Origin of the sequence: Micromonospora tarapacensis, assembly GCF_019697375.1 — a bacterium.
Classification (GTDB): Bacteria; Actinomycetota; Actinomycetes; order Mycobacteriales; family Micromonosporaceae; genus Micromonospora; species Micromonospora tarapacensis.
Map to the genome: position 1 here is coordinate 4,217,066 of NZ_JAHCDI010000004.1, position 922,746 is coordinate 5,139,811.

Sequence of the window (922,746 nt, forward strand, 5' to 3'; positions counted from 1 at the left end):
ACCAACGCGATGTTCTGCCCCGCCGTGAACAGGTTGAAGATCTTGTCGAGCACCTGGCTCTGGTCGACGACCTGGTCGACCCCCTCGACCGCGGCGTACTGGTCGGAAATGGTCTTGTACTCCTCCGGGTTCACCAGCTTGAGCCGGTACGACTCCGGCAACTGGTCCGCCTTGACCGCGCTGAGCAGGTCCGGCGAGTCCCGGAACATCTCCTGGAAACGCTGGAACGCCTCGTCCTTGTTGACGTAGGTGACCTGCGAGACCAGCGGATCGGACTCCAGCCGGCTGGCGATGTCGGCGCGCTGCTCCTCGGTGACCTCGGCGGTCAGGAAGATCGAAACCTCGATGTTCTCGAAGTACAGCTGCTTCATGTCGGCGACCTTGGTGTAGATCAGGCCGCTGGCACCGAGCATGGTCAGCGAGACCGCCAACGTGATGATCATCGCGATGGTCATCGTCACGTTGCGCCACAGTCCGACCAGTACCTCGGACATGACGTATTTCATCCGCATCGGGATTTCCTCCGGCTCTCCGGCGTGAGGTGTTCGTCGTCAGATCGGGGTGCGGTGGTCGGCCTCGTCACCCGTAGACGCCGCGGGCCTGGTCGCGAACGATGCGGCCGCTCTCGATCTCGATGACCCGGCGGCGCATCTGGTTCACGATGTTGGAGTCGTGCGTGACCATCACGACGGTTGTGCCGGTGCGGTTGATCCGGTCCAGCAGGCGCATGATCTCGATGGAGGTGTCCGGATCCAGGTTACCGGTCGGCTCGTCCGCCAGCAGGATCAGCGGGCGGTTCACGAACGCCCGGGCCACCGCCACGCGCTGCTGCTCACCGCCGGAGAGCTCGTGCGGGTAACGGTGCTCCTTGCCGCCGAGACCGACCAGTTCCAGCACCTCCGGCACGACCCGGCGGGCCACCGCCTTGGTCTTGCCGATCACCTCCAACGCGAACGCCACGTTCTCGTACGAGGTGCGGTTGGGCAGCAACCGGAAGTCCTGGAAGACGCAGCCGATCGAGCGGCGGAAGTGCGGACGCTTCCAGGACCGCATCGACGTGACGTCCTTGCCGTTCACCACGACGCGACCCTTGTTGGGGGTCACCTCGTGCAGCAGCATCTTGATGATGGTGGACTTGCCGGAGCCGGATGGGCCGATGAAGAAGACGAACTCGCCCTTGTCGATCGACACGGACACGCTGTCGAGCGAAGGCCGCGACGCCTTCGGGTACGTCTTCGTCACTTGCTCAAGCTGAATCACGGGTGGTGAGTCTACGCCGTGTAACTGCCGTGCCAAGTCCTACGCCCCGCGTTGCGCGACGAGTCATCGAAACAGCACGTCACGTCGAGATCGATGACGCACTCCGCCAACGATCGGTCACGCACGGTCGCCGGCGAGTTGCTGCTGCTTGCGCCACCGGATGCCCGCCTCGATGAAGGAGTCCAGCTCACCGTCGAAGACCGAACTCGGATTGCCGGTCTCCTGCTCGGTACGCAGATCCTTCACCATCTGATAGGGGTGCAGCACGTACGAGCGCATCTGGTCGCCCCACGAGCCCGCGGCGTCGGTCTTGAGGCCCTGGAGCTTGGCCTGCTCCTCCTGGCGCTTGCGCTCCAGCAGCCGGGCCTGCAACACCCGCAGCGCGGAGGCCTTGTTCTGCAGCTGCGACTTCTCGTTCTGGCAGGTCACCACGATGCCCGTCGGGACGTGGGTGATCCGCACCGCCGAGTCGGTGGTGTTGACGCTCTGCCCGCCCGGCCCCGAGGAGCGGTAGACGTCGATCCGCATCTCGTTCTCGGGGATGTCGATGTGGTCGGTCTGCTCCACCACCGGCAGCACCTCGACCCCGGCGAAGCTGGTCTGCCGCCGGCCCTGGTTGTCGAAGGGGCTGATCCGCACCAGCCGGTGGGTGCCGGACTCCACGCTCAACGTGCCGTAGGCGTACGGGACCTTCACCGTGAAGGTGGCCGACTTCAGCCCCGCCTCCTCGGCGTACGAGGTCTCGTAGACCTCCGTCGGATAGCCGTGCCGCTCGGCCCAGCGCAGGTACATCCGCAGCAGCATCTCGGCGAAGTCGGCCGCGTCCACGCCTCCGGCACCCGCCCGGATGGCCACCAGCGCCTCCCGGGAGTCGTACTCGCCGGAGAGCAGGGTGCGGACCTCCATCTCCTGGATGGCCTTGCCGAGCCCGGCGATCTCCGACTCGACCTCGGTGAGGACGCCCGAGTCCGACTCCGCCTCGGCCAACTCCAGCAGGACGCGCGCGTCGTCCAGCCGGGACCGCAGGCTGCCCAGCTTCTCGATCTCGCCGTTGACGTACGACAGCTGCGAGGTCACCTCCTGGGCCCGGGCCTGGTCGTCCCAGAGGTCCGGGGCGGACGCCTCCTCCTCCAGGCGGACCCGGTCCGCGCGGAGACGGTCGACGTCGAGCACCGCCTCGATGTTGCGCAGGGTGGCGTCGAGGTCCTTGAGCTGTTCGGCGAAATCGGCAGCGGTCACGACAGCCAAGCGTACTGCTCGGACGAGGAGTGAGCGTGCGAGCCCCGCGGTCCGGGCCGAACCAGCCCTCCCGGTTCCACCTCCGCGAACCGGCCGGGCGGCCTCGGCGCGGCGGGCGCCGGCGGTGATCGGGCGCGGCGAGGTCAGCCGGCGGGTGCGCTCCTGAGCCAGGACAGGGCGGCCCGGTGGTAGGCGACGGCGAACTCCAGGGCGCTCGCGTCGTACGTGTCGCCCTCCTTCTTGGCGTTCTTGACCTGCTCACGGACCCGGGCCAGCGCGTCGGTGTGGTACTCGTTGGCCGCGGCCTGGAGGTTCTTGAGCTGGCTCGGGGAGTGCAACTCCCCGAAGGCGATGCGCAGGGCGATCGGGTTACGGATGGTGTCCCGCCCCGGATCCTCCGCCAGCCAGCGGGAAAATGTCCGTTTTCCGGCTGCGGTGATCGCGTACGGCTGACTCATCCGCGGCCCGGGCTTGCCCAGCCGGACGAATCCGCGCTCGGCCAGCACCGGCAGCTCCCGGTAAACCTGGCTGCGGGTCATCGACCAGTACGGCGCCAGTCGGCGCTCGGCGGCCGCCATCAACTGGCCACCTGTCATGGGACCCTCGTGGAGCAGCCCGAGCAGGGCCGCCGCCGTGGGGTTGACTCCGGATTCCGCCATGCCCCTCACGCTGCCACTTTGCCGAGCCGGCGTCCAGGATTTCACCGTTTCGCCACCCATTGGGGTTTCCTATGTGCACTGTCGGCGCACGACCGTCCATCAGCGCCCCACGCTGCCGCGCGAACCCGGGCGGGGCCGGGATCGGGCGCCCCGTCCTTACGCCCTCACCGCATGTGGGGGTAGGTGTGGTCGGTGGGCGGAACGAAGGTTTCCTTGATCGTCCGGGGCGACGTCCAGCGGACCAAATTGTGCCAGGAGCCGGCCTTGTCGTTGGTGCCGCTGGCCCGGGCACCACCGAAGGGCTGCTGCCCGACCACCGCGCCGGTGGGCTTGTCGTTGATGTAGAAGTTGCCGGCCGCGTACCGCATCTTCTCGGCCACCGCGTCGACCACCCGGCGGTCGGTGGCGAAGATCGACCCGGTCAGCGCGTACGGCGCGATCGCCTCGGCCTGGGTGACCACCTCGTCGAAGCGGGCGTCGTCGAAGACGTGCACGCCGAGGATCGGCCCGAAGTATTCGGTGGTGAACGTCTCGTGGGCCGGGTCGTCGCATTCGAAGATCGTCGGGCGGACGAACCATCCGACCGAGTCGTCGGCGGTGCCGCCGGCGACGGTCCGGCAACTGCGGTCGGAGGAGATCAGTTCAAGCGCCGCGGCGTGCCGCGAGAACGCCTTCTCGTCGATCACCGCGCCGCCGAAGTTGCGGAAGTCGGTGACGTCGCCGTACGCCAGTCCGTCGGCGGTGGCGGCCAGCCGGTCGCGCAGGCCGCCCGCCCAGAGCGAGCGGGGCACGTACGCCCGGGAGGCCGCCGAGCACTTCTGGCCCTGGTACTCGAAGGCGCCCCGGATCAGCGCGGTGTGCAGGGCGTCGACGTCGGCGCTGGGGTGGGCGACCACGAAGTCCTTGCCGCCGGTCTCGCCGACCAGCCTCGGGTAGCCCCGGTAGTTCGCGATGTTCTCCCCCACCGTGCGCCAGAGGTGCTGGAAGACCTTGGTGGACCCGGTGAAGTGGATGCCGGCCAGGTCGGGGTCGGCCAGCACCACGTCGGAGACCTCCTCGCCCCGGCCGGTCACCATGTTGATCACACCGGGCGGCAGGCCCGCCGCCTCGAACAGCCGCATCGTGAAGTGGGCCGCGAACTGCTGCGTCGGGCCCGGCTTCCAGACCACGGTGTTGCCGAGCAGGGCGGGCGCCGAGGGCAGGTTGCCGGCGATCGCGGTGAAGTTGAACGGGGTGACCGCGTAGACGAAGCCCTCCAGCGGCCGGTGGTCGAACCGGTTCCACACCCCGGCCGACGACATCGGCTGCTCGGCCAGCAGCCGGCGGGCGAAGTGCACGTTGAACCGCAGGAAATCGATGAACTCGCAGGCCGCGTCGATCTCGGCCTGCACGGCGGTCTTCGACTGGCCGAGCATGGTGGCCGCGTTGAGGGTGTCCCGCCAGGGGCCGGCGAGCAGTTCGGCGGCGCGGAGGAAGATCGCGGCGCGCTCCTCGAAGGGCAGCGCACGCCAGCCCGGCGCGGCGTCCTTGGCCGCGTCGACCGCGGCCCGCGCGTCGTCGTGGGTGGCGTGCCCGGTGACACCGAGCAGGTGGGCGTGCCGGTGTGGCTGGACCACCTGGATCGGCTCGCCGCCGGCCATCCGCTGCTCGCCCGCGATCGTCATCGGGAGATCGATCCGCTCGGCGGCCAGCTCGGTGAGCCGCCGCTGGAGCCGCTCCCGGTCGGCGCTGCCCGGCTCGTAGGCGCGCACCGGCTCGTTGCGCGGCTCGGGTACGGAGAACACGGCGTCCATCAGGGCTCCTGGCGATCTCGACGGCAGTGGCGAAACCGGCCCCGCGGTGACGGGACCTCGGCCAATCTTCCCATGTCCACCATCGCCCGAGCACACCCCGGCCAGTCATGGACCACTGATCAAGAGGCAGATGGCAACCCTGGGCAGTGATTCGTATCTGAAGTGGGCGGAAAACCGACGGAAGGCAGGCGCTTCGGGGGTCGGATTCACGGCTGGTCCGGACGCGTACGCTGGATTGCCGTGACGTTGCGGCCCGGCCGGTGCCGGCGGTGAAGGGGAGACGATGAGCAACGAGCCCGACGGGCCGACCGCCGCGCAGCCCGAGCCCCCGGAGACCGGCCCCGCCGTTTCCGTACGCCCGGCACCGGGGACGCCGGCGCTGGCGCTGCTGGCGGTGGGTTGGCTGGCGGCGATGCTCTGGTCGACGCGGGAGGCGATCAGCTCGGCGACCGCGGGCGTCACCGCGGTCAGCCTGTCGGCCTTCGCGCTGCCCGGCGTGATCTCGGCCGCGCTCGTGGCCGGCGCCGCGGTGGGACTGGCCGCCGGCGAACCGGTCGCCCGCCGGGCCGACCGGAGCACCCTGCGGTTCGCGGTGGCGGTCGGCGCCGGTCTGCTGGTCGGGCTCCTCGCCGCACTCGCGATCAACCTCAGCTACGCGGGCGACACGACCACCCGCACGATAGCCGGCACCACCGCCGCCGCGGCCGTCATCGGCGGCGCGCTCGCGGGAGCCCGCACCGGTGCGGTGGTCGGCGCCGTGGCGTCCGCCGCGCTGGGCACCCTGATCTTCGTGGTCGGCTTCAGCGTGGCCCGGGATCCGTTGTTCAACCTCTTCGGTGCCGGCGACACCCAGCAGTCGCTGGTGAGTGCGGCGAACTGGGTCTCCCGGACCGAGTCCCTGCTCGGCGGGCTCATCGCCGGCGGCCTGGCCTTCGGCTACCTCACCTGGGCACGGCGGCGGGCCACCCGCGAGGGCGCCCGACCCGGGCTGCACTGGCCGGCGTACCTCGTCGCCGGTGCCGGCCCCGGGCTCCTGCTGCTGCTCGCCGAGGTGATCATCAGGGTCGGCGGGCGCTCGCTGATCGACCTGGCCGCCGCGCTCAGCGAGGCGGACGCGGTCGCGCAGACCTCGCTGGGCACCTCGCGGGTGGACAACGGGATCTGGGTGCTGTTCGTCGGCGCGCTGACCGCCCTGGTCACCTTCGGTCGCACGCTCGGCTCGCCCGCCGAGGACGAGACGCCCGAGACCGGCGGGGCAACCGGAACCCCCGAGACCGGCGCCGCGGCCGGCACGCCCGAGGCGGACGAGGCGGCACCGCCTGGGACGGGCGAGGCGGCGGCCGACGGAGCGGGCACCGGCACCGCCGGCCGCTGACGGGCACTGTCGCGCGCCGCCGACCGGCCGCCGCCCGCCGCCCGGCACGACCGCACGAGCCGGCCGTCCGTCACTGCTCGCCGGCCGCGGCGCGCAGCAGCGACTCCAGCTCGCTCGGGTCGTACCACTCCAGTTCGTGGTCCTCGGCGCTGTCGACGGTGAACTGCGCGTCCGGGTCACCGGCCAACGCCTCCACCACCACCTGCGCCGCGGCGGCGACATCGGTCGCGGCGCCCGCGCCGTCCAGGTGGATGGCCGCCACGGCCGAGGACGGCACCGGAGCATGCAACTCCACCAGGCTGGAGCCCAGCTCGCCGTCGCCCCGACCGACCGCCGCCGCGGGCAGGTCCGCCGAGACGACCACCCGTCGGCGGGGGGCGGCGGCGTCGTACCGGATCAGTTGCAGGGCGTCCTGGGCGGCCCGGGTGAAGGCGACGTACTCCAGTTCCTCCTCGTCACCCTCCGCGTACCACTCGCGCAGCGTCGGCGTGACGGCGTGCGCCTGCGTCGCGGCGAGGCCGTGCTCGGGCAGTCTGGCCAGCATCGGCACGGTCGCCGGCACGTAGACCCGGACAAGCTCGTCGGTCACCGGTGGTCTCCCCCGCTCTGCTCCGTTCGCCGGCGACGCCGCCGGCCGGGCACCCGGCCACGCCGCGTGCCCTGACCGTCATACACCTCGCACCGCTCCGGTGGAAGTTCCGGCTCTGCCCCGGTGTGTCCGGCCGGGTGGGCGAGTCGCACCCGGAGCGGATGGTCCGAGGCTGGTCGTTGATGGCAAACTGAGGCAAACGACGCCAACCTGGGGAGTTTCCGTGGAGCCGAGGTTCCTGCTCCTGTCCGACGTGGCTACCGAGCTGAACGTGTCGGACTCGCAGGTCTACCACATGGTGCGCAGCGGCGAACTTCCCGCGATCAAGATCGGCGGTCGGGGCCAGTGGCGGGTGGAGCGGGCCCGCCTGGAGGAGTACATCGAACGCAAGTACGCGGAGACCGCCGAGTGGGTACGCGGCAATCCACTGGCCGAACGCGACGCCGAGTAGCCGGGCGACCCCGGCCGGCATTGACCGGCGCCGTCATCATGCCGGAGAATGACGGCCGTCGAGCGCAAACGAAGGCAAACGAAGGCAACTGCGGTTGAGTAGGGGGCGGGATGACGGATCTCCGGCGACCCGGACCGGCGCGCCCGCCCGTGCGGCTGCGCCCCGCGCCCCAGTTCGACCCACCCTTCGTCGACGAGGGCCCCGCCGCCTGGCCCGCCCCGGCCGACGGACAGCTCGCACTCGACCTCTTCGCCGCCGCCCGACAGTGGCCGGCCGGCCGTGAGCCCGACCGCCCGGCCGCCCGACCGGGCGTCACCCGCTCCGGCAACCGCCCCGCCGCACCGGGCACCCCGACTTGGGCGGAGCCCGGCCCGCCCACCCGGCCGAATCGGGCGGGGCCGGGCCACGACCCGGCCCGGCACCTACCGCCCGGCGCCCTGGCCACGGCCACCCCGGCGGCCACCCGGGTCGCCCACCGGTTCGTCGCCACCTGCATCGAGGTGCTCAACGGCTTCCGGCCGCCGGTGCAACTCCGGCGCCAACTCGACCCGGCCCGGTCGGCTCAGCTGCTGCCCGAGCTGGCCCGGGCCACCGCCCGTTCAGTGCCGGTGCGGCGCCGTTCGACCCGCCCTGGCCTGCGACTACGCCGGCTCCGCGTCTGCGAGCCACGTCCCGCCGCCATCGAGGCCGCCGCGGTGCTCACCGGAGCCGGCGGTCGCAGCTGGGCGATGGCGCTACGCCTGGAACACCGCCGCGGCACCTGGCTCTGCACCGACCTGCGGATCCTCTGACCCGCCCGCACGGCATCCGCCGGACCGGCTTCTCGGTCGGCCGACCGGCGCGGCCCGAGCCCGACTGACGGCCCGATGACCGGACCGGGTCGTGGGAACCGGTCCGGCCTCAGCTGGCCGCGTTGCCGCCGGGAGCGCCGTGGCAGCGCTTGTACTTGCGGCCGGAGCCGCAGGGGCACGGGGCGTTGCGGGACGGCCCGTTGCTGGCGCTCGCCTGCCCCGGTGCCGGCTGGCGGGCCGTGTTGACCGGAACCGCGGGTCCACGCAGTCCGGCTGCCGGACGCTGCGGCGCCGCCCGCCCCGGCGCCGCCGGGGTTGCCGGGTCGGGACGGCCGATGCCGAGCGCCGGAGCACGCTGGTCGTCGTGCTGCACGGCGACCGCACCGGCACCCGCCTCGCCGTCGATGGTCGGCGCCGAGTACTGCAGGCCCTGCTGCTGGGGCGCACGACCCAGGCCCTTGGCCCGGATCTCCACCGGCTTGTCCAGCAGCTGGATCTCCTCGGCCTCGGCCTCCGGCTCGTTGACCTGCACCTCAAGGTTGTAGAGGAAGCCGACCGTCTCTTCCTTGATGCCGTCCATCATGGTGGCGAACATGTCGAAGCCCTCGCGCTGGTACTCCACCACCGGGTCTCGCTGTGCGTAGGCCCGCAGCGAGATGCCCTCCTGGAGGTAGTCCATCTCGTAGAGGTGCTCCCGCCACTTGCGGTCGATCACCTGGAGCAGCACCATGCGCTCCAGCTGCCGGGCGCCCTCGGTGCCGAGCTGCTCCTCACGCCGGTCGTACGCGGCGTGCGCATCTGCCTTGAGCTGGGCGACCAGGAATTCCACGTCGATGCCGGCCCGCGAGCCGCCGGCCTCCTCCTCCAGCCCTTCGATGGTGATGCCCACCGGGTAGAGCTGCTTGAGGCTGGACCACAGCTGCTCGAGATCCCAGTCCTCGGCGTAGCCGTCGGTGGTGGCCCCCCGCACGTACGCGTCGATCACGTCGTCGATCATGTTGCGGACCTGGTCGGAGAGGTCCTCGCCGTTGAGCACGCGCAGCCGCTCGGCGTAGATCACCTGGCGCTGCCTGTTCATGACCTCGTCGTACTTGAGGACGTTCTTGCGGATCTCGGCGTTCTGCCCCTCGATCTGGGCCTGCGCGCTCTTGATCTGGCGGGTGACCATCTTCGACTCGATCGGCACGTCCTCCGGGATGTTGAAGCGGTCCATCACCGCCTCCACCGCGCCGGATCGGAACCGCTTCATCAGCTCGTCCTGGAGCGAGAGGTAGAAGCGCGACTCGCCCGGGTCACCCTGCCGGCCGGACCGGCCGCGCAGCTGGTTGTCGATCCGCCGGGACTCGTGCCGCTCGGTGCCGAGCACGTAGAGCCCGCCCGCGATGGCGACCTCCTCCGCCTCGGCGTCACACGCCTGCCGCCACTTCGGCATGACCTCTTCGAGGGCCTTCTCGTACTCCTCGGCGTTCTCCAGCGGGTCGAGCCCGCGCTGGCGTAGCTCGGTCGTGGCGAGGAACTCGGGGTTGCCGCCGAGCAGGATGTCGGTGCCTCGGCCGGCCATGTTGGTGGCCACCGTGACCGCACCCTTGCGGCCGGCCTGGGCGACGATCTCCGCCTCCCGGGCATGGAACTTCGCGTTCAGCACCGAGTGCGGGATGCCCCGGCGGCGCAGCAACTGGGACAGGATCTCGGAGTTCTCCACCGAGACCGTGCCGACCAGCACCGGCTGGCCGGCCTGGTGCCGCTCGGCGATGTCCTCGATCACGGCGTTGAACTTGGCCTTCTCGGTCTTGTAGATGACGTCGGCCCGGTCCTCGCGGACCATCGGCCGGTGGGTCGGGATGGTCACCACACCGACCTTGTAGACCTTGTTGAACTCGCCCGCCTCGGTCTGGGCCGTGCCGGTCATGCCGGAGAGCTTGTCGTAGAGGCGGAAGTAGTTCTGCAGGGTGATGGTGGCCAGGGTCTGGTTCTCCTGCTTGATCTCCACCCCCTCCTTGGCCTCGATCGCCTGGTGCATGCCCTCGTTGTAGCGACGGCCGTGCAGGATACGGCCGGTGAACTCGTCGACGATCAGGACCTCACCGTCACTGACGATGTAGTCCTTGTCGCGCTTGTACAGCTCCTTGGCCTTGATCGCGTTGTTCAGGTAGCCGACCAGTGGGGTGTTCACCGACTCGTAGAGGTTGTCGATGCCGAGCCGGTCCTCGACCTTGGCCACGCCACGCTCGGTGACCGCGATGGTGCGCTTGGAGTAGTCGACCTCGTAGTCGCCCTCGCCGTCCTTGCCGGCCTGCAGCCGGCCCACCACCGCGGCGAACTCGCCGTACCAGCGGGCGGAGTGCTCGGCCGGACCGGAGATGATCAGCGGGGTGCGGGCCTCGTCGATCAGGATCGAGTCGACCTCGTCGACCACGGCGAAGTTATGGCCGCGCTGGACCAACTCCTCCTTCGACCAGGCCATGTTGTCGCGGAGGTAGTCGAACCCGAACTCGTTGTTCGTGCCGTAGGTGATGTCGCACTCGTAGGCCGCGCGGTGCTCGGCGGACGGCCGGTTGGGCAGCACCACGCCGACGGTCAGCCCGAGGAACTCGTGCACCCGACCCATCCAGGCGGCGTCACGCTGGGCCAGATAGTCGTTGACGGTGATCACGTGCACGCCCTTGGCGGACAGCGCGTTGAGGTAGACCGGCATCACCGAGGTCAGGGTCTTGCCCTCACCGGTCTTCATCTCGGCGATGTTGCCGAAGTGCAGCGCCGCACCACCCATCACCTGCACGTCGTACGGCCGCTGGCCGAGCACCCGCGCCGCCGCCTCCCGGCAGACCGCGAAGGCCTCGGGCAGCAGGTCGTCCAGGGTCTCGCCGTCGGCGAGCCGCCCCCTGAACTGCTCGGTCATGTCGCGCAACTCGTCATCGGTGAGATTGACGTAGTCGTCCTCGATCGAGCTGACGGCGGCGGCGATCGCCTTGAGGCGGCGCACCATGCGCCCCTCGCCCGCGCGGAGGACCTTTTCAAGAATCGACACGGATCAACGCTCCCCTAGACAGTCTCCGGACCATCGTAGGCGTTCCGGCGGGCCGATGGTCACTGGTGGAGGCGGTCGAGCACCGCGAAACCGACATAACGCGCTTCGGGCCGGCCAGCGTCCCAGTTATCCGGTTACGCCGTCGGCGAACGATCCGGCACGATGGTGCCGATGGAGCCCGTGGAAATCACCGAGGACGGCCTGCTGCTACGGCCATGGCGGGCCACCGACGCCGACGCCGTGCACCGCGCCTGCCAGGACCCGGACATCCAGCGCTGGACCAGCGTTCCCCGCCCGTACCAGCCCGAACACGCCCAGAAGTTCGTGGCCGACCGGGCGCGCCAGTGGGAACTCGGCACCGGCGCGCCGTTCGCGGTCTGCGACGCCGCCAGCGGTGAGCTGCTCGGCGCCTGCGGCCTGAACACGATCGACCGCCACCACGAGCTGAGCGAGATCGGCTACTGGACCGCCCCGTGGGCGCGCGGGCGGGGCGTCGCCGTGCACGCCGTCCGGGCCCTCGCCCGGTGGTCCTTCGACGAACTGAAGTTGCGGCGGCTGCTCTGGGCGGCCCTGGTGGGCAACCACGCCTCCCGGCTGGTCGCCCTCCGGGCCGGCTTCCAGATCGAGGGGCGACTGCGGGCCGCCGACCCGGAGTCCGGCGGTCACGAGTGGTTCGGTTCGCTGCTGCCCGGCGACGTGCCGGCCCCCGGCGAGGTCGGCCCCGCCGGCCCCGGCACGCTGGCGGCCCGCCGGGCGGGCGTCTTCGGCCGGGGCAGCCCACCCTGTTCGCCACCGCCGGCAGGCACGAGCTGAGCCTGCGCCCGATGGAGGATCGCGACCTCGACCCGATCGTCGCCACCTGCCGCGACCCGGAGACGCTGCGCTGGACGACGGTTCCGGAGAGCTACCAGCGCACGGACGCCGAGGACTACCTCGCGTCCGTGCACGGCACCTGGGCCGCCGGCACGAGCGCCAGCTTCGTCGTCGCCGACCCCGCCGACCGGTACGCCGGCTCGATCGACCTGCGGCTGTCGGCCACCGACCCGCTGCTGGCCGACGTCGGCTTCATGACCGCGCCGCACGCCCGGGGTCGGGGCTACCAACCGGCCGCGCTGGCCGCGGTCTGCGCCTGGGGCTTCACCACGCTCGGGCTGGCCCGCGTCGAGTGGCGGGCCAACGTCGGCAACGTCGCCTCCCGCCGGGTCGCCGAGAAGGCCGGCTTCACCTTCGAAGGCACCGCCCGCAAGGCCCTGCGCCACCGCGGTGCCCGGGTGGACGCCTGGCTGGGCGGGCTGCTCGCGGAGGACCTGGCATGACCCCGCAGCCGATCGAGGCACCCGGGGTACGGCTACGCCCGTTCCGCCTGGACGACATCGCCGACGTCGCCGCCGGCTGCGCCGATCCGCTCACCCGACGGTTCATCGATGACCTACCCGACCCGTACACCGAGGCCGACGCCCGGTGGTGGGTGACCGAGGGTGCCCCCGCCGCCTTCACCGGCGGTGGGGCCGCGTACGCCGTCACCGACCCGGCCACCGACCGGCTGCTCGGCACCGTGGGACTGAGCCAGCCGGTGCCGCCGCGAGGTCAGGCCGAGATCGGCTACTGGGTCGCGCCGTGGGCGCGCGGCCGGGGCGTGGCCACCGCCGCCACCCGGGCCCTGGCCGAGCACACCTTCGCCGCCGGCACCGCCCGGTTGGAGCTGCTCACCCACGTCGAGAACGCCGCCAGCCAGCGGGTCGCGTTGGCCGCCGGGTTCCGGCCGGAGGGTACGCCGCTGCGCCACCCCGGTGCGCGGCGGCGGCCGGCGGGACCTGTTGGTGTGGGTACGTCTCGCCGACGATCCGGCCGGGCCGGCCGAGCGCCCGTTGCCGGACCTGCCCGGCGGCCGGCTCACCGACGGCGTGATCGCGCTGCGTCACCTCAGTCCACAGGACGCCGACCAGACGTACCGCCTGCACACCGACCCGGCGGTGGTGCGGACCCGGGTGCCTCCGGTGCCGGCCGGCCGGGACGAGGTCGACCGGCGCTGCCGCGACGCGGAGAGCCAGTGGCTGATCGGCACCGCCGCGGCGATGACCGTCCTCGACGTGACGTCCGGCGACTTCGTCGGCAACTGCATGCTGCTCTACGACCAGCCCGCGACCGGCCAGGCGATGATCGGTTACAGCCTGCTGCCCCGATGGCGCGGGCGCGGCCACGCGACCCGGGCGGTACGGCTGCTGGCGCGGTGGGGGTTCGACCACGTCGGCCTGGCCCGACTCTGGGCCGGCACCCTGCCGGAGAACGTGGCCTCCCAGCGGGTGCTGGAGAAGGCCGGATTTCGGCGGGAAGGGCTGCTGCGTGGGCGGCTGCCCGGCACGGCCGGCGAGCGGGCCGACTCGACGGTCTTCGGCCTGCTGCCGACGGATCTCGCGGACTGACCGGCGCGGGCTACCGCCAGCGGTTGCCGGCGGCGCGCGGGGACCGTCGACCGGTGGCGTCCCGGGCGGGCGTGGCGACTCGGGCCGGGAGGACCCCGACCCGAGTCGCCGGCACCGGATCAGATGTCCAACGAGATGATGCCGTAGTCGTAGGCGTGCCGTCGGTAGACGACGCTCGGCCGGCCGGACTCCTTGTCCTGGAACAGGTAGAAGTCGTGGCCGACGAGTTCCATCTGGAACAGGGCGTCGTCGATGGTCATCGGCTCGGCGGGGTGCGCCTTCTCCCGCGCGATGTGCCACGGTTGATCGTCCGCGTACTCCTCGTCGGCCCGCTCGGCCACGGCGATGGCGGTGCCGGTCTGCGCGGGCGCGGCGGGCGCGGGCAGGTCGGCCACCGGCAGGCCGGCGGTGGCGGCGGCGACCGACAGCGGCGCGTGCCGGCCACGGTGGACCCGACGCCGGTCGGCGGCGCGACGCAGCCGGGCGTCGAACTTGGCGATCGCCGCGTCCAGTGCGCTGTAGAAGTCGTTTGTGCAGGCCTCCGCCCGGATCACCGGGCCACGGGAATAGCAGGTGATCTCCACCCGCTGGCAGTGGTCGGCCTGGCGCGGATTGCGCTCGTGAAACAGCTCGACATCGACACGGATTAGCTTGTGGTCGTAGCGCTCGATCTTTGCGAGCTTGTCTGCTACGTGCACCCGGTAGTGGTCCGGAACTTCGACGTTACGACCCTTGACCACGATGTCCATCTGACCTCCCTTGTTCGGACGGTCTTCGATCCGAGAACTCCGGTCGCGCCCGGGGATGGCCCCAATCGGCGTCGACCGGTTGATACGGCTACGCCTCCTCTCACCGCCGGGGACGGGTGGGATGACCTTCCTACCCCCGACAGCCAAACGCTAACTCCTGTTGGCCCGGCAGTCACCCCCGGTCGCCAAGACCACCCAGGAATTTCCACACCTCACACACGAAGGGGTGAAACGGAAACACAATCGGTCACTGCTTGTGCCTTTTCTCGGTCGCGGCCAGCACCGCCGCCACCGCTGGCGAGAGCCCGTGCCCGGCCAGCACGTGACTCACCGCCGCCAGGGTGGCTCCGGTGGTGAGGATGTCGTCCAGTAGCACCACGTACGACCCCCGGGGCGCCGGCCCGATGCCCGGCCGGGCCCGGAACGCGGTCACGGCCGCCGCTGCCCGGCCGGCGCTGTCCAGCGTGACCGAGTCCGGTCGCGGCGACGCGCGCAGCGGGTGACCCACCCGCACCGGCCAACCGGCGCCTCGCAGCCGGCGGCCGCAGTGCCGGGTCAGCCGGGCGAGATGGTCGCCGTAGCGGGCCCGGGCCGCCGCCGGGGTGTCCGGCACCGGCACCAGCAGCACCGGGCGCACCGGGCCGACCGCCGCCGCGACGACCTCGGCGAGCAACGCGCCGAGCGGGCGGGCCAGGGCGTGCCGGCCGTGCTCCTTGTACGCCAGCAGTGCCTCCCGCAGCGGCCCGCCGTATGCCCCGAGCGCATGACAGGGCGGCAGCCCCGGCGGTGCCGGAACGGGCCGCACCGGGCCGGGGCGCAGCTCGCGCAGCGCGGTCACGCAATCCGGGCAGACGCCATGCCGCAGCCCCGACCGGTTGGACCGGCAGCCGGCGCACCGGGCGGGCAGCACCAGGTCGGCCAGGTCCGCCCAGAGTTCGCCAAGCACGGCGGCTCAGTACAGGAAGACGGGCGCGGTGGGGTTGCCCGGACTCTCCCCCGCCGGTGGCGGGGTCACATTCTCGACCTGGTCGCGGGTGATCCGCTCGAACGGGTTGCTGCGGTAGGCGACCCCGTTGGCCTCGTACATGAACGACCCGGCCAGCGGGGACAGCTGGGTGGTGGGGTACGCGGCCAGGTGGTTGACCTGGCTGCCGGTGTCCTCCCGCAGCGGGGTCTCCAGGGCACCGTCGACGCTGACGTCGTAGATCGCCGGACGGCCGACCGAGCCTGCCACCAGCAGGCGGTTCTCCGCCCACCATTCCACCGCCGTGACGTTGGTCAGGGAGGTGGCCAGCCGCCGGACCGGGCCGACCGCGGGCACCCCACCCTCCCAGTTGATGGCGGCGACGTGCAGCACACCGTCGACGACGAGCGCGACCCGCTGCCCGTCCAGGGCCGCCGCCACCGCACCGACCCGGCCGGGCAGGCCGAGCTGCACCTGGCGCATCGACGCCTGGCCGTCGAAGCGGTACAGGTGACCGTCGGCGACCACCAGCCCCGACGGCGGGCCGCCGTCGCTGCGGATCCAGACCGGACGGCCGATCACGGTGTGCTTGGCGGGCCCGCGCAGCAGGCTCTCCACCACCCCGGTGCCACGGCCGACGGCCAGCTGCTGCCGCCCGTCCCCGCCGGCCACCACCAGGGCGGCCAGGACGTCGTCGTCGGCGCGACGCAGCGCCGCGGTGACGATGTCGTGGTTGACCTCGGCGGCCACCGGCATCAAGCCGGTCGGCTCGCTGGCCGCGGTCAGCGAGTGGATCGCCCCGTCGTAGACGCAGTACCGCCGGGCGTTGGGGTCGATCGCGTACAGCTCGTTCGACCTGCGCTGCTCGCCGAGGTCGACCACCTTGCGGGACTGATTGAGGATCTTGATTTCGAGGGTGCCGTCCAACTCCGGCAGGGACCACGCCAACTGGGTGCCGAGCTGTTCCAGCCGCTGTTCGTCGGCGCCCGGCATGTCCAGGTTGACCTCCCACCGGCCGTCCGAGCCGGTGGCATTGTTGATCATCTCGGTACGGTCGGGCAGGGCGACGACACCGACCCGCAACCACTCCGAGGGGCCGGCGGTCAACCAGCGGATCACCTCGCTGACCCGGCGCTCCGCCGGCACCGCCGAGGCGAGATACCGCTGGTCGGGCACGAGCCGGGTGCGATCGGAACTCCAGAAGTAGATCGACTCCGACTGGTAGTAGCGGCGCAGCGCCTCGTCGCTGAGCAGCAGCACGTTCGGCGGGTCACTGACGTAGAAGCCGGCGTCCTCGACGGCCGGAGCCGCGCTGACCAGCCGGAACTCGTAGGTCGACTCGGTGGCCAGCGGGGGCACCAGCATGCCGTTGGCCCGCAGCAGACCGACCTGCTGCACGGTGATGGTGACCTTCATGCTGTCGACGTCCGGCTCGATCACCGGCTTGTCGGTGAGCCGCACCACCGACAGCGCCACCTCGCTGCCCTGCTTCTCCGGCAGGCCGGCCCGCTCGGCGGCCGTGATGAACCGCTTGACCCGGTCGTACGCCCGATCCGGCTCGCCGGCCGCGGCGGCCAGGAAGTTCCGCACGAACGCCTCCGCGTCGCTGCCGCTGGCCTCCCGCGTCGGCGGCTCGGTGCCCCGCCCGAGCGACCAGTTCGCCTCGGCGGCCGGCCCGCGCTGCTCGACCTGCACCTCCGTGCGGTCGGGGATGCCGCAGCCGGCGGACACGGCCAGCACCAAAACCCCACCGAGCACACCCGTCAGCAGCCGCCGCCTCACGAACCCACCTCCGCGTGCTGTCCCGCCGCCGGCGCCGGGCCGACCGCGAGCGTGCCGCCCAGGCCCGGGCCGATGGCCAGCAGACCCTCGGCGGGCGCCCCGCCGAACGGCAGCGTGGCGTCCGCCGGCACCAGCCGCAGCGGCGAGGTGGTCAGCCGGTCACCAGCGCGCGCCGGCAGGGTGAGCCGGAACTGCGCACCCTGACCCGACGCCCCCCACGCCTCCAGCCAGCCGCCGTGCAGCCGCGCGTCCTCCAGACTGATCGACAGTCCGAGACCGGTCCCGCCGGTCTGCCGCGCCCGCGACGGGTCGGCCCGCCAGAACCGGTTGAACACCAGCTTCTCCTCGCCCGGCTTGAGCCCGACGCCGTGGTCGCGGACGGTCAGCGCGACGGCGGTCTCGTCCATCCCGAGCGTGATCCGCACCGGCCGACCCTCGCCGTGCTCGACGGCGTTGCCGACCAGGTTGCGCAGCACCCGTTCGACCCGCCGCGGGTCGATCTCGGCGATCACCGGGGCGGTCGGCACGTCCAGCTCGATGGCCACCCCGACCCGCTCGGCCAGCCCGGACAGCCGGTCCACCACCCGATGCACCACCGGCACCAGGTCCGTCGGCTCGGCATCGAGCACCGCGAACCCGGCGTCGAACCGGCTGATCTCCAGCAGGTCGGTCAACAACTCCTCGAACCTGTCCAGCTCGGCCTGGAGCAACTCGGCGCTACGGGCGACCGCCGGGTCGAATTCGTCGCGCTCGGCGAAGATCAGATCGGCGGCCATCCGCACCGTGGTCAGCGGGGTGCGCAACTCGTGCGAGACGTCCGAGGTGAACCGGCGCTGCAGCCGCGACATCTCCTCCAGCCGCAGAATCTGCCGTTGCAGGTTGGTGGCCATCTGGTTGAAGGAGGCGGCGAGCAGGGCCAGGTCGTCCTCGCCGTTGACGGCCATCCGCTGGTCGAGCAGGCCGGCCGAGAGCCGCTGGGCGGTGCGGGCGGCCACCCGCACCGGAATCACCACCAGCCGGGTGACCAGCGCGGCGAGCAGGCCGAGCAGCAGCACCAGGGCGATCCCGGTGGCCACCACGGTCGCCCGCGCCTGGCCGGCGGTCGCGTCCTGCAGCGTCAGCGGTACGAAGTAGTAGAGCTCCACCTGACCGAACCGGGTCGGCACCGGCGACCCGTAGACCAGGTACTTCGTGTCGGTGTCGCCGGTGAGCCGGCCGGTGCGGATCTGGTTGGCCACGTTGCCGTCGGCCACCGCGGCGCGTAGCTCGGGACTGATCAGCGGCCGGACGTTCGCCGCCGGTGAGGTGCGCGGCTCGATCACCCCGGGCCAGTTCTCCGCGGTGAGCGCCACCACCACCCCGCTGTTCTGCTGCGGGTCACCCCCGGCCAGGTAGTTGACCGTGCCGTCGATGGTCTCCTGGAGCTGGGCCTCCTGCGGCTGGCTGTACAGGCTGAACTGCTTCGCCGCGTACTCCGCGCCGTTGAGCAGCCGCAACTGGACGTCGGTCTTGGCGTTGTCCAGCAGAATGTTCGTGATCTTGTCTGCGATCAGGTAGGCGAACCCACCGACGAGCAGGCTGGAGGCCACCAGGGTGATGGTCACCACACGCACCTGCAACGAGCGGCGCCAGGTCTGGTGCAGCCCGGCGAGCAACCGGCTCGCCCGAGCGTCCACCCCACGCCACAGCTCCCACACGGCACCACGCCGGCGGGAGGTCGGGTCAAGATCCGGAAGCGGGGAGGCGGTCACAGTGCGACCAGGCTATCCGGTGCCCGCCTTGTAGCCCACGCCGCGCACGGTGAGAATGACTTCCGGTCGCTCCGGATCCGGCTCGATCTTGGCACGCAGTCGCTGCACGTGCACGTTGACCAGCCGGGTGTCCGCCGCGTGCCGGTACCCCCAGACCTGCTCCAGCAACACCTCCCGGGTGAAGACCTGACGCGGCTTGCGGGCCAGCGCGACCAGCAGGTCGAACTCCAGCGGCGTCAGCTTCACCTCCTCGCCGTTGCGACTGACGGTGTGCGCCGGCACGTCGATGGCGATCTCGTTGCCCGGTGGGCCGATGGTGAGCAACTCGGGCGCGGCGTCCTCGCCCCGCCGCAGCCGCGCCCGCATCCGGGCCACCAGCTCCTTGGGCTTGAACGGCTTCACCACGTAGTCGTCGGCCCCCGACTCCAGACCGAGCACGACGTCGACCGTGTCGCTCTTGGCGGTGAGCATGACGATCGGCACGCCGGACTCGGCCCGGATCGCTCGCGCCACGTCGATACCGCTCATTCCGGGCAGCATGAGGTCGAGCAGCACGATATCGGGACGATTATCCCGAAACGCGGCAATTGCCCGTTCTCCGTCCGCCACGAAGGAGGGCATGAAGCCTTCGCTACGCAGCACGATGCCGAGCATCTCGGCGAGCGCGGGGTCGTCGTCGACCACCAGTACCCGGGCTCTCATGGGGTTAATGTTTCCATCCCGTCAGTTCGGTGGGCTCGGCGTCACCCGGCACGCTACTGCCGTCGGGCGCACCGTGCCCAGCACCGGCCGGTTTACAACGCTCGCGCGAACCGCCCCGGGGGGCGGGTCTCCACCGGGAGGGACCGCGCGTGTCAACATGATCCCCGGGTGTGCCGCAGCGCGCCACCGTCCCCTCGTCCAGGAGTACGCGTGCCCGAAGCAGGCCCGACCGTCGTACTCCCCGGCCGCCCGCTCACGGTCGGCGAACTGCTCGACTCCGCCGTGCTGTTGCTGCGCGGCCACGCATCCGTCCTGCTCCCCTTCTCCGCCGCGCTGGCCGCCGGGGAACAACTCGTCCTGCTGCCCCTGCGGACCGCCGTGGCCGCCGTCCCGCCGCTGTGGTGGGCCCCCGGCCTCGACGGTCTGGCCCCCTACTGGCTCCTCCTCACCGTCGGCGCCGCGACCGAAGCGATGATCATCCTGTTGGTCGGCAACCCGGCCGGCCGCGCCGCCGGCGGCGCGCTGCTCGGCCACCGGGCGACCGCCGGTGAGCTGTGGCGCCCCACCGGTGCCCGCTGGGGCGCCACCGCACTGCTCTGCGTGCTGGTCGGCACCATCATGATGCTCGTGTCCCTGCCCGGCCCGACCTGGTTCGTCGGGTTCGCCCTGCTCGGCGCGGTAGCCCCGGCGCTGGTGGTCGACCGGGTCACGCCGGCGCGCGCGATCGCCCGTTCCGCCACCCTCGCGCTGCGCCTCGACGGCCGGGCCGGCGCCCTGCGAGTGCTGGGCTATCTCGTGTGGTGGCTCATCCGGGTCGGGCTCGGCTGGGGGTTGTTCACCGGGCTGACCACGCTCGGCCTGATCGCCGACGGCTGGGCCCACGCCGTGGCGATGCTGGTCTGGGCGGCCGTGAACGCGGTCGCCTACGCCGCCCTGGCCTGCCTGGACGCGGTCATCCACCTGGAGACCCGGATCCGCACCGAAGGGCTCGACATCCACCTCTCCCGTGCCCCGGCCGCCAGGACACCGACCGACCTGCTGGCGGTCGGCGGATGAGCTTCAGCCGGTGGTGGACCGAGACCACCGCGGAACTCGGCGACCACGTCCCGCTGCCGGTGGCCCTGCTGCTGCTGGTGCTGGCCACGGTGCTGGCCGCGTCCGGCTGGTACACCTTTCCGGCCTGGCTGCCGCACCGGCCGCCCCGGCGGCGTCCCGCCGGGCCGGCCCGGCCGGCACCGGTTCCCAGCACGCCACCGACCGTCCGCGACCCGCAGCCGGCTCCGATGCCCGCCGCCACCCGTAGCGTGGCCGACCGGCTGGCCGCCGAAGGGCGCTACGCCGAGGCGATCCGCGAGCGGCTGCGCGCCATGCTCCACGACCTGGCGGAGCGCCACCTGGTGCGGCTGCAACCGGGCATGACCGTCAGCGAGGTCGTCGCCGTGGCCGCCGCCAACCGCCCACCGACCGGCCCATCCCTGGCCGCCGCCGCGAGCATCTTCTCCGAGGTGTGGTACGCCCAACGACCGGCCACGGCCGAACACGACCGCCGGATGCGCGACCACGCCGCCCGGATGCGGCAGCTGCTGGCCGGTGGACCCGCCGACCGCCACGGGCCACCGGCCACGACCAGCGGTCCGTCAGCCGCCGCCGGCAACGAGCCACCCGGCCCGGCCCACGGCCCAGCACCGGCCGTCGGCGACGGCCCGCCCGGGGTATCCGGGACGGTACTGCCATGATCGCCCGGCGGCCCCGGCGACGCCACCGGGTCGTGGTCCCGCTGCTGCTGGGGGCGCTGCTGCTCGGCGTCACGCTGGTCACCCGCGAGATCGACCAGCCGGACCAGACCGGCGCCGGCTTCCTCTCCCCGGTGGCCACCGGGGACGACGGCGGCAGCCGACTCGCGGCGAGCCTCGCCCGGCGCGGCATCGAGGTGCGGCGGGAGACCGACACGGTCCGCGCGCTGCTGGCCACCCGACCCGGCCCGAGCACCCTGTTCATCCCGGCACCCGCCCTGCTGCACCCGCGCAGCGTCAACTACCTGGGTCTGCTGCCCGCCGGCACCCGGCTGGTGCTGGTCGACCCGCCCCGGCGGGTGCTGGTCGCCGCCGGACTGCCGCTACGGCCCGCCGGGCGACGATGGGCGGCCCGGGCCGTCGCCCCGCACGCCGTCGACCGGCCCTGCCCGCTGGCCGAGCTCGCGCCCGCCGCCACGGCCGCCGTCACCCGGCAGCGGTACGCCGCCACCGGCCCAGCGGGTCACGTGGACCTCTGCTACTCCGCCGGACTGGCCCGGGTCCCCGGCCCCGCCGAGAGCGTGGTGGTGGGCGCCAGCGACCCGTTCCGTAACGGCCGGATCGACGAGTGGCACAACCAGACCTTCGCCACCGGGCTGCTCGCCACCTCCGGCCGGGTGGTCTGGCTCGACCTGGACGGACCCGCACCACCCCCGCCCGAGCCGAGCTCCGCCCCCACCTCGCAGCTGACGGAGCCCACGGGCGATGGCTACGACGAACCCGCCGACCGGGACGAGCTGGGCGGCGACGGGCGGCCGATGCCGATGGCCTCCCGACCGGCCGGCGACGCGTCCGGTTCCGGCGGGCCGGACGGGAACTCGCCCAACCCGCTCTGGTCCGCCTTCCCGCCCTGGTTCTGGGCGGTGTTGCTGCAACTCACCCTGGCGGCCCTGCTGATCGCCGTCGGGCGGGCCCGGCGCCTCGGCCCGCCCGCGCCCGAACCGCTGCCGGTGACCGTGCCCGCCGCCGAGACCGTGCTCGGCCGGGCCCGCCTCTACCAGCGGGCCGGCGCCCGGGAGAGCGTGGCACAGGCGCTGCGGGCCGCCGCCCGCTCCCGGCTGGCGCGCCGGCTGCACCTGCCGGCCGACACCCCCGACGGCGGGGTCGCCGCCGCGGTGGCCGCCGGCACCGGCGACCGGCCCGACGCCATCCACGAGCTGCTCTACGGCGACACCCCGGGCACCGACCGCGACCTGATCGAGTTGGCCGCCGGGCTGGACCGGGCCACCCGTGGTGGCGTGGCGACGCCGACCGATGCGGCCCGGCAACCGCCGCAGCCCGCCACGCCACCGCAGGTCACCCGCCCCGCGACCGACCCGCCGTACCCGGCCCGGCTGCCGAGGCCGCGATCCGAAGGAGACACCGAGTGACCCGACCCGCCCCCACCGTCGACCAGCTCGCCGCCGATCCCACCCGGGCCGCGCTGCACCGGCTGCGTGCCGAGGTGGCGAAGGCCGTCGTGGGGCAGGACGGAGTGGTCACCGGGCTGATCGTCGCCCTGCTCTGCCGTGGCCACGTGCTCCTGGAGGGCGTACCGGGGGTGGCCAAGACCCTGCTGGTGCGTACGCTGGCCGCCGCACTCGACCTGGGGGCGCGGCGGGTGCAGTTCACTCCCGACCTGATGCCCGGCGACGTCACCGGGTCGATGGTCTTCGACGCCCGAACCGCGGCGTTCACGTTCCGCGAGGGGCCGGTCTTCACCAACCTGCTGCTCGCCGACGAGATCAACCGAACCCCGCCGAAGACGCAGTCCGCACTGCTGGAGGTGATGGAGGAGCGGCAGGTCACCGTCGAGGGCGAGCAACGTACGCTGCCCGACCCGTTCATCGTCGCCGCCACCCAGAACCCGGTGGAGTACGAGGGCACCTACCCGCTGCCCGAGGCCCAGTTGGACCGGTTCCTGCTCAAGCTCACCGTGCCGCTGCCGAGCCGCGAGGAGGAGTTGGGCATGCTCCGCGCCCACCATGGTGGCTTCGATCCGCGCGACCTGGCCGCCGCCGGCGTACGCCCGGTGGCCGACGCGGCCGATCTCGCCGCCGCTCGGGCGGCGGTGGGCGGGTGCACGTCGCCGAACCCTGCTCGGCTACGTCGTCGACCTGTGCCGGGCCACCCGGGCCGCCCCCGCGCTGGAGCTGGGCGCCTCACCCCGGGGCGCCACGGCCCTGCTCGGCACCGCCAAGGCGTGGGCCTGGCTGACCGGGCGCGACCATGTGGTGCCGGACGACGTCAAGGCGATGGCCCGGGCCACCCTGCGGCACCGGCTGCGGCTGCGCCCGGAGGCCGAGTTGGAGGGCGTCGGGGTGGACGCGGTGCTGGACATGGTGCTGGCCACCGTGCCGACGCCGCGATGACCTGGCGGGCGGCGGCGCTGCTCGCGGCGGGCACGCTGACCCTGCCCGCCTGGCCGGCGCCGCTCGTGGGGTGGCGGTGATGACCGGCGCGGTCCTGCTGCTGCTCGCCGTGGACCTCGCGCTCGCCGCGCCGCTGCGGGCGCTCACCGCCGAGCGGGCCGGCGATCGGGCCGTACGGCTCGGCGGCACCGCCACCGTGACCGTCAACCTGCGCAACGCCTCCGGGCGTCCGCTGCGCGCCGTGGTCCGCGATGCCTGGGTGCCGTCGGCCGGGGCCCGGCCGGAGACACCGCCGACCCGCGTGGTCCACGTCGCACCCGGTGCGGTTCTCGCGCTGCCCAACCACCTCACGCCCACCCGCCGCGGCGACCGGCACACGGCGGCGCTCACCGTCCGCTCGTTCGGGCCGCTCGGCCTGGCGTTCCGGCAGCGCAACGGCCGGCCCGCCACGCCACCGTGGCGCCTACGGGTGCTGCCCCGCTTCGACTCCCGCCGGCACCTGCCCGAGAAGCTGTCCCGGCTGCGGGTCATCGACGGCACGCAGGTCGGCCGGGGACGCGGGCCGGGCACCGAGTTCGACGCCCTCCGCGAGTACGTGTCGGGCGACGACGTGCGCTCCATCGACTGGCGGGCCAGCGCACGGCGCGCCGAGGTGCTGGTGCGCACCTGGCGGCCGGAACGGGACCGGCGGCTGATCTGTGTGCTGGACACCGGGCGCACCTCGGCGGTGCGGCTCGGTGACGAGCCCCGGCTGGATGCGTCGATCGACGCCACGCTGCTGCTCACCGCGCTGGCGGCGCGGGCCGGCGACCGGGTGGAGGTGCTCGCGGCGGATGCCACGACCCGCGTCTCGGTCGGCGCCGCCGAGCGACCGGCGCAGTGGGGCCGGCTGGCGCACGCGCTGGCCCCGCTGCAACCCGCGTTGGTCGAGACGGACTTCCGCCGCATCGCGGGCGAGCTGCTGCGCCGGCACCGCCCGCGCAGCCTGGTGGTGCTCCTCACCGCGCTGGAGCCCGGTGCCCTCGGCGAGGGCCTGCTGCCCGTGCTGCCGCGGCTGGCCGCCCGGCACCGGGTGCTGGTGGCTGCGGCACAGGACCCGGTGTTGACCAGGCTTGCCAGCGAGCCGCCGCGCCGGGTCGAGGACGCCTACGCCGCGGCTGCCGCCTGGCGTACGCTCGCCGAGCGCGACCGCCTCACGGCGGTCCTGAACCGGCACGACGTCACCGTGGTCGACACCCCCGCCCCCCACCTGGCCACCGCCCTCGCCGACGCCTACCTCCACCTAAAATCCACCGCCCGCCACTGACCCCACCCCTTCGCGTCGATCATGAAGTTAGCGGGTGGATCGGAGATCGAAATCCCCGCCAACCTCATGATCGACGGAGTGTCGGCGGGCGGCGGTGGCTCGGGGGCCGAGCACGACGACGTAGGTGAGGAAGGTCAGCCAGGCGGCGGTGCCCACCGCGATCCGCATCGCCACCGGCCACGGCGCCGGGGTCACGAACGCCTCGATCACGGCCGCGACGGCGAACAGACCGACCAGGCCGAGGGCGACCAGGACGCCGTCGCGCCCGGCCCGGGCCACCGCCTGGCCCCGGGTGAGCTCCTCCGGCGGTGCGATCCACGCCCACCCGATCCGCAACCCCACCCCGGCGGCCACGAACACCCCGGTCAGTTCCAGCAGCCCGTGCGGGGTGATCAGGCCGAAGAAGACGTCCGCCCGGCCGTACGAGATCATCACCCCGCCGACCACGGCGATGTTCACCACGTTCTGCCACAGCAGGTAGCCGACCGGCACGATCAGCACTCCCGCCGCCAGGCACTTGGCCGCCAGCCAGGCGTTGTGCGTCCACAGGTGGAAGGCGAACGTCGGTGCGGAGAACTCGGTGTAGTAGCCGGCGAAGCCGGACTCGACCAGTTCGGCGGCCTCCTCGTCGCCGATGAACGCCGCCGCCGTCTCCGGGTTGTCCGCGACGAACCCCATCAGGGTGAAGGTGAGCAGGGTGAAGACCGCCGCCACCGCGCACCACCAGGGCGCCGCCCGCCAGAGGGCGCCGGGGAAGCCGACCAGCAGGAACCGCCACCCGGCCGCCCAGGACGGGCGGGGCCGGCCGGTGAGCCGGGCCCGGGCCCGGAGGACCACCTGGGACAACTCGCTGACCAGGGCAGGATCGGGTGAGCGGCTGCGCAGCACCGACAGTTGGGTGGCGGCCCGCTGGTAGAGCGCGACCAGCTCGTCGATCTCGGCGGCGTCGAGCCGCCGCCGGCCACAGAGCTGGTCCAGGCGGCGCCACTCCCCGCTGTGCTCCGCGACGTACGCGTCGAGATCCACCGGTCCTCCCGTCCGGGCGATCATAGTGTTCACTGTCGGGGTGAGCACAGCACCGCTCCCGTGGACCGCACCGACCTGGGGTGACGCCGGGCTGGTCAGCGGCGAGGCGGTCCACCTGGACGTGCGGGCCGCCCGGATCGGCTCCCGGGTGCTCGCGCTGCTGCTCGACGTGCTGCTCCAACTGGTCGCCGGACTGCTGCTCGCCGCGCTGTTCGGGCTGGTCCTGGCCACGCTGCCGTACGGGATGGTCGACGCGGCGGCGGAGCAGGCGCTGCTCACCATCGGGCTGGTCCTGTTGCTGGTCGGCTATCCGGTGCTCTTCGAACGGCTCAACCACGGGCGGACACCGGGCAAGGCGGCGGTCGGGCTGCGAGTGGTGAGCGTGGACGGCGCCCCGGTCGGGTTCCGGCAGTCACTGACCCGGGCGCTGGTCGGGGTCGCCGTGGAGTGGCCGGGCCTGGTGCTGCCGCTGCTGTCCTGGGTGGCCGGGGTGACCGTGATGCTCAGTGACGCCCGCGGCCGGCGGCTGGGCGACCTGGTGGCGGGCACCCTGGTGGTGCACACCCGGGCCGCGACCAGGTGGCGTCCGGTCCCGGCCACCGTGCCGGTGCTGGCCGGTTGGGCGTACACCCTGGATCTGAGCCGGCTGGACGCGCACCTGACGCTCGCCGCCCGGCAGTACCTGGCTCGGGCCCACCGGTTCAGCGAGCCGGCCCGCGGCGAGTTGGCCCGGCGGCTGTGGCGGGAGGTAGCCGCGGTCACCACCCCGCCGCCACCGCCCGGCCTGCCGGAGCCGGTCTACCTGGCCGCGGTCCTGGGCGAGCGGCACCGGCGGGCCCGCCGCGTCCTCGCCGGAGAACGCGCGTTCACCGCCGCGCTGTGGCCACAACTCGGTTCCGCGCCGGTCCAAGATCGACCGGACGAGCCGGCGACCGCTCCGCCGGTGCCGCAGGCGCGTACCGGGATCCGGCCGTCGGTGCCGGTGACCGGCGTCGAACAACCGCCGGGGAGGCTGTGATGAGGGGCTTCGGTCCATGGCTGGCCGTGCTGGCGGTGGTGATGCTGCTCAGCGCGCTGCGGCTGCGCACCCTGGCGGCGCTGGTGTCGGTGGCCTGGTTGGCCTGGTGCGTCTGGACCTGGGTCCGCCCCGCCCGACGCCGCGCCCGACGCCCCGATCGACCGCACTGAGCCTCGCTGGCCACGGCGGGAATCCACCGCCGTGCGGGCCGCCGCAGGCCGGCCCGGGTCGACCGCGCAGGGTCGAGCCGGGCCGGCGAGGTCGATCAGTAGCGGTAGTGATCCGGCTTGAACGGGCCCTCGGTGGCGACGCCGAGATAGGCGGCCTGCTCCTTGGTGAGCGTGGTCAGCTTGGCGCCGAGTGCGTCCAGGTGCAGCCGGGCGACCTTTTCGTCCAGGTGCTTGGGGAGCACGTACACGCCGATCGGGTAGTCGGCGGTCTTGGCGAACAGCTCGATCTGGGCGATCGTCTGGTTGGCGAACGAGTTCGACATGACGAAGCTCGGGTGGCCCGTGGCGTTGCCCAGGTTCAGCAGGCGGCCCTCGGAGAGCACGATGATGGCGTGTCCGTCGTCGAAGCGCCAGACGTCGACCTGCGGCTTGATGTTCTCCCGGGTGACGTCCGAGCGCTTGGCCAGGCCGGCCATGTCGATCTCGTTGTCGAAGTGACCGATGTTGCCGACGATGGCCTGGTGCTTCATCCGGGCCATGTGCTCGTTGGTGATCACGTCGAAGCAGCCGGTGGCGGTGATGAAGATGTCGGCCTGCTCGACCACGTCGTCCAGGGTGGCGACCTGGTATCCGTCCATCGCCGCCTGGAGCGCGCAGATCGGGTCGACCTCGGTCACCACGACCCGGGCGCCCTGGCCGCGCAGCGACTCGGCGCAGCCCTTGCCCACGTCGCCGTAGCCGAGCACGACGGCCATCTTGCCGCCGATCAGCACGTCGGTGGCGCGGTTGATGCCGTCGATGAGCGAGTGGCGGCAGCCGTACTTGTTGTCGAACTTGCTCTTGGTCACCGAGTCGTTGACGTTGATCGCCGGGAAGAGCAGCGTGCCGGCGCGGTGCATCTCGTAGAGACGGTGCACGCCAGTGGTGGTCTCCTCGGTGACGCCCCTGATGCTGGCGGCGATCCGCGTCCAGCGCTGGTTGTCCTCGGCGAGCGAGCGGTGCAGCAGGCCGAGGATGACCGCGTACTCCTCGGAGTCGGCGGACTCGACCGGCGGCACGGCGCCGGCCTTCTCGAACTCGGCGCCCCGGTGGACGAGCAGGGTGGCGTCGCCACCGTCGTCCAGGATCATGTTGGGGCCCTGCCCGTCGGGCCAGTCGAGCACCTGCTCGGTGCACCACCAGTATTCGTCCAGCGTCTCGCCCTTCCAGGCGTAGACCGGGGTGCCGGAGGGGGCGTCGAGGGTGCCGTCCGGGCCGACGACGACCGCGGCGGCGGCATGGTCCTGGGTGGAGAAGATGTTGCAGGACGCCCAGCGGACCTGCGCGCCGAGCGCGACCAGGGTCTCGATCAGGACGGCGGTCTGGATCGTCATGTGCAGCGAGCCGGTGATCCGCGCGCCCGCGAGGGGCTGCGCGTCGGCGAACTCGCGGCGGATCGCCATCAGACCGGGCATCTCGTGCTCGGCGAGACGGATCTCCTTGCGCCCGAACTCGGCGAGCGACAGATCCGCCACCTTGTAGTCGCCCTCGGCGAGAGTGCGCGGCCGGGCCTCGGACGACGTGCCGCTGGCGGACGCCGGGAGGGTGCTGGTCATGAAAGCTCCTGTCGGACGATGGTGCTGCGCAACCTCCCACCTTACGCGCGCCCGCCCAGGGTGGCTGGAGCGGTTGCGCGACAGCGCACGGGGCGGCCGGTCGTGGACGTGTGCCGTCCATCTCCGTCCGCCCCGTGCATCCCCCCGGTTTGGTTCCCCCGCGCGTTCTCGGACCTTCGTCGCGATAACGCTGCGCACCCATAGAGTCACACTCGGCGAAAGCCGAGTCAAGCTATTCCGGGAAAGTCGGACTTGTCGCCGCGAAATGACCGGGCGTCCGGGATTACCTGAGCGCTCAGGCCAGGCCGGTCGAGGCGACGTACACCTCACCCGCACCCGTGACCGTGATCGACTCGCCGGCCGCCGGCCCGATCGCAGCCCGTCCGCGGCCGAGCGTCACCGGCGCGACCCCGTCGCTCACGACGACCCGCCCGGAGGTGCACAGCACCACCCGTGGACCCGGCACCGCCAGCGTCACCCCGGGCAACCGATCCTCAACCGTCAGCCGGTGCAACGCGAAGTCATCCACCGGCACCGGCCAGGTCACCACCCCGTCGGCGACCGCCCGCGCCCGGACCACCGGCCGGTCGAGCACCTCGAAGCGGAGCACCCGCAGCAGTTCGGCCACGTCCACGTGTTTCGGGGTCAACCCACCGCGCAACACGTTGTCACTGGCGGCCATCACCTCCACGCCGGTCCCGCGCAGGTACGCGTGCAGGTTCCCGGCCGGCATCCAGATCGCCTCCCCCGGCGCCAAGCTCACCCGGTTGAGCAGCAGCGCGACGAGCACCCCCGGATCGGCCGGGTACACCCCGGCCAGCCGGGTGACCAGCTCCGCATCCGGCCCGGTCGTCGTCGTCCGGGCCGCCGCCACCAGCCCGGCACGCTCCGCCTCCGGCCAGTCCAGCAGCAGGCGCACCGCCTCGGCCAGCCCCGCCGGCCCCGCCACCAACGCGTCGAGCACCGGCCGCAGACCGGGTACGCCCAACCCGGCGAACACCCGCGCCGAGACCGCCGGCGCGCGGAACCCGCACAGGGCCTCCATCGGCCCGAGTGCCACCAGCAACTCCGGCTTGTGAAACGGGTCGACGTAGTTGCGCTGCCCACCGGCCCGGGCGTACTCGGCGGCGTATCCGGCCCGGGCCTGCTCGGCGTCCGGATGGGCCTGCAGGCTCAGCGGGGCGTCCGCGGCCAGCACCTTGAGCAGGAAGGGCAGGCGGGCCCCGAACCGGTCGGCGACCGACTCACCGAGCCAGCCACCCGGATCGGCGGCGAGCACCTCGGTCAACGCGACCGGGACACCGCCGCGCTCGACGACGGCCGGCGCCCCGGGTGCGCACCGAGCCACAACTCGGCCTCCGGCCCGTCGCTCGGCACCGGCCGCCCCTGGAGTTCGGCGATCGCCGAGCGGGAGCCCCAGGCGTAGTCCTTGATCGGGCCGTGCAGCGGCTCCACCGGTCAGCTCCCGGGATGCCCGGACGGCGCCGGCGGCTCGGCCCGGGCCCGGTAGATGTCCGGCTCCAGATAGATGACCCGGGCCACCGGCACCGCGGCCCGGATCCGCGCCTCCACCGCGTCGATGCCCCGGGCCACCTCCTCGGCGCTGTCGCACCGCGACACGGCGATCTTCGCGGCCACCAGCAGTTCCTCCGGCCCCAGGTACAGCGTCTTCATGTGGATGATCCGCTCGACCTCCGGGCCGCCGATGACCGCCCGCTCGATGGCCGAGACGTCCGCCGGCTCGGCCCCCTCCCCGAGCAGCAGGCTCTTGGTCTCCACGGCCAGCACGACCGCGATGGTCACCAGGAGCACGCCGATCATGGCGGTGCCGGCCGCATCCCACCGGCCGTCCCCGGTGGCCAGGGTCATCCCCACGCCGAACAGGGCGAAGACCAGACCGACCAGCGCGCCGAAGTCCTCCAACAGCACCACCGGCAGCTCCGGCGCCTTGGACCGGCGGATGAACCTGGTCCACGACTCGCGGCCCCGGACCAGGTTCGACTCCTTGATGGCGGTGCGGAAGGAGAACGACTCCATCACGATCGCCGCCAGCAACACGGTCACCGGCACCCACTGCCAGCTGGTGATCCCGTGCGGATCGGACCACTTGTGCCACGCCTCGTAGAGTGCGAACAGCCCACCGAGGCTGAACAGCACGATGGAGACGATGAACGCGTAGACGTAGCGCTCCCGGCCGTAGCCGAAGGGATGCTGCGGAGTGGCCGCCCGCCGGGCCCGCTTGCCGCCGAGCAACAGCAGCGCCTGGTTGCCCGAGTCGGCCACCGAGTGGATCGACTCGGCCAGCATCGACGACGAACTCGTCAGCAGGTACGCGACGAACTTCGTCACCGCGATGCCGAGGTTGGCGAGCAGCGCGGCGACGATCGCCCGGGTGCGACCCTGTGCGCTCACGCCACTGCTCCGCTGCGCCCGCTCACTGGTTGGACAGCTCCTTCATCTCCGTGATCGCCGGCACCGCCATCGGGTCCAGGCCGTGCACCAGCGCCAGATAGATGGACGCGAAGTCCGGCACCGCCACCAGCGAGGCCAGCCGCTCCAACGCCGAACCGCCCTCGGCGGTGACCACGTCACACCGCACGCCCCGCCGCTCGGCGAGGGTCTGCACCGCGTCCGCGCGCCGCTCCTCCACGGCGAGGGGCTCGTCGGCGTCGTCCTCGGCGTTCAGGCCGCCGTCGCGCAGCAACACCAACCGCAGTCGGGTGCCCTCGGCGATTGGCTCCTCCTGGTCGGCGAAGATGTCCCGCTCCCCCTCGACGAGGCCGCCGAAGACACCGTCGAGCAGGCCGACCCGTCCCCGGCCCGCCTCACCGAGCGCCCCGGTGACCACCGGGTACCGGGCGTTGGCCGACAGGGTGTCGCCGAACCGTCGGGCGGCCACCGACGCCAGCGGCGACGAGCCCCACACGATCGGGATGGACCCGGCCAGGCCGAGTGCGAGCGACTTCGCCGGATTGACGAACGACTCCGCGCTCGGACGGCTGCGATCGGCGTCGGCATCCAGCCGGGCCGCCGTCTCGGCCAGGTCCGCCTCGTTGACCTTCACCAACCCGAGTGCGCGGGCGGCGAGCAGGACGGGCACGGTCAGCCCCAGAGGCTGGCCCGGGCCGGCGCGCGCCGGGGCACCGGGATGAACGGTGCGCGAGCCCGCTCGGCCACCGACTGCAACTGCGAGTCCGGCGGGCCAACCGCGACCAGCCGGGCACCACGCCGGTGGGCCGCCTCGGCGGCTCCCAACGCCTCGGGACTGCGACCGGAGGCGCTGACCGCGATCACCACGTCGGCTGCGCCGACCCAGCCGGGCACTCCCGCGCTGCGGTGCGCGATGACCGGCACCGGGCAGCGTGGCCCGGCGACCGTGGCCAGCACGTCACCGGTACGCCCGGCCGTGCCGATGCCGGCGATCACCACCGCCCGGGGCCGCCCGTCGTCGGCGAGCACGGACAGGTTGGCCTCGGCGGCCAGCGCGGCGGACTCGCGTACCTGCGCACCCGCCGAGGCGGTGTGCCGCAACATGCCGCCCGGATCCCGCTCGGCCAACGCCTGCGGGTCGTCGAGCAACCGCTCGTCGGCGTGCCGGTGGCCGCTCACGCCGGCCGTCCCGTCGATCACGACCGCTCCGCGGGGCCGCGCGCCTCGTCCAGCAGCAGCACCGGCACGTCGTCGCGGACCTCGAAGATCCGGCCGCACTCGGTGCAGGTCAGCGTCTGGGCCTGCGCGTCGTAGTCCAGCGGTGCATGGTGTGTGTCCGGGCAGGCGAGGATTTCCAGCAACTGCGGGTCGAGGGCCACTGCGCGGCTCCTTCCACGTATGCGGCTTCACCGATCGACGGTGCCGACCGGCGCGAGCGATCTTATCGGCGAACCCGGTCGAGCACCTCGTCGCGCAGCGAGGTCATCCGCTCCGCGGTGGGCGCCTCGACGTTGAGCCGCAGCAACGGCTCGGTGTTCGAGGCGCGCAGGTTGAACCACGCCCCGTCGGGGAAACGCAGGGTGAGCCCGTCCAACTCGTCGGCCTCGGCGTCCGGATACGCGGCCCGAACCTCGGCCACCTTGGCCGCCTGGTCCGCCACCGTGGAATTGATCTCACCCGACGCGACGTACCGTTCGTACTCGGCCGCCAGGGTGGACAGCGGCAGATCCTGCTCGCCCAGCGCCGCCAGGGTGTGCATGGCCGCCAGCATCCCGGTGTCGGCGAACCAGAAATCCCGGAAGTAGTAGTGCGCCGAGTGCTCGCCACCGAAAACGGCGTTGGTGCGGGCCATCTCGGCCTTGATGAACGAGTGACCCACCCGGGCCACCACCGGCACACCACCGTGCTCCCGGATGATCTCCGGCACCGCGCTGGAGGTGATCAAGTTGTGGATCACCGTCGAGCCGGGATGCTTGGCCAGCTCCCGGGCCGCGACGAGGGCGGTTATGGCGGACGGTGAGACCGGCTCACCGTGCTCGTCGACCACGAAGCAGCGGTCGGCGTCGCCGTCGAACGCCAGCCCGATGTCCGCGCCGTGCGTCACCACGGCGCGTTGCAGGTCGACCAGGTTGGCCGGATCCAGCGGGTTGGCCTCATGGTTGGGGAACGTGCCGTCCAGCTCGAAGTACAGCGGCACGATCCGCAGCGGCAGGGCCGGCAACGCGGCGTCGCCGAGCACGCTGGGCACGGTGTGCCCACCCATGCCGTTGCCGGCGTCCACCACGACGGTCAGCGGCCGGATGCCGGACAGGTCCACCAGCGTGCGCAGGTGCGCCGCGTAGTCGGCCAGCAGGTCACGCCGCTCGGTGGGGGCGACCGGCTCGCCGACCGGCTCGTCCTTGTCGAGCAGGGCCTGTGCCCGGTCGCGGATCTCGGCCAGCCCGCTGTCCTGCCCGACGGGGCGGGCGTCGGCGTGGCACATCTTGATGCCGTTGTACTGCGCCGGGTTGTGACTGGCGGTGAACATCGCCCCGGGCAGCCCGAGCGCACCGGAGGCGTAGTAGATCATGTCCGTCGAGGCGAGCCCGATCTCGATGACGGCACGGCCCTCGGCGCGTACGCCGGTGGCGAAGGCGGTGGCCAACGCCGGCCCGGAGGCCCGCATGTCGTGCCCGATCAGCACGGCCTGGCCCGGCTCGCCGGTGGCGTCGAGCAACTGGGCGAAGGCGGCGCCCAGGGCGCCGGCGACGCGCTCGTCCCACTGGTCCGGCACCGTCCCACGGACGTCGTACGCCTTCACGATCCGGGACAGATCAGACACCGGTTCCACTCCTCGGCTGGAGGTCGTCAACGAACCTGAGCGTATCGGAGCGGCGGGCCCGACCCCGGCTCAGCCGGGTAGCCCGCGCCCGTACCCCGAGTCATCAGCCTCGCCGCCCGCCGGTGGCGGGGCCAGCCGGCCCGGCTGACCGGGAGTCGGCGGGGCCGGCGTCGGCACCGCGGGCGGAGCCGAGGTCGGTGGGACGGCCGGATGGGCGGACGTGCCGGGCGGCGTCGCCCGGCTCTGGTCACCGGAGTCGGCCGGCCGCGCACCGTACACACCGCCCGAGGGGCGGGGAGCCGGCGTACCGCCGTAGACGCCTGGTGTGCCCGGACGGCCCGCGCCGTACACCTGCCCGGTCGGCGGCACCGGGACGCCGCCCGGGCCGGGTGGGATCGGAGCGCCCCCACCGGAACGGTAGGTGGTGCCACCCGGGTTGCGCGGCACCGGAAACTCGAACTTGTCGCCGGACCCTTTCCGGTCCCTGCGGGAGCGGTGCAGCAGCAGCCCGATGAGCAGGGCGCCGGCGGCGACCATGGCGATGCCGAAGTACATCACCGGCGATCCGCCGGAGGATTCGCCGGCGGTCTGGGCAAGGTCGCCCGCCGCGTCCGCGGCGAGCGCCACCGTCGGCGTGGCCTCGACGACGGGCTGCCCGGTCACCTCCTCGCTCGGCGAGGGCGAGGGTGACCGCGACGGCGAGGGCGAGGGCGATGGTGCGACCCGCCCGCCGACCACCCGGGACGACGCCGCGGCCCGGCCCAGCACGGCACCCCCGCCGCGGTGGCCTCGCCCGTCACGACCAGCCGGCCGCCGGGCGCCCCGGCGGCGAAGGCGACCCGGTACCGCATCGCCACACCCTTGCCCTTGCAGAGCTGGTCCTTGGCCGGGGCAACCGGTGCGCTGGTCAGCAACCCCGCGCCCCCGGAGACCGCCACCGGCACCCACCGGCCACCGACGTTGGCCTGCACCGCCACCTGGTCGGCCCGCACGCCGGGCAGGCTCAGACCCAGCGCGCTGCGCACCCGCACACAGCCGGCGGTGCGCTTACGCACCTCCACGGTCACACCCGCGGCGGAACGGCCCGCGGTGAAGCTGGCCGCCGACCGCACCCGCACCCGGTCCTCGGCGGCGTGCGCGGGAGCACCACCGAGGACCACCAGGCCGCCCAGGAACACGCAGACCGTCGCGAGCCGCGCCGCGTGGCGACGTAACGACATCATCACCCACCGTTCCTCCCCCGGCGGGGGAACGTCGGTCAGGCTACTACCGGGGTCGGACCTCGGCTGGTCGTCGAACCCCGTAGGTGCTCCGCGCCACCCCGGCCGCCCGCCACCCCGGACCGGCCCCGCCACCCCGGCCGGCCCCGCCACCTGGGATCGCTCACCCCGGTGGCCGGCCGGTGCGCCCGACCACGGGCCGGTCGCGGATCGCCGGTCAGGACGTGGGGCCGGGGCCCTTTCCCGGGCCGGGATCGTCGGTGCCGCCCGTGTCATCCTCGCGATCCGCCGTGTTGGGCGCGAGCGCGATACCGAAGGCGATACCGAAGGCGATACCGACTGCGATGCCGGCGACACCGTCCAGCGCCGCCAGGCCGATCACGACGCCCAGCAGAATCGCCGGCGGCCAGTACCAGATCCGGTGGTCACCGTCTCTCTTTCGTGGATCCACCATGACGCGAGCCTATGGCGGGACCGCAACGCTCGCCCACGGCGCGACCGCCCGAAGGTAGCCACGGTTGCCCGCGCCGCCACTGACGGGACGGGCCACGCCAGCTGCCAACGCTGAGCGTGATCCGGTAGTTTCGCCTTGTGATCGACCGCGTGCAGGCCGAGCAGATCGCAGCGGCGTGGGCCCGCCGCGACTCGCTGCGCCTGGGGCACGAGTGCCGGCCCGCCGTCACGGAGTTCGACCTGGGGTATGTCATCGCCTCCACGGTGTCCGTCCGCGGTGGTTCGCTGCCTGGCGATCTGCCCACCACCGTGGTGGACAAGCAGACCGGCGAGGTGAGCACCTGGCCACACGTGGCGGCCGAGGTGGTCGCACGGCTCTATCGCCGCAGCCGGCCCAGCGGACCGCCGGTGCCGCGCGCCGTCGATCCGGCCGGGCAGGTGCTGCGGGAGATCCGCCGGCTACCCACCCCGACCACGGCCGCCCGGCTCACCGTCGACGGACGCACCTTCACGGCCCACGGCGCCAAGGGTGACGTGGAGGTCAACCACCACCCGCTGGTCCACGCGTACCTCGACGGGTTGCCCGCCGGTCATCTGGTGCGCGGCGGCGACCGGCATGCCGAACTCGTCGTCGTCTCCGACGTCCTGTACGCATACGACCACCGTCGCGTCGCCGAGGGCATCGACCCGATGAGCCTGGGCGACGCGAGGGACCTGCTGGTCTCGGCCCGCGTCGAGGTGTTTCGGGTACGCGAACCGGGCGACCCGCACGGCGGACCGGCCGACCGGCCCTGCGATTCGTGTCTGGACACGTTGGTGCACTTCCAGGTCCTGCCCCCGTCCGAACAGACCCACACCGCGCCGTGGCACCCCGGGCCCACCGCCGACCCGTCTCCTGGCCGGTTTCGGCCGGAGGTCGCTTCGGCCCTGGTCGCCGCTGGTTGGCGGCCACGCTTCGACGACGAGGCGGTGGCGAGGTCGGCCATCCGCGACGTCAACGCGGTGCACGGCAGGACACACCAGCACCCCAGCTTCCCCGCCGCGGCGGCGACCCTCACCGCCTTTCCGACACTCACCGGCAGGCGTCGGGGCCCGGGTGAAGAGGTATGGATCTCCCGGTTCGACATCCAACCGCGCCAGGTGAGCAACACGGCGGACACGCTCGCCGACTTCGCGGCGGTGATCCGGGCGCGCCTGTTTCCGATCGGTACGGAGCACCAGCACAGCCTCATCGCCGTGGACGAGCACGGGCGGATCTTCGCGCTGGATCAGGCCGGCGAGTGGTTTCTCGGGGCCGACATCTACGCCGCGCTCAGCACTCTCCTGCTCGGCCGCGCCCCGGCCCGGGTACGCGACGACGGCACGTGGTGACCGCCACCAGGCGGTAACAGGGGCACTGCTCTACCGGAGGCGTCAACCGGGCGCCCCCGCTCACAGCTCGATGCCGGTGAGGACGGTGACCCGCGGGTCGGTGTAGTCCTCCATGGCGCTGCGCAACCCCTCCCGGCCGGCGCCGCTGCCCTTCATCCCGCCGTACGGCATCTGGTCGGCCCGGTAGGACGGCACGTCGCCAACGATCACCCCGCCCACGTCCAGGGTCCGCGCCGCCGCGAAGGCGACGTCGAGGCGGCGGGTGAAGACGCCGGCCTGGAGGCCGTACGCCGAGTCGTTGACGGCGGCGAAGCCGGCGGTGTCGTCGGTGACCCGGTCCACGACGAGCACCGGCCCGAAGACCTCCTCGGCGTACACCCGGGCGTCCCTGGGCACCCCGCTGAGGACGGTCGGTGGGTACGTCGCACCGTCGCGCCGGCCGCCGGTCTCGATGGTGGCGCCGGCCGTGACGGCCTCGTCCACCCATGCCTCGACCCGGCGCGCGGCGGCCTCGGAGACCAGCGGGCCGACGTCGGTCAGCGGGTCGGCCGGGTCCCCGGTACGCAGTTCCCGCACCGCGGCGACCAGCCTGGGTAGGAAGCCGTCGTAGAGCCACTCGTGCACGTAGACCCGTTGCACGGCGATGCAGGACTGCCCGGCCTGGTAGTTGGAGAACGTGGCGATGCGGTGCGCCGCGGAGGTGAGGTCCTCGTCGCCGGCCCAGTCGGCGCAGATCAGCGCCGCGGCGTTGCCGCCGAGTTCCAGCGTGACGTGTTTCTCGGGCACCGACCGGCGGATGGCCGCGCCGACCGGCCCGGAGCCGGTGAACGAGACGACCGGCAGCCGCGGGTCGGTGACCAGCTCGGCGGCGCGTTCGTTGGGCAGCGGCAGCACCGAGAAGATGCCGTCCGGCAGCTCGGTCTCGGCCAGGATCTCGCCGAGCAGGAGTGCCGAGAGCGGGGTGGCCGGCGCGGGCTTGACGACGATGGGTGCGCCGACCGCGATCGCCGGGGCGACCTTGTGCGCCACCAGGTTGAGCGGGAAGTTGAACGGGGTGATGCCCAGCACCGGCCCCTTCGGCACCCGGCGCACCAGGGCGATGCGGCCGGTGGCGGCGGGATCGGTGTCCAGCCGTTGCAACTCGCCGGAGAAGCGCCGGGCCTCCTCGGCCGCCCAGCGGAACGTCGAGGTGGCCCGGGCCACCTCGGCCCGGGCCCACTTGACCGGCTTGCCGTTCTCCGCGGTGATCAGCGCGGCGACCTCGTCGGCCCGCTCGGCGAGCCGGCGCGAGACGTGGTCGAGTGCCGCCGCGCGGGCGTGCGCGGGCAGGCCGGCGGCCGTCGCGGCCACCCCGGCCGCCGCGGCCACGGCCGCCTCGACCTGGTCGGCGGTGGCGAGGGTGGTACGCCCGACCAGGTGCCCGTCGTACGGGTGGTGGACGGTCACCTCGCCGCTGCCCTGGCTGGGCCGGCCGGCGACGAAGAACGGTGTTGGCTCCACGTTTCGCAGCCTAGTCCCTCAACTGGCCAACGGAAACGGTCGCCTCAACCCTTGTCTGCTGCGAATTCAGTAGCGAAGATGGCACCAAGGCTGCGATAACCGCCGCAGCGTGACTCCTCGGACCCCTCGGAGTGATCCAGCCATGAGTGACCAGCAGAAGCTGCGCAACTTCGTCGACGGCGAGTACGTCGAGCCGATGGACGGCGGCTACGCCGACCTGATCGACCCGTGCACCGGGGAGGTCTTCGCCCGGGCCCCGGTGTCCGGTGTCGCCGATGTCGACGCGGCGATGAGGGCCGCCGCCACCGCCTTCGACAGCTGGCGGGACAGCACTCCCGCCGAGCGGCAACGGGCGCTGCTCAAGCTCGCCGACGCGGTCGAGGCCCGGGCCGCCGACCTGGTCGACGCCGAGGTACGCAACACGGGCAAGCCCCGGCAGCTCACCACCGAGGAGGAGCTGCCGCCCGCCGTGGACGAGTTCCGCTTCTTCGCCGGTGCCGCCCGCCTGCTGGAGGGCCGCTCGGCCGGCGAGTACCTGGCCGGGCACACCTCGTACGTCCGGCGCGAGCCGATCGGGGTCTGTGCCCAGGTCACCCCGTGGAACTACCCGCTGATGATGGCGGTCTGGAAGATCGCTCCGGCGCTCGCCGCCGGCAACACGGTCGTCCTCAAGCCCTCGGACACCACGCCGGTGTCGACGCTGCTGCTGGCCGAGATCGCCGCCGAGTTCCTGCCGCCGGGCGTGTTCAACGTGGTCTGCGGTGACCGCGACACCGGCCGGGCCCTCGTCGCGCACCCCACCCCGCAACTGGTGTCGATCACCGGCTCGACCCGGGCCGGCATGGAGGTCGCCGCCGCCGCGGCGCCCGACCTCAAGCGCACCCACCTGGAGCTGGGCGGCAAGGCACCCGTGGTGATCTTCGACGACGCGGACGTCGCGGCGGCGGCCGAGGCCATTGCCGTCGGCGGCTACTTCAACGCCGGCCAGGACTGCACGGCGGCCACCCGGGTGCTCACCGCGCCCGGCGTCCACGAGGACTTCGTCGCCGCCCTCACCGAGCAGGCCCGCAACACGAAGACCGGCGCGCCGGACGACACCGACGTGCTCTACGGCCCGCTCAACAACGCCAACCAGCTTGCCCGGGTGCGCGGTTTCCTGGACCGGCTGCCCGACCACGCCTCGGTGCGGACCGGCGGCGCGCAGGTGGGCGAGCGCGGCTACTTCTACGCCCCCACCGTCGTCTCCGGCGTCCGGCAGGACGACGAGATCGTCCAGGACGAGGTGTTCGGGCCGGTCATCACCGTGCAGCGGTTCTCCGCCGAGGACGAGGCGGTGCGCTGGGCCAACGGCGTCGACTACGGCCTGTCCGCCTCGGTCTGGACGCGCGACCACGGTCGGGCGATGCGGATGACACGCCGGCTCGACTTCGGCTGCGTCTGGGTGAACACCCACATCCCGTTCATCTCGGAAATGCCGCACGGCGGCTTCAAGCACTCCGGGCACGGCAAGGATCTCTCCGTCTACAGCCTGGAGGACTACACCCGGATCAAGCACGTCATGCACAACATCGAGGGCTGATCCATGGCATCCTCCGCCGACCTCCACGAGCGACGTGGTGCCGCCGTGGCCCGGGGTGTAGGCAGCGTCGTCGGGTCCTACGTGGACCGGGCCTCGGGCGGGACGCTCACCGACGTCGAGGGCCGGGAGTGGATCGACTTCGCGGCCGGCATCGCGGTGACCAACGTGGGCAACGCCGCGCCGAAGGTGGTCGAGGCGGTGCGGGCACAGGTCGAACGCTTCACCCACACCTGCTTCATGGTCGCGCCCTACGAGTCGTACGTGGCGGTCTGCGAGCGGCTCAACACGCTCACGCCGGGTGACTTCGACAAGCGTTCGGCGCTGTTCAACTCGGGCGCCGAGGCGGTCGAGAACGCGGTGAAGATCGCCCGGCACGCCACCGGCCGGCCGGCGGTGGTGGTGTTCGACCATGCCTACCACGGCCGGACCAACCTGACGATGGCGTTGACCGCGAAGAACATGCCGTACAAGCACCGGTTCGGGCCGTTCGCCGGCGAGGTCTACCGGGTGCCGATGTCGTATCCGCTGCGCGACGGTGGCCTCGACGGAGCCGGCGCGGCGGCCCGCGCCATCGAGCTGGTGGAGAAGCAGGTCGGTGCGGAGAACGTGGCCGCGCTGCTGATCGAGCCGATCCAGGGTGAGGGCGGTTTCGTCGTACCGGCGGAGGGGTTCCTGCCGGCGCTGCGCAGCTGGGCGACGGCGGCCGGGGTGGTCTTCGTCGCCGACGAGATCCAGACCGGCTTCTGCCGCACCGGCGACTGGTTCGCCTGCCAGCACGAGGGCGTCGAGCCGGACCTGGTCACGCTGGCCAAGGGCATCGCCGGCGGGCTGCCCCTGGCCGGGGTGACCGGCCGCGCGGAGCTGATGGACGCGGTGCACGTCGGCGGGCTCGGCGGCACGTACGGCGGCAACCCGGTCGCCTGCGCCGCCGCCCTGGCCACCATCGAGACGATGATCGAGCTGGATCTGGCCGCCGCGGCCCGGCGCATCGAAGCGGTCCTGGGGTCGCGGCTGCGGGCCATCGCCGCGGGCGACCCGCGGGTGGCCGAGGTACGCGGTCGCGGCGCGATGCTCGCCGCGGAGATCGTTCGGCCGGGCACACTGACCCCTGACCCGGCCGGCACGGCGGCGATCTCCGCGGCCTGCCACGCCGCCGGACTGCTCGTCCTCACCTGCGGCACCTACGGCAACGTGCTGCGCTTCCTGCCTCCGCTGGTCATCTCCGACGACGAGCTGGCCCGCGGCCTGGACCTCCTGGACGCCGCCTTCGGCTGACCGGACCGGCCGGGTGGTTGCCGCGTCCGCACCGCGCGGCAGCCACCCGGCCTCAGCGCAGCACCTCGACGGTGTTGTTGCGCACCAGGTTCTTGCCCGGCTCGCGGATCTGGGCCATGGCGGCGGAATTCAACAGCACACAACTGCCCGACGGTCCGGTGATCGTCACCGTGGTCGCCTTGTCGTTGTCCAGGTTGGTCACCCGCAGCCGGGTGCCCACCGGGAACTGGTTGCTGGTGGCGGCCGGTCCGGCGGCCTCGTCGAAGAAGGTGATCGCGCCCTGGCAGGCCGACCCGGCGACGGGCCGGGCCGGCGCCGAGGCCGAGCCCGGCCGGTCGCCGCCGACCCTGCCGGGCTGCCCGTCGCCGGGCGGGGCGACGGCGTCACCCACCCGCTCGACCACGTTGCGCCGGATCACGTTCCGGCCCGGCTCCCGGACGAGTTCCATCGCGGCGGCGTTCAGCAGCACGCAACTACCCGACGGTCCGACCACCGTCACCTCCGCCGACCGGTCGTTGTCCAGGTTGGTCACCCGCAGCCGGGTGCCCACCGGGAACTGGTTGCTGGTGGCGGCCGGCGCGCCGCCCTCGGCCGAGAACGTGATCGAACCCGGGCAGGCGCTCGGCCGCGTCGACGAGCTGTCGGCGAACCCGAGCCCGGTGCCCACCGCCACGGTCGCTGCGGCGACCATTGCCACCCCCGCCGCCAGCACGTGCTTCCGTTGCAGCCTCACCTGTCGCCTCCCGTCCTCACCACCTGCGTCCGGGTGGTGGTATGGAGTGGAAGCGCTTTCCAGTTCACCGGATCGAAACCCGGGCGGAGTCGGGACTGATGAATCGTTTCACCAGACGTCACAGCGCGCCATAACGGGTGCGCGACGCACCGGTCAGCAACGCCCAGTAACGGTCACCGTACGACCAGTGCCACCACTCGGTCGGATAGTTCACCAGGCCGGCGCCGGCCAGCGCGTCCACCATGATCTGCCGATGCCGACGGGCGACCGCGTCGATCGACACGGCGGCGGTGAAACAGGCGTCGCCGCTGGCCTCGGGGGTGGCGTCCACCGCGGTGCCCATGTCCAGCTCGGCGCCGTCGGCGGTGCAGAGCGTCAGATCCACCGCACCACCTGTGCTGTGCGGTGCCACCTCGACCGGCGAGACGAACTTGGTGGTCTCCTGGAACACCCGCTCCGGCGACCAGTCCGGATGACCGCGCCGCAGTTCGTCCCGATAGGCGGTGAAGATGTCCAGCTGCGCCTGGTACGGCCGGTATCCCTCGATCACCAGCAGGCGCAGCCCGTCGGGAAGTGCCCGCTGCGCCGCCAACAACCGGTCCACCACCCCCCGGCGCAGCCGCGCGTACGCCCCGGCCGGGTCGGCCGCCCGCTCGTCCAACCGCAGTTCCGGCACCCCGCGCAGGTCGACCAGCGGTTCCCCGTCGTCGGCACCGGGCACCGCCGCGACGCGCGGATCGCAGAGCAGGATCACCGGGGTTCCCCCTCGGCAGCGGGGCGGGGTCGGTCGGCGCACCGGGCGAACGCCAGCGCGACCAGCCGATCCAGGATCTCCCGGTAACCGACGCCGGCAGCCGCCCACACCTTCGGGTACATCGAGTGGGCGGTGAAGCCCGGCATGGTGTTCAGCTCGTTCACGTACAGCTCACCGGCCGCCTCGTCGTAGAGGAAGTCCACCCGGGCCAGCCCCCAGCCACCGATCGCGGCGAACGCGCGCACCGACAGCTCCCGGATCCGCCCGCTCACGTCGTCGGGCAGCGGAGCCGGGACGACCATCGGATCGCTGTCACCGAGATACTTCTGCCGATAGTCGAACCAGCCCCCGGTGACCCGTACCTCACCGACCGCGGACGCCTCCGGGCGGGTCCCGCCGAGCACCCCGCACTCCAGCTCCCGGCCGGTCACCCCCTGCTCCACCACGACCAGGTTGTCGTGCCGCAGCGCCTCCTCGACCGCCGCCGCCAGGTCGTCGCCCGCGGCGACCCGCGAGATGCCGATGGAGGAGCCCATCCGCGCCGGCTTGACGAACAGGGGTCGACGCAGCCCCACCACCAGCTTCTCCGGGTCCTCGGCGGCCCGGTAGGTCTCCGCGTCGAACGAGACGTGGGGGGTGATCGGCACCCCCTCGGCACGCAGCGCCCGCTTCATCGCCACCTTGTCCATCCCGACCGCGGAGGCGAGGATGCCGCAGCCCACATACGGCACCCCCAGTGATTCGAGCAGCCCCTGCACCACGCCGTCCTCACCGAACGGCCCGTGCAGCACCGGGAAGACCACGTCCAACTCGGCGTGGACCGCGCCGGGTGAGTCCATCGCGGTGACCACCGCCGTTCCCCGGCGCGGCCCGGCCCGCAACTCCACCGCCGGCCCGGTGACCGCCAGCCGGTCGTCGATGGCCCGGCCCGCTCCGCTGCCCGAGAGGCGTTCGGACAGCACCGCCTCCGGCACCAGACGCAGCCCACCGCCGCGGGTGACGCCGATGGCGACGGTGCGGTACCCGCCCCGGCCAGCGCCCGGGCCACGCCGAGCGCGGAGGCGCCGGAGACGTCGTGCTCCGCCGACGGGCCACCGAACAGGATTCCGATCCGAACCGGCGCGCTCATCAGGCCGCCACCTCTTCCTTGAGTAGCGCGGGAGCGGGCTCCCCGAGCAGGGCGGGGGCGGCCAACCGGGCCACCAGATCCGCCTCCACGTTCCCGCCGGTCAGCACCACGCCGACGGTGCGCTGCGACGGGCCGTCAGCGCCGTCCGGGTCGGCGCCGGGCCGGCCCGGCACGCCCGCGGCGGTGAGCCGCAGCGCGCCCGCCAGCCCAGCCGCACCGGACGGCTCGGCCAGCACCTTCAGCTCCATCAGGAGCAGCCGGAACGCCTCGGCGATCTCCTCGTCGTCCACCCGGACCACCCCGCGCAGGCGGGTCCGCAGGATGGCGAAGGGCAGCTCACCCACGCACGCCGGCCGCAGCCCGTCGGCGATCGTCGGCGCCGGCCCGACCGGAGTCGGTCGACCGGTGGCCAGGCTGAGGGCCAGCGAGTCGCAGCCGACCGGCTCCACGCCGTACACCTCGATCGACCGACCTTCCGCGGCCAGGCAGGCACCGGCGACGCCGCCGCCCCCGCCGACGGGCAGCACCAACGCGTCCAGCGGGGTGCCGGCCCGCTCGGCCTCCTCGATCAGTTCGAGGCTGGCGGTGCCCTGCCCGGCGATCACGTCCGGGTGGTCGTACGCGTCGACGATCGGGTGACCGGTCTCCTCGCTGATCCGGCGGACCACGGCCAGCCGCTCCTCCACCGTGACGCCGGTGAGGATCACCCGGGCCCCCGCCGCACGGGCCCGGGCAACCTTCGTGGGAGCTGCGTCGGCCGGCAGCACCACCGTGGCGGCCAACCCGAGCCGCCGCGCCGCCAGGGCCACCGCGACGGCGTGGTTGCCGGTGCTCTGCGCGACCACACCGGTGTGCCCGGCGGCGGCGAGCCGGCCGGCGGCGTACAGCCCGCCGCGCATCTTGTACGAGCCGCCGGTCTGCAGGTTCTCCGCCTTCAGCAGTACCCGGACGCCGGCCAACCGGTCGATCGCCGCGGAGTGCAGCAACGGGGTACGAAGCACCTGGCCGTCGAGCCATCGGGCGGCCTCGGTCACGTCGACCTGAGCCGGCGCGGCCACGGGTGGATCTGTGCGGGACATGTCGTCTCCCTTGTCGGTTCGATCGGCCTGCTGCGACGCGGGCAGGTCGAACAGCCACGTCGCGCGGGCCGCCAGCAGCACCCGGTGCACGCCGAGGCTGAGCGCCAGCACCAGGGCGGTTAGCGAGAGCGGGAAGCCGAGGGCCAACGCCAGCCGGGCGGAGTCGTCCAGGGCGGCGATCGGGTCGGCGACCAGCCGGTGCAGCAGCGCCAGCACCGGCATGTGGATCACGTAGATCGGCAGCGTCTGGCGGCCGAGGGCGGCGAGCGGGTCACCGACCGCCGGCCAGCGGGCCAGCCGGACCGCCACCGCGATGCCGAACAGCACCGCGAGGACGGAGACCAGCGGCGCCACGCCGGGCAGCCGCCCGCCACCGGTCGTCGCCACGACGGCCAGCGCGGCGGCGTACGCCCCCGCGGCCAGCAGCAGGCGGCCGACGGTGACCGCACCGGCCCATCGCCGGACGTGGCGGCGCAGGTGCAGGCCGGCGAGGAAGAACACCAGGTTCTGGTAGAGCCCGGCCCGGTTGCCGGGGGTGTCGACAAGCCCCGCCGAAGCGACGGCGCTCAACGCACCCGCCGCGGCCAGCAGCACCGCCGGGTGGACCCGGCGCAGCGCCTTGGCCAGCACGAAGTAGAGCGCCAGCGCGTGGAGGTACCAGAGGTTGGACGGGGTGACCGTCAGCTGTGCCAGCAACTCACCCGGGCTGGTCGCCCGGTCGGTCGGAAAGCCCGGCGCGAGGGCCAGCACGGCGGTGTGGACGAGCAGCCAGACGACGTACAGGTAGAGGAACCGGGCGATGCGCGAGCGGCCGACCGCGCGCCAGGGCCGGTGTACGGCGGTCGCCGCGAGCATCCCGGAGATGGTGAAGAACAGCGGCATCCGTAGCGGCAGCAACAGTTCGCCGAACTCTCCCCAGACGCCGGCCACCGGCGCCCCGAGCAGCCAGTCGATCTGGAGATAGTCCTTCATGATCACGTGCCAGAGCAGGACCAGGAGGATGCAACCACCCTTGGCGACGTCCGCCCAGGCCAGCCGGCCGCCGGACGCTGCGGTCCCGGCCGGGTTGGCGCCACCGGCCGCCGAGTGCTCGCGGGTACGCACGGGTGTCTCCTCTCCGCCGGCTCTCCGCCGGCTCTCCGCCGGCGGGCTGGTCGGTCTCCGGGCGGGCTGGTCGGTCTCCGGGCGGGCCGGCGGCCCACCTGCTTCAGGTCGCGTTTTCGGGGCTTTGGTGGCGTTTGCGGGCGCGTTTCGGGGTCTTCGGGGTCGTACCGGCGCGTCTTCGGGCGCGCCAAGGGCCGGGGTGTCACGTCGCGTCGCCCCGTGGGGTCGGCTGGGATGTGGCCGCCGGCCGAGCCGGGTCAGGCGGCGTCGGGCAGCTGGACGTCGATGCGCAGTCCGCCGTACTCGGCGGGCCGGGCGGCGATCAGACCGTCGTGGGCCTGGGTGATCGAGCGGGCGATGGCCAGGCCGAGGCCCGCACCACCGCTGTGGTTCGTCCGGTCCCGGGCCAACCGACGGAACGGCTCGAAGAGCCCGGCCACCGCCTCTGCCGGCACCACCTGGCCGGTGTTGACCACGGTCAGCGCCGGGTTGCCGCCCACCGCGACGGTGAGCGTGCCGCCGGGCAGGTTGTACTTGATCGCGTTCTCCACGAGGTTGGTCACCAGGCGTTCCAGCAGCAGCCGCTCGCCCATCACCACCCGGGGTTCGAGGTGACTCTGCACGGTCACCCCGGCCTCCGTGGCCCGGTCCTGATATGCGGCGAGCACCTCGCCGACGATCTCGTCGAGGCGCTGCGGGACGCGGGAACGCAGCCCCTGGTCGCTCTCGCTGAGCGCGAGCAGCCCCTCGATGAGCCGCTCGTTGCGTTCATTGGTCTCCAGCAGCTGCCCGGTCAACAGCTCCAGTTGCTCGCCGGTGAGCGACCGGGCCATGCCGACCTCGATCAGCGTCCGCTGGACCGCCAGCGGCGTACGCAGCTCGTGCGAGGCGTTCGCGGCGAACCGCCGCTGCCCCTCGTAGCCAGCGGCGATCCGCTCCATCATCTCGTCGATCGACCGGGCCAGCCGGGCCAACTCGTCCTTGCCTCGCGGCCGGATCCGGTAGCCGAGGTTCTGCGGCCCGACCTGCGAGATCAGCCCGCTGAGGTCGCGTACCGGCCGCAGGCACCACAGCGCGGCGGCCCAGATCCCGACCACCGCGAGCAGGAGGACGGCGAACCCGGTCAGCGCGTAGAGCTGTTCGGCGAGCGTCAGCGCCGACTTACACACCAGGCCGACCCCCGGCACCGCCAGGCCACACACCCCTCGGCCGTGGAACCACAGCGTGTCGAGCACCGACCTGGTCAGGGTGGGCAGGATGAACCCGACCAGGAGGGCGACCACGCCGACCAGGACGATCCGCCGACGTGGTGTCACGGCGCATCGCCGATCCGGTAGCCGGCCCGCGGCACGGTGTGAATGATCTGCGGCACGTCGAGCTTCTTGCGCAGCGTCATCACGGTGACCCGGACGACGTTGGTGAACGGGTCGGCGAACTCGTCCCACGCCTGTTCCAGCAGTTCCTCCGCGCTGACCACCCGACCTTCGGCGCGCATCAGGACGTGCAGCACGGCGAACTCCTTCGGGCTCAGAGCGATCGGCCGGCCGTCCCGGCTGACCGTGTGCCGGGCCACGTCCAGCACCACGCCGTGCTGCTCCAGCACCGGCGGCACGGCCGGCGCGGACCGCCGGCCCAGCGCCTGCACCCGGGCGACCAGCTCGGCGAAGGCGAACGGCTTCGTCAGGTAGTCGTCGGCGCCCAACCCGAGGCCCTCGACCCGGTCCCGGATGCCGGCGGCAGCGGTGAGCAGCAGCACCCGGGTCCCAGAGCCGGCGCTGGCGAGGCTGCGGCACACCTCGTCACCGGTGTGTCCGGGCATGTCCCGATCCAGCACCGCGACGTCGTACCGGTTCACCCCGACCCGCTCCAGCGCACCGTCGCCGTCGTAGCAGACGTCGACCGCCATCGAGAGGCGACGCAGCCCTTCGGCGACGGTGTCCGCCAACAACCGCTCGTCGTCCGCCACCAGCACCCGCACGCTTCCGCTCCCCCGTGGTCCGTCGCTGTCCGGCATACGTTCTCAGTCGCGAGTTAAGGATTCTGTAAACGCCTCCCACCCCAATCCTCCACCCCACCACCCTCACCCCCACCCCTCGCGCGATCATGCAGTTTTGGCACGTGGAAAGTGGCTTTACATCCGTTTTGTTAGGTGCCAGAACTGCATGATCGACCTGGACGAGCGGCGGGCCTGTTCATCCGTGCCCGATCATGGCGGTCGCAGACCCAGAACTGGGGTTCCGGAACCAGCAATCCGGCATCCACGAGGAGCAGCCGCAGCTGGCTCTCCTGGCGGCACTCGGATCGAGGGTCGGCCAGGTCGGCCAGGCGCCGGGCCTGACGGAAGCCACGCAATGCTCGATGATCGCTGACCTCGGCCCGCAGCTCGTCGACGTGGCAGGCGCCGACCCGCAGGCACAGGTCCAGCACCGGCAGGGCGTCCATCCCCGCAGGGTCCGCGCGAGATCGATCGCGCAGCGGGCAGCCGGCGCGCAGGGTACGCCGCGAATCCAGACCGGATTCCGCACCGGCACGACGGATTCGTGGACCACGATTCCCCGTATCCGCGGCACCATCGTACCGGCGGGCACGATCACCTGGAGGTTCTCAGCGCGGACATCCCCGAACCCGTGCAGCACCGCGCCGCTGTGGAAGAACGCCGGCGCGGCGACGTCGACCCCACCGGCGCGCAGCCCCGCAAGCCCAGCGCCGCGCCATCCGACAAGCGATCGAAGACCGCCGCCAGCTGCTCGTCCCGGCCCGGACCAGCCGTTGGCCCGTAGACGCCCCGGGTCAGCCGGACAAGCAACCCTGCTTCAACGCAGCCCGAAGCCAGCAGTTCGGAGTACCGAAAAACCTCTCCCCCACCCCCAAACCTGCTAGCCCCGCCCCCAGTCCCGCCGGGGGGTCAGTCGCAGCCGTAGCCGTCGTTGTCACGGTCGAGGTCGTAGATGTCGGAGCCGATCACCTTGACCGGGCCGGTGACGTAGGCGGGGCCGTCGCCGTCACCGCCGGCACAGTCGACATCACTGGCGATCGGCACACAGGGGGTGTAGTTCGGGTCGCACCGGGAGGCGGGTTTGGTGCCCTTGGCGACCACCTCGGTGACGGCCTTCCTGGTCACCACCGAACTGACCAGTTCCCTGCCGGTCTGCTTGCCGTCCACGACGGTGACCAGATAGGTCAGGGTGCGCACACCGTCCACGCCCCGGGTGCGGACCACGCGCTTTCCCTCGGCCAGGGACGAGTCCTGCACCGTACGGCTGCCATGCCGGATCGGTTTCTTCTCGACGACGTTGCGCTTCTGCACAACCGGAGACGGCGCGGCGGTCGGGCTGAGTGTGCTGCCGGACGGTTCGGCAGATTCAGTGGGCGCGGGCTCACCGCTCGCGGGCGCCATCGGCGCCGCACCGTCGGGAGTGGATTCTTCCGGCGCTGGTTGCACGGTTGCGGCGATGACCGGGGCGGGTTGCTCGTCGGCGACGGTGCCCGTGCGCGCCGGATCGGGGTCGCCCGCGATGGCGCCCACGACAGCACCTCCGGCGCAGCACAGGAGAACGAACGACAGGAGCCCTCCGCCCAGGATCACGGCGGCCCGGTAGCCGGGGCCGAGCCGGTTGAACCAGTTGGCGGGCGGCGCGGGCCGGAATGGGCCTCGGAAGGAAGTCGGCTGTGTCACCTGCATGAGTCTCGTCGGCAGGACTCACTTCGCTATCCCCTGTCGCTCCGGTCGTCCTGCACCGAATGCGCCGAGCTGGTGACCCTCAGGGCAACGATCCGCCCCCGATCGTCACCCTGACGACACAACAGGCTGCCCTGCGTCGTCGGGCCCGGCACCGCGCTCGGACGGAAAGGACGAGGCGGATCGATGTTGGTCAGCGGGCGTCGAGGAGGGGTTGGGTGGGATCCCAGGAGGTTCCGGTGGCGGTGTCGCGGCGACGGCGGGCGATGGCCGACAGCGCCTCCAGCACCACCCGGTTGCCGAGGTAGGCGGTGATGTCGGCGTGGTCGTAGGGCGGGGCGACCTCGACCACGTCGACCCCGACCACGGGGAGTTCGTAGCAGACCCGGCGGACCGCGTCGAGCAGTTGCCGCGAGGTGAAGCCGCCCGGCTCGGGGGTGCCCGTGCCGGGTGCCATACCCGGGTCGACCACGTCCACGTCGACGGAGAGGAAGACGCCCTCGCACTCGTCGGTCGCGATGCTGAACGCCTCGGTGAGGCAGGGATCCAGGCCGCGCGCCACGATCTCCGTCATCTCGTACGAGCGCATTCGCTGCCGCGCCATCCACTCCAGTGTCGAAGGTCCCGGCCAGTAGCCGCGCAGGCCGATCTGGAGGAAGCGGTCGCCGCGTACCGCGCCGGACTCGATGAGCCGGCGCATCGGCTGGCCGTGCCCGTGCAGTGACCCGAACTCGATGTCACCGGTGTCGGCGTGCGCGTCGAAGTGCACAAGCGAGACCCGGCCGAGCCCGTGGTGGCGGGCCACCCCGGTGGCGTCGGGCCGGGCGATCGAGTGGTCGCCGCCGAGCACGACGGGGATCGCCCCGGCGCGGGCGACCGCGTACACGGTCGTTTCCAGCGCGGCCAGCGAGCGCTCGATGTCGCCGGAGAACATCTCCACGTCGCCGGCGTCGTAGACACAGAGGTCGCGCAGGGCGTCGACGCGCAACGCGAGGGACGGCCGGGAGCCGTCGTGCGGCAGGTAGCAGGCCTGCCGGATGGCCGACGGGCCGAACCGGGTGCCGGGCCGGTGCGAGGTGCCGCCGTCGAAGGGCGCGCCGACGATCACCACGTCGGCGTCGGCGTACGTCACCGGCTCCTCGATGGTGCACGGCGGCACGCCGAGGAAGGTCACGTCGGGGCCGAACATCGGGCCGTAACGGGTCGTCATGCCGTCCCTCCGGTCGAGCGTTCCTCGATGCCCCAGGGTGAACCGTAGCCGGTCAGCAGGTCGAGGAAGGGCTTCGGTGGCAGTGCCTCCGGACCGAGCACCCCGGCACCCGACCACGCGCCGGTGGCGAGCAGTTCCAGGGCGACGACCGGATTCACCGCGGTCTGCCAGACCACCGCCTGGTGGCCGTACTCGCGCATCGACCACTCGTTGTCGACCACGTGGTAGAGGTAGACCTCGCGCGGCCGGCCGTCGCGGCCGGTCCCGCGGACCCACGTGCCGGCGCAGGTCCGGCCGCGCATCCGGTCGCCGAGGGTGGCCGGGTCGGGCAGACAGGCCGCCACCACGTCGCGGGGCGACACCGACACCTCGCCCACCCGCACCGGCGACGCCGAGTCCAGGCCGAGCTTGTGCAGCGTCCTGAGCACCTCGATGAACTCGCCGCCGAGGCCGTACTTGAAGGTGACCCGCCTCGCCGGCACCCAACGCGGCATCAGCAGCACCTCCTCGTGCTCCACGTTGACGCACTCGACCGGCCCGATGCCCGCGGGGAAGTGGAACACCTCCGGCTCGCTGAACGGCTCGGTGGTGAACCAGCCCCGGCCGGCCTCCCAGACCACCGGCGGGTTGAGGCACTCCTCGATGGTGGTCCAGATGGAGAACGACGGCGCGAAGTCGTGGCCGTCCACGGTCAGGTTCGCCCCGTCGCGCACCCCGATCTCGTCGATCTCGTCGAACAGTTCGTCGGCGGCGTACCGGGCGAAAACATCGGAGAGGCCGGGTTCGACGCCGATGCCGCACAGGGCCAGCCGGCCGGCGGCCTCCCACTGCCCGGCCAGCGCGAACTGCTCGTCGCCGAGCTTCACGCCGGTCTCGGCATACGGTCGGTCAGGATGCGGGTGGGACAGCGACATCGCCAGGTCGAGGTAGTCGGCTCCGGCCGCGTACGCCCCGTTGAAGATCGGCATGACGAAACGCGGGTCGACCGCGTTGAGCACGTGGGTGATCCGGTGCTCGTCGCAGAGCGCGGCGACCGCCTCCGCCGAGGCCGCGTCGAGGATGGCGGCGACGAAGCGGGCGTCCTGGCCGGCGACCGCCCGCGCCGCCCGGCCGGCGTCGTGGTCGGCGACCACCATGGTCTCGAAGAACGTGCGCCGGGCCGCGATGGCGACGACGGCGGAGCCGACCCCGCCGGCGCCGACGAGCAGGATACGCATCAGGAATCGAACCCCAACCCAAACCGATCGAGCGTACGGAGCCAGCGGTTGCGCCGCCCCTGCCGCGCGTCGGCGCGGGCCAGGGACCAACGGGTGAGCCCGATACCGACCGCGCGGGCCGGCTCGGGCGGGAACGGCAGCGGCTTGTCCCGGACCAGACCGAGCCGGGTCAGCGGGGTGTCCGCGCCGTCGAGCAGGTCGAGCATCACCCGGGCACCGAACCGGGTCGCGCCGACACCGAGCCCGGTGTATCCGGCCGCGTAGGCCAGCCGCCCGTCGTAGGCGGTGCCGAAGAACGGGCAGAACCGGGTGCAGGTGTCGATCACCCCGCCCCACCGGTGGGTGAACCGCAGGTCGGCCAGTTGCGGGAAGGTGGTGAAGAAGTGGTCGGCCAGCGCGGTGAAGGTGGCGTCCCGCTGTTCCAGCGCCGGGGCCATCCGGTTGCCGTAATGGTAGACGGCGTCGTAGCCGCCGAACAGGATCCGGTCGTCGCCGGTGATCCGGTAGTAGTGGAACCGGTTGCCGGTGTCCGCCAGCCCCTGCCGGTTGCGCCAGCCGATCGCGGCGCGCTGCCCGGCGCTCAGCGGCTCGGTCATCAGCGCGTAGTCGTACACCGGCACGAGCCGGGCCCGCAGCCGGCGCAGCAACGGCGGGAAGGCGTTGGTGGCCAGCACCACCCGACCCGCCCGCACCGACCCGGGCAGGCCGTCGCCGCCGGCGGTACCCGCGTACAGCGCGCCACCGTCGCGGCGCAGACCGGTGACCCGGGTGTGCTCGTGGATCCGCACCCCCGCGTCGAGGCAGGCCCGACGCAGTCCCCAGGCCAGCCGCGCCGGGTCGAGCATCGCCACCCGGTCGCGGTCCCACAGCCCGCCGAGGTACGTCGGCGAGTCCACCTCGGCGCGTACCTCGTCGGCGTCGAGCAGGGTGACGTCGTGGTCGTACCGGCGGGCCAGCCCGACGTCCTGCGCCAGCCCGGCGAGTTGGTACGGCTCGACCGCCACGGCCAGTTCGCCGGTGCGCTCGAAGTCGCAGTCGATCCGGTGCTTCGTCACGGTCGCCTCGATCGCGTCGAGGTTCGCCCGGCCGAGCCGCTCCAGCTCGTCGATCTCGCCGGGGAACCGCCGCGCCCCGTTGGCCAGACCGTGGGTCAACGAGGCGGCGCAGAAGCCACCGTTGCGCCCCGACGCCGCCCAACCGCACGTGCCGGCCTCGACCAGCAGCACGTCCCGCCCGGGGTCGGCCTGCCGGGCCAGCAGCGCGGCCCACAGGCCGCTGTAGCCGCCACCGACGACGAGCAGGTCGGCGCTGGTCGCGCCGGCCAGCGGCGGCAGCGGGTCGGGACGCTCGGGCCGGTCGAGCCAGTACGGCCGGCGCGCCGCGTCGGCCAGGGCCACGGCCGGGTGCCCGATGCCGGTCACGGCGAGCCCCAGGACGTGCCCGGCCTGCCGGGCGACGATGTCGATGCGCGCCGTGCTGCCCGGCCGGGTCGGGACCGGGTCATGACCGGCCGTTCACCCGGGCCGGCCCCGGCACCGCGATCGCCGCCCGGCGGGCCCGCCGGCCCCGCACCGAACTGGCCAGCACCAGCAGCAGCGCGATCCCGAACATGGCCGTGCCGATGACGTTGACCTGCGGTGGGATGCCCCGCTGGGCGGCACCCCAGACGTACATCGGGAACGTCACGGTGGTGCCGGAGTTGAAGTTGGTGATGATGAAGTCGTCGAAGCTGAGCGAGAACGCCAGCAGGGCGGCGGCCACGATGCCGGGCAGCACCAGTGGCAGGGTGATCCGCCGGAACGTCTGCCACTCGCTGGCGTACAGGTCCATGGCGGCCTCCTCCAGCCGGCGGTCCATGCCGGACAGCCGCGCCTTCACCGTGACCACCACGAACGACACGCAGAACATCACGTGGGCGATGACGATGGTCCAGAAACCGAGCGGCACCCCGCCGGAGACGAAGAGGGCGAGCAGCGAGGTGCCCATCACCAGTTCCGGCGTCGCCATCGGCAGGAAGATCAGCACGTTGAGCCCGGAGCGGCCCCGGAACCGGTGCCGGGCCAGGGCGAACGCCATCAGCGTGCCGAGCACGGTGGCGGCCACGGTGGCGAGGAAACCGATCTGCACGCTGCGCAGCACCGCGTCGCACATGTCGGAGGTGGCGCACGGGTTGCGCCAGTTGTCGAGGGTGAACTCGTTGAAGTCGTAGGACAGCCGGCTGGACGGGCGGTTGAACGACAGCCCGGCGACCACCGCGATCGGCAGGAAGAGGTAGCCGAGCACCAGCAGCGCCACGCCCATCACCCAGTGCTGGGCGAACCAACGGGAAACCCTGTTCACAGGACCTCCTCGGTGCCGGCGCGACGGAGGTAGACGAAGACCACCGCGAGGATCGCCGACATCAGCAGGAACGACAGCGCCGCGCCCTGCGGGTAGTCCAGCCGGACCAGGAAGGCCGAGTCGATGACGTTGCCGATCATGTACTCGTTCGGGGTGCCCAGCAGTTCGGCGTTGATGTAGTCACCGGTCGCCGGGATGAAGAAGAGCAGGGTGCCGGCGATCAGTCCGGGCATCGACAGCGGCAGGGTGACCCGGCGGAACGTCTTCAACGGGCTGGCGTACAGGTCGCTGGCGGCCTCCAGCAGCCGGTAGTCGAGCCGTTCCAGGCTGGCGTACAGCGGTAGGACCAGGAACGGCAGGAAGTTGTACGTCAGCCCGAGCACCACCGCGATCGGGGTGGCCAGCAGCCGACCGTCGGGACCGAGCAGGTGCACGTCGCGCAGCAGCCCGACCAGCCAACCGTTGTCCGACAGGATGGTCTTCCAGGCCAGCGTACGCACCAGGAAGCTGGTGAACATCGGGGCGATCACGCAGACCAGCAGCAGGTTCTTCCACCGGCCGGCCTTCTGCGCGATCGCGTACGCCAGCGGGTAGCCCATCAGCAGCGCCAGCACCAACGCGATGCCGGCGAAGAGGAACGACCGGCCGAACTGCGGCCAGTAGGTCTCCAGTGCGGCCGGGTAGTTGCCGAAGGACCAGGTCAGCGCGTACCCGGTGGAGAGCGAGCCGGTGGGGTCGTAGAGGCTGGCGGCGGCGAGCTGGGCCAGCGGCACGGCGAAGAAGAGGAACAGCCAGGCCGCGCCGGGCAGCAGCAGCAGGTACGGCAGCAGCCGACCCCGGCGGGCAGCCGGCGGCGGCGACGCCGGCTGCCCCGGTGCGGTGGGTACGTGAGCCAACGCGCTCATGAGGACGTGCCCACCGGCTCGTCGAGGACCGGCGCGGTGCGGTCGTCCTCGTCGGCGTGCCGGCCGAGCAGGAAGGCGTGCCCCGGATCCCAGTACGCCACGGCCCGCTCGCCCGGCGCGAACCGCTGCTGGCTGCCGCTGTTGGCGGCGAAGACGCTCAGCTCGGTGCCCCATCCGGTGCGCACCAGGTACTGCGTGCTGACCCCGACGTAGGAGGCGTCGGTGATCGTCCCGTCGAGATGCTGGCTGCCGGCGGGCACCTGGTCGGCGGAGCCGGCCAGGTGCAGCTTCTCCGGGCGTACCCCGAGGTGGACCGGACCCTGGTCGGCGCGGGACCGGCCGGCGGGCACCGAGAACCGCGCGCCGTGCGCGGTGACCAGGATGTCGTCCCCGCTGCCGCCGGCCACCTCACCGGCGATCAGGTTGGACTGGCCGAGGAAGTTGGCCACGAAGGCGGTCGCCGGGAATTCGTAGATCTCGGCCGGCGCGCCGAGCTGCTCGATCCGCCCGGCGTTCATCACCGCGACCGTGTCGGCCATCGTCATGGCCTCCTCCTGGTCGTGGGTGACGTGCACGAAGGTGATGCCGACCTCGGTCTGGATCCGCTTGAGTTCGAGCTGCATCTGGCGGCGCAGCTTGAGATCGAGCGCGCCGAGCGGCTCGTCGAGCAGCAGCACCTGCGGTTGGTTGATCAGCGCCCGGGCCAGCGCGACCCGCTGTTGCTGCCCGCCGGAGAGCTGCCCGGGACGACGCCGCTCGTACCCGTCGAGTTGCACCAGCGACAGCATCTGCCGGACCTGCCCGTCGACCGAACGGATGCCGCGCCGGCGCAGTCCGAAGGCGACGTTCTCGAAGACGTCCAGGTGCGGGAAGAGCGCGTAGCTCTGGAAGACCGTGTTGACCGGCCGCTTGTACGGGCGCAGCCGGGCGATGTCCCGGTCACCGAGCAGCACCTGCCCGCTGGTCGGCTCCTCCAGGCCGGCGATCATCCGCAGGGTGGTGGTCTTGCCGCAGCCGGACGCGCCGAGCAGGGCGAAGAACGAGCCCTGGCCGATGGTCAGGCTCAGGTCGTCGACGGCGGTGAAGGCGCCGAACGTCTTGGTGAGGTTGGCCAGCCTCAGGTCGCCGGCCGGAGTCTCCCGCGCCATCGTCAGGCTCCGATAACCTGCTGGAACTTGGTCTCGTACGCACGCTCCTGCTGCTCGTCGAGCGCCATGAAGACCCGGGCCTTGGCGAGCATCGCCTCGTCCGGGAAGATCAGCGGGTTGGCGGCCAGCTCGGGGTCGATCTTCTCCATCTCGGCCTGCGCGCCCTGGACCGGGCAGATGTAGTTGACGTACGCGGCGAGCTGGGCGGCGACCGCCGGATCGTAGTAGTAGTTGATCAACTCCTCGGCGTTCGCCTTGTGGCTGGCCCGGTTCGGCACGAGCATGTTGTCCGACCAGAGCATCACCCCGGAGTCGGGCACCACGAACGTGATCTGCTCGTCGTCGAAGCCGAGCTGGATGACGTCACCAGACCAGCCGATGCACGCGGCGATGTCCCCCTTGGCCAGGTCCGGGGCGTAGTCGTTGCCGGTGAACCGGCGGATCTGCCCGGAGTCGACGGCCCGCTTGAGTTTGTTGAGCGCGTCGTCGAACTGGCTGGACGTGAAGTCGGCCGGGTTGTGGCCGTTGGACATCAACAGCAGGCCCATGGTGTCGCGCATCTCGCTGAGCGCGGTCACCTTGCCCTTGAGGTCGGGGCGGGTGAGCAGTTCGTCGACGGTGCGGATCTCCTTGGCCACGTTGCCGTTGAACGCGAGCCCGGCCAGGCCGGACTGCCACGGGATGGCCAGTTGGCTCTCCGCGTCGAAGGAGCGGTTGCGCAGCGACGGCAGCAGGTTGGCCTCGACGTTCGGCAGCTTCGCCCGGTCGAGCCTCTGGACCCAGCCGAGCCGGATCATCCGGGCGGCCATCCAGTCGGTGAGCACCACGATGTCCCGCCCGGTGGCCTGGCAGGCGGCGAGCTGGTTCTGCACCTTCCCGAAGAACTCGTTGTTGTCGTTGACGTCCTCGGTGTAGGTCACCTGGATGCCGCTCCTGCTGACGAACCCGTCCAGGCTGGGACGCTTCGACTCGTCGTCCTCATCGACGTCCATGTACTGCGGCCAGTTGGAGAAGGCAAGCGTCTTCTCCGTACCGGACAGGTCCTCGCTGACGCAGCCCGCCTCGGTCTGCTGGGCTCCCGGTGTTCCGCAGCCGGCGAGGGTGCCGCCGGCGGCGAGCAGAGCGGCCGAGCCGAGGGTGCCGGTGAGCAGACCACGCCGGGTGAGGGGTCGGGTGACACTACGCATGTGACGACTCCTATGGCTGATCGTCGGCGGCGGGACGGGGTGGCGCGCCGGCTGGAGGGTCAATGGCGATGGACGACTGATCCTGACATGAGAAAACCTCGCTCACAAGGGATTCCGTTGCCGGAATAGCTCTGGACGACGAATTACGCCAGAGCGACCGATGACGCTAGGCTCAGCCCGGTGACGGACATGGGGAGCGGTCGATGACGAACCGGCAGCACGACAGTGGCAACGGCAACGGCGGGCGCCGGGTCAGCGTGCGCGAGGGCGCGAGTCACGTCCTGCTCGACGACGTGGCGAAGCAGATCATCGAGCAGTTGCAGGAGGACGGCCGCCGCCCGTACGCGACCATCGGCAAGGCGGTGGGGCTCTCCGAGGCCGCGGTACGCCAGCGCGTCCAGCGCCTGCTCGACGCCGGGGTGATGCAGATCGTCGCGGTGACCGACCCGCTCCAGCTCGGGTTCCCCCGGCAGGCCATGATCGGCCTGCGCACCGACGGTGACCTGGAAAGCGTGGCCGACCGCATCGCCGACCTGGACGAGGTCGACTACGTGGTGATCACCGCCGGCTCGTTCGACCTGCTGGCCGAGGTGGTCTGCCGCAACGACGAGCACCTGCTGGAGATCCTGCAACGACTGCGGGCGGTCCCCGGCGTGCTGTCGACCGAGGCGTTCGTCTACCTCAAGCTGCGCAAGCAGACCTACACCTGGGGCACCGCCTGACGCTGCCGGGCCGCCGTCCCGGCGGGCGTCAGTCGCTCGGACGCGGGGTGCCGGCGACGAACGTGCGCCAGGCGTCGGGGGTGAACGCGAGGGTGCCGCCGTCGCGGGCCTTGCTGTCGCGCACCAGGATCCGGCCGGGCAGGTTGTCGGCCACCTCGACACAGTCACCGCCGTTGTTGCTGCTGCGGGCGGCGGTGCGCCAGCGGGCGCCGGTCATCTCCATGTCGTCGCCACTTCCCTGATCAGCTCGATGGACCGCCGACGGGGCAGCGCCTCACCGGTGACGCTCTCCCATCTCGCGCCCAGGCTAGCAAGGTCGGCACGCTCGGTCACCACCTGACCGCGCAGTTGATTGTCCAGATAGGCCGCCTCCGCGCCGTCCGGCATCCGGGCCAGCACGAACGGCCCGGCCAGGCCGGTGTGCCACGGATTCTCCGCCGGGATCACCCGAACCTGGAGGTGCTCCCGCTCGCCGAGGGCGGCCAGGTGGGCCAACTGCCCGGCCATCACGCCCGGATCGCGGCCCACCCGCCGGCGCAGCACCACCTCGTCGAGCACCGCCACCAACTGGAGCGGCACCTCGCGCTCCAGCACCCGCTGCCGCGCCAGCCGCGCCGCCACGATCTCCTCGACCTCCGTCGGGGGCAGCAGGCCGCCGGTGGCCAGCACCGCCCGGGCGTACCCCTCGGTCTGGAGCAGGCCCGGCACGAGCAGCGGCTGGTACGACCGGAGGGACCGGGCGCCCTGCTCCAACTCCGCCCACTCCCGGAACCAGGGCAGGTCCCGGCGACGGTATGGCTCCGGCCACAGCTCCTTGGCCTTGCGCCCGAGGAGGTTGGCGACGGCGATCCTGGTCCGGGGGTGCGGTATCCGCCCGTCCGCCAACCAGCGACTCGCCGTCTTCGGGTCGACGCCCACCTTCCCGGCCAACGAATCGGCCGTCTCACCCTTGTCCGCCATCGCCACCCGCAACGCCTCGTTGCCCATCGCGCCCTCCCGACTCGCGTCACCCTGCGGCGCAGGCTAGTCACCATCGGTTGCCGTGTCCGCCCACTGCCGGCGTGTTGCGGCCGGGACTGTTTCGCGCATCCGAGGTGCGACCCGGATGCCCCCGAAGTGCCCTGGTCCTGCCGGCCGACCGCGCCCTGCCAGCAACTTCAGGGATGTTGCTGCCTCACACCCGCCCCCACCCAGCAACTTCACGGATGTTGCTGCCTCTGTTTGACAGCGCATAGGGACACCCCCACGGGCAGGACCCGCCAGACACCCAGTCCCATCAGGCCCTTTGCTCTGCTTCAACCAGCGCAACGATCCCGAGTGCAGAAACTGTGCGTGGGTTGAAGCAGAGCAAGGAGACACGGGGGTGTCCCACCTCGACCGACTGCGGGCCCGACGGGCCGGGAGGGCATCTCGGCAGGCAGCCAGGCAGAATGGGTGATACGGATTCAGTTGCCAAAGCCATCCTATATCGCTGAATCCGTTGCGATTTTCCGAGTGGACAACCGATAGCACTTGCCTCGGGACGTGAGGCTGTGGGATAACCGTGGGCAGAGCGGCCGGTGACCCTGACCGGCCCGAGACCCGATGGGGCTGACATGGCCAACGCCACCGACCACCTCTGGATGCACTTCACCCGGATGGCGAGCTACTCCGCCGGCGAGGTGCCGACCATCGTCCGCGGCGAGGGAGCGTACATCTGGGACGCGCAGGGCCGTCGCTACCTGGACGGGCTCGCCGGGCTGTTCGTCGTCAACGCCGGCCACGGTCGCACCGAGCTGGCCGAGGCCGCCGCCAAGCAGGCCGGCGAGCTGGCCTACTTCCCGCTCTGGTCGTACGCCCATCCGAAGGCGGTGGAGCTGGCCGAGCGGATCTCCGAGCTCGCCCCCGGCGACCTGAACCGGGTCTTCTTCACCACCGGCGGCTCGGAGGCGGTGGAGGCGGCCTGGAAGTTGGCCCGGGCCTACTTCAAGCGGACGGGTAAACCGACCAAGCACAAGGTGGTCAGCCGGTACATCGCCTACCACGGCACCTCGATGGGCGCCCTGTCGATCACCGGGCTGCCCGGTATCAAGACCGACTTCGAGCCACTGGTGCCGGGCGGCGTCAAGGTGCCGAACACGAACTTCTACCGGGCGCCGGAGCACGGCGACGACCCGGTGGCGTTCGGCCGGTGGGCCGCCGAGGAGATCGGCCGTGCCATCGAACGGGAGGGGCCGGACACCGTCGCCGCGGTCTTCCTGGAGCCGGTGCAGAACTCCGGCGGCTGCTTCCCGCCGCCGCCCGGCTACTTCGAGCGGGTCCGCGAGATCTGCGACGCGTACGACGTGCTGCTGGTCAGCGACGAGGTGATCTGCTCGTGGGGCCGGCTCGGCGAGTACTTCGGTGCGGTCCGCTACGGCTACCAGCCCGACATCATCACCACCGCGAAGGGCATCACCTCGGGTTATGCCCCGCTCGGTGCGATGATCGCGAGCGACCGGCTGATGGAGCCCTTCCTCACCGAGACCGGCATGTTCGCCCACGGGGTGACCTTCGGCGGGCATCCGGTCTCCTGCGCGGTGGCCCTGGCCAACCTGGAGGTCTTCGCCCGCGAGGATCTGGTCGGCCACGTACGCGCCAACGAGGCGGCGTTCCGCGCCACCCTGGAGAAGCTGCACGACCTGCCGATCGTCGGCGACGTCCGGGGCGACGGCTACTTCTACGGCATCGAGCTGGTGAAGGACAAGACGACCCGGGAGACGTTCGACGAGGCCGAGTCGGAGCGGCTGCTGCGCGGCTTCCTCTCCGGTGCACTCTTCTCCGCCGGGTTGTACTGCCGGGCCGACGACCGGGGTGACCCGGTGGTGCAGCTCGCCCCGCCACTGATCGCCGATCAGCGGCAGTTCGACGAGATCGAGCAGATCCTGCGCACCGTGCTCACCGAGGCGTGGTCCCGGCTCTAGGGCGTGGCGTCAGTGGGTGGGTGGGATGACCCGCAGGTGGCCGCGGCGCGAGGTCGCAGGCGCGGCGTGCTGCTCCTGGTCGCTCTGCGGGGCCGGGGGCCGGGCGGGCGGCTTCGCGGACCGCCTCGGCGAGGGCCACCAGGTCGTCGGTGGTGGGCGGCGGCGGCTCGAACTCACCCTCGTGCCGGACCACCTCCCAGCCCCGGGGCGCGGTCAGGCTGCGGGCGTGCGGCTCACAGAGGTCGTACGTGTGCGGCTCGGCGAAGGCCGCCAGCGGACCCACGACGGCGGTCGACTCGTTGTAGACATAGGTCAGCGTGGCGACCGCTTGCCGGGGGCAGCCGTTACGGGAGCAGCGCCGTGGTGACCTCACGGGCGCAGGGTATCTCCATTACCGGCTCCGGCGCATCGGTTCGCGTTACGACACGCCCGTCTTGGTGATCACATCTCTCCGCCGGCGTCGCGGCGCGCCACGGTGGCGGCGCCGATGCGGCACGGGTCCGGCCGGAAGCTACCCTTTGGCTCATGACGAGCCCGGAGAACCGCCGCCCCGGCCCCGGCCGGCGCGCTCACCGCGACCGGCACGGGCGCGGCCTGCGCGGGCGGCTGGTGCCGGCCACCGTGCCACTGGCGCGGACCAAGGCGGAGATCTTCGACGACCTGGTGCTGGACACCGTCGAGACGCTGGAACGCCGGTTCGCCAAGGAGCTGGCCGGGGTGGAGTTCGCCGTCGAGGACGTCCCGCCCGACCTGAACGTCTACGACTCCGACGTGCTTGAGGACGGCGAGGTGCCGCTGGCCCGGCTGCTGCCCGGCCGGCCGGGTCGTCAGGAGGTGCCGCCGCGGATCGTGCTGTACCGGCGCCCCCTGGAGTTCCGGGCCATGGACCGGGAGGATCTCGCCGATCTGGTGCACGACGTGATCATCGAACAGGTGGCCAACCTGCTCGGCGTCGACCCGGACGAGTTGGCCTGAGCGTCGACGTCGGGCGGGACGGCCCCCAACCGTCCCCACCCGACGACGAATCAGGCCGCCCGGCGCTTGAGCTTGCGCCGCTCCCGCTCGGAGAGCCCACCCCAGATCCCGAACCGCTCGTCGTGGCCGAGAGCGTATTCGAGGCATTCCGTCTTGACCTCGCACCGCGAGCAGATCCGCTTCGCTTCACGGGTCGAGCCGCCCTTCTCGGGGAAGAACGCTTCCGGGTCGGTCTGCGAGCACAGGGCCCGCTCCTGCCACTCCGGCGCGTTTCCGAGCAGGTCGGCCGCCTCGAGCTGGCCGTCCATCAGTTGCCTCCTTGTCGCGCACCGGCGTCGTCGCCGCTGCAACCCCCCACGCGAAAGGCGTGCTTGTCCGTACGGTCCCGTTTTGTTGCGTTCCGTGCGAACAACCCCATTCAAATTACACGCGTGTAATGCGTGCGCCGTCAAGCCGAACTTGATAATGGAGTCGCCCTCCCGACACGCTCCCGGACGGCCGTCCGGACCACCCGGCCTCGTCCTGCCCTATCGATTCAGACCCCGATCGAGTAACGCCCTCCCCGGCGAGTTGCCCGAGTTTTCTCCCGTGGCGCGGTAGGCGCCGCAGGGGTGACCGAGGTCCGCGCCCACCGCGGAACCCACCCGTCACGATTGGTTGATCTTGACTCGCAAGGTTAGCCCGAGTTCTCCCACCCCGCCCGTCGGTGGCGCAACGACGACCGCGTCCCGTCCACATTGTGGACGGGACGCGGTCGACTGTGGACTAGGCGGCGAGGTGGCCGTACGCGGTGGTTCGCCGACGCGCCGGCCGGCCCGCCGCCGCCGCGATCGCCCGCAGCTGCTCCTCGGTCCGCGCCGACCCGTTGCCGGAGCCCGCCATCCGGGAGATGGTCTCCTCCATCAGGGTGCCGCCCAGGTCGTTGCAGCCACCACGCAGCATCTCCACCGTGCCCGTGTCGCCCAGCTTCACCCAGGAGCACTGGATGTTGTCGATCCGGCCGTGCAGCAGCACCCGTGCCATCGCGTGCACCACCCGGTTCTCCCGCCAGGTCGGCCCGGGCCGGGCGATGCCGGCAAGATAGATCGGGGCGTTGGTGTGCACGAACGGCAGCGCCACGAACTCGGTGAAGCCGCCAGTGCGGTCCTGCACGCCGGCCAGCACCCGGAAGTGCGCCAGCCACTGTCCAGGGTGGTCGACGTGGCCGTACATCATGGTCGAGCTGGACCGGACGCCCAGCTCGTGGGCCGCGCTGACCACCTCCACCCAGGCGGCGGTCGGCAGCTTGCCCTTGGTCAGCACCCAGCGGACCTCGTCGTCGAGGATCTCCGCCGCGGTGCCCGGAATGGTGTCCAGCCCCGCGTCACGCAACCCGGTCAGCCACTCCCGCACCGGCACGCCCGCCTTGGCGGCGGCGGTCACGATCTCCATCGGCGAGAAGGCGTGCACGTGCATCTGCGGCACCCGCGTCTTGATCGCCCGGACCAGGTCGGCGTAGATGGTCACCGGCAGCTTCGGATCGATGCCACCCTGTAGGCAGACCTCGCCGGCGCCGGCCTCCCACGCCTCCTGCGCCCGGTCGGCGACCTGCTCCACCGACAGCCGGTACGCGTCGGCGTCGCGTTCCCGCTGAGCGAAGGCGCAGAACCGGCAGCCCACGTAGCAGACGTTGCTGAAGTTGATATTGCGGTTGACCACATAGGTGACGTCGTCGCCGACGGCCGCCCTCCGCAGCTCGTCGGCGGTGCGGCACAGCTCCTCCAGCGCCGGCCCGTCCGCGGCGAACAGCGCCAGCGCGGCGTCGAGGTGCCGGGGCTCCAGCAGGGCCGCCGGGTCGACCGCGGCCAGCCGCAACCCCGCCCGCAGGTCGGCATCACCGGAACCGGGGGTGGCCTGCCGGCCGACCTTCGCGGCCACCTCCGACCAGTCACCGTAGACCTGGTCGAAGTCGCCCCGCCGGTCCGCCGTACGTCCGGTGGTGTCGATGGTGGCGTGCAGGTCGCTGCGCCCGCCGTGGATCTCGTCGGGCTCCTGCCACGGCCGGCCCTGCGGGCGGGCCGACTCCACGGCCAGCCCGGTCCGCGGATCCGCCAGCGCGGCCACGTGCGGCAGCAGGCGCGGATCCAGCCACGGCTCGCCGGCCGTCACGTACTCCGGGTAGACGGTCAGTCGTTCCCGCAGCGTGAAGCCGGCCGCCGCGGTATGCGCGGCCAACTCGTCCAGCTGCGGCCAGGGGCGCTCCGGGTTGACATGGTCCGGGGTCACCGGGGACACCCCGCCCCAGTCGTCGATGCCCGCCCGCAGCAGCAGGTCGTACTCGCCGGCGATCAGGTTGGGCGGCGCCTGGATGCGGGCCTTCGGCCCGAGCAGCAGCCGAGCCACCGCCACGGTGGCCGCCAGGTCGTGCAGCTCCGCGTCGGGCATCCCGCGCATCGCGGTGTCCGGCTTGGCGCGGAAGTTCTGCACGATCACCTCCTGGAGGTGGCCGTACTCCCGGTGCGTCCGCCGCATCGCGAAGATCGCGTCGACCCGCTCGGCGAGGGTCTCGCCGATGCCGATCAGGATGCCCGTGGTGAACGGCACGCCGACCCGCCCGGCGTCGTCCAGCACCCGCAACCGCACCGCCGGTTCCTTGTCCGGCGAGCCGTGGTGCGGGCCACCCGGCTCGGACCAGAGCCGGGTCGCGGTGGTCTCCAGCATCATCCCCATGCTCGGCGCGACCGGCTTGAGTCGTTGCAGCTCCGACCAGGAGAGCACGCCCGGATTGAGGTGCGGCAGCAGGCCGGTCTCCTCCAGTACCGCCACCGCGCAGGCACGCAGGTAGTCCAGGGTGGACTCGTAGCCGCGTTCGTCCAGCCACTGCCGGGCCGCCGGCCAGCGGGCCTCCGGCCGGTCACCGAGGGTGAACAGCGCCTCCTTGCAACCCTGTGCCGCACCGGCCCGGGCGATGGCCAGCACCTCGTCGCGGTCGAGAAAGGCCGCCGGCAGCCGGTGCGGCACCGTGGCGAACGTGCAGTAGTGGCAGCGGTCCCGGCACAGCCGGGTCAGCGGGATGAAGACCTTCTTCGAGTACGTCACCACGCCGGGCCGGCCGGCGTCCCGCAGACCCGCGTCGCGGACCGCCCCGGCGACGCCGAGCAACTCTTCCAGCGCCGCGCCCCGGGCGGTCAGCAGCGCGGACGCCTCGTCGACGTCGAGCGCCCGGCCGGCGGCGGCCCGACCCAACGCCCGCCGGACGGCCGCGTCGCCCGGCCCAGGCTCGCTCCGATCAACCATCCGCTCAGCCTATGCGCTGCCGCTCGCCCGGTCGCCGCCCCGGGGGCAACCGCACGCGCGACCCTCGCTCGGCCGCTCAACCGGGATTGTCACCCGGATCGATGCGCTGGGTGCGATCGGCGTCGCCGTCGCTCGGTCGCGGAACGGCCTGGGTCGGCTCGGCGCCCTGACGCGGGATGCTCTGGGTCGGGTCGGCCGACGGTGGCTGCCCGAACGGCGGTGCGGCCGACGGGGGCGGTGCGGCCGGCCGCGGTGGCACCGCCGGTTGGCCGTGCGGCGGCCAGGTGTGCGGGGATGCCGGCGGCCCGCCCGCCGGGGGCGCCTGACCCGCCACCGGCCACCCCGGCTGTCCGGGCTGTCCGGGCTGCGACCAGCCCGGCTGCGGCGTGCCGTACAGGCCGGGCTCCGCCTTCGGCCGGGGCACGTGATAGAGCCGCTGCCAGACGCTCCACACCAGGTACGCCGCCGCCGCGAACATCGCCACCCAGGCGGCTCGGGTGAGCACGCCGGTCATGGCGTCGAAGATCTGCGCCTCGGCCAGCCGCCCGACCGTCCAGATCAACAGGGTCAACCCGCCGAGCACGGCGCTGGCGGCGTACTCGCCCAACGCCGCCTGAGTGATCAGTTTCGCCCGCGGCACGACCGGGGCCAGGTGCGTGGCCAGCAGCACGGCCAACACCGGCAGGACGACCGCCTCCACCCCGATGAAGGCGAAGAACGAACTGGCCGCACGCCCGGTCACGGTGCTGTAGGCGCCCTGCGGGGTCAGCAGCCGGATCAGCCCGACGAAGAGGAAGACGGCGTTCGCGCCGAGGAGCACGACGGCGACGAGTTCACGCAGCGCCCCGGTCACCTCACGGGCCGGGGTCGGGTCGGTGGGTGGGGGCTCGGCGGGGCTGGTCACGAACTCTCCCTGCGGGCGAAAGCGGACAGATGCCGACGTGAGCCTAGTCTCCCCGGGCACCCCGGTGCCGGAGGCGTCACGTAGGCGAGGATGGGCGGATGCGCATCGTGGTTCTGACCGGCGGAATCGGCGGTGCCCGGTTCCTGCTCGGGGTGCGGGCGTACGCCCGCGAGTTGGGTGCCGAGGTGACCGCCGTGGTCAACGTCGGCGACGACCTACGCCTGCACGGACTCCGGATCTGTCCGGACCTGGACAGCGTGCTGTACACCCTCGGCGGCGGCGCCGACCCGCAGCGGGGTTGGGGCCGGGCCGGCGAGACGTGGACGGTCAAGGCGGAACTGGCCGCCTACGGGGCCGAACCGACCTGGTTCGGGTTGGGCGACAAGGACATCGCCACCCACCTGGTCCGCACCACCATGCTGGACGCCGGCTATCCGCTGCACCAGGTCACCGACGCGCTGGCGGCGCGCTGGCAACCCGGCGTACGCCTGCTGCCGGCGACCGACGACCGGCTGGAGACACACGCGGTGGTGAGCGGGAGGGGTGAGCCGGCGAGCCCCGCAGTCGCGGACAGCGCCGGCACTGCCGACGCTGACGGCGGGCAGCGGGCGATCCACTTCCAGGAGTGGTGGGTACGGCACCGGGCGCAGGTGCCGACCCACCGGTTCGTCTTCGTCGGCGCGGAGTCGGCCAAGCCCGCGCCCGGCGTGACGGAGGCGATCGCCGAGGCGGACGTGGTGCTCGTGGCGCCGAGCAACCCGGTGGTCAGCATCGCACCGATCCTGGCCGTGCCGGGCCTGCGGGAGGCGGTGGCGGACGGCCCCGCCCCGGTGGTGGGCGTGTCGCCGATCATCGGCGGCGCGCCGGTCCGCGGCATGGCCGACCGTTGCCTGGCGGTGGTCGGCGTCGAGTGCAGCGCGGCCGGAGTCGGCGGGCTGTACGGGAGCCGCACCACCGGCGGCCTGCTCGACGGCTGGCTGGTGGCCGAGGAGGATGCTGGCACCGTGGTGCCGGACGTGATCGTCCGCGCGGTGCCACTGCGGATGACCGACGAGGCGGCGACGGTGGCGATGGTCCGCGCCGCGGTGGAGTTGACGTGAGACTGGAGATCCTGCCGGTACCCGGCATCGGGCACGTGACCGAGGGCGACGACCTGACCGCGCTGATCGGGGGCGCGGCGCCCTGGTTGCGCGACGGCGACGTGCTGGTGGTGACCAGCAAGATCGTTTCCAAGGCCGAGGGACGGTTGGTGGACGTCCCGGCGGACGGCCCCGACCGGCAGGCGGCCCGGGACGAGGTGCTGGCCGCCGAGACCGTGCGGGTGGTCGCGGCCCGGGGCGCCACCCAGATCGTGCAGACCCGCCACGGGTTCGTGATGGCCTCGGCCGGGATCGACGCCTCCAACGTCGACAAGACCCGGCTGGTGCTGCTTCCGGAGGATCCGGACGCCTCGGCGCGGGCGCTGCGCGCCGGCCTGCGCGAGCGGTACGGCGTGGACGTGGCCGTGGTGGTCAGCGACACCATGGGCCGCCCCTGGCGCAACGGGCTGACCGACGTCGCACTCGGCGTCGCCGGGATGGACGCCATCCGCGACCACCGGGGCGAGGTCGACCCGTACGGCAACGAGCTGGTGCTCACCCAGATGGCCGTGGTCGACGAGCTGGCCGCGGCCGGCGAGCTGATCAAGGGCAAGTGCGACCAGATGCCGGTGGCGGTGATTCGCGGCTATTTGTCCGCGCCGCTGCCCGATGACGGTGCCGGGGCACAGGTCCTGGTCCGGGATGCCTCGATGGACCTGTTCTCGCTCGGCACGGCCGAGGCGAGGGCGTCCGGGTTCGCCGCCGCAGCCACCCTGCCGGACCAGCCGGGGAGCGTCGCGCCCGACCCGGCGGCGGTCGACCGGGCGATCGCCGCGGTCTCCGACGTGATCGCTCCCGGCACGGTCTTCACCCAGGTCACCGATGACGACGTACGCTCCGGGCTGGTCGGTATCGTGCCCGGCTGGCAGGCCCCCGCCACCGGCCTGGTGCTCTGCTCCCCGCCCACCCCGGTGGGGCCGGTCCAGTTGGTCCGCTTCGGCACCGACGTCCAGCGCCTGCGCACCGCCCTCGCGGCCCAGGGCGTCCCCTCCCAACTTCTCCCCCGCCCGCCGGCACCACCGCCGCCGCCACCCTCGCCCTCTGACAGCCCCACCCGCCTCGCACCCCGCCCACCCGCCGGGTCAGGCGTTGAGGACGGCGCGGCCGAGGGGGGTCAGGGTGTGCAGGACCGTGTTGCGGTCGCGGTGACTGACCAGCATGCCCGCGTTGCGCAGCACGGTGGTGTGCTGGCTGGCCGCGGCCGGTGAGATTTGCAGCCGGCGGGCCAGCTCACCGGTGGTACAGCCGTCGTCGCTGGCGGCGAGGACACCCGCCCGGGTGCGACCGAGCAACGCGGCCAGGGCCTCCCCGCCCGCACCGGCCGGGCCGCCCCCGTCAGAGGTGAGTCCACCCAACCGGTCCACCGGGTAGACGAGCACCGGGGGCAGTTCCGGATCAAGGAGCGCGACGGGCGTGTTCGCGCAGAAGAACGACGGCACCAGCAGCAGCCCGCGACCCCGCAGGTGCAGCTCGCGCGTGCTCGGGTAGGCGGGGATCTCCAGCACGCCCGACTCCCAGCGCCACCCCGGACGCAGGGTGGTGAGCAGCGCCTCGATGCCACCGTCGAGCATGGCCCGCGCCCGCCGGACCCGGTCCGCCTCCACCGCCCCCTGGACCCGCGCCCAGTAGGGACCCAGGGCCAACTCGCGGTAACGACCCATCGTCTCGGTCAGGTGCGCCAGGGCGTCCGGCTCACCCCGGGCGAGGGCGGCGGCACCGGCGGGCAGGCTCCGGCTGTTGGCGAGCAGTGTCAGGTCGCGTTGCAGCAGCGCGATCGGGGTACGCCGCAACGCCGCCATGCCCGCCTCGAAACCGTGCACGCTCTCGTAGGGGGTGAGGAAGTCCGGAAAGTAGCCGCGCGGCGGGCTCAACGCGGACAGCAACCGCAGGGCATCGGCATCCGCCTGCCGGCGCAGCCCACGCGAGACCTCGCGTCGCCACCCGGCCAGCAGCGGGTCACGGCTGCGTCCGGGCAACAGGTGCAGGCTCAGCACCACTTCCCAGACCGGATCAGCCGCCGGAGCCACCCGGGTCCGGAGGATGTCCTCGCCGGAGAAATGGATCTTCAGCATGGAGCGGCTCCCCGTCGCCCTGCTGAGGGGCACCGGGCGACCCTGGAACTCTACCCAACCGTGCCGGCCTCGGGCTGTTAAGCCTCCGCTGAAAGACCTCGACGCCCGCCGCCCGGGTCCGCCATGCTTCCGATGCAACAGGGGGCGACCCATGTCGACCGTGTCGGCCCCTGCGATGCCCGGGTCCGGGACGGGCAGACGGGCGGCACCATACGAGGGTCTGCGGCTCACGAATTCCGCAGGGGGTGCCGCCCGCTCACCGGCCCGGCCCGCTCACCGGCCCACCGCACCGCCCCCGCAGCTCGGCCACGTCCGTACGCTGGGGCGGCGACGAGAGGAGGGCCGCATTGTCGACGCCTCGAATGGTGGCAGGCTGGACGGCGCTGCATGCCGACGCGGTGGCGGTGCTCACCGGTTGGACGCCGACCGCCCCGGACGCCGCGTCCGCCCGCGAGAGCACCCTCGACCTGCTACGCGCCGGTCCGGCCGCGATGCGCCGCGAGCACCGGGCCGGCCACGTCACCGCCAGCGCGCTGGTGTTCGACGCGACCGGTGCCCAGGTGCTGCTCTGCCTGCACGGCAAGTTACGCAAATGGGTCCAGTTGGGCGGGCACTGCGAGCCGGGTGACCGGACGCTGTCCGGGGCGGCGCTGCGCGAGACCACCGAGGAGTCGGGCATCGCCGGGCTGCGGATCGATCCGGTGCCGATCGACGTGGACGTGCACGCGGTGGGGTGCCAGGGCGGGTCGCTGCACCATGACGTGCGCTTCGCCGTGTTCGCCCCGCCCGGGGCGGTGGAACGGGTCAGCGAGGAATCCGAGGCGCTGGGGTGGTTCCCGCCGGACCGGCTGCCGCAGCCGCTGGCCGGCGGGACGGCCCGGCTCGTCGCGCCGGGCCGGGCGGCCTTCAGACGAGCTTGTCCTCACCCCGTGCCTTGAGTTCGTCCACGATCGACTTGACGTCCTGGGCGCGGTTGCGTGGGCAGACCAGCAACGCGTCCGGGGTGTCGACCACGATCAGGTCACGCAGGCCGACGCAGGCCACCAGCCGGCCCGACTGCGGGACCACCACCATGCCGCTGCTGTCGCGCAGCAGCACGTCGGCCTTGGCGTCGCCGCCGAGCGCCACGTTGCCGTCGGCGTCCGCCGGCAGCACCTCGCCGAGCGTGTGGAAGTCGCCCACATCGTTCCACCGGAAGTCGCCCGGCACGGTCGCCACCCGACCGGCGCCCGCCGCGCCCTCCATCACCGCGTAGTCGACCGAGATCTTCGGCAGCGTCGGCCAGACCGCCCCGAGCACGTCGTCCTGTTCCTCGGTGCCCCACGCCGCCGCGATCGTGGTCACCCCGGCGTGCAGGGCGGACTGCTGACGGGCCAGTTCGGCGAGGAACGCCGACACCCGCCAGACGAACATGCCGGCGTTCCAGAGGTACCGGCCGGACCGCAGGTACGCCTCGGCCACCTCCGCGCTCGGCTTCTCCTTGAACTCGACGACCGGACGCATCGGCCCCTCGCCGACCGGCTCACCGGTCTGGAGGTATCCGAAGCCGGTCTCCGGCCGGGTCGGGGTGATCCCGACGGTCATCAGCAGCCCCTGCTCCGCACCCCGGACCGCCTCCTGGACCGTGGCCACCCACCGCTGCGGATCTCCGATCAGGTGATCGGCGGCGAACGAGCCCATGACCGCGTCCGGGTCGCGTACGGCGATCACCGCCGCGGCCAGCGCGATGGCGGCGCAGGAGTCCCGTGGCGAGGGCTCGACGAGAATGTTCTCCTCCGGCAGACCGGCCAGCTGACGGGCCACGGCCGCGGCGTGCGCGGCGCCCGTGACCACCATGGTGCGGGCCGGAGTGGTCAGCGGCCCGAGCCGCTCCACGGTCGCCTGGAGCAGCGAGGCGGGGGTGCCGGTGAGCGGGTGGAGGAACTTGGGATGGCCGGCACGGGACAGCGGCCACAACCTCGTGCCGCTGCCACCCGCCGGAATGACGACATAGATCACTAGGACATCATGCCCGAACCGCCCGGACCGGACGCCAAGGTTGCCGGCCTCAGGCCCGCGCCCGGGCCCAGGCCGCGACGTGCACCTCGGCGCTCGACTCCCAGGTGAACTCCTTGGCCCGGTCGAAGCCGGCCTTGGCCAGCGACAGCCGGCGCGGCTCGTCGTCGAGCAGCGCGGCCAGGTCGGCGGCGATCTGATCCGGATCCTCGCTGGTGTAGGCGACCGCGTCGCCGCCCACCTCCGGCAGCGACAGCCGGGGCGTGGTGAGCACCGGGGCGGCGCACGCCATCGCTTCCAGGATCGGCAACCCGAACCCCTCGCCGTACGACGGGTAGGCGGCGACCAGCGCCCCGCCGAGGAAGCCGGGCAGGTCGGCGTAGCGCAGGTAGCCGGGGCGCAGCAACCGCAGGTGCGTCGGCGCCTCGGCCACCGCCCGGTCGATGTCGTCGTCGTGCCCCTGACCGCCGGCCACCACCAGCGCGGGCGGATCCTGCCGGTCGGCGACCGCCCGGGCCCAGCCGCGGATCAGGTTCGGCACGTTCTTGCGAGGCTCCTTGGCGCCGAGAAACGCGACGTAGCTGTTGCCGGCGAGCCCCAACCGGGCGCGTACCCGGGCCTTCTCCTCGTCACTGGGAGCGTGGAAGGCGGCCTGGTCGACGCCGTGGTAAGCCACGTCGATCCGGGTCGGGTCGGCGTCCAGCAGCCGGATCAGCTCGTCACGGGTCGCCTTGCTGGGCACGATCACCCGGTCGGCACGGCGCAACGAGGTCTTGATGGCACTGCGGAAGAACGTCCGGCGGGACTTGTCGTAGTGCTCCGGTTCGGTGAAGAACGTCGCGTCGTGCACGGTCACCGTGACCGGGGAACCGGCCCGCAGCGGGCAGGTGTAGAAGGGCGAGTGCAGCACCTGCGCGCCCACCTGCTGGGCGAGCAGGGGCAGACCGGTCTGCTCCCAGGCGAGCCGGGCCGGCCGGTGCGCGACCGCGGCGGGGGCGGGAACGATCTCCGCGCCGGGCAGCATCCTGCGGTAGCGCTCCAGATCCGTGCGGAGGCTGACCACGACCAGATCCACCGCCGATCCGCACACCTTGCCCAGGGCGCCGAGCAGGCCATCGACGTATCTACCGACGCCGCCGCGGTCGGCGGGGACACTCGTGGCGTCGATGAGCACGCGGGGCGGGCGACCGGCGGTCACGGGGCGACTCCTTGCGGTGGCGGGACTGTGGGGAACGACACTCGGGCAAGCCTACGCCGGAGCCAGCTGGGCACGCTGACTGCGACCCGACGGTACGCCGACTTGTCACTGTCATCGAGTACGGCCGTCGGGCGCGTATCGTTCGCGCCGATGGCCGACAACATTGCCCGGGTGTTCGCCGACGCGATCGCGCCCGACCCGACCCGACCGTTGCTGACCTGGTACGACGACGCGTCCGGCGAGCGCACCGAACTTTCCGGTGCGACGCTGGCGAACTGGGTGGCCAAGACGGCCAACCTGCTCGTCGACGAACTCGCCCTCGGGCCCGGGGGCACCGCGGCGGTGCTGCTACCGCCGCACTGGCAGAGCGCTGCCGTGCTGCTCGGCTGCTGGTCGGCCGGTTTGACGGTCCGGGTGGCCGGGTTGCCGGCTGCGGAACGGCCGGGCGAGGTGGACGTCCTCTTCGCCGCCGCCGACCACGTCGCCGAGGCGGACGCCTGGTCGGCGGACGACCGCTACGCGCTGGCGCTGCACCCGTTCGCGTTGCCGCTGCGGGAGGTACCGGCGGGCTTCGCCGACTACGTCACCGAGGTACGCGCCCACGGCGACCACTTCACGGCGTACCCGCCGGGCGGTCCCGACCACGCCGCGCTGCGCACCCGGGCCACCGCCCGGGCCACCGAACTCGGGATCGTCCCGGGCGACCGGCTCCTCGTGGACGTCGACCGGCACCCGGACCCGCTCGACTGGCTGCTGGCCCCGCTCAGCGCCGGCACCACCCTGGTGCTCTGCGCCCGCCAGGACCCGGCCCGCCTACCCGACCGCCAGTCAGCGGAGAAGGTCACCCGCACCCTCCCTGAGCCCCCACCCCCCGCCCTCGCGATCTAGCGGTTCCCGTCCCCACAATTGGGATATAAACCCCGAAGCGGCGGCAAAAGTGTAAGATCGCGGAGGTCCGGCGAGGGGCGTGCAAGAGCGGCTAGGGCGTGGGGCGGTGTCGGGCCAGGGTGGCGAATGCGGTCAGGGACTCGGGATTGGCGAGGGCGCCCTTGGCGGCAGCCCGGTCGACCGGGGTGCCGGTGAGGATCTTCTTCACCGGCACCTCCAGCTTCTTCGCCGACAGGGTGCGTGGGACCGCGCGGACCTGGTGGATCTCGTCAGGGACGTGCCGGGGTGACAACGCGGTACGCAGCTCGCGACAGATCTTCTTCCGCAGCTCGTCGCCGAGGGACAGTCCCTCGGCGAGCACCACGAAAAGCAGCAGCTCACCAGCGCCACCCTCGTCGTCCTCCAGGTGCACCACCACCGAGTCGACGACCTCGTCCAGACCTTCCACGACCGAGTAGAACTCGGCGGTGCCGAGCCGCACGCCGCCCCGGTTGAGGGTGGCGTCGGAGCGGCCGGTGATGACGCACCCGCCCCGGGAGCTGATGGTGATCCAGTCCCCGTGCCGCCACACCCCGGGATACACGTCGAAGTACGCCTCCCGGTAGCGCACGCCCTCCGGGTCGTTCCAGAAGCCCACGGGCATGCTCGGCATCGGCTCGGTGATCACCAGCTCGCCCAGTTCACCGATCACCGCGGTGCCGTCCGCCGAGCGGGCCTCAACCTTGGCGCCCAGGGCCCGGCAGGTGATCTCACCGGCGTGCACCGGCAGCAGCGGGACACCACCGACGAAACCGGTGCAGACGTCGGTGCCGCCGGAGAGCGACTGGAGCTGCAGGTTACCGCCCACCGCGTCGTACACCCAGGTGAAGCCCTCGGCGGGCAGTGGTGCGCCGGTGGAGCCGAGCCCGCGCAGCGCGGAGAGGTCGGCGATCTCACGCGGGACCAGCCCGGCCTTGCGGCAGGCCAGCAGGAACGGCGCGGAGGTGCCGAAGTACGTGGTGCCGGTCTGCTCGGCCAGCCGCCACATCGCGCCCAGGTCGGGGTGGCCGGGGTTGCCGTCGAACAGCACGATCGCCGCGCCCACCGCCGGCCCGGAGACCAGGAAGTTCCACATCATCCAGCCGGTGGTGGTGAACCAGAAGAAGCGGTCCGTCGGGCCCAGGTCGTGATGCAGGGCGAGCATCTTCAGGTGCTCCAGCAGGATGCCGCCGTGTCCGTGCACGATGGGCTTGGGCAGCCCGGTGGTGCCGGAGGAGTAGAGCACGTACAGCGGATGGCCGAACGGCACCGGGGTGAAGCCCAGCGGTTCGTCGGTCTCGGCCGCCAGCGCCGCCCAGGCGAGCGCCTCGTCGGGCAGCGAACCGTCGGGGTCGAGGTAGGGGATCGAGACGGTGTGCCGCAGCGACGGCAGCGCGGCCCGGATCGCGGCCACCTCGGCGCGCCGGTCCACCGGCTTGTCGCCGTAGCGGTAGCCGTCGACGGCGACCAGGATCTTCGGCTCGATCTGCTGCCACCGGTCGGTCACGCTGCGGGTGCCGAACTCCGGCGCGCAGGAGGAGAAGATGGCACCGAGGCTGGCGGTGGCCAGCATCAGCACGTACGTCTCCGGGATGTTCGGCGCGTACGCGGCCACCCGGTCGCCGGTGGTGACGCCGAGCCGGCGCAGCCCGGCGGCGACCCGGCGGACCTGCTCGCGCAGCTGCCCGGCGGTGAGGGTGACCGGAGGCCGGGTCTGCCCGTGCGCCACGACCACCGGCTCGTCGTCGGCCCGGCCCGGCATCCGCAGCACGTTCTCGGCATAGTTCAGGGTGGCGCCGGGGAACCATCGGGCGCCCGGCATCTCCCGCTCGGCCAGAGTGGCGGTCGGCGGGGTGTGCGCGACGACGCCGAAGTGGTCCCAGATCGACCGCCAGAAGGCGTCCAGGTCGGTGACCGACCACCGCCACAGCGCGTCGTAGTCGGCGAACGTCAGCCCCCGATGCTCGGCGAGCCAACGCAGGTAAGCCCCGATCCGTGACCGCTGGAGCACGTCCGCCGGTGGCGTCCACAGCACGTCCGTCACTGGTCCACTCCTCCCCTGGCCCGGCACGACGCTGTGCGGTGGGCCGTGGCGCCATCTTGCCCTACCTCGAAGCGCCATTCTCCGCACCCGAGCCCGGTGGGCGCATGTGCCCAACCCACATCCCCGAGCACTGACCGGTGTGGCCGTGACGCGGGAACGAGGCGCCCGGTCGACGCCCGAGCCAGGCCGCCGGGGCGGTCCTCAGGGCTCGCTGCGTGCCGCCTGGATCGCGCGGCGGCGGGCCAGCCGGTGGGCGCGACGGATCTCCGCCTCGCGCCAGCGTCGCTTGTCGTCCGGCGTCTCCGGCAGCACCGGCCGCACCGGCCGGGGCGCACCACCCACCTCGACGCCGACGAAGACGAGGTACGCCGTCGCCACCCGCACCGGCAACTCGTCGGCCGAGTCCCAACGTTCGGCCATGACCCGTACGCCGACCTCCATCGAGGTCTGCCCGGTCCAGTTCACCTGGGCGTACGCGTGCACCAGATCACCCACCCGGACCGCCTCGGAGAAGACGATCTCGTCGATCGCGGCGGTCACCGCCGTACCGCCACTGTGCCGTGCCGCCGCCGCACCGGCCACGTCGTCGACGAACTTCATCAGCACCCCGCCGTGCACCGTTCCGTACAGGTTGACGTCGACTGCCGTCATGATCCGACTGAGGGTTACCCGGGAGTACGAGGTCGGCTTGCCCGGCAGGGCGGTGGCGGGGTGCTCGGTCATGTCGGAAACGGTACGGTGCGCGGATGCGACATCTGTGGAGCTTCCTCGCAGGGCTGGTGGTGGTGCCGGTCACCTGGGTGCTGGTCGCCCTGGGGCAGGACGGGTCGACCAGCACCGTCGACCGGTGGGTCGAGATCGGCACATCCAACACGGCCAACCTCATCGAACCGGCCGTTTACCTCGCTGTCGGCGGCATCGTGCTGGGCCTGCTCGGCACGCTGCGCATCTCACCGCTCGGTCCGCTGGTGGCCGGGCTGCTGCTGGTCACCCCGTACGTCGGACTCTTCATCGCGCCGTTTCGGGTACGCGAACGCATCCCGTCCGGGTGGGAGTTCCTCGGCGACCCGCTGCCACTGGGGTTGCCCGTGGAGAACGGAACGCTCTTCCTGATCGGCGCGCTGCTGCTGGTCGCGACGTTCAGCGGGCAACGCTGGCGGCGCTGGCCGGCTCCGGTGACCGAGCCGGCGCCGGCGATGACCGACGGACCGGCCACCGACCCGACGCTGACCGAGTGGCCGTCGGCCGGGTCGGCGGAAGGGGAGACCGAGCCGCTGAGCCTGGGCTATCCGGATCCGGACCAGACGCCGACCGAGCCGCTGCCCCGCCGTACCGGAGGTGGGTCGCCCTGGTCGGCGCCGCCGGGCAACCTGCCCCGGCGCGACGACGCCGCCAGCTGACCCGGCAACCCGATCGTCGTCTCCGCCCGGCGTCCGCCGGGCGGAGACGACGGTGGCGTCCCGAGACCGGCAGTGTCACCAGCACGCCGGTGCGGGGTCCAGGACACCGCGTCAACCGGTCACAGTTCGATCAGGTCCGCGATGCGGTCAGCGATCGTGAGAGCCGTCAGGTGCGTGTTGGCTCTGATCTGCGTCGACAGATGGTCGGTCAACCCCTGACCGGACTCCGGGCAGGCCGATCAGGAGTCTGGCTGGTGCGAGGGCCGGAAACGTTCACCGTGGCTGCGTCGGGAGAAGTGGCAGGCGACCGCTGGAGTACCGGCGGCGTACCTCCGAGCGGCGGACCTTACCGCTCGTCGTGACGGGGAGTGCCCCGTGTCGGACGAATTCCACGTCGGTGAGGTAGAGGTCGATTGAGCGTGCCACGGCTCGCTTCACCGCGAGGGACAACCGCGCCAACCTCGGTGGCGAAGCGTCGACCTCCGCGGCGATCTCCGCGATGAGCCGGACCTTCGAGACCTCGCCGGTGTCGCCAGCGGTTTCCTCGACGAAGGCCGCGACCCGGCCACCGCGAACCTCGGGCACCGCCAGACACGCTGCCGCGATGTCCTCGGCGAAGTAGTTGCGACCGTTCAGGACGAGTGTGTCATCAACCCGCCCGAGCACGAAAAGCTGGCCATCCCAGAGAAAGCCCAGGTCACCGGTGGCGTACCAGTCATCGGCCGCGACCCGGTTCGGTCGCACGGTGCCGTCCGAATCCCAGTACCCGGGGGACATCTGAGGCCCCTGCACCAGCACCTGTCCGATGTGCCCCTGCGTCTCCTGTCCGCTGATTCGCACCTCAGTCCCCGGAAGGGGGGTACCGGACGCGAGCAGCCACACCGTGCTGGCCGGTTCGGCAGCGTGCTCCGCGCGCACGACCTGACCGCCGTTGAGCGCGTCACGCCGCACCGCGATACGCCGCGGGCGTTCCGTCGGCGTACACGTCGTGACAGTAAGTGTCGCCTCGGCCAGGCCGTACGAGGGGCAGAACGCCGTCCTGGCGAACCTCGCCGGGGCGAAATGTTCGGTGAAGCGGTCCTCCGTACTGGATCGGACCACTTCGCCCGCATTACGCGCCACTCGCCAGCGCTGGAGGTCCAGGCGTTCTACCAGCTCCGACGACACCTTCCGGACGCACAATTCGTATCCGAAGTTCGGCGAGCTGGCCAGGGTGCCGCCGCACTCGTCGATCGCTGTCAGCCAGCTCATCGGTTCGCGGACGAAGTCCTCGGGTCGCAGCAGGACGGTGCCGTACCCGCTGTACAACGGGCGCAGCACCGCCGTCACCAGCCCCATGTCGTGGTATAGCGGCACCCAGGAGACCGCCACGTCGGCCGGGGACTCCTGGTAGGCGGCCGCAGCCTGCCCGCACTGTGCCCGCAGCGCATCCTCGCGGACCACCACGCCTCGTGGATTCCCGGTAGATCCGGAGGTGAACTGCAGCAGTGCGACCGCATCGGGATGGTATGTCCGCCGCGGAGCAACCGCCGCCGCGCAGTGATCGGCAATGACCTCGGTGGTACCGATGACGCGGCATCGGTCATCCAGCTCGGACACCAGGCGAGCGACCTCCGCGACGTCGGCGTCCGCGGTGACTATCATCGCCGGTCGGCATGCCCGGATCATCCCGAGCAGGCGTCCCCGATGCGTCTCGGCGCGTCTGCCGGCCGGCGGCGGCGCAGGAACGGCGATGGCCCCGGCACCGCCACACGCCACGAGGAGGATCACGAAGGCCGCCTCGTTGGGGACCGCGATGATCACCCGATCGCCCTGGGCGACGCCGTTGTCGGCCAGGCCGGTGCAGGCCTGTCCGGCACGCTGAAGGAGCGTCGCCCAGTCGAGCCGCTCGGTAGGACCACCATCACGCCAGGTGACCACCGCCGTCGATGTCGGACTGCGACCGGCATGTCGCTCGACCCACTGGTACGGCGTCTGACCGGTAACGGTGTCGCTCATGACCCGGCTCGGGTCGAATTCCTCGCCGACAACGACTCCCCAATCGTCGTCGCGAACCCTGCGAAGTCGTCGGCCTCAAGGATCGCGTCAAGATCAGCATCGACGCCGAGGCGATCCGCGAGCCGGGCGGTGAGTTCCAACGCGTGCAGCGAATCACCCTGCAGGTCGAAGAAGTTGTCGGTCGCCTTGACCGGTTTCCCGAACACCTCGGTCGCGGCGACAAGAACCTCAGCGAGCAGGGCCTCGGGGGGCAGGGTCTCACCGCTCGGCACCGTCAGCTCCCAACCGCCTCACGGCATCGTCGCCCACGGCTTCGGCCTCGACCACCGCCATGACTTCGTCGTACCAATCCAGATGTTCGGCAGCCGCCGACTCGTCCCGCAGATACCACTTGTCGGACTGGGCAACGCCGAGGTCCTGCGCGACCTCACGCAGCAGCCGGAGGCTGTCCGCCCACGCACGGATGGTCGCCCCTCGGGATCCGACCGAGGTGACGCCGAGCCTCTCGCCGCAGAAGTCCAGCGTACGGTGAATATCGGCGACGAGTTCCGCAGCGTCGGTCGGTGCGGCGCGCAACCGCATCTCCCACACCTCAGCCGCACGATCGCCACTGACCCCTTCCAACGCCTCCAGGACGGCGATGGTGTGCTCGACGATGTCGTACGACTCGAGGTAGGGCACGCCGTTCTCACGTAGGAACAACTCGGCCGACAGGATGAGGACCTCCTGGCGCGCCCGCCACGCCAGCTCGAGCTGTCCGGCGCTGAGACCACCGTCCAGGTCGAACGCCTGCGTCATGACATCCAGGTGGAGGCCATTCACGCGCCGGGCGCTCCGGAGCCAGTCGACGAGCCGATCAGTCTTGACCTGCATGATCACACCCCTTCCCCGGCGCCGGCTTCCAGGAAGCCGGCCGACCGCAGCGGTGACATGAGGATCCACGCTCCGACCCGGACCTCCAGGACCGGCACCGACAGTTTCTCGGCGACGTCCTCGGTGGCCTGGGCCCAGGACGATCCGGCAGCGAGGCGCCGGCTGATCTCCGAGGCCACCCCGCGCGTCTGGGCGACCGACTCACCGGAGCGGATCAGGTAATCCGTCTCGGAACCACCCACATGCCGGACTCGGTCCGCCAACCGGTACGACCGCTCGTGCAGAGCAGCGATCAGCTCGGGGGACAGATCGAGCTTCGCGCGCAGCTCCGACATGCTCGCCGCTACGTCCACCGATGGCCGCAACCAGCCGTCGACCAGCTCGCGGTGCGCGTCCGATCCCCTCCTGAAGCGTCGTGCCGCCTTCTCACCGACCCACTTCAGCGACGGGTAGCCCTCCCCTTCGGCGGCCAGTGCGCTCGTCGCATACCAGAGCGCCGCCTCGTGCATGGAGAGTGCTGCCTGCCGGGACGGCCCGGTGGCCAGAAGACACGAGGCCCGGGCGAGATGTTCGAATGCCCTCAACAGCGCCCAGCGGGAGTACGCCAGACAGGCCTTCGGGCGCTGAAACGACCGGGACAGCTCCGCCACGTCGTCGTGAAGCACCACAGGTATTCCGATGGACAGGCGGTAGTACCTGTCGAAATCCTGGCTCGACGTGGTCAGCAGTGACGTCCAGGTGTGGCCGTTGATCCGGTCCGCCACCGAGGCCAGATAGCCGACCGCGAGATGTTCGCAGTCCACGTAGCGCGACTTCCGCAGCCCGATCGATGTGCTCCGACGTAACGAGCGCTTCGGATTGACGAGGTAGAGGTCGATGTCCGAGTTCGCGTTGCCGAAGCCTTCAATGATCGAGCCGGTGGCGATGCACGACACGTCCGGTGGCAGCTTCGTGACGATCTGGTTGATCTCAGAGATCACCTCGGCCGGCACTCCCACGTCCTCAATGGTCTTCATCAGCAGCCTCTCGTGTCCGAAGGGTGAACCGATGCGGGCGCATGGCCACCTTGCAGCCACGCAACGCCTCGATCACATCGGTGCCGGCCAGAGCACTGACGTCATAGCCGGGATCCGGGTCAGTCACCACCGCCACCAGGGCGGGCTGATCACCGCGAGCGTCTACCTCGACCCTCAGCGATACTCCCGGCAGCGCAGCACGCAGCCGTGCCGCGGTGCTCGGCAGGTGAATCCAACTGTGGTCGATCTGGGCCCATTCATCGGTGGCGCGGAACGGCTCGATACCGGCCCTCATGCCGAGAGCCTCGACGCCGAGGTCGGGCAGCAGCGCCGCGGTGACGAGGACCGTCTCGAACGCTCGCAGCCAGCGTTCGGCCTCGTCGCGGGTCACATAGGCGGTGTCCACGAGGGTCCGCACCGCCAGCATGTCGTCGAGGCGATCCAGGTAGCAGAACAACGTGCTAGTGCTGCGCTCGTCGCCACCCTGCCACTGGATCGAGGTCCGACCACATTCCTCCGTGATCCGTGCCGCCGTCGGTGCGTCGACCGAGACCGCCGAGAAAAGCCGGCTGTTCAGCCAGTACGAGAGGTCCAGCGGAAAGCCTCGTTCAGCCTCCACACGTCTGCGCACATCGACGAGGCCCTGGTGGGGAAATCTTCCGGTCATCGTGGCCTGGCGGACCGCGCCGGCGGACCGCCGCAGCAGGGTGTCGAAGTCGCTGTCGTCGACCGTCACGCAAGCCGGAACGTCCTGGGTCAGGGTACCCACCACGGTTGCGAAGGCCCGATCGGCCCGGTTGCCGACGCAGATCTGCAGATGGCCGCGGGCCAACCCGCTCACCCGAGCCAGGATCAACGAGAGGACGCCGTAGCCGACCGCCGTCTCGCTGACACCGTGCCGTTCGGCGAGATGGCTCAGGCACCACGCACCGGCTGACGTCTTGATCTCGACGTACTGGTATCGGGGGCGAAGCGGTTCTCTCGGCAGCCGCGGCAGCATGCTCTGCGGCATCTTCGCGAGATTGAGTTCGTGCCGACGCAGCGCACGTGCGCCTTCCCGTTGCCCGGCCTCGCTGCTCTCCCAGTCGCTCACGTCGACCGGGTGGACCGCAACGGGCTCTTCGCCGGAGAAGGTGACGAACAGTTGAAGGATGTGGCGCAGGTGCCAGACCAGCCACCGGGCCCCGAGGAAGTCCGACGCGAGGTGACTGAGCGCGAACAGAAGGAAGGCCGGCCCTTCCCGGTCAGCCATGATGCTCATGCGAATGGGCAGGTCCTCGGTGCCGAACTCGGCCGCTGCCAACTCCGCTGCCGACTCCTCCGCCAAGGCGAAGGTAACCGTCTCGACGGTGACGATGGGAACGTGCACGACCCCCTCGGCCAGGACACGCTGCTGGTCTTTGGGTGCGTCCGGGTTGAAAAGGGTCCGAACCGACTCGGAAGCCTCCATCATGGTCCGGATTCCGGACGCGACCTCCTCGGCCGTCACACCCGATCTGACTCGGCAGGCGAACCTGAGGTTGAGCCCGGTGTGATCGGGCCGGAGGTCTGCCATGAGCTGCGCTACCCGCTGCTGCCCCCAGGTCAGGTCAGCGGTCCGGCCCATCGGCGCGGAGAAGCGAATATCCACAAGCCTCCGTCCACAAGTTGCTGTGATCATGCACGGCGGTCAGTGTAATAGAACCACCCTCTCGTATCCTGGGATCAACGGGCAGAAGTACGTCGAGCGCGATGCGGAGGTTTGAGAGTCTTGGCCTGACGATCAAAATCGTGCATGCTTGCCCCCGTGACCTTGATCCAAGCTGTAGGGCTCCGGAAGGTGTTCCGTAAGCCGGAGAAGCTCCCCGGGTTGCGCGGATCCCTGCGGCATCTGGTCGAGCGCAAATACTCGGAACATGTTGCAGTGGACGACATCGATCTGTCCATCGCGCCGGGTGAGGCGGTCGCGTACGTCGGACCAAACGGAGCCGGCAAGTCGACCACGGTGAAGATGCTCTCCGGAATCTTGGTCCCGACCGCCGGACAGGTGCGCGTCGACGGCCTGGTGCCACACCGGGACCGGGTGGAAAACGCGCGCCGCGTCGGTGTCGTCTTCGGCCAACGCACGCAGCTGTGGTGGGACCTGCCCGTACGCGAGTCACTCGAACTGCTGCGCGACATGCACGGGATAGATCGCGCGCGGTACCAGGCGGGAATCGAACGCCTCGACAGCGTCCTGGGAATCGGCGAGCTGTTGCCGACGCCCGCCCGAAAGCTGTCGTTGGGTCAGCGCATGCGGGCCGACCTGGCCGCGGCGTTGATCCACGAGCCGCGAGTGGTCTATCTGGATGAGCCGACGATCGGCCTCGACATTTCGGTGAAGGATCGGGTGCGTTCCTTCGTTCGCCAGCTCGTGACCGATGGAACGACTGTCATGCTCACCACGCACGATCTCGCGGACATCGAGGAGATCTGCCAGCGGATTGTCATCATCGATGCGGGTCGGGTGGTCTACGACGGTGACCTGCGAACGGTCAAGGACCTCCATGTCCGCGAGCGGTCGATGTCCTTCGAACTCGCGACGAGCCTGTCCGACGCCGAGCGCGTCGCCGCGCGCCTGCCCGGAGCGCAGGTCCGGCTGGAGCCGAACGGTCGTGAGCTGACGGTGAGCTTCGACCGGGTCGCAACCGGGGCGAGGGAGGTGCTGTCCGCCGTGCTCGCCGAGGCGGAGATCCTCGACATGCACATCGAAGAGCCGGCCATCGAGACGGTCGTCCGGAAGGTCTATGCCGGGCAGCTACGCATGGAGCCCGGCAGTGTCCCGGGGCCGGAGTCCAAGCGATGACCGTGACCGCCGTCGACGCCGGTCCGTTACCGGCCGACAGCCGGACACGGCGGCTACGGGCCTACCGCAGCATGGCTCGGACCGCCCTGCGTAGCTTGCTCGCCTACCAGGCGAGCTTCCTGTTCGGCATGCTGGCATCGGCGTTCGCCGCGCTGTCCATGCTCTACCTCTGGCGGGCGGTGCTGGCCGCCGGGCCGCGGCACGGGTTCGACTGGCCACAGATGAAGGCATACCTGCTGGTCGCCTTCGTGGCCGGATCGCTCGTCTCCAGCTACACGGACTACCGGATGGCCAATCGCATCCGGCAGGGCGACGTGGCCGTCGATCTGGTCCGACCCGTCGACTACCAGTGGTCACGGTTCGCGGAAAGCGTGGGTTTCGCCGTGTACGAGGCCGCGACAGCCATCGTCGTCATGCTGGCGGCCGCTGCATTACTGGGTGGCGTACCGCCGCCGGATCCGGACACCTTAGGGCTGTTCGTCCTCTCCGCGTTGCTGGTTTTTCCGCTGCGTTTCGGGATCGTCTACCTCAGTGGCCTGCTGGTCTTCTGGACACAGAACTACGTGGGCGTGCAGGCCGCCCGGATCGCGCTCATCACGTTGCTCTCCGGGGCGCTCGTGCCGCTGGCCTTCCTGCCCGAATGGATCCAGGTAGCCAGCATGTACCTGCCGTTCACCGGCATGGCCGCCACCCCGGCGCTGCTCTACAGCGGTTCGCTCCACGGCACCGCCGCGATCACGCCGGTGGTCGTCCAGGCCGTCTGGGCGGTGGGACTGTGGTTACTGGCGCGCGGTATGTGGTCGGCCGCATGTCGAAAGCTGACGGTCCATGGTGGCTGAGGTGCGACGGACGCTGCGGTTGTACCGTCGACTGCTGGGTGCCCACATACGCGCCACGCTCGAGTACGAGGCGGATTTCTGGATTCTGAGTCTCGCCGCGGTGCTCGTGCAGGGCATCGGGGTGGTGTTCCTCTGGGCGATCTTCAACAGCATCCCTGAGATCAACGGGTGGCGATTCTGGGACGTCGTGCTCATCTATGCGCTGGTGGTCCTCGCGGAGGGTCTGAGCGTGCTGTTCGCTCAGGGCGCCTGGACGCTGGCGGTGACCGTGAACTTCGGCCAACTGGACGCGCTGCTGATGCGGCCGTTCCCACCGGTACTTCAGGTGCTGAGCTCCCAGGTGGGCATGAACGGCCTGGGCAACCTCGTCCTCGGCTCGGGTCTGTTGATCACCGCGGTGGGCCGTGTCGACGTGCATTGGAGTCCCGGCCGCATCGCACTCGGGGTACTGCTGGTGATCGCGGCGGCCGGCGTCAAGATCGGGCTGAACCTGCTGACGAACTGCGCGGCCTTCTGGCTGCGCTCGCCGTACTCGATGTTCGCCTTCTCGATGCACTCGTTCGGCGAACTCGCTCGTTTCCCGATCACGATTTATGGCCTGGGTGTCCGGATAGCCATCACCGCCGTCCTGCCCTACGCATTCATGAGCTACTACCCTGCCGCCGCCATTCTCTCCGATGGAACTGCACGCCTGCTGGGGCTGCTGACGCCGGTCGTGGCTCTGTACTGTCTCTGGCTCGGGACCACTGTGTTCCGGCACGGGCTCTCGCGGTACGAAAGTTCTGGTCATTGATGTCCAAAGGAACGGACACGCCCGGCAGGTACGCGCACCGTATTCGTTAGGAGTAATCATGACTCTGGTCGAGACGCTAGGCGTCGTCGTTCCGACTCCTCCCGAGCATCGGACGTGGATTCCTGAGGTGGAGGCCCTCGACACCCTGCGCTGCACGGGTGAGGAGCTGGAGCAGCTGGTCGCCGCCGGTCTCGTTCGCGACGGTGGCCGATATGAGAACTACGACGTATGGAATCTGGGTCTTCTCAGCGGCTCCGGGCGTAGCCGACCGGAGCGGGAGATGGTCTTCTTCGCGCGGGTCCTGAAGTCGTTCGGAGCGGACTGGGTCTCCCGGCGTCGCTACGAGATCACGGGCTGGGCCGAGTGCCCCCGGGCGGAGGACTGCCCGTCCCGTGACTGGGTCGCGCCGGCCCTGCCGGACGTGGTCTGGGAACAAGAACAGATACAGCCCGGCAGAGCGGAGTGGCGTGGGCAGGTTGTATCGAGCGGGATGCACGCCACGGTGCGGGACCCTCGGGTACGGGACGCCTGGAATCATCTGCTCGAGCAGTACCGCTTCCACTTCACGCCGGCCAGCCTCTCACCGGACATGGCCAGCACCCTGCGCCGCAGGGTCGGCGACTGCGAGGCACTGTGTCGCGTACTGCTGCGCGACCTGCTCGACCTGGGCATACCGACGGAGTTGGAGCCGGGCTACATATTCGGTGGCGCACGGCTGCGGCGCCACGCCTGGCTGCGATTCGCCGACTCCGACGGCCAGTCGAAGGTGCTCGACCCGTCCATGGCTCTGTTGGCCGAAATGTTCTTCACTCCGGAGTACAAGGAGTTCTGCTTCGGATCCAGCATCAACCGGGTGATTCGGCGGGACAGCGGCAAAGAGGCGTTCGTGACCCACCCGTGCGTGACCGGTGACAACAAGATCTACTACGAGTTCATCCTCCGGCCGATTCGTTCGGCCCAGGAGTCCGGGATTACGGCTTCCTGAGCGACGCTGACGAATGGTTTGAGGTGACATCGTGTACGAGGACAGGACGACCGCGGGCGCGCTGAGCACTGCCGCCGATCATCCGGTCATCCTCAGCGACGGATCGCCGCCACTCACCCGGCAGGCGCTGCGCAATGATGCCCTCGGACTGCGGCACCGCGTTCCCCGGGGCGCGACGGTGGCCCTCGTCGGACCGGGCTCTCGGCTGGTTGCCGCCGCCATCGTCGCGCTCGAGGGTTGGGCCGCTCGCGTCGAGCTGGTGGGCGATCTGAGTCCGGCGGTCAGCTCGCCGGACGCGGTGGTGCTCCGCAGTGACGAGATCGACGGCGTCCCGGGGCCACCCTCGACCGATGACGGTGCCTCGACCAGAGGCGAGGTCGACCAGGTGCACACCGCCTGGCGCCTGTTCTCCTCGGGGACCACGGGGCTGCCCACACCTACCGACCACAGTCTCGACTCCTTGACGCGGCGGACACGCCCGGCCGACAACCGGCTGGATCGCGGCGACCGCGAGAGCCGGCGGTGGGGGCTGCTGTACCCACCCATGCGGATGGCAGGGATCCAGGTTCTCCTGCAGGCGATTCACGGCGGGGACAGCCTGGTGGACGCCGGTACCGCTGAACTCGAAGCGCGGCTGGACCGGTTCGTCCGATCGGGGGTCGACGCACTGTCCGCGACGCCGACCATGTGGCGGATGATCCTGCGCAGCCGGGCCGGTGACCGTCTCCCGTTGCGTCAGATCACGATGGGCGGCGAGATCGCCACCCAGTCCCTGCTGAACGCGTTGCGCAATCGATTCGGCGCGCGGATCACGCACGTGTACGCCTCCACCGAGGCCGGTGCTGCCTTCTCGGTGAACGACGCCATCGAGGGCTTCCCACGGCATTACCTGGACACCCCGCCCGGCGGTGTGGCGCTCGACGTCCGAGACGGCGTTCTCTTCGTGCACGCGCCAGGAAGCAGCACGGCCGCGCCGGACGGCTTCGTCAGTACGGGGGATCTCGTCGAGCTTCGCGGCGATCGGGTGTACTTCGTGGGCCGAGCGTCGGGACTTGTGAACGTCGGCGGGGACAAGGTCTCGCCGGAAAGGGTGGAGGAGACACTGCGCCAGCATCCGGCGGTCCAGGACGCCGTGGTGGTTCCCAGGCGCAGCTCGATCACGGGATGGGTCCTCACTTCCGAGGTCGTGCTCGCGCCGTCGAATGACGGCCTTGCGCCGGGCGACCTGCGGTCGGCGCTGCGTGCCTTCGTAACCGAACAGCTGTCCCGGTCGCACGCTCCGGCGCGGATCACCGTGGTTTCCGAACTGTCGTTGTCTTCGACCGGAAAGGCCAGCAGAGCATGACCGAGCTGATGCCCCTCGACGAGCGTCCGTGCGCGGTGGTGACCGGAACCAGTAGCGGCCTGGGCCGCGCGGTCGCCAAACATCTCGAACGCGATGGATACCGGGTAGTGGGCCTCGCCCGTCGCGAGGTCAAGCCGATCGAGGTGGGTCCGAACTACGTACACCTCTGCGCCGACCTCAATGACCTGGACTCCCTACCAGGTCTGGTGAGCGAGATCGTGAAGTCATACGGTACGCCGTACGCGCTCGTGAACAATGCGGCCCGCGGCGTTGACGGACTCCTGCCCCTCATGTCGGACCGTGCGATCCGGGAAACGATGCACCTTGATCTGCTGTCACCGTTGCTCTTCACGAAATACGTCGTTCGCCAGATGATCTCGAAAGGGGAGGGGCGGATCGTCAACGTCTCCTCGATTGTGGCCTCGACGGGCTTCCGCGGATTGTCCGTCTACGCCGCCGCCAAGGCGGGACTGGAGGGGTTCACCCGTTCACTGGCACGCGACGTCGGACGACGCGGCGTCACGGTGAATGCCGTCGCACCGGGCTTTCTCGACACCGAGATGACGGATGCCCTAGGGTCGGAGAGTTTGGAGCGCATCAGGGGACGGAGTCCGATTGGTCGGTTCGCGACCCTGGACGAGGTGGCGGCCGCGGTCACCTATCTTCTCTCCCCGGCTGCAGCCGGCGTCACGGGAACGGTGATCACGATTGACGGTGGATCCACCGCATGATCCGGTGGCCGGTGTCTACGCCAATTCGATGGACAGGATGGAAGGTGGCAGCGTGGTCGAGCGGAAGCAGTTAGAGGAGGTAATCCTTCTCGAGGTCGTCGAGCTGCTCAAAGAGGAGAAGGGCGAGGACGTCGCCGTCACCCTCGAGAGCGGGCTCGTCGAGAGCGGCATGGACAGTCTCGCCTTCGCCGTCCTCGTCACGCGACTTGAGCAGTCGCTGGGGTGTGACCCGTTCCTCGCACTGGAGGACGAAGTCTTTCCTCGGACCGTTTCCGAGCTGGTCGATCTCTATGTCACCTACCAGTTGGAGAACGTGTCGTCGTAGTCGGCCGGACACCTCGGGGGGCTGGGCGCATGCGCCCAGCCCCCCGAGGTGAGCTGCTAAGGCGTGTTTCAGCAGTCGCGGTTGCCGGTGTAGATCACGGCGTGGCGGTGATCGATGTGGCGGCACGACCTCACCATTGGCCGGCCGCCGAAGTGGGACAGACGGACAGACGGCAGCTCATTGACGGGGTCTGGTGGCGGGTCCGGATTGGGTGCCCGTGGCGCGACGTCCCGGCCGAGTATGGGCCCTGGCAGACGGTCTACGGCCTGTTCCGCCGCTGGCAGCGTGACGGAACCTGAGGACGTGTCGGGCAGGCTGTCTCCCATCGGTTGTGTGGGAGGTGGTGGCCGGTGGGCAGACGGCCGGAGGTGTTCGTCCGGCAGGTGTCGATGGCCGAGGGTCAGCGGTTGCAGCGGATCACCACCATGAACAGCAGCTACCCGACTACGCAATGACCCCTGGGGTGGTACCACGCCAAAAAAGCCGGTACGCGGTCATCCAAACGGATGGCCGCCGAGGGTCGTCGCCTGTGGGTCTCGACGCAACGAGGGAAGGCGAGCAGGCTCAGGGAACGGTGACGACCTGCGCCGAGTAGCCGAGCCCGGAGCCGAACCCGGCCAACAATGCCAGGTCGCCGGGCCGGACCTGTGCGGTGGCACACAACACCTCCAGTGCCATCGGAATGGACGCCGCCGAGGTGTTGCCGTCCTCACGGATGCTGCGAGCCACGACAACGGACGCCGGCAGTTCGAGCTGGCTCGCGACGCTCTCGATTATCCGTATGTTCGCCTGATGCAGTATGAGCGCGTTGATGTCACGGGGCTCGAGGCCCGCGGCGTCCAACGCCTCACGGATGACATCCGCGAGTGCGCTGATCGCCCACCGGAACACCTCTGTCCCTGCCATCTCCAGGTAGGGCCACCGGACAGCACCCGGTGTCTTCAAGGCCGAGAAGGAGGCGCTCTGCTCGATCGCGTGCAGATGCGTGGTGTCGCTGCCCCAGATGACAGGACCGATGCCCGGCTGCTCTGAGGGTCCGATCACGACCGCGCCGGCGCCGTCGCCGAACAGGAATGCCGTGGACCGGTTTGTGATATCGACGATGTCGCTCATCCGCTCGGCGCCGGCAACCACCACATACTCCGTGTCGCCCGAGGAAACGAGACTGCTTGCCACCGCGAGGGCCTGGGAGAATCCTGCGCAGGCTCCTCCGATATCATGTGGCTGATGCCTCAGTTCCTGCGGCCGGCCGCTGGTACAGTGCGACAAAGTTATCGTCGCGAGATGACACGGCCACCAGTCATTGCCGCCTTGGCTCTGCCTTGCTCATTCAGGCTTACCATCTCAAGACAATCCTGGTGGCTACAAAACCGGCACTCGAACGATACCGACAGTAATCACCTGTCATGAATCGATATTCTTTGATCCTCGTTGCCAGCCTAGATCGTAAGAAACGCTCATTCCAGGCTCAACGAAGCGATATGATACATCATGCCATACTCAGTCTATGTTTTCGATATCATCAGTCAGTTCTTCAGTATCGTGTGATAGAGTGCGGTTAATCAGCCTCTTTGATGGCATCTTGAAGTCGAGATTTACTTCGAGATTGGCATTGCCTCTCTGATCTTGGTGTTATCCCATGGAGGTCTCGACAACTCAGTAGATCGTTGATTGTAAGCTGATTCATCATGATCAATTGGGAGTTATCATTGACCTCATGATCTTTCAGTCAGTATCATGCTCATCAGTCTGAGATCTGTAGAGTGAAATCAACTTTTTTCATTTTGCAGTCAGAGGAGTCATCAACAATCAGACTGTATTGAGTCATTGATGAGTCAATCCTCAATAATCATGATGGCGATTGAAGATTGATATTGGCAGTGGAAATAGCCATCATCATGGATGTAGTCTCTCTTTGTTTGATTGATCTGTGTGTTGAGTTGGTGATCACTCTTGCTTGTCAGTATCATTGAAAAGTAGTCAGTGGAAATCAGGTGCAGACTGAGCATTAAATCATTTATGAGTGTGTGGTAAAGTTGTGCTCTCCAGCCTCATGGCTGTTATAAACTCATCACCTCTTGCTCATTATCTGGCATATCGATTTCCCGGATCCGTCCGATCCTTCGATGGCCAGGAGACGGCCGGGTAATTCGTGGGACGGCCCGTCCAGTACGACGGGAGTCCAATCCTCGCTACGGTCGGTGTTACTCATTGCTGCTCCCCGGCGCTCGTGACTCTCCTGGCATCGCAGGTCCGGGAAGGCAGCGCACCGATGGTGGTGAGGCGCTCCCGGACAGCTCTCACGGAATACTCAAGGCCGTTATCCGTTCGAACCGACACGCCGTCGTTCATTGCCGCGAATTCACGAAAGAGCTTCGCTCTCATAGACATACCTTCGAGATCGACTGACTCCGCCTCGGCTTCCCCACGGTCCCGCAGCCGATCGGCGGCAACGTCCACTGGAACATCGGTGAAAAGATAGCAGTCCGGCCGGGGAAAATGCCCGGCGCACTCCCAAACGGTACGCCGTTCGGCGGCCGAGTGCGGCGTCAATAGGAACTCCACCAGCGTCGTGAAAAGGTATCGATCGATAATCACCATGCGCCCCGCCTGAAGATGACCCCTCACCTGTTTGTGCAGCGTGAGCAGGCGGTCTCCCATAAGGACGAGCGTCAGCCCGAACGGGTCGACGAAGCCACGGTCCAGACTCCCCTGTCGATCCCTGTCGAACTCGCGGAACAGCGCCGTGTCCTTCAACTTTCTAGACGGGAACTTGAAGCGCCGCACCACCACCGAGCGGCGCCTCGCCTCCGCCGCGATGCACCGGATCAACGTCGTCTTTCCGCTGGCATCGATGCCTGAAACGGCGATGAGCTTCCCAGGCCAGGCATGACGTCGCATAGGGATGCGGAAACCCAGATCACCGTAGCCACTGTCAGGGTGATTCATCCAGTGTCCTCTTTCGCCGGCCGACACGCCGGGTCGGGGATGTTCCGAACCCGGCGTGCTCGCACACTTCCGATCCCGAAGCGCCGTCGAAACGGCTCAGGGAATGTCCACCTCGATCGCCGCCGTCCTCGAAAAGGTCAGCACCGCCATGTCCTTCACGAAGGTGGTCTCGCTGGGCTCAAGAAACTCCCGCGCATCGTCGACACGAGCCGTCGTCGTGCCCGTCAGGGCAGCGTGGGGGTTCTTCCCCAGCCGAACACCGTGCGCGAGGTTGTGCGGATAGCTGAGGACGAGTGCGGCACCCTCGTACTCGTCGGGCGCAAACGTGACGTCGTGGTCGCGGTCCCGCAGCTCATCGGTAGGAAGGTCGGAGAAGTGAGCGCCGAATTCCGCCCCCTCGATGTTCTGCGTCCGCACCGTGGGGTAGAAAATCACACTGCCCACCGGCTCCTGCGGGGAGGCGATGTCCCGGTGGAGGAATCCTTCGTAGACCTGCCCAGCACGCGCGACCACCCGGAAGAGGAACAGTGTCACGATTAGGTGTTGCTCGTCGAATTCCTTCGGGATCGCCAGCTGCGCCGCAAGGCGCACGATGCCGTCGAGGTGGGCGAACGCCGGCACCTCGGTCGCGTCGGGAAGTTCCATTCCCGGTTCTCCACGAGGCTGGAACCTGGTCTCGGACAATGAGAAGGACGACTTGACGGCACCAGCGGCCAGCGCCCGAGTCTCGCCGCGCCCCAAGCAAGCGCGCTGGTAGTTGTCCCAGGCTCGACGCCGCGTGGCGACTTGTTCGGTCGGTGTCGTTCGAAGGCGGTCGGTGATACCGGAGAACACATCCTGGAGGTGACCGATCGCGGAACTGACCGATGCCTCCCTCACCAGCCGCGCCATCGACTCCGATCGCTCTGTCTCGGACTCAGCCATTGCACACTCCTTCGAAGTGGTTTTGCATTCGTGCCGGGGGAGGTAGTTTAGGCATGCGAATCTCACTCATCGACCCGAGATCGGCATAGTAGCGCGGGAGCATTTCGTCATGACGTTGATTCGACGCCCAATCCGACCACCTTACGATGGAGCACCGTTCCCGACCGCGACACTGGTTCAGGCGTCGGCGGTCATCGACCGGTACCAGCTTGACATAGATCCGCGGAAGACAAAGCGGGTCAATTCATCGGGCAATGTGCATTCGGTGTACCGGCTCGGCGACAAGTATATCCTGAAAATACCGCGAGACCATCCGCGCGCGATCGGAGAAACACTCACCGCGTCAGTCGCAGTGCCGGCCGCCACTTCCGCTGGCGTCCGGACCGGATCACTCGTCGCGTTCGACGACAGCCTGGAGATATTCAGCGTCCCGTTCTCGGTCTTCGAGTACGTGCGCGGCGAATCGGTGACCCCGTCCGCGCGGCTCCTGCCGTCCGACGCGGCCGTCTGGCACGATGTCGGGCGCGAACTCGCGACACTCCACAACACCGTAGGTCACGTGGACGATCCGAACGGCTGGCTCGAGGAGTGGACCCGCCCGCTCGACCACGCCGCAATCCTGACAGGACTCGTCGAAGCCGGCGTGCTGGCCTCGCACTCGGCCGAGTGGTTCGACGAATTGTTGAACGCCCTGAAGCCCTCGGTCAGCGGCGCGAACCGGTATCGCCGATTCGTGCACGGCGACCTCAAGCCGGGGAACGTCGTGCGGTGCGACGGCCGACTTTCCGCGCTGATCGACTGGGATGACGCGGGTTGGTTCGATCCGGCGATCGATTTCGCGCAGATACCCCTGCAACTGGTCGACGTCACTCTCGCCGGTTACCGGGCCGTCGCTCCGCTGGACGGCGACGACACGGCCGAGCAGCGAATCCTCTGGGACCACGTGATGACCGCGCTGACGGAGCTGTGGCGGCTTCGTATCGACATGGCCAAGGTCTACCACCCATGCCCCGGCGACGGGCTCGTCGAGGTGCTCGCCCTCGCCGTCGACGGCACGTCGTCACTGCTCCAGCACTTCCCGGTCCGCCGAGGCCTGGCCAAGCCGGCGGCGCGGGGCTGACCGTGCTCCGCCGCCAGAACCCGTACCTCGGCGCTCGTCGGTGACGGCTTTCGCCGTACCGCGAGCGGCCGAGGTGCGGAGCGCCATGGGGGTCTCAGGCGGATATGCGGGCTTGGAACCGTTCGGCGTCGACCACGGCGCGCTGGTGAACGCCGTCGCAGAGCACACTGCCGTCGACGCTCCTGACGGCGAAGTCGAATCGAGGCTGCGCGACGTCGCCGGCAGCGGTCGCCTCGATGACCACGACCTCGCCGACCCGGGCGGGGGCGCGGTGGTTCATGACGACCTGCACGCCGACCGTCATCTCGCCGGGCGCCAGCTGCGGTTGAAGGAGATCGGCGCACAGGCGCTCCACGTGGCCGAGGATGGCTGGTGTCGACAGCACTTCGACACCGGGGTTCCCCCAGCGCGAAGCGGAGTCCTCCGGGCTGACGGTAATGCGGCGTTCATTGCTGATCACGGATTTCTCCTGACATGCAGAGGCACCCCCAACGGCAGCTGAGCACAGCAGACCGGGGAGCCATGGATTGTGGTCCGACGTTCGCTCAGCTGTCCGCGGATGTTGTCAGCGCGACGTCGGCAGCAGGTGGAGCCGCCGCTCGTAGTCATCGGCTGTGGCGACGTCGATTCCAACTGCGCAGTACTCGACCGCCCCGGACTGGGCGGTGTGATCGCAGGTGAGGATGACGCCTTCGCCACGCTCGGGGTCGAACGCCAAGCCGGCCCGCTCTAGCGCCGCCACGGCACTCGTGAACGAATCCACCTTCAGGTGGTTGTTGCTGATGAGGTGCCGGCGTCGCAGGTAGTCGTCGCCCAAGAGCGTCCGGCCGATCCAGTGGAGATGGGTGGAGCCGCCGAGGCGACCGTTGAACTCGTTGAGGACGACGGTCTTGCCGTCGTCGGCCGCCAGTCCATCGATGTTGATGAGCCCGCGATAGCCCATCGCGTGCACGACGCCGGCGAGTTCGAGCGCGTATCGGGAGAACTCGGCGTCGCACTCCTTGGAGATCGAACTCGGGGGTATCAGGAGTCCGTCGAAAATGGGCGCCATCCGCATCTCCGCCGTGTGGCGCATGACCGGGGACCCACCGGTCAAGTTCACCTCGCACCCCAAGGAGATCGAGTCCCTTAGGTAGTGCTCGACGACGACGGGATCGCGGCCGTTCGAGCTGAAGCGCGGCCACTGCTCGGCTAGTCGCCTCTCGACGGCGTGGCGGTCCGCTACGACGGTGAGCGCAGCGGCTCCCAACTGCACGGTGTCCGCCGATGGCGTGAGGATCTCGTTGCCATGACCGCTTTCGTGCGCGTCCTGTTTGACGATCACGGACCGCCCCGCCTCGATGAACGAGACGACGAAGTCGGTGGCATCGCTCACCGACCTGGTCACCAAGCCCTCGGCGATGGGGACGCCGGCTCCCCCGGAGAGTGCCCGGAACACTGACTTCCGGTTGAGCAGCTCGGCACCGCCGGCCGCGCAGAACGCGACACTCGCGTCGTGCGACCCGATTCCGACATCGCGAGAAAGCGACGCGATGATCTGGTCGTAGCAGTAGGGGACGATGCAATCGAGTCCTCGGCCGGCGACCATCGCTCGCAACTCGTCGACGAACCGGGCCCCGCGAAGCCGGTCCGCCGTCAGCACGTCGTCGCCGAACCGCCCCGGCGGTGGAACGACGACGTCTGCCGCGGTGACCGGCACACCTTTCAGCCGGGAGGCGTAGGCGAGGAACTCGTCGCTGATGGGCTGTGGACTGACGAGGAGGTCGCCGGGCTCCATCGACCAGACCAACCGACAGGACAGGTTGCCGCCGATCCGGCGGTCCAGGGGGTCGAGCTGGCTGAGGTCGCCGACAAGGGCCTCGTTGAACGAGTTCCCGATGTACAGGGTAGTCATCGTCACCTCTCCTCAGACGCGCTCTGCTGCGAACGACTCGGACACCGCGCGGGTAAAGCGTGCGATCAGCATCTCGACCTCTCGGTCACGGATCGTCAGCGGTGGGCACACCATCACCGACTGCGTACGCGCGTCGACGCCCGAGGGGTACACCAGGAGTCCGTTCCGCAGCGCGGCATCGACGATCCGGCGGTTCAACGGCGTGGTCGCGAACTCGACCGAGTCCTGCTCGATCCCCATGCCGAGGAGCAGACCTCGTCCACGCGGCGGTCGGAGGAGGGGCACCGACTGTGCGATCAGTGCCAGCTCTCGCCGAAGGTAGGCGCCCACCTCCCGCGCTCGCGAGACGAGCCGGTGGTCGCGCGTGTACGTGAGCACCGCGAGCGCCGCCGCGGCGGCCAGCGGGTTGCCGCTCATCGTGTGGCCCATCGACACCTCCGCCGCCGGGACACCGGGCAGCACGTGTTCCCCCACGATGCAAGCGCCGATCGGCAGGTAGCCGCCGCTGAGGCCTTTCCCGGTGACCAAGAGGTCCGGCATGATCCCGGACTTCGAGACACCGAACCATTCACCGAGCCGGCCGAATCCGCTCATCACCTCATCCGCGATCAGCAGAGCTCCGGCGCTGTCACAGAACTCACGGATCCCGCGGAGCGTCCGGACCTCCGTCTCCGCCCCTCCGCTGGCCGCCCCGCCGACCGGCTCGAGGACGACGGCGGCCACGCGTGCGGGATCCACCCGTTCGAGGACGGACATCCAGTCCTCAAGCGACGGCAGGATCTCGGCGTCGTGCGAGGATGACACCTGCTCCAGCCTCGCCGCACCGCCGAGCAGAGCATCGACGTTGCGGCGGCGAGGCGGATGTCCGGACACCGCGAGCGCGCCGGCGGTCATGCCGTGATAGCTCGGCCGCTGCGAGACGATGATGTCTCGCCCGGTCCCTGCGTGGTGGTGCAGGGCGAGCCGGAGTGCGGTCTCCATCGTCTCGGATCCGGAATTGTTGTAGACGACCTCCCTGTATCCGGGGCCGGCGATCGACAGGACCATGGCGGACAGGTCTTCGACGGGCTGACTGCGGAACTGGCTGCGATGGGCGAACGTCACGAGCTGCGACTGCCTCGAGATCGCCTCGAGCACCTCGGGCACGCCGTGACCGATGTTCACGCAGATCGTGCCCGAGCACCCGTCGACGTACTCCCGGCCGTCGGCGTCGACGATCATGACCCCCTTCGCACGAGCCACCATAGGCAGTGCGGATGCTCCCGTCATTACGTCCCCGACCCACTGGAACCTCGTGCGAGCTCGCCGGACCGGTACGCACGCCGCACGTGGTTGAAGATGTTCTTCTTCTGCATCTCGTCCGTCCCGGCGGCGATCTTGAAAGCCACCGAGTCGCGCAGGTTGCGCTCCACCGCGCTGCCGGATTCGTAGCCCGAGTGGCCGAACGCCTGGACCAGGTCGAGACCCGAGCCGACGAGACCGGTCGAGGCGAACAGCTTCGTCACCGAGGCACTGAGGCTGTATCCATCGTGCCAGCCGTCCAACTGGCCGAACGACCGGTAGGCCAGTGCGCGGGACCCCTCGACGGCCATAGCAAGCGACACGACCTTCTCCTGCATGTACTGATGCCCGCTCAGCGGCGCGCCGAACGCGCGCCGCGTCTCGAGCTGCCGGACCAACGGCTCGAGCTGCGCCTCCAGGGAACTCCCGACGATGATCCCGAACAGAATCCTGTCGTACGCCAAGGTGCTGTAGAGGCGCTTCAGGCCCTCACCGACGCCGCCGATCACCGCATCGGCATCGACGTGCACGTCGCGGAACGTGATCGGTCCGGTGGGACTCGTCCGGAGTCCCAGGAGATCCTCACCGGGTCCGATCTCGACCCCGTCGACGTTGGTGCGTGTCACGAACAGGCTGAGTTCGAAGGCCCCGGACTCGGTGTCGGTGCGAACCGCCACCATGACGACATCCGCGACAGGCGCGTTCGTGATGTGCGCCTTGCCGCCGTTGAGGATGAAGCCGCCGTCGGCCGCGGGGACCGCCCGGGTCGAGATCCCCCGGACGTCGGACCCACCGGACTCCTCGGTGGACCCCGTGGCCGCGATTTCTCCGGATGTCAGGCCCGGCAGCCAGGTTTGCTGTTGCTCCGAGGTGCCGGCGGTCACCAGCAGCCGGATCAGGCCGCTCTGCGACGCGACGGACATGAGGAAACCGAGATCACGCGCACCGAGCGACAGGCCCTCCATCGCTGCCAGCCAGTCCCAGCTGTCCTGGCCGGCACCTCCAATCTCTGCCGGCACCTGCAACTGCCAGAAGTCGGTGGCCGCCAGCTCCTTCCAGATCCCCCGATCGAAGGATCCGTCTCGATCGCGGGCATCGGTTCCCACCGCAACCAGATCGGTGGCGATCTCATGGAACCGCCCCCGGATCTCCAGCTGACGCTTGTTCCAAGTTATGTTCACGGCTCCTCCACTCTGGCACCCGGGTTCGACCAGCTGATCAGGGTGCCTCCCCACGACATCCCGGCGCCGAAGGCCGCGAGCAGTACCAAAGACCCCTGTCGCAGCCGGCCGTCCTGCACCGCCGCGTCGATCCCGAGTGGCACCGACGCTCCGACGGTGTTGCCGAACACCTCGCCGGTATTCACATTCCGGTCCCCGGCGAAACCCGCTTCCTCGGCGCAACGCGCCACGAGTTTGGGATTCGCCTGGTGACAGATCAGATAGTCGACGTCCGCCACGGTGACGCCCGCCATCTGCGTCACCGTGTTCACCAGCTTCGGCAGGTTCTCGAGCAGCAACTCGGAGATCTCCCGGCCGCGCATTCTGAAGAGATGGCCTGCGGTGTCGGGGGCCCGGCCCGGCAGCGGAGGTGAGAAGCCGCCCACGGCGTAATCGCCCAGCGAGCCATCCGTCGCAAGGGCCGTCGCCATGAATCCGCCCTCCTTGACCGGGCCAAGCACCACTGCCCCCGCCCCGTCTCCGAAGAGCGGCCAGGTCTGACGATCGAGCGGGTCCGTCATCCGCGACCAGACGTCGCAGCCGATGACCAGAACGAACGGCCGCTCGACGTCCACTCCGACCAGTGGCCGTGCGACCTCCAGCGCGAAGATGAACCCCGCGCACGCCGCGTTGAGGTCGAACGCGAAGGCCTGCGTCGCGCCGAGGCGGTCCTGGACCCGGGCGGCGACCGCCGGGACCGGCGGGTCGGGGCTGACCGTGGCCACGATGACGGTGCGGACCTCGCCGGGGCTGACACCGGCGGCGCGGAGGGCCTCCCGGCCCGCCCCGACGGCCAGGTCGGTGAGCGATGTCTCGGCGGGAGCCCGGCGCCGTTCGCGGATCCCCGTCGCACGCTGGGTCCATCCGGGCCTGGCATCGAGCGCCCGATCCATCTCGTCGCAGGTCACAACGGTGCTCGGCAGGCACGAGCCAGTGCCGATGATCCCCATCGGCGACTCCGCCGCAGCGTGGCCTCCGCGCCCCTGCGGCCGGTTCTTCGCCCCGTGGCTCATCATCGCCGCCCCCATGCCGAGGTCACGCTGACGCGACCTTGGGCGTTTGCCTGGGCTTCCGCGAACTCCACGACGTGAACGTTGGGCACACGTGCCAGCTCCGGAGTCCATGCTGCCCAGCCCGGCACCGGGTTCACCTCGATCACCGTCAGGCCGGCCTCGCTCATGATGATGTCGACGCCGGCCGTCGTCAGGTCAGTCGCCTTCGTAGCCAGCAGGGCCAGGGACACGAGCTCCTCCGACGGCTCGACGAAGGCGGAGCTCACCGGGTCGTCGGCGAGGTCACCGGAGAACGGCTTCCAGTCGTCGTCGGCGGTGTCGAACCGCGTGCAGCTGGAGACCTTCGATCCGATGACGAGCACTCGGTAGTCACCCCTGTGCTCCAGGTAAGGCTGGCAGAGGAGCGTGCCGTGCCGTTCGAGGAGTGTGTCGATGAGCTCCAGGGCCGAGGTGGTCGGGCCGTCGAGGAGGCGCTCGACGTCGAGCCCGCGGTAGCCCAGAGCCGGCTTGACCACCACCTGGCTCCACACATCAAGCGCCGCGCGCACGTCGGCGGCACTGCGGCACTCCTTGGTCGGCGGGACGGGGATGCCGTGCAGCGTGAGCTGCTGGAGCATGGCCCGCTTGCTCGCCGCTCTGATGTGCACGTCCAGCGGATCGAGGACGATCACACCCGGTTCGCCATTTAGCGACAGAAGCTGCTGGATCTTCTCCGTCCAGGGCGGCGTGCTGAGGTCGCACCGGCAGAGGATGACGTCGAACTCCGACAACGGGGTCCCCTGGACGGTCGCTACCGCACCCGCGGGACCGGGATCACAGCGTACGTCGTCGAGCTCGAACACCAGCGCGCTGTGCCCGCGTTCCCTGGCGACGTCCGCGATCCCAATCGCTTCCGGCTCCGCCTTCTCCCACGCGAGAATCCCGAGTTTCACGCTGCCCACCAGAACGTGGGCGCATTGGTGGAAGTGGTCATCGATGTTCTCCATTCGTAGATGACTTTCGCCAATCGCAGGACCGATTCAATGTGTGCAACTAGGAATTTCCTCCGTCACACAGCCCAGTTTGGACAGACCGGCCTGACAATGACGTCGATCGATGCCACTCCGCCGAAGTCGCGCCGGCTCGAATGTTCAGACGCTCCGGGCAGCGTGCTCCGTGAGAATCGCTTGAAGATCCGCGTGCCCCGGCTTCCACTCGCCGGCAGCCGCCTGCGTCGTCGTCAGCACGCCGCGTTCCAGGACACCCCGCGTGCTGATGCAGCCGTGCTCCGCCGTGATGATGCACGCGGCGCCGACCGGGTCGAGCTTCTGGCGTATCGCTTCCACCACCTGATAGCCGATGTGCTCCTGGACCTGCAGCCGCCGCGCATACCCGTGGAGCACCCGGGCGAGCTTCGACAGGCCGACGATGGGTGCTCCCGGCCGCGGGCGGTACGCGACCGTCGCCGTGCCGGTGATCGGCAGCAGATGGTGCGCGCAGGTGGATGTCAAGCGGATCCCGCTGAGCACGACGAGGCCGGGATCCGACGGTCCGGTGAACGTCGCGTCCAGGTGGATGACCGGATCGCTGTCGTATCCGGCGAGACACTCGGCCCATGCTTCGGCGACGCGTCGGGGTGTGTCGTACGTATGCGAGTCGCGCTCCACACCGAGCGCGAGCAGGAGGTCGGAAACACTCGACGCGACCTTTTCGATGTCAATCATTCAATGACCTCTACGATCTTGCCAGGCGAGAATGTGCAGCCGATGGGTAGCGTTGATGCCGGCATGCGCGGCTGCGTCTGCGATCGCGCGCCAGCGGCCGTTCAGCTCTTGCGCGGTCGTCCCCTCCGGCATTACCCAGACTTGGTCGAGGGGCCAACCGGTGGTGCGAGCGATGTCGACGGCACCCGCGACATCTTCGGTCGAAGCGCACACCACCTTCAGGTGCGCATGGCCGGATTCCGCGACCTCGGCCCACCCGGTGCGTAGTGCCGGATCGATGTTGCCGCGATGAACACCCGCATTCGCGAGTTTCGGTGACACCACGAATGTCTCGACGAAGCCTCGAGTGGTCGCGTTCGGTACGATCGTTCCGTTGGTCTCGACGTGCAGCGTGCAACCGCGCGCTCTCAGCCCGGTGCACAATGCGCGCCATGCAGGTCGGTTCTGGTGGAGCAGTGGCTCTCCACCGGTGACGACCACAAGCGACGACGAGGCGATCCGGGCGAGAACCTCTTCCACGGGTGTCATCGGGATCTCACGCCGCAGGTCGAAGCGCTGTGCGTCCCAGGTGTACGGCGAGTCGCACCAGGAACACGAGAGATTGCAGCCGCCGAGCCGGACGAACCAGGCACTCCGGCCGGCAGACGGGCCCTCGCCTTGGATGGTTGGCCCGAACACCTCGGAGACCGGCAGTGCCGGCATGCCGCCGTCGCCGGACTCGAGCAGATCCAGGTCGGCCTCGTCGGTCTTCACCAAGAGACCTCAGCCGCATTGACATGGGTTTCCCGCACCACGACCCGGGACACGCGCACACCTGGCCACCTCCGCGATCGGAGGTATCCGGCCGTGACCCGGCCGAGAAGCTCAGCGACGTTTTCCACCGTCGGCCAGCTGAGACCGAACGAGGGATCCGCTTCGCCGAACACGAATACCTTGGAGTCCGCCGCCTTCAGCGCCGGCACTAGCTCGTCCTCGCTGCCCAGCATGGCCCCGTGATCGAGATTGCCGTCGATCCACTGCCGCAGATAGCTCTTCAAGTCCTGGAACTCCACGACTATGCCGTCGGTTCCGGCCTCGCCCGCGACGGTTGCCTCCACCCACCAGGAGTGACCGTGGAGGTTGTGGCATTTTCCGCCCAGCTGCGGCAGACGATGCGCGGACTCGAAGTTGTGCCGAACGGTGATAGCGGTGGTCGCTGCCGTCTGCCGGATTTCACTGCGGCCGACCTCTTGTTCTTCCTCGCACCATGTCGCGTCGCGTGCGAGTTCATCGTTTCTCCCAGCCATCAAGCCCTCCTCCAATTCGCAGCAGGCTCCCGTCACCAATGCCGAGAAGGATGCGGTCGGCTTTCACACGACCCTGACATGCTTGCTTGCCCGCCACCGTAACGCGGCAGCAGGCGACGTCAATAGAAGTTTGTCGCCGATATCGCCTGCTGCAACGAGAATTCGACGCGGTCCACGCCGGGTTCGATCGCACGGTAAACCACCCGAGCTTGAGCCAGATAATTCATTGCGGCGATCACGTCAATTGTCAACCCTATTGGTCTGCGGCTTGGTCGCGCCGAGATGGCTCCCGCCTACCAGACCGGTGCCCCCGTTCGTCTCGCCGGCGCGGACGTGGGTCCGTCACGTGCGCTGCGGGGGCGTCGGGGTGGTGTCCAGCTTCGAGGGCAGCAGTACCTTGCGGAAGCGCGGCGGCCAGAGCACGGGTGAGCCGCAGCCGGGAGCCGGATCCCTGTGCAACTGCTGATAATCCTCAGTTGCACAGAGGTCTCCGGGAGACGGATTGGCTTGCGCGGCACAAACGTGCGCACGACGGGGATCCGTCGTATTGTCGCCGGAGATCGCGTCAGGCCATCAGGCGGGAAGACCTCGCCGTACGGGCCTCGACCAGGCAGCAGCCCTTCATCAGATCAGACGATCCGCCTGCCCGATTGCACTTCGTCCGCCGATCGGTGTATCGCCCTGTCAATGCGCGGGTTGCATCACATTCCGCGCGCTCGTCACGTATCGCGCACTTACCGGAGGAATTATCGTGGCTGGTGAAATCCTTGATCTCGTCGTAGCGAACGGGACCGTCGTACTCGGCGACGGACGTTACAACGTGGCGGTTGGCGTCAAGGACGGGAAGGTGGTCGCCCTCGCACCCGAGGAGTTGCTGCCACCCGCGAAGGAACGCATCGATGCGTACGGGAATTTCATCCTGCCGGGCGTCGTCGACTCGGAGGCCCATCCCGGCTGCTACGTGCCCTTCGAATACGACATGCGCACCGAGTCGCGGACCGCGGCGTGCGCCGGGGTGACCACCTGGGGCATCCAGGCGCCGGTGACGCGCATGGGTACCGAGCCGTTCCAAGAGGTCGTCAACCGGGCCGACGTGGTCTCGTTCCATCATGCGTTCCCTTCGGCCCGGAAGGTGATCGAGAGCGTTTCGCACGTCGACGCCTATCTCACCTACATGCTCGAGACCGATGAGCAGGCCCACGAGATCCAGGAGTATGCCGAGGGGCATGGCGTCACGTCGTTCAAGCTTTACCTACAGACCCGCGGCCTCAAGGCCATGCGGGACGGCGACGACAGCAACTGGCCGTCTCGGCGCGCGGGCCTCGGTACGGGCATCGACGACGGAACCGTCTACCAGGTGATGGAGCAGGTGGCCCACCTCGGCTACCCGGGGATGGTGCACATCCACCCGGAGAACTGGGAGATCGGCCGGGTTTTCGAAGACCGTCTGCGCGCGGCCGGCCGCACCGACTTCGGCGCCTGGACGGACCGTTCTCCCGACTTCCTTGAGGCACAGCACATCCGGGCCTACGCGTATCTGGCGCAGCAGACGCCGGGGAATCCTCCGCTGTACCTTCAGCACTGCACCACGCGCCTCAGCTTCGAGGAGGTCGCGAAGGCCCGCGCCGAAGGCGCGCGGGTGTTCGCGCAGACCGGCCCGGCGTGGCTGTGGGCGCAGCCGGAGGACGGCTGGCGGATCAACGTGCCGCTGCGGCGCCGGGAGAACATCGACGCCCTGTGGCAGGCGCTGGCCGACGGCACCGTGGACGTCGTCGGGTCCGATCATGTGGTTGGCTGGGAGCCGGCGAGTTTCGAGGAAATGTACAACCCGAACATCTGGGACTGCCGTACCGGCTTCAGCCGGGTCGAGCTCTTCCTGCCCGTTCTGCTGTCCGAAGGCGTGGGCAAGGGCCGGATCAGCATGGAGCGCCTGGTTCAGGTCAGTTGCGAGAATCCGGCCAAGACCAGCGGTCTCTGGGGCCGCAAGGGCTCGCTGCTTCCCGGCTTCGACGCGGACATGGTCATCGTCGACGCCGGACGCGAGGTCACCGTCGGCAAGGAGCACATCAACACCCGGGCCGGATGGTCGATCATGGAAGGCCACACCTTCCACGGCTGGCCAGTCAAGACGATCATGCGTGGCAAGGTCACCGCCGAATGGGCCGACGACTCCCCTGGAATGCGTCCGGTAGGCGAAGCCCGGGGCGAGTATCTGGCCCGGTACCCGCAAAGCTCATCGTGCACCTACCCGATCGCCGAGCCGACCGCCGTCGACATGTCGCATCGCCGGTGGAGCGGTTTGGACTTCAGCCGGCCCGGCTTCAGCGCGGAGACCCAGCTCTACACCTCGGTGCGCGCGGACGGGCGTGGGGAGGCCGGGCGATGAGGGACAACAACCGGGGTGATGGGATCACCGAAGAGGCCGCCGCCTACGACAACGAGGTCTGGGCGGACGTCCTCGGCGAGACAGACCGGATGGTCTTCGAAGCCGCCGGCTGGGGACGTCGGGCAGGATTCGGCCGACGACCGGCGCTGATGATCGTCGACGTCAACTACAACTTCTGCGGAGACCGGCCCGAGCCGATCCTCGAGTCGATCGAACGCTGGCGGTACTCCTGCGGCGAGGTCGCGTGGACCACGGCGATACCAGCGATCGCGCGACTGCTGGAGGTCGCCCGGCGTAAACGGCTGCCGGTGATCTACACGACCAACCCGCGGCGCCCGGATGGATTCGACCTCGGCGTCTGGACGTCGAAGAGCACCCGCAGCGATGACGTGGTGGACGTGAAAGGACACCTGGGCAACCGGATCGTCGCCGAGGTCGCACCGCAGTCCGATGACATCGTCGTCGAGAAGCGGAAGCCCTCGGCCTTCTTCGGTACGCCGCTGATGAGTCACCTGACGATGCTCGGCGCCGACTCGCTGATCATCACGGGCACGACTACAAGCGGTTGCGTACGGGCCACGGCTGTGGACGCCATCTCCTACGACCTTCGTGTCACCATCCCGCACGAGGCGGTCTTCGACCGGGCGGTGCTCTCCCACAAGGTGAGCTTGATGGACATTCATATGAAGTACGCCGACGTCACCAACCTCGACGAAGTCCTCGGCCATCTCGAAGGACTCAACGAGGGGATGTTCGACGACGTCTACCCGCCAGCGGCAGCCCGCGCCAGTTCCGGCTGACCTGGACGGCATGCAGGCGCCAGCAGTAACCCCGGGCCTCCCGCATGTGCGGGAGGCCCGGGGTTTTCTGAGCGTACGAACGCCGGGCCGGACGTGCACGCCCGCAGCCACGCCAGCGTGCGGAATCGACCTGGTGGGGATAGACCGTTTCTCGTGTGCGCTTGCCGGCCACGGTGCGGGTGACCCGCTCGGCCTGCTGGCCGTGCGGGGAGCCGATGCCGCCTGGTGTCTGGAGGGTGAGCGCTTCCACGGTGCGGGTCCTACGGGTGCGGCGACAGTGCGCGCGTGGGCGACCGGCGGGTGCAGGGCGTCCGCGACGATCACCACACCCGTCAGGCTGCCCGGACGCGCCTTGATCTGCTCCAGCAGCGGGGCGAGCGCCGGAATTCATTCGCCCCGCGACCTGGACCTGCGCCAGGACCACACCGGTCGACGTGTCATAGGCCGACAGCAGGTGAACCCGCCTCTCGGTCAGGACCGCGCCGCGCAGCACCTTGCCGTCCACGGGGATGACCCGCCGCGCCGGCGGCGGCGCCACCGGTGGTCGGGAGCACAGCCAGTCGGTCAGGACCGCGGTCAGCGTCTCGGCGTCGACGCGGATCAGCAGCCGCCACAGGGTGGCCAGCACCGCACCTACCGCGACCACGAGCACGCTCGCCATGGGGTACCGAACACCACATAGGCGGGTGTGGTCCTTCTCGGTGTCGAGTTGTCTACGGCCGGGTCAGACGCACCTCAACCGGCTACGCGAAACCCCTGGCCCACGCCTACCTCACTGTCACCGCCGCTCACGCCAAAAAGGGGCGCCGAATCCGATGACGGCCTCATTCCTCTCACCCTCGGCGAGGTCCGTCGTCTACTGGCACACCTGATCACCACCCACCCGACCCTTCGACCACATCCATCGATGGTCCGATGGCGAAGTCGACACCAGTACCGCGCTGAAATAGCCCACTACCAGCGAAGACTGCTACTCCACCAGGTGTGGCTGGAGTATTAGGACTATTTCGTAATGACCCCGCCGCTTGGTCCGCCACTACCACACCTGAACCGGTTCCCGGAAGGTTTCTTACGCGCCATTCGTTCCTGCACTCACGCCCGTTGTCGCCCTCAGTAGATGGTGGTGAGCATGGACGGACACGGACCCACCTCCGAGCTCCACGCCCTGATCGACCTCGTCCCCACCGGACACGGCATTGACCTCGATCGCCGGATTTTAGCGAACTACCGATACGGCCACGTGTTCGGTCAGAGACGAATCCGTAGACGGCTGAGATCGCCCAATGCTTTGCTCTTCTCGTCGGGATCGCAAGCACACCGCAAGCGGCCTCAATTCCTGGATTCCCATGACAGGAGGTGATCCAAATGCGTAAGCACAACAGAGCCCGATCCGCACACCACGAGCCTTCGTGCCCCGGCTCGATGAGCTCGGAGAACGACTGCCCCCGCATATCAAAGGTGTGGAGTCGCTCCTCCTCGCGATCGTCAGCGAGACATTGATATCGGACATCCCCCGGGGCGACATCACGTCCACTTCCGATCGCTGCTCCGGCACTTGTGGCCGGCCTTGACGCCTCAGGAGCGCCGTGCCATCGGTCCGCTCCTCCCGTCGGTCGTCTATGCCTTCCTTGAACCGGACTACGAACCGGCGGTGACACACCTGACCGCCGTCGGCCTGACCGCATCGGAGATCGAGCAGGTCATCGCCGAAACCTGGCCTCCGGGGACCGTGCGGGCCGCAGTTGCGGAAGCCGCCTCCCCTGGTCCGGTACCTCGCGGAGGCCGGTGTCCTCGACGACGCCCGCACCCAGGAGGAGTTCGACAGTTCCGGTCTGCTCGACAGCGGCTCCACATCCCACACCGTGGCCGACGGAGCGCCGCTCCTACACATCCCGAGAGAGTTCTCCTGATGACCGTACTGGCTCCTGCCAGCCGCAGACCCGGTATGGAAGGCGTGTTCTGGCGGTTCTGGCTGGCATCGACGACAGCCAAGACGGGCTTGGCGCTGACATTGGTGGCGCTGCCGCTCGTGGCGCTTACCGTTCTCGGCGCGAGCACCGTTCAGGTCGCCATGCTCGCGGCGGCAGGGCAGTTGGCCTGGCTTCTGCTCCGACTGCCCGCGAGCGCGCCGCCGAGCAGACCTGAGCTCCAGCTGGCGCCGCGCTGTTCCGATCCGGCCCGCCAGTCGTGATCCCGCTGACGACGTCCACCGGGACTGTCTCCTTATTCGCGATCGGCAACGCCGGCTTCGCCTTCGGCGTCGTCATCGGAAGTATCATGGCAAGAACCCACCGGCAGACCGAATCGCCCCCTGAACTGCTTTCCCGCGTGATGGCGACAGTCCGTTTCGTTTCCTGGGGTGCGTTGCCAGCTGGGTCTGCGCTCAGCGGCGTACTCGGCGCGGTTCTCGGCCTGCATCCCGCGCTGTGGCTGGTGTGCACCGGTGCGCTCATGGCTCCAACGATCATCCTCCTCAGTCGCATAGGCGGGCTGAGGGACCTGGAGGCGTTGGAAAAGCCGCAAGAGCGCAGGGTCACGATCAGCCAACGGCCTTGAATCCGCAGCCTCAAAGGACGGACCCGGCTGTGGGGCGCGTCGTGCAGTGACGGAAGGAAAGGAACACGATGAAGGAAACATCCGCCGGCGAATGGCTCGACCCGCTCCGTGAACGGAACCTGCTGCCGGACGAGGTACTCGCGGCCTTCGTCGTCGGCTCGGCCGCCCGTGGGTGGCACAACGCGCGAAGCGACTTCGACATCTGCATCGTCACCAGGTCGCAGCGTTACCCCGGCAAGGGCGATCACATCCCGATCCCGCTGGACCCTCCCTTTCTCATGAGCGAGATCTTCTACGCGCAGAACAAGCGGTGGGAGATCAAATACTGGCTCGACAGCCAGGTCGACCAGATGCTCGACAAGGTCTCCTGGGACGCCTACGAACGGGGAACGTCCGCCGGCGGCGTGCTCACATTGGCCGAAGAGCTCATGTTTTCCCGCCTGAGCAACTGCCTGCCGCTGATGGGTGAGGAGTGGGTCCACGAGCGTCGGCGACAGCTCGCCAAGTCAGCGTTCCGTTCCTTCCTCCTCGTCCGTTCCCTGGGCGAGGTGGATGACGCCGTCGAGGACGCGCTGGGTCAAATGGAAGCGGGGCACCTGGAATGCGCGGCGATCTCGGCCCGGAACGCCTTCGGGCACGCAATCGACGCCCTGCTCGAGAGTGAAGGAGAATTTGGCAGCCACCAGCCCAAGTGGCGACCCAACCGGTTCAAGGCGGCCGCCCCCGCGGCCGTGTCATTCGAGACGTACTGGGCGCTCGAGACGATGCAGACGTACGACCCCGTTGATCCCAGGCCGTGGATCAAGAGCATCCTCACCTTCTGCCAGGACATCGCCATGGGCGTGGAGGTTTCGTGAAGCCACCGGTCCCGTGCAGCCCCGAGGCTGTGTCTCGGCGGACCCTCGGAATCCGCATCCGGCTCGTCAAGGGCGATTTCCTCATCGGAGACGAGGACAAGGCCCAACTGCTTCCCGGACCAGCCCAGCTGATCTTCGCCTCTCTCGATGCCGCATGCACCGTGTCCGACATCTCCAGACTGATCGCCGCGGAGTGCGGCATCGACGAGCAGGAAGCACTAGAGGACGTCGGGGAAGTTCCTCGGCGACCTCACCGGCAGGGGCTGGGTCGAGTGGTGAACTGTTCCCCCGACCTCAGGTCAGCGTCATGATCAGACTCAGGGTCGACGACGAGAGCCTGCACACGATGCGTCTGGCGTTCAGCCCGCTGTGGGAGACGATCGGAAGCCTGGGAATTCTCGCCAGGTACCGGGGCGAGGCCCCCTCGCCGTATGCGAACTGGGCACGCACCGTTCGAGACACGACGCCCGCGAAACTCACCGCAGAGCTCGTTGAGGCATTGCGAGCGCCGCAGCCGTCGTTGATCGTCCCGGCAGCCCTGCCTGTACCGGACCCCACGCGTAACACCATCACGGTCGAGCTCAGCCGCCTGGTGGAGACATCGGGAGGCGACCCCGGTGTGCGCCGTGCCGTGACGTTGCTGAAGAGGTACTGGGACCACGCGGTCGCCCCCTACTGGGCATCGATACGCTCATCGCTGGAGGACGAGATCCTCTTACGCGGCCGAACTCTCGCCGTGGAAGGGCCCGAAGCGATGCTCCACGAGATCGGTGGACGTGTGCTCTGGTCGAATCCCCTTCTCACGGCGCCCTATCACCGTGACCTGGCGAGCAACCTCACCCGGTCGCGACTCCTTCTGGTGCCGACGGTGTTCGCGGGCGGACTCAGGTTGTTCGTCGAACACGACGATCGGGTGGCCATGTCCTACCAGGCACGCGCGGCGGGATATTTCCACGTGCTGACGGCCCGGTCGGTGTCCCGGGAAGCCGAGGACAGGCTGGCACTGCTGCTCGGCAGGGCGCGGGCACAGGTCGTACGCGTTCTGGTGGAACCGAGGACGACCACGGCTGTGGCCCAGGCACTGGGGCTTGCCAAGAGCACGGTCTCCCAGCATCTCGCGGTGCTGACAGATGCCGGCTTCGTGTGGAAGCAGCGGCTCGGCGGCCGGGTCTTCTACCAACTGGACCGCAACGGCCTTGCGCTGCTCAGACAGCTCGGTCTGTGAGGTTCATGTGCTCCCGCGCCCGAAGCGTAGCTGTCGCGCTATTGATCTTGATCGTGACCTGCTCCGGCTCAGCTGTACTGAGTGGAAGGTCCGTTCAGCGGAGGAGGCTTACGCGTGATCAGCCCCTCCATCGTGGGGCTGAACGCGACACGGGCTGCGGCTCGGCCTGCTGGATCACCCCGACTTCGTGAAGGACCTCATGGACGGCATTCGAAGGGACTTAGTTCATGTCGATGACTACCTCGAGTCCGACCTGTCCGTACTCACCGCCCCTCTACACGTGTTCGGCGGGGCCGGCAACGGTGTCACGCCAACCTCCGACGTTCCCGGGCGGGACCGCTGCGTCGGCGCGGGGTTCGGCATGACGCTGCTACCCGGCGACCACTCCTACCCGACCAGCGAGGCCGGAAGGATGGCGGCGGCGGTACCCGGACTCGCGTACCGCCGGGCGGCCACGGCTGGTCAGGTGTGGTCATGAAACGCTTCGTGGTTCTCGGGCTCAGGTCTCTCCGGCGGCGGTGCTATCGGCCGCCCCCCGCCCCCGACTCTCGACCGTCCGACCCACTGGACGAGTTGATCGACGCCGAGGGGTGGGCCCGCGGCGAGCACACCTCCGGCGAGGAGCACTCCCCGCACGCCGGACGGTCGTTCCACGTCGAGACGATGACCGAGAACGGCATGCACGACGTGGTCAAGGTGACCGCGTCGAACCCACCCGGTGTCGGCGCTCCCCTCGCGGGCCTGTCCACCGAAGAGCTGGCCGCCGTGCGTTCGGTCGTACGCGCCGCGCTCGACCTCACCGGGCACCAAACCGGTCGCGCCGTTACCGAGGTCGCTCTCACCGAAGCCGGTCCGCGCATCGTCGCGTTCCGGATCGAGCACACCTGACCTGTGCGGATGTCTCCTTACCGGGAGCAGGGCATCGGAGCGGGAACGATCCGGGACCGGACACCCGCATGTTGGTCTCACCAGCAGGCACGACCTAGCAGGGAGACACCATGGGACGCAGGATCGCCGCTCTGATCGCCGCCGTTGCTGTCATCGCCGTCCTCAGCGCCGTCCACCACGACGGCGACGGCAACCATCCGCTCGCCGAGGACAAGGGCCTTACCATCATCATCGGGCAGTGAGCCCCGCGACCTGGACAACTCCGGGGCACGACGTCGGCTTTCGGGGACGCCGAGAGCCGTGAACAGTGCCTCCGCCGCGGCCCAGTGGGGGCCCGCCGTCAACTCGTCGCCCAGGGCACGGGCCGCCATCGCCATCCCCCTCAGCGCATGGGCCTCCTCCATGCGGTAGCCGATGGCCGACGCCACCTCGCATGCCTGTACGTGCAGGGACAGCGCCTTGTCGTGGTCACCACAGGCCCCGAACAGTCGGCCGAGCATGTTCTTCACTTTGGCACGGCGCAGCGGTGACGCACTCCGCTCGACCAGGGTCTGTGCCTGGTCGGTGTATTCCCCGCAGGCCTCGGAATCCCCGCGTTGATTGGCGAGTATCGCCGACAGGGCGAGGGTGACCGCGGCCTGGCCGGGGTCCGTCCGCTCGTCGTACAACGTCCGCGCCTCGGCCAGGGAGCTTTCGGCCGCCGCCAGTTCGCCCATCCCGACCTGCGCCAGCGCGAGGTCGGTGAGGGCGACGAGTTCCGTCTCGTGCCGGCCGGCTTGCCGGGCCAGCGTGATGGCCCGCCGGGCGGTGCCGGAGGCCTCCGCGTAACGGCCCCACTGCTCGTACAGCGCGCTCAGCACGGTGAGGCTCTCGGCCTCCGCGCAGGGCGTACCCAGCTCGCGCTCCAGGGCGACGGCCGCCTCCAGATGGCCCAGTGCCTGATCGAACTGCCCTCGCATGCTCTGGTGCAGACCGAGGGCGCCCTCGCTGTGCGCCTCGGTGGGGCGGTCTTCCGCGACCACTGCCAGATCCCGGCCCTCACGCGCCGCGCTGACGCCCTCCTCGTGCAGGCCCAGCTTCCAGCAGGCCACACTAAGATTGGAGAGGCAGATGCTGAGCAGCCCGGCCTCGCCGATCCGGCGGGCGGCGGCCACCGCGGTGCGGCTGACCCGCCTGAACTCATGCAGGCTGCCCCGGAGGTTGAAGTAGAAGGCCAAGTTGCGGACGAGGAACACCACGTGCCGGTCCAGGGATTCTCGCTCGGCGAGGTCGATGACCGAGACGAGGGTGACGTCCTCCCGCGCGAACCACGCCTGCGCGTCGTCTGCCTGGCGGAAGCTGGGCAGCGAAGCCGCAGACCGGGGCAGCCCGGTGGGGCGTTCGCCGCGGCCGGGGAAGAGGACCGCGCAGGCCGCTTCGCTAGCCGCCAGATAATAGTCGACCAGCCGCCCGGCGAGGGCCGGTCCGCTCTGCTTCGGCATCCGGTCGTACAGGCTGAGGGCGAAGCTGCGCACCAGGTTGTGGTAGGCGTACAGACCCACGTCCGGCTGTTGAAGCAGGTGCACGTCCAGCAACTTCTCTAGCCGGTCCTCGGTCTCGCGGACGTCGAGTCCGAGCAGGGCCGCGGCGGAGAAGACGTCGACGGCACGGCCGGGATGGACGGACAGCAGCAGGAACAGGGAGCGGCAGTCAGCGGCCAATCCCTGGTAGGACAGGCGCAGGGTGGTGGCCACGCCACGCTCGCCGGAGTTGAGCTCGTCCAGCTTGTACGTCTCGTCGCGCAGCCGCTCGACCATGTAGCGCAGCGACCACGACGGCCGGTTGCGCAGCCGTGCGGCGGCGATCCGCAGCGCCAGCGGGAGGTGGCCGCAGAGTCGGACCAGCTCGGCTGTCTCCGACTGCTCGGCGGCGGTCCGCTCGGCGCCGAGGACCTCCGCGATAAGGCTCGTGCTCTCCTCGGGCGCCATCACGCCGATGGAGATCCACTTCGCGCCGTCCAGGTCCACCAGTCGGGCCCGACTGGTAACGATCACCAGACAGTCGGGGGATCTCGGCAGCAGGCCGATCACCACGGGGACATCCGCGGCGTTGTCCAGCAGGATCAGCATCCGCTTTCCGGACAGCTCCGATTGCCACACCGCCGCCCGTCCCGGTACGTCGTCGGGGATGCGCTCCTCCGGCACACGCGCGGCGCGCAGCAGGATCTCCAGCGCGGCGGCCGTGGTGACCGGTTGTTCGTAGGGGGCGTGGCCGCGTAGGTCGATGTAGAGCTGCCCGTCGGGGAACTCGTCGGCGAGCCGATGGGCGGCGCGTACGGCCAGCGAGGTCTTGCCGGAGCCGCCCATTCCGTCGAGGGCCACGATCCGGGTGTGCTGGCCCCGCTTGCGCACACTCGCCGTAATCTGACTCAGCTCCCGTTCCCGGCCGACGAAGTCGGCCAGGTCGTAGGGAAGGTTACGGGGCGGATCGGCGGGCGCGGCGGTCGGCGGCTCGATGGGGGCGGGCGCCGCCAGTGAGGGGTGCTCGCGCAGCATGTTTTCGTACAGTCGGCCCAGCGCCGGGCCGGGGTCGATCCCCAGCTTCTCGACCAGGCGCTCCCGGACTTTGCCGTATTCGTCCAAGGCATCCGCGCGGCGTCCGGAGCGATACAGCGCCAGCAGCAACTGGCCACACAGCGTCTCGCGCAGTGGGAACCGACCGACATATCCGCGCAGTTCGCTGATCAGCTCCGCGGTCTCGCCGAGCGACAGCCGCAGTTCGAAGTACCGCTCGACGGCGGCCATGTGACGCTCGCCCAGCAGCACCGTGGCGGTCTCGATCACCGGGCCGTCCAGCCCTGACAGCGCTGGCCCGCGCCACAACGCGAGCCCGGCGCCCAGCGCCTCGGCCGCCTCCCGCGGCTGCCCGCTCGCCGCCAGCTCCTTGCCCTGGTCCAACCAGCCGGTGAACTCATGCAGGTCAAGCTGGGTCGGCGTCACCACGGCCGTGTAACCGGGCCCGTCGGTGACGAGTACCTGACCGCCCTCGGGAATCCGGCTGCGCAGATTGGCCACGCTCTTACGGATCTGATGGGCTCCCGTGGCGGGTGGGTCCTCACCCCACGCGGCCTCCATCAGCCTCGGTACGGGGAGCATGTGACCGGCGTCGAGCAGCAGCGTGGCGAGGACCCGGCGCTGGATCGGGCCGCCGAGTTCGAGCCGGACGCCGCCGGACCATGCCTCGAGCGGACCCAGGATGTTGAACCGCAGGCCGCCACCGTCCATACCCGCCATCCGCAAACCTCCCCCGTGAAGCATCAACGAAGCGAGCCCTCCTCGGATATGCGGATTATAAGACACCCTTGAATGAGCCACTTTCATCCTGCCTAGCGGTTCGCTTCGACGTGGTGCAGGGCCAGGATGGCTTGCACGACCGCGGTGGCTCGCCGTGGACAGCAGCGCAGCTTGACCAGGATCTATTAGGTTTTGAGCGTGGCGATCGCTCGTTCTCCGCGGGCGCGGATCGTCGCGTGGACCCGGTTCACGGCCTTCTGCCTGCCTGACAGCCTCGGCCGGAAGCGGCGCCGCTTGAACGGAGTGCGCACGCTGCCACGGGCGGTCGGTCGGGATCAGCGTGCCGTCCAGGATCGCCTACGCCAGCAGCCGGATGCGTCGCATGGCGGTGTCCAGGTCGTCGGCGGCCGAGCTGAGCAGCGCTATCGCCTTCCGGATGTAGCGCCCGGCGGTGGCGACGCCGATCTCGAACCCGGCCGCGAGTCGGGTGTAGGTGTCGCCGTTACGCCGGTGGGCAAGGGCGAGCAGCGCCTGCCGGCCGGGCTCGAGGCCCCGCCACCGGGATCGGCGTTGCTTAGGGTGGTCACGGATGCGTGCGGCGAGGTGGTTCAGGGTCCGGCTGGACAACGGAATCGTGGCGGGGCAGGACAGCATGGCGAGGCTCCCGGTCGGGGCTTCGAGTCCTGGTCGACAGCTGTCCTACCTGGAGCCTCGCACCCATCGATCACCGAGCCTGCCACACCCCGTCCCGAGCTGCAAGATCAGCTTGGAACAGGCTCAATGATTTGGTACCAGCCCGGGATGAGAACGGGAACGAGGCGGCGCAGACTCCGAACTGCGGACGAGTCCTCGAATACGGCCGGTAACCGCCGACAGCGGCGAGTCCGTCCGCTCCGGAGGTGTATCGATGTGATCAACCATTCTCTGGTCAGACCTCGCCTGCTACGCAGCCGCACCCAGGAGAAACTCTCCGAGCGCTCAGGCGTCAGTGTCCGGACCATCCGCAATTTCGAACGCGGACTGATCCTCAAACCTCGCCGCAGCTCCGTCGACATGCTGCTGGGGATATTCGACCCCGACCTGTGCCGACAGCCGCAGGAGCAGTCGACAGGAGAGCGAGGTGCGGCAATTCGGCAATTTTGTGACCGCCCGTCAGATGGTGGTCGTCCGGGCCGGGCCGGACCGGCACGTCGCGGGTCTGCCAGGAAGCGTGATCCCGGACCGATTAGGAAGGCCGGGCCGCATAACGAACATCTCTACAAAAAACTGAGGATCGACCGAGCGTGTATAAGTCGTGAGGCGGAGAGTTGTGCGCTGCCGTGCGGAGGTCGATTGACGAGGGGAATGCAGCCTTGAATCAGGTTGATGCGATGTCGACATCAGCTCTCCACGAAGACCCGATGCCCCCGGCCGACGGTGGCGCAATCGACGAGTTCCCTGCAGGGCGGGGGCCCTGGGTTGTCCAGCTGGCCAGCCTCTCGCTCGGTCGGTCTCCACGCCTTGGCGGAGCAGACGAGGAGCATGTAGCGCGCCTCGCGGAGGTCGACGGTGAACTCCCGCCGATCATCGTGGACCGGCGGACGATGCAAGTGGTCGACGGTGCCCATCGATTCATGGCCGCGGTGCTCAATGGGAAGGCATCCATCAGCGTCGAGTTCTTCGACGGCACCGCCGAAGACGCCTTCCTCCGCGCCGTCGAGGCGAATGTGACGCATGGCCTCCCGCTGTCGCGCGCCGAACGGCGCGCCGCCGCGGCACGCATCATCGCGTCTCACGCCGAGATGTCCGATCGGGCGATCGCCAAGGTCGTCGGCATGGCGGCCAAGATCGTTGCAGAGATACGGCACGCGGCCCAGCACGTGTCGTCGCTGCCGGCCGCTCGGGTGGGGCGAGACGGTAGATCCCGGCCGTCGAGCACAGTGGAAGGCCGGCTCAAGGCCGCCGAGCTGCTGGCGGACCAACCACAGTCATCGCTGCGAGAGGTGGCAAAGAGTTCTGGGATATCGCCGAGCACGGTGGGCGATGTGCGCCGCCGGCTGGCACGAGGCGAAAATCCGGTGAGCCAAGCGCACGCGTCCGACGAGAGCCGCCGACCGGATCCGCCCCGGTCACTCCGGCCAGCAGCAACGCCGGAAGCCCGGGTGTCGCCAGCCCGGCGCCGCTTGGAGTCGCGCCCGCTGCAGGCCGCGCTGCCGACGGTGGCCGATCCGGCCAGCGTCGTCACCAGGCTCGCCCATGACCCCTCCCTGCGCTACAACCAGGCCGGACGCCAGCTTCTGCGATTGTTGCAGGCGAACGCGTCGAGCCTGCTGGAATCGGCCTCTCTCGCCTCGGCGGTGCCTTCATACAGTGTGCCCATCATGGCGCAACTCGCGCGGCGGTACGCGCAGCTGTGGGACGACTTCGCTCAGGAACTGGAAGGGTCCGCTCGTCTCATGCCCGAGAGCAGAGTGAGGGGTGCGTAGCTCTCCGATGTCCGGCATCGCCGGTGGAAATTCCGAGTGACTCCGACATGGCATGGGGAATGGGTGCGGATCCGATGACTGAAACGTCCGATACTCTGCATCCGACGATCTCTTCGGAGGGGGAGGCCCATCTCGGTCAGCAGGATGCCGGTTTCCTGATCCGCGGCAAGTACGTCCTCACATCGTCCGAGCCCGAGATGGTCTCGGATGGCGCCGTGCGAGTGGTGGGCGACACGATCGCAGACGTCGGGTCGTTCGCAGATCTGTCCGGCAGGTTTCCTTCCTGTGCCGTTCTTGGCGGGCCCGACGATATCGTCACTCCCGGGTTCATCAACACTCACGGGCACTTCTCCGAAGCCCTCGTGACGGGAATCGCGGAGGACTACGCTCTCGGCGACTGGCTTCGGGTCCTGATCGACGCCGTCGCCCCCCGCCTCGACCGGGAAAGTGCCTTCATCGGTACGCTGCTCGGCGGTGTTCAGATGCTGAGGACCGGGATCACGCTGACGAACGACATGTTCGTCTGCGACCCGAGGACGACTCCCGTCACGCCCGGAGTCGTCCAGGGCCTAGAGGAACTGGGCCTGAAGGGCATCGTCTCCTACGGCGCGAGTGACCGGCGGTCAGGGACTGCGGTGGAGGGCGTGTTCGCCGAACATGCCGCGCTACGTGAGGCCGCGGCCGGCAGCACGCTGTGCCGGTTCCGCGTCGGTATAGCGACGGTGGCCGCGCAATCCCCGTCGATGTTCGCGCGGTCGGTTGACTTCGCATCGTCGCATGGGGACGCAGTTCACATTCACCTTCATGAGTCACGAGAGGAGATCGCGTTCATCCGGGAGTCCCGGCACATGAGCCCGATCGCGTACTGCGCGCAGAACGGGCTGTTCGATTCGCCGACACTCGCCGCACACTGCGTCTGGCTCGCGGACGCCGACATCCGTCTCCTGGCGTCGTACGGCGTCGGCGTAGCGTACAACCCGGTATCGAACATGATCCTCGCATCGGGGGTGTGCCCGGTCGCACGGCTGCGCGCTAGTGGGATCAAGGTCGGGCTCGGGGTCGACGGCCCGGCCAGCAACGACCGCCAGGACATGTTGGAAACGATCAAGACCGGCGTCCTCCTCCAACGTCTGGATCAGCTCGACCCCGCCGCGCTGACCGCGCGTGCGGTCCTCCGCATGGCGACCATCGAAGGTGCCGCCGCGCTGAACCTGGACAACGCGGTCGGTTCACTTGACCCCGGAAAGGCCGCTGACCTGGTTGTCTTCGACGGTGGCTCACCAGCCCTCGCCAATGTCCACGACCCGTTTCAGGCGATCGTCTACTGTGCGGGAGCTCGCGAGGTGAAGGACGTCTGGGTGGCGGGACAGCGACGGGTCGCCGACGGCGAGCTGCTGGGCGTCGACGTGCCCGCTCTGGTGCGGGAGTCGCGCAAGCTGGCCCGATGCCTGGCTCAGCGGGCCGATCTCGGGGCACTGTCGGTGCTCGCGGCACCGGGCTGAGAAGGAAGCTTCGGCGCGGCCCTCCGTCAAGGGCGTCGAACACCACCGCCGACCACATCCTCGTGTTCAACCACGCCCTTGAGCAGATCCCCGACGCCCACCGGCACGGCACGCCGATCCCCGTGCGCTCGGACTCGGCCGGCTGCACACACGGCTTCCTCGCCCGCATCCGCAGCCTGCGTGAACACGGCATCGACGTCCGGTTCTCCGTCGGCGTGGCGATCACCGAGCCGGTCCGCGAGGCGATCCGGGCTGCCATCGGATGGAATCACGCACGATCGTGCAGGCCGCCCGCGACCACGGCGTTTGTCTGGGGAGAAGCATCAATAACCAGGGGCTGTTCTGGTGACCAGTGTGCATGACTGTGGTCCGGCTGATGCGGTGGGGACCTGGGCGGGTTCCGACGAGAGTTCTACGACTGCTTGACCGCCCGGGCCCCGCCCCAGGCAACGCTTCCACCTAGTTGCGAGACGTCCCTTAGACTGCCCGATGGCACATGACAACGTGTCACACACGATGGGAAGCCACAGCGAAGCCGGGCGACCTCCACAGATCGTTCGGCGACATGGAAGGACGAATGCTGATGAGGTCCGCGGAAATCCGCAAACGCTGGCTCGGATTTTTCGAGGAGCGCGGGCACACGGTCGTGCCTTCGGCACCGCTAATCGCGGACGATCCGACCCTGCTGCTGGTACCTGCAGGCATGGTGCCTTTCAAGCCATACTTCCTCGGCCAGGAGAAGCCGCCCTTCCCGCGGGCCACGAGCATCCAGAAATGCGTCCGCACCCCGGACATCGACGAGGTTGGCAAGACCACTCGCCATGCCACGTTCTTCCAAATGTGCGGCAATTTCTCGTTCGGTGACTATTTCAAGAAGGAAGCGATCACCCTCGGTTGGGAACTGCTGACCTCCCCGCAGGACGCGGGCGGCTACGGCATGGATCCCGAGCGGCTGTGGATCACCGTCTTCCACGAGGATTCCGAAGCCGAGACGATCTGGCGCGATGTCGTCGGCGTCCCGCCGGAGCGGATCCAACGCCTGGGCATGGGGCCGAACTTCTGGTCCATGGATGTGCCCGGACCCTGCGGACCTTCGTCCGAGATTTGCTACGACCGCGGCCCTGAGTACGGCCCCGAAGGCGGCCCTGCTGTCAACGACGAGCGCTACATCGAATTGTGGAACCTCGTGTTCATGCAGTACGAACGAGGTGAAGGAACCGGAAAGGAGGACTTCGAGATCCTCGGGGTGCTGCCGGCGAAGAACATCGACACCGGCCTCGGCCTCGAGCGGCTGGCGATGATCCTCCAGGGCGTGAACAGCATCTTCGAAATCGACACCTCGCGTGCCGTCATCGACAAGGCGACCGAGCTGACCGGAGTTCCGTACGGCGCGGATCCGAAATCGGATGTCTCGCTCCGCATCGTTTCGGACCACATGCGGGCGTCGGTGATGCTCGTCGGGGATGGGGTCACACCCGGCAACGAGGGCCGCGGTTACGTTCTGCGCCGGATTCTGCGCCGCGCCATCCGCAATATGCGGTTACTCGGCTCCACCGGGCCGGTCGCCAAAGCCCTGCTCGACACCGTCATCGAGATCATGGGTGAGCAGTACCCCGAACTCCTGGCAGACCGCCCGCGTATCGAAATCGTCGTGCTGGCGGAAGAGGCCGCATTCCTCAAGACACTGAAAACCGGCACCGCCATCCTCGACGAGACGGTCGCCGAGACCAAACGCCGCGGTTCCTCCGTCCTGGGCGGCGACCAGGCGTTCATGCTGCACGACACTTACGGCTTCCCCATCGACCTGACCCTGGAAATGGCAGCCGAGCAGGGCCTGAAGGTCGACGAGGGCAGCTTCCGGCAGCTCATGAAGCAGCAGCGGGACCGGGCCAAGGCCGACGCTAGGGCGAAGAAGGCCGGCCACGCCGACCTGTCCGCCTACCGGGGTATTGCGGACCAGTCCGGGGCCGCCGAGTTCACCGGATACGAGTTGTTGGAGGACGAGGCTTCGGTCGTCGGCCTGCTGGTCGACGGCGTCCCTTCGCCCGTGGCGTCCGAGGGCGACGACGTCGAGATCGTCCTGGACCGAACGCCTTTCTACGCCGAGGGCGGCGGCCAGTTGGCCGACCACGGCCGAATCCAGACAGACTCGGGCGCGACCGTGACTGTTCACGACGTGCAGCAACCGGTGCCCGGCGTCCTGGTGCACTCGGGCAGGGTGCTGGTCGGCGAAGTCACTGTCGGCTCGACCGTGCTCGCGACGGTTGACGTCGAACGCCGTCGTGCCGTCTCGCGTGCGCACTCGGCGACTCACCTGACACACCAGGCGCTCCGCGACGCGCTCGGCCCGTCGGCCGCGCAGGCTGGCTCGGAGAACTCGCCCGGGCGGTTCCGCTTCGACTTCGCCTCACCCTCCGCGGTGCCCCACTCCGTGCTCGCGGACGTCGAGCAGGAAATCAACGAAGTGCTGGCCCGCGAGCTGGAAGTGACGGCCGCGGTGATGACCCTGGATGAGGCTCGCAAGCAGGGGGCTGTCGCGATGTTCGGCGAAAAGTACGGCGACCGGGTGCGCGTCGTCGCCATCGGCGACTACTCCAAGGAACTGTGCGGCGGCACGCATGTCCGCAACACCGCGCAACTCGGCTTGGTAAAGCTGATGAGCGAGTCGTCCATCGGCGCGGGCGTACGACGAGTCGAGGCACTGGTCGGCGTGGACGCGTACCGCTTCCTGGCGCGCGAGCACACGTTGGTGAGGCAGCTGACCGAGTTGGTCAAGGGCAAGCCGGAGGAACTGCCGGAGAAGGTCGCCGTCATGATCACGCGCATCCGGGAGGCGGACAAGGAGATCGACCGCTTCCGGCTCGACCGTCTCATGCAGGCGAGTGCATCGCTTGTGCAATCGGCCGAGCACGTCGGCGGCGTTGCGCTGGTCGCGGCGAGGGTGCGCGACGGGATCGCCATGGACGATCTGCGGCGGATGGCACGGGACGTGTGTGAGCGGTTCCCGTCCACAGAGGCTACGGTCGCCTTGTTCTCCGTCAAGGACGGCCGCCCGTTGTGTGTGGTCGTGGTGAATGAGAAGGGGCAGGCCCGCGGACTGAAAGCCGGCAAGCTGATCCGTACGGCGATGGCGGTCCTCGGGGGGCACGGAGGCGGCAAGGACAGCATGGCGCAGGGTGCGGGCACCGACCCGGGCGCCCTGGACCAGGCCATCGCCGCGACACGCCAGGCCGTCCTCGCGCAGATTCCGGCGCAGGACAAGTAGAACCGTCGGCTTCTTCGGTTACCCCAGAACGCGACCGGAAGCGCTCTGGGGTAACCGAAACTGCTGCCAGAACAGTCCCGAATCAGCCCTTCAGGAGCTGTCTTGCCATGACAATCCGCTGCACCTGGTTCGTACCCTCGTAGATCTGGGTGATCTTGGCGTCGCGCATCATCCGCTCGACCGGGTAGTCCCGGGTGTAGCCGTAGCCGCCGAGCAGCTGCACCGCATCGGTGGTGATTTCCATGGCGGCGTCCGAGGCGAAGCACTTCGCCGCCGCGCCGAAGTACGTCAGGTCGGCGTCGCCCCGCTCGGACCGGCCGGCCGCCGCATAGGTCAACTGCCGGGCGGCCTCCAGCTTCATCCCCATGTCGGCGAGCATGAACTGCACGCCCTGGAACTCCGCCACCGCCTTGCCGAACTGCTTGCGCTCGGCCACGTACCCCTTGGCGTAGTCGAGCGCGCCCTGGGCGATGCCGACGGCCTGGGCGGCGATGGTGACGCGGGTGTGGTCCAGGGTCGTCATCGCGGTGGCGAAGCCACTGCCCTCCGGGCCGATCATCCGATCCGCCGGAATCCGGACGTTGTCCAGATAGACCTCGCGGGTCGGCGAACCCTTGATGCCCAGCTTCTTCTCCGGTGCGCCGAAGCTGACCCCGGGATCGGACTTCTCGACTACGAAGGCGGATATCCCCCGGGACCGGGCGGCCGGATCGGTCACCGCGAAGACCGTGTAGAACTCCGAGACGCCGGCATTGGTGATCCAGCGCTTCACACCGTTGAGCACCCAGTGATCACCGTCACGTACCGCTCGCGTGGTCATCGACGCCGCGTCGCTGCCGGCCTCCGGCTCCGACAGGCAGTACGAGAACATCGCCTCGCCGGCGGCGACGGGCGTCAGGTAACGACGCTTGAGTTCCTCCGAGCCGGACAGCAGCAGCGGCATGGTGCCGAGTTTGTTCACGGCGGGGATGAGCGAGGACGAGGCGCAGGCCCGCGCCACCTCCTCGATCACGATCGCCGTGGCCAGCGCGTCCGCCCCGGCCCCGCCGTATTCGGCCGGGACGTGCGGGGCGTGGAAGTCGGCGGCGCGTAGCGCGTCGTACGACGCCTTGGGAAACTCGGCGGTCTCGTCCGCCTCGGCGGCGTGCGGCGCCACCTTCGCCGCACAGACCTCACGGACCGCCTCCCGGATCGCCTCGTGCTCCTCGGGCAACCGGTACGCGTCGAATGACTGCTCTGCGGCCATGTCGGCCCCTCCCCTTCACGGCTATCATGCGCAGTCTGTAGCGTCACCTGGACGCCCACCGCGCAGACTGAAGGATAACGACCACAGTTCAGGCGATGTTACCGGCGCGTAGGCTCGGCCCTGACGGAGCACCGAAGCCGCTCGGCGATGATGGACCACAGATGACGAACCACCCCTCCGGCGCCCCGTCCTGGCGCCGCAGCGGAACGCGACGCGGCCACGCGGCGCCAGTGCGAGCGGAGAGACAGGCGTGACCATCCCGTACCCGAACACCCAGCCGGCGCCCGCCATCCTCGCGGTGGCACCCCCCTCGGGCGCCTCCCGGCCGCGGGTGACCTTCCTGGGCACCGGCTACCTCGGTGCGACCTACGCCATCTGTTACGCGGAACTCGGCTACGAGGTGCTCGGCTTCGACGTCGACGCGGACAAGATCGCCAAGCTCAACGCGGGCGAGGTACCGATCCACGAGCCCGGCCTGGACGAGCTGCTCCGGCGTAACCTGGCCGCCGGCCGGCTGCGGTTCAGCACCGACATCCGCGAGACCGCCGACTTCGGCGACGTGCACTTCATCTGCGTCGGCACCCCGCAGCGGGCCGACGGGATGGGCGCCGACCTGTCGTACGTCGAGGCGTCCGTCACCAGCCTGGCCCAGCACCTGACCCGCAAGGCGCTGATCGTCGGCAAGTCCACCGTCCCGGTCGGCACCGCCGACTGGGTGGAACAGTTGGTCGGCAAGCACACCCCGGCCGACCTGGGCATCGAGGTGGCGTGGAGTCCGGAGTTCCTCCAGGAGGGCTTCGCCGTCGACGACGTGCTGCGGCCCAACCGGATCGTGGTCGGCGTCAAGAGCGAGTGGGCCAACGGTATGCTCTACGCAGCCCACAAGGGCGTGTTCGACCTGGCCGCCACCGAGGATCGCGAGGTGCCCCTGGTGGTCACCGACTTCGCCACCGCCGAGCTGGTCAAGGTCGCCGCGAACGCCTTCCTCGCCACCAAGATCTCCTTCATCAACGCGATGGCCGAGGTCTGCGAGGTCGCCGGCGGCGACGTCACCCAGCTGGCCCGGGCCATCGGCTACGACCCCCGCATCGGCAACCGCTTCCTCCAGGCCGGGCTCGGCTTCGGCGGCGCCTGCCTACCCAAGGACATCCGGGCCTTCCAGGCACGCGCCCAGGAACTCGGTGCCGGCGAGGCACTGCGCTTCCTGCACGAGGTCGACCTGATCAATCTGCGCCGCCGGACCCGGGTCCTCCAACTCGCCGCCGAACTGCTCGGCCGCCGCTCCGGCCCCGCCGGCCCCGATCTCTCCGGCACCCGCATCGCGGTGCTCGGCGCCACCTTCAAACCCAACACCGACGACGTACGCGACGCCCCCGCCCTCTCCGTCGCCGCACTGCTGCACAAGGCCGGGGCCGAAGTACACGTCTACGACCCGCAGGGCATGGAGAACGCCCGCCGGGCGGTGCCGGAGCTGGCCTACGAGACCGGCATCACCGAGGCGGTGACCGGCGCCGACCTGGTCTGCGTTCTCACCGAGTGGGCCGATTTCCGCAACGCCGACCCGACCACGCTCGGTGACCTGGTGGCCGGGCGGCGGGTGGTCGACGCCCGCAACTGCCTCGACTCGGCACTGTGGACGCAGGCCGGCTGGGAATACCGGGGCATGGGGCGGCCGTAGTCGGTGACCCGCCGACAATTGTCGAATTCCTGGCCCGCATTGGGCATGCTGCGACAGTGGGAATCCACAGTGCGGGCGGGAGGGGTGTCGTGGCAACCTTTCAGTGCTCCTCGTGCGGCCGGGAGATCAAGCCGGCGGTCCGCTGCGCGCACTGCGGCGCCCACCAGCCGCAGTGGGCCGAGCACCTGGCCGAGATCGAACGGTCCATCGCGGAGATGAAGGCCCGCGAGGCCGCCATCGCCAGCGAACAGCGCAAGCTCGCCGCCAAGATGCAGGCCGCGCTGTTCCAGCGGGACGTCCTCTCGCACGCGGGCAACACGGGTGACGAACGCCTCAAGCAGGCCACCCGCCCCCGCCGCGTGCTGCGCCGCCGGCCGCCGCGCCGCCGGCCGTCCGACGGCGCCACCCCACCGCCGCGGGTGCCCCGCCAGGGCGCCGCCGCCGGCCCGGACGAGCCACCTCCGCCGTCCGCACCGATCTGGTTGGACGCCGACGACCCGGAGCACCCGCCGGAGGCCTCCTCGCGGGAGGTGCAGAACATCCCGCTCGGCCTCGGTGCGCTGTTGCTCGGCGTCGCCGCCGTGGTCTTCGCCGTGGTCGCCACCAGTTCGATGGACGCGCTGGCCCGCCTCGGCATCCTGCTGCTCGCGACCGTGCTCATGCTGCTCGCCCCGCCGGTGCTGGTCCGGCGCGGGCTGACCTCGACCGCCGAGACCATCGCCGCGGTCGGCCTGCTCCTGATGCCGCTCACCGGGTACGCGCTGTGGGCCGTGGACCGGATCGGCAACGGCGGAGCCTCCGGTGCGGTCTTCGCCGGGGTGATCTTCGCGGTCACCGCCGCGGTCTCCGCCGGCTACGCGGGGTGGACCAGGCTGCGCGCGCCCCGGTTCGCCACCGTGCTGGCCGTCCAGCCGGTGGTGCCGCTGCTCGCGTACGACCGGATCAGCGGCCCGGTCGGCTGGGCGCTGGCACTGAGCGTGGTGGCTCTGCTCGACCTGTGGCTGGCCCGCTCCCCCGTCACCCTGGAGCAGCCGCGCACCGACGGACCGACCGCTCCCGGCCGAGCGAACGCACCCCGTCAGCGGCAGGCCGACGGGCGGCCCGAGGGGCGCCGGAGGAATCCGGTGAACTGCTGGACCCCACCACCGTGACCACCGCGGCGCCGCCGACCCGGCCGGTGCCGGGGCTGCGGGAGTTGGCCTGGGCGCTGCACGGCGTGGCGGTCGCGGTCGCCCTGGCGTACGCGGTGACGACCCTGTTGCAGACCACCACCGTGGCGGGCGCGACCGGCGCGGGACTGGTGTTGCTCCTCGCCGCCGCCGTCTGCCTGACCGGGACGCTGCTGCTCCGGCGTGCACCGCTGCCCGACCTCGGCGCGGGTGTGCTCACCCTCGCCGTGATCGGCGCCCTCGGTCGGATCGCCTCCGTGGCGCTGCCCGGCCGCGCGCTGCTGCTGATCGCGGCCGTCATCACGATCACCGGTCTCGCGGTACGCGCGGTACCCGAGTCCGCCCGCCGGGGGCCGCAGTTGGCCTCGGCGGTGGCGCTGACGGTCAGCGGCGTGGTGGTCGCCGGCAGCGCCCTGCGCGCCGGGATCGCCCCGGTGCAGGCCGCACTGCCGGCCTGGGCGGCGGATCTCGACCGGTACCCCGCCGAGCTGGCCGCCGCGGTCGGACCAGCCGCCTGGCAGCTCGCCGCCAGCGCCTTTCTGCTGACCGTGGCGGCGGTGCTGGCCCTGCCGCCGGAGATCCGCCGCGAGTTCGCGGTGACCGGTGCCGCGCTGACCGCCCTCGCCGTACCGGCCTCCTTCGGGCTGGCCTGGACACTGGCACCGTGGCCGATGGTGCTGGCCGCGATCGGCATCGGGGCGATCGGCCTGTCCGCCCGCACCACCCGGGCGGCACTGGCGCACGCGGTGGCCGCCGCCGTCGTCGGGTCGGCCGGTGCCGGCGCGGCCCTGGCCCGCCCGGCGTTGACCGCCGCGGTGCTGACCATCATCGTCGTGGCCGGCGCGCTGATCGCCGCCACTCCCCGGATCCGGCTCGCCCCGGCAACCGCGGACACCGTCTCGGCCTGGGCCGCCGGAGGTGCCGCCTTCGCCCTGCCCGGAGCGGTGGCCGCCGTCGTCGCCGCCACCCTGCCGGCCGGCACCGCCCCGACCCCGGCGAGCCTGCGCGAGGCAACCGTGCCGGTGCTGGCGGCCAGCTTCCTCGCCGTCTGCGTGACCCTCGGCTACGCCGCCGTCATCCAGGTGTCGCAGCGGCAGGTTCCGATGCCGCTGTCGGTGGGCACCGGCCTCGGCGCGCTGGTGGTCGCCGCTGCCGGGTTCGGCGCCCCCGGCGCCACCGTGGCCGACGCGTGGGTCGGCGCGCTGCTGCTGGTCTCCGCGGTGCTGCTCTTCCTGGCCCCGTCGATCGACAGCGGACGCCGTTCCGACCTGACCCTGGACGGCTCCGACCTGGCCGCCGCCGCGGTGACCACCGCGCTGATCGCCACCCTGCTGCGAATCGGCACGGTGCTCGCACCGGGCGGACAGCTCGCCGTCGCCGCCGCGCTGGTCCTGGTGGTCGCCGTGGCGGCGCGGGCGATGCCGGAGGAGTGGCGGCGCGGACCGGTGCTCGGTCTCGCGGTCGGCGGTGTGCTGGTCGGGCTGCTGGCCGGCTGGATGGCCCTGCGCGGCGGGATCGGGGTGCTGGCCACGCCCGGTCCCATCTGGAACGGTGACCTCAGTGGCTGGCCGGCCGCGCCGACCGGCGGCGCGACCTGGCAGGGCCCGATCGCCCTGGCCCTGCTGGCGGTCGCCGCGGGCATCCTGCTGCCGCCGCCGTGGCGCTACGACGTGGCCGGCGTGGCGGCCGTGCTCGCCACCATCGGCGCTCCCGCCGCGTTCGACCTCGCCTGGTGGTCGCCGATCCTGATCGGCGGCATGGTCGCCGCCATCTTCGGGATGGCCGCGGTCGCCTCGGTCGACCCCCGGGCGGCGCTGTCCCGGATAACCGTGGCCGGGGTGATCGCGCTGCACGCGGCCGGCGCCGGACTGGTGCGGCCATGGACCACCGCGCTGGCCCTCGGCAGCATCGTGTTGATCGGCGCGGTGGTCGCGGCACTGGCCCGGAACCTGGCCGAGCCGCTCGTCGAAGACATCGACGCCGAGGGGATGCCACCGCACCTCGCGCAGATCGGCGGCGCGGGCGTGGGGGCGGCGTTGCTGGCCCTGCCGGGCGCCACGGCCGCCCTCGCCGCCGAGTTCGGCCATGCACCCCAGGTGGTGCTGACCGCAGGCCTGGCCGCCGCCAGCATCGGTCTCGCCGCGGCGGCGTCGGCCCGCCGGCAGGTTCCCCAGTACCTGCCCTGGGCCAGTGCCGGCGTGGTCGGTGGCGCGAGCGTGACGGCGATCGCCGCCATACCCATCCAACTGCCGGTCGGCGTCTACGCGGCGGCGGCGGCCCTGCTCGGCGTGCTCGCCGAGTTGGTCCGCGGGGCGACCGAACCGCCGGCCGGCGCGGCCCAGCCGGTCCGCCGCTGGTCCGTGCTGCTGGACGGGGCGCTGCGCCGGCTGCCCGACGACGCCCGGCGCCGGTGGCGGGTGAACCCGGCCGCCGGAGCGCTGGCCGCCGCCGCCCTGCCGACCGTCCTGGCGCTGGTCTCCATCGCCCCGGCGCTGGTGGCGGCCCTCGTCGACCCGCACCGCACCATCGGCGGGATCTGGCAGGGGCCGTCGGCGGCGCTGCTCGACCCGCCACCGGCCGCGGTCAACCCCACCCACGTGCTCACCGCCCTGCTGCTCACTGCGACGGCGGCCCTGGCCGCCACCGGGTTCAGCGGTGGCCGGCGATCGCGAGCCGTGCCGGTGGTGCTGCCCGGGACCGCCGTGACCCTGCTGATCGCCCCGATCGCGCTGGGTGGCGGCTGGCCGGCCAGCACCCTCGCGGCGCTGGCCGTGTTCACCATCTCGATGCTGGGGCTGGCGCTGACGCCACCCCCGGCCCTCGTGGAGCGGGCCCGCTCGCTGCGGCTGGCCCGGGTACTGGTCTTCGTGATCGGGCTGGCCGCCGGCGGGGCCGGCCTCGCCGGCAGCCTCGCCACCCGGGAGTTGACCCTGTTCACCCTCGGCGGTGCGGTCGGGGTCGGTCTGGTGGCGGCGCTGTACGGCATCACCGCCCGGGCCCGCATCCTCGGCTGGCTGTTCGCCTCGCTGATGGCGCAGCTGTTCGTGCTCACCGCCGCGCTGGTGGCCGGCCTCGCTGCGGTCTGGTCGGCGTTCGGGGTGCTGGCGGTCGGCGCGGCGCTCCAGGTCTTCTCGGCCACCCTGCCCTGGCTGCGCCGTCCCGAGGCGCACCGCGAGGCGGCCACCGTGGAATGGAGCGGCCACGCCGCCGCGCTCATCGCGCTGGCGCTGGCCTTCGACTCGCCCCGGCACATCGCCGCGCTGCTCGCCGCGTGGGGCGCGGTCCTCGGTCTCGCGGCGGCCCGGCCAGGTCGCCGGCCGGTGGAGCGACGGATCCTGTTCTGGGCGGTGGTGATCTGCGAGATCACCGCCTGGTGGATCCTGATGCGGGTCGCGGACGTGGCGCTGCCCGAGGCGTACACGCTGCCGTTCGCCGCCCTGGCGTTGCTGGTCGGCGTGCTGGAACTGCGCCAGCGACCCGAGCTGAGCAGCTGGGTGGCGTACGGACCGGCCCTGGTCGCCGCCTTCGTGCCGACCCTGGCGATTGTGCTGGCCACCGATTCGAGCACGATGCGTCAGGTGCTGCTGCTGCTCGGCGCGGTCGCCGTGCTGGTCTTCGGGTCGACGAGCCAGCAGCAGGCCCCGGTCATCGTCGGCGCGGTGGTCACCGCCATCACGGCGGTGCACGCGCTGTTCAGCCTCGGCCCCTGGCTGGCGCTGATCCCGGTCGGCTTCCTGCTGCTCATTCTCGGAGCCAGCAACGAACGCCGACGTCGCGCCCAGGAGCGCCTGCAGACCGCGCTACGCGGCATGCGATGAAACCGGGCCCGGCGCAACGGAGTCCGGCCCGGCAGCACCTAGGGGTCGGGCCACTGTCGAGCTGAGAGCCTGGACGGATCAGCCACCAGCGACCGTCGCAACGGACGCGCCGTTGCCGCTGATAGCGCCGACGGTTCAGCTCGACAGCGTCCGGACCCACACCTGGTGCCCCGCCACATCGCGGCGAGCAGCCGGGCTACGCGAGGGAGGCGCGCAGCGCGGCGTCCTTCTCGGCGACCAGCTGCTCCAGGTCGGCCTGGTACGCCGACATCCGGTCGAGCAGGGTGCCGTCGGCGGCGGCCAGGATGCGGACGGCGAGCAGCCCGGCGTTGCGGGCATTGCCGATCGACACGGTCGCCACCGGCACGCCGGCCGGCATCTGCACGATGGACAGCAGCGAATCCATGCCGTCGAGGTGCTTGAGCGGCACCGGCACGCCGATCACCGGCAGCGGGGTCACCGAGGCGACCATGCCGGGCAGCGCCGCCGCCCCGCCGGCCCCGGCGATGATCACCTTGAGACCACGGCCGGCGGCGGCGCGGCCGTAGTCGATCATCTTGACCGGCGTGCGGTGCGCCGAGACCACCTCGACCTCGTACGGCACCTCGAACTCGGCGAGCACCTCGGCGGCGGCCTTCATCGTCGGCCAGTCCGAGTCGCTGCCCATGATCACACCGACCGTGCTCACGCTGTCACTCCTCTGTTCCGTTCCGCAGCCAGCGGACCGCCCGGGCGGCGCGCCCGCGTACCTCGTCCAGGTCTTCGCCGAGCACCGTGACGTGGCCGATCTTGCGGCCAGGGCGGACCTGCTTGCCGTACAGATGCACCCGGGCGGTCGGCTCGGCGGCGAAGAGGTGGTGCAGCCGCTCGTCCACCGGCATGCCGCCGGGCTCCCCGCCGAGCACGTTCGCCATCACCACCGCCGGCGCGGTCAGCGAGGTGTCGCCCATCGGATAGTCCAGCACCGCCCGCAGGTGCTGCTCGAACTGCGAGGTACGGGCGCCCTCGATGGTCCAGTGCCCGGAGTTGTGCGGGCGCATCGCCAGCTCGTTGACCACGATCCGGCCACCGCCGGGCGCTCGCGGGTCGGCCACCTCGAACAGTTCCACGGCGAGCAGGCCCACCACGCCGAGTGCGGTGGCCAGGTCGATGGCGAGTTGCTGCGCGGAGACCGCCAGTTCCTCCGGCAGGCCGGGGGCCGGAGCCAGCACCTCGACACAGATCCCGTCCCGCTGCACCGTCTCCACCACCGGGTACACGGCGACCTGGCCGAACGGTGAGCGGGCCACCTGCACGGCCAGTTCCCGGCGCAGCGCCACCCGCTCCTCGACGAGGAGCTTCGTGCCGCCGCCGAGCAGCATCTCCGCCAGCCCGGTCGCCGAGTCCGCGTCGGCGACCGGCCAGACCCCGCCCGTCGTACCCGCCACGGGCCGCCTTGAGCACGACCGGCCAGCCCACCTCGTCACCGAAGCCGATCAGGTCGGCGGGGGACGCGACCGGTCGCCACCGGGGGTTCGGCGCGCCCAGCGCACCGAGCCGCTCCCGCATGACCCGCTTGTCCTGGGCGTGCAGCAGGGCGTCGGCGGGCGGGAACAGCCGCACCCCCTCGCCGGCCAGGGCTCGGATGTGCTCGCTCGGGACGTGCTCGTGGTCGAAGGTCACCACGTCGCAGCCCTTGGCGAAGGTGCGCAGCGCGGAAAGGTCGGTGTGGTCGGCGTACTGGACGTCGGCGGCGACCAGGGCCGCGCCGTCGTCCGGTGTGAGCGCCAGCACACGCAGCGACTGGCCGAGGGAGATGGCGGCCTGGTGGGTCATCCGGGCCAGTTGGCCGCCACCCACCATGCCGACGACGGGCAGACCGGTACGGGAATCCATAGCCGCGCCAGCCTATCCGGCCGGCCGCCGCACCTGCCGGCGGATCCCGCTCAGCCCAGCTGCGCCACCAGGTCGTCGACGCCGGTCACCGGCCGTTGGCAGACGAAGCCCCGGCAGACGTACGCGGCGGCGCGCCCGTCGAGCAGCGGGCGGCCGGCCAGCAGCGGCACTCCTGGCTGGTCCGGCGGACCCGCCACGATCACCGCACCGGGCGGGGCGTGCCGGTACGCCGCCGCGACCAGCCGGTCACCGGCCGGATCCCCGGTGGCCACCGCGATCTCGTACGGCCCGGAGAGCAGCGCCTCGCCCACCGTCGCCGCGTACCCGGTGAACCGGGCGTGCCGCCCGACGATCGGCGCGATGGTGGACAGGGCCGCCCCGGCAGCCTCCCGGTAGCGGTTCTCCCCGGTCAACGCCGCGTACGCGACCAGGGCGGCGGCGATCGCCGACCGGCCGGAGGGGGTGGCGTTGTCGGTCGGGTCGGCCGGCCTGGCGATCAGCCGCTCCGCGTCGTCGGCGGTGTCGTAGAACGCCCCGCCGGGTGCGGCGAAGTGCGCCAGGGCGGTGTCGAGCAGCTGGCCGGCCAGGTCCAGCCACCGTCCCTCCCCGGTGGCCTGGTGCATGGCGCAGAACGCCTCGGCCACGCAGCCGTAGTCCTCCAGCACGCCGGCCGGCTCGCCGACCCGACCGTCGCGGGAGGCGCGGCGCAGCCGACCGTCGACGACGTGCACCCGGGCGAGGTGCTCGGCGGTGTCCCGCATCGCACCGTCGGCGACGATGGTGACCCCTTCCAGCAGGTTCGCCTCCCCCTCCGCACCGATCCGGCCGGCCGTCTCGACGAGCCGGACGAACTCGGCGAGCGCGGTGACCGCGAGCCCGTTCCAGGCCGCCACCACCTTGTCGTCGCGCGCCGGCTGGGGTCGGCTGTCCCGGGCGGCCAGCAGCCGCCGGACCACGTCCTGCCAGCGGCCACGCACCTCCGGGCCGGCGTCGTCGACGTCGCGGGCCAGCCGCAACACGCTCATGCCGTGCTCAAAGGTCCCGGCCTCGGTCACCGCGAACAGGTCCGCGGCCCACCGGCCGTCGGCGTCGCCGAGCGCCTCGACGAGCTGGGCCGGGGTCCAGGCGTAGGTGAGCCCCTCCACGCCCTCAGTGTCCGCGTCCAGCGCGGAGGCGAAGCCCTGCCCGGGGCGGTGCAGCTCGTCGGCCAGGAACCGGGCGATGTCCCGGGCCACCCGAAGGGCCAGCGCGTCGCCGGTGAGCCGCCACAGCTGGGTGTAGACCCGCAGCAGCAGGGCGTTGTCGTAGAGCATCTTCTCGAAGTGCGGCACGGTCCAGTGGGCGTCCACGGAATACCGGGCGAACCCCCCGGCGAGCTGGTCGTGGATTCCGCCCCGGGCCATCGCCTCGCAGGTGTGCCGGACGATCTCCAGGCTGCGGGCCGAGCCGGTGCGCTGGTGGTGGCGCAGCAGGAAGAGCAGATTCATGTGCGGCGGGAACTTCGGTGCCCCGCCGAACCCGCCGTTGACCTCGTCGTACTCGCCGGCCAGCCGGTCGGCGGCGGCGTCGAGCAGCTCGGCGGTGAGCGGGGCGGTGGGGCCACCCACGGCCTGGGCACCGCCGATCGCCTCGACCACCGCGGCGCCCTGACGCAGCACGGCGTCCCGCTGGTCCCGCCACGCCGTGCCGACGGACTGGAGCAGCCGGACGAAGTTCGGCCGGGGGAAGTACGTCCCGCAGAAGAACGGGGTGCCGTCCGGCGTGGCGAAGACCGTCATCGGCCAGCCCCCCTGACCGGTCATCGCCTGGGTGGCGGTCATGTAGACGGCGTCGACGTCGGGCCGTTCCTCACGGTCCACCTTGATCGACACGAAGCCCTCGTTGAGCAGCTTGCCCACACTCGCGTCCTCGAACGACTCGTGCGCCATCACGTGACACCAGTGGCAGGCGGAGTAACCGACCGAGATCAGCACCGGCACGCCCCGCCGTCTCGCCTCGGCGAACGCCTCGTCACACCACGGCCACCAGTCCACCGGGTTGCCGGCGTGCTGGAGCAGGTACGGGCTGGTGGCCTCCGCAAGTCGATTCACCCGACGACCCTATCCAGCCAGCCCACCACCCGCCGATCACCACCACCCCACCCGCCCCCCACCCCCACCCCCACCCACCGTCGCGTCGATCATGAAGTTGGCGGGTGCTTTGGAGATCAGACCGCCCGCCAACTTCATGATCAACCCGAGGGTTGGGGGTGGGGGCTAGGAGGCGCCGTCGGCGCGGAGGGGGAGGACGTTGGTGGGGGTCTGGCGGGCCAGGGCGGTGAGCACGGCGCCGATCTTGTCAGCCGGCATCGGCTTGAAGAAGTGGTAGCCCTGGGCGGCGGTGCAGCCCAACTCGGCCAGCGCGGAACGCTGCGCCGCGGTCTCCACCCCCTCGGCCACCACCCGCAGGCCCAGCTCATGGGCCAGCCCCACGGTGGTACGCACGATCGCCGCCGCCTCCGGCGAATCCGCCATCCGGAGCACGAAGGAACGGTCCACCTTCAACTCGTCCACCGGGATCCGGGTGAGGAACGCCAGCGAGGAGAACCCGGTGCCGAAGTCGTCCACCGCCAGCTGCACGCCCATCGACCGCAGCGTGCTGAGCACCTGGTCGATGACGTCCAGCTCGCTCATCATCACCGTCTCGGTGATCTCCAGCACCAGCCGGTCCGCCGGCACCTGGTGCCGCCGCAGCGCCTCGGCGATCTCCACCGGCAACTTCGGGTCGAGCAGGCTGCGGGCCGACAGGTTGACCGAGATGGGAACGTCCAGGCCCTCGCGGGCCCAGCCCGCCGCCACCCCGAGCGCCTTGTCCAGCACGTACCGGGTGAAGGTGCCCAACTGCTCGCTGTTCTCCACCGGCCGGATGAAGTCGGCCGGTCCCAGCCAACCCCGCCTCGGGTGCCGCCAGCGGATCAGCGCCTCCACACCGGTCGGCGCGCCGGTGGCCAGGTCCACGGCCGGCTGCAACACCAGCACCAGCTGGTCGTCGGCCTGCAACGCCTCGCGCAGCTCGGCGAGCAGGGCCAGCTGGTCGGTGCTGGCCGCGTCCCGCGAGCTGTCGTACGCGGCGACGCTGCCGCCGCCCGACTTCGCCTGGTACATCGCGATGTCGGCGCGGCGCAGCAGCTCGGTCAGGTCGGCGGTGCCGGCGGGGGCCACCACCACCCCCACGGAAACCTCGACGGACATCCGCACCCCGGCCACCTCGGTGGGCGCGGCCAGCCGCTCGGCGATGTCCCGGGCCTGGCGCAGCGCGTACGCCATCGGGGCGGCGCGGTCGTCGACCATCGGCACCGATGTCAGCAGCAACGCGAACTCGTCGCCACCGAGCCGGGCCAGCAGGTCACCGGAGCGGGCCAGGATGCCCAGCCGGTTCGCGGTCAACCGCAGCAACTGGTCGCCGGCGATGTGCCCGAGGGTGTCGTTGACCTCTTTGAACTGGTCGATGTCGAGCAGCAGCAGGGCGACGGGACGGTCGTGGGCCAGTTGCCGCAACGCCTGGTCCCCCCTGCCGAGCATCGCCGCGCGGTTGGCCAGGCCGGTCAGCGGGTCGTGCACCGCCTCGTACGACGAGCGGGCCGTGACCAGCCGCAGCTCCCGGTGGGCCGCCGCGTCGTGCAGGGCGGCGGCCAGGGCGTCGGCGTAGGCGGCGTGGGCGTCCCGCTCCCGGCCGGTGGGCCCGGCGGTGCGGGGGAAGCGCACCCGTAGCCGACCGACCCGTGACTCGCCCACCGACAGGTCACGGACCAGTTCCTCCGGTGCCGGATCGCCGTCGCCGGGTGGCGCGATCTCCCGGTCGAGCACCTGACCGCCGGGGTCACCCCGGTAGCGGCGCCACCTTCCGTCGCCCCGGACCACCTCCACGTCGACGATCTCCGCCTCGAACAGCGCGAGGGCACCGGTGACGCCCGCCGTGGCGACGCCGCGCTCGTCGAGCTGGTTGAGCGCCGCCGTCGCCTCGGCGAACGACCGCCAGGTCCGCCGCTCACGGTCTTCGCGCAGTCGCTGCCGATAGGTCTGCTGGAACAGCCACAGCGGGGCCGGCAGCAGCAGCAGCCACCGGGCGTCGATCTCGATCAGTGCCACCACCAGCAGCCCGACGACCACGTTGCCGACGAACATCAACAGCTTGCCGCGCAGCGCGGCGAGCAGTGGGCGCCCGATCGGCATCCCGTGCCGCAGGGCCAGCATCATCCCGCCGAGGCCGGCGCTGGCCAGCAGGTAGGTGACGGCACCGGCGACCGCGGCGAGCGCGAGCGACGGGGTCGGGCTGGCCAGCGTCGGCTGGCCGAGGGCGGTGGTGACCGCCACCGCGAGCGCCGTGGCGGCGGTCAGCGCGCCGGCGATGCGGATCACGTCCCAGGTCGACCGGCCGTCGTCCACCACCGAGAGCGCCGTCCAGGCGAGGGCGACACCGATCAGCGCGGCGGCGGGCAGCCAGCCGGGGGGCACCAGATAGAGGCAGACGATCAGCGCCGCCTCACCCCAGGTGAGGCTGACCACGCCGGACGCGGCGCGGAACCGCAACCGGGCCAGCTGTGACAGCGCGAACAGGGCGACCGCGATGCCGAAACGGGCCAGCCCGCCGAGCGGGCCGAGGGGTCGTCGGCCGGCAGCCGCGCCGGCAGGCCCAGCCCCACGAGCGCGGCGACCAGCGCGGTGGCCAGGACGGCGACGGTGAGCAGATGCAGCCCGAGCGACGCACCACGGCCAGCGGGCCGGTCAAGCGAGTGGCCGGCCCTGCCGGAGGTCACCGACCCCCTCCCGCCGACCGGGAACAGGCCACGCGGCGGGCGGACGCGACTGCGGTGGTCATCGGCGCCCCCTCCCGCGCACAGCTCGAGGACTTCTGGTCCCCCCGGCGGAAGGCTAAGCCAAACCCGATGGTCGCAACAGGGGTCGACCATCCGGTTCGACGTGAATCATGCCCCGATCAGCCGTCCCGGTGCTGCTGACGCCCGTTTGCAGCATCCGCGGATGAATCGGCGGTCACGATCCCATCTGTCGGATCACCGACCGGCTGGCCCGCCGAATCCGTTCCGGGCGCGTCGGGGTCCTGGGCGGGGAACCGCTCGGGCAGCCGGCGCAACCGGGCGTTCATGTTGCGGATCAGCAGCACGGTGGCGGTGCCGAGGAGCAGGATGAGGAACAGGCCCATCGGCCCGGCCAGGCCACCCGTGCGGGTGTCCCCGAAGTTGTTCTGGGCGAGCACCTGGGCGGCGGTCAGCATGGGGTTCCTCCGGATCGCGGTGTGCGACCAGGGTAGCCCGCGGCCGGCTCAGCGGGCATGGGCCGTCCCCCGTACGCCGGCGAACAGGTCGGACTCCGGCAGCGGGCTGTCGACCACCGAGCGGACGAGCTGGAAGTCCTCCGTGGGCCAGGCGCGCCGCTGCTGCTCCATCGGCACCTGGAACCAGAAGCCGTCCGGGTCCACCTGGGTGGCGTGAGCCCGCAGCGCGTCGTCACGGACGGGGAAGTAGTCGGCGCACTCGACCCGGGTGGTGATCCGCGGGCCCTTGTCCGGCCGCTCCTCCCAGCGGGTCAGCCACTCCGCGTACGGCGACTCGACGCCCGCGGCGAGCATGGCCTCGTGCAGCGCCAGGATCTTGCCCTTCGAGAAGCCGATGTCGTAATAGAGCTTGAGCGGCTGCCAGGGCTCGCCCAGGTCCGGGTAACGCTCGGCGTCGCCGGCCGCCTCGAAGGCCGCCACGCTGACCCGGTGACACATGATGTGATCCGGGTGCGGATAGCCGCCCTCCTCGTCGTAGGTGGTGACCACGTGCGGGCGGAACTCCCGCATCAGCCGCACCAGTGGACCGGCGGCCACCGCGACGTCCTGCAACGCGAAACAGCCCTCGGGCAGCGGCGGCAGCGGGTCGCCCTCGGGCAGGCCGGAGTCGACGAAGCCCAGCCACGCCTGCTCGATGCCCAGGATGGCCCGCGCCGCGTCCATCTCGGCGCGGCGGATCTCGGCGATGTTCGCCCACACGTCGGGTCGGTCGAGCTTGGGGTTGAGCACGCTGCCCCGCTCGCCCCCCGTACAGGTCACGACCAGCACGTCCACCCCTTCAGCGACGTACTTCGCCGTCGTCGCGGCGCCCTTGCTCGACTCGTCGTCGGGGTGCGCGTGGACGGCCATGAGTCGAAGTTGCTCTGCCAAGGTTGGCGCTCCTCGTCTCTGCCCACCGGCGTGGCCCGCCCGGGCCCGCCGTTGACCTGCCGAAATCCTCCCCGTAGCGGTACCGCACCGCGCCGGCCTGTCATATTTGACCCCAGCCTTATTTGACACCGGGCCGAATCGACGACCGCGTCGGACAGGAACCGAGTCGGACAGGAATGGCGGACGCTTGCCATTCTTGCCGATGCCGCTGACAACAACGCCAGGGAGATACCCGCCGGTGACCGAGACGCACACCACACTTGGACCGGACGTGCCGGTCTTCCCGCCCGGCCGGTACGGCCGCCGCCGGGCGCCACGCCGCCGCCGGCCGGTGTTGGCCGCGCTGCTGGTGATCGCCGTGGTCGCGACGCTCACCGGCGTCTCGGTCCGGCTCTACCGGCAGTACGGCGACCCGGCGTACGACGCCCAGGTGATCAGCTACGGCGACATCACGGACAGCCAGGTGGTGGTCCACTTCCGGGTGAACCTGCCGGACGGCGGCTCGGCGGTGTGCCTGCTGCGGGCCCGGGACCGCGCCGGTGCCGAGGTGGCCCGGGAGGAGGTGTCGGTGGCCGCCACGGCGGGGCAGCGGCACAGCACCGTCCGGCATCGTCTCGCCACCAGCGCACGACCCTTCATCGGTGAGGTCGTCCGCTGCCGGCCGCCCGCCTGAGGTCGATCGCCGCAGGCGTGCCGCCGGGGCACCGACGTGATCGTCGACACTCCTTGTCGTACGGCACTGGTAACTTGGAGGTTCACCTGTCAGCCAGCACGCACAACCGAGGAGGACCGCCTGTGTCCAATGGCAACGAGGCGCCCGCCACCTGGCTGTCCCAGGACGCATACGACCGCCTGAAGGCCGAGCTCGACGAGTTGATCGCCAATCGGCCGGTCATCGCCGCCGAGATCAACGCCCGGCGTGAGGAAGGCGACCTGCGCGAGAACGGCGGCTACCACGCCGCCCGCGAGGAGCAGGGCAAGGCCGAGGGGCGCATCCTCTATCTCAAGGAGCTGCTCCGCACGGCCCAGGTCGGCGAGGCGCCGACCGTCGACGCCGTGGCGCCCGGGATGGTCGTGACGATCTACTTCGACGACGACGCCGACGACACAGAGACATTTCTGCTCGGCTCGCGCGAGATCGCCTCGACCACCGATCTGACGGTCTACAGTCCCGAATCGGCCCTCGGCCAGGCGATCCTGGGCGGCAAGGCAGGGCAGGCCTGCACCTACACCGCGCCCAGTGGGGCGGACATCAAGGTGACCGTGGTCAAGTTCGAGCCGTTCGCCGGCTGATCCTCCGCCGGCCGAGCCGGCCACCCCGCTCGTCCAGAGGCGTGACACCGTGCGGTGTCACGCCTCTGGCGCGATCGTCACCTGGTAACCACTGGCCCGCAGGACGCTGATCAACGAGTCGGAGTGCTCGACGCCCCGGGTCTCCACCGACAGCGCCACCTCGACCTCGCCGAGACGAAGATGCGGGTTGGCCCGCTGGTGCACCACGTCCACCACGTTGGCCCGGTGCTCGGCGATCTCGCCCAGCAGTGAGGCCAACTGCCCGGGGCGGTCCGAGCAGCGCACGGTCACCCGCAGGTAGCGTCCCGCCGCCGCCAGACCGTGTTCGATCACCCGCAGCATCAGCAGCGGATCGATGTTGCCTCCGGAGAGCACGGCCACCACCGGTGTCGCCACCTCCACGGCACCGGCGAGCAGGGCCGCCACCCCGACCGCACCGGCCGGCTCCACCACCTGCTTGCCGCGCTCCAGCAGCATGAGCAGCGCCCGGGAGATGTCCTCCTCGGAGACGGTGACGACCTCGTCGACGAGCTTGCGCACGTGGGTGAAGGTGACGTCACCCGGCCGGCCGACCGCGATGCCGTCGGCGATGGTGGCGAAGGCGGGCAGCCGGACCGGCTCCCCCGCCACCAGTGACGGTGGGAAGGCCGCCGCGCCCGCCGCCTGCACCCCGATCACCCGCACGTCCGGCCGCAGCGCCTTGGCTGCCGCCGCCATCCCGGAGACGAGCCCGCCGCCGCCGACCCCGGTGACGATCGTCTTCACCTCGGGGCACTGCTCCAGGATCTCCAACGCCACCGTGCCCTGCCCGGCGATCACGTCCCGATGGTCGAACGGGTGGATCAGCACCGCCCCCGTTCGTTCGGCGAACGTCTGCGCCGCCACCAGGGACTCGTCCACCGTGGCGCCGACCAGCTCGATCTGGGCGCCGTACCCCTTCGTGGCCGCCACCTTGGGCAGCGGCGCGTTCACCGGCATGAAGACGGTGGCGTGGGTGCCGACCAGCCCGGCGGCGAGCGCCACCCCTGGGCGTGGTTGCCGGCACTGGCGGCGACCACGCCCCGGTCGCGTTCCGCCGCCGACAGCCGCGAGATCCGCACGTATGCGCCGCGCACCTTGTACGACCCCGCCCGCTGAAGGTTCTCGCACTTGAGCCAGGCCGGCCCGCCGAGCGAGGCGCTGAGCGGACGGGAGGGCTCCAGCGGGGTGGTGCGGATGACCCCGGCGAGCAGGTCCCGTGCCGCGCGCACGTCGTCCAGGCTGACCAGTTCCGTCATGCCCCGATCGTGCCACCCGCCCCGGCCGGGCCGGCCGGGGCCGCCACGGTCATGCCGGGCAGGATCGGGCCGGTGGGCATCCCCCGCGCGATCCGGGCGGTCTGGGCGGCCGAGACACGGTGGATCAGCACGATCAGCGACGCCCCGGCCACCACGCAGAACAGTGCGGGAACGAGGTACGCGCCGGCTGCCGACGCGTAGTGGTCGGCGTACGCCTGGAAGTCGGCCGAGGTCTGCGGGTACGGCAGCGCGTCGAATTCCCTGGCCGTGGACCGCGCGATGGTCCGCTCACCGAACAGGAACACCAGCCATGCCCCCCACCACAGGTGGACCAGCCACGGGGTGCCGAGCCGCCACAGGCTGTCCCGGGCGATGTTGGCCACCACCCGGTGGGGCAGCACGACATTGACGAACGGCACCAGCCATCCGGCGATCGCCCAACCGGCGGAGAGGGGCGGCGCGGCGCCCGGGAAGGCGTCCAGGTTCTTCCGGGCCCGCCAGGTCCAGATGATGACGAGCACGACGGCGGCCAGCATCGCCACCTGGTACAGCAGCGCCGCCACCAGCTCCAGTAGTCCCGCGCTCAGCAAGAAGGCCTCGCCGTCGGCGGAGTCCACGGCCCGTGCGGCGAGCAGCGCGTTGACCGGCTGGACAGCCACGGTCGACAGCAGGAACAGGACCGTCGCCGCGACGGCGACCGCGGCGGCACGGCCGACACCCCGGACCGGACGGACCCGGACCCCGGGGCGCAGCGCGGGTGAGCCCACCGGCGTGTGGCAGGTCTGGCACTCCATGGCGCGTACGTCGGTATCGGTGTCGCAGGTGTGGCAGCGCATGATCGAAAGTCCTCCCGTGCTCGGCACCGGGAGCGTAGATGATCACGCCGTGGCCGGTGACCCCGTTCCGACGCCCGGGTAGCCCGGGGCGTGCCGAGGCCACGGGGCCTCCATCTCGAACTGGCCGGCGACTCCGAGCAGCAGCAGTTCCGAACCGGGCGGGCCGACGAGTTGCACGGCCAGCGGCAGCCCGTCCGGGCGGCGGCCCACCGGCACCACCAGGGCCGGCAGGCCGGCGATGTTCCACGGTGCGGCGTACGGGGCGTACCGGATGCTGGCCAGCATGTTGGCCTGCCAGGAGCGGGCCGACCAGCCCGCGGCCGGCGGCGGTGCGCTCGCCAGCGCCGGGGTGAGCAGCAGGTCGACCGAGTGGTCGGTGAAGAACCCGATCGACCGGTCGCGCCAGGCGAGCCGGTCGGCCTCCCGGACGTACCCGCGCCGCCACGCCCACTCACCGAGGGCGACGTGGCGGCGGCTGCGGCGTTGCAGGGCGCGCCGGTCGACCCCGGCGGCGCGCACGTCCGCCGCCGCGGCGGCGAACCAGGTGGCGATGCCCTGCAACCCCAGAGCGGTCGGATAGACCGGATCGGCCGGTACGGTGTCGTGCCCGGCCGCGGCGAGCAGCCGGCCGGCGGCGGTGACCGCGTCCCGGTTCGGCGCGTCGGGCGAGACACCCCGCACCGGGGACCGCAGCGACACGCCGACCCGCAGCCGCTGTGGCGGCACGAGCTTGCCCTGTGCGCGGCCGGCGAGGACCTGGAAGCCCACCGCCGCGTCGGCGACGGTGGTGGTGAGCATGCCGTGTTCGGTCAGTCCGAACCAGTCCTCGGCACCGAGCTGGCAGGGCACCACCCCGCGACCGGGCTTCAGGCCCACCAGGCCGCAACAGGCCGCCGGGATGCGGATCGAGCCGAGACCGTCGTTGCCGTGCGCGATCGGCACCAGCCCGGCGGCCACCGCGGCGGCGGCACCGCCGGAGGAGCCGCCGGGGGTGCGCGAGGAGTCCCACGGGTTGCGGGTGATGGCCGTCTCGTCGTCGGTGATGCCCCAGAGGCCCAGCTCGGGCATCCGGGTGACGCCGAGGATCACCGCGCCGGCACCGCGCAGCCGGCGGACCACCTCGTGGTCGGCCTCCGCCACCGCGGTACGCATCGCGGCGGAGCCGTTCCAGGTGGGCATGCCGGCCACCGGGGTGTTCTCCTTGACCGCGACCGGCACCCCGGCAAGTGGCAGGTTCGCCAGGTCCTCCTGCTCGTCGACCTTCTCCGCCTCGGTGACCGCCTGCCCGCCGCGGATGGCGCGGAACGCGGCGAGGTCCGGGTCGACCTTGGCGACGTGGTCGAGGTGGTCGGCCAGCACCTGGGTGGCGGAGACGTCGCCCCGGCGCACTGCCCTGGCGATCTGTTTGGCGGTCGCCCCGACCCAGGTCGGCATGATGTCCTGCACGGCCACCCTCCCAAGCCAGCGGTCAGCCCAGCGCCTGCTCCAGGTCGGCGAGCAGGTCTTCGACCGTTTCGATGCCGACAGACAGTCGCACGAGATCGGAGGGAACTTCAAGCGGCGAGCCGGCAGCACTCGCGTGTGTCATCCGGCCCGGGTGCTCGATCAGGGACTCCACCCCGCCGAGGGACTCGGCGAGCACGAAGAGTCGGGCCCGGTTGCAGATCTCGACGGCGTGCTCCTCGCCACCGGCGGCGCGGAAGGAGATCATGCCGCCGAACCGGCGCATCTGCTTCGCCGCCACCTCGTGCCCGGGGTGCGTGGGCAGGCCCGGGTAGAGCACCTGACCGACCTTGGCGTGCCCGTCCAGGTACGCGACGATCCGCTCGGCGTTGTCGCAGTGCCGGTCCATGCGTACCCCGAGGGTCTTGATGCCGCGCAGGGTGAGCCAGGCGTCGAACGGGCCGTTGACCGCGCCCATCGCGTTCTGGTGGTAGCGCAGCTGCTCGCCCACGGTGGCGTCGGCCGCCACCAGCGCACCACCGACCACGTCGGAGTGCCCGCCGACGTACTTGGTGGTCGAGTGCACCACCACGTCGGCGCCCAGGGCGATCGGCTGTTGGAGGTACGGCGAGGCGAACGTGTTGTCGACCACCAGCAGCGCACCGACGTCGTGCGCGACGGCGGCGAGGGTGGCGATGTCGGCGATGCCGAGCAGCGGATTGGTCGGCGTCTCCACCCACACGACCTTCGTGACCCCGGGACGGATCGCGGCCCGCACGGCGTCCGGGTCGGAGACCTTCGCCGGGGTGTACCCGAGCCCCCACCGCTGCGCCACCTTGGCGAAGAGCCGGTACGTACCGCCGTACGCGTCGTCCGGGATGATCACGTGGTCGCCGGGGGCGCAGACGGTACGCAGCAGGGCGTCCTCGGCGGCCAGGCCGCTGGCGAAGGCGAGGCCGACCGGTCCGCCCTCCAGCGCGGCCAGGCACTCCTGGAGCGCGTCCCGGGTCGGGTTGCCGGAGCGGCTGTACTCGTAGCCGAGCCGGGGGGCGCCGACGGCATCCTGGGCGTACGTGCTGGTCTGGTAGATCGGCGGGATCATCGCGCCGGTACGGGCCTCCGGGTCCTGGCCGGCGTGGATGGCGAGCGTCTCGAAGCCGTGGGTCATTCCGCAGACGTTAGTCGTCCACCGCGTCCCAGCCGATGGAACCCACCCTGTCGGACGGCTGGTCCAGCCTTGCCCGATGACGGTGCGTGTGGTCCAGCGAGCCGGCGGCGGCACCCGACCGGGCTTAACCTGACCCGGTGGCGGGGTGTGTGTTCTGCGGGATCGTGGCGGGCGAGGTGTCGGCGTTCCGGGTGACCGACGAGCCGGACGGGGTGGCGTTCCTGGACACCCGGCCGGTGTTCAAGGGGCACGTGCTGGTGGTGCCCCGCGCCCACCTGGTCACCCTGGCCGACCTGCCGCCGGATTCGCTGCCCGGCTATTTCGGGCTGGTCCGGCGGCTCGCCGTCGCGGTCGAGGACGGTCTGGGCGCGGGCGGCACGTTCGTGGCGATGAACAACAGGGTGTCCCAGTCGGTGCCGCACCTGCACACCCACGTGGTGCCCCGGACGAAGGGTGACGGCCTGCGGGGGTTCTTCTGGCCGCGTACCCGCTACGCCGACGACGCGGAGGCCAGGGCCTACGCCGAGCGCGTCCGCAGCGCGCTGGCGGCCGGGGCCTGAGTGGGGTCGGGGCGGGTAAGGAAGTGAGGTCCGCCGGTGTTGCACGCGAGGAAGGCATGAAAGGAGTTCCATCGTGTTCCTCCGCCACATGAAGGCCGAGATGATCTCCCCCGACCGGGCCCTGCCCGGCCGTTCGATCGCGATGCCGGTCGCCGACCGCCACGAGGTGCTCGGCACCCCGTTGCAGGGGCCGTTCCCCGACGGCTCCCAGGTCGCCGTGTTCGGTATGGGGTGTTTCTGGGGCGCCGAGCGACTGTTCTGGACCCTGCCCGGCGTGTTCACCACCTCCGCCGGCTACGCCGGTGGTTACACCCGGAACCCGACCTACGAGGAGGTCTGCTCCGGGATGACCGGGCACACCGAGGCGGTCCAGGTGGTGTACGACCCCACGAAGATCAGCTATGAGGATCTGCTGAAGGTCTTCTGGGAGAACCACGACCCCACCCAGGGCATGCGCCAGGGCAACGACGTGGGCACCCAGTACCGCTCGACGATCTACGCCACCACCGACGAGCAGCTCGCCACCGCGCTGGCGTCCCGGGACGCGTTCGCGCCGATCGTGGCCCGCGCCGGCAAGGGCGAGATCACCACGGAGATCGGCCGGCTCGGTGACTACTACCTGGCCGAGGACTACCACCAGCAGTATCTGGCCCCGACCAAGAACCCGAACGGTTACTGCAACCACGGCCCGAACGGACTGAGCTGCCCGGTCGGCGTCGCCCGGGTGCCGTCCGACCTTCACTAGTCTCTCGGACAGAGCCGGCCGCCACCGTCGAACGTGACGGACCCGCACCACCGCTCCCCGCCAACATCGACGTGGAAATTCCGGCCCGAGGTGTCGTATCCGCCCGGCGCCGTTCGTAGCGAGGATGGAGGCAGACAAGGGGTCCGCCCGAGACGAGGGAGCAGACATGGCCGAGTACCTCATCTACTTCAACCAGCAGTGGGTGGGCGACCACACTGAGGAGTGGTTTCGCGGGCGTGGGCCACTCGCCGCGGCGGTCGTGGACGAGATCAAGGCGGCCGGGGCGTACGTGTTCGCCGGGGGCCTGGAAGAGGACGGCCCCGTCTTCAGTGCCGACGCCACGAGCGGCACATTGATGTTCACTGACGGGCCCTACGTCGAAACCAAGGAGTGGCTGGGCGGGCTGACCGTGGTGGACGTGGCCGACGAAAAAACGGCCCGGATGTGGGCCGGCAAGATCGCGGAAGCATGCGGCTGGCCCCAGGAGGTCCGACGGTTCGGCCGCATGCCACAACCCGGTGATGAGTGAGTGGGGAGTCGGCGGTCCCGGCTCTGAAGTACTACACCCTGCGCCAGAGTCCAAGAACCCGGACGGTTACCGCAACCACGGCCCGAACGGGCTGACCTGCCCGGTCGGCGGGGCGCGTACCGGCGGCTGAGCCGCCGAACGACTGGGGCCCGGGGCACGTCGCGCCGGGCCCCGCACCGGGCTCCCCTGCGACCGACGAACCTGTCACCACCGGACTGGCGAGCCGAACGCCAGTGACAGCCGTGGCCGCATTGCGGCATTCGTCACACCCGGCTGTCGCGAGCAATTGGCGCATCGGCATCGAGGAGGGCACAAAACGGCCGCCGGAAACCGGCATCATTTCGCTGGGTTGATCGCGCGGGCGCGGATTCTAGCAATGCTGTTACACGACCGTCATGGTCTCAACAGGCCAATCGCAACATCCTCTGGCAGCATGGGCTCACATGTGCGGACTGGCTGGGGAGTTCCGACGGGACGCGACGCGTGCCGATGTCGCGGCGGTGGAACGGATGGCCGCCACCATGTGCGACCGGGGACCAGACGGCAGCGGGGTGTGGGCACAGGGGCCGGTCGCCCTCGGCCACCGGCGACTGAAGATCATCGACCTGTCGGCCGCCAGCGGCCAGCCGATCGTCGACTCCGCCGCCGGCCTGACCGGCGTCTTCAACGGCTGCATCTACAACTACCGTGAGCTGCGCGCCGAGCTACAGGCCAAGGGGCACCACTTCTTCTCCAGCGGGGACAGCGAGGTCGTCGTCAAGGCGTACGCCGAGTGGGGGCTCGACTTCGTCGACCACCTGGTCGGCATGTTCGCCGTGGCGATCACCGAGCGGGACACCGGTCGCCTGGTGCTCGCCCGGGACCGGCTCGGCATCAAGCCGCTCTACCTCGCGGAGTCCCCGGGCATGGTCCGCTTCGCCAGCACCCTGCCCGCGTTGCTGGCGGGCGGCGGCGTGGACACCACGATCGACCCGGTCGCCCTGGGCCACTACCTCAGCTTCCACAGCATCGTGCCGCCGCCGCGCACCATCCTGCGTGGCGTCAGCAAGCTGCCCCCGGCCACCATCCGGGTCTACGAGGCCGACGGCCGCAGCCACGAGCGGGTCTACTGGGATCCGCCGTTCCTGCGCCGCACCGAGCACGCCGGGTGGTCCGAGCAGGACTGGCAGGACGCGCTCCTGGAGTCGCTGACCACCGCCGTGCGGCGCCGGATGGTCGCCGACGTGCCGGTGGGCGTGCTCCTCTCCGGTGGTCTGGATTCCAGCCTGGTGGTTGCCCTGCTCGCCGGTGAGGGCCAGCGCGGGTTGTCCACCTTCTCCATCGGCTTCGACGCCGTCGGCGGCCGGGAGGGCGACGAGTTCCGCTACTCCGACGTGGTGGCCAAGACCTTCGACACCGACCACCACCAGATCCGGGTCGCCGCGCAGGATCTGGTGCCCCCCCTGGAAGCCGCCGTCGCGGCGATGAGCGAGCCCATGGTCAGCCACGACTGCGTGGCGTTCTACCTGCTCAGCCAGGAGGTCTCGCGGCACGTCAAGGTGGTCCAGTCCGGCCAGGGCGCCGACGAGATCCTGGGCGGCTACCACTGGTACCCACCACTGGCGCAGGTCGGCCGGGAGCAGGCCCTCGACACGTACGCCCGGGCCTTCTTCGACCGCGACGGCGCCGGCCTGGCCCAGGTGCTCAACCCCGACCGGCTCGCCGACGGCGACCCGGCGCGGGAGTTCGTCGCCGCCCACCTGTCGCGCCCCGGCGCGCAGACCGCGGTCGACGCCGGACTGCGCATCGACACGCAGATCATGCTGACCGACGACCCGGTGAAGCGGGTCGACAACATGACCATGGCGCACGGGTTGGAGGCCCGGGTGCCGTTCCTGGATCACGAGTTCGTGGAGCTGGCCGCCGCCTGCCCGCCGGAGCTGAAGCTGGCGCAGGGCGGCAAGGGTGTGCTCAAGGAGATCGGCCGGCGGGTGTTGCCGCACGAGGTCATCGACCGACCGAAGGGCTACTTCCCGGTGCCGGGCCTCACCCACCTGGAGGGCAAGCTCCTCGACCGGGTACGCGACGCGCTTCATGCGCCCGTGGCCCGCCGCCGCGACCTGTTCCACACCGACTACGTCAACGCCCTGCTCGACGCCCCCAACGCCGAACTGACCCCGTTGAACGGAAACAAGCTGTGGCAACTCGGACTCCTGGAAATGTGGCTCCAGAGCCACGGAATCGACTGACCGTGACCGACACCCTGGCCACCGGGGTCGCCCGGACCGATCGGGGCCGGGGCGCGGGACGACGGTACGAACGGGTCGGGCCGGGAGGTGATCCGATCGCCACGGGCGGCGGCACCGACCCGACCGACGACGAGCGTCCGGGCACCGACGGCGGGGTGATCCTCGACTGCGGCTGGGGCCGCCTGGTCTTCGGCCAGACCTTCGCCGACCAGTCCGCGGTCGCCGACGTGCTGCGCTCCGAGGCGGCGGGCGCCCGGGACATCTGCATCTACCTGCGCGACCCGCACGTGCTGGTCTCCCGGCTACCCGACGAGTTGTTCATCGACCCCTCGCTGACCTTCCGGCTGCCGCTCGGCGGGGATCGCCGTGGGCCCCGTCCCGGCGCCGGGACCACCGAGGAGGCGGGCACCGCCGAGACGCCGACGCCGCTCGACGGCCGGAACGAGCTGCCCGGGGTACGCATCCGTCGACTGCGCGACGCCGCCGACGCGGACGCGGTCAACCGGATCTACGCCGCCAACGGCATGGTCACCGCCCCGGTCGACGTGCTTGTCGACAACGCCGCCACCGACCGTTTCCTGCACCTGGTGGCCGAGGCGGCCACCGGCGAGATCGTCGGCACGATCACCGGCATCGACCACGTGGCGGTCTTCGACGACCCGGACCGGGGCGCCAGCCTGTGGTGCCTGACCGTCGACTTCAACCAGGCCCCGCCGGGGACCGGCCAGGCACTGATCACCGAGCTGGCCGGCCGGCTGGTTGCCCGGGGCCGGGCGTACGTCGACCTGTCCGTCCTCGCCGAGAACTCCGGGGCGATCCGGCTCTACGAACGGCTCGGCTTCTACCGCACCGCCACGCTCTGTGTGAAGCGGAAGAACCCGATCAACGAACGGTTGTTCCTGCCGGCCATGCCGCTCGGCTACGAGCGGCTCAACCCGTACGCGAAGATCGTCGCCGACGAGGCGATGCGGCGGGGCATCCGGGTGGAGGTGACCGACCCGGAGTGGGGCGAGCTGCGGCTGACCAGCGGCGGCCGGACGATCCTCACCCGGGAGTCGCTCTCCGAGCTGACCTCGGCGGTGGCGATGAGCCGCTGCGACGACAAGCGGGTCACCCGCCGGATCCTGGCCGAGGCGGGCCTGTCGGTGCCCCGCGGGCGGACCGCCAGCGGCGCCAGCGCCGACGCGGACTTCCTGGCCGAGGTGGGTCAGCTGGTGGTCAAGCCGGCCCGGGGCGAGCAGGGCAACGGCATCACCGTGGGCGTACGCACTCCCGAGGCGCTGACCGCCGCCGTCGAGGTGGCCGCCCGGTTCTGCCCGGAGATCCTGCTGGAGGAGCTGTGCACGGGTGAGGACCTGCGGGTCGTGGTGATCGACCACGAGGTGGTGGCCGCCGCCGTCCGCCGGCCGGCCTCGGTCACCGGCGACGGCGTGCACGACATCGCCGAGTTGATCGAGCGGCAGAGCCGCCGTCGGGCCGCCGCCACCGGCGGCGAGTCGCGCATCCCGCTGGACGACATGACCCGGGACGTGGTCGCCGAGGCCGGCTACGAGCTGCACGACGTACTGCCGCAGGGGCAGGTGATGGCCGTCCGGCGGACCGCGAACCTGCACACCGGCGGCACCATCCACGACGTCACCAGCGACCTGCACCCGGTGATCGCCGAGGCGTGCGTGGCCGCCAGCCGGGCGATCGACATCCCGGTCACCGGGCTCGACCTGCTGGTCCCGGCGCCGGACCAACCCGAGCACGTCTTCATCGAGGCCAACGAACGGCCCGGGCTGGCCAACCACGAGCCGCAGCCCACCGCCGAGCGCTTCGTGGACCTACTCTTCCCCGGGACTCGGGCACCGCAACGGCTCTGGACCCCGGCGGGTGCGGCACCATCTGGGGCATGACCGTACGCAAGACCACTGCGCTCCCCATCGACCTGGCCTATCTGCGTCAGGTGCTGCTCGAGCTGCTCGACATTCCGAGCCCGTCGGGGCGCACCGACCATGTCCAGCAGTACATGGGCGAGCGCCTCTCCGCCCTTGGTATCCCGTCGACACTGACCCGCCGCGGTGCGCTCAGCGCCTGCCTGCCCGGCCCCCGGGAGACCGGCGCGGACCGGGCGATCGTCGTGCACACCGACACCGTCGGCGGGATGGTCAAGCGGCTGAAGGAGAACGGCCGGCTCGAACTGAAGCCGATCGGTACGCACAGCGCCCGGTTCGCCGAGGGTGCCCACGTACGGATCTTCACCGACGACCTGGAGCGGGTGGTCACCGGCCAGGTGCTGCCGCTCAAGGCCAGCGGCCACCGCTACAACGAGGCCGTCGACCTGCAGGGCATCGGTTGGGAGCAGGTCGAGGTACGCGTCGACGAACCGGTGGAGGACATCGCCGGCCTGCGGGCGCTCAGCATCGACGTGGGCGACTTCGTCGCCTTCCTGACCAACCCGACGGTCACCCCCAGCGGCTACGTCAAGTCCCGGCACCTGGACGACAAGGCCGGCGTGGCCGCGGTACTCACCGCCTTCAAGGCCATGGTCGACTCGGGGGTGAAACCCGCAGTCACCGCGCACCTGCTGGTCACCGTGACCGAGGAGATCGGCCACGGCGCGTCGCACGGGCTCGACCCGGACGTGGCCGAGATCGTCTCGGTGGACGCGGCGGTGGTCGCCCCCGGGCAGCAGTCCCGCGAGACCGCCGCCACCCTCGCGATGGGCGACGGGGTGGGGCCGTTCGACTACCACCTCACCCGCAACCTGGCGGCGATCGCCCGCGAGCACGACGTGGATCTCGTCCGGGACGTCTTCGACTACTACCGCTCGGACGTGGCGGCGGCGGTGGAGGCGGGCGCGCACGCCCGGGTGGCCCTGCTCGGCTTCGGTGTCGACGCCACCCACGGTCACGAGCGCACCCACCTTGAGGGGCTGCGCCACCTGGCGCAGCTGGTCTGCCTCTACCTCCAGAGCGACCTCGTCTTCCCCGAATGGGACGCCGAGCCGGAGGGCGATCTGGCCGACTTCCCGTCGCTGGCGGTGCAGCCGGCCAACGCGGACGGCCCCCGCGAAGGTCCGATAGGCATCGCCCAGTCCTCCTGAGGCGCGGCGTCCCGGCTCCCGGACCGCGTCCGCCCGGGATGTGATCGAAATCCGTTGCCGGTGGACCGGGCGCTGGATAGCGTGGCGGTACACGGGAAAGGAGGTGGTCCAGACTTGTATAGCAATCGGACTCGTGAGGTGGCTGTCCGCTAGCCGCTGTCCTCGACAGTGATCGTCCGCCCTCCGGGGCGGGCACGGCAAGAGTCGTCGAGACCGTGTGGCAGCGGTGCGGCGAAACCACGACAGCCACCCGACCCCCGGGGTGCCGGCCCAGTCCAGCCGGCCCGCGCGCAGCGCGGAAGCCCCGGGGGTCGCTTCATATCCACCGGAGGCCGCCGTGTCGATGCGCGAGCTGGTGGTGCTCGGGACGGCCAGCCAGGCACCCACCCGGGCCCGCAACCACAACGGGTACGTGCTGCGCTGGGACGACGAGGTGATCCTCTTCGACCCGGGCGAGGGCAGCCAGCGGCAGCTGCTGCACACCGGCGTCACCGCCACCGACCTGACCCGGATCTGCGTCACCCACTTCCACGGCGACCACTGTCTCGGCCTGCCCGGCACCATCCAGCGTCTCTCCCTGGACCGGGTGGCGCACCCGGTGGCGGTGCACTTTCCGGCCGAGGGCGCCGACTACTTCGCCCGGCTTCGGCACGCCAGTTCCTTCCACGAGACCGCCGAGCTGGCCGTGCAGCCGGTCGAGGCGGACGGGCAGCGGATCATGCTGCGCTGCGGCACGCTGGAGACCCGCCTGCTGCGCCACCCGATCGACACGTACGGCTATCGGCTGGTGGAGCCGGACGGGTACCGGATGCTGCCGGAGCGGCTGGCCGCGTACGGGATCGCCGGGCCGGCGGTCGGCGAGCTGCAACGCGCCGGCCACCTCGTCCTCGACGGGCGCCGCGTCGGCCTGGCGGAGGTGAGCGCGCCGCGGCCCGGGCAGCGGTTCGCCTTCGTGATGGACACCGGCCTCTGCGACGGGGTGTACGCGCTGGCCGAGCAGGCCGACCTGCTGGTGATCGAGTCGACGTTCCTGGAGTCGGAGGCCGCACTCGCCGCCGAGGTCGGGCACCTCACCGCCGGCCAGGCCGCGCGGGTGGCGGCCGAGTCGGGAGTACGCCGGCTGGTGCTCACCCACTTCTCGCAGCGCTACGCCGACCCGGCCCGGTTCGCCGAGGAGGCCCGCCGGCACTTCGACGGCGACCTGGTTGTCGCCGAGGATCTGACCACGGTGCAGGTGCCACCCCGGCGGGTAATCTCGGTCGAGTGACCGTCACGCTCCGACCCGCGGCGCCGGACGACCTGATGGCGGTGGGTGCCCTGCACCAGCGCTCCCGGATCGCCGCGTACTCCGCCTTCCTGCCACCGGACGCGCTGGCGAAACCGACGCCGGAGGCGATGGGCGAATACTGGGTGCAGCGGTGGACCTGGGAACGGGAGGACCATCGGATGACCCTGGCCGTCCGCGACGGCACGCTGAGCGGGTTCACCTACCTCGGGCCGGCCGGCGATGACGAGCCGGAGGCCGGTCTCCTCTGCGCCATCCACCTCGACCCGGCCGAGCGGGGTCATGGCGTCGGCCGGGCCCTGATGGTCGACGCCCTGGCCGGCATGCGGGCGCGGGGCTGGTGCCGCGCGGTGCTCTGGGTGCTGCGCGACAACGCCCACGCCCGCCGCTTCTACGAGCGCGGCGGCTGGCGGCCGACCGGGCTGGAACGCGACGAGACGATCGGCACTGCGCGCACCTCGCAGCTGCGCTACGCTCGCCCGCTCTGACCCGCCCGCTCTGACCCGCCCGCTCTGACCCGCCCGCTCTGACCCGCCCGGCGCCACGCCGCCCGCCGCTGACGATCCAGCGGCGCCCGTCACCCGTCCATGCCGGTCCGAAGGCCCACCCGCCATCGGCAAGGGTCGTCGCGGGGTCAGCGGGCGCCGAGGTGGGCCAGCAGGTCCTGGCGGGTCAGTACGCCCTTGGGCTTGCCGTCGATCAGCACCAGCGCCGCGTCGGACTTCTCCAGCAGGTTCACCGCCTCGCTGACCGGCTGACCGCCGCCGATCATCGGCAGCGGCGGCGCCATGTGCCGCTCGATCGTGTCGTGCAGCTGTGCCTGCCCGGTGAAGAGGGCATCCAGCAGGTCCTTCTCGGCGATCGAGCCGGCCACCTCGCCGGTGACCACCGGCGGTTCGGCCTTGAGCACCGGCAGTTGCGAGACGCCGTACTCGCGCATGTAGTCGATCGCGTCGCGGACCGTCTCGGTCGGATGCACGTGCACCAGCTCGGGCAGCTCACCCGGCTTGCTGACCAGCGCCTCCGCCACGGTCGGCTCGGAGCCGGAGTTGTCCAGGAACCCGTAGCGGGCCATCCAGGAATCGTTGAAGATCTTGGAGAGATAGCCCCGGCCGCCGTCCGGCAGCAGCACCACGATCACGTCGTCCGGGCCGGCGGCGCGGGCCACCTCCAGCGCCGCCACCGCCGCCATCCCGCAGGAGCCGCCGACCAGCAGCCCCTCCTCGCGGGCCAGCCGCCGGGTCATCTCGAAGGACTGCTGGTCCGACACCTCGATGATCTGGTCGGCGACGCTCCGGTCGTACGTCTCCGGCCAGAAGTCCTCGCCGACCCCCTCGACCAGGTAGGGCCGGCCGGTGCCGCCGGAGTAGACCGAGCCCTCCGGGTCGGCGCCGATGACCTTGACCTGTCCGGCGGACGCCTCCTTCAGGTAACGCCCGATGCCGGAGATCGTGCCGCCGGTGCCCACGCCGGCGACGAAGTGGGTGATCCGGCCCTCGGTCTGCTTCCACAGCTCCGGGCCGGTCGTCTCGTAGTGCGAGCGCGGGTTCGCCGGGTTGGCGTACTGGTTGGGTTTCCACGCGCCGGGGATCTCCCGGGCCAGCCGATCGGAGACGTTGTAGTACGAGCGGGGATCCTCCGGCGCCACGGCGGTCGGGCAGACCACCACCTCCGCGCCGTACGCCCGCAGCACGTCCTGCTTGTCCTGGCTGACCTTGTCGGGGCAGACGAAGACACAGCGGTAGCCCTTGAGCTGAGCCACCAGGGCGAGCCCGACGCCGGTGTTGCCGCTGGTCGGCTCGACGATGGTGCCGCCCGGCCGGAGGATGCCCGCCGCCTCCGCGTCCTCCACCATGCGCAGCGCGATCCGGTCCTTCACCGACCCGCCGGGGTTGAGGTACTCCACCTTCGCCAGCACGGTCGCGCGGATGCCCGCTGCGACGTTGCGTAGCCGCACCAGCGGGGTGTTGCCGATCATCTCGACGACGTTGTCGTAGTACTGCACGTCGTTGTGCCCTTCTGCTCCGGCGCCGGCACGCCAGGCCGGGCGGGTGTCTCAGGTGAAATTCCCGCGCCCAGGGTACGTGGGTCAGGGCACCACCTGACCGGGGACCACGGAGCTGCGCCGCGTCTCCCACTCCAGGAACCGCTCGGTCTCGGCGAGCACCGCACCGGCCAGCCAGGTGACCATCACGGCGTCGTCCAGCAGGCCGAACACCGCGAGGAACAGCTCTGGAACCACGTCGACAGGCGAGGCGATGTACGCCGCCGCCGCAGTCATCATGGCCAGCCGGAGGCCACCGTCGTACTCGCCCCGGGCGGTCGCCGCAATCATCCGGGGCAGCGCACCGATCCGCGCCCCGAGCGACGGCCCGCCCCGGGCACCGGCGGTCAGGGCCCGCGCCAGGGCCACGAACGCGGCACCCCGCTTCAACGTCTTAGCCATCGTCCTGCTCCTCTCCACGTGCAGCGTGACGACCCGTCGCAACTCCCCTTCATCCAAGTACCCAGGACGGTCGTTTTCCAGGCACCGGAGCGCCGTGACGACGACAGCGGCCCGTCGGACAGGCGCGCTAGTGTCACGGTATGGGGGTCGCTGGTTCCGTCGTACCGGATCGTCCGCGCTGGCGGCGCGCCCTGCGGGTGGCCCGGCTGGCCGCGATCGGCACCGGCGCCACCGCGGCGGCGGCCGCGGCGACCACCGGTGTGCTTCTCGGTCAGGCCCGCCAGGCCCGCCGCATCATCCCGACGGCCGAGGCGCCGCCACCGCGCTGCGACGGCGTCTACGGCGCGAAGTTTCCCGGGCCCGCGATCACCATGGTCGTCCTCGGTGACTCGTCGGCCGCCGGGTACGGCGTGCACCGGCGCCGCGAGACACCCGGCGCGCTGCTGGCGACCGGCCTGTCCCGGCGCCTCCAGCGGCCGGTCCGCCTGCACCGCTTCGCCGTGGTGGGCGCCATCTCGGCCGGGCTTCGATTCCAGGTCGAGGCGGCCCTGGAGGCCGGCCCCGACGTCGCGGTCATCCTGATCGGCGGCAACGACGTGACAAACCGGACGCCGCCCACCCTGGCCGTGCGCTACCTCGTCGAGGGGGTCCGGGCGCTGCGGGCGGCCGGGGTCGAGGTGGTCGTCGGCACCTGCCCCGACCTGGGGGCGATCCGCCCCATCCAGCCGCCGCTGCGGTGGCTGGCCCGCCGGTGGAGCCGCCAGCTCGCCGCCGCGCAGACCGTCGCGGTCGTCTCTGCCGGTGGTTGGACGGTCTCCCTCGGTGACCTGCTCGGCCCCCGGTTCACCGCCGAACCGGGGCGGATGTTCTCCTGGGACCGGTTCCACCCCTCCGCCGACGGCTACGCCATGGCCGCCGCCGCCCTGCTGCCCACGGTCCTCTCCGCGTTGGGGTACGGCGCCGAACGCAGGCCTTCGCCCATGCGTCTGGAGGGCGTACGGTCGTTGCCGAAGGCCGCTCAGCAGGCGGCCCGGCACCCGGGGACGGAGGTCAGCGGTACGCAGGTCCGGGGCAGCGACAGCGGCCCCGCCGGCCGTTGGGCGCAACTACGCCGGCGGGGATTCTTCGGTGCCGGGGCGACGCCGCAGTCAGCTCCCACCGCCGGCTCACCCGCCGTGGAAGGACGCACATGACCAAGGGGATCAGTCACCCGTACGAGTCGCGGGGCGGTGCCGGGACACATCCGGGGGTGGCGAGATGACCGGCCTGTCTCCCGGCGTGCGGGCCGCCGGTCGGGTGGCCCGCACCGCCGCCGTCTCCCTGCTCGCCGGCACAATCGGCGGCGCGGCGGTGCTCGCCGGCCAGGCCGCGGTGGCCCGCAACCGTCGCTACGCCCAGCCGGAGCTCGGGCTGGCGCTGCGGGCGACCGTCGGACGCACCGGCGCCCCGCCGCTGCGGCTGGTGCTGCTCGGCGACTCCGCCGCCCTCGGCGTCGGGGTGGACCGTCTCGGCGACACCATCGGCGGGCAACTGGCCGAGTTGCTCACCGAGGGCCCGGTCGGGCGCCGGGTCCACCTGTCCAGCGTCGGCGTCTCCGGTTCGCGCTCCACCGACCTGGCCACCCAGGTGGCCCGGGCCTTGCTGGGCGAGCGGCCGGACGTGGCGGTCATCCTGGTCGGGGCCAACGACGTCACCAGCATGCGCCGCCCGGCCGAAGCCGCCGCCTACCTCGGCGCCGCCGTGCACCGGTTGCGGCAGGCCGGTGTCGAGGTCGTGGTCGGCACCTGCCCGGATCTCGGCGCCGTACGGGCGATCGCGCCGCCCCTGCGGCACGTCGTCGGCTGGGTCGGGCGTCAGGTTGCCCGGGCCCAGACCGGCGCGGTGCTCGACGCCGGTGGGACGGTGGTGGATCTGGCCACCGAAACCGGCCCGGTGTTCCGGGCCGATGCCGGCACCTTCTGCCACGACGGCTACCACCCCTCCGCCGACGGCTACCGCGTCTGGGCGCACGCGCTGTTGCCCGCGGTGGCCGCCGCGGCGGCGGTCGCCCCCGCCGGTGACCCGCCCGCGCCCCGACCGGCGGCGGGCCGGTGGCGGTGGGTGACATTTCCCGGCGGCCGGAAAACTTCCGCTGCAAGTTACCAGCGGGTTAGCGTTGGCTCATGCCGATTGAGTCGTCCCGCGACGCCGTCATCGTCGCCACCGCCCGCTCCCCCATCGGCCGGGCCCACAAGGGGTCCCTGCGCGACCTCCGCCCGGACGACCTTGCCGCGACCATCGTGCAGGCCGCCCTGGACAAGGTCCCCCAGCTCGACCCGCAGCAGATCGACGATTTCTACCTCGGGTGCGGCCTGCCCGGCGGCGAGCAGGGATTCAACATCGCCCGGGTGGTCGCGGTACTGATGGGCCTCGACCGGCTGCCCGGTGCCACCACCACCCGCTACTGCGCCTCCTCGTTGCAGACCACCCGGATGGCGATGCACGCGATCCGGGCCGGCGAGGGCGACGTCTTCATCTCCGCCGGGGTGGAGATCGTCTCCCGCTACGCCCGGGGCAGCTCCGACGGGTTGCCGCCGGAGGCGCAGGCCCTGGTCGGCCGCTGGGAGAATCCCCGCTTCGCGCAGGCGCGCGAGCGGTCCAAGGCCCGTACCGAGGCCAGCGCGCCGGTCTGGACCGACCCGCGTGAGAAGGATGCGCTGCCGGACGTCTACCTGGCCATGGGGCAGACCGCCGAGAACCTCGCCCAGGTGTACGACGTGACCCGCGCGGAGATGGACGCGTTCGGCGTACGCAGCCAGAACCTGGCCGAGAAGGCGATCGCCGACGGCTTCTGGGCCCGGGAGATCACCCCGGTCACCACCCCCGACGGCACGGTGGTCAGCAGTGACGACGGCCCGCGCGCCGGGGTGACCCTGGAGGCCGTCTCCGCCCTCAAACCGGTCTTCCGCCCGGACGGACGGATCACCGCCGGCAACTGCTGCCCGCTCAACGACGGGGCCGCCGCCGTGGTCGTGATGAGCGCCCAGCGGGCCGAGGAACTTGGCGTCACCCCGCTGGCTCGGATCGTCTCCACGGGCGTCACCGCCCTGTCGCCGGAGATCATGGGCCTCGGCCCGGTCGAGGCGAGCCGGCAGGCGCTGGCGCGGGCCGGCATGACCATCGACGACGTCGACCTGGTCGAGATCAACGAGGCGTTCGCCGCCCAGGTGATCCCGTCGTACCGCCAGCTCGGCATCCCCGAGGAGAAGCTGAACGTCGCGGGCGGCGCGATCGCCGTCGGCCACCCCTTCGGGATGACCGGCGCCCGGATCACCGGCACGCTGCTCAACGCCCTGCAGTGGCACGACAGGACCATCGGTCTGGAGACGATGTGCGTCGGCGGCGGGCAGGGCATGGCGATGGTTCTGGAACGTCTGACCTGAGCCGGGCCGCCGCCCGGTCGGTGCGCCTCGTGCGGTGTCCAGGAACGTTGGCGGTGTCGCGTCGAGGTCCAGGCGGCGATCCGGCAAGGCGGGGTCGGGCCTGGATACCGGTGTTGCATCCAGGCCCGGCCCCAACGCCGCCGGTCGTCGGCTGGACCCGGCGCGGCCCGGTAGACGTTTCTGGCCACCGCACTACAGCACGGTCCGGGTCGCGGCCACCTCTGCGGCGGCCCGGGCCAGCACCTCGCCGTCCGGGCCTGCGGCGAGCAGGTCGGCCGCGACCACCCGCAACTGGTCGGGCAGAGCGAGGTCGTTGTCGAGCCGGGGAACGGTGCGTCGCGGCTGTCCCTCCGCGTCGGCGGCGAGGTTGGCGATCTCCTGCACCAGTCGGTGCACCAGATCCGCCCGGGAGACGTTGCCGCCGGCCGCGACGGCCGCCCACCGCGGCTGCTGCCAGTGCGCCACCTGCTGCACCAGCAACTCCACCGCCCTCCCCACCCCCACCCCCACACCCTACCCACCCACCCCACCCGCCCCCACCCCGTCGCGCCGCGTCGCGCCGCGTCGCGCCGCGTCGCGCCGATCATGCAGTTGTGGCACCCGACAAAAGGGGCGTAAAGTATTATATCGACTACCACAACTGCATGATCAACGCCGGCGGGGTGGGGAGGGGGAGGAGGGAGTGCGACGGCGCCCGCCTCCGGGTGGGGGCGGGCGCCGGTCGGTCGCTGGCGGCGAGGTCAGTCGTCGCCCTGGAAATAGCTGATCAGGCGCAGCATCTCGATGTAGAGCCAGATCAGGCTGACCAGGATGCCGAACGCGGCCACCCAGGAATAGCGCTGCGGCAGGCCCATCCGGACGCCGTCCTCGACCTCCTTGAAGCTGAGGATGAAGCTCAGCGAGGCGACCACGATGCAGACGATGCTGAACCCGATGGCCAGCGGGCTGCCGTCCCGCAGGCCGGTGTTGACGCCGAACAGCGCCAGCACCAGGTTGATCAGCATGACGGCGAACAGGCCCGCCATCACCGCGATCATGCCCTTGACGAACTTCGGCGTCGCCCGGATGACCCGTGCCCGGTAGAGCATGGCCATCACGAAGAAGACACCGAAGGTGGCGGTCACCGCCTGGAGCACGATGCCGTCGTACAGCGATTCGAAGAACTTGCTGACCGCGCCGACCAGGACGCCCTCGACGACGGCGTACGCGACGACCAGCGCCGGGTTCGCCATCCGGGAGAAGGAGATGATCAGGCCGAGCACCAGGCCGACGACCGCGGCACCGATCCAGGCGACGCCGAGCAGCGCGTCGGGGACCAGCACCCACGCCGCCGCGGCGGTGACGCCGAGGATGCCCAGGAGCATGACCGTCTTGACCACCACGTCGTCGATCGACATGGGGGTGACGGCCGGCGGAGCGGACGGGAAGCCCGCCGCACCGGGGTAACCGGCCTGCGGGGGGTACTGCTGGGGATGACCGGGCTGTCCGTACGGCCCGGTCGGGGCGTACCCAGCGGCCCGCTCCCGCTCGGCCGCCTGGCCGAGCCGGGCGAGCACCGGGTTCGAGGTCTTCACTGTCTGGCCTCCCTAAGGGGGTCGTGGCACGTCGACGCGCGCTACAAGAGTAAACGCCCGGGCCAGCCCGGTGGTGATCGGATTGCTGAGCGAACGCTGAGAGTGCCCCGGAGCGGGTCAGGCGGTCGCCGTGTCCGGGCGCCGGTGGCCAGGATCGGGGCCGACGCCCACGGCCGAGCCCACGACGGCACCAACGCGCGCTGCCGGGACCTGATGCCTTCCGGTGGCCCGCGCCGTCACGGTGAGCGCCGTGGTCGGGATCGGCACCGGCGGTGTGCTGTTGGCCGCGCGGCGCTGCCCGTCGCTCGTCATCGCCCTGCTCGCCTGCTGACGGAGCTGACCGTGCCCGGGGCGGGGGTCGAACCCGCACGCCTTGCGGCAGCCGCTTTTAAGGCGGCCGTGTCTACCGTTCCACCACCCGGGCGGGTGACCCCGACGCGCCGGCACGCGCGGTGCAGTGCCACGGTAGCGGGTTCGCGGCCACTGCGGCGTCCCGGCGCTGACCGTCGCCACTAGGGTCGAAACCGTGAGCAGCGCCGCACGGACCGCCTCCCCAGACGACGTGGCCGAGCGGGCCGGCCACCGCATCGGACGGGCAGGCCGGCCAGGCGTTCACCGGCTGGCCCGTGCCGCCGCCCGGCACCGGACCGACCTGGTCGTGGTGCTGCTCCTCGCGGCCCTCGCCGGCTGGCTCACCCACGGGCTCTGGCCCGATCCGGCCGGACGGGTGCTCACCCTCAACCCGGCGGACCAGGCCCTCTACGAATGGTTCCTCGCGGTCGACGCGCGGGCGGTGCTGGGCGACTTCGGCCTGTTCACCGACCGGCTGAATGCGCCCCACGGGGTAAACCTGATGGCCAACACCTCGGTCATCGCCCTCGGTGTGCTGCTCGCGCCGGTCACCCTGCTGTGCGGTGCGCCGGTCACCTTCGCCCTGCTCGTGGCCGGCAACCTCGCCGGCACCGCGACCGCCTGGTACTTCCTGTTCAGCCGCACGCTGCGGGCGCACCGGGCCGCCGCGGTGCTGGGCGGCGCGCTGTGCGGCTTCGGCCCCGGGATGGTGTCGCAGAGCAACAGCCACCTGCACATGACCGCCCAGTGGTTGCTCCCCGTCATCGTCTGGCTGGTGGTACGCCTGCGCCAGGCCGCCGACCCGACCGCCGGTCGATCCGGCTCAGGCCCCGGCGGCGGCGCGGCCGGCGGCCGGCCGGACCGGCGGCGGCTGGTCACCACGGCGGTGGCGCTCGCCGCCGCCGTGTCCGCGCAGGTGTTCATCGGTGAGGAGGTGCTGTTCCTCGGCGCGCTCACCCTGCTGGTGATGGCGGTGACGATGATCGCCGTGGATCGTGACCTGGCCCGCCGCGCGCTGCCCGCCTTCGCCGGCGGGATGGCGCTCGCCAGCGGGCTTGCCCTGCTGGTGCTCGCCCGCCCGCTGTGGTTCCAGTTCGCCGGGCCGCTGGGCGTCGCCGACGGCATGTTCAGCCCGCACTACTTCTCGGCCGACCTGCGCAGCTGGTGGGCCATCTCCCCGCTCAGCCTGGCCGGGAACGAACGCTCGGCCGGGCTGACCACCGGCCCGGCCGAGTACAACACGTTCCTGGGCTGGCCGCTCCTGGTGGTCACGGCCGGGTGCGCGATCTGGTTGGGGCGCCGCCCGCTGGTGCTGGCCTGCGCCACCGGCATCCTGGTGATGGGTGCCCTCTCGCTCGGCCCCGAAGTGGTCGCCAACCGGGAGGGCACCGGCCTACCCGGCCCGTACGCGCTGCTCGGTGGGCTTCCGGTGATCGACGGCGCGCTGCCGATGCGCTTCGCCCTGGCCGTACCGCCGCTGGCGGCGACGATCCTGGTGTTGGCGGTGGACCGGGCGCTGCGCACCGGCGGCCGTCCTCGACGACTGGTCCTGATGGCGGCAGCCGTGGCGTTGGTGCCGGTGGTGCCGGCGCCGCTGCCCGCCGCGCAGCGGGTGCCGGTTCCGGAGTTCATCACGGCCGGCCACTGGCGGACGTGTGTGCGGCCGGGCGGTGTGCTGGTGCCGGTGCCGCTGGCGACGCCGAAGGAGCCTTGGGCGATGCGGTGGGCGACGGCCGCGAACGCCGGTTTCAGCATGCCGGAGGGCTTCTTCATCGGCCCGCACGGCCGGGACGGCAGTGCCGCGATGGGTATCGCCCCACGACCCACTTCCGCGCTGCTGGCCGGGGTGGCCAAGGGCGGTCTCCGGCCGGTCGTCGGCGAGGAGCAGCGCCGCCGGGCCGCCGCGGACGTCGAGCACTGGGGCGCCTCGTGCGTGGTGCTGGCGGTCGCCACGCCGCACGCCGACAGCCTGCGCCTGACGCTCGATGCGCTCTACGGCCGGTCGACGCGGATCGCCGACGCCTGGTTCTGGCGGGTCTAAGGCAGCCGCGCGGCACGGAGCCCCCGCCAGGTCCTGCTCACCCCTTGCCGCGCGGCTGGGACGCCTCGGCGAACTCCTCGCGAGGGTCGTGCAACTGGCCGAGGGCGACCACCTCGCGCTTGAGGAAGAACGCCAGCGTCCAGTCGACCACGACCCGGACCTTGCGGTTGAACGACGGGATCCGGCTCATGTGGTACGTCCGGTGCATGAACCACGCGGGCCACCCGGTCATCTTGACGCCGTAGACCTGGGCCACGCCCTTGTGCAGGCCGAGGCTGGCCACGCTGCCCGCGTGCTTGTGCTTGTACGCGACCGGCTCCCGGCCCCGGACCACGGCCACGATGTTGTCGGCCATCCGCTGCGCCTGGCGCACCGCGTGCTGAGCGCTCGGCGAACAGTAGTTGCCCGGCGGCTTGGTCAGGTCCGGCACGGCGGCGCAGTCACCCGCGCTCCAGGCGCCCTCGACCACCCGGTCACCGTCGACCACCTGGAGGGTCGGCAGGCAGGTGACCCGGCGCCGCTCCTCGCGCGGGAAGTCCGTCGCGTCCAGCATCGGCGACGGCTTCACCCCCGCGGTCCAGACGATGGTGTCCGCGCTGAACCTGTCGCCGTCGGAAAGCTCGACCACCCCGTCGACGCAGGACTCCAGCCGGGTGTCCAGCCGGATGTCCATGTCCCGCTTGAGCAGCTGCTGCACCGTGTAGGCGCCCATGTCCCGGTCGACCTCGGGCAACACCCGCTGGGTGGCCTCGACCAGCACCCACCGCATGTCCGACGGCCTCAGCTCCGGGTAGTACTTCAGGGCGTCCCGGGCCATGTCCTCCATCTCGGCGAGCGCCTCGATGCCGGCGTACCCGCCGCCGACGAAGACGAAGGTCAGCGCGCGGCGGCGCACCTCGGGGTCGGGCGTCGCCGCGGCCACGTCCAGCTGCTCCAGCACGTGGTTGCGCAGGTAGATGGCCTCACCGATGGTCTTGAAGCCGATGCCGTGCTCGTGCAGGCCGGGGATCGGCAGGGTCCGGGAGACCGAGCCGGGGGCGATCACCACATGGTCGTACGTGATCTCCCGCACCGGGCCGACGATCGGCTGCACGGTGGCGGTCCTGCTCGCGTGGTCGATCCGGGTCACCGCGCCGGCCACGATCGTGCACCGGCGCAACTCCCGACGCAGCGGCACCACGGAGTGTCGCGGCGAGATGTTTCCCGCCGCGGCCTCGGGCAGGAACGGCTGGTACGTCATGTGCGGCTGGGGATCGACGACGACGACCTCAGCCTCGCGGGAACTCAGCTTCTTCGACAGGCGCAGCGCCGCGTAGAGACCGACGTGCCCGGCGCCCACCACAAGGATCCGCTTCGGATTCACGCCTACCATCTTTCCCCTACCGGCTGCGCTAATCCCGCTCGCGGCTCCCTTCTGTGACCGAGCACAACCGCTGTGACCCGCACGACTCGGACGTCCGGCGACACCGTCGCCACAGCGGACCCGAGCCTCCCGGCGGGCACCCGGGCCCCGCCGGTCACCTGCGTCGCAGCAGCCAGGCCAGCAACGCGGTCGACCCGACGGCGACCAGCAGACCGGCGATCGTGACCGCCTGCCAGCCGCTGCCGTCGGGGCCGACCCGGTCCAGTTCGAGCAGCAGCACCCCGAGCACCGACGTGGCGAGCACCACTGCCCCGGCACGGGTGAGCCAGCGCACTATCACGTCCGGATCCACCACGGCGTCGTACGGCAGCACCGCGATCAGCGCGCACAGCGTGTGGGTGAGGTACAGCGCCACCGCCACCGCCATCAGCCGCCACAGCGCGATCGGCCGGTCGTACCCGTCGGTGGCGAGCAACCACCCGCCGACCGTGACCAACGCGGCGAAGGTCGGCCAGAGCCGGCGCGGCGCCAGCGCGGGCAGCACCGCGACCGCGACCAGGGGGCCCAGCGCCCGTCCCGCGGCGACCTCGGCGGGGTACGCCAGCAGCAGCCCCGCCAGCGCGCTGAGGAAGACCCCCACGCGGACCAGCACCGGGGTCAGGGAGATCCGGCCGACCGCGGTCCGCACCGCCCGGACCCGCCCGACGACTGCCGTGATCACCGCCTCAGCCCTCCGTCGGCGACCCGGACACCGCGCCGCGCCGCGTTCCTCGCGCTCACCGGCCACCCACCCGGGGAGCGGTGGCCAGCCTCGCCACGTCGCGCAGCACCTGGTCGAGGCTGCCGGCGCCGGCCCACGGCACCACCGGCACCCCGTGCTCGCGCAGCTGGGCGATCATGGTGTCCCGGTCCAGCCGCCACAGCCGGTACGCCACCTCGGCCCAACCGCGGTCCTTCGGCGGCGCCAGGTCGGCCGGGAGGGTGTCCACGGCCACCACGAAACGTCCCGAGCGGGCCAGCCGGGCCAGCATCTGCGCCGAACGTTCCTCCAGCAGCGGAGTGAGCACCACCACCAGCGCGTCGGCGGAGAGCAACTGCGGCCCGAAAACCTGGTCGTATGGTTCGTGCGGGGACGACTGCGCCTTGACCTCCAGCAGCCACTCCAGCACGGTCAGGTACTGCCGGCGACCGGTGGCCGGGCGCAGCCGGCGGGCACTCGGTCCGTATTCCAGCAGCGCCACCCGGTCGCCCCGGTGCAGATAGTGCTCGGCGATGGCGGCAGCAGCCCGGACCGTGGTGTCCAGCACCGACGCCGTGCCGTTGATCCCACCGGAGCGGCCCGCCTCGGCCAGCACGTCGAGCAGCACCACCACCTCGGCGTCGCGGTCGGAGAGGGTGGCCGCCACGTGCAGTTGCCGGGCCCGCAGCGACACCCGCCAGTCGATGCGGCGCAGCCGGTCACCGGGGGCGAAGACCCGCACCCCGGCCAGCTCGCCGCCCTCGCCGGGACGGCGCGAGTGGTGCGCGCCGACCAGCCCGGCGGCCCGCGGCATCGCCTCGACCGCCTCGAACGGCTCGGTCTTCGGGTACACCTTGGACCGGATCGGATCGGCGATCACCGCGCGGGAGACCAGCAGGCCCTGCGCCGCGGCGACCCGGGCGCCCGCCGGGCCGAACGGATGCCACCCCAGCGCAGCGCGGTGCCGGCCAGCTCCAGATCGACGGCGGTGTCCGGGGCGACCGAGGTCACGAACGGGCGGTCCGCCACGGCCGGCCGGCCGTCACCGGCGACGGTGCCGCCGGCGAGAGTCGCCCGCTCGATGCGCAGCCAGGGCGAGACCCGGGCACGCAGCACCGCCACGTCGTAGCTGGCCGCACCGGGGTTGCCGACACTCACCGTGCCGGCCACCTCGCCGCCCTCCACCAGACGCCCGTCGTCGGCGCTGATCCAGACCCGGGGCGGCTCGGTGGGCCGGCGGCGCAACGCGTACGCGGTGCCGAGCGCGAACGGAGTGGCCAGCACCACCAGATCCACCCGGCCCAGCACCACGGCGACGACCAGCAGCAGGCCGGTGAGCAGCACCGCTCGACCGAGCGCCCAGGTGGGCGCCCAGGTGGGCGTTGCCGGTCGGTCCGGGGTGCTCACGACGGGTCAGTGCCCCGGCCGGCCGGCGGCGTAGCTGGGCAGGGCACCACTGGCCGGCGCCGGGGTGGCGTCGAGGACCTCGCCGACCACGAAGGACGGATCCACCCGCCGCAGCCACATCTCCGGGCGCAGGGTGATCCGGTGCGACAGTGCCGGCGCCGCGACGTCCTTGACGTCCTCCGGCACGACGTAGTCCCGCCCGGAGAACACCGCGCGTACCCGGGCCAGCAGCAGCAGCGCCAGCGAGCCGCGCGGTGACGCGCCGACCAGCACGGACGGGTGCTCCCGGGTGGCCGCGGTGAGCGCCACGATGTAGCGGCCGACCGAGTCCTCGACCACCACGTCCTCCAGCGCGGCCTGCATGGCGCGCAGGGTGCCCGCGTCGACGACCGGCTTGATGTCGGCCTCCTCGCGGCGGCGCGCCATCCGCCGGCGCAGCACCTCCCACTCCTCCTCCTGGTCGGGGTAGCCGAACGACACCCGCAGCAGGAACCGGTCCAGCTGCGCCTCCGGCAGCGGGTAGGTGCCCTCGTACTCGATGGGGTTGGCGGTCGCCAGCACGTGGAACGGCTCGTCCAGCCGGTAGGTCACACCCTCCACCGAGACCTGCTTCTCCTGCATCGCCTCCAGCAGCGCCGACTGGGTTTTCGGCGGGGTCCGGTTGATCTCGTCGGCGAGCAGCAGGTTGGTGAAGACCGGCCCGGCCCGGAACGTGAAGTCGCCGCTGCGCTGGTCGTAGAGGAACGAACCGGTGACGTCGGCGGGCAGCAGGTCCGGGGTGAACTGGAGGCGCCGGAAGTCCAGCCCGAGCGCCTGGGCGAAGGACCGCGCGGTGAGCGTCTTGCCCAGGCCCGGCAGGTCCTCCAGCAGGACGTGCCCGCCGGCCAGGATGCCGGCCAGGACCAGTTCCAGGGAGTCCCGCTTGCCGACCACGACCTGACCCACCGCGTCCAGTACCGCCCGGGCGAGGCGGCCGACCTCGGTGGGGGGCATGGTCCGGCCGACGTCGTTCATCAGATCTTCTCCAGTTCGGCGACGATCGCCGCGAGGTCGCGCGGCGAAGTGGTGCGGCGGGGTGGGGTGTCCAGGAACGTCCACAGTGGCTCGCCCAGCAGGGCACGCGCCCGGACCGGATCCAACTCACGGGTCAGGCCGTGCTTCAGCCGCAGTCGCTCGTCGGCCAGCTCGGCGAGGCGGGGCACGATCACGCTGGTGAACCGTTCCGGCCGCGTCCTGGACCAGTCGAGGGGCAGTTCCCAGCCGTTGATCGCGGTGCGCAGCGCGTCCCGGGCGTCCCAGTTGTACATGCCGTCCTCCTCCCCGCCGCGAGGACGCGGGCCGTGGTGGGTGGACTTCGGCGGCGGGGTCAGCGCGGCGACGATCCGGCGAACCACGAGCAGCGTGAGGACCGCGGCGACCAACACCAGCAGCGACACCCGCAGCCCGACCGCACGCAGTACGGCGACGACCACGACGCTCGCCACCGTGGTGACACCGAGAACCCCGGCGACGGTACGCAGCCGCCCGTGCTCGCGCCGCTCGGGCTGGACCCGCCGGTCCTCCTCGACGCTGAGCAGGTCGTCGATGCTGGTGCTGCTCATGCCGTCACCGCTGCGGTGAGTTCGCCGCGCAGCCGGCGTAGGGCCGCGCGGGCCTGGTCACGGGTCTGCTCGCCGACCGGACGGGTGGCGTACCGGGCCTCGCGGTAGACCTGCGCGAACTCGGCCAGCACGTCGGCGCTGACGATCGCCGGCACTCCCGTGGACGGGTCACCGCGCAGCAGCCGGGTGACCAGGTCGGTGGGGGTGTCGCCGGCCAGCCGGGACACGCCGGCACCGGCGGCTGCCTCTTCGAGGCGTACCCAGCAGGCGATCACCGCCGTGCGCGGGTCGGTGGCGCGGTCGTCCAGCTCGACCAGGCCGGCGTCGACGGCCGCCACCACCTCGGCCGCGGTGCCCCCGGTGCCGCGCCGGGTCGGCTGCGCCGGCAGTGCCCGGGTGACCCGGCGGGCCACCCCCCGCATCAGGACCCAGGCCAGGTAGCCGAGGACGGCGAGCAGCGCCAGCCCGAGCAGCACCAGCGCCGCCGTGCCGAGCCAGGACGGGATCTCGGTGCGGGTCTGCTCGGCGGCCTCCCGGGGCTCTGCCGGGATCGACGGGCGCGGGTCACCGCTGGGGTATTCCAGGACGAAAGGCGCATCCTTCGCGCCGGGCGGGATCCGGCTCGCGCCGATCGAGGAGTTCGCGGCGGCCAGGGCGGCGGCGGCGAGCAGGGCAACCACCGCCGCCACCGGCCACCACCTGCGCACGACGTCCATCCGGCTACCTCCGGCCCGGCCGGGCGTGCGGCCGGCAGTCACGCCTACCGTCCGCCATTGTCACCGCCCCGCAGCCTCAGTCGACCCCGGCCAATCGTTTCGCCCGGGCGAACACATCGTCCAGCATCCCTGGTGTCAGCCGCCCGGTGAAGGTGTTCTGCTGGCTGACGTGATAACAGCCGAGCAGTTCCGGTACGGCCGTGCCGGACCAGTGTGCCCCATGACCGAACGGTGGGCGCGGGGTGGGCGGACGGAGGCCGTACACCGCACGCAACGCCGGCCACCAGGCGGCCCAGGCGAAGGCACCGAGCGCCACCACCACCCGCAGCGACGGCCGGAGCAGTTCGACCTCCCGGTGCAACCAGGGTGCGCAGGTGTCCCGCTCGGCCGGGGTCGGCTTGTTGTCCGGCGGGGCGCAGCGCACGGCGGCGAAGATCCGCGTCTGCCGCAGCGCCAGCCCGTCGTCGGCGGCCACACTTGTCGGTTGGTTGGCCAGGCCGGCGCGGTGCAGCGCGGCGAAGAGGACGTCGCCGGAGCGGTCGCCGGTGAAGACCCGCCCGGTGCGGTTACCGCCGTGCGCGGCGGGAGCCAGGCCGAGGATCGCGATCCGGGCCGCGGGATCACCGAAGCCGGGCACCGGCCGCCCCCAGTACTCCTGGTCACGGAACGCCGCCCGCCTCGTGCGGGCCACCTCCTCCCGCCAGTCGACCAGCCGGGGGCAGGCGAAGCAGTCGGCGACGGCCGCGTCGAGGTCGGCCAGGTCGGCCGCGCGCGCCGCACGGGCGACGACCTCGCGTGAGGTATGCGACTCAACCAAGCTTGGCCCGGAAGAGTTCGAGGGTACGCGCCCAGGCGCTGGTGGCGGCCCGCCGATCGAACTTCTCGGGCCGGTCCTCGTTGAAGAAGGCGTGCGCGGTGCCTGGATAGTCGTGCAGCTGGCAGGTGCCGCCGGCGTTCTCGATGGCCCGCCGTACCGCCTGCATGCCCGGGTCGGCGGAGGTGCCGTCCGCCTCCGAACAGTGCACGAGCGCGTCCTTGCCCGCGTAGTCGGTCCACTCGGCGCGCATGCCCTCCCACGGCAGCCGTGGATAGAAGGCCGTGGTGGCGACGATCCGCTCGGAGAAACTCGCCGACCACAGCGCCAGGCTCGCACCGGCGCAGAATCCCGCGCAACCGACCTTGCCGGTGACCTCGATGCGGCCGGCGAGGTAGTCGGCGGCGGCGGCGATCTCGCGCGCCGTCTCGTCCATCTGTGGTCCGTTCAGCATCTGCCGGGGCTCGCTCGGCCTACCGGCCGGCTCGCCGCGGCGGAAGTCCGGCGCGAGGGCGACGAAGCCCGCCTCGGCGAAGCGGTCCACCACCGACCGGATGTGGGGCACCAGACCCCACCAGTCCTGGATGACGATCACCGCCGGGCTGGCCGTGCCGGTGGCGGGTATCGCGAGATATCCCTCACCCGTACCAGAATCGCCACGGTAGGTCACCATCTCGCCCATCGGCCCGTCCTCCTAGCGGTCAGTCATCGTTGGCTGGTCGCCCAGTGGTCTTACGTGCCGGTAGCCTGCCACGCGGTGACCGCCGCGGGAAGACGCCGGAACAGTGGCATTCACCTCCCGTTCGCATCGCCACAGGGGTGGACACGCCGACGGCGGCGCGGACCTGCCGCGCCGCCGTCGACACCGGATGGATGCCCGGTCGTCGTCAGACCTTCTTGGTGAGGCAGAGCAGGTAGCCGGTGCCGCCGGGCTTGATGTTGTAGAAGACGAAGTACTCGTCCTCGTTGACGTACGGCTCGCACGCCTCCCCGGAGCTGGCCTGTGCCTCGGTCTGGCCGTCGACCCGGCCGACCACGTTGTACACGGCGGCGGTGTCGGTGCACGGAACCACCTTCGCGCCGTCGACCTCGACCTCCTCGTCGCCGATCGCCTCGGACAACTCGGCGATGCAGTCACCGGCCTTCGCCTCGGCCGCCTCGTCGGAGTCGAAGAAGCCGGCCAGGCCGAACTTCAGACCCGCCACGACCGCGAACGCGACGATCGCGCCGACGACGCCGAGCAACTTCTTCCTGCCACCGGACTTCTGCTCCGGCTCGACCGGCGACGCCGGCTGCGCGCCCGCCTCCCCGAGAGATGCCGGCGCGCTCGACGGGGTCTGCGGAGCGTCCGGCGCGGGGGGCGGTGCGACCTGCTCTGACACTGATTTTCCTCCAAGGGTGGATGAGCAGACGACACCGTAAGCGATCATGGGTCCGGCCCGTTGCCCCGCCGACCTCATCCGTTCAGCTATTTCCCAGGCTCGCGTCGTGCGGTCAGACGGGCCGGGCGAGGCTCCAGGCGATGCCGTCGAGGATGTCGTGCTCGGAGGCGACCACCGCCGCCATGCCCGCCCGTTCCATGATCACGCGGAGCACCAGCGCCCCGGCGCCGATCACGTCGGCCCGACCGGGGTGCATCACCGGGACGGCCAGCCGCTGATCACGGGTCATCGTTAGCAGCTCGGCGGTCACCTGCGCCACCCGCTCGTACGACACCCGGGCGTGGTGGATGCGGGCCGGGTCGTACCCGGTGAGCCCCTGGGCGATCGCGACCACGGTGGTGACCGAACCGGCGAGCCCGACCAGCGTGGCCGCCTCCCGCCCCGGCACGGCGGCCAGCGCCCGGTCCACCGCGACCGCGATGTCGGCCTGCGCGGCGACGACCTCGTCCAGGCCGGGCGGGTCGCCGTGCAGGTGCCGCTCGGTCATCCGGACGCAGCCGATGTCCACCGAGATCGCCGCGTCGACACCACCGCCACGGCTGCCGACGACCAACTCGGTCGAGCCGCCGCCGATGTCGACCACCAGGTACGGCGACGCGGCCCCGGCCGGCAGCCCGCGCACCGCACCGGTGAAGGAGAGCCGGGCCTCCTCGTCGCCACTGACCACCTCGGGCGCGACGCCGAGGGTCTGCGCCACCATCTCCCGGAAGTCGGCCGCGTTGTCGGCGTCCCGGCTGGCCGAGGTGGCACACATCCGCACCCGCTCGGCGCCCAACTTCTCGATCTCGGTGGCGTAGTCGGCGAGCGCGACCCGCGTCCGCTCGATCGCCTCCGGGGCCAGCCGGCCGGTCCTGTCGACCCCCTGCCCCAGCCGGACGATCTCCATCCGTCGGCTCACGTCCACCAGCGGCGCGGACGGCCCGGCCGACGGGTCGGGCAGGTCGGCGACCAGCAACCGGATCGAGTTGGTGCCACAGTCGATGGCGGCCACGCGCGTCGTCACGCCGGAACCCTACAGCGCCACGTCGCCCGCAACGCCTAGTCGCCGATCACGTCCCGCCCGGCGTTCCGTCTCCGCCGCGCCCAGCCGACAACCGGTCGAACAGCGCCTTGGGCTCGGGGCCGTCATGCGGGTTGAGGTGGTAGAGGTCGCGCATGGCCTCGTACATCAGGCCGGCGAGGTAGATCGCCAGGCCGGCGGGGTTCCGGTCGAACTCGGCGCAGAGCAGGAGCCGCGCCTCAGCGCAGGGCCAGGGCTGTCCGCCGACCCGACAGCACCACATCGGCCGCAACGGGGGTGTGCGGGACATTCGGCCCGGCGGCGTGCGGGTGCTCGGAGCGGCCCCCGACCCGGCGTTGCCAGCTTCGTGGTGATCATCTGTGTCCACCGGTTGCCCGCCACTGCTGGCCGAGGGTGAGCCAGCCGGGGCGGCCGGGGCGCGGAAGCGGCAACGGCTGCGTCGGCTCACGCATCCACTCGGGTAGGTGGGTGCCGCGTCGGCGTTGCGGCAGGACGGTGAGGACCACCGTCGGGCAGCTCGCGACATCTGTGCAGTTCACGGGAGCGAGAGGGCCGACTTGACGAGCCGTCGGGCGGAATTGGGCAGAGGTGAGGAATTGATGAGCAACGCGATCGACTACGTACGCGAGGAACTGCGCCTGCTCCGGGCTCACCTCCGGATGAGCCAGGACGAATTCGGCCGCGTCATCGGCTACTCCGGATCACACGCCAGCTCGGTTGAGACCGGCGGCCGGCCGCCCACGAAGGACTACATGCTCGCCGTCGACCGCGCCCACGACCCGGCCTTCAATGCGGAGGCGGCGGAGGGCAGGTTCACCTGGATGCTCCGGGAGCTGTCGAAGCTGGAGCAGACACCGTCGTGGCTCCGGGAGTGGATCGAGCTGGAACGCGAGGCGACACTACTGCGCTGGTACGAGCCGGCGTTCCTGCCCGGCGTCTTCCAAAGGGAGGCGTACGCCCGGGCAACCATGAACGACGGCCTGCTCCTACCCGACCAGATCGAGCAGCGGGTCGCGTCCCGGCTGGACCGGCAGGCGATCCTCACCCGTGACGTGCCGGTGCCGGTGGTGGCGGTGCTCGACGCGATGGTGCTCCGGCGCGGGATCAACGGCCACCCCGACATCACGCGAGAACAGATCGAACACCTGGTCAAGATCTCCGAGCTGCCGCACGTCCAGATCCTCGTGGTGCCCGAGGAGACGGGGATCTGCTCTGGGTTGCAGCGAGGCTTCATCCTGGCCACCCTGAGCGACGGCTCAGTGGTGGCCCACCTCGACCACCAGGTCCGGGCGCAGATCGTCAACCACACCGACGACCTGGCCACCCTTCAGCGGACCTGGGAGGCGGTTCGGGGTGAGGCGCTCCCACGCAGGCAGTCCCTCGAACTGATCAAAGAAGCGGCGCAGACATGGACATGACAAGTGCCAGGTGGCGCAAGTCGACCTACTCGGGCAGCAACGGTGGGTCGTGTGTGGAGGTGGCGGACAACCTGACCGGCGTCGTCCTCGTGCGTGACACGAAGGACCGCGACGGCGGGACGTTGACCTTCACGCCGACCTCCTGGGCAAGCTTCGTCGGGCTGGCGAAGGAAAGCGCCCCACGCGGCTGACCACACACACCACCCAGCAGCATGTGGGTGTAGCCCAAGATACTGCGCCTGACCCCTCCCCCTCCCCCCGGAGCCCTCCGCCGATCATGCAGTTGTGGTGGGCTCATTGCCCCGTCGCGGGGCATTTGTGAGGCACCACAACTGCATGATCGACGAGGGGTTGGGTGGGGCAGCTGCCGGATCTCGTTGGCGTCAGAGGCGCAGCAACATCCGGGTGTTGCCCAGGGTGTTCGGCTTGACCCGCTCCAGGTCGAGAAACTCGGCGACACCCTCGTCGTACGAGCGCAGCAGTTGCTCGTACACCGGGTGCGGCACCGGAGCGCCGTCGATCTCGGTGAAGCCGAACGAGGCGAAGAACCGGGTCTCGAAGGTCAGCACGAAGATGCGGGCCACCCCCAACTCCCGCGCCGCCCCGATCAGCTCGGCGACGATCCGCTGCCCGATCCGCTGCCCCCGGCAGCTCGGGTCGACCGCCACCGTGCGGATCTCGGCCAGGTCCTCCCACATCACGTGCAGCGCGCCGCAGCCCACCACCATGCCGTCGGAGACCCGGCTGGCGACCCGGAACTCCTGCACGTCCTCGTAGAGCGTCACGGTCGCCTTGCTGAGCAGCCGGCGATCGTCCGTGTAGGTGTCGACCAGCCGCCGGATCGCCCGGACGTCGGCGGTCCGGGCCCGCCGGAGCACCACCTCACCGGGCACGGCCGCGGTCGGCACCGGCTCGGCGCTCACCCGACCTCCGGCGCGTCGACACAGCGACCCGTCGTCCACCAGGGCTCGACCAGGTCCAGCGTCTCGTCGCCGAACGGGTTCACGCCCGGCCCCGCGCCGAGCGCGTGCCCGAGCTGGACGTGCAGGCACTTCACCCGGCCGGGCATCCCGCCGGCCGAGATGCCGGCGATCTCGGGCACCTCGGCGATCGCCTCCCGGCGGGTCAGGTAGTCCTCGTGCGCCGCGCGGTACCGGGCGGCCAGCTCCGGGTCGGTGACCAGCCGCTCGGCCATCTCCCTCATCAGTCCCGCCGACTCCAGCCGGCTGCACGCGGCGGTCGCCCGGGGACAGGTCAGATAGAACAGCGTCGGGAACGGGGTGCCGTCGGCCAGCCGGGGGGTCGTCTCCACCACGTCGGGCAGGCCGCAGGGGCAGCGGTGCGCGACCGCCTGGGTGCCGCGGGGCGGGCGTCCGATCTGCGCGGCCACCGCCGCCAGGTCGGCCGGGGTGGCCGGCTCCCGCGCCGGTGGGGGTACGGAGGCCGCCGCCGGCTCCCGCGGTGGTACGACAGTCACGGTGCCATCTCTCGTTCGGTGCTCGGTGCTCAGTCGTCGGTCCGGTTGGCGTCGGCGGCCCGCACGCTCGACCAGAGGGTGTCGTACCAGGGGTCGGGGATGACCGGGTTCGCCGGATCGTCGCCGACCCCCGCGTCCCGGGCGGCACCGTCAGGATCGTAGAGCAGGATCAGCATCTTCTCGCCGGGCCGGCGCATGAAGAACCGTTCCCGCGCCTTGGCCTCGACGTACGCCTCGTCCTGCCACTTCTCCGCCTCGGTGGTCAGCTTGGCGATCGTCTTCCGCTGGGCCGCCTGGGATGCCTCCATCCGTTCGATGTCGGCCTGCTGATCGAGGTAGACCCGGACGGGATAGGTGTAGGCGAGCGCCAGCGCGATCAACACCGCGAACAGCACGGTGGCCCGGCCGGTGAGACCTCGGGATCGGGGTGCGGACAGCCGGGTGACCGGGCCGCCGGCCGCCGCACGTCGGGCGGCGGCCGGTCGCTGGCGGAGCGTACGGCCTCGGCGCCGCGGGTGGCCGACGGCGCACGACCGGCGGCGGCGCGCGACTCGGCACGGACACCGCCATCGCGGGCCGTGCCGGGTCGCCCGGCGCGGGCGGGCCGGCGGACCGGCCGCTGACCACCCGGCGTGCGGCGCTGCTGCATCACACCCCTCCCCCGAGGTCCGGCACGTCAGGCGGAACGGTAACGCGGGAAGGCGCCCGCCCCGGCGTACCGCGCCGCGTCGGCCAGTTCCTCCTCGATGCGCAGGAGCTGGTTGTACTTCGCCACCCGGTCCGACCGGGCCGGAGCACCCGTCTTGATCTGGCCGCAACCGGTGGCCACCGCCAGGTCGGCGATGGTGGTGTCCTCGGTCTCGCCGGAGCGGTGGCTCATCATGCACCTGAAGCCGGCCCGGTGGGCCAGGTCGACCGCGTCCAGCGTCTCGGTCAGCGAACCGATCTGGTTGACCTTCACCAGCACCGCGTTCGCCGCGTTCTCGGCGATGCCCCGGGCGATGCGCTGCGGGTTGGTGACGAACAGGTCGTCGCCGACGATCTGGACCCGGTCGCCGACCGCCGCGGTGAGCGTCTGCCAGCCGGTCCAGTCGTCCTCGGCCAGCGGGTCCTCGATGGAGACGATCGGGTACGCGTCGGCGAGCTTTCTGTAGTACTCGCTCATCTCGGCGGCGCTCTTGGCCACCCCCTCGAAGGTGTAGCCGCCGTCGGCGAAGAACTCGGTGGCGGCCACGTCGAGGGCGAAGACGATGTCCGTGCCCAGCCGGTAGCCGGCCTTCTCCACCGCCTCGGCGATCAGATCCAGGGCGGCGGCGTTGGTCGGCAGGTTCGGTGCGAAGCCGCCCTCGTCGCCGAGCCCGGTCGACAGGTCCTTCTTCTTCAGCACCGACTTCAGCGCGTGGTAGACCTCGGCACCGGACCGCAGCGCCTCGCGGAAGCTCGGCGCGCCGATCGGCGCGATCATGAATTCCTGTATGTCGACGTTGCTGTCGGCGTGCGCGCCGCCGTTGAGGATGTTCATCATCGGCACCGGCAGCAGGTGCGCGTTCGGCCCGCCCAGGTAGCGGAAGAGGCTCAGGTCGGCGCTGCCGGCCGCAGCCTTCGCCACCGCCAGGGAGACGCCGAGGATGGCGTTGGCGCCCAACTCGGCCTTGTTGTCGGTGCCGTCGATGTCGAGCATCTTCTGGTCGATCGCCCGCTGCTCGCTCGCCTCGTACCCGATCAGCTGGTCGACGATCCGGTCCTCGATGTTGGCGACCGCCTTCTCCACTCCCTTGCCCAGGTAGCGGCCCTTGTCACCGTCGCGCAGCTCGATCGCCTCGAAGGCGCCGGTCGAGGCGCCGGAGGGTACCGCCGCCCGGGAAATCGTCCCGTCGTCGAGCCCGACCTCGACCTCGACCGTCGGGTTGCCCCGCGAGTCCAGGATCTCCCGAGCCTCGATTACCTCGATGGTTGCCACTGAGTCACTCCTCGTTCGTGTGCTCTCGTCCGGTCTGGGCCGCGACGGTGCGGCTGAGGCAGGTGTTGAACGCAGCGTATCGGTCCTTGCCCGCCCGCACGGCGACCGGGCGGGTCAACGACCACGCTCCGACATCCGACGGGTCGGACATTCCCGGATTCTCGGGCGTCAACCGACAACAGGTTTGCACGAGTGGGACCCGATCGATCAGGCTAGTCGCCATGCCCGTCGCCTCGACCACCCTCCGTACGCTCGCCGTGTCGGTCATCGCGTTGCTCACCGTCACCGGCTGTCAGGCTCTGGGCGACGCCGGACGGGCCATGGGGCAGGCCGACGTCGTCAACGAGCTCGCCGCCCGGATGGACCGGGCGCTGGAGTTGACCTACTCGGCGGAGTACCAGATCCCCGGCGGGCAGCGCGCGTCGTTCGCCCAGTCCCAGGACCCGGCCCGGTCCAGCTACACCTGGCCCGGTGGGAAGCTGACGGTCACCGACGAGGCGACCACCCGCTGCGACGTCGACGACGACCGGACGGTCTGCACCCTCGATGCGCCCCCCGCCCCCAACAGCAAGCCGTCGGTGGTGGTCTTCGCCGAGGCCGAGTTGCAGGGGCTGGTCACCCCGCCGATGGTGATGGGTCGGTTGACCAGCGCCGCGCTGGACCCGGGCGCGGTCATCACCGAACGCAGCAGCACCGTCGCCGGGCACCACGCCACCTGCGTCGACGTGCGGCAGAGCGCCGAGAGCTTCACCGCCTGCGTGACCGGGGAGGGCGCGCTGGGCAGCTTCACCGGGCAACTCGACGGCCAGCCGGTCGAGCTGGCGTTGAGCCGCTACGCCGAGCAGGTCGACGGCGCCGTGTTCGACCTCCCGGCGGGCGCCGGCGTGGTGGACCGCCGGCCGGCCGGCCCCTGACCCGGACTCGACACCCGCCGGTGGTACCCGGCCGGAAGACTCGAAGGCGGCACCCCGGCGCCTCACCCGCCGAGCAGGTGGCGCAGGTGGCGTGGCGGCGGGCTGCCGTGGGCGAGCATCTCGTCGTGCCAGTCGCGCAACGGGACGCCCTGCGGGCGGGCGGCGGCGACCCCCGCCAGCTCGCTGTAGCCGACGAAGTAGGTGGACAGTTGGGTCGAGGTGAGCAGCGCGCGGCGCCACTTGCCGGCCGCCTCACCCTCCTCCTGGAAACCGCGCCCGGTCAGCAGCGCCATCGCCTCGGCCTCGGGCAGTTCCTCGGCGTGCACCAGCTGGTCGAGCAACGCGTTGAGGGTCATCCGCAGCTGCATCTTCAGCTGTTGCAACCGCACCGGTAGGCCACCGAAGCCGTACCCGGCCATCAGCTCCTCGGCGTAGACCGCCCAGCCCTCGACGAACGGGTCGGACCGGGTCAGCGCGCGTACCCGGGTGGAGCCGGCGTGGCGGCGGGCGTGGGCGAGCTGGAGGAAGTGACCGGGCATCGCCTCGTGCACGGTCAGGTTGCGGATCATGTGGTCGTTGTACTCACGGTAGAACGACTCCACCCGGTGTGCCGGCCAGTCCACCGGGGTGGGGGCGATGCAGTAGAACGTCGGCACGTCGGCGGTCTCCAGCCCACCGGGCGCATCGCAGTAGGCCACCGCGACACCGCGGGCGAACTGCGGCATCACCTGGATGGCACACGGGTCGTCGGGCACGGTCACCAGGTCGTGGGCGCGGACGAAGTCGCTCGCCTCGTCGAGCGTGATCGAGGCCAGTTCCACGATGGTGTGGTCGTCGGGCCGCTCGGCGGCGAGCAGGTCGAGTGCGCGGCGCACCGTCTCGTCGTCGGCCGCGCCGCCGACCAGCTCGACCGCCGCGGCGCGGATCTCCTCGCCCACCCGGTCGAGGTTCGCCCAGGCCCGGCGCTGGATCTCGGCGGCACCCAGTTCGGTGTCGAGCGCGTGCCACAGCCGCGCCTCCCACCGACGCCGCCCCAACCGGGGTCGCGGCCCGGTCCCGCGTCGGCGGCCAGGCCGACGCGCAGCCAGGCGACGAACTCCTCCAGGGCGGCGATCGCCGCGGTGGCCGCCGGTTCGATCCGGTCGACCAGCGCGGGCTCCTGCGCGAGCAGCGCCGGCACCTCGTCGCGGACCAGCGCCGCCGCGCCGGTGAACTGCCCGACCGCCGTCTCGACGTGGATCCGGGGCATGTCGGCCAGCGTGACCCGGGCGGTGGCCAGCGCGTCCGGTACGGCCGCCAGGCGCCCGGCCAGGTCGGTCAGCCGGACCTCGGCCGGCGCGTAGGAACGGGCGAGGATGGCGTGCAGCAGCGGGCCGGGGTTGTGCGCCAGCGGGTTCCACTCGTGCGCCCGGATCTCGGTGAGCTCGAACAGTTCCCGGTCGACCAGCGCGGCGAGCAGTGCGTGGTCGAGCTGCTCCGCCGGATCGAGAGCCTCCGCGTCGATCTCACACAGCACGCTCGCCGCGTCGACCAGCATCGCCCGGTCCCCCGCGACCGTGCCGGCGGAGAAGTCCGGCAACCGGTCGTCGTACCGATGGTCCCCCGCCATTCTGGCCAGCCCCGGCCGACTGGCCAGCAGCGCCTCGACGACCCGCTCCCCCACCACCCCGAAGTCCTCCATCCCCCGACCCTAACCCGCCCTCCACCGCGTTGATCATCACGTGGGCGGGGACGTTCGCCGGCCGACCGGCCAACTTCGTGATCAACGGGCTGCGGCGGGTGGGGGTTCGGTGGCGCGGATGGTCTGTGCGTGGGTGAGAGTGGTGCGTCGCAGGGCCGCTTCCGGGTCGAGATTCGCTTCGCGGGCCTGGGCGACCGCGGCGAGCAGGCTGGCGCCAAGGGCGGCCTCGGCGTCCGGCTGTGCGTCCGGCAGCGGCAGCGGCACCGTGATGCCGGCCCGGTCGGCCCGTTCCAGGACCTTCGCGGCCAGGGCGAGCGCGGGCTGGCTCACCGCGATGCCGTCGAGCGCCGAGCCGCGCGCCTTCTCGGCCTGCTTGATCCGCTCCCAGCTGGCGGTGATCTCCTCCAGCGTGCCCGCCTCGGCACCGGCGAAGACGTGCGGGTTGCGCCGGACCATCTTGTCGACCAGCCCACCGGCCACGTCGTCGACGTCCCACCGTTCGCCCTCGGGCAGTTCCTCGGCCAGCCGGGCGTGCAGCACCACCTGGAGCAGCACGTCACCCAACTCCTCGCGCAGCGCGTCGGTGTCACCGGCGGCGATCGCGTCGTACGCCTCGTAGCACTCCTCCAGCAGGAACCCCGCCAGGCTCCGATGGGTCTGCGCCCGCTTCCAGGGGTCACCGCCCGGCGATAGCAGCCGGTCCAGCACCGCCACGGCGTCCAGCAACCGGGCCCCCGGCGGATCCCACGAGCCGTACATCAGCTCCAGCTCGGCGAGCCCCGGCTCGCGGGCCAGCCGCAGACCCAGCTCCCGGGCCAGCGACTCGTCGCCGGCCGGGCCGGCCAGCCAGACCACGGTGTCGTGGGCCGCCGCCGCGTCCAGCAGCGCGGGCACCGCCGGGCCGTCGAGCACCCGCACCTGGGCATCCATCGAGCGTAGCGCCGTGACCAGCTCACTCTCCGTCCCGGCCAGCACCGGCGCGGCGCGTACGACATCCCAGGCGGCCGCGGTCAGCAACCCGGCCGGCAACCGCGGCGAGGTGACCAGCAGGACGATCCGGGGCACGCTCAGCCGTCGGTCGAGGCGGCCGGCTCGGTCGCCGCCGGTCGCGGCTTCGGGGTGGAGACGTCGGTGACCGCGTCGGAGCCCGGCTCACCCAGCGGTACGCCCACCGCGATGGCCTCCCCGGTGAAGCTCAGCACCGGGAACACCAGCGGCCGGTACCGGGGGCTGACCGTGACGTCGTACGCCTCGACGGCCCCGCTCAGCGAGTTGCGGGTGGCCAGGGCCTGACGCAGCTGGTCGCCGTCGAGCTGGGAGGCGGCCTGCTCGACGGTCACCTCGGGCGGCACGGCACCGGCCCGTTTGCCCGCCGCCACCAGGTCGATCAGCTCCTGCTCGGTCGGCGCCACCGGGCTACCCGCCGGGATCCCGGACAGGCAGGTGTACAGCTCGGCAACCTGCCGCACGTACCCGGTGTCGGGGCTCAGGCCGATGCCCTGGGCCACCTGGGCGGGCTCGACCTGGCTCTGCGGCCGGTAGCCCTCGGCGGCGGAGATCCGCTCGCACACCTCGCCGAGCACCATCGTGCTCACCACCTGGCTGCGCCCCGGCAGCTGCGGCTCCTGGCCGGGCAGCTGCGGCTCCTGGCCGGGCACCGTCGCGTCGGCCTCGGTCGGCGACGGGTTCTTCGCCCGCGCGTCGTCGATGACCTCGGTGACCGCGTCGTCGGTGATCCGGTGGTCACCGACGTAGGCGGCAACACCGGGCTCGGAACGGCAACCGGTCAGGGCGACGAGACCGACCGCCAGGCTGGCGACGGCGACAAGACGGCGAGCACGCATGTCGGTCACTCTCTCATGCCCGTCACGCAGTGGTGACACCGGCGGGTGCGCCCAGGACGTCGGAGAGGAGCTGGGCGCACCATTCGAGCAGGGCCTGGTCGCGCAGGGGCTCGCCGCCCAACCGGCGGGTGGTCGGGCGGGGCACGCTGACCTGGTCGAGGGCCACCTTGTAGACCGAGTCCGGGTGGTAGCGCTTGAGCCGCAGCTGCTTGGAGTCGGGCAGCGGCAGCGGACCGAACCGGAGGTGCCTGCCCTGCATGCTGACGTCGGTGAGGCCGTAGCGCCGGGCCAGCAGCCGGAACCGGGCCACCGCGAGCAGGTTCTGCACCGGGGCGGGTGGCTCGCCGTACCGGTCGGTCATCTCGGCGGCCACCTCGCGCAGCCGCTCGTCGTCGCGCGCCTCGGCCAGCTTGCGGTACATCTCCAGGCGCAGCCGCTCCACACTCACATAGTCGTGTGGCAGGTGCGCGTCCACCGGGAGATCGATCTTGACATCGCTCTCCTCCTCCGGCCGCTCGCCCTTGAACGACTGCACCGCCTCGCCGACCATCCGCACGTACAGGTCGAACCCGACGCCCTCGATGTGCCCGGACTGCTCACCGCCGAGCAGGTTGCCGGCGCCCCTGATCTCCAGGTCCTTCATCGCGACGTACATGCCGGCGCCCAACTCGGTGTGCTGGGCGATGGTGGCCAGTCGCTCGTGGGCGTGCTCGGTGAGCGGCTTGTCCGGCGGGTAGAGGAAGTAGGCGTACGCCCGCTCCCGGCCCCGGCCCACCCGACCGCGGATCTGGTGCAGCTGGGCCAGGCCGAGCAGGTCCGCCCGCTCCACGATCAGCGTGTTGGCGTTCGGGATGTCGATGCCCGATTCCACGATCGTGGTGCAGACCAGGACGTCGTACTCCTTCTCCCAGAAGCCGACCATGACCTTCTCCAGGGCGTCCTCGCCCATCTGGCCGTGCGCCACCGCCACCCGGGCCTCGGGCACCAGCTCCCGCAGCCGGCGCGCCGTCCGTTCGATCGACTCGACCCGGTTGTGCAGGTAGAAGACCTGGCCGTCGCGGAGCAGCTCGCGGTGGATGGCGGCGGCCACCTGCCGGTCGTCCTGCGCACCGACCGCGGTGAGCACCGGATGCCGTTCCTCCGGAGGGGTGGCGATTGTGGACATCTCCCGGATCCCGGTGATCGCCATCTCCAGGGTGCGCGGGATCGGGGTGGCCGACATGCTCAGCACGTCGACCGCGGCCCGCATCGCCTTCAGGTGCTCCTTGTGCTCGACGCCGAAGCGCTGCTCCTCGTCCACGATGACCAGGCCCAACGACTTGAACCGGGTGGCCGCCTGAAGCAGCCGGTGGGTGCCGATGACGATGTCGGCGGTGCCGTCGGCGGCCATCGCCAGGGTCTGCTCGGCCTCCTTCGGCGTCTGGAACCGGGACAGCTGCCGGATGGCGACCGGGAACTGGCTCATCCGCTCGGCGAAGGTGTTGTAGTGCTGCTGCACCAGCAGCGTCGTCGGCACCAGCACGGCGACCTGCCTGCCGTCCTGCACCGCCTTGAACGCCGCCCGCACCGCGATCTCGGTCTTGCCGTAGCCGACGTCGCCACAGATCAGCCGGTCCATCGGGACGCTCTGCTCCATGTCCCGCTTGACCTCGTCGATGGCGGCCAGCTGGTCGGGCGTCTCCTGCCAGGGGAAGGCGTCCTCCAGCTCCCGCTGCCAGGGCGTGTCCGGGCCGAAGGTGTGCCCCTTGGACGCCTTCCGGGCCGCGTAGAGCTGGATCAGCTGGGCGGCGATCTCACGGACCGCCTTGCGGGCCCGGGCCTTGGACTTCTGCCAGTCCGAGCCACCCATCTTGTGCAGGACGGGCTGCTCACCGCCGACGTAGCGGCTCAGCTGGTCGAGCTGGTCGGTGGGGACGAAGAGCCGGTCGCCGGGCTGCCCGCGCTTGCTCGCCGCGTACTCGATGACCAGGTATTCCCGGGACGCGCCGTTGACGGTGCGCTGCACCAGCTCGACGTACCGGCCGATGCCGTGCTGCTCGTGCACCACGTGGTCACCGGCCCGCAGCTCCAGCGGGTCGATGGTGTTGCGCCGCCGGCTCGGCATCCGGCGCATGTCGCGGGTCGACGCGCCCCGGCCGCCGGTAACGTCGCTGCCGGTGAGCAGCACGAACCGGGCCGCCTCATCGACGAAACCGCCGGTCAGGCTGCCGCAGGTGACCAGCAGTTCGCCCGGGGCGGGTGCGGCCGGCACCTCCTCGGTCAGCCGGGCACCCAGGCCACCGTCGCGCAGCACCTCCACTGCCCGCTGGGCGGGACCGTGCCCCTCGAAGACCAGCGCGATCGACCAGCCCTCGCCCGCCCACCGCACCAGGTCGTCGACCACCCGGGCGGTCTCGCCGTGGTAGAGCGGTGCGGGCTGGGCGGCCAGGGCCACCGCGATCGCGTCGTCGGGGGTGACGTCGACCGCCTCCGGCTCGTCCTCCCACGGCTGCCGCGCCGGTGCGGTCGCCTGCTCCGCCAGCCCGAACGGGGACAGCGTCCACCAGGGCTGGCGCAGCGTCGCGGCGGACGCGCGTACGTCGGCGAGGGTGCGGAACGCGGCGGCGCCGAGGTCGATCGGGGCCTGGCCACCGACGGCGGCGGCGGCCCAGCTCGCCTGGAGAAACTCGTCGGAGGTACGCACCAGGTCGTGCGCCCGGGTGCGGATGCGCTCCGGGTCGCAGAGCAACACGTGGGTGCCGGCCGGCATGCAGTCCAGCAGCAGCTCCATCGAGTCGACGCCGATCAGCGCCGGGGCGAGGGATTCCATCCCCTCGACCGGTACGCCGCCGGCCAGCTTGTCCAGGATCTCGGCGAGTTCGGGGTGTCGCTGCGCCAGCGTGGCGGCCCGTTCGCGGACCGCCGGACTGAGCAGCAGTTCCCGGCACGGTGGTGCCCACAGGTGAGCGGCCTTTTCGATGGTGCGCTGGTCGGCGACGGCGAAGGTGCGGATCTCCTCCACCTCGTCGCCCCAGAACTCGACCCGGGACGGGTGCTCGTCGGTGGGCGGAAAGACGTCGAGGATGCCGCCGCGCACCGCGAACTCACCCCGCTTGGTGACCAGGTCGACCCGCGCGTACGCCATGTCGGTCAGCCGGCGCACCACCTGCTCCAGATCGGCCTCGTCGCCGGCGGCGAGCCGTACCGGTTCGAGGTCGCCGAGCCCCTTGAGCTGCGGTTGCAACACCGAGCGAACCGGCGCGACCACCACCCGCAGCGGCCCGGTGCGCCCGTGCACATCGGTCGCGTCGGGGTGGGCGAGCCGGCGCAGCACGGCCAGCCGACGGCCGACGGTGTCGGAGCGGGGTGAGAGCCGCTCGTGCGGCAACGTCTCCCAACTGGGAAAGATCGCCACCTGCTCGGGCGGCAGCAGGCCGCCCAGCGCGGTGGCGAGATCCTCGGCCTCGCGGCTGGTGGCGGTCACCGCGAGCACCGGTCGACCCGCGCCGCCGTCGGCGGGCCGCCCCGCGACGGCGGCGACGGCGAACGGGCGCAGGGCCGCCGGAGCGGTCAGGTCAAGGCCGTCGACCTGGGCCGCACCGGAGCGCGCCAGATCACGGACCCGGGCGAGACCCGGGTCGGCCAGGGCGGCGGCGAAGAGTCCGGTGAGCGCAGGCATGATCACTTCCGAGGTGAGGACACGACGAGCGCCCCGCGTCCGAGCGGACGGGGGGTTACCCGGTCGACACTATCTTCCCTGGCCGACGATCCACTGGCGGGCGGTCTGCCGGCATGGCCGACCGACGACGCCCTCGCACCGGGGGACACCTGGCGCTGTGCCCGCCCTGTCGAGCTGACAGCACAGACGGTTCGACCTGACGGCGCCCCCAGGAGGCACCCGCGGCCGAGCCACGGACGGGGTTGCGCGAGCCGCGCGTACCGCGCGTACCGGGCGGGGATCTTGACGCCGGTTCCCGGCTGTGCTCGGCTGCCGGACATGACCGGGGAATTTCGTGCGCAGTTCGACGCGGAGGTCGCTTTCGCCAACGGTGGCGGCCTGAGGACCGAGGGATTCCGGCTGGACATCCCCGGCGATGGGATCGACGACGCCGGCCTGGCGGCACTGTTCGTGCGGCATCTCGGTCTGCTGATGGTGGCCGAGGTACGGATCACGAACAAGATGATCGTCCAGGAGGCCCACAAGGGCGGGCGTGCCGTCACGGCCTCCGACAGCCCGGCCGCGGGCGCCGGTCGACGCCTTGTCGAGTTGAGTCATGTGATCACCGACGGGACGATCACGTTGCCCGGCTGGCCGGCGCCCCGGATCACCGAGTGGCTGACCCGCGAGGCGTCCCGGGAGCACTACGCCGCGGGCACCGAATTCCAGGTGGCGCGGATCGACATGATCGCCAACACCGGCACCTACCTGGACACCCCCGCCCACCGGTACGCCGGCGGCGCCGACCTCGCCGGCACCGCGCTGGACCGCCTGGCCGACCTGCCCGGCCTGGTCGTACGGCTGCCTTCCGGCACCCGCGCGGTGGACCCCCTGCTGCTGGCGCCGTACGACGTCGCCGGGAAGGCCGTGCTGCTGCACACCGGCTGGGACGCGCACTTCGGCACCGACCGGTACGGCACGCCGGCGGCGCCCTACCTGACCGGTGACGGTGCGCGGTCCCTGGTGCAGGCGGGTGCCGCCCTGGTCGGCATCGACTCGATCAACATCGACGACATGTCTCCGGCAGCGGCCGGCGAGCGCCCCGCGCACAGCGCCCTGCTGGCCGCGCACATCCCGATCGTGGAACACCTGACCGGGTTGGCCGCGTTGCCGCCGGACGGCTTCCGGTTCACCGCCGCGCCACCGCGGGTGGCCGGCATGGGCACCTTCCCGGTCCGCGCCTTCGCCGTCCTCGACCACCCGGCGTCCGGGACGGTGGGATTGGTCACCGGGACCATGGTGGGCGGCCAGCGGCCCGGCGGCCCGTCCCGGCTCTCACCGCCCGCCTGACCAGCGCTGGTGCCGGCGCGACGGCAGCCGCTCGGCCCGGCGGGCGGCCGGACGGATCGCCGCCCGCGGAAAAGGCGACAACCAGGGGCCCCTCCTGGCAACCGGGTTCGCCTGGATACGATCGGGGGAGTCGGACAGCGCTGTCCTTCGTACTCACGTAAGGAGCGCATGGTGACCGACCAGCATGATCATGACGGCCCCGACGCCGCCCTGCGCGCCGACATCCGCCGCCTGGGCACGCTGCTCGGGCAGACCCTGGCCCGCCAGGAGGGGCGTCCCCTGCTCGACCTCGTCGAGGAGATCCGCGCCCAGGTCCGCACGGACGCCCCGGCCGCCGCCCGGCGGCTCGGCGGGCTCGATGTGACCACCGGCACCAAGCTGGCCCGTGCCTTCTCCACCTACTTCCACCTGGCCAACATCACCGAGCAGGTGCACCGGGCCCGTGACCTGCGCCGCCGCCGCGCGATCCAGGGCGGCTGGCTGGACCAGGCGGCCAAGATGATCGCCGAGCGCGGGGTGCCGGCCGAGGAGATCGCCTCGGTGGCCCGCCGGTTGGCGGTACGCCCGGTCTTCACCGCCCACCCGACCGAGGCGGCCCGCCGGTCGATCCTGTCGAAGCTGCGCGCGATCGCCGACGAGCTGGACACCGAGACGGCCAACGCGATCCTCTACGGCGCCAGTGACGAGGGCCCGGCGAACCGGCGACTGGCCGAGCTGCTCGACCTGATGTGGCAGACCGACGAGCTGCGGCTGGACCGGCCGGACCCGACCGACGAGGCCCGCAACGCCATCTACTACCTGCGCGACCTGTACGCCGAGGCGGCGCCGCAGGTGCTCGACGACCTCGCCGAGACGCTGCGTACGCTCGGCGTGGAGACCTCACCGACGGCCCGGCCGCTGACCTTCGGCACCTGGATCGGCGGCGACCGGGACGGCAACCCGTTCGTCACCCCGACGGTGACCCGTGAGGTGCTCGCCATCCAGCACGAGCACGGCCTGACCGCCACCGAGGCGGCGATGGAAGAGCTGATCAACGAGGTGTCGGTCTCCCGCCGGCTGCGCGGGGTGTCGCTGGATCTCTCCGCCAGCCTCGCCGCCGACCTCGACGCACTACCCGAGGTGGCGCCCCGGTTCCGCCGGGTCAACGCCGAGGAGCCGTACCGCCTCAAGGCCCGCTGCGTACGCGCCAAGCTCGCCAACACCCGCGCCCGGCTGCGGCAGGGCACGCCGCACGTGCCGGGGCGGGACTACCGCGGCTCGGCCGAGCTGATCGCCGACCTGGACCTGCTGCGCGCCTCGCTGGCCCGCAACTCCGGCCAGCTCACCGCCGTGGGCCGGCTCGCCTCGACCATCCGTACCGTCTCCGCGTTCGGCCTGCACCTGGCGACGATGGACATCCGCGAGCACGCCGAGAAGCACCACGAGGTGCTCACCCAGTTCTACCAGGCGGTGGGCGAGGTCGAGGACTATCCGGCGCTGAGCCGGCTGGAGCGCACCAAGCTGCTCGCCGACGAGCTGACCGGCCGCCGGCCGCTGTCGACGGCGGACACCCCGCTGACCCAGTCGGCCCGCAAGACGTTCGACGTGTTCGGCACCATCCGCGACGCCCAGGACCGGTTCGGCAGCGAGGTGATCGAGTCGTACATCATCTCGATGACCCTCGGCGTCGACGACGTGCTCGCCGCGGTGGTGCTGGCCCGCGAGGCGGGCCTGGTCGACGTGCACACCGGTCGGGCCCGGATCGGAATCGTGCCGCTGCTGGAGACGCCGGCCGAGCTGAACTCCGGTGGTGAACTGCTCGACGAGTTGCTGTCGTTGCCGGCCTACCGGTCGCTGGTGGCCGCCCGGGGCGACGTGCAGGAGGTGATGCTCGGCTACTCCGACTCCAACAAGGAGGCCGGGATCACCACCAGCCAGTGGTCCATCCACCGCGCCCAGCGGGCGCTGCGGGACGTGGCCGCCCGGCACGGGGTGCACCTGCGGCTGTTCCACGGCCGGGGCGGCACGGTCGGACGCGGGGGCGGCCCCACCCACGAGGCGATCCTGGCCCAGCCGTACGGCACGCTGGACGGCGCGATCAAGGTGACCGAGCAGGGTGAGGTCATCTCCGACAAGTACACGCTGCCCGCGCTGGCCCGGGAGAACCTGGAGCTGAGCGTGGCCGCCGTGCTCCAGTCGACGCTGCTGCACACCGCGCCCCGGCAGCCCGCCGAGATGCTGGAGCGCTGGGACGCGACGATGGACGTGGTGTCGGAGTCGGCGTTCCGGTCGTACCGCTCACTGGTGGAGGATCCGGACCTGCCCGCGTACTTCTGGGCGTCCACTCCGACGGAGCTGCTCGGCGCCCTGAACATCGGCTCCCGGCCGGCGAAGCGGCCGGACACCGGTGCCGGGCTGTCCGGGCTGCGCGCGATCCCCTGGGTGTTCGGCTGGACCCAGACCCGGCAGATCGTGCCCGGCTGGTTCGGGGTGGGCACCGGCCTGGCCGCCGCCCGGGAGGCCGGGCTGGCCGACGTGCTGGCCGAGATGCACCGCAACTGGCATTTCTTCCGCACGTTCCTGTCGAACGTGGAGATGATGCTGACCAAGACCGACCTCGGCATCGCCCGCCGGTACGTGGAGACTCTGGTACCGAAGAAGCTGCACCCGATCTTCGACAAGATCGAGCAGGAGTACGAGCTGACCCGGCGGGAGGTCCTCGCGGTCACCGACTCGCCGGACCTGCTGGAGGGCTCGCCGGTGTTGCAGCGCACCCTCGCGGTACGCGACACCTACCTGGAGCCGCTGCACCACCTCCAGGTGGCGCTGCTGCGGCAGTACCGCGAGTCCGGTGGCGCCGGGCGGGCGGTGGCGACCGCGCCGGGTGGGCGGCGCGCACCGAGCGACGGCACGGCCCTGGAGCGGGCCCTGCTCACCACGGTCAACGGCATCGCGGCCGGCATGCGCAACACCGGCTGAGGTGTACGGAGGGCCCCTCGTGACGCCCTCGGCGCAGGAGGGGCCGATTCGGCGTCCCTCCTCGCTTGTCGAGGTGTTGAGAATCCATTCGTGCAGCCGGAGGCCGCCAAGTGGACACGGCGACGTCAGGACCGGGACACGCGGCGGACGTAGCGAACGGGTGGTTCAGAAGTCCCCGCCGCCGAAATCACCGCCACCGAAATCACCGCCGCCGAAGTCCGCGCCGACGTCGCCCGCTTCGTCGAAGCCGCCCGCGGCGGCGGCGTCGTAGCCGGGGTCGCCGAAGGACGGCGAGAACAGCGCGTCGGCGATCAGCATGCCGCCGAGCACTCCGACGCCGGCACCGAGCGCCGTCTTCCACCAGGGGGTGGAGTACCAGCCGGCCGGAACCGGTCGGCCGCGCACCCGCCCGCCCGGGTAGTAGTAAGGCGTGTCCTGCCCCGGCTGCGGGCCGGCCTTGAACGTCTGGCCCTGCACCTCGACCTGACGGGGCACCGTCAGCTCCCCGGCACCACTGGCGGCGGCCAACGACGGCAGGGGCGGGCCCGGGTCCATGCCGAGCGCCAGCCGGGCCGCCCGGATGTAGGTGAGGCCCTCCACCGCGGTCTCCCGGGCGAGCCGGTACTGGGTGATGCTCCTGGCCTGTTCCAACTGGGAACCGGCGGCGTGGTAGCGCTCGGCGGCATCGGCCAGCGCCTGGCGTACCGCCGGGTCCTCGCCGCCGAGGTTCATCACCTGCCCGCCGAGGCGTTCGTACCACCGCCGCGCGTCGGCCTGCACATCGGCGAGATTGCGGGCCTCACGGGCGGCGCGTTCCCGCCGCCACCAGAGCAGGGCACCGCCGAGCAGCACCACGAGAAGGACGAGCAGCAGAGGTTCCACCACCTCAACGTACCCAGCCTGGGCCAACGGTCACCGGTGCGACGAGCCCGGCCCGGGAAATCAGGGCGCACCCGTCCGGGCGCGGCGGGCCTGCCTTTGGCAAGCTCGTGAGGATGGAACTCTCGACCCTCGCGGTTGTCGTCGTCTGCCTCGGTGCCGGCGGCGCGATCGGCTGGTTCGCGGCCCGGTCCCGCGCGGCGACCGAGATCGCCCGGCTGGACGCCACCCTGCGGGCCACCCGCGAGGGCGAGGGGCGGCTGGAGCAGTCGATGCGGGCGTTGAGCTACGAGGCGACGGCGCAGTCGCAGGAGGCGGTCGCCCGCGCGGTGGCCCCGCTGCACGACACGTTGCGCCGCTACGAGCAGCGGGTGGCCGAACTGGAGCGCGACCGGGTCGACGCGTACGCCGAGCTGCGCGAGCAGGTGCGGTCGATGAGCGTCGTCTCCGGCGAGCTGCGCACCGAGACCAAGCAACTGGTGGCGGCGCTGCGCGCGCCCCAGGTGCGCGGCCGGTGGGGCGAGCACCAGTTGCGCCGGATCGTCGAGGCCGCCGGCATGCTGGAGCACTGCGACTTCTCCGAGCAGGTCACCGCCGCCACCGACGACCAGACGGTACGCCCCGACCTGGTGGTCCGCCTGCACGGCGGGCGCAGCGTGGTGGTGGACGCCAAGGCGCCGTTCGACGCGTACCTCACCGCGATGGAGGCACGGGACGAACGCGGCCGGGACACCCAGCTCGACCTGCACGCGAAGCACCTGCGGGCGCACGTCGACGCGCTGTCCGCCAAGTCGTACTGGTCGGCGTTCGAGTCCACTCCGGAGTTCGTGGTGCTCTTCGTGCCGGCGGACACCTTCCTCGACATCGCCCTGCAACGCGACCCGACGCTGCTGGAATACGCCTTCGCCCGCGACGTGGTGCTGGCCACCCCGGCCACGCTTGTCGCGTTGCTGCGTACGGTCGCCTGGTCGTGGCGGCAGGAGCAGCTGGCCCGCAACGCGGTGGCGGTGCACTCGCTGGCCCGGGAGTTGTACGGGCGGCTGTCGACACTCGGCGAGCATGTCGGCAAGCTCGGCGCCTCGCTCGGCGGCGCGGTGACCGCCTACAACCGGGCGGTGGGGTCGCTGGAGGCGCGGGTGCTGGTGAGTGCACGCAAGCTGGCCGAACTGGGCGTGTCGGACCAGGAGCTGACCACGCCGGGACAGGTGGAGTTGGCGCCCCGGCAGCCCCAGGCGCCGGAACTGCTCGGAGAATCCACATCAGACGATCGGGCTCGGTCGAACTGATCCGACCGTTATCACCTTCGATGTGACAACGGTCGTCTCGCATATCACGAGATGGTCACAACGTACCTGCCGGTAGTGACATCGACGGTCGACACCACGAAGTATTTCGCTCACACGCGCCCTGCATCTGAGGGCCCTGTTCTCTGGAGGAAAGAGAACGTGAGCAAACCCCGAAACCTGAGCCGGCGTACCTCCGCCGCGCTCTTCGCCTCGGTCATGGCGGCCGGCGCCGTGACCGTGGCGGGCGGCGCCGCCACCGCGAGTGCCGCTCCTGCCGGACCCGACGCCGCGCAGGCCACCCCCGCCGAGGCGCTGGGCCAGCACGACGCCAAACTGCTCGCCGAGGCGGAGGCGAAGAAGGCCCCCACCGTCACGATGATCGTCGCCACCGACAAGGGGAAGGCGAAGGAGGTCGCGGACGATCTCAAGGATCTGGGCGCGGCGGTCACCGAGCGCTACGACACCATCGGTTACGTGCTCGCCACCGTGCCGACCAGCAAGGCGCTCAAGGCCGCCAGGCTGCCCGGCGTCGCCGCGATCGACCTGGACGAGAAGATCCAGCTGCCGGACCCGAAGCCCGAGGTCGTCCAGGGCGGCAAGGGGGCCAAGCAGGGCAGCACGCTCAGCGGCCCCGGCGCCAGGACCAAGGCCGACAACCCGTACATGCCGACGAACGAGACCGGTGCGGTCAAGTTCGTCAAGCAGCACAAGAAGTGGGACGGCCGCGGCGTCACCATCGGCATCATGGACTCCGGCGTGGACCTGGATCACCCGGCGCTGCAGGAGACCACCACGGGCGAGCGGAAGATCGTCGACTGGGTCACCGCGACCGACCCGTTCGAGGACCCGACCTGGCGCCCGATGCTCAACCAGGTGACCGGGCCGACCTTCACCCTGGCCGGTCGCACCTGGACCGCGCCGGCCGGCACCTACCGGTTCAACCTGTTCAGCGAGAGCATCACGAACAACAGCGATCCGGGCGGTGACGTCAACCGCGACGGCGACAACACCGACCAGTTCGGCATCCTGTTCGACCCGGCCACCAACGACATCCGGGTCGACGCCGACCAGGACGGCGACTTCACCGACGAGGCCGTGATGCGGCCGTACAAGGAGAAGTTCGACGTCGGCCACTTCGGCACCGACAACCCGGCGACTCCGGTCACCGAGCGGATGTCATTCGTCGTCGAGTACCGCAAGAACGTCAACACCACCCCGGTCGGCGGCCCCGGCCTGGTCGACTACGTCAACATCGGCATCATCGAGAGCGCACACGGCACGCACGTCGCCGGCATCACCGCCGCCAACGACATGCTCGGCAACAGCGCGTTCGACGGTGCCGCCCCCGGCGCCAAGATCGTTTCCGCCCGTGCCTGCTCCTGGGGCGGCGGCTGCACGGCCGCCGCACTCACCACCGGCATGGCCGATCTGGTGATCAACCGTGGGGTCGACGTCGTCAACATGTCGATCGGCGGCCTGCCGGCGCTCAACGACGGCAACAACGCCCGCGCCGCCCTCTACAACAACCTGATCACCACCTACGGGGTGCAGATGTTCATCTCGGCCGGCAACTCCGGCCCGGGTGTGAACACCATCGGCGACCCGTCGGCGTCGACCAACGTGGTCAGCGTCGCCGCCAGCGTCAGCAAGGACACCTGGCTGGCCAACTACGGCTCCGTGGTCAAGAAGAAGAACGCCCTGTTCAACTTCTCGTCCCGCGGCCCGCGTGAGGACGGTGGCGCCAAGCCGAACATCGCCGCCCCGGGCGCGGCCATCTCCACCACCCCGGTCTGGCAGGCCGGCAGCCCCGTGCCCGAGGCCGGCTACGCGCTGCCGCCGGGCTACGGCATGTTCAACGGCACGTCGATGGCCTCTCCGCAGGCCGCCGGCGCCGCCGCGCTGCTGCTCTCGGCCGCCCGGGCAACCGACAAGGGCATCACCCCGGAGATGCTGCGCCGGGCGATCTACACCTCGGGCAAGCCGATCGCCGACACCCCCGTCCAGGGGCAGGGCTACGGCATGTTCAACGTGCCGGGTGCCTGGAAGCTGCTCAAGAAGGGTGTCCAGACCCGTTCCTACACCTCCGACGCCCCGGTCTGCACGGTGCTCTCCGGCCAGCTGGCCACCCCGAACCGGGGCACCGGCGTCTACAACCGCTGCGGCTCCGGCGACGGCGGCCACCGGGTCAACCAGCCGAAGGCGTACCAGGTCAAGCTGACCCGGACCAGCGGCCCGACCGGCAACATCAAGCACAACATCGGCCTGCGCGGCAACGACCGCACCTTCTCGGCGCCGAAGAAGGTCACGCTGCCGCTGAACACGCCCGTCACCATCACGATCATCGCCAAGCCGAAGACCGCAGGGGCACACGGCACGATCGTGACCGTCGACGACCCGACCACCAGCACGATCGACTTCGAGTTCTCTGCCGTGGTGGTGGCCTCGAACGACGTCAGCAAGCCCAACTTCGCCTACTCGGCCGAAGGCTCGGTGGATCGGAACAGCACCACGTCGTACTTCGTGACGGTTCCCCCGGGTGCCGGTGCGTTGCAGGTGAACCTCTCCGGCATCGCCACCGGGTCACAGACCCGTTTCATCGCGTTCAACCCGTGGGGCGTCCCGGTGGAGAGCACCTCCAGCCTGGCGTGCTTCACCAACCACGTCAGCACGGTCGTCTGCAACGCGTTCGAGCGGGACTACCAGAACCCGATGCCGGGTGTCTGGGAGATCGAGGTGGAGTCGCGGCGGACCTCGCCGTCGCTGAACAACCCGTACCGGCTCCAGGCACGGGTGCAGGGCGTCGCGGTCGAGCCGGCCGTGGTCGAGCTGCCGTCGGTCACCGCCGGCACCGCGACCCCGGTCACCTGGACGCTGAAGAACACCTTCGGCCCGGTCTCGGTGACCGGCCAGGGCGGCCCGCTGTCCAGCACGCACTCGGAGCGGCCGACCATCGTCGAGTACGACGTGCAGGAGTTCACCGTGGACGTGCCGGCGGGCGTCACCAGCTTCACCGCCCGCATCGGTAACACGTCGGACGCCGGTGCCGACCTCGACCTGTTCGTCTACCGGGGCGGCAGCCTGATCGCGTACAACGCGGACGGCGACTCGGAGGAGTCCGTGACCCTCACCAACCCGGTGGCGGGCACCTACACCGTCGTCGTCGAGGCGTACTCGGTCGACGGCGCCGGTGGCAGCACCGCGTACGACTACCGGGACTCGTTCTCGTCCCCGGCGCTCGGCACCCTCACGGCGGCGGGCGGCACCCTCACCCTGGCGCACGGCGCCACCGGCACCCTCACGGGTACGGTGACCGCCCAGTCCGCCCCGTTCGCGGGCCGGGCGCTCTACGGTGAGCTGGCCGTGGTGACCACCGAAGGCGCGGTCGTCGGCCGTGGCGCGGTCTCCATCGGCGCGGTGAACTGACACCACCAACCGCACTGCCAGGGAGCCCGTCTCCGGATTTCGCGGAGACGGGCTCCCGTCTGGCTGCCGCAGATGCCCACCACGAGCAACAGGTACGCGGCCAGCTCGACGCCGGCAGCCACGGCCGGACCCGGTGCGGGCAGGTCCGGGGAGGACTGGAACGCGAAGCTGACCGTGCCAACGCGAGGGGCGCCAGCACCGCCAACCCGGCGGCGGTCGTCTCCATCCCGGACAGCTCGCCGGAGCCGGGTCGCAGCCGCCCCCGCGTGGCGAGGTGGACGTCGACCAGCCGGACGACGGCGTACCCGCACACCAGCGCCGCCGCCAACCCGGCCCCGCCGAGGACGCGCCGACCCGGACGGGCTTCGCGCCGCCTCAGGGTCAGCACCAGCACCAGCACGAGGGGTGCCCAGGTCAGGCGGAGGCCGGTGACCACCCCCAGCGTCAGGTCCACCGACCCTGGTCGAGGCACCTGCCAGTGCCGACCGGCGGGATCGACGGGCATCGTGGCTGACGCGTCGGCGACCAGCACGGCGAGCGCCACCGGCAGCGCCAGCGGGGCGACGGTGTCCGGGCGCGCCGCTCAGCCGCCTTTGGCCGACGCCACCACGAATGGGATGCCCTGCTGGCAGGTGGTCATGATGGTCGCGTCGGCCCGACCGGTCACCGTCACGGTCGCCCCCGAGGTGAGCACGTCACGGGGCCCGCCGAGGAGCAGGTAGCCGTCGAGCAACAGGCAGCCGGGCTCGACTCCGGACTCGATCCGGCCGGTCAGCGTGGTCTCGCCGGTCGTGGGCGGCTTCGTCGGGCCGCTCGGCCGGGTGGTCGGTGCCGTGGGATCCGCCGGGTCGGAGGGCGGGGTGCGGAGCCGGTCGGGTCGGGGGTCGGCAGCTCGGTCACGGGTGACGCTCCCGTCGGGGTCGGGGTCGGGGTCGGGGTGGCGGGGCCGTCCCCGCGTCCTGGCCGCCGCAGGCGGCAAGTGCCGCGCCGATGATCAGCGCGGTAGCGGCGATCCGAAGGGTCCTCATACCCAGCTCTGACGCAGCGGGCCGGTCAACCGTTCCATCAGGCGCCTCCGGCGGGTCGTCCCTGGGCCGCCGCAGCCGCCTTCATGTCGCGCCGGAGTTCCTGCGGCAGCGAGAAGGTGAGCCGCTCGTTGGCGGTCACCACCTCTTCCACGTCGGTGAAGCCGCGCTCGGCGAGATGCGCCAGCACCTCCCGGACCAGGTCCTCCGGCACGCTGGCCCCGGACGTCAGGCCCACCGTCCGCGCGTCGGCGAGCCAGGCGTCGTCGATCTCGTGGGCGAAGTCGACCAGGTGCCCACCGCGGGCACCGGCGTCCAGCGCCACCTCGACCAACCGCACCGAGTTGGAGGAGTTGCGCGACCCGACGACGAGCACCACGTCGCACTCTGCCGCGATTTCCTTGATCACGTGCTGCCGATTGCTGGTGGCGTAGCAGATGTCGTCGCTGGGCGGCGACTGGAGCATCGGCAGGCGCTTCTTGAGCCGGGCCACCGTCTCCATCGTCTCGTCCACCGAGAGGGTGGTCTGCGACAGCCAGACGACCTTGTTCGGATCCCGCACGGTGATCCGGTCGGCGTCCTGGGGGCCGTCCACCAGCTGGATGTGCTCCGGGGCCTCCCCGGAGGTGCCGATGACCTCCTCGTGACCCTCGTGGCCGATGAGCAGGATGTCGTAGTCCTCCGCGGCGAACCGCTTCGCCTCGTGGTGCACCTTGGTCACCAGCGGGCAGGTCGCGTCGATCGCCTTGAGCGAGCGCTCCTTCGCCTGCTCGTAGACCTCGGGCGCGACACCGTGCGCGGAGAAGATCACCGTGGCGCCCTCGGGCACCTCCTCGTTCTCCTCCACGAAGATCGCGCCTTGGGCCTCCAGCGTCCGCACGACGTGCTTGTTGTGCACGATCTGCTTGCGGACGTAGATGGGGGCGCCGTAGAGCTTGAGCGCCTCCTCGACGGTCTGTACCGCCCGGTCGACGCCCGCGCAGTAACCGCGGGGCTTGGCCAGGAGCACGCGCTTGCCGGTCCGGGAAGTCGTCTCAGCCTCAGTCACCCGTTCATCGTACGTGCCGGTGCGGCGGCTGGCAGCGGCCCGCGACCCCACCCTGCCCACTGCCGTGATCAAGACGTTCTGGTCGACGAACCCGCCCACCGGGACCACAGCTTCTTGATCACGGATGGGATCCGTAGGGTGGACGGATGGATTCGGGTGGGGGCGGGAAGAGCAGCTCCGAGGAGCCGTGGCCGGTACGGGTGGTCAGCCAGAAGATCGGCGCCTGGGTCGCGCGGCTGGGGTGGGTGTGGGTCGACGGGCAGATCGCGCAGATCAGCCGGCGGCCCGGCGCCAGCACCGTCTTCCTGACCCTGCGTGACCCGTCGGCCGACCTGAGCCTCACCGTCACCACCAACCGGGACGTGCTCGACTCCGGAGCGCCCGAGCTGCGCGACGGCGCCCGCGTCGTGCTGCACGCCAAGCCAGAGTTCTACGCGGCGCGGGGCACTCTCAGCCTGCGCGCGGACGAGATTCGTCAGGTCGGTCTCGGCGAGTTGCTGGCCCGGCTGGAGAAGCTCAAGAAGTTGCTCGCCGCCGAGGGGCTCTTCGACCGGGCGCGCAAGCGCCGGCCGCCCTTCCTGCCGCAGCGGATCGGGCTGATCACCGGCCGGGCGAGCGCCGCCGAGCGCGATGTGCTGACCAACGCCCGCCGACGTTGGCCGGCGGTCGAGTTCCGGACGGTGAACGTGGCCGTTCAGGGGCCCGGCGCCGTCCCGCAGATCATGGACGCGCTCAAGGTCCTGGACGCCGACCCGAGCATCGACGTGATCATCCTGGCCCGTGGCGGGGGCGGCATCGAGGACCTGCTGCCCTTCTCCGACGAGGCGCTGTGCCGGGCCGTCTTCGCCTGCCGTACGCCGGTGGTCAGCGCGATCGGACACGAGACGGACGCCCCGCTGGTCGACTACGTGGCGGACGTCCGCGCGTCGACGCCCACCGACGCGGCCAAGCGGGTGGTCCCCGACCTGGCCGAGGAGGTACGCCTGATCAACCAGGCCCGGCACCGGTTGCGGCGGGCGGTGCACAACCTGGTCGACCGCGAGTCGCACCGCATCGACGCACTGCGCTCGCGTCCGGTGCTGGCCCGGCCGCAGGTGATGGTGGACCAACGGGCCACCGACCTGGCCGCCCTGCGCGAACGCGCCGGGCGCTGCCTGGACCACCGCCTCGCCGCCGCCGACGACGACCTGCGGCACACCCTGGCCCGACTACGCGCCCTCTCCCCGGCGGCAACCCTCGACCGCGGATACGCCATCGTGCAACGCACCGGCGGCCACGTCGTACGCGCGGCCACCGACGTGGCTCCCGGCGACCCGCTGCGGGTACGCCTGGCCGACGGCGAACTCCGCGCCACCGTCGACGCCTGACCACCACCGCCGACGCCTGAGACGCCAGCGCAGATGCCTGGCCACCACCGCTCAACCCGGCCGGTGCGGCAGTGCGCGGGCGACGGTGCGGCGGTGCGGGCGAAGGAGGTGTCGGCCGGTTGTGCTGAGATGGGTGCGATGACTGACGAGAAGACGAGCGGGTCCGACGAGCGACTCAGCTACGAACAGGCCCGCGCTGAGCTCGCGTCGGTGGTGGAGCGGCTGGAGGCCGGCGGCACGTCGCTGGAGGAATCACTGGCGCTCTGGGAGCGCGGCGAGGCGTTGGCGGTGATCTGCCAGGGTTGGCTCGACGGCGCCCGCGCCCGCATCGACGCCGCCCGCCGGGACCCGACCAGTTGAATCCGGCGGCGCTGACCCCGGGCAGCTGACCCCGGCCGGCATCGTGGCGGGAGACCGACCGCCCCCGCCACGATGCGCCGTCTGCGAATCCGATCCGCCGTGCTCAGTCGAACAGGTCGTACAGCTCAGGCGGAGCCTCGACGACCTGGTCGGCGGAGGGCTTGCGTGCCTCGGTCGCGTTGCCGTAATCCGAGTACGTCACCCTGATCTCCTCCCCCGCGGCCTGGCCGGGCAGCTGGATGACCAGCTCGGTGAGCCGCCCCTGCGGGTCCGTCGTCGCGGTGAACGGCACCGAGTCCGCCTCCGCGCCGAGCGCGGCGATCAGGGTCGGGTCGAGCGATCCCGCGTCGGCGGCCTTCGACAGGTCGATGGTGCCGGCGTAGCTGCCGGCACCGGTGGGCCGCACCTCGGTGACCGCCTGGGTCAGCGCCTCGCTGCCGGCGGGGTCGACCTGGTCGAAGTCGAAACCGAGGGCACGGTCGCCCCGGATCCGGTTCTGGTCGAGGTGCTGGTACTTGCCGAGGTTGAGCCGGTCCAGCCCCGGCACGGCGGTCGCCGCCTGACCGTTGAGGTCCACCTTCACCCAACTGTCCGGCTTGGCATGGATGAGGTCGAGGCTGATCGCCAGGTCGTCGGCCGGCTCGCCGAGGCGCACCCGCATCTCGGCGCTCTGGCTCGGCTGATGCACCTGACCCTCGATGACGGAGCCGGCACCGGACATGCTGAACCGGAAGTTGCCGTTGCTGATCTCCCGGGTGGAGTCCAGTAACGCCTGCTTCGCGTCGGTGTCGACCTCCGGTACCCCGCCGGTGGCGCCGGCGGTGACGGAAGGTGTGGCGGCGGGCCGGGCGTCGTCGGTCTTGGTGCAGGCGGCGACACCCGGGGTGAGCAGGGCGACGGCCACCAGGCCGGCGCTCAGTCGTCGAACGGTCATCGGAGTCTCCCAGCAGGGTCACCCGACGCAATCTCGCGCCGGCGGCTTCCCTTCCTGTTCCCTGCCGCCGGCCCGCGCAATCACCCGGCCCCCGGCCGTAACCCTGCACGGGTGACGCACCGGGCCGGAGAACGCGAAACGGGGACGGGCCAGGGGCCCACCCCCGTTTCACCGCCGACGCGGCCTACTTGAACATCTCGTAGGTCTGCTCGCTCGCCTCGGTGACCTGGTCCGCCGGGGGCGCCTGCACGGCGGTGGCGGCACCGTACTCGGCGTAGGTGACCTTGATGTCCTGCGCCGTCGTGTCACCCGCCGCGGGCATGGACATGACCAGCTCGGTCAGCCGGCCCTCGGTGTCCAGCTTCGCGGTGAACGGGACCGCCTTGGCCTTGTCACCCAACTCCTTGAGCAGTTCCTCGTCGGCGGCGACCGAATCCTGCACCGCGGAGAGGTCGAAGGTGCCGCTGTAGGCGCCCTCGCCGGTCTTCTGCACGTCGGTGAGGCCTTCGAACATCGCCGCGGCGTCGGCCGGGTCGGCGCCCTTGAGCAGGTCCAGATTCTTCGCGTCGCCGGCCTTGGCAGCGTCGAGGTGCTGGTACTTGTCCTTGAACGCCTCCATCCCGGGAACCCCGTTGAACAGGTCGCCCAGGTCGACCTTCACCCAGGTGTCGGGCTGGATCTGGATGAGGTCGAAGTCCATCGTGAATTCTTCGTCGCCCATGGTCATGGTCATCTGAGCGCTGTTGCTGGGCTTGTGGAACGTGCCCTTGCCACTCATCGAGTCGGCGGTGATGGTGAAGGTGAAGTTGCCGTCGGCCAACCCCTTGGTGGAGGCGACCAGCGCCGCCTTCGGGTCGGCCGGGATGCCCGCCTCGGAGGAGGAGCCCACCGAGGGCGAGTCGGTGCCGCCGGAGTTGCACGCGGCCAGACCGGGAACGAGCAGCGTGGCGGCGATGACGCCGACGCTCCACCGTCGAATGTTCACAGATCGTCTCTCTTCGAACCGGGAAAACCCGCCGGAACCGGCCGGCCAGGCAGCGAACCGGGGGAGCGTAACGGATCGGGCCGACATCCGGAGGGCCGTCTGGTCAGTCGACGGCGGTGGCGAGCGCCCGAAGTTCGTTGTCCCGGGCGTCGCCGACCACGATCACCGTACGGCCCGGCTCGAGCAGGACCAACGCCTGCTCGTTGCCCCGGGCGCTGTACCGCTGCCAGGTGCTGGAGCCGAGATCGGTCTGCCCCTGCGGCCGTCCCTCGTCGGTCAGCTCCGCCGGCAGCAGCCGCTCCGGCGGCACGTTGCTCTGCACCAGTTGCAGGCCACGCCCCTCCGGCGTGACATAGCCCACGCGCAGGATCGCGCCGTCCTGGGCGGTGCGGTAGGCCGCCCGGACGGTCCGCCATCCCTCGCCCAGCCCGGTCGGTTCGCTCACCGGAAACGCGCCGGCCGACCTGGCCTGGTCGAGGGCCGGTGCCGGGTCGACCGTGTTCGGCTCGTCCCCGCCGAGGAACCCGCGGTAGAAGGCGAGCAGCAGGGCGATCGGGATCAGCAGCACCAGCAGCGAGATCGCCATGTCCCTCGGCGAGCGGTCCGACCTGCGGGCGCCGGGTGCGACGGGTGGCGGCGGATCTCCGGCGGTTCGCGCCGGCTCCGGGTGTGCCTGGGGTGCGGCCGGCCGATCCGCCCGGTCGGCGGTCGGCTGGTCGCCGGACGAGGGCTGGTCGGCAGGTGCGCCATCGGCGGGCTGTGCGGGTTCCACCCCGCCATTCTGGCAGCCGCCCGACGGGCGGTATCCGGCCCATCACCGCCCCGCTCCGGTCGCGCGTCCGTCATCGTGTGAGGATCAGGATCAAAGCCGGCTGCGCCGGCCCGCCCCGCACCGCCGCGAGGAGGAGCCGCTTCATGACGACCACCAGGACGCGAACCCCACAGAATCTCGACCGCAACCTCGCCCTCGACCTTGTTCGGGTCACCGAGGCGGCGGCGATGGCCGCCGGCCGGTGGGTCGGCCGGGGTGACAAGGAGGGCGGCGACGGGGCCGCCGTCGACGCGATGCGGAAGCTGATCAACTCGATCCCGATGAAGGGTGTCGTGGTGATCGGCGAGGGCGAGAAGGACAACGCCCCGATGCTCTTCAACGGAGAGCAGGTCGGTGACGGCAGCGGACCGGAGGTGGACGTCGCGGTCGACCCGATCGACGGCACCACCCTGATGAGCAAGGGGATGCCGAACGCCCTTGCGGTGCTGGCGGTGGCCGAGCGGGGGGCGATGTTCGACCCGAGCGCCGTGTTCTACATGGAGAAGCTCGCCGTCGGCCCGGCCTACGCGGACGTGGTGGACATCAACGCCGGTGTCGGCGACAACGTGCGCCGGATCGCCAAGGCCAAGGGCACCGGCGTCGACGAGGTCACCGTCTGCGTACTCGACCGTTCCCGGCACGACGACCTGGTCGACCAGATCCGCCGGTCCGGGGCGGGCATCCGGTTCATCTCCGACGGTGACATCGCCGGTGCCATCGCCGCGGCCCGCGGCGAGTCGGACGTCGACGTGCTGATGGGCATCGGCGGCACCCCGGAGGGGATCACCGCCGCCTGTGCTCTCAAGTGCATGGGCGGGATGATGCAGGCGAAGCTCTGGCCGCGCGACGAGGCCGAGCGGGAACGGGCGATCGCGGCGGGACACGACCTGGACCGGGTTCTCACCACCGACGACCTGGTCACCGGCGACAACTGTTTCTTCGTGGCGACCGGCATCACCTCCGGCGACCTGCTGCGCGGCGTGCGATACCGGGCCGGCGGGGCGTACACCCAGTCGATCGTGATGCGCTCCAAGAGCGGCACCATCCGGGTGATCGACTCGTACCACCGGTTGGAGAAGCTGGCACTCTACTCGGCGGTGGACTTCGACGGCCGGCCGCTGGACGAACAGGCTTGAGCGAGGGCAGCGAGCGAACCACCGGGTACAGCCGCGTGGGGCCACCCGCCGTCGGCGAGCGGCGCGAGGCGATGGCGTGAGTACGGCCGCAACGGCGACCCGGACGACGGTGCCGGCGGGCCGCCGGGCCGGCGCGGTAGCGCTGGCGACCGTCGCGGGGGTCGCCGTGGCCACCCAGTCCCGGATCAACGGCGAACTGGGCAGTCGTCTCGGCGACGGCCTGGCCGCCGCGGTCGTCTCGTTCGGTGCGGGGCTGGTGCTGCTGTTGTTGCTGGTCCCCGCCACCCCTGGCGGGCGGCGGGGCCTGGCCACCCTGCGCGGTGCTCTCGCCCGAGGCGCCCTGCGGCCCTGGCAGTGCCTCGGCGGGGTGTGCGGGGCGTTCCTCGTCTTCACCCAGGGCGCCACCGTCGGCACCCTGGGTGTGGCGGTGTTCACCGTGGCGATCGTGGCCGGTCAGTCCGCCAGCAGTCTGGCCGTCGACCGGGCGGGGATCGGCCCGAGCGGCCGGCAGCCGGTGACCGTCGCCCGGCTGGCCGGAGCGGTGCTGACCGTGGCGGCGGTGCTGCTGGCGGTCGGCGACCGGCTCGGCGAGCCGGCGACCCTGGTCCTGGCCCTGTTGCCGCTGCTGGCCGGGGTCGGCGTGGCCTGGCAGCAGGCGGTGAACGGCTGGGTCCGGGTGATCACGGGCAGCACGCTGACCGCCACACTGGTCAACTTCGCCGTCGGTACGACGGTCCTGCTGGCCGCGTTCGCCGTCAGTGTCGCCCTGCGGGGCCGGCCACCGGGCGGCTGGCCCACCGAACCCTGGCTCTACCTGGGCGGCCCGATCGGTGTGATATTCATCGCGGTGGCGGCGGCGGTGGTCCGCCTCACCGGTGTGCTGCTGCTCGGCCTGGCCACGGTCGCCGGCCAGGTCGTCGGCGCGGTGCTGCTGGACCTGCTGCTGCCCTCGGCGGCCTCGCACCCTGATGCGACGACGCTACTCGGCGCCGTCCTCACCCTCGTGGCCGTGGCGGTCGCCGCGCTCGGCGGGCGACTCAGGACATGGTCATCGGGGACTCGGAGCGGTACGGCCCGTCGAGGTCGGACCGGCGCCGCCGGAAGATGATCGCGGCCACGATGCCGCCGAGCAGCCCGAACAGGTGCCCCTGCCAGGAGATCCGTTCGTCGGTGGGCAGGACGCCGACCAGCTGGCCACCGTAGAGCAGGCCGACCAGCAGGAACACTGCGAAGTTCCACCAGCTGCGTTCGACGATGCCCCTGGTGAGCAGGATGCCGAGGTAGCCGAAGATCACCCCGCTGGCGCCGACGACAATCGTGTTCGACGAGCCGGTGAACCACACGCCCAGCCCGCTGACCAGGACGATCACCAGGGTGGACCAGAGGAAGCGCCGGGCGCCCGCGGCCAGCACGAAGGTGCCGAGGAGGATCAGCGGGATGCTGTTGCTGTAGAGGTGGTCGAAGCCGTGGTGCAGGAACGGCGAGAAGAAGATGCCGTCCAGCCCATCGATGCGCTGCGGGATGATGCCGGCGGCGGAGTCGAAACCGGCGCCGAGCCAGACGTCGAGGCCCTCGATCAGGAACAGGACCGGCACCACCGCGCACATGGCGACGAAGGCTCGGCCGATGGACGCGTAGAAGGCCGCGGTGCCGAACCGGTGGGCATCGCCACTTCCGGGGTGCAGGGTCACCTGTCAACAGCTATCAGTAAACGCCGGCAGCCGCCACTCTTCGCCCCACGGGCGGCCGTCCGCCGCGCCCCCGTGAGTGGCTGCCGCCCCACGTCCGGGCAGATGGGAGGCGAACGGACGGTGGCGGGGCACGGTCGCCCGCGCCCCGCCACCGTCGTCGTGTCGGCTCAGTAGTAGCCCTTGCTCTGCGAGGTGCTCCAGGCACCGCAGGGAGTGCTGTACCGGCCCTTGATGTAGCCGAGCCCCCACTTGATCTGGGTCACCGGATTGGTCTCCCAGTCATCGGCGACCGAGGACATCTTGTTGCCCGGATACGCCTGCGGGATGCCGTACGCCCCGGAGGACCGGTTGCGGGCCTTGTGGTTCCAGCCGCTCTCCTTGGTCCACAGCTTGTCGAGGCACGGGAATTGGTCGATCTTGAAACCTGCGTCGATCATGAGGGCGCAGCCGACCTTCCGGTTGCCGCTGTACTCGCCGCAGGACTCGGGGATCGGGCCGTCGTACGGCTTCGCGGCCCGGGCCGCGGCCTCCTTGGCCGCCTTCTCCGCCGCAGCCTTCCGCGCCGCCTCCTCGGCCTTGCGGGCCTTCTCGGCGGCGGCCCGGGCCTGTTTCCTCACCTCGGAAGCCTGCTGCCGAGCGGCCCGAACCTGGCGGGAGACCGCCTGCTCCTGCCGGTAGTCGACGTCGATCTCGGTGATGCTGCCGGCCACCTGCGCGCCGGGACCCGGGCGCTGGGACTGGCGGTCCTCGCTCAGGTAGAAGCCTCCGGCCACGCCCACCGAAAGCAGCGCGACAGCTGCGGTGCGGGCGGCGAACCGGCTCCATGGCCGACTCACGAAGTGATCCCTTCGTCGGGGTCAGGAAGGTGGCGTGACCTCGACCGCACTCGGTCGAGGCGTGCCGCGAGCGCTCGCGACCGGCGTGCCGATCACCAGGACGTGCCGTTCACCCCCGGCGTCGTCCAATCGTCCCGTGGAGTGACGAACGACCACCAACGATGCGTCGGGTGCCTGAGCGCCCGTGGGACACCATCGCGCACAGTGAGGCAGATGGGAAACCACCCGCCCTCATTGTGACGTGGGTCACCCAAAAAAGCCGCCTCAATGCCCTCTAAACGGGCATCATCCCGGGATGTCCTCCAGTAGGTCCGTCACCATGGCGGCAATCGGCGAACGCTCCGAACGGCTGAGTGTGACGTGCGCGAAGAGCTGATGACCCTTGAGCGCCTCGATCACGGCGGTGACCCCGTCGTGTCGGCCGACCCGCAGATTGTCCCGCTGGGCGACGTCGTGGGTCAGCACCACCCGTGACCCCTGGCCGATCCGGGAGAGCACGGTCAGCAGCACCCCCCGCTCCAGCGACTGCGCCTCGTCGACGATGACGAAGGCGTCGTGCAGGCTGCGCCCGCGGATGTGGGTCAGCGGCAGCACCTCCAGCAGACCGCGCGAGGTGACCTCCTCCAGCACGTTCTCGTGCATCACGGCACCGAGGGTGTCGAAGACCGCCTGGGCCCAGGGCGACATCTTCTCCGACTCCGAGCCCGGCAGGTAGCCCAGCTCCTGGCCGCCGACGGCGTACAACGGGCGGAAGACGATCACCTTCTTGTGCCGGCGGCGTTCCATCACCGCCTCCAACCCCGCGCACAGCGCCAGCGCCGACTTTCCGGTGCCGGCCCGGCCGCCGAGCGAAACGATGCCGATCGACTCGTCGAGCAGCAGATCGAGGGCGACCCGCTGTTCGGCGGAGCGGCCGTGCACGCCGAACGCCTCGCGGTCACCGCGGACCAGCCGGACGGTCTTGTCCGGCAGGACCCGGCCGAGCGCCGAGCCCCGCGACGAGTGCAACACCAGACCGGTGTGGCAGGGCAGCCCGGCCGCCGCGTCCGCGTCGATGGTCTCCCCGGCGTAGAGCCGGGCGATGTCGTCCTCACCCAGCTCCAGCTCGGCCATCCCGGTCCAGGTCGGGTCACTCGCCTGCCCGTGCCGGTACTCGTCCGCGCGCAGCCCGACCGAGGCGGCCTTGACCCGCAACGGCATGTCCTTGCTTACCAGCGTCACCTCCCGCCCCTCGGCGGCGAGGTTCAGCGCGACGGAGAGGATCCGCGCGTCGTTGGACTCGTTGCGGAAACCCGGCGGCAGCGCGCCGTCGTCGGTGTGGTTCAGCTCCACGCGCAGCGTGCCACCGACGTCGTTGGCGGGAATCGGCCGGTCGAGCCGGCCGTGACGCACCCGCAACTCGTCGAGCATGCGCAGCGACTGCCGGGCGAACCAGCCCAGTTCCGGGTGCTGCCGCTTGCCCTCCAGCTCGGTGATCACCACCAGGGGGAGCACCACCTCGTGCTCGGCGAAACGGTGGAATGCCGCCGGGTCGCTGAGCAGGACGGAAGTGTCCAGGACGAAGGATTGGCCCGCTGGTCGAGGCTCCCTGGTGTCGGCCGACCCGGCAGCCGCGGTACGGCGGCTCCGGGTGCTGCGGCGCGTCGTGGCAGTCGCGGCCGGGCCCTGGTCGGCACCGGTGGTCGTACGGCGAGTCGTCACAGGCCTGCTCCGGCGGATGGGCACCCGACCATCCGCGGTCCGCCTCCTCCGGATGCCCGGCGGACACGGGGTCGGATGCGGGCCCCGTGTGCGAGGTCGCAGGCCGGGCGGGCCGGCTGGCTCGGGACAACCCCGCGCCATGCCTAGACGCTAGCTCCCCACAACCGTCCCGGCTAGAGGTCGTTCGTTAACGCCCGATGGCGGGGCGCGGCGGGCTGCCGGAGCCGGCCGGCCGACGACCGGTGAACCGGCCGGGATGCATGCCCCTGCGCGCATCCCGGCCGGTGGACCACCGTCACCGGTCTGAGGTGGCCCCGGCGGCGCCGCCCGGAGGACGTACGCGCCGCGTCAGTGGACGGGCCCCGGCCCGTCGACCGGTTCAGCCGGTCCGTCGACCGGGTTCAGCCGGTCCGTCGGACGAGAGTGCCGGTCGGGTGCCGTTCGGTGACCGAGGCGGCCGGCTCCGCGAAGGACGACCCGGTGTACGTGGTGCCCGGGCGGACCACCGTGGCGGCGACCCGGGTGGGGGCAGGGAGGGCGCCGCGACGGCGAGGGCGGAGGCGATCGCGGCCTGGGCGTCCCGCCGACGGCGGTTCCACGCACCGCGGTCACCGTCGAAGTAGCCCTGCCGGTAGCCGAAGCGGTACCCGATCCGATAGCTGAGCTGCCCGTGCAGCCGCCCGGCGGCATAGCTCGTCGCGGCGAGGACGAGGACGAGGAAGATCGCGAGGAACGGGCTCATCCGGCGGCTCCGGTTCCTCGCGTGTCCCTCATCGCTCCTCCGGTTCGACGGTCGTGGGGTCGGCGACCAGGAGCCGGTCGAGGTCGTCGGTGCCGATCTCCTCCACCAGTTCGACGCTGATCCGGCAGCCGTCCATGACCACTTCGGCCATCGACGACCGGCGGATCTCGCCGCCGGCGTCGTAGACCCGGACGCTCAGTTCCGGGCAGCCGAGGTGGGTCCGCCAGGCGTTCCACTCGGCCCGGTCGCCGACGCTCAGCGACAGGTAGCGGCAGCCTCGGGCGAGGTAGAGGCGCCATGGAGCGCTCAGCCCGGCGGCGACCCCCTCTGCCACCAGGCTGAAGGCCTGGGCACGGGTTGCGAGCTCGGTCACCGCATCCCCCTCGCACCGGGCGCGTGACGCAGGTGAGCACTGGTCGTCTCATGCACGTGACACACCGTAGGTTGTCCCATGGGCGTGACAGTATCAGCTTTTCGTTTGTTTGCCCCCGCACCTACGTACATCTATCCTGCCCAGGTGACACCCCTCAGGAAGAGTGCCGGACCCCCCTCCGGCCGAGCTGCAACGACGTCACGCAAGCGTGACAGACGCGTGGCAAGGACCTCCACCCAGGCACAACGGCCGTACGGTCACGAGGTGACCGAGACGGCCAACGCACGGAAGATCGCCTTCGCCACCTTCGTCCGGCGGGCCCTCGACGAGGCCCGTGCGACCCGGGCGTGGAGTGGCACCGAGGTCTCCCGTCGCACCGGCGTCTCCCGTCAGACCATCAACCGCTGGGTACGCGGCGACTGGGCCAGCGACCCGGAAGCTGAGCGGGTGGTGGCGTTCTGCGAGGGCCTCGGGCTCGACCCGGCCGCGGCCTTCGCGGCGCTGGGCTGGGACCGGACGGCCTCCCGCCGGACTCCTCCGTCCCCGCCGCCGATGGACCCCGACGTCGAGGCGTTGCTGCGCCGGCTGGTGGACCCAGACGTCTCGGATGCGGAGAAGTTCCACATCCGAGAAACCATCCGTTACCTCGCATACCGCCCGACGCTGCCGCTCGGTGTCCGAAAACGAGATGAAGCGGCCAGCTAGTTCCTCAGATGGCGAAAGAACGGCAGGTCAGCCTCATTCGTTTCGCTACGGGGCGGGAACGGGCGCGCTAGCGTCCGTATTCGTACTGCTTGGGCTCGTCGTCGGCGGGGGGACGGGACAAGGCCGAACCCAGCCCTGCGGGACAGAAGGGGGTCTCTCCATGACCCTGAAATGGTTGGCAGTCGTGGTCGCAACGGTCTCGGTGACGCTCTGCGTCACCGGCAACGCGGTGACCCTGGCCCTGAACGGCGGGCAGCTTCCCCTGCTCGTCAACCTCTTCGCGCTCAGCACCGCGAGCACCGCGATCGTCCTGGCCGTCGTCGCCGAGTTGCACGACCGGCTCAACGACCGGCTCACCGCACTCACCGAGTTCCTGGTGGAGCGGCTGCGGGAGATCGAGACACACACCGGCGACCGGAACTCCGGCTTCGTGGAGGGCTACCTGCTCAGCCACGGCCAGGAGGCGGCCGTGGTGCCGTTCGGGCGCCGGGGACGTGGAGCCGCCGAACGCTGATCACACCTGTCACCCGCGCCGGATTTCAGGCCAGGATTGACCGGCCGAACCCGGGGTACGCTGTCGCGCGTGCCGCCGTTGAATCTGGGCAACCAGCAGCCGAAAACCCCGCTGAACGCCGACCATGCCTGGCGGACGACCGCCGACCGGGCGGCCGAGACCGTCCTCTTCTTCGACTTCGACGGCACCCTCGCGCCGGTCGCCGACGATCCGACACAGGTGCAGCCCGCACCGAAGGTGCTGGCCGCCATCGAGGCGCTCGCCCCGAGAGTACGGCGCATCGCGATCGTCTCCGCCCGACCGGTGGAGTTCCTGCGGGAGCACTTCGACGGGCTCGTCGGCGTCGACCTGTTCGGGCTCTACGGCCTGGAACACAGCCACTCCGGCGGCGACACCGTCACCGAGCCGGCCGCGCTGCCGTGGGTGCCGACGATGGCCGAACTCGCCGACCTCGCCCGCGCCGAACTGCCACCGGGAGCCCTCGTCGAGTACAAGCGGCTCTCCGTGGCCCTGCACTGGCGTACCGCCCCACAGCTGGCCGCCCCGGTCGAGCAGTGGGGTCGCGATCAGGCCGAGCGGCTCGGCCTGCGGGTGCAGATCGGGCGGATGGTGCTGGAGGTCAAGCCGCCCGTCGACCGGGACAAGGGCATGGTGATCGACGAGCTGGTGCAGGGGGCGCGCGGAGCCTGGTACTTCGGTGACGACGTCTCCGACATCAAGGCCTTCGCCGCGCTGCGCGCCCGCGCCGCGGCCGACCCCGACTTCCTGGGTGTCTGCGTCGCCGTCGCCAACCCGGAGACCGGTGACGAGGTCGCCGAGGCCGCCGACCTCACCATCGATTCCCCGGCCGCCCTGGGCGACTTCCTCACCGAGGCCAACCACCAGCTCGCCTGAGCCGGGCGGGGGCAGAGGTCAGGGTCAGACGCCGTAGCGGCGCTGACGGGTCGCGTACGAGCGCAGGGCGCGAAGGAAGTCGACCCGCCGGAAGTCGGGCCAGTTCAGCTCGCAGAAGTAGAACTCCGAGTGCGCCGACTGCCAGAGCATGAAACCCGACAGGCGCTGCTCGCCGCTGGTCCGGATGATCAGATCCGGATCCGGCAGCCCTCGGGTGTAGAGGTGTTCCGAGATGTCGTCGACGTCGAGTGAGCCGGCCAGCTCCTCCAACGTGCCGCCGCTCGCCGCGTGTTCCAGCAACAGCGAGCGCACCGCGTCGGCGATCTCCCGCCGGCCGCCGTACCCGACGGCGATGTTGACCTGCGGGCCGCCGCCGCTCCCGGGTCCGCTCCTCCGCCGTCTTCAGGGCGGTCGCGAGGCGCGCCGGCAGCACGTCGAGCGCGCCGACCATCCGCAGCCGCCAGGGGTTGCCCTCCTCGGCGAGCTCGGTGGTCAGGTCCTCGATGATCTGGAGCAGCGGATCGAGTTCCGCCGCCGGACGCGAGAGATTGTCGGTGGAGAGCAGCCAGAGCGTCACATGCCCCACCCCGGCGGCGTCACACCAGCGCAGCAGCTCCTTGATCCGCTCGGCGCCCATCCGGTGCCCGTCGTTCGGATCGACAAAGCCCATCTCCCGGGCCCATCTGCGGTTGCCATCGCACATCACGCCCACATGCTGGGGCACCGGACAGCCCGCGAGCTTGGCCGTCAGCCGCCGCTCGTAGACGGAGTAGAGAATTTTCCGCAGAGTCATCACCTGCAGCCTAGCGAGCCGCCGCGCGGATCATTGTGCCGGTGGCCGATGCCACGCCGACAGGCCGAGGGCGATCCGGACGAGCGTCCGAGCGTCCAAACGACCGTCGCCCAGCCCCAGCTCGGCCACGGTGCCGAAGACCCGCTCGTCACGTCCGGCAGCCAGCACCGCCGCGTCCACCGTCCGGCGATACCGGGCCAGCCCGGCCGCCGCCGAGCTGTGCCGCAGGTGGACACCGAGCCGGTGACGCAACGCGGCGGCGTAGCGTCGCGCGGCCTGTTCGGGTGCACCCGTCACGGCCGCCCCGGCCAGCGCGCCGGAACGCAGCGCGTAGAAGATCCCCTCGCCGGTGAGCGGGTTGATCAACGAGAGTGCGTCGCCGGCGAGCAGCACCCGGCCCCGGCCGGGCGGCGGCCGGAACGTGGACAGCGGCAGATGATGGGCCCGCAGCCCGCTGACGCCCGCCGGATCCGTGCCGGGCAGCAGCGCGACGAGCCGGTCGAGCAGGTGTGCGCGGGTCAGCGGCGCACCCCGCAGCACCTCCCCGTACCCCACGTTCGCCCGGCCGTCACCGATCGGGAACGACCACGCGTACGCCGGCCAGCGGGCGGCCGAGGTGACGATGAGCTGCACCGGCGGGCCGGGCGGCGCGGGCGCGTACCCGCGGATCGCCAGCGCGAGGTGGCGATCCGGATTGTCCCGCTGACCCAGTGCGCGGCGGACGACGGAGCCGGCACCGTCCGCGCCGACCACCACCCCGGCGGAGATCTCCCCGTCCAGCACCACCCGGTCGGCGCGCACCTCGACCCGGCGGACCGCCCGGCGGCCCAGCACCACACCGGCACCGACCGCCGCCGCCACCAGCCGGGCGTCGAAGACCTTCCGCGGCACGGTGTACGCGGGCCTCGGCAGCGCCCGCGCCACCGCACCGCCGTCCGGCGCCACCAGCCGCAGCGCCGGCACCGGCGCAAAATCGGCCACCGCGTCACGCACACCCAACTCGGCGAGTACGTCCAACGCGTGCGCGGCGATACCGTCACCGCAGGCCTTGTCCCGGGGAAACTCGGCCCGGTCCAACAGCAATACCTCGGCACCCGCCTGGCGGGCCGCCAACGCGGCAGCCGCCCCCGCCGGGCCCGCCCCGACTACGACCACGTCAAACTCGTCGCGCACAGCCCCTCCTCCCGCTGCACCCACCACCGACCACCCGTAGCGCCCGTGATAGACGGCCTTCCCGTTCCGCCCCCGCACCGCCCGTGGTGGACGACCTCCCCATCCCGCCCTATTCCTGGCCGGGATGGGAGGGGCGCAGTCGCCCTGAGCACCAGGCGGCCCTGGCTCACACCCGGCCATCTCGACCTGACCACCCTCGACCCCAGCCCACTCGGACCGGCCACCTCACACGTAGCCGCCTCCCCAGCCGTCTCGCTCCGGCCACGCTTGCTCTGCTTCACCCAACGCACTGCGATCGTCCCGGATCCGGTGCGCCAGGTGAAGCAGAGCAAGCGTGGCCGCCCCCGGCAGCACCTGACGCATTCAAGATCCGAACAACTTGCCTGTTGTTGCTGCCTCAGGCTCGGCTGAGGCAGCAACAACCCTGAAGTTGCCCGGATCTTGGGGCGGGTGGGGGTGGGGGTCAGGTGGGGGTGGGGTGGGGTGGGTGGCGCGACGGATGCCGTAGACGGTAAGCATGGCGGCGACGATCAGGGGTGCACCGTCGCGGACCAGGCCGTCGACGCCGAGCAGCCACCAGCACAACGGGAGGTCGACGGCGAGCACCGCGACGGTGACCACGACGAGCAGGGTGCCGGCCCAGCGCCGGCCGCGCATCAGGAAGGCGGTGCAGAACAGCACAAGGTAGCTGGTCGCGATGCCGGCGCCCAGCCAGATCAGCACCGCGGGCACGGCGAGCAGTCGCCCGTCCAGGATCGCGCCGGCGGCGACCAGGGCCGGCACCAGCATCAGCGGGCTGTACGTGAACGCGGCGACCCGGCTGGTCAACAGCCAGGCGCTCGCCTCCGGCCGGCGTGGTGGCGTCTCCCGCCAGGAGACCCCGGAGCGGTCGATGACCAGGCGGGGCCGATGCCGCACCAGGTGCCCGGCGAGCGCCGGAGACCGGTACAGCAGCCAGACCACGGCCGCGCAGAGCGTGGTGAGCAGGGCGAAGCCGAGCAGCCCGGGCAGCGGTGGCACCCCTTGCCGGGGCACGATCAGCCGGCCGACCGCGAAGACCGTGGTCACGGCGAGGATCAGGGCGAACGGGCGGGCCACCGTCCGGCCGCGTCGCACGTGCCCGATGAGCAGCAGGAAGCCGAAGGAACGCAGCATCGCCCAGCCGGTGCGTACGGCGAGACCGAAGCCCTGCTCCGGCGCGTACCACCAGTTGAGGACCTCGACCACGACGGTGGCCGCGGCGGTCACCGCGAGCAGCGCGGTCAGCGCCCGGACGGCGGACGGCCGCCGGACCTCGGTCTCGGCGGCCGTCCTCATGGGATCCGATGATGCCCGGATCCGGCGTCGATCACACCCCCCGCTGGGGCTGCTCCGCGTCGAGGCGGGCCCGCAGGGCGTCCAACTCGGCCCAGAGGACACCGGGCAGCTTGTCGCCGAACTTGTCGAACCACTCGGTGACCAGTGGCAGTTCGTCGCGCCACTCGTCCGGGTCGACCTTCAGGGCGATCCGGACGTCCTCCGGCGTCATGTCCAGCCCGTCGACGTCGAGCGAGTCCAGCGCGGGGACCATGCCGATCGGCGTCTCCACGGCCTCTGCCCGACCCTCGATCCGCTCGATGACCCACTTGAGCACCCGCGAGTTCTCGCCGAAGCCCGGCCAGAGGAAGCCGCCCTCCGGATCCTTGCGGAACCAGTTGACGTAGTAGATCCGGGGCAGCTTGGACTCGTCGCCGTCGGTGCCCTTTCCCATCTCGATCCAGTGCCGGAAGTAGTCGCCACCGTGGTAGCCGATGAACGGCAGCATGGCCATCGGGTCACGGCGGACCACACCGACCGCGCCGGAGGCGGCGGCGGTGGTCTCCGAGGAGAGCGTGGCGCCCAGGTAGACCCCGTGCACCCAGTCCCGGGCCTCGGTCACCAACGGCACGGTGTCCCGGCGCCGGCCACCGAACAGGATGGCGTCGATCGGCACGCCGTTCGGGTCGTAGTAGTCCTCGGCGAGGATCGGGCATTGGGTGATCGGGGTGCAGAACCGGCTGTTCGCGTGCGAGGAGAGCTGGTCGCTCTCCGGCGTCCAGTCGTTGCCCTTCCAGTCGATCAGGTGCGCGGGCGGCTCACCCATGCCCTCCCACCAGATGTCGCCGTCGTCGGTGAGGGCGACGTTGGTGAAGATGGAGTTGCCGCGGTCGAGCGTCCGCATCGCGTTGGCGTTGGTCTTCCAGTCGGTGCCGGGCGCGACGCCGAACAGGCCGTACTCCGGGTTGACCGCGTAGAGCCGGCCGTCCGGGCCGAAACGCATCCAGGCGATGTCGTCGCCGATCGTCTCGACCTTCCAGCCCGGGATCGTCGGCTCCAGCATGGCCAGGTTGGTCTTGCCGCAGGCCGACGGGAAGGCACCGGCGATGTGGTAGACCCGCCCCTCCGGAGAGGTGATCTTCAGGATCAGCATGTGCTCGGCGAGCCAACCCTCGTCGCGACCCATCACACTGGCGATCCGCAGCGAGTAGCACTTCTTGCCGAGCAGCGAGTTGCCGCCGTAGCCGGAGCCGAAGGACCAGATCTCGCGGGTCTCCGGGAAGTGCGAGATGTACTTGGTGTCGTTGCACGGCCAGGCGACGTCCTGCTGGCCGGGGGCGAGCGGCGCGCCGATCGAGTGCAGGGCGTGCACGAAGTCCGCGTCGTCGCCCATCGCCTCGAGGATCCTGGTACCCATCCTGGTCATGATCCGCATCGAGGCGACCACGTACGGGCTGTCGGTGATCTCCACGCCGAACATCGGGTTCTCGGCCTCGACCGGACCCATGACGAACGGGATGACGTACATCGTCCGGCCACGCATCGAGCCGCGGTACAGCTCCGTCATGGTCCGCTTCATCTCGGCGGGCGCCATCCAGTTGTTGGTGGGCCCGGCGTCCGCCTCGTCCACGGAGCAGATGAAGGTGCTCTCCTCGACCCGGGCGACGTCCGTCGGGTCCGTACGCGCGTAGAACGAGTTGGGCTTCTTCTCGGGGTTCAACCGGACGAGGGTGCCGGCCTCGACCAGTTCGTCGGTGAGGCGACGCCATTCCTGATCGGACCCGTCCACCCAGACGACCTGGTCGGGGGTGGTCAGTTCAGCGACCTCACGGACCCAGGCGAGGAGTTTCGGGTGGGACGTAGGGGCCTGATCGATACCCCGAACGGTGGCCGGAGCAACCATGACACATCTCCTTGTGGTCGACGCTGACCGGTCTATGGAGTGCACGAGTCGTGGCGCCGCGATGCGTCGCCTTCGTGGAAACCTGGGATTGGCCTCAGCGTAAACCGATGGACCTCCCCAGTCAGTGGGACTGGTTGTGAAGAACTGCACAAGGTACGGCCACGCTGCGGCATCACGAGCCTTTACCCGCTTTCACGAGCAGTTTCACGCAAATCCTGCGGTGAACCTCGGATCGGGCGCCACCGGGCGGAGACGCTGGCGGCGTTTTCCGACCGCGGGCGCGAAAGGGGAAAACAACACCGGAATGCACGGATCCGGTTACGCTCCGTTCGTGCCCGTTCGCGCCGCCCCACCGGCGGACCCCGGTGCCCGTGGCTGCTCATCCGCGGGTCGGCCAACCGGTAGGCTCGCACGGTGGCCGCCACGATGACCGGGGAGCCTGGCTCCCGGCAGACCCGTCCGGGTCTGGTCCGCTCCCTGATCGACCGTTTCGGTCATCTCATCCGGGAGCTCAGCAAGTTCGCGACCGTGGGCGGGGTCGCCTTCCTCGTCGACTTCGCCCTGTTCAACTATCTGATCGGCCCGCAGGGCGTGGAGCAGGTCACCGCCAAGACCATTTCCACGGTGCTCGCGGCGTCCTTCGCCTTCGTCGGAAACCGGTTCTGGACGTGGCGGCACCGCAAACGCTCCAACCCGGCGCGCGAGTACGCCCTGTTCTTCTTCTTCAACGCGGTGGGTCTGGGCATCGCGGTGGCCTGCCTGGCCATCAGCCGGTACGGGCTCGGCAGCATCTGGCCCACGGTCTTCCAGACCCGGCTGGCCGACAACATCGCCAGCTTCGTCGTGGGCACCGGGCTCGGCACGCTGTTCCGATTCTGGTCGTACCGGCGGTTCGTCTTCGTGGAAGCGGGAACCCCACCGGTCGCGGAAGCGAACCAGGAGCGTGGGGCGTGATCTGCCCCCCACTCGTTCGATCGGAAACCAGCCGACCCTGACCCACTGTCCTAAGGTGTTTCGCATGCCTTTCGTCCGTCAGCTGTCTGAGCGCTGGCAGAAGTTCCTGCAGGAGGCGCTCAAGTTCGGCCTGGTCGGTGGCATCAACACGGTCATCAATTACGCGGTGTTCAACGCACTCGCACTCACGGTCTTTGTCGATGGTCAGTTGAAGGCGACCGTCGTCGCCACGATCGTCGCGACAATCACATCGTATCTGATGAATCGACACTGGACGTACCGGGATCGACCAAAATCGGCCATGCAGCGCGAATATGCCCTGTTCTTCCTTTTCAACGGGGTGGGCCTGCTCATCGAACTGGGCGTCCTCGCCGCCGCCAAGTACGGACTGGGCGTGACCGGCCTGCTGGCGCTGAACGTCGCCAAGACCGGGGGCGTGGTGCTGGCGACGCTGTTCCGTTTCTGGTCGTACCGGACCTTCGTCTTCCAGCGGGCAGCGCCCGCCGCGACGGCACCGGGCTGGCACGGCCTGCCGCGTGACGAGTGGGACTCGATGGCGGGGATGGATCCGGTGGCCGAACTCGCCGAATCCGTCACCGAACTTGAGGAAGAGGAGCCCGCACCGCCCCGGCCGGTCCAGCCGAGGTCCGCGCCGCTGCGCGGCGAGGCCGAGTTGACGGCGGCGTTGGACGCCGAACTGGAGGCCGAGTTGGCCACGCAACTGCAGCCGACCCCGACCTCCCGCCGCCCCCGCCGGCGCTGAGCTAGGCCTCGGCCCTCTTGTCCCGCTCGGCGAAGATCTCGCGCAGCTCACCGTCACCGAGCGAGTGCCGGTCGTGGAACGCCTCGACGAGTTCGTAGAGCTTCGTCTGGACCTGGTCGACCTTTGGCACGTCGGGCAGCACCGACTGCCCACGCTCACCGGCCGACTCGATGGTGAGGGTGCCGTAGCCCATGATCCGCCCCAGGAAACGCTGACTCATCGAGTGGTCGTTGACCCGGCTGAGCGGAATGTCCCGCCGCTCCCGGGAGAACACGCCGTGCTGCAGCAGCACCCGCTCGTTGGTGAACAGATAGTGGGTGCTCCGCCAGACCACGTACGGCCACACCGCCAGCCACAGCACCGCCAGCAGTGCCAGCCCGCCGATCACGGCGAGCGTGATCGAGCCGCCCCCGCCCGAAGGCAGGAACAGCACGCCGACCGCCACCGCGGCGACGGCGAACAACAGCACCGCCACCGGGCCGCTCAGGGCCCTCCAGTGCGGATGCAGGTGCAGAACGACGTGCTCGTCCTCGCTGAGCACGTCTTCGGGAAACGCCACGGCAACCTCCTCGCAGGAACGGACGCGCAGACCGTAACCCCCCACCGCCACCGCCTCACATCCGCCACGCGGCTCGTTACCACCCACGCCCACCCCGCTATTGATCATGAAGGTCCCCCCTGGGTGGCGCGTCGCCCGCCACAAGCTCATGATCAACTGACCGGCCTGGGTCAGCGGAGGTGACGGATGTCGGCGGCGGCCAGGTGGCGCTCCCCCATGGGGGTGGCGACGACCAGTTGACCGTCGGAATCCACGCCGGTGGCGGTGCCGGTGAACTCCGCGCCCTCGGGCAACAACGCCCGCACCTCGCGGCCGACGGTGCCGCAGACCGCCAGGTACGCGTCCCGCAGGCCACTGGCCACCGCATCCCCACCGGCGGCCCGCCACCGGGCGTACCAGTCGGCGATCGAGCGGAGCAGGGCCCGCAGCAGCGGATCCCGGTCGGTGGCCGTCGCGCCGGCCAGTTGCAACGAGGTGGCCGGCAGACCGGTGGGATGCTGCGGCAACTCGTCGGCGCGCAGGGTGACGTTCAGCCCGATACCGAGCACCACCGCCGGCGGATCGTTCGGGGCCGGACCGGGCACCCCCTCGGCGAGGATCCCGGCGCACTTGGCGCCCGCCACGAGCAGGTCGTTCGGCCATTTCAGGGCGGCGTCCAGTTCGGCCAGCAGGGTCACCGCCTCGACCAGCGCCACGCCGGCCAGCAGCGGCAGCCAGCCGTACCCCGCCGGGGTGCCGCGGCCCAGCCGTTCTCCGGCGCGGCCACACCGGGCCGCAGCAGCACGCTGGTCGCGATGCCGGCCCGCGGGGGCGACTGCCAGACCCGCCCCCGCCGCCCACGCCCGGCGGTCTGCCGCTCGGCGACCACCACGAGGCCCTCCGGCTCCCCGGCGCGGGCCGCCTCGGCGGCGTCGGCGTTTGTGGAACCGGTCTCTGCCCGCAGCTCCAGCCGTGACCACGGGCCGTACGGCGCGACCAGTGCCCGGCGCAGCCGCGCCGCCGACAGCGGCGGGCGGTCCAGATCGGTGTACGGCGAGCCCGGCATCCCGCCAGCCTACGACGCGGCCGGTGAGGCGTACGGCACAGCGGCGGCGACCTGAACCGTCGTTATATTCCCAGGGTGACTACGGAGACCGGGACCAACATCCACAGCACCGCGGGCAAGCTGGCGGACCTGGAGCGTCGGGTCGACGAGGCGGTGCACGCCGGGTCGGCCCGCGCCGTGGAGAAGCAGCACGCGCGGGGCAAGAAGACCGCCCGGGAGCGGATCGAGATGCTGCTCGACGAGGGCTCCTTCGTCGAGCTGGACGAGTTCGCCCGGCACCGGTCCACCAACTTCGGCCTGGCGAAGACCCGCCCCTACGGCGACGGCGTGATCACCGGCTACGGCACCGTCGACGGCCGGCAGGTCTGCGTCTTCGCCCAGGACTTCACCGTCTTCGGCGGCTCCCTCGGCGAGGTCTTCGGCGAGAAGATCGTCAAGGTGATGGACCTGGCCATGAAGATCGGCTGCCCGGTCGTCGGCATCAACGACTCCGGCGGCGCCCGGATCCAGGAGGGCGTGGCCTCGCTCGGCCTCTACGGTGAGATCTTCTTCCGCAACGTCCGGGCCAGCGGCGTCATCCCGCAGATCTCGCTCATCATGGGCCCGTGCGCGGGTGGCGCGGTCTACTCCCCCGCCGTCACCGACTTCACCGTGATGGTCGACCAGACCTCGCACATGTTCATCACCGGCCCGGACGTCATCAAGACCGTCACCGGTGAGGACGTCGGCATGGAGGAGCTGGGTGGGGCCCGCACCCACAACGCCCGCAGCGGCAACGCGCACTACCTCGCCACCGACGAGTCCGACGCGGTCGACTACGTGCGGGCGCTGCTGTCCCACCTGCCGTCGAACAACCTCGACGAGCCACCGGTCTTCGCCGTCGACGCGGACCTGGCCGTCACCGACACCGATCGGGAGCTGGACACGCTGATCCCGGACTCGGCCAACCAGCCGTACGACATGCACCGGGTGATCGAACACGTGCTGGACGACGGGGAGTTCCTGGAGGTCCAGCCGCTCTACGCGCAGAACATGGTGGTCGGCTTCGGCCGGGTCGAGGGCCGGCCGGTCGGCGTGGTGGCCAACCAGCCGATGCACTTCGCCGGCACGCTGGACATCGCGGCCAGCGAGAAGGCCGCCCGGTTCGTGCGCACCTGCGACGCGTTCAACATCCCGGTGCTGACCTTCGTGGACGTGCCCGGCTTCCTGCCCGGCACCGGCCAGGAGTGGGACGGCATCATCCGCCGGGGCGCCAAGCTCATCTACGCGTACGCCGAGGCCACCGTGCCGAAGGTCACCGTCATCACCCGCAAGGCGTACGGCGGGGCGTACGACGTGATGGGCTCCAAGCACCTGGGGGCGGACCTCAACTTCGCCTGGCCGACCGCGCAGATCGCGGTGATGGGCGCGCAGGGCGCGGTGAACATCCTCTACCGGCAGGAACTCGCCGCCGCCGAGGATCCGGCCGCCGTCCGCGCCGAGAAGATCGCCGAGTACGAGGACACCCTGGCCAACCCGTACGTGGCCGCCGAACGTGGCTACGTCGACGCGGTGATCCCGCCGCACGAGACCCGTACCCAGATCGTCCGCGCCCTGCGGGTGCTACGGACCAAGCGCGAGACCCTCCCGCCCAAGAAGCACGGCAACATCCCGCTGTAGCGCTGGGCCCTGACCGCGGGCTACCAGGAGATGCCGGCCTGGGCGAGCAGCGGGCCGGCCAGCATCAGGCCACCCACCACCAGCACGACGAGGTTGACCAGGCCGAAGAGGACCACCCAGAAGAACGCCGGGAACGGGGTGATCCCCGCCAGTTGGTCCGCGTCGGAGGCCGGCATCCCGCGCCGGGAGCGCAGCCGTTGCAGCTCCACCACCGGGCGTACGCCGCCGAGCAGCAGGAACCACACGCAGGTCCAGGCGAAGGCGGCCTGCACCTGCGGAGTGGCGTACCACGAGACGGCGAGCACCACACCGCCGGTGACCAGCAACGAGAGCATCCCGAACACGTTGCGGATCATGATCAGCATCGCCAGCAGCAGGGCCACGGCGACCCAGAGCAGCAGGGTGATCCGGTTGCCGGCCAGCAGCCACGCCCCACCCAGGCCGACCAGAGGCGGCGCGAGATAGCCGGCGAGCAGGGTCAGCACCATGCCGGGGCCGGTGGGGTGACCGGCGGACAGCGTCAACCCCGAGGTGTCCGAGTGCAGCCGGATGCCGCGCAGCTTGCGGCCGGTGAGCACGGCGACCAGCGCGTGACCGCCCTCGTGCGCGATGGTGATCGCGTTGCGGGCGATCCGCCACGGCAGCCGGGTGAGCACCACCAGCAGCGCGGCGAGACCGGTGAGCACCACCAACAGCGGGGGCGGGTCGGGCTGCGCGCCGAGCAGGCGGTCCCAGAACTGGGTCATGCCCTCGATCGACACCATGGGGCGCGAGCCTACCGCCCCCGACATCGTGGTGGCTGACACCGACGACGAGGGCACCGTGGGTCACCGAGCCGTTCCGCTGGCAGGTGGACCCGGCCACGCTGGGTTGATCACCAGGTGGGTCGCCACCACAACCGGGACATTGAAAGTTTTCTTAATCCCTCTTGCCCTGGCGGGCAGTCGACCCCAAAGATGTCTGTCTATCTACAGTCGTCTCAGGAGGACGCAATGGGTCGCACCAGATCGCTGCGCCGGCTGACCGCCGGCGCGCTCGCCGTACTCGCCACCGCCGCCGCCGGGCTCGTCGCCACCGCGACCCCGGCCGCCGCAGCCACCGTGCCGGGCATCGACGTCTCGCGCTACCAGGGCACCATCAACTGGACGAGCGTCCGAAACTCCGGCATCCAGTTCGCCTTCATCAAGGCCACCGAGGGTACGAGCTACCGAGACCCGAACTTCAACACCAACTACGTGAACGCGTACTACGCGGGAGTGATCCGCGGCGCGTATCACTTCGCCCGGCCCAACATCTCCTCCGGCGCGGCGCAGGCGAACCACCTGGCCTCCAACGGCGGCGCCTGGTCGGCCGACAGCCGCACGCTGCCGGCGGCGCTGGACCTGGAGGCGAACCCGTACAGCGGCGGCTACTGCTACGGCCTGAGCACCACCGGCATGCGCAACTGGGTGCAGGACTTCCTCAACACCTACCGCTCCCGCACCGGCCGCTACGCGGTCATCTACACCACCACCAGCTTCTGGAACCAGTGCACCGGCAGCTGGAGCGGCCCATGGGCCAACCACCCGCTGTGGGTGGCTCGCTGGTCGTCCTCGGTGGGCTCCCTGCCGGCCGGCGCGCCGTTCTGGAGCTTCTGGCAGTACACCGACTCCGGCAGCGTCCCCGGCATCAGCGGCGGCGTCGACCGCAACTACTGGAACGGCACCCGCAGCCGGCTGATCGCCCTGGCCAACAACACCTGACGTGCGCGACGGCGGCGGGCTCAGGCCCGCCGCCGGGCGGCGAGCACGACCGGCACGGTCATCCCCGGACGGCGGAGGGTCGTGCGCCGATCAGTCCTGGCGGTCCGGCACGAACTCGCGGAAGATCATCTCGAAGTTCTCAAGCTGCGCATCCCACTCCCGATCCGCGACCTCCCAGCGCAGGGCGAAACCCCGGTTGCTGGCGGGCACGAAGGCCCGGTTGCGGACCCGGATCCGGGTGTTGTCGCGGGTCTCCCGCCAGTCCCAGTCGGCGCAGGTCCGCCACTTGCAGTCGAACGCGGAGATGTCGATGTACTCGTAGTTGCGCACGAGGTTCTTCCGGTCCGGCTCGATCGATCGCCAGTCGGCTTCGGCGTCCCGCTTCGGCGTGTCGGTGCGATCGATGAGCAGCTCGCGGACGCCGTCCGGCTCCTGGTAGATGACCGCGGTGCCACTGGTGCTGCGCCGCCAGCCGTCCGGCACCGGCACCTTGAAACCCACCGGGTCGGTACGCAGCGTCCACCCCTCCGGCACGCCACCGGCCGGCTCGGACTGGCTGGGGGAAACCGACGGGCTGGGCGGGGCCGACGGACTGGCCTGGGCGCCGGTCGGTGCCGGAGCGGCCGGATCGGAGGTCGCCGACGCGGTTGCGCCCGGCGTGGCGGACCCGCCCTGCGGAGTCTCGCCGTCATCGTCGCCGCTGGTCAACAGCGGCACCGCCACCACCAGGCCGACGAGCAGCACCCCGACCAGGGCGCCGACGAGCACCACCCGACGGGTCCGCTCCGACCGGAACTGGCCGGTGGTGAAGATCGAGCCGCGGTCCGGCGCCGGGCTCACCGGCGCCGCTGGCATGACCGAGGTCTGGGACGCTGCGCGGGCAGCCTCACCGGCCGGCGATCCGGCCCGACGGGTCGGCTCGGCCGCCGGGGCGGACGACCCGTCGACCTGCCCGGTGGCGGGGTTGCCGCCGCTCGCCCCTCCGTCGCCGCAGCCGTGTCCGGCGTGCCGGCCTGGCCCGGCGTGGTGGCCGGGGCGTCGCCGGTCGTGCCGGCCTGGCCCGGCGTCGTGCCCGGGGTGTCGTCCGTCGTGTTTTCCGGTACCGCCACCGCCTGCTCGCCCGGCCGGGCAGCCGTCGCGCTCCCCCCGGGGGTGGAAACCCTAGCCGTCGGTGTCACGTCGCGGCCGGCGTCGACCTTCGCCGTCGGTTCGGCATCCGCGCCGCCGGATTCGGCAACCTTGGCGTCCGAGGTGGCGTCCGGCGCTGACGGATCGCCGGTCGGCTTGTCCCTGGTGGAGCCGGCCGCTGCGGCTGCCAGTGGCCCGGAGGCGGGTGGCGTGCGTGGCGCGGGCGGAGTGACCGGCGTCGTGGGCCGCTCACCGGACGGGCGTGGCGCCGGCACCAGCGGGGGCGCGGCTCGCGCGGGCCGTTCGGGCCGGGCCGGCGTGCACCACCGAGCAGTGAGATGCCCCGGGTCCGCCGGCCACTGGCCCGGTGCAGCATGTGCTCGGCCGCCTCGGCGGTGATCCGTTCCTGCGGGTCCTTGCGGAGCAGCCCGGCGAGCACCTGCTTGAGCGGCCCGGCGTTGCGGGCCGGCGGCACCGGCTCGGTGGCGAGCGCGGCCAGGGTGCTGATCGCCGACGGTCGCGCGTACGGAGACTTGCCCTCCACCGCGGCGTAGAGCGTGGCGCCCAGCGACCACAGGTCGGCCTCCGGACCGAAGGTTCCGTCACGGGCCCGCTCCGGCGCGATGTAGGCGGGTGAACCGAGCACCATGCCGGTGCGGGTGACGTTCGGGTCGCCGGGAATCGTGGCCAGTCCGAAGTCGGTCAGCACCACCCGCCCGTCGTCGCCGAGCAACACGTTGCCGGGCTTGACATCGCGGTGCATGATGCCGGCCTTGTGTGCGGCCTTCAGCGCGTTCAGCACGCCCAGCCCGATCTCCACGGCCTGGGCCGAGGACACCGGGCCGTCCGCCGCGAGGGCGTCCTGCAACGACCGGGACGCCACATACTCCATGACGATCCACGGGTCGCCGTCGGTGCGGAGCACGTTGAAGATGCGTACCACGTTGACGTTGTTGAGCCGGGCGATGGCGCGCGCCTCACGCAGCGAACGCTCGCGCATCTCGCGGCGCTCGTCGTTGGTCAGGCCCGGCGGCGGGACCAACTCCTTGATCGCGACGTCGCGGTGCAACACCTCGTCGCGTGCCTTCCATACCCGACCCATGCCGCCCTGACCGAGCGGCGAGATGAGCCGGTACCGGTCGGCGACGAGTTGGGGGGAAGCTTCTGACATCGCTGAGACGGTACCCGGCAGCGCCGACCGTCACACCGCCGGCACGCCACTGTGCGACGAAGGTCGAGCTGCCGACGCGTACCCTGAGGTCATGTCTGTCGAGGAGCCGCTGTTCCGGGTCGTGCGCGGCGTGCCGACGGCCGAGGAACTGGCCGCGTTGGTGGGCGCGATCGCGGTCCGGTCCCGGCCCGCGACCGGGCCGGCAGCGGCCATCACCTCGGCGTGGGCACACAGTGGCCGCCCGGTGGGCCGGGCGCCGGCGCCACGCGCCGGCGCGTGGCGCGCCTCCGGTCTGCCAAGCTGACGATCCGGTTTGCGACACGGCCGCCGGCCGGGGGCCTATGGTGACCTGTCGGGGCTGCCGGGGGCGGCACCCAGCGTCTAACCTCACTCAGGGGAACGGGGTCGTGACAGGTTGGGAGGGCCGATGATCCCTGAGGAGGATCGACCAGCGTCCTGGTTGAGCAGCTACGGCGGCGTCGAGGCGGACATCCGCCAGATGCGCGAATTCGCCGACAAGCTCCGTGCCGAGGTGGAGGGCAACTACGCACCGCACCTGACGTACATCGCCGACGACATGCTCACCAAGGTGCCCGATCCGGCTGACGCCTTCATCGAGCTGGTGCACTTCATGCGCGCACACTGGGAAACCCAACAGGCGGCGACCAACGCGGTCTGGGGCGTCGGCGACGCCACCGGCCATCTGGCGACGGCGGCCAAGCTCGTGGCCGAGCAGTACGGCGACACCGATGCCTTCGCCGCGGCACGCGTCGCCGACATCCACCGGGCACTCGGGCGGCCCGACGTTGCCCCCACCCAGCCCCCGCGCCGTCGCCGTCGCTCGCCGACCCGACCGGCGCCGACCTGCCGGGCCCGGTGGTGCTGCCGTGAGAGATCCTGGCGTCGGCCGCAGCGGCGGCCTGACCGACTGGCACCTGATGAACGTCGCCGACATGTGGGCCTGCCTCCAGGACCACGCCACCGACAACCACTGGCGGCACGTCGCCGGTTGGCGCAAGGTCTGCGAACTGGCCGGCCAGCACCTCGGTCGACTCAGGACGTACCGCGAGAGCCTCGCCCACGCCTGGCCGCCGGAGACCAACGCAGCGTCCCGCGCGTACCTCGCCGAACTGGACGGCCTGATCGACCAGGTGCAGCGCACCCACGACGCCGCCGCCAGCAACCAGACCGCCCTGTCCGCGGCAACCCAGGCCCTCAGCACCAGCCGCACCGAGATCAAGAAGATCTACGACGAGTACGCGGGCAAACAACAACTGAAGCAAGCCTGGGAGGAAACGGCAGCCGACCCCAAGGCAGCCGCCGCCAGCCGCGCAAACCAACCGCCGGTAACGGACTCCGACCTGGAACGCCTGAACGTCCGGGCGCGCAACATCATGTACGGCCTAAGCGCCGAACTCCAACAAGCCCAAATCCAACTCCGCCAACCCCCACCCGCCCGACCCCGCGGGAAACAGTCGTCCGACCCTGATGTCTATGGCGGGGGGGCGTCGCCGCCAATCATTCCTCCGATCGTGCCCGTGGCATTGCGCCCTCCAGTCAGATATTCCCGCAAGCAGATGCTATCGCCAACATCGCCAGTTCCCAGCTCGAAAACGCCTCAGATTGGACCAGTGTTGGGAGGTTCTGGCGCGGCGCCAGGGCCCGCTCTATCCAACTCCATGCCGCAGGCTACAACATCCACAGCGCCGATCTCCCCGTCACATGGCGTCGGAACTCCTCCGGCGCTGATTCCAGGATCAGCTAGCTTGCCCGACACTCTGCCACGTGGGCATATCCGACCTAATCATGTTGGGCGTCCAGCGATCGGAGGCGCACCTGCAGGACCTCACTCAGGCTCCCTCAACCCTCCGCGCTCCGTATCACCACCGGGAGGAATAATTGGCGGAGTTCCCGGTATCGGGCACGGCCAGGTAGGAGGAGGCAATACCCCATCACGTCGAGTCAACCCAATCAGCGGGGTGATCGGCGGTGGGGCAGCTGGCACCGCTCCAACTGGTGCCGCGGGCTCCCGCCCTGGTAGCGGACGGATGTCCAGCGGAGGGCCTTATTTGCCTCCCTTCGGCGGCTCCCCTGGCTTCGGCACCCCTCCCATGGCTGGTAGCGGTGGGCTCCAAAACCAACGGAACCAAGACGGTGATAAGTCGCGCCGGTGGGACCCAGACTATCCCTGGGAGACAGATCAGGGGGTGGCACCAATCGTGCGACCACCAGACGAAGACGGGCCAGTCGATCCTGGACCAGCCATTGGCCTTGGCCGGTGAATATTTGCGCTGCACAATTACTTATCATCGCGCTTACGCTAATGGCGCCTGCCACGACATCCAATTCAACCACAGCTCAAACCTCACCGTCCGACACCGCCGAGCGAATCCGTGAGGATCAGTGGCATTTAGAATACCTAAATATCGCGGAGGCCCACCGAGTAAGTCTCGGCGAAGGCGTCACGGTCGCCGTTCCCGACACCGGAGTTTCCCCTCACCCCGACCTTCGCAACAATCTTCTAGAAGGCTTTGACCTGATTCCGGGCGGGGACACCAACGGACAGCAGGACAACAACAGTCACGGCACCGGAATGGCTGGCCTCATCGCTGCCCATGGACGCCAAGATGGGGTCGGAGCCCTTGGGGTTGCCCCCAAGGCGGAAATCCTACCAATTAGAGTTTTCAACTCGAACAAACAAGGTGACACAGATCTACTTGCAGAGTCGATCGAAAGATCGGTTTCCGCCGGAGCTGACGTCATAAACATTTCCGGTGGCGGCGGGGTAAGTGCCCGACTCTTGCAAGCAATTGATGCCGCGAACTTCGCCAACACAATAATCGTTGCCGCGGCAGGCAATAGACCAGATGACGGGCAAGTCTTGTGGCCCGCCGCAGGAAGAAGTGTAATTGCGGTAGGCGGCATCGGCCGCAATGGAAGCTATTCCAGCGTCTCAGTAGCTGGGCCTCAGATCGACCTAGTAGCGCCAGCAGTCGACATTTACAGCACCAGTTACGGTGACGCTTACTCGAAAGGAACGGGGACTTCGGGGGCAGCGGCGATTGTGGCGGGGGCGGCGGCATTGATTCGGGCCAAATATCCGTATCTGCCGGCCGATGAGGTGGCGCATCGACTGACTGCGACCGCTATCGATAAGGGGCCTCCGGGGCGAGATGATCAGTATGGGTACGGGGTCATTGATCTGGTGGCGGCGCTGACGGCAGACGTACCGCCGAGGGGTTTCGAGTCGGCGCCGGCGGCCGAGCCTGGGGATGGTGGTCCGACCACGGCGGCGGACGGGCCACGAGGTGACGAGGATCGCGCGGCGACGGTTCGTGGGCTGGTCACGCTCGGCGTTCTACTGGCGGCCGGCGGCGCATGGGCGTTGGTTCTCCGTCGGCGGCGCAGATCCGGTGATCCGCCGCCGCGGGTCAGTCGCTGAGGTTGACAGCGGGGGCGAGGCTCTCGGGACGGTGTCGTGCGGTGAGAGCCGAGGGCGAGGGGCAGTTGTCCTCGGAGGCTTGATTTCACGGAGAAATGAATACTTCTTCGTGAAATCAAGCTCGAAGGGAAGGTATACCCCCGAGCGGCCCAGGGTCCGGGACGCGGTGCCGACGCAGGCACGGCTGCGAGCGTCAGGGCGCGCGGGCCTACGGGACGGGGTGGCGTGATGGGTGGCGCACCTGGGGAGCCGGTAACGTCGGCGACGTGTCAGATGTCGTGCCGCTCCGTCTCGTGCTCGCCTCGGCGAGCCCTGCTCGCCGCAAGTCCCTCCAGTCTGCCGGCATTGAACCGGACGTGCTGGTCAGTGGAATCGATGAATCGCTCGTGGTGACCGAACGGGCGGAGGATCTCTGCCTGGAGTTGGCCCGGCTGAAGGCGCAGGCTGTGTTGACCCGGCTGCGCGCCGGCGACGACCAGCGCACGCTCGTGCTGGGCTGCGACTCCGTGCTCGCCTTCGACGGGGAGAGCCTCGGCAAGCCCGACGACTCGGCGGACGCCGCCCGGCGGTGGGAGCGGATGCGGGGGCGCAGCGGCGTGCTGCACAGTGGCCACTGTCTCATCGACATGATGGCGGGGCGTCGCGCCGAGGCGGTGGCCTCCACGGTGGTCCACTTCGCCGACGTGAGCGACCACGAGATCGCCACGTACGTGGCGACCGGCGAGCCGCTGGCGGTGGCCGGCGCGTTCACGATCGACGGGCTGGGCGGGCCGTTCGTGGAGCGGATCGAGGGCGATCCAGGCACCGTCGTCGGGCTGTCGCTACCACTGTTGCGACGCCTGCTCACCGAGTTGGACCTCCGGATCACCGATCTGTGGACGAAGGTCGCGCCCGGTAACCAGATGGTCGAACCGCTCGGCTAGTTTCCGAGCATGACGCTCAAGTCGATTCCGCTCACCGACGAGTTGCACACGTACCTCGTCGCCCATGGTGCGCCGCCGGACGAGGTCGTCCGCGACCTGGCCGACGAGACGCTCGCCCTGCTGCCCGACCACGCGTCGATGCAGGTCGCGCCGGAACAGGCCGCCTTTCTGACGTTCCTGACCCGGCTGCTCAACGCCCGGCACGCGGTGGAGGTCGGCACCTTCACCGGCCTCTCCTCGCTGGCGATCGCCCGGGGGCTGGCCGATGGCGGGCGGTTGACCTGCTTCGACATCTCCGAGGAGTACACGAGCATCGCCCGCCGCTACTGGGCCCGGGCCGGCGTCGACGACCGTATCGAGCTGCGCATCGGCCCTGCCGGTGAGACGCTGCGTCAGTTGCCGAACGAGCGCTACCTGGACTTCGCCTTCATCGACGCCGACAAGACCGGCTACCCGGTCTACTGGGCCGAACTGGTGCCGAGGATGCGACCCGGCGGAGTGATCGCGATCGACAACGTGCTCCGTAACGGCCGGGTGGTGGCGCCGCAGAGCGCCGACGACCGGGCGATCGCGGCGTTCAACGACGACGTCCTGGCCGACGTGCGGGTGGATGCGGTGATGCTGCCGATCGCCGACGGCCTGACCCTCGCCCACGTGCACTGACATCCGAGATCGACGCGGCCCGTCAGCGGACGCTGCGGGCGAACTGGCGGGCCGCCCAGTAGACGCCGGCGGCGGCAAGCACCGCGATGATGGTCAGTCCCTGCCAGACCCGGTCGTCGCCGATGTCCCCGTTGAACAGCGCCCGGGTGCCGTCCACCGCCCAGGAGAACGGATTCCACTTGGCGACACCCTGCAACCAGCCCGGCGCGAAGGCGAGCGGCAGCAGGATGCCGGAGAGCAGCAGCACGGGTTGGGCCACCGTGTTCATCAGTGGGGCCAGCGCGTCCTCGCTCTTGACCTTGAGGGCGACGCCGTAGGAGACCGCCGAGGTCATCAACGCGATCAAAGCGAGCATCAGGTACGCCAGCAGCAGGTCACCGATGAACACGCGCAGGTCGAACAGGAGCGCGAGCAGCGTGATGATCACCGCCTGCGTCAGCAGTGACACCACATCGCGCAGCGAGCGGCCGAGCAACAGGGCGAGCCGGCTGACCGGGGTGACCCGGGACCGCTCGATGACCCCCGCCCGCAGCTCGGCGATCAGGCCGAAGCCCTGGAACAGGCCACCGAAGATGGCCAGCAGCACGAGAAGGCCGGGTACGAAGATCTTGTACGCCTCGGCCTGGGTGGGTGCGCCGAGCGCCGGCTTGAGCAGCGGGGCGAAGAGGAGGAGGTACATCACCGGCTGGAAGACGCCGACGAAGACCCATACGGGGTTGCGCAGCAGCAGGTTCAGCTGCCGCTGGAAGATCAGCCAGGTGTCGCGGGCGAGCTTCATCAGGTTCTCCTGGTCGGTCAGGACTCGCGCAGCGAGCGGCCGGTCTTGGTGAGGAAGACGTCGTCGAGGCTCGGGCGGTGCAGCTCGATCGACTTGAGGTCGAGCCCGGCACCGTCGATCCGGCGCAGGATCCGGGGTATGGCGGTGGCGCCGTCGTCGACGAAGAGCCGCAGCCCACCCTCGTCGAGGGTCTCCAGCCGGTTCACGTACCCCTCGTTGTCGAGCAGTTTCTCGGCCTCGCCGGTGGCGGCGATGTCGAGGCCGACCTGCACCACGTCGCCGGAGATCTCCCGCTTGAGCTCGGTCGGCGTCCCCTCGGCGACCACCTCGCCGTGATCCATGATCGCTATGCGGTCGCAGAGCGCGTCGGCCTCGTCCAGGTAGTGGGTGGTGATGAAGACGGTCATCCCGTCGACACGCAACCGCCGGATCTCGTCCCACATGTGTGCCCGGCTCTGCGGGTCGAGCCCGGTGGTCGGCTCGTCCAGAAAGACGATCTTCGGCTCGTGGATGATGCCGAGCGCGATCTCGACCCGGCGCCGCTGGCCGCCGGAGTACGTCTTGCACTTGCGGTCGGCGAACTCGGTGAGCTGGAACGCCTCCAGCGCGCGGGCGGCCCGGCGCTGCGCCTCGGCCTTGCCGATGCCGTACATCCGGGCCTGGAGCACCAGTTCCTCACGGGCGGTGGACTCGTCCCAGGTGCTCCCGCCCTGGGCGACGTAGCCGATGCGGCGGCGCACCTCGCCCGGGTCCGTCAGCAGGTCGGCACCGGCGATGGTGGCCTGGCCGCCATCCGGCTCGATCAGCGTCGCCAGCATCCGCAGCGTGGTGGTCTTGCCGGCGCCGTTCGGGCCGAGGAACCCGAAGATCTCGCCGGCCGGAACGTCCAGGTCGACGCCGCGCACCGCCTCGACGGTCTTCGTCTCCCGACCGGCCCGGCTGCGGAAGGACTTCCGCAGCCCTCTGGTCTCGATCATTTTCGTACTCCCCGCTCGTGGCCTTCGTCGGCCATCATCGTCACCGGCACTCGATCACATCGGTACGACACCACGCCGCTCGAATATCCCGGACCGGGCAGTGCCCCATCCCACACTGAGCGATCGTTAGGGCCGGCGGGGTGACCGATAAACTCCCGGTCAGTAACCCGCCGGGAGGAGCCACCGAGGTGCGCAAGGTACTCATCGCCAACCGGGGCGAGATCGCCGTCCGCGTCGTCCGCGCCTGCCAGGACGCCGGCCTGGACAGCGTCGCGGTGTACGCGGACTCCGACCGGGATGCCCTGCACGCCACGCTCGCCGACGAAGCGTACGCCCTGGGTGGCGACACGGCCGGCGAGACCTACCTGCGCATCGACAAGCTGATCGACGTCGCCGGCCGCGCCGGGGCCGACGCGGTCCATCCCGGGTACGGCTTCCTCGCCGAGAACGCCGACTTCGCCCAGGCCGTCATCGACGCCGGCCTGACCTGGATCGGCCCCACCCCGCAGGCGATCCGCGACCTCGGCGACAAGGTCACCGCCCGGCACATCGCCCAGCGGGCCGGTGCTCCCCTGGTGCCCGGCACCCCCGACCCGGTGGGCGGCCCCGACGAGGTGATGGCCTTCGCCGTCGACCACGGGCTACCGGTCGCGATCAAGGCTGCCTTCGGCGGCGGCGGGCGTGGCCTGAAGGTGGCCCGCACGATGGAGGAGATCCCGCAGCTGTTCGAGTCGGCCACCCGCGAGGCGGTCGCCGCGTTCGGCCGGGGCGAGTGTTTCGTCGAGCGCTACCTCGACCAGCCGCGCCACGTCGAGGCGCAGGTGCTGGCCGACCAGCACGGCAACGTGATCGTGGTGGGCACCCGGGACTGCTCGTTGCAGCGCCGGCACCAGAAACTGGTCGAGGAGGCGCCGGCGCCGTTCCTCACCGCCGCCCAGCGGGCGCAGATCCACGACAGCGCCAAGGCGATCTGCCGGGAGGCCGGCTACCACGGTGCCGGCACGGTGGAATACCTGGTGGGCAGCGACGGCACCATCTCCTTCCTGGAGGTCAACACCCGGCTCCAGGTGGAGCACCCGGTCACCGAGGAGACCGCCGGCATCGACCTGGTACGCGAGCAGTTCCGCGTCGCCGACGGCGAGAAGCTGCGGTTCACCGAGGACCCGACCCCGCGCGGTCACTCGATCGAGTTCCGGATCAACGGCGAGGATCCGGGCCGCAACTTCCTGCCCGCCCCCGGCACGGTCACCGCGCTGCGCCTGCCCACCGGCCCCGGCGTGCGGGTCGACACCGGCATCTCGGCCGGCGACGTGATCGGCGGCAACTTCGACTCCCTGCTGGCCAAGGTGATCGTCACCGGCGAGACCAGGGTGGAGGCGCTGGAGCGGTCCCGCCGGGCGCTGGACGAGATGGTGGTCGAGGGGATGGCCACCGCGCTGCCGTTCCACCGTCTGGTGGTCCGCGATCCGGCGTTCACCGCCGAGCCGTTCGGCGTGCACACCCGGTGGATCGAGACGGAGTTCGACAACACGGTGCCGCCGTTCACCGCCGCCGCCGGTTCCGTCGCGGGCCCGGCGGAGCGCGAGACCGTCGTGGTCGAGGTGGGCGGCAAGCGGTTGGAGGTCAGCCTTCCCGCCGGTCTCGGTGCCGGTACGGTCGGGTCCGCGCCGGCCGCACGGAGGCCCACCCGCCGGGGTGGCGGGAACACGGCGGGCGCGGCGGCGAGTGGGGACTCGCTCACCTCCCCCATGCAGGGCACCATCGTGAAGATCGCGGTCGCCGACGGCGACACGGTCGCCGAGGGTGACCTGGTCGTGGTGCTGGAGGCGATGAAGATGGAGCAGCCCCTGCACGCCCACAAGGCCGGTACGGTCAGCGGCCTGTCGGCCGAGGTCGGTGCGGTGGTCACCGCAGGGGCGGCGATCTGCACCATCGCCTGAGGTGTGCCGGGCGTCAGTCAGCGGAGGGTTTCGGCGGCGACGGCACAGACGGCGGCGGTCAGCGCGGTCAGCACCTGCGAGTCGAGCCGCCAGTGCTGCCAGTACAGCGGGACGTCCAGCACCCGGCCGGGTGCGATGTCCACGCAGCGCCCGGCGGACACGTCGGCGTCGGCGAGTTGCTCCGCCATCAGCCCCCAGCCGAGCCCGAGCCGGATCGATTCGTTGAAGGCCGGCACCGACGGCACGTAGTGCACGGGTGGGTCGAGGGCGCGCCCGGTCACCGCACGCAGGAAACGGTGTTGGATGCGGTCCTTGCGGTCGAAGACCACCACCGGCGCGACGGCGGCCGACTCCCGGGTCAGCCCGTCGGCGAACCAGCGGTCCGCCAGTTCGGGCGCGGCCAGGGCGCGGTAGCGCATCGCGCCGAGACGGCGTACCCGGCAGCCCTGCACCGCCTCGCGCTGGGCGGTCACCGCGGCGGTGACCGTGCCGGCGCGCAGTAGTTCGGCGGTGTGGTCCTGGTCGTCCTGCCGGATGTCGAAGGAGAGTTCCGGCTGCTCGGACAGGCGGGCCAGCGCGGCCGGGAACCAGGTGGCGAGCGAGTCGGCGTTGACCACGACGGCGACCCGGGTGCGGCCCCGATCGCCGCCGAGCGGCCCTCGGGCGTCGGCCAGCGCCTCCCGTTCCAGCAGCGCGAGCTGGCCGGCGAGGCGCAGCAGCGGGCGGCCGGCCTCGGTGGCGTCACAGGGCCGGTGGCGGCGGACGAGCACCTGCCCGACGGTCTCCTCCAGCGCCTTGATCCGTTGGCTGACCGCCGACGGGGTGACGTGCAGCAGCCGGGCCGCCGCCTCGAAGCTGCCCTCCGCGACGATGGCCGCGAACGTACGCAGCTGGGTGGAGTCGAGCCCGTTCATGAAACTGAGCTTAATCAGCTGAAGAATCCTTAGCTGGACTCAGGAAACGCGGCGCTTCTACCGTCGGCCACATGCTCACCTCCGTCGTCGCCGGCTTCTCCCTGTCCATCGCCCTCATTGTCGCCATCGGCGCGCAGAACGCCTTCGTACTGCGCCAGGGCCTGCGCCGGGAACACGTGGTGCCGGTGGTGTTGACCTGCGCGCTCTCCGACGCGCTGCTGATCGGGGTGGGCATCGCCGGGGTGGGCTCGATCGTGGCCGGGCGCCCGGTCCTGCTCACCGCGATCCGCTGGGGTGGGGCGGCCTTCCTCCTCGGGTACGCGGCACTCGCCACCCGTCGCGCGTTGCGTCCCGCCGCGCTCGTGCCGGCTGACCGGCCGCCGGCCCGGCTCGGCCCGACGCTGCTGGCCTGCCTCGCCTTCACCTACCTCAACCCGCACGTCTACCTCGACACGGTGCTGCTGCTCGGCGGCATCGCCCAGCAGCATCCGCACCGCTGGCTGTTCGGCGTCGGCGCGGCGGCGGCCAGCGTGGTCTGGTTCGCCGCACTCGGTGCGGGCGCGTACCGGCTCGCTCCGCTGCTCGCGCGCCGGCGGGTCTGGCGGGTTCTCGACGGCGTGATCGCGGTGGTGATGGTCGCAGTGGCCGTGGCGCTGCTGCTGGGCTGAGTCATGATGGCCGGGTGCGGTTCCTCAGTGGCGCGACTCCCGGATACGACCTGACCTACAGCGACGTCTTCATGGCCCCGGCCCGCTCGGAGGTGGGTTCGCGGCTCGACGTGGATCTGGCCACCGGTGACGGCACCGGCACCACCATCCCACTGGTGGTGGCGAACATGACCGCGGTCGCCGGCCGACGGATGGCCGAGACGGTGGCCCGACGCGGCGGCATCGCGGTGATCCCACAGGACATCCCGATCGACGTGGTGGCGGAGGTGGTCGCCTGGGTCAAGCAGCGGCACCTGGTGCACGACACGGCGATCGCGCTCGGCCCCAACGACACCGTCGGCGACGCCATCCATCTGCTGCCCAAGCGGGCGTACGGTGCGGTGATCGTGGTCGACGACGACGGCCGCCCGATGGGGGTGGTGACCGAGGCCGACACCGTCAGCGTGGACCGGTTCACCCAGCTGCGGCACGTGATGTCGACCGAGTTGCACACCGTGCCCGCCGACGCGGATCCGCGCACCGGCTTCGACCGGCTCTCGGCGGGCCGGCGGCGGCTGGCGCCCGTGGTCGACGACGCGGGCCGGCTGGTCGGCGTGCTCACCCGGCCCGGGGCGCTGCGGGCGACGCTCTACAAGCCGGCGGTGGACACCCACGGCCGACTGCGGATCGCGGCGGCCGTGGGCATCAACGGCGATGTGGCGGGCAAGGCGAAGGCCCTGTTGGAGGCCGGCGTGGACACCCTGGTCGTGGACACCGCGCACGGCCACCAGGAGCGGATGATCTCGGCCCTGCGGACCGTACGCGGTCTCGACCCGGCGGTGCCGGTGGCGGCCGGCAACGTGGTCACCGCCGACGGGGTACGCGATCTGGTCGACGCGGGTGCCGACATCATCAAGGTCGGGGTCGGTCCGGGCGCGATGTGCACCACCCGGATGATGACCGGGGTCGGCCGGCCGCAGTTCTCGGCGGTGCTGGACTGCGCGGTGGCCGCCCGCGACCTGGGCCGTCACGTCTGGGCCGACGGTGGGGTGCGGCACCCTCGGGATGTGGCGCTGGCGCTGGCCGCCGGGGCGTCGAACGTGATGATCGGCTCCTGGTTCGCCGGCACCTACGAGTCCCCCGGTGACCTCTACACCGACGAGGACGGCCGGCGCTACAAGGAGAGCTTCGGCATGGCCTCGGCGCGGGCGGTCAGCGCCCGTACCGGTGACGACAGCCCCTACGACCGCGCCCGCAAGGCGATCTTCGAGGAGGGCATCTCGTCGGCCCGGATGTACCTGGACCCGACCCGACCTGGCGTGGAGGACCTGATCGACGAGATCATCTCGGGAGTGCGTAGCGCGTTCACCTACGCCGGCGCGCGCACCCTTGACGAGTTCCACGAGCGGGTGCTGATCGGCGTGCAGAGCACCGCCGGCTACACCGAGGGAATGCCGCTGCCGACCAGTTGGTGAGGCCGGGGGCCGCCGCGGTCGCGGTCGGACCGGTGCCGGATCCGACCGCGACCGCGGCGGCCCGTCGGCCTCAGCGGGCCGGCAGCAGGTCGCCGGAGCGGGCGGCCACCACCGCGCCGATCAGCCCGATCGCCTCGGCCGCCGGCTGCGGCTCCAGCGATCGCCCGTCGCGCAGCCGCAACGCCACCCGGCCGTCGGCCGCCTCCCGGGCACCCACCACCGCGGCGTACGGGATGCGGCGGCGTACCGCGTCGCGGACCCGGGCACCGAGCGACCCGCTGTGGTCGACCTCCGCCCGCAGTCCCGCCTCGATGGCCCGTCGGGCCACGTCGGCCGCGGCATCGGCCTGGCCGTCGCCGACCGGCAGGACGATCAGTTGCACCGGGGCGTACCAGGGCGGGAAGGCGCCCCCGTGTACCTCGATCAGGTACGCGAAGAGCCGCTCCATGCTGCCCGCCAGGCTGCGGTGCACCATCACCGGACGCCGTCGTTCGCCGTCGGCGTCGGTGTACGACAGATCGAACCGCTCCGGCTTGTCGAAGTCGAGCTGGACGGTGGAGAGGGTGTACTCGCGCTCGGCCGCGTCCCGCACCTGAATGTCGATCTTCGGGCCGTAGAAGGCGGCCTCGCCCGGCGCCTCGGTGTACGGCACCCCGTCGAGGGCGGCGCGGAGCAGGTCCTCGGCGCGCGCCCACTGCGCGTCGTCGCCGACGTACTTCTCCCCGGCCCGCGCAGCGACAGCCGTACGCCCGCCGGCCGCACGCCCAGCGCGGCGTGCGCGGCCCGGATCAGCCGCAGGATGTCCGACACCTCCTGGCCGACCTGCTCCAGGGTGCAGAAGTTGTGCGCGTCGTTCAGGGTTATGGCGCGGACCCGGGACAGCCCGCCGAGCACCCCCGAGCGTTCCGCCCGGTACATGCCACCGATCTCGGCGACCCGCAGCGGCAGATCCCGGTAGGAACGCCCGCGCGCCCGGTAGACCAGCGCATGGTGCGGGCAGAGCGCCGGTCGGAGCATCAACTCGTCGTCGGTCTCTCCCAGCCGCATCGGTGGGAACATCTCGCCGGCGAAGTAGCCGAGATGCCCGGAGACCTCGAACAGCTCCCGCCGACCCAACGGCGGGGTGTAGACCTGCTGGTAGCCGGCGCGGCGTTCCAGCCCACGCAGGTACTCCTCGACGGCGTGCCGGGCGGCGGCGCCGGCCGGCAGCCAGATCGGCAGGCCGGTGCCGGCGAGCGGGTCGGTGGTGAACAGGTCAAGCTCCCGGCCGAGCCGGCGGTGGTCGATCATGTCGCGCTCCTTGGGCTGGTACGGCCCGACGCGACCAGTCACCCGAGGAAAGCACCAGGCCCCGGGCGGATCGCCCGGGGCCTGGGTCGACGAGAAACGTCAGTGCGGCACGCCAGGCTTCCCCGGCGTCGTCGTCAGCAGCGCACCAAACATGCCGCGACCGTACCCTCACCTCGCGCGCCACCGCATTCCAATAACCGTGGTGGGCCACGGGCCGACCCCCGCCATCGAAGGCCACGCTCGATCGGTACGACCAACCGCCGGACTGACGACCGACGCAGCCCTGGGGGGGCCGGGCCGCTGGCACGGGACCTGCCAGCGGCCCGGCGGCGGCCCGGGCATCAGGAACGGGGGACCCGACGCGCACCGGGCCGCGCGCCGACAACGGTACGCCGCCGGAAGACGATTCGGCGACCGCGCCAGCCGTTAACCTTCTTCGATATGCCGTGGTCAGCGGACCCGTACCGGTGACCGCGGGCCTACCGAGGCGAGGTGTCGCTGGTCATGGCGGGCCAGGGGAATGCCCGACTGCCGGTAGGGGTGGTCCCTGGGACGGATTTCGGTGTTCGTCCCGGATCCGCCTGGGGTGCCACCGGCGACAGGCTGAGGCATGCCTGGAACCCGGAGCAGCGGCGTACTGGCCCTCGGCGGGATCGCCCTCGCGGCGCTGCTCGCCGTCATCGGTCACACGGGCGTCAACGACCTGGCCCCCCCACCCCCCACCCCGGTCTGACGATCATGCAGTTGTGGCTCCTCACAAAGGCCGCGAACCGACACCAATCGGCTGCCACAACTCCATGATCGGCGAGGGGTGGGTGGGGTGGGTGGGGTGGGTGGGTGGGGTCATTCCAGTTCGTGGAGCATCAGTTGGCGGGCGGCCTCGCTGATCGAGCCGGAGAGGCTCGGGTAGATGGTGATGGTCTGGGCCAGCTCGTTGACGGTGAGGTTGTTCTCCACCGCCATGGTGATCGGCAGGATCAGCTCGCTGGCCTTGGGGGCGACCACCACGCCGCCGATCACCTGGCCGCTGGCCGGGCGGCAGAACAGCTTGACGAAACCGTCGGCGATCTCGTCCATCTTCGCCCGGGCGTTGCCGCCCAGCGGCAGCATCACCTGTCGCGCCGGCACCCTGCCGGCGTCCACCTCGTCCTGCGAGACACCGACGGTGGCCAGTTCCGGGTCGGTGAAGACGTTCGCGGAGACGGTACGCAGCCGCAGCGGCCGGACCGCCTCGCCGAGCGCGTGCCACATGGCGATCCGGCCCTGCATCGCGGCGACACTGGCCAGCGGCAGCACCCCCGTGCAGTCGCCGGCCGCGTAGATGCCGGGCACGTTGGTCCGGGAGACGCGGTCCACCGTCACGTACCCGCCCCGGGCCAGTTCGACGCCGTACTCGGCGAGGCCCAACTCGGCGGTGTTGGGGATCGAGCCGACCGCGATCAGCGCGTGCGAGCCGTACACCTTGCGGCCGTCGGAGAGCTCGACCTCGACGCCGCTGTCGGTGCGGCGGACGCCCTCGGCGCGGGCGTTGTTCAGGATGCTCATGCCCCGGGTGCGGAAGACCCGCTCGATCGCCTGCGCGGCGTCGGCGTCCTCGTGTGGCATCACCCGGTCCCGGCTGGAGACCAGGGTCACCTCGACCCCCATCGCCAGGTACGCGCTGGCGAACTCGGCGCCGGTCACGCCGGAGCCGACCACGATCAGGTGTGGCGGCAGCTCGGGCAGGTCGTACACCTGCCGCCAGGTCAGGATGCGCTCGCCGTCGGGCAGGGCGGTGGGCAGTTGGCGGGGCGTGGCACCGGTGGCGATCAGGACCGTCGCCGCGTCGATCGCGTAGGCGGCCTCCTCGCCGTCCGGCGAGACGATCACGCGGTGGGTGTGACCGAGCGTGTCCTCGCCGAGCCGGGCCCGCCCGGAGACGAAGGTGACCCCGGCCTTGAGCAGCTTGGTGTGGATGTCGGCGGACTGCGCCAGGGCGAGCCGTTTGACCCGCTCGTTGACCGTCCCGGCGTCGACGGTGACCGCCTCCAGCCCGTCGGAGTGGACCCCGAACACCTCGGTGTCGCGGTACCCGGTCACCACCTCGGAGCTGGCGATGAAGGTCTTCGACGGCACGCAGTCGGACAGTACGCAGGCGCCGCCGGCACCGTCGGCCTCCACCACGGTGACGTCGGCGTCCAGCTGGGCGGCCACCAGTGCGGCCTCGTAGCCGGCCGGCCCCCCGCCGATGATCACGATCCGGCTCACCACGACCGCCCTTCGTCGATGCTCACAGTGACTTTCTTCCCCCCGGCGCGTCCGACACGCACCGTCGTATTCTCTCCCACGCACCGGTGGGGCTATCGTCATCGCCGTGCGTCACTACGCCGCCTACGGCTCGAACCTGGACCCCGCCCGAATGCGCGCCTACTGCCCGCACTCTCCGATGGTGGGCATCGGCTGGCTGGAGGGCTGGCGGCTCACCTTCGCCGGTGAGGACGTCATCGGCTGGGAGGGCGCGGTCAGCACGGTGGTCGAGTCGCCGGGCGACCGGGTCTTCGTCGCGCTCTACGACATCCACCAGTACGACGCGGCGCAGCTGGACGAGATCGAGGGCGTCACCTCCGGCACGTACCGGAAGCTGACCGTCCGCGTCTCGACGCTGGACGGCGACGTCACCGCCTGGGTCTACGTCTTCGACGGCTACGAGGGCGGCCTGCCCACCTCGTGGTACGTGTCGGAGATCGCGAACGCCGCCGAGAAGGCGGGTGCGCCCGACGACTACGTCACCGAGCTGCGGTCCCGGCCCACCGGCACCGCGTCGGCGTAGCGCGTCTCCCACGCCACCAGTCTGCTACCGGCCGCCTTCGCACCGGTCGCCGCCCCCTGTGGGCCCGGGATCCGGCCACCGCCGGGGCCGGTGCTCAGTCCTGCCGGTGTTCCCGCGCGGCGGCCAGCAGCTCGACCAGTTCGGCACCGTCGGCCGGGCCGAGCGCCGCGAACGCGGGCGCGACGAGCCGGTCGGTCATCGCCTCGGCCCACAGCCGCCGCCGCACGAGCGGCCCGACCGGCGGGTACGGCGGCGGCCAGCCGCAGGCCATCGCGCCGCTCTCCCCCTCCGGGCCGGCCAGCACCGCCTCCAGCGGCGTCATCCCACCGGCGCGTACGGCGACCAGGTGGGCGCCGGTGAAGTGTTCCCGCAGCAGGCGCAGCCCGGCGGCGACCCGGGCACCCGGGTGCCGGCGAGCGACGGCATCGCCCGCCACGCCGCGAAGAGCGGCATCCCGCTGGCGTCGGCCGCCGTGACGGTCCGGTCCACCAGCACCGCGAGCCGGTCGACGCGGGGCAGGTCGCCCAGGTGCTCCTCGCCCCACCGGCAGCACTCGGCCAGGCTGGCCGCGGCCACCTCGGAGGGCCGGACGGTGCGGGCGGCGGCGTCCCATCCGTCGGCCACGGCCTCGGGCGCGACGAAACCCAGCGCGGCCGCGACCGTCTCGGCCCGCACGTCACCCAGCGCGCCGGCCCGCCCCGTGATGTAGAAGGCCCAGCCGGAGATGCCGAGCAGCCGCGCTCGGCGCAGCGTGGTGGGGCACCGGTTGTACGCCTCCCCGAGCGCCAGCACCGCCGGCTTGCTGGCCGCGGCGACCTGTTCCGGGGTCATGGAGGATCAGTCTGCCGGTCCACCGCCCGGATCGGCATCCCCCTCCTCGGCGGCCAACGCCTCCACCGCGGCCTCGACCTCGCCGGCCCGGCGGCGCGCGGTGCTGGCGGCCCGCTCGGCGGCCCGGCGGGCCAGCCGGGATCGGCTGAGTTCCTGCTCGGCCACGGCCCGGCGGCGTTCGAGTTCGGCCAGTTCCGCCTCGACGGCGTCCAGGGCCGCCGCCCGGTCGTGTTCGGCCGTCACCGCGCCGGCCAGGTCCGACTCGGCCCGCTCCTGGTCGGTACGCGCCCGCGCCAGTTCCTTCTCCAGTGCCGTGCGGCGGCGCACCCGGTCGGCGCGGGCGGCCCGCTGGGCCTGTTCGGCGCGGAGCGTGCCCCGGTCGGGCGGCCGTTCCCGGTGGGCCGGCGCGGCGGTTGGCGGCTCGTCCCCGCCGGTCACCAGGCGCAGTTGCGGCCGGGGCACCTCGCCGAACCCGGCGTAGTGGGCCGACCGCAGCAGCCGCCCGGAGCGCACCTGCTCGGCGACCCCGACGTCGGAGAGGGCGGCGTTGAGGGTCGCCTCGACCTCGGCCAGCGGCAGCTTCCCGGCCGACGGGGCGCCGTCGACGTCGCCGGCGAGCCGGCGCACCTCGGCGATGAGCGCGCCGACCACGGCCCGCCGCTGCGCGGACAACTCCCGCAGGCGCGGGCCGCGCAACTCGCGCTGGGCCTCGCGCAGGGCCTCGGCGAGCTGCGCCAGGTCGGCCACCAGTTCCGGCCGTTCGATGGCGAGCAGGTTGACCAGCCAGGCGGCCACGGTCGGCCGGCGCAGCCGGGCGATCTCGCGGGCGGCCCGCGGGTCGCCGGCGCGCCGGGCCTGCGCGGCGGCGGCGTCCCGGGCGGTGACGAACCGGTCCGGCGGCGTGCGGTAGAGCCGCTCGACGAGGTCGGACGGTGGGTCGGGCATCGGTTCAGCCGTCGATCCGGCTGCCCGGCTCCAGCCGCTGGTAGTGGCTGCCGGACAGGGCCGTGTACTGCCGGTCGAGCACCGCGTAGCCGTTGTCGTTGAGCAGGGCGTCGTGCAGCGCGAAGACCCGGCGCGGGGCCACCGCCCGGATGAAGTCCACCACCTCGGAGAACTTCGACCAGGGCGCGTGTATCGGGGCGAACAGGGTGTCCACCTGGATGTCGTCGGGGACGAACAGGGCATCGCCCGGGTGGTACACGACGTCGTTGAGGACGTAGCCGAGGTTGTCGATCACCGGGATGTCGGGGTGGATCACCGCATGTCGACCGCCGTGGGCGCGGACCGGTATGCCGGCGGCGGTGAACGACTCACCGGCGGTGACCGGGCGCAGCACCTCGGCCGCGTCGCCGAGCGTGGCGGCCAGTGCGGCGGGGCCGTGGATGACCAGCGGGCACCGCTCCAGTTGCCGGTTGACCGCCTCGACGTCGAGATGGTCGGGGTGCTCGTGGGTGACCAGCACCGCGTCGGCCCCGTCCAGCGCCACCGCCGGCTCGCTGAACATCCCGGGATCGACGACCAGCACTCCCCCGTCGTGCTCGACCCGCAGGCACGAGTGGGCGTACTTGGTGAGCCGCATCGTGATGCCTCCCATATCGAATCGTGACGTCCTGAGCGCAGTCTGCCGGAACCCGCGGGCTGGCGCGTGACGTCCGAGCTATCGCCCGGCCGGGTACGAGGAAAGGGGAACGGGGATGCGGATCGGAAGAACTCGCCGTCACGGGACCGCGGCGGTGGCGGCGCTGGTGGCACTGCTGGTGCTCGCCGGCTGCGGAAGTGGCCGCGGCGGCGACGAGTCGACAGCGGCGGGCACGACGGCCGATGCCGCCGCGCCGGCCCAGGAGGGTGGCGCCGGCGCGCCGGGCGAGTCCCGGGACGGCGCCGGCGTGGCAACGGACACCCGGGTCGACCAGCGGGCCATCATCTACACCGGATCGATCCGGGTGAAGGTGGACGATGTGGATGCCGCCGCGCGGACCGCCACCGCCGCGGCCACCCGGGCCGGCGGCTTCGTCGGCGGGGACCAGCGCCGCAGCTCCGACGCCGATGCCGTGGCGGAGCTGGAACTACGGGTGCCGGCGGACCGGTTCTACGCGGTCGTGGAGGAGCTGGCGGGCCTCGGTAGCCAGGAGCGTCGGGAGATCGGCACCCAGGACGTCACCGAGGAGACCATCGACCTCGACGCCCGGATCACCAGCCAGCGGGCCCGGGTGGAGAGCGCCCGCCGGCTGCTCGCCCAGGCCACCTCGATCGGTGACCTGGTGGCGGTGGAGAACGAGCTGGCCCGCCGCGAGGCCGACCTCGCCTCGCTGGAGGCGAAGAAACGCCGGTTGGACGACCTGACCGCACTGTCCACGATCACCGTCACCCTGGTCGGGCCGGACGCCACGGTCGCCGAGGAGGAGAGCCAGATCGGCTTCCTGGTCGGGCTCAACGGCGGCTGGAAGGTCTTCCTGACCTCGATGACCGTCCTGGTCACCGTGCTCGGAGCGATCCTGCCGTGGCTGCTGGTGCTGGGCGTGCCGGCGGGGGCGTTGTGGTGGTTGAGCCGCCGGCGACGCCGGCACCAGCCGGTGGAGCCGGCTCTGGTGGCACCGGCCGGCACGCCGGCACCGCCGGGAGTCAGCGCAACTCCACCAGTGCCTGGAGCGCGGTCTGCACCATGAGCCGTACGCCTGCCGGGATGGCGCGTTCGTCCACGTCGAACGACGCCCGGTGCAGGTCCACGTTCGGCCCGGAGCGGCCGACCCCGAGCCGGGCCAGGGCACCGGGGACGTACTCCAGGTACCAGGAGAAGTCCTCGCCGCCCATGCTCTGCGGGGTCTCCGCGACGCCCTCCGGGCCGAGCGCGGCAGCGGTGGCCGCGGTCAGCACCCCGATGGCCCGCGCGTCGTTGCAGACGGGCGGCCGGCCGCGAAGATATTCCAGGTCGACCGTGGCCCCGGTCGGTGCGATGACGTCGCGGACCACCTGAGCAACGATCTTCGGGGCCGACTCCCAGGCGTCGCGGTCCATCACCCGCAGCGTGCCGGAGGCGGACGCCTCGGACGGGATGACGTTGTACCGGGTGCCGGCGGAGGCGTGGCCGAAGACCAACAGCAGCCCGCTGTTCGCCGGCACCCGGCGGCTGACCAGGGCGGGCACCTCGGTGATCAGCCGGCCGAGCGCGTCGACCAGGTCGACGGTCAGGTGCGGGCGGGCGGTGTGGCCGCCCGGTCCGCCGAGCCGGACGGTGACGTTGTCGGCGGCGGCGGTGATCGGCCCGGTCCGCAGGCCCACCTGGCCGACGGGCAGGCTGGGGTCGCAGTGCAGCGCGAAGATCTGCACCACGTCGTCGAGACCGCCGGCCTCGATCACCTCCAGGGAACCGCAGGGCAGGATCTCCTCGGCGGGCTGGAAGATCAGCCGCACCCGGCCGGGCAGTTCGCCCAGGTCGGCGAGCTGCGCGAGCAGCATGCCGACGCCGAGCATGATGGTGGTGTGCACATCGTGGCCGCAGGCGTGGCAGACCCCGTCGACCGTGGAGCGGTACGGCACGTCCTTGACATCGGTCAGCGGCAGCGCGTCGATGTCGGCGCGCAGCGCGATCACCGGCCCGTCCGGGCGGCCGTCGATGTCGCAGATGACCCCGTTGCCCTTGGGTAGCAGTCGCGGGCGGAGCCCGGCGAGGGAGAGTTCCCGGGCCACCAGGGCTGCGGTCTCGAACTCCGCGCCGGACAGTTCCGGATGCGAGTGGATGTGACGGCGCGTGGCGATCAGGCCCGGTACCCGGAGGGCGAGCAGGTGGTCCAGCTCGAAGGGCAGGGGCAGGCCACCGGACGGCACCGCCGGCCAGGACGGCGCCAGCTGCTCGCCCGTGGGCATCGTCAACGCACTCGTCACGTCGAATTCTCTTCGATCACTAGAAATGGATGGATCATCGGGAACCGCTGATAGCGTAGCCCCCCGACGGTGACTCTGCGCAACCTCGTTCCGGTGATGATCGGACCGCACAGCGTCACGTATGCCCTGCTTAGAGCGCCCGTAGGTGAGAGGGACAGCAGGTAGATCGTGTTCGAACGCCGCCATCCGCCCTTCACCTCCTACAACGCGTAATCGTGTCCCCTGGTCGAGAATCTCCTCGAAACCGGTTGCCGTCGTTCCGAATTGTCGCATTGGTCACGCCAATGGAACTGACGGTACGACAACTATCCGACCACTCTCGGCGACAGACACCCGTGGACGTTCACACGCTCGAACGACACCCGACCGCACAACGTGTGCGTCCAGGTGATCACGGAAAGCGGAATACCCGGGGACGGGCCGGTCGACACGCTGCGCCACCGGCGAGCCCCGACGGGCAGGGGTGACGCCGAGGTCAGAAGCGGTCGGTGGGGCGGTACCGGCCCCAGACCTCACGCAACGCGCCACAGACCTCACCGACGGTGGCCCGCTCCCGCAACGCCGCCTTCATCGGGTACAGCACGTTGCCGGTGCCCGACGCGGCCGCCCGCAACTCGGCCAGGGCCCGCTCCACGGCGGCACCGTCCCGCTCGGCCCGCAGCCCGGCCAGCCGCGCGGCCTGCGCCGCCTCGATCGTCGGGTCCACCCGCAGCGGCTCGTACGGCTCCTCCGCCTCGATGGCGAACCGGTTCAGCCCGACCACCACCCGCTCGGCCGAATCGATCTCCTGTGCGATCCGGTACGCGGACTGCTCGATCTCCCGCTTCTGGAAGCCCGCCTCGATCGCGTCCACCGCCGATCCGTACTCGAAGACCCGGGCCATCAGCGCGTCCGCCGCCGCCTCGATCTCTGCGGTCATCGCCTCCACCACGTACGACCCGGCGAACGGGTCCACGGTGGCGGTCAGATCCGTCTCGTACGCCAGCACCTGCTGGGTACGCAGCGCCAGCCGGGCCGCCTTCTCGGTGGGCAGCGCGATCGCCTCGTCGAAGCTGTTGGTGTGCAGCGACTGGGTGCCACCGAGCACCGCGCCCAGCCCCTGCACCGCGACCCGGACCAGGTTCACCTCCGGCTGCTGGGCGGTCAACTGCACGCCCGCGGTCTGGGTGTGGAAGCGCAGCATCATCGACTTCGGGTTCTTCGCGCCGAACTCGTCGCGCATCAGTCGGGCCCAGATCCGCCTCGCCGCCCGGAACTTCGCCACCTCCTCCAACAGGGTGGTGCGGGCGACGAAGAAGAACGACAGCCGGGGGGCGAAGTCGTCCACGGCCAGCCCGGCGGCGATCGCGGCCCGGACGTACTCGACGCCGTTGGCCAGCGTGAACGCGATCTCCTCCACGGGCGTGGCGCCCGCCTCCGCCATGTGGTAGCCGGAGATGGAAATGGTGTTCCACTTCGGCACCTCGGTCCGGCAGTAGCCGAAGGTGTCGGCGACCAGCCGCAGTGACGGCTTCGGCGGGAAGATGTACGTGCCCCGGGCGATGTACTCCTTGAGGATGTCGTTCTGGATGGTGCCGTTGAGCGCCGAGCCCGGTACCCCGTTCTCCTCGGCGACGAGCTGGTAGAGCAGCAGCAGCACCGAGCCGGGCGCGTTGATCGTCATCGAGGTGGAGACCTTGTCCAGCGGGATGCCGGCGAAGAGCAGCCGCATGTCCTCGATGGAGTCGATGGCCACGCCGACCTTGCCCACCTCGCCGTGCGCGATCGGGTCGTCGGAGTCGTAACCCATCTGGGTGGGCAGGTCGAAGGCGACCGACAGGCCCATCGTGCCGGCCCGCAACAACTGGTGGTAACGCGCGTTGGACTCCGTGGCGGTGCCGAAGCCGGCGTACTGGCGCATGGTCCACGGGCGGGAGGTGTACATGGTGGGGTAGACCCCACGGGTGTAGGGAAAATCTCCCGGCGCGCCCAGCCGGGAGTCCAGGTCGCTGGGGAGGTCGGCCGCCGTGTAGACGCCCTTGATCGGGAAACCGGACTCGCTTGACCGCCGTTCGTTCATGACCGGATGGTAGGACGACCGGACCAAATGCGGGTGAGGGGTAGCGCACACCGCGTCGCCGGCCGGCGACGACAGGTGAGTGCCCGCACACGTACCGTTGAGTAAGGGAAACGCCCGCCGCGCCGGCTTTCGCATCGGGCGTCTGAACCAGCAAGATAGGGGGGTTGTGTCCCAGCCCTCTCGACTTCCCCCGGTGGCTTTTCTGTGACTCAGATCCCGACGTGGAGCGGCGGACCAGTCAGCATCCCCACCAACCGACGCGCGACACCCGGCACCGTCATCGGTGACCGGTACTCGCTGCGCTCCGCGGTGGGCAACGGTGGCATGGGTACGGTCTGGCGGGCCACAGACACACTTCTGCGCCGAGACGTGGCGGTCAAGGAGGTCATCCTCCCGCCGGGCCTGGCCCCGAGCGACCGCGACGCGATGTACGAACGCACCCTGCGCGAGGCCCGTGCCGCCGCCGCCATCGCCCACCCGGCGGTGGTCCAGGTGTACGACGTGGTCACCGAGGCCGGCCGGCCGTGGATCGTGATGGAGCTGCTCGACGCCCGCAGCCTGGCCGACATGGTGATCGAGGACGGGCCGATCGCCCAGCGGGTCGTCGCCAAGATCGGGATCGCGCTGCTCGGCGCGCTGGAGGTGGCGCACGCGATCGGGGTCCTGCACCGCGACGTCAAGCCCGCCAACGTGCTGATCTGCTCGGACGGGCGCTGCGTACTGACCGACTTCGGTGTGGCCCGGATGCCCACCGACGTGCAGCTCACCACGCCGGGCATGGTGCTCGGCTCACCGCATTTCATCTCGCCCGAGCGGGCGATGGGGCAGGAGTTCGGCCCGCCCAGCGACCTGTTCTCCCTCGGCGTGACCCTCTACACGGCGGTCGAGGGCCGGCCGCCCTTCGACCGGGGCGACCCGATCGAGACGATGCACGCCGTGGTCGAGGACCCGCCGGCTCCGCCGCAGCGCAGCGGCCCGCTCACCCGGGTGCTGATGGGCCTGCTGGAGAAGGATCCGGCCCGCCGGCTGGACGTGCACACCGCCCGCGCCATGCTGCGCGAGCTGCTGGCCGGCCCGTTGAGCAGCAACGCCGTCGCGGTCAACTCGATGACCGATCCGTACTCGGTGATGCAGGTGCCACAGCCCGCGCCGATCAGCGCACCGGCGGCGCCGACGAAGCCCGTGCCGTCCGGGCAGATCGGCGGGCGGGCGATGCTCGGCCCCGGCGAGTCGCTGACCGACCGGCTCGCCGCGCTGCGCCGGGGTGAGCGCCCCGGCCAGGCCACCAGGGCCGACACCAGCGCGATGGAGGACACCAGCGCGGACGCCCTCGCCCCGCGCCCGGGTGCCGCGATGTCCCCGCCCTTTGGCCGCACCTACGGCGGCGGTGCCGACGCCACCCAGCGGGTCGGTGCCGGGACGTACGGCTTCGGCGGCCAGCCGGAGGCTACCCAGCAGCTCGGCGCCTACGGCGCCGCCCAGTGGCCGGCCGCGCCCAGCCAGCCGTACGGCGAGCCGGCACCCGAGCCCGGCGGCGGCAACCCGCTCGACCGGGCGAAGGCCGGTGGCACCCGGCTGGTGCACACCATGCGGGGCTGGCCGCGCAAGATGCGGCTGGCTGCGGCCGGTGGCCTCGCGGTGCTCCTGGTCGTCGGCATCGTGGCGTTCTCCGGCGGCGACGAGGCGCCGCCCGCCACCCCGGTCGCCGACCCGTCCAGCTCCGCCGACGCGGGCCCCGACATCGAGATGCAGGAGCACTCGGCGCGCGGAGTGCAGATGCTGGTCCCCAAGGGCTGGAAGCGGGCCGCACCGTCCGGCGGCGTCTACATCGACTACACCGACCCGGAGGACGACGGCCGTCGGGTGCGCATCCTGAACGAGAAGTGGAGCGGCACCTCGACCCGCTGGGCGCAGGTCGCCGAGAACGGTCTGAAGACCCGGTCGTCCTCCTGCGCCAAGCCGTACACCCAGGTCTCCATGGCGGAGAAGGAGCTGGCCGGCAAGCCGTCGGCCGAGTTCGAATACACCTGCGGCGAGGGCGACGCCATGCGGCACGGGGTGTGGCACGGGGTGGCCCACGACGGCCGGCTCTACTCCTTCTACCTCACCTCGAACGACGCCCGGTTCGAGGAGAGCAAGCCGATCTACGACGAGATGTTGAAGTCGTTCCAGCTCACCGCCGACGGCTGAGCCGGGGGACGCGTCCGCGCTGATCAGCCGCCGTGCTATCAAGAGGCAATGGCGGCGCAGAGCACTGACCTCGACACCATCCGCGAGCGGGCGCAACGCTGGCTCGCAGACGACCCCGACCCGGCCAGCCGGGCGGAGCTGCGGGCGGTGCTCGACCGACTGCCGGCCAGTGCGCCCGAGCTGACCGACCGGTTCGCCGGGCCGCTGACCTTCGGCACGGCCGGGCTGCGCGGGCCGCTGCGGGCCGGTCCCAACGGGATGAATCTCGCGGTGGTCACCCAGGCCGCCGCCGGGCTTGTCGCCTGGCTCGCGGCCCAGGGCGGCACCGGTCCCCTGGTGATCGGGTACGACGCCCGACGCGGCTCCCGCGAGTTCGCCGAGCAGACCGCCCGGGTGGCCACCGGGGCGGAACGCCCGGCGCTGCTGCTCCCCTGCCCGCTGCCCACCCCGGTGCTCGCGTACGCGGTACGGCGCCTGGGCGCGGTCGCCGGCGTGATGGTGACCGCCAGCCACAACCCGCCGCAGGACAACGGCTACAAGGTGTACCTCGGCGCCGATCTGGGTGGCGAGCTGGGCGCCGGGGCGCAGATCGTGCCGCCGGCCGACACCGGCATCGAGGCGGCCATCCGCGCGGTCGGCCCGCTGGCCCAGGTGCCGCTCGGCCCCGCCGGCCAGGTGCTCGGCGCCGACCTGACCGCCGGGTACGTCGCGCGGGCGGTCGAGGTCCTGCCACGGGGCGGGCACCGGGAGCTGACCGTGGCGTACACCCCGCTGCACGGTGTCGGCGCGGCGGTGTTCACCGCGGCCTTCACGAGCGCCGGCTTCCCGGTGCCCGGTGTGGTGCCGGACCAGGCCGAGCCGGATCCGGACTTCCCCACCGTCAGCTTTCCCAATCCCGAGGAGCCGGGCGCGGTGGACCGGCTGGTCGCCCTCGCCGACCGCACCGGCGCCGATCTGGCCATCGCCAACGACCCCGACGCCGACCGCTGCGCCGTCGCGGTCCGGGCCGGGGCGGGCGGGCGGCCGGGCTGGCGGATGCTGCGCGGGGACGAGGTGGGCGTGCTGCTCGCCGACCACCTGATGCGGCGCGGGGTAACCGGTCTCTACGCCACCACCATCGTCTCGTCGTCGCTGCTGCGGGCGATGTGCGCCGCCCGGGGACTGCCCTACGGCGAGACGCTGACCGGGTTCAAGTGGATCGTCCGGGCCGGTGACGGCACCGATCCGCTGGTCTTCGGCTACGAGGAGGCGCTCGGCTACTGCGTCGCCCCCGACCACGTCCGGGACAAGGACGGCATCACCGCCGCGCTGACCGTCGCCGAACTGGCCGCCGGTCTCAAGGCGCAGGGCCGCACGCTCCTCGACCGGCTGGACGAGCTGGCCGCCGAGTTCGGTGTGCACCACACCGACCAGCTCTCCGTCCGCGTCGACGACCTGCGGCTGATCGCCGATGCGATGGCCCGGATCCGGGCGAACGCCCCGACCACGCTGCTCGGACAGCCGGTCACCGAGACACAGGACCTGCTCCCGGAGGCCGACGTGGTGATCCTGCGTACCGCGGCGGCCCGCGTGGTGATCCGCCCCTCCGGCACCGAACCGAAGCTCAAGGCGTACCTCGAGGTGGTGGAACCGGTCGCCGACGGCGACGTCGCGGCGGCCCGGGCCCGCGCGGCGACGGCCGTCACCACCATGCGCACCGAGATCGCGACCGCCCTGGGTGTCTGAGGCACTTTACCGAGCGCCATTGCTTGCTCACCGTCCGCCTCCGGAAATAGCATCACCCCATCAACCGACGGCATTTCCCGCATTCAGGCGGGCGATTCCGGATGACGTTTCTTCTCCGATGCGTACTGGTTGCATTTTGGAACAGAGGGGTGTTGCACGGTGCATGCAACGAACGGCTCAACCGTGCCGCGACGGCAACTCGGCAGACTGCTCACCCAGCTCCGGGTGGACGCGCAGGTCAGCATCGAGGCGGCGGCCGAGGAACTGGACTGCTCGCGGCAGAAGATCTGGCGGATCGAACGGGGCCTGACCCCGGCGAGAGGGCGGGACGTGCGGCTGCTCTGCGAGCTGTACCGGGCCACGCCCGACCAGGCGAGCGTGCTGCTCGGGCTGACCGAGGTCAGCAGGGCTGACGGGTGGTGGCACGCGTACGGCCGGTCGATCCCGGCCTGGTTCTCGCTCTACGTCGGGCTGGAGAACGTCGCCAGCAGCGTGCGGTACTACAACGCCGAACTGGTGCCGGGCATTTTGCAGACCCCCGAGTACGCCACCGCGCTCTTCCTGCACAACCGGCCGGAGCTGGGCGAGGAGGAGCGGAAGAAGGTGGTGAACTTCCGGATCCAGCGGCAGGGGCTGCTGGCCCGGCGGCTACCGCCCGCACCGGAGCTGACCGTGGTGCTCAGCGAGGCGGTGCTGCGCCGGCCGGTGCCGGGCCGGCCGGTGATGGCCGACCAACTGCGGCACCTGCTGACCGCCGGCCAGCGGCACAACATCTCGATCCGGCTGCTGCCGCTGGCCGCCGGGCCGCCGCTCGCCGCCGAGGCCGGCACCTTCGTCCTGCTCGACTTCCCGGCCGCGCCGCTCGGCGGCCCCTCCGAGCCGCCGACGGTCTACGTGGAAGGGCTCACCGGCGCGCTCTACCTCGACCAGCCGAGCGAGATCGCCGCCTACGAACGGGTGTGGAAGGGGCTGGAAACCGCCGCCCTCGGCGAGCGACAATCGATGGAGTTCATCGATGCCATCCTGGGAGAGTGCTATGAATGACCTGACCGGCGCTCGGTGGCGCACCAGCACCCGCAGCGGCACCAACGGCGGCGAGTGCGTCGAGGTCGCCGACAACCTGCCCGGCGTCGTCGGCATCCGCGACAGCAAGGACCCGACCGGCCCGGCCCTCACCGTCGCGCCCGCCGCCTGGTCCGCCTTCGTCACCGCCGTCCGGGCCGACCACCTGACCCACTGACACCCGCTCCACCGCCCGCCACGGGCCACCCGCGCGACCCCACACCCGTGGCGTGATCGACGCACCACACGTAGAGCGGGCTTGACCCTCACTGCGAGAGTGGACGGTCAGAGCGAATTGGCGCAAGCTCCGGTGACCACATCAATTTGCGCCGCCCAGGAGGCTCCCGCATCAATGGATGTCATGATTTCCCTCATCATCGGGATCCCGATCGGAGTTTTTCAGTCGATTCTCATGCTCTGGATAGTGTTTCGGGTGCTCACCCCACGACTTGTCTGGTCCGCGCCGATGGCCGTGACAGCGGGGGCAGGTAAGGGCGCACCGGATCTCGTCGCCACGGTGTCCAACGTCGGACGTCGCGATGCAGTCGACGTGGCATTTCACGCCGACCTCCGAGTCGACCACGACAGGACGGCCGACGGACTGACGCGCAGCCTGGTCAAGCTACCGCTGAACTCGTCGTGGATGCCCCGGCTTCGCCGAGGCGGCTGGAGACGCATTCGAATCGAGGACTTCCGCATTCCCGCCAGCGAGTGGAAGCGCCTCGAATCCCGCACGGGAATTGTGGCCGACACGCTCGCGGATATGCTACAGGGACACCCGAACGCGCACGTCCGGCTGTACGGTCTGGCGTCCGATCCGTTCAGCGGATCTCGTCAGGTGTTCGTGTCAGTTGATCTCTACGCCGGTGACTTCGAGCCGGCCGAACCCCCGCTCGACGCCTCGTAGCGCTTCGCGGCGGGACCGGGTGCGGATCAGCGGCGAGGGCCGAGGGCGTGCTCGACGGCGTGGCCGAGGGCGGCCACCACCAGGCCGACCGAGGGGCGGACCACCGAGCCTTCCAGGCTGACCTCGCCGGAGAAGCCGGCCCCGGTGGCGATCGCTTCCAACCGGCGGCGGGCGTCGGCGGCGGCCTCGCCGGTCACCCCGAGCGCGGATTCCATCCGGAGCACGGCGACCAGGGTCGCGAGTGCGGCGGTCCGCTCGTCCGGTGCGACCCCCGTCAGCGCCTCAGCGAGCCGCTGCCGCGTCTCCGCCTCCACCGACCGGTCCACCACCGGATACCGGTGCACGTGGATGAAGCCCAGCTCCGTCTCGTCCACGTCCCGGACGACGCCCTGGTCACAGAGGTCGCCGAGGATCCGGTCGCGGAGACCGTGACGGAGCCGCTGCACCCAGGACGCGGGGCTGTGCGGCGTGTCGGCCGCGATCTTGGCCAGCACGGCGTCGGTGACCGGTTCGCCCGTGGGCGTCGGGTCCACCGCGGTCAACGTCCCGTCGGCGTATGCGAGCCGCCCGGCCAGGGCCAGCTCGATCAGGACGGCGGCGGCCATCCCCAGGTCGAGGCTGATCCGCGGCAGGGTCGCCTTGCCGGTCTCGTCGTCGTACGCGAGGAGGAGCAGTTCCTCGGCGAGCGGCACACCAGTCATGGCCCGAGAGGCTAGCCGCTGGACGCCACAGACCGCAGGACAAACCCGCCGCGGCGCGGGTCAGAACCGGGGCATGCCGCCGAACTGCCGGTCACCGGCGTCACCGAGGCCCGGCACGATGAACATGCTGTCGTTGAGCCTGTCGTCGATGGCCGCGGTGACCAGGCGCAGCGGCAGGCCGGAACGCTCCAGGCGCGCGATGCCCGCCGGGGCGGCGAGCACGCAGAGCACGGTGATGTCGGTGCAGCCGCGCTCGGCCAGCAGCCGGCAGCAGTGCTCCAGCGAGCCGCCGGTGGCGAGCATCGGGTCGAGGACCAGCACCGGCAGGCCGGCGAGGTCCCGGGGCAGGGATTCCAGGTAGGCGCGCGGCTCGAACGTCTCCTCGTCCCGGGCCAGCCCGACGAAGCCCATTGAGGACTCCGGCAGCAGCCCCAGTGCGGCGTCGGCCATGCCGAGGCCGGCCCGCAGCACCGGCACCAGCAGCGGCGGGTTGGCCAGCCGGGTGCCCTCGGTGGCGGTCACCGGGGTCCGCACCGGGTACCTCTCCACCGGGAAGGGACGCGCCGCCTCGTACACCAGCATGGTGGTGAGTTCGTGCAGCGCCGCCCGGAACGACGAGGAGTCGGTGCGCTCGTCCCGCATGGCGGTCAGCCGGGACTGGGCGAGCGGGTGGTCAATGACGAGTACGTCCACGATCGCTCAACCTACCCGTCCCGACCGCCGGGGCGCGGGCCCCGGCCCGGACCAGCGAGGTCGCTCACCCACCAGCCCCCCGGCGGCGACCGTGACCAAGATCACTCATGGTTCTGCTGCGTAGACTTCGGGTCATGACGGCGACAGCGACGTCGGCCCGGTCGGACCTCTCCGAGCTGGGACGATCCGAGACCGCTCTGCGGACCTTCCTGCACGGCCTACCGGGCGTGGACCAGGTCGGCGCGGAGCAGCGGGCAGCCCAACTCGGCACCCGATCCATCAAGACCACCGCCAAGGCCCAGGCGATCGACCTGGCGATCCGGATGGTCGACCTGACGACGCTGGAGGGCGCGGACACCCCCGGCAAGGTGCGGGCGCTCGCCGCCAAGGCGCTGCGGCCGGACCCGGCCGACCCGGCCTGCCCGCACGTCGGGGCGGTCTGCGTCTACCCGGCGATGGTGCCGTACGTGGCCGAGGTGCTGCGCGGCAGTGGCGTGCACCTGGCCAGCGTGGCGACCGCGTTCCCGTCGGGCCAGGCGCCGCTGGAGGTCAAGCTCGCCGACACCCGGGCGGCCGTCGAGGCCGGCGCCGACGAGATCGACATGGTGATCAACCGGGGTGCCTTCCTGGCCGGGCGCTACTCCGAGGTGTACGACGAGATCGTCGCCACCAAGGAGGCCTCCGGGGACGCCCACCTGAAGGTGATCCTGGAGACCGGCGAGCTGGCCACCTACGACAACGTGCGCCGCGCCTCCTGGCTGGCGATGCTGGCCGGCGGCGACTTCATCAAGACCTCCACCGGCAAGGTCCCGGTCGCCGCCACCCTGCCGGTGACCCTGGTGATGCTGGAGGCGGTCCGCGACTTCCGGGCCGCCACCGGGCGCCAGGTGGGCGTGAAGCCGGCCGGCGGCATCAAGACCACCAAGGACGCGATCAAGTACCTGGTCATGGTCAACGAGACCGTCGGGCCGGACTGGCTGGACCCGGACTGGTTCCGCTTCGGCGCCTCCAGCCTGCTGAACGACCTGCTGATGCAGCGCACCAAGCTGAAGACCGGTGTCTACGCCGGCCCCGACTACTTCACCCTGGACTGAACGCGATGTTCGAATACGCACCCGCACCCGAGTCGCGCTCGGTGGTGGACCTCAAGCCCTCGTACGGGCTCTTCGTCGACGGGGAGTTCGTCGACCCGGCCGACGGCGGCAGCTTCAAGTCGATCAACCCGGCCTCCGAGGAGGTCCTGGCCGAGATCGCCGAGGGCGGCCCGCAGGACGTCGACCGGGCCGTCCGGGCCGCGCGTAAGGCGTACGACAAGGTCTGGGGTCCGATGCCGGGCCGGGACCGGGCCAAGTACCTGTTCCGGATCGCCCGGATCATCCAGGAACGCTCGCGCGAGCTGGCCGTGCTGGAGTCGCTGGACAACGGCAAACCGATCCGGGAGTCCCGCGACGTCGACCTGCCGCTGGTCGCCGCGCACTTCTTCTACTACGCCGGCTGGGCGGACAAGCTGCCGCACGCCGGCTTCGGCGCGAACCCGCGGCCGTTGGGCGTGGCCGCGCAGGTCATCCCGTGGAACTTCCCGCTGCTGATGCTGGCCTGGAAGATCGCCCCGGCCCTGGCGGCCGGCAACACGGTGGTGTTGAAGCCGGCCGAGACGACCCCGCTGACCGCGCTGCTCTTCGCCGAGATCTGCCAGCAGGCCGAGCTGCCGGCCGGTGTCGTCAACATCGTCACCGGCGCGGGCGAGACCGGCCGGGCGCTGGTCGAGCACGACGGCGTCGACAAGGTCGCCTTCACCGGCTCCACCGACGTCGGCCGGGCCATCGCCCGCGCGGTGGCCGGCAGCCGCAAGAGGCTCACCCTGGAGCTGGGCGGCAAGGCCGCCAACATCGTCTTCGACGACGCCCCGGTCGACCAGGCGATCGAGGGCATCGTCAACGGCATCTTCTTCAACCAGGGGCACGTCTGCTGCGCCGGTTCCCGGCTGCTGGTCCAGGAGTCCGTCGCCGATCAGGTGCTCGAATCACTCAAGCGCCGGATGGCCCAGCTGCGGCTCGGCGACCCGCTGGACAAGAACACCGACATCGGGGCGATCAACTCGGCCGCCCAGCTCGCCCGGATCCGGGAGCTGTCCGACGCCGGGGCCGCCGAGGGGGCGGAGCGCTGGTCGCCGCCGTGCGAGCTGCCCGAGCAGGGCTTCTGGTTCGCGCCGACCATCTTCACCGGCGTCACCCAGGCACACCGGATCGCCCGCGAGGAGATCTTCGGACCGGTGCTGTCCGTGCTGACCTTCCGCACCCCGGCCGAGGCCGTGGAGAAGGCAAACAACACGCCGTACGGGCTGTCCGCCGGGATCTGGACCGACAAGGGTTCCCGGATCCTGTGGATGGCCGACCGGCTGCGCGCCGGGGTGGTCTGGGCCAACACGTTCAACAAGTTCGACCCCACCTCGCCGTTCGGCGGCTACAAGGAGTCGGGCTACGGTCGCGAGGGCGGCCGGCACGGGCTGGAGGGGTACCTCAATGTCTGAGCGGGTCGCGGTACGCAAGACGTACAAGCTCTTCATCGGCGGGAAGTTCCCGCGCAGCGAGTCGGGACGGTCGTATCTCGTGCAGGACTCCAACGTGTCGCTGGCCTCCCGCAAGGACGCGCGGGACGCCGTGGTGGCCGCCCGCGCGGCCGTCAAGGGCTGGGCCGGCGCGACCGCGTACAACCGGGGTCAGATCCTCTACCGGGTCGCCGAGATGCTGGAGGGCCGCCGCGAGCAGTTCGTCGCCCTCGGCGTGTCGGGCGACGAGGTGGACGCCGCGACCGACCGCTGGGTCTGGTACGCGGGCTGGTCCGACAAGTTGCCGCAGGTGTACGGCGGCGCGAACCCGGTGGCCGGGCCGTACTTCAACCTGTCGGCGCCCGAGCCCACCGGCGTGGTGGCCGTGGTGGCCCCCGAGGCACCGGCCCTGCTCGGCCTGGTCAGCGTGATCGCCCCGGCGATCGTCACCGGCAACACGGTCGTGGTGGCCGCCTCGCCGGCAGCACCGCTGGCCGCCGTGACCCTGGCCGAGGTGTTGGCCACCTCCGACCTGCCGGGCGGTGTGGTCAACATCCTCACCGGCCGCTGGTCGGAGACGGTGCCGACACTCGCCGCGCACATGGACGTCAACGCCATCGACCTGACCGGGGTGACCGATCCGGAGTTCGCGACCGAGCTGGAGGTCAAGGCCGCGGAGAACCTCAAGCGGGTGCTCCGGCCGGTGCCGGCGGCCCACGACTGGTCGGCGGATCCGGGGCTTGGCCGGATGACTGCGCTGCTGGAGACGAAGACCGTGTGGCATCCCAAGGGGATGTGATTCCGGCCTGTGCTGGCGGGTTCGGTCTGTCGTCTTCCCCCTCGACCCCTCCCCCTTCCGCCCCCTGTTGCTTGTCGCCCTGGGTGCTCGATCAAGATCCGGACAACTTCCCGGAAACTGCTGGGTCGAGTGGGTGACGAAGCAGCACTATCCCCGAAGTTGCTGCGGCGTGGGTGGGTGGGATGGGTGGGTGGGATGGGTGGGTCTACTACGGGGGTAGGATTGCGGGGTGACTCGGCTGGGGGATCTTGAGCGTGCGGTGATGGACGTGCTGTGGGACACGGTTCCCGCCACGTCGGACGGCGTCACGGTGCGCGAGGTGGCCGACACCCTGGACGGGCGGGAGCTGGCCTACACCACCGTGATGACGGTGCTGGACCGGCTCGCGGGCAAGGGCATGGTGCAGCGCGAGCGGGAGGGTCGGGCGTGGCGGTACCGCGCCGCGGCCAGCCGTGAGGCGTACATCGCCCAGCTCATGCTCGACGCGCTCGACCTGGGCGGTAGCCGGGACGCGGCGCTGGTCCGGTTCGCCCGCTCGGTCACCGGCACCGAGGCGGACGTGCTGCGCGCCGCGCTCGCGGCGCAGGCCGGGCCGCCAGTCGATTCGACCGGGCCCGCCCGAACGGCGGGCGACGTGCCAGGCGACGCCGGGGACGGCCCGGGTCGCGGGCTGATCGACCGGGTCGAGGCGCCACAGGCCGACCGGGCGTCGCACTCCGGCCTGGCCGACGAGGCCGCGGAGCGGTAGGGGCGACGCCATGGCGCACACCCTGCACTTCGCCGCCTCGATGCTGGCGTGCTGGCTGATCGCGCAGGTGCTGGCCCGCTCCACCTGGACGTGGCGCAGCCCCCGGGTGGCGATCGTCTGCTGGCAGGCGGTCGGCCTGGGGGTGGGCCTCTCCGCGATGGGCCTGCCGATCGCGCTGGGGCTCGCGCCGTACCACCGGGGCACCGGCAGCGCCCTGCTCGCGCTCGCCGACGACCTGCGACACGGCGCCCTGCCCGCCGGCCTCGGCGCCGTGCACCTGGGGCTGGTCGGCGTCGGTCTCGGCATCGGTGCGGTGCTGCTGACCACGACGGTACGCAGCACCCACGGCGCGGTCCGCGCCCAGCGCCGCCATCGGGACCTGCTCACGCTGGTGGCCCGGCAGGATCCCACCCTGCCCGGGGCGCTGGTGCTCGACCACCCGAGCGCGGCCGCCTACTGCCTGCCGGGGGTGCGGCCCCGGGTGGTGGTCAGCGTCGGCACGCTCAGCCTGCTCGACCGGGCCGAGTTGGAGGCGGTGCTCAGCCACGAGCGGGCACACGCCCAGGAACGGCACGACCTGGTGCTGCTGCCGTTCACCGCGCTGTGCCGGGCACTGCCCTGGTTCCGTTGGGTCCGCGAGGCACATGAGCGGGTTTCCCTGCTGGTCGAGATGCGCGCCGACGACAAGGCCCGCGAGCTGCACGCCGAGGCCCCGCTGGCCGGTGCGCTGCGCCGGTTCGCCGCCGCCGGCAACCGGATCACCCCGGCCGGCACGCTCGGCCTGGGCGACCGGGACCTGGACGTACGGGTGCAGCGACTGCTGGTCGCCGGACGCCCGCCCCGGCTGCTCGGTGCCGTCGCGCTCGCGGTGACCACCACCGCCGCCGCCCTTCCCGTCTCCCTGTTCCTCAGCTGACCACCCTGAACTGACCCTGATCATGCCGGCGTCATCCTCGTGGACCCCGATAGGTAGGCACTCTACGTGTAGGCTCCCTATCTGCATCGACCCCCGTCCCAGGAGAGTCGGCCATGGACACCCTGCTCCTCGCCCGCCTGCAGTTCGCCGCCACCGCCTCGGTCCACTTCCTCTTCGTGGCCGTCACCCTCGGCCTGGTCACCCTGCTCGTCGGGCTGCAGACCGCCTGGGTGATCACCGGAAATCCCCGCTGGGAGCGGCTGACCCGGTTCTGGGGCCAGCTTTACGTGATCAACTACGTGCTCGGCATCGCCACCGGGCTAGTGATGGAGTTCCAGTTCGGGCTGAACTGGAGCGGGCTGTCGCGCTACGTCGGCAACGTCTTCGGCGCCCCGCTGGCGATCGAGACGCTGGTCGCCTTCTTCCTGGAGTCGACATTCCTCGGCATGTGGATCTTCGGGTGGCACCGGCTGCGCCGCGGCGTACACCTCGCGCTGCTCTACGGCGTCGCCCTCACCGCGTACGGGTCGGCGTTCTGGATCATGGTGGCCAACGCCTGGTTGCAGAACCCGGTCGGCTACCAGGTACGCGACGGCGTCGCCCACCTGACCGACTTCTCCGCGCTGCTGACCAACCCGGCCCTGTCGATGGCGCTCGGGCACGTGGTGTCGGCATCGCTGCTCACCGGCGGCCTGCTGATGGCCGCGATCAGCGCCTGGCACCTCAACCGACGCACCACCGACCACGCGCTCTTCCGTACCTCGCTGCGGATCGGGCTGGTCACCGCCGCGCTGGCGATCACCCTCGTGCAGGGGTTCGGCTTCGCCCAGTTCGGCCCGGTGGGCGCCGTGCAGCCAACCAAGTTCGGCGGCAACCCGGAGGAGGCCGACGCCCTGGTCGCCGACTGGACGGCACGGTTCGGCCCCGGCGACTACCTGCCACCGGCGCTGTCCGACGTCGGGCTCGGCTTCATGATCCTCATCGGCTTCGGTCTCGGCCTGCTCTGGCTGCTGGTCCCGCTGCTCTGGCGGGACTGGATCATCCGGCTCCGGTTCCCGCTCTGGCTGGTCATGCTCGCCCTGCCGCTGCCGTTCGTGGCGCTGATCCTCGGCTGGATCGCCCGCGAGGTGGGTCGTCACCCCTGGGTGGCCTACGGGCTGCTGCCGGTGGAGCAGGCGGTCTCGCCGATCAGCCCCTGGATGATGGCGACCTCGCTGGCCGGCTTCACCCTGCTGCTCGGGGCGCTCGCCGTCACCAACTGGGTGCTGCTGGCCCGGCACGCCGCCCGGGGCGCCGCCGATCCCGCCCTCGGCCGGCCACCGGCACAGCCGCCGGCCGAGGAACCCCACCCCGAGCCCACCTTCGCCTGAGGAGCCCCGATGGAACTCGCCTGGTACGCCCTGCTCGGCCTCTTCTTCGCCGGCTACCTGGTGCTCGGCGGCTACGACTACGGCGTGGGCCTGCTGCTCGCCCGTGGCGCCGACGCGCCGCGCCGACGCGCCGCCCTGAACGCGGTCGGGCCGTTCTTCCTCGGCAACGAGGTCTGGCTGGTGGCCGCCGTCGGGATCCTGTTCGGCGCGTTCCCGGTGCTGGAGGGCGAGTTGCTCGCCGGCAGCTACCCGGCCGTGGCCACCGCACTGACCGGGGTGATCCTGGTGACCGCCGGGGTGCAGCTGCGCAGCCGCCCCGGCGGTGGACGGGCCCGGGCCGGCTGGGATCGGGTGATCGTGGTCGGCAGCCTGCTCGCCGCGCTCGGCTGGGGTGTCGTGCTCGCCGGGCTGCTCCAGGGCGTACCGCTGCGCGCGGACGGGCACGTCGCCGGGGTGACGCACCTGTTCACCCCGTTCGCCGCCGCCACCGGGCTGGCCCTGGTCGCGCTGGTCGCCGCGCACGGTGCGACCTTCCTCACGCTGCGGCTACCGGCCGCCGAGGGCGACCGGCTCCGCCCGCTGGCCGGCCGGCTGCTCGGCACCGCGCTCGTCGCGGTCACCGCGGCCACCGTCTTGGGCCTGCTCTCCGACCGGGTACGCGCCGCCGCGCAGCGCCCCCTGGCCGGCGTACTCCTGGTGATCCTGCTGGTCGGGGCCCTGCTCGCGGCACGGACGGCGCTGCTGCGGCGGCGCACCGGGGTGGCCTTCACCGCCACCGCCGCGGCGCTGGCACTGCCGGTGCTGCTGGTCGGGACGACCCTCTGGCCCTACGTGCTGGTGTCGACTGTCGAGCCAGGGGCGTCACTGACGGTGACCGACGCGGCGGCCAGCGCACCGACCCTGCGTCTGCTGGGCTGGCTGGCGGTGCCGCTCCTGCCGGCCCTACTAGGCTTCCAGGCGATGTGCTGGTGGATTTTCCGGGGACGGACCGACGGCAGGGCACCGGTGTACTGGTGAACCGCCGCCCCTTCGACCCGCGGCTGCTGCGTCGGGTCCCTGCGGCCCGACGCGACCTCGCCCTGCTCGCGCTGCTCGGTGTGCTCGCCGCCGGCCTGGTCGTGGCGCAGGCCACCGCCCTGGCCGTGCTGCTGGCCACGGCGTTCACCGGCGGCCTCGACCGGGCCGCGCTGGCCGGTTTCGTGGCCGCCGTCGCCGCCCGCGCGCTGGTGGTCTGGGCGCAGGGCGCGGTGTCGGCGCGGGTGGCCGCCACGGTCAAGGCGGCCATGCGGGCCGAGTTGCTCGGCGCGGTGGCCCGGCAGGGACCCGGTTGGGTCGCCGGACAGCGGGCCGGGCAGTTGGCCACTCTCGCCGGTCGCGGGCTGGACGCCCTGGACGCCTACTTCACCGGATATCTGCCGCAGCTCGTGCTGAGCGTCACCGTGCCGGTCGCGGTGCTGGGTCGGGTCTTCCTCGCCGACTGGAGTTCGGCGGTGATCATCGCGCTGACCCTGCCGCTCATCCCGATCTTCGGGGCGCTGCTCGGCTGGCAGGCCCAGGCCGCCACCGAGCGACAGTGGCGGCGGCTGAGCCTGCTCGGCGGGCACTTCCTGGACATGGTGGCCGGGCTGCCCACGCTGCGCGCGTTCGGCCGGGCCCGGGCGCAGACCGACACGGTCCGCCGGATGGCCGACGGTCACCGGATCGCCACCATGAAGACGCTGCGCATCGCCTTTCTCTCCGCGCTGGTGCTGGAACTGGTCGCCACCCTGTCGGTGGCGCTGGTCGCCGTCCCGGTCGGCATCCGACTGCTCGGCGGCGGGCTGGCCCTACAGACCGCGCTGCTGGTGCTGTTGCTCACCCCGGAGGCGTACCTGCCGCTGCGGGCGGCCGGCAGCCGGTTCCACGCCAGCATGGAGGGGCTCACCGCGCTGGACGAGGCGTTGACCCTCGCCGACTCCGCGCCGGCACCGACGGCTCCGGCGGGAACGGCGCCGGACGGCCGGGGCGAAATCAGGTTCGAGTCGGTGACCGTCGCCTACCAGCGCACCACGGCGCTGCGGGACGTGACGCTGACCGTCCGGCCCGGCGAACGGATCGCGATCATCGGACCGAGCGGTGCCGGCAAGAGCACCCTGCTGGGCCTGCTGCTCGGCTTCGTGACGCCGACCGCCGGGCGGGTCACCGTCGGCGGGCTCGACCTGGCCGGTGCCGACCTCGACGGCTGGCGCCGGCAGGTGGCCTGGGTACCGCAGCGGGCCCACCTGTTCGCCGCGTCACTGGCCGACAACATCCGGCTCGGCACCCTGACGCCGCGCCGGCCACGGTCGCCGCCGCCGTCCGCGCCGCCGCCCTCGGCGACGTGGTCGCCGCGCTGCCCGACGGGCTGGACACCGTCCTCGGCGAACGCGGGCACGGCCTGTCCAGCGGGCAGCGGCAGCGGGTGGCACTGGCTCGGGCGTTCCTGCGGGACTCCCCTGTGGTCCTGCTCGACGAACCGACCGCCCGGCTCGACGCCGCCGCCGAGGCGGCGGTGCTGTCGGCCACCCGGAGGCTGGTCGCCGGCCGCACCGCGCTGCTGGTCGCCCACCGGCCCGCGTTGCTGACCGACGTCGACCGCATCCTGCGGGTCTCCGACGGCCGGGTCACCGAGCTGACACCGGCACCGGCGGGGGAACTCCGATGAGCAGCGGACGCGAGGCCGGCACCGCCGGACACCCGTTCCACGACGGCGGACGGCGGGCGGCCGAGGCGCCGACGGCCGGACGGCGACGGCCACCCGAGCTGACCGTGCTGCGGCTGGCCCGGCCGTACCTGAGGCGCCTGGCCGGTGCCGGCCTGCTCGCCGCGGCCACCGAGTTCGCCGGGCTGGCCCTGATGGCCACCGCGACCTGGCTGCTGATGACCGCCGCCGGTCAGCCCCCGCTGGACCGACTCACCGTGGCGATCGTCGCGGTGCGGGCCCTCGCGGTCGGCCGGGGCGTGCTGCGTTACACCGAGCGGCTCGCCGGGCACGACGCGGTGCTGCGCCTGGTCACCGATGTCCGGGCGCGGGTCTTCGGCACCCTGGCCGCCGGGCGCGGTGCCCCGCCGCGCAGCGGGGACGCGCTGAGCCGGCTGGTCTCCGACGTGGAGGCGGTGCAGGACCTGCTGCTGCGCGTGGTCGTCCCGGCCGGCGCGGCCGGGCTGGTGGGTGTGCTCGCGGTCGGTCTGACCGCGCTCGTCTCGCCGCCGGCCGCGCTCGCGCTCGCCGCCGGCCTCCTGGTGGCCGGCGTGGCCCTGCCGGCACTGGCCACCGCGCTGACCCGACGGGCCGGCGCCGAGGTGGCGCCGCTGCGGGGCGCGCTCGCCAGCGACGCGGTCGATCTCACCCACGGCGCCGCCGACCTGGCCGCCTTCGGTGCCACTGCGGACGCACTCGCCGCGGCCGGGGCCGGGCCCGGCGGCTGGCCCGGCTGGAGCGACGGCTCGCCGCACTCGGCTTCGCCGTCGACGCCGCAGGGTGCTCGTCGCCGGGCTCACCGCCGGCGCGGTGGTGCTCGTGGCGCTCCGCGCCGGGGTGGCCGGGGTGCTGGTCGGTGTCCTGGCGGTCGGCGCGCTGGCCGCCGTCGAGATCGCCCTCGCGCTGGTCGGCGCCGCCCGGCAGTGGGCCGGGCTGCGTTCCGGTCTGGCGCGGGTCGCCCAACTCCTGGAGACCGCCCCGGACCCGGGGGCCGACGCCCGACCGGGAGCCGAGCACGGCGCACCGGCCGGGCACCGGGCCGACACCGGGCCCGCCGTCCGGTTCGCGGGAGTGACCGTCCGATACCGGCCCGGTACGCCCGCCGCACTCGACGGGTTCGACCTCGCCGTGCCGGCCGGCCGCCGGGTCGCGGTCGTCGGCCCGAGCGGCGCGGGCAAGAGCACGCTGGCCGCCGTCCTGACCGGCGCGGTGCGTCCCGACGCCGGCCGGGTCACCCTGGACGGGCGGGACGTGTCGGCGTACCCGCCCGACGAACTGCCCCGGCTGGTCGGCGGGCTGCTCGCCGAGGCGTACGTCTTCCACGCCACGGTCCGGGACAACGTGCTGCTCGGCCGCCCGGATGCCGACGAGGGCGCGCTGGCCGGCGCCACCACCGCCGCCGGCCTGGCGGACTGGATCGGTGCCCAGCCGGACGGCTGGGACACGGTGGTCGGTGAGGAGGGTGGGCAGCTCTCCGGCGGGCAGCGGCAGCGGGTCGCGTTGGCCCGCGCCCTGCTCGCCGCGCCCGGCGTGCTGGTGCTCGACGAGCCGACCGAGGGCCTGGACCCGGTCGCCGCCGACGAGGTGCTCGCCTCGACGCTGGCCGCGACCCCCGCCGGGCACTCGGTGCTGCTGATCACCCACCGGCTCAGCGGGCTCGCCGGCTTCGACGAGGTCGTGGTGCTGGATGCCGGCCGGGTGGTCCAGCGCGGCCGGCACGCGGAGCTGATGGCGGTGCCCGGTTGGTACCGCGACCAGTGGGCGTTGCAGCAGGCGGCCGAGCACGGCTACCTCGCGCTGCCGGGCTGACCCCTGCGGGGCCGGCTCCGGGATGTCCCGGACGTCACCGACCCGCCTCGCATGGCAGGGTGGGGCCATGCCGGTCGGGGATGACGTGTCGGTCGAGGAGCATCTGCGGCAACTCGCGGATCGGCTCCGCGGGCCGCGCCGGCTGCGGACCGACCTGATGACCGAGGCGCGGCACGGCCTGCTGGACACCGTCGAGGCGTACCGGGACAGCGGCCTGACCGAACGCGAGGCGTCGCGGCGGGCGGTCGCCGAGTTCGGTACCCCGGACCAGCTCGCCCCGGCATACCAGGCCGAGCTGGCGGTGGCGGCGCTGCGCGGGCTGTCGCTGCGGGTGGTCGCCTTCGCCGCGACCGCCGCGATCGCCGGCGACCTGACCTGGCGCGGGTCGAGCTGGAGTTCCGGTCCCCGACCGCCGGCCGGCTACCTGCTGTTGTCGCAGTCGGTGGAGTGGATCTGGGTGGGCGCGCTCCTGCTCGGCCTGACCGGCCTGACGCTGGTGACGGCCACCGCACGCTCGGCCCGCCCGGGGCTCACCAGCCTGGCCCGCTCGGTGGGCGTCGCGCTGACCGGAGCCGCCGCCCTGGGCGCGCTGACCGGCGCGGGCCTGTTCGGCTGGTCGATCCTGCTGTGGGACGCGGCTCTCACCTGGCCGCCGATGATCATCGGACTGCTCGCCGCCGGTGCGGCCCACGTCTGGTTGGGCCGGGCCGCGCGCACCTGGCTGCTGGCGGCCCGCTGAGGCTACGCCGGAACCGGTGCTCAGCCCGCCGTCGTGGCGGTGGCACCCGGGTCCAGGAAGCGCCCGACCGTCGCGCTGAACTCACGCCACCCCGACCGCTGGTCGGCCAGCGTGCGCCGACCGGCGTCGGTGAGCTCGTACGTCCGCCGCTCCCGACCGTTGACGGTGCTCCAGGCGCTGACCACGTGCCCGGCCCGCTCCAGCCGGCGCAGCGCCGGGTAGACCGAGCCGGTCGGCAGATCGAGCCGGCCGTCACTGCGCGCCCGCAGGGCGTCGATGATCGCGTAGCCGTGCAGCGCGCCCCGCTCCAGCACCGCCAGCAGCAGGGCGTCGAGGTGTCCGTGCAACGCCTGGGCGTTCATACGTAGACACGCTACTTGTTGGCCGGGTGATGGCGCCACCGGGGTGCGGCCACCGGTTACCCAACGCAGCCAACTAGGGTATGTGCCCAGAGTCACTCACCGGCACCAGCGCCGATGGGTGGTAGCCCGACGCACACGGAGGTCACCGTGGCCCGCCAGTCGCCCCAACGGCCGGAAGCCGACGAACCCGAGCTCGATGACACGACCGGCACCGCCGAGCCGGATGCCACCGAGCCGGCCGACGCCGCCCCGGTCGATGTGGACCGCGCGCTCTGGGACGAGTTGCGGATCGAACCGGTGGAGATCGCCCTGCCCGCCGGCACCGGCTTCACCCTGCGGGCCTACCGGCCGGCCAGCGAGCTGACGCCGACCGACGTGGCCGAGCGCGATGCCGACGACCCGTTCCTCGCCCGCCGGCAGGTCGCGGAGACCGAGGAGGACGAGGACGAGGGCGATGTCGTCATCCTCGACGAGGACGTCGCCCGGGATTTCGCCGAGGACGAGGACGAGGAGAAGCGGGGCAAGGTCGACGACACCACCGCCGGCGACGAGAAGGACGACGCCGACGAGGCGGCGGCCGACGACGGCGAGGTGCCGGTCTTCCTGAGCCATCGAGGTCGGCTCCTGCTGTTCAAGACGCCCGAATCCCTGGTCAGTTTCGTGCGATCGGGCGCACCCAACGATCTGTCCCAGCTGGACAGTTGGAATGAACTGTCCGAACGGGTGGAACCCGCCGACATCGCACCGCTCGACGAGGACGTCTACGAGCTGGACCTCGTCGTGGAGAACCTCCGCGGCGGACACGACACCTGGGACCCGACGCTGCTCATCGAGGCCGGCGAGGTCGCCCGCGACCTGGCGTACGCCCTGCGTCTGCCCGCGGTGCTCGACATGCTCTCCAGCGGCTCCAGCCTCGACGACCTGGACGAGGCGCTGCGGGCCTCGGTCAACGGCGGGCTCGGCGGCTTCATGGGGCGGCGTAGGCTGAAGAAGATCGGGGCACAGACCGCAAGTCTCGGTTGGCGGACCATTGTCGGAAAGATCTCTGCGATCGTGGACTGGCGCGACTGACCCACACCAGGGAGCATCAGTCTCTGGCAGAGAAAGCCTCGTGTCCCGGGAGGAGGACGACGCCGTGGCGCTCGTGCGCGTGTACTGCGGTCTGGCCTCGGCGGACCTGGTCGACCGGCCGGTCTCGGCCGGGTCGGCGCTGACGTCCGCGGTGGTCGACGACGCAGGCCGCCTGCTGCATGTCTGCGAGATCGGCGACGACCCGGCGGGTTACGCCCGACTGGTCACGCTGCTCGTGGAACGCTCAGGCGGGCCGAGCGGTGCGGCGATTGCCGCCGACAGCGACGACCACACCGTCACCTCGCTGCTCAGCGCCGCAGGTCGCCCGTTGGCGATCGCCGACGACGACTCGGTCGACGACTTCGCCGAACGGTTCGCCGACGACGACTCGCTGGAGGAGATGCAGTCACCGCCGGCTGTCCGGCGCGCCATCGGCCTCGCCCGGGCCCTACAGGCAGGCGCCCTGTCGGCCGTGACCCTGCCGGCCCCCCGGGAGCTCGCCGGCTACAAGCAGGTGCTCGCCGCGCACGCCGCGCTGGCAAGTGGACGCCACTCTGCCGCGGTCGCCCTGCGTGAGGTGCTGCGCGAGCTGTACCCGGCCGCGCTGCGGGCCTACCCCGACCCGGCCGAGTCGATCCCACTGGCCGTGCTGGACGCGTTGCCCGAGCCGGGCATGCTCACCGACGCGGCCGGCCGCGGGCGCGATGCCGCCGTCACCGCCGACGCCGTCACCGCCCAACTCGCGGCGGACGGGGCGGGCGACGCCGAGGCGATCGACGAGGCCGTCACCGCGCTGCGGGTCGCCATCTCCGAGACTCCGCGCCGGTCCACGGTCAACCGGGCTCTCACCGCCGCCGCCGCGGAGACCATCCGGCAGGCGGTCGCCTCCGTACGGGCCTGCGACGCCGGCTGCGAGGCGTTGGTCGGTGCGCTGCACGCCCGTACCGCCGGGCCGGCACAGGTGTCCGGCCGGCGGGCCGCGGCACGACGCGGCGAACCGGTCGGCGAGCTGTCGACCGCCGGCACCGGAGCCGGCCTGCGGGCGGTGCGCCCCACCGGGCCCGAGCCGGCCGGCGGACGCCGCAGCCGGCCGGAACCGGCCCCGGCAGCGTTCCACCGCCGTCACCGCGGCCCCTCGGGCCACCGCCGGTGGCTCCTCCCCGGTCGCCCCGCCCCCGTCGCACCCGCGCCGGTGGCGCCGGCCGCCGCCGGCCCACCCGCCTCGGCGTTGCCGTCGCGTGGCGACGCCCTTCCGTCCCGGATCGACGGGCCGACCAACCGGCCGATCTCGTCGCCACCCCCGCCGCCGCCCGGGATCACCCCGATCGCGCCGGCGCAACGTGGCTCCGTTCCACCCGCCGAGGCGGGCGAACCGTTCCGGCCGACGCTCACCACCGCGGCGATCAACCACGCGCGGGCCGAGCGCCAGCGCACCATCATCCCGCCCCGGCCGAAGACCAACAGCGAGCCGCCGGCGCCGACGGGTGGCTTCAGCGTCACCGACCTCAGTGTTCCGGTGCCGGCGCCCCGACCCGAGCAGGAGACGGCCACTCCCGGCTCCCGCGCGAACTGGCCGCTGGTCAACAACCCGGAGAACCCAGCCGACACCCCGGCCCGCAACCTCGCCACCGGCCCGTACGACGACCGGGGCGGGCGCCGGCCCGCCGAGCCCCCACCGACCCCGGCCTGGACCGTCGGGTGACCCCGCCGTGGCTCGCCGACGACCTGCCGCCGGAGCCACCCGTGCTCCGGTTGGTGGAGCCGCCACCGCTGGCCGACCGGGCGCTGCGCGGCGGTGCCGAGCCGCAGCCGGAGACCCCGCCGCTGCGGCTCGTCGACCAGGACGCTGCGGAGCGTGGCAGGCGGATGGCCGAACGCCTGGATCTCCCGCCCACGCGCCGACCGGAGCCGGCGGCAGAGCACCGGCCGCCGCCGATCCCCGACGAGGGCGACGGCGACCTGCTGATCTTCGCCCAGGCCCGGTCGGCCTGGTTCGTCGGGCACGGCGAGGAAGCCGACCTGGAGTGGGCGACCACGGCCGACACCGGCTGGCAGGCCGCCGAGCAGGCGGCGCGACCGGCGGTGGGTGCCGAGACGACGGCCGGTCTGCCCAAGCGCGTACCGCAGGCAAACCTCGTGCCCGGCTCGCCGCTGCGTGAGGAGCGTCCACTGCGGATCGTGCGGGACGCTGCCAGTCTGGCGGAGAACACCACCGGCTACTTCCGCGGTTGGCGCCGGGGACAGGAAATCGGCGGGTTCGCGGTCGGCGGTCGGCCAGGGCGGGAGGCCGCCGGAGGCTGGGACTTCAGCCGGGACACCGGCGACCGCGACGACGACCGGGAGTACGAGTACCGCTCCGCCGGCTACCGCTCCTGACGCCCTCACCTCCGACGCCGGTTCGGCAGCCGCCGAACCGGCCGTCGCGGCCCCCGGCCACCCGACGCGCCTACCGCGACCTCGTCGCGGCGAACCTCCGCCGGGCGCCTACTCGGTCCAGTTGACGGCGGCGCGCCCGCACCGCCGCAGCCCGTCCGCGCCGCGAACCCGTCCACTCGGCGGGTCGCAGCGATCGAACTCGTGCGGGCAGCAACCAGCGCCCGGTGTCGACGGAGGCCGTCACCGGGCGCTGGAACGCGATCGTCAGGCCGGGGCGACGGCGCGCGTGCGACGCATGGTCAGCACGTACTCGACCAGCGAGATCAGCACGTGCTTCGTCGACTCCCGGTTACGGGCGTCACAGGCCACCACCGGCACGTGCGAGGAGATCGCGAGAGCGTCGCGAACGTCCTGCGGGTCGTGGTACTGCATCCCGTCGAAGCAGTTGATGGCCACCAGGTACGGCAGCCGCCGGTGCTCGAAGAAATCGATCGCCGCGAAGCAGTCGGCCAACCGGCGGGTGTCCACCAGCACGACCGCGCCGATCGCGCCCCGGACCAGTTCATCCCACATGAACCAGAAGCGGGTCTGACCCGGCGTACCGAAGAGGTACAGGATCAGATCACGATCGATCGAGATACGACCGAAGTCCATGGCCACCGTGGTCGTCGTCTTACCCGGCACCTGCCGGGTGTCATCGACGCCGACCCCGGCGGAAGTCATGATCGCCTCGGTGGTCAGCGGCGTGATCTCCGAGACCGAGCCGACCAGCGTCGTTTTACCGACGCCGAATCCACCGGCGATAACAATCTTCGCCGACGTCACGCGCCCGCTCGGGGTCGGCGGGCGGTGCGACATGTCAGAGCCTGCGAAGTCCACTCAGCACCCTCTCCAGCAATTCAGTGCCCACCGCGTCGTCCGAGTCGTCCAGGATGGTCGGCTCGTGGACCGCGACCAGGCCGTCCGTCGCCATGTCGGCGATGAGCACCCGGGCCACGCCGAGCGGAAGCTGCATTCTCGCCGCGATCTCGGCGAGCGACTGCACGCGTCCGTCACACAGCGCGGCAATGTACTGGTGCTCACGGCCTTGGCCACCATTGCCAGTGGCAGCGGCCCGACCGCGCACCGTCGTCTCGACAAGCGCCTCCAGGGCGATGTCGAGGCGGGGACGGGTACGACCACGGGTTACGGCGTATGGACGAACCAACGCGCCGGTCGGCTCGTCACGATCGGTCATCTCGCCGCTCACCTCCCTCGTACCCGGCACCGGCTCGCACCGGTGCTACCCGTCGTATGCAGTGTTGTTGTCGCCCCGCCTGCCTACCGGCCGGCGCGACGATCAGCCCATCATCCCGACAGCCGTGCGCGTCTGCGGAGTCAGGGCGTCGCCCACCCGGTCGACGAGCAGGGCCATTTCGTAGCCGACCTGTCCCACGTCGCAACTACGCGCGGCGAGCACCGCGAACGACGAGCCGTCGGATATCGACATCAGGAACAGGAAGCCGTTGTCCATCTCGACCACGGTCTGTAGCACCGCGCCTCCCTCGAAGCAGCGGGCCGCGCCCTGGGTCAGGCTGACCAGGCCGGAGGCGATCGCCGCCAACTGGTCTGCCCGGTCCCGTGGAAGGTCTCGTGACGACGCCAGGAGCAGGCCGTCCGCGGAGACGGCAACCGCATGTGCGACACCGGGCACCCGATCGGCGAAGTTGGCCAGCAGCCAACCGAGATCCTGCGTAGTAGTCATCCTTCTTGCTCCTTCTGCCTGCTCCCGGCCACCGGGCCTGAGCCAGACTGCGAGGATTGCTGCCCGTCCGAAGTTTCCTCCGAGCCGGTCGGGTTGCTGTCCGAGGGGTGGCTACGTCCCCGCTGGACACCGCGGTGGTAGGCGGAGAGCAGACCGCGCACCGACTCCGGGTTGCGGCGCTGCACCGAGGTGGTCGGCTTCTCCACCGCACCCGGTACGAGCTGTGCCATCGGCGTGCGCTTCGGCAGCCCGGTCTGGGTGGTGCCGCTGGGCGGCGCCTGACTGGCGGCGGAAGCCGCCCGCCAACCGTCGTCGGCGGCGGTCTGCCAGACACTGTCCTGCGACGCCGTACGGTGCGACGGCCTGCTCTCGGCAGCCCCGGGACGGGGTCCACCGCTCGCCGCCGCGCCCTTCCCGCCGGGCGCTCCTGCGGCCGTCGGAGTCTCTGCCATCGGTGCGTTACCTGTCGTCCCGGTTGGGGTCTGCTGAACGGTTCGACCCGCGACGTCGACCGCCGAGAACTGCTGGGTCGCCGCGCCGGCCGTCGCCGGCTGCCGGGCTCCCGCCGACTCTTCCGGACCCGGACGGCGGGTCCGGAACCAGGCCGACTCCAGCTCCCGGAAGATCGGCAGCTCCATCGTCTCGTCCGCGTACCGTTGCCGGTTCTGGGACTGCGGCGCGGGCGTGGTCGGCTGGTTCTGCGCCGGGGCGGGCCTCCCGACCGGAGCCGACGCCGGGCGCTGCACCCGGGGCAGCTCGGTGGTCATGTCCAGCGCGGCGGCCAGCCGCTCGGGCACGGGCGGGGCGGCAGGCTCCCCGGCCACCGGCGGCCAGGCCGGCGGCGCCGGAGTTCCACCGGCGTGGGGCGTCGCCGAGGCGGGCCGCTGCGGCAGCAGACCGCCGGGCGGCGTCGATACCGGCGACGCCGAAACCGGGGCGGACGACACCGGCGGGGCGGAGTACGGCATGCCCGACACCGGCGGCGACGAGACCGGCGGCACCGGAGGAGCCGACACCGCGGGCGGGGCGTACGGCCCGGCCTCGGGGCTGCTCGACAGCTGGCGCGGGATGGTCGGCTGCTGGCCGGGGGCCGGGTCGTCGGTGGAGCGGCGCTGCGGCAGCGGATCGACCGAGTGGCCGTTCGACGAGCGCCGGGCGAAGTTGTCGCCGCCGCTGGTGCCGCTGGCGCCGGTCAGGTCCGACCAGGCGGGCAGGTTGCCCGCACCCGCCGTGGTGACCGGCGTGCCGGAGCCGTTTCGGCTGGCCGGGTCGAAGGGCCGACCGCCCAGGGTCACCTGGTTGCCCGAGCCACCGGGCGGACGCGTGGCCGGCACGGACGCACCGTTGCCGAGCGCGGGCGGCGCACCGAACGCCGAGGTCGGCCCGGTCGAGGGCCGGCCGAGGCGGGTAGCGCGGCGGGCTGCTGGCCCCGACCGGACAGTGCCCGGGGCACCAGCACCGTCGAGGGCAGCGTGACCTCGGCGACGGTGCCCCGGTCACTGCCGGGACGCAGCTCGACCTTCACGGTGTGCCGGGCCGCCAGACGGGCGACCACAACCAGACCCATCATCCGGGAAACCGCTACGTCCACCTGCGGTGGCGTGGCCAGCCGCTCGTTGAGGTCGGCCAACTGCTCACCGCTGATGCCGATGCCGCGGTCCTCCACGTACAGCGAGGCGCGGTCGCCGACCCGCCGGGCCTCCACCAACACCTGCGAGTCCGGTGGGGAGAACGCGGTGGCGTTGTCGAACAGCTCGGCGACGAGGTGGACCAGGTCGTTGACGGCGTGCGAAGCCACCTCGATGTCCCGGTCGATCACCCCGAACTCGATCCGGGTGTAGTGCTCGACCTCGGACTGGCCGGCCCGCAGCACGTCGATCAGGGCGGCCGGTTCCCGCTGCACCCGCGTCGAGTCGGCGCCAGCGAGGACGAGCAGGTTCTCGTCGTTGCGGCGCATCCGGGTGGCGAGGTGGTCCAGCTGGAACAGCTCCGCCAGGCGGTCCGGGTCCTCCTCGCCGCGCTCCAGCCGGTCGAGGTGGCCGATCAGCCGGTCGACCAGGATCTGGGACCGGCGGGCCAGGTTGACGAACATGGTCGCGACGGACGCCCGCAGCGCGGCCTGCTCGGCGGCGGTGCGGACCGCCTCCAGGTGGACCGCGTTGAACGCCTCGGTCACCTGCCCGAACTCGTCCTTGCTGCGCACCGGCAGTGGCTCGGCGATCTGGTTGGCCAGTTGCACCGGGGAGAGCTGCCCGGTGACCTGCGGGTCGCGCAGCCGGGCCACCGCCTGGGGCAGGCCGTACTGGGCGATGGAGAGCGCACCCTGGCGAAGCTCACGCAGCGAGCGGGCCATCGAGCGGGCCACCAGGTACGCCAGGAAGATGGCCAGCAACAGCATCGTGAGTAGCAGGCCGGTCTCCAGGAACACCTGACGCTGCACGTCGGAGCGGAGTTCACCGGCCTGTGCCACCACGTCGCTGTCGAACTTCGACTCGACCGAGCGGATCAGCTTGCCGTTGGCGACCAGCGCGGCGTCCCACTGCTCGGGCGTGAAGGAGATGCCGGCCAGGTCCCGGGAGGTGTCGGCGTTGACCTGGCTGATGTAGATCGTGGCCTGCCGGCGGTCGCCGCCGCCGATGGTCTGGGCGTGGAACTCCGCCTGCGCCTCGGTGGCGACCGCGTTGAAGCTCTGCTGCGCCTGCTGCTGGCCGGTCTCGCTGGAGATGTAGTCCGTCCGCAGGGTCGAACTCATGCCGTCCAGGATCAGGGCCCGGTGCACGACCACCCGGCGGACGGAGAGCCACTCCTTCTCACGGGCCACCGCGGCGGCGGCCCGCATCCGGTCGCTCAGCTCGTTGTCACCGGCCAGCTGGCTGGCCGAGTCCCGGACGGTGAGCAGCTGGTTGATCAACTCGTCGTAGGACTGTAGCGCGTCGGTGATCTTGAACTTGCCGTTGAGCACCTGGCTGCGGGTGCCGGGTAGGTCACCGAGGCCCTCGTCGATCTGGAGGAGCAGGCCCTGCAGGTTCTCGGGCAGGTCGGTGAGATCGGACCGCTGCTGCGAGTAGGGGCCCTTGACCTCGTCCACCCGGGACGCGACGTCGCTGTAGACGGCGGTGTTCTTCTTCTTCGCCTCCGACTCGCCCTGACCCGACTGCGGTGGCGGCACGCCGAGCAGCAGCACGGCGGCCGTCCGCTCGTCCTGTAGGCCGTCCACCAGCTCACCGGAATAGCCGATCAGCTCGGCGAGGTCGCCGGTCCGATTGGCGTCGTTCAAGGCATCCAGGTGGTCGACCAGACCACTGGTGCCCACGACGACCGTGGCGATGGTCGGCACGATCATGATGAGACCGAGCTTGGACCAGATCGGCATGTCGCGGAGCCGACCTGCCGGCCGGCGCAGACGCGACAGGAAGGAACCTGCCGTCTTCGGCCGTTTGCTCACGTCACCGCCCTCGTGATTGCAGCATCCGCGTTGCCCCCGGACAACGCCCAGCAGCCGACCCGGCGGGTCGGACCATCCGAGATTCCATCACGCCGCCCGGGAAAGAGAAAGCCCAGGTTGGCGCCAGCCGGAGGTGTGATGAGATGTTGATGCAATTTGATCGCGGTCCGTCTGTCCGGAGTTACCGAAGGTAATGGGAATCCCGCGCCGAGGCGTCCTGTTTGCCGGCCCTTTGGGCTCCGGAAAGCCGTACATAGCACGACAGATTGGCCTGCCTGTGCTCTGTTTGGACGACTTTTACGAGAATGGCGATGACCCAACGTCACCGCGACGGGACGGTCAGATCGATTGGGAGTCGCCCGGTTCGTGGGACGCCGTAGCCGGCGTCGAAGTCATCGACCAACTGGCTCGCCGTGGCCGGGCGGACGTACCGGTCCATCCGATCGATGAGGATCGCCGGGTAGCCGTTCGGCGCTTCTCGTTGGCCAGTACGCCACTTTTCGTAGCCGAAGGGATCTTCGCTGCGGAGATCGTCCGCGAGTGCCGGCGACGCGGTCTGCTCGCCGGGGCCGGCGCCGCTCAGACCAACAACTTCGCGTACGCCGGCTTGATCACCTCGTCGATGATCCGCAGCCGCTGGTCGAACGGGATGAAGGCGCTCTTCATCGCGTTGATCGTGAGCCACTGTAGTTCCCGCCAGCCGTAGCCGAACGCGTCCACCAGCAGGGCCATCTCCCGGGACATCGAGGTGCCGCTCATCAACCGGTTGTCGGTGTTGACCGTGACGCGGAACCGCAGGTCCCGCAGGAGACCGATGGGGTGCTCGGCGATCGACGCGGCGGCACCGGTCTGCACGTTGGACGACGGGCACAGCTCCAGCGGGATCCGCTTGTCCCGCACGTACGCGGCCAGTCGGCCGAGCCTCGGCTCGGGGCCGGGCGTGATGTCGTCGACGATGCGCACGCCGTGGCCGAGACGATCGGCTCCGCACCACTGGATCGCCTGCCAGATGGAGGGCAGCCCGAAGGCCTCCCCGGCATGGATGGTGAAGTGGAAGTTCTCCCGCTGGAGATACTCGAAGGCGTCCAGGTGACGGGTGGGCGGGAAGCCCGCCTCCGCACCGGCGATGTCGAAACCCACCACGCCGTGGTCGCGGTGCCGCACGGCAAGCTCGGCGATCTCCTGCGATCGGGCCGCGTGCCGCATCGCGGTGAGCAGCGTGCCCACCCGGATCGGCGTACCGGCCTCGGCGGCGAGCGCACTGCCCTCGACGAAGCCGGCCAGCACCGCCTCCACCACCTCGTCGAGGGTCAGGTCCTTTTCCAGGTGCTGCTCCGGGGCGAACCGCACCTCGGCGTAGACCACGCCGTCGGCGGCCAGGTCGAGGGCGCACTCGCGGGCCACCCGGCGCAACGCGGCGGCGGTCTGCATCACGGCGACCGTGTGCGCGAACGTCTCCAGGTAACGCTCCAACGAACCCGAGTCGGCCGCCGCCGCGAACCACCGGCCCAACTCGGCCGCATCGGTGGTGGGCAGTTCATGACCGACCTCGGCGGCCAGGTCGACGATCGTCCCGGGGCGCAGGCCGCCGTCCAGGTGATCGTGCAGCAGCGCCTTCGGTGCCCGGACGATGTCCTCGTAGCGGATGTTCGTACTGAGCATGCTCCGACCCTAGTCCGCGCCGGTCGGTGACCTGCCGTGGACCCGCTCGCCCGTAGACTCGCAGCCGTGAGGGAACGGCAGCCGTGATGGACCCCTGCGTCGTCGCCCGGCTGCGCTGCCCGGTCTGCCGCGACCCGCTGGCCGAGGTCATCACCGGTGACTCCCGGGCGTTGCGGTGCCCCCGCCGGCACAGCTTCGACATCGCCCGGCAGGGCTACGTCAACCTGCTCACCGGCCGCGCCCCGCACAGCGGCGACACCGCCGAGATGGTCGCCGCCCGGGCGGACTTCCTGGCTGCCGGTCACTACGACGTCATCTCCGCCGCCCTCGCGGACGCCGTCCGCCACCCGACTGTCCTGCCCGCCCTCTGCTCTGCTTCGACATCCGCAACGGAAACCGGCCGAAGATGTTGCGCCGAGGCAAACAGCGCAACGGCGACGCAGCCGAACACGCCCGGCGCCCAGCCGGCCGGACGGGCGGACCCGCTGGTGGTGGAGGCGGGCGCGGGCACCGGACGGCACCTCACGGCGGTGCTGGCGGCCGTGCCCGCAGCCGTCGGTCTCGCGCTGGACATCTCCAAACCCGCGCTACGTCGGGCCGCCCGCGCCCACCCGCGGGTCACCGCCGCGGTGGCCGACACCTGGCAGCGACTACCGCTGGCGGATGGCGCGGCGGCGGTGTTGCTGAACGTCTTCGCGCCCCGTAACGGCGCCGAGTTCCGCCGGGTGCTCGACCCGCACGGGCGGCTGCTGGTGGTGACCCCGGCCGCCGACCACCTCGCCGAACTGGTCGACGCGCTCGGCCTGCTGCGGGTCGACCCGGCCAAGGAGGAACGGGTCGCGGCCAGCCTCGACGGGCGCTTCACCGAGGAGGTGTCCGCCGTGCACCGGCGGGAGCTGACGTTGACCGGCCCGGAGGTGAGCACCCTGGTCGGCATGGGGCCGAGCGCCTGGCACACCGATCGAGCGGGGCTGGCTGCCCGGATCGCCACCCTGGGCGCGCCGGTCCGGGTGACCGTGGCGGTCCGGCTCGGGATATATCGCCACGCCGGCGACAGCCATCGTTCAACACCAGTCACCTAGGTGGAGAGGTCGACCTCTTCCCAGCCCGGCGGCTCGTCATGGTACGGCCCGCGCAGGATCACCGCCCACTCCAGCGCCCACCGCCGCTGCCCGATCGCGTTGCCGTCCACCATGCCCGGCAACGACCGACCGGCCCGACTCACCTCCAGATACGCCCAGTCCAGGCAGTAGTGCAGGTCGAGCAGGGCCGCCGCGTCCGCCGGGTGCTGCGGCGCGGCCAGGATCCGGGAACGCCACTGCCGGAAGGTCTCCCCCTCCGCGATGGTCGGCAGCCGCTCCACCAGCCGGTCGTCGGCCGGCATGGTCGGGTCGAGTTGCTTGGTCAGGCCGAGCACCCAGGCCAACGAGAACAGCGCGTCGTGATGCAGCACGAAGGAGCGGTGATCGCCCTTGGCGCCGGTGACGAACTGGAACTCCGGTGGGGTGACCATCTCCACCAGATGCGAGGCGAGCAGCCAGCTCATCGCGGCCTGGGGCGGCATGCCGAAACAGCGGGCCAGGATCAGGTGCAGCACCGCGATGCGCGCCTCGATCTCCACCGTCGGCCGCAGCTCGATCTCGTCGCCTGGCTCCCAGACCAGCGGGAACTGCGGCGGCGGCAGCGGCAGCCGCAGTCGGGACAGCTCGTCCAGGCTCGCCTCACGCACCTCGCGGGGGTCCGGGGCAGGCACGATCACGGCAACATCCCTTGTCTGCTCACGACGTCTTGGCGCCGACTGTCCCCCCTGGCCTGCGAGAATAGCGGCCCCGCCGGTCCGGCACCATGGGGTCGGGCCAGGGTTTCGTCACTCGACGCGTTCGATCACCAGCGGCGTCGGGGCCGGCGGCCGGCCGGCGACGGTGACCGCCCGGGCGGCCTCCGCCAGCGCTGGCGGGATCCGCTCCGCCTGCTCGGCCCGCAACTCGTAGAGGGGCTCTCCGGCCCGCACCAGGTCACCGGGACGCTTGTGCAGCAGCACCCCCGCCGGCACGCTGACCGGGTCCTCCTTGCGGGCCCGGCCCGCACCGAGCCGCCAGCCGGCCACCCCCATGGCGTACGCGTCGACCGCCGCGACGTAACCATCCGAGTCGGCGCGCACCACCTCGACCTCGGCCGCCTCGGGCATCGGCGCGTCCGGGTCACCGCCCTGGGCCCGGATCATCGACCGCCAGACGTCCATCGCCCGCCCGTCGCGCAGCGCGGCGGCGGGGTCGGCGTCGGGCAGGCCGGCCGCGTCGAGCATCTCCCGGGCCAACGCCAGGGTCAGCTCCACCACGTCGGCGGGACCGCCCCCGGCGAGCACCTCCACGGACTCGGTGACCTCGATCCCGTTGCCGATGGCCCGCCCGAGCGGCGTGGCCATGTCGGTGAGCAGCGCGACGGTCCGCACGCCGTGCGCCCCGCCCAGCTCCACCATCGTCCGGGCCAGGGCCCGGGCGTCGTCGACCGACTTCATGAACGCACCGGAGCCGACCTTCACGTCCAGCACCAGGGCGCCGGTCCCCTCGGCGATCTTCTTGCTCATGATGGAACTGGCGATCAGCGGGATCGCCTCGACGGTGCCGGTGACGTCGCGCAGCGCGTACAGCTTGCGGTCGGCCGGAGCCAGCCCGGATCCGGCGGCGCAGATCACCGCGCCGATGTCGCGCAGTTGGGCGGTGAACTCCTCGTTGCTCAGCGCGGCCCGCCAGCCCGGGATCGACTCCAGCTTGTCCAGCGTGCCCCCGGTGTGCCCGAGCCCGCGCCCGGACAGCTGCGGCACCGCCGCGCCACAGGCCGCCACCAGCGGGGTGAGCGGAAGGGTGATCTTGTCTCCGACCCCGCCGGTCGAGTGCTTGTCGACGGTCGGCCGGGCCACCGACGACAGGTCGAGCCGCTCACCGCTGGCGATCATCGCGGCCGTCCAGCGGGCGATCTCCGGACCGGTCATCCCGTTCAGCAGGATCGCCATGGCCAGTGCCGACATCTGCTCGTCGGCCACCACTCCACGGGTGTACGCGTCCACCACCCAGTCGATCTGCCCGTCCGACAACACCCCCCCGTCCCGCTTGACCCGAATAACATCAACCGCCGCAAAACCACTCATCAGATAGATCTTTTCTCGTCGTTTGGCGATACCGGCCCGCGCACCGTGCCCACCGAGGGGATGGGCCGACCGTGCCCGGCGGAGGGATCAAGCCTGACCGCCCGGAGCCGGGTACGGTCGGTCCATCCCCCAAGCTCAGCCACCCCAGCGCACCGGGATCTCCGACGGCGGCTCGCCCTCACCCGCCCAGAAGATCGTGCCGGACGCGTCGACCACCACCACCCGGGGCGTACGCGCCAGCCCCCAGGCGATCGCCTCGGCCGGGTCGTCCCAGCTCGGCCCCTCCTCCAGCACCCCGGTCTCGGCGCCCGCGTCGTCTCCGGCCGAGCGCTCCCAGTAGGCCGTCCAGACCTGCTGTCCGGCCGACAGGTCGGGATGCACGAAGACGGTGCCCCGCCCGCGCCAGGCGGCCAGCCGGTCGGGAACCACCGGCACCGGCCGTTCGCCGGTGACCGCCTCGATGTCGGCCACGTCGAAGGCGTGCGGCAGCAGCTCCGCCATCCGCAACGGCCCGCCCTTCGCCTCGACCAGGCACTCCGGCCCGCCCTGCTCCCAGAGCAGCTGGCGGCAGCGCCCGCACGGCATCAGCGGCTCGCCGGTGGCGTCGACGCAGGACAACGCCACGATCCGACCGCCGCCGGTGGCGTGCAGCGAGGAGACCACCCCGCACTCGGCGCAGAGCACCACGCCGTACGCGGCGTTCTCCACGTTGCAGCCGACCACGACCCGGCCGTCGTCGACAAGTGCCGCCGCCCCCACCGGGAACTTCGAGTACGGCACGTACGCGTGCCGCATCACCTCGGTTGCGGCGGCCCGCAGCCGGTCCCAGTCGATCTCCATCGTCCGCTCCCTGGATCAGCCCTTGATGTACGGCTTGCCGTCGGCGGCCGGCGCCCGGACCCGGCCGACCAGCCCGGCCACGGCCAGGATCGTCGCCAGGTAGGGCAGCATGGCCAGGAACTGGCCGGGGATCACACTGTTGATCGCGCCCAGGTAGGTGGCCAACTGGTCGGCGAAGCCGAAGAAGAGTGCGGCGAGCAGCGCCCCGGTCGGGCTCCACCGGCCGAAGATCAGTGCGGCCAGGGCGATGAAGCCCTTGCCGCCGATCATGTTCTTGGTGAACGAGTAGAGCGCCAGCGTGTACGAGGCACCACCGATGCCGGCGACCGCACCCGCCAGCAGCACGTTGCGGTAGCGCAGCCCCAGCACCTTGACGCCCAGCGTGTCCGCCGCCGTCGGGTGCTCACCGACCGAGCGGGTCCGCAGGCCCCACCGGGTGCGGAACAGCGCGATGTGGATCACGAGCACCAGCAGCAGGGCCAGGTAGAGGAAGATGTTGCCCCGGAACAGCGCCGGTCCGAGCACCGGGATGTCCGACAACAGGGGGATCTCCCAGTTGCTGAAGCGCGGGGCGCTGTTGTAGCGGGCGGCGTCGGTCTGCATCAGCCGCTCGTAGAGGAAGCCGGTGATGCCGAGTGCCAGCAGGTTGAGCACGATGCCCATGACCACCTGGTCGACCAGGTAGCGGATGCTGAACACGGCCAGCAGCAGCGAGATGAACGAGCCGCCGAGCGCGGCGGCGACCAGACCGACCCAGACGCTGCCGGAGATGCTGCCGAAGAGCGCACCGCTGAAGGCGCCCATCAGCAACTGTCCCTCGATGGCGACGTTGACCACGCCGGATCGCTCGCAGAGCACGCCCGCCAGCGACCCGAAGATGAGCGGCAGGGCGAGCAGGAATGTGCCCCGCACGATGTTGACAAGCGGCATGAAATTCTGCCCGGTCGGCGCGGCGGAGACCTGCCAGCAGAGGAACGACAGCACGAAGGCGACCAGGCCGACGGCGAGCACCGGGACGAACCAGCGCTTCGGCACCGCGGCGAGCATCGCCGCCCCGGCGGCCAGGGTCACCAGGCCGAAGATGACCGCGCCGATGGTGCCGTGGATCTCCAGCGCGGCCCCGGCGGCGTCCTCGCTGAGCGTGAAGCGGGCCTGGTCGCCGGTGGCGAGCGCCCCGAACAGCACCGTGGCCAGCAGGCCGAGCGCCAGCAGCACCAGAGCCACCTTGCGGGTGCGGGTCCAGAAGCCCTCGTCGACCGGTGCGACCGCGACGTCGGGAACAGCCGTGGTGGACATGCCTCACCAGCCCTTCGCGAGGCTCGTCTGCAACCGGGCGGCCCGCGCGGCCCGGAGCTGGAAGATCGCCTTCACCAGGGCCGGCGCGGCGATGAAGATGACGATCAGCGCCTGGAGCACGGTGACCAGTTCCAGCGAGATCCCCGAGTACGACTGCATCCGGTTACCGCCGGCCTGCAACGCGCCGAAGAGCAGCGCGGCCAGCGCCACCCCCCAGGGTTTCACCCGGCCGAGCAGGGCGACGAGGATGCCGTCGAAGCCGATCTGGGCCACCACCAGCGGGGTCAGGGCGGCGGCGGTGGTGCCCAGCACCATCTGCGAGCCGCCGAGGCCGGCCAGCATCCCGGCGAAGACCATGACCAGGACGTACGTCCGGGTGACGCTGATGCCGGCCGTCCGAGCGGCGTCCGGGTTGGCGCCCACCGCGCGCAGCTCGAAGCCGAGCGTGGAACGGTTGAGCAGCCAGGCCACCGCCCAGGTGGCCAGCACGGCAAGGATGATGCCGGCGTGCGCCCGCAGCCCGTCGCCGAACAGTCGCGGCAGTTGGGCGGAGGCGTCCACCGGCCGGCTGATCGCGTCGGTACGGTCCGGATCCTGTACGCCGTTCTGCACGATCAGCCAGGTCAGGAAGTAGACCGCGACGTAGTTCAGCATGATCGTGTTGATCACCTCGTGCGCGCCGGTGCGCGCCTTGAGGATGCCCGGGACGAAGCCCCAGATGGCCCCGCCGAGCGCGCCGGCCAGCACCGCGACCAGCAGGTGCAACCCGGGCGGCAGCGGCAGCAGGAAGCCGGCCAGCGCGGCCAGGATGACACCCATCGTGGCCTGGCCCTGGGCGCCGATGTTGAACAGGCCGCCCCGGAAGGCCAGCGCCACCGACAGGCCGGTGAAGACCAGCGGCGCGGTGTAGGTGAGGGTCTCCGAGATCGGGCTCAGCGCCGCGTTGACGGTGGTCGCGGCGGGGTCGAAGACGGAACCCTTGAACAGGTTCGCGTACGCCTCGCTGACCAGCGTCCAGCTGGCGTCGATCGCGTCCGACGGGCGGGCCGTGATGTAGGAGTAGGTGGCCAGCACGTCCGGATCAGAGATGATCATCAGGATCGCGCCGACGATCATCGCCAGCACCAGTGACAGCAGGGTCACCGTGAACGTGTTGGCCGCCCAGAGGTTCTCCAGGAACAGCCGCCCCAGCGTCGGACGCTGCGCCGGCCCGTCCGGCGTGGTGGCCGACTCGGCCCGTTCGGTGTTGCCGAGCGCGGTCCGGCCGGCCTGCTCCTCGGTCGCCGGTTCCTTGTCCGGGGAACCCGGCAGATTCGGGTCGCTGCGCTCGCTCATGCCTTCTCGTCCTCGCTACCTGGACCCTCGGGGGCCGCAGCCACGCCGTCGGCGGTGATCCCCGCCATCAGCAGGCCGATCTGCTCGCGGGGTGTCTCCGGGCCGACGACGCCGATGATCCGCCCGCGGTACATCACCGCGATCCGGTCGGCCAGCCCGATCACCTCGTCGAGTTCGCTGGAGACCACCAGCACGGCGGTGCCGGCGTCGCGCTCGTGGACGACCCGGCTGTGGATGAACTCGATCGAGCCGACGTCCACGCCCCGGGTGGGTTGGGCGGCGATGAGAAGCTTCAGCGACCGGGACAGCTCCCGTGCCACGATCACCTTCTGCTGGTTGCCGCCGGAGAGGGTGCCGACCGGTGCCTGCGCCGACGACGTGCGCACGTCGAACTGCTCGATCCGCTCCTGCGCCGATCTGGCGATCTCGTCCGGCCGCAGCGACAGGCCCCGGCCGAACGGCGGCCGGTCGTACACGTCCAGCACCAGGTTCTCCGCGACGGTGAACTCCTTGACCAGGCCGTCGACGCTGCGGTCCTCCGGCACGTAGCCGACGCCGGCCCGGAGCACCTTCTTGGTCGACCAGCCGTCGACCCGCTGCCCGTCGAGGGTGACCGTGCCGGCGAGCACCGGGCGCAACCCCATGATCGCTTCGATCAGTTCGGTCTGGCCGTTGCCCTGCACGCCGGCCACGCCGAGCACCTCGCCCGCGCGTACGGTCAGGTCGACGCCGTTCACCGCGCGGACCTGCCGGTCGTCGTCGACGACCAGGCCGGAGACCTCCAGGACCGGCCCGCCCGGGGTGGCCGGAGCCTTGTCCACGGTCAGCCGGACGGTACGGCCGACCATCAGCGCGGCCAACTCGTCGCGGCTGGCCTCGGGCGACGCGGTGCCCACGGTCCGGCCGCGCCGGATCACGGTGATCCGGTCTGCGATCGCCTTGACCTCGCCAAGCTTGTGGGTGATGAAGACGATCGACTTGCCGGCGGCCTTGAGCGACCGCATCACGGTGAGCAGTTCCTCGGTCTCCTGCGGGGTGAGCACCGCCGTGGGCTCGTCCAGGATCAGCAGGTCGACGTCGCGGGTGAGCGCCTTGACGATCTCCACCCGCTGCTGGACGCCGACCGGCAGGTCCTCGATCACCGCGTCCGGGTCGACCCGCAGGTTGTAGCGCTGGGAGACCTCGGCGACCTCGCGTCGGGCCCGGCGCCGGTCCAGGAATCCGGCGATGCCGCCGCGCACCTGCTCGGCACCGAGCATGATGTTCTCGGTGACGGTGAAGACCGGCACGAGCATGAAGTGCTGGTGCACCATGCCGATGCCCGCCGCGATGGCGTCGGAGGGGCCACGCAGCTTCAGGGGTCTCCCGTCGACCAGGATCGCGCCCTCGTCGGGCTGGTAGAGCCCGTACAGCACGTTCATCAGGGTCGACTTGCCCGCGCCGTTCTCGCCGAGCAGGGCGTGGATCTCTCCAGGCTCCACCGTCAGGTCGATGTGATCGTTGGCGACCAGATCACCGAACCGCTTGGTGATGCCGCGCAGTTCGAGTCTCAGCGCAACCTCCTGGAGTGCGAAGCGATGGTGCAGCGTAGCTGCCGGCGAGCGGAACGCGGCCCCGGCCGGACCGGTGGCGCGGACCGGCCGCCGCGGCGCGGTGGGTCTCCCCGCGCCGAAGCGGCCGGATCATTCGTGGCATGACTCGCCCGCCGCCCCCGGTGATCGTCTCACCGGGGACGGCGGGCGACGGTTCACTTCGGCTGGGCGGCCGACTCGACCTTGACGGTGCCGGCGGCGATGTCTGCCTTCAGCTTGTCCACCTCGGCCTTCAGTTCGGCCGGAACCTTGCTGTCGAACTCGTGGTACGGGGCGATCGAGACGCCGTCGTTGGCCAGGGTGCCGACGAAGCCGGGGTCGGCCGCGAGCTGCTCGCCACCGGCGGCCTTGAGGACGGCCTCCTTGACCGCGCCCGGGATGTTCTTCACCACGGTCGTGATGATCGCCGGGCAGTTCGGGGTGCTCTCGCAGCCGTCGACGTCCACCCAGATGGTGTCGTACTTACCGCCGGAGGCCTGGGCCGCACCGGTGGTGCCGAGGCCGGCGCCACCGGCGACCGGCATGATGATGTCCGCGCCCTGGGCGACCAGCGCGTCGCTCACCTTCTTGCCCTCGTCCTGCTTGACGAAGTCGTTGGTGAAGGAGCCGTTCTGGGTCTCCTTGTTCCAACCGAGAACCTGGACGTCCTTGCCCTTGGCCTCGTTGTAGTAGGCGACACCGTCGGCGTAGCCGTCCATGAAGATGGTCACCGGCGGGATCTTCAGGCCGCCGTAGGTGCCCACCTTGCCGCTCTCGCTCATGCCGGCGGCGACGTAGCCGGCGAGGAAGGCGGCCTGGGCGGTGTCGAACTGCATCGGGTAGACGTTGGCCACGGCCGGGTCGGCGTCGACGATGCCGAACTGCTGGTCCGGGTTCGCCTCAGCGATCTTCTTGGTCGCGTCGCCCATCAGGCCGCCGACGGCCAGGATGAAGTCGCAGTCCTGGTTGACGTACTGGGTGAGGTTCGGCTCGTAGTCCGCCTCGGCCTTGGACGCGACGTACTTGATGTCGATGTTGCTGTTCTCCGCCTTGGCGTCCTCCAGGCCCTTCCAGGCCGAGGCGTTGAACGACTTGTCGTCGATGCCCCCGACGTCGGTGACCATGCAGGCGCTGTACTTCTCGCCGCCGGAACCGGCGTTGTTGTCCTCATCCGGAGCCTCGCCACAGGCGGCGGCGCTCAGCACGAGCCCACCCGCCGCAATGATCGAGGCGATCCGCATCCCACGCACCGAGCGCAAGACGTCTCCTTCCCATTGCACACCGCGGGGTACGCGGTGGCAGCCCTTGAGCCGGCCTGCGCTGCGCCGCCGGCGTCCCACGTTACGGGAGCAGAGCGTACGCCCCCGCCCACCTGCCGACCGACAATCGTGCTGGACTGTTGGAGGCCTGTTACCCGTACGTAATGCTTGGGTGGGGCGTACCACTCAGGATGCCGGCAGATGGGCGGCCGGGCGGGCGGAACGTCTTTTTTCAGCGGCTGCCGGGCGGTCCGACGATCACCGCCAGAAGACCGCCACGGCCGCGGTGACCAGGGTCAATCCCGCGATGGCGAGGAAGTGCCCCCGGTTGACGTCGGCCCGCTTGCGGGAGAAGAAGACCATGACGAAGATCAGCAGTGCGAGCACCAGCTTCGTCACAAGCTTCGCCGGTGCCGGCTCGTCGCCGTCGCGCAGCGGGGCGGCCAGGCCGATGCCGCTCAGCAGCTGGATCACCGAGCCCCAGAGCATGGCGGCGTTGATCCGGAGCTTGCCGGTGAGGTATTGGGCGATCGTGCCGCCGAGCAGCAGCGCGAACCCGATCAGGTGGACGTAGAGGAGGATGAGTCGAAGTGCTTCCACCCGACCCATCCTGCCCTATCAACGACGGTTTGTAGTAGAGGCACCGTGGTCAGCCCTTCGTGCCGCCCGCGGTCAGGCCGGAGACCAGGTGCTTCTGCGCGAAGAAGAAGACCAGGCCGGCCGGGACGGTGACCAGGACGGCCGCCGCCGTCAGGTACTCCCACTGCGGGTTGAACTGCGGCACGAACTGCTGGAGCCCGTAGGCGAGGGTGAACTTGTCGTCGGTCTGGATGAAGGCCGATGCGTACGCCACCTCCCCCCAGGCGGTGAGAAAGGTGTAGAAGGCGGTGACCGCCACGGCCGGACGGGCCAGCGGCAGCACCACCCGCCAGAAGGTGGCGAACGGACCGCATCCGTCCAGCGCCGCCGCCTCGTCCAGCGAGGTCGGGATGGAGTCGAAGTAGCCCTTCAACATCCAGGCGCAGAACGGCACCGCGATGGTCAGGTACGCGATGATCAGCGCGGGCATGGTGTTGATCAGCCCCAATCGGGCCATGATCGTGTAGATCGGCACGATCAGGATGGCCACCGGGAACATCTGGGTGACCAGGAAGACCATCATCAGCGGCCGGCGGCCGGGAAAGTTGAACCGGGACACCGCGTACCCGGTGGTGGCCGACAGGAAGATGCCGATGGTCATGGTGAAGGCCGCGACGATCACCGAGTTGAGGAACCACCTCGGGAAGTTCGTCTCGGTCAGCACGTAGCCGTAGTTGGCCAGGGTGGTGTCCCGGAACAGGGTCAGCTCGCTGCTCTGGATCGCGTACCCGGGCTTCAGCGACGACAGCAGCACCCAGACGATCGGGCCGATCGCGATCAGCGATGCCAGGATCAACGTGCCGTGCAGCAGGGCCGACCTCGCCGGACCACGGCGACTGCGACCGGGTGCCCGCGCCATCACCACACCTCGCCTTGCTTACGCAGGGCCCGTCGGTAGAACACCGAGAACACCAGCAGGATCGACAGGATCAGTACGCCGTACGTCGAGGCCAACGAGTAGTTGCGGATGCCCTCGAACGCCGCCCGGTAGGCGCCGGTCACCAGGATCTCGCTCTGCCCGGCCGGCTGTCCCTCGGTCACCAGGAAGATGATCGGGAACATGTTGAACGTCCAGATGGTGCCGAGCAGCACCACGGTCATGCTGACCGGACGCAGGCCGGGCAGGGTGATGTTCGTGAACCGCTGCCAGGCCGAGGCCCCGTCGATCTCGGCCGCCTCGTACAGCTCGGACGGGATGGTCTGCATGCCGCCGAGCAGCGCCACCATCATGAACGGCACACCGAGCCAGATGTTGGTGACGATGGCGGTGAGCAGCGAGGTCCACCGGTCGGCGAACCAGGAGACCGGATCGATGCCGACGGCGGAGAGCAGGGCGTTGGCCAGGCCGAAGCGCTCGTTGAAGATGAACTTCCAGGCGAACGCGCTGACGAAGGCGGGCACCGCCCAGGGCAGGATCAACAGCACGCGGTACAGGCCGCGCAGGCGCATCGGGCGGTTGAGCATGGTGGCCAGGCCGAGCCCCAGGCCGAAGTGGCAGGCCACGCAGACCAACGTCCAGATCAGCGTGGTGCCGGTCCACTGCCAGAACTCCCCGACCTCGCCGGTGAGCACCCGCACGTAGTTGTCGAGGCCGACGAACTCCCACTTGTTGGGGTTGTCGTTGCAGACCTCGCTGCCGGTGATCGACCTGATGCAGATCTCGGCGGCCTGGTTGGCCTCGGTGAGGTTGGTGAAGGAGAGCCAGATCCCGCGGAACAGCGGGTAGAAGATCAGAACTGCCAGGACGATCACGACGGGCAGCACCATCGCCCAGGCGTACCAGTGCTTCTCCCAGCTGCGACGCAGCCGGGACGGACGAGCGGATCGGCCGGGCGGCGTCGACGGCGGCGCCGGATCGGCTGTCACGGTGGTCATCAGCTGCGCTCCATGAGGGGAGATCCGGCAGGGCCCCGCGACCGGGGACGGTCACGCGACCCTGCCGGGTGCCGAGAGGTCACCGGCCGGTGAGCCGGCGGTGAGATCAGTTCTCGTAGGAGGGGACGACCTCGGCCTGGTACTTCTGTGCGACGGTGTCCAGCGCGGCCTGCGGGTCCTTGTCCTGGATCAGGATCTCGGTGGCCATCTGGTCGAGCGGGCCGAAGAACTGGCCGGCCTCGGGGATCCACGGGCGACCCACACCGGCCTCCACGACCGGCTGGAACGCGGCGACCACGGCGTTGTTCTTGACCGCGTCGAGGTCGTACGCCGAGGTGCGGGTGGGCAGCAGGCCGAGCTTCTCCGACAGGAATGCCTGCGATTCGGCGGAGCTCATGAACTTGACGAACGCGACAGCGGCGTCGACCTTCTCCTGCGGCATGCCGGACCAGATCACGTAGTTGTGGCCACCGACCGGGCCACCGGCCCGGGCCGAGCCGGCCGGCACCGGTGCGACGCCCAGGTTCTCCAGGCCACCGAAGCCTGGTGCCTGCTGGACGTTGTTGACCTCCCACGGACCGTTGATGATCATGGCGACCTTCTTCTCCTTGAAGAGGGTCATCATGGTGCCGTAGGAGTCGTTGGCGGAGGGCTTCACGGCCGCGCCGCTGTCGATCAGGTCCTTGGCGATCGCCAGCCCGGCCGCGTTCTGCGCCGAGTTGACCACGATCTTCTTGTCGGCGGTGTCGACCAGGTCACCGCCCTCGCCGTACATGAAGGGCAGCAGGAAGTAGCCGGCCGGGTTGAGGTAGACACCCTCGGCGTCGGTCTTCTCCTTGATGGTCTGCGAGACGGTCTTCAGCTCGGCCCAGGTCTTCGGAGCCGCACTGATGCCGGCCTGGCTCAGCAGTTCCTTGTTGTACATCAGCGCGAGGCTGTCGGTGACCTGCGGGACGCCGTAGGTCTTGCCGTCGTACTTGTTGGAGGCGAGCGGGGTCTCCAGGAAGTCGGCGGAGTCGGCGAGCAGCTCGGAGCCGTCGAGCGTGTAGAGGTAGCCCAGCGAGGCGAACTCGGGCACCCAGGCGACCTCGGCCCGCAGGATGTCCGGAGCGCCGGTCCCGGCCTGCGCGGCGGTCTTGAACTTGTTCTGCGCCTCACCGAACGGGACCGACTGATAGTTGATCTTCACGTTCGGGTACGTCTGGTTGAACTTCGCGATCAGCTCCTGGAACGCCGGACCCTCGTTCTTCGGGTCCGAGGTGTCCCACCAGGTCAGTTCTGCGGTGAGAGAGGCGGGGTCGACCGCGGGCTGCTGCTCGGCCGCCTCGTCGTCCCCGCCGCATGCGGCGACGGAGAGGGCGAGTGTGGCGGCGGCGAGTACGGCGGTCCCCCTGGCGGTGCGGCGCATGTTCGCTCCTAAGTTGCCTGCCGGGTAACGGCGGGACAGTAGCAAGAAGTTTCGTAACTCGAAACCCTTTGCGAATGCCCTTGCAACAACCGTGCCTCATCCGCAACTTCGATGATCGACAACTGTGTCCTTATGCGTACCTTGTCCCCGATGCGGGTGACCGAACTCCCATCTCCACCGCCCACCGGGCCACCCGTGGCCACGATGAAGCCCAGCCCAGGCGCGGTTTGGTGGGCACGCTCCCAACGTCCGCTGCTCGATTCTGCAACTTCTTGCTGACGAATGCGCAAAAACCCGGCGGTGAGCTACAGTGCCGCCATGCGCGCTCGCCTGTCCGACATCGCCCAGCAGGCCGACGTCAGCGAGGCCACCGTGTCGCGGGTGCTCAACGACCGCCCCGGCGTGGCACCCGAGACCCGGCAGGCCGTCCTGACCGCACTCGACGTGCTCGGCTACGAGCGCCCCGCCCGGCTGCGCAAGCGCAGCGCCGGGCTGGTCGGTCTCGTGGTGCCGGAACTGGACAACCCGATCTTCCCCGCCTTCGCCCAGATCATCGAGTCGGCCCTGGCCCCGACCGGGTTCACCCCGGTGCTGTGCACCCAGACCCCCGGCGGCGTCCGCGAGGACGAGTACGTCGAGATGCTGCTCGACCGGCAGGTCTCCGGGATCGTCTTCGTCTCCGGCCTGCACGCCGACACCGCCGCCGACCACGACCGGTACCGGACGCTGCTCGCCCGCCCGCTGCCGGTCGTCATGATCAACGGGTACGCGCCCGGCGTCTCGGCGCCCTTCGTCTCCTGCGACGACCGGGAGGCGGCGGAGCTGGCCGTGGCCCATCTGGTGGCCCTGGGTCACCGGCGGATCGGGTTGATCACCGGCCCGGACCGGTTCGTGCCGGTGCAGCGCAAGGTCGGTGGCTACAAGGCGGCGATGCGACGCCTCGCCGGGGTCGACGACGACGAGATGGCCGAGCTGACCGAACTCTCGCTGTTCGGCGTGGAGGGCGGGGAGGCGGCGGCCGGTCGACTGATCGAGCGTGGCGCCACCGGTGTCGTCTGCGGCTCCGATCTGATGGCACTCGGCGCGGTCCGGGCGGCCCGGCAGCGCGGCCTGTCCGTGCCGGAGGATCTCTCGGTGGTCGGCTACGACGACTCCCCGCTGATGGCCTTCACCGACCCACCGCTGACGACCATTCGCCAGCCGGTCGCCGCGATGGCGGTCGCCGCGGTCCGGGCCCTGGTCGACGAGATCAACGGCCATGGCGCCCCGCACTCCGAGTACCTCTTCCGGCCGGAACTGGTGGTACGCGGGTCGACCGCGGGGGCGCGCCAGGACGGCACGGCGGCCCAGGGGGTCCAGGGCGGCAGCGGCCGGCACCACCCGCGCTCCCGGTCCCGGCGTGACGGCGGCCTCACCCGGAGCCCTCGCCGACCGTTCTTGCGCAAGGAATGCTTGACTCTTGCAGCGGCGGGGCGGCATTCTTCTCAGACGCCCGCGCACCCACCTCGCCTACGCGGGCGCCGCCGTACCGCGCCACAGAACGGGGAAGACCCGATGACCGTCAGCACCCCCTCGTCGCTGACCTCCGACGTCGACTGGTGGCGATCAGCCGTCGTCTACCAGGTCTACGTCCGCAGCTTCGCCGACTCCGACGGCGACGGCATCGGTGACCTGCGGGGCATCCGCGAACGCCTGCCCTACCTGCGAGACCTGGGGGTGGACGCGCTCTGGCTGACCCCCTTCTACACCTCGCCGATGGTCGACGGCGGCTACGACGTCGCCGACTACCGGGACGTGGACCCGATGTTCGGCACCCTCGCCGACTTCGAAGCGATGATCACCGACGCCCACGCGCTCGGCCTGCGGATCATCGTCGACATCGTGCCGAACCACACCTCCGACCGGCACCCCTGGTTCGCCGCAGCGCTGGCCGCCGCCCCCGGCTCACCCGAGCGGGCGCGCTACCTCTTCGCCGACGGCCGGGGTGCGCACGGTGAGCAGCCCCCCAACGACTGGGAGAGCATCTTCGGCGGCCCGGCCTGGACCCGGGTTCCCGACGGCCAGTGGTACCTGCACCTGTTCGACCCGGCCCAGCCCGACCTGAACTGGCGCCACCGGGAGGTGCGCGCCGAGTTCGAGGACGTGCTGCGCTTCTGGCTGGACCGCGGCGTCGACGGTTTCCGGATCGACGTGGCCCACGGCATGATCAAGGCCGACGGGCTGCCGGATGTCGGCTTCAGCTCGATGACCAACGGCCGGCGCCAGTCCGAGCTGCTCGGCAAGGGCCGGCTGCCCTACTTCGACCAGGACGAGGTGCACGACATCTACCGCGCCTGGCGACCCATCCTGGACAGCTACCCCGGCGGTCGGATGGCGGTGGCCGAGGCGTGGGCCGAGACGCCGCAGCGGCTGGCCCGCTACATCGGGCCGGACGAGCTGCACCAGGCGTTCAGCTTCGACTTCCTCGACGCCACCTGGTCGGCGGATTCGTTCCGCAAGGTGATCGACACCGCGCTGGCCGAGTCGACGATCGTCGGCGCCCCGACCACCTGGGTGCTCTCCAACCACGACCGGCAACGGCACGTCACCCGCTACGGTGACGGCGAGGTCGGGCTGCGCCGGGCCCGCGCCGCCGCGCTGCTGATGCTTGCCCTGCCCGGCTGCGCCTACCTCTACCAGGGTGAGGAGCTGGGCCTGCCCGAGGTGCTCGACCTGCCCGACGAGTTGCGCCAGGACCCGGCCTTCCTGCGCACCGGCGAAAGCCGGGACGGTTGCCGGGTACCCGTCCCGTGGAGCGGCGAGCTGGCCCCGTACGGCTTCGGACCCGCCGGCAGCGAGCTGAGCTGGCTGCCCGCCCCGGCGACCTGGCGTGCCCTGTCGGTGGCCGCACAGACCGGCGTGCCCGGCTCCACCCTCGAGCTGTACCGTGCGGCGCTGCGGATCCGCCACACGCACCCGGCGCTGGCCGGCACCGGCGGCATCACCTGGTTGGAAACCGACCCCGGGGTGCTCGCCTTCCACCGCGAAGCCGGCGGCACCGTGCTGACCTGCGTGGTCAACACCGGCGACGCGCCGGTCCTGATCGACGGGTACGGCGCACCGATCGTCGCCAGCGAGACGCTCACCGGGCAGGACGGCGGACACCTGCTCCCGGTCGACGCGGCCGTCTGGTTCGAACGGCGCTGAACGGGTAAGCCCGTCATCGACCTGGCCGTCCGGCGTGCTCCGCGCCGCCGGGCGGCTGGGCTGGCAACCCCTTGTGGTGGGGGTGCGACGGTCACCGGCGCCCGGGGCGACCCCGGGCACCGGTGACCGTCGGTCGTCAACCGCCGGTGAGCCGGGCCGCGATCCGGGCGAAACCGGCACGCAGCTCGGCCACGTCCGGCGCCGGCAGCGGGCCGGCCTCGCGGTCGTGGTCGGCCGCCGCCATCTCCTCCTCGTCGACGGTGTCCTCGTAGTCGCCGTAGAGGTCCGCCTGGTCCGTCCGGACCACCTCGTCCTGCGCGGCGAGTTGCGCGGCGGCGATCTCACCGCGGATCTGCTCCACGGAGACCGCCGGCACCAGCGGCTCGACCACCGCCATCAGCTGTTCCTCGGCGACCACCGCCTCGGCCAGGGCCAGCGCGTGCGACCGCTCGTACGGACCGCAGACCACCGGCTCCCACTCGTCGGCGTCGCCGAGCGGACCGAATGTGATGATCCACGGCAGGTCGAGCAGCGGCGAGTCGCTCGGCAGGTCCAACGTCACGAGTGCCCCCACCGGCCCATCATCGTCGCTACCCGCCCAGGTCCGGGCGGGTTCGGCAAACAACGCGCGGCACCGCCTCAGCCGGGGCGGCCGGCTTCGAGGGCGGCCCGCACCAGGGCGAGCGCCGCCGCCGACGGCACGCCGAGCTGTGCCGCCCGGTCGGCGTACTCGGCGGCCAGCCGCTGCAACCGGTCCGTCGCGTCGTCCCGCCCCGGCGCCACGAAGGTGCCGTGCCGGCCCCGGGTCTCCAGCAACCCGGCCGCCTCCAGCTCCCGGTACGCCCGGGCGACCGTGTTCACGGCCAGGTCCAGCTCGGCGGCGAGTCGCCGCACGGTGGGCAGCCGGGCGCCGACCGGCAGCCGTCCGTCACCCACCTGCTCGGCGAGCTGCGTGCGCACCTGCTCGTACGGCGGCACCGTCGAATCCGGATCGATAGAGATCAACACCGTCCCTCCGTCTCGGCTCAACCCGCGCCGCCCGGCGCGCCGGCATCGGTTTCCGCGTCGAGGTCGGCGGCTGGGCCTCCGCCCGTCAGGTCCACCACCCGACCACGCCGGCTGGTCGCGGCCAGCGCCGCGCCGAAGAGCACCATCTGGTTGAGCAGGTAGAGATAGACCAGCAGGCCCACCGCGGTGGCCACCACCGTGTACGCCGGGTTGTGCTCGACCCGCCCCACCCAGAACCGGCCCACGGTGTTGAGCAGGGTGATGCCGACCGCGACGAACAGCACCACCGGCCGCAGCCGGGCCCGACTCATCCGCAACCGGGGCACGGCGACCAGCAGCAGGGTGGCCAGCACCGCGTTGACCAGCACGCTGAGCAGGGCGCTGACCGCGGTCAGCCCGAACGAGCCGGTGCTGCGCAGCAGGAAGCGCAGCAGCGACTCCAGCGCGTCGACCGCGGCCACCGAGACGCCGAGGAGCACGAAGACCACGAGCAGCACGCCGAGGTCCACCAGCCGCCGGACGACCAGGTTGCCGGGATGCTGGTGGAGACCGTGGATCAGCCGCTGCGACGAGCGGATGGCCTCCACCCAGCCGATCCCGGTCAGCACCAGGATGAGCAGGCCGGCCACGCCGGCGGTCCCGCTGCTGTCGGCGACCTGCGCCGGGTCGAGGAACGGCAGGTTCTCCCCGAGGAACTCCTCGGCCGCCGCGCGGACCTCGTCGTTGTCCTCCAGAATCGCGCCGAAGACCGCGTACGCGACCAGGGCCAGGGCGAAGACCGCGAAGAACCCGTAGTAGGCGATCGCCGCGGCCAGCCGACCGCCCTGCAGGTCGGTGTAGCGCACCCCGGCCCGCCACAGGTGGTCGATGGTCGCCCAGCGGCGGCGCGCGGCGGCCAGCCGGCGTCCGGCGGCTGCCTCAACCCGGCCCAGAAGGTTCACGTCGTCATCCTCGCCGATCCCTCGTCGCCGCGCCCCCGCACCCGCCGGGCCACCGGACCGTCAGCCGCCCAGCCGGAAGTCCCGACGCGGCTGCCACCGTGCCTGCCCGCTGTGCGAGAAGAGGGTGAAGCACTCCACCTCGAACATCGCGGAGAAGTCGGCCAGGTCCTCGTACGCCTTGTCGAGCGCCTCCGGCGCGACGTCCTGGGCCACCGTCACGTGTGGATGGTAGGGAAAGCGCATGTCCCGGCGCAGTTGGGGGGCGGCGTTGATCGCGGCGGCCAGCAGCTCGCACTCGCTGATCCCGGCGGCCACCGCGACGAAGACCACCTGGGTGACCGGCCGGAACGTGCCGGTGCCCCGCAGGTGCAGGGCGAACGGCAGGTGAGCGGCGGCGACCCGGGTGAGATGCCGCTCCACGGCGGGCAGCGCGGCCACCGGGATCTCGGTCGGCCCGAGCAGGGTGACGTGGGCCGGCACCGCGTTCGGGTCACCGGCCGCCAGCCTCCGTCGGGTCAGCACGCTGCCCCACGGCTCGGGGATGTCCACCGCGATGCCGATCTGGACGGTGTCACCGGCAGTCGGCGCCGCGTTCGGCTGATCCACGCTCCACGCCACCCCTCCGGCCATCGACTCCTGCCCGCACCGCCGCCCCCGCGCGCACAGCTACTCGCCGCGTACCGGCGGGAAGAAGCCGACCCGCTCGTACGCCGCACGAAGCGTCGGCGCCGCCACCGCGCGAGCCTTCTCCGCGCCGCCGGCGAGGAGCTTGTCCAGCTGGGCGGGGTCGTCGAGGTAGGAACGGGTGTGCCGCTGGATCGGGTCGACGAACTCCCGGACCACCTCGGCGAGGTCCTTCTTCAGGTCGCCGTAGCCCCTGCCGTCGTACGCGGCGACCAGGTCGTCGATGCCCCGCCCGGTCAGCGCTGAGAAGATGGTGAGCAGGTTGGCGATGCCGGGCTTGGTCTGCTCGTCGAAGACGATCTCCCGCCCGGTGTCGGTGACCGCCGAACGGATCTTCTTGGCCGAGCGGGCCGGATCCTCCAGCAGGTCGACGATGCCCGCCGGCGAGGAGGACGACTTCGACATCTTGGCGGTCGGATCCTGCAGGTCGGTGATCTTCGCGGTGGCCTTGACGATGTGCGGCGCGGGGACCGTGAACGTCGCGCCGAACAGCGAGTTGAACCGCTGCGCCAGGTCCCGGGAGAGCTCCAGGTGCTGACGCTGGTCCTCGCCGACCGGGACGGCGTTGGCCTGGTAGAGCAGGATGTCGGCGGCCTGCAGGATCGGGTAGGTGAACAGGCCGACGCTGGCCCGCTCGTTGCCCTGCCGCTGCGACTTGTCCTTGAACTGCGTCATCCGGCTGGCCTCGCCGAAGCCGGTGATGCAACCCAGCATCCACGCCAGTTGTGCGTGCTCGGGCACCTGCGACTGCACGAACAGGGTGCAGCGGTCCGGGTCCAGCCCGACCGCGAGCAGCTGCGCGGCGGCCACCCGGGAACGCTGGTGCAGCACCTTCGGGTCGTGGCCGGCGGTGATGGCGTGCAGGTCGACCACGCAGTAGAACGCATCGTGCGACTCCTGCAACGCCACCCAGTGCCGCACCGCGCCGAGGTAGTTGCCGAGGTGGAACGAGTCGGCCGTCGGCTGGATGCCGGAGAAGACGCGGGGGCGGGCGGGAACGTCGGACATGCCGGCAATTCTGTCAGCAACACCGGGGGTCCGTCATGACGGGCCGGCGGGTCGGACCCGGTCGACGGCGGTGACAACCTCGCGCCGCTGTTCGGGCAGCCGGGCGACGGTGACCGCGAGCCGGGCCACCCGCCGTCCCTCCAGGGTCAACACCCGCAGCAGCCAGCCGCCGCCCGACGCCCGGGACGGGTCGGCGGGCACCGGGATCTCGTCGCCCGGCGCGGGCAGCCGCCCCAGCGCAGCCATCACGAACCCGCCCACCGTCTCGTACGGCCCGGCGGGCAGCGGCACGCCGGTGCGTTCGGCGAAGTCCGCGAGGTTGAGCCGGCCGTCCACCATCGCCGGGAGCCCGGCCAGCGTGGGCTCGGGCGTGTCCGCGTACTCGTCGTGGATCTCCCCGACCAGTTCCTCGATCAGGTCCTCGCAGGTGACGATGCCGGCGGTGCCGCCGTACTCGTCGATCACCACGGCCAGGTGATGCCCCTCCCGGCGCATCTCGGTCAACGCGGCGAGCACCCGCTTGCTGGCCGGCAGGCGCTTGACCTCGCGGGCCAGCTGGCCGACCGTGACGCGCGGATCCCGGTCCGGAGACAGCAGCAGGTCACGCAGGTGCACGACGCCGACCACGTCGTCGTGCGTGCCGTCGACCACCGGGTAGCGGGTGTGCGGGCCGGCCCGCACCAGGGCCTCCACCTCGGCGAGGGTCAGCGCGGCGGAGAGGAAGACCACCTCGGTGCGGGGCATCATCACCTCGCGGACCAGGCGCGCGCCGGCCACCAGCACCTCGTCGATGATGCGGCGGCCCACCGGATCGAGCACCGTGTTGGCGGCGACCAGGTCCCTCAGCTCCGCCTCGCTGATCCGTTCACGGCCGGCGGCCGGGCCGGCACCGAGCAGGTCGGTGACGAGCCGCAGGGCGCCGTCGGCGGCCCGGACCACCACCCGGGCGACCGCTCGGGCCAGCGGCCCCGGCTCGTGACGGGGCCCGTCCGACCCCTGCCGCCGGGGCCCGCGCCGACGCGCTGCCCGCATGGGAGTGATGGTAGTCAGTAGGGTGACCATCACGAGGTCCAATCCACGGGCCCGGTAGGAGGAACCCGACGTGAAACTGCTCGTCACCGGCGGCGCCGGCTTCATCGGCAGCGTGGTGACCCGGATGCTGCTCGACGCCGGGCACGAGGTGGTCGTCCTGGACGACCTGCGCACCGGTCACCGGGGGGCGCTCGCCCCCGACGCCACCCACGTGGCCGCCGGCATCCACGACGCGGCCGAGGTGCTCACCGTGCGGGCCGGCTTCGACGGCGTGCTGCACCTGGCCGCGCTGATCGCCGCCGGCGAGTCGATGGTCGCCCCGGAGAAGTACTGGCACAACAACACCGTCGGCTCGCTGGCGCTGCTCGACGCGGTGCGGGCCGCCGGTGTGCCGCGGCTGGTCTTCTCCTCCACCGCCGCCGTCTACGGCAACCCGACCGAACTGCCCATCCCCGAGACGGCCGTCAAGGCGCCGACCAACACCTACGGGGCGACCAAGCTCGCCGTCGACATGGCGCTCACCTCCGAAGCGATCGGGCACGGCCTCGCCGCCGTCTCGCTTCGCTACTTCAACGTCGCCGGCGCCCATCTCGACGGCGACGTCGCCCTCGGCGAGCGACACGACCCCGAGACCCATCTCATCCCGATCGCACTGGAGGTGGCCGCCGAACGGCGGGAGAAGCTCCAACTCTTCGGCGACGACTACCCCACCGCCGACGGCACCTGCATCCGCGACTACATCCACGTCGCCGACCTGGCCCGCGCCCACCTGCTCGCCCTCGACGCGGCAACCGCCGGCCAGCACCGCATCTACAACCTGGGCAACGGCAACGGCTTCACCAACCGGCAGGTGGTCGAGGTCGTCCGCGAGGTCACCGGGCACCCGGTGCCGGTCGAGGTGGCGCCGCGCCGCGAGGGCGACCCGGCCGAACTGGTCGCCTCATCCGCGCTGGCCCGCGCCGAGCTGGGCTGGCAGCCGCGCAAGCCGACCCTGCACGACATGGTCACCGACGCCTGGGACTTCTACCGCACGCAGGTCCTGGACCGCCGGTGACCGGCCACCACCCCGACGTCGCCCACCGCGCCAGCGCCGGCTTCCAGACGGCGTACGGCGAAGCACCCGCCGGCCGCTGGGCCGCCCCCGGGCGGGTCAACCTGATCGGCGAGCACACCGACTACAACGACGGCTTCGTGCTGCCGTTCGCGCTCCCGCTGCGCACCGTCGTCGCCGCCGCACCACAGCCGGCCGGCAACTGGACCGTGTGGTCCGAGCTGACCGGCGAGACGATCGGTTTCGGCGCCGACGAGGTGGCCACCCCCGGCCGGGTCACCGGCTGGGGCGCTTACGTGGCCGGGGTGGTGTGGGCGCTGCGCGAGGCAGGCCACCCGGTGCCCGGTGCCCGGCTGGCCATCGCCTCCGACGTGCCGCTCGGCGCCGGGCTGTCCTCCTCCGCCGCGCTGGAGGCCGCCACGCTCACCGCCCTGGTCGACCTCGGCGGGCTGGAGGTGCCCGCCGAACACCAGCCCCGGCTGGCCCAGCGGGCCGAGAACCGTTACGTGGGCGCGCCCACCGGGGTGATGGACCAGTCGGCGGCGATCCGCTGCCTCGCCGGGCACGCACTCTTCCTCGACTGCCGCACCGAGCGGGTGGAGCACATCCCGTTCGACCTCGACCTCGCCGGTCTCGCCGTGCTGGTACTGGACAGCCGCGCCCCGCACCGGCACGCCGACGGCGAGTACGCGGCCCGCCGCGACACCTGCGAGAAGGCCGCAGCCCTGCTCGGCGTGCCCGCACTGCGGGACGTACCAACCGTCGGCCTCGACGACGCGCTGGCCCGGCTGCCCGACGACGAGACCCGCCGCCGGGTCCGACACGTGGTCACCGAGGACCAGCGGGTGCTGGACACGGTCGCGTTGCTGCGCGACGGTCGGGTCCGGCACATCGGCGGCCTGCTCACCGCCTCGCATGCCTCCATGCGCGACGACTTCGCCATCACCGTGCCCGAGGTGGACACCGCCGTCGACGCCGCACTGGCCGCCGGGGCGCTCGGCGCCAGGATGACCGGCGGCGGCTTCGGCGGCTGCGTGCTCGCGCTGGTCGACGCCGACGACGCCGAACGGGTGGCCGCGGCCGTCACGGCGGCGTACGCCGAACGCGGTTTCGCCGCACCCGGTCACGTCACGGTCACCCCGTCCGCGGGCGCCACCCGACTCGACTAGGGATCTCGTCGAGCCGAGACGTGGCCCAGGCGGCGATCCGGCAAGGCCCCCGCCACCGGCACGACCGGAGCGGAGCGAAGGAGCGGTCAGGCAGTCTCGACGATCATGCCGGCGCCGACGGTGCGGTTGGTGGTCTCGTCGATGATGACGAAACCACCAGTGGTGCGGTTACGGCGGTACTCGTCGGCCAGCAGCGGGACCGTGGTCCGCAACCGGACCCGGCCGATCTCGTTCAACCGCAGCTCGGCTGCGGCCTCGTCACGGTGCAGCGAGTTGATGTCGAAACGGTAGTGCAGGTCCCGGACGATCGCCCGCGCCACCCGGGTGGTGTGCTTGATCGCGTACTTGCCACCGACCTGCAACGGGCGGGTCTCGTCCATCCAGCAGACCATCGCCTCGACGTCCTGGGCGACCGCCGGCGCGTTGTTCGGCCGGCAGATCATGTCGCCCCGCGAGATGTCGATCTCGTCTTCCAGGCGCACCGTCACCGACATCGGCGGGAACGCCTCCGTGACCGGGCCGTCGGCGGTCTCCACCGCGGCGATCCGGCTGGTGAAGCCCGACGGCAGCACCATCACCTCGTCACCCGGCTTGAGCACACCCGAGGCGACCTGCCCGGCGTAGCCGCGGTAGTCGGTGACCACCCGCGACTGGGGCCGGATCACGTACTGCACCGGAAAGCGGACATCGACCAGGTTACGGTCACTGGCGATATGCACCCGCTCCAGGTGATGCAGCAGCGCCGGGCCGTCGTACCAGGGCATGTTCTCCGATCGGGAGACGATGTTGTCGCCCTTCAGCGCGGAGATCGGCACCACCGTCAGATCCGGGACGTCCAGCTTCGCGGCGAACGCGGTGAACTCGTCGGCGATCCGCTCGAAGACCTCCTGCGAGAAATCGACCAGGTCCATCTTGTTGACGCAGAGAACGAGGTGCGGCACCCGCAGCAGCGAGCAGAGGAAGGCGTGCCGGCGGGACTGCTCGACCAGCCCCTTGCGGGCATCCACCAGGATCAACGCCAGGTCCGCGGTGGAGGCCCCGGTGACCATGTTCCGGGTGTACTGGATGTGCCCGGGGGTGTCGGCGATGATGAACTTGCGCCGGGGCGTGGCGAAGTAGCGGTACGCCACGTCGATGGTGATGCCCTGCTCCCGTTCGGCCCGCAGACCATCCGTGAGCAGCGCCAGGTTGGTGTACTCGTCGCCCCGCGCCGCGCTGACCGCCTCCACCGCCTCCAACTGGTCGGTGAACAGCGACTTCGTGTCGTAGAGCAGCCGACCGATCAGGGTCGACTTGCCGTCGTCCACACTGCCGGCGGTGGCGAAGCGCAGCAGATCCATCGGCCGGGCCTCCGGCCCGGAGGCGGTCGGCGCGAGCGTCTCGGTCGTCATCAGAAGTAGCCCTCCCGCTTGCGGTCCTCCATCGCGGCCTCGCTGACCCGGTCGTCACCCCGGGTCGCCCCGCGCTCCGTGATCCGGGTCGCGGCGACCTCCTCGATGACCTTCTCGACCGTGTCCGCGTCGGACCGGACCGCCGCCGTGCAGGAGGCGTCACCCACCGTGCGGTACCGCACCCGGGCCTTGAACCGCTCCTCGCCCGCCCGCGCCGGCAGGAACTCGTTGACCGCGTACAGCATCCCGTCGCGCTCGACCACCTCACGCTCGTGCGCGTAGTAGATCGACGGCAACCCGATCCGCTCCCGGGCGATGTAGTGCCACACGTCCAGCTCGGTCCAGTTGGACAGCGGGAAGACCCGGATCGACTCGCCCGGGTGGTGCCGGCCGTTGTAGAGCGCCCACAGCTCCGGCCGCTGGTTCTTCGGATCCCACTGGCCGAACTCGTCGCGGAAACTGAACATCCGCTCCTTGGCCCGCGCCTTCTCCTCGTCCCGCCGGGCACCGCCGAAGAGCGCGTTGAAGCGATGCTTCTCCACCGCCTCCAGCAACACCGGCGTCTGGATCCGGTTGCGCGTCCCGTCGGCCGCCTCCCGCACCAACCCGCTGGCCAGGGCCTCCGGCACGCTGGCCACCACCAACTGCAGGCCCAGCTCGGTGACCCGCTGGTCGCGGTAGTCCAGCACCTCGGGGAAGTTGTGACCGGTGTCGACGTGCATCACCGGGAAGGGTATCTGGGCCGGAGCGAACGCCTTCTGCGCCAGCCGGAGCATGACGATCGAGTCCTTGCCGCCGGAGAAGAGCAGGACCGGCCGCTCCATCTCGGCGACCACCTCGCGCATCACGAAGACGCTCTCCGCCTCCAGTGCGTCGAGGTGAGTGACCTGGTAAGCCGCCGTCGCGGTCATGACACAGGCCCGATTCGCTCACTCATCCGCTTTCCAGACCTTTCCGGTCGGGGATGTCAGGAAGTAGCGCCAGGTTACCCGCAATGCCGCTGTAGCGCTGCAAGCAACCGGCTGGCGAGATCCTTGCGGCACACCAGCAGGTCGGGCAGCCGCGGATCCGCCTCGTTGTATTTCAGCGCAGAACCGTCGATCCGGGAAGCATGCAGTCCGGTGGCCGTCGCCACAGCCACCGGGGCAGCCGAATCCCACTCGTACTGCCCGCCGGCATGGATGTAGGCGTCCACCTCACCGCTGACCACCGCGGCGATCTTCGCCCCGGCGGAACCCATCGGCACCAACTGCGCACCGGCCTCCTCCGCGAGGTCGGTCAGGAACACCGGCGGTCGGCTCCGGCTGGCCGCCAACCGAAGCCGCCGGGCCCCACCCGCGGTCGCCGCCTCCGGCGTCATCGGCGGATAGGCCGGCGGATGGTCCGTACCCAGCACCCGGTGCTGGGCCGGCAACCCGACCGCACCGGCCACCAGACCATGCGAGGCCGGCGCGTTACGGGCCCAGAGCGCCACATGCACCGCCCAGTCCGCGCGCCCCTCCTCGCTGAACTCCCGGGTACCGTCCAACGGGTCGATGATCCAGACCCGGTCGGCGGTCAACCGGGAGACGGCCGCGGTGTTCACCTCGGCCGCCCACGCCAGCCGGGAACCCTCGTCCTCCTCGGACAGCACCGCGTCACCCGGGCGCCACTTCGCCAACTCGGTCCGGATCAGGTCATGCGAGACCTTGTCCCCCGCCGACTTCAACGCACCGGTGTCGGCGAACCCCATCTCCGCCCGCAACGCCAACAGCGCCTGTCCGGCCCGATCCGCCAGCCACCGCGCGAACGCGCCGTCGATCATCGGTGGACCGCTCATGCTCCCGCTCCCGTCGCCTCGCCACGATCCCGCGTACGCCGAGCGCCCGGCCCCCGCCCGGTCGCCGAATCCGCACACTACCGGGCCGCACCGCACCGCGCCGCCACCGCTACCCTCTCAACCCCCGTGGTAGCGGTTCTGCGTCGGCTCCACACCCAAGGTGACCACGGATTCGACCACGTCCGCCGCCCGGTCCACCAGAAAATCCAACTCCTTGCGCTCCACCGGGCTGAAATCCGACAGCACGTAGTCCGCCGGATCCTGCCGACCCGGCGGCCGGCCGATCCCGAACCGCACCCGCACGTAGTCCTTCGTACCCAGCGACTTCGACATCGACCGCAGGCCGTTGTGCCCACCCTCGCCCCCGCCGCACTTCACCCGCAGCTGGCCGTAGTCGATGTCCAACTCGTCGTGCACCGCGATCACCCGACCGGGCGACACCTTGTGGAACTGGGCCAGCCCGGCCACCGGCCCGCCGGAAAGATTCATGTAGGTCAACGGCTTCATCAGCACCAACTTCGGCCCACCGAAGCCGAGCCGCCCCTGGGCGGCCTCCGCCATCGCCCGCTTGTGCCGGCCGAACCTGCCACCCACCCGGTCGGCCAGCAGGTCCGCGACCATGAACCCGACGTTGTGCCGGTTGTGCGCGTACTGCCGGCCCGGGTTACCCAGACCGACCACCAGCCACGGCCCGGTCTCGTCCGTCACCGCCCGCCCCTCCCGCTTCCGCCGGCGGCCAACACCGCACCGCGCCGCCGGTCCTCCGATACGCCGGCAGGCGCCCCCGAGGAACCGGGGACGCCTGCCGCAAACTGAACCGCGAGACGATCAGGCCTCGGCGCGGCCCTCGGTGCCGGCCTCGCCCTCGGCCGGAGCCTCGGTGACCTCGGTGACCTCGGTGACCTCGCCCACCTCGGCCTCGGCCTCCTCGGTGGCCTCCTCGACCTCGGGCAGCGTCGCCTCCAACTGCTCCGCCGTCGGCGCGGCGGTGATGGTGGCCACCGTGAGCTCCGGGTCGACGGCCAGCTCGACGCCGGACGGCAGCTCGACATCGCCGGCGGTGACGTGGGCACCCGGCTGCACGCCCTCGATCGAGGCCTCCAGGTGGTCCGGCACCCTGGTGGCGTCCGCGGTCACCGAGAGGGTGTCGTGGTCGTGCACGATCAGGGTGTTCCTCGCGGCCTCACCGGTCAGGTGGATCGGCACGTCGACGGTGACCTGCTCGCCCCGCCGCACCAGCAGCAGGTCGACGTGCTCGAACGTGTCCCTGATCGGGTCACGCTGAATCGCCTTCGGCAACGCCAACGCCTGGGTGCCGTCGCTGACGTCGATCGCGAAGAGTTGGTTCGCCCCGCCCTTGCGGATCGCGGCCGCGAACTCACGGGCCGGCAGTGCGATGTGCTTGGGCTTCTCGCCATGGCCGTACAGCACGGCGGGCACCTTGCCGGCCCGGCGGGTACGGCGGGCACCACCCTTGCCGAACTCGGTGCGGGGCTCGGCGCTGATCTTTACCTCGGACACGGGGAAACTCCTGATGCTTCGCTGCGGCAGCTTGTCGTCTGGCGGTGCTGGGCGGGGGGCTCGCAGGGGCGCATGCGTCAGAAGACTGCCCGGAGCACCGCGTCGATCACGGTGCCTCCGTGCGGCGCTTCTCAGCGGCCCGCAGGGCACCCTCGCCGTGGCAACCGCACCAGTCTACCCGAGCGGTTTCCCCGACTTCCGGCAGTCCCCGCAACCGCCCGGCAGCACCCCAACGGCCGCCCCACCGAGGCACCCGGACGGGCCGGCCACCCCGGCCGACCCTCCCGCCGTCACCGCTCAGCGGCGCACCGCCGTCAGCTCAACCCACCGAACAGGGTGGTCACGGAACCGTCGTCGAACACCTCACGGATCGCCCGGGCCAACAGCGGTGCGATGGACAGCACGGTGATCTTGTCGAGCTGCTTCTCCGGCGGCAACGGAAGCGTGTTGGTCACCACGACCTCGCTGATCGGGCTGTTCTTCAACCGCTCCGTCGCCGGGTCGGAGAGCAGCGCGTGGGTGGACGCCACGATCACGTCCGCCGCACCCGACTCCCCCAGGATGTCCGCCGCCTTGCTGATCGTGCCACCCGTGTCGATCATGTCGTCGACGATCAGGCAGACCCGACCCTCGACCTCACCGACCACCCGGTTCGCCACCACCTGGTTCGGCTTCATCGGATCCCGGGTCTTGTGGATGAACGCCAGCGGACAACCGCCCAGCCGGTCGGTCCACCGCTCGGCCACCCGCACCCGCCCCGAGTCCGGCGCGACCACGGTCATCGGCCGGCCGGCGTACCTGCGCTCCACGTACTCGGCCAGGATGTCCATCGCGAAGAGGTGGTCCACCGGGCCGTCGAAGAAGCCCTGGATCTGCGCGGTGTGCAGGTCCACGGTGAGGATGCGGTTCGCCCCCGCCGTCTTCAACAGGTCGGCGACCAGCCGCGCCGAGATCGGCTCCCGGCCGCGGTGCTTCTTGTCCTGCCGGGAGTACGGATAGAACGGCAGCACGACCGTGATCCGCTTGGCCGAGCCACGCTTGAGCGCGTCGACCATGATCAGGGTCTCCATGACCCACCTGTTCACCCCGTGCGTGACCGACTGCACCACGAAGGCGTCCGAACCACGTACCGAGTCCTTGAACCGTACGAAGATCTCGCCGTTGGCGAACTCGTACGCGTCGGCCGGCGTCGGCGCGACGCCGAGCACCTCACCGATCTCCCTGGCCAACTCCGGAAAACCACGTCCGGAAAAGAGCATCAGGCTCTTGCGGTTTTCGGCGACGATGCTGCCCATGGGCCCGTCTGCTCCCGTTTTGGTCGGTGGTACCCGGCCTACGGTGGTGGCGGCCGGGGACTATTCGGTTGCAGTATCTCCCGCCCCGGGCGTGCCGCCCACCGACTCGGCGGTGCCGTGGATTGCCTCACCTTCACTTGCCGGCGCCGGCGACGCCGGCGCACCCTGGGCATCCCGCACGGCACGCTCGGCCGCCTGCGCGGAAGCGGTACCCGGCCGCTTACGGGCCACCCACCCCTCCACGTTGCGCTGCGGCGCCCGGGTCACCCCCAGCGCACCCGGCGGCACGTCGTTGCTGATCGCACTGCCCGCCGCCACGTACGCCCCGGCACCCACCTCGACCGGCGCGATCAGGCTCGTGTCGCAGCCCACGAACGCCGCCTCGCCGACCACCGTGCGGTTCTTGCGCACCCCGTCGTAGTTCACGAAGATCGTCGCCGCGCCGATGTTCGCCCGCGCCCCGATCGTCGCGTCACCCACGTACGACAGGTGCGGCACCTTGGCCCCGGCACCCAGCTCCGAGTTCTTCACCTCGACGAACGTGCCGACCTTCGACCGCTCCGCCAGCCGCGCGGCCGGCCGCAGGTACGCGTACGGCCCGACGCTGGCACCAGAGCCCACCTCGGCGCCGATCGCGTGGCTGCGCAGGACCGTCGCGCCGGGCCCGACCACCGTGTCGATCAGCGTCACGTCCGGCCCGACCACCGCGCCGCTGCCGACCACCGAACCGCCCCGCAGCTGGGTGTTCTGATCCACCACCGCGTCCCGGTCCAGGGCCACCGTCACGTCGATCCAGGTCGTCTCCGGGTCGAGCAGGCTCACCCCGGCGCGCATCCAACGCTCGTTGACCCGGTCCCGCAGAAGTCGACGCAGCCCCGCCAACTCCACCCGGTCGTTGCAGCCGAGCGTCTCCGTGTGGTCGGACGCCAGGTGCACCCCCACCGGCTCGCCGGCCGAGACCAGCATCTTGAAGACGTCGGTCAGGTACTCCTCGCCCTGGTCGTTGTCGGTGGACAGCTTGCCCAACACGTCCCGCAGCCGGACCACGTCGAAGGCGTAGATGCCGGCGTTGATCTCCCGGACCGCCAACTGGGCCGGGGTGGCGTCGCGCTGCTCGACAATCCGCTCTAGGCGTCCCGCGACATCCCGCACGATGCGGCCCAGGCCGGTCGGATCCGGCACCTCGGCAGCCAGTACGGTGGCCGCCGCGCCCGCCTTCTCGTGCGCCGTCACCAACTCGGCAACCGTCTCCGGCCGCAGCAGCGGCACGTCGCCGTTGAGCACCACCACGGTGCCGGTGACCTCCGGGGCGGCCTCCAGGGCCATCCGCACCGCGTGCCCGGTGCCGAGCTGCTCCGCCTGGTGGACCGCGATGGCCTCCGCGGCGACCTCGGCCAGGTGGGCACGGACCTGGTCCGCGCCGTGCCCGACCACCACCAACGTCCGCGCCGCGGCCAGCGGATCGGCCGCGTTGAGCACGTGACCGAGCAGTGTCCGGCCGAGCAGCGGATGCAGCACCTTCGGCAACGAGGACTTCATCCGCTTGCCCTCACCGGCGGCAAGCACGACGACGGTGCGGGGGTGGGGCTCGGACACGACGTGGCTCCCGTCGGACGCGGACAGTCTCGCGGCCATGCTAACCGGACAATCCGACCTGGTTGGCAAGGGCCGCGATGATCGGCAGTTGCGCCATCTGCTGGGGTGCCTGGATTCGAACCAGGAGCTCAAGGCTCCAAAGGCCTGCGGGTTGCCATTACCCCACACCCCATTGCCATGTCAAGTGCGGTGCCCACATCAATTCGTGCGAATGTGCCCTGCCGCAGCCCGGAACAGCTCGGCGATCATACCCTCTATTCGCCAGTAGAGCTCGCGGCTACGCGGCACGTTGATCACAAGGCAGCCGCGATAGTCCTCGCCGGTGTTGCGGCGAAGGGTGGCGGGGTTGTGCCTCTTCAGGGTCGCCCGTCGGAAGCGGTCCGGTGGCAGTCGTAGCTCGGTCGCCCACCATTCCGCCGCAGCGATCGCGTCGGCAGTCTCGTGGATGCTCACCCGGTAGGTCGGCACAGCGCGGTCGACTCCACAGGTTTCCAGGAAGCGTAGGAAGAGGGAGAGGAGACCAGGGTCGCTGTTGATGAACTGGACATGGTCGTAGCGACGCCACGGTTTCGACTTGGCGCCCTCGCACCAGTAGATCACCGCCCCCACAAGCAGCAGATCCCGATCGTCGAGCTGCCCGACCACTTGAGCGGCCAAGGCGTGCGTCTGCCCTTGGGCTTCATCCCGCGCCCGGCGGTGGGCCGCCCAACGCGCTTCGGTCATGGTCTTCGAGTGAAGGTGCCGACGCTCCTGCCCACCTCCCGACTGCTGATCGAGTGGAAGGTGCCGGAGCCAGAGATATGCCGTAGACCGACTCACTCCGAGCCGGCCCGCGATCTCCGGCACCGAATACCCCATCCTCCGGAACGCCACCGCCTCGGCACGCAGGTCATCCTTCGCGTTGGGGCGGCGGGTCCGCCCCGGCGCGGGAACACCTCGGAGCATGTCGTACACCCGGTTACGACCAAGGCCGGTGCGAGCGCGGATCTCGCGGACCGAGAGTTGTTCCTCGGTACGCAGTCGGCGCACTTCGGCGGCGTCGAATTCGGTCACGGGGTGCAGGTTAGGACGCGCGTACGACAATTCGGGCAGCCGCCCGCGTCGCTGCCGGTGCGATCTACCAGGGACTTAAGTTACGGTGACGTAGGCGTAGTTTCGTGATCCCACCGTCCCCTGCGAGGTGCCATGTCCACCGCCCTGCTCGACCCGCACCCGACCGGCCCGAAACCGCTGACCCAGGGCACCCAGTCACGCGGCATCCTGATCGCCCTGTGGTCCTTCGTGGTGATCCCGTTCGCGGCGCTGGTCGCCGCCGTGCCGGTGGCCTGGGGCGGCTGGCTCAGCTGGGTCGACGTGGGGATCGCGGCCTTCTGGTACGTGGTGTCGGGGCTGGGCATCACCGTCGGCTACCACCGCTACTTCACCCACGGCTCGTTCAAGGCGAAGCGGTGGTTGCGCGTCGGCATGGCCGCCACCGGCTCACTGGCGGTTCAGGGCGAGATCATCCAATGGGTGGCCGACCACCGGCGCCACCATGCTTTCTCCGACCTGGACGGGGATCCGCACTCGCCGTGGCGGTTCGGCACCAACCTACGCGGCCTGACCAAGGGGCTGTTCCACGCGCACATCGGCTGGCTGTTCGGCCGCGAGTTGTCCAACCGGGAGCGTTTCGCCCCGGATCTGTTGGCCGATCGGGACATCAGGCGGATGGACCGCCTCTTTCCGGTGATGGTGATCGTCTCGGTGCTCGGACCGGCGCTGATGGGCGGACTGTTGACGTGGTCCTGGCAGGGTGCGTTGACCGCCCTGTTCTGGGCCGGGCTGGTCCGGATCTCGCTGCTGCACCACGTCACCTGGTCGATCAACTCGGTGTGCCACGTGTACGGCGAACGGCCGTTCATGATGCGCCACGGGGACCGGGCTGCCAACTTCTGGCCGTTGGCCCTGATCTCCTTCGGGGAGAGCTGGCACAACCTGCACCACGCCGATCCGACGAGCGCGCGGCACGGGGTGCTGCGGGGCCAGATCGACATTTCGGCCCGGGTCATCTGGCTGTTCGAGAAGGTGGGTGCGGCCTGGGACGTCCGCTGGCCGAAGCCGGAGCGGATCGCGGCGAAGCTGGTGACGCCGGCGGAGCAACCGGCCGCCCAGCGGTAACCGGGCCGCCGGCCACCAAGTTACCTGGCAGTATGCTCGGGTGACCGGGCAGAACGCAGGCAACATCCCACGACAGGGCGTCACCGCGCGCCGGCGAGGTGACGAGATGGCCGAGGCTCCCAGCGACGAGGGCGGCAAACGCCGCCGGCGAACGGTTCCCGCCGCGCCGGCCAAGCCGGCGTCCCGGGTCCGCATGTCGGCGGCCCAGCGTCGGGAACAGTTGATCTCGATCGGTCGGCAGATCTTCGCCGAACGCGGCTTCGACGCCACCTCCATCGAGGAGGTGGCGTCCCGCGCCAAGGTCTCCAAGCCGGTGGTCTACGAGCACTTCGGCGGCAAGGAGGGGCTCTACGCGGTGGTGGTGGACCGGGAGGTCCGGTCGCTGCTGGAGCGGATCACCACGGCGCTGACCGCGGGGCACCCGAGGGAGTTGTTGGAGCAGGCGGCGTTGGCCCTGCTCGGCTACATCGAGGAGGAGACCAGCGGGTTCCGGGTGCTGGTGCGGGAGTCTCCGGTGCTCTCCGCGACCGGCAACTTCAGCAGCGTGATGAATGACGTCGCACATCAGGTGGAGCACATCCTCGGCGCGGAGTTCTCCAGCCGGGGTTACGACCCGAAGCTCGCCGAGTTGTACGCGCAGGCGCTGGTGGGCATGGTCGCGCTGACCGGCCGTTGGTGGTTGGAGGTCCGCAAGCCGCGCAAGGAGACGGTGGCGGCGCACCTGGTGAACCTGTCCTGGAACGGTCTGTCGCACCTGGAGGCGAAGCCGGGGCTGATCACCGTTCGCGGCCAGTGACCAGGTCGACCGGGTGCGGCGGTCAGCGACGGCGGTGGGCCTCGGCGACCGGGTGGTAGCGATGATTCCGCTCGGCCTCGGCGTCCTCGGGCGGGCCGACCTTGTCGTAGAGGCCGGTGCCGAGCAGGATCAGCCCGAAGAGCATCGAGACGATCACGGTCGACATGGAGAAGTTCAGGAAGTTGGCGTCCGTCTGGAGCACCGACATCATCAGGATGCTGGTGACCAGGAAGACCACCCCGGCGGTCAGGTTCATGTAGTGGCCGAGGTTGTTGCGCCGGGACGCGCCGACGATGAGCACGATCCCGAAGACGACGGAGGCCAGTGAGAAGGCCAGGTTGGTGCGCAGGCCGAGGGCCCAGTTCCCACCCCGGTGGAACAGCGGCTCGCCCCAGGTGAGTGCGGTGCCCCAGACGCCGAAGACCAGGATGTAGAGCCCGATCAGGCCGGACAGCGCCCGGTAGACCGGTCGGGCGGGGTGGTTCACCGGAAAGTGCGGCACACGACTCCTTCCCACCAGTGAGAACACTCCCGACAATTGTCCCCCCGGGCGGGAGTGCGCGTCGGGCAAACGCTCGGACTGGGCGGAACCGCGGCAGATCTTCGCCGGCGGGCGTCCGGCTACAGCACGAGACGGGCCTTCTGCCAGTTCTCCTGCTCCTCGTCGGTGCCGACCTTGCCGTACATGCCGGCCATCAGCAGCACCAGGCTGAGGACCATGAGGACGATGACCGTGGCGACGCTCAGGTTGAAGATGTTGGCCTCGGTCCGGATGAGGGCGAGCCCGGCCAGGCTGACCACCATGATCAGGTAGGCCATCCACTGGTTGACCAGCACGTCGAGGTTGCGGCCGACGGCGGTGCCGACCAGCACGATCACGCCGGCCGCGACGCTGAACAGCGAGAGGCCGAGGTTGGTGCCCTGCCCGAGGACCTGGGCGTCGCTCCGGCCGAGGAAGGGGTCGCCGGTGCTGGCGAGGAAGCCGATCGCACCGAAGACCACCAGGTACAGGCCGGTCAGCCCGCCGATCGCCCGGTAGATCGGCCGCGCGGGGTGGTTGACGGGGGTGTGGGCCATGGCTGTGTCTCCAACGCCGTTGAGTGAGGGTCGTCGGCGATTCTCCCGCATCCGGCAATGTGACGCCGCACACGGGGTCGGCGGTCTCAGGTCGCCGGAATCTCGTCGGCCAGGGCGAGCCACGCCTCCTCGGCCTGTTCCCGCTCGCCGCGTACCTGCTTGAGCTGCGCGTCCAGCTCGGCCACCCTGGTGTAGTCGGTGGCGTCGACGGCAAGTTGGTCGAGCAGCGCCGCCTCCTTCTGTTCCAGCTTTCCGACCTGCCGTTCCAGCCGGGCCAGCTCCTTACGGGCCTGCCGGGCCTCGGCGGCGCTCATCCCGCCGCGGTCCGCTGGCCCGGTGGTGGCCGCCGCTGCGGTGGTGGCCGCGTCGGTCCGGGCCGGTCCGGGGTGGTCGCCGGCCCGGGTGAGGTACTCCGCGACACCGCCGGGCAGGTGCACCAGCCGGCCGTCACCGAACAGCCCGTACGCCGAGTCGGCCACCCGCTCAACGAGGTACCGGTCGTGGCTGGCCACCACGATGGTGCCGGGCCAGGAGTCGAGCAGGTCCTCCAGCGCGGCCAGGGTGTCGGTGTCGAGGTCGTTGGTGGGCTCGTCGAACAGCAGCACGTTCGGCTCGCCGGCGAGCAGGCGCAGCATCTGCAGCCGGCGGCGCTCGCCACCGGAAAGGTCGCCGACCGGGGTCCAGAGGCGCCGGTCGTCGAAGCCGAACACCTCGGCGAGCTGGGCGGCGGAGATCTCGCGGTCGCCGAGTCGCACCCGCCGGGCGACCTCCTCGACAGCTTCGAGGACGCGCAGTTCGCTGGGGAGTTCGGCGAGTTCCTGGGAGAGGAACGCGGATCGTACGGTGCTGCCGGTGACCAGTCGCCCGCCGTCGGGACGGGTGCTGCCGGCGAGCATCCGCAGCAGGGTGGTCTTGCCGGCACCGTTGGCGCCGAGGATGGCGATCCGGTCGCCGGGGCCGACCTGCCAGGTGACCTCGTCGAGGATCATCTTGGGGCCGGCGTGCAGCCGGACCTGTTCGAGGTCGTACACCTGCTTGCCCAGCCGGGCGGTGGCGAGCCGTTGCAGCGACGTGGTGTCGCGCGGCGGCGGCACGTCGGCGATGAGCGCGTTGGCGGCGTCGATCCGGAACTTCGGTTTCGAGGTCCGGGCCGGGGGGCCGCGGCGCAGCCAGGCGATCTCCTTGCGGAGCAGGTTCTGCCGGCGGGCTTCGGTGGTGGCGGCGACCCGTTCCCGTTCGGCCCGGGCGAGGATCCAGGCGGCGTAGCCCCCCTCGTAGGCCCGGACGGTCTGGTCGGCGACCTCCCAGGTGGTGGTGCAGACGACGTCGAGGAACCAGCGGTCGTGGGTGACCACGACCAGGGCACCCTTGCGGTTGAGCAGATGCCGGGCGAGCCAGTCGACGCCGCCGACGTCGAGGTGGTTGGTGGGCTCGTCGAGGATGAGCAGGTCGGCGTCGCGGACCAGCAGGGCGGCGAGGGCGACCCGGCGGCGTTCACCGCCGGACATCGGGCCGACCGGCGCGTCGAGGCCGAGGTGGGGCATGCCGAGCCCGTCGAGGATCGCCCGTACGCCGGCGTCGCCGGCCCATTCGTGCTCGGCGCCCATGCTCTCGGCGAGCCACTCCGTGCCGAGGACGACGTCGCGGACGGTGGCGTCGGGGCTGAGGGTGAGGTTCTGCGGCAGCCAGGCGACCCGCAGGTCGCGGCGGTGGGTGACCCGGCCGTCGTCGGGTTCCTCGGTGCGGGTCAGCAGCCTCAGCAGGGTGGACTTGCCGGCACCGTTGAGACCGACGACGCCGATCCGGTCGGCGTCGTCCAGGCCGAGCGAGACGTCGGTGAGCAGTGGCCCGGCCGCGCCGTAGCCCTTGGACACCCGGTCCAGGTTGACGATGTTGGCCACTACCCCACCTTCCATGATCAAGGCGTCCCGGTGCCGGCTGGCACCTGGGGACGCCTGGCCTTCCAGGGTACGCGGAGTGCCGCTCGCGCTTGGCGGCGAGCGTGCCTGGTCCGGTTGCGCCCGGGTCTGGGCTCGTGCCGCTGGTTCTCCGCCGGCCGGGGCGGGCCGCAACGACGCTGCCAGCACCTGCCGAGCTGAACCGCCAGCGCTATCACCGCGGTGCCGCGCCGATCGCCCGGCCGCGGTGATCCGTTGGTGCCATCAGCTCGACAGGGCGCACTCACCCACCAGACCACCCAGCCACACCCGTGATCGGGCGGTCAAGGCGGTGGGCCGGGCCCGGGTCAGCTGATCCGGGCGCCGTGTACCGGCCCGTGGGCGGTGCGGGCCTGCCGGCACACCTGGGCGGCTTCGAGTTCCGCGGCGACGCGTTCGGCGTCGGCGGCGTCGGCGGTCAGGAAGACGCAGGTCGGCCCGGAGCCGGAGACGATGCCGGCCAGCGCCCCGGCCGCCTCGCCGGCCTTGAGGGTGGCCGCCAACGACGGGCGCATGGCCAGGGCGGCGTCCTGGAGGTCGTTGCCGAGGGTCGGGGCGAGCACCCGGGGTCGCGCTGCCGGAGCGCGGCGAGCAGCCGGTCGGTGCTGCCGAGCGGCGGTCCGGCGGCACCGGCATCGCGGAGCCGGTCGAGTTCCTGGTAGGCCTGGGGAGTGGAGAGTCCGCCGTCGGCGATGGCGACCACCCAGTGCCAGGAGGTGGCGCGGGCCAGGACCGGGCTGACCGCCTCACCGCGGCCGGTGCCCAGCGCGGTGCCGCCGTGGATCAGGAAGGGCACGTCCGAGCCGAGGTCGGCCGCGATGCCGGCCAGTTCGTCGCGGGACAGGCCGGTGCCCCAGAGCGCGTCGCAGGCGACCAGCGCGGCGGCACCGTCGGCGCTGCCGCCGGCGAGACCACCGGCGAGCGGGATCTGCTTGCGCAGGTGCAGGCGGGCGTGTGGCATCACGCCGGTGTAGCCGGCGAGGGCGTGGGCCGCCCGGATCACCAGGTTGGAGTCGTCGAGGGCGAGTTCTCCGGTGCCCTCGCCCTCCATGGTGAGGGTGAGCGTGTCGCCGCGCCGCGCGGTCAGCTCGTCGTAGATCGAGATGGCGTGGTAGACCGTGTTCAGCTCGTGGTAGCCGTCCCGGCGTAGCGGGCCGACACCCAGATGTAGGTTGATCTTGGCCGGTACCCGTACGCGGACCGGCCCGCTGGCCCCGCGCCGCTCCTCGTCGTCCGGTCGCCAGGCCTCGGTCACGGGGTGATGTCCCGGATGGGCGACCGGGCGTCGAACGGCTTGGTCACGATCAGCTCCTCGGCAGGCACGGCCTCAGCCTACTGCGCTTCCGTCGTACGGCTCGGGGCCGACGCGGCCACGGCGGCGAACTGCTCGACGGTGAGTGACTCGCCGCGTGCGCCGGGGTCGACCCCGCGGCGGTGAGCGCGGCGGCGGCCCGGTCGGCGCCGCCGGCCCAGCCCGCCAGGGCGGCGCGCAGGGTCTTGCGGCGCTGCGCGAAGGCGGCGTCCACCACCGAGAAGACCTCTTCCCGGGCTACGTCGGCGCGCGGCTGCTCGCGGCGGGTGAAGGCGACCAGTCCGGAATCGACGTTGGGCACCGGCCAGAACACGTTCGGCGGCACCTTCCCGGCGGCGCGGGAGCGGGCGTACCAGGCGAGCTTGACCGACGGTACGCCGTACACCTTGGAGCCGGGGCCGGCGACGAGCCGGTCGGCGACCTCCTTCTGCACCATCACCAGGCCGTGGCGCAGGGTGGGCAGCTCGGCGAGCAGGTGCAGCACCACCGGCACGGCGACGTTGTAGGGCAGGTTCGCCACGAGGGCGGTCGGCGCGGGGTCGGCCAGCTCGGCGGCGGTGACCCGGAGCGCGTCGGCATGGTGCACGGTGAGCCGGGCGGCGGCCGGGCCGGCGTGCCGGGCGGCGGTGTCGGGCAGCGCGCCGGCCAGGTTCCGGTCGATCTCGACGGCGTGCACGTGGGCGGCGGCGGGCAGCAGGGCGAGGGTGAGCGAGCCGAGTCCGGGGCCGACCTCCAGCGCCACGTCGTCGGGGCTGAGCCCGGCGGTGGTGACGATCCGGCGGACGGTGTTGGGGTCGTGCACGAAGTTCTGGCCGAGCCGCTTGGTGGGCGCCACGCCGAGCCGGGCGGCGAGTTCCCGGATCTCCGCCGGGCCGAGCAGGTCAGCGGCCATAGCCCGACAGCGTACGGGTCAGCCGGCGGACTCCCGCGCGCCGGTGCGGACCGCCGGCCAGGGGCCGAAGGCGCGTTCACCGGTGGCCGAGATGGCCGCGCACAGCTCGTCGAGGTCGGCGCCGATGGTGGCGGCCAGGGCCCGCACGGTCAGCGGGATCAGGTACGAGGCGTTGGGGTGGCCCCGGTGCGGGACCGGGGTGAGGTACGGCGCATCGGTCTCCACCAGAATCTGGTCGAGCGGGGTCAGCGCGGCGGCCTCGCGCAGCGCCCCGGCGCTGGCGAAGGTGACGGTGCCGGCGAAGCTGAGCAGGTAGCCCCGGCGGACGCACTGCCGGGCGAACTCGGCGTCGCCGGAGAAGCAGTGCAGCACCACCGTGTCCGGCGCGCCCTCGTCGTCGAGGATGCGCAGCACGTCGGCGTGCGCGTCCCGGTCGTGCACGACCAGGGTCCGGCCGTACTGCTTGGCGATCGCGACGTGCGCCCGGAAGCTCTCCTCCTGTGCGGCGCGGCCCTCGTCGCCGGTGCGGTAGAAGTCCATCCCCGTCTCGCCGATGCCACGCACCCGATCGTGGGCGGCCAGCGCCTCGATCTGGCGCAGTGCGGCGTCGAGGTCGGCCAGCCGGGGCGCCTCGTTGGGGTGCAGCGCCACCGTGGCGACCAGCGCCGGGTGCCGGCCGGCCGCCTCGGCGCCCCAACGGGAGGACTCGACGTCGACCCCGACCTGCACCAGCCGGTCCACTCCGACGGCGGCGGCGACGTCGATGGCCGCCGCGACCGGGTCGACGGCGGTGCTGCCGGGCGGCACGCCGACCTCGCTGACGGTGATGTCGAGGTGGGTATGGCTGTCCAGCACCGGCCGGGGCAGCGGCTCGGGCGCGGGTGGGAACTCGCCGGCGCGGCGGGCGGCGCGCTGGCTGCGGGACTCGGTCGGCTCGCTCATCTCCTCGACAGCATCACACACCGCCCGAGTCCACCCGCCCGCCACCCGCAGTTCACCTGGCCTACGCCGGGTGCCCCTACCGTCGCCGGGTGACTGCGCGACGCGAGATGACGACGTGAGTATCACTCCCCGGGCGCAAGACGCGGCGCAGGAGCGGACCGGCCTTCGGGTGGCGTACGGCGGCGCGCTCTATCCGGCCGAGGAGATCGCCCGCGGCGCGGCGTACGAGTTGTTCAGCGCCGACGAGGTGGCCGGTTTCGAGTGGGTGCCCCGGCCGCACTCGGCGCTGCCGTGGCGACGGTTCGTGCACGTCACCGAGGTCAGCGCCGTACACGGGGCGGGTGACCACGCCGAGGATCCGGAGTCGCCGCTGCTGGTGCCGCTGCACCGGGAGCGGGGCTGGTCGGACGTGCACCGGCTCGCCCAACAGCCGGCCGCCGCGGACGACCCGCTGGTCACGGCGGTACGCGCGACGGCGGGCGTGCGACGCGGCACCCGGATGATGAAGATCCTTTCCGCCCGGCAGCTCGCCGGCCACGTGCGGGGATGGCTGCCGCACGGCTTCTGCTACCGGGAGCACGACGTGGCGCACCTGCGCACCCCGGCGTCCACCACGGTGCTGCGGACCGACGGCGGGGGCGGCCGGGAGGGCGTGGACGTGACGTACGCGCTGCGGTGGCGCGCCGCCGACCCGGGTGACTACGACGTGCCCGCGGGCGCGGCGTACCGGGGCTGGCCGCGCTGGGTGCCCGCGACCGGTTGGGGCCGGCGGTGCTGGGCACCGGGTTCACGCCGAGCAGCAACCATCTGATCCCCGAGTTCGTCACCCGGGACTTCGCCGACCTGCCGATGCCGGCGAACGCCACGCTGCTGGCCTATCCGGCGGAGGGCGTGGAGGTGGTGCTCTACGCCTACCAGGCCGAGCAGCGTGGCTGGCTGCGGATGGTCGGGCCGCAGTGGCGGCACCTGCTCGCCGCGGTGCCGGGGCTGTCGCCGGACCAGGAGTACGTGCCGACCGGGGACGCACCCCGTTCCACCCGGCTGGTCGGCACGTACGCGGGCGGGGAGTACGAGGCGGTGGCCGACCTGCCCGGCGACTTCCGGGTGCTGGCGCTGACCCGGGCGGCCCGCTACCCGGTCGACGGGGTGGGCCGACGGTTACGCCTGGCGTCCTGGCGGGGGGTTCCGTGCCTGGTGCTCCGGGAGGAGGCGGGCTGGTTGCGGTTGCGGCTGCGCCGCCCCGACCCGGACGTGGTCGCCACCATCGGGGCACAGTGCCACGAACGGGGCGTCTACGAGGCGTGGGCCCCGGGCGTCGAGGTCACCGACGACCAGGTGGTGGACCACCCGTACCTCCTCTGACCTGGCCCCGCACGGGGTCGGGCGGTGCAGGAATAACGGTCCTCCGCCGGGGAAGGCTCGGTCTCCCACCCTGGACAGGAGGACGAGATGCCCTTCATCACCGTCGGCACGGAGAACTCCGCGCCAATCGATCTGTACTACGAGGACCACGGCTCGGGCCAGCCGATCGTGCTGATCCACGGATTCCCCTTCAACGGGGCGACCTGGGAGAAGGTTTCCGGACCGCTGCTCGATGCCGGGTACCGGGTGATCACGTACGACCGGCGCGGCTACGGCAATTCGGCGCGACCGACGTTCGGGTACGACTACGACACCTTCGCCGCCGACCTCGACGTGCTGATGGCCGAACTGGACCTGCGTAACACGATCCTGGTCGGCCACTCGATGGGCACCGGTGAGGTGACCCGCTATCTCGGTGCGTACGGCTCGGAGCGGGTCGACCGCGCGGTGCTGCTGGCGCCCCTGGCGCCCTACCTACGGCAGGCGCCGGACAACCCGGAGGGCGTGGAGGCGAGCGTCTTCGAGGGGTTCAAGCAGGCGATCGCGCAGGACCGGTTCGCCTACATGACGCAATTCTGCAACACCTTCTTCAACTACAGCGAGAACAAGGGCAAGCTGGTCAGCGAGGAGGCGTACCGGGCGCACTGGGAGATCGGTGTGATGGCCTCGGCGAAGGCCACGTACGACTCGGTGGACTCCTGGGGCACCGACTTCCGGGCCGACGTGTCGCGGATCGACGTGCCGGTGCTGATCGTGCAGGGTGACAAGGACAACGTGCTGCCGTACCCGAAGACCGGCCAGCGGCTACAGCCGATGCTCGCCGACAGTCGGCTGGTCACCCTGAAGGGTGCGCCGCACGGCACTCCCTGGACCAACGCCGACGAGGTCAACCAGGCGATCATGGAGTTCATCGGATCGCCGTCGATGGCGCGGGCCTGACCCGCGGCACCGACTGACGCGCCGGGCGCGGCCCCGTGTCACGGGCCGCGCCCGCCGGGCGTAGGGCGTCGCCTCAGCCGCCGAGCCGGGCCAGTTCCTCGTCGACGATCTTCGGGTCGAGCTTGCGGAAGACCGGCTTGGGCGCCGCCAGTGGCCGACCCGCCTCCAGTGGCACCGACTCCCAGCGTGCGCCCTGCGTGTAGTCCCCGGTCAGCACCGGGTAGGCCGGGCCGCCGTCGAGGTCGGCCACCTCCTCGACGACCGGCATCGGTGCGTGCACCCCGGTGCCGCCGAGCAACTCGTGGACCTGCTGCGCGGAGTGCGGCAGGAACGGGGTGAGCAGCGTGTTGGCGTCGCTGACCACCTGGAGGGCGACGTGCAGGACGGTGCCCATCCGGGGCTTGTCCGCTTCGCTCTTGAGTTTCCACGGGGCCTGGTCGGAGAGGTACTTGTTGGCCTCGGCGACCACCTTCATCGCCTCGCCGATGGCCTGCTTCTGCCGGTGGCGGGCGATCAGGTCGCCGACCGCGCCGAAGCCGGCGCGCGCCACGGCCAGCAACTCCTCGTCGGCCTCCGTGAGCCCGTCCGGGCCGATCGGCGGGATCGCACCGAAGTTCTTCGCCGCCAGCGAGACGGACCGGTTGACCAGGTTGCCCCAGCCGGCGACCAGTTCGTCGTTGTTGCGGCGGAGGAACTCGGCCCAGGTGAAGTCGGTGTCGTTGCTCTCCGGCCCGGCCACCGAGATGAAGTAGCGCAGCGCGTCGGCGTCGTAGCGTTCGAGGAAGTCCCGGACGTAGATGACGACCCGGCGGGAGGAGGAGAACTTGCGCCCCTCCATGGTCAGGAATTCGCTGGAGACCACCTCGGTGGGCAGGTTGAGCCGCCCGAGTTGGCCCGGCTCGCCGTCGTGGCTGCCCTCGCCGGAGTAGCCGGCGAGCAGGGCGGGCCAGATCACCGAGTGGAAGACGATGTTGTCCTTACCCATGAAGTAGTAGGACCGCGAGTCCTTACCCTCGCCGTCGGTGGACCACCACTTTCGCCACGCCTGCGGGTCGCCGGAGCGGCGGGCCCACTCGACGGACGCGGACAGGTAGCCGATCACGGCGTCGAACCAGACGTAGATCCGCTTGTCGGTGCGCTCGCGCCAGCCGTCGAGCGGGATCGGTACGCCCCACTCCAGGTCGCGGGTGATGGCCCGGGGCTGGAGGTCGTCCAGCAGGTTCCTGGAGAACCGCAGCACGTTGGGGCGCCAGCCGTCCCGGGTGTCCAGCCACTGCCGCAGCACGTCGGCGAGCGCCGGCAGGTCGAGGAAGAAGTGTTCGGTCTCGACGAACTTCGGCGTCTCCCCGTTGATCTTCGACCGGGGGTCGATCAGGTCGATCGGGTCGAGCTGGTTGCCGCAGTTGTCGCACTGGTCGCCGCGGGCGCTGTCGTAGCCGCAGATCGGGCAGGTGCCCTCGATGTACCGGTCGGGCAGGGTGCGGCCGGTGGACGGCGAGATGGCACCCATCGCGGTCTTCGGCACGATGTAGCCGTTGCGGTGCATCCCCTCGAACAGCTCCTGCACCACCGCGTAGTGGTTGCCGGTGGTGGTACGGGTGAACAGGTCGTAGGACAGACCCAGCCCGTGCAGGTCCTTCACGATCACCCGGTTGTACCGGTCGGCCAGCTCGCGCGGGGTCGACCCCTCGGCGTCGGCCTGCACCTGGATCGGGGTGCCGTGCTCGTCGGTGCCGGAGACCATGAGCACGTCGTGGCCGGCCATCCGCATGTATCGGGCGAAGACGTCGGAGGGAACGCCGAAACCGGAGACGTGGCCGATGTGGCGTGGGCCGTTGGCGTACGGCCAGGCCACTGCCGCGAGAACGTGACTCATGGGCAGAAAGCCTAGTGACCCGTCGGGAGTGACCGCGAACCAATAGACCTCCCCGGCCGCCGGAGTGGCCCATCTGCCGCCGGCCGATAGTCCGATTTGTCGCCGACACGCGTCTGAGCTGCCAGGTCAGTCGCCGTTGTCGGTGTCCAATGAACCGCGTGACTGGCAGCCGAGCCACCCGAGACCACGACGACGGCCCGCCCACCGACACCCGGCCGGAGGCCACGGCGCCGCCGCGCACCCATCCGGTGGCACCGCAGCCCCGCACGGTGTCCCCGGCGGCGCCGGAGGGCGTGGCGCCGGCCGGGGCCGAGGCCGGCGACCCGGCCGCCGACGAGCTGGAACGGCGCGGTGTCGAGGCGGCGCGCGACGGCGTCGAGGTGGAGCCGACGACCGGCGCGCCGGCGGACACGCTGCCGCGCCGGGTCCCGGTCCGGTCGGCGGGCCGCCGGGTCCGCCGGGGCTGGTCCTCCGGCGACGGTACGCCGGCGGAGGACACCTCCTGGGCGCCCATCGAGGAGGTGCACTGGGACGGCACACCGGTGCGGCAGGAGGCACCCGGCAACCCGTGGTGGCGCCGGGTCTGGCCGGTCCGCCGCCGCCGGGAACGAGCCAGCCGCCCACCGGATCCGCTGCCGGGGCTGGCCGCGCTGATCGGGCTGAGCCTCGCGGCGGCGTTCTTCGCCTGGGTCAGCGCCGGCCCGTTCTGGCTCGCGGTCGGGCATGCCACGCCGGGCACGGTGGTCCTGACCGGGTGCAGCGGCGACGGCCTGAGCCAGCGGTGCCGGGGCATCTTCACCGCGGCGGACGAGGAGTTCCGGACGCACGGCGTACGGGTCAGCGGGGTACCCGGGCACCGGACGGCGACCGGGACGGCCCTGCCGGCCCGGGTGACCGGCCCGGACGGCGGCATCGCGTACGCCGACCGGGGGGCCGGTGCCCAGTTGCGCTGGCTGCTCGGCCTGCTGACGGTGCTGGGCTGTGCGGTGGGCATCGCCCGGTGGACGGGCGCGACCCGGCTGCCCGACCCGGTCGCCCGACGCTGGGCGGTCACCGCATCGCTCGCCGGCCCGCTGCTGACCACCCTCGGCTTCCTCGCCGCCGCCTGGTAGACCCCGGTGGCGCTGCCGCGGCCCGGGGCCCCTTCGCTACCGCTGGTGCACCAGGGCGTAGACGTCGCGGCGGCGCAGCCCGTACCCGGTGGCGACGTCGGTGATCGCGTCCCGGCGGGTCTGCCCGGCCGCCTCCCGCTCGGCGACCGCGGCGCGCAGCGCGTCGTCGTCCGGGCGGGTCGCCGGCGTGGCGGGGGCGCCGGCCACCACGAGGGTGATCTCGCCGCGCGGGTCGCCCTCGGCGGCCCACCGGGCCAGTTCGCCGAGCGGGCGGCGCAGCACCTCCTCGTACGTCTTGGTCAGCTCGCGGCACAGCGCCGCGGGTCGGTCGGAGCCGAACGCGTCAGCCAGGTCGGTCAGCGCGGCGGCGATGCGGTGCGGCGCCTCGAAGAGGACCAGCGTCCGTTCCTCGGTGGCCAGCGCGCGTAGCCGGGCCCGGCGGGCGCCGGGGCCGCGCGGCAGGAACCCTCGAAGCAGAACCGGTCGCAGGGCAGGCCGGACAGGGCGAGGGCGGTGGTGACGGCACTGGGCCCGGGTGCCGCGGTGACCGGGATCCCGGCCTCCAGGGCCGCCCGGACCAGCCGGTATCCGGGGTCGGAGACGCTGGGCATGCCGCCGTCGGTGACCAGTGCGACGACGTATCCCGCGGCGAGGACGTCGACGAGTTCCGGGGTACGCCGCTCCTCGTTGCCCTCGAAGTAGGAGACGATCCGCCCGGGGATCGTCACGTCGAGGTCGCGGGCGAGCCGGCTGAGCCGGCGGGTGTCCTCGGCGGCGACCACGTCGGCGGCGGCCAGCAGCTGGCGCAGCCGGGTGGAGGCGTCGGCGGGGTTGCCGAGCGGCGCACCGAGCAACACCAGGCGGCCAGTTTCGGACATTTCACCCACGAGTGCGTACTCCTTCATCGACGTGCGTTCCGGATTCGGGGACGACAGACGCCATCGACCCCCTCCGCAGCCTACGATCGCCGGGTGACGAGTGCGTCGACAGCGCAGAGCGCGGGCCCGGAGCAGCCGCGGCCGGAGCAGACAGCGACCACGGACACTTCCACCGACCCGGCGGGTGGTGGCGGGCGGCCGGGCGGTGACGTGCCGGCGGGCGATGGCCTGCCGGCGACGATCCGGCGTCGGCTTGCCACCGTCGAGGCCGGGCTGGACAGCCGTTCGTGGCTGGCCACCGCGGTGGTGGTCGCGATCGCGGCGGTTCTCCGGTTCGCCAACCTCAGCCGACCGTCCGGAAAGATCTTCGACGAGATCTACTACGCCCGGGACGGCTGGGCCCTGGTCGACAAGGGCGTGGAGTGGAACTACAAGGACGGCGGACCGTCGTACGTGGTCCACCCGCCGTTGGGCAAGTGGCTGATCGGCTTCGGCGAATGGGCCTTCGGCTACTCGGACGCCGAGCACGGCATCTCGGTGCCCGGCCACCTGTTCACCACCTCGCCCGAATTCGGCTGGCGCTTCTCGGCGGCGCTGCTCGGCACCCTCTCGGTGCTGCTGCTGGTCCGCATCGGCCGCCGGATGTTCCACTCCACGGTGCTCGGCTGCGCAGCCGGCCTGCTGCTCGCGGTCGACGGCTTCCACCTGGTGCTGTCCCGCACCGCGCTGCTCGACATCTTCCTGCTCTTCTTCGTGCTGGCCGCCTTCGGCGCGCTGGTGCTCGACCGGGACGCGACCCGCCGGCGCTGGGCCCGGGCACTGGAGGCCGGGCTGGATCCGACCGCCCGGGGACGCGCCGGCCGCCCGCCGACCGGCTGGCGGAACTGGCCCTGGTGGCGGCTGGCGACCGGGATGCTGCTCGGCTGCGCCTTCGCGGTGAAGTGGAGCGCGCTGTTCTTCGTTCCCGCCTTCGCGCTGCTGATGTTCCTCTGGGACGTCGGCGCCCGCCGCTCCGCGGGGTGCGCCGGCCCTGGCGCGCCACCCTGCTCGACGGGGTGCCCTGGATGGTGCTCGCCGGTGCCGTGCTGGTGGTCACCTACGTCGTGACGTGGTCCGGCTGGCTGCTCAGCCACGAGGGCTACTACCGGCTCGCCGAGCGGTACCCGGACGCCGGCCTCAGCGACACGCCGATCATCGGTCCGCTGTGGAACCTGGTTCAGTACCACCAGGCCGCGCTGGGCTTTCACAGCCAACTCGACGATCCGCACAAGTACCAGTCATGGCCGTGGCAGTGGCTGCTGCTGGGCAGGCCGGTGGCGTTCGCCTGGTCCGGCGACGGCCCCTGCGGCGCGGCGAGCTGTGCCTCCGAGGTGCTGTTGCTGGGCACCCCGCTGCTCTGGTGGTCGTTCCTGCCCGCCCTGGTGGCGGTGGTGTGGCTGGGTCTGGCGCGCCGCGACTGGCGGGCCGGTGCGATCCTGCTCGGCGCGGCGGCGGGGCTGCTGCCCTGGTTCTGGTTCGCCCTCGACGGCCGGACGATGTTCTCCTTCTACGCCGCTCCCGCGCTGCCGTTCCTCGTGCTCGCGGTGGTCTACGTGCTCGGCGCGATCGCCTCGCCGGCGGGACCGGACGGCACCCGCCCGGTGGGCGGCGCCGACGAGGAGGCGAGCCGGGACCGCCGGCTGGTCGGTGGCGTGATCGCCGGCGCCTACGTGGTGCTCGTCGTGCTCTGCTTCGCGTACTTCTATCCGATCTTCGTGGGCGAGGTGCTGCCGTACGAGGACTGGTCGGCGCGGATGTGGCTGGGCGGTCGCTGGATCTGACACGAAGAGGGCCCGCACGCGCGGCGTGCGGGCCCTCTCGGTGAACGGCGGCGCCCCTTGGGAAATAGGGCGCGCCCCGATCGCCTGCCACGGGGGAAGCGGGCGATTGGGGCGCGCACCAGCAGCTTAACCACCGACGACGAGTGGCACAACGGGGCGGCGCAGGTCAGATTTCCGACGTAGGCCCCGACCGGTGAAGATCCAGCCCACCGCGACCGCTGAGTGATCCTGCTCGGACTCTGCGCTGCGCCGGAACCTCTGTTCCTGGCGGCGCTGAATCGTTGCATCCAGGGACGACAGCGAGGTTCAGTGCCGCCTCGCGCGGCGGGGCAGCCAACCGAAGAAGCGGTCCTGCAACGACGTCGAGCCGCCGGCGTGCAGATCCTCGGCGGCTGCGGCGAGGCAGGCGCCCAGATAGACGCTGAGCATCGCCCGGTCGGCGCCGTACTCGGTCAGCAGCCGGTCCTGCTTCGGCGCACACGGCCAGTCGTCGCCACAGGTGCCACACGTCCAGTCGGGCGCCACCGGGGCATGCTCGCCCAGCCGCGTCAGCGGTGCGATTCCGTCCGCCTCGACCGTCGTGACACCCGAGCGATCCGCAACACCCGTCATCGCGCTCCCTTCCGTCTCCAGCTCGGGCGGCGGGTGGCACCCGCCGCCGGTCGGTACCTGCCCGTGCGCACCAACAGCGCTCGGGAGACGCAACCGTGTTACACCGCTGCGGTACGTTGACCAACCATGGCCGCCGCGACCCGCCGTACGCATTGCACCAACCCAGAGCTTCAATCGTCGCCGGCCGACGGTACCGGTAGCGCCGGCCGAAAGCACCACCGCGGAGCCGGCGGTGCGTGACCTGCTTCCGCCCGCCGTCGCGGTGGCCGTGGCCGAGCCGGACGACTGGATCGGGCAGTTGTACGCCACGGAGGCGGCCTGCCTCGGGGAGCGGGCGGTGCAGAGCCGCCGGCGTGACTTCACCGCCGGCCGGGTCTGCGCCCGACGCGCGATGGCCACGCTCGGTTTGCCGCCGGCCGCCGTACCGGCCGCCGCCGACCGCTCACCGGTCTGGCCGGCCGGGGTGGTCGGCACCATCACGCACACCCGCGACTACTGCGCCGCCGCCGTCGCCCGCAGCAGCGAGATCCGGGCGGTCGGCATGGACGCCGAGCGACACAAGGAACTCAGCCCGGGGGTACGCCGCCTGATCTGCCTGCCGGAGGAGGACGAGTGGTGCGCGCGGCTGCCACCGGGCATCTCCTGGTCGGCGGTGATCTTCAGCGCGAAGGAGACCGTCTACAAGGTCTGGCACCCGATCGTCGGCCACTGGCTCGACTTCCGCGACGCGCTGGTGCGGGTCGACCCCGACGCCGGGACGTTCACCGCGCGGATCGCGCCGGCCCGGGTGGCCGCCGCCACGGCCACCCACCCACCGTCGCTGGTCACCGGCCGCTTCGCGGTCGACGACGGCCTGGTACGCACCGCCGCCACGCTCCCGGCGACGTCCTCGGGCTGACGTCACTCCCGGCACCACTTAGCGACACCACCGCCGCCGACGTGGCTGTCACCTGCCCACAGGACTATTGACTAGACGGCAGTCATGAGAATGGACTACTGTCTATCTAAATTGGTGGCGAGCTTGTCCGGCCGTCGCCCGTCGCCAACCCACACCCATCGGAAGGGCTGGTCATGGCAGCACCTCGTACCGCGGCGGCACCCGCGCGCCCCACCCGCTCGTTGACCCTGACCTGGCTGGCCGCCATCCTGTTCGCGGTCGCCGGATGCGGCGGTGACGCCAACCCGTTCCCGGCCGGGCAACCGGAGGGCGATCCACCCGCCGCCAGCAACCCGCTGACCGACGGCGACCCGCTGAGCGACGGCGGGCTGACGGCCGACACACCCACCGCGGCAGCCGCCCCGGCCGCCATCGACCCCTGCCTCCTGGTCTCGCGACAGGAGGCCGAACAACTGGCCGGCGTCCCCCTCGCCGAGCCGAGGAAGGTCAAGGCGACCTGCACCTACACCGCGCCACCGTCCGGGCCGACCGCCCAGGTGGAGGTCTTCGTCGGCGCCGGGGCGAAGAAGATCCTCGACGTCAACCGCAACCTCGGTCACGAGCTGCGCGAGTTGCCGGGGATCGGCGACGAGGCCTACGCCGAGGACGACAGCGTCTACGTCCACAAGAGCGGCCAGTGGGTCACGGTCCGGTTGGTCCGGCTCAACGATCCGGCCGAGAACCGGCAGGGGCTGGAAGCCGTCGCCCGTCAGGTCGCCGACCGGCTCTGAGCCTCGACCCGAGCGGGCGTCCGGGCGTTGACCCGCGCGGCGTCCGGGCGTTGACCGGGGCGGCGGGCACACGGCACCCGACCGGAGTCTCTGTCCGGAATGGACCTCGCTACACTCCGCCCGGTGATCAACAAGAGATCGTCTCCGAGCACCGCTGGTACCGGGTGCCGGTGCGGCCGGGTCAGGAGCTACGCGCCTCGGTCAGCGTGGCGCTCGACCGGCCGGTCAACCGCGACCACGGCGTACTGCTGCGGGCCACCGCCACCGACGGCCGGGAACTCGTCCGGGGGGTGGACGCCGGCAGCGGGCGCACCGACGTCGTCTCGGCCGGCCTGCGCTGGTCGGCCGCCGAAAACGACGGCGACGCCGGCCGCGACGCCGACGCGACGCCGACTCCGGCGGCCAGCGCGCCTCCGGCCGTCACCACCGTCGGCCTCGTGGTCAGCAACATGTTCTCGCCCCGCGGCTGGCTGCCCGACGCCGGCTCCCGCTGGATCTGGACCACCGCCGGCGGCGTACTGGCCGGGGTGGCCGGCGTGGTCGGCTTCGCCCTCACCCGCCGCCCTGCCACCCGGCGCGCCCCCATCGGGTGAGCTTCTGCATCAGGAGCGGGCGATCGCCAGGCCTCGCCGGCCACCGTACGGAAGCCCCGAATCTTGGTACGAAACTGCCCCTGGAAGGGCCGTTCCGTACCAAGATCGCGGGAGCTTCATGCCACGGCGGACCTGATCTGTTGGTTGATCGTCGGGTCGGTGATCTCGGCGTCCTTCGCCAGCAGCATCGCCTTGCTGAGGATGACGGCGAGCATGCCGTCACCCTGGAACGGCAGGAACGGCTGCTCGCCCGTCCGGCCCGCGCCCCGGTCCGGCACGATGCAGAGATACTCGTCGTTCGGGCTCATCAGGATGTTGCCTGACCCCAGGTGGATCCGGTACGTCCGCAGGTCGCCGTCGACCACCAGGAACCGGCCGTCGATGCGGGCCCGCCGCCCCACCGCCAGCCGGGGCAACAGCCGGGCCAGCAGCTCGCGCCGGGTCTCGGCGGTCGCGGACAGCTCCCCGAAGCTGTACGACGCCCAGTAGTCCCGGAATCGGCCCTGCGGGCCCCCGTCCGACCAGGTCGGATCGTTGCCGACGCTGGCCACCCCGACGAACAGGTCCACGTCCCGCATGATCTCGCTGAACACCAGCGGCGGAATCCGGTCCAGCGGCAACGGGTCGGCCGGTGCGGTGCCCGTCCACCGCTGTGACGTGTAGCCGCCGCCGGAGGCGTGCGAGGTGTTCTGCGCGGCGGCGATCGGATAGAAGCGCACCTGGTCGGTGACCAGCCGCAGGTACGACCCGCTCTCGGTGGTGTCCGCGGCCCAGTCGTCGCCGATCCCCTCCACCCAGTACTCGGCGCGCAGGCCCCACCCGGGCAGCTCGCGCAGGGTGGGCGGGTAGGCGTCGTCGACCATCAGCCGGAGCCGGTCGGTCCAGCCCCGGATCGCGGCCAGCGCATGATACTGATGCTGGCGCAGGATGTGCCCGGCGAACCGGTTGGAGTACGTGCCGGTGGCCTCCTCGGCGGAGGTGAGCAGGTAGACCTCCCGATGCGCCTGCTTGAACGGCTGGACGACGTGGTGCCGCTCCAACCACTCTCGCCAGCCGACGACCTCCGGCACCGGCCGGCCGATCGGGTGCCAGATCCGCACCTCGGCGTCGTCGCCGGCGGTCACCGGAGTGTCGTCCATGGTCCACAGCGAGCCGTCGGCCCAGCCGCAGGGCACCCCGTCGACCAGCCAGACCAGCCGGCGGGCCAGCGCGCCGACCAGTGGGTGATCCAGGTAGCGCTGCCGCCACGCGACGAGTGTCCAGTGCCGCTGGGCCAGGAAGAGCCGGTCCAGCCGGGCCGCCTGGGCGGCCAGCATGCCGGTGACCTCCTTGGCGAGGCCCTTCAGGTCGGCCAGCTGCGCCGCGTGCTCGCGGCGTACCGTCGCCGGTGGGCTCTTCACCTGCCGGCCGGACTCGTTGTGCCAGACGACGGTGGGGCCGGTGGGGCCGACCAGCAGCTCGGCGCGGCAGCCGCCGAGGGTCACCTCGTGCCGGCCCACCCCGGTCAGGCCGTAGTCCGGGACGGCCAACTCCTCGATCTCGTCCCGGCTGATGCCGAGCGCGGTGGCGCGGGCGTCGAGCGCCTTGTCGATCTCGTTGCGGGTGCCCTTGTAGGTGACCCGGGCCGACAGCCGGGCGAGCTGCGCCAGCGCCGCCTCGCCGTCGAGCCGCCCGAGCACCCCGACCGCCGCGTTCGCCACCTTCGGGCAGGCCGGCCCGATGCCGGGCAGCCGGCGCAGCATCGCCTCGGCCAGGCCACCGATCCGGCGTACCTGCTCCGGCGCCGGTCCGGTCCGCGCGACCAGCCAGAGCAGGCCGCGCAGCAGATCCGCGTTGACCGACGTCGGCGGCTCGTGCGGAGTACGGGTGGCGGCGGCAAGCCAGCGACCGAGGACCTCCCTCGTCTCGGCCGGGTCGATCGCGGTGAGCAGCCGGGACGCATCGGACGACCAGCGGACCGTCGGCCGGGCCGTGGCGGCGGTGCAGGCGTGGCCGACCAGCCGCCGCCACGCCGGGTCGAGGGTGGGCAGCTCGGTGCGGATCTGCCGGGCCCACGGGTCCTTCGGGTCGAGCTGCGGGCCGGAAGTTTCGAACATCAGCTGCCGCAGCCGTTGGCTCTCGTTGGCGCGGTCGACCAACACCTCCACCAGCTCGGCGGTGAGCGGACCGGCGGCGATCATCCCGCGCGCCACAATCTCCAGCGCGGTCGGCGACAACGAGTACGGCTCCTCGACGGCGTACGCGGCGAGATCCTGGAGTTGCTCCGGCGTCAGGTCGGCGGGCAGCCGGCGGGCCAACTGCCCGATCAGCTCCAGCGCCGGCCAGGTCCGGGTCCGGTCCCGGCGATGGACGGCGACCATGGCCTGCACCAGCCGGGCGACGTCGGGCCGGGACAGCGGGCGCAGCGCGGCGCGTACCTCCGGGTTGTCCCGGCACAGCCGGGCCTGCGCGTAGAGGTGACCGGCCAGTGCCGGCAAGTCGGCGGCGGCGACCAGGTCACGCACCCGGATGACGTGCCAGGTGGCGTCGGTGGTGGTGGTCATCAGCCACCGACCAGCGGGACGAGCTTGAGGAAGGTGACCTCGGTGTCGCGGCACAGGTCGACCTCGTCGTCCAGCTCCTCGACCTGCCGGTCGCCGACCAGCACCACGAAGCCGTTGCGGCCGAACGCCTCCTCGGCGAGGGCCACCTGCCGCTCCGCGGAGACCCGGCGGCGCGGCTGCTCGGCCGGGTCACCGTTGAGCGCCCGCTCGGTCGAGGTGGGCTGCACCAGCAGCCGACGCGGCGCCGGAGTGGCGGCGTTGTACTCGGCCACCTCCTGGTGGATCCGCCGCCGGATCAGCTCGCGCAGTGTCAGCCGCTCCTCGAAAATCCGCAGAGCCCACCCGGGGGTACGAGCACCAGCCGTGCTCTCGTCTACAAAGGTCACCGCCGCCATGCCGCGGGAGTCTAGGCATGCCCCCCGACACCCGCGCCCTAGTCCAGTGCGAAGGTCGCCGAGGCGCGCCCGGTAGCGTCCGGCACGGCTTCGAGGTAGAGCAGCCCTTCGCGGTGGCGGACGTACTGGCCGGGGAAGTTGACCGACTCCAGCGACACCTTCGCCGCGTCGGCCAGACCGGCCCGGCGGTTGAACGTCGCGTCCTGCCGGAACAGGCTGGACCCGTCGTTGCGCTCCACCCAGAGCTGGTGGTTACGGTGCCGCAGGTGGTAACCGGGATAGTTGGTCGACTCCAGCGAGATCGCCGAGGAGTTCGACAGGCCGGCGACGATCCGGAACTGCGAGTCGGCCAGGTTGGTGACGTTCGGCTCCAGCCGGACCCGGAACTCCCAGTGCCGCAGGTAGCGGTCCGGCTGGTCGTGCGAGCGCAGCCGGACCGGGGTGGCGCCGTCCGGCACCGGTACGCCGAAGTTCGGGGTGCCGTCGGCGTTCCAGTAGATCCGCTGGAGACGGGTCCGCCGGTTCGGGTCGCTGAGCGGGTCGTAGCCGTTGCCGAGGTACCGCTCGTAGTTGCGGGAGTGGTAGACGATCACGTCGCTGCCGTCCTCGGCGACGGTGAACGAGTTGTGGCCGGGCCCGTACTGGCCGGTCCGGCCGTCGCTGGCCAGCACCGGCGTGGCGCGCTTGCTCCACGACGCCGGGTTGAGCAGGTTGCTGCCGGCCGCGGCGGTGAGTAGGCCGACGGCGTAGCTCGCATCGGTGGCGCTCGCCGAATAGGTCATGAAGACCCGGCCGTTTCGGATCAGCACCGCCGGTCCCTCGTTCACCCGGTAACCCCGGGTCTCCCAGGCGTACGTGGGGGTGGCGATCAGCGCCGGGGTGCCTGCGTACGTCCACGGGTTGACCGCGCGGGCCAGGTAGATGTTCGAGTTGCTGCCGGCGTACTCCGCCCAGGCCAGATAACGCTGTCCGTTGTGGACGAAAGTGGTCGCGTCGAGCGAGAAGCTGCCGCGGGCCGGCTGGAGCTGCCCCTTCTCGACCCACGGCCCGTCGAGGGGGTTCGCGGCGCTGCTCTCCAGCACGTACGGCCGGATGGCCCAGATGTCCTCGGTCCGACCGGCGGCGAAGTAGACGTACCACCTGCCGTCGATACGGTGGATCTCCGGAGCCCAGATGTGTGCGCCCATCTCGCCGCTGCCGTGCCGGCGCCAGATCACCCGCTCGGTGGCGGTCGCGAGGCCCTGGAGGGTGGTGGCACGGCGCAGCACGATCCGGTCGTACTCCGGCACCGTCGCGGTGAAGTAGTAGTAGCCGTCGGTGTGCCGGTAGATGTGCGGGTCGGCGCGCTGCTCGGCCAACGGGTTGGTGAACGTGACGGCGGCGGCCCACGCCGGGGCGGCCGGTCCCACCAGGGCGGCGGTCGCCGCCATCATCAGGGCGGCGATCGCGGCCATCGGTCTCCTGCGGTGGAGCGTCAGTCGCATGTCTCGTCACCTCTCGTCACCGCAGTCCGTACCGCGCTACCGAATTGATAGCGTTAACATCCCTGCACCGTCAAGAGATCGACACTTGAGAGTATTCAGCCGGTAACATCTTCGTCGGCCGATTCACGCTTCGTGGCTCGCGCCGAGGACGCCGCCTGAGGGCGCAATCACCTGATCGCAGTGCCGCTCGGATCCGCTCAGGCGGTCGCGCCGCCGTCGATGGCGATCGACGTCCGCCACGTGCCACCGGCTGAGCCTCGGACGCCTGATGGAAAAATGATCAAGGATGAATCCTGGATCATTCGAGAACCCACCCTTGACCTGCTGCTTTGTGGTGGAGCTGAGGGGATTTGAACCCCTTACACCCACGGTGACGAGCGAACATCATCAATCGGACCGATCGACGCTCCGACCAGCGCGGGATCTGCTGACGCCTGCCAACGTTTGTCGCCGTTGGCTGCTCTCGGTTGTACCGGATCTGTACCGGATGATCTTGCCGCTCCCGACCGATCCGGCGCGTCCGGCGGCTACTCGAAGAGACCGACCACGCTGACCACGGCGCCAGACACACTTCCAGCGGTATTGATCTAGACCGGGGGCGTAATCGATCAAACCGGACGGCTGCGGCTCCGAGCTGCTGCTACGCCTGAGATGGATGGTCAACGATGGTCGTCGTTGGCTCTCATTGAACGGCCTGGGCACGGCATGATCTTGCGAGCGCTAGCCACCAACCGACGACGAGATCCGAACCGTCGGGTGCACGATCGAGCCCGCATCATCCGTACCCTCAGTCTGGACCGCAGGAGGGAACGACTTGAAGATCTTTATCTCTTGGAGTGGCGAACCGAGCCGCCAGGTGGCTCGGGCATTGCGGGAGTGGCTCGGCGTGGTCGTCCAGCATGTTGAGCCCTGGATGTCCGACGAAGAGATCCAAAGCGGTACGAGATGGAACGATTCCATCGCTCACTCGCTCGACGCAACTAACTTCGGGATTGTTTGCGTGACACGGATGAACCAAGCTGCCCCATGGCTGATGTTCGAAGCTGGCGCTCTTGCTAAGGGCTTAGAACGGGCGCGGGTCGTCCCTCTCTGCATTGACCTGGAACCGTCGGACATTACCTCGCCGTTGCAGGCTTTCCAAGCACGAAAGCTGGACAAGGAGGGCTTGCGCCGTCTTGTTTACGAGCTGAGCGAGCTTGCCGAACACCCGAGATTGCGGGAAAGCATCGATACCTTGTTCGAGGCAATGTGGCCACAGCTCGAACGGGCAGTATCCCAAGCATCGACTGCGGCGGTATCTCCGGGCAAACCTCGGCGCTCCTCAGAAGACATGCTTGCCGAGCTAGTAACCCGGGTGCGCAATATTGAACGAGATATCGAACACCGAGATTCGGCTGCACGGTCGGACGCTATTGCGTTAGCGCAACGCGCCGACCAGGCTTACCAGGCCATGGAGAGAGCACGACAGGAGGCGGCCACCGCTGCAGCACATGCTCATCACGCGCTAGATGCTAATAGGGATGCAGAGGCAAGAGCAGCCCTCCTTGAGAAGCAGTTCGCAGAGTCCCAAGCTTTGGCCAACGAACTGAAAGCGAGGCTGGCGCATCACGAACAGCGCCTGAAGGAGGCGAAACGCAAAATGCACGAGGCCCAGGAAGAGGCGTCGAAGTAACCGCCGCCCCAGCGCATTCTCGCCATCCCGTCGGCCTTCGTCCGCACACCGTGGAGTGGGTGGGGCCTGCCTGGTCAAGGTGGAGCACCCAGCGGCTGAACGACCTTGACCAGGCAGGCCCCACCCACTCGGCTCTGCCCGGACGAAGGTTGTCGGGATGGCGCCACCATCCCAGAGCGCCCGAGCACCCCGCCGGAGGCACTGCTCTTGTGACTCTCCGACAGGAAGCCCCGGACCTGCCATCGACCATGGCGGCCCGGGGCTTCTTCGTATGTCGCGCCGCCGGCGGGCTGGAACCGACGACGCCGTGGCCGAAGGCCTAAGGCGTCGGCGGCGGCCGGCAGGCCCGGCCCTGGTTCGGCGGCGCGAGCGGCCTGCGAAGCGGGCCGCCTTGATCTCGTACAGAAAGTTCTCACATCATCCGCGTGCTGCGCTGCGGCGACTCAGCTGCCGACTGGACACTGCCCTATGGATTAAACCCGCTGCGTCTGCTGGTGAGACAGCCGCTGTATCAATCGTCAGATCGGCGTTGTCCAGTCGTTCGGTCTCGTCCCATGCCCGAAGCCTGGCGGATGTGTCCCCTGTCGCTCGCTCGGCAATCCGTGTAGCGGCAGTCTGCCGGTCTGACCAGAGCTGCACGACCACCCAACTGATTTCTGGCGCTCCCCGTGTGACGGCATCCACCGCCGCCACCTGACCGAGGTGGACGACAGGGACCGTGCCTTCCTCAGTCCTCACGAGTGATGGGCGATCAACCACGTACACGGCACCGTACCGTGCGTTCTCCCAGAGAATCGAACCGGCTTCCTTGAGGCGTGCCAGGTGTTCGAGCGTCGTCATCCGATACCCGGTTACTCGCCCTGGGCCGACCTTCAAGCGCTGGAAGTGTCGATAGCGGGGATCTAACTCGCACAGAGCAGCGGTGACGGTGTCCTTCCCCGATGCGGGAGGCCCGTACAGCACGAGGCCGTAGCGCATGCTCACCCGCCAATGATGGTCTTGAGCAGCTCTCGGGCCTGACTTTGCAGCGGACGACCCGACGCGCAATTGTCTACTTCGACGTGGTCGACCGGCGGACGGAACTCAATATCGATCGAAGTCAGGTACTGCGGCCAGTCAGCAAGCTTGGCTGCGTCACGGGCAGCTCCGCGATGTCGAACATAGGTCTGCATCGTATCGGCGTCACAGTAGACCCAAACAAGGGCGGTGCTAGCGCCCATATCTTTGTAGGCGGCCTGCCTGCGCTTGATCCAGGCTAGGTCGTGGAACTCCCGAATAAACGGGGCCGTGACAATCGCACTGTTCCCGCACTGCACGTTCTCGTCGGTAGCGGCAATGAGGGCCTCGTACTCTCGTGGCCGCACCAGGTCAAAATAGGTTGCTGATTCCCGGTCGTGCGGCGACTGGCCCAGCACTTGTAGCGCGGCCTCGACAACGGGTCTAGTCAACGTGTCCTTATCCAGGATCGGCCAGCCGGTCTCCCTGGCAAGCATCCGGCCCAACTCAGTCTTGCCGCTGCCGGCGTAGCCGCCGATGAGGACCACTTGAGGCTGAGCTAGTCGTGCATCCGGCCGGCGTTCTGTGGCAGGCGCAACGACGACTCTCTTTGAGCGCGACTTGCTGGCGACTAGCCCTTCGGCCGCGAGCAGCTTCATGGCCTCGGTGATGGTGAAGACGCTGACGTCCCACTGTTCGGCTAGCTCTCGCGTCGAGGGCAAGACGTCACCATCCCGCAGTGCGCCGGCATCGATCTCGTTCCGGAGGTGCCTAGCGACCTGCTGGTGAAGCGCTTCTGTGCGCGTGAGGCGCTTGTCGGGCGATGACATCAGGGGTTCCCGTCGTTGACATGGCGCTGGTAGGCCCTGAGGCTACCAGTTACCTATCAGAACGCCTGTGCGAGAAGGCGCAGGTCACGGCTAGATCGCCGGGACACTCGAAAGAATCTTGGACCTAACAGTTGCTCTGATCACATATCAACTGTTAGCTTCGTCTGCATCGGGCACTAGCCCAATGAGGGCAAGCCCCAGTTGAGAAGGAGTCAGTCATGGGACGTCTGATGCTGGACACGTCGCGGGTGTCGTACGAGGTGTCGGTGAATCCGGTTCCGAAGCTGGACCAGAACGGTCAGCAGAAGTTCGACCGGGAGACGAAGCAGCCGATGTGGACGGTGCACCTGTACGCGTTGTCGGAGGGCAGTGCGGAGGTCATCAACGTGACGGTGGTGAGTCCGACGGTGCCGCCGGTGGCGGTGCGTCAGCCGGTGCTGCCGCTGGACCTGGAGGCGCTGCCCTGGGTCAACGACCGGGACGGCAAGACCCGTCACGGTGTCGCGTTCAAGGCTGCGGGTCTGCGCCCGATCGAGACCGACACGAAGTAGCACCCGGTCGTCCGTGACCGGCTCCGCACAGCATCGCTGATGGGTGGACACGGGGTCGCCGTTGATTGGCGTCGTCTGCGACCCCGCGTCCTGTCAACAAATCCGTTTCCCTGAGTTGGGAGGACTTGTCGTGCGCAAGTCTAGTTCGCGGTCCCCGTTCGGCTGGTCGAACCGTGGTGGGACTGTCACTGTCATCGAGGCTCCGATCGCCCGCTCGTACCGTCGTCGGGCCGTGATCGCGTTCTGGGTCACTTCCGCCGTGGTTGGCCTGCTCGCCGCGACGGTGTTGTCGCACTACCTGCACCCGATCCTGGGTGCCGTGGCCGGCGTCCTGCTCGGCGTCGTGCTGGGCGCGGTGGTGTTCGCGCTGATCGTGGCGTGGCCGGTGCTGCGCGTGTTCTGGCACTGGCTACCGGAGATCCTGGTCGGTCTGGCCGTGGTCTACGGCTGGGTGGCGTTGATGCAGTCGACACCCATGTGGCTGTCGCTGCTGATCGTCGCCCTGGTCGTGGGTGTGCCGGCCGCGATCGGTCCGGTCCGCCGCCGCATCGTGTCCTGGGCGTGGTGTCTGATCGTGCGGCATCGGCTGCGGTTGTGTTTCGCGGCGTTCCTCGCCACGAACCGGCACGGGTCGCTGCCGCTGATCCTGCTCGCCCGTCCGACCCCGGCCGGGGAACGGGTCTGGGTGTGGCTACGCCCCGGCCTCTCTCTCCGTGACTTGGAGCAGGACGGCCAGGTGCAGAAGCTGGCCGTGGCGTGTTGGGCCAACGAGGTCCGCGTGATGCGCGCCAACCGCAAGTACGCGGCGCTGGTCCGGGTGGACATCACCCGCCGTGAACCCCTCGCGCACACGATCGTGTCGCCGCTGCCGGACTACGTACCGGCCGATATTCCGTCGAATGCTCCGACGTCTCCGGGCATGCCGCCTGTCGGCCTGGACCTGCCCGACGTGCCGGACCACCCGGCCCCTGTGCCGGCTGACACCGCCCGGCCGCGCAAACCGCGCAACACCTCGACCACCGAGACGAGCCCGTCCGGGTTCGACCCCTCCGACTACGCCTAACCAACCGGGACGGCGCGGACCGAGCACCCACCTGCGGGTCAAGCGTCCGCGCCCCTCCCACCCTGCCCACCTGTGACACGTACGTGTCAACCCCATCCTCGGGAGCATCGTCGTGGACCTCACCGACACCCTGGAACTACCCACCCACCGCGAGCCGCCGGACACGGTGCCGGTCGGCGCGGGCCTGTCCATCTTCGATCCGGTGTTCCTCGGCATCGATGAGTTCGGTCAGCCGACGTACCTGCCGATGATCTACCGCAACATCCTCATCGGTGGCGAGCCCGGCGCGGGTAAGTCGTCGCTGTTGAACACCATCGTCGGGCACGCCGCTCTGTGCCCCGATGTGCGGCTGTGCCTGCTGGATGGCAAGCAGGTCGAACTCGGGTTGTGGAAGGACGTCGCCGACGTGTTCGTCGGCCCGGACATGGACCTCGCCATCCGCACCCTTCGCCGGGTGCAGGCGGTGATGGACAACCGGTACTCGTTCCTGCTGTCGCACCGCCGCCGGAAGATCGGCCCCAACGACCTGTTCGGTCAGATCCTCGTGGCCTGCGACGAGATCGCCTACTTCTCCGCCACCGCCGGAGACAAGAAGGACCAGGACCTGTTCGCCGCGCTGCTACGCGACATCGTCGCCCGTGGCCGCGCCGTCGGCATCATCGTCGCCGCCGCCACGCAACGCCCGTCGTCGGACATCATCCCGCCGTCGCTGCGGGACCTGTTCGCCTGGCGGTTCGCTGGCCGCTGCACCAACGACGTGTCCTCCGACATCGTGCTCGGACACGGCTGGTACGCCCGCGGCTTCTCCTCCAACAGCATCGACCCGAACAACCAGGGCGAGGGCTACCTCATCGCCGAAGGTGGCATCCCCAACCGCGTGAAGGCCGCCTACATGACCGACACCGACATCATCCGCGTCGCCGACTACGCCACCTGGACCCGCCGCACCAACCACACCCTCGGAGCGGCGGCATGAAAACGCAGACGCCACCCGCTACCCGGGTCCTGGACCTGGTGCTCATCGGCGACAGCGAAGACATCGCCGCACTCACCGCCATCGCCCGCCGCGCGGGCTCACTGGTCTACCGCTCCGCACCCACCGCCACCGACGACGGACGGCAACGGGTGTTCTTCCGGCTCCACCTGCACCACCGATAGAAGACGGCCGACAGACCGGCCAAAGCCCTGGAAAAGCTGCCCGGTCTGCCGACCTAACCACCGCCCACGAAAGGACGTGGCCGCCATGAACCCTACCCAAAACCTACCCACCAGCGGTGCGCTGGCCGACCTGACCCCGGCCGACATCCTGCGCTGCGCCGCCCGCTACCTCGAACTCCGAGGCTGGACGCAAGGCGTCTACTACGGCCTCACCACCAACACCCCGTTCCCGCCGGCCTGCGTGTCCGGCGCGATCGGCATGGCCACCTACGGCCACTGCATCCCTCTCCCGCACGACGAGAAAGCCGACCCCGGCGTCCGCGACTACCGGCGCGCCCTCGACGCCCTGTCCTACTACCTACTCGATCTCGGCCCCGACCCGGCCCGCCCCTACAGCGACGACGAGCCCAGCGGCGACCCGTTCGAGTGGAACGACCGACCCGGCCGCACCGCCGCACAGGTCATCGGCACCCTGCGCGACGCGGCCGACGACTACGACTGGACCCACGCCACCGAGGACGACCTCGAAACCTACGCCGACGCCTGCGCCTGGGCCGAGCGCCACCCCACCCGCGACGGGTTCCTCGCCTGGCGGGCCGCCCAATGAGCGCCCGCCTCGACCGCCGGCTGCTGACCGCCGGTATGGGCGTCACCGTCGCCCAGCTCGTCACCCTCTGGGCCGAGCACACCCCGGCCCGTCTGCCCGTGCCGGTGGCCTGCCCTGGCTGCGGCCACCCCTACAGCGACACAACGCCGCTGTGCCCGACCGCCGCCGTGGTGCGGCCTCTGCTGCGTCGCCGACGCCACGAGATCCCCGGCGCGATCGACGCTCTGACCCCGAATCAGCTCGCCGACCTGACCGGCAAGCGGCTGTCCACCGCGCTTCCCGAGGTGACCCGATGACCTTCCCTGCCTCGATCACCGATGTGACACGTACGTGTCAAACCGACGTCTCCACTGCCGCGCTGATCACCGCGCTGGAATCCTGCTGGGCCGCGATCCGCGCCCAACACCCCGACGTTCCCGCCGCCGTCCTCGTGGTCGGCTCCGGCTCACCCACCAAAGCGAACCAGGGCATGACCTGGGGCCACTTCGCCGCCCTGCGCTGGCAAGCCGGCGACCAGCAACTCCCCGAAGTCCTCATCTCCGGTGAAGGGCTGTCCCGCGAACCGGAAGCCGTGTTCACCACCCTCCTCCACGAAGCCACCCACGCCCTCGCCGACGTGCGAGGCATCCAGGACACCTCCCGACAGGGCCGCTGGCACAACAAGAAATTCGCCACCCTCGCCGCCGAACTCGGCCTGTCCACCACCAAGGACGACAAGCTCGGCTACTCGCCCTGCACCCTCACCGACATCACCCGCGCCCGCTACAAGGCCACCATCGCGGGTCTCGCCGACGCCCTGCGGTTGCACCGGCACCCCGAGCCGACCGGGGAAGCCAAAACCCGCACGAACAACAACAACGGCATCTCGGCCGAGTGCGAATGCCCGCGCAAACTGCGCATCTCCCAAACCGCCTTCGAAGAGGCCCCGATCGTCTGCGCCGCCTGCGGCGCGGCGTTCCTGCCCGAGGACATCGACCGCGACACCTACGAACACCCCACCCTCACCACCGGCAGCGCTCCTGCCAGCGACGACCACGACCAGGACCAGGCCGACGACGACTCGGAGGACCCGATGGTGTTCTACGACCCGACCGGCGAGCGCTACGGCCTGCCGACCTACCCCTACAAATTCGCCCCCGGCGACCTACTGACCCGCCGGCAACTGCGTGCCCGCGACCTGCGGCCAGGCGGCCAGGAACCCGCCGCCCAAATCCTCTGGCGGCGCGGCAAGCGCATCGCCTACCTCTACCGACTCGACCTCGCGCTCCCCAAACGGACCGCCACCCCGGCACAACGTGCCGCCATCGACAAGGCGCTCATCGCGCGGCGCACCTGCCCCGACTGCCAGCAGGTCAAGCCCTACTACATCTCCCGCCGTACCGGCACCTGCCTCGACTGCCACTGAGCCGAAAGGACACGACCATGCGCTACTACGTCACCTTCACCCACACCACCGCCAACGGCGTCGCCTTCGAGTACTTCGAGTACCAGCCCGCCACCCCCATCGCCGGCTACGACGACATCGACAACCTCACCACGATGATTCGCGGCTGGGGCCGCACCAACGTCACCGTCATCGCCTTCTCCCCGCTCGCTGACCCCACCCCCACCGCTCGGGCGGCGTCATGACCACGCCAACCAATCGATCCTCGCCCGGCTGGGCCTACCTCGGCCTCACCTTGGGCGGACTCGTATCCGTCGCCGCGAACATCGCCCATTCCTTCATTGCCCCGCCGGATGCTCCGGAGAACTGGAGCCCGGAACCCGGCAAAGTCATCTCGGCGATCGTGTGGCCGCTGTTCCTGTTCATCGCCATCGAGATCCTTGCCCGCACCCCCTGGCCGACCGGCCTGGGCTGGAACCTGCTCCGCTGGGTCGGTTTCCCGCCCGTGGCCCTGGTCGCCGCGTTCGTGTCCTACCGGCACCTGTCCGGACTACTCGACCACTACAACGAGGAAACCCTCGTCGTCTGGCTCGGTCCCCTCGCCGTCGATGGCCTGATGCTCAAGGCCACCGCCGCGCTACTCGCCAACAAACACGCCAACCGGCCCACCAACCCTGTCCCGGCACTGGTGCCGGCCACCCTCGCTGAGGCCCCGTCAACCGACATCCCGGCCTCACCGACGGTCCGCCCGGCCGCCGCGACCCCGGCCACCAACCCCGAACCCACCAACGAACCGACGCCCGAACCCATCAACCTGCCCACCTCTGGCGAGGCAACCGCACCCACGACGACGGTCGAACCCGGCCCGGACACCACCGTGACGGACCCGAGCACGGCAACCCCGGTACCCGCGACGGTCACCACCGGCCCACCGGCAGCACTGCTGCCCAACGCCCGGATCGTCGCCGCCGCACACGAGAAAGCCCACGGTGAGCCCATCACCGCCGGCCAACTCGCCGTCCGGCTGCGCGTACCCACCAGCACGGCCGCTGACATCCTCACGGCCCTGATCGATCCGACTGTCAACAACCAACCGCACAACGGCACCGCTGTGGGAGCCACCGCGTGACGTCCTCGACGCTGCCTCTCGCGCCCGAAACCACCACGGTTTCGGGCACGGGAGCCTGCGCCGACGCAGACACCGGCTACTGGCCCTGGGCCACCCCCACCCGCACCACCCGCACCACCCGCAACCCCGCCGCCGACGGGTGGGTACGCGGCCACGACCCGCGCACCGTCGCCTCCGGACGCGCCCGCGCCCAGGACCCCGACTACCCCGACTGGCTGAACCACGTCAAAGCCGCCTCGGCGTGCAAGCACCCGATCCGGCTCGCCGGGCAGATCCACGTCACCGACGGCGACGGCAACCGGATGGCTACCGTCGACACCGATGACATGCCCGACGGGGCGATCTACACCCCCTGCGGCAACCGCCGCGCGTCGGTCTGCCCGTCCTGCGCGGAGCTGTACCGCCGCGACACGTTCCACCTGATCAAAGCCGGCCTGCAAGGCGACCGGTGGGGACTCCCACCCCTGCACGAACACATCGCCATCTTCCTCACCGCCACCGCACCGTCGTTCGGGCCGGTGCATCACCGGGTGGTCAAGGTCCACGCCGCCGACTGCCGACGTAAGGACGGCTGCACCTGCCGGCCCTCGGCATGCCACCCGTTCGGCCGCACCTGCCCCCACGGCGTAGAGCTGCGCTGCGGCCAACGTCACAAGGCCGGCGATCCGCACCTGGGTCAGCCGTTGTGTCTGGACTGCTACGACCACCACGGCCAGGTCGTGTGGAACCACGAAGCACCCGAACTGTGGCGCCGCACCATCCAACAAGTCGACCGCGAACTTCGCCGCCTCGGCCGCACCCACGGCGTCGAGCTACGCCGCCGCTACATCAAGGTCTACGAATTCCAGGTACGCGGCGTCGTGCACTACCACGCCCTGATCCGCCTCGACGGCGAGAACCCCGACTGCCCCGGCGCGATCGTCCCACCCCCACGCGTCATCAGCCGGGACATGTTCGAAACCGCCGTGCGGGCCGCGTTCGTCAAGACCGCCTACACCTCGACCTCGCACCCCGCCAACAACAACCAGGGGTGGCGGATCGGCTGGGGGGACAAGGGCCTGGACATCAAGCACGTCAACGCCCCCGGCAGTGAGGTCAACCTCGCCCAGATCACCGGCTACATCGCCAAGTACGTCACCAAAAGCACCGAGGTAACCGGCCTGAGCCTGCGCCGCGTCGACGACCTCACCGTGGAAATCCACGGCGACCCGACCACCCACCTCGGCCGGCTCATCCGCGCCTGCTGGGACATCGGCGAGCACCCCGACTACCAGCGGCTACGCCGGTGGGCGCACCAGTTCGGCTACGGCGGCCACATCACCACCAAAAGCCGTGCGTTCTCCGTGACGCTCGGCTTCCTGCGTCACCAGCGCACCATCTGGCGACGCACCGAAGGCCACCCCCACACCTGGGACGACGAACAAGCCGAACGCGTCATCTACGAACTCGGCTACCAGGCCACCGGCTGGATCACCACCGGAGACGCCCTACTCGCCAACACCGCCGCCGCCCTCGCCCGCGCCCGACACCAAGCCGGCCTCGACGCCCTCGCCGACGAGCAGGCGGACCACCACCGGACCGCCGCCCAACCCCTGGCCGCTTGACACGTACGTGTCAACGACCCGTGAAGCCGTTCCTTGACAACTCCACAGCGTGCAAGCCCGAACACCCCACCCCGGCAAGCACTACCAGGGAGGAAGCCGATGGCTGACAGCCGTCCGACGCCACTCGTTCAGGTCCGGGTCATCGCCGACCCGGATCACGCCCAGGTCCTCATCGCCGATGTCGCTCAGCGGGCGCGGCAACTGCTGGGACCTGGCGTCGACATCCGTACTCAAACCCGGTCCGCACGGCGGGCCGGATACGTCCGTCTGTACCTCACCGCTGCACGAAGGGAGAGCCCATGACCGTAGCCACCAACGAACCGCTGTGGACCATCGAGGATGTGTCCGCGTTCTTGCGCATCGAGGTGAACACCCTCTATCAGTGGCGCTCCCGCCGCACCGGCCCTCGCGCTTTCAAGGTCGGTCGGCACCTGCGCTACGACCCTTCCGATGTGCGATCCTGGCTCACCGATCAGGCGGACGACCATGGCGGTCGATGACCTGTGGTACCTGAGCAAGCGCGGTCCCCACGGCGAGAAGGTGAAGTCCCAGCGTTACGGCCGGGGGAAGCGCTGGCGCTGCCGCTACGAAGACGCTGGCGGCAACACCCGAACTCGCTTCTTCGACCGCAAGGTCGACGCTGACGCCTGGGACAAGAAGGCCAGCAGCGGCACGGCCGAGGAAACCCAGGTCGACCAGAGTGCCCGGCGAACGACCTTTCACGACTACGCGGAACGTTGGCGGCTGTCCCGCCAGATCGGGCAGGCGCTCGACTATCAACGTCACATCGAATCCCGGCTACGCCACCACCACTACCCGTACTTCGGCGACCGGCCCATCCGGGCCATCACCGTCACGGACGTCCTGGAGTGGATCGCCAGGCTGCTACAGAACGAGGTCGCCCAATCGTCGGTGAAGACCTACTTCGACCTGCTCAACAACATCATGAATTCCGCGATGGTCGACAAGGTGATTCCCGACAACCCTTGCAAGTCGGTCCGGCTGTTCGCGATCCTGCGCGGCTTCTCCCGCGCGCCGAAATGGGTACCGACCGATGACGACGTGCTCGTCCTGGTCGACGTCGTACCGGACGAATTCCTGGCCGCCATCTGGGCCGGTGCCGGTGAGGGACTTCGGCTCGGGGAAGTCCTCGGCCTGGAGGACAGCGCCCGGTGCATCGACCCGGACCGGCAGGAACTCCACGTGGTGCAGCAACTGCGGTTCCACAAGTCCGGTTACGGCGGCTTCTACCTCGCCCCACCCAAAGCTGGCTCGGTCGGCGATGTCGACCTGGACGACCACGTCGCGGCGGTCTTCGCCGAACACGTCCGCACGTACCCGCCCGTCCTGGTCGAGCTGCCCGACGTCACCACCGGCACGCCCGACCCCGGCAAGGACCCGAAACGGCGGCTCGTGCCGCTACTGTTCACCGACGACCAGGGGCGGCCCATCCATGACCAGCGCTGGTCCGACATGTGGCAGACCTGGCGTAAAGCGGCCGAATGGCCCGACGAAGGCACCTTCCACTCCCTGCGGCACTACTTCGCCACTCGCCTGATCACCTCGGGTGCCGACCCGACAGACGTGCAGAACGCGCTACGTCACTCCAGCCTGCGAATCACGCTCGAAACCTACGTGCACTGGTGGCCCAAGAAAGACCGCCGCCGCAACATCATCAGCAGCGCGCTACAGGACGCCCGAGCCAAGCGGCCGACCGGCCGGAAGTCCCAGAATCTCCGCTGATCTGTACCGGATCTGTACCTAGCGATCTTGCTGGCAGCGTTTCCGCTGCTCAACGGTGTTATTGGTGGAGCTGAGGGGATTTGAACCCCTGACCCCCTCGATGCGAACGAGGTGCGCTACCAGTCTGCGCCACAGCCCCTCCGCCGGCTGACCGGCATCGGTCCCACCCGGCTTTCACCGGGCGGGCCGGCGACAAGGCTAACAGGTCGGCTGCCCGCGCCGCGAACCGCCCCGCTCACCGGAGTCACGCAAGATCCGCGCAACGTCACCGAAGGTGCGGCCGCCGACGGCCCCCGAGTCAGCGACTTCCCCGACATTGCCGCCTCGCCGGTCGGGCAGCGCCCGGGTCAGGCGCTGTGGGAGCCGCGGCCGGCCTCGTAGGGGCGACCGCGCAGGCCACCGGAGCGGCGGTACGACACCGAGCCGCCGCTGGCGGCCTGCGGGAGGTCGGACGGCCGGTCCAGGCCCATCGCGTTGCGCCGGACGGACTCCCGCTGGGCGGCCAGCCGGCGCTGCGCCTCCCGGCGGGCCGCGGCGCGGCGGGCCTGCTCGCGGCGCACCTCGGCCTGCCGGGCGGCCAGCCAGGCGGCCTCGCGGGCGCGCGCCCGGCGGCGTCGGCGGTTGGCCAGGGCGCGGGCGCGCAGGTGTACGACGTACACGATCAGCAGGGTGGCGGTGACCGCGAAGCTGATCCAGAAGCCGGGGCCGACCACCGCGACGCCGACCAGCTCGACGGCGTTGAGCAGCACCAGCGCGGCGAGCACTCGACGACGGCGGTAGATGGCCGGGGTGTGCTGACGGCGGTCGGGGCGGCGGCGGGATCGGCCTCCGGCGGACGGCACGGCGCGCAGCCGGTTCGGCCGGCCGGAGCGACGGGACAGCGGTCGCTCGCCCGGCTCCCCGCCAGAGCGGCCGAGCCGTGACCGGTCGGCACGACGGGCGGCGGGCGGGCCGGAGACCGGGGCGGTGAGGATGCCCGAGTCGGTGTCCTCGCTGAGGGTGACCACCAGGGCGCGGGACGGGTTGACCGGTCGCCGGCCCGGGACAGTGCGGCGTCGGCGGCGGCGCTGGAGCACCCGCGCCGTCGTCTGCGCCCGCTCCGCCACCAGCCGCTCGGCGGCGTCGTACCGGCGGACCAGCGCCGGGGCGAGGGCGAGCAGACCGGCGGCGGCGAGGACGGCGAGGAGCACCGAGGTCGGCACCCTCACCCCTCCCGTCACCGAATTCGGAGCAAGCGCCGACCGGCCGCAGGATCTTTCACCGATCGGCATCGGCGACGTGAATCGTGCGGGGCGGGCAGCGCCTGCCGCAGCTTGCAGTTACCTGAGGTTACGGGTCACCGTCACCGGAACCGCCGCGCCGCGCCGATCCTGCACGTGGGACGCCTCACGGCGTACGTGCGCGTCGCCGCTGCCAGCGGGCCAGCAGGCCGCCCTCGGCGGCGATCTCCTCGCTGGTCATCGCGTATCCGATGTGGTCGCGCCAGGCGCCGTCGATGTGCATGTAGCGCGCGTGGTACGCCTCCTCGCGGAAGCCCAGCTTCTCGACCACCCGGCGGGACGCCCGGTTCTCCGGGCGGATGTTGATCTCGATGCGGTGCAGCCCGCCGGGGCCGAAGGCATGGTCGACGGCGAGCGCCAGCGCGGTGGGGATCACTCCACGGCCGGCGACCCGGCGGTCCACCCAGTAGCCGATGTAGCCGGAGCAGAATGCCCGCCGCACGATGTTGCCCACGTTGATGTGGCCGACCAGCCGTTCCCCGCCGTCGTTCCGGAGGCAGACCGCGAACGGCATCCCCTCACCGGTACGCGCCGAACGCCGCTGGTCGCGGTACACCCAACGGAAGGTGGCCGGGGAGTTCAGCTCGTCCCAGTCGCCGGCCAGCGACGACTCCCAGGGCGCCAGCCAGTCCCGGTTGGCGCGGCGCACCTCGGACCAGGCCACCGCGTCGGAACGCCGGTAGGGCCGCAGCAGCACCGGGCCGTCGGAGAGCACCACCGGCCAACCGGGCGCCCGTCGGAACACCGAACCTCCACTCCCGAGCATCACCGGCGACTCACCGCCGGCGGTCCAGCAGCAGCACGTCCACGGTGGATCCGGCGGCGGCGGTCGTCACCCGTTCACCAAGAACGAGAAGGCCGTTCGCCTCCGCCAGGCCGGAGAGGGTGAACGGGCCGCCGTTGAGCGGTTGGACAGTGTAACCCCCGCCGCGCCGTTCGGCGACGTGCGCGGGCCGGAACTCCCGCAGCCCGGCCGGGGAGGAGAGGGTCTCCAGCAGGTGCGCGCGCACGCTCGGGCGGAACACCGGCTCGGCGCCGGCCAGCAGGTTGATCGCGGGACGGGCCAGCACCTCGAAACCGATCATCGCGGCACCGGGGTCGCCGGGCAGGCAGACCACCGGCACCTCCTCGGCGCCGACCGTGCCGAAGCCGAGCGCGGTGCCGGGATAGAGCGCCACGTCGGTGAAGGTGACCGGGCCGGCCCGGCTGCCCTCCCGGCGGGACAGGATCCGGCGGACCATGTCGCCCGGGCCGGTACCGGTGCCGCCCGTGGTGATGATCAGGTCGGCGTTCAGGGTCTGGTCCTCCAGCAGCCCGCGCAGCCCCTCCGGGTCGTCGTCGCAGATGCCCACCCGGTACGCGAGCGCGCCCACCTCCGCCGCCGCGGCGGTCAGGGCGTGCGAGTTGGCGTCGACCACCTGGCCGGGCTGGCTGCCCCGGCCCACGTCGACCAGTTCGTCGCCGGTGGCCACGATGACCACCCGGGGGCTCGGGCGTACCACGACGTGGCCGATGCCGGTGGCGGCCAGCACCGCCACCAGTGCCGGCGAGACGTACGTCCCGGAGGGCGCGAGCAGGGCACCGGCGGACACCTCCTCGCCGGCCCGGCGTACCCCGTAGCCCCGCTTCGGGACACGGAAGATCTCCACCGCCGCCATGCCCTGGTCGGTCCACTCCACCGGCACGACCACCTCGGCGCCGATCGGCAGCGGCGCTCCGGCGGCTACCGAGAAGCACGAGCCGGGGGTGAGCCGGACCGGCCGCCAGCTCGCCGCACCGAGGTCACCGACGACGTTGAGCCGTACGGTGCGACCGCCCGGGCCGCCGGACTGGACCGGGACGTACGCCCCGCCCCGGCCACCGCCCGAGATGTCCTCCCAGCGCGCGGCGTACCCGTCCATGGCCGCCTGGTCGAAGGCCGGGAACGAGTGCGGCGCGACGACGTCCTCGGCGAGGACGTTGCCGTACGCCTGGGTGAGGTCGAGGTCGAGTGGCGGCAGCGCGCGTAACCTGCGCAGCACACTGCCCAGGTAGTCGGCGAGCGGCGTCAACCCGTTTTCGGCCGCCTCGGCGTCGGCCGTCGCGGTCATGTATTCGGACCGCCCGACGAGTCGGAGTTGACGAACTCCGCCAGCCACTTGCGGAACTCGCCGCCCAGGTCCTCACGCTCGGCGGCGATCTGGACCACGGTCTGGAGGTAGCCCAGCGGCATGCCGGTGTCGTAGCGGATGCCCCGGTAGACGATCGCGTGCACCGGTGTCCCCTCGGTACGCAGCAGTTCCATCGCATCGGTCAGCTGGATCTCCCCGCCGCTGCCGGGCTGCGTCCGGCGGATGGCGTCGAAGATCCTGCCGGGCAGCACGTACCGGCCGAGCACGGCGAGGTTGCTCGGCGCGTCCTCCGGCTTCGGCTTCTCCACCATGCCGGTCACCCGCACGACCTCACCGATGTCGGTCAGCTCGGCCTCCGCCGGCTCGACCGAGGCGATCCCGTAGCGCTTCGTCTCGGCCGGGTCCACCTCGAAGAAGGCGAGCACCACCCCACCCGTACGCGCCTGAAGCTCCAGCATGGCCGGCAGCAGCGGCTCGGAGAGGTTCACGAACTCGTCACCGAGCAGCACCGCGAAGGGCTGGTCACCGACGTGCGACTCGGCGTACCCGACCGCGTGGCCGAGGCCCAGCTGTTCCGGCTGCCGGCAGGTGTAGATCGCCGCCAGTTCCTCGGTCCGCTTGACGGCGGCGAGCAGGTCAGGCTTCTCCGCGAGCCGCTCCTCCAGGTCGGGGCGGCGATCGAAGTGGTCCACCATCGACGTCTTGCCCCGACCGGTGATCAGCAGCACGTCACCGATGCCGGCCTGGGCGGCCTCCTCGACGATGTACTGCAACACCGGCCGGTCGACGACCGGCAGCAGTTCCTTGGGGACCGCCTTGGTCGCCGGCAGGAACCGGGTGGCCAGGCCGGCGGCCGGGATGACGGCCTTGACGGCACGGGGACGGCCGGCGGCGGTGGTGGTCGTTGAGGGGTTCGCTGAGTGCTCCGACATGTCGCGAGACTATCGGCCACGGCCATGCCCCGGCGGGTGAGGACCAGAAGACGCGCCGCCCGCCCGCTCGGTTCTGCCGCTTGCGGGACTGACCGCGAGATCGCCGGTGGGATCGGCGGGGTGACCGGCGCGGGGCAGCCCGTCGGAGGGGCTGCGGGCCGCCGGGGTCACCGGAATCTCCCGGGTCGCCGACGCCTCCCGGGCCGCCGCCACCCGCCAGGTGTCCCGGCTGGCGGCCTTTGCCGCGTACAACGCCTCGTCGGCCGCCTGGAGCACCTGCGGGCCGTTGTCGGCGTGGTCCGGGTAGACGGCGATGCCGATGGAGACCGTCACCGGGATCGACTCACGGACCCCGGCATGCCCCACCACGGCCACCGGGGTGCCGCGGACGGCCGCCCCGAGCCGCTCGGCGACGGTCGTCGCGCCCCGGGCATCGGTCTCCGGCAGCAGCAGCACGAACTCCTCACCGCCCTGGCGGAAGGCGAGATCCACCTCGCGGATCTCGCCGCGTAACCGCCGGGCGAACTCGGCCAGGACCATGTCCCCGGCCGCGTGGCCGTACGTGTCGTTGACCCTCTTGAACCGGTCGAGGTCGAGGACGAGGACGCTCACCATCCGGCCGAACCGGCTGGCCCGCTCCACCTCCCGGCGCAGCGACTCGCGCAGGTGGCGGTAGTTCCACAGCCCGGTCAGCGGGTCGGTGAGCGACAGCCGCTGGTTCTCCTCGTGGACGCGTACGTTGTCGACCGCCACGGCCGCGTGCCCGGCGAAGGTGCGCAGGGTGATCAGGTCGTCGTCGTCGAACTCCTCCCCGCCCAGCCGGTCGTAGAGGGCCAGCACCCCCAGCGCCGGCTCTGCCGGGCCGCCTGCCGGGACGTCGCCGCCGATCGGGCGGGTCGAGCCGAGGTCCCCGCGCCCGCCGGGGGCGGCGAAGGGCACCGCGATGTACGTCCGGCACGGCGGGTCGCCGGCTGCGGCCGGTGCCGGCCCGACCCGACCTCGGCGAGGCTGGCCGGTGGCCGCGACCGTACCGACCACACCAGCACCCGGTGGCGTGGCCGGCGCACCCGCGCCGTCCTGCGGCGCGATCGACACGGCGGTGCCGGACCAGTGACCGTCCAACCCCTCGGTGCACTGGGCGACGAGCGCCCCACCCGGCTCGGTGAGCAGCACCGCTCCCGCCCGCGCCCCGGTCGCGGCGAGCGCGCTGTGCAGGATCACCCGCAGGATCCGTTGCAGGTCGTGGGTGCTGGCCAGGGTGTCGCCGAGCACGGCCAGATGCCCGCGCAACTGGTCCCGGCTGCTGGTCAGCGCCGCCAGGTAGCCGCCGGTCTCGCGGGTCATCCGGTTGAAGGCGACGGCCAGCCGGCCGATCTCGTCGCCGCTGCGTACCGGCACCCGAGCGGCGAGATCGCCCGCGGCGACGCGGTCCGCCGCGCCGGCCAGTTCCACCAGCGGGCGGGTGGTCACCCGGGCCAGCCGCCCGGCGACGGCCACCCCAGCAGGGCGGCCAGCAGCACCACGGCGACCAGCACCGCGTGCAGGCCGGGTGGCTGGTCGCTGGGCACCGAGAGGACCAGCGGCAGGGGTTGCCCGGCGGTCGGGCCGGCGCGGCGTACGTAGCGGCCGTCGGGCGTGCCGGTGACGCGTTCGTCGCGCAGCGACGCGACGGCGGCGAGCACCGCGTCGCGGCCACCGGCCGACTCTGTGGTGTGGGCCGCCTGGACGGGCGTGCCGGCGCCGTCGAGCAGCGTCACCGCGACGCCGGTCACCGCGGCGAGCCGCGCGACGAGCACGGGGTCGACCGGTTGGGCGGCGGCGACCGCACCCAGCACCGAGCCGGCGGCGTCGCGCAACTCCACCCGGACCGCCAGGGCGCCGACCGGCCCGCCGGGCGCCTCCGGCGCCGCGCAGTCCCGCCACGGCGCCGGTGGGGCGCCCGGGGTGGCGTGGCTGATCCGCCCGGCCACGTCGGTGACCAGCACGGCGGCGGCGAGGCCCCGGCTGACCACCTGGTCGGCGGCACCGGCGTGGTCGGTGCTGAGGCCGACCGCGTCCGCGGCGGCGCGCAGTTGCTGGCAGAGCGCGTCGATCGAGGTGCGCACGGCCGTGGCGGCCACGGCCAGCCGCTCGGTCGCCCGGCTGCGGTCCACCGCCGTCACGGTGGAGGCGACGAAGACGGCACCGAGCAGGACCGGGCCGAACGCCACCGCCAGGAAGGCTGCGGTCAACCGCCCGCGTAGCGTCAACACTTCCCCCCGGAAGTTGCGCGACCGTTGCCTGCGATGCTGACACAGAGCGACGGCAAGGAGCGCGTTGCGTGAGGAGTGTTGCGTGCCGGAATTTGCTCAGGGAGCGGAAGTGACGAATGGCGCGAAGCGGGAGGCCCGGGTGGCGCTGCTCGCGCGCCGCCGGGCCCGCACCGCCGCCGAGCGTCAGGCCGCCGCGGTGCGCGTCCAGGCCGAGCTGACAGCAGTGGTACGCCGGCTGCGGCCGGGCCGGATCGCCGCGTACGTGCCGGTCGGTAGTGAGCCGGGCGGGCCGGACCTGCCGGCGGTGCTTGCCGACGCGCTGCCCGCCGGAGCGCAACTGTTGCTGCCGGTGCTCCGTGACGACCTGGATCTGGACTGGGCCGCCTGGGCCGGGCCGGAGGCGATGGTCGCCGCCGGGCGGGGCACCCGCGAGCCGGGTGGTCCACGGCTGGGCCGCACCGCGATAGCCGCAGCCGGGTTGGTCGTGGTGCCGGCGCTGGCCGTGGATCGCCGGGGCGTGCGCCTGGGTCGGGGCGGCGGCTCGTACGATCGCGCCCTCGCCCGGGTGCCGGCGGGCGTCCTCACCGTGGTGCCGCTGCACGACGGCGAACTGGTGGACGAGCTTCCCGCCGAGCCGCATGACCGGCCGGTACGCGCGGTGATCACTCCGGCCGGGGGGCTGCACCCGCTGGCGACCCCCTCCGGTGTCGTGCCCCACACTTCCGCTGGACGAACCGGGGGCCGATGACGCACCATTGGCACTCGAATACGTCGAGTGCCAACCGGCCGTGCCAGATCCGGAGGAGAACGTGCCCACGTACCAGTACGCTTGCACCGCGTGCGGTCACCAGCTCGAGGCGGTGCAGTCCTTCTCCGACGAGCCGCTGACCGACTGCCCGGCGTGCGAGGGACGCCTGCGGAAGCTGTTCAACTCCGTCGGCATCGTCTTCAAGGGCTCGGGCTTCTACCGCACCGACTCCCGCTCCTCCGGCCCGGACACCGAGTCGAACGGCTCCACCACCAAGTCGGGCGCGTCGGAGTCGTCGGGCTCGGGCTCGGGTTCGAGCTCCTCGTCGAGCACCTCGCCGTCCTCCGGTTCCGGTTCGTCCAGTTCCGGTTCGTCCGGTTCCGGTAGTGGTTCGTCAGGGGGTTCCTCCGGCGGCGGCGCGAGCAAGGCGCCGGCCGCGGCCAGCACCTCCTGAGTCCTCTCGCCGCAGCGAGCCTCCACCTGGCCCGGGCCGGTTCCCGGCCAGGCTGGGGTGCTCAGTCCCAGTGCGGCGGGCGCTCGGCGAGCAGCCGGTCATCGTTGCCGCCGGCCTGCTCGCCCCAGCCCCGGTCGGTGTCATCGGCACTCTGCTCCGGTAGCGCGACGAGGTCGTCGCTGAGATCGACCGCGCGATCGTCGTCGCCCAGGCCATCCGGGTCCTGAATCGTCACGAGCGGCAAGGTTAACGCAGCGACCGGCACGGGCGGCGGGATGAGGTGTCCCTCGAGAGCTTGATTTCACAGAGAAATAAGTACGTCTCTGTGAAATCAGACTTGAGCAGGTCATCGCCCCTGGCGCTGGCCCGGTCGATCAGCACGGGCTGCCCAGGCCAGTTGCGGGAAGCCGGATCGGCGGCGCGGCCTGACCGTGCGGCGGTGCAGTGGTTGGTAGCGTCGGACGCCGTGACCACCCCTCGGCCCGGCCCGGCCTCCGACGACCCTTGGCGCCGGCCCGACGCCGCCCACGACGGGTCCACCTCCGGAAACAACCCGCCGCAATCCCCGCAACCGCCCCCGTCCAACCCAGCCCCGCCAATCCCAATCGGCCCATCGATCCCAACCGGCCCGCAGATCCCAACCGGCCCGCAGATCCCAATCGGCCCACAGATCCCAATCGGCCCACCGATCCCAACCGGCCCCGCCGGTTACAGCGGGCCGCCGCCGACCACCGCGCCGCCGCCGGGCTGGCGGCCGCCGGTGCACCTGCAGGCGGCGGCGCCCCGCCAGTTGCCCTACCAGGACATGGCCGCCCTGGACGGGCAGGAACAGCGTGCCCAGCGGGTGACCTGGGCCGTCGGCGCGGTCGCCGGTGCCGTCCTGGTGGTCCTTGGTTGCCTGCTCTGCACCCGGTTGCTCTTCTGAGGTCTCCCCCCGCCCGTCGGCGCGAGGCCTATTCGAAGGTGGTGCCCCAGACCATCTCGCTACCCGAGTGCCCGGTGAGCCAGACGTAGGCGAGAGCGGCGACACCCAGCGCCACCACCACGACGGACAGCACCGCGGACGTCCAGCGGGGCAGCTTCGGCGCCCGGGCGTGGCCGCTGGTCGCCACCAGCAGCAGGATCACGGCCAGGGCGAGTCCCAGCGTGAGCAGAAACAGCATCTGGCCGTACTCGGCATGTTCGTTGATCTTGTCCAGGATCTCGCCGGAGAAGCCTCGCGCGATCTGCCGGGCCTGGAGCGCCTCGCCGGACTGCACGCCGACCCACGCCGTGACCGGCGCGACGACTGCCAGGATCGCCACCGCCCAGTCCAGCCGGGACCGAAACCGGGGCAGCACGATGTACGCGAGCGCGAGCAGCACCAGCAGCGGCACGAACACGACGACGGCGTGTACGACCAACACGTGCACGGGCAGGCCCAGCACCTTCTCGAACATCGGCACCTCCGGGGGAAGGATGATCGCGGGATGTCAGCGTACGGGGCATCGGTTGATCGGCCCAGCGCCCTTCGCCTCACCCGTGGCACCCTTGACTGGTGGATCCCGTCGACGTCGGCCTGTTCGGCCCCGGTTCGGTCACCTGGAAGCTGCACGAGGAGCCGATCCTGTTCGTCGCCGGGTTGCGCTCGCTCTATCTCCAGGCGCTGCACCCACGGGCGATGGCCGGGGTGGCACAGAACAGCAACTACCGCCGGGACGCCTGGGGTCGGCTGATCCGCACCGCCGACTACGTGGGAACCACCGTCTACGGCACCACCGCGGAGGCGGCCGAGGCCGGACGGCGGCTGCGTCGGTTGCACGCCCGGATGACCGCCGTCGACCCGGCCACCGGCGAACGTTTCCGGGTCGACGACCCGGACCTGCTGCGCTGGGTGCACGTCACCGAGGTCGAGTCGTTCCTCGACACGGCACGCCGGGCCGGCGTGCGGCTGGGCGCCGCCGAGGTGGACCGCTACTACACCGAACAGCGCCGCTCCGCCGCCCTCGTCGGGCTGGCCCCGGAGACGGTTCCCGGCACCGCCGCCGAGGTGGCCGAGTACTACCAGCGGATCCGGCCCGAGTTGCGGATGACCCGGGAGGCCGCCGAGACCGCCCTGTTCCTGACCGCCCCGCCGCTGCCCTGGAAGCTCGGCCTGCCCGCCCGGGTGGGGCTCAACCTCGGACCGCCCCGGTGGGCCTACCTGGGCATCGCCGGCACCGCACTCGCCCTGCTGCCGGCGTGGGCGCGGCGGTTGTACGGCGGGTTGGGTCTGCCGGCCACCGCCCGCTCGGCGGACCTGACCGTACGCGCGCTGCGGCTCGCCCTCACCGCGCTGCCCCGCGACTGGCGGGAAGGCCCGATGCAGCGCGCGGCCAAGGAACGCGCTGCCCTGCTGGGCACCGCAAAGCCGACCACCGCCGGCTGACCGCTGCCCGGGCGCCGGTCCCGGTCTCCCGGAGGCCGACCGGGGTGGGCCGTCAGCCCTGCTCGGCGGGTGGGCCCGCGGAGCGTTCGACCGCTGCCCACGGTTCCTTGCCGGGTGTCGCGGAACCCGCCGGGCAGCTGCGCCGGTAGTCGCACCAGGCACAGCGAGGGCCGGGCATGACCGGAAAGGCGTCGTCCGGGTCGCCGCCGTCGGTGACCGACCGCTCGGCGGCCATGATGTCGCGGGCGGTCTCCTCGGCCCGGGTCACCTGGCGCGCCAGCGACTCCACGGTGTGCTCGTGGGCGGCGACCGTGCCGCTGGGCAGGTGGTGCAACTCGACCCGGCGGCACGGTCGGCGGAACACCCGCTCGGCCGCGTACGCGTAGAGGGCCAACGCCTGCGAACCCCGCGCGTCGTCCCCGTCCAGCCCGCTGCGACCGGTCTTGTAGTCGACGATGACCAGCTCGGGGCCCTGCGGGCCGGGGCGGGAGTCGATCCGGTCGGTGCGGCCGTTGAACGCCAGCACCGCCGTCTTCACCGCCACCACCCGCTCCACCCCGACCGGCTCGTCGGCCGGATCCAGCCCGCCGACGTACGCCTCCAGCCAGCCCAGGGCCCGCCGGTAGGCGTCGCGTTCCTGCTCGTCGTCGCGGTAACCGTCGCGCACCCAGGTGCCCTTGAGCAGGGTGGGCAGCACCTCCGGGCGACGCCGTTCGGCGGGCAGGGCATACCAGTTCTTCAGGGCGGTGTGCACGCTGGCGCCGAGCGAGTTGTGCGCCCAGGGCGGGCCCTTCGGTGGCGCCGGACGGTCGACGTAGGAGTAGCGGTAGCGCCGGGGACAGTCGGCGTACGCGCCGAGTTTGCTCGGGGTACAGACGAACAGCCGCTCCGGCATGCCCTCGAAGCCGAGTTGCTCGGGCTGCGCGTCGCGGGGCCGGGGCGCGCGGCCACCGGCGGCGGGTCGTCCGGCTGGGGAGGCTCGTCGCACGCCCCTGATCCTGCCATCCACCCCCGACAGTCCCGCCGGCCCGGTCAGCCGCCGCTGTACTGGACCACGAAGGCGGCGATCGCGTCCGCGATGAGCTGTACGGCGATCGCGGCCAGCAGCAGGCCGGCGATCCGGGTGAGCACCTCGATCCCGCCCGGACGCAGAACCTTCACGATCCCGCCGGAGAACCGCAGCACGATCCACACCGACAGCATCACCGCGACGATCGCGGCGGCGATGGCGACGTAGTCCGCCGGCCCGCCGGCCCGCTGGACGAAGAGCATGGTGGCCACGATCGCGCCGGGACCGGCCAGCAACGGCGTCCCGAGTGGCACCAGGGCGATGTTGGAGGTGGCCTGCTGGTTCGGGTCGTCGGCCTTGCCGGTCAGCAACTCCAGCGCGACCAGCACCAGCAGCAGCCCACCGGCCGCCTGCAACGCCGGCAGGTCGACGTGCAGGTAGGCGAGCAGCGTCTGACCCGCCACCGCGAAGACCACGATCACGCCGAGGGCCAGCGCGACCGCCTGCCAGGCGGCCCGGTTGCGTTCCCGGGCCGCCAGCGGCCCGGTCAACGCGAGGAAGATGGGCATCATGCCCGGCGGGTCGACGATCACCAGCAGGGTCACGAAGACCTCACCGAAGAGCTTGAGATCCACCCGGTCACCGTAGCCGCGGGCGGCGGGGCCGAAACCCGGGTCAGCCCGAAGCGACCTCGATCACCCCGGAGGAGGCGGCGACGATCCGCTCGTAGGCCTCCGGAGCGGTGGTGAAGGCGCCCAGCCGGACCGTCTTGTGGGTGCCGTGGAAATCCGACGATCCGGTCACCAGCAGGCCCAGTTCGTCGGCGAGCCCGCGTACGTGTGCCCGCTCGGCGGGCGAATGGTCCTCGTGGTCGGCCTCCAGGCCGGCCAGCCCCGCCGCCGCCAGGTCAGCGATCAGCTCGTCCGGCACGATCCGGCCGCGCCGGCTGGCCCGGGGTGGGCGAACACCGGCACGCCGCCGGCCGCCCGGACCAACCGCACGGCCCGGAAGACGTCGATGTCCTCCTTGGGCAGCCGGTACCGCTCCCCCAGCCAGTCCGGCCCGAACGCCTCGGTGGTGGTGGCGACCAGACCGGCCCGGATCAGCGCCTGGGCGATGTGCGGCCGGCCCACCGTCCCGCCGCCCGCCCCGGCCAGAATCTGCGGCCAACTCACGTCGATGCCGTCGGCTCGCAGCCGAGCGACGATCCGCTCGCCACGATCCAGCCGGGCCGCCCGCACCCGGGTCAGCTCCGCCACCAGCTCGGGGGCGTCCGGATCGAAGAGGTACGCCAGCAGGTGCAGCGGCACCGGCTGCTGCTCGCCGTACCAGCGACAGGACAGCTCCGCCCCGCGGACCAGGCGCAGCCCGGCCGGCAGCGCCCGCAGCGCCGGCCCCAGCCGGCGGTGGTGTCGTGGTCGGTGATCGCCACCACGTCCAGGCCGGCCTCGACGGCGGCGCGGACCAACTCGGCGGGGCCGAGCGTGCCGTCGCTGGCGGTGGAATGGGTGTGTAGGTCGATCCGGGAAATCATCGCCCGACGCCAGCGGGCAGCCGGTCAGCCACCGCTCACCACCACCGGGATCTCCCCGCCGGAGAGACCGGGGAGCGCGGTCGGCCGGGCGGGCCGGTCGGCGACTGCCCGGTCGACGGCCACCCGGACCAGGCCGCCGGAGGAGTCGGCGTAGTAGGCGGTGTCCGGTGCGCTCCAGACCGCGGTGCCGACCATGGCCGGCCCGGCGCGCCGGACCTCGGCGGACGGATCGAGCCGCCCCAGGTCGACCAGCAGCGCCGCGTCCTGACCCCCGGAATGCCCGTTGACCAGCAGCCAGCGCCCGTCCGGCGACACCGTGCCCTGGCCGTCACCGCCCAGTCGGGGCCCGCAGTCCGGCTGGGCCGGGGCCAGATTCCGCGCCGGGTCGAGCACGGTCAGGCAGGCCGGCTGCCCGGGGCCTGCGGCGACCTCGCCCACCAGGCGCCCATCGGGCAGTGCATCGAAGACACGGAGGCTGGCCCGGTCGGTGCCCTGGTCCAGCGGCCCGGGACTCAGCCGCCACAGGACGTGTCCAGGGCGGTCGGACGCCAGCTTCACCAGCACGGCACCGTCGACGAACCGCAGCGGCATCGCCTCGGCCGGCGCCTCGGCGCGCACCGTTCCGGCCAGTTCACCGTTGACGATCCCGGCGGCGGCCAGCACGGTGCCCTGCTTCCAGGCGACCTGCCGGCCCTCCCGATCCAGGACGATCTCGTCGGCCCCGGCCAGCAGCACCTGCGCCGTGCCGTCCGGCCCCACCGACCACAGGAACCGCCCGACCAGGGTCGGCGCCCCGACGGCCAACCAGCCATGGCCGTCGGTGAGACGGTGCGCGCGCTCCAGCACGCCGGTACCGTGCAGCGGCACCCGCCGGCCCTGCGCGGTGGCGATCGTCTCGCCGAACACCAGGTCGACCTCGGCGAGCGGAGTTTCGGTGTCCGGCCCGGGTGGGATGCTCCGGGTGCCGACCGGCGGTCGGTCCGGATCGCCGATCATCACCGCACCGCCCGCCGGTGGCTGGTTGGCGCGCAGTTGAATGCTGCCGGCGCCGACCAGCACGATCGCCACCGCGGCCAGGCTCACGCCGGCCAGGGTGCGGCGGCGCTGGATGCGGTTCGCCCGCCGGATCGCCGCACCGGCCGCATCGCCCGGAACCGCGCGCGCGATGGCCACCCGCCGGGACAACGCCTCGCGGACGGCACCTTCCAACTCGTCGGATGGCACGTTGACTGAACGATTCGGCAGGTCGCTCGGGTTGTCACGACCTCCGGAAACGTCGTTCACCGCCGCTCTCCGACCAGGGTCTCGCCCGGCACGGTCGCCGGCGGCGCCTCGGTCCGGGCGGTCGGACCGCCGGGCAGGTCGTCGGACCGACCCGCACCGGCGGGGTGGTGCCGGCCGGATACGCGCCGGCCGGCGTACGGCCGGAAACGTCGCCCGGTGTGCTGCCCGGTCGCGCGGCGGCGGGTTGACGCCCGGTCGTCCCCGCGCCGTCCCGTCCGCCACCGCGACCCGCCGGCTGCTGGGCCCGGTCCGCTGCCGCGGCGGGCAACACGAAGGCGTCGTCCGCACCGATCCGCCGGCGCAGGGTGGCCAGCGCCCGGGAGGTCTGGCTCTTGACGGTGCCCGGCGAGATTTCGAGAATGGCGGCGGTCTGCGCCTCCGACATGTCCTCGTAGAAGCGCAGCACCAGCACCGCCCGCTGCCGGGCGGGCAGCGCCCGCAGGTGCCGCCACAGCACGTCCCGGTCCAACTGCTGGTCGATCTCGTCGACGGCGGCCCGCTCGGGCAGCACCTCGGTCGGGCGCTCGCCGTGCCACCGGCGGCGCCACCAGCTCGTCGACGTGTTGACCATGACCCGTCGGGCGTACGGCTCGATCGCCTCGATCCCACCCAGGCGCTTCCAGGCCAGGTACGTCTTGGTCAACGCCGTCTGGAGCAGATCCTCCGCGATACCCCAGTCGCCGGTGAGCAGGTACGCGGTCCGCAGCAGGGCGGCGGAGCGGGACGTGACGAAGTCACGGAACTCCTCTTCCAGCGGGTTGCTGCTGGTCACGCGCCACCTCCGAGCCTGATCCTGCCGCAGGGTGCCACAGCCGGGCCAGAAGGGCGGGGCCGAAAGGTGCGCAACGTCTCCGATGCTCGGTCGAGACGTTTCAGGCCCCGTCGTCGGCCTTGGCCTCGTCCTGCTCCTTACCCAGCCGCGCCTCGACCGCCTGCGGCTCGTACATCTCCTCGACCACGCGCAGGTACAGCTCGTTGGGGTTGGGCAGATTCTTGACCTCGCGCAGCGCCTGCTCCTGGCCGGCGGACTCCAGCACGAAGGTGCCGTAGTTGAGCGCCCGCCCGGCCGGCGTCTGTTCGTACTTCATGTCGGTGACGCGGACCAGGGGCATCATCGCGACCCGCCGGGTGATGATCCCGTTGACCACCATGACCCGCTTGTTGGTCAGGATGAACCGGTCGTACCACCAGTCGGCGACCCGCCACGCCACCCAGCCCATCACCGCGAACCAGAGCAGGACCGCGATCGTGGTGAGCGCGCCGACGTCCTGCCCGGCCAGGAAGCCGGAGAGGTAGCCGAGCACGAACGTGGCGGCGATGCCGACGACGATCGGGGTGGCGAGATGAATCCAGTGTCGCTTCCACTCGCCCCGGTACCGCTCGGTGGGGAACAGGTAGCGGGCGACCAGGGAACTGGGCTCGTCCTCCAGGGGCAGCACCCGCCGGGGGGCGGCACCGCTGGCGTCGGCCCGGAGCCCGGCCAGCTCCTCCTCGGAGATCTGCGGCGGCGGGTAGCCGGCCTCCGGATCGCGCACCCAGGTCCGACCCGACCGGCCCTCACCGGCGTAGCCCGGCCCGTCGCCGTAGCCGGCGTCCTCGGAGAAGGACGGACCGTCGGAGAGGCGGGGACCGGAGCCGTAGCCCGGCCCCTCGGGATCGATCCGGGGAATCGGTTCGGTGTCGCGTTCCCGCCGCGCCCGGTCGGGGTCGTCGGGATCGAAGGGCGGGCCGGAGGGGCTTCCCATCGGAGGCTAGGCGACCAGTGAGGTGAAGAAGTCGCCGAAGCCCTGGGCGATGTCCATCATGCCGCCGCCCAGCGACTTGAACACATCCGCCGCGGAATTTGGCCGGTACGCGACGAAGAAGATCAAGAATGCGATTCCGGCCCAGGTGAGGACCTTCTTGACCATGGCGGGCCATCCTCTCGCGCGGCGCCGGGTCCCATTACCGCAGCGGCACCCAGAGTATCAGCGTGGTGTCTTACCGTGAATATCTGCGTCCGTTCTCCGACATTCCGGGGGGGCTTGTCAAGCCTCCCCGTGCAGGTACGGAGATGGTGCGCCGTACACGAGCTCGGGCGGCGTCGACTCGACCAGGTCGTGCAGCAGCACGTCCTCCGCGAGCAGATGCCCCGCACTCGCCGGCCAGGCTATCGCATACAGCCACAATCCCCGAGCTTCGCCAGCGTACGCGCTTCGATCTGTCACCGAATTCACCAGCCACAGTGGAGTGGGGTGGCCGGCCACCTCGATCCCCGCGCGCCCCACATGGCCGGGATGCCCTGGTCCCGGGTCGGTCAGCGCCTCGGCCAACTCCGGCCCGGCGTCCGGCCCGGGAACCCCGGCGTATCGCGCACCCAGGCCCACGCCCGGCTCCTCCGCCACGAAGACCAGATCCGCCGGCCCGCCGCCGAGCGGCGCGGGGCCGGCGCAGGCGACCGCCGTGGCGCGCACCCCGAGCCGGTCGTCGCCCGCCCACGCCACGCCGGTCGTGGTCCAACCCGGCGGCAACGGCCACGGGCACCACAGCGGCACCGCCGGCCGCCGCGGCTGCGCGCTGGCCCGGATGTGGTCGACCACGCTGGCCACGATCTGCGCGCCGATGTGCTCGGGCACGTGCAGTGGCGCGACCGGCCCGCAGTCGGGACATCGGGACTCGGTGTGCATCAGGTCCGGCGGCCGCACCGATCCACCGCATCTGGGGCAACTCACCGCAACGGTCACCACCCCACCGTCACCCCGCGTCGGCGAACCGTCAAGCGGACCGACGCCATTGCCCGTTCGCCAACACCAACGGGTCAGGACGGAGGCGGGCCGGCGTGGGTACGGATCCACGCGTGCATGGCGATTCCGCTCGCCACGCCCGCGTTGATGGACCGGGTCGAGCCGTACTGGGCGATGGAGAAGATCTGGTCACAGCCGTCCCGGGCGGCATCGGAGAGGCCCGGCCCCTCCTGACCGAACACCAGCACGCACCGCCGGGGCAGGGTGGCGGTCTCCAGCGGACGGCAGCCGGGCAGGTTGTCGATCCCGACCAGCGGCAGGTCGCGTTCGCCCGCCCACCCGACGAACTGCTCGACCGTCTCGTGGTGGCGTACGTGCTGGTAGCGATCGGTGACCATGGCACCGCGCCGGTTCCATCGCCGCCGGCCCACGATGTGCACCTCGGCGGCGAGGAACGCGTTGGCGTTGCGGACCACCGTGCCGATGTTGAAGTCGTGCTGCCAGTTCTCGATCGCCACGTGGAAGTCGTGCCGCCGCCGGTCGAGGTCGGCGACCACCGCCTCACGCCGCCAGTACCGGTAGCGGTCGACCACGTTGCGCCGATCGCCTTCGGCGAGCAGCTCCGGGTCGTAGCGGGGGTCCTCCGGCGGATCCCCGGGCCAGGGTCCGACGCCGACGTCGAGCTGCTCACCGGTCACGGTCACGCAGGTTACGCCCCGACATCCCGGCCACCGTCGCCCAGCCGGCGGTGGTCAACGCAGGTCGAGCGCGACACCGAGCCGGTCCAGGAAACGACGGTCGGTGGGAGTCAGGGCGCCACCCGGCACCACCGTGGCCGCCGTGCGGCAGACGCGGGCCGCCACCGACTGCACCCACTGCCGGTACGCCGCCGAGTCGGCCGGGTCGGCACGGCGATCGAGCACGCGTACCACGGCCCGGCAGGCGGCGAGCACCTCCACCAGGTCGGCGAGCTGGGTCACCGGGGAGGTCACCCCGTCGTGCCGGGCGTAGATCGCGGCCACCACCGCACGCACCAGGTCGCTGTCGAAGGCTCGACCGGCGGCCACCGCGTCCAGGCCGGCCAGCACCGCGGCCACACCCGCTGCGGCCGACCCGGGCCGGGCTCGGCGGTCGCCACGATCACCCGGCCCGGCAGTCCGGTGAGCAGGTCCCACTCGGTGGCGGAATAGGCGGTGGTGGTGAGCCGCTCGCTGCGCTCGCTCATGGCGGGACCTCCGGAGCCAGCATATGCGCCGGAACAGGGCGGAACCCGCCGCGGGCGCGAACCCACCGCGGCGCGCCGTGACGGCCCGGTCGGCGACGTCGCACGCACCGATGGAGCCCGCGCCGCGGCGAGGGCGACTCCGCCCCGCCGGGCAGAGCGTGGGACGCCTACGAGGTCAGGCGAGGCTCGGGAAAGCTGGGTCGTTCGGGGTCGACGCCGTCGGGCACGGCCGCCGCCGCGTACTCCCGCTTGGGGACCATCACCTTGCGCCGAAAGACGCACACCAGCGTGCCGTCCTGGTTGTAGCCGCGGGTCTGGACCGCGACCACGCCCCGGTCGGGCTTGGTGGCGGACTCCCGCTTGTCCAGCACCGTGGTCTCGCCGTAGATGGTGTCGCCGTGGAAGGTCGGTGCGACGTGCCGCAGCGATTCGACCTCCAGGTTGGCGATCGCCTTGCCGCTGACGTCGGGCACCGACATGCCGAGCAGAAGGGAGTAGATGTAGTTGCCCACCACCACGTTGCGCCGGAACTGACTGGCCGTCGCGGCGTAGTGCGCGTCCAGGTGCAGGGGGTGGTGGTTCATGGTGAGCAGGCAGAACAGATGATCGTCGTACTCGGTGACCGTCTTGCCCGGCCAGTGCCGGTAGACCGCGCCGACCTCGAACTCCTCGTAGTAGCGGCCGAACTGCATCCTGGTCCCCTTCGACGGGAGGCGATGGAGTTCGGCACAGCATGCCTTATCGAAGGTTAAGGAAGGTGGCGGGCCGTGGGCCGGGTCGAAATGTCACAACGATCCGGGCGCGGCGGGGCGAAAAGGGGCCGGCCGATCCGGTCGCGGCCGAGCCGCCGGCAGGCGCTGACCGAGGCCGGACGCAATGAGCGGCGGGGCCCTCCCCGGCACCCGCCGCCCACGCTCTGATGTTTCAAGATTCTGCCGTACGCCCGTCCGACTGCACAGAGACCGGGGTCACATTTATCTTTTTGTTACATTACATAGAGTGACCGATCGTCGGCTTAAACCCGATCTCTGCAGGTCGAGTCAGTGCTAGTCAGCGCGGAAGTTACCACGTCGTACCGCACTCGGAGATTGATCTCACTGGAAACGCTCCCATCACAGTTGGTTACGCAAGTGCGACATGCATTTGCGATCTGCGGAGGCCCCTCCGGACCGACGGTGATCGATGCGGACAAACGCCCCACCCTGGCCGTGCCCAGGGTTTCGACGGCACGCCGGTGGGAATGCGATGGGGTACGCCCGGGTTCCACCAGAGGTAGCTGTTCCGCGTGATCGGAGATTCACATGGCAACCGTCGAGCTGACCACGGCTAACTTCGACCAGGTGACCGAGAGCAACGGCATCGTTCTGGTCGACTTCTGGGCTGACTGGTGCGGCCCCTGCAAGCGGTTCGCCCCGGTTTACGAGCGTTCCTCGGAGAAGCACTCCGACATCACCTTCGGCAAGGTGGACACCGAGGCCCAGCAGGACGTCGCCGCCAAGTTCGACATCCGGTCCATCCCGACCATCATGGCCATCCGCGACGGCGTGATCGTCTTCGCCCAGCCGGGTGCCCTGCCGGAGTCGGCCCTGGAGAACCTCGTCGAGCAGGTCCGCGCCCTCGACATGGACGACGTGCGCAAGAAGCTCGCCGAGCACAAGCACTGACGCCACGCAGAACGCAGCGGCCGGGCCCGGTTCGGGCCCGGCCGTCGGCGTCGCCACCGGTCCCGTCGCCCCGGCCGACACCGGAAGTCGTCACAGGTGGGACACGGCTGCACCGTTCGGGCACCGCCAACGCCCACCATTGCCGTATCTTCGGCACGCGATGGGTGCGTTGACGAGCCGAGGCCGCACAGTCCGGGTGGGAGCGACCGCGCTCGGCCTCGCCGTCCTGCTCGCCGGCACCGTCTGGGGCGCCGACGACCACTTCCCGTTCGGCCCCTTCCGGATGTACTCCACCTCGGACCCATCCGACGCGGACGCCCCGGACACCCGGGTGGAGGGGGTCGACCTCACCGGCAACCTGGTCGACCTCGGTGAACGGGCGACGGGCATCCGTCGGGCAGAGATCGAGGGCCAGCAGAGCCGCTATGTCGCCGACCCCGGTCAGCTGCGCGAGGTGGCCGAGGCGTACGGCCGGCGGCACCCCGACGCCCCGGAGCTCGTCGAGGTCCGGATCGTGATCCGTTGGCACGACATCACCGACCGCCGGCCCACCGGGCGGTGGGTCGACGAGACCGTCGTCCGCTGGCCGGTCACGCCGTGAGCCGCTGGCTGACCGAGGCGGTGCCACGCGGTCGCGTCGCCGCCTTCCGGACCCTGGTGTACCTCTTCGTCGCCGGCGACCTGCTCGTCTTCACCCCGTGGATACGCGCCCGCGTCGACGTGCCCGGCGACCTGTACCAACCACTCTTCGTCGGGCGCGTACTGCCGCTGCCCACCCCCAACCCGGCGCTGGTGAACGTCATCTTCTGGGCGCTGCTGCTGCTCGCCCTGCTCGCCGCCACCGGGCGGGCCCCCCGGCTGCTCGGCTGGCCGGTCTTCGTGCTCTACCTCGAGTGGATGATCATCGCGATGAGCTACGGAAAGGTGGACCACGACCGGTTCGGCCTGCTCGTCGCGCTGGCCGTGCTGCCCACCGCCGGCCGGGCCCGGCACGGCGATCCGGCCAGGACCGAGGCCGGCGGCTGGGCGTTGCGGGTCACCCAGCTCGCCGTCGTCTGCACCTACTTCCTCGCCGCCTGGGCGAAGTTCCGCTTCGGCGGCCTGGACTGGGCGACCGGCTCGGTCCTCGCGAAGGCGATCATCCGGCGCGGCACCGACCTGGCCGACCTGATTGCCCAGGTGCCCCACCTGCTCCTCGTCGCCCAGTTCGGCATCCTCGCCTTCGAGCTGCTCAGCCCGCTGGTCTTCGTGCTACCCGAGCGCTGGCGGCTCGCCATGGTCGGCTTCTTCTACTCGTTTCACCTGGCCACCATCGCGACCATCACCATCTCGTTCGCGCCGCACCTGGTCGCCATGACCAGCTTCCTGCCCCTGGAAAGGGTCCGCCCGGTGCTCGCGCTGCGGAAGCTGGCGGCCCGCCGATCTGCGGCCGGCCACCGGCGTCCGGGCTCCGACCCGATCCCGCAACCGGCCGGCGTCGGCTCCCCGCCGGCCCACACCTCCGCACCGGTCGGCGCCGACGCACCGGCGGACCCGGCTCCCGTGACCGCCGACGCATCCCGGGACGACGTCCCCGCGAGCGCGGAGGCACGACAGGGCGGCGGCCAGCTCGCCGGCGGCGAGCCAGTGCCCGGAGCGGCACTGCCCTGACCGGCGTCCGCCGCCCCTCGACGGGCGAACACTCGCGGCCTCGCGCAGCGCTCCCCGGCCTGACGGGGTCCAACACCGGCGCCTTTCTCCGGGACCGGCGGGCGGACGGCGGTCAGGTCCCCGAGGAACCGTAGCGGCGGTCCCGGGTCTCCCGGGGCAGGGAGCAGGCTGCCGTACCGCCGGGCATCCGGTGCCGGTTGCGGGCCACCCAGCGGTAGGCGGGCCAGGCGGCGGCGCGTACGGGTGGGATCCGAAGCCCGGCCCCGGCGGCCCGCCAGAGACGGCCGCTGCTGGCGAGCAACGCGGCGATGGCGTCCGGGCCCGCGGCCCGACTGCCGTCGGAGCCGACCCACTGGACCGCCTCCTCGCACTCCGCCTCGGTCAGGCCGAGCCGGCCGAGATCGGCGAACTGCCACGGTACGACGCGGGCGCCGGTCGGGATCCGGCGCTCGATGAACTCCGCGCAGCGGGTGCAGAAGGCGCAGTCCCCGTCGTAGACGAAGGTCGACATGCCCTCATCCTCCCCCCACGGCGGCCGGCCCACACGCGGGTGTCCGGCGGGTCACTTGCACGCCGATAGGACATGTGTTCGAATGTGGGTCATGCGCTGGGAGAACCTCACCGCTCCCCCGGTTGAGGGAATTCCCGGAAGGGCAGCGCCAGCGACGCCACCCCTGCCGCTGGCGCTGCCCGACGCGGTCGTCCGCACCTTCGACACCCCGGATTTCGCGGGGATGACCTTCTACGAGGTGCGCGCCAAGTCGATCCTCAACAAGGTCCCGGGCACCTCTCGCGTCCCGTTCGAGTGGACGATCAACCCGTACCGGGGATGCAGTCACGCGTGCGTCTACTGTTTTGCCCGGAACACCCACACCTACCTTGATTTCGACTCGGGCGCGGACTTCGACCGGCAGGTGGTCGTCAAGGTCAACGCCGGTGAGCTGGTGCGCCGCGAGCTGGGCGCGAGGCGCTGGCGGGGTGCGCACGTGGCGATGGGCACCAACGTCGACTGCTACCAGCGGGCCGAGGGCCGTTACCGGCTCATGCCGCCGATCATCGAGGCGCTGCGCGATTTCGCGAACCCGTTCTCCATCCTGACCAAGGGCACGCTGATCCTGCGTGACCTGCCGCTGCTGCGGCAGGCGGCGGAGGTCACCCGGGTGGGTGTGTCGTTCTCGGTGGGCTCCGTCGACGAGGGGCTGTGGCGGTCGGTGGAGCCCGGCACGCCGAGCCCGCGCCGCCGGCTCGACGCCGTACGCCGGTTCGCCGACGCCGGGTTCGAGGTCGGCGTACTGATGGCACCGATCCTGCCCGGCCTCAGCGACTCGGACGAGTCGATCGAGGCCACCGTCGCCGCCATCGCCGCCGCCGGTGCCGCCAGCGTCACGCCGCTGCCGCTGCACCTGCGCCCCGGCGCCCTCGAGTGGTACGCACGCTGGCTCACCCGGGAACACCCCGGCCTGGTCCCCCGTTACCGGGAGTTGTTCCGGGTGGGTGCCTACGCGCCCCAGCCGTACCAGCGGGAGCTGAGCGCACGGGTGCGCATCGCCGCCCGCCGTCATGGTCTGATCCGGCCCGAACGCGGCGATCACCGCCAGATGCCGCAGCCGCCACCGCAGGCCGAGCAGCTGAGCCTGCTCTGACCGCCTGCCGGCCAGCGCGATGGTGGCGCGGCTACAGTCGGCAGGTGCGTTCCGCCCAGCAGATCCTCGCCGACTCCGCCGTGATCGCCGTCGTGGGTGCCTCCCGCGACCCGGCCAAGGCCGCCCACCGCGTGCCGGCCGAGATGCAGCGGTACGGCTGGCGCGTCATCCCGGTCAACCCGATCGCCGACGAGTTGTTCGGTGAGCGGGCGTACCGGTCCCTGGCGGACATCCCGCACCCGGTCGACCTGGTCGACGTGTTCCGGCCGGCCGAGGACGCCGTCGAGGTGGCCCGCCAGGCGGTGGCGATCGGCGCCCCGGCCGTGTGGCTGCAACTGGGCATCGTGTCACCGCAGGCGCGCCAGCTCGTGCAGGAGGCCGGCGTCGACTACGTGGAGAACCGCTGTCTCGTCATCGAGCGCGCCGCCGCGAACCTGACCCGGTCCGGCTGAACACGGCCCCTCCTCGCCTCAGAGCTTGTAGTCGCGGAGCAGGCCGCGAGAGATGATCGTTTTCTGGATCTCCGAGGTGCCCTCGCCGATGAGCAGGAACGGCGCCTCCCGCATCAACCGCTCGATCTCGTACTCCGTGGAGTAGCCGTAGCCGCCGTGGATGCGGAACGCCTCCTGGACGACCTCGGCGCAGTACTCCGAGGCGAGCAGCTTGGCCATTCCCGCCTCGACGTCGTTGCGCTGGCCGGCGTCCTTGAGCCGGGCGGCGTTGACCATCAGGGCGTGCGCCGCCTCGATCTTCGTGCCCATCTCGGCGAGTTTGAAGGCGATGGCCTGGTGCTTCGCGAGCGGCTGGCCGAAGGTCCGGCGCTGCTGGGCGTACCCGACGGCCAGCTCGAAGGCGCGGATGGAGATGCCGCAGGCGCGGGCGGCGACGTTGACCCGGCCCACCTCGATGCCGTCCATCATCTGGTAGAAGCCGCGGCCGACCTGTTCGGCGCCGCCGAGGACGGCGGTGCCGGGGACGGTGACGCCGTCGAGCACCATCTCGGTGGTCTCGACGCCCTTGTAGCCCATCTTGTCGATCTTTCCGGGGATGGTCAGGCCGGGAGCCGTCTCGCCGAAGCCGGGCTCCTTCTCCAGCAGGAAGGTGCTCATGTTGCCGTACACCGAGTCGGCGCCGGTGTCCGTCCTGACCAGGGTGGCCACCACCGAGGAGTACGCGCCGTTGGTCAGCCACATCTTCTGGCCGTCGAGGACGTAGTTGTCGCCGTCGCGGACCGCCCTCGACTTGATCGCCGAGACGTCGGAGCCGCACTCCGGTTCCGACATGGAGAAGGCGCCGCGAACCTCACCGGTGGCCATTCGCGGCAGCAGCCGGGCCCGCTGCTCGGCGGAGCCGTGTTGCGAGATCAGGTACGCCACGATGAAGTGCGTGTTGACGATCCCGGAGATCGACATCCAGCCTCGGGACAGCTCCTCCACCACCAGGGCGTAGGTCAGCAGGGACTCGCCGAGACCACCGTGTTCCTCGGCGATGGTGAGGCCGAACAGCCCCATCTCCTTCATGCCGTCGAGGATGGCGGCCGGGTACTCGTCAGCGTGTTCCAGCCGCTGCGCCTGCGGGATGATCTCCTTGTCGGCGAACTCCCGGACGGTCTCCAGGATCGACCGCTGCTCGTCGGTCAGGCCGGGCGTCCGGGCCAGTCGCGCCATCTCAGCCTCCGGGGCAGTCGGTGCGTACTCGTCAGTAACTGGACGCTCGATCAGTATCGGTCGAGGGGCCGGCGTGGCCAAGGCGACCAGTCCACCCAAGCGCTGTGAAAAGGTTCACCGCTGCGGGTAGCGTCCCGCAATGGGGACGTCCTCCACCAGGAGCGGGCCGTCCTGTGAAGACCGTACGGCGAGGCGGAGGAGGAGAGCGTGAGCCAACCACCGGAGCCCGACCAGCCGCCGTCGCCATACGAGCCACCGCCCGGCGGGCAGCAGCCGCAGTACGGGCAGCAGCAGCCGCCGCCCCATGGCCAGCCGCCGCCGTACGGCCAGCCGTCGTACGAACATCCGGGTCAGCCGCCGCACGGCCAGCAGTGGGGGCAGCAGCCGCCGTACGCCCCGCAGGTTCCCTACGGGCAGTTCGGCCCGCCGGCCGGGCAGGGCGGCGGGCGTGGCACCAACGTGCTCGCCGTCCTGTCGCTGGTCTTCGCCTTCGTCTTCGCCCCCGCCGGCATCGCCCTCGGGCACCTGGCCAAGCGCCAGCTCCGCACCAGCGGCGAGGACGGCGAACAGCTCGCCACCTGGGGCCTGATCCTCAGTTACGTCTTCACCGGGATCTACCTGGTGGCCTGCTGCGGCTGGCTCGCGCTGGTGATCTGGGCCGGCTCCGACGGCACCAGCACCTGAGCCGAGCCAGCACCTGAGGACGGCACCGGCGGTGGGGCGGAATCAGCGGAACTGGGCCTCCCGCACGCTGTTGCCGCCGTCGACCACCAGCATCTGACCGGTGATGTACGACGCCGCCGGCGAGCAGAGGAAGGTGATCGCGGCGGCCACCTCGTCCGGCGTGCCGGGGCGCCCCACCGGCGTGCCCAGGCCCTGCTTGAGCTCGGCCATGGTCGAGGCGGCGGTGTAGATGGTGCCCGGGGCCACCGCGTTCACCGTCACCCCGTCGGCGATCATCTCCATCGCCAACGCCCGGGTCAGGCCCACCACGCCCGCCTTGGCCGCCGCGTACGCCGCCTCGGTGGGCAGCGCGTTGACCGGCCCGGAGGTGGCCGCCAGGTTCACGATCCGACCCCAGCCACGCTCGGCCATCCCGCCGATGAACGCCCGGCTGCAGAGGAATGCGGTGGTGAGGTTCCGGTCGATCTCGCCACGCCACTCGTCGTAGCTGAGCTGGGCCACCGGGCGCAGCACCTCCGGGCTGGCCCGGCTGGCCAGACCGGCGTTGTTGACCAGCACCTCGACGTCACCGAGCTGCTCGGTGACGGCGTCGGCCAGCGCGCCGACCTCCGACTCGTCGGTGAGGTCGGCGACGAACCCGGTCACCCCGAGTTCGCCGGCCCGTTCGTGGATCCGGCGGGTGGTGGAGACGATCGCCACCCGGGCACCCAGGTCGGCCAGGCGACGAGCGGTGGCGTACCCGATGCCGTCCGGGCTGCCCGCCCCGGTCACCAGCGCGACCTTGCCGTCCAGGCGCATCGTCACCGGCTCGGGCAGCGGGGCCGGCGCGTCCTGCTCGCCAGGCCCCGCTGTGGTGGCTGGACGGGAGCGCCGGGCCACACCCGGCCGGCTGACGTCCCGTCTCGGTCTGTTGCCGGAACGGTCCGCCGCGCGTGCGTCAATCCCCATGCCGAGATCCTGCCCTCTGCCGCCGCGGCGGGCAACGCGCCCCCCGCTGCCGGGCGCGTCGCGGAGTATCCGGCAGTGACTACCCTGACTGCGCCACAGCAGCGCGACGGAAGAGAGCCCGATGACACAGCCCCCGCCGGCCGGCGGCTGGCCCGACCCCGCGTCGACCGGCCAGCCTTCGAGCAGCCCGCCCGTCGACCCGACCCTGCCGGTCAGCCCGCACCCGCAGCTGCCGACACAGCCCACCGGGTACGACCCGTACCAGCCGGCCACCGACCCGTACGCCGGCATGACGCCGAACCCGGGCCAGCCGCCGGCCGCCGCACCGTACCCGCCCGCCGGCTATCCCCCGCCGGCCGGATACCCGCCGGTCCCGCCCGGCTACGGCTATCCGCCACCCGGGTACGGCTACCCGCAGCAGAAGACCAACTCGATGGCCATCGTCGCCCTGGTGCTCTCCCTGATCGGCATCGGTTCGTGCATCACCGCCCCGATCGGGGCGATCATGGGACACGTGGCCATGCGCCAGATCCGGGAGACCGGCGAGGGCGGCGAGGGGATGGCGAAGGCCGCCATCATCGTCGGCTGGATCCTCACCGGCCTGCTCGCGCTGGTGATCATCGGCTATGCCATCGCGATCGCCTTCGCCATCGCGGGCTCCTCCTCCGTCTGAACGGGCCGGCGCCCGTACCGACGGCCGCCGGTGCCCGCCCCGGCAGCGGTCGGGGCGGGCATGGAAGACGGTGGCTATTCGGCCGGCGGGTCGAAGGTCGAGGTGCGCGTCATGCCGGCGGCCCGGCCCTTGGCCGCGATCACCAGCGCCATCTTGCGGGACGCCTCGTCGATCATCTCGTCGCCGAGCATGACCGCGCCGAGCCTGCCGCCCGCCTCCGAGGTGTAGTGCTCGTACGCGTCCAGGATCAACTCGGCGTGGTCGTAGTCGGCCTGGGCCGGTGAGTAGACCTCGTTCGCGGCGTCGATCTGCCCGGGGTGCAGCACCCACTTGCCGTCGAACCCGAGCGCCGCCGAGCGCCTGGCCACCGCCCGGAACGCGTCGGTGTCCCTCACCTGCAGGAACGGGCCGTCGATGGCCTGCTTGTCGTGCATCCGGGCGGCCATCAGGATGCGCATCAGGATGTAGTGGTACGGATCCCCCGGGTAGTCCGGGATGAGCCCGCCGACCACCAGCGACCTCATGTTGATCGAGGCCATGAAGTCGGCCGGGCCGAAGATGATCGTCTCGATGCGGGGCGAGGCGGCGGCGATGGCGTCGACGTTGACCAGCCCCGCCGCGTTCTCGATCTGCGCCTCGATGCCGATCCGGCCCACCTGGAGGCCGAGGGCCTTCTCCAGTTGGGTCAGCGTCATGTCCAGCCACCGCACCTGCGCCGCGTCCTGCACCTTGGGCAGCATCACGCAGTCGAGGTTGTCGCCCGCGCCCTCCACCACATCGATCACGTCCCGGTACGTCCAGGGCGTGGTGAGGTCGTTCACCCGGACCGCCCGGGTCTTGCCCGCCCAGTCCCCCTCGTTGAGCGCCGCCACGATGTTCTTCCGGGCATCCGGCTTGGCCAGCGGCGCGACCGCGTCCTCCAGGTCGAGGAAGACCTGGTCGGCCGGCAGGCCCTGGGCCTTGCCGAGCATCTTGACGCTCGATCCGGGCACGGCCAGGCAGGACCGGCGGGGGCGCCCAACGACGGCCATCGACTGCGCTCCTTCCGGGTGCGGCGGCCACGCCGGCACCGGCTCGGGACCCGGCAACTTGACGACCCCAAAGGTGTTTGTGACGCCACGGTAACCTCGTGCCGTGACCGGGGTGAATGGACCTGTGGAGGATCTCACTGAGCGCCGGCTGGTGGTGATCACGGGTGCCAGCTCCGGCATCGGACTGGCCGCCGCCACCAAGCTGGCGTGCCGTGGTGACCAGGTGGTGCTGGTCGGCCGGGACCCGTCCCGGTTGCGGGTTGCCGCCGACGAGGTGCGCGAGAGGTCCGGAGAGCGGCCCGAGGTGTTCCGCGCCGACTTCGCGGTGCTCGACGACGTCCGGCAGTTGGCCGAACAACTGCGTGCCGCCTATCACCGGATCGACGTGCTGGCCAACAACGCCGGCGCGATCGTGCTCCAGCCGGTCACCACGGTCGACGGCTTCGAGCTGTCCATCCAGGCCAACCACCTGGCGCCCTTCCTGCTCGGCAGCCTGCTGGCCGACCGGGTGCGCCGGATGGTGGTGACCGCCTCCGGCGCGCACCGCAGCGGCGCCCTCGACCCCGACGATCTCAACGCGCCGCTGCGCCGCTACCGGCCGTTGTCCGCCTACGGCACCCAGCAAGCAGGCGAACATCCTGTTCACCGCGGAGGCGGTGCGGCGGTGGCCGCAGGTCGACTCGTACTGCTTCCATCCCGGGGTGGTGCGGACCCGCTTCGGCAACGACAGCCGGATCGTCGCCCTGGGCATGCGACTGCTGCCGTTCCGTAGCCCGGTCAAGGGGTCGCAGACGCTGGTGTGGCTGGCCAACCAGGACCGGTCCCGGCTGGTCGACGGCGGCTACTACTTCGACTGCCGGCCACGCCGCCCGTGGCCGAAGGCGGCCGACCCGCGACTCGCGGCGCGGCTCTGGACGGCCAGCGCCAGCGCCGTCGGCCTCCCGGACTGACGACACATCGGGCGGGACAACCGGGTCGTCACGGCCGGCAGAAAGTTGCGATACTCCGCGCCATGACGGTCACCGAAGGCGCCAGTCTGCGGGTGCTGGGCAAGGACGAGGAACTGACCACCCGGTTGGACGCGGAGCTGACCGCCTTCAACCAGCAGGCCACCGGCGCCGCCGACGAGGCGGAGCTGTCCGTCCGGGTCACCGACGCGGGCGGTGAACTGCTGGCGGGGTTGACCGGGTGGAGCTGGGGCACCTGCGCCGGGATCAACATGGTCTGGGTACGCGAGGACCGCCGCGGCGAGGGCTGGGGCGGCCGGCTGTTGGCGGCGGCCGAGCAGGAGGCCCGGCGGCGCGGCTGCACCGAGATCTCCGTCGCCTCGTTCTCGTTCCAGGCTCCGGGCTTCTACCGCCGGCACGGCTACCTCGACACCGGCCGCCGGGAGGGCATCCCGGGCGGCCACGTCGACCACCAGTTCTGGAAGTCGCTGGTCACCGACCCGGCCGCCGCGGTGCGCCTGGTCGCGCTGGTGGAGCTGCCCGATGGCACGGTCGACACCGGGCAACGGTACGAGGACACCGTGCTCGCCCGGTTGCCCCGCCACGCCGGCCGGCTGGAGCGACGGTTGCGCACCGGCGACGGGCGCAGCGAGGTGCACGTCATCAGGTTCGACACCCGGGCCGGCTACGAGGCGTTCCTGGCCGATCCGGAGCGGGCCGCGCTGCGGGCGGCGCTCGGTGACGCCGCGCCGGAGACCCGGGTGCTGGAGGTGCACGAGGTCTGACCGGCGGGTTCAGTCCCGGACCGGGGCCGCGTCGGCGGGGACGGCGGTGCTGACCCGCGACGTGCGTCGAGCCGTCCGGGCGGTCGACACCACCACGACGGCGACGCCCGCCAGCAGCAACGCCAGCCCGGGCAGGGTCACCGGGTCGGGCAGCTGCCCCAGCCACGCCCAGCCGATCAGTGCCGCGCCGGGGGCTTCCAGGAGGATCAGCACGCTGACCGTGGTGGCCGAGATGCGGCGCAGCGCGTAGCTGAACATCGAGTGGCCGAGCAGTTGTGCCCCGGCGACCAGGGCGAGCACGGCCAGCCAGGTCCCGGTGTCGAAGCCACTCAGCGGCACCCCGCCGACCAGGCAGACCACCAGCAGGATCAGCCCGCACACCCCGTAGCAGATGGTGGTGTAGGTGGCGTTGCTGACGGTGACCCGGGCACGCTCACCCAGCGCGGTGTACACCGCCGCGAACATCCCCCCGGCGAGGGCCAGCAGGTCACCGGCGAATGCCTCGCCGGAGACCGTGAAATCGGCGCCGGTCGCCAACCCCGCCCCGACGACCGCCACCCCGATGCCGGCCCACACCCCCAGCGGCAGCCGGCGGCCCTGCACCCGGGCGATCAGGCCCTGCCAGACCGGCTGGGTGGCGACCAGTGCCGTCGCCGCGGCCACCGAGGTGAGCTTCGCACTCGGCATCCAGGCGGCGAAGTGGGCCGCCAACGCCACCCCGGACAACACGCAGAACATGCCCTCGCGCCGGCCCACCCCGCTGACCAGGGACCGGAACTCGGCCCGCCGCCGGGCCAACGCGAACGGACTCAACACGGCCACCGCGAGCAGGTTGCGCCAGAACGCGATGGCCAGGGCCGGCGCGGCCGCGAAGGCGATCAGCGGCGCGGACGACGAGACGGCGACGACGGCGAGGGCCAGCGCTCCGCCGGTCAGCAGGTCCAGCGGCGGACGCTGGGGTTCGGGGGACACGAGACGCAATCCTCACACGGCACCGGGCAACACTTTCCGTCAACGTTCGGTTACGATCATGCGTGTCCTCGCCAGGGCCTCCTCTCTTCCCGCCCGGAGGCACCGCATGCCCAGGTTCCAGGCGGTGCTGTTCGACTTCTTCGGCACGCTGACCCGTCCGGTCCGGCGTGGCGCCGGTCACCGCACCACCGCCGAACTGCTCGGCTGCCCGCCCGACACCTTCGTGGAGGTGCTGGACCGCAGCTACTACGAGCGTGCCAGCGGGCGCTTCGGCAGCGCCGAGGCCACCCTGCGCTGGGTGTGCGAGCAGGCCGGCGTACACCCGCCCGAGGAGGCGTTGCGGGCGGCGGTGGCCGCCCGGCACCGGGCCGTACGCGCGGACACCCGGCTGCGGGACGACGCGGTACCGACCCTGCGGGCGCTGCGGGGGCGGGGCGTGCGTACCGGCGTGATCAGCGACTGCACCCACGAGTTGCCGGTGTTCCTGCCGGAGCTGGCGATCGCCCTGTTGCTCGACGTCCGGGTCTTCTCCATCCAGGTGGGACGGTGCAAACCGGACTCCGCGCTCTATCTGGCCGCCTGTGCGCGGCTGGACCTGTGCCCGCAGGACTGTCTCTACGTCGGTGACGGCGGCAGCCAGGAACTGACCGGCGCGCAGCGTGCCGGCATGAGCGCCGCGCGACTCGCCGCGCCCGACCTGGTCGACCACCTGGTCTTCAACCCCGACGCCGGATGGGCCGGTCGGATGCTGGGCACGCTCGGTGAGGTGATCGACCTGGTCGAGGAGGTGACGGCGCCGGTGGGGGCACCGTGGTGAGCGAGCTCGGCTGCGGTGGCGTCAACGACGCCGGACGCGGTGCAACCGGAACGGCCGGCGGGTGACCCGGACGGCCGGCGACGGCCGGGGTGGCTCGGCCAGCGAGGCGGCGGGCAGCTCGGTGCCGTGCGCCGGCTGGCCGGCGGGAGCCAGCCGGGCCAGTACGCAGCCGTCGGCGGCCCAGCGCGCCACCAGGTCCGCGGTGGCCCCACGGGCGTTCAGTCGCTTGGCCCCGACCAGTGGGGCCAGCGTGTCCCACTCCCCGGTGCCCGGGACCACCCGGGTCACCCGCGCCGGCCAGGTGACTATCCGGCCACCATGGTCGCCACGGAGCGTCACCTGCGCCTCGTCGGTCTCGGCCAGCCCGGGCGCGGACTGCTCACCCGGGCCGCTGACCACGAACAGCACGCCCTCCAACGGCACGCACCACAGGGCGAGCGACGGGCCGCCGCCAACCGCGACCCAGGCCACCGAGGCCTTCTTCATCGCCTCGTCCACAAGTGGGCTGTTGCGCTCGTCGCTCACCGTCGCATCCTCTCGTACCCGGGCCGTACCTGCCGCCCGGTCAGCCGACGAACGGCGGGACCAGGATCTCGCCCCGCGCCACCGGCATCACCTGACCGGCGACGCTGGCGCCCACCACCGTGCCACCGGCTGCGGTCACCACGCAGGCCAACGAGGACGGTCGGCCCATCTCGGCGCCCTGCCGCACCGTGTACGACGATCGTCCCTCGCCGGGCAGCAGGCCGCTGGCGACCAGCCACACCCCAGGCCGAGCGCCGCCGACCCGGTGGCCGGGTCCTCCGGTACGCCGAGGCCGGGGACGAAGACCCGGGCGTGCGCGGTTTGCGTGGCGCCGTTCCAGGAGAAGACGCTGACGTGCTCGATCCCGTACCGCCGCGCCGCGACCGGGTCGACCTGTGCCCGCGCCACGGCTTCGGGACGGACCGGCAGGAACGGGAACTCCAGGCCGCAGCCGGCCACCCGGGGTGGCGGGCCGAGATGGTCCCCGGCACCCAACGCGGCCATCTCCAGCAGCGGCTCCGGGTCCAGTTCGGGCCCGAGAGTGGGGCCACCCCCCGTGAGGGTGGCACCACCGGCGGTCACCTCGATCGGCAGCACCCCGGCGCCACACTCCTGAGTGACCTGCCCCACACCGAACAGACCCCGCCGGCTGGCGGTCACCGCGGCACCGACGCTCGGATGCCCGGCGAACGGCAGTTCCTCCACCGGGGTGAAGATCCGGGCCCGGTAGGTGGCACCGACCTGGGTGGCGGGCAGCACGAAGACCGTCTCGGAGAGGTTGAACTCCCTGGCCAGCGCCTGCATCTGCTCGGTGGCCAGCCCTTCGGCACCGAACACCACCGCGAGCGGGTTTCCCGCGTACGGACGGTCGGTGAAGACGTCCACGATCTCGTAGGCCAAGGTCGACATGTTGATAGACACTAGGCCCTTAGGCTGGTGCCCGTGAGCACGCCGACCCGGGTCTACCTCGCCCGCCTCTCCGGAGTGGCCGTCTTCGACCCCAACGGCGACCAGGTCGGCCGGGTGCGCGACGCGGTGGCCCGGCTGCGGGCGAGCCAACGACCGCCCGAGGTGGTGGGCCTGGTCGCCGAGATGCCGATGCGTCGGCGGATCTTCCTCTCCATCAACCGGATCACCTCGATCGACGCGGACGCGGTGGTGTTGGGCAGCGGCACACTCAACCTCCGCCGGTTCGAGAAGCGCCCCAACGAGCTGCTGGTGCTCCAGGAGATGCTGGACCGCCGGGTGCAGGTCGAACCGGATGCCCGGGCGGCCACGGTGGTGGACGTGGCGATGGAGTGCAGCCGCAGCGGCGAGTGGTCCCTCGCCAGGGTGGCCGTACGCGAACAGACCGGCCGGCTGGCCCGCCGGGGCACCCTGCGCCAGGTCGAGTGGGACCAGGTACGCGGCCTCAGTGGCGTGGCCGACACCCGGGGAACCGCCAACCTGCTGGCCGTGCTGGAGGAGCTGCGCCCGGCCGACCTGGCCAACGCCTTGCAGGATCTTCCCGACGCCCGGCGCAACGAGGTCGCCGCGGCCCTGGACGACCAGCGGCTCGCCGACGTGCTGAGCGAGTTGCCCGAGCGCGACCAGGTCGAGATTCTCGCCGCGCTGGACCGCGAGCGGGCCGCCGACATCCTGGAGGAGATGGAACCGGACGACGCCGCCGACCTGCTCGGCGAGCTGCCCCCTCCGGAACAGGACGTGCTGCTCGACCTGATGGAACCGGACGAGGCCGATTCGGTGCGGCAGCTGCTGAAGTACACCCCGGGCACCGCCGGCAGCGTGATGACCTCCGAACCGGTCATCCTGCCCCCGGACGCGACCGTGGCGGAGGCGCTGGCCCGGATCCGGGAGCCGCAGCTGTCCCCGGCGGTGGCCGCGCAGGTCTTCGTGACCCGCGCGCCGATGGCCACGCCCACCGGCCGTTACCTGGGCATGGTGCACTTCCAGCGGCTGCTCCGCGAGCCTCCGGCCGACCTGCTGGGCGGGGTGGTGGTCAACGACATCGACCCGCTGCGCCCGGCCACCCCGCTGCCGGAGATCACCCGCCGGATGGCCACCTACGACCTGGTGGCCATGCCGGTGATCGACCGCAACAACCGGCTGGTAGGTGCCGTGACCGTCGACGACGTGCTGGACCATTCGCTGCCCCGGGACTGGCGGGACCGGGACGCGGCGGCGGGCGTCAGCCCGGACCCGGCGGTGCGGTCGGCCATCCCCGACGCGGCGACGGACGGTGCGCGATGAGTGAGCAGCGACGGGCGGAGCGGCTGGACCTCCCGCGGGAGCCCCGCGGGCTGAAGCTGCCCCGGGTCGACCAGGAGACCTTCGGCCGGTGGGCGGAGGGCATCGCCCGCGGCATGGGTACCGCGAACTTCATCGTCTACATGACGCTGGTCATCGGCGCGTGGTTCGCCTGGAACACCCTCGCCCCGGCGGGCATGCGCTTCGACCCGTACACCTTCACCTTCCTCACCCTGGTCCTGTCCATCCAGGCGTCGTATGCCGCCCCGCTGATCCTGCTGGCGCAGAACCGCCAGTCGGATCGCGACCGGATCGCGTTGGACGAGGACCGGCGCCGGGCCACCATGCAGAAGGCCGACACCGAGTACCTGGCCCGGGAGATCGCCGCGCTGCGGATCGCGCTGGGCGAGGTGGCGACCCGGGACTTCCTCCGCTCGGAGCTGTCCCGGCTGGCCGAGGAGCTGGACGAGGCGGCGCAGCGGCGCCGGCGGCACGAGCGGCGGCAACAGGCGGGGCGAGCCACCCGCACCGACGGTGACGGGCTGGAGGAGCCCCGCGACGAGGTGGACGGCGATCACCCGGGTGGTCGCCGTGCCGACGTCGAGGCCTCCCGCCACCGGGAAACCTGATCGCCTCGCTCACACCGCTGCGGCCGGCGCCGGTCCCGGACCGCCACCGACGTAGCATTGCGGGCATGACAGCTCCCGTCAGCACCGTCAACGACGCTGTTCACGCCGCCCTGGCGACCGTCAACGACCCGGAGATCCGCCGGCCGATCACCGAACTCGGCATGGTCCGCTCCGCCGAGGTCGGTGAGGGCGGGGTGGTCCGGGTCGAGCTGTTGCTCACGGTGGCCGGCTGCCCGCTGAAGGACAAGCTGCGTACGGACATCACCGCCGCGGTGAGCGCGGTGAGCGGGATCACCGGCGTCGAGATCGAGTTCGGCGTGATGAGCACCGAGCAGCGTCAGGATCTCCAGGCCCAGCTGCGCGGTGGCGGCGCGACCGCGGAGCCCGTCATCCCCTTCGCCCAGCCCGGCTCCCGGACCCGGGTGTACGCGGTGGCCAGCGGCAAGGGTGGTGTGGGCAAGTCCAGCGTCACGGTGAACCTGGCCGCCGCGCTGGCTGCCCGAGGCCTCTCCGTCGGCGTGGTGGACGCGGACATCTACGGACACTCCGTGCCGCGGATGCTCGGCGCGGACGGCCGCCCCACCCGGGTCGAAGACATGATCATGCCGCCGCAGGCGCACGGCGTGAAGGTCATCTCGATCGGCATGTTCACCGACGGCAACGCCGCCGTGGTCTGGCGTGGCCCGATGCTGCACCGGGCGTTGCAGCAGTTCCTCGCCGACGTCTACTGGGGCGACCTCGACGTCCTCCTGCTCGACCTGCCACCCGGCACCGGCGACGTGGCCATCTCGCTGGCGCAACTGCTGCCCAACGCCGAGATCCTGGTGGTCACCACCCCGCAGGCCGCCGCCGCGGAGGTGGCCGAGCGGGCCGGCGCGATCGCCCTGCAGACGCACCAGCGGGTGGTGGGCGTGATCGAGAACATGTCCTGGCTGGAGCTGCCGGACGGCTCCCGGATGGAGATCTTCGGGGCCGGCGGCGGCCAGACGGTCGCCGACTCGCTGACCCGGACCATCGGCGCGCAGGTGCCGCTGCTGGGTCAGGTGCCGCTCGACACCCGGGTCCGGGAGGCGGGCGACCAGGGGCACCCGATCGTGTTGGCCGAGCCGGACTCCCCGGCGGCGAAGGCGATGAGCCAGGTCGCCGACCGGCTCGCGCTGCGCCGGGAGTCGCTGCTCGGCAAGCCGCTGGGCCTCAAGCCAGCCGGTCGCTGAGCGAGCCGGGCGTCAGGTGACCTCGTCCGTCAGGTGACCTCGTCGTAGCTGGCGAGGCGGGGCGCCGGAGCGGGGGCCGGGGCGGCGGTGCTCGCCGGGGCGGAACCGGGCCGGCGCGAGTCGACCGTGTCGGCCACGTCCTTGAGTTCGTTGTGCACGCCGGTCACGTCCGCGCGGAGATCGTCGTACACACCCTGCAACGGCTTCCGGATCGCCTGCTCGTCGTCCTCGCTGAGCAGGTGTTTACGGATGAACGCCTTGGGGTGCAGATCCTCCAGCTGGATGTCGGTGCCCAGCTCCTTGCTCAGGTCGGTGGTGGCGTTTCGGGCCATGTTGCGCAGGTTGCGCACCATCCGCAGCCCGTCGCTGATCACCGCCGGCAGCCGGTCGCCAAAGATCAGCAACGCCAGCAGCAGCAGCGCTCCGACCTCCCACACGTTCAGGTTCTCGAACACCCTGGCCTCCTCCCCCGGCTACCGCAGCCAGAGTACGCACGTCGGCGGCCCGGCCAGAAGGGGGTGAGAGGTCACTTCGCGTCCGCGGCGAGGGTCACCGAGGCGTTCTGCCGGGTCGAGCCCCGGCGGTACTCGACGGTCACCACCGAGCCGGGCGCGTACTTGCGGACCAGGGCGATCAGGTCGGTCGGTTCCGTCGTCGGACGGCCGTTGAGCTTCAGGATCACGTCGCCGGCTCGCAGCCCCGCACCGGCGGCCGGGCCGGACGGTTCGACCGTCGCGAGGCGCACTCCGCTGCCGCTGGTGCTCGATCCCGGCCCACCGACCTGGGCGCCGATCACGGTACGGCGGGCCTTCCCGGTGCCGATGATGTCCTGGGTGATCCGTTTGGCCTGGTTGATCGGGATGGCGAAGGCGAGGCCGATGTTCCCGGCCTCCTGGCCGTCGGCGACCAGGGACTTGATCGTGGAGTTGACCCCGATGACCCGTCCTGCCGCGTCGACCAGCGGCCCACCGGAGTTGCCGTGGTTGACCGCGGCGTCGGTCTGGATGGCGGCGTAGTAGCGCGTCGGGCCGCCCGGTTCGCCGGCGTACATGGTCCGGTCCAGGGCGCTGACGATCCCCGCGGTGACCGTGTTCGCCAGCGACAGCGGCGAACCGATGGCCAGCACCGGGTCGCCCACCGCCAGCGCGTCCGAGTCACCGAACTCGACCGGGCGCAGCCCGCTGCGGGAGACCTTGATCACTGCGATGTCGGACTCCGGATCCTGGCCCACCACCGTCGCCGCCGTGGAGCTGCCGTCGTTGAAGATCACCGACGCCTTCCCGGTGCCGCCGGCGACGACGTGGTCGTTGGTGATCACATGTCCGTCGGCGCTGGCGATGAACCCCGAGCCCTCGCTGGTGCCGCCCACCCCGGCCACCCGGACGGTCACCACGCTGGGCAGGACGCGCTCCGCGACCCCGGCCAGCGACTCCGGCGGGCGCTGGGCGAGCGTGGGCGCCGAGCCCGGAGCCGCACCGAGCACCGGAGCGGCCGCACCGCCCCGGATGGCGAAGGCGTAGCCGAGAGCACCGCCGAGCGTGCCGGCGAGCAGGGCCGTCACCAGTGGGATGAGCAACATCTGATGCAGCTTCGGCCGGCCCGGCGCATCCGGGTCGGCGACCGGTTCCGGCTCGGTGCCGGCGACCGGCGCCGCGGGCAGCAGCACCGCCGTCGGCGCGTTCGGGTCCCGCCACGGGTCGGCGAGCGCGTCGGACCACCACGGTGAGGCGGCCGGGTGGCCGCCGTCGCCCGGTGTCGCCGCGCCTGGCGGCGGTCGTCCGGGCACCGGCTGCCCCGCCGGTGTCCCGCTCGCGCCGGGCCGGCGCCAGTCCCAGCCGTCGGTCACTCGGTGCCTCCCACTCCGTCCCCCGGTATCCGCGATCCGCGATCGGGCGTCGCCAGAGCCGCGGTCGACGGGATACCGCTTCCAGGATTGCACGGATGCGCCGTACCGGGTCAGCGGTTGTCACCCCGGGGGATGCGCGGCTGCGCTCAGGGCGGGCCGCCTCTAGAGTCACAGTGCCCACCCGCCCTGCGCATCATGCTCGCCGCCCGGAGGTGCCTCATCGCCACGGTCGCCGGTTCCGGCAGTTCGACGAACCCGGCCCTGCAGTTCGCCGAGTCGTACGTTCTGGAGGACCTCGTGCTGCGGACCGCGCGCAGCCTCGCCCACGAGGTCGGCCTCGACACGGTCACGCCGGGTGCGGGTGCCGCGTTGCGCCTGCTCGCCGCCGCGGGCAACGCCCGCGCGGTGGTCGAGATCGGCACCGGTACCGGGGTCAGCGGCGTCTGGCTGCTGCGCGGTATGCGCGTCGGTGGGGTGCTCACCACCATCGACGTCGAGGTGGAGCATCAACGGATCGCCCGCCGCATCTTCGCCGAGGCCGGCTTCGTCGCCGGCCGGACGCGAATCATCACCGGTCGGGCGCTGGACGTCCTGCCCCGGCTCGCGGACGGCGCGTACGACCTGGTCTTCGTCGACGCCGAGGCGACCGGCTTCCCCGCGTGCGTGGACGCCGCGCTGCGGCTGCTGAGACCGGGCGGCGTGCTGGTGCTCAACGGCGCGCTCGCCGGTGGCCGGATCGGCGACCCGGCCGCCCGCGACGCGGAGACGGTGACGGTCCGCGAGACGGTGAAGGCGATCCGCGAGTCGGAGCACTGGATCCCGGCACTGCTGCCGCTCGGCCACGGGCTGCTCGCCGCGGTGCGCTGCTGAGCCGCCCGCTTCCCCGGCCGGCAGCCGCCCGTTGCCAGGTCAGGAGAGGCTGGCCAACCAGCGCAGCAGGCCGCGTACCCCCCAGCCGGTGGCGCCCCGGGTCAACTCGGCGTCGTCGCGCTCGCACCAGGAGGGCGCGGACATGTCGATGTGCAGCCAGCGATCGCGCAGGTCGCCGGTGAACTCGCGCAGGTAGAGGGCGGCCAGCACGGAACCGGCGCCCTGGGTGGGGGCACTGTGCAGGTCGGCCAGGTCGCTGCCGAGGTGCTCGACGTAGTCGGCGGCGAGCGGCATCCGCCAGGCGGCCTCGCCGGCCGCCTCGATGGCTGCCAGCAGCGCGGTGGCGAGCTGGTCGTTGTCGCTGTAGAGGGCGCCGGTGCGGGTGCCGAGCGCCACCGCGTTGGCTCCGGTCAGAGTGGCCAGGTCGATCAGCAGGTCGGGCTTGAGTTCCTGCTCGGCGTAGGCGAGCGCGTCGGCGAGAACCAGCCGGCCCTCGGCGTCGGAGTTCGTCGTCTCGCTGGTCAACCCGCCGTAGTGCCGGACGATGTCGCCGGGCCGGAAGGCGGCGCCGCTGACCATGTTCTCCGCCAGCGGCGCGAGGGTGGTGATCCGGACCGGCAGCCGCAGCGCCGCCGCGCCGAGGGTCGCCGCGACGACGGCGGCGGCACCGGCCATGTCCTTGCGCATCAGCTTCATCGCCGGCACCGGCTTGATCGAGATGCCGCCGGTGTCGAAGGTGATGCCCTTGCCGACCAGCACCACGTGGGTACCGGCGTCGGCCGGATGCCAGTCCAGCTCGACCAGCCGCGGACCGCTGGCCGATCCGCCGCCGACGGCGAGGATCCCGCCGAAGCCCTCGGCGGCCAGCTGCTCCGGCTCACGGACCCGCAGCCCGAGGCCGGGCAGCTCGGCGACGGCCTCGGCGACCTGGCCGGCGAACCACTGCGGGTTCTTCACCGAGGAGGGCATGTTGGTGAGGTCGCGGGCCAGCCGGGTCATCCGGGCGGTGGTCCGGGCCACCTCGACGGCCTGCTCGTAGGTCTCGGGAGCGGTGACCGCCAGGTCGACGCCGGTGAGCGCGGGAGCGTCGGAGTCGTCGCCGAGGCGGAACCGGTACGAACCCAGCAGCAGCCCCTCGACCAGGCCCCGCACCGCCTCCGTGGACACCCCGACCGGCAGCATGACTGTGATCTGAATCTCATTTCTGGCTGCCCGCACCAGCGCCGCCCCGGCGGCCCGCCACCCGGCCTCATCCGCCTCACCGACCCCGACCAGCAGCGATTGGGCGGGGGTACGCGCGGGGCGCAACTGGACGTGGACCTCGCCCGCCCGGCCCGCGAACCGGGCCATCGGGATCAGCGCAGCCGCCTCGTCGGCGACCCCGTCCGGCAGGGTCACCGCGGTCGGCATCGGCTCGGCCGGTGTGTCGTCGACGGCGCCCGGCCGCACGGGCAGGGCCACGGTGTCGAGCCGGTCCGGCTCGGCGGTGAGACGAATGGCGAGCACGCGGAGCCGTACCTCCTGGAGAAGATCGCGGAGCGGGCGGCCCCACGAGATGGCGGGTCGGGGCGGACGCCCCGGTTGATGGTGCGAACGCCCTGAGCCACCGGCTGCGCCGGTGGCTCAGGGCGAGAGCGTGTCCTCGGGAGACACGCCCTAGACGAACCGTCCGCAGGCGGCGAGCGTCGCCGACGAACCGGCCATGATCAGCCGACGGCCGCCTTCAGCGCGTCACCGAGAGCGGTCGCTTCGTCGGGAGTCATCTCGACGACGAGCCGGCCACCACCCTCCAGCGGGACCCGCATGACGATGCCCCGGCCCTCCTTGGTGACTTCCAGCGGACCGTCGCCCGTCCGCGGCTTCATCGCCGCCATGTTGTCTCCCCTCAGACCTACACCAGGGTCGGTGGGTTGCCCCACAGCCACTTCGCCATGACCACTCGCAACGTGCGCGGTGGTGTCGACCCACGATTTTCCCTGATGAACACCGCCGGACCCAAACCGAAGCAGCATTGATGTAACAGCATCTAGCTTATCCCGAGATGGCCTGTCACAATATGCGGTCATGCAGGCACGGTCGGCACTCTTCGACCTGTACGGCGACCACCTCCGACCCCGGGGTGGCCGCGCACCAGTTGCCGCCCTGGTCAAGCTGCTGGCACCACTCGGGATCGCCCCGCCCGCGGTACGGACGGCGGTTTCCCGCATGGTGCGCCAAGGCTGGCTCGAACCGATCAAGTTGACCTCCGGACCGGGATATTCGATCACACCGAAGGCGGCCCGCCGGCTCGACGAGGCAGCTTCCCGGATCTACCGCACCGGCCGGGTCACCTGGGACGGACGCTTCGACCTGCTGGTGTTGGACGCACCGACCGCACGCCGGGACCGCCAACGACTCGCCGCCAACCTGCGCTACCTCGGCTACGGCACGATGGACGAGCAGACATGGGTGGCCACCCGCCCCGCCGAGGACGTCGATCTGCTGCTCAGCGAGGCCGGCGTGCACTTCGAGCGGTTCAGCGCCGCGCACGCCGCCGGCACACCGGGCGCGATGGGCCTGGTCCGCCGGGCCTGGGACCTCGCCGAGATCGGCCGGGCGTACGAGCGGTTCGTCGCCGAGCAGCGGACGCTACTGACCGGCGTCACCGCCCGCAGCGGCGACGAGGAGGCGTACGCGGCCCGGTTCCGGCTGGTGCACGCGTGGCGTACCTTCCTCTTCCGGGACCCGCAGCTGCCACCGGCGCTGCTTCCCGAGCGCTGGCCCGGCACCGCCGCGGCCGGCTTCTTCGACCGCCACGCGGCCCGGCTCCGGCCGGCCGCGGACCGGTACGTCGAGCAGTGCCTCGACGGTGGAAACCGGACAGTCCGACAGAAGGGTCGCCACCCGTGACCGAGCCGCTGCTCGTCGACCGCACCGACGCCGTCACCACGCTCACCCTGAACCGCCCGGCGGCGATGAACGCGCTCGACGTGGGGCTCAAGGAGGCGCTCCGGGACGCCCTGGCCGAGCTGGAGTCCGACCGGACGTGCCGGGCGGTGGTGCTCGCCGGGGCCGGCGGGTCGTTCTGCGCCGGTCAGGACCTGCGCGAGCACGTGGGCACCCTCCAGGCGGGCCGCGGGAACCCGCTGGACACCGTCCAGGCGCACTACAACCCGATCGCCGCCGGGTTCGCCAGCCTGCCCAAGCCGGTGGTGGCCGCGGTGCGTGGCATGGCCGCCGGGGCGGGCGCCTCGCTGGCGTTCCTGGCCGACATCCGCATCGGCGGGCCGTCGACCAGCTTCCTGATGGCGTTCGCGAAGGTCGGGCTCGCCGCCGACACCGGCGCCTCCTGGACGCTGCCCCGGCTGGTCGGCCACGCCAAGGCCGTCGAGCTGCTGATGCTGGCCGAGCCGGTACGCGCCGACGAGGCCTGCCGGCTGGGGCTGCTCAACCGGATGGCCGACGACGACGAGAAGGTGCTGCCCATCGCCCAGGAACTGGCCGCCCGGCTCGCCGCCGGCCCGACGGTGGCCTACGGGGCGATCAAGCGCCAGCTCTCCGTCGCCGACGCGGGCACCCTGGCCGACGCGCTGGCCGCCGAGGCACAGGCACAGGCGATCTGCGGAGCGACCGCCGACCACCGTGCGGCCACCATGGCCTTCGTCGACAAGCAGAAGCCGGTCTTCGAGGGCCGCTGAGCCGCCCCTGAGCGGACGCTGCCCGGCCGGAGGTAGGTCAGTCGTCGTCCTCTTCGGGATCCTGGTTCGCCTCGCCACCGAGCACGAACGCCTGCATGGCCAGCTCGTCGCCGGAGGGCGAGACGAACGCCGGCAGCTCCCGGGGGCCCAGCTCCTGCACGTAGGCCCAGAACAGGCGGACCGCCTCCGCCGGCGAGTCGGCCTCGATCGGCAGATCCAGGCTGACCAGCCAGTTGCGGCGCTGCGGCGCCGGGCCGAGCCGGTCGACCAGCTCGCGGAAGGTCACCGGGTCGAGGGCGGTGACCGGCCCGCCGAGGACCAGGGCGTCGGCCGGCACCGGCTCGTCGAAGGCCCGTCGGGTGTATGCCACCACCAGTGCGTCGGGCGCCCGGTCCGACTGCGGGTCGTCCGGATCCTCCGGACGCCGGGCGGTCGGAGCCGCGACCCGGCCCAGGGCCACCAGACGCGGCGGCTCGTCGGCCAGCACCGCGACGTGATCACCGGGACGGGGCAGGACCGCGTCGCCCAGCCCGGTCAACTCCAGGGTGTCGTGGTGGACGAGCCGCTCGGCGTCGTACCGTCCGGCGGGCAGGAGCACAGCCCAGGTGCCCGTGCCGTCCGCGTGGCTCAGCCCGTTCGCCCGGTGCGCGGTGTCGGTCGTCATGCCCTCATCCCATCACGCCCGCCCTCGACGTCACGACGTGGCAGCCCGTGAGATGGTCGTCGACCATGCCGGTCGCCTGCATCAACGCGTACGCGGTGGTCGGGCCGACGAAGCGGAAACCACGCTTCTTGAGCGCCTTGGCCATCGCCGTGGAGGCGTCGGTCACCGCCGGCACGGCGGCGAACGAGGTCGGGCGGGCGCGGCCGGGCGGCGGGGCGAAGGACCAGAGCAACGCCGACAGTCCTTCGGGCAGCTCCTGCGCCGCCCGGGCGTTGGCGACGGCCGCCTCGATCTTGGCCCGGTTGCGGACGATGCCCGCGTCGGCGAGCAGCCTGGTCACCTCCTCCTCGCCGTAGCCGGCCACCGTGTCGATCCGGAAGTCGGCGAAGGCCGCCCGGAACGCCGGCCGCTTGCGCAGGATGGTCAACCAGGACAGCCCGGACTGGAACGCCTCCAGCGTCATCCGCTCGTAGAGGGCATCGTCACCGCGCAGCGGGCGGCCCCATTCGGTGTCGTGGTAGACCGCGTAGTCGGGGGTGCTCGCTCCCCAGCCGCACCGGGCCAGGCCGTCGGTGCCGATCACCAGTTCAGTCACGGATCCAGGCTAGGCGAGCGGGTCAGGGCAGGCGACCCTGCTCGACCTGGCGGGCGAACCTGCGCAGCGCCTGGGTCAGGCTGAACTTCGAGCCGGGCCAGAGCACCGGCCACGCCACCCGACCGGCCGTCCCTCCCGGCAGGTGGAACCACTCGTGCCAGACCACCTGGCTGCGGCCACTCTCCAGCGGGGTGCAGCGCAGCACACCCGGGCCGCGCAGCAGCGTGCCGCAGTGCACCACGCCGATCTCGTACGGCTCGTCCACCCGGACCACCCGCATCGTGTCCCGCAGCACCGCCGGGCCGAGCGTGGTGACCGCCTCGACCAGGCTGCCCTCGCCGCCGTCGCCCTCGACCACCCGCACGGTGGTGAACGGGATCCAGTCGGACTGCCGTTCCCAGGCCAGCAGGGCGGCGAAGACCTTCTCCGCGGGCGCGTTGACGATCACTGTGGCGGTGACCTCACCGGCGCCGGGCTGAGCCGCCTCGCGAAGGTCGTCCGAGCCGTCCGGATCGCTCACGCCGGCTCCGGTCGGGCAGCGGAACCGCGCGAATGGGCAGCCGGCTGCCCGGCGCCGGCCGGCTCCTCGCCGGAACCGGCACCACCGGGTGCGTCGTCAGCGGCATCGCCAGCGGCGGCCGTGGTGTCGGCGGCCGGTTCCGCGTCGCCCACCGGCGGCTGGGGCTCCGGCAACACGGTCACCGTCTCCCCGCCGGTACCGGTCGCCGCCGCGTCGGCCTCCCCGGCCGGCACCGCGGGTGAGGCCGAGGACTGCTCACGGGCCCGTCGCAGCGCGTCGGCCTCGGCCGTCCGCCCGTCCCGCAACGCGGCCACCTCCGCCTCCAGCACCCCGATCAGCTCGGTCTTGTAGCCGATGTCGTACGCCGCCCGGCGGATCGCCTGGTCGACCTGGGCCATCCGGTACCCACGTAGCGCCGTGTCGAACCGCACCTCGCCCACGTCCGCCTCGCGCAGCGGCCGGTCGCCGGGCAGCGGCACCGCGCGCCCGTCCGCCTCGGCCGGCACCAGGCCGGGATCCCGACCGGTCACCAGGACCGTCACGCCGAACACCACCGCCGCGACGGTGACCGCCACGACCAGCAGGAGCAGAAGCTGACCCATGGCACTGATCGTGGCACGCCGACGGGAACGTAGCGACCCCACCCGGCGCGCCGTACCGGGACAGGGCGCCCGGCCTGCGACGGGATAGCGTCACCGTGGCGGCGCCGTGATCGGCCGGCGGCGTACGAGCGATGAAGGAGGCGGCGTGGCCGGGGTGCTGCGGCTCGGCGGGCGGACGTTCGGTCCCCACAACCTGGTGGTGATGGCGATCGTCAACCGCACCCCGGACTCGTTCTTCGACCGGGGTGCGACGTACCGCGCGGACAGTGCGCTGCGGGCGGTGGAACGCGCGGTTGACGAGGGCGCGGAGATCGTCGACATCGGCGGGGTGAAGGCCGGACCGGGTGTCGACGTGGATGTCGCCGAGGAGATCCGCCGCACGGTGGACACCATCGCCGCCGTCCGGGCCGCCTTCCCGGAGGTGGTCATCTCGATCGACACCTGGCGCGCCGAGGTCGCGGTGGAGGCCGTGGCGGCCGGCGCGGACCTGCTCAACGACACCTGGTCGGGGGCGGATCCGGCGTTGGCCCGGGTCGCCGCGCGGACCGGCGCCGGGCTGGTCTGCTCGCACGCGGGCGGGCTCAGCCCGCGGACCAGGCCACACCGGGCGGCCTTCGCCGACGTGGTCGCCGACGTCGTCACGACGGTGACCGGCCTCGCCGAACGCGCGGTGTCACTGGGCGTACGTCCCGACGGGATTCTCATCGACCCGGCGCACGACTTCGGCAAGAACACCCGCCACTCGCTGGAGATCACCCGGCGACTCGGTGAACTGGCCGCCACCGGCTGGCCGGTGCTGGTCGCCCTGTCGAACAAGGACTTCATCGGCGAGACGCTGGACCTGCCGGTCACCGAGCGGCTGGAGGGCACGCTCGCCGCGACGGCGGTCTCCGCCTGGCTGGGCGCCCGGGTCTTCCGGGCCCATCAGGTGCGCCCGACCCGCCGCGTCCTGGACCTGGTCGCCGCCGTCCAGGGCCACCGCCCGCCGACCCTCAGCCGGCGTGGCCTCGCCTGAGGCACGGGGTCAGGTCCAGGCGAGGATCCTGCGGCGCCAGGCGTAGAGCAGGCCGAGGGCGAGGACGGCGACGAAGACCGCCATCTCCACCACGGTGACCAGCCCGAAACCGGGCCGGTCGAAGACCACCGCCCAGGGGAAGAGGAACACCGCCTCGACCGCGAACAGCACGTAGAGGTAGGCGTAGACGTAGTACCGGATCTGCATCTGGGCCCAGTCGCCGCCGACCGGGTCGACGCCGCACTCGTAGCTGGCGCGCTTGCCCGGCGGGTCGGCCGGGCGGGCGGGACGCAGCACCCGGTTCGCCGCGAAGGCGACGACCAGGAATCCGACGCCGGCGAGCAGCAGCAACCCGAGCGTCGCGTACGAGCCCAGGTAACCGGTCACGGTCGATCAGCCTACCGCCCCGCCGACCGCGGATCCGGCCGGACCGGCCGGGGCGATCGCCGCCGGAAGGGTCCGGAATGTGGTTCCGGTCCCCACCGGCCGGCGCGGTCCCGCGACAGGCCGCAGTGGCACGGTGCGGGACGGGCCGGTAGCGGCAGGTGGTGATCTGGATTACGGCGGGCCGGACGAAACCCCGCAACAGGCCCTATAAACCCTCACATTCCGATCCCAGTCGGCGGACCTCCGGGCCGGATGTGCCCCCGATCCGACGTAGGCTCTCGGTTGGGAAAGGACAGGCGGGCCGGACGCTCACGGACGGCCGGTGCAGCGGCACGTCAAGGAGGTCTCGTGGCCGGGCAAGGCGAGGTCACCATCCAGTTCAGCCGGCCGCGCCACGGCGCGCAGCGAAACGGGGTACGGCCGTGACGAAGCAGATCCGCCAACTGGAACGGGTGGTCATCCGCTTCGCCGGCGACTCCGGCGACGGCATGCAGCTCACCGGTGACCGGTTCACCTCCGAGACCGCGCAGCTGGGCAACGACATCTCCACGTTGCCCAACTTCCCGGCCGAGATCCGGGCCCCCGCCGGCACCCTGCCGGGCGTGTCGAGTTTCCAGGTGCACTTCGCCGACTACGACATCCTCACCCCCGGCGACGCGCCGAACGTGCTGGTCGCGATGAACCCGGCGGCGCTCAAGGCCAACCTCGCCGACCTGCCCCGCGGCGCCGACATCATCGTCAACACCGACGAGTTCACCCGGCGCAACCTGGCCAAGGTCGGCTACGCGAGCAGCCCGCTCGACGACGACACGCTCGCCGGGTACGCGGTGCACCCGGTCGCGCTGACCTCGATGACGATCGGCGCGCTGGCCGAGCTCGACGTCTCCAAGAAGGACGCCGAACGGGCCAAGAACATGTTCGCCCTCGGCCTGCTCAGCTGGATGTACTCCCGGCCGTACGAGTCGACCCTGCGGTTCCTGGAGCGCAAGTTCGCCAAGCGGCCCGAACTGGTCGCGGCGAACGTCGCCGCGTTCAAGGCCGGCTGGAACTTCGGCGAGACCACCGAGGACTTCGCCGTCCGCTACGAGGTGAAGCCGGCCAAGATGCCGCCGGGCACCTATCGCAACATCACCGGCAACGCCGCGCTGTCACTCGGCATCGTCGCCGCGGGTGTCCGTTCCGGTCTGCCGGTCTTTCTCGGCGCGTACCCGATCACCCCGGCCTCGGACATCCTGCACGAGTTGAGCAAGCACAAGCGCTTCGGTGTCACCACCATGCAGGCCGAGGACGAGATCGCCGCGATCGGCGCGGCCCTGGGCGCCTCGTACGGCGGGGCGCTGGGCGTCACCACCACCAGCGGCCCGGGCGTGGCACTCAAGGGCGAGACCATCTCCCTCGCGGTGGCGCTGGAACTGCCGCTGCTGATCGTCGACGTGCAGCGGGCCGGGCCGTCCACCGGCATGCCGACCAAGACCGAGCAGGCCGACCTGAACATGGCGCTGTTCGGCCGGCACGGCGAGGCGCCGGTGGCGGTGATCGCGCCGAAGTCGCCGTCGGACTGCTTCCACGCCGCACTGGAGGCGGCACGGATCGCGCTGACCTACCGCACGCCGGTGATCCTGCTGTCGGACAACTACGTCGCCAACGGTTCCGAGCCGTGGCTGCTGCCCGAGGTGGACTCCCTGCCGGACCTGCGGGTCGAGTTCGCCACCCGGCCCAACGGCGACGACGGCACCACCTTCCTGCCGTATCTGCGCGACCCGAAGACCCTGGCGCGGCCGTGGGCCGTCCCGGGCACCGCCGGTCTGGAACACCGCATCGGTGGGCTGGAGAAGGCCGACAAGACCGGTGACATCTCGTACGAGCCGGCGAACCACGACTACATGGTGCGTACCCGGGCCGCCCGGATCGAGACGATTCCGGTGCCGGACATCGAGGTGGAGGACCCGGACGGCGACGCCCGGGTGCTGGTGCTCGGCTGGGGCTCGACGTACGGCCCGATCGGTGCCGCCTGCCGCGCCCTGCGCCAGCGCGGGCTGTCGATCGCACAGGCGCACCTGCGGCATCTCTCGCCGCTGCCGGCCAACCTGGGTGCGGTGCTGCGCTCCTACGACCGGGTGGTCATTCCCGAGATGAACCTCGGCCAGCTCGCCCACGTGATCCGGGCCCGCTACCTGGTCGACGCGATCGGCTACAACCAGGTCCGTGGCCTGCCGTTCACGGCCGCCGAGCTGGAGACGACGCTGGAAGAGGTGCTGAAGAATGTCTGAGCCCGTCGCCCTCAAGCTCACCATGAAGGACTTCAAGTCCGACCAGGAGGTGCGCTGGTGCCCCGGCTGCGGTGACTACGCGATCCTCGCCGCCGTCCAGCAGTTCATGCCGGAGTTGAACATCCCCCGGGAGAACACCGTCTTCATCTCGGGCATCGGCTGCTCGTCGCGCTTCCCGTACTACATGAACACCTACGGGATGCACTCCATCCACGGGCGGGCCCCGGCGATCGCCACCGGCCTGTCGGTCTCCCGCCCGGACCTGTCGGTCTGGGTGGTGACCGGCGACGGCGACGCGCTCTCCATCGGCGGCAACCACCTGATCCACGCGCTGCGCCGCAACGTCAACCTCAAGATCCTGCTGTTCAACAACCGGATCTACGGCCTGACCAAGGGCCAGTACAGCCCGACCTCCGAGGTCGGAAAGATCACGAAGTCGACGCCGCTCGGTTCGGCCGACGCGCCGTTCAACCCGCTGTCCCTGGCGCTCGGCGCGGAGGCCACCTTCGTCGGCCGGACCATCGACTCCGACCGCAAGCACCTCCAGTCGGTGCTGCGCGCCGCGGCGGAGCACGAGGGTTCGGCCTTCGTGGAGATCTACCAGAACTGCAACATCTTCAACGACGGGGCGTTCGAGCAGCTCAAGGATCCAGGCACCCGGGACGACCACCTGATCCGGCTGGAGCACGGCCAGCCGATCACCTTCGGCTCCGACGGCCAGTTCTGCGTCGTACACCCGCCGGGCGGCTTCGGCCTGGAGGTACGCGAAACCGCGTCCACGCCGGCCGCGGAGATCGTCGTGCACGACGCCACGGTCGCCGATCCGGCGTACGCGTTCGCGCTGTCCCGGCTGCCCGGGTTCGACCTGCGCAACACACCGATCGGCGTCTTCCGCTCGGTGCGTCGCCCCTCCTACGACAGCGTGGTGCAGGGGCAGTTGAGCGAGGCCAGGGCCAGCGTCACCGAGACACCGGAGCAGCAGCTCGCCGGCCTGCTGGGCAGCGGCGACACCTGGACCATCGTCGGCTGACCGGCAGTTCCGTCCGCGCCGACGAGAGGGCGGGCCGTCCAACGGACGGCCCGCCCTCGTCGTGTCGGGTGACGGTCAGACTCCGGCAGCGGCCGGCACCCACAGCTCGTCGATGGCCCGCTCGGCCGCGGCGAGGCTCTCCTCGTGCAGCGGAATCAGCTCTGCCATGGCCGGCATGACCGGGGCGAGGGTGAGCTCGGCGGCGATGAAGCGCGGCTGAAGGCCGGTCATCGAGAGGCCGTGCGGCAGCCACGGCTCGGCGTGGTCCCAGCCGGCACGCGGGGTACCCGCGCCGTAGCCGCCGCCCCGGGAGGTGACCACGACGAACTCGCGATCGCCGAGCAGCCCGGCACCGGTCGCCGGGTCGTACGCGAGGCCGGGCGCGATGAGCAGGTCGACCCAGGTCTTCACGCTGCTCGGCGCGGCGTAGTTGTAGAGCGGCAGGCCGAGCAGGACGGTGTCCGCCTGCTTCACCTCCGCGACCAGCTTCTCGCTCAGCTCCCAGGAGTGGCGCTGCTCCGGGGTGTGCTGGTCGGCCGGCGTCATCCGCGCCAGGCCGCCCGCCTCGTCGAGGTGCGGCAGCGGCTCCCGACCCAGATTGCGGTAGGTGACCGTGCCGCCCGGGTGAGCGTTCTGCCAGGCGGCGGCGGCACGGGCGGTGAGCCGCCGGCTGACCGAGAGCTCCCCACGGATGCTCGAGTCGATGTGCAACAGGTGCGGCATTGGTTAATCCTCCACAGATCGTTTGCGTAGCACCAACCATTTATAGCAGACTCATGTTTCATGGCACTGGGTAAACTGGGTCACATGTCCTCCGGGCCGGCCGAACAGACAGAGCGCCGCTCCGGCGCGCTGCTCGACTACCTGGCCCGCCGGATGCGACTCCGGTCCGAGTCGGTGCTGGCCCCGCTCGGCCTGCGCCCCCGGCACCTGGTCGCGCTCACCGTGCTGCGCGACGCGGGCGGCATGAGCCAACAGGGGCTCGCCGGCACCCTGCAGATCGACGGCACCAACGTCGTGGGGCTGCTCAACGACCTGGAGACAGCGGGCCTGGTCGAGCGGCGACGCTCACCCGAGGACCGCCGGCGACACGTGGTGAGCCTCACCGAGACCGGCGAGCAACGCCTCAAACAGGCCGAGTGCGCCCTGGTCAGCGCCGAGGACGACGTTCTCGGCGCACTCGACCCCACCGAGCGCGAAACGCTCTACGAGCTGCTGCGGCGGGCGACCAGCGGCACGCCGATCAACTGCGCCGAGGCCGCCGGCAACAACCCGGACGCCCTCTGCTGACCTCCGCCGCCGCGCGGTCAGGGCAGGTTGTTCGCGGTGGGGCGATCGTCGCGGACGTGCACCAGCATGTCGCCGGTCTCGACGACCGCGCCGGCCCGGTCGGCCAACGTGACCACCTTGCCCCGCCGCACCAGTGCGATGACCAGCGTTTCCAGCTCGCGGGGGGACTTGCCGACCTCGTGGCGTTCGGCCGACCGCATGGCCAGCGCCATGCCCTGACCGGGGGTGAGCAGATCCTCCACCACGTCGATCAGCGGCGGCGCAGAGGTGGACAGGCCCAGCAACCGGCCGGCGGTCGCCGAGGAGACGATCACGTGGTGAGCACCGCTCTGCTTGAGCAACGGGGCGTTCTCCGCCTCCCGGGCGGCGGCGATGATCCGGACCTGACCGGCGGTGAGCTGGCGTACGGTCAGTGCCACCAGCACCGACGCGTCGTCACTGTCGGTCGCGATGATCACCGCCTTGGCGGTACGCACGTGCGCCTGGTTGAGCACGGAGGAACGGGTCGCCGAACCCTCGATCGCGACCAGCCCGTTGGAGGTGGCCTGGCGCAGCGCCGGGCCGTGCCGCTCCACCACCACGATCTGGGACTTGTCGAGCCCGTTCTCCATCAGGGCCGAGATCGCGCTGCGGCCCTTGGTGCCGTAGCCACAGATGATGACGTGGTCCTTCACTTTTCTCTCCCACCGGTGCAGGCGACGGCCGGTCCGGTACTGCTCGGTCAGGACCTCGAGAGTGGTGCCGACCAGGATGATCAGGAACAGCACCCGGGCCGGGGTGATGAACAGGACGTTGACCAGCCGGGCCTCCTGGGTGGCCGGCACGATGTCGCCGTACCCGGTGGTGGACAGCGAGACCACCGCATAGTAGAAGCAGTCCAGCAGGGTCAGTCCGTCGCCGTTGGCGTCGCGGTACTGCTCCCGTTCGAGATAGACGATCGCGACCACGGCGAGCACCAGCCCGAGGGCGGCGGCCAACCGCAGGCTCAGCGCGCTGAGCGGGCCTCGCCGCTGCGCGGGAAAGTGGATCACCGCGGGTCCCGCCCCGCCTCGGTCGCCTGCACGCCCACAACATAGCCCGTGCTTGCGGGGCCGTATGTCGGGGTGGCGGCGAGCGGGACAGGGACGGCGAGCGGGGCGGCGGGCGGGCATGATGGGAAGGTCAGCGCAGGACCGGCGAGAGGAAGGTCCGCATGTCGTTGCTGCGACGGGTGATCGGCGCGGTGCTGCGGCGGGAACGCCAACGCCAGGGCCGCACGCTGCGGGAGGTCGCCCGCGCCGCCGGGGTCTCCGTGCCGTACCTCTCCGAGGTCGAACGCGGCCGCAAGGAGGCGTCCTCCGAGGTGCTCGCCGCGATCTGCCGGGCGCTCGGCCTCTACCTCTCCGACCTGCTGGAGGCGGTCCGCGACGAGCTGCGCCAGGTCGAACGCCGGGTGCCGGCCGCTCCGCCGGGCAACCGCGTGCCGACCGCCCGGCCCGGTGATCCGGTGGTCGCGGCGACCGGACGCGGTACGGACGGCTCCGCCCATCCCGTCGCCCGTCTCAGCGGTTTCGGCTTCGGCACCGAGTTGATCGTGCCCGGGGAGACCGGGCTTCCGGCCAGCCGGCTCGTCAGCGGCGGGCCCGGCGGCGGCCAGCTCTGGCCGGGGCTCGCCGCGCCCGGGCTCAGCCATGGCCGGCTTCGCCACGGCGGAACCGCCAGCAGGCTCGGCGGCGGGTTCGGCGATGATCCGAACGGCGGCATCAGGTCCGTCGTGTTCGCCGACCCGGCCGCCGACATCGACGCGATCGTCCGCGGCTCGGCACTCCGCCACACGTCACCCGACCGTTTCGCGGGCGGCGTGTCCCGGCCCCGCTCCGCCCCGGCGGCCACCCGACGGGTCCGCGCACTGGCCCGGCGGCACCACCACGGCCCGTCCGGGCAGCACCCGCACGGCGGGCAACGCCCGGCCGCTCGCACCGTCGCCGGCGCCCACGTCCGCATCGTCACCCGCCGCTCGCCCCACGCCGTCGCCGGTCGCTGAGCCGCACGTCGAAGCAGGCGGTGGACGCTCCGGCGACCAGCCGCCACGTTCTGCCGTGGGCGGATCTGCCCGGGGCAGAACCGCTCGGGCTGGGCCGCCCGCCCGGCGCAGGCTGGGAGGAGCCGGTCCCCGGGCGCTCGACGTCGCCCCCGGCGGGTGGAGGGTGACGCCATGATCACGATGTTGGACGACGGCCAGCGGAGCTTCGGTGACCAGGTCTTCGAGCGGCTCCTGCGGGAGCGGATCGTCTTCCTCGGCAGCGAGGTGACCGACGAGATTGCCAACCGGATCTGCGCCCAGATCCTGCTGCTCGCCGCCGAGGATTCGGAACGGGACATCCACCTCTACATCAACTCACCCGGCGGCTCGGTGAGCGCGGGCATGGCGGTCTACGACACGATGCGCTTCGTCCGCAACGACGTGGCGACGCTGGCCCTGGGACTGGCCGGATCGATGGGGCAGTTCCTGCTCTGCGCGGGCGCGGCCGGCAAGCGGTACACGCTGCCGCACACCCGGATCCTGATGCACCAGCCCTCCGGCGGGATGGGCGGCACCGCTGCCGACATAACCATCCAGGCGGAGAACATGCTGCACGTGAAGCGGACGATGCAGGAACTGATTGCCCAGCACAGTGGCCGCACCCTGGCCGAGATCCAGCGGGACTGGGACCGCGACCGCTGGTTCACCGCCGACGAGGCCTGCGACTACGGCCTCATCGACCAGGTCGTCACCACCGCCACCCAACTCCCCTGACCGCCATCCACCCTGCCGATCCTGCGGTTCGGGTCTGGTCCGCCCCGCACCTCCTGTCGATGCCACGCGAGAGCACGATCGGCGAGGCGGTCAGGTGCGGGCGTCGTAGCGGGCTCGGGCGGCCTCCACCTCGGGGAGGTGGCCGGTGGCCCAGGCTCGCAGGCCGGCGAGCAGCGTCAGCAGGCTGCGGCCGAGCTCGGTCAGCTCGTAGTCGACCCGGGGTGGCACGGTCGCGTGGACCATCCGGGTGGCCAGGCCGTCTCGCTCCAGGCCCCGCAGGGTCTGGGTGAGCATCTTCTGGCTTATCCCGTCGATCCGCCCGGCCAACTCGCCGTAACGCTTCGGACCGGCGGCGAGGGCCAGCACGACCAGCACGCTCCACCGGTCGCCGATCCGGTCGAGCACCTGCCGGCTGCCGCACCTGCGGTCGTACAGATCCGGTTCCACGTCTTTACTCTCCATCAGAAGGTGGCGCACCTCAAGGTGCCTACTCTCCAACGGGAAGCACCAGCAGGTTGTTCCAGGTTGACGCGGGTGTCAGGCAGTTCTTCCCTGGAGGGAGCACCACCCATGTCCATCGTCGTCACCGGCGCCACCGGCCACCTCGGCCGCCTCATCGTCACCTCGCTACTGGACCGGGGCGTACCGGCCGGACAACTCCTGGCGCTGGGCCGTGACACCGCCCGGCTGGCCGACCTGGCCGGGCGCGGCGTCACCGTCCGGCAGGCCGACTACGACGACCCCGACTCGCTGCGGGCCGCCCTCGTCGGCGCCGAGAAGCTGATGTTCGTCTCCGGCAGCCAGGTGGGCCGGCGGGTGGCCCAGCATCACAACGTGATCGCCGCCGCCAAGGAGGCCAGCGTCGGGCTGGTCGTCTACACCAGCATCGCGAAGGCCGACGCCTCCAGCCTCATCCTCGCCACCGAGCACCGGGCCACCGAGCAGGAGATCGTCGCCGCCGGGCTGCCGTACGTCTTCCTGCGCAACAGCTGGTACCTGGAAAACTACCTCCCGCAGTTGCCCACGTACCTCCAGCACGGGGTAACCGGCGCGGCGGGTGACGGCCGGATCAGCGCCGCCGCCCGCGCGGATCTCGCGCAGGCCGCCGCCGAGGTGCTGACCGGCGACGGTCACACCAACCAGGTGTACGAGCTGGGCGGCGAATCCTTCACCCTGGCCGAACTGGCCGCCGAGGTGTCCCGGCAGAGCGGCCGCAAAGTCGGCTACACCGACCTGTCGGTGGCGGAGTACGCCGAGGTGCTGATCGGCGCCGGCCTGCCCGAGGGGCATGCCGAGGTGCTGGCCGACTGCGACCGGGGCGCCGCCGAAGGCGAGCTGCACGTGGCGAGCGACGACCTGACCAAGCTGATCGGCCACGCACCGGTCACCCTGGCCGAGGCGATCCGCACCGCCCTCTGACACACGGCCTGCCCACCGTTTCGCCGAGACTGCGCCGGCATTCGTCGCGACCACCACTGCACCCATCGCGGCACCGAGGCCTCACCCCCACCGGTCGCGTCTGCGACCGGTGTGGGGTGACCACCGCCTCGCTCGGCACCGCGGGTCGTCTAGTTCGTTGCGATGGGCGCCAAATCCCTCCTTGCCTGCCCGGTGTCCGGGTCGGTTGGGAATGACACGTGCTGGTGGATCATCTCCCAGCCTCGGTCGGTCTTCTGGAAGATCCGGGTGCCACGGGACCAGCTTTCGACCAGGCCGCCGTTGTCGTGTTGTGCGGTCATCCGGTTCAGGCCCCATGCCACCGCCAGGTCATCGCGCACGACGACCTTCAAATCCGGAACGGTCCAGGTGACGGTCCCGTCGCTGGCGTGGAGGCCGCTGGCGCAGACCTCACGGACCCGGTCTCGGCCGGACATACTCCAGCTGATGCAGTGCCCGCACCTCACGTTCGGAGGCCTCGCGGTCGTCGGTGCCGTTGTCGTCGGGGAACGAATGGTGCTCGTGCGTGACGACCCACCGGCCCTGCTCCTTGCGCAGGCCGAGGGTCAGCCGCAGCAGGAAGTCCGGCTTCCTCGCCAGGTCCTCGGGGGTGCCGCAGCGCAGCAGGGCGTGCGCGTGGGCGACGGTATCGCCCGCCGTGATATGCAGGCTGACGAGCTCGAATGTGGCACCCATCGCCTGCCACCGGAGGAACTCGGGCCATGCCTGCCCATAGGCATCGATTCCTTTGACCCCCTGGTAGGGCGGCGGGACGTCGTACATGACGATGTCCTCGGCGTGGTCGCGTGTGCGACAGTGGCTCATGCCGTTGCGCGGGTATCACCAGAGCCTCGCTCGCCGTGTCCGACATCGGGCGGGCGGTCGCCTTCTACGAAGGCAAGCTGGGCCTACGGGCGCTGCAGTCCGGCCCCAGCGCCAACATCGCCGACGGCGGCCGCGTCTATGGTGCTGGTGGCGTGCCGGCACTGAATGTGTACCAGTCGGTTACTGCCGGGAAGAGCCCGGCGACCTTGGCCACGTGGTACGTCGACGACATCGACCAGATCGTTGACGAGCTCGTCTCGTCCGGCGTCTGACGGCCGCCGTGCCGGGGTGAGCGTCGAGGTGCCCTACCGTCCTCTTCCCGTCGCCGGGTCGGACGTCCGCTACGCCCACGGTCCCGATTCGTGCCGGCAGCCAGGCGTGCCCGTCGGCCACACCATCGAGTTCGACTGGAACGACAGCGCCGCCTATCCGGGTACGCGGCGGAAGTTCTGGATCCACCTGCCGGCCCAGTACGACCCGTCGTTGCCCGCGTCGCTGATGGTATTCCAGGATGGGCAGTGGTACCTGGACCCGGAGGGGGAGGTCCGCGGCGCGATAGTCCTGGACAATCTCATTCACCGCGGTGACATCCCGGTCACCGTCGGCGTGTTCGTCGATCCCGGTGTCCTCGTGGGCGCCGAGGATCCGAAGAACCGCAACATCGAGTACGACGCCTTCGACGACCGCTACGTCACCTTTCTGCTGACCGAGATCATTCCGCAAGTCACCGGCCGCTACTCGATCACCGAGGATCCAGACGGGTGGGGCATCTGTGGGGGCAGCAGTGGCGGCAACTGCGCGTTCACGGCCGCGTGGCTGCGCCCGGACACGTTCCGTCGCGTCATGTGCTGCCTCTCCAGCTTCGCGCAGATGCCGGGCGGGAACCCGTACCCCGAGATCATCCCTCGTGTTCCCCGCAAACCGCTGCGCATCTTCATGCAGGCAGGCCACCGAGACCTGCACTGGAACGAGCCCGGGTCGAACTGGCTCGCCAACAACCTGCGTGTCGCGGCCGCCTTGGCCGAGGCCGGCTATGACTTCCGGCTCGTACTCGGCGATGGCGGCCACAGCCCCAACCACGGCGGCGTCCTTCTGCCTGACGCACTGCGCTGGCTGTGGCGCACCGGCACCTGAGCGTTCACCGGGTTCCTGATGATGTCAGGTGGCCGTCCAGTCCGGATCGCGGCCGATGAAGCCCAGCAGTCTGGCTTGCGGGTCGGCGTCGTCGTTCACCCGCACCCGGGGGCCGAATTGCCCGGACGAGCGGATGGCCCCCTCCATCGGCTGCATCCGGGCCAGCATCTGCGCGCAGAAGTCCTGGTCGAGGCGGTCGTCCTGGCCGGTGGCCCGGGCGAGGTCCCAGGTGTGCATGAACACGTCGGCCGTGTAGAACTGGTCGATCGCGCAGTCCAGCGGCAGCCGGCCGATGTGCGGGTCGGACAGGACGCGGCCGGTCGTTGCCGGGTCGTCGAGCAGGGTCTGCACCGCGTCGCAGTGGGCTTGCCACGCGGCAGCCGGGTCGTCGTCGACCGACGGCCCGGCCGGCAGTTGGATGCCGGAGCCGGCGGCCAGGAACGGCGGGAGCCATTCGACGAGGTGGCGTACCACGTCGCGGGCGGTCCACGCGGCGACCGGGGTGGGCACGTCCCACGACCGGGCGCCCCGGACCCGGTCGGTGAACCCGCGGGCGACCTCCCGGTGCCGCTCGGCGGGCCGGCTAGACAGTCCCATCGACAACCATCTCCTCCAGCTTGGCGTAGCCCTCGTTGACCCCCACCTCCATGCCGCTGGCGAGCCACGCGTCCCGGTCCTCAAAGCTGTCTACAAGGGACTGGCTGCGCAGCAGTGCCCGCCCGTTGCCGAGGTCCTCGAACCACAGCGTCTCCAGCGCCACGCCGTCGGGCTGCCCCTCGAAGGTGAACGTCTGGACGATCCGGTCCGGCCGCACGTCATGGAAGCAGCCATGGAACGCGTACCGCTGCCCGTCGCGGGTGGACACGTAGCGCCAGCTGCCGCCGGAGCGCGCGTCCCACTGCTCAATGCGGGTCTGCATCCCGTTGGGGCCGACCCACAGCGCGAACAGATTCGGATCGGTGTGCGCCCGGAACAGTTGCTCGGGCGTGGCGTTGAACTCCCGGCGCATGCGGATGACCGGCACCGTCGGGTCGGCCTCGATCCTGGTCTCGGCGATGGTGCTCATACCGCCCTGCCCTTCTCGGTCTCGCTGGTCGTCGCATGCTCGTTCATCTGCGCCAGCACGGCGTCGAGACGGCGGTACCGCTCCTCGGCCTGGCGCCGGTACCGCTCGATCCACGTGTCCATCAGGTCGAAGACCTCCAATTCCAGCCGCACCGGCCGGGGCTGCGGCCCCGTCGGCCGGCTCACCACCCCGGCCTGCTCGAGCACCGTGAGGTGCTTGTAGACCGCCTGGAGCGTCATCCGGTAAGGCTCGGCGAGCTGGTTCACGGTCGCGTCACCCGCCGCGAGCCGGGTCACGATGTCACGCCTGGTCGGATCCGCGAGTGCCGCGAAGACCCGAGACAGTACGTCCGTCGCCATCGGCACCTCCTTGCAGCTTTCAACCCCTTGGTTGAAAGACAAGCTATCCCTGATGGCTGACAGTGTCAACCGATAAGTTGAAAGTGCAGCTCAGCCTGCACGCCGAGGCTGCTGGCGTCGGTGTGGCCCCGGGGCCACATCTTCCCTCCCACCGCCGTGGTCCTCGGTCACGCCACGGCCCGCGACTGGCACCCATTCCAGGTACGCGGACTTGCCGCCGGGTCCGCCGGTGCGTGGTCGCGTCGCAGTTCCACCCGCCCGGCCGGAGCTGTCAGAATCGTGTCCAAGGAGCTGGTACGCGCCGGGCGAGGAGAAGGCATGAGCGACTGGAACGACACGATCATCGCCGAGTTTCGTGCCAACGGTGGGCAGGTGGGCGGTCAGTTCGCTGACGCTCCGCTGCTGCTGTTGCACACGGTCGGTGCCAAGAGCGGCCAGCCCCGCGTGAACCCGATGATGTACCAGAAGGTGGACGACGGCTACGCCGTGTTCGCGTCCAAGGCCGGCGCGCCCACCAATCCCGACTGGTACCACAACCTGCTCACTCATCCACAGGTCCAAGCCGAGATCGGCACGAACACGGTCGAATTGGTCGCCAGAGTTACCACCGGCGACGAGCGGGAACGGATCTGGAGCGCCCAGAAGGCAGCGTATCCCGGCTTCGCCGACTACGAGCGGAAGACCAGCCGCCAGATCCCAGTCGTCGTACTGGAACCTGCACCGTAGGCAGAGACGGTCCAACCCCAGCGCCCACCGACACCGACCGCACCGCTGGTCCGGTTCATCCCGCACCCGGCCGTGAAGCGCTCGCCGACTCCCGGCCCTTGGGTATGGTCCGCCAGGTGAACACTGCTTCGAGACGTGCGTCCACGATCCGCATCCTCGGTAACCTCGCCCTGACAGCCGGCCTCCTGGTCTCGGCTATCACGCTGGGGAGCGACACCGGGGCGACCGAGCCGCACGTCCTGGCCGGCCTTCTCGTCGCCATCGGAATCGGGCTGCGCATCGAAGCCGCGGTCAGCGACTCTCGGTCGTGACGCTGAGCCGGACCTGCCCACCCTGGCCGATCGATGTCGGCCGCGTCCCGTCAGGGTCCAAGCGATCCACGTCAACAAGATCGATCGGACCCGAAGCCAGAGGTCAACCGGGGCAAGGCGGTCTACTGTGAGCCGTATCCGCAGGCCAGAGGGCGTTCTTGCTGATCTTTGAGGTGCCCCCGGCAGGATTCGAACCTGCGACACACGGTTTAGGAAGGCGACTGAGGCAAGCCACCCACTGTGGCCGCCACCTGCGCGTCCGGTGTCCCCGTCGGCGTTCCAATCCAAGATCATTGCAGGCATTCTGCACGGCGGGCGCTGCGGACCGCCCGAGGACGGCCGGAGGCCGCCCCGCAGGGCGGGCCGCAAGCGCGCCACCCCTGCCTTGCAAAGATCAAGACTTCTGTCGGCTAGCGTCGGCCAGGGCCGTTGACCTGCTCGCCGTGTCGGCTCCCGTCGACCTCGGGCAGCGTCCGTCGGCCGGCTTGGCTGTACGGATGGCTGTACTGAGCTGGGGTCGACCAGCAGCCCTACACCACCCTTCGGACTGAAGCTGTCGACGTCTGGACACCTGGGAGGTCGGCAGTACTGCTTCGCGCGATCGCAGTGTCTACCACCTCGATTGCAAGCTCCAAACACGACCGTCAGCAGAAGTGTAGGATCGCGCCCGCTCTATCCGACCGGTAGCCTGGAAGGATGGGGTACCCGTATGAGGATCTGGACGACAGCCAGTTCGAACGACTGGTAGTGCAGTGCATGCGGATGCTCTTCGGGGAGGGCGTCCAGTCCTTCGCGGCCGGGCCCGACGGAGGACGGGATGCGCGGTTCGACGGCACCGCCGCTAGGTTCCCAAGCACGGCCGATCCTTGGACTCGAATCACGATCGGCCAAGCCAAGCACACGAACGCTACCAACGCGCATTTCAGTGACAGTGACTTCAGCGGGCCTGGTGAAAGCTCGGTGCTATCAGAGGAGATCCCGCGGATTCGGAAACTGGTAGCGGATGACGAGCTACACAACTATATCTTGTTCAGCAATCGGCGTTTGGGTGGCGTGACAGCCCCGCTCATCACGGACCGACTGGCTCAAGAAACGGGCCTAGATAGAAGCCGGATATTCCTTGCAGGAGTCGAATATATGGATGACACGCTCCATGCGCATCCGGATATTCTGCGCCGCGCTCGAATCGACCCTATAGACGGCCCGCTCCTCGTTTCGAGTTATGAGCTGGCCGAGGTCATCCTCGAAATCGCAAAGGGCCTAGAGGCGTCACCGCCGCCTGACGATGCCCCTGTGGTCGACCGCGTCACGTACGACGAGAAAAATCGGGTTAACGGGATGACGCCCGAGTTTGCAAAGTTGCTCAGAAGCCGATACCTCCACGAGACGCACAGAATCGGGCGCTTCTTGGCTGATCCGGCCAACACTGACGCACTACGGCTGTACGAAGGGGCCGTCGAGGAATTTCAGCTCAAGATAGTCGCGAGCCGCAGAGAATACCAGTCATTCGATAGGCTCTTCAACTACCTTGTCGACTTCCTCTTCAAGAGAGACGGAGCTCTATCACGAAATCGACGGCTGACTCGCGCGATGATTTTTTACATGTACTGGCACTGCGATATTGGGGAAACTCCAGATGCTCAGGCCCAATAAGCATTCCCACCCGGATCAAACGGTCTTAGCCGCCTCGACGGTTCTGCTTGCCGAGTTGAGACGAAAGCGGGCAGTGCCTTATGGTGACCTAAAAGCGGTTCTAGATAAAGCGTCTCATGGCTCCGACTTCCTCTTCACTCCCGCAATAAACTTGCTGTACCTGCTCGGCTTGGTGGAGTATCGTGCCACGGCCGACCTTTTCGAGTATGCGGGGCAATAATGAAGCTTAAGAGGCTCTATTCGAACAGGCCGGAGATTTTTGGACCAGTAACGTTCAATGAAGGCCTCTCTGCTGTGCTGGCCGAAATTCGCGTTCCAGCAAACAGACTTCTGGACACGCACAATCTTGGTAAGTCTACGCTCGCAGAGCTGATTGACTACTGCCTGCTAAAGGGGAAGAGTAACAGCTTCTTCCTTTTCAAGCATGGGTCCCTCTTCGCAGCGTTCACCTTCTACCTTGAGATTGAGTTGCCCGATGGGGAATACTTAACCATCGGGCGTCCGGTCGATCCAGGATCCAAGATTTACTTTAAGCGGAGTGAATCCTCGATCGAGGACATAACGGCGCTGGATGTCCCGGACTGGGATCATCTTGCACTGCCGTTCGATCGCGCCAAGAGGCTACTCGACGGCATGCTGGCTATTGATCCGCTCCGCCCCTGGGGTTTCCGGAAGGTAGTCGGATATCTGATTAGGTCACAGCGAGACTACCTAGACGTTTTCCAACTGGGCAAGTTCTCCGGCAAGCACCAGGACTGGAAGCCCTTCGTAGCGCAGCTAATTGGGATGGAGTCCGGCCCAGTCGTTGAGCTTTACCAGAAGAAGGAAGAGCTTAATGCAACTACAGCCGATCTCGCCACCCTGACCCGCGAGTGGAGTGGTGAGGATGTCGACCCCTCCGTGCTCGACGGCTTGATTTCTGTCAAGAGACGCGACATCGACGCAAAGACGGCCACTCTTTCCTCCTTCAACTTCCAAGAGGAGGACACCCGCGCAACCTCGGAACTAATCGACCAAACCGAGTCGCAGATTACTGCCTTGAATGAGGAAAGTTATCGACTCAACCAACTCATACAGCGCATTGCCGAGTCGCTAGACGAAGAGCAAGTACTCTTCCGGCCAAAGGATGCCGAGGATCTGTTCCGTCAAGCTGGGGTCTTCCTTGGCGATCAGATTAAGAGAGAGTATGAGCAGCTTCTCGCTTTCAACCGGGCGATCACGGAGGAGCGCCGGGAGGCACTTCAGGAGCAGCTAGCCGAGAGCCAAGCGAGGCTCGTAGAGATCCGTAAGGAGCTTGAAACGCTTAACCTGAGGCGCGCCCAGTCTCTTGAATTCCTCAGGAATTCCGACTCGCTTGACAAATACAAAAGCCTTTCGGTTGAACTGGCAGACCTTCAAGGTGAATTGGGCTTCCTCGAAGCTAAGCGAACCGCAGCGGCGAGACTGACGGACCTGCGGCGTCAGCAGAGAACTTTGGCTGAGGAGTTCGGCCATCTTGAAACTGCCGTCGAAACTCAGATCCAGGAGATTAGCCGGGACGAAGAAAGCCGATTCGGGCGACTGCGCCGGTACTTCACGGAAATCATCTATGAGGTCCTGGGGCAGAACGCGATCATTGCGATTAAGTTGAACAGTCAGGGAGGACTCGACTTCACGGCTGAGTTCATAGGAAGTGCCGGAACGGCAACGAGTGGCGACCGCGGAACCTCATATAAGAAACTTCTCTGCATCGCCTTCGACCTCGCATTCCTTCGCACATACCTAGATGTGCCATTCCCTCGCTTTGTTTACCACGATGGCGCATTGGAACAGCTGGAGCCCCGTAAGCGAGAGAAACTGATCGGCGTTTTTAGGAAGTATGCAGGCTTCGGACTCCAGCCAATTATCTCACTTCTCGACAGCGACCTTCCTCTGCCCATCGGTTCCGGCCCTCAGACGCTCTCACCTGAAGACGTCGTGATCACGCTTCATGACGAGGGCCAGAATGGGCGCCTGTTCAAGATGCCGACTTGGTAGTTCATCGCTCGGCCACGGCCGACTGTTCACTCGCAGCTCATTCTCGCCATCCCGTCTGCCGCCGACCCACACTCCGTGGAGCAGACCAGGGCCAGGGTGACAAGGTGGAGCGCCCTACCGGACGTACGACCTTGTCACCCTGGCCCTGGTCTGCTCGGCTTGCCTGGGTCGGTGGCTGGCGGGATGGCATTCCACCCCCACCACCCACAACCTGGACCATTCGGCAACTCCATCCCGGAGTCGTCTGGCCCCCGCCGGAGGCAGCTCTAACCGACCCCGACCTAACCTCCACCCCTTCGCTCACCCTCACCCCTTCCCCACCTGGACCTGAGAGCGCCGACGGATTCCGTTCGGCAACTCGCGCTGGCTCACCACGGAACCGGTCCGCGGCGAAACGTCACGAGGCATGAAGAGAAGGTAGGGATACGTTGTCGTCCTGGTCCCTGTCGACCTATGGGACTCGTCACCGGGTCACCTTGCTGACCCAGGCTGACGCGCGGGGCGGGGCGTGGGGTTCGGGCCGGCTGATTTTCCGCCCCGGCGCCCTTGCGCCGGGGCGGCGGCTCCGTAGGAGCCGTTTGCCGCGCCCCGGCCCGCGCCGCGCGGAGCGCCTTGATCCTAAAGAGAGTGTTTCGGCAGCTGCCTGTCGAAGAGCGCTGTCGAAGAGGGAGCTGGGCGGAACTGAAGGCCCGGCGTACCTGACGGCCCTGCGAGCGACGCCTGCTCGTACGCAGCCTTAGGCCATCGCGGTGGAGGGCGTCTCGCGTCTTCTGCGTCTACACGCCAACGACCGTCGAATACTTACACCGGTCGCCATCCAGTTCTTGACGGCCAACCAAACCCAAGGCGCTAGAGGGTGTTTGCCAGCATAAGTCCGTGTAAGCATATGGCGAAACCTGCTGTGTAGTGAGCCTCTCCCCTCGTCGCACTCTTCTTGGTTCTCGCCAAGTCGCTGTCACTGAGCGAAGGAGCGCCCGGGTAGCGTTGGATGGTAGGGTGCCAGGCGGCTCGGCCACTTGCTCAGGTACATCGCTTGAGTGGCAGTAGTAACATGCCGTATTGGTCCGCCCATGCGGTTTGCCTCGGATTAATTTCCGAGGCAATGCTCGCATCCGGAGTGCTGCGGGTGAAGTTTATTTTATGGTCAGGCAAGGAGACTAGTGGCCGAGTCGCTACCTGACGCTCTCTCTCCGATGTTGGAGCGTCTAGAAAAAAGAAGCTACATGACATATCTGTGCCGACTGAACGCTTCTCGTCGCCTCAGCCACGCAAATACTGCGTGGAATCTCGCTCTAGTTGCTTTATCAACATCGACGGCCATCGCGTCTGTCGGACTTCTTACGAAGCAGGATATGTACGGTGCTGGCGGGGACGCCCTCATGGTTGCCCTATCCATACTTTCGTTGGTAGCTTCGCTGGTTGTCTCGGGTGCCGGTTATGGAACTAGGGCGCGGGCAATGGAGGAGAACTACAAGAGGATTCAGCAGATCTCTGTTGCGGCCGAAAACCTCAAGGAGTACGCAGGACCGAACCGGCAAGAAAAATGTGAAAAATTGCTGTGGGAGTATGAGGTCGCAGTCGCCTCATCCGAGAACCACACCAGCCGCGACTTTTATAGGGTTCGATGGGGAAATCAGGGCAAAGGAAGCAGCAAGTCGCAGCTGCTTCGTGATCTCGCCGTTTCTGTTGCGTATTCGTCGGTGGCCGCGCTTCCATACGCCAGCTTAGCGGTGCCAATTTTGATATTGATACCATTTGCCAACTGGTTCTTCAATGGCATCTAGGGCAGCTTCTAAAATTTTTAGGTCGGTGACCGCCCCGTCTAACCTGGTGCGCACCTACCGGGAACATGTGCATGGAAAGAGGGCTCGCGGCCGTGATGGCGTGAGTCCGGATGCACTGAACGGTGAGATTAGAGTAGTCGCCTCCTTAATCTCCCAAAAAATGAGGGCAGGAAAATACCGATTCAGCGCCTACCGAGAGTTTCTTCAACTCAAGGGGGCGGGGCGGCCACCCCGCGTGTTGTCAGTCCCAACAGCACGGGATCGGATTGCGCTTCGCGCCCTGGCGAATTGCCTTGGCGAATTATTTCCTCAGACTCGGGGCACGCTCCCGCAAAAGCGCGTACATCAAATATCCGAAGCGCTTAAAGTTGGCGGCTTCGATTCTTACATAAAAATGGACGTTGAGGACTTCTACCCATCCATCCGTCACGATTTGATAGAGGAAGGGCTGCGAACTAGAGTTCGCAAGAACGAGATCATTGAAGCCGTTCTAGGTGCGGTGAAGACATCAACAGTCCCTGTGAACCGCAGAAGTCGGACTCCGAATGCACGGGGCGTACCGCAAGGGCTTGCTATATCGAATTGCCTAGCCGAACTCGTCATGCAAAGGATCGACAGCCAGCTTGCGGACGAGGACTGCTTCTACGTTCGCTACGTGGATGACATTTTGATATTGTGCGACCATATAGACGTCGATCGGATAAGCAAGCTAGCGGTGACACTCTTTGGGGAGATTGGCCTAAGGGTTCACGAGGTATCGGGCGTGGGAGGCAAGTCGAGCAGTGGGGATATCTCGGCTGGCTTCAGCTACCTCGGGTACACGTTCAATCCGTTGACCATATCCGTCCGCGACCAGAGTGTTCGAAACGTCGAAAATTCAATAGCACGAGTTTTTACTCGCTATAAGTATGAAAGGAATATTCGCCTGCTTGAGAGCCGCATCAACACATTGATTACCGGCTGCATCTACGGTGGCAACCCGTATGGCTGGCTACATTACTTCCGACAAATGAATGATCTTACGCTTCTAAAGCGCTTAGACGTCTTCGTCGGCGAAATGAAAAGGAGATCTAAAGTGCCGGCCGGGTTCGCGACGAAGAGTTTCGTGCGCGCCCATTGGGCAATTACCCACCCGTGCGGCAAGGACAGGAATTACATCCCCAACTATGATGTGATGGACATTGGCAAGATGAGGGACGTCCTGGCAGCACATTTAGGCGAAGAGGAGGTTGCGAAGATCCCCGATAGCGGAATAGGAATTGCGTTCAGACGCTTGATGGGAAAGCTCACGGTAGAGCTTGAAAAAGACATCGGACACCTTTCTTGAGCTGGAGAGCTTGACGCATCACGTTCAGGGCCGATTAAGCGTTTGCGCAGTTCTAGATTATTGCGCTGCCATGCTCGGCATAGGCGGAACCTCCTTCGCTGCGGGCCACGATTGCAGTGCGGATCCTGCGGGCGAGCCGGGACGGCCCATACTGCCCCAATGCTTCAGCAGGCACGTAGCGACATTCGAGGAGCTCCCCATCTGCGAAGCGAATTCCGCTTTCCTGTTCGGCAGTGAGTGATCCGCCATCGAAGATGAAGAGGAGCTTGTCGCCTTCGTTGTCGGCAGGTGCCCAGTCCACGAGCAGCATCGAGCCGACTGGGGCCGAGAGGCCAAGTTCCTCTTCCACCTCGCGCACGCAGGCGGCGCGGGGTGATTCGCCGGGTTCGACGTAGCCGCCGGGGATGTCCCAGTGGTTCTTGTAGCTGGGGCGTACGAGGAGCACGTGGCCTTCGTCGTTGAGGAAGAGGGCGCCTGCGGCGACGCGTGGGGTTGCCATGGGTGGCGTCTCGTTGGCCGTCACCAGGGCAGCGTAATCGGGCTGGGGTCAGTCGAGCACCTTGAGCCGACGGGCCAGGCTTACGAGTTCGGTGGAGGGTTTGCCGCGTTGCCGGCGGACCCAGGTGAGGGCGAGTTGGCGGCTGAGGAAGTGGTGGCGGACTTGTTCGGGTGCCATCTGTTCGGCGTCGAGCAGCATGGCTTGGGCGTCGTCGACCCGGTTCCACGAGCTGTAGGCGCGGGCGACTTCCAGGGCGTGCCGTACTCGGCGTTCCATCGGTAGGCCGGTGGTGTCGACGCGGGGGCCGAGGTCGATGGCGACTTGTAGGTCTCCCAGTTCGGCGGCGGTGGCAACACGGTGGATGGCGACGTTGGTCGGGCCGAATGCGGTCCACAGGTGGTTGGCGTCGGCTCCGAGTTTGGCGGCGGCCTGGTCGGCTGCGGTGAGGAAGGTGCGGGTGGTGCCGGCGTCGTTGGCGCGTGCGGCGGCCATGGAGCCGGACAGGAACAGGGTGCCGTAGACGGACAGTAGTTCGGGTGTGGCCTGGCTGAGGTGGGGTTCGAGGTAGCCGGCGGCGTCTTCGGTGAGGCGTACGGCGTCGGTGTACCGGCCGGTGGCGTGTAGGGCGTGACCGACGGACCGGAACAGCGAGCCGGTGACGAGAGGGTCACCGGTGGGGCGGACGGCGGACAGGCCGCGGTCGGCGGCGATCCAGGCGAGGTCGCTCTCTCCGAGTTTCGTGAGCTGGGTGGCCGCGAGCTGGTACGCGAGGCCGAGGAGTCGGCGGGCGTCGTCCTGGTCGTCACCGTCGTAGTGGTCGGAGGCGTCTTGGGCGCGGTGCAGCAGGTCGGGCAACCGGCTGGTGACGTACCCGAATCGGGAGTCCTGGTACGCATCCCAGAGTGCCGCGACCTCTTTCCTGAGCACGGCGATGCCTGGCGGTTCCGCGTTGGTGCCGCGGCCGAACGGGGCGAGGGCGCGGTAGTTCATCAGGGCGGCGCGGAGTGCGGGCACGGTGTGGGTGCCGCTGTCGGTGGTCCAGTCGAGCAGGGAGGGTTCGCCGAGTAGGTCGCCGAGGGAGATGTCCAGGGCTTCGGCGAGGGACTTGATGACGGATAGGCGGTCCAGGTCGATCCGGTTGTTTTCGACTTTGCCGAGCCAGTCGGCGGTACGGCCGATGAGTCCGGCGAGGACTTCTTGCGATAGGCCGCGTCGACGGCGGTACCAGGCGACGCGTTCGCCGATGGTCAGGGTGGTGGTGGTCCCGCGCATGGGTTCACTGTCTCCCTCGGTCGGCGGCGACCCCGGAAGGTTTTTCCGGGTCGCTGGGCGGTTCGTGCCACAGCCTGTGTGCATGACGGGGCTGAACGTATCGACCAACTGCCAATCCTGCTCCGGTGCGGGCTGGAAGTACACCCTCGCCCGTTCCCAGGTCCGGGCGATCGGCCGGGGAGCGGAGCGGACTCGCCCGCTGGCCCGGCGGTCCTGCCTGGACTGTGCGGGGTCCGGTCGTTCGGTGTCCTGCTGAGGCTGGCCCGGGGTGGGTGCTGGCATGGGACCGCGACCCGAACGACGATCCCGACTGAGCCCGCCCGCCTCGGTGCCTCGCCGGCAGCATTCCCTCCCGCCGGGTGCACCGAATCCGGGTGACTTGGTGCTGTTGGACGGTCGGGCGTCGGTGCAGTTCGGCGGTGACCGGGCGCTGTGGCTGCGGGTGTCCTCGATCTGTGACCGGCCGGCGTATGACGGCTGGATCTGGCTCGCGGGTTACGCGATCAACCCGACCACCGGGGAGGCGTTGGCGCGGCGGGAGGTCTTTGCGCGGATCGCCGGCCTTCAGATCAACCCTCAACTACCCGCCGGTCCGTCGGGAACGGCACGGCAGACGACGAGGAGGCGTGGTGTTTGACCTACGGGTACGACTCGGCGCCGTGCTGCACATCGACGCCGCCGACCGCTACCGCCCTACCGACGGGCCAATGACGTTGCGAGTCACCGGGGTTCGCCTGGTGCTCAACCGGCCGGAACGGGAGCAGTGGATCTGGGTCGAGGGCACCAAAGTCAACCCACGCCACCAACGCGGCGACCGCACGCAGGTTCTCGTGCCGACCCGGTTGTTCGCGCCGAAGGGTGCGGCCCAGTGACCACGTATCTGTCGGGGGCGGTGCGTGATCAGTTGCGGGCCGCGCAGTCGCAGCTTGACCGGCACACCCCGTCGAGCGCGGACGGACAGTGCCCGGCCTGCGGGGTGGACGGTCCGTGTCCGCAGCGACGGGCAGCGCTGCGGGTGTTCGGCCGGTACGGCTGCCTGCCTCGGCGGTGGCCGGGCGCAACCCGTCCGGAACGAGTGCAGGCGTCGTCGTGGTCGGGGTGGTTGGCCGCTGCGGTGGAGGGCGTGACAGCCGAACGGCTGAGCTGACTTGTTCTGTCATGCAAACAACTCATAAGCTGCTGTAATACATGCAGCGTTCATAGGTGGGGTGCCCGCGATGGCGTACGAGATTCCGACGCCGAAATACCTGCGCGTGTTGAACACGCTGCGGAAGCGCATCGAGGACGGCGACTACGCGCCCGGTGCGGCGCTGCCGTCGGAGAACCAGCTCTGCACGGAGTTCGGGGTGTCTCGCCCGACGGTGCTCAAGGCGTTGGGCATCCTCAAGCAGGACGGCTGGATCGAGTCGCAGCAGGGCAAGGGCAGCTTCGTACGCGGCCGACCCGCCGCCGGCCGCACCTCACCGGAGTACGCCCGCGACGCCGTCGAGCTGGACGAGACCGGCGACACGGAGATCCTGCACGTCGGCCCGGTCCTCGCCACGCCCCGCATCGCGGCCGAGTTGAAAATCCCCGAAGGAACGCCGGTCTACGAACGCCGCCGCCGGACCCTCACCGAGGTCGGCCCGGTCGACCTGATCTCCACCTTCGTGCCGGTGGACATCGCGGTTGGTACCGACGCCACCAAGCCGGAGCCGATACCGGGTGGCCTGCTCGACCTCATTGCGCGGCAGAAGGGGCTACGGGCCGACTACGCCACCGAACGCATGACCGCCCGCCGGGTCAGCCCCGACGAAGCTGACGCCCTGGACGTGCCGGCTGACGAGTCGGTGATGAGCGTCGTCATCACCGTTTACCAGGCATCCGGCGACCCCATCATGACCTCGGTCTTGGTCATGCCCGGCAGCCGTCACGAGATCGAAGACACCTACGCCGTGTCCTGAGGTGCCGTCCTCCCGATGTTGGCTCAGCGGCACACCCAGCCGGCGACTCGCCTGACGTCACCGCTGCCTCGGTCGATGCACAGATCGCTTGTCTCGTAGTCGACCCAGTAGGTCTGTCCGCGCTCGATCAGCACCGGGTGGTGCAGGTGGAACCACCGGCCGACGGTGGATACCAGCGTGAGCCGATCGGCTGTCACACGCTCCCGCACAGGTCCTCCCACTGTGGCCTCCGGTCCGTCTCCACATTGTGCAACCGACTCACATTCAACCTTGCTTGTGCTTACAAGCTGACGTAGCTTGTTAACTCAACCGGTTGTCAGGGTGACGACCTGTGAGGCTAGGAGGCTGCACGCGTGGTTCCCATGACGTTGAAGGTGCCGGTCCCGTCCGAGTACGTCTTCCCCGCCGGGGCTCTCTGCCTCGGGGTCTCGCCGCAGATCGACTTTGAGCGGCGGGGTGAGGCGGATAACCAGGCGCGGGACAAGGAAACCGGGGAGCGGGTCTGGGTGGTGCGGGTGATGGACCTGGACCCAGAGGCCGGAAAGTTCGGCCGCTCAACTGAGGTGAAGGTCAAGGTGGTCGCCGCGCAGCAGCCGGTGCCGCCACCGTCCACCGTGCCCGGCTACCCGCCGGCGGTGGAGTTCGAGGGCCTGACCCTGACCCCGTACGTCGATTCGCAGCGGTGCAAGCCGGGCCGCTCCTCGGGCGACTGCCGCTCGCGGATGGCGTACTCCCTGCGGGCCTCGGCAATCCGTCCGGCGGCGGCGGTACCGGGTTCGGTGGCTGCCTGACGCACGTTCTGTTGCGCGCGGGGCGGGTCGTTTCCCCGCCAAGAGTCCCGGCCCGTCCCCGCGCTCACCTCATCCCTCGTCTGATGAAGGAGGGCGTGATGCCCACCGTAGTTCACCCTGCCCTGATCGCCGCCGTGCCGCTGCTGGCCGGCGCGCTGCTCCTGATGGTCCGGACACACCTCGCCGACCTGCGGCACGTGCTGCGGGAGGTGGAGGCGGCCGTCCGGTCGGCGCTGCGCCTGCCGCCGCCGTCGGGCGTGGTCTACGCGATTCGCTGCCCGCGTTGCTGTCGGTGGGTGAAGCCGCGCCGGTTCGACCTGCGGCGCATGTCCTGCCGGCCGTGCATCTCCACCCTCGGCCGTGGCCGGGGCCGTCGTGGTCAGGGCGGTGGCGTGTGCCTCTGATCAACATCATTCCGGGGGACAAGATCCCCGTTGCGCCGATGAATGTGCGTCTGCCCGCGTGGCGGGTGCCGGGCTGGCTGCTGGTGTTCTGGTGGCTGGCCCGGGGCCTGCTCCGCCTCACCGTCCTGGCCGTCCGCTACTGGTGGCTCACCAGCCCAACCGTCCTCGCACTGTGGATCCGCGCGGAGTTCGGTGGCCTGGTCCTGGCCGCCGTCGTCACCACGGTTGCCGCTGGCTGTGTCGGCTGGTGGCGGTGGCATCCCGCGTCGTGGCTGCGGTTCGGCTGGTACCCCCTCGTCGCCCGCATCCGGGCGCTGCTGGTGTACCGGCCTCGGTGGGCGTCGGTGATGGCGACCTGCGGGCTGGCGACGGTGTTCGGTGGTGACCGCTACGTGCCCCGACTGGTCAAGCTGCGCTGTGACCGGTGGGGCGATGAACTGACCGTGCGCATGCTTCCCGGCCAGATCCCGGATGACTGGGGCCAGGCGGCGGAACGTCTCGCCTACGCGTTCCGCCAGCACACTGGGCAAGCCCGCTCCACCGATCGCCCCGACCGGGTGGTGGTCCGTTTCATGCGCCGCGACCCCCTCGCTCGCATGGTCGCGCCGCTGCCCGTGACGGACGTGCCCGACCTCGGCGGGCTACCCCTCGGCGTGCGGGAAGACGGCGAACCGTACCGGCTGCGGCTGGCCGGCTCACACGTGCTCATCGCCGGGGCGACCGGTGCGGGCAAGGGCTCGGTGCTCTGGTCACTCATCCGCTCTCTGGCCGGCGGCATCCGCTCCGGTCTGGTCGAGGTGTGGGCGTTCGATCCGAAGGGCGGCATGGAGTTGGCGGCCGGGGTGCCGTTGTTCGCCCGGTTCGCCTACGACGATCCCGACGCCATGGCCGGCGTCCTCGACGAAGTCGTCAAGCGGATGCGGCTGCGTGCGTCCCGGCTGCGGGGGGTGACCCGGCAGCATGTGCCGACGCTGGCCGCACCGTTGCTGGTCCTGGTCATCGATGAGCTGGCCGCGCTGACCGCCTACATCACCGACCGCAAAGTCCGCGACCGGATCAAGGAATCCCTCGGCCTCCTGCTCTCCCAGGGCCGCGCGGTCGGCGTGCACGTCATCGCCGCGCTCCAGGACCCGCGCAAAGACGTGCTGCCGTTCCGGGATCTGTTTCCGACCCGCATCGGCCTGCGGCTGACCGAACCGGAGCAGGTCGACATGGTCCTCGGCGACGCCGCCCGCGACCGGGGCGCGCTCTGCGACCGGATCCCGGAAACGGCGCCGGGTGTGGGGTTCGTCGTCCTCGACGGCGTCCGCGAACCCGTCCGGGTCCGCTTCGCCTACCTCACCGACGACGACATCCGCTCCCTCGGCCGCACCTACCGCCGCCTCGACCACACCACCGACGACGAGCGGGAGGTGACCACGTGAAGACCACCAACGCGCAACGGATAGAGGGCGTGGTCCTGGTCCTCATCGTCCTCATCGTCGGCGGACTCGCCGGAGCAGCCTCGTTCACCCACGTGCATGACTGGACGATGGCGAACTCTCCGGCCGGTACGGGGGACTGGTTCGGCTGGGCTAACGCCGCTATCTCCGAACTGCTACCCCTGGCGGCGCTGCTGACCATCCGGCAACGCCGCCGCACCGGTGGGCCGATCGGGTATCCGATGTTCCTGCTCGTGTGTGCGGTCGCGCTCTCGTTGGCCGCGCAACTCGCCGTGGCCAAACCGGGCCTGTCCGGGTGGCTGCTGTCCGCCGTGCCGGCGCTGGCGTTCCTGGGCCTGTCCAAACTCGTCTTCTCCACCACCCCCGTACCGGCACCCGCCGACCCGCCGGCCGACGAGCGGCGGACCGACGTGCCGACTGGCAGTGACACGCCTTCCGTGCGCGCCGACGGCGACCAGGCGGCGAACGTCGTCCCGGACGCCGATCACGAGCAGCAGCCTCGGCCGGTGATCCTGCGGCCCGTGCCGTCGATCGACCGCGATCGGCGTCCCGGCCTAGTGCCCGTCTCGCCGGCAGCGTTCACCCCGCGCAACGGCACTCCGGCCGGTCCGGAGGGTGACCGGTGAGCCAACTCGAACTCATCCCCACCGCGACCCCGGCCGATCAGGCTACGGAGCGGCCTCGGCCGGGGTCGCGGGCCGATCGGATGCGCAAGCCCCTGGCCAAGGACGCGCTCAAGCAACTCGCCGAACAACACGGCGTCTGCGTCCGCCCCCTCGCCCTGCGCCGCACCGACACCGCCACCGGCCTCACCGAAGTGGTCGAGGTGCCGTGCGGGGCCACCCTCGCCGTCAAGTGCAAGCCGTGCGCGGAACGCGGCCGGCGGCTGCGGATCCAGCAGATCCGGGAAGGCTGGCACCTCACCGACGAACCCGCCGTCCGCCCCGACAAGCCCGGGGAAGACGTGCTTGCCCTGGTGCGGGTGCGGGCGCACCTGGAATTCGAGCGGGAAGCGGTCCAGTACCAGCCGATGACCCCGACGAGCGGGTCACGCACCTGGCCGACATCGACGCCGCCATCGCCGAACTGGACGAGGCCCTCGCTGAGACGAGCCTGCGGGGGCACCTGACCCCGAAAGACCGCGACGAGCGGCCACGCCGGAAACGGTCGACCCGACGGCGGCAGGACTCACCCGACCTGCCCCGGCTGCCCGTCGACGCGCGCACCGTCGGCCGGGCCTACTCCGGCACAACCGGCAAAACCCACCGGCCCTCCATGCTCATCACCCTCACCCTCGGCTCCCACGGGCCGGTGCACTCCCACCTACGACGCGGCCCTTACATCGCGCCGTGCGAGTGCGGGCAGCGACACGGCCCGCGTGATGACGTCCTCGGTACGCCGGTGGATCCGACCACCTACGACTACCGCCGGGCAGCGTTGGATTCGATCCACTTCGCCCGAGTCCTCGACCGGTGGTGGCAAAACGTCCGCCGGGCCGCCGGCTGGAACGTCCAATACGCGGGCGCCGTCGAGCTGCAACGCCGCCTCGCCCCACACGCGCACTTCGCGATCCGCGGCACCCTCCCCCGCCGACTGCTCAAACAGATCGCCGCCGCCACCTACCACCAGGTGTGGTGGCCGCCGTTCAACGAACCCGTCTACCGGGTGGACAAGCCACCGGTCTGGGACGTCGACCAGCAGCAGTACGTCGACCCGAAAACCCGCGAGCCGCTGCCAACCTGGGGCGAAGCCCTCGACGCCCTGGAGGAACCCGACAGCCGACCCGCCTACGTCGCCCGCCTCGGCCGGATCGACGCACGCGGCATCGAGCAGGGCACGAAGGACGCGGAACGGTCCATCCGGTACGTGACCAAGTACGTCACCAAAGACCTAACCGACATGGCTCGGCCACGCTCCGACGCGCAACAGGCACACTTCGACCGGCTGCACGCAGAACTGTCCGTACTGCCCTGCTCACCTACCTGCGCCAACTGGCTGCTCTACGGAATCCAGCCCGACGGCGTCAAGGCCGGCTTGACGCCCGGCCGGTGCACCGGGAAGGTCCACCAACGCTCCACCCTCGGCTTCACCGGCCGCCGCGTCCTCGTCTCCCGACAGTGGTCCGGCAAAACCCTCGCCGACCACCGCGCAGACAACCGGGCCTGGGTGCGGGCGATCCTCGCGGGCGGCATGGCCGACACCGAGGAACACGACCAGGCGGCCGACGAGGCAGACGGGCGACGCGGTACCGGTTCGAACTCGCCCGACCGGAAGACCCCGACGTGCCACCCCTGGAACACCGACTCCTGCGCGCGATCTCGGCCCGCATCCGATGGCGCACCGACCTCGACACCGCACGACAACGAACAGCCGGCGCAGTGTCGGCCACTGCTGCATCCCTCTCCCCTGCTGCCTGACCATCTGGAGGACAGAACCCCTCATGGAAAGTGAGCTGCTGACCGTTCCGGAAGTCCTATCCGTCCTCAACGGAGTGTCGCGGCGGACCTTCTACCGCTGGCGTGAGCTGGGTATCGCCCCGGAATGCATCAAGCTGCCCAACGGTGAGCTGCGCATTGAGCGCCGGGATCTGCGGGCGTGGCTGGAGCAGCACCGGGAGGCGGCGTGAAGTCCCGCGAGGTGCGGATCCGGGGCATTCAGGTCAACGCGCTGGCGGGCCGCAAGAAGTCGTACACCGTTCGGTGGGTGGTCGGAGCGGGGCCGAAGTCGCGGACGTTCAGCACCCGGGTGCTGGCGGACAACTTCCGGTCGGACCTGATGCAGGCGGCGAACCAGGGCGAGGCGTTCGACGGCGACTCTGGTTTGCCGGAGTCGATGATTGCGCCAAAGGAGTCGGTGAGCTGGCTCGGATTCGTCCGCAGGTACCTCGACATGAAGTGGCCGGGTGCGGCGGCCAAGTCCCGCGAGAGCACGACGGATGCCCTGGCGTCGGTCACGGCCTCGCTGGTGCGGGAGATGGCAGGACGGCCTGACCCGGTGGTCCTGCGGCGGGCGTTGCGGGAGTGGGAGTTTCCGCCTGCGTCTCGGCAACTCGACCGGCCGGCGGAGGTCGCTGCGGCGTTGCGCTGGTTGGAGCGGGCTTCGCTGCCGGTGTCGGCGCTGGCGGAAGCCGCGGTGGTGCGGCCGGCGTTGGACGCGCTCGGCCTGCGGATGGACGGCCGGGCGGCGGCGTCGTCGACGACCAGGCGGCGGCGCTCGGTCTTCTACAACGTCCTTCAGTACGCCGTCGAGCTGGAGTTGTTGGATTTCAACCCGGTCGACAAGCTGCGGGTGCGGTCGAGTCGGCGGAAGCTGTCTGGTGAGGTAGACCGTCGAGTCGTGGTGAACGTCCGCCAGGCGCGGGAACTGCTCGTCGGGGTCACATACGTCGGCCAGCGAGGCAAGGACGGCCGGCGCGGTGAGCGCCTGGTCGCCTTCTACGCCTGCCTGTACTTCGCGGCGCTGCGGCCAAGTGAAGCGCTAGGGCTGCGGAAGCGGGACTGCCACCTGCCGGCGAAGGGTTGGGGTCTGCTGACGTTGGAGAGGTCTCGGCCGGCGGCGGGGAAGCGGTACACCGACAGTGGCGAGGTGCACGACGACCGGGGGTTGAAGCACCGGGGCGATGCAGAGGCGCGGGAGGTGCCGATCCCGCCGGAGCTGGTGGCGATCCTGCGAGCGCACATCGACCGCTTCGGCGTGGGTGCCGACGGGCGGCTGTTCCGCAGCGGGCGGGGCAACGTGGTGGCGTCCTCGACGTACTCCCGCGTGTGGGAGGAGGCGCGGCGGCTGAGCCTGACACCGGAGCGGGTCGCCTCTCCCCTGGCCGGTCGCCCGTACGACCTGCGGCACGCCGGGGTGTCGCTCTGGCTCAACGCGGGCTTACCGGCTCCGGAGGTCGCGGAGCGAGCCGGCCACTCGGTCGACGTGCTGCTCAAGGTGTACGCGAAGTGCCTCGACGGGGACCGCAGCCGGATGAACGAACGCATCGAAGCGGCGCTCAACTGATGACGCCGCACCGTTCCCGGAACTCTGTCAGCCAGCCGAGCACCTGCTCGTCGTCATGCAGGTACGGTTCGCCCGGGCCGGCGCGCAGATCGATGCCGGAAAGCATCCCGAGTGCCCACCAGATCGTCTCATCGACCTCGGCGTACTCCAGGCTTTGTATAGCCCGGGTTGCCCAACGGTCGACCTCGTCGCGCGACTGGCCGCCGTCGAGGATGGCCGTGAACCGGGCCTCCACGTCGGCGCGGCTGGGCGGTGTCGGCTGGCCAATCATCATGACTACGATCCTGCCAAACAGGGCACGTTCCCTGTCGACCACGGATGGGCCGTTCAGCTGGGCAAACACCCTTGCTCGTACACCCAAGATCATTGCACGTATTCTGCACGGACGGCTGCAAACGGCGGCTCCGGGTGGCATCCGGCTGCACACCTCGGCCGATCGACGGGGAAGCGTATCCGCAGGCCAGAGGGCGTTTTTGCTGATCTTTGAGGTGCCCCCGGCAGGATTCGAACCTGCGACACACGGTTTAGGAAACCGATGCTCTATCCCCTGAGCTACGAGGGCGCGAGGGCCTAGTCTAGCGACCTGGGGGTTCACCTGGGGTGGCAGGGAGTGGCCCGCGTTCACCCACGTTCCCCGGAACCCCGTTCGCCCAGCCCAGGACCACACCCGGAGCACACGAACCCCGGTTTGCGACCGGCGGTCGGCCATGGTGACCCACGTTGGCACCGGTTCACCCCGGTTGGCATCCGCTGGAGAGCACACACCGCGCACATCATCGAAGATCATGTGGGGCTACCCGCTCCCCCGGCTGGGCGCCGCCTCCCACGGGGGATTCCGGCCAGGTGGCGATCAGCCGCGCGGCGGCCCGGTCGTCGTTGTCGCGGGTCAGGTCCGTCGGGGGTCGAGGAAGACGACGTCGACGTCGCCTGCGGACGACGGGTCGAAGTTTCGTCGTTCGTCAGCGGGTCACCCGCGCTCGGCTGGTTCATTGGGTGATGATGAGGTCGTCTATGCCGTAGTGGCTCCACCAGGTGGGCCGGTGTCTGCGGAGTGTGCCCCCGACGCGGGTCAGCAGGAGCCAGTTGCCGTTCTGGATTAGCGCCGCGTCTTCCTGCCGGGCGGCCAACACCCGGGCCACGGCCTTCATCATGTTCGGGATCCCCTTGTCGACCAGGTCGTCTGCCCGCATGGAGAAATCGATGTCGACGTATGTCTCCGGCTCCCACTCCCAGCGGGTACCGTCGTCGGCCTCGGCATCGAAATAGCCCTGGCTCCCTGAGGAGACGGTCAGCGCGTACCCGCGGGTGTCGTAGAGGCGGGCACTGAGCAGCCGTGGGTTGGTGCCGCTCGGCTTGGGCTTCTCGGCGGGTTCGGCTGCCACGAGATCAGCCACGTGGTCCAGGGGCAGGTCACCCGCCAGGGTCAACCTGAACTCGACAGCCATCTCTGCGCCTTCCTCAGTCTCGACGGACGATCTGCACGATCGCGCCATTGGGCGTTACCGCGACGAGTTCTTTCAGCTTCTCGACGGGCCACGCCGCGAGCGTATTCGCTCGGGCGACCGGGACCGACACGACCGCACGCGGTCGTCCGCCGCCGCTTCCTCGAGGGTGGCTTCACCCCGCCTTGCGGCGTTTGTAGGGTCGACCACGCGGCGAGGTGTCCGTCTTGAGGCGGGTCCTTTTCCGCGTGGTCTCCCTCCGAACCTGCCGTACGAGTTTCCCCGTAACAGGCTCTCCAGCGGTCGTGTCCGTGTTACGCGGTCGTGGCCGGAGCGTGGACGGCGTCGTGGCACACCTTCTACCAATGCGAACGCAGGTCGCGGGTCCCCATCAGCGGTCCACCGAATCTCGCAGACGATGAAGCGGCGGGTGCATCTCCTACCGTCAGCCAAGCAATCTCGGCGAAACACACGCAGCCATCCCCGCTCCCGGCCCCGCAGGCACGACAACCCCAGCCGCCCGCCGCCGCTGGCCGGCGCCTCGGACACGATGTGCGAGAGCCGGGAATCGATCGAGCGCGGGGAAGGCGTACGGCGTGACTGCCCATAACGGGGGCGCGGGGCCGCCGTTCCTTGACTGGCCTGATTCCCACGCCAACCATCGCTGCAACGGCTTGAATGGCGGTGTGCAGGTCAGCAAGGACGGGCGGGACTGGCGCATCGGCGCCGCCGCCGACGTGAGTTGGATCGCCGGGCACACCACTGCCGGCGTCTCGATCACCACCGCCATCCCGCCGGTCTTCGACGCCTACGCCACCACCTACCAGGCCGACGACGTCACCGCCGCCGCCTACGAGCAGGCCCTGGTCGAAGACGTCATCACGCACACTCCGGACCAGCCGTGGTGGCTGGCCTACCTCGACACCGGCGCCCACGATGTCGTCTTCCCCCGCGCCCCGAGGGTGTCGCTCTACTGGGACTGGCCGTACGTGCTGGTCGAGGCCGGCCCCGAGCAGGCCCTCACCTGGCGGACTGGTGGTCACATGCGCCACGGCCGCGGAGCGCTACCCGACCTGTTCTTCCCCGCCGACCGGTCATGGCTGGTCTCCGCCCTCTGGGACGACACCTGGACCTGCGTCGGCGGCCCCGCACCAATGATCCACACCCTTCAACGCGACCCCGTGGCCAACGCCCGCCAGGTCCAACCCGAGGAGGACGCGCTGCCACCGGGGCTGGTCCGCGAGTGACGACCCACGCCCCGGACAGCGGTCAGCCTCCGATCAGGGCTAACGCCCCCACTTCTCGGCAGGACGGCAGCCGCTGGTCGGTTTGCCGTAGATCCGCTTGCCGTCCGGGCCCGTATAGCAGTGCTCGAGTTGGTCTTCGGCCTGGAACAGCGGACGCCTGTCGATCTCCGTCCCGTGGGCGTCGTAGCTGACCAGTTCAGGGTCGTTGCCGGTCTTGAGTCTTGCGTCGCTGGTCATGAGGCCGAACGCGCCTTCGAAGAGCCGGGCTGCTGTGGTGTGGCCGTCGCCGTGGTCGAGCACGAGCCGGTGGACGCGGCTGCTGACCCGGCCGCTGAGGCTGACGTCCCCACCGTCGAACTCGGTGGAGGTCAGCAGCAGCCGCTGCACCGGCCCGGGCAGCCAGACGCCGTGCGTCCACGGCTCGGTGGCGCCCCCGCCGGACTCCCGGGCCGTTCCCGCCCCTTCCACGTCGCAGGTGGCGTAGCCGACGTCGTTCATGAACAACACCAGCGCGCGGTCACCTCGCTCGATGGCCACCGCCAGGTCGGCCAGGGACACCGGGACGGGTGGCTCGCTCGGGTTCTGCCGCGTCTGCCGTTGCGGGGAGTTCCACTGCAGGCACCGCTCGGCCGCATCCTGCAGCGTCGGCGACAACTCACCCGGTCCCATGGCCAGCACCTGCAAGGGCGATCGGTCCGGCCGCTGCCACACCACCGCCACGACACCGGACGCCACGGCCAGCAGCACCACCCCCGCCACGGCGGCTCGCAGTCGTGGCGTACGAGCTGGGCGCGGGCGCACAGAACCGAGGATCCGGGCCCGCATCGCGTGCGCCGCCTTCGGCGGCAGGTCCCGCTCCGCGGGTAGGTCGAGAATGTCGTTCACCGCTTCCCCTCCTGAATCTCCTCGGGCAGCAGCCGCGCCAGGCGGCTGCGCGCCCGACTGACCCGGGACCGCACCGCCACCTCGCTGATGCCCAACACGGCTGCCGCGTCCGGGTACGACACGCCGGACCACAGGCACAAGGCCACCGCCTCCCGCTCGGCCGGTGACAACCGGCGGACCACCGAGAGGACCTCGGTCATCCGCCGCTCGTCGTCGAGCCGCGCGGAAACCTCCTCGGCGAGGTCACCATCGGCGTACCGCTCTGCCGGTAGACGCCGTATCAGCGCCAGCCACCGGCGCGCCGACCGCCACTCGGAGCGGACCGCGTTGGTGGCGACGACCAGCAGCCACGGCAGCGCCGAGCCGTCCACCAGCCGGGCGTCGTGCCGGCGGCGCCACGCGACGAGAAACGTCGCCTGGGTGACGTCCTCAGCCGTCGACCACGACCCGGTCAACCGGAACGCATGGTTGTAGACCGGACGGGAGTACCGGTCAAAGAGCCGACCGAACGCCGCCTCGTCACCGGCGGCGATCGAAGACCACAGGTCGTCGTCCGACGGCCATACCTGATGCCTCACACCACACTATGGCCGCGCACGCCGACCCTGTTGCAGGCCGACGGTCAACGTCTGAGGCCGTGGCGCCGGCGCGAGAGCCGCAGCGCGTGTAGGCGATGGTGGCCAGCTCACCGGGCGGCGAGTCAAGCGTCAGGTGTCGAGGCCTGCGAGGTTGAGGCGTTCGAGCAGGCTGGGCTTGCGGGCGTGCACCGCCCGTAGCTCGGCCAGCCGGTGTCGGAACGATGCGCTGTTTCCGTCGCGTTCGGCGAGGTCGTGCAGGTCGACGAGGAGTTGAACGGCGGTGTCGTACTCGCGGGGTTTCTTCGTGGCGATGAGGTCGTCGACCCGCTGCCAGGCGGCGGGTTGGTCGACTGCGAGGGTGTCGAGGTGTCGTTGCCGGGTTGCTGCGGCGGACCGTTCCCGGCGGACCCGGTCGCGTTCACGCTGCTCGGCGTCCCGTCGTTCCCGTCCGGCGCGCAGCTCCGCGGTGGTGGCGAGCAGTTGCCCGGCAGTACGGACGGCCGTCGGGGTGGACGCGTCGGTGCGGTGTGCGTCGCGGTAGCGGCGCAGCAGTCGGCTGCGCAGGTGGCTGTCGCCGCCGGTGATCAGGTCGGTCAGGATGGCGTCCTTGTCCCGAGCGGGCAGCCCGACGACCCACGTCCGTAGTTGCGCAGCGGTCAGTTCACCGCAGGCGGCCGGCGCCGACCCGGCCGCCGCAGCCGCGATCAGATCGGGGTCGATGCGCAGGAACTCAGCTACGGCGGTGAGGGCCGCGTCGAGGGCACCCAGCCCGGCGGGGACGGGCGGTTCGGGCTCGTCGTCGACGATCTCCTCGGACTGTACGCAGCGCAGCCAGGCCAGGTAGAGCAGGCGCAGGTCGCCGGCGGCGAGGCAGGCCCGGACCGGGATGATCGAGGCGAGCAGACCGTGGCCGTCGAGGTCCCACTCGTCGGTGCCGTCCTCGTCCTCGTCGTGAAGATCGATGATGACGTGCGTGCCGGCGGCCCACGCGGATGCGCTGTCACCCTGGCACTACTGGGCGACGGTGGCGGGGTCGAGCACGTGTTTCGGTAGCCGCAGCATGAGCTGGCGGGTGCCCCAGTTGGCCAGGTACAGGTGCGCGTCGAAGTACCGTTCCATCAGCGTGCGCGGGTCGCCCTTGACGTCACCCCACTCGTCGGTGCTCACGAAGCTGGTGGCGGTGATGTCGGCCCGAGTGGACAGCGACCGCAGCTCGGCCCGCTCCCGGCCGGTGAGGGGCCGGTCGACGGCGGTGAACTCGTAGTACTGGTACTCGCTCATCGTGGCCTACCGTCCGGCCCAGTGTCGGTAGGCGTCGATCCACGCGGCACCGTCCGGCGCGGGGGTGGGTAGCGGCAGGTCGAGCAGGCCGACCCGCTGCCGGTGACGACCTCTGAAGCAGACCGCGACGATGCTGTCCGCGGTCAGGTCAACCTTCCGCACGGTGACCTCGACGCCGAGGACGATGGTGGTGAACGGCACTGCCAAGTGCTCTTCGAGCATGGTGAACAGGCCGGCGAGCTGTTCGTCGTCGCCGTACGCGTCGACGGTGGCTTCCTCGATCATCGCCTCCAGCGCGGCATTGCCCTTCGATGCCATCGGCGGAGAATAGCGGACCGGTGTCAGGGGTGTTCGGAGCCCGATGCGCGAGGATGGTCGGCATGGGGTTCGGTGGCCGAGTTCGTCGATCTTCGGCGGGAGGTGGAACGGTTACGGGCGGAGAACGCCCGGCTGGGACGTCTGCTGGAGTTGCGCGGCCAGGACACGACTGCGGCGCCGGAGCAGTTGTCCGCGCCGGTGGAGCCGCCAGGGCTGGTCACCATGGCTTCGCCGACTCGGGACAAGCTGGCGTTGTTCGCCGACCGGTTCCGGGCCCGGGCCGACGTGTACGCCGTGCGGTGGGACAACGCCCGTACCGGCGCTGCCGGGTGGATGCCCGCGGTCGCCGGAGGCTGGCGTAAGGGTACGGACCGGCGCGGTACCACCTACCTGCCCCGCACGACGGAGGTCGTCGCGGCACATCTCGTCGGCGACGTGTTCATGGGCCTGTACCCGCTGCTGCCCGGCAACACCTGCCACTACGTCGTGGCCGACTTCGACGGCCCGACGGCGATGCTCGACGCCCTCGCCTACGCGAAGGCAGCACGAGCCAGCGCGGTGCCCGCCGCGTTGGAGATCTCCCAGTCAGGCCGCGGCGCCCACATGTGGATCTTCTTCACCGGCGCTGTTCCCGCGGCCACCGCGCGCGCCGCCGGCACCGTCCTTCTCCGCGAGGCGATGGTGCTGCGCGGATCGATGGACCTGCGCTCGTACGACCGGCTGTTCCCCAACCAGGACGTCCTGCCCGAGGGTGGCTTCGGCAACCTCATCGCCGCACCGCTACAGGGCCGCCGCCGCAAGGACGGACTGACCCCGCGAGCGCTGGTACGAGCGTTACCAGGTGCACGTGGCCAGGGTGGAGCGGCGACGTCCGGCCGTGGATCACCGAGGTCGATGCCGAACCGTGGCTGGGATCGTCCGGCCCCCCGTGGGAGCGACCAAGATCTGAGCGCTCTCATCCGCCCCGGTTACCCGGTGCTGGCGCGGACTCCACCATCGCGGCGAGGAGCGTGGCCACCGGTACGGTGGCGAACCCGACCCGGTTGTCGCTGGCCCCGTACGGCAGCCACAGCTCACCGTCGTGGACGAGCGCGCCGCAGGAGTAGACGACGTTGGGGACGTAACCGTCCTGCTCGGCCTCGTCGGGCGCCAGGAGCGCACCGGGCAGCCGCGCGATCACCCGTTCCGGTCGGCGCAGGTCGAGCAGGAGCGCGCCGATGGCGTACCGGCGCATCGGGCCGACGCCGTGGGTGAGCACGAGCCAGCCGACGTCGGTCTCGATGGGGGATCCGCAGTTGCCGACCTGGATCAGTTCCCAGCTGTCCCGGGGGGCGTGCAGCGGCACCGGATCCTGCCACCGGTTCTCACCGTCCAGGCGGGTCAGGCCGATGGTCTCGCCGTCGGCGCGGCACAGGGCGAGGTGCCGGCCGCCGACGGTACGGGGGAACAGCGCGACGCCCTTGTTGCGGACCCCCGGCCCGCGCATCGGGGTGATCTCGAAGCGGCGCAGGTCGCTGCTGGCCAGGACGCGGGTGGCGATGCTCCGGCCGTCGTAGGCGGTGTAGGTGGCCCGGTACACCGGCCCGGACTCGTCGGTGAACCGGACGAACCGGGGGTCCTCCATGCCGTTGCTCTCCGCCGGAACAGCCGGCCAGAGCACCCGTTGGTGCAGCGCGGTGTCGGCGGGGAAGGTCGTGGCGTAACTGGCGGCGTTGGTGCGGCGTACGTGTTCGAGGGTGTCCGGTCCGGTGCTGCGGGAGAGCAGGTCCGGTGGCAGATCGCCGAGAACGCGATCGAAGGTCGCCTCGTCGTACCGGTCGGGCAGGGCGTCCAGCACGGACGCGGTCACCTCGTTGTCGCAGTCCTCCTCGGCCAGACCGGCGACGAGCAGGTCCCGGCGGTGCCGTACGGCCGTCCGCTGCCCGACGACCAGCGGGCCCGAGCGGTCGGCGACGGTGAGCCGGCGGCCGGGTCCGAGGACGGCGGTGGCGAACCCGATGGACGACAGGTGACCCTCACCGATCTGACGCAGGCTGATCGCGACGCGCACCTGCCCGGCGTCCAGACCGCCCTGATCCGGGTGGACCACCATCGACGGGTTGCACAGGGCCGCCGCCTCGACCGCGTACTCGTGACTGAAGTAGGCGCCGATCAGGAGCCGGGTGGTGGGGGAGAAGTCCCGGGCCCGCGCGATGCGGTGGCGGACGAGGTCGTAGTGGTGGTGGAACGTGTCGTCGAGGTCGCGGTGTCGGGCACCGAAGCGGTCGAAGGTTTCCCGCAGCAGCCGGCCGGTCTCCTCGTCGTCGAGGTGCGCGACGCGGTCGATGAGCGCCCTCGCGCGGCTGCGCACCAGGGCGTCGTCCTCACCCGGGACGAAGAGCTTGACGACGACCCGGCGTGGATCCGGGGCGAGGGTGGTGCCGTGCCGGACGACCGGGGCGCCGGTCACGACCACCGCCGGGCGTGCTGCAGGGTGGCGATGAGGGCGAGGGTGGACTCGGCGCCCTGGTTGAGGTTGGGGCCGTGTGGGGTCAACCCGTCGTAGCCGCCGCCGGTCGCCGGATCCCACATCGGCGTGCCCAGATCGTTGTCGCCGAGGAACCACCCGACCGCCTGGCGCACTCCGGCCCCCCAGCCGAGGTCACCGGTGACCGTGGCGGCGGTGGCGCAGGCGTCGGCGAAGGCGGCGACTTCGATCGGTTGCTGGTCGTGGCGCGGTCGTGCCACGCCGCGCTGCCACCCACCGGCGGGTACGACCGACAGATGCCCGTCGCGGAGCTGGACGTCGCGCAGCCAGGCCAGCATCCGCAGGCCGTCGTCGAGGAGTGGACCGCCCTGGCGCAGTTGGCTGGCGGCGATGACGACCTCCGCGAGGGCCGCGCTGGCGTAGGTGAGCCGCTGCTGCGGCCAGGGCCACCGCGGGTCGGTTCCGCAAGCACCGACTGCGGTGGCCGCATCCGACAGCAACGCCGCCGCGGCGGCGTGGGCCGGGTGGCGGCGCAGCACCTCGACGGCACCGAGCCCGGCGAAGGCCATCGCGTGCGGCGCCGGGGAGCGCCGGTTGGCGCCCCGACTGAAGGCGACGAGCGCCTCCTCACGGATCCAGGCGGCGGGACTGCGGGCAGCGGCGGTGCCCAGCCCCACAGCGCCCGGCCCCACCAGTCACCGAGCCCGGGCGCGTCGGTCCACCGCCGGTCGTGACCGAGCCGGTTGCGGAAGGCGCCGCCGCCGTCCTGCGCGTGGGTCAGAAAGGCGAGGTAGCACTCGGCGAGCCGGAGCACCTCCTCGGTCGGCTCCGGCTCGCGGCTGGTGACGACCAGGCCGCGAGCGACGTCGTCGGTGCAGTAGCCGTGCTCACGGCGAACGATGGCGTGCCGGGCGTGCTCGAACAGGCCGGTGTCGTCGCTCAACCGGCTCAGGTGCGCGAAGCCCGGACCGGGCACGGTGGGCCGGGCTTCGCTGTCCGGCGTGCCGGGGCGGCTGGCGGTCGCGGTCACGCCGACGCCGCGCTGACCGCGGGAAGGCGGGCGGCGACGAGCCGTTCGGCGAGCGTGCCGTAGCGGGCCGCCACCGCCGGCCAGCGTAGGTCCGCGGCCAGCGGCCGGACACGGCCGGCCAGCCGGGCGGTCAGGCCCGGTTCGGTCAGGATCCGCCGGATCGCGGCGGCCAGCGCCGCCGGATCCTGATGAGGTACGACCAGACCGGGGCCGCCGGTGAGCAGCTCGACGGCGTGCGGGAAGGCTGTCGCCACGACGGGTGTCCCGGCCGCCACCGCCTCGATGAGCACCCCGGAGGTGACCTGTTCGCGGGAGTCGTAGGGCAGGACGACCACGTCGGCGGAGCGGATCAGCCGGCCGAGGGTGGTCTGGTCGTGGTAGACGTCCTGGTAGTCCACGGCGTGGGCGACGCCCAGCTGCGCACCGAGCCGGTGCAGCCCGGACCGGTACACCTCCCCCTGATGCTCGACCACCTTCGGATGGGTCCGGCCCGCGACGGTGTAGGTGGGTGTCGGGTCCAGGTCCTGCAACCGCGCCAGGGCCCGCAACGACCACTCGACGCCCTTGCCGGGGCCAAGCAGTCCCCAGGTCAGCAGGTGGGGCCGGGCGCGGCGGTCGGCGGGTAGGCGGACATGTTCGGCGGCGCCGTGCGGGATGACCGTCACCTTGTCCGGACGTACGGTGTAGCCGACGAGCAGCCGGTCGCGGGCCGTGTCGGTCATCGTGACGACCGCTCCGGCGGCGGTGACGATCTGTTCCAGCAGGGACCTCTGCCGGGCCGAGGGCCGGCGGAGCACGGTGTGCAGGACGACGATGCTCGGCACGGTGAGTCGGCGCAGCAGCGGCAGGACGTCCTCGCCGTCGGCGCCGGGGTAGATGCCGTACTCGTGCTGAACGACAGCCACCTCGAAGGCGTTAAGGGCCGTCGCGGCGTCCCGCCAGCCGGCCTGGGTGCGGGTCGACCAGGTGTGCACGACCCCGGGTCCGGCCCGCAGGTCGTCGCCACGGTCGGTGACCCGGACGATGCCGCCGCGCGCACCGTCGGCGGTCAGGTGGGCGGCGAGGGCGGAGTTGAAGGTGGCCAGTCCACACCGGGTCGGTGGGTGCGTGCTGAGGAATCCGTAGCTGGGCATGGGTGTCGGGCCTTCCGGTTGTCGGCGCCTCCGGAGTACGGGGACGAACCTCACGCGGTATCGGCGCACGCCGGCCAGCGTGTGTGGCCGGCGGAGCGGGTTCGCAGGCGGTGATCGGGTTCAGCGGTGCGATCGGCGGGTGAGGTGGTCGTAGACCGCCAGGTAGTCGGTGACCATCCGGTCCGCGCCGAAGCGCTGACCGGCCCGGGACCGGCAGGCGGCCCGGTCCAGCCCGGCAGCCCCGGTGACGGCGTCGACGGCCTGCTCGACGGTCTGCACGAGGAACCCCGTCACCCCTTCGTCGACGACCTCCGGCATGGATCCTCGCGCGTACGCGACGACCGGCGTGCCGCAGGCCATCGACTCCACCACCGACAGTCCGAACGGCTCGTTGAAGGCGATCGGGTGCAGCAGGGCGGTGCTCCCGCCCAGCACCTCCGCACGCCGTCGAGGGCCGACCGATCCGAGGAAGACGACCTGGTCGCCGTCGATGTGCGGGGCCACCTGTTCGGCGAAGTACCGCTCGTCCTGCACGATGCCGCAGATGGTCAGCGGCCGGCCGGCGCGGCGGGCGATCTCGATGGCGGTGTGGGTGCCCTTGTCGGGATGGATCCGGCCGAAGGCGGCCAGCCCTGGACCAGCGTCGCGGGTGAACGGCAGCCCGGTGAGGTCGACGCCGTGGTGCACCGTGGCGACGTAGTCGAGCTCGGCGGTCCGGTCGGCGTCGGAGATCGACACATAGGACGAGCGGGCCCGGACGTACGCGGGGAGGATGCCCGGGCCGGAGAAGCCGTGCACGGTGGTGAGCAGCGGTGCGCGGCAGTGCTCGGCGAGGGCGAGCGGCAGCCAGTCGAGGTGGTTGTGCACCAAGTCGAACTCCGACGAGCGGGCCATCGCGTGGGAGACGTGCATCGCCTCCCACACCCGGCCGTCCAGTTCCGGATCGTCGGCGTACCCCCGAGGGCACACGCCGTCGAGGGCGGCGGAGGTGACGGAGTCCAGCGTCGCGAAGAGGGTCACGTCCACGCCCCGGGTGACCAGCCCTTCGGCGAGCAGCCCGGTCACCTGCTCCCAGGGACCGTAGTGGTCTGGGGGTGTCCGCCAGGCGACCGGCCCGAGCAGGGCGACCCTCACGGGGACGGCGCGTCGGCGAGGTCGGCCGGATCGAGACGCAGGGTGGCGAGCAGCCCCACGTGCTTGGCGGGGTCCATCCGCTCCGGCAGTTCGCGCTCGACCCAGTCGGCCCTGGCCTGCTGCCCGCGGTCGCGCAGCGCCGCAACGATCCGGTACCTGGCGATCTTCATCGTCTACCCCCCTCTAGAAGCTGTTCGCGATGGTCATGCGTACCGGTGGCGGTCTGACCGGTGGCCAGGGCTCTGCGGCGGTGATCGGACGAGCGGCCATGACTTCCTTCTGGTGAACTCGTCGGCTCGGCGCGGGTGCCCGAGCGGTTTCCGGCCGGCGCCGGGTCAGCGGGGCATCCCGGTTCTCAGCTGGGCCAGCGAGCGCTTCAACAGCCGGGAGACGTGCATCTGGGACAGCCCGACCCGGACGGCGATCTCCGCCTGGGTCAGGTCACCGTAGAACCGCATGGTCAGGATCCGGCGTTCGCGTGCGGGAATCGCCGCGAGGAGCAGCCTGAGGGTTAGGTGCTCGTCCACGGTCGCGTATCCCGCATCGACGGCGCCCTTGAGCGCGTGGCGACCGATGCCGTCGGCCCCGGGTCGTGGCTCGTTCAGCGACGCCAGGCGATAGACACCGAGGGCGGCGACGGCGGCCAGGAGTTGGGCGACGGTCACCTCCAGGTCGTCGGCGAGCTCTCGATCCGTCGGTTGGCGACCGCGTTGCTGCGCCAGCCTGCCCCGGGCCTCGGGCACCTGTGCACCCAGTTCCTGGGCCGCCCGCGGGATCCGGATCGCCCAGGCCTTGTCGCGGAAGTGCCTCCGGATGCCACCGAGGATGGTCGGGACGGCGTAGGAGACGAACGGCACGCCCCGACTGCTGTCGTATCCGTCCACGGCCTTGATCAGGCCGAGCGCGCCGACCTGTGCCAGGTCGTCGTAGGACTCCCCGCGTCCGGTGTACCGGCGGGCCAGACGACCCGCCATCGGCAGGTTCGCCTCGATGACCCGGTTACGCAGCCGTGCGCGGTCGGGATCACCGACGGTCAGGGCTGCGCGTTGACGCAACAGTTGTTCGCTGTTTCCCGTGACCAGGCTCAGCGTCGGAGGGGAGGAAGCGGCTGTGGGTGTCACGGTGGAGGTGACCATTGTTGCAACGCCCCTAACGGGCTGGTGGCGGCGAGACTGGCGGCCACCGGGGACCCGGGCGACACCGTCACCGTACGCCTTCATCTCCCCGACCGACACCCGGACGGGCTCTGGGGGCGAACTCGGCTGTCTATCCGGTCGTCAGCCCGGCCGCTTGGCGACTGGCGCCGGCGCGAACTGCTCGGAGCCGTCGACGATCGCCTGGGACAACTCGGACAGCCGCCGGTTGCGACCGCGAGCGCTGTCGCGCAGCAACGCGAAGGCCTGGCCCATGTCCACCTGGAGGCGTTCGGCGAGGATTCCCTTGGCTTGTTCGATCAGGACACGGCTGTTCAGGGCAGTCTGCAGCTGTTCGGTGAGCATGTCGCGTCGGTGGATGGCGCGCTGTTGCAGCAGTCCGATGGTGGCCACGCCGGCGAGTGCTTGACCGATGCGGAGCTTGCCCTCGTCAAGGGCTCCCGGCCGGACCTCGAAGAGGTTCAGTGCGCCGATGATCTCGGAGCGCAGGCGCATGGGCAGGGCGTGCACCGCGGCGAAGCCGACCTCGGCCGCCGCGGCGGTGAACCTCGGCCATCGGGCAGTGGTCAGGTTCAGGTCGGCGACCGACACCGGTTGGCCCGTGCGGAAGCAGTCGAGGCAGGGCCCCTCGTCGGTCTGAAGCTGGAACAGCTCCAGCAGCCGGGTGCGTTCGGAGGAGGCGGCGACCACCTGCAGCGTGTCCCGCTGGTCGTTCAGGAGCAGCCCGGCCGCCGACACACCCAGCAGATCGACACACCTCTCGGTCAGCACGTGCAGGAACTCGATCACGTCGAAGTCGTCGACGAGAGTGTCGGCCATCTCCACGAAAACGTCGGCCAGCTGGGTCTCGGCCATCTCAGTCACCTCGTCAATCAGTGGTCCCACCGGTCACCCGACGGGCTGGTCCGTGCGGCGCCGTCTTGGCGCCGATCCCCTGTTCACCCATTCCGGTCACCACGTGTCCGGGCCGGGCCGAGACGCAGGCGCCGGGCGACGACGTCAGTCGCCACGTCCCGCAGCCGCCGGTCCTGGAAGTACGCGTAGGCGCGCAACCGGACGAGCGCCACCGCCGCGGGCACTCCCAACTGGACCATGATCATGCCGGTCGCCTGGTGCACCTCGGGGTGGTGCAGGCCGGTCCCCTCGGGCCCCTGATCGTCCCCGTCCATCCCGTGGCGCGTCCCGCCGTCCAGCAGCACCGCGCATGCCGTATCCGCCAGGACCAGCACGTCGGCCAGTTCCTCCGCCGCCAGGTCGTCGGTGCGGGCCCGGTAGAGGTCCAGGACACCGAGGCTGATCCCGCCCACCCGTAGTGGCAACGCGAACACCGCACAGACCCCGGCGAGCACCGCGGCCGGCGCGAACATCGGCCAGCGGTGCCGGCACTCCGGCACAGTCAGATCGGCGACCAGGACAGGTCCACCGGTGGTTGCGTCCACGCACGGCCCCTCACCTAGGGTGAGGGTCAGGTCTTCCAGCTCCAAGGCGGTCCGGTCCGTGGCGTACACCAGCTCGCGCGGCGTGGCGTCGAGGATGACCGCGACGGCGGCGGAGTCGACGCCCGAGACCGAGACTGCCGCCGCGCAGACATGATCGACCGTGATCGCGTTGCCTCGGGCGGCATCGCGCAGAACGGCCCACAGACGCAGCCGGCGATCGGAGGTCATCGGATCGCCGCGCTCCGGGTTGCCCATTCGCACTGCTGACTCCGACCCGGATCGTTCGAAGCGGACGTTACGGCACGGCGCTGAGGTCCGGGGCGACGGCCAAACCATACCGCGCATGGCGCCGCCGCGCGGCCGGCGGTGAAGCGGTCGCGGGCCGGAGGCCTGTGGGTCGCTGCCGTGGTGTTCGCGGTCGTACTCCTGCTGCTGCTCGTCTTCGTACTGCAGAACGGGCAACGCGCCGAGGTGTCGTTCCTCGGCGCGCACGGCACCTTGCCGATGGGGGTGGCACTGCTGCTGGCCGCGGTTTCCGGGGTCCTGCTCGTCGCCCTCCCCGGCACCGCCCGGATCGTGCAACTCAGAATGCTGGGCCGCCGTCGCGTCACGCAGGACGCCAGCGCGCCCGAGCATCGTGCGACCACCCGGCCGGCGACCGGCGTCTCCCGCGTCCCACTGCCGCCCCGCCCAGCGAGTCAGGACGGTTGAGCCCGGTCCGTCACCACGCCAGTCACCACGATCTCCCGCATCGGCCGTCTCCGCACCCCGGCTCGTCCTCGCGTCTTGTCGCATCCGGTGATGAGGGGCCCGCGGCCGTCGATCTCGCGGAGCCGTTCCGCAACCCGACGAACGGCGATGGCCGTCACCCACGCGAGACCGTCGACCTGATCGGGCGAAGGTCTGCCCCTGTCCCGGTCGGGACCGCGCTGCTCAGAACCACTGCCGCACCACGACGCCCGCGCCACCGCCGTTGTCGCCCAGGTTGTTGTCGTTGAAGGTGAAGACCAGGTGCGGTGCCGGATCGCCGTTGCTGGAGAACAGCATGCAGTCGCTGTCGGTGCCGACCGGGAACCAGGAGCTGGGGCCGTAGGTCCGGCTCGTCTTCTTCAGCCACATCGATCCGGTGGTCACCCGGGCGATGAGCGCGTAGCGGGGGGCGCCGGGTGCCGGCCATCCGCCGGTGGCGGGAGCGGCCGGCAGCTCGCCGGCGATGCTCTTGGTGGTGCCCCAGAAGTCGATCTGGACACTGCCCTGGGCACTCACCCGGAAGGCGTCCGAGTGGATGATCCTGATGGGCGACGACCACGCCGTCTGCCGGTTGCCGGGCGCGGACCAGGCGGCGTGGTCCTGGTGCTGCGGGGTGGTCGAGTGGTAGCAGTCGCCCAGGGCGGTGTCGGCCGCCGCCGGGCCGGCCGGCAGCAGCGTGACCGCGAGTGTGAGGGTGAACGCGGTGACGGTTGAGATGATCGCTCTGGCCTTCATGGCGGCTCCTGCCGGGAAGCCCGCCGACGGCAGCCGCCAGCGGTGGCGCCCAGTGTGTCCCATCCCGACAAGCAGCCGGCCCATCTCGGACGGGCCGACGGGGCCGGCCCGGCGAGGGTGCGGGACGGGTCAGGCGGTGCCGTGGTGCCCGTCCGGGGTCGCGGCAGTCGCGCCGGTGGCGTCGCCGAGCAGCGCGACCGCCTCGCGCAGCGCCTCGTCGATCGGCTGGTGGCGTAGGCCGAAGGTGGTGGTGGCGGCCGTGGAGTCCATGACGAACGGCCGCGCGAACTGGTACGCCGTGGTCTGGAACTCGCGCAGCATCGGGATGAAGAGGCCGGCGGCGCGGAGGATCGCGCCGGGGACGCTGGTGAGCTTCGGCGCGGGTGCTCCGGCCACCTCGGTGAATCGGGTGGCGAGTTCCCGGATCGTCATCGGCGCCGCGCTGGGCACGTGCCAGGCCCGGTTCCACGCCCGCTGGTCGGTGGCGGCGGTGACCAGCATCGCCGCCACGTCGTTGATCGACGTCCAGGTGCGCGGCACGTCGAGCGGGGCGGGGGCGAAGGTGCGGCGCCCGGCGAGCAGCGGCTTTCCCAAAAAGAAGCTGAAGATCGACTGTGCCTGGAGGTAGTCGCTGCCGCGTACCTCGGTGACGGCGTGGATCCGGCCGGAGCGCTGGGCGGCGAGGGCGTCGCGCCACATGTCGGCGCGCATCTTCAGCTTGGGGTGGGTGGCGGCGAGCGGGTTCTGCTCGGTCATCGGGCCGGTGACCTCGCCGTACCCGTAGAGACAACCGGCGATCACCAGCGGGGCGCCGGAGCGCTCGGCGGCGGTGAGCAGCGCGGTGGCCAGCGGCGGCCAGTCGGTGAGCCAGCGGTGGTAGGCCGGGTTGAGGCAGTTGTAGATCGCGGTCACGCCCTGCGCGAGTTCGCTGAGCCGGTCGGCGTCGGTGGCGTCGACGGCGATCCGCCCGACCCGGGGTGGTTCGGGCCCCGGCCGGAGCGGCTGACGATCCGGACCTGCTCGCCGCGCTCGGCGAGCTGTCGGGCGGTGGTCGCGCCGACCATGCCGGCGCCGACGATCAGGTGTACGGCCATTGGAGTCTCCCATCCGAAACGAGAGCAGCGCTCTCTAGCAAGACTCATGCTCACCCACTCGCACCCCCACTGTCAAGAGCACTGCTCTCGAATGTGTGCGACACTCCCTGACATGCCTGCCGCCACCATCCGGGCCAGGGCCCGAGCCGAGATGATCAATGAGATCAAGGCGATCGCCCGTCGCCACCTCGCCACGGAGGGGGCCAATCTCTCGCTGCGCGCCGTCGCCCGGGACATGGGGATGGTCTCCTCGGCGATCTACCGCTACTTCCCCAGCCGGGACGACTTGCTCACCGCACTGATCGTGGACGGCTACCACGCCCTCGGCGACGCCGCCGAGGCCGCCGACGCCGAGGTCACCGACCGCACCGACCTGCGCGGCCGGTGGCTCGCCGTCAGCCACGCGGTACGCCGCTGGGCGCTGGCCCACCCCGCCGAGTACGCCCTGCTCTTCGGCAGCCCGGTCCCCGGTTACGCCGCCCCGCAGGAAACCACCGTGGCGGCCACCCGGACCCCGGCCACCATGATCGGGATCCTCCTCGACGGCTTCGTCGCCGGCACCCTGACCGATCCCGGTCCCGGTGAACTACCCGGCCCGGTGCGCGCCGACCTCGCCGCCGTCCGCGACGCGCTCTTCGAGGGGCTCCCCGAGTCCCTCCTGGCCCGGGGCGCCACTGGCTGGCTCCAGTGCTTCGGCGCCGTCAGTTTCGAACTCTTCGGCCAGCTCGACGGCCTGATCGAGGCGCGGGAGGAGCACTTCGACCACCAGATGCGCCGGATGTCCGACCTGATCGGCCTGCCCTGAGCGGCGCCGTCCTGCCTGGCGAAACAGCTGACCAGACCGATCAGGAATCGAGAAGCGCAGGTCGCCCGGCCGCGCCTAGCGTGACTGCCATGGACATCACCATTCACTACACCTTCCTCCCGCACAACGACGCCGACGCCGCCCTGGCCTTCTACCGCGACACCCTCGGCTTCGAGGTACGCAACGACGTGGGATACGAGGGAATGCGCTGGATCACGGTCGGCCCCGAGAAGCAGCCGGGCACCTCGATCGTGCTGCACCCGCCGGCCGCCGACCCCGGCGTCACCGAGGACGAACGTCGCACCATCACCGAGATGATGGCCAAGGGCACCTACGGCGCCGTCACCCTGGCCACCCCCGACCTCGACGGCGTCTTCGGCCGGCTGGAGTCCAGCGGCGCCGAGGTCGTCCAGGAACCGACCGAGCAGCCGTACGGCGTGCGTGACTGCGCGTTCCGCGATCCGGCGGGCAACCTGCTCCGGATCAACGAGGTCCGCTGACCGCGGTGCCCGCCAGGGATGGGGCCACACGGGCTGAGCTGGTTAGATCAAGTCAGGTGACACCGACGGGGGCCGCCGCGAGGGTGGCCCCCGTGACAGATGGAGACGGGATGAGCATGGCCACGAAGGCGGACAACCGGTCGGCCGCGCCGCACGGTGCCGACAGCCACGACCTGATCCGCGTGCAGGGTGCGCGCGAGAACAATCTCGCCGATGTCAGCGTCGAGATCCCGAAGCGTCGACTCACGGTGTTCACCGGCGTTTCCGGCTCGGGCAAGAGTTCGCTGGTGTTCGGCACGATCGCCGCGGAGTCGCAGCGGCTGATCAACGAGACCTACAGCGCCTTCGTGCAGGGCTTCATGCCGACGCTGGCCCGGCCCGAGGTCGACGTGCTCGACGGGCTGACCACCGCGATCATCGTCGACCAGGAGCGGATGGGGGCCAACGCCCGGTCCACCGTCGGCACCGTGACCGATGCCAACGCGATGCTGCGCATCCTCTTCAGCCGGCTCGGCCAGCCGCACATCGGCTCGCCGCAGGCATTCTCCTTCAACGTCGCCTCGATCAGCGGCGCGGGAGCGGTCACCATCGAGCGCGGGGGCACCACGACCAAGGAACGGCGGAGCTTCAGCATCACCGGTGGCATGTGCCCGCGCTGCGAGGGCATGGGCCGGGTCAACGACTTCGATTTGTCCGCGCTCTACGACGACAGCAAGTCGCTCAACGAGGGCGCGCTCACCATTCCCGGCTACAGCATGGACGGCTGGCAGGGCCGCATCTTCCGCGGCTGCGGCTTCCTCGACCCGGACAAGCCGATCCGCAAGTACACCAAGCGGGAGCTGGCCGACCTGCTCCACAAGGAGCCGACCAAGATCAAGGTTGACGGGATCAACCTGACGTACGCGGGGCTGATCCCGCAGATCCAGAAGTCGTTCCTGGCCAAGGACGTCGAGGCGATGCAGCCGCACATCCGTGCCTTCGTGGAGCGGGCGGTGACGTTCACCGCCTGCCCGGAGTGTGGTGGCACCCGGCTCAGCGCGGCGGCCCGGTCGTCGAAGATCAAGGGGATCAACATCGCCGACGCCTGCGCGATGCAGATCAGCGATCTCGCCGAGTGGCTGCGGGGCCTGGACGAGCCCTCCGTCGCGCCGCTGCTGGCGTCGTTGCGGCACACCCTCGACTCGTTCGTGGAGATCGGGTTGGGCTACCTCTCGCTCGACCGGCCCTCGGGCACCCTCTCCGGCGGCGAGGCGCAGCGCACCAAGATGATCCGTCACCTCGGGTCGGCGCTGACCGACGTCACCTACGTCTTCGACGAGCCCACCATCGGCCTGCACCCGCACGACATCGCCCGGATGAACGACCTGCTGCTGCGACTGCGGGACAAGGGCAACACGGTGCTCGTCGTGGAGCACAAGCCGGAGACGATCGCGATCGCCGACCACGTCGTCGACCTCGGTCCCGGTGCCGGCACGGCCGGCGGCACCATCTGCTTCGAGGGCACCGTCGAAGGGCTGCGGACCAGTGGCACGGTCACCGGCCGCCATCTCGACGACCGGGTCACCCTCAAGGAATCCGTGCGGACGCCCACCGGGCGGCTGCCGATCCGGGGCGCGGCGCGGCACAACCTGCGCGACGTCGACGTCGACATCCCGCTCGGGGTGCTGGTCGCCGTCACCGGCGTCGCCGGATCCGGCAAGAGTTCGCTCATCCACGGGTCGGTTCCCGCCGGGGCGGGAGTGGTGTCGGTCGGCCAGGATCCGATCCGCGGGTCGCGACGGAGCAACCCGGCGACGTATACCGGACTGCTCGAACCGATCCGCAAGGCGTTCGCGAAGGCCAACGGGGTGAAGCCCGCGCTGTTCAGCGCCAACTCCGAAGGCGCCTGCCCCAACTGCAACGGCGCCGGCGTCATCTACACCGACCTGGCGATGATGGCGGGCGTGGCCACCACCTGCGAGGAGTGCGAAGGGAAACGGTTCCAGGCATCGGTGCTGGAATACCACCTCGGCGGCCGTGACATCAGCGAGGTGCTCGCGATGTCGGTGACCGACGCCGAGAAGTTCTTCGGTGCCGGCGACGCCCGCACCCCGGCCGCGCACGCCGTCCTCGACCGGCTCGCCGACGTCGGGCTCGGCTACCTCAGCCTCGGCCAGCCGCTGACCACCCTGTCCGGCGGCGAGCGGCAGCGGCTCAAGCTGGCCACCCACATGGGCGAGAAGGGGGGCGTGTACGTCCTCGACGAGCCGACCACCGGCCTGCACCTCGCCGACGTGGCGCACCTGCTCGGCCTGCTCGACCGGCTCGTCGACGCCGGCAAGTCGGTCATCGTCATCGAGCACCACCAGGCGGTCATGGCGCACGCTGACTGGATCATCGACCTCGGCCCGGGCGCCGGCCACGACGGCGGCCGGATCGTCTTCGAGGGCACGCCCGCCGACCTCGTCTCCGCCCGGTCCACCCTCACCGGCGAGCACCTGGCCGCCTACGTCGGCGCCTGACCGAGGGCCGGTGAGGCGGCGCTCGTACGGGACCGTGGGGAGAAGTAACCGTCCAGGACGCGTCACAGACGTCAAAGACGGGTATCGTCGGTGTAGCCGGGCAGTCGCCCGCGACCGGGGCACCACAATCGGGCCCAGCACGAGCGCCGGACTTCACGGCATCACGCGGCAGGAATCTCCCGCGACCCGATGCGCCCCGCTCCCCTCAAGAAGGACTCTGCATGACTTCGAACGACGAATACGCCTCAGCGTTGTTTCTCGCCGCGCCCACCCTCGACGAGCCCGAGGACTCGGGCGCCAGCGTCGACGGGAGCGAAGAGGCGATGCGGCGGCTGCGCCACCCGTTCGCGGTGGGGCCCACCGCCCCGGCGCGGGGCGGCCGGCGCTGACGGCCGAGCGCGGGGAGCGGCGCAACTGACCCGTCGAGGGCCCGGCCGGGGTCTACCGCTGCCACCGCTCCGCGGGTAGGCAGTTCGTGGCCGCACGTCCGTAGATCACCGTTCCGTCCGGTCTGGCGTAGCAACGGGCGAGTCGGTCCTCGGACTGGAACAGCGGGCGTCGGTCGATCTCCGCTCCGTGGCCGTCGTAGCTGACCAACTCGGGACCGCTCTCGGCGTTCAGCCGGGCATGGCTACAGCGGCACCAGGCGGGCAGCTCAGCCACCGAGCGTGGCCAACTCCGAGACGACGACGTTGGTCAGCGCCCGGCCGTCCCGGCGGACCTGGCGGAGATACCACTTCTGGATCGGCGCATGCGTGGTCTTCGCGAACTGCCACGGCCCGCGCGGGCTGTTGAGCTGCCCGAGGCCGGCGATCGCGGCGTTGATCGCCTGCGGGCTCGGGTTCGTGCCAGCCGCTGCGACCGCCCGGTCCAGGACGGCCGCCGCGTCGTACGACGCCATCACGATAGAGGTGGGCACCCGGCCGGGATAGGTTGCGTTCCAGGCCGAGACGAACTCCCGGTTGGCCGCGTTGTCGAGGTCGGGTGAGTAGTTGAGACCGTTGTAGATGCCCTCCGCCGCGTCGCCCTGCTCGATCAGGCTTGCCGGTTCGGTCACGAAGCCCGCCGCGTAGAGCGGCAGGTCGGCCACGCTCGACTCGGCGTACTGCTTGACGAAGGTGATGGCGTTCTGCGCGTCGAAGAAGCAGTAGACCGCGTCGGCGCCCGATTCCTCGATCGCCTTCAGATACGGCCCGAAGTCCTCGGTGACCGGGAACGGGCTGAAGACGGCCCGCCCGCCGGGGTTGGCCAGCTGGCCGCCGAGGTCGGTGAACGTGTCGACGAAACCGCGCAGCTCGTCCCGGCCACTCTGGAAGTCCGGCCCGATGGCGAAGACCCTGCCCTCCTTGACCTGCTGCTTGACGAACGGCGCCATGGCCACGCCCGGCTCCACCGAGATCAGGTTGGTGTGCCAGACGTACGTCACCTCGGTCAGCGCCGGCCGCCCCAGCGCGCCGACGAGCGGCACCTCGTGCTCGTTGATGAGCGGCAGGATGGCCGCGACGTTGCCGCCGTTGATGATGCCGGTGACGGCCGAGACCCGCTCCTGTTCCAGCAGTTTCGTGGCGGACTCGACGACCACCTCGCCGTCGTATCCCTCGTCGGCGACGATCAGCTCGGCCGGGTGGCCGCCCAGCCGTCCGTCGCGCATGTCCAGGTAGAGCTGAAACCCGTCGCGCAGTTCGGAACCGGGTACCTGGAGCGAGCCGTCGATGTTGGTGATCATCCCGATCCGGATGGTCCCGGGTGTGGGCTCCGGGTCGCCGTCGCAGGCGGCGGTGACGAGCACCAGCGCACCGGTCAGCAGGGTGGCGAGCAGCCCTCGGGCAGCTGGGACGGCGCGTCGGGCCGGATGGGTGACGGTCACAGCATGCCCAGCAGCTGGGAACGCACCGCAGGGGTGAGCACCTCACCCATCCGGTTCGCCAGGTCGGTCATCTCGTACGAGACCTGGCCCACGTCGCAGCCCGGGGAGGCCAGCACGAGCAGCGAGGCCCCGTCGCTGAACGCCATGCAGAACATGAACCCGCCCTCCATCTGCGTCACATTCGAGATCACCGAGCCGGCCTCGAAGAAGCGGGCGGCCCCGACGAGCAGGGCGATCAGCCCGCTGCCGGTGGCGGCGAGCTGGTCCGCCCGGTCTCGGGGCAGGCCGTGGTTGTGTGCCAGGACCAGCCCGTCGGTCGAGATGGCGAGGGCATGGCTGACCTCGGGTGTTCGGCCGACGAAGTTCTGCAACAGCCAGCTCAGGTCGTTCGGGCTTGTCACGGCGTCGCTCCAGATCGGGGAGGGGGTGGACAGTCAGCGTCAGAAGGAGGCGGGTGCCCGGCGACCGGCGACACCCTTGGCGTAGGCCGACATCGCCGCCGCCACGGCCGCCGGGTCCAGCTTCCGCGCAGCGTCCGTGCTCGGTCGCTGCGCCTCGGGGACGAGGTGCGGCTGTGGTACCCGACGCGGCAACCCGACCTGGGTGGGCAGTGCCATCGTGGCGGCCGCCCACTTCTCGCCGGCGTGCGCCGGCCAGGTGACGGCCACCGAGTCGCCGTCCAACGCGGTCTTGAACCAGCCGTTCACCGCGTGCCGGTCCGGCGGGTGCGTGGTGGCGTCCTGGTGCGACGACTCGGCCTCGGTCTCGGCCGCCGGCTGGAACAGCGGCGCCAGCGGCGCCGGCGAGGAACGCGGCTGGCCGGAGCCGGCCGGCGCTGCCGCCCTGGCCCGGCCGGCACCGGCCGGCGCTGCCGCGCCGGCCTCGGCGTTGCCGGAGCCGGTCACCGGGTGAACGGCGCGGGCCACGGAGGGCATGACCGGGCGGCCACCGGCGGTGGAGGGTCGGCTCGGGCCCACCGCGGACTCCACCGGTTCCGGGCGCTGGGCCGGCCGGCGCACGACGACCGCTGCCGGCATCACGATCTCGGCCACCGTGCCGCGCGCCTGTCCGGGGTGCAACTCGACCACGACACGGTGCCGGGCCGCGAGCCGGGCGACCACGGTGAGGCCCATCGACCGTACTCCCGAGATGTCGACCGACGCCGGGTTGGCCAGCGCGGCGTTCAGCTGTTCGCACCGCTGCCTGGAGAGCCCGACCCCCTGGTCCACCACCTGCACGATGGCCCGGTCGGACAGCGCGTGCCCGGTGACCAGCACGTCGGTTTCCGGCGGCGAGTAACCGGTCGCGTTGTCCAGCAGCTCGGCGACCAGGTGCACGATCTCGTCCACCGCGGTGGGGGCGATACACAGTTCCTTGTCGACCGCGCCGATCCGAACCCTGGTGTAGTGCTCGATCTGGGACAGCGCGGCCTGGATCACATGGTCGAGCGGGACCGGCTCCTGGCGTACCCGGGAGATGCCGGAACCGCCGAGCACCAGCAGGCTCTGGTTGATCCGCGCCATCCGGGTGGCGAGATGGTCCAGGTGGTACAGCTGCTGCAGCCGCTCCGGGTCGGCCTCGTCGCGTTCCACCTCGTCGACCTGGGCAAGCATCGCGTCCACCAGCCGCTGCTCGCGCCGGGACAGGTGGACGAAGATCTCCGCGATGTTGGCCCGCATCACCGCCTGCTCGCCGGCGATCCGGACCGCCTCCCGGTGCAGCGCACGGGTCGCGGTCGCCACCTCGGCGATCTCGTCTGAGCCGGTGATCTTGAACTCCGACACCGAGCGGTCGGCCACCTCGTTGGGTTGCACGCTGCCCGGCCGGGCCGCGCTCAGCTCACGGACCACAGCCGGCAGCCGGTCGTACGCCACCTTGGTCACCGTGTTGCGCAGCGAGCGCAGCCGGCGGGTGATCCGCCGAGCCACCACACCGGTGAGTACGGCGGTGAGCGCCAGCACGAGGAAGATGCCGACGCTCTGCAACAGCGCGTCGCGGAGCAACTGCCCACGCTCGGCCGCCACCCGGTCGGCCACCGCGGCGTCCACTTCGCTCTGGATCCGGAACATCTGGGTGATCCAGCCGTCGGTGGCCACGACCCAGGCGTCCGCGTCGACTCCGAGCCGTTCACCGGGAAGCGTCCGGCCCACCTGGTCCTGTAGCCGCTGCGCGGCAACCACCCGCTGGTCGGTGCCGATCTGCTCCCAGTTCGCCACCCACCCCGGTTGGGCCAGGGCCAGGAAGGCGTTGCCGGCCTCGGCGTATCGGGCCTGGGCGCCGACGATCTCCTGCTGCCCGGCCGGGGTCAGCTCGCCGCTGGCGAGGCTGCGCAGCACGATGACCTGGAGCTGGCCGATCGCCTCGCCCGCCTCCGACATCGCTGCTGCGGCCCGGACGTCGTCGGCGATCCGCGTCGACGTGTCGGTGGCCACCGACGCGCGGAAGGTGAGCAGGTCGGCGACGAGGATGCGGTAGCTGAAGGCGATCGCGGAGAGCGAGGCACGAGGGCTGGAACGAACCTGCTCGCGAACCGTGCTCAGCGCGTTCAGGCCGGCCTCGACGCGTCGCAGGGCGGGGGTCGCGGCGTTCACGTCGGCCTGCCGCCGCCGAAACTCGATGATCTCGTCGTCCGTGCGCCCGACCTGCTCGGCGAAGGTGATGCTGGCCGCCTGGCTCTGGGTGGTCAGCTCGACTGCGGCGATCACCCGCTCGGCCTGAAGGGCGCGGGCCAGCGCGCCTGCCTGGGTGGAGAGCGTGACGACGTCGTGCACGGTGCCCGCGTTCAGCACCTGCCGGACCGTGCCCTCCAGGGCCAGGCCGGCGAACCCGACGACGGCGACCAGTGGCACGGCGACCAGCAATCGCAGTAGGCGGACGATGCTGCCGCGGGCCAGCCACCCCCGACGCGCTTCGGCATGCGTACGCACCGCGCTTGTCGCAATTGCACGTGTCACCAGCGTACTCCGCCCCTTGCCTCATCGACACTGATCAGCAGGACCCGACGGACATGTCGGATACATGGTGGAGTGTGGGCGGCACGCCCACGTCAGAGCGCATTCCTACCACGAGGTACGAGGCCGCTTCCAGGTTCTTGATCGGCCGTCCGGGGCGTGAGTGACGGGTCGGACATCGCCTCAAAACACGACGCCGATAACTGATCAACCGATCGCCGCGAATACACCAACGTACGGGCGATGCGTTGCCCGTTCCGATCCGGTATGGACGGGCGATCCGCCGCAGTGCCGGACGGATACCCCTACCGGGTATATGGTGGAGGCTGAGGAGGCGATGAGATTGTCCCAGACCGACGCCCAGCATCACATGGCGCAGCCCGGCGGCGGGCACGGTCCGCACGACAAGCACGCCGGGCACGACCCGGAGGCGTTCCGCCGGAAGTTCTGGTGGAGCCTGGCGCTGACCGTGCCGATCGTGGTCACCAGTCACCTGGTGATGGACTGGTTCGGCTACCAGCTGGACTTCCCCGGGATCGAACTGGTCGGGCCGGTGCTCGGCACCGTGGTCTTCGGCTACGGCGGCTGGCCGTTCCTGCAGGGGGCCCTCCGCGAGATCCGGGACCGTGCGCCGGGGATGATGCTGCTCGTCGCCATGGCGATCACGGTGGCCTACGTGGCGTCGCTGGCCACCGCGTTCGGCGCGTTCGACCTGGACTTCTGGTGGGAACTGGCCGCGCTGGTCACCATCATGCTGCTCGGGCACTGGCAGGAGATGAAGGCGATCGGTCAGGCGCGCGGTGCGCTGTCCGCGCTGGCCGCGCTGCTGCCGGACGACGCCGAGCGGCTCGGCCCGGACGGGCAGCCGCAGCGGGTGCCGGTGACCGACCTGCGCCTCGGCGACCTGGTCCTGGTCCGCCCTGGTGCGCGGGTTCCGGCGGACGGTCAGGTCGTCGAGGGCCGGGCCGAGGTCGACGAGTCGATGATCACGGGTGAGTCGCGGCCGGTGTCCCGCTCCACCGGTGACCGGGTGGTGGCCGGAACGGTGGCCACCGACGCGGCGCTGCGGGTCCGGATCGAGGCGGTCGGCGACGACACCGCACTGGCCGGCATCCAACGGTTGGTGGCCCAGGCGCAGCAGTCCAGCGGTCGGGCCCAACTGCTGGCCGACCGGTTCGCCGCCTGGCTGTTCTACATCGCCACCGCGACCGCCGCGGTCACGCTCGTGGTCTGGTCCGTGCTGGCCGGCCTGGACGACGCGGTCGTGCGTACGGTGACGGTGCTGGTCATCGCCTGCCCGCACGCACTCGGCCTGGCCATCCCGCTGGTGATCGCGTTGTCCACCGCGGTCGCCGCGAAGGACGGCATCCTGATCAAGGACCGGCTGGCGCTGGAGCGGATGCGCACCGTGGACACGGTGCTCTTCGACAAGACCGGCACCCTGACCAAGGGCGAACACGTCGTCACCGACATCGCCGCCGCCGAATCCGAACCGGATGCGGCCGGCCTCACCGAGCGCGACGTGCTCGCCATCGCCGCGGCGGTGGAGGCCGACAGCGAGCACCCGCTCGCCCGGGCGATCGTGGCTGCCGCCGCGCAGCGGGAAGCCCGCCGGACGGCGACGGGTTTCCACTCACTTCCCGGCCGCGGGGTACGCGCCGAGGTCGACGGGGTGACGTACGCCGTCGGCGGGCCGGCGTTGCTCCGGGAGTTCGACACCGCGGTCCCCGACGGCCTCGCCCGGCGGCAGGACGACTGGTCCCACCGTGGCGCCGCCGTGCTGTACCTGCTCCGGCCGCACGACGGCCGGGCGACCGTGCTCGGTGCCCTCGCCCTGGCGGACGAGGTGCGGCCGGAGGCCCGGCAGGCCGTCGCCGACCTGCGGGGGCAGGGCATCCGTAAGATCGTGATGATCACCGGGGACGCGCGTCCGGTCGCCGAGGCGGTCGCCGCCGACCTGGGGTTCCACTCCGGCGAGGACGAGGTCTTCGCCGAGGTGTTGCCGGCGGAGAAGGACGACGCGGTGACGGACCTGCAACGGCGGGGGCTGCGGGTGGCCATGGTGGGCGACGGGGTCAACGACGCGCCGGCGCTGGCCCGCGCGAATGTCGGCATCGCGATCGGCGCCGGCACCGACGTGGCCATCGAGTCCGCCGGGGTGGTGCTCGCCTCGTCCGACCCGCGCGGCGTGACCGGAGTGATCCGGCTGTCCCGGGCCGCGTACCGGAAAATGATCCAGAACCTGGCCTGGGCCGCCGGTTACAACGTGGTCGCGCTGCCGCTCGCCGCCGGTGTCCTGGCCTGGGCCGGGGTGACGTTGAGCCCGGCGGTCGCCGCCGTGCTGATGTCGGCCTCCACCATCGTGGTGGCCCTCAACGCCCAGTTGCTGCGCCGGGTCGAACTACGCCCGCGGGACTGAGCACCCGGTCCGGGCAAGCTCCTGCCCGACCGGGGCCGGGCGCGGCGACGAGACTCGACGGCATGGCGCCGGAGCCAGGTCAGGGTCCGTTCGCCGCGGGGTAGGCACGGGTCTCGGTGGCCTTGACCGCCGCCCAGACCAGCTGCCCCGGGGCCGGTCTCAGCTGGGCGGCGGCGGCCGGGGTGACGTCGGCGGCCACGTCGATCGGACCGGTGAGTTGGATCCGCAGGTTGTCGCCGTGCCGCTGGACCCCGGCGATGGTGGCCGGCCAGGTGTTGCGGGGGCTGCCGTCGGGTCGTCGCGGGTGCAGCGCCACGGCCGACGGCGCGAAGGCCACGAAGACCTCGCCGTCGTGCTGGTCACCGGTGGTCAACCGGAACCCGTCGGTGAGCCGGACGCGGTGCCCGCTGGCCCGGCCGCGGTAGAGGTTGAGCCCGACCAGGCGGGCGACGTAGTCGGTGCGGGGTTGCGCGGTGACCGTGGTGGCGCTGCCCTCCTGGACCATTCGGCCGTCTTCGATGATGACCAGCCGGTCGGCGAGCACGAGGGCGTCCAGTGGATCGTGGGTGACCAGCATCGCTGCCCCGGTGTGCGCGGCGAGGTGCCGTTGCAGTTGCGCCCGGGTGTCGAGGCGGGTGCCGGCGTCGAGCGCGGCCAGCGGCTCGTCGAGCAGCAGCAACGCCGGCTCGACGGCCAGGGCACGGGCGAGCGCGACCCGTTGGGCCTGCCCGCCGGAGAGCTGCCGGGGCTTGCGGCGGGCGTGCTCGGTCAACCCCATCCGGGCCAGCCAGTCGGCGGCCCGCTGCCGGGCCCGCTGCCGGTCCAGGCCGTGCCGGCGCGGGCCGAACGCGACGTTGTCCAGCGCGCTGAGGTGGGGGAAGAGCAGATAGTCCTGGAACACCACGCCGATCGGGCGGCCCTCGGTGGGGACCCAGCTGCGCCCGTCGGGACGGTCGAGGTCCCGCCCGGCCAGGCTGAGGTGACCGGCCGAGAGCGGCAGCAGGCCGGCGAGCGCACGCAGGGCGGTGGTCTTGCCCGCGCCGTTGGGCCCGAGGAGCGCGACGACCTCGCCCGGGGCGATGGTCAGCGGCAGGTCGAGCCGGAAGCTGCCCCGGTCCACCACGAGACGGGCGTCGAGCAGCGGCCCGCCCGGGCGCGTGCCGGCAGTGCGGGTGGTCCGGCCGGCGGTCACGGCGCGCTGACCCAACGGTCCCGCAGGCTGGCCAGGATCACCACGGAGACGGTGAGCAGGAGAAGGCTGAGCACGATCGCGGCCTCCAGATCGGTCTCCAGGGCGAGGTAGACGGCCAGCGGCATGGTCTGCGTCCGGCCGGGGTAGTTGCCGGCGAAGGTGATCGTCGCGCCGAACTCGCCGAGGGCGCGGGCCCAGCAGAGCACCGCGCCGGCGGCGATGCCGGGTGCGACGAGCGGCAGCGTGACGTGGGTGAAGGTGGTCCACCGACCGGCGCCGAGGGTGGCGGCGGCCTCCTCGTAGCGGGTGTCGGCGCCGCGCAGCGCGCCTTCCACGGCGATGATCAGGAACGGCATGGCGACGAACGCCTCGGCGAGCACGACCGCCGTGGTGGTGAACGGCAGGGTGATGCCGAACGCCGAGTCCAGCCACGAGCCGACCAGCCCGCGCCGGCCGAAGACCAGCAGGAGCGCCACGCCGCCGACCACCGGCGGCAGCACGAGTGGCACGGTGACCAGGGCGCGCACCAGCCGGCGGCCGGGGAACGGGACGCGGGCCAGCAGCCAGGCCAGCGGGATGCCCAGGACGAGGCAGAGCAGGGTGGCCAGCGTGGCGGTCTGCACCGACAACCGCAACGCGGTGAGTACCCCCGGCTCGGTGAGCCGCTGCGGCAACGTGCTCCACGGGGCGCGGACCAGCAGCCCGGCCAGGGGCAGCACGAGCAGGGCCAGCCCGAGCGCGGCGGGAAACAGCAGCGCGACCGGTATCCGGCCGGTGCGCCTGGTGCGGGTGGGTGAGGCGGTCACGGCCGGCGGCGTCGCCTCGCCATCTGTGCGGGCCACCGGTCAGGGCGCCTGGAACCCGGCCGCGGTGAGCACGCCGAGGCCGGCGTCGGAGCGGACGTACTCGACGAACGCCCGGGCGGCTGGCCTGTTCGGCGCGCCCCGCAGCACGATGATCGGATAGTCGTTGATCGCGCCGGCCGACTCGGGGAACTCGACGCCGTCGACCTCGTCGGCGGCGGCCCGCGCGTCGGTGCGGTAGACCAGCGCGGCGTCGACCTCGCCGAGCCGTACCTTGGCCAGCGCGGCCCTGACGTCCTGTTCGAGGGTGACCGGGGTGAGCGCCACGCCGGCCGAGTCCAGGGCGGTACGCGCCGCCGCCCCGCACGGCACCTGTTCGGCGCAGAGCGCGACCAACGTGTCGGCCCCGGTGAGATCACCCAGGCCGGACACTCCATCCGGATTGCCCTTCGGCACGGCGATGACGAGCCGGTTGCGCACGACGACCACCGGCTCACCGTCACCGTTGCCGGCCTCGGTGACGGTGGTCGTGTTGGCCGGTGCCGCCGCGGCGAACACGTCGGCCGGCGCGCCCTGGTTGATCTGGGTGGCGAGGGCGGAGCTGCCGGCGAAGCTGAAGGTCACCCGCACCCCCTGGTGGGCAGCCTCGAAGTCGGCGCCGATGCGGGTGAACGACTCGGTCAACGACGCGGCGGCGAACACGGTCAGCTCGCCGCTGACCTCGCTGCCAGCGGCGGCCGGCGGCGGGTCGGGGCGCCGCCGCAGCCGATCAGCCCCAGCGCCGCCAGGGTGGTCGACACGGCCAGGACGGTGCGCAGCCGTGCCGATCTCACGAGCCGACCCTCCCTCTGCTCCCGACCGCCGTGATCGGCTTCTCCACGACGACCGTCGTCGACTTGATCACTGCCACGGCCACCGAACCGACCTCCAGACCGAGGTGGTCGACCGCCTCCCGGCTCATCAACGACACCAGCCGGAACGGGCCGGCCTGGATGTCCACCTGCGCCATCACCGCGTCCTTGACGACGGCGGTGACGATGCCGGGCAGCCGGTTGCGGGCCGAGGACTCCTCGGCCCGACCGCCTGGCTCGGCCGCCTGCGCCCGGACGAACGCGGCGAGGTCGACCCCGTCGATCACCCGGTGGCCGTGCCCGTCACGGCTCGCATCGAGCCGACCGGCGTCCACCCAGCGACGAACCGTGTCCACGCTGACACCGAGCAGCTCGGCCGCCTCACCCATCCGAAACATGGTCACGACGGCATCGTAGACGACCGCGCCTGCGGTCGACAGCAGGCACATTGACTCGTATCTCCGGCGCACTGACGCGGTTTCAGGGTCGCATCTGCGTCACGCCGGAGGGTCGGCGCCGACCCGCCTCGCCAACCGCCGGCGCGGCACGCCTCACCCAGGGCCGGCCGGCGCTGGCCGACACCGAGCCGGAACTGGGGCTGCTGCCCGCCCGGCTCACCATCACCTTCGGTTTCGGCCCGGGCCTGTTCGCCGCCGCCGGTCTCGACGACCGTCGCCCGCCCTCGGTGACCGACCTGCCCCGTTCGCCATCGACCGGGCTGCAACCCAACTGGTCCGGCGGGGACCTGCTGGCCCGGGCACACGTCACCGACGACCGGTTCCGGATCCTGCGCCGCCCCTACAACTACGATGGGACACCGACCGCCGACGGCACCGCCGACAGCGGCCTGATCTTCGCGTCGTACCAGGCCGACATCGCGACCCAGTTCCTGCCCATCCAGCGACCGCTCGCCGAGCGGGACCTGCTCGACGAGCGGACCACCCCGATCGGCTCCGCCGTCTTCGCCGTACCGCCCGGGTGCCCGGAGGGCTGCTGGGTCGGCCAGCAACTGCTCGACTGACGAGGAGAATGACCAGCATGCTCATCCGTCTCCGCCGACCGCTCACCGCCGGACTCCTCGCCGCCGTCCTGGCCGCCGCGGCTCTGCTGGTCCCGCCCGCCTCCCCCGCGTACGCGCACAACGCGCTGCGCAAGGCGACGCCCGCCCAGGACGCCGAACTCACCACCCCGCCGAGCAGGATCACGCTGGAGTTCATGCAGAAGCTCAACCCGTCGTTGACCACCATCACACTCAGCGACGCGGGCAAGCAGAAGGTGGCCACCGGCGAGCCGGACGTGACCGGCGCCAAGGGCACGGTGACCATCGAGGCGCCACTGGCCAACGGCACCTACACGGTCGGGTACCGGGTGGTCTCCGCCGACGGGCATCCCGTGCAGGGGTCGTACAAGTTCACCGTCGCCGACCCGACGGCCACCGCCGAACCCACCCCCAGCGCCACCCCTGCGGGGAGCGAACCGGCGGCGACTCCGAGCGCCGCACCGACCTCCGCCGCCGCTGCCAGCCCCGCCGCCAGCGGCTCGTCCGGCGGCTCCGGCACCGTGGCGCCGCTGGCCGGGGTGTTGGTCGCCCTGGTCGCCGGCGCGGCGGTGGTCCTGCTCCGGCGTCGTCGCGCCGGCGGCGGAGCAGCCGAAAAGTGATCATCACATCGGCCGGGTCGGGCCGGCCGGCCGGACCCGGTCTCAGCGCAGCAGCACCGGTCCGGCGTCGATCCGGGTCCGGAACAGCAGGTACGGCCTACGGCGCAGATCCTTTCCCCCGTGGTAGCCGGGCTGCCGGTGCAGCTGGTTGGCGGTGACGTAGAGGTGCCCGTCGACGGCCAGCGACATGGTGTCGGGCCAGAGCAGCCGGGGATCGTGCACCACCGTCTCGTACTCGCCGTCCGGACGGCGCCGCAGCACCGCGTTGTGCTCGTACGAGGTCAGGTAGACCCGGCCGGCGTCGTCGCTCTCCAGGCCGTCGGAGCCGGTGCCCTTGTCGCCCTCGTGGACCACGGTCGCGGCGACCTCGGCCTCGCCGGCCGAGACGTCGGCGAGGGCGTCGGTGGCGACGCTGTACCACTGGCGCGAGGCGAGCGGGCAGTAGTGGAGCCGAGCGCCGTCGGCGGAGATGGCGATGCCGTCGGAGCCGATCATCACTGGTTCCGCCGGCCTGTCCGGCGGCCGTTGCAGGAACGGCCGCCCCTCCACCAACGGCCGGAAGCGGGACAGCGGCTCCGCCTTGGTGGACGGGTGGTCGTGCAGTCGCCGCCACGACGCTCCGGTCGCCAGGTCGACCACGATGATCCCGTTCGGGCCGGCGACCGCCGAGTCGGTGATGTAGGCCACCCCCGCCGCACCGCGCCGCAGGTCGAACCGCACGTCATTGAGGTACGTCGTGGGTAGCGCCACGTTCGCCGGAAAGGTGATCACCTGGGCGACCGTGTCGGTGTCCAGGTCGATCCGGACCAGCTTGGGGCCACCGGGGCGGGTGGGCCGGAACATCGGGCTGCCGGTGTCGAGCACCCAGAGCCGATCGGCGGGATCGACGACGACACTCTGCACCGAGACGAACGCCTCCGCGTCGTCGTCGCCGCCCGGCCGGTTCCGGGCCTCGTCGGGGTACGGCACCTCGTCGCCGTCACGCAGCTCGACGACGGTGGCCGGCACCTCGTCACCCCACCTGGGGAAGTTGACGAAGATCCGGCCGGCGTGCGAGACGCTCACCCCGGTCGGCATCGGCCCGGTGAAGGCGTGGACGAGTTCCAGTTCCCCGACGGTCTCGCCCGACGCGGGTTCGCTCATCTGCCGCTCCTGACTCTCGATGCCGCCCCGTTCCCGTGGCCGCCGGGCGCAAACGTGCCCCGGTCCGGTCGGTGGCGACAGGACAGCCCGGCCCGTCACGGCCACCTCCGCGCCGCGCCCGTTCGGGCCGCCCGATCGGTCAGTCGGGGGTGGCCCGCGGCGACGGTCCAGCCCTGTCGGCGCGCCGAATCGCCGAGCCCGCAGGCCGGCGGCGGAGTCCGGCGGCGGTCCGGCTTCCGAGTACCGGCCGGCGCAAGCCAAGGTGACGGGTATGCCCCAGGTGCCGGACCTCAGGCGCCGCGGGGGGCGTACATGATGACGGCCACGCCGAGCAGGCAGATCGCCGCGCCGGTGAGATCCCACCGGTCCGGGCGGAAGCCGTCGAAGACCATCCCCCAGGCGAGCGAACCGGCGACGAAGACCCCGCCGTACGCGGCCAGGATCCGGCCGAAGTTCGGGTCGGGCTGGAAGGTGGCGACGAAGCCGTACGCACCCAGGGCCAGCACCCCGGCGGCGACGAACCACAGCCCCCGGTGTTCACGCCAGCCCTGCCACACCAGCCAGGCCCCGCCGATCTCGGCGACCGCGGCCAGGACGAACAGCAGCACCGAACGCAGTACGGTCACCCGGCGCACCCTACCTCCGCCCGGCGCTATCCTCGGCAACTGGGCATTGGGGGCACCCGCGGACCGGTAGGGGGTGAGCTGTGCGGCCCGAACGACCGCCCACCGATCCGGATGTCGACCTCGATGTCCCGCGCCAACGCGCGGAACTGCGGGGTGGCGCCGCCAGCCTGCTCGCCGCGATCGCCGTCGGTGGCATGGTCGGCGCGGTGGTAAGGCACGGGCTGGCCGTGGCGTTTCCACACCCGCCCGGGGGATTTCCGTGGGCCACCTTCGCCGTCAACGTCTCGGGTTGCCTGCTCATCGGCGTGCTGATGGTGCTGATCACCGAGGCGTGGCAGGCACCGCGGCTGGTCCGGCCCTTCCTCGGCGTCGGCATCCTCGGCGGCTACACCACCTTCTCCACGTACGCCGTCGAGGTGCAGCAGGCGGTGGCCGCCGGCGCGACGCGGACCGGGCTGCTGTATCTCGCCGGGACTCTCGTCGCCGCCCTCGCGTCGGTGCGCATCGGCGTGACGCTGACCCGGCTGGCGACCGGGGTGGTCCGGAAGCGGAGCGCCGGATGAGCGTGATCCTGGTGGCGCTCGGGGCCGCCCTCGGCGCGCCGCTGCGCTACCTGGTGGACCGGGCGGTGCAGGCCCACCACGGCTCCTCCTTCCCCTGGGGCACCTTGACCGTCAACATGGCGGGCTCGTTCATCCTCGGCGTCCTGATCGGTGGCGCCGCGGTGGGAGCGGTACCCGGCTCCCTGGTCGCCCTGCTCGGCACCGGCCTGTGCGGGGCGTTGACCACCTACTCGACCTTCGGCTACGAGACCGTCCGTCTCTACGAGGACGGGGCCCGGCGGCACGCGCTGCTCAACGCCGGGGTCAGCGTCGTTGCCGGCCTCGGTGCCGCCTTCGTCGGCGTGACCCTCGCCGGTGCGCTCTGGTCCTGAGCCCGACGGGCGGGCGCGGCCGTCGGAAGGGCGGGCTCAACCGAGGTTCCGGCGCAGCCGCTTGTCGACGGCGACCACGACGGCGGCGACGGCCCCGACACCCAGGATGCGCAGCCACACGTCCAGCCCGATCGGTGCCGTACCGAAGATGCCGTTCAGCGGGGGCAGGTACGTGATGGCGAGCTGGCAGCCGGCCTGCGCCGCCACCCCGAGCAGCAGCCAGCGGTTGGTGAAGAACCCGATCCGCCATGCCGAACGGGTCAGTGACCGGCAGCTGAACAGGTAGAACATCTCGACCACGACGAAGAGGTTGAGCGCCGCCGTACGCGCCTGGGCGACGTCCGCGCCGTTGGACCGCTCCCACTCGAACACCCACCACGCGCCGGCCACCAGCAGCGCGGCCACCAGCAGGATCCGGACCGTCAACGCGCCGGTGAGCAACGGCCGGCCCGGGTCACGGGGTGGCCGTCGCATGATGCCGGTCTCCTTCGGCTCGAAGGCGAGTGTCAGGCCGAGCAGGACCGCGGTGGTCATGTTGATCCACAGGATCTGGGTGGGCAGCAACGGGAGGGTGGCACCCAGCACGACGGCGACCAGGACGACCAGTCCCTCGCCCAGGTTCGTCGGCAGCGTCCAGACGATGAACTTGGTGATGTTGTCGAAGACTCCGCGACCCTCCTCGACCGCGGCTTCGATGGTGGCGAAGTCGTCGTCGGTGAGGACCATGTCGGCTGCCTCCTTGGCAACCTCGGTGCCGGAGCGCGCCATGGCGACGCCGATGTTCGCCTGCCGCAACGCCGGGGCGTCGTTGACCCCGTCACCCGTCACCGCGACGACGTGGCCACGCTCCTGGAGCGTCTCCACCAACCGGAGTTTCTGTGCCGGGGAGACGCGGGCGAAGACGGCGGCCCGTTCCACCGCGTCGGAGAACCGCTCCGCGGGCAACCCGTCGAGATCCGTCCCGGTGACCACCCGGTCGTGCCGGTCCTCGTCGAGCAGTCCGAGTTGACGGGCGATGGCGCCGGCCGTCGCCGCATGGTCGCCGGTGATCATCTTGACGTCGATCCCCGCGGTGTGGCAGGCCCGCACCGCCGGGGCGGCGGCGCTCCTGGGCGGGTCGAACATCGCCTGCAACCCGGTGAGGACCAGGGTGCCGGGCAGCGAGGCCGCGTCGAAGCCGTCCGGGCCGTCCGGCGGCCGTACGGCGGTGGCGAGCACCCGCAGCCCTCGGCCGGCCAGTTCCTCCGCCGCGCGCAGGGCGGCTTCGGCCCGTACCGGACGGAGTGCCCCGTCGGCGGCCATCTCGGCACGACACATCGACACGATCCGCTCGACGCTTCCCTTGGCCAGCACGACCGCACGGTCCGTGGCCCGCTCGTCGTGCAGGGTCGCCATGAACTGCCGGGCCGAGTCGAAGGGGATGGTGTCCCGCCGCGGCCAGTCGGCCGCCAACTCGTCCTGGTCGATCCCGGCCTTGGCCGCGACCACCAGCATCGCGCCCTCGGTCGGGTCGCCGGCCAGCGTCCACCCGCCGTCCTGCTCGCGGATCCGGGCGTCGTTGCAACCCGCGCCGGCCAACAGGGTCCAGCGCAGCGCCTCGCCGCCCCGGCCGTCGTCGCGGATCTCCCCCGCCGGCCGGTAGCCCGAGCCGGTCACCTCGTACCCGCCGTCCGGGGTCCACAGCGCCCGGACGGTCATCTGGTTCTCGGTGAGGGTGCCCGTCTTGTCGGAGCAGACGACCGTGGTGCTGCCCAGCGTCTCGATCGCCGGTAGGCGGCGGATCACCGCCCGCCGCCGGGCCATCCGGGTCACGCCGATGGCCAGCGTGATGGTGACCGCCGCCGGCAGCCCCTCGGGGATCGCGCCCACGGCGAGCGCGACGGCGGCGGTGAACGTCTCGACCGCGTCCTGGCCGCGGAGCAGCCCGACCCCGAAGGTCACCGCCGCCAGCACCAGGATGACCACGGTCAGCACCCGGCTGAACCGCCCCAGCTTGCGGGTCAGCGGTGTGGCGAGCACCTCCGCCGCACCGACGAGACGGTGGATCTGTCCCAGTTCCGTGTCGGCGCCGGTGGCCACCGCGATCCCGGTGCCGGTGCCGGCCGCGACCAGGGTTCCCGACCAGACCATGTTGCGCCGGTCGGCCACCGGCGTCCCGACCGGCAGTTCCGCCTCCGACTTGTCCACCGGCACCGACTCGCCCGTCAACGCCGACTCGTCGACCCGCAGTTCGGCCAGCCGGACCAGCCGCAGATCCACCGGCACCTTGTCGCCCGCCTCCAGCAGCACCAGGTCGCCGGGGACCAGCTCGTCCGAGGAAACCGTCCGCGCCTCGCCGTCGCGGACCACCCGCGCCTCGGTACGCACCATCGACCGCAGGCTGTCCAGCGCCGCCTCGGCCCTGGACTCCTGGGCGTACCCGATCCCGGCGTTGATCAGCACCACCGCGAAGATCACCGCGGAGTCGACGTACTCCCCGAGGATCGCGGTGACCACGCCCGAGGCGATCAGCACGTAGATCAGCGGGTTGTGGAACTGCCGCAGGATCCGGCGCAGCACACTGGCGCCGCCGGCGGCGGGCAGCACGTTGCGGCCGTACCGATCGAGCCGACGGGCTACCTCCGCGCCGCTCAGACCGCGCTGCGGGTCCGTCTCCAGCAGCAGCACGACCTCGTGGCCGGACATGCCGTGGTGTTCGTCCTCACGCGACTCGCCAGCCGACTGTTCGAGCGTCACCGCCACCCCGCTGAGGATCAGAGAACGGACCCGCGTGCCGCCGGGCCGGGTTGCCGCTGCGGGGCGCCCGGCGGGGCGCAGCGTCTACCATCCTGCGGGACGACGCCCGCTTCGCAGGTCGGAATGCCTGATCAGGTGGCCGGTCAGCCGGCGGTGCGCCCCTCCGCCTCCGCGTCCGTGCCGAGACGGCGGCGCAGGGCGGCGATCTCGGCACGCAGCGCAGCCACGTCGTCGCTGGTCACCGCCGCCGGCTTGTCGGCCGCGGCCGAGACGCGCTCGACGATCCACGTCGCCAGCGAACCGGTGACGAAACCGATCAGCCCGATCCCGCCGATCATCAGACCGAGGGCCACGAACCGCCCCATGGTCGTCACCGGGTAGTAGTCGCCGTAGCCGACGGTGGTGATGGTGACCGTCGACCACCACAGCGCGTCGTCGAAGGAGGTTATGTTGGCCTCCGCCGCGAAACGCTCGGCGTCCAGCACCGCCAGCGCGGAGACCAGCACCAGCAGCGCGGTGGTGGCGGCGACGTAGACCGCCAGCCGACCGCGCGCCCACACCTCGGTACGGCGGTTGATGGTCAGCACGATCATGATCAGGCGCACCGCGCGCAGCGGCCGAAGGATCGGCAGCGCCAGCACCACGAGGTCGAACAGGTGGCCCCGGACGAATCGCCGCCGGTCCGTGGCCAGCCCCAGCCGCACGATGATGTCGGCCCAGAACAGCAGCCAGACGGCGACCGTCGTGGCGGTGCAGGCCGCCCGCCAGGTCGGATCCAGGTCGGGATCCAGGATCGGTGCCGCGTAGACCACCAGGAACATCACCGACAGCACGGTGAGCGGGGCGGCGGTCAGCCGTTCCCAGGCGGTCAGCCGGTCCGTACCCTGCGCCGTCGTACCGCTCATCAGCTGGCTCCCGTTGTCCTCGTCGTACGGGTTGACCGGGCCATGGTCGCGCGACCGATGCCGGCGCCGGCAAGCGGGCCACGAATCGTCGCCATCGGGAGTGTGCCTGTTCACGCTGAGCGTTTGGCGGCTACCCGCCCGGTAACGTGAGCCGGGGGGTATGCCGCGGTACGGCCCACCGCCTGGCCGGTGAGGCCGGGCGGTGACCGCTGTGCGACTCGTGGGGGCGGGTGTCGGCGACCTCCGGAAGCCGACGCGAGGTTTGAGGGAGCGGAAGCATGGGTCGACGTTGCGTGGAACGGGTACGGCGATGACCCTGGAGCAGGTCTACCTGCTGATGATCGCCGCAGCCGCGACGGTACTGGTGAGCGTCGCCGCCGCGCGGGTGGCCACCCGGGTCGGGATACCGGTGCTGCTGGCGTACCTCGGGGTCGGGCTGCTGCTCGGCGAGAACGGTGTCGGCCTGCGCTTCGACGACGCCGCCCTCGCCCAGGCCCTCGGCACGGCGGCCCTCGCGATGATCCTGGTCGAGGGTGGCCTGACGACCCGTTTCTCCGACATCCGTCCGGTGCTCGCCCCCGCGACGGCGCTCGCCACCGTCGGGGTGCTGATCAGCGTCGGGGTCACCGCCCTCGGCGCGTACCTGTTGCTCGACGTCTCCTGGCAGTTGGCCCTGTTGCTGGGGGCGGTGGTGTCGTCCACCGACGCGGCGGCCGTCTTCTCGGTGCTGCGCACCCTGCCGCTACCGCGGCGGCTGGCCGGGCTGGTGGAGGCCGAGTCCGGGCTCAACGACGCACCCACCGTCATCCTGGCGCTCGCGTTCAGCGCCACCGGTCTGACCGCGACCAGCCCGCTGGCACTGCTCGTGCAGATGATCTACCAGCTCGGCGCCGGTGGCGCCGTCGGCATCGCGATCGGCACGGCCGGCGTCTGGTTCCTGCGCCGCCTCACCCTGCCCGCCTCGGGTCTGTACCCGATCGCCACCTTCGCCTGCGGCATCCTCGCCTTCGCCGCCGCCGGGCTCGCCCAGGCCAGTGGCTTCCTCGCCGCCTACCTCGCCGCCCTGATCCTGGGCAACGCCCATCTGGCCCACCGCCGGGCCACCGTGTCGGTGGCCGAAGGGCTCGGCTGGATCGCGCAGATCGGGTTGTTCGTCATGCTCGGCCTGCTGGCCAACCCCAGCGAGCTGCCCTCCGCCGTGCTGCCCGCCCTGGCCATCGGTTTCGTGCTGCTGCTGCTCGCCCGGCCACTGTCGGTGCTGATCACCCTGCTGCCCTTCCGGATTCCGCTCCGGGAACAGCTGCTGCTGTCCTGGGCCGGGCTGCGCGGCGCCGTACCGATCGTGCTGGCCACCATTCCGGTCGTGGCCGGGGTCGACGGGAGCGGGCAGCTGTTCAACATCGTCTTCGTACTGGTCGTGGTGTTCACCCTGGTCCAGGCGCCGACGCTGCCGGGGCTGGCCAAGCGGCTGCGGCTCAGCACCGCCGGGCTCGGCCCCGACCTCCAGGTCGAGTCCGCGCCGCTGGACGCCATCGACGCGGACCTGCTGCACCTCAACATCGAACCGGGCTCCCGGATGCACGGCGTGCACATCCGCGAGCTGCGGCTGCCCCCGCCGGCCGCGATCACGCTCGTGGTACGCGACGGCACCGCCTTCGTCCCCGAACCCGATGCCCGGCTGCGCCACGGTGACCAGCTGCTCGTGGTCACCACCCCACACGTGCGGGAGCGCACGGAACGCCGGCTGCGGGCGGTCGCCTGGGCCGGTCGGCTCGCCCACTGGCGCGGCGAGACCGGCGACCCGGACGGGCCGGCCGGGCCGCCGGTGCGCACGGAGCGCGTCCCGGCCGCCCCCGCGCGGCACCACCGGCCGCCACCGACGAGGAACAACCACCGGCCCTCGTCCGGTCAGCCGGCTGAGCATCGACGCGGGCGGGCGGTGCGGTGCCGGACACGCTGACGACCTCCTGGCCGCTGAGCTGGAGCATCGGCGTGTTCCTGCTCGCCGGGACGGTCACCGTGCTCGGCAGCATCCGGCTGGTCGCGCTGGGCGACACCCTCGCCGACCGTACGGGCTGGGGTGAGGCACTGTTCGGGGCGGTCTTCTTCGGGCTGGCCACCTCGCTGTCCGGGATCGTGATGACGGCGGTGACCGCGGCCGGCGACCAGCCGCAGCTCGGCTACGGCAACGCCGTCGGCGGCATCGCCGCCCAGACCACCGCGGTGGCGGTGGCCGACGCCTTCTACCGCCGGGCGAACCTCGAACACGCGGCGGCGTCGCTGTCGAACGTGCTCTTCGGCGCGCTGCTCATCGCGCTGCTGTCACTCGCCCTGCTCGGCAGCTTCGCGCCCGGGGCCACCGTCGCCGGACTGCACCCGGCCTCGTACGCGATGGTCGGCGCCTACCTCGGCGGCCTGCACCTCGTTCGGCGGGCCGGTGCGAGCCCACCCTGGCAGGCCGTCGCCACCACCGAGACCCTCCCCGACGTCCCCCACGAACACGGCGACCTGGATCGTCGACGCTCGGCCTGGCTGTGGCGCCGGTTCGTCGTCGTCGGCCTGCTGGTGGCCGCCGGCGGATGGGTCATCGCGCTGGCCGCCGAGAACCTGCTCCTGGCCACCGGTCTCGGCGCTGGCTTCGTCGGTGCCGGCCTGATGGGCGGGATCAACGCCCTTCCCGAGACGGTCACCGCCGTGGCCGCCGTCCGGCGCGGCGCACCGACCCTGGCGATCGCCGCCGTCCTCGGCGGCAACAGTCTGGACGCACTCAACCTCGTGGTCGGTGACATCGCCCACCGGGGCGGGTCGATCTACCACGTCGCCGGCCAGCAGGAACTCTTCGTCACCGCCACCGCCCTGTTCATGACCGCCACCCTGCTCGGTGGGCTCCTCGTCCGGCAGACGGGCGGGTGGGGCCGGCTCGGCTTCGAGGGAGTCGTGCTCCTCGGCACGTACGCCGTGATGACCGTCGTGCTCGTCGCCTGAGTGCTTCCGCGCCGCGACCTGCTGGGGTGAACTGGTGTGGTGGACCCGGCTAGGCGATGGGGTGGGCCATCGTGCCGGTGAGCGCCACCGTGCCCGGCAGCCGGGTGTCCTGCCGCAGGAACTGCACCACCACGGGGACCGGGGAGCGCAGCACGCAGCCGTACGGGCGGTCGAGGCGGACGGCCTCCGGGTCGATCAGGTCGTTGACCCGTACGTGCCGGATCCGCCGGGCGTGGACGACGAACCGGTACGGTCCGACCGGTTCGGTGTCCTCGTAGTAGAAACACAGGGTCAGGTCCGCGGCGGACTCGGTGGTGTTGAGCACACACAGCTGGTCGAAGCTGGTGAATTCCGGTTCCGGGGCGGTGCCGCCGAACGGGATGCGCCCACCGGGCACCACCCACACCTGCGCCCCGAGCTGCTCCATCACGCGCCCTCCAGCAGTCGGGCCAGGTCGGGGGTGAGGAACACCCCGTCCGGGTCGAGGCGGCGACGCGCTGCCTGGAAGTCGTCCCACCGGGGAAACAGGGGCCGCAGTTCGCCGGCGGTCAACCAGTGCTTCTTGCCCCAGTGCGGCCGGCCGCCGTGCTGCCGGAAGACGGCCTCCATGTCGCGGAAGTACTCCTCGTACGGCAACGAGGTGTTCTGCAGGCAGGAGACGGTGGTGGTGGGGCGGCCGTACGCGTTGCTGAGCCAGATGTCGTCGGCGGCGACGGTGCGCACCAGCACCCGCCAACCGACCGTGCGGCGGTGCCGGCTCAGGATCCGCCGCCGGACCTCGGCGAAGCAGGCCGGGAAGGCTTCCGAGGGAAGCATGTACTCGATCTCCTCGAAGCGCAGCTCCCGGTTCTGCGGGATGGTGCGGTGGGTCGGCCCGGTCCTGAGTTCCCTGGGCTCGTTCCACAAGCCGGACTCCAGCACCCGGCGGTTCGCCCACATCCGGCTCTCGGGCGGTTCGTCGGCCCGGTTCAGGGTGCGGATCTGGGTGAGGTCGCTGCGCGGATACCAGTAGAAGTCCATGTTGCGGTTGGTGTGTTGCAGCTCGGCCAGGTGGTCGAGGGTCCATTCGACCGGCGCGCACCAGGCCCGCCGACGCAGCTCATAGCGGGACTGCACGTCGAGGGTGAGCTGGGTGACCAGGCCCAACACGCCGAGGGAGAGCCGGACGGCGGGCAACAGGTCGGGGTTGCGGGTCGGGGACACGTCCACCACATCCCCGGTGCCGGTGACCAGCCGCACCTCCGTCACCTGGGTGGACAGGTTGCCGAAGCCGAGGCCGGTGCCGTGCGTACCGGTGGCGGTGGCGCCCGCGATGGACTGGTAGTCCACGTCGCCGAGGTTGTCCATCGCCAGCCCCGCGTCGTAGAGACCCTCACCCAACTCCTTCAGCCGGCTGCCGCCCCGGACCGTGGCCCGTTCCCTCGCCTTGTCGACCACCCCGCTCATCCGAGCCAAACTGACCAGGACGCCGTCGGTGCGGACCAGCGGGCTCGACGAGTGCCCCGAGCCGACCGGCCGGAGGGTGGTCCCCGCCTCGCGGGCCCGCAGCACCAGTTCCCGCACCTCGTCCTCGTCGCCCGGCTCGGCGTAGTCGGACGGGGTGAAGGTGAGACTGCCGGACCAGTTCACGAACGGACGCGACACTCGCAACCTCCTGTCCCCGACGAACGGTGCGCTTACCCTCGGTCTCCCGGGGTAGTCGCGGGCATGGCCGAATCCGTCCTGCCCGCGTCGAGCGACCGATCCGCCGGCCGGGTGCGCCGTGTCTGACTGGTGGTACGTGGCGCTGGTCGCGGTGCTGTGGCTGGCCATCGGCCTGGGCACGGCGGCGCTGTTCGTCACCCGGGGTGGGCACCGCAGCCCGCTCTGGTATCTGGTGGGCGGGCTGCTCGGCCCGCTGTTCGTGCCCGTCGCCGCCGAGCGGGGCCGGGCTCGCCCGCAGATCGTCGACGTACGCCACCAGCCGGCCGAGCCGCTCGGCAACGGGCTCCGGGTGCTGGTCGGCGTGGACGGGTCGCCGCACTCCGACCGGGCACTGCGCGCCGTCGCCCACGCCCTCACCGGAACCACCAGCGAACTCGTCCTGGTCACCGTGACCAGTCCCGACCTGACCGACGACGAGGCCCGGCGGGACCAGGCGCGGGCCCGGCGCATGATCGACGAGCGGGCCGCCGGGCTGCCCGCCGGGCTGCCCAGGCCCACCACCGAGATCGTCACCGGCCATCCCGTAGACGCGCTGCTGACCGTCGCCGACGACCGGGACGTCGACCTGCTGGTGGTCGGCCGCCACGGCCACGGGCTCGGCGACCGGCTGCTCGGCAGCGTCGCGGAGGGTCTGACCCACCGTTCGGCGCGTGCCGTCCTGCTCGGCAGCCTGCCCGATCGCTGACCACCCCGGCGGCGCCCGCACCCGACTGGTGGCCGCCGGCGGCGGTTCCCGCGGCCCCGCCGGGAACCATGCCCGGCCGGCGAGCGACTACCGGTACATGGGGTGTGAGCAGTGGCGGGAGATCCTGTCGGCACAGTTGGACGGTGAGGCCACCGCGGACGAGCAGCGCACGGTCGGTGCACACCTGAAGTCCTGCGCCGGCTGCCGAGCCTGGCTGGAATCGGCGGCCGGGGTGACCCGGCGGGCGCGTACCCAGGTGGTGACCACGCTGCCGGACCTGACCGGGGCGATCGTGGCCGCCGCGCCGCCGCCCCGCCGGCGCTGGCACCGGCTCCGCACGGCCGCCGACCCGAGCCGCTGGGCCGCCACGCTCGGCGGGCGCGCGAACGTCGTCACCGGGCTGCGCGCCGCGCTGGGTCTGCTCGGCGCGGTGCAGCTGATCCTCGGGCTGGCCCAGATCGGCCGGTCCGAGCTGAGTGAGCACCTGCACGGCACCGGCCAACACCTGTGGCACGAGTCGGCCGCCTGGAACGTCGCGGTCGGTGCCGGTTTCCTGTTCGTCGCGCTGCGCCGGACCTCGCCGTCGGGGCTGCTGCCGATGCTCAGCGCCTTCGTGGTCACCCTCGTACTGCTGTCGGTGAACGACCTCGTCGCCTCGCAGGTCGCCGTGGAACGGCTCGTCAGCCACGGGTTCCTGGTGGTCGGCTACCTGATCACCGCGATGCTGGCGCACAGCTCGCGGCAGCCCGGTGATCCGAGCGACCGGCGCCGGCCGGAGCCGGCCCGCTGGCGGCTGCGCCTCGACGAGGCCGAGGAGCCCGCGCCCCTGCGCCTGCTGCCGCCCTACTCCGCCCAGGCCCGGCACGGCTCCGCCCACGCCCGGCACGGCCGGGACCGCGACCATCGCCGCGCCGCCTGACGGCACCGCCCCTCCGGCGTGCGGCCGGACGTCAGCCGGCCCGGCCACCTCGGCGCGCATCCCGGCCGGTGTCGCCTCCGCGGCTGCCTGCCAGTCGGCGAGGTTGGCGATGCGGGGCCGGCAGGTGGCGGCCCGGACCTGGTCGACGGCGACCCGGCGGGCGATGGCGAGCAGCCAGGTCCGCGCCGTGGACCGGCCGGCGAACGACGGCAGCGCCCGCCGAAAGTCCTGCGGATCGGTCGGCTCGGCCGGCACCGTAAACTGCACCGATGGGGCGCGTGACGTGAGCGAGCGCAGCCGGAGTGCCGTCATGAACGACCAGGCGCCATGGCCCGACCTGTTCCGCACCGCGCTGGATCGTTCGGGCCTGGAACCCGCCGACGACGAGTTGGTGCTGGACGCCGACGGGCTCCGCCTTCTCGACCACCGGGCCCTCAGCCACCTGAGCGAGTACGCCCAGGATCTCCGGAGCACCGTCGTGCTGCGGGCTTTCCGCCCGGGGGTCGCTCGGCTCGCCGCCCTGCCGGCCGTGCGGGTGGAGGTGCCGCGATGAGGACGGGTCCGGCCGCCGGGCGCACCGGCTACTTCCACGAGGCCCTCTGCTACGGCTCGGACGAGGAACTGCTCGCCGTCGTGGTGCCGTTCCTGGTGGGCGGCGTCGAGGCGGGCGAGCCCACCTTCGTGGCGCTCGGCGAGCGCACCGGCGGCCTGGTCCGGGCCGCGCTACCCGCCGACGCGAAGGTCGAGTTCCTGTCCGGTGGCGACGTCTACGGCCGGCCCACCGCCGCCATCCGGATGTACCCATCCGTGCTTCGCGACCGCCGGCGGTCGGCATCTGCCCAGCGCCGACTACCTCGCCCCGGAGGCGTTCCTGCGCCAGGATCGCGCGGCGCCGCCCGACCCGATCCAGACGGCACCACCACTGGTCGAGCTGACCGACCCCACGGCCGCCCAGGCCCGGGCGGCCGTGCACCGTGCCGGTCAGGGGCCGTTGCCGGACGACGAGTTCGACGACTTCGTGGTCGCGGTCAGCGAGGTCGTCACCAACGGGCTCCGGCACGGCCGGCCTCCGGTCCGCTTCCGGCTGTGGGCAGGCACGGACCGCATCGTGGCCACCGTCGGTGACGCCGGTGCCGGTCCGGACGACCCGTACGCCGGGCTGCTGCCCACCGCCGGCGGGAGGCCGGGCGGGTTGGGCCTGTGGATCACCCACCAGTCGTGCAACCACGTGACCCACTACCGCGACGCCGACGGTTTCACCCTGCGGCTCACCGCCGGCCGGCCGCCGCTCCGGTAGGCGTCCGGCCAGACACGTGACCGCCGGGCCGGCGATCGCCGGCCCGGCGGTTCGTCGCGTACCGACTACCTGCGGAACGCGTCCTTGATCTTCTCGCCGGCCTGCTTGAGGTTGGCGCGCATCTGGTCGCCGCGACCTTCGGCCTCCAGCCGCTCGTCGTCGGTGGCGCGGCCCACCCCCTCCTTGACCTTGCCGGTGGTGTTCTCGGTGGTGTTGTTGAACTTGTCCTCGACACCCATTGCAGCCTCCCGGGGATTCGGTCGTTACGCCCAGTCAGATACCCAGCCGGCCGGTGGCCAACCCGTCCGGGCTCAGGAAGCCGGGCGGAACCGGCGCAACCGGAGACTGTTCGCGACCACGAACACCGAGGAGAAGGCCATCGCCGCGCCGGCGATCATCGGGTTGAGCAACCCGGCGGCGGCCAGCGGCAGCGCCGCGACGTTGTAGGCGAACGCCCAGAACAGGTTGCCCTTGATGGTGCCCAGGGTGCTGCGGGCGAGCCGGATCGCGTCGACCGCGGCCAGCAGGTCGTCCCGCACCAGGGTCAGGTCCGACGCCTGGATCGCCACGTCGGTGCCGGTGCCCATGGCCAGGCCGAGATCGGCCTGGGCGAGCGCGGCGGCGTCGTTGACCCCGTCGCCGACCATCGCCACCGCCCGGCCCTGCGCCTGCAGCCGGGCGACCACCGCGACCTTCTCCGCGGGGAGCACCTCCGCGATCACCTCGTCGATGCCGACCTCGGCGGCGACCGCCCGGGCGACGGTGACGTTGTCGCCGGTGAGCAGCACCGGCGTCAGGCCGAGCGCGCGCAGCCGTCGTACCGCCTCCGGGCTTGTCGACCTGACCCGGTCGGCCACGGTGAGCACGCCGCGGGCCCGGCCGTCCCAGCCGACCAGCACGGCCGTGCGTCCCGCCGCCTCCGCGTCGGTCGCCGCCCGTGTGATGCCGTCCGGTAGGGCCAGCCCTCGCTCGCCGAGCAGCCGGGGCCGACCGAGCAGCACCTGGCGACCGTCGACGATGCCGGTCACGCCCAGCCCTTCGACGTTGGCGAAGTCGGTGACCGGCGGCAGTGCGTCCGCCTGGGCGGCACCGGCCACGATCGCCCGGGCCACCGGGTGCTCCGAGCCGGTCTCCAACGCGGCGGCCAGCCGCAGCACCTCGTCGTGGTGCTCACCTTCGCCGGGGGTCACGTCGAGCAGGGTCATCCGGCCGGTGGTCACGGTGCCGGTCTTGTCCAGCACGACCGTGTCCACCCGCCGGGTGGACTCCAGTGCCTCCGGTCCCTTGATCAGGATGCCGAGCTGGGCGCCACGGCCGGTGCCGACCAGCAAGGCGGTCGGCGTCGCCAGGCCGAGGGCGCACGGGCAGGCGATGATCAGCACCGCCACGGCGGCGGTGAACGCGGCGGTCGGCCCGGCACCGGCGACGAGCCACCAGCCGAGCGTGCCGAGGGCCAGGGCGATCACGATCGGCACGAAGATCCCCGAGATGCGGTCGGCGAGTCGCTGGGCGGCGGCCTTGCCGGTCTGTGCCTGCTCGACCAGCCGGGCCATCTGGGCGAGCTGGGTGTCGGCCCCGATCCGGGTGGCGGTGACCACGAGCCGGCCGCCGGCGTTGACGCAGCCACCGACCACGGTGTCGCCCACACCCACCTCGACCGGCACCGACTCGCCGGTCACCAGGCTCGCGTCGACCGCCGAGGAACCCTCGTCCACCGTCCCGTCGGTGGCGATCTTCTCACCGGGGCGCACCACGAAACGGTCTCCCACCGCGAGCTGGTCGACCGGTATCCGGGTCTCCGTCCCGTCGCGCAGCACGGATACGTTCTTGGCGCCCAGCTCCAGCAGCGCCCGCAGCGCCGCCCCGGCGGTCCGCTTCGAGCGGGCCTCGAAGTAACGCCCGGCGAGGATGAACGTGGTCACCCCGGCCGCCGTCTCCAGGTAGATGTTGCCGGCGCCGCCGGTGCGGTCGATGTCGAAGCTGAACGGGTGGGTCATGCCGGGCATGCCGGCGGTGCCGAGGAAGAGCGCCCAGAGCGACCAGCCCAGGGCGGCCAGTGTGCCGAGCGACACCAGTGTGTCCATGGTCGCCGCGCCGTGCCGCAGGTTGACCAGCGCGGCGCGGTGGAACGGCAGCCCGCCGTAGGCGACGACCGGGGCGGCCAGGGTCAGCGACAGCCACTGCCAGTAGGTGAACTGCCAGGCCGGCACCATGGCCAGCACGATCACCGGGACGCTCAGCGTCACCGACACCCAGAACCGGGTACGCACGGCGGGCAGCCCGTCCGCCGGTTCGCCCGCGTCGGCCGGGGTGGCCGGTGCCGGCAGCGTGGCGCGGTAGCCGGTCTGCTCCACCGTGGCGACCAGGTCGTCCGGGCTCACGGAGACGTCGTAGGAGATGGTCGCCTTCTCGGTGGCGTAGTTGACGGTGGCCTGCACGCCGTCCATCCGGTTCAGCTTCTTCTCGATCCGGGCGGCGCAGGCGGCGCAGGTCATCCCGCCGATGGCCAGCTCGATCAGGTGCGGCGCGGTGGTCAGCGGTCGGCTCGTCGTCATGGCTGGTCCCATCGGTCGTGCTCGTGTCCGGGCGTGCCGTGCCCGTCGTAGGTTCCGCTCGTTCCCGGTGTCCCCACCGAGGCCGGTGTCGGCCGGCTCAGGCGCCGGCCAACTCGTAGCCGGCCTCGTCGACGGCCGCGCGCACCGCGTCGTCGGTCAGCGGCTGGTCGCTGATGACGGTGACCAGGCCGGCGGCCAACTCGACCTGTACGTCCTTGACGCCCGGGATCGCGGCGACCTCGGTGCTGACCGCGTTGACGCAGTGCCCGCAGGTCATCCCCTGCACGTGATAGGTGGTGGTGGTGACCATGGCGACGCCCCTCTCCGCACCCGCCCGGTGGGGCGGGCACAACATCGAACGTACCCGCAGGGGGTATCTGACACCAGTGACGGTACCATACCCCTGGGGGGTAGGTTACGCTTGTCCGCATGACCACACCCGCGCCGATCCGCGGCTACACCGCCAGCAAGGACCAACTGCTCGCCCGGCTGCGCCGGGTCGAGGGCCAGGTGCGCGGCATCGAGAAGATGGTCGACGACGATCGCTACTGCATCGACGTGCTCACGCAGATCTCCGCCATCCAGGCCGCGCTGGACAAGGTCGCCCTCGGCCTGCTCGACGGGCACGCCCGGCACTGCATGCACGAAGGCGCCGCGGAGGGCCGCGCCGACGAGATGGCCACCGAGATGATGGCCGCCGTCGGCCGCCTGATGAAGCGCGGCTGACCGGCCCCGGCCCACCACCGCCTGCCGCGAACCGCCGACGAGGCCACGCGAAAACTGCGTTCCGAACCCGGGCTGGCTACCATTCGCACACCATGGCCAGCCGAAATCCGTGCCCTGCGGCCCGCGTCCGCCGTCCGGCCCACGCCCCCGTGAACGCCGGAAGGCCGTCCAGCGCCGTCCAGGGCTCACGGTACGCAGCCGCCATGCCACGCCCGGGCGCCTCGGGCCGCAGGTGGCCACCATCGTCCGGCAGCGCTGAACCGTCTCGCCCGTCGACACGTACTCCGTCATGAATCGTTGGGAGACACCGAATGGGCGCCGACCACACCCGTTCCGCTCCGCCCACCCCACCCCGGGTGCGGCGGATCCTTGTCGTGACGGTGGTCCCCCTCTTCCTCGCCTCCCTGGTCGCCGCCCTCGTGCTCTGGCCCCGGGACGCGCCGCGACCGGAGACCGCCGACGACACCCCGCGCTACCACGGCACGGTCACCCGGGTGGTGAGCGAGCCCTGCCCGCCCAGCCCTGAGGTTCCGGAGGGCACCCCGACCACGGCGGCAGGGCCGTGCGGCACGGTCACCGTCCGGGTGCAGAGTGGTCCGGACGCCGGCCAGGAGGTGCAGACGCCCATCCCCGCCGGGCCCGGGGCACCCCGGGTCGGGGTCGGCGACGACATCATCCTGGTCTCGCTGATCGATCCGGAGGATCCGTCGATCAGCACCTACAACGTCGCCGAGCACCAGCGCGGCAAGCCGCTGATCTGGCTCGGGGTGCTCTTCGCCGCGGCGATCGTCGCCTTCGGGCGGTGGCGGGGCGTGGCGGCCCTGGGCGGTCTGGCGGTCACCTTCGCCATTCTGCTGACCTTCGTGCTACCCGGCATCAGCTCCGGCCAGCCGCCGCTGGTGGTGGCCATCGTCGGGGCATCTCTGATCATGTTCGTGGTGCTCTACCTGACCCACGGCGTGTCCGCCCAGACCTCGGTGGCCGTACTCGGCACGCTCGGCAGTCTGGTGCTCACCGGCCTGCTCGGCCTGGCCGCCACCGGGGCCACCGAGCTGACCGGTTTCGGCAGCGAGGACGCCACCACGCTGTCGATGTTCCGCGCCGACGTCGACCTGCACGGGCTGCTGCTTGCGGGCATCATCATCGGCTCACTGGGAGTGCTGGACGACGTCACGGTCACCCAGGCCGCCGCGGTCACCGAACTGCGCCACGCCAACCCCAACTTCTCCCGCCGCGAGTTGTACCGCTCGGCGACCCGCGTCGGGCGCGCACACATCGCGTCGGTGGTCAACACCATCGTGCTGGCGTACGCCGGCGCCTCACTGCCGCTGCTGCTCCTGCTCACCGCCGACTCCCGCGCGCTGGGCCAGATCCTCACCAGCGAGTTCCTCGCGCAGGAGATCGTCCGCAGCGTGGTGGCCACCCTTGGGCTGGTTGCCGCCGTGCCGCTGACCACCGCCCTGGCCGCGGTGGTCACCACCGCCGGACGCCGCGAAGCCGTCGGCGGCGACAAGAACGGCGACCACGCCCCGGCAGCCCGCCGGCCGGCAACCGACCGGGCCGAGGCACTACACGCGCTCGGCACCCCGCCCACCCGTGACCCGTCCCCCGCCACCCACTCCGGGTGGCCCGACCCGAACAGGAGCACGGACACCGCATGGTGACACTCCTCAGCGTGACCGCCCCTGCCGATACGGCTCGTTTACGTGTCGTCGGTCACTCAAAGCGATTACGAAATGACGTATCTCGTCGGGTTCGGGGCGTAGAAGGACAGATGGACTGTCGGGTAACCTCACTGCCGGTCACCGACGAAGGCGTGAAGCGGCGCCTGCGGTGCCACCGCCCAATCGCCGTCAGGCGAGCCGGGGACCCAGGTACGTGGGGTGAATCCGCGAGAGCGGTAGGGACCACTTCCGTCCCGAACCCGTCAGCTAACCCGGTCGGCGGTCGATGGAAGGGACAACAGTGACGGCACCCCTACGCCGCTGGATGACACCCGTGGTGGCCGTGTTCGCCGCGTTCGCCGTGTTCGCCGGCCCGTTGCCGGCGACAGCCGCGCCGAACAACCCGAAACCGGCCGAGCACGACGACGACCCGCCGATGCTCAACGAGCTGATCGAGACGACCAACCGGGACTACTCCAAGGCAAAGTCCAAGCTGGAGAAGTCCAAGAAGCGGCAGCTCCAGCTGGCGGTGGAGGTCCGCCGGGCCCAGGCGGATCTCGACGAGCTCTCCCCGCAGGTCGCAGAGATCGCCACCCAGTCGTACCGGACCGGCCGGGTCGGCGCGATCGTCATGCTGCTGCAGAGCAACGCCCCCGACTCGTTCATCGACCGCGCCTCCGCGCTGGACGAGCTGAACCTGGTCAACGACAAGAAGTTGAGCGAGGTCAACGAGGTCAAGCTCCGCGCCGAGCAGGCCAAGCTCGCGCTCGACGCCGAGGTACGCGAGCAGCAGAAGCTGACCAACGACATGGCGCGCAAGAAGTCGGAGGCGGAGAAGTCGCTCCGGCTGGTCGGTGGGGTCGGCCTCACCGGCGGTCTGGTGGACGCCACCTCCCCGGTGGCCCGCGTCGGACCGAACCGGGCGTCGGACGGCGGCTGGAAGTCCGAGTCGTGCAGCCAGAACGACCCGACCACGTCGGGGTGCATCACGCCGCGGACGCTGCACATGTACAAGGAGGTCAAGCGGGTCGGCTTCAACCGGTTCGTCGGCTGCTTCCGGCCCGGCGACAGGTTCGAGCACCCCAAGGGCCGGGCCTGTGACTGGTCGTTGCAGAACAGCGGCTTCCGCCCCTGGCACAACAACGACACCCGGATCTACGGCAACAACCTGGCGGCATTCCTGGTCCGCAACGCCGACCGGCTGGGCGTCTACTACGTGATCTGGAACCGGCAGATCTGGTTCCCGGCAACGGGGTGGAGTTCCTACAGCGGCCCGTCGAACCACACGGACCACGTCCACGTCTCGCTGCTCTGAGAGCGCCCGCCAGAGCCGGCACCGAGGGCCGTTCCGCCGACCGGCGGAACGGCCCTCGCGCTCCGCTGCGGAGCCTGGGACGTGGCGGTCAGGCGGCGGGCATCACCACGCCGGCCAGGTCGGCGGGCTCCGACGCCACCGCACGCACCTCACCGGCGGCCAGCCGGTACGACATGCCCACCACCGCGCAGCGCCCGGCAGCCACCTCGGCGGCGAGTGCCGCCGAGGACGCCAGCATCGCCTCGACGGTCTGCGCGATGTGGATGTCGACGATCCCGTCCAGATCCTCCACCCCGGCGTCCTGGGCGTGACGCAGGCTGGGCACCACGGCGTCCACCACGGCCCGCAGGTGACCGGTGGGTGCGATGCCGGTGGCCACCGCCGCGCGCGCCGCCTGCACGGCACCGCACGAGTCGTGTCCGAGCACCACCACCAGCGGCGTACGCAGCACCGTCACCGCGTACTCCACGCTGCCCAGCACCTCGGGACCGACGGTGTGCCCGGCGGTCCGGACCACGAAGAGGTCACCCAGCCCGCGATCAAAGATGATCTCCGCGGCGAGCCGGGAGTCGGAACAGCCGACGATCACCGCGAAGGGGTGCTGCTCGGCCGCGACGGCGGCCCGGCGCCCGGCGTTCTGGTTCGGGTGCCGGAGCCCGTCGGTGACGAATCGCTGATTGCCGGCGATCAGCTCGGCGAGCGCCAGCCGCGGGGCGCCGGGCAGGTCTGCGGTCAGGAACTCCCGTTCCGGTCCCGGCTGCGCGCCGAGTGATCCGGGTCGGCTCATCCGGCTTCACCTCGTCTCTCGGTGGAATGCCTGGTCATCCCGGCCGACGCTGGTCGCGGGCTGCCATCACCGTCACACGCAGCGCAAGGCACGTCAAGCTATGCGTGATATACATTTCATGTGTCCGTCGGCGCTCGCCCATGGCGGGTGGGGTCGCGCGAGACGGGCGCGGCCCGAGCACCCGAACGGCAGGTCATACGATGGCGAACATGGCGACCACTGGCGAGCGGGAAAGCACCCGGAACTGGACTTTCCTCACGAACCACGCTCACGTACTACTCGCCATCGCCCGTAACCCCACCGCCCGGCTTCGCGACGTCGCGACCGAGGTGGGCGTCACCGAACGCGCCGCCCAGGCGATCGTCGCCGACCTGGAAGCAGGCGGCTACCTGCACCGCACCCGCGTCGGCCGGCGCAACGAGTACACCCTCAACCCGACCGGCCGGTTCCGCCACCCGGCGGAGGCCGACCGCCAGGTCGGCGACCTGTTGGCGCTGTTCACCAAGGAGCCGGTGACCGGCGCCGCCGATCACTGACCTGCCGACCGGGCACGAGCGACGCCGCCGACCGGGGGCGTCCGAACCGGACGACGTGGTGCGCTTCACGATCCGCGGCCGGTCGTGGCGGTGCGGTTCTCCGGCCACGGGGATAGGTTGAACCCGTGCCGTCCCTCGTGCTCGCCCGTCCGATGTGGCCGGCGACGCTGCGCGCACTGCGGGGGTTGACCCGGCTGGCCCTGGCGTCACTGGTGCTCGCCGTCGGGCTCGGTGGCATCGCGGCCGATCTGCCGGCCCGGCCCAGCACGGTTGAGCTTCCGGCCGTCGCCACCCGGCCCGCCGCGGCACCCGACCGGGTGGCCAACCCGGCCCCGGCCTGGCACGAGCGGGCGGCGACCGCGATCGCTCCATCGGCCCGCTCCGAGCGCGCCGGCACCACCCCGCCGCGGGCAGCACCATGCCGCGCCCGGTGATCGCCACGGCCATCGCCGGCCCTCGGCCCGTCGCCGCCCCGCACTCCGCCGCCGGCGAGGGCGAGCCGACGCGGCGCGGGCCACCCGCCACCTGACCGACGGCTCTCGACGGCGCCACATCCGGCGCGAGGCCCCATCGGCGCACGGCAGCACGACCCCGTCGTGCCGGCGACGCTCACCGGCCACCGGACCTCCCCCGCGACGACAAGCGGATCGGCACCAGTGAGGCGTACCCGCGCCGCTTCGGTCGACCAGCCCTCGCCGCCCCGCCCACCACAGTCGACGAACCTCAACCCGACCCCGAGGTGTTGATGATGCGAACCGCACTCTCCTCCGTCCTGCTCGACCTGCCACGGGCCGCCGCGATCTGGCTGAGCCTGCTCGGCCTGGTGACGTTCGCCGTCGCCGGCCTGCTGCTACGCCCCCGACTCCTCCGCTTCGACGCCGGCACCCGGATCCGCGAGGCCGCGCTGCCGGGCCGGCCGGCGCACTCCGACGAACAGCGCGACCAGGACCGCTGGGCCGAAGAGGTGACGGTGGCCGCCGGCCGGGCCGAGGCGACGGCACGCCGCCGACGCGACGAGTGGCTGGCCGCCCAGGACGAGGCCGAGCGGGCATGGCAGGCGTACGAGGTGGCGGAGGCCGGTGTCCGCCGGTTGTCGGGCGCCGCCGGCCTGCCCTGCCGCAGACCCCGCGCACCCCCGCCGAGTACGCCGACCGCGAGCGTTGGCTGCACCGAGCCGCCCTGGACGCGTACTGGCGGCGGGAACTGTCGGTGGAACAGCTCAGCGACGTCTTCGCGCACCGGGGTTGGGATCCCCGGCTGCACCCGGTCGAGCAGGAACTGATGCTCCGCCGGGCGGTGCGCGACCACCTCCACGCCCGCCGGCAGGACGCCCGGGAACGGGAGCAGACCGCCTGGCGGGCCGCGGAACTCGCCGCCGCCGCGGCACGCAGCCTGCGGGAGGAGGCGTCCGGTGCGCTCCTGCCGGCGGCCGAGCAGGACGAGTCCGTGCTGCCGCTGACCGCGCTCGCCGGCACCGAGCAGACCCGGGAGATCCCAGCGGTGATCGTCGGGCGGGCACCGGTCGCCGCCTACTGACCCACGCCGACCGGAACCTGCTCCGAACCGGCCGGCGGGCACCTAGCGTGGGATCGGTGTCGGAAGGACGCCGGCCGGGTATCGACCTCGCCGGGGCAGAGGAGGCCGACGTGGTCGCAGGAGCGGGGCACACGCCCGCCAAGAGAACGGACCGGAACGCCGGCCCACGCCAGACCTGGACGGCCCTGCCCTGGCTGGTCCGCTCCGCAGTGGTGTGGAGCGCCTGCCTGGTGGTCATCGCCGCCGGGTTCTATCTGCTGGCCCGGATCACGATGCTGATCACCCCGCTGGCCATCGCCGTGGCCGCCACCCTCTTCCTCGCCGCGCTGCTCGACCCGGTGCAGCTGGCACTGCGCCGGCTGCGGCTACCCGCCGCGCTGGCCGCGCTGCTCACCGTCCTGTTGCTACTCGGCGTCCTGGGTGGTGTCGGCGCGCTGGTGTGGAACATGACCGCCAGCCAGTTCGGCGAGTTGGGCGAAGAGCTGCGGCAGGGGCTGGCGCACACCCGCGACTTCGTCACCTCCACCCTTCCGGTCACCGACGAGCAGCTCGACGGGTTGCTCACCCAGTTGCGCCAGGCAATCAGCCAGCAGGAGGTCGACCCGGTCTCCAGCGCCCGGACGGTGGCCGAGGTCTTCGGCTCCGCCCTGCTCGCCCTCGTACTGCTGTTCTTCCTGCTCAAGGACGGCCGAGCGATGTGGCACTGGACGTTGCGCCGGATGACCGGGCCGAACCGGGCGATCACCGCCGAGGCGGGGCGGGTCGGCTGGCGCACCCTCGGCTCGTACAGCCGGGGCACGATGCTGATCGCCGCCATCGACGCGATCGGCATCGGCCTGGCGCTGGTGCTGCTCGGCGTGCCACTCGCCTTACCGCTGGTTTTGATCACGTTCATCGGCGGCTTCGTGCCGATCATCGGCGCCACCGTGGCCGGCGCGGTCGCGGTGCTGGTGGCGCTGGCCGCCGAGGGCCCCACCACCGCCCTGCTCACCCTGGCCGCCGTGATCGCGGTCCAGCAGATCGAGGGCAATCTGCTGGAACCGCTGGTCATGAGGCGTCAGGTGCGACTGCATCCGGTGGTCATCCTGCTCGCGGTGACCGCCGGCACCCTCATCGCCGGCATCGCGGGTGCCTTCGTCGCGGTCCCGATCACCGCCGTCGCCTGGCGCATCATCGACAGCGTGCAGCGCCAACGGCAGGCCGCCGCGGCGCCGTCCGGCCCCGGCTCGCCAGCACCGCACGACTCGCCGTCACCGGCCGGCCCACCGTCGGAACGACACCCCGAACCCGATCCGGCCTGACCGTCGCTGGCCGCCATCCGGGGCCGCCCCCGCCAGGACGGCCCGCTAGACGGTGGTGGGATGGGGGTGCAGGTGATCGTGGAACCAACCGGTTGCCGCGTCGGCGACGTGTTCCAGGGTGCCGGGTTCGGAGAAGAGGTGCGTCGCGCCGGGGATCACCCGCAGCTCGGCCGGCGCCGTCAGCCGGCTCAGCGCCTGCTCGTTGAGGGCGATGACCTGCTCGTCGAGCCCACCGACCAGCAGCAGGGTGGCGGCGCGTACCTGGCCGAGGGCGACGCCGGCAAGATCCGGGCGGCCACCCCGGGACACCACCGCACGCACCAGGTCAGCTCGCTGGGCGGCGGCGACCAGGGCGGCGGCGGCACCCGTGCTCGCGCCGAAGAGGCCGACCGGCGCCTCGCCGAGGGGCCGCTCGGTGCCCAACCAGTCCACCACCCCGGCCAGCCGGTCGGCCAGCAGCCCGATATCGAAGCGCAGCTCCGCGGTGACCGCGTCCACCTCGTCCTCGGCCGCGGTGAGCAGATCGACCAGGACGGTACCGAGCCCGCTGTCGGCCAACCGGCGGGCCACCGCCACGTTTCGCGGGCTGTGCCGGGAGCTGCCACTGCCGTGCGCGAACAGCACCACCCCGACCGGCGTAGCCGGCACCAGCAGGTCCGCCGGCAGGTTGACCTCGCCCGCCGGGATCGTCGCCTCGCCGTCGCGTACGTCCATCGCGCCTCCAGGTGACTGCCTTCACCGGCCCGGTTACCCCGGCCGGTCGACACCACGCCACCGACCCGGCACACGTTTGCGCCCGGGGGTTCCGGGTAGCCGACGGGAGACCGCAGACGGACCGGCGTCACCGGCGCCGCCGACCAGATCGCGAGGACCGTCATGCCGCATCACCACCGTGAACCCGTGCAGTCGGCCGCCGAGCGCGAGCGGCGGGAAGCGGACGCGCAGCGCGGACGGGACTGGGCGGACGACGCTGCCCAGGCGCGTTCGGCCGACGATCCGCGGGCGAGGACGCCCCACGACGCCACCGGCCGGCCCTCCCAGGGCGAACCGATCTGATCCGCCGCCCGAGAGGGCCGGCGGCACCGCCTCAGGCCGGGTCCTCCGGCAGCCGGAGCAGGGAGCGCGGCCCGGCGCCTGCTCCGGCGCCGGCAGGTCGGTGCGCGGCGGCGGGTTCGGTACGGTGACCGACTCGTCGCAGGTGATCTGGACCGGCTTGCCGTGGTGGCGCACCTCCATCACCGCGTCCGGCTCGGCGTGATGCAGGGCGTACGTCGTCTCGTGCCTGCGTACGTCGACCCGCAGCCGCATCCCGCACCACTGCACCGAGAACGACAGGCCGTTCAGCCGGCTCGCCAGGCGGGGCGAGAAGGACGGCACCCCGTCGTGGTCCCGCAACCCACCGAAACCGGCGACCAACGCGATCCACGCGCCGGCGAGCGAGGCCATGTGCACCCCGTCGCGCGTGTTCTCGTTCAGGTCGTGCAGGTCCATCAGCGCCGCCTCGCGCAGGTAACTGTGAGCCAGATCGGGATAGCCGACCTCCGCCGCCAGCACCGCCTGCGTGCAGGCCGACAGCGAGGAGTCCCGGACGGTGCGCCGCTCGTAGTAGAGGAAGTTGTGCAGCTTCTCCTCCGCGGTGAACGCGTCTCCCCGCCAGTGCATCGCCAACACCAGGTCGGCCTGCTTGACCACCTGCTTGCGGTACAGGTCGAAGTACGGATAGTGCAGCAGCAGCGGGTACTTGTCCGGCGGGGTCTGCGCGAAGTCCCACTCCTGTAGCCGGGTGAAGCCCTCCACCTGCTGGTGCACGTCGAGATCCTCGTCGTACGGGATGTGCATGGCCGTCGCGGCGTCGCGCCACGCGGCGGCCTCCTCGTCGGTGACCCCGAGGTGGTACGCCTCGTCGCGGTACCGCATCACCACCTCGGCGGCGGCACGCAGGTTCCGCTGCGCCATCAGGTTGGTGTAGACGTTGTCGTTCTTGACGGCGGTGTACTCGTCCGGGCCGGTCACGCCGTCGATGTGGAATCGGCCGTCGCGGTCGTGGTGCCCGAGCGAGCGCCAGAGCCGCGCGGTCTCCACCAGCAGGGTCAGGCCGATCTCCTGTTCCAGCTGCCGGTCCCCGGTGACCAGCACGTAGCGGCGTAGCGCGTCGGAGATGCCGGCGGCGATGTGGAAGGCCGCGGTGCCCGCCGGCCAGTAGCCGGACGACTCCGGCCCCTCGATGGTGCGCCAGGGGAACGCGGCACCCTCCAGGTTGAGCGTGCGCACCCAGTCCTCGTACCCCTCTGACCCGATGGAGGCCCGCGCGGGGGTGTTCACCTCGTGGTCCATCGCCGCCGCGACCCGCAGCCCGGAGACCTTGGTCCGGTGGATCAGCAGGCCGCCGGCGGAGGTGGTCAGCTCCTCCTCCGCCTGAAGCGGCGACTCGAGCACCGCGGCGACCCGGGGGTCGCGGCTCTGCGGAGGCAGCGTCTCGTTGGCCACCAGCTCGGATTGGACGATCAGCCGCAGCGGCTCCCCGTCGGCCACCTCCACCTCGTAGCGGATCGCGGCCACCGAGCGCTGCCGGAAGGAGACCAGCCGGGTGGTGTTGACCCGGACCTCCCGGCCCGCCGGCGAGCGCCAGTGCAGCGACCGGTGCAGGGTGCCGGCACGCAGGTCGAGGATCCGCTCGTGGGCGATCACCTCGCCGTAGCGCACGTCGAGCGGCTCGTCGTCGACCATCAGCCGGATGAGCTTGCCGTTGGTGACGTTGACGATGGTCTGGCCGGACTCGGGGAAGCCGAACCCGGCCTCGGCGTACGGCAGTGGCCGCAGCTCGTAGAACGAGTTGAGGTAGGTGCCGGGCAGGCCGTGCGGCTCCCCTTCGTCCAGGTTGCCGCGCAGCCCGACGTGCCCGTTGGACAGCGCGAAGACCGATTCGGACTGGGCGAGCACGTCCATGTCGAGCCGGGTCTCCCGGACGTGCCACGGCTCGACCGGGTACGCCCGCTCCCGGATCACTCGGGCCGCCCGGCGTCGAGCAGGTCGGCGAGGTCGGCGACCACCACGTCGGCGCCGTGTGCGCGCAGTTCGTCGGCCTGCCCGGCCCGGTCGACCCCCACCACGTAACCGAACCCGCCGGCCCGGCCGGCTTCGACGCCGGCGAGCGCGTCCTCGAAGACGGCCGCCCGCTCCGGTGCCACGCCGAGCAACTCCGCCCCGGCGAGGAAGGTGTCCGGTTGCGGTTTGCCGCGCAGCCCCTCGGCGCGGGCGGTCAGCCCGTCCACCCGCGCTTCGAGCAGCGGCTCCAGGCCGGCGGCGGCGATCACCTCCCGACCGTTGGCGCTGGCCGTGACGACCGCCCGGCGCAGCCCCGCCGCGGCCACCGCCTTCAGGTACGCCACGGAGCCGGGGTAGACGTCCACGCCGATGGTGCGGATCCGCTCCAGCACCCGGGTGTTCTTCTGGTTACCGAGACCGTGCACGGTCTGCGCGCCGGGCGGATCCTCCGGGGAGCCCTCCGGCAGGGTGATGCCGCGCGAGGCGAGAAAGGTGCGTACTCCGTCGAGACGGGGGCGGCCGTCGACGTACCGGTGATAGTCCGGGCCGGGGTCGAACGGCCGGAAGGGCTCGCCGGTGGCGGTGGCTCGGCGCCGGAGGAAGTCGTCGAACGTCTCCGTCCAGGCGGCGTTGTGCACCCCGGCGGTCTGCGTCAGCACACCGTCCAGGTCGAAGAGACAGGCGGTCACATGATCAGGCAGGCCGAGCATCGTATGAATCTATCCGCCGGCGCGTACCGCCAAACGCACTTCGAGGCAGACCGGCGCGGCGGGCCCGGCCGGCCCCTGCGACCGGTGGGCCGATCCGCCCGCTGATGTCCGCAAGCGGGTCAGTTCGGGCGGAGGGTCCAGATGACGGTCATCTCCGAGGTCGGCTTGCCCGCCTCGGTGGCGATCTCCACGAGCACCGGGAACTCCGGCCGCTGGCCGGCCTCCAACTCCGCGATCACCTGGGCCGCTGGGCGGCCGAGCCGGGCCGTCGCCAGCACCGCCCCCATGGCGAGCTTGCGATAGGCGATCTCCGCCCGCACCGCCAGCGGCGTGGCCCGGTCGAGCAGGTGGCCGAACGCGGCCAGCACCACCGCGCCGGAGGCGGTCTCGCCGAGGGTGAACATGGCCCCGGCGTGCGGGCCGCCGAGATGGTTGTGGGTGGCCGGCGAGTCCGGGAGCCGGACGACCGCCCGGACACCGCCGTCGGCCTCGGGAGCCACCTCGACGAATTCGAAGCCGAGCGTGCGGGCGAAGGGCACCGCCTCAAGCATGCCGGCCGCCACCTGGCGCGAGTCGATGGTCATACCCACACGCTACCCATCGGTAACTTGCCGGACAAGCCGGATCTGTGGCAGTGCGGCAAGCCGACACGCCGCACCAGGGGCATCCGCACTGCCACAGATAGGCACCCACCCGCTACCCCCACCCGTTACCCCCACCTCCACCCCCACCCCCCACCCCGTTGATCATGCAGTTGTGGCACTCGATATGCGCCGAACACGGTCTTTGTCACGTGCCACAACTGCATGATCGACGTCAGCGGGGGTGGGGGTGGTGGGGTGGGTGGGTGGGGTGGGTGGGGTGGGGTGGGGTCAGCGCCAGCCGACGTCGATGCGGTCGCCGCGCTCGTCGAAGAAGTGCAGCGCGTCCATGCGTACCTTGATCGCGAGCGGGTGGCCGGCGGAGACGGCGGGGTACGGCGCGAGCCGGACCGCCAGTTCGGCCGGGCGGCGGTGGTGGCGACCCGGGTCGTGCAGCACGCTGGTCCGGGTGCCGTTGACCGATGGTGCCGCCGGCTCGCCGGCCCGCCCGGTGAACCGCTGCATCACCTGGCTGAAACGACGCAGGCCGCGCTGGCCGGGCGGGGTCTCCGCGTCCGCCGGGCCGCCGACGTCGTCCACCACGATCGCGGTGGCGCCGATGTCGAGAAAGGCCAGCGACTCGTGACCGTGGTGTTCCAGGTAGCGGATCCGACCCTGGAGCACGTCACCCACGGTGTCCGGGGCGACCGGAGTCAGCGCCTCGGCCCGCATCCCGACCACGATCCGCTCGCCGTGGTAATGCGCCACGGCCCGGCTGCGGATGTCGTCCCAGGGCAGGTAGAGCGCCTGCTCGCCGAGGGTGAGGGTGACGTACCGGTCGAGGTGGACGTAGACCGACGCCTCCAGCAGGTTCATCCGGGGGCTGCCGAGGAACGCGGCGACGTAGAGGGTCGCGGGGCGGCCGTACACCTGGGTCGGCGTACCGACGTCCTGTAGCACGCCCTTGCGCATGATGGCGACCCGATCGGCCATGGTCAGCGCCTCGGCCTGGTCGTGGGTCACGTAGATGGTGGTGACGCCCAGCTCGCGGGTCAGGCCGGAGATCTCCGCCCGCAGCTCCGCCCGCAGGCCGCTGTCCAGGTTGGACAGCGGTTCGTCCATCAGGAACAGACCGGGCCGGCGCACGATCGCCCGGCCCATCGCGACCCGCTGCCGCTGCCCGCCGGAGAGCTGGCTGGGCCGCCGCGCCAGCACGTCGCCGATGCCGAGGGCGCTGGCCACGTCACCGACCCGCTCGCCGCGCGGGGTGGGCTCGACGCCCGCCAGCTTCAACGGAAAGGCGATGTTGTCGTTGACGCTCATGTGCGGGTACAGGGCGAAATCCTGGAAGACCATGGCGATCTTCCGCTCCCGCGGCGGCAGGTCGTTGGCCAGTTCGCCGTTGAGCATCACTGCCCCGGCGGTCGGGTCCTCCAGCCCGGCGACCATCCGCAGCACGGTCGACTTGCCACAGCCGGACGGGCCGAGCAGCACCATGAACTCACCGTCGTTGACGTCGAGATTGATGCTGTCCACCGCGACCGTGCCGTCCCGGAAGACCTTCGTGACATCCTTGAGCGCGACGGTGGTCACCGTCTCCTCCCCCAGCTCGTCGGCGAAACTTCCGATGACTGTGTCCACCCCCGCGCCGACGGCACATCGGGTAAACGTGCCATGTTCGAATCGTGACAGACCTATTACGTTCAATCGAGTGGAGGCGATCGCCTGGAAATTGCCACTCAGGCAATCGTCTCGCCGAGAAATGCGCGGCGCACCACCCGCTCCGCGGCGTGGCCGTCCTCCAGTGCGCAGAATCGCTCCCGGAACCGCGCCCGAGCCTGCTCGGCGGCGGGTGAACGCACCTCGCCGGAGCGGAACACGTCGACCAGCTCGCCGAAGGTACGCGCCACCGCACCGGGCGGCTCGGCGGTGATGTCGAGGTAGACCCCCCGGGTCAGCCGGTAGGCGTCCCAGTCCGGCGCGTAGATCACGATCGGCCGGTCCAGGACGGCGTAGTCGAACATCGCCGACGAGTAGTCGGTGACCAGCACGTCGGCCGCGAGGTAGAGGTCCTCGACCCGGGGATGCGCGCTCACGTCCAGGATCCGCCCCCGAGCGTCCCGGGGCGGCAGCCGCCGATCCCGGTCGTGGAAGTAGTGACTGCGCATCAGCAGCAGCCCGGACGAGCCGAGTCCGTCGAGGAACCGTTCCGGGTCGAACGGTGGCCGGTACCTGGGCAGATGCTCCCGGTGCGTCGGGGCGTACAGCACGACCTGCTCGCCGAGGCCGGCGCCGAGTTCCGCACGCAGCCGCAGCACGTCCTCGGCGGTCGAGGTGACCAACCGGTCGTTGCGCGGATACCCCACCTCGAGGTTGGTGTACCCGGCCGGGTAGGCACGCTCCCACATCTGGGTGGAGAAGCTGTTCGAGGTGACGCTGAAATCCCAGCGGTCCACCCGGCGCAGCAGTCCGGCGAAGTCCATCCCGGCCGCGCCCAGCGGATAACGCTGCTGGTCCAACCCCATCACCTTGACCGGCGTGCCGTGGTGGGTCTGTACGTGCACCGTGCCCGGCCGCTTGCGCACCGAGTCCGGAAAGTTGACGTTGTTGACCAGCCACCGCGCCCGGGCCAGCACCCGGTGGTACGCGGCCGTACCGGCGACGACGTACTCGACCCCCTCGGGCAGGGTGTGCACCCGGTCCCGCCGGACGATCCACACCCCCCGGACGTGTGGCGCCAGCCGGCGCGCCGCCTCGTAGATCGCGGCCGGGTTGCAGGCGTAGCCCCGGTACCAGTAGGCGGCGTAGACCGCGAGGTTCTCCTCGACCGCCCGCTGGCGTTCGGCCCGCTGGTACTGGTGCAACACCGCGTCGCGGGCCAGCCGGGCACTCCGCCGGGCGGGCGGAAGCACCCGCCGCCGGGCCTGGCCGGCGACCCGGCGAGCGGCCTCCCCGCCCGGCTGGCGGCCCGCAACGCGCTGAACGTACGCCACCTACCGGCCGCCACCAGCCGGTGCTTGAGCCCGGCCACCCCGTCGGGCAGCCGGTGCCCGTCGGGCGGCCGGTGCCCGTCGGGCGGCCGGAAACGGGCGTGCTCGATCGCGACCCGGGCGAAGAAGGTCGGCCGCAGCTCCGGCGCGATCCGGTCACCGTTGCCGAGGACCGTCAGGTAGTGCCACATCATCCGTTCGAAGATCACCGGCCGCAGTTCCTCGGCACCGAGCCGGTCCAGCTCCCGGAACACCCGGTGCCACTGCTCGAACACCTCGAAGTGCCGCTCGCCCCGGGTCCTGGTGATCGCCCCCGCCCGCCGCTGCCGGTAGTTCACACAGACCACGTCCAGTACGCCGATCCGGTCGGCGGCCAGCAGCACCGGGTAGCTGAACGAGACGTCCTCGTACCAGCCGGGGGCGAAGCGCAGCCCGGCGCCGGTCAGGAACCGTCGGCGGACCAACCGGTTCCAGGCGGTGTGCAGCAGTTCCAGCGTCTCCGGCCGCTCGGTCAGCCGGAACGTGACCGGCCCGGGTGGCTCCGGGAAGGCGTCGGCCATCGCGCTGCGGGTCACCGTGTCGTCCCAGTGCGCGCGTACGTGATCGACGATCAGCACGTCGGGTCGGGTTACCCGGAGTCGGGCGGCGACCTCGACGAGACAGTCCGGGGCGAGCCAGTCGTCGCCGTCGACGAACCAGACGTACTCGCCGACGGCCCGGTCCAGACCGATGTTGCGGGCCGGCCCCAGCCCGACGTTGCGGTCCAGCCGCACGGCCGTCACCCGCTCGTCGCGGTCGGCGTACTCGGCGAGGATGTCGCCACTGCCGTCGGGCGAGCAGTCGTCGACCCCGATCACCTCGATGTCGGCAGCCGGCTGCGCCAGGATCGAGTCGAGACATTCCCGCAGGTAGCCCTGCACGCGGAAGGCCGGGACGACGAAGCTGATCAGCGTCATCGTCCCGGCCCCCCGTCAGAGCTTCGCGTGACCTCCCGTACCTACCGGCATCGGCGCGGCGCGCGCCGGCCGGACCACCCAGGCCAGCACCACGCTCGCCACGAAGAGGGCCAGGAGGTAGATACCGAGTGTAGCCAGACCAATGCTCACGATTCCGGCGATCGCCGCCAGCGTCAGCAACACCGACCGCCCCTCCCAGCCGAGCGTCGCCGGGTGCAACGGCGGGGCCGGCTGCCGCTTCTCCAGCCGGGCGACCAGGTCGTAGTGGTGCAGGGCGAGCACGAAGACGTAGCCGAAGACCAGCCAGGCCGGCGCGCCGCCGATCAACCCGACCGCGATGGCGAACAGATACTCGGCGGCCCGCAACGCGGCCGGCACCAGCCAGTCCAGCGGCCCGTTGTGCGCCGCCCCGGCGCCGGTCGCCGCCCCGAGCAGCACCAGCAGCGCCACCGGCACCGCCCAACGCAGCGGTGCCGCCGCCTCGCCCGCGCCGTCCCCGCCCGGGCCGACCGCGCCGGCCAGCACCGCCGCCAGCAACAGCGCCGCGGCACCGAGCGCCGCGACCACCGCGAGCACCAGCGGCCCCGGCCGCCGCAGCACCGGCAACCGGGTGGCCAGTGGGCCGTCGTCGCGGTGCAGGGTCGCGTCGACCGTGTCCAGCACCGGCACCCACATCCAGCGCGCCCGCAACGTACGCAGTGCCCCGGTGTACGCCAACGCCGACACGCCCCAGGTCAACACCGCGATCAGGGCGACCCGCTGGTCGAACAGCGCCGCGGCCACCGCGATCAACGCCCACCGTTCCCCGATCGGGAAGACCACCGTGCGCTTGAGCCAGTACGACACCGAGCCGGCGTCGGCCTGCACCCGGGTCGACGCCGCGTTCAGCCGGTCACCGATACCGCCGCCGGTGCCGCCGCCGACGTTCCTCGGCCGGCGGGCCGCCTCGTCGTGCAGTACGCCGTACCACGCGTCGGTCATGTGCCGCACCGTCTGCAACGTCATCGCAGCGATGGCCAGCGCCCAGCCGTACCGGAACCCGGCCGCGGTGGCGCCCCACCCGAGACCGCCGTAGACGAGGTACTCCTTCGCCCGGTCGGCCATCGTGTCCAGCCAACCGCCCCAGGCGCTGAAGTCGCGGGTGTAGCGGGCCACCTGGCCGTCCACGCAGTCCAACACGAACCCGAGGTAGAGCAGCACCGCACCGGCCACCAGCGACGGACGGCCGCCGGCGGCGAACAGCGCCGCCGCGGCCACCGCGAAGGCCACCGACAGCATGGTCACCACGGTCGGGCTCAGTCCCAACCTGGCACAGGCCTTGGTGACGTACGGCGACCAGGTGCTGACGAAGAAGGTGGTGAAGAAGTCGTCCTTCTCCTTCACCGACAGCCGCAGCTCGGCCCGGTCCTCGTCGACGGCGGCCACCGCCGCCTCCGCCCCGGCCAGCCCGGCGGCGTCGTCGACCCGGTGCGCGACCAGCAGGCGCACCCGGTGGGCGAAGACCAGCGCGCCCTGCCCGGTGAGCGAGGCGAAGACCTGGTCCACGAGCGGCCCCGGCACCCCGGCAGCGCGGCCGGCGGCGACGGCCCGAGCGGCGGCGGCCAGCGCCGGCACGTCGTCCCGGCCGACCCGCACCGCGCCGCCGAAGACGCCCGTCGCGGCCCCGTCCAACTGCTCCGAGCGGCCGGCCTCCACCACCTGGCCACGCTCCTCGCGTAGCACCGTCCGCCCGCCGGTGGGGCGGTCGGTGAGCACCAGCGCCACGGTCGGACCGACCGGGCTGGTCACCAGGTGGCGCAGTACGGCGGTGTGCGCCACCAGGTCGGCGCCGCTGACCACCACCGGGCCACCGGCCCGACCCGCCAGCTCCGCCAACTCGTCCAGGTCGGCGGCGACCCGCACCTCCGACACTCCGGCCCGGCGCCACTGGCCGGCCAGCCCGTCGACCAACGACTCGCCGCCACCCGTCGGCAGGCTCGCGGCCGGCGCGCCGGCGGCGAGCACGATCGCGAGGGTCACCGGGGAACCGCGTCGTGGTATGCGGCCAGCGCCTCGGCGATGGTGCCGTCGACGCTCAGCCGGCCCGCGTCGAGGAAAAGCCCCCGGCGACAGAACCGGGTCAGATCCTTTTCGTTGTGTGACACCAGCACCAGAGTGCGCCCCTCCCCGAGCAGACGTTCGATGGTCGTGTAGCACTTCGCGCGGAACTCGGCGTCCCCGACCGCCGTCACCTCGTCCATCAGCAGGATCGGATGCGGCAGGTGGGAGATGATCGCGAAGCCGAGCCGGACCTTCATGCCCGACGAATAGTGCCGGGCCGGGGTGTCGATGGCCCGTTCCACCTGCTCACCGGCGAACGAGACGATCTCGTCGAAGTGCCGCTTCAGGTACGCCGACGACAGCCCGTGCAGGCCGCCCACCAGGTACAGGTTCTCCCGCCCGGTCAGCTCGTTGGAGAAGCCGGCGGAGAGTTCCAGCAGCGGGGCGACGTCGCCGCTGACCCGAATCCGCCCCTCGTCGGGGATCAGCACCCCGGCGATCAGGCGCAGCAGGGTGCTCTTGCCGGTGCCGTTGCGGCCGATCACCCCGAGGGTCTCACCCGGTGCCACCGCGAAGGTGACGTCGCGCAGCGGCCAGAACCGGCCGTCCGAGGCACCCCGCGTGCCCCGGTGGATGAACAGCTCCCGCAGCCGCAACTGCCGGCGGCGGTTGCGGACGAACCGGATGCCGAGGCCCTCCGCCTCGATGATCGACTCAGCCATCAGAGTTCCTTGAGCACGGCGGGTTCGAGCCGGCGGAACGTCCACCAGCCGGTCACGAGCAGCAGCAGGCTGATGCCGATGGTGGTGGCGAGCATCCGGGTCCCCGGGAACTCGTCCGGGTACCACACGGCGTGATGCAGTTGGAAGATTCCGACCAGCGGGTTGAGTTCGTAGCCGAACTTGAGCCAGCCGGGCAGCTCCGAGTCGCGCACCAGACTCAGCGGGTAGATGATCGGCGTGGCGTAGAAGAGCACCCGGATGATCAGGCGCATGAATCGCTCCACGTCCCGCATCAGCACGTTGAACGCCGACAGCAGCAGCGCCAGCCCGATCAGCAGGGTCGCCTGCACCAGCACCGCGAGCGGCAGGGACAGCATCGACCAGCCCGGCTCGATCCGGCCGTCGGCGGCGTACCAGATCGCGATGGCGGCCAGGATCGGCAGGCCGGCGGCGTACTCGGCGAAGCGGGCGGCGACCCGACCGACCGGGAAGACCTGCCGGGGCACGTTCATCGTGGTGATCAGCCGGGACTGGCCGGTGAGGGCGTGGGTCGCCTCGCTCAGCGCCGCGCTGGTCCACATCCAGGCGAAGATCCCGGTGATCAGGAACAACGGGTACGACCCGGCGGCCTCACCGAGATGCCGGTTGGTGTCGCGGGAGTAGAGGACACCGAAGATGAACCAGTAGATCGCGCCCATGCCCAGCGGCTCGATCAGCGACCAGAGGTAACCGAGCACGGACTGCTGGTACTTGACCGCGAGATCGCGCCTGACCAGGATGCGCAACGAGTTGCGGTGCGACCACAACGCCCCGACGCCAGAGGTCACCGCCGCCTCCCGCCTGGTGAACGGACGACAGGTTAGCAGCCGGTGAACACCTGCCGACGAGCCGTACGCTCAGCACTCGATCACGTTGACGGCCAGACCGCCGCGCGCCGTCTCCTTGTACTTGACCTTCATGTCGGCGCCGGTCTCCCGCATGGTCTTGATGACCTTGTCGAGCGAGACGGCGTGCACCCCGTCGCCGCGCAGCGCGAGCCGGGCGGCGGTGATCGCCTTGATGCTAGCCACCGCGTTGCGCTCGATGCACGGGATCTGCACCAGGCCACCGACCGGGTCACAGGTCAGCCCCAGGTTGTGCTCCATGCCGATCTCGGCGGCGTTCTCGACCTGGGCGGGCGTGCCACCCAGCGCCTCGGCCAGCCCGGCGGCGGCCATCGAGCAGGCCGACCCGACCTCGCCCTGGCAACCCACCTCCGCACCGGAGATCGACGCGTTCTCCTTGAACAACACCCCGATCGCGCCGGCCGCCAGCAGGAACCGCACCACGCCGTCGTCGGAGGCCCCCGGCACGAACCGGGTGTAGTAGTGCAGCACCGCGGGGATGATCCCGGCCGCGCCGTTGGTCGGGGCGGTCACCACCCGGCCGCCGGCCGCGTTCTCCTCGTTGACGGCCAGCGCGAACAGCGTCACCCAGTCCATCACGTGCAGCGGATCCCCACCCGTGCCCGCCGGGCTGTCGGCGGCCAGGCCGCGATGCAACTCGGCCGCGCGGCGGCGTACCTTCAGGCCACCCGGCAGGGTGCCGTCCCGGGCGCAGCCACGCTCGACGCACTCACGCATCACCCGCCAGATGTCCAGCAGCCCGGCTCGGACGTCCGCCTCGGCCCGCCAGGACAGCTCGTTGGCGAGCATGACCTCACCGATGGAGAGCCCGGTCGCGGCGGTCACGCCGAGCAACTCCGCCCCGGTGAGGAACGGATGCCGGACCGGCGTGCTGTCCGGCTTGATCCGGTCCGCCCCGGCCGCCGCCTCATCCACCACGAAGCCGCCACCCACCGAGTAGTAGGTGCGCGTCCGTACCTCGGCCCCGCTCGCGTCGTACGCCGAGAAGACCATCCCGTTCGGGTGGTACGGCAACGAACGCCGGCGGTGCAGCGTCAGGTCCCGCTCCGGGGCAAAGTCGATTTCGTGCGTGTCGAGCAGGGACAGCCGGTGCTCCGTCCGGATCCGGTCCATCCGCGCTTCGACGCTGTCCGTGTCGACCGTCTCGGGGGCCTCGCCGGCCAGGCCGAGCAGCACCGCGCGGTCGCTGCCGTGCCCGTGCCCGGTGGCGCCGAGGGAACCGAACAGCTCGGCCCGTACCCGGGCGGTGTCGGTGAGCAGACCGTCGGCCTTGAGCCCGGCGACGAAGGTATGCGCCGCCCGCATCGGCCCCACCGTGTGCGAGCTGGATGGCCCGATACCCACACTGAACAGGTCGAACACGCTGATCATGACTGTGCCGTCCTCGCCGTCGCCGGTGTTGCCGGTCCGCGGCCGGTCGTGGCCGGTCCGCGGTACGGTCCGGCCCTGGTGACGCCCAGGTGAGGACGCCCGACCGGCGAGCCTACTACCCGGGCCGCGGCGGTGACCGGCGTGCGGGCGCTGTCGAGCTGATGGCGCGGACGGATCACATCTCGCCTCTCCCCTCGGCCCCGCGTTGACCCCTGGCCCGGCGGTAGGCGTCGCCCGGAGCCCACGCGGGTAAGCACCTACGGGTCAGCGGGGTGGCCTTCCTCCTCCGGACCGAGGGCAGGACGGTCATCCATCCCTAGCGTTGATTCCAGCAGCGGCGGATCGCCGCAGAGGGGAAGTACGACGATGAGTCGCAAACTGGTCCGCCCCCGCGAGGGGCGCATGTTCGCCGGAGTCTGTGCCGGCCTGGCGCGGCGGTTCGGCACCTCGGCCGGGCTCGTCCGGCTGCTGTTCCTGCTGTCGCTGTTGCTACCGGGCACCCAGGTGATCGTCTATCTGGCACTCTGGATCATCATGCCCAACGAGGACCGCCACCTGGTCGCCGGCCACTGAGCCACCCGCCGCCGACCGGGCCGCGGCCGGCGCCGGGTGCCCGGTCGGTCAGGGGGCGATGTAGGTGACGGTCACCTGCTCGAAGCCGAGCGAGCGGAGCAGCCCCTCAAGCATCTTGCGGGTGTTCTCCTCGGCCCGGGCGGCCAGCCCGCTCTCCCGGGCGGCGCCGGTGATCCGATCCTCGGCCAGGCGGTAGACCTCCTGCTGCCGGTTCGGGTCGCCGCCGACCAACTCTCCGACGCGATTGAGCAGGCCACGCTCCTCCGCGAAGACGTAGCTCTGCTCCAGGTCGAGGTTGGTCTCCGCCAGCTGCGGCGCCGGGAGCTTGATCTCGACCGACTTGCCGTCGGCCGACTGCACGATCGCCCCCTCGGCGAGGGTGCCGAAGTCGACGTACGCCTCGACGCTGCCCGCCCCGACGAACAGCGTCCGCTCGTTGAGCAGCCAGTCCGGCACGTTGCGCCGATCGTTCTGCAGGTCGACCACGACCTGGAAGTTGCCCTCCGCGGCCACGTAGCGGCTGAGATCGTGCATCGACTCCAGCAGCGCGGGCTGGCTGCGGTCGGTCTGTTCCTGGGTGAACGGGTTGCGGAACTCGGGCAGGATCCCGGTGGTCCGCACGCCGAGCAGCACCACCACCGCCAGCGCCGCGGCACCGAGCACCCAGAGCAGGGCACGAACGGCCCCGCCGCCCTGCTGCGGAGGCTCCGGTGGGGCCGACCGGTCCGTGAGCAGCTCGCCGGGCTGCTGATCGGCAAACCTGCTGGTGGGCTCGTTGATGTCGCCGTCGCGTGCCATCGCCCTCACCGTCCTCGTCAGACGCGTTGTCTGTTGATGACGGTAAGCCCAACGTACGACACCCGCTCGTCGAGGCCGGTCAGGTGAACGCGGAGATCCCGGTGAGCTGCTGCCCGATCACCAGTTGGTGGATCTCCGAGGTGCCTTCGTACGTCAGCACGCTCTCCAGGTTGTTGGCGTGCCGCATCACCGGGTAGTCGCCGGAGACCCCGTTGGCGCCGAGAATGGTGCGGCACTGCCGGGCGATGGCCAGCGCCTCGCGGACGTTGTTCAGCTTGCCCACGCTGACCTGCTCGGGGCGCAACTTTCCGGCGTCGGCCAGTCGGCCCAGCTGGAGCGCCAGCAGACAGCCCTTGTTCCACTCCACCGCCATGTCGGCGAGCTTGGCCTGGGTGAGCTGGAAGCCGGCCAGCGGCCGGCCGAACTGGGTGCGGGTCCGCGCGTACCCCAGCGCCGTCTCCAGGCAGTCCCGAGCCGCGCCGAGCGCCCCCCAGACGATGCCGTGCCGGGCCTCGGTCAGGCAGCTCAGCGGCGCCTTCAGCCCGATCGCGCCGGGCAGTTGCGCGTCCGCCGGCAGCCGGACGTCGTCGAGCGAGATCTCGCCGGTCAGCGAGGCCCGCAACGACATCTTTCGGGCGATCTCCCGCGCCGTCACCCCGGGCGTGTCCATCGGTACGGCGAAGCCCCGGACGCCCTCCTCGGCGCGCGCCCAGACCACCGTGACGTCGGCGACGGGAGCGTTGGTGATCCACATCTTGCTGCCGGAGAGCACCCAGTCGTCGCCGTCGCGGCGGGCCCGGGTGGCCATCGAGGCCGGGTCCGAGCCGTGGTCGGGCTCGGTCAGCCCGAACGAGCCGATCGCCTCACCGGCCGCCATCGCCGGCAGCCAGCGCTGCTTCTGCTCCTCGCTGCCGTAACGCCAGATGGCGTACATGGCCAGCGAACCCTGCACCGAGACCAGCGACCGGACGCCGGAGTCACCGGCCTCCAGTTCCAGGCAGGCCAGCCCGTACGCGACGGCCGTCGCACCGGCGCAGCCGTAGCCGGTCAGGTGCATGCCGAGCAGGCCGAGCTTGCCGAACTCGCGGGCCAGTTCGCGCGCCGGCATCCGGCCCGCCTCGTACCAGCCGGCGACGTGTGGGCGTACCCGATCGTCGACCACCTGGCGCACGACGGCGCGGATCTGCCGCTCCTCCTCGGTCAGCGACGAATCCAGGTCGAGCAGGTCCACCGGCGTCACTCGACCGCCTCGGCGAAGACGAGCACCCGGGCGTGGATCTGGTTGCGCTGCTGCAACGCGGCCCGCAACGCCCGATGCAGGCCGTCCTCCAGGTAGAGGCCGCCGTTCCACTGCACCACGTGCGGGAAGAGGTCGCCGTAGAAGGTGGAGTCCTCGGCGAGGAGCTTGTCCAACGCCAGCTCGCGCTTGGTGGTGATGAGCTGATCCAGGCGCAGCGGACGGGGTGGGATCTCCGCCCACTGTTTCAGGGTCAGGTTGTGTTCCGGATAGGGACGTCCGTCCCGGACCGCTCTGAAGATCACGACGGCACGCTCCCCTCCCCCTCACCGGGCCGAGCCACGACGCCGGGCCGGGTCGCGGCACGGCGCCGCGACCTGCGGCGCCGATGACCGTGCCAGCGTAGCCGGACCCCGCACCCCACGTTCTGCTCCCTGGTGCCAGTTTCGCCACCGGTCGTCCGGTTCTCAACAGGACGAAACCACCCGGTTCGGGTCAGGTCCAGTGTCCCCGCCGGACAACCTCGTCCACCGGACGGCGCCCGCGACGCAACGACGGTGACCGGTGGTCGGGGGCTCGGTAACCGATGGTGAGGGCACCGATCGGATGGAACGCCTCCGGCACGCCGAACGCCTCGCGGTAGGGCTCCAGCCGCTGCGGCGGGATGCCGAAGAAGCACGAGCCGAGCCCCTCGTCCACGGCGGTCAGCATCATCAGCAGCGCCGCGAAGCCGGTGTCGACGTACCAGTAGGGAACCGGCCAACGCTCCGTCGACCTGTCCGCCCAGCCCTTGTCCGACTCCGCGTAGCGCTCCAGATAGACCGAGCGGTTGGCGTGCGGCACCACGATCAGCGGGGCCCGGCGCATCCCGGCCAGCCAGCGCCCCGTGCCGCCACCCTGCGGGGTGCTGGCCGCCCAGAACCGTTCCCGGTCCGCCGCCTCCTCCAGCACCAGGAAACCCCAGCCCTGGGAAAAACCGGCCGACGGCGCCCGCACCGCGTGCTCCAGCAGCCGCTCCAGCACCGCCGGCGGGACCGGGCGGTCCGGGTCGTAGTTGCGCACCATCCGGCGCCGTCGGACGACCTCCGCGAACTCCACCCTGCGCTCCCCACTCGCCGGCCCGTTTGCGGCCCCAGAAATCGCCGTCAGATCCCGGGCCGGATGCCCCAGCCGCCGCGCCAGGTGTCGCCGGGCGCCAAGGTGATCAGATCGCGGCCGGAACGGAACGCGTCCGGCGGGCAGGTCATCGGCTCCACTGCCACCGACCGGCGGAACCGTTCCCCGGTCAGCGTGTCACCGGTGAAGACCTGCCACCAGCCGAACTGCTCGTCGGCCCAGATCCGCAGCCCGGCCGACGCGTCCGGCCCGGCGAGCGTCACCTCGGAGCCGCCGCCGGCGTCCCGCGTCACCTGCCCGAAGGCGAGATCCAGCACCGCCTCGCCGATGCGCCGCGGCTCGGTGTAGTCGTAGTCGGTGCCGGCGACCCGGCTCGCGCCCACCGGCAGCAGCCGCCCGTCCAGCAGCAGCCGCGTCTGGCCCGGCACCCGCAGCGCGATGTCCTCCACCGCGACCCCGGGCAACCGCAGATAGGGGTGCACGGAGAAGCCGAACGGCGCCGGCTCGGCACCGACGTTCGTCACCTCGTGCTCCCCCCGCAGCCCGTCGGCCCCCACGCTCCACCGGGTGAGCAGCCGCAACGGCCACGGGTAGCCGGGCTGCGGCGGCAGGTCGTAGCCGACGCTCACCGCGTCCGGCCGCTGCTCGATCAGCTGCCACGACGCCCAGTTCACCAGGCCGTGGATGGCGTTGTGCCGCTCCGGCTCGGTCAGGTGGAGCTGCATCGACTGCCCGTCGAAGGTGTACACGCCGTCACGGATCCGGTTCGGCCAGGGCGCGAGCACCTGGCCGGCCGAACCGGGACACAGTTCGTCGGTGGCGTACCCGTCGAGGTGCTCGACACCGTCCTGCCGGTAGGCGCGGAGCCCACCGCCCACCTCGACGATGACCGCCTCGTGACCGGCGGCGGAAATGCTCCACTGTGCCCCCGACAGGGGACGCGGATCGCGGCTGTCCATGTCGCCAGACCCTAGCCGTCACGACCGCCGGCCGCTCACCATGGGCCGGCTCATCAGGCGCGCCGCGCACCCGACCCGGCCGACGGGCGGTAGCGCAGCAGCGCCGGGAACGCGACCGCGAGCAGCACCGCGAGCGCCGCCGCCGCCAGGCCACCACCGACCCAGGCCACCCCGCTGCCGAACCCGGCCGCCATCGCCCCGGCCCGCAGGTCGCCGAGGCGTGGTCCGCCGGCCACCACGACGGTGTTGACGCCCTGTAGGCGGCCACGCATCCGGTCCGGCGCGTAGACGATCAGCAGCGACTGCCGGACCACCGAACTGACCAGGTCGGCGGCACCGGCCAGCACCAGCAGCGCGACCACCAGCCAGAGCTGCCGGGCCAGCCCGGCCAGCGCCACCGCGAGGCCCCAGCCCACCACGGAGAGCACCAGCACCAGCCCCTGCCGGCGAGCCCGGCCGATCCAGCCGGAGACGAGACCGGCGAGCAGCGAGCCGATCGCGATCGAGCTGTAGAGCCAGCCCACCGCCGCGCCGCCGCCGAACCGTTCGGTCGCCACCTCGGGAAAGAGGGCCCGGGGGAAGGCGAACACCATGGCGATCAGGTCGACGGCGAAGGAGAGCAGCAGCACCGGGCTGCCGGCCAGGTAACGGACGCCGTCGACGATGCTGCGCAGCCCGGCCTGCCGGGGCGCGCCGTCCGGGTCCGGCTCGGGCGGCATGGCGGGCAGTCGCACCGCCGCCCAGACCAGGGCGGCGAGCAGCGTGGCGTCCACGGCGTACGCGATCGGCAGCGCGATGCCGAGATCCCAGATGGCGAGGATCAGACCGGCGGCCAGCGGCCCGAGGACCGCGGTGGCCATCGCGGTGGTGAAGTTGAGCGTGGTGGCCGCCGGCACCAGTTCGGCCGGGACCAGCCGGCCGACGAGCGCCGCACGGGCCGGACCGGCGATCGCGAACGAGACGGAACTCAGCGCCACCAGCGCGAGCAGCAGCACCGGGCTGCCGACCCCCAGCAGGGCCTGCGCCAGCAGCCCGAGCACCGAGACCCAGAGCAGCACCGAGCCGCCCAGCAGCACCCGGCGCCGGTCGATGGCGTCGGCGACCGCGCCGCCCCACAGCCCGAAGACCAGCAGCGGCACGAAGGCAGCCACGCCGAGCAGGCCGACCCAGAACGAGTCCCGGGTCAGCGCGTACATCTCCACCGGCACCGCGACCGCGGTGAACTGGAAACCGAACATCGCGATGGCGTTGCCGAGCCACAGCCGCCGGTACGTCGGCACCCGCAGCGGGCGCAGGTCGATCGCCCAGCGGCGCTGCTCGCGCAGCCGGTTCGTCGCGCTCACCGTCACGGGGCCAGCCGCTCCGCGACCCAGCCCCGCCGGTACGGCGGAACCGCAGCCGGTCGTGCAGCCGGCTGGCCCGGCCCTGCCAGAACTCGACCGACTCGGGCCGCACCCGCAGCCCGCCCCAGTACGGCGGGGCGGGGATCGGGTCCACGTCGGCGAACCGCTCCGCCGCGGCCCGGTACGCGTCATCCAGTGCGGCCCGGTCCGGCAGCACCGACGACTGCACGCTGGCCCAGGCGCCGAGCTGCGAGCCGCGCGGCCGGCTGGCGAAGTACGCCTCGGTCTCCGTCCGGTCGACCCGTGTCACCCGACCGGCGACGATCACCTGCCGCTGCATCGGGAACCAGGGGAAGAGCAGGCTGGCGTACGGGTTGGCGGCGGTCTCGGCGCCCTTGCGGGAGTCGTAGTTGGTGTAGCAGACGAACCCCGCCGGGTCGTACCCCTTGAGCAGCACCGTCCTTGCGCTCGGCCGGCCGGCGGCATCGGCGGTGCCGAGCACCATGGCGTTCGGCTCGGGCAACCCGGCCGCCACCGCATCGGCGAACCAGCGGTCGAACTGGGTGTGCCAGTCGGCTGCCAGGTCGGCCTCCGTCAAACCGGCCCCGGCGGCGTACTCGTGCCGCATCCCGGCAGGTGGCGGTGTGTCCCCCATCACGTTCCCGCTCCTCCCCGCCGGGCCGGTACGCGCCCGGCGACCAGCCCGTCCGGCCCAGTCTTATCGACCCGGCCCGGGGATCGGCAACCGGGATGTCGCCAGCAGCACATCGGCAGCGTCTCGCGCACCCGGGCCCCAGCAGGCAAGATGTCACGAACACATCCCTGAGGGTCGCCTAAGGCGCTCACCCGGCCGGGGCCGGGGCACCGAGCCCGGGCGGGCGCACCGACCACACACCAGGAGCAGTGAGATGGCCGACTTCAAACCCGGACTTGAAGGTGTCGTAGCCTTCGAAACCGAGATCGCCGAGCCCGACCGCGAGGGCGGTGCGCTGCGCTATCGCGGCGTCGACATCGAGGATCTGATCGGCCAGGTCTCCTTCGGCAATGTCTGGGCACTGCTGGTCGACGGCCGGTTCGGCCCCGGCCTGCCCCCGGCGGAGCCGTTCCCGGTGCCGGTGCACTCCGGTGACATCCGGGTCGACGTGCAGTCCGCCGTCGCCATGCTCGCCCCGTACTGGGGATTGCAGCAGTTGCTGGACATCTCCGACCGGCAGGCCCGCGAGGACCTCGCCCGGGTGTCGGTCACCGCGCTCTCCTTCGTCGCCCAGTCCGCCCGTGGCCTCGGTCTGCCGGCCGTGCCGCAGAAGGAGATAGACAAGGCGGAGACGATCGTCGAGCGCTTCATGAAGCGGTGGCGGGGCGAACCCGACCCGCGGCACGTCAAGGCCGTCGACGCGTACTTCATCTCGGCCGCCGAGCACGGCCTGAACGCCTCGACCTTCACCGCCCGGATCGTCGCCTCCACCGGTGCGGACGCGGCCGCCTGCATCTCGTCCGGCATCGGCGCGCTCTCCGGCCCGCTGCACGGCGGTGCGCCGTCGCGGGTGCTGAGCATGCTGGAGGCGGTGGAGCGCAGCGGTGACGCGGAGAGCTACGTCAAGGGCGTGCTGGATCGGGGCGAGCGCCTGATGGGCTTCGGTCACCGGGTCTACCGGGCCGAGGACCCGCGCGCCCGGGTGCTCCGCCGCACCGCCAAGGAGCTGGGTGCCCCGCGCTTCGAGGTCGCCGAGGCACTGGAGAAGGCGGCGCTCGCCGAGTTGCAGGCCCGCCGGCCGGACCGGGTCCTCGCCACCAACGTCGAGTTCTGGTCCGCCGTGGTGCTCGACTTCGCCGAGGTGCCGGCGCACATGTTCACCTCCATGTTCACCTGCGCCCGGATGGGCGGTTGGAGCGCCCACATCCTGGAGCAGAAGAAGCTCCAGCGACTGGTCCGTCCCTCGGCCCGCTACGTGGGCCACTCACCGCGCAAGCCGCACGAGGTCGACGGCTGGGACGCCGTCCCGCACGACGTCTGAGCCGAGGAGGGCGCCCCTTCTCGACCCGTGCGGGCGGGAAGGGTCGCCGGTCGACGCCCCGGCCGGCCCGGACCGCTCGCCGGCAGCCGGGCGGCGGGCGGGTGTGCGTGAGCGCTCTGGGCTGTGGCGGACGCCTCACGGCTCGGGACCGGACCAGCGCCCGGACCGGCGGCGACTGGTGCGAGGATGAAGGCCGGCAGCGCCGCCGGACGGGCTCCGACCCGGCACCGCCGTGCGACCGCGCACGCGCCCGCCGTCGGTCCGCGCCCAACCCGCTCACCCGGGCACCGACCCACGCGGAAGGATCTTGAGAACCGTGGCTGACGCACCGACCATCCGGATTCCCGACGAGATCAAGCCTGCCGACGGCCGCTTCGGCTGCGGGCCGTCCAAGGTACGTCCGGCGGCGGTATCCGCGCTCGCCGAGGTGGCGACCAGCTACCTGGGCACCTCGCACCGGCAGCGGACCGTCCGCGACCAGGTGGCCCGGCTGCGCTCCGGCATCGCACAGTTCTTCGCCCTCCCCGAGGGCTACGAGGTGATCATCGGCAACGGCGGCACCACCGCGTTCTGGGAGGTCGCCACGTTCGGCCTGATCCGTGACCGGGCACAGTTCGCCAGCTTCGGCGAATTCGGCGCGAAGTTCGCCAAGGCCGTCACGGACGCGCCGTTCCTCGGCGAGCCCACGGTCCGCCGGTCCGAGGCGGGCAGCGCGCCGGCCCTGGTCGCCGAGGCCGGTGTGGACGTCTATGCCACCCCGCACAACGAGACCTCGACCGGCGTGGCGGTGCCCATCGGCCGGGTGGCCGGCGCCGACCCCGGCTCGCTGCTGCTTGTCGACGCCACCTCCGGCGCCGGTGGGCTGGAGGTCAACGTCGGCGAGACCGACGTGTACTACTTCGCCCCGCAGAAGTGCTTCGGCTCCGACGGCGGGCTCTGGCTGGCCCTGATGTCGCCGGCCGCGCTGGAGCGCGCCACCGAGGTCAAGGCGTCGGGCCGGTACATCCCGGCGTTCCTCGACCTGGTCACCGCGATCGACAACTCGCGGCTGGAGCAGACGTACAACACCCCGGCGCTGGCCACCATCTTCCTCGCCGCCGAGCAGACCGAGTGGATGAACTCCCAGGGCGGCCTGGCCTGGGCGGCCAAGCGCACGGCCGAGAGCGCCGCAATCGTGTACGGCTGGGCCGAGCGCTCGTCCGTCGCCACCCCGTTCGTCACCGACCCGACGCTGCGCTCCAATGTGGTCGCCACCATCGACTTCGCCGACGGTGTGGACGCCGCCGCGATCGCCAAGGCGCTGCGCGCCAACGGCATCGTGGACACCGAGCCGTACCGCAAGCTGGGCCGCAACCAGCTGCGGGTCGCGCTCTTCCCGGCCGTCGAGCCGGCCGACGTCGAGGCGCTGACCGCGTCCATCGACTACCTCGTCGAGCGGCTGTAGGACCGCCCGGCACGATGGTCACGGGCCGGCCGGTCCAGCGGGATCGGCCGGCCCGGACGGACTGCGATCAACGCCACTGCCGGCCGGCCGGTGACTGAGCCGCCGCACAGCGCTCAACCGCGCGGAATCGGGCTGTCCCTGCGCGACTTGCCCGGGCGTGGCGTCTCCCACCTGGCTCCGGATGGGCGTACCGTGGTCCCAACGCCCCGGGTGGCCGGCTCGTGGCGTACGGCCAGCGAAGCGGGACGGAGGCAACGCGATGCGCCCAGTACGCTTCGTCGCCCTCTCCGAGGACGGCCAGGCCCTGGTGCTCGCCGACGAGGTCGGGCGGCTGCTCGCCCTGCCGATAGACGAGCGCGTCGCCGGGGTGCTGGACGCCGAGCCGGGCGCGCCCGCGCTCGCCGTGGCACCGACCACTGCCGACCCGGTGCCGTCCCTGTCCCCGCGGGACATCCAGGCCCGGATCCGCTCCGGCGAGTCCGCCGAGGACGTCGCCCGCATCGCCGGCGTTCCGGTCGACCGGGTGCTCCGCTATGCCGGTCCGGTGCTCCAGGAGCGGGCGATGCTCGCCCAGCACGCCCGGCGCACCCGGCTCAAGGGTGCCGAGAAGCCCACGCCGCTGGCCGAGGTGGTCAACGGTCGGCTCGCGCAGCACGGGATCGACACCGAGAAGATCTCCTGGGATGCGTGGCGCCGCGACGACGGCACCTGGCGGATCGTCGCCACCTGGCCGTCCGGCAAGGCCACCGCGCAGGCGGTCTGGGATCTGGACAAGACCCGGCAGTCCGTGGTCCCGCACGACGACATGGCGCAATATCTCTGCGCCGAGCGCCCGACGCCGATCCTCGGCCAGGAGCCGGCACCTGAGCGGGGCGGCCACGCCCTGCCCGGGCCGTCGCGCGGCGAGCCGACCCGCGGCGGGCACGGGCTGCCCGCGCCCGCCGAGGCGGGCCGGGCCGGCCGTGACCCGATCCGCGCCGGTCGCGACGCCCTGCTGGCCTCGCTCGATCGGCCGCTCGGCCCGACCTCGGGCCGCGGTCTCGATTCTCGCTCGCCGGCCGCACTGGCCGGCGGCCAGGACGGCCCTCGCCAGCGGGCGGTGACCGGTGGCGCCGCGGCGCTGCTCGGCGGCGGACAGGGATCGGCCTTCGACGACGACGTGGACGCGCCGAAGGAGGTCCCGGCCGTGCCTTCACTGGCGGTGCTGCGGCCGCGCCGCACGAACGCGCCGGCCGGTGGCGCCGCCGAGTCGAACGAGCCCGGCGGCAAGCCGCGCAAGCGCCTGCCCAGCTGGGACGATGTCCTTTTCGGCACCGGCCCGGCCGCCCGCGAGACCTCCTGACGGACGACCCGGGCGGGCCGGGACCCTACAGCGGCCAGGCCGCGAGGCGGCGGTATGCCGGCCGCGGGCCGGGTTCGCTCCGGGTGAGCACCAGTTCCTCGGCCGGCCACTGCGGGCCCGCGTAGTCGGCCAAGGCGGCGAGGTCGGCCTCGATGTCGGCCGGCGACAGCCGGTCGCTGGGACGGGCGATGGTCAGGTGCGGGCGGAACGGCCTCCCGTCGTACGGGAGGCGGGCGTGGCGCAGCCGGGAGCGAATCAACCGGCTCAGCACCCCCAGCGCCTCGACGTCACCCCCACGCCGGCCCAGAGCACGGTGAACCGGCCCCGCCCGAACCGCCCGCCGCCGGCCAGCCGCAACCGGGGCGCAGCGGTACGCGCGTCACGCGACCACTCGGCGGCGAGCCCGAGTGCGCTCTCCACCTCGGCCAGCCGCTCCGGGGCGACGTCGCCGAGGAAGGCGAGGGTGAGGTGGGCCTGGCCCGGGTCGGTCAGCCGGACGTTCGTCCCGGCGGCGGTGGCGGCACCGAGCCGCAGGCCAGCCACCTGGGCGGCCAGGTGCTCGATCGCCTCGGCCGGCGGGTGGATCGCGGTGAAGAGTCGCACCGGTCAAGGGTGGCAGTCAGGGGCTGCGCTCACGCTGCCCGGGGCGGGTGGCCGGCAGCCGCAGGCCGGCAGCGTCCAACTCGGCCTCGACCCGCACCCGTTCGATCTGCCGATCCACCCCGGTCAACTCGGCGAGATGCTCGGTGACGCCCAGCGCCCGGCAGGCCAGCCGGAGCCGATCGTCGTATGCGTCGAGCACGCTGCTGTGCCACACCACCGCCGGACCGATGCCGCCGCCCCGTTCCCGTCGCAGGCACCGCAGGTCGGCGGCGATCTGCTCCAGGGGCCGCCGATCCGCCCGGTCGAAGGCGCCGAGATCGACCCGGCCGGCGACCCCGTCCGCGTCGATCGCCTGGTTCAGCCGGGCGATCAGGCGCCGCTCCCTGCGCCGCCCCCACCAGCCGCTGTATCCGCAGGTCAGCCGGTCGGCAATCTCGTCCGCGCAGACGACGAGTGCGATCAGCGCCGGCAGGAAGACCACGGCGGCCAGCGCCAGCGCGAGCAGCAGTAAGCGTAGAACCTCCACCCACCGAAGCTATGCCGATGCCGAGCGTCAGGTAATCGATTTTCCAGGATCCGTGCGGCCCGGCCGGCAAGGCAACCACATCGGGACCGCCAACCGCCCGTCCCTGCGGTCACACCTCCGTGACGTAGAAGCGGGGCATCGGGAGGATCCGGAACCTCAGCCGGGCCCCGGCCCGACGCAGTTGCCAGGCCAGCGCGAGCAGCGCGGTGGTGAGCGAGAGCAGACCGCCGGCCCAGATGCTGGCGCCGGCGCCGAAGGTCTCGGCGACCCATCCGATGATCGGCGCGCCGACCGGGTTGGTGCCCAGGAACACCAGCACCCACAGCGCCATCACCCGTCCCCGGAACGCGGCGTCGGTGCCGAGCTGGACGCGTTGGTTGGCCGCCTGGGCGAAGTAGACCGTGAAGAAGCCGGTCGGTGGCAGCAGGACCAGCACCATCCAGTACTCGGGCGCCAGCCCCACGAGCGTGCCGAAGGCGGCGCAGGCGATCGCGGCACCGAGCACGAGCCAGACCGAGGGACGGCTGCGCCGCCCGGTCCCGGCCAGCGCACCGACCAGCGCACCGGCGGCGAGGGTCGTGCTGAACAGGCCGAACGAGGCCGCGCCGGTGTTGAACACGGTCTTGGCCAGCGCGGCGAGGGTGAGCTGGAAGTTGAACAGCGACATCCCGATCACCGACATCACCACCATCGGCAGCAGCAGGTCGGGCCGGCGGCCGACGTAGCGCAGCCCGTCGAGCACGGTCGCCGCGGCCCGCTCGCCGCGCGACGGCAGCGGCTCCCGGTGCAGCTCGGCCGGCCGCATCCGGATCACCGTGGCCAGCGGCGCGACCGAGCTGAGCGCGGTGACCAGGAAGACCGGCCCGACGTCGAAGACGGCGATGGCGAGGCCGGCGACGGCCGGGCCGACGATGCGGGCCGAGTTGAACACGGCCGCGTTGAGCGAGAGCGCGTTGGGCAGCAGCGACGTGCCGACCAGTTCGGAGACGAACGCCTGCCGCACCGGGGTCTCCACCGCGTTGGCCACGCCGAGCAGGGCGGCGAAGACGAAGACGTGCCAGAGCTGGACCAGGCCGGTGAGCACGAGCACGCTCATGGCCAGCGACAGCACGGTCCAGAACGCGTTGGCGACGAAGAGGAGCATCCGCTTGTCGTACCGGTCGGCGAGCCGACCGGAGAGCAGCGTCAGCAGCAGGACGGGGGTGAACTGGAGGGCGACGACCACACCGAGCGCGGTGGCCGAATCATGGGAGAGCTCGAGGACCAGCCAGTCCTGGGCGATGAACATCATCCAGACACCGATCAGTTTGACCAGTTGCCCGGATGCGAAGAGCCGGTAGTTGCGGACCTGTAGGGACTGGAACATCGTGCTCAGCCTCGCCTGCACTCTCGGTGCGCCTCCTTGCGTTCGTACGCGTCGTCAACGACGGACGGCACGGCGCGGGGGCACACCAGGTGTGCGCGGCGTCAGGCTCGGGAGAGTCGCTGGAGAATCTCCGCGGCGTGGTGCAGGATCTCCCGGTCGGCGTCGCTCAGCTCGGTCAGCCGGCGGGCCAGCCACTCGTCCCGGACCCGCTCGAACTGGTCGAGCACGGCCCGGCCCCCCTCGGTCGTCGCGAGGATGACCTGCCGACCGTCGGTCGGGTGCGGGGTGCGCTGCACGAGGCCGCGTTCCTCCAGCTTCGCGACGATCTTGGTCATCGTCGGTGGCTGCACCCGTTCGACGTCGGCGAGCTCTCGCGGCGTGAGCGCGCCCGCCAGCCGGAGGCTGGTGAGCGCGGACAGCTGGGTGACCGTGAGGTCGCCGACCGGCCGGGCCTGGCGGACCCGCCGGTTGAGCCGGGTGATCGCATCACGCAGCTGAAGGGCCAGCTGCGCCGGTGGCATGCTGTGAGCCGTCACCGTCCGCTCCGTCACGATAGTTAGCCTAACTAATTAGCTGGCCGATCCGCAGCGGATATGAGCATGCTCACCCCGGCGTTCTCCCTGCTCCGGGCCGGGTGTGCGAATCGCGTAGCGCGGCTCACACCCCGGGCCCGGAGCCGGCGTCAGAACAGCAGCGCCTCGATCGGACCGCGCAGGAAGTACACCACGAACAGCGCCGCTACCGCGTACAGCAAGGGGTGGATCTCTCGGGACTTACCCTTGGCGAGCTTGACCACCACGTACACGATCAGGCCCGCACCGATGCCGTTGGAGATCGAGTAGGTGAACGGCATGAGCACGATGGTGAGGAAGGCCGGTATGGCGATCTCGTAGTCGGACCAGTCGATGGTCCGCACCGCGGTCATCATCAGGAAGCCGACCACCACCAACGCGACGGACGCCGCCTCGAACGGCACCACCACCACCAGCGGCGCCAGGAACATGGCCAGCAGGAACAGCACGCCGGTGACCAGGTTGGCCACACCCGTGCGGGCGCCCTCCGCGACACCGGCGGCGCTCTCGATGTACGACGTGTTGCTGGAGACGCTGGCCGCGCCACCGCTGGCCGCGGCGATCGAGTCGACCAGCAGGATCTCCCGGGTACGCGGCGGGGTGCCCTGCTCGTCGAGCATCCCGCCTTCCTGACCGACGGCCACCATCGTGCCCATCGTGTCGAAGAAGTCGGTGATCAGCAGGGTGAAGATGAACATCAGCACGACCAGCCAGCCGGCCCGCTCCCACGAATCCAGCACGTTGAACTTGCCGAGCAGCGACAGGTCCGGCACGTCGAACGGATTGCTCGGCAGCGTCGGGACGTTCAGCGACCAGCCCTTCGGGTTCGGCACGCCGTTGACGAAGGACGGGCCGATGTTGCCGAACGCCTCCACCACCATCGCCAACGCCGTGGAGGCCAGGATCCCGACCAGGATGGCGCCCTTGACCCGGCGCACCACCAGCACCAGGGTCACCAGCAGACCCACCACGAAGACCAGCATCGGCCAGCTGACCAGCTTGCCGCCGATGCCCAGCCCGACCGGGACGGTGGTGTTCGCGTCGTCCGGGATCCGCCGGACGACGCCGGCGTCGACCAGGCCGATGATGGTGAGGAACAGACCGATGCCGACGCCGATCGCCGTCTTCATCTGGGTCGGCACCGAGCGGAACACGGCGGTCCGCAGCCCGGTCAGCACCAGCACCGCGATGATCACACCCTCGATCACCACCAGACCCATCGCGTCGGCCCAGGTCATCTCCGGCGCGATCTCGTACGCCACCAGGGCGTTGACCCCGAGGCCGGCGGCGATCGCCAGCGGGAACCGGCCGACCACGCCCATCAGGATGGTCATCAGGCCGGCGATCAGTGCGGTGGCCGCCGCGATGGCGGGAATCGGCAGGGTGTTGCCGTCACCGTCGACGGCGCTGCCCAGGATGAGCGGGTTGAGCACCACGATGTACGCCATCGTGAAGAAGGTGGCCAGGCCACCGCGTACCTCGCGGCTCAGCGTCGAGCCACGGGCCGAGATCTGGAAGTACCGGTCGAAGCCGTTCCGCGGCTGGCTGGCGTCGGGTGGGGTGCCGTTGTCGGGCGGCGCTACTGCCATCAGGAACCTCACAGCGGATCATCGGGTTGTCGCGCGCATCGTCGCAGATGACCGGCCGGCAGGAAAGCACGTCGCGTACCCTGGCCGGGTGCCGACGCAGCAGCCCCGCCCCGAGCCGCTCGATCCGCCGATGGTGCCGTTCGCGCTCGGCGGAATGGCGGTCTGGGCGCTCGCCGGGCTGCTGCTACTGCTGTTCCGCGACCGGCTGGTCGCCGCCGGCCACGAAAACTGGCTCTGGATCTGCCTGGCCGGATTCCTGTGGGGCTTCCCCGGCCTGGCAGTGATGTTGCGGCACGACGCCAACCGGCGCCGCCGACGCGCCGCCGGCTGAGCCAGGCCGGCCCGCCGCGCTCAGGAGCGGCCGTACGGCTCTGCCGGCTCACCCGCCTCGACGGACCCGGCCGCCCGGCTGGCCGACATCGGCTCCACCGCGCTGTCGTCGTAGACGGTGGGCATCTCGTCCACCGCCGTCTCGGCCTCGACCAACGTCTCCGAGTGGGCGCCGCAGCCATGGTCGGCGCTCACCGCCCGGCCGTCGTCGGGGGCGTAGAAGTTGCCGCACACGCCGAAGCACTGCCGCAGGGTGCCAGCGAGCGGTAGGTAGAAGCCACAGGTGCCGCAGCGGGCGGCGACCGGCGCGGCGGTCGAGATCGGCGCCGACGGGCCGTGCTCACCGTCGTACCAACGCTGGGCCGTCTCGATCCGCCCCTCCCGCGACATCACCCGCGGCCGACCGAGCCCCAACTCCCAGGCGGTCTCCTCGACCGCCGGGTCGTCGGAGAGGACGTAGCCGGGTTGGAGCCGATCGTCGTCCGAGGGCGTCGGCAGCAGGTCACCGGGGCCGAGGTCGCCCGGCTTGAGGCGCTCCTGCCAGGGCAGCCAGCCCGGCGCGAGGAGCGCGTCCGGCCCGGGCAGCAGCACGGTCTCGCAGATCGTCACGGTCCGGCTGCGCGGCACCCGGGTGACGGTGACCGCCCACCGCCAGCCGCGGTAGCCGGCCAGCCGACACTCGAAGTAGTGGGTTACGAGGCGATCGCCTTCGGCAACGGCCTGGAGGTGGTCGCCGACGTCGTCGGGGCCCACCTCGGTGATGCCGGCGCGCGCCACCTCGACGGCGACGGCGCAGACCTGGTCGAGACGAGCGGCGCGGGCGGAGGCGGGCCTGGTCACCCGACCATTGTTCCCCATCGGTGGGGTCGGCTGTGAGGCACTCCCCAGAGGTGTCTTGCGGCGGTGGCGCGGCATCCGTCGTGCCGATGGTTCAGGATGGGTCCCATGCCGCTGTTCTCCCGCTCCGGGCGGTCCCTCCTCGGGCGGACCGTCGGCACCGGTGTCCGTGCCACCCGCCTGCTGGTGCGCGGCTCGCTCAGCGGTGGCCGCTGGGTGACCCGCAGTGCCGTCCGGGCGCGAGCCCGGGGCGCCGGCGGTGAGACCGGCATGGTCCGCCTGTTCGACCTGCATGCGGTCTCCTGCGCCGGCGACACGCTGATCGCCATCGGCCTGGCCGGGACGATCTTCTTCAACGTGCCGCTCGGCGAGGCCCGCAGCAAGGTGGCGCTCTACCTGCTGGTGACCATGGTGCCGTTCGCCATGCTCGCCCCGGTGGTCGGGCCGCTACTCGACCACTTCCGGCACGGCCGCCGGTACGCTCTCGCCACGACCATGCTGGGCCGGGCGTTCCTGGCCTGGCTGATCTCCGACTACATCCACGGCTTCGGGCTCTATCCGGCGGCCTTCGGCGTGCTGGCGCTCTCCCGGTCGTACGGGGTGGCCCGCTCGGCGGCCGTGCCCCGCCTGCTGCCGGAGGGTCTCGGCCTGTCCCAGGTCGGCGCCAGAGCCAGCGTGTACGGCACGGTCGCCGGGGCACTGGTCGCCCCGATCGGCCTGGCCGCGTTCTGGTTCGGCCCGCAGTGGCCGCTACGGGTCGCCTCGGTGATCTTCCTGATCGGCATGGTGATCTCCCTCCGGCTGCCGCCCAGGGCCGACTCCGAACCACCGGAACGGGTCCCGCGGCCGTTGCGGGCGCTGCGGCACGACGCGGGCGAGCGGCCACTCGGCCGGGGCCGGCCGGCCGGCCGGTTGGTGATCTCGACGCTGATCGGCGCGGCCACCCTGCGCGCGGTCTACGGCTTCCTGCTGCTCTTCCTGGCGTTCACCATCAAGGCAGGCGAGCTGACCACGGTGGTGTTCGGGCGTGACCTGGGTGACGAGGGGGCACTCGGCCTGGTCGGCGGCGCGCTGGCCGTAGGCACCTTCCTGGCCACCGCGATCGGCACCCGGCTACGCATCCACCGGCCGGCCGCCCTCCAGTCCAGCGGCATGATCATCGTAGCCGGGGTGGGCGTGCTCACCGTGCTGAGCTTCTCCCTGCCGATGGTCGCCCTGCTCTGTGTGGTCGCGGCCATGATGAGCGGCATCGCCAAGCTCACCGTGGACGCGTCGATCCAGGAGCGCATCCCGGAACGGCTGCGAGCAAGCTCCTTCGCCCACTCCGAGACGGTGCTGATGCTGGCGTTCGTGGCCGGCGGCGGGCTGGGGCTCGTACCCTTCGACGGCCGGCTCGGCATCGCCGTCGCCGCCGGTGTCGGCACGTTGGCCGCCGCCCGTGCCCTGGTGACGGCCCGGCGGCTGCGGGCCGAACGGCTGCGTGGACGGCCGCTGACCGACGACGAGCTGACCGCCGAGGAGCAGGCGGCTCGCGATCAGGCCGCCGAGGAACGGGACGACCGCGACCGGGGGCCCGCCGACGCCCCCACCTCTCCGGCGCCCTTCCACGGCGGCCCGCCGTCCGAAGAGCCGGGCCTCGCGCCACCGGGCTTCCACATCTACCGCCCCTCGTCGGCGGTCACCGGTCCCGGTGGCGGCGACGACGAGACGCGGCGGAGTTCTCCGGGATCGATGACGTGACCGGTCTGCTCGTGGTGACCGCGGTACCGGCCGAGGCGGAGGCGATTCAGGCGGGCCTCGCCGACCCCACCGTGGCGGTGGTGCCGGTGGGCGTGGGACCCGCCGTCGCCGGCGCGGCAACGGCCCGCCTGCTGGCGCTCGCCGAGGCGGCCGGCCGGCCGTACCGCGGGGTGGTCAGCGCGGGTGTGGCCGGCGGTTTCCGGGGTCGGGTGGCGGTCGGCGGCACGGTGCTGGGCACCCGCGCGATCGCCGCCGATCTGGGCGCGGAGTCGCCCGACGGCTTCATCCCGGTCGACGAGCTGGGCATGCCGCCCGAACTGCTCGGCGGCGGCACCGCCGTCGCCGCCGACCCGGGCCTGCTGGCCGTCCTGCGGGCGGCACTGCCGACCGCCGTCGTCGGGCCGGTGCTGACCGTCAGCACCGTTACCGGCGCCGCGGCCAGCACCGACGCGCTCAGCCGGCGGCACCCCGACGCGGTGGCCGAGGCCATGGAGGGGTACGGCGTGGCCGTCGCCGCCAACCACGCCGGAGTTCCCTTCGCCGAGCTACGCACCATCTCGAACCCGATCGGACCGCGCGACCGCGACGCATGGCGCATGCGCGATGCCCTCACCGCCCTCACCAGCGCGGCTTCCGCCCTGCGCTGACGGCCCCAGCCCGCACACCCCCGCCCGCCCCGCGTTGGACCGCCCCGCGTCGGACGGCCGCTCACCGATCGTCGAGCCGCAGAGCCTGGGGTCGGCTCCAGTCGCCGCTCATCCCGCCGGCCGCGATCGAGGTCGTAGGTCACCTCGGGAACCCGCAGCGGCCACCGGTCGGGCGGCAGCGGGTACCAGTGCGCCCACCAGGCCCCCGGCCAGTCCGTGAGCGTCCGCACCTTTCGTACGTCAAGGTGCGCCGGATAGCGACGGCCCGCCTCGTCCCGCCGGGTCCCGCCCGCCGCCCGGACCAGTCGCTGCATCGTCCGGAACCTGGGATCTGCGGCCCTCCCTGATTCGATGCGAGCCACCGTGGACTGCGGCACACCCGACAGCTCGGCCAACTCTCGCTGACTCAGGTCGGCCCGTCGACCGACAACTTCTGACGCATCACGGCACACCCTCACGCCCGGCGGCGCGCGCCCACGCCCGCGCGGGCGCCGGCGATGTCCGGCGGCGCCGGGGGAGGCACTCGGAGCGGGCGATCCGTTTACGCCCTCAGCTCGACAGGACCCGAACCACCTACCCAGGCCTCGGCCGGCGGGCTGTCCGGCACAGCCCCAGCCCGGCCGTACCCAGCCCGCCGCTCGCCGCTCGCCGCTCGGCCTCGGCTCCCCGGCTCCCCGGCATTCGGCACGGGCGGCGGGGTTACGGTGGGTGGGTGGCGCTCTCGCTGGCGATCTCGCCCTGCCCCAACGACACGTTCGTCTTCCACGCTCTGGTGCACGGCCGGGTGCCCGGCGCACCGCCGGTCGAGGTGACGTACGCCGATGTCGACGTCACCAACACCGCCGCCGAGCGGGGTGCGTTCGACCTGGTGAAGGTGAGTTACGCGGCGTTGCCATGGCTGCTGGACGACTACCACCTGCTGCCCTGCGGGGGTGCGCTGGGCCGTGGCTGCGGCCCGTTGGTGCTCACCCGGGCCGACCGCGGCGGGCCGGACCGGAGCGACCTCACCGGCGCCACCGTGGCGGTGCCCGGCGACCGGACCACCGCCTACCTGCTCTTCCGGCTCTGGGCGGCCCGGCGGATGCCGCAGCGCATCGAGGTGGTGCCGTTTCACGAGATCATGCCCGGCGTCGCCGCGGGACGCTACGACGCCGGGCTGGTCATCCATGAGGCCCGATTCACCTATCCACGACACGGCCTGACCGCTCTGGTCGACCTGGGCGAGTGGTGGGAGGCCGACACCGGGCTACCGATCCCGCTCGGCGCCATCCTGGCGCGACGGGGGGCGGTCGACCCGCAGGAGGCCGCCGGCTGGATCCGGGACTCCGTCCGGCGGGCCTGGGCCGATCCGGCGGCGAGTCGGGGGTACGTGCTGGAACACGCCCAGGAGATGGAGCCCGACGTGGTGGATCGGCACATCGGCCTCTACGTCAACGAGTTCACCGCCGACCTGGGGGAAGCGGGGTTCGCCGCCGTCGAGGCGCTGCTCGGCCGGGCCGCCGACGCCGGGCTCGTACCTCAGACCTCCAGCTCGCGTGCGACGGCATGGACCAGCTGAGCGACCTTCTGCGCGGTCTTGCGATCCGGGAAACGGCCCCGGCGCAGATCCGGCTGGACCTTCGCCTCCAACACCTTGATCATGTCTTCGACGAGGCCGTGCAGTTCCTCGGCGGGTCGGCGGCGCAACTCCGCCACGGAGGGCGGAGCGTCCAGGAGCTTCACCCCCATCGCCTGCGCACCCCGCCGGCTGTCCACCACACTGAAGTCGACCCGTTGGCCGCCCTTGAGGTCGGTGACACCCGCCGGTAGCGCGGCCTTCGGCAGAAACACGTCGCCACCCTCGTCACTGGTGACGAACCCGTATCCCTTGGTCGCGTCGTACCACTTCACTCGACCCGTAGGCACCTGAGAACCCCTGCTTCGATAGAGCCGTCTACTGCCTCAAGGCTAGCCGGATCATGCCGTCGAGCGCCGCCGGGAATCCGGTGAGATCCGCCAGCACCGTCGCAGCCCCGGCGGCACGCAGGTCGTCCGCCGAACACGGTCCGGTGGCCACCGCGATCCCGGGCACCTGTGCCGTCTGGGCGGCGACCATGTCCGCGACGTGATCGCCGACGTAGTGGGTCGCGCCGTGCTCCCGCAGCGCCGTCGCCTTCTCCTCGGCGAACAGGTCGCCGGCCAACTCGTCCACCACCAGGCCCAGGTGGTCCAGGTGCAGCCGGGCCAGCCGGCCCAGCTTGGAGGTGACCACGAGCACCCGACCGCCCCGCTCACGCACCGCTTCGAGCGCTTCCCGGGCGCCGGGCAGTGGGACGGTCGGTGTGATGGCGTACGCGGGATAGAGCTCACGGTAGACGCGGACCGCCTCCTCGACCTGCTCCGGCGGGAACCAGCGGGCGATCTCGGTACGCAGCGGCGGCCCCAGCCGGGACACGGCGGCCTCGGCGTCGACGGGCACGCCGGTCTGCTCGGTCAACGCGTGAAACGCCGCGGCGATGCCAGGCCGCGAGTCGACCAAAGTCATGTCGAGATCGAATCCGACCGTCAGGGCACCCATTGGAAGCATCCTGCGAAGCTACCCGGCCACCCGGACCGGCCGGTACGTCCGAGGGGCGCAAGTGCCCCCTGCCGGGCTAGCGTGGAACGACGATGACCACCTCACTCGCCGACCACCTGCGGTCGCTGCCCGACGAGTCCCTCGCCGCGCTCCTGCGGCTGCGGCCCGACCTCGTCGTACCGGTCCCCGCCGACGTCGCCGCGCTCGCCCTCCGGGCCCAGTCCCGCGTCTCGGTGTCGCGTGCGCTCGACGGGCTGAACCAGTTCACCCTCCAGATCATGGACGCGGCGCGGTTGACCCGTGACCCGGCCGACGGCACCACCACGGTCGACGGGGTCCTCGCGCTGGCCACCACCGGGCCGCACCCTCCCGCACCGACCGCCGTCCGGGCCGCCGTCGACCGGCTGCGCGCCCATCTCCTGCTGTACGGCCCCGATCATGCCCTGCGACTCGTCGGTGGCATCGACGAGATCTCGCCGTACCCGGCGGGACTCGGCCGGCCGGCGACGGACCTGGACCCACGCACGGCCGCGCTCTGCGCGGACCCGGCGAAGCTACGGCGGACGCTGCTGTCCGCGCCGCCGTCGGCCCGGGCGATCCTGGACCGGCTGGCGGCCGGCCCGCCGGTCGGTAGCGTGCCGCCCGGTGCGTTGCATGCGCCCGCGGTCGGCGCCGACGACGACCTGCCGCCGGACGACACCAACGGCGGGGCACCGACCGGGTCCCCGGTCCGCTGGCTGATCGACCACCGGCTGCTGGTGCGGGTCGCCGGTGGCAAGGGCGGCAGCGCCGGCATGGTCGAGCTGCCCCGGGAGGTGGGGCTGCTGCTGCGGCGCGACACCGGGCCGTTGGGCCCGGTCCGCACCGGCCCACCGCCGGTGGCGGCCACCCCATGCGAGCCGAAGGCCGCCGACTCCGCCGGGGCCGGGCAGACCATGGAGGTGGTACGCCGCACCGAGGCACTGCTGGAGCAGCTGGCCGCCGATCCCGCTCCGGTGCTGCGCTCGGGTGGTCTCGGCGTGCGTGACCTGCGCCGGTTGGCCCGCGCCACCGGGCTGGACGAACCGACGACGGCGCTCCTGCTGGAGGTGGCGTACGCGGCCGGGCTGACCGGCGAGGTGGAGTTGCCCGGCACCGCCGGCCGGTACGGCGCCGACCAGCAGGTGTTACCCACCGTCGGGTACGAGATGTGGCGGGCCGGTTCGCTGGCCCAACGCTGGGAGCAGCTGGCCCGGGGCTGGCTGACCATGACCCGCCAGGTCGGTCTGGTCGGCCGGCGCGACGACCGGGGCCGCCCGATCACCGTGCTCTCCGCCGAGGCGGAACGGGCCGGTGCGCCGGCCGTCCGACAGGCGGTGCTCGGCGTACTCGCCGACCTGGAACCGGCCAACGCGCCCAGCGCGGACGAGGTGCAGGCGCTGCTGGACTGGCGGGCGCCCCGGCGCAGCCGCGGCCGGGAGGCGGCCCATCGGGAGGTGCTCGGTGAGGCGGCCACGCTGGGCGTGACCGGGCTGGGGGCGCTCACCTCGTACGGGCGGCTGCTGCTGGCCGAGGCGACGGCGACCGAGGACCGTGACGCGGGCGACCCGCTCGGGCTCCGGGCCGACGCCGAGGACGGCGAGGCGGGCACCGCGGTCCGGGCGCTGGACACCCTGCTGCCGGCGCCGGTGGATCACTTCCTCGTGCAGGCGGATCTGAGCGTGGTGGTACCAGGGCCGCCCGAGCCGGCGCTCGCCGCCGAGTTGGAGTTGCTCGCCGAGCCGGAGTCGGCCGGTGGGGCCAGCGTGCACCGGGTCAGCACGAGCAGCGTGCGTCGGGCACTGGATGCCGGCTACTCCGCCGACGACCTGCACGAGCTGTTCCGGCGCCGGTCCCGCACGCCGGTGCCGCAGGGGCTGACCTACCTGGTCGACGACGTGGCCCGCAAGCACGGCGGGCTGCGGATCGGCTCCGCCGGGGCGTACCTGCGCAGTGACGACGAGGCGCTGCTGGCCGAGGTGCTGGCCGACCGGCGGGTGGAGGCACTGGCGTTGCGCCGGCTCGCGCCGACGGTGCTGGCGACCCCCTACCAGGCCGGCCGGATGCTGAGCGTGCTGCGGGAGGCCGGCTACGCCCCGGTGGCCGAGGATGCCACCGGCTCGACGGTGCTCACCCGGCCGAAGAGCCGCCGGGCGCCGGCCCGCGTGTCGGTGGCCACCCGCGCGCTCGACCCGCTCGCCACGCCGCGCCTGCCCCTGCCACGCCTGCTCGGCGTGGTGGAGCAGATCCGCCGGGGTGACGCGGCGGCGCGGGCGGCCCGACGGGCGCCGGCGATGGTGCGGGGCGCCGCGGCCGACGGGCCGGTGCCCGCGCACGGTCACAGCGATGCCCTGGCCGTGTTGCAGCAGGCGGTACGCGACAAGGCGCTGGTCTGGGTGGGCTACGTCGACGCACACGGGGCGACCGCGTCGAGGCTGGTGCGGCCGGTGTCGCTGGGCGCCGGGTACCTGCGTGCGGAGGACGAGCGGACCGAGATGCTGCACACCTTCGCGCTGCACCGGATCACCGCGGCGGTGCTGGAGAAGTGACCGCCGCTCAGCGCCGGCTGCGGCGCACCGATCCGATGATCGCCACCGCCAGCAGCAGCCCGAACGCGGTGCCGAGGGCCTCGCCGACCGAGTCGACGAAGCCCTGCTGGAGCACCAGCCAGCCGAAGAGGAACCAGCCGAAGAGGATCACGCCGACGACCGCGTACGCGACCACCGTCGCGGTGGAGACCGGTTCGGGCGACCCTGCCCGCTCGCGCTCGGAGATCACTTCCTGTTCGACGGTCATGTGCCCTCCCCCGTACGGTCCGGCCCTCGAAGTCAAGAGTGTCATCCCGGAGCGCCGCCGACCAGCACCGTCGGGTGCTGATCCGACCCGGTCGTTACCCCGCTCGGGTGGGGGACGAAACGACGGAGGGGGTGCCGGTGCGGCCCGGGCGCGCCGCTCGCCCCCGTTGGCTGTCCGCGATGAACGGAACGGCCCCCGCTTCCTGGCCCGTCTCACCGCGCACCGAACGCGCACGCACCGGCACCGACCGGCGTGACGACCGCGAGGGTGGTGCGGCGGCCCGGTCGCGACCTCGCGGGCCGCCGCCCTCGACAACTCGTCCCCTACAGCTAGACGTTCGGCGGTACCGGGAGGGTTGCGCGTGGTGCGCACTTTCTTGCGACTCAGCCGCGCGTGCAACACTGGATGGTCGCCCTGAGCCAGGTCACCTGCCTGCCGTGGCGGCCGGATCAGCCGTACGGAGGAGAGGATTCCGCGTGAGTGGTGGACCGCTTATCGTGCAGTCGGACAAGACCCTGCTGCTGGAGATCGACCACCCCGACGCGCAGGCCTGTCGGATGGCCATCGCCCCGTTCGCCGAGCTGGAGCGCTCCCCCGAGCACGTGCACACGTACCGGCTGACACCGCTCGGCTTGTGGAACGCCCGCGCCGCCGGGCACGACGCCGAGGCCGTGGTGGACTCGCTGCTCAAGTTCTCCCGCTACCCGGTGCCGCACGCCCTGCTGGTGGACGTGGCCGAGACGATGGACCGGTACGGCCGGCTCCAACTCGCCAACGACCCGGCACACGGTCTCGTCCTGCGGGCCCTGGACCGGCTGGTGCTCGTCGAGGTGGCCAAGAGCAAGAAGCTCGCCGGGATGCTCGGCAACCGGATCGACGACGACACCGTCGCGGTGCACCCGTCCGAGCGAGGGCGGCTCAAGCAGGCCCTGCTCAAGCTCGGCTGGCCGGCAGAGGACCTGGCCGGATACGTCGACGGCGAGGCACACCCGATCGAGCTGGCCGAGGCCGGCAAGGACGGCCGCAAGCCGTGGACGCTGCGGTCGTACCAGCGGGAGGCGGTCGAGGCGTTCTGGGCCGGCGGGTCGGGTGTGGTGGTGCTGCCCTGCGGCGCCGGCAAGACGCTGGTCGGCGCGGCGGCGATGGCCGAGGCGAAGGCGACCACGCTGATCCTGGTCACCAACACGGTCGCCGGCCGGCAGTGGAAGCGGGAGCTGATCGCCCGGACGTCGCTGACCGAGGAGGAGATCGGGGAGTACTCCGGCGAACGCAAGGAGATCCGGCCGGTCACCATCGCCACGTACCAGGTGCTCACCTCGCGGCGCGGCGGCGCCTTCACCCACCTGGACCTGTTCGGCGCCCGCGACTGGGGCCTGGTCGTCTACGACGAGGTGCACCTGCTGCCCGCGCCGATCTTCCGGTTCACCGCCGACCTACAGGCCCGCCGCCGGCTCGGCCTGACCGCCACCCTGGTCCGCGAGGACGGCCGGGAGGGCGACGTGTTCAGCCTGATCGGCCCGAAGCGGTACGACGCGCCGTGGAAGGACATCGAGTCGCAGGGTTGGATCGCCCCGGCCGAGTGCACCGAGGTCAGGGTCACCCTGACCGACGCGGAGCGGATGTCGTACGCGACCGCCGAGGCGGAGGAGCGCTACCGGATGGCGGCCACCGCCCGCACCAAACTTCCGGTCATCAGAGCGCTGGTCGATCGGCATCCGAACGAGCAGACGCTGGTGATCGGCGCGTATATCGACCAGCTGCACCAGTTGGGCGAGTATCTGGACGCCCCGATCGTGCAGGGCTCGACCACGAACAAGGAGCGGGAGCGACTTTTCGACGCGTTCCGCTCCGGGGAGATCCGCACCCTGGTGATTTCCAAGGTCGGGAATTTTTCCATCGACCTGCCCGAGGCGGCCGTGGCGATCCAGGTCTCCGGCACGTTCGGCTCCCGCCAGGAGGAGGCGCAGCGCCTCGGGCGGGTGCTGCGGCCGAAGGCCGACGGCCGGCAGGCGCACTTCTACACCGTCGTCTCCCGGGACACCATCGACACCGAGTACGCCGCCCACCGGCAGCGCTTCCTCGCCGAGCAGGGGTACGCGTACACCATCGTCGACGCCGACGACGTCCTCGGTCCCAAGCTGCCAACCGTCGAGTAGCCACACCCGCTCCCGCCTGGGCATGTTCGGCCTGCGTTAACGATCAGGCCAGCCGGTGCTCGATCACGCCTGCCAGCCTCCGTCCCGTGCCTGCACAGACGGAGGACCAGTGACCAGCAAGAGATCGATTCCCGTACTGGCGGTGGCGGGCGCCACCGTCGCCGCCCTCGCCGTCACCGGTACGGCCCACGCCGGCCAGCACCACCACCACGGCCCGGCAAAGCCGGCGGCGAAGAGTTTCGACCGCACCGCCACCTACCCGGTGTTCCTGAACCGTCCCGCCGGCGAGGACCCGGCCACCGAGACGGTGGCCGAGATCTCCGACGTCAGCGAGGACGGCCGCACCCTGGTCTACACCGACGCGGCGGCCCGCCGGATCGGCTTCCTCGACATCTCCCGGGCCGACCAGCCGCGCGGGCTCGGCACGCTCTCCCTGGCCCAGCTCGGTGACGCCGAGGACGAGCCGACCTCGGTCGCGGTGGTCGGCCGGTACGTCCTGGTCGTGGTGAACACCAGCGCCGGCTACACCGACCCGTCGGGCCGCCTCGACGTGATCGAGCTGCGCACCCGCAAGCGCGTCCGCAGCATCGACCTCAGCGGCCAGCCCGACTCGATCGCGATCAGCGCCGACCAGCGGTACGCCGCGATCGCCATCGAGAACGAGCGGGACGAGGAGGCCACCCCGCCCGGCGCCGAGGAGGGCGACCTGCCGCAGGCGCCGGCCGGCTTCGTGCAGCTCGTGGACCTGCACGGCGGCGGTCCGCACCGGTGGTCGCTGCGCACCGTGCCGCTGACCACCCCGGCGGCCGGGCGCTGCCGTCCCTGGTCGCGGCCGGGATCGTCGAGCCCACCGACCCGGAGCCGGAGTACGTCACGATCAACCGGCGTAACCAGCTGGCGGTGACCCTCCAGGAGAACAACGGCGTCGTCCTGATCGACCTGCCCACCGGCCGGATCACCAGCGCGTTCAACGCCGGCACCGCGACGGTGCAGCGGATCGACACGGTCGAGGACGATGTCATCGACCTGACCGGCTCGATCACCGGCGTGCCGCGCGAGCCGGACGCGATCGTCTGGGTCGACGACCGATACCTGGCCACCGCGAACGAGGGTGACTGGCGGGGCGGCACCCGGGGCTGGACGGTCTTCGACAGCCGCACCGGCCGGGTCGCCTGGGACGCCGGCAACAGCTTCGAGTGGCTGGCCGTCCGGCACGGCCTGCACAACGAGGGCCGGTCGGAGAACAAGGGCAGCGAGCCCGAGGGGTTGGCCGTCGCCGAGTACGGCGGCACCCGCTACGCCTTCGTCGGCTCGGAGCGCAGCAACTTCGTCGCCGTCTACGATGTGAGCAAGCCGACCGCCCCGGTGTTCAGGCAGGTGCTGCCGGCCACCAACGGGCCTGAGGGGCTGCTGCCCGTCCCGTCGCGTGGGCTGCTCGCCGTCTCCAGCGAGACCGACGAGGCCGACGTCGGCGTCCGGGCCGCGGTGACGCTGTATCAGCTCGGCAAGGACACGCCCGGCTTCCCGAGCATCGTCTCCGGCCCGGACGCCACCGGCGCGCCGATCGCCTGGGGTGCGCTCGGCGCCCTCTCGGCCGACCCGAGGCAGCCGCATCTGCTGCACAGCGTGACCGACGCGGCGTACGCCAAGACCCAGATCGTCACCGTCGACGCCCGCAAGAGCCCGGCGGTGATCACCAGGTCGCTACCGGTCCGCGACGAGCGGGGCGAGCCGGTCGGCTACGACGCGGAGGGGATCTTCGCCCGTCCGCAGGGCGGCTACTGGCTGGCGGTCGAGGGTGCCAGCGGCCCGGAGAACAGGCTGGTCCGGCTGGACGCCGCCGGGGTGACCCGGCAGGTCGTGCCGCTGCCCGCCGACGTCGCCGCCGGCCTCGGCAAGCAGGGCTTCGAGGGGGTCACCGCGACCACCGACAGGCGCGGCCGGGAGATCGTCTGGGCGGTGCTCCAGCGCGAGGCCGCCACCGACCCGGCGGGCGTGGTCCGGATCGGCCGGTACGACGTGGCCGCCGGCTCGTGGAGCTGGTTCGGGTACCGGTTGGAGCGGACCAGCGTCGCTGGTGACTGGATCGGGCTCTCCGAGATAACCGTGGTCGGCAACCGGCTCGCGCTGATCGAGCGGGACAAGCTGAACGGTCCGGCCGCCAGGATCAAGCGGATCTACACGGTGCGGCTGCCGGCCGGCCCGGCCACGCCCGGCCCGCTGCGGGTACTGCCGAAGCGGCTCGCCCTGGACGTCCTGCCGGCGCTGCGCGCCGCCAACGGCTGGACCCAGGAGAAGCTGGAGGGGTTGACCGTGGCCGGCAACGGCCAGGTGTACGCGGTCACCGACAACGACGGCGTGCAGGACGCCACCGGCGAGACGGTGCTGCTGCGCCTCGGCCCGAGCGCGAAGGTCTTCGGCCGCCGCTGACCAGCCACTGACCGGCGTCGCCGGCCCCGGGATGTCCCACCCCGAGGGCCGGCGACGCCGGGGTCACCCAGCACGAGCACTTCTCGCAGAGAACGTTGACGAAGAGGTCAGTGGCGGTTGGACTCAGTGACGAAGACTCCGCGCCCCGGGCGGCCAACCAGCACACCCTGCTGTCGCAGCCGAGCCACGGCCCGGCTGATCGTGGACTGCGAGACGTCGTACTCGTCCGCCAACACCCGCCCTGAGGGCAGTTGAGAGCCGGGCGGATTGAGGGCTGGTGCCGCTCGGGCGGGACCGGCCGGCCTCGGAGTCGATCTCAGAGGACTCGCGTCACCTGTTCGGCGGCGATCACCGCGTCCCGCTCCGCCGGGTCGAGGTTGGCACAGAGCACCACGGAGGCCCCGGCCGACAGCGGGGCGAGCAGCCACTTCAGCGGCTGGTCATGCTCGGCGACGTCGACCAGCAGCCGGTCACCGACCCGCAGGTCGAGCTGCTCGGCCACCGCCCTGGCGATCGAACCCCATTCGGCGTAGCTGGTGCCGTCCGGGCTGGCCGCGTCGTTTGTGTGCAGCACGGGTCGGTCGCTCGGGGCGACGGCGTGCCGCAGCACTTCCACCGACCAGTCGAGCCAGCCGGCCGGCACGTCGGCCAACGGCTGCGATCCGGTGCCGACGAGGTAGCGGTGCAGCCCGTCCGGCACGTCCTCCAGCCAGTCGTCGAGCCGCTCCGGGGTGACCAGGACCGCGTCGTACGGCCGGTCGCCGCCCGGCTCCAGCACCGGCAGCCCGGCGGTGGCGCGCGGCCGGAACGACACCGCCATCCCGACCGACCAGGCACCGAGCAGCACCGCGGCGGTACGCCAGTGCGGCGGCAACAGCACCGCCACCCGGCTGCCCGGCACCAGCCCACACCCGTCGCGCAGCAGGCCGGCGGCCCGCGCCGACCACCCGCCCAACTCGGCGGCGGTCAACTGCTGACGATGCCCGGTCCGATGGTCAAGATAGGTCAGCAGCGGCTGGTCCCGCCCGGCGAGGCCGACGAAGGACAGCACGGGCGCGGCAGAATGCATACGGTAGGTCCTACTCCTGCTGCCCGGACCTGTCCATCCCGACCTGCCGTCTCGGCGCGCTGGTCCGGGCTCACCGGGCGGGGGCCCTTCCGCTACCGCAGGCGTCAACCGGGTGCCCTTCCTTACACCGGGAGTGGGGGGCCGCCGTGGAGCAGCGGGGCGAGCAGGTCGCCGTGCTGTTCGATCCGGTCGAGCACCTCGCCGGCCGGGTACGGCCGGGCCGACGGCCGCTGCCCCGCCGCGCCAGCCTCGACCTCGTCCCAGGTCAGCGGCGTCGACACCGACGGGATCTGCTCGGCGCGCAGCGAGTACGGCGCCACCGTCGTCTTCGCCGCGTTGTTCTGGCTCCAGTCGATGAACACCTTGCCGGGTCGCAGGTTCTTCGCCATCTTCGACACGATCAGCTTCGGGTGTTCGCGTTCGAGTTCCTGGGCGATCCGTCGTGCGTACGCCGACACCTCGTCGGCGGGTCGGTCGCCGGAGATCGGGCAGCAGAGCTGCATGCCCTTCTTGCCGGAGGTCTTCGGGTAGGCGTCCACGCCGTCGGCGGCGAGCCGGTCACGCAGAGGCAACGCCACCTCGCAGCACTGCCGCAGGGTGGCCGGCGGCCCCGGGTCCAGGTCGACCACCATCAGGTCCGGGTGCGCACCGATCTTCCACTGCGGGGTGTGCAGTTCCAGGGCGGCCAGGTTGGCCAGCCAGACCAGGGTGGGCAGGTCGTCGGCGACCACGTAGTCGATGGTCTCCCGGCCCTTGGTGGAGCCGGGCGCGGGCAGCGTCTCGACGCGCACCCAGGACGGGGTGGCGGCGGGAGCGTTCTTCTCGAAGAACGAGTTGCCCGCCACGCCGTTGGGGTAGCGGATCCGGGTGAGCGCCCGGTCTTGCAGGTGCGGCAGCAGCACCGGCGCGACCCGGGTGTAGTAGTCGATCACCTCGCCCTTGGTGAAGCCGGCCGCCGGGTAGAGCACCTTGTCGAGGTTGGACAGTTCGAGCGTGCGGCCCTGAACCTCCACCGGGAACCGGTCAGCTGGCATCGTCGACCTCCTCGGCCGGTTTGTCCGGCCGGACCCGCAGGATCCGGGGGAACCGCAGTCGCCCGTCGGGGGTGCGCTGGCCGTACTTGACCTCCACCACCACGCGGGGGGTTACCCAGATGGCGCCCCGGGCATCCTCGCGGGGCACGTCGCCACCAAACGGCGAGGTGGTGGCGCGCAGCGGTTCCAGCTCGCGCAGCAGCTCCCGTTCGAGAGCGGCGCCGATCCCGCCGCCGACCCGCCCCCGGTAGACGAGCCGCCCGCCGGCGCCGGGCACCCCGACCAGCAGCCCGCCGATCTTCCGCGCACCGGGCCGCCAGCCACCGACCACGAAGTCACCCGTCACCTCCAGCTTGACCTTCACCCAGTCCGGTGAGCGCACCCCGGGCCGGTAGGCCGACTCGACCCGCTTGGCCAGCACCCCTTCGAGGCCGTGTTCGCCGGCGGCCGAGTAGGTGGCCGGGCCGTCGAAGAAGACCGGGGGCACCGCCCACCGCGCCGCGCCCAGCCCGAGGGCGTCGAGGGCCTCCCGACGCCGGGCGTACGGCCAGCCGGTGAGGTCCTCGCCACGCAGCCGCAACACGTCGAAGATCATGTACGTGACCGGGACGGTGGCCGCCAGCCGGGCCGCCTTCACCGGGTTCCGCACGTGCATCCGCTCGGCCAGGGCGGTGAAGGACGGCCGCCCGGCCTGGTCGAAGAGGACCACCTCGCCGTCGAGCAGCGCGTCGTCGACCTGCTCGCCGAGCGGAATCAACTCGGGATACGCGGTGGTGATCTCGACGCCGGAGCGGGCGAACAGGCGTTGCCGTCCGGCGGCGATGTCGGCCAGCGCGCGTACCCCGTCCCACTTGAACTCGTACGCCCAGCCGGCACCGGCCGGGAGCGGCCCGGTCATCGCGAGCATCGGCTTGAGCGGCGCGCCGGACACGAGCCGACTGTAGTAGCAGGCCGAACACCTCGCGTCCGGATCGCGGTGATGCGAGCATGGTCGATACCGGGGAAGGGAGCGCGGGATGCGAGCCATCTGGAAGGGAGCCGTGTCGTTCGGGCTGGTCTCGATCGGGGTCAAGCTGTACTCGGCGACCGAGGAAAAGGACATCCGGTTCCATCAGGTGCACCGGGAAGACGGTGGGCGGATCCGGTACAAGCGCACCTGCCAGGTCTGCGGCGAGGAGGTCAGCTACGACGACATCGCCAAGGGCTACGACATCGGCGGCGGGGAAATGGTGATCCTGACCGACGAGGACTTCGCCGACCTGCCGTTGACCACGTCCCACGCGATCGACGTGCTGGAGTTCGTCCCGGCCGAACAGGTCGACCCGATCCTCTACAACAAGGCGTACTTCCTGGAGCCGGAGGGGACGGCGACCAAACCGTACCTGCTGCTCCGGGACGCGCTGACCGACTCGGAGCGGGTGGCGATCGTCAAGGTGGCGCTGCGCCAGCGGGAGCAGCTGGCCACGCTGCGGGTCCGCGAGGGCGTGCTGCTGCTGAACACCATGCTCTGGCCGGACGAGATCCGGAAGCCGGACTTCGGCTTCCTCGACGAGGACCTGAAGGTCCGGCCGCCGGAACTGGCCATGGCCACCTCCCTGATCGACTCGATGGCCGGGGAATTCCACCCGGACGAGTTCACCGACGACTACCGGGCGGCGTTGCAGGAGGTCATCGACGCGAAGGTGGAGGGCCGCGAGGTGGTCCAGCCGGAGGAGGTCGAGGAGGCTCCGGCCGCTGCGGTGGACCTGATGGCCGCGCTCAAGGCGTCCGTGGAGCGGGCGCGGGCGGCTCGGGGTGAGGCGGCGACCGGTGGTGGCGCCGAGCCGACCCCGATCTCGTCGGCGCGCTCGGCCCAGCAGAAGGGGGCGGCGAAGAAGGCGGCCAGGGCTCCGGCCAAGAAGGCCCCCGCGAAGAAGACCCCCGCGAAGAAGACCGCCGCGAAGAAGACCGCCGAGAAGACTGCGGAGAAGAAGGCCACCAAGACCGCCAAGAAGACCACCCCGCGCAGGTCCGCCTGACTTTCGCCGATCATGCACTTTTGGTCGCCCGAATGCGCCCTTTGGGCGTTTTCGGGGACGACCCGAACTCCATGATCGACGCCGCCGTTCCCGGCGGTGGGGCCATCGATGGTCGGAAGTGCGTCCGGCACCAGGTACCGTGTCGGCGGCGGCTTCCCATGGCCGGACCCACCCCACACCTCTCAGCAGGGAGTCGAGGACGTGAGCGAGCAGGAGACCAAGGCACGGCGGCGGCTGGCCGAGCAGTTGGCCGCCCAGAAGGCGGCCGAGGCCAAGCGTCGCCGACAGGCCTGGGCCGGCGCGTTCGCCGGCGTCGCCGTGGTGGCGGTGCTGATCACGGTCTTCGTGATCGTCGGCCGGGGTGGCGAGGACGCTCCCAAGCAGGCCGCCGGCACACCGTCCAACTCCGCGGAGGCCCCGGCCGACCCGGGTGCGCCGCCCGCACCGCAGTTGCCCGAGGGCGCCGACCCGGCGCTGGGCAGCAAGCCGACCGTCGCCGCGGGCGAGGGCGAGCTGACCAAGCTCACCGTGACCACCCTGATCGAGGGCACCGGGCCGAAGGTCGAGGCCGGCCAGTCGATCACCACCAACTACGTCGGGGTGTTCTTCGAGAACGGCGAGGAGTTCGACTCCTCCTGGGAGCGGGGCGAGCCGGCCACCTTCCCGATCGGGGTCGGGCAGGTCATCCCGGGTTGGGACAAGGGTCTGGTCGGGGTGACCGTGGGCAGTCGGGTGCAGCTCGACATCCCGGCCGAGGACGCGTACGGCGACGGCGAGGGTGGCCGGCCGGGTGGCCCGCTGCGCTTCGTGGTGGACGTCCTCGCCGCCCAGTGAGCCGCGGGCGGAGCCGCGTTCGCGGAACATCGATGCCGTTGACCACAGATGGCTTCCGCCCGGTCACCGGCCGGCAGTAGGTTCGGCAGCGTCCCGGACAAGACGCCCGGGACGCCGACGGGGGTAAGCAGGAGGCGGGCGTGACGGCGCTGGACACCGACGAGCGGACCGCTCGGTTGATGTGGACACACTACGAGCCGGTGCACGCCGTCACCTACTTCCACCCGCGTGCCCGGGCCGCGTACGAGGCGGCCGGGCTGCGCGGCTACTGGCGGGGCTACTTCGCCGGCCGGGCCGCACCGCTCGGGCCGACCGGTCCCGCTCCGGTGGTCGCCGCCTTCTACAGTTTCGCCCCGCACATGGTGAGCCGGGCCCTGCCGGCGGTGTGGCAGCTGGCCAGCCCGGAGGAGGCGCTGCGGTCCCGGCTGACCGGGGCGGTGCAGGCGCTCGCCGAGCTGACCTACGAGCTGCCCGAGCGACACCTCGCGGAGGCGGCCGAGCTGTTGGAGGCCGCCGCCGAGGGGATCGGGACGGCCGGCCGGGTGCTCGGCGCGGCCAACGCGGCCCTGCCGCGCGGCGACTATCCGCTCGCCCGGCTCTGGCAGACCGCCACCACGCTGCGCGAGCATCGCGGGGACGGGCACATCGCGGCGCTGGTCGCTGCCGATCTCGACCCGGTGGAGACGCTGGCCTGGCGGGTCGCGGTCGACATGGCGCCGGCGAACCTGTTGGGCCGGGGCTGGTCGGAACAGGAGTGGGCGCAGGCGCGCGAGCGGCTGACCGTCCGGGGCTGGCTGGGCGCGGACGGCGAGCCGACCGAGCGCGGGCGGGCCGGTTTCCGGGCGGTCGAGGATGCCACCGACGCCGCTGCCGCCCGGCCCTGGCGGGCGCTGGGGCGGACCGGACCCAGCGGCTGCGGGAGTTGCTCGACCCGATCGCCCGCGCCGCCCACACGGTCATCCCGCAGGGCAGCCCGATCGGCCTCCCGCCCCTGCAAAGTTGACCAAGAGGTTGGCGGCTGATTCTCTGCGGATCCCGAGGGTGCGCGAGGATGGGGGTGTGGCGGTGGATGCGGTGGTTTTTGACCTTGACGGCGTGATCGTGGATTCCGAGCCGGTCTGGGAGGAGGTTCGCCGGGCGTACGTGGCCGATCACGGCGGCACCTGGCAGGCCGACACCCAGCGCCGGCTGATGGGGATGAGCACCGGAGAGTGGGCCGGATACCTCAGCGCCGAGCTGGGGGTGCGGCGCACCGCCGAGCAGGTCGCCGCCGAGGTGGTCGAGGAGATGACCCGGCGGTACGCGGCCCGCGTACCGGTGATCGACGGTGCGGTCGAGGTGGTGCGCCGGCTGGCCGCGCGGTGGCCGCTGGGGCTGGCCAGTTCGTCGCCGACCCGGTTGATCACGGCGGCGCTCGCCGCCACCGAGCTGACCGGCACGTTCCGCACCACGCTGTCCACCGAGGAGACCGCGCGCGGCAAGCCGGCGCCGGACGTCTACCTGACCGTCGCGCGGCGGCTCGGCGTCGACCCGGCGCGTTGCGTGGCGGTGGAGGACTCCTCCAACGGGGTCCGGTCCGCGGCCGCCGCCGGGATGGCCGTGGTGGCGGTCCCGCACGGGTCGTACCCGCTGGATCCGGACGCGGAGCGGCTGGTGGCGACGGTGCTGGGCTCGATCGACGAGCTGACCCCGGAGGTCGTGGACCGGCTCGCCTGAACCGCCACCGGGTGGTCCGTGACGCGCCTACGGTCGGTGGCATGAAGGCGATCGTGTACGAGCGCGCCGGTGATCCCTCGGTGCTCCAGTTGGTCGATCGACCGGTGCCGGAACCCGGTAGGGGTGAGGCGCTGGTGCGGGTCGCGGTGTCCGGGGTGAACCCGACGGATTGGAAGGCACGCCGGCAGGGGGCGTTGCCGGCCGGCTGGCAGACGCCCGGCCAGGACGGCGCCGGGGTGGTCGAGGCGGTCGGCGAGGGGGTCGACCGGGAGCTGATCGGCGAGCGGGTGTGGCTCTGGGAGGCTGCCTGGCAACGACCGTGGGGCACCGCCGCCGAGTACAGCGTGGTGCCGGTCCGCCAGGCGGTACGCCTCGGCGACGCCTCCTTCGAGTTGGGCGCCTGCCTGGGCATCCCGTTCCTGACCGCGCACCGGTGCCTGACCGCCGGGGAGTACCTGCCCGACAGCCTGCGCCCGGGTGCGTTGAGCGATCACACGGTGCTGGTGCAGGGCGGCGCCGGTGCGGTGGGCAATGCGGCGATCCAGCTGGCGGCGTGGGCCGACGCCTGCGTGATAGCCACGGTGAGCAGCGCGGAGAAGGCCCAGTTGGCCGCGGCGGCCGGCGCCTCCGTGGTGATCAACTATCGGGAGCAGGACGTGGTGGAGGAGGTCCGCAAGGTCGCGCCCGACGGGGTCCACGGCATCGTGGAGGTGTCCCCCGCCCGTAACGCGGCTACCGACGTCCGGCTGCTGCGCACCGGCGGGGTGGTCTGCGTCTACGCCGACGACGGCGGCGACGAGGTGACGCTGCCGGTCCGCCCCCTGATGGCGCCCAACGCCCGCTGGCAGTTCGTGCTGGTGTACACGATGCCGAAGGCGGCGAAGGCGCAGGCGGTGGTGGACGTCGCGGCAGCCGCCGCGCAGGGCGGTGTCCGGGTGGGTGAGGAGGCCGGCCTGCCGCTGCACCGTTATCCGCTGTCGGCGACCGTCGCCGCGCACCGGGCGGTGGAGGATTCCGTGGTGGGGAAGGTGCTGGTCAGCACCGACGGGTAGCGGGCCGGATCAGGCTGTTTTCTCCATCCACCGGACAGAGGCGAACAACATTCGCAATACTGGCATTGCGGGTCGCCCCGCAAGGAACGGGCGGCCCCGGCGCGGTGCGAACGCCGGGGCCGCCCACCGGAGAGAGGTCTGTGCGAGGCCGCTACTCCTAACGGCGATGATGCGCCGAAAAGCGTTACGGCGTGGCCAGTTCCCGCACATTCAGGTCGCCGTCGGCGTACCGGGCGCGCACCACCTTCTTGTCGAACTTGCCGACGCTGGTCTTCGGCACCACGTCGACGAACGCCCACCGCTCCGGCAACTGCCAGCGGGCCACCGACCCGGCCAGGAACTCGCGCAACTCCTCCGGGGTGGCCGACGCACCCTCGCGAAGCACCACCGTGGCCAGCGGCCGCTCGTCCCAGCGCTGGTCCGGTACGCCCACCACGCAGGCCTCCAGCACCGCCGGATGGGCCATCAACGCGTTCTCCAACTCCACCGAGGAGATCCACTCACCGCCCGACTTGATCACGTCCTTGGCCCGGTCGGTCAGGGTCAGGTAACCGTCCGCCGACAGGGTGCCCACGTCACCGGTGCGCAGCCAGCCGTCGCGGAACTTCTCCGGATCCGGGGCGTCGTCACCGACGTACCGGGCGGTGACCCACGGCCCGCGGACCTCCAGTTCGCCGACGGAGGCTCCGTCGGCGGGCAGCGGCTCCCCGCCGGGCCCACGACGCGGGCCCGCACCCCGGCCGGCACCCGCCCCTGCGTGTACCGGTAACGCCAGGCGTCCGCACCGGTCGCGCCGGCCGGCGGGCGGGCCACCGAGCCCAGCGGCGACATCTCGGTCATCCCCCAGGCGTGGATCACGTTGACGCCGTGCCGCTCGTCGAAGGCGTGCATCAGCGACGGCGGGCAGGCCGAGCCACCGACGATCACCTCCGTCAGCGAGGAGGTGTCCACCTCGTGGCCGTCCAGGTAGGCCAACAGGTCGGTCCAGATGGTCGGCACCGCGCCGGCCAGGGTCGGCCGTTCGGCGGCGATCATCTCGGCGATCGGGGCGGCCTGGAGGAAGCGGTCCGGCATCACCAGGGAGGCGCCGGAGAGGAAGGCCGCGAACGGCAGGCCCCACGACATCGCGTGGAACATCGGCACGATGGCCAGCTCGCGATCGGTCGGCCCGAGCCCGAAGCCCTCCGGCATGCAGATCTGCAACGAGTGCAGGTAGATCGAGCGGTGCGAGTAGGCCACCCCCTTGGGGTTGCCGGTGGTGCCGGAGGTGTAGCAGAGCGCGGCGGCGTCGCGCTCGTCCACCTCGGGCCAGTCGTACGCCTCCGGCCGATCGGCCAGCAACGCGTCCCAGCGGTGTACGGCGATCCGGTCGCCGGCCGCGGCCACCAGTGGGGCGGGATCCCCGCCGCCGACCACCACCACGTGCCGCACGCTGGTCATCCCGCCGATGGACTTCGCCAGCAGCGGGATCAGCGTCGAGTCGACCAGCACCACCCGGTCCTCGGCGTGGTTGGCGATGTAGGTGACCTGGTCGGGGAAGAGTCGGATGTTCAGCGTGTGCAGCACCGCACCCATGCTGGGCACCGCGAAGTACGCCACCAGGTGCTCGGTGTTGTTCCACATGAACGTGGCGACCCGCTCGTCGCCGGTCACCCCGCACTCGGCGCGCAGCGCGTGCGCGAGTCGGGCGGCGTCCCGCCCGACCTGGGCGTACGTGCTGCGGCGCGACTCGGCGCCGGTCCACGTCACCACCTCGGCCGTGCCGTGCACGGTGGCGCCGTGTTCGAGGATCCGGGAGACCTGGAGGGGGGCGTCCATCATCGTGCTACGCATGGGTAACAAGTTAGTGTCGCCGGTCACACGTTGGGAACCCCCGTAAATTGTCCGGGTGAGCATCTCCTGGGCCGACTCGTACGTCGGGCAGCTGCGTGCCCTGGCCGGCAACCGGACGCTGATGTTCGTCGGCGCGCGGGCCGTGGTCCGCGACAACTCGGCGCGCATCCTGCTGATCCGCCGCTCGGACAACGGGCAGTGGGCGATGCCCGCCGGTGCGATGGAACTGGGCGAGTCGATCGCCGACTGCGCCGTGCGGGAGGTGCGCGAGGAGACCGGGTTACGGGCCCTGCGGGTGAGCGCCTTCGCGCTCTACACCGGCCCGGACCGCACCCACACCAACATGTACGGCCACACGTACCAGATCTTCACCACGGCGTTCCGGGTCGAGGAGTGGGACGGCCGGCTGGCCCGGGTCACCGACGAGACCATCGACGCCGGCTTCTTCCACCGCGACGCGATGCCGCAACCGCTCTCCGGCAGCGTTCCGGAGACCCTGGCCGACCTGGACGTCTTCGAACAGACCAACCGCCTGATCCTGAAGTGAGCCGGCCGGTCCGTCAGAGCATCGTCTGGGACCTGGCCTCCATCTCGGCGGCGGCCTCCGGCTTCGACTCGCGGTCGAGCGGCTTGCCGCCGGGCGCGGGCGCCTCGCCGCCGAGACCGTCGGTGCCGCCGGTGGCGCCCTGCGGACCGGCACCGCGCAGCGTCTCGTTCGGCAGGGCCAGGGTGACCAGCACCGCCACGATCGCGATCAGTCCGGTGGTCAGGAAGACCAGGTGCAGCGACTCGACGAAGGCCGCCTGGACGGCGGCGCGCACCGGGGCCGGCAGGGCCAGGATGGTCGCCGGGTCGTTGACCGAGACACCCGCGCCGCCGGTGGCACCCGTGGTGGCGCGTTGCTCCGGGGTCAGCTGGGCGACGGCGCCCGGCAGCCGGTCGGCCATCTCGGCGGCGAGCCGCGAGGAGAGCACCGCGCCGAGGATCGCCACCCCGAAGGACCCGCCGAGCGACCGGAAGAAGGTCGCCGACGAGGTGGCGGCGCCCAGATCCCGCATCGAGACCGCGTTCTGCACGGCGAGGACGAGCGACTGCATGCACAGCCCCAGCCCGACGCCGATCACCGCCATGAACGCGAACGCCATCCAGAGCGAGGTGTCCACCCGCAACCGGGTGAACAGCAGCATCCCGACCAACAGCACGGCCGATCCGGTCACCGGGAACCATTTGTAGCGGCCGATGCGGCTCATCGCCCGTCCGGTGAGCACGGAGGTCACGATGATGCCGGCCATCATCGGCAGCATCAGCAGACCGCTGCGAGTCGGTGAGGCGCCCTTGACGATCTGAAGGTAGAGCGGGATGAAGATGATCGACCCGAACATCACCAGACCGAGCACGAAACCGGCGCTGTTGGCCAGGGCGAAGGTCAGGCTGCGGAACAGACGCAGCGGCAGGATCGGTTCGGCTACCCGGCGCTCCTGGAGCACGAAGAGCACCCCCAGCACCGCTCCGGCGGCGAGCAGCCCGATGACCACCCCGGAGCCCCAGGGGTAGGTGTTGCCGCCCCAACTCAACGCGAGCAGCAGGCAGCTCACCCCGGCGACCAGCAGCATCGCGCCGAGCCAGTCGATCGCGTGGTCGCGGCGGGTGAACGGCACCGACCGCATCACCCGCGAGCAGACCACGATGGCCAGGATCGCCAGCGGCACGTTGATGTAGAAGATCCAGCGCCAGTTGGTCTCGGCGAAGTAGCCGCCGACCAGCGGCCCGGCCACCGAGGCGATCCCGAACACCGCACCGAAGACACCCTGGTACCGGCCCCGCTCCCGGGGCGAGACCACGTCCGAGATGATGGTGAAGGCCAGGGTGATCAGGCCGCCCGCGCCGACGCCCTGCACCCCACGAGTGATGATCAGCTGCGTCATGTCCTGGGACAGCCCGGCCAGCAGCGAACCGACCAGGAACGTCCCGATGGAGAAGAGGAACACCGGGCGGCGCCCGTACAGGTCGGCCATCTTGCCGTAGAGCGGGGTCGAGGCGGTCGAGGCGAGCAGGTACGCCGTCACGACCCACGAGTAGTGGCTGATGCCGCCCAGTTCGCCGACGATGGTCGGCAGGGCGGTCCCGACGATGGTCTGGTCGAGTGCGGCCAGCAGCATCCCGGTCATCAGACCGAACATCAGCAGGCGGATCTGCCCCTTGCCCAACACCTGTGCCGGATGGCCTTCGGTCGTCATTGCGCCTACTTTCCCGGGCCACCGGAAACATGCCCGCCGTCGCCGAAAACCGGCCCGCCCGGCGGCTTCCGGCCGCGGTGACGGCGGAAGCCCCGGGCGGACCGGGTCGGTGCGACTCCGCGGGCGCGGGCTCAGTGCCGGCCCTCGGCGAACTCCTCGACGATCTTGGCGCAGAAGGCCGGCAGATCGTCCGGCTTGCGGCTGCTGACCAGGCCGTTGTCGGTCACGACCGGCTCGTCGACCCAGTCGGCACCGGCGTTGACCAGATCGGTGCGCAGGCTCGGCCAACTGGTCATCCGGCGGCCCCGCACCACGTCCGCCTCCACCAGCGTCCACGGACCGTGGCAGATCACCCCGACCGGCTTGCCCGCGTCGAAGAACGACCGGACGAACCGCACGGCGTCCGGATCGGTGCGCAGGAGGTCCGGGTTGGCCACCCCGCCGGGCAGCACCAGCGCGTCGTACCGGTCGGGGTCCGCGTCGGCCGCGCCGACATCCACCTCGTACGTGGTGGACGGGTCCAGGTGGTCGAAGGAGGTGATCTTCCCAGGCTTGATCGACACCAGCTCGGCCGTCGCGCCGGCCTGCTCGACGGCCTGCCGCGGCTGGACGTACTCGACCTCCTCCACGCCGTCGGTGGCCAGGAAGGCGACTCGTTTGCCCTGCAACGTGGCTGCCATGTTGCTCTCCTCTCCGGGGTTCCGTTATCTCCCCTTCCCGGCACCGGAGGAGCGAAACGCACACCGTGGTGACCCGGGCCGCGGGTCGCCGCCGCACGACCGCCACACCGGGTGCCCGGCCGGCAGGTTTGACCCCGCTGGCCGGAGGGGAACCGCCGACATGGCACGAGCAGCAGCGGAACAGCTCCGGCTCGCCGACGTCGTGCAGAGCTGGCTCGGGCGCCCGGTCCTGGTGATCGGCGACGCCATGCTCGACGAGTGGCGGTTCGCCGACTCGGACCGGTTGTGCCGGGAGGCCCCGGCCCCGGTCCTCACCCTGCGCCGCCGTATCTCGGCGGCGGGTGGCGCGGCCAACACCGCGGTCAACATCGCCACGCTGGGCGGTCGCTCGGTGCTGGTGGCGCCGGTCGGGGCCGACGCGGCCGGCGACGAGCTGCACGACTGCCTGGACCGGGCCGGCGTCTGGGACCGGACGGTCAGCCAGCCCGGCCGACCCACGCCGGTCAAACGGCGGATGCTGGCCGGTGACCAGATCCTGCTGCGCGAGGACTCCGGCGACCCGGAGGACCCGCTCAGCGAGGTGGGCGTGGACTGCCTGCTCACCGCCCTGGACTGCGCCGGCGAGGAACTGCGGGCCGCCGGCCGTGGCGAGGCCCCCGCGCTGGTGGTCTGCGACTACGGCCTGGGCGCCCTGCCCGCGCCGGTACGCGCCTGGCTGGTCGCACACCGGGACCGGTACGCCACGGTCGCGCTGGACGCCCACGACCTCGCCGACTGGCGGGGTCTCGCCCCGACCGTGGTGACCCCGAGCTTCGCGGAGGCGACCCGGCTGCTCGCCCGCGCCGGCACCGTCCGGCTGGCCGCCGGCCCGTCGGGGCCGGGCCGGCCAGGTGACACCGGGCCGCTGCCGGCCGGCTCCGGAACCCCGTCGCCGGGCACCGGGACGCCGACCGCCAGAGAAGATCCGGTCACGCCCGGCGACGTGATGGCTGCCGGCGGGCCGGCGGGCCGGGACACCGTCGCAGGCGGGGGCACGGCAGCCGGCGGAGGGCCGGCTGGCACGCTGCCCAGCACCGGTCGGGAGCTGCATCTGGAGCACCCCGAGGTCGACCCGGCCGACGGACCGTCCGAGCTGACGGTGGGGGCCGCGCCGGGAGGGGCCGGGATGCGGCGTACCGACGGGCCGACCGGCGAGCCGACCCCGGGCGAGAACCGGGTGGCGATGACCCGCGACGGGCTCAGCGTGACCGGCACGGGGGTGACCGTGAACACCGAGGCCGGCGCCGGGGTGGACCGGGCGGTGCTGGCCGAGTCCCGGCTCGCCGAGCTGCGGGCCCACACCGGCGCGGCCGTGGTCGCGGTGACCCTGGACACCGAGGGCGCGGTGGTCGGCGGCGCCGACGGGAGCCCGCACGCAGCCACAGCACACCCGTCCCGGCCAGCCACGCCGTCGGCGCCGGTGACGCGTACCTGGCGGCCATGACCCTCGCACTCGCCGCCGACGCCCCGCTGTCGACCGCCGCCCAGCTGGCCCAGCTCGCCGCGACGAGCACCGTCGGCGGCACCGGAACCTGTGTCTGTCACCGCGAGGATCTGCTGGCCGCACTGGGCAGCCCACCGCCCGACGGCGAAGAACGGCGGGTGCAGGTCGGCACCGGCCGCCTGGCGGAGATCGTCACCGAGCAGCGCCGCGCGGGCCGCTCGATCGTCTTCACCAACGGCTGCTTCGACGTGCTCCACCGCGGCCACGTGCGATACCTGGAACAGGCCCGCGCCCTCGGCGACCTGCTGGTGGTGGCGGTCAACTCCGACGACAGCGTACGCCGGCTGAAGGGCGCCGACCGACCGGTCAATCCGGTCGAGGACCGCACCGCCCTGCTCGCCGCACTGTCCTGCGTGGACCACGTGGTCGTCTTCGAGGAGGACTCGCCGACCGCGCTGATCGAGGCCATCCGCCCGGATGTCTACGTCAAGGGCGGCGACTACCCGACCGAGCTGGTGCCGGAGGCGCCGCTGGTGCAGCGGCTGGGCGGCCAGGTACGCACCCTGGGTTACGTGCCGGACCGTTCCACCTCCGCGATCATCGACCGGATCCGGGCGCACGGCCAGCAGGCCACGCCGGAGGCCACCAGCCCAGGCCAGCCATCCACGCCCGAGCCGGCCGCCACCGCCGCGCCCGAGCCGGCGGCCGGGACCGGCACCGCCGCACCCGCGACCGACGCGGCCGTCCCGCTGACCGGCAAGGCGCTGTGAACCGACCACTCGACGCCGGCGATCCCGCGGAGTTCCACGCCGGCCGCCTGGTCGACGTGCTGGTCCCGACCCGCGACCGCCCCGCCGAACTCGCCGTCACCCTCTCCGGGCTCGCCGCCCAGGAGGGGGTGCCGGGGTTCGGGGTGGTGGTCAGCGACCAGTCCGACGGCGACCCCGGGTACGCCCACCCGGCGGCGGCCACGATGGTCCGGGCGCTACGCCACCGGGGGCACCCGGTGCTGCTGACCCGACGGTTGCCCCGGCGGGGCCTCGCCGAACACCGGGCCTTCCTGCTCGGCGCCTCCGCCGCCCGGTACGTGCTCTGCCTCGACGACGACGTCTGGTTGGAACCGGGCACCTTGCGCCGACTGGTCACCGCGATCGCCGAGCTGGGCTGCGGCTTCGTCGGCAACGCCGTGCACGGGCTGTCCTACCTGCACGACATCCGACCGGAGACGCACCGGCACTACCAGGAATGGACGGGCCGCCCGGTGCCCGAGCGGGTCCGCCCGGACACACCCGAATGGGACCGGGCGCAGATCCACTCCGCGGCGAACCTGCTGCACGTCACCGAGTCCTTGGCCCTGCCGGAGGGGAGCTGGCGGGCGTACCGGATCTCCTGGCTCGGCGGCTGCGTCCTGTACGACCGGGCGAAGCTGGTCGACTCCGGCGGTTTCGACTTCTGGCGCCGGGTACCGGAGCGGCACCAGGGCGAGGACGTCGCCGCCCAGCTGGCCGTGCTGGCGCGCCACGGCGGCGCCGGTGTCCTGCCCAGCGGCGCGTACCACCTGGAGTCCCCGACCACGGTCACCGACCGCGACGTGGAGGCCTGGGAGGTTGTTCTCACCGACGCGGATGCCGACGCCTGACTCCGCCGCGTCGACACCGGCCGCTGCGCTGGCCTATCGAACCTATCGAAACAGCAGTTCACGGGCGGCTTCCTCCACCTCGGCGGTGGGGACGTCGGTGACGAAGGAGTCCCGGTGCGGGCAGTCGCCGTCACCGGGCCGGTGCGGGTAGATGCCGGGGGTGCAGTCCACCCCGCATACCGGGCAGTGCACCGTCCAGGAGGTGATCGGACGGTGCCGCCCACGCAGCATGGAGGCGGTGGTGATCAGGTTGCCGACCCAGAAGATGCCGACCGTGGGGGTGCCCACGGCGGCGGCGAGGTGCAGTGGACCGGTGTCGTTGGAGATCACCAGCTCGCAACCGGCGTAGCAGCCGGCCAGCCCGCCCAGGCTGAGCGTGCCCACCTGCGGCCGGACCGGCACGCCCGCGGAGGCGGCCACCAGTTCGACCACGTCCCGCTCGGCGGGGGTGCCGGTGACCAGCACCTCGTACCCGTCGGCGTGCAGCGTCCGGGCCACCTGCCCGAACCGGTCGGCGGGCCAGCGGCGGCGGGTGTCGGTGGCGCCCGGATGCAGCGCCACACGAGGGCGCTCCGGCTCGCCGAGCACGGTCCGCGCCTCGGCACGGTCGGCGTCGGTCACCGCCAGCGTCGGGCTGACCGTGGTGGCCGGGGCGCCGACCAGCGCCGCCACCTCCAGATAGCGGATCACCTCGGGCTGGTAGTAGACGTAGCGCAGCCAGTGGTCCAGTGGTGGGGCGTCCTCGGCGCGCAGCCCGGCGGTGACCCGGGCGCCGAGCGCGGCGACCAGCGGGTTCGAGTTCGCGCCGCCGCCGTGCAGCTGGAGTGCCAGGTCGAAGTGCTCCGCGCGGGCGGCGGCCAGGAAGTCGACCATGCTCGACTCGGGTTCACCGGCGATCTCCGCCCGGATCCCCGGCGCCGGCGGCACCACCAGCACCCGATCCACCGGACCCGGCCGGTCGCGCCACAGCTCCGCGTGCCAGGGCGCACCGAGCAGCACGATCTCCGCCCGCGGGTACGCGGCCCGCAGCGCGTCCAGTGCCGGCAGCACGAAGATGAAGTCACCGAGCGCGTTGGCGCGCAGCACGGCGATCCGGGCCACGTCGGGCACCAGCCCGGCGGCCGGGGCGAGCAGGGCCGGGGCAGCCACGGCAGGCCGTTACCGGCCCGGCTCGCCGGCGGCGACGTCCGGCTGGTGCAGTTCCCGGTCGACCGCCGGGTCGACGCTGCTCGGCGTACCCCGGAGGGCCGGCGGCACGCGGGCCGGTGCGACCGACGGTGATGGTGCGCGGTGTGCCCCGGGTCGCCCGCGGCAGCCGCACCCGCAGCAGACCATGGTCCATCACCGCGTCGATCGCGTCGGGGTCCACCCGCGACGGCAGCTGCACGCGGTACTCGAAGCCCCGGTTCTCGAAGCCACCGGGAATGCCATGGTCGGCGTTGACCTCGGCCTCGGTCCGCGCCCGTACGCACAGCTCACGGTCGTCCAACTCGACCGCGACCTCCTCGGGGGCGACACCGGGCAGCCGGACGACCACCTCCCACCCGTCGGTGGTCTCACCCAGCTCCACCTCGGGCGGCCCGGGTCGGCCGCCGACGAGCCGGCTCAACTCGGCCCGCAGCGACTGCAACTCACCCATCGGGTCCCAGCCCTGCGATCCGCCCCGCCAACCGCGACCCGGCCTCGTCATCGCGCCTCTCCCATCCGTTGGCTGGTTGCCGCCGGCCGCAGGGAACTCGACGCGTCCAGGTTCGCGTCATGGTCGACCCCGACGCCGAGCCGGTCGACCAGTTCGCCGCCCAGCCAGGCGCCGACCCCGAGGATGCCGAGGGCCACCACCTCGATGGCGATCAGCGCACCACCGGCGGCGCGCGAGTCGGCGTTGAGCCGCACCACCCAGACGGCGGCAAAGAGCAGGATCATCGCGACGTTCGCGGCGGCGTGGGTGAGTGCCACCCGCTTGGCCCGGGTGCCGGTCGGGATGGCCAGCAGGTCGAACACCCCGGCCGCGGCGGCCAGCAGACCGCCGATCAGCCCGACGGTCAGATTCCAGTACGCCACCTCGCCGAGGAAGTCCGGACCACCGACCGTGTCGACGATGTCGAACAACACCGCCGTGACGAGCAGGGCGACCGGGAACATCACCAGCATCGGATGGACTGGATGGCCCAGGATCTTGAGTCGACTCTCCATCTCCGGCCTCCACTGCTCCGACTTCGCGTCGGTAGGGCCGTACCCCCGGTCACCGGGGGACAAACCTCACGGCGGGCACGACTACACTGGCCGTGGCGGTTTCCCGCCCGGGTGCCGTCACCACGGTCAACTCCATGAGGAGGCACCCGGTGACGGGGGAGATCACATCGGCGGCCGAATTGACCGAACTGCTCGGCACCCCCGCGCCCCGCGCCGCCGCCAAGGAACGCACCAGGCTGCACGAGCGTGACCGGCAGTGGCTCGCCGCGTCGCCGCTCTGCCTGGTCGCCGCCGGGGCGGACGGCACCTGCGACGTCTCCCCCAAGGGCGACCCGGCCGGCTTCGCCCTGGTGCTCGATGACCAGACCATCGCGCTCCCGGAACGCCCCGGCAACAAGCGGGCCGACGGTTACCGCAACATCCTGACGAATCCGCACGTCGGGCTGATCTTCTTGATCCCGGGGCGCACCGACACGCTGCGGATCAACGGCCGGGCGCGGTTGCTACGCGACGCGCCGTGGTTCGACCAGATGATGGTCAAGGGGCACCGACCGGTGCTCGCGGTGGTGGTCGAGATCGAGCAGATCTTCTACCACTGCGCCAAGGCGTTCCTCCGCTCCCAGCTGTGGCAGCCGGAGACCTGGCCACCGGACCCGCTGCCCAGTCGCGCCCGCCTGGTCAAAGAGGTGGAGGCCCCGGCGGAAACCCTCGCCGACCTGGAGCGTCACTACGGCCCCGAGTACGCCGGCAGGCTCTACGCCTGACCGGGCGCGCGCCGCGTCGCCGGGCCCGGAGGCGGTGTTCGGGGAGTTCGGAAACGTCGAGCGGGCCAGACTAGGCTTTGATGTGCTTCTGTCGCGCAGGCCGGCAGACGTGGACGGAGGTGCCGGATGTTGAACCCGGTCCCGGCGCAGCGCATCGAGGCCGTTGCCGTCGCTGCCCTCGCCGTCGTCGTGACCGTCGCCGCCGGATACGCGTGGTGGTGGCTGCTCGCCCTCTTCCTCGTCTTCGACCTTCCCATGCTCGGCTACCTGCACGGTCCCCGGTTGGGAGCCTTCTGCTACAACCTGGCGCACTCCTACACGCTGCCGGCGTTGCTCGCCGCGGTGGCGGTGGCCGCCGCCGCGCTCCGCGACCCGATCGACTGGCTCGGGATCCTCGCCATCGCGTGGGTGTTCCACATTGCCCTCGACCGCGCCCTCGGCTACGGCCTCAAGACGACCGAGGGATTCGAGCACACTCACCTCGGTCCGATCGGGCGGGCCCGGCGCGCCGGGTCGAGCGCCGACACCCGGTCGCGGGGGTGAGTCCGACCGGCAAAGAGCTGGAGACAACGAGCCCCCTGACCAGCATTCCTGCTGGTCAGGGGGCTCGCCCCTGGAGCCGCCTGACGGAATCGAACCGTCGACCTACGCATTACGAGTGCGTCGCTCTAGCCGACTGAGCTAAGGCGGCAACGATCGCCAAGTGTACGACATCCGCCGACCCGGGACCGAGCGGGATTGCCGCGTCGGCGACCGGACACCGGTGCGTTTCGGGGTCGGCAGGCCCGGCCTGACGGCACTAGGCTGCGGCGGGTGACCGACGACCACCTCTCCCGCGACGAACCGGTCGACACACCGCACCGCGAACCAGCCTCGGCGGGCCCCTACGCCGAGGAGGTTGCGGGTGGGCGGGCGTCCCGGCGGCCCCGCAGCACCGATCCGCTGGAGCTGGGCTTCACGCCCCGCAAGCCGGTGCCCTGGCTGGCACCGTTCCTGCTGATCGGCACCGGCCTGCGTACGCTGCTGGCGATGCTGTTCGGCGCGTACCTGGACAAGCGGGAACTACAGGAGGCGCTGGACGCGGAGATCGCCCGGCAGGTCGGGCCGGACGGCGGGTTGTGGCTCGACTACGTGGCCGACCTGGGCGACGGTTTCAACGCCACCTACTCGGTCGCCTATCTGCTCGCCCAGCGTGAGCTGGTGGTGGACGGGCACCGGCTGCCGCGGGCACAGACCCTGGTGATGGGCGGCGACCAGGTCTACCCGTCGGCGGACTACGCGGCGTACGAGGATCGCTGCAAGGGGCCGTACCAGGCGGCCCTGCCGGCCACCCCGCCGGAGCAGCCGACGATCTTCGCGGTCCCGGGCAACCACGACTGGTACGACGGGTTGACCGCCTTCCTGCGGCTGTTCGTCCGCACCCGGGACCGCCACTTCGGTGGCTGGCGTACCGGCCAGTCCCGCTCGTACTTCGCCGCCGAGCTGCCCGCCGGCTGGTGGCTGCTCGGCCTCGACGACCAGTCCGGCTCGTACGTCGACGACCCGCAGCTCAACTACTTCGACTCGGTGGCGCAGCGACTGGGACCGCAGAGCCGGGTGATCCTGGCGGTGCCGGCCCCGTCGTGGCTGAAGGCCGTCGACCAACCCACGGCGTACGACTCGATCGACTACTTCATCCGGACCATCATCGCGCCGACCGGCGCCCAGGTACGGCTGCTGATCTCCGGCGACCTGCACCACTACGCGCGGTACACCGGGCCGGACGGCCGGCAGCTGGTCACCTCGGGCGGTGGCGGGGCGTACCTGTACCCGACGCACAAGCTGCCCGAGCGGATCGAGGTGCCGCCGCGGGACACCCTGGCCCGGCGGTCCAGCCCCACCAGGACGTACGAGCTGGCCGGCCGCTATCCCGACGCGGCGCGCTCCCGCCGGTACGGCTGGGGCATCTTCGCCCGGCTACCCCGGCGCAATCCGGGTTTCTCGACCCTGCTGGGTGTCCTGCAGACCCTGCTGATGCTCTCCATGGCCGGCGTGACCGACTTCCGGTCCGAGGAGTCCGAGCAGCGACTGTTCAGCGTGCCCTTGGTGATGATGGTGCTGGTCACCGTTATCGCGGCGGCCCTGTTCGCCAAGCCGCCCAGTTCCGGCGGCAAGCGGCAGGTGCGGCACTGGATCCTCGGCGTCGGGCACGGCCTGGCGCAGGTCGGGCTGGCCGCCGCCGGCACCTGGGGTGGCTCGCCCTGCCGTTCCACGACTGGTCCTGGCCGCTGCCGGCGGTCGCCGCGGCGGTGCTCTACCTGCCGGTGAGTGGGTTGGTGGCCAGCCAACTGGTGGCCGGGTACCTGCTGATCGCCAGCGCGTTCGGGGTAAACGTCAACGAGTTGTTCGCCGGGCAGGGCATCGAGGACGCCAAGGGGTTCGTACGCCTGCGCATCGACCCGGACGGCACGCTGACCCTCTACCCGATAACCATCGACCGGGTGGCCCGGAACTGGCGGATCAACCCCGACCAGTCCCCCGGCTCCTCCTGGCTCACCCCCACCACCCCGCTGACCCCCACCTAGCCGAACCCCCACAACCCTCACCCCCGCCCAGCCCGCCCCGTTGATCATGAGGTTAACGGGCGATTCGGAGATCAAAGCGCCCGTTAACCTCATGATCAACCGAGGGGATCAGGGGTGGGGGCCGAGGTGGGGGTGTTAGGGGTGTAGTGCTGGTCGTGGGCCTGGCGGGGGGCGCAGACGGAGGCTCGGGAGCAGGAGCAGCGGGAGCCGTCGGCGTCCAGGCGCACCGTGACGGCATCGCGGGGAACGCTGTGGCCGACCACCCGGCCCTCCCCCTTCGGGGTGGCCACCCGGGAGCCGACCTCCGGGGCGGATTCCTGGAACCGCTGATAGAGCGGATGCTCGTACTTCAGGCAGCACATCAACCGGCCGCAGGCGCCGGAGATGCGCAGCGGGTTGAGCGGGAGATCCTGGTCCTTGGCCATCCGGATGGTGACCGGCTCGAAGTCGTTCAGGAAGGTGGCACAGCACAGGTCGCGCCCGCAGGAGCCGATGCCGCCCTGCACCCGGGCCGAATCCCGGGCCGAGAGCTGACGCAGCTCCACCCGGCAGTGCAGCGTCGCACCGAGGTCGCGGACCAGGGAACGGAAGTCCACCCGGTGCGGGGCGGTGAAGTAGATCGTGCTGCGCTCGCCGTTTCCGTCGCCGTTGCCGAGCACGTGGTCGACCGCCACCACCTTCATCGGCAGGCCGTGCTCGCGGATCAGCCGTTTCGCCGCCACCTTGGCCTCGGCCTTGCGTCGTCGCAGCGCCTCGTCCCGACGCAGATCCTCCTCCTGCGCCAGCCCGGCCAGCCGGGGAAAGCCGTCGGTTTCCTCGGTGACCCACTGCGCCGCCCAGACGCACTCCGCCACCTCGGGACCGTCGTCGGTGGGGACCAGCACCTTGTCGCCCACCTGCGGTCGCAGCTCACCCGGGTCGAGATAGTAGAGGCGCCCGTACCGCTGGAAGCTGACCGCGCAGAGCATGCCCATGCCCTCACCCTACGTCGCTCGGCCGGAGGCCCGGCTTCGGCACAACAGACCACCACACCCGTGCAGCCATCCATGGTGTTGTCGACTCGACCGACCCCCATCCCAACCACCGGTACGACGATGCCGACCCGGACGGCTGAAACCTGCGCCGGGGGCGGGACAGAAGCAGGGCTGACCGCGTTGAGTGGGAACAGACCTGCGGGGGGTGCAGGGAAGATCACGGCGCCGCCGACGGGCCGCCCGCGAGGGTGCCCGCAGGCGGCGCCGTGACCCGTCAAGCCGCCGTCACCAGCCGACACGGGTCGTCCGGCCGCCCGATGTGCCACCGCCGGCGTCCGGGCGGAAGCGGGTGGCGGCCGGCCGCCACGGGGACTCGGCCAGGCTCGGTGACCACTGCCGCAACAGGTTCTCCGCCCCGTCGTAGGCGACGCAGAGCACCCCCAGCACCCGAGCGGCGATCTCCGCGGCGCTGCCCCCACCCGGCGAGGCCGGCCCGGTGACCGACGCCGCCCGGGTGACCGAGGTGGCCGCGACGACGGACACCGCCTCGGCCGAGCCGATCACCTCGGCCAGTGCCCGGGCGACGGCGAGCCGGCTACCCTCCACCCAGTCGGCGAGCGCGTCGGCGTAGCCTGCGGTGGCATCGAGCCGCCCGACCAGGCTCTCGGGGCCCTCGTCGAGGTGGCGCAGCAGCGCGGCCCGGGACTGGCCGTACGCCATGGCGGCCGACCCGGACCATCGCACCGGGTCGGTCAGCGCCGCGCAGGCGTGGTCGTACCCGTGCACGTGCCGGCGCACGGCGTGCCCGGCAGTGGCCAGCGGCGCGGGACGCAGGTCGAGGAAGCTGCGCAGCGCGTCGCCGGGCAGCACCTGCATCCGGCGCAGCAGCGGCCACACCCGGTGTCCCTCCGGAGCACCGGCGGCGAGCAGGGCGTCGACGCGGCGCAGCAGGTCGAGACCGGGCTCGGCGAGCCGATCCAGGGCGTCCATCACGTCTCACCGATCAACCGGCGGGAGGCGGCGGAATCGGTGTCGGCATAACGGTCGGCGGCCTCGCGCAGCGCGGCGGCCACGGCCGCCACCTGGCCGGCGGCGGAATGGGCCTCCCGGGCCCGGTCGCCGGTGGCGGCCACCCACTGCCGATGCAGTGCCCGCCCGACCTCGCCCGGCCGGCCCGGGGCGTCGGCACCGAACGCCACCTGCGCCGGGTCACCGGCGGTGACCGAACGGGAGAGCGCGGTCAGCGTGGCGCTCGCCTCGTCGAGGCGGCCGGCCAGGTCGCGAAGGCTGTCCATCTCAGGCCCCCGCCAACGGTCGGTAGGCGGTGAACGTCTCGTTGTGCAGCTTCTCCCTCGCCCACTGGGCGGCGTCGGCAGCCGCGGCGACCGCAGCCCGCACCGAGTCGGCCACGTCGCGCGGCGCGCGACCGGGCAAGGGGCCGAGGAAGCGCACGTCGGTGATCCGGCCGCCGGCGGTGACCACCACCTCCACCAGGCCGTCGGGCGATCGGACGGTGACCTCGACCGTCGCCACGGCCTGGTCGAACTCGGCCTGGAGAGACTCGATCCGGCGGTAGCGCCGGACCGCCTCCTCGATCCATGCCTCGTCGATCTCACCCCGCGGCATTGCCGGACTCCTCCCGAGCAACCTCACTGTGCGTGCCGCCACCGTCACCACGGCACACCGGACCGTACCGCACGTGAATTGCGCCTGTCGATGGCTGTGAATAACGGTTCAGCTCGCGGGACGGCGGACCCGCGACTCACCGAACGGCGCCGGGATCAGCCCTTCCAGAGGGCGAGCATCATCGCCTCGACGGCGATCCGGGGCTTGACGTTGGCCTCGATCGCGGTACGGCAGGCGAGGACGGCCTCCAGCCGCCGCAGCGCCCCCTCCGCCTGCCAGCTACGGGCGCCGGCGCCGGCCAGCTCCGCGGTGTCGGCGTGCACCGGCGCCACCGGCGCCCCCAGCGCCATGGTTAGCGCGTCCCGGTAGAAGGCGGCCAGGTCGACAAGCGCCCGGTCCAACGCGTCCCGTTGGGCCCGGGTCGCCCGCGACTTCTGGCGCCGCTCCAGGTCCTTCAGCTGCCCAGCGGCCCCGGGCGGCACCGGCGGCACCCCGACCGGTGCCGCCCGCGCCGAGCGCCGTCTCCAGCGCCGAGCGTTCGGTCGCGTCGATCTCCACGATCGACGACTCGGCCTCCGCCTCGGCCGCCTCGATCAGCGCGGACGCCGCGTCGAAGGCCGCGCCCACGCCGGTCAGTCGGCGTGGCACGGCGAGGACCGCCTCCCGCCGGGCGCGGGCCTGCGGATCACCGGCCAGCCGGCGGGCCCGCCCGACGTGGCCCTGCGTGGCGGCGGCCGCCCACCGCGCCACGTCGGCCGCGATCCCGTCCCGGCGTACCAACACCTCGGCCACCGCGTCGGCGGATGGCTGCCGCAGCGGCACGACCCGGCACCGCGACCGGATGGTCACCGAGATGTCGTCCGGGTGGATGGACGGCGCGCAGAGCAGGAAGACGGTACGCGGTGGCGGTTCCTCCACCGCCTTGAGCAGCGCGTTGCCGGCGGCCTCGGTCAGCCGGTCGGCGTCTTCGATGATCACGACCTGCCAGCGCCCGCCGGACGGGGTGCTGGCCGCCCGGAGCACCAGTGCGCGCATCTCGTTCACGCCGATGGAAAGCCCTTCGGGCACCACCAGCCGCACGTCGGCGTGGGTGCCGGCGAGGGTGGTGTGGCAGCCGGGGCACTGCCCGCAGCCGGTGCCGTGCACGCACTGCAGTGCGGCGGCGAAGGCGCGTGCCGCGACCGACCGGCCCGAACCGGGCGGGCCGGTGAAGATCCACGCGTGGGTCATCCCCCGCCCGCGTCGCCGCCGGTGCGCAGCACGGCGGCGGCAGCGGTGGCGGCCCGGCGCAGCACGTCCACCGTCTCGTCCTGCCCGACCAGGTCGGCGAAGGCTTCCGGCATCAGGTCCGCTCCGTCGTCACCAGCTCCGGCGGGGATAACTCGGGCTGCACCGAGGTGTCCGGACCGTTCGTCGGCCCCGGGTGGTCGATGTTGCCGCGGTCGCCGAGCATCTCGTCCACCCGGTGGGTGACCTGCTCGGCGATCTCCTCGGCCGGGCGGGCGGCGTCCAGCACCAGGTAACGCTTCGGATCGGCGGCGGCCAGATCGAGGAAGGCGTACCGGACCCGCTCGTGGAAGGCGACCGACTCGGCCTCCAGCCGGTCGGCGGTCTCGCTCCGCGCGGCGACCCGGGACAGCCCGGTGCGCGGGTCGACGTCGAGCAGCACCACCAGGTCGGGCTTGAGCCCGCCGGTAGCCCAGGAGGAGAGCCAGGAGACCTCGTCGACCGGCAGCGTACGACCGGCACCCTGGTAGGCCAGGGACGAGTCGACGTACCGGTCGCTGATCACCACGGCACCCCGGACCAGGGCCGGCCGGACCACGGTGGCCACGTGGTGGGCGCGGTCGGCGGCGTAGAGCAGCGCCTCGGCGCGCGGCGAGGGCGCCTCGTCGGCGGTGGTGTCGAGCACCAGCGACCTGATCCGGGCGCCGATGCCGGTGGCGCCCGGCTCCCGGGTGACCACCACGTCCCGCCCCTGGCTCCGCAGCCGCTCGGCGAGCTCGGCGAGTTGGGTCGACTTGCCCGCGCCCTCACCGCCCTCGAAGACCACGAAGAGTCCGGCCGAGACGAACGGCTCGGCCGGCATCAACGGCCGGCCCCGGACCGACCCCCACAGGTCGGCCAGGACCGGTACGCCCTTCTTGTCGTCCATCTGCCCGAAGGCGCTGATTCCGGCGAAGATCCCGGCCGCACCGGCGGCGAGCAGCAGCAGGCGGGTGGAGGAAACCGAGATGCCGAGGTCGGCGATGGTCAGCGTGCGTGATCCGCCGACCCCGGCGAGCAGGCTGCCGAGCGCGATCGCCAGGATCAGCACGAGCCGGGTGCCGATCTGCACGACGGCGAAGACCCGGCCGCGTACCTCGTCGGCGACCTCGCCACCGAGCAGGGTGGTGCCGGAGAGGAAGGCCATCCCGGCTCCGGCTCCGACCAGGACCGCACCGACCAGCGCCATGGACAGGTGGATGGCGAAGGCCAACGTCATCACGGAGGCGCTGGCCAGCACGATGCTCATGCCGAACCAGCGGCGCCGGGACATGTCCCGGACGATCATCGGCCCGAGCCCGATACCGATCGCCAGACCGACGAAGATCGCGCCGAACAGCAGGTAGAACGCGGCGTCACCGGCACCGAGCGAGTCGGCGAAGAACCGGGCGGTGCCGATGACGATGCCGCCGCCGGCGAAGGCGCCGAGAATGCCGAGGACCAGCCCCCGGACGAGCGGAGTCTGCCCGATGAACCGCCAGCCCTCGGTGAACTGGCGCATCATGCTCTGCTCGGTCCGGTCCCGTTCGTCGGTCTGCCCCTGGCTGATCTCCTTGATGCCGTAGGCCACGACCACGGCGGTGGCGAGCCGGGAGAACGCGTTGAACCAGAGGGCGAGCTGGGCCGGCTGGGCCCAGGACGGAATCTCACCGCCGGTGGCGCCGCGGATGATGGCGTCGAGCGAGGAGAGCACGACCGCGGCGAAGACCGGGGTCAGGCCGTACGTGGTGATCAGGGTGAGCTGGTTGGCCGTCTCCAGCCGGGCCCGCGGGATGAGGTTCGGTACCGCGGCTTCCTTGGCCGGGATCCAGAGCAGGGTGACCGTCTCGATCAGGAAGGTCGCGATCGCGGCCCAACTGACCACCCGCGCGCCGCTGGCGCCGGTCAGCGCGTACAGCGGGATGGATGCGAACAGCACGAATCGCAGCACATCGCAGATGACCATCGTCCAGCGCCGGTCGAACCGGTCGGCGAGCACCCCGGCGACGGGCCCGAGCAGCAACGCGGGCAGCAACCGGACGGCGATCACGCCGCCGAAGGCCGCACCCTTGGCGGTGCTCCCCTCGACCTGTGCGGCGGCGAAGACACTGGTGGCGAGCAGGCCGAGCCAGTCACCGAAGGAGGCCGCGCCGAGCACGATCCAGAGCCGGCGGAACGGCCGGATGCGCAGCACCGAGCGGATCGCGCCGTAGCCGGTCAGGTCCGGTTGGCCGCCGGACGCACTCGACGCCCCCGACCGGCCGGACTTGTCCGTCGGCGCGGTGGGCTGGCCGGACGGCCCGGCGGTGCGGGCTGCTTCGTCTGCGGACGGCGACACGCCGGACGACTCGCCGTTGAACTGGCTTTCGATGGCCGTACCTCCACGTGCCGGCCCATCGCTGGGCACCCCCGGTGGAACACTCTAGACCTGACAGGACGTCTTCCCGTCGTGCATCGCCTGCTCGCCGAGCCTAGGCCGCCATGGCCAGCCCAGCCCGGGCGAGCAGACGCGAGGGTATTTCGCATTAACCGTTTCACAGTTAGCGTGCACACGTGGCCACCGACAGCGAGAACCTGCGCCACCGCCTGGACCGGGCGACCGCGCACCTCGACCCTCCGTACGCGGTGGTCGACCTCACGGCCTTCGACAGCAACGCGGCAGCGCTCGTCGAACGGGCCGCCGGCAAGCCGCTACGGATCGCCAGCAAGTCCCTGCGCAGCCGCGACCTGATCGCCCGCGCGCTGGCCCGACCGGGCTGGCACGCAGTGATGGCCTTCACTCTGCCTGAGGCGATCTGGCTGGTCAGCGCCGGGGTCAGCGCCGACGTGCTGGTGGCGTACCCCACGGTCGACCGGGGGGCACTGGCCGAACTCGCCGCCGACCCGACGCTCGCCGCGGCGGTCACCCTGATGGCCGACGACCCGGACCAGCTGGATTTCTGCGACACGGTGTGTCCCCCCGGACGACGCCCCGACCTGCGGGTCTGCCTCGACCTGGATGCCTCCTGGCGGTTGCTGGGCGGCCGGCTGCACGTCGGCGTCCGCCGCTCACCGCTGCACAGCCCGCGGGCGGCCGGCCGGCTCGCCGCCACCGTCGCCGGCCGGCCGGGCTTCCGGCTGGTCGGGCTGATGTCGTACGAGGCGCAGCTCGCCGGCCTGGCCGACGCACCACCCGGGCAGGCGGCGCTCGGCACCGCGATCCGGCTGGCTCAGCGCGGGTCGTACCGCGAGCTGCTGGCCCGCCGGAGTGCGGCGGTGGCCGCGGTCGGCGAGCACGCCGAGCTGGAGTTCGTCAACGGCGGCGGCACCGGCAGCGTGGCCGCGACCAGCGCCGATCCCGCGGTGACCGAGGTCAGCGCGGGATCGGGCCTGTACGGGCCGACGCTGTTCGACGCGTACCGCGCCTGGCGCCCGACCCCGGCGGCCTTCTTCGCCTGCGCGGTCGTCCGCCGGCCGGCACCCGCCCTGGCCACCGTGCTCGGCGGCGGCTGGATCGCCTCCGGCTCGGCCGACCGCAGCCGGCTGCCCCGGCCGTGGTTGCCCGCCGGGCTCAAGCTGCTCGGCGCCGAGGGAGCCGGCGAGGTCCAGACCCCGCTGAGCGGTGACCCGGCCGCCGCCCTGCGCATCGGCGACCGGGTCTGGTTCCGGCACGCCAAGTCGGGCGAGCTGTGCGAGCGGGTCAACGAGCTGCACCTGGTGGACGGCGACAACGTGGTGGCCACGGTGCCGACCTACCGGGGCGAGGGTCGCGCCTTCCTCTGACCGGCTGCGGGTCAGGCGGGCTGTGCCGCCGGCTGCGCGGACCCGACGATCTGGTCGTCGGCCGGCTTCGCGGGCTGCACGACCGGCCGGTGACCGGTTTCGCCCCGCGCGTCCATCTGGCGGTGCAGGTACTCGCGGATCAGCGCCTTCGCCTCGGTCAGCACCCGGTCGTCGCCGTCCGGCTTCCGCCGGAACGCGAGCTTGATCAGGGCATCGGCCGCCTCGACCGCGATCTCCAGGTGGAACCGCAGCTCGGGCACGTCGGCCAGACCGAACCGCTCGGTGAGCACCCGGGCCAGTTGGTCGGCGATCACCCCGTTGTTGTCCCGCTGCTCATCGAGCAGATGCAGGTCGACCACGTCGCCGAAGTGGAGGGTACGGAACCCGGGAACGGTGCGGTGCATGGTGATGTATTCATCGATCCCCGCGTCGACCCCGTCCCACCAGTGGGTCAGGTCGTCCGAGGCGAAGCGTTCATCGAGCCGCTGAAGGTAGGACTCCATCGTGCGCAGCGTGAGCGCCTGCACGATCGCCCGCTTGTCCGGGAAGAACTGGTAGACCGACCCGATCGCCACCTCGGCCCGCTCGGCGAGCAGGGTGGTGGTCAGTCCCTCGTACCCCACCTCGTCGACGAGTTCGGCGCAGGCGTCCAGCATCCGCTGGACCCGTGCGACACTCCGACCCTGCACTGGTACCCGGCGCAGCGGCCCGGTCGTGGCGGCTGAAGTGGACACGCGCCACCCCCTCTCGACGGATGAACATATCTACACGTCACGGGACCGTGACTACCGGTACAACGAGCGGACCTCGATTGCGGTATTTACCAGGGACAACGTTCCTGATATGAATTCGGTTCATATTCATTCCGAGGGGGCGCCAATGGCCGGGACCGGACTCGCCGATGCCGCCGCCTGGTCCAACTGGGCCGGCAACCAGCACAGCCGCACCGCCGCCGTCCTGCGGCCGTCGTCCGTCGCCGAGGTCGCCGAGCAGGTCCGCTCCGCGGTCGAGGCCGGTGAGCGGATCCGCCCGGTCGGCAGCGGCCACTCCTTCACCCCCGTCGCGGTCGGCGACGGGCGGCGGATGGACCTGACTCGACTCGCCATCGACGTACGCGTGGACATCGATCGGCGCCTCGTCACCGTACCGGCCGGGATGACCCTACGGGAGTTGAACGTCCTACTCGCCGGTCACCGGCTGGCGCTGCCGAACCTCGGCGACGTCGATGCGCAGACCGTGGCCGGAGCGATCTCCACCGGCACCCACGGCACCGGCGCGACACACGGCGGCCTGGCCACCTTCGTCGAGGCGCTGACCCTGGTCACCGGAACCGGTGAGGTGCTGCACTGCTCCGCCGCGGAGCATCCCGACGTGTTCGACGCGGCCCGCACCGCCCTCGGCACGCTCGGTGTGCTGGTCGAGGTGACGTTGCGCTGCGTGGACGCCTTCGTCCTGCGGGCACACGAACGCCCGACCTCACTGGGCGGCGTACTGGCGGACCTGCCCGGCCTGCTCGACGCCCACGACCACGTCGAGTTCTTCTGGTTCCCGTACACCACCCGGGCACAGCTCAAGACCAACGACCGGGTGGCCGTCGACGACCAGCCGCTGCCCCGCTGGCGCAGCTGGTTCGACGACGACTTCCTGGCCAACGCCGTCTTCGCCGAGCTCTGCCGGCTCGGCCGGGCGATGCCGACCCTGGCGCCGAGGATCAGCGCCCTCTCCGCCTGGGCGCTCGGCGAGCGTCGGTACACCGGTCGCTCCGATGCCGTCTTCTGTAGTCCGCGCCGGGTCCGCTTCCTGGAGATGGAGTACGCGCTACCGCGGGAGGCCCTGGCCGAGGCGCTCGACGCACTGCGCCGGATCATCGACGGCCTGCCGTTCAAGGTGCTCTTCCCGGTCGAGGTGCGATTCACCGCCGCCGACGGGATCTGGCTGTCGCACTCCCACGGACGCGACTCGGCGTACGTCGCCCTGCACCAGTACGTCGGCATGCCGTACGAGCCGTACTTCCGGGCCTTCGAGAAGGTCGCCACCGGGCTGGGCGGCCGGCCGCACTGGGGCAAGCTGCACTGGCGGGACGCCGGATCGCTCGCCCCCGCCTACCCCCGCTGGCACGACTTCCGGCGGATCCGCAGCCACCTCGACCCCCAGCAGACCTTCACCACCCCTTACCTGGCCACCCTCCTCGGCTAACCGGCCGACACCGGATCTTGGACCGGATGCGCCCCTGGAGAGGCGCTTTCGTACCAAGATTCAAACTTCGGGGCGCCAACCTGCCGCCCCGGAGGGCCTCGCGGAGCTGAGTGACCACGTTGGTCGGATCGTGGCGGATCGCCCAGGAAGGAAAGCGCAGCACCCGCTCACCGGGCTGCCAGAGATCGTTCTGCCGGCGCATGTCCGCCCAGGCCGTGGCCGGATCGAGGTGCTGCCCGCCGTCGATCTCGACGTGTACCCGCCACTCCTCGAACAAGGCATCGAGATAGCGGCGACGGCCGGCGGCGTCCCGGCGAACCGCCTGACGGGTCGGCTCGGGTAGCCCCGCACGGCGGACCAGGGTGAGGAAATCCAGTTCCGGCACCGAGTGCGCGCCGCCGGCCGCGTCGGCAGCGGTCCGCCCGATCAGGTTGCGCCGCTGCGCTCGCGGCAGTCGATCAAGTACGCGATGCACGTCGTCGCCGGCTACGAGGCGCTGCTGGAAGCCCGCCGCGATGATCGCCCTCGCCTCGTGATCATTCGATGCCCACTGCGCCGCGTCCACCAGCGACCGGGCCGGCATCGTCCAGCGTGGTCGCCCCACCGCGAGAATGTCCGCCTCGGGCAGGACGGTGGTGCGGTGCACCCGGACGCCGGGGGGCATCGAGCGTGCACGGTGGCGGGCCGGCAGGAGGACGTGCACGAGTCGAGTGTCGTACCGGCGCAGGCCCCAGGCCCGGGCGGCGCTGAGCCCGCCGAGTACTGCGGCCGGCCCGGCAGCGAGGACGGCGATCCACGGCAACTGCGAGGGGAGCACCGGGCCGTTGTGGGCTACGTAGACGGCGCGATGCGCCTGGCGCCACCGGCCCGAGGAGACCCGGTGCCGGATCGCCTTCGACGAGAGATGCCGGCGGGCCTGGTCGAGGCTGAGCAGTGCTGCTGCTGGAACAGCAGCCAGGTCAACTCGTCCGCGTCATCATCCGGCAGCCGTTCCGCTGCCCAACCCGTGCCCCATCCCGCTCCCCGCGACCACCGCTCCCCCGCTACAACCACACCCCCACCCTGCCCCACCCACGTCCCCAATTCCGCCCCTGTGGACAGTGGAGGATCTTGGGACGAAAGTGCCCCCAGAGGGGCGCTCCCGTACCAAGATCTGCGCAGGGGAAGATCAGTCGGTGGTGCGGGCGGTGCTGGTGGTCTTTTTGGTGGGGGTGGCCTTGGTGGGGGTGGCCTTGGTGGGGGTGGCCTTGGTGGCCTTGGTGGGGGTCTTCTTGGCCGCCGTCTTCTTCGCCGCCGTCTTCTTCGCGGGGGCCTTCTTGGTGGGGGTCTTCTTCGGGGCCGGACCCTTTGCCCGCTTCTCGGCGAGCATCTCGGAGGCCTCCGCCAGGCTCAGCTCCTCGGGAGTCTGACCGCGCCGCAGGGAGGCGTTGGTCTCCCCGTCGGTGACGTACGGGCCGAACCGGCCGTCCTTGATGACCAGAGGCTTCTCGGTCAGCGGGTCGGCACCCATCTCCCGCAGCGGCGGGGCGGCTGCCCGGCGCTGGCGGGTCTTCGGGGCGGCCAGCAACGCCAGCGCCTCGTCCAGCGTGACGGTGAACATCTTGTCTTCCGAGTCCAGCGAGCGGAACTCGTCACCACGCTTGACGTACGGCCCGTAGCGGCCGTTGTTGGCGACCACCTCCGCGCCGTCCGGTCCCGCACCGATCAGCCGGGGCAGGCTGAGCAGCTTGAGCGCCTCTTCGAGGGTGAGCGAGTCCGGCTGCTGCGAGCGCAGCAGCGAGGACTTCCGGTCGCCGCTGGCCACGTACGGGCCGAACCGGCCGGACTTGAGCAGGATCGGCTCCCCGGTTGCCGGGTCGTCGCCCAGCTTGCGCTCGCCCCCGCCGCCGAGGAACAGCTCGTGCACCTTCTCCGGGGTGAGCTCGTCCGGCGCCAGCCCCTCGGGGATGGGCGCCCGGTCGCCCGGGGTGGCGCCCTCCTCGCCCTCCGCGGCGGGCGCCTGCTCCTCGCCGGGCGCCGAGCGTTGCAGGTACGGCCCGTACCGGCCGACCCGCACCACCACCTCACGTCCCTCGTCGTCGGTGTGCAGCGGGATGGAGTTGACGCTGCGCGCGTCGATGTCGCTGAGGTTCTCGGTGACCAGCTTCTTCAGTCCGCCGGAGCGGGCGATGTCCTGGTCCCCGGCGCCGTTGGTGGTGCCGAAGTAGAAGGCGGTGAGGAAGTCGACGGCGGCGTGGTCACCGCCGGCGATCTCGTCCAGCTCGTTCTCCATGCTGGCGGTGAAGTCGTAGTCGATCAGGCGCGGGTAGTGGCGCTCCATCAGCCCGATCACCGCGAACGCGAGGAACGACGGGATCATGGCCTGGCCGCGCTTGGAGACGTACCCGCGGTCCTGGATCGTCTGCATGATCGAGGCGTACGTGGAGGGGCGGCCGATACCCAACTCCTCCAGGGCCTTGACCAGCGACGCCTCGGTGTAGCGGGACGGCGGTTGGGTGTGGTGGCCCTGCGCGGCCAGCTCCTGGGCGGTGAGCGGCTGGTCCTTCACCAGGTTGGGCAGGCGACGCTCGGCGTCCTCCGCCTCGGCGTTCTCGTCGTCGCTGGACTCGACGTAGGCGCGCAGGAATCCCGGATCGGTGATGGTCTTGCCGGTGGCGCCGAAGTCGGCCTCCTCACCGGCGGCGGTGGTCGCCCGGATGCGGACCGAGACGCTGGAGCCGACCGCGTCGGTCATCTGCGAGGCGATGGTGCGCCGCCAGATCAGCTCGTAGAGCTTGAACTCCTCGGCCGACAGTTCCCTGGCCACCTCGCCCGGGGTGCGGAAGTTGTCCCCGGCCGGCCGGATCGCCTCGTGCGCCTCCTGCGCGTTCTTCACCTTGCCGGTGTAGCGGCGCGGCTCCGGCGGCACGCTGCGCTCGCCGTACAGCTCGATGATCTGCCGACGGGCCGCCGCGATGGCGGTGTCCGACAGGTTCACCGAGTCGGTACGCATGTAGGTGATGTAGCCGTTCTCGTAGAGCCGCTGCGCGGTGCGCATCGTCTGCTGCGACGAGAGCCGTAGCTTGCGGGCCGCCTCCTGCTGGAGGGTGGAGGTGATGAAGGGCGCGTACGGCCGGCGCCGGTAGGGCTTCTCCTCGACCCGGGTGACGGCGAACGGCCGCCCGTCCAGCCGGGCGGCGAGCCCCCGGGCACCCCTCGTCGAGGTGCACCACGCCCGCGCCGGCGCGGACCCGACCGGTGGTCGGCTCGAAGTCCTTGCCGGTGGCGATCCGGTCACCGTTCAGCGCGACCAGGGTGGCGTTGAAGCTGCGCGGTCCCTCGCCCGGGTTGGTCACGGCGAGCGTGGCGAGGATGTCCCAGTACTCGGCGGTGCGGAAGGCCATCCGCTGCCGCTCCCGCTCGACCACGATCCGGGTCGCCACGGACTGCACCCGGCCCGCCGACAGCCTCGGCATGACCTTCTTCCACAGCACCGGGGAGACCTCGTAGCCGTAGAGCCGGTCGAGGATGCGCCGCGCCTCCTGGGCGTCGACCAGGTCGCGGTCGATCTCGCGCGGGTTGGCCACCGCGGCCTGGATCGCCGGTTTGGTGATCTCGTGGAAGACCATCCGCCGGACCGGCACCTTCGGCTTGAGCGTCTCCACCAGGTGCCAGGCGATCGCCTCGCCCTCGCGGTCCTCGTCCGTGGCGAGGAAGATCTCGTCGACCTCCTTGGCCAGCTTGGTCAGCTTGCTGATCTGCTGCTTGCGATCGGCGGAGACGACGTAGAGGGCGTGGAAGCCGTTGTCGACATCGACCCCGAGCCGGGCCCATGCCTCGCCCTTGTACTTCGCCGGCACGTCGGCGGCGTTGCGCGGCAGGTCGCGGACGTGCCCGAAGCTGGCCTCCACGACGTACCCCGGGCCGAGGTAGCCCGAGATCGTCTTGGCCTTCGCCGGAGACTCGACGATGACCAGACGGGTGGTTCCAGCGTTGCTCGGCACGTCTGTTTCAACCTCATTCCTACTCAGGTGGCCGCGCCTGGCCGGCTCCGGACGCACTCGACCCACCGGTACCCGGCGGTCCGGATGTCCAACGTAACGCGCCGTCGGTGTTTCAGGTTTCGCGGGCGGCAATCCGCCCGGGACGTTCTGTGGTCACGCCGGACGGCGTCACCGTACACCCTGGGTAGGGTGTCGAGCGCGTCGCTGTGACCACGGCGGCCCCTCGGTGGAGGTAGAACGCCGCCGATTCTCCATGTGTTCCCCGACACCCGGCTGTCCCCGATCGGACAGCCGGACGGGCCCCCGCCGCCGAGTCAGCCGCGGGTCGGCCAGGCCGCGGGCGGGGCCGCCGCCGGACGCTCGCCGACCAGTTCGGCCAGCCGCCGCGTCCGGCGGCGGCCCCGGAGCAGGTACGCGGGTCCGCCCGCAGCGGGTTCGACCAGCTCGCCGGCCAACCCCACCGCGGCCAGGGCCGCACCCACCGCCGCCCACCGCCCGGGATCGGTACCGCCGAGACGGAGCAGAAAGTCCGGCGGATCGGCCACCCCGGCGACCCCGGCCGCGGCGAGCCAGAGACGCAACCGCCGTCCGTCGAGCTGGAAGCCGGGGGCGGATGCTGTGCCGTGCCGCGCAGCCAGGCCGCCGCGAGCGGCACGATCGTGCGGGCGTACGAGGTGCGCACCGCGTACCGCTGGTCCTCGGCGGGCGTCCAGCCGGCCCGGACACCCCGCTGCGCCAACTCGCCGACGAGCACGTGCACCCGCCACGCGGCGTCGACCACCACCGACAACCGCGCCGTGCCGCCCATCCGGTGCACCTCGCCCGGGCCGGCGAGCAGCCCGGCGAGGTCGGCGAGCGAGGGCTCACCGGTCTCCGCACCGAAGAAGACCAGTTGCCGGTCGGTCGCGCCCGGCTCGGGCGGCTCGGCCGTGAGCTGTGCCGGGGCACCGTCACCCGCCGCCGGATCCCCCGCGGTTCCGCTCCCGGTGACCCGCCGACCACCGGCGGATCGCCGGCGGGACGCCGGTGGCGCCGGGTCGGGCACCGGGAACGACACCGGCAGCGGTTGCGCCGCCGGCGTCTCCCCGGGACCGCTCAACGGCATTCAGGCACCTCGTCGAAGGCGCGCTTGAGTTCCTCCGAATTCAGCTGGCTGGTGTCCAGTGCGCTCGCGTCGTACTGCCGCTGGAGGTCCTCCACGGCGGCCCGCACGCCGTCGTAGAAGACGGTGGCCTCGCCGGTGCCCAGCCCGTCGATGGTGGCGCGGGCCCGGCCGTAGGCGTCCCGCATCGACGCGAGCGAGGCCCGGAAGCCGGCGGACACCTCCTCGCCGTGCTCGACCTCGGGCACCCCCGCCTGCTCCACCTTTTCCCGGGCGGTCTCGCTGGCCTGCTCGGCCCCGCCGAAGAGCCGGACCAGGTTCTCCTTGGCCTGGGCGGGGGTGGTCTGCGCGGTCATCTGCTGGGTGGTGCTGCTGGTCAGCTTGCTGATCTCGGCCCGCCAGGGGGTCAACGCCGAGCACACCGACGCGGCCCAGGCCCGAGGGCTCGGGCCGCCCGCCCCGCAGGAGGCGACCAGGACCAGCGTGGCCAGGACCACCGTGAGCTTTCCGGCGGCTGCCGCCCGGCACGTACGCATGCGTTGCAGGGTACGGCTTCTCCCACGGGGTAGGCACCGGTCAGGCGTACCGGTCCGGCACCGGCGGCCGGTCCCCGGTCGGCGGTGCCGCCGACCGGGGACCGGGTTGCCCGTCCGAGGTCAGGCCTTGATCTCCTCCGGACGCGGGTCGGCGCTGCCCGAGCCGCTGTCGGCGTCCTCGCCCATCGCGATGCTCTTGCGCTTGCTGAAGACCACCGCCGCGACGACGATCAGCGTCGCCACCGCGGCGATGGTGATCCGCAGGCCGACGTTGCGGTCGTCGCCCACGCTCCACGCCACCACGGCCGGCGCGATCAGCAGCGACACCAGGTTCATCACCTTGAGCAGCGGGTTGATCGCCGGGCCGGCGGTGTCCTTGAAGGGGTCACCGACGGTGTCGCCGATGACGGTCGCGGAGTGCGCCTCGGAGCCCTTGCCGCCGTACGCGCCGTCCTCGACCATCTTCTTGGCGTTGTCCCACGCCCCACCGGAGTTGGCCAGGAACACCGCCATCAGCGTGCCGGCCCCGATGGCCCCGGCCAGGTACGACGCCAACGCGCCGGGCCCGAGGCCGAAGCCGACCGCGATCGGCGCCAGGATGGCCAGCAGACCGGGGGTCAGCAGCTCGCGCTGCGCGTCCCGGGTGCAGATGTCCACGACCTTGCCGTACTCCGGGCGCTGGGTGCCGTCCATGATCCCGGGCAGCTCACGGAACTGCCGGCGGACCTCCATCACCACGGCGCCCGCCGAGCGGGAGACCGCGTTGATGGCCAGGCCGGAGAAGAGGAACACCACCGCCGCGCCGATGATCAGACCGACCAGGTTCTGCGGGTTGGCCACGTTCAGCGCGTTGAGGATCTCGTCACCGACGTCGGTCACCCCCGCGTCGGCGTACGCCAGGCGCAGCGTGTCGGTGTAGGAGCCGAACAGCGCGGTCGCGGCCAGCACCGCGGTGGCGATCGCGATGCCCTTGGTGATCGCCTTGGTGGTGTTGCCCACCGCGTCCAGCTCGGTGAGCGTACGGGCGCCGTGCTCGTCGATGTCGCCGGACATCTCGGCCACGCCCTGGGCGTTGTCCGAGATCGGGCCGAAGGTGTCCATCGCGACGATCACGCCGACGGTGGTGAGCAGGCCGGTGCCGGCCAGCGCCACGGCGAACAACGACAGGGTGATGGAGCCGCCGCCCAACAGGAAGGCGCCGAACACGCCGGCGGCGATGAGCAGCGCCGAGTAGACCGCCGACTCCAGGCCGACGCTGATGCCGGCGAGGATGACGGTGGCCGCGCCGGTCTGCGAACTCTTGCCGATGTCCTGCACCGGGCGTCGGTTGGTCTCGGTGAAGTAGCCGGTGAGCGCCTGGATGGCGGCGGCCAGCACGATGCCGATGACGACCGCGCCGATGACCACGCCACGCGGGCCGAACAGCGGGTCCCCGCCGTTGACGTTGAGGGTCTCCCGCCAGTCGTCGCCGAGCTGCGCCGCCCACGACGGTTGCAGGTAGGCGAAGGTGGCCACCGAGACCAGCACCGCCGAGATCAGCGCGGAGAGGTAGAACGCCCGGTTGATCGCGGTCAGGCCGTTGCGGTCGGAGGTGCGCAGCCGGGTGATGAAGACGCCGATGATGGCGACCAGCACCCCGATCGTGGAGATGATCAGCGGCAGCACGAGGCCGTCGGGGCCGAACGCGGCCCGGCCCAGGATCAGCGCGGCGACCAGCGTGACCGCGTACGACTCGAAGAGGTCGGCGGCCATGCCGGCGCAGTCACCGACGTTGTCGCCCACGTTGTCGGCGATGGTGGCGGCGTTGCGCGGGTCGTCCTCGGGAATGCCCTGCTCCACCTTGCCGACCAGGTCGGCGCCGACGTCGGCGGCCTTGGTGAAGATGCCGCCGCCGACCCGCATGAACATGGCCAGCAGCGCGGCGCCGAAGCCGAAGCCCTCCAGCACCGTCGGCGCGTCGCCCCGGAAGACCAGCACGACCAGCGCGGCGCCGAAGAGACCGAGGCCGACGGTGAGGAAGCCGACCACGCCACCGGTCCGGAAGGCGATCTTCATGGCCGTCTCGCGGCCGCCTTCGCGCTCCCGGGCGGCGGCTGCCACCCGCAGGTTGGCCCGGGTGGCCAGCCACATGCCCGCGCCGCCGATGAAGGCGCTGAACAGGGCGCCGACCACGAAGAAGAGCGAACGACCGATCTTCACCGCGATCTCGCTGCCATCGGTGTTGTGCACCGGCAACAGGAACAGCAGCACCACGGCGATCACCACGAAGATCGCCAAGGTACGGAACTGTCGGAAAAGATAAGCCGAGGCGCCTTCCTGGACGGCCCCGGAGATCTCCTGCATGTTGGTGGTGCCCTTGCCCGCCGCCAGGACGGTCTTCGTCAACGCGGCGGCGAAGGCGAGCGCGACCAGCGCGATCACCGCGGCGATGACGACGTACGTGACATTGGCTCCGGTGAGGGAGAGCGCGCCGACCTCGGCGGCGCCGCCGCCTTCGGCGGCCAAGCTGTCGGACATCTGTGTCCTCCTGTGCCGAACAACGCACCGGCCGGTGGAGACGCACCGATCGGCGCCTGGATGCGAATTCGCAAGCGCGCCGACCCACCCCGGCGAACCGGCGACGCACGCCCATCTGCCCTGGTTGCCGGGTGGATCACTTGCGGACAACCCGCGTACTGTAGCCGTCCGCAGTGTTCGAGGTCACACCGAGGTGGCACCATGCCTCGATGATCTTCGTCGCTGTGTCAGGAACCGAAATCTGATATGGGACCGGGTCCATGACGAAGTCGCCGTACGGCCGGCGGGCCGGGCGGGCTCAGCGGGCGACCGGCCAGATCATCCGCACCTCGGTGCCGACGCCGTCTTCGACGGGACGGACCTGAAGGTCCTCGACGAAGCCGGCGAGCAGGGCGAACCCGACACCGGTGGTCAGGTCGTCCTCGTTCAACGACTCGTTGGCCAACTGGTCGGCGTCGAGCGCGGCGAGGCCGATGCCCGCCTCGATCGGCGCCCGGTCCACCACCCGCACCGCGTACGCCCCCGAGTCGGACATCTCCACCAGCACCGGATCGGCCAGGCCGTACTGACGGTGCAGGGCGACTGCCCGGGTGCACGCCTCGCCGATGGCGAGCCGCACCTCGTCGAGCAGGTCCTCGCGGACACCCGCGCGCCGGGCCACCGCCACGCCGACCAGGCGGGCCGTGCGCACGTGCACCGGAGCCGGCGAGAAGGAGAGCCGAACCGTGGCCATCACTTGCCGGCGCCGGTCGCCGCTTCGACCGTCCGATGCAGCGGGAAGACCTGGTCCAGCGCCGTGATCCGGAAGATCTTGAGCAACGGCTCCTTGTCACACACCAGCGCGAAGGTGCCGTCGGCGGCACGCAGCCGCTTGAGCGCGCCGACCAGCACGCCCAGCCCGGTCGAGTCGAGGAAGTCCACCCGACCGAGGTCGACCACCACGTGCCGGGCCCCGGCGTCGATCAACTCGAGGAGCCGCTCGCGCAGCCGGGGCGCGGTGTAGACGTCCACCTCACCGCCGACCTCGAGCACCGTGTGCTCACCCACGGTGCGGGTCGCCAGCGACAGCTCCATCGGTCCTCCCTCGCGCAGCCGTAAACTCTCTGGGCATCTAACCACTACCCCACGGTCCGGCCGACGACTCACCGGAGCAGGTCCCCCCACACCCGGCATGCCGATTTCCCATTCCCGAACACCAGTGCGAGAGTGCAGGACGTGACCTCGGCAGCCACCGTATCCGCCGGCAGCGGCCCCGAGCGACCGCCGGGCACCGTCCCGGCCGGCCCGCCGGTCGCACCCGCCGGCGATCTGTTGCGCCGGCTGCGCCAGCGGCAGGCCACCGATCCGGTCACCCACGTCGAACGGGTGCCGCCCCGGGCCGGGATGCCGGCACCCTGGCCGCACTGGACCCCGGAGGAACTGCGCGCGGCGTACGCCCGGCGTGGTGTGGCGGCGCCCTGGCGGCACCAGGTCGAGGCGGCCGACCTGGCGTACGGCAACCAGCACGTGGTGCTGGCCACCGGGACCGCCTCCGGCAAGTCCCTCGCCTACCAGTTGCCCGCACTGGCCACGCTGCTCGCCGACCCCCGCGCCACCGTGCTCTACCTGGCGCCGACCAAGGCGCTCGCCGCCGACCAGTTGCGCGCCGTCGCCACGCTGGAGATCGAGGGCGTACGTCCGGCCTGCTACGACGGCGACACCCCGCGCGCCGAACGGGAGTGGATCCGGCGGCACTCCCGGTTCGTGCTCGCCAACCCCGACATGCTGCACCACGGCATCCTGCCCGGCCACGCCCAGTGGTCGGGTTTCCTGCGCCGGCTGGCCTACGTGGTGATCGACGAGTGCCACGTCTACCGGGGCGTGTTCGGCTCGCACGTCGCCCACGTGCTGCGCCGGCTGCGGCGGCAGTGCGCACGCTACGGACGCCCCACCGGCCCGACGTTCGTGCTGGCCTCGGCGACGTCGGGCGACCCGGCCGCGGCGGCCGGCCGGCTGACCGGCCTGCCGGTGACGGCCGTCACCGAGGACACCTCACCACGAGCCGGGATGACCTTCGCGCTCTGGGAACCACCGCTGCTTCCCCCCGAACCGTCCGCCGCGGCGCCACCTCCTGCGCCGGTGGGCGGGCCGGTCCCCGGCGCCGATCTCGCCCAGGTCCGCCGGTCGGCGCTGCGGGAGACCGCCGACCTGCTCGCCGACTCCGTCGCCGCCGGGGTACGCACGCTGGCCTTCGTCCGCTCCCGGCGGGGCGCCGAGGTGGTGGCGACCAGCGCCCGGCGCAGCCTCGACGAGGCGGTGCCAGGGCTCGGCGACCGGGTCGCCGCGTACCGGGCCGGCTACCTGCGCGAGGAGCGTCGCGAACTGGAGCGGGCGCTGCTGCACGGCGACCTGCTGGGACTGGCCTCGACCAGCGCGCTGGAGCTGGGGGTCGACCTGATCGGCCTGGACGCGGTCCTGATCTGCGGATACCCGGGCACCCGGGCCTCGCTGTGGCAGCAGGCCGGCCGGGCCGGGCGCTCCGGTCAGGAGGCCCTGGCGGTGCTGGTGGCCCGGGACGACCCGCTGGACACCTACCTGGTGCACCATCCGGAGGCGGTCTTCGGCGCACCGGTCGAGGCCACCGTGCTCGACCCCGCCAACGCGTACGTACTGGGCCCGCAGCTGGCCTGCGCCGCGGCCGAGGCACCACTGACCGCGGCCGACCTGGAACTCTTCGGTGCCGGCGCGGAGGAGGCCGTCGAGGCGCTGGTCCAGGCCGGTGCGCTGCGACAGCGGCCGACCGGCTGGTACTGGCGGCACCGGGAACGACCCGCGGTCGACCTGCGCGGCGAGGGCGGTGCCCCGGTCTGCGTGGTCGAGTCGGCGACCGGTCGGCTGCTCGGCACGGTCGACGGCGCCTCGTCGCACTTCCTGCTGCACTCGGGCGCGGTCTACCTGCACCAGGGCGTGTCCTACGTGGTCGACTCGCTCGACCTCGACGACGGGTGTGCGCTGGTGCACCCCGAGGAGCCGGACTGGTCCACCCATGCCCGGGACGTCACCTCGCTGTCGGTGGTGTCGGTGCGTTCGTACGTCGACGCCGGCCCGGTCGGGCTGTTCCTGGGCGAGGTGGACGTGACCGCTCAGGTGGTGTCGTACCAGCGGCGGCGGATCGCCACCGGCGAGGTGATCGACACCCGCCCGCTGGATCTGCCGGCCCGCGAGCTGCGTACCGTCGCCGTCTGGTTCACCCTCTCCCCGGCGTCGCTGACCGCCGCCGGGGTCGACCCGACCGACGTGCCGGGGGCGCTGCACGCCGCCGAACACGCCGCGATCGGGTTGCTGCCATTGGTGGCCACCTGCGACCGGTGGGACATCGGCGGGCTGTCCACGGCGGTACACCCGGACACCGAGGCGCCGACCGTCTTCGTCTATGACGGCCACCGCGGGGGCGCGGGCTTCGCGGAGCGGGCGTACGGCATGGCGGCGGCCTGGCTGCGGGCCACCCGTGACGCGATCGACGAGTGTGGCTGCGACGCCGGGTGCCCGTCCTGCGTGCAGTCGCCCAAGTGCGGCAACGGCAACAACCCGCTGTCCAAGCCGGGTGCGATCCGGGTGCTCGACGTGGTGCTCGACAACCTGCCCGAATGAGCTGGCGGGTATGAAATCCGGGACTGACGGGCAATGATTGTGGGAGCGCTTCCATCGAGCGCTGTGCCTGCCGTTCGTTGTCCCTGCCAGCCTGGAGGAGAGGCCGTGGCCGACACCATCGCCGAGACCGTCGACCTGCTCTACACCATCGACCAGGAGAAGCTCGACATCGACCAGCTGATCGCGCTGGGTGCGGCGCTTGCCACCCTCGCGCAGGCCGAGCGGCTGGATCAGATCAACGAGCGGCTGCGCAGCATCCATCAGCTGCTGACCACCGTGGCACACCGATCGGCCGTCGACGGCACCCGCTGACGCCACCACCGCAGGGCACTGGGCCCGCGTGGCTCCGAGCCCGCGTGGCTCCGAGCCCGCGTGGCTCCGGGCCCGCGGCCGGTGCCGTGTTGTGCGACACTCCGGCGCACCACAGTTGAGGAGATTTCATGCAGCTCGACGGCTTGCAGGCACAGCAGCAGTTCCACATCCGCCAGCGAGTGCGGTTCATGGTCAACCAGTACGAGGTCCACAGCGTCGCGCCGGATGGTTCCGAGGATGGGCTGCTGGCGTTCGCCCAGCAGAAGCGGCTCGCCTTCAAGGAGCAGGTGACGATCTACACCGACGACTCCAAGCAGCAGCCGCTGCTCGGGTTCAAGGCCCGCCAGCGCCTCGACCTCGGTGCCACGTACGACGTCACCGACGAGGCCGGCAACCCGATCGGCCTGTTCCGCAAGGACTTCGCCCAGTCGCTGCTCCGCTCGACGTGGCACGTCGAGCAGGCCGGCCTGCCCAACGTCACCGGACAGGAGCGCAGCATGCCGGTGGCACTGGTGCGCCGGTTCGTCGACTCCCTGTCCTGGCTGCCGTACCACTTCGACTTCGTCGCGGGCGGCCAGCCCGTCTTCACCGTGGTGAAGAAGTGGGGCCTGCGCGACCGGTACGTCGTCGAGATCCAGAACCCGCAGATCGACCGGCGACTCGTGATCGCCATGGCGATCGCCCTCGACGCCCTCCAGGGCCGCTGACACCTGGCGCACCGACTCTCGGTCGCCCATCCGGGGCCGGCTCGCCCATCGATTGCCGCGAGCCGGCCCGTCACCGCCCGAACCCGCCCTCGCGCCCGGTGCGCCCGGCTACCGCTGAACCTCCTCCCCTCGGTGCGTCCGGCTACCGCCGCCCCGCCCGGCCCTGCCCTGCCCGCTGCCCCGCCCCGCCGTCGCCGGCCCCGCCCCGCCGTCGCCGGCCCCGCCCGCCTCGCCGGGATGCGCGGGCCACGAGGACGCGACGCTGCCCCGCCGGTGCCCGGTCAGCCGCGCGGTGGACCGGCCCGGCTGGTGGCCTTCGCGGTCCGCGTCATTCCCGGCAACGGATCCACGATCACCTCCGCGCTGACCAGCACGTCCAGCCCGTCGAGCCGGCACCAGACCAACCGGCCGCCGTTCGCGGCGACCAACTCTGCCGCCCGGGCGCACGCCACCGGTTCGTCGTGAAGTGCCTGGCCCGCCCCGGCCAGCGCCCCGAAATCGGCAGCGACCCGGGCCTGCTGCCGCGCCATCCGAGCCGCGCCCACCCCGGCACCGAACAGGCCGGCCACGACGAACAGCAGCCCCACCGCGAGCAGGCAGATCGTCGCCCCACCGCGATCGCTGCCCACGACCCGCGGCCGGCGGACCAGCCGACGGGTCGGTGCCGCTGGCGAAGTCCTCGGCCGAGCGGATGCGGAGTCCAGGCGACTTCCGGCAGGGCGCCCCGAGCGAGGCCCTGGCCGCCCGGGCCGACGGACGATCCAGCCAGCCCGACGGACGGACCAGCCGGGGCGACGGACGGACCAGCCGGGGCGACGGGCGGCCGGGGTTGGTCGATCCGGCACGCCGTTCACGGCTGTGGCTCCGGTGCGCCCGGCTCGACCGCCGCGACGGCCGTGGCCACGACGGTGAGGGCGGGCAGATCAGCACCGAGGGCGCGGACCGGAGCGCGGACCGTGACCCGGACCTGTTCACCGTCGGAGACGACCAGCACCTCTGCGCCCGCCGGGGCTTGCCGGCTGCCGGCTGCGGTGCCCTGCTCGCCCCGGGAGGCGGCGAGTGCCGCCTCCGGGCCGCGTCCAGGCAGGCGGCCTTGGTGCTGACCGCGTCGACCGCGCTCAGGCCCGCGAGCAGGAGCATCAGCAGCGCCGGCAGGCCGGCCGCCAGCTCGGCGGTGAACGACCCTCGGTCGTGACCGGCCGGCCGGCGCCCGGTCAATTCAGTGCCCGGTCGATGACGGCGGTCAACGCGGACTGCACACCGTCGGAGGTCAGCACCTTGAGCAGGACACCGCCGAAGGCCACCGCGGCGAGCGTTCCGACCGCGTACTCCGCGGTGTTCATTCCGGCGTCCCCGCGAAGGCGGGCGAGGATTCTGCGCACGTGTTCGTCCTTTCTCGATGGGTTCACAGCACGTCGCCGAGCACGGCGACGATCACCGGCACCAGACCGGCGAGAATGAAGGCGGGCAGGAAGCAGAGGCCCAGCGGAAGCACGATCAGCACGCCGGCCCGGCGCGCGGCCGCTTCGAGCTCGATGGCCCGATCCGTCCTCAGGTCGTCGGCGAGCCGGGTGAGCGCACCCGCCAGGGCGGCCCCGCTGCTCGCCGAGCGGATGGCGGCGGTGGCGATGCGGTGCGCTCCCGGCACCGTCCCCAGATGTGCCCACGCCTCCTGCGGTCCACCGCCGAGTTGCAGCGTCCGACCGACCCGGGCGAGCTGTCCGGCCAGCGGCCCGCCGAGCGCGTCGGCCACGGTGAGCACCGAGCGCTCCACCGGCGCCCCCGCCCGTAGCGCCGCCGCCAGCAGATCGGCGGCGAGGGTAGGTCGGCGGCGGCGCGCAACCGACGACGCCGGACCGCCGGAGGTTCGATCCGCCGGAGCAGCCGGTCGAGCAGCACCGCCGCGGGCAGCGCCGTCACCAGACCGGGCCAGCCCTCGACCAGTACCGCCACCGCCACCCCCGAGAGCCCGGCGGCGAGGCGGATCAGGTCAGGCCGCCAACCGGCCGGAGCCCGTGACGGCCCCCGCCAGCTCGGCCCTCCTGCGGGGCGACGGCCGGTGCGGCCCCGCCGGACAGCCGCCGCAGCCGCCGCCGGGGCCGGAACCGACCGACAGCGACCGCGGCGATCAGGGTGGCGCCCGCCACGCCGCCGACGGCCAGGGTTGTGCCGGACATCAGCTTCCCCCACTCGGGACGACCGCGAGACGTTCCGCCCAGAGCAGCCCGACCACCTGAAGGCCGACGGCACCGATCGCACAGCCGCCACCGATCGCGGTGTGCAGCAGGACCTGGAGGGGATCCACCCCGATCCCGTAGCCGAGACCGATCCCGCCCAGCGGCAGGGCGGCCAGCAGCAAGGCGGTGGCCCGAGCCCCGGACGCCTGGGCCGCGGCTGCGGCCAGCCCCCGATCCGTCGACCGGGCGTCGGCCTCGATCCGCTCCACCAGCTCGGCCAGCGGCGCCCCCGTACGCTCGGCGAGCCGTACTGCGGCCTGGGCCAACCGCCCGAGGCGGTCCACCGCGACACCGGGTGCCGGCCGGTCCGGCGTGCCCTGGTCGAACCCGGCGGACCGGCCGGCATCCACATCGGCCTCGTCGACCGGGACCGGTTGGGCCGGCGCGGTGGCGAGCGTCGAGGAAAGGCTGGTCAGCACCTGAGCGGCCACCGGCACCGGCAGGCCGACCCGTAGGTCCGCGGCGAGGGCGCACAACTGGTCCAGCCGCTCCCGACGGGCCCGAGCCGCCCGGCTTCCCGTTGCCCGGCGGAGCAGCGCCCGCACACCCAGCGTGCCGTAACCGGCCAGGGCGGCCGCCGCCACCGGACCGGCCAGCAGCCCACCGATCACCGCGCCGAGCAGGCTGGTCAGCAGCAGGGTGCGCCGCGGCCTCGCCGCCCACGATGTCGGCCGGCTCGCGACCGGCTGGCGGCGGGCCGTCTGTTCGCCGTGGTGGTTCTCCGGACGGCCCGAGGCCAGCTGACTCCCGGTCGACCGCGGCGAAACGACCATCCGTCCGCTCGGAACCACGACGCCGGACGCCGCCTTCGGCACGGGGCCACCCGGTTTGCCGACGGGCCGGTTCGGCCGACGGCTCCTCGCCACCCCGGCGGGTGGGACGCGGCCGGCGACGTCGGCGGCGCGGGCTCCGGCACCGAGGCGCGAAGGCCGCCCGGACGATGCACCGTGCAGGCGGACCCGCCGGACCCGCCGGACCCGCCGGACCCAGCGGACCCGGCCACGGCGCGGCTGCCGGCCGGCTCCTGCCCGCCAGCGGCGGAGGTGGGCACGAGCCGCCGTGGGCCCCTCGCCGCTCCGGCGTCCGTCCCGATCGGGACGGACGCCCCGGCCGTCGCCGGCCACCCGACCCCGGTCGAGCCCTGCTCGGCGCGGCGCGGATCGCCCCGCCTCTCGCCGTCGGTCCGTTGCACCGCCTCACGCAGCGAAACGACCCAGGCGACCAGCGGATCGTCGACCTCCTCCCGACCGGACACAACCCGGCCCGCAACAGCCCGGGCACGAATCCGGTTCAGCCCCACCGTTACCAGCACCGGCAGCGTCACCGCCGCGCACCACCACGCGGCGCTCATGACGGCACTGCCGATCCGGGCCAGGGCTCGCACAGGATGGGCGGCACCGGCACGTCGCGGCCCCGGATCAGAGTCCCGAGTGCGCGGGCCGCAAGGCCAAGCCCTCGACCCCGGATCCACGCGGGGACCGCGGTTACCAGTCGGTCGGGCCCCTCCGGCAGCAGCAGGCAGATCGACTCCAGCACCCGCCCCTGCGGCGTGCGGCGGATCTGGAACACCACCTGGAGCGCCGCGGCCACCTGGGCGTGCAGCGCCAGCCGTGGCAGCCCGCCGAGCAGACCGAGCGCCTCCAACCGGGCAGGTACGTCCGAGGGAGTGTTGGCATGCAGCGTCCCCGCGCCACCGTCATGCCCCGTGTTCAGTGCCGCGAGAAGATCGACTACTTCTCCGCCCCGGCACTCGCCGACCACCAGCCGGTCCGGCCGCATCCGCAGCGCCTGCCGGACCAGCTCGCTCAGGCCGACGGCACCCGTGCCCTCCACGTTGGCCGTACGCGCCTGCAGGCCCACCACGTGCGGGTGCACCGGCCGCAACTCGGCGGCATCCTCCACCAGCACGATTCGCTCGGTGGTCGGCACCAGCCCGAGCAGCGTGTTCAACAAGGTGGTCTTGCCCGAGCCGGTGCCACCGATGACCAGGTAGGCGAGCCGGGCCGCCACCACGGCGGCGAGCACCGGTGCCACCGGTCGGGCCACGGCACCCTGTGTCACCAGCTCGTCCAGAGTGAACGGCCGCTGCCGGAAGGTACGCAGCGAGAGGTAGGGCCCGTCGGTCGCCACCGGCGGCAGGACCGCGTGCAGTCGCGTACCGTCGGCCAGCCGTGCGTCCGCGCACGGCGAACCGTCGTCCAGCCGCCGGCCGGCCCCGGCCGCGAGTCGCTGCGCCAACCGGCGTACGTCCTCCGCGGTGCCCACCGGCACCGGGACCTGGTGCAGCCCCTGACCACGGTCGACCCACACGCGCGCCCCGTTGACCAGCACGTCCGTCACCTCGGGATCGGCCAGCAGCGCAGCGAGCGGGCCGACGCCCACCAGGTCGTCGCGCACCCGGTCGGCGATCCGGAGCAGGGCGTTGTCGCCGAGTACGGCGGCGTCGGGTTCGGCCCGGACCGCGGAGACGATCGCGGCCGAGGTCACCGGCGTGGTGGTGGCGGCCATCCGCTGCCGCACGCGGGCCGCGAGGTTCTCCCCGGTCATACCGCACCCGCCGCGGACTGCCCGGTGAGCTCGGTGACGATCCGCTGGCAGAGCTCGGCCAACGGCCCGCGTCCACCGGCCGCCGGTGCCTCACCCCGCTCGAGCCCCCGGCACAACCCCGGCTCGGGCCGTAGCGTGCCGGCCAGTGGCAGGCCGAGTGCTCTGGCGACTTCACTGGCGCGTAACCGGCCGGGAGCGGGGCCTCGGACGATGACCGACAGGTCGTGGCAGTGCGGGGCCGCCGCCGTGACCACCCGGGCCGCGGCGGCGGTCGCCCGCAGCTCGGCGGGCACCACCACGAACGCCCGGTCAGCCGCCTGAAGAGCGGTCACGGCCGCGTCGTCGAGTTGGCGAGGCAGGTCCGCCACCACGAAGTCCCGGCCTCGACGGGCAGCGTCCAGGGTGGCCGCCATCGCCTCGGCCGGCACGGCGGTCAGGTCGCCGCGATCCCAGGAGAGCACCACCAGATCACCCCGGCTGGGCAGCGCCCGCACCAGGGCCGGGGCGTCGACCCGCCCGTCCGCGCCGGTCAGTGCCGGCCAGCGCAGCCCCTCCAACTGCTCCCAGCCGAGCACCAGGTCCAGACCACCGCCGAGCGGGTCGGCATCGAGCAGGAGGGTACGCAGCCGTGCCCGGGCGGCGGTGACGGCAAGGCCGCCGGCGAGGATGCTGGCACCGGCTCCACCTCGGCCGCCGACCACGGCAATCATCCGGACCCCGGCGGGGGCCTCGACCCCGCACTCGGCAAACCGGTCGACCAGCCAGGGCTCGGCCGCCGGCAGTACGGCGACGTGTTCGGCGCCGAGCAGCTCGGCCACCTGCCAGCCGGACTCGATGTCACCGCTCCGGCCCACCAGGACCAGTCGGGAACGCCGGGGCAGCCGCGCCCGCAGGCAGGGCTGCGCCTGGTCACTGCCGATGAAGACCAACGGAGCGGGCTGCCAGCGGGTGCGGGCTGCTGCGGGATCGGCGGCCACCTCCACCTCGACACCGCTGGCGGCGGCGAGCCGGAGCAGGTCGTCGAGGAGGTCGCCGTCCGAGGTGACGACCAGCGGTGGGTGCCGGTGTGGCGGGACGGAGGTACGGGGTGGCATCGCGGCCTCCAAGCGGTCGGCACGGGTTCACTGGGTCGAACCCTGCCGCCGGTGCCACCCCCGACGCCGCCCCGACGGGCTCGCCTGTGGACGACGAACTGCTATGTGGACAACATCCGCAGCCGTCGTTGATCTGCTATGTGGACCGTCGGCACATCGCACCGATCTCGAACCCTGCCAACCGTGGCGGGACGTGACACGCACCACGCATAATCGACGTCCTGTGCCGTCGGCCGAACGGCGTCCCTCGCCGGATCGAGGTCATGAAGCAGCCGCCAGATGATCACGAGCGTCCCCGCGTCGAGCCGAGGCTGCGGGTCGGCCCCTGGCTGTTCGACCCACGTTCCCGCGCCAGGACACCGGTGCGGCCGGCGCTCACGGCACGCCCAATTCCACCGGCACTACCGCCGGCACCGGACGTCGGTGACCGCGAGCCGGCGACGACGACGCTTTCCGTACGGGAACCCGCCGTTCCGGTGGAACCCGCGCGCCACGCCCCCGGCCGCATGTCGCACCGGCTGGTGCTGGCGGGCCTCGCCGCCGCCGTACTCGCCCTCATGCTCACCGCGCTCTGGCCGACGATCGAACCACCGACGGTCGCGGCCCCGGACGTACCGTCCGACTACTGGGTCCCCCCGCCGCCGGCCGCCCCGGACGAGATCGCCTCCGCCGGGCCGCCGTCGCCGTCCGCCGCAGCGGCCTCGTCGTCCGTCGCGGGAGTCTCGTCCCCCGCCCGCAGGCCAGCCGCAGGGCGACGCCGGCTCCGTCGGCCAGCCGCACGGGCTCGCCGGCTGAGCCGGGCGGGCCGGGTGAGCCCAGCGCCCGCCCGAGTTCGCCGACCAGTCGACCGGCGAGTCCGCCGCCTACCACCCGGCCCCCGAGCCGCCGCAGCTGACGCCCCTGCCGGCCTGGCGGGAGCACGGGCTGCGCTCCGTCAGCGGCGGCGCCGCGACCAGCATCGAGTTCGTCAACCAACGATCGCGGTCGGTGATCGTGTACTGGCTGGACCACCGCGGGCACCGGAGGCAGTACGCGGTGTTGCCACCGTCCGCGTCGCATGAGCAGCACACGTCCGTCGGCCACCCCTGGGTGGTGACGGACCGCCGGGGCCGGGCACTGGTCTGCTTCGAACCGACCCGCACGCCCGCCCGAGCCGTGGTCAGGTAACCGTCTCACGCGGAAAGGGACGACCCCCGTCGGGGGGAGACGGGGGTCGTCGGAGGTTCGGCTCCGGGGGGGTCGAGCCGAACCAACTCAGCGGTCGCGGGGGGTGCAACCGCCGAGGGCCTGTCGGTTGTACGAGACGTGAATACTCGTCCTGCGAACAAGTCTGCCTGAGCGGACCTGTGTACGTCGAGTGGTGTAGCCTCCACTCCCTGCGAAATCCTGTTCGCAGAGTGTGATCGCAGTCACTGTTCGCAGGCGGTGTGAAGGTCGACCCGCAGGTCCGAGCCCTCTTCGACCCCCGGGCACCCGCCGACGATAGACCATCGGGCTAGACTTTCGCGCCGTGGGCCGAAGTGCCGCTTTCTTCGATCTGGACAAGACCGTCATCGCCAAGTCGAGCGCGTTGGCGTTCGGCAGGCCGTTCTACCGGGACGGTCTGATCACTCGGCGTGACGTGGTCAAGTCCGCGTACGCGCAGTTGATGTTCCGGCTGGGTGGGACCGACGAGCAGACCATGGCCCGGACCCGCGACTACCTCGCCACGCTCTGCAAGGGTTGGCCGGTGGACCAGGTCCGCCAGATCGTCGCGGAGACGCTGCACGAGCTGATCAACCCTTACGTGTACGCCGAAGCCGCCGCCCTGATCGAGGAGCACCAGGCCGCCGGCCGGGACGTGGTGCTGGTCTCCGCCTCGGGCGAGGAGATGGTGCGGCCCATCGGCGCGCTGCTCGGGGTCACCGACGTGATCGCCACCCGGATGGGTGTGGTGGACGGGCGGTACAGCGGGCAGGTCGAGTTCTACGCGGCCGGTCCGAGCAAGGTCGAGGCGGTCGGCGAACTCGCCACCGAACGCGGGTACGACCTCGCCGACTCGTACGCCTACTCCGACTCGTACAGCGACCGGCCGTTGCTGGAGTGTGTGGGCCACCCGACGGTGGTCAATCCCGACCGGCAGCTGCGCAGGCTTGCCGTCGAGAACGCCTGGCCGGTGCTGGAGTTCCGGCACCCGGTCCCGCTGGGCCGGCGGCTGCGGGACCGGCCCGCCGTGCCGGTCGCCGCGGCCGCGCTCGGGGTGGGCGTCGGGGTGGCGATCGGCATCGCCTGGTACGGCCGGCACCGCCGCACCCGTGCCAGCGCCTCTCCGGCCTGATCCGCCACTGACCGGGCGCGTCGCCCGGCAACGCGAAGGCGCCGTCGGGCGGGTCAGCCGGCGGCCAGCACCTCGTCGCCGATGGTGACGAGTTGGTCGGCGCCCACCTCGACGGCGGACATGTAGTGGCGCAGCCAGGATCGCAGCCCGTCCGGGGTGCCGGTGGCGAAGGCTCCGGCGGCACCCACGTACTCCGGTTCGCGCTCCCGGTGGCCGACGTCGACGGCGAGCAGGCCGCGGGGGTCGAACCCGCTGGAGAGCAGTACCAGGCGGGCCGCGCCCCGGGCCACCACACCGGAGGGGCCGGCGAACGGACGCAGGTTCAGCAGTTCCCCGTGTACGACGGCGGCCAGCACGAGGGGGGTCACCCGGGTGCCGCCGGTGACCAGCCCGGCCAGCCCGTCGAGGCGGGCCGCGACCACCGGATCGTCGATCGGGCGACCCAGCTCGGCCTCGACGACCACCTCGCGGGCGGCGAGCACGTGCAGTTTCGCCAGGGCCTGCCGGGGCGCCCTGGGCCAGAGCTCGCTGAGCCCGGGCAGCGCCCCGGCAACTCGTAGCGCGCCCTGCAGGACCGGTTCGGTGACGGTGCCGGCGCGGACCGCCTCCCGCTCGTGGACGCGGCCTTCCAGTGCGGCACTGGCCACGGCGGAGCGCAGGCTCACCTCGGCCACCACCGGTCCGCCGTGTCGGCGCAGCGCCCGGTGCCCGAGCGCCTGGTCGAATCGGGCACGGGCGCGCTCGGCGGCGTCGGCGACGTCGGCGAGTTCGAGCAGCGGGGCGAGCGGGTCGGCGGTCACCCCGTCACGCTAGTGCCTCGTCCTGCCGGTGCCTCGTCCTGCCGGCCTGAACGGGTGGCTCGGGGTGCAGGGGGCACTTGTGGTCGCGAGCATGATGCCTCCTCCGGGTGGCAGCGCGCCCGACGTCGGCGGATCACCGGCGGCGTCAGCACCGACGCCCGCCTGCACCTCGGCGCGTGGGAGGGGCCGTTTGGCGACGGGGGCGCGGGGGATCGGTCGCCTTCGTCAGCCACCCCGACTAGCCTGCCGGGGGAGAGACGCAGGTCACCCGGAGCAACGAGGAGTCACCGCATGAGCGAGCGGCAGCGAGCGAATCATCAATGCAGCGCGCTGGTGCCTCATGCCGGCACGAAGCGAAGCGGAGTGCCGGCATGAGTGAGGCATTGGCCAATCTGCTGAACGAGACGCGCCAGTTCCCGCCGCCGGCCGAACTCGCCGCTGAAGCCAACGTGACGGCCGACGCGTACGCCGAGGCCGAGACCGACCGGCTCGCCTTCTGGGAGCGCCAGGCCGGGCGGCTGACCTGGACGAAGCCGTGGGACCAGGTGCTGGACTGGTCCACGCCGCCGTTCGCGAAGTGGTTCGTCGGTGGGCAGCTGAACGTGGCGTACAACTGCCTCGACCGGCATGTCGAGGCCGGCCGGGGTGACAAGGTGGCGATCCACTGGGAGGGCGAGCCCGGTGACACCCGCACCATCACGTACGCCGACCTGCACCGGATGACCTGCCAGGCGGCGAACGCGCTCAGCGACCTCGGGGTGGTCGCCGGTGACCGGGTGGCGATCTATCTGCCGATGATCCCGGAGGCGGCGGTCGCCATGCTGGCCTGCGCCCGGATCGGCGCCACGCACAGCGTGGTGTTCGGCGGCTTCTCTGCCGAGTCGCTGACCAACCGGATCCAGGACGCCACCGCCAAGGTCGTGATCACCGCCGACGGTGGCTACCGGCGGGGCAAGCCGAGCGCGTTGAAGCCGACCGTCGACGAGGCGGTGGCGAACTGCCCGTCGGTGGAGCACGTGCTGGTGGTCCGCCGCACCGGCGAGGAGGTCGCCTGGTCGGCGAAGGACCACTGGTGGCACGAGGCGGTGGAGCAGGCGTCGACCGAGCACGCCGCTCAGCCGTTCGACGCCGAGCATCCGCTGTTCATCCTCTACACCAGCGGCACCACCGCCCGCCCGAAGGGCATCCTGCACACCACCGGCGGCTACCTGACCCAGGCGTCGTACACCTCGCACGCGGTCTTCGACCTCAAGCCGGACAGCGACGTCTACTGGTGCACGGCGGACATCGGCTGGGTGACCGGCCACTCCTACATCGTCTACGGCCCGCTCTCCAACGGGGTGAGCCAGGTGATGTACGAGGGCACCCCGGACACCCCCCACAAGGGCCGTTTCTGGGAGATCGTCGACCGCTACCGGGTGACCATCCTCTACACGGCGCCGACGCTGATCCGCACCATGATGAAGTGGGGTGAGGAGATCCCCGCCGAGTACGACCTCTCGTCGCTGCGGCTGCTCGGCAGCGTCGGCGAGCCGATCAACCCCGAGGCGTGGATGTGGTACAGGCAGCACGTCGGGCAGGGCGCGCTGCCCATCGTGGACACCTGGTGGCAGACCGAGACCGGCAGCATGATGATCTCGCCACTGCCGGGGGTGACCGCCGCCAAGCCGGGTTCGGCGATGACCGCGCTGCCGGGCATCGTCGCCGACGTGGTGGACGACCAGGGTCAGTCGGTGCCCAACGGCGGCGGGGGTTATCTCGTGCTACGCGAGCCGTGGCCGTCGATGCTGCGCACCATCTGGGGCGACGACAACCGGTTCCTCGAGACGTACTGGTCCCGGTTCGGCGCGGGCGCGGGCGGCGGCGCCGGGGATGCGTGGATCTACTTCGCCGGTGACGGCGCGAAGAAGGACGACGACGGACACATCTGGCTGCTGGGCCGGGTCGACGACGTGATGCTGGTGTCGGGGCACAACATCTCGACGACGGAGGTGGAGTCGGCCCTGGTCTCGCACCCGTCGGTGGCGGAGGCGGCGGTGGTCGGTGCGACCGATTCGACCACCGGGCAGGCGATCGTCGCGTTCGCCATCCCCCGGGGCAACGCCGAGACCTCGGGCGATGCGGGCGAGCAGCTCATTGCCGACCTGCGCAACCACGTGGCCAAGGCGCTCGGCCCGATCGCCAAGCCCCGGCAGATCATGCTGGTGCCGGAGTTGCCGAAGACCCGCTCCGGAAAGATCATGCGTCGGCTGCTGCGGGATGTGGCGGAGAACCGCTCGCTGGGCGACGTGACGACGTTGCAGGATTCGTCCGTGATGGAGCTGATCGCCTCCGGTATGGGTGGGGGCAGGTCCGACGAGGACTGACGGCAGTCGTCCGACCTGATGGGGTGGCGGTCCGGCGCGGACCGCCACCCCATCGGCGTGTCCGGGCCCACCCGGCCGTCCTTGACGTGTGACAGTGAAAACCCCTTCCAACAATTTGCTGAAACAAATCGTCGCGGGCCTCTTCCCACCAGCCCCACCGGTGCCTATGTTCACCAATGGCCCCATTTACCAGGGCCGTTTTCACCGGCCCACAACCCCCAATGGGCCGGTTCCCTCAATCCGGAGGTACCACGTGCGGAAAGTCGCAGTGGGTCTGCTCGGGCTCTCGCTGACGGCGACAGGGCTTACGGTCGGCGCGTCAGCCGCCGCCGCGCCGCAGTCGGAGACGCCGGCGAACGCCCTGTCGATCGCGGAGCCCGCCCACGCCGAACACGACCTGCCGAACCCGCTGGAGGAGAAGCGCCGCGCCCTACGTCAGGAGGGCCTGAGCGAGGTCCTCTCCGGCCGCTCCACGGCTGAGCGGATCAACGGCAGTACGGTGGTCAAGGTCGGCGAGCGGGCCACCCGTGGCGGCAAGGCCGGCCGCAACACCAGGACCACCAGGGCCGGCAAGGGACCCACCGAGAAGCAGTACGTCGAGCTGTCCCGGGAGAAGACCGACCGGATCTTCGTGATCCTCGCGGAGTTCGGCAACGACCGGCACCCGAGCTATCCCGATCAGGACACCGATCCGGACACCCCCGGTCCGATCAAGTTCGACGGGCCGTTGCACAACGAGATTCCGGAGCCGGACCGGTCGGAGGACAACTCCACCGTCTGGCAGCCGGACTACGACGCCGACCACTACCGGGAGCTCTACTTCGGCACCGGCCCCGGTGACGAGTCGTTGAAGCAGTACTACGAGGCCCAGTCCTCGGGTCGCTACAGCGTGGACGGTGTGGTCACCGACTGGGTCAGGGTCCCGTACAACGAGGCCCGGTACGGCCGCTCCAGCGGCTACCCGTGCGACTCGATCGTCTGCTCCAACGTCTGGGCGCTGGTCCGCGACGCGGCCAACCGTTGGGTGGCCGACCAGCAGGCCGCCGGCCGGTCCGACCAGGAGATCGCCGCCGACGTACAGGCGATGGACCAGTGGGACCGGTACGACCACGACGGTGACGGAGACTTCAACGAGCCGGACGGCTACATCGACCACTTCCAGATCGTGCACGCCGGTGGCGACATGGCCGACGGCGACCCGATCCAGGGCGAGGACGCCATCTGGAGCCACCGCTGGTACGCGTACGCCTCCGACCAGGGGCGCACCGGCCCGCCGAACTTCCCGGCCGGCGGCACCCAGATCGGCAGCACCGGCGTCTGGATCGGTGACTACACCATCCAGCCGGAGAACGGCGGTCGGAGCGTCTTCTACCACGAGTACGCCCACGACCTCGGCCTGCCGGACGACTACAACGTCATCAGTGGTGGCGACAACAACAACGAGCACTGGACGCTGATGGCGCAGAGCCGGCTCGGCGCCAAGAACGACGGCGGCATCGGCGAGCGCGGCGGCGACCTCGGCGCCTGGAACAAGCTCCAGCTCGGCTGGCTCGACTACGAGGTGATCGTGGCCGGGCAGAAGCGGACCCTGACCCTCGGCCCGCAGGAGTACAACACCAAGGAGGCGCAGGCCGCCGTGGTGGTGCTGCCCGAGCGGGAGTACGCCTTCGACAACGGCGCGCCGTTCGAGGGTGACCGGCAGTTCTTCTCCGGCAACGCCGACGATCTGAACAGCACCATGACCCGGACGCTCGACCTGACCGGAAAGTCGTCGGCGACGCTGTCGCTGAAGGGCCGCTACAGCATCGAGGCGGACTACGACTACCTCTTCTTCGAGACCTCGGTGGACGGCGGGCAGACCTGGTCGCCGCAGCCCGGCACGGCCGACGGCCGCCCGCTGAAGGAGATCTCCCCCGGCCGGTTCGCGCTGGACGGCAGTTCCGACGACGAGTGGGTCGACATCGAGATTCCGCTGGACTCGGTGGCCGGTGGCAGCGTCGGCTTCCGGCTGCGCTACCAGACCGACGGTGGCGTGTCCGAGGGCGGCTTCTTCGGTGACGCGGTCACCCTGACCGCCGACGGCGAGACGGTCTTCACCGACGGCGCCGAGTCCGGTGCCGCCGACTGGACGCTGGCCGGCGGGTTCGAGGTGGTCGAGGAGAGCTACACCCGGAGCTTCGCGAACTACTACATCGCCGGAACCCGGCAGCACATCTCGTACGACAAGTACCTCAAGACCGGCCCGTACTTCTTCGGGTACGCCAACACCAAGCCTGACTACGTGGACCACTACGCGTACCAGGAGGGCCTGCTGATCTCGTACTGGAACACCCGGTGGGCGGACAACGACACGTTCGCGCACCCGGGCGAGGGCCGGAATCTGATCATCGACGCCCGTCCCCGGCCGATCTACAACCTGACCGGTCAGCCCTGGCGGGCCCGGATCCAGGTCTACGACGCGCCGTTCAGCCTGAAGAAGGCCGACTCGTTCACGCTGCACCTCGACAGCCAGCCGCAGTACATCCGTGGGCAGGCCGCGCAGCCGCTGTTCGACGACACCAAGAAGTTCTGGTTCCCGGAGCTGCCGAACCACGGCGTCAAGCTCCCGGCCACCGGCACCAAGATCAAGGTGCTGAAGCAGAAGGGCATCTACACCAAGGTCCGTTTCTCCTGAGCCGCTGAGGTAACCGCGTCGATGCCCCGGGCGGATGCCCCGGGCGGGCCATCCGCCCGGGGCATCGCGCGTACCCGGATCGGTCACCGACCGGCGGCCCTGGGGTCGCCCTGGCCGGGAACCGGCGCGACGCTGGCCGCGTCGTATCCTCATGCTCACCCTCATCCGCGCCCGCGCGCCGGCCGCCTGCCTCGCCGCGCTGCTGGCGCTGACCGGATGCGCCGACCGGAACGGAGGCAGCGTGACGCCCGAGCCGAGCCCGCCCGGTGCGCCCGACGGGCGCCCGGCCGACACCGCCGACACCGGCCGCGGCCCGGCCGACACCGCCGCCGGTCAGCCGCCCGTCGGGCGCACCGGCGGGACGCTCTCGCCCACCGAGCCGCCCCTGATCGGTATCCCGACGGCGCCGCCCAGCCGACCCACCGAGCTGCGCAAGACCAACGTGCTCGCCGGCCGGCTCAGCCACGGCGGCAGCGGCCCGTGCTACACGCTGGTCACCGACGACGGCCGGGAACACGCGTTGTACGGCGTCGGCAAGGGCACCTTCGCCACCGGCGCCTGGGTGCGGGTGACCACCGCGCCGGCGGTGCCCGACGTGGACTGCGGCTCGGGAATCCCGGCCAGCATCCTGAAGATCAGCCTGGTCGGCTGACCGCCCGCCGACGGACGCCGGTGACCGGTCGGCCGGACGACCGGCAGCTGGGTCATAGGCTGTCGGTCATGACCGAGCAGCGTGGCGATGCCGTCGACGAGTCCTGCGTCCTCACCGACGGGCCGTGGACGCACCGGTTCGTCGGCGCCAACGGCAGCCGGTTCCACGTCGTCGAGACGGGCACCGGGCCGATGGTGCTCTTTCTGCACGGCTTCCCCGAACACTGGTGGGCCTGGCACCAGATGCTGCCCGCGGTGGCCGACGCCGGCTTCCGCGCCGTCGCCATGGACCTGCGTGGCTACGGCGCCAGCGACAAGCCACCCCGGGGGTACGACGGCTACACGCTGGCCGCCGACGTCGCGGGGCTGATCCGCGCCCTCGGGGAACGCTCGGCGACCGTGGTCGGCAGCGGTGCCGGCGGGTTGATCGCCTGGACGGTCGCGTCGTTCCACCCCGCCCTGGTCCGCCGGCTGGTGGTCCTCGGCGCCCCGCACCCGCTGCGGCTGCGCGCCGCCATCTTCGCCGATCCGCGCGGTCAGTTCGCCGCGTCGACTCCCGCGCTGAGGTTCCAGCTTCCCCGCTACGAGCACCTCCTCACCCGGGACGAGGGGCGGGCCGTGGAGGAGATCCTGCGCCGCTGGGGTGGCGGGCGATGGGTCGCCGGCCCAGACTTCGCCGGCTACGCGCAGCGCTACCGGGAGGCCATGCGGATCCCGCAGGCCGCGTTCTGCGCGCTGGAGGGCTACCGGTGGGCGTTCCGGTCGGCGCTGCGGTTGCACGGCTACCGGTTCGTCAAGTTGGTGCAGCGTCCGCTGGTCGCCCCCACCCTGCAGTTGCACGGCGCCCTGGACGTGGCCGCGTTGCCGCGTACCGCCCAGGGATCGGGGCGGTACGTCAGCGCACCGTACGAGTGGCGGCTGCTCGACGAGGTCGGGCATTTCCCGCACCTGGAGACACCGGAGCTGGTCCTGGGCGAGGTCCTTCGCTGGGCGAAGTCCTGACCCGCCCGGGCCGTCTCAGACCCGCTGTTCGCGCACGTCGGTGACCTCGCCGACGGGCGCCCAGCCCTGGTAGACGCCGAAGTCGAACGCCTCCAGCCGCATCGCCTGGGCGACCGGCCAGCGCCCGCCGGTGTACTCGACCCGCAGCCACCCGTCGTGCTCGGCCAGCACGATGAACGGCTGCCCCTGCCAGGTGCAGGTCGTCCGCACGTACGCCAGCTCCTCCACCTCGGCCGCCGGGACGACCCGGACGTGCCGGCCGGGACGAACCTCGGCGAAGCCCTCGGCGGCTTCCGACTGGTAGAGCCGGATCTCGCCGCCGTCCGGGCTGGCCTGGTACTCCCGCCCGCGCCAGCGGGCCACGTAGCCGTCCCGCATCACCGCTCACCGACCTGCTGCCAGGAGAGTGTGTCCGCGTCGAGGACGGCGACCAGCCGTTCGGCACCCTTCGCGTCGATGCAGAGCAGCTGCGCACCGTGCGGCAGCCGGACGCTGTCCACCTTGAACTCGGCCAGCACGTCGCTGCTCTCGCCGGGAGCGAAGCCGTTGCCGCGAAACGGTGGCCGTTCGATGACCCAGCCCTCCATCGCCCGCATGGCGGCCTCGTTCTGCCCGCCGTACGGGATCCGGTAGAGGCTGGGCCGGAACGCCGGCCACCGGAGCACGTAGATCTGCTCGGCGTCCGGCGCGAAGGGCGACTCGGGGTGGCTGAGGCCGAGCGCCCGGTAGAGCGCGGCCGGCGTGGTGAGATGTGCCAGCTCGCTGGCCCGGTGGACGAATCCGGAGACCCGGTCGTAGCCCCGTTCCAGGTAGTAACCGAGCTGGCTGGGTGCGATCGCCTTCTGCATCACGATCGGCCGGGCCGGGTCGGCCGACGGTGCCGCCTTCCGTGGACCGCTCGCCGCCGCCGAGACATCGGCGGCCGGTTCGGGCTCGCCCTCCGACTCGTCGCCGAGGCCGAGCTCGGCCGCCCAGTTGGCCAGCCCGATGAGCTGCTCGCCGGGCAACTTGGCCCCGACGGGAGTGCCGGGGTTGACCGCGAACGACCACGAGGTGTCGGGCCACCGGCGGATCAGCTGGACGAAGCGGACCTGAACCGTCTCGGCGGCCGGATCGGTGTGGTCGGCGAGACGCTGCGGGGACGTGTAGGCCACCACGAAGGTCTGCCCCTCGAGTTCCACGGCCGGCCAGACGAATCCCGGGTCGCCGGGCCGGCTACCGGGGGCGGAGTCGGCCGCTACCGGCATGAGCACCCGGGCCAGCAGCAACGTGGACAGGAACGTGTCGGTGCTACCGGCATCCACCGCGCCGAGCAGGTTCTCCTCCACCTCGTTGGCGGGTTGGAAGGGCTCGCGGACGGCGGACGGCGCGACGGCGGACGGGGACCCCGGCGCCGCCCGGCCGGTCGCGGCCGGTCGCGTGGTCGCCTCGGCCGGTCGCGTGGTCGCCTCGGCCGGCGGGACGCCGGGCGACGGGGCCTGCTCGGCGGCGGAGGGCGGGGGCACCGTCGGGGCCGGCGCGGCGCCCCCGTCCGGCTCCGGCGCACCGGCGCCGGACGCCGGTTCCGTGATCACCGTCCGGACCGGCACGGTCGGCTCGGGTTCCGCGGGTGGGACCGGCACCGTCGGCTCGGATCCGGGCGTCGGGACCGGCACCGTCGGCTCGGACTCGACCGTCGGGATCCGCACCGTCGGTTCCGGGTGCGGTACGGATCCGCGCTGGGCGCTCGGACTGGCACCCGCGACCGAGCCGGATGCGGCCGGCCGGGTCGCCGCGCTCTGCGGCTCGGCTGCCGTCGTCTCGGCACCGGGACGGTGCGGGCGCTGCTCGGGTCTGGGCGGGGCACCGTTGTTGGCCAGGGTGAGGTCACGGGCCTCGATGATGGTGCCCTCGATGACGATCGGCGTGAACCCGCGACGCGGCGCGGGCGGCGCGGAGACCGGCTCGGCCGCCGAAGCGGCCGGTTCCTCTGCCACGGGTTCGGCCGGCCGGCGAGGGTAGCGCCTGCGTCGCGTCCCCGCCGCCGGCCGTGGGATTGCCGCCATCGGGCGCCGTCCACCCGGCGGGCGTGGTCACCCGCAGCGGTCGGGCCGAACCGGCGGGTGGCGGCAACGGTTGGGCCGCCTCCCCACCCGGGTCGGGCCGGGACCGGGCGGCGGACTGGTCGTTCTCGGTGAAGACGAAAGCCTGTGGCGTCCCCCCACGCGACGGTTCGCCGGCCGGCCCCCGCCGGGGGAACGGCTGACCGCCGCGGAACCTGGACGGGGCGCGGCCCGATCGGCCAGCCGGTCGCCGCGTTGGGCTGAACGACCGGACGCGGGTTCGAAGAAGGACCGCGGGCCCGCCGGCTCCGCGCCGGCCTCGCCGGGACGGCCGTTTGCCGGCGGCCCGGTCCGTTCGGGTGTCGTCGGCCAGCCCTGGTCGGGGAGGCGAGTTCCTCGCCGCGGGTCGGCATCGGGCGGCGCGGCGGCAGCCCGACCGGTCGTTCCGGCCGGCCGCCACCGAAGCCGCCCGGCTGGTCGCCACCGACGCTCGACGGGCCTTCCGAGGTCGCCGGGGCCGGGTGAGCGGCCGACCGGCCGACCGGCGCCGGTCGCTGTGGTCCGGCTGCCGTGCCCGACGCCGACACGGGCACCTCGGGAAGGTGGAAGGCCGCGGGCACCACCGGCGGCGGGGCGACAGGTCGGCCCGGCCGCAGACCGGGCGGTCGCTGGTCGGGTGGCACGTTCGCCGGCGCCGGAGCGGGCGGGATCGGCGCACCCGGAGCGGCTTCACGCGTCCGGTTCAGCGCCTCGACCCGCTCCAGCCGGGCGCGTGCGCCCACCGTGCGGCCGGGGAGCCGGACGTCACCGCGGGAGAGCTGTGAGACGTACCAGGCGGGCAGGTAGCCCTCGACGGGCAGGCCAGGGTCGACGGCCAGCCACCACTCGTGGTCCGGCCAGGCCGCGGCAAGCTCCGCGTAGCCGGTCCGTCGGCTCGGCCCGGCGTGCTCGCCCAGGCAGGCACGCATCGCCTCGGCGGAGGTGAACGCCAACACGTGCGTGCGACCACCGGTGGTCCAGGTGCCCCAACCCACCGCCGCCTGCCCCGCGGCAGCCTGGGCGGAGACCGGCAGCAGCAGCTCGATGCTGGACAGGATGCGGAAGTAAAGCTGCTGGTCATTGCCGCGCAGCGCGTCCCACAACGCCGCCTCGGCCCCGGTGGCCGGCTCCCATTCGGTCACGGCCACCTCTCCTCCCGGGCACAGGCCATACGTATCGGTTACAACCTACAAGGTGACCACAAGATCACAATGCCAGGCGGGGCGGCGATCCGCCCGGTTCGCCGGGGAGCGATAACATCCGGTTCCGGTGTCGACACGATACGGAGGCGGTCGATGTCCCGGTGCGCTCGGCGTCCCGTCATCGCCGGTTTGGCCGTTGCTCTGCTGGCCGGCCCGGCCACGGCCTTCCCGGCGCTCGCCCGGGCCGCGCCGGGCTGCGCGTCGCCGCCGGCACCGGTCCGGCCGGTGTCCGCCGTCCCCTGGCCCCAGCTGCGGTACGCCCCGGAGCGACTCGCCCCGCTGGCCACCGGCGCGGGGGTGACCGTGGCGGTGATCGACTCGGGCGTGGACCGGCGGCATCCCCAACTCGCCGGTCGCGTGCTGGTCGGCACCGACCTGCTCGATCCGGGCGGCGACGGCAGCCGCGACTGCGTCGGCCACGGCACCGCGGTGGCGAGCATCATCGCCGCCGCTCCGGGCGACGGGGTCGCCTTCCGCGGGTTGGCGCCGGACGCCCGGATCCTGCCGGTTCGGGTCAGCGAGCAGCAGGTCGTGGACGGCCGCGGGGCGGGCCGCACGGTCGGACCGGGGGACCTCGCCCGGGCGGTCCGGTGGGCGGTGAACCACGGCGCCGACGTGGTCAACCTGTCCGTCGTGCTGTACGCGGACCATCCGGCGGTCCGGGTCGCCGTCGCCTACGCGGTCGCCCGTGACGTGGTCGTGGTGGCCGCGGCCGGCAACCTGCACGGCAGCGGCGATCCCCGCCCCTACCCGGCGGCGTACGACCGGGTGCTCGGGGTGGGTGCGATCGGCGCTGCCGGGAGACGCGCCGACTTCTCCCAGACCGGCGCCTACGTGGATCTGGTCGCACCCGGCACGGATGTGCTGGTGGCCGCCCCCGGGCAGGGGCACCATCGGGCCGAGGGGACCAGTTACGCCGCGCCTTTCGTGGCCGCCACCGCGGCGCTGCTCCGCCAGTACCGCGCCGACCTGAGCGCGGAAGAGGTCGCCCGGCGGATCGTGGCCACGGCCGACCCGGCCCCCCGCGATGGTTACGGCGCGGGGGTGCTCAATCCGTACCGGGCGGTCACCGAGGCCGGCGGCGACCCGGCGGGGCGGGCCGGCCGGGTGAGCCGGCTGGCCGACGACCGGCCCGATCCGGCGCTGCTGGCCCGGCAGGATCGGCGGGCCGCCGCGCGGGAGCGCGCCGTGCTGCTGGCCACCGTCGGCCTGCTGGCGGTGGCCGGCGTCGTGCTGGTCGCCATGGTCGCCCCCGGGGAGCCCGGCGGCGCTGGCGGCCGGCCGACCCGGGATGAGCACCCACCGGGCGGCAACACCCCACCGGGCGGCGACGGCCGGATCGACCGACGCCACCCGGTGGACCTGAACCGCACCGCGCCTCAGCCCCGCGTCAAAGCCCTCGGCAGGCGCAGACCACCCCCGCCCGACCCGACCGAGGACGTCGACCGGTGCCCGGCCGGGCCGGCGGTGTCACTGGAAGAGGCCGGCGTTCCGCTTCTCGGTGTCGAGGTAGTCGGCCGCGGACTCGTCGACCGCGAGCTTGATGTCCCGCAGCATCAGCTGGAGGTCCCGAGAGGCGTTCCGCCACCGCGCCTGCCGCTGCTCGTAGGCCGACTGGGCCTCACCGGACCAGTCGGCCACCAGCGGTGCCGCATCTCGCTCCAACTGGCCGAGCTGTGCGTCGAGCGTGTTCAACGCCCGCTGGATGTCCGCGCTGGCCTGTTGCAACGCGGCGAAGTTGACGACCAGCACACCGTGCTCCATCGAATCTTCCCCCTGGGGGTCGTGGCCTAGAGCGGCAGTTGGATGCCGCCGCGGTTGGTGGCGGCCACCCGGCTGGCCGCCTCGGTGTCCGACGCGGCGTACTGCGTGCCCGCGGTGCGGATCGCGCCCGCCGTCTCCCGCAGCGCCTGCTGCAGACTCGCCTGATCCTGCGCCCACTGCTGTTTGACCTGCTCGAACGACCGGCCGCCGGCCCCGCGCCAGGCCTGCTGAAGGATCTCCAACTGGGCCAACAGTCCACTGAGCATCGACTGTAAGGACTGGTCCGTCTGCTCGAACTTCACCGCGGTCTGCTGCATCACCACGGCCTCTGCCTGGGTCTGGGACACCCCGGACGTCACCTCGTCTCCTCGATCGTGGCTGGCCCTGCGGTGAGACGCAGCACCCACGACGCCGGAGGACGAGCGCGACGCGGGACGGGCCAACGAGAACTCGTCGCTGACAGTAGCGACACCATCGCGGTTGTGCTACCCCATCCCACTCCCCTGTGGACAACGCGGACATCCGTCGGTCACTACGATGGGCGGCAGTGAGGTCGCGGCGGGTGATCGGCTGAGGAGGCGTGGTGGCGACGACCGGCATCCCGGCCCGGCGGGCCGCGATCGAGGTTCCGCCACCCGCACCGTCTCCCGCCGGGCGCCGGGTCGTCCGGCCCGGCACACCACACTGGAGCGGCAGCGAGCGGTGGCGGGGACACCGGCCGCGAGCCGGGCAGGTCGTCACGACACAGGTGGCGCTGGCGGCGCTCGTCGCCGCGGATGGCCGGGGCCAGGTGGCGATGCTGGCCACGGCCCTGGCGGCGGGGGCACTGCTGGCCGTGGCCTGGTGCCGGGTCCGGCAGCGGTGGCTCCACGAATGGCTGGCCGTCGGCCTCGGCTACCTCGCCCGCCGGCGGGCAACCATGCCGGGCGCCGGGCCGACGGCCCTGCTCGACCTGGTGGACCCGGGCGCCGTCGTCCGTCCGGTCGAGTTGGCCGGCTCCCCGGCCGCGGCACTGGACGACCCGGGCGGCATGGTGGCGCTGTTGGAGATCGGCGACCCGGGCGACCTGCTCGGTGACGGCGCGCAGCCGCTGCCCTGCCCCGGATCGCTGCTGCCGGCGGGCACCGGCCACGCCCCACCCGTACACGTCCAGCTGCTGCTGGCCGGTGCGGCGGCGCCGGCGGTCGCTGCCGGCGGCGGCCCGGCGGCCACCTCATACCGCCAGCTCACCGGCGGGCAGTTGGCCGGCTGGGAGCGGGCGGTGCTGGCCGTACGGGTGTCACGGGCGGAAGGCTGGTCGGAGGAGGCGCTGCACCGCGCTCTCGCGAGCGTGGTCCGCCGGATCGTCAGGCGGCTACGGCCACTGGCTGTCCGGCCGTTGGGCGAGCAGCCGACCCTGCGGATGCTCGCCGACTTCGCCCACCTCGACGAGCGGCCGGTGCGGGAGTCCTGGCAGGCGGTCCGCTCCGGTGGGCTGTTGCACACCACGTTCCGGCTGTGCCGGTGGCCGACCCCGGACGCGGCACCCCAGTTCGTGCCCCGGCTGCTGAGGTCACCGGCGACCGCGACCACGGTGTCGCTGCACGCCGGGGCGGGCCCGACGGCGGCCACCGGCCTGACCGTCCGGCTGAGCGCGGCGACCGCCGCCGAACTGTCGGCCGGAGCCCGGGCCCTGCGCAGAACCGTGGCGGCGGGCGGTGGAGCGGTGGAGCGGCTGGACGGGGCGCAGCTGCGCGGGCTGGCCGGCACGCTGCCGCTGGCCCTGCCCGGCGGGCGGGCGGTGCCCGGCGGGGACGACCTGGAGCTGCCGTACGGCTCAGCCGGGCTGATGCTCGGGGCCAACCGGCACGGCAACGCGGTCACCGTCCGGCTGTTCCGGCCGGAGAGCACCCGGGTGATGCTCGTCGGCGGGGTACGTGCCGCCCAACTGGTCACCGTGCGCGCGATGGCGCTCGGCGCCCGGGTGGTCGTCCAGACCACCCGGCCGCACGACTGGGAGCCGTTCGTCCGGGGCACCGGCATGCCGGGCGGCACGATCCCGCTGGTGCCGCCGGGCCGTCCGGTGCCCGGCCCGGCCGCGACGCAGCTGACGCCGGTGCTCCTCGTGCTCGATGCGCCACCGTCACCCGCCGGTCCCCGGCCGGGCGCCGCCTGGCAGGCGACACTGCTGGTACGCGACGAGCTGACCCCGGCCGACGCGGACGCGTTGGCCCGGGCCGACCTGTCGGTGCTGCAGCCGCTGAGCCGGCCGGAGGCGGCGGTCGCCGGCACCGTGCTGGGGCTCGGCGACGCCGCGGAGTGGCTGACCAGGATTCGCCACGACATGGTCGCCGTGGTCAATCGACGGGCCCTGCGCTGGGCACTGCTCAGGTGCACACCGACCGAGGCACAGCTCATCGGACAGCCGGCCCGGGCCTGACCTGGATGATCTCGCGGGTTCCGCCCGCGCGCCGACCGTGGCACCATGCCCGCCATGGGTTTTCTGAAAGGTCTACTGATCCGGGTCGGCGCCACGGCGGTGGCCTTCTGGCTGGCCACGCTCGTCATTCCGGGCATCTCGCTCGACACGGACTCGCTCTCCGAGACGGTGCTGACGCTGATCCTCGTCGCGGTCATCTTCGGTGTGGTCAACGCCGTGCTCCAGCCGATCATCAAGACTGTCGGCTGTGGCTTCTACCTGCTCACCCTCGGCCTGATCGCACTCGTGGTCAACGGTCTGCTGTTCCTGCTGACCGGCTGGATAGCGGACCAGGCGGGGCTGCCCTTCGACGTCGACGGTTTCTGGCCGGCCGCGGTGCTGGGTGCGCTCTTCGTCGGCATCGTGACCTGGATCCTCGGCGCCATCCTCGACCGCGACTGACCGCAACACCCCGGTCGCCTCGACGTCGACCGACGGGTGAGCGCCCGCTCCAGCGTTCCGGCGGGCGCTCACCCACGCCGGGCGGCCGGTCGGGCCGGCTCGGCCACATCGCGGGAATTGGCCACTGAGTCCGGCAGGTGGGCGCACTAGCGTCGCAGGCGTGTTCACGCTGACCCGCGACGACGGCTACACGATCAGCACCGATCCGGATCGTCTCGATCTGGACCTGGTGCACACCTGGCTATGCACGGACGCGTACTGGGCGCTCGGGCGTGACCGTGACACGGTCGCGCGGGCGTTCGCCGGCTCGATCGGGTTCGCCGTTCACCAGCCGGGCGACGGCCGGCAGGTCGCCGTGGCCCGAGTGGTCACCGACCGGGCCACCTTCGGCTATCTCTGCGACGTCTACGTCGACCGGGGGCAGCGCGGACGCGGGTTGGGCACCTGGCTGGCGGCGGCGGTCCGCGACCACCTGGCCGAGTTCGGCGTACGCCGGATCCTGCTGGCCACCAACGACGCGCACGGGGTGTACGAGAAGATCGGCTTTGCGCCGGTACGGGCCGACCGGTGGATGGAGCTCGACCGCCGCGACCAGCCGTGAGCCCGCTCACCGGCAAGGATCAGCCGGCGGGTCGGCCCCTTACGGTGGAGGCGTGACGCCGCTCCGCCTCGGATACCTCTACGGCCTCGGTGCCTACCTGCTGTGGGGGTTCTTCCCGCTCTACTTCAAGCTGCTGCGCCCGGCCGGGCCGGCGGAGATACTGGCTCATCGCGTGGTGTGGTCCGTCGCGTTCGTCGCCCTGCTGCTCGCCGCGAGGCGCAACATCCGTTTCCTGCGGGCGCTGCTACGCCGGCCGCGTGCGCTGGCGGGGATCGGCGCCGCCGCCACGCTGATCGCGGTCAACTGGTTCACCTATATCTACGGCGTCAACTCGGGCCGGGTGGTGGAGACCGCCCTCGGTTACTTCATCAACCCGCTGGTCGTGGTGCTGCTCGGGGTCCTGGTGCTGCGCGAGCGGCTGCGCCCGGCACAGTGGGCCGCGCTGGGCGTCGGCGCGCTGGCGGTGGCCGTACTCACCGTCGACTACGGCCGGCTGCCGTACCTCGCGCTGACCCTGGCATTCACCTTCGGCGGGTACAGCCTGGTCAAGAAGCGCCTCGGCCTGCCCGCGGCGGAGGGCCTGTTCGTCGAGTCGGCCGTGCTGTCCCTGCCCGCGCTGGCCTTCGTCGGCTGGCTCGCGGCCACCGGCGACGCCACCTTCGGCCACGTCTCGGCCGGGCACACGGCGCTGCTGGTGCTGGCCGGCGCCTTGACCGCCATCCCGCTGCTGCTCTTCGCCGGTGCCGCCAACCGGCTGCCGCTGACCGCCCTCGGCATGCTCCAGTACGTGGCGCCGATCCTCCAGCTCGGCTGCGGCGTGCTGATCTTCCACGAACCGATGCCACCGGCCCGTCTTGCCGGCTTCACCCTGGTCTGGATCGCCCTGATCGTCTTCACCGTCGATGCCGTGCGCCACGCCAGGCGCACCCGCCGCCTCCGCCCGGACACCGCGTTGCCGTCCCCGGCCGCCGTCGCCGGCTGAGCCTCCCGCTCGCAGAAGCGGAGAAGCAACCAGCTGACCTGCCGGCCGGGGCCGGCAGGTCAGCGGACGTCGTAGGCGAGGACGGCGGTGCCGTCGGCGAGGATCAGTTCCAGCCGGACCAGCTCGGCGTTGGTGAACCGGGTCGCGCCGGTGATCCGCAGGTCGTCACCGGGGGCGGCCAGCCAGGAACCGATCTGCTCCTTGGAGCCGTCCCCGGCGTGCGCCACGAGCCGGAACGTGTTGGCCTTGCCGTAGCCGGCGCGCTCGTCGTACCCGCAGTGCATGGTCACCTCGGTGCCCCAGTTGGTGCCGGCCAAGCCGATCTCGGCGTGCACCGGCACCGATCCGGCCACCGGCTGCATCTCGACCATCCGCACCTGGGCCACCGGCGCGGTCGTGCCCTGCCCGGGCAGCATGGTGGCCACCCCGAAGCCGACGACCAGGGCGATCGCGGCCGCGGCCAGGCCGGTGACCGCGTATCGCAGCCGGTTGGCCTGGCGCTCGCGACGCCGGCGGTCCCGCACGGCGCTGAGCAGCTCGGGCACTCGGGGGTTCTCCGGCGGCGGCAGGAACTGCTCCAGGCTCGCCGGATCCAACCGACCGAGCAGGCCGGGCAGCACGGCGATCTCGGAGACCGACTGCTGGCAGGCGGGACAGTCGACGAGATGCCGTTCGTACGCCGCCCGGTCGGTCGGGGAGAGCGCGCCCAACACGTACGCGCCGTCGTCGTACGCGAACTCGCAGCGGCTCATCCGGTCACCCCCATCTCGGCCAGGACCAGCCGTAGCGAGCGCAACGCGTAGTGGGTGCGGGACTTCACCGTGCCGGGCGGCACGCCCAGCCGGGAGGCGGCCTCGGAGACCGAGCGTCCCTGGTAGAAGCATTCGACCAGCACATCGCGGTGCGAGGGACTGAGCCGGTTGAGCGCCTCCGCGACCGTCCACGCCTCGACGGCACGCTCCGTCTCGTCGACGACCCCCGACGGCTCGGGGAGTTCGTCGGTGTAGACCTCGCCGACCCGGCTCGACCGGCGCCGCCAGGCGTCGATGGCCAGGTTGCGGGCGGTGGTGAAGAGCCAGGCGCGCACCGAGCCGCGTCGCGGGTCGAGCGACTCCGGGTGGCGCCAGGCCCGCAGCAGCGTCTCCTGTACGAGATCCTCGGCGCGCTGCCGGTCGCCGTTGACCAGCCGCAACGCGTGCGCGTAGAGCGCCTCGGCATGCTCGTCGTGCAGAGCCCGCAACAGGTGGGCGTCGTGGTCGCTGATGGTCCTCTCCTCGCACTCGGCGCGAGCGGGCGCGGTGTTACGACCGGAGATACGTGCGGTCACGCCGATCGGTTCAGTCCCAGCTCAACCCGGGATCCCGGGACGGAGTTCACCACTGGTTCACACCGCCGCTGACCCACGCTCATCGCGCCCTCCTAGCGTCCGGCGGGTACGCGTCGGTGAGCTGCACCGACGCGCACCGACCCTCAGGAGGATCCTCCCCATGAGCGACCGCCCCCGGCTGCTCCCGCTGCTGGGCACCCCCCGCCACGGCAGCCGCGACGCCATGACCTGCCTGTACCGCTGCGGCAACGCCTGTGACCACCCGGTACCCAACACCTCCGACAACGCGTACCTCGGCGATGTGGTGAACGCCGAGGTGTCCCGCCGCGGTGTGGTCCGCGCCGGGGCGGTCGGCGCCCTGGTGCTCGGCTTCAGCGGCACCGCGGCCGGCGCGCTGGCCGGCGCCGCCCCGCCGCCGCGGCCCCGGCCCCGCTGGCGTCCCCGCCGGCGGGGACCGCAGGCCGGCGGCCGAGCAGTGGCGCACTGACCTTCAAGCCGATCCCGCCGAACACCCTTGACAACTTCGTGGTGCCCAACGGCTACGACCACGCCGTGGTCATCCGCTGGGGCGACCCGGTGGTGCCCGGCGCGCCCGAGTTCAAGCTGCGTCGGCAGACCGCCGCCGCGCAGGCGAAGCAGTTCGGCTACAACAACGACTACGTCGGCGTGCTGCCGCTGGACAAGCGGGGCAACCGGGCGCTGCTCGTGGTCAACCACGAGTACACCAACGAGGACCTGATGTTCCCCGGCTTCACCAGCCAGGACGCGCTCAGCGTCGAGCAGGTGAAGGTTGCGATGGCCGCCCACGGCATGTCCGTGGTGGAGATCGAGCGGGTGGCGGGCACCGGCCAGTGGCAGGTCGTCACCTCGGGGCGCCGCCCGTACAACCGGCGCGTCGACGCGCTCAGCAGCAAGTTCGAGCTGACCGGCCCGGCCGCCGGCTCGTCGTTCCTGAGGACGGCGGCCGACCCGAAGGGCCGTACGGTCATCGGCACCCTGAACAACTGCGCCGGTGGCACGACCCCCTGGGGCACCGTGCTCTCCGGCGAGGAGAACTTCAACCAGTACTTCGTCGGCGGCGACGGTGCGCCGGAGGCGGAGAAGGCCCGGCTGGCCCGCTACGGCATCAGCACCACCAGCCGCTACCCGAGCGGCAGCCGCAAGTGGGACCGGGCCGCAGCCCGTTTCGACCTGGCCGAGCACCCCAACGAGGCCAACCGGCACGGCTGGGTCGTGGAGATCGACCCCTTCGACCCGGACAGCCGCCCGCGCAAGCACACTGCGATGGGCCGCTTCAAGCACGAGGGCGCGAACGTCATCGTCGCCAAGAGCGGGCACGTGGTCGCGTACATGGGCGACGACGAACGCTTCGACTACCTCTACAAGTTCGTCTCGGACAAGAGGTTCATGAAGGGTGACTCCTGGGTCGCCCGCAGGCACAACCTGACGCTGCTGGAGTCCGGCACCCTCTACGTCGCCAAGCTCCACGAGACCAGCGCCGACGAGATCGACGGCTCCGGCAAGCTGCCCAGCGACGGTGCCTTCAACGGCAGGGGCCGCTGGATCAAGCTGGTCAGCGGCAACCGCTCGTACGTGGACGGGATGACCGCCGCCGAGGCGCTCACCTTCACCCGGATCGCCGCCGACAAGGTCGGCGCCACCAAGATGGACCGCCCCGAGGAGGTCGAGATCAGCCCCGTCACCGGCAAGGTGTACGTGGCGCTGACAAACAACTCCAACCGGGGGGTCGGCAGCAACCCGGCGCCGGACGAGGCGAACCCGCGCACCGCCAACCGGCACGGCCAGATCCTGGAACTGGTCGAGGACCGGAAGGACAACACGTCGGACACGTTCACCTGGTCGCTGCCGATCATCTGCGGCGACCCGGCGGACCCGTCGACCTACTTCGCCGGGTACGACAAGACCAAGGTGTCGCCGATCTCCTGCCCGGACAATTTGCTCTTCGACCGGACCGGAAACCTGTGGATCTCCACCGACGGCAACGCTCTGGGCAGCAACGACGGTCTCTTCGCCGCGCCGATCGAGGGGCCGGAGCGGGGTCACCTGAAGCAGTTCCTGACGGTGCCCACGGGTGCGGAGACCTGCGGCCCGTTGCTCACCGAGGACGAGCGTTCGCTCTTCGTGGCCGTGCAGCACCCGGGCGAGATCACCGGCGCCACGGTCGAGAACCCGGCCTCCACCTGGCCCGACGGCGACTACGCCAAGCCGGGTGTGGTGGTGACCTGGCGGCTGGACGGCGGACCGGTCGGTAGCTGACCCCGCCCCGGCGACCGCGCCGGCCGCTTCGCGACGGCCCCTCCCCACCAGGGAGGGGCCGTCCCGGTGCACGGCGGGCCGGTGGGGCTCAGACGTCGGCGGCGATGCCGTCGGCGATCGTGCGGGCGGCGGCGAGCAGTTTCGTCCGGACCACCCGGGCGGAGGTCATCATCTCGCTGGCCGGCAGGGCGCAGGCCAGCACCGTCCGGCGCTCCATGTCCTTGTCGGGGTTGACCAGGACGGCGGCGCACGCCACCCCCTGCCGGAACTGACCCAGTTCCAGCTGCATCCCGCGCCGCTCCCCGGCCGCCAGGTCGGCCTCGAAGGACTCCGGGCTGGTGAGGGTGGCGCTGGTGAACGGCCGCATGCCGTACTCGCGCAGGTAGCGGTGACGCTGTTCGGCGGTGAGCGTGGCGAGCAGCGCCTTGCCGAGCGCCGTCGCATGTGCCCCCTCGTCGAACCCGGGCACCAGATCCTCCAGGTACGGCGAGCGACTTCCCTCCGCCACGGCGGTGATCGCCACCTGGCCACCGACGAACCGGCCCAGGTAGTGGCTCCAGCCGGTCTCCACGGCGGCCCGGCGCAGGCTCTCCCCGATCGCCGGGGAACCGCGGAACGCGGCGACCAGCTCGCGATACCGGTCGGCCACCTCCAGACCCACGATGTACGTGCCGTCCTCCCGACGGATCACGTAGCCCTCGTAGGCGAGGGTGCGGACCAGGTGGTACGTGGTCGCCACGGTCAGCTCGCAGCGGCGGGCGATCTGCTTCACCGTCAGCCCGCGCGGGGCACGACCGACCGACTCGAGCACTCGAAGCGCGCGGGAGACACTCCGGATCAGGTCCGAAGGTTCCGCCAGGGGGTCACGCACAACCACCTCCGCCACCGGGGACTTACACCATATGAAAAAGTGGCCCGCCGCGAAACGCCTGATCGGGTGGAGGATCCAAGGTCATCGGGGCTGGGATGTGAGGTGGGACGCACTTTCCGGCGCCGAGATGCGGCTGACGTAGGTTGGCCCCACCATGACCAACTCCGCCGCCCGTACCCCGGCAACCGCCGCCAGACCCGTCCGGGCGAGCGCCGTCGCGGTCGCCGTCACCATCGCCTGCGTCCTGCCGGTCTTCCTGGTCGGCGGGCTCGCCGTGCAGATGCGACAGGAGTTGGCCTTCTCTCCGGCCGGCCTCGGGCTCGTCGTCGCGGTCTACTTCGGCGTCGGCGCGCTCGCCTCGGTCCCGTCGGGCGCGCTGGTCGAGCGCTGGGGCGCTGCCGTGGTGGCCCGGGCCGGCATCCTGGTCTCCGCCGGTTGCCTGCTCGCGGTGGCGGTGCTGGCCCGGTCGTACCCGGTGTTGGTGGGCCTGCTGGCCGTCGCCGGCACCGCGAACGCGCTCGGTCAGCTCTCCAGCAACGGCCTGCTGGCCCGGCACGTGCCGCCGCGCCGGCAGGGCCTGTCGTTCGGGGTCAAGCAGGCGGCCATCCCGGTCTCCACCCTGCTGGCCGGCGTCGCGGTGCCGACTCTGGCGCTCACGGTCGGTTGGCGGTGGGCGTTCGTCGCCGCGGCCGGTGCCGCCCTGGCCGCCCTGGCAGCCGTACCCGCGCACGTCCCGCACCCGGCCGGGCGACCCACCGGCAGGGCCGGCGGCGCGAGCGGTGGACTGGTCGTCGTCGGGGTGGCCGCGACGCTGGCCGCGGGGGCGGCGAACGCGCTGGGCACATTCGTGGTCGACGCCTCGGTCGACCGGGGTCTCGGACCGGGGATGGCCGGGCTCACCCTGACCCTCGGCAGCGCCGTCTGCGTCGCCGCCCGGGTCGGGATCGGCTGGCTGGCCGACCGCCGCACCGGCGGCCACGTATCCGTGATCGCCGGTCTGCTGGTGGCCGGCGCGGTCGGGTTGGGCCTGCTCGCCGTGGCCGGCCCGGGGCCGCTGGTGGTGGGCGTCGTGCTCGGTTTCGGTCTGGGCTGGTCCTGGCCGGGGCTGATGAACTTCGCGGTGGTCCGGCTGCATCCCCAGGCTCCGGCCGCCGCCACCTCGATCACGCAGACCGGGGTGTACGCGGGCGGCTGCCTCGGCCCTCTCACGCTGGGCCCCCTCGCCGCCTCGGCCGGCTACCCCGCGATGTGGCTCACGGCCGCGGTGGCCATGCTCGCCGCCGCCGCCCTCATGCTCGCCGCCACCCGCTTCCTTTCCCCGACCGACCCGGGTTGATCGAGGGTTTGCGCCCCGGAGCCCGGCGGCGTGCCACGACCGAAGCCTCTTGATCAACCCGCCGGGGGTGCCGGTGGGCCCGGAGGAGTCGGGTGGGTCAGCCGGTGCGGTCGGCGATGTGGTCGCAGAGGGATTCGAGGGCGCGGCGGGCCGGATTGTCCGGCAGCGGGGCCAGCTGCGACCTCGCGTCCTCGGCGTAACTGCGGACGGTTTCCCGGGCCCGCTTGAGCGCGGGGCTCTCCCGGAGCAGGCCGAGCGCCTCGGCGTGCCAGGCGTCGTCGGTCAGCGCGCCGGTGGCCAGGAGTTCCCGCAGCCGCGCGGACGAGGCGTCCGCGTCGTCCGACGCCAGGGCGTAGAGCACCGGCAGGGTGGGCACGCCCTCCCGGAGGTCGGTGCCGGGCGTCTTGCCCGACTCCGTCGAGTCACTGGCGATGTCGAGCAGGTCGTCGGAGAGCTGGAAGGCCACCCCGATGGTCTCGCCGTAACCGGCCAGCGCCGCCACCTGCTCCGGGGCGGCCCCGCTGAACATGGCGCCGAACTGGGCGCTGGTGGCGATCAGCGAGCCGGTCTTGTCCGCGATCACCCGCAGGTAGTGCGCCACCGGGTCGTCGCCGGCCCGGGGACCGACGGTCTCCGCGATCTGGCCGTGCACCAGCCGGGCGAAGGTGCGCGCCTGCAGGCGTACCGCCTCGGGCCCCAACTCGGCCGCGACATCGGCGGCCCGGGCGAAGAGATAGTCGCCGACCAGGATGGCCACCGAGTTCGTCCATCGGGAGTTCGCGCTGGGCGCGCCGCGACGCACCGGCGCCTCGTCCATGACGTCGTCGTGGTACAGCGTGGCCAGGTGGGTCAGCTCCACCACCACGGCCGCCGACACGACCTCCGCCCTGGTCGGATGGCCGAACTGCGCGCTCAGCGCCACCAGCAGCGGCCGGAACCGCTTGCCGCCCGCCTCGGCCAGATGCCGGGCGGCCTCGGTGACGAACGGGTCGGCGCTGGCGACACCGGCCCGCAGCTCACCCTCGACGGCCGCCAGCAGGCCGAGCACGGACTCCTCGGTGCGGGGGTCGGCGAGATGAAGGCCGAGCGCGCCGAACTGAGCCGCGCCGGGCCGGCTCCGGCGACCACCGGAGCCGGTGGTACCTGAACGCTCGCCACCCCTAATCACCACGCCTCAACCATGCCACACACGTCCTACCTGCACCGGACCGGGGATGCGCGGCGAGGGCCGGCCCACAGGCTGCGGGCCGGCCCTCGAACGACAGGTCCTGGCGGCTACCGGACGAACTCCGCAGCCGAGGTGGCCAGGTCGAGCAGCGGTGCCGGCGCGACACCGAGCACCAGGGTGGCGATCACGCCGATCACCAGCGCCGCCGAGGTCAGCGCGCCGGGAACGGCGACCGTCGGCGTCGAGTCGCCCGGCTCGGAGAGCCACATCATCACCACGACCCGCAGGTACGGGAAGGCCAGCACCATGCTGGTCAGCACGCCGGCGATCACCAACCACACCTGCCCACCCTCCAGGGCCGGGCCGAACACCGCGAACTTGCTGGTGAAGCCGCTGGTCATCGGGATACCCGCGAAGGCGAGGAGGATGAAGGTGAAGACCGCGGCGTAGATCGGCGACCGCCGGCCCAGTCCGGCCCAGCGGGACAGGTGGGTGGCCTCCCCGTCGGCGTCACGCACCAGGGTCACCACCGCGAACGCGGCCAGCACCGTGAAGCCGTAGGCGACGAGGTAGAACATGGTGCCGGAGAGCCCCGCGCTGCCCGGCGCCAGCACACCGACCAGCAGGTAGCCGGCGTTGGCGATCGACGAGTACGCCAGCAGCCGCTTGATGTCGGTCTGGGTCACCGCGAACACCGCCCCGACCAGCATGGTGAGCACCGCCACCGTGCCGAGCACCGGGGTGAAGTCCCACCGCGCCCCCTCGAAGGCGACGTGGAACACCCGCAGCAGGGCGCCGAAGGCGGCGGCCTTGGTGCAGGCCGCCATGAAACCGGTAAGCGGCGTCGGCGCGCCCTGGTAGACGTCGGGCGTCCAGACGTGGAACGGTGCCGCGGCCGCCTTGAAGAGCAGGCCGATGGCGACCAGGGCCATCCCGGCGAAGAGCAGCACCGGGCTGGCCGTCGAGTTCGCCACGGCCGCGTTGACGGTGGCGAAGTCGACACCGGCCTGACGGTCGCCCAGACCGGCGGTGAAGCCGTAGATCAGCGCCAGCCCGAACAGGAAGAAGGCCGAGGCGTACGCGCCGAGCAGGAAGTACTTCATCGCCGCCTCCTGGCTCAGCAGCCGCCGGCGGCGGGCCAGCGCACAGAGCAGGTAGAGCGGCAGCGAGAAGACCTCGAGCGCGATGAACATGGTCAGCAGGTCGTTCGCCGACACGAAGATCAGCATTCCGCCGATGGCGAAGGTGGTGAGCGGGTACACCTCACCGGCGCCACCGGCGTGCTCCGCCTGCCGCCGGTCATCCGGCGAGTCGGCGGTCACCGCGGCCTGGGCGACGAACGCCCCGCCCCGCTCGAGTGCGCGCTCGCCGAGCAGCAGCAGTGCCACCGCCGACAGGGCCAGGATCGCGCCCTGGAGGAACAGCGCCGGGCCGTCGACGGCGATCACCCCGATGGTGATCACCCGCTTGTCGGCGTTGACCACCACCATGGTCAGCGCCGCGAGCACCGCCAGCAGCGCCAGCGGTAGCTGGACGGGGTGCCGCAGCCGTCGGGGCACGAATGCCTCGACCAGCACCCCGAACACCGCCGCACCCAGCATGATCAGGATCGGCGCGATCGCCGCGTAGTCGATCGGCGGCAGTTCAAGCTCGGTCACCGGGCCAACCTTTCGTTCGCGACTGCGACTCTCTCTGCGCGCGGCTGCGGCACGCGCTCCGCGCGCTGACGGCCGGGCACACCCTCACTCATCGCGCTCACCGGCTCGCCTCCTGGACGGTTCCTACCGACGGGGCCGGGTCGGTCCGGCCGACGTCCTCCATGGTCGCCTGGATCGCAGGGTTGATCACGTCCGTCACCGGCTTCGGGTAGAAGCCGAGCAGCACGATCAGCGCGATCAGCGGCGCGACCACGAACTTCTCGCGCAGGTTGAGGTCGCGCTTCATCCCGTCGATCTCGGTCAGCGCCGGGTTCAGGGTGCCCTGCGTGGTGCGCTGCACCATCCACAGCACGTACGCCGCCGCCAGGACGATGCCCAGCGTGGCGATCACCGCGACCGGCTTGTTGACCGTGAACGTGCCGATCAGCACCAGGAACTCGGAGACGAACGGCGCGGTGCCGGGCAGCGCCAGCGAGGCGAGACCGGCGAAGAAGAGCACCCCGGCCAGCACCGGGACCAGCTTGCCGGCACCGCCGAAGTCACTGACCAGCGCCGAGCCTCGGCGCGCGACCAGCATGCCGACGACCAGGAAGAGCAGGCCGGTGGCCAGCCCGTGGTTGACCATGTAGAGCACGGCCCCGGTGCCCGCCTGGGTGGTGAAGGCGAAGATGCCCACGCCGATGAAGCCGAAGTGGGCGATCGACGTGTACGACACCAACCGCTTGAGGTCGTTCTGCCCGACCGCCAGCAGCGCGGCGTAGATGATGCCGATCACGGCCAGGGCCAGCGCCCACGGGGCGAACCACTGGGCCGCGTCGGGGAACAGCGGCAGGCAGTAGCGCAGGATGCCGAAGGTGCCGACCTTGTCCAGCACGCCGACCAGCAGCGCGGCGGCACCAGCCGGTGCCGCGCCACCGGCGTCGGGCAGCCAGGTGTGGAACGGGAAGAACGGCGCCTTGATCGCGAAGGCGATGAAGAAGCCGAGGAAGAGCCAGCGCTCGGCCCCGGTGGAGATGTCCACCTGGGACAGCGCCACCCAGTCGAAGGTCTTACCGCCGACCACCCACAGGCCGATCACTGCGGCCAGCATGAACAGGCCGCCGACCAGCGAGTAGAGGAAGAACTTGACCGCCGCGTACTGCCGCTGGTGGCCGCCGTAGCTGCCGATCAAAAAGTACATCGGCACCAGCATGACCTCGAAGAACACGTAGAACAGGAAGACGTCGGCGGCAGCGAAGACGCCGAGCATCGTGCACTCGAGGACGAGCAGCAACGCGAAGTAGGCAGGTATCGAACGCTTCGAGGACTCGGCGTCGTGCCAGGAGGCGAGGATCACCAGCGGCACCAGCACGGCGATCAGCATCAGCATGACCAGCGCGATGCCGTCGGCGGCGAAGGTGAAGCTGACGCCCCAGTTCGGGATCCACGGGTACGACTCACGGAACTGGAAGCGCTCACCGTCGATCTGCCAGGTAAGCCACATGACCACCGACAGCGCCAGCACCAGCAGCGACCAGCCGAACGCCACCTGCTTGGCCAGCGTCGGCCGGCTACGGGGCAGGAGGGCCACCACCACGGCGCCGACCAGCGGCGCCACGGTGAGCACCGAGAGGAACGGGAAGTCGGACATTATGCGGCCTTACCTCCGTCGTCACTGTGCGGTCCGCCGGCGACGGCCGCCTGAGAGGCTGTCGGCCTCCTGAGGTCGATCACGCCAACCACCCCGCCTGCACGGCCAGGAAGGCCGCCACCACCAGCAGCGCACCGGCCAGGATCGAGGTTGCGTAGGACCGGACGAAGCCGGTCTGCAGCCGCCGGAGCCGGCCCGAGCCACCGCCGACGCCTGCGGCCAGGCCGTTGATCAACCCGTCGATGCCCCGGTTGTCCAGGTAGACCAGCGCCCGGGTGAGGAAGATGCCCGGCTTCTCGAAGACCGCCTCGTTGACCGCGTCGCTGTAGAGGTTCTTGCGGGCAGCGGTGACCAGCACCCCGGCCGGCTGCGGCTCGTTCGCCGTACCGTTGCGGAACAGGAACCAGCCCAGCACCGCGCCGACCACGGTGACCCCCAGCGACAGCGCGACGATCGCCCAGTGCGGCAGCACCGCGTCGTGGTGTGCCTCGGCGGCGCCGAGGCCGGCGGTGGCGGTCAACCAGTCGGGGACGGAGGTGGCCAGCAGCCAGCCGGCGCCCAGCGAGCCGATGGCGAGCAGGACCAGCGGGATGGTCATCAGCGGCGGGGACTCGTGTGGGTGCTCGATGTCCGTGGTCCAGCGCTTGGGGCCGTGGAAGGTGAGCACGAACAGCCGGGTCATGTAGAACGCGGTAAGCGCGGCGCCGAGCACCGCCGCCCCGCCGAACAGCCAGGCCGTCCAGCCCTCCCGCTCGAAGGCGGCGGCGATGATCGGTTCCTTGGACCAGTAGCCGGAGAGCGGGAACATGCCGATGATGGCCAGCCAGCCCGCGCCGAAGGTCAGCCAGGTGATCTTCATGTACTTCGACAGCCCACCGAAGCGGCGGATGTCCACCTGGTCGGACATGCCGTGCATGACCGAGCCGGCGCCGAGGAACATGTTGGCCTTGAAGAAGCCGTGCGCCAACAGGTGCACGATGGCCAGCGCGTACGCCGCGCCGCCCAGGCCGACACCGAGGAACATGTAGCCGATCTGGCTCACCGTCGACCAGGCCAGCACCCGCTTGATGTCGTCCTTGGCGCAGCCGATGATCGCGCCGATCAGCAGCGTCAGCGCGCCGACACTGACCACCACCAGTTGCAGCGTGGCGTTGGCCGAGAAGATGATGTTGGACCGGGCGATCAGGTAGACACCCGCGGTGACCATCGTCGCGGCGTGGATCAGCGCCGACACCGGGGTCGGGCCCTCCATCGCGTCCGGCAACCACGCCTGGAGCGGGAACTGGCCGGACTTGCCGGTCGCGCCGAGCAGCAGCAGCAGGCCGAGCACCAGCACCGTGCCGCCGGCCAGCGCGCCGATCCCGTTGAACACCTCGTCGTACTGGGTGGTGCCGAGGGTGGCGAACATGATGAAGATGGCGATGGCCAGGCCGGCGTCGCCGACCCGGTTCATCAGGAACGCCTTCTTGCCGGCCGTCGCGGCGGCCGGCCTGGTGTACCAGAAGGAGATCAGCAGGTACGACGCCAGACCGACGCCCTCCCAGCCGAAGTAGAGCATCACGTAGTTGTTGCCGAGCACCAGCAGCAGCATGGCCGCGATGAAGAGGTTGAAGTAGGCGAAGAAGAGCCGCCGACGTTCGTCGTGCGCCATGTACTCGACCGCGTACAGGTGGATCAGGAAGCCCACGCCGGTGATCAGCAGGACGAAGACCCCGGCCAGCGGGTCGAACAGCAGGCCGAAGTCCACATGCAGGCCGCCGACCACGATGAAGTCCCAGAGGCTCAGCTGGACCGACTTGTTGTCCAGGCCACGCAGCCCGAGGAAGTAGGTCAGGCCGAGCAGGAACGCGGCACCGACCGCGGCGACCCCGAGCCAGTGCCCCCACCGGTCGGCCCGCTTGCCGAGCAGCAACAGGACCGTCGCGCTGACCAGCGGGATCGCCACCAGCAGCCAGACGCTGCTCAGCAGCCCGCCGGCCGTCGCGTACGAGACGGTCTCGGCGGGAGCAGCCTGGGCGTACGTCAAGATTTCGTCCACCGGTGGGCCCCTCTAGTACTTCAACAGGTTGGCGTCGTCGACGCTGGCGGAGCGCCGGGTGCGGAAGATCGCCATGATGATGGCCAGCCCGACCACGACCTCGGCCGCCGCCACCACCATCACGAAGAACGCCATGATCTGGCCGTTGAGGTCACCGTTCATCCGGCTGAAGGTGACCAGCGCCAGGTTGGCCGCGTTGAGCATCAGCTCGACACACATGAACAGCACGATCGCGTTGCGCCGGACGAGCACCCCGGCCGCGCCGATGGTGAACAGCACCGAGGCGAGGACGAGGTAGTAGTTCGGCTCGACCGAGAAGAAGTCGCTCACTTTTCGGTGCCCTTCAACGTGGTCTCCTCGGCGGTCAGCTCCCGCACCGGCAGGATGTCCGGCGTGCTCCGGTCGCTCAGCCGGCCGTCCGGCAGCCGGGCGGGGGTGGCCACGGACGAGGAGGTGGCGAAGACACCCGGGCCGGGCTTCGGGCCGGGGTAGTTGCCGGGCGCGAAGCGGGCCTTCATCGTGGCCACCTGGTCGCGCTTGTCCTCCTTGCGCCGCTCCACGTGCGCGAGGATCATGCCGCCGATGGTGGCGGTGATCAGCAGCGCCGCGGTGAGTTCGAACGCGAAGACGTAGTCGGTGTAGAGCAGCCGGGCGATGCCCTGCACGTTGCCGCCGGCGTTGGCCTGCTCCAGGCCGGCCGGGATGCTGCCCTGGGTGGCCCGGTAGACCCCGCTGCCGAGCAGGCCGGCGAAGCCGAGCCCCAGCCCGAGCGCCGCGATCCGTTGGCCGCGCAGCACCTCGATCAGCGAGTCGGACGACTCGCGGCCGACCAGCATCAGCACGAAGAGGAAGAGCATCATGATCGCGCCGGTGTAGACGATGATCTGCACCATGCCGATGAACGGCCCGGCCTGGAGAACGTAGAACACGCCCAGGCTGAGCATCGTCAACACCAGCCAGAGCGCCGAGTGCACCGCGTTGCGGGCCGCGACCATGCCGATCGCACCGGCCAGCGCGAGCGGGGCGAGGATCCAGAAGGTCACCGCCTCGCCGCCGGAGACCGCACCGGTGGCGGCGAGCAGCGTCGACGTGGTCATGCCGGCTCCCCCTTTTCCGCCGCGGCCCGCGCGGCGGCCTGCTCGGCACCGGGGAAGGTGACGCCGGGGTGCTCGTCCACCTGGTACCGGCCCGGCCCCATCGGCGAACGCTCCGCGCCGGCCGAGGTGCCCGGGTTGGTCAGGCTGCCGATGTAGTAGTCCTTCTCGCTGTCACCCAGGCGCATCGGGTGCGGCGGCTGCTCCATCCCCGGCAGCAGCGGCGCCAGCAACTGCTCCTTGGTGAAGATCAGATCCTGCCGGTTGTCCCGGGCCAGCTCGTACTCGTTGCTCATCGTCAACGAGCGGGTCGGGCAGGCCTCGATGCACAGGCCGCAGAAGATGCACCGGGCGTAGTTGATCTGGTAGTCGCTGGCGTACCGCTCACCCGGCGAGAAGCGCTGCTCGTCGGTGTTGTCGCCGCCCTCGACGTAGATCGCGTCCGCCGGGCAGGCCCAGGCGCACAGCTCGCAGCCGATGCACTTCTCCAGCCCGTCCGGGTGCCGGTTGAGGATGTGCCGCCCGTGGTAGCGCGGCGCCGGGGTCGGCGGGGTGAACGGGTAGTCGGTGGTGACGACCTTCCTGAACATGTGCGAGAAGGTGACCCCGAAACCCTTGAACGTGCCGGTGATCGCGCCCACGTCACACCTCCTCAGAGTCTTGGCCGGCGGGAACGTTGGCCGGCTCCCGCTCGGCGACCATGCGCCGGGTTCGCGGGCTCGGTGGTACCTGCAGATCCATCGGAGGCAGCGGGAAGCTGCCCTGCGGCCGGTTCTCGACCTGCTCGGCGAGCGTCGGCTCCGGCTGCGGCCTGCGGCTCGGCCATAACAGCGCGGCGAGCAGCACCAGGCCGGCCGGGATGGCGATGGCGTACGTCCGGCTCCGGGTGTCCCAGTCGTCGATGGTGCGCAGGCCGGCGAGGACCACGATCCAGACCAGGCTGATCGGGATCAGCACCTTCCAACCGAGGCGCATGAACTGGTCGTAGCGCAACCGGGGCAGCGTGCCGCGCAGCCAGACGAAGACGAAGACCAGCAGGATCACCTTGGCGAAGAACCAGAGCAGCGGCCACCAGCCGGAGTTGGCGCCCGACCACTCGGTGATCGGCCACGGTGCGTGCCAGCCGCCCAGGAAGAGCGTCACGGTGAAGGCCGACATGGTCACCATCGCGACGTACTCGCTGAGCATGATCAGCGCGAACTTGAGCGAGCTGTACTCCGTCATGAAGCCGGCCACCAGCTCCGACTCGGCCTCCGGCAGGTCGAACGGCGGCCGGTTGGTCTCGCCGACGATGGAGATGAAGAAGACGACGAAGCTGGGGAAGAGCAGCACCGCGTACCAGCCCGGTGTCGGGATGTTCAGGCCGAACAGGGCCAGCTGGGTGCCGTTGCCCTGGGCAGCCACGATCTCGCTTGTCGACATCGTGCCGGAGAGCATGAACACCGCCACGATGGACAGCCCCAGCGCCACCTCGTAGGAGATCAGCTGAGCGCTGGAGCGCAGGCCACCTAGCAGCGGGTAGGTCGAACCGGAGGCCCAGCCGGCGAGCACGATGCCGTAGACCGCCATCGACGAGCAGGCGAGCACCACCAGCACCGCCACCGGCACGTCGGTGACCTGCAACGGCGTCTGGTGGCCGAAGATGCTCACCATCGGCCCGAAGGGGATCACCGACAGCGCGGTGACCGCGCAGATCACCGAGATGGCCGGGGCGAAGAAGTAGACGACCTTGTCCGCCGACTTGGGGAGGATGTCCTCCTTGAAGGCCATCTTCAGGCCGTCGGCGAGCGTCTGCAGCAGACCGAACGGGCCGAGCTGGTTGGGGCCGGGCCGCACCTGCATGAAGCCGACGACCCGCCGCTCGAACCAGACACCGAGCAGCGTGCCGAGCAGGGCGACCAGGAAGGCGAAGACGATCTTGCCTAGGATCAGCCACCACGGGTCGTGACCGAAGTCGCTCAGCGACGGCGCCTCGGCGAGGAACCTTGGACTCACTGTGCCAACCTTTCGCTCGCGACTGCGGGGCTCACTCGCCGCACCCGTCCACTCCTCGGACTCACTGCCCACCGCCGGAGGAGTTGAGGAGCGGGCCGGCCGGCCGGCCGCGTCGGCGGCGACCGGGTCGGACGCGCCGGGCACGGAGATGCGCACCACCGCGCCGGACGTCGCACCCAGGCTGCGCCGTACCGTCGCGCCGGGCGAGTTGGTGGGCAGCCAGACCACGCCGTCCGGCATCTCGGTGATCACCGCCGGAAGGGTCAGCGCCCCCCGGTCGGTGCCCACCGTCACCGGGTCGCCGTCGGCGACACCGAGCGCTTCGGCGCTGCCCTTGCCCAGCCGGACCACCGGCGGGCGGGCGGTGCCGCCCAGGTGCTCGTCACCGTCGGTGAGACTGCCCAGGTCGACCAGTTGGTGCCAGGTCGCCAGGACCGCCTCGCCGGGCCCGAGCCGCGGGACGGTGCCCGGCTCGACCGTGGGGAGGCTCGGGCGACCCACCCGGGTCGCCGGCAGGCTGCCCAGCTCGCGCCGGACGGCCAGCACGTCTCCGGTGCCCAGCCGGACGTCCAGCTGGGCCGCCACCGCGTCGAGCACCCGACCGTCGGTCATCGCCGCGGTGTCCAGCACCGCGTCGAAGGGCCGCAGCCGGCCCTCCCAGTCCAGGAAGCTGCCGGCCTTCTCGACCACCGGCGCGACCGGCAGGACGACGTTCGCCCGGCGGGTCACCGCGCTGGCCCGCAGTTCCAGGCTGACCAGGAACGGCACCGCGTCCAGAGCCTGCTCGGCCAGGCGCGGGTCGGCCAGGTCCGCCGGGTCCACCCCGGCCACCACCAGCGCGCCGAGCTGGCCCGCCGCGGCGGCGGCGAGGATGCCGTCGGTGTCCCGGCCGGCCTGGCTCGGGATCACACCGGCCGGGATGTCCCACGCCTCACCCAGTTCCGCGCGGGCCGCCGGCTCGGTGACCGGACGCCCCCCGGGCAGCAGGTTGGGCAGGCAGCCGGTGTCGACGGCGCCGCGGTCACCCGCGCGCCGCGGCACCAGGCCAGCTTCGCGCCGGTCCGCGCGGCCACCTCGGCGGCGGCCGAGAGGCCCCCTGGCACACTGGCCAGCCGCTCGCCGACGATGAGGATCGCACCCTCGGCACCGAGTGCCTCGGCGACCGTCGCGTGCTCGGCGAGCACGCCGGCCTCCTCGCCCGGCACCACCCGGGCCAGCTTGGCACCGAGCTTCTCCAGGCCGCGGGTGGCGAACGGCGCGAGCGCGTACACCTTCAGCTTGTTCTTCAGGTACGCCTTGCGCAGCCGCAGGAAGAGGATCGGGCACTCTTCCTCCGGCTCCAGACCGACAAGCACCACGGCCGGGGCGTTCTCGACGTCGGTGTAGGTGACGTCGGTGCTGCCGGCGACGGTGCTGGCCAGGAAGTCGGCCTCCTCCCGGGAGACCGGGCGGGCCCGGAAGTCGATGTCGTTGGTGTGCAGCGCGACCCGGGCGAACTTGGCGTACGCGTACGCGTCCTCGACGGTCAGCCGGCCGCCGGTCAGCACCGCGGCGCCGTGGCCGGTGTCCCGCGCGGCGCGCAGCCCTCGGCGGCGACGCTGAGCGCCTCGCTCCAGGACGCCTCCCGCAGTTCGCCGGTGCGCTCGTCGCGTACCAGCGGGGTGGTGAGCCGGTCGGCGGCGCGGGCGTACTGGAAGCCCCACCGTCCCTTGTCGCAGTTCCACTCCTCGTTGACCTGCGGGTCGTCGCCGGCCAGCCGGCGCGTCACCTTCCCCCGACGCCAGTCGGTGCGCTGGGCGCAACCGGCCGAGCAGTGCTCGCAGACACTCGGGCTGGAAACCAGGTCGAAGGGGCGGGCACGGAACCGGTACTGGGTGCCGGTCAGCGCGCCGACCGGGCAGATCTGCACGGTGTTGCCGGAGAAGTACGAGTTGAAGGGGACATCGCCGGCGCCGGCCGGAGCGCCAGCGGAGGCCAAGTCGGCGCTGCCGGCATCCGCTCTACCGCCGTACTCCTCGTCCCGGTAAATGTTGATCTCCTCGGCGGAGGAGCGGTTCATCAGGTCGATGAACTTGTCGCCGGCGATCTCCTCGGTGAACCGGGTGCAGCGCTGGCAGAGCACGCACCGCTCGCGGTCCAGCAGCACCTGGGTGCTGATCGGCAGCGGCTTCGGATACTCCCGCTTGTGCTCGTGGAACCGGGAGTCGCTGCGGCCGGTCGACATGGCCTGGTTCTGTAGCGGGCACTCGCCGCCCTTGTCACACATCGGGCAGTCGAGCGGGTGGTTGACCAGGAGCAGCTCCATGATCCCCTCCTGCGCCTTCTTGGCGACCGGGGAGGTGAGCTGGGTACGGACCACCATGCCGTCGGCCACCGTCTGGGTGCAGGAGGCCACCGGCTTGCGCTGCCCCTCCACCTCCACCAGGCACTGCCGGCAGGCGCCGGCGGGGGCCAGCAACGGGTGGTCGCAGAACCGGGGAATCTCGGTGCCGATCTGCTCGGCGACGCGGATCAGCAGCGCCCCCTTCGGGGCGGTGACCTCGACGCCGTCGATGGTGAGCGTGACCGTCTCGGTCTGCTTGGCAACGTCCGTCACAGTGCTTGCCTTTCGCTCGCGGCTGCGCAGGTCTCTGCTCGCGACTGCGGGGCTCGCTGCGCTCTCTCCTCGCGCTCGCGGTTGGGGCTCGCGCTCACTCCTCGAACTCGCATCAGTGGGCTCCCACCAACTGCTTGTCGGACAGCTTCGGCGCGGTCCGTCCCTCGATGTAGTCGAGGTAGTCCTGCTTGAAGTACTTCAGTGACGAGGTGACCGGGCTGGTGGCGCCGTCGCCCAGGCCGCAGAACGAACGACCGAGGATGTTGTCGCAGGTGTCGAGCAGGGTGTCCAGGTCGTCCTGGGTGCCCTGGCCGGCGAGGATGCGCCGGTAGACCCGGACCATCCAGTAGTTGCCCTCCCGGCACGGGGTGCACTTGCCGCACGACTCGTGGTGGTAGAACTCCAGCCACCGGTAGGTCGCGTAGACCGGGCAGTCCTGGTCGGAGAAGATCTGGGTGGCCGTGGTGCCGAGGATCGAGCCGGCGGCGGCCACTCCCTCGAAATCCAGCGGCACGTCCAGGTGCTCGGCGGTGAGCAGCGGCGTCGACGACCCACCCGGGGTCCAGAACTTCAGGTTGTGTCCCGGCTGCATCCCGCCCGCCAGTTCGATCAGCTCGCGCAGCGTGATGCCGAGGCCGCACTCGTACTGTCCCGGGTTGGCGACCCGGCCGGAGAGCGAGTAGATCATCGGGCCGGCGGACTTCTCGGTGCCCATCGACTTCCACCAGTCCGCACCACCGAGCACGATGTACGGCACGCTGGCGATGGTGCCGACGTTGTTGACCACGGTCGGGCTGGCGTACAGGCCGTGGGTGGCCGGGAACGGCGGGCGCAGCCGGGGCTGGCCCCGGAAACCCTCCAACGAGTCGAGCAGCGCCGTCTCCTCGCCGCAGATGTACGCCCCGGCGCCCGAGTGCACCACCAGCTCCAGGTCGAAACCCGAGCCGAGGATGTCGCGCCCGAGGTAGCCCTTGGCGTACGCCTCGTTGACCGCGTTGCGCAACCGGCGGGCGGCGTGCACCGCCTCGCCGCGGATGTAGATGTACGCGCGGCTGGCCCGGATCGCGTACGACGCGATGATCACGCCCTCGACCAGCGAGTGCGGGTCGTGGGTCATCAGCGGCAGGTCCTTGCAGGTGCCCGGCTCGCCCTCGTCGGCGTTGACCACGAGATAATGAGGTCTTGCCGGCGGCTTTCCATCTGGCTCTTGCGGGATGAAGCCCCACTTCAGGCCGGTGGGGAAGCCGGCGCCGCCGCGACCGCGCAGTCCGGAGTCCTTGATCAGCTGGATCAGGTCGTCCGGGTGCGCCTTGATCGCCTTGCGCAGCGCCGCGTAGCCGTCCAGATTCTCGTAGGTGCCGATGCTCCAGGCGTCGGGCGACAGCCAGCGCTTGGTGAGCACCGGCGTCAGCTTGGCCACGGTCTGCGGCGCGGGCGTGGTCACTTCTGAGCCCCCTTGTCGTTCGCGGAACCCTCACCGCGGTTGGTCGACTCGGCTTCCCTGAGGTTGCGCTCCTGCGCCTGCGCGTCGTCGCCGGCCGGCTTGGCGTCACCGGACGGCCGGTTGGCCGCCGCACCGGCGGCCTCCGCCGCCTGGGCGTCACGCGGGGCCGGCGGCGCGCCGTCGACCGGAACCTTGGTGCCCGGAGCGTCCGGCACGGCGGTCCTCGCGTCGGGCTGCCGGGTCTCGGCGGCCCGCACCTGCGGCGACTTGCGGTCCGGTGCCGGCACGTCGGGCGCGGTGCTGCCGGTCGGTGCCGCCTTCGCCGGGGTGGCCGGCGCCGGCTTGTCGCCGGCCTTTCCGCTGCGGATCGGGGTGCTCGGGTCGAAGCCGGGGGCCGAGATGCCGTGCTGCTGGGCCAGCCGCAGGCCACGCAGGCTCGGCTCGCCCGGCACGCCGTCGGCGACCGCGCCCTCCCGCTCGTCGGCGAAGCCGGCGAGCTGGACCGCCATCTCCTTCAGCGTGCACAGGCGGGCGCCGCGGCTCGACGTGGGCCGGCCACCCGCGCGCAGCTCGTCGACCAGCCCCACCGCGGTCTGCGGGTCGACGCCGTCGAAGAAGTCGTAGTTGACGGTCAGCACCGGGCCGTAGTCGCAGGCGGCCAGGCACTCGGCGTGTTCCAGCGTCACCTTGCCGTCGGCGGTGGTCTCGTCGTGCCCGACGCCCAGGTGCTCGGCGAGGGTGTCGTAGACCTCCTGGCCGCCCAGCACGTTGCACATGGTGTTGGTGCAGACGCTGACCAGCCAGTCGCCGGTGGGCCGGCGCTTGTACATCGTGTAGAAGCTGGCGACCGCGCCGACCTGGGCCTTGTTCAGGCCGAGCACCTCGGCGCAGAACGCCACGCCGGCCGGGGAGACGTAGCCCTCCTCGGCCTGCACGAGGTGCAGCAGCGGCAGCAGCGCCGAGCGGGACCGGTCCGCCGGGTAGCGGGAGATGATCTCCCGTGCCCTGGTCCGCGTCTCGTCAGTGAAAACCGTGGTCACCGGTCACAACCTCCCATTACCGGGTCCAGCGAGGCGCCGCCGGCGATCACGTCGGCGATCAGGCCACCCTCGGCCATCGCCGGCAGGGCCTGGAGGTTGACGAAGCTCGGCTCCCGGTAGTGCACCCGGTACGGCCGGGTCCCGCCGTCGGAGACGGCGTGCACGCCCAGCTCGCCGCGGGGCGACTCGATGCCGAGGTACACCTGGCCCGGCGGCACCCGGAAGCCCTCCGTCACCAGCTTGAAGTGATGGATCAGGGACTCCATCGACTGCCCCATGATCTTGGCGATGTGCTCCAGTGAGTTGCCCATGCCGTCGACGCCGATGGCCAGCTGCGCGGGCCAGGCGATCTTCTTGTCGGCGACCATCACCGGGCCGGGCCGGAGCCGGTCCAGCGCCTGCTCGACCAGCTTGAGCGACTCCCGGATCTCGGCCAGCCGGACCAGGTAGCGGCCCCAGACATCGCCGTCGGTGTGGGTCGGCACGTCGAAGGTGTAGGTCTCGTAGCCGCAGTACGGCATGGTCTTGCGCAGGTCCCAGGCCAACCCCGCCGAGCGGAGCACCGGCCCGGTGATGCCGAGCGCCACGCAGGCGGTCACGTCCAGCACGGCCACGTTCTGCGTCCGCTCCAGCCAGATCGGCTGGCCGGAGAGCAGGTCCTCGTACTCCTTGAGCCGCTTCGGCATCACCTTGAGGAACTCGCGGATCTTGACGATCGCCTCGTCCGGCACGTCCTGGGCGACGCCGCCCGGCCGGACGTACGCGTGGTTCATCCGCAGGCCGGTGATCAGCTCGAAGATCTCCAGGATGTACTCGCGCTCGCGGAAGCCGTAGAGCATGATCGAGATCGCGCCCAGCTCCATGCCGGTGGTGGCCAGCCACACCAGGTGCGAGGAGATCCGGTTCAGCTCCATCATCAGCACCCGGATGGTGTTGGCCCGCTCGGTCACGTCGTCGGTGATGCCGAGCAGCTTCTCCACCGCGAGCGAGTAGGCCGTCTCGTTGAAGATCGGGGCGAGGTAGTCCATCCGGGTCACGAAGGTCGAACCCTGCACCCAGTTGCGGTATTCGAGGTTCTTCTCGATGCCCGTGTGCAGGTAGCCGACGACCGAACGGGCCTCCCGGACCGTCTCGCCCTCCAGCTCCAGGACCAGCCGGAGCACACCGTGCGTGGACGGGTGCTGCGGGCCCATGTTGACCACGATCCGACCCTCGTTGATCGGGTCGACGCCGGAGACGACGTCGTCCCAGTCCCCGCCGGTGACGGTGAAGACCCGACCCTCGGTGGTCTCGCGCTCGGTGGCGTAGTTCGAGGTGCTCACTGGTACGACCTCCGCTTGTCGGGCGGCGGGATCTCGGCGCCCTTGTACTCCACGGGCACACCGCCGAGGGGGTAGTCCTTGCGCTGCGGGTGACCCTCCCAGTCGTCCGGCATGAGGATCCGGGTCAGCGCCGGGTGACCGTCGAAGATGACGCCGAACATGTCGTACGCCTCCCGCTCCTGCCAGTCGGCCGTCGGGTAGACGGAGGTGACGCTCGGCAGGTGCGGCTCCTCGGCGGAGACGGCGGCCTCCAGCCGGACCCGTCGCCGGTAGGTCATCGAGGTGAGCTGGTAGACGACGTGCAGCCGGCGGGCGTCGGTGCCCAGGTAGTCCACCCCGGACACCGAGGAACACAGCTCGAAGCGCAGCGCCGGGTCGTCCCGCATCACCTGGCAGACCTCGGCGATCCGCTCGGGGCGGATGTGCAGGGTCAACTCGTCCCGGTCGACCACCACGTGCTCGATCGCCTCGCCGAAGGCCGGATACGCCTCCTCCAGCGCGTCGCGGACCTCGTCGAAGTAGCTCCCGTACGGCCGCGCCGAGTCCTCGATCGTCGGGTGCTGCCGGGTCAGGCCACCGAAGCCGGAGACGTCCCCGGTGCCCTGGTTGCCGAACATGCCCCGGCCGGCCGGGCTGGCCGGCGGGAACTCGGCGGGCGCACCGCTGGTCGCGCCGGCCGGCGTCACCGGAACCGGTACGCCGCCGGTGGTCGGCTTCTCGTCGGTCACTTGATCCCCCCGTACGGGTGGAGGTGGTTCTGGGCCTTCATCCAGTTCTCGATCCGCAGTTGCTCCTCGCGGCCCTCGCGGACGGCCTTGGTCCACTCGGCGCGGCGGGCCTTGTCGCTGCGGTACGACGACGGCATCGAGCCGTACGGCACCACCGGCACGTCACCGCGCGCCTCGCGGGCCGCCAGCATCTTGCGCCCGTTCGGCCCGAGCGGCTCGTGGGCGATCTTCTCGCGCAGCTTGAGGATCGCGTCGATGAGCATCTCCGGCCGGGGCGGGCAGCCCGGGAGGTACATGTCGACCGGCACCACGTGGTCGACGCCCTGCACGATGGCGTAGTTGTTGAACATGCCGCCGCTGCTGGCGCAGACCCCCATGGAGAGCACCCAGCGGGGCTCGGCCATCTGGTCGTAGATCTGGCGCAGCACCGGGGCCATCTTCTGACTCACCCGACCGGCGACGATCATCAGGTCGGCCTGCCGCGGCGAGGCCCGGAAGACCTCCATGCCCCACCGGCCCATGTCGTAGTGCGGGCCACCGGCGGCCATCATCTCGATGGCGCAGCAGGCCAGGCCGAACGTGGCACCCCAGACCGACGACTTGCGCGACCAGTTGACCAGCTTCTCCACCGAGGTGAGCAGGACGCCGGCGGGAAGTTTCTCCTCGATACCCATTGCCGTTCCTCCCTCAGTCCCAGTCCAGGCCGCCGCGGCGCCACTCGTAGGCGTACGCGACGAAGACGGCACCGATGAACACCAACATGGCCACGAACCCGAAGACCGGCAGCAGGTCGAAGGAGACCGCCCACGGGTACAGGAAGATCATTTCCACGTCGAAGACGATGAATAGCATCGCCGTCAGGTAGAACTTGACCGGGAACCGGCTTCCGCCGATCGGTTGCGGGCTAGGCTCGATCCCACACTCGTAGGCTTCGAGCTTGGCCTTGTTGTAGCGGCGGGGGCCGGCGAACCGGGCGGCGGCTATCGAGAACAGCGCAAATCCCGCGGCGAGGGCGAACAGCCCGATGATGGGTGCGTAAGGCGAGAGCGACATATTCTTCTCCTGCTCGTCCTTCCCTGCCCTCGTTGGTTGGCGAATTTCACACTATTCACATCCCACCCGGCGACCGTCGGCGGGGGGTGGACCTTGCCCGTTCCGCCCCGCTACACCGCGGGGGCGGCCCGGGTCATCGCATTGATCACCCGGTCCATCGCGTCACCGCCGCGCGGGTCGGTGAGGTTGGCCAGCAGCTTGAGCACGAACCGCATCAGGGTCGGATGGGGCATGCCGTGCTTCGTCGCCATGCGCATGACCTCCGGCCGGCCGATCAGCTTCACGAAGATCCCACCCAGCCGGTAGTAGCCGCCGAACCGGGCCTTCAACTCCTGCGGGTACGCCATCAGCGCCCGCTCCCGTTCGGCACCGCCGGGCCGGGCCAGCGCCTGGACCGCGACCTCCGCGGCCAGCTCACCGGACTCCATCGCGTACGCGATGCCCTCGCCGTTGAACGGGTTGACCATGCCGCCGGAGTCGCCGACCAGCATGACCCCCCGGGTGTAGTGCGGCACCCGGTTGAAGCCCATCGGCAGCGCCGCACCGAGGATCGAACCCTCGGCGTTCGTCTCGTCGGTCATCCCCCACTCCGGCGGGGTGTTGGCCAGCCAGTCGGTGAGCAGCCGCCGGTAGTTGGTCTTTCCGAAGGCCGAGGACGAGTTGAGGATGCCGAGCCCGACGTTGACCCGGCCGTCACCGAGGCCGAAGATCCAGCCGTACCCGGGCAGCAGCGCGCCGGTGCTCTTGGCCCGCAGCTCCAGCCAGGACTCCAGGTAGTCGTCGTCGTGGCGGGCCGCGGAGCGGTAGTAGCGCCGCACCGCCACGCCGATCGGGCGGTCCTCCCGCTTGGCCAGGCCGAAAGCGAGCGGGAAGCGACCGGAGACGCCGTCCGCGGCGACCACCAGCGGGGCGTGGAAGGTCGCGGGGGCACCGTCCGGGCCGTCCTCGGCCTGCACCCCGATCACCCGGCCGTCACCGTCGAGCACCGGCCCGACAACGTTCACGCTGGTGCGCAGCTTGGCGCCGGCGGCCACGGCCCGCTGGGCGAGCAGGTCGTCGAAGTCGAGGCGGGTGCGCACCAGGCCGTAGTTCGGGAAGCTGGCCAGATCCGGCCAGTCCAGTTCCAGCCGGACGCCCCCGCCGATCACCCGCAGGCCCCGGTTGTGCAGCCAGCCGGCCTCGGGCGAGGTGTCCACACCCATCCGGATCAGCTGCCGCACCGCGCGAGGCGTCAGCCCGTCACCGCAGACCTTCTCCCGGGGGAACTCGGTCTTCTCCAGCAGCAGCACGCGTACGCCATGCCGAGCCAGGTGGTACGCGGTCGCCGAGCCACCGGGACCGGCGCCCACGACGATCACGTCGGCGTCGTTCTCCACCGCGGTCATCCGCGCCTCCTCCCCGCCATGCTCGTGAAATGCTTCACAAGCCAGCGAGGACGAGTCTATGACCGGCGCCGCAAGCTCGCCTTGTTAGGGCGGCCTAACCTGCTGGCGCCCGGATCGGGCGAGCGCCCGAGGGGCCGGGCTTGCTCAGCGCCGGGCCGGACCGGCACCGTCGAGGCCGGCCCGGATGGTCTCCGGCAGGTGCTCGCGCAGCGTGCCGCCGGCGGCCCGATCCAGGGCCGCGAGCACCTCGGAGACCACCTGGCGCACGTCGGCAGGATCCGCGCCGGCCAGATCCCTGAGCTGTTCGACCAGCTCTGCGGCATCGTCGATGGCCACGTCCTTCGGATCCGTCATGCCGGCCAGCCTAAGCCGCAAAGCGGACAAAATCGCCGCATTCACCTAAATGACAGGCTCACTCGCGGGTCGCGCGGTGCAGGGCCACCACTCCGCCGGTCAGGTTGCGCCACGCCACCCGACCCCAGCCCGCGGCGGCCACCCGTGCCGCCAGCGCCGCCTGGTCCGGCCAGGCGCGGATCGACTCGGCAAGGTAGACGTACGCGTCGGGGTTGCTGGAGACCGTCCGCGCCACCGCCGGCAGCGACCGCATCAGGTACGACAGGTAGACGGTGCGGAAGGCCGGGTTGACCGGAGTGCTGAACTCGCAGACCACCAGCCGGCCACCCGGACGGGTCACCCGGGCCAACTCGCGCAGCGCGGCGTCCGTGTCGTTGACGTTGCGCAGCGCGAAGGAGATGGTCACCGCGTCGAAGCTGGCATCGGCGAACGGCAGCCGCAGGGCGTCCCCGGCCAGCAGCGGCACCTGCGGCCGGGTGCGCTTGCCGGCGTGCAGCATGCCGAGGGAGAGGTCGGCGCCGACCGCGTACGCCCCGGAGTGGGCCAGTTCCTCGGTGGAGACACCGGTGCCCGCACCCACGTCGAGCACCCGGCTCCCGGGGCGCAGTTCGAGGGCGGCCCGGGTGGCACGCCGCCAGGACCGGTCCTGCCCGAAGGACAGGACGGTGTTCGTCAGGTCGTAGCGGGCCGCCACGCCGTCGAACATCGCGGCGACCTCGTGCGGCTGCTTGTCCAGGCTGGCGCGCTGGCCCTGCGGGGTACGGCTCACCCCTCCACTCTGCCAGCCCGGCCCCCAACGGCCCGGCGTGGGTCGACCGACACAGTGCGGGCGGGATGGTCGCCCATCCCGCCCGCAATGCCGTGCGTTATATGAACGGCCCGCGCGGGCCGATGGAGAACGAACGTCAGTCGTTCGTCTTCTCGTCACCGGGGGTCACCAGGACCACCCGGCGACGACGTGCGGCCATGACCAGCACGCCGCCGGCGACCAGCACCGCGACGCCGACGCCGCCCATCAGGCCGGCCTGCGGGCCGGTGACCGGCAGACCGGGGCCGTCACCGTTGTCGCCGCCACCGGAGCCGCCCTTGGCTGCCACCACGACCGCGAAGTCGTCGGTGTTGTCGCTCGGGTCGACGTCGGCGCCCGAGACGCCCGTGACGTTCTCCGGCAGCGCCGACGTGGCGGCGGCCCGCATAATGCCGACGGACTCCGGCTCGACCGCCAGCGAGTGGATGGTGACCTCGCCACCGGTCAGGCTGCTCGGCTGCACCCCGTCGGCGACCTTGACCAGGTTGTAGAAGCGGGCCCCGGAGTAGAGGTCGTCGCCATCCGTGTCCTGCGCGGTCGGGATGAGGACGGCCTTGCTGTACTCGCAGGTCAGCGAGGTCATCTCGGCGTTGTAGGTGCAGTCCGGCTCCTGCTCGGCGAAGGTCGCGCCCTCCGGCAGCTGCACCTCGATGCGGAGACCGCTGGTGGCCTGGTCACCCTGGTTGAAGGCGGCGTAGAGGAGCTGGCCGGTGTTGCCCGCGTACAGGTCGCCGACCTCGGTGATCGTGCCACCGTCGACCTTGACGGCCGTGCGGACGTCGTCGGCGAGGACGGTCAGGTCCGGCCCGGTGCCCTCGACCTTGACGTCCACGGTCACGACGTTGTTGGACTCGTCCGGGTCCGTGCCGGCGTGCAGGATCATCGCGGTGATGGAGCCGGCCGGGCCGACCTCGGTGCCCTTGCGGGTCAGCGGGAAGAACCAGTCGACGTCCTCGCCGGCGCGGATGGTGTCGCCCTGGATGCCACAGAGGATCCAGCCGTCCTCGCGCGGGTCGCAGCCGCTCTCGTCGATGTCGACGAGAGCGGTCTTCAGCTGGCTGATGTCGAGGGCGACGAGCACGTTCTCGGCGTCGACGGCGCTCTTGTTCAGCAGTGAGACGCTGGCGTCCTTGCCCGGCGCGCCGACCGCGATCGTGGTGCCGGTCGCCTTGATGGCGAGGTCGACGGTGTCGTCCGCCAGGGCCGGCGCGGCGAAGGCGCCCGCCGCGAGGATGCCGGCAGCACCGGCGCCCAGATACGCGGCAGCCCGGTTACGGAAAATCATGTAGGTGTCTCCCCGTGGGGTGAAAGGAAACGTACGGGCCGGGACGTTAGCGGTCCGCGATCTTCCTCGCCAGCCCCGAGATGCGGCAAGTCAGCCTGGGGATCTAAGGGCGACTTAAGGATTGTCCGAATTGATGGCGGTTGTCATCACGAACCGGCTACCGACAGCGGCGCAATGTTCATCGAATCGATACCTCCGGACTGCCCCGAACGGCCGAACGACCCACCGGCGGCGATCACCGTGGGTGATCAGCCGCTGATGGGTCGTCAATTGTCCGGGTGGCCGGTCAGCGCGCGTCGACCAGCGGCAGCGAGCGGCCGGCTCCACCACCGGGCAGCGCGATCGACGAGAAGTGCGACATCACCCGGTCGTCGCTCGGGTCGTCGGCGGGCGTGGCGTGCACGGCCAGCCGGTTGTAGAGCGTGTCCCGCTGGGCCGGAATCCGGTCGGCGGAGCGGATCATCCCGATCAGCTCGTGCAGGTTGGAGCGGTGCCGGGCACCGGCCGAGGAGATGACGTTCTCCTCCAGCATGATCGAACCGAGGTCGTCGACACCCAGGTGCAACGCCAGCTGGCCGACGTCCTTGCCGGTGGTCAGCCAGGACGCCTGCAGGTGCGGCACGGTCTCGAAGAACAGCCGGGCCACCGCCACCAGCCGCAGGTATTCCAGGGACGTCGCCTGGGTACGGCCCTTGAGGTGGTTGTTCTCCGGCTGGTACGTCCACGGGATGAAGGCCCGGAAGCCGCGGGTGCGATCCTGCACGTCCCGGATCATCCGCAGGTGCTCGATCCGCTCGGCCGCGGTCTCGCCGGTGCCCATCATCATGGTCGCGGTCGACTCCACGCCCTGCCGGTGCGCCAGCTCCATGACCTCCAACCAGCGCTCGCCCGACTCCTTCAGCGGCGCGATCGCCCTGCGCGGCCGTTCCGGCAGCATCTCGGCGCCGGCACCGGCGATCGAGTCCAGGCCGGCGGTCTTGATCCGGGCGATCGCCTCGTCCAGGCTCACCCCGGACACCTTGGCCATGTGCAGGATCTCGCTCGGCCCGATCGAGTGGATGGCCAGCTGCGGGTACGCCTGCTTGACCGAGGAGAACAGCTCCTCGTAGTACTCCACGCCGTAGTCCGGGTGGTGGCCGCCCTGGAGCATGACCTGGGTGGCACCCAGCTCGACCGCCTCGCCGCAGCGACGCAGGATCTCCTCGGTCGGGTGGGTCCACCCTTCCTGGTGCTTGGGCGCCCGGTAGAAGGCGCAGAACTTGCACGCCGTCACGCAGACGTTTGTGTAGTTGATGTTGCGGTCGATCAGGTACGTGACGATGTTGTCCGGGTAACGCCGCCGGCGGACCGCGTCCGCCGCCTCGCCCAGGGCATGGAAGGGCGCCTCGGTGTAGAGCAGCAGGGCCTCCTCGGGCGTGATCCGCCCGCCGTCCGCGCCGCGCTGCAGGATGTCGTCGATCTCCCGGCTCACCGTCACGCCCCCGAGGGTACGCCGACCACCCGCCCCGCTCCCCAGGGGTGTTCCGAGCCGTGACGCGTCCCGCACCCGCGTCACCCGCAGTCCGCGCTGGCAGAGAGCCCTGCACGGCCGGTGGCGCGTGGAGAGGGTGGCGAGGAAGGCAGATCAGTTGCACCTGCTGCCCGCCCGGCAGGTTGAAAACCTCGCCCGGTTCTCGTCACGGGAATCCGGACGCCCGACGAGTCACGCGTCGTAGTCGATGGCGAGGGTGTCGGTGAGCGGGCTGGACTGGCAGGTCAGCACATAGCCGGCGGCCACCTCGTCGGGCTCCAGCGCATAGTTGCGGGCCATCTCGACCTCGCCGGAGACCACCTTCGCCCGGCAGGTCGAGCAGACTCCACCCTTGCAGGCGTACGGCAGCTCACCCCGGACCTTCAACGCGGAGTCCAGCACCCGCTCGTCGCGGCGCATGGTGAAGCTCGACGAGCGGCCGTCGAGCGTGATGGTGACGTCGGTGCCGGCGCCCGGCACGTCACCGGGGCGGCGCACCGGCTCGGGCGGCGCGTCGACGTGGAACAGCTCCGTGTGCACCGCCGACTCCGCGAGGCCCCGCCCGGCGAGCACCGCCCTGGCGTCGACCACCATGCCGTACGGGCCGCAGAGGAACCACTCCTCGATCGAGTCACCGGGCACGATGGTGTCCAGCAGGCGTCCCAGCCGCTCCGCGTCGATCCGGCCGGAGAGCAGTGACGACTCGCCCCGCTCCCGGGAGAGCACGTGCACCAGGTGCAGCCGGGTCGGATACCGGTCCTTCAGGTCGGCCAGTTCCTCGGCGAACATCACCGAGTTGGCCGTGCGGTTGCCGTACACCACGGTGAAGGTGCTGACCGGCTCGACGGCCAGGGCGGTGGCGACCAGCGAGAGCACCGGGGTGATGCCGGAACCGGCGACGACCGCGCCGTAGTGCCGCGCCCGGTCCGGCGCGAACGCCGAGCCGAAATGCCCCAGCGGCGGCAACACCTCGACGGTGTCCCCGTGCCGCAGCGCACCGCAGGCGTACGACGAGAACGCGCCACCGGGGATCTCCCGCACCCCGATCCGCAACCGTCCGTGCCGCGCCAGCTCGTCGGGCGTGGAGCAGATCGAGTACGACCGGCGAACGTCCCCGCCCCCGGCGCTCCCTCCGGTGCCGACCGGACCGGTGCCGGGAGCATCGGGCGGACCGGCGCCTTCCGGGACCTCGGCCGCCGGTGTGCCGGGCAGCCGCACGGTCAGGTGCTGGCCGGCGCGGAAGGCGAACGTCGCGCGCAGTTCCTCGGGCACCGCGAAGGTGATCGCGACGGCGTCGGCGGTGAGCCGGTCCACGGCGACAACGGGCAGCGGGTGGAACGCCGGCCGGCGGCGGACCGGGCGGGTGATGGTGACAGTCACAGCGCCTTCACGTGGTCGAAGGGTTCGGCGCAGGCGCGGCAGCGCCACAGCGCCTTGCAGGCGGTGGAACCGAAGCGGCTGAGCTGCTCGGTCTCCGGCGACCCGCAGCGCGGGCAGCGCACGCCCAGGGTCAGCGGTACGGCGCCGCCGCGCCGGACCGGGGCGGGTGGGGCGATGCCGGCGGCGGCCAGCTTGGCCCGCCCGGCGTCGCTGATCCAGTCGGTGCTCCACGCCGGGCTGTGCACCGTGCGAACCTCGGCATCCGGATGACCGGCCACGGCCAGCGCGCGGCGGATGTCGGCCCGGATGACGTCCATCGCCGGGCAGCCGGTGTAGGTCGGGGTGATGGTCACCACGACCCGGCCGGTGGCCGCGTCCACTTCCACCGACCGCAGGATGCCCAGGTCGTCGATGGTGACCACCCGGATCTCCGGGTCCACCACCGCCGCCACGGCCTGCGCTGCGGGGCTCCGCTGCGCTGCACTCCTCGCGCTCACCAGCGCGCACCCGGATGGGCTCGGTGCAGCACCTGCATCTCCGCGAGCAGGTACGACAGGTGCTCGGTGTGCAGCCCGTCGCGCCCGCCCGCCGGCATCCAGGCGGAGTCCGGCACGGTGAGCGTCGCCTCGGCGAGCACGGCGCCGACGGCGGCGTCGAAATCGGCCCGCAGGGCGGCCGGGTCGACCGGCGCGTCCGGCTGCGCGGTGAACAGCTCGTGGGCGTACGGCAATATCTGGTCGACGGCGGCCTGCACCCGCCGGTGCGACTCCTCGGTCCCGTCGCCCAGCCGCCTGACCCAGAGTGCGGCGTGGTCCAGGTGGTACGCGGACTCCTTGCGTGCCTTGGCGCCGATCGCGGCCAGCCGCTCGTCCCGGCACCCGGCCAGCGCGGTGTAGAGCGGCAGCTGGTAGGCCGACAGGACGAGCAGTTTCGCCATCGTCACCGCGAAGTCGCCGTCGGGCAGCTCGACCAGCAGGCAGTTGCGGAACTCCCGGTCGTCGCGCAGGTAGGCCAACGCGTCCTCGTCCCGGCCGGCACCCTCCAGCTCGCCGGCGTACGACAGCAGGAGCCGGGCCGCGCCGAGCTGGTCCAGGGCGATGTTGGCCAGCGCGATGTCCTCTTCCATCTCCGGCGCGCGGGTGGTCCACTCGGCCAGCCGCTGCGCCGCGATCAGCGCGTCGTCGCCGAGGGCGAGGGTGAAGGCGAAGGGCTCACTCCTCGCGCTCACAGGGCCGTCTCCGTTCGCGACTGCGGGGCTCGCAAACCCGGCTCACTCCTCGCGCTCACAGGTGGGCCGTGCCTTCTGGCACCTCGTAGAAGGTGGGGTGGCGGTAGACCTTGTCAGCGGCCGGGTCGAAGAAGGCGTCCTTCTCGTCCGGGCTGGAGGCGGTGATCACGCTCGCCGGCACCACCCAGATGGAGACGCCCTCCTGGCGGCGGGTGTAGAGGTCGCGGGCGTTGTGCAGGGCCAGCCTCGCGTCGGGCGCGTGCAGGCTGCCCACGTGGGTGTGCGCCAGCCCGCGCCGGGCGCGGACGAAGACCTCCCAGAGCGGCGAGGGATCCTCCCCGCCGAGCCGACCGGTTCGCTCGCCACGCTCGCTCACGCCGCCACCCTTTCCTTGTTCCGCCGCTTCGCGGCGTAGGCCGCGGCGGCCTCGCGCACCCAGGCACCCTCGGTGTGGGCGCGGCGCCGGTGCGCCATCCGCTCCCGGTTGCACGGGCCGTCACCGGAGATGACCCGCATCAACTCGTCGTAGTCGGGCTGGGTGAAGTCGTACGCCTGGCGCTCGTCGTTCCAGCGCAGCTGCGGGTCGGGGATGGTCAGCCCGAGCACCTCCGCCTGGCCGACGCACATGTCCACGAAGCGCTGGCGCAGCTCGTCGTTGGTGAAACGCTTGATCTTCCACGCCATGGACTGAGCGGAGTGTGTCGAGTCGCCGTCCGGCGGGCCGAACATGGCGAGCGACGGGTACCACCAGCGGTCCACCGAGTCCTGGGCCATCGCCTGTTGCGCCGGGGTGCCGTGCGCGAGGGTGTGCAGGATCTCGTAGCCCTGGCGCTGGTGGAACGACTCCTCCTTGCAGACGCGGATCATGGCGCGGGCGTACGGGCCGTAGGAGCAGCGGCACAGCGGCACCTGGTTGACGATCGCCGCCCCGTCCACCAGCCAGCCGATCGCGCCGACGTCGGCCCAGTTCAGGGTGGGGTAGTTGAAGATCGAGCTGTACTTCTGCCGGCCGCCCAGCAGCAGGTCGACCAGTTCGTCCCGGCTGATGCCGAGAGTCTCGGCGGCGGCGTAGAGATAGAGGCCATGACCGGCCTCGTCCTGCACCTTGGCCAGCAGGATCGCCTTGCGTTTGAGCGACGGGGCGCGGCTGATCCAGTTGCCCTCCGGCTGCATGCCGATGATCTCGGAGTGGGCGTGCTGGGCGATCTGCCGGATCAACGTCCGCCGGTACGCCTCCGGCATCCAGTCGCGTGGCTCGATCTTCTGGTCGGCATCGACGACCTCCGCGAAGTACGCGGCGAGGTCCGCACCCGGCCCGGCGGTGCCCCGCTCGTGCTCCGCGGCCGCACGAAGCGCCGCCTCCGCCGCCTCGACCTCGCCGAGCAGGCCGCCGGGCGGGTCCTCGCCCGGGAAGTCATTGCCATACATGCACCAAGTGTTACAGCTTCGAATCCAAGACACCAGAGGGTGTCATACAAATCCGAGATCTCCCCCGTCACGGGCCGGCCGGCCGCCGCAGCCCGATCACTGTGAGTTGCGTCACGAATCAGGAGTAAACCCACCCAACCGCCGCATAGCAGTTTGTTGTCCCACCCTTTGCGGCGAGTTGACCGGTGTCGGTTCCTGGCACTACGCCGATCCGGACGTAGACTTCCCCCGTCACCGCGATCGGCTCAAAAGGATCACCAGCCCAGCGGGGCCATCTCCCCCGGCCCCGGGCGATCCGCACCGGTCAGTCCTGGCAAGAAGCCGGTCCCCCCGGCCCCGACATCTGGAGTTCACCCGCTCATGCGATCCCGCGTGATCATGGTGCTCGCCGTCACGGCGGTGCTGCTCGGCGGCGTCATGTTGGTTCCGGCCGCGTACGCCCGGCTCGCCGCGGGCGGGACGACCGCCACCGAGAGCGTCGCCGCGCCGACGCCCACCCCGCCACCACCACCGACCCTCGCCGCCGGCAAGGTCTCGGTGAACTTCAAGGGCGAGTTCTTCTCGTGGGCCCTGCTGGACCGGGAGTCCGACAAGCTCTCCGGCTCGAAGAACATGGCCGCGACCAGCTCGACCGAGTCGATGCTCAAGGCGTGGATCGTTGCCGACTACCTGCGCCGGCTGGGCGACAAGGAGCCGACCGCGGCGATGAAGGAGGCCGCCAGGCTGGCCATCCGGGACAGCAACGACGACGCGGCCAACAGGGTCTACGCCGCCGCAGGTGGGTCGTACCGCGTCCCGGCCGGCGGCCAGCCCGGTCCGGTGGTCAAGCGGGCGATCAGCGTCTGCGGCCTCACCGACACCAAGCGGGGCAACGTCGCGCCCTACGAGGGCTGGTGGAGCTTCACCCGGATGTCCCCCCGCGATGCCGTCCGGCTCGGCGACTGCATCGCCGACGGCACCGCCGCCGGCCCGAAGTGGACCAAGTGGCTGCTCACCGAGATGAGCAAGGTTCGTGGCAGCACCGCCGCCAAGGACCAGAAGGCCCGCTCGGGCGGCGGCAGGTGGGGCATCGTCGACGGACTCCCTGAGTCGATCACCAACCAAGGACCGGTCAGCATCAAGAACGGCTGGACGGCGCTCAACTACGACGGCAACTGGCACGTCAACTGCCTCGCCGTGACCAAGAAGTGGAGCCTCGCGGTGATGCTGCGCTACCCGCACAAGAGCGGTCTCGACTACGGCGCCGACGTCTGTGCCAGCGTCGCCTCCCAGCTGGTCACCCCGCAGCCCGGTGGTGCGCTCAAGGTGCCGCAGCAGCCGGTCGGAAAGCTCTGATGGCCAGTCGCGGCCACAGCGGCGAGACGTCACCGCTGCGGCTCGTCGCCATCGCGGCCGTGCTGATCGGGCTGGTTCTGGTGTCGCTGCGCCTGCTGCCCGGTTCACCCTTCGAGTCCACCGCCGCCGCCCAGTGGGGCCGGGGAGAGTCGCCCGCGGCCCGCGGAGACGACCTCACCGACCGCGGCGCGCGGCCGTCGCCGTCGCCGTCGCCCAGCCCGTCTCCGGAGCCCGAACCGCTGCCGTTCGAGGCGAAGGAGCTCGACCTGGACATCGACGGCTGGTACGGGTGGAGCGTGCTGGACCGACGCTCGGGCGAGATCATCGGCTCGGACGACATGGCCGAGACGAGCACCACCGCGTCCCTGATCAAATCCTGGATCGTCGCCGACTACCTGCGCCGCACCGCCGACGCCGGGCAGACCCCGAGTGACGCGAAGCTGGACGACCTGACCAGGATCATTCGGGACAGCGACAACACCCGCACGGAGCAGCTCTACACCCAGATCGGCCGGTCCGCCTCGATCAAGCGGCTGCTGTCGACCTGCGACCTGACCGACAGCAAGGTCTCCAGCGATCTCGGGTGGAGCCGGACCGAACTCTCGCCCCGCGACACCGCACGGCTCGGCAACTGCATCGCCGACGGCACGGCCGCCGGGCCCAAGTGGACGAAGTGGCTGCTCAACGAGATGCGCCAGGTACGCGGTGCGGGCGACTTCGGCATCCGCAAGGCGTTCCCGGCCGCCGAGGCCAAGAAGATCGCCATCAAGAACGGCTGGGTCGACCGCACCCGGGAGCAGGAGATCCACGTCAACTGCCTGGCGATCGGTGACACCTGGACGATGGGTGTGATGCTCCAGTACCCGATCAACAAGGGCTACGAGTACGGCATGGACAACTGCCAGAAGATCACCGAAGCCCTGCTGACCTCCACCCCCTGAACCCCCCGCTGACTCCAGGGCCTTGCCTCCGGCCCCGGGTCAGCGGGTGAAGAAGAACGGGCCGCCGGCCGGCAGCACCGGCACCTCGCCGATCTCGGCGGCGCGGCGGGCGAACTCGCGTAGGCCGGCAACCTGCCGCTCGCCGAGCGAGAAGTCCAGGGTGCGGAAGTACTCCGCGAGCGTTGCCGCGTCGAACGGCTCCCAGCGGGCCGCCGACTCGGCCACCTGGTCCAGCTCGGCCAGGCACAGGTCACGCGAGCGCAGGAACGCCTCGTGCACCTCCTTGACCAGGCCAGGATGGGCGGTGGCGAAGTCGCGGCGGACCGCCCAGACGGCGAAGACCATCGGCAGGCCGGTCCACTCCCGCCAGGCCTGCCCCAGGTCGGTCACCGCCAGGCCCTGTCGGGGCGCCTCGTAGTGGGCACGTAGCGCCACGTCGCCGATCAGGACCCCGGCGTCCGCCTCCAGCAGCATCTGGGTCAGGTCCGGCGGGCAGCGGAAGTACTTCGGGTGGACCCCGTACCGCTCGCGCAGCAGCAGCTGGGCGAGCAGCACCCCGGTCCGCGAGGTGGAGCCCAGCGCGACGCGGGCGCCGTCGAGGTCGGTCAACGGCCGGGTGCTCACCAGGTTGACCGACAGCACCGGCCCGTCGCTGCCCACCGCCAGGTCGGGAAGGAGCAGCAGATCGTCGGCGTGCCGCAGATACTCGACGAAGGTGATCGGCCCGATGTCCAGGTCACCGGCGACCAGTTGGGCGCTGAGCCGGTCCGGCGAGTCCTTGCGCAGGTCGACGTCGAGCAGGGCGCCGGAGCGCATCAGCCCCCAGTAGATCGGCAAACAGTTGAGGAACTGGATGTGCCCCACGCGGGGGCGGGCGACGCGATCGACCATGCCCCGACCGTAGCCCCGCCGTCCCCGGCCTGCTCAGCGGGCCGCCACCGAAGTGGCCAACCCCGCACCCGGCGCCGACGCCGCACCCGCCGGCATCCGGGGGTCGCGGGCGCACTCGGCCCGGACGACCCGCCGGACGGGCCCGACGAAGCCGAGCAGCACCAGCAGCCCGGCCGCCCCGCAGCCGACGATCAACGGGCGCGGCTCGGTCACCTCCAGCAGCAGGCCGCCGAGCAGGTAGCCGAACATCGCCGCCCCTGCACCGCCGCCCCCATCGCGGCGAACGCCCGGCCGCGGGCCGTTCCCGGGCGTCTCCCCGGCTCGGTGCCTCCGCCACCAGCCCGAACCGGGCCAGCGCGCGAAGGTGGTAGCTGGTCGCGCTCGGGGACAGGCCCGCCGCCTCGGCGCACTCGGTGGCGGTCACCGCTCCCTCGGTCGACGCCAGGTGTTCCATGATCGCGAGCCGGGCCGGGTGGACGAGCGCCCGCAGCGTCCGTGGGTCGCTGATCGTCACCCGGGGCGGCTCGGGGTGCGCCTCCGTCATGCCCCTATGATCCCCCGACCGGGGCAAAACCGGTTGCCGCCCGTCCGCCGGGGAGTAGGCTTCCCGTCTCCGCCCGACGGCCGCGGTGAGTAGCACCGCAGCGGACGTCTCCGCGCCGACCGATGAGTCGGAAACGCGAGCGGCAGCCTTTTTCCCGTGGCTAGGAGTACGCGGATGAGCCTGCACGCCCGAAACACCCCGCAGCGGCGGCAGCCCGACCTGGCCGACGAGCTGGCCGCCGAGCGGGCGCACCTGTCCAGTTCCCGGGAGGCACTGCACCGGATGCGGCAGCGCGCCGAGGCGCTCTTCGCCACCGGTGACAAGGTCGCCGGTGACGCGTACACCGCCGAGCAACTCGGGCGTCACCTGGCCCGGCGGGTGGCCGAACTGGCCGACGACCCGCGCACTCCGCTGTTCTTCGGCCGGCTCGACTTCGGCGACACGGACACCGAACACGCCGGGCGGCGCTACCACGTCGGCCGCCGGCACGTCACCGACGAACAGGGCGAACCGCTGGTGCTGGACTGGCGGGCCCCGGTCTCCCGCTCGTTCTACCGGGCCAGTGCCCGCGACCCGCAGGGCCTCGCCGTGCGGCGCCGGTTCGGCTTCGGCAACGGCGTGCTGACCAGCTTCGAGGACGAGCACCTGGACCGGGGCGAGGAACTCGGTACGGCCAGCCGGATCCTCACCGCCGAGATCGAGCGCCCGCGGGTCGGGCCGATGCGCGACATCGTCGCCACCATTCAGCCCGAGCAGGACGAGCTGGTCCGGGCCGATCTGGCCGCCTCGATCTGCGTGCAGGGGGCACCGGGGACCGGGAAGACCGCGGTCGGGCTGCACCGCGCTGCGTACCTGCTCTACCTGCACCGCGAGCGGCTACGGCGGTCGAAGGTGCTGATCGTGGGGCCGAACCGGGCGTTCCTGGGCTACATCGCGGCGGTGCTGCCCGCGCTCGGTGAGGTGGAGGTCGAGCAGGCCACCGTGGAGGATCTGGTCGATCACGTCACGGTTCGGGCGGTGGACCCGCCGGGCGTGGCCATCGTCAAGCACGACCCGAGGATGGCCGAGGTGCTGAGCCGGGCGGTCGACGCGTACGTCGGTGAGCCGACCGAACCGATCGTCGTCTCCGACGGCTCGTTCCGCTGGCGGATCGGGCTGGAGCCGCTGCGCCGGCTGGTCCACCAGACCCGCGCCGAGCAGTTGCCGTACGCCATCGGCCGGGAGCGGATCCGCGCCCGGGTGGTCGGGCTGCTGCAACGGCAGGCCGAGGCCCGGCGGGCCGAGTCGCCGAGCGACGCGTGGCTGCGCCGGGTCGGCCGATCGAAGCAGGTGACCACGTTGCTGGACGGGGTCTGGCCGGCGCTCACCCCGGACGGGCTGCTGCACGCGCTGCTCGCCGACCCCGACCGCCTCGCGGCAGCCGCCGACGGTCTGCTCTCCTCCGGCGAGCAGGCCCTGCTCACCGGCCCGGCCGGCACGAAGCTGGGGCGGACCCCGAAGGCCACCCGGTGGACGGCCGCCGACGCGGTGCTGATCGACGAGGCGGCGGGGTTGATCGAGCGGCCGGCCGGCTACGGGCACGTCGTGGTGGACGAGGCCCAGGACCTCTCCCCGATGCAGTGCCGGGTGATCGCCCGGCGCAGCGAGCACGGATCGCTCACCCTCCTCGGCGACCTGGCGCAGGGGACCGCGCCGTGGGCCGCCACCGACTGGCGGGAGACCCTGCGCCACCTGGGCAAGCCGGACGCCTCGGTGGTGCCGCTGACCGTCGGCTTCCGGGTGCCCGCCGCCGTGCTCGCCTTCGCCAACCGGCTGCTGCCGGCGCTGGCCGTCGACGTGCCGCCGGCCGAGTCGCTGCGCGGTGACGGCACGCTGGACGTGCGTACCGTGACCGATCTCGTCGGGGCGACCGTGGCCGAGGTGCGGGCGGCGCTCGGGCACGAGGGGTCCGTCGGGGTGATCGCCGACGACGACGCGGTGGACCGGCTGTGCGCGGCGCTGGCGGCGGCGGGGTCGGGTGCGCCACCCACGACGACGCGGCGGCCGGGGCGCGGGTCACGGTGATGCCCGCCACCCTGGTCAAGGGCCTGGAGTACGACCAGGTCATCGTCGTGGAGCCGGCCGCCATCGTGGCCGCCGAGCCGCGCGGACTGCACCGGTTGTACGTGGTGCTCACCCGGGCGGTCTCCCGGCTGTCGGTGCTGCACGCCGCCCCGCTGCCCACCCCGCTGCGCTGAGCGACCCACCGCACCGCACGCCCACGCGCAGGTGACCCCGTCGAACCTGGTCCCTTGCGTCCACCGACTAGACCGGTAGACGAGCACCGCCTGAAGGGAGCATCTCGTGATCCTCGCCCGAGCCGACCGGGCCAGCCGCCGCTACGGCAGCGTTCTCGCGCTGGATCAGGTGAACCTGGAGGTGCACGGGGGCGAACTGGTCGGCCTGCTGGGGCCGAACGGCGCCGGCAAGAGCACCCTGCTCAACCTGCTGGTCGGGCTGCGCAAGCCGACGTCGGGCCGGGTGGAGCTGTACGGCGGCGACCCGCGTGAACCGGCCAGCCGCCGGCAGGTCGGGGTCACCCCGCAGGAGACCGGGCTGCCCGCCACGCTGCGGGTCGGTGAGGTGGTGGACTTCGTCTCGGCCCACTACCCGGACCCGATCCCACGCGGCGAGTTGCTCGACCGGTTCGGCCTGAGCGAGCAGGTCCGGCGACAGACCGGCGGGTTGTCCGGCGGGCAGAAGCGCCGGCTCGCGGTCGCGCTGGCCTTCGTCGGCCGGCCCCGGCTGGTCCTGCTCGACGAGCCGACCACCGGGCTGGACGTGGAGGCCCGGCACACGCTGTGGGAGGCGATCCGCGCGTTCCACGCCGATGGTGGCACCGTGCTGCTGAGCAGCCACTACCTGGAGGAGGTGGAGGCGCTGGCCCACCGGGTGGTGGTGATCGGCCGGGGCCGAGTGCTCGCCGACGACAGCGTCGACGCGATCCGCGCCGTCGTCGGCGTACGCCGGGTGAGCCTGACCGCGGACGTGCTGCCGGCGCTGCCCGGCGTGGTCCGCACCGAGCAGGTCGACGGCCGGACCCACCTGCTCACCGCCGACGCCGACCAGCTGGTCCGGGATCTGGTCGCCAGCGGGGTCGCGTTCCGGGATCTGGAGGTACGCCCGACCTCGCTGGAGGAGGCGTTCCTCACCATCACGACCACCGCCGAAGCCGAGCCGGCGCCCGCCTGAGGAGACCCTGCCGTGCAACTCGTCCTGACCCATGCGCGCTACCAACTGCTGGAGACGATCCGCATCCCGATCGCGATCTTCGGCAGCGCGTTCTTCCCGGCCGTCGCGATGCTCTTCTTCGTGGTGCCGTTCGCGGGGAAGGACCCGGTGGCCGCCACCTTCGCCACCGGGGCGATGGTCACCTTCTCGGTGATGAGCGCCAACATATTCCAGTACGGCGTCGGCGTCGCCGAGGATCGGGCACAGCCCTGGGATCCGTTCACCCGGACGCTGCCGGCCGGGCCGGCCCGCGCTTCGCCGGCCGGATCGCGGCCGGGCTGATCGTCACCTATCTGTCGCTGATTCCTTTGGGGGTCATCGCGGCGACGCTCACCGCGGCCCGGATCGGCCCGGGGGCGTTCCTGCTGGCGCTGGTCACCGTGGGGGTGATCTCGGTGCCGTTCACGCTGATGGGGTTGAGCATCGGGTATTCGCTGCCGAGCAAGGCGGCGATCGTGGTGGCCCAGCTCGTCTTCTTCCCGCTCGCCTTCGGCGGCGGGCTGCTCTCCGCCCCCGGCAGCGCGCCCGGTTTCATCGAGGCGATCGCGCCCTATCTGCCCACCCGAGGCGCCGTGGAGTTGATGTGGGCGGCCGTCGGCGACTACTCGATCAACCCGTTGTCGCTGGTCATGCTCGGTGTGTGGGTGGTGGTGCTGGCCGCGCTCGCCGGGTGGGCGTACCGGCGGGACGAGGGTCGCCGGTTCAGCTGACGTTCGCCCCGTTTCCGCCCCGGGCGGCCACCGGACGGTGCCACGATGCCGGGGAGGGCGGTCGGTCGGCGGTCGCCTGAGGTCGAGAGGGGTGGCCGTGGCCAGCGTCCCACCGGGTACGCCCTGCTGGGCCGACCTGGCGACGCCCGAACTCGACGCGGCCCGACGGTTCTATCCGGAACTCTTCGGCTGGACCGGCCGGGTGGATGCCGAGCCGGAGGCCGGCGGGTACACGACATTCCTGCTGGGCGGCCGGGCGGTGGCCGGCGCGGGCCAGCCGGCCGTACCGGATCAGGTGCCGATCTGGTCGACGTACGTCGCCACCGACGAGGCCGACCTGGTCGCCGGCCGGGTGCAGCGGGCCGGCGGGCAGGTGGTGGTGCCGCCGTTCGAGGTCTTCGACCGGGGCCGGATGGCGGTCTTCACCGATCCGGCCGGTGCCGCGTTCAGCGTCTGGCAGCCGATGGCCTTCCCGGGGGCCGAGGTCTTCGACGTTCCCGGTGCGATGAGCTGGACCGAGTTGGTCACGCCCGACCCGGACGGGGCGAGGACCTTCTACGAGCTGGTCTTCGGGTGGCAGCCCGAGGAGGAGCCGATGGGGCAGGCCGCCTACACCGGATGGCGGCTGGGCGACCGGATGGTGGCCGGGATGATGCCGCCCCGGGGCGCCGACTTCCCGGCGGATTCGCCGGCCTACTGGTCGGTGTACTTCTCGGTGGCCGACGCGGACGCCACGGCGGCGCACGCCGCCGAGCTGGGCGGCTCGATACTGGTCCCACCCCGCGACATCCCGGCCGGCCGCACCGCCGCCCTCCGCGACCCGCACGGCGCCCTCTTCTCCGTCATCACCCTCACCCCCCCACCACCCTGACCCCCAAGCGCGTCGATCATGGAGTTGTGGTTGTCAGTTTGTGGCTATTCGTCGCTTTGAAAAGGCGCCACAACTCCATGATCGACGCGCATGGGGGTGGGGTGGGTGGGGCGGGTGGGGAGGACTAGGGGGCCGTGGGGGCCGGGGATGATCCGGACGTGGGCGCGGTAGTGGTGGGCGAGGAGGTCCTCGGTGAGGACTTCGGTGGGGGTGCCGGTGGCGGCGATCCGGCCGCCGGCGAGCAGCACCAGGCGGTCGGCGTACTCGCCGGCGATCGACAGGTCGTGCATGGTGGCCAGCACGGTCAACCCGTGCGTGCGGCGCAGCTGGTCAACCAGTTCCAGGACCTCCTGCTGGTGGCCAATGTCGAGCGCGCTCGTCGGTTCGTCGAGCAGCAGCAGGGTGGCGCCCTGGGCCAACGCCCGGGCCAGGAAGACCCGCTGCCGCTCGCCGCCGGAGAGGGTGGCCAACTCGCGGGCCTGGAAGCCGGCGAGGTCGAGCCGGTCGAGCACCTCGTGCACCACGGCGAGGTCGGCACCGGACTCCCGGCCCAGCGGCGGGATGTACGGGTTGCGGCCGAGCAGCACGTAGTCCAGCACCGCCATGCCGGGCGGTACGACCGGGGACTGGGCGACCGTGGCCACCACCCGGGCCCGTTCCCGCCGGCCCAGCGCGCCCAGCGGCGTACCGAAGAGCCGGACGGCGTCCGGCGCGGGGAGCAGGCCGCCGACGGCGCGCAGCAGCGTCGACTTGCCGGCGCCGTTGGGCCCGATCACGGTGACCCACTCGCCGACCGCCACGGTCAGGTCGATGCCGGCGAGGATCGGCACCCCGTCCAGCCGGACCCGCAGGTCCCGTACCTCGACGGCGGGGTCGGCCGGGGGTGCGGTCACGTCAGCACCCGCCGGGCGGAACGCAGCACCAGGACGAAGAACGGGCCGCCCAGCAGCGCGGTGACCACCCCGATCGGGATCTCCTGCGGTGCGGAGGCGGTCCGCGCCACCACGTCGGTCAGGGCCAGGAAGGCGCCACCGAACAGCAGCGACAGCGGCAGGATGACCCGGTAGCTCGACCCGGCGAGCAGTCGTACGGTGTGCGGCACGATGATGCCGACGAAGCCGATCAGGCCGGACGCGGAGACCGCGGCGGCGGTGCCCAGCGAGGCGGCGGCGATCAGCAGGTACCGGGACCGCTGCGGGTGAAGGCCGAGGCTGGCCGCCTCGTCGTCACCGACCGAGAGCACGTCCAGCTCGCGCCGGAGCAGCAGGATGACCAGACTGGTGAGCAGGAAGTACGGCAGGACCAGCCGGACGTCCTGCCAGCCGGCGGTGGCCAGCCGCCCGAGCAGCCAGGAGTACACCTGCTGGATGCTGTCCGCGTGGCGTTGCAGCAGGTACGTCTGCCCGGCGCTGAGGAACGCGGAGACGGCCACCCCGGCGAGGATCAACGCGGCCGGCGAGCGGCTGCGTCCCCCGGCGGCGCCGAGCAGGTACGTCATCGTGACCGCGCCGAGCGAGCCGACGAAGGCCGCCAGCGGAATCGTGACCGGCAGCCCGCTCAGTGACCCGCCCGCCCCCACCCCGAGGGTCAGCACCACGGTGACCGCCAGCCCCGCCCCGGCGGCGACGCCGAGCAGGTACGGGTCGGCCAGCGGATTGCGGAACACCCCCTGGTACGCCCCACCGGCCAGGGCGAGCAGCCCGCCGACCAGCAGGCCCAGCACCGCGCGGGGCAGCCGCAGCTCGGTGACGATGGCGACCTCGCGCTCGGTCAGCCCGCTGTCCAGGCGTACCCCCGGGAGCAGGTTGAGCAGTTCGATCGCGACGCTGCCGGGCGGCAGGCTGACCGGGCCGAGCGAGACGCCGGCGACCAGGGCGACGAGCACGGCGAGCACACCGGCGGCGAGCCAGCGTTTCCGCAGGCCCCCCGGTCGGGGCGGCGTGGCCACCCCGACCGGTCCGACCTTTTTCAGCGTTCGCGGCATGGCCGGCCCTCGCTACCGCTGGCCCTCCGTCACGATGCGGGCAGTTCGGCGGTGGCGTCCACGATGGTGCGCAGCAGGTCCACCACGCGCGGCCCCCAGCGGGAGGCGATGTCGTCGTCGAGCTCCACGATCTGGTCGTTGCGCACCGCGTTGATGCTGGACCAGCCGCTGCGGGCCTTGACCGTTTCGGCGCTCTGCTGGCAGCACGTGACGTCGGAGAGGAAGACGAAGTCCGGGTTGGCCTTGACGATCACTTCCTGGGACAGCTGCGGGTAGCCGGCGCTTTTGCCGTCGGCGTCGGCCGCGTCGGCGATGTTCTCCAGGCCGGCGAGGGTGTAGACCGAGCCGATGAAGGTCTTGCTGGTCGCGGTGTAGAGCTCCGGGCCCAGCTCGTGGAAGTAGGTGGGCGCCGTCGCCCGCTGCGGCACCTCGGCCACGATCTTCGTGATGTCGTCCTTCATCCGCTGCACCACGTCGGCCGCCGCGTCGGTGTTGCCGGTGAGCGTGCCCAGCTCGGTGAGCTGCCGGTACGAGTCGTCCAGGGTCTGCGCCGCCGGGGTCAGGTAGACCGGGATCCTCAGCGCGGTGAGCTGGTCGACGATCTTGTTGCGGTCGTCGCTGAGTACCACCAGATCGGGGTCCTTCGCGGCGATCGCCTCGGCGTTCGGCTGATAGCCGGACAGGTCCGTCTTCGGCGCGTCGGCGGGGAAGTTGGACTGGTCGTCGACGGCGGTGACCTGCGGGCCGGCCCCGACCGCGAAGAGCATCTCGGTGGCCGTCGCCGACAGCGAGACGATCTTCTCGGGCCGCTGTTCCAGGGTCAGTCCGCCGACGGTGACGGGGAAGGCGGCGGCGGTCGGGCTGCCGCTGGGGGCGGGTGTCTCGGTGGTCTTCTCGGCGCAGGCACCGAGCGCGAGCGCGGCCACCGCAAGGGTGGCGGCGAAGACCCGGGGGGTACGTCTGAACATCGGTCCTCCTGTCGGTCGAGGATTGCGGTGCTTCGCCGACAGGGAGCCTGAGCGCCCGTCCGCGAGGCGCCCTTCCTCGAGAGCGCGAATCGCGACCGCGCCACAGGCGACCTGGCTCGTCCCCGGTTTCGGGGCATCACAGTTGCGGGACAGCGCCGGTGTCGCACCGGCTTCGCTGCGGCGGGTCGGTAAGACCGTAGCGCACGCCCGGGCTACGGCCCGTCGAGCGGGCCGGCGGCGCTTGCGGGCGGCCCGCCGGGACAACGACCACTCGCCGGCCTTTGTCCGTTTGGTCCTTGAGACGGGGCCCCGGCGCGAGGGGATGCCGGGGCCCCGTCCCGCTCAGGAGGCGGTGATGGTGACGTTGTCCACGGCCGCCTCGACCAGGCTGGCCGTCGAGGCGTCCGCGGCCTCCACCAGGATCCGGATCGACTGTCCGGCGTACGGGCTGAGGTTGAGGTTCGACACCGCCCAGGCACCGTTGCGGTTGCTGGCGGCACCGGCCTGGGTGAGCAGCGCCGTGGTGCCGCCGTTGTGCACCACGCTGACCCGGAGGTAGTCCGCCGAGGACGCGTTCGAGCCGTGCGCCAGGTACCAGGCCAGCGACAGCGTCAACGTGCCGCTGGACGGCAACGTGACGGCCGGGGACCGGGCGCTGGTGACGCCGCTGTCGATGTCGTAGCTGCCCGCGCCACTGCCGGCGAGCCGGCCGGTGACCAGGTCGTTGCTGCCCGCGTACGGGTTGAGTTGCTTGGCCCCGCTGGAGCTGGTGGCCTGCGCGGCGCCCCGCTCCCACTGGCCGGTGGCCGCGGTGTCGGTGCCGTTCGGGTTGATCGTCCAGCCGGTCGCGGTCTCGAAGGTGTCGGACCAGACCGTGGTCCCGCCGCCACCGCTGCCGCAGTACTGGGCCTGCTTGCCGATCGCCCGGTACGGGCAGTCGGCGTACTCGGAGAGGATCAGCACCGCCTCACGGTTGCGCGAGGTCTGCTGCGGGATCACCTCGTCGGGCGGGTAGAAGCCGCCACCGGAGGCCGATCCCGGATACAGCTCGAAGGTGTACGCCCAGATGCCGTGCGCGGCCCACATCCAGTCGATGCTGCTGCCGTCGGTGATGTACAGGTCGCTCGACTGCTGCGGGGTGAAACCGTTTGTCGCCGCCATCTGCTGGCCGATGGTGGCGAAGGTGTTGTACTGGTCGGCACTCATCCCCGGGGCGGTGTTGTTGTACGTGTAGCCGTACGGCCAGAGCACCAGTTGCGAGTAGGTGTGGAAGTCGATGTTGGCCTTGATCTGCTGCACGCCGCCGACCACCCGGCTGTTGACGAAGTTGCGCAGCGCCTGCGTCTCGGGTGCGGAGAACGCCGACGGACCCCGGTAGGTGTCCGAGGAGGTCGAGCCGGACGAGCCGCCGCAGCAGCCCCAGTTGTAGCTCCAGTTCCGGTTCAGGTCGGTCCCGACGTACGACGATCCGCTGTTGGGCTGGCGGTTCTTGCGCCAGGACCGGTAGGAGCCGGTGGCGATGTCGTACTCGCTGCCGTCCGGGTTGACCGACGGCACGACCCAGATCTCCCGGCCGTTGACCAGACTGGTGATCCGGGAGTCGGAGCCGTAGCCGTCGGTGAACTGGTTGAGCAGGTAGATCGCCATCTCGACGGTCAGGTGCTCGCGGGCGTGCTGCTGCGAGTTGAACAGGATCTCCGGCTCGTCCTCGTCGGTGGCGACGTTGTCGGAGATCTTCACCGCGACCAGGTCACGACCCTCGTACGAGGTGCCGATGCTGACCTTCCGCGCGATGGTCGGGTGGTCGGCGACCACCTTGTTGACCGCCGCGATCATCTCCGGGTAGTCGTGGTAGTTGGCGTCGGCCGACGGGAAGCCGAAGATGCCGACGTCCCCCTCGGCCTGTCCGCGGTCGGTCGGCAGGGCGGCGATCGCCTCCAGCCGGAACCCGAGCCGGGTGATGGCGGCAGCCTCGGCACGGGTTGCCGAGATGTGCAGCACTCCGTGCTCCGAGTAGTCGATCGCGGCACCCGTACGGGCGACCGCGTTGCGGTCGGCGAGCGTCTTCGGGCCGAGCACCCGGTAGGGCACGGCGGCCGGCTGTTCGTCCCGGTTGGGTGCCGGTTCGGCGGAGACCGGCGGCGTGGCGATGGTGAGCAGGCCGAGCCCGGCGGCGACGATGAGCGCCAGGGTGCGGCGGACGGGGATAGAACGGAAGGCCATGGAGACAACCTCCTCGAGGCGCGGGGATCCCCCGCTCGGTAGCAGACAGCCCACCACCGGTCACATGGTCATATCAATATTCATCGTTTTATGGACCATCCCAGCCGGATCGTCACACCGGCAACATCCTTCTTCCGACCCGGACGCGGCGAAGCCCGGCACCGGCCCACGGGTCGGCGCCGGGACGGCTCGGACCGACAGGTCGTCGCTCAGCCGATGGGTTCGGTGCCGCTCAGGCCGACGGGCCGCGGCCCGGCTCCGAGGTGTCGCCCGGCTGGCCGGCGGCGGAATCGTCCTGGCCACCGGCCGGCGCGTCGCCGTCGGCCTGGTCGTCGCCGGCCAGTGCGGCCCGCAGCCGCTCCTTCTCGGAGCGGCGACGCTCGGCGGCGGCGGCCATCTCCTCGGCCATCTCGTCACGCCACCCCTTGAGCAGGAAGAACGAGAGGGCGGCGGAGAACAGCAGCGCCAGAATCAGCTTCAGGAAGATATCCAGGTCGACCGGCCAGAGGGCCGCCAGCACGCCCACGAACAGGCCGATCCGGCCGAGCGTGTACTTGACCGCCGCACTCACGTTCGTCCGCTCCGCTCGCTCACGTCGCCCCTCCGTCTCTGCGCCGTCCGGCCGACGGCGTTCGCAGTCCCGGGTTGCCGGTCACCCGGCCGGCCCGGCCTCAGCCCGATCACCTGGCAAGCCCCGCCTCAGCTCGTCCGGTCGGCCAGCCAACGGACGCCGGGGAACCAGACCAACGCATAGACCACGGTGAACGCCGTCGCGGCCAGCACACCGGACAGCAGCGGCGGCAGCCCGGCCGCCACCCCAGCCAACAGCATCCCGGAAACCACTGCCATCGCGACGGCCACCAGCGCGGCCACCACCCGGGGTGCGCCGAACTCCCAGGCCCGGAAGTCCTCCCAGAACAGCCAGGCGGGCAGGATCACGGCCAGCCAGCCGTTGGCCTGGCCGAAGTCGCCGGCACCGAACCAGGCGAAGGCCCCGTCGAAGAGCACCAGCACCAACAGCCCGATGACCACCCCGGCCAGGCCGATCCCGACCAGGTCGCCCAAGGTCCGGATGCGGCCCTCGGCGTCCCGGCGGGGAAACGCGCTCTGCTGCTCGGTCATCGTCGTGTCAGGGTACGCGCGGGTCAGGCCCAGACCTGCTGCGGCTCGGCGCGCCGGTCGGCCAGCGTCGGCGCGGCATCGTACTCGCGGACCACCTCGTAGCGGGTGTTCCGCTCGACGGGGCGGAATCCGGCGTCCCAGATCAGGTGCAGCAGGTCGTCGCGGTGCATGGTGTTCGGCGTGCCGTACGAGTCGGCGTCGTGGGTGATCTTGTATTCGACGACCGAGCCGTCCAGGTCGTCCACGCCGAAGTTGAGCGAGAGCTGCGCCACCGAGAGCCCGTGCATCACCCAGAAGCACTTGACGTGCGGCACGTTGTCGAACAGCAGCCGGGAGACCGCGAAGGTCTTCAGCGACTCGGCCGGCGAGGCCATCGTCGTCCGCGCCTGGATCCGGTTACGGATCTTGCCGTCCGCCGAGTCGACGAAGTCGTGCTGGTAGCGCAGCGGAATGAAGACCTGGAAGCCGCCGGTCTCGTCCTGCAACTCGCGCAGCCGCAACACATGGTCGACCCGGTGCCGGGGCTCCTCGATGTGGCCGTAGAGCATGGTCGACGGGGTCTTCATGCCCTTGGCGTGCGCCAGCCGGTGGATCCGCGACCAGTCCTCCCAGTGGCAGGCGTGGTCGACGATGTGCTGGCGGATTTCCCAGTCGAAGATCTCGGCGCCGCCGCCGGTCAACGACTCCAGGCCGGCGTCCATCAGCTCGTCCAGGATCTCGTCGGCGCCGAGCCCGCTGATCTTCTCGAACCACTGCACCTCGGTCGCGGTGAACGCCTTGAGCTTGATGTTCGGCAGCGCCGCCTTCAGCTCGCGCAGCACCTTGGGGTAGTAGCGCCAGGGCAGCGTCGGGTGCAGGCCGTTGACGATGTGCAGCTCGGTGAGCTGCTCGTCCTGCATCTCCTTGGCCTTGCGGACCGCCTCGTCGATGCGCATCGTGTACGCGTCCTTCTCGCCCGGCTTGCGCTGGAACGAGCAGTACGCGCAGCTCGCGCTGCACACGTTGGTCAGGTTCAGATGCCGGTTGACGTTGAACATCACCCGGTCGCCGTTCATCTCGGTGCGCCTGTGGTGGGCCAGCCGGCCCAACCAGGTCAGGTCGTCGCTGGAGTAGAGGGCGACCCCGTCCTCACGGGTCAGCCGCTCCCCCGCGTACACCTTCGCTTCCAGCTCACGCTTGAGTCCGGCGTCCATCGAAAGCCCGTCCCCTTCCACCTGCGACCGCGACCCGATTCTGGTCGCGACCCGAGCCTACGTCGACCGCACGCGCAGCTCACACCGTGGTCCGCGGGTGGCGTGGACGACAGCGGCTCTCAGCCTCCTGTTACCCGCGCAGACATCGACACCACTGCACTCGATGAGGTAAGACAGGGTGGGACACGACACATCTTGGTAATGTCCCGAGCCGCCGCGCGACCCGGCGCGGCAGAGCAAGCCGGACGGGGAGCGGAATGGTCGACAGCGCGAACGGGCGGCGACAGCAGCGACGACGGAGTCCGGTGGTCTCGCCGGTGCTGCGGCCGATGCTCTGGTCCGCACTGCTCGGTGCCGTCGCCAGCGCCGTCCTCGCCACCCCCGCCTACGCCGAGCCGGGCGTACCCGTCACGGTGCCCGACACCGGCTCCCGCCCGGCCATCACCGGCCTGCTCCAGTTGCCCGGCGGCGCGCCCGCCGGTACGCCGGGCCTGGGCGTCCCGCCGGTCGGCACCCCGCTGCCAGTGCCCTCGAGACGCAGATCGACGCCGCCGAGGCCCGCGTCGCCGAGTTGGGCACCCGGCTGCTCGAACTGGAACAGCAGCGCGCCGAGGTCGAAGCCCAGTTCCTCGCCGCGGAACGCGACCTCGAGTTCGCCCAGGCCTCGCTCCAGCAGGCGCAGCAGCGCGCCGACCATGCCGCAGCCGAGGCGATCAAGGCTGCCGCCGCGCTGCCGCCCGGTGGTTTCGCCACCGATCTGCACGACCTGGACCTGCTCAGCCGGGCGAACCGGGGCGAGAAGGTCGAGCACGCCACCGGCCGGGCGAACGGCGAGTTGGCCCGCACCCGTGCCGACGAGCAGGTGGCCACGCAGGCGTACACGGCGGCCCAGTCCCGGCTGCGCGGCGTCCAGGAGCAGTACACCGCCACCCAGCAGGCACTGCGTGCCGAGGAGGCCAAGCTGCTCCAGCTGCGCGAGGACAACGCCGCGCAGTTGATCGAGCTGGCCCGCCAGCAGGAGGCCACCGAGCAGCAACTCGGCGCCGACTACGTCGACCAGACGGCCGGCGGGCTGGCCGCGCATCCGACCGCGCTGGCCGCCGTCGCGTACGCCCGCAAGCAGCTCGGCGACCCGTACGTCTGGGCGGCCGAAGGGCCGAACTCGTTCGACTGCTCTGGTCTGATGTGGGCGGCGTACCGGTCGGCGGGCCACTACAAGCTGCCCCGGGTCTCTCGGGACCAGTACCGCGCGACCAGCTCGCGCACCGTGCCGCGCAGCGCGCTGCTCCCCGGCGACCTGCTCTTCTTCGCCTCCGGCAGCAGCTGGACGAGCATCCACCACGTGGGGATGTACCTCGGCGGCGGCAAAATGATCCACGCACCGACCACCGGCGACGTGGTGAAGATCGCGACCGTCCGCTGGTCCCGGCTCTACGCGGCGACCCGGGTGGTCGGTGCGATCCCGGCGCCCACGTCCTCGCCCACCCCGACGCCGAAACCGACCAAGACGCCTAAGCCCACACCCAAGCCCACCCCGACGAAGACGCCGAAGCCCACGCCGGAGCCGACGAAGACGCCGAAGCCCACGCCGACGGGCAGCACCTCGCCGTCGCCGACGCCGACGGGCAGCACCTCGCCGTCACCCACGCCGACGGGCACCTCGTCGCCGAGCGCGGAGGCCAGCAGCGCCAGCCCGACCACGGAGGCCAGCAGCGCCGACCCCACCACGGAGGCCAGCAGCGCCGACCCCACCACGGAGGCCAGCAGCGCCAGCCCCACCACGGAGGCCAGCAGCGCCGCGGCGGAGGCGAGCAGCTCGGCCAGCCCGTCCACCCTGGGCGGACGCTGACCGGGGGAGCCCCCACCTCCGACGGCTCGACCTGGCCCGGATGATCCGGGGCCCCGGTTCCGCCACGTCGACGACCACAACACCCCGGAGTGCCGTAGCCGCTCCGGGTGTGCCGCGCGGGCGGAATGTGGCACGGTGTCACTCAGGCACTCCCGGTCCGTCGGTCCGGGTCCGGGTGCGAGCGTGGCGCGGAGGGCGACGATGAGCGAACACGAGGTTCCGGTCGACCCTGGATCCACTCCCGCCCCGCCCACCAGCGCGGCCGACGCCCGCCCGCCGGGCGGTACGACCGGCTCCGGCGGCGGCACCACGTACCGGGCGACGGCCACCGCCGGAGCGGTGGGGACGAACGGCGCCACCGGTCCGGCCGCGACTGGGACCGCGGGCTCTGCCGGCGTTCCTGAGCAGCGGGAGGCGGCGCCACCGAGACCGGTGCGGGCCAGCGTCCGGATGCCGGGCCAGAGCCGGGTGAGCATGGACGAGGCACAATCCGCTCGCAGCGGCGGCAAGGCGTCCGGCGTCTACCGGTCCGCACCGGCCGACCCGGAGCCCGTCAAGCCACCGGAACCCGCCCCGGCACCGGAGCCGGCAGGGCCACCCACGCCGCCCGTACCCGAGCCCAAGCCGACGCCGGTGCCCGCGCCGGAGCCCGCGCCCCACCCACCCGCGCCGGTGCCCGGCCCGACCCCGCCCGTCCCGGCACCACCGGGGCCGTACCCGCCGGGGCCGGTGCCCGCTCCGCCACCCGGCCCCCACCCGTCGCCACCTGCGCCGAGGCCGGTGCCCCCGCCGCCACCGGGTCCCCGCCCGTCGCCACCGGTGCCGGGGCCGCCGACGCCGCCCCCGGCCCGCCCGTGCCGGCTCCGCCACCGCCGCCCGGCCCGATGCCCGCACCACCGTTCCCGCCCCGCCGGCCACCACCGGCGCTCCCACGCCCGCCGCAGCGACTCCGGTGGCAGCCCGGTGGCCGGCCGCGCCGGCCGGAGCGGCCGGCGTCGTATCCGGGACGGAGACGCCGACCGAGGCGCGGACCGCCGCACCGGACGTCCCGGTCGTGCCGGCCCCGGCGCTGCCGGTCTGGCCGCCACCGACCAATCCGGGCGGGCGCCGGGACGAGCCCTCCCCGGCTCGCCGGGCGTGGCACCCGGCGGTCATCCCGTCCGGGCCTGCTCCCCGCCGGGTGGATCGCCGGCCGGCAACGGACCGGACCTCCTCGGACCGGCCGACCGGACCCGACCGGCCGGCGCGAGGCCCCCGCCGACGGGCGCGAGCGGCACCCGCACCGTCCCGGAGGGCCGGGCCTGAGCGCCTACTACTCCGGCGCGGACGGCTCGGCGACCGTGGCCTTCCCGGCGGGTGAGCAGGAGAACTCCGGCTCGTTGACCGGGCACATCCTGGGCCAGGGTTGGGCGGAGACGTCCGCCGAGAGGTCCAGCAGCAACGTCCGGGTCGTGCTCGTGCTGGCGGTCGCGCTGAGCCTGCTGGTGGCGATCAGCGTGCTGGTCGTGCTGGTCGCCAACGACGCGCTGAGTGGCGCGATCAACGGCCTGCTCAAGTGACGGGCGAGGTGAGTCCGCCCACTACCCCCGTACGGCCCGGGTGGGTTCGCGGCGACCGCCGTACACTTGTCGCTGATCACTGACCCGGCGCGTCACCACGCGCCCATGGGCGTTCTTGCGGACGATCCGGCGGCAACCTGCCGCGGCGGGACATCGCAGAGGTGCGCCCCGCTCGAAAGGCATTACTTGACCACCTCCGCTGTCCCCGGCATGTTCCCGATCTCCGTCGACCTTTCCGCCGAGCCGCAGCCGGCCGGCACCACCGCGCCGGACGCCTCGATCACCTTCGAATCGCTCGGCCTCCCCCGGCCGTTGGTCCGCACCCTCGCCCAGCAGGGGATCACCACTCCGTTCGAGATCCAGCGCGCCACCGTGCCGGACGCGCTGGCCGGACGAGACGTGCTGGGCCGCGGGCAGACCGGCTCCGGCAAGACCCTCGCCTTCGGCCTGCCGCTGCTGGCCCGCATCGCCGCCGGCGGGCGGGCCGGCCACGGCATCCGCGGGCCCTCGTCCTGGTCCCCACCCGGGAACTCGCCATGCAGGTCAACGACGCACTGCTGCCGCTGGGCAGGGCCGTCGGCGTTTTCCTGAAGACCGCCGTCGGCGGAGTGCCCTACGACCGTCAGATCGATGCCCTGCGGCGCGGGGTGGAGGTCGTGGTGGCCACCCCGGGCCGGCTCGCCGACCTGATCGACCGGGGCATCTGCCACCTTGACGATGTCGAGATCACCGTGCTCGACGAGGCGGACCAGATGGCCGACATGGGCTTCCTGCCCGAGGTCACCGACCTGTTGGCGAAGACACCGGCGCGCGGGCAGCGGCTGCTCTTCTCGGCCACGCTGGACGGTGACGTGGACGCGCTGGTGCGGCGGTTCATGACCGATCCGGTCACCCACTCCACCGCACCGGCGACCGCGGCCGTGTCCACCATGGACCATCACCTGCTGCTCGTCCCGCCGCAGGACAAGTTCCCGGTGACGGCCTCGATCGCGGCACGGTCCGGGCGGACCATCGTCTTCGCCCGTACCCAGCTGGGGGTGGACCGGCTCGTCACGCAACTCGCGGCCGTCGGCGTACGCGCCGGTGGGCTGCACGGCGGCAAGACCCAGCGGATGCGTACCCGCGTCCTCGCCGAGTTCCGCGAAGGCCGGACCAACGTCCTGGTCGCGACCGACGTGGCGGCCCGTGGCATCCACGTCGACGGGGTCTCGCTCGTGCTGCACGTCGACCCGCCGAAGGATTCGAAGGACTACCTGCACCGTGCGGGGCGCACCGCCCGGGCCGGTGAGGCGGGTGCGGTGGCCACCCTGGTGCTGCCGAAGCAGCGCCGCACCACCCTGGCGATGCTGGAGAAGGCCGGTGTGGAGCCGGCCCAGGCACGGGTTCGCGCCGGTGACCCCGCCCTGGCCGAGCTGACCGGGGCACGGGAGCCGAGCGGGGTGCCGGTGCGGGACGAGCCGGAGCAGGGCCGTCGCAACGGTCGGCCGGGTGGTCCACGGCGGTTCGGCGACCGCCCCGCGAGCGAGCGCCGGTTCGGTGACCGCGCCGGCGACCGCCGCTACGGGGACCGCCCCGCCGGCGAGCGCCGCTTCGGCGGTGATCGGGGCGGCCGGTCGGAGGGCCGGAGCACGCACGACCGGCCACGGGAGGAACTGCGTGGGGCGGCTGGGCGCCCACGGGCGCGCAGTTACTGATCGAAGTCACCCGCCCGGCGGGACCGGTCTTCGGCGCATGCGCTGCCCGGTCCCGCCGGGTGGCGTAACGTCCCGTTCATGCCGACCACGCCGAAAACGCTGCTGTGGACCCGGACCGACACCGCTGGCGCCGAGCATGCCCTGGTCGACGACGGCCAGGGCATGCTCGCGCACGGCACGCAGGTCGCCGTCGATCCGATTCCCTACACGTGTCGTTACCAGGTGGCCACCGACGCCGACTGGTCCAGCGTCCGGCTGGAGGTCGAGGTCGAGGGCGCCGGCTGGCGGCGCAGCGTACGGCTGGAGCGGGCGACGCAGCGGTGGCGGGTGACCGCCGCGGAGCAGGGCGACCTGGACGCGGTCCTGGCCGCCGGCGGGCACGCCCCGGCCGGGCTGCCCGGCGTCGAGGATCCGGACCGACTGGCCGACGCCCTCGACGTGGATCTTGGCGGCTCGCCGCTGTTCAACACGCTGCCGCTGCGCCGGCTCGGCCTGACCACCAGGCCCGCCGACACCAGCCACCGGATCGACGTGGCCTGGGTGCTGGTGCCGAGCCTGGCGGTGTTACCCACCGAGCAGGTCTACACCGGGCTCGGGCCGGAGCGGTTCCGGTACGCCAGCGAGGGCTTCAGCGCCGAGGTCGAGGTGGATCGGGACGGCTACGTCCGGCGCTATCCCGGCCTGGCGGAGCGCCAGGCGCCCCGCTGACCGGGATCAGGCCGGCCAGCTGCCGTCGGCCAGGAAACGTTCGACCGTGGCCAGGTGCGGTGCCAGGTCGAGGGCCTGTCCCGCCACCCACTCGTCGGCGTAGTACGTGTCGGCGTACCGGTCGCCCGCGTCGCAGATCAGGGTGACCACCGAGCCGGTCCGCCCGGCGGCCAGCATCTCGGCGATCAGGCCGAAGGCACCCCACAGGTTGGTGCCGGTCGACCCGCCCACCCGCCGGCCCAGCACCGCCGAGGCGGCCCGCATGGCGGCCAGGGAGGCGGCGTCGGGCACCTGCATCATCCGGTCCACCACCGAGGGCAGGAACGACGCCTCGACGGTCGGCCGGCCGATCCCCTCGATGCGGGAGCCGCGCCCGGTGTCCACCAACCAGTCCGCCGCCTGCCAGGCGGGATAGAACGCGGAGTTCTCCGGGTCGACCACGCAGAGCTTGGTGGGCAGCCGCCGGTAGCGGGCGTACCGGCCGATGGTGGCGCTGGTGCCGCCGGTGCCCGCGCCGACCACGACCCAGGCCGGTACGGGGTGCCGCTCCAGGGCGAGCTGAGCGTAGATCGACTCGGCGATGTTGTTGTTGCCGCGCCAGTCGGTGGCCCGCTCCGCGTAGGTGAACTGATCCATGTAGTGCCCGCCGGAGTCCTCGGCGAGCCAGCGCGCCTCGATGACCACCTTCGCCGGGTCCTGGACCAGATGGCACCGCCCGCCCTGGAACTCGATCTGGGCGATCTTCTCGGGCGAGGTGGCGGCGGGCATCACCGCGATGAAGGGCAGCCCCAGCATCCGGGCGAAGTACGCCTCGGAGACCGCGGTGGAGCCCGACGACGCCTCGATGACCGTGGTGTCCGGCCCGATCCAGCCGTTGCAGAGCCCGTACAGGAACAGCGAGCGGGCCAGCCGGTGCTTCAGTGACCCGGTCGGATGAACCGACTCGTCCTTGAGGTAGAGGTCGATCCCCCACCCCCGGGGCAGCGGGAAGGGCAGCAGGTGGGTGTCGGCGGACCGGTTGGCGTCCGCCTCCACCGCCGCGATCGCCTCGGTCACCCACCGCCGGCTGGCCTCGTCGCACCGGTCGAGATGAGTCACGCCCGGAAACGTAGCAAGCCGGCCCGGCGGGCCGGGCGCCGCACCGGGATCAGGTCGGCGGCGAAGCCACCGACTGCGGCCGGTTCTCCCACTTGGTCGAGAGCGCGATGCCGGTGCGGGTGGAGGCGACCCCGGGTGTCCGGTTCAGCCGCACGATCAACTGCTCCAACTCGGCGATGGTGCCCACCCGGGCCTTGAGCAGGAACGACTCGACTCCCGCCATGAAGTAGCAGGACTCGATCTCGGGCATGACCCGGAACGCCTCCAGCACGTCGTCGGTGTCCGCGCCGGAGTCCTCCATGATGCCGATCAGGGCGGTCACCCCCAGCCCGATGGTCTCCGGCTCGACCTCTGCGCGGTACGCCCGGATGACGCCGCCGGACTCCAGCTTGCCGACCCGTTCGTGCACCGCCGGAGCGGAAAGTCCGACCTGACGGGCCAGCTCGGCGTACGACAGGCGGGCATTGTTCCGGAGCAGGTCCACGAGGTTGAGGTCGATGGCGTCCACGGACTGTAGACCCTAGCCGGCAGGGCGTGACAGCCGGACTCCGGCATCCGTTTGACCTGGCAGCGGGTGACAGTTCGCATACCCGGGGTTCGGAGGGCGCGACGCCGGTACCATTTACTAACTTCCCACTCAGTGCGTTTTTCGCGTTTGGCGGACAGGCCAGGTCGCTGGTGCTGTAATTGCCATACGTCCCTCATGACGGCTCTGGGCTCGCACCGGCCGGGGGCAGTGTGTTCAGCCGGGGGCTTCGTCGATGCGAGGAGGGGGCTGTGGACACTGGAGATCGCCTGCTGACACCGGGTGAAGTCGCCGCGCTGTTTCGGGTGGACCCGAAGACTGTGACGCGATGGGCGGCGGCGGGCCGGATCGGCAGCATCCGGACTCCAGGAGGGCATCGCCGGTTTCGGGAATCCGAGGTGCGGGCCCTGCTTGAAGGGGAGGGCATGCTGGACGAGGCGGACGAGATGGGTAGACCGCGCAACGCGGGCCCGACGGCCTCGACCGGTCCTGGCCCGGCAAACGCCGGCATGTACTGAGTGGTGCGGATCGGGACGCGGACCGGTTGTCAGGTTCGGTCCGCGTTCAACCTTCCGGCCCAGCGCTGGGACAGGGTGTGCGGCACGCCCAGGGCGTCGAGCACCTTGCCGGCCACGAAGTCGATGAGTTGCGCCGCGGAGGCGTTGGCTCCGGCACCGTAGAAGCCGGGACTGGCCGGCAGCACCACCGCTCCGGCATCGTGCAACGCGATCAGGTGTTCCAGGTGGCTGCGGGTCACCGGCGTCTCGCGGGGCACGACGACCACCCGGCGGCGTTCCTTGAGGTTCACCTCGGCGGCGCGCTGCAGGAGGTCCTTCGAGAGCCCGATGGCTATTCCGGCACAGGCCGCCGTGCTGGCCGGCACCACCGCCATACCGCGGACCGGATAGGAGCCGCTGCTCGGCCCGGCGGCCAGGTCACCGGCGGGCCAGTGCCGGACGTCCGCTTCGCCGAGGTCCCGCCCGAGCCAGGCCGCCAGGTCCTCCGCCCAGTGCGCGTCGCGGAACGGCCGCCCGGTCTCGTCGAGGACGGTCAGCCGGGCGGCCCGGGAGACGATCAGATCCACCGGTTCTCCCGCGTCGAGCAGCCCGCGTACGACCGCGATCGCGTACGGCGTGCCGGAGGCACCGGAGACGCCGACCACCCATGGTTCGCGCATTCCCTCAGCCTGCCTGGTCGTCGCCGGGGAGGATCGGGCACCCCGTCGAACCGTTACCCCACCGATGTCCGGCGGGAATGCGGTGACCACGGCGACCTGGCATGCTGCCGATGGCAGAGCGCCAGCGGGGGCGGACTGGGGAGGATCCGGGATGACCGACAAGATCATCCCCGCGCCGGCCACCCGCGTCGAGGACATCCTGCCGTCCCTTCGCGCCGCCTGCCCCGTCCCGCCCAGGCTCTCGCCCCACGCCGACCAGGTGCAGGGCTGGCTGGTGTCCTGGCTGCCACAGACCGGGTTGCCGTTGGACGCGCCGAGTCGCGAACGGCTCGGCCGGGCCGGCTTCGCCCGCTACGCGGGACGGCTCTACCCGGACGCCGCCGAGCCCGACCTGCGCGCGCTCGCCGCCCTGTTCACCTGGTTCTTCCTCGTCGACGACGCCTGCGACAAGCCCGGCCGGCTCGGGCTGCACGAGATCCGTGGCCTGCGCGACGGGGCGGTGGCCCTGTTGCGCGGCAATCCCCGGCAGCGGCAGGTGGGGCTGGGCGGCCCGCTGCGCCGGCTGCTGGTGCACGCGTGGCGCGAGCCGCGGCGCCGGATGCCCGCCCGCTGGCGGTTGCGCTTCGCCGACGCGGTCGCCCACCACCTCGACGGGACCTGGCAGGAGGCGGTCAACAAGGCCACCGGCCACACCCCCGGCGTCGACGAGTACGTCGGGCTGCGCCGGGCCACGTCGGCGGCTTACGTGTCGTACCCGCTTGTGGAATTCGTCACCGGCCGGCCACTGCCGGACCCGGTCTACCACCATCCATTCCTGGGCCGGATCCGCGACGTCGGCAACGACCTGCTCTCCTGGTACAACGACATCGCCTCGCTGGAGCGGGACGAGGTCACCTCCGGCGGGCACAACCTGGTGCTGGTGCTGGCCGCGGAGCGCCGGGTGCCGCTGCCCGCCGCCGTCGAGCTGGCGGCGGAGCGCTGGCACGAGTCGATGCGTCGGTTCGTCGCCCTGACTGCCACGGTGCCGTCGTTCGGCCCGGCGCTGGACGGTGCCGTCACCGCTCACCTCGACGGGGTGGCCCGGGCCGTGCGCGGCACCATCGACTGGACCCTGGAGAGCGCCCGCTACGCGGTGCCGGGCCGCGGCTGATCAGGGCCGCAGGCCGAGCCGGATCACCAGGTCGAGCAGGGCGAAGGCGAACAGCGCGATGCCGACGAAGCCGTTCGCGGTGAAGAACGCCCGGTTGACCCGGCTCAGGTCGCCCGGCGTGACCACCAGGTGCTGATAGCCGAAGGCGACCGCGGTCAGCGCCACCCCGATCCACCAGAGCCAGCCGAAGCCGACAAGCACGCCGAACCACAGGAACAGCCCGAAGGTCACCACGTGCGCGACCGTGGAGGCGTGCAGCGCGAAGCGCAGCCCGTAGCGGGCCGGCACGCTGTGTACGCCGATCTTCCGGTCCACCTCGGCGTCCTGGCAGGCGTAGATCAGGTCGAAGCCGCCGATCCACAGCCCGACCGCGGCACCGAGCAGCCAGGCCGGCCAGGAGCCGGCGAAGGTGCCGGTCACCGCGAGCCAGGCGCCGACCGGGCCGACCGCCTGGGCGGCGGCCAGGATGGCGTGCGGCCAGTTGGTGAACCGCTTGCCGTACGGGTAGACCACCAGCGGGACCACGGCCAGTGGGGCGAGCGCCAGGCAAAGCGGGTTGAGCAGGGCGGCGGCGGCGAGGAAGACCACCAGGGCGACGCCCGCGCCGGTCCAGGCCGTCCGCAGGCTCACCGCCCCGGTCACCAGCTCCCGATTTGCGGTACGCGGATTCCGCGCGTCGATCCGGCGATCCAGGATTCGGTTGGCGGCCATCGCGAACGTCCGCGCCCCGACCATCGCCACAGTGATCAGCAGCAGGTCGAGCCAGCGCACCCGCCCGCCGTTCACCTGCATCGCGGCCAGCGCCGACAGGTACGCGAACGGCAGCGCGAACACCGAGTGCTCGATCGCCACGAGATTGAGGAAGGACTTCACGCGCCCGGGGCGCTCGGTCGGCTGCACAGCGGCGGCGGTGGCCATCAGATGTCGTACTCCTTCCAGCGCTTGTCGACCAGGGAGACGACCTCGGGGGCCATGGTCATCTCCTCGGGCCAGCCCCGGTGGTAACCCTCCTCGGGAAGCTTGCGGGTGGCGTCGATGCCGGCCTTGCCACCCCAGAACTGCTGGTAGGACGAGTGATCCAGATGGTCCACCGGGCCCTCGGTGAGCAGCAGGTCCCGGGCGTAGTCGACGTTGCCGAACGCGCGGAAGGCGACCTCGCGGTAGTCGTGCACGTCGCAGTCCTCGTCCACGATCACGATCAGCTTGGTGAGCGACATCATGTGCGCGCCCCAGATCGCGTTCATCACTTTCTGGGCGTGCTTCGGGTAGCGCTTGCGGATCGACACGATCGCGCAGTTGTGGAAGACACCGGCGGCCGGCAGGTCGTAGTCGACGATGTCCGGAATCAGGAAACGCAGCAGCGGCGCGAAGATCCGCTCCGTGGCCTTGCCCAGACCGTGATCCTCCTGCGGCGGCTTCGAGGTGACGATCGAGTGGTAGACCGGGTCGCGTTGCATGGTCATCGCCTCGACGTGCAGCACCGGGAACGGTTCGACCGGGGTGTAGAAGCCGGTGTGGTCGCCGAACGGCCCCTCCGGCAGCCGCTCACCCGGCTCCAGGTAGCCCTCCAGCACCACCTGGGCGTGCGCCGGCACCTGCAACGGCACGGTCAGGCAGTCGACCATCTCCACCCGCTCGCCGCGCAGGAAGCCGGCGAACAGGTACTCGTCGATGTCGGCCGGCAGCGGCGCACTCGACGCGTAACTGACCACCGGGTCGCAGCCGATGGCGATGGCGACCGGCAGCCGCTGGCCGAGCTGTTCGGCGACGGCGTGGTGCGCGGTGGAGTTCTTGTGGATCTGCCAGTGCATGCCGAGGGTGTTGTGGCTGTGCTGCTGGAGCCGGTAGAGGCCCAGGTTCCGCTTGCCGGTCTCCGGGTGCTTGGTGTGGGTCAGCCCGAAGTTGTGGAAGATCCCCCCGTCGCCGGGCCACACCTGGAGCCCGGGCAGCCGGTTGAGGTCGACGTCGTCACCCCGGTAGACCACCTGCTGGCAGGGGGCGGTCTTGACCTTCTTGGGCGGCATCGACTTGAGCTGCATGACCTTGCCGAGGCCGCCCATCATGCCGGAGAAGCCCACCGGCAACTCCGGCTTGAGCATCTCGCCGATCCGGTTGCCGATCTCGTCCAGCGACTCGACGCCGAGCGCCATCGCGGTGCGCTTCTCGGTGCCGAACAGGTTGATCGCCACCGGCATCTCACCCCGGGTGGGTTGCTCGAACAGCAGCGCCGGCCCGTCGGCCCGCACCGTCCGGGTGACGATCTCGCTGATCTCCAGGGTCGGGTCGACCGGGACGCCGACGCGCCGCAGTTCGCCCGCGCGCTCCAGCGCCGCGAGGAAGTCCTTGAGATCGGTGTACGGGAAGCCACGAGCCGCCATGCCCGCAAGTCTCCCGCACCGCCCGACCGGGCTGCCAAGCGCGGGCGGACTTTCGGTCGGGGATCACCTCTCACGGGGGCGTCGGGTGTCGCACCCAGATCCAAGCTCATCACTCCCGACCGGCCCGGCGCGCAGGGCGCCGGTGTGCCGTCGGGTCTCGGGTCCGGTCGGGGCGAGCCTCGCCTGGGCTGGGTCCGAGCCTGTCGAGCTGAGAGCGCGAACGGATCGCAGGGACACCGCCATCCGGCAGATCCTGCGATGCTTGCCCCGCCCAGCCGGGCGCACCCCCGCGCGCCGCTCCTACCCGAGCAGAACGACGACTCCGAGGAGTGACACGATGGACCAGGGCAGGACGAACCTCTCCCGGTACGCCCGGCCGGGCCGGCTGACCTCCGCCGGATCGTTCACCCCGCTGCTCGAAGCCGTGCCGTCGGACCCGGCGGGGATCGTCCGGACGATCCAGGGGTTGCTGATCCACGAGCACGTCGCCGGCGCGTACGGGGTCAGCCTGACCGACGCCGATCGGCAGACCGTGCACCTGCGGCCCGCCGACGAGATCCTCGCCCGCATCGCCGGTGGGCCGGATGACCTGCCGCTGACCACCTCCCGTGCCCCCGAGCAACGGGTGGCCGGTAACTGCCGGCACTACTCGCTGCTGCTGGTCACGGCGCTGCGGGCCCGGGGCGTGGCGGCTCGTGCCCGCTGTGGCTTCGGCGACTATTTCGTCGACGGCTGGTACGAGGACCACTGGGTAGCGGAGTACTGGCATCCCGAGCAACTGCGCTGGGTCATGGTCGACGCCCAGCTCGACGGGCGCCAGCGTGAGCTGTTCGGCATCGACTTCGACGTCATGGACGTGCCGCGAGGCCGGTTCCTGGTGGCCGGTGAGGCCTGGGCCCGCTGCCGGGCCGGCGAGGCTGACCCGGACACCTTCGGGCTGCGCGTGATCAACGAAGGCGGTTGGTGGTGGATCGCCGGCAACCTGATGCGCGACGCCGCCGCCCTGCACGCGGTGGAACTGCTGCCGTGGGACGTCTGGGGCGCGATGCCCGTCCCCTTCGAGAAGATCGACGATGAGCGGATGACCCTCTTCGACGAACTGGCCCGACTCACCCGCGCGCCCGACGAGCACGCGGAAGAGCTGCGCCTGCTGTACGCCGACGAGCGGCTGCTGGTCCCCGCCACCGTCCGCAACGAACTGCGCGACCGCGACGAACCGGTGTGAGGACCAGTCCCGCCACCGTCAGGCAGCCGGCTGCCAGGCGTACGCAGCCAAGGGCGGGTCGATCGGCGCTCGGGTGAGTCGGTTGGCGAATGTGGAGAGGGTGTAGGTACCGACGCCGAGCACCACGTCCAGAGCGTGCCGGGGCTGGTAGCCGGCGGCCAGGAAGGCGGACAACTCCTCGTCGGGCACCGCACCCCGATTGTCGAGCACGGCCAGGGTGAAGCGCCGCAACGTCTCCAGCCGCTCGTCGGGCAGATTCGTGCCGGCGCGCAGCGCGTCGATCAGCTCGGCGGCAGCGCCGTGCCGGACGAGAGTGGCGGTGTGCATGGCGACGCAGAGGTGGCATTCGTTTCGGCGGGCGATCGTGAGCACCACGACCTCCCGCTGGATCGGGTCCAGTCCACAGCTCTCGAAGCTGGCGTTGGCGGTCAGGAAGCCCTTGAGCAGTTCAGGAGACTCGGCCATCAGGCCGACCGCGCCGGGCAGGTAGCCGATCTTGCGGTGTACGCCGGTCATGGTGGCGCGGATGGCCTCCGGCGCGGTGTCGATGGTGTGGGTGGTGAAGACGTGCGTGGACATGGCAGCACCCCTTGGCGTACGTTAGTCAACGTGGTTGACCAAACCGTAAACCAGGTTGTCGAAATTGCCAACACCTGATCCGCAGCGCCCCGGCTTCGTACTGCCACTGCTGCTGCTTGCCGGCTTCCGGACGCTCATCGACGACCTGCACGCCGAGTTGGCCCGACAGGGCCACGCGGAGCTGCGCCCACTGCACGGCTTCGTGCTCCAGGCCGTCGGCGCCGACGGCACCACCGCCTCCGAGCTGGGCAACCGGCTTGGCGTCTCCAAGCAGGCCGCCGGCAAGACCGTCGACCGGCTGGTCGCCCTCGGCTACCTGGAACGCGCCGACGACCCCCGCGACGCCCGCCGCAAGCGGGTCCGACTGACCCCGTACGGGCTCGACGGGCTAGGCCGGTCGGCCGTCATCTTCGACGAGCTGCGACAGCGCTGGACGGAAACGCTCGGTGCGGACCGGGTGGCAGCCATCGAGGACGACCTGCGCACCGTCACCCCGGCCAACTGGTTCCGGCTCGACATCCCCGGCTGGTTCACCGGCTGACCGGGAGCGCCTCCAGGAACGCCCGCCAGGCCGCCGGGCCGAAGACCAGCACCGCGCCGTCGCGGTCCTTGCTGTCCCGGACCGCGACCAGGCCGGGCAGGTTGTCGGCCACCTCGACGCAGTTGCCGCCGTTGGTGCTGCTCCGGGTGCTGGTCCGCCACCGGGCGGCCGGTCAACTCCGCCACCTCCGTCAACAACTCGATCGACTGCCAGGACGGCAACGCCTCGCCCTGGATCGCCTCCCAGGAGGCCCGGATCGCCAGCACATCCTCGGTCGGCCACTGCACCAGCCTCGACAGGCGACCACGATCACGCTCGACCTGCGCCCACGCTACCGCCTACCCGAGGTGATCCGCCGAGCCGACTTCCTCTCCCGCGAGCCCCTCCGCTGACCGCCGGCACTCATGATTTCGAGTGATTCTTGGACAGTTCCCGTCAGCGAATAACGGAAACTGTCCAAGATCTCGACGCACCTTGGGGGAATCTCACCAGCCGTGGACCGGGACGCCGGGCGACGACAGTATTGAGGGCATGTCGGATGCGTACGTCGTCGGCCAACCGGACGGGCTGTCGCCGCTACAGGTCGAGCTGCGCGACGCCATCGCCCGTGAGTTGCACGCACAGCTCGGGTTGCGGTCCGAGCGGATCGAGCTGGCCGATGTGCCGGAGGTCGCCTACCAGGTTGCCCTCCGGGTCAGCGAGACGCTGCGGCGGCACCGGCCGCTGTCGGCCCGGCCTCGGAGCTGAGGTCGACACCTTCCCGGAGATCGCGTTGCGGGTCAGAGGCCGCCGTAGGAGTGCAGGCCCTCGAAGAAGATGTTCACGCCGAAGAGGTTCATCAGCACCGTCAGGAAGCCGAGGATGGCCAGCCAGGTGGCCACGTTCCGCTTCACGCTCGGTGTGGCCCGGGCGTGCAGGTAGCCCGCGTACACCACCCAGGAGATGAACGCCCAGGTCTCCTTCGGGTCCCAGCCCCACGGCCGGCCCCAGGCCGCCTCGGCCCAGATCGCCCCGGCGATCACCGCGAAGGTGAAGATCGGGAACGAGAAGGCGTGCAGCACGAAGGTGAGTCGCTCCAGGCCGGCCGCCGCGGGCAGCCGCTTCGCCAGGGTGTACGGGAAGCTGCGCTTGCCACTCTCGTACCCGGCCCGCATCAGGTACGCCGCCGCCGGGATCACGCCCAGCAGGAACAGACCCGAGGCGAAGACGATTGTCGACACGTGCACGATGAACCAGTACGAGTTGAGCGCCGGCACCAGCGGCACGATCGGGGTGTAGAGCACCAGCTCGGCGGTGGCCACCAGCAGCACCATCACCAGCGTCAGGAACAGCCCGAGGCGGCGCAGGAACGGCCACTTCACCAGCACCACCAGCCAGGCGGCGACCCCGATGAACGAGACCGTGAGCACGAACTCGTACATGTTGCCCCAGGGCATCCGGTCCGCCGCGAGGCCGCGGGTAACCAGGCCGGCCAGGTGCAGCGCCGCGCCCAGGACGGTCAGTCCGACCGCGACCCGCCCGGCCAGCCCGGCCCGCCGCGCGATGCGCTCGGCCCGGTCGGGTACGGCGATCGCCGCACCGCCGCCCGCCGCACCGCCGCCCGCCAGCGCACCACTCCCCGCAGCCAGGCCGCCGCCGGCCGACACGCCGCCCGGGGCGGCAGCGGCGCCGACCAGTTCGCGCGTGGGTGCCGCGACGGCCCGAGCGCGCCCGTTGCCGAGGGCGTACTCGACCGCATGGCTGATCATCGCCAACAGGTACACCAGGGTGGCGATCGACACCACCTGGTCGGAGAGTGCGGACATCACTGGGCTCCTTCCCGCGCTCCGGCCGGCGTGCCCGGGTCGGTGCCGGCGTCGCCGGACCGACCGGCGTCACCGATCGCGGCAACCAGCTGGGCGAACTCGGCGACGAACCCGGGATGCTCGGTACGCGGCAGGCCAGCCACCTCGACCAAACTACTACCGCCCGTCGGAGATCCACTGCCGGGGGCACCGGAACGCGCCGGCAGCACCCGGGCGAAGACCCGTCGACGCCGGACGAACAGCGAGCCCATCAGCCCCAGCACCAGCCCGATCGAGCTGACCAGCAGCAGCGTGGTGCCCGGGTCGTGGCGTACGGACAGGGTGATGAACGGGCGGGTGCCCAGGAACTCGACCTTGGTGCCGTCGTCCAGCGTCCAGCTCTCGCCCATCCGCAGCTGCTTCGCGCCGATCTCGGTGAGCCGGCCATTGCTCACCTGACGCTGGTCGAGCTGGTAGACCGAGCCGGGGATGCCGGCGTCCAGGCCCAGGTTGCCCCGGTAGGCCACCAGGCCGAGCAGCGGGTTCTCCTCGGTCGGGTGTTCCGAGCGGACGAACGGCGGCTCCTGCGGCGCGGTCGGCAGGTACAGGCCGGAGAAGGCGACCTGGAGGTCCGGGTTCCGCTCGCCGGTGTCCGGGTCGACGTTGGCGTCCGGGAAGGCGGCCAGCCCCTCGCTGGTCAGCCCGACGTCGCCGGTGCCGATGAACGGCACCGCGCTGGTCTGGCTGCGGCCGAACCGGTCGGTGTAGCGGATCACCGGCGCGTACCCGTGCCCGAGCAGGTAGACGTTCGCACCGTCCAGGCGCAGCGGCGAGTTGACCGAGAACTCGGCCGGCCGCGCCGGGCCACCGCCGGAGTCGACGCTCACCCTCGCGTTGTAGGACACCGGCTGGCCGGTCGGCAGGAACCGGGCCTCGAAGTCGTCCAGTTGCAGGCAGAAGCGAGGCAGGTTGTCGTCCACGCGCGGCCCCAGCTTCGCCTCGGCGTACTGCTGGCGGGTGTTGCAGAAGACCTGGTCCGCGCCGGCGACGAGCAACCGGTTGCCGTGCCAGCCGTACCAGGAGCCGAGCGCGACGCCGACCAGCACCAGCATCATCGAGGTGTGGAAGATCAGGTTGCCGGTCTCCTTGAGGTAGCCCTTCTCGGCGGAGACCTCGTCACCCCGCACCACCACCCGCCACCGCCGCCGACGCAGCGCCTCGGCGACCGCGGCGGCGCCGCCGGCCGGCGCGGGCACCACCGCGTGCTGCGGTAACCGCTCCAGCCGTCTCGGCACGCCGGGCGGCCTGGCGCGCAGCGCCCGGACATGGTCGCGCAGCCGGGGGGTGAGGCATCCGATCAGCGAGGTGAACAGCAGCAGGTAGATCGCGGAGAACCAGACCGAGCTGAACGCCTCGAACGCGCCCGCCCGGTCGAGCAGCGGGGCCAGGTCGGGGTGGGCGGTGAAGAAGTCGCGCACGTCTTCCGGGTTGACGCCGCGCTGCGGCAGCACCGAGCCGGGGATCGCCGCGACCGCGAGCAGGAACAGCAGCACCAGCGCGGTACGCATGCTGGTGAGCTGCCGCCACGAGTTGCGCAACAGGGCGAGCACCGGGTTGGGGCGGCGCCGAGGTGCCGCGGCCGGCGCGGTCGGCCGGTCGTCCACGGCGGTCATCAGATGCTCACCTCGCCGGTCCCGACGGTGGTCTGCAACCAGATCACCACGTTGGTCCAGCCGCCGGTGACCAGTGCCACGCCGATCAGGATCAGCAGCACCCCGCCAACCCGGGTGACCCAACGGCTGTTGCGCCGCACGGCCTGGAAGACGCCGAGCAGGCGCTCGAAGCCGAGCCCGAAGACGATGAAGGGAATGCCCAGCCCGAGGCAGTACGCCACGGCGAGCACCACCGCCCGGTCGGTCTGGCCGCTGGTGGTGGCCATGCCGAGCACCGCCGCCAGGGTGGGCCCGGTGCACGGCACCCAGCTCAGCGCGAACACCGCGCCGAGCACCGGCGCGCCGAGCAGGCCGGCGGCGGGCAGCCGGTTGATCCGGAACTCACGCTGGAAGCCGGGCAGCACCCCGAGGTAGCCCAGCCCGAGGACGACGACGAGCCCGCCGACGACGATCTCCAACGCCCGCTCGTAGTCGAAGAAGACCCGGCCGATGCTGCTGAACAGGATCGCGGTGGCGGTGAAGACGACGGTGAAGCCGGCGATGAAGAGCAGCGTCCCGGCGAGCACCCGACCCTTCACCGCCGGGCTGACCCGGGTGCCCTGCCGCGTGGCGGTGCCGACGCCAGCACCGGAACCACCCGCGCCGGCCACCGGGTCGACGGCGCCGGCCGCCACCGGAGGCGCGATCCGTCCGCCCCGGCCTTCGAGGTCGGCGCCGGCGAGGCCGGTGACGTACGAGAGGTAGCCCGGCATCAGCGGCAGCACGCACGGCGACAAGAAGCTGACCAGGCCGGCCAGGGCCGCCGCGCCCAACGCCAGCAGCAGCGGACCGGACTCGGCGAGGCGGCCGAAGGTCTCGCCCATCAGCGCTGGCCGGCCGGCGCGGGCGACTCCGCGACGATCCGCTCGACGATCGGTCGCAGGCCGTCCTGGGTGACCGCGGCCCGGATCACGGTGGCGATCCGGCCTTCCCGGTCGAGCACGACGGTGGCCGGGATGGTGTTCGGGGGAATCTCCATGGCGAGGGCCAACCGGCTGCCCGGGTCGAAGATGCTCGGGTAGCTGACCCGGCCCTCCTCGAAGGCGATGGCCTTGTCCCGGCTGTCCTGCACGTTGATGCCGAGGAAGGTGACGCCGGAGTCCCTGGTCGCCTGGTAGGTGTCCTCCAGGTCGTCGGCCTCGGCGCGGCACGGCGCGCACCAGGAGCCCCAGAAGTTGACCACGACGACCTGGCCACGCTGTTCCGCCACGTCGTACGATCCGCCGCCGAGCAACTCCCCGACGATCCTGGGAGCGGCGGACCGCTGCTCCGGTGCGCACTCGACGATGCCGCCGGCGCTGGCGCACTCCGGCTCCCGGCCGTCGGATGTGCAGGCGACCAGGGCCACCGTGGCGGTCACGGCGACGAGCAGACCGGCGGCCGGCCTCCGGGGGCCCACGTCAGGCTCCCTTGGCCGTCCGCGCGGTCGGCGACATCGCCACCAGGTGCGCGGCCGGTTCGGAGTAGCCGATGCCGACGACCTTGGCGCCGTCGAAGTGGAACGTGGTGAGCGAGGCCAACGAGCACTGGCGGCGACGCGGGTCGTGCCAGAGCCGCTTGCGCTCGACGTGTCGACGCAGCGTCCAGATCGGCAGTTGGTGCGAGACCAGGACGGCCTCACGGCCCTCGGCGGCGATCCGGGCGGCGTGCAGTGCGGCGAACATCCGCTCGGCGATCATCCGGTACGCCTCCCCCCAGGAGGGGGTGACCGGGTCGCGGAGCACCCACCAGTTGCGCGGATCGCGGAAGGAACCGTCACCGGGCGAGACCTTCTTGCCCTCGAACCAGTTGGCGCTCTCGATCAGCCGTTCGTCCACCCCGACCGGCAGTCCGAACTGGGCGGCGATCGGCTCCGCCGTCTGCTGGGCGCGTTCGAGCGGGCTGGCCACCACGTGGACGACCTCGCGTTCGGCGAGCCCCTGCGCGGCGGCCTTGGCCATCTGGACACCCAGTTCGCTGAGGCGGAACCCGGGCAGCCGGCCGTAGAGGATGCCGCCCGGGTTGTACACCTCACCGTGCCGAAGCACGTGGACCACCGTCTTGCTCACCGCTGTGTCCCCCTTGTTCGCGACTGCGGGGCTCGCAAGACCGGCTCACTCCTCGCGCTCACCGCAGCCCCCTTGTTCGCGACTGCGGGGCTCGCAAGACCGGCTCACTCCTCGCGCTCACCGCTACCCCCCGTGACCTGCCGCTGCCGCCGCGTTGGCCGCCGCGGGCAGCGCGGCGGCGATCTGTTCCAGGGCGGCGGCGTCGATCGCCGCCGAGACGAACCAGGACTCGAACGCACTCGGCGGCAGGTAGACCCCGGCGGCGAGCATCGCGTGGAAGAACGCCTTGAACGCGGGCACCTGCTGGGTGCGTGCGCTGTCGTAGTCGACCACGTCGGCATCGGTGAAGAAGATCGAGAACATGCTGCCCGCGTACGACAGCCGGTGCGGAACCCCGGCGACGGCCAGCGCGTCGGTGGCGAGCTTGCCCACGACGGCGGCGGTGGCGTCCAGCCGACGGTAGAGCGCGTCGTCGGCCAGCCGCAGGGTGGTCAGGCCGGCCGCGCAGGCGAGGGGATTTCCGGAGAGGGTGCCGGCCTGGTAGACGGGACCGGCCGGGGCCAACCGCGACATGATCTCCGCGCGCCCGCCGAACGCCGCGGCGGGCAGGCCGCCCCCCATGACCTTGCCGTACGTGAGGAGGTCGGCGTCGACCGGATCGAGGCCGTGCCACCCGGATCGGGAGACCCGGAACCCGGTCATCACCTCGTCGACGACGAGCAGCGCACCGTGCGCGTGCGCGATCCTCGCCAACTGTCCGTTGAAGCCGTCGCGGGGTGCCACCACGCCCATGTTGCCCGGAGCGGCCTCGGTGATCACCGCGGCGATGTGCGGCCCCTCCGCGGCGAACGCCTCCTCGACGGCGGCGACGTCGTTGTAGGGAAGCACGATCGTCTCGCCGGCCGCCGCGCCGGTGACCCCCGGCGAGTCGGGCAGGCCCAGGGTGGCCACGCCCGAGCCGGCGGCGGCCAGCAGGGCGTCGACGTGCCCGTGGTAGCAACCGGCAAACTTGATGATCTTCGAGCGGCCGGTGTACCCCCGGGCCAGCCGGATCGCCGACATGGTCGCCTCGGTGCCGGAGTTGACCAGCCGGACCTGCTCGACCGGGGTGCGGGCGACGATCTCGGCGGCCAGCTCGACCTCACCGGGAGTGGGGGTGCCGAAGCTGGTCCCCTTCGCGGCGGCGGCCTGCACGGCCGCGACCACCTCGGGGTGGGCGTGCCCGAGGATCAGCGGCCCCCAGGAGCAGACCAGGTCGACGTAGCGTCGGCCATCGGCGTCGTGAAGCCAGGGCCCCTCGCCCCGGACCATGAAGCGTGGTGTGCCGCCGACCGCCCGAAAGGCGCGCACGGGGGAGTTCACCCCGCCCGGCACGAGGGCTCGGGCGCGGTCGAACAGGGCCTCTGAGGCCGGCGCGTCGACCGGGTAGCGGTCGGATCCGGCGGGGAACACCTCGGTCACGATGCCGCCATTGTGTCAGCGCCCGACGGTGGATCGGCAGGCACCCCGGATCGGGGTTACCGGGCTCACCCCCGGCACGCTGCACGGAGGCGGCTCGCCTCGACAGGCCGGGCGCCCGAGATCGCGATAGGCTGACCCAGTGGATCGTGCCGAACTGTCCATCACCGTGCACCGAACGGGCGACGAAGCAGTGTTGCGCCTCGCCGGTGAGATCGACATGCTCACGGCCGCCCAGCTGTCGACCGTTGTCAATGAAATCCTGACCGAGCCGCCGCCCCGGATCGTGCTCGATCTCGGCGGAGTCAGCTTCTGCGACTCGCAGGGGCTCGGCACGCTTGTGGTCCTCAGCCGCAAGGCCAGCCACGCGCAGAGCCTGCTCATCCTGACCAACGTGGGCGACTTCCTGCTCCGCGTCCTCGACATCACCGGCCTGCGCAGCGCCCTGATGATCCGCAACGACGCACCCGCCAGCTGACTCGCCGGCGGGTCAGGACGTGGCGCCCCAGCGGGCCTGCTCCAGGACGGCTACGGTGCGAGCGACGGTCTCCGGGTCGTCGCCGCCCCGCAGCATGGTCGTGGCCTCGTCCACCGCATCGGTCAACAGCCGCCACTGTGCGTCGCGCTCACGCACCATCTCCGACTGCGTCGTCAACTGGCGGGTCTTGGTCCACAACTCCACGAAGACGGACACCTTGGCCCGTAGCACCCAGGGATCGAACGGCTTGGTGAGGTAGTCCACCGCACCGGCCGCGTAGCCGCGCAGGGCCAGCTGGGCGTCCCGGTCGGCGGCGGTCAGGAAGATGATCGGGACGTGCCGGGTACGCTCCCGCCGCTTGATGTGGCTGGCCGTCTCGAAGCCGTCCATGTCGGGCATCTGGGCGTCCAGCAGGATCACCGCGAAGTCGTCCACCAGCAACTGCTTGAGCGCCGCCTCACCGCTCTCCACCGCGACCGACTGCACCGGCAACCCCTGGAGGATCGCCTCCAGCGCCATCAGGTTCTCCCGGCGGTCATCGACCAGCAGCGCCTTCGCCACCTGCGTCACGAGCCCTCCTCGGTACGGCTGCCACTGATCCAGGACCCCATCAGCTCGATCAACTCGTCGAGGTCGACCGGCTTGGTGATGTAGTCGCTGGCCCCGGCCACGATCGCCGACTCCCGGTCACCCGGCATCGCCTTGGCGGTCAGGAAGACGATCGGCAGGTCCGCGAAACGGTGGTTACGCCGGATCTGCCGGGTCGTCTCGTACCCGTCCTGGTCGGGCATCATGGCATCCATCAGGACGATGTCGACCTCCGGGTGTTCGGCCAGCAGGCGCACCCCGTCGTTGCCGTTGTCGGCGTAGAGCACGGTCATGCCGTGCAGTTCGAGCGCGCTGGTCAGGGCGAACACGTTCCGCACGTCGTCGTCGACGATCAGCACGGTGGCACCGTCCAGTTGGCGGGTCTGCGGGGCCTCCGGCGGCACCGGCAGGAACTCCATCGGCGGCATCAGCAGCGACGACGGCAGTCCGGCCCGCTGCGGCGACGGTGGCGCCGGCGACACCACCGCGTCCGGCGCCAGCACGTCGGGCAGGTAGAGCGTGAACGTCGAGCCCTGACCGGGCGCCGAGGCGACGGTGATCGTGCCGCCGATCAGGCGGGCCAGATCCCGGCTGATCGACAGGCCCAGCCCGGTGCCGCCGTAGCGGCGGCTGGTCGTGCCGTCCGCCTGCTGGAACGCCTCGAAGATCAGCGACAGCTTGTCGTCGGAGATGCCGATGCCCGTGTCAATCACCGTGAAGGCGATCACCTGCCGCGCGTTGGTCAGCGCCGGCACATCGAAGACCGCGTGCTCCGGGGCGCGGGAGATGCGCAGCGTCACCGCGCCGCTGTCGGTGAACTTGACCGCGTTGGACAGCAGGTTGCGCAGGATCTGCTGGAGCCGCTGGGCGTCGGTGACCACCGCAGCCGGCATGTCCTTGCCGATGCGCACCTGGAAGTCCAGGCCCTTGTCGTCGGCCTGCGGGGCGAACGCCTGCTCGACGTAGTTGCAGATCTCGGTGAACTGCACCTCGGCCGGCTCGACGTCCATCCGCCCCGCCTCGATCTTGGACAGGTCGAGGATGTCGTCGATCAGGCGCAGCAGGTCCGACCCGGAACCGTGGATGGTCCGGGCGAACTCGATCTGCTTCGGCGTGAGGTTCTGCTCGGAGTTCTCCATGAGCAGCCGGGCCAGCAGCAGCAGGGAGTTCAGCGGCGTACGCAGCTCGTGGCTCATGTTCGCCAGGAACTCCGACTTGTACGCCGAGGCCCGGGTGAGCTGCTGCGCCTTGTCCTCCAGGCCGAGCCGGGCCAGTTCGATCTCCCGGTTCTGGGTCTCGATGTTCGCCTTCTGCGCGGAGAGCAGTTTGGCCTTGTCCTGTAGTTCGGCGTTGGTCCGCTGCAACTCCGCCGATTGCTCCTGCAACTCGTGCGCCAGCCGCTGCGACTGGGCCAGCAGCTCCTCGGTACGACGGTTGGCCTGAATGGTGTTGACCGCGATGCCGATGGTGGAGACCAGCCGTTCCAGGAACGACAGGTGCAGCTCGGAGAAGGGCGTGACGGTGGCGAACTCGATCACGCCGAGCAGTTCGCCCTCGAAGAGGACGGGCAGCACGACCAGGTCGGCCGGTGGCGTGTCGGCCAGTCCGGAACGCAGTGTGATCCGCGCGTCCGGCACCGCACCGACCCGGATGGTGCGCCGGGAGAGTGCGGCCTGACCGACCAGCCCCTCGCCCGGTCCGAAGGTCACGTCGTGGCCCCGGGAGACGTAGCCGTACGAGGCGGTGAGGCGCAGCCGCATCACCCCTTCGGAGTTGTCCACCAGGAAGAACGCGCCGAGCTGCGCATCCACCAGCGGTGTCACCTCCTGCATGATCATCCGGCACACCTCGCCGAGGTCACGCTGGCCCTGCAACAGACCACCGATGCGGGCCAGGTTGGAGTCCAGCCAACCCTGCTCGGCGTTCTTGTGGGTCGTCTCCCGCAGGGTGACGATCATCTGGTTGATGTTGTCCTTCAGCTCGGCGACCTCGCCCTGCGCCTTCACCGCGACCCGTTGGGTGAGGTCGCCCCGGGTCACCGACGTCGAGACCTGGGCGATCGCCCGCAGCTGGGTGGTCAGCGTCGAGGCGAGCTGGTTGACGTTCTCGGTGAGATCCCGCCAGGTTCCGGAGACACCCTTGACCTGTGCCTGACCGCCCAGCTTGCCCTCGGTGCCCACCTCGCGGGCCACCCGGGTCACCTCGTCGGCGAACGACGACAACTGGTCCACCATCGTGTTGACGGTGTTCTTCAGCTCCAGGATCTCGCCCTGCGCGTCGACGGTGATCTTCTGCGACAGGTCGCCGTTGGCGACCGCCGTGGTGACCGAGGCGATGTTCCGCACCTGGCTGGTCAGGTTCGACGCCATCGAGTTCACGTTGCCGGTCAGATCCCGCCAGGTGCCCGAGACGCCCTTGACCTCGGCCTGGCCACCCAGCTTGCCCTCGGTGCCCACCTCACGGGCCACCCGGGTCACCTCGTCGGCGAACGACGACAACTGGTCCACCATCGTGTTCACCGTCGACTTCAACTCCAGGATCTCACCCCGCGCGTCGACCGTGATCTTCTGCGACAGGTCACCCTTCGCCACCGCGGTGGAGACCTGGGCGATGTTGCGCACCTGGGCGGTCAGGTTCGACGCCATCGAGTTCACGTTGTCGGTCAGATCCCGCCAGGTGCCGGCGACGCCGCGCACCTGGGCCTGACCGCCGAGGTTGCCCTCGGTGCCCACCTCACGGGCCACCCGGGTCACCTCGTCGGCGAACGACGACAACTGGTCCACCATCGTGTTCACCGTCGACTTCAACTCCAGGATCTCACCCCGGGCGTCGACCGTGATCTTCTGCGACAGGTCACCCTTCGCCACCGCCGTGGTGACCGAGGCGATGTTCCGCACCTGGCTGGTCAGGTTCGACGCCATCGAGTTCACGTTGTCGGTCAGATCCCGCCAGGTGCCCGAGACGCCCTTGACCTGGGCCTGACCGCCCAGGTTGCCCTCGGTGCCCACCTCGCGCGCCACCCGGGTCACCTCGTCGGCGAACGACGACAACTGGTCCACCATCGTGTTCACCGTCGACTTCAACTCCAGGATCTCACCCCGGGCGTCAACGGTTATCTTCTGGCTCAGGTCGCCCCTGGCGACGGCGGTGGAGACCTGGGAGATGTTGCGGACCTGGCTGGTCAGGTTCCCGGCCAGTTGGTTGACGTTCTCGGTGAGGTCCCGCCAGGTGCCGGAGACGCCGCGCACCTGGGCCTGGCCGCCGAGCTTGCCCTCGGTGCCCACCTCGCGGGCCACCCGGGTCACCTCGTCGGCGAACGACGACAGCTGATCCACCATCGTGTTGACGGTGTCCTTGAGTTCCAGGATCTCGCCCTGCGCGGCCACGGTTATCTTCTGCGACAGGTCACCCCGGGCCACCGCCGTGGAGACCTGCGCGATGTTGCGCACCTGGGCGGTCAGGTTCGACGCCATCGAGTTGACGCTGTCGGTGAGGTCCTTCCAGGTGCCGGCGACGCCCGGCACGTCGGCCTGGCCGCCGAGCTTGCCCTCGGTGCCCACCTCGCGCGCCACCCGGGTGACCTGCTCGGCGAAGAGCCGCAGCGTGTCGGTGAGCGAGTTCATCGTGTCGGCCAGTTCGGCGACCTCGCCGCGAGCGCTGACGGTGATCTTCTGGGACAGGTCGCCCTTCGCCACCGCGGTGGCCACCTGGGAGATCGACCGCACCTGGCCCGTCAGGTTCGACGCCATGGTGTTCACCGAGTCGGTGAGGTCCTTCCAGGTGCCGGCGACGCCGCGCACGTCGGCCTGGCCGCCGAGCTTGCCCTCGGTGCCCACCTCACGGGCCACCCGGGTCACCTCGTTGGAGAAGGACGAGAGCTGGTCGACCATCGTGTTGACGGTGCGACCGATCCGCAGGTACTCACCGCGCAGCGGCCGGCCGTCGATCTCCAGCGCCATGTGCTGGGTGAGGTCACCGTCGGCGACCGCGACGATGACCCGGGCGATCTCCGTCGTGGGTCGGCCCAGATCGTCGATCAGGGAGTTGACCGCCCGCTGGCCCTCCGCCCAGGAGCCGTCCAGCCCTTCCTCGTCGAGCCGCTCGGTCAGCCGACCGTCGCGGCCGACGATCCGGCTGATCCGGCGCAGGTCCAGATGTTGCCGCTCCTGGAGCGACACCACGTCGTTGAAGGCGTCCGCCACCTCGCCGGCCACGCCCGACCGGCGGGGCAGCCGCGCCTTGAGGTCGCCGCGACGGATCCGCCGCAGCGCCTCCGCCAGCTCGGTGAGGACCGCCTCGTGGTCGGCGGCAGAGGTATCCGCGGTCACCGACTGTCTCGCCGTGGTCATCATTCCTCGCTCACCTCGGGGTCCACCGGCTCGCGCCGGCCACCCCATCATTGTCCCCGTGACCTCGAAACCGCCACGGCACACCACCGTCCAGTACCAGAGACCTGGCGGTGATCAGCTTGGCAGCGGACGGGTGTCGGTGGAGGATACGAGGGTGTCAGCGGAGGCGGGGCCCGCGACTGACGGAGGCCCAGACGAGCATGTGCGGCGGGTCCGGCTTCCCGCCGACCGCCGCACGCCGGCCGCCGCCCGGGCCGTCGTCCGGTCCGTGCTCTCCGAGGCGAACCTGGACGAACTTCTCAACGAGGCGCTTCTGTTGACCACAGAGCTCTCCACGAACGCCGTCGAGCACGCCCGCACCGAACTGGACATCGAGGTCACCGCCGACCAGGTGGGGCTGACCGTCACCGTGTCCGACTTCGCCTCCGGCCCGGTGGACGAGCTGACCGTCGGCGTACGCAACCTGTCCACCGACATCGCCGAGGTGGCCGAACGGGGCCGGGGACTGCTGCTGGTGGACCACTTCGCCAGCCGTTGGGGCACCACGTATCTGCCCAGCGGCAAGGGCGTGTGGTTCCGGCTGGACCGTCCGGGCCGCGACCGGACGGGACCCGTTTCGCCCGCACCACCGGTGGCCGGCGATCCGGACGGCAGCGGACACACGGTGGTACCAAGCGCCGGTGCGATGAGCGCGCTGATGCAGACCACCCCCGATTCGTACGCCGACGACCCGCTGCCGGACTTCGCCGCCAGCCTGCTCAGCCGGCTGGCGGAGATGGTCGGCGCGGCCGGCGGCGTGGTGCGGCTGGACCGGGGCGACGGCCAGGGTTCCCAGGTGCTCGCCCGACACGGGCGGCAGCCCCGACCCGGCAACGACCTGCTCCGGGTGCCGCTGGCGGTGCACCGCCCGTACGCCGGTGAGCTGGAACTGGACGCCGCGCCGACCGCGTACGCCCAGCCGCTGGCCGTGCTGACCGCCGAACGGCTCTCGCTGCACCTGGAGAACGACCGGCTGCGCCGCGCCGACGTCCGCCGGCAGGCGTGGTTGACCTTCCTCGCCGAGGCCAGCGAGTTGCTCGCCCAGTCGCTGGACGTGGAACTGACCATGGCGCTGATCCCGCAGTTGGTGGTGCCGCGGCTCGGCCAGTGGTGCGCGGTGCACACCACCGACGAGTGGGGCCGGCTCCGGCTCTCGGCGGCCAGCCACGCGGAGGAGTCGATGCTGCCGCAACTGCACGCCATCCTCCGCGAGGCGGGCAGCGACTCGGTCCAGGCCCGCCTGCGCGAGGCCAGTCGCAACGGCACCCGGACGCCGCTGGGCGCTCCGATGGAGGGTTTCGCCGTGCCGCTGATCGCCCGGGGCCAGCGCCTCGGCACCCTGGCGGTCGGGCGGCACCAGCGGCACCGGCAGGATCCCGACGAGATCGCGGTGCTGGAGGACGTGGCCCGGCGGGCGGCCCTGGCGATCGAGAACGCCCGCATCCACGCCGAGCGCCGCCGGGTGGCGCAGACGCTGCAACAGTCGCTGCTGCCGCCGGTCCTGCCGGTCGTGGAGGGCATCGGGCTCGCGGCCGAGTACGTCCCGACCGGCGGGGACGCCGAGGTCGGTGGTGACTTCTACGACGTGGTGCCGCTGCCGGACGGACGCTGGCTGGTGGTGATCGGCGACGTCTCCGGCAAGGGGGTGCAGGCCGCGGCGGTGACCGGGCTGGTCCGGGACGTGATCCGGGTGCTGGCCGGGGACGGCAAGCCGCTCACCGAGGTGCTGGCCCGGCTCAACGAGACGCTGGTCGAGCGGGGTGCCGGCCGCTACTGCACGCTGGCGCTGGCCGCGGTCGGGCCGGGTGAGGGCGACCAACTCGACGTCGGGCTGCACCTGGCCGGGCACGACCGGCCGGTGCTGCTGCGTGCCGGCGGCGGCCTGGCCGCCTTCGTCGGCACCGGCGGCACCGCGCTCGGCCTGCTCGACAAGATCGCCTCGCCGACCTCACGGATCGTCCTCGGCCAGGGCGACTGCCTGGTGTTCTACACCGACGGGGTGACCGAGCGCCGCCGGGGTCGGGAGTTGTTCGGCACGGGCCGGCTGCGGGACGCCGCCGCGCCGCTGGCCGGCTACTCGGCGGACGTGGTGGCCGCGCGACTACGCGCCACGGCGATAAACTTTTCGGTCGAGGAGCCCCGCGACGACATCGCCATCCTCGTCCTCCGCAACGAGCTCGCCCCGACCTCCCCGCGCGGTCCGTCGGTGCGCGAGGTCGAAGGTTTGCCCGGCCCGCGCGGCTCGGGTTGAGCAGAGTTCGACCGGCGGGGCGCTCAGAGGCCGCCGGGAAGACGGCCGGGGGCCAGCCGGTGGTCGGGGTCGAGATGCTGCTTCACGGCGCGTAGCCGGGCCAGGTCGACCAGGTCGCCCCAGAGGTCGACGGCTCGCCGGACCGCGGGCGGCGCGGCGAGCACGACGCACCGCCCCTGCCTGGCGAGCAGCACGCCCCGGACCGCGGCCAGGATCGAGGCCACCCGCCCGGGCGGCATCGTGCCGGGCAGGGCGGCGTGCACCACGCCGAGACCGGCCGAGCCGCGAACCGGCACCGGGCCGCCGGCCGCGTCGCGCAGCGCGTACACGGCGGCGTGCAGATCGGGGATCGGCACCTCCAGCCGCAGCGCGGTGTCGCCGGGGGCGAACGGGTAGCTGCGCCACCACGGCGGGGCCGACCGGGCGATGGTCGACCGGGAGCCGAACAGGTTCACCAGCCGGTCGGTGCGCTCCGCCACCTCGGCGGGCCCACCCTCCAGCAGCACCACCAGCGAGCCGGCACCCACCGGATGGGCCGGCGCACGTCCGGTCATCGACGGGTGGCACGCCATCGACTCGGCCCGCCGGTCCCACCGCGGCCTCGACCCCGTGCCGGCCGGGAGGTCGAGCTCGACCGCGGCGGGGTCGAGCCGGGCGGCGAGCACCGCCCGGATCAGGTCGTGCACCTCCAGCGGAGTCCACACCGGCCGGATCACCCAGACCCGCGCGGCCGGCACCACCTGCACCCGCAGGGTCGCGCTGACCAGCACGCCGAGCGCGCCCTCCGAGCCGCACAGCAGCCGCGCCCGGGCCAACCCGGCCGCGCCACCGCCGGCCTCGGTCAGCTCGCCGTCGGCGGCCAGGTAGCGCAGGCCGACCAGTTGGTCGCAGGCCGTGCCGTGGCGGTGCCGCAGCGGGCCGGCCTCGTCGGCGGCGAGCACCCCACCGAGGGTCGCGCCGGGCGAGGGCGCGTCCAGGGCGAGACGCTGCCCGGTGCGTTCCAGGGTGGCCTGCACGGCGCGCAGCGGGTGCCGGCCCCCACCTCCGCCGTGCCCCGGCCCGCCGGCTGGTGGCCGATGCCGGCCAGCCGCCCGGTGTCGAGCATGATGTCGACCCGCTCGGGCGCCGCTCCCCAGTCGATCTTCGTGCCCGCTCCCCGTGGCACCACTGTCAGGTCGTGCCGGGCGGCCAGCCGCAGCACCTGCGCCGCGGCGTACGGGCCGCCCGGCACCGCCACCCAGTGGGCCGGACGCCCGGCCACCTCGTCGGCCGGGCCGGCGGGGCGGGCGAAGCGCGGACCGCAGATCTCGGTCAGCCGGCGGGCGATGTCGAGGGCACCGGACGCGCCGGTGGAACGGGCTGGCACCATGACGGCGATCGTACATGTGTTCGAACGATCGGGTAGGGATTTGCTCCGCACCGGAGGCCGGGAAGGCCGGTAACGTGGCGCCGTGACCACCGAGACTCCCGTTCCCGCAGCGGGGCGGAGACCGACCGAACGCGTCCACCACGGCGACACTGTCGTCGACGAGTACGCCTGGCTGGCCACCAAGGCCGACCCGGAAACGACCAAATACCTCAACGCCGAGAACGCCTGGACCGGGGCCCGGACGGCGCACCTGTCCGGACTGCGTGCGGAGTTGTTCGAGGAGATCCGGCGGCGTACCCAGGAGACCGACCTGTCGGTGCCGACCCGCAAGGGCGGGCACTGGTACTACACCCGCACCGTCGAGGGTCAGCAGTACGGCGTGCACTGCCGCCGGGCGGTCCGCGACGGCGAGGACGCGCCACCGATCAGCTCCGACGGCGCACCACTCGACGGGGAGCACGTGCTGCTCGACGGCAACCTGCTCGCCGCGGGGCACGACTTCTTCTCCCTGGGCGCCTTCGACGTCAGCCCGGACGGGCGCTTCCTGGCCTACTCCACGGACTACTCCGGCGACGAGCGGTTCACCCTGCGGATCAAGGATCTCGGCACCGGGGAACTGCTGCCCGACGAGATCCCCGGCACCTTCTACGGCACCGCCTGGTCCGCCGACGCCTCGGTGCTGTTCTACGTCACCGTGGACGAGGCGTGGCGACCCAACCGCGTCTGGCGGCACGTGATGGGTACGCCGACGGCCGACGACGTGGTGGTGCACGCCGAGGACGACGAGCGGTTCTGGGTCGGGGTCGAGCTGACCCGCTCGGAGCGGTTCGTCCTCATCGACGTCGCCAGCAAGCTGACCAGCGAGGTGCTTGTCATCCCGGCCGGCAATCCGACCGGCGAGCCGGCGGCGATCGCGCCGCGCCGGCAGGGCGTCGAGTACTCGGTGGAGCACCACGGGCACCGGTTCCTGATCCTGCACAACGACGGCGCCGAGGACTTCGCGCTGGCGTACACGTCGGCGGACACCCCGGGCGACTGGGTGCCGCTCATCGAGCACTCACCCGGGACCCGGCTGGAGTCGGTCGACGCCTTCGCCGACCACCTGGTCGTCACGGTACGCAGCAACGGCCTGACCGGGCTGCGGGTGCTGCCGGTCGGCGGCGGCGACGCCCACGACATCGAGTTCCCGGAGCCGCTGCACACCGTCGGCCTGGACGCCAACCCCGAGTACCGCACCGGGCGGCTGCGGCTGCGGTACACCTCGCTGGTCACCCCCGACTCGGTGTACGACTACGACCTGGTGACCCGGGAGATGACGCTGCTGCGCCGCCGGCCGGTGCTGCCCGGGCCGGACGGTCGGGCGTACCAGCCGGAGGACTACGAGCAGCATCGGGACTGGGCGTTGGCCGACGACGGCACGAGGGTGCCGATCTCCCTGGTCTACCGCCGGGACACGCCCCGCGACGGTTCCGCCCCCTGCGTCATCTACGGCTACGGCTCGTACGAGGCGAGCATGGACCCGTGGTTCTCGGTCGGCCGGCTGTCCCTGCTGGACCGTGGGGTGATCTTCGCGGTGGCCCACGTGCGCGGCGGCGGCGAACTGGGCCGCCGCTGGTACGACCAGGGCAAGATGCTGGCCAAGAAGAACACCTTCACCGACTTCGTCGCCTGTGCCCGGCATCTGGCGAAGGCCGGCTGGACGGCACCGGACCGGCTGGTCGCCCGGGGCGGCTCGGCCGGCGGGCTGTTGATGGGCGCGGTGGCCAACCTCGCGCCGGACGCCTTCGCCGGCATCGTCGCGCAGGTGCCGTTCGTGGACGCGCTCAACACGATCCTCGACCCGTCGCTGCCACTGACCGTCACCGAGTGGGAGGAGTGGGGCAACCCGCTGGCCGACCCCGAGGTGTACGCCTACATGAAGTCGTACACGCCGTACGAGAACGTCGCGGCGCTGGACTACCCGGCGATCCTGGCGATGACCAGCCTCAACGACACCCGAGTTCTCTACCACGAGCCGGCGAAGTGGATCGCCCGGCTGCGGGCCGTCGCGCCGCAGGGCGACTACCTGCTCAAGACCGAGATGGAGGCGGGCCACGGCGGGCCGAGCGGGCGCTACGACGCCTGGCGGGAGGAGGCGTTCGTCAACGCCTGGACCCTGGACCGGTTCGACCGGGCCTGACCGCCACCTGCTGCCCGCCCGCCTCGCCCGGCCCGACGAGCCAGATGTCCCGACTGGCCTGATGTCACAGTGACATATCTATGTCGCTGTGACATCAGGCCGGGAAGGGATGACACTCCTCCGCTCGGTTACTTGGTGTGACTTCCACGGTCACGCCGGTGCTGCCCGGGTGGGCGGCGCCGACTACGCCGAGGGCACGGGGCAGCGGCCTCACCGGGCTCGCCGACCGGGTCGCCGCCGACGGCCGGCGGGTCGGTTACCTGCTCAAGGACCGGGTCGCCGAGGTCACCGAGTTCGTCGACAACCTGCGTAGCGTCGTCGCCGGCGGCACCCTCGTCGATCCCGACGTGGCCCGCCGGCTGCTGCACCGCCCGCGCGACCCGCTCGCCGCCCTCTCCGCCCGCGAACGGGAGGTGCTGGTGCTGGTCGCGCAGGGCCGGTCCAATGCGGCGATCGCCGTCGGGCTGCACGTCACCGAGGCTGCGGTCGGCAAGCACATCGGCAACATCCTGGCCAAGCTCGGGTTGCCGCCGGACGACGGCACGAACCGCCGGGTGCTGGCAACCCTGACCTACCTGCGCGCCAACGCCACCCGATTCTCGCGGCGGCTCAGGTGGCCCGTAGCTCCTCCACCGCGGTGTTCCCGCGCAGGAACAGCAACCCCAGCCCCACGGTGGCCAGCACCGCGACCACCGCGCCGGCTCCCAGCAGCGCCAGCTGCTCCAGCGGTACGCCGGGAGTGCGGCCGTCCCGGCCGGTGTCGCCGACGTACAGCCGGCCGATGGCGTACCCGACGCCGAGGGCGACCAGCACGGCGGGCACCACGGGTGCCAGCACCTGCCAGAGGATCGACGCGCCGATGGTGGCCCGGGGCACCCCGTTCGCCACGAGCATGGCGTACCCGCGACGCCGGGAGACGATCCCCTCGACCAGGGTGACCAGCAGGCCCGCGGCGGCAATGATCAGAGCCACGGCGACCGCCAGGTCGACCAGGTCGACGGTGGTCAGGTAGAAGGAGTTCAGCGGGCCGGCCTCATCGCCGTAGCCGGCCACCCGGCTCTCCTCCCGTTCGATCTGGGCCCGGAGCAGAAACGAGGCCCGGAATGCCGCCGCGCCAGCGCCGATGATCACCGCAGCGAGCAGGGCGGCGAAGGTCCGGCTGCCGGCCCAGGGGTCGTCGGTCAGCCGGCGGGCGGCCAGCAGGGCGGCCGGACCTCGGGCGCGACGGTGCAGCACCCGCCCGGCCAGGTACGAGATCCAGCCGGTCCCGACGACCACCCCCATCACGGCGGCGAAGATGCCGACGAGGAGGACCATGCCCAACCAGTCGACCCGCGCACCCTGCAAGGCCCACCGGATCGGCTCGACCAGCGCCACCGCCAGCACGCCGAGCCCGATCAGCAGCGCCGGCCAGGGGCGGGGGGATCCGCTACGCCCGGCCCGCCGGAACACCCCGAGCGGTGTGGTGGTGACCCGGCGCAGCATCACGCTGGTCGCCATCGCGGCCACCAGCGGCAGTCCGAGCACCACGGCCGCCATGGCCGGTTTCCACGGCAGCACGTCGGTCGGCAGGACGAGTTGTCCGTTGGCGTCCGGGCGGTGCAGCAGCTCCCGCCCGACGAGGTACGCCGCCAGGCCGACGAGGGTGCCGGCCAGGCTGGCCAGGCCGGTCTCCAGCATCACGATCCGGGTCACCTGACCGGGGGTCGCACCGGCCAGCCGTAACGCGGCGAGCCGGCGGTCCCGCTCCGGCGCACCGAGCCGGGCGCTCTGACCGGCCAGGGCCAGCACCGGGATGGTCAGCATCACCAGCGCGAACGCGGTCCCGCCGCGTAGCCCCGGCTCCCGCAGCAGCGCGTTGACGTACTGCTCGGACTGCTGCCATGCGTGGCCGGGCGGCTTCCGGATGGCCAGGACGGTCAGTGCCGCCAACCCGGCGAGGGTGGCCAGGACGGCACTCAACGCGGTCAGGGTCACCCGGGCCACGTCGGTGCGGTTGCCGGCCACGGCCAGCCGGGCCAGGGTGCCGGGACTCACCGGGATCCGCCGGGCAGTGACGCATCGACGCCCAGGCCGGTGTGGTCGATCGCGCCGTCCCGCAGGACGATCTCACGGTCGGCGTACGCGGCGATCCTGGGCTCGTGGGTGATCAGCACCACCGCCGTTTGCTGCTGGCGGGCGATCCGGACCAGCTGGGTGAGGACCTGCTCGCCGGTGACCGTGTCGAGCGCACCGGTCGGCTCGTCGGCGAAGATCACCCGCGGCTCGGTGACCAGTGCCCGGGCGGTGGCACAGCGCTGCTGCTGACCGCCGGACAACTCGCCGGGCCGCGCGTCGGCGCACTCCGCCACACCCAGCCGCTCCAGCCAGTCGACCGCCGCCGCCCGTGCCGCTCGCCGCCCCGTGCCGGCGAGCAACAGGGGAAGCGCGACGTTCTCCGCCGCGGTCAGCTCGGCGACCAGCTGACCGAACTGGAACAGCACCCCGAACTCGGTGCGCCGCAACCGGGAGCGGGCCGCCTCGGACCAGGTGTCGATCCGGTGCCCACGCCAGCTCACCTCGCCGGCGTCGGGGCGCAGGATTCCCGCCAGGCAGTGCAGCAGGGTGGACTTGCCGCAGCCACTCGGCCCGGTCACCGCGACGATCTCGCCCTCGGCGATGTCGAGGGCGACGCCGCGCAGGGCGGGTGTCGGCCCGTAGGACTTCACCAGACCGCGAGCCTCAAGTTGCGTCATGGGCGCACCTCCCGGTGCCAGTCGGCGACCCGCTCCAGGGTGGTGCGCAACCACCGCAGGTCGGCGTCGATGTGAGCGATGGCGTAGTCGGCCGCGACGACCTCGTCGACGGAGACCGACGGGGCCGTCTTCAGTGCGGTCAGCTCCCGCAGCCGGTCGGTGTGTGTTCGGCGCTGCGCGATCAGGTAGGCCCGGGCTCGTTCCACGTCGGCCACCAGCAGCGCCACCACCACCTTGGCGAACAGCGCGCTGTTGACGTATGGCATCGGTGACTCGACGCTGCCCAGCCACCGATCGAGCGTGGCCCGGCCCTCCTCCGTCAGGGAGTAAGCCGTCCGGTCGGGACCGGCGAGCCGCTCCTGGCCGGTCGCCGCCACCAGACCGTCCCGCAGCAGGCGACCCAGCGTGGCGTAGACCTGCCCGAAAGCCAGGGGACGGGCCTGCGGCAGTCGCTCGTCATGCGCCCGCTTCAGCTCGTACCCGTGCATGGCACCGGTGGCGAGCAGACCGAGCAGCACGTGCGGGGTGGACACCTGGCTACTATTCGCTCAGCGAATAGTAGCTGTCAAGGCAGCACCTCGAACCAACGCTGAGCCACCTCAGCGGCGGCGGAGGACGACGACGGCCACGTCGTCCTGGATCTCGTCGGGGGCGAGTTCGACGAGCAGCCGCTCGCAGAACCGGTCGAGGTCGTCGTCCACCCAGGAGGCACAGGCGGCCAGGGCGCTCAGCCCCTCGTCGATGGTGACGTCCCGCCGTTCGATCAGCCCGTCGGTGTAGAAGACCATCGTCGCTCCGGCCGGCAGCACGAACTCCAGGTCGGCGGGGCGGGGCGCGCGCACCCCGAGCAGCGGCGCGGCGTGCTGCACGTACTCGGCCTTGCCGTCCTGGCTGATCAGTGGGGGCAGGTGACCGGCGCTGGCTAGCCGGACCCGCCCGGTGGTCGGTTCCAGCAGCAGCAGGCAGATCGTCGCCAGCTCGTTGGGGAGCAGCGTCCGCATCAGCTCGTTGACCCGGTGCAGGATCTCGCCCGGCTGGTGCCCCTCGACCGCGTACGCCCGCAGCGCGTGCCGCAGCTCGGCCATCACGGTCGCGGCGTGCAGGGAGTGGCCGGCCACGTCGCCGATGGCCAGCAGCAGGTGACCGTCGAGCATCACCAGCTCGTAGAAGTCGCCGCCCACCTCGGTGCGGGCGCTGGCCGGCTCGTAGCGCACGGCCAGGTCGAGGCCGGCGATCTGCGGGATGCGGCGGGGCAGCAGGCTGCGTTGCAGCGTCACCGCGATCCGGTGTTCCTCGTCGAAGGAGCGTTGCGCCTCCACGGCGGAGGCCACCGCCTGGGCGAGCTGGACCAGCACCGGCGTGCGGGCGGTCTGCGTCGCGGTGGGCACGACGACGTAGAGCGGTGCGCGGTCCTCGCGCAACCGGGCCGCGGCGACCGTGACGGTGTCGCCGGCCGGCCACTCGACCAGCGCCCAACCGGCCGGATCCTGCACCCGGACGGTCGCACCGGTCGGCACCGCGCCGTCCTCGACGCCCCACGTCACGGTCCGGGCTTCGGCGCCGGGACCGGCACAGATCCCGGCCAGGTAGTCACCGTCGAAGGTCTCGGCGACCACTGCGGCGGGACTCTTGAAGATCTCCGCCGCACCGGATGCCGCCAGCTCCAGCAGCCGGGCGAAGTTCGGCGCCGCGTGCACCGCGACGGTGGTGTCCGCCAGGCCGGTGAGCCGCTCGGCGAGCAGTTCGGCTCGCTGCCGGGCCTGGTAGTAGCGCAACACCGCGTGGGCGGTGGCGACCAGTTCCTCCGGCTCGATCGGCTCGGCCAGGTACGCGTCCGCACCCCGGGTCAACCCCTGGGTGCGGTCGGCCACGTCGACCGCGTGCGCCGAGACGTGGATCACCGGCAGCGCCGGGTACCCGGACTTGATCCGCTCGCACACCTCGAAGCCGCTCAGATCCGGCAGCCGGACGTCGAGCACCACCAGGTCGATCGGGTCCACCCCGACCCGGCTGAGCGCCTCGCCGCCCGTCTCCGCCTCCAGCACCGTGAAGCCGGCGCGGGTCAGCCAGTTCACCAGGAGGTAGCGCTTGGTCCGACTGTCGTCGACCACCAGCACTGTCGCCGGGCCGTCCACGTCACGCCCCGTCCGCCGGCAGCCAGACCGTGGAGGTGCTGCCCCGTCCCGGCTTGCTGGACAGCTCAAGGGTGCCGCCGAGCAGCGTTGCCAACGGCACCGCCACCACGCCCTCCCAGAGCTTGACCACCGGCGTGGAGAGCTCCAGCAGTTGTTCGGCCTGGTCCGCGATCAGGCTCTCCCGGGTGCGGACGTAGGTCTCGAAGGTGAACAGGCCCAACTGGTCGACCAGCGCGGAGAAGGCGACGTAGTCACGCAACGTCACGGCGGCCTGGTCGCTCTCCAGGACGGGCAGCAGCGCGTCCTTGAGGGCGAAGACGCTGCTGGCGGTCTCGGTGGCGGAGAAGCCCTGCCGGGCCTGCCCCCGGGACAGCTCGGCGAGCACGGCCCGCAGCTCGGTGGCCTCCTCGCCGGCAAGGTCGACCGCGCCCTTGCCGAGCGCGTCGGTCAGCGCGCGGTGCAGTTCCTGCACCTGCCGGACCAGTTCGGCCTGGCTGAGCCGGCCGCGCAGCCGCCCGGCGGCGGCCTCGCTCCACCGCTGGGTGATCTGCTCGGCGCGACTGGTCAGCAGCTCGCCCAATCGACCGCTCTCGTCGGCGCTCAGCACCATGGCACTACCCCCTCGACTGGACCGGCCGGACTCTATCACCGGGATCCGCCGACTACTTGCCGCCCAGCAAGGGAATGACCACCGTCACCTGATCCTCCTCCCGTTCTGCGTACGACGGCCCGGGTGGGATACCGTTCCACCGATAAACAGGAGGTCTGGCGAATGTCCTTGACGGTGCACACGGAACAACGCGGTGACGTGGTCGTCGTGTCGGTCGCAGGCGAGCTGGACATGGCCACCGCGCCACAGTTGCAGGACCAGATCAGCGACCTGCTCGACAAGGGGCGCAGTCGGCTCGTGTTCGACCTGTCGAACGTCTCGTTCTGCGACTCCACCGGCCTGTCGGTGTTCGTACGCGCGAAGAACAGCTGCGACGAGGCCGGCGGCGTGGTCCGGCTGGCCGCGCCTCAGCGGGGCGTGCTGCGCATCCTGGAGGTGAGCGGCCTGGTCGAGGTGCTGCACACCTATCCCACCGTCGACCAGGCGGTCGCCGGCGAGCCCACCCCGGCCTCGTCCTGACCGCACCGGCTCAACGCTCGTCCTCGATGTAACGGGGGCGGGCGATCAGCACTCCCGCGCCGGTCTGCACCATGAGCGCGACCAGCAGGAAGCCGATCGGCGCGACCCACCCGCCGGTGGCCTCGTAGAGGATCCCGACCAGCAACGGCCCGAGCGCCGCGATGACGTACCCCGTGCTCTGCGCGAAGGCCGACAACGCGACCGTCCCGTCGGCGGTGCGGGCCCGCAGCCCGATGGTGGTCAGGATGAGCGGGAAGGCGCCCTGCCCGAACGCGAGCAGCACCACCCAGAGCACCGCCGCGTCGCGGGGCGCGAACGCCAGGCCCAGGTAGGCCAGGCTGGAGGCGGCGGTCAGCGCGAAGATCAGCGGGCGCAGGGTGCCCAGCCGACCGGCCAGCGCCGGCATCAACAGCGCGATCGGCACCCCGAGTGCGGTCACCCCGGCGAGCAGCAGTCCTGCGTCCTGCGGGCGGAAACCCGCGTCCCGGAACAACTGGGCCAACCAGCCCATGATCGCGTACCCGCTCAGCGACTGCGCCCCGAAGTAGGCCGCCATGGCCCAACCGAGCCGGGTGCGTGCGGGCCGGATAGCCGGCCGGGCCGCGGTCGCGGCACCCGCGTCGCCCGCCGCGCGGCGGTGCGGTTCCGCAGTGCGGCCGGCAGCCACGGGAGTACGGCCACCGCCGCGAGCCCCGCCCAGACGCCCAGCCCGGCCCGCCAGGAGCCGAAGGCGTGCGCCACCGGGACCGCGGACGCGGCGGCCACCGTCGTGCCCACCGTCAGCGCCATGGTGTACGCCCCGGTGACCAGCCCGGTGCGGTGCGGGAAGTGCTGCTTGACCAGCATCGGCAACAGGATGTTCGCCACCGCTATCCCGGCCAGCGCGAGCGCGCTGGTGAGCAGGAACACCACGGTGGAACCGGTGAGAGCCCGCAGCACCTGCCCGGTGGCGAGAGCCAGCATCGCCAGCACCAGCAGCCGGGCCGGGGAGAGCCGGCGGACCAGCCACGGGGTGGCCGCCCCCAGCGCGGCGAACGCGACGGTGGGCAGGGTGGTGACGAAGCCGGCCATCGTGCCGGACAGGGCCAGCCCGACGCGCACCTCGTCGAGCAGCGCGCCGAGGCTGGTGACGGCGGCCCGCAGGTTGAGCGCCACCAGCAACATCCCGGCCAGCACCAGCAGCCCGCCGGCGCCCCGGGACGGCTCGGCGACCCGGAGCGGCTCGGCAAGCGCCGTCTCGCCGGCGGTGGTGACGGGGATGGCGGAGCTGCTGCCGGCGGCTGGCGGGGTCATGATCTCGAACCTACAATCATGGGATGAATCTCGGCGAGAGGGTGTAACCAGTGCCACCACGGGTTGATTCCGCCACCGCTCCGCCCCGGGGCCGGCGGGTACGGGAGACGATCGCCCAGCTCCGTCGGCGGATCATGGACGGCGAGTGGCCGGTGGGCGGCCGGATCCCGACCGAGCCGCAACTGGTCGAGGCGCTCGGCGTGGGGCGCAACACGGTGCGCGAGGCGGTCCGGGCCCTGGCCCACGCCGGGGTGCTGGAGTGCCGGCAGGGCTCCGGGACCTACGTGCTCTCCACCGACGAACTCGCCCCGGTGGTGGCCCGCCGACTCACCGACGACCGGATGGCCGAGGTGATCGAGGTACGCCGCGCCTTCGAGGTGGAGGCCGCGCGGCTCGCGGCTCGCCGGCGTACCCCGAGGACCTGGCCGCCCTCGACGGCGCGCTGGGCGCCCGCGAGGCGGCCTGGCGCGGCGGCCGGGTCGACGAGTTCGTGGCGGCCGACGCCGCGCTGCACACCGCGGTGGTCGCCGCGGCGCACAACGCCATGCTCGCCGAGCTGTACGCCTCGATCGGCGCCGCGATGCGCGGCACCGTCGCCCACGCCATGGGCGACGCGCTGACGCCGGACCGACACGTCGACCACGCCCGGCTGGTGGCGGCGATCAGGGCCGGTGACCCGGAGCTGGCCGCCCGGGAGGCCGGCGCTTTCCTGGAGCCCTCGCCCGGGGCATAGGTTGTCCCCGACAAAAACGGGACACCTCGGGAGTACGGATGATCAAAGGCTTCAAGGACTTCATCATGCGCGGCAACGTCGTCGACCTCGCGGTCGGCATCGTCATCGGCGCCGCGTTCACCGGCCTGGTCACGGCATTCACCAACTCGTTCCTCAAGCCGATCATCAACCTGGTCGGCCCAGGCCCCGCTGGCGACGGAGCCCAGTTCAGCCTGGGAACCGAAAACCCCGTCACCTGGGGTCTGTTCCTCAATGCACTGATCACCTTCCTGCTCACCGCCGCAGTGCTGTATTTCCTGGTCGTGTTTCCGATGAACCGACTCGCCGAGCGCCGGCAGCGGGGCGAGGAGCCGCCGCCGGCCGCGCCGAGCGAGGAGATCAAGCTGCTCACCGAGATCCGGGACGCCCTCGTCGCCGCCGGCCGGACCAGCCCCGCCCAGCAGCGCGGCGCGCTGGACGACGCGCTCGGCCGCCGGGAGGAACCGCCCACCGCGCGCTGAATCCGGCAGCCGCACATCGGCCCCTGCGGGAATCCCGCAGGGGCCGTCTCGTGTCGAACACATGTTCGATAGAGTCCGGCCATGGAGCAGCGCAAGCACTGGTGGAACGGGAAATGGGGGCGGCTGGCCCGGCGGGACGTCTTCCTCCGGGCGGACGCCGACCGGTGGCACGTCGAGCAGCGGGCCGGCGGCGCCGAGGGGGTCTCCCGGTTCTACGAGTACGACACCGTCGACGACGCCGAGGAGACGGTACGCGCGCTGCTCCAGGGCACCGACACCTGGCGCGAACTCTCCCCCCGCCCTCCGTCCGGCTGGACCCGCTGACGGCGTTTAGCGGAAGCGGGGTGAGGGAACCGCGCGAGCATGGAGCAGCAGGGCATCGATCAACAGACGACCGTCTCGCGGGTCACCACCGGCATGCGGGTGGTCGACTCGGCCGGCATCGACGTGGGCACGGTGGACCTCGTCCAGCGTGGCGACCCGAACGCGGTGACCGTGCAGGCACCGACCACCGACCCCGGCAGCAGCCTGGACGAACTGATCGAGTCAGCGACCGTGGAGGAACCGGACGTACCCGCGGACCTGGCCGCCCGGCTGCTGCGTACCGGCTACCTGAAGGTCTCCACCGACCTGGTGCCCACCGGCGCCGTCTACGTCCTGGCCGACCAGATCGCCACCGTCACCCCCACCGAGGTCCGCCTCAACGCCCTCGCCACCACCCTCCCCCCCGAAGACTGACCCCACCCCCGACTGTGTTGATCATGAGGTTGTCGGCTCGGCAAGCGCTTTCCTGGCCCGACAACCTCATGATCAACCATTCGGTTCGGGTGGGGGTCGGTCAGTTGTCGGCGGGGGCCGGCGCGGGCAGCCGCTGCCGTACCGCCCAGAGCGCCACCTCGGTACGCGAGGCCGAGCCGGTCTTGCGCAGCAGGTTGGACACGTGCACGGTGACCGTCCGCACCGAGATGCCGAGGGCCCGGGCCACCTGCTTGTTCGACATCCCGGCGACCAGACATTCGAGCACCTCGGCCTCCCGACCGGTCAGGCCGGGCGAGGCCGCGGGCAGGCCGCCGGCCGGAGGCGGGTCGTCGAGCGGGGACGGGTCGTCGAGCGGGGACGGGAGCCGGGGCGCCGGCGAGGACGACGGCGATCCGGGCGGGGCGTCGGGCGGGAGCGGCGGGGCGAGCAGCGCCTCCGGCTCCTGACCGGAGTGCGCGGCGAGCAGTTCGGTGAGCGCGTACGGGTTGCCGCCGGTGTGCTGCCAGACCTGCTGCACCAGCCGGGCCACGGGGGTGCGGCCGGCGTACACCTGGGTCAGCACCTCGGCGACCTCGGCGGGGCGCAGCGGCCCGAGGTGTTGGCGCACGACGCCGCGTACCCCGCAGAGGCGGGCCAGGGCGCGACCGGTGAGTTCCGGTGCGACCGCGTGTGCCGCGGGCCTCGTCGCCACCACCAGCAGGGCCGGCAGCCCGGCGGCGGTGGCCAGTTCGCCGACCAGGTTGAGGCTGGCCGGGTCGAGGGCGTGCAGATCCTCCACCACGAGCACGGCCGGGCCGGCACCGACCAACGCCCGGACGGTACGCACGGCGAGACGGAGCAGGGTGCCCGGCGCGTAGCGTTCGCGGGGCGCGGTGGGCTGCTGGGCGAGCCAGGCCAGCGCATCGGCCGGGAGGTCGAGCCGGCCGGTGTCGCGTCCGCTCAGCACGGCGGCCAACCAGTCGTACGGGGCGGGGCTGTGCACCCGGGCGGCTCCGCTGAGCACCACCTCCGGTCGGGGGGTGAAGCCGTCCAGCGCGGCGGCGACCAGCAGGCTCTTGCCCACTCCCGCGCCTCCGGTGACCACCGCGACGGCCGGTGAGCGGCGGCGACCGACGACCACGGTGGACCAGGCCCGGTCCAGCTCAGCCAGCTCAGCGATGCGCCCGACCATGGACACCGGCAACATTCCTCAACCCTACGCAGTAGTGCGTAGAGACGCGGGAAGGGTCTTCTTGGCAAGCTTGACCCATGACGCTGATCCTCCGCTCGGCCATCCTCAACGACATCGGTCTGGTCCGGACCAACAACGAGGACTCCGCCCTCGCGGGCGAGCGCCTCGTCGCGGTGGCCGACGGCATGGGTGGGCTGCCCGCCGGTGAGGTGGCCAGCGAGATCGTCATCCGGATCCTCGACGAGCTGGTCCCACCGACCTCGCCGGACGCCGCAGTCGAGGCGCTGCGAGCCGTGGTGAGCACGGCCAACCAGCGCATCCACGCCGCGATCGCCGCCGACCCGGCCCGCGACGGCATGGGTACGACGCTGACCGCGGCCCTGCTCGCCGGGGACACGCTGGCGCTCGCCCAGGTCGGCGACTCGCGCTGCTATCTGCTCCACGAGGGGCGGCTGCGCCAGCTGACCCGGGACGACACCTTCGTGCAGGCGCTGGTCGACCAGGGCGCCCTCTCCCCCGAGCAGGCCCGGCACCACCCACAGCGTTCCCTGGTGACCCGCGCCATCCAGGGCGCGGACGCGCCACCGACGATGGGTCGGGTGACCGTCGTCGCCGGTGACCGGCTGCTGCTGTGCAGTGACGGCCTCTCCGACTACGTGGTCGACGAGGCGATCGCCGCCACCCTCGGCATGCACGCCGACCGCCAGCAGTGCGGCGAGCAGTTGGTGAAGCTGGCCCACCAGGCCGGCGCACCGGACAACGTCACCGTCGTGATCTCCGACGTCACCGCCGGCTGACCGCACGGGCCGCGATCGCACCGGCCGAGCCCTTCCGCGCCAACACTAGGTAGTTGTGTCATCTAGATAGCACCACTAGGGTTCGGCGGGTGGATTCCGACCGCCGTGGGCAGTGGCTGCGCGGGGTGCTCGACCTCTGCGTGCTCGCCCTGCTGCGCGACGGCGAGTCGTACGGCTACCAGCTCGCCCAGTCACTCGACGCCGCGGGCGTCGGACCGATCCAGGGCGGCACGCTCTACCCGGTGCTGTTGCGGCTGCAACGCACCGGACTGGTCACCGCGAAGTGGCGCACGGGCGGGTCGGGCCCTGCTCGCAAGTACTACCAGCTCACCGACGACGGGCGGGCGGCGCTCCAGCACGGCGGCAAGGCCTGGTTGGCGTTCGTGTCGCCGGTGACCGGCATCGTCACGAAGGGGGTCGAGGGGTGAACGCCGACGACTGGCTGCGGGCGTTCGCGGCCGAGCTGCACCAGCGCCGGGTGGCGGTCGACACCGCCCGGCACGTGGTCGCGGAGGCCGCCACGCACCTGCGCGACGGCGGGGGCGATCCGTGGCTGGTCTTCGGCCCACCGCAGACGTACGCCGCCGCGATCGTGGAGAGCGTCGGCACCGCGCCCGGCCCCGGCCCGGCCCGGTCCGGCTGCACGCCCGAGGCATCACCAAGAGATACGGGCGGCGCCCGGTGCTGCGCGACGCGTCACTGACCGTACGGGCCGGGCAGATCGCCGCCGTGGTCGGCGCGAACGGCTGCGGCAAGAGCACCTTCCTGCGGATCTGCGCCGGCCTGGTCTCCCCCGACGCCGGCGAGGTGACCGTCTCCGGCCGGCTCGGCTACTGCCCGCAGCAGGGCGGCACCGCCGACTTCCTGCTGCCCGACGAGCATTTCGTGCTGGTGGGTGCCGGTCAGGGCGTGCCGCGGGGGCCGGCCCGCCAGGCCGGTCGGGCGGCAGCCCGACGCCTCGGCTGGGACGCCGGGGAGGCCGTGCTCGCCCGGCACCTCTCCGGTGGCACGCGGCAGAAGCTGAACCTCACCATGTCCACCCTCGCCGAGCCGGACGTGCTGCTGCTCGACGAGCCGTACCAGGGCTTCGACCAGGGCAGCTACGTCAACCTCTGGGACCAGCTGATCCGGCTGCGCGACGACGGGCGAGCCATCGTCGTGGTGACCCACCTGCTCAACCAGCTCGACCGGGTCGACGTGCTGCTCGACCTGACCCCCGCCGAGCAGGGCGGCCGATCGTGAACCGGCTGGTCACCGTGGCCGAGATGACGCTGCGGGAACTGGCCCGCCGCCGGGGCGTACTCCTGCTCCTGCTGTTGATGCCGTTGACCTTCTGGTTGATCCGGCGGGACGCCCACGTCGGGCAGTCGATCCGCGCGCTGCTGCTCGGCATCAGCTGGGCGGTCAGCACCGCCGCGCTCTTCGCCACCAGCGCCGCCCGCGAGTTGGAACCCCGGCTCCGGCTCACCGGCTATCGGCCGCACCACCTCTACGTCGGCCGGATGCTCGGCCTGTGGGCGCTCGGGCTGGCGATCTCGGTGCCGTTCTTCCTGCTCACCGTCTTCGACGCAGCCAACCTGCGGTACGGCGGGATCGCCGTGGCGATGCTCTGCTGCGTGGCGGTGGCCGCGCCGTTCGGCATGCTGATCGGCGCTCTGCTGCCCCGGGAACTGGAGGGCACCCTGCTGCTGCTCACCGTGGTGGCGATGCAGATGCTGCTCGACCCGGCCGACGCGGGGGCGAGGCTGACCCCGTTCTGGTCCAGCCGGGAGATCGCGACCTGGGCGGTGGACCACACCGACGACGGCTACCTGGCCCGGGGCTTCCTGCACGGGCTGGTGGTCACGGTGCTGCTGATCGTGACGGTCGCGGGCGTGTTCGCCGTCCGGCTGCGCCGCCGCCGGCACCTGCACCACGTCCCGCTCCCCTGACAGTGCGCCCGGGGCTCGCTTGTGCGGCCCACTGCTCCTAGCATCACGGGGTGCGCCTGAGACTGTTCGCCGCCGTGGTCGCATTCGGCGTCGCCATCCCCGCCCTGACCGCCTGCGGCCCGTCCGTCCCACGCGCCGATCCGCGCGCCGGCCAGCCGGCGGCGAGCGGCACCGACCCGGATCCCGCCTCGCCGACGGCCGGGCAGGACACGCCGGGTGGGCAGACCACCCCGCCCGCCCGTACCGGCCTGGGTGGCCCCAGCCCCAGCGCCAGCGCCAGCCCGAAGCCACCCGCCAGCCCGCAGGGCGTACGCGACACCGGCAACCCGACCGGCCGGGTGTCCGTGCCGGCGGCGGCCCAGGCGGTCGACACCTCGCGGCCGACCCGCACCATCGGCAACGGCTCCCCGGCCAGTTGCACCTCCACCGCCGTGGTCCGGGCGATCGCCGCCGGTGGGATCATCACCTTCGACTGCGGCCCCGATCCGGTGACCATCCAGATGGCGGCGACCGCCAAGGTCCGCAACGCCAACGGCCCGAAGGTGGTGCTCGACGGCGGCGGCAAGGTCACCCTCAGCGGCCAGGGCAAGCGGCGCATCCTCTACATGAACACCTGCGACCCGGTGCAGGGCTGGACCACCTCGCACTGCAACGACCAGGATCACCCGCAACTCACCGTGCAGAACCTCACCTTCGCCGACGGCGACGCCACCGGCCAGCGCACCGACGGCGGTGGTGGCGGGGCGGTCTTCGTCCGGGGCGGCCGGTTCAAGGTGGTCAACTCGCGCTTCGTCGACAACCGTTGCGACCGGACCGGCCCGGACCTGGGCGGTGCCGCCCTCCGGGTGCTGGACCAGCACGACGACCAGCCGGTGTACGTCGTCAACAGCACCTTCACCGGCGGGTCCTGCGCCAACGGCGGCGCGCTGAGCAGCATCGGGGTCTCCTGGGTGGTGCTCAACAGCGTGCTGCGCGACAACGAGGCGGTCGGCGACGGCGCCAACCCGGCCCGTGCCGGCACGCCGGGCGGCGGCAGCGGCGGGGCGATCTACTGCGACGGCGACAGGTTCTCGCTACGCGTCGCCGGCACGGTCATCGAGGGCAACGACGCCAAGGAGGGTGGCGGGGCGATCTTCTTCGTCAGCAACAACCGCACCGGCACCCTGCGGATCGAGAATTCGACGCTGCGCCGCAACCCCAGCCACGGCTTCGAGACCTACCCCGGCATCTTCTACCTGGGCTCCGGCAAACCCACCTTCGCCTCCGCCACCATCCGCTGACCGCCCCGGCGGGTCAGTAGGGGTTGCCTTGGCCGGCGGGGCGGGCTCTGAGCAGGGCGGCGGGGCGACCGGGAAGGCTGGGCGCGGCGGACAGGGGTGGGCCGGCCGCGTGGGCGTGCTCGGCCATGCCGGCGAAGAGTTCCCGCAGCGCGGTGACCGAGTCGACGCGCGGCTGCCAGCCCAGCTCGGCGCCGGCCCGCGCACTGGACATCAGTGGCGCGTTCAGCGCCAGTTCCACCCAACCGGCGTCGACCGGTTGCAGCCGGGCCCGCCAGGTCAGCGCGGCGGCGGCCCGCAGCACCGGCGCGGCCACCGGCACCGTCCAGCCGTGGAAGTGCCGGGCCACCAGCTCCGGCGTCAGCACCGGGTCCGCGGCGACGTTGAAGGCACCGCGGGCGTCACCCAGGATCGCCCGGGCGTACGCGTCGGCCACGTCGTCGGCGTGCACCGCCTGCATCCGCAGCCGCCGGTTGGCCGGCACCAGCGGCAGCCGGCCGTAGCGCAGCAGCCGCACCGGCACCAGTGGCCCGAGAAAGTAGCGGGTGATCTCGGTGCCGGCGTCCCGCTGGAAGATCAGCCCTGGGCGCATCCGCACCAGCCGCAGCGCCGGGTGGCTCCGCTCGATCCCGTCGAGCATCTCCTCCACCGCCGCCTTGTCCCGGCTGTACGACGACCCGGGCACCCCGGTCGTCGGCCAACGCTCGCTGATCGGCAGGTCCTTCGGGCCGGGCGCGTACGTGCCGACCGACGAGGCGTACACCAGGGCCGGAACCCGGGCCCGCAGCACCGCGTCGATCACCGCCCGGCTGCCGCCCACGTTTGTGCGACGCAGCACATGCCGGTCGTGGCTGGGCTGGATCTGCCAGGCCAGGTGCACCACCGCGTCGGCACCGGCGAAGACGCCGGCAAGCTCGTCCGCCGCACCCGCCAGGCCGATGTCGCACGAGTACCACCGCGCCCCGTCGTACGGCTCACCGGTCCCCGCGTGGGGCAGCCGCCGCGCCACCCCGACGATCTCCAGGTCGCGCTCGCGCCGCAACCGACGCAGCAGCGCCCTACCGGCGTTCCCGCTCGCCCCCACCACCACGATCCGCATGCCCGGTCCGTACCCGGTCAGCCGCTTCCCAAGCGTGCCCGCCGATCGTGGCCAGCTATCGGGCGAGCAGTGCGCCGATCAGGCAGGCGAAGGCAACGACCGAGCTGACCGTCCGGACCAGGTTCCAGCGCACCCACGGCACCTCGAACCGCCGCCGGATCGCCGCCAGGTCGGTGATCCCGTCGACCGACCCGGCGGCGTCCAACTGATTGTTGAGCGGCACGTTGCACCGTCCCGTCACGCCAAGGGTGACGAGGTGACCGACCAGCGCGGCGACGAGCCAGCCGAACACCGCACCGCCGGTGCCGAAATATCCGGCCACGGCCACCACGACCAGCAACGGCCCACCGAGAAACACCGACAGGAACCAGCCGTTGATGATCTTCCGGTTGATCGACTGCATGGTGCCGACCAGGGTCCGATCGTCCGTCGCGGCCAGACCCGGCATCACCGAACAGGCGTACGCGAAGAACAACCCCGCCACCAGCCCGGTGGCCAGGGTCCCCCCGGCCAGGACGGCGAGAAGAATCATCTCCGGCATGCTGGACCTCCAGGGGTGGTGGTGACGGCTCAGCCGATCCTGCCAGCCGACGTCCACCTCCCGACTCCATGCACCGGCCAGACCTGTCGACCCGACGCATCGACGCCGACCGGAAGCCGCGAACCCGCCCCCGTCGGTGTCCGGTAACCTGAGCGGACGGGCCGCTAGCTCAATGGCAGAGCTGTGGACTTTAATCCTTAGCAATTTCTGTCAGCAATGTAACGATCATGTACTGGTCTGCGAAAAATCGGCGTCTCTAATCCACATCGGACTGTGGATGCTCGTCGGCTGCTCGCCCGTCATGCAGGAATTTGCCCGCTACCCCGCGACAGGCGGGGTGGTGCGGGTTGGCCATGGGATGAGCATCGGTTTCCTAAGACGACGCTCTATCTGTATACAGAGGCCAACTACCTGCGGGTTCCTATTCTGTTTTCAGGTTAGCAGGTCGCACGTGCGCGTTGCTGTACTCGCTTGCCGAAGATCAGCCGAACGGGCGTAAGTCCTGCTTAGGCCATGCTTCGGCCGCTTCGACGCGTCCTCACCGAGATCCGGTGAAGGTGCCGCGCCGCGTCAGTTTACGGTGCCACGAGAGCGTGGGCCAGCAGCGTGGCGAGTTTGGCTGCGCGTGCCGGGTGGTGATGGCCGACCCAGAGAACTCGTCCGATGAGGTATTGAGCGAAGTCAGGGTGGTCGGTCCACTTCTACACGGCGAGGCCGGCGCGGGCGGCGTTGTGCAGGATGGCGCGGAGCCGGTCGCACTCGTCGCGACTCTGCCGGGGGCCCGCTCGGTCCCCGCGCGACGCGGTACCTTTCTCCTGACATCCGATACACCAGCACCCCGCGTACAATTCACATAAACCAACTCGCTCCCGTTAGGCATCAAGCATGGACTCGGCAGGCATATTTTTCGACTCGGATACCGAACTCTTTGTCAGTCGCTTCGAGGAGTTGCGCCCTGCATGTTATGAGCAAACGATACATATTGCAGAAGTTGATCTACGGAGGGGTGCCTTTCGGTCTGAGGGAGAAAGGGAAGTGGCGGGGCCTCAGGCTGAGGTGGTTCTCCGCGTCGCCATCAACTGTCATGAGAAAGCAGTCATGCGGTACGCAGAAGCCTTGTCGGCCGCCTCGTGGCTTTGGGCTCTCCGGCGAGTTCCGGAGCATTGCTTTCTGGGGTCAAGCCAAGGCTCCTGCCATGAGCGAAGGCACCTCGCCGAGGTATTTAGCAGCAAGTATGGGAAGCCTGCAACGCCAAGCTCAGGCAGAGCCCTCTCGCCGCCAGTGCTGGAAACCGAGCAAGTTGAGTCAGTGGCTCGATTTGTGGCAGCTGCAACTATTCTCTCACGATTGCATGCCATGTATAGAATGTGCGGCAAGGGAGCCGCTGTTCTACTTCGCAAGGAACAGATGCCCTTGGTCAAGGCATCCCCGGAGCTCAGCGCATCCGTGAAGCGTTACGAGGAACGTCGCAGTTTGCCGACGCCCCGCTCTGCTGGCAGGGCCGGCACAGTATTAGTTGAGGAGGTTGCGGAGGTAGGCGCAGGCACTGTAATCGGTGCCCCTGGAACCGTCCCACACCGCGCACGAGCCCTGCACCGCCGGCATTGGGGCACTGCTGTCAGCCGGCCGGCACGGCACGGCACCGGATAGGAGGCGCCGCCAGGCTTGGGGATCCGCCCCGCAGAGGCCTATTGAGGTGACGTATAGCGACTGCGGTGGACGGCTGTCTACCAGCGACGACGCCGATAAACCTGGACTTCGCGTACGGGCATCTCCGACCAGTGCAGTAGGCGGTCGACGACAGGGCGGGCCAGGTAGGGGGTGATCCGGTCGCGTTCGTGCTCTTCGGCGAACTGTTCGGCTCGCGCGGTTTCGCCAGCAAGGTCAAGCGCTTTGATGAGCTCTACGACGAGTAGGTCAAGGCGATGGTTCTCCGCCTCAGCGGCCGTGAGGCGTTCGTGGGCGGCGACCGCGCGATGGCCGCACCATTGCCGCAGAAGCTCGTGCTCGGGTCGGACGTGCTTGCGGTACCACCGATACTCCCATTCCGGACTGGACTGTTCACCCTTACGGACGGGGTGCGGGCCGCCGTGTTTGCACTTGTGGCGGGCCTCGACCTCCTCCTCGATCACATGCTCCAGGATGCTCTGCGAGTGAACGCGGCAGGCGACCTCCGCGATCATGACGGTGCCGGCGGGCGAGACAACCGTGCCTTCACCAGTGGTGAACCACTGCACCTTCGCGGGGACCTCCTCGACCGGCACTCGGAGGATTTCTGTCAGCCTCGTGCGGTCCTTGATGACTGTCGCGTTCTCGACCGGACGCCAGTCCAGCTCCGCCACATCCTCGGGGATGAGGGCAGAGAAGACGGTGTAAACCGCGCTTCGTTCGACGGAGTCGAGTTCGAAGTCGTCGATGCGCTGCCAGCCCGCCTGTTGGGCATCATAGGCTTCGACACCCGACCAGCGGACTTTCAGCCGAGTCGACGGCACGGATTGCACACGGCGATCGCCGTCGAGAAACTCCACCTCGATGCTCGCCGTGACCTTCTTCGGCGTGACAGCCTTGATGCGCACGCGTTCCGACGGTGCGGTGTCTCGAAGGCGGTACGCCCATTCGTCACCGACGACGTACTGCGATGCATCGAACGCCACGTGAACCGCCCCTCGGATGCCGATCCTGCCCTGAGACAGTAGAGCTCGCGTGCGCAGTACCACTCTGGCGTCGACTGATGGCCGACGCCTGCAGGATGTTGAGAGCCTATGCCGAGGGGGAAGTCGTTGATATAACTGGCCGATGGTCGACATCGCCGCCCCGCTGAAATCGCACCAAGTCGAGGTGCTGCGCTGGGTAGAGGCTGGATGTCCCGACGCCGACATGCCCGGCGACGGCGCGAAACACACCGCGAGGGCGTTGCAGGGGCGCCGTCTGGTCACCGTGTCGCGTCGGGACGGCCGGTGGTCCGCCGCCCTGACCGAGCGGGGCCGCTACTACCTCGACAACGGCCGGTACCCGGTCGTGACCGGCACCGCGATCGCGACGGCCCGCACCCTTCCGGAGAACTCTTCCACACAGCCGGCCTCTGGCGGAGGGGGCCGCCAGCCGACGACGCGGCCGTCCGTGATTCAAGAAGCGACCGCGCTGATCGAGCGGCTCCAGACCAACGGCGGCACCGTGGTCGTGTCGGACCCGGACACCGACAAGCGTGCGAGCTATCGGCGTGCCATCCACGCCGCCAAGCAGCACAAACTCGTGCCAGTCGGCTGCGATCTCCGGCGCACTGGCCGCAACACCGGCGACCTCGTCATTCGCCTCTACTCGGCAGCGCAACCCTACGACACGGACTGGAACCGGCTACGGCTCAACCAAGGCGACATCCGCATCCCGCCGCCGGCCGACTACAGCGCTCTCGAACAGGACCCCACCAACCTGCAGGTAGCACCAGAATCGATACCCCGGGTGATTGGTCTGCTTCACACGCTCGACCATGCCGGGGCGGACCGCAAGTGCCGCGTCGGTGTCGACCGCACCACGAAGAACCCGAAACCGTTCCTCAAGTTCGGCAGCGCGCGGCGGTCGCTCGATATCTTCGAAGAGCACGACCAGGTGCCCCACGTGCTTACCGCCGACGAACGGCGAACGCGGCGACTCCGTCCCTGGGCAGACATTCCGGAGTTCGACAAGGTAGCCACCGGCCGTCTCCGGCTCGAAGTCAGGAAGTCCCAATCCGGCCAGCGCCTCGCCTGGCGCGACACCGCGACCAAGAGCTTAAAACAGCAGGCCGTCCGCATCGTCGCCGACATTATCAAGGCCATCAAAGAGCAGGAGCAGATTTCCGCTGCCTTCCGGCAGCGCGAGAAGGAGCGGCAAGCAGCGGCGAGACTTGCCGTGTGTCAGGGAAACCGACCAGCACGGTTCGGGAAGAGGCCGACGGAAAAGGACCCACACCATGGGCACCTCGCCGGCGGCCCACTTCACTCGGCGAGCGGCCTGGAGAAACGGGCCAGCGGCAACGCTGGAACCGCGCTCCAGGCCGACTCAACGCGGCGTTGCATCGGCTGCAGGCACGCCCGAAACGCCGGCGACGACGCCGGTGGTGGCCGAATCCCGACCACCTGCCGCGTCCCGGGCCGGGCATCGTGCCTGGCGCCTCGCCCGTGTCGGTCGCCGCTGGCTGCACCAGTGATGGGAAGCCCTCCGTACCGGCTGCCATGCCTGGGAATGCGCGAACCGGTGTCAGCGAGGATGATCGATGGACATCTTGTCCGTACAGGCAGCGGTGACCGCGCCCGAGAGGACAAAAACGTCGGCAGGGGTGCTGTGTCACCTTGTCCGGGCATGCGATCGGCGGCGGCCACATGACGTCGAGAGATGTCGACCGCTTCCGCGCGCGCGGCCATGACCTCCAGGTGGGCAGAAGGTGTCCTCCGCGTCCGGCCGAAAAGTCTGCGGCGTCGCGCATGTCATCGATGCTCTTCGTTGACAAAGTGTCCGGCGCGGTCGCTGAGCAGGGTCGGGACAGCTCGGTCACGCGCGTGTTCCTGACCTCGAGTGACACTGGCATCGATTGGCGACAGTCCCTCCCGTGGTGTCGGTGGTCAAACCGGCATGACATCCCTGCGCCGCATGAACGGGCGCGTCAACCGCACGCAGGCCATGTCCGCGCCGATCGGGTAGGGACATCTCCGCGGACACCATGTCATGGACCTGCATGAGTGCCTGACCGGCCGTCGCCGCCGCTGCGCGTGACACGTTGGCACCGCGGCCGAGCCGTCGGCGGACACGCTGTCGCAGCACCCGTGAACCGTCAGAGGGCGGTTCGAAGATCGTTGAGTTGATCTATGCGTTGTGCCCGGTTGGAGGCATTCCGGCAGGTTCGTCAGTGTTAGCGATGGTCGATGGCGTCGGATGTGAGTCTTGGTCGTGACCGTCGGGCGGCTGTGGCGTTAGCCCGGTCATGGGTGATCGAAAGCGGTATCCCAGCGATGTCACCGACGAGCAGTGGGAGCTGATCGGGCCGTTTCTGCAGGCGTGGAAGGCCAAGCGGGTCGCGGTGTCGGTGTCGGGTCAGCAGGGCGACTACGACCTGCGGGAGATCGTGAACGCGATCTTCTACCAGAACCGGACCGGGTGTCAGTGGGCGTATCTGCCGCATGACCTGCCGCCGAAGTCCGCGACGTACTACTACTTCGCCCTGTGGCGTGACGACGGCACCGACCAGGTGATCCATGACCTGCTGCGCTGCCAGGCGCGGGAGAAGGCCGGCCGCGCCGAGGATCCGAGCGCGGTGGTGCTGGACACCCAGTCGATCCGCGCGGCCAACCACGTGCCCGCGGCCACGACCGGCAAGGACGCCAGCAAGAAGGTTCCGGGGCGTAAGCGAGGCCTGGCCGTGGACGCGTTGGGGCTGGTCATCGCGGTCGTGGTGACCGCGGCGTCGGTCACCGACAACACCATCGGCATCCGGTTGCTCGACAAGGTCACCACGCACACCCCGACGGTCACCCGCGCGTGGGTCGACGCCGGGTTCAAACAGGACCTCGCGCTGCACGGGGCCGTCCTGGGTGTCGACGTCGAGGTCGTCAAACGCTCCGACACCCGGCCCGGGTTCGTACCGATCCGCAAACGGTGGATCGTGGAACAGGTCAACGGCACCCTGATGCTGCACCGACGCCTCGTGCGCGAGTACGAAAGCCGCCCGGAGTCATCGGTGTCCCGCACCCTCTGGGCATCGATGGCCAACATGGTGCGCCGGCTCACCGGCACGAGCACCCCGTCCTGGCGACACCGATGAACCTGACCACGGTCCTCGACCTGATCACCGAACGCGAAGCCGCCACCGACCAGACCGCGGCCCGGCTCCGCGAACAGATCAACGCGCTCACCGGCGAACTCGCCCGCGTCGAGGGCGAACTGGCCGACCTGGCAACCACCCGCACCACCCTGCGCGCCGTCACCGCCGCCGAGTTCACCGCCGACGACCCGACCATCGCCAGCGCCCCCTACCAGCAGATCCTGCACATCCTCGGCACCACGCCCACCGGCATGCGCGCCAAGGACATCTGCCTCGCGCTCGGCGTCGAGCCCTCACCGAAACACGTCGAAGGCACCCGCGCGAAGCTGAAACGCATGGTCAACCGCCAAGTCCTGACCGAAGACCAGCCCGGAGTGTTCGCCCTTATCCCGAAACGGACCTAAACCTCCGAACCGCCCTCTCACAGGATCGGTTCGCGGGCGTTGTCAGTGGTGTTGGCGCCGTGTCACAGGTTGCGGGGTGAGCCGGTGTCAGAGGGCGGTTCGAAGATCGTTGAGTTGATCTATGCGTTGTGCCCGGTTGGAGGCATTCCGGCAGGTTCGTCAGTGTTAGCGATGGTCGATGGCGTCGGATGTGAGTCTTGGTCGTGACCGTCGGGCGGCTGTGGCGTTAGCCCGGTCATGGGTGATCGAAAGCGGTATCCCAGCGATGTCACCGACGAGCAGTGGGAGCTGATCGGGCCGTTTCTGCAGGCGTGGAAGGCCAAGCGGGTCGCGGTGTCGGTGTCGGGTCAGCAGGGCGACTACGACCTGCGGGAGATCGTGAACGCGATCTTCTACCAGAACCGGACCGGGTGTCAGTGGGCGTATCTGCCGCATGACCTGCCGCCGAAGTCCGCGACGTACTACTACTTCGCCCTGTGGCGTGACGACGGCACCGACCAGGTGATCCATGACCTGCTGCGCTGCCAGGCGCGGGAGAAGGCCGGCCGCGCCGAGGATCCGAGCGCGGTGGTGCTGGACACCCAGTCGATCCGCGCGGCCAACCACGTGCCCGCGGCCACGACCGGCAAGGACGCCAGCAAGAAGGTTCCGGGGCGTAAGCGAGGCCTGGCCGTGGACGCGTTGGGGCTGGTCATCGCGGTCGTGGTGACCGCGGCGTCGGTCACCGACAACACCATCGGCATCCGGTTGCTCGACAAGGTCACCACGCACACCCCGACGGTCACCCGCGCGTGGGTCGACGCCGGGTTCAAACAGGACCTCGCGCTGCACGGGGCCGTCCTGGGTGTCGACGTCGAGGTCGTCAAACGCTCCGACACCCGGCCCGGGTTCGTACCGATCCGCAAACGGTGGATCGTGGAACAGGTCAACGGCACCCTGATGCTGCACCGACGCCTCGTGCGCGAGTACGAAAGCCGCCCGGAGTCATCGGTGTCCCGCACCCTCTGGGCATCGATGGCCAACATGGTGCGCCGGCTCACCGGCACGAGCACCCCGTCCTGGCGACACCGATGAACCTGACCACGGTCCTCGACCTGATCACCGAACGCGAAGCCGCCACCGACCAGACCGCGGCCCGGCTCCGCGAACAGATCAACGCGCTCACCGGCGAACTCGCCCGCGTCGAGGGCGAACTGGCCGACCTGGCAACCACCCGCACCACCCTGCGCGCCGTCACCGCCGCCGAGTTCACCGCCGACGACCCGACCATCGCCAGCGCCCCCTACCAGCAGATCCTGCACATCCTCGGCACCACGCCCACCGGCATGCGCGCCAAGGACATCTGCCTCGCGCTCGGCGTCGAGCCCTCACCGAAACACGTCGAAGGCACCCGCGCGAAGCTGAAACGCATGGTCAACCGCCAAGTCCTGACCGAAGACCAGCCCGGAGTGTTCGCCCTTATCCCGAAACGGACCTAAACCTCCGAACCGCCCTCTCAGAGCTACCGCAGGCGCGTGTCACAAGTTCTGTCAGCGTCTCACAGGGCAGGTCAACCCGCCTTTGTCAGAACCTATTTCATCAATCACAGTCGATTAACGTCCTCTTGTCCCCGCCTCTGTCAGAGGTCGGGGAACGGGCGGTGATCGGGGTTCTGAGCAGCTCTGTCAGAGGCTTGTGAGCCCGCTGTGGCGGAATCGATGTCACCGCTCGCCGCGACAACACCGGCGACGTCATCGAATCCCTTCGCTGTCACAGGAGTTTTGACATGAGCGTGTCCGACGCTACGGACTGGCCCACATCCGCCCTTGACGCGGCGGCGACTGCCTTCGCCGCGCTGACGTGCGACCCCGCCCCACTGGTTCTCGACTGCGCGGCGTTCGGTCCCGACACGGGTCTTCCGCAGCAGGAGGTGCCGCTGCCCGCGCTGCGGGACTGGCTGCTGCGTCACCCTCGCGCCTACACGGCGCGTGACGAGGTGTGGCGGGAACTGATCCGCCGTGCTCGGCTCGACGGGCCGCACTGGGTCGTCGCTGCGGTCGGCATGGCGATGCCTGCGCTGCAGCAGTACGCGGGCCAGTTGTGCGAGGGGTACAACGGGGACCCGGCGGACGTGGACGCCGAGATCCTGACCGGCTTCCTGATCGCGCTGCGCGACCGGGCGGACCTGACCAAGCCGGCGCCGTACGCGAGCCTGTGCAAGGCGGCGTGGCGGGCCGGGCGGGATCTTCGGCTGCAGCAGCAGGAGTACCTGCCGGTGGAGGACATCGAGCACGTCACCGCAGGTCCCCGCGCTCCAAAGGTGCCGTACGGGCATCCGGACCTGCTGGTCCGCCGTGCGGTGATCCTGGGAGTCCTCGATTCGGAGGACGAGCGGGCCTACATCGACGTGCGGCTCGGGCACCGGGCGATCGAGCCCATCGCCGCTGCGTCCGGCGTCAGCGTGGACGCTCTTCGTATGCGCCTGTCGCGCATCGACGGCCGCATCGCCGAGGCTCTCGCGGACGGACTGCTGACGGGGGTCGCGTCGCCGGAGACGGTGGCGCAGCTACGGCTGCAGGCCGGGCAGCGCAGCCAGCGGCGGGCGGGCCGTGCCGCTGCCCGCCGCGATGCCGCCGACCAGGCGCCGGTCGCGGCGGCTGCCTGACAATCTCCACCGCACCGACTCCAGCGGCTGTGGCCCGACGTGCACAACGTCGGGCCACAGCCGTTTCTGCTGGGGACCGGCACTGCCCGCTGTCAAGGGCTGTGAGCCTGGCCGACGCTCACACGACCACACACCCGGGCGGTTCCGAACCGCTGTGAGCCCCTGTCCTCGAACACGGCCCGTTGTGTGTGAAACCTGCCCTGACCTGCGCTGTGAGTCGTCGCCGCGCCCTGTGATCGGCTTGTGAGCGCGGCAAGTGTTCGCCACGGCTCACAAACCCCGGTTTGGGGGTGCGGGACTTCCCCGAGCCGTACCGCTCGCGGTCCCGCCCGCCGCCGGGCGACACGAGGAACGAATGCGATCCGCATGCCTCGGGTGCCGCGCCACGTTGATGCGCTGACACCACATTGATGACCGCAAACCACCCATGAGGGAGGACGAGCTCCTCCCGGGGCTCACGCGGTTCGTCCGCTCCTTCACCTGCGCCCGGCGGCGGTCCCTTCGGACCGCTTCGAGCAATCGCCACGCCTCGGTCACGCCGTTCGTTCGGCGCGTCCAGGGCGCGGCGGGAGGTGAACCTCAATGTCCCGCACCCCACTGTGCACCCTTTTGAACCAACCCGCCGCACGCGCGGTGCTACGCGCTGCCGTGCCGCTGGCCGGTGTCGGCCTGACCCTGGCCCTCCCGGCCGCCGCTCACGCTGATCCCGGCGACACCGTCCACCTGGCGGCGAACTCGCTGCCGGTGGTGATCGCCAACCTGCAGACCTGGATCATGGGGATCCTCGCCGCGATCGCCACCCTCTTCCTGGTCTTGGCCGGCGTGTACTGGGCCACCGCCGGTGGCGACCCGTCGCAGGTCGAGAAGGCCAAGTTGGCGCTCCGTAACGCCCTGATCGGGTACGGCCTGGCCGTCCTCGCGCCGATCCTGCTGCAGGTCATCCAGGGCATCGTCGGGGGCTGATCCGTCATGGGATGGATCCTCGACCAGGTACTTGACTGGCTCACCACGGCGATCCTGGCCTGCCTCACGGCGATCTTCGACCTCATCACCGGCATCCTTCTCACCACCCCGAAGGTCACCGCGCTTCCGCAGGTCCAGGCGCTCACCGGCCGATCGGTCTGGATCGTGGACACCGTCTTCGTGTTGGCGTTCGTCGCCGCTGGCGTCCTGGTCATGGTCGCTGGCGGCGACGAACAGTCCCGCTACACGGTCAAGGATCTCCTGCCGCGGCTGGTCGTCGGATTCACCGCTGCGCACTTCAGCCAGCTCGCCTGCGGCCAGCTCATCGACCTCGGCAACGGGCTGACCGGAGCGATCAGCGAGGACACCTACGACGGCGGCGGAGCGTTCACTGCGATCCAGAGGCACCTCGCGGCGGCGCAGGACGAGAGCGTCGCGCTGCTGTTCCTGGTGCTGATCCTGATCATCACGGTGCTGATCGTGACGACCGCGTTTCAGCTGATCGGCCGCTTCGTAGCGCTGCTGGTGCTGACGAGCGTCGCGCCACTGGCGCTGGCCTGCCACGCGTTGCCGCAGACCGAGCCCGCCGCCCGGCTGTGGTGGCGGGCGTACATCGGATGCCTCGCGATACCCGTCGCGCAGGCGTTCTTCCTCACCGCTGGCGAGCAGACGTTACTCGACCCGGACTCCATGCTGCCCGTGTTCGGGCTGCCCATCGACCCCGGCGGCACCCTGAACCTCATGGTCGTCGTGGTCCTGCTCTGGACCACCGTCCGGATCCCCACGCTGATGGGCCGCTGGGCGAGTCAGGGCGGAGGCGGCGGGAACGTGGTCGGCGCGGTCGTCCGCGTCGTCGTCGTACAGCAGCTCACGCGCAGCATCCCCGGACTCAACACGCTTCGGAAGGCCGTCAGATGACCAGATTCGAACCCGACCACTCGCCGACCAGGGCGCGCATGCCGTCGGACGTCGACGCCCCCGACAAGGTCGCCTACGGCTTGACGTTTCACCAGTTGGCGATCGTCGCCGCCGGAGCGCTTCTGTACTACGGCGCATGGCAAGCCTTGAACACGGTGGTCCCGGTACCGGTGCTCATCGGTGCTGGTGTGGTGCTGGGCGGGCTGGTGATCGGCCTGGCGCTCGGCCGCCGAGATGGTCTGTCGATGGATATCTGGCTGCTGCACGCGATCCGTCACACCCGCACCCCTCGGTCGCTGGCCGCCGCCGACGTCGGGGCGGATCCCGGTGCGCCGGATTGGGTCGAGACCCCGAAGAGCGGCCGGATGCCCCTGCCGGCACCGTTGCGGCTGCCCGCCGACGCCATCGACGACGACGGGGAGATCAGCCTCGGTAGCGCCCGCGCCGCGATCGTCGGCACCACCACGGTGAACCTCGCGCTGCGCACCCCCGACGAGCAGGCGGCCCTCATTGAGGGCTGGGGACGGTGGCTCAACAGCCTGTCCACACCGACGCAGATCGTCGTGTCGGCGCAGCCGGTCGATCTGGCGTCTCACAGCCGTGCGCTTGCCGCCGCCGCGGATGCCCAGCCGCATCCGCAGCTTCGCACGGCGTGCGCCGATCACGCCGACTTCCTCGGCGACCTCGCCTCGCGGCGCGACCCGCTGCGCCGGCAGGTCCTGGTCGTCAACCGAACGGCTGCGGGCGAGCGCACCGGTCACGCCGCTCGGCGCCGCGCCGACGACACCGTTCGGGCACTGGCCGGGCTCGGCGTCAGCCCCCGGGTGCTCGACGGTGCAGCGGTGACCGCCGCTCTGACCTCCGCCGCCGACCCGTACCGGCCGCCGCGCCCGGGCGGCCTCGCCGCACCCGATGCCGTCATCACCGCGAGCGCCCCAGCTCACACCCGCAGGAAGAGGAGGAAGTCATGATCCGGAGGAGACGCTCCGGCGGCGCGGCTATGGAAGCCCCGCCGGCCTCGCTGGAGTCGGCGGTCGCGCCGGCCACGGTCGAGGTCACACCCCGGTGGCTGCGCGTCGGCGACGGGTACGCCGCCACCCTGGTGGTGACCGGTTACCCGGCCGAGGTCGGGCCGGCGTGGCTGGAGCCGCTGTTGTCCTGGCCGGGCCGGCTCGACCTCGCGTTGCACATCGAACCGCTGCCGGCGCCGATCGCGGCATCGAGGCTGCGTAAGCAGCGGGCCCGGCTGGAGTCGTCCCGGCGGGCCGACTCCGAGCGGGGGAAGCTGGCCGACCCCTACGTCGACGCCGCCGCGCACGACGCCGGCGACCTGGCCGAGCGTCTCGCCCGGGGCGCGGCGAAGCTGTTCCGGGTCGGCCTTTATCTCACCGTCCACGCCCGAACCGAAGCCGAACTGCTGGAGGCGTGCGCGCAGGTCCGGGCCGCCGCCGCCTCGACCCTCCTGGAGGTGCAACCCGCGACCTGGCGGCAGCTCTCCGGATGGACCACCACCCTGCCCCTCGCCTCCGACGGGCTACGGATGCTGCGCACCATGGACACCCAAGCCCTGGCCAGCTCGTTCCCGTTGGCGTCGCCGGACCTGCCCGCGCCGCTGCCCGGCGACCCGCCAGCCACCGGTGGCGTCCTCTACGGAGTCAACCCCGCCAGCGCCGGGATCGTCTGGTGGGACCGCTGGACGCAAGAGAACCACAACTCCATCGTCCTCGCCCGAAGTGGGGCGGGGAAGTCGTACTTCGTCAAGCTGGAGATCCTGCGCAGCCTCTACCAAGGTGTGCAGGTCGCGGTCGTCGATCCCGAGGACGAGTACCTGCGGCTCGCCGACGCGGTCGGAGGCAGCGTCGTACGCCTCGGCCTCCCCGGCGTGAAGATCAACCCCCTGGACCTGCCGCTCGGCGACCGCCGACCGGACGTCCTCACCCGCCGTGGGCTGTTCCTGCACACGCTGATCAGCGTTCTGCTCGGGCATCAGCCGCCACCGGCGGAGCGGGCCGCGCTGGACCGCGCCATCCTCGCCGTCTACCGGGCCGCCGGCATCACGGCGGACCCAGCAACGCATCACCGGCCGGCCCCACTACTAGGCGACCTGGCCGAGACGCTGCGCGCCGACAACGACCCGGCCGCCGCGACTCTGGCCGCCCGGCTGGCGCCGTGGGTGCAGGGCAGCTTCGCCGACCTGTTCAACGGGCCGACCACCCAGACCCCGGTCGGGCACCTCGTCGTGTGGTCGCTCCGTCACCTGCCCGACGAGTTGCGCACGGTCGGCACGCTGCTCGCGCTGGACTCGATCTGGCGCACGGTCGACGCGCCGGGCGGGCCGCCGCAGCGGCGGCTCGTCGTGGTCGACGAGGCCTGGTTGCTGATGCGAGATGGCGAGGGCGCAAGGTTTCTCTTCCGCATGTCGAAGGCGGCACGTAAACGCAACGCCGGGCTGACCGTGGTCACCCAGGACGCCGCCGACGTGCTCGGCACGGATCTCGGCCAGGCGGTGGTGTCCAACGCCTCGACGCAGGTGCTGCTGCGGCAGGCGCCGCAGGCCATCGACGCCGTCGGGGAGGCGTTCGGGCTCACCGGCGGCGAGCGGCGGCTGCTGCTGTCGGCCCGCCGGGGCCAGGGATTGCTGATCTCTGGAGTGAGCAGAACGAGCTTCGAGTCCATCTCCTCGGAGGCGGAGCACGAGCTGTGCACCACGAACCCAGCCGAGTTGGCCGACCTCGACGAGGAGGACGACCTGTGACACCAACGACCGAAGCGTTCCGAGCGGCTCTCGCTTCGTTGCCACCAGCGCCCAGCCCCACGTTCGGGCCGGGCGCCGGCCCCGTTGCGCCACCCGCAGGACCCGGCACCGCCCTGGTCGACGCCGCCGTGTGGGCTACACAGCGGCCGTGGCTGGCCGGTGTCGCCGCCGGACTGCTGGCCGTCTGGGTCGCCGGCCGCAACCTGGTGGAGATCTGGCGGCACCGCCACCACGCCCACGGCGCACGCCTCGTGACGATCGCGCCGCCGCCGGAGGTCGACCCGCACAGCGCTGGCGCGTTGTGGGCGAACCTCGCCGGAGTGCTGACCCCGTCGCGGCGGCGGCGCCTGCTCTACGGCGCGCCGCACGTCGTGTGGCAGTACACCTGGTCCGGCCGGCAGTTGCTCATCTCGATCTGGGTGCCCGGCACCGTGCCGCCCGGGGCGGTCGAGGCGGCAATGCGAGCGGCGTGGCCCAGCTCGGCCACCACCACCGACGACAACCCGCAACCGCCGATCCCGCTTGAGGCGCACCCCGCCGCCGGTGGGCATTTGCTGCCCGTGTATGCGGAGTGGCTGCCGCTGGCCACCGACCACGACACGGACCCGCTGCGCCCGCTGATGTCCGCGGGCGCGCAGCTCAAACCCGGCGAGTACGCCTGCGTGCAGATCCTCGCCCGCCCCGCCAGCCCGCGCAGGGCGGCACGGGCCCGCCGGGCGGCCGGGCGGCTGCGGGCCGGCAAGACCGCCGTGCCCGCGATCAACCCGGCCGCGCCGGTGCTGTGGCTGCTGGACGCGTTCCTGCCCGGCGGTGGCGCCGGCCGCACCGCGGTGCCCACCGCCCGGCGGGACCCCACCGTCGAGCGCGACGTGCGGGCGATCCTCGACAAGACGGCGCACCCGCTGTGGCAGACCGGGATCCGGTACGCGGTCGCCACCACCCGCCGCCGGTCCGGCGCCGACCCGCTCGGTCGGCTGCGGGGCATCGCCGACACCCTCGCCTCGGCGTTCGCCATTCACACCGGCCGCAACCGGCTGACCCACCGTGCCCGGATGCCCGCGCCGGTGGCGGTCCTCTCCGCCCGCCGGCTCGGCCCTGGATTCCTCACCTCCGCCCCGGAACTCGCGGCACTCGCGGCACTGCCGCAGGATTTCGCCGTTCCCGGCCTCGACCGGGCGCGGGCCGCGTCGATGCCGGCGCCGGTCGCGGTTCCCGGTGGTGGGCGCGGGGTGAAGATGTTGGGCGACGCCGAAATCGGTGGCCACAGTGTGGGGCTGTCGGTGCCGGATGCGAGGTATCACATGCATGTGATCGGTTCGACGGGCTCCGGCAAGACCACGCTGCTGGTCAACATGGCCCTCGACGACATCAAGGCGGGGCGGCCCTGTCTGTCAGGCTGAGATGAGGCAGCCGTTCCCGGAGCGTTAGGCTTGCCGGGAGACAGGAAGAGGATCATCGTGACGCTACCCAGTACGCCTGGTGAGCAGGGCGGACGGCCGAAACGGCGAACGTTCACGGCGGAGTACAAACTACGCATCGTGGCGGAGTACGAGGCGGCGAAGGCCGCTGGTGAGGGTGGGGCGATTCTGCGTCGGGAGGGCCTGTATCACTCGCACATCCTGGAGTGGCGGGCCGCCCGTGACGCGGGCGCGTTGACCGCTCTGGGCACCCGGAAGAGCCCGGTGTCCGAGAGTCGGCGCCGCAGCGCCGAGGCGGCGGAGGTCGAGCGGTTGCGTCGGCGTAACGAGCGTCTGGAAGCGGATCTGGCGCGGACGAAGACCGCGTTGGAGATCATGGGAAAAGCGCACGCGCTCTTGGAGACGTTGTCCGAGAGCGCGGACGACACGCCACGGCCGGCCAGGAGGCGCTGAACACGGCGTTCGACGAGCTGATGCCGCTGGTCGGGGTGGCCGGGGCGTGCCGGCTGACCGGTCGGTCCCGCGCCACGCATTACCGGCTCCAGCAGCCGCCCGTGGTGTCGCGTCCGCTGCGGCCGAAGACACCCCCACCCTCGATGCTGTCGGCGGCCGAACGTCAGGCCGTCCTGGATGTGCTGCATCGCGATGAGTACGCGGAGATGTCCGTGGCGCAGGTCTGGGCCCGCGAACTCGACCAGGGCCGCTACTGGTGCTCACAGTCCACCATGTACCGGATCCTGCGAGAAGCCGGTGAAAGCACCGAACGCCGCCGGCAGGCCACCCACCCGGCCCGCACCATCCCGCAGTTGGTGGCGAAGGGCCCGTCGCAGGTGTGGTCATGGGACATCACCCGCCTCAAGACCGTGCAGCGCGGCGTGTTCTACCACCTCTACGTCATCATCGACGTGTACTCCCGCTACGTCGTCGGCTGGCACGTCGCAGGCGGCGAAGACTCGCTACTCGCCCGCGAACTCATCGACGACGCCATCGCCCGCAACGGCGTGCGGCCCGAGATCCTGCACGCCGACCGCGGCTCGTCGATGACCTCGAAACCCGTCGCCGAACTCCTCGCCGACCTCGACGTCACCCGCTCCTACTCCCGACCCCGCGTATCCAACGACAACCCGTACTCCGAAGCGCAGTTCAAGACCCTGAAGTACTGCCCCGCGTTCCCCGACCGCTTCGACTCCCTGCACCACGCCCGCGAGTTCTGCACCGAGTTCATCACCTACTACAACCACGAACACCGCCACTGCGGCATCGGCCTGCACACCCCCGCCTCCGTGCACTACGACACAGCAAGCGACGTACACGACCAGCGGCAGACCACCCTCGACGCCGCCTGGCGGGCCCACCCCGACCGATTCACCCGCCGACCCCGACCACCCGCCCTACCAACCACCGTATGGATCAACAAACCAGCAGCTCAACCCACCGAACTACAGAACACCTGACCACGAAAACGTCTCACTTGACTTGACAGGTTCCGCGGGGCACCGTGGTCATCGACCCGCACGGCGATCTCGTGCTGGACATTCTCGACCGGCTCCCCGCCGACGTCGGCGACCGCGTCGTGCTCTTCGACCCCGACCAGGACAACCCGCCCACGCTGAATCCTCTCGAGGGCGAGGACCCGGACCTCGTGGTCGACAACCTCGTCAGCATCTTCGGGAACATCTTCGCTAAGGCGTGGGGTCCGAGGATGGATGACGTCATGCGGGTCGCCTGTCTGACGTTGTTGCGCCACAACAACGTGACTCTGCAGCACATCCCCCCGCTTTTGAACTCGCCGCAGTTCAGAAGCGCGATGACGGTGGACCTGGACGACCCGGCCGGGCTGAGCGGCTTCTGGCAGTGGTACGACAGCCTCAACGACAGCCTCCGCTCCCAGGTCATCGGCCCCGTCCTCGCCAGGCTGCGGTCCTTCCTGCTGCGCGACTTCGTCAAACGCACCATGCGATACCCCAAGTCCAGCTTCGACATGGGCAAGGTTCTCGACGGCGGCGTGCTGTTGGTTCGGATTCCGAAGGGTGTGCTCGGTGAGGACACCAGCCGGCTCCTCGGCTCCCTGATCCTCGCCCAGGTATGGCAGGCCGCCACCGCCCGCGCCGCCACCTCATCCGAGCGGCGCCGCGACGCGACGTTGATCATCGACGAGGCGCAGAACTTCCTCACCCTGGCCAACAGCCTGGACACGATGCTCGCCGAGGCCCGCAAGTACCGGCTGTCACTCGTGCTCGCCCACCAGGACCTGGCGCAGTTCCCCCGGGACCTGCTCGCCGCCGCGTCCGCGAACGCCCGCAACAAGGTGTACTTCACGGTCGCGCCGGAGGACGCGAAGGTGCTGTCCCGGCACACCCTGCCCGAACTCGGCGAGCACGACCTCGCTCACCTCGACGCCTACACCGCCGCCGCCCGCCTCGTCGTCGACGGCCGACAAACCCCGGCGTTCACGATGAAGACCCGCCCACCGAAGCCGGTCGTCGGTGAGGCGACCGCGATCCGTCAGGCCGCAGCGGCGGCGGTACCGGCCCAGGACACCAGCGCCGTCGACGAACTCGTCGAGCGGCTCAGCCGCAAGCCCGACGACCGGCGCAACCGCCCGAAGAGCGACCGCAGCTGACCGTCCCCTGTCAGCCCGGCGGCGTCGCCCGGGTCGCGCACCGGCTCGTCACGGGGATCGTCACCGGTGACCGCCGGATGCCAGCCGAACAGTGCTGACCTGGGCTGTCAGTGCCGCACACACCCCCTGACAGACCCTCCGCACGACCCTCCTGCCTGCCAGACACCCCTCCCGATCGGGAGGGGACCCCTTCCTGCCTAGGAGCAAACCGTGTACTCCCGTGTTCCGTCCGCCTCCACCAAGCCGGATCCGCTCGCGGTCTTCGGTCGTATCGTCCCCCGTGACCATGCCCTGCTCGCCCTGCTTGCCGAGCACTACCTGCTGTCCACCGACCAGATCACCCAGGCGTTCTTCGACGCCCGCCGTACCGCCCAGCGGCGGCTCACGATCCTGCACCGCCTCGACGTGCTGCACCGGTTCGGCCGCAGCGGCGACGCCGGCCGCTACGGGTCGCTGCTCTACACCCTCGGCCCCGTCGGGCTGCAACTGCACCCGACCGTCTACCACGACCCGGCCGGCACCGGCGGCAAGCCGCCGCGCAGCTCGCTGGAACGCACCAAGCGGATCGCCGCCAGCGGACAGGTCAATCACCTGCTCGGCGTGAACCAGTTCTTCACCGACCTGATCGCCACCGCCCGCCGCACCGACAACCTCCGGCTGTCGCGGTGGTGGTCCGAGCAGCACGCGACCACGGTCTACGCCCAGGCCGGCATCCGGCCCGACGGACACGGCGTCTGGACGACCTCGGGCACCTCGACCGGTTTCTGGCTGGAGCACGACAACGACACCGAGAACCTGGCACGAGTCGTGGCCAAGCTGCGCGGATACGAGCGGCTCACCGCCTTCGGTCCCCGCTACCCCGTGCTGTTCTGGGTGCCCAGCCGGCGCCGCGAGGCCAGCCTGCTTGGCGTCCTCGCCGGGCTGCGCAGTGCCAGCCCGATCGCGACCGCCGTGCACGGCCCCGACCCCGCCGGCAGGGTGTGGACCCTCGTCTCGGATCCCACCCACCGGCGGCACCTGCACGAGCTGCCCTCCGACCACGGACCCGACACGGTCACCAACCCGCAGCGCTTCGACGACCTGTAGGCACCGGCAAGCCGGCTACGATCCGCGTCTGTCAGACAACAAGATCATTTGTGAGAGTCACGGAGTCTCACAGCGACCGCGGCGACGTCGGCAAGATCCGCGCCGGAACCACTCACAGCGCAGGTCAATCCCACTTTTCGGCGATCAACTCGCCGGACCGGCCTGACAGAACAGGCCGCTACCGTTCACGGCACTAACAGCACCTCATATATCTCCACCCGGTTCGGTCCCACCTCGGAACCACCGCCGCACCCACCGGTGCGCCACGCCCACCCGCCCCCAAGGCCGGTCGGCACCGCGCCGCGCGGCGACCCCCAGGTCGCACCCAACCAACCCGCACCACACCTTCCCCGCAACCGACCCACGCACCCAGTGGGCCGGTTATCTCCGCGCGCCCTGACGCGCCCACACGAAGGAGGACCTCCATGGCCAAGAACCCGGCCCGCAAGGCCACCCCGCCGGCTGCCACGGTCAGCACCATGATCGTCTGCGTTCCGGACGACCTGCCCCGCGAGTCCCTGACCGCGCATCAGCTCGACCGGAACTTCGGCGTGCAGGGCACCCTGTCGCCCCGGTTCTGGGCCAGTCCCGCCATGTACCTGTGGCAGCGCGGCCAGATGTTCGGACTGCGTAAGGGCAGTCCCGCCTACTGCGCCGGTGGACCGGTGCGACTGCTCGACCTGCAGGGAATGCGTCAGGCCGCCGGCATGGGAGCGGGCATCCGCCACCAGCTGTTCAGCCAGGTCGTGCACGGCACCAGGCCGGCCACCCCGTGGCACGTCTACGAGGCCCGCCACCTGGCGGACCCCACCAAGTACACCTACGACACGGCAGCGGCGGACTTCACCAACCAGCCCCGGATCAACGCGATCCGGATGCACAACGCCGCCACCTACGGCACCGGGCAGATCGCCCTCGGCGAGCTGGAGATGTACCAGGCCGGCTCCATGGCCTACCAGCACCACAGCGCGCTGACCGCGATCGCCGGCGACGCGCTGATCACCGCCGAGGGAGCCAAGCTGGCCCCGGCCAGCGACGCCATGGCCGACCGGGTCACCTACCTCGAACAGGCTCACCGCCTGCTCGCCGGTATCGACCCCGATCAGCGGCTGCTCGCCGTCGCGCTCTGACCGAGTCGGACAGGAAGGAGACAAGCCCATGGGCCGCGTCATGTTCCTGCTCGACGAGGTCGAGCAACTCGCCGACGCCTGCCTGCGCGCCCAGCGCCGGAACACAGGCGACCGCGAGGCATCCCACCCGGCGCCACCGGCGCTGCGGGTGATGCACGACGAGTTCCAGCAGATCTACCTGTCCGGCAACAGCACCTCCGTGGGTGAGCACCACCGCCTGCGGCCCGTCACCTGCGGCCTCACCGGCTGGCAGGAGACACCGGTGCTGGCCGGAGAACTCACCGGCAGGCACTACCGACGGCTGTACCCGGGTCGTCTCGGCGACATGCCGCTACGCGGGCCGGACAGCGACCTGCTGCACCTCATCCAGTCCGGCGTCGACGCCGGCTGGAGCACCTTCGTCGTCGACTACGTCGACGACACCGTCATTCCCGGTGTCGGCCGCGGGCGCTTCCGCGCCCCGCACTGACACCTCCGGAACCGATCGGGCCAGCAGCCGCCATCCCTTGTACCCGAAGGATGCGCGCTGCTGCCCGGTCGGCTCCGCCCACCACCTCGCCGCATTTCTTGACTTGAAGGGACACCCGCAGCATGAACTCGGTCTTCCGGTTCAACCTCGTCACCGCGATGGAACTCGCCGAGCACGCCGTGGCCGCCGCCGAACACGGCGACCCCATCGACGACGAACCCGCCGGCCCCGCGCTGCTCCTCGTCGCCGACGACGGCGTGTACCTCATGTCCAACGGCCTGCCGCAGCCACCGCGGGGTCCAAACCAGCCGGCGACCTCGACCGTACGGGCGGTCTTCGCCGAGCACCTCGGCCCCGGGCAGCAGACTCACGACGGCGACGACCTGCTCATCGCCCTCCCGCTGTCCCAGCCCGGCGACCCGCTCATCGAGAAGCTCCGCGCCGCCTCCCGCACCGGTCACGACGCCCTGGTCATCACCCTCCTCGACGACCAGCTCACCGTCGCTGCCACCCGAACGCCGCAGGCCCCGCGCCTCGGCTGAACCCGCCGGCCGCCCCAGGCAGGGGCGCCGAGCCCACGCCACGGCCGGCGAGACGGCCGCCTTTCCCTCTTCCGCCAGCAAACGGCACACCGGCCCGGCAAGTCGCCGGATCCAGTCGTGCCCGCAGAAGCCAACGGCGGCCAATCCCGGCCGCCGTCATCACCCTGCCTGAAAGGACCAATCAGCATGCCGCAATTGCCAATCTGCCCCATCTGCGACGAGCCGGTAGCAGACCAGCCCGTGCAGGACTGGACCAGCGCCTACCGCGGTGGCGGAGCCCCGTGGTGGCACCTGATCGACAACACGCCCATCTGCCTCACCGAGGGCGGGACCTACCCCCAGGCGGTGTTCGTCGAGGACGGGCTCCCCGCCGACACCGAGTCCCACACCTGGCTCGTCGCGATGAGCGAGCTGTTCGCCATCGTCGGCCCCTACGACCCGGCTCGGCTGGGCAGCGCCATCACTGCCGCCGACCACCTCACCCGCTGGCTGTTCACGGCCACCGGGCCGTTCAGCGCACTCCTGGCCCTGCGCACGCCGGCCGACGTCGCGGCCCTGATCGGACACCTACACCGCACCACACGACTGCTCGCCCGCGTGCACGCGCAGACCAGCCCCTACCTCCTCGACCAGACCCGCCAGCCGCACTTCGCCGGCCTCGATCCCGACAGCGAGGTCCGGGCAGAGGTCATCGACGCGGCCGACGACGTGCACGCAGACCTGCAGGACGCGGCCGACTGGAGCCTCCAGTCCGCGCAGGCCCTCGGTATCGCCTTGTCCCACGCCCGCAAGGTCGCTGCCCTGACCATGACCGCCTCCGCCGGAAGCGCCGACGAGCACGAATCGTCTGGGAACCCCGCCACCGGCACTACCGAGCCCACAAGTTCGGGCGACCCGCAGCAGGTGCTCGACACCAGCGGACGCCACGACGCCCACTTGGGCGAGCTGATCGGGTCAACGTTCGGCGACGAGGCCGGCTTCAGCCCAGAACTGACCCACAGCGCCGCACGGATCCTCGGAACCCTCACCACCTATCTGTCGAACTGCCTCGGCGCTGGGCGGTCCGCCGCCATCCCCACCTCGAAGGACCTCGCCGATCTCGCCACCTCACTGACGTACGCAACGCACACCCTGGTCAGCGGGCTGCGACACCTCACCGAAAGCCCACGCGGCAGCGAAACCAACGGTCTAGACGAGACCGACGCCGCTGCCACGCGTGCGTCACTCAAGGATGCCGTCGAAGGCCTGCGCTTTGCCGCAAACCACCTCGCCGCCGCCTCCTACACCGCCGCCGGCCTCGACCCCCAAGGAGATCAGCAGTGACCAACGGCGGCGGAGCGGGCAACGCCGGCATGAGCGCACCCCGCACAGCACCGGTCGACCGTGTCTTCGGCGAGCGCCCGCAGGGCTACAACCTCACCGAGATACGACGCGTCGACGGCAAGCTCCTACGAGTCCGGATCTACCGCGACTTCTACCCACACCAGAGCCACGCGCTCGTCGAGGTCCTCACCCCGGCGATGACCTGGACCGAGCTGACGACCGAGCCGGCGTCGGCATGGCACTCCGCCACTCCGTCCCGCAGCACCAGCCCCGCACCGCTCGACAACCTCGCCGAGCGGCTCTTCCAACGGGCTGAAGCGATCCTTCGCACCGAGTAGGGCCGTCCTGCGCCCGCGCGTCACCGATGACGCGCGAGGTCCCTCGTTCCGCTCGTGACATCCCGCAACGCCAACTCCGGCCGACGCCCGGCCGAACACGCGCGATCACCCGCGCACCCGGGCACGGCCGCACGGCCGTGCCCGGGACATCCAGGAGAGGAGCGATATCGATATGTCCAGGGGCCGTTCCCGATGGTCGACGCCCCAGCCGACCTGCAACCCCGAGGGTGACCTCACCGCATGGCCCGAGCAGCGGTACGCCTGCGACTGCGGCGAGGAACTACGACTGGTTCGGATGAGCCAGGGCATCAACGACTGGGCGCACGAGACCCTGTCCGGGCAGCGCCACCGCGACGACCGGCCGTCGCTACTGCGTGAAGACCCGGCCCGCTGGTGGGACGAGTTGCGTCGTCGCATGGCCGCCGGTGACATGCGCGCGGCGCAGATCTACAGCAGCGTGAGCGCCGCCGAGGACCTCGGATGGAACCTGTGGCGGCACTACCACCACCCGGCGACGACCCTGACCGACCGACCCGACCGGCAGCCGCCGTACTGCTGCGAGTCACCGATGTGGGCCAGCCCGGACGGCTGGGCCTGCCGTGTCACCCACCGCCTCTTCCGCTACACCTCCGCGACGCACTGACCGGCCGCCCGCGACAACAGCCGCATGTCGCCAGGGCAAGCGCCGCGCCCGGAGCACCACCGCTGAACAGTGCCGTCGCCCGGCCGAACCACGCGTGACCACCCCGCACCCGGGCACGGCCGACCGACCGGGCCCGGGACCCTTCGCTGAAAGGACCCGCCCATGGCGTATATCGCGCCCAACGCCCAACAGCTCATCGAGATGCTCACCGAGGCCATCCGCCGTCACGACGGCAATCCCGCTCTGCTCGACCGCGTCCTGGTCGACGTCAGCGGTGTGCGTGTCCCGATCGCCTTCGTCGACCTGTTCGACGTCACCGACGAGTGCCAGCAGACCGACTGCGACTGCGGCTCTGGCCAGGAGGACCGGCCCGAGGACGCCCCCAGGGAGGGCGTGCACTTCGACTTCCTCATCGGCGGCGACGTCCCCTGATCCCGCCACCGGTGCCAGCCGGTGTTCCCGGTGCCGGTACCGGCTTTCCTCACCCACATCTCGGCTCTTCACCCCGCGCCATGCCGGCGTCGGGGCCCACGCCATACCCGATGAAGGGAAACCCCATGGCAACCAGAACGATCACCGTGGTCACCGACGACCTGGACCACAGCCAGGACAACGTCGGCACCTACCGCTTCGCGCTCGAAGGCGTCGAGTACGAGATCGACCTCTCCGCACACAACCTCGTGCGGATGCGCAAGGCGTTCGCCCCGTACATCGAGGCCGGCAGGCGGCTCCCCAAGCGGCCCTCCCGTCGGCGGGGTCCCGGTCCCCGCGACGGCCGCTCCGTCAACGCCCAGCTCCGCGAGTTCTGGGCCACGAACGAGAAGCGGCTGGGTCTGCCCCCGCACCGCAGCCACGGCCCTATCCCGCGCGAGGTCCGCGACGCCTACCGCGACGCTCGCTGACCCACGCCCTACCGGAAGGAAAACAGAAGAGATGCGCGTCATCGCTCCGCTGCCGCGACCGGCAGGCAAGTTCAAGCCCGTCACCGCCGTCGCGGCGCCCCGCGAGTCGGTGGTCGTCACCTGGTGCCGGGAGATCGCGACGAACACTGCCACCTCCGTCGGCAGCCCCGTTGAGAACGCCGAGTACCTGCTGACGCCCTACCCCCACGGCTTCGCGCCGTACTCGCTGTACAGCTCCTTCGTCATCGCCGGCCGCACGGTGACGATCACGGTGCTGTGGGACGACCTGTTCCGCGAGCCCGGATTCGCCCTCGCCATCGACGGCCAGCCGGTGCCCCTGGATGCCACGAGCACCGCACGGCCGGCCGCCGTCATCGCCCACGCCGCCTGGCAAGCCATCCTCACCCCCAGTCCCGGAAGGGCTAGCTGATGGCACACCACCTGACCGCGGCGCCCAGCCCGGTCACGCAGAGGCGGCACGGCGGTCAGTCGCAGCCGCGAACCTGCCGGTTCACCTCGGCCGAGTGGTCGATGGCGGTGGCCGATGCCCACGCCTGACTACGAGCCCCGGCGCGGCAGCACGGCCGTGTTCTCCGGTCGGTGGCTGCGCTACGAGCCGGTCCCCGGGTTCGACCGCTACCACGAGGGCTACCGCGCAACGGTGCTCGGCTGGTGGAGCGGCGCCTTCGAGCTATCGCTCGACCTCGAGGCCATGACCGCACTCGCTCAGATGTTCAACGCGATGGCCGACTACGTGGGCGGTGACTGGCGCACGGTCGACTTCGACGGCCTCATCCTCACCATCGCCCGCCCGCAGTCCGTCGGCGGCGGCGTCCACCGCGCCGGGCCCACTAACGGCCGCTACCGGATCGGCTGGGGCCTGGCCTGGCTGCCAGTGAACTCCAACCGCTGCGACCGCGTCTTCGGCCACGCGTAGCCGGGCAGCCCCGGCAGCGCCAGGCCTCGCAGGCCCCAGCTTGCGCTTCGACGGCGTCCCGAGATCCGGTCAGCCGACTTGATCACGAGGCGCCGTCGAAGCGTCCATCAGTGCACACCACATCCAGGCACATCGAACAGCAGCCACAGGGAGGACAAATGGACAACCCGGAACAGACCACGATGCCCGCTCTCGACAAGGTCGCCGCAGCGCTGGCCGAACTCGGTCAGGAAACCGCCGCCGCCATCGCCGAACGCGCCGGCGTCGGGTACTCCACGGCCACGAAGAAGCTCCGCGTGCTGGAAGAAGCCGGCCAGGCCGAACCTTACCGCGCCGACGACGGCCGCACCCTCTGGCGCCGGGCCGCGAGCACAGTGAGCAGCACCGACGACGGCGACGCGCCAGCCAGCACGCCCGATGCCGAACCGCTCGACGCATCGACACCGGCCATCACCGAGGACGAGGGCCGCGAGCAGGCTGACGAGCCCTCCGCACCGGCACAGAACGCGACCGGGCCAGACGAGCCCTCCGCGCCAGCGGAAGACACCACCGAGCCGGACGAGCCCACCGCCGACCAGCCAGACGACGCTGACCCCGCGTCAACGGACGACGACACGGATCGGCCGACCCCACACGGCCCGCCGGGTCAGCCAGGCGGCTCCCCGACCGAGCCAACTCCAGCAGCCGAACCCCAGGAGAAACGCGACGAACCCGCCGACGCCGGCAACGTCAGCGACTCGGTCGTCGCGACGGAAGTTGCCGACCCGCTGGCGAGCACGGACGACTCCACCTCGGCCAGCGCCCCGGCCGAGGATCCGAACGCGTCCACTGACGGCAAGCCACGCCGGTCGAAGGGCACCCTGCGTGGCGCCATCCTCGACGTACTTGAGGCCCACCCGGACCAGCCATTCAAGACCAGCCAGTTGTGCCAGGCAATCGACAAGGCGAACGAGGACAGCGGCTCGGCGAAGGCCAGCGCGGGCGCGGTCGTCAACGCCGTGCACAAGCTCGTCGCCGACAACCTGGCCATCCAGGTCGTCGAACGACCGGCTGCCTTCCAACTCGCCCCGAAGACCGACTAGTCGGGTCCACCCCTGGTAGCCCGGGGTGGGCGTTGATTCTTGGCGGAACACGCCCACCCCGGTGCTCCTTCACATCAAGGAGCGATGTCGAGTGTCCCACCTCAACTCCTACCTCACCGCAGTCGGCGGACTCCTCGCCGGTCTCGCCGCCGCGACATCCCTGCTCGCCTGCCAGCGGCAGATCATCCACCAGCAGCGACAGGATCTGGCGGCCTGCCAACGTGACCGGTCCTACTGGCACCGCCTCGCCACGCACAGCGACACCACTGACCTGCCGAACCGCAGGGCGTTGCGGACGCACCTGGAGGCCACCTTCTCCCTCGGGGAACCACTCGGGCTCGTCCTCATCGACCTCGACCGGTTCAAGTGGGTCAACGACACCTACGGTCACGAGCACGGCAACGACCTGCTATACCAGGTCGGCCAGCGTCTGGCCACCCTCGGACCACCAGCGGCCCTGGTCGCGCACCTGTCCGGCGACGAATTCGCCGTCGTCGTCCACGGCGACGAGGGCGATGTCGAGGACATCGCCCGCGGGGCGTACGTACGCATCTCCTGGTCGCCGAACAAGGTCGGCGACCAGGAGGTGACCCTCGCCGCCAGCGTCGGCTACGCGGTCGCGGAACCGTACATGCTGCCTCGCGACCTCTTGCAGGCGGCGGACCAGGCGATGTACCTGGCCAAGGCCAGGCGCAGCGGCGCCCACGCCCACGACCCGAGCCACCACACGCCGCCGGGTGCCGTCACCCGCTACCGCGACCTGCGGTAACACGGCCCGGCACCACCCGGCGAGAGCCCGGGGAATTGCGTCCGATGCAAGAAGTGTCGGGGTGCTGGCCCTCTGGCATGGGGAACTTTAGCAGTCGCACCCGCCCCTCCTGGCGACGCTCCGAGCTGCGTGTTTGCCACGAAGATTGCATGTGATGCATGATTCACGCATCGAGCGGAGGGGTGCGTGGCTAGGGGTGGGTGATCATCCGGATGGTGCGGCACGGCTGGAGTTGGCTGCTGGGGTGCGGTTGTTGCATCCGGAGGATGCGGTGTTGCGGGCGATGTTGTCGGGGTGGGCGAAGCAGCAGCTGGGTGGTCGGCGGCTGGATCGGCGGACGATCACAGCGCGCGAGCGGGTCATCGACGGGTTCGTGGCGTTCACGAATGAGTACCCGTGGCGGTGGACCGCGGCGCTGGTGGACGAGTGGACGACGCATCTGGTGGCGGAGCGGCGTCTGGCCCGCTCGACGATCCGCGGGTATCAGGGGGCGTTGCGGCTGTTCTGCGACTATCTGGTGTCGCCGTACTACGGGTGGGCGCAGGAGTGCCTGCAGCGGTTCGGTACGCATCCGACGCAGGTGTGCCACGAGTGGAACACCGCGGCGCATCTGGTGGAGTACGAGGGCCGTCCGGGCCGGCGGCCGTTGACGCGGGACGAGGTGCAGCGGCTGTTCGACTATGCCGATGGTCGGGTGGAGCGGGCGGTGCGGCTGGGCCGCAAGGGGGCGCTGGCGGCGTACCGGGACGCGACGGTGTTGAAGACGATCTACGGATGGGGGTTGCGCTGCACGGAGGTGTCCCGGCTGGATCTGGTCGACTTCTACCGCAATCCGCAGGCGCCGGCGTTGGGCGGGTTCGGGATGGTGCACGTGCGTTACGGCAAGGGCACGCGCGGGTCTGGGCCGAGGCGTCGGATGGTCGCCAGTTTGATGCCCTGGGCGGTGGAGGCGCTGGAGGACTACGTGGTCAACATCCGGCCAAGGTTCGGGTTGGCCGAGCATCCGGCGGTGTGGGTGACGGAGCGGGGCGGGCGGTTGCGGCCAAGGGAGATCGAGGAGCGGTTCGCCGTCTACCGTGACGCCCTCGGCTTGGACGGGGACCTGTCGCCGCACTGCCTGCGGCACTCGTACGTGACGCATCTGATCGAGGACGGGGTGGACCCGAAGTTCGTGCAGGAGCAGGTCGGGCACGTGTTCGCCTCGACCACAGGCCTCTACACGCAGATCAGCGCGGCGGCGATGAACACGATGATGGACCGGGCGTTGCACCCGGTGTTGACGGCGGAAGGGGCGGAGCGGTGACGGCGAAGCTGGACTACCGGTGGCGGCTGCGGGAGGTGATGGCCGAGCGGGGCATGTTCTCCACCACGGACCTGCGCGGTCCCCTCGTCGAGCGGGGGATCGACCTGTCGGCGAGCCAGGTCTACCGCCTGGTGGTCGAGAAGCCGGAACGGTTGAGCCTGCGCACGTTGATGGCGTTGCTGGACATCCTCGGCTGCCAGATGACCGATCTGATCGTTCCGGTCGCCGCTGCGGGATCTGGCCGGGCTCGCAAGGCAGCCGCGGGCGGCGGGGCGCCGGCCGGTGGCCGCGGCGCCGAGGCGGGCGTGGGTGAGCTGCGGCCCCGGCGGGCTCGGATCACGCCCACCCAGCCGTGACAGCCGGGGCGCCACCACGGTTTCTGACCGAGCCCGGCGCCGTTCTCGTCGAGGTCGTCGCGGATGCGGAACCGCTGCTGGATCCGGCCGCGATCGGCTCGGTGATCGGCCAGGTGGCGCCGACGCGGGCTGAACTGCGGCGCCTGGCTCGGGCGCTGCACGCGGATCCGGGGTTGTTGACCTCGGGTGAGCCGGACGGGCCCCGGCTGTTGCAGGATCTGATCGGCGCGCTGCTCACCGTGGGCGCTCGTCACGTTCGGCCGGCGTCGTGCGCCCGCTGCCGCCGGATGCGGCCGCTACGGCGTCGCCTTGAGGACCGGCTGGTCTGCGCGCCGTGCGCGAATGCGGCGGCCGTGCGCCGGGAGGCGTGCGCCCGGTGCCAGCGGGAGCGGCGGGTGGACGGCCGGGACGGAGACGGGGCTCCGTTGTGTGCGGCGTGCACCCGACAGCAGCGCGGTGCGGATCCCCTCGGTGAACTTGTCGATGGCCTCGACCGGCTCGGCACGGGCCTGCCCGCCTCCGCGTTGCGCGAGCTGATCCTCGCAGCGTTGCCCCGGCCGCACCAGCGGCGCACTGTCACCGCGGATTTCGCCGCCCGTCCGACCGCACTGGCCGACAACGCCGCGCACGGCTCGCATCACCTGGTTCTGCTGGCCGAGGCGTTGATCGCGGCCGGCGCCACCGACGTCGCCCTGCCGGTCTGCCCGTTCTGCCAGCAGTCGGCCAAGATCCGGTTCGGCCGCGACGGGCTGCGCTGCTGCAAGCGCTGTTACGAGGCGAGCAGGTCGCAGCCGTGCACGCGGTGCGGGCGGGCCAGACCTGTGGCTGAGCGCACGGCGGACGGCGCCGCGTTGTGCAAGGCCTGCGGCCAGCGCGACCCCGTGAACTTCGAAACCTGCGCCCGGTGCGGGCAGCACGCCCGGCTGGTTCCGACCGACAGCGGTGAACGCTGCTGCCGGGCCTGCTGGCGGGCACCGATAGCGACCTGCTCGATCTGCGGACGCCGGCGGCCCTGCCACGGCGCCAGCGGGCCGAGCCCGCGCTGCGAGACCTGCGTCAAGCGGTTGAACACCGCTGCCTGCCAGCGCTGCGGCATCACCCGAGTCGTCTTCGCCCGCACGGCACAGGGTCAGCCGCTGTGCCAACGCTGCGCCGGGCCCCGCGAGCGGTGCGTGCACTGTCACCGGGTCCGGCCGGTAGTGGGTCGCCCACCGGACGGCCCGGTCTGCGGAGCCTGCTGGCGCCGTGACCCCGCCGCCACGCACCCCTGCCAACGCTGCGGCACCGTCACCTGGCTGCACCACTTCGGACTGTGCCCGGCATGCGCCTGCCCCGAAGTGCTGCGCGAGCTGCTCACCGCCGCCGACGGCACCCTGCGCCCGGCCGCTACAACGGTGCTCGACGTGCTGGCCGGCGACGACAACCCGGCGGCCGTGCTCAAATGGCTGCAGGCCCCCACACCCCGAGCCTTGCTCGCCGCCCTCGCCGAACAGGCCGGCCCGCTACAGCACACGACCCTGGACCGGCTACGCCCGACGAAAGCCGCCGACCGGCTCCGCGCGCTGCTGGTGGCCCGCGGCGCCCTTCCGGCCCGAGACGAGCACCTCGTCCTGCTCGAGCGCTGGATCGACACCGCGACCGCCGCCATCGCCGACGTCAACGACCGTCGGCTCGTGCGCCGCTTCGCCACCTGGCACCACCTGCGCCGGCTCCGACAGCTCTCCACACCCGACCGGCCAACCGGCTACGGCCAGATCAGCGCGGCACGCGGCGATCTGGCCGCCGCCATCGCGTTCCTGGCCTGGCTGCGCACACGCAGCACAAGCATCGCCACCGCCCAGCAAGCCGACGTCGACGACTGGCTCACCAGTGGCCCCAGCAGCCGCCACAACGCCAGCGCGTTCGTCAGCTGGGCCGTACGCCGCCGCCACGCGCACGACATCGACCTGTCCGCACGATCGAGCACCACACACCGGCGAGTCCTGACGCAACGCGATCAACGCTGGCAACTCGCGCGACGGCTGCTCCACGACAACGACCTCCACGCAGTCGATCGGGTCGCCGGGCTCCTCGTGCTCCTGCACGCCCAACCCGTCAGCCGCATCGCCGGCCTCACCGTCGAGCACGTCGAGGCCACCCCCGACGGTACTCACCTGCGCCTGGGCAGCACACCCATCCGGCTCCCGCCGCCCCTGGACCACCTGGTCGCCGAGCTCGTCGGTCGCCGTGCCGGGCACACCGCCGTGGGCCGCACCGCGGCGAATCGCTGGCTGTTCCCCGGTGCCGCACCAGGCCAGCCGCTCAGCGCGCAACAACTCGGCGCGCGGCTACGACGCCTCGGCGTCCCCGCCCGCACGAGCCGCAACACCACCCTCATGGACCTCGCCGGGCAGCTACCCGCCGCGGTGCTCAGCCAACTCCTCGGCCTGCACCTACAAACCGCGACGAACTGGACCCAGGAAGCCGGCAACACCCGACCCCGCTACGCCGCAGCCGTCACTACCCGCACAGCACCCGAGCGACACTCCTCCAGACCCGACCTGCGGTGAACCCGACTGAAGCCCCGGCCGGAGCGATGAATCAGCAGCAGTCGGCCGCCGCAGCCGCCGGCTCGCCGCACCTGCGCGGTGGCCCCGGCCCCGCCGCAGCACGCGCTACCGGGCCGGACCGAACGCAGCCCCGAGTCGCCGCGCACATCGCGGCAGATGTGCGCGCGTTGTCTGTTCGGTCCCGCCCAGAGACCGCCAAAGGCCATGGGCAGATGTAGATCTGCCCTCGTGCCTGACGACGACGGGGCTGGTGCATCGCTTCGCGCTACGGCTGTATCCGCTTTCGTGCGGGCAGGAGGGAGGCGCAGGGCAGCAGCAGGAGCGCGAACCCGACGGTCCACCAGAAGGTGTTCGCGTAGGCGTGAGCGCCGCCCGGGCCGTGGCTGATCTGTTGTTGGAGGATGACGGCTATCACGGCAGTTCCCAAGGATGCGCCGATGCGCTGGATGACGTTGACCGTGCTCGTGGCTCTCGGGATCGCGGTGGGCGGGAGTTGTTGGTAGGCGGCTGCCATCGCCGGGATGCCGACGGCCGCCATGCCGATGCCGCGCAAGAGCAACGACGCGCTGAGGAGCAGGTCGTTCGGCTCGGTGGGCAGCAGCGTGTAGGAGAGAGTTCCGGCAGTGGTGATCAGCGCACCGGCGGCCACCAACGGCCTGGGGCCGACGCGGTCAGCCAGCCGGCCCACGATGGGCAACGCGACGGCAGTGCCGATGCCTTGCGGGGCGAGCATGAGGCCGGTCGTGAGCGCGTCGAACCCGCGGGCCTGCTGGTAGTAGAGGGGCAGCAGGAGCATCGGGCCGTAGAGCGCCGCGCCGGTCAGCAACATCAACACCGCGGACGCGCGGAACGACCGAAATCGGAACACGCGCAGGTCGATGACGGGCGCTTTGGCGCGCAGTGCGTGCGCGGAGAACGCCGCGAGCAGCCCGAGGCCGATCGCGACCGGGACCGTCGTGTCGGCGGTGAGGAAGCTGGACTGCTCGCCGGCTTGTGCGAGGCCATAGACCAGGGCGAGCACGGCCGGTGACAGCAGCGCGATGCCGAGCACGTCGAGCGGGTGCCTGCCGCTGTCGACGGGGTCGGCGGGTAGCGCCCGCCAGGCCAGCACGAGAGCGGGTATGCACACGGGCACGTTGATCAGGAAGATCCATCGCCAGGACAAACCGTCGAGCAGCAGCCCGCCGAGCACCGGTCCGACAATGGGGATGAGGTTGCCGGGGACGGCGACCAGCGCCATGACTCGCCCGAACCGCTGTGCGCCGGCGGCCCGCGCCAGGATGAGCTGAGTCAGCGGCAGGATCATGCCCGCGCCCAAGCCCTGCACCACGCGGAAGGCGATCAAGCTCGGCGCTGACCAGGCGACGCCGCACAACACAGAGCTGGCCAAGAACAGCGCCAGCACAGCCAGCCACGTCCAGCGGGTACCGAAGCGGTCGACGCACCATCCGGTGAGCGGGATGACCAGCGCCATCGCCAGCAGGTACGCCGTGGACACCCACTGCACGGTGGAGACCGACGCTGAGAACGCCTTGCCCAGCTGATCCAGCGCCACGGTGACCACGGTCGTGTCCAGCAGCGCGGCGACCGCGCCGAGCAGGACGATCCCGGCGATGCGGAGCAGCGCCGGGTCGAGCCGGTCGTTAGTCGGCTGTGTGTCGGCGGACCCGTAAGATTTTGTTGGCATGCCAGCAGTATGTTACTTTGTTGGCATGCCAACAAGTTGGATGAGGTGAGATCATGACCACGGAACCCGGCGCAGCCGGCACCCGGCCGCCGCACGTCGGCATCAGCGTGTCCGAGGCGCCGTTGACCTCGCTCATGCTGCAGCTCGTGCGAGCACACGCCGCGATCGCGACCGCGATGCTGCAGCAGATCGACCTGGTCGCCCCGCAAGAGCTGGTCCTGCTATTCCTGCAGGAGCATGGGCGCACACCGCAGTCGGAAATCGTCTACTTCCTCGGCCGCGACCGGTCCACCGTCACCAACACCCTGCAGGCGATGGAGCGCGCCGACCTGATCACGCGGACAGCGTCACAGACCGACAAGAGGTCGATGGTCGTCAGCCTGACGAGCAAAGGCCGGCAGCTGTGCCCACGTATCCGCGAGATCTGGTCCGAACTGGAGCGGATGGCGTTCGGCGGGCTCACCGCCCAGCAGCGCGCCGACCTTGCTCAACTGTTCACCGACATCCGGCAGGGGCTGCCGCCGGCCGGCGGACCCTATCCAGGCTCGCCGGCCGCAACCGAGCACGAGGAGACGAGCCGATGAGCGACATGCCGCTGCAGCTTGCGGTCATCATCGCCAGCACCCGGACCGGACGGTTCGGCGAAACCGTCGGCCGCTGGTTCGTCACTCGGGCACAGCAGCACGACGACCTGAAGCTCGACGTCATCGACCTGTACGACCTCGAGCTGCCCGACAGTCTCGAACACAGCCCCCATGTCGCGGCGTACACCGCCCGGATCGACGCCGCCGACGCGTTCGTCATAGTGACGCCCGAGTACAACCACGGCTACCCGGCGGCGCTCAAACGCGCGATCGACGCCGTCCGCGCCGAATGGCGAGCCAAGCCCGTCGGGTTCGTCTCCTACGGCGGCCTCGCCGGCGGGCTGCGCGCCGTCGAGCAGCTCCGGCAGGTCTTCGCCGAGCTGCACGCCGTCAGCATCCGCGACACCGTCAGCTTCCACATGGCCCACAACCAGTTCGACAGCCACGGAAGGCTCCGTGACCCGCATGCCGCCAACACCGCCGCAGCCACAATGCTGCACCAGCTCGCCTGGTGGGCAAGGGCGTTGCACGCCGCCCGCGCAGGGCGGCTGTATCCCGCCTGACCGGCACAATCCAGGAGCATTCCCATGGCCATCGCGATCGTCTTCGCCGAATACGGCGACCCGGAAGTCCTGCACCCGATCGACATCGACCCGCCCACTCCCGCAGCTGGCCAGGTTCGCGTCCGGGTCAAGGCCGCCGGTGTCAACCCGGTCGACGCCAAACTCCGCCGCGGCGACTTCGCCGCCGTCATGCCCGCCGACTTCCCGTCCCGCATCGGCAACGAGTACGCCGGCATCATCGACCAGATCGGCGACGAGGTGACCGGCTTCGCGGCCGGCGACCAGGTCCTCGGGTCGGCGACCGGCCAGTGCTACGCCGAATACGTCGTCGCCGACGCCTCCGACGTCGTACGCAAGCCCGCCACGATGCCGTGGACCGTGGCCGCCGGTCTCCCCGCCGTCGGCCAGACCGCGCACACGGCGCTGCGGCAAATCGCCGTCCGAGCCGGCGACACCGTGCTGATCCACGCCGCCGCCGGCGGAGTCGGCACCATCGCCATACAACTGGCCCACCTCTCGGGTGCCACGGTCATCGGCACCGCCAGCGAACGCAACCACGACTATCTCCGCTCGCTCGGTGCGACACCGGTCGTCTACGGAGAAGGCCTCATCGAACGGGTCCACGCACTCGCGCCGGCGGGAGTCGACGCCGCGCTCGATGCCATCGGCGGCGAAGGGATCACCGCATCCCTTGCTCTCGTGCCGGATCGCCACCGGATCGGCACCCTCGTTGACGCCGAAGCCCCGAAAACATACGGGATTCAACGCGTCGGCGGCCGATCGACCGCGGCCCTGCGCGAACTGGTCACGCTGTACGAGCACGGCAGCCTGCAGCTCCCGATCCACGCGACGTTCCCCCTGACCGAAGCCCACCACGCGCATCGCGAGGTCCAGACCGGACACGTCCGCGGCAAAGTCGTCCTGACTATGCCGTGACCTGTCACTGACCCTTCGCGGGGTTCGACGTGGAAGGGTGCATGGTCTGCTCCGCCGGGTCAGACAGGCGGCCTAATCGTGTGGAGCCGGCGCGCACTCATCTCAAGCAGAAGCGAATGCGCCACGTGGTCGATGCCGAGTCGCTGGTGACGGATCGTTATGACGGTCGCCGACCCGTTCCTGTGAGTTCCGCTGAGTCCGCTGGTCGGCTCGCGGAGGTTGATGCATCGGACGGCACCCGGTCGTCGCGTCGTCCGCCTGCACGACGCTGTGCACGTTCGCCTGTACCTACCCGTGCACATCGGCCCGTACGTCGATAGCCGCAGCATTGCGCACCTTCTGATATCCGACTCTCCCAATAGAGTGCGGGGAGTGGCGTTCGATGTATGACCCTCCGGTGGTCACCGCGCTCGCCCCGGCATGGGCCAGGTCGTGGCGATCACGGTGTGCCGACGGGCCACGACGAGTTGTGGCTGCCCGGTAGCTACCGGTGGGGTGGTGCCGTGCGGGTGGACCGTGATCTCCGGAGCGGGTGCGTGTCGGTAGTCACGATCCCAGACGGCGATGAGGTTAAGCAGGTCGGCGGTGAGCGCATGCGCGTCGGGGCCGAAGCCGTGAGCGCCGAACTGCCACCGGTCATCGCCGATTTTGCGCATGGTCAGGTAGGCGAGGCTGCCGGACGTGAGCAGGGTCGGGCAGGTGAACCGGTCCTGCGGGTCGACCAGGCCCTCGGTACGTTGCCGGTCGACGGCGAGGGCACCGAACGGGCGGGGCTGGCTGGACAGCCACAGGTGCAAGCGTTCGAACGACTCAAGCTCGTGCATGGTTATGGTGACCGGCGACCACACATCCCGTCGCGGCTGGTCGAGGGCAGCAGTGAGAGCGCCGGCATCCACCTCGGTCGGATCGTCGAGCAGCAGGACGATGTCGTTGCCGCGCAGCGGCACCCGGCGGGCGAGCTGGCTGCCGTTGCCCTGCATCGCGACGAAGCCACATTGCAGGGCTGCGGTCGCGACGAGATGATCACCGGATCGCCGCAGAGTGAGATAGCGAGTCAGCGTCCGCATCCGCATCGGAACGACGATCCTGCCGCTCGGAGCGAGTTGCTCGATCCAGGACGGGGCGATGTCGCCGGCCTCAACGGACACGATGATCGCGTCGAACGGCGCTCCCGGTGGGTGGCCGAGATTGCCGTCGCCGTGCACGACCTGAACCTGGGGGTAGCCGGCCCGGTCGAGGTAGGTGCGGGCCTTGCCGGTGATGTCGGCGTCAATGTCGACGGTGACCACGTGCCCGTCCGGGCCGACTAGTTCGGCCATCAAGGCCGCCTGGAAACCGCCGGAGCCGACCTCGAGGGCGCGTGCGCCCGGCCGCAGATCGGCCTGCTCTAGGGCATATGCCTGGAGATATGGCGCCGAGACGGTGCTGGTCGACTTGCCGTCGGGCCCGCGCTTGGTCACGACGATCGTATCCTCGTACGCCTGTTGTGGGGTGACCGTGTCCGGCACGAACAGGTGCCGGGGCACCGTCCGGAAGGCGTGCTCGATCGCTGGTGTGCAGATCCAGTTCTTCGCTCTCAGGGTTGCTACCAGGTCGGCGCGGAGCCGGTCCGGTGAGGTGCTCTCGACCGTGGTGTCCACTCCTGCTGTCCTTTCCGGAGGTGTTCATCTGCGTGATGCGGGGTGTCGGGCGCGGGTGCGGGTGCGGCAAAGCCGCTACCGTCCGCGTCACTGGTGGGTGTTGAGCACGCCGTCGGGCAGGGCCGGGAGCGGCCAGTCGGCCGGTACCCGCCACGGGCAGGTCGCAGGTGTCGATGCCGTCCGGCTTGAAGACAACAGTCAACGGGAGGCCTCCGTTCACGAGGTGGCTGCCGAGCGGGGAGAGCGAGCATGTCGGGCGCATTGAGGCAGCGGCTGCACTCGCCGGGTCAGTCGTCGCGGGCGGGAAGTTGGGCCAGGCCGGCGGGGGGCGAGTGCTCTGCCCAGCCGTCCAGGGAGAAGGGGCGCCCGCTGTGGATCTGTTCCAGGGCGGCCACGGTGTACGCGATCGTGGTGGCGGGTGGCTGCGCCGGGTCCGCCCAGATCAGGCCTGCGCATTTGTGGGGTTCCCGGTTGACCGGCTGGCCTTGCCAGCCGGTGGCGAGGAAGAAGAAGCCGAGCCGCGGGTCGTCGTGGCCGTGGCGGCGGTGCACGACATGAACGAACTCCAGATTCGTCTCGGACAGCTCGACACCGGTTTCCTCGGCCGTCTCCCGTATCGCGCCGACGACGACCGATTCCCCATCTTCCAGGTGTCCACCGGGCAGACAGAGCTGGCCAGCGGCATCACCGGTGCCGGCGCGTTGCAGGAACAGGACCTGGCCGTCGGCGCGGCGCAGCAGCACGTGCACGACGACGATGGTGCGATATCGGCTGGTCAATAGGTTGCCCTTCCACCTCGGTTGCGGGCCTACTCAAGGGCGGCTAGGTCATCGACCCGCCGCGGCGACTGCCGGTCGGCTGGTCACGGACCCATGGCCGACCTGCAGGTCCCAGCCGGCGAGATCAGGGCCGCCGTGCGGCATCAGGGTGCAGGCGAAGGACTCGGGTGCCGGACGGCCGGCGTGTTCCCACCGTTGCAGCCAGGTCCGCAAGGAGTGCAGCGACGGCGAGTCCAGCCCGTCCGCGATGACCCTGCCATCGGTCAGGACCACCGCCGCCGAACTTGGTGTGGTGTGACCGAGTCCGCGGATCTCGTTGCGCAGCGACACCAGGCTCAGCTGCGGGTCGCCGAGCGCGGACGTCCAGGTGTACCAGGAGCGCCAGTGCAGCTCCATCTGCCGATACGTGTCGGTGTACCCGGGATGCAGCAGCTGGCCGAGTGCGGAGCGGGCGCCGGTGTGCTGGGCGTCGTCGGCAGCGCGCCAGCAGATGCCGATCCAGGACGGATCGGGCTGGCGGTCGCAGTAGTCGACCCAGCGGCCGGGGACGGTCAGGGCATCGTCGACCGCGACGGGCGTGCTCTGGGCGTAGCCGCCCCCGGCGAGGGCTTCGATACGAGGTTTCCCGGCCGCGACGGTGATGGTGGCGATCAACGTGGCCGACGGCAGAGCCGTGATCGGCAGACACGCGACGATCCGCCCACCGTTCACGACCTGCTGCGTCCACGCCTTCGGCAGCCGCGGCGGAGCACACCACGAAACAGCTCGATGGAAGGGCGCTGCGGTTGGATAGCCGGCCAGGCCGTCGCCAACATGGCAGTCGACGCTGGTTACCCCGCGCTCGGCGTGGATGGCTGCCGCGCGGCGGACGAGTTCGTCGCTGATGTCGATGCTGGTGACCTGGCCGTCCGGGCAGCACAGGTGCGCGAGCAGCGCCCCGCTGTACCCGGAGCCCGTACCGATCTCAAGCACCCGGTCCCCGGCGCGGACCTGCAGGGCGGCCAGCTCGCGGCGGATCGACTCCGGTGCCGAGCGGTGCACCGTTTCGCCGTGCCGCTCATGGTGGGTGTAGATCGGGGCCGGTACGGCGTCGAAGGCCCGGTCGAGGTCGGTCACGGCTGCTCCCTTCTACAGAGGCTCAGGGGTGGGTGCGGTCGAGGCTGCGGGCATCGGTGACCCGGCGGGTGGCGTAGATGTCACCGGCCCGGGCGGCGGCTCGCCACGGCCGGGCCTTGTTCAGCGCGATATCCAGGTCCGCATCGGTGCGGTCCAGATCGACGCAGACGACGTCCGGGCCGTCCGACTTCGCGCGGCGCAGCAGATAGCCGTGCGGGCCGATCAGCGCGGAGGACGCGGCCGGTGCGCATTGAGCGGGCACGGCCATGCTGACCCAGCGTCCGGTGGTGGCAGCGTGCCCGCGGGCGATGATCTCGAAGATCGGGTCCTCGGAGAAGCTGGAGAACAGCACGCAGTCCACACCGAGGTCGGCCTGCTGCATCCACAACTCAGGGAAGTTGACCTCAATACAGAGCAGACAGCCGAAGGTGAACCCGTCCACCGCGAAGGTGCAGACGTGCTCGCCCGGGGTGTAGAAACCACTGATCTCGTTGTGAGACAGCAGCCGCTTGTCGTACCGGTCGACCAAATCGCCGCTGTCGTTGATCACCCACAGCGAGTTGTGGGGCCAGTGATCTCCGGTGAGCCGGTGGTTGCCGCCGACAACGACCCACACCCCGAGCTCACCGGCCAGTGCCATCGTTACGGCCAGTTGTTCGGCGACCGGCGCCCAGTCGATGTGCCATCCAGCGTAGTGCGGCTTGGCCGCACCCGCGTAGCCGCTCAGCGCGCCTTCGGCGAAGTGGACGAGCCGGGCGCCGCCGTCGGCGGCCTGCCGCATGGCGGCCCGGATCGCGGTGCCGTTGGCGGCCGGGTCGGCGGCGACGTGAGTCTGCGCGATGGCGATACGGATCCGGTCGGCCACGTTCACCGCTTCGCGGGTGTCGGGTCGCCGGTCTGTACGAGCCGGCTGAACAGCCTGATGAGCAACCGTCACGTACGGCGGCGCATTGAGGGTGGCGTCGAAGTCCGCGAGGACGGTCGCTGCTGGCGGCCGGTCGGCGAACATCGCCGTGGTGCTGCCGGTTTGATAGGCGGTGACCGGCGCGTGTGCCGGCGGTCGCATCAGCGCCTCGAGTCGGCTCACCTCGACAAGCCTCGCGCCGACTGGGCGCAGCAGCACGGCACCGACTTCGATCGGCTCAGGGAATCCCGCCGGGGTGCTGCCCTCGAAGTCGATCCCGATCCAGGTCACGGCGAAGGCCGGGTCACTCGCATACCGCGACAAATCGATCATCGGCCACCCTTCCTGCCATCGAGTCGGGCGACGAACTGCTCGGCCTGGCGGCGGGTGGTCAGGTGAACCACCGTGGCGTGCGGCCCGTGCTCGGCGATGCACGCCAGGTACCGGCGCCGATACAAGTTCACGTATTGGAGGAAGGTCCAGGTGACACGGTCGAAAACGCCGTCGGCGTGCTGTCCGCCGCAGTAGCGCCAGCGGCGCTGCCGGATGCCCCCACAGGCAGACCAGGGGCGGCGGGTCCACCACGATGACGGTGTCCGCTGCCGCCGCTCCGATCGGCAGTGACGCCAGGCAGTTCCCGTCCGTGATCCATTGTTCGGCGGCGACCGCCTCGCGCTGCCGGGCGGCGAACTCGTCCTCGAGAATCAGGTTCCAGTCGGTGCCGTAGCGCAGCGCATCCAGGTGGGTCACCGGGATGTCCAGCAGGGCGCTGAGCTGGCTGGCGAGCACGGTCTTGCCGGCGCTGCCGGCACCGACGATGGCGATCTTGCACAGGCGAGCTTTCGTGGGGTCCGACGTCGTCGTCATGGCGTGCTCCGTCCGGCGGTCGCGGTCTGCCGGGGCACCGCCGCAGCGGGGCCGGTGGTGGTGTCGTAGCCGGCGGCTTGCAGGGTGAACAGCTCTGCGTACCGCCCGCCGGCGCTCATCAGGTCGTCGTGGGTGCCGGCCTCGACGAGACGGCCGTGGTGCAGAACGAAGATGCGGTCGGCGTGGCGGACGTTGGCCAGCCGGTGGGTGATCAGGATGGTGATGCCCTGTCCCTGACGGTCCCGGATGGCCTGGAAGAGGGCGTCCTCGGCACGGGGGTCGAGGGCGGACGAGGGCTCGTCCATGATGAGCACGTCGGCGTCGCGCAGAAACCCGCGAGCAGCGGTGATGCGCTGCCACTGACCACCCGAGAGGTCCTGTCCCCCGGCGAAGGTGCGGTCGAGCAGCGTCTCGTATCCGTGGGGTAGCTCGATGATCATGTCGTGGGCGACGGCGCGGGCGGCGGCGGCCTCGATGTGGGTCTGTTCGGCGTGGGTGGTGATGTCGCCGACGGCGATGTTCGTGGCGGCGGTGAACGGCCACTTGTGGTACTCCTGGGTCACGACCCCGATCCGCGCCCGCAGCGCGTCGGTGCCCCAGTCGTCGGCTGGCCGGCCGTTGTAACGGATAGTGCCGCCGGTGGGGGTGCGCAGGGTGGCGATCATGGTGGCGAGGGTGGACTTGCCGGAGCCGTTCTCCCCGACGAACGCCACCGTCTGCCCGGCTTCAATGGTCAGGCTGACCTGGTCGACGGCCGCCGTGTCACGGTCGGGATAGCGCAGGCTCACCGCATCAACGGTGATCTCCTCCAGCCGGCCCGGTGCCGGCAACTCGGCGGCCGGTTCGGTGTGCGATGGCAGGTAGTCGGCGGCGCGGGTCATGAAGCCGGTGTAGTCGCGGAAGTGCTGCCCCTCGGTGTAGACCCGGTCGACCTGGAAGGTGACCACCGCCAGTGACCGTTGCGCGGCCTGCACGGCGATGACGCAGGTCGCCGCAGCGGCGAGGGGGATCTGGCCATCGACGAGCAGCAGCCCGAGCAGGACGTAGACCACGGCGGTGGCGACGCCGCCGATCATCGCGCCTACGGTGGTCGTCGTGGTGACCCGCCGCGCCAGGGCGAGTTGGATGCCGGTCTCGACGGCCATGACCCGGTCGTACTGGTCAAGGAGGAACCCGCGCAGCCCGTAGGAGCGCAGTTCGGGGGCCGAGTCACGTTCGGCCATCAGCCGGTGCAGCAACCACAACCGGCGGCGGCGTACCGAACCGGCGGCGTAGGTCTGGTAGCGCAGGTGCCCAGCGCGCAGCGACGCCCACCCGTTCGGTACGGTCGCCACCAGCAGGGCGAGCAACAGCAGCGGATGGACCACCACCACGGCGACCGCGACGGCGAGGACCCCGGCGAGGCCGGCGAGCAGGTTCATCGACGCCTGCACCAGGCCGGTGGTGGAGTCCGCGCCCCGGGAGGCCCGTTCCATGTCGTCGGCGAACGCGTCGGCGTCGAACGCCTCCAACCGCACCGCGGTGGTCACCTCGAACAGGCCGCGTTCGACCTCCCGGTCCACCTTCGGGGTCAGGCCGTTCTGCGCGTACCCCATCGCGGTGGCCATCCCGGCGCGCAACGCGGTCACCGCCGCGAGCGCGGCCAGGGCGGGCAGCGCGGCGACGACCTTGTCGGCGGTCGGCCCACCAGCGAACAGCTCCACCAGCACCCGCTGCGCCGCAAGCAGCCCGAACGCCGCCATCACCCCCGCGACCACCGTGGTTGCCGCCACCACCGACGTGCGGACCCGGTCGGCGCGCCAGCTCACTACCAGCGCCGACCTGACCAGGCGGGGTAGCTCGGAGAAGACGGCGAACAAGCCCGCCTGCGCCCGCGCCCGCACCCCGGACTCCCACCACATCTCCCGCAGCTCCGGCAGCACCGAATCCCGCTGCGGCGTCCCGGGACGGGCAGGCGTCCGGTCGGGGTTCACGGTTCTGGGCATGGCGATACCTCCCGTGGGTGGGCAGGGTGAACTGCGGTGGGTGGTGGTGTCTCGAAGGCGGACGGCGGGACGCGCAGGCCCCGTCGGTGGTCTCGGCTGGTGCCGCCGAAGCCGCGCCTCCCGCACGAAAGGCCCCGGTTGGCCTGCGGTCAGGTGACCCGGGCGCCGTCTTCGAGGTAGGAGCAAGAGCCGTCAGCGCGGGCACGCAGCGCCTCGGCGATCCGGCGGGCCACCAGCGGCCGTAACCGCCGGGCGGTCTGTGGGGGGTTGGACCACGCCCAGCCCTTCAACTCGTCCGGTGGCACCACGATCCGTTCCGTCGCGGTGGCGTCGAGGGTGCCGCCGTCGTAGACGATCATGACGCCCTCGGTGCGCCCGTCGTGGGCCGGCACCCAGTCCACGACGAGCAGGCGGCCTGGCGTCAGGTCCAGACCGAGTTCCTCCCGGCACTCCCGGACCGCGGCCTGGTACGGCGACTCGTCGGCCTCGACGCACCCGCCGGGAATCTCCCAATCAGCCCGGTAGACGGGTTCGACCAGCAGAACCCGCTCGTCCGCGTCGGTGATCAGCAGCCCGGCGGCCATCCGCTTACGGGGCAGGTCTGCGGTGAAATCACGGCGTTCGGAGGGCATGCGGAGACGGTAGGGCGCGGCAGGGGCGACACGCCCGCAGCGCCGTGCGCCGACATTGTCGGCAGATTCCGACACCAACTCCGACACCGCCAGCACCGCCGCCCCGACCTGCCGACAGCGGCGTCGAGACCGCGCGACCACCGGCGGCGGCCGGGTAGGGGCTGTCTCCGGCAGCTCGGAAGTGTCACCGGGGGCAGCTATGGTGTTCGCTCATCGTGACCGCGGCAAACCGGGGGTGGCAACGATGGTCGACCACGACGAGATCACCGCCGCCCGCCGCACGCTCGGCCGACACCTCGCCCACCTGCGTAAAGACGCCGGCCACACCCAGCACAGCCTCGCCCGGCTCGTGCAGTACGGGCGCAGCTCCGTGGCGAACACCGAAATCGGCCGGCAGCATCCCGAACGCCCGTTCTGGACCCGCTGCGACCAGATGCTGTGCACCGGTGGTGTGCTGACCGCCGAGTACGATCGCATCGCTGACCTGCACCACCGCCGCCACCGCCCGGCGGAGCCCCCCGGCAGCACCAGCGTGGTGGCGTGGTGGGAGTCCGAGGAGACCATCACCGCCCGCCGGTCGGCGCTGACCACCGATACCGACGACGACGCCCGGCTGAAGCACTTGGAAGACGGAGTCCGGCAGGCGATCGCCGACAACGAACGCTGCTCACCCGCCAACCTCGTCTCCCGGCTACGCCCCCTGCGGGCCTGTGTCGACCAGCTGATGGCCGGCCGGCAGCACCCGCCACAACGCGCCCGGCTCTACACCGCCGCCGCGCACCTGTCCGGGCTCCTCGCCGCCCTCGCCCTGGACCTGCGCGCCTTCGGCGTCGCGCACGCCTACGCCGCCGAAGCCTTCGACCTCGCCCACACCGCCGAACAACCCGACACACAGGCATGGGCCCGCGCCACCCAAAGCCTGATCGCCTTCTACACCGGCAACCACCGCGACGCACTCGCCTACGCCGAAGACGGCCTCCGCCACGCTGGCACCGGCCCGCACCGGATCCGCCTCACTGTCAACGGGCAGGCGCGGGCCCTCGCCCACCTCGGCGACCGGCACGGCGTCGACCGGGCTGTCGGCCAGGCGTTCGACCTACTGGCCGAACACCCGTCGGACGGGCAGGTCAGCACCAGCCTCACCCTCGGCCCGTACTGCCCCACCCGGACCGCGGCCAACGCGGCGACCGCCTACCTGACCCTCGGCCACACCACCGACGTCGCCGGCCATCTGACCACCGCCATCGCCGCCTTCGACACCGCCCAGCTACGCGGACCGCAAGCCCTCAGCCGCCTAGACCTGGCCACCGCCCACCTCCACGCCCACGACCCCGAACAGGCAGCCGAGCTGGCGATGCAGGCCCTCGCCCTCACCGCCGAGCACCGCTTCGAATCCGTCCACCAACGCACCCACCAGTTCCTTGCCGCCGCCCACCCCCTGCGCCACCACCGGCGGATACAGGACGTCGCGGACCTGCTCGCCGACCGCACACACCCGCGCACGGCACCACCGACGGGCCTACGATCGCCGACATGAGCAGCCGGGAACTGACCAGCCTGCGGCAACGGTGGACCGCCTACCAGAACCTGCCCACCCTCACCGAGCACTGGTACTGGCGTCCCGGCTGGCACGCCGGCCGCCACTTCTACACCTGGCACCTCACCTTCCACGACCAACCCGCACTCCACCACCACGTCACCTACCTCCAACAGCAACTCGCCCCGCTGCCAGGGCTGGACCTGGTACCGCTCGACGGCCTACACCTGACCACGCAGGGCATCGGATTCACCGACGACGTACCCGACAACGACATCAACGCGATCGTCGCCGAAGCCCGCCAGCGGTGCGCCGCCCTGCCACCGCTGAAGCTGTCCCTCGGACCAGTCGACCCGGACCCCGAAGGAATCGGCCTGCTCGTCCAACCCTGGGCCGCCGTCGACCGAGTACGCGCTGCTGTCCGGGCCTCAATCGCCGCAGTGTGGCGCACTGTTCCCGAACCAGCCGACGGGTTCCGGCCCCACGTCACGATCGCCTACAGCGGCGCACCCGCACCCACCGCGCCGATCCGCACCCAGCTGGCCGAACTGCGACACCTACCCACAGTGACGGCGACGATCAGCGAAGTCTCACTGATCGCACTACGCCGCGACGACCGCACCTACCGATGGACGACCGTCGCCACCGCGCCCCTGAACGGATGACGCCAGCCAGTCAGGACGTGATGCCGGTGAGACGGGCCACCGCGTTGTTCGCCGCAAGCCAACCCGACACGTTCCCGCAGTCGTAGTAGTCACCGGAGACGGGCGACACGAGGACGTCATGGTCGGCGACATAGGCGTTGATCACGTCCGTCGTCTGGAACTCGCCCGTCTCCTGGTCAGGCCGCAGTGCCCGGAAATACGGGGCGATGGCACCAGGAAGCAGGTACCGGCTGATGTTGACCAACGCCACCGGCTCACGCCAGTCCTGGGGCTTCTCGACCATCCCGGCGTAGAGACGGGTACCGGCACCGCCCTCGCGGGTGGACACCACCCCGTAGAGCCTCGCCTGGCTACCGTCGACCACGGCGGCGGCCATCGCCGCCGAGTTGCCCGTCACAGCGCGGCGGGACACAAGGTCGGCAAGGTCGCTGCCACCGTCACCACGCAGGAGAAGATCGTCACCGGTCACCAGAAAAAAGTCGTCGTCCCCGATGAAGTCGACGGCGATCATGGCGGGCACAGCCGTTCCGTAGCGACCGTCACGCCCCTGCTCCAGGAACGTGATGTCCGCGATGCCCGCAGGCCGGCGGCGGGCGCCCACTTCTCGGCCCAACCCCGGTCACGGAAGTACGCCTCCATGGCCGGCTCGGGACTGAAGTAGTGGCGCACCTGCTCGCCTGCCTGACCGGCAGCGGCGACGATGGCGATCTCGGTGACCCCGGCACGGACGCAGTCCTCGACGGCGTACTGCACGACAGGCTTGGTCAGAACCGGCAGCATACACTTGTTCACGGTCTTCGCGACCGGGAAGAACCGGGAACCGAAACCGGCAACAGCGATAACCGCTTTCGTGACCACGATTCAACTTCCTCCCCTGCGCCCGCCGTGACTGACCGGATGCCAGTTTACAAACCCCGCAACCTGTCGCTTGACACATTCGCCACGCCGGCCGAGCCGCCTTCGATCTTGTTGCCCTCACACACATATGATCAACAGGCGGCTGCGTCCACGTTGCACCACCTGCTGCCACGTCCTACCATGTCACACCACTGATGGCAGGTGCCGTACTAACCCCTGGGGAGCGGTCAAGAATCGTCCACGTTGAGAGATACCGTGTAAGCGTGGACGAAAAAAGTATCGACCTTTGCCCAGTGCAGGTGACCAGCGAGTGCCATGTCACCTTCACGGCCAAGGACAACGTGTACATGCACCTTGCCATCAACAATCTCGCCAGTGCCGCTCAACTCGAACGGCTGGCTATACGTCGTGACGACATCCGACTTTGCGTCAGTGGCCGGCATGTTACTGATTGCGCATGCATCGATCGCGCCGACGAGAGAAACGATCGCGCCGTTAGTGATGCCCGCCTCGGCGGCACACCTGCTTAGCGTTGCGATGACTTCTTCGCCGGGCTTTACGACGAGCAGCTTCATTCGGACTCCTAGACGTTGAGAGGGCTAGTTCCGGCGAGGATGGCGGCATATGCGCGCAGATTTTCGCAGCACGCTTCACGCGATACGGCCTTCATGACCGCCTGCCGGGTGGTGTCGGTTTGAACGCTGGGCAGTGTTGCGAGGAGGACCGAGCTGCACCAACGTGCCGCAGCGTCGCGGGGGTTGGTTAGCTCTGCCGTGAGGCGTTCGGTGGCCCAGCTCGATGCCAAACCCGTGGCGGCTCGGTTACCTGATTCAGTAGCCAAAGCAGCGACGCGTCCGGCTTCATCCCATGACGCCTTTAGCACACGACACGTGACGGCGGTGAGGTACAGATGTCGAACCTCACCGTCGGCACGAATGGCGGAAATCACTGCGTCGCCAACCTCGGGCGACCCGACTTTCGCAAGGATGCCAGCCGAGTTCACCCGCGAGACTGCCGTTGGTCCATGTCGCATCCACGCGACCAGCGCTCGTCGAGCACTCTCGTCATCGGCGGTCAACGCGCTGATGGTCAGATCGGTTGCATGGCTGGTCTGCGCGGTGGCTAGCAGGTGCCCGCCGCCTCGCGTGATATCGCCGAACACGCGGTGAGCTACGAGCACGTCCATCAGCGCTGGATCAGTGAGGCGATAAGTTTCCTCTGCCGTCCGATTGATGTGGGGATGCCTGTCAAGCCGACGACGTACGTGGTCAGGGATCTGAGACGAGTGCAGTTCTTCGGCTCGGTGCTGCCAAAGGTGCCATGCGAACCACTCGACCACTTCCCCGTCGTTACTCAACGGCGTTGCGGGCGTTGCTTCCCCGAACACCCCGGTCGCCAGCGTCACCCCGGCTACCGCGATCAAGTTGCGCCGCTTCACCTTGTCCTCTTCCTCGGCAGGCCGTTCCGTGACGGCTGGTAGCGCGAACCACAGGCGGTCGGCCGGAACCCGCAGCGCCTCCGCCCACTGGGTCAGCCGATCAAGGTGCGCGATCGCCGGGCCGTTCTCGATCCGACTTAGCTGAGCCTGCGTGAGCCCCACCCACGACGCCACGCGATCCTGGGAGATCGATCGCCGCCCGTGGTGGGGGTGCGTCCGCCAAGCCCGGATAACCCGGCCCATGTGCCGGCTCCGGAGCGCCTCACTGAGCACCACCTCATCCCAGAAGTCGGCCGGAAGCTCGGGAGTCGCGTAGAGATGATCTCGCTCATGAGCGACGCATGGGGCACAGCGCGGGCCGGGGTTGTCACGGGCGAGACGGGCGCCGCAACGGCAGTACCGCGCCTTGTGAGTCGCAGTCATCGTGGCGTCCTTGTGTGACCACCAGTGTTGGATCGTACGAGGGCATGCTCCAAGGTTCCATATGCCGCCCGGTCGCCGTCATACGCGCGACGCATATTGATACCCGCCCTCGGTCATGGCGCAACCTTCCTGACGTTGGGCATCGTGTTGGTAACGATAAGCAACAGGTAAGCGATTGACTCGATCGACTCCCTGGTCGTCCGCGACGAAGCCTCCGTCGGCCAGGTGACGGATGAGGTACGCCTCGACCCGGCACTGCATGCGGCGCGGGGCGTACCTCATCACCGCATGAGCGGTCGCTAAAGGGAGGCGTTCGAAGATGACACTTATCTCGGCGGTGATCACGTCAAGCATGCGCAGACGTGATGGAGTCGGGACCTGGCCCGCAGGCAGCGAGGCAATCCAGCTTCCCGCCAACACCGCTGCCGGCTAGAGGATGCCTCGTCGTCACGACTTCCTGTGCGTGAGTCGGGCCGAAGCAGCAGGCGGACGCCCTGAACTCAGGCCAGATTGCAACCGCCCCTCACGTCCCGATCCGCGCCGAGGCGGATACAGCACACGCATCCCCCGGGAGTTCGACCTCACCCCCGAAGGAGACCTGGTGGTTACCACTCTTTCCGATCTGGAGATTGGTCACACGCTCCCACCCTCGACGACACCCTCGATCGACCGGAACGCCGCTGAGCTGGCCGTCGGGCAGCTACTGACCGCACTCGGCATCGATGCGAGCACTGAGGTCGGCGTCAACACCCCACGCAGGGTCGCTGACGCCTATGCGCAGATGCTCACCCAGAAGCCCTGGGAGTTCACCAAGTTCCCGAACGAGGATGACCAGCATGACCTGGTCGTGACCGGTGGGATTGAGTTCACTTCGGTGTGCGGACACCACCTTCTTCCGTTCTTCGGGACTGCGGCCGTTGGCTACCGCCCAGCAGAGTTCATTCCTGGTCTATCGAAGGTCGCGCGGTCCGTACGAATGTTCGCCGCACGCCTGCAGACGCAGGAGGGGCTGGGGCAGCAGGTTGCCCGGTTCCTGCAGCAGCAGTTGGAATGCGCTGACGTGGGCGTGTTGCTGCGGGCCGAGCACACCTGCATGACGTGTCGCGGTGTCCGGGCGCAAGGATCACTGACGATCACGGTCGCGACGACCGGGGCCCTCCAGACGGACGCCACTGCCCGCGCCGAGTTCCTCCAGTTGGCGTCGATGGCGGGGCGTGCCGCATGAGCAACACCGTGGCAGGGACGACGCCGGCTGCCGCCAGGGGCGGGGAATACCGGATAGGAAAGTCCTTCAAGTTCGAGGCTGCGCACCGGCTTGGGGACCTGCCGGAGCACCACAAGTGCGCGCGAGTCCACGGCCACTCGTACGCCGTCGAGGTGACCCTCGTTGCGCAGGATTTGAGCGGTCCCGGCTTTGTCGTCGACTTCGCGGAACTTGAGCCCGTCAAGCAGTACCTGGCCGATACGTTCGACCATCGGCTGATCAATGACGTTGTCACCGTCGAGCCGACCAGCGAGAACCTAGCCCGGCTGATCTTCGACTGGTGCACCGAGAAACTGCCGCTTCCCGATGGTGTGCACGTCGAGGCCGTGAAGGTCAGCGAAACGGCGACCAGCTGGGCGGAATTCCGGATTCCGGTCTCGTCCGAAAGGAGATGATTTCGTTGACTACCGCAGCTCACCCTACGGTCCGACGCAAGGCCGACACTGCGAAGGTCGCCGACCTCTTCTACTCGCTCCAAGGCGAAGGGCCCAGCTTCGGCCGCCGGGCACTGTTCGTACGCCTCATGGCCTGCAACCTCACATGCGGATACGCGGCGTTGCCGAGCACCAGTGATACGCCGGCTGACGGCACGATGATCTGCGATACCGAATACACCTGGAACGTGGCCCGGTACGACCTGAGCACGGCGCGAACGTTGACATCGGCCGAAATTTGGGATGAGCTACTCCGGCTCGATCCGGCCACCGCTGACCCGTCGCTGATGCCGGTCGACCTGGTCATCGTGACCGGCGGCGAGCCGTTGCTGCACCGGGATGTAGTCACTCACCTCGCGTGGTCCGCACGTGCGGACGGACGCGCGGTCGAGGTCGAGACGAACGCCACGGTCGCCCCCGGCAGCGACCTGATCGCCGCCGGCGTGTGCTTCAACGCCGGTCTCAAGCTGGAGAGCTCCGCAGTCCCGCGTGCAAGACGGATCAAGCCGCACGTCATCAGACAGCTGCAGGACACCGGACAAGCCCGGTGGAAGTTCGTCGTCACCTGCCCTGCCGACATTCAGGAAATCGTCGCCCTGCAGCACGAGTTCGGGCTCACACAGGTGTGGCTGTCCCCAGAGGGCACCACCGCGGACCTGGTCGTCGAGCGGATGCGGTGGATGGCGGACGCCGCGCTGACGCACGGATGGAACATGACCAGCCGCGCCCATGTCCTCATCTGGGGTGACGAACGTGGCAGGTGACCAGACCCCGATCGCCCTCACCTGGGCCGATGTCACCAAGACGGTCGACACATTCGCCGGCCAGGTTCGCACCGATCGGGTGCCCGACGTGCTGGTAGGCGTGCTCCGCGGCGGCCTCGTCCCGGCTGTCCTGCTTTCGCACCAGCTCGGCGTTCGTGAGGTGCGAGCGGTGGAGGTGGTCCATACCCTCGACGACACCGTCAATGCCGACAAGTCGGGCACGCCCCGGGTCGTGAACCCCGCTACCCTCGGCGACCTCAAGGGCATGGACGTACTGCTGGTCGACGACATCGCGGGCAGCGGCGACACCCTCGTCTGCGTCGTTGGCCTGTTGCACGCCGCCGGGGCCAAGCGCGTACGTACCGCCGTGCTGACCGTCAACCGCGCGAACTGGCACAGACCGCAGAGCCCTGCCGACGTGGTGAGGTACCTCGGCAGCCAGGTCGACAGCTGGGTGATCTTCCCGTGGGAGGTCCCAGCATGACGGCCGACCTGAGCGCGGTCACCCTGCTGTGGGCGCTACGGTCGCCCTGCAACCTCGGCTGCCGGTACTGCTACTTCGGCACGATCGAAGAGCACCGCGAAGCCATGCCGCAGCAATCCGGAGCGATGTCACACCTGGCCCGCACCGACCTGGACCTCACTGCGATCACCGCCTTCGCGCACACCCTGCCCGGGTCCCGGGTGAAGCGAATCTTCATCGCCGGTGGCGAACCGCTCATCTGGCCGCCGGTGATGGAGGTGATCGCCGCGATCAAAGCCGCCGACGTGCAGGTGGTGTTGTGCACCAACGGGATCCCGCTGAACCGACCCGAACTGGTGGACAGGATCATCACCTTAGGCGTCGACGCCGTTGTCCGTGTCCGTCGACTCGCCGGACGCCGGCTACAACGACACGTGGCGTCCGGCCCGCAACGGCAAACACGGGCACCAGGATGTGATCAGCGGCATCCAGGCATTGATCGCCGCCCGGGGCAGCAGCCCATCACCGAAGGTCGGCCTGTATTCCGTGATCACCCGACTCAACATCGACGTCATCAGGGCCGGCGCCGTGCTGGCGTCCGAGCTCGGCTGTGACTACTTCGTGCCGCAGCCGATCGCGCTCGACCTCGGCCATGCCCTGCACACACAACTGTCGCTGACCGGCGGCGACGCAGACCCGATGTCGGAGGCATTTACGCAGCTCTACTGCTCCGGCATGCCGGTGCGGCTGCCCGACCCGAGCTATCCCGGCAGAGTCGTCGACAGCATCGCCCACGAGTCAGGCTTCGTGAGCGGCTGCTTCGGCGGCACGAACCTGTTCTTCATCGAACCGGACGGCAGCCTGTATGACTGCCCGTCGAGTCTGAAGATCGCCGCCACCGCCACGTCACGGACCATCCGCGGCGCCGACGCCCATACGCTGTTCGCAGCGGCTGGGCCGTGCACCGACTGCGCGCTGTTCAGTCGCGACTGCGTCAACATGTGGCCACTGATGGGTTTCGACCGGTTCCTGACCGAGCAGGTGCCGACATGACCGCCGGACCACCCACCGCACGCGGCGGTGCCGTCGAAGACCTGTCACGGCTGCTGGCGCAGATGCCCCGGCCGGCCGGCACCGAGTATGTCGCAGACCTGGAAGACGAGCTCGCCGCCAGGTTCGGGGTCCGGCACGCCGTCGCGGTGTCGTCGGGCACCGCAGCCCTGCATACCGCCCTGCTCTGCCTCGGTATCGGGCCCGGTGACGAAGTCTTGGTGCCAGCGCTGTCCGTGGTCATGTCGGTTGCGCCAATCATCTACGCCGGTGCCCGGCCCGTTTTCGTCGACTGCGATCGCCACGGCTGCGGTCTCGACCTGGACGACCTCACCGCCAAGGTGACTGGCGCTACCAAGGCGATCCTGCCTGTTCACCTGTGGGGCCGCCAAGGCGATCCGACACAGTTAGCGCGCGTCGCCGCAGCACACGGCCTGGTGGTGATCGAGGACGCGTGTCAGGCCCAGGGCAGCAGCACCGGGGGGCGAGTTGCCGGAACCAACGGCGACGTGGGCTGCTTCAGCCTCAAGGACGGCAAGATCATCTGGTGCGGTGAAGGCGGCTACCTGCTTACCGACCGCGACGACATCGCCGGCCGGGCCCGCGCCCTACGGGCGCACCACCTGCCGCCAGACGGCGGCCAGCCCGAAATGGTCGGCTACAACTACCGCCTCGCCGAACCGCTCGCAGTCCTCGCCCACGCGAATCTGGCCCGGTTCGACGAACTTCTCGACCATCGTCGGCGGCAGGCCCGCCGGCTCGCCGTCCTGCTCACCGCAACGCCGGGGATCACGGCGACCCCCACAGCGACCGGTGACAACGGCTACAGCGCTGTGATCAGGGTTGACCTGGACCATCCGCGGGCGTTCTGCGAACACCTCGCCCAGCTCGGGGTGCCCAACAGCGTCGGCACCTTCGGGTTGATGCCCGCCGACCGGCGGCCAGCCTTCGCCCGCTATGCCGGCTCTCCGTGCCGGCAGGCGGCGACGGTCATCGACCGCACCTTGGCCGTTGTCCTGACCGACCACGACACCGAGGAACGCATCAACGGCTACGCACAGACGATCTCGCGAGAGGCGAGCACATGGGCCACACACCAGTGATCTTCGGCGCCGGACACGCCCTTCGGTAACACGCCGCACGACCGGCGCTGAACTTCACCGGCGTCCGCGCGGCCCTGCATAGCCCCGCGATCCTCCACGACGACGTTCGACAAGGAGCACCCTGTGCGTGAAGTTCTGCTCTTCTCCGCCGGCTTGGACTCGTTTCCGGCTTGGCATTTCCTCGGCAAGCCACCGGCGCTGTACTTCGACAGTGGCCATTACGGCCGGCAGCAGGAGATCGAGACCGTGCGGGCAATCTCCGCGGCACACGGCGTGGATCTGGAGATCAGCGCCGAACTCGACCTGTCGGCCCGGGCCACGGTGCAGGGCGACCTGATCCCGTTCCGCAACGTGCTGTTCGCGATGCTCGCGGCGTTTCGCGCGGACAAAATCTGGTGTATCGGGGTCAAGGGCGATCACACGGCGGACAAGAGCCCGGAGGCGTTCGCGCGGATGAGCGACGTGCTGACCGAGTTCGCCGGACGACCTATCCGGGTCGACAGCCCGTTCTGGGACAAGACCAAAACCGAGATCGTCGCCTGGTACCTCGCCGCGGGACTGCCGGTGGACGCGCTGCTGCAGACGTTCTCGTGCGCCACTCCCGGCGACGCCTTCACGCACTGCGGGCAGTGCCCCAGCTGCCTGCGGCGGTGGATCGCGCTGGTCAACAACGGCATCACCGGCATATTCGCGCACGACCCATGGACGTGGGAACGAGTCGGCAGCTACTACGTGCCCGCGATGGCGGAAGGGCGCTACCCGCCACACCGCGTCGAGGAGTTCCAACGGGCGATGTCCACCGTCGCCGCCTAGGCCACGTCGCGGCCCCCTCTGCTCACCGGGCCTTCGAGCCCATGGCCGACTCTTGTGAGGAACGATGGATACGGATGGATTGCGGTTCGCCGCCAGCATGTCCATGCTCTACGGGCACCTGCCGATGCTGGACAGGCCCGCCGCTGCCGCCGCCGACGGGTTCACCTCCGTCGAAACCTGGTGGCCTTTCACCGGCCCCGAGCCGGACGCCACCGACGTGGACGCGTTCACGGCCGCGCTCGCCGACGCCGGCGTGCAACTGGTCGCGATGAACCTCGTCGAGGGCGACATGCGAGCCGGCGACCGTGGATTGCTGTCGAGCCCCGCCCGGCATAGCGAGTTCCTCACCTGCCTCGACGTCGCGACCAGATTCGCCGACCGGGTCGGCTGCCGCATCCTCATGGCGCTCTACGGCAACCGCGAACCTGGCGTCGACCCGCACCAGCAGGACCTGCTGGCCGTCGAGAACCTCGCTACCGCCGCAGCAGCCGCAGACACGATCGGCGCCTGCGTCGTGTTGGAGGCGATCAGCCTCGTGGAGGCCCCGGACTACCCGATCAACGACGCCGACACCGCCGCGGCGACCACCGCCGCCGTCAACGACCTCACCGGTCTGACCAACACCGGGCTGCTGTGCGACCTCTACCACCACGGACGCTCCGGCGAGGATGTGCCCGGCCTGCTGCGCCGCCACGCCCAGCGGCTGCTGCACGTGCAGATCGCCGACGATCCCGGCCGGGGACGGCCCGGGTCCGGAGCACTGGACTACCCGGCGTACTTCGCCGCACTGCGTGACATCGGCTACGCCGGCTGGGTCGGACTGGAGTACGAACCGACCCGCGATCCCCGAGTCGACTTCGACTGGCTGCCCACACTGCGGCCGGCTAACTAAGAGCAAGGGGATAACAGATGCAGTCGTTGGCGCCATCGTCGCCGGCACCAGCCCTCCAGCGGAGCAACCCCGTCGACCCAATGCGCTGGCTGGCGCTGCCGCAGGGCCGCCTGGTCACCATGGAAGGCGTCTGGGGAGCGGGCAAGACCACCGCAGCCCGCCTGGTCAGCACCCGCCTACGGGAAGCCGGCTTCACCACCGCCGTCATCCACTACGGCGGCGAGCCGGGCACCATCGGCCGCCTGTCGCAGTTCCTCGAAACTGCTCCTCTACGCTCCCGCACCGGACTCGGCGGATACCAAAGCGCCCACCACAGCACCGTCGACGTGCTGCTTCGGCTGTGCCGCGAAGCCCACCACCACCTCACCTGCTTCGGGCCAGCGCTGGCCACCAACGATGTGGTGCTCGTCGACCACGGCATCTACTCCAAGATCGCCTGGGCGTTGACCGTGCTGACCGAGACCGATCCGCAGGCAGACCCGGCCCAGACCTTGACCCGCATACGAGGCCTGTCTGCGCCCTGGTTCTGCACGCCCGAAGTACCCGTCTTTCTCGACACCCCCTGGCCGCTGGCCCGGGAACGGGCGATCAGCAGGGGCCACGGCGGCGGCAATCCGGCAGCTATCGAACGGCTGCTGTTCCTGCCCCGGTACGCCGCGGCGTACCGCCAGGTCCTCACCGACAGGGTGCCCCCGGTGCTGCGCGTACGGGTCGGGCTGCGCGACTCCGACGACGTCGCCGACGAGATCACCTCCGAGCTCCTTGGCGTACTGAGGGCCGCACCACAGGCCGCGGACCAGAGCGCGGCAGCGCAAGCGCACATGCCGGTGCCCGCACACGGGAGGAACTGATAGGCCATGACGTCTTTCCTCGACACGCTGCCGGCCGACCGGCTCCTGCTTGACGTATCCCTATGGTCCGCCGACCTGTCGGCACTGGGGGCCGAGGCCGCTCGGGTCAGCCCCTACGCCGATCTGCTGCACATCGACGCCTCCGACGCCGTGTTCGTCCCGCAGCCGCTGTTCTTCCCCGACTTGGTGAGCGCCGTCCGGGCGCACACCAGCCTGCCGTTGCATGTGCACCTCATGGCGCACCATCCGGCCCAGCTCGCGCAGGCGTTCGTTGACGCCGGCGCAGACCTGATCACCGTGCACGCAGAAGCCAGGGAGGCCACCGACGCCATCGAGGTCATCCGCGCCGCCGGCCGAGCGGCTGGGGTCGCCCTGACCCTCGACACCCCGCCAAACGACGTGGCCGACATGCTCACGGCAGCGGACGCCGTCGTCCTGATCGGCACGCCGCTGGGCACCAAGGGCACCTCCATGGACCCGGCCGCCGTTGCCCGGATCGCCGATACCCGGCGCCTGCTGCACGCGGCGGGCCGACGTGTCCCGATCTTCGCCGACGGCGGGATCCGCCGGGACACCGTGGCACCGCTGGCCGACGCCGGCGCGACGGGCGTAGTCCCCGGGTCCTTGCTGTGGAGCAGTAATGATCTTGAGCAGACCGCCGCGTGGATACGTGGCCAGCGTCCAGAACGGAGCCGATGATGACCGTCGAAGCCCTAGCAGGGTGGACCGTCAGTCTCGATCTGTGGGGAACGCTCATCGACCACACCGACAAAGGCGCGGTCGCCGACTGGCGGGTGACGGAGTTCGCGCGAGTCTTCGACGCGTTCGGGCACCGCCGTACGCTCGATGAGGTTCGCGCTGCCGTTAGCGCCACAGACCGGGAGGTTCTGCGCCAGCAGCGGTGGCACGGTGTTCAGCCGGTCCTGGATGACATGCTCGCAGCGATCCGAGGCCCGCTCAGCATTCCCGACACGCCACAGATGGCCTCAATGCTGCGCGTCGTGCACACCCATGCCGCCCTGCGTGGGTGCCCGCAACCACTGGACGGCGCCGTCCAGGCACTCACCGCGCTGAGTATGAGCGGCACCCGGCTCGTGCTGACCTCCAACACCCTCGCGACCTCGGCCGAGGTGCACCGGCAACTCCTCGACGATCTCGGCCTGTCCGTGTACTTCGCAGACATGCTCTTCTCCGGAGAACTCGGTATCGCGAAACCGCACCCCGGCGTGTTCGCCGCGATCACCGCGCGGGCGCAGTGCACGCCGGAGCGGGTATGGCATGTCGGCGACGACCGCCTTACCGACGTCCACGGGGCGCTCATGGCCGGGTGCCGAGCCGTGCATTACCGGCCGGACGGCGAGGCCGCCCAAGGGGACGCTCACGTCATCACGCATCTCGGTCAGCTCATCGACCTGCTGGCGACCGCCTGCCAGACGGCTGGCGACGGCATCGTGGAGCCGTCATGACTCCCGCGATGTCCCGCACCGCTTCGCTGCTGACGCCGCTGCGACCTGCTGGCCCCGGAACCGAGTATCGGCTGTCGGACCTGCTGCAACGGCACCGGGCTGGCGACGCGGTGTTCGTCACCGACGATGTCGTCAGCTACGGCGGCGGCCACGACCCGCTCCTGTATACCGCGCACCGCGACGTGCTCCCACCGCGGAGGGCGTGCGATACCGACTGGTTCGCGGACCTGGTCGAGTACCAGCCGGGCCAGCTGCCCGGAGGAGAGCTGTTCCGCTCCACCGGGCACTGGAACACCCCGACGCAGCTCGAAATATTCCAGACGCTGACCGGGCGGGTCCTGATGCTGGCCGCATGGCGTACCAACTCGGGTGAGCCGGTCCTGACCTGTCAGACGTGTGATCCCGGGGAAATGGCAGTCATTCCCTTCGGTGGCTGGCACCTCACCCTTGTCCTCGACGGCCCCGCTGCGGTGTTCAACTTCTACACCGGCCTCCCAGCTGAGACCGCACCACCGCACCAGGCAATGGCGGCCGGCGATCGAGGCAAGTATCGGCGAGCGGCGCCGGTCGAGCTCACCGCGGTACGTGCCAGGGAGGGATTCGCGATCACCGGGCCCGCCGACAGTGTGGCCGTCTGGGGTGCCGCACAAACGGTCTCGGAGCCGACCTGGCTGCGTGACATCGTCGCCGGCACAAGTCTTCCGGACTTCTACCGCAACGCCGACAGCGCGACGCTCGCCGCCCTGGTCGCCCACGCACGCCGCCAAGTACCTGTCTGCCACCGAACGGATCCTCGATGACCCCACCGAATCCCACTGCAACGGCCGACACGGCGACGTTCCGGTGCGCTACCGCGTCGGTCACGCTCACCACCGACATCGCGGGCATCCTGAAGGAGGCCCGGAAGATCCTCTACTCCTACGACGAACTTCCGGGCAGCGGCGGTACCTGGCAGGTACACCTGAACTACGACCCGGACGTCGCCAAAAATCCAGGTGCGCACACCGACGGGGACGAGTTCGACATCGGGCCGCAGACGTACGCGTACCGGCACAACGGTTCCCTCCAGAACGTGTTCTGGGTTCCGGCCCGGCGCACCCTCTTGCACGCTGACCCGGCCGCGAAGGTGATCTACGCCTGGTGTGACGACGTTCCCGCTGCTCTTGACTGGGCACCGCGGCTGGTTCGGCAAGCCATGACCGCGCAACTGCTGGCAGCCGGAATGGTCTACGCCCACGCCGCCGCCTTCACCTATGCCGAGCGTGGCGTCCTGATCGCGGGCAATCGCGGTCGGGGCAAGACGACGACGCTGCTGGCGAGCCTGCACCATCTCGGCGGCGACTACTCGACCAACGACCGGCTCATGCTCCACGCCACCGGCGAGCGGCTGCACGGTTATCCATGGCCGATGCCGCTGCGGGCCGGGATCGGCACCCTCACCGCCCTGCCGCACCTGCGGCACCTGGTCCCGCCCCAGCAGCAGACACTGCCGGCCGAGAAACGGTGGACGTTCCCCACCAAGATCGTCGTAGAGCCGCCCGCCTTCCCGGCACTGATGCAGCCCGGAGCGACCGTCGCCCGCGACCTGAGCATCTCGATGATGCTCTGGCCGCAGCTCGACCCAGCCAGAACCGAGGTCCAGGTCGAGCGGGTCGACCCGGACGAGATCACCGACACCTTGAACAAAACCCGCATGTTCATGCACGACCTGCAGCGTGGCGCCAGCGCCCACACCAACCAGTGGCTCGCCGCGGCCCCCGAGGACGACATCGTCTACCGAAATGTGGAGCAGACAGCCGCAGTACTGGCCCAACAGCCCTGTTTCCGCATCCGTGCCGGCGCCGACCCGGTCGCGCTGGCCGCCGCCGTCGGCCGGCTGCTCCACGACGAGGTAGTCGGATGAACGCCGCGGAACCCGTCCAGAGCTTCTTTCCCGACACCACCGGCTGTCCGCGCATGTACCGACTATTGCGGGCGGCGAGCGAACCGGCTCACCGAAAACTCGGCGCCACGCCCGGCCCGGACGACATCCATCCCTTGGGCGAGGTGCTGGAGTACGTCATCAACGCCAAGATGACCTGCCTGTTCGCGGACTGGCTCAGCCGACACCACCACACCCAGAGCTTTCCCCGGCCGATGCAGCAGTTCCTGCGTGGGCAACTGCGACTCAACGCCCACCGATCGCGAAAACACCACCAGGAAGCCGCAGCGATCATCATCGCGCTGCACGACCACGATGTGCCCGCCGCAGCGATCAACGGCATCGCCCACGCCGCCCTGCTCTATCCCGGCGCAGCCGTCCGGCAGTCCAGCGACGTCGACATCCTCCTCCCCGCATCCGCGGCGGCCACCGCCACAGACGTGCTCACCCGCCGCGGATACTTCAGCACGGGCCGCAGCCCCACGACCTTGCACCGCGACTTCGACGACACCATCGTGCCCGGGCTCACCCTCGACCTGACCACCCGGCTGGCCCACACCCGCGACGACGCCACTATTCACACGATTCTCGATCGGCGCATACCCGCACCCAGCAGTGGCGAACACCAGGCGCCGCTGCCGGTCCTGCACCGAGACGACGGATTCCGGCACACCCTGGCCCGCGTCGCCTCCCAGCGCCGCTGGCCCGCGCTGGCCGACGCGCTGCACTACGCCCTCGACGACACCGACCCACAACCAGCCACCGCCCTCGACAAATCGTCGCGGGCGGGCTGGAACCTCGTCCGCTCCTGCTGGCCTCAACTCCCGCAGGACGCGCCTCTGGCCGGGGGCCACTGATGATCGTGCAACTGACCGGTCTGCCCGGCACCGGCAAGACCACGCTCGCCACCAGCCTCGGCCGGCACTTCGGCGGCCGCTGCCTGCTGCTGGACAAAGACCTCGTACGCGCGGCCCTGTACGGTCCGTCCGGGCAGGTCACCTACCAGCGGGAACAGGACGACTTCGTCGTGTCCCTGTTGCATCTGGCCGCCCGGGAACGGCTCACCCGCGACCCGGACGCCGTGGTAGTCCTCGAACGCACCGGCACCCGCGCGTACCAGCTCGCCGACGTCACCCACCTGGCCACCACGCTCAGCCAGCCCTTGGCCGTCATCTCCTGCTGGTGCCCCGACAACGTGGCCCGCGACCGGCTCGACGCCGACCAACGCGGCGGCACCCACCCCGCAGGCAACCGCACCTTCAGCCTGTACCAGCAGTTGCAGCAGTCCGCGGACTCGATCACCGTTCCCGCATTGCGGCTGCGAACCGATACCTCCGCCGATGAACTGCTCGACGCCGCGCTCGGCTACCTCGACCAGCTGAACCCCACCCGATCGGAGGCAGCCGCCCGATGACGTGCCAACTCGCCGACCTGCTCGACATCGCCCGCACTGCCGTGCAACTTGGGACACGAGTCCTAGAGGCGGCCGCGGTCCGGCAGGTCACCGCCAAAGGGCCCAAGGACGTGGTCACCGATCTCGACCTGAGCATCGAGCAGCAGATCCTCGCCTTCTTGAAGAAGCGAACCCCCGACATTGACCGGTACAGCGAGGAGGCAGGCGGCGACCCGGCTCGGCCGCGCCGGCGATGGGTCCTCGACCCGATCGACGGCACCGTCAATCTCGTTCACGGCCTGCCGCTCTATGGTGTCTCCCTCGCCCTCACCGACGGTGTCCGGCCACTGCTCGGCGTGATCAGCCTTCCCACACTCCGCCGTACCTACTGGGGAGCCGCCGAAATCGGCGCCTGGTGCAACAACCGAGTCATCGCACCGTCCACGACGAGGAACCTTGCCGAGGCCATGATCGCCATCGGCGACTACGGCACAGGCGACGACGCCGACGAACGCAACGCCGTCGCCATCGCCCTGCACGCCGCCCTGGCCCCGGCCGCCGGGAAGGTCCGCATGCTGGGCTCCGCCGCCGTCGACCTCACCCTCGTCGCCGATGGAACCCTCGATGCCAGCATCACCCTCGGAAACCGGGACTGGGACATGGCTGCCGGCGTCGCGATCGCCCGAGCAGCCGGCGCGAGCGTCACCGACACCGACGGCACGCCTCACGACCTCGCCTCTCGCACCACGATCGTCACCGCACCCGGACTGAGCGTCGCGGTACTCGACACACTGCGCCAGGCAACTGCCGGCACCACGTACGCCTGACAAGGAGATACGGATGCTCATCGGATTCGAAGGGCTGCCCGGCGCCGGCAAGAGCACCCAGGCCGGCAAGCTCGCCGACTTCCTGACCCGACAGGGCCTGCCCGTCAACTACCTGCCAGACAACCTGACCCGTGACGCCGACCCGCTCGGCCGGACGCTGCTGACGCTGTTCGACTCCGGTGATCCGTTCTCCCGACACGAGAACGTCGTCACCGACACCCTGCTCGGCGCAGCGATCCGCGCGGACACATACGCCACCGACATCGCGGGCCCACTCATCGACGGCAGCACCGTCATCGAAGACCGCGGAATCCACACCCTCTACTCCTACAGCCTCGCCCGGCTCCTGCAGCAGCACCACATCGTCCCCACCGACGCGATCGCGTGGCTGCGCAACGTCGGGTCCTTCGCCGGCCCCGCCGCGGTCCGGTCTGTATGGCTATACCTGCCCGCCGACGATGCCATCGCCCGCGCGGAGCTCCGGCAAGGTCACCCGTACACCGCCGAGCAGCGCGCCTTCCTCCGGTTCGTCCACGATGCGTACGCCGAGCTCGCCCAAGCCGATCCCAGCTTGCGGCGAGTCGACGTCACCGGACTCGACACCCAACAGACACATCACGCGGTGCTCGCCGACCTGTCCACCGTGCCGACCTTCGCCGCGAAACTCGCCACCACGGCGTGACACGACCGGCGGCGTCGCGAAACCCACCGCGTACCAGCTACTACGGTCGGTGCCGTCCATCAACCCCTCGATCACCTCAGGAGCCGAAGACAGCATGACTGCCCGATCCCACGAGGCCCCCCAGGACTTGCTCGCTGCACTCCGGCACGCACGTACGCATGGAGGCGAAGCCCTGAGCGACTCCCTGGCCAGGCTGGGCGTACGCCCCCTTACCGGAGGCATGCAGAACGATCTCTACCGCTGGAGGTCGCCGGATGGCGACGACACCGTGATCAAGTTCTACACCAAGACGGACCGGCGCCGCGCCGAGCGCGAATGGGCAGCACTGAACCTCATCGAGCCGCAGCACCTCGGCACCGTCCCGGTCCCACTGTGGCTCGACCCGGCCGAGGTCGAACCTGCCCTCGGGATGACCGTACTGCACGGCACTCCGCTGCTCGAAGCACCCGACCAGCTACATGCACTACGCGGCCTCGCCCGCACGACGACGCAACTACAAGCGGTACCGCTGTCCGGGCTGATGGCGGAGCTGCCCCGCATCGACAGCGGCGAACACTACCTGGCCCGGTTGACCCAGGCATGGCCCAAACTGCTCGAAGAACAGGCCGACGACCCACTCGCGCCCGCCATGCAGCATTTGCTTGCCGCCTGGCATACCAGCGGCGACGCAGACGTGGTCATCGAGCAAGACGAGCCGATCCTGTCCCGCGGCGACGCGAACTTGCTCAACTGGCTCCAGACCGGCGACGGTGCCGTCTGCGTCGACTTCGAATACGCCGGATTCAGCAACCAGGCGTTCGACGCCGCCGACCACATCGAGCACATCAGCGCGCGCGACGTACCCGACGAGGTGTGGGTGAAGGTACTACCCGATCTCGGCGTCACGGACGCCAACCACAAGCGATTTGCAGCGAATCAGCGCACGTGCGCTCTGCGGTGGCTCGCCGTCCTATGGAAGCAGCGGGTCCGCCGTCGCGACGAGTTCGCCCGGCAGCACGAACGCGTCGACATGCTTTTTGGTCCCTCCAACCCTTACGCGTAGCGACTGCTGGACCAACTCTTAGCGCGCGGACCTGATTCGAACTCAGATAGGCGGTGACAGCTCCGCAACTCCTACAGAGCTCGTCTTCGAATTACGCGCCCAGGAGCCCCATGAAAATCGACATCGTGCACCCCGGATACCTGACCGTTCAGCCATCCGACCTGACGACGAAAGGCGTGGGCGGAAATGAGACAGGAATGATCCTGTCTTCCCGCCGACTCGCCGCGCGCGGCCATGAAGTGCGGGTGTACGCCGACTGCCCGCGCGTCGAGGACTTCGGCGTGCAGTGGCTGCCACTCACGGAACTGGCCGAGGACGAGTACCGGGATGTGATTATTTTTTGGGTGCGAACCAAGAGGATCGAGCCGGGCCGATTCAATGCGCCGGTGCGAGCGGCGAAACTTGGGCTGAAGACGCCCAACGGCAGCCTTATCGGTCAAGTCGGCGCTGGCGACGTCAACCTCCTGATCGCCTTCTCGGATTTCCAACGCAACCTCTATATCGACGATTTTGGTTACCCGCCGGATGCCGAGTGGGTTGTCACAGCCGACGGCCTGAACACGTCGGACTACGCCGAACAGTGGCCCAAGGTAGCAGGCCGGTTCTTGCACGCCGCGAACCCGAGGCGCGGTCTGGAACCACTGCTGGACATGTGGCCCTCCATCCGCGAGGCGCATCGGGACGCCGAGCTGTTCATTGCATCGAGTCACCTACTGCGAGGCATAACAGCCGAGGAAGACCTACGTCGTGCCGGAGCCTTGTACAAGCGCGCAGAGTCAATGGCATCCGAGGGCGTGCACTACCTGGGTCGCCTAGCCAAACCCGATCTCATCAAGCTCCAGTTGACGGCTCAGTTCTACCTGTACCCCACGACGTACCCGGAGACCTGCTGCATCGCAGCCATGGAAGCAGCCGCTGCCGGAGCAGTGATCATCTGCTCGCCGGCCGGGGCCCTACCGGATCGAGTCATCGACGGAGTCACCGGCTGTCTGATCGAGGGAGACCCTGCAGATCCCATCGTGATCCAGGCCTTCGTAGACAAGGTCACCGCATTGCGATCGGACCCGACCCGGCTAACACATATGGCGCAGGCAGCGAGGGAGTTAGCCGCCACTAGTGACTACACGGAGGTGTTGCCCGTTTGGGAACGCGCTTTCAGTCGCATACTCAAGTCTTCCCCTCACGGCTGACCCCGAGTCCAGCACTCATTAGGAGGGGGGTGAATGCACTTGAAGGTAATGATCCTGGATTTCGACGACACTCTGATCGACGACGTCCGGGCCGCGAGAGAAGCAGTCGTCCATACGCTTTCGACTGTCGCCTTGCCCAACGATTTCGAGACGACCGAACTGGCCCTGCGGTTCATACGGAAATTGTGGAAAGCCCACCCTCACCGGCACACCGGCCCGCTTGCCCACGTCAGCGGCTGGGAGGCTCTTTGGCTACCACGCAAGAACACCGGACTTCCTGAACCTGTCATCGAGTCGCTGCGCCAGCATGAGATCGAGGTCTGGCGAGCGATACTCAACGCGCGTCAGGGTGACCTGGACAAAGCAAGCACCGCAGTGCACGCGTACCGGGTGTTTCGACACGAAAACATCCGTCCGCTGCCGGGCATCCGTGCCACGCTGAATCTTCTTCGCCGAAACCATCGACTCTGGCTGGCCACCAACGGCTTACCGGCCCACCAGCGTCGGAAGCTCTCCGGGGCGGCGCTCACGGAGTTCTTCGACCGGATCCTGGTCTCTGGCGAGGTAGGCGCCGCCAAGTCGAACCCCGCCTTCGCGTCCGTCATCGGGCAAGCTTTGGCCCAAGACGAGCTTCATGTATGTCTCGTGGTCGGTGACAGCGTCACTCAGGATCTCGGCCTGGCCAGTAACGGCGGTTGGGCGGCGGCCCACATCTGCCCGGCCGGATGGTGCGATGCCACGGTCGCAAGCCGCCAAGCCGCTGTCACGCACATTCCTTCTCTAAGCCACGTCGCTTGTGAATGCTCGCCTCCGACGCTTCGCGAACCTGAGCTGTAAGGGCACGCCCACATGGACTGGCGTTCGGGTGGGCGGCGAGACCACCGCATCCCAACATTCGGACTCGGCGGCGGGCAAGCACATCATGATCAAAACCCAGCCGGACGTAACAACCGCCCACCGGACAGGCCCGGACGTGAGGGATGCTCGTCGCACGAGCACCCACCGAGCACCCAACCGACCACAAGGGACGGAAAAGCGAAGGGGCCTGACTGCCATTTCGGCAGGTCAGACCCCTCATGATCTTGTGCGCCCGAAGGGACTCGAACCCCTAACCTTCTGATCCGTAGTCAGATGCTCTATCCGTTGAGCTACGGGCGCTGGTGCTCGGCCAGTTTACACACCCGGCCTTCGCGCGGAGACTCCGGGATTCGAACCCGGGAGGGGCTTTAAGACCCCAACCGCATTAGCAGTGCGGCGCCATAGACCAGACTAGGCGAAGTCTCCCCGGTGGCCCGCAGACCACCGGGCCCGAGGATACAGGCCCCTCCCGGCCGGGAGCAAAGCGACCAGCGGAACGAGCCCTCGCCCGCCGATGGCTGTCGTTCGCCCGCTGTGCGCCGCCGTGATCAGGACTAGGCTCCATCGACATGCAGGAGCAGCCGCCCAGCGAGCAGACCCGCCGTGAGCCTGCTGAGGGAGCACGCCGCCGCTCCCCGAAGGCAACCTTCACGCCACCTCCGGCACCCGCCGCGCCGGCTCCGGAGGAGCAGGACGACTCCGTTGGGCCGCGTCCCCGGCGGGCAAAGGCCGCGCCGGACGTGCTCTTCCAGCCGCCACCCGTTCCGGAGCAACCACGATCGCGCCCGTCCCGGGCGGCCTCGTCCGCGCCGGCGACCAGGCCAACGCCGCCCTTCGCCGCACCACCGGCCGCCGATCAGCCTGCCGAGAGCGTGTCGACGGCAGGGCGCGGTGGCACCGATCAGCCGGACGTCACGCGGGCCGAGGTCGGTGGACCGGATGCGCCGCCGGTCGCCGCCACGCCGGCCCGCCGAAGGCTGCGCAGCGGAAGGCACCGCCGGCTGAGATCGGAACTGGCGCCGGGCCGACCGAAACCGGGCGCGCGCCGGCGAGGAAGACGGGGGCGGCGCGCAGGAACATCCTGCCCGGGATGCGCGAAGGGCAGGCTCAGGCTCCCGAGACGAGCGGCGACCAGACTCAGGACCAGGGCCAGACTCAGGACCAGGGCCAAGCTCGGGGCGAGGGCCAGGCCGGTGCCCAGGCAACGACCGGCGCGGCAGAGACGTCGCCGGAGGGCACGGCCCGGCCGGAACGGAAACCGCCGGAAGGCAAGGCGACGCCGGGACGTAGGGCGACCAGGAAGGCCGCCCCCAAAAGGGCGGCGACGGCACCCGCGACCGAGGCCAACCCGGCACGGGCGGCACCGGCGAAGGCCGCCAAGGCCGCACCGGTCAGGGCCGTGAAGAAGGTTACGAAGAAGGCGGTCACGAGTGGCGCGGCCGGCCGTACGCCGGAATCGGAGCTGCGGGTGCTCGTCGCGCGGGTGCTCGACCACCCGGGCTTCGCTCCGGAGTTGCTGGCCCTGACCGCGGTCGAGGCGCTCGGTCCCGGTGCGGCCGAGTGGGCCCGACGGCTGCGGGAGACCTACCCGGAGGCGGAGAGTGACGGGCTGGCGCGGCTGGCCAGCCGCCGGTTCGTCCGGCAGGCCGGGATCGGTGCGGCGACCGCAGCGCTGGCCGGGGTCTTCGCGCCGGCGGTCGAGCTGGCGGCGGTGCTCTGGTCCCAGGCGAACCTGGTGCTGCACCTCGCGGCGGCGTACGGCTGTGATCCGGCGCACCCGGACCGGGCGGCGGAGCTGCTGGTGCTGACCCAGGTGCACCCGGACTCGGCGAGCGCCGGGGCGGCGCTGGTGGCGGCCCGGGCGGCGGACGGGCCGGGCGAGCAGCCGGGCCCTTGGGCGGCTGAGGCGGCCTGGCGACTGGCCGCGCCGCTGGCCGCGCAGGCGGGTGGCTGGGTGGCGCTGCGGCTGGTGTTCCGGTTACTGCCGGGGCCGCGGCGCTGACTGCGGTGGCCGGCGACACGATGGCGGCCCAGCGCCTCGCGGCCCGCGCCGTCGCCCTCTACCGTCAGAGCCAGTCGAACCACTCCTTGGGCAGCAGGCTGTAGCCGACGAAGGCGACGATGTCGAGCAGGGCGTGCGCCACGATCAGCGGCATCACCCGGCGGGTGCGTAGGTACCAGAGGCTGAACACGACGCCCATGACGGCGTTGCCGATGAACGCGCCGAAGCCCTGGTAGAGGTGGTATGAGGCGCGCAGCAGCGCGCTGGTCGCGATGATCGCGCCGAGCCGCCACTGGAGCTGACGCAGCCGGGTCGTCAGGTAGCCGACCACGATCACCTCCTCCAGGATCGAGTTCTGGAACGCGGCGAGGATCAGCACCGGCACCGCCCACCACAGGTCGGGCAGGGCGGCCGGAACCAGGGTCGCGTTGATGCCGAGCTGCGCCGCCGCCCAGAACAGCGCCAGGCCCGGCAGTCCGATCAACGCGGCCAGTCCGGCACCACGGGCGAGGTCGGCACCGGGCTGCCGGGCGTCCAGGCCGAGGGCCCGCGTCGGATCTCCGGTGTCGCGCGCCAGCAGGTGTACGGCGAGCAGCACCGGCAGCAGCGCGAACACGATGCCGAGCAGTTGGTACGCCAGGTCGAGGTACGGCCGGGCCGATGCCGATGTGTTCAGCGCGGCGGTCTGCCTCGACAGTCCGCCTTCGGCGGTCAGCTTCGCGATGATCGACACCGTGGCGTAGACGGCCGACTGGCCGAGGGAGAGGCCGAGGACCAGCATCGTCTCGGTGCCGAGCGTCCGGCGGGACACCGGGCGGGTGAGCTCAACGGTCACCGGACCACTCTGCCCGACCGGCGGCGCCGCTGGCATCCGGGAGGCACAAGAGCATTCGAGAGGCACAAGAGCCGGCCTCACGATGTGGTCGCACATTCTGTGCGACCTTCATACACACTCCGTGGAGATTCTATGGGGGCCCGATCCGCCGTCAGAAGAAGGAGCGCCCCCGGTGGACAACTTCGCGCGGCTGCTGAAGGAGAGCTGGACCCTCGTCGAGGAGCAGCGGGTCCGGCTGAGCGGTCACTTCTACGCCCGGCTGTTCCTCCTCGACCCCGAGCTGCGCAAGCTCTTCCCGGTCCAGATGACCGGCCAGGGTGATCGGCTGCTCGAAGCGATCATCACGGCGATCCACGCGGTGGACGATCCGGAGGGCTTCGACGAGTTCCTCCGCGCGCTCGGCCGGGACCACCGCAAGTACCACGTCGAGGCGGCCCACTACGACACGATGGGCGTGGCGCTGCTGGATGCGTTGCGCAGCACCGCCGGTGGCGGCTGGAACCTGGAGTACGACCAGGCGTGGCGGGACGCGTACGCGGCGATCGCCGGGAAGATGCTGGCCGGTGCGACGGCGGACGGCGACCCGCCGTTCTGGCACGCCGAGGTGTTGACCCACGAGCGGTACGGTCCGGACACCGCCGTCTTCACCTGCCGGGCGCTGCAACATCCGCTGTCGTGGAAGGCGGGCCAGTACGTCAGCGTCGAGGTGCCCCGCTACCACCCTCGGGTGTGGCGGACGTACTCGGTGGCCAACGCACCGAACGAGGACAACGTGCTGGAGTTCCACGTCCGTACGCCGGCCGAGGCCGCCGGTTGGGTCTCCGGTGCGCTGGTCCGCCGGATCAAACCGGGTGACCTGCTCCGGGTGGCCGCGCCGATGGGCTCGATGACGCTGGACCGCTCGTCGGAGCGGGACATCCTCTGCGTCGCCGGGGGCGTCGGGTTGGCCCCGATCAAGGCGCTGGTGGAGGAGTTGGCTGGCTTCAACCGGGCCCGCTGGGTGCACGTCTTCTACGGCGCCCGGACCGAGGCGGATCTCTACGGTCTCGACCGGCTGCGGGAGTTGGTGGCGGCCCACCCCTGGCTGTCGGTGACCGCCGCGTGCAGCGACGACCCGGATTTCGACGGCGAGCAGGGCGACGTCCCGGACGTGGTGGCCCGCTACGGGCCGTGGACGACGCACGACTGCTACGTCTCCGGTTCGGCACCTATGGTCCGTTCGACGCTACGGGTGCTCGCCGCGGACGACGTCCCACCGCAGCGCACCCGGTACGACACGTTCGGCAACCTGTAGAGCTTTCTCCCTCCGGACCGGGGCGCGTGCCCCTGCCCCTGGGGCACGCGCCCCGGTCCCCCGATCGGGCGGACCGGCACCGCCCCGCACGACCTCGCCCGTCCGGGCCGTCGTTCCCACCCGGACGGGTGGGGTCGTGCCACGGGTCGTTGCGCTCAGTAACGCCAGGGGTGGCCGGATTCGCGGTACTCCTCGATCGGCACCAGCGGCACTCCGGGTGCCATCCGGTCGACGTAGAGCCGCCCGTCCAGGTGGTCGATCTCGTGCGCCACCAGCCGGGCCATGCCGAACTCGAACGAGGTGATGAGCCGGCCGCCGTCGAACTGCGCGTGTTCCACGTCGAGCCGCAACGGTCGCGGCACCAGCCCTCTGTGGTCGAAGAAGGAGAGGCAGCCCTCGTACTGCTCGTCGGTGTGCGGGGCGGCATCGACCACCCGGGGGTTGAGCAGCACGACGGGCTCGGCCGTCCGGTCGGGCGGGCGGACCACCGCCGCGGCGCGGCCGACGTCGAGCTGCGGGGCGGCGATCCCCACCCCCTTGGTGAACGGGTGCAGTTCGTCCAGCCGGGCCAGCGCGGTGATCAGCCGGTCGACGATCTCCCGGGCGGTCTGTTCCTCCCGTGGCAGGTCGAACGGGCGGGCCGGCTGCCGCAGCAGGTCGGTGCCGCGCTGGACGATGCCGAGCCCGCGCATCCGGTCGGACGGCCGGACCCGGCCGCCCTCCGCTTCCGGCTCCGGCTGCGCCCGGAAGCGCCACAGCAGCCGGTACCGGGCGTTCAGCGGCGGCTCGTCGGTCGCCCAGTCGAAGATCGCCCGGTCGCCGTCCTCGTGCCGGGTGACGGCCGTGCGCAGCAAGCCCTCCTCCGCCGATAGCGAGGTTTCCGCGCCCCAGACCTGCGGGTCGAGCGTCGCCGGCAGGTCCAGGCGTACGGCGAGGTGCCGGGTCGGTACGCGGACCGCGCGCTGGAACCACGGGCCCCACTTGTCCTGCCCGACGGTGTACGCGTACTCGATGGTGGCGCGGCGGCCCGGGTAGAGCGGGAAGCGCCGTTCGGCGTTCTCGAAGAGCAGCCAGATCTCCTTGAACGCGTCCCGGTCGTGCTTGGCCCGCCAGTGCATGGCCTCGCGCTCGCCGAACTCCTCGCGGGATGCACGCAGTTGCAGTTCGGCGAAGCTGAGCGGGTGTTCCCGGTGGTGCCGGTTGGATCGGCCCGGGTCGTTGGGGTAGCGGTCCACGGCGACCCGGATCAGGTAGCGGGTGACGGGCTCCGTGCCGGCGTTGTACAGCTCGCGACGGATGACGCAGCGGTAGGCGTCCTCGGTGTGGGTGAGGACGGCCGTCTCGCGTTCGACGATGAGCCCGGTGCCGGGCGGCATCCACTGGCCGGGCAGGCTGGGGTCGCGGTGGTTGCGTTCGCTGCGGGCGTGCCGCAGGCCGTCGTACTCCCGGAAGCGCTGCCAGATCGCGCCGCCGGCCTCCAGGACGGCCTCGGCGCGGCGGGCGAAGTCCTCGGTGGGTCGGTGCCGACGCCCCTCGACGTGGCTGACGTAGGACGGGTCGAAGCCCATCAGGGCGGCCAGGTGCTTCTTGGACAGCCCCCGCTCCGTCCGGTGCCGGGCGAGTTCGGCGGCGAAGGAGTCGGCAGCCCGATCGAGCGGTGAGGTCGTCATCAGCTTCCTCGTGGCCGGGAGTACCAAGTTTCACGTTGTGTTGCCGAACACGCACACAAGTGGCACCTTCTCGACAGGAACCTTGACCGATCAACGATTTCTGCCGATACTGCCGGGAGTCCCCGACCCGACACCCTGGGTAGTTTTCACCCCCACGAGCGATCCGAATCGCTCGCTTCCACCCCACCGAGGGTTTCCCTGCGCCGAGAAGTGTGGTTAGGCTAGCCTTAGTACGGCCACGAGGGCTTCGGACACGGACGGATCGGTCGACACCGGGGGGTGGGATCAGGTGACAGCGATGCTGCCCGTCTACGACCCCGCCGCCGCGCCGCTGGCTCCGATCACCGCGACCCTGCGCGCCATGTTCGGCACCGACGACCTACCCGGGCTGGCCCGGGGCCTGGCGGTCGGCGACGAGGCGGGCTGGGCCCCGGCGACGGCCCTGACCAGCGGCGAGCGGCTGCCGGAGTTGCTCGACTCGGCCGTCCGGCTCTGGGGCGGCACCCCGCACGCCTGCGCCGCGGTGGCCTGGAAGGCGTACAGCTACTGGGCGGCGCTGCCGGTGGTGCTCGGCTGGGCCGCCGCCCGGCGGGTGCCGCTGCTCGACCACACCGCCGCGCTCATCCACTTCGCCGACCGGCGCACCCTTGTGACGTTGGGCATGCGCGAGTCGATCCCGGTCGCGGTGCTGCCCAGCGACCCACTGGCGCTCGCCGGGCCAGCCCAGGTCCGGGTGGTGACCGACGAGCGGGAACTGCTCGCGACACTGCGCGCCACCCTGCTGGACGCGCACCTGTCCCCCCTGATCAGCGCGATCCAGGGCGAGGTCCGCATCGGCACCCGCACCCTGCTCGGCTCGGTGGCCTCCGGCATCGCGCACGGGCTGCTGCGCGCCGCCGACGGGCTGCCCGGCTCGACGGTCGAGGCCATCGACACGCTGCTCGACGCGCTCGACCTGGCCGACCTGATCGAGCTGGTCCCCGGCCCGAACGGCGAACCGACGGTACAGCGCCGCACCTGCTGCCTGGCCTTCACCCTGCCCAGGCCGAAGGTCTGCCAGGGCTGCTGCATCCGCAGCGCCTGACCTGGCCGCCGGTCACCCGGTCAGCGGCCGGACATCCCACAACCACACTCCCCCGCGGTACGTGGGCTCGATGCCGGTCAGCTCGGTCATCCCCGTACGCAGCGCGTCGGCGTGCTCGTGCGGGCCGAGGATCACCAGACCGGCCCGCCAGTACCGCAGGTCCGCCACCGCCTCCCGGCGGGCCTGCGCGCTGACCGGCGGCACCTCGCCGGTACGGCGGATGGCCCCGAAGAAGCTGCTGGTGGCGCGCGGCGGCGCGGTGAACAGGGCGATCCGGTCCTTGCCGGTACGGGTGTCCGGCCCGAGGAAGTAGCCGCGGGCGATCGGCATCTCCAGCCGGGTCTGTGCCGACCAGCGCAGTGGGTCGGCGTACTCGGTGTCGGGCAGCGGCAGGGTCACCACGCTGCGCCCGCCGGCCAGGTAGGGACGCCAGGCCCCGGAGGTGACGAACTCGGGCGTCGGTTCCAGGCGTCTGGTCGGCAACGGGGTGGGCAGCACCGGCACCAGCGCCATCGCCAGCACGGTCACCGTGGCGAAGCGGATCTGCGACCGCCGTTGCGGATACCTGGCGGCCAGTGCACGGACCCGTTCGGCGCCGTACGCCAGCAGCAGCCCGACGATCGGGGTGATGGCCAGCGCCCAGCGGGTCGGTACCACCGAGTGCAGGACCGGCAGGTCCTCCAGCACCGCCCACGGTCCGGGGATGCCCGTGCCGCGCCGGTCGAGGCGGATCTCCCGGCCGAGGGAGAGCACCGCGAAGACGAGCCCCAGCACGGCCAGCCCGATCACCACGGCGTTACGCCGCAGCCACCACACCAGCGCCACCACCAGGATCACCAGCGGCCAGCCGAAGAAGGCGTTCTCCTCGGTCGGGTTCTTGGCCAGCCCGGCGGCGCTGCGGGGGTCGCCGGCCAGCGACTCCCGGGCGTAGGCGAAGAACGAGGCCAGATCGGTGGAGTAGCCCCGGATCAGCCAGGAGAGCCCGTGGTAGGCGCCGGGTCCGAAGAACTGGACGTAGAGCGGGTACGCCAGCAGCACGACGGAGACGCCGGCGGCCATGCCGAGCCCGGCCAGGAACGGGCGGGTCCGCGCCCGCAGCTCGGGCCGGCCGATCGCGAGCGCGACGACGACCACCCCCAGGCCGATCGCGGTCATCAGCAGGATCTCCAGGTTCAGGAAGGCCTGCCAGACGATCACCAGGGCGAGCAACAGGCCGTTGCGCAGCCAGCGGCCGGGGTCGGCGAGCCGCACGGTACGCCAGATGATCAACGGCACCACGAACTGCGACACGATGTTCGGGTGGGCGTTGGCGTGCGAGACCATCGCCGGGGCATACCCGCAGAACGCCGCGCCCAGCCAGGCCGGCCCACGTGAGCCGGGCACGATCACCCGGGAGAGCAGGAAGTACCAGGCGCTGGCGGTGGCGATCATCCCGAGGGTGAGAAAGACCAGGAACGCGGCACGGGTGCCGAAGGCAAGGGTGATCGGTGTCATCGGCAGCGAAACAGATAATACCGAGGTATTTGCCATTAAATTGACTGATTCCGGCACGTTCATCCGGTCGGACGAGAACGGGTAGGCGAATTCGGTGACCACTCGGGCACCGTGCGCCATCATCCATTCGAATTGGGCCATGTCGGTCGGATTGTCCCGGATTCCGTCACCCGGGTTCCGCCACATCCGCGCGGTGACCCAGAACCCCAGGACGGCGAAGCTCAGCACGGCGGCGACATCCTTCCACCGCCCCGACCTGCGCCGGTCGCCGCCGCGCTCCGGCCCGGCCGACGGCCCTCCCGCCCCGGATTCCGTCACAGGTCGGCCCGAATCAGGAGTAGTCATAGCAATTCAGAGCGTAGTCGTCCTATGCGGCCAGCGTGCGGGGTTCGGGGCGCTGGCGTAATATCTGCCGGGTTCGCTGACCACCACCGATCGTGCACCTACCCCGACCGTTGTTCGGCCATGACGGGCCCCGATATCCCCGCCGTCCGGGCGGATGGTTCACTCAGTCGGTCCCGGCGCGGGTCGAGTCGTATCGTGAGGAAAACGACGCATGGCAGAAATCACTGGGGATCAGCGCGTGCAGTCCGAGGTCCTGGAGGGCCTCGCCACGGCGGTCAACCACCGGCGCTGGTTCATCGAACTGGCCCTGCCCTACCTGGGCGACGATCCCATCGAGATCGGCAGTGGGCTCGGCGACTACGCACTGGAGTGGAGCGAGCACTTCCCCCGGTTCACCGCCACCGAGGCCGATCCGGATCGCCTGGTGTCGCTCAAGGAACGCCTCGCCGACCGGCCGGCCATCGAGGTACGTCAGATGCTGCTGCCCAACTCCGAGCGCGGCGAGTACAGCGCCGCGGTGTCGTACAACGTGCTGGAGCACATCGAGGACCACGTCGGCGCGCTGCGCTGCATGGGCCAGCTGGTCCGGCCCGGTGGGGCGGTGGTCATCATCGTGCCGGCGTTCCAGTTCGCGATGAGCCCGGCGGACGTCGCCACCGGCCACGTGCGCCGCTACACGAAGAAGACCCTGGCCGCGGCGATGACCGAGGCGGGACTGCGGGTGGAGAAGATCCACTACGCGAACGCGCTCGGGCTGATCGGCTACTTCATGGCCACCAAGGTCTTCCGGCTGATGCCGAAGGAGGGCCCGATGGTGAAGGTCTACGACACCCTGGTCCTACCCGTGACCAAGGCCGCCGAGCAGGTCGCCCGCCCACCCTTCGGCCAGTCCGTCTTCGCCGTCGCCCGCACCCCCGACTGACCCCGTCACCGCCCCGATCATCGAGACCCCTGGGTCAGGCTCCCGTGGGAGCCCGACCCAGGACGATCAACGCCCCGGCTCAGCCGGCAATCTGGTAGGTGGGGCGGATGGTGGCCCTCGCCAGCGTGTGGAAGGCGAGGTTGAAGCCCACGTAGGCGGGAGTCGCCTCCGGGGTGACGTCGAGCCGCGCCACGTCGAGGGCATGCACCGCGAAGACGTACCGGTGCGGGCGGTCGCCGGGCGGTGGTGCCGCGCCTCCAAAGCCCTGCTCGCCGTAGTCGTTGCGCACGGTGAACGCGCCACGCAGGTCGTCGCCGGCCGCGTCACGTGGCAGTTCCGTCACATCGACCGGCAGGTTGACCAGCACCCAGTGCCAGAACCCGCTGCCGGTCGGCGCGTCCGGGTCGAAGCAGGTCACCACGAAACCCTTGGTCTCCGCCGGGAAATCCGACCAGGCCAGGTGCGGTGAGACGTTGCCCCCACCGGTGCTGCCGTGTGCGTGGGCCGCGTCCATCGGCTCACCGTTGCGCACGTCGTCGCTGGTCAGCGTGAACGAGGCGACTGTCGGCAGCAGTTCGTACGGGTCCGGGGCGATGGGTCGTTCCAGGGTCATCGACACAGGTCCTTCCGGTGGAAGTGGTGTTCTGCGCCCCTTCATACCCTGTGACGCGGCGGCATTCGAGAAAACCGGCGCCATCTCCGGCGTAACCGAAGCCCGCTCACTAGGGTTGTCCCCCTGCAACCGGGTAGCGAAGGAGTTCCTTGGCCGGGATCTGGCGTGACTTCATCACCGCCGTGGTCAGCGCCGTCCGGCGGCCTGACGAACGGGCTCTGCGCGACGAGCGCCGCCGGGCGCTGGAGAAGCTCGCCGAGGAGAAGATCCGCGAGGAGCGACGGAAGCGCCCGCCTGAGGAGTGAGGCGGTGCCAGTCCGTCGCTGGTCACTGGCCGATCCGCAGTCCGAACAGGCTCAGCAGGTAGACCACGGCGAAGGCGCCGAAGAACAGCCCGGCGCCGCCGAGCGCCGCCTGACTGGCCAGCGACGGCCGCACCTGCGCCGGTAGCCGACGGTTGACGTACAGGGTAAGCCCGACCACGACCGGGGTGTGGGCGGCGGCGATGATCCCGCCGACCGACAGGATCTGCACCGGGTCACGGACCAACAGGAACAGCACGAGCGGAGCGAGGGTCATGCTCACCGCCACGTAGGTCCGGTAGACCCGGCGCGGGTGGCGGTGCAACCGGTCGGCCCAGTCACCGGCGACCGGCTGGGCGCTGCGGCCGGGCTGGTCGTCGGGGCGCCGGCCGATGATGAGCCGGGTGGCGTCGGCGTAGGTCCGCGCCCAACCGTCCTGGTTGGCGAAGATCGTGCCCCACAGCGCGACCACCACGCAGGTCAGCAGCAGCACCTCACCGAAGGTGCCCCACAGCTCGCTGAGCAGGGCGGTCAGGTCCCTGGCCACATCGACACCGTTGGGAATCCGCCCCTGCGGGGCGAGCAGTTCGGCGCCGAGCACCAGGAATGACACGATCACCAGTCCGCCGCCGATCACGCCGACCGCGGCGGTGCGACTCATCATCCGGGTCCAGCCGCGTACCCGGCCGAGCTGCTCCTCGCGATCCGCTCCCTTCTCACCGCCGGCCTCGTCGCTGGCGGACGAGGGCTGGTCGACCGCACCGCCGAAGCCGCGCGCGGCGACCCAGTAGGAGAACCACATGACGCCGACCGCACCGGCCAGGATGAACCCGACCCAGGGCAGGACGAAGTACAGGTCGACATCGTCAGGTACCCCCGGGACCAGGCCGGTCATGATGTCGCCGCTGACGGTGCTCGCCGCTGCGGTGATGGCTGCGCCGACCAGGACCAGGGCCAGCACCGAAGTGATCCGCTCCACGCCCTGGTACCGGCCGGCCAGCACCAGCGCACCGGAGCCCAGGATCACCACGCTCGCGTACATGGCCTGATCGCCGGGCAGTCCGACCATGAGCGCGCTGCCTACCAGGGCGGCGATGCCGGCGATGGTGACCACCCCGGCGACGAGCTGCGGTATGAAGATCACCCAGATCGCCCAGCCGGACGGCCCCGGCACCGCGCGGAAGCCATCGAGCAGAGTACGGCCGGTCGCCACGCTGAACCGGCCGGCTTCCCGAATCATGATCCACATCAGTACGGTCACGATCAGCGCCAACCACAGCAGTTCGTAGCCGTACCGTGCGCCGATACGGGGCGTGAACAGGACCGATCCGGAGCCCACCGAGGACACCATCCACAGCAGGCCAGGGCCGTACCAACGGAGTCGGCCCCGGTTGGGCGCGGGTCTGGGCTGTGAGCGGAGGCGGAACGCAATCGACACCTGGGATCCCTCGGTCGTCGTCGGGCTGACGAGCGCGTGACTCTTTCGGCCCTACCCCAGGCACCCGGAGACGACACGTGGACGACACGACCAGTCAGACGCGGCGGCGGTACCGCAAACTCAAAAGGGCGCTCCCTGATCAGCTGCGCTGGTCGGGGGACACTTTTGCGGTTCAGGAGAGCGGAGGGTGTGGGATTCGAACCCACGAAGACATCGCTGCCTTACCGGTTTTCAAGACCACCCCGATCAAGGCGCTGACCAGCACGAACGTTGCCAAGTCCGGGTGTGACGACACAGATGCGACGCAGACCAACCCGGGTGGTGGTCGTGAACCCTCCTTAGTCAGGCGGGGTCCGTCCGTCTTTGGCACCCGTCTCCGCCTCTGCATTCGGGCTCCCTTGCGGGGCACTTGCTAATCCGGCCAGCCACGACCGCGCACGCCCGACCGTTCCTGTCGTCTTCGACGCGGCCAACCCGACGCCAGTGAGCGCCATCCCACTTCCGATGCCCGCCACGCCCAACAGCACGTGCCCGCCACCCAGCATTGCCGCCCCGAAGCCGACGACCGCCATCCCGCCGCCGACGCTCGCCCAGCCCAACAGGACGTTCCCCCACCCACCGTCGCTAGCCCCCGCCGATAAACGCCACCCCGCCGCCAACGAACGTTGCGCCCAACAGCACCTGCCCGCCACGCAGCATCGCCACCCCGACGCCGACGTTCGCCACCCCGAGACCGAGTAGCGCCACCCCCAACAGCACCCAACTCTCACGCGAAATCGCCACCCCGCCGCAAATGAGCGCCACCCCGCCCCCAAGGAACGTTGCGCCCGCCAGCACGTCCCCGCCACGCAGCATCGCCACCCCGACGCCGACGTTCACCACCCCGAGACCGAGTAGCGCCACGCCCAACAGCACTCGCCTGTCACGCAGCATCGCCACCCCGCCGCAAATGAATGCCGTCCCGACGCCGATGCCCGCCACGCCCAACATCACGTCCCCGCCACGCAGAAGCGACGCCCCGAAGCCGGCGACTGCCACCCCGACGCCGACGACCGCCGCTCCGTGCAGCAGGCGGAAGGCCGTGCTGGCGTCGGTGGAGATCAGGACCGCCGCCACCACCAGTCCCGCCGCGAGGAGTGTGGCGGGTATGGTCCACGGCCGGAACACAGCGCCGATCGTGGCGAGTCCGGCGAGGGTGAGCAGAACAGCGGGGGCACGGCGGGCCAAAACCGAGTTGGCATCCACATGGCCGCGCAGAAATCCGGCAACGGCCGCCACCGTCACGACGAGCAGCGCAAGGCCAACTGCCCGCCACCGGTAGTCGCCAGACAGGATGTTGAAGGCCATTCCGCCAACAGCCGCGCCTAGGGCATATCCGGCCCCACGCAGCAACGGATGCATCTGACGGGCTGAGCCATCAGAAGAAGCGGAACTCATGGCATCATTATCCAGGCTACCTGCAATCACTCAACATGCCGCCGGTGCGGGTGCACCCTGGGTCGCTGCGAATCGGGATCAACCCCAGTTGAAATCAGTGATCAATACGTTCAATTAGTGCGCCGGCAATCTCGCCCATGCTCGCAATCACGACGTCTGCCCCCGCCCGGAATGTCTCGGCCTTGCTTGGCCGATTCGCGTATCCGATGACCCGCATTCCGGCCAGCCGCGCCCCATCGATATCCGAAAGTGAGTCACCAACCAGAACGCACCGGCTCGACGGCACGCCGACAGCGAAAGCGGCTTGCAGGATCGGCACGGGGTTGGGCTTCATCAGGTCCGGATGGGCGTACGCCCGGCCGACAACCGGCGATACGTACGCATCAAGCCGATGCGCGGCCAGGTACGCGCTCACCGCGCCCGCCGAGTTGTTGCTAACCACCGCAACCGGCATTCCGGATTGTCGTGCCGCGACGATGACTTCCCGTCCGTACGCCGTGGGTTCGGCAGTCTCGACGGCCCGCCGTTCGGCCGCGCAGAGTGCCTCTTCTACGGCCCGTGTGACGCCCTGGTCGCCAGCCGCGCCGGTACGGCGTAGCACTTCAAGCGGATCTGGCTCGCTGGCAAGTTCCGGCGAAACGTCGACCCCATGCTGCCGCAGCACATCAACCAACTCGGCGGCAACCTGCGGCGCGGGATATCCGGCGAAGATGCTGCACACCGGGCCGTCAAAGTCGAGTAAGAGTGCGTCGACATCGCCGAGTAGTCGGCGGAGGTTGGCGTTCATGCGTCGTACAGGTAGGCGATGGTCGACCACACCGAGTCAAACCATTGGCGGGACGCTTCTACGAACTGTGTGCCATGTGAGGTGTCGTCGTCGGTCACGGCGTAGTGGAACAGCGGCACGTCCTTGCCCATCAGGTCATAGATGGCCATCGGCTCACCCTTGATCGATACGGTGCGCTCCGTGACGGGATAGAAGCCGTAGAAGACCTCTTCGCTGTTGAGGATGTAGAGCTTGAACAGCGGGGACGCCCGGTGTAGCCGTACCTCAACGGTGGTCGACCGGATCAGGCCAAGGTCGCCTAGCTCGGTGACCTGATCGATGATGCCGTCTGCTGCTCGGCGGGTGATTCGCTCGGCGCGTTCGCGTACCGCAGGATCGTCGGCTTGTGTCTCGGCCCGTGCCGGCAGTGCCATCGGTGCGGTCATGTCGGAGAGCAGGACTCGCACGGCGATCGTCTCGGGCGCGAGTCGGCCGACGCGCACCTTGTCGAGTGTTTCGGCGAGCGCGTCGCGCAGCGTCTCGCCGGAGAACCCGGCGAAGTCGATGCTGACGTGAGGCCGATCGAACGCTGCTTCGATGTGCGGGCGCAGCTCGACGGCTCGCTGTGTTTGCGCCCGGACGAACGCGCCGCTGCCCTGCCGGGACACGATCAGCCGCTCTGTCCGGAGCAGGTCTAGGGCTCGTTTGACCGTCTCTCGTGCCACGCCGTAGCGGGTGGCTAGCTCAGGCTGCGACGGCAGCTTGTCACCGGGGGCGAGTCGGCGCGTGAGGATGGCCGCCCGCAGCTTGTTCGCGATCTGCTGTGACGCCTGTTTCGGGTCGTCGGGGTCTAGCTGGCCGAGGAAGTCAAGGTTCTCGCTCACGGGATCACCCTAGCGCTGACTAGCCAAGTTGGGAAAGTTCGCCGCGCCCCCTTGACCTGACTAGCCAAGCCGGCTTACGTTCATCTCGTCGCACCTGGCTAGCCAGGAACGACAAGCCGGTTGGTTGCTGCGTCGGCGTTGCGGCTTTGGCTGCGGCGTTCGCGAACGGGCCGCCGTGTGGCCGTTCATTGAGAACTCCAGAGCAGAAGCGCCGCGTTTGATCTGGCTTGCGGTATTCCCGCCTTGAGTCACACGGTGGCCGACCCCTGTAGATCCAGGGCGAGCGGGCCGAGCGGACCGGATCTTGGCGCGCGGACTGTCTTCTGCCTCTTCGCATCTGCACCTGTCCCGGGGTGGGTTGTCGCGCTGCTCTGGCGTGGCCTCACCCCGGGCTTTCCCGTCTTGATCCCCGCTTGTGGAGGTGAGCCGTCATGACCGTGAGCGTCTTTGCTGCCGTTCGTGTCTCGACCAGGGGAAACGCCGTGTGGCGTGAGTGCTGCGGCTGCGGCGACCTCGCCCCGCTGTCCCCGGATCAGACCCGCTGCCGCCCGTGTGAGCGGCAGACGAGTTCTCCCCGTCGCCGGCCGGTGGCGGGTTCCCGTCGTTCCGGAAGGAACCGCAAGTGAACAGCTACGACCTGACCGACGCCGGCCCGGAGGGTCCGAGCGTCGATGACCTCGCGGAGATCGAGCGGGAGATGCCGCTGATCGACGCCGAAGTGCTGCTGCTGGATGCGCAGATCACCATCCTGTGCGCCGATCCCGCCCCGTCCGACCTGGACTGGCAGCGGGTACGCCGGGCGCGTAAGCGGGTGCTGCGGGAGGCTCGCGCGCTGCTGGCCGTGCGTGCCGCGTCGAGCCGGGCCGCGTAGGAGGTGCCCACGGTGAAGAACCCGCCGAGCATTCCCGTTGTCCTGTTCACCGTCGCGGACGCGATGGCCCGCAACGCGCTGCCGCTACCGGCGAAGGTGGAGGCGTCAGACGAGTTCGGGTTGGAACTGGCCTTCCCGAGGCACGTCGAGCTGCGCCGCTGGGCGCGGTTCATGCGCCTGCCGATCAAGCAGTGGCACAGCCACACCTACCAGCGCGACGACGTGCCGAAGGTGCTGACCAACGTGTCCGGCGACTGGCGTGACATTCGGGTGCGGCTGCACTGCTGCGAACCGACCACCGACACGCCGGCCGAGTTCCTGCCGGCGGTGGCCGCATGACCACCCGGACGCCCCGCACTCGCCCGTTGCCCGGCGCGGTGGTGTCCCGCCGCGTGGTCGGCACCCCCGGCGAGGTGGCCGCCGTAGTGGCGACGCTGCGCGACGCCAACCGCCTTGTCGGCATGACCCTGCCGGCGCAGATGCCCCACGGCGACGGCCGGGTGTGGGTCACGGTCCGGATCATCGACCGGCCCCGCGCCGCCCGCACCACCACGCCACCCCGCGTAGGCCGCCGCTGGCCGGTCGTGACCGCCGTCGCCGTCCCGGCCACCACGGCGGTGGCGGTGGCCGGCTACCTCGCCGTCCAGATCGTCACCGCACTCATCGCCCTGTTGCCGCTGCTGGCCGGCGGCGCGTTCGTCCTGGCCGTGCTGGCGCTGCTGCTGCGCCGCTCCGGGGTGTGCTGCCCCGGCCTGCACTGCCCCGGCTGCAACCACTGACCAGGGAAGGACCCTGATGACCGCACGCACCTTCACCCATCCGTCCGTGCTGGCCGGCATCGCCGCCGGCCGGCGCATCCTGGGCGGACCCGGAGATGGACCCGACCCGCATCGACTGGACGGCGCGGCGGGCCGCCGCCGCGATCCCGTTCCCCCTCGTGGACGGGCGACCGGTCAACCCGTACGCGCCGACCGGCATCCGGTACGGCCGTAACGAGCTGGGCCACTGGGGCGAGGCCCTTGCCGCCGACGCGATCGTTACCGCGTGCGACCCGGACGGGTGGCGGTGGCTGCTGCTGATCGAGCGCGGCGACGGACACGGGTGGGCGCTGCCCGGCGGGCACGTCGACCCCGGGGAGGACCCGACCGCCGCCGCGTTTCGGGAGTTGGCCGAGGAAACCGGCCTGATCGCCACCCACACGGCCCCGTGGGCGAAGACGCTGCCCGCCCGCTACGTACCCGACCCGCGCGCCTCCGATGAGGCGTGGATGGTCACCGTTCCGGTCCGCATCGACCTCGGTAGCCACGTCGGGCCGCTGCCCGACGTCACCGGCGCCGACGACGCCCGCCGCGCCGTGTGGGTGCCCGCCGTCGACTACGGCTGCATCGTGCGCCACCTGGCCGACGCCTACAGCGGCGAAGTCTTCGCCGCCCACCGTGACCTGCTCGCCGACATCCTCACCGACTGACCGGAAGGACACCCCCGATGTTTCGTCGTACGCCGGAAGACCCGGCGATCGTGGCCGCCCGCGCGGCGGCCCGCCGCGAGTCCGCTGCCGCTGAGGTGGAGCGGGCGCGGTTGATGGCGCAGCTCGACCGGGAGCAGCAGGAGGCCGCCGCCGAGCACGCACGCCGCCAGGCCATCGCCGATGAGCAGGAGCGACGCCGCCGCGACGCCGCCCGCCGCGTCGAGCGCGCCGAGCGCCGGGAGCGTCGGCGTAAGGCGCGTGCGGAGTTCGCCGCGAAGCTACGTCCGGTGCTGCCGCTGCTGCTGATCAACGGCGGTGCGGCCTACGCGCAGGCCGCCTACGCCTACTCCGAGATCGCCCCGGCGGCGTGGAACGGGCCGTCTCGGGTGGCGTTCGCGGTGGCGTTCTCCGCCGCCCTGGAGTCCATCGCCGTCTACGTGCAGTGGCACGCCCACGACGCGCTCATGCTCAAGGCCCACGCCACCGCCGCGAGCCTGCGCCGCGCCGCGTGGGCGATCGCCGCCGTGGTCGCCGCCATCAACTACGCCCACTTCGCCGACGGCATCGCCCCGACGGCGGCGGCGGTGGCGTTCGCGCTGCTGTCGCTGCTGTCGCCGTGGCTGTGGGGGCTGCACACCCGCCGCGCGCAGCACGTGCAACTGCTGGCGGAGGACGCGAGCCTGATCGATGACGCCGGGGTGGAGTTCTCCCCGAAGCGCCGCCGCATGTTCCCCATCCGCTCCCTGATGGCCGCCCGGTGGTCGATCGAGCACAACGAGCGCGACCCCCGCAAGGCATGGGACGGCTACAACGCCGAGCGGGCCGCCCGCGCCGCCGCCCGCCAAGCCGACAAGGCCACCCGGGCGCAGAAGGCCACCGCGCCGCCGCCGGCCGACCCGACGCCGGATGAGGTACCGGCGGAGGTGCCGGCCGATCCGTGGGAGCACGCCGAGCCGGTGACCCCGGCCCCGGCCGTCCCGGTCGCGCCGGTTCGTGAGCCGGTCCGCCCGGCGCGGCCCACGCCCCGGTCGCTGACCGCCGCTGAGCGGGTCATCGCCGCGCACACCGCCGAGCCGACCGCCAACCACGACCGCATCGCCCGCCTCGCCGAGGTCAGCGTGAGCACCGTCAAGCGCCACCGCCCCCGCCCGGTGACCGGTTCACCATCCGCGCCGGACGCTGCGGCGACGCCGGTCAACGCCACACCCGCCCCGATCGCCGCCTGAACAGGAGGACCGATGTTCGGCAAGAAGACCACCGTCCCGAACACGATCAGCGACCAGCAGATCACGGACCTGAGCCGCCGCGCGCAGAAGGCCAACCCGTCGATGTTCAGCGACAAGGCCATCAAGCAGCGCAAGGCCGACCAGTCCTGACCCCGCCCGGCGGCACGGCCACCGGCTCGCAACCTGAGCCGTGCCGCCGGTCCAACCCGCAACCCGCCTGAGGTCTTGGGAGGACCACCAGTATGGGCATGCACATCTCCGACCACCAGTACCGCGAGCAGCACGAGCGGATCGTGGCCCGTAACCGCGAGCAGCGGTTGGCGCAGATGGCCGAGGCGCAGCGCCAGGCCGACGAGCGCAACGCCCGCGAGGCCGCGAAGCGGCAGGCCAAGCGGTGAGCGCCAAGCGGTTCACCGACGCCTACCAGCAGTGGCGCGACACCGACGCCGCCGCCACGGCCACCGGCAGCAAGGCCGCCCGCGCCGAGGCCGAGCGGCAGCGCCAAGCCCTGCACGACAGCGCCGAGGCGCAACGCGCCCGCCGGCAGCTCAACGGCCGCGCCGCCCCGCGCGACCGCCGCTGACCTTTCCCCACCAGTACCGCTGACCGCTTCCGCCGCCACCGGCTCATTACCCGGTGGCGTCCGGTGGCCGCCAGAGCGTCTGGACGGCCGGGAGGGAGCACCCCCGATGGGCAAGAGCTGCGCGCACCCCGTTTTCCACTACACCTACGTGGACGGGAAGAAGTTCATGGTCTGCACCCAGTGCGGAGCCATGTGGGAAGTCTGACCACCCCTATCCCGGCGGCACAGCCCCCTTATGGCCTCGCAAACCACGGGCTGTGCCGCCGGTCCTCATCCCCAGATCGGTTGGAGGAACCCCCATCATGACTGCCCCTGATGATGACCGTTTCGACTGGCAGGCGGCGGAAGCCGACCTGACCGACGCTCCCGGCGCTGAGGTTGTGGACCTGGACGATGCTCGCGCCCGCCGGGCACCCCGGCCCCGGCCTGCGGCCGGTGACACGCACTTCGACATGCCCCTCGATGAGTCGCCGCAGCGCGGCGGCATGCTGGTGGACCCGCCGCCGGCCTCGCCGTCCGGGCGACGGCCGATCCTGCCTGCCGGTTGGTCGGGGTGGCGCAACATCAAGCACAGCGTGCGGCAGGCCGCCGAGTTGGCCGCCTACCGGGCCGGGTTCCACGCGCTGCGCGCCCCCTGGTACGCGGCTCAGGCCGCGTTCTGGGCCACGGTCGGGGTGTTCCGGGTGACTGGCCGTCAGTTGCGCTGGTGGTGGGTGGCGGAGCAGACCGGGTTGCGGCAGGCCGCCGCCGACGCGAACGACCCGGCGATGTGGCACAAGCTGCACCGGGAGGTGAAGGCCACCCGGGCGTGGCGCGGGTTCGTGCTCACCGCAGAGGCGCTGACCCTCGCCATCGGCGGGCCGATCGTGTGGGCGACCGCCCCGTGGTGGGCGCTGACCGCCGGTGCCGGCCTGGCCGTGGCCTACCTGGCGCACGTCGGCCGACCCGATGACCGACCGATCATCACCCCGGCGACCGTGGCGGGACGGTTTCGGCGGGTGAACCCGGACATCATCCTGCGCGCCTACTACGCGGCCGCGCTGGGCAACCCGGACAAGCAGCATCAGCGGGTGGAGTTCGGGTCCACGATGGCGCGGGACGCGTCGGGTACCGGGTCGCAGGTGTCGATTGATCTGCCGTACGGCAAGACGTTCGATGACGCGGTGAAGGCGCGTGGCGCGATCGCGTCGGGTCTGGACGTTGCTGTGTCGCAGGTGTTCATCTCCCGCGACCCGACCTCGCACCGGCGGCACACGCTGTGGGTGGCCGACCGTGACCCCCTCGCTGTGGGGGCTGGGCGGACGCCGCTGCTGCGGTGCAAGCCCACCGACATTTGGGCACCGGCCCCGTTCGGGCTGGACGAGCGCGGCAACAAGGTCTCCATTGACCTGATGTGGACGTCGATGTTGATCGGGGCGCAGCCCCGGCAGGGTAAGACGTTCGCCGCCCGCTCCCTGGCGTTGTACGGGGCGCTCGACCCGTACGTCAAGCTGTCCGTGTTCGATGGCGGCGGTAAGCCGGACTGGCGGAAGTTCTCCCTTGTCGCGGACCGGTGCGCGTTCGGTCTGGCGATGACCCGCGACGGTGACCCCGGCGAGATCCTGTTGGACGCGCTGCGGGAGTTGAAGGCCGACGTTCAGGACCGTTACGAGCGGCTGTCCGCGCTGCCGGTAGACGTGTGCCCGGAAGGCAAGCTGACCCGCGAGATCGCCCGCGACCCGCGCTACCGCATGCCCGTGCGGATGGTCGTGCTGGACGAGTTTCAGGAGTACTTCGACCTGGGCGAGCAGTCCAAGGAGATCGCCGCGCTGCTCGTCTATCTGGTCAAAGTCGCCCCGGCCGCCGGGGTGATCCTGATCGACGCCACGCAACGCCCGTCCGGGGTCGGCACCGGTCAAGTCGCCACTCAGTTCGTGTCCTACCGGGACAACCACCAAGTGCGGTTCTCCCTGCGTACCGGCTCGTGGCAGGTCAGTGACCTGGTACTCGGGTCCGGCGCGTACTCGGAGGGACATGACTCGTCCACGCTGCTACCCACCTACAAGGGCGTCGGCATCCTGCGCGGCGCGTCCGACGCCACCCCGACCGTGCGCACCTACCTGGCAGATCAGGAGGACGCCGAGAAAATCCTGATCGCGGCGCGGAAACTGCGCGAGGCCGCCGGCACCCTCACCGGGATGGCGGCCGGTGAGGACATCACCCGCGCCTCCCGCGACGTGCTGGCCGATGTGCGGTCACTGTTCGGGCCGGGCGAGCGCGGGTTGCAGTGGGAAGACATCGCCGCCCGCCTCGCGCAGCGCATGCCGGAGCACTACGCCGACCTGACCGCCGAATCGATCTCCGCTCAGGTCCGCGCGTTCGGTGTACCGAGCGTAGATGTCAAGCGCGCCGGCAAGGCCCTCAAGGGAGCCAAAGCCGACGCCATCGACACCGCGATCGACCGCCGCAAGACCGCCTGAACGGTCGCGGCCTACCCGCGACCGGTCGCGTCCACGCGACCCGACCCGCGACCGGCCTGGTCAGGACAGACATAGACCGGTCGCGGGTCGCCCCAACCCCTGTTTCAGCCCAGAAAACGCCCTGGGAGGCCCAACCGTGCCCACCCTCGCCGCGACCGCAACCACCGCAGGCAGCACCGCCGGCCTGATCATCCTCACCCTCGCCGCCGTCACCCTCGGTTACCTCGCCGCGTGCTGGCTACGGCCATTCCGGCGGTGCCGCCGCTGCCACGGCACCGGCCGCCGCCGCCCCCTCATCCTCCGCGCAACCCGAGCGTGCCGCCGCTGCGACGGCACCGGCGAACACCTACGCCCCGGCCGCGCCGCACTCAACTACCTCCGCGAACTCCACGACAAGGGGAACCCGCAATGACCACCACGCCCCCCACCGCCACGGCGGCCCGCTTCACCAACAGCCAACGCGGCTACCTGATCGTCTGCGCTCCCGTACGGCTCGCGCCGGGCGTGCTGGCGCACCGCCCCTCCCGCAACGTCATCGGCAGCGACACCGAGGGCAACCCGACTCACAGCGGCCGACCGTTGTTTACCACCAACCGGCGATGGATCACCACCCCGGCCTGCCAGCCCGAACCCGACCCCACCGACCCGCACGCCGGACGCGGATGGGCCGAGTACACCGCCGGATGGGCTGACCACCTCGGCGCGCTGGCCTGCCCCGCGTGTTTCCCTCCTGAGGACGCCGCCTGATGGCCGGGCTTCGGGTGTTCTCCTACGGCGGCGGGGTGCAGTCCACCGCCGCGCTGGTCCTGGCCGCGCAGGGGCGGATCGACTTCGGGGTGTTCCTGTTCGCCAACGTGGGCGACGACTCCGAGGACCCGGCCACCCTTACCTACCTGGAGCGGTACGCCATGCCCTACGCGGCGCTGCATGGCATCCAGCTTCACGAGCTGCACCGCCAGCGCCGCGACGGCAGCCGGGAAACGCTGTACGGCAGGCTGACCCGCGACGGGTCGCGGTCGTTGCCGATCCCGGTGCGGATGTCCAACGGCGCCCCGGGCACCCGATCATGCACGGCCGATTTCAAAATCAAGGTCATAGGCCGGTGGGTCAAAGCCCACGGCGCGAGCGCCGACAACCCCGCCATCGTGGGTGTCGGGATCAGCCTGGATGAGATTGAGCGGGTCAACAACCGCCGGTCAGAGCCCTACGAGCGCACCGTCTACCCGCTGTTGGATCACGCACCGCCGCTGCGGCGCGACGACTGCGCCCGCATCATCACCGCCGCTGGTCTCCCGGTGCCGCCCAAGAGCGCGTGTTGGTTCTGCCCGTTTAGGCGGCCCGCGACGTGGGCCGAGACGCGCCGCGACCGGCCGGAGATGTTTCAGCGGGCGTGCGACCTGGAAGCACTGCTCAACCAGCGGAGGGCCGCGCTCGGCAGAGACCCGGTCTACCTCACCCGGTTCAACCGGCCGCTTGCCGACGCGATCAGCACGGCACAAGACATGCTGCCCGGCTTCGACACCGCCGACGCGCTGTGTGACAACGGCGCGTGCTTCACCTGACCCGACCATGACCGGCCCGACCTGCCGGCACTGGATCGGCACCGCTGGCCGCTACTGCGAGACGGCCGAGGGTGTGCGCCCGTATCTGCAAGGACCACGCTGCCCGGCGCACACTCCGGCCGCCCTCGCCGGCCTACCCGAACCCGACTCCACTCCGGTCGGCGCGCGGTGATCGACCTCGCCGCCGAACACCGCCGTCGCCGTCCCTAACTTCCGCTTTCGTCTCGTTGGAGGTGGCTTATGACCCGACCACCGACGCATGATCTCGCCGCCGAACAGGCCGTCATCGGGGCCGCGCTGCTCGCCCCGAGCGTGGTCGCTGACCTGGCCGCCACCCTGGCCCCGGCCGACTTCTACCGGCCCGCGCACGGCCGGCTGTGGGAAACGCTGTGCCACATGCACAGCGCCGGCCAGCCGATCGACCCGATCGCTCTCGCGGCCCGCCTCGCCGAAACCGGCGACCTCGCCACGGTCGGTGGTGCCCCGTACCTGCACACCCTGATCGCGGCTGTGCCCACGGCCGCGAACGCCGGGCATTACGCGCGGATCGTGGCCGAGCACGCCCGCCGCCGCCAGGTCGCCGACCTCGGCGCGTACTTGACTCAGCATGCCGACGACGGCACGGACGTGGCGGACATCGTCGCTGCTGGCCGGGCGATGCTCGACCAAGCCGCCGGGGCCGCGCAGTGGCCGCCGCTGATCCCGCTCGGCGACCACCGGCACCTGCCCGACTTCCCCGGCTACGTGCTGCCCGATTGGGTCGCCGAGCACGTCTACGCCGTGGCCGAGTTCACCCAAACTCCCGTTGATCTGGCCGGCTGTATCGCCCTGGCCGCCCTGTCGACCGCCGCCGGTGGACGCGCCGAGGTGGAGGTACGCGGCTCCTGGCGGGAGCCAACGAACCTGTTCACCGTCGTCGTGTTGCCGCCCGGCTCCCGCAAGTCGGCGGTATTCGCGGCGATGACCGGGCCGCTGTTGGCCGCCGAGAAGACGCTGGTCGAGCGGACGAAACCGGCGATCGTGGAAGCCGAACTCTCGGCCCGCGTGGCTGGCAAGGCGGCGGAGAAAGCCGCTATCGCCGCTGCGAACGCCGACGCTTCCGGTCGTGACACGCTGCTGGCTGAGGCGACCGCCGCCGCGATGAACGCCGACGCCGTGACCGTGCCCGTCCTGCCGCAGTTGGTCGCCGACGACGTGACCAGCGAGGAAGCCGCCTCACTGCTCGCCGAACAGGCCGGACGCCTCGCCGTGCTCTCCCCCGAGGGCGGGATCTTCGCCACCATCGCCGGCCGCTACTCCGGCACCCCGAACCTGGAAGTGTTCTTGAAAGGGCACGCCGGGGACATGCTGCGGGTCAATCGCCGATCCCGCGCCCCCGAACACGTCGAGCACCCCGCCCTCACCCTCGGCCTCGCAGTGCAGCCGGACGTGCTGCGCGACATCGCCGACATGCCCGGCTTCCGGGGAAAGGGCCTGCTCGCGCGCATCCTGTTCAGCCTGCCCGAGAACACCGTAGGACGGCGCAAGATCGGAGCCGACCCGGTACCCGAACCCGTCGCCGCCACCTATGCGGGCAACCTCGCCGCGCTCGTCATGAGCCTCGCCGAATGGACCGACCCCGCCGTCCTCCCACTCACCCCCGACGCCAACGAGCGGGTGCTCGACATCGAGCGGGCGGTAGAGCCCCGGCTCGCTCCCGGTGGGGCGTGGGGACACATCGTGGACTGGGGCAGCAAATACACCGGTGCGGTCGTCCGGCTCGCCGGGCTGATCCACCTCGCCGAACACCTGCGCAACGGGTGGGGCAAGGCCATCACCGCAGACACCATCGACCGGGCCGCCCTGCTCGGCGAATACTTCGCCGCTCACGCCCTGGCCGCGTTCTCCGACATGGGCGCGGACAAGGCCACCCGCAACGCCCGTCACGTTCTCGCCTGGATCGAACGCACCGAGGCAACCGCCTTCACCAAGCGAGAGTTGTTCCGCGCGGTCAAGAGCAACCAGATACCGACCGTCGCCGACCTCGACCCGGTGCTGTCGCTGCTGGAAGCCCACGGCCACATTCGGCAACTCGACCCACCCGAGCGACCCCGCACCGGGGGACGACCGCCCTCACCCTCCTACCTAGTTCACCCCGAAACCCATCAGCCCGCCGCCACCGTGCACCCGCTCGCCGAGGCCCGCCGAACCGCCTGACCGCCGCTGACAGAACCGCCAGAACTGACAGAACCGTGGGTTGTTTGGGGTTCTGTCAGTTCTGGCGGTTCTGTCACACGCCCCGCCGCCCTCCAGACGTGCCGCCGACAAACGGCCCCACATGCGCCGCCCGCTGAGAGCCACACAGACGGTTCGCTCCTATGCCTTACCCCAACCCACCCGAGATCTTGCCTCTTCGTGGCTCTCAGCGGACCGTTCTATGCCGTTCTGCGGCAATACCTCCCGAGCCCTCCATAAGTGACCAGCATCGACCGGAAGGCCCCACGATGCGAATCAGGCTGCACGGCACACCCGCTGAAACAGCCGCAGCACTCGACGCCATCGCCCAAGTGCTGCACATCCGCCACGTCTCCCGGCCCTACCCCGACCGCCGATCCCCGATGTTCCAGCGCATCTACCTCGACGCCACCCCGAGGGAGGACACCCGCCGATGACCGCCCGCCGCACTCCCACCGGCAACCTGCTCACCCTCGCCGAAGTGCTGGACGAACTTCGCGTACCCCGGTCGACCTTCTTCCGCTGGAAGGCCACCGGCCGCGCACCCCGAACCATCAAGTACCCGAACGGAAGCCTCTACGTCCGCCGCCGCGACCTGGACAACTGGCTTAACGACCATGAGGAGGCCGCTTGAGCAGCTACGACGTACGCATTCACGCGATCCTGGCCAACGACCTATCGGGCAAGCGGAAGTCGTACACGGTCCGATGGAAGGTTGCCGGCAAGCCGTTCCGAAACACGTACGCCACTCGGGCACTCGCCGAGAGCTTCCGATCAAAGCTGGTCGTGGCACAGCGCGAGGGAACGGCATTCGATGAAAAGACCGGGCTACCGGAACCGATGGCACGGGAACTGAACAGCCGGAATTGGTACGACGTCGCCGTTGCGTTCGTGGATATGAAGTGGCCGCGTGCGGCAGCGACGCAGCGCAAGAGCATCGCCGATGCGCTCACCACGGTCACGCTCGCCCTGCTCGCCACGTCACGCGGCGCACCGGATGACGCCGAGATCCGTCACGCCCTCTACACCTGGACCTTCAACAAGTTGCAGCGCGACCGGGACAACGGCATACCGCCGGAGCACCTTGCGCCGGCCATCCGGTGGCTGACCGCGAACACTCTGCCACTCACCGACGTGGCAAATCCAGCCACCATCAGGAAGGCACTCGACGCTCTCACGGTTCGGATCGACGGTGGCCCGGCCGCAGCGAACACCGTCGCAAGAAAGCGGGCCGTCTTCTACAGCGCCTTAAAGTACGCGGTTGAACTTCGCTATCTCGAAGCTCACCCAATGGACTTCATCCAGTGGCGAGCGCCGAAAAACACCGATCAGGTTGACCGGAAGGTGGTCGTGAATCCTGAACAGGCACGTTCCCTACTCTCGGCGGTACGCAAGCGCGATCCACACTTGGAAGGCTTCTTCGCCTGCATGTACTTCGCCGCGCTCCGTCCCTCCGAGGTAATCCACCTACGCGCCGACGAATGCGAGCTACCCGAGAAGGGGTGGGGTTGGCTTCACCTCAGCGGCTCAACTCAGCAGGTTGGCGAGGATTGGAGCGACAGCGGCAAATCGTTGGAAGACCGGGAGTTGAAGCACCGGGCGAAGAAGGCGACCCGCGATGTCCCGGCCTGTCCGGAGTTGGTTCGCATCCTGCGGCATCACGTCCGGGAGCACTGCCGCGACGCCAACGGGCGAATGTTCAACGCCGCCGGTGCGCGACCCGCACCGGTGTCCAAGAGCACCTATCTGCGCGCCTGGCGACAGGCGCGCGAGGCAGCGCTGACACCGGCTCAGCAGCGCTCACCTCTGGCGCACCGGCCGTACGACCTGCGGCACGCCGCCGTGTCGCTCTGGCTCAACGCCGGAGTGCCGGCTACCCAGGTTGCTCAATGGGCCGGGCACAGCGTGCATGTGCTGTTGAAGGTCTACGCCTCGTGCATCGACGGCCAGGATGAAGCCGCCCGGAAGCGAATCGAGGGAGCGTTGGGCACCGACGACCAGGCCGAGAACGCGCCGGGCGACGCCGACACGTAACCGACACGACCAGTGAGACACGGCGGCACCGGGCGAGACAAAGTGAGACTGATTCACCATCTATGAACGCGCCCCCTGACCGGCGTTAGCGCTGGTCAGGGGGCGTTTTTGCTGTCCAGGTGAGCGGAGGGTGTGGGATTCGAACCCACGAAGACATCGCTGCCTTACCGGTTTTCAAGACCAGCGCCATCGGCCACTAGGCGAACCCTCCTGGACCGCGCGAGCGCGGCCGTGCATAGTCTGCCACGGCCCGCGCAGCGGCGAGCGACGAGCCACCGGCCGCATTCGGCTCACTCACGTTCAGTGGTGGCGTGGCCCGGGACGTGGACGGGGCGGTGGATCGGGTATGACTGGGCCATGCGTGCGATCACCATTCCGGAGCCCGGCGGACCCGACGCGCTCACCTGGACCGAGGTGCCCGAACCGCAGCCCGGCCCGGGTGAGGTGGTCATCGACGTGCGGGCCACCGCGGTGAACCGGGCCGACCTGCTGCAACGGCAGGGGCACTACCCTCCGCCGCCAGGTGCGCCCGCGTACCCCGGGCTGGAATGCTCGGGGGTGGTGAGCGCGATCGCTCCCGACGTGACCGACGCCCGGGTGGGTGACGAGGTCTGCGCGCTGCTGGCCGGCGGCGGGTATGCCGAGCGGGTGGCCGTGCCCGTCGGGCAACTGCTGCCGGTGCCGGCCGGGGTCGACCTGGTCGACGCCGCCGCGTTGCCCGAGGTCGCGTGCACGGTTTGGTCGAACGTGGTGCGGGTGGCCCGCTTGACGGCGGGCGAGACGTTGCTGGTGCACGGAGGTGGCAGCGGCATCGGCACCTTCGCGATCCAGCTCGGGGCCGCGCTGGGCGCGAAGGTGGTGGCGACCGCCCGGGCCACGAAGCACGACCGGCTGCGCGAGCTGGGTGCCGGCCATCTGGTCGACTACCGGGACCAGGATTTCGTCGAGGAGGTCCGGCGGGTCACCGACGGCCGGGGTGCGGACGTCGTCCTCGACATCATGGGCGCGTCGTACCTCGGCCGGAACGTCGCCGCGCTGGCCACCGACGGGCGACTGGTGGTGATCGGCATGCAGGGCGGGCGCCGGGGCGAGCTGGATCTCGGCGCGCTGCTGGCCAAGCGTGGCACGGTCGCCGCCACCGCGCTGCGCTCCCGCCCGCTGGACCAGAAGGCCGCCATCGTCCGGGGGGTACGCGATCAGGTCTGGCCGCTGGTCGAGGCGGGCCGGGTACGCCCGGTCGTCGACCGGCGGCTGCCGATCACCGAGGCGGCCGACGCGCACCGGCTGGTCGAGTCGAACGAACACGTCGGCAAGGTGCTGCTCACCGTCGGCTGAGCAGAACCGGGCAGGACCGGACCGGGCAAGGGCAGGACCGAGCAGGGCCAGGACCGCGCAAGGACCGGGCAGGGCCAGGGAAGCCTTACTGCGGCAGGGTGAGGCGGGCGCCGGGTCCCTCACCGGCCAGGGTGTCGCCCGGGTTGTAGAGGGTGCAGCGGCGCAGCGACAGGCAGCCGCAGCCGATGCAGCCGTCCAGGTCGTCGCGGAGCCGGCGCATCAGCCTGATCTTCTCGTCGAGGCGGGCCCGCCAGGCGGTGGAGAGCCGCGCCCAGTCGTCGGCGGTGGGTGTCCGGGAGGCGGGCAGCGAGTCCAGCGCGGACCGGATCTCGGCGAGCGGGATGCCGACCTGCTGGGCGATCCGGATGAACGCCACCCGGCGCAGCTCGCCGCGGTGGTAGCGGCGCTGGTTGCCGCCGGTGCGGTCGGCCCGGATCAGGCCCAGCCGCTCGTAGTAGCGCAGGGCGGACTGCGCCACCCCGCTGCGGGCGGCGAGTTGACCGATGGTCAACGATTCCTGCATCACATTCGCCTTGAGTTGAACCTCGCTTGAACTTGCAGGCTATCCGCATGACCACACTCGCCACCACCACAGCCCGGATCGCCGAGGCCGCCGCGCCGCTCGACGGCCGGCACCCGGTCGCCCCACTGCTGGAACGCGCCCGCGCCGGCCGGGAGTTCGGCGCGAACGTCCACTCGACCCTCGACGTGCTCTGGGTGCTCTACGACCGGGTCCTGCGGGTCACCCCGGCTACCGTCGACGACCCCGACCGCGACCGGTTCCTGCTCTCCAAGGGGCACGCGGTCGCCGGTTACTACGCGGTGCTCGCCGCGAAGGGCTTCGTCCCACCCGACTGGCTGGACGACCAGGGCGGGCCGGAGAGCCGGCTCGGCGACCACCCGGACCGGACGCTGGTGCCCGGGGTGGAGATCGGCTCCGGCTCGCTCGGGCACGGTCTCGGTCTGGCCGTCGGCACCGCGCTCGGGCTGCGCGCCCAGGGCCTGCTCGACCCTCGGGTGTACGTCCTGCTCGGCGACGCCGAACTGGACGAGGGCGCCAACCACGAGGCGATCGCGTACGCCGGTGCCGTCGGTCTGGCCAACCTGACCGCCGTCGTGGTCGACAACTCCTCCGCCACGCACGGCTGGCCGGGCGGGTTGGCCACCCGGTTCACGGTCAACGGGTGGACCGCCGCCACGGTCGACGGGCGGGACCACGCCGCCCTGCACGCCGCGCTGACAGGACACCACGGACACCGGCCGCACCTCGTCGTCGCCGTCATCGAGAGTGAGTGATCATGCGGGACCGTTTCGTCGACACCACCACGCTGCTGCTCGCCGAGGATCCGCGTACCGCCCTGGTGCTCGCCGACATCTCCGCCGAGGCGTTCGCCCCGGCCGCCCGACGGCATCCCGACCGGGTGCTCAACGTCGGTATCCGGGAGCAGTTGATGCTGGGCGTGGCCGGCGGGCTGGCGCTGACCGGGCTGCGCCCGATCGTGCACAGCTACGCGCCGTTCCTCGTCGAGCGGGCGTACGAGCAGATCAAGCTCGACCTCGACCACCAGGCGGCGAGCGCGGTGCTGGTCGGCGTGGGCGCCTCGTACGACCGCGCGGCGGCCGGGCGTACCCACCTCAGCCCGGCCGACGTCGCGCTGCTCGACACCCTGTCCGGCTGGACCGTGCACGTGCCGGGGCACCCGGCCGAGGTGCCGGGCGTGCTGCGTGCCACGGTGGCCGCCGACACCTCGGCGTACCTGCGGCTGTCCACGCTGAGCAACGCCCGCCCGCACGCCGGCGACGGCGCGCTCGTGGTGGTGCGCGACGCCGGCCCCGGCGCGGCGCTGCTGGTCGCGGTCGGGCCGGTGCTGGACGCGGCCCTCTCGGCGGCGGCGGACCTGCCGGTGACCGTGGCGTACACCCACCGGCCGCGCCCGTTCGACACCGGCGGGCTGCGGGCGCTCGCCGGCACCGAGGTGATCCTGGTCGAGCCCTACCTGGCGGGCACCTCGGCGCGGGTGGTCACGGCAGCGCTGGCGGACCGGGCGCACCGGCTGCTCACGCTCGGGGTCGGGCGGGAGGAACTGCGCCGCTACGGCTCGGCCGAGGACCACACCCGCTGGCACGCGCTGGACGCGGCGGGGCTGCGCCGCTCGCTGACCGGCTTTCTTTCCGCCGCCCTGGTGTGAGGCTGGCACCGGCCAGCCCGGTGGCAGCGGGCTGGACCGGCCCGACGATCAGGAAGCGGTAGCGCCACCGGGGCGGCGTCGGGTGCGCTCGCGGCCGAGGATCCAGATCGCCTCGACGCCGTCCCGCCAAGTGATCTTCTTGCCCTCCTCGCGGCCCCGGGCCCGGTAGCTGATCGGCACCTCGTACGGCCGGATCCGGCGGCGCAACAGCTTGCCCGTCACCTCGGCCTCCATGCCGAAACCGCGGGAGCGGACGTCCAGCGAGCGGTAGAGCGCGACCGGCATCAGCTTGAAACAGGTTTCCAGGTCGCCGATGTAGGAGTTGAACAGCACGTTCGCCGCCATGGTGACGCCCTTGTTGCCGATGACGTACCAGAAGCTGTAGGCACTGTGGCTGCCGAAGGTGCGGTTGCCGTAGACCACCGTCGCCCGGCCGTCGAGCACCGGGGCGAGCAGCTTGGGGATGTCCTGCGGGTCGTACTCCAGATCGGCGTCGAGGATGACCATGTATTCGCCCTCGGCGCTGGCGACCGCGGTCCGGATGGCCGCGCCCTTGCCCGCGTTGCGCTGGTGAGTGATCACCCTCAGCCGCGCGTCGTCGGTCCGGCCGAGGATCTCCCCGGTTCCGTCGCGGCTTCCGTCGTCGACGACCAGGAGTTCGATCTCGCACGGATACTCGACCGCCAACGCCTGCTTGAGGGCAGCCGCGACGCGCTCTTCCTCGTTGTAGACCGGCATGAGGATCGACAGCTTCACGGGAATCTCCACGAGGGCGGGCGGTATGTCGGGCCATAGCCTAGCCCGGCAGGTCAGCCGGATGGCGGTGGCCTCCGGTGGAGATGGACGGCCGGGCGCCGGACCGATCGCGTTGCCTGCCCCATTGGCCCGGTTCGGCGGTGCGCGCAAGTATTCCGAGATGTATTCACATACCTGCATCGCACGCGTTACCGTCCGGTAACTCGATCGACGTCCCGCGATCGAGCCGAAAGGAGTGTGTCGATGTCTGGTGCCACTGCCAGGCGCGAACGGGCGCATCGACGGCGGCTCGCCCCGATCGCCGTCCTCGCCACCGCTCTCGTCCTGCCGATGCTGGCCACGGCCACACCAGCCGCCGCGGCCGACCGACCCACCGCCCAGCCACTGCCCGCCCACCTGGAGACCATCCGCGCCGCCGAGGCCACCGCGCTCTACGGCGCACCCGGCATCCGCCCGATCGAACAGCGACGCACCTCGCTGATCACCATGGGCGACAGCCAGATCTCCGGCGAGGGGGTGGGCAACTACGTGCCCGGCACCCACCAGCCGGGCAACTGGTGCGACCGCTCGTACGACCAGGCGGTGTTCCGCACCGGCATCGCCGCCGACGAGCGCTACAACATCGCCTGCTCGGGCGCCACCCCGTGGAACCTGGTTGCGGGTGGCCCGAGCCAGCACAACGAGCTGAACCAGGGCGACCACCTCGCGATCAAGGCACGCAACACGCACGTCAAGCTGATCTGGGTGGTCGCCGGTGCCAACGGGGACGGCACCATCCAGTTCGGTCCGGTCGCCACCGACTGCGCCATCCGCCGCGTCTTCTTCCAGGGGCCCTGCTGGCCCACCTACACCGACCAGTGGACGGTACGCACCGACGGCAGCCGCCGAGCCGTCGAGGAGGCGCTGACCGACATCCGCCGGACCATGGCGGACGCCGGCTACCTGAACTCCGACTACGAGCTGGTGTTCATGTCGTACTCCAGCCCGGCCGGCCCGGACGTGGAGGACAACCCGAACTTCCCCGGCTGGTACTCGGGCGGCTGTCTGCTCTACCTCGCCGACGCCGCGTTCGCCCGGAACAAGGCGGTGCCGCTGTTCGAGTCGGCGCTGCGGGCGGCGGCGGCCGACACCGGCACCCGCTATCTCGACGCCAGCCGGCTGTTCCACGGCCACGAGGTGTGCACCGACAGCACCTCGGTCCGCGGGCTCTACATCGAGCTGGGCATCTGGGACGAGAACGCGGCCCGACAGTCGTTCCACCCGAACTACCGGGGGCACGGCATGTTCGCCCAGTGCATCACCCAGTTCTACGCCTCCGGGCAGGAACAGGGCAGCTGCGTCGACCCGGCCAGCACCGGCAACGGCGTGCTCCACCCCGGGTTGTTGGAGTTCAGGCAGCTGCGCAACGCCGCCACCGGCACCTGTGTGGACGGCAAGGGGTACAACTCACGCAACGGCACCGTCCAGCAGTCGTACCGCTGCCACGGCGGGCGTAACCAGGGCTTCTGGTACGACCCGACCCGACAGTCGCTGCACTCCGAGCTGTCCCACGATCGCTGCCTGGACGTCTCCGGCGGATCGCTGCAATCGGGCCGGGCGGTCAACATCTACGACTGCCACGGTGGCACCAACCAGAAGTTCGTGCTCTCCGGCAGCCGGCTCCGGGCCGCCGGTGACACCAACCTCTGCCTGGCCTTCGACAACCCGTTGCTGAGCACCCCGCGGCTGCGGCTGGCCACCTGCTCCAGCAGCTCCCGGCAGCAGTGGTCGTTCGAGTCGCGGTCGTTCGCCGAGCCTGTCGGGTACGGGAGGGACGACTTCATCGGGTCCCGGGTGTACTGACCCACCCGGATCTTGGTACGGAACGGCCCCTCCCCGGGGGCGGTTCCGTACCAAGATCTGGGCTGGCGCCGTGGGCGTCAGCCTTGGTCGACGGGGACGAGGATCAGGCGGGCGGTGGAGGCGTCACCCTCCTTCGCGCCGGCGACGCCCAGCTTGGTGCCGACCTTGATGCCCGTGGACGCGACCGACCTCCGCCGCTCGATCACGCGCAGGTCGTCGGAGAAGGTCCAGGTCAGGGTGAAACCATCGGTCGACTTGACGGTCATCTTGTCGCCGTCGACGGCAGTCACCTCGCCGCGCTGCACGGCCACGGTCTTCGTACCGCCGTCCTTGGTCTGCACCACCGCCTCGCCGTGCAGCGTGTTCCTGCGCAGCAGCACCCGGGCCCCGCGGCGCTTGCGCAACTCTTCGACGCGCTCCCGCCGGGTCTTGCCCTCGGCGGCCGGCGGCTCGCCCGGCGCGGGCTCCGTGGCCTCGGGTTCCAGCTCGACGGGATCGAAGCCGAGCGCGGCGAGGGCCTGGCCCTCGGCACCCATCGCCGCGACCACCTCGACGGCGGTCTCCTGCGTGGCGTCCCGACCGGGCCGGGCCACCCCGCAGCCGGCGGCGCCCAACGCGACCGCCACCAGCAGCGCCGTGGTGGCGGTGACGGATCCCCTGCGTGCCATGTCTCGTCCTCTCGTTCGTGGTGCCACCAGCGTGCCCCGGCCGGATGAGCCAACCGTCAGGCCGACGTTCGAGTCAGGTAAGGATCCCGGGCAACCGCACGGTGAACGCCGCCCCGCCCTCCGGGGCGTGCCCGGCGGTGATCTCCCCGCCCAGCCGGCGGACCAGGCCGGCGGCGAGCGCCAGACCGAGCCCGCTGCCGACCTTGCGCACCCCCGGTAACGCTGGTGCAGCGCGCCGCGCTCGAAGGCCACCGCCAGGTCGTCGTCGGTCAGCCCGGGCCCGCCGTCGCGGACCTCGACCACGCCGCCGGCCGCCGGGTCGGCAGCGGCCGGCCGGACCGCGAGGACCACCGGCGCCCCGGGCGGGACGACCCGCAGCGCGTTCTCCAACAGCCCGTCGAGCACCTGCCGGATCCGTCCCGGATCGGTGTACGCCGGCACCGGCCACTCCGGCAGTTCCGCCCGGAACGTCACCCCGACCGAGGCACACCGATCGGCCCAGATCCGGCCAGCGTCGGCGGTCAGCCGGGCCAGGTCGACCGGCACCGGTTCGAGCGGGAAGTCGACCGCCTCCAGCCGGGCCAGCGCCAGCAGGTCGTTGACCAGCCGGTCCAGGTGCTCCGCCTGGGCGAGCATGGTCCGACCGGTGTCGGCCGCCGCGGCCGGTTCGACCACTCCGTCGGCCAGCGCCTCGGCGTAGCCCCGGATCGCGGTCAGCGGGGTACGCAGCTCGTGCGAGACGGAGAGCAGGAACTCCCGCTGCCGGCCCTCGCTGGTGGCCAGCGCGGTGGCCAGCCCGTTCAACGCGTACGCCAGGTCGGCCACCTCGGCCGGCGATTCCACCGGCACCCGGACGGTCCGGTCCCCGGCGCGCAGCCGGGCGGCGGCGGTGGCCGCCCGGCGGATCGGCCGGGCCAGCCGCCGGGCGAGCAGTGAACCGGCGACCGCCCCGGCCGCGAGCCCCGCCAACAGCGGCAGCCAGAGCCCGCGCAGCACCTGACGCCACACCCCGGCCCCGGCGGGACGGGTCAGCACCACGCCGTCACCACCGGGCAGCGCCCGCCCCTCGACGAACGCCCGTTGCCCCGCGACCAGCCGCCGGCCCGAGATGTCCCGCCCGTTGACGACCCGGTTGACCACCTGCGGAGGCAACCCGGGACGGTCGACGGTGCCGCCGGAGATCAGGTAGATGGTGGTGCCCCGGTTGCCGAGTTGGCGGATCAACCGTTCGCCGGCCAGGTCACGGACCCGGCCGGGCCGGGCCCGCAACAGCTCGGCGGCGAGTTGGGCCTGCGCGGCCAGCGCCTGCCGGTCGCCCCGTTCCACGGAACGGACCGCCACCGGCACCGCGACCATCGCGGTGACCAGCACCGATACCAGCGCGACCGCGCAGGTCACCAGCACCGCGCGGGCGGTCAGCGTACGGCCGGGACGGTCAGCCATCGGCGGCGTACCCGACGCCCCGGTGAGTGCGGATCACGCTCGCCGGGCCGAGCTTCGCCCGGACCTGCGCCACGTGCACGTCGACGGTGCGGGTGCCGGCGTGCGCCGCGTACCCCCACACCCCGGCCAGCAGTTCCTCCCGGGTGAAGACCCGCCCGGGTCGGCTGATCAGGTGGGCCAGCAGGTCGAACTCGGTGGAGGTCAGTTGCACCGGCCGCCCGTCCGCGGTGACCGCCCGACGGCCGGGGTCGAGGGTGATCCGGCCGAGCGCGACGGGTTGTCCCGCCGTACCGGGCGGTCCCGCGGTACGCCGCAGCACGGCCCGCACCCGGGCGACGAGTTCGCGCGGGCTGAACGGCTTGGTGACGTAGTCGTCCGCGCCCAACTCCAGGCCGACGATCCGGTCCACCTCGTCGTCACGGGCGGTGAGAAAGATGACCGGGGTCCAGTCGGCGGCCTCGCGCAGGCGCCGGCAGATCTCGGTGCCGGCCAGGCCCGGCAGTGCGATGTCGAGCACGCAGGCCACCGGGCGCAGCCGGCGGGCCGCGGCGAGGCCGGCGGTGCCGTCGTGTTCGACGTGTACGCCGAAGCCGTCCCGGCTCAGGTAGAGCCGGACCAGGTCGGCGATGCTGGGCTCGTCCTCAACCACCAGGACCAGCCCGCGCCGAGGATGCTCGACGGTCACCGTGACATGATTGCCGATCGGTGTGGCTCGGCGACGTCAGGCAGTGTTCGGGTTCGGTAAGAACACCCGGTCAGCGGGCCACGACGGGCCGAAAGGTGGCAGCCCGGTCGGCGGGCGGCGGCTCGGCGACGGTCGCCACGACCCGGGGCTGCGCGCTGTGCACGCGGGTGCGGAAGGCGTGGTTGAGCAGCGCATCCAGCTGCCACACCTGCTTCGGGTGCCGGGTGCGGATGAGGAAACGCTCACGGATGCCGTCGATGGCGGTGGCGGCCAGTTCGACGCAGTGCAGTCGAGCGTCGGGGCTCCAGGTGACATGGCTCAGCTCACGCAGCTCGGTGTTGAGGTGCAGCCGCAGCCGGTGCAGCACCCGGGTCTGCCGGGTGACCACGATCCGTCGGTGGGTGAGCAGGAGGAGGTAGTCCCCGGTCACCGGGCGCTCAGGTCGGCTGCACCGGGTGACGAGGACGGTGGCGTCGCCGGAACCCACACAGCGACGAAACACCGGCATGTGACGGGTGGCGGTTTGTACCGCCAGACCGGCCTCGGAGGCGGCCGGAAGGAACGTTCGGGAGAAGACGTCCATGCTCTGCCCAACGATGGCGCTCGTTGGGTGACGTGGCTCACGGACATGCTTTTTGCAAATTCCACGTTACGGCGCGTGGCCGCGGTCAGAGCAGCTCGATGATTGTCGCGTTGGCCATCCCGCCGCCCTCGCACATGGTCTGCAGCCCGTAGCGGATGCCGTTGTCGCGCATGTGGCCGAGCATGCTGGTCATGATCCGGGCGCCAGACCCGCCGAGCGGGTGCCCGAGGGCGATCGCGCCGCCACGCGGGTTGAGCCGCTCCGGGTCCGCCTCGGTCTCCGCCAGCCAGGCCAGCGGCACCGGGGCGAACGCCTCGTTCACCTCGTACACCCCGATCTCCTCGATGCCCAGCCCCGCGCGGCGCAACGCCTTGGCGGTGGCCGGGATCGGCGCGGTGAGCATGGCGACCGGGTCGTCGGCGGCGACCACGGCGGTGTGCACGCGGGCCAGCGGGCGCAGCCCGTGCCGGCTGGCCCACTCGCTCGTGGTCACCGCGAGGGCGGCGGCGCCGTCGGAGATCTGTGAGGCCGAACCGGCGGTGACCACGCCGTCGGGGCGGAACAGGGTGGGCAGCTCGCCCAGCTTCTCCAGCGAGGTGTCCCGCCGGACGCCCTCGTCCGCGGCGAACGTGCCGCCGTCGGCCAGCGGCACCGGGGCCAGCTCGGCCTCGAACGCTCCGGCGTCCTGCGCGGCGGCGACCTTCTCGTGACTGGCCAGTGCGAACTCGTCGAGCTGGGTGCGGGACAGGCGCCAGCGCCGGGCGATCAACTCCGCGCCGACGCCCTGGTTGAACGGCAGCGGGGAGTCCGCCGCGACGCCCTCGACCCCCCGGTAGCGGGCCAGCACCTGCACACCGAACGGCATCCCGCCGGCCACGCTGGAGCCCATCGGCACCCGGGTCATCGACTCCACACCGCCGGCGACGACCAGGTCCGCCTGGCCGGAGAGCACGGTGGCCGCGGCGAAGTGCAGCGCCTGCTGGCTGGAGCCGCACTGCCGGTCCACCGTGGTGCCGGGCACCGACTCGGGCCAGCCGGCGGCCAGCACCGCGTTGCGGGCGACGTTCCACGACTGCTCACCGACCTGCGAGACGCAACCCCAGACCACGTCGTCCACCTGGGCCGGATCGATCCCGGTGCGCTCCACCAGGGCGCGCAGCACGTGCGCCGACAGGTCCACCGGGTGCGTGGTGGCCAGGCTGCCCTTGCGCCGCCCGACCGGGGTGCGAACCGCGCCGACGACAACCGCGTCACTCATGTCTACTCCCCGGTAACTTATGCTGGTCCCGATCCTACGCCCAGCGACCGGTCAACCTCCACGCCCTCGCCGGCCCGCCGCCGCGCTGGCATGCTGGTGCCGTGCCTTCCGAGACGATCGCCGGCCAGTGGCGGGTGCCACGGACCGTGCCGGCCCTCAAGCTGGCCACGGCTGCCCCACTGCTGGCCCTGGGACTGCTCCTCGCCCAGGGTGACCTGCTCCGGCCGGTGCTCGGCGGACTGGCCGCCGCGGTGCTCGTCGGCTGGGGCGTACGCGACCTGGTCGCGCCGGTGCGACTCGCCGTCGGCCCGGACGGGCTCAGTGTGCCGGCCGGGTGGACCGGGCGACAGCACCTGCCCTGGTCGGCGGTCGAGACCATCCGGGTGGAGCGTCGCTCGGGGCGGGCCCTCGCCGGCCCGGCGCTGGAGATCGACACGGGAGACTCCCTGCACCTGTTCAGCCGGCTCGACCTCGGCGCCGACCCCGCGGAGGTCGCCGACGCGCTGCACGCCGCCCGTGCCACGGCCGGCTGAGCCGGCGGTCAGCCCAGCAGGGCCACGGTGCGGACCAGGGCCAGCCCGAGCAGCGCCACCATGATGAGCGCGCCACCGATGAACTGCACCAGCGTCCGGCGGGACCGGGGGGCGTAGGCCAGCACCAGCGCCATCAGCCCGCCGAAGACCAGGCCGCCCAGGTGACCCGCGATCGAGATCTGCGGCACGGTGAAGGTGAAGATCAGGTTGATCACCAGGATGGGCAGGATGGCCGAGGTGTCCCGGCCGAGCCGTCGCATGATCACGAAGATCGCCGCGAAGAGGCCGAAGATGGCGGTCGACGCGCCGGCCGACATCTGGTTCGGTGCGCTGAACACGTACACGGCGACGTTGCCACCGAAGCCGGCGATGAGATAGAGGGCGGCGAAGCGCAGCGGCCCGAGCACCGCCTCCAGCGACCGGCCGAGCACCCAGAGCGCCCACATGTTGAGCAGCAGGTGCACCACGCCGTAGTGCAGGAACATCGCCGTGATCAGCCGGTACCACTGGCCCTCGGCCACCCCGCCGACGGTGCCGTCGAGGAACATCGCCCGACCCAGCACCGCGCCCCACTCGGTCAGCGGGGTGCCGCCGCCCATCAGCCCACCGAAGCCGGTGCCGCCGGCCGCCGCGTCCCCACCCCGGTCCGAGGCGATGGAGAGCAGCATCACCAGCAGGTTGACGGCGATCAGCGTCTTCGTCACGTAGCCGTGGCGACCGGCGGCACCGCCACCGAAGGCGGTACGCGCCGGCCGCACGCTACGACGTCCCTCCGCCACGCACTCCGGGCACTGGAAACCGACCGACGCCTCGTTCATGCAGTCCGGGCAGATGGACCGGTCGCACCGGGTGCATCGGACGTACGTCTCCCGCCCGGGGTGGCGGTAACAGGCCGGAGTGGTCGGCGGGGACTCGCTCACCGCTGGCCCCAGGTGCCCGAGCGCTCAATCATGCGTGCAAAGGTACCTCGATCCACCGGTCGGGCGACCCTGCCGTAGCCCGGGCTGTGCCGTCCCACCCGCGCCCAGGCCCGACCGGTGGGCTGGACCTCGACCCGGGTCAGGCCGAGCGCTCGATCTCGATGCGCTCGATGACGACATCCTGCAACGGGCGGTCACTCGGGCCGGTCGGGGTGTTGGCGATCGCCTCGACGACCTTCGCGGACTGCTCGTCGGCCACCTGCCCGAAGATGGTGTGCCGGTTGTTCAGGTGCGGCGTCGGCGACACGGTGATGAAGAACTGCGAGCCGTTGGTGCCCGGCCCGGCGTTCGCCATCGCCAGCAGGTACGGCCGGTCGAAGCGCAGCTCGGGGTGGAACTCGTCGGCGAAGGTGTAACCCGGCCCGCCGCGGCCGGTGCCGGTCGGGTCACCCATCTGGACCATGAACCCGCCGATCACCCGGTGCGAGATGGTGCCGTCGAAGTACGGACCGCTGCCCGGTTGCCCGGTCCGCGGGTCGGTGTACTCGCGGGTGCCCTCAGCCAGTTCGACAAAGTTGCGGACGGTCTTCGGCGCGTGGTTGGCGAAGAGTTCCAGCCGGATCGGGCCGGCGTTGGTGTGCACGGTGGCGTAGACAGCCTCGGCCACGGGTACTCCTTACTCGTTGGTCAGTTCCATGCGGATCCTCCCATGTGCCCGATCTGGACATGCGGAGGCATCCAAAGGTGGAGGATGAGAGCGAGCAACTCCCAGGAGGTGGGACCGTGTTTGGAATCCGGCGGCGCAAGACCCAGGGGCAACTGGCCCGGGCCGAGCTGAACCGCGGCATCGGTCACCTGAGGCAGGCCGCCACGCACGCGACGCGGGGGGCCGGCGACACGGTCGGCCCGCGGGTTCACGCGGCCCGCGGCGCGGTGGCACCGACGGCCGTCATCGTGCGGGACCGCGCGTCGAGCGGCCTCGCGACGACCGTCGCGGCGCTCGCGCCGATGACGCTCGCGGTGCGTCACGCGCAGGCCGAGGCGGCCGGCAGAGCCGTTGCGGGAAAGAAGGCCGCCGCCGCCAAGCAGGCCGCGGTCAGCAGGAAGGCGAAGAAGATGAAGGCGAAGAAGAAGTCCCGCCGCGGCGGGGTCATGACGGCCGGGCTGTTCGCCGCCGGTGCGGTGGCCGGGCTGGCCGGTGCGGTGGCCCTGCGGCGTCGTCGTGAGCAGCAGGAGTGGGCCGAGTACGACGCACGGACGGCGCTGGAGCCGATGCACGAGGAGGTGGAGACGATCGAGGTACGCACGGCCGGGCCGGCCGGTGCCGGCAAGGCCTCGACCGGAGCGGGCAGCTCGGCGGTGGCCGGCGGCGACGGTTCCGCCACCACCACGGCGACCGCGCCGTCCAAGGTGACACCGACCGAGAAGGTCCCGTCGGTCGCGGAGGGCGCCCGCACCGGCAGCGGCCGACCCGCCGACGACGTGAGCAAGGCCGCCAACAAGTCGGCCAGCAACTCCAACGGCCGCTCCTGAACCGGCCGTCCCCGCCGCCCGCCGCTCCTGCGGCGGGCGGCGGCGCTCAGAGCCAGTCGTTGCGGCGGAACCAGCGGTAGAGGGCCAGCGAGATGCCGAGCATCAGGGCCAGCACCACGGGATAGCCGTACGTCACCTTCAGCTCCGGCATGAACTCGAAGTTCATCCCGTAGATGCCGGCGATCGCGGTCCACACGGCGGCGATCGCGGCCCACGCCGCGATCTTGCGCATGTCGTTGTTCTGGTCGACGGTCACCTGGGCCAGCCGTGCCTGGAGGATCGAGTTCAGCAGGTCGTCGTACGAGTTGACCAGTTCGACGGTGCGGCTGAGGTGGTCCTGCACGTCACGGAAGTAACGGCGCACCTCCTTCGGCACGTCCCGGTTCATCTGGGTGGTCAGCACCAGCAGCGGGCGCTGCAACGGCATCACCGCCCGCTTGAACTCCACCAACTCCCGCTTCATCTGGTAGATCCGCTGGATCCGGCCGCTGGCCTGCCGGTCGAAGACCTCCGTCTCCAGCACATCCATGTCGTCCTCCAACTGGTCGGCAACCTCCAGGTAGAGGTCGACGATCCGGTCGGTGATCGCGTACGCGACGGCCCAGGGGCCGTGCAGCAGCAAGTCCTGCCGGGTCTCCAGCTCCTCACGGACCGGCGCGAGCCGGCAGGCGTCCCCGTGCCGGACGCTGATCACGAAGTGCGGGCCGATGAAGAGCATCACCTGCCCGGTCTCCACGACCTCGGAGTTCTCGGTCAGCTCGGTGTGCTCGCAGTACCTGGCGGTGCGCAGCACCAGGAAACTGACCTCGCCGAAGCGTTCCAGTTTCGGACGCTGGTGGGCCTTCACCGCGTCCTCCACGGCCAGTTCGTGCAGCCCGTAGGTGGTGGCGATCTCGGTCATCTCGGCGAGTTCCGGCTCGTGCAGCCCGAGCCAGACGAAGCCGGTCTCGGCGCTGCGGGCGGCGGCCAGCGCAGCGGCGTAGTCCCAGTCGCCGGCCTGTCGCCGGCCGTCGAGGTAGAGGGCGCAGTCGACCACCGCGCTGCGTCGCAGGCCGGCCGGTGTCTGCGCGGGTTGGGAACCGTCGGGGTTGAGCCGACGCGTCATGGCCCGCACGGGTGACCAGTCCCGGGGCCGCAGTGCCCGGCCGCCGTTGCGGGATCCGGCCCGGCCCGCATCGGGCGGCGGGCCGTCCGGGGAGGTCGTCGACCCTGGTTGCACCCGCTCTGTCATCACGCCCCCTCCCGCACCGGCCTGCGGCTTGCAGGGTACGCCGCCGGGCTGAGCACGGCCGTTCCGCGCGGCAGGGGTGGCGCCGGGCGGGCCGGACCGCATCGGGGGGTGAGGGGCGATCCGGCCCACCCGGCGCCGTGGGGGCGGGGTTGTGCTGCCGCGTCACACCGGCGTGCCGGGCGGCCGGGCCACACCGGGACGGGATCCGCAGCGGCCTGAGCCGGCCCGATCTCCCAATGCACGTGGTGAGTGACGCTCGCAGCATTGTGGGCCGCGAGCCGCCCCAGCGGGAGCCCCAGGGCGGCAAGGATCGCCGTTCTGTCAGAAACCCGACAGAAATTCAGGTGCGGACCGCATCCATCGCCTCGGCCAGTCGCCGGACACCCTCGTCGATCCGGTCCGCCGTCACCGCCGAGTAGGCCAGCCGAAGCGCGTGCCGCCCACCGTCGAGGACGAAGTCACTGCCCTTGACCACCGCGACGCCCCGCTCGGCCGCGGCCGGCGCGAGCCGGTCGACGTCGACGTCCTCGGGCAACTCGACCCAGAGGAAGTAGCCACCGTCCGGCTCCACGAACCGGGCCTCGGGGATGTGCCGGCGCAGCGACCCGGCAAGCACCGTGGCCCGCTCACCAAGGGCCGCCCGGACCGTGTCGATCGACCGCTCGACGTCCCCCGACACGCAGAACTGGTGCACGATGGCCTGCGAGACCATGCCCGGGGAGATGTAGAGGCTGGTGGCCTTCTTCGCGATGTCGCCGATCAGGTCCGCCGGGCCCACCAGGTAACCCACCCGCACCCCGGGGCAGACGGTCTTCGTGAAGCTGGACGCGTGCACGACGACCCCGCGAGGGTCCATCGACAGCATCGAGGGCAGCGCTTCGCCGCGGAACCGGATGTCCGCGTACGGGTCGTCCTCGAAGATCGTGAAGCCGAACTCGGCGGCGAGGTCGAGCAGCTCACGGCGCTTGTCCAGGGACAGCGTCACGCCCGCCGGGTTCTGGTAGTTCGGGATGACGTGCGCCAGCCGGGGGCACACCCCGGACTCCAGCAGCTTGCGCAGCTCGGCGGTGTCGATGCCGTCCGGCTGGATGGTCACGCTGTGCAGGTCGCTGCCCATCCGCTTCAGGTTCAGCAGGGTGCGGTCGTAGGTGGGACGTTCCACCACCACCGCGTCACCGGGCCGGACCAGGTGGTCGAAGAGGAAGGCGTCGGCCTGCAACGAACCGTTGGTGACCAACACCTGATCCGCCTCGACCCCGTGCTTCTCGGCGATCCACTTTCGCAGCGGGACGTAGCCGACCGAGGTGCCGTAGGCGGTCACCCCGGCGGGGTCGGCGTCGAAGGCGCGGACGGCGGCGGCCTTGAGCCCCTCGACATCGACGATGTCCAGCGAGGGCGCGCCACGGGCGAAGGAGATCAGCTGCTGGGCGGTCATGGCTGTTCAGCGTACGGGCGGAGGCGGCGCGTACGCGGACGGCACGGCGATGTCCGCATCCTGAGCCACCGGGACGGGTGAACGGGTACGCGCGGTGGCCAATCTGATCAACCCCGCGATCGCCGACCTGCCCGCTCCAGGCTTGCTCTGCTTCATGGAAGGTGGACATCGGTCGGAGGCGGCGAGGGTCACAGACCGTGTGAATTACCGACGGTCACCGAGGTGGTGGGCGCCGGTCGATGTCAGGGCAGCGCAACGTGGTCAGCCGGTGCCGACCATCCGGCTGGCCGCCCAGACCCGCATGATGTCGCGTACGGAGATGACGCCGGCGACCTCACGACCGTCGAGGACGACGAGGTGCCGGAAGCCGCCCCGAGCCATCGCCGCCGCCGCTTCCTCGATCGTCCACTCCGGCCCCGCGTAGACGACGTCCCAGGTCAGGTGGGCACCGGTCCGCTCGACGTCGCAGTCCAGACCGGCTCCGATCGCGTTGAGCACGTCGCGTTCGGTCATGATCCCGATCCCCTCGGAATCCGGGTCGATCACCACGGCCGAGCCGATGCCGCGCTCGGACATCATCCGCGCCGCCTGGCGGAGCGTGTGCTCCGGACCGACCACGAGGATCTCGCTGGACATTGCTTCCCGAACCTGCATGACACATCACCCCTTTGGGACGGCTGCACCCGGTTACCCGCAATGGTGGGCCCCGGAGGTTTCCAGGACAAGACCGGACATCGTCGGCGGGCACCTCGAACCGGTGCGGGGCATCGCCCGCTGACCGGCGGCAGCCGCCTCCCCGGCGGCGCTATCCTCCTTCGGTGAACGCAGCGAGAACAGGAACTGATGCCGGCATGGTCGGAATGGTGCTGGCAGCTGGCGCGGGCCGTCGGTTGCGCCCGTACACCGACACGCTGCCCAAGGCGCTGGTGCCGGTGGACGGCGAGATCACCATCCTCGACATCGCGCTGCGCAACCTGGCCGAGGTCGGGCTCACCGAGGTCGTGGTGGTGGTCGGTTACGCCGCAGACGCGGTCCGCGAACGCCAGGCCGACCTGGAGCGACGGCACGGCGTGACGATCACCCTGGTGCACAACGACAAGGCCGAGGAGTGGAACAACGCCTACTCCCTCTGGCTGGCCCGCGACTGGTTCGCCCGGGGGGTGCTGCTGGTCAACGGCGACACCGTGCACCCGGTCAGCGTGGAGAAGACCCTGCTGGCCGAGCAGGGTCCGGGTCTGCTGCTGGCGATCGACGCCATCAAGCCGCTGGCCGAGGAGGAGATGAAGACCACCTTCGACGCCGCCGGCCAGCTCACCCGGATCACGAAGCTGATGGACCCGGGCGAGGCGTACGGCGAGTACATCGGGGCGACCCTGATCGAACCGCACGTGGCCGGGGCGCTCGCCGAGGCGCTGGAGGCGACCTGGCGGCGCGACCCGGACCTGTACTACGAGGACGGGTACCAGGAGTTCGCCGATCGGGGCGGCGAGGTGCGGCCGGCCCCGATCGGGGACGTGGCATGGGTGGAGGTCGACGATCACGCCGACCTGGCCCGGGCGCGGGAGATCGCGTGCCGTTACTAGCCCGCACCGTCACCACGCCGCTGTCGATCGAGGTCCGGCGGGGTGCGGTGGCCAACCTCGGCGCGCTGCTGGCCGACCGGCGGATCTCCGGCGGTGGCGACGTCGCGGTGGTGGTCGGCCCGGGCCAGGGCGAGAAGATCGTCGAGTTGTGCCGGCCCTCACTCGGGTCGGCCGACGTCTTCACCGTCGCCGGTGGCAGCATCGACTCCGCCAACAAGCTGGGTGACCAGTTGCGCCGTCGCAACTACGACGCGGTCGTCGGCATCGGCGGGGGCAAGACCATCGACACCGCCAAGTACGCCGCGACCCGCTACGGCATGCCGATGGTCACCGTCGCGACCAGCCTCGCCAACGACGGCATCGCCTCACCGGTGGCGTCGCTGACCCACGAGGGCGGCAAGGGCTCGTACGGGGTACACATCCCGATCGCCGTGCTGGTCGACCTGGACTTCGTGGAGAACGGGCCGGACCGGCAGACCCAGGCCGGCATCGGCGACGCGGTGAGCAACCTGAGCGCCTGCGCCGACTGGGAGCTGGCCCACGAGGTACGCGGCGAGCCGATCGATGGCCTCGCCGTCACCCTGGCCCGCACCGGCGCGGAAGCACTGGTCAACCATCCCGGCAAGATCACCGACGACGGGTTCCTGATCACCCTGGCGGAGGCGCTGATCCTGGGCGGCATCTCGATGTCGATCTGCGGTTCCAGCCGGCCGGCCAGCGGCGGCGACCACGAGATCTCGCACGCCCTCGACCGCCTCCACCCGGGCGTCGCCTCGCACGGCGAACAGGCCGGTCTGGGCGCGCTGTTCTGCACCTTCCTCCGCGGCGACCTGGAACGGTTCGGCCAACTCGCCCGCTGCCTGCACCGGCACGGGCTGTCCACCCGGCCGACCGACCTCGGGCTCACCGACGAGCAGTTCGTCGAGGCGGTGGCCTTCGCGCCGCGGACCCGGCCGGACCGCTACACCATCCTCGAACACCTCGCGCTGTCCGACGACGACCTTCGCACCCGGCTGGGAGACTACGTTGACGCCCTCCGTGAGCACCTTGGCTGACCCCTCGCATCCCACGGTCGCCGACTTCCATCGGGTGAACCGCGGCGGTGGCCTGTTCAGCGAGGCGGTGAGCCAGTGGATCGGCGCGGTCTTCGCGCTGGTCGCCCAGCGCCTCGGGCTCCGTCCGACCGTGCTGACCATCACCAACCTGCTGCTCGGGCTGGCCACCTCGGTCACCGTGATCGCGCTGGCCGGTCCGGTCGCCGCCGGGGACGTGTCGGCCCGGATGGTCGGGCTGGTCGCCCTGGTCGGCTGGCAGGTCGCGTACGCCCTGGACTGCGCCGACGGTCAGCTGGCCCGGGTGACCGGGCAGGGCAGCGCGGCCGGCGCCCGGGTCGACGTGCTCTGCGACGTGGCCGCCCAGATCGCTCTGGTCGCCGCGCTGTCCGCCACGGTCGTGGCGCAGCGGCCGGGGACGGCGACGTGGTTGGTGGCGGCGTTCGCCGGCACCTGGATGGTCAACCTGGTCACCTCGGTGATGCAGTCCGGCCCGAACGCGGCCAGCATGGTCACCTCGACCTCGCTGCCGGTACGCCTGGTGAAGCTGATCCGCGACTACGGCGCGGTGATCTTCGTGGCCGCCCTGGTGCTGGCGCTCGCCCCGGCGCTCGCCTTCTGGGTAGTCGTCGGCTTCACCGTGGTCAACGGCGGTTTCCTGCTCGCCAGCATCGCCTTCTCGGCCCGCGCCTCGCTGCGCTGAGCCGCAGCGAGGCGTGGGTGACGATCGCATGGTGGCCGAAGCCGCCGGCGTTGTAGCTGACGCTGGTGACCGTGCCGGCGGCGATCGACCGCGCCGGATAACCAAGGATCTTGAGCTGGTCGATTCCTTCACGGTCAAGGCCAGCGATGTCCCCGGTAGTACGGTCGAGGGGTGCAACGTCTCCGTCCGCTCTAGGGAAGTTGTGATGACCAGAGAGACCGTGCTGTTCGTGGTGTGCCTGCTCGGCATGGCCGTGTCGTCATCGGTGCTGATCTTGCTTGTTCCGTCGCTGTTCCAGCCCGGTGAGCGGATCAGCCTCTGGGTAGTCGGGGTGCCTGCGTGTATAGCCGTGGGCTTCGCAGTCGGGAGCCTGCACTGGCGTCCGTCCCGCTAGTTGCTGGAGCACCTGCGCGGCTCCGTCCTCGGGTGCGCCGACCGAATCGCCAGGAGCCGGCTCGTGTCGATCGCCGCCGGCAACGTCATCCGCGTCGCCCAGGAACTACAGACAGAGGTTCGTCGCTCGAAGACAGCCTCTGGACCGGGAACCCCGCCATGGTGATCGACAGGCCGCTGCATCGTCGATCATGCACTTGTGGTTGCCTTTATGTGCCTTTCATGCCGCTTCGCGCCGACCACAACTGCATGATCGACGCTCGGGTGGTCCTGCGCTCGGGTGGTCCTGCGCTCGGGTGGTCCTGTGCTCGGGTGGTCCTGTGCTCGGCGGAACGGAGTCGATCAAGAGCGGGCGACGCCCGCGTACACGTCGAGGAGTTGCTTGGTGACCACGTCGGGGTGGAAGATCCGCTCGTAGCGGGACCGGGCAGCGCCGGTGAGTGTGCTGGCCGCGGCTGCGGCGGCCGGCAGGGCGGCGGCGAGCGCCGCCGGATCCGGCGGCACCACCCAGCCGGCCTCACCGGCCACGACTCCGGCCGGCAGGGCGGGCACCGAGGCGACCACGGCCGGGCCGGTGCCGGCGGGTTCCCGGGGAGTGTCCGCGCCGACCAGGTAGGGGATGCCGCCGAGCGCGGTACCGAGCACCGGGCGACCGCTGGCCAGCGCCTCGATGATCACGGTCGGCAGCACGTCGTGCCAGGTGGAGGTCGCCAGCACCACGGCGCTCGCGGTGAGCGCGTCGCGGACTCCGGCCCGGTCCAGCGGGCCGAGGAAAGTGACGTCGGCGCGTTCGGCCGCCGCCGCCTCGACCAGTGGGCGCAGTTCGCCGTCACCGGCCACCCGCAGCGGACCCAGCGCGCCGTCCGGGTGTCGCCGCCACGCCTCCAGCAGCAGGCCGAGCCCCTTCTCGGGAGAGAGCCGGCCGAGGAAGAGGAAACCCTGGCCCAGCGGCGCGGGGCTGCCCGGGTCGGGGATGCCGTTCGGCTTGACCACGATCCGCTCGTCGGGGATGCCGTAGTCACGCAGATGGTCGGCGACGGCGCTGGTCAGCGCGATGAACCGGTCCACCGACCGCCAGGTGCCCCGGTGCACCGCCAGGGTGGTGGCCATCAGCGCGCTCTGCGCCCGCGACCCCCGGTAGCAACGGTGCACCACCGCCGGGACGCCCAGTGCCCGGCCCCGGCAGTCCTGGCAGATCTTGCCGTCGCGGTAGTACAGCCCCGAGGAGCAGACCTGGCGGTAGTTGTGCACCGTCTGCACCACCGGCACGCCGTGCCGGTGCGCGGTCCGCACCACCCAGGGTGACAGCAGGGGGTACGGGTTGTGCAGGTGGAGCACGTCCGGACGGTGCTCGGTGAGCAGCCGACCCAGGTCCTGCTGGGCCCGGGGCGCATAGATCGGGGAGATCGGCAGCAGCGCCTTCGCCGTCCTCGGCATCGTCGGGATCTCGTCGGAGTTGCGCAGGAACGGCACCACCTCCACCCCGGCGGCGGTGAGCTGGGCGATCTCCGCGTCGACGATGATGTTCTCGCCGGACGGTTGAGCTTCCCGATACCGGTTGTGCGCCACCACGATTCTCACGCTCGCAGACGCTACCGTTGGCAACGTGCCCGAACTACCGGAGGTGGAGGCGCTCGCGGGTTACCTGCGGCAGCGCGCGGTGGGCCGGCGGGTCGACCGGCTGGAGGTTTCCGCGATCAGCGCCCTCAAGACGTACGACCCGGCCCCGACCGCCGTCGCGGGCCGGGCGGTGACCGACGCCCGACGGCACGGCAAGTTCCTCGACGTCGTCTTCGACGGCGGCCTGCACCTGGTGGTCCACCTGGCCCGGGCCGGCTGGCTGCACTACCGGGAGGCGTTCGCGTCGACCGCCCCGTTGCGCCCGGGCAAGGGCCCGATCGCGCTCCGGGTCCGCCTCGACGACGGCTCCGGCTTCGACCTGACCGAGGCCGGTACGCAGAAGAAGCTCGCCGCCTACCTGGTGACGGACCCGGCGGTGGTGCCCGGGGTGGCCAAGCTCGGGCCGGACGCCCTCGCGTCCGACCTGGCCACCTTCGCCGGAGCGCTGCGCAGCCGCCGGGGACAGGTCAAGGGGGTGCTCACCGACCAGGCGGTGCTCGCCGGGGTGGGCAACGCGTACTCGGACGAGATCCTGCACGCGGCGAAGCTGTCGCCGTTCGCGCTGACCGACCGGCTGACCGACGACCAGATGGCGACCCTGTACGCCGCGACCCGCCGGGTGCTCGGCGACGCGGTGACCCGGTCGCTGGGGCAGCGGGCCGCGGAGCTGAAGGGCGAGAAACGCTCGGGGCTGAAGGTGCACGCCCGCACCGGCCTGCCCTGCCCGGTCTGTGGGGACACCGTCCGGGAGGTCTCGTTCGCCGACTCCAGCCTCCAGTACTGCCCGACCTGTCAGACCGGGGGCAAGCCGCTTGCTGACCGACGGTTGTCCAGACTCGTACGGTGAGTAACATCATTCGACGACTACGGAGCGGAATCGGACGAGGCGTACGCAACCACCGGTCCGGCGCTCTACCGGGGCTGCCATCCATCGGTATAGTGGCCCGGTCCCCGGCTTCGGAACGGCGTGGAGCCGGCCAGATTCCAGGCGGGAACAGGACCGCCGCACAATGTCACCCGGGTCGGCGACGGAACGGAACTCGCGTGGGAAACTGGAACGGTGGGCGATCCGAGCCGTCACGGGGAGTGAACGGCGCGGATCATGCGGGAGGACATGAGTGAGGTGACGACCAGCCTCCAGCGCCCGGTGACCAACGAAGGCCGGAGCGAACTCGTGCGGCACGTCGACAGCTTCGAGATCCAGCCGCCGAACCCGCCGTCCACAAACGGCGTACCACGGTCGGCGTGGGCCAGGGCCCGGCGGCGCGTCTCCCGCTGGCACCGCCCCTACACGGCGATCCTGCTGCTGCTCGACTTCGCCGCCGCGGCCTTCGCCAGCTTCACCGCGATCCGCACCTTCGACCAGGCCACGGCCGGCTTCCACCAAGCTCAGAACGACCCGACCTGGTTCTTCACCGTGGCGTTCCTGCTGCTGCCGATGGGCTGGCTGGTCATCCTCTGGTTCAGCGGCGCCTACGACCGCCGCTGCCTCGGGCTCGGGCCGGACGAGTTCAAGCGGGTGATCCGGGCCGGGGTGACGGTCTGCGCGGCGGTGTCGTTCATCGCCTTCGCCACCAAGACCGACCTGTCCCGGTTCACCGTCGGCACCGCGCTGCTGCTGGCCCTGCTGCTGATCCTGCTGGGCCGGATCCTGGCCCGCTTCGTGCTGCACACCGTGCGGCGCAACATCCAGCAGGCGGCGCACCGGATGGTGCTGGTCGGCACCCTGCCCGAGTGCCTGGAGGTCTACACCGCGGTCACCCGTACACCCGCCGCCGGGCTGGTCCCGGTCGCCATCCACATCACGGACGGTTACGCGGCGGCCAAGGGAGTGCAGACCCCGGTCCCGGTGTACGCGGGCCGCGACGTGCTGGCCCTGGTGCGCGAGGTCGGCGCCGACACCATCGCGGTCTGTGGCTCGGCCAGCGCGGAGCCCGGCGAGTTGCGCCGGCTCGCCTGGCAGCTGGAGGGCTCGGGCGTCGACCTGGTGGTGGCCCCGCAGCTGACCGACATCGCCGGCCCCCGGGTGCACATCCGCCCGATCGAGGGCCTGCCGCTGCTGCACGTCGAGGAGCCCACCCTGTCCGGGCCGGCGCTGCTGGCCAAAAACATGCTGGACCGGGTCGCCGCCGGGCTGGGCCTGCTCATGCTGCTGCCGGTCTTCGCCGCCGTCGCGATCGCGATCCGGATCTCCGACCCGGGTCCGGTCTTCTTCCGCCAGCCACGGGTGGGGCACGAGGGGCGGACGTTCCGGGTGTGGAAGTTCCGCACCATGTACGTCGACGCCGAGGACCGGCTGGCCAGCCTGGTCGACCGGAACGAGACCGACGGGATGCTGTTCAAGATGAAGCAGGATCCGCGGGTCTTCCCGGTGGGCCGCATCCTGCGCGCGTCGTCGATGGACGAGCTGCCCCAGCTGATCAACGTGCTCAAGGGTGAGATGTCCCTGGTCGGGCCGCGTCCGCTGCCCGCCGACGACGGCGACTTCCTAGGCGATGTGCGGCGGCGCCTGCTGGTCCGTCCCGGTATGACCGGGTTGTGGCAAGTATCGGGCCGTTCCGACCTGTCCTGGGACGAGGCGGTCCGGCTGGACCTCTACTACGTCGACAACTGGTCGCTGGCGTACGACCTGAGCATCCTGTGGCGCACGGTCGGCGTGGTGGTGGCGCGCAAGGGCGCGTACTGACCCCCAACCCTTTCCCACAGCCGCCGTAACCAGCAGGATCGTCGACGTGGGTGGCAACCTCTCCGCCGTCGTCGGAGTCTTCTCGCTGGTCACCGTGCTGGCTGGGGCGCTGTTCGCCGTCGGCCGGCTGCGGGGGCGGCGCGGCATCGCCACGGCCGGGCAGCGGGCCACCTACGAGGTGCTGCACACCGCCGGGCTGGCCGCCGAGCCGCTGCGGGCCGGGCTGAACCCGGCCGCCGCGGCGAAGGCCGCCCGCCACCTGCGCACCCTGGTCGGCGCGGACGGGCTGGCGTTGACCGACGCCGACGAACTGCTCGCCCTCGACGGGCGCGGCGCGCACCACGGTGAGCAGTTGCGCGCGGCGGCCCGGCGGGTGGTCGACTCGGAGCGTTCCACCGTGCTCGGCGAGTCGGAGCTGACCTGCGACCGGGTCGACTGCCCGGTCCGGGGCGCGGTGGTGGCCCCGCTGGGCGGCGCGGAGGGGCGGATCGTCGGCGCGCTGGTCGCCATCACCGACGGCGCACCGGCTCCGGGCCTGGTGCAGGCCACCCTGGAGACGGCGCACTGGGCCGGCAGCCAGCTCGCCCTGGCCGAGCTGGACTCGTCCCGGGAGCGGCTGGCCCGGGCCGAAGTGCGCGCACTGCGCGCCCAGATCAGCCCGCATTTCATCTACAACGCCCTGACCGCGATCGGCTCGTTCGTCCGCACCGACCCGGAGCGGGCCCGGGAACTGATCCTGGAGTTCGCCGAGTTCACCCGCTACTCGTTCCGGGCACACGGTGAGTTCACCACGCTGGCCGAGGAACTGCGGTCGATCGACCGCTACCTGACCATCGAGCGGGCCAGGTTCGGCGACCGCCTCCAGGTGCGGCTCCAGATCGCCCCCGAGGTGCTGCCGGTGACCCTGCCGTTCCTCTGCCTCCAGCCACTCGTCGAGAACGCCGTCCGCCACGGCTTGTCGCGCAAGTCGGGCACGGGCATGGTGAGCATCGAGGCCCGGGACGCGGGCGCCGAATGCCACATCACGGTGGAGGACGACGGAGTGGGGATGGATCCGGCCACGCTGACCGCAGGGATCATCGAGCTTGCCGGGCCGGCCGGCGACCCGAGCGACGATCCGGGGCAGCACGTCGGCCTGTCCAACGTCGACGAGCGGCTCCGGTCGGTCTTCGGAGACGGTTTCGGCCTGGTCGTCGAGACCGGTCTGGGAACGGGCACGAAGGTGAGCATGCGGGTGCCGAAGTTCCACCCCGGCGTACGGGCGGGTTCATGACCGGCTCCGGCGGCATGGCCGCGCCGGGCTTCCTCCGGGTGCTGGCGGTGGACGACGAGCCACCGGCGCTGGACGAGCTGGCGTACCACCTGCGTGCCGATCCCCGGGTGGCCCGGCTGCACACGGCCGGCGACGCCACCGAGGCGCTGCGGGTTCTCCGCGACGACGACGTGGATGTGGTCTTCCTCGACATCCGGATGCCCGGCCTGGACGGAATGGAGCTGGCCCGGGTGTTACGCCGCTTCGCCCGGCCACCCGCCATCGTCTTCGTGACCGCGTACGACGACGGCGCGGCGGACGCCTTCGACCTGGGCGCCACCGACTACGTACGCAAGCCGGTACGCGCGGAGCGGCTGGCCGAGGCGCTGCGCCGGGTGGTCGGTCCGCGGGTGGTGCCCGCCCACCCGGCCGCGCTGGCCCGGGCCGAGGAGGATCCGACGATCCCGGTCGAGCTGGCCGGCACCACCCGGATGCTGCCCCGTTCGGCCGTGCGCTGGGTGGAGGCGCAGGGCGACTACGCGCGGCTGCACACCGCGGAGGGATCGCACCTGGTGCGGGTCTCGCTGGCGACGCTCGCCGAACGGTGGGCCGACGCGGGATTCGTCCGGATCCACCGGTCGTACCTGGTGCAGCTGCGGCTGATCGCCGAGCTACGACTGGTCAACTCCGGGTACGTGGTGGTGGTCGACGGCACGGAACTGCCGGTGAGCCGCCGGCACACCCGGGAGCTCAAGGACAAGCTGGTGCGAGCTGCCAAGCAGGAGTGGAGCCGCTGACCGGGCACCGGTGTCCACCGACTTGTCCACAGGCCCGAAGCGTTGTCCACAGGTTGTCCACCGCGCTCTTGACATTCCGGTCGGGCGGACGAGACTGCCGGGATGGCCGCCGAGGAACCAGCGCCGGCACCCCGCCGACCCGAACCGTTCCGGGCCGCCGATGAGCCCGCGAGGCCGGCACCGCCCGCACGTACCCGAGTGGTGCTCGCCGAGGCGTCCCGCCGGCAGCACCGGGCGGCGGGGCGCGCACCGAGCTGACCCAGCAGACCCGGGTCGGCGAGGCGCTCGTCCGTGGCCTGGTCCGGGCGCAGCTGGCCCTGGCCCTGCAACTGTCGGCGGTGGTGCTGGTCGGGCTGGGCGGGCTGCCCTGGCTGTTCGCCATCGCCCCCTCGGTGGGCCGGATGACCGTGCTCGGGGTCAACCTGCCGTGGCTGCTGCTCGGGGTGCTCTCCTTCCCGTTCCTGGTCGCCGTCGGCTGGACGTACGTGCGGCTGGCCGAACGAAACGAGCAGGACTTCACCGACCTCATCCAGCGGCCGGAGCGCTGAGGTGGGCAACGGCCTCGTCGTACCGGCGATCGTGGCGGTCACCCTGGTCACCCTCGCGATCGGCTTCTACGGGCTGCGGCTGGCCCGCACCACCTCCGACTTCCTGGTCGCCTCCCGGGTGGTCAGCCCGACCTGGAACGCCGCCGCGATCGGTGGCGAGTACCTCTCGGCGGCGAGCTTCCTCGGTGTGGCCGGGCTGATCCTCAAGTACGGCGTGGACGTGCTCTGGTATCCGGTCGGCTTCGCCGCCGGCTACCTGGCCCTGCTGCTGTTCGTGGCCGCGCCGCTGCGCCGCTCCGGCGCGTTCACCCTGCCCGACTTCTGCGAGCTGCGGCTGGGCTCCCGGCGGCTGCGGACCCTGGCCACCGTCTTCGTGATCTTCATCGGCTGGCTCTACCTGGTGCCGCAGCTTCAGGGCGCCGGGCTGACGCTGGCCACCCTGGCCGGCGCGCCGTACCCGGTGGGTGCCCTGCTGGTGGCCGCGGTGGTCACCGCCAACGTGGCGCTGGGCGGGATGCGGGCGGTCACCTTCGTGCAGGCGTTCCAGTACTGGCTGAAGCTGACCGCGCTCGCCGTACCCGCGATCTTCCTCGCCCTGCAGTGGCAGGCCGACAGCCGACCGGCGGTGACCCCGCCCGACGGGCCCACGTTCCGGACGGCGACCACCGTCGTGGTCGAGCACCGCGCCGTCCTCACCCTGCCCGACGGGCAGACCCTGGAGGTACGCCCCGGCGACGAGCTGAGCTTCGCCGAGGGCGAACCGGTGCCCGAGGTGTCCGGAGTGGCCACCAGGGCCGGCGACTGGCTGCTGCCCAGCACCGCCGGCTCCGACGACCGGGGGCTGTTCGCCACGTACTCGCTGATCCTGGCCACCTTCCTCGGCACCATGGGCCTGCCGCACGTACTCGTCCGCTTCTACACCAACCCCGACGGCGCGGCGGCCCGCCGCACCACCCTGGTGGTGCTGGCCCTGGTCGGGGTCTTCTACCTGCTGCCCACGATCTACGGCGTGCTGGGCCGGATCTACACCCCACAGCTGCTGGTCAGCGGTCAGACCGATGCGGTGGTGGTGCTGCTGCCCGAGGCGGCGCTCGGCGCCGGGACCACCGGCCGGCTGCTGGCCGCCCTGGTCGCCGCGGGGGCGTTCGCGGCCTTCCTGTCCACCTCGTCCGGGCTGCTCACCAGCGTCGCCGGGGTGATCTCCACGGACGTGTTGGGCCGCGGCTCGGTCCGCGGCTTCCGGCTGGCCACGTTGATCGCCGGCGTGATACCGACAGTCCTCGCGTTGAACGTCTCCGGGCTGGACGTCTCGCAGGTGGTGGCGCTGGCGTTCGCCGTCGCCGCGTCCAGCTTCTGCCCGCTGCTGGTGCTGGGCATCTGGTGGCGAGGGCTCACCGACGCCGGAGCCGCGGCCGGGATCCTGGTCGGTGGCGGCGCCGCGGTGACGTCGGTGCTGGTCACCGTGCTCGGCCCGCCGCTGACCGGCTGGCCGGCCACCCTCACCGCCCAGCCGGCCGCCTGGACGGTGCCGCTGGCCTTCACGGTGATGTTCGTGGTCTCCCTGGCCACCCGCCGCCGCGCCCCGGCCGACATCGGTCGCACCATGCTCCGGCTGCACGCCCCCGACGCCCTCCGCCTGTGAGGAAGGCCCCCTGCCGGCACCTCGGGCGGGGCGGCCTACGACTCGCGGATGAGTTCCGGATCGTTCCCCGGCGGGGTGGGGCACTGGTCGGGACCGGATACGGTCGGGCGCATGACTGGTGAGCATCCGGCGCTGGCGCTACGCGGCCTGGCCAAGAGCTTCGACGGCAAGGTCGCGGTGGCCGGCGTGGATCTCGACGTCCCGGCCGGCTCGTTCTACGGGCTGCTCGGCCCGAACGGTGCCGGCAAGACCACCACCCTGTCGATGGCGGTCGGGCTACTGCGACCCGACGCCGGGAGCGCCTGGGTGCTCGGGCGGGATGTGTGGACCGATCCGGTCGCCGCGAAGCAGTTGCTCGGTGTCCTGCCGGACGGTGTACGCCTGTTCGACCGGTTGAGCGGCGGCGAGTTGCTCGCGTACCACGGTCTGCTGCGCGGCATGGATCCGGCGGTGGTCGACCAGCGCGCGGCGGAACTACTCGACGTGCTCGCCCTCGCCGACGCCGGCCGCACCCTGGTGGTCGACTACTCGGCGGGCATGAAGAAGAAGATCGGCCTGGCCTGCGCGCTGCTGCACGGCCCCCGGCTGCTGGTGCTGGACGAACCCTTCGAGGCGGTCGACCCGGTCTCGGCGGCGCTCATCCGGGACATCCTCCAGCGGTACGTCACCGGCGGCGGGACGGTGGTCTTCTCCAGCCACGTCATGGAGGTCGTGCAGCGACTCTGCACGCACGTGGCGATCCTCGCCGACGGCACCATCAAGCGGGTCGGCACGCTGGAGCAGGTCCGCGGCGACCGCTCCCTGGAGGAGGTCTTCGTCGAGGTGGTCGGCGGGCGTACGGCCACCGGCGAGGAGCTGGCGTGGCTGTCCCGGTGACCGCACCGGCGACCCCGGTGCGACGTGTCTCGGCGCGGCACTTCGTCCGGCTCAAGCTGCGCGTGATGGGCAACAACTTCCGCGGCCAGGGCTGGCGCGTGGCGCTGTTCCTGGTCGGTTCGCTGTTCGGGCTGTGGTTCGCGGTCGGCGCGTTCTTCGGCCTGGCGGCACCCGGGCTGGCCGGCGACGACCGGTACGCGCTGCTGGTCGCCGCGATCGCGGGCGGGCTGACGGTGCTCGGCTGGCTGCTGCTGCCCCTGGTCTTCTTCGGCGTCGACGAGACGCTCGACCCGGCCCGCTTCGCGCTGCTGCCGCTGCCCCGGCGCGCCCTGGTCACCGGGCTGTTCGCGGCGGCGCTGGTGAGCGTGCCCACGGTCGCCGTGCTGGTGGCGCTCTCCGGCCTGGTGGTCACCGCCGGGGTCTTCGGCGGCTGGTCCGCCGCCGTGGTCGCCGCCGTCGGGGTGGTCGCCGGCCTGCTCCTCTGCGTCGCCGCGGCACGCGCGGTGACCAGTGCCTTCGCCTCCATGCTCCGGTCCCGCCGGGTACGCGACCTGGCCGCCGTCCTGCTCGCCCTGGCTGCCGCGCTACTCGGGCCGCTGCAGATCGCCGGCCTGGCCGCGATCCAGGACGCCGACTGGGACCGGCTCACCGGGGTGGCCACGGTGATCGGCTGGACCCCGTTCGGCGCCCCGTGGACCGCCGGCATCGACATGGCGCAGGGCCGTGTCTGGGCCGCGCCACTGAAGCTTTTGATCACGGCGGTGACGATCGTCGCGCTGCTGGCCTGGTGGTCGCGCTCGCTGGAGTCGGCGATGGTGGGCGCGGCAAGCTCCGGGCCGGCGCGGGCCAGGGCGGGCGTGGCCGGCGGCGTGGTGGCCCAACTCTTCCCCGCGCGGCCGGCTGGCTGCGCCGGGACCGGTTCGGCGCGCTTGTCGCCCGGGAGGCCCGCTACTGGTGGCGGGACGCGCGACGCCGGGCCAACCTGATCACCATCGCGGTGGTCGGCCTCTTCGTGCCGGTGATGGTCAACCTGGGTGGGCAGGGCTTCACGATCGACAGTGAGGGCTTCACCCCGTCCGGCGGTTCGTCGCCCGTGCTGGTCAGCCTGTCCATGCTCTTCGTCGGGCTGCTCGCCGCGGTGACGCTGGCCAACCAGTTCGGCTTCGACGGCAGCGCGTACGCCGCCAACGTGGTGACCGGCGTGACCGGCCGGCTGGAGTTGCATGCCCGGATGGCCGCCTTCTCGCTGTACGTGCTGCCCATGCTGGCGGTGGTCGCCGTGGTGATCGCACTGGTGCTGGGCGAGCCGGCGTGGATCGGATTCATGGCGGGCACGCTGGTCGCCACGTACGGTGCCGGGCTGGCGGTCAACTCCTTCGTCTCGGTGCTCGGCGCGTACTCGTTGCCGGAGACGAGCAACCCGTTCGCCATGAACAGCGGTGCCGGCGTGGTCAAGGGCCTGCTGACCCTGCTCGCCATGCTCGCCACCGCCGCGATCGGCGTACCGATGATCCTCGCCGCCGCGTTGCTCGGCGACACCTGGCTCTGGCTGGGCCTGCCGTTGGGCGTTGCGTACGGCGTCGGCGCGGCACTACTCGGCGCGCACCTGGCCGGCGACGTGCTGGACCGCCGGCAACCCGAACTCCTGGCGTTGATCACCCCACGCCGCTGACGCTGCCGCACGGGGCAGGCCGCCGGGCAGGGACACGGAGGCGGCGGCGCCGGTCAAGGGCGCTGAGATCGACGACGTCTTGACAAGTGCGCTGGGCGCGCGCCCGTGGGCTGGCCGGACGGGTCACAATGTTTCACGTGAATCATGAGCCGGGTGCCCAGATCCACCACACCGACCCGTTCGCCGTGCCGGCAGGTCAGCGATCACCCGTACGCCGGTTTCGGGGGCGGCTCGCCGCGCCGGTCACGCTCTGGACGGCGCCCGGACCCGCCGGCCTGACGGTGTCGTCGATCCTGGTCGCCGACGGCGACCCGGGCCGGCTGCTCGGCCTCATCGACGCGGAGTCGGAGCTGTGGGCTGCGGTGGAGGACGCCGGGGTGTTCGCCGTGACGCCGCTCGGCCCGCCGCACCGGCAGCTCGCCGACCGGTTCGCCGGCCTGTTTCCGTCGCCCGGCGGCCTCTTCGCCACCGGCACCTGGGCCGACACGCCATACGGGCCGGTGCCCGCCGACCCGCCCGCGCCACGCCCGCCGACCCGCCCGGCGCCGCCGCCGCGCCCGCCGACGTCGCTGGCGGCTGGGCCGGCTGCCGCCTCGACGGCGCGCGGGAGTACGGCTGGGGCCTGCTCGTCGAGGCGACCATCGAGCGGGTCGAACTGGCGGACGAGACCGAGCCGCTGCTGCACCACCGGGGCCGCTACCGGGAACTGATCTGACCTCCACTGAGAGATCAAGGCGGGCTCTCCTTATAGGCTGACCAGCATGAAGGTTGAGCAGCGTTACGGCCCCGGTCACCGCGTCCTGGTCACCGGCGGTGCCGGCTTCGTCCCGTCGCACCTGGTGGATTCCCTGATCTCTCGGGGCTGCACGGTCGTCGCGCTCGACAACTTCGTGACCGGGGCGAAGGAGAACATCGCCCATCTGTTCGACACTCCGAACTTCACCCTGGTGGAGGCCGACGTCTCCGACGGGCTGCCCGACCACCCGGCGTTGGCGGAGCGGTTCGACGCGATCCTGCACATGGCCTCCCCGGCCAGCCCGACCGACTTCGAGAAGTTGCCGGTGGAGATCCTGCGGGTGGGCTCGGTGGCCACCCTGCACCTGCTGGAGCGGGCCACCACCGACGGCGCCCGGTTCCTGCTGGCGTCCACCTCCGAGGCGTACGGCGACCCGAAGGAGCACCCGCAGCGGGAGACCTACTGGGGCAACGTCAACCCGGTCGGCATCCGCAGCGTCTACGACGAGGCCAAGCGCTTCGCGGAGGCCGCCACGATGGCGTACCACCGCAGCCGGGGCCTGGACACCGCCATCGTGCGCATCTTCAACACCTACGGTCCGCGGATGCGGCCGGACGACGGCCGCGCCATCCCGACTTTCATCTCCCAGGCGCTGCGCGGTGAGCCGATCACGGTGCACGGCACCGGCAACCAGACCCGCTCGATCTGCTACGTGGCGGATCTCGTCCAGGGCATCCTGCTGCTGTTGGACTCGACCGAGAGCGGCCCGGTGAACTGCGGCACGGAGCACGAGATGAGCATGCGGGAACTGGCCGAGACGATCATTTCGCTCTGCGACAGCAAGTCGGAGGTGACCTACGTCGCCCGTGGCGCGGACGATCCGGAGATGCGCCGCCCCGATCTCACCCTGGCCCGCGAGTTGCTCGGATACGAGCCCACCGTGACGCCGGAGGCTGGGCTGCGCCGCACGATCGAGCACTTCCGGGGCCGGCTGGCGTAGCCGCCGGCGACACGGCGCGTTTCGCCGTCGAGGGCGACACTGGCCGGGGCTGCGTACCCTGAGTTACATGTCAGCGACCATCCCCGCCACCCTGCCGGTCATCCACCTGCGCCGTAGCGCCGGGCGTGCCGCGGTGCCCGGCCCGGGTCGGGGCGACGGACGGGCGGCCCGGCCGGCCGAGACCCGGTGGCTTCCCGCGCACGACGACGGATCGGTCCCGCCGGTCGGTCCGGGCGGCCCTCGCGGGCCGGTCGGTCCGGGCCGGCCGGGTGGCGGGCCACCGCGTGGGCCGCGCCCGCACTGGCGCCGGATCGCCCTGGTGACCGGCATCGCCGTGTTGGTGTTGGCACTGATCGGGGGCATGGGCGCCTGGTTCTACGCCCGCAGCCTCGACAACAACATGGCCCGGACCGACCCGTTCTCGGAGATCACCGGCGGGCGACCGGCCAAGGCCGTGAACGGCGCGATGAACATCCTCATGGTGGGCACCGACTCGCGGGACCCGGACGCGCCGGTGGACCAGGCCGGCAAGTGGCGGGCCGACACGATCATCGTCATGCACATCCCGGCCGACCACCAGAAGGCGTACCTCGTCTCCATCCCGCGGGACCTGTACGTGCCCATTCCCGAGAGCGCCGGCGCCGGGTGTGAGACGGGCCAGCGACGCAAGATCAACGCAGCGTTCGCGTTCGGCGGGCTACCGCTGGCGGTACGCACCGTCGAGTGCTTCACGGACGTGCACATCGACCACGTGATGGCGATCGACTTCGCCGGCTTCAAGCAGGTCACCGACGCCCTCGGCGGGGTCGACCTCAAGGTGGAGCGGACCATCACCTCGATCCACAAGCCGTACCGGGAATTCACCGAGGGTATCAACCACATGAACGGCGCCGAGGCGTTGGACTGGATCCGCCAGCGCAAGCAGTTCCCCGACGGCGACTTCGCCCGGATGCGCCACCAGCAGGAGTTCCTGCGGGCGCTGATGGACAAGGCGGCGAGCACCGGCACGCTGACCAACCCGCCGAAGCTCAACGCCTTCCTCCGGTCGGTCACCGATGCGATCACGGTCGATGAGGGCTTCTCGCTGACCGACATGGCCGTGCAGTTCCGCAACCTGCGCGGCGAGAACCTGACCTTCGTCACCAGCCCGCACCTGGGCAGCCAGACCATCAACGGCGAGTCGGTCGTCGTCTCCGACCGGGAGAACGCGCTGGTCATGTACCAGGCGATGTCGGGGGACACGATGGCCGAGTGGGTGAAGGCCAACAAGCAGGCGGGCAACGGCAACGGCTGAGCACCGAGGTCGACCGGCGGCGGCTCCCGCGACGCGGGGGCCGCCGTTCTTTTATGCCGGACATCCCCGGCGACCAACCGCCGACCGTCCAATTCGATCTGAACGTTCGGCTATTTCGACAGGATGACGTGCCAGAGAACGTGAACTGGCCGCCAAGCGAACTCGCCACCACGGGAATGCGTACGTAGAGTGTTCCCGCCCCCCGAAGCGAACACGAGCTGGAGCACGAATGCCGGTTCACGGCCCCTCCCTGCTAGAGCCGCCTCGCGCGTCCCGCACCGCTCCGATCCCCTCCGGCAGTGCGAAGCCCGGCCGGCCCGGGGGGAAGGGACGCACCCGGCGCAAGGATCCGCTGTGGGCCCGGCTCACCGTGATCGTCGGCGCCACGCTGATGATGACCAGTGGTGTCGCCATCGTCGGCAGCAAGGCGGTGATCGGCCAGGCCACCGGCAGCATCTCCCAGCGCAACCTGCTCGGCGAGGCGGGCAAGACGAGCGCGGAGGGTGGCGCCGACCTGAGCGGCCCGATCGACATGCTGCTGCTGGGCGTGGACGCCCGGGAGCGGTGGGACGCCGACGACGTCCGGGCGGACAGCATCATCGTGCTGCACATTCCGGCCACCCACGACCAGGCGTACCTGATCTCGATCCCCCGGGACACCGAGGTGCAGATCCCTCCGTTCCCCAGGACCGGCTATCCGGGCGGCGTCGGCAAAATCAACTCGGCCTTCCAGGCCGGCGCGCGCAACGACGGCGGCTGGGAGGGCGGCGCCCAGCTGATGGCCCAGACGATCAAGCGGATGACCGGAGTCGGTTTCGACGGCGCGGCGATCATCAACTTCGGCGGCTTCAGGAACGTCATCGACGCCCTCGGCTCGGTGCGCATCTGCCCGCGGCAGGAGGTCAAGTCGATCCACATGTCGTACGTCGACGGTGAGCCGATGTGGAACGCCGACGCGAAGAAGACCGGCAGGCCGAGGACCCCGGTGGTGCACAAGAAGGGCTGCCAGGAGATGGAGGGCTGGGCGGCACTGGACTTCTCCCGCCAGCGGTACGGCCTGGCGAACAGCGACTACGACCGCCAGCAGAACCAGCAGCAATTGATCAAGGCGATGGCCAAGAAGGCCACCCAGAACGGCAGCCTGACGAATCTGGGCAAGCTGAACGAATTGATCAAGGCCGCCGGCAAGGCGTTCATCCTGGACACCGGCGGCGTGGCGGTGGAGGATTTCGTCTTCACCATGCGTGGCGTCACCGGCAACGAGCTGATCATGCTGAAGACCAACGGCGGCACGTACAACGCCAAGGGCAACGGCAACGAGGCACTCAGCGAGCAGACCCTGGACATGTTCCACGCGGTCCGGCAGGACAAGCTGGCCGAGTTCGTGTTCTACAACCCTGAGGTGATCTCCTCCCGGAAGTGACCGGCGCGGTGACATCACCGAACAGCCGTCACCGTCCGTAGATCTCTCGTAGCCTGACGTGAGTCGCATTCATGTCAGGCTGACGGGAGGGACGTCACGGCCAGGACGGCGCAAGCAGGCGGAAAGCGGCCACCCGGCGGCTCCGGGCGTTCGCGGTGGCCCCGCGTACTGCTCGGAATCGGGCTGGCGGTGCTGCTGTTGGCCGCGCTCAGCGTGGTCGGCCTCCGGGTGCTGGCCGACCGGTACCAGCGCACGGTGGCCCGGGAGCAACTGCTCGACCCGAGCGCCCGCACCGACCGCACCGACCTGGACGGCCCGATCAACTACCTGCTCGTCGGATCGGACCGCAGGCCCGGCGACAGCGACGCGCAACAGCGCACCGACACCATCCTGATCGTGCACGTCCCGGCCGGGCTACGCGAGGGCTACCTGGTCTCCGTGCCGCGCGACCTGCTGGTCACCATCCCGCCCGGCGGCGGCTATCCGGGCGGCGAAGACAAGATCAATACCGCCTACGAGTACGGCGGTGGCGGCCAGGCCGGCGCGCAACTGCTCTCGGCCACCCTCGCCCGGCTCACCGGAATCCGTTTCGACGGCGCCGCCCTGGTCGACTTCGCCGGCCTCCGCGACGTGATCGACCTGCTCGGTGGGGTCGACATGTGCGTACGCAACGAGGTCCGCTCGATCCACACCGACCGGGTCTTCCACCCCGGCTGCCAACGGATGGACGGTGCCCAGGCGCTGGACTACGTACGCCAACGCTACGACCTGCCCGGGGGCGACTACGACCGGCAGACCCACCAGCAGCAGTTGCTGGGAGCCATGCTCGAACGCGCCGGGGAGACCCGGCTGCGCGCCAACCCCGTCCAGATCCACCGGCTCATCCAGGCCGTCGGCGAGTCGCTGACCATGGACACCAACGGGGTGCCGGTGGAGGATCTACTGCTCGCGCTGCACGGCCTCGCCACCGACGGGCTGCGCGGTGTTCAGGTGCCGTCCTATCCGCAGACCATCGACCAGGTGTCCTACGTCCGGCTCGACAACGGCGGCGACGGCCTGTTCGAGGCGGTACGCGGCACCCGGATGCCGCAGTGGGCCGGAACCCATCCACGCTGGGTCACCCGGCTCTGAACCCACCGGCCGGCTGAACCGGACGGGCCGTCGATGTCTGCCTGCCGGTCGCGGCGGTCACCCCGGGGCGTTCTAGTGCGGTGGCCAGTAACGTTTACCGGGCCGCCAACGTTCCTGGCCACCGCACTAGGCTTGGTACCCGTGTTCGGACCTCAGATACCCACCGTGACCATTTCCGAGATCACCGACGATACGTACCTGCTCGACGTCCGGGAGGACGACGAGTGGACGGCCGGGCACGCACCCGGCGCCCACCACCTGCCGATGATGGAACTGCCGGCCCGCCTCGCCGAGGTCCCCACCGACGGGGACGTGGCGGTGATCTGCCGCTCCGGCGGGCGCTCCGCCCAGGTCGTCGCCTACCTGATGCGCAACGGCTGGGATCAGGTGCGCAACGTCGCGGGCGGGATGGGCGACTGGGCGGCCGCCGGACGGCCGGTGCTCGACTCGGACGGGCAGCCGGGCCAGGTCCGGTAGGCGTCCACCGATGGCCGTACCCCTCGTCTTCGCGCACCGAGGCGCGTCGTACGACCTGCCGGAACACACCCTCGCCGCCTACCTGCGCGCCCTCGACGAGGGCGCCGACGGGCTGGAGTGCGACGTCCGGCTGACCCGCGACGGGCACCTCGTCTGCGTACACGACCGACGGCTGGACCGGACCAGCAACGGTCGTGGGCTGGTCAGCGCCCGCACCCTGGCCGAACTCGAGAAACTCGACTTCGGCTCCTGGCATCCGGGCGGCGTACCGGCCGACGGCGACGAGGTGCTCGACGACTCGCGCATCCGGCTGCTCACCCTGGAACGGCTGCTGGAGACCGTCCTCGCCGCCGGCCGGGCCGTCCGGCTGCTGGTCGAGACGAAACACCCGTCCCGCTACGGCGGCAACGTGGAACGCGAGCTGGTCGCCCTGCTGCGCCGGTACGGCCTGGCCGAGCCGCGCCCCGACGCTCCGGTCCGGGTCACCGTGATGTCCTTCTCCGCGCTGGCCGTACGCCGGATGCGGACACTGGCGCCCGCGCTCCCGACCGTGCTGCTGCTGGAGGTGCTGCCCCGCTGGATGCAGTCGGGTCGGCTGCCGTTCGGCACCGGCATCGCCGGCCCCGGGATCGCGCTGGTGCGGGCCCGCCCCAGGCTGGTGCCCGCGCTGCGCGCCGCCGGCAATCAGGTCTACGTCTGGACCGTGAACGAGCCGGCCGATCTCGATCTCGTGCTGGCCGCCGGGGTCGACGGCGTGATCACCGACCGCCCGGCGCAGGCGCTGGCCCGGTTGCACCGGTGAGTCCGCTCGGGGGTGCCCGGGAACGCGAGCGGCAGTGCACACTCGGGAGCATGCCGGACCGCACCGACTACTCGGCTCTCATCGCCGGGCACACCGCCGTCATCGAGATGATCAACTCAGGTGACGCGGGCCTGCCGGTCCTGAACCAGCTGCTCCGGGTGGCCCAACCGGCGCTCGGCGCCGCGGGGATGGCGTTCGTGGAGTTCGCACCCAGTGGCGGCCGGGTGATCGCCGCCACCGGTGCCGCCGAATGGACCGTCGGCCGGCCGCTGCCGGTCAGCGACCCGGTCACCAGCTGCCTGCTGGCCGGGCCGCGCCTGCAGAGCGTACGGACCGAGCAGCTGGCCAATCAGCTCGGCACCGAACTGGTCGAACGCGGCCTGCGACGGATGGTCGTCTCCCGGGCGGAGATCGGCGGCCACACCGTCGGCAGCCTGCACGCTCTCTACCCCGCCGGTGACGAGGAGCCCAGCGCCGAACAACGCGGGGTGGTCGGTTACCTCAGCTCCTGCATCGCCCACATGTACGGCGACCAGAGCGGCCTACCGGTGCACGGCGACGGTCCGGTGGTGGCGGCGCTCGCCGACGGACTGGCCGTCGTGGACCGCGACGGCCACGTGCGGCTCTGGAACCCGGCCGCCGCCCAGGTCACCGGCCGCGCCGTCGCCGAGGCGATCAATCAGCCACTACCCTTCCCGCTCCCGCCGTCCGGGCAGGTCCTCGACCACCGCCTGCCGGACGGCCGCTGGCTCCGGGTCACCTCGGGTGAACTGCCCGGCCCGGGCACCCTGCGCGTGGTCACCTTTCGGGACATCTCCGACCAGCAGCGGCACGACCACGAGCGGGATCTCTTCGTCGCGGTCACCAGCCACGAACTGCGTACCCCGGTGACCGTCATCAAGGGGTACGCGGACACCCTCACCGACCACTGGGAGTCGCTGAACGACACCGACCGCCGGCAGGCCGCCCGGATCATCGGCCAACGGGCCAACGAGCTGGCCCGGCTGCTCGACCGGCTGCTCTCCTCCGCAGCCGAGGCCTGGCCGGGTGACGGGCCACCCGCCCCCTTCGACCTCGGCGAGACGTTGCGGGTCGCGGTCGCCGACCTGCCGGCGGAGCTGCGCCGCCGGACCACCCTCCAGCTGCCGGCCGAACTGCCCAGGGCGGTCGGACACCGGCAGAGCCTGGCCACCGTCCTGACCGAGTTGGCCACCAACGCCGGCAAGTACTCCCCAGCCGGCTCGGCGATCGACATCGGTGCGGGAGCGGACGGCCAGACCGTCTGCTTCCGGGTCAGCGACCGCGGCATCGGAGTCCGCCCGGAGCACGTCGAACGCGCCTTCGACCGGTTCTGGCAGGGCGACTCCGGCGACCGGCGCCGCTATCCCGGCACCGGCCTCGGCCTCTATCTCGTCCGCCGGATCGTTGAACAGCAGAATGGATGGGTATTCCTGCGACCGAGGACCGGTGGGGGTACGGTCGCCGAGGTGCGGCTGCCCCGCAGGTGAACCGGCGGGAACAACGGGGGGGCGGAAGAGGGGCGGAAGTGGCGACGGGAGCGGTCGAACGAGCTTGGTGCGTGGTGGTGCCGCAGCACGCCAGCGGCGCACGGGTCGCCCGGCATCGGCTCGCCGCCGAGCTGACCGGGGTCGTGTCTCCGGCGGTGCTGGCGGATCTGGTGGCGGTCCTGGCCGAGTTGGTCGGCAACGCCGTCCGGCACGCCGATCCGCTGCCGGGCGGGGTCGTCCGGGTGGCCTGGCGGGTGCGCACGACGCCCGAGGGGCCGCAGGTCCGACTGCAGGTCACCGACGGGGGTGCCGTCGGCGGCCCGCGGATCCGTCCGCCGGACATGGCGGCGGCCGACGGTCGGGGCTTGCACATCGTCAACGGCCTGGCCAGCAGCTGGGGTGTGGCACGCGACGGCCTCGGCCAGAGCGTCTGGGCCGACTTCGACCCCGTCCCGCAGCGGCCGGATCTGGTGACCGCGGGCTGAGCCGGCGCGCACTGCCGGCGCCGGGAGGGCGGGCGGCTGCGGCAGGGCGGGTCGTGCCCCACGGCCCGGCGGGGGCCTCTAGGCTGTGTCGCCGTGAGCAAGCGTCGAAAGAACCAGCGGGCCGCCGCGCCGACGGCCAAGCGCGAGCGGATCCGGGACGTCTTCGTCCCCCGCCCCTTCGAGGGGTTGGTCGACGAGGCCGGGTGGATCGCCCTGCGGGAGTTGGTCCCGGCCGCCTCCGCGCCGCTGCGGCTCACCCCGGCGCTGGCCGAGGAGTACGGCGACCGGCCGGTCACCCTGGCCACCGTGCTCCCGATGGCCGCGCCCGCGATGAGCCGGGCGGACGGCCAGGTCCTCGTCGGGCTCCAGCGCCACCTCCAGTCCGGCGACGTCTCCCGAGACCTGGCCGAGTCGGTGCTCTGCGCGCTGCGGGCCGCGCCCGGCGCTCCCGTTCCGGTGCCGCCGCTGCCCGGTCCCGGCCCCCGGCTCCAGGACATCCTGGTGGACGGCCCGCTGGAGATCACCCTGCACGAGGGTTTCGAGTTCTGGCTGGCCCCGGAGGCCGCCGAGGACCCGACCGTGCGGGCTTCCCTGGAGCGGGCCAACGCGGCGATCTATCCCACCGTGCGGCTGGCCGCCGCGCGGGCCGCCTACTGGTGCCGGGTGCCGGAGAAGGCCCACGTCCGCTGGGTGCTGCCCGAGGCCGAGGAGGCCGCCCTGGACGCGCTGGCCAGACTCGGCGCCGACGGCTCGCTGCCCCTCGGCGAAGGGACGAAGCTCGCGGGCATGTTCCGGGCCCATGGGCGGCTGGTGCCGGTCTGGGACCTGCCCGAGGACGCCCCCGCCGCCGACTGGGAGGACCCGGTCGCCGACTTCGCCAAGCGGTACACGGAGGCGCTGGCGCAGACCGGCCCGCTCGACGCTGCCGCGCGGCGCTCCCGGCAAGGGCTCCTCGGCCGCCAACTCACCCTGCGCTGACTGCCTCCCGGCTCAGGCGGGCGGTGCCGTCGCGGCGGCTCCGGTCTCGCGCAGCAGGGGACAGGACATGCAGCGTGGGCCGCCCCGACCCGAGCCCAGCTCGGAACCGGCGATCGGGATCAGCTCGACCCCGGCCCGCTCCAGCTGCGCGTTGGTCTCGACGTTGCGCTCGTAGCCGACGCAGAGCCGGGGTGCCAGCGCCAGGGTGTTGTTGCCGTCGTCCCACTGCTCCCGCTCGGCGGTCACCGGGTCGAGCCCGGTGTCGATCACCCGAAGCCGGTCCAGGTCCATCGCGTCCGCGGCGGCCCGCAGGAACGGTGCCGGGCCGTCCACCCGCGGATCCTCGCCGTCCGTGCCGGCGATGACCGTGTACGCGGACAGCGTGTCGGCGGCGTTCGGGTACATCAGCACCGTGTCGACATCGACCATCGTGCAGATGGTGTCCAGGTGCATGGTCGCCCGTTCCTGTGCGATGGGGACGACGAGGATGGTGTGCGCGAGCCCGGCGGCGAAGACCCGGCGGGCGAGCCGTTCGGCACCGGCCGGCGTCGTCCGTTCACCCACCCCGACGGCCAGCACTCCCGGTGCGAGGAGCAGCACGTCGCCGCCCTCCAGATGCTCCAGGCCCGGCCGGTAGACGAACCGGGTCCCGGCGAACCGCGGGTGGTGCCGGTAGATCGCGTCGGTAAGCGTGGTCTCCCGCCGCCGGGCCGGCATCGCCAGGCTCGTCACACCCACCCGGTCCCCGATCCACAGTGACGAGTCGCGGGTGAACAGCAGGTTCGGCAGCGGGTCGACGATGAAGTCGTGGCGATCCATCAGGGTGTAGACCAGCCCGCCGGGGCGGTCCCGGCCGACCCGCAGCTCCTCGTGGGCCAGACCGGCGACGAGAACGCCGGCGAGCGCGGCCGGATCGAGGTAGGCCAGGTGCGCGGCGACCCGGGCGCGCAGGGTGTCGCCGAGTCGCGGCGAGTTCAGCACCTGTCCGGTCAACTCGGCTCGGACGTCCGCCACGGCCAGTGTCTCGGTGAGCAGGTCGGTGAGATAGAGCACCTCGACGCCACGGGTCCGAAGCGCGTCGGCGAAGGCGTCGTGCTCCTCCTGCGCCCGGCCGACCCATGGGATAGCGTCGAACAGCAGGGAGTCGTTGTTGCGCGGGGTGAGCCGGGCGAGTTCCGGTCCCGGCCGGTGCAGCAGCACGGTGCCGAGTCGGCCGACCTCACTGTCCACGTAGTGGGTCACCTTCGCAGCGTAGGGCAGGGTTTGGCGGCATCCGGTAAAACGACCGTGGGTGAATATGGCATTCATCCACAGTCATTCCGGCGCTCCGGCTTGCCGACTACCCGGACCGGCAACGTAGGGTAGTGAGAACGTAACTTCGAGGGACCTTTTGCCGGAGGTCGCGATGACTGTCTTCCCCGCTCGTCGAGCCGTACCCTCCACCCGGGCACTGCCGCCCGTGTCGGTGCCGCACCCCCGGGTCGAGACGCCAGGGGTGGTCGCAGCCCCCCGCCCGTCCCCGTTGGAGTGGGCCCGCCGTCGCCGCGCCGAGCGGGGCGCCCGGCGCCTGGAGGCGGCCGGCGCCCGCGCGCTCGGCCAACTCGACCACCTCGGTCCGGCGTGGCACGTCATCGACTGGCCCCGCACGGACGCCGCCGACATCCTGCTCGACGACACCGAGGACAATCGCGCCGGGTTCCTCGCCATCGGTCCGAGCGGGCTGTTCGCCGTCACCATCGCCGATCACGGCCGGGCTCGTGTCCTGGTCGCCGGCGACGTCGTGCAGATCAACGGCAAGCGTCCGCCGTACGTGGCCGAGGCCCGCCGCGACGCCAGGCGCGCCAGCAAGGCGCTGACCGCCGCCGTCGGCCACCCGATCCCGGTCACGCCGGTGCTCACCTTCGTGGGTTCGGGTGTGATCAGCGTCTACGGCCTGCCCAAGGACTGCCTCATGGCGACCCACCGGGAACTCGACCGGTTGCTCGTCGCCGGTGGCAACCGGATCAGCCCGGCCACCGCCGAGAAACTGTCCCGGGTGGCTCAGCACCCCGGCACCTGGATGACCGGCGGGTATTCCGCGGCGGCCGACTACCGGTGGTACGAGGACGGCCGAACGGCCGCTGACAAGCCGGCCGGGCGGCGGTAACGTCTGCGGCGATGCCACGCGGCCGGGCACGGCACGGCTTCCACCGGCCTACGCCGTCGTCGACCGGGCACTGATCAGCACCGACGGCTCCGGACGCCCAACGCGGTCGGCGGTCTTGGCCGCGACCGGCTAGCGTGGACGTACCCTCGGTGTGCATAGGAGGCTCGGTGGCCCACGTCGAACTCTCGCTCTCGGAAGTGTTCGTGCCCTCCGCAGGGACACCGACAGAGCAGGGGTACGACAACATCGGCCGGTGGTCCGCCACGGTGTCCCGCGCGGACGAACCGTGCCTGCTCATCGACGCCGAGACCCTGGTGATGGCGGTCTCCGCCGCCGGCTGCGACCTGCTGCGCCTGGGTGCGCCGGAGGACGTGATCGGGCTGCCGCTGCTCGACGGCGGGTTGCGCCTGCTGGACTTCACCGCCTACCGGGGCGAGTTGGCCGAGCCCGAGATCGACAAGATCCCGCCGCTGCTGGCGCTCTCCTCCGGCCGGCTGGCCCGTGGGCTGCTGCGGATCGAGGCGGCGGCCGAGGGCGCGCCGGACGCGACAGTCGACGCCATCTCCACACCCGTGCTCGCCGACGGCACCGTCGCCGGCTCGCTCACCTTCTTCTCCGAGGTCTGACCCGCCCGCCCATCCACGAGCTCCCCCGCTCCGCCCCGAGGAACGCCCCCGTGCCGCCCATCCCACCCCGTCGTGCCGCCGACCGGTCGGCCGGCCCGACTCCGCCACCACGCCAGCGCCTGGCCACCGCCGTCACGCTGGCCGCACTCCTGCTGGCCGGATGCGGCGCGCCACCGGAGGTGCGCGACGGGCCGGGTCGCCTGCCGACCTGGGCACCCACCGCGACGCCGAGCACGGCGGCGACCCCGACCCTGGTGCCGGGCGGGCTGCCCACTGCCGACCCGCACAGCCCCTCGGCCGACCCGGGGCTGATCGCGGTCGCCTGCCAGGGCGACCCATCGGCGCAGCGGATCATCGGCCTGGTGCGTGGCCGCAGCGGACTGCTGCCCAAGGACGCGAAGGTCAGCGTCGGCAGCGGTCCGCTGTGCGCCGCCGGCTGGCAGTTCACCACCATCGCCGTGGCCGGATACGAACCGCTTCAGGTGGTCACCCGTGAGCAGACCGGCACCCTGCGCCTGGTCACCGCCGGCACCGACGTGTGCACCGTCGAGGTGCGGGTGGCCGGCCCGGTCGGCATCCGGACGCTGGCCTGCGGCAGCGACGATGGCGGGCTCTCCGTGCCGGTTCCGTCGACCCCGTCGCCCACACCCTCGACCCCGTCGCCGTCGCCGTCCAGTTCGTCGCCGACCCCGGCTGCGTAGGCTGGGCGCATGCCGGGAACACCGCCGACCCGTTTCGTCTACCTCGGGCCCGAGGGCACCTTCGCCGAGCAGGCACTGCGTACCGTGCCCGCCGCCGAGCGGGGCAACCGCACGCCGGCCCGCAGCGTCGGCGAGGCGCTGGAGGCCGTACGCGTCGGGGACGCCGATGCCGCCCTGGTGCCGCTGGAGAACTCGATCGGCGGCGCGGTCGGGGTGACTCTCGACGAGCTGGCCGAGGGGGAGCCGCTGATGATCACCCGAGAGGTGATCCTGCCGGTGGAGTTCGTGCTCGGCGCCCGACCGGGAACCTCCCTGCCGGCGGTACGCAGCGTCGCCGCTCATCCGCAGGCCTCCACCCAGTGCCGGGGCTGGCTGCGGACGCAACTGCCCGACGCGATCGTGGTGGACGTGCTCTCCAACGGTGCGGCGGCGGCCGGCGCGGCCAACGGCGAGTACGACGCGGCTGTCTGCGCCCCGATCGGCGCGGCCCGGCACCGCCTCGCCGTGCTGGCCGACAAGATCGCAGACCACCCCGACGCGGTGACCCGGTTCGCGCTGTTGTCCCGGCCCGGCCCGCCTCCACCGCCGACCGGAGACGACGTGACGTCGCTCGCCGTCTACATCGCGCACGACCGGGTGGGTGCGCTGTTGTCCGTGTTGATGGAACTCGCCGTCCGGGGCGTCAACCTGACCCGGATCGAGTCCCGGCCGACGGGTGAGGCGCTCGGCCGGTACGTCTTCTTCCTCGACTGCACCGGCCATCTGGCCGATGTCCGGCTCGGGGAGGCGTTGCAGGGGCTGCGCCGGGTCTGCGCCGATGTCCGCTTCCTCGGCTCGTACCCCCGGCACCGCTGGGGCGCGATGACGGGCGAGCGCCCGGTGGCCGCCCCGGCCGGTCTCTCCGATGCCGACTACACCGACGCCGCCGCCTGGCTCGCGCGGCTGCGGGCCGGCGAGCTGAGCTGAGCACCCGGGTCCGGGACCCGGGTGCGGCTCATCGGAACAGACCGCCCAGCACGCCACCCTGATCCTGCTGGCCGCTGCCCATGACCGGCGGTTCCTCCGACGGCTGGACGACGACGAAGCCGTGGCCGGCGAAGCTCATCGTGTACGCCTCACCGGTGCTGCGGCCGAGCAGGGTGCCGAGCCCGATCTGGTCCGCCCGGTGGTAGCCCGTCTGCAGGCTGGCCGACCAGCAGACGGCGGCCTGCGGGTCGACGTAGGTGGGTGCGTCGACGTTGAGCACGACCGGGGTGCCCCGGGTGGTGACGGCGATCCTGCCGTGGCCGGTGAAGACGCAGTTGAACAGGCCGGACGAGGCCATGCCGGCCCCGCCGGCCATCTTGATGTCGTACCCCAGGGTGGCGTCGAAGGCCAGCACGCTGGACCCGTTGATGGAGAGCGCGTCCCCCGGCTCCAGGTCGATGACGTGCACGTCCTTGGCGAAGTCGGCGAGGAAGACGTCCCCGCGACCGGTGAGCTTCATCAGCGGGACGCCCTCGCCGGTGAGCTTCTGCTTGAGAAAGTTGCCCAGCCCGCCGGAGCCGAGCGCCTGGAACTGCACCTGCCCCTGGTACGCCACCATCGAACCGACCCGGGCCATCGCCTCGCCGGCAAGCTCGATCTTCAACATCTTGGAGTTCTGCAGCCGCATCCCGGGCTGCGCCGACTCCTGTTCCAGGTTCGCCGCCGAAAACAGCTCGCTGCGCATGGGGTTCCTCCCGTACTCGCCGTGTCTGGCCGAGACGGTAGAGCCCGGCCGCAACCGACCCGGCGGGTGGCGGCACCGTCAGCCCCAGCCCAGTTCGTGCAGGCGTGCGTCGTCGATGCCGAAGTGGTGGGCGATCTCGTGCACCACGGTCACGGCGACCTCCTCGACGACGTCGTCGTCGGTGTGGCAGATGCGCAGGATCGGCTTCCGGTAGATCAGGATGCGGTCCGGCAGGACACCGGCGTAATCCCAGCCCCGGGCGGTCAACGCGTGGCCCTCGTAGAGACCGAGCAGATCCTCACCGGGCGGCGGGTCGTCCTCGACCAGGATCACCACGTTGTTCATGAGCGCCAGCAGCTCCTCCGGAACCTCGTCCAGCGCCTCCCCCACCAACTCCTCGAACCGCTCGCGTCCCATCTCCACCGCCACCCCGTCATTCTCCCCCAGCCGACCCGCGACCTTGCACTCCCGGTAACGGAGAAAAGGATGCAGAACGCATTACCGCAACCGAAAGTGCAAGATCGACGCGGGCGGGAAAGCGGATCAGGACGTGAGGCGGGCGGTCAGGGTGATCTCGGCGCCGGGCGAGAGCAGGCGGGAGATCGGGCAGTGCTGCTTGGCGGTCTCGGCCAGCTTGGCGAACTGCGCCTCGTCGATGCCGGGCGCCTCGCCGACGGTCTCCAGGTCGATCCGGGTCACGGTCATCCCCGCGTCGGTCTTGTCGAGGTGCACCTTCGCGGTGGTCTCCACGGAGGTCGGCGTCGTGCCGGCGTCGGCGAGCGCCTTCGAGAAGGCCATCGAGAAGCAGCCGGCGTGCGCGGCGCCGATCAACTCCTCGGGGTTGGTGCCCTCGCCCTCCTCGAAGCGTGACTTGAAGGAGTAGTTCCCCTGGAGCCCGCCCTTGCCGGTGCGGATCGTGCCGGACCCCTCGGTGAGGTTGCCCTGCCAACGTGCGGAAGCGGTACGGATAGGCATGCACCTGACGCTAGTCCACCGGACGTCGTCCGGCGACCGGGCGCCCCGGCCGCGCGTCGGTGTTCCTCGGCACGGCGGACCGGCTGTGCCATGATTCGACACAGACCTGCACGGCGCGGCGGGCGCGCGGCGTCCGGGCCACCAGGAGAGGGTGAGCACGATGACCCACGACCTCCCCGTCCCCCGCCAGGACGACCGCTCCGACGGGACCACCGTCGTCGAGTGGGGCACCGAGGCCGAGTCGCCCAGGATCGGCCGGTTCCGCCAGGCCTTCGCCGGCCTCGGCCACGACCACCGGGTGCCGGTGCTGCTCGCCGGGCTCGGTGCCGCGGCGGCACTGGCCTCGCTGCTGGGCGAGTGGTCGACGATCACCATCCCCAACGGCGGCCCGGATCCGGCCACCCCGCTCGAGGTGACCAGCGGCGTGTCCGACAGCGGTGGGCTGGGCAGCGCCTACCTGGTCGGTCTCCTCGCGCTCGGCGGCACGGTCGCGCTCGCGCTGCGCGGCACCACCGCGGTACGGGCCAATGCCCGGGTGACCGGCCTGGCACTCGCCGCCGGCGTGCTCGCCCTGCTGGCGGCGACCGTGTCGACGCTCGACGACACGGTCCGCCGGGCTTTCGTGTATTCGAACGACCCCGGTTTCGTCGTGGAACACGGCCGTGGCCTGCTCGTCGCCTTCGCCGCCGTCCTGCTGTTCGCCGCCGCGCTCGTCCGGGCCGCGCCCGAGCCGACCGGCGCCCGGGCCGCGCCCGCCGATCTCCCGGCCCAACCGGACGGTGCACCGGCGGACCCGGTCGGACGGCGACGGCGTGCCGGCCGCCGGTCCGGGGAGGAGGCGGAGCCGGACGAGCGACGTCCGCCGGCCGACATCACCGTCGCCCCGACCGTTCCCTTCGCCCGTGAGGCGCCGCCCGACTGAGCCGACCACCCGGACCGGCAGCCGCCGGACTCGGCTGAGCCGATCACCGGCGGAGGTTTCGCCCCCCGGTTGTCGGACCGCCACGGCCGAGCCGGTGAGCGGCCATCTCCGGGGTGTCGCCCGTTGGCACCCGATTCGCCTGGAAGCCATGGTTGCGACCAGTTGTGCGAGGTACGGTTGCTGCCCGCCGTCACGCCGGGCCCTCCAGACGAGGCGAACGGCTGGTCGCGACGGCGGCGGGCGAAGGAGGAACGATGACCCGCCCGGGCCTGCCCAAGCTGATCGCCACCGACCTCGACGGGACGCTCGTCCGCAGCGACGACACCGTCTCGGCCTACACCCACGAGGTCCTCGACCGGGTGCGCGCCGCCGGCATCCCGGTGGTCGGCGCCACCGGCCGCGGTCCCCGGCTGACCGAACTGACCCGCAACGACATCCGCGCCGCGGACTTCCTGGTGCTGGCCGGTGGTGGCTGGGTGGTCGACCAGAGCGACCCGACCGGGCCGGTGATGCTGCGCGACGAGCGCCTCTCCAGCGAGGTGCTCGCGGTCCTGCTGACCGATCTCGAGGCCGCGGTCGGCCCGCTGACGGTCATGGTCGAGGCCTCCGACGAACACGACGCCCCGCTCTGGGGCGACTATCACCCGGCCTGGCCCTACCAGGACCGCTTCGAGGTGCGCACCCGCGACGAGTGCCTCGCCGGCGACGTGATCAAGGCGTTCGCGCGTACCGCCGACCACCACGTGGACGAACTGCTGGCGGTGGCGCTGGAGATCATCCCGCCGCACCTCGCCAGCCTCACCCAGGCCGGGTTGGGCTTCATCGAGATCTGCCCGCCCGGAGTGGACAAGGCGTCCGGGCTCAGCGTGATCGCGCAGAGCCTCGGCGTGGACCCGGCCGACGTGCTGGTCTTCGGCGACATGCCCAACGATCTGCCGATGTTCGAGTGGGCCGGCTGGGGCCGGGTGGCCGTCGCCAACGCCCACCCGAGCCTGCGCGCGGTCGCCGACCACGTGACCCTGCGCAACGACGACGACGGGGTGGCGGTCTACCTCGACCGGCTACTGTCCAGGTGATGGATGGGACACCGCGGCTGGTCGCCAGTGACATCGACGGGACGCTGCTGCGCGACGACCGCACGTTGAGCGCCCGCACCGCCGCCGTGCTGGCTCGGATCTCCGCCCGGGGCACGCCGGTCGTGCTGGTCACCGGCCGGCCGATCCGCTGGCTAAAACTGGTGTACGACCAGCTGGCCGAGCCGCTGCCCGCGGTCTGCGCCAACGGCGCGGTGGTCTACGACCCGGTCAACGACGAGGTGCTGAGGGCCGACCCACTGGCCCCGGAACTCCTCGCCGAGGTGATCCGCCGGCTACGCGCCGAGCTGCCCGGGGTGAGCCTGGCGGTGGAGATCGTCGACGGCCGGCAGATGCGACACGAGGCGCACTACCCGCTGCGCTGGGACGCCGACGACGAGGCGATCCGGGCCGTGGAGACCGCCGAGGAGCTGCTGTCGATGCCGGCGGTGAAGTTGCTCGCCCGGGCCGCCGGCGAGCAGGACCCGGACCGGTTCACCCAGTTGGTCGCCACTGCCATCGCCGGATTGGCGGAGGCCACCCACTCCTCGCGTTCCGGGCTGGTGGAGATCTCCGCGGCCGGCGTGACGAAGGCGGCCGGGCTGGCCTGGTACTGCCACCGGATCGGCGTCGACGCGGCCGACGTGCTGGCCTTCGGCGACATGCCCAACGACGTGCCGATGCTCACCTGGGCCGGCCGGGCCGTGGCGGTGGCCAACGGTCACCCGGCCGTCCTGGCGATCGCCGACGAGGTCGCCTCCGCGAACTCCACCGACGGCGTGGCGGCGTACCTGGAGAAGGTCTTCGGGGCGGACTGAGCCGACGGACCGGCGTGCGGCCCGCCCACTGCGCGCCGCACGCCGGATCAGGTCAGAGGTACTGGCCGGTGCTGTGCCCCTCACCGCCGGGCTGGCCCATGCCGGGCATCCCCGGCAGCACGGCGGCACCGGGTCCGCTGGGCAGCGCCTGCCGGCCGGAACGCATCTGCTCCAACTGCACCCGGGCTGCCATCTGCTGGGCGACCAGGGCTGCCTGGATGCCGTGGAAGAGCCCTTCCAGCCAGCCGACCAACTGGGCGTGGGCGATCCGCAGCTCGCCCTCGCTGGGTGCCTGGTCCTCGCTGAACGGCAGCGAGATCCGCTCCAGTTCCTCGCGCAGTTCGGGGGCGAGCCCTTCCTTCAACTCCACGATCGACCGCTGGTGGATCTCCCGCATCCGATGCCGGCTGGCGTCGTCCAACGGAGCGGCCTTGACCTCCTCCAGCAACTGTTTGATCATGCTGCCGATCCGCATGACCTTGGCCGGCTGTTCGACCAGTCGCGACGGATCATCGCCGGGTCCGTCCTCGGTCTGCATGGTGCCGACGGGCCGACCGTCCGGCCCGACCACCACCACCGTTCCGGAATGCCCGGTGCCGTCCCGGCCGGGCTCGTCGTTCTCTCCAGCGGAGCGCGCTTCGGTCATGCCACCCATCTTTACCCAGTGGCCGGCACCGACGCCCGCCGGCCCGGCGGTCCGACCCCGTCGGGAGCCGCATCCCCGGTCGACGGTGAGCCGCGCTACCGTCGCCCAATGCCCTCGGATCCCCGGGCGGTGCTCACCCGCCCCGCGCCCGAGCCGGACGTGACCGTCGCCTACGGCGAGCACCCCGACCAGATCGCCGATCTACGCCGGCCGGTCGGCGCCGGCCCGCCCCGGCCGTTGGTGATCGTCGTGCACGGCGGTTTCTGGCGCGCGGAGTACGACCGGCGGCACACCGGCCCGCTGGCTGCCGCGCTGGCCGCGCTCGGGCACCCGGTCGCCCAGCTGGAATACCGGCGGACCGGGCAACCCGGCGGCGGCTGGCCCGGCACCCTGACCGACGTCGTGGTCGGGGTGTCCGCGCTGCCCCGGCTGGCCCAGGCCGCGCTGCCCGGCCGCGTCGCACCGACGCCGCCGGTCCTGGTCGGTCACTCGGCCGGTGGGCACCTCGCGCTGTACGCGGCGGCCCACGCACCGGGCGCCGTCGGCGGGGTCCTCGCGCTCGCCCCGGTCGCCGACCTGACCGAGGCGTACCGGCTGGACCTGGACGCCGGGGCGGTGGCCGCACTGCTCGGGGGCGGACCGGCCGACGTACCCGAGCGGTACGCCAGCGCCGATCCGCGTTTGCTGGTTCCCCTCCGGCCACGGACGGTAGTGATACACGGCACGTTGGATCAACAGGTTCCCGTCGGCATATCGCGGGACTACGTGGCCGCCGGACGGGCGGCAGGCGCCGATATCCACCTAGTTGAGCTTCCAGAATGCGAACATTTCGGGCTCATCGATCCCGAGTCGGCGGCCTGGCCGCAAGTTTCCAGCACATTGCGGTCTTTTCGTGAAGATCACTAACCATTGACGCAGCGTCGCGGAGCAGGTAGAACGCCGGAGGGGCGGATGCCGCCCGGCAACGCATTTGAAGGGAACCCGGTGTCGCAGATGAACCGCAGGCGGGCACTCCAGCTGCTGGCCGCGCTCGGTACGGGCGGACTCGTCGCCGGGTGCGGCTCCGACGCTGAGCAGGACGCCACCAGCACAGCGAGCCCGATCAAGATCGGCCTCATCGCGCCCCAGTCCGGCGCCGGCAAGACCATCGGCGACGAGCTGAGCAACGGATTCCAGCTGTACCTCGACCTCAACGAGGAACGCCTCGGCGGACATCCCGTCGACCTGCTCACGGCCGACGAGGGCGAGAACGTCAAGTCCGGCCAGGCCGCCGTCGACGGGTTGCTCAAGCAGGGCGTGCTCGCCCTGACCGGAGTCGCCAGCACGGCGGTCATGTTCGGCATCCGGGACACCGTCGAACAGGCCCGGGTTCCGCTGATCGGCTCCAACGCCTCACCCGCGAGCCTGCAGAGCGTCGTCTACATCTGGCGCACGTCGTACGTCCTCGACGAGGCGGCGCGGGCGCTCGGCCGCTTCATGAGGGAGGAACTCGGCCCCTCCGACCGGATCGCGACGATCCTGCCGGAAGGTATCGTCGGCGTCGAGGACGTGTTGCGCGGCTTCCGCCAGGAGTTCGGCGAGTCCGATCCGCGCATCGCCAGCCAGGTGACCTGGACCTCGGGCACCGCCAGCCCCAGCAAGACCGCCTACGTCTCCGACATCAACCGGGCGCTGGCCGGCAACCCCTCGGTCGTCTTCTGCTTCTACTCCGGTTCGGCGGCGGCGGAGTTCATCATGCAGCTGCGCGACGCCGGTTTCCGGGGCAGCATCTACGCCCCCGGGTTCCTCACCGAGGGCTCGGTGCTGGAGGACATCAGGCCGGCCAACGACGCGCTCGGCATCCGGACGGCGTTGAACTACTCCGCCGACCTGAACAACGAGGCCAACCGCCGGTTCGCCTCGGCGTACCGCAAGAAGCACAACGTCTCGCCCACCACCTACGCGATGGCTTCGTACGACGCGGCAAAGGTGCTCGACCAGGCGATCCGCCTCGCCGGCCCGGCCCCCACCCCGCAGCAGGTCAACCTCGCGTTGGGCCGGATCGGGCAGATCGACAGCCCGCGCGGTGCATGGCAGTTCAACCAGCCGCGCACCCCGCAGCAGAAGTGGTACCTGCGCGAGGTGCAGCGCGACGGTCAGGTGCTGTCGAACGTACTGGTCAGCGAGCTGGCCACGCTGGGCTGATCACGAGGGCACCGGCTGCTCAGTGCCGCAGTTCGGCGATGCAGCACTTCACGCTGCCGCCGCCCTTCTTGAGTTCGGTCAGCTCCACCGGCACGGGCGAGTAGCCGGCTGCCTTCAGCCGCCCCGCGAGCCGGGTCGCCTCGCCGTTGAGCACCACGTTGGCCCCATCGCTGACCAGGTTCAACCCGAAGGCTAGGGCGTCGTCGTCATCGGCCAGCACGGCGTCGGGGAAGAGCTGGGCGAGCACCTTCTGACTGGCGGCGGAGAACGCGCCCGGGTAGTAGACGACGTTGCCGTCGTCGATCGAGGCGAGCGCGACGTCCAGGTGGTAGAAGCGCGGGTCCACCAGCCGCAGCGAGACCACCGGACGGCCCAGCGCCTCCTGCGCCTCGGCGTGCGCCGGCAGCTCGGTACGGAAGCCGTGCCCGGCCAGGATCAGCCCGCCGTGCGCCTCCGGCAGGTACGCGAAGTCGCCCTCGCCCTCGTTGGTCTCGTTCGGTGCGATGAACCGCCAGCCCTGCGACTCGTGGAACGCCCGATGCGCGGCGGCCTCGGCAGCCCGCTGCTGGTGCTTGAACCGCGCCCCGTAGACCGTCCCGTCGATCATTAAGGCGCCGTTGGCGGCGTAGACCATGTCGGGCAGGCCGGATTCGGGGGCCAGCAGGTGCACCTCGTGGCCGAGACCGACCAGGGTTTCCCGCAGGCGGTCCCACTGCTTCACCGCCAGTTCCGCGTCGACCCCGGCGGTCACGTCCATCCACGGGTTGATCGCGTACTCGACCGCGAAATGCTCCGGCGAACACATGAGATATGTCCGCTTTCGCGGCACTCGCTGCTGGTTCACGGTGACCAAGGGTAGGTAGGGTACAACTTTGGTAACAGCCGCAAACATTGCTTCTCTGAGGCGGAACATTGCAGATCGACGCCGTTGACCAGCGAATCATTGCGTTGCTCGTCGCTGACGCTCGCGCCTCGTACGCAGACATCGGCACCCGGGTGTCGCTCTCCGCTCCGGCAGTCAAGCGGCGGGTCGACCGGCTGCGGGCGGCCGGGGTGATCCGGGGATTCACGGCCATCGTGGACCCCGCCTCGGTCGGCTGGACCACCGAGGCCTTCGTCGAGCTGTTCTGCGCCGGCCGGACCACCCCCGCACAGATCGGCGCCGCAGTGCGGCGTCACCCCGAGGTGGTCGGTGCGTACACCGTCTCCGGCGAGGCCGACGCGCTGGTGCACCTGCGTGCCGCCGACATCTCCCATCTGGAGGAGGCGTTGGAGCGGCTGCGGGCCGAGACGTTCGTGACCTCCAGCCGCAGCACCATCGTGCTCTCCCGGCTGGTGGAGTCGCCGGGCGTCGGCCCGTCCGGCGACTGATCCACACCGGCGTCCGGCGAACCCCGGCACGGCGGGTGGAACCGGACGCGCGGCCGGTGCGTCGAACCGCTCATGAGACGGGGAACGAAGGTAGCCGCGACGGGTGGTGCGCTGGTCGCACTCGCCCTGCTCGCCGGCAGCGTGGCAGCGACAGGACCGGTGCCGCGGGCACCCCGCACCACCGCCCCGCCGATGGTGCCGGTCGGCCTGGTCTCCTTCGACTCCTGCGCCGACGCCATCACCGAGCTGCGTGCGGCGGCCAGCGCCTCGGTCGGGCCCTACGGATTCGGCGGCGAGGCGGTGCTGTTGGGCGACCGGGCGGCCATCGGCGGCGCCGAGTCGACGACGCGGACCTTCGCCGAAGCGCCGGCCGGTGCCGCGCCCCCCGGCGGCGGAACGGACCACTCCACCACGAACAACCACGAGGCCGGCGCGGACGAACCGGACCTGGTCAAGACCGACGGCCGGCGAATCGTCACGGTCACCAACGGCGTGCTGCGGGTGATCGACCCGGCCAGCCGCCTGATCAGCGCGAAGCTCGACCTGACCGGCGGGCGGGAGGAACTGCGCTGGTCGGAGCACCGGCTACTGCTGCTCGGTGACCACGCGCTGGTGCTCGCCGAGGACCTGCCGGCGCCGGACGGCGTCCACCGGTCCAGGTGGCGGCCTGGCGGGACTCGCCTGCTGCTGGTCGATCTGGCCGGAGGGGCCCGGGTGCTCGGCACCTACCGGATCGAGGGCAGCACCGTCGATGCCCGGCTGACCGGCGACACCGCCCGGGTGGTGGTCCGCACCGGGGTCCGCCTGGAGTTCCCGTTTGAGAAGTCGGGCGCTGACCCCGTCCGGACCGAGCGGAACCGCGAGGTGATCGCGCGGGCCGGGGTCGAGGCGTGGCTGCCGGGGTACGAGTGGACGGCCGGCGACGAGCGGCACACCGGTCGGGTCGGCTGCGACCGGCTCAGCCGCCCGAAGCGGATGACCGGTTCGTCCACGCTCACCGTGCTCAGCTTCGACCTCACCGCCGACCGGCTCGGCGACGGTGATCCGGTCGCGGTGGCCGCCGATGCCGACACCGTCTACGGCACGGCGACCAGCCTCTACCTGGCCGGCCGGCGGCCGATGCCGGCAACCACCTCGCCCCGCTGGCGGCCGGCGCCGACCGGCCAGGTCACCGACATCTACCAGTTCGACACCGCCGCGCCGGGCCGTCCCCGCTTCCTCGCCGCCGGTTCCGTCCCCGGCTGGCTGATCAACCAGTACGCGCTCTCGGAGTGGGCCGGCCACCTGCGGGTAGCCACCACCACCGGCGATCTCGGCGGCGAGGAACGGACCTCCGAGTCCGCCGTGCGCGTGCTGCGCCGGGACGGCGGGGCACTGGAGCCGACCGGGATGGTCGGCGGCCTTGGACGCGGCGAGCGGATCTACTCGGTGCGCTATCTCGGGCCGGTCGCGTACGTGGTCACCTTCCGGCAGACCGACCCGCTCTACTCACTGGACCTGACCGATCCGGCCCGGCCCAGGGTCACCGGCGAGCTGAAGATCACCGGCTATTCGGCGTACCTGCACCCGCTGTCCGACGGGCGCCTGCTCGGCGTGGGCCAGGAGGCCGATCGCGAGGGCAGGGCCGAGGGCGTGCAGGTGTCCCTCTTCGACGTCCGCGATCCCGCCCGGCCGAGCCGCCTGGACCAGTGGCATCTGCCCCACGGGTGGTCCAGCGCCGAGCACGACCCGCACGCCTTCCTGTACCGGCCGGAGAGCGGGCTGGTGGCGCTGCCGGTCGACGCCGGCATCCGGCTGCTCCGCGTCACCGGCGACACGATCAGCGAGATCGGCGCGGTGACCCATCCCAGCATCGAGCGAGCGACCCACCGCCGCCCATCGGCGTCGTCGCCGGCGGTACGCCGGTCGCTGGTCGTCGGCGACGTGCTCTGGACCGTCTCCGACGCGGGACTGCGGGCCAGCGACCCGCTCACCGCCCGGAGCCTGGACTGGATCGCGACGACCTGAGCCTTCCTCCCCCGCGGGTGGGGCCCGGTTTCTCGGGGTTTCCGGGCCTCACCCGCGCCCTACAGGTACATGCCGGTGCGGTGCTCACCCCGCCCCGGCTTGTCCCCCTCGCCGAAGAAGCGCTTGCCGCCGAACTCGCCGTGCAGGCGGTCGTCCAACTCGTCGGCGAGGCCGGTCATCACCTGCACCGCGAGCATCAGGTGGGTGGGCTGGAAGTTGCGGCCGAAGACCGGGATCGACGCCCACACGGTGTCGTCGGCACAGTAGAGACGCCCGATCGGCATCCGGTTGGTCAGCTCGGAGAGCTTCACGTAGAGCCGCTCGGTGGGCTCGACCTCGGTCAGCACGGGGGAGAAGACGTCGACCAGCGGCGGGTTGTCGCGAACCCGGACGAAGACCATCGCCGATCCGGCGCGGATGTTGATGTCGCCGTCGGAGTCGACCTGGACGCGATCGGAGTCCGACTTGAGCATGGTCGAGACGACGGTCCGGACCCGCTCGGCCAACTCCAGCACCTCGGTGTCGGCGCCGGCCTCGTCGGCGGCGGCCAGCACCTTCTCCAACTCGGTGCCGATCTCCCGGCCCAGGCCGACCTCGCTGCGCGCGGTCCCCAACGCCTCGCCGGGCAGTGGCTCACCCTCGGCGTCCTCCATCACATAGACCAGGAAGGCCGGGTGCGGGGCGCCGTAGACGTCGCGCAGAGTACGTGAGACCAGCGCGGCCAACCGGGTGGCCTCGTCCATCGCGCAGTCCACCCCGAACTGGTCCCCCGAGCCCTCCACCACACCCGGCGGCGACCAGCCCAGCGCGACCATGTCGGCGACCGCCGCCCGGTCCAGCCGGTAGCCCGGCGGCAGCGTGGCGTTGCCCACCGCCCGTGCGGCGAGCCGGCCATCCGGCCCGACCTCAAGGTAGACGGAATAGACGGCGTCGTCGGTGCCGGAGGCGGTCGGGTCGAGGGTCAGCTCCACGTGTGCTCCCGCCGGCAAAGCGGACAGCCGGGCAGCCAACGCCCGGGCGAACTCCCGCCACGCGTGGGTCACCTTCGCCCGCAGATCGGCCGTGCTCGGCTCGTCGAGCAGGATCGACTCGTGGTGCGCCGGCGTGCCGGGCGGCGCCGAGGGGTGGTCTGCCGTCATGATCGCCTCCGTCCGTTCCGGTCACCCTACCCAGCCGCCCGTTGGGACGGATCGGCGCGGACCGTGATCGGACAACGACGCCGAGGCGGTCAACCGGTGCCGCGCTCACCACCCAGCTCGACCGGCCAGCTGCCGGCCAGCCCGGCGAGGCGAGCGGCCGTCGCGGCAGGATCCGCGCCCCGCCCGACGGCCAGGCCGAACAGGTACGCGGTGACCGGTGCGCCCGGTCGCAGCACCTGATGGGCCACGTCCCGGGCCAGATCCAGCACGGTCGGAACCGGGACCTGCGCCGGGTCGAGGCCCAGCTCCGCACAGGCCGCCGTGACCCAGTCGTCCATCACCGTCATCGCGCCCACTCCTCCGCCCGGCGTACATCACGCTCAGTGTCGCAGTCGAACCAGGGCTCCAGGCCGTCGCCGGTCCACCTCACCTCGCGTACGGCCAGGTTGGTGAGCAGTTCGCGCAGCGGCGCGCCGGCCAGTTCGCCGCGACGCCCGGCGAGTCGGTCGAGGGCCGTACGCAGGGCGTACGGTCGCCACACCCCGCACAACGTCTGCCGCCGCCCCGACCCGTCCACGAAACACGCGCCGTCCACGCCCGTCCCCGAGCCGTGCCGGCCGGCCGCGTCGACGGGCTCGTCGTCGAGGTGACGCAGCAACTCGCGGACTGCGGACCGGTTCAGCAGCGGCAGATCGGCGGCGAGCAGGGCCACGGCCGGCACCTCGATGTCGAGCAGGGCGAGCCCGGCCGCAACGGCGGCGACCGGCCCGCCGCCCGGCGGCACCTCGCGGGTCAGCCGTACCCCGGCGAGCGCCGGCCCGGGACCGACCAGGATCCGGGGTGATGCGTCGGCGACCGCCGCAAGGACCCGCTCGCGCATCGGAACGCCGCCGACGGGCAGCGCCGGCTTGTCCCGCCCGCCCATCCGGCTTCCCGCACCACCCGCGAGCACCACCGCCGCGTACGCCCTCACGGCGTCACGGTAGCCGCCCGGCATCCTCCTCGGCCCGCGACCATGCGCTCCCGGCGAGCGGTGGGATGTGTGCTCCCCTGTCCCCGGCACGGGCGGGCAGGGTTTGGATGGTGGTGTGCGCGCCCTGTCGAGCTGATGGCGCAGACGGATCGCGGCGGCTCACCGCCTCGACGGGTAGCTGGTTGCCGAGGGCAACTGGTCGCCGCGCGAGCGGCCGACCTCCGAACAGCCGAGTCGGACCGCCAACGTGTAGGGCCGAGTCGTGAACGGCAACGCCCCTGAACGGCAACGCCCGTAGATTGGCCAGTAGATCGTGGACGGCCACCCCGTGGACGGCCAGATCGCGAGGCGTTCGGCATGGGTAGCCGGCGCGTGGGCGGGCGCGAGGGCGAGAGCGCAAACGGTTCAGCTCGACAGGCGCCGGTGGGGAGATACTGACCTGGCGAGGGCCGGAACCCGGCCCAACGCCGGACCGGGCCGGGCGCGAGGTATTGCGCGGCGGCCAGGATCGCGGCACATCCCGCGGGGCGGGGCCAGTCCCTCAGGGCGGAGGGGCATCCCGCGGGCGGGTGTGACGCGGCGGGGCGGCGGGGGAGGATGGCGGGGTGGGACGGGCTAGTGATCGACGCGGCGTGCTGCGGGTGGACCTGGACGCGACGGAGGCCGGACGTCGCCGGGCACGGCGGCCGGACACCGTCGCCGCCGAGGAGCCGTTGGAGATCCGGGTCGGTCCGGCCGGGCCGGGCCGGCGGCGACCGCTGACCGTCACCATGCGTACCCCCGGTGCCGATCTCGACCTGGCCATCGGCTTCCTGTTCACCGAGGGTCTGATCCGTTCGACGGACGACGTGTCCACGGCTCAGCTGTGCGCCGGCACGGACACCCCGAACACCTACAACGTGGTCGACGTGACCCTGGCGCCCGGCGTGCCGGACCCGGTCACCGACGCGACCCGGCACTTCCACACCACCAGCGCCTGCGGCGTGTGCGGCAAGGCGAGCATCGACGCGGTGCGCACCCGGTCGCTCTTCGACGTCAGCGGCGACTCGCTGGCCGTGCCGGCGGAGCTGCTGGCCGAGCTGCCACAGCGGCTGCGGGCCGGGCAGCGAGGCTTCGACCGCACCGGCGGTCTGCACGCGGCGGGCCTGTTCACCGCCGGCGGCGAGCTGTTGGTGCTGCGCGAGGACGTGGGCCGGCACAACGCGGTGGACAAGGTGGTCGGCTGGGCGGTACGCGAGCGCCGGTTGCCGCTGACCGGCCATGTGCTGCTGGTCTCCGGCCGGGCCAGCTTCGAGCTGACCCAGAAGGCGTGGATGGCCGGTGTGCCGCTGCTCGCCGCGGTCTCGGCACCGAGCACGCTCGCGGTCGACGTGGCCACCGAGGCGGGGCTGACCCTCGTCGGCTTCCTGCGCGACCGGACGATGAACGTCTACACCGGCGAACACCGGGTGACCGGCTGAAGCCACCGCCGACGTACAGGACTTGATGTTGTTCACCGCGATCGCCGCCGAGCGCGTCGCTTCGCCCGACGCCGGGCCCTGGGCAGGCCGGTCGCCGGCCAGCCGTCCAGCCTCGACGGGGGCACGCCCCGGCGGAGCAGGTCCTCCAGCAGCAGGGCGAGCGAGTAGTCGGGATGCTCGGTCAGCACCCGTTCCAGTGCCACGGCCGCCAGCGCGCCCTGCCCCGCGCGCCAGGCGGCGAACGCCAGCAGGGATCCCGGGGCGGCGATCAGCTCCGGCTCGGCCCGGCGCAGCACCTCCGCCCAGAACGCGGTGTCCTCGTCCCGACCGTCGGTGTGCTCCCAGGCGTGGTCGCGTACCGGGAGGTGGGTCAGGAGCAGGCACAGCCAGGCCAACTCGTCGTCGGTCAGCCGCTCACCGTCGCGGTGCCGCCCTCGGCTTGCCCGCAGGGCCGCCACCCCGGACGTCCGCAGTGCCCGCCCGCCGAGCAGGTCGGTGGAGGGTGCCGCCGCCAACAGGTCGGTGAGCCGTCGGTCCGCCCGTTCGGCGGCCTGCCGCATGGTCGCGCCGCCGGCCGGGGCGACCTGTGCGGCCAACGCCGCCCGGTCGGGCAACGCGACCTGGCCGGCGAAGACGGCCGCCGCCGGCACCGCGCTCGCCAGCGGGTCGTACGGCGTGCCCTCGGGCGGGCAGCACTCCGGCTGCGCGCAGACGTACGACCACCACCGCCCGTCGGTGACCCGCAGGGCGTCGAGGACGGTGAGCCCGGCGTCGGCCAGCGCGACCCGTATCGCGTCCACCGCCGGGGTCACCCGGGCCGCCGTGCCGTAGCCGATCACGGTGGCCGAGTCGGCGCCCTGCTGGGCGGTCACGGCGGCGATGTGCCCCGCCGGCTCGTGCGGATCGCCCTCGCCGGGCAGGTCACCGCGCGCGGCGAAGGTGATCCGCGAGCCGGACAGCGCCACCACCACGACGCTGTCGGCGGGATGGAAGCCGAGCAGGTACGGCACTGCGGCGATGAGGTCGGCGGGAGAGCGGACGGTGAGCCGGGGCAGGTCGGTCGAGTTCATGCAGGCAGCCTGCGAGCCGACTGGTGCCCACCGCTGCCCCTGTGGACGACACGCCGGTCGTCCACAGCTACTGACTGTATTTATGCAGCTCAGGCCCGATCGGACGGTCACCTCACGTCACCTGGCCGGCCGGAGGCGATACGTTGCGGGCATGGACCTGGCGTATCTGCGGGCGCATCCGGAGCACCTGCCGACCTTCCTGACCCACCAGCGGATCCGGGAGACGCCGGTGCCCGGCGGCAACATCTGCACGGCGTCCCGGCTGACCCTGGACGACGGCCATTCGGTGTTCGCGAAGACCTGGCCGCAGGAGGCGGGGCGGCCCGTGCCGGAAAGCTTCTTCGCGACCGAGGCGACCGGGCTGCGGTGGCTGCGCGAGGCCGGCGCGGTGGCCGTACCGGAGGTGCTGGTGACGCTGCCCGACCTGCTCGCGCTGGAGTGGATCGATCCGGGCGAGCCGAGCGCGGCGGTCGCCGAGCGCTTCGGCCGGGAGTTGGCGGCCCTGCACCGGGCCGGCGCGCCGGCGTTCGGCGCACGGTGGCCGGGGTTCATCGGGGCGCTGCCGGCGGACAACACCCCCGACGACGGTCCCTGGGCGCAGTGGTTCGCCCAGGCGAGGTTGCTGCCGTACCTGCGCCGGTCGGTCGACAACGGCGCCCTGCGCGAGACCGACGTCGCCCTGGTCGAGCAGGTCGTGGCCCGGATCGACGAGTTCGGTGGCGACGAGCCGCCCGCCCGGATCCACGGCGACCTCTGGCCGGGCAACCTGCTGTGGGGCGACGACGGTCGGATCTGGCTGGTCGATCCGGCGGCGCACGGTGGGCACCGGGAGACCGACCTGGCGCAGTTGGCGCTCTTCGGCGGTCCGCCGTATCACGAGCGGATCCTGGCGGCCTATCAGGAAAGCTGGCCGCTGGCCGGCGGCTGGCCGGCTCGGATGCCACTGCACCAGTTGCATCTGCTGCTCGTGCACACCGCCAACTTCGGCGCGGCCTACCGCGATTCGGTAACCAGGAGCGCCCGGGACGCCCTGAGCGGGGTCGGCCGCGCTACCGTCGACGGGTGACCTTCGCCCCGCCGACCGGCGGCGTCCTCGCCGACCGGTACGGCCGCGTCGCCCGGGACCTGCGGGTGTCCCTGACCGACAAGTGCAACCTGCGTTGCACCTACTGCATGCCCGCCGACGGACTGCCCTGGCTGGCCGGGCCGCAACTGCTGACCGACGACGAGGTGATCCGGCTGATCCGGGTCGCGGTGTGCCGGCTCGGGGTGGACGAGGTGCGGTTCACCGGGGGTGAGCCGCTCATCCGTCCCGGCCTGGTCGGCATCGTGGCGGCCGTCGCCGCGCTGGACCCGCGCCCCCGGATCTCGTTGACCACCAACGGCATCGGCCTGGAGCGCCTCGCCCCGGCGTTGCGCGCCGCCGGTCTCGACCGGGTCAACGTCTCGCTGGACACGCTGGACCGCGAGCGTTTCACCCGGCTCACCCGACGCGACCGGCTGCCCGACGTGCTGGCCGGCCTGGTCGGTGCGGCCGACGCCGGCCTCACCCCGGTCAAGGTCAACGCCGTGCTGATGCGCGGCGTCAACGACGACGAGGCACCGGCGCTGCTCCGCTTCGCCCTCGACCACGGCTACGAGCTGCGGTTCATCGAGCAGATGCCGCTGGACGCCCAACACGGGTGGGACCGGGCCGCCATGGTGACCGCCGAGGAGATCCTGGCCACACTGCGGGCCGCGTTCGACCTGAGCCCGGACCCGGCCGAACGCGGCGCGGCGCCCGCCGAGACCTGGCTGGTCTGCGGCGGCCCGGCCCGCGTGGGGGTGATCGGCACGGTCACCCGGCCCTTCTGCGGCGACTGCGACCGGACCCGGCTCACCGCCGACGGTCAGATCCGCAACTGCCTGTTCGCCACCGAGGAGTCGGACCTGCGCGGCGCGTTGCGGGCCGGGGCCGACGACGAGGAGCTGGCCCGGCGCTGGCAGGCGGCGACGCTGGGCAAGCGGGCCGGGCACGGCATCGACGATCCGTCCTTCCTGCAACCGTCCCGGCCGATGTCCGCCATCGGAGGTTGATCATGACCACCGTCACCGTCCGCTACTTCGCCGGGGCGCGGGCCGCCGCCGGCCGGGCCGAGGAGACCTCCTCCGCCGGGCGGTCGCTGGACGAGCTGCTGACGGAGCTGGCCGAGCGGCACGGTGAGCGGATGGTGCCCGTGTTGGCGGTGTCGAGTTTCCTGGTCGACGGCGTGACCTGTCATGATCGGCGGCAGCCGCTGCCGGCCGGGACGACGATCGACGTCCTGCCTCCCTTCGCCGGTGGCTGAGGGGGATCCACCTGTGTTCGCGGTACTCGGCTTCGTGGCCACCCTTGCCCTGGTCACCGGGCTCATCCATCTCTACCTGTGGAAGCGGCTGGTCAAGGACACCACGACGGCGGGGCGCTGGCGGCGGGCCGGCACGGTCACCTCGGTGGTGCTGGCGCTGCTCGTACCAGCGACCATGGTCGGCACCCAGGCCGGGATGTACTGGCTCGCCTGGCCCGGCTACCTCTGGCTCGCGCTGATGTTCTACCTGCTGGTGTTGCTCGTGGCGCTGGAAGTTCCGATGGTGGTGACGCGACTGGTGCTGCGCCGCCGGTCGGCGGTGGCCGCGCCGGAGCCGGTCCTGGTCGGCTCGCCCGGGCCGGCGCCGTCGACCGGTGGGCCGGCCGCGACCAATGGGCCGACGGCGACCGCTGGGCCGACGGCGACCGACGTCCCGGCCGACCCGCCGGCCGCCGGGGCGGTCGGTCCGGACCACGATCCGGGGCGGCGCCTGCTGCTCGCCCGGGGCGCCGCGATCTTCGCCGGACTCACCGCCACCGGGCTGGTCGGCTACGGTGTACGCACCGCGATGGGGCCGCCACAGCTGGACCGGGTGCAGATCCCGCTGGCCAAGCTGCCCCGCAGCATGGACGGCCTGCGCATCGCCACCGTCTCCGACATCCACATCGGGCCGCTGCGTGGCCGGGCGCACACCGAGCAGATCGTCGCCGCGATCAACCGTCTGGAGGTCGACATCGTCGCCGTGGTCGGTGACCTGGTCGACGGCACGGTGACCGAGTTGGGTGGGGCCGCGGCGCCGCTGCGTGGCCTGCGTTCCCGCCACGGCAGCTACTTCGTCACCGGCAACCACGAGTACTACTCCGGCGTGGAGGAGTGGGTGACCGAGGTCGACCGGCTCGGCCTGCGGGTGCTCCAGAACCAGCGGCTGGAGATCGCCGCTCGCGGCGGCGTGCTCGACCTGGCCGGGGTCAACGACGTCTCCGCGGCGGGCAGCGGCGTCTCGGCGCCGCCGGACTACGGCGCCGCCCTGGGCGACCGGGATCCGTCCCGGCCGGTGGTGTTGCTCGCCCACCAGCCGGTGGCCGCGCTGGAGGCCGCGAAGTACGGCGTCGACCTGCAACTGTCCGGCCACACGCACGGCGGCCAGATGGTCCCCTTCAACCTGCTGGTCCAGCTGGAACAGCCGGTGGTCTCCGGGCTGGGTGAGGTGGACGGGACGAAGGTCTACGTCACCAACGGCGCCGGCTTCTGGGGCCCGCCGGTGCGGGTCGGCGCGGAGCCACAGATCACCCTCGTCGAGCTCCGCTCGGCATAGCGCACCTCACCTTCAGCGCGTGGCGCCGCACGGGAGCACGGCCGGTCGTGGCAGGATGCGGCGTGCCCCCGTTCAGCGCCGTACCCTCCGATGGCTTCCCGCCATTCGTCGCGGACCTGCACATCCACTCGAAGTACTCGCGGGCCTGCAGCCGCGACCTGACCCTGCCGAACCTCGGCTGGTGGGCGCGGCGCAAGGGCATCGCCGTGCTCGGCACCGGTGACTTCACCCACCCCGCCTGGTACGACCACCTGCGGGAGACGCTGCTTCCCGCCGAGCCCGGTCTCTACCGGCTGTCGCCGGAGGCGGAGCGGGACATCGCCCGCCGGCTGCCGCCCCGGCTGGCCAGCGAGGCGCAGAGCGATCCGGTCCGGTTCATGCTCAGCGTGGAGATCTCCACGATCTACAAGCGGGACGACCGGACGCGCAAGGTCCACCACCTGATCTATCTGCCGGACCTGGACGCGGTGGGCCGCTTCAACGCCGCGCTGGGCCGGATCGGCAACCTGGGCTCGGACGGCCGGCCGATCCTCGGGCTGGACTCGCGGGACCTGCTGGAGATCACCCTTGAGGCCAGCGGTGACGGCTACCTCGTCCCGGCGCACATCTGGACGCCGTGGTTCTCCGCGCTGGGCTCGAAGTCCGGCTTCGACGCGATCGCCGACTGTTACGCCGACCTGGCCGACCACATCTTCGCCGTGGAGACCGGGCTCTCCTCGGACCCGGAGATGAACTGGCGGGTCGGCAGCCTGGACCGCTACCGGCTGGTCTCCAACTCCGACGCGCACTCGCCACCCGCACTCGGCCGGGAGGCGACCGTCTTCGCCTCGGCGCGGGACTACTTCGGCATCCGCGAGGCGCTGCGTGGCGGCGACGGGCTGGCCGGCACGATCGAGTTCTTCCCCGAGGAGGGCAAGTACCACGCGGACGGGCACCGGCTCTGCGGGGTGAACTGGGCGCCCGAGCGGACCCGGGAGGCGCAGGGACGCTGCCCGGAATGCGGCAAGCCGCTGACGGTGGGCGTGCTGAGTCGCGTCGAGGACCTCGCCGACCGGCCCGAGGGATACCGGCCGGCGCACCGCCCCCAGGTGACCCACCTGATCCAACTCGCCGAGATCCTCGGTGAGATCAACAAGGTTGGCCCGCGCTCGAGAAAGGTCGAGGGGAGGCTCACCGAACTGGTCGCCGCGCTCGGCCCGGAGCTGGAGATCCTGACTCGCGCCCCACTGGACGAGATCGGCCGGGTCGGCGGGGAACTGCTCGCCGAGGGCATCGGCCGGCTGCGCCGCGGCGACGTCCGCCGGGTGCCCGGCTACGACGGCGAGTACGGCGTGATCACCCTGTTCGATCCCGCCGAGTTGGGCGGCCCCGGTGTGTCCGCCGGGCAGGAGACGCTGTTCGACGTGCCGGTGCCGGCACAGCGACAGCCCGCGGAGCCGGCAGCGAAGCCGGACGCCAGGGCGAGGCGGCCGGCGGTGAAGGCCGAGCCGAAGCGCAGGCCGGCACCCCGGCACCGCCGATCGCGCCGCCGCCCTCCCGCACGAGCCGTTCGAGCCGATGCTCGCCGGCATGGAGGAGGTCGGCACCGGCCTGCTCGACCGGCTCGACGCGATGCAGCGGGTGGCCGCCTCGGCACCCGGTGGCCCGCTGCTCATCGTCGCCGGGCCGGGCACCGGCAAGACCCGTACGCTGACCCACCGGATCGCGTACCTCTGCGCGGAGCTGAACGTCTTCCCCGAGCAGTGCCTGGCGATCACGTTCACCCGCCGGGCCGCCGAGGAACTGCGGCACCGCCTCGACGGCCTCCTCGGTCCGGTCGCCGAGGACGTCACCGTCGGCACCTTCCACTCGCTCGGGCTGACCATCCTGCGCGAGAACGCCGAGGCCGCCGGCCTGCCGGACGGTTTCCGGATCGCCGACGACGCGGACCGGGCGGCGGCTCGGGCCGACACCGGCGACGACCCGAGCCGCTACACCGCCCTGCTGCGCAAGCAGGGCATGGTCGACCTGGACGAACTGCTCACCCTGCCGGTGACGCTGCTGCGGGAGGACCGGAAGCTGGTCGACCGCTACCGGGAACGGTGGCCGTGGATCTTCGTGGACGAGTACCAGGACGTCGACCCGGTGCAGTATGAGCTGCTGCGTCTACTCAGCCCCGCGGACGGGAACCTGTGCGCGATCGGCGACCCGGACCAGGCCATCTACTCGTTCCGGGGCGCCGATGTCGAGTACTTCCTGCGCTTCTCGCGGGACTTCACCGACGCCCGGCTGGTCCGGCTCAACCGCAACTACCGCTCGTCGGCGCCGATCCTGGCCGCCGCGGTGCAGGCCATCGCGCCGTCGACGCTGGTCCGGGGTCGCCGGCTGGATCCGGCTCGGCTCGACCCGGAGGCTCCACTGGTCGGCCGGTACGCCGCGGCCTCCGTCGCCGACGAGGCCGACTTCGTGGTACGCACGGTCGACGACCTGGTCGGCGGTCTGTCCCACCGGTCGCTGGACTCGGGCCGGATCGACGGCCGGTCGACCACGCTGTCCTTCTCGGACATCGCGGTGCTCTATCGGACCGACGTCCAGGCCGCACCGATCGTGGACGCCCTGTCCCGGGCCAACATTCCGGTGCAGAAGCGCTCGCACGACCGGCTGCGGGATCGCCCCGGCGTGCTGGCGATCGCCCGCGAGCTGCGACACGCCTCCGGTCTCGACGGTGCGCTGCCCGCCCGGGTGAGCCTCGCCGGCCGGGTGCTCGCGGAGCGGTTCGCCATCCCGACCCTCGATGGTGCGGGTGGGACACGTCCGGAGGACGTCCGAACGGCCGTCGACCTGCTGACGCCGTTGGCCCGCCGCTGCGGCGACGACCTGGAGATGTTCCTGTCCCAGCTCGCGACCGGGGCGGAGGTGGACGCGCTCGACCCGCGGGCCGAGGCGGTCACCCTGCTGACCCTGCACGCCGCCAAGGGACTGGAGTTCCCGGTGGTCTTCCTGGTCGGTGCGGAGGACGGGCTGCTGCCGCTGCGCTGGCCGGGCACGGCACCCGACGAGGACGCGGTCGCCGAGGAGCGTCGACTCTTCTTCGTCGGGTTGACCCGCGCGCAGGACCGGCTCTACGTCAGCCACGCCGCTCGCCGGGTCCGGCACGGGTCGGAGCGCGACTGCCGCCCGTCGCCGTTCCTCGACGTGGTGGACCCGGGCCTGTTCGAGCGGCTCGGCCACGGCGACGGGCCGCGCCGGCCGAAGGATCGGCAGTTGCGGCTCATCTGACGGTCGAGCCTCGGTGTCTTTTCGTGGACACTACGGTGGCGTGGGCGACGGTTCTCCACAATGACCGTCGGCATGACACCCGCTGGCTCCACCCACTGGCTCAGGAGGGCGTGCATGGCGAACTACGGACCACCGGGCGGCGGCCCGCAGCCGTGGCACGAGCCGCGACCCGGTGAGGCGTACGGTCGCGGCCCGGCGCCCGACCCGCAACCGCCCCACGATCCGGGGCAGGCTCACCGGCCCGGCCCGACCTACGGCGGCGGGCCGTACCAACCCGACGACCCGGACCACCGCGTCCGGCAGTACGGAAGTGGGTATCCCGCGGGTCGGCCTGGATCGGGCTACGGCAGCTGGCAGCGCGGACCGCAGCACGACTCGGGCGGTTATGACCCGGCCGGGCCGGAGTACGCCGGCAACCGCTACGGTGCCGCCGGGTCGGGATACGACGCGCAGCTCCAGGACACCGAGGTCTTCCCGGCCTACCGGGACGCAGGCACGGCCACGACGGCGTACGCCGGAGCGCCCGAGCCGCCGCCGGAGCGCCGGCGCGGTCGAGGGCCGCTGCTCGCGGTGCTGGCGGCCGTGCTGGTGCTGATGCTCGGCGGCGCGACGGCCTTCTACCTGCTCGGGCAGGAAGACGAGGCGCCGAACCCGGTGGCCGCCCCGACCGAGGAACCGGCGGCGCCGCCCGCCGACGGGCAGGACGAGGACGAGACCCCGCCCGACGAGCCGGCCACCACGTCCTCCACCGACCCCCGCTTCGTGCGGGCCGGGCAGTGCGTCCGCAACGACGCACCGTCCGGCGCCAAGCCCAAGCTGCTGATCAGCGGCTGCGGGGCGAAGTCGTACGAGGTGTTGCAGCGCATCGACGGCAAGACCAGCGGCGAGAAGGACGCCGAGAAGAAGTGTGCCAAGGTCGACGGCTACACCAACTGGTACTTCTACGACAGCGAGCTGGACTCCCTCGACTTCGTGCTCTGCCTCAAGCAACGTGCCTGACCTCGATTGCCAAAACTAGTGCTGTCTAGCATGGACGCTAGACAGCACTAGTTTTGGGTCGAAGACGAAACGCCGGTAGCACCGTCTATCCATGTCTAGCCCTACGGCTAGACGGCCCGATACTCTGCGATTCGTGGATCCGGTCCGCAACCCGTACGCACCGGGCGCCGGCCAGCGCCCGCCCGAACTCGCCGGGCGGGGGCGGGAGCTGGACGTCTTCGACATCGTGCTGGAACGCATCGCGCGGGGCCGACCGGAGCGCAGCCTGATGCTCACCGGGCTGCGTGGGGTCGGCAAGACCGTCCTGCTCAACACCCTGCGATCCCAGGCGATCAGCCGGCTCTGGGGCAGCGGCAAGATCGAGGCGAGACCGGATCAGTCGCTGCGCCGGCCGATCGCCGCCGCCCTGCACATGGCCGTCCGGGAACTCGCGCCGCGGCACCGGGCACCGGACCGGATCGACGCCTTCCTCGGGGTGCTCAAGGCCTTCGCCCAACGGGGCGCACCGACCGGTCGCGGCGGTGCCGCACCGAAGCTGCGTGACCGGTGGCAACCCGGCATCGACGTGCCGGCGGTCAGCGGGCGGGCGGACTCCGGCGACATCGAGATCGATCTGGTGGAGTTGCTCACCGACGCCGCCTCGGTCGCCAGCGACGTCGGCACCGGCGTCGCCGTCTTCATCGACGAGATGCAGGACGTCGGCCCGGAGGACGTCTCCGCGCTCTGCGCCGCGTGCCACGAGTTGTCCCAGCTCGGCGCGCCACTGATCGTGGTCGGTGCGGGGCTGCCGCATCTGCCGGCGGTGCTGAGCGCGGCCAAGTCGTACTCCGAGCGGCTGTTCCGCTACCAGCGCATCGACCGGCTCGACCGGATCGCCGCCGACCGCGCCCTCTGCGCCCCCGCCGAGCGGGAGGACGTGGAGTACGAGGCGAAGGCCCTCGACCTGCTCTACGAGAAGTCGGGCGGGTACCCGTACTTCGTCCAGGCGTACGGGAAGGCGACCTGGGATCACGCGCCCCGATCGCCGATCACCCCGGCCGACGTCCGGGTCGCCGCGCCGGAGGCCGAGGCGGAGTTGGCCGTCGGCTTCTTCGGCTCCCGCTTCGAGCGGGCCACCCCCGCCGAGCGGGAGTACATGCGGGCGATGGCGACGCTGTCCCTGGTCGAAGGGGAGACCGACGGTGGCCGCCGGGACGACATGGATGCCGCGGTGCCGACCGCGGAGATCGCCCGTGCCCTCGGCCGCAAGCCCGCCAGCCTCTCCCCGGCCCGCGACGCCCTGATCAAGAAGGGCCTGATCTACTCCGGCGAGCGCGGCACGGTCGCCTTCACCGTCCCGCACTTCGGCCGCTACCTGCGCACCCAACCCGCCTGAGGCAGATGTCCAACGAAACCGGCCAGGGCTGGCGGGGCTTCGGCCCGACAGGACACACCCACACCAGCTCTCCGCGCCGGAGCGAGCCGACCGTCACCAACTCGTCGTCAGCAGCCCGAGTCAGCGCACGCGGTCCTCTCAGGGCTGGCGGCGAAGCCGATTGGCGAGCGCACGACTGTGACGCAGCGCGGACCGCACAGGTACCGGCAGGCGCCGCACCGCGGCCGGTAGGGGCCGCCGTGCGGCGGGCACCTTGCCCTCGGACGTCGCAGCGGTGTGCGGGAACGGGTGCTGCGGCTTGTGCGCCTTGCGCAGCGCGGGGAGGCCGCCCAGCGAGTACAGCTCCGCCACCCGGGCGGTGATCCGCTTTCTGGCCTCGGGGTCGGTGGTCATCAGCGTAGTCACCGCCGGCGGCAGCCCGACGGCGTCCAACCGCTCGTCGTAACCGGGGTCGGCCTTGCCCGGCTGAAAGACGTGCTCGATGCCATTGCGCTCCAGGAAGCTGGCAAAGCGGTCCCAACGCTGCGCATGCCCGGCGTTGAAGGCGGTGTAGTCGGCCTGAGCGTAGAGATCGGCGGCGTCGATCTCCGGAGTCAGGTCGGGGACCAGGCTGTGCGGGATGTCGTGGTACCGGGCCAGCTCCAGGGTCCGGCTGTCGTGCGCCAGGACGTAGGCGGGCGTGCCGGCGGACAGCGCCACGATGTTGCCGTGGATCCGGGTGCCGAAGGAGAACTCCTGCTCGGCGAGGTAGCGCATCCAGGTCCAGGTGTCGACGAAGAACCGGATGCGGTCCTCCCGGTAGAGCTGGTGGCCGGTGTGGTGCGGCAGTTTCGACCGGACCTTCTCCGGGTGGGTACCCCACAGCAGCAGCTCAAGGACCTCCTCGCCCTGCGGCAGGTAGACCATGTTCGGGTAGCGCTTGGCGTGCCGGGTCCCGACCTCGTCCATCAGCCTCACGTACGGCGAGATGTTGATCGTGAAACGACTCTCCCGCGTGAGCGCGGCCACCCGCTTGTTGACCTGCAGGTCCGGGCCGTAGCGGAACAGCGACGGACAGCCGACGACATCGACCACGTCGTCGCCGAAGCCCAGCTCGGCGAGGTAGGCAGCGGTGAACTCGCCGCGTACGCCGATCGTCGCCGACTTGTCGAGCACCGCGCGTACGAACCGGCGCACCGCCACGCGCAGTTCGTCGGTCGGCGGCGGGAACGGGTTGTCGAGGCTCCCCACGCCGCCGTGGACACCGACGCCGATCACCACGACCGGGATCCGCAGCTTCTCGATCACCCAGGTGAGCCGCTTGAGGTTCTCCAGGAAACTCAGTCGGAACGCATTGGCCAGCGGCACCACGAAGAGGTCGAACTGCTCGTTGACCCGGTCCACGTACGCCTGGTCCACGCCGGGCCGTTCGCTGAGAAAGGAGTTCGAAACGACCTCGGTCCCCGGTACGCTGATGAGCTTGTGCACTGCCTCCGTGAAGACGAGGTTTCCGACGTTCCGCCCGAAAATGCCCCGCGTGTACAGAGCGAGGGAGAGCTCCGGGCTGACCGGGGTGAAAGGGTCCTTGGCAGAGCGCAGCAGGACACGGGTCATCGGGTCGGGGCCTCCGGGGTGCGGGGTGCGCGGGGGTGCGGGGCAGGCCAAAAGCCGGTCGATGCTAGCAAACCGCGTCCTCGCCCGCCACACCGGCTGCCGATCGACCGGAAGGGTCAGACCTTCGACCACGGCGGTGGGAAGACCACCTCGCCGCGCGGGGTGGGCGGCCCGCCGCTGACCGTCGGCGGCAGGACCAGCGCCTGCCACGGCTCGCCCAGCCCCGACCACGGGCTGGTCAGACCCAACCGGTCGGCCCGGGTGAAGCCGAAGCGCCGATAGTAGGCCGGGTCACCGAGCACCACCACCAGCCGCTCGCCGAGCTCGGTCGCCGCCTCCAGGGCGGCCTGCACCACCGAGGCGCCGAGCCCGATCCGCTGCCGGTGCGGCGCCACCGCCACCGGCCCGAGCACCAGCGCCGGCACGTTCCGCCCGTCCGAGCACACGACGACCCGGGTGAGCAGGGCGTAGCCGACGATCTCACCGCCGTACTCGGCGACCATCGCCAGCTCCGCAAGCCAGGCGTCGCTGCCGCGCAGTTCGTCGACGAGGCGTACCTCCGGCGGGACGGCCACGTCGGGCCGGGCGAAGGCGGCGGCCAGCACCCGACGGATCGCGCCGGTGTCGGCCGGATCCTCTGGGCGCAGCCGCAGCGTCGTCACGCGGCGAGGTTACCCCGCGCGGCACGTCCATCCGCGACGGTCCCCCGAACGAGGCGGGGACACGCCACCACCCGATCGATCGAGATGGGCCGTTGCGGGGGTAGCGGCGCCTTCGACGGGGTATGACTTGTCTATGACGCCCGTCCGATCCCTCGCCCGCGCCATGTTGAGCGGCATCTTCGTGGTCAGCGGCGCCCGCAACTTCGCCAACCCCGGCCGCCTGGCTGCCACGGCCAAGCCCATCACCGATCGGGTGACGCCCCTGCTGGAGCGGGCGGACCCGCGGATCCCCACGGACACCGAAACCCTGATCCGGGCCAACTCGGCGGTGCAGGTCGGCGCCGGGCTGATGCTGGCCACCGGGCGGTTCACCCGGCCGGCGGCCCTGGTGCTGGCTTGCACACTGATCCCGGTCACCCTCGCCGGGCACCCCTTCTGGCGCAACGACGATCCGATCGCGAAGAACAACAACCAGATCCACTTCCTGAAGAACCTCGGTCTCTTCGGTGGGTTGTTGCTCGCTGCGGCGGACACGGAGGGTAGGCCCGGGCTACGCTGGCGCGCCGGCCACCGGATCGGCCACTCCCGACGGTCGGTGCGCCGCGCCGTCCGGACCGCCCGTCGCGAGGCCCGGATCGCCGTCCGTTCCGCGTCCACGGCTCGGCGCCTCCCTGGCTGAGCTGCGATTATCCGCCCCCACCCCGGCTAAAACCGCGAATCACCTGAACCGCCCGCTAGGCGTTAACGCGGTGGAAATGTCAAAAGAAGGTGTGGGATCGGACACGGTCGCATAACGCGGGAGGCACTGACGTGAGTCACCGCTCTAGGCTCCGTACTGGACCTGGACGGGTAGGACGACCTTGGTATGGGGGTGGCCACGCCATGCCGACGATCGTCGGTAGAGGGCTGGACCGCCTCGCCACAGTCCGTCGCGTAACGAGTGGGATCGATCGTAGGACAGTCGTACGGGCCAGCATCGTGGCCGCCGTCGCCTACGCCGCATGGCTCGCCATCGGTGCATTCGGGCGTCCGTACAACTTCTTCGACATGAAGATCTACCACGGCGCGGTGGTCTGGTGGGCGAGCGGTCACGAGCTGTACGAGTTCGTCGCGCCCGACACGACCCTGGGTTTCACCTACCCACCCTTCGCCGGCCTTGCCATGCTGCCGATGGCGCACCTACCGGTCGCCCTGGCCGGCCTGGTGAACGCCCTGGTCAGCATCGTCGCACTGGCCCTGGTGCTGGCGGCCCTGCTGCGCCCGGTCGTCGACCGGCTGGGCTGGCCGCTGTGGTACACGGTGGCCATCGCCACGCCGCTCGCGGTGGCCATCGAGCCCACCCGGGAAACCCTCGGCTACGGGCAGGTCAACCTACTGCTGTTCGCCCTGGTCATCGCCGACCTGATCGCGCTGCGGTGGCGTTCGCGCCGGGGCAGCCACCAGGCCGAGAACGACGGCCCGCTGCTGCGGTTCTTCTACAGCGGAGCATGGGCCGGCGTGGGCATCGGCCTGGCCACCGCGGTCAAGCTGACCCCCGCCCTGTTCATCTTCTATCTGATGATCACGCGACAGTGGCGGGTGGCCGCAACCGCCACCGGTACCGCCATCGGCGTAACGATCGGCAGCTTCGGCATCGTCGGGGCCGAGTCCCGCGCCTACTTCGGCAGCGTGTTGTGGCAGACCGAACGGGTCGGCGCAGCCGACATGACACCCAACCAGTCCCTGGCCGGCCTGCTGGCCCGGCTCTACGACTCGATCGAGACCCCCGGGCTGCTCTGGCTCGCCTTCTCCGTGCTGGTGCTGGCCCTCGGCCTGTCCCGGGCGTCCAACGCCCACGCCGACGGTGACGAGCTGACCGCGTTCACGCTTGTGGGCCTGACCGCCAACGTGATCAGCCCGATCTCCTGGACGCACCACCTCGTCTGGGTGATCCCGGCCATCATCGTGCTGGCCGACGCCGCGGTGCGCCGCCGCGAGGCCAGCCGGGGACCGGCCCTGCGCGCCGTGCCGGGGCCGTACGGCGGCCCGCCGGGGGTGTCCACGCTCCGCACGCCGATCTGGTATCCGACGCTGACCGGGCTCCGGCACGGCGTCGCCGCGCTCGTGCTCTACCTGCTCTTCCTGATCTCCCCGATCTGGCCGTACGAACACCAGCTGCCCGAGGTCTCCCACTACCAGGACGGCCTGTTCGGCGCGCTGATGGAGAACTCCCTGGCACTGGCCCTGATCCTGCTGGTCGCCGCGCTGCCCTGGCGGCCCGGCGCCGAACCCGCCTTCCACACCGACCGGATGGCCCGCGCCTCGATGCTGTACGGACGGCGGTAGGGCGGCACACCCGGCACCGCGACCGCGGTGCCGGGCACTGCCCACGCCGCGATGTGACGCGCCGCCGTCAGGGGCAGTTGACCCATTCCTCGGTGCCGTCGGCGAAGACCTGCCGCTTCCAGATCGGCAGTCGGGCCTTCACCTCGTCCACCAGGCGCGCGCAGGCCGCGAAGGCGGCAGCCCGGTGCGCGGTGCTGACCGCCGCCACCAGGGCCACGTCCCCGATGGCGAGCGGACCGATCCGGTGCGACACGGCCACCGCGTACACGTCGGGGTCGGCGGCGATCTCGTCGGCCACCTCCCGCAGCACCTTCTCGGCGCTCGGGTGACCCTCGTACTCCAGACTGGTCACCGCCCGACCGTGGTCGTGATCGCGGACCACACCGGCGAACGAGACCACCGCGCCGGCCCGGCGGTCGGCGACCGCCGCCTCGTGCGCGGCGAGATCCAGCGCTTGTTCGGAGACGCTGCCGATCACGGTCACCATGCCCGCTCCCCCGGCAGCAACGGCAACGGTACGACCGGAACCCGGTCGCCCACCGCACCACTGCGGCCGGGCCGGATCACTGCGAATCCGTCCGCCCCGGCAAGACCGCGCAGCATGGCCGAGCCGACGTGCCGGACCGGTCGGGCCGTCCCGGCGACCCGGTCGAGCCGCACCAGAGCCAGGTGGGTGTGGTCTCCACGGCCGGCAACGGGCTCGGTGAGGGTGGCGTGTGGGAGCACCGGCAACGGCCGGCCGACCAGCCCGGCCAGCAGCGGGGCGACCAGCGAGACCAACGCGACGATGGCGGACTGCGGATTGCCGGGCAGCCCGGCGACGAACCGGACCCGCCCGTCGGTGCCGACCAGCCGGGCCAGCAGCATGGGGAAACCGGGGCGCACCGCTACCGTGTTGACGACGTACTCCGCGCCCAGTTCCGCCAGCGCGGGGTGCAGGTGATCGACCGGGCCGTGCATCGTGCCACCCGTCGTGCAGACCAGGTCGGCGTGGTCCAGCGCGCTACGCAGCGCGGCCACGTGGGCGGGCAGCGTGTCGGCGACCGGGCCGACCACATCGGCCCGGTCGACCTGAGCGCCGTACCGGCGCAGCCAGCCCGGCACCGCCGGACCCAGCGCGTCGCGGACCTGGCCGGCGCCGGGCGGCCCCTCGGTGAGCAGTTCGTCGCCGAAGACCAGCAGCGCGGCTCGGGGCTGCCGGCGAACCCGCAGGGTGTCGTGGCCACAGGAGGCGGCCAGGCCGATCACCGCCGGGTCGACCGGCGTACCGGCCGGAAGCAGTTCCTCACCGGCGGTGGCCTCCTCGCCGGGTTGCCGCCACTCCGGCGTGGCGCGCGGCACGCCGTCGACCAACCCGTCCGGCGTACGCGTCGACTCCTCCACCCTCAGCACCGCCGAGGTGCCCGCCGGCACCATCGCCCCGGTGGCGATCTCGACCGTCGTCCCGTCCTCGGTCAACGGGGCCGCGACGCCGCCGGCCAGCACCCGCCCGGTCACCCGCCACGGGCCGGCCCCGCGTACCGCCCAGCCGTCCACACTCGATGTCGGGAACGCCGGCAGGTCGGTGCGGGGGGCGAGCGGCTCGGCGAGGGTGTGCCCGTCGGCTTCGACGAGCGGGCGCTCGACGGCGGCACGCGCGGCGGCCAGGCCGGCCGCATGCACCCGGGAACGCGCCAGCACCCAGTCGACCGTTGGTGACGCGGTGACCTCATCGGTGGACGCGGTTTCCGTTCTCACCGGCCGAGCCTATCGGGTTGCCTGATGGTCGCCGCCGCGCAACTGGTCGATCGTGTGCGCGAGAATCGGCCCCAGCACGGCAAGGCCGTCGCGGGCTCCGCCGGTCGAGCCGGGGAGATTCACCACCAACGTGCGGTCGGCCACGCCGGCCACGCCCCGGGACAGCGCCGCGGTGGGCACCTTGTCACGGCTGTGCGCGCGGATGGCCTCGGCGATGCCGGGGATCTCGTAGTCGAGCAGGGCCCGGGTCACGTCGGGTGTGCGGTCGGTGGGGGTGATCCCGGTGCCACCGCTGGTCAACACCACGTCGACGCCGTCCGCCACGGCCGCCGACACCGCCCGCCCGACCGGGTCACCGTCGGGCACCACCACCGGTTCGTCCACCCTGCAACCCAACTCGCGCAGGCCGTCGACGAGAAGCGGACCACTGGTGTCGGCGTAGACACCGGCGGCGGCCCGGTTGGACGCCACCACCACCCGCGCGCGGATCACGACCGCCCCTCCGGACGCTCCCACAGACCCGTCTTCCCGCCTTCCTTGCGGAGCACCCGGACCGCGTCGACGCTGGCCGCCGGATCCACCGCCTTGACCATGTCGACCAGGGCCAGCCCGGCGACCGCGACCGCGGTCAGCGCCTCCATCTCGACCCCGGTGCGGTCGGCCGTGCGGGCGGTCGCGGTGATCTCGACCGTGTCGACGGTCGGCACCAGATCGACCGTGACACCGTGCAGGGCGATCGGATGGCACAACGGGATCAGATCAGGGGTTCGTTTGGCGCCCATGATCCCGGCCAGCCGCCCGACCGCGAGCGCGTCACCCTTGGGTAACCCGTCGCGACGTAGCAGATCGATCACCTCGCGGGTGGTCCGCAGCCGGCCGGCGGCCACCGCCACCCGGCCGCTGACCGGTTTGGCGGAGACGTCGACCATGCGGGCCGCGCCGGCCGGATCGACGTGGGTGAGCTGGGCGGGTTCGGTCACGATCGCGAGCCTATCCCTCCGGTACGACAGCCCCGGTCGATCGTGCTCGGAAGGAGCGGCGCTCACGCGCCGCTCCTTCCTCACCAGCCTGCCGTCGGTCGCTGGGGAAACTGACGGCAGGTAGCCACGACGAGATCCGGCAGTCGCCGGATCTCCCCCCGTCGGTGAACGCCCCGCAGGCTAGCGAGCCCGGCGATAAGAAATCGATAAGTGGCGGTTGCGAGGCCCGGGCAAATTGATCAATGTTCCGAGGAGCTCGCTGACAAGGCAGCGGCGGCAATCTCGGCCAGACGACGTTCGACGTCGAGGCGCTCGGGTGCGCCCGTGCGCTGAAAGAGTGCCAGTGCGCGTTCCCAGTGCCGGCGGGCCTCCGTCGGGTGGGTGGTCAACAGGTGTTCGGCCAACCCGGTCAGCGCCCGCGCCTGTTCGTACCGGTTGTCGGTCCGAGCGGCCGTTTCGAATGCTTGCCTGTGGGCACGCGTCGCGCCGTCGATGTCACCCGCAGCCGCCAGAGTCCGGCCGAGTTCGTTCAGTACGCTGCACTCCGCCTGACTTTCGGCAAAATCTCCGGCGAGTTCCAGGGCAAGCTCATGCTGTCGCAGCGCGTCCTTCAGTCGGCCGATACCACGGTACGCAATACCCATGACGTTCCGCGCATCGGCCTCGCCGTACCGGTGGCCGGTCCGCGCATACAGGACCAGGGCAGACCTCAGCAATCGAAGCGCCTGCGAGTGCTCACCCATTCGCACCCGCACTCCGGCGATGTGGCTGAACGCGTTGGCAATCTGGTAGCAGTCGCCTTCCACGCGGGCCCAGAAGAGGTGCAGGCGATGTGCGCGCAGGGCTTCCGGATATCGCCCCAGGGAGGTAAGTGCGAGCCCGATATTGGGCAGATGGATCCGAATCCTGCTGAGATCGGACAAGGGAAGTTCGCGCAGCGCCTCCACGGCAAGGATGGAGGACTGCTCGAAGTCTCCCTTCGCCCAGTACACAACACTCAAATTACCCCGGATCCTGGCTACTTCGCGCTTGTCATTCGATTCCTCAGCCATGGCCAACGCTTCCTCAAGACAAAGAATCGCCCGGCGATAGGACCCGGTCTTGGTTAGCGCAGACGCCAGATAGTTCTTCATCGAGCGCATCGCGGAACGGTCGCCGCACCTCTCTGCGGCGATAAGCCCCACTTCATGGGTTCGCATGATGTCCTCGAAATAACCACGCACGTAAAAGAAGCGCCACAGAACCCGGGAGATCCTCCACGTGTACCCGTCGGCGTCATTTTCCGCCGCCAACTCGATCAGCAGATTCAGGTTACTTCGCTCTCGCTCCAACCAGTCGACATCGACCGCATCGCATCCGGGTACCAGATCCGGCCGCTCCGGCACCACGTCGCCAATGTCCTGTCGGACATTCACGAGCCGATTCAGCGTCTTCGCAGCCACGATGGAAGTGTGCAAGACGAGATCGAACAGGCTCACCAGCGCCGCCTGTCGTACCTGAGCCAGATCAGCCTCGACGCACCTTTCCCGCGCGTACTGGCGGACCAGGTCATGCATCCGGTACCGCCCGTTCGCCGTTTCCTCCACAAGGTGACGATCAATCAGGTCGTCGACTATCTCTCCGGCCTCGGAATAGGACAGTCCGGCCATCGCCGCCACCATCGCGACGCCGTAGTACCCGGTGTGCAGGCCCAGCAGTCGAAAGACGCGCTTACCCACCTCGTTCAGCGGCTCGTAGGAAGCGTCGAACGCCGAGGCGACACTTCGATCGCCCGCCCCAAAGGTGGCTAGCGTCGAATCGTGGATCGCCAGCCGGGCCGCCAAGTCGGCCAGACGCCGGTTACGTCGGTGCGCCAGACGCGATCCGACCAGCCGTATTGCCAGCGGCAGGTGACCACAACGACGGACGATCTCCGCAGCGGACTCGGGTTCGGCATGCACCCGATCGGCGCCGGCGCTGGCGGCCAACAGTCGCACGCCCTCGTCAGGCGACAACGAGGACAGCGATTCGGGAGGTCCGACGTCCAGGTCAAGCAGCCGCCGCCGGGCGGTGACCAGCACCACCGAGTGCGCGGTCACCGGCAGCAGGGGAACCACCTGCTCACTGTCGGCCGCGTTGTCGAGAACCACGACGGCCCTACGTCCAGACATCTCACTCCGCCACAGCCCTCGGCGTTCCTCCATGTCCATGGGGATACGGGCGGCCGGAACTCCCAACTGGCGAAGGAGCACCACGAGCGCGGTGGCCGGATCCATCAGGTTGCCATCGTTGTGTCCCCGCAGATCGATGAAGAGCTGCCCGTCGGGATACGACCCCATCAGACGTCGGGCGACGTGCACGGCAAGGGTCGTTTTGCCGCTTCCCGCCATCCCGTCGATGAGATGGACCACCGGAGCCGACTGGTCGGCGGCTCGGGTCTTGGCGATCATCCGTTCGACGATGTCGCCCCGCCCGATGAAGTCGGCCACGGGCCGGGGCAGCCAGTCCCACTCGCCCCGGTTCGCCGCCACAAGGGCCGGTGCGCTTGAGTGTGCGCCACCGCCACTCCGATCCACGTCCGGCCTAACCGGTCCCGTCCTCCGAGTACTGCGCTCGGTCATCGACTGGTACAGGTGCCGGAGTTCGACGACCGGCTCAATGCCCAACTCGTCCCGGATAGCGCGTGAAGCCGCCCGGTAGACAGAGATCCCGCCAGCATGGTCGCCGCGGCGGTCGAGGGCACGCATCAATGCCAATAGTGCCGATTCCCGAAGCGGGTGGTCGGCGACCAGTTTCCGCAACAGGGGAATCGCTTCGTCGAGTTTGCCAATTTCGATGTTCACCTCGGCGAGAAGTTCGACCGCCAGCAGGTACTGCTCCTCGGCGACCGCTACGTGTGCGGCCAGCGCCGGACCTTTAGGTACACCGGCGAGCGGGGGCCCCTCCCAGAGGGCGATCGCTTTGCCCAACAGCGACCGCGCGTGGTCCACCTGACCTTGGGATCGGGCTAGTCGCGCTTCCTCGACATGGTCGCGGAAACGGACCAAATCCACCTCATCCGGCCGTGCGTCCAAGCGGTACCCGCTGCCCTGCCGAGCGAGCACCCGACGGTCTGACTCGAAGCTTTCGAATTTGCGCCGCAAGTTTGCGGCGTACGTCCGGGTATTCGGCACCGCAGAGCGTGGCGGGCCGTCCGGCCACATCTCATCGATCAACTGTTCGATCGCAACCGGACGCCCGGGCTGGACGGCGAGCATCGCAAAAAGCGTTTGTTGTTTGGGCGTTCCCAGAACAACCGATGAGGCCCTCGAGAATAACTGAAGGCCACCAAGCACCTTAATTTTCACATGCTTCCGACTCCTCGGGCCACAGGGGGACGACTCATGTGACGACACCTTAACAGCCAGCGACTTGCCTGCGTCCACACCGATCGCCCGAGCGGCCCGGACGCGCTGGCGAACCGACGTCGGAGGTGGCCCGAATCGCCGATGAGCGAGGGGGGATTGAATCATCACACTGGAGGCAAGAGGCTTCTCTCCGCAAGCGACATAACCAAGATGGCCTATCCCCGAGGCCCAGGCCACACGCTCTGCACCGATGCCATGGACAGAACGTCATGAATCAGGACGGTATTGGCTAATAGAGAGCATAGCGACATTTAATGGCGCTAAGCGCCCGGTTCCTTGCTTAAGCTCCCTCTCCATCAGACACATGATGCGGACCGAACTTTCGAGTTTCGGCCTCCAACGAGCGAGGAGTAGGGATATGTACGGCAGCGACTGGGGCTGAGGATCTACAGCCCAACCTTCTGGTCTACCAAGGTAGGATGACCCGGGCTAAGGGCACGACCTGGGGTGCCATGACACTCTTCCGGCAAGGCGACACTGAGATCGACAGACAGCTGAGGCTGCTCGTCGGTCTCGTCGTCGTGTCTGCGGGGATCGTCCTCCTCGCCTCATTGCAACTCGTCCTGACCTCCTACACGCCGAAGTCTCTCAACGACTTCGCGACACTCGCGACGGTCATCTTCATGATCGCGGTGGGTACCTCGGTCAAGGCCCGGATACGCATTCGGTCCACCACCCACCTGATCAGCTGGAACGAGATGGCGATCGTGATCGGCGTTGCCGTCGCTCCGACCTCCTGGGTGGTGCTGTGTACCGGAGTTGGCGTCGCGATCGCATCGCTCCGGCTGCCACCCATCAAGATGGTTTTCGGCATTGGCAAGAACATCCTCGTGGCCTGGGCCGCCGGAGCGACTCTGGCGCTCCTGGACTGGTCCCGGCCAACTGACGACCTGATCGGCCTAACGCTGGCGCTGGCGCTGGCCTACCTCGTCGCTGCGCTTGTCGACGATCTCCTCGCTATCCCAGTCATCGCTCTTGCCTCCGGAACCAGAATTTCCCAACAGTTCCGGAGCAACCTCGATCTTCGCGTCGGCGGTTTCTGTGTACGTTTCGTCGTCGCCCTCTGCACGCTCCTGCTTCTCGAGATCGACACCCGGTTGCTGCTTGCCGTTCCGCCGCTCGTGCTCAGCCTGCACCTGGCCTACTCCGGCCGAATCCAGCAACGCACCGAGCAGCAGGCGTGGCAGCGGCTCGCCCAGACCACCGATGCGCTCAACGTCGTCGAACTGGACGACGTCCTCACCACCGCGGTCACCCGGGCCGCCGAACTCTTCTCCGCCGACGAGGTGGAGGTCGAGCTCCGCGACGCCGATCGGGTCGTGCGTGGCGGCGCCGACGGGGTCACGTACGACGGGCCGGTCGGCGAGCCCACCACGGTGCAGGACGCGGTGGTTCCCGTCCGCCTCGAAGGGCATGACAAGACGGTCGACGTGGGCATGCTTCGGCTGCGCTTCCGCGGGCCGGTGAGGCTTTCCGAGCGGGAGCGGTACACCCTGCACACGCTCGCGTCGGCGCTGTGCACCGCGGTTCGCAACGCTCAGGCGTACGCCGAACTGGCCCGGGTGGCCGAGGCCCACGCGCACGACGCGGCCCACGACGCGCTGACTGGGCTGGCGAACCGGCGCCACCTGCTCGACGCGGGGAACGAGCAACTGCACCAGCGGCACGCGGACGGGGTGAGCGCTCTCGTGTTGATCGACCTGAACCACTTCAAGGAGGTCAACGACACCCTCGGGCACGCCGCCGGCGACCAGGTGCTGGCCGCGGTCGCCGAGCGGCTGCGCGCCGCCGCCCGAGCCGACGACCTGGTCGCCCGGCTGGGCGGCGACGAGTTCGCCGTACTTCTGCGGGCCCTGCCCGCCCCGGCGATGGCCGCGCACCGGGCCGAGACGCTGCTGGCGGCGCTGCACGAGCCGTTCGACATCGAGGGCATGCGGATCAGCGTCGAGGCCAGCGGCGGCATCGCCGTCGCCCCCGCCACCGGCGGCATGGTGGAGCTGCTACGCCGGGCGGACGTCGCCATGTACCAGGCCAAACGGGCCGGGCAACGCATCGCCACCTACGCGCCGGCCCGGGACACCGCGGACCTCGGCCGCCTCACCCTCGGTGGTGAACTGCCCCGTGCGGTCGCCGACCACGAGTTCACCGTCAACTTCCAGCCGATCGTCGATCTGGGCACCGGCGAGGTCATCGCCGCCGAAGCGCTGGCCCGCTGGCGCCACCCCACCCACGGCATGATCGACCCACTGCGCTTCCTGGAGGCGGTGGAGCGCTCCGGGCTGCTCCCGGCCTTCGCGGAGGCGATCCTCGACCAGGCGCTGATCGCCGCCGGCACCTGGCGCGACGCCGGATTCGACGTCCCGGTGGCGGTCAACGTCTCCCCCCGGAGCCTGCTCGACGCCCGGTTCCCCGGATCGGTGCTGGCCCGCCTGCGCGCTCACGACCTGCCACCCGACCGGCTGGTCCTGGAACTGACCGAGACCCTCACCCTCAGCCAGCTCGACGTGGTCGACCAGGCGCTCACCCGGCTGCGCGACTCCGGCGTCCGGCTCGCCCTGGACGACTTCGGCACCGGCTACTCCTCGCTCTCCCTGCTCTCCCGGATCCCGGTGCACGAGCTCAAGATCGACCGCAGCTTCGTCACCGCGATGGAGTCCGCCACCGAGGCCGCGGCGATCATCCGTTCGACCCTGGACCTCGGCCGGAGCCTCGACCTCGCCGTGGTGGCCGAGGGAGTGGAGCGGGACGCGCAGCGCCGGGCGCTCTGGGAACTTGGCTGCACCGCCGGTCAGGGTCACCTCTTCGCCCGACCGCTGCCCGCCGCGACGCTGCTCGCGGCGCTCCAACGCGGCACAGACGGCCGGACCGGGTGCCTCGCGGTCGCCCTGCACGACGTCGGCGAAGTGGTCCGGCTGCCGCAGGGACGCCGACAGGGTGGCCGTGGCCGTCACCAGCCGGCCTGACAAACTTGCCCAGGTGAGTTCCGCCACCGCGCCGCTGCGCCGCCCCGGGTGGTGGCACCGGCTCGACACCGCCGCCGGCGGTCTCGCCGTCGACCTCGGCCTCTATGCCGTCTCGGCCGCCTTCGCGGCCGTCACCGCGGCCACCTCCACCCTCGTTCCGCACCGTGCCTGGGGCGGGATCGCGGCGCTGGGCTATCTCACCGCCACGCTGGTGGCGGCCGGTCAGCTGCTGGTGCGGCGCCGTCGACCGGACTCGGCGCTGGCCGGGCTGCCCGCACGCGGGCTGGTCACCATCCTCACCTGGGCCGGGGTCGCCCTGCTGCCCCTGATCTGGCAGAGCGTGCAGCGCGCGGCGGGGCGCGTCGACCGGGCCCAGGAGGAGGTGCTCGTCGTCGAGGAGTCCGGCCGGCGCCTGGTGGAGACCGGTACGCCGTACCTGGGACCGGGCGACATCGCCGCGCTGCCGCCCGGCGAACAACTGCTCGGCTACACCCCGTACCAGCCGGGAATGGCACTGTTCGGGCTGCCTCGTGCGGCAGCCGACGGGTGGTGGACGGACGCCCGGGTCTGGTTCGCCGTCGGCACCGCGCTCGCCCTCGTCGCCGCCGTCCGGATCCTACGGCAACCGGCGGGCGCGGCCGGGTCCACCCGGCACGGCGCTTACCTGCTGCGCGGGGTGCAGGCCGCCACCGTACTGCCGGTCTGCGCGCTGACCCTGGCCACCGGCGGCGACGACCTGCCCGTCCTCGCGCTGTGCCTGCTGGCCCTCGCGTCGGCCGCCACCGACCGCGCCGGCTGGGCCGGTATCGCCGTCGGGTTGGCCGGCGCGCTCAAGCTCTTCGCCTGGCCGGTGGCCGCAGTGTTGATCATCTGGGGGTTGACCAGGCGGGCCGGCCTGCGGGTCAGCGCCGGCGCGCTGGGCCTGCCCGCTGCCGCGCTGCTGCCGACCCTGCTGGTGGACCGCGAGGCGCTGGTGGAGAACGTGCTCCGGTTCCCGCTCGGGCACGGCCTGGTCTCCAGCCCGGCGCAGTCACCGTTCCCCGGTTACCTGATCGCGAACGCCCTGCCCGCAGGGCGGGTGCTCGCCGCCGCGTCGCTGGTCGCCGCCGGGGTGGCGATCGCCGTCCGGCTCGCCCGTCGCCCGCCCCGCACCGCCCGCACCGCGGCGTTCATCTGCGGGTACGGCTTGCTCGCGGCGATCCTGCTGATGCCCGCCACCCGGTTCGGTTATCTGCTCTACCCGGCCGCCTTCCTTCTCTGGGCGCCCGCGCTCGACGTTCCCGGAATCCGGCAACCGGCGAGCGAAGACGGCCCACAGGGCGTAGACCTGAGGGCATGACCGCCTACCGCGACCGAACCGAGGCGGGCCAGGTGCTCGCCGACCGACTCACCGCCCTGATCGGCGAACCGGACGTCGTCGTGCTGGGCCTGGTACGCGGCGGTGTGCCCGTCGCCCGGGTCATCGCCGAACGTCTCGGCGCACCGCTGGACGTGCTGGTGGTCCGCAAGCTCGGCATGCCGTGGGCCCCCGAGGTCGCCTTCGGCGCGCTCGGCCCCCGCGGCGTGCGCGTCGTGAACGAGGTGGTCGCCGACCAGCTCGGCCCCGACGACATCGCCGAGGTGCAGCACCGGGAGCAGGCGGAGCTGAACCGGCGCGAGCAGCTCTACCGGGCCGGCCGGCCGCCGTTGGACCTGACCGGCCGGATCGCCGTGATCGTCGACGACGGGCTGGCCACGGGGGCGACCGCCCGCGCAGGCGTCCAGGTGGCCCGTGAACTCGATGCCCGCCGCGTCGTCGTCGCCGTCCCGGTCGGCTCCCAGGAGGCGTACGAGATGCTGGCCGCCGAGGCCGACCAGGTGATCTGCGCCCAGCGGCCGCCCACCTTCGCCGCGGTGGGGGCGTACTACGACGACTTCCACGAGGTCTCCGACGCCGAGGTCACCGACGCGCTGACCGCGACCGCGTGAGCGGACCAGGTACCGTCGGGTGATGAGCCTGACCTGTCCCAAGTGTCACGGAGAGATGCGCCAGTACGAGCGCAGTGGCGTTGTCATCGATCAGTGCGGTGAATGCCGGGGGATCTTCCTCGACCGCGGCGAGCTGGAGAAGCTGTTCGAGGCGGAGGCCAACTACAGCCAGCAGCAGACCCCGCCGGCCCCGCAGCCAGCCCGGGGTGGCTACCCGCCACCGCCGCCGCCCGCGCCCCAGCAGCCGGGTTACGGCGCCGTGCCGCCGCCTCCGCCGCCCGGCTACCCGGCACCGGCCCCGGGCTACGGCCAACAGCAGCAGCACTACGGCTACCACGGGCACTACCGGCGGAAGAAGCGCAAGAGCTTCCTGGACGACATGTTCGGCTGAGTCCAGGATGACCGGGCCGCCGCACCGGCCGGCCCGGTCTTCCACCGCCGCCTCCCGCTCGGCGGTGCCGCTCGGCCGAGCACGTCAGACGATCGCCATGTCCACGAAGCGCGACAGGTGCAGCTGAGCGGCGACGGTCACGGTGTCGGTCGGGCCATTCCGGTGCTTGGCAATGATGAAATCCGCCTCCCCGGCCCGGGGCGACTCCTTGTCGTAGTAGTCGTCACGGTGCAGCAGGATGACCACGTCCGCATCCTGTTCTATGGAGCCGGATTCCCGCAGGTCGGACAGTTGTGGTCGCTTGTCGGTGCGTTGTTCCGGGCCACGGTTCAGCTGGCTGACCGCGATGACCGGGCACTCGACCTCCTTGGCCAGCAGCTTCAGGCCCCGGGACAGGTCCGCGACCTCCTGCTGGCGGCTCTCGGTGCGTTTCGGAGAGGTCATCAGCTGGAGGTAGTCGACCACGATCAGCTTGAGGTCGTGCCGCTGCTTGAGCCGGCGGGCCTTGGCCCGGATCTCCATCAGGTTCATGCTGGGTGTGTCGTCCACGAACAGCGGCGCCTCGCTGATCTCGCCCATGCAGCGGGCGAGCTTCGTCCAGTCGTCATCGGAGAGTTGCCCGCTGCGTAGCACGTGCAGCGGCACCCGTGCCTCGGCCGAGAGCAGCCGCATGACGATCTCCACCTTGCTCATCTCCAGCGAGAAGATGGCCGACGCCTGGTTCGCCCGGATGGCCGCATTGCGCGCGAAGTCCATGCTCGCCGTGCTGTTGTGCGTGGGGATCATCGACCGGCCGGCCAAGTAGAGGTGATCCTTGTTGTCGACCGTCACGCACCGCACCGGGACGCTCGGCACCGGCCGCACGTCCACGATGTAGCGGGACCGACCAACCTCACGGCCGGCAGCGCGCCAGCGCCTCGCGTGAGACGCTCGCTTCCGGGTCAGCCTGAACACCTCGTCCGAGGTCGAGAAACTCAACGTGAGGATGGTCGAGCTTTCCGGAGCGCGGTCGACTCTCGTGCGGTTGACGGAGCATCGGTAGCCCAGACTGACGACAAGCTCGTACACATCCGCGGCCAACCGCTCGGCGGCGGTGGTGTATTGGACGTGACCGGCTGGCGCGGTGGTGCCGGCGGTGTCCAGCAGCCCGGCCAGAAGATCCCGGCGCTGCTTCTCCGATGCCCGGAGGTAGGGCTGCGGAATGTGCGCGTCGCCCAACACACCGGCGGCCCGGAGCAGCCCCGTGAACGAGCCGTCGGCCAACCACACCCCCAGGGTGTACGGGGCAATGGGCAGGTCATCCCGGGTGGGAAGGGACAGCGGCAGGGTGTTGGCCACCGCGTGATTCGCACGCCCGTCAACTGGATGCCGCAGCGTCGCGGCGATGTGCTCGGTGGTGACGACCCGAGGATGTGCGACGGTCGACTCGCTGATCGTTAGCCGGCCCGCCCGGCCCGGGTGGGCATCGAACAGGGCACGCGCACGGTAGGCACCGACCGTCCGACGCCGAGGCTCGCCGTTCCGGAGATGCTCACGCTCGACCCTTGCGGAAACGCCGACCTCTGCGGAAACGCCGACCTTGACGGCCCCGGCCTGCCGGACGTTCCGGAACTCAGACCCCCGCCTGGTCGTCGTCCAGAGATGCTCGGCGTCGGCGACGACAACCGAGCCGTCGGAGAACTCGACCTCGTGGCAGGGGCGGCCGTGGCGTACCTCAAAGGCGTGGGTGACCGTGGTCGGCCGGCCGTCCGAACCGATCAGCTGGTCACCTACCTGCACCTCGCCCATGGTGGTCCAGCCGCCCGGAGTCGGCAGGGGTGTGTCCAGCGCGAGGGCCTTACCCAGACCCGGCCGCCCGGCCACGATGATCAGCTGACCGGCGTGCAGGCCGTTGAGCAGCCGGTCCAGGTCGGTGAAGCCGGTCGGTACGCCCGTCATCATGCCGCCCTGGGCGCCGACCGCCTCGATCTCGTCCAGCGTCGGCTGGAGCATGTCGGCGAGGACCGCGAAGTCCTCGCTGACCCGGCGCTCGGTGACGTCGTAGACGGCCTGCTGGGCCAGGTCGACGATGTCGTCGACGTCCCGGGTGCCGCCGTTCGCCGTGCCGTAGCCGAGTTGGACGATCCTCGTGCCGGCCTCGACCAACCGCCGGAGGACCGCCCGTTCACTGACGATGCGCGCGTAGTAGGCGGCGTTCGCGGCGGTCGGCACACTCGCGATCAGCGTGTGCAAATAGGGAGCGCCGCCGACCCGGGCCAGGTCACCGGAGTCGGCCAGCGCCGCCGCCACGGTGATGGCGTCGGCCGGTTCCCCCCGGCCGTAGATGTCCAGGATCGTGTCGAAGATGGTGGCGTGGACCGGCCGGTAGAAGTCGTTGGTCTTGAGGATCTCGACGACGTCGGCGATGGCGTCCTTGGAGAGCAGCATGCCACCCAGGACGCACTGCTCGGCTGCCACGTCCTGTGGTGGCGTCTTGTCGAACTGGCCGTCGCGCGGTGCCGGGCCGGACGACTGCCCGCCTCCCGGGAACGACTCCGTACGCCTGTCGTCGGTCACCGACACCGGGCCCCCCTCCACTGCGTCGGATCGATTCCAGGCATAGCGCCCGGGTACGACATCGTCGACCGTCCGCTTCGATCGGGGGCCATCGGTCGGCAGGTCGGTGGCTAACCATACGGACTTCGAGGTCAGCCGCTCAACCACGGCGGTGGACGAGCCTCGGGACAACCTGTGGACGCCGGTGGACAGGCATGTGCGCAGCGTGTGCACAGGTTGTGGATATCTGGTGGGGAATTTTTCGCGGCAACCCGTCTACCTGCGAAGCTTCCGTCCCCAGCCTGTGGACGGAAATTTCCGGGTAGGGCTTTGTCCTGAACCTCCCGTAAGATCGGTGCCTACGGCTACACCTGCACAGCGGATTGCACTTTCGGTTGAGAAGGGTCACGCTCCGGCCGTGAGTTACCGGGACTGGGCACGCGGGGAGGACGGCCCGCGCGAGCGGCGGCCGGCCACCTCATGGGCCGAGCCCGTCGAGCGTTCCCCGGCCGAACCTTACGAATCGGCGGTCGAGCGCTACCGCACGCCGAGCCGTCGGCGGGCGATCGAGCGCGGCCACGAGGAGCCCGCCGAGCCCTACCTGCCGAGGTGGGCGTTGGAGTCGGGCGTCAGCAGTGTCGACGGTGCGGGCCGGCATGCCGCGCCGGACGACGATGACGAAGGTGACCGGCCGCGTTACGGCGGCAGCGGTCGGCGCTCGACCGAGCCCACCGGGAGCAGCCGGGGCCGGCGCGGCGACGAGACGGCCTGGCGGGATGCCCCGGCGCCCGGCCGGGCGCCGGGGTCGGACCACACCCGGGAGTGGACCTTCGACCGTGCGCAGGAGGGGGGGTACGTCGGCAGCCGCCGGGCCGACGAGGACGATCCGGTCTCGGGCATGACGCCGCAGAGCCGTCCCCGCCGGGCGCAGTCCCGCCGCCGCGAGGTGACCTGGTCAGGTCTGGACGATGAGGACCAGCAGACCTCCGACTCCGAACCGACGGCCGACCCGCCCACCCGGCGCCGGCGGCGCGCGGCCGAGGTCGACCCCGGCCCGGCCGTGGACCCCTGGGAGCGGACGGCGGAACCGGAGAGTCGCCAGCCGGCGGTGGATCCGTGGGACGCCTCCGGCCTGCACGCCTGGCAGCAGTCCGCCGGCCTCGAGCGCCGTGCCGACGACGGGCCGGCCGACCCCTGGGACGCAGACAGCACGAGTCAGTGGCTTCAGGGCGCCGCCACGGACCAGTGGCTCCAGCCCGACAGCACCGGCCAGTGGGACCGCTACTCCGAGGTGGACCGACGGGAACGGCAGCGGGAGCCGGACCGCTGGGACGGCTATTCCGAACCGGACCGGTGGGACCGTACGGAGCCACCACGCTCGGGCGCGGCGGCCGGTACCGGTCAGTGGTCCTGGTCCGGCCGGGCCGAGCCCGAGCCGCCGCCGCCGCAGCAGCAGCAGCAGCAGCAGCAGCAGCAGCAGAGATTCTGGCCCGGGACCCGACTCGCGGGGGACGACCCGCGCTGGGTCGATCCGCCCGCGACGGCCCCCCGGTCGCCGGTGGTCGGATACACGGCGCCTCGTCCGCGCCCGGCGCCGCGGCGTCCCGCCCAGCTTCCTCCCGCGCGCCAGGTCGGCATGGCGGCGGTACGGCGACGGATCGAGGCGGTCGGTACGGCCGGCTGGAACCGTCGCCTGGAGGACGACCTGCTCGATCCTGATCCGGGTGGTCCCTGGCTGTCGCTGGTCTACACCGCCGCCTGCTACCTGCTGCCCGCAGTGGTGATCTTCATCTGGCTGATGACCCTCGACGGCACGCCGCCGGCCGGCTGCGTGACCGACATCAGTGGCGGTGGTTGCGACTCGCCCCGGGCTCGGGCGTTCGGGGCCATGGTGGGCGGCCTGCCCCGGTTCGGTCTGGCGCTGGTCACCAGCCTGGCGGTCGCGATGCTGCTTCGTCGGGTGGGTACGACCTGGCGCGCGACCACCGTGGCGCTCGCCGCCGCCGTCGTCGGTGGCGGCCTCTCCACGGTGATGATCAGCGCGGTGACCGGCCAGCCGATCGGTTGACGGGCGGAACCACGAATGCCGTCGGGCCCGCACCGACGCAGCGGTGCGGGCCCGGTGGCGTTGTCGGCCGGGCTCAGCCCTGCACGACGTTGAGGTTGAACGTGGCGGTCACCTCGGGGTGCAGCCTGATCCGCACCGGGTGCGATCCGATCGACTTGACGTGACCGGACATCTCCAGCCGGCGGCGGTCGAGCGCCGGACCGCCGGCTGCCTTGACGGCGTCGACGATCTCGGCCGGGGTGACCGAGCCGAAGAGCCGACCACCCTCGCCGGCACGGGCCGACAGGTTCACCTTGAGGCCCTCGAGCTGGGCCTTCACCTCGTTGGCGTGGCCGAGGTCGCGGATCTCGCGGGCCGAGCGGGCCCGCCTGATGAGGGTGACCTGCTTCTCCGCGCCCTTGGTCCAGGCGATCGCGAAGCCCTGCGGAAGCAGGTAGTTACGGCCGTAGCCGTTCTTGACCTCCACGATGTCGCCCGGGGCACCGAGGCCGGACACCTCCTGAGTCAGGATGATCTTCATGTCGGCGCCTCCTCTCAGCGGGCCGTCGCGGTGTACGGCAGGAGCGCCATCTCGCGGGCGTTCTTGACCGCACGGGCGATCTGCCGCTGCTGCTGCGAGGTGACGCCGGTCACCCGCCGAGCACGGATCTTGCCGCGGTCGGAGATGAACTTACGCAGCAGCGCGGTGTCCTTGTAATCAATGTAGGTGATCCCGTCCTTGTCGAGCGGGTTCACCTTCTTCTTCGGCTTGCGCAGTGCCGCAGCCTTCGCCATTGCTCTTGCTCCTGGTTTACGATCACGGGCGCTCGGCGCCATTAGAACGGTGGCTCCTCGTCATGATTGCCGCCACCCGAACGTGCGGGGGCTGGCGCGGCCGAAGCCCAGGGGTCGTCGAAGTTGCCTCCGCCGCCGCCCTGGCCACCACCGCCACCGCTGCCGAAACCGCCGCCACCGCCGCCGGAACGCGACATCTTCTGCACCTTCGCCGTGGCGTAGCGCAGCGACGGGCCGATCTCGTCGACCTCCAGCTCGATGACGGTGCGCTTCTCACCCTCGCGGGTCTCGTAGGACCGCTGACGCAGCCGGCCCGACACGATCACGCGAGCACCGCGTTGCAGCGACTCCGCCACGTGCTCTGCGGCCTGTCGCCAGACGGTGCACGAGAGGAACAGCGGCTCGCCGTCCTTCCACTCGCCGGACGCCTTGTCCATGAATCGGGGCGTCGATGCGACCCGGAACTTGGCGACCGCGGCCCCGGAGGGGGTGAATCGCAACTCGGGGTCATCGGTCAGGTTGCCGATGACCGTGATGGTGGTGTCTCCTGCCATGACCAACTCCTCGCGCACTCATCCGTTCTGCCGTACAGGTTCTCAGAACCCTCCGACAGCACCGACGAGGCTGATCCGGGTAGGGCTGGGTGGATTGTTAGCGCATCTCCGGCCGGATGACCTTGGTACGCAGCACGGACTCGTTGAGCCGCAGCTGGCGATCCAGTTCGGCCACCGCCTCCGGCGTCGCCTGGAGGTCGATGACGGCGTAGATGCCCTCGGACTTTTTGTTGATCTCGTACGCGAGGCGCCGGCGGCCCCACACGTCGGTCTTCTCCACCGAGCCACCCGCGGTCCTGATCACGTTCAGGTACGTGTCGAGCGATGGGGCGACGGTGCGCTCCTCGAGGCTGGAGTCGAGGATCACCATGATCTCGTAATGACGCAAGACGTGCTCACCTCCTGTGGGCTATGCGGCCACGGTCCTTCCGTGGCAGGAGGTCGTGCGTCGTGGCCGTCCCGGACTCGGGGGAACCCGACCGGGAGCGGACAACCGCACCAGGATACCCGGCCCGGACGATCACCATCACCGAGGTGACGGGCACAGCGAACCGGGGGCCCGGCCGACGTCGCTGTCGGCACGGACCCCCGGCCACGTGACCGCGGGGCGCCTGGTCCGCATTCCTTGGGTGGGACCTGGGGAGGAACGACCACACCGATGAGGTTGGACCGGAGACGCCCCGCGGAGCTTTATCACGTTGTTACCTGACGTTATCGCGGAAGCCGGTGCTTCATGGGGCAAATGCTGGAATCAACGACATTTTTCTCGACTGGCGCTTCTGGCAGCACCTGAGCCCTGGCCGCCAGGAAGCCCTGGCCGCCGGATCCATCAGGATCAACGAGCGCCACCGGACGCGGTGACGCGAACGCGCCGGTGGGCGTCGCCCCCTCCGACGGGGACGCGACGTAGGCTCGCCTGCATGCGTATCGGAGCCCACGTCGATCCGGCCGACCCGCTGAGGGAGGCGAGCGCCCGAGCGGCCGACGCCGTGCAGTTCTTCCTCTCCGACCCCCAGGGTTGGAAGGCGCCACAACCCCGTACGGACGCGGACGAGCTGCTGGCCGCCGAGGTCGACGTATATGTGCACGCGCCGTACGTCATCAACGTCGCGACCGGCAACAACCGCATCCGGATCCCCAGCCGCAAGCTGTTGCTCGCCCACGCCAAGGCGGCCGTGGCCATCGGGGCCAAGGGCCTGGTCGTGCACGGTGGGCACGTCAACGCCGGCGACGACCCGGCCACCGGGTTCGACAACTGGCGCAAGGCCCTGGCGTACGCGGCGGAGTCGGGGGGCTTCGGGCTACCCGTGCTGATCGAGAACACGGCCGGCGGCGAGAACGCCTGCGCCCGCCGACTGGACGCGCTGGCCCGGCTCTGGGACGCGGTCGGAGACCACGAGGTCGGTTTCTGCCTCGACACATGTCACGCGCACGCCGGCGGCGAGGAACTGCTCGGTCTGGTCGACCGGGTGAAGGCGATCACCGGACGGATCGACCTGGTGCACGCCAACAACTCCAAGGACGGTTTCGGCTCCGGGCGGGACCGCCACGACAATCTGCGCGCGGGCACCATCGAGCCGGATCTCGTGGTCGCGGTGATCCGAGCGGCAGGTGCCCCGGTCATCGTCGAGACGCCGGGCGGCACCGAGGGGCAGAGCGGCGACATCGCCTTCCTGCACGGGCAGCTCAGCGGGGAGACGTCAGCGCGATGACCACGGACCAGTCCGCCGCCGGCGGGCCACGGCCGATCCCGGGTGACAGTCGGGCCGGTGCTGGCAGCGCCCCGAGCGGCACCAGCCCGAGCGGCACTGCCGCCGGTGGGCCTGGGCCGGGCGGCAGCACCACCAGCGGCGAGACCGGCGCCGGCAGCGAGGGCAGCGCCGGCAAGGACGAGGCCGCCGACAAGGACAACGCGGCAGACGGGGACGTGGCGGCAGACGGGGATGGTGCCAACCGCACCGACGGGGACGGGAGCGGCAGGGGTGAGGACCGGGACGGAGCCACGCCTGACGGTGGCAGCAAGCCGGACCGGTGGGCCGCTTTCGGACCTGCTCCCGAACCGGTGGTGACCTGGTCCGGGCGGCTGGGTCGCAGGTTCGGCCGGCTGCTGATCCACGAGTGGACGCTGGCGGCCGTCGGTTCGCTGGTGCTGGCCGTGCTGATGACCTGGCCGACGCTTCGTTACCCGGCGCACACGCTGCCGCAGGACTACTGGGATCCGAGCCTTCAGGCCTGGCAGATGGCCTGGTCGGGGCACATCCTGTTGACCGATCCGGGCCAACTGTGGCACGCCAACGCGTTCTTCCCGGAACGGTGGAGCTTCGCCTTCTCCGACACCCTGCTCGGGTACGCGCCGGCCGGCATGATCGGCACCGGCCCCGAGGCCGCTCTGGTCCGGTACAACATCATGTTCGTGCTGGCCCATGCCCTGGCCACCTTCGGCGGGTACGTGCTGGCCCGGCAGCTCGGTGCGAGTCGGACCGGGTCCGCGGTGGCCGGTGCCGCCTACACCTACGCACCGTGGCTGCTGGCTCAGGCCGGCCACCTGCACGTGGTCTCCAACGGTGGCATCCCGCTGGCGTTGGCCATGCTCGCCCGGGGGCACGGCTGGTCGCTGCGGCACGGGTACCGGCCCGAGCGCCGCCACGACGGCTGGGTGTACGCCGGCTGGCTGGTGGCGGCCTGGCAGTTGAGCCTCGGGTTCGGCATCGGCCTGCCGTTCGTGTACGTGCTCGCCGGCACGGTGCTGGTGGCCGCGGCCATCTGGTACGCGAAGCGGATCTTCCGGCGGGCCAGGCGACCCTTCGGCCAGCGGCTGTTCGTCGCCGACCTGATCGGCGGGTTGATCTTCGCCGGGGTGGGTGTTCTGCTGGCCATCCCATACTTCACCGTCACGCAACTGCACCCGCATGCGGAGCGGACGATCGGCAACATCGCCATCTTCTCGCCGCCGGCCAGCGGCTTCGTCACCGCCCCCGCCGAGTCCCGCCTCTGGGGCGGGCTGCACGAGGGCGCCCGCTCGCTACTGCCCTGGCATCCGGAGATGACACTGCTGCCGGGCTTCGTGCTCTACGCACTGGCCGCCGGTGGCCTCTTCCTCTCGATCTGGACGGTCCGTCAACGCCTGTTTCTCCTCGCCGGGGTGCTGGCGACGATGACCCTGTCGATGGGCACCGAGTTCTTTGGCGGTCGCTTCACCTACGAACCGCTCTTCGAGTATCTGCCCGGCTGGAACGGCATCCGTACGCCTGGGCGGTTGATGCTCTGGGCCACGCTGCTGCTCGCGCTGCTCGCGGCGGGCGCGGTCAGTTCGTTCGCCGAACGGGTACGGGAGGTTTCCGCCGAGCGCATCCCCTCCTGGCCGAGCCCGTGGCTGCGGCTGGCCACCCTGATCCCGCTGGTGCTGGTCATCGCCGAGGGAACCAACACCACGCCCCATCCGGTGGTGCCGCCGCAGCCGGCCGCCATGCGGGCCGTCGACGGCCCACTGCTCGTGCTGCCCAGCGGGCAGAACCATGACCAGCCGGTGATGCTCTGGTCGACCACGCGGTTCCAGGACATCGTCAACGGAGGCAGCGGCTTCACCCCGCGCCAGCTGGACGACGTACGCCGGGTCACGATGACCTTCCCCGACCAGACCAGCGTCGACTACCTGCGCACCCTCGGCGTCCACAACGTGCTGGTGATGCGGGACCAGCTCGCCGGCACCCCGTGGGAGGTCAGCGTCGACGCGCCGGTCGACGGGCTAGGCATCACCCGTGAGGAGATCGACCAGGTCGTCGTGTTCCGTCTCTGAGGCCGGGGTCAGGTGGCGGCGGGGACGGGTGCAGGGGCGGCGGACGGCTCGATCCGCTGGCGGCGGGCGCGTAGGCGATCCAGCCAGGGGGCGTCCGGGGCGCCGTCGAGCAGGCCACCGTCCGGGTCGTCGGCGTAGGTTCGGCGCACCGCGTCCGTCTCCGGGTGCAGGATCTCCCGCACGACCAGGACGACCAGCACCACCACCGTGGTCAGGCGCAGGCTCGCGGCCAGGACGAACACGCCTTCGGGGAAGACCGGCTGGCCGGCCGAGGCGCCGAGCAGCTGTCCGTAGAAGGCGACGAAGTAGCAGACCTCCGCCGCCTGCCAGGCAAGGAACGCCCCCCACTTGGGCCGGGCGAGCACCACCAGCGGCAGCAGCCAGAGCACGAACTGCTGCGACCAGACCTTGCTGAAGATCAGGAAAGCGGCGACCACGAGGAAGGCGAGCTGGGCGAGCCGGGGCCGGCGCGGCGCCAGCAGCGCCAGCGCGCCGATGCCGAGGCAGGCCAGCCCGAAGAGGGCGTACGACAGGTAGTTGAGGGTCGGGATGTTCCCGTCGAGCCACTGGAAGGGGCCGATGGCCGCCGGGTCACCGAATTTGCCGTCCAGGTAGCGGGTTATGTACCAGAGGGTTCCCCAGTCGATCGGCCGCTCGGTGTTCAGCTCGAAGAACCGGCTCCAGTTCTCCCGGTAGGGGATCGCCACCGGCAGGTTCACCAGTACCACCGTCACGGCGGCCGTGAGGATGGACAGCAGGGCGGCCCGGAGCCGGCCGGCACGGACAGCCAGCACCAGGATCGGGCCGAGGATGAACAGCGGCCACATCTTCGCCGCCCCGCCGAGCCCCAGCAGCACCCCGGACAGGGCGACCAGCACGGTCCCCCGCTGGCCGGGTCCGGAGCGCGCCCAGGCCAGCAGCCCGAACGCGGCCAGTCCGATGGCGAGCAGGTCCCAGTTGACGGTGGCGGTGAGCAGCAGGGCGGGAGCCAGGGCGAAGAGCGCGGCGTCCCACGGGCGCCGTCGACGCAGCGCCAGGATCACCGCCACGGTGGCCACCGCCAGCGCACCGAGCACCAGTGCGTTGAGGTTGTAGAACCACTGCCCCTGGTTCAGGTCGGGGTTGCCGTCGCCGGCGGCGTGCACCGGCAGCCCCAGCGCCCCCATAAAATATCCGGTCAGCACCGGATACTCGACCGGGTGGTCCTGGTAGGGCACGGCGCCCTCGTTGAGCCGCTCGGCGTAGTAGAGCGCCAGCACGTCGGTGTAGCAGAACCGGGTGTACTGCTCGTTGTCCACCCATGCGCCGTCCTGGCAGGGCGACTTCTGCACCCAGTGCAGGGCGAGCGTGAGGCAGGTCAGTGCGAGCACGATCCGGACCGCCGTCCAGAACCGGCGTTCCGAGCCAACCGGCCGGTCGCGGGCGACCGCGTGGTCACCGAGCGGGCCACCGATCAGTCCGGAGAGGCCCCGGACGAAGCCGTCGGAGCGAGACGGGTGATCGGAGACATCCGGTCCATCGATGCCGGGCGTCGACTGGGTGCTCATGACCGAGCATCCTGCCGCATCAGCTGACCGCGTAGAAGCCGAAACCCGGCCGTTCCTGGAATCTGGCGGAGCAGCACCGGTGGGCGGAGTCGGGTCGACGCCGAGGGCTGCCCCCGTACGGGCCGCGCCGCCGCCATCGACCCACCAAAGAGTGGCACGGACGGCACTGCCGCAGTGGCCAGGACGACATCTTTCAAAAGGCTGAATACTCCGAACACTATCTGTCGAAAGAGATTTCGCAGCCCACTTAGGGTCTTGACATGGATGAATATTGCGCTAGCATGGGCACTGCTCGGCGAAGGCGAGCAGTCAGAAGACACGGGGGAACTGTCTTGGACTTCTATTTTCTCGGCCCGTTAATGGCGAAAGAGGGCCCGTCCGGTGTCAATATACCGGGGACCCGAGACCGAAAAATCCTAGCGGCGCTGCTCCTGAACTCGAATCGTCCCGTCCACATCGATCTACTGATCGACGTGGTGTGGGACGATGACCCACCTGCGACAGCCCGGCAACAGGTGCAGAACCGCCTGGGCAGCCTGCGCAGCAGACTGGGCACCGGGACCCATCAGATCAACCGCGTCGGCAGCCACTACGTCTTGCAGGTGACAGACGATCAGGTGGACGGGCTGACATTCCGCAACCTCTGTAGCGAGGCAGATCTCACGGCGAGTATCAACAACCGAGAAACCGCGATCAAACTCCTACGGGATGGCCTCGAATTGTGGCGCGGATCCCCTATCGAGGACATCGACTCGGTAAAGCTCCAGGTGGAGGCGATACGTTGGAAGGAATACCACCTGAAGGCGATCGAGACGTTGATAGAACTCGAATTCAGCCTCAACAGACACCGGCTGCTGACCGCCGATCTGCACGGCTGGATCGCGAGCTACCCGTACCACGAGGGGCTGCACTGCCGGCTTGCTGAGGCGATGGACGCCGGATCACGCACGGCCGAGGCGTTGGGCGTCCTCAGTGGGCTGCGGGATCGGCTGGCCCGAGAGTTGGGGATCAGCACCAGCCCTCTGGTCGAGGAGCTTTACCACCGGATCCTCCGCGGAACCGGGGCGGCGGTCGTCGCAATCCGTTGAGCCTCCGCCGGCGCGAGGTGCAACGGTGCCGGTGCAGTGGTCCGGCGATGGCGCCGCGGTGGCGGCCTCTGTAATCGTCGCGGCACCCTGATCTGAGTTGGAGGGATCGCGTTGCTCGGAAGAAGCACTCGCCTCGCGGCCATGCTGGCACTCTGTCTCGCCGCCGGCCTGGTCGCCCCGCAGGCGGCCACCGCCGCGCCGGCCACCACACCATCGGCGAGCACGTCGTCGGCGAGCACCACAATCAAGGCCGAAGATCTCGATCCGGCTGAGGCCACCATGATTCCGGAGGCCGAACTGCTGGCCACCGGCTGCGGCTCGACGTGTGACGGCAAGAACCCCGCGACGTACAAGATCTATCACAGTGGGTGTTCGAACTGCTACCACTACTGCGGCGACGACGCGCGGACCGTCGCCTCCAACACCAACGGCATCAACCTGGAACTCCGCTACAGCCCGCGGTGCCGGACCGCGTGGACCCGGGTCGGTTCCGACTTCTACTACCCGACGATCCGCAGCTACTACCTCGACGGCCGGGTCCGCACCGCCTACAGCGGCTTCGCCGGTGCCTACTACACCCAGATGGTGAACGACGCCAACCTGCTCGCTCGGGCGGAAGCCAGCGCCGGTCCCACCACCTGGTGGACGAGCAAGTACTGACCGGACCGGTCGCCTGAGCGGCCCGATCCGAGACAGCCAGATAAGCCCGGGGCGGCCCGAAAGGTGTCCGGCCGCCCCGGGGATCAGGGGAGGGCTACGCACCGCCATGCGGCCTTGCCCGGGTGGGCGCTCATCATCGCGTGCAACTTCTCCACCGTGTTCCAGTTCCGCACGGTGGCCGACGGCCCGCTCTTCGTCTCGCCCAGCGCGGTCATCGGCGGGCTGTCCCGCAGGCCGTTGGGGCACCAGATGTACATCTCGACGCCGTCCACCACGTACCGGTCCTCGCCAAGGTCGATCCCTTCAGCACCTCGTCGACCGGCGTTTCGGAGGGCTCCGCCAGGAAGGCCACGACGTGCCTGGAGCCGTCGGTGGCCACCTCACGCAGCGGCTCGTGGTCACCACCCCGCGCCAGGTCCTCCCGGCTACGCAAGATCACATCCACGGAGAAATCGAACCGCTTCTCGATCGCCTGTTCAATTCCGCGCCAGCTTGTCGGCGCGCTGATCGGCGCCGAGCACCACGTTGCCGCTCTGCAGCAGCGTGGCCGCGTTCCCGTACCCCTCCACCGTAAGCAGTTTGCGGAGGTCGGCCATGCCGACGCGCTTGGCCCTCCCGAGGTTGACGCCGCGCAGGAGGACTGCGTGCCGGGCCATCATCATCCCCTTCTCGAAGACCACCCAGACGAGACACTGGTCGACCGGTTCCAGGAAGATTGTCAGCCAGGCAGCGCGGCGTCCAGATCGAGAGCCGTACCGCGAGCGCTGTGTGGGCGGCCGGAGAAGCTCTCCGACCGCCCACAGCGTGAGTGGGAGCCGGAATCCCTGATCGCCGACTTCGGTGACGTCAGACAGGCCGGACGGGTCGTACCCCTTCGAGGCGTCGTTTCACGGACCGCTTCCGCGTCCACAGCGCGGCCGGGAAGCTGCCATCGCCGATATCATCGCCGCTTTCTTGCGTTAGCAGCCATCTGCCACAGCGGCACAAGGCCTCAGTACCAGCGGGTGCAGTGCCAGTCGGAGAAACTGGCCGGCCAGTAACAGGCCCGAGCCTCAAGGCTGGCGTCGTTGACCATGTTGGTCCAGACGCCTCCGTACTCGGAGTAGCTCTCGATCGTCTTGCGGTGGTTGCCGTTGAGGTGCCGGCTGACCACCTTGAACGCCGTCCATCCGGCGCTGGTCCTCGCCCAGGCAGTGCGGCATCGCGGGCTGTACCGTAGCTCGACGCTGCCGGACGGACTCGACGCACGGTACACGTACCCGCTGGACAACTGGGGCGTAATGGCGTCCTCAGCACAGGTGTAGTACCTGGTGCCGTCGTAGTAAATCTTGAAGGTATCCGGATTCTTGTTGTCGCACGAGGCTCCGCAGCCGGCGTTGGCGAGTGTCGCGGCGTCGAGCCTGACTCCGTCGCCAGCCGCGATCACCGCCTCGACCTCGGCGGCGGCAGGGTCGGGCGCTGCCTGAGCTGAAGCGGGTGCCGCGATCCAGCCTACGGCGAGGGCCGAGACAAGTCCGGAGATGAGCAGTAGCCGCCGCACAGGGCCTCCTTGATGAGTCGGTGTTGAGCGACAAGATATCCATGTTCGTCATCACCCCATCATCACCGCACCATCAAGCGTGCTGCCCCGCCGTCTTCGACCGTCGGATGGGTCAGCGAGTCCACTGGCGCGGCCAGTTCCCACCGCGGCTACCTCTTCCGCCTATGCCAGCGGCGGGCGGCCGTAGAGATTCTCCGACCGCCCGCGGCCGTCAGCGGGAGCTAATCCCGTGTCGTCGTTCTGGGTGATGGCAGGCCGCCGCCTCCACCTCCCGGCCGTTGCTCACCTTCAGGTGGGGTGCTCGGATTGTTGCCACCGTTGTTGTTGCCGCCAGCGATCTGGCAGAAGAAGTCCAGCGGGTTGCAGTTCGGCTGGTCGCCGCCCGGCGGGGGCGATGGTGGCGCCGGCTCTTCGCCGTTGCCGGCGTCCTGGTCACCGACTCCGGTGACGTTCGGCAGGTCGGACGGGTCGGAGCCCTTCAGCGCATCGTCCATGTACCGCTTCCACAGCGCGGCAGGGAAACCACTACCGCCGATGTTGCCGCCGTTCTTGTCGAGGATCGCCGGCTTCTTCGGGTCGCGGCTGCCGATCCAGACGGCGGTGGCCAGGTTCTCGTCGTAACCGACCATCCAGGCGTGCGCGTTCTTGTCGGTGTTGTGGTGTTCCCAGGTGCCGGTCTTGCCGGCCGCCTGCCGGTTGTTGGCCAGCCGCGCGTTGCTCTTGCCGGGGATCTCCTTGAGCACCGCGGTCACCTCGTCGGCGACCTCCGGGCGGATCACCTGCTGCGGCTTGAGCTTCTCGCCCGCGCCGGCGACCTTGTCCCACTTGCCGGTGGCCTTGTTCTGCTTCTCCACCGTCCGGACGAAGTGCGCCTTGTTGTACTTCCCCTTGTTGGCGAGCGTGGCCAGGCCGTTGGCATGGTCGAGCACGGTGACCGGGTACTGGCCGTAGCCAATCACCCGGTCGAACTTGCTCGGCGCGAGTTTCTCGGGCTTCTCCTCGGTCAGGTCGTACACCTTCTGCTTGTCGTCCCACATGGTGCGGATGCCGGCCCGGCGGGCCATGTCGAGGACCTTGTCAGGGCCGATGTCCTCGGTCACGTGGAAGAACGGCACGTTGTACGACTGCACCGTCGATTCCTGCAGCGTGCACCACTTGGCGCAGCTGGCGTTCCGGCCCGCGTTCTGGATCTTGTCGGCGTAGCCCTCGGGCTTGAACGGGGTCGAGTCCCAGTGTGACTTGATCGAGACGCCGGCGTCGATGGCCGCGGCCAGCGTGTAGACCTTGAATGACGAGCCCGGCGGGTGGCCGCCGACCAGGTCACCGTTCTGGTCGGTGTTCAGACCGGCGTAGTCGAACCCGGTCCCGTTGTCACCGCCGTAGTAGGCCAGCACCCGGCCGGTCTTCGGGTCGATGGAGACCGCCGCCGCCATCAGGTTGTTGGGTTGCGGTTCGAGCACCGAGCCCTTGCGGTCCGGCTGCGCCGCCGCCTCCAGCGCCTTCTGCATCTTCGGGTCGATGGTGGTGGTGATCCGGTAGCCGCCCTCGCGCAGCTCGTCCACGCAGCTGGGCTTGTCCGGCGCCGCCGAGTTGGAGCAGAGGCCCCACTCTTCCATCTCCTTGCGGACGTAGTTGATGACGTTGCCGCGCGGGGTGCCGACGCCGAAGCCGTTGTTCTTCTTCGACTTCTGGACCTTCGGGTACTCGGTGGGCCGCTCGGGCTTGCCCGGCACACCCAACCAGCCCTCCTCGACCATCCCGTTGATCACGTACTCCCAACGGGATTTGGCGTCGACCTTGTTGACCTCCGGGTCGAAGCCCTGGTGCGTGGCGCTGGCCACCGGCTGCTTGATCAGCGCGGCGAGCACGGCGCCCTGCGCCGGGCTGAGCTTCTTGGCATTGGTGTTGAAGTAGGTCTGGGCCGCCGCCTCGATGCCGTACGCGCCGCGACCGAAGTAGATCACGTTGAGGTAGTTCTCCATGATCTGTTCTTTGGTGAACTCGTCGTTCAGCTTGGAGGCGAGGATCGCCTCCTTGACCTTCCGCGCGTAGCTGTCGTCCTGGAGGTTCTCGTAGGCGTTGCGCGCGTACTGCTGGGTGATGGTCGAGGCACCCTGCTTGTCACCGCCGGAGAGGTTGTTCCAGGCGGCCCGGGCGATGCCCTTGTAGTCGACGCCCGAGTGCCGGTAGAAGTTGCGGTCCTCGGCGGCTGCCACGGCATTGCGCACGTGCTCAGGGATGGCGTCGATGGTGACGAAGGTGCGGTTCTCGTTGCCGAGCTTGGCCACCAGCGTCTTGCCGTCCTTGGCGTAGACGGTGGTGGACAGCGGCAGCGGGATCTCCTTGGGCAGCACCACGTTGGTCGAGTAGTAGGTGAACCCCACCACGCCGATACCGGCCAGCATGATGAACACCGCGAAGCCGGCGATCAGCATGTTCATCCGCTTGCGCTTGCGGGCCCGAGCCACCGCGCCCGGGTCACGCCCGCCGCGACCGGGGCCGGGCGGGCCACCCGGTCCACCGGGACCGCCGGGTCCTCCCGGCCCACCGACCCTCGCCCGGGCCACCGCGGCCCGACCTCCGGCGCCACCCACGGCCGCCGAGCCGACGCTGGCCCGGCCGGCCGAGGCCGCACCGACGGCGGCCCGACCGGGCCCGGCGGGCGACACCGGCACCGAGGCCCGACCAGCCCGGCCCGGGGCGGGCGACACCGGCACCGAGGCCCGACCGGGCGCCGCCGGCGAGACCGGCACCGACGCGCGACCGGGTCCGGCACGGCCGACCGGAGCCGCGCCGGCGGATCCACCGCGCGGCGGCACGCTCGCCGAGCCGCCGACCGAGGCACGCCCGCCCACCGAGGCACGGGCCGACGGGCCGGAAACCTCGGGGCCGGTTGACCAGTTGACTCCGCGCGGTTCACCACCCGGGAGGCGGTACGCGTCGTCCGCCTGCCTCGGGTCGTCCTGGCCTGTAAAACGGGCCCGTCCGCGCGAGGAGCTGGGTTCGCCGTACGAGTTCATTCCTCACACCCTGCCGTCGCGGTGGGGCGCGGTCGCACCGCCACCGGTTTGCCGTGAGTTGTGACACCCGAGAGCACGGCATGGGGGTGCCGTGGTACCGGTGCCAGATCCGAATCAATCGGACCATTCAGACCTACGAGCTGTCGGTTACCCCGGCCGCGTACCTCACGGCCGGGGCTGGCCGATCGAGCTCGAATCACCGTTGCGCCTCTCGCCTTCGCCGGACACCCGTTCCGTCGGCGGTCATGCCGCTCGCCTCACCATGCTCCGGCCCGCCGTCCGCGGCGCCGGTCAGACCGTCCCGTCCGAGCAGGTACTGCTCGATGAGATGGTTCCAGTCACAGCCGAGGCACACCTCCACCACGAAGACCTGGAACTCACGCAGCGTCATCGCCAGCATGGACAGCTCGGCCACCGTACGCGCCTGGCCGGCCGACTGCTTGAGTTCGTCCCCGTAAATGTAGTGGACGTTTGTGAGATTCTCGCTCCGGCATATCGGACACCGCTGGTCGGTGGGCTCGCCGTGGAACCGAGCCGCGTTCTTCAGGTACGGAGATGCGTCGCACAGGTCGTAGGTGCCGACCCGGCCCGCGAGAAGCTCACGCAGCACCGCTCGCCTTCGGAGCGAGTAGTCGACCACCTGGCGCTGCGTACGCATGCGGGAAAGGGTACGCGGTCTCGTCTGGCGAGGCGACCACCGTGACGATCCGTGACAGGGGGATCCCGGAAACAGGGGTTTGCCCTGGCGCGAACAAGACGCTACGGTGCGATGTATCGGTCCGATACATCGCAGTGGTTAGCACTGCACGTACAGGGTAAAGGAAGGGTGGCCAGTGCTCGAACTCGCCATCCTTGGCCTGTTGCAGGAGGCCCCGATGCACGGCTACGAGCTGCGCAAGGAGCTCACCGCCAAGCTCGGGGCGATCCGAGCAGCCATCAGCTACGGCTCGCTCTACCCGACCCTGCGCCGGTTGCAGGCGGCGGGATGGATAACCGAGGCCGCCGAGGCGCCCGCCACCGCCGAGGAGGTTCCCGCGCTGACCAGCCGACGAGGTCGGGTGGTCTACACCATCACCGCGGAAGGAAAGGAACGCTTCGCCCAGCTGATTGCACAGACCGGGCCGGAGACGTACGGCGACACCGGCTTCGGTGTGCACTTCGCGTTCTTTTCCCGAACGGACCGGGCGACCCGACTTCGGATTCTGGAAGGTCGCCGCCGCACGATCGAGGAGCGTCGCGAGGGCCTTCGCGACATGCTGGGCCGAGCGGCCGAGCGCCTCGACGCGTACACCCTGGAGCTGCAACGCCACGGCCTCGATGCCTGTGAGCGTGAGGTCCGCTGGCTGGAGGAGCTCATCGCCAACGAGCGCTCCGGCCGTGCCCCGACGGTCCCGCACGACGGGACGGCCGGCGGCCGACGAGAAGACAACAGCCCGCCTCCGCCTGGACAGACCAGGAAAGAGCGGCCGTGACAGAAAAGAAGGAGGCAGACGCTATGGGCTCCGTCCGCGTCGCCATCGTCGGTGTGGGTAACTGCGCCTCGTCCCTGGTACAGGGCGTCGAGTACTACCGGAACGCCGACCCGAACGACCGCGTCCCGGGTCTCATGCACGTCACCTTCGGCGACTACCACGTGTCTGACGTGCAGTTCGTCGCGGCGTTCGACGTCGACGCCAAGAAGGTGGGCATGGACCTCGCGGAGGCGATCGTCGCCAGCGAGAACAACACCATCAAGCTCTGCGACGTGCCGCCGACCGGCGTCAGCGTGCAGCGCGGCCCAACCTTCGACGGCCTCGGCCAGTACTACAGCGAAATCATCGAGGAGTCCGGTGCCGAGCCGGTCGACGTGGCGCAGGCGCTGCGCGACGCGCAGGTCGACGTGGTCGTCTCATACCTGCCGGTCGGCTCGGAGCAGGCCGACAAGTTCTACGCCCAGGCTGCGATCGACGCCGGCTGCGCGTTCGTCAACGCCCTGCCGGTCTTCATCGCCTCCGATCCCGAGTGGGCCCAGAAGTTCGTCGACGCCGGCCTGCCGATCGTCGGCGACGACATCAAGAGCCAGGTCGGCGCCACGATCGTGCACCGCGCCCTCGCGAAGCTCTTCGAGGACCGGGGCGTCGAGCTGCTGCGTACGTACCAGCTCAACTTCGGCGGCAACATGGACTTCATGAACATGCTGGAGCGCAACCGCCTGGTCTCGAAGAAGATCTCGAAGACCCAGTCGGTGACCTCCCAGGTGCCGCACGAGATGGCCAAGAGCGACGTGCACATCGGCCCGTCGGACCACGTGCCGTGGCTGGACGACCGGAAGTGGGCGTACATCCGCCTGGAGGGCCGCTCGTTCGGCGACACCCCGCTCAACGCCGAGCTGAAGCTCGAGGTGTGGGACTCGCCGAACTCGGCCGGCGTCATCATCGACGCAGTCCGGGCCGCGAAGATCGCCCTGGACCGGAAGATCGGCGGCCCGATCCTGTCGGCCTCGTCGTACTTCATGAAGTCCCCGCCGGTGCAGTACGCCGACCACGACGCGCACGCCGCCGTCGAGGAGTTCATCGCCGGTGAGATCGAGCGCTGACGCGCTGATCAGCAACATCGTCGAGGGCCGGGTCTCCGCGGGCCCGGCCTCGGCGGTCTCGGCCACGGCCTGGACGTGGTCAGGACCAGGCGTGGCGCAGGGCGACGCCGGCCTCCAGCTCCAGCAGTTTGACCTTGCGGTCCAGGCCGCCGCCGAAGCCGACCAGCTTTCCGCCCGCCCCGATGATGCGGTGGCACGGCACGATGACCGGGATCGGGTTGCGGTTGCAGGCCACCCCGACGGCCCGGGCCGCGCCGGGATCGCCCACCCGCCGGGCCACCTCGCCGTAGGTCAGCGTCTCGCCGTACGGGATCAGGGTCATCTCCCGCCACACCGCCCGCTCGAACTCGGACCCCCGCGGCACCGTCACCGGCAAGCCGAACCCGGTCGACTCTCCCACGAAGTACGCCCGCAACTCCGCGACCGCCCGCCGGGACGCCTCGTCCACCGGCTCGGTGGCGGCGTCGACGACCGGGCCGAAGTGTGCGCCGCAGATGCTGCCGCCGTCGGTGGCCACGGAGAACTCACCGATCGGCGAGTCGAGCACTGTCCAACGCATCTGGCCATTCTCCACGGACAGCACCCACCGCGAAACCATGGTTACCTGCACCGGCCATGGTTACCTGCACGGCGTCGCCTGCCGGAGCGTTCTCACTACATTGCCGGGTCACTCCGGTTGTCACCCCCGTCGCGCCTGCGATCAGTCGCGGATGCCCTCGTCGCGGGCCCAGCGCAGCAGCTCGGCCTCGGCGGTGTCGCGATCCATCGGCCCGCGCTCCAGACGCAGATCCTTCAGATACTTCCAGGCCCGTCCTACGGTCGGCCCGGGCGGCACGCCGAGCAGCTCCATGATCGCGTTTCCGTCGAGGTCGGGCCGGACCCGGGCAAGGTCCTCGTCCGCGGCGATCCGGGCGATCCGCTCCTCCAGCGCGTCGTAGTCCGAGGCCAGCTGGGCCGCCTTACGGCGGTTGCGGGTGGTGCAGTCCGACCGGGTCAGCCGGTGCAGCCGGGGCAGCAGGTCACCGGCGTCGGTGACGTACCGGCGCACCGCCGAGTCGGTCCACTCGCCCCGGCCGTACCCGTAGAAGCGCAGGTGCAGCGCGACCAGCGTGGTGACCTTGGCGGTGACGTCCTTCGGGTAGCGCAGCGCCTTCATCCGCGCCTTGGTCAGCCGGGCGCCGACCACCTCGTGATGGTGGAAGCTGACCCGACCGTCCGGGCCGACCGACTTCGTCGCCGGCTTGCCCACGTCGTGCATCAGCGCCGCCATCCGGAGGATGAAGTCCGGGCCTTCCTCCTCGTAGGAGATCGCGTTGCGCACCACCGTGAGGGTGTGCTCGTAGACGTCCTTGTGCTGGGCGTGCTCGTCGATCGCCAGCTTGAGCCCGGTCAACTCGGGCAGGAAGCGCTCGGCCAGGCCGGTGTCGACCAGCAGCCGCAGACCGGTGATCGGTTCGACGCCGCAGAGCAGCTTGGTGAACTCGTCACGGATCCGCTCGGCGGTGATCCGGTCGAGGTCCGCCGCCATCCGGGTCATCGCCGCGTGCACGTCCGGGTGGACGGCGAACCGCAGCTGCGCGGCGAAGCGGGCGGCCCGCAGCATCCGCAGTGGGTCGTCGCCGAACGACTCGGCGGGGGTACCGGGGGTACGTATCACCTTCGCGGCCAGGTCGGCCAGGCCGCCGTGGGGGTCGGTGAATCGGTGCTCCGGCACGCTCACCGCCATGGCGTTGACGGTGAAGTCCCGACGCCGCAGATCCTCGGCCAGGCTGGTGCCATACGCCACCACGGGGTTGCGGCTGACCTGGTCGTACGACTCCGCGCGGAAGGTGGTGATCTCCAGCCGCAGGCCGTCGCGCTGGCAGCCGATGGTGCCGAACTCGCGGCCGGTCTCCCAGATCGCCTCAGCCCAGCCCCGCACGATGTCCAGCGTCTGGTCGGGGTGCGCGTCGGTGCAGAAGTCGAGGTCCTCGCCGAGCCTGCCGAGCAGGGCGTCGCGTACCGAACCACCCACGAGATGCAGTTCGTGACCGGCGGCGACGAACCGGCGGCCCAACTCGTCGGCGACCGGGGAGACCCGGAGCAGTTCGTCGACGGCATTGCGCTGCGCGGCGGTGAGTTCGCGGCGGTCGGTGGCGTGGGATGCGGCGGCTTCGGACATCGGATCAGCAGCCTATCGGTCCTGATCGGCATCTCGTCCGCCGGGCGCGGGTAACGGCCGGGGGTTGACTAAGGTCTGTGACGTGGGGCCGGTGCCGGCTCCGGCATACCCCTTGGAGGCACAGATGAGCGGCGGGCTCTACCGCAGCGCGAACGCCCAGCAGGGCGGCGTGCCCGGCGGCCGGCCCGACGACGGTGCCACGTTCATCTCCGCCGAGCCGCTGAACCAACCCGCGATGGAGTCGACCGCGCCGCCGCCGGAGCAGGTGGCGGAGGGCAGCGCCGCCGCCAACAGCGCGGTCATGGCGATCGGCAGCCTGGTCAGCCGGGGCACCGGGTTCCTGCGGACCCTCGCGATCACCGCCGCGCTGGGTTCGGCGATCGGTGACGCGTACACGACCGCGCAGATCCTGCCGGGAATGGTCTACGAGTTCCTGCTCGGCGGCATCCTCACAAGCGTGCTGATTCCGGTGCTGGTCCGGCGACGCAAGTTCGACGGCGACAGTGGCCAGGCGTACACCCAACGGCTGCTCACCCTGGCCGTGCTCGCCCTCGGCACGGCCGCGGTGCTCGCGGTCGCGCTGGCACCGGTGCTCACCTGGCTGTACGCGAGTGACCAGTCCAGCGACGAGTACCGGAGCCTGGTGACCGCCCTGGCCCGGCTGATGCTCCCGATGATCTTCTTCACCGGCCTGAGCGCGTTGATCAGTGCGGTACTCAACACCCGGGGGCACTTCGCCGCGCCGATGTGGGCGCCGATCCTGAACAACATCGTGGTGATCGCCACGGCCGGCCTCTACATCGCGAGCTTCGGGACGGACGTCCTCGACCCGGGCCAGATGACCGACGGCCGGATCCTGCTGATCGGCGGCGGGACGCTGCTCGGCGTGGCCGTCCAGGCCGGTGGGCTGCTGCCGGCGCTGCGCAGGGTCGGGTTCCGGTGGCGCCTCCGGTTCGACTTCCGCGCGCTCGGTCTCGGCGAGCTGGGCCGGCTGGGCGCCTGGATGTTCTGCTACGTGGCGGTCAGCCAGCTCGGCCTGATCGTGGTCTTCAACCTGCTCAGCCGGACCAGCGGGCAGGCGGCCGGCGCACTGATCTACAACAACGTCTTCCTGCTGCTGATGATGGCGCACGGCATCATCGCGGTCTCGATCATCACGGCGCTGATGCCCCGGATGAGCGCCGCCGCCGCCGACGGTCGGTACGCCGACCTCGCGGCCGACCTCTCCCGGGGCACCCGCACGGTCTCCGCGGTGCTCGCCCCGGTCGCGGTCTGCTACGCCGTGCTGGCCACCCCGATCGCATTCACGCTGTTCCGGTGGGGTGCCTTCGACGCCGACGATGCCCGCTCCACCGCCCCGGTGCTGCTCTTCGCCGCCGTGGCACTGGTGCCGTTCGCGGTGAGCCAGCTCTTCACCTTCGCCTTCTACGCGCTACCCGACACCCGCACCCCGGCGTTGGTGAACATCCCGGTGGTGGCGCTGCGGGCACTGGTACAGATCGGGCTGTTCGTGGCCTTCTCGGCGAGCTTCGCCGCCTCGGGGATGATGATCGGCAACGCCGTCTCGTACCTGGCCGCCGCCATCGCGTCCGCCTGGTTGCTGCGGCCCCGGGTGGGCCGCATCGGGCTGGGCGCGATCCTGCGCACCCTCGGGCGGGTGGCGATCGCCGCGCTCGGCTCCGCCCTGGCTGGTCTGCTGGTGGTGTTCCTGCTGCCGGGCGACGACACGCCGACCAGGACGCAGGCGATCGTGCAGTTGCTGGTCGGCGGCGCGGTGATCGGCGGTACGTATCTGGTCCTGGCCAGCGTGCTACGGATCTCCGAGATCACCGAAGTGGTGGGCCTGGTCCGCCGCCGGCTCGGCCGCTGATCACCGACGACGACCGAGGAAACCCAGAGTGACGATGGATCACCAGCCTGGGGATGTGCCTGTGGATAACTCCGCGCGTCGCCGCTCACCTGCCGGGCGCTCCTGTGGATAACCGACCGGACGGCCCGGTATGCCCGGCCGATCGATGGGAACTCCACCGGCGCCCGACCCGCCGCCACATCCTGCGCCGCCCTGCGGGGGCGGTGGAGGGCAGCCTCTAGATTGGCTGGTACATGCGCCAGCGACGTGCTCGACAACGGTGGCAACCGGACGAATCCACCCGACCGCGAACACCGCTGTCGGTCACGGCGGGAAGATGACATGTCGGGGACCCGGCCAACCCGGGTAAGGTCGCTATCGACGGGTACGGCAGGTACCGGCGCGCGCCACCACGTTGGGACCGGTCGGCCGTCACCAGACGAAGGCGGAGCGGGAAACAGATGCCCAGCAGCGCGGGTCCATCGATCGGCACGACCACCGAGGGAGGACGGGTGACCCAGGTCGGCGAGGGTCAGGACGCGGACGAGACCACGCCGCCGGTCATGACCTTCGGTGCTCCGACGGCCGGTGAGATCCTCGCCGAGCGTTACGAACTGGTCGAGCACATCAACAACGACAGCGCGGGCCGCCTGGTCTGGCGCGGTGTCGACGTGGTGCTGCGCCGGCCCGTCGCGGTCGTCATGCGCTACCCGGGCGGCGCCTCCGCCACCGAGATGCTCCAGGCCGCCGTCGCCGCCAGCCGGGTCATCCACCCCAATCTGGTCGGCGTCTACGACGCCATCGACGAGGCCGATCGGGCCTACGTGGTGCGCGAGTGGGTCGACGGGCAGTCGCTGCGGGACCTGGTCGCGGACGGGCCGTTCGACGCCGCTCGCGCCACCGCCGTCGGCAACTCCGTCGCCAGTGCGCTGGCCGCCGTGCACGCCACCGGCATGGTCCACGGCAACGTCCACCCCGGCACGGTGATGATCAGTGACGACGGCCGCGTCGTGCTCGCGGACGCGCGCACCGACGGGGCCGACTCCCAGGAGAACGACGTCCGGGCGGTCGGCGGAGTCCTCTACTTCGCGATGACCGGTTACTGGCCGCACAACGAGGCACCGCTGCGCGGCGCCACCGCCGGGCACGGTCGTGCGGCCATTCCCGACGCGGTGCGCGACGCCAACGGTGTGGTGGCGGCGCCACGCCAGGTCCGGGCCGGCGTGCCGGCCTACCTCGACGACCTGACGATGGACCTGCTCGACGGCGGGATAGCACCGCCGTCGTCGGATGTCCTGGCCGCGGAACTGGCCCGGCTCGACGTACCCGACGACGACTACCTCGACAACAGTGGCCCGCTGCGTTTCGCCGGTGACACCGGCGACGAGCCGTCGCCGCTGGCGGCGGCGGGCGGACGCAAGGTCGCCCTGGGCATCGCCGGCCTGCTGGCGGTGGCCCTGGTGGGGCTCCTCATCGGCATCAGCACGCTGGGCGACGACGAGGATCCACAGACCAACCCGGTCGCCGCGCCGAGTTCCAGCGCTCCGGTGACCGAGGATGAGCCTGCGGCACCGGCCGTCCGGAAGCTGGCGATCAGCGGCGCTCGGATCATCGACCCCGACAGCAACGACCGCGCCGAGGTCCGTGACGCCGAGAAGGTCTTCGACGGCGACCAGGACGAGGGCTGGTCGACGCAGACGTACCGCGGTAGCGGCAATTTCGGCAACCTCAAGCGGGGCATGGGCGTCTGGATCGACCTGGGCGACCAGCACACGGTCAAGTCGGTGCAGGTGAATCTCTCCGACACCGGCGCCTCCGCAGAACTCTTCACCGGCACCGTCGACGCCCCCTCGAACAGCTCGGGCGACGACCAGATCCTCACCGCGTACCAGAAGAACCGGATCGGGCAGCCCTTCGAGGCGCACGACGGCACGACCATGACCTTCGACGGCTTCGACGCCGACCAGAAGTACCGCTACCTGCTGTTCTGGATCACCGAGCTGCCGCCGAACGGAAGCGGCTTCAAGGTCGGGGTGCAGGAGATCACGGTCCAGGGGTCATGAGGCACCAGCGCGGCGGCACCCACCGGGGCCGGTGATGGAGGTACGCGACGCCGGGCGGAACCCCACGGGTGCGGCGTCGGCGGGCGGCCCGGTCAGCGACCTCGATCTGCTGCATGCCCACGTTGCCGGCGACCGGGACGCGTTCGGCGAGTTGTTCCACCGCCACCGGGATCGGCTCTGGGCGGTTGCCCTGCGGACGATCGGCGACCGTGAGGAGGCCGCGGACGCCCTCCAGGACGCGATGCTCTCCGCCCACCGCGCCGCCGGCCGGTTCCGGGGTGATTCGGCCGTCACCACCTGGCTGCACCGGATCGTGGTGAACGCCTGCCTCGACCGGATCCGCCGCCGCCAGGCCCACCCGACGGTGCCGCTGCCCGACGGTACCCGCGGTCCCGAGGATGGTTCAGGCGTCGGCGGCGTCGAGCCGGCCGCACCGGTACGCGACCACGACACCGCGATGGTCGTGCGGGACGCCCTCGCCGCGCTTCCGCTGGAGCAGCGGGCCGCACTCGTCCTGGTGGACGTCCAGGGTTACCCGGTCGCCGAGGTCGCGCGGATCCTCAGGGTGGCCGAGGGAACGGTCAAGAGCCGGTGTGCCCGGGGCCGCGCCCGCCTGGCGGTGACGCTCGGGCACCTGCGGCCCCGGCCGGCCCCCGACGGCGGGTCGAACGTGCCGGGGGTCACCGGGGGGAACCCGGGGCCCTCCCCAGGCGTCCGATCGGGGTCGGGGCGGTCCCGATCGTCTGCCGACCAGCAGGAGGAAGCGTGAGCACCGGGGAGTTCAGCGGGGTCGACCACGACCTGCTCGCCGACTACCTCGGCGGCGCGCTGGACGGCACCCCGGAGCAGGGGGGGGTCGCTCGGCTCGTCGCGCAGGACCCGGCCTGGGCACAGGCCCATGCCCTGCTGGCCCCGGCCCTCGACGGCGTTCGTGCCGAACTGGCCGAATGGGGTGCGCCGGCAGCGGAGCTGCCGGCGGAGATCGCCGACCGGATCCGCACCGCCCTCACCGCCGATCTTCCCGCCGCCGCCAACGCCAACGCCGCCGGCACGGATGATCACCCTACGGTCGGCGGCCCGGAAGTGGCCGCTCCGTCCCGCCTGGTGACCGCGGCGGCGGGCATCACGGGTGACGCCGACGAACCGGAGGCGGCGGGCGGGAAGGTGGCCGCCGTACCGCCCCAACCGCTGCGTGGATCCCGGCGACCCGGTGGCACGCCGCGTCCCGGGCAGGAGCGGAGCGTCCCGTCCCGGCCGGGCCGGCGGCGACGCTGGGCCCGGCTCGCCGGTCCGGTCGCGCTCGCCGCCGCCACGGTGGTCGGGTTGGGTGCCCTCCAGCTGTCCCGGCCCGACCAGGGCGACGAAGCGGCGACCGGCACCGCGCTCAACGATCGGGGCGCCAGTCCGGTCGTGCCGCACGGGTATCTGCCGCAGGAGTCGGCGACCGATGCGGCGACCGGACGTGCCCCCGCTGCGGCCCGACCTTCCTTCCGGATCGTCGACGCGCCGCAGCGCAGCGGTACCGACTACACGCCGGAGGCGCTGCTGGGGGCCGTGCCACCGATCAGGCAGTTCTCCACGGGCACCGAACCGGAGGCCGGCGGGCAGAGCGAGGAGCGGCTGCCCGGCCCCGGCGACCTGACCCGGCTCGGCGACCAGAGGGCGTTGAACGCCTGCCTCGCCGAGATCGGCGCCGAGCACGGCGGCGGGCCACTGGCGTTCGAGGTGATCGACTACGCCCGCTTCCAGGGGCTTCCGGCACTGGTCGTACGCTTCACCGACGTCTCCGGTGGGCAGTGGGCGTGGGTCAGCGGGCCCGAGTGCGGTGTCCCCGGGTCCGGCTCGGACCCCCGTTACCGCACGCGGGTAGGGTGAATCAACGCCGCACCGGACGTTTGACCGTCCACGTGACGTGACCCACCGGATGACCTGCTCGGGAATTCCCGCTTCGTACGATGACGTTCTGCACATCAGTTGCCGCCGCGTCGGCACTCGGATCGGCATCGGCAGATACGCCGGTGAACGACAGTCAACACGATTGGGAGACGGCAGTGGACGAGGTCCGCAACCTGGTCATCATCGGCTCCGGGCCGGCCGGCTACACCGCGGCGGTGTACGCGGCGCGCGCCAACCTCAACCCACTGGTCATCGAGGGCGTGCAGTCCGGCGGCGCGCTGATGACCACCACCGAGGTGGAGAACTTCCCCGGTTTCGCGGACGGCATCCTCGGTCCCGAGCTGATGGACAACATGCGCAAGCAGGCCGAGCGGTTCGGTGCCGAGTTCCTGACCGACGACGTCACCCGGGTCGAGTTGGCCGACACCGGCCACCCGGGCACGGTGAGCACCGTCTGGGTCGGCGAGAACGCCCACCGGGCCCGGGCGGTCATCCTCGCCACCGGTTCCGCCTGGCGTCCGCTCGGCGTCCCCGGCGAGCAGGAGTACCTCGGCCACGGCGTCTCCTCCTGCGCCACCTGCGACGGCTTCTTCTTCCGCAACCAGCACATCGTGGTCGTCGGTGGCGGTGACTCGGCGATGGAGGAGGCCAGCTTCCTGACCCGCTTCGCCGACTCGGTGACCATCATCCACCGTCGGGACTCGTTCCGGGCAAGCAAGATCATGGCTGAGCGGGCGCTGGGCAACGACAAGATCAAGGTCGAGTGGAACACCGTGGTCGAGGAGGTGCTCGGCGCGGACGGCAAGGTCTCCGGCGTACGGGTGCGTAACGTCCACACCGGCGAGGCCAAGGTCCTCGACGTCACCGGCGTGTTCGTGGCGATCGGCCACGACCCGCGCAGCGAGCTGTTCCGCGGGCAGGTGGAGATGGACGACGAGGGCTACGTGAAGGTCGAGGCGCCGAGCACCCGGACCAGCATCCCCGGCGTCTTCGCCGCCGGAGACCTGGTCGACCACACGTACCGGCAGGCCATCACGGCGGCCGGCACCGGCTGCGCGGCCGCCCTGGACGCGGAGCGCTTCATCGCCACCCTGCCCAGGAGCTGAACCAACACATCGGAGGAGGAGGGGTCAACAGTGGGAGCAACCAAGTCGGTCACCGACGCGAGTTTCGCCGTCGACGTGCTGAAGTCCGACAAGCCGGTCCTGGTGGATTTCTGGGCTGAATGGTGCGGCCCGTGCCGCAAGGTGTCGCCGCTGCTGGAGGAGATCGCCGGCGAGATGGGCGACCAGGTCAGCATCGTCAAGCTCAACATCGACGAGAACCCGGAGACCGCCCGGACGTACCGGGTGATGTCGGTGCCCACCCTCACCGTGTTCAAGAACGGCGAACCGGTGCAGTCGATCGCGGGTGCCAAGCCCAAGGGCGAACTGCTCAAGCTGATCGAATCGGCGCTCTGACCCCAGCGACACCGTCGCCGCCGACCCCGTGCCAGGCATACCGGCACGGGTCGGCGCGTTTTTCCCCGCCCGCCACTCCTGCGGATCGCCCAGCGCATAACCTCGAACCCGGGGGCGCCGGACGCCGGTGACCACCCGGTCCCGCAAACGGCGCCCGCACGCCGTCGACGGGCCCGGCCAGCCACCGACCGTGCAGAGGGGGTCGTGCGGTGCGTCCGATCCGTCCCGGTGACCGGGGACCCGCAGTGACCGAGATCCGCGCGGTGCTCACCGGTCTCGACCTCCTGTCCAAGACGAGCGGCCCGTACAGCGACGAGTTCGACGCGGCCACCGAGCGGGCCGTACGCGCGTTCCAGCAGTCCAGAGGGCTCAGCGTCGACGGCCGGGTCGGCGCCGAGACCTGGCGCGCGCTCGACGCCGCCCGCTGGCGCCTGGGCGCCCGCACCCTCTACCACGCGGTACCGGTCCCGCTCACCGGCGAGGACGTCCGGTCGCTGCAGGAACGGCTGCTGGAGATGGGGTACGACGTCGGTCGCGCCGACGCCATCTACGGCATCCGCACCTCCCGTGCGGTCGCCCAGTTCCAGCGCGAGGTGGGGCTCGCCCCCGACGGCACCTGCGGCCCGTACACCATGGGTGCGCTGCGCCGGCTGGGCCGCAAGGTGGTCGGCGGCCGGCCGCAGTGGCTGCGCGAGTCCGACGCCATCCGGCAGTCCGGCCCGACCCTGGTCGGTCGGACGGTGGTCATCGACCCCGGTCACGGCGGCACCGACCCGGGGGTCGTGGTGCCGGACGGGCCGCTGCGCTGGACGGAGGCCGACCTGGTACACGACCTGGCCAGCCGGCTCGAGGGGCGGCTCGCCGCGTCCGGCGTGCGGGTGCAACTGACCCGCGGACCGTCACCGGCGACCTGCCTGCCCGACATCGACCGGGCGCAACTGGCCAACTCCCTCGGTGCCGACGTGTTCGTCTCGCTGCACACCGACCAGCACGCCAACCCGTCCGCGGAGGGGGTCGCGACGTACCACTACGGCACCGACAACGGGGTGACCTCGGCGACCGGCGAGCGACTTGCCGGCCTGGTGCAACGGGAGATCGTCGCGCGTACCGGGCTGCGGGACTGCCGTACCCACGCGAAGTCCTGGGATCTGCTCCGGATCACCCGGATGCCGGCGGTACGCGTCGAGATCGGTTACCTCACCTCGCCGAGCGACCGGGAGCGGCTGGTCGATCCCCGGTTCCGGGACAAGCTGGTCGAGGCGATCGTGGCCGCGGTGCAGCGGATGTACCTGCCGGTGGAACGCGACGTACCCACCGGCTCGATCGACGTGAGCGAGCTGCGGGCGGCAGTCGCCGCGGGCACCGTGGTCGACTGAACGGCTCGCCGACCGGCGGTCGGCGGTCGGGCCGGCTCAGCCGGCGGATCGGGTGGCCGGGGTCGGGCGGACCGGGCGCAGCAGCGACTCGGGGCTCATCGAGCCGAGCAGCTTCTCCAACGCGTACTCGACGTCGGACTTCCAGCTCAACGCCGTCCGCAGTTCCAGCCGCAGGCGGGGGAAGCGCGGATGCGGGCGGACCGTCTTGAAGCCCACCGAGAGGAAGAAGTCGGCAGGGGCGACGCAGGCCCCGGCGGGATCGGCGTCGTCGCCGAACTTCGCGTCGCCGAACGCCTCGATCGCCTTGATCCCCCGCTTGGTCAGATCCCGGGCCACCCCCTGGACCAGCATCCGGCCGAGCCCACCACCGGAGAACGCGGGCACCACGTTCGCGGTCATCAGCAGCGCCGCGTCGGCGGAGACCGGCGAGGTCGGGAACGCCATCGAGCGGGGCACGTAGGCCGGCGGAGCGTACATGACGAAGCCGGCCGGCAGGCCGTCGACGTAGACCAGCTTGCCGCAGGAACCCCATTCCAGCAGGGTCTGCGACACCCACGCCTCCTTCTCCAGCCCGGGGTCGCCGACGGCGCAGGCCCGATCGGCGGAAACCGGATCAAGCTCCCAGTAGACGCACTGCCGGCAGGGACGGGGCAGGTCCTCCAGGGTGTCCAGGGTCAGGCTGACCAGACGTCGCGACATTGACGCTTCCCCACACTAGGCTCGGAGGTGGGACCGGCCCACGCGGCATCGCCGCGCGAACGGCTCAACCGGCACCGGCCGCACGAGCGGCCTCAACCGGCACCGGCCGCACGAGCGGCCCAGACGGCACCGCCGCATTCCTGCCCCCCGACGAGCGATCGTACGCCGCCGATCGGCGGCGCGGGAGAGGACGCACGAACGTCCACCTCAGGAGCGCTCGCCACCGGTCCGGCATGTGGACGTGCGAATAATCAGGGGCTCCTCGGGTGACGTGGGGCGGCTAGGATCGACACTCGGCGCGCCGTGCCGCCATGGTCGCCGGTGTGCGGGGTACCCGGCACGGTAGCCGTCCGAGCAGCCATCGAGGTGATGTGATGACCGGCACGACACTCGACGACTACACCGACCGGTACGCCCGCCGGGTGCGCGGAATGACCGCCTCCGAGATCAGGGCGCTGTTCGCGGTCGCCAGCCGGCCGGAGGTGGTGTCGCTCGCGGGCGGTGCTCCGTACATCGCCGCGCTGCCGCTGGACGCCGTCGGCGAGATGCTCGGCCGGCTCGGTGCCGAGCACGGGACCACCACGCTGCAGTACGGCATCGGGCAGGGAACCCTGGAGCTGCGGGAGCGGATCTGCGAGGTGATGGCCCTCTCCGGCATCGACGCGTCCTGCGGCGCCTCGCCGGAGGACGTGGTGGTGACCGTCGGCGGGCAGCAGGCGCTCGACCTGATCGCCCGGCTCTTCCTCGACCCGGGCGATGTGGTGCTCGCCGAGGGGCCGACCTACGTCGGTGCGCTCGGCGTGTTCCAGGCCGCCCAGGCGCAGGTCGTGCACGTTCCGATGGACGACGACGGCCTGATCCCGGAGGCGCTGGAGACCGCCATTGCCGATCAGGCCCGCGCCGGGCGGCGGGTCAAGTTCCTCTACACCATCCCCACCTACCAGAACCCGGCCGGCGTGACGCTGACCGAGGAGCGGCGGGAGCGGGTGCTCGACATCTGCGAACGCGCCGGCCTGCTGGTGGTCGAGGACGATCCGTACGGCCAGCTGGGCTTCGAGAGCGAGGCGCCGGCGCCGCTGCGGGCGAGGCGCCGCGACGGCGTCTTCTACCTCAGCACCTTCTCCAAGACCTTTGCCCCCGGACTGCGCGTCGGGTGGATCCTCGCGCCGCACGCCGTACGCGAAAAGCTGGTGATCGCCAGCGAGGCGCAGATCCTGTGCCCCAGCGCGTACGCCCAAGCCGCCGTGACCACCTACCTCAGCAGCATGCCATGGCGTGAGCAGTTGAAGATCTACCGGGAGGTCTACCGGGAGCGGCGGGATGCGATGCTCACCGCGCTGGAGGATCTGATGCCGGCGGGGACCAGGTGGACCGTTCCCGGCGGCGGGCTCTTCGTCTGGGCGACACTGCCGGACGGGCTGGACTCGAAGGCGATGATGCCCCGGGCCATCGCCGCACGGGTCGCGTACGTCCCTGGGACGGGCTTCTACGCCGACGGGAGTGGCAACGGTCACATCCGGCTCAACTTCTCGTTCCCCCCGCCCGAACGGATCCGGGAAGGCGTCCGCCGGCTGGCCAGCGTCATGGAACAGGACATCGCCATGCGGCGGGTTTTCGGCGCGGTCGGTGGGCCCGGCACCCGACGCGGGCGGGCCGGCTCGGACGCACCGGGTCCCGACTTGGCATGATGCCCGGCATGGGTGTCACCGCTGCCGAAGAAGGCTTCGTGTCCGGTCCCGCCACCACCGACCTCCATGTGCTCGTGCTCGCCGGTGGTCTGTCATACGAACGTGACGTGTCGCTGCGCTCCGGCCGCCGGGTGCTCGACGCGCTGCGTGCCGTCGGGATGGAGGCCGAGTTGCGCGACGCCGACGTCGCCCTCCTTCCGGCGCTGACCGCCGATCCACCCGACGCCGTGGTGATCGCCCTGCACGGCGCCACCGGCGAGGACGGCTCGCTGCGCGGAGTGCTCGACCTCTGCGGCGTGCAGTACGTCGGATGTGATGCCCGGGCCTCCCGCCTGGCCTGGGACAAGCCCTCGGCGAAGGCGGTGCTGCGCGAGGCGGGCATCGCCACCCCGGACTGGGTCGCTCTGCCGCACGACCGGTTCAGCGAGCTGGGGGCGGTCGCCGTACTGGACCGAATCGTGGACCGGCTGGGGCTGCCTCTGATGGTGAAGCCCGCGCAGGGCGGTTCCGGCCTCGGCGCCGCCGTGGTCCGGGATGCGGCGTCGCTGCCGGCAGCCATGGTCGGTTGTTTCGCGTACGACTCGACCGCACTCGTCGAGCGGTACGTGCCCGGCATGGACGTGGCGGTCTCCGTCATCGACCTGGGCGACGGTCCGCAGGCGCTGCCTCCGGTCGAGATCGTGCCACGCAACGGGCTGTACGACTACGCCGCCCGCTACACCGCCGGCCGGACCACCTGGCACACGCCGGCCCGCCTGGAGCCCGCGGTGGCCGAGTCGGTGGCACAGGTCGCGCTGGCCGCCCACAGCGCGCTCGGCCTGCGTGACCTCAGCCGGGTCGATCTGATCGTCGACTCGACCGGTCGGCCGAACGTCCTCGAGGTCAACGTCTCGCCCGGAATGACCGAGACGTCGCTGCTGCCGCTCGCGGTGCAGGCGTCCGGTCTCGACTTCGGGCAGGTGATGGGCGGCTTGGTCGCCCGCGCCGCCGCTCGCTGACCGGGCCCGCCTTTGTCGAGCCGACGCGGCTCCGCACGCCGGTCTACGCGGATTACCCGAGCGGTCTCTGCCGGCTCGACCCGGCGGTAGGGGCCGGGCAGGTAACCCGGCCGGCCGGTCGAGCCCGCCTCCTACCCAGGACCCGCCCGGCTCGGTCCGCTGCCCGCCCAGCTCGGTCGGCTGAGCGGGCAGCCGGCGCTCAGGTGGCGTTCGGCCTGCCGGCCGGGCCGGCAGGGTCGCCGGGCTCGCCCACCGGCAGACCGGCATCGCCCGGCGGATCCGCCGCCGGTCCCGGGCCTTCGGTCCGCGGACCGGGCTCACCAGCAGCAGACCTCTGGACCTGTTCCGTGTCAGGCGGATTCGCGTCGAGGGCTTCGCTTCTCCGGTTGCTGTTGGCGGATTCCTGCTCCGCGCCCGGCGTGCCGAGCGTCGCCTGACTCGTGGGCCGGGGCCGAGCGGAGGCATCCGTGGCAGCTTCCTCCCGCTGCCCGGCAGGCGCCGTCGGCTCCGGGTCGCTGTCCGAGACCGGCGCCCCATTTTCGGTCTGGGTGGGCTGCGTTCCGCTAGCCGGAACATCGGGTGGTTCGGCCGTCTCCCCGATGGCGTCCAGGAGCGACCCGCCCTCGGTCGGCTCCTTCCGGCCGGGCGCGGCCGACTGGGCGGCGATGCTGGACGGGGCCTGCCACTGGATGCGGGGCGGTTCGGCGAGTGGGCGTCCACCAAATTCGGCAAGCCAGGCCGCAACGAGTGCGAGGTTCTCCCGCCACCGGTCTTCGGAGATGGGCGGCAGGATCGAGTCCCAGAGGGACAGGAAGGTGCCCCGGAGTTGAAGCCGTCCGTACGGCCGGGCGAGGAACCACATGTGGAGATGAGCCGACCCATCACCCCAGCGGTTGACGTGCACTCGGGCCACCCCGTCGAGTGAACGGATCGCCCGTTCGAGCCGTACCGTCATCACACCCAACTCGGCGGCGAGCAGGTTCGGCAGGTCGCCAAGATCCAGGTGTGAACGGGACTCCAGGATGAGAACCATCGGCAGGCCGGTGGGACGGTCCATGGCTCGCACCCGCCACCGCTCGCCGACCCAGATGTAGGCCTCGTCGGGTGCCTGACAGGCGGTGCATTCCCGGTGGGCCTCGCCCTTTCGGGGCGGTTCGACCGGGACCGGATCGGCGAGCTGCTTGACCCGCAGGTCGCCCTCGAAGGGAAACGACGGCCACTGAGTGAAGTCCGGTATTGAGGGAGGGGTGTCGCGCACGACGCTGACCCTAACCGAGTCGGGCACTGCTGTCCCTACCCGAATCACCTTCGGCTTCGACGGGTGCTCGAATGGCGGGTCAGCGCGAACCCCACCGCTCTCCCCAGAGTTATCCACAGGCTGGCGGATACCTCCGCACCGGCCACCATCCCCGGTTCGACAAGGGGTTTCGGTCTCTTGTTTCACGTGAAACCACGCGAGCCTGTGGACAACCGGTGTGGATAACTATCACGCGGCCGGAATCCGCTGCTGGGCCGGTCCCGAAGTCCTCGGTCAAGCCCAGGCGGCGGCCGACAAGGGACTCTAGGCAGGGGCCGAGGTCGGCGTCCAGGAGCGTCGCCCGGCGTCGCGGTGGTCCAGGCGTCGCGGTGGCGACCGCTGCCGGACGGAGCACCAGACACCCGTGGCACGCCGATCGGACGGCCTTGTTTCACGTGAAACGAGGCGACCTGCCGCACCGCACAATGCAGTGCAGTCATACATGATTCGCCCTCCGCGTCCGCAGAGAACCCGCCTTTCCCGTCCAGGTGAGAACGCCGCCGCTATCGCCGGGGACCTCGGTGCCCGTCCCATTCTCGGGGGCGTACCCTCCCGAGCCTGGCAACCTCCGAGTGACGGCGCATCTTCGGCGTTCAACGCGAGGGCTGGCGGACTCGACAGGGTGACCTCTCGGGCCCCTGCATCGAAGCCCTCGCCGACCGACCGGCCTGCACGGGCCTGGACGGCGATCGGCGGCATCGGTGTCAAGGGCGCCAGTTTTCAGCCGCCGTCGACAGTCGGAGACCGGTCCGGCTACAACGCCGACATGCGGCCCCGATCTCCGCCTCGCCGGCGCCGCCTGGAGTCGATCTCGGCTCGACCAAGAACGTCGACCCAGGACGTGGGGCGTGCCTGCCGGAGCTCCGACGGCGCGACGAACCCAGACGAGCCCGGCGACGATGGCGGGTCTCCGCCTGCCTGGGCTCGGCTCCACGAGTTCCAGGAAACACCAGTGCGACGGACCGTGCGACCGCGACCGCCAGCATCCGGGACCGGCCGTCGCCTCCGGCGCCTGCCGATCACTCCCTCGCACGGAAGCCGTGCCCGGTGTGCCCGTGCCCGGTGTGCCCGTGCCCGGCAACGGTGAAGAGCGGCAGCGAGCGGTTGGGCCTCTGGGCACCGCGGCACGGATGGGGCATCGGGTTGCGCGGGTAGTGGTCGGTCTCGGCGGTGGAAGCGGTCGAGACCCGGCCACCGAGTCCGCCGGCGGAACGGCCGGCACCACGCGCTGCATCGGGTGGCGCCCGCCAGCGAGGCGTGACGGGGAAGGTGTGGCGATCGCTGGAGGCGCGGTTTCACGTGAAACAGGGGGGCGAGGTAGTCGGCTCTCCTGATGATCACCTCCGGCCGGACCTCGAAGCGGTGGACGCGGATTCCGGTGCACCAACTCCCCGGTGCCGGCGGCCTGGCGGTCGGGCGGAGTTGACGCGCGGGGCGGTGGGGTCCGTCGAGCGGTGCATCGCGGTGAAGGACTGCCGCACCGAGGCAGACCGGGACCGGTGCCGGCGTGCCCGTCGCCGTGGAACGTGACTGCCTGTCCGGGCCGCGCCGGCGGTCCGGGCGACAGACCTGACGCTGGAGCCATCTCCTGGAGACCCAGACGGTGGCCTCCAGGGGCCGCCGTGGGCACCACGGTCGTGCCGGCCTGTCCGGAGTGGGGCAAGGATGCGTCAACGCCGTAGCGGCCCGGACAGACGGAACGGCCGCCCCTCAGGTTCTGAGGAGCGGCCGACTGGAGTCCTGCTGTTTCAGTCCTCGGGTTCCTCGCGTTCGACCCCGATGATGCCGACGATCCGCTCGAGATCGTCCACCGTGGCGAACTCGATAGTTATCTTGCCCTTGCTCCGCCCGATGTCGACCTTCACCCGCGTGTCGAAGCGGTCGGAAAGCCGGTCGGCCAGGTCGTTGAGTGCGGGCGCGTGCGGCGTCGGCCGCCGCCTCGCGGACTCCTTCTTGCTCGGCCCTTCGCTCAGGGCCAGCGCGACGATTTCCTCGGTGGCCCGGACCGACAGGCCTTCGGCGACGATCCGCAGTGCCAACTGCTCCTGCGTCTCGGGATCCTCCAGACTGAGCAGCGCCCGAGCGTGCCCGGCGGACAGCACGCCGGCGGCGACGCGACGCTGCACCTGCGCCGGCAGGTTGAGCAGTCTGATGGTGTTCGAGATCTGCGGTCGGCTGCGGCCGATCCGCCGGGCCAACTCTTCGTGAGTGGCCCCGAACTCCTCCAGCAGTTGCTGGTAGGCGGCGGCCTCCTCCAGCGGGTTCAGATTCGCCCGGTGGATGTTCTCCAGCAGTGCGTCCCGCAGCATGGCGTCGTCGCGGGTGTCACGCACGATCGCCGGGATGTTGTCACGGCCGACGGCCTGGGCGGCTCGCCACCGTCGCTCGCCCATGACGAGTTCGAACTTCTCGTCGTCCAGCTGGCGCACCACGATCGGTTGGAGGAAGCCGACCTCCTGGATGGAGGTCTTCAACTCCTCCAGGGCCTCCTCGTCGAAGACCTGCCGGGGCTGCTTCGGGTTCGGCACGATCGAGTCGACCGGGATCTCCGCGAAGCGGGCACCGGGTACCGGGCTGAGCATGTGGTCAGTGGCAGTGGTCGGAGCCGGCGCTGCCGGCGCGGGAGGCACGGCTGCGACCGGCGCTCCACTCGCTCCCGCGGTCAGCGTGCTGGCTCCGGCGCCAGCATCCTGCACCGGCGCGGTCGGAATGAGCGCCCCCAGGCCCCGTCCCAGCCCGCCCCGAGGACGGTTCTTCATGCCACGCCTCCCCGCGCCTCGTTCGCCGCACTACGCATTCCGGCCCACCGGCTCCTTGGCGCCCCGCTCGGCGATCTCCTGGGCGGCCTCGAAGTAGCTCGTCGCCCCCCGCGAACCGGGATCGTAGGTCATCACCGACTGGCCGTAGCTGGGCGCCTCGGAGACTCGCACGTTACGCGGGATCACCGCCTGGAGCACCTTGTCACCAAAGTGGTTCCGGACGTCCTGCTCCACCGCGTCGGCGAGACGGGTACGCCGGTCGTACATGGTGAGCAGGATGGTGGAGACCTCCAGCCGCGGGTTGAGGTGCTGGCGGACCAGGTTGATGTTGCTGATGAGTTGGTTCAGCCCTTCGAGTGCGTAGTACTCGCACTGGATCGGGATGAGCACCTCCTGCGCTGCCACCAGCGCGTTGACGGTCAGCAGCCCGAGCGAGGGCGGACAGTCGATGAAGACGTAGTCGAAGTGCCCGGGGTAGGCGGTGATCGCCCGCTCCAGGCGCGACTCACGGGCCACCACGGAGACCAGCTCGATCTCCGCACCTGCCAGGTCGATGGTGGCCGGGACGCACCAGAGGTTGGGGATGCCCTCAACGGCCTGGGTCACATCCTCCAGGGGCACGCTGTTGATCAGACAGTCGTAGACGTCCGGCACCCCGGTGTGGTGCGGGACGTTCAGCCCGGTAGAGGCATTGCCCTGTGGATCAAGATCGACCACGAGTACCCGGTTACCGTGCAGGGCCAGTGCCACCGCCAGGTTCACCGTGGTCGTGGTCTTTCCGACGCCGCCCTTCTGGTTGGCGACGCACATGACCCGGGTCCGTTCCGGCCGAGGCATGGTCACCTCGCCACTGGGATTCAGGATCTGCACGGCGCGCATCGCCTCCATAGCCAACGGTGGGTCATCCTCTTCGCGCATCGGGGTTTCACGTGAAACGTACGCGGCCTCGGTGGTGGCCGGCGGGTAGGAACCGGCCGGGGGCGTGGGCGTGTCGGGTGCCACTCGGGGATCCGGCACCGCGACGGGTGTCGCGTGGTTGGACGCGACCGCCTCGAACCGGGTGGAGGCGGTCGTGTTAGGCCGGATCGGGATCACCCGCGCGTCGGGGGATGCGTTGGCCGGGCGCCCCACCGGATCCGTGCCGTCCCGCCCTTCCGGGGCCGGCGACCACGGGGCACCCGACGTCGGCGCATTCCGGCCGGACTCCGGTGGGCCCTGCGATGCGCCGGCCGGCTGCCGTTTCGGATAGTCGGTTTCACGTGAAACAGGGTCACCCACCGCCCCGGTCACACGAGGATCGTCGTACCTACCGTCGTCATGCACCTGTCATCCCTGCCCGCTTCGGATGGTCGGTCCGCACCCGTCAACCGGGCCACTTGCGCACACTGTCCCGCAGAGGTGCCGCCCGGTGAGAGCGGCCGGGCCCCGGAGGGAGATCCATCGCCGCCCGCTCCACACTATCGACGCGCGGCCAGCCTACGGCGCACAGGCGCGGCCGGTCCACGTCGGGTTCTCAACCCGCCGGGCATACGGGTGCGACCCGGCGACGGGAAGGCCGCCCGAGGGCAGGTCACGTCCGGTCGCGCCCGTCGAGGATCCGTTTGCCCGGCCCGGCCCTCACCGCCGACGCGAGCGGGACTTCCTGGACGACGGCCGGGCGGCCGGGCCGACCAGTCGTTCCCGGACGATCTCGACCACCGTGGTCGGCGGATCCACGATCCCCTCACCGCAACGACGCAGCACGGGCGGTGCACCGCCGAGACGGCGCACTGCCGGTTCATGGTCGACGATCTCCTCGGCCGCCGCGGCACCCTTCAGCGCGACCAGGCGTCCACCCGGCCTGGCCAGCGGCAGACACCAGGCGGCCAGGCGGTCCAGCGGCGCGACCGCCCGAGCGGCCACCACGTCGCCGACCAGCGGGTCCGGCCCGGCCGCAGCGTCCTCCGCTCGACCGCGGAACACCCGCACCGAACCGGTCAACGCCAGCACGCGCACCGCCTCCTCAAGGAAGACGGTTCGGCGGGCCAGCGGCTCGACCAGCGTCACCGTCAGGTCCGGCCGGGCAATGGCGAGCACCAGACCGGGAAGTCCCGCGCCCGATCCGACGTCGAGCACGGTCGTGCCGGACGGAATCAGCTCGGCCACCACGGCGCAGTTCAGCAGGTGGCGGTCCCAGATCCGGGGTGCCTCTCGCGGGCCGATCAGCCCTCGCACCACTCCGTCGGTGGCCAGCATCTCGGCGTACGCGGCGGCAAGGTCGAGGCGGTCACCGAACAGCCGGCGGGCCGCGGTGGCCAGTTCGGGCGGTAGCACCGCCACGGTGGATGCTGGCGGAGTGGACCCGGCCGATCCCGCGCGCGCGGGCGACACGGTCGGTCCAGTCCGCGCCGCCGCACCCGCCCGGGCGGGCGGAGTCGGTTCGACCTCGGACGGCTCCGGCGGCGCCGCCGGCCCTGGCGGGACAGCCGCCGGCCCGGGCGGCGAACCACCCGGGCCGGACGGGGTAACGCCCATGGCGTCGTCCGGGGTCACCCGCTCAGTCCACTGGACGGACGACGATACGCCGGTTGGGCTCGACGCCCTCGGATTCGCTCTCCACCCCGTCGATCGCGTTGACCACGTCGTGGACGCACTTGCGCTCGAAGGCCGACATCGGCTCCAGCCGGACCGGCTCACCGTGCTCCTTGACCTTCTCGACGGCATTACGGGCGACCGCCGCGAGTTCCTTGCGTCGGCTGGCCCGGTAACCCCCGACGTCGAGCAGCAGCCGGCTCGGCGAACCGGTCTGCCGGAAGATGGCGAGCCGGGTCAGCTCCTGGAGCGCCTCAAGGGTGGCACCGCGCTGACCGACAAGGCTCTGCAGGCGGCCACCGACCACCTCCACCACCGGTCGGCCACCCGACACGAGTTCGTCGATGTCGCCGTCATAGTCGAGGATGTCGAGCAGCCCTTCGACGTAGTCGGCCGCGATCTCACTCTGCCGGAACAGCTCACTTTCGCCGGCCGCCCTGCTGGGCGCCGATTCGGCGTCGATCTCCTCCGGCTCGCCCTCGTCCGGAGCCGCCGCGGTCGGCTCCTCGTCGTCCAAGGGCTGTTCGGCTCGGGGGATGCTGGTGTCGGTCACGGTGTCATCTCCGTACTCGCTCGGCCGGACCTCGGGTCCGCTGGTTTCCCGCGGCCGGCGGGACGTCGCCGGTGCCCGCGGGCACGTCTGTAGGGGCAGTCTCGCCCGTCCACCACGTCGCGCGTGGTGCTTCGCGCACCGGCGCCAGCCTTACGGCGGCTGCGCGGCGCAACGGGCCGCCGCCGGTCTCCCGGCGGCGGCCCGGACGATTCAGCCCTGCCGCTTGGCGGGGCGGCCCTTCTTCGGGTTGGCCGGCTTGGCACCCGGCTTCGGCCCGGCGACCTTCGGCGCGGCCGGCGGCGGGGCGCGGCGGCCGGCTTGCTCCGGCCGAACAGACCACTGGTCTTCGCCGGTTGCGCCCCGTTTCGCGCCGAGATACCCGGCTTGCTGCTGGTCGCGGTCACCGGCGGCGGAAACTTGCGCAGCACCCACTGTTGCTGACCGAGGGTGAAGAGGTTGTTGGTGACCCAGTAGATGATCACGCCGATCGGGAAGATCGCGCCGGAGACCAGCAGCGACAGCGGGATGCCGTAGAGCATCAACCGCTGGATCATGCGCTGCTGCGGGTCCTCCGCCCAGCCGGTCTTGAGGATCATCTGACGGCTGGTGAGGTACGTGGTGCCCATCATCACCAGCACCAGGATGCCGGCCATGATCTTGACGACGGTGCCGTTGGCACCGAGTTGGGCGAGTTCCGCGGCGGTGGAGCCGAACTTGCTGGCGATCGGGGCGGTGAAGAGGGTGGCGTCGGAAGCGCTGTTGAACTGCTCGACGGTCCAGCCGTAGATGTCCTTGTTGGTCTTGCCCGGGTCCGGATTGAGCCGGCGCAGCACGTGGAAGAGGCCGAGGAAGACCGGGATCTGGAGAAACATCGGAAGGCAGCCCATCAGCGGGTTGGCCTTTTCCTTCCGGTAGAGCTCCATCATCTCCTTCTGGAGCGTCTCCCGGTCACCCTTGTGCTTCTCCTGTAGGGCCTTCACCTGGGGCTGGAGCGCCTGCATCGCCCGCTGCGACTTGATCTGCTTGACGAAGATCGGGAACAGAATCACCCGGACGGTGACCACCAGGAAGATGATGGCGAGGATCCAGGCCCAGTTGGTGCCGACGACCGCGGCGTCCGGAATCCCGATGGCCTCCCAGGCCGAATGCCAGGCCAGCAGGATCCACGAGATCGCATAGTAGATCCAGTCGAGACTCAATTCTCAGGCTCCAGTCACGTCGGCAGATCGGCGGCCGCCCGGCTCCGGCACCGGGTCGTATCCACCAGGATGGAATGGGTGGCAGCGCGACAGCCGCCGGACCGTCAGACCGGCTCCCCGGAGCGCGCCGTGCCGGGCCACCGCCTCGAGGGCGTATGAACTGCACGATGGGTAGAACCGACAACGGGCCGGCAGCGCCGGACTTATCCACCGACGGTACGCGATGATGGGTAGGGTCAGCACCCGGGCACCCGGGGTAGCCGGACGGGACGGTGCCGGCTCGGGGCTCACCGGGGCCGCCTACCCCGGCCCGACCGGGCGGCGGCGAGCCCCGCGTCCAGATCTGTGCCGAGTCGCTCATACCCGGCATCCGCCGCGGCCGGCAGGGCGCGTACGACGAGAGTGCTTCCGGCCGGCAGGTCGGCGAGCCGTTCCCGGGTCAGGTGCCGCAACCGGCGACGGACCTTGTTCCGGACCACCGCGGGCCCGACCGTCTTGGAAACCACGAAGCCGGCGCGGGAGACCGGTGCGGAGTCTGCCTCCGTACCGTCCCGCGCCGGCTTCGACGCTGTGTCTTCGGCTCCAGGGGTGCCCGGCAGGGTCAGGTGGACGACCAGCGTGCCGCGGCCGGCTCGGCGGCCACCACGGACCGCTGCGGCGAAGTCGCTACTGCGCCGCAGTCGTTGCGCGGCCGCCAGCACGAACGCCACGTCCTTTCGGAGCGGACCCGATCGGCCTCAGGCCGTCAGGCGGGCGCGACCCTTGGCGCGACGGGTCGAGATGATGGCGCGGCCGGCCCGGGTGCGCATGCGCAGCCGGAAGCCGTGGGTCTTCGCGCGCCGGCGGTTGTTCGGCTGGTAGGTGCGCTTGCTCACGTCAGGCTCTCCGTTGTCGGACGCCCCGGGCGAGACGATCGCCGGGTCGTGGTGGTCCGGGCCGCCGGTGCGGTGGCTCCGATCGGCGCTGCCCGGGCGGTGCACATGCCTCGGCGACGCGGGGAGCGACCGTGGGCAGCAGGCACTCGTCAAGCCTAGCAGAGGGCGTGCGAGCAGCCTCTCCAGCCTAAGTCGGGGGGCAATCACCGTCAAACCGGTCTCCCGGGCAGGTACCTGCGATCGAAGGCGGGGAGAGCGGCTGTTTTCACTGATGCCGACAGGGGCGAGGCGCGCCGACGGTTGATGCTGCGGCGACAACGCTGTTACCGTGCCCGATTGCGGTCAGCGTCTCCAATTCCGGGATGTCGCCGGCAGGCAAGACCGGACACGGTAGTGAATCGTTCGGCACGGTGAGCCCGCTTCAGTGCCCGGCCACGGCAGGGGGCAGGTCCGACCCGCGTCCGGCGGGCGGCCACAATCGGTCGGTACACAGGCTGTGGATAACTTGTGGAGAACGACCGGTGCGGGCGCCCGGCTGGTAACAAGCGAGGTCACGCCCGCCCGGTGCGAGGCCTCCGGACCGCCGGGGGAACGGCGACGTCCGGGAGCAGAGGCGAGGGGGTGGCACGACGGTGGCCAGTACGACCGACCTTGCCGCGGTGTGGACGGCTACGACCGACGACCTCGCCGACGAGATCATCTCCGCGCAGCAGCGGGCGTACCTCCGGCTGACCCGGCTGAGGGCCATCGTCGAGGACACCGCCCTGCTGACGGTGCCGGACACCTTCACCCGGGACGTCATCGAGTCCCGGTTGCGGCCGGCCATCACCGAGGCGCTGACCCGGCGGCTGGGCCGGCCGATCCAGGTCGCGGTGACCGTCCGCGCGCCCGATGACGGCCGGACCGCCGGCACGGTCTATCGCAGCGCCCCGGGATCCGGCCCGGCCGGCCATGACGGCGGCCCAGCCGACCTCGACGGCCGGCCGGCCGGCCAGGAGTCGGAGACCGACGCCGGCCGGCCACAGCTGCCGCTCATCCCCGAACAGCCGCACCCGGGCCGGTTCGACCGGTCGCTGCCGGACCCGCCGCCGACCGAGGGCCGCACCGGTCCCGGCCCGGCCGACGGCCAGGAAGCCCTCTTCAACACCGGGTTCGGCGAGCCGCCCCAGGTGACCGAGACCAGCCGGCGGCCTCCGGAGCGGCTCGGCTTCACCGGGCCGACAGGTCGCCTCGACCCGCCGGCCAACGGCCCGCACGGCTACGCAAGCCGTTACGGCGACGAGGCCGCCGGTCCGCCCCGCGACCAGCACGTGATCCGATCGATGCCATCCGGCGGAGGCACCGACAGCGGACCGGGCCGCAGTGGCACGGATCACCGCCCCGTCGGGCGGGACGATCGACGGCTGCCGACCGGCGCGGACAGCGGCGGCAACCGGCTCAACCCGAAGTACATGTTCGAGACGTTCGTCATCGGCTCCTCCAACCGGTTCGCGCACGCCGCCTCGGTGGCCGTCGCCGAATCGCCGGCGAAGGCGTACAACCCGCTGTTCATCTACGGCAGCTCCGGGCTGGGCAAGACCCACCTGCTGCACGCCATCGGGCACTACGCCACCACGTTGGGCAACGCCCGTTCGGTGCGGTACGTCTCGACCGAGGAGTTCACCAACGACTTCATCAACTCGCTGCGGGACGACAAGACCAGCGCGTTCCAGCGCCGCTACCGCGACGTCGACATCCTGCTGATCGACGACATCCAGTTCCTGGAGAACCGCGAGCGGACCCAAGAGGAGTTCTTCCACACCTTCAACACGCTGCACAACGCCAACAAGCAGATCGTGATCACCTCCGACCGCTCGCCCAAACAGCTGGCGACGCTGGAGGACCGGCTGCGGACCCGCTTCGAGTGGGGCCTACTCGCCGACATCCAGCCGCCGGACCTGGAGACCCGGATCGCGATCCTGCAGAAGAAGGCCGCCCAGGAGCGGTTGTACGCCCCGCCGGACGTGCTGGAGTTCATCGCCTCCCGGGTGTCGAACTCGATCCGGGAACTGGAAGGCGCGCTGATCCGGGTCACCGCCTTCGCCAGCCTGACCCGCTCGAACGTGGAGCTGTCGCTGGCCGAGGAGGTGCTGCGGGACTTCATCCCGGACGGCACCGGCCCGGAGATCACCGCCGACCAGATCATGGTCTCCACCGCCGACTACTTCGGGGTGAGCCTGGAGGATCTGCGCGGGCACTCCCGCTCGCGGGTGCTGGTCAACGCCCGCCAGGTCGCCATGTACCTGTGTCGCGAGCTGACCGACCTGTCGCTGCCCAGGATCGGCCAGGCCTTCGGTGGGCGGGACCACACCACCGTCATGCACGCCGATCGCAAGATCCGTCAGCAGATGGCCGAACGGCGCTCGCTCTACAACCAGATCGCCGAACTGACCAACCGGATCAAGCAGAACACCTGAGGTTGACGGCCGCGGTCCCGCCGCGCGTCGCCGAGAGGCCCGGCCGGAACACCGGTCGGGCCTTTTTTGCGTTCGCTGCTTGACCCTCGACGAGGTGTAGACCACATCGTCGAGGGCGTGTCCGCTCCGCCTCCCGCTCGTTGTCCACAGCTCGTTGTCCACCGTCGGTGGACAACCACGCGACGTCAGCATCCGGTTACCCACAGCCTGTGGAGAAACCCTGGGGACAACGTTGTGGACGCCTGGGGATGCCTGGGGACAACCGGGCGCCCCGTCCACCGACGGCGGCCTCCCTGTGGAAACGCTGTTGAAGGTTCTGGGGACGACGGTGCACGAGGCGACCGCGACGATCCACAGGACTGGGGAGAAAGTCGGTGGATTACCGGTGGACAACCGGTGGACGACGGTGGACAACCATGTGCCCGCGAGCCGCCTGTGGACCACGAGCCGGGTTCTACCCCTGCTTCTCCACAGCGAAGTCACCGGTGGATAACCGGTCTGACCTGCTCGGACTCGGGTTCTCCACAGTTTGCACAGGTGCGATGAAGACGATGAGTTATCTCTTCTAAAAGAACTAAAACCCAATCATCACCGTTGGACTTCCTGTGGATCGGCCGACAGTCGCCGGACAGACCGTCAGCAGCGACACGATCGACGGGGTCGGGCACACAGCCGATACCCTCGCGCCCTAAGGTGCGATGGGTACCCACACGCCAGGCGGGTCGGTGGGCAGCGTCCGGCATGAGAGAGTTGACGACGTCGACGTCGACGCGGAGGCATTGATGAAGTTCCGAGTGGAGCGCGACGCGCTCGCCGAGGCCGTGGCGTGGACCGCGAAGAGCCTGCCCAGCCGGCCCTCCGTGCCGGTGCTGGCCGGCGTGCTGCTCCGGGTCACCGAGGGCAGTCTGCAGGTCTCCGGCTTCGACTACGAGGTCTCCAGCCAGGTCACCGTGGAGGTGCAGGGCGACGCCGACGGTGCCGCGCTGGTCTCCGGGCGGCTGCTCGCCGAGATCACCAAGGCACTGCCGGCGAAGCCGGTCGACATCGCCGCGGTGGGGGCGCATCTCGAACTGGTCTGCGGCAGCGCCCGGTTCACCCTGCCGACGATGCCGGTGGAGGACTACCCCACCCTTCCCGAGATGCCGCAGAGCGCCGGCACGGTCGACGCGGCGGCCTTCGCCGCCGCCGTGGCCCAGGTCGCGATCGCCGCCAGCCGGGACGAGACGCTGCCGATGATGACCGGCGTACGCGTCGAGATCTCCGGCGGCAGCCTGGCCATGCTCGCCACCGACCGCTACCGGCTGGCCCTACGCGAGATGGAGTGGAGTCCGGACGACCCGGAGATCAGCATCAACGCGCTGGTGCCCGCGCGGACGCTCAACGACACCGCCAAGGCCCTCGGCCCACTCGGCGGCCAGGTCATCCTGGCGCTGTCCCAGGGCTCGGCCGGCGAAGGCATGATCGGTTTCTCCGGCGGCACCCGGCGGACCACCAGCCGGTTGCTCGACGGCGCCAACTACCCGCCGGTCCGTTCGCTCTTTCCGGCCGCCCACAACGCCGAGGCGCGGGTGCCGGTCGGCACCCTCATCGAGGTGGTCAAGCGGGTCGCCCTGGTCGCCGAACGGGCCACCCCGGTGCTGCTCAGCTTCAGCGCCGACGGGTTGGTGGTCGAGGCCGGCGGCACCGAGGAGGCACGGGCCAGTGAGGCCATGGAGGCGACCTTCAGCGGTGAGCCACTCACCATCGGCTTCAACCCGCAGTACCTCATCGACGGGCTGGCCAACCTCGGCACCCAGTTCGCCGTGCTCCACTTCGTCGACGCCTTCAAACCTGCGGTGATTTCCCCCGCCGGGGAGGATGGCGAGCTCATCGCTGGGTACCGGTACCTCATCATGCCGATCCGCGTGTCCCGCTGATCGGCAGAGCCCACCCGCACCCACGGAAGGCGATCAAGAGATGCAGCTCGGCCTGGTAGGACTCGGCCGGATGGGCGGCAACATGCGCGAGCGGTTGCGCACCGCCGGTCACGAGGTGGTCGGTTTGGACCACAATGCGGCGCTGACCGACGTCGCCAGCGCGGCCGAACTGGCCGAGAAGCTGGACGCGCCGCGAGCGGTCTGGGTGATGGTGCCCGCCGCGGTCACCGACGCCACCATCGACGAACTGGCCGCCGTGCTGGGCGAGGGCGACCTCATCATCGACGGCGGCAACTCGCGCTTCAGTGACGACGCCCTTCGGGCCGAGCGGCTCGACGAACGTGGCATCGGCTACATCGACGTGGGCGTGTCCGGCGGGGTGTGGGGTCGGCAGAACGGCTACGGCCTGATGGCCGGCGGAGCCCAGGAACACATCGAACGGCTCATGCCGATCTTCAACGCGCTCAAGCCCGACGGCGAGTTCGGCTTCGTGCACGCCGGCCCCGTCGGTGCCGGCCACTACGCCAAGATGGTGCACAACGGGATCGAGTACGGCCTGATGCACGCCTACGCCGAGGGCTACGAGCTGATGGCCGCGTCGGAACTGGTGACGAACGTGCCAGGCGTGATCAAATCCTGGCGCGAGGGCACGGTGGTCCGCTCCTGGCTGCTGGACCTGCTCGACCGGGCGCTGGACGAGGACCCGCAGCTGAACCAGCTCAGCGACTACACCGAGGACACCGGCGAGGGACGGTGGACGGTGGACGAGGCGGTCCGGCTCGCCGTGCCGCTCAACGTCATCACCGCCTCGCTGTTCGCCCGCTTCGCCTCCCGGCAGGACGACTCGCCGGCCCTGAAGGCCGTCTCCGCGCTGCGCCAGCAGTTCGGCGGGCACGCCGTACGCAAGCCCTGACCGGCACCGGCCTCCCGTGTACGTGCGCCGGCTGGAACTGGTCGACTTCCGCTCCTACGAGCGGGTGGCCGTCGACCTCGAACCGGGGCCGAACGTCCTGATCGGCGCCAACGGGGTCGGCAAGACCAACCTGGTCGAGGCGCTGGGTTACGTGGCGACGCTGGACTCGCACCGGGTCGCCACCGACGCGCCGCTGGTGCGGATGGGCGCCACGGCGGCGGTGATCCGCTGCGCGGTCGTGCACGACGGTCGGGAACTCCTGGTGGAACTGGAGATCGTTCCGGGTAAGGCAAATCGGGCCAGGATCGGCCGCTCCCCGGCCCGCCGGGCTCGGGACGTGCTGGGCGCGCTGCGCCTGGTGCTGTTCGCCCCGGAGGATCTCGAACTGGTCCGGGGCGACCCGGCCGAGCGCCGCCGCTACCTCGACGATCTGCTGGTGCTCCGCCAGCCTCGGTACGCGGGCGTCCGCGCCGACTACGAGCGGGTGGTGAAGCAGCGCAACGCGCTGTTGCGCACCGCGTACCTGGCGCGCAAGACCGGCGGGTCGCGGGGCGGTGACCTGTCCACCCTGGCCGTCTGGGACACCCACCTGGCCCGGCACGGCGCCGAGCTGCTCGCCGGCCGGCTGGAACTGGTCGCCGCGCTGGCTCCGCACGTGGTCAAGGCGTACGACGCGGTGGCCGCCGGGCGTGCCGCGGCGGGGATCGCGTACCGACCATCGGTGGAGCTGACCGAGCCGACCACCGACCGGGAGGTCCTCGCCTCGGCGCTCGCCGCCAGGCTGGACGAGTCCCGATCCGCCGACATCGAGCGGGGCACCACGCTGGTGGGCCCGCACCGCGACGAACTCGCCCTCAGCCTCGGTCCGCTGCCGGCCAGGGGCTACGCCAGCCACGGGGAGTCGTGGTCCTACGCGCTCGCCCTCCGGCTGGCCGGGTACGACCTGCTCCGCAGCGACGGCATCGAACCGGTGCTGGTGCTCGACGACGTCTTCGCCGAGCTGGACGCCGGCCGGCGGGACCGGCTGGCCGACCTGGTCGGCGGGGCGAGCCAGCTGCTGGTGACCTGCGCGGTGGCGGACGACGTGCCGGCCGCGCTGCGTGGCACGCGCTACGAGGTGGCCGAGGGGGCGGTGCGCCGTGCCGGATGAACCGCAGCCGCCCGGCCGGGACAGCGAGCCGTCGGGACGGCAGCGTCGCGTCCCTCGTGGGGGACCGCGCGTACCGCCGGGGCGGGTGGGGCCGGCGACGGCGGCCGAGCGGGCCCACCGGCCGGCCGTGGGGCCGGTCCGGACCAACCGCCGCCGGTGACGTCCGGCGGCGACGGCAGCGAACGCGGCACGGACGGCGCCGCCGGGCCGCAGCTGGCGCGCGCCGTGCTGGACGCGGCGAAGGCCCGACGGGAGGCGACCGGGCGGACCCGGCGTCGCGGCGGCACCGGCGGGACCGGCGACGAGCGCCGGCTGCGTGGCTACTCCGGGCCGGGGCCGGACCCCGCGATCCGCAGCCGCTCGGCGCGGTGCTGGACCGGCTGGTGAAGGCCCGCGGCTGGCAGCAGCCGGCCGCCGAGGCGACGGTCTTCGGCGCCTGGGAGCGGGTGGTCGGGTCGGAGGTGGCCCAGCACAGCAGGCCGGTGAAGCTGGAGAACGGCGAGTTGACCGTGGAGGCGCGCTCCACCGCCTGGGCGACCCAGCTGCGGCTGCTCGCCGGGTCGTTGTTGCAGCAGATCGGCCGGGAGGTCGGCCACAACGTGATCCGCAAGCTGCACATCCACGGACCGGCCGCGCCGTCCTGGTCCCGGGGGCCGCGCCGGGTACGCGGCCGTGGCCCCGCGACACCTACGGCTGACGCCGCGGGGCCGACGGCGGAGCCGGGAACGGGCGGTGTGCACCCCCGCCGATAGGACCGGCCGCCGGCCGGGTGCCGCCGGTTACGTCTGGGCGGCCCGGCGCGGCGCGGCCGACTCGGCGTAGACCGCGAAGCCGTGGTCGGCACAGCGCCGGTAGAAGGCGGCCAGCACGCTCAGCTCCGCACAGGTGAAGGTCCACTGCGGCGCGGCGCCGCTGTCGTCGCGGAGCGCGTCGAGCCGGCTGTCCAGCCAACGCAGCTGCTGCTCGGCCAGGCGGCCGTCGGCCAGCAGCGAGCGCAGCACCGTGCCGACGGACTCGAAGGTGACGGCCTCGCCGTGCGGGCGGTGCGCGGCCACGAACCGTTCGATGCCACCGGCGATCCAGGCGCACCCGTCGGGGTCGATGACCGGATCCTCGTCCTCGGCGGCGGCGTCGGTGGCGTAGAGCACACCATCGAGCCCGAGGATCAGATCCACCACCTCCGTGTACGCGGTGGCCCGGACCGTGCCTGTCTTCGCGATCAGTTCGGCGAGCGCGGCGGTCGGTGCCGAGATATTCGGCACGTCGACGATATCGCCGAAGTCGACGAACTCGGCCGGTGCGACCGGGTCGTAGAAGCGGCCGGTCCGCGGCCACTGGACCGCGACGTTGTCCAGCCCCATCTGGTGTCACCTCTCAACGGGCGCGGGCGAGTCGATCGGGTCGATCGTCCGGTTCCAACCGTGAAAGATCAAGGCCGGCCCGCCAACCCGTCGTGGCGGAACGCGCGAACCTGGCAGCTTCGGCCGGTACCGCCAGCTTCGCCAATCCCGGTGGGCAGCGCCGTCATGCGGCAGATCCGGTGATCATGCCCTGGCGTGTAGGGGGAGTCGCGGACAGCGCGATTCGGCCCGCTACGGAGATCTGAGCCGCCGCGAAGGGGTGCCGAGTAGTGGTTCTATCGCCTGCGCACAGTAAGATTGGCGTGAGACGAAGACCCGGTGCGGAGCGACGGGTCGCGGGTCCGGTGCGGGCCCGCGATCATTGTCCGACTCGGGTCGAGCCGATCGCGATCCGCGGGCAACCGCGGCGACCGGCGCGTTCGACCCGTACCCCGGAATTGTGTCCCCGGTGCCGGTCCGCGTGCCGACGTCGCGTCCTGTCCCGCCGAACCCGCGTCCGAACGCGCCCTGTGGCGCGGTCGACGCGAGAAAGTGGCCGAGGGTGGCAGCGCAGGACAATCAGCAGTACGGCGCAGAATCGATCACCGTCCTCGAAGGGCTGGAGGCGGTCCGCAAGCGGCCCGGTATGTACATCGGGTCGACCGGCGAGCGTGGTCTGCACCACCTGGTGTGGGAGGTCGTCGACAACGCGGTGGACGAGGCGATGGCCGGTCACTGCGACACGATCGACGTGGTGCTGCTCACCGACGGCGGCGTCCGGGTCACCGACAACGGCCGGGGCTTCCCGGTCGACCTGCATCCCAAGCTCAAGAAGCCGGGCGTCGAGGTGGCGCTGACCGTGCTGCACGCGGGCGGCAAGTTCGACGGCAAGGCGTACGCGGTCTCCGGCGGTCTGCACGGTGTGGGTGTCTCGGTGGTGAACGCCCTCTCCACGAAGATGGCGGTGGAGATCCACAAGGACGGCTTCGTCTGGCGGCAGGAGTACCACCACTCCAAGCCCACCACGCTGGAGAAGGGCGAGCCGACCGACCGGACCGGCTCCGCGGTCTCCTTCTGGCCCGACCCGAACGTCTTCGAGACCGTCGACTTCGACTTCCAGACCATCTACCGCCGGCTCCAGGAGATGGCCTTCCTCACCCGTGGTCTCACCATCCACCTGCTCGACGAGCGGGTCCCGGAGGGCGAGGACGGCAAGATCCGCGAGGTGACCTTCCAGTACGACGGCGGCATCGCCGACTTCGTCCGCCACCTGAACGCCTCGAAGAACCCGATCCACAAGACCGTGGTCGAGTTCGGTGCCGAGGAGGAGGGCATGGCGGTCGAGATCGCCATGCAGTGGAACGAGTCGTACGGCGAGTCGGTCTACACCTTCGCCAACAACATCAACACGCACGAGGGTGGCACCCACGAGGAGGGGTTCCGGTCCGCGTTGACCACCGTCGTCAACCGGTACGGCGCGGACAAGAAGTTCCTCAAGGGCGACGAGAAGCTCTCCGGCGAGGACATCCGCGAGGGCCTTGCCTCGATCATCTCGGTCAAGCTGACCAACCCGCAGTTCGAGGGTCAGACCAAGACAAAGCTGGGCAACACGCCGGTGAAGAGCTTCGTGCAGCGGGTCTGCAACGAGTGGCTGGTCGACTGGCTGGACCGTAACCCGGCCGAGGCGAAGATCATCATCACCAAGGCGTCCCAGGCCGCCCGCGCCCGGATCGCCGCCCAGCAGGCCCGCAAGCTGGCCCGGCGCAAGTCGCTGCTGGAGTCCGGTTCGATGCCGGGCAAGCTGGCCGACTGCCAGTCCACCGACCCGCGCGAGTCCGAGGTGTTCATCGTCGAAGGTGACTCGGCGGGTGGCTCGGCGAAGCAGGGGCGTGACCCGCGTACCCAGGCGATCCTGCCGATCCGCGGCAAGATCCTCAACGTGGAGAAGGCCCGGATCGACCGGGTGCTGAAGAACAACGAGGTGCAGGCGCTGATCACCGCGCTCGGCACCGGCATCCACGACGACTTCGACATGGAGAAGCTGCGCTACCACAAGGTGGTGCTGATGGCCGACGCCGACGTCGACGGCCAGCACATCCAGACGCTGCTGCTCACCCTGCTGTTCCGCTTCATGCGCCCACTGGTCGAGCTGGGGCACGTCTACCTGGCCGCACCGCCGCTCTACAAGATCAAGTGGAACAGGAAGGGCGACGACGCGCAGTACGCGTACTCCGACCGGGAGCGCGACGGCCTGATCGCGCTGCGGCAGCAGAAGAAGCCGAACGCCAAGCCGGATGACATCCAGCGGTTCAAGGGTCTCGGCGAGATGAACTACCCGGAGCTGTGGGAGACCACGATGAACCCGGCCACGCGTACGCTGCGCCAGGTCACCCTGGACGACGCGGCAACCGCCGACGAGCTGTTCAGCGTCCTGATGGGTGAGGACGTCGAGGCCCGTCGCTCGTTCATCCAGCGAAACGCCAAGGACGTCCGCTTCCTGGACATCTGACCGAACCGGCACCGGGCCGGAGACAGGCTTCCGGCCCGGCCGCCGGTCCACAGAGTTATCCACAGCTTGGCCGGTATCCACAGCCGTTATCCACAGCACGAAAACGACACTCAGTCTGATAAGGGTTAACAGTGACCGATTCCCCCGAGTCCACACCCAACGAGCCCGAGATCCCCGAGGCGCTGGCCGCCGTCGTCTCGCACGACCGGATCGAGCCGGTCGGGCTCGAGGTGGAGATGCAGCGCTCCTACCTCGACTACGCGATGAGCGTCATCGTCGGGCGCGCGCTGCCGGACGTGCGGGACGGGCTCAAGCCGGTCCACCGCAAGATCCTGTACGCCATGTTCGACTCGGGCTACCGGCCGGACCGCGGCTACGTGAAGTGCTCCCGTGTCGTCGGCGACGTGATGGGCCAGTTCCACCCGCACGGCGACTCGGCCATCTACGACGCGCTGGTCCGGATGGCCCAGCCCTGGTCACTGCGCTACCCCCTGGTCGACGGCAACGGCAACTTCGGTTCGCCCGGAAATGATCCGGCTGCGGCCATGAGATACACAGAATGCAAGCTCGACCCGCTGGCGATGGAGATGCTGCGGGACATCGACGAGGACACCGTCGACCTCCAGGACAACTACGACGGGCGGGCCAAGGAGCCCACCATTCTGCCGTCGCGGATCCCGAACCTGCTGGTCAACGGCTCCGAGGGCATCGCGGTCGGCATGGCCACCAAGATCCCGCCGCACAACCTGCGCGAGATCGGGGCGGCCGTGCAGTGGTGCCTGGAGCACCCGGAGGCCGACGAGGCCAGCACGCTGGAGGCGTTGCTGGAGATCGTCAAGGGTCCGGACTTCCCGACCCACGGTCTGATCGTCGGGCAGTCCGCCATCCAGGACGCGTACCGCACCGGTCGTGGTTCGATCCGGATGCGGGCGGTGGTGGAGGTCGAGGAGGACAAGCGGGGACGGCCGGCGCTGGTGGTCAGCGAACTGCCGTACCAGGTCAACCCGGACAACCTCGCCGAGCGGATCGCCGAGCTGATCAAGGAGGGCAAGCTCGCTGGCATCGCCGACATCCGCGACGAGTCCTCCGGGCGTACCGGCATGCGGATCGTGCTGGTGCTCAAGCGCGACGCGGTCGCGAAGGTGGTCCTGAACAACCTCTACAAGCACACCCAGCTTCAGGAGACCTTCGGCGCCAACATGCTGGCCCTGGTCGACGGGGTGCCGCGCACGCTGAACCTCGCTCAGTTCATCCGCTACTACGTCGAGCACCAGATCGAGGTCATCCGCCGGCGTACGGCGTTCCGGCTGCGGAAGGCGGAGGAGCGGGCGCACATCCTGCGCGGCCTGTCCAAGGCGCTGGACGCGCTGGACGAGGTGATCGCCCTGATCCGGCGGTCGCCCACCGTCGAGGACGCGCGCCAGGGTCTGATCCGGCTGCTGGACATCGACGAGATCCAGGCCACCGCGATCCTGGACATGCAGCTGCGCCGGCTCGCCGCGCTGGAGCGGCAGCGGATCCTCGACGACCTGGCCAAGCTGGAGGTGGAGATCGCCGATCTGAAGGACATCCTCGCCAAGCCGGAGCGGCAGCGCAGGATCGTCTCGGAGGAACTCGGCGAGATCGTGGCCAAGTGGGGCGACGAGCGACGCACGAAGATCATTCCATTCGACGGTGAGGTCTCGATGGAGGACCTCATCGCCCGGGAGGACGTGGTCGTCACGATCACCCGCACCGGGTACGCGAAGCGCACGAAGGTCGACCTCTACCGCTCGCAGCGGCGCGGCGGCAAGGGTGTCAGCGGCGCCACGCTGCGGCAGGACGACATCGTCAGCCACTTCTTCGTCTGCTCGACGCACGACTGGATGCTGTTCTTCACCAACAAGGGTCGGGTGTACCGGGCCAAGGCGTACGAGCTTCCGGAGGCCAGTAGGGTGGCCAAGGGCCAGCACGTGGCCAATCTGCTCGCCTTCCAACCGGACGAGCAGATCGCACAGATCATCGAGATCCCGAACTACCAGGTGGCCCCCTACCTGGTCTTGGCGACGAAGAATGGCCTGGTGAAGAAGACGCGGCTTGAGGAGTTCGACTCCAACCGATCCGGCGGCATCATCGCGATCAACCTGCGCGATGAGGACGAGCTGGTCGGTGCTGCGCTCGCCGGCCCCGCCGACGACCTGCTGCTGGTCTCCAAGAACGCCCAGGCGATCCGGTTCAACGCCACCGACGAGGCGCTGCGGCCGATGGGGCGGGCGACCTCGGGGGTGATCGGCATGCGCTTCGGCGAGGAGGACGTGCTGTTGGCCATGGAGGTCGTCCGGGAGGGATTGGACGTCCTGGTGGCCACGAACGGGGGATACGCGAAACGTACCCCGATCGAGGAATACCCGGTCCAGGGCCGGGGAGGTAAGGGTGTACTGACTGCGAAGATCACCGAGCGACGCGGTGGTCTGGTCGGTGCCGTGGTGATCGACCCGGACGACGAGCTGTTTGCCATCACCAGCAACGGTGGCGTCATCCGGACTCCGGTGAAGCCTGTACGCCGTACGCGTGACCGGAACACAATGGGGGTCAAGCTGATGGACCTTCCGGACGGCGTGACTATCGTGGCGATTGCTCGCAATGCCGACGAGCCTGACGAACAGGACTAGTTGAATGACGGAGACACAGGCGAAGTCGGGGAACGCGGGAACCTCGGCCAACCCGGTCGACGAGGAGGCCGCGAACAGCGGCACGCCAGCGACCGGCCGCGCGGCCGTGGGTCGGGCCACCGTCCCCGCCGACGCGCCTGCCCCGAAATTCACCCGGGCTCCCGGTATGGCGCCACCGCCCGAGAAGCCGACGGACGACCAGGAGGCCGAGGCGGCCGGGGAGGAGAGCGTCGCCGAGCCCACCGGTTCCGCGGAGGCAGCAGCGACCGCCACCGCCGCCGGCAAGCCGTCGGCCCCCAACCGCCGCCCGCCCGCCCAGGTCAGCCCCGGCCGGCCGGCACCGGTTTCCTGCCGAACGCCAGCACCGGCACGACCGGCACCCAGCCCCGGGTGACCGGGATGGGCCCGAAGCCGGACGCCACCCGCCCCTTCGGGTTGGGCCGTCCGGCGAACGGTGGAGGGCTACCCCCGGGGGTCGGCACGGCCGCCGTCGGTGCCGCACGGGTGGGCGAGGCGGTACGCGCCGCGCGTACCTCGGTCAGCTCGGCCGCCTCGCGCGGGCCCCGCCGAGCCCGGCTGAACCTCAAGCGGATCGACCCCTGGTCCGTGATGAAGTTCGCGTTCGCCGTTTCGGTGGTGCTGTTCATCGTCATCGTCGTCGCGACCTCGGTGCTCTACCTGGCGTTGGACGCGATGGGCGTGTTCACCAGCGTGAACGACAGCCTGGGTGACCTGGTCAACGCGGGCGGTGGGCAGAGCACCAGCGGCTTTGAGATCACCGCCCGTGGGGTGATCTTCAGTTCGGCCCTGATCGGTCTGGTCAACGTCGTGCTCTTCACCGCGCTCGCCACGCTCGGGGCATTCGTGTACAACGTCTGCGCCGACCTGGTGGGCGGTATCGAGCTGACCCTCGCCGAGCGCGACTGACACCCGTCGACCCGAAGCAGCCGCCGGGCCGGGCCGGGCCGGGCCGCGTTCGCGGCCGGCCCGGCGGGCGTCATATCGGTGGGACCGCCGGTGGCTCTCCGGTAGGTTCGAGTCGGCGGTGAGGGGTGACGAGGTGCCACGGCCCCGATTTGGGGGGGCGTGGGCGGATGGGTTAACCTTGCTCGTCGCTATGCGGGGCTATAGCTCAGTCGGTTAGAGCGCAGAGCTGATAACTCTGAGGTCGCTGGTTCGATTCCAGCTAGCCCCACCGCAGATGGTCCGACGGCATGTCGAGCGTGAGGGGCAGCCCCGATGTTCAAGAAGCTGTTGATCCTGGTCGGCGTGGTCGGCGTGGCCGCCGTGGTGGCCAAGAAGATGAAGGAAGCGAACGACGAGCGCGCTCTCTGGCACGAGGCGACCACCTCGCCAGACCTGCGCTGACGCCGTCCCGTCAATCCGTCGGACGATACGTCCCGCACGGGGCCCTAGCTCAACTGGCAGAGCACTGCCTTTGCAAGGCAGGGGTTAGGGGTTCGAGTCCCCTGGGCTCCACCAAGCTCCGGTGCAGGTCACCGGGCGTCTCCCCCTTCCGATTCCGGGCTGTCGGATCGATGTTCATCTTTCCTCGTCAGCGAATCGTCAGCGGGGTCCGCGAAAACGCCTCGGATGACCCGGTGGAAGTCGGCCGGCGTGTGCGTGTAGCGATTGAGTGTGGTGGATGCCTGTTCGTGGCCCATGACCGCCTGTACAACGTTGACCGGCACCCCGCTTGAGATCAGGTACGTGGCGTATCCGTGCCGCAGATCGTGGAAGCGCAGCCCACCTGCTGCCTTCACTGCGACGTGCGCCGCTGCCTCCCGATGCGTGGTGAACTCCGCTGACCACTCAACGCTCTCCCGGTCGCGCCAGGTGGCCCGGAATCGGTACGGTCCGGTCTCCGTGACCTCGCCGAGCAGCCCGGCCCGTACCAGCGACGGTCGCCAGACCTGACGCCGGAAGTTGCTGCGGAGCATCGGGTCGCCT

816 protein-coding genes, 10 tRNA genes, 91 pseudogenes and 2 riboswitches (2 of these 919 only partly in view) are annotated in these 922,746 nt (G+C 71.3%); of the genes and pseudogenes, 442 read left to right on the plus strand and 475 right to left on the minus strand.

The genetic code is table 11. The annotated features are described in order from the left end of the window. From ftsX to pruA, 5 genes are all read right to left on the minus strand, one after another. A protein-coding gene (ftsX, locus tag KIF24_RS25110) for a permease-like cell division protein FtsX (RefSeq protein WP_221086137.1) crosses the window boundary here: on the minus strand, positions 1–512 show its 5' portion. 364 nt of this gene lie to the left of the window's left edge; the window shows 512 of its 876 coding nt (coding positions 1–512); its start codon is at positions 510–512; its stop codon lies beyond the left edge, outside the window. A gap of 67 nt (positions 513–579) precedes the next feature. Further along, a complete protein-coding gene (gene ftsE, locus KIF24_RS25115) occupies positions 580–1,260 on the minus strand; it encodes a cell division ATP-binding protein FtsE (RefSeq protein WP_221086138.1) in 681 nt (226 codons plus the stop codon). A gap of 117 nt (positions 1,261–1,377) precedes the next feature. After that, positions 1,378–2,499, minus strand: coding sequence for a peptide chain release factor 2 (prfB, locus tag KIF24_RS25120; protein WP_221086139.1), 1,122 nt, complete (start codon positions 2,497–2,499; stop codon positions 1,378–1,380). A 143-nt stretch (positions 2,500–2,642) separates the two neighbouring features. Further along, positions 2,643–3,158 carry a PadR family transcriptional regulator gene (locus KIF24_RS25125; protein WP_221086140.1) on the minus strand — a complete coding sequence of 172 codons (516 nt, stop codon included), beginning with the start codon at positions 3,156–3,158 and terminating at the stop codon, positions 2,643–2,645. 164 nt (positions 3,159–3,322) lie between these two features. Then, a complete protein-coding gene (pruA, locus tag KIF24_RS25130; protein WP_221086141.1) occupies positions 3,323–4,951 on the minus strand; it encodes an L-glutamate gamma-semialdehyde dehydrogenase in 1,629 nt (542 codons plus the stop codon). Between the two features lie 283 nt (positions 4,952–5,234). Between pruA and KIF24_RS25135 the strand changes: the two genes are divergently transcribed. Then, positions 5,235–6,326, plus strand: coding sequence for a hypothetical protein (locus KIF24_RS25135; RefSeq protein WP_230415889.1), 1,092 nt, complete (start codon positions 5,235–5,237; stop codon positions 6,324–6,326). 70 nt (positions 6,327–6,396) lie between these two features. Here KIF24_RS25135 and KIF24_RS25140 read toward each other — a convergent pair whose 3' ends face one another. Further along, the gene (locus KIF24_RS25140; protein WP_221086142.1) at positions 6,397–6,915 is read right to left on the minus strand and encodes a DUF6912 family protein; all 519 of its coding nucleotides are present in this window, start codon (positions 6,913–6,915) and stop codon (positions 6,397–6,399) included. A 223-nt stretch (positions 6,916–7,138) separates the two neighbouring features. On the opposite strand from KIF24_RS25140, the gene KIF24_RS25145 reads away from it, so the two are divergent. Both KIF24_RS25145 and KIF24_RS25150 read left to right on the plus strand, forming a co-directional pair. Beyond that, positions 7,139–7,366 carry a helix-turn-helix domain-containing protein gene (locus tag KIF24_RS25145; protein ID WP_221086143.1) on the plus strand — a complete coding sequence of 76 codons (228 nt, stop codon included), beginning with the start codon at positions 7,139–7,141 and terminating at the stop codon, positions 7,364–7,366. A gap of 110 nt (positions 7,367–7,476) precedes the next feature. Then, entirely contained in the window at positions 7,477–8,157 is a 681-nt protein-coding gene (locus KIF24_RS25150; protein WP_221086144.1) for an Rv3235 family protein, read from the plus strand. Between the two features lie 109 nt (positions 8,158–8,266). On the opposite strand, the gene secA is transcribed toward KIF24_RS25150, so the two are convergent. After that, entirely contained in the window at positions 8,267–11,185 is a 2,919-nt protein-coding gene (gene secA / locus KIF24_RS25155; RefSeq protein WP_221086145.1) for a preprotein translocase subunit SecA, read from the minus strand. 171 nt (positions 11,186–11,356) lie between these two features. Between secA and KIF24_RS25160 the strand changes: the two genes are divergently transcribed. The 3 genes and pseudogenes from KIF24_RS25160 to KIF24_RS25170 all read left to right on the plus strand — a co-directional run bounded on the left by KIF24_RS25160 (position 11,357) and on the right by KIF24_RS25170 (position 13,608). Next, on the plus strand, positions 11,357–11,998 hold the full coding sequence (locus KIF24_RS25160) for a GNAT family N-acetyltransferase (protein ID WP_230415890.1): 642 nt from the start codon (positions 11,357–11,359) through the stop codon (positions 11,996–11,998). Positions 11,999–12,009: 11 nt separating this feature from the next. Beyond that, positions 12,010–12,501 carry a GNAT family N-acetyltransferase gene (locus KIF24_RS25165; protein WP_221087543.1) on the plus strand — a complete coding sequence of 164 codons (492 nt, stop codon included), beginning with the start codon at positions 12,010–12,012 and terminating at the stop codon, positions 12,499–12,501. Then, positions 12,498–13,608 (plus strand): annotated as a pseudogene (locus KIF24_RS25170) (GNAT family N-acetyltransferase). Before KIF24_RS25165 ends, KIF24_RS25170 begins: the two are co-directional and overlap by 4 nt. Positions 13,609–13,727: 119 nt before the next feature. On the opposite strand, the gene hpf reads toward KIF24_RS25170, so the two are convergent. The 5 genes from hpf to mtrA all read right to left on the minus strand — a co-directional run bounded on the left by hpf (position 13,728) and on the right by mtrA (position 19,556). Then, entirely contained in the window at positions 13,728–14,357 is a 630-nt protein-coding gene (hpf, locus tag KIF24_RS25175) for a ribosome hibernation-promoting factor, HPF/YfiA family (RefSeq protein ID WP_221086146.1), read from the minus strand. A 247-nt stretch (positions 14,358–14,604) separates the two neighbouring features. Further along, positions 14,605–15,303, minus strand: coding sequence for a ComF family protein (locus KIF24_RS25180; RefSeq protein WP_221086147.1), 699 nt, complete (start codon positions 15,301–15,303; stop codon positions 14,605–14,607). 6 nt (positions 15,304–15,309) lie between these two features. Continuing rightward, the gene (locus KIF24_RS25185) at positions 15,310–17,103 is read right to left on the minus strand and encodes an LpqB family beta-propeller domain-containing protein (RefSeq protein WP_221086148.1); all 1,794 of its coding nucleotides are present in this window, start codon (positions 17,101–17,103) and stop codon (positions 15,310–15,312) included. Next, positions 17,100–18,854, minus strand: a complete 1,755-nt coding sequence (gene mtrB / locus KIF24_RS25190; RefSeq protein WP_221086149.1) for an MtrAB system histidine kinase MtrB — start codon at positions 18,852–18,854, stop codon at positions 17,100–17,102. The genes KIF24_RS25185 and mtrB overlap by 4 nt, the downstream gene beginning before the upstream one ends. Before the next feature lie 12 nt (positions 18,855–18,866). Continuing rightward, positions 18,867–19,556, minus strand: coding sequence for an MtrAB system response regulator MtrA (gene mtrA / locus KIF24_RS25195; protein WP_221086150.1), 690 nt, complete (start codon positions 19,554–19,556; stop codon positions 18,867–18,869). 210 nt (positions 19,557–19,766) lie between these two features. Between mtrA and KIF24_RS25200 the strand changes: the two genes are divergently transcribed. The 5 genes and pseudogenes from KIF24_RS25200 to KIF24_RS25220 all read left to right on the plus strand — a co-directional run bounded on the left by KIF24_RS25200 (position 19,767) and on the right by KIF24_RS25220 (position 25,006). After that, positions 19,767–20,612, plus strand: coding sequence for a hypothetical protein (locus tag KIF24_RS25200; protein ID WP_221086151.1), 846 nt, complete (start codon positions 19,767–19,769; stop codon positions 20,610–20,612). After that, the gene (locus tag KIF24_RS25205; protein WP_221086152.1) at positions 20,609–21,292 is read left to right on the plus strand and encodes a DUF4129 domain-containing protein; all 684 of its coding nucleotides are present in this window, start codon (positions 20,609–20,611) and stop codon (positions 21,290–21,292) included. The genes KIF24_RS25200 and KIF24_RS25205 overlap by 4 nt, the downstream gene beginning before the upstream one ends. Then, the gene (locus KIF24_RS25210; RefSeq protein ID WP_221086153.1) at positions 21,289–22,719 is read left to right on the plus strand and encodes a DUF4350 domain-containing protein; all 1,431 of its coding nucleotides are present in this window, start codon (positions 21,289–21,291) and stop codon (positions 22,717–22,719) included. The genes KIF24_RS25205 and KIF24_RS25210 overlap by 4 nt, the downstream gene beginning before the upstream one ends. Next, positions 22,716–23,700 (plus strand): annotated as a pseudogene (locus tag KIF24_RS35205) (AAA family ATPase). Before KIF24_RS25210 ends, KIF24_RS35205 begins: the two are co-directional and overlap by 4 nt. A 79-nt stretch (positions 23,701–23,779) precedes the next feature. Continuing rightward, positions 23,780–25,006 (plus strand): DUF58 domain-containing protein, encoded by a 1,227-nt coding sequence (locus KIF24_RS25220; protein ID WP_230415891.1) that lies wholly within the window; start codon positions 23,780–23,782, stop codon positions 25,004–25,006. Between the two features lie 27 nt (positions 25,007–25,033). Here KIF24_RS25220 and KIF24_RS25225 read toward each other — a convergent pair whose 3' ends face one another. After that, a complete protein-coding gene (locus KIF24_RS25225) occupies positions 25,034–26,032 on the minus strand; it encodes a stage II sporulation protein M (protein WP_221086154.1) in 999 nt (332 codons plus the stop codon). 40 nt (positions 26,033–26,072) lie between these two features. On the opposite strand from KIF24_RS25225, the gene KIF24_RS25230 reads away from it, so the two are divergent. Further along, positions 26,073–27,050 (plus strand): RDD family protein, encoded by a 978-nt coding sequence (locus KIF24_RS25230; protein ID WP_331461279.1) that lies wholly within the window; start codon positions 26,073–26,075, stop codon positions 27,048–27,050. Then, positions 27,050–27,220, plus strand: a complete 171-nt coding sequence (locus KIF24_RS25235; RefSeq protein WP_221086155.1) for a hypothetical protein — start codon at positions 27,050–27,052, stop codon at positions 27,218–27,220. The genes KIF24_RS25230 and KIF24_RS25235 overlap by 1 nt, the downstream gene beginning before the upstream one ends. 95 nt (positions 27,221–27,315) lie before the next feature. Here the strand turns inward: KIF24_RS25235 and ahcY are convergent, their stop codons facing one another. The 9 genes and pseudogenes from ahcY to KIF24_RS25280 all read right to left on the minus strand — a co-directional run bounded on the left by ahcY (position 27,316) and on the right by KIF24_RS25280 (position 35,740). Beyond that, a complete protein-coding gene (gene ahcY / locus KIF24_RS25240) occupies positions 27,316–28,815 on the minus strand; it encodes an adenosylhomocysteinase (protein WP_221086156.1) in 1,500 nt (499 codons plus the stop codon). A 295-nt stretch (positions 28,816–29,110) separates the two neighbouring features. Beyond that, a pseudogene (gene manA, locus KIF24_RS25245) lies at positions 29,111–30,270 on the minus strand (mannose-6-phosphate isomerase, class I). Positions 30,271–30,273: 3 nt separating this feature from the next. Next, positions 30,274–31,227: a cation diffusion facilitator family transporter gene (locus KIF24_RS25250; RefSeq protein ID WP_221086157.1), complete on the minus strand. Its 954-nt coding sequence runs from the start codon at positions 31,225–31,227 to the stop codon at positions 30,274–30,276. A gap of 22 nt (positions 31,228–31,249) precedes the next feature. Next, positions 31,250–32,445, minus strand: a pseudogene (locus tag KIF24_RS25255) (SIS domain-containing protein). Continuing rightward, the gene (locus KIF24_RS25260) at positions 32,442–32,624 is read right to left on the minus strand and encodes a Trm112 family protein (RefSeq protein ID WP_013731721.1); all 183 of its coding nucleotides are present in this window, start codon (positions 32,622–32,624) and stop codon (positions 32,442–32,444) included. Before KIF24_RS25260 ends, KIF24_RS25255 begins: the two are co-directional and overlap by 4 nt. Before the next feature lie 62 nt (positions 32,625–32,686). After that, positions 32,687–34,066 (minus strand): phosphomannomutase/phosphoglucomutase, encoded by a 1,380-nt coding sequence (locus KIF24_RS25265; RefSeq protein WP_221086158.1) that lies wholly within the window; start codon positions 34,064–34,066, stop codon positions 32,687–32,689. A gap of 69 nt (positions 34,067–34,135) precedes the next feature. Further along, positions 34,136–34,729 carry a hypothetical protein gene (locus KIF24_RS25270; protein ID WP_221086159.1) on the minus strand — a complete coding sequence of 198 codons (594 nt, stop codon included), beginning with the start codon at positions 34,727–34,729 and terminating at the stop codon, positions 34,136–34,138. After that, complete coding sequence (locus tag KIF24_RS25275) at positions 34,726–35,289, minus strand: hypothetical protein (RefSeq protein WP_221086160.1); 564 nt, start codon at positions 35,287–35,289, stop codon at positions 34,726–34,728. The genes KIF24_RS25270 and KIF24_RS25275 overlap by 4 nt, the downstream gene beginning before the upstream one ends. A 214-nt stretch (positions 35,290–35,503) precedes the next feature. Then, entirely contained in the window at positions 35,504–35,740 is a 237-nt protein-coding gene (locus KIF24_RS25280) for a hypothetical protein (RefSeq protein WP_221086161.1), read from the minus strand. Between the two features lie 137 nt (positions 35,741–35,877). On the opposite strand from KIF24_RS25280, the gene KIF24_RS25285 reads away from it, so the two are divergent. Then, positions 35,878–37,110 (plus strand): SUKH-3 domain-containing protein, encoded by a 1,233-nt coding sequence (locus tag KIF24_RS25285; RefSeq protein WP_221086162.1) that lies wholly within the window; start codon positions 35,878–35,880, stop codon positions 37,108–37,110. 60 nt (positions 37,111–37,170) lie between these two features. Here the strand turns inward: KIF24_RS25285 and KIF24_RS25290 are convergent, their stop codons facing one another. Continuing rightward, positions 37,171–38,610, minus strand: a complete 1,440-nt coding sequence (locus tag KIF24_RS25290) for an aldehyde dehydrogenase family protein (protein WP_221086163.1) — start codon at positions 38,608–38,610, stop codon at positions 37,171–37,173. Between the two features lie 142 nt (positions 38,611–38,752). Between KIF24_RS25290 and KIF24_RS25295 the strand changes: the two genes are divergently transcribed. Both KIF24_RS25295 and gabT read left to right on the plus strand, forming a co-directional pair. After that, positions 38,753–40,189 carry a gamma-aminobutyraldehyde dehydrogenase gene (locus KIF24_RS25295; RefSeq protein WP_221086164.1) on the plus strand — a complete coding sequence of 479 codons (1,437 nt, stop codon included), beginning with the start codon at positions 38,753–38,755 and terminating at the stop codon, positions 40,187–40,189. Positions 40,190–40,192: 3 nt separating this feature from the next. Beyond that, complete coding sequence (gene gabT / locus KIF24_RS25300) at positions 40,193–41,464, plus strand: 4-aminobutyrate--2-oxoglutarate transaminase (RefSeq protein ID WP_221086165.1); 1,272 nt, start codon at positions 40,193–40,195, stop codon at positions 41,462–41,464. 52 nt (positions 41,465–41,516) lie between these two features. On the opposite strand, the gene KIF24_RS25305 is transcribed toward gabT, so the two are convergent. From KIF24_RS25305 to KIF24_RS25375, 15 genes are all read right to left on the minus strand, one after another. Beyond that, positions 41,517–42,197 carry a septal ring lytic transglycosylase RlpA family protein gene (locus KIF24_RS25305; RefSeq protein ID WP_221086166.1) on the minus strand — a complete coding sequence of 227 codons (681 nt, stop codon included), beginning with the start codon at positions 42,195–42,197 and terminating at the stop codon, positions 41,517–41,519. 118 nt (positions 42,198–42,315) lie between these two features. Then, complete coding sequence (locus tag KIF24_RS25310; protein ID WP_221086167.1) at positions 42,316–42,951, minus strand: M15 family metallopeptidase; 636 nt, start codon at positions 42,949–42,951, stop codon at positions 42,316–42,318. Then, entirely contained in the window at positions 42,948–43,925 is a 978-nt protein-coding gene (locus KIF24_RS25315; RefSeq protein ID WP_331461280.1) for a D-alanine--D-alanine ligase family protein, read from the minus strand. The genes KIF24_RS25310 and KIF24_RS25315 overlap by 4 nt, the downstream gene beginning before the upstream one ends. 154 nt (positions 43,926–44,079) lie before the next feature. Beyond that, positions 44,080–46,263 (minus strand): pyridoxal-phosphate dependent enzyme, encoded by a 2,184-nt coding sequence (locus KIF24_RS25320; RefSeq protein WP_331461281.1) that lies wholly within the window; start codon positions 46,261–46,263, stop codon positions 44,080–44,082. Positions 46,264–46,520: 257 nt separating this feature from the next. Beyond that, complete coding sequence (locus KIF24_RS25325) at positions 46,521–47,579, minus strand: sensor histidine kinase (RefSeq protein ID WP_221086168.1); 1,059 nt, start codon at positions 47,577–47,579, stop codon at positions 46,521–46,523. Next, positions 47,576–48,241 (minus strand): response regulator transcription factor, encoded by a 666-nt coding sequence (locus KIF24_RS25330; protein ID WP_221086169.1) that lies wholly within the window; start codon positions 48,239–48,241, stop codon positions 47,576–47,578. Before KIF24_RS25330 ends, KIF24_RS25325 begins: the two co-directional genes overlap by 4 nt. Before the next feature lie 167 nt (positions 48,242–48,408). Then, on the minus strand, positions 48,409–48,705 hold the full coding sequence (locus KIF24_RS25335) for a hypothetical protein (RefSeq protein WP_221086170.1): 297 nt from the start codon (positions 48,703–48,705) through the stop codon (positions 48,409–48,411). Between the two features lie 463 nt (positions 48,706–49,168). After that, on the minus strand, positions 49,169–49,789 hold the full coding sequence (locus tag KIF24_RS25340; RefSeq protein ID WP_331461282.1) for a G5 domain-containing protein: 621 nt from the start codon (positions 49,787–49,789) through the stop codon (positions 49,169–49,171). A 346-nt stretch (positions 49,790–50,135) separates the two neighbouring features. Beyond that, positions 50,136–51,152 carry an agmatinase gene (gene speB, locus KIF24_RS25345; protein WP_221086172.1) on the minus strand — a complete coding sequence of 339 codons (1,017 nt, stop codon included), beginning with the start codon at positions 51,150–51,152 and terminating at the stop codon, positions 50,136–50,138. Continuing rightward, entirely contained in the window at positions 51,149–52,369 is a 1,221-nt protein-coding gene (locus KIF24_RS25350; RefSeq protein WP_221086173.1) for a saccharopine dehydrogenase family protein, read from the minus strand. Before KIF24_RS25350 ends, speB begins: the two co-directional genes overlap by 4 nt. Further along, positions 52,369–53,781 (minus strand): NAD(P)/FAD-dependent oxidoreductase, encoded by a 1,413-nt coding sequence (locus KIF24_RS25355; RefSeq protein ID WP_221087545.1) that lies wholly within the window; start codon positions 53,779–53,781, stop codon positions 52,369–52,371. Before KIF24_RS25355 ends, KIF24_RS25350 begins: the two co-directional genes overlap by 1 nt. An 88-nt stretch (positions 53,782–53,869) precedes the next feature. Beyond that, positions 53,870–54,709, minus strand: coding sequence for an ABC transporter permease (locus tag KIF24_RS25360; protein ID WP_331461284.1), 840 nt, complete (start codon positions 54,707–54,709; stop codon positions 53,870–53,872). After that, positions 54,706–55,614 carry an ABC transporter permease gene (locus tag KIF24_RS25365; RefSeq protein WP_221086174.1) on the minus strand — a complete coding sequence of 303 codons (909 nt, stop codon included), beginning with the start codon at positions 55,612–55,614 and terminating at the stop codon, positions 54,706–54,708. The genes KIF24_RS25360 and KIF24_RS25365 overlap by 4 nt, the downstream gene beginning before the upstream one ends. After that, the gene (locus KIF24_RS25370; protein WP_221086175.1) at positions 55,611–56,762 is read right to left on the minus strand and encodes an ABC transporter ATP-binding protein; all 1,152 of its coding nucleotides are present in this window, start codon (positions 56,760–56,762) and stop codon (positions 55,611–55,613) included. Before KIF24_RS25370 ends, KIF24_RS25365 begins: the two co-directional genes overlap by 4 nt. Positions 56,763–56,764: 2 nt before the next feature. Further along, complete coding sequence (locus tag KIF24_RS25375; protein ID WP_221086176.1) at positions 56,765–57,949, minus strand: polyamine ABC transporter substrate-binding protein; 1,185 nt, start codon at positions 57,947–57,949, stop codon at positions 56,765–56,767. A gap of 203 nt (positions 57,950–58,152) precedes the next feature. On the opposite strand from KIF24_RS25375, the gene KIF24_RS25380 reads away from it, so the two are divergent. Further along, a complete protein-coding gene (locus tag KIF24_RS25380; protein WP_221086177.1) occupies positions 58,153–58,671 on the plus strand; it encodes an Lrp/AsnC family transcriptional regulator in 519 nt (172 codons plus the stop codon). A gap of 28 nt (positions 58,672–58,699) precedes the next feature. On the opposite strand, the gene KIF24_RS25385 is transcribed toward KIF24_RS25380, so the two are convergent. Further along, positions 58,700–58,894, minus strand: coding sequence for a DUF397 domain-containing protein (locus KIF24_RS25385; RefSeq protein ID WP_221086178.1), 195 nt, complete (start codon positions 58,892–58,894; stop codon positions 58,700–58,702). Beyond that, positions 58,885–59,658, minus strand: coding sequence for a helix-turn-helix domain-containing protein (locus KIF24_RS25390; RefSeq protein ID WP_221086179.1), 774 nt, complete (start codon positions 59,656–59,658; stop codon positions 58,885–58,887). The genes KIF24_RS25385 and KIF24_RS25390 overlap by 10 nt, the downstream gene beginning before the upstream one ends. A 608-nt stretch (positions 59,659–60,266) precedes the next feature. Here KIF24_RS25390 and KIF24_RS25395 point away from each other — a divergent pair. After that, on the plus strand, positions 60,267–61,613 hold the full coding sequence (locus KIF24_RS25395) for an aspartate aminotransferase family protein (RefSeq protein WP_221086180.1): 1,347 nt from the start codon (positions 60,267–60,269) through the stop codon (positions 61,611–61,613). A 9-nt stretch (positions 61,614–61,622) separates the two neighbouring features. Here KIF24_RS25395 and KIF24_RS25400 read toward each other — a convergent pair. Then, positions 61,623–61,986, minus strand: a pseudogene (locus KIF24_RS25400) (DUF3499 domain-containing protein). Positions 61,987–62,138: 152 nt separating this feature from the next. Here KIF24_RS25400 and KIF24_RS25405 point away from each other — a divergent pair. Continuing rightward, the gene (locus KIF24_RS25405) at positions 62,139–62,588 is read left to right on the plus strand and encodes a metallopeptidase family protein (RefSeq protein WP_221086181.1); all 450 of its coding nucleotides are present in this window, start codon (positions 62,139–62,141) and stop codon (positions 62,586–62,588) included. A 50-nt stretch (positions 62,589–62,638) separates the two neighbouring features. Here the strand turns inward: KIF24_RS25405 and KIF24_RS25410 are convergent, their stop codons facing one another. The 3 genes from KIF24_RS25410 to KIF24_RS25420 all read right to left on the minus strand — a co-directional run bounded on the left by KIF24_RS25410 (position 62,639) and on the right by KIF24_RS25420 (position 66,768). After that, the gene (locus KIF24_RS25410) at positions 62,639–62,896 is read right to left on the minus strand and encodes a WhiB family transcriptional regulator (RefSeq protein ID WP_013731688.1); all 258 of its coding nucleotides are present in this window, start codon (positions 62,894–62,896) and stop codon (positions 62,639–62,641) included. Positions 62,897–63,353: 457 nt separating this feature from the next. Further along, entirely contained in the window at positions 63,354–65,864 is a 2,511-nt protein-coding gene (locus tag KIF24_RS25415) for a bifunctional FO biosynthesis protein CofGH (RefSeq protein ID WP_221086182.1), read from the minus strand. 76 nt (positions 65,865–65,940) lie between these two features. Beyond that, the gene (locus tag KIF24_RS25420) at positions 65,941–66,768 is read right to left on the minus strand and encodes a hypothetical protein (protein ID WP_221086183.1); all 828 of its coding nucleotides are present in this window, start codon (positions 66,766–66,768) and stop codon (positions 65,941–65,943) included. A 98-nt stretch (positions 66,769–66,866) separates the two neighbouring features. Between KIF24_RS25420 and cofD the strand changes: the two genes are divergently transcribed. Continuing rightward, on the plus strand, positions 66,867–67,868 hold the full coding sequence (cofD, locus tag KIF24_RS25425) for a 2-phospho-L-lactate transferase (RefSeq protein ID WP_221086184.1): 1,002 nt from the start codon (positions 66,867–66,869) through the stop codon (positions 67,866–67,868). After that, positions 67,865–68,952: pseudogene (locus tag KIF24_RS25430) on the plus strand (coenzyme F420-0:L-glutamate ligase). The gene cofD and the pseudogene KIF24_RS25430 overlap by 4 nt, the downstream one beginning before the upstream one ends. 37 nt (positions 68,953–68,989) lie before the next feature. Here KIF24_RS25430 and KIF24_RS35210 read toward each other — a convergent pair. Continuing rightward, positions 68,990–69,979 (minus strand): winged helix-turn-helix domain-containing protein, encoded by a 990-nt coding sequence (locus KIF24_RS35210; protein ID WP_221086185.1) that lies wholly within the window; start codon positions 69,977–69,979, stop codon positions 68,990–68,992. Between the two features lie 362 nt (positions 69,980–70,341). Between KIF24_RS35210 and KIF24_RS25440 the strand changes: the two genes are divergently transcribed. After that, the gene (locus KIF24_RS25440; protein WP_221087547.1) at positions 70,342–70,917 is read left to right on the plus strand and encodes an NUDIX hydrolase; all 576 of its coding nucleotides are present in this window, start codon (positions 70,342–70,344) and stop codon (positions 70,915–70,917) included. Here KIF24_RS25440 and KIF24_RS25445 read toward each other — a convergent pair. Next, positions 70,886–71,977 carry a mannose-1-phosphate guanylyltransferase gene (locus tag KIF24_RS25445; protein WP_221086186.1) on the minus strand — a complete coding sequence of 364 codons (1,092 nt, stop codon included), beginning with the start codon at positions 71,975–71,977 and terminating at the stop codon, positions 70,886–70,888. The two genes, KIF24_RS25440 and KIF24_RS25445, sit on opposite strands and share 32 nt — an antisense overlap. A gap of 49 nt (positions 71,978–72,026) precedes the next feature. Then, positions 72,027–73,172, minus strand: coding sequence for a glycosyltransferase family 4 protein (locus KIF24_RS25450; protein WP_221086187.1), 1,146 nt, complete (start codon positions 73,170–73,172; stop codon positions 72,027–72,029). 150 nt (positions 73,173–73,322) lie between these two features. Between KIF24_RS25450 and KIF24_RS25455 the strand changes: the two genes are divergently transcribed. Continuing rightward, positions 73,323–74,060, plus strand: coding sequence for a TIGR03089 family protein (locus KIF24_RS25455; protein ID WP_221086188.1), 738 nt, complete (start codon positions 73,323–73,325; stop codon positions 74,058–74,060). A gap of 91 nt (positions 74,061–74,151) precedes the next feature. On the opposite strand, the gene KIF24_RS25460 is transcribed toward KIF24_RS25455, so the two are convergent. Both KIF24_RS25460 and KIF24_RS25465 read right to left on the minus strand, forming a co-directional pair. Further along, on the minus strand, positions 74,152–76,122 hold the full coding sequence (locus tag KIF24_RS25460) for an acetoacetate--CoA ligase (RefSeq protein WP_221086189.1): 1,971 nt from the start codon (positions 76,120–76,122) through the stop codon (positions 74,152–74,154). Positions 76,123–76,323: 201 nt separating this feature from the next. After that, entirely contained in the window at positions 76,324–76,845 is a 522-nt protein-coding gene (locus tag KIF24_RS25465; RefSeq protein WP_221086190.1) for an acyl-CoA thioesterase, read from the minus strand. A 23-nt stretch (positions 76,846–76,868) separates the two neighbouring features. On the opposite strand from KIF24_RS25465, the gene KIF24_RS25470 reads away from it, so the two are divergent. After that, positions 76,869–77,522, plus strand: coding sequence for a hypothetical protein (locus KIF24_RS25470; protein WP_221086191.1), 654 nt, complete (start codon positions 76,869–76,871; stop codon positions 77,520–77,522). A gap of 273 nt (positions 77,523–77,795) precedes the next feature. On the opposite strand, the gene KIF24_RS25475 is transcribed toward KIF24_RS25470, so the two are convergent. The 5 genes from KIF24_RS25475 to KIF24_RS25495 are packed head-to-tail and all read right to left on the minus strand — an operon-like array spanning position 77,796 to position 83,039. Beyond that, a complete protein-coding gene (locus tag KIF24_RS25475) occupies positions 77,796–79,520 on the minus strand; it encodes an AMP-binding protein (protein WP_221086192.1) in 1,725 nt (574 codons plus the stop codon). Next, on the minus strand, positions 79,517–79,792 hold the full coding sequence (locus tag KIF24_RS33440; protein ID WP_221086193.1) for an acyl carrier protein: 276 nt from the start codon (positions 79,790–79,792) through the stop codon (positions 79,517–79,519). Before KIF24_RS33440 ends, KIF24_RS25475 begins: the two co-directional genes overlap by 4 nt. Beyond that, a complete protein-coding gene (locus KIF24_RS25485; protein WP_221086194.1) occupies positions 79,779–80,399 on the minus strand; it encodes a hypothetical protein in 621 nt (206 codons plus the stop codon). The genes KIF24_RS33440 and KIF24_RS25485 overlap by 14 nt, the downstream gene beginning before the upstream one ends. Then, positions 80,396–81,409, minus strand: a complete 1,014-nt coding sequence (locus KIF24_RS25490) for a nucleotidyltransferase family protein (RefSeq protein WP_221086195.1) — start codon at positions 81,407–81,409, stop codon at positions 80,396–80,398. The genes KIF24_RS25485 and KIF24_RS25490 overlap by 4 nt, the downstream gene beginning before the upstream one ends. Continuing rightward, a complete protein-coding gene (locus KIF24_RS25495) occupies positions 81,396–83,039 on the minus strand; it encodes a condensation domain-containing protein (RefSeq protein WP_221086196.1) in 1,644 nt (547 codons plus the stop codon). Before KIF24_RS25495 ends, KIF24_RS25490 begins: the two co-directional genes overlap by 14 nt. Positions 83,040–83,258: 219 nt before the next feature. Between KIF24_RS25495 and KIF24_RS25500 the strand changes: the two genes are divergently transcribed. From KIF24_RS25500 to KIF24_RS25535, 8 genes and pseudogenes are all read left to right on the plus strand, one after another. Continuing rightward, positions 83,259–84,233 carry an ABC transporter ATP-binding protein gene (locus KIF24_RS25500; protein WP_230415894.1) on the plus strand — a complete coding sequence of 325 codons (975 nt, stop codon included), beginning with the start codon at positions 83,259–83,261 and terminating at the stop codon, positions 84,231–84,233. After that, the gene (locus tag KIF24_RS25505; protein WP_221086198.1) at positions 84,230–85,072 is read left to right on the plus strand and encodes an ABC transporter permease; all 843 of its coding nucleotides are present in this window, start codon (positions 84,230–84,232) and stop codon (positions 85,070–85,072) included. The genes KIF24_RS25500 and KIF24_RS25505 overlap by 4 nt, the downstream gene beginning before the upstream one ends. After that, positions 85,062–85,865: an ABC transporter permease gene (locus tag KIF24_RS25510; protein WP_221086199.1), complete on the plus strand. Its 804-nt coding sequence runs from the start codon at positions 85,062–85,064 to the stop codon at positions 85,863–85,865. Before KIF24_RS25505 ends, KIF24_RS25510 begins: the two co-directional genes overlap by 11 nt. A 58-nt stretch (positions 85,866–85,923) precedes the next feature. Beyond that, the gene (locus KIF24_RS25515) at positions 85,924–86,850 is read left to right on the plus strand and encodes a hypothetical protein (protein WP_221086200.1); all 927 of its coding nucleotides are present in this window, start codon (positions 85,924–85,926) and stop codon (positions 86,848–86,850) included. 31 nt (positions 86,851–86,881) lie between these two features. Then, positions 86,882–88,195, plus strand: coding sequence for an AMP-binding protein (locus tag KIF24_RS25520; protein ID WP_221086201.1), 1,314 nt, complete (start codon positions 86,882–86,884; stop codon positions 88,193–88,195). Beyond that, complete coding sequence (locus tag KIF24_RS25525) at positions 88,192–88,926, plus strand: SDR family NAD(P)-dependent oxidoreductase (protein WP_221086202.1); 735 nt, start codon at positions 88,192–88,194, stop codon at positions 88,924–88,926. The genes KIF24_RS25520 and KIF24_RS25525 overlap by 4 nt, the downstream gene beginning before the upstream one ends. A gap of 52 nt (positions 88,927–88,978) precedes the next feature. Further along, positions 88,979–89,251: a phosphopantetheine-binding protein gene (locus KIF24_RS25530; RefSeq protein WP_221086203.1), complete on the plus strand. Its 273-nt coding sequence runs from the start codon at positions 88,979–88,981 to the stop codon at positions 89,249–89,251. 138 nt (positions 89,252–89,389) lie between these two features. Continuing rightward, positions 89,390–89,547: pseudogene (locus KIF24_RS25535) on the plus strand (transposase); the annotation flags it as partial. A gap of 268 nt (positions 89,548–89,815) precedes the next feature. Here the strand turns inward: KIF24_RS25535 and KIF24_RS25545 are convergent. The 3 genes from KIF24_RS25545 to KIF24_RS25555 all read right to left on the minus strand — a co-directional run bounded on the left by KIF24_RS25545 (position 89,816) and on the right by KIF24_RS25555 (position 93,124). Further along, positions 89,816–90,520 carry a 3-oxoacyl-[acyl-carrier-protein] synthase III C-terminal domain-containing protein gene (locus KIF24_RS25545; RefSeq protein ID WP_221086204.1) on the minus strand — a complete coding sequence of 235 codons (705 nt, stop codon included), beginning with the start codon at positions 90,518–90,520 and terminating at the stop codon, positions 89,816–89,818. A 939-nt stretch (positions 90,521–91,459) separates the two neighbouring features. After that, positions 91,460–92,200 carry a dTMP kinase gene (locus KIF24_RS25550; RefSeq protein WP_221086205.1) on the minus strand — a complete coding sequence of 247 codons (741 nt, stop codon included), beginning with the start codon at positions 92,198–92,200 and terminating at the stop codon, positions 91,460–91,462. Between the two features lie 96 nt (positions 92,201–92,296). After that, the gene (locus KIF24_RS25555; RefSeq protein ID WP_221086206.1) at positions 92,297–93,124 is read right to left on the minus strand and encodes a hypothetical protein; all 828 of its coding nucleotides are present in this window, start codon (positions 93,122–93,124) and stop codon (positions 92,297–92,299) included. Positions 93,125–93,233: 109 nt separating this feature from the next. Between KIF24_RS25555 and KIF24_RS25560 the strand changes: the two genes are divergently transcribed. Next, positions 93,234–94,244: a phosphotransferase enzyme family protein gene (locus KIF24_RS25560; RefSeq protein ID WP_230415895.1), complete on the plus strand. Its 1,011-nt coding sequence runs from the start codon at positions 93,234–93,236 to the stop codon at positions 94,242–94,244. Positions 94,245–94,338: 94 nt separating this feature from the next. On the opposite strand, the gene KIF24_RS25565 is transcribed toward KIF24_RS25560, so the two are convergent. The 10 genes from KIF24_RS25565 to KIF24_RS34185 all read right to left on the minus strand — a co-directional run bounded on the left by KIF24_RS25565 (position 94,339) and on the right by KIF24_RS34185 (position 102,892). Then, the gene (locus tag KIF24_RS25565) at positions 94,339–94,704 is read right to left on the minus strand and encodes a thioesterase family protein (RefSeq protein ID WP_221086208.1); all 366 of its coding nucleotides are present in this window, start codon (positions 94,702–94,704) and stop codon (positions 94,339–94,341) included. A gap of 105 nt (positions 94,705–94,809) precedes the next feature. Beyond that, positions 94,810–96,138, minus strand: a complete 1,329-nt coding sequence (locus tag KIF24_RS25570; protein WP_221086209.1) for a preATP grasp domain-containing protein — start codon at positions 96,136–96,138, stop codon at positions 94,810–94,812. 12 nt (positions 96,139–96,150) lie between these two features. After that, positions 96,151–97,407, minus strand: a complete 1,257-nt coding sequence (locus KIF24_RS25575; protein WP_331461286.1) for an aminotransferase class III-fold pyridoxal phosphate-dependent enzyme — start codon at positions 97,405–97,407, stop codon at positions 96,151–96,153. Next, entirely contained in the window at positions 97,407–98,654 is a 1,248-nt protein-coding gene (locus KIF24_RS25580) for an acyl-CoA dehydrogenase family protein (protein ID WP_331461399.1), read from the minus strand. Before KIF24_RS25580 ends, KIF24_RS25575 begins: the two co-directional genes overlap by 1 nt. Further along, positions 98,597–99,589 (minus strand): 3-oxoacyl-ACP synthase III family protein, encoded by a 993-nt coding sequence (locus KIF24_RS25585; RefSeq protein WP_221086212.1) that lies wholly within the window; start codon positions 99,587–99,589, stop codon positions 98,597–98,599. Before KIF24_RS25585 ends, KIF24_RS25580 begins: the two co-directional genes overlap by 58 nt. A gap of 62 nt (positions 99,590–99,651) precedes the next feature. Further along, positions 99,652–100,638 carry an ATP-grasp domain-containing protein gene (locus tag KIF24_RS25590; RefSeq protein WP_221086213.1) on the minus strand — a complete coding sequence of 329 codons (987 nt, stop codon included), beginning with the start codon at positions 100,636–100,638 and terminating at the stop codon, positions 99,652–99,654. 144 nt (positions 100,639–100,782) lie between these two features. After that, on the minus strand, positions 100,783–101,355 hold the full coding sequence (folE, locus tag KIF24_RS25595; RefSeq protein WP_221086214.1) for a GTP cyclohydrolase I: 573 nt from the start codon (positions 101,353–101,355) through the stop codon (positions 100,783–100,785). After that, complete coding sequence (locus tag KIF24_RS25600) at positions 101,356–102,108, minus strand: 7-carboxy-7-deazaguanine synthase QueE (protein WP_221086215.1); 753 nt, start codon at positions 102,106–102,108, stop codon at positions 101,356–101,358. Then, positions 102,105–102,641, minus strand: coding sequence for a 6-pyruvoyl trahydropterin synthase family protein (locus KIF24_RS25605; protein WP_221086216.1), 537 nt, complete (start codon positions 102,639–102,641; stop codon positions 102,105–102,107). The genes KIF24_RS25600 and KIF24_RS25605 overlap by 4 nt, the downstream gene beginning before the upstream one ends. Positions 102,642–102,760: 119 nt before the next feature. Next, on the minus strand, positions 102,761–102,892 hold the full coding sequence (locus tag KIF24_RS34185; RefSeq protein WP_269440640.1) for a hypothetical protein: 132 nt from the start codon (positions 102,890–102,892) through the stop codon (positions 102,761–102,763). A 500-nt stretch (positions 102,893–103,392) separates the two neighbouring features. On the opposite strand from KIF24_RS34185, the gene KIF24_RS34770 reads away from it, so the two are divergent. Beyond that, on the plus strand, positions 103,393–105,027 hold the full coding sequence (locus KIF24_RS34770) for a dihydroorotase (RefSeq protein WP_221086217.1): 1,635 nt from the start codon (positions 103,393–103,395) through the stop codon (positions 105,025–105,027). Next, complete coding sequence (locus tag KIF24_RS25615) at positions 105,024–105,827, plus strand: isochorismatase family protein (protein ID WP_221086218.1); 804 nt, start codon at positions 105,024–105,026, stop codon at positions 105,825–105,827. Before KIF24_RS34770 ends, KIF24_RS25615 begins: the two co-directional genes overlap by 4 nt. Here KIF24_RS25615 and KIF24_RS33450 read toward each other — a convergent pair. Then, on the minus strand, positions 105,766–106,488 hold the full coding sequence (locus KIF24_RS33450; protein ID WP_230415896.1) for a hypothetical protein: 723 nt from the start codon (positions 106,486–106,488) through the stop codon (positions 105,766–105,768). The genes KIF24_RS25615 and KIF24_RS33450 overlap by 62 nt on opposite strands. A gap of 1,081 nt (positions 106,489–107,569) precedes the next feature. Between KIF24_RS33450 and KIF24_RS25630 the strand changes: the two genes are divergently transcribed. From KIF24_RS25630 to KIF24_RS25660, 7 genes are all read left to right on the plus strand, one after another. Further along, entirely contained in the window at positions 107,570–107,737 is a 168-nt protein-coding gene (locus KIF24_RS25630; protein ID WP_221086219.1) for a hypothetical protein, read from the plus strand. Further along, on the plus strand, positions 107,737–108,018 hold the full coding sequence (locus KIF24_RS25635) for a hypothetical protein (protein ID WP_221086220.1): 282 nt from the start codon (positions 107,737–107,739) through the stop codon (positions 108,016–108,018). The genes KIF24_RS25630 and KIF24_RS25635 overlap by 1 nt, the downstream gene beginning before the upstream one ends. Further along, positions 108,015–108,383, plus strand: coding sequence for an MFS transporter (locus tag KIF24_RS25640; RefSeq protein WP_221086221.1), 369 nt, complete (start codon positions 108,015–108,017; stop codon positions 108,381–108,383). The genes KIF24_RS25635 and KIF24_RS25640 overlap by 4 nt, the downstream gene beginning before the upstream one ends. A 68-nt stretch (positions 108,384–108,451) precedes the next feature. Further along, on the plus strand, positions 108,452–109,240 hold the full coding sequence (locus KIF24_RS25645; RefSeq protein ID WP_221086222.1) for a nucleotidyltransferase domain-containing protein: 789 nt from the start codon (positions 108,452–108,454) through the stop codon (positions 109,238–109,240). 307 nt (positions 109,241–109,547) lie between these two features. Continuing rightward, a complete protein-coding gene (locus KIF24_RS25650) occupies positions 109,548–110,465 on the plus strand; it encodes an ArsR/SmtB family transcription factor (RefSeq protein ID WP_221086223.1) in 918 nt (305 codons plus the stop codon). Between the two features lie 187 nt (positions 110,466–110,652). Next, on the plus strand, positions 110,653–110,943 hold the full coding sequence (locus KIF24_RS25655; RefSeq protein WP_221086224.1) for a hypothetical protein: 291 nt from the start codon (positions 110,653–110,655) through the stop codon (positions 110,941–110,943). Then, complete coding sequence (locus KIF24_RS25660) at positions 110,940–111,353, plus strand: hypothetical protein (protein ID WP_221086225.1); 414 nt, start codon at positions 110,940–110,942, stop codon at positions 111,351–111,353. The genes KIF24_RS25655 and KIF24_RS25660 overlap by 4 nt, the downstream gene beginning before the upstream one ends. Positions 111,354–111,430: 77 nt before the next feature. On the opposite strand, the gene KIF24_RS25665 is transcribed toward KIF24_RS25660, so the two are convergent. Together KIF24_RS25665 and KIF24_RS25670 are read right to left on the minus strand one after the other, a co-directional pair. Beyond that, the gene (locus KIF24_RS25665; protein ID WP_221086226.1) at positions 111,431–114,625 is read right to left on the minus strand and encodes an AfsR/SARP family transcriptional regulator; all 3,195 of its coding nucleotides are present in this window, start codon (positions 114,623–114,625) and stop codon (positions 111,431–111,433) included. A 92-nt stretch (positions 114,626–114,717) separates the two neighbouring features. After that, positions 114,718–115,279: pseudogene (locus tag KIF24_RS25670) on the minus strand (transposase family protein). A gap of 698 nt (positions 115,280–115,977) precedes the next feature. Between KIF24_RS25670 and KIF24_RS25675 the strand changes: the two are divergent. The 4 genes and pseudogenes from KIF24_RS25675 (at position 115,978) to alaS (ending at position 121,857) form a co-directional block, all read left to right on the plus strand. Continuing rightward, entirely contained in the window at positions 115,978–117,090 is a 1,113-nt protein-coding gene (locus tag KIF24_RS25675; RefSeq protein ID WP_221086227.1) for a ParB/RepB/Spo0J family partition protein, read from the plus strand. Positions 117,091–117,287: 197 nt separating this feature from the next. Further along, positions 117,288–118,592 carry an amidohydrolase family protein gene (locus KIF24_RS25680; RefSeq protein WP_407940011.1) on the plus strand — a complete coding sequence of 435 codons (1,305 nt, stop codon included), beginning with the start codon at positions 117,288–117,290 and terminating at the stop codon, positions 118,590–118,592. Continuing rightward, positions 118,586–118,858: pseudogene (locus tag KIF24_RS25685) on the plus strand (IS1380 family transposase); the annotation flags it as partial. The gene KIF24_RS25680 and the pseudogene KIF24_RS25685, both read left to right, overlap by 7 nt. A 317-nt stretch (positions 118,859–119,175) precedes the next feature. Next, positions 119,176–121,857, plus strand: a complete 2,682-nt coding sequence (alaS, locus tag KIF24_RS25690) for an alanine--tRNA ligase (protein WP_407940012.1) — start codon at positions 119,176–119,178, stop codon at positions 121,855–121,857. Between the two features lie 82 nt (positions 121,858–121,939). Here the strand turns inward: alaS and KIF24_RS25695 are convergent, their stop codons facing one another. Then, entirely contained in the window at positions 121,940–123,103 is a 1,164-nt protein-coding gene (locus KIF24_RS25695; RefSeq protein ID WP_221086230.1) for an acyl-CoA dehydrogenase family protein, read from the minus strand. 250 nt (positions 123,104–123,353) lie between these two features. On the opposite strand from KIF24_RS25695, the gene KIF24_RS25700 reads away from it, so the two are divergent. After that, positions 123,354–124,781 (plus strand): UDP-glucose dehydrogenase family protein, encoded by a 1,428-nt coding sequence (locus KIF24_RS25700; protein WP_221086231.1) that lies wholly within the window; start codon positions 123,354–123,356, stop codon positions 124,779–124,781. An 89-nt stretch (positions 124,782–124,870) separates the two neighbouring features. Continuing rightward, positions 124,871–129,768 (plus strand): annotated as a pseudogene (locus tag KIF24_RS25705) (SCO7613 C-terminal domain-containing membrane protein). 196 nt (positions 129,769–129,964) lie between these two features. Here the strand turns inward: KIF24_RS25705 and purE are convergent. The 6 genes and pseudogenes from purE to mca form a co-directional block, all read right to left on the minus strand. Next, the gene (purE, locus tag KIF24_RS25710) at positions 129,965–130,456 is read right to left on the minus strand and encodes a 5-(carboxyamino)imidazole ribonucleotide mutase (RefSeq protein ID WP_221086232.1); all 492 of its coding nucleotides are present in this window, start codon (positions 130,454–130,456) and stop codon (positions 129,965–129,967) included. Positions 130,457–130,460: 4 nt separating this feature from the next. Beyond that, a pseudogene (locus tag KIF24_RS25715) lies at positions 130,461–131,643 on the minus strand (5-(carboxyamino)imidazole ribonucleotide synthase). Between the two features lie 50 nt (positions 131,644–131,693). Continuing rightward, positions 131,694–133,733: a thioredoxin domain-containing protein gene (locus KIF24_RS25720; RefSeq protein WP_221086233.1), complete on the minus strand. Its 2,040-nt coding sequence runs from the start codon at positions 133,731–133,733 to the stop codon at positions 131,694–131,696. Between the two features lie 165 nt (positions 133,734–133,898). Then, positions 133,899–136,438 (minus strand): annotated as a pseudogene (locus KIF24_RS25725) (putative bifunctional diguanylate cyclase/phosphodiesterase). Positions 136,439–136,617: 179 nt separating this feature from the next. Beyond that, entirely contained in the window at positions 136,618–136,914 is a 297-nt protein-coding gene (locus KIF24_RS25730) for a hypothetical protein (RefSeq protein ID WP_221086234.1), read from the minus strand. A 48-nt stretch (positions 136,915–136,962) separates the two neighbouring features. Further along, complete coding sequence (gene mca / locus KIF24_RS25735; RefSeq protein ID WP_221086235.1) at positions 136,963–137,844, minus strand: mycothiol conjugate amidase Mca; 882 nt, start codon at positions 137,842–137,844, stop codon at positions 136,963–136,965. A gap of 238 nt (positions 137,845–138,082) precedes the next feature. Between mca and KIF24_RS25740 the strand changes: the two genes are divergently transcribed. Both KIF24_RS25740 and greA read left to right on the plus strand, forming a co-directional pair. Then, the gene (locus tag KIF24_RS25740) at positions 138,083–138,517 is read left to right on the plus strand and encodes a DUF4307 domain-containing protein (protein ID WP_221086236.1); all 435 of its coding nucleotides are present in this window, start codon (positions 138,083–138,085) and stop codon (positions 138,515–138,517) included. A gap of 122 nt (positions 138,518–138,639) precedes the next feature. Continuing rightward, positions 138,640–139,137: a transcription elongation factor GreA gene (gene greA / locus KIF24_RS25745; protein WP_221087548.1), complete on the plus strand. Its 498-nt coding sequence runs from the start codon at positions 138,640–138,642 to the stop codon at positions 139,135–139,137. A gap of 57 nt (positions 139,138–139,194) precedes the next feature. On the opposite strand, the pseudogene ilvA reads toward greA, so the two are convergent. From ilvA to KIF24_RS25765, 4 genes and pseudogenes are all read right to left on the minus strand, one after another. Next, positions 139,195–140,414 (minus strand): annotated as a pseudogene (gene ilvA, locus KIF24_RS25750) (threonine ammonia-lyase). After that, complete coding sequence (locus KIF24_RS25755; protein ID WP_221086237.1) at positions 140,411–141,250, minus strand: DUF4328 domain-containing protein; 840 nt, start codon at positions 141,248–141,250, stop codon at positions 140,411–140,413. The pseudogene ilvA and the gene KIF24_RS25755 overlap by 4 nt, the downstream one beginning before the upstream one ends. A 42-nt stretch (positions 141,251–141,292) precedes the next feature. Beyond that, on the minus strand, positions 141,293–142,702 hold the full coding sequence (locus KIF24_RS25760) for an amidase (protein ID WP_221086238.1): 1,410 nt from the start codon (positions 142,700–142,702) through the stop codon (positions 141,293–141,295). A 16-nt stretch (positions 142,703–142,718) separates the two neighbouring features. Further along, a complete protein-coding gene (locus KIF24_RS25765) occupies positions 142,719–143,861 on the minus strand; it encodes a cystathionine gamma-synthase (RefSeq protein WP_221086239.1) in 1,143 nt (380 codons plus the stop codon). A gap of 137 nt (positions 143,862–143,998) precedes the next feature. Here KIF24_RS25765 and KIF24_RS25770 point away from each other — a divergent pair, with 137 nt between their 5' ends. The 8 genes from KIF24_RS25770 to KIF24_RS25805 all read left to right on the plus strand — a co-directional run bounded on the left by KIF24_RS25770 (position 143,999) and on the right by KIF24_RS25805 (position 152,784). Further along, positions 143,999–144,421, plus strand: coding sequence for an HIT family protein (locus KIF24_RS25770; RefSeq protein WP_221086240.1), 423 nt, complete (start codon positions 143,999–144,001; stop codon positions 144,419–144,421). Between the two features lie 73 nt (positions 144,422–144,494). Next, positions 144,495–145,166, plus strand: a complete 672-nt coding sequence (gene msrA / locus KIF24_RS25775) for a peptide-methionine (S)-S-oxide reductase MsrA (RefSeq protein ID WP_221086241.1) — start codon at positions 144,495–144,497, stop codon at positions 145,164–145,166. Positions 145,167–145,332: 166 nt separating this feature from the next. Then, positions 145,333–145,695 carry a YciI family protein gene (locus KIF24_RS25780; RefSeq protein ID WP_221086242.1) on the plus strand — a complete coding sequence of 121 codons (363 nt, stop codon included), beginning with the start codon at positions 145,333–145,335 and terminating at the stop codon, positions 145,693–145,695. Positions 145,696–146,138: 443 nt separating this feature from the next. Further along, positions 146,139–147,923, plus strand: coding sequence for an N-acetylglutaminylglutamine amidotransferase (locus tag KIF24_RS25785; protein WP_221086243.1), 1,785 nt, complete (start codon positions 146,139–146,141; stop codon positions 147,921–147,923). Between the two features lie 2 nt (positions 147,924–147,925). Continuing rightward, entirely contained in the window at positions 147,926–149,821 is a 1,896-nt protein-coding gene (ngg, locus tag KIF24_RS25790) for an N-acetylglutaminylglutamine synthetase (protein ID WP_221086244.1), read from the plus strand. Next, positions 149,818–151,011, plus strand: a complete 1,194-nt coding sequence (locus tag KIF24_RS25795) for an osmoprotectant NAGGN system M42 family peptidase (RefSeq protein ID WP_221086245.1) — start codon at positions 149,818–149,820, stop codon at positions 151,009–151,011. Before ngg ends, KIF24_RS25795 begins: the two co-directional genes overlap by 4 nt. 337 nt (positions 151,012–151,348) lie before the next feature. Beyond that, positions 151,349–152,278, plus strand: a complete 930-nt coding sequence (locus KIF24_RS25800) for a ribonuclease Z (protein ID WP_221086246.1) — start codon at positions 151,349–151,351, stop codon at positions 152,276–152,278. Continuing rightward, positions 152,275–152,784, plus strand: a complete 510-nt coding sequence (locus KIF24_RS25805) for a GNAT family N-acetyltransferase (RefSeq protein WP_221086247.1) — start codon at positions 152,275–152,277, stop codon at positions 152,782–152,784. The genes KIF24_RS25800 and KIF24_RS25805 overlap by 4 nt, the downstream gene beginning before the upstream one ends. A 146-nt stretch (positions 152,785–152,930) precedes the next feature. Here KIF24_RS25805 and KIF24_RS25810 read toward each other — a convergent pair whose 3' ends face one another. Both KIF24_RS25810 and KIF24_RS25815 read right to left on the minus strand, forming a co-directional pair. Beyond that, a complete protein-coding gene (locus KIF24_RS25810; protein WP_221086248.1) occupies positions 152,931–154,301 on the minus strand; it encodes a cystathionine beta-synthase in 1,371 nt (456 codons plus the stop codon). A gap of 84 nt (positions 154,302–154,385) precedes the next feature. Then, positions 154,386–154,742 carry a YkvA family protein gene (locus KIF24_RS25815; RefSeq protein WP_221086249.1) on the minus strand — a complete coding sequence of 119 codons (357 nt, stop codon included), beginning with the start codon at positions 154,740–154,742 and terminating at the stop codon, positions 154,386–154,388. A 140-nt stretch (positions 154,743–154,882) separates the two neighbouring features. Here KIF24_RS25815 and KIF24_RS25820 point away from each other — a divergent pair, with 140 nt between their 5' ends. The 3 genes and pseudogenes from KIF24_RS25820 (at position 154,883) to KIF24_RS25830 (ending at position 158,164) form a co-directional block, all read left to right on the plus strand. Continuing rightward, entirely contained in the window at positions 154,883–155,935 is a 1,053-nt protein-coding gene (locus tag KIF24_RS25820; protein ID WP_221086250.1) for an SGNH/GDSL hydrolase family protein, read from the plus strand. Between the two features lie 64 nt (positions 155,936–155,999). Then, positions 156,000–156,794: pseudogene (locus tag KIF24_RS25825) on the plus strand (SGNH/GDSL hydrolase family protein); the annotation flags it as partial. A gap of 110 nt (positions 156,795–156,904) precedes the next feature. Further along, positions 156,905–158,164 (plus strand): acetyl-CoA C-acetyltransferase, encoded by a 1,260-nt coding sequence (locus KIF24_RS25830; protein ID WP_221086251.1) that lies wholly within the window; start codon positions 156,905–156,907, stop codon positions 158,162–158,164. 192 nt (positions 158,165–158,356) lie between these two features. On the opposite strand, the gene KIF24_RS25835 is transcribed toward KIF24_RS25830, so the two are convergent. The 3 genes from KIF24_RS25835 to KIF24_RS25845 all read right to left on the minus strand — a co-directional run bounded on the left by KIF24_RS25835 (position 158,357) and on the right by KIF24_RS25845 (position 160,162). Next, on the minus strand, positions 158,357–158,650 hold the full coding sequence (locus KIF24_RS25835; RefSeq protein WP_221087549.1) for a hypothetical protein: 294 nt from the start codon (positions 158,648–158,650) through the stop codon (positions 158,357–158,359). A 254-nt stretch (positions 158,651–158,904) separates the two neighbouring features. After that, the gene (locus tag KIF24_RS25840; protein WP_221086252.1) at positions 158,905–159,738 is read right to left on the minus strand and encodes a Bax inhibitor-1/YccA family protein; all 834 of its coding nucleotides are present in this window, start codon (positions 159,736–159,738) and stop codon (positions 158,905–158,907) included. A gap of 343 nt (positions 159,739–160,081) precedes the next feature. Continuing rightward, positions 160,082–160,162: transfer RNA gene (locus KIF24_RS25845), tRNA-Leu, on the minus strand. A gap of 102 nt (positions 160,163–160,264) precedes the next feature. Between KIF24_RS25845 and KIF24_RS25850 the strand changes: the two genes are divergently transcribed. Then, a complete protein-coding gene (locus KIF24_RS25850; protein ID WP_221086253.1) occupies positions 160,265–162,130 on the plus strand; it encodes a hypothetical protein in 1,866 nt (621 codons plus the stop codon). A 37-nt stretch (positions 162,131–162,167) separates the two neighbouring features. Here the strand turns inward: KIF24_RS25850 and KIF24_RS25855 are convergent, their stop codons facing one another. The 11 genes and pseudogenes from KIF24_RS25855 to KIF24_RS25905 all read right to left on the minus strand — a co-directional run bounded on the left by KIF24_RS25855 (position 162,168) and on the right by KIF24_RS25905 (position 171,522). Further along, the gene (locus tag KIF24_RS25855) at positions 162,168–163,493 is read right to left on the minus strand and encodes an NAD(P)/FAD-dependent oxidoreductase (RefSeq protein ID WP_221086254.1); all 1,326 of its coding nucleotides are present in this window, start codon (positions 163,491–163,493) and stop codon (positions 162,168–162,170) included. A gap of 154 nt (positions 163,494–163,647) precedes the next feature. Further along, a complete protein-coding gene (locus tag KIF24_RS25860; RefSeq protein WP_221087550.1) occupies positions 163,648–164,211 on the minus strand; it encodes a hypothetical protein in 564 nt (187 codons plus the stop codon). 58 nt (positions 164,212–164,269) lie between these two features. Beyond that, a pseudogene (locus tag KIF24_RS25865) lies at positions 164,270–165,639 on the minus strand (DUF58 domain-containing protein). A 6-nt stretch (positions 165,640–165,645) separates the two neighbouring features. Then, entirely contained in the window at positions 165,646–166,653 is a 1,008-nt protein-coding gene (locus KIF24_RS25870; RefSeq protein ID WP_221086255.1) for an AAA family ATPase, read from the minus strand. Further along, the gene (locus KIF24_RS25875) at positions 166,653–167,240 is read right to left on the minus strand and encodes a hypothetical protein (RefSeq protein ID WP_221086256.1); all 588 of its coding nucleotides are present in this window, start codon (positions 167,238–167,240) and stop codon (positions 166,653–166,655) included. The genes KIF24_RS25870 and KIF24_RS25875 overlap by 1 nt, the downstream gene beginning before the upstream one ends. Then, positions 167,237–167,956, minus strand: a complete 720-nt coding sequence (locus tag KIF24_RS25880; RefSeq protein WP_221086257.1) for a DUF4129 domain-containing protein — start codon at positions 167,954–167,956, stop codon at positions 167,237–167,239. Before KIF24_RS25880 ends, KIF24_RS25875 begins: the two co-directional genes overlap by 4 nt. A gap of 76 nt (positions 167,957–168,032) precedes the next feature. Then, positions 168,033–168,773, minus strand: a complete 741-nt coding sequence (locus KIF24_RS25885; RefSeq protein ID WP_221086258.1) for a uracil-DNA glycosylase — start codon at positions 168,771–168,773, stop codon at positions 168,033–168,035. After that, complete coding sequence (locus tag KIF24_RS25890; protein ID WP_221086259.1) at positions 168,766–169,452, minus strand: dienelactone hydrolase family protein; 687 nt, start codon at positions 169,450–169,452, stop codon at positions 168,766–168,768. The genes KIF24_RS25885 and KIF24_RS25890 overlap by 8 nt, the downstream gene beginning before the upstream one ends. Positions 169,453–169,657: 205 nt before the next feature. After that, positions 169,658–170,152 carry an LppU/SCO3897 family protein gene (locus tag KIF24_RS25895; protein ID WP_221086260.1) on the minus strand — a complete coding sequence of 165 codons (495 nt, stop codon included), beginning with the start codon at positions 170,150–170,152 and terminating at the stop codon, positions 169,658–169,660. Between the two features lie 112 nt (positions 170,153–170,264). Continuing rightward, a complete protein-coding gene (locus KIF24_RS25900; protein ID WP_221087551.1) occupies positions 170,265–171,203 on the minus strand; it encodes a Ppx/GppA phosphatase family protein in 939 nt (312 codons plus the stop codon). Positions 171,204–171,261: 58 nt separating this feature from the next. Continuing rightward, entirely contained in the window at positions 171,262–171,522 is a 261-nt protein-coding gene (locus KIF24_RS25905) for a hypothetical protein (protein ID WP_230415900.1), read from the minus strand. A gap of 310 nt (positions 171,523–171,832) precedes the next feature. Here KIF24_RS25905 and KIF24_RS25910 point away from each other — a divergent pair, with 310 nt between their 5' ends. Next, positions 171,833–172,651: a helix-turn-helix domain-containing protein gene (locus KIF24_RS25910; RefSeq protein ID WP_221086261.1), complete on the plus strand. Its 819-nt coding sequence runs from the start codon at positions 171,833–171,835 to the stop codon at positions 172,649–172,651. Further along, positions 172,642–172,842: a DUF397 domain-containing protein gene (locus KIF24_RS25915; protein WP_221086262.1), complete on the plus strand. Its 201-nt coding sequence runs from the start codon at positions 172,642–172,644 to the stop codon at positions 172,840–172,842. Before KIF24_RS25910 ends, KIF24_RS25915 begins: the two co-directional genes overlap by 10 nt. Before the next feature lie 192 nt (positions 172,843–173,034). On the opposite strand, the gene KIF24_RS25920 is transcribed toward KIF24_RS25915, so the two are convergent. The 5 genes and pseudogenes from KIF24_RS25920 to KIF24_RS25940 form a co-directional block, all read right to left on the minus strand. Further along, positions 173,035–173,544: an amino-acid N-acetyltransferase gene (locus tag KIF24_RS25920; protein WP_407940013.1), complete on the minus strand. Its 510-nt coding sequence runs from the start codon at positions 173,542–173,544 to the stop codon at positions 173,035–173,037. A gap of 26 nt (positions 173,545–173,570) precedes the next feature. Next, positions 173,571–174,128, minus strand: coding sequence for a DUF501 domain-containing protein (locus KIF24_RS25925; protein WP_221086264.1), 558 nt, complete (start codon positions 174,126–174,128; stop codon positions 173,571–173,573). Between the two features lie 29 nt (positions 174,129–174,157). After that, positions 174,158–174,777, minus strand: a pseudogene (locus KIF24_RS25930) (FtsB family cell division protein). Positions 174,778–174,804: 27 nt separating this feature from the next. After that, positions 174,805–176,088 (minus strand): phosphopyruvate hydratase, encoded by a 1,284-nt coding sequence (gene eno, locus KIF24_RS25935; RefSeq protein WP_221086265.1) that lies wholly within the window; start codon positions 176,086–176,088, stop codon positions 174,805–174,807. Between the two features lie 4 nt (positions 176,089–176,092). Beyond that, positions 176,093–176,239, minus strand: a complete 147-nt coding sequence (locus KIF24_RS25940; RefSeq protein ID WP_221086266.1) for a hypothetical protein — start codon at positions 176,237–176,239, stop codon at positions 176,093–176,095. A gap of 70 nt (positions 176,240–176,309) precedes the next feature. On the opposite strand from KIF24_RS25940, the gene KIF24_RS25945 reads away from it, so the two are divergent. Further along, positions 176,310–177,002 carry a hypothetical protein gene (locus KIF24_RS25945; RefSeq protein ID WP_221086267.1) on the plus strand — a complete coding sequence of 231 codons (693 nt, stop codon included), beginning with the start codon at positions 176,310–176,312 and terminating at the stop codon, positions 177,000–177,002. 62 nt (positions 177,003–177,064) lie between these two features. Here KIF24_RS25945 and KIF24_RS25950 read toward each other — a convergent pair. The 4 genes and pseudogenes from KIF24_RS25950 to mfd form a co-directional block, all read right to left on the minus strand. Continuing rightward, positions 177,065–178,683: pseudogene (locus tag KIF24_RS25950) on the minus strand (DUF885 domain-containing protein). An 81-nt stretch (positions 178,684–178,764) separates the two neighbouring features. Further along, positions 178,765–179,748, minus strand: coding sequence for a nucleoside triphosphate pyrophosphohydrolase (locus KIF24_RS25955; RefSeq protein WP_221086268.1), 984 nt, complete (start codon positions 179,746–179,748; stop codon positions 178,765–178,767). Positions 179,749–179,750: 2 nt separating this feature from the next. Beyond that, positions 179,751–180,527, minus strand: coding sequence for a hypothetical protein (locus tag KIF24_RS25960; protein WP_221086269.1), 777 nt, complete (start codon positions 180,525–180,527; stop codon positions 179,751–179,753). Positions 180,528–180,549: 22 nt separating this feature from the next. Then, positions 180,550–184,185, minus strand: a complete 3,636-nt coding sequence (gene mfd, locus KIF24_RS25965; RefSeq protein WP_221086270.1) for a transcription-repair coupling factor — start codon at positions 184,183–184,185, stop codon at positions 180,550–180,552. A 318-nt stretch (positions 184,186–184,503) separates the two neighbouring features. Between mfd and KIF24_RS25970 the strand changes: the two genes are divergently transcribed. Next, complete coding sequence (locus tag KIF24_RS25970) at positions 184,504–185,514, plus strand: cyclase family protein (protein ID WP_221086271.1); 1,011 nt, start codon at positions 184,504–184,506, stop codon at positions 185,512–185,514. Between the two features lie 171 nt (positions 185,515–185,685). Further along, positions 185,686–188,472, plus strand: coding sequence for a phosphoenolpyruvate carboxylase (gene ppc / locus KIF24_RS25975; RefSeq protein ID WP_221086272.1), 2,787 nt, complete (start codon positions 185,686–185,688; stop codon positions 188,470–188,472). Positions 188,473–188,637: 165 nt separating this feature from the next. Here the strand turns inward: ppc and KIF24_RS25980 are convergent, their stop codons facing one another. Beyond that, positions 188,638–189,354: a hypothetical protein gene (locus KIF24_RS25980; RefSeq protein ID WP_221086273.1), complete on the minus strand. Its 717-nt coding sequence runs from the start codon at positions 189,352–189,354 to the stop codon at positions 188,638–188,640. Positions 189,355–189,467: 113 nt separating this feature from the next. Between KIF24_RS25980 and KIF24_RS25985 the strand changes: the two genes are divergently transcribed. Next, on the plus strand, positions 189,468–190,637 hold the full coding sequence (locus KIF24_RS25985) for a DNA recombination protein RmuC (RefSeq protein ID WP_221086274.1): 1,170 nt from the start codon (positions 189,468–189,470) through the stop codon (positions 190,635–190,637). 159 nt (positions 190,638–190,796) lie between these two features. Beyond that, the gene (locus tag KIF24_RS25990) at positions 190,797–194,060 is read left to right on the plus strand and encodes a S8 family serine peptidase (protein ID WP_221086275.1); all 3,264 of its coding nucleotides are present in this window, start codon (positions 190,797–190,799) and stop codon (positions 194,058–194,060) included. A 583-nt stretch (positions 194,061–194,643) separates the two neighbouring features. Here KIF24_RS25990 and KIF24_RS25995 read toward each other — a convergent pair. Further along, entirely contained in the window at positions 194,644–195,039 is a 396-nt protein-coding gene (locus KIF24_RS25995) for a hypothetical protein (protein ID WP_230415902.1), read from the minus strand. 86 nt (positions 195,040–195,125) lie between these two features. After that, entirely contained in the window at positions 195,126–196,133 is a 1,008-nt protein-coding gene (locus tag KIF24_RS26000; protein ID WP_221086276.1) for a 4-hydroxy-3-methylbut-2-enyl diphosphate reductase, read from the minus strand. A gap of 146 nt (positions 196,134–196,279) precedes the next feature. Here KIF24_RS26000 and xseA point away from each other — a divergent pair, with 146 nt between their 5' ends. Together xseA and KIF24_RS26010 are read left to right on the plus strand one after the other, a co-directional pair. Continuing rightward, positions 196,280–197,500, plus strand: a complete 1,221-nt coding sequence (gene xseA, locus KIF24_RS26005; RefSeq protein ID WP_221086277.1) for an exodeoxyribonuclease VII large subunit — start codon at positions 196,280–196,282, stop codon at positions 197,498–197,500. A gap of 129 nt (positions 197,501–197,629) precedes the next feature. Continuing rightward, positions 197,630–197,860 carry an exodeoxyribonuclease VII small subunit gene (locus tag KIF24_RS26010; protein WP_407940014.1) on the plus strand — a complete coding sequence of 77 codons (231 nt, stop codon included), beginning with the start codon at positions 197,630–197,632 and terminating at the stop codon, positions 197,858–197,860. Between the two features lie 103 nt (positions 197,861–197,963). On the opposite strand, the gene KIF24_RS26015 is transcribed toward KIF24_RS26010, so the two are convergent. From KIF24_RS26015 to KIF24_RS26025, 3 genes are all read right to left on the minus strand, one after another. Next, positions 197,964–198,794 (minus strand): hypothetical protein, encoded by an 831-nt coding sequence (locus KIF24_RS26015; RefSeq protein WP_221086279.1) that lies wholly within the window; start codon positions 198,792–198,794, stop codon positions 197,964–197,966. A 184-nt stretch (positions 198,795–198,978) separates the two neighbouring features. Further along, on the minus strand, positions 198,979–199,779 hold the full coding sequence (locus tag KIF24_RS26020) for a hypothetical protein (RefSeq protein ID WP_331461289.1): 801 nt from the start codon (positions 199,777–199,779) through the stop codon (positions 198,979–198,981). 103 nt (positions 199,780–199,882) lie between these two features. Then, positions 199,883–200,551: a DUF4245 family protein gene (locus KIF24_RS26025; RefSeq protein WP_221086280.1), complete on the minus strand. Its 669-nt coding sequence runs from the start codon at positions 200,549–200,551 to the stop codon at positions 199,883–199,885. A gap of 143 nt (positions 200,552–200,694) precedes the next feature. Here KIF24_RS26025 and glpX point away from each other — a divergent pair, with 143 nt between their 5' ends. Together glpX and KIF24_RS26035 are read left to right on the plus strand one after the other, a co-directional pair. Then, positions 200,695–201,726, plus strand: a complete 1,032-nt coding sequence (gene glpX / locus KIF24_RS26030) for a class II fructose-bisphosphatase (protein WP_221086281.1) — start codon at positions 200,695–200,697, stop codon at positions 201,724–201,726. 76 nt (positions 201,727–201,802) lie between these two features. After that, positions 201,803–202,834, plus strand: a complete 1,032-nt coding sequence (locus tag KIF24_RS26035; RefSeq protein ID WP_221086282.1) for a DMT family transporter — start codon at positions 201,803–201,805, stop codon at positions 202,832–202,834. Here the strand turns inward: KIF24_RS26035 and KIF24_RS26040 are convergent. From KIF24_RS26040 to KIF24_RS26060, 5 genes and pseudogenes are all read right to left on the minus strand, one after another. After that, a complete protein-coding gene (locus KIF24_RS26040; RefSeq protein WP_221086283.1) occupies positions 202,764–203,417 on the minus strand; it encodes a rhomboid family intramembrane serine protease in 654 nt (217 codons plus the stop codon). The genes KIF24_RS26035 and KIF24_RS26040 overlap by 71 nt on opposite strands. 167 nt (positions 203,418–203,584) lie before the next feature. Beyond that, on the minus strand, positions 203,585–204,253 hold the full coding sequence (locus tag KIF24_RS26045) for an aggregation-promoting factor C-terminal-like domain-containing protein (RefSeq protein ID WP_221086284.1): 669 nt from the start codon (positions 204,251–204,253) through the stop codon (positions 203,585–203,587). A gap of 285 nt (positions 204,254–204,538) precedes the next feature. Continuing rightward, on the minus strand, positions 204,539–205,954 hold the full coding sequence (locus KIF24_RS26050) for a PhoH family protein (protein WP_221086285.1): 1,416 nt from the start codon (positions 205,952–205,954) through the stop codon (positions 204,539–204,541). Positions 205,955–206,355: 401 nt separating this feature from the next. Next, a pseudogene (locus KIF24_RS26055) lies at positions 206,356–206,696 on the minus strand (hypothetical protein). Between the two features lie 28 nt (positions 206,697–206,724). Continuing rightward, positions 206,725–207,069: a hypothetical protein gene (locus KIF24_RS26060; protein WP_093406661.1), complete on the minus strand. Its 345-nt coding sequence runs from the start codon at positions 207,067–207,069 to the stop codon at positions 206,725–206,727. Positions 207,070–207,333: 264 nt separating this feature from the next. On the opposite strand from KIF24_RS26060, the gene KIF24_RS26065 reads away from it, so the two are divergent. The 3 genes from KIF24_RS26065 (at position 207,334) to otsB (ending at position 209,182) form a co-directional block, all read left to right on the plus strand. Further along, a complete protein-coding gene (locus KIF24_RS26065; RefSeq protein WP_221086286.1) occupies positions 207,334–207,774 on the plus strand; it encodes a helix-turn-helix domain-containing protein in 441 nt (146 codons plus the stop codon). Positions 207,775–207,934: 160 nt separating this feature from the next. Then, positions 207,935–208,288 (plus strand): hypothetical protein, encoded by a 354-nt coding sequence (locus tag KIF24_RS26070; protein ID WP_221086287.1) that lies wholly within the window; start codon positions 207,935–207,937, stop codon positions 208,286–208,288. A gap of 69 nt (positions 208,289–208,357) precedes the next feature. Further along, positions 208,358–209,182 (plus strand): trehalose-phosphatase, encoded by an 825-nt coding sequence (otsB, locus tag KIF24_RS26075; RefSeq protein WP_221086288.1) that lies wholly within the window; start codon positions 208,358–208,360, stop codon positions 209,180–209,182. 24 nt (positions 209,183–209,206) lie between these two features. On the opposite strand, the pseudogene KIF24_RS26080 reads toward otsB, so the two are convergent. From KIF24_RS26080 to KIF24_RS26095, 4 genes and pseudogenes are all read right to left on the minus strand, one after another. Beyond that, positions 209,207–209,975: pseudogene (locus tag KIF24_RS26080) on the minus strand (isoprenyl transferase). A 30-nt stretch (positions 209,976–210,005) separates the two neighbouring features. Then, the gene (locus tag KIF24_RS26085) at positions 210,006–211,175 is read right to left on the minus strand and encodes a geranylgeranyl reductase family protein (protein WP_407939962.1); all 1,170 of its coding nucleotides are present in this window, start codon (positions 211,173–211,175) and stop codon (positions 210,006–210,008) included. Between the two features lie 336 nt (positions 211,176–211,511). Next, entirely contained in the window at positions 211,512–212,465 is a 954-nt protein-coding gene (locus KIF24_RS26090) for a hypothetical protein (RefSeq protein ID WP_230415903.1), read from the minus strand. 31 nt (positions 212,466–212,496) lie between these two features. Next, on the minus strand, positions 212,497–214,347 hold the full coding sequence (locus KIF24_RS26095) for a phosphoenolpyruvate carboxykinase (GTP) (RefSeq protein WP_221086290.1): 1,851 nt from the start codon (positions 214,345–214,347) through the stop codon (positions 212,497–212,499). A gap of 136 nt (positions 214,348–214,483) precedes the next feature. On the opposite strand from KIF24_RS26095, the pseudogene KIF24_RS35215 reads away from it, so the two are divergent. The 3 genes and pseudogenes from KIF24_RS35215 to KIF24_RS26105 form a co-directional block, all read left to right on the plus strand. Continuing rightward, positions 214,484–214,574, plus strand: a pseudogene (locus KIF24_RS35215) (GtrA family protein); the annotation flags it as partial. A 199-nt stretch (positions 214,575–214,773) separates the two neighbouring features. Next, on the plus strand, positions 214,774–215,301 hold the full coding sequence (locus tag KIF24_RS26100; protein ID WP_221086291.1) for a GtrA family protein: 528 nt from the start codon (positions 214,774–214,776) through the stop codon (positions 215,299–215,301). Positions 215,302–215,365: 64 nt separating this feature from the next. Further along, positions 215,366–216,064, plus strand: coding sequence for a GtrA family protein (locus KIF24_RS26105; RefSeq protein ID WP_221087554.1), 699 nt, complete (start codon positions 215,366–215,368; stop codon positions 216,062–216,064). A 1-nt stretch (position 216,065) separates the two neighbouring features. Here the strand turns inward: KIF24_RS26105 and KIF24_RS26110 are convergent, their stop codons facing one another. Next, the gene (locus tag KIF24_RS26110; RefSeq protein ID WP_221086292.1) at positions 216,066–216,623 is read right to left on the minus strand and encodes a PH domain-containing protein; all 558 of its coding nucleotides are present in this window, start codon (positions 216,621–216,623) and stop codon (positions 216,066–216,068) included. Positions 216,624–216,793: 170 nt separating this feature from the next. Beyond that, positions 216,794–217,668: pseudogene (locus tag KIF24_RS26115) on the minus strand (biotin--[acetyl-CoA-carboxylase] ligase). Between the two features lie 75 nt (positions 217,669–217,743). Here KIF24_RS26115 and KIF24_RS26120 point away from each other — a divergent pair. Further along, a complete protein-coding gene (locus tag KIF24_RS26120) occupies positions 217,744–219,327 on the plus strand; it encodes an acyl-CoA carboxylase subunit beta (protein ID WP_221086293.1) in 1,584 nt (527 codons plus the stop codon). A 20-nt stretch (positions 219,328–219,347) separates the two neighbouring features. On the opposite strand, the gene KIF24_RS26125 is transcribed toward KIF24_RS26120, so the two are convergent. Beyond that, positions 219,348–220,091 carry a M50 family metallopeptidase gene (locus tag KIF24_RS26125; protein WP_221086294.1) on the minus strand — a complete coding sequence of 248 codons (744 nt, stop codon included), beginning with the start codon at positions 220,089–220,091 and terminating at the stop codon, positions 219,348–219,350. Positions 220,092–220,319: 228 nt separating this feature from the next. Here KIF24_RS26125 and KIF24_RS26130 point away from each other — a divergent pair, with 228 nt between their 5' ends. Beyond that, on the plus strand, positions 220,320–221,069 hold the full coding sequence (locus KIF24_RS26130) for a GH25 family lysozyme (protein ID WP_221086295.1): 750 nt from the start codon (positions 220,320–220,322) through the stop codon (positions 221,067–221,069). Positions 221,070–221,159: 90 nt separating this feature from the next. Here the strand turns inward: KIF24_RS26130 and KIF24_RS26135 are convergent, their stop codons facing one another. Continuing rightward, entirely contained in the window at positions 221,160–221,924 is a 765-nt protein-coding gene (locus KIF24_RS26135) for a hypothetical protein (protein ID WP_221086296.1), read from the minus strand. A gap of 74 nt (positions 221,925–221,998) precedes the next feature. Next, positions 221,999–223,368, minus strand: a pseudogene (locus KIF24_RS26140) (protein kinase domain-containing protein); the annotation flags it as partial. Positions 223,369–223,459: 91 nt separating this feature from the next. Here KIF24_RS26140 and KIF24_RS26145 point away from each other — a divergent pair. From KIF24_RS26145 to KIF24_RS26165, 5 genes and pseudogenes are all read left to right on the plus strand, one after another. Continuing rightward, positions 223,460–223,672 (plus strand): acyl-CoA carboxylase subunit epsilon, encoded by a 213-nt coding sequence (locus KIF24_RS26145; RefSeq protein ID WP_221086297.1) that lies wholly within the window; start codon positions 223,460–223,462, stop codon positions 223,670–223,672. A 123-nt stretch (positions 223,673–223,795) separates the two neighbouring features. Next, positions 223,796–224,259: pseudogene (locus KIF24_RS35220) on the plus strand (hypothetical protein). A 1,432-nt stretch (positions 224,260–225,691) separates the two neighbouring features. Further along, positions 225,692–226,810 carry a type VII secretion-associated serine protease mycosin gene (gene mycP / locus KIF24_RS26155; RefSeq protein ID WP_221086299.1) on the plus strand — a complete coding sequence of 373 codons (1,119 nt, stop codon included), beginning with the start codon at positions 225,692–225,694 and terminating at the stop codon, positions 226,808–226,810. Positions 226,811–227,076: 266 nt separating this feature from the next. After that, a complete protein-coding gene (locus KIF24_RS26160) occupies positions 227,077–227,733 on the plus strand; it encodes a Maf family protein (RefSeq protein WP_221086300.1) in 657 nt (218 codons plus the stop codon). 9 nt (positions 227,734–227,742) lie between these two features. Then, positions 227,743–228,396 carry an O-methyltransferase gene (locus tag KIF24_RS26165; protein ID WP_221086301.1) on the plus strand — a complete coding sequence of 218 codons (654 nt, stop codon included), beginning with the start codon at positions 227,743–227,745 and terminating at the stop codon, positions 228,394–228,396. A gap of 22 nt (positions 228,397–228,418) precedes the next feature. Here KIF24_RS26165 and KIF24_RS26170 read toward each other — a convergent pair whose 3' ends face one another. Both KIF24_RS26170 and KIF24_RS26175 read right to left on the minus strand, forming a co-directional pair. After that, positions 228,419–229,174, minus strand: a complete 756-nt coding sequence (locus KIF24_RS26170) for an ABC transporter permease (RefSeq protein ID WP_221086302.1) — start codon at positions 229,172–229,174, stop codon at positions 228,419–228,421. A gap of 17 nt (positions 229,175–229,191) precedes the next feature. After that, the gene (locus tag KIF24_RS26175; protein WP_221086303.1) at positions 229,192–230,151 is read right to left on the minus strand and encodes an ATP-binding cassette domain-containing protein; all 960 of its coding nucleotides are present in this window, start codon (positions 230,149–230,151) and stop codon (positions 229,192–229,194) included. 188 nt (positions 230,152–230,339) lie between these two features. Here KIF24_RS26175 and KIF24_RS26180 point away from each other — a divergent pair, with 188 nt between their 5' ends. Then, positions 230,340–232,091: an acetyl/propionyl/methylcrotonyl-CoA carboxylase subunit alpha gene (locus KIF24_RS26180; protein ID WP_221086304.1), complete on the plus strand. Its 1,752-nt coding sequence runs from the start codon at positions 230,340–230,342 to the stop codon at positions 232,089–232,091. A 17-nt stretch (positions 232,092–232,108) separates the two neighbouring features. On the opposite strand, the gene KIF24_RS26185 is transcribed toward KIF24_RS26180, so the two are convergent. Further along, on the minus strand, positions 232,109–233,005 hold the full coding sequence (locus KIF24_RS26185; RefSeq protein WP_221086305.1) for a LysR family transcriptional regulator ArgP: 897 nt from the start codon (positions 233,003–233,005) through the stop codon (positions 232,109–232,111). Between the two features lie 71 nt (positions 233,006–233,076). Between KIF24_RS26185 and KIF24_RS26190 the strand changes: the two genes are divergently transcribed. Together KIF24_RS26190 and KIF24_RS26195 are read left to right on the plus strand one after the other, a co-directional pair. Next, entirely contained in the window at positions 233,077–233,673 is a 597-nt protein-coding gene (locus KIF24_RS26190; protein WP_221086306.1) for a LysE/ArgO family amino acid transporter, read from the plus strand. Between the two features lie 14 nt (positions 233,674–233,687). Continuing rightward, on the plus strand, positions 233,688–235,127 hold the full coding sequence (locus KIF24_RS26195; RefSeq protein WP_221086307.1) for a GuaB1 family IMP dehydrogenase-related protein: 1,440 nt from the start codon (positions 233,688–233,690) through the stop codon (positions 235,125–235,127). Between the two features lie 70 nt (positions 235,128–235,197). Here the strand turns inward: KIF24_RS26195 and thrS are convergent. Further along, positions 235,198–236,417, minus strand: a pseudogene (gene thrS, locus KIF24_RS26200) (threonine--tRNA ligase). A 610-nt stretch (positions 236,418–237,027) separates the two neighbouring features. Between thrS and KIF24_RS34190 the strand changes: the two are divergent. Continuing rightward, positions 237,028–237,150, plus strand: a complete 123-nt coding sequence (locus tag KIF24_RS34190) for a hypothetical protein (RefSeq protein ID WP_269440641.1) — start codon at positions 237,028–237,030, stop codon at positions 237,148–237,150. A 110-nt stretch (positions 237,151–237,260) separates the two neighbouring features. On the opposite strand, the gene KIF24_RS26210 is transcribed toward KIF24_RS34190, so the two are convergent. Beyond that, positions 237,261–238,664: an NAD(P)H-quinone dehydrogenase gene (locus KIF24_RS26210; protein ID WP_221086308.1), complete on the minus strand. Its 1,404-nt coding sequence runs from the start codon at positions 238,662–238,664 to the stop codon at positions 237,261–237,263. A 106-nt stretch (positions 238,665–238,770) separates the two neighbouring features. Here KIF24_RS26210 and KIF24_RS26215 point away from each other — a divergent pair, with 106 nt between their 5' ends. After that, on the plus strand, positions 238,771–239,226 hold the full coding sequence (locus KIF24_RS26215; RefSeq protein WP_221086309.1) for a gamma-glutamylcyclotransferase: 456 nt from the start codon (positions 238,771–238,773) through the stop codon (positions 239,224–239,226). A gap of 94 nt (positions 239,227–239,320) precedes the next feature. Here the strand turns inward: KIF24_RS26215 and KIF24_RS26220 are convergent. The 3 genes and pseudogenes from KIF24_RS26220 to KIF24_RS26230 form a co-directional block, all read right to left on the minus strand. Then, positions 239,321–240,057, minus strand: a pseudogene (locus tag KIF24_RS26220) (SCO6745 family protein). A 6-nt stretch (positions 240,058–240,063) separates the two neighbouring features. Then, a complete protein-coding gene (locus KIF24_RS26225) occupies positions 240,064–241,002 on the minus strand; it encodes a hypothetical protein (protein WP_221086310.1) in 939 nt (312 codons plus the stop codon). Positions 241,003–241,006: 4 nt separating this feature from the next. Continuing rightward, a complete protein-coding gene (locus KIF24_RS26230) occupies positions 241,007–241,639 on the minus strand; it encodes an MBL fold metallo-hydrolase (protein ID WP_221086311.1) in 633 nt (210 codons plus the stop codon). Positions 241,640–241,754: 115 nt separating this feature from the next. Here KIF24_RS26230 and KIF24_RS26235 point away from each other — a divergent pair, with 115 nt between their 5' ends. Continuing rightward, positions 241,755–242,726 carry a DUF4349 domain-containing protein gene (locus tag KIF24_RS26235; protein WP_221086312.1) on the plus strand — a complete coding sequence of 324 codons (972 nt, stop codon included), beginning with the start codon at positions 241,755–241,757 and terminating at the stop codon, positions 242,724–242,726. Here the strand turns inward: KIF24_RS26235 and KIF24_RS26240 are convergent. Both KIF24_RS26240 and KIF24_RS26245 read right to left on the minus strand, forming a co-directional pair. Further along, on the minus strand, positions 242,683–243,942 hold the full coding sequence (locus KIF24_RS26240; protein WP_221086313.1) for an amidohydrolase: 1,260 nt from the start codon (positions 243,940–243,942) through the stop codon (positions 242,683–242,685). The two genes, KIF24_RS26235 and KIF24_RS26240, sit on opposite strands and share 44 nt — an antisense overlap. Positions 243,943–244,417: 475 nt before the next feature. After that, positions 244,418–246,001, minus strand: coding sequence for an acyl-CoA mutase large subunit family protein (locus tag KIF24_RS26245; RefSeq protein ID WP_221086314.1), 1,584 nt, complete (start codon positions 245,999–246,001; stop codon positions 244,418–244,420). 204 nt (positions 246,002–246,205) lie between these two features. On the opposite strand from KIF24_RS26245, the gene KIF24_RS26250 reads away from it, so the two are divergent. From KIF24_RS26250 to KIF24_RS26270, 5 genes are all read left to right on the plus strand, one after another. Further along, positions 246,206–248,191 (plus strand): serine/threonine-protein kinase, encoded by a 1,986-nt coding sequence (locus KIF24_RS26250; RefSeq protein WP_221086315.1) that lies wholly within the window; start codon positions 246,206–246,208, stop codon positions 248,189–248,191. Positions 248,192–248,239: 48 nt separating this feature from the next. Continuing rightward, on the plus strand, positions 248,240–249,916 hold the full coding sequence (locus KIF24_RS26255; RefSeq protein ID WP_221086316.1) for a phospho-sugar mutase: 1,677 nt from the start codon (positions 248,240–248,242) through the stop codon (positions 249,914–249,916). Positions 249,917–250,075: 159 nt separating this feature from the next. Next, on the plus strand, positions 250,076–250,960 hold the full coding sequence (locus KIF24_RS26260) for a helix-turn-helix domain-containing protein (protein ID WP_331461290.1): 885 nt from the start codon (positions 250,076–250,078) through the stop codon (positions 250,958–250,960). Further along, the gene (locus tag KIF24_RS26265) at positions 250,953–251,156 is read left to right on the plus strand and encodes a DUF397 domain-containing protein (RefSeq protein WP_221086318.1); all 204 of its coding nucleotides are present in this window, start codon (positions 250,953–250,955) and stop codon (positions 251,154–251,156) included. The genes KIF24_RS26260 and KIF24_RS26265 overlap by 8 nt, the downstream gene beginning before the upstream one ends. A 99-nt stretch (positions 251,157–251,255) precedes the next feature. Beyond that, entirely contained in the window at positions 251,256–251,885 is a 630-nt protein-coding gene (locus KIF24_RS26270) for a hypothetical protein (protein ID WP_221086319.1), read from the plus strand. 26 nt (positions 251,886–251,911) lie between these two features. Here KIF24_RS26270 and KIF24_RS26275 read toward each other — a convergent pair whose 3' ends face one another. Together KIF24_RS26275 and upp are read right to left on the minus strand one after the other, a co-directional pair. Next, positions 251,912–252,586 carry a GOLPH3/VPS74 family protein gene (locus KIF24_RS26275; protein ID WP_221086320.1) on the minus strand — a complete coding sequence of 225 codons (675 nt, stop codon included), beginning with the start codon at positions 252,584–252,586 and terminating at the stop codon, positions 251,912–251,914. A 60-nt stretch (positions 252,587–252,646) separates the two neighbouring features. After that, positions 252,647–253,279 carry a uracil phosphoribosyltransferase gene (upp, locus tag KIF24_RS26280; protein ID WP_221086321.1) on the minus strand — a complete coding sequence of 211 codons (633 nt, stop codon included), beginning with the start codon at positions 253,277–253,279 and terminating at the stop codon, positions 252,647–252,649. A 134-nt stretch (positions 253,280–253,413) separates the two neighbouring features. On the opposite strand from upp, the gene deoC reads away from it, so the two are divergent. The 10 genes and pseudogenes from deoC (at position 253,414) to KIF24_RS26330 (ending at position 264,927) form a co-directional block, all read left to right on the plus strand. Continuing rightward, positions 253,414–254,373, plus strand: coding sequence for a deoxyribose-phosphate aldolase (gene deoC, locus KIF24_RS26285; protein WP_221086322.1), 960 nt, complete (start codon positions 253,414–253,416; stop codon positions 254,371–254,373). Positions 254,374–254,378: 5 nt separating this feature from the next. Then, on the plus strand, positions 254,379–255,809 hold the full coding sequence (locus KIF24_RS26290) for an aldehyde dehydrogenase family protein (protein ID WP_221086323.1): 1,431 nt from the start codon (positions 254,379–254,381) through the stop codon (positions 255,807–255,809). After that, on the plus strand, positions 255,802–256,626 hold the full coding sequence (locus KIF24_RS26295) for an aldehyde dehydrogenase family protein (RefSeq protein WP_221086324.1): 825 nt from the start codon (positions 255,802–255,804) through the stop codon (positions 256,624–256,626). The genes KIF24_RS26290 and KIF24_RS26295 overlap by 8 nt, the downstream gene beginning before the upstream one ends. Before the next feature lie 229 nt (positions 256,627–256,855). Next, on the plus strand, positions 256,856–257,374 hold the full coding sequence (locus KIF24_RS26300; RefSeq protein ID WP_221086325.1) for a BlaI/MecI/CopY family transcriptional regulator: 519 nt from the start codon (positions 256,856–256,858) through the stop codon (positions 257,372–257,374). Positions 257,375–257,384: 10 nt separating this feature from the next. Beyond that, positions 257,385–258,290, plus strand: a complete 906-nt coding sequence (locus KIF24_RS26305) for a M56 family metallopeptidase (RefSeq protein WP_221086326.1) — start codon at positions 257,385–257,387, stop codon at positions 258,288–258,290. 113 nt (positions 258,291–258,403) lie between these two features. Further along, positions 258,404–259,660, plus strand: a complete 1,257-nt coding sequence (locus KIF24_RS26310; protein ID WP_221086327.1) for a cytochrome ubiquinol oxidase subunit I — start codon at positions 258,404–258,406, stop codon at positions 259,658–259,660. Positions 259,661–259,669: 9 nt separating this feature from the next. Beyond that, complete coding sequence (locus KIF24_RS26315) at positions 259,670–260,677, plus strand: cytochrome d ubiquinol oxidase subunit II (RefSeq protein ID WP_221086328.1); 1,008 nt, start codon at positions 259,670–259,672, stop codon at positions 260,675–260,677. After that, a pseudogene (gene cydD / locus KIF24_RS26320) lies at positions 260,674–262,343 on the plus strand (thiol reductant ABC exporter subunit CydD). Before KIF24_RS26315 ends, cydD begins: the two are co-directional and overlap by 4 nt. Beyond that, positions 262,340–264,188: pseudogene (gene cydC, locus KIF24_RS26325) on the plus strand (thiol reductant ABC exporter subunit CydC). Before cydD ends, cydC begins: the two co-directional pseudogenes overlap by 4 nt. Positions 264,189–264,255: 67 nt before the next feature. Continuing rightward, a complete protein-coding gene (locus KIF24_RS26330) occupies positions 264,256–264,927 on the plus strand; it encodes a permease prefix domain 1-containing protein (protein WP_221086329.1) in 672 nt (223 codons plus the stop codon). Between the two features lie 20 nt (positions 264,928–264,947). Here KIF24_RS26330 and KIF24_RS26335 read toward each other — a convergent pair whose 3' ends face one another. After that, the gene (locus tag KIF24_RS26335) at positions 264,948–265,289 is read right to left on the minus strand and encodes a PadR family transcriptional regulator (protein ID WP_221086330.1); all 342 of its coding nucleotides are present in this window, start codon (positions 265,287–265,289) and stop codon (positions 264,948–264,950) included. A 114-nt stretch (positions 265,290–265,403) separates the two neighbouring features. Between KIF24_RS26335 and KIF24_RS26340 the strand changes: the two genes are divergently transcribed. Together KIF24_RS26340 and KIF24_RS26345 are read left to right on the plus strand one after the other, a co-directional pair. Further along, the gene (locus tag KIF24_RS26340) at positions 265,404–266,360 is read left to right on the plus strand and encodes a DNA primase (RefSeq protein ID WP_221086331.1); all 957 of its coding nucleotides are present in this window, start codon (positions 265,404–265,406) and stop codon (positions 266,358–266,360) included. 40 nt (positions 266,361–266,400) lie between these two features. Then, positions 266,401–268,736 (plus strand): annotated as a pseudogene (locus KIF24_RS26345) (transposase). Positions 268,737–269,000: 264 nt separating this feature from the next. Here the strand turns inward: KIF24_RS26345 and KIF24_RS26350 are convergent. The 5 genes and pseudogenes from KIF24_RS26350 to KIF24_RS26370 all read right to left on the minus strand — a co-directional run bounded on the left by KIF24_RS26350 (position 269,001) and on the right by KIF24_RS26370 (position 275,587). Continuing rightward, positions 269,001–269,594: a GTP-binding protein gene (locus tag KIF24_RS26350; RefSeq protein ID WP_092380608.1), complete on the minus strand. Its 594-nt coding sequence runs from the start codon at positions 269,592–269,594 to the stop codon at positions 269,001–269,003. A gap of 1 nt (position 269,595) precedes the next feature. Then, entirely contained in the window at positions 269,596–269,973 is a 378-nt protein-coding gene (locus tag KIF24_RS26355) for a DUF742 domain-containing protein (RefSeq protein ID WP_092380833.1), read from the minus strand. Between the two features lie 102 nt (positions 269,974–270,075). Beyond that, positions 270,076–270,480 (minus strand): roadblock/LC7 domain-containing protein, encoded by a 405-nt coding sequence (locus tag KIF24_RS26360; RefSeq protein WP_204956386.1) that lies wholly within the window; start codon positions 270,478–270,480, stop codon positions 270,076–270,078. Further along, positions 270,477–273,925 (minus strand): annotated as a pseudogene (locus tag KIF24_RS26365) (nitrate- and nitrite sensing domain-containing protein). The gene KIF24_RS26360 and the pseudogene KIF24_RS26365 overlap by 4 nt, the downstream one beginning before the upstream one ends. A 579-nt stretch (positions 273,926–274,504) precedes the next feature. Then, positions 274,505–275,587, minus strand: coding sequence for an adenosine deaminase (locus KIF24_RS26370; RefSeq protein WP_221086332.1), 1,083 nt, complete (start codon positions 275,585–275,587; stop codon positions 274,505–274,507). 86 nt (positions 275,588–275,673) lie between these two features. Between KIF24_RS26370 and KIF24_RS26375 the strand changes: the two genes are divergently transcribed. Further along, positions 275,674–276,669, plus strand: coding sequence for a putative RNA methyltransferase (locus KIF24_RS26375; RefSeq protein WP_221087555.1), 996 nt, complete (start codon positions 275,674–275,676; stop codon positions 276,667–276,669). Here the strand turns inward: KIF24_RS26375 and KIF24_RS26380 are convergent. From KIF24_RS26380 to KIF24_RS26430, 11 genes are all read right to left on the minus strand, one after another. Beyond that, the gene (locus tag KIF24_RS26380; RefSeq protein ID WP_221086333.1) at positions 276,666–277,346 is read right to left on the minus strand and encodes a DUF4272 domain-containing protein; all 681 of its coding nucleotides are present in this window, start codon (positions 277,344–277,346) and stop codon (positions 276,666–276,668) included. The genes KIF24_RS26375 and KIF24_RS26380 overlap by 4 nt on opposite strands. A 108-nt stretch (positions 277,347–277,454) precedes the next feature. Next, a complete protein-coding gene (locus KIF24_RS26385; protein WP_221086334.1) occupies positions 277,455–278,735 on the minus strand; it encodes a thymidine phosphorylase in 1,281 nt (426 codons plus the stop codon). A 135-nt stretch (positions 278,736–278,870) separates the two neighbouring features. Then, the gene (locus KIF24_RS26390; RefSeq protein WP_221086335.1) at positions 278,871–279,575 is read right to left on the minus strand and encodes a cytidine deaminase; all 705 of its coding nucleotides are present in this window, start codon (positions 279,573–279,575) and stop codon (positions 278,871–278,873) included. A 15-nt stretch (positions 279,576–279,590) separates the two neighbouring features. Then, complete coding sequence (locus tag KIF24_RS26395; RefSeq protein WP_221086336.1) at positions 279,591–280,871, minus strand: ABC transporter permease; 1,281 nt, start codon at positions 280,869–280,871, stop codon at positions 279,591–279,593. 3 nt (positions 280,872–280,874) lie between these two features. Then, positions 280,875–282,206, minus strand: a complete 1,332-nt coding sequence (locus KIF24_RS26400) for an ABC transporter permease (RefSeq protein WP_221086337.1) — start codon at positions 282,204–282,206, stop codon at positions 280,875–280,877. Further along, positions 282,203–283,792 carry an ABC transporter ATP-binding protein gene (locus KIF24_RS26405; protein ID WP_221087557.1) on the minus strand — a complete coding sequence of 530 codons (1,590 nt, stop codon included), beginning with the start codon at positions 283,790–283,792 and terminating at the stop codon, positions 282,203–282,205. The genes KIF24_RS26400 and KIF24_RS26405 overlap by 4 nt, the downstream gene beginning before the upstream one ends. 161 nt (positions 283,793–283,953) lie before the next feature. Continuing rightward, the gene (locus KIF24_RS26410; RefSeq protein ID WP_221087556.1) at positions 283,954–285,018 is read right to left on the minus strand and encodes a BMP family lipoprotein; all 1,065 of its coding nucleotides are present in this window, start codon (positions 285,016–285,018) and stop codon (positions 283,954–283,956) included. A gap of 276 nt (positions 285,019–285,294) precedes the next feature. Further along, a complete protein-coding gene (locus KIF24_RS26415; RefSeq protein WP_221086338.1) occupies positions 285,295–285,636 on the minus strand; it encodes a hypothetical protein in 342 nt (113 codons plus the stop codon). A gap of 49 nt (positions 285,637–285,685) precedes the next feature. Next, positions 285,686–286,534: a sugar ABC transporter permease gene (locus KIF24_RS26420; RefSeq protein WP_221086339.1), complete on the minus strand. Its 849-nt coding sequence runs from the start codon at positions 286,532–286,534 to the stop codon at positions 285,686–285,688. After that, positions 286,534–287,550 carry a carbohydrate ABC transporter permease gene (locus tag KIF24_RS26425; protein ID WP_221086340.1) on the minus strand — a complete coding sequence of 339 codons (1,017 nt, stop codon included), beginning with the start codon at positions 287,548–287,550 and terminating at the stop codon, positions 286,534–286,536. Before KIF24_RS26425 ends, KIF24_RS26420 begins: the two co-directional genes overlap by 1 nt. Positions 287,551–287,656: 106 nt before the next feature. Next, entirely contained in the window at positions 287,657–288,958 is a 1,302-nt protein-coding gene (locus KIF24_RS26430) for an extracellular solute-binding protein (protein ID WP_221086341.1), read from the minus strand. 318 nt (positions 288,959–289,276) lie between these two features. Here KIF24_RS26430 and KIF24_RS26435 point away from each other — a divergent pair. Both KIF24_RS26435 and KIF24_RS26440 read left to right on the plus strand, forming a co-directional pair. Further along, positions 289,277–290,215 (plus strand): annotated as a pseudogene (locus KIF24_RS26435) (LacI family DNA-binding transcriptional regulator); the annotation flags it as partial. A 297-nt stretch (positions 290,216–290,512) separates the two neighbouring features. Next, complete coding sequence (locus KIF24_RS26440) at positions 290,513–292,144, plus strand: glycoside hydrolase family 13 protein (RefSeq protein ID WP_221086342.1); 1,632 nt, start codon at positions 290,513–290,515, stop codon at positions 292,142–292,144. A gap of 136 nt (positions 292,145–292,280) precedes the next feature. On the opposite strand, the gene KIF24_RS26445 is transcribed toward KIF24_RS26440, so the two are convergent. The 6 genes from KIF24_RS26445 to KIF24_RS26470 all read right to left on the minus strand — a co-directional run bounded on the left by KIF24_RS26445 (position 292,281) and on the right by KIF24_RS26470 (position 296,817). After that, positions 292,281–292,718, minus strand: coding sequence for a hypothetical protein (locus tag KIF24_RS26445; RefSeq protein WP_221086343.1), 438 nt, complete (start codon positions 292,716–292,718; stop codon positions 292,281–292,283). A gap of 65 nt (positions 292,719–292,783) precedes the next feature. Next, positions 292,784–293,152, minus strand: a complete 369-nt coding sequence (locus KIF24_RS26450) for a GntR family transcriptional regulator (protein ID WP_221086344.1) — start codon at positions 293,150–293,152, stop codon at positions 292,784–292,786. Between the two features lie 17 nt (positions 293,153–293,169). Beyond that, the gene (locus KIF24_RS26455) at positions 293,170–294,093 is read right to left on the minus strand and encodes a YihY/virulence factor BrkB family protein (RefSeq protein WP_221086345.1); all 924 of its coding nucleotides are present in this window, start codon (positions 294,091–294,093) and stop codon (positions 293,170–293,172) included. 60 nt (positions 294,094–294,153) lie between these two features. Continuing rightward, positions 294,154–294,723 carry a 2'-5' RNA ligase family protein gene (locus KIF24_RS26460; RefSeq protein WP_221086346.1) on the minus strand — a complete coding sequence of 190 codons (570 nt, stop codon included), beginning with the start codon at positions 294,721–294,723 and terminating at the stop codon, positions 294,154–294,156. A 36-nt stretch (positions 294,724–294,759) separates the two neighbouring features. Next, positions 294,760–295,785, minus strand: coding sequence for a tryptophan--tRNA ligase (trpS, locus tag KIF24_RS26465; RefSeq protein WP_221086347.1), 1,026 nt, complete (start codon positions 295,783–295,785; stop codon positions 294,760–294,762). Between the two features lie 33 nt (positions 295,786–295,818). Continuing rightward, entirely contained in the window at positions 295,819–296,817 is a 999-nt protein-coding gene (locus KIF24_RS26470) for a hemolysin family protein (protein WP_221086348.1), read from the minus strand. A 70-nt stretch (positions 296,818–296,887) separates the two neighbouring features. On the opposite strand from KIF24_RS26470, the gene galE reads away from it, so the two are divergent. Together galE and galK are read left to right on the plus strand one after the other, a co-directional pair. After that, a complete protein-coding gene (gene galE, locus KIF24_RS26475; RefSeq protein WP_221086349.1) occupies positions 296,888–297,871 on the plus strand; it encodes a UDP-glucose 4-epimerase GalE in 984 nt (327 codons plus the stop codon). Beyond that, positions 297,868–299,037 (plus strand): galactokinase, encoded by a 1,170-nt coding sequence (gene galK / locus KIF24_RS26480; RefSeq protein WP_221086350.1) that lies wholly within the window; start codon positions 297,868–297,870, stop codon positions 299,035–299,037. The genes galE and galK overlap by 4 nt, the downstream gene beginning before the upstream one ends. A gap of 86 nt (positions 299,038–299,123) precedes the next feature. On the opposite strand, the gene cysN is transcribed toward galK, so the two are convergent. The 9 genes from cysN to KIF24_RS26525 all read right to left on the minus strand — a co-directional run bounded on the left by cysN (position 299,124) and on the right by KIF24_RS26525 (position 307,712). Further along, on the minus strand, positions 299,124–300,428 hold the full coding sequence (gene cysN, locus KIF24_RS26485; protein WP_221086351.1) for a sulfate adenylyltransferase subunit CysN: 1,305 nt from the start codon (positions 300,426–300,428) through the stop codon (positions 299,124–299,126). Continuing rightward, on the minus strand, positions 300,428–301,339 hold the full coding sequence (gene cysD, locus KIF24_RS26490) for a sulfate adenylyltransferase subunit CysD (RefSeq protein ID WP_221086352.1): 912 nt from the start codon (positions 301,337–301,339) through the stop codon (positions 300,428–300,430). Before cysD ends, cysN begins: the two co-directional genes overlap by 1 nt. A 74-nt stretch (positions 301,340–301,413) precedes the next feature. Then, positions 301,414–302,247: an inositol monophosphatase family protein gene (locus tag KIF24_RS26495; protein ID WP_221086353.1), complete on the minus strand. Its 834-nt coding sequence runs from the start codon at positions 302,245–302,247 to the stop codon at positions 301,414–301,416. Positions 302,248–302,364: 117 nt separating this feature from the next. Continuing rightward, on the minus strand, positions 302,365–302,955 hold the full coding sequence (gene pth / locus KIF24_RS26500; RefSeq protein ID WP_221086354.1) for an aminoacyl-tRNA hydrolase: 591 nt from the start codon (positions 302,953–302,955) through the stop codon (positions 302,365–302,367). 120 nt (positions 302,956–303,075) lie between these two features. Beyond that, positions 303,076–303,768: a 50S ribosomal protein L25/general stress protein Ctc gene (locus KIF24_RS26505; protein WP_221086355.1), complete on the minus strand. Its 693-nt coding sequence runs from the start codon at positions 303,766–303,768 to the stop codon at positions 303,076–303,078. Between the two features lie 314 nt (positions 303,769–304,082). Then, on the minus strand, positions 304,083–305,063 hold the full coding sequence (locus KIF24_RS26510) for a ribose-phosphate diphosphokinase (protein WP_221086356.1): 981 nt from the start codon (positions 305,061–305,063) through the stop codon (positions 304,083–304,085). 60 nt (positions 305,064–305,123) lie between these two features. After that, on the minus strand, positions 305,124–306,659 hold the full coding sequence (gene glmU, locus KIF24_RS26515; RefSeq protein ID WP_407939963.1) for a bifunctional UDP-N-acetylglucosamine diphosphorylase/glucosamine-1-phosphate N-acetyltransferase GlmU: 1,536 nt from the start codon (positions 306,657–306,659) through the stop codon (positions 305,124–305,126). Positions 306,660–306,759: 100 nt separating this feature from the next. Then, a tRNA-Gln gene (locus tag KIF24_RS26520) sits at positions 306,760–306,831 on the minus strand. 26 nt (positions 306,832–306,857) lie between these two features. Then, positions 306,858–307,712 carry a helix-turn-helix domain-containing protein gene (locus KIF24_RS26525; RefSeq protein WP_221086358.1) on the minus strand — a complete coding sequence of 285 codons (855 nt, stop codon included), beginning with the start codon at positions 307,710–307,712 and terminating at the stop codon, positions 306,858–306,860. Between the two features lie 132 nt (positions 307,713–307,844). Here KIF24_RS26525 and KIF24_RS26530 point away from each other — a divergent pair, with 132 nt between their 5' ends. Further along, positions 307,845–308,816 (plus strand): acyl-CoA desaturase, encoded by a 972-nt coding sequence (locus tag KIF24_RS26530; RefSeq protein ID WP_221086359.1) that lies wholly within the window; start codon positions 307,845–307,847, stop codon positions 308,814–308,816. 106 nt (positions 308,817–308,922) lie between these two features. After that, a complete protein-coding gene (locus KIF24_RS26535; protein ID WP_221086360.1) occupies positions 308,923–309,612 on the plus strand; it encodes a TetR/AcrR family transcriptional regulator in 690 nt (229 codons plus the stop codon). 22 nt (positions 309,613–309,634) lie between these two features. Here the strand turns inward: KIF24_RS26535 and KIF24_RS26540 are convergent, their stop codons facing one another. The 6 genes and pseudogenes from KIF24_RS26540 to KIF24_RS26565 all read right to left on the minus strand — a co-directional run bounded on the left by KIF24_RS26540 (position 309,635) and on the right by KIF24_RS26565 (position 315,772). Then, positions 309,635–310,114: a DUF4383 domain-containing protein gene (locus tag KIF24_RS26540; protein ID WP_221086361.1), complete on the minus strand. Its 480-nt coding sequence runs from the start codon at positions 310,112–310,114 to the stop codon at positions 309,635–309,637. A gap of 119 nt (positions 310,115–310,233) precedes the next feature. After that, the gene (locus KIF24_RS26545; protein WP_221086362.1) at positions 310,234–310,689 is read right to left on the minus strand and encodes a DUF4383 domain-containing protein; all 456 of its coding nucleotides are present in this window, start codon (positions 310,687–310,689) and stop codon (positions 310,234–310,236) included. 86 nt (positions 310,690–310,775) lie between these two features. Further along, positions 310,776–312,590 carry an ABC-F family ATP-binding cassette domain-containing protein gene (locus KIF24_RS26550; protein WP_221086363.1) on the minus strand — a complete coding sequence of 605 codons (1,815 nt, stop codon included), beginning with the start codon at positions 312,588–312,590 and terminating at the stop codon, positions 310,776–310,778. A gap of 344 nt (positions 312,591–312,934) precedes the next feature. Beyond that, positions 312,935–313,881: pseudogene (locus KIF24_RS26555) on the minus strand (4-(cytidine 5'-diphospho)-2-C-methyl-D-erythritol kinase). Positions 313,882–313,958: 77 nt separating this feature from the next. Continuing rightward, positions 313,959–314,830 (minus strand): annotated as a pseudogene (gene rsmA / locus KIF24_RS26560) (16S rRNA (adenine(1518)-N(6)/adenine(1519)-N(6))-dimethyltransferase RsmA). A gap of 18 nt (positions 314,831–314,848) precedes the next feature. Beyond that, positions 314,849–315,772, minus strand: coding sequence for a TatD family hydrolase (locus KIF24_RS26565; protein WP_221086364.1), 924 nt, complete (start codon positions 315,770–315,772; stop codon positions 314,849–314,851). Between the two features lie 115 nt (positions 315,773–315,887). Here KIF24_RS26565 and KIF24_RS26570 point away from each other — a divergent pair. Both KIF24_RS26570 and KIF24_RS26575 read left to right on the plus strand, forming a co-directional pair. Then, positions 315,888–317,134 (plus strand): annotated as a pseudogene (locus KIF24_RS26570) (hypothetical protein). A gap of 87 nt (positions 317,135–317,221) precedes the next feature. After that, the gene (locus tag KIF24_RS26575) at positions 317,222–318,073 is read left to right on the plus strand and encodes an alpha/beta fold hydrolase (RefSeq protein WP_221086365.1); all 852 of its coding nucleotides are present in this window, start codon (positions 317,222–317,224) and stop codon (positions 318,071–318,073) included. Between the two features lie 73 nt (positions 318,074–318,146). Here KIF24_RS26575 and metG read toward each other — a convergent pair whose 3' ends face one another. Further along, positions 318,147–319,949, minus strand: a complete 1,803-nt coding sequence (gene metG, locus KIF24_RS26580) for a methionine--tRNA ligase (protein ID WP_221086366.1) — start codon at positions 319,947–319,949, stop codon at positions 318,147–318,149. A gap of 149 nt (positions 319,950–320,098) precedes the next feature. On the opposite strand from metG, the gene KIF24_RS26585 reads away from it, so the two are divergent. Then, a complete protein-coding gene (locus KIF24_RS26585) occupies positions 320,099–321,061 on the plus strand; it encodes a hypothetical protein (protein WP_230415909.1) in 963 nt (320 codons plus the stop codon). Positions 321,062–321,097: 36 nt separating this feature from the next. On the opposite strand, the pseudogene rsmI reads toward KIF24_RS26585, so the two are convergent. Next, a pseudogene (gene rsmI, locus KIF24_RS26590) lies at positions 321,098–321,966 on the minus strand (16S rRNA (cytidine(1402)-2'-O)-methyltransferase). Between the two features lie 66 nt (positions 321,967–322,032). On the opposite strand from rsmI, the pseudogene KIF24_RS26595 reads away from it, so the two are divergent. After that, a pseudogene (locus KIF24_RS26595) lies at positions 322,033–323,759 on the plus strand (dolichyl-phosphate-mannose--protein mannosyltransferase). A 306-nt stretch (positions 323,760–324,065) separates the two neighbouring features. On the opposite strand, the gene KIF24_RS26600 reads toward KIF24_RS26595, so the two are convergent. Further along, complete coding sequence (locus KIF24_RS26600; protein WP_221086367.1) at positions 324,066–324,371, minus strand: hypothetical protein; 306 nt, start codon at positions 324,369–324,371, stop codon at positions 324,066–324,068. A gap of 232 nt (positions 324,372–324,603) precedes the next feature. On the opposite strand from KIF24_RS26600, the gene KIF24_RS26605 reads away from it, so the two are divergent. From KIF24_RS26605 to KIF24_RS26615, 3 genes and pseudogenes are all read left to right on the plus strand, one after another. After that, the gene (locus tag KIF24_RS26605) at positions 324,604–325,269 is read left to right on the plus strand and encodes a 4'-phosphopantetheinyl transferase family protein (RefSeq protein ID WP_221086368.1); all 666 of its coding nucleotides are present in this window, start codon (positions 324,604–324,606) and stop codon (positions 325,267–325,269) included. 173 nt (positions 325,270–325,442) lie between these two features. Continuing rightward, positions 325,443–326,039: a hypothetical protein gene (locus tag KIF24_RS26610; RefSeq protein WP_230415910.1), complete on the plus strand. Its 597-nt coding sequence runs from the start codon at positions 325,443–325,445 to the stop codon at positions 326,037–326,039. Between the two features lie 131 nt (positions 326,040–326,170). After that, positions 326,171–326,632: pseudogene (locus tag KIF24_RS26615) on the plus strand (VWA domain-containing protein); the annotation flags it as partial. 116 nt (positions 326,633–326,748) lie between these two features. Here the strand turns inward: KIF24_RS26615 and KIF24_RS26620 are convergent. Genes KIF24_RS26620 through KIF24_RS26630 form a run of 3 tightly spaced genes read right to left on the minus strand, consistent with a single transcriptional unit; the run spans position 326,749 to position 331,054 of the window. Then, complete coding sequence (locus KIF24_RS26620; protein ID WP_221086369.1) at positions 326,749–329,175, minus strand: DUF4132 domain-containing protein; 2,427 nt, start codon at positions 329,173–329,175, stop codon at positions 326,749–326,751. Beyond that, positions 329,175–329,570: a hypothetical protein gene (locus KIF24_RS26625; protein ID WP_230415911.1), complete on the minus strand. Its 396-nt coding sequence runs from the start codon at positions 329,568–329,570 to the stop codon at positions 329,175–329,177. Before KIF24_RS26625 ends, KIF24_RS26620 begins: the two co-directional genes overlap by 1 nt. A gap of 38 nt (positions 329,571–329,608) precedes the next feature. Continuing rightward, positions 329,609–331,054, minus strand: a complete 1,446-nt coding sequence (locus KIF24_RS26630) for a family 43 glycosylhydrolase (RefSeq protein ID WP_221086370.1) — start codon at positions 331,052–331,054, stop codon at positions 329,609–329,611. An 814-nt stretch (positions 331,055–331,868) separates the two neighbouring features. On the opposite strand from KIF24_RS26630, the gene KIF24_RS26635 reads away from it, so the two are divergent. Further along, entirely contained in the window at positions 331,869–332,726 is an 858-nt protein-coding gene (locus tag KIF24_RS26635; protein WP_221086371.1) for a toll/interleukin-1 receptor domain-containing protein, read from the plus strand. A gap of 980 nt (positions 332,727–333,706) precedes the next feature. Here the strand turns inward: KIF24_RS26635 and KIF24_RS26640 are convergent. Next, a complete protein-coding gene (locus tag KIF24_RS26640) occupies positions 333,707–334,552 on the minus strand; it encodes a GntR family transcriptional regulator (protein ID WP_221086372.1) in 846 nt (281 codons plus the stop codon). Between the two features lie 218 nt (positions 334,553–334,770). Here KIF24_RS26640 and KIF24_RS26645 point away from each other — a divergent pair, with 218 nt between their 5' ends. The 13 genes from KIF24_RS26645 to KIF24_RS26705 all read left to right on the plus strand — a co-directional run bounded on the left by KIF24_RS26645 (position 334,771) and on the right by KIF24_RS26705 (position 343,791). Continuing rightward, the gene (locus KIF24_RS26645; RefSeq protein WP_221086373.1) at positions 334,771–335,103 is read left to right on the plus strand and encodes a hypothetical protein; all 333 of its coding nucleotides are present in this window, start codon (positions 334,771–334,773) and stop codon (positions 335,101–335,103) included. Positions 335,104–335,335: 232 nt separating this feature from the next. Beyond that, positions 335,336–336,166 carry a hypothetical protein gene (locus tag KIF24_RS26650; RefSeq protein ID WP_331461291.1) on the plus strand — a complete coding sequence of 277 codons (831 nt, stop codon included), beginning with the start codon at positions 335,336–335,338 and terminating at the stop codon, positions 336,164–336,166. Positions 336,167–336,278: 112 nt separating this feature from the next. Beyond that, complete coding sequence (locus tag KIF24_RS26655) at positions 336,279–337,142, plus strand: FtsK/SpoIIIE domain-containing protein (RefSeq protein ID WP_221086375.1); 864 nt, start codon at positions 336,279–336,281, stop codon at positions 337,140–337,142. Continuing rightward, positions 337,139–337,324 carry a hypothetical protein gene (locus tag KIF24_RS26660; protein WP_221086376.1) on the plus strand — a complete coding sequence of 62 codons (186 nt, stop codon included), beginning with the start codon at positions 337,139–337,141 and terminating at the stop codon, positions 337,322–337,324. Before KIF24_RS26655 ends, KIF24_RS26660 begins: the two co-directional genes overlap by 4 nt. 85 nt (positions 337,325–337,409) lie before the next feature. After that, a complete protein-coding gene (locus tag KIF24_RS26665) occupies positions 337,410–337,931 on the plus strand; it encodes a DUF6197 family protein (RefSeq protein WP_221086377.1) in 522 nt (173 codons plus the stop codon). After that, the gene (locus KIF24_RS26670; protein ID WP_221086378.1) at positions 337,928–338,227 is read left to right on the plus strand and encodes a hypothetical protein; all 300 of its coding nucleotides are present in this window, start codon (positions 337,928–337,930) and stop codon (positions 338,225–338,227) included. Before KIF24_RS26665 ends, KIF24_RS26670 begins: the two co-directional genes overlap by 4 nt. A 776-nt stretch (positions 338,228–339,003) precedes the next feature. After that, positions 339,004–339,336, plus strand: a complete 333-nt coding sequence (locus tag KIF24_RS26675) for an RRQRL motif-containing zinc-binding protein (protein ID WP_221087561.1) — start codon at positions 339,004–339,006, stop codon at positions 339,334–339,336. Positions 339,337–339,353: 17 nt separating this feature from the next. Beyond that, on the plus strand, positions 339,354–339,560 hold the full coding sequence (locus tag KIF24_RS26680; RefSeq protein ID WP_221086379.1) for a hypothetical protein: 207 nt from the start codon (positions 339,354–339,356) through the stop codon (positions 339,558–339,560). Next, positions 339,557–340,444, plus strand: a complete 888-nt coding sequence (locus tag KIF24_RS26685) for a DUF2637 domain-containing protein (protein ID WP_221086380.1) — start codon at positions 339,557–339,559, stop codon at positions 340,442–340,444. Before KIF24_RS26680 ends, KIF24_RS26685 begins: the two co-directional genes overlap by 4 nt. Then, positions 340,441–342,048, plus strand: coding sequence for a replication initiator (locus KIF24_RS26690; protein ID WP_221086381.1), 1,608 nt, complete (start codon positions 340,441–340,443; stop codon positions 342,046–342,048). Before KIF24_RS26685 ends, KIF24_RS26690 begins: the two co-directional genes overlap by 4 nt. Before the next feature lie 99 nt (positions 342,049–342,147). Continuing rightward, positions 342,148–342,351, plus strand: a complete 204-nt coding sequence (locus KIF24_RS26695; protein ID WP_221086382.1) for a hypothetical protein — start codon at positions 342,148–342,150, stop codon at positions 342,349–342,351. Then, the gene (locus KIF24_RS26700) at positions 342,348–342,548 is read left to right on the plus strand and encodes a helix-turn-helix transcriptional regulator (protein ID WP_221086383.1); all 201 of its coding nucleotides are present in this window, start codon (positions 342,348–342,350) and stop codon (positions 342,546–342,548) included. Before KIF24_RS26695 ends, KIF24_RS26700 begins: the two co-directional genes overlap by 4 nt. Then, positions 342,535–343,791, plus strand: a complete 1,257-nt coding sequence (locus KIF24_RS26705) for a tyrosine-type recombinase/integrase (RefSeq protein ID WP_221086384.1) — start codon at positions 342,535–342,537, stop codon at positions 343,789–343,791. The genes KIF24_RS26700 and KIF24_RS26705 overlap by 14 nt, the downstream gene beginning before the upstream one ends. A 62-nt stretch (positions 343,792–343,853) precedes the next feature. Here the strand turns inward: KIF24_RS26705 and KIF24_RS26710 are convergent. The 6 genes and pseudogenes from KIF24_RS26710 to KIF24_RS26735 all read right to left on the minus strand — a co-directional run bounded on the left by KIF24_RS26710 (position 343,854) and on the right by KIF24_RS26735 (position 350,363). Continuing rightward, positions 343,854–343,930 (minus strand) — tRNA-Ala (locus KIF24_RS26710). A gap of 208 nt (positions 343,931–344,138) precedes the next feature. Further along, the gene (gene sepX, locus KIF24_RS26715; RefSeq protein ID WP_331461292.1) at positions 344,139–344,993 is read right to left on the minus strand and encodes a divisome protein SepX/GlpR; all 855 of its coding nucleotides are present in this window, start codon (positions 344,991–344,993) and stop codon (positions 344,139–344,141) included. Between the two features lie 184 nt (positions 344,994–345,177). Further along, on the minus strand, positions 345,178–345,786 hold the full coding sequence (locus tag KIF24_RS26720) for a GNAT family N-acetyltransferase (protein WP_407940015.1): 609 nt from the start codon (positions 345,784–345,786) through the stop codon (positions 345,178–345,180). 61 nt (positions 345,787–345,847) lie between these two features. Beyond that, positions 345,848–347,161, minus strand: coding sequence for a molybdopterin molybdotransferase MoeA (locus tag KIF24_RS26725; protein ID WP_221086387.1), 1,314 nt, complete (start codon positions 347,159–347,161; stop codon positions 345,848–345,850). Then, on the minus strand, positions 347,158–348,114 hold the full coding sequence (locus KIF24_RS26730) for a UTP--glucose-1-phosphate uridylyltransferase (RefSeq protein WP_221086388.1): 957 nt from the start codon (positions 348,112–348,114) through the stop codon (positions 347,158–347,160). Before KIF24_RS26730 ends, KIF24_RS26725 begins: the two co-directional genes overlap by 4 nt. 9 nt (positions 348,115–348,123) lie before the next feature. After that, positions 348,124–350,363 (minus strand): annotated as a pseudogene (locus KIF24_RS26735) (diguanylate cyclase). Positions 350,364–350,448: 85 nt separating this feature from the next. Here KIF24_RS26735 and KIF24_RS26740 point away from each other — a divergent pair. Further along, positions 350,449–351,114 carry a 5-formyltetrahydrofolate cyclo-ligase gene (locus tag KIF24_RS26740; RefSeq protein ID WP_221086389.1) on the plus strand — a complete coding sequence of 222 codons (666 nt, stop codon included), beginning with the start codon at positions 350,449–350,451 and terminating at the stop codon, positions 351,112–351,114. A gap of 216 nt (positions 351,115–351,330) precedes the next feature. Here the strand turns inward: KIF24_RS26740 and KIF24_RS33465 are convergent, their stop codons facing one another. After that, positions 351,331–351,561, minus strand: a complete 231-nt coding sequence (locus tag KIF24_RS33465; protein WP_230417270.1) for a hypothetical protein — start codon at positions 351,559–351,561, stop codon at positions 351,331–351,333. A gap of 68 nt (positions 351,562–351,629) precedes the next feature. Further along, a complete protein-coding gene (locus KIF24_RS26750; protein WP_221086390.1) occupies positions 351,630–351,803 on the minus strand; it encodes a hypothetical protein in 174 nt (57 codons plus the stop codon). Between the two features lie 525 nt (positions 351,804–352,328). Between KIF24_RS26750 and KIF24_RS33470 the strand changes: the two genes are divergently transcribed. Next, positions 352,329–352,493, plus strand: a complete 165-nt coding sequence (locus KIF24_RS33470; protein ID WP_230415914.1) for a hypothetical protein — start codon at positions 352,329–352,331, stop codon at positions 352,491–352,493. 28 nt (positions 352,494–352,521) lie between these two features. Here the strand turns inward: KIF24_RS33470 and KIF24_RS26760 are convergent, their stop codons facing one another. Then, positions 352,522–353,007, minus strand: coding sequence for a DUF2231 domain-containing protein (locus KIF24_RS26760; RefSeq protein WP_221086391.1), 486 nt, complete (start codon positions 353,005–353,007; stop codon positions 352,522–352,524). A 98-nt stretch (positions 353,008–353,105) separates the two neighbouring features. Between KIF24_RS26760 and KIF24_RS26765 the strand changes: the two genes are divergently transcribed. Further along, the gene (locus tag KIF24_RS26765) at positions 353,106–353,975 is read left to right on the plus strand and encodes an oxygenase MpaB family protein (RefSeq protein WP_221086392.1); all 870 of its coding nucleotides are present in this window, start codon (positions 353,106–353,108) and stop codon (positions 353,973–353,975) included. Positions 353,976–354,027: 52 nt separating this feature from the next. On the opposite strand, the gene KIF24_RS26770 is transcribed toward KIF24_RS26765, so the two are convergent. From KIF24_RS26770 to KIF24_RS26820, 11 genes and pseudogenes are all read right to left on the minus strand, one after another. After that, on the minus strand, positions 354,028–354,972 hold the full coding sequence (locus KIF24_RS26770) for a RecB family exonuclease (protein ID WP_407940016.1): 945 nt from the start codon (positions 354,970–354,972) through the stop codon (positions 354,028–354,030). Between the two features lie 35 nt (positions 354,973–355,007). Continuing rightward, a complete protein-coding gene (locus KIF24_RS26775) occupies positions 355,008–355,619 on the minus strand; it encodes a MarC family protein (RefSeq protein WP_221086394.1) in 612 nt (203 codons plus the stop codon). A gap of 40 nt (positions 355,620–355,659) precedes the next feature. Beyond that, positions 355,660–356,518, minus strand: a pseudogene (locus KIF24_RS26780) (PHP domain-containing protein). 24 nt (positions 356,519–356,542) lie between these two features. Beyond that, complete coding sequence (locus KIF24_RS26785; protein ID WP_221086395.1) at positions 356,543–357,802, minus strand: hypothetical protein; 1,260 nt, start codon at positions 357,800–357,802, stop codon at positions 356,543–356,545. Further along, positions 357,777–358,574, minus strand: a complete 798-nt coding sequence (locus KIF24_RS33475; RefSeq protein WP_331461293.1) for a SigE family RNA polymerase sigma factor — start codon at positions 358,572–358,574, stop codon at positions 357,777–357,779. Before KIF24_RS33475 ends, KIF24_RS26785 begins: the two co-directional genes overlap by 26 nt. A gap of 100 nt (positions 358,575–358,674) precedes the next feature. Then, on the minus strand, positions 358,675–359,547 hold the full coding sequence (locus KIF24_RS26795) for a PH domain-containing protein (protein ID WP_221086396.1): 873 nt from the start codon (positions 359,545–359,547) through the stop codon (positions 358,675–358,677). A 6-nt stretch (positions 359,548–359,553) separates the two neighbouring features. After that, positions 359,554–359,712: a hypothetical protein gene (locus tag KIF24_RS26800; protein ID WP_221086397.1), complete on the minus strand. Its 159-nt coding sequence runs from the start codon at positions 359,710–359,712 to the stop codon at positions 359,554–359,556. Between the two features lie 117 nt (positions 359,713–359,829). After that, the gene (locus KIF24_RS26805) at positions 359,830–360,528 is read right to left on the minus strand and encodes a TFIIB-type zinc ribbon-containing protein (protein WP_331461295.1); all 699 of its coding nucleotides are present in this window, start codon (positions 360,526–360,528) and stop codon (positions 359,830–359,832) included. A gap of 71 nt (positions 360,529–360,599) precedes the next feature. Then, positions 360,600–361,223, minus strand: coding sequence for a TrmH family RNA methyltransferase (locus KIF24_RS26810; RefSeq protein ID WP_221086398.1), 624 nt, complete (start codon positions 361,221–361,223; stop codon positions 360,600–360,602). Positions 361,224–361,277: 54 nt separating this feature from the next. Next, positions 361,278–361,750: pseudogene (locus tag KIF24_RS26815) on the minus strand (hypothetical protein). A 167-nt stretch (positions 361,751–361,917) separates the two neighbouring features. After that, positions 361,918–362,442: a MaoC family dehydratase gene (locus KIF24_RS26820; protein WP_221086399.1), complete on the minus strand. Its 525-nt coding sequence runs from the start codon at positions 362,440–362,442 to the stop codon at positions 361,918–361,920. A 609-nt stretch (positions 362,443–363,051) separates the two neighbouring features. On the opposite strand from KIF24_RS26820, the gene trxA (KIF24_RS26825) reads away from it, so the two are divergent. The 3 genes from trxA (KIF24_RS26825) to KIF24_RS26835 all read left to right on the plus strand — a co-directional run bounded on the left by trxA (KIF24_RS26825) (position 363,052) and on the right by KIF24_RS26835 (position 365,064). Beyond that, a complete protein-coding gene (gene trxA / locus KIF24_RS26825; protein ID WP_221086400.1) occupies positions 363,052–363,414 on the plus strand; it encodes a thioredoxin in 363 nt (120 codons plus the stop codon). A 196-nt stretch (positions 363,415–363,610) separates the two neighbouring features. Continuing rightward, a complete protein-coding gene (locus KIF24_RS26830) occupies positions 363,611–364,015 on the plus strand; it encodes a hypothetical protein (protein WP_331461296.1) in 405 nt (134 codons plus the stop codon). Then, on the plus strand, positions 364,012–365,064 hold the full coding sequence (locus KIF24_RS26835) for an MFS transporter permease (protein ID WP_331461297.1): 1,053 nt from the start codon (positions 364,012–364,014) through the stop codon (positions 365,062–365,064). The genes KIF24_RS26830 and KIF24_RS26835 overlap by 4 nt, the downstream gene beginning before the upstream one ends. 112 nt (positions 365,065–365,176) lie before the next feature. Here KIF24_RS26835 and KIF24_RS26840 read toward each other — a convergent pair whose 3' ends face one another. After that, complete coding sequence (locus KIF24_RS26840; RefSeq protein ID WP_221086402.1) at positions 365,177–365,575, minus strand: thiol-disulfide oxidoreductase DCC family protein; 399 nt, start codon at positions 365,573–365,575, stop codon at positions 365,177–365,179. Positions 365,576–365,666: 91 nt separating this feature from the next. Here KIF24_RS26840 and KIF24_RS26845 point away from each other — a divergent pair, with 91 nt between their 5' ends. Further along, positions 365,667–366,707: an Rv2578c family radical SAM protein gene (locus tag KIF24_RS26845; RefSeq protein ID WP_221086403.1), complete on the plus strand. Its 1,041-nt coding sequence runs from the start codon at positions 365,667–365,669 to the stop codon at positions 366,705–366,707. A 44-nt stretch (positions 366,708–366,751) separates the two neighbouring features. After that, on the plus strand, positions 366,752–367,159 hold the full coding sequence (locus tag KIF24_RS26850) for a CoA-binding protein (protein ID WP_221086404.1): 408 nt from the start codon (positions 366,752–366,754) through the stop codon (positions 367,157–367,159). Between the two features lie 18 nt (positions 367,160–367,177). Here the strand turns inward: KIF24_RS26850 and KIF24_RS26855 are convergent, their stop codons facing one another. Beyond that, the gene (locus KIF24_RS26855) at positions 367,178–368,374 is read right to left on the minus strand and encodes an acyl-CoA dehydrogenase family protein (protein WP_221086405.1); all 1,197 of its coding nucleotides are present in this window, start codon (positions 368,372–368,374) and stop codon (positions 367,178–367,180) included. A gap of 207 nt (positions 368,375–368,581) precedes the next feature. Here KIF24_RS26855 and KIF24_RS34775 point away from each other — a divergent pair, with 207 nt between their 5' ends. Further along, on the plus strand, positions 368,582–369,058 hold the full coding sequence (locus tag KIF24_RS34775; RefSeq protein ID WP_221086406.1) for a DUF4190 domain-containing protein: 477 nt from the start codon (positions 368,582–368,584) through the stop codon (positions 369,056–369,058). Positions 369,059–369,100: 42 nt separating this feature from the next. Here the strand turns inward: KIF24_RS34775 and KIF24_RS26865 are convergent, their stop codons facing one another. Then, complete coding sequence (locus KIF24_RS26865) at positions 369,101–369,937, minus strand: SDR family NAD(P)-dependent oxidoreductase (protein WP_407940017.1); 837 nt, start codon at positions 369,935–369,937, stop codon at positions 369,101–369,103. Between the two features lie 190 nt (positions 369,938–370,127). Here KIF24_RS26865 and KIF24_RS26870 point away from each other — a divergent pair, with 190 nt between their 5' ends. Then, positions 370,128–370,679, plus strand: coding sequence for a DUF4190 domain-containing protein (locus tag KIF24_RS26870; protein WP_221086408.1), 552 nt, complete (start codon positions 370,128–370,130; stop codon positions 370,677–370,679). Positions 370,680–370,753: 74 nt separating this feature from the next. On the opposite strand, the gene KIF24_RS26875 is transcribed toward KIF24_RS26870, so the two are convergent. Beyond that, positions 370,754–371,710 (minus strand): HpcH/HpaI aldolase/citrate lyase family protein, encoded by a 957-nt coding sequence (locus KIF24_RS26875; RefSeq protein ID WP_221086409.1) that lies wholly within the window; start codon positions 371,708–371,710, stop codon positions 370,754–370,756. Positions 371,711–371,834: 124 nt separating this feature from the next. On the opposite strand from KIF24_RS26875, the pseudogene KIF24_RS26880 reads away from it, so the two are divergent. Then, positions 371,835–372,660: pseudogene (locus KIF24_RS26880) on the plus strand (SDR family NAD(P)-dependent oxidoreductase). A gap of 62 nt (positions 372,661–372,722) precedes the next feature. Next, positions 372,723–373,442, plus strand: a complete 720-nt coding sequence (locus tag KIF24_RS26885) for a GNAT family N-acetyltransferase (RefSeq protein ID WP_221086410.1) — start codon at positions 372,723–372,725, stop codon at positions 373,440–373,442. Positions 373,443–373,451: 9 nt separating this feature from the next. Here KIF24_RS26885 and KIF24_RS26890 read toward each other — a convergent pair whose 3' ends face one another. Beyond that, positions 373,452–374,423, minus strand: a complete 972-nt coding sequence (locus tag KIF24_RS26890) for a DMT family transporter (RefSeq protein WP_407939965.1) — start codon at positions 374,421–374,423, stop codon at positions 373,452–373,454. A gap of 97 nt (positions 374,424–374,520) precedes the next feature. Here KIF24_RS26890 and KIF24_RS26895 point away from each other — a divergent pair, with 97 nt between their 5' ends. Continuing rightward, entirely contained in the window at positions 374,521–375,231 is a 711-nt protein-coding gene (locus KIF24_RS26895; protein WP_221086412.1) for an HAD family hydrolase, read from the plus strand. 21 nt (positions 375,232–375,252) lie between these two features. Here the strand turns inward: KIF24_RS26895 and KIF24_RS26900 are convergent, their stop codons facing one another. Both KIF24_RS26900 and KIF24_RS26905 read right to left on the minus strand, forming a co-directional pair. Beyond that, complete coding sequence (locus KIF24_RS26900) at positions 375,253–375,756, minus strand: hypothetical protein (RefSeq protein ID WP_221086413.1); 504 nt, start codon at positions 375,754–375,756, stop codon at positions 375,253–375,255. A 40-nt stretch (positions 375,757–375,796) separates the two neighbouring features. Next, positions 375,797–376,665, minus strand: a pseudogene (locus tag KIF24_RS26905) (PhzF family phenazine biosynthesis protein). A 33-nt stretch (positions 376,666–376,698) separates the two neighbouring features. Here KIF24_RS26905 and KIF24_RS26910 point away from each other — a divergent pair. The 3 genes from KIF24_RS26910 to KIF24_RS26920 all read left to right on the plus strand — a co-directional run bounded on the left by KIF24_RS26910 (position 376,699) and on the right by KIF24_RS26920 (position 379,846). Then, complete coding sequence (locus KIF24_RS26910) at positions 376,699–378,006, plus strand: magnesium transporter MgtE N-terminal domain-containing protein (protein WP_331461298.1); 1,308 nt, start codon at positions 376,699–376,701, stop codon at positions 378,004–378,006. Continuing rightward, positions 378,003–378,632, plus strand: coding sequence for a DUF1003 domain-containing protein (locus KIF24_RS26915; RefSeq protein WP_221086414.1), 630 nt, complete (start codon positions 378,003–378,005; stop codon positions 378,630–378,632). Before KIF24_RS26910 ends, KIF24_RS26915 begins: the two co-directional genes overlap by 4 nt. A gap of 65 nt (positions 378,633–378,697) precedes the next feature. Beyond that, positions 378,698–379,846: an Mrp/NBP35 family ATP-binding protein gene (locus KIF24_RS26920; protein ID WP_221086415.1), complete on the plus strand. Its 1,149-nt coding sequence runs from the start codon at positions 378,698–378,700 to the stop codon at positions 379,844–379,846. A 29-nt stretch (positions 379,847–379,875) separates the two neighbouring features. On the opposite strand, the gene KIF24_RS26925 is transcribed toward KIF24_RS26920, so the two are convergent. After that, positions 379,876–380,301, minus strand: coding sequence for a Sec-independent protein translocase family protein (locus KIF24_RS26925; protein ID WP_221086416.1), 426 nt, complete (start codon positions 380,299–380,301; stop codon positions 379,876–379,878). A 71-nt stretch (positions 380,302–380,372) separates the two neighbouring features. Then, positions 380,373–381,692: a S1C family serine protease gene (locus KIF24_RS26930; protein WP_221086417.1), complete on the minus strand. Its 1,320-nt coding sequence runs from the start codon at positions 381,690–381,692 to the stop codon at positions 380,373–380,375. A gap of 195 nt (positions 381,693–381,887) precedes the next feature. On the opposite strand from KIF24_RS26930, the gene KIF24_RS26935 reads away from it, so the two are divergent. After that, complete coding sequence (locus KIF24_RS26935) at positions 381,888–382,562, plus strand: O-methyltransferase (protein ID WP_230415916.1); 675 nt, start codon at positions 381,888–381,890, stop codon at positions 382,560–382,562. Between the two features lie 39 nt (positions 382,563–382,601). Here the strand turns inward: KIF24_RS26935 and KIF24_RS26940 are convergent, their stop codons facing one another. Together KIF24_RS26940 and KIF24_RS26945 are read right to left on the minus strand one after the other, a co-directional pair. After that, a complete protein-coding gene (locus tag KIF24_RS26940; protein WP_221086418.1) occupies positions 382,602–384,068 on the minus strand; it encodes a leucyl aminopeptidase family protein in 1,467 nt (488 codons plus the stop codon). A gap of 200 nt (positions 384,069–384,268) precedes the next feature. Beyond that, positions 384,269–384,436, minus strand: coding sequence for a DUF3117 domain-containing protein (locus tag KIF24_RS26945; protein WP_203990634.1), 168 nt, complete (start codon positions 384,434–384,436; stop codon positions 384,269–384,271). Between the two features lie 190 nt (positions 384,437–384,626). On the opposite strand from KIF24_RS26945, the gene KIF24_RS26950 reads away from it, so the two are divergent. After that, positions 384,627–385,451 carry a PaaX family transcriptional regulator gene (locus KIF24_RS26950; RefSeq protein WP_221086419.1) on the plus strand — a complete coding sequence of 275 codons (825 nt, stop codon included), beginning with the start codon at positions 384,627–384,629 and terminating at the stop codon, positions 385,449–385,451. Beyond that, positions 385,448–386,239, plus strand: a complete 792-nt coding sequence (locus tag KIF24_RS26955; RefSeq protein ID WP_221086420.1) for an enoyl-CoA hydratase-related protein — start codon at positions 385,448–385,450, stop codon at positions 386,237–386,239. The genes KIF24_RS26950 and KIF24_RS26955 overlap by 4 nt, the downstream gene beginning before the upstream one ends. 37 nt (positions 386,240–386,276) lie before the next feature. Here KIF24_RS26955 and KIF24_RS26960 read toward each other — a convergent pair whose 3' ends face one another. The 4 genes from KIF24_RS26960 to KIF24_RS33485 are packed head-to-tail and all read right to left on the minus strand — an operon-like array spanning position 386,277 to position 388,620. Beyond that, entirely contained in the window at positions 386,277–386,903 is a 627-nt protein-coding gene (locus tag KIF24_RS26960) for a hypothetical protein (RefSeq protein WP_221086421.1), read from the minus strand. Positions 386,904–386,907: 4 nt separating this feature from the next. Beyond that, positions 386,908–387,498 carry a DNA-3-methyladenine glycosylase I gene (locus tag KIF24_RS26965; RefSeq protein ID WP_221086422.1) on the minus strand — a complete coding sequence of 197 codons (591 nt, stop codon included), beginning with the start codon at positions 387,496–387,498 and terminating at the stop codon, positions 386,908–386,910. Positions 387,499–387,520: 22 nt separating this feature from the next. Then, positions 387,521–388,018 carry an SRPBCC family protein gene (locus KIF24_RS26970; RefSeq protein WP_221086423.1) on the minus strand — a complete coding sequence of 166 codons (498 nt, stop codon included), beginning with the start codon at positions 388,016–388,018 and terminating at the stop codon, positions 387,521–387,523. Then, complete coding sequence (locus KIF24_RS33485; protein ID WP_230415917.1) at positions 388,015–388,620, minus strand: DivIVA domain-containing protein; 606 nt, start codon at positions 388,618–388,620, stop codon at positions 388,015–388,017. Before KIF24_RS33485 ends, KIF24_RS26970 begins: the two co-directional genes overlap by 4 nt. 145 nt (positions 388,621–388,765) lie before the next feature. On the opposite strand from KIF24_RS33485, the gene folP reads away from it, so the two are divergent. Further along, the gene (gene folP, locus KIF24_RS26980; RefSeq protein ID WP_221086424.1) at positions 388,766–389,635 is read left to right on the plus strand and encodes a dihydropteroate synthase; all 870 of its coding nucleotides are present in this window, start codon (positions 388,766–388,768) and stop codon (positions 389,633–389,635) included. 9 nt (positions 389,636–389,644) lie between these two features. Here folP and ndhC read toward each other — a convergent pair whose 3' ends face one another. Beyond that, the gene (ndhC, locus tag KIF24_RS26985) at positions 389,645–390,022 is read right to left on the minus strand and encodes an NADH-quinone oxidoreductase subunit A (RefSeq protein ID WP_221086425.1); all 378 of its coding nucleotides are present in this window, start codon (positions 390,020–390,022) and stop codon (positions 389,645–389,647) included. 422 nt (positions 390,023–390,444) lie between these two features. On the opposite strand from ndhC, the gene KIF24_RS26990 reads away from it, so the two are divergent. Both KIF24_RS26990 and KIF24_RS26995 read left to right on the plus strand, forming a co-directional pair. Next, complete coding sequence (locus KIF24_RS26990) at positions 390,445–392,292, plus strand: 2-oxoacid:acceptor oxidoreductase subunit alpha (RefSeq protein WP_221086426.1); 1,848 nt, start codon at positions 390,445–390,447, stop codon at positions 392,290–392,292. Further along, positions 392,285–393,322, plus strand: a complete 1,038-nt coding sequence (locus KIF24_RS26995) for a 2-oxoacid:ferredoxin oxidoreductase subunit beta (RefSeq protein ID WP_221086427.1) — start codon at positions 392,285–392,287, stop codon at positions 393,320–393,322. The genes KIF24_RS26990 and KIF24_RS26995 overlap by 8 nt, the downstream gene beginning before the upstream one ends. 75 nt (positions 393,323–393,397) lie before the next feature. On the opposite strand, the gene KIF24_RS27000 is transcribed toward KIF24_RS26995, so the two are convergent. After that, positions 393,398–394,045 (minus strand): FMN-dependent NADH-azoreductase, encoded by a 648-nt coding sequence (locus tag KIF24_RS27000; protein WP_221086428.1) that lies wholly within the window; start codon positions 394,043–394,045, stop codon positions 393,398–393,400. 60 nt (positions 394,046–394,105) lie between these two features. Between KIF24_RS27000 and KIF24_RS27005 the strand changes: the two genes are divergently transcribed. Further along, entirely contained in the window at positions 394,106–394,612 is a 507-nt protein-coding gene (locus tag KIF24_RS27005; protein WP_230415918.1) for a MarR family winged helix-turn-helix transcriptional regulator, read from the plus strand. Between the two features lie 17 nt (positions 394,613–394,629). Here KIF24_RS27005 and KIF24_RS27010 read toward each other — a convergent pair whose 3' ends face one another. Further along, positions 394,630–395,643, minus strand: a complete 1,014-nt coding sequence (locus KIF24_RS27010) for a potassium channel family protein (protein ID WP_221086429.1) — start codon at positions 395,641–395,643, stop codon at positions 394,630–394,632. A gap of 161 nt (positions 395,644–395,804) precedes the next feature. On the opposite strand from KIF24_RS27010, the pseudogene KIF24_RS34780 reads away from it, so the two are divergent. After that, positions 395,805–396,242: pseudogene (locus KIF24_RS34780) on the plus strand (helix-turn-helix domain-containing protein); the annotation flags it as partial. 564 nt (positions 396,243–396,806) lie between these two features. Beyond that, on the plus strand, positions 396,807–397,388 hold the full coding sequence (locus KIF24_RS27025; RefSeq protein ID WP_221086431.1) for an ATP-dependent Clp protease proteolytic subunit: 582 nt from the start codon (positions 396,807–396,809) through the stop codon (positions 397,386–397,388). Between the two features lie 90 nt (positions 397,389–397,478). Here KIF24_RS27025 and KIF24_RS27030 read toward each other — a convergent pair whose 3' ends face one another. Beyond that, positions 397,479–397,850: a winged helix-turn-helix transcriptional regulator gene (locus KIF24_RS27030; RefSeq protein WP_221086432.1), complete on the minus strand. Its 372-nt coding sequence runs from the start codon at positions 397,848–397,850 to the stop codon at positions 397,479–397,481. 108 nt (positions 397,851–397,958) lie between these two features. Here KIF24_RS27030 and KIF24_RS27035 point away from each other — a divergent pair, with 108 nt between their 5' ends. Further along, the gene (locus KIF24_RS27035) at positions 397,959–398,807 is read left to right on the plus strand and encodes an SDR family oxidoreductase (RefSeq protein WP_221086433.1); all 849 of its coding nucleotides are present in this window, start codon (positions 397,959–397,961) and stop codon (positions 398,805–398,807) included. Positions 398,808–398,956: 149 nt separating this feature from the next. Here KIF24_RS27035 and KIF24_RS33495 read toward each other — a convergent pair whose 3' ends face one another. Continuing rightward, positions 398,957–399,262: a YybH family protein gene (locus KIF24_RS33495; protein ID WP_230415919.1), complete on the minus strand. Its 306-nt coding sequence runs from the start codon at positions 399,260–399,262 to the stop codon at positions 398,957–398,959. Beyond that, positions 399,237–399,608 carry a nuclear transport factor 2 family protein gene (locus KIF24_RS33500; RefSeq protein ID WP_230415920.1) on the minus strand — a complete coding sequence of 124 codons (372 nt, stop codon included), beginning with the start codon at positions 399,606–399,608 and terminating at the stop codon, positions 399,237–399,239. The genes KIF24_RS33495 and KIF24_RS33500 overlap by 26 nt, the downstream gene beginning before the upstream one ends. 77 nt (positions 399,609–399,685) lie before the next feature. On the opposite strand from KIF24_RS33500, the gene KIF24_RS27045 reads away from it, so the two are divergent. Then, entirely contained in the window at positions 399,686–399,922 is a 237-nt protein-coding gene (locus KIF24_RS27045) for a VOC family protein (RefSeq protein ID WP_221086434.1), read from the plus strand. Positions 399,923–399,938: 16 nt separating this feature from the next. Then, the gene (locus tag KIF24_RS27050; protein ID WP_221086435.1) at positions 399,939–400,784 is read left to right on the plus strand and encodes an alpha/beta hydrolase; all 846 of its coding nucleotides are present in this window, start codon (positions 399,939–399,941) and stop codon (positions 400,782–400,784) included. Between the two features lie 24 nt (positions 400,785–400,808). On the opposite strand, the gene KIF24_RS27055 is transcribed toward KIF24_RS27050, so the two are convergent. From KIF24_RS27055 to KIF24_RS27065, 3 genes are read right to left on the minus strand one after another with little or no spacing between them, the layout of a single operon-like run. Next, complete coding sequence (locus KIF24_RS27055) at positions 400,809–401,381, minus strand: TIGR03086 family metal-binding protein (protein ID WP_221086436.1); 573 nt, start codon at positions 401,379–401,381, stop codon at positions 400,809–400,811. After that, positions 401,368–401,850, minus strand: coding sequence for an SRPBCC family protein (locus tag KIF24_RS27060; protein ID WP_230415921.1), 483 nt, complete (start codon positions 401,848–401,850; stop codon positions 401,368–401,370). The genes KIF24_RS27055 and KIF24_RS27060 overlap by 14 nt, the downstream gene beginning before the upstream one ends. Beyond that, entirely contained in the window at positions 401,847–402,209 is a 363-nt protein-coding gene (locus KIF24_RS27065; protein ID WP_221086437.1) for an ArsR/SmtB family transcription factor, read from the minus strand. Before KIF24_RS27065 ends, KIF24_RS27060 begins: the two co-directional genes overlap by 4 nt. Before the next feature lie 318 nt (positions 402,210–402,527). Between KIF24_RS27065 and KIF24_RS27070 the strand changes: the two genes are divergently transcribed. The 7 genes from KIF24_RS27070 to KIF24_RS27095 all read left to right on the plus strand — a co-directional run bounded on the left by KIF24_RS27070 (position 402,528) and on the right by KIF24_RS27095 (position 410,026). Continuing rightward, a complete protein-coding gene (locus KIF24_RS27070) occupies positions 402,528–402,935 on the plus strand; it encodes a nitroreductase family deazaflavin-dependent oxidoreductase (protein ID WP_221087568.1) in 408 nt (135 codons plus the stop codon). 116 nt (positions 402,936–403,051) lie between these two features. Then, entirely contained in the window at positions 403,052–403,246 is a 195-nt protein-coding gene (locus tag KIF24_RS27075; RefSeq protein WP_221086438.1) for a hypothetical protein, read from the plus strand. A 696-nt stretch (positions 403,247–403,942) separates the two neighbouring features. After that, positions 403,943–404,899 (plus strand): ABC-three component system protein, encoded by a 957-nt coding sequence (locus tag KIF24_RS27080; protein ID WP_221086439.1) that lies wholly within the window; start codon positions 403,943–403,945, stop codon positions 404,897–404,899. After that, positions 404,883–405,119: an ABC-three component system middle component 8 gene (locus KIF24_RS34790; protein WP_331461300.1), complete on the plus strand. Its 237-nt coding sequence runs from the start codon at positions 404,883–404,885 to the stop codon at positions 405,117–405,119. Before KIF24_RS27080 ends, KIF24_RS34790 begins: the two co-directional genes overlap by 17 nt. Continuing rightward, positions 405,119–406,915 carry a DUF2326 domain-containing protein gene (locus KIF24_RS27085; protein ID WP_221086440.1) on the plus strand — a complete coding sequence of 599 codons (1,797 nt, stop codon included), beginning with the start codon at positions 405,119–405,121 and terminating at the stop codon, positions 406,913–406,915. Before KIF24_RS34790 ends, KIF24_RS27085 begins: the two co-directional genes overlap by 1 nt. 1,160 nt (positions 406,916–408,075) lie before the next feature. Beyond that, positions 408,076–408,699 carry an SLATT domain-containing protein gene (locus KIF24_RS27090; protein ID WP_221086441.1) on the plus strand — a complete coding sequence of 208 codons (624 nt, stop codon included), beginning with the start codon at positions 408,076–408,078 and terminating at the stop codon, positions 408,697–408,699. Between the two features lie 25 nt (positions 408,700–408,724). Continuing rightward, a complete protein-coding gene (locus KIF24_RS27095; protein WP_221086442.1) occupies positions 408,725–410,026 on the plus strand; it encodes a reverse transcriptase domain-containing protein in 1,302 nt (433 codons plus the stop codon). 52 nt (positions 410,027–410,078) lie between these two features. On the opposite strand, the gene KIF24_RS27100 is transcribed toward KIF24_RS27095, so the two are convergent. Further along, complete coding sequence (locus tag KIF24_RS27100; RefSeq protein ID WP_331461301.1) at positions 410,079–410,549, minus strand: NUDIX hydrolase; 471 nt, start codon at positions 410,547–410,549, stop codon at positions 410,079–410,081. A gap of 24 nt (positions 410,550–410,573) precedes the next feature. Further along, a complete protein-coding gene (locus tag KIF24_RS27105; RefSeq protein WP_221086443.1) occupies positions 410,574–411,797 on the minus strand; it encodes a helix-turn-helix domain-containing protein in 1,224 nt (407 codons plus the stop codon). A gap of 382 nt (positions 411,798–412,179) precedes the next feature. Between KIF24_RS27105 and KIF24_RS27110 the strand changes: the two genes are divergently transcribed. The 4 genes from KIF24_RS27110 to KIF24_RS27125 all read left to right on the plus strand — a co-directional run bounded on the left by KIF24_RS27110 (position 412,180) and on the right by KIF24_RS27125 (position 413,740). Next, complete coding sequence (locus tag KIF24_RS27110) at positions 412,180–412,434, plus strand: hypothetical protein (RefSeq protein WP_221086444.1); 255 nt, start codon at positions 412,180–412,182, stop codon at positions 412,432–412,434. Continuing rightward, complete coding sequence (locus KIF24_RS27115; protein WP_221086445.1) at positions 412,427–412,669, plus strand: hypothetical protein; 243 nt, start codon at positions 412,427–412,429, stop codon at positions 412,667–412,669. Before KIF24_RS27110 ends, KIF24_RS27115 begins: the two co-directional genes overlap by 8 nt. After that, the gene (locus KIF24_RS27120) at positions 412,666–412,944 is read left to right on the plus strand and encodes a hypothetical protein (protein ID WP_331461302.1); all 279 of its coding nucleotides are present in this window, start codon (positions 412,666–412,668) and stop codon (positions 412,942–412,944) included. The genes KIF24_RS27115 and KIF24_RS27120 overlap by 4 nt, the downstream gene beginning before the upstream one ends. A gap of 70 nt (positions 412,945–413,014) precedes the next feature. Then, positions 413,015–413,740 carry a GntR family transcriptional regulator gene (locus KIF24_RS27125; protein ID WP_221086446.1) on the plus strand — a complete coding sequence of 242 codons (726 nt, stop codon included), beginning with the start codon at positions 413,015–413,017 and terminating at the stop codon, positions 413,738–413,740. 23 nt (positions 413,741–413,763) lie between these two features. Here the strand turns inward: KIF24_RS27125 and KIF24_RS27130 are convergent, their stop codons facing one another. Beyond that, positions 413,764–413,949: a hypothetical protein gene (locus KIF24_RS27130; protein ID WP_221086447.1), complete on the minus strand. Its 186-nt coding sequence runs from the start codon at positions 413,947–413,949 to the stop codon at positions 413,764–413,766. A 153-nt stretch (positions 413,950–414,102) separates the two neighbouring features. Here KIF24_RS27130 and KIF24_RS27135 point away from each other — a divergent pair, with 153 nt between their 5' ends. The 7 genes and pseudogenes from KIF24_RS27135 to KIF24_RS33515 all read left to right on the plus strand — a co-directional run bounded on the left by KIF24_RS27135 (position 414,103) and on the right by KIF24_RS33515 (position 420,379). Further along, entirely contained in the window at positions 414,103–414,531 is a 429-nt protein-coding gene (locus KIF24_RS27135; RefSeq protein ID WP_221086448.1) for a hypothetical protein, read from the plus strand. A 98-nt stretch (positions 414,532–414,629) separates the two neighbouring features. Then, the gene (locus KIF24_RS27140) at positions 414,630–414,935 is read left to right on the plus strand and encodes a hypothetical protein (RefSeq protein ID WP_221086449.1); all 306 of its coding nucleotides are present in this window, start codon (positions 414,630–414,632) and stop codon (positions 414,933–414,935) included. Continuing rightward, positions 414,926–416,359, plus strand: coding sequence for an FtsK/SpoIIIE domain-containing protein (locus KIF24_RS27145; protein ID WP_221086450.1), 1,434 nt, complete (start codon positions 414,926–414,928; stop codon positions 416,357–416,359). The genes KIF24_RS27140 and KIF24_RS27145 overlap by 10 nt, the downstream gene beginning before the upstream one ends. After that, positions 416,356–417,003, plus strand: coding sequence for a DUF2637 domain-containing protein (locus KIF24_RS27150; RefSeq protein WP_221086451.1), 648 nt, complete (start codon positions 416,356–416,358; stop codon positions 417,001–417,003). The genes KIF24_RS27145 and KIF24_RS27150 overlap by 4 nt, the downstream gene beginning before the upstream one ends. After that, positions 417,000–418,794 (plus strand): annotated as a pseudogene (locus KIF24_RS35225) (replication initiator). Before KIF24_RS27150 ends, KIF24_RS35225 begins: the two are co-directional and overlap by 4 nt. Before the next feature lie 23 nt (positions 418,795–418,817). After that, a complete protein-coding gene (locus KIF24_RS27160; RefSeq protein WP_018722283.1) occupies positions 418,818–419,003 on the plus strand; it encodes a helix-turn-helix transcriptional regulator in 186 nt (61 codons plus the stop codon). Beyond that, positions 419,000–420,379 (plus strand): tyrosine-type recombinase/integrase, encoded by a 1,380-nt coding sequence (locus KIF24_RS33515; RefSeq protein ID WP_331461303.1) that lies wholly within the window; start codon positions 419,000–419,002, stop codon positions 420,377–420,379. The genes KIF24_RS27160 and KIF24_RS33515 overlap by 4 nt, the downstream gene beginning before the upstream one ends. Here KIF24_RS33515 and KIF24_RS27170 read toward each other — a convergent pair. From KIF24_RS27170 to KIF24_RS27180, 3 genes are all read right to left on the minus strand, one after another. Next, positions 420,372–420,722 (minus strand): hypothetical protein, encoded by a 351-nt coding sequence (locus tag KIF24_RS27170; protein WP_221086452.1) that lies wholly within the window; start codon positions 420,720–420,722, stop codon positions 420,372–420,374. The two genes, KIF24_RS33515 and KIF24_RS27170, sit on opposite strands and share 8 nt — an antisense overlap. 146 nt (positions 420,723–420,868) lie before the next feature. Next, positions 420,869–420,941 (minus strand) — tRNA-Arg (locus tag KIF24_RS27175). 424 nt (positions 420,942–421,365) lie between these two features. Further along, a complete protein-coding gene (locus KIF24_RS27180; protein WP_221086453.1) occupies positions 421,366–421,824 on the minus strand; it encodes a SitI3 family protein in 459 nt (152 codons plus the stop codon). A gap of 683 nt (positions 421,825–422,507) precedes the next feature. On the opposite strand from KIF24_RS27180, the gene KIF24_RS27185 reads away from it, so the two are divergent. Then, on the plus strand, positions 422,508–423,068 hold the full coding sequence (locus KIF24_RS27185) for a hypothetical protein (RefSeq protein WP_221086454.1): 561 nt from the start codon (positions 422,508–422,510) through the stop codon (positions 423,066–423,068). Between the two features lie 39 nt (positions 423,069–423,107). On the opposite strand, the gene KIF24_RS27190 is transcribed toward KIF24_RS27185, so the two are convergent. Continuing rightward, positions 423,108–423,953 carry a hypothetical protein gene (locus tag KIF24_RS27190; protein ID WP_221086455.1) on the minus strand — a complete coding sequence of 282 codons (846 nt, stop codon included), beginning with the start codon at positions 423,951–423,953 and terminating at the stop codon, positions 423,108–423,110. Then, a complete protein-coding gene (locus KIF24_RS27195) occupies positions 423,950–424,531 on the minus strand; it encodes an RNA polymerase sigma factor (RefSeq protein ID WP_221086456.1) in 582 nt (193 codons plus the stop codon). The genes KIF24_RS27190 and KIF24_RS27195 overlap by 4 nt, the downstream gene beginning before the upstream one ends. 210 nt (positions 424,532–424,741) lie before the next feature. Between KIF24_RS27195 and KIF24_RS33520 the strand changes: the two genes are divergently transcribed. Together KIF24_RS33520 and KIF24_RS33525 are read left to right on the plus strand one after the other, a co-directional pair. Further along, a complete protein-coding gene (locus KIF24_RS33520; protein ID WP_230415928.1) occupies positions 424,742–425,176 on the plus strand; it encodes a hypothetical protein in 435 nt (144 codons plus the stop codon). Next, positions 425,177–425,584, plus strand: a complete 408-nt coding sequence (locus KIF24_RS33525) for a hypothetical protein (protein ID WP_230415929.1) — start codon at positions 425,177–425,179, stop codon at positions 425,582–425,584. Here KIF24_RS33525 and KIF24_RS33530 read toward each other — a convergent pair. Next, positions 425,543–425,812 carry a hypothetical protein gene (locus KIF24_RS33530; protein WP_230415930.1) on the minus strand — a complete coding sequence of 90 codons (270 nt, stop codon included), beginning with the start codon at positions 425,810–425,812 and terminating at the stop codon, positions 425,543–425,545. The two genes, KIF24_RS33525 and KIF24_RS33530, sit on opposite strands and share 42 nt — an antisense overlap. Positions 425,813–425,818: 6 nt before the next feature. Then, positions 425,819–426,130 carry a calcium-binding protein gene (locus KIF24_RS27205; protein ID WP_221086457.1) on the minus strand — a complete coding sequence of 104 codons (312 nt, stop codon included), beginning with the start codon at positions 426,128–426,130 and terminating at the stop codon, positions 425,819–425,821. Between the two features lie 222 nt (positions 426,131–426,352). On the opposite strand from KIF24_RS27205, the pseudogene KIF24_RS35230 reads away from it, so the two are divergent. Continuing rightward, a pseudogene (locus tag KIF24_RS35230) lies at positions 426,353–426,877 on the plus strand (TOTE conflict system archaeo-eukaryotic primase domain-containing protein); the annotation flags it as partial. A gap of 208 nt (positions 426,878–427,085) precedes the next feature. Here KIF24_RS35230 and KIF24_RS27215 read toward each other — a convergent pair. Further along, on the minus strand, positions 427,086–428,579 hold the full coding sequence (locus KIF24_RS27215) for a glycoside hydrolase family 130 protein (RefSeq protein WP_221086459.1): 1,494 nt from the start codon (positions 428,577–428,579) through the stop codon (positions 427,086–427,088). After that, positions 428,576–429,289 carry a hypothetical protein gene (locus tag KIF24_RS27220; RefSeq protein WP_331461304.1) on the minus strand — a complete coding sequence of 238 codons (714 nt, stop codon included), beginning with the start codon at positions 429,287–429,289 and terminating at the stop codon, positions 428,576–428,578. Before KIF24_RS27220 ends, KIF24_RS27215 begins: the two co-directional genes overlap by 4 nt. Before the next feature lie 38 nt (positions 429,290–429,327). Between KIF24_RS27220 and KIF24_RS34795 the strand changes: the two genes are divergently transcribed. Next, entirely contained in the window at positions 429,328–429,690 is a 363-nt protein-coding gene (locus tag KIF24_RS34795; RefSeq protein ID WP_331461305.1) for a hypothetical protein, read from the plus strand. On the opposite strand, the gene KIF24_RS27225 is transcribed toward KIF24_RS34795, so the two are convergent. The 6 genes from KIF24_RS27225 to KIF24_RS27250 all read right to left on the minus strand — a co-directional run bounded on the left by KIF24_RS27225 (position 429,624) and on the right by KIF24_RS27250 (position 434,742). Next, the gene (locus KIF24_RS27225; RefSeq protein WP_221086460.1) at positions 429,624–430,760 is read right to left on the minus strand and encodes a glycosyltransferase; all 1,137 of its coding nucleotides are present in this window, start codon (positions 430,758–430,760) and stop codon (positions 429,624–429,626) included. The two genes, KIF24_RS34795 and KIF24_RS27225, sit on opposite strands and share 67 nt — an antisense overlap. A gap of 120 nt (positions 430,761–430,880) precedes the next feature. Continuing rightward, positions 430,881–431,894 (minus strand): glycosyltransferase family 4 protein, encoded by a 1,014-nt coding sequence (locus KIF24_RS27230; RefSeq protein WP_221086461.1) that lies wholly within the window; start codon positions 431,892–431,894, stop codon positions 430,881–430,883. Next, a complete protein-coding gene (locus KIF24_RS27235; protein ID WP_221086462.1) occupies positions 431,891–432,064 on the minus strand; it encodes a hypothetical protein in 174 nt (57 codons plus the stop codon). The genes KIF24_RS27230 and KIF24_RS27235 overlap by 4 nt, the downstream gene beginning before the upstream one ends. Before the next feature lie 165 nt (positions 432,065–432,229). Next, the gene (locus KIF24_RS27240; protein WP_221086463.1) at positions 432,230–432,949 is read right to left on the minus strand and encodes a SigB/SigF/SigG family RNA polymerase sigma factor; all 720 of its coding nucleotides are present in this window, start codon (positions 432,947–432,949) and stop codon (positions 432,230–432,232) included. Between the two features lie 222 nt (positions 432,950–433,171). Beyond that, a complete protein-coding gene (locus KIF24_RS27245; RefSeq protein WP_230415931.1) occupies positions 433,172–433,903 on the minus strand; it encodes a GAF and ANTAR domain-containing protein in 732 nt (243 codons plus the stop codon). Between the two features lie 83 nt (positions 433,904–433,986). Beyond that, entirely contained in the window at positions 433,987–434,742 is a 756-nt protein-coding gene (locus KIF24_RS27250; RefSeq protein ID WP_221086464.1) for a GAF and ANTAR domain-containing protein, read from the minus strand. Between the two features lie 150 nt (positions 434,743–434,892). Between KIF24_RS27250 and KIF24_RS27255 the strand changes: the two genes are divergently transcribed. Further along, a complete protein-coding gene (locus tag KIF24_RS27255) occupies positions 434,893–435,198 on the plus strand; it encodes a lipopolysaccharide assembly protein LapA domain-containing protein (protein ID WP_221086465.1) in 306 nt (101 codons plus the stop codon). A gap of 222 nt (positions 435,199–435,420) precedes the next feature. Here KIF24_RS27255 and KIF24_RS27260 read toward each other — a convergent pair whose 3' ends face one another. From KIF24_RS27260 to KIF24_RS33535, 3 genes are all read right to left on the minus strand, one after another. Then, positions 435,421–435,972 (minus strand): hypothetical protein, encoded by a 552-nt coding sequence (locus KIF24_RS27260; protein ID WP_221086466.1) that lies wholly within the window; start codon positions 435,970–435,972, stop codon positions 435,421–435,423. Positions 435,973–436,101: 129 nt separating this feature from the next. Further along, entirely contained in the window at positions 436,102–436,884 is a 783-nt protein-coding gene (locus KIF24_RS27265) for a Rossmann-fold NAD(P)-binding domain-containing protein (protein ID WP_230415932.1), read from the minus strand. After that, the gene (locus KIF24_RS33535) at positions 436,881–437,066 is read right to left on the minus strand and encodes an FAD-dependent oxidoreductase (protein ID WP_230415933.1); all 186 of its coding nucleotides are present in this window, start codon (positions 437,064–437,066) and stop codon (positions 436,881–436,883) included. Before KIF24_RS33535 ends, KIF24_RS27265 begins: the two co-directional genes overlap by 4 nt. 112 nt (positions 437,067–437,178) lie before the next feature. Here KIF24_RS33535 and KIF24_RS27270 point away from each other — a divergent pair, with 112 nt between their 5' ends. The 4 genes from KIF24_RS27270 (at position 437,179) to KIF24_RS27285 (ending at position 441,261) form a co-directional block, all read left to right on the plus strand. Further along, on the plus strand, positions 437,179–437,871 hold the full coding sequence (locus KIF24_RS27270) for a TetR/AcrR family transcriptional regulator (protein ID WP_221086467.1): 693 nt from the start codon (positions 437,179–437,181) through the stop codon (positions 437,869–437,871). Between the two features lie 89 nt (positions 437,872–437,960). Beyond that, positions 437,961–438,371, plus strand: coding sequence for a VOC family protein (locus tag KIF24_RS27275; protein WP_221086468.1), 411 nt, complete (start codon positions 437,961–437,963; stop codon positions 438,369–438,371). Between the two features lie 110 nt (positions 438,372–438,481). Next, positions 438,482–440,872 carry an ATP-binding cassette domain-containing protein gene (locus KIF24_RS27280; protein WP_230415934.1) on the plus strand — a complete coding sequence of 797 codons (2,391 nt, stop codon included), beginning with the start codon at positions 438,482–438,484 and terminating at the stop codon, positions 440,870–440,872. A 221-nt stretch (positions 440,873–441,093) separates the two neighbouring features. Continuing rightward, the gene (locus tag KIF24_RS27285; RefSeq protein WP_221086469.1) at positions 441,094–441,261 is read left to right on the plus strand and encodes a hypothetical protein; all 168 of its coding nucleotides are present in this window, start codon (positions 441,094–441,096) and stop codon (positions 441,259–441,261) included. Between the two features lie 52 nt (positions 441,262–441,313). Here KIF24_RS27285 and KIF24_RS27290 read toward each other — a convergent pair whose 3' ends face one another. The 4 genes from KIF24_RS27290 to KIF24_RS27305 are packed head-to-tail and all read right to left on the minus strand — an operon-like array spanning position 441,314 to position 445,693. Beyond that, the gene (locus KIF24_RS27290) at positions 441,314–441,535 is read right to left on the minus strand and encodes a hypothetical protein (protein WP_221086470.1); all 222 of its coding nucleotides are present in this window, start codon (positions 441,533–441,535) and stop codon (positions 441,314–441,316) included. Beyond that, on the minus strand, positions 441,528–442,739 hold the full coding sequence (locus tag KIF24_RS27295) for an ABC transporter substrate-binding protein (RefSeq protein ID WP_221086471.1): 1,212 nt from the start codon (positions 442,737–442,739) through the stop codon (positions 441,528–441,530). Before KIF24_RS27295 ends, KIF24_RS27290 begins: the two co-directional genes overlap by 8 nt. Beyond that, positions 442,736–443,140: a roadblock/LC7 domain-containing protein gene (locus KIF24_RS27300; protein WP_221086472.1), complete on the minus strand. Its 405-nt coding sequence runs from the start codon at positions 443,138–443,140 to the stop codon at positions 442,736–442,738. Before KIF24_RS27300 ends, KIF24_RS27295 begins: the two co-directional genes overlap by 4 nt. A 39-nt stretch (positions 443,141–443,179) precedes the next feature. Then, the gene (locus KIF24_RS27305) at positions 443,180–445,693 is read right to left on the minus strand and encodes a sensor histidine kinase (RefSeq protein ID WP_221086473.1); all 2,514 of its coding nucleotides are present in this window, start codon (positions 445,691–445,693) and stop codon (positions 443,180–443,182) included. Positions 445,694–446,027: 334 nt separating this feature from the next. On the opposite strand from KIF24_RS27305, the gene KIF24_RS27310 reads away from it, so the two are divergent. Beyond that, complete coding sequence (locus KIF24_RS27310) at positions 446,028–448,109, plus strand: heavy metal translocating P-type ATPase (protein ID WP_221086474.1); 2,082 nt, start codon at positions 446,028–446,030, stop codon at positions 448,107–448,109. Positions 448,110–448,188: 79 nt separating this feature from the next. On the opposite strand, the gene KIF24_RS27315 is transcribed toward KIF24_RS27310, so the two are convergent. From KIF24_RS27315 to KIF24_RS27330, 4 genes and pseudogenes are all read right to left on the minus strand, one after another. Beyond that, positions 448,189–449,301, minus strand: a complete 1,113-nt coding sequence (locus tag KIF24_RS27315) for an ABC transporter ATP-binding protein (RefSeq protein WP_407940018.1) — start codon at positions 449,299–449,301, stop codon at positions 448,189–448,191. After that, on the minus strand, positions 449,298–450,107 hold the full coding sequence (locus KIF24_RS27320) for an ABC transporter permease (protein WP_221087574.1): 810 nt from the start codon (positions 450,105–450,107) through the stop codon (positions 449,298–449,300). Before KIF24_RS27320 ends, KIF24_RS27315 begins: the two co-directional genes overlap by 4 nt. Positions 450,108–450,146: 39 nt before the next feature. Beyond that, positions 450,147–450,877 (minus strand): annotated as a pseudogene (modA, locus tag KIF24_RS27325) (molybdate ABC transporter substrate-binding protein). 56 nt (positions 450,878–450,933) lie between these two features. Further along, complete coding sequence (locus KIF24_RS27330) at positions 450,934–451,359, minus strand: TOBE domain-containing protein (protein ID WP_221086475.1); 426 nt, start codon at positions 451,357–451,359, stop codon at positions 450,934–450,936. A gap of 137 nt (positions 451,360–451,496) precedes the next feature. Here KIF24_RS27330 and KIF24_RS27335 point away from each other — a divergent pair. Beyond that, positions 451,497–451,976, plus strand: a pseudogene (locus KIF24_RS27335) (Dyp-type peroxidase domain-containing protein); the annotation flags it as partial. Positions 451,977–451,993: 17 nt separating this feature from the next. After that, on the plus strand, positions 451,994–452,614 hold the full coding sequence (locus KIF24_RS27340; RefSeq protein ID WP_221086476.1) for a copper resistance CopC family protein: 621 nt from the start codon (positions 451,994–451,996) through the stop codon (positions 452,612–452,614). Positions 452,615–452,656: 42 nt separating this feature from the next. On the opposite strand, the gene KIF24_RS27345 is transcribed toward KIF24_RS27340, so the two are convergent. Together KIF24_RS27345 and KIF24_RS27350 are read right to left on the minus strand one after the other, a co-directional pair. Continuing rightward, positions 452,657–453,757, minus strand: coding sequence for an L-dopachrome tautomerase-related protein (locus KIF24_RS27345; RefSeq protein WP_221086477.1), 1,101 nt, complete (start codon positions 453,755–453,757; stop codon positions 452,657–452,659). Positions 453,758–454,047: 290 nt separating this feature from the next. After that, positions 454,048–454,383, minus strand: a complete 336-nt coding sequence (locus KIF24_RS27350; protein ID WP_221086478.1) for a YnfA family protein — start codon at positions 454,381–454,383, stop codon at positions 454,048–454,050. A gap of 80 nt (positions 454,384–454,463) precedes the next feature. On the opposite strand from KIF24_RS27350, the gene crcB (KIF24_RS27355) reads away from it, so the two are divergent. Then, positions 454,464–454,946, plus strand: coding sequence for a fluoride efflux transporter CrcB (crcB, locus tag KIF24_RS27355; protein WP_221086479.1), 483 nt, complete (start codon positions 454,464–454,466; stop codon positions 454,944–454,946). Beyond that, entirely contained in the window at positions 454,943–455,317 is a 375-nt protein-coding gene (gene crcB / locus KIF24_RS27360; RefSeq protein ID WP_221086480.1) for a fluoride efflux transporter CrcB, read from the plus strand. Before crcB (KIF24_RS27355) ends, crcB (KIF24_RS27360) begins: the two co-directional genes overlap by 4 nt. A 36-nt stretch (positions 455,318–455,353) precedes the next feature. Here crcB (KIF24_RS27360) and KIF24_RS27365 read toward each other — a convergent pair whose 3' ends face one another. After that, positions 455,354–458,002 (minus strand): HAD-IC family P-type ATPase, encoded by a 2,649-nt coding sequence (locus KIF24_RS27365; protein ID WP_221087576.1) that lies wholly within the window; start codon positions 458,000–458,002, stop codon positions 455,354–455,356. Positions 458,003–458,196: 194 nt separating this feature from the next. Further along, positions 458,197–458,958: a potassium channel family protein gene (locus tag KIF24_RS27370; RefSeq protein ID WP_221086481.1), complete on the minus strand. Its 762-nt coding sequence runs from the start codon at positions 458,956–458,958 to the stop codon at positions 458,197–458,199. A gap of 310 nt (positions 458,959–459,268) precedes the next feature. On the opposite strand from KIF24_RS27370, the gene KIF24_RS27375 reads away from it, so the two are divergent. Next, entirely contained in the window at positions 459,269–460,918 is a 1,650-nt protein-coding gene (locus tag KIF24_RS27375) for a potassium/proton antiporter (protein ID WP_221086482.1), read from the plus strand. Then, entirely contained in the window at positions 460,903–461,943 is a 1,041-nt protein-coding gene (locus KIF24_RS27380; RefSeq protein ID WP_221086483.1) for a sodium:calcium antiporter, read from the plus strand. The genes KIF24_RS27375 and KIF24_RS27380 overlap by 16 nt, the downstream gene beginning before the upstream one ends. 49 nt (positions 461,944–461,992) lie before the next feature. Here the strand turns inward: KIF24_RS27380 and KIF24_RS27385 are convergent, their stop codons facing one another. Both KIF24_RS27385 and KIF24_RS27390 read right to left on the minus strand, forming a co-directional pair. Continuing rightward, complete coding sequence (locus KIF24_RS27385; protein ID WP_221087577.1) at positions 461,993–462,370, minus strand: sensory rhodopsin transducer; 378 nt, start codon at positions 462,368–462,370, stop codon at positions 461,993–461,995. Further along, the gene (locus tag KIF24_RS27390; protein ID WP_221086484.1) at positions 462,370–463,587 is read right to left on the minus strand and encodes a D-arabinono-1,4-lactone oxidase; all 1,218 of its coding nucleotides are present in this window, start codon (positions 463,585–463,587) and stop codon (positions 462,370–462,372) included. The genes KIF24_RS27385 and KIF24_RS27390 overlap by 1 nt, the downstream gene beginning before the upstream one ends. A 118-nt stretch (positions 463,588–463,705) precedes the next feature. Between KIF24_RS27390 and KIF24_RS34800 the strand changes: the two genes are divergently transcribed. After that, positions 463,706–464,332: a universal stress protein gene (locus KIF24_RS34800; RefSeq protein ID WP_221086485.1), complete on the plus strand. Its 627-nt coding sequence runs from the start codon at positions 463,706–463,708 to the stop codon at positions 464,330–464,332. 97 nt (positions 464,333–464,429) lie between these two features. Then, complete coding sequence (locus KIF24_RS27400; protein WP_221087578.1) at positions 464,430–465,251, plus strand: zf-HC2 domain-containing protein; 822 nt, start codon at positions 464,430–464,432, stop codon at positions 465,249–465,251. 42 nt (positions 465,252–465,293) lie between these two features. On the opposite strand, the pseudogene KIF24_RS27405 reads toward KIF24_RS27400, so the two are convergent. Beyond that, a pseudogene (locus tag KIF24_RS27405) lies at positions 465,294–465,470 on the minus strand (RNA polymerase subunit sigma); the annotation flags it as partial. Between the two features lie 538 nt (positions 465,471–466,008). Between KIF24_RS27405 and KIF24_RS34805 the strand changes: the two are divergent. After that, on the plus strand, positions 466,009–466,548 hold the full coding sequence (locus KIF24_RS34805; RefSeq protein ID WP_331461306.1) for an ATP-binding protein: 540 nt from the start codon (positions 466,009–466,011) through the stop codon (positions 466,546–466,548). A gap of 65 nt (positions 466,549–466,613) precedes the next feature. On the opposite strand, the gene KIF24_RS27415 is transcribed toward KIF24_RS34805, so the two are convergent. From KIF24_RS27415 to KIF24_RS27425, 3 genes are all read right to left on the minus strand, one after another. Beyond that, positions 466,614–466,787: a CsbD family protein gene (locus KIF24_RS27415; protein ID WP_221086486.1), complete on the minus strand. Its 174-nt coding sequence runs from the start codon at positions 466,785–466,787 to the stop codon at positions 466,614–466,616. 72 nt (positions 466,788–466,859) lie between these two features. After that, on the minus strand, positions 466,860–469,115 hold the full coding sequence (locus tag KIF24_RS27420) for a heavy metal translocating P-type ATPase (RefSeq protein WP_407939966.1): 2,256 nt from the start codon (positions 469,113–469,115) through the stop codon (positions 466,860–466,862). A gap of 85 nt (positions 469,116–469,200) precedes the next feature. Further along, positions 469,201–469,413: a heavy-metal-associated domain-containing protein gene (locus tag KIF24_RS27425; protein WP_221086488.1), complete on the minus strand. Its 213-nt coding sequence runs from the start codon at positions 469,411–469,413 to the stop codon at positions 469,201–469,203. 119 nt (positions 469,414–469,532) lie between these two features. Here KIF24_RS27425 and KIF24_RS27430 point away from each other — a divergent pair, with 119 nt between their 5' ends. From KIF24_RS27430 to KIF24_RS27440, 3 genes are all read left to right on the plus strand, one after another. Then, the gene (locus KIF24_RS27430) at positions 469,533–469,829 is read left to right on the plus strand and encodes a metal-sensitive transcriptional regulator (protein WP_088986622.1); all 297 of its coding nucleotides are present in this window, start codon (positions 469,533–469,535) and stop codon (positions 469,827–469,829) included. A 311-nt stretch (positions 469,830–470,140) separates the two neighbouring features. Further along, positions 470,141–471,493, plus strand: a complete 1,353-nt coding sequence (locus KIF24_RS27435; protein ID WP_221086489.1) for a YibE/F family protein — start codon at positions 470,141–470,143, stop codon at positions 471,491–471,493. A 166-nt stretch (positions 471,494–471,659) separates the two neighbouring features. Further along, positions 471,660–471,791: riboswitch (cyclic di-AMP (ydaO/yuaA leader) on the plus strand. Between the two features lie 3 nt (positions 471,792–471,794). Next, a complete protein-coding gene (locus KIF24_RS27440) occupies positions 471,795–472,808 on the plus strand; it encodes a coiled-coil domain-containing protein (protein ID WP_221086490.1) in 1,014 nt (337 codons plus the stop codon). Between the two features lie 88 nt (positions 472,809–472,896). Here KIF24_RS27440 and KIF24_RS27445 read toward each other — a convergent pair whose 3' ends face one another. Beyond that, complete coding sequence (locus KIF24_RS27445; RefSeq protein WP_221086491.1) at positions 472,897–473,595, minus strand: carbonic anhydrase; 699 nt, start codon at positions 473,593–473,595, stop codon at positions 472,897–472,899. A 200-nt stretch (positions 473,596–473,795) separates the two neighbouring features. Between KIF24_RS27445 and KIF24_RS27450 the strand changes: the two genes are divergently transcribed. The 5 genes from KIF24_RS27450 (at position 473,796) to KIF24_RS27465 (ending at position 476,968) form a co-directional block, all read left to right on the plus strand. Beyond that, positions 473,796–474,131 carry a helix-turn-helix transcriptional regulator gene (locus KIF24_RS27450; RefSeq protein WP_221086492.1) on the plus strand — a complete coding sequence of 112 codons (336 nt, stop codon included), beginning with the start codon at positions 473,796–473,798 and terminating at the stop codon, positions 474,129–474,131. A 125-nt stretch (positions 474,132–474,256) separates the two neighbouring features. Further along, on the plus strand, positions 474,257–474,565 hold the full coding sequence (locus KIF24_RS27455) for a hypothetical protein (RefSeq protein WP_221086493.1): 309 nt from the start codon (positions 474,257–474,259) through the stop codon (positions 474,563–474,565). 314 nt (positions 474,566–474,879) lie between these two features. Beyond that, positions 474,880–475,413 (plus strand): hypothetical protein, encoded by a 534-nt coding sequence (locus tag KIF24_RS27460; RefSeq protein ID WP_230415937.1) that lies wholly within the window; start codon positions 474,880–474,882, stop codon positions 475,411–475,413. Beyond that, the gene (locus KIF24_RS33550; protein WP_230415938.1) at positions 475,341–475,667 is read left to right on the plus strand and encodes a hypothetical protein; all 327 of its coding nucleotides are present in this window, start codon (positions 475,341–475,343) and stop codon (positions 475,665–475,667) included. Before KIF24_RS27460 ends, KIF24_RS33550 begins: the two co-directional genes overlap by 73 nt. Positions 475,668–475,723: 56 nt before the next feature. Beyond that, positions 475,724–476,968, plus strand: coding sequence for an AI-2E family transporter (locus KIF24_RS27465; protein ID WP_407939967.1), 1,245 nt, complete (start codon positions 475,724–475,726; stop codon positions 476,966–476,968). A 45-nt stretch (positions 476,969–477,013) separates the two neighbouring features. Here the strand turns inward: KIF24_RS27465 and KIF24_RS27470 are convergent, their stop codons facing one another. Beyond that, the gene (locus KIF24_RS27470; RefSeq protein WP_221086494.1) at positions 477,014–477,682 is read right to left on the minus strand and encodes a dienelactone hydrolase family protein; all 669 of its coding nucleotides are present in this window, start codon (positions 477,680–477,682) and stop codon (positions 477,014–477,016) included. A 162-nt stretch (positions 477,683–477,844) separates the two neighbouring features. On the opposite strand from KIF24_RS27470, the gene KIF24_RS27475 reads away from it, so the two are divergent. Then, positions 477,845–478,024: a hypothetical protein gene (locus tag KIF24_RS27475; protein WP_221086495.1), complete on the plus strand. Its 180-nt coding sequence runs from the start codon at positions 477,845–477,847 to the stop codon at positions 478,022–478,024. A gap of 31 nt (positions 478,025–478,055) precedes the next feature. Here KIF24_RS27475 and KIF24_RS27480 read toward each other — a convergent pair. The 9 genes and pseudogenes from KIF24_RS27480 to KIF24_RS27520 all read right to left on the minus strand — a co-directional run bounded on the left by KIF24_RS27480 (position 478,056) and on the right by KIF24_RS27520 (position 490,288). Further along, positions 478,056–479,974: pseudogene (locus KIF24_RS27480) on the minus strand (glycoside hydrolase family 65 protein). Continuing rightward, a complete protein-coding gene (locus KIF24_RS27485; protein WP_221086496.1) occupies positions 479,971–480,723 on the minus strand; it encodes an HAD family hydrolase in 753 nt (250 codons plus the stop codon). Before KIF24_RS27485 ends, KIF24_RS27480 begins: the two are co-directional and overlap by 4 nt. Before the next feature lie 119 nt (positions 480,724–480,842). Continuing rightward, positions 480,843–481,307, minus strand: coding sequence for a DUF4442 domain-containing protein (locus tag KIF24_RS27490; RefSeq protein WP_221086497.1), 465 nt, complete (start codon positions 481,305–481,307; stop codon positions 480,843–480,845). A gap of 288 nt (positions 481,308–481,595) precedes the next feature. Then, entirely contained in the window at positions 481,596–482,897 is a 1,302-nt protein-coding gene (locus tag KIF24_RS27495) for an ABC transporter ATP-binding protein (protein WP_221087580.1), read from the minus strand. Between the two features lie 146 nt (positions 482,898–483,043). Beyond that, positions 483,044–485,250, minus strand: a pseudogene (locus tag KIF24_RS27500) (bifunctional glycosyltransferase/CDP-glycerol:glycerophosphate glycerophosphotransferase). A gap of 15 nt (positions 485,251–485,265) precedes the next feature. Beyond that, complete coding sequence (locus KIF24_RS27505) at positions 485,266–487,269, minus strand: DUF5941 domain-containing protein (protein WP_221086498.1); 2,004 nt, start codon at positions 487,267–487,269, stop codon at positions 485,266–485,268. Then, positions 487,266–488,012 carry an ABC transporter ATP-binding protein gene (locus KIF24_RS27510; protein ID WP_221086499.1) on the minus strand — a complete coding sequence of 249 codons (747 nt, stop codon included), beginning with the start codon at positions 488,010–488,012 and terminating at the stop codon, positions 487,266–487,268. The genes KIF24_RS27505 and KIF24_RS27510 overlap by 4 nt, the downstream gene beginning before the upstream one ends. Continuing rightward, complete coding sequence (locus KIF24_RS27515; protein WP_221086500.1) at positions 488,012–488,839, minus strand: ABC transporter permease; 828 nt, start codon at positions 488,837–488,839, stop codon at positions 488,012–488,014. The genes KIF24_RS27510 and KIF24_RS27515 overlap by 1 nt, the downstream gene beginning before the upstream one ends. A 69-nt stretch (positions 488,840–488,908) precedes the next feature. Next, the gene (locus tag KIF24_RS27520; RefSeq protein WP_221086501.1) at positions 488,909–490,288 is read right to left on the minus strand and encodes an L-serine ammonia-lyase; all 1,380 of its coding nucleotides are present in this window, start codon (positions 490,286–490,288) and stop codon (positions 488,909–488,911) included. A gap of 366 nt (positions 490,289–490,654) precedes the next feature. Between KIF24_RS27520 and KIF24_RS27525 the strand changes: the two genes are divergently transcribed. Then, a complete protein-coding gene (locus KIF24_RS27525) occupies positions 490,655–490,861 on the plus strand; it encodes a PspC domain-containing protein (RefSeq protein ID WP_221086502.1) in 207 nt (68 codons plus the stop codon). A 48-nt stretch (positions 490,862–490,909) separates the two neighbouring features. Here KIF24_RS27525 and KIF24_RS27530 read toward each other — a convergent pair whose 3' ends face one another. The 7 genes and pseudogenes from KIF24_RS27530 to pdxH form a co-directional block, all read right to left on the minus strand. Further along, the gene (locus tag KIF24_RS27530; protein WP_221086503.1) at positions 490,910–491,659 is read right to left on the minus strand and encodes a DUF4230 domain-containing protein; all 750 of its coding nucleotides are present in this window, start codon (positions 491,657–491,659) and stop codon (positions 490,910–490,912) included. Positions 491,660–491,738: 79 nt separating this feature from the next. Then, entirely contained in the window at positions 491,739–492,899 is a 1,161-nt protein-coding gene (locus tag KIF24_RS27535; RefSeq protein ID WP_221086504.1) for an acyl-CoA dehydrogenase family protein, read from the minus strand. Continuing rightward, positions 492,896–493,201, minus strand: a complete 306-nt coding sequence (locus tag KIF24_RS27540) for a type II toxin-antitoxin system VapB family antitoxin (RefSeq protein ID WP_221086505.1) — start codon at positions 493,199–493,201, stop codon at positions 492,896–492,898. Before KIF24_RS27540 ends, KIF24_RS27535 begins: the two co-directional genes overlap by 4 nt. A gap of 190 nt (positions 493,202–493,391) precedes the next feature. Beyond that, positions 493,392–493,994: a nitroreductase family protein gene (locus KIF24_RS27545; RefSeq protein ID WP_221086506.1), complete on the minus strand. Its 603-nt coding sequence runs from the start codon at positions 493,992–493,994 to the stop codon at positions 493,392–493,394. Between the two features lie 47 nt (positions 493,995–494,041). Further along, entirely contained in the window at positions 494,042–494,971 is a 930-nt protein-coding gene (locus KIF24_RS27550) for an aldose 1-epimerase family protein (RefSeq protein ID WP_221086507.1), read from the minus strand. Between the two features lie 53 nt (positions 494,972–495,024). Further along, complete coding sequence (locus tag KIF24_RS27555) at positions 495,025–496,314, minus strand: MFS transporter (RefSeq protein WP_221086508.1); 1,290 nt, start codon at positions 496,312–496,314, stop codon at positions 495,025–495,027. A gap of 2 nt (positions 496,315–496,316) precedes the next feature. Continuing rightward, positions 496,317–496,969 (minus strand): annotated as a pseudogene (pdxH, locus tag KIF24_RS27560) (pyridoxamine 5'-phosphate oxidase). Positions 496,970–497,222: 253 nt separating this feature from the next. Between pdxH and KIF24_RS27565 the strand changes: the two are divergent. The 3 genes from KIF24_RS27565 to sepH all read left to right on the plus strand — a co-directional run bounded on the left by KIF24_RS27565 (position 497,223) and on the right by sepH (position 501,115). Next, positions 497,223–498,329, plus strand: coding sequence for a citrate synthase 2 (locus KIF24_RS27565; protein WP_221086509.1), 1,107 nt, complete (start codon positions 497,223–497,225; stop codon positions 498,327–498,329). A gap of 316 nt (positions 498,330–498,645) precedes the next feature. Next, a complete protein-coding gene (serC, locus tag KIF24_RS27570) occupies positions 498,646–499,773 on the plus strand; it encodes a phosphoserine transaminase (RefSeq protein ID WP_221086510.1) in 1,128 nt (375 codons plus the stop codon). 259 nt (positions 499,774–500,032) lie between these two features. Then, positions 500,033–501,115, plus strand: coding sequence for a septation protein SepH (sepH, locus tag KIF24_RS27575; protein ID WP_221086511.1), 1,083 nt, complete (start codon positions 500,033–500,035; stop codon positions 501,113–501,115). A gap of 25 nt (positions 501,116–501,140) precedes the next feature. Here the strand turns inward: sepH and thpR are convergent. The 5 genes and pseudogenes from thpR to KIF24_RS27600 form a co-directional block, all read right to left on the minus strand. Then, positions 501,141–501,718, minus strand: a pseudogene (gene thpR / locus KIF24_RS27580) (RNA 2',3'-cyclic phosphodiesterase). A 16-nt stretch (positions 501,719–501,734) separates the two neighbouring features. Continuing rightward, positions 501,735–502,244, minus strand: a complete 510-nt coding sequence (locus KIF24_RS27585) for a hypothetical protein (RefSeq protein ID WP_221086512.1) — start codon at positions 502,242–502,244, stop codon at positions 501,735–501,737. Positions 502,245–502,353: 109 nt separating this feature from the next. Further along, positions 502,354–503,631 carry an MFS transporter gene (locus KIF24_RS27590; RefSeq protein WP_221086513.1) on the minus strand — a complete coding sequence of 426 codons (1,278 nt, stop codon included), beginning with the start codon at positions 503,629–503,631 and terminating at the stop codon, positions 502,354–502,356. Positions 503,632–503,711: 80 nt separating this feature from the next. Continuing rightward, positions 503,712–504,161 carry a MarR family winged helix-turn-helix transcriptional regulator gene (locus KIF24_RS27595; RefSeq protein WP_221086514.1) on the minus strand — a complete coding sequence of 150 codons (450 nt, stop codon included), beginning with the start codon at positions 504,159–504,161 and terminating at the stop codon, positions 503,712–503,714. Positions 504,162–504,292: 131 nt separating this feature from the next. Continuing rightward, positions 504,293–505,771, minus strand: coding sequence for an NCS2 family permease (locus KIF24_RS27600; RefSeq protein WP_221086515.1), 1,479 nt, complete (start codon positions 505,769–505,771; stop codon positions 504,293–504,295). A gap of 130 nt (positions 505,772–505,901) precedes the next feature. Between KIF24_RS27600 and KIF24_RS27605 the strand changes: the two genes are divergently transcribed. Then, positions 505,902–506,102, plus strand: coding sequence for a DUF2530 domain-containing protein (locus KIF24_RS27605; RefSeq protein ID WP_221087581.1), 201 nt, complete (start codon positions 505,902–505,904; stop codon positions 506,100–506,102). A 20-nt stretch (positions 506,103–506,122) separates the two neighbouring features. Here the strand turns inward: KIF24_RS27605 and KIF24_RS27610 are convergent, their stop codons facing one another. Next, positions 506,123–506,959 (minus strand): DUF3027 domain-containing protein, encoded by an 837-nt coding sequence (locus tag KIF24_RS27610; protein ID WP_221086516.1) that lies wholly within the window; start codon positions 506,957–506,959, stop codon positions 506,123–506,125. Between the two features lie 87 nt (positions 506,960–507,046). On the opposite strand from KIF24_RS27610, the gene KIF24_RS27615 reads away from it, so the two are divergent. Both KIF24_RS27615 and KIF24_RS27620 read left to right on the plus strand, forming a co-directional pair. Further along, positions 507,047–508,678, plus strand: a complete 1,632-nt coding sequence (locus KIF24_RS27615; protein ID WP_221086517.1) for an MFS transporter — start codon at positions 507,047–507,049, stop codon at positions 508,676–508,678. Continuing rightward, positions 508,675–509,325, plus strand: coding sequence for a futalosine hydrolase (locus KIF24_RS27620; protein WP_221086518.1), 651 nt, complete (start codon positions 508,675–508,677; stop codon positions 509,323–509,325). The genes KIF24_RS27615 and KIF24_RS27620 overlap by 4 nt, the downstream gene beginning before the upstream one ends. Positions 509,326–509,615: 290 nt before the next feature. Here KIF24_RS27620 and KIF24_RS34810 read toward each other — a convergent pair. Then, positions 509,616–510,122, minus strand: a pseudogene (locus KIF24_RS34810) (helix-turn-helix domain-containing protein); the annotation flags it as partial. On the opposite strand from KIF24_RS34810, the gene KIF24_RS27630 reads away from it, so the two are divergent. After that, on the plus strand, positions 510,038–510,883 hold the full coding sequence (locus tag KIF24_RS27630; protein ID WP_221086519.1) for a 1,4-dihydroxy-6-naphthoate synthase: 846 nt from the start codon (positions 510,038–510,040) through the stop codon (positions 510,881–510,883). The pseudogene KIF24_RS34810 and the gene KIF24_RS27630 sit on opposite strands and share 85 nt — an antisense overlap. Here KIF24_RS27630 and KIF24_RS27635 read toward each other — a convergent pair. Both KIF24_RS27635 and KIF24_RS27640 read right to left on the minus strand, forming a co-directional pair. Next, positions 510,844–511,230, minus strand: coding sequence for a cold-shock protein (locus tag KIF24_RS27635; RefSeq protein ID WP_111215200.1), 387 nt, complete (start codon positions 511,228–511,230; stop codon positions 510,844–510,846). The genes KIF24_RS27630 and KIF24_RS27635 overlap by 40 nt on opposite strands. Positions 511,231–511,258: 28 nt before the next feature. Continuing rightward, complete coding sequence (locus KIF24_RS27640) at positions 511,259–511,882, minus strand: HAD family hydrolase (RefSeq protein ID WP_221086520.1); 624 nt, start codon at positions 511,880–511,882, stop codon at positions 511,259–511,261. A 92-nt stretch (positions 511,883–511,974) separates the two neighbouring features. On the opposite strand from KIF24_RS27640, the gene KIF24_RS27645 reads away from it, so the two are divergent. After that, entirely contained in the window at positions 511,975–514,449 is a 2,475-nt protein-coding gene (locus tag KIF24_RS27645) for a helicase-associated domain-containing protein (protein ID WP_221086521.1), read from the plus strand. Positions 514,450–514,456: 7 nt separating this feature from the next. On the opposite strand, the gene KIF24_RS27650 is transcribed toward KIF24_RS27645, so the two are convergent. Beyond that, on the minus strand, positions 514,457–514,696 hold the full coding sequence (locus KIF24_RS27650; protein ID WP_221086522.1) for a hypothetical protein: 240 nt from the start codon (positions 514,694–514,696) through the stop codon (positions 514,457–514,459). Between the two features lie 476 nt (positions 514,697–515,172). Between KIF24_RS27650 and KIF24_RS27655 the strand changes: the two genes are divergently transcribed. The 3 genes from KIF24_RS27655 to KIF24_RS35235 all read left to right on the plus strand — a co-directional run bounded on the left by KIF24_RS27655 (position 515,173) and on the right by KIF24_RS35235 (position 519,282). Further along, positions 515,173–516,852, plus strand: a complete 1,680-nt coding sequence (locus KIF24_RS27655) for a DNA repair helicase XPB (protein ID WP_221086523.1) — start codon at positions 515,173–515,175, stop codon at positions 516,850–516,852. 109 nt (positions 516,853–516,961) lie between these two features. Next, positions 516,962–517,756, plus strand: coding sequence for a hypothetical protein (locus KIF24_RS33560; RefSeq protein WP_230415940.1), 795 nt, complete (start codon positions 516,962–516,964; stop codon positions 517,754–517,756). Between the two features lie 143 nt (positions 517,757–517,899). Beyond that, positions 517,900–519,282 (plus strand): esterase-like activity of phytase family protein, encoded by a 1,383-nt coding sequence (locus tag KIF24_RS35235; RefSeq protein ID WP_407940019.1) that lies wholly within the window; start codon positions 517,900–517,902, stop codon positions 519,280–519,282. A 107-nt stretch (positions 519,283–519,389) separates the two neighbouring features. Here KIF24_RS35235 and KIF24_RS27665 read toward each other — a convergent pair whose 3' ends face one another. The 4 genes from KIF24_RS27665 to ligD (KIF24_RS27680) form a co-directional block, all read right to left on the minus strand. Next, complete coding sequence (locus tag KIF24_RS27665) at positions 519,390–519,602, minus strand: GntR family transcriptional regulator (RefSeq protein WP_221087582.1); 213 nt, start codon at positions 519,600–519,602, stop codon at positions 519,390–519,392. Continuing rightward, positions 519,599–520,351 (minus strand): TIGR03089 family protein, encoded by a 753-nt coding sequence (locus KIF24_RS27670; protein ID WP_221086524.1) that lies wholly within the window; start codon positions 520,349–520,351, stop codon positions 519,599–519,601. The genes KIF24_RS27665 and KIF24_RS27670 overlap by 4 nt, the downstream gene beginning before the upstream one ends. 122 nt (positions 520,352–520,473) lie before the next feature. Next, complete coding sequence (gene ligD, locus KIF24_RS27675) at positions 520,474–521,385, minus strand: non-homologous end-joining DNA ligase (RefSeq protein ID WP_221086525.1); 912 nt, start codon at positions 521,383–521,385, stop codon at positions 520,474–520,476. Continuing rightward, on the minus strand, positions 521,375–522,316 hold the full coding sequence (ligD, locus tag KIF24_RS27680) for a non-homologous end-joining DNA ligase (protein ID WP_221086526.1): 942 nt from the start codon (positions 522,314–522,316) through the stop codon (positions 521,375–521,377). The genes ligD (KIF24_RS27675) and ligD (KIF24_RS27680) overlap by 11 nt, the downstream gene beginning before the upstream one ends. Positions 522,317–522,401: 85 nt before the next feature. Between ligD (KIF24_RS27680) and ku the strand changes: the two genes are divergently transcribed. The 5 genes and pseudogenes from ku to KIF24_RS27705 all read left to right on the plus strand — a co-directional run bounded on the left by ku (position 522,402) and on the right by KIF24_RS27705 (position 527,005). Continuing rightward, a complete protein-coding gene (gene ku / locus KIF24_RS27685) occupies positions 522,402–523,403 on the plus strand; it encodes a non-homologous end joining protein Ku (protein ID WP_221086527.1) in 1,002 nt (333 codons plus the stop codon). A gap of 201 nt (positions 523,404–523,604) precedes the next feature. Beyond that, positions 523,605–524,237: an FKBP-type peptidyl-prolyl cis-trans isomerase gene (locus KIF24_RS27690; protein WP_331461307.1), complete on the plus strand. Its 633-nt coding sequence runs from the start codon at positions 523,605–523,607 to the stop codon at positions 524,235–524,237. Positions 524,238–524,416: 179 nt separating this feature from the next. Further along, positions 524,417–525,240 (plus strand): annotated as a pseudogene (locus tag KIF24_RS27695) (SCO6745 family protein). 62 nt (positions 525,241–525,302) lie between these two features. Further along, on the plus strand, positions 525,303–525,953 hold the full coding sequence (locus tag KIF24_RS27700) for an HAD family hydrolase (RefSeq protein WP_331461308.1): 651 nt from the start codon (positions 525,303–525,305) through the stop codon (positions 525,951–525,953). 41 nt (positions 525,954–525,994) lie between these two features. Then, positions 525,995–527,005, plus strand: a complete 1,011-nt coding sequence (locus tag KIF24_RS27705; protein WP_221086530.1) for an NADPH:quinone reductase — start codon at positions 525,995–525,997, stop codon at positions 527,003–527,005. Between the two features lie 184 nt (positions 527,006–527,189). Here KIF24_RS27705 and KIF24_RS27710 read toward each other — a convergent pair. Continuing rightward, positions 527,190–528,838 (minus strand): annotated as a pseudogene (locus tag KIF24_RS27710) (fatty acid--CoA ligase). Between the two features lie 55 nt (positions 528,839–528,893). Here KIF24_RS27710 and KIF24_RS27715 point away from each other — a divergent pair. Then, positions 528,894–529,385, plus strand: a complete 492-nt coding sequence (locus tag KIF24_RS27715; RefSeq protein WP_221086531.1) for an NUDIX domain-containing protein — start codon at positions 528,894–528,896, stop codon at positions 529,383–529,385. A gap of 13 nt (positions 529,386–529,398) precedes the next feature. Here the strand turns inward: KIF24_RS27715 and KIF24_RS27720 are convergent, their stop codons facing one another. Together KIF24_RS27720 and KIF24_RS27725 are read right to left on the minus strand one after the other, a co-directional pair. Continuing rightward, on the minus strand, positions 529,399–531,075 hold the full coding sequence (locus KIF24_RS27720; protein WP_221086532.1) for an MDR family MFS transporter: 1,677 nt from the start codon (positions 531,073–531,075) through the stop codon (positions 529,399–529,401). 131 nt (positions 531,076–531,206) lie between these two features. After that, positions 531,207–531,755 (minus strand): type 1 glutamine amidotransferase domain-containing protein, encoded by a 549-nt coding sequence (locus KIF24_RS27725; RefSeq protein WP_221086533.1) that lies wholly within the window; start codon positions 531,753–531,755, stop codon positions 531,207–531,209. A gap of 160 nt (positions 531,756–531,915) precedes the next feature. On the opposite strand from KIF24_RS27725, the pseudogene KIF24_RS35240 reads away from it, so the two are divergent. From KIF24_RS35240 to KIF24_RS27735, 3 genes and pseudogenes are all read left to right on the plus strand, one after another. Next, positions 531,916–532,597: pseudogene (locus tag KIF24_RS35240) on the plus strand (bifunctional heptose 7-phosphate kinase/heptose 1-phosphate adenyltransferase); the annotation flags it as partial. Positions 532,598–533,040: 443 nt separating this feature from the next. Further along, positions 533,041–534,008, plus strand: a pseudogene (gene rfaE2 / locus KIF24_RS35245) (D-glycero-beta-D-manno-heptose 1-phosphate adenylyltransferase); the annotation flags it as partial. After that, a complete protein-coding gene (locus tag KIF24_RS27735; protein ID WP_221086534.1) occupies positions 534,005–534,877 on the plus strand; it encodes a glycosyltransferase in 873 nt (290 codons plus the stop codon). The pseudogene rfaE2 and the gene KIF24_RS27735, both read left to right, overlap by 4 nt. 42 nt (positions 534,878–534,919) lie before the next feature. On the opposite strand, the gene KIF24_RS27740 is transcribed toward KIF24_RS27735, so the two are convergent. The 3 genes and pseudogenes from KIF24_RS27740 to KIF24_RS27750 all read right to left on the minus strand — a co-directional run bounded on the left by KIF24_RS27740 (position 534,920) and on the right by KIF24_RS27750 (position 537,070). Beyond that, positions 534,920–536,026, minus strand: coding sequence for a glycosyltransferase family 9 protein (locus tag KIF24_RS27740; RefSeq protein ID WP_221086535.1), 1,107 nt, complete (start codon positions 536,024–536,026; stop codon positions 534,920–534,922). A 9-nt stretch (positions 536,027–536,035) separates the two neighbouring features. Then, a pseudogene (locus KIF24_RS27745) lies at positions 536,036–536,567 on the minus strand (Hsp20/alpha crystallin family protein). Continuing rightward, positions 536,564–537,070, minus strand: a complete 507-nt coding sequence (locus KIF24_RS27750) for a DUF2231 domain-containing protein (RefSeq protein WP_221086536.1) — start codon at positions 537,068–537,070, stop codon at positions 536,564–536,566. The pseudogene KIF24_RS27745 and the gene KIF24_RS27750 overlap by 4 nt, the downstream one beginning before the upstream one ends. A 134-nt stretch (positions 537,071–537,204) precedes the next feature. On the opposite strand from KIF24_RS27750, the gene KIF24_RS27755 reads away from it, so the two are divergent. Both KIF24_RS27755 and KIF24_RS27760 read left to right on the plus strand, forming a co-directional pair. Beyond that, positions 537,205–537,834, plus strand: a complete 630-nt coding sequence (locus KIF24_RS27755) for a pyridoxamine 5'-phosphate oxidase family protein (protein WP_230415941.1) — start codon at positions 537,205–537,207, stop codon at positions 537,832–537,834. 126 nt (positions 537,835–537,960) lie between these two features. Continuing rightward, positions 537,961–538,377 (plus strand): DUF4260 domain-containing protein, encoded by a 417-nt coding sequence (locus KIF24_RS27760; protein ID WP_221086538.1) that lies wholly within the window; start codon positions 537,961–537,963, stop codon positions 538,375–538,377. 71 nt (positions 538,378–538,448) lie between these two features. Here KIF24_RS27760 and KIF24_RS27765 read toward each other — a convergent pair. Next, positions 538,449–538,525: transfer RNA gene (locus KIF24_RS27765), tRNA-Thr, on the minus strand. 122 nt (positions 538,526–538,647) lie between these two features. Between KIF24_RS27765 and KIF24_RS27770 the strand changes: the two are divergent. Then, a pseudogene (locus KIF24_RS27770) lies at positions 538,648–540,442 on the plus strand (metallophosphoesterase family protein). A gap of 51 nt (positions 540,443–540,493) precedes the next feature. Here KIF24_RS27770 and KIF24_RS27775 read toward each other — a convergent pair. The 6 genes and pseudogenes from KIF24_RS27775 to tmk all read right to left on the minus strand — a co-directional run bounded on the left by KIF24_RS27775 (position 540,494) and on the right by tmk (position 546,650). Beyond that, positions 540,494–541,372, minus strand: a complete 879-nt coding sequence (locus KIF24_RS27775) for a PSP1 domain-containing protein (protein WP_221086539.1) — start codon at positions 541,370–541,372, stop codon at positions 540,494–540,496. Between the two features lie 285 nt (positions 541,373–541,657). Then, positions 541,658–542,362 carry a hypothetical protein gene (locus KIF24_RS27780; RefSeq protein ID WP_221086540.1) on the minus strand — a complete coding sequence of 235 codons (705 nt, stop codon included), beginning with the start codon at positions 542,360–542,362 and terminating at the stop codon, positions 541,658–541,660. Further along, on the minus strand, positions 542,362–542,667 hold the full coding sequence (locus tag KIF24_RS27785; RefSeq protein ID WP_221086541.1) for a hypothetical protein: 306 nt from the start codon (positions 542,665–542,667) through the stop codon (positions 542,362–542,364). Before KIF24_RS27785 ends, KIF24_RS27780 begins: the two co-directional genes overlap by 1 nt. Position 542,668: 1 nt before the next feature. Beyond that, a complete protein-coding gene (locus KIF24_RS27790; RefSeq protein ID WP_221086542.1) occupies positions 542,669–542,998 on the minus strand; it encodes a YbaB/EbfC family nucleoid-associated protein in 330 nt (109 codons plus the stop codon). 155 nt (positions 542,999–543,153) lie between these two features. Beyond that, a pseudogene (locus tag KIF24_RS27795) lies at positions 543,154–544,341 on the minus strand (DNA polymerase III subunit delta'). Beyond that, positions 544,341–546,650, minus strand: a complete 2,310-nt coding sequence (gene tmk / locus KIF24_RS27800) for a dTMP kinase (RefSeq protein ID WP_407939968.1) — start codon at positions 546,648–546,650, stop codon at positions 544,341–544,343. The pseudogene KIF24_RS27795 and the gene tmk overlap by 1 nt, the downstream one beginning before the upstream one ends. Before the next feature lie 146 nt (positions 546,651–546,796). On the opposite strand from tmk, the gene KIF24_RS27805 reads away from it, so the two are divergent. Further along, positions 546,797–548,005, plus strand: coding sequence for an amino acid deaminase/aldolase (locus KIF24_RS27805; protein WP_221086543.1), 1,209 nt, complete (start codon positions 546,797–546,799; stop codon positions 548,003–548,005). An 11-nt stretch (positions 548,006–548,016) separates the two neighbouring features. Here KIF24_RS27805 and KIF24_RS27810 read toward each other — a convergent pair whose 3' ends face one another. Then, entirely contained in the window at positions 548,017–548,661 is a 645-nt protein-coding gene (locus tag KIF24_RS27810; protein ID WP_221087584.1) for a TetR family transcriptional regulator, read from the minus strand. 223 nt (positions 548,662–548,884) lie between these two features. Between KIF24_RS27810 and KIF24_RS27815 the strand changes: the two genes are divergently transcribed. Continuing rightward, a complete protein-coding gene (locus tag KIF24_RS27815; RefSeq protein WP_221086544.1) occupies positions 548,885–550,201 on the plus strand; it encodes a D-arabinono-1,4-lactone oxidase in 1,317 nt (438 codons plus the stop codon). Here KIF24_RS27815 and KIF24_RS27820 read toward each other — a convergent pair. From KIF24_RS27820 to KIF24_RS27850, 7 genes and pseudogenes are all read right to left on the minus strand, one after another. Beyond that, positions 550,167–551,018: a DUF559 domain-containing protein gene (locus KIF24_RS27820; RefSeq protein WP_331461309.1), complete on the minus strand. Its 852-nt coding sequence runs from the start codon at positions 551,016–551,018 to the stop codon at positions 550,167–550,169. The two genes, KIF24_RS27815 and KIF24_RS27820, sit on opposite strands and share 35 nt — an antisense overlap. 351 nt (positions 551,019–551,369) lie before the next feature. Next, positions 551,370–554,184 (minus strand): annotated as a pseudogene (topA, locus tag KIF24_RS34195) (type I DNA topoisomerase). Positions 554,185–554,498: 314 nt separating this feature from the next. After that, positions 554,499–555,289: pseudogene (locus KIF24_RS27830) on the minus strand (hypothetical protein). Further along, complete coding sequence (locus tag KIF24_RS27835; RefSeq protein WP_221086545.1) at positions 555,280–555,822, minus strand: hypothetical protein; 543 nt, start codon at positions 555,820–555,822, stop codon at positions 555,280–555,282. The pseudogene KIF24_RS27830 and the gene KIF24_RS27835 overlap by 10 nt, the downstream one beginning before the upstream one ends. A 120-nt stretch (positions 555,823–555,942) precedes the next feature. Further along, on the minus strand, positions 555,943–558,339 hold the full coding sequence (locus KIF24_RS27840; protein WP_221086546.1) for a sodium-translocating pyrophosphatase: 2,397 nt from the start codon (positions 558,337–558,339) through the stop codon (positions 555,943–555,945). 298 nt (positions 558,340–558,637) lie between these two features. Beyond that, the gene (locus tag KIF24_RS27845; RefSeq protein WP_221086547.1) at positions 558,638–559,072 is read right to left on the minus strand and encodes an ATP-binding protein; all 435 of its coding nucleotides are present in this window, start codon (positions 559,070–559,072) and stop codon (positions 558,638–558,640) included. Further along, positions 559,072–559,413 (minus strand): STAS domain-containing protein, encoded by a 342-nt coding sequence (locus tag KIF24_RS27850; protein WP_221086548.1) that lies wholly within the window; start codon positions 559,411–559,413, stop codon positions 559,072–559,074. The genes KIF24_RS27845 and KIF24_RS27850 overlap by 1 nt, the downstream gene beginning before the upstream one ends. Before the next feature lie 141 nt (positions 559,414–559,554). Here KIF24_RS27850 and KIF24_RS27855 point away from each other — a divergent pair, with 141 nt between their 5' ends. The 3 genes from KIF24_RS27855 (at position 559,555) to KIF24_RS27865 (ending at position 562,988) form a co-directional block, all read left to right on the plus strand. Continuing rightward, positions 559,555–561,969: a DEAD/DEAH box helicase gene (locus tag KIF24_RS27855; protein ID WP_221086549.1), complete on the plus strand. Its 2,415-nt coding sequence runs from the start codon at positions 559,555–559,557 to the stop codon at positions 561,967–561,969. Positions 561,970–562,074: 105 nt separating this feature from the next. Beyond that, positions 562,075–562,281 carry a hypothetical protein gene (locus KIF24_RS27860; protein WP_221086550.1) on the plus strand — a complete coding sequence of 69 codons (207 nt, stop codon included), beginning with the start codon at positions 562,075–562,077 and terminating at the stop codon, positions 562,279–562,281. Between the two features lie 128 nt (positions 562,282–562,409). After that, on the plus strand, positions 562,410–562,988 hold the full coding sequence (locus KIF24_RS27865; protein WP_221086551.1) for an LURP-one-related/scramblase family protein: 579 nt from the start codon (positions 562,410–562,412) through the stop codon (positions 562,986–562,988). Between the two features lie 281 nt (positions 562,989–563,269). Here KIF24_RS27865 and KIF24_RS27870 read toward each other — a convergent pair whose 3' ends face one another. The 8 genes and pseudogenes from KIF24_RS27870 to ssd form a co-directional block, all read right to left on the minus strand. Beyond that, on the minus strand, positions 563,270–563,638 hold the full coding sequence (locus tag KIF24_RS27870; protein ID WP_230417078.1) for an Rv3654c family TadE-like protein: 369 nt from the start codon (positions 563,636–563,638) through the stop codon (positions 563,270–563,272). A 200-nt stretch (positions 563,639–563,838) separates the two neighbouring features. Next, positions 563,839–564,206: pseudogene (locus KIF24_RS33580) on the minus strand (TadE family type IV pilus minor pilin). Further along, positions 564,203–564,331, minus strand: coding sequence for a DUF4244 domain-containing protein (locus KIF24_RS27880; RefSeq protein ID WP_230417079.1), 129 nt, complete (start codon positions 564,329–564,331; stop codon positions 564,203–564,205). The pseudogene KIF24_RS33580 and the gene KIF24_RS27880 overlap by 4 nt, the downstream one beginning before the upstream one ends. Before the next feature lie 62 nt (positions 564,332–564,393). Beyond that, positions 564,394–564,977: pseudogene (locus KIF24_RS27885) on the minus strand (type II secretion system F family protein). Beyond that, on the minus strand, positions 564,974–565,165 hold the full coding sequence (locus KIF24_RS27890) for a hypothetical protein (RefSeq protein WP_221086553.1): 192 nt from the start codon (positions 565,163–565,165) through the stop codon (positions 564,974–564,976). Before KIF24_RS27890 ends, KIF24_RS27885 begins: the two are co-directional and overlap by 4 nt. Continuing rightward, a pseudogene (locus tag KIF24_RS27895) lies at positions 565,165–565,908 on the minus strand (hypothetical protein); the annotation flags it as partial. The pseudogene KIF24_RS27895 and the gene KIF24_RS27890, both read right to left, overlap by 1 nt. Positions 565,909–566,572: 664 nt before the next feature. Beyond that, positions 566,573–567,772, minus strand: coding sequence for a TadA family conjugal transfer-associated ATPase (locus tag KIF24_RS27900; protein WP_221086554.1), 1,200 nt, complete (start codon positions 567,770–567,772; stop codon positions 566,573–566,575). Then, a complete protein-coding gene (ssd, locus tag KIF24_RS27905) occupies positions 567,769–568,866 on the minus strand; it encodes a septum site-determining protein Ssd (protein WP_221086555.1) in 1,098 nt (365 codons plus the stop codon). Before ssd ends, KIF24_RS27900 begins: the two co-directional genes overlap by 4 nt. Positions 568,867–569,790: 924 nt before the next feature. On the opposite strand from ssd, the gene KIF24_RS27910 reads away from it, so the two are divergent. Together KIF24_RS27910 and KIF24_RS27915 are read left to right on the plus strand one after the other, a co-directional pair. Then, a complete protein-coding gene (locus tag KIF24_RS27910) occupies positions 569,791–570,033 on the plus strand; it encodes a VHL beta domain-containing protein (RefSeq protein WP_221087588.1) in 243 nt (80 codons plus the stop codon). 343 nt (positions 570,034–570,376) lie between these two features. Beyond that, positions 570,377–571,183: an HAD family hydrolase gene (locus KIF24_RS27915; protein WP_221086556.1), complete on the plus strand. Its 807-nt coding sequence runs from the start codon at positions 570,377–570,379 to the stop codon at positions 571,181–571,183. 53 nt (positions 571,184–571,236) lie between these two features. On the opposite strand, the gene KIF24_RS27920 is transcribed toward KIF24_RS27915, so the two are convergent. Beyond that, positions 571,237–571,983, minus strand: coding sequence for a Fic family protein (locus KIF24_RS27920; RefSeq protein WP_221086557.1), 747 nt, complete (start codon positions 571,981–571,983; stop codon positions 571,237–571,239). Positions 571,984–572,354: 371 nt separating this feature from the next. Between KIF24_RS27920 and acs the strand changes: the two genes are divergently transcribed. The 4 genes from acs to KIF24_RS27940 all read left to right on the plus strand — a co-directional run bounded on the left by acs (position 572,355) and on the right by KIF24_RS27940 (position 578,676). Next, positions 572,355–574,349, plus strand: coding sequence for an acetate--CoA ligase (gene acs / locus KIF24_RS27925; protein WP_221086558.1), 1,995 nt, complete (start codon positions 572,355–572,357; stop codon positions 574,347–574,349). Positions 574,350–574,617: 268 nt separating this feature from the next. Next, positions 574,618–577,023 carry an immune inhibitor A domain-containing protein gene (locus tag KIF24_RS27930; protein WP_221087589.1) on the plus strand — a complete coding sequence of 802 codons (2,406 nt, stop codon included), beginning with the start codon at positions 574,618–574,620 and terminating at the stop codon, positions 577,021–577,023. 151 nt (positions 577,024–577,174) lie between these two features. Further along, positions 577,175–577,675, plus strand: a complete 501-nt coding sequence (locus tag KIF24_RS27935) for a hypothetical protein (protein ID WP_221086559.1) — start codon at positions 577,175–577,177, stop codon at positions 577,673–577,675. A gap of 68 nt (positions 577,676–577,743) precedes the next feature. After that, positions 577,744–578,676, plus strand: a complete 933-nt coding sequence (locus KIF24_RS27940) for an alpha/beta fold hydrolase (RefSeq protein WP_221086560.1) — start codon at positions 577,744–577,746, stop codon at positions 578,674–578,676. Positions 578,677–578,691: 15 nt separating this feature from the next. On the opposite strand, the gene KIF24_RS27945 is transcribed toward KIF24_RS27940, so the two are convergent. Then, positions 578,692–579,057: a hypothetical protein gene (locus tag KIF24_RS27945; protein WP_221086561.1), complete on the minus strand. Its 366-nt coding sequence runs from the start codon at positions 579,055–579,057 to the stop codon at positions 578,692–578,694. Next, positions 579,054–580,505 (minus strand): annotated as a pseudogene (locus KIF24_RS35250) (SseB family protein); the annotation flags it as partial. The gene KIF24_RS27945 and the pseudogene KIF24_RS35250, both read right to left, overlap by 4 nt. Positions 580,506–582,052: 1,547 nt before the next feature. Between KIF24_RS35250 and mycP (KIF24_RS27960) the strand changes: the two are divergent. Continuing rightward, positions 582,053–583,254 (plus strand): annotated as a pseudogene (gene mycP / locus KIF24_RS27960) (type VII secretion-associated serine protease mycosin). Between the two features lie 175 nt (positions 583,255–583,429). Here mycP (KIF24_RS27960) and KIF24_RS27965 read toward each other — a convergent pair. Both KIF24_RS27965 and KIF24_RS27970 read right to left on the minus strand, forming a co-directional pair. Continuing rightward, positions 583,430–583,723, minus strand: a complete 294-nt coding sequence (locus KIF24_RS27965) for a WXG100 family type VII secretion target (RefSeq protein WP_221086563.1) — start codon at positions 583,721–583,723, stop codon at positions 583,430–583,432. Between the two features lie 26 nt (positions 583,724–583,749). Continuing rightward, positions 583,750–584,070: a WXG100 family type VII secretion target gene (locus tag KIF24_RS27970; RefSeq protein ID WP_221087590.1), complete on the minus strand. Its 321-nt coding sequence runs from the start codon at positions 584,068–584,070 to the stop codon at positions 583,750–583,752. A 236-nt stretch (positions 584,071–584,306) separates the two neighbouring features. On the opposite strand from KIF24_RS27970, the gene eccE reads away from it, so the two are divergent. From eccE to rarD, 4 genes are all read left to right on the plus strand, one after another. Then, positions 584,307–586,142 (plus strand): type VII secretion protein EccE, encoded by a 1,836-nt coding sequence (gene eccE / locus KIF24_RS27975; RefSeq protein ID WP_331461310.1) that lies wholly within the window; start codon positions 584,307–584,309, stop codon positions 586,140–586,142. A 54-nt stretch (positions 586,143–586,196) separates the two neighbouring features. Further along, a complete protein-coding gene (locus KIF24_RS27980; RefSeq protein WP_221086564.1) occupies positions 586,197–586,583 on the plus strand; it encodes a phage holin family protein in 387 nt (128 codons plus the stop codon). A 160-nt stretch (positions 586,584–586,743) separates the two neighbouring features. Continuing rightward, positions 586,744–587,184: a GNAT family N-acetyltransferase gene (locus KIF24_RS27985; protein ID WP_221086565.1), complete on the plus strand. Its 441-nt coding sequence runs from the start codon at positions 586,744–586,746 to the stop codon at positions 587,182–587,184. A gap of 52 nt (positions 587,185–587,236) precedes the next feature. Further along, on the plus strand, positions 587,237–588,166 hold the full coding sequence (gene rarD, locus KIF24_RS27990; protein ID WP_221086566.1) for an EamA family transporter RarD: 930 nt from the start codon (positions 587,237–587,239) through the stop codon (positions 588,164–588,166). Between the two features lie 59 nt (positions 588,167–588,225). On the opposite strand, the gene KIF24_RS27995 is transcribed toward rarD, so the two are convergent. Then, positions 588,226–588,918: an anti-sigma factor family protein gene (locus KIF24_RS27995; protein ID WP_221086567.1), complete on the minus strand. Its 693-nt coding sequence runs from the start codon at positions 588,916–588,918 to the stop codon at positions 588,226–588,228. Continuing rightward, positions 588,915–589,430 (minus strand): sigma-70 family RNA polymerase sigma factor, encoded by a 516-nt coding sequence (locus KIF24_RS28000; protein WP_221087592.1) that lies wholly within the window; start codon positions 589,428–589,430, stop codon positions 588,915–588,917. Before KIF24_RS28000 ends, KIF24_RS27995 begins: the two co-directional genes overlap by 4 nt. 223 nt (positions 589,431–589,653) lie before the next feature. Here KIF24_RS28000 and KIF24_RS28005 point away from each other — a divergent pair. Beyond that, positions 589,654–591,770, plus strand: a pseudogene (locus KIF24_RS28005) (PhoX family protein). A gap of 88 nt (positions 591,771–591,858) precedes the next feature. Here KIF24_RS28005 and KIF24_RS28010 read toward each other — a convergent pair. Further along, on the minus strand, positions 591,859–592,641 hold the full coding sequence (locus tag KIF24_RS28010; RefSeq protein WP_221086568.1) for an IclR family transcriptional regulator: 783 nt from the start codon (positions 592,639–592,641) through the stop codon (positions 591,859–591,861). Between the two features lie 154 nt (positions 592,642–592,795). Between KIF24_RS28010 and KIF24_RS28015 the strand changes: the two genes are divergently transcribed. Further along, complete coding sequence (locus KIF24_RS28015) at positions 592,796–593,977, plus strand: MFS transporter (RefSeq protein ID WP_221086569.1); 1,182 nt, start codon at positions 592,796–592,798, stop codon at positions 593,975–593,977. Positions 593,978–594,074: 97 nt separating this feature from the next. On the opposite strand, the gene KIF24_RS28020 is transcribed toward KIF24_RS28015, so the two are convergent. The 25 genes and pseudogenes from KIF24_RS28020 to paaA all read right to left on the minus strand — a co-directional run bounded on the left by KIF24_RS28020 (position 594,075) and on the right by paaA (position 621,121). Next, positions 594,075–595,142 (minus strand): polyprenyl synthetase family protein, encoded by a 1,068-nt coding sequence (locus KIF24_RS28020; protein ID WP_407940020.1) that lies wholly within the window; start codon positions 595,140–595,142, stop codon positions 594,075–594,077. A 110-nt stretch (positions 595,143–595,252) separates the two neighbouring features. Continuing rightward, entirely contained in the window at positions 595,253–596,803 is a 1,551-nt protein-coding gene (gene nuoN / locus KIF24_RS28025) for an NADH-quinone oxidoreductase subunit NuoN (protein ID WP_221086571.1), read from the minus strand. A 97-nt stretch (positions 596,804–596,900) separates the two neighbouring features. Further along, positions 596,901–598,433: an NADH-quinone oxidoreductase subunit M gene (locus tag KIF24_RS28030; protein WP_221086572.1), complete on the minus strand. Its 1,533-nt coding sequence runs from the start codon at positions 598,431–598,433 to the stop codon at positions 596,901–596,903. Between the two features lie 79 nt (positions 598,434–598,512). After that, the gene (gene nuoL / locus KIF24_RS28035) at positions 598,513–600,471 is read right to left on the minus strand and encodes an NADH-quinone oxidoreductase subunit L (protein ID WP_221086573.1); all 1,959 of its coding nucleotides are present in this window, start codon (positions 600,469–600,471) and stop codon (positions 598,513–598,515) included. A gap of 12 nt (positions 600,472–600,483) precedes the next feature. Beyond that, positions 600,484–600,801: an NADH-quinone oxidoreductase subunit NuoK gene (gene nuoK / locus KIF24_RS28040; protein ID WP_221086574.1), complete on the minus strand. Its 318-nt coding sequence runs from the start codon at positions 600,799–600,801 to the stop codon at positions 600,484–600,486. Further along, positions 600,798–601,568: an NADH-quinone oxidoreductase subunit J gene (locus tag KIF24_RS28045; protein ID WP_221086575.1), complete on the minus strand. Its 771-nt coding sequence runs from the start codon at positions 601,566–601,568 to the stop codon at positions 600,798–600,800. The genes nuoK and KIF24_RS28045 overlap by 4 nt, the downstream gene beginning before the upstream one ends. Next, positions 601,565–602,206, minus strand: a complete 642-nt coding sequence (nuoI, locus tag KIF24_RS28050; protein WP_221086576.1) for an NADH-quinone oxidoreductase subunit NuoI — start codon at positions 602,204–602,206, stop codon at positions 601,565–601,567. The genes KIF24_RS28045 and nuoI overlap by 4 nt, the downstream gene beginning before the upstream one ends. 1 nt (position 602,207) lies before the next feature. Further along, positions 602,208–603,560 carry an NADH-quinone oxidoreductase subunit NuoH gene (nuoH, locus tag KIF24_RS28055; RefSeq protein ID WP_221086577.1) on the minus strand — a complete coding sequence of 451 codons (1,353 nt, stop codon included), beginning with the start codon at positions 603,558–603,560 and terminating at the stop codon, positions 602,208–602,210. A 61-nt stretch (positions 603,561–603,621) separates the two neighbouring features. Further along, positions 603,622–606,156: pseudogene (locus KIF24_RS28060) on the minus strand (NADH-quinone oxidoreductase subunit G). 112 nt (positions 606,157–606,268) lie between these two features. Continuing rightward, positions 606,269–607,600 (minus strand): NADH-quinone oxidoreductase subunit NuoF, encoded by a 1,332-nt coding sequence (gene nuoF, locus KIF24_RS28065; RefSeq protein ID WP_221086578.1) that lies wholly within the window; start codon positions 607,598–607,600, stop codon positions 606,269–606,271. Beyond that, positions 607,597–608,640 carry an NADH-quinone oxidoreductase subunit NuoE gene (nuoE, locus tag KIF24_RS28070; RefSeq protein ID WP_221086579.1) on the minus strand — a complete coding sequence of 348 codons (1,044 nt, stop codon included), beginning with the start codon at positions 608,638–608,640 and terminating at the stop codon, positions 607,597–607,599. The genes nuoF and nuoE overlap by 4 nt, the downstream gene beginning before the upstream one ends. Beyond that, entirely contained in the window at positions 608,637–609,962 is a 1,326-nt protein-coding gene (locus KIF24_RS28075; RefSeq protein WP_221086580.1) for an NADH-quinone oxidoreductase subunit D, read from the minus strand. Before KIF24_RS28075 ends, nuoE begins: the two co-directional genes overlap by 4 nt. After that, positions 609,959–610,690, minus strand: coding sequence for an NADH-quinone oxidoreductase subunit C (locus KIF24_RS28080; RefSeq protein ID WP_221086581.1), 732 nt, complete (start codon positions 610,688–610,690; stop codon positions 609,959–609,961). Before KIF24_RS28080 ends, KIF24_RS28075 begins: the two co-directional genes overlap by 4 nt. After that, the gene (locus KIF24_RS28085; RefSeq protein WP_221086582.1) at positions 610,687–611,364 is read right to left on the minus strand and encodes a NuoB/complex I 20 kDa subunit family protein; all 678 of its coding nucleotides are present in this window, start codon (positions 611,362–611,364) and stop codon (positions 610,687–610,689) included. Before KIF24_RS28085 ends, KIF24_RS28080 begins: the two co-directional genes overlap by 4 nt. A 13-nt stretch (positions 611,365–611,377) precedes the next feature. Further along, the gene (locus tag KIF24_RS28090; protein WP_221086583.1) at positions 611,378–611,743 is read right to left on the minus strand and encodes an NADH-quinone oxidoreductase subunit A; all 366 of its coding nucleotides are present in this window, start codon (positions 611,741–611,743) and stop codon (positions 611,378–611,380) included. Between the two features lie 110 nt (positions 611,744–611,853). Then, positions 611,854–613,128 carry a geranylgeranyl reductase family protein gene (locus KIF24_RS28095; protein WP_221086584.1) on the minus strand — a complete coding sequence of 425 codons (1,275 nt, stop codon included), beginning with the start codon at positions 613,126–613,128 and terminating at the stop codon, positions 611,854–611,856. 144 nt (positions 613,129–613,272) lie between these two features. Further along, on the minus strand, positions 613,273–613,482 hold the full coding sequence (locus KIF24_RS28100) for a hypothetical protein (RefSeq protein ID WP_221086585.1): 210 nt from the start codon (positions 613,480–613,482) through the stop codon (positions 613,273–613,275). A 58-nt stretch (positions 613,483–613,540) separates the two neighbouring features. After that, positions 613,541–614,251, minus strand: a complete 711-nt coding sequence (locus KIF24_RS28105) for a demethylmenaquinone methyltransferase (RefSeq protein ID WP_221086586.1) — start codon at positions 614,249–614,251, stop codon at positions 613,541–613,543. Between the two features lie 136 nt (positions 614,252–614,387). After that, positions 614,388–615,575 (minus strand): cell wall anchor protein, encoded by a 1,188-nt coding sequence (locus KIF24_RS28110; RefSeq protein WP_221086587.1) that lies wholly within the window; start codon positions 615,573–615,575, stop codon positions 614,388–614,390. Between the two features lie 286 nt (positions 615,576–615,861). After that, a complete protein-coding gene (gene mqnC / locus KIF24_RS28115) occupies positions 615,862–617,052 on the minus strand; it encodes a cyclic dehypoxanthinyl futalosine synthase (RefSeq protein ID WP_221086588.1) in 1,191 nt (396 codons plus the stop codon). Positions 617,053–617,277: 225 nt separating this feature from the next. Continuing rightward, positions 617,278–618,465, minus strand: a complete 1,188-nt coding sequence (locus KIF24_RS28120; protein ID WP_221086589.1) for a 2Fe-2S iron-sulfur cluster-binding protein — start codon at positions 618,463–618,465, stop codon at positions 617,278–617,280. Continuing rightward, positions 618,462–618,962 (minus strand): 1,2-phenylacetyl-CoA epoxidase subunit PaaD, encoded by a 501-nt coding sequence (gene paaD, locus KIF24_RS28125; protein WP_221086590.1) that lies wholly within the window; start codon positions 618,960–618,962, stop codon positions 618,462–618,464. Before paaD ends, KIF24_RS28120 begins: the two co-directional genes overlap by 4 nt. After that, entirely contained in the window at positions 618,959–619,693 is a 735-nt protein-coding gene (gene paaC, locus KIF24_RS28130) for a 1,2-phenylacetyl-CoA epoxidase subunit PaaC (RefSeq protein WP_221086591.1), read from the minus strand. The genes paaD and paaC overlap by 4 nt, the downstream gene beginning before the upstream one ends. 55 nt (positions 619,694–619,748) lie before the next feature. After that, a complete protein-coding gene (gene paaB, locus KIF24_RS34200) occupies positions 619,749–620,069 on the minus strand; it encodes a 1,2-phenylacetyl-CoA epoxidase subunit PaaB (RefSeq protein ID WP_221086592.1) in 321 nt (106 codons plus the stop codon). Next, complete coding sequence (gene paaA / locus KIF24_RS28140; protein ID WP_221086593.1) at positions 620,066–621,121, minus strand: 1,2-phenylacetyl-CoA epoxidase subunit PaaA; 1,056 nt, start codon at positions 621,119–621,121, stop codon at positions 620,066–620,068. The genes paaB and paaA overlap by 4 nt, the downstream gene beginning before the upstream one ends. A 360-nt stretch (positions 621,122–621,481) precedes the next feature. On the opposite strand from paaA, the gene KIF24_RS28145 reads away from it, so the two are divergent. Together KIF24_RS28145 and KIF24_RS28150 are read left to right on the plus strand one after the other, a co-directional pair. Beyond that, a complete protein-coding gene (locus KIF24_RS28145; protein ID WP_221086594.1) occupies positions 621,482–622,456 on the plus strand; it encodes a hypothetical protein in 975 nt (324 codons plus the stop codon). Beyond that, positions 622,456–623,397 carry a serine hydrolase gene (locus tag KIF24_RS28150; protein WP_221086595.1) on the plus strand — a complete coding sequence of 314 codons (942 nt, stop codon included), beginning with the start codon at positions 622,456–622,458 and terminating at the stop codon, positions 623,395–623,397. The genes KIF24_RS28145 and KIF24_RS28150 overlap by 1 nt, the downstream gene beginning before the upstream one ends. Positions 623,398–623,436: 39 nt before the next feature. On the opposite strand, the gene KIF24_RS28155 is transcribed toward KIF24_RS28150, so the two are convergent. From KIF24_RS28155 to KIF24_RS33595, 3 genes and pseudogenes are all read right to left on the minus strand, one after another. Next, positions 623,437–624,288, minus strand: a complete 852-nt coding sequence (locus KIF24_RS28155; RefSeq protein WP_230415943.1) for a menaquinone biosynthetic enzyme MqnA/MqnD family protein — start codon at positions 624,286–624,288, stop codon at positions 623,437–623,439. A 33-nt stretch (positions 624,289–624,321) separates the two neighbouring features. Then, positions 624,322–624,537, minus strand: a complete 216-nt coding sequence (locus KIF24_RS33590; protein ID WP_230417271.1) for a hypothetical protein — start codon at positions 624,535–624,537, stop codon at positions 624,322–624,324. A 94-nt stretch (positions 624,538–624,631) separates the two neighbouring features. After that, positions 624,632–624,832 (minus strand): annotated as a pseudogene (locus KIF24_RS33595) (ArsR/SmtB family transcription factor); the annotation flags it as partial. A gap of 174 nt (positions 624,833–625,006) precedes the next feature. Here KIF24_RS33595 and KIF24_RS28165 point away from each other — a divergent pair. From KIF24_RS28165 to KIF24_RS28180, 5 genes and pseudogenes are all read left to right on the plus strand, one after another. Further along, a pseudogene (locus tag KIF24_RS28165) lies at positions 625,007–627,069 on the plus strand (HelD family protein). 106 nt (positions 627,070–627,175) lie between these two features. Further along, on the plus strand, positions 627,176–628,063 hold the full coding sequence (locus tag KIF24_RS28170; RefSeq protein ID WP_221086598.1) for an ABC transporter ATP-binding protein: 888 nt from the start codon (positions 627,176–627,178) through the stop codon (positions 628,061–628,063). 12 nt (positions 628,064–628,075) lie between these two features. Then, positions 628,076–628,384, plus strand: a complete 309-nt coding sequence (locus KIF24_RS33600; protein WP_230415944.1) for a hypothetical protein — start codon at positions 628,076–628,078, stop codon at positions 628,382–628,384. A gap of 26 nt (positions 628,385–628,410) precedes the next feature. Beyond that, positions 628,411–628,812: a hypothetical protein gene (locus tag KIF24_RS33605; RefSeq protein ID WP_230415945.1), complete on the plus strand. Its 402-nt coding sequence runs from the start codon at positions 628,411–628,413 to the stop codon at positions 628,810–628,812. 97 nt (positions 628,813–628,909) lie between these two features. Continuing rightward, the gene (locus KIF24_RS28180) at positions 628,910–629,683 is read left to right on the plus strand and encodes a VOC family protein (RefSeq protein WP_221087593.1); all 774 of its coding nucleotides are present in this window, start codon (positions 628,910–628,912) and stop codon (positions 629,681–629,683) included. Between the two features lie 44 nt (positions 629,684–629,727). Here the strand turns inward: KIF24_RS28180 and KIF24_RS28185 are convergent, their stop codons facing one another. The 7 genes from KIF24_RS28185 to mqnE all read right to left on the minus strand — a co-directional run bounded on the left by KIF24_RS28185 (position 629,728) and on the right by mqnE (position 637,173). Next, positions 629,728–630,576, minus strand: a complete 849-nt coding sequence (locus KIF24_RS28185; RefSeq protein ID WP_221086599.1) for an ABC transporter ATP-binding protein — start codon at positions 630,574–630,576, stop codon at positions 629,728–629,730. Next, complete coding sequence (locus KIF24_RS28190) at positions 630,573–631,667, minus strand: FecCD family ABC transporter permease (protein ID WP_221086600.1); 1,095 nt, start codon at positions 631,665–631,667, stop codon at positions 630,573–630,575. The genes KIF24_RS28185 and KIF24_RS28190 overlap by 4 nt, the downstream gene beginning before the upstream one ends. A gap of 29 nt (positions 631,668–631,696) precedes the next feature. Then, entirely contained in the window at positions 631,697–632,635 is a 939-nt protein-coding gene (locus tag KIF24_RS28195; protein WP_221086601.1) for an ABC transporter substrate-binding protein, read from the minus strand. Positions 632,636–632,745: 110 nt separating this feature from the next. Beyond that, a riboswitch (cobalamin riboswitch) is annotated at positions 632,746–632,806 on the minus strand. A gap of 171 nt (positions 632,807–632,977) precedes the next feature. Then, positions 632,978–634,858: a M14 family zinc carboxypeptidase gene (locus tag KIF24_RS28200; protein WP_221086602.1), complete on the minus strand. Its 1,881-nt coding sequence runs from the start codon at positions 634,856–634,858 to the stop codon at positions 632,978–632,980. Positions 634,859–635,090: 232 nt separating this feature from the next. Then, the gene (locus KIF24_RS28205; RefSeq protein WP_221086603.1) at positions 635,091–635,429 is read right to left on the minus strand and encodes a DUF4229 domain-containing protein; all 339 of its coding nucleotides are present in this window, start codon (positions 635,427–635,429) and stop codon (positions 635,091–635,093) included. Between the two features lie 128 nt (positions 635,430–635,557). Then, the gene (locus KIF24_RS28210) at positions 635,558–635,980 is read right to left on the minus strand and encodes a hypothetical protein (protein ID WP_221086604.1); all 423 of its coding nucleotides are present in this window, start codon (positions 635,978–635,980) and stop codon (positions 635,558–635,560) included. Between the two features lie 23 nt (positions 635,981–636,003). Beyond that, the gene (gene mqnE, locus KIF24_RS28215; RefSeq protein ID WP_221086605.1) at positions 636,004–637,173 is read right to left on the minus strand and encodes an aminofutalosine synthase MqnE; all 1,170 of its coding nucleotides are present in this window, start codon (positions 637,171–637,173) and stop codon (positions 636,004–636,006) included. Positions 637,174–637,430: 257 nt separating this feature from the next. On the opposite strand from mqnE, the pseudogene KIF24_RS28220 reads away from it, so the two are divergent. From KIF24_RS28220 to KIF24_RS28235, 4 genes and pseudogenes are all read left to right on the plus strand, one after another. Further along, positions 637,431–639,022, plus strand: a pseudogene (locus KIF24_RS28220) (NlpC/P60 family protein). 1,340 nt (positions 639,023–640,362) lie between these two features. Next, complete coding sequence (locus KIF24_RS28225) at positions 640,363–640,581, plus strand: hypothetical protein (protein WP_221086606.1); 219 nt, start codon at positions 640,363–640,365, stop codon at positions 640,579–640,581. Positions 640,582–640,767: 186 nt separating this feature from the next. Then, positions 640,768–642,275: pseudogene (locus KIF24_RS28230) on the plus strand (DEAD/DEAH box helicase). Positions 642,276–642,353: 78 nt separating this feature from the next. After that, positions 642,354–642,983, plus strand: a complete 630-nt coding sequence (locus KIF24_RS28235; RefSeq protein ID WP_221086607.1) for a putative glycolipid-binding domain-containing protein — start codon at positions 642,354–642,356, stop codon at positions 642,981–642,983. Between the two features lie 6 nt (positions 642,984–642,989). Here KIF24_RS28235 and cds1 read toward each other — a convergent pair whose 3' ends face one another. Further along, entirely contained in the window at positions 642,990–644,081 is a 1,092-nt protein-coding gene (gene cds1, locus KIF24_RS28240) for an L-cysteine desulfhydrase Cds1 (protein WP_221086608.1), read from the minus strand. Between the two features lie 49 nt (positions 644,082–644,130). Then, positions 644,131–644,589, minus strand: coding sequence for an Lrp/AsnC family transcriptional regulator (locus KIF24_RS28245; RefSeq protein ID WP_221086609.1), 459 nt, complete (start codon positions 644,587–644,589; stop codon positions 644,131–644,133). 269 nt (positions 644,590–644,858) lie between these two features. On the opposite strand from KIF24_RS28245, the gene KIF24_RS28250 reads away from it, so the two are divergent. Continuing rightward, complete coding sequence (locus KIF24_RS28250; RefSeq protein ID WP_221086610.1) at positions 644,859–645,125, plus strand: BldC family transcriptional regulator; 267 nt, start codon at positions 644,859–644,861, stop codon at positions 645,123–645,125. 29 nt (positions 645,126–645,154) lie between these two features. Here KIF24_RS28250 and KIF24_RS28255 read toward each other — a convergent pair whose 3' ends face one another. Then, a complete protein-coding gene (locus KIF24_RS28255; protein WP_221086611.1) occupies positions 645,155–645,784 on the minus strand; it encodes a UbiX family flavin prenyltransferase in 630 nt (209 codons plus the stop codon). A 151-nt stretch (positions 645,785–645,935) separates the two neighbouring features. Between KIF24_RS28255 and KIF24_RS28260 the strand changes: the two genes are divergently transcribed. Beyond that, complete coding sequence (locus KIF24_RS28260; RefSeq protein ID WP_221086612.1) at positions 645,936–646,934, plus strand: terpene synthase family protein; 999 nt, start codon at positions 645,936–645,938, stop codon at positions 646,932–646,934. Here the strand turns inward: KIF24_RS28260 and mqnP are convergent, their stop codons facing one another. Both mqnP and KIF24_RS28270 read right to left on the minus strand, forming a co-directional pair. Beyond that, entirely contained in the window at positions 646,935–647,852 is a 918-nt protein-coding gene (gene mqnP, locus KIF24_RS28265) for a menaquinone biosynthesis prenyltransferase MqnP (protein WP_221086613.1), read from the minus strand. Continuing rightward, a complete protein-coding gene (locus KIF24_RS28270) occupies positions 647,852–649,312 on the minus strand; it encodes a menaquinone biosynthesis decarboxylase (RefSeq protein ID WP_221086614.1) in 1,461 nt (486 codons plus the stop codon). Before KIF24_RS28270 ends, mqnP begins: the two co-directional genes overlap by 1 nt. Positions 649,313–649,649: 337 nt before the next feature. On the opposite strand from KIF24_RS28270, the gene KIF24_RS28275 reads away from it, so the two are divergent. Then, the gene (locus tag KIF24_RS28275) at positions 649,650–650,537 is read left to right on the plus strand and encodes a transglutaminase domain-containing protein (RefSeq protein WP_221086615.1); all 888 of its coding nucleotides are present in this window, start codon (positions 649,650–649,652) and stop codon (positions 650,535–650,537) included. An 18-nt stretch (positions 650,538–650,555) separates the two neighbouring features. Here KIF24_RS28275 and KIF24_RS28280 read toward each other — a convergent pair whose 3' ends face one another. Further along, entirely contained in the window at positions 650,556–651,116 is a 561-nt protein-coding gene (locus tag KIF24_RS28280) for a carboxymuconolactone decarboxylase family protein (protein ID WP_221086616.1), read from the minus strand. Positions 651,117–651,180: 64 nt separating this feature from the next. Between KIF24_RS28280 and KIF24_RS28285 the strand changes: the two genes are divergently transcribed. Beyond that, a complete protein-coding gene (locus KIF24_RS28285; RefSeq protein ID WP_221086617.1) occupies positions 651,181–651,657 on the plus strand; it encodes a MarR family winged helix-turn-helix transcriptional regulator in 477 nt (158 codons plus the stop codon). On the opposite strand, the pseudogene KIF24_RS28290 reads toward KIF24_RS28285, so the two are convergent. Continuing rightward, a pseudogene (locus KIF24_RS28290) lies at positions 651,647–651,823 on the minus strand (DUF397 domain-containing protein); the annotation flags it as partial. The gene KIF24_RS28285 and the pseudogene KIF24_RS28290 overlap by 11 nt on opposite strands. 365 nt (positions 651,824–652,188) lie before the next feature. Here KIF24_RS28290 and KIF24_RS28295 point away from each other — a divergent pair. Then, a complete protein-coding gene (locus KIF24_RS28295) occupies positions 652,189–652,404 on the plus strand; it encodes a hypothetical protein (RefSeq protein ID WP_221086618.1) in 216 nt (71 codons plus the stop codon). Positions 652,405–652,436: 32 nt separating this feature from the next. Here the strand turns inward: KIF24_RS28295 and ccsB are convergent, their stop codons facing one another. The 6 genes from ccsB to hemL all read right to left on the minus strand — a co-directional run bounded on the left by ccsB (position 652,437) and on the right by hemL (position 658,662). Next, positions 652,437–653,462, minus strand: a complete 1,026-nt coding sequence (ccsB, locus tag KIF24_RS28300; protein WP_221086619.1) for a c-type cytochrome biogenesis protein CcsB — start codon at positions 653,460–653,462, stop codon at positions 652,437–652,439. Next, positions 653,462–655,114 carry a cytochrome c biogenesis protein ResB gene (locus KIF24_RS28305; protein ID WP_221086620.1) on the minus strand — a complete coding sequence of 551 codons (1,653 nt, stop codon included), beginning with the start codon at positions 655,112–655,114 and terminating at the stop codon, positions 653,462–653,464. The genes ccsB and KIF24_RS28305 overlap by 1 nt, the downstream gene beginning before the upstream one ends. After that, positions 655,114–655,977: a cytochrome c biogenesis CcdA family protein gene (locus tag KIF24_RS28310; RefSeq protein WP_221086621.1), complete on the minus strand. Its 864-nt coding sequence runs from the start codon at positions 655,975–655,977 to the stop codon at positions 655,114–655,116. The genes KIF24_RS28305 and KIF24_RS28310 overlap by 1 nt, the downstream gene beginning before the upstream one ends. Then, the gene (locus KIF24_RS28315; protein ID WP_221086622.1) at positions 655,977–656,552 is read right to left on the minus strand and encodes a TlpA family protein disulfide reductase; all 576 of its coding nucleotides are present in this window, start codon (positions 656,550–656,552) and stop codon (positions 655,977–655,979) included. Before KIF24_RS28315 ends, KIF24_RS28310 begins: the two co-directional genes overlap by 1 nt. A 1-nt stretch (position 656,553) precedes the next feature. After that, the gene (locus KIF24_RS28320) at positions 656,554–657,201 is read right to left on the minus strand and encodes a histidine phosphatase family protein (RefSeq protein ID WP_221086623.1); all 648 of its coding nucleotides are present in this window, start codon (positions 657,199–657,201) and stop codon (positions 656,554–656,556) included. 123 nt (positions 657,202–657,324) lie between these two features. After that, positions 657,325–658,662 (minus strand): glutamate-1-semialdehyde 2,1-aminomutase, encoded by a 1,338-nt coding sequence (gene hemL, locus KIF24_RS28325; protein WP_221086624.1) that lies wholly within the window; start codon positions 658,660–658,662, stop codon positions 657,325–657,327. Between the two features lie 139 nt (positions 658,663–658,801). On the opposite strand from hemL, the gene KIF24_RS28330 reads away from it, so the two are divergent. After that, positions 658,802–659,137 carry an STAS domain-containing protein gene (locus KIF24_RS28330; protein ID WP_221086625.1) on the plus strand — a complete coding sequence of 112 codons (336 nt, stop codon included), beginning with the start codon at positions 658,802–658,804 and terminating at the stop codon, positions 659,135–659,137. 12 nt (positions 659,138–659,149) lie between these two features. On the opposite strand, the gene KIF24_RS28335 is transcribed toward KIF24_RS28330, so the two are convergent. Further along, the gene (locus KIF24_RS28335) at positions 659,150–659,707 is read right to left on the minus strand and encodes a response regulator (protein WP_221086626.1); all 558 of its coding nucleotides are present in this window, start codon (positions 659,705–659,707) and stop codon (positions 659,150–659,152) included. Then, a complete protein-coding gene (locus KIF24_RS28340; RefSeq protein WP_221086627.1) occupies positions 659,704–664,074 on the minus strand; it encodes a HAMP domain-containing protein in 4,371 nt (1,456 codons plus the stop codon). The genes KIF24_RS28335 and KIF24_RS28340 overlap by 4 nt, the downstream gene beginning before the upstream one ends. Positions 664,075–664,228: 154 nt before the next feature. On the opposite strand from KIF24_RS28340, the gene KIF24_RS28345 reads away from it, so the two are divergent. Continuing rightward, positions 664,229–666,364, plus strand: a complete 2,136-nt coding sequence (locus KIF24_RS28345) for a SpoIIE family protein phosphatase (RefSeq protein ID WP_221086628.1) — start codon at positions 664,229–664,231, stop codon at positions 666,362–666,364. A 23-nt stretch (positions 666,365–666,387) separates the two neighbouring features. Here the strand turns inward: KIF24_RS28345 and KIF24_RS28350 are convergent. Further along, positions 666,388–667,733 (minus strand): annotated as a pseudogene (locus tag KIF24_RS28350) (FAD-binding oxidoreductase). A gap of 82 nt (positions 667,734–667,815) precedes the next feature. Between KIF24_RS28350 and KIF24_RS28355 the strand changes: the two are divergent. Both KIF24_RS28355 and KIF24_RS28360 read left to right on the plus strand, forming a co-directional pair. Next, entirely contained in the window at positions 667,816–669,912 is a 2,097-nt protein-coding gene (locus KIF24_RS28355; RefSeq protein ID WP_221086629.1) for a S9 family peptidase, read from the plus strand. Positions 669,913–670,145: 233 nt separating this feature from the next. Further along, positions 670,146–670,493 (plus strand): annotated as a pseudogene (locus KIF24_RS28360) (helix-turn-helix transcriptional regulator); the annotation flags it as partial. Positions 670,494–670,521: 28 nt separating this feature from the next. On the opposite strand, the gene KIF24_RS28365 reads toward KIF24_RS28360, so the two are convergent. The 5 genes and pseudogenes from KIF24_RS28365 to KIF24_RS28385 all read right to left on the minus strand — a co-directional run. After that, complete coding sequence (locus KIF24_RS28365; RefSeq protein WP_221086630.1) at positions 670,522–671,949, minus strand: FtsX-like permease family protein; 1,428 nt, start codon at positions 671,947–671,949, stop codon at positions 670,522–670,524. Beyond that, positions 671,946–672,647 carry an ABC transporter ATP-binding protein gene (locus tag KIF24_RS28370; RefSeq protein WP_221086631.1) on the minus strand — a complete coding sequence of 234 codons (702 nt, stop codon included), beginning with the start codon at positions 672,645–672,647 and terminating at the stop codon, positions 671,946–671,948. Before KIF24_RS28370 ends, KIF24_RS28365 begins: the two co-directional genes overlap by 4 nt. After that, positions 672,644–673,180, minus strand: a complete 537-nt coding sequence (locus KIF24_RS28375) for a PadR family transcriptional regulator (protein WP_221086632.1) — start codon at positions 673,178–673,180, stop codon at positions 672,644–672,646. Before KIF24_RS28375 ends, KIF24_RS28370 begins: the two co-directional genes overlap by 4 nt. 66 nt (positions 673,181–673,246) lie before the next feature. Then, the gene (locus tag KIF24_RS28380) at positions 673,247–674,782 is read right to left on the minus strand and encodes a SpoIIE family protein phosphatase (protein ID WP_221086633.1); all 1,536 of its coding nucleotides are present in this window, start codon (positions 674,780–674,782) and stop codon (positions 673,247–673,249) included. A 64-nt stretch (positions 674,783–674,846) separates the two neighbouring features. After that, positions 674,847–675,392, minus strand: a pseudogene (locus KIF24_RS28385) (RsbRD N-terminal domain-containing protein); the annotation flags it as partial. A gap of 162 nt (positions 675,393–675,554) precedes the next feature. Between KIF24_RS28385 and KIF24_RS28390 the strand changes: the two are divergent. Further along, positions 675,555–675,911 (plus strand): STAS domain-containing protein, encoded by a 357-nt coding sequence (locus KIF24_RS28390; protein ID WP_221086634.1) that lies wholly within the window; start codon positions 675,555–675,557, stop codon positions 675,909–675,911. Between the two features lie 10 nt (positions 675,912–675,921). Here KIF24_RS28390 and KIF24_RS28395 read toward each other — a convergent pair. Then, positions 675,922–677,075 (minus strand): annotated as a pseudogene (locus KIF24_RS28395) (MFS transporter). Between the two features lie 179 nt (positions 677,076–677,254). On the opposite strand from KIF24_RS28395, the pseudogene KIF24_RS28400 reads away from it, so the two are divergent. The 4 genes and pseudogenes from KIF24_RS28400 to KIF24_RS28415 all read left to right on the plus strand — a co-directional run bounded on the left by KIF24_RS28400 (position 677,255) and on the right by KIF24_RS28415 (position 679,175). Further along, a pseudogene (locus tag KIF24_RS28400) lies at positions 677,255–677,937 on the plus strand (FadR/GntR family transcriptional regulator). A gap of 38 nt (positions 677,938–677,975) precedes the next feature. Then, entirely contained in the window at positions 677,976–678,437 is a 462-nt protein-coding gene (mscL, locus tag KIF24_RS28405; RefSeq protein WP_221086635.1) for a large conductance mechanosensitive channel protein MscL, read from the plus strand. A gap of 81 nt (positions 678,438–678,518) precedes the next feature. Beyond that, entirely contained in the window at positions 678,519–678,761 is a 243-nt protein-coding gene (locus tag KIF24_RS28410) for a hypothetical protein (RefSeq protein WP_221086636.1), read from the plus strand. 54 nt (positions 678,762–678,815) lie between these two features. Beyond that, positions 678,816–679,175 carry a hypothetical protein gene (locus KIF24_RS28415; protein ID WP_221087594.1) on the plus strand — a complete coding sequence of 120 codons (360 nt, stop codon included), beginning with the start codon at positions 678,816–678,818 and terminating at the stop codon, positions 679,173–679,175. 100 nt (positions 679,176–679,275) lie between these two features. On the opposite strand, the gene KIF24_RS28420 is transcribed toward KIF24_RS28415, so the two are convergent. Continuing rightward, positions 679,276–680,382, minus strand: coding sequence for a helix-turn-helix domain-containing protein (locus tag KIF24_RS28420; RefSeq protein ID WP_221086637.1), 1,107 nt, complete (start codon positions 680,380–680,382; stop codon positions 679,276–679,278). A 62-nt stretch (positions 680,383–680,444) separates the two neighbouring features. Between KIF24_RS28420 and KIF24_RS28425 the strand changes: the two genes are divergently transcribed. The 6 genes from KIF24_RS28425 (at position 680,445) to KIF24_RS28445 (ending at position 684,375) form a co-directional block, all read left to right on the plus strand. After that, entirely contained in the window at positions 680,445–681,164 is a 720-nt protein-coding gene (locus KIF24_RS28425) for a PP2C family protein-serine/threonine phosphatase (protein ID WP_221086638.1), read from the plus strand. An 89-nt stretch (positions 681,165–681,253) separates the two neighbouring features. Further along, complete coding sequence (locus KIF24_RS28430; protein ID WP_221086639.1) at positions 681,254–681,592, plus strand: PadR family transcriptional regulator; 339 nt, start codon at positions 681,254–681,256, stop codon at positions 681,590–681,592. Further along, a complete protein-coding gene (locus KIF24_RS33610; protein ID WP_230415948.1) occupies positions 681,589–681,867 on the plus strand; it encodes a hypothetical protein in 279 nt (92 codons plus the stop codon). The genes KIF24_RS28430 and KIF24_RS33610 overlap by 4 nt, the downstream gene beginning before the upstream one ends. Beyond that, positions 681,846–682,406 (plus strand): ATP-binding cassette domain-containing protein, encoded by a 561-nt coding sequence (locus tag KIF24_RS28435; RefSeq protein ID WP_331461312.1) that lies wholly within the window; start codon positions 681,846–681,848, stop codon positions 682,404–682,406. The genes KIF24_RS33610 and KIF24_RS28435 overlap by 22 nt, the downstream gene beginning before the upstream one ends. Continuing rightward, positions 682,403–683,095 carry an ABC transporter permease gene (locus KIF24_RS28440; protein ID WP_221086640.1) on the plus strand — a complete coding sequence of 231 codons (693 nt, stop codon included), beginning with the start codon at positions 682,403–682,405 and terminating at the stop codon, positions 683,093–683,095. The genes KIF24_RS28435 and KIF24_RS28440 overlap by 4 nt, the downstream gene beginning before the upstream one ends. 50 nt (positions 683,096–683,145) lie before the next feature. Beyond that, the gene (locus tag KIF24_RS28445) at positions 683,146–684,375 is read left to right on the plus strand and encodes a hypothetical protein (protein ID WP_331461313.1); all 1,230 of its coding nucleotides are present in this window, start codon (positions 683,146–683,148) and stop codon (positions 684,373–684,375) included. A 13-nt stretch (positions 684,376–684,388) separates the two neighbouring features. On the opposite strand, the gene KIF24_RS28450 is transcribed toward KIF24_RS28445, so the two are convergent. The 3 genes from KIF24_RS28450 to KIF24_RS28460 all read right to left on the minus strand — a co-directional run bounded on the left by KIF24_RS28450 (position 684,389) and on the right by KIF24_RS28460 (position 688,666). Beyond that, entirely contained in the window at positions 684,389–685,471 is a 1,083-nt protein-coding gene (locus KIF24_RS28450; RefSeq protein ID WP_221086641.1) for an NAD-dependent epimerase/dehydratase family protein, read from the minus strand. Positions 685,472–685,526: 55 nt separating this feature from the next. Then, positions 685,527–686,003, minus strand: a complete 477-nt coding sequence (locus tag KIF24_RS28455) for an anthrone oxygenase family protein (RefSeq protein ID WP_230415949.1) — start codon at positions 686,001–686,003, stop codon at positions 685,527–685,529. Between the two features lie 1,736 nt (positions 686,004–687,739). Then, on the minus strand, positions 687,740–688,666 hold the full coding sequence (locus tag KIF24_RS28460; RefSeq protein WP_221086643.1) for a hypothetical protein: 927 nt from the start codon (positions 688,664–688,666) through the stop codon (positions 687,740–687,742). 142 nt (positions 688,667–688,808) lie between these two features. Here KIF24_RS28460 and KIF24_RS28465 point away from each other — a divergent pair, with 142 nt between their 5' ends. The 30 genes and pseudogenes from KIF24_RS28465 (at position 688,809) to KIF24_RS28610 (ending at position 716,960) form a co-directional block, all read left to right on the plus strand. After that, positions 688,809–690,374: a hypothetical protein gene (locus KIF24_RS28465; RefSeq protein WP_221086644.1), complete on the plus strand. Its 1,566-nt coding sequence runs from the start codon at positions 688,809–688,811 to the stop codon at positions 690,372–690,374. Positions 690,375–690,969: 595 nt separating this feature from the next. Then, a complete protein-coding gene (locus tag KIF24_RS28470; RefSeq protein ID WP_221086645.1) occupies positions 690,970–691,806 on the plus strand; it encodes an IS5 family transposase in 837 nt (278 codons plus the stop codon). Further along, positions 691,803–692,210 (plus strand): hypothetical protein, encoded by a 408-nt coding sequence (locus KIF24_RS28475; RefSeq protein ID WP_221086646.1) that lies wholly within the window; start codon positions 691,803–691,805, stop codon positions 692,208–692,210. The genes KIF24_RS28470 and KIF24_RS28475 overlap by 4 nt, the downstream gene beginning before the upstream one ends. Positions 692,211–692,447: 237 nt before the next feature. Further along, positions 692,448–693,284: an IS5 family transposase gene (locus tag KIF24_RS28480; protein ID WP_221086645.1), complete on the plus strand. Its 837-nt coding sequence runs from the start codon at positions 692,448–692,450 to the stop codon at positions 693,282–693,284. Next, complete coding sequence (locus KIF24_RS28485) at positions 693,281–693,688, plus strand: hypothetical protein (protein ID WP_221086646.1); 408 nt, start codon at positions 693,281–693,283, stop codon at positions 693,686–693,688. Before KIF24_RS28480 ends, KIF24_RS28485 begins: the two co-directional genes overlap by 4 nt. 287 nt (positions 693,689–693,975) lie before the next feature. Continuing rightward, positions 693,976–694,854 carry a hypothetical protein gene (locus KIF24_RS28490; protein WP_221086647.1) on the plus strand — a complete coding sequence of 293 codons (879 nt, stop codon included), beginning with the start codon at positions 693,976–693,978 and terminating at the stop codon, positions 694,852–694,854. Positions 694,855–695,436: 582 nt separating this feature from the next. Beyond that, a complete protein-coding gene (locus KIF24_RS28495) occupies positions 695,437–695,817 on the plus strand; it encodes a pilin (RefSeq protein WP_221086648.1) in 381 nt (126 codons plus the stop codon). A 6-nt stretch (positions 695,818–695,823) separates the two neighbouring features. Next, complete coding sequence (locus KIF24_RS28500; protein WP_221086649.1) at positions 695,824–696,735, plus strand: conjugal transfer protein TrbL family protein; 912 nt, start codon at positions 695,824–695,826, stop codon at positions 696,733–696,735. 38 nt (positions 696,736–696,773) lie between these two features. Continuing rightward, positions 696,774–697,706, plus strand: a complete 933-nt coding sequence (locus KIF24_RS28505; protein WP_221087597.1) for a PrgI family protein — start codon at positions 696,774–696,776, stop codon at positions 697,704–697,706. Beyond that, the gene (locus KIF24_RS28510) at positions 697,703–699,490 is read left to right on the plus strand and encodes a VirB4 family type IV secretion system protein (protein ID WP_407939972.1); all 1,788 of its coding nucleotides are present in this window, start codon (positions 697,703–697,705) and stop codon (positions 699,488–699,490) included. The genes KIF24_RS28505 and KIF24_RS28510 overlap by 4 nt, the downstream gene beginning before the upstream one ends. Next, positions 699,487–700,872: pseudogene (locus KIF24_RS28515) on the plus strand (type VI secretion protein); the annotation flags it as partial. The gene KIF24_RS28510 and the pseudogene KIF24_RS28515, both read left to right, overlap by 4 nt. A gap of 156 nt (positions 700,873–701,028) precedes the next feature. Beyond that, positions 701,029–701,361, plus strand: coding sequence for a hypothetical protein (locus KIF24_RS28520; RefSeq protein ID WP_221086650.1), 333 nt, complete (start codon positions 701,029–701,031; stop codon positions 701,359–701,361). A 20-nt stretch (positions 701,362–701,381) separates the two neighbouring features. Further along, positions 701,382–702,362 (plus strand): IS3 family transposase, encoded by a 981-nt coding sequence (locus KIF24_RS28525; protein WP_221086651.1) that lies wholly within the window; start codon positions 701,382–701,384, stop codon positions 702,360–702,362. Between the two features lie 35 nt (positions 702,363–702,397). Next, positions 702,398–703,531: pseudogene (locus KIF24_RS28530) on the plus strand (type IV secretory system conjugative DNA transfer family protein); the annotation flags it as partial. Positions 703,532–703,741: 210 nt separating this feature from the next. Continuing rightward, positions 703,742–704,617, plus strand: a complete 876-nt coding sequence (locus tag KIF24_RS28535; RefSeq protein ID WP_221086652.1) for a replication-relaxation family protein — start codon at positions 703,742–703,744, stop codon at positions 704,615–704,617. Positions 704,618–705,042: 425 nt separating this feature from the next. Beyond that, positions 705,043–705,747 carry a hypothetical protein gene (locus KIF24_RS28540; protein WP_221086653.1) on the plus strand — a complete coding sequence of 235 codons (705 nt, stop codon included), beginning with the start codon at positions 705,043–705,045 and terminating at the stop codon, positions 705,745–705,747. Between the two features lie 28 nt (positions 705,748–705,775). Continuing rightward, on the plus strand, positions 705,776–706,216 hold the full coding sequence (locus KIF24_RS28545; RefSeq protein ID WP_221086654.1) for a hypothetical protein: 441 nt from the start codon (positions 705,776–705,778) through the stop codon (positions 706,214–706,216). Positions 706,217–706,338: 122 nt separating this feature from the next. Then, entirely contained in the window at positions 706,339–706,758 is a 420-nt protein-coding gene (locus KIF24_RS28550; RefSeq protein WP_221086655.1) for a DUF3085 domain-containing protein, read from the plus strand. Positions 706,759–706,944: 186 nt separating this feature from the next. Next, the gene (locus KIF24_RS28555) at positions 706,945–708,081 is read left to right on the plus strand and encodes a hypothetical protein (protein WP_221086656.1); all 1,137 of its coding nucleotides are present in this window, start codon (positions 706,945–706,947) and stop codon (positions 708,079–708,081) included. Continuing rightward, the gene (locus KIF24_RS28560; protein ID WP_221086657.1) at positions 708,078–708,419 is read left to right on the plus strand and encodes a hypothetical protein; all 342 of its coding nucleotides are present in this window, start codon (positions 708,078–708,080) and stop codon (positions 708,417–708,419) included. The genes KIF24_RS28555 and KIF24_RS28560 overlap by 4 nt, the downstream gene beginning before the upstream one ends. Positions 708,420–708,591: 172 nt before the next feature. Beyond that, a complete protein-coding gene (locus tag KIF24_RS28565) occupies positions 708,592–709,062 on the plus strand; it encodes a hypothetical protein (RefSeq protein ID WP_221086658.1) in 471 nt (156 codons plus the stop codon). Between the two features lie 162 nt (positions 709,063–709,224). Continuing rightward, positions 709,225–709,494: a hypothetical protein gene (locus KIF24_RS28570; protein ID WP_221086659.1), complete on the plus strand. Its 270-nt coding sequence runs from the start codon at positions 709,225–709,227 to the stop codon at positions 709,492–709,494. A 125-nt stretch (positions 709,495–709,619) separates the two neighbouring features. After that, entirely contained in the window at positions 709,620–709,964 is a 345-nt protein-coding gene (locus KIF24_RS28575; protein WP_221086660.1) for a histone-like nucleoid-structuring protein Lsr2, read from the plus strand. Between the two features lie 31 nt (positions 709,965–709,995). Continuing rightward, positions 709,996–710,394, plus strand: a complete 399-nt coding sequence (locus tag KIF24_RS28580; RefSeq protein WP_221086661.1) for a hypothetical protein — start codon at positions 709,996–709,998, stop codon at positions 710,392–710,394. A 114-nt stretch (positions 710,395–710,508) separates the two neighbouring features. Beyond that, positions 710,509–710,901, plus strand: coding sequence for a hypothetical protein (locus tag KIF24_RS28585; RefSeq protein WP_221086662.1), 393 nt, complete (start codon positions 710,509–710,511; stop codon positions 710,899–710,901). Positions 710,902–711,059: 158 nt separating this feature from the next. After that, positions 711,060–711,983 carry a MarR family transcriptional regulator gene (locus KIF24_RS28590; protein WP_221086663.1) on the plus strand — a complete coding sequence of 308 codons (924 nt, stop codon included), beginning with the start codon at positions 711,060–711,062 and terminating at the stop codon, positions 711,981–711,983. Between the two features lie 91 nt (positions 711,984–712,074). After that, positions 712,075–712,752 carry a diguanylate cyclase domain-containing protein gene (locus KIF24_RS28595; protein WP_221086664.1) on the plus strand — a complete coding sequence of 226 codons (678 nt, stop codon included), beginning with the start codon at positions 712,075–712,077 and terminating at the stop codon, positions 712,750–712,752. 196 nt (positions 712,753–712,948) lie between these two features. After that, on the plus strand, positions 712,949–714,055 hold the full coding sequence (locus tag KIF24_RS28600) for a tyrosine-type recombinase/integrase (protein WP_331461314.1): 1,107 nt from the start codon (positions 712,949–712,951) through the stop codon (positions 714,053–714,055). Continuing rightward, complete coding sequence (locus KIF24_RS28605) at positions 714,052–714,411, plus strand: helix-turn-helix domain-containing protein (RefSeq protein WP_221086666.1); 360 nt, start codon at positions 714,052–714,054, stop codon at positions 714,409–714,411. The genes KIF24_RS28600 and KIF24_RS28605 overlap by 4 nt, the downstream gene beginning before the upstream one ends. Next, positions 714,408–716,960: a hypothetical protein gene (locus KIF24_RS28610; protein ID WP_221086667.1), complete on the plus strand. Its 2,553-nt coding sequence runs from the start codon at positions 714,408–714,410 to the stop codon at positions 716,958–716,960. The genes KIF24_RS28605 and KIF24_RS28610 overlap by 4 nt, the downstream gene beginning before the upstream one ends. Before the next feature lie 265 nt (positions 716,961–717,225). Here the strand turns inward: KIF24_RS28610 and KIF24_RS28615 are convergent, their stop codons facing one another. Then, the gene (locus KIF24_RS28615) at positions 717,226–718,647 is read right to left on the minus strand and encodes a DHA2 family efflux MFS transporter permease subunit (protein ID WP_221086668.1); all 1,422 of its coding nucleotides are present in this window, start codon (positions 718,645–718,647) and stop codon (positions 717,226–717,228) included. Between the two features lie 53 nt (positions 718,648–718,700). Between KIF24_RS28615 and KIF24_RS28620 the strand changes: the two genes are divergently transcribed. From KIF24_RS28620 to KIF24_RS28630, 3 genes are read left to right on the plus strand one after another with little or no spacing between them, the layout of a single operon-like run. Beyond that, positions 718,701–719,231 (plus strand): MarR family winged helix-turn-helix transcriptional regulator, encoded by a 531-nt coding sequence (locus tag KIF24_RS28620; RefSeq protein ID WP_221086669.1) that lies wholly within the window; start codon positions 718,701–718,703, stop codon positions 719,229–719,231. Next, positions 719,228–719,794: an NADPH-dependent FMN reductase gene (locus KIF24_RS28625; RefSeq protein ID WP_221086670.1), complete on the plus strand. Its 567-nt coding sequence runs from the start codon at positions 719,228–719,230 to the stop codon at positions 719,792–719,794. Before KIF24_RS28620 ends, KIF24_RS28625 begins: the two co-directional genes overlap by 4 nt. Before the next feature lie 24 nt (positions 719,795–719,818). Further along, positions 719,819–720,730 (plus strand): NADP-dependent oxidoreductase, encoded by a 912-nt coding sequence (locus KIF24_RS28630; RefSeq protein ID WP_221086671.1) that lies wholly within the window; start codon positions 719,819–719,821, stop codon positions 720,728–720,730. Between the two features lie 401 nt (positions 720,731–721,131). Here the strand turns inward: KIF24_RS28630 and fxlM are convergent, their stop codons facing one another. The 6 genes from fxlM to KIF24_RS28665 form a co-directional block, all read right to left on the minus strand. Then, positions 721,132–722,370 carry a methyltransferase, FxLD system gene (gene fxlM / locus KIF24_RS28635; RefSeq protein WP_221086672.1) on the minus strand — a complete coding sequence of 413 codons (1,239 nt, stop codon included), beginning with the start codon at positions 722,368–722,370 and terminating at the stop codon, positions 721,132–721,134. Between the two features lie 287 nt (positions 722,371–722,657). Next, the gene (locus tag KIF24_RS28640) at positions 722,658–723,149 is read right to left on the minus strand and encodes an NUDIX hydrolase (RefSeq protein ID WP_221086673.1); all 492 of its coding nucleotides are present in this window, start codon (positions 723,147–723,149) and stop codon (positions 722,658–722,660) included. A 48-nt stretch (positions 723,150–723,197) separates the two neighbouring features. Then, positions 723,198–724,265, minus strand: coding sequence for a protein-L-isoaspartate O-methyltransferase family protein (locus KIF24_RS28645; protein ID WP_221086674.1), 1,068 nt, complete (start codon positions 724,263–724,265; stop codon positions 723,198–723,200). A gap of 22 nt (positions 724,266–724,287) precedes the next feature. Continuing rightward, on the minus strand, positions 724,288–726,036 hold the full coding sequence (locus tag KIF24_RS28650; protein ID WP_230415950.1) for a nitrilase-related carbon-nitrogen hydrolase: 1,749 nt from the start codon (positions 726,034–726,036) through the stop codon (positions 724,288–724,290). Beyond that, on the minus strand, positions 726,033–728,021 hold the full coding sequence (locus KIF24_RS28660) for an ABC transporter ATP-binding protein (protein ID WP_221086676.1): 1,989 nt from the start codon (positions 728,019–728,021) through the stop codon (positions 726,033–726,035). The genes KIF24_RS28650 and KIF24_RS28660 overlap by 4 nt, the downstream gene beginning before the upstream one ends. A 149-nt stretch (positions 728,022–728,170) precedes the next feature. Continuing rightward, entirely contained in the window at positions 728,171–728,653 is a 483-nt protein-coding gene (locus tag KIF24_RS28665) for an NUDIX domain-containing protein (protein WP_230415951.1), read from the minus strand. Between the two features lie 244 nt (positions 728,654–728,897). On the opposite strand from KIF24_RS28665, the pseudogene KIF24_RS34825 reads away from it, so the two are divergent. Both KIF24_RS34825 and KIF24_RS28675 read left to right on the plus strand, forming a co-directional pair. Then, positions 728,898–729,626 (plus strand): annotated as a pseudogene (locus tag KIF24_RS34825) (helix-turn-helix domain-containing protein); the annotation flags it as partial. 560 nt (positions 729,627–730,186) lie between these two features. After that, positions 730,187–730,855, plus strand: a complete 669-nt coding sequence (locus KIF24_RS28675) for a 2'-5' RNA ligase family protein (RefSeq protein ID WP_221086678.1) — start codon at positions 730,187–730,189, stop codon at positions 730,853–730,855. 10 nt (positions 730,856–730,865) lie between these two features. Here the strand turns inward: KIF24_RS28675 and KIF24_RS34205 are convergent, their stop codons facing one another. The 5 genes from KIF24_RS34205 to KIF24_RS28700 form a co-directional block, all read right to left on the minus strand. After that, a complete protein-coding gene (locus KIF24_RS34205; RefSeq protein ID WP_269440811.1) occupies positions 730,866–731,366 on the minus strand; it encodes a sugar phosphate nucleotidyltransferase in 501 nt (166 codons plus the stop codon). Continuing rightward, positions 731,363–731,713 (minus strand): sugar phosphate nucleotidyltransferase, encoded by a 351-nt coding sequence (locus KIF24_RS34210; RefSeq protein WP_221086680.1) that lies wholly within the window; start codon positions 731,711–731,713, stop codon positions 731,363–731,365. The genes KIF24_RS34205 and KIF24_RS34210 overlap by 4 nt, the downstream gene beginning before the upstream one ends. 227 nt (positions 731,714–731,940) lie before the next feature. Then, positions 731,941–732,288, minus strand: coding sequence for a PPC domain-containing DNA-binding protein (locus tag KIF24_RS28690; RefSeq protein WP_221086681.1), 348 nt, complete (start codon positions 732,286–732,288; stop codon positions 731,941–731,943). A gap of 8 nt (positions 732,289–732,296) precedes the next feature. Further along, positions 732,297–733,574, minus strand: coding sequence for a helix-turn-helix domain-containing protein (locus KIF24_RS28695; protein ID WP_221086682.1), 1,278 nt, complete (start codon positions 733,572–733,574; stop codon positions 732,297–732,299). A 78-nt stretch (positions 733,575–733,652) separates the two neighbouring features. After that, entirely contained in the window at positions 733,653–733,928 is a 276-nt protein-coding gene (locus KIF24_RS28700; protein WP_221086683.1) for a hypothetical protein, read from the minus strand. 247 nt (positions 733,929–734,175) lie between these two features. Between KIF24_RS28700 and folE (KIF24_RS28705) the strand changes: the two genes are divergently transcribed. The 21 genes from folE (KIF24_RS28705) (at position 734,176) to KIF24_RS28800 (ending at position 750,566) form a co-directional block, all read left to right on the plus strand. Next, a complete protein-coding gene (gene folE / locus KIF24_RS28705; RefSeq protein ID WP_221086684.1) occupies positions 734,176–734,799 on the plus strand; it encodes a GTP cyclohydrolase I in 624 nt (207 codons plus the stop codon). Beyond that, the gene (gene queD / locus KIF24_RS28710) at positions 734,796–735,233 is read left to right on the plus strand and encodes a 6-carboxytetrahydropterin synthase QueD (protein WP_230415952.1); all 438 of its coding nucleotides are present in this window, start codon (positions 734,796–734,798) and stop codon (positions 735,231–735,233) included. Before folE (KIF24_RS28705) ends, queD begins: the two co-directional genes overlap by 4 nt. Further along, a complete protein-coding gene (locus KIF24_RS28715; RefSeq protein WP_221087600.1) occupies positions 735,230–736,036 on the plus strand; it encodes a 7-carboxy-7-deazaguanine synthase QueE in 807 nt (268 codons plus the stop codon). Before queD ends, KIF24_RS28715 begins: the two co-directional genes overlap by 4 nt. After that, a complete protein-coding gene (locus KIF24_RS28720; protein WP_331461315.1) occupies positions 736,026–736,520 on the plus strand; it encodes a phosphoribosyltransferase in 495 nt (164 codons plus the stop codon). The genes KIF24_RS28715 and KIF24_RS28720 overlap by 11 nt, the downstream gene beginning before the upstream one ends. Then, positions 736,517–737,113 carry a radical SAM protein gene (locus KIF24_RS33615; RefSeq protein WP_230415954.1) on the plus strand — a complete coding sequence of 199 codons (597 nt, stop codon included), beginning with the start codon at positions 736,517–736,519 and terminating at the stop codon, positions 737,111–737,113. Before KIF24_RS28720 ends, KIF24_RS33615 begins: the two co-directional genes overlap by 4 nt. 7 nt (positions 737,114–737,120) lie before the next feature. Then, complete coding sequence (locus tag KIF24_RS33620; RefSeq protein WP_230415955.1) at positions 737,121–737,552, plus strand: hypothetical protein; 432 nt, start codon at positions 737,121–737,123, stop codon at positions 737,550–737,552. Positions 737,553–737,614: 62 nt separating this feature from the next. After that, entirely contained in the window at positions 737,615–738,652 is a 1,038-nt protein-coding gene (locus KIF24_RS28730) for a DegT/DnrJ/EryC1/StrS family aminotransferase (protein WP_230415956.1), read from the plus strand. Between the two features lie 123 nt (positions 738,653–738,775). Further along, on the plus strand, positions 738,776–739,465 hold the full coding sequence (locus tag KIF24_RS28735) for a 7-cyano-7-deazaguanine synthase (protein WP_221086686.1): 690 nt from the start codon (positions 738,776–738,778) through the stop codon (positions 739,463–739,465). Positions 739,466–739,529: 64 nt separating this feature from the next. Continuing rightward, entirely contained in the window at positions 739,530–740,357 is an 828-nt protein-coding gene (locus tag KIF24_RS28740; RefSeq protein ID WP_221086687.1) for a hydroxypyruvate isomerase family protein, read from the plus strand. A 17-nt stretch (positions 740,358–740,374) separates the two neighbouring features. Continuing rightward, complete coding sequence (locus tag KIF24_RS28745; protein ID WP_221086688.1) at positions 740,375–741,208, plus strand: hypothetical protein; 834 nt, start codon at positions 740,375–740,377, stop codon at positions 741,206–741,208. A 6-nt stretch (positions 741,209–741,214) separates the two neighbouring features. Then, positions 741,215–741,907 carry a beta/alpha barrel domain-containing protein gene (locus KIF24_RS28750; protein ID WP_221086689.1) on the plus strand — a complete coding sequence of 231 codons (693 nt, stop codon included), beginning with the start codon at positions 741,215–741,217 and terminating at the stop codon, positions 741,905–741,907. Further along, a complete protein-coding gene (locus tag KIF24_RS28755) occupies positions 741,907–742,674 on the plus strand; it encodes an HAD family hydrolase (protein WP_221086690.1) in 768 nt (255 codons plus the stop codon). The genes KIF24_RS28750 and KIF24_RS28755 overlap by 1 nt, the downstream gene beginning before the upstream one ends. Further along, entirely contained in the window at positions 742,671–743,474 is an 804-nt protein-coding gene (locus tag KIF24_RS28760; protein ID WP_221086691.1) for a hypothetical protein, read from the plus strand. The genes KIF24_RS28755 and KIF24_RS28760 overlap by 4 nt, the downstream gene beginning before the upstream one ends. Further along, complete coding sequence (locus KIF24_RS28765; protein WP_221086692.1) at positions 743,471–744,577, plus strand: hypothetical protein; 1,107 nt, start codon at positions 743,471–743,473, stop codon at positions 744,575–744,577. The genes KIF24_RS28760 and KIF24_RS28765 overlap by 4 nt, the downstream gene beginning before the upstream one ends. After that, a complete protein-coding gene (locus tag KIF24_RS28770) occupies positions 744,574–745,452 on the plus strand; it encodes a nucleotidyltransferase family protein (RefSeq protein ID WP_221086693.1) in 879 nt (292 codons plus the stop codon). The genes KIF24_RS28765 and KIF24_RS28770 overlap by 4 nt, the downstream gene beginning before the upstream one ends. Next, positions 745,452–746,009 carry an AAA family ATPase gene (locus KIF24_RS28775; protein WP_221086694.1) on the plus strand — a complete coding sequence of 186 codons (558 nt, stop codon included), beginning with the start codon at positions 745,452–745,454 and terminating at the stop codon, positions 746,007–746,009. Before KIF24_RS28770 ends, KIF24_RS28775 begins: the two co-directional genes overlap by 1 nt. Further along, positions 746,006–746,815: an inositol monophosphatase family protein gene (locus KIF24_RS28780; RefSeq protein ID WP_221086695.1), complete on the plus strand. Its 810-nt coding sequence runs from the start codon at positions 746,006–746,008 to the stop codon at positions 746,813–746,815. The genes KIF24_RS28775 and KIF24_RS28780 overlap by 4 nt, the downstream gene beginning before the upstream one ends. Before the next feature lie 13 nt (positions 746,816–746,828). Then, entirely contained in the window at positions 746,829–747,497 is a 669-nt protein-coding gene (locus tag KIF24_RS28785) for a dTMP kinase (RefSeq protein ID WP_221086696.1), read from the plus strand. Positions 747,498–747,591: 94 nt separating this feature from the next. Then, entirely contained in the window at positions 747,592–748,539 is a 948-nt protein-coding gene (locus tag KIF24_RS28790; RefSeq protein ID WP_269440812.1) for a phosphotransferase family protein, read from the plus strand. A gap of 110 nt (positions 748,540–748,649) precedes the next feature. After that, on the plus strand, positions 748,650–749,729 hold the full coding sequence (locus KIF24_RS28795) for a glycosyltransferase (protein WP_221086697.1): 1,080 nt from the start codon (positions 748,650–748,652) through the stop codon (positions 749,727–749,729). A gap of 33 nt (positions 749,730–749,762) precedes the next feature. Then, complete coding sequence (locus KIF24_RS28800; RefSeq protein WP_221086698.1) at positions 749,763–750,566, plus strand: HAD family hydrolase; 804 nt, start codon at positions 749,763–749,765, stop codon at positions 750,564–750,566. A gap of 248 nt (positions 750,567–750,814) precedes the next feature. Here the strand turns inward: KIF24_RS28800 and KIF24_RS28805 are convergent. Continuing rightward, positions 750,815–750,887: transfer RNA gene (locus tag KIF24_RS28805), tRNA-Arg, on the minus strand. Between the two features lie 35 nt (positions 750,888–750,922). Beyond that, a tRNA-Ser gene (locus KIF24_RS28810) sits at positions 750,923–751,013 on the minus strand. 664 nt (positions 751,014–751,677) lie between these two features. On the opposite strand from KIF24_RS28810, the gene KIF24_RS33625 reads away from it, so the two are divergent. After that, positions 751,678–752,589 (plus strand): hypothetical protein, encoded by a 912-nt coding sequence (locus KIF24_RS33625; protein WP_230415958.1) that lies wholly within the window; start codon positions 751,678–751,680, stop codon positions 752,587–752,589. Positions 752,590–752,653: 64 nt separating this feature from the next. On the opposite strand, the gene KIF24_RS28820 is transcribed toward KIF24_RS33625, so the two are convergent. Then, positions 752,654–753,424, minus strand: a complete 771-nt coding sequence (locus tag KIF24_RS28820) for a CPBP family intramembrane glutamic endopeptidase (protein ID WP_221086699.1) — start codon at positions 753,422–753,424, stop codon at positions 752,654–752,656. A gap of 172 nt (positions 753,425–753,596) precedes the next feature. On the opposite strand from KIF24_RS28820, the gene KIF24_RS28825 reads away from it, so the two are divergent. After that, positions 753,597–754,718, plus strand: coding sequence for a globin domain-containing protein (locus KIF24_RS28825; protein WP_221086700.1), 1,122 nt, complete (start codon positions 753,597–753,599; stop codon positions 754,716–754,718). A 155-nt stretch (positions 754,719–754,873) separates the two neighbouring features. Here KIF24_RS28825 and KIF24_RS28830 read toward each other — a convergent pair whose 3' ends face one another. Beyond that, positions 754,874–756,388 (minus strand): peptide deformylase, encoded by a 1,515-nt coding sequence (locus KIF24_RS28830; RefSeq protein ID WP_221086701.1) that lies wholly within the window; start codon positions 756,386–756,388, stop codon positions 754,874–754,876. Positions 756,389–756,686: 298 nt separating this feature from the next. Between KIF24_RS28830 and KIF24_RS28835 the strand changes: the two genes are divergently transcribed. Beyond that, entirely contained in the window at positions 756,687–757,472 is a 786-nt protein-coding gene (locus tag KIF24_RS28835; RefSeq protein ID WP_221087603.1) for a hypothetical protein, read from the plus strand. Between the two features lie 12 nt (positions 757,473–757,484). Here KIF24_RS28835 and KIF24_RS28840 read toward each other — a convergent pair whose 3' ends face one another. Next, a complete protein-coding gene (locus KIF24_RS28840; protein ID WP_407939974.1) occupies positions 757,485–759,311 on the minus strand; it encodes a hypothetical protein in 1,827 nt (608 codons plus the stop codon). A gap of 211 nt (positions 759,312–759,522) precedes the next feature. Between KIF24_RS28840 and KIF24_RS28845 the strand changes: the two genes are divergently transcribed. Next, the gene (locus KIF24_RS28845; RefSeq protein ID WP_221086702.1) at positions 759,523–760,233 is read left to right on the plus strand and encodes a class I SAM-dependent methyltransferase; all 711 of its coding nucleotides are present in this window, start codon (positions 759,523–759,525) and stop codon (positions 760,231–760,233) included. A 79-nt stretch (positions 760,234–760,312) separates the two neighbouring features. Here KIF24_RS28845 and KIF24_RS28850 read toward each other — a convergent pair whose 3' ends face one another. Continuing rightward, complete coding sequence (locus KIF24_RS28850; protein WP_221086703.1) at positions 760,313–760,846, minus strand: YbhB/YbcL family Raf kinase inhibitor-like protein; 534 nt, start codon at positions 760,844–760,846, stop codon at positions 760,313–760,315. A gap of 149 nt (positions 760,847–760,995) precedes the next feature. On the opposite strand from KIF24_RS28850, the gene KIF24_RS28855 reads away from it, so the two are divergent. Continuing rightward, positions 760,996–761,151 carry a hypothetical protein gene (locus KIF24_RS28855; RefSeq protein WP_221086704.1) on the plus strand — a complete coding sequence of 52 codons (156 nt, stop codon included), beginning with the start codon at positions 760,996–760,998 and terminating at the stop codon, positions 761,149–761,151. A 22-nt stretch (positions 761,152–761,173) separates the two neighbouring features. Here KIF24_RS28855 and KIF24_RS28860 read toward each other — a convergent pair whose 3' ends face one another. The 4 genes from KIF24_RS28860 to KIF24_RS28875 all read right to left on the minus strand — a co-directional run bounded on the left by KIF24_RS28860 (position 761,174) and on the right by KIF24_RS28875 (position 765,673). After that, on the minus strand, positions 761,174–762,586 hold the full coding sequence (locus KIF24_RS28860) for an Nramp family divalent metal transporter (RefSeq protein WP_331461316.1): 1,413 nt from the start codon (positions 762,584–762,586) through the stop codon (positions 761,174–761,176). A 624-nt stretch (positions 762,587–763,210) separates the two neighbouring features. After that, positions 763,211–763,933, minus strand: a complete 723-nt coding sequence (locus KIF24_RS28865) for a hypothetical protein (protein WP_221086706.1) — start codon at positions 763,931–763,933, stop codon at positions 763,211–763,213. A gap of 184 nt (positions 763,934–764,117) precedes the next feature. Further along, entirely contained in the window at positions 764,118–764,810 is a 693-nt protein-coding gene (locus tag KIF24_RS28870; RefSeq protein WP_221086707.1) for an HAD family hydrolase, read from the minus strand. Further along, on the minus strand, positions 764,807–765,673 hold the full coding sequence (locus tag KIF24_RS28875) for a winged helix-turn-helix domain-containing protein (protein ID WP_221086708.1): 867 nt from the start codon (positions 765,671–765,673) through the stop codon (positions 764,807–764,809). Before KIF24_RS28875 ends, KIF24_RS28870 begins: the two co-directional genes overlap by 4 nt. A 622-nt stretch (positions 765,674–766,295) precedes the next feature. On the opposite strand from KIF24_RS28875, the gene KIF24_RS28880 reads away from it, so the two are divergent. The 16 genes and pseudogenes from KIF24_RS28880 to KIF24_RS28955 all read left to right on the plus strand — a co-directional run bounded on the left by KIF24_RS28880 (position 766,296) and on the right by KIF24_RS28955 (position 778,090). Next, on the plus strand, positions 766,296–766,544 hold the full coding sequence (locus KIF24_RS28880) for a DUF6284 family protein (RefSeq protein WP_221086709.1): 249 nt from the start codon (positions 766,296–766,298) through the stop codon (positions 766,542–766,544). 12 nt (positions 766,545–766,556) lie between these two features. Then, a complete protein-coding gene (locus KIF24_RS28885; protein ID WP_331461317.1) occupies positions 766,557–766,883 on the plus strand; it encodes a hypothetical protein in 327 nt (108 codons plus the stop codon). Next, a complete protein-coding gene (locus tag KIF24_RS28890; RefSeq protein ID WP_221086711.1) occupies positions 766,880–767,323 on the plus strand; it encodes a hypothetical protein in 444 nt (147 codons plus the stop codon). Before KIF24_RS28885 ends, KIF24_RS28890 begins: the two co-directional genes overlap by 4 nt. Positions 767,324–767,339: 16 nt before the next feature. After that, positions 767,340–768,012, plus strand: a pseudogene (locus KIF24_RS28895) (NUDIX domain-containing protein). Positions 768,013–768,029: 17 nt separating this feature from the next. Further along, positions 768,030–769,238 (plus strand): hypothetical protein, encoded by a 1,209-nt coding sequence (locus KIF24_RS28900; RefSeq protein WP_221086712.1) that lies wholly within the window; start codon positions 768,030–768,032, stop codon positions 769,236–769,238. A gap of 12 nt (positions 769,239–769,250) precedes the next feature. Continuing rightward, positions 769,251–769,388: a hypothetical protein gene (locus KIF24_RS28905; RefSeq protein WP_221086713.1), complete on the plus strand. Its 138-nt coding sequence runs from the start codon at positions 769,251–769,253 to the stop codon at positions 769,386–769,388. A 92-nt stretch (positions 769,389–769,480) separates the two neighbouring features. Continuing rightward, positions 769,481–769,636, plus strand: a complete 156-nt coding sequence (locus KIF24_RS28910; RefSeq protein ID WP_221086714.1) for a hypothetical protein — start codon at positions 769,481–769,483, stop codon at positions 769,634–769,636. Beyond that, on the plus strand, positions 769,633–769,821 hold the full coding sequence (locus KIF24_RS28915) for a hypothetical protein (RefSeq protein ID WP_221086715.1): 189 nt from the start codon (positions 769,633–769,635) through the stop codon (positions 769,819–769,821). Before KIF24_RS28910 ends, KIF24_RS28915 begins: the two co-directional genes overlap by 4 nt. Before the next feature lie 302 nt (positions 769,822–770,123). Next, on the plus strand, positions 770,124–772,280 hold the full coding sequence (locus KIF24_RS28920; RefSeq protein ID WP_221086716.1) for a cell division protein FtsK: 2,157 nt from the start codon (positions 770,124–770,126) through the stop codon (positions 772,278–772,280). Between the two features lie 136 nt (positions 772,281–772,416). After that, complete coding sequence (locus KIF24_RS28925) at positions 772,417–772,692, plus strand: hypothetical protein (RefSeq protein WP_331461318.1); 276 nt, start codon at positions 772,417–772,419, stop codon at positions 772,690–772,692. Next, positions 772,689–773,027, plus strand: a complete 339-nt coding sequence (locus tag KIF24_RS28930) for a hypothetical protein (protein ID WP_221086717.1) — start codon at positions 772,689–772,691, stop codon at positions 773,025–773,027. Before KIF24_RS28925 ends, KIF24_RS28930 begins: the two co-directional genes overlap by 4 nt. A 35-nt stretch (positions 773,028–773,062) precedes the next feature. Beyond that, positions 773,063–773,842 carry a phosphoadenosine phosphosulfate reductase gene (locus KIF24_RS28935; RefSeq protein WP_331461319.1) on the plus strand — a complete coding sequence of 260 codons (780 nt, stop codon included), beginning with the start codon at positions 773,063–773,065 and terminating at the stop codon, positions 773,840–773,842. A gap of 240 nt (positions 773,843–774,082) precedes the next feature. Continuing rightward, positions 774,083–776,038 (plus strand): DUF3987 domain-containing protein, encoded by a 1,956-nt coding sequence (locus KIF24_RS28940; RefSeq protein WP_221086719.1) that lies wholly within the window; start codon positions 774,083–774,085, stop codon positions 776,036–776,038. 287 nt (positions 776,039–776,325) lie between these two features. Then, a complete protein-coding gene (locus KIF24_RS28945) occupies positions 776,326–776,493 on the plus strand; it encodes a hypothetical protein (RefSeq protein ID WP_221086720.1) in 168 nt (55 codons plus the stop codon). After that, positions 776,490–776,690, plus strand: coding sequence for a helix-turn-helix transcriptional regulator (locus KIF24_RS28950; protein ID WP_203174352.1), 201 nt, complete (start codon positions 776,490–776,492; stop codon positions 776,688–776,690). Before KIF24_RS28945 ends, KIF24_RS28950 begins: the two co-directional genes overlap by 4 nt. Then, entirely contained in the window at positions 776,687–778,090 is a 1,404-nt protein-coding gene (locus KIF24_RS28955) for a tyrosine-type recombinase/integrase (protein WP_221086721.1), read from the plus strand. Before KIF24_RS28950 ends, KIF24_RS28955 begins: the two co-directional genes overlap by 4 nt. 124 nt (positions 778,091–778,214) lie before the next feature. On the opposite strand, the gene KIF24_RS28960 is transcribed toward KIF24_RS28955, so the two are convergent. After that, positions 778,215–778,301, minus strand: a tRNA-Ser gene (locus KIF24_RS28960). A 146-nt stretch (positions 778,302–778,447) separates the two neighbouring features. Between KIF24_RS28960 and KIF24_RS28965 the strand changes: the two genes are divergently transcribed. Then, the gene (locus tag KIF24_RS28965) at positions 778,448–779,425 is read left to right on the plus strand and encodes an NAD(P)H-quinone oxidoreductase (RefSeq protein WP_221086722.1); all 978 of its coding nucleotides are present in this window, start codon (positions 778,448–778,450) and stop codon (positions 779,423–779,425) included. Positions 779,426–779,510: 85 nt separating this feature from the next. Here KIF24_RS28965 and soxR read toward each other — a convergent pair whose 3' ends face one another. Continuing rightward, entirely contained in the window at positions 779,511–779,948 is a 438-nt protein-coding gene (gene soxR / locus KIF24_RS28970) for a redox-sensitive transcriptional activator SoxR (RefSeq protein ID WP_221086723.1), read from the minus strand. Between the two features lie 47 nt (positions 779,949–779,995). Between soxR and KIF24_RS28975 the strand changes: the two genes are divergently transcribed. Then, on the plus strand, positions 779,996–780,721 hold the full coding sequence (locus KIF24_RS28975) for a transketolase (RefSeq protein WP_221086724.1): 726 nt from the start codon (positions 779,996–779,998) through the stop codon (positions 780,719–780,721). Between the two features lie 2 nt (positions 780,722–780,723). Then, the gene (locus KIF24_RS28980; protein ID WP_221086725.1) at positions 780,724–781,614 is read left to right on the plus strand and encodes a transketolase family protein; all 891 of its coding nucleotides are present in this window, start codon (positions 780,724–780,726) and stop codon (positions 781,612–781,614) included. A gap of 48 nt (positions 781,615–781,662) precedes the next feature. Here the strand turns inward: KIF24_RS28980 and KIF24_RS28985 are convergent, their stop codons facing one another. Beyond that, positions 781,663–782,370, minus strand: coding sequence for a glycosyltransferase family 2 protein (locus tag KIF24_RS28985; protein WP_221086726.1), 708 nt, complete (start codon positions 782,368–782,370; stop codon positions 781,663–781,665). A 243-nt stretch (positions 782,371–782,613) separates the two neighbouring features. Between KIF24_RS28985 and KIF24_RS28990 the strand changes: the two genes are divergently transcribed. Next, positions 782,614–784,212, plus strand: a complete 1,599-nt coding sequence (locus tag KIF24_RS28990) for a ricin-type beta-trefoil lectin domain protein (RefSeq protein ID WP_221086727.1) — start codon at positions 782,614–782,616, stop codon at positions 784,210–784,212. Positions 784,213–784,289: 77 nt separating this feature from the next. Here KIF24_RS28990 and KIF24_RS28995 read toward each other — a convergent pair whose 3' ends face one another. The 5 genes and pseudogenes from KIF24_RS28995 to KIF24_RS29015 all read right to left on the minus strand — a co-directional run bounded on the left by KIF24_RS28995 (position 784,290) and on the right by KIF24_RS29015 (position 788,849). Further along, positions 784,290–784,880 (minus strand): hypothetical protein, encoded by a 591-nt coding sequence (locus KIF24_RS28995; RefSeq protein ID WP_221086728.1) that lies wholly within the window; start codon positions 784,878–784,880, stop codon positions 784,290–784,292. Between the two features lie 56 nt (positions 784,881–784,936). Continuing rightward, a pseudogene (locus KIF24_RS29000) lies at positions 784,937–786,314 on the minus strand (sensor histidine kinase); the annotation flags it as partial. A 1-nt stretch (position 786,315) separates the two neighbouring features. After that, positions 786,316–787,008 (minus strand): response regulator transcription factor, encoded by a 693-nt coding sequence (locus KIF24_RS29005; RefSeq protein WP_221086729.1) that lies wholly within the window; start codon positions 787,006–787,008, stop codon positions 786,316–786,318. Positions 787,009–787,078: 70 nt separating this feature from the next. Further along, positions 787,079–787,591 (minus strand): hypothetical protein, encoded by a 513-nt coding sequence (locus KIF24_RS29010; protein ID WP_221086730.1) that lies wholly within the window; start codon positions 787,589–787,591, stop codon positions 787,079–787,081. Positions 787,592–787,676: 85 nt separating this feature from the next. Further along, positions 787,677–788,849, minus strand: a complete 1,173-nt coding sequence (locus KIF24_RS29015) for a thiolase family protein (RefSeq protein ID WP_221086731.1) — start codon at positions 788,847–788,849, stop codon at positions 787,677–787,679. 101 nt (positions 788,850–788,950) lie between these two features. On the opposite strand from KIF24_RS29015, the gene KIF24_RS29020 reads away from it, so the two are divergent. Continuing rightward, positions 788,951–789,382, plus strand: a complete 432-nt coding sequence (locus tag KIF24_RS29020; protein WP_331461320.1) for a PH domain-containing protein — start codon at positions 788,951–788,953, stop codon at positions 789,380–789,382. A gap of 8 nt (positions 789,383–789,390) precedes the next feature. Here KIF24_RS29020 and KIF24_RS29025 read toward each other — a convergent pair whose 3' ends face one another. Together KIF24_RS29025 and KIF24_RS29030 are read right to left on the minus strand one after the other, a co-directional pair. Further along, complete coding sequence (locus KIF24_RS29025; RefSeq protein WP_221086732.1) at positions 789,391–790,302, minus strand: rhomboid family intramembrane serine protease; 912 nt, start codon at positions 790,300–790,302, stop codon at positions 789,391–789,393. Positions 790,303–790,441: 139 nt separating this feature from the next. Further along, positions 790,442–790,969, minus strand: coding sequence for a peptidylprolyl isomerase (locus KIF24_RS29030; RefSeq protein ID WP_221086733.1), 528 nt, complete (start codon positions 790,967–790,969; stop codon positions 790,442–790,444). Between the two features lie 59 nt (positions 790,970–791,028). Here KIF24_RS29030 and KIF24_RS29035 point away from each other — a divergent pair, with 59 nt between their 5' ends. After that, complete coding sequence (locus KIF24_RS29035; protein WP_221086734.1) at positions 791,029–791,835, plus strand: hypothetical protein; 807 nt, start codon at positions 791,029–791,031, stop codon at positions 791,833–791,835. 46 nt (positions 791,836–791,881) lie between these two features. Here KIF24_RS29035 and corA read toward each other — a convergent pair whose 3' ends face one another. The 3 genes from corA to KIF24_RS29050 all read right to left on the minus strand — a co-directional run bounded on the left by corA (position 791,882) and on the right by KIF24_RS29050 (position 795,155). Continuing rightward, positions 791,882–792,940, minus strand: a complete 1,059-nt coding sequence (gene corA / locus KIF24_RS29040) for a magnesium/cobalt transporter CorA (protein ID WP_221087607.1) — start codon at positions 792,938–792,940, stop codon at positions 791,882–791,884. A gap of 466 nt (positions 792,941–793,406) precedes the next feature. Further along, entirely contained in the window at positions 793,407–794,501 is a 1,095-nt protein-coding gene (locus tag KIF24_RS29045) for an aminotransferase-like domain-containing protein (RefSeq protein WP_221086735.1), read from the minus strand. Positions 794,502–794,762: 261 nt separating this feature from the next. Next, the gene (locus KIF24_RS29050; RefSeq protein WP_221086736.1) at positions 794,763–795,155 is read right to left on the minus strand and encodes a CBS domain-containing protein; all 393 of its coding nucleotides are present in this window, start codon (positions 795,153–795,155) and stop codon (positions 794,763–794,765) included. A gap of 197 nt (positions 795,156–795,352) precedes the next feature. Here KIF24_RS29050 and KIF24_RS29055 point away from each other — a divergent pair, with 197 nt between their 5' ends. Genes KIF24_RS29055 through KIF24_RS29070 form a run of 4 tightly spaced genes read left to right on the plus strand, consistent with a single transcriptional unit; the run spans position 795,353 to position 798,233 of the window. Beyond that, entirely contained in the window at positions 795,353–796,084 is a 732-nt protein-coding gene (locus KIF24_RS29055; RefSeq protein ID WP_221087608.1) for a phosphocholine cytidylyltransferase family protein, read from the plus strand. Continuing rightward, positions 796,072–797,139, plus strand: a complete 1,068-nt coding sequence (locus tag KIF24_RS29060) for an iron-containing alcohol dehydrogenase family protein (protein WP_221086737.1) — start codon at positions 796,072–796,074, stop codon at positions 797,137–797,139. The genes KIF24_RS29055 and KIF24_RS29060 overlap by 13 nt, the downstream gene beginning before the upstream one ends. Further along, positions 797,123–797,839 carry a CDP-alcohol phosphatidyltransferase family protein gene (locus KIF24_RS29065; protein ID WP_221086738.1) on the plus strand — a complete coding sequence of 239 codons (717 nt, stop codon included), beginning with the start codon at positions 797,123–797,125 and terminating at the stop codon, positions 797,837–797,839. The genes KIF24_RS29060 and KIF24_RS29065 overlap by 17 nt, the downstream gene beginning before the upstream one ends. A 13-nt stretch (positions 797,840–797,852) precedes the next feature. Continuing rightward, the gene (locus KIF24_RS29070) at positions 797,853–798,233 is read left to right on the plus strand and encodes a hypothetical protein (RefSeq protein ID WP_221086739.1); all 381 of its coding nucleotides are present in this window, start codon (positions 797,853–797,855) and stop codon (positions 798,231–798,233) included. A 341-nt stretch (positions 798,234–798,574) separates the two neighbouring features. On the opposite strand, the gene KIF24_RS29075 is transcribed toward KIF24_RS29070, so the two are convergent. Beyond that, complete coding sequence (locus KIF24_RS29075; protein ID WP_221086740.1) at positions 798,575–799,813, minus strand: glycosyltransferase family 4 protein; 1,239 nt, start codon at positions 799,811–799,813, stop codon at positions 798,575–798,577. Between the two features lie 25 nt (positions 799,814–799,838). Between KIF24_RS29075 and KIF24_RS29080 the strand changes: the two genes are divergently transcribed. The 18 genes and pseudogenes from KIF24_RS29080 to KIF24_RS29165 all read left to right on the plus strand — a co-directional run bounded on the left by KIF24_RS29080 (position 799,839) and on the right by KIF24_RS29165 (position 819,159). After that, positions 799,839–800,699 carry an Fpg/Nei family DNA glycosylase gene (locus KIF24_RS29080; RefSeq protein ID WP_221086741.1) on the plus strand — a complete coding sequence of 287 codons (861 nt, stop codon included), beginning with the start codon at positions 799,839–799,841 and terminating at the stop codon, positions 800,697–800,699. 267 nt (positions 800,700–800,966) lie between these two features. Then, complete coding sequence (locus KIF24_RS29085; protein ID WP_221086742.1) at positions 800,967–802,538, plus strand: sugar transferase; 1,572 nt, start codon at positions 800,967–800,969, stop codon at positions 802,536–802,538. Between the two features lie 46 nt (positions 802,539–802,584). Then, positions 802,585–803,811 carry a sensor histidine kinase gene (locus KIF24_RS29090; RefSeq protein ID WP_221086743.1) on the plus strand — a complete coding sequence of 409 codons (1,227 nt, stop codon included), beginning with the start codon at positions 802,585–802,587 and terminating at the stop codon, positions 803,809–803,811. A gap of 14 nt (positions 803,812–803,825) precedes the next feature. Beyond that, positions 803,826–804,587, plus strand: a complete 762-nt coding sequence (locus KIF24_RS29095) for a LytR/AlgR family response regulator transcription factor (RefSeq protein WP_221087609.1) — start codon at positions 803,826–803,828, stop codon at positions 804,585–804,587. Between the two features lie 198 nt (positions 804,588–804,785). Next, positions 804,786–805,135 (plus strand): annotated as a pseudogene (locus tag KIF24_RS29100) (hypothetical protein). A gap of 1 nt (position 805,136) precedes the next feature. After that, positions 805,137–806,777, plus strand: a complete 1,641-nt coding sequence (locus tag KIF24_RS29105) for a sodium/solute symporter (protein ID WP_221086744.1) — start codon at positions 805,137–805,139, stop codon at positions 806,775–806,777. A 111-nt stretch (positions 806,778–806,888) separates the two neighbouring features. Then, entirely contained in the window at positions 806,889–807,653 is a 765-nt protein-coding gene (locus tag KIF24_RS29110) for an ABC transporter ATP-binding protein (RefSeq protein WP_221086745.1), read from the plus strand. Next, a pseudogene (locus tag KIF24_RS29115) lies at positions 807,638–809,325 on the plus strand (ABC transporter permease). The gene KIF24_RS29110 and the pseudogene KIF24_RS29115 overlap by 16 nt, the downstream one beginning before the upstream one ends. Positions 809,326–809,411: 86 nt before the next feature. After that, a pseudogene (locus KIF24_RS29120) lies at positions 809,412–810,040 on the plus strand (flavin reductase family protein). A gap of 46 nt (positions 810,041–810,086) precedes the next feature. Further along, a complete protein-coding gene (locus KIF24_RS29125; protein WP_221086746.1) occupies positions 810,087–811,061 on the plus strand; it encodes an NAD-dependent epimerase/dehydratase family protein in 975 nt (324 codons plus the stop codon). Positions 811,062–811,128: 67 nt separating this feature from the next. Beyond that, positions 811,129–812,355 carry an LCP family protein gene (locus KIF24_RS29130; RefSeq protein WP_221086747.1) on the plus strand — a complete coding sequence of 409 codons (1,227 nt, stop codon included), beginning with the start codon at positions 811,129–811,131 and terminating at the stop codon, positions 812,353–812,355. Positions 812,356–812,584: 229 nt separating this feature from the next. After that, on the plus strand, positions 812,585–813,778 hold the full coding sequence (locus KIF24_RS29135) for an LCP family protein (RefSeq protein WP_221086748.1): 1,194 nt from the start codon (positions 812,585–812,587) through the stop codon (positions 813,776–813,778). Between the two features lie 189 nt (positions 813,779–813,967). Continuing rightward, positions 813,968–814,909 (plus strand): LCP family protein, encoded by a 942-nt coding sequence (locus tag KIF24_RS29140; protein ID WP_456238346.1) that lies wholly within the window; start codon positions 813,968–813,970, stop codon positions 814,907–814,909. A gap of 141 nt (positions 814,910–815,050) precedes the next feature. Further along, positions 815,051–815,386 (plus strand): rhodanese-like domain-containing protein, encoded by a 336-nt coding sequence (locus KIF24_RS29145; RefSeq protein ID WP_221086749.1) that lies wholly within the window; start codon positions 815,051–815,053, stop codon positions 815,384–815,386. Positions 815,387–815,396: 10 nt separating this feature from the next. Beyond that, complete coding sequence (locus KIF24_RS29150; protein ID WP_221086750.1) at positions 815,397–816,188, plus strand: glycerophosphodiester phosphodiesterase; 792 nt, start codon at positions 815,397–815,399, stop codon at positions 816,186–816,188. Positions 816,189–816,238: 50 nt separating this feature from the next. Then, entirely contained in the window at positions 816,239–817,696 is a 1,458-nt protein-coding gene (locus KIF24_RS29155; protein ID WP_221086751.1) for a PAS domain-containing sensor histidine kinase, read from the plus strand. A 71-nt stretch (positions 817,697–817,767) separates the two neighbouring features. Next, positions 817,768–818,181: an ATP-binding protein gene (locus KIF24_RS33630; RefSeq protein WP_331461321.1), complete on the plus strand. Its 414-nt coding sequence runs from the start codon at positions 817,768–817,770 to the stop codon at positions 818,179–818,181. Between the two features lie 93 nt (positions 818,182–818,274). Next, on the plus strand, positions 818,275–819,159 hold the full coding sequence (locus KIF24_RS29165) for a DUF5926 family protein (RefSeq protein WP_221086753.1): 885 nt from the start codon (positions 818,275–818,277) through the stop codon (positions 819,157–819,159). A 12-nt stretch (positions 819,160–819,171) separates the two neighbouring features. Here the strand turns inward: KIF24_RS29165 and KIF24_RS29170 are convergent, their stop codons facing one another. Next, on the minus strand, positions 819,172–820,401 hold the full coding sequence (locus KIF24_RS29170; RefSeq protein WP_221086754.1) for an arginine deiminase: 1,230 nt from the start codon (positions 820,399–820,401) through the stop codon (positions 819,172–819,174). A gap of 163 nt (positions 820,402–820,564) precedes the next feature. Between KIF24_RS29170 and KIF24_RS29175 the strand changes: the two genes are divergently transcribed. The 4 genes and pseudogenes from KIF24_RS29175 to pheA all read left to right on the plus strand — a co-directional run bounded on the left by KIF24_RS29175 (position 820,565) and on the right by pheA (position 823,598). Next, complete coding sequence (locus tag KIF24_RS29175) at positions 820,565–821,305, plus strand: hypothetical protein (protein WP_221086755.1); 741 nt, start codon at positions 820,565–820,567, stop codon at positions 821,303–821,305. A 167-nt stretch (positions 821,306–821,472) separates the two neighbouring features. Continuing rightward, complete coding sequence (locus KIF24_RS29180; protein WP_221086756.1) at positions 821,473–821,931, plus strand: hypothetical protein; 459 nt, start codon at positions 821,473–821,475, stop codon at positions 821,929–821,931. A 119-nt stretch (positions 821,932–822,050) separates the two neighbouring features. Further along, a pseudogene (locus KIF24_RS29185) lies at positions 822,051–822,542 on the plus strand (hypothetical protein); the annotation flags it as partial. A gap of 99 nt (positions 822,543–822,641) precedes the next feature. Further along, positions 822,642–823,598 (plus strand): prephenate dehydratase, encoded by a 957-nt coding sequence (gene pheA, locus KIF24_RS29190; RefSeq protein ID WP_221086757.1) that lies wholly within the window; start codon positions 822,642–822,644, stop codon positions 823,596–823,598. A gap of 28 nt (positions 823,599–823,626) precedes the next feature. Here pheA and KIF24_RS29195 read toward each other — a convergent pair whose 3' ends face one another. The 3 genes from KIF24_RS29195 to KIF24_RS29205 all read right to left on the minus strand — a co-directional run bounded on the left by KIF24_RS29195 (position 823,627) and on the right by KIF24_RS29205 (position 825,318). Beyond that, a complete protein-coding gene (locus tag KIF24_RS29195) occupies positions 823,627–824,343 on the minus strand; it encodes an AIM24 family protein (protein ID WP_221086758.1) in 717 nt (238 codons plus the stop codon). Positions 824,344–824,421: 78 nt separating this feature from the next. Further along, on the minus strand, positions 824,422–824,766 hold the full coding sequence (locus KIF24_RS29200; RefSeq protein WP_221087611.1) for a metallopeptidase family protein: 345 nt from the start codon (positions 824,764–824,766) through the stop codon (positions 824,422–824,424). A 120-nt stretch (positions 824,767–824,886) separates the two neighbouring features. Continuing rightward, a complete protein-coding gene (locus KIF24_RS29205; protein WP_221086759.1) occupies positions 824,887–825,318 on the minus strand; it encodes an OsmC family protein in 432 nt (143 codons plus the stop codon). A 160-nt stretch (positions 825,319–825,478) separates the two neighbouring features. Between KIF24_RS29205 and KIF24_RS29210 the strand changes: the two genes are divergently transcribed. The 3 genes from KIF24_RS29210 to KIF24_RS29220 all read left to right on the plus strand — a co-directional run bounded on the left by KIF24_RS29210 (position 825,479) and on the right by KIF24_RS29220 (position 828,131). After that, positions 825,479–826,240, plus strand: coding sequence for a hypothetical protein (locus KIF24_RS29210; RefSeq protein ID WP_221086760.1), 762 nt, complete (start codon positions 825,479–825,481; stop codon positions 826,238–826,240). Positions 826,241–826,494: 254 nt separating this feature from the next. Beyond that, the gene (locus KIF24_RS29215; RefSeq protein WP_221086761.1) at positions 826,495–827,316 is read left to right on the plus strand and encodes an HAD family hydrolase; all 822 of its coding nucleotides are present in this window, start codon (positions 826,495–826,497) and stop codon (positions 827,314–827,316) included. After that, positions 827,316–828,131 (plus strand): HAD family hydrolase, encoded by an 816-nt coding sequence (locus tag KIF24_RS29220; protein ID WP_221086762.1) that lies wholly within the window; start codon positions 827,316–827,318, stop codon positions 828,129–828,131. Before KIF24_RS29215 ends, KIF24_RS29220 begins: the two co-directional genes overlap by 1 nt. A gap of 52 nt (positions 828,132–828,183) precedes the next feature. On the opposite strand, the gene KIF24_RS29225 is transcribed toward KIF24_RS29220, so the two are convergent. Further along, the gene (locus KIF24_RS29225) at positions 828,184–828,786 is read right to left on the minus strand and encodes a bacterial proteasome activator family protein (RefSeq protein ID WP_221086763.1); all 603 of its coding nucleotides are present in this window, start codon (positions 828,784–828,786) and stop codon (positions 828,184–828,186) included. Positions 828,787–828,885: 99 nt separating this feature from the next. On the opposite strand from KIF24_RS29225, the gene KIF24_RS29230 reads away from it, so the two are divergent. Continuing rightward, a complete protein-coding gene (locus KIF24_RS29230; RefSeq protein ID WP_221086764.1) occupies positions 828,886–829,683 on the plus strand; it encodes an alpha/beta hydrolase family protein in 798 nt (265 codons plus the stop codon). 78 nt (positions 829,684–829,761) lie between these two features. Next, complete coding sequence (locus KIF24_RS29235) at positions 829,762–830,961, plus strand: ABC transporter substrate-binding protein (RefSeq protein ID WP_221086765.1); 1,200 nt, start codon at positions 829,762–829,764, stop codon at positions 830,959–830,961. Between the two features lie 19 nt (positions 830,962–830,980). Here KIF24_RS29235 and ddaH read toward each other — a convergent pair whose 3' ends face one another. Beyond that, the gene (ddaH, locus tag KIF24_RS29240; protein WP_407939975.1) at positions 830,981–831,814 is read right to left on the minus strand and encodes a dimethylargininase; all 834 of its coding nucleotides are present in this window, start codon (positions 831,812–831,814) and stop codon (positions 830,981–830,983) included. Positions 831,815–831,873: 59 nt separating this feature from the next. Here ddaH and KIF24_RS29245 point away from each other — a divergent pair, with 59 nt between their 5' ends. Together KIF24_RS29245 and KIF24_RS29250 are read left to right on the plus strand one after the other, a co-directional pair. After that, positions 831,874–832,332, plus strand: coding sequence for an Lrp/AsnC family transcriptional regulator (locus KIF24_RS29245; protein ID WP_221086766.1), 459 nt, complete (start codon positions 831,874–831,876; stop codon positions 832,330–832,332). A gap of 72 nt (positions 832,333–832,404) precedes the next feature. Then, positions 832,405–834,339: a beta-propeller domain-containing protein gene (locus KIF24_RS29250; RefSeq protein ID WP_221086767.1), complete on the plus strand. Its 1,935-nt coding sequence runs from the start codon at positions 832,405–832,407 to the stop codon at positions 834,337–834,339. Positions 834,340–834,398: 59 nt separating this feature from the next. Here the strand turns inward: KIF24_RS29250 and KIF24_RS29255 are convergent, their stop codons facing one another. The 3 genes from KIF24_RS29255 to mobA all read right to left on the minus strand — a co-directional run bounded on the left by KIF24_RS29255 (position 834,399) and on the right by mobA (position 836,451). Beyond that, the gene (locus KIF24_RS29255; protein WP_221086768.1) at positions 834,399–835,478 is read right to left on the minus strand and encodes a YbjN domain-containing protein; all 1,080 of its coding nucleotides are present in this window, start codon (positions 835,476–835,478) and stop codon (positions 834,399–834,401) included. A gap of 89 nt (positions 835,479–835,567) precedes the next feature. Beyond that, complete coding sequence (locus KIF24_RS29260; RefSeq protein ID WP_221086769.1) at positions 835,568–835,825, minus strand: DUF6457 domain-containing protein; 258 nt, start codon at positions 835,823–835,825, stop codon at positions 835,568–835,570. Continuing rightward, entirely contained in the window at positions 835,822–836,451 is a 630-nt protein-coding gene (gene mobA, locus KIF24_RS29265) for a molybdenum cofactor guanylyltransferase (RefSeq protein ID WP_407939977.1), read from the minus strand. The genes KIF24_RS29260 and mobA overlap by 4 nt, the downstream gene beginning before the upstream one ends. Before the next feature lie 605 nt (positions 836,452–837,056). On the opposite strand from mobA, the gene fdhD reads away from it, so the two are divergent. Then, positions 837,057–837,911, plus strand: coding sequence for a formate dehydrogenase accessory sulfurtransferase FdhD (gene fdhD / locus KIF24_RS29270; RefSeq protein WP_221086771.1), 855 nt, complete (start codon positions 837,057–837,059; stop codon positions 837,909–837,911). A 32-nt stretch (positions 837,912–837,943) separates the two neighbouring features. On the opposite strand, the gene KIF24_RS29275 is transcribed toward fdhD, so the two are convergent. Further along, positions 837,944–838,981 carry a DUF4192 domain-containing protein gene (locus tag KIF24_RS29275; protein ID WP_221086772.1) on the minus strand — a complete coding sequence of 346 codons (1,038 nt, stop codon included), beginning with the start codon at positions 838,979–838,981 and terminating at the stop codon, positions 837,944–837,946. 151 nt (positions 838,982–839,132) lie between these two features. On the opposite strand from KIF24_RS29275, the gene KIF24_RS29280 reads away from it, so the two are divergent. From KIF24_RS29280 to KIF24_RS29310, 7 genes and pseudogenes are all read left to right on the plus strand, one after another. Continuing rightward, positions 839,133–840,047: a fructosamine kinase family protein gene (locus KIF24_RS29280; RefSeq protein WP_221086773.1), complete on the plus strand. Its 915-nt coding sequence runs from the start codon at positions 839,133–839,135 to the stop codon at positions 840,045–840,047. Continuing rightward, positions 840,044–841,057 carry a GTP 3',8-cyclase MoaA gene (moaA, locus tag KIF24_RS29285; protein WP_221086774.1) on the plus strand — a complete coding sequence of 338 codons (1,014 nt, stop codon included), beginning with the start codon at positions 840,044–840,046 and terminating at the stop codon, positions 841,055–841,057. Before KIF24_RS29280 ends, moaA begins: the two co-directional genes overlap by 4 nt. A 2-nt stretch (positions 841,058–841,059) precedes the next feature. After that, positions 841,060–841,308 (plus strand): MoaD/ThiS family protein, encoded by a 249-nt coding sequence (locus KIF24_RS29290; RefSeq protein WP_221086775.1) that lies wholly within the window; start codon positions 841,060–841,062, stop codon positions 841,306–841,308. Between the two features lie 13 nt (positions 841,309–841,321). After that, on the plus strand, positions 841,322–842,623 hold the full coding sequence (locus tag KIF24_RS29295) for a metallophosphoesterase (RefSeq protein WP_221086776.1): 1,302 nt from the start codon (positions 841,322–841,324) through the stop codon (positions 842,621–842,623). A gap of 62 nt (positions 842,624–842,685) precedes the next feature. After that, a pseudogene (locus KIF24_RS29300) lies at positions 842,686–845,881 on the plus strand (UvrD-helicase domain-containing protein). Positions 845,882–845,995: 114 nt separating this feature from the next. Then, a complete protein-coding gene (locus KIF24_RS29305; RefSeq protein WP_221086777.1) occupies positions 845,996–846,880 on the plus strand; it encodes an LppU/SCO3897 family protein in 885 nt (294 codons plus the stop codon). 133 nt (positions 846,881–847,013) lie between these two features. Next, positions 847,014–848,255 (plus strand): AAA family ATPase, encoded by a 1,242-nt coding sequence (locus KIF24_RS29310; protein WP_221086778.1) that lies wholly within the window; start codon positions 847,014–847,016, stop codon positions 848,253–848,255. A 138-nt stretch (positions 848,256–848,393) separates the two neighbouring features. Here KIF24_RS29310 and KIF24_RS29315 read toward each other — a convergent pair whose 3' ends face one another. Then, positions 848,394–849,848: a polysaccharide pyruvyl transferase family protein gene (locus KIF24_RS29315; RefSeq protein WP_221086779.1), complete on the minus strand. Its 1,455-nt coding sequence runs from the start codon at positions 849,846–849,848 to the stop codon at positions 848,394–848,396. Between the two features lie 116 nt (positions 849,849–849,964). Further along, positions 849,965–850,510: a GNAT family N-acetyltransferase gene (locus KIF24_RS29320; protein WP_221086780.1), complete on the minus strand. Its 546-nt coding sequence runs from the start codon at positions 850,508–850,510 to the stop codon at positions 849,965–849,967. 133 nt (positions 850,511–850,643) lie between these two features. Between KIF24_RS29320 and KIF24_RS29325 the strand changes: the two genes are divergently transcribed. Continuing rightward, on the plus strand, positions 850,644–851,189 hold the full coding sequence (locus KIF24_RS29325; protein ID WP_221086781.1) for a DoxX family protein: 546 nt from the start codon (positions 850,644–850,646) through the stop codon (positions 851,187–851,189). Positions 851,190–851,392: 203 nt separating this feature from the next. Next, complete coding sequence (locus tag KIF24_RS29330) at positions 851,393–852,835, plus strand: glycosyltransferase 87 family protein (RefSeq protein ID WP_221086782.1); 1,443 nt, start codon at positions 851,393–851,395, stop codon at positions 852,833–852,835. Positions 852,836–852,902: 67 nt separating this feature from the next. Here the strand turns inward: KIF24_RS29330 and KIF24_RS29335 are convergent, their stop codons facing one another. The 5 genes from KIF24_RS29335 to KIF24_RS29355 form a co-directional block, all read right to left on the minus strand. Further along, positions 852,903–853,322 carry a molybdenum cofactor biosynthesis protein MoaE gene (locus KIF24_RS29335; RefSeq protein ID WP_221086783.1) on the minus strand — a complete coding sequence of 140 codons (420 nt, stop codon included), beginning with the start codon at positions 853,320–853,322 and terminating at the stop codon, positions 852,903–852,905. After that, positions 853,316–854,572: a molybdopterin molybdotransferase MoeA gene (locus KIF24_RS29340; RefSeq protein WP_221086784.1), complete on the minus strand. Its 1,257-nt coding sequence runs from the start codon at positions 854,570–854,572 to the stop codon at positions 853,316–853,318. The genes KIF24_RS29335 and KIF24_RS29340 overlap by 7 nt, the downstream gene beginning before the upstream one ends. A gap of 9 nt (positions 854,573–854,581) precedes the next feature. Beyond that, on the minus strand, positions 854,582–855,064 hold the full coding sequence (locus tag KIF24_RS29345; protein WP_221086785.1) for a MogA/MoaB family molybdenum cofactor biosynthesis protein: 483 nt from the start codon (positions 855,062–855,064) through the stop codon (positions 854,582–854,584). Continuing rightward, positions 855,061–855,552 carry a cyclic pyranopterin monophosphate synthase MoaC gene (gene moaC / locus KIF24_RS29350; protein WP_221086786.1) on the minus strand — a complete coding sequence of 164 codons (492 nt, stop codon included), beginning with the start codon at positions 855,550–855,552 and terminating at the stop codon, positions 855,061–855,063. Before moaC ends, KIF24_RS29345 begins: the two co-directional genes overlap by 4 nt. 239 nt (positions 855,553–855,791) lie before the next feature. After that, positions 855,792–858,878: an AfsR/SARP family transcriptional regulator gene (locus KIF24_RS29355; RefSeq protein ID WP_221086787.1), complete on the minus strand. Its 3,087-nt coding sequence runs from the start codon at positions 858,876–858,878 to the stop codon at positions 855,792–855,794. Between the two features lie 512 nt (positions 858,879–859,390). Here KIF24_RS29355 and KIF24_RS29360 point away from each other — a divergent pair. Genes KIF24_RS29360 through KIF24_RS29375 form a run of 4 tightly spaced genes read left to right on the plus strand, consistent with a single transcriptional unit; the run spans position 859,391 to position 864,260 of the window. Then, positions 859,391–861,901, plus strand: coding sequence for a putative bifunctional diguanylate cyclase/phosphodiesterase (locus tag KIF24_RS29360; RefSeq protein ID WP_221087613.1), 2,511 nt, complete (start codon positions 859,391–859,393; stop codon positions 861,899–861,901). 13 nt (positions 861,902–861,914) lie between these two features. Continuing rightward, positions 861,915–863,240, plus strand: a complete 1,326-nt coding sequence (locus KIF24_RS29365) for a glycosyltransferase 87 family protein (protein ID WP_221086788.1) — start codon at positions 861,915–861,917, stop codon at positions 863,238–863,240. Then, complete coding sequence (locus KIF24_RS29370; RefSeq protein ID WP_221086789.1) at positions 863,237–863,869, plus strand: phosphoribosyltransferase; 633 nt, start codon at positions 863,237–863,239, stop codon at positions 863,867–863,869. Before KIF24_RS29365 ends, KIF24_RS29370 begins: the two co-directional genes overlap by 4 nt. 19 nt (positions 863,870–863,888) lie before the next feature. Continuing rightward, entirely contained in the window at positions 863,889–864,260 is a 372-nt protein-coding gene (locus KIF24_RS29375; protein ID WP_221086790.1) for a TFIIB-type zinc ribbon-containing protein, read from the plus strand. An 84-nt stretch (positions 864,261–864,344) separates the two neighbouring features. Here the strand turns inward: KIF24_RS29375 and dnaB are convergent, their stop codons facing one another. Next, positions 864,345–866,837 (minus strand): replicative DNA helicase, encoded by a 2,493-nt coding sequence (gene dnaB, locus KIF24_RS29380; RefSeq protein ID WP_456238347.1) that lies wholly within the window; start codon positions 866,835–866,837, stop codon positions 864,345–864,347. A 376-nt stretch (positions 866,838–867,213) separates the two neighbouring features. Between dnaB and KIF24_RS33635 the strand changes: the two genes are divergently transcribed. Further along, a complete protein-coding gene (locus KIF24_RS33635) occupies positions 867,214–868,863 on the plus strand; it encodes a hypothetical protein (RefSeq protein WP_230415972.1) in 1,650 nt (549 codons plus the stop codon). Positions 868,864–868,936: 73 nt separating this feature from the next. On the opposite strand, the gene rplI is transcribed toward KIF24_RS33635, so the two are convergent. The 4 genes from rplI to rpsF form a co-directional block, all read right to left on the minus strand. Continuing rightward, a complete protein-coding gene (gene rplI / locus KIF24_RS29390) occupies positions 868,937–869,383 on the minus strand; it encodes a 50S ribosomal protein L9 (protein ID WP_221086792.1) in 447 nt (148 codons plus the stop codon). 14 nt (positions 869,384–869,397) lie between these two features. Then, positions 869,398–869,637, minus strand: a complete 240-nt coding sequence (gene rpsR, locus KIF24_RS29395) for a 30S ribosomal protein S18 (protein ID WP_007073789.1) — start codon at positions 869,635–869,637, stop codon at positions 869,398–869,400. Positions 869,638–869,678: 41 nt separating this feature from the next. Continuing rightward, positions 869,679–870,209: a single-stranded DNA-binding protein gene (locus KIF24_RS29400; RefSeq protein ID WP_221086793.1), complete on the minus strand. Its 531-nt coding sequence runs from the start codon at positions 870,207–870,209 to the stop codon at positions 869,679–869,681. A 79-nt stretch (positions 870,210–870,288) separates the two neighbouring features. After that, positions 870,289–870,579, minus strand: a complete 291-nt coding sequence (gene rpsF, locus KIF24_RS29405) for a 30S ribosomal protein S6 (protein ID WP_092381323.1) — start codon at positions 870,577–870,579, stop codon at positions 870,289–870,291. 532 nt (positions 870,580–871,111) lie between these two features. On the opposite strand from rpsF, the gene KIF24_RS29410 reads away from it, so the two are divergent. Further along, on the plus strand, positions 871,112–871,903 hold the full coding sequence (locus KIF24_RS29410; RefSeq protein ID WP_221086794.1) for a deoxyribonuclease IV: 792 nt from the start codon (positions 871,112–871,114) through the stop codon (positions 871,901–871,903). After that, the gene (locus KIF24_RS29415) at positions 871,900–873,987 is read left to right on the plus strand and encodes a hypothetical protein (protein ID WP_221086795.1); all 2,088 of its coding nucleotides are present in this window, start codon (positions 871,900–871,902) and stop codon (positions 873,985–873,987) included. The genes KIF24_RS29410 and KIF24_RS29415 overlap by 4 nt, the downstream gene beginning before the upstream one ends. 8 nt (positions 873,988–873,995) lie before the next feature. Here KIF24_RS29415 and KIF24_RS29420 read toward each other — a convergent pair whose 3' ends face one another. Then, positions 873,996–875,534, minus strand: coding sequence for a glycosyltransferase family 87 protein (locus KIF24_RS29420; protein ID WP_221086796.1), 1,539 nt, complete (start codon positions 875,532–875,534; stop codon positions 873,996–873,998). A gap of 332 nt (positions 875,535–875,866) precedes the next feature. Between KIF24_RS29420 and KIF24_RS29425 the strand changes: the two genes are divergently transcribed. Next, a complete protein-coding gene (locus KIF24_RS29425) occupies positions 875,867–876,622 on the plus strand; it encodes an AfsR/SARP family transcriptional regulator (protein WP_221086797.1) in 756 nt (251 codons plus the stop codon). 141 nt (positions 876,623–876,763) lie between these two features. Continuing rightward, positions 876,764–877,282 carry a DUF2690 domain-containing protein gene (locus tag KIF24_RS29430; RefSeq protein ID WP_221086798.1) on the plus strand — a complete coding sequence of 173 codons (519 nt, stop codon included), beginning with the start codon at positions 876,764–876,766 and terminating at the stop codon, positions 877,280–877,282. Positions 877,283–877,365: 83 nt separating this feature from the next. Here the strand turns inward: KIF24_RS29430 and KIF24_RS29435 are convergent, their stop codons facing one another. The 6 genes from KIF24_RS29435 to KIF24_RS29460 all read right to left on the minus strand — a co-directional run bounded on the left by KIF24_RS29435 (position 877,366) and on the right by KIF24_RS29460 (position 882,500). Further along, entirely contained in the window at positions 877,366–877,557 is a 192-nt protein-coding gene (locus KIF24_RS29435; RefSeq protein WP_221087684.1) for a hypothetical protein, read from the minus strand. Then, the gene (locus KIF24_RS35255; protein ID WP_221086799.1) at positions 877,494–877,727 is read right to left on the minus strand and encodes a hypothetical protein; all 234 of its coding nucleotides are present in this window, start codon (positions 877,725–877,727) and stop codon (positions 877,494–877,496) included. The genes KIF24_RS29435 and KIF24_RS35255 overlap by 64 nt, the downstream gene beginning before the upstream one ends. Before the next feature lie 31 nt (positions 877,728–877,758). Beyond that, the gene (locus KIF24_RS29445) at positions 877,759–877,962 is read right to left on the minus strand and encodes a DUF1697 domain-containing protein (RefSeq protein ID WP_221086800.1); all 204 of its coding nucleotides are present in this window, start codon (positions 877,960–877,962) and stop codon (positions 877,759–877,761) included. Positions 877,963–878,273: 311 nt separating this feature from the next. Continuing rightward, entirely contained in the window at positions 878,274–878,822 is a 549-nt protein-coding gene (locus KIF24_RS29450) for a DUF2690 domain-containing protein (RefSeq protein ID WP_221086801.1), read from the minus strand. 221 nt (positions 878,823–879,043) lie between these two features. Further along, positions 879,044–881,842, minus strand: coding sequence for a transglycosylase domain-containing protein (locus KIF24_RS29455; RefSeq protein ID WP_221086802.1), 2,799 nt, complete (start codon positions 881,840–881,842; stop codon positions 879,044–879,046). Positions 881,843–882,038: 196 nt separating this feature from the next. Beyond that, positions 882,039–882,500, minus strand: a complete 462-nt coding sequence (locus KIF24_RS29460; RefSeq protein WP_221086803.1) for a DUF5318 domain-containing protein — start codon at positions 882,498–882,500, stop codon at positions 882,039–882,041. 175 nt (positions 882,501–882,675) lie between these two features. Here KIF24_RS29460 and KIF24_RS29465 point away from each other — a divergent pair, with 175 nt between their 5' ends. Together KIF24_RS29465 and KIF24_RS29470 are read left to right on the plus strand one after the other, a co-directional pair. Then, on the plus strand, positions 882,676–883,314 hold the full coding sequence (locus tag KIF24_RS29465) for a PadR family transcriptional regulator (protein ID WP_221086804.1): 639 nt from the start codon (positions 882,676–882,678) through the stop codon (positions 883,312–883,314). A gap of 23 nt (positions 883,315–883,337) precedes the next feature. Then, on the plus strand, positions 883,338–884,417 hold the full coding sequence (locus tag KIF24_RS29470; protein ID WP_221086805.1) for an inositol-3-phosphate synthase: 1,080 nt from the start codon (positions 883,338–883,340) through the stop codon (positions 884,415–884,417). A gap of 79 nt (positions 884,418–884,496) precedes the next feature. Here the strand turns inward: KIF24_RS29470 and KIF24_RS29475 are convergent, their stop codons facing one another. Next, positions 884,497–884,976, minus strand: coding sequence for a methylated-DNA--[protein]-cysteine S-methyltransferase (locus KIF24_RS29475; RefSeq protein ID WP_221086806.1), 480 nt, complete (start codon positions 884,974–884,976; stop codon positions 884,497–884,499). A gap of 141 nt (positions 884,977–885,117) precedes the next feature. Further along, positions 885,118–886,578 carry a CCA tRNA nucleotidyltransferase gene (locus KIF24_RS29480; protein ID WP_221086807.1) on the minus strand — a complete coding sequence of 487 codons (1,461 nt, stop codon included), beginning with the start codon at positions 886,576–886,578 and terminating at the stop codon, positions 885,118–885,120. 124 nt (positions 886,579–886,702) lie between these two features. Here KIF24_RS29480 and murJ point away from each other — a divergent pair, with 124 nt between their 5' ends. The 7 genes from murJ (at position 886,703) to KIF24_RS29515 (ending at position 895,222) form a co-directional block, all read left to right on the plus strand. Next, positions 886,703–888,448: a murein biosynthesis integral membrane protein MurJ gene (gene murJ, locus KIF24_RS29485; RefSeq protein WP_221086808.1), complete on the plus strand. Its 1,746-nt coding sequence runs from the start codon at positions 886,703–886,705 to the stop codon at positions 888,446–888,448. Positions 888,449–888,888: 440 nt separating this feature from the next. Then, the gene (locus tag KIF24_RS29490; RefSeq protein ID WP_221086809.1) at positions 888,889–890,490 is read left to right on the plus strand and encodes a protein kinase family protein; all 1,602 of its coding nucleotides are present in this window, start codon (positions 888,889–888,891) and stop codon (positions 890,488–890,490) included. A 34-nt stretch (positions 890,491–890,524) separates the two neighbouring features. Next, positions 890,525–891,259, plus strand: a complete 735-nt coding sequence (sigM, locus tag KIF24_RS29495; protein WP_221086810.1) for an RNA polymerase sigma factor SigM — start codon at positions 890,525–890,527, stop codon at positions 891,257–891,259. Continuing rightward, on the plus strand, positions 891,256–892,365 hold the full coding sequence (locus KIF24_RS29500) for a hypothetical protein (protein WP_221086811.1): 1,110 nt from the start codon (positions 891,256–891,258) through the stop codon (positions 892,363–892,365). Before sigM ends, KIF24_RS29500 begins: the two co-directional genes overlap by 4 nt. 176 nt (positions 892,366–892,541) lie before the next feature. After that, on the plus strand, positions 892,542–893,492 hold the full coding sequence (trxB, locus tag KIF24_RS29505) for a thioredoxin-disulfide reductase (RefSeq protein WP_221086812.1): 951 nt from the start codon (positions 892,542–892,544) through the stop codon (positions 893,490–893,492). A 30-nt stretch (positions 893,493–893,522) separates the two neighbouring features. Beyond that, positions 893,523–893,846: a thioredoxin gene (gene trxA, locus KIF24_RS29510; protein WP_221086813.1), complete on the plus strand. Its 324-nt coding sequence runs from the start codon at positions 893,523–893,525 to the stop codon at positions 893,844–893,846. Positions 893,847–894,055: 209 nt separating this feature from the next. After that, positions 894,056–895,222 carry an N-acetylmuramoyl-L-alanine amidase gene (locus KIF24_RS29515; RefSeq protein WP_221086814.1) on the plus strand — a complete coding sequence of 389 codons (1,167 nt, stop codon included), beginning with the start codon at positions 894,056–894,058 and terminating at the stop codon, positions 895,220–895,222. 36 nt (positions 895,223–895,258) lie between these two features. Here KIF24_RS29515 and KIF24_RS29520 read toward each other — a convergent pair whose 3' ends face one another. Then, positions 895,259–895,921: a GNAT family N-acetyltransferase gene (locus KIF24_RS29520; protein WP_221086815.1), complete on the minus strand. Its 663-nt coding sequence runs from the start codon at positions 895,919–895,921 to the stop codon at positions 895,259–895,261. 374 nt (positions 895,922–896,295) lie between these two features. Between KIF24_RS29520 and KIF24_RS29525 the strand changes: the two genes are divergently transcribed. Together KIF24_RS29525 and KIF24_RS29530 are read left to right on the plus strand one after the other, a co-directional pair. Continuing rightward, entirely contained in the window at positions 896,296–897,609 is a 1,314-nt protein-coding gene (locus tag KIF24_RS29525) for an aminotransferase-like domain-containing protein (RefSeq protein WP_221086816.1), read from the plus strand. 8 nt (positions 897,610–897,617) lie between these two features. Beyond that, the gene (locus tag KIF24_RS29530; protein WP_221086817.1) at positions 897,618–898,607 is read left to right on the plus strand and encodes a D-alanine--D-alanine ligase family protein; all 990 of its coding nucleotides are present in this window, start codon (positions 897,618–897,620) and stop codon (positions 898,605–898,607) included. Between the two features lie 199 nt (positions 898,608–898,806). Here the strand turns inward: KIF24_RS29530 and KIF24_RS29535 are convergent, their stop codons facing one another. The 9 genes and pseudogenes from KIF24_RS29535 to rpmH form a co-directional block, all read right to left on the minus strand. Further along, positions 898,807–899,865 (minus strand): hypothetical protein, encoded by a 1,059-nt coding sequence (locus KIF24_RS29535; protein ID WP_221086818.1) that lies wholly within the window; start codon positions 899,863–899,865, stop codon positions 898,807–898,809. 1,787 nt (positions 899,866–901,652) lie between these two features. Next, the gene (locus KIF24_RS29540) at positions 901,653–902,663 is read right to left on the minus strand and encodes a ParB/RepB/Spo0J family partition protein (protein WP_221086819.1); all 1,011 of its coding nucleotides are present in this window, start codon (positions 902,661–902,663) and stop codon (positions 901,653–901,655) included. 30 nt (positions 902,664–902,693) lie between these two features. After that, positions 902,694–903,986, minus strand: coding sequence for a ParA family protein (locus KIF24_RS29545; protein ID WP_331461324.1), 1,293 nt, complete (start codon positions 903,984–903,986; stop codon positions 902,694–902,696). A 294-nt stretch (positions 903,987–904,280) separates the two neighbouring features. After that, a complete protein-coding gene (rsmG, locus tag KIF24_RS29550; protein ID WP_221086820.1) occupies positions 904,281–904,982 on the minus strand; it encodes a 16S rRNA (guanine(527)-N(7))-methyltransferase RsmG in 702 nt (233 codons plus the stop codon). 217 nt (positions 904,983–905,199) lie between these two features. Further along, the gene (locus KIF24_RS29555; RefSeq protein ID WP_221086821.1) at positions 905,200–905,787 is read right to left on the minus strand and encodes a Jag family protein; all 588 of its coding nucleotides are present in this window, start codon (positions 905,785–905,787) and stop codon (positions 905,200–905,202) included. A 210-nt stretch (positions 905,788–905,997) separates the two neighbouring features. Continuing rightward, a pseudogene (yidC, locus tag KIF24_RS29560) lies at positions 905,998–906,986 on the minus strand (membrane protein insertase YidC). Positions 906,987–906,989: 3 nt separating this feature from the next. Next, complete coding sequence (gene yidD, locus KIF24_RS29565) at positions 906,990–907,277, minus strand: membrane protein insertion efficiency factor YidD (protein ID WP_221086822.1); 288 nt, start codon at positions 907,275–907,277, stop codon at positions 906,990–906,992. Beyond that, complete coding sequence (gene rnpA, locus KIF24_RS29570) at positions 907,274–907,687, minus strand: ribonuclease P protein component (protein ID WP_221087616.1); 414 nt, start codon at positions 907,685–907,687, stop codon at positions 907,274–907,276. Before rnpA ends, yidD begins: the two co-directional genes overlap by 4 nt. Before the next feature lie 36 nt (positions 907,688–907,723). Continuing rightward, the gene (gene rpmH, locus KIF24_RS29575) at positions 907,724–907,861 is read right to left on the minus strand and encodes a 50S ribosomal protein L34 (RefSeq protein WP_221086823.1); all 138 of its coding nucleotides are present in this window, start codon (positions 907,859–907,861) and stop codon (positions 907,724–907,726) included. A 632-nt stretch (positions 907,862–908,493) separates the two neighbouring features. Here rpmH and dnaA point away from each other — a divergent pair. The 5 genes and pseudogenes from dnaA (at position 908,494) to KIF24_RS29600 (ending at position 914,993) form a co-directional block, all read left to right on the plus strand. Beyond that, complete coding sequence (gene dnaA / locus KIF24_RS29580; RefSeq protein WP_221086824.1) at positions 908,494–910,317, plus strand: chromosomal replication initiator protein DnaA; 1,824 nt, start codon at positions 908,494–908,496, stop codon at positions 910,315–910,317. Positions 910,318–911,099: 782 nt separating this feature from the next. Further along, a complete protein-coding gene (gene dnaN / locus KIF24_RS29585) occupies positions 911,100–912,233 on the plus strand; it encodes a DNA polymerase III subunit beta (protein WP_221086825.1) in 1,134 nt (377 codons plus the stop codon). A 40-nt stretch (positions 912,234–912,273) separates the two neighbouring features. Next, positions 912,274–913,146: a phosphogluconate dehydrogenase (NAD(+)-dependent, decarboxylating) gene (gene gnd, locus KIF24_RS29590; protein WP_221086826.1), complete on the plus strand. Its 873-nt coding sequence runs from the start codon at positions 912,274–912,276 to the stop codon at positions 913,144–913,146. Positions 913,147–913,162: 16 nt separating this feature from the next. After that, positions 913,163–914,296: a DNA replication/repair protein RecF gene (recF, locus tag KIF24_RS29595; protein ID WP_221086827.1), complete on the plus strand. Its 1,134-nt coding sequence runs from the start codon at positions 913,163–913,165 to the stop codon at positions 914,294–914,296. 156 nt (positions 914,297–914,452) lie between these two features. Beyond that, positions 914,453–914,993 (plus strand): annotated as a pseudogene (locus KIF24_RS29600) (DUF721 domain-containing protein). 82 nt (positions 914,994–915,075) lie between these two features. Here KIF24_RS29600 and KIF24_RS29605 read toward each other — a convergent pair. Continuing rightward, a complete protein-coding gene (locus KIF24_RS29605) occupies positions 915,076–915,657 on the minus strand; it encodes a hypothetical protein (RefSeq protein WP_221086828.1) in 582 nt (193 codons plus the stop codon). Positions 915,658–916,198: 541 nt separating this feature from the next. Here KIF24_RS29605 and gyrB point away from each other — a divergent pair. The 6 genes and pseudogenes from gyrB to KIF24_RS29635 all read left to right on the plus strand — a co-directional run bounded on the left by gyrB (position 916,199) and on the right by KIF24_RS29635 (position 922,278). After that, positions 916,199–918,145, plus strand: coding sequence for a DNA topoisomerase (ATP-hydrolyzing) subunit B (gyrB, locus tag KIF24_RS29610; protein WP_221086829.1), 1,947 nt, complete (start codon positions 916,199–916,201; stop codon positions 918,143–918,145). A gap of 131 nt (positions 918,146–918,276) precedes the next feature. Further along, positions 918,277–920,796, plus strand: coding sequence for a DNA gyrase subunit A (gene gyrA, locus KIF24_RS29615; RefSeq protein ID WP_221086830.1), 2,520 nt, complete (start codon positions 918,277–918,279; stop codon positions 920,794–920,796). A gap of 4 nt (positions 920,797–920,800) precedes the next feature. Next, positions 920,801–921,723, plus strand: a pseudogene (locus tag KIF24_RS29620) (DUF3566 domain-containing protein). 194 nt (positions 921,724–921,917) lie between these two features. Next, positions 921,918–921,991: transfer RNA gene (locus KIF24_RS29625), tRNA-Ile, on the plus strand. Positions 921,992–922,035: 44 nt separating this feature from the next. Next, positions 922,036–922,164, plus strand: coding sequence for a DLW-39 family protein (locus KIF24_RS29630; RefSeq protein ID WP_013730703.1), 129 nt, complete (start codon positions 922,036–922,038; stop codon positions 922,162–922,164). A gap of 38 nt (positions 922,165–922,202) precedes the next feature. Next, positions 922,203–922,278 (plus strand) — tRNA-Ala (locus KIF24_RS29635). Positions 922,279–922,292: 14 nt separating this feature from the next. Here KIF24_RS29635 and KIF24_RS34830 read toward each other — a convergent pair. After that, positions 922,293–922,746, minus strand: partial view of a tyrosine-type recombinase/integrase gene (locus KIF24_RS34830; RefSeq protein ID WP_221086831.1) — the 3' end only. It continues 830 nt past the right edge of the window; only the last 454 of its 1,284 coding nucleotides appear in the window; the start codon falls outside the window, past its right edge — the gene reads right to left on this strand; its stop codon occupies positions 922,293–922,295.

Bases quoted from the DNA above. Each gene is read 5' to 3' on its own strand.
- KIF24_RS26640 (WP_221086372.1), bottom strand. From the start codon at position 334,552: ATGTCATCGCCCGACAAGCGCCTCACGCGCACAGAAGCGCTTCACCAG.
- KIF24_RS27605 (WP_221087581.1), top strand. From the start codon at position 505,902: ATGGTGCCGTTCGCGCTCGGCGGAATGGCGGTCTGGGCGCTCGCCGGG.
- KIF24_RS26585 (WP_230415909.1), top strand. From the start codon at position 320,099: ATGAACCGCGTGACTGGCAGCCGAGCCACCCGAGACCACGACGACGGC.
- KIF24_RS26565 (WP_221086364.1), bottom strand. From the start codon at position 315,772: ATGAGCGAGCCGACCGAGTCCCGCAGCCAGCGCGCCGCCCGCCGCGCC.
- KIF24_RS26535 (WP_221086360.1), top strand. From the start codon at position 308,923: ATGGCCGAGGCTCCCAGCGACGAGGGCGGCAAACGCCGCCGGCGAACG.
- KIF24_RS26600 (WP_221086367.1), bottom strand. From the start codon at position 324,371: ATGACGGGTGTTGCGGATCGCTCGGGTGTCACGACGGTCGAGGCGGAC.
- KIF24_RS28545 (WP_221086654.1), top strand. From the start codon at position 705,776: ATGGGCCGCGTCATGTTCCTGCTCGACGAGGTCGAGCAACTCGCCGAC.
- KIF24_RS29605 (WP_221086828.1), bottom strand. From the start codon at position 915,657: ATGGGGCTGGACAACGTCGCGGTCCAGTGGCCGCGGACCGGCCGCTTC.
- KIF24_RS27490 (WP_221086497.1), bottom strand. From the start codon at position 481,307: ATGACCATCGACTCGCGCCAGGTGGCGGCCGGCATGCTTGAGGCGGTG.
- KIF24_RS26310 (WP_221086327.1), top strand. From the start codon at position 258,404: ATGGACACCCTGCTCCTCGCCCGCCTGCAGTTCGCCGCCACCGCCTCG.
- KIF24_RS25585 (WP_221086212.1), bottom strand. From the start codon at position 99,589: ATGGGGATCATCGGCACTGGCTCGTGCCTGCCGAGCACCGTTGTGACC.
- KIF24_RS26135 (WP_221086296.1), bottom strand. From the start codon at position 221,924: ATGCCAGCGGCGCCGGTGAGCCCGGCGCCGGACCGCGGCTCGATCTTC.
- KIF24_RS25985 (WP_221086274.1), top strand. From the start codon at position 189,468: ATGGAACTCTCGACCCTCGCGGTTGTCGTCGTCTGCCTCGGTGCCGGC.
- KIF24_RS33625 (WP_230415958.1), top strand. From the start codon at position 751,678: ATGCGCGAAGGGCAGGCTCAGGCTCCCGAGACGAGCGGCGACCAGACT.
- corA (WP_221087607.1), bottom strand. From the start codon at position 792,940: ATGACGCGTCGGCTCAACCCCGACGGTTCCCAACCCGCGCAGACACCG.
- KIF24_RS27750 (WP_221086536.1), bottom strand. From the start codon at position 537,070: ATGGAGAGTCGACTCAAGATCCTGGGCCATCCAGTCCATCCGATGCTG.
- KIF24_RS29455 (WP_221086802.1), bottom strand. From the start codon at position 881,842: ATGAACTCGTACGGCGAACCCAGCTCCTCGCGCGGACGGGCCCGTTTT.
- KIF24_RS27485 (WP_221086496.1), bottom strand. From the start codon at position 480,723: ATGCTCGGCCTGCCTGATCATGTGACCGCCTGTCTCTTCGACCTGGAC.
- mqnE (WP_221086605.1), bottom strand. From the start codon at position 637,173: ATGGACGCCGGACTCAAGCGTGAGCTGGAAGCGAAGGTGTACGCGGGG.
- KIF24_RS26665 (WP_221086377.1), top strand. From the start codon at position 337,410: ATGAACCCTACCCAAAACCTACCCACCAGCGGTGCGCTGGCCGACCTG.
- KIF24_RS27850 (WP_221086548.1), bottom strand. From the start codon at position 559,413: ATGGAGCTGTCGCTGGCGACCCGCACCGTGGGTGAGCACACGGTGCTC.
- KIF24_RS25730 (WP_221086234.1), bottom strand. From the start codon at position 136,914: ATGCTGACCGCCGCCCAGGTGCTCGCCCAGAACAACTTCGGGGACACC.
- trxA (WP_221086400.1), top strand. From the start codon at position 363,052: ATGGCAACCGTCGAGCTGACCACGGCTAACTTCGACCAGGTGACCGAG.
- KIF24_RS28295 (WP_221086618.1), top strand. From the start codon at position 652,189: ATGTCGGATGCGTACGTCGTCGGCCAACCGGACGGGCTGTCGCCGCTA.
- KIF24_RS28235 (WP_221086607.1), top strand. From the start codon at position 642,354: ATGCCGACCACGCCGAAAACGCTGCTGTGGACCCGGACCGACACCGCT.
- KIF24_RS25820 (WP_221086250.1), top strand. From the start codon at position 154,883: ATGGGGGTCGCTGGTTCCGTCGTACCGGATCGTCCGCGCTGGCGGCGC.
- KIF24_RS26015 (WP_221086279.1), bottom strand. From the start codon at position 198,794: ATGACCGTTCGACGACTGAGCGCCGGCCTGGTGGCCGTCGCCCTGCTC.
- KIF24_RS27520 (WP_221086501.1), bottom strand. From the start codon at position 490,288: ATGATCAGCGTGTTCGACCTGTTCAGTGTGGGTATCGGGCCATCCAGC.
- KIF24_RS27980 (WP_221086564.1), top strand. From the start codon at position 586,197: ATGGGTTTTCTGAAAGGTCTACTGATCCGGGTCGGCGCCACGGCGGTG.
- KIF24_RS25365 (WP_221086174.1), bottom strand. From the start codon at position 55,614: ATGAGCGCGTTGGCTCACGTACCCACCGCACCGGGGCAGCCGGCGTCG.
- KIF24_RS27790 (WP_221086542.1), bottom strand. From the start codon at position 542,998: ATGCCGCGGGGTGAGATCGACGAGGCATGGATCGAGGAGGCGGTCCGG.
- KIF24_RS26440 (WP_221086342.1), top strand. From the start codon at position 290,513: ATGACCGTCAGCACCCCCTCGTCGCTGACCTCCGACGTCGACTGGTGG.
- KIF24_RS27530 (WP_221086503.1), bottom strand. From the start codon at position 491,659: ATGGCACGCGACGGCGACATCAACGAGCCCACCAGCAGGTTTGCCGAT.
- soxR (WP_221086723.1), bottom strand. From the start codon at position 779,948: ATGCAGGAATCGTTGACCATCGGTCAACTCGCCGCCCGCAGCGGGGTG.
- KIF24_RS27005 (WP_230415918.1), top strand. From the start codon at position 394,106: ATGGCACTGGGTAAACTGGGTCACATGTCCTCCGGGCCGGCCGAACAG.
- KIF24_RS26255 (WP_221086316.1), top strand. From the start codon at position 248,240: ATGGCGGCGCAGAGCACTGACCTCGACACCATCCGCGAGCGGGCGCAA.
- KIF24_RS29155 (WP_221086751.1), top strand. From the start codon at position 816,239: ATGCCGGACCGCACCGACTACTCGGCTCTCATCGCCGGGCACACCGCC.
- KIF24_RS28665 (WP_230415951.1), bottom strand. From the start codon at position 728,653: ATGCCCTCCGAACGCCGTGATTTCACCGCAGACCTGCCCCGTAAGCGG.
- KIF24_RS25385 (WP_221086178.1), bottom strand. From the start codon at position 58,894: ATGGAGATGACCGGCGCCCGCTGGCGCACCGCCGCCCGCAGCAGCAAC.
- KIF24_RS27720 (WP_221086532.1), bottom strand. From the start codon at position 531,075: ATGACGACCGAAGGCCATCCGGCACAGGTGTTGGGCAAGGGGCAGATC.
- KIF24_RS26935 (WP_230415916.1), top strand. From the start codon at position 381,888: ATGCTCGCCGCCCGGAGGTGCCTCATCGCCACGGTCGCCGGTTCCGGC.
- KIF24_RS26230 (WP_221086311.1), bottom strand. From the start codon at position 241,639: ATGCGGCTCACCAAGTACGCCCACTCGTGCCTGCGGGTCGAGCACGAC.
- KIF24_RS26315 (WP_221086328.1), top strand. From the start codon at position 259,670: ATGGAACTCGCCTGGTACGCCCTGCTCGGCCTCTTCTTCGCCGGCTAC.
- KIF24_RS25905 (WP_230415900.1), bottom strand. From the start codon at position 171,522: ATGTCCCGCACACCCCCGTTGCGGCCGATGTGGTGCTGTCGGGTCGGC.
- KIF24_RS28420 (WP_221086637.1), bottom strand. From the start codon at position 680,382: ATGTTGCCGGTGTCCATGGTCGGGCGCATCGCTGAGCTGGCTGAGCTG.
- KIF24_RS28755 (WP_221086690.1), top strand. From the start codon at position 741,907: ATGACCGTCGAAGCCCTAGCAGGGTGGACCGTCAGTCTCGATCTGTGG.
- KIF24_RS28190 (WP_221086600.1), bottom strand. From the start codon at position 631,667: ATGCCGCGAACGCTGAAAAAGGTCGGACCGGTCGGGGTGGCCACGCCG.
- KIF24_RS28045 (WP_221086575.1), bottom strand. From the start codon at position 601,568: ATGACCACGTCGACGCTGCTCGCCGCCACCGGTGCGGTCTCCGGCGGC.
- KIF24_RS25615 (WP_221086218.1), top strand. From the start codon at position 105,024: ATGAGGGACAACAACCGGGGTGATGGGATCACCGAAGAGGCCGCCGCC.
- KIF24_RS28995 (WP_221086728.1), bottom strand. From the start codon at position 784,880: ATGGCACGCAGGGGATCCGTCACCGCCACCACGGCGCTGCTGGTGGCG.
- KIF24_RS28340 (WP_221086627.1), bottom strand. From the start codon at position 664,074: ATGACCACGGCGAGACAGTCGGTGACCGCGGATACCTCTGCCGCCGAC.
- KIF24_RS27840 (WP_221086546.1), bottom strand. From the start codon at position 558,339: ATGTCCGACAGCTTGGCCGCCGAAGGCGGCGGCGCCGCCGAGGTCGGC.
- KIF24_RS25295 (WP_221086164.1), top strand. From the start codon at position 38,753: ATGAGTGACCAGCAGAAGCTGCGCAACTTCGTCGACGGCGAGTACGTC.
- KIF24_RS25210 (WP_221086153.1), top strand. From the start codon at position 21,289: ATGATCGCCCGGCGGCCCCGGCGACGCCACCGGGTCGTGGTCCCGCTG.
- KIF24_RS29480 (WP_221086807.1), bottom strand. From the start codon at position 886,578: ATGTCCGAAGCCGCCGCATCCCACGCCACCGACCGCCGCGAACTCACC.
- KIF24_RS28615 (WP_221086668.1), bottom strand. From the start codon at position 718,647: ATGCCAACAAAATCTTACGGGTCCGCCGACACACAGCCGACTAACGAC.
- KIF24_RS26355 (WP_092380833.1), bottom strand. From the start codon at position 269,973: ATGACCGATCGTGACGAGCCGACCGGCGCGTTGGTTCGTCCATACGCC.
- KIF24_RS27430 (WP_088986622.1), top strand. From the start codon at position 469,533: ATGACCACACCCGCGCCGATCCGCGGCTACACCGCCAGCAAGGACCAA.
- KIF24_RS28310 (WP_221086621.1), bottom strand. From the start codon at position 655,977: ATGGGCGAGACCTTCGGCCGCCTCGCCGAGTCCGGTCCGCTGCTGCTG.
- KIF24_RS29095 (WP_221087609.1), top strand. From the start codon at position 803,826: ATGGCCGCGCCGGGCTTCCTCCGGGTGCTGGCGGTGGACGACGAGCCA.
- KIF24_RS27275 (WP_221086468.1), top strand. From the start codon at position 437,961: ATGGACATCACCATTCACTACACCTTCCTCCCGCACAACGACGCCGAC.
- murJ (WP_221086808.1), top strand. From the start codon at position 886,703: ATGAGCGGCGGGCTCTACCGCAGCGCGAACGCCCAGCAGGGCGGCGTG.
- KIF24_RS29175 (WP_221086755.1), top strand. From the start codon at position 820,565: ATGACTGTCTTCCCCGCTCGTCGAGCCGTACCCTCCACCCGGGCACTG.
- KIF24_RS25875 (WP_221086256.1), bottom strand. From the start codon at position 167,240: ATGAGCAGCACCAGCATCGACGACCTGCTCAGCGTCGAGGAGGACCGG.
- KIF24_RS28195 (WP_221086601.1), bottom strand. From the start codon at position 632,635: ATGTTCAGACGTACCCCCCGGGTCTTCGCCGCCACCCTTGCGGTGGCC.
- KIF24_RS28625 (WP_221086670.1), top strand. From the start codon at position 719,228: ATGAGCGACATGCCGCTGCAGCTTGCGGTCATCATCGCCAGCACCCGG.
- gabT (WP_221086165.1), top strand. From the start codon at position 40,193: ATGGCATCCTCCGCCGACCTCCACGAGCGACGTGGTGCCGCCGTGGCC.
- KIF24_RS28155 (WP_230415943.1), bottom strand. From the start codon at position 624,288: ATGGTCGATCGCGTCGCCCGCCCCCGCGTGGGGCACATCCAGTTCCTC.
- KIF24_RS28990 (WP_221086727.1), top strand. From the start codon at position 782,614: ATGTCTGGTGCCACTGCCAGGCGCGAACGGGCGCATCGACGGCGGCTC.
- KIF24_RS29290 (WP_221086775.1), top strand. From the start codon at position 841,060: ATGACCACCGTCACCGTCCGCTACTTCGCCGGGGCGCGGGCCGCCGCC.
- KIF24_RS29530 (WP_221086817.1), top strand. From the start codon at position 897,618: ATGGGTGTCACCGCTGCCGAAGAAGGCTTCGTGTCCGGTCCCGCCACC.
- KIF24_RS25515 (WP_221086200.1), top strand. From the start codon at position 85,924: ATGACTCTGGTCGAGACGCTAGGCGTCGTCGTTCCGACTCCTCCCGAG.
- KIF24_RS28765 (WP_221086692.1), top strand. From the start codon at position 743,471: ATGACCCCACCGAATCCCACTGCAACGGCCGACACGGCGACGTTCCGG.
- KIF24_RS27160 (WP_018722283.1), top strand. From the start codon at position 418,818: ATGGAAAGTGAGCTGCTGACCGTTCCGGAAGTCCTATCCGTCCTCAAC.
- KIF24_RS28740 (WP_221086687.1), top strand. From the start codon at position 739,530: ATGGATACGGATGGATTGCGGTTCGCCGCCAGCATGTCCATGCTCTAC.
- KIF24_RS27450 (WP_221086492.1), top strand. From the start codon at position 473,796: ATGGCGAACATGGCGACCACTGGCGAGCGGGAAAGCACCCGGAACTGG.
- KIF24_RS28660 (WP_221086676.1), bottom strand. From the start codon at position 728,021: ATGCCCAGAACCGTGAACCCCGACCGGACGCCTGCCCGTCCCGGGACG.
- KIF24_RS25880 (WP_221086257.1), bottom strand. From the start codon at position 167,956: ATGGACGTCGTGCGCAGGTGGTGGCCGGTGGCGGCGGTGGTTGCCCTG.
- KIF24_RS28745 (WP_221086688.1), top strand. From the start codon at position 740,375: ATGCAGTCGTTGGCGCCATCGTCGCCGGCACCAGCCCTCCAGCGGAGC.
- KIF24_RS25205 (WP_221086152.1), top strand. From the start codon at position 20,609: ATGAGCTTCAGCCGGTGGTGGACCGAGACCACCGCGGAACTCGGCGAC.
- KIF24_RS35210 (WP_221086185.1), bottom strand. From the start codon at position 69,979: ATGCTGAAGATCCATTTCTCCGGCGAGGACATCCTCCGGACCCGGGTG.
- KIF24_RS25370 (WP_221086175.1), bottom strand. From the start codon at position 56,762: ATGGCGCGGGAGACTCCGGCCGGCGACCTGAGGCTGGCCAACCTCACC.
- KIF24_RS25765 (WP_221086239.1), bottom strand. From the start codon at position 143,861: ATGACCCACGGCTTCGAGACGCTCGCCATCCACGCCGGCCAGGACCCG.
- KIF24_RS28210 (WP_221086604.1), bottom strand. From the start codon at position 635,980: ATGACCGAGCAGCAGAGCGCGTTTCCCCGCCGGGACGCCGAGGGCCGC.
- KIF24_RS28690 (WP_221086681.1), bottom strand. From the start codon at position 732,288: ATGAAGCTGCTCGTCGTAAAGCCCGGCGAAGAAGTCATCGCAACGCTA.
- KIF24_RS28145 (WP_221086594.1), top strand. From the start codon at position 621,482: ATGCGATCCCGCGTGATCATGGTGCTCGCCGTCACGGCGGTGCTGCTC.
- mscL (WP_221086635.1), top strand. From the start codon at position 677,976: ATGATCAAAGGCTTCAAGGACTTCATCATGCGCGGCAACGTCGTCGAC.
- KIF24_RS29305 (WP_221086777.1), top strand. From the start codon at position 845,996: ATGGCGAACTACGGACCACCGGGCGGCGGCCCGCAGCCGTGGCACGAG.
- KIF24_RS28835 (WP_221087603.1), top strand. From the start codon at position 756,687: ATGCTGCCCGTCTACGACCCCGCCGCCGCGCCGCTGGCTCCGATCACC.
- KIF24_RS27225 (WP_221086460.1), bottom strand. From the start codon at position 430,760: ATGCCCAGCTACGGATTCCTCAGCACGCACCCACCGACCCGGTGTGGA.
- KIF24_RS27760 (WP_221086538.1), top strand. From the start codon at position 537,961: ATGTTGAACCCGGTCCCGGCGCAGCGCATCGAGGCCGTTGCCGTCGCT.
- KIF24_RS26675 (WP_221087561.1), top strand. From the start codon at position 339,004: ATGGTGTTCTACGACCCGACCGGCGAGCGCTACGGCCTGCCGACCTAC.
- KIF24_RS28550 (WP_221086655.1), top strand. From the start codon at position 706,339: ATGAACTCGGTCTTCCGGTTCAACCTCGTCACCGCGATGGAACTCGCC.
- KIF24_RS27815 (WP_221086544.1), top strand. From the start codon at position 548,885: ATGGCCGGGACCGGACTCGCCGATGCCGCCGCCTGGTCCAACTGGGCC.
- KIF24_RS27000 (WP_221086428.1), bottom strand. From the start codon at position 394,045: ATGCCGCACCTGTTGCACATCGACTCGAGCATCCGTGGGGAGCTCTCG.
- KIF24_RS27135 (WP_221086448.1), top strand. From the start codon at position 414,103: ATGACGTTGAAGGTGCCGGTCCCGTCCGAGTACGTCTTCCCCGCCGGG.
- KIF24_RS25890 (WP_221086259.1), bottom strand. From the start codon at position 169,452: ATGGGCGAGATGGTGACCTACCGTGGCGATTCTGGTACGGGTGAGGGA.
- KIF24_RS27940 (WP_221086560.1), top strand. From the start codon at position 577,744: ATGACCGAGCAGCGTGGCGATGCCGTCGACGAGTCCTGCGTCCTCACC.
- KIF24_RS26460 (WP_221086346.1), bottom strand. From the start codon at position 294,723: ATGGCCGGAGGGGTGGCGTGGAGCGTGGATCAGCCGAACGCGGCGCCG.
- alaS (WP_407940012.1), top strand. From the start codon at position 119,176: ATGAGGTCCGCGGAAATCCGCAAACGCTGGCTCGGATTTTTCGAGGAG.
- crcB (WP_221086480.1), top strand. From the start codon at position 454,943: ATGAGCGTGATCCTGGTGGCGCTCGGGGCCGCCCTCGGCGCGCCGCTG.
- KIF24_RS28480 (WP_221086645.1), top strand. From the start codon at position 692,448: ATGGGTGATCGAAAGCGGTATCCCAGCGATGTCACCGACGAGCAGTGG.
- KIF24_RS28510 (WP_407939972.1), top strand. From the start codon at position 697,703: ATGATCCGGAGGAGACGCTCCGGCGGCGCGGCTATGGAAGCCCCGCCG.
- KIF24_RS26385 (WP_221086334.1), bottom strand. From the start codon at position 278,735: ATGAGTGGTTTTGCGGCGGTTGATGTTATTCGGGTCAAGCGGGACGGG.
- KIF24_RS28630 (WP_221086671.1), top strand. From the start codon at position 719,819: ATGGCCATCGCGATCGTCTTCGCCGAATACGGCGACCCGGAAGTCCTG.
- KIF24_RS27105 (WP_221086443.1), bottom strand. From the start codon at position 411,797: ATGCGCGGGACCACCACCACCCTGACCATCGGCGAACGCGTCGCCTGG.
- KIF24_RS26360 (WP_204956386.1), bottom strand. From the start codon at position 270,480: ATGACTACTACGCAGGATCTCGGTTGGCTGCTGGCCAACTTCGCCGAT.
- KIF24_RS25680 (WP_407940011.1), top strand. From the start codon at position 117,288: ATGGTCTCGGATGGCGCCGTGCGAGTGGTGGGCGACACGATCGCAGAC.
- KIF24_RS28305 (WP_221086620.1), bottom strand. From the start codon at position 655,114: ATGACCGCCGTGGACGACCGGCCGACCGCGCCGGCCGCGGCACCTCGG.
- KIF24_RS28015 (WP_221086569.1), top strand. From the start codon at position 592,796: ATGACCAACTCCGCCGCCCGTACCCCGGCAACCGCCGCCAGACCCGTC.
- KIF24_RS29210 (WP_221086760.1), top strand. From the start codon at position 825,479: ATGACCCACGACCTCCCCGTCCCCCGCCAGGACGACCGCTCCGACGGG.
- KIF24_RS25390 (WP_221086179.1), bottom strand. From the start codon at position 59,658: ATGGGCAACGAGGCGTTGCGGGTGGCGATGGCGGACAAGGGTGAGACG.
- KIF24_RS26275 (WP_221086320.1), bottom strand. From the start codon at position 252,586: ATGACTGGTGTGCCGCTCGCCGAGGAACTGCTCCTCCTCGCGTACGAC.
- KIF24_RS25525 (WP_221086202.1), top strand. From the start codon at position 88,192: ATGACCGAGCTGATGCCCCTCGACGAGCGTCCGTGCGCGGTGGTGACC.
- KIF24_RS25575 (WP_331461286.1), bottom strand. From the start codon at position 97,407: ATGACGGGAGCATCCGCACTGCCTATGGTGGCTCGTGCGAAGGGGGTC.
- KIF24_RS28965 (WP_221086722.1), top strand. From the start codon at position 778,448: ATGCGTGCGATCACCATTCCGGAGCCCGGCGGACCCGACGCGCTCACC.
- deoC (WP_221086322.1), top strand. From the start codon at position 253,414: ATGACGGCGACAGCGACGTCGGCCCGGTCGGACCTCTCCGAGCTGGGA.
- KIF24_RS26725 (WP_221086387.1), bottom strand. From the start codon at position 347,161: ATGACCGCGACGGCCGACGCCGAGGCGGCCGAAAACGGGTTGACGCCG.
- KIF24_RS27035 (WP_221086433.1), top strand. From the start codon at position 397,959: ATGTCCATCGTCGTCACCGGCGCCACCGGCCACCTCGGCCGCCTCATC.
- KIF24_RS29360 (WP_221087613.1), top strand. From the start codon at position 859,391: ATGACACTCTTCCGGCAAGGCGACACTGAGATCGACAGACAGCTGAGG.
- KIF24_RS27475 (WP_221086495.1), top strand. From the start codon at position 477,845: ATGCCGCATCACCACCGTGAACCCGTGCAGTCGGCCGCCGAGCGCGAG.
- KIF24_RS25275 (WP_221086160.1), bottom strand. From the start codon at position 35,289: ATGATGTCGTTACGTCGCCACGCGGCGCGGCTCGCGACGGTCTGCGTG.
- KIF24_RS28930 (WP_221086717.1), top strand. From the start codon at position 772,689: ATGACCACCACGCCCCCCACCGCCACGGCGGCCCGCTTCACCAACAGC.
- ahcY (WP_221086156.1), bottom strand. From the start codon at position 28,815: ATGACCAGCACCCTCCCGGCGTCCGCCAGCGGCACGTCGTCCGAGGCC.
- KIF24_RS26685 (WP_221086380.1), top strand. From the start codon at position 339,557: ATGACCACGCCAACCAATCGATCCTCGCCCGGCTGGGCCTACCTCGGC.
- KIF24_RS28555 (WP_221086656.1), top strand. From the start codon at position 706,945: ATGCCGCAATTGCCAATCTGCCCCATCTGCGACGAGCCGGTAGCAGAC.
- KIF24_RS28575 (WP_221086660.1), top strand. From the start codon at position 709,620: ATGGCAACCAGAACGATCACCGTGGTCACCGACGACCTGGACCACAGC.
- KIF24_RS27260 (WP_221086466.1), bottom strand. From the start codon at position 435,972: ATGAAGGCCAGAGCGATCATCTCAACCGTCACCGCGTTCACCCTCACA.
- KIF24_RS26265 (WP_221086318.1), top strand. From the start codon at position 250,953: ATGAATGACCTGACCGGCGCTCGGTGGCGCACCAGCACCCGCAGCGGC.
- KIF24_RS28845 (WP_221086702.1), top strand. From the start codon at position 759,523: ATGGCAGAAATCACTGGGGATCAGCGCGTGCAGTCCGAGGTCCTGGAG.
- KIF24_RS28585 (WP_221086662.1), top strand. From the start codon at position 710,509: ATGCCCACGCCTGACTACGAGCCCCGGCGCGGCAGCACGGCCGTGTTC.
- KIF24_RS27415 (WP_221086486.1), bottom strand. From the start codon at position 466,787: ATGGGTGTCGAGGACAAGTTCAACAACACCACCGAGAACACCACCGGC.
- KIF24_RS26170 (WP_221086302.1), bottom strand. From the start codon at position 229,174: ATGAAGCTCGCCCGCGACACCTGGCTGATCTTCCAGCGGCAGCTGAAC.
- KIF24_RS27055 (WP_221086436.1), bottom strand. From the start codon at position 401,381: ATGGGACTGTCTAGCCGGCCCGCCGAGCGGCACCGGGAGGTCGCCCGC.
- KIF24_RS27645 (WP_221086521.1), top strand. From the start codon at position 511,975: ATGACCACCTCACTCGCCGACCACCTGCGGTCGCTGCCCGACGAGTCC.
- KIF24_RS27935 (WP_221086559.1), top strand. From the start codon at position 577,175: ATGCTCACCCTCATCCGCGCCCGCGCGCCGGCCGCCTGCCTCGCCGCG.
- KIF24_RS26695 (WP_221086382.1), top strand. From the start codon at position 342,148: ATGGCTGACAGCCGTCCGACGCCACTCGTTCAGGTCCGGGTCATCGCC.
- KIF24_RS29540 (WP_221086819.1), bottom strand. From the start codon at position 902,663: ATGAAGAACCGTCCTCGGGGCGGGCTGGGACGGGGCCTGGGGGCGCTC.
- KIF24_RS28760 (WP_221086691.1), top strand. From the start codon at position 742,671: ATGACTCCCGCGATGTCCCGCACCGCTTCGCTGCTGACGCCGCTGCGA.
- KIF24_RS25570 (WP_221086209.1), bottom strand. From the start codon at position 96,138: ATGACTACCCTGTACATCGGGAACTCGTTCAACGAGGCCCTTGTCGGC.
- ssd (WP_221086555.1), bottom strand. From the start codon at position 568,866: ATGCCACCCCGTACCTCCGTCCCGCCACACCGGCACCCACCGCTGGTC.
- KIF24_RS25755 (WP_221086237.1), bottom strand. From the start codon at position 141,250: ATGCGCTGCCACACCTGCGACACCGATACCGACGTACGCGCCATGGAG.
- KIF24_RS27365 (WP_221087576.1), bottom strand. From the start codon at position 458,002: ATGTCCGGCCACGAGGTCGTGCTGCTGCTGGAGACGGACCCGCAGCGC.
- KIF24_RS26130 (WP_221086295.1), top strand. From the start codon at position 220,320: ATGGGTCGCACCAGATCGCTGCGCCGGCTGACCGCCGGCGCGCTCGCC.
- KIF24_RS27755 (WP_230415941.1), top strand. From the start codon at position 537,205: ATGAGGAGGCACCCGGTGACGGGGGAGATCACATCGGCGGCCGAATTG.
- mfd (WP_221086270.1), bottom strand. From the start codon at position 184,185: ATGCCTGCGCTCACCGGACTCTTCGCCGCCGCCCTGGCCGACCCGGGT.
- KIF24_RS27060 (WP_230415921.1), bottom strand. From the start codon at position 401,850: ATGAGCACCATCGCCGAGACCAGGATCGAGGCCGACCCGACGGTGCCG.
- KIF24_RS26305 (WP_221086326.1), top strand. From the start codon at position 257,385: ATGGCGCACACCCTGCACTTCGCCGCCTCGATGCTGGCGTGCTGGCTG.
- KIF24_RS26105 (WP_221087554.1), top strand. From the start codon at position 215,366: ATGCCTTTCGTCCGTCAGCTGTCTGAGCGCTGGCAGAAGTTCCTGCAG.
- KIF24_RS27600 (WP_221086515.1), bottom strand. From the start codon at position 505,771: ATGGCAGTAGCGCCGCCCGACAACGGCACCCCACCCGACGCCAGCCAG.
- KIF24_RS29525 (WP_221086816.1), top strand. From the start codon at position 896,296: ATGACCGGCACGACACTCGACGACTACACCGACCGGTACGCCCGCCGG.
- KIF24_RS27965 (WP_221086563.1), bottom strand. From the start codon at position 583,723: ATGGAGCACGGTGTGCTGGTCGTCAACTTCGCCGCGTTGCAACAGGCC.
- KIF24_RS26245 (WP_221086314.1), bottom strand. From the start codon at position 246,001: ATGAACGAACGGCGGTCAAGCGAGTCCGGTTTCCCGATCAAGGGCGTC.
- KIF24_RS28570 (WP_221086659.1), top strand. From the start codon at position 709,225: ATGGCGTATATCGCGCCCAACGCCCAACAGCTCATCGAGATGCTCACC.
- KIF24_RS34205 (WP_269440811.1), bottom strand. From the start codon at position 731,366: ATGATCGCCGTCGACTTCATCGGGGACGACGACTTTTTTCTGGTGACC.
- KIF24_RS29050 (WP_221086736.1), bottom strand. From the start codon at position 795,155: ATGCAGGTTCGGGAAGCAATGTCCAGCGAGATCCTCGTGGTCGGTCCG.
- KIF24_RS29010 (WP_221086730.1), bottom strand. From the start codon at position 787,591: ATGGACGTCTTCTCCCGAACGTTCCTTCCGGCCGCCTCCGAGGCCGGT.
- KIF24_RS29475 (WP_221086806.1), bottom strand. From the start codon at position 884,976: ATGCGTTGGACAGTGCTCGACTCGCCGATCGGTGAGTTCTCCGTGGCC.
- KIF24_RS28770 (WP_221086693.1), top strand. From the start codon at position 744,574: ATGAACGCCGCGGAACCCGTCCAGAGCTTCTTTCCCGACACCACCGGC.
- KIF24_RS27205 (WP_221086457.1), bottom strand. From the start codon at position 426,130: ATGGCATCGAAGGGCAATGCCGCGCTGGAGGCGATGATCGAGGAAGCC.
- KIF24_RS27085 (WP_221086440.1), top strand. From the start codon at position 405,119: ATGAAGCTTAAGAGGCTCTATTCGAACAGGCCGGAGATTTTTGGACCA.
- KIF24_RS28800 (WP_221086698.1), top strand. From the start codon at position 749,763: ATGCACTTGAAGGTAATGATCCTGGATTTCGACGACACTCTGATCGAC.
- KIF24_RS26125 (WP_221086294.1), bottom strand. From the start codon at position 220,091: ATGGTGTCGATCGAGGGCATGACCCAGTTCTGGGACCGCCTGCTCGGC.
- KIF24_RS25605 (WP_221086216.1), bottom strand. From the start codon at position 102,641: ATGGCTGGGAGAAACGATGAACTCGCACGCGACGCGACATGGTGCGAG.
- KIF24_RS25665 (WP_221086226.1), bottom strand. From the start codon at position 114,625: ATGGCGGGTATGGACGGTGGCGGCCTGCGGTTCAACATCCTGGGTCCG.
- KIF24_RS28095 (WP_221086584.1), bottom strand. From the start codon at position 613,128: ATGACCGCGGTGGAGAACGACGCCGACGTGATCGTCGTGGGCGCCGGT.
- KIF24_RS26795 (WP_221086396.1), bottom strand. From the start codon at position 359,547: ATGGGAAGCCCCTCCGGCCCGCCCTTCGATCCCGACGACCCCGACCGG.
- KIF24_RS28260 (WP_221086612.1), top strand. From the start codon at position 645,936: ATGACCGACAAGATCATCCCCGCGCCGGCCACCCGCGTCGAGGACATC.
- KIF24_RS26920 (WP_221086415.1), top strand. From the start codon at position 378,698: ATGACAGCTCCCGTCAGCACCGTCAACGACGCTGTTCACGCCGCCCTG.
- KIF24_RS28525 (WP_221086651.1), top strand. From the start codon at position 701,382: ATGCCGCTGGTCGGGGTGGCCGGGGCGTGCCGGCTGACCGGTCGGTCC.
- KIF24_RS25635 (WP_221086220.1), top strand. From the start codon at position 107,737: ATGACCGTACTGGCTCCTGCCAGCCGCAGACCCGGTATGGAAGGCGTG.
- KIF24_RS26730 (WP_221086388.1), bottom strand. From the start codon at position 348,114: ATGTCGGAGCACTCAGCGAACCCCTCAACGACCACCACCGCCGCCGGC.
- KIF24_RS27400 (WP_221087578.1), top strand. From the start codon at position 464,430: ATGGGGTGTGAGCAGTGGCGGGAGATCCTGTCGGCACAGTTGGACGGT.
- KIF24_RS25550 (WP_221086205.1), bottom strand. From the start codon at position 92,200: ATGAATCACCCTGACAGTGGCTACGGTGATCTGGGTTTCCGCATCCCT.
- KIF24_RS26090 (WP_230415903.1), bottom strand. From the start codon at position 212,465: ATGAGGACGGCCGCCGAGACCGAGGTCCGGCGGCCGTCCGCCGTCCGG.
- KIF24_RS28090 (WP_221086583.1), bottom strand. From the start codon at position 611,743: ATGTCGCTCTCGCCTTACGCACCCATCATCGGGCTGTTCGCCCTCGCC.
- KIF24_RS25830 (WP_221086251.1), top strand. From the start codon at position 156,905: ATGCCGATTGAGTCGTCCCGCGACGCCGTCATCGTCGCCACCGCCCGC.
- KIF24_RS29135 (WP_221086748.1), top strand. From the start codon at position 812,585: ATGCCGGTTCACGGCCCCTCCCTGCTAGAGCCGCCTCGCGCGTCCCGC.
- KIF24_RS29460 (WP_221086803.1), bottom strand. From the start codon at position 882,500: ATGCGTACGCAGCGCCAGGTGGTCGACTACTCGCTCCGAAGGCGAGCG.
- KIF24_RS25280 (WP_221086161.1), bottom strand. From the start codon at position 35,740: ATGGTGGATCCACGAAAGAGAGACGGTGACCACCGGATCTGGTACTGG.
- KIF24_RS25870 (WP_221086255.1), bottom strand. From the start codon at position 166,653: ATGAACGACGTCGGCCGGACCATGCCCCCCACCGAGGTCGGCCGCCTC.
- KIF24_RS28620 (WP_221086669.1), top strand. From the start codon at position 718,701: ATGACCACGGAACCCGGCGCAGCCGGCACCCGGCCGCCGCACGTCGGC.
- KIF24_RS27470 (WP_221086494.1), bottom strand. From the start codon at position 477,682: ATGGACGTACGCGACGGCGAGGCGACGATCCCGGCGGGCGAGGTCAAC.
- KIF24_RS29225 (WP_221086763.1), bottom strand. From the start codon at position 828,786: ATGGGTGGCATGACCGAAGCGCGCTCCGCTGGAGAGAACGACGAGCCC.
- KIF24_RS33615 (WP_230415954.1), top strand. From the start codon at position 736,517: ATGACGGCCGACCTGAGCGCGGTCACCCTGCTGTGGGCGCTACGGTCG.
- KIF24_RS27995 (WP_221086567.1), bottom strand. From the start codon at position 588,918: ATGAGCCGCTGCGAGTTCGCGTACGACGACGGCGCGTACGTGTTGGGC.
- KIF24_RS27245 (WP_230415931.1), bottom strand. From the start codon at position 433,903: ATGGCCGAGACCCAGCTGGCCGACGTTTTCGTGGAGATGGCCGACACT.
- KIF24_RS25220 (WP_230415891.1), top strand. From the start codon at position 23,780: ATGACCGGCGCGGTCCTGCTGCTGCTCGCCGTGGACCTCGCGCTCGCC.
- KIF24_RS26660 (WP_221086376.1), top strand. From the start codon at position 337,139: ATGAAAACGCAGACGCCACCCGCTACCCGGGTCCTGGACCTGGTGCTC.
- KIF24_RS26670 (WP_221086378.1), top strand. From the start codon at position 337,928: ATGAGCGCCCGCCTCGACCGCCGGCTGCTGACCGCCGGTATGGGCGTC.
- KIF24_RS25455 (WP_221086188.1), top strand. From the start codon at position 73,323: ATGGCCGACAACATTGCCCGGGTGTTCGCCGACGCGATCGCGCCCGAC.
- KIF24_RS26190 (WP_221086306.1), top strand. From the start codon at position 233,077: ATGCTCACCTCCGTCGTCGCCGGCTTCTCCCTGTCCATCGCCCTCATT.
- KIF24_RS27270 (WP_221086467.1), top strand. From the start codon at position 437,179: ATGCCTGCCGCCACCATCCGGGCCAGGGCCCGAGCCGAGATGATCAAT.
- KIF24_RS28865 (WP_221086706.1), bottom strand. From the start codon at position 763,933: ATGGCCTTCAACATCCTGTCTGGCGACTACCGGTGGCGGGCAGTTGGC.
- KIF24_RS27900 (WP_221086554.1), bottom strand. From the start codon at position 567,772: ATGACCGGGGAGAACCTCGCGGCCCGCGTGCGGCAGCGGATGGCCGCC.
- KIF24_RS25660 (WP_221086225.1), top strand. From the start codon at position 110,940: ATGAAACGCTTCGTGGTTCTCGGGCTCAGGTCTCTCCGGCGGCGGTGC.
- KIF24_RS28455 (WP_230415949.1), bottom strand. From the start codon at position 686,003: ATGATTCTTCTCGCCGTCCTGGCCGGGGGGACCCTGGCCACCGGGCTG.
- KIF24_RS27345 (WP_221086477.1), bottom strand. From the start codon at position 453,757: ATGAGCGAACCCGCGTCGGGCGAGACCGTCGGGGAACTGGAACTCGTC.
- KIF24_RS29280 (WP_221086773.1), top strand. From the start codon at position 839,133: ATGGACCTGGCGTATCTGCGGGCGCATCCGGAGCACCTGCCGACCTTC.
- KIF24_RS28425 (WP_221086638.1), top strand. From the start codon at position 680,445: ATGACGCTGATCCTCCGCTCGGCCATCCTCAACGACATCGGTCTGGTC.
- KIF24_RS28475 (WP_221086646.1), top strand. From the start codon at position 691,803: ATGAACCTGACCACGGTCCTCGACCTGATCACCGAACGCGAAGCCGCC.
- KIF24_RS33450 (WP_230415896.1), bottom strand. From the start codon at position 106,488: ATGGCGAGCGTGCTCGTGGTCGCGGTAGGTGCGGTGCTGGCCACCCTG.
- KIF24_RS27030 (WP_221086432.1), bottom strand. From the start codon at position 397,850: ATGGAGAGTAAAGACGTGGAACCGGATCTGTACGACCGCAGGTGCGGC.
- KIF24_RS28715 (WP_221087600.1), top strand. From the start codon at position 735,230: ATGATTTCGTTGACTACCGCAGCTCACCCTACGGTCCGACGCAAGGCC.
- KIF24_RS27565 (WP_221086509.1), top strand. From the start codon at position 497,223: ATGGCCGACTTCAAACCCGGACTTGAAGGTGTCGTAGCCTTCGAAACC.
- KIF24_RS26095 (WP_221086290.1), bottom strand. From the start codon at position 214,347: ATGGTTGCTCCGGCCACCGTTCGGGGTATCGATCAGGCCCCTACGTCC.
- KIF24_RS29260 (WP_221086769.1), bottom strand. From the start codon at position 835,825: ATGACGGTGATGGACGACTGGGTCACGGCGGCCTGTGCGGAGCTGGGC.
- KIF24_RS26855 (WP_221086405.1), bottom strand. From the start codon at position 368,374: ATGGCGCGACTGGCCCGGACGCCCGGCCTGACCGACGAGCAGCGGTCG.
- KIF24_RS28850 (WP_221086703.1), bottom strand. From the start codon at position 760,846: ATGACCCTGGAACGACCCATCGCCCCGGACCCGTACGAACTGCTGCCG.
- KIF24_RS27780 (WP_221086540.1), bottom strand. From the start codon at position 542,362: ATGGACGCCCTGGATCGGCTCGCCGAGCCCGGTCTCGACCTGCTGCGC.
- KIF24_RS26995 (WP_221086427.1), top strand. From the start codon at position 392,285: ATGTCTGAGCCCGTCGCCCTCAAGCTCACCATGAAGGACTTCAAGTCC.
- KIF24_RS28920 (WP_221086716.1), top strand. From the start codon at position 770,124: ATGACTGCCCCTGATGATGACCGTTTCGACTGGCAGGCGGCGGAAGCC.
- KIF24_RS27880 (WP_230417079.1), bottom strand. From the start codon at position 564,331: ATGAACACCGCGGAGTACGCGGTCGGAACGCTCGCCGCGGTGGCCTTC.
- ccsB (WP_221086619.1), bottom strand. From the start codon at position 653,462: ATGTCCGCACTCTCCGACCAGGTGGTGTCGATCGCCACCCTGGTGTAC.
- KIF24_RS26495 (WP_221086353.1), bottom strand. From the start codon at position 302,247: ATGAGCGGTCCACCGATGATCGACGGCGCGTTCGCGCGGTGGCTGGCG.
- KIF24_RS27140 (WP_221086449.1), top strand. From the start codon at position 414,630: ATGCCCACCGTAGTTCACCCTGCCCTGATCGCCGCCGTGCCGCTGCTG.
- KIF24_RS29205 (WP_221086759.1), bottom strand. From the start codon at position 825,318: ATGCCTATCCGTACCGCTTCCGCACGTTGGCAGGGCAACCTCACCGAG.
- KIF24_RS26630 (WP_221086370.1), bottom strand. From the start codon at position 331,054: ATGCGACTGACGCTCCACCGCAGGAGACCGATGGCCGCGATCGCCGCC.
- ku (WP_221086527.1), top strand. From the start codon at position 522,402: ATGCGAGCCATCTGGAAGGGAGCCGTGTCGTTCGGGCTGGTCTCGATC.
- KIF24_RS26510 (WP_221086356.1), bottom strand. From the start codon at position 305,063: ATGGGCAGCATCGTCGCCGAAAACCGCAAGAGCCTGATGCTCTTTTCC.
- KIF24_RS25380 (WP_221086177.1), top strand. From the start codon at position 58,153: ATGACGAACCGGCAGCACGACAGTGGCAACGGCAACGGCGGGCGCCGG.
- KIF24_RS26875 (WP_221086409.1), bottom strand. From the start codon at position 371,710: ATGGCCGTCGTTGGGCGCCCCCGCCGGTCCTGCCTGGCCGTGCCCGGA.
- KIF24_RS27835 (WP_221086545.1), bottom strand. From the start codon at position 555,822: ATGCGTACGTGCCGGGCGGCAGCCGCCGGAAAGCTCACGGTGGTCCTG.
- KIF24_RS28870 (WP_221086707.1), bottom strand. From the start codon at position 764,810: ATGAACGCCAACCTCCGCCGACTACTCGGCGATGTCGACGCACTCTTA.
- KIF24_RS25235 (WP_221086155.1), top strand. From the start codon at position 27,050: ATGAGGGGCTTCGGTCCATGGCTGGCCGTGCTGGCGGTGGTGATGCTG.
- KIF24_RS28270 (WP_221086614.1), bottom strand. From the start codon at position 649,312: ATGGCGGCTCGTGGCTTCCCGTACACCGATCTCAAGGACTTCCTCGCG.
- sigM (WP_221086810.1), top strand. From the start codon at position 890,525: ATGGAGGTACGCGACGCCGGGCGGAACCCCACGGGTGCGGCGTCGGCG.
- KIF24_RS29125 (WP_221086746.1), top strand. From the start codon at position 810,087: ATGAAGGTTGAGCAGCGTTACGGCCCCGGTCACCGCGTCCTGGTCACC.
- KIF24_RS28390 (WP_221086634.1), top strand. From the start codon at position 675,555: ATGTCCTTGACGGTGCACACGGAACAACGCGGTGACGTGGTCGTCGTG.
- xseA (WP_221086277.1), top strand. From the start codon at position 196,280: ATGGATTCGGGTGGGGGCGGGAAGAGCAGCTCCGAGGAGCCGTGGCCG.
- KIF24_RS28940 (WP_221086719.1), top strand. From the start codon at position 774,083: ATGACCCGACCACCGACGCATGATCTCGCCGCCGAACAGGCCGTCATC.
- KIF24_RS25440 (WP_221087547.1), top strand. From the start codon at position 70,342: ATGGTGGCAGGCTGGACGGCGCTGCATGCCGACGCGGTGGCGGTGCTC.
- folE (WP_221086214.1), bottom strand. From the start codon at position 101,355: ATGATTGACATCGAAAAGGTCGCGTCGAGTGTTTCCGACCTCCTGCTC.
- KIF24_RS27420 (WP_407939966.1), bottom strand. From the start codon at position 469,115: ATGGGACCAGCCATGACGACGAGCCGACCGCTGACCACCGCGCCGCAC.
- KIF24_RS26425 (WP_221086340.1), bottom strand. From the start codon at position 287,550: ATGACCACCGTGACAGCCGATCCGGCGCCGCCGTCGACGCCGCCCGGC.
- KIF24_RS26885 (WP_221086410.1), top strand. From the start codon at position 372,723: ATGACGGTCACCGAAGGCGCCAGTCTGCGGGTGCTGGGCAAGGACGAG.
- KIF24_RS26390 (WP_221086335.1), bottom strand. From the start codon at position 279,575: ATGGAGATCGACTGGGACCGGCTGCGGGCCGCCGCAACCGAGGTGATG.
- KIF24_RS29335 (WP_221086783.1), bottom strand. From the start codon at position 853,322: ATGGTGACCGTGATCGGCAGCGTCTCCGAACAAGCGCTGGATCTCGCC.
- KIF24_RS34190 (WP_269440641.1), top strand. From the start codon at position 237,028: ATGCCTGGAACCCGGAGCAGCGGCGTACTGGCCCTCGGCGGGATCGCC.
- pheA (WP_221086757.1), top strand. From the start codon at position 822,642: ATGCCGGGAACACCGCCGACCCGTTTCGTCTACCTCGGGCCCGAGGGC.
- KIF24_RS26820 (WP_221086399.1), bottom strand. From the start codon at position 362,442: ATGCAGTTCGGCCGCTACTACGAGGAGTTCGAGGTCGGCGCGGTCTAC.
- KIF24_RS27125 (WP_221086446.1), top strand. From the start codon at position 413,015: ATGGCGTACGAGATTCCGACGCCGAAATACCTGCGCGTGTTGAACACG.
- KIF24_RS26100 (WP_221086291.1), top strand. From the start codon at position 214,774: ATGACCGGGGAGCCTGGCTCCCGGCAGACCCGTCCGGGTCTGGTCCGC.
- KIF24_RS25795 (WP_221086245.1), top strand. From the start codon at position 149,818: ATGACCGTACGCAAGACCACTGCGCTCCCCATCGACCTGGCCTATCTG.
- KIF24_RS26350 (WP_092380608.1), bottom strand. From the start codon at position 269,594: ATGTCGCACCGCCCGCCGACCCCGAGCGGGCGCGTGACGTCGGCGAAG.
- KIF24_RS33530 (WP_230415930.1), bottom strand. From the start codon at position 425,812: ATGAGCGAGTACCAGTACTACGAGTTCACCGCCGTCGACCGGCCCCTC.
- KIF24_RS27670 (WP_221086524.1), bottom strand. From the start codon at position 520,351: ATGCATTCTGCCGCGCCCGTGCTGTCCTTCGTCGGCCTCGCCGGGCGG.
- KIF24_RS27370 (WP_221086481.1), bottom strand. From the start codon at position 458,958: ATGAGCGGTACGACGGCGCAGGGTACGGACCGGCTGACCGCCTGGGAA.
- KIF24_RS28695 (WP_221086682.1), bottom strand. From the start codon at position 733,574: ATGACTGCGACTCACAAGGCGCGGTACTGCCGTTGCGGCGCCCGTCTC.
- KIF24_RS25650 (WP_221086223.1), top strand. From the start codon at position 109,548: ATGATCAGACTCAGGGTCGACGACGAGAGCCTGCACACGATGCGTCTG.
- KIF24_RS27525 (WP_221086502.1), top strand. From the start codon at position 490,655: ATGAGTCGCAAACTGGTCCGCCCCCGCGAGGGGCGCATGTTCGCCGGA.
- KIF24_RS28485 (WP_221086646.1), top strand. From the start codon at position 693,281: ATGAACCTGACCACGGTCCTCGACCTGATCACCGAACGCGAAGCCGCC.
- KIF24_RS27725 (WP_221086533.1), bottom strand. From the start codon at position 531,755: ATGGCAGCCACGTTGCAGGGCAAACGAGTCGCCTTCCTGGCCACCGAC.
- KIF24_RS26185 (WP_221086305.1), bottom strand. From the start codon at position 233,005: ATGAACGGGCTCGACTCCACCCAGCTGCGTACGTTCGCGGCCATCGTC.
- KIF24_RS28905 (WP_221086713.1), top strand. From the start codon at position 769,251: ATGTTCGGCAAGAAGACCACCGTCCCGAACACGATCAGCGACCAGCAG.
- KIF24_RS25135 (WP_230415889.1), top strand. From the start codon at position 5,235: ATGAGCAACGAGCCCGACGGGCCGACCGCCGCGCAGCCCGAGCCCCCG.
- KIF24_RS28775 (WP_221086694.1), top strand. From the start codon at position 745,452: ATGATCGTGCAACTGACCGGTCTGCCCGGCACCGGCAAGACCACGCTC.
- KIF24_RS28950 (WP_203174352.1), top strand. From the start codon at position 776,490: ATGACCGCCCGCCGCACTCCCACCGGCAACCTGCTCACCCTCGCCGAA.
- KIF24_RS26895 (WP_221086412.1), top strand. From the start codon at position 374,521: ATGCCCAGGTTCCAGGCGGTGCTGTTCGACTTCTTCGGCACGCTGACC.
- KIF24_RS25560 (WP_230415895.1), top strand. From the start codon at position 93,234: ATGACGTTGATTCGACGCCCAATCCGACCACCTTACGATGGAGCACCG.
- KIF24_RS29035 (WP_221086734.1), top strand. From the start codon at position 791,029: ATGCGGAGGCATCCAAAGGTGGAGGATGAGAGCGAGCAACTCCCAGGA.
- KIF24_RS27890 (WP_221086553.1), bottom strand. From the start codon at position 565,165: ATGTCCGGCACAACCCTGGCCGTCGGCGGCGTGGCGGGCGCCACCCTG.
- KIF24_RS25490 (WP_221086195.1), bottom strand. From the start codon at position 81,409: ATGAAGACCATTGAGGACGTGGGAGTGCCGGCCGAGGTGATCTCTGAG.
- KIF24_RS25395 (WP_221086180.1), top strand. From the start codon at position 60,267: ATGGCCAACGCCACCGACCACCTCTGGATGCACTTCACCCGGATGGCG.
- KIF24_RS34790 (WP_331461300.1), top strand. From the start codon at position 404,883: ATGCTCAGGCCCAATAAGCATTCCCACCCGGATCAAACGGTCTTAGCC.
- rpsR (WP_007073789.1), bottom strand. From the start codon at position 869,637: ATGGCGAAGGCTGCGGCACTGCGCAAGCCGAAGAAGAAGGTGAACCCG.
- KIF24_RS29195 (WP_221086758.1), bottom strand. From the start codon at position 824,343: ATGCGCAGCGAGCTGTTTTCGGCGGCGAACCTGGAACAGGAGTCGGCG.
- KIF24_RS25645 (WP_221086222.1), top strand. From the start codon at position 108,452: ATGAAGGAAACATCCGCCGGCGAATGGCTCGACCCGCTCCGTGAACGG.
- KIF24_RS26420 (WP_221086339.1), bottom strand. From the start codon at position 286,534: ATGGCGCGGGCACCCGGTCGCAGTCGCCGTGGTCCGGCGAGGTCGGCC.
- KIF24_RS25475 (WP_221086192.1), bottom strand. From the start codon at position 79,520: ATGAGCGACACCGTTACCGGTCAGACGCCGTACCAGTGGGTCGAGCGA.
- KIF24_RS26700 (WP_221086383.1), top strand. From the start codon at position 342,348: ATGACCGTAGCCACCAACGAACCGCTGTGGACCATCGAGGATGTGTCC.
- KIF24_RS29085 (WP_221086742.1), top strand. From the start codon at position 800,967: ATGAGTGAGGTGACGACCAGCCTCCAGCGCCCGGTGACCAACGAAGGC.
- KIF24_RS28150 (WP_221086595.1), top strand. From the start codon at position 622,456: ATGGCCAGTCGCGGCCACAGCGGCGAGACGTCACCGCTGCGGCTCGTC.
- KIF24_RS27460 (WP_230415937.1), top strand. From the start codon at position 474,880: ATGCGAACCGCACTCTCCTCCGTCCTGCTCGACCTGCCACGGGCCGCC.
- cysN (WP_221086351.1), bottom strand. From the start codon at position 300,428: ATGACGACCGAGACGCTCGCGCCGACCGCCTCCGGGCCGGAGGCCCGG.
- KIF24_RS26225 (WP_221086310.1), bottom strand. From the start codon at position 241,002: ATGCCCGACCCACCGTCCGACCTCGTCGAGCGGCTCTACCGCACGCCG.
- KIF24_RS28910 (WP_221086714.1), top strand. From the start codon at position 769,481: ATGGGCATGCACATCTCCGACCACCAGTACCGCGAGCAGCACGAGCGG.
- speB (WP_221086172.1), bottom strand. From the start codon at position 51,152: ATGACGACCCGTTACGGCCCGATGTTCGGCCCCGACGTGACCTTCCTC.
- KIF24_RS29250 (WP_221086767.1), top strand. From the start codon at position 832,405: ATGAGACGGGGAACGAAGGTAGCCGCGACGGGTGGTGCGCTGGTCGCA.
- KIF24_RS26800 (WP_221086397.1), bottom strand. From the start codon at position 359,712: ATGGTCAAGAAGGTCCTCACCTGGGCCGGAATCGCATTCTTGATCTTC.
- KIF24_RS27610 (WP_221086516.1), bottom strand. From the start codon at position 506,959: ATGGGGAACAATGGTCGGGTGACCAGGCCCGCCTCCGCCCGCGCCGCT.
- KIF24_RS29630 (WP_013730703.1), top strand. From the start codon at position 922,036: ATGTTCAAGAAGCTGTTGATCCTGGTCGGCGTGGTCGGCGTGGCCGCC.
- KIF24_RS29370 (WP_221086789.1), top strand. From the start codon at position 863,237: ATGACCGCCTACCGCGACCGAACCGAGGCGGGCCAGGTGCTCGCCGAC.
- KIF24_RS25555 (WP_221086206.1), bottom strand. From the start codon at position 93,124: ATGGCTGAGTCCGAGACAGAGCGATCGGAGTCGATGGCGCGGCTGGTG.
- mqnP (WP_221086613.1), bottom strand. From the start codon at position 647,852: ATGGCCACCGCCGCCGCTGTGCAGCCGACCGAGCGCCCCGGGCGCGTG.
- KIF24_RS29215 (WP_221086761.1), top strand. From the start codon at position 826,495: ATGACCCGCCCGGGCCTGCCCAAGCTGATCGCCACCGACCTCGACGGG.
- KIF24_RS26340 (WP_221086331.1), top strand. From the start codon at position 265,404: ATGGGTGGTAGCCCGACGCACACGGAGGTCACCGTGGCCCGCCAGTCG.
- KIF24_RS28945 (WP_221086720.1), top strand. From the start codon at position 776,326: ATGCGAATCAGGCTGCACGGCACACCCGCTGAAACAGCCGCAGCACTC.
- pruA (WP_221086141.1), bottom strand. From the start codon at position 4,951: ATGGACGCCGTGTTCTCCGTACCCGAGCCGCGCAACGAGCCGGTGCGC.
- mycP (WP_221086299.1), top strand. From the start codon at position 225,692: ATGGCGCCTGCCACGACATCCAATTCAACCACAGCTCAAACCTCACCG.
- KIF24_RS27235 (WP_221086462.1), bottom strand. From the start codon at position 432,064: ATGAAGATCGCCAGGTACCGGATCGTTGCGGCGCTGCGCGACCGCGGG.
- KIF24_RS29110 (WP_221086745.1), top strand. From the start codon at position 806,889: ATGACTGGTGAGCATCCGGCGCTGGCGCTACGCGGCCTGGCCAAGAGC.
- KIF24_RS25350 (WP_221086173.1), bottom strand. From the start codon at position 52,369: ATGCGTATCCTGCTCGTCGGCGCCGGCGGGGTCGGCTCCGCCGTCGTC.
- KIF24_RS28565 (WP_221086658.1), top strand. From the start codon at position 708,592: ATGTCCAGGGGCCGTTCCCGATGGTCGACGCCCCAGCCGACCTGCAAC.
- KIF24_RS25470 (WP_221086191.1), top strand. From the start codon at position 76,869: ATGCGACATCTGTGGAGCTTCCTCGCAGGGCTGGTGGTGGTGCCGGTC.
- KIF24_RS28110 (WP_221086587.1), bottom strand. From the start codon at position 615,575: ATGATTTTCCGTAACCGGGCTGCCGCGTATCTGGGCGCCGGTGCTGCC.
- KIF24_RS25165 (WP_221087543.1), top strand. From the start codon at position 12,010: ATGGAGGATCGCGACCTCGACCCGATCGTCGCCACCTGCCGCGACCCG.
- KIF24_RS29415 (WP_221086795.1), top strand. From the start codon at position 871,900: ATGACCACGGACCAGTCCGCCGCCGGCGGGCCACGGCCGATCCCGGGT.
- KIF24_RS27340 (WP_221086476.1), top strand. From the start codon at position 451,994: ATGCTCATCCGTCTCCGCCGACCGCTCACCGCCGGACTCCTCGCCGCC.
- sepH (WP_221086511.1), top strand. From the start codon at position 500,033: ATGCGCCCAGTACGCTTCGTCGCCCTCTCCGAGGACGGCCAGGCCCTG.
- KIF24_RS29420 (WP_221086796.1), bottom strand. From the start codon at position 875,534: ATGAGCACCCAGTCGACGCCCGGCATCGATGGACCGGATGTCTCCGAT.
- KIF24_RS25125 (WP_221086140.1), bottom strand. From the start codon at position 3,158: ATGGCGGAATCCGGAGTCAACCCCACGGCGGCGGCCCTGCTCGGGCTG.
- KIF24_RS25915 (WP_221086262.1), top strand. From the start codon at position 172,642: ATGGACATGACAAGTGCCAGGTGGCGCAAGTCGACCTACTCGGGCAGC.
- KIF24_RS26295 (WP_221086324.1), top strand. From the start codon at position 255,802: ATGTCTGAGCGGGTCGCGGTACGCAAGACGTACAAGCTCTTCATCGGC.
- KIF24_RS27640 (WP_221086520.1), bottom strand. From the start codon at position 511,882: ATGGGTGCCCTGACGGTCGGATTCGATCTCGACATGACTTTGGTCGAC.
- KIF24_RS25695 (WP_221086230.1), bottom strand. From the start codon at position 123,103: ATGGCCGCAGAGCAGTCATTCGACGCGTACCGGTTGCCCGAGGAGCAC.
- KIF24_RS28730 (WP_230415956.1), top strand. From the start codon at position 737,615: ATGCCCCGGCCGGCCGGCACCGAGTATGTCGCAGACCTGGAAGACGAG.
- KIF24_RS26175 (WP_221086303.1), bottom strand. From the start codon at position 230,151: ATGATCGAGACCAGAGGGCTGCGGAAGTCCTTCCGCAGCCGGGCCGGT.
- KIF24_RS28470 (WP_221086645.1), top strand. From the start codon at position 690,970: ATGGGTGATCGAAAGCGGTATCCCAGCGATGTCACCGACGAGCAGTGG.
- gnd (WP_221086826.1), top strand. From the start codon at position 912,274: ATGCAGCTCGGCCTGGTAGGACTCGGCCGGATGGGCGGCAACATGCGC.
- KIF24_RS27025 (WP_221086431.1), top strand. From the start codon at position 396,807: ATGATCACGATGTTGGACGACGGCCAGCGGAGCTTCGGTGACCAGGTC.
- KIF24_RS27615 (WP_221086517.1), top strand. From the start codon at position 507,047: ATGCCGCTGTTCTCCCGCTCCGGGCGGTCCCTCCTCGGGCGGACCGTC.
- KIF24_RS26290 (WP_221086323.1), top strand. From the start codon at position 254,379: ATGTTCGAATACGCACCCGCACCCGAGTCGCGCTCGGTGGTGGACCTC.
- KIF24_RS28100 (WP_221086585.1), bottom strand. From the start codon at position 613,482: ATGACGGATCCGAAGGACGTGGCCATCGACGATGCCGCAGAGCTGGTC.
- KIF24_RS26375 (WP_221087555.1), top strand. From the start codon at position 275,674: ATGGACCCCTGCGTCGTCGCCCGGCTGCGCTGCCCGGTCTGCCGCGAC.
- KIF24_RS28500 (WP_221086649.1), top strand. From the start codon at position 695,824: ATGGGATGGATCCTCGACCAGGTACTTGACTGGCTCACCACGGCGATC.
- KIF24_RS28580 (WP_221086661.1), top strand. From the start codon at position 709,996: ATGCGCGTCATCGCTCCGCTGCCGCGACCGGCAGGCAAGTTCAAGCCC.
- KIF24_RS27250 (WP_221086464.1), bottom strand. From the start codon at position 434,742: ATGGGCAACCCGGAGCGCGGCGATCCGATGACCTCCGATCGCCGGCTG.
- KIF24_RS28900 (WP_221086712.1), top strand. From the start codon at position 768,030: ATGTTTCGTCGTACGCCGGAAGACCCGGCGATCGTGGCCGCCCGCGCG.
- ligD (WP_221086525.1), bottom strand. From the start codon at position 521,385: ATGCCAGCTGACCGGTTCCCGGTGGAGGTTCAGGGCCGCACGCTCGAA.
- KIF24_RS28785 (WP_221086696.1), top strand. From the start codon at position 746,829: ATGCTCATCGGATTCGAAGGGCTGCCCGGCGCCGGCAAGAGCACCCAG.
- KIF24_RS28790 (WP_269440812.1), top strand. From the start codon at position 747,592: ATGACTGCCCGATCCCACGAGGCCCCCCAGGACTTGCTCGCTGCACTC.
- KIF24_RS33495 (WP_230415919.1), bottom strand. From the start codon at position 399,262: ATGTCCGGCCGAGACCGGGTCCGTGAGGTCTGCGCCAGCGGCCTCCAC.
- KIF24_RS27785 (WP_221086541.1), bottom strand. From the start codon at position 542,667: ATGGACAGCCTTCGCGACCTGGCCGGCCGCCTCGACGAGGCGAGCGCC.
- KIF24_RS29255 (WP_221086768.1), bottom strand. From the start codon at position 835,478: ATGACGGCAGACCACCCCTCGGCGCCGCCCGGCACGCCGGCGCACCAC.
- paaA (WP_221086593.1), bottom strand. From the start codon at position 621,121: ATGTATGGCAATGACTTCCCGGGCGAGGACCCGCCCGGCGGCCTGCTC.
- KIF24_RS28495 (WP_221086648.1), top strand. From the start codon at position 695,437: ATGTCCCGCACCCCACTGTGCACCCTTTTGAACCAACCCGCCGCACGC.
- KIF24_RS26840 (WP_221086402.1), bottom strand. From the start codon at position 365,575: ATGTCGACCTTCGTCTACGACGGGGACTGCGCCTTCTGCACCCGCTGC.
- KIF24_RS28410 (WP_221086636.1), top strand. From the start codon at position 678,519: ATGGAGCAGCGCAAGCACTGGTGGAACGGGAAATGGGGGCGGCTGGCC.
- KIF24_RS27375 (WP_221086482.1), top strand. From the start codon at position 459,269: ATGACCCTGGAGCAGGTCTACCTGCTGATGATCGCCGCAGCCGCGACG.
- KIF24_RS26430 (WP_221086341.1), bottom strand. From the start codon at position 288,958: ATGCGCCGCACCGCCAGGGGGACCGCCGTACTCGCCGCCGCCACACTC.
- KIF24_RS28780 (WP_221086695.1), top strand. From the start codon at position 746,006: ATGACGTGCCAACTCGCCGACCTGCTCGACATCGCCCGCACTGCCGTG.
- KIF24_RS27865 (WP_221086551.1), top strand. From the start codon at position 562,410: ATGCAGCTCGACGGCTTGCAGGCACAGCAGCAGTTCCACATCCGCCAG.
- KIF24_RS26575 (WP_221086365.1), top strand. From the start codon at position 317,222: ATGCCCTTCATCACCGTCGGCACGGAGAACTCCGCGCCAATCGATCTG.
- KIF24_RS25510 (WP_221086199.1), top strand. From the start codon at position 85,062: ATGGTGGCTGAGGTGCGACGGACGCTGCGGTTGTACCGTCGACTGCTG.
- KIF24_RS25505 (WP_221086198.1), top strand. From the start codon at position 84,230: ATGACCGTGACCGCCGTCGACGCCGGTCCGTTACCGGCCGACAGCCGG.
- KIF24_RS26705 (WP_221086384.1), top strand. From the start codon at position 342,535: ATGGCGGTCGATGACCTGTGGTACCTGAGCAAGCGCGGTCCCCACGGC.
- KIF24_RS27070 (WP_221087568.1), top strand. From the start codon at position 402,528: ATGAGCGACTGGAACGACACGATCATCGCCGAGTTTCGTGCCAACGGT.
- KIF24_RS26945 (WP_203990634.1), bottom strand. From the start codon at position 384,436: ATGGCGGCGATGAAGCCGCGGACGGGCGACGGTCCGCTGGAAGTCACC.
- KIF24_RS28975 (WP_221086724.1), top strand. From the start codon at position 779,996: ATGACCACACTCGCCACCACCACAGCCCGGATCGCCGAGGCCGCCGCG.
- KIF24_RS28830 (WP_221086701.1), bottom strand. From the start codon at position 756,388: ATGACGACCTCACCGCTCGATCGGGCTGCCGACTCCTTCGCCGCCGAA.
- KIF24_RS27650 (WP_221086522.1), bottom strand. From the start codon at position 514,696: ATGACCGTCGAACAGGAAGTGATCTCCGAGCGCGAGCGGGCAGGGTCG.
- KIF24_RS26010 (WP_407940014.1), top strand. From the start codon at position 197,630: ATGGGTGCGATGACTGACGAGAAGACGAGCGGGTCCGACGAGCGACTC.
- KIF24_RS26625 (WP_230415911.1), bottom strand. From the start codon at position 329,570: ATGGCGGCGGTGACCTTTGTAGACGAGAGCACGGCTGGTGCTCGTACC.
- KIF24_RS29015 (WP_221086731.1), bottom strand. From the start codon at position 788,849: ATGAGTGACGCGGTTGTCGTCGGCGCGGTTCGCACCCCGGTCGGGCGG.
- KIF24_RS27180 (WP_221086453.1), bottom strand. From the start codon at position 421,824: ATGGCTGTCGAGTTCAGGTTGACCCTGGCGGGTGACCTGCCCCTGGAC.
- KIF24_RS29520 (WP_221086815.1), bottom strand. From the start codon at position 895,921: ATGTCGCGACGTCTGGTCAGCCTGACCCTGGACACCCTGGAGGACCTG.
- KIF24_RS25910 (WP_221086261.1), top strand. From the start codon at position 171,833: ATGAGCAACGCGATCGACTACGTACGCGAGGAACTGCGCCTGCTCCGG.
- KIF24_RS28750 (WP_221086689.1), top strand. From the start codon at position 741,215: ATGACGTCTTTCCTCGACACGCTGCCGGCCGACCGGCTCCTGCTTGAC.
- KIF24_RS26370 (WP_221086332.1), bottom strand. From the start codon at position 275,587: ATGCTCAGTACGAACATCCGCTACGAGGACATCGTCCGGGCACCGAAG.
- KIF24_RS25465 (WP_221086190.1), bottom strand. From the start codon at position 76,845: ATGACCGAGCACCCCGCCACCGCCCTGCCGGGCAAGCCGACCTCGTAC.
- KIF24_RS27445 (WP_221086491.1), bottom strand. From the start codon at position 473,595: ATGAGCCGACCCGGATCACTCGGCGCGCAGCCGGGACCGGAACGGGAG.
- KIF24_RS28370 (WP_221086631.1), bottom strand. From the start codon at position 672,647: ATGACGCAACTTGAGGCTCGCGGTCTGGTGAAGTCCTACGGGCCGACA.
- KIF24_RS27775 (WP_221086539.1), bottom strand. From the start codon at position 541,372: ATGGGCATGCTCTGCGCGGTCAGCTTCCAGCGGTACGGGCGCCTCTAC.
- KIF24_RS27280 (WP_230415934.1), top strand. From the start codon at position 438,482: ATGAGCATGGCCACGAAGGCGGACAACCGGTCGGCCGCGCCGCACGGT.
- KIF24_RS29490 (WP_221086809.1), top strand. From the start codon at position 888,889: ATGCCCAGCAGCGCGGGTCCATCGATCGGCACGACCACCGAGGGAGGA.
- KIF24_RS28890 (WP_221086711.1), top strand. From the start codon at position 766,880: ATGACCACCCGGACGCCCCGCACTCGCCCGTTGCCCGGCGCGGTGGTG.
- KIF24_RS28700 (WP_221086683.1), bottom strand. From the start codon at position 733,928: ATGCTTGACGTGATCACCGCCGAGATAAGTGTCATCTTCGAACGCCTC.
- KIF24_RS28280 (WP_221086616.1), bottom strand. From the start codon at position 651,116: ATGTCCACGCACGTCTTCACCACCCACACCATCGACACCGCGCCGGAG.
- KIF24_RS29430 (WP_221086798.1), top strand. From the start codon at position 876,764: ATGCTGGCACTCTGTCTCGCCGCCGGCCTGGTCGCCCCGCAGGCGGCC.
- KIF24_RS26070 (WP_221086287.1), top strand. From the start codon at position 207,935: ATGACCCTGAAATGGTTGGCAGTCGTGGTCGCAACGGTCTCGGTGACG.
- KIF24_RS28200 (WP_221086602.1), bottom strand. From the start codon at position 634,858: ATGGCCTTCCGTTCTATCCCCGTCCGCCGCACCCTGGCGCTCATCGTC.
- KIF24_RS28675 (WP_221086678.1), top strand. From the start codon at position 730,187: ATGAGCAGCCGGGAACTGACCAGCCTGCGGCAACGGTGGACCGCCTAC.
- KIF24_RS26950 (WP_221086419.1), top strand. From the start codon at position 384,627: ATGCAGGCACGGTCGGCACTCTTCGACCTGTACGGCGACCACCTCCGA.
- KIF24_RS27080 (WP_221086439.1), top strand. From the start codon at position 403,943: ATGGGGTACCCGTATGAGGATCTGGACGACAGCCAGTTCGAACGACTG.
- KIF24_RS26530 (WP_221086359.1), top strand. From the start codon at position 307,845: ATGTCCACCGCCCTGCTCGACCCGCACCCGACCGGCCCGAAACCGCTG.
- KIF24_RS25960 (WP_221086269.1), bottom strand. From the start codon at position 180,527: ATGCGTGCTCGCCGTCTTGTCGCCGTCGCCAGCCTGGCGGTCGGTCTC.
- rplI (WP_221086792.1), bottom strand. From the start codon at position 869,383: ATGAAGATCATCCTGACTCAGGAGGTGTCCGGCCTCGGTGCCCCGGGC.
- KIF24_RS29130 (WP_221086747.1), top strand. From the start codon at position 811,129: ATGTCAGCGACCATCCCCGCCACCCTGCCGGTCATCCACCTGCGCCGT.
- KIF24_RS27385 (WP_221087577.1), bottom strand. From the start codon at position 462,370: ATGGAGCAGCTCGGGGCGCAGGTGTGGGTGGTGCCCGGTGGGCGCATC.
- KIF24_RS25970 (WP_221086271.1), top strand. From the start codon at position 184,504: ATGACCGGGGAATTTCGTGCGCAGTTCGACGCGGAGGTCGCTTTCGCC.
- KIF24_RS29330 (WP_221086782.1), top strand. From the start codon at position 851,393: ATGCCGACGATCGTCGGTAGAGGGCTGGACCGCCTCGCCACAGTCCGT.
- KIF24_RS33535 (WP_230415933.1), bottom strand. From the start codon at position 437,066: ATGGCCGTACACCTGATCGTCGGCGCCGGCATGGTCGGCGCGACCACC.
- KIF24_RS26620 (WP_221086369.1), bottom strand. From the start codon at position 329,175: ATGACCACCACCACCGACGCCACCTGGCACGTCATCCGGGTGCGTGAC.
- cofD (WP_221086184.1), top strand. From the start codon at position 66,867: ATGCGCATCGTGGTTCTGACCGGCGGAATCGGCGGTGCCCGGTTCCTG.
- hpf (WP_221086146.1), bottom strand. From the start codon at position 14,357: ATGGACATCGTGGTCAAGGGTCGTAACGTCGAAGTTCCGGACCACTAC.
- KIF24_RS27550 (WP_221086507.1), bottom strand. From the start codon at position 494,971: ATGGACAGCCGCGATCCGCGTCCCCTGTCGGGGGCACAGTGGAGCATT.
- KIF24_RS28255 (WP_221086611.1), bottom strand. From the start codon at position 645,784: ATGCGCGAACCATGGGTGGTCGGCGTCTCCGGTGCCTCCGGCACGCCG.
- cysD (WP_221086352.1), bottom strand. From the start codon at position 301,339: ATGACCGCGACGGCGGCTTACCAGGTCACTCACCTCGACGCACTGGAG.
- KIF24_RS25415 (WP_221086182.1), bottom strand. From the start codon at position 65,864: ATGGTTGATCGGAGCGAGCCTGGGCCGGGCGACGCGGCCGTCCGGCGG.
- KIF24_RS25375 (WP_221086176.1), bottom strand. From the start codon at position 57,949: ATGCGTAGTGTCACCCGACCCCTCACCCGGCGTGGTCTGCTCACCGGC.
- KIF24_RS26165 (WP_221086301.1), top strand. From the start codon at position 227,743: ATGACGCTCAAGTCGATTCCGCTCACCGACGAGTTGCACACGTACCTC.
- KIF24_RS26845 (WP_221086403.1), top strand. From the start codon at position 365,667: ATGCGCTGGGAGAACCTCACCGCTCCCCCGGTTGAGGGAATTCCCGGA.
- glpX (WP_221086281.1), top strand. From the start codon at position 200,695: ATGACGACCACCAGGACGCGAACCCCACAGAATCTCGACCGCAACCTC.
- KIF24_RS28085 (WP_221086582.1), bottom strand. From the start codon at position 611,364: ATGGGTATCGAGGAGAAACTTCCCGCCGGCGTCCTGCTCACCTCGGTG.
- KIF24_RS28795 (WP_221086697.1), top strand. From the start codon at position 748,650: ATGAAAATCGACATCGTGCACCCCGGATACCTGACCGTTCAGCCATCC.
- KIF24_RS26400 (WP_221086337.1), bottom strand. From the start codon at position 282,206: ATGAGCGAGCGCAGCGACCCGAATCTGCCGGGTTCCCCGGACAAGGAA.
- KIF24_RS27810 (WP_221087584.1), bottom strand. From the start codon at position 548,661: ATGCTGGACGCCTGCGCCGAACTCGTCGACGAGGTGGGGTACGAGGGA.
- KIF24_RS27435 (WP_221086489.1), top strand. From the start codon at position 470,141: ATGGGCGCCGACCACACCCGTTCCGCTCCGCCCACCCCACCCCGGGTG.
- KIF24_RS28465 (WP_221086644.1), top strand. From the start codon at position 688,809: ATGGTCGACATCGCCGCCCCGCTGAAATCGCACCAAGTCGAGGTGCTG.
- KIF24_RS26545 (WP_221086362.1), bottom strand. From the start codon at position 310,689: ATGGCCCACACCCCCGTCAACCACCCCGCGCGGCCGATCTACCGGGCG.
- KIF24_RS25410 (WP_013731688.1), bottom strand. From the start codon at position 62,896: ATGGACGGCCAGCTCGAGGCGGCCGACCTGCTCGGAAACGCGCCGGAG.
- KIF24_RS25335 (WP_221086170.1), bottom strand. From the start codon at position 48,705: ATGGACGCCCTGCCGGTGCTGGACCTGTGCCTGCGGGTCGGCGCCTGC.
- dnaN (WP_221086825.1), top strand. From the start codon at position 911,100: ATGAAGTTCCGAGTGGAGCGCGACGCGCTCGCCGAGGCCGTGGCGTGG.
- KIF24_RS27065 (WP_221086437.1), bottom strand. From the start codon at position 402,209: ATGGCGACGGACGTACTGTCTCGGGTCTTCGCGGCACTCGCGGATCCG.
- KIF24_RS25590 (WP_221086213.1), bottom strand. From the start codon at position 100,638: ATGGAGAACATCGATGACCACTTCCACCAATGCGCCCACGTTCTGGTG.
- KIF24_RS33500 (WP_230415920.1), bottom strand. From the start codon at position 399,608: ATGTACGACGTCCCGCCGCCCTACCAGGGGGTCAAAGGAATCGATGCC.
- KIF24_RS26330 (WP_221086329.1), top strand. From the start codon at position 264,256: ATGCCGGTCGGGGATGACGTGTCGGTCGAGGAGCATCTGCGGCAACTC.
- KIF24_RS27705 (WP_221086530.1), top strand. From the start codon at position 525,995: ATGAAGGCGATCGTGTACGAGCGCGCCGGTGATCCCTCGGTGCTCCAG.
- KIF24_RS26335 (WP_221086330.1), bottom strand. From the start codon at position 265,289: ATGAACGCCCAGGCGTTGCACGGACACCTCGACGCCCTGCTGCTGGCG.
- KIF24_RS25405 (WP_221086181.1), top strand. From the start codon at position 62,139: ATGACGAGCCCGGAGAACCGCCGCCCCGGCCCCGGCCGGCGCGCTCAC.
- KIF24_RS25945 (WP_221086267.1), top strand. From the start codon at position 176,310: ATGCCCGTCGCCTCGACCACCCTCCGTACGCTCGCCGTGTCGGTCATC.
- KIF24_RS25785 (WP_221086243.1), top strand. From the start codon at position 146,139: ATGTGCGGACTGGCTGGGGAGTTCCGACGGGACGCGACGCGTGCCGAT.
- KIF24_RS29220 (WP_221086762.1), top strand. From the start codon at position 827,316: ATGGATGGGACACCGCGGCTGGTCGCCAGTGACATCGACGGGACGCTG.
- KIF24_RS26410 (WP_221087556.1), bottom strand. From the start codon at position 285,018: ATGCGGATCGCCTCGATCATTGCGGCGGGTGGGCTCGTGCTGAGCGCC.
- KIF24_RS29315 (WP_221086779.1), bottom strand. From the start codon at position 849,848: ATGACCCGTGTCCTGCTGCGCTCTGCCAAGGACCCTTTCACCCCGGTC.
- KIF24_RS26645 (WP_221086373.1), top strand. From the start codon at position 334,771: ATGGGACGTCTGATGCTGGACACGTCGCGGGTGTCGTACGAGGTGTCG.
- KIF24_RS27510 (WP_221086499.1), bottom strand. From the start codon at position 488,012: ATGGCTGAGTCGATCATCGAGGCGGAGGGCCTCGGCATCCGGTTCGTC.
- KIF24_RS27425 (WP_221086488.1), bottom strand. From the start codon at position 469,413: ATGGTCACCACCACCACCTATCACGTGCAGGGGATGACCTGCGGGCAC.
- KIF24_RS27285 (WP_221086469.1), top strand. From the start codon at position 441,094: ATGACTTCGAACGACGAATACGCCTCAGCGTTGTTTCTCGCCGCGCCC.
- KIF24_RS28540 (WP_221086653.1), top strand. From the start codon at position 705,043: ATGGCCAAGAACCCGGCCCGCAAGGCCACCCCGCCGGCTGCCACGGTC.
- mtrA (WP_221086150.1), bottom strand. From the start codon at position 19,556: ATGAGAGCCCGGGTACTGGTGGTCGACGACGACCCCGCGCTCGCCGAG.
- queD (WP_230415952.1), top strand. From the start codon at position 734,796: ATGAGCAACACCGTGGCAGGGACGACGCCGGCTGCCGCCAGGGGCGGG.
- KIF24_RS28840 (WP_407939974.1), bottom strand. From the start codon at position 759,311: ATGACTACTCCTGATTCGGGCCGACCTGTGACGGAATCCGGGGCGGGA.
- KIF24_RS26870 (WP_221086408.1), top strand. From the start codon at position 370,128: ATGACACAGCCCCCGCCGGCCGGCGGCTGGCCCGACCCCGCGTCGACC.
- KIF24_RS26960 (WP_221086421.1), bottom strand. From the start codon at position 386,903: ATGACGACCGACACCGCGCACCGGGCGAACGGGCTGAGCCACGCGGAC.
- KIF24_RS29045 (WP_221086735.1), bottom strand. From the start codon at position 794,501: ATGACCGCCCAGCAGCTGATCTCCTTCGCCCGTGGCGCGCCCTCGCTG.
- KIF24_RS27845 (WP_221086547.1), bottom strand. From the start codon at position 559,072: ATGGCCACGGTTCGGCTCTCCTTCTCGCCGGCTCCGGTGCACGTGCGC.
- KIF24_RS26610 (WP_230415910.1), top strand. From the start codon at position 325,443: ATGGCAGCACCTCGTACCGCGGCGGCACCCGCGCGCCCCACCCGCTCG.
- KIF24_RS26680 (WP_221086379.1), top strand. From the start codon at position 339,354: ATGCGCTACTACGTCACCTTCACCCACACCACCGCCAACGGCGTCGCC.
- KIF24_RS29325 (WP_221086781.1), top strand. From the start codon at position 850,644: ATGACGCCCGTCCGATCCCTCGCCCGCGCCATGTTGAGCGGCATCTTC.
- KIF24_RS28030 (WP_221086572.1), bottom strand. From the start codon at position 598,433: ATGTCCGACTTCCCGTTCCTCTCGGTGCTCACCGTGGCGCCGCTGGTC.
- KIF24_RS26395 (WP_221086336.1), bottom strand. From the start codon at position 280,871: ATGTCCACCACGGCTGTTCCCGACGTCGCGGTCGCACCGGTCGACGAG.
- KIF24_RS26760 (WP_221086391.1), bottom strand. From the start codon at position 353,007: ATGTTCGAGAAGGTGCTGGGCCTGCCCGTGCACGTGTTGGTCGTACAC.
- KIF24_RS26235 (WP_221086312.1), top strand. From the start codon at position 241,755: ATGCGGATCGGAAGAACTCGCCGTCACGGGACCGCGGCGGTGGCGGCG.
- KIF24_RS26145 (WP_221086297.1), top strand. From the start codon at position 223,460: ATGTCTGTCGAGGAGCCGCTGTTCCGGGTCGTGCGCGGCGTGCCGACG.
- KIF24_RS28490 (WP_221086647.1), top strand. From the start codon at position 693,976: ATGAGCGTGTCCGACGCTACGGACTGGCCCACATCCGCCCTTGACGCG.
- KIF24_RS29470 (WP_221086805.1), top strand. From the start codon at position 883,338: ATGGGCTCCGTCCGCGTCGCCATCGTCGGTGTGGGTAACTGCGCCTCG.
- KIF24_RS26915 (WP_221086414.1), top strand. From the start codon at position 378,003: ATGAGTGAGCAGCGACGGGCGGAGCGGCTGGACCTCCCGCGGGAGCCC.
- KIF24_RS29230 (WP_221086764.1), top strand. From the start codon at position 828,886: ATGCCCTCGGATCCCCGGGCGGTGCTCACCCGCCCCGCGCCCGAGCCG.
- KIF24_RS28505 (WP_221087597.1), top strand. From the start codon at position 696,774: ATGCCGTCGGACGTCGACGCCCCCGACAAGGTCGCCTACGGCTTGACG.
- trpS (WP_221086347.1), bottom strand. From the start codon at position 295,785: ATGTCCGACGTTCCCGCCCGCCCCCGCGTCTTCTCCGGCATCCAGCCG.
- KIF24_RS28275 (WP_221086615.1), top strand. From the start codon at position 649,650: ATGGACCAGGGCAGGACGAACCTCTCCCGGTACGCCCGGCCGGGCCGG.
- KIF24_RS25815 (WP_221086249.1), bottom strand. From the start codon at position 154,742: ATGGCTAAGACGTTGAAGCGGGGTGCCGCGTTCGTGGCCCTGGCGCGG.
- KIF24_RS25940 (WP_221086266.1), bottom strand. From the start codon at position 176,239: ATGTCCGACCCGTCGGATGTCGGAGCGTGGTCGTTGACCCGCCCGGTC.
- metG (WP_221086366.1), bottom strand. From the start codon at position 319,949: ATGAGTCACGTTCTCGCGGCAGTGGCCTGGCCGTACGCCAACGGCCCA.
- KIF24_RS27310 (WP_221086474.1), top strand. From the start codon at position 446,028: ATGAGATTGTCCCAGACCGACGCCCAGCATCACATGGCGCAGCCCGGC.
- KIF24_RS29150 (WP_221086750.1), top strand. From the start codon at position 815,397: ATGGCCGTACCCCTCGTCTTCGCGCACCGAGGCGCGTCGTACGACCTG.
- KIF24_RS28980 (WP_221086725.1), top strand. From the start codon at position 780,724: ATGCGGGACCGTTTCGTCGACACCACCACGCTGCTGCTCGCCGAGGAT.
- KIF24_RS28590 (WP_221086663.1), top strand. From the start codon at position 711,060: ATGGACAACCCGGAACAGACCACGATGCCCGCTCTCGACAAGGTCGCC.
- KIF24_RS25160 (WP_230415890.1), top strand. From the start codon at position 11,357: ATGGAGCCCGTGGAAATCACCGAGGACGGCCTGCTGCTACGGCCATGG.
- KIF24_RS33590 (WP_230417271.1), bottom strand. From the start codon at position 624,537: ATGTTCGGCTACCTGCTCGGCGGCCTGCTGCTGGAGGTGACCGAGCCG.
- KIF24_RS29275 (WP_221086772.1), bottom strand. From the start codon at position 838,981: ATGAACTCGACCGACCTGCCCCGGCTCACCGTCCGCTCTCCCGCCGAC.
- KIF24_RS25150 (WP_221086144.1), top strand. From the start codon at position 7,477: ATGACGGATCTCCGGCGACCCGGACCGGCGCGCCCGCCCGTGCGGCTG.
- KIF24_RS28650 (WP_230415950.1), bottom strand. From the start codon at position 726,036: ATGACGACGACGTCGGACCCCACGAAAGCTCGCCTGTGCAAGATCGCC.
- KIF24_RS26470 (WP_221086348.1), bottom strand. From the start codon at position 296,817: ATGCGGGCAGCGCGTCGGCGCGGGCCCCGGCGGCAGGGGTCGGACGGG.
- acs (WP_221086558.1), top strand. From the start codon at position 572,355: ATGAGTGAGGCATTGGCCAATCTGCTGAACGAGACGCGCCAGTTCCCG.
- KIF24_RS33485 (WP_230415917.1), bottom strand. From the start codon at position 388,620: ATGGGTCAGCTTCTGCTCCTGCTGGTCGTGGCGGTCACCGTCGCGGCG.
- KIF24_RS29055 (WP_221087608.1), top strand. From the start codon at position 795,353: ATGGTCGGAATGGTGCTGGCAGCTGGCGCGGGCCGTCGGTTGCGCCCG.
- KIF24_RS25780 (WP_221086242.1), top strand. From the start codon at position 145,333: ATGGCCGAGTACCTCATCTACTTCAACCAGCAGTGGGTGGGCGACCAC.
- KIF24_RS28450 (WP_221086641.1), bottom strand. From the start codon at position 685,471: ATGCGGATCGTGGTGGTGGGGGCGAGCGGGAACGCCGGTAGGGCGCTG.
- KIF24_RS29410 (WP_221086794.1), top strand. From the start codon at position 871,112: ATGCGTATCGGAGCCCACGTCGATCCGGCCGACCCGCTGAGGGAGGCG.